The organism is Sneathiella aquimaris, from assembly GCF_026409565.1.
Classification (GTDB): domain Bacteria; phylum Pseudomonadota; class Alphaproteobacteria; order Sneathiellales; family Sneathiellaceae; genus Sneathiella; species Sneathiella aquimaris.
Genome location: NZ_CP112881.1, coordinates 1,035,172 through 1,953,674 on the forward strand (window position 1 = coordinate 1,035,172; position 918,503 = coordinate 1,953,674).

Consider the following 918,503-nt stretch of genomic DNA (forward strand, 5'->3'; position numbering starts at 1 on the left):
GATCTTTGGTGGGCACTTGGATTATCTCTGCTTTACGCCATAGGCGTGTTTAGGTGGGTGTAGTTCAAGAACTTCGTCAGGAGATGCACTCATTGTGTCTCTTATAATCAGCATTAACTCCAGGGAGGAATGAAATGCGAAATTACTTACTTGCAACGACAACGGCTGTCGGGCTTGTCTTTGCTGTTGGATCTGCACATGCAGATATGGCAGCAGCAGAAAAGTTCCTGAAAGACGAAATCAAGGGTTTATCGTCACTTTCAGAAGCTGAACAAAAAGCAGAAATGAAATGGTTCGTAGAAGCTTCCGAAGCTTTCAAGGGCATGGAAATCAAGGTCGTTTCTGAAACAATCGGGACCCATGAATATGAAGCTAAGGTTCTCGCGCCTGCCTTCACTGCGATCACTGGCATTAAAGTAACACATGACCTCATCGGCGAAGGTGATGTTGTTGAAAAACTGCAAACACAGATGCAGTCCGGTGAGAATATCTATGACGGGTACATCAACGATTCCGATCTGATCGGAACGCATTGGCGTTATCAGCAGGCACGCAATCTGACAGACTGGATGTCTGGTGAAGGTAAAGACGTTACCTCTCCGTCACTTGACCTTAAGGACTTTGTGGGTATCTCTTTCACAACAGGTCCTGATGGAAAACTCTATCAGTTGCCAGATCAGCAGTTCGCAAACCTTTACTGGTTCCGGTATGACTGGTTTAACGACGAAAAGAACAAAGCCGACTTTAAAGCGAAATACGGCTACGATCTTGGCGTTCCTGTAAACTGGTCTGCGTATGAAGACATCGCGGAATTCTTTACGGGCCGCGAAATTGATGGTCAAAAAGTATATGGCCACATGGACTATGGTAAAAAAGATCCATCTTTGGGTTGGCGCTTCACGGATGCATGGCTTTCAATGGCTGGCAACGGCGACAAAGGGGAGCCAAATGGTCTTCCAGTTGATGAATGGGGTATTCGGGTTAACGAAAAAAGCCAGCCTGTTGGTTCTTGCGTTGCCCGTGGTGGTGATACAAACGGACCAGCATCTGTCTACGCCATTGAAAAATACATCGATTGGTTGACGAAATATGCGCCACCTGAAGCCGCTGGTATGGTCTTCGGTGAAGCCGGCCCGGTTCCAGCACAGGGTGCAATTGCACAGCAGATGTTCTGGTATACAGCCTTTACCGCCGACATGGTTAAAGATGGTATTCCAGTTGTAAACGCTGACGGAACACCAAAATGGCGGATGGCGCCTTCACCACGTGGTGCGTATTGGGAAGAAGGCCAGAAGCTTGGTTATCAGGATGCCGGTTCTTGGACACTGATGAAATCAACACCTGTTGATCGTGCAAAAGCAGCTTGGCTGTATGCTCAGTTCGTAACGTCCAAAACAGTTGACGTGAAGAAATCTCATGTTGGTTTGACATTCATTCGCGAGTCTACCATTCAGCATGAAAGCTTTACAGAACGGGCTCCTAAACTGGGTGGTTTGATCGAATTCTATCGTTCACCTGCTCGTGTTCAGTGGTCGCCAACGGGTACCAATGTTCCTGATTATCCAAAACTTGCACAGTTGTGGTGGCAGAATATTGGTGACGCGTCTTCAGGTGCAAAAACACCTCAGGAAGCAATGGATGCTCTTTGTGCAGCACAGGAAAAGGTTCTTGCCCGTCTGGAACGCGCCGGCGTTCAGGGTGACCTCGGTCCTAAACTGAATGAAGAAAAAGATCCTGGTTACTGGCTCAGCCAGCCAGGTGCGCCAAAAGCGAAACTGGCCAATGAAAAACCAAAACCGGTAACCGTCGATTATGACGAGCTGGTAAAAAGCTGGCAGAAATAATCTGTTCACGTACTTTTTACGAAAGAGCCGGGTTTTCCCGGCTCTTTTTTTGTGCGAATTTGGCAATTCGTTGGAATTGGGTTTTCCTGAATAGGGAAAGCTGCTAAAGCCTTTGGCCTGTATTGAACAAAGGAAAAAGATCGTTTATGTCAGCCCCAGCAAATAGTGCCGCCGAGACAATTCAGGACCTCAAAGATGCGTTTATGTTCCTGGAAGAATGGACGGATCGTTACGGATATTTGATTGATCTGGGAAAGAAACTTCCTTCTTTTCCAGAAGAATTGCGTGTTGATGAAAACCTGATGGAGGGGTGTCAATCACAGGTTTGGCTGGTATCACATATGAAAGAAGGACGCCTTCAGATCTTGGCGGTTAGCGATGCCATGATTGTAAGCGGGCTGATCGGACTTCTTCTCTCGGTTTATCACAATCGGACACCCGAAGAGATCTTGGCAACCGATCCCGCGTTTCTGCAGGAACTGGGATTAAACCAGCATCTATCGCCTTCACGGAGCAACGGTTTATTTTCAATGGTTAAAACCATTATGGCGGCAGCGAAACAACATTCGGCTTAAGTAGAAAAACACTGTCTTTCCTCCCGTCTCAAGGCAGTGTAGCATATCTCCAAAATCAAGAATAAGCGGCCTGCGTGTCGCAGTTGGAGGAATATGTCTATTCAGCGTCTACTGATTGCCAATCGGGGTGAAATCGCCCTGCGCATTGCCCGCACTGCTCATTCTCTTGGCATGACCTGCATTGGAATTTACCCAGAGGATGATCTTTCTTCTCTACATGTTAAACGCATCGCGAATATTGAGTGCATAGCCGGTGTTGGGCCAGCGGCTTACCTTGATATCGAACAGATTATTCTGGCCGCAAAAAGATGTCAGGCGGATGCCATTCATCCGGGATATGGTTTTCTAAGTGAAAACCCGGTTTTCGCGGCCCGTTGTGCTGAGGAAGGGATCCTGTTCGTTGGGCCGGATCAGGCCAGTTTGTCCGCTCTTGCTGATAAAAGTGCTGCGCGAGCCTTGGCAATAAAACATTCGGTTCCTGTTCTTGCTGGAACAAATGAAGCGACAACGATAGAGCAGGCGACCTCCTTTTTCGAAGAGCTGAAAGACGGCAGTCAATTGTTTATCAAGGCGCTGGCGGGCGGCGGCGGTCGGGGTATGCGTCTGGTCGATGATATCTCGCAAATTCCGGAAGCCTTTGAAAGTGCCGCGGCAGAGGCAAAGGCTGCTTTTGGCGATGACCGGCTCTATGTAGAGCGATGCATGACTGCTGCCCGGCATATTGAAATTCAGATCGTGGGCGATGGTGATACTGTTATTCATCTGCACGAGCGGGACTGTTCGTTGCAACGCCGAAATCAGAAAGTTCTAGAAATTGCGCCTGCGCCTCATCTTCCTACACACTTGAAAGCTTCGCTATGCGAGGCGGCATTAACACTGGCCAACGCTGTTGACTATAAAGGTTTGGGAACGTTCGAGTTTCTGGTTTCCATGACCGATGAAACCTTTGCGTTTATGGAAGCAAATCCCCGAATTCAGGTGGAGCATACAATCACAGAGGAAATCCTGGATTTGGATCTGGTGGCGCTTCAACTGCAAATTGCCGGGGGGAAGAGCCTGGCAGCGCTGGGCGTCCGTCAGAATGACCTGGTGGTGAAAGGCTATTCCGTGCAGGCCCGCATTAATGCAGAGACATTGGACGCGGACGGGTCGGTCAAGCCGTCGGGCGGGCAAATCAGTTATTACGAAGTGCCGCAGGGGCGCGGAATTCGCATGGATGGTGCTGCCTATTCTGGATGGCAGGTCAACCCGCGTTATGACAGCATGATTTCGAAATTGATCGTTTCCAATTCGCGGGCGGATTATCCTCAGATATTGAGAGATCTCACCCTTGCGTTACAGGCCTATCGGATTGGGGGTGTTCAAACCAGTCTGTCTTTTATGAGGGCTTTGGCTTGCAATGAAACTGTCAAAAAGGGTCGGCTAACAACCCGGTTTATTGATCAAAATATCGAGGCTATCCTGAAAACGGTTCAGGCTGATGAGAATGAAATGGTTTCAGCGCCTGACCAGTCACAATCTGGCACGGATGCAACGCCTGTGAGGGCGGTCTCTATTCAGTCTCACCTGATGGGAACCGTGGTCGATATTATGGTCGCCTCTGGTGAAGAAGTCGCCAAAGGCCAAGTGGTCGCTGTTCTTGAGGCCATGAAAATGGAGCATCAGGTAATCTCCAGTCATACAGGGATCGTTGTCGGTGTACCGGTTGCTATTGGCCAGACGGTTCTTGAGCAGGCCGCCATTTTACATTTAGAGCCAAGAGAGATTGAAATTGACCATAGTAAGCAGGAACAAACCGTCGATCCTGATTTCATCCGCCCTGATTTAAAAGCTTTACTGGATCGGCAGGCCGCAGTTCTGGACGATGCACGCAGTGAAGCGGTTGGAAAACGGCATGCAAAAGGAAAGCGGACAATTCGGGAGAATATTGATCAGCTTATTGATCCGGGAAGTTTGTCTGAATATGGCAGTTTGAACGTGGCGGCCCAAAGATCCCGGCATAGTGTTGAGACGCTTGAAAAAATAAGTCCGGCAGATGGTATGGTTGCGGGCACCGCCAGCATTAATGGCGATCATTTTGATGAAGAGCACTCTGCCGCTGTTGTTCTGGGATACGACTATATGGTCTTTGCCGGAACGCAGGGTGTCATGAACCATAAGAAAACTGACAGGCTTTTGCACCTTGCTGAGGCACGGAAGCTGCCTATTGTATTTTATGGGGAGGGAGGCGGCGGACGCCCCGGTGACGTGGATATCAACGCGGCATCCACCCTTGATGTGCCAACTTTTCAGACCTATGCGCGCTTGTCCGGGCTGGTCCCTCGGATCGGTGTGGCTTCGGGACGATGTTTCGCTGGAAACGCAGCCCTTATGGGGGTGAGTGATATTCTGATCGCAACGGAAGATACATCTATTGGCATGGGGGGGCCTGCAATGATTGAAGGCGGCGGTCTTGGCGTGTATACGCCAGAAGAAGTGGGCCCCGTTTCTGTTCAGGCGCCCAACGGCGTTATTGACGTGGTTGTTAAAGACGAGCAGGAGGCAACAGAAGTTGCCCGCAAGGCATTGTCTTATTTTCAAGGAACAATTGGGGATTTTGAAGTTGCTGATCAGCGTCTGCTGCGGGCTTCTATCCCTGAAAACAGGCTGCGGGTCTATGACATACGGTCAGTAATTGAAATTCTGGCGGATAAAGGATCTGTTCTGGAGTTGCGGCGGGATTTTGCTAAAGGCATGATTACCGCGTTCATTCGTCTTGAAGGCCGACCCGTTGGTCTGATCGCAAATAATCCAATGCATTTGGGCGGGGCAATTGATGCGGACGGCTCTGAAAAAGCCGCCCGTCATATTCAGCTTTGCGATGCATTTGATATTCCTATCCTGACTTTGTGTGACACCCCTGGATTTATGGTGGGCCCGGATGCTGAGAAAACCGCGTTGGTTCGTAAAACGGCCCGGCTGTTTGTCGCCGCGGGAAGCGCCACCGTCCCGTTTTTCACGGTAATTTTGCGTAAAGGGTATGGATTGGGCGCGCAAGCTATGGGCGGTGGTTCAATGCATGCGCCTTTTGCTTGTTTCTCTTGGCCAACCGGTGAAATGGGACCGATGGGTTTGGAAGGGGCTGTCAGGCTCGGCTACAAAAAGGAACTCGCTGCGATTGAGGATATGGAAGAGCGAGAGCACTTGTTCCGTACTATGGTGGACGAGGCATATTTGCGCGGAAAGGCAGTGAATGCGGCGGCCTTTATGGAAATAGATGATGTCATAGATCCGGCGGATACACGCCAGCGTCTCTTGCTGGCACTGCAAGCGGCGGCGCTTCCAACCCGGGGAAAAGGAAGGAAGCGCACATTCGTGGACACCTGGTAAGGGGGCAGGGGAACGCCGCCTTACAACAGGAAAATCAAAGCCACTGATATCAAGCCGCCTTTTTATCGTTGGTCGGCGAGGGATGCACCGATCATCGGCCTGATATAAGGTATATAGGGCGTGGCGGACGCCAGTTAAATCTACATCTTTTCAACTTTGATCAAGCATCGGTGAGATTGCCGTGAAACATTGCTAGGGCAAGCTGTAGGGTTCCAGCCTTTTTCGAAAATGCTTGATGAAGTCCTGCAGAAGGAGAGATCTGGGATGATATTTTGGGCAAAGAATGTCGAGACGGAACGGGATTTGTGGTTCGAACGGACGGGTGATCAAACCATTTCCCACATATTCGGCGGCATCAATAGAACTGACAACCGCAGCCCCGGTTCCATGTTTGGCCAGAAGACATGCTGTGGCAAACTGACGGACTTCAACCCGCGAAACAAGTTCCGCACCAGCCTCATCGAAGGCCGCTTTCAACTGGTGAAAGAAACGATTGCTGCGATCCTGAACAATCATCGGCATTCCGCTTAAATCAGCTGCTGAAATGGATTTTTGTGATGCCAGCGGATGTTGCGGTGAGAGTGCGCAGACTGTTCGGATATCCACTGACTCGTGCAAAACCGCGCTATGCCCCTCAAATTCGTCGGCGACACCAATATCAAACTGTTGTGCAGCAATCCATTCCCGAACTCTCTTTGACGAGCGGGTCTGAATTGTCAGTGTCACGTCTTGTCTGTCCCGCAAAAACTCAGCCATCACCAAAGGCATGAGGGAGGTTGCAAAACCTGGGAGACAGGCGATCCGCAAATGTCCTGCTTTCTGGTTTCGAATATCGTCAGACAATTGTGTAATATGTTCAAGATTTACAATCGCCTGCTCGACTTCTCCTAACAAGAAATTCGCTTCATAGGTCGGATGTAGCCGACCCTGCCGCCGCTCGAAGAGCGGGATTCCCATGCCTTCTTCGAGACTTGAAATCAGCCGACTCACTGCTGGCTGAGAAATATTCAGCATATTTGCGGCCGCTGTGACGCCACCGGTAATCATCACAGCACGAAAAGCTTCCAATTGTCGCAGGCGAATCATAAATTTTCTTCTGTCCGAATGTAGGTATCCATAACATCATGTTATTTATACATTCACATTTGTTATGACAAGCGAAGAAAAATGAACCTCAAACCGCCAGAACGGTATTTTGTCATTAAACGGTCATTGATGAGAGGATAAATCCTTTTATTGTTAACGGAGGGAGGATGGTTGTCTCCGTTAACTAAATAAAGATTCTGGAATTGAATTCCTCAAATTCAGGCTATCAACCAATAGGGAAGAACAATGTCTATAATGAAGAAATTCATCGCGCCAGCAGTGCTGGCCACACTGGCAGGAAGCACAGCACTCGCTTCTGCTGCAACAGAAATTCAGTGGTGGCACGCTATGGGCGGTGCCAACGGTGAACGCGTCAACAAAATTGCTGACGATTTCAACAAAACTCAATCAGAATTCAAAGTTGTACCGACCTTTAAAGGGAACTACACCGAAACAATGACGGCTTCTATCGCTGCGTTCCGCGCGAAAAAACAGCCGCATATCGTGCAGGTTTTTGAAGTCGGTACTGCAACCATGATGGCCGCAAAAGGCGCCATTTATCCGGTTGAACAGGTTATGAAAGATGGCGGCGAGAAGTTTGATAAGTCAGACTATCTGCCAGCTGTGATCAGTTACTATCAGACATCTGGTGGTGAACTGCTGTCCATGCCGTTCAACAGTTCTACACCTGTTTTGTGGTATAACAAAGACGCGTTCAAAAAAGCCGGTATTTCGAAAGTACCTGCAACCTGGACAGAAATGAAAGACGCTTCTGATAAGCTTCGCGGAGCGGGCTATAAGTGCGGTTTCTCTTTTGGTTGGCAGTCATGGGTCATGATTGAAAACTTTAGCGCATGGCATAACCTGCCAATGGGCACAAAGGAAAATGGTTTCGCCGGTATTGATACCACTTTCACTTTCAACAACGATTCCGTTAAAAAACATTTCAACAACCTAGCGTCCTGGACCAAAGACGGCACGTTCGTTTATGGCGGTCGCCGCGGTGACAGCTTGCCACTTTTCATCAACCAGGAATGTGGCATGTGGATGAACTCCTCAGCCTATTATGGTTCTATCAAAAAGCAGGCCAAGTTTGAGTTCGGTCAGTCCATGCTGCCTCATTACGAGGATGTGATTGCAAAACCACAAAACTCAATCATTGGCGGCGCAACTCTTTGGGTTCTTAAAGGTCGTGACAAAGGCGATTACAAAGGTGTTGCACAGTTCATGACATATTTGTCTTCTCCTGAAGTGCAGGCATGGTGGCATCAGGGAACAGGGTATGTTCCGATCACAAATGCGGCTTATGAACTGTCCAAGAAACAGGGTTTCTACGACTCCAACCCTGGTACAGACACAGCTATTAAACAGCTTAGCCTGAATACACCAACGCCAGCGTCACGCGGTATTCGTTTCGGTAATTTCGTACAGGTAAGGGATATCATTAACGAAGAAATGGAAGCCATCTGGTCAGGTGATAAATCAGCGGATGAGGGTATTGACGCCGCTGTTGAGCGCGGAAATAAACTTCTTCGTAAGTTTGAAAAAGCGAACAAGTAGTTTCCTCCCGGAAGTATCTGTCGCGCGAGAGATCGCGCGGCAGATTTTTGCATATATCAGGTAATCCCATATGTTGAAACGTGTGCATTTCAGGCCATCCGTGCTGCCCTATCTGCTAGTGGCACCACAGATTCTGATCACCATAATATTTTTTATCTGGCCCGCTAGTCAGGCCTTATACCAGTCATTGATTGTAGAGGATGCCTTCGGATTGAGTTCGGAATTCGTCTGGTTTCAGAATTTTGAAGAACTATTCGAAGATCCACATTATTGGGGATCGTTTCAAAGAACTTTTGTTTTCTCATTTCTTGTCGCCAGTGTTTCGATGGGAAGTTCCCTTATTCTGGCTGTTATGGCTGACCGCGTTATCAAAGGCTCCGGCGTTTATCGGACGCTGTTGATCTGGCCTTATGCTGTCGCCCCTGCAGCGGCTGGCGCACTGTGGTTTTTCATTTTTGATCCAACCATCGGTATCGTGCCTTATGCCTTGCAATTCATAGAATATAACTGGAACCATAAATTGAACGGCAACGAAGCCATGGCGCTTGTGATCCTCGCATCAGCGTGGAAACAGATTGCGTACAACTTCTTGTTTTTCCTCGCCGGTTTGCAGTCCATTCCAAAATCGCTGATCGAAGCCGCAGCCATTGATGGGGCGGGACCGGTCAGGCGTTTCTGGACAATTATTTTTCCATTATTATCGCCAACGACGTTCTTCCTGTTGGTCATCAACGTGGTTTACGCTTTCTTTGAAACCTTCGGTATCATTGACGCGGTAACCTCGGGCGGACCGTCCAACGCGACGAATATATTGGTGTATAAAGTGTATAATGACGGCTTTGTCGGGCTTGATTTGGGCGGCTCTGCTGCTCAGTCAGTGATCCTCATGTGCATCGTCGTTGGTTTGACTGTTATTCAGTTCCGGTTCGTTGAGAAGAAGGTGTCTTACTGATGATTGAAAACAGACCTCTTCTAACTGTTGTGTCTCACCTGATCCTGATCTTCGGGGTCGTTATGGTGGCCTTTCCACTCTGGATCACTTTTGTTGCGGCAACCCATGACGAAATCAGGATGACGCAATTACCGTTGCCCTTGCTGCCGGGTAGTCACTTTTTTGAAAATCTGGACATTGCTCTAAATAAGGGTTTGTGGGGCGGAGACGGTTCTGGCGTCGGCTATATGCTGGTCAATAGCTTCATCATGGCCTTTATGATCGCAGCGGGTAAAATTGCCATCTCGATTATTTCCGCATTTGCCATCGTCTATTTTCGTTTTCCTTTCCGGATGGCGTTTTTCTGGATGATTTTCATCACCCTGATGCTCCCTGTAGAGGTCCGCATTTTGCCAACCTTCGAAGTGGTTGCGAATTTGGGGATGCTGAACAATTATTGGGGACTAACGGTTCCCCTTATCGCGTCGGCTACGGCAACCTTCATGTTCCGTCAGGTGTTTCTGACGGTTCCTGATGAGCTACTGGAGGCGGCCCGAATTGACGGCGCCGGACCGCTCCGGTTCTTCAAGGATATTTTGCTTCCGATGTCGCAGACCAATATTGCGGCCCTGTTTGTCATCCTGTTCATTTTTGGCTGGAACCAATATCTTTGGCCTCTGCTGGTTACAACAGATCAGGATATGTACACCATCGTTATGCAGATCGGGAAAATGCTTGAAGGCGGTGAAGAAGCCCCTCAATGGCATATCACTATGATGACAGCTTTGTTGTCGGTACTCCCGCCTGTCGCGATTGTAATTTTTATGCAGCGGCTTTTTGTTCAAGGCCTGACTGAAACCGAAAAGTAAGAAGTGAAGGTAAGAAATGGCAAGTGTAAAACTTGATAATCTCCAGAAGACTTATCCCAATGGTTTCAAGGCCATTCATGGCGTGGATGTCGATATCAAAGATGGAGAATTCCTCGTCCTGGTAGGACCGTCTGGTTGTGGTAAATCCACTTTGCTTAGGATGATAGCCGGGTTGGAAAGTATCACCGAAGGTGAATTGAAGATTGGTGACCGCATGGTCAATAATCTGGAACCTTCCCAGCGTGATATCGCGATGGTGTTCCAGAATTATGCGCTTTATCCGCATATGACTGTGTATAACAACATGGCCTACGGTTTGAAAATCATGGGTCTTCCCAAGTCTGAAATCGACGAGCGGGTCCGTAATGCCGCGAATATTCTGGAGCTGACAGATGAGCAGCTTACCAGAAAACCACGTCAGTTAAGTGGTGGTCAGCGGCAACGCGTGGCCATGGGGCGTGCCATTGTTCGTAAGCCCAGCGTGTTTCTGTTCGATGAACCTTTGTCTAACCTCGATGCTAAATTGCGGGTGCAGATGCGTATCGAGATCAAACGTCTTCAGGAAAATCTGGGCATCACAAGTGTCTATGTGACGCATGATCAGGTGGAAGCGATGACACTGGGCCATCGATTGATGGTCCTGAACGGGGGAAATGTAGAACAACTTGGGACGCCCATTGAATTATACGAGCGTCCTGCTTCTTTGTTCGTTGCCGGTTTTATTGGCTCTCCTGCCATGAATATGATGACCAAGACAATGAGTAAAGATGGTCAGTCCATTATGATTACGGATCAGATCACACTGCCATTGGGCGGTACTGGTTTGCCCGACCGGGCAGGGCAGAAAGTCGTACTCGGTGTGCGGCCTGAGCATCTGGAACTTGCCGAAGGTCACGTGGATAGCTTTCCATTAACGGTGACCCTTGTTGAGCATCTTGGCGCAGATACCTTGATCCATGGTCATATCGGGGATGATCAAACGGATATGACGGTCCGGATGAGCGGTATTCAGCAGGTCAAATCAGGCGATATTCTGCCTGTTGTTATTACCCGCGATCATATTCACCTCTTTGATCCTGCGACTGAAAAGCGGATCGATCTTTAATCCAGTGCCGTTTAAGCCGGGGAGAGGCCTAGTCTATGGGCCATTTCCCGGCAAACGGTTTTTTTAGTGCTCGGGCGACAAAATCCAGTCGGTCCTGACCATAAAACATATCATTTCCGACGATATAGGCGGGAGATCCGAAAAGTCCCAGATCGATCGCTTCTTTTGTGTTTTTCTCATACGTGTTTTTAACGCTTTGTGTCTCTACAGCTAAAAACAGAGGCTCTGGATCTATATCCACAGTTTGACAGATTTTTCGCAGATCTTCAGGTGACGCAACGTCTGCATCATCAACCCAGTGGGCGCGTAGCATTTCTTCGGATAGACGGTTAATATCCTGATCGGTCTGATCCGCAGCGATCAACAAGCGGTTCGCCAAGTGAATTTCATTGGCATGATGCGTTGGAATTTTCGACATCACAGGAATTTCTCTATATTCCGCCCACCGGCTTATCTCCCGATTAAAGAAATAGTCGATATGCGCCTTGCTACGGTTAGTCATGGGCATGGATCCAGATGCAGGCATTACGACCCGCAAGTCCATAGGTTTATGAACAATCGTTGCACCGGCTTCTTTCGCGATACGATAGAGTTCCGCCGCGCCGAGATAGGCGTAGGCAGAATGGGCCGCGTAATAATAATCAATATGCATGTTTATTTACTCAAAGTTCGTGAAACAGCATCCTTCCAACCGGCATAGGAAAGATCCCGTTGGTCGTCTGCCATATCTGGTGTAAAGCGGCTTTCCAGTTTCCACAACTTCGAAAATGCCTCGGGTTCCGGGTAAAAGCCGACGTGAAGCCCAGCAAGATAAGCCGCGCCGAGGGCTGTTGTCTCAAGAACAGACGGGCGATCCACGGGCGCTCCCAATAGATCGGCCAGACGTTGCATTGTCCAACTGGAAGAAACCATCCCACCATCAACTCTCAAAACAGTTTCAAGATCTTCCCCTGCATCTGCTTTCATGGCCTCCAGCAGGTCGCGCGTTTGATAACAAACTGCCTCCAGCGCAGCCTTGCAAAGTTCAGACGGGCCGGTTGCCCGGGTTAAGCCGTATATCGCACCGCGGCATTCAGCATCCCAGTAGGGTGCGCCAAGCCCGACGAAAGCCGGAACCATGATAACATTTTGTTCTGGGTCAGCCTGATCTGCAAGGGTACCGGACTGAGAGGCTTCTTCGATAATACCCAGCCCGTCCCGCAACCATTGTACGGCAGATCCTGCAACAAAAATGGAGCCTTCCAGAGCATAGGTTGGTTGCCCGTTCAGTTGGTAGGCAATGGTGGTTAGCATTTTGTTTTTTGACAATACGGGTTTGTCACCGGTATTCAAAAGGGCAAAACAGCCGGTTCCATAGGTCGATTTCATCATGCCGGGTTTAAAACAAGCCTGTCCAACGACAGCAGCTTGCTGGTCACCCGCAATTCCTGCGATTTTTGTCGTCCCGCCAAAAATGTCGGGGTCCAGATCGCCAAAGTCGTCGGAGCTATTTTTGACTTCGGGCAGCAACGAGCGCGGGATGTTTAGAATGTCCAGCAGTTCTGATGACCATTCGCCTTTGTGAATGTCGTAGATCAAGGTTCGGCTTGCATTTGTTGCATCCGTCGCATGGACTTTCCCTCCTGTCAGTTTCCAAAGAAGAAAACTGTCAACGGTCCCGAAAGCAAGTTTTCCGGCCTCTGCTGCCGCGCGGGCACCATCCACATTGTCCAAAATCCACGCAATTTTTGTCCCGGAAAAATAAGGGTCGAGCAAAAGACCGGTTTTTTCCTTAAAAACAGCCTCATGTCCCGCGTCTTTTAAGGACTGGCAAAAAGAGGCCGTTCTGCGATCCTGCCAGACAATAGCATTGTAGATCGCTTCGCCCGTTTCGCGGTCCCACAAAACCGTTGTTTCGCGTTGATTGGTAATCCCGATTGCGGCAATGTCCGAGATGCTTGCATTGCCTTGCTTCAACGCTGATTTACAGGTCGCGATTGTGCTTTCCCATATGTCCACTGGATCATGTTCCACCCATCCGGAGCGAGGAAAATGTTGGGGAAATTCCTGCTGGCCAATAGCGGTGATCTTGGTGGACTGTTCAAACAAAATGGCGCGTGATGAGGTTGTACCCTGATCAATGGCCAGAACATATCGGGACATAGTATCGCTTCCTTCCCTGTGGGGCGTTTTTCATTGCCCCAAATTTAACAGAAAGGGTTCTTTAAATGAAACAAAATGAAAAGAGAATGAATATGCTGACCTTCGAAAGGTCAGATTAGAGAATTTCAGGGGGTGTGCCGGGGAAGGCTGGTTTTGTCGGTTACTTTAACGATGACATCATGCTCGTCGCACAGGTTCTTCAGTTTTCGCGGAAGTGGTTGATCTGTCACAATGAAGTCCATCTGGGATAAATGTCCGATGCGAACCGGGGCAGAGCGTTCAAGTTTCATGCTATCCGCGACCAAAATCGTTTGCCGGGCATTTTCAATAATCGCCTGCGCAACTTTTACTTCCCTGTAATCATAATCCAGTAATGATCCGTCTTCATCAATAGCGGACGTTCCGATTACAGCATAATCCACTTTAAATTGTTTAATGAAGTCGACGGTTGCTTCGCCGACGACACCGCCATCGGTTGGCCTGACAACCCCGCCGGCGACGATAACTTCAAAATTCGGCGTCCCGGATAAAAGGTTTACAACATTGATATTGTTCGTGATCGCCAGCATTCCTTCGCGCCCTCGCAAGGCAATGGCGACCTGTTCTGTGGTCGTGCCGATATTGATCAGCAAAGTGCAATTATCGGGAATGAGCGAGGCGGCAAGCACACCAATCCGCCGTTTTTCCTCAACAGCCAATAATCTGCGGGCTTCATATTCGAAGTTTTTGACGCCGGACGATAAAACAGCGCCGCCATGGACCCTTTGAAGAAGGTCCTGATCCCCCAATTCGTTCAGATCTTTACGAATGGTTTGCGGGGATACTTTAAAGAGCTCGGCTAGTTCTTCAACACCAACCCGACCATCCTGTCGCAGCATATTCATGATATCTGTTTGTCGTGGGCTGATGATATCCATGCGCTGCGTTTCCTTATCAATTCTATTTTAGTTAATGTTAGGGGAAATTACTAAAAGGTTCAATAGGTTGGGATTAAATTTCGCAATTTGCCAAACGAGAGAAATCTGAAGTTTTTGACGACCTAAAAGGGAGTTTGTATGATGGGTTTCATGAACTCGAATAATAAATTCATTTGCCTTGTTTAAAGGCCTCTCAACTGAAAAAGAAAGATAATAACCATGCGTACTCGTAAGATCGCAGAATTTGACGTCTCTAGAATTGGCTTTGGGTGCATGAGTCTCTCGTACGGATATGCACCTTGCCCGGAAGAGAACTATGCCATCAGACTGCTGAATGAGGCGCTGGACAACGGTTATACTTTTATGGATACAGCGGCGCTTTATGGTTTTGGCGAGAATGAGAAGCTGGTGAATAAGGCCATCGGGCACCGCCGGGATGAATTTTTTCTGGCCAGTAAATGCGGCTTGCGGAGAAACAATGAAGGGGTCCGTGAAATCAATGGACGTCCTGAAGTGCTAAAAGAAACCTGCGATCAATCTCTTTCCCGTCTGGGCGTTGATGTCATTGATCTTTATTATCTCCACCGTCCTGATCCAAATGTCGAGATTGAAGAAAGCATGGGGGCATTGGCAGATTTGGTGAAGGAAGGAAAGATCCGGACAGTTGGTTTGTCAGAGATGTCAGCAGAGACTATTTTACGGGCACATGCGGTTCATCCTGTCGCAGCGGTTCAGACAGAATATTCTCTTTGGACGAGAAATCCCGAGATCGCAGTATTGCAAGCCTGTAAAGATATTGGCGCGGCGTTTGTAGCCTTTGGGCCTGTGGGCCGAAAATTCCTGACGGGCAAATTACAAGATGTTCACGCGTTGCCAGACGAAGATATGCGAAAAACCATGCCACGTTTTCAGGATGGTGTTTACGAGAAGAACCTGGAGCTGTTGGAAGAGTTTGCCAATCTTGCAGAAGAGAGCAACTGTTCGATGGCTCAATTGGCGCTTGCCTGGCTTTTGGCCAAAGAGGAGCATATCATTCCAATTCCGGGAACGTCTTCTATTGAGCATATGATTGAGAATACCGGGGCTGACGAGGTGGGTGTGAGCGATGATGTAATGAACTGTCTGGAAAAGCTGATTAACCAGGATACTGTCATAGGCGAACGCTACGATGCGCGCGCCCAAAAATCGGTAACCACAGAGCAGTTCTAGAAAAAAGGCGGCGACCGTTCGCCGCCTTTTCTTTAACCAAGGGATTTAGGTGCCGATTACACCCCCTCCTTGTTTACGGACGACAACAACCGACGGTCGGGGAGGGATGCTGGGCTTAAAGTCCGGCCAACGTGTTGCGGGATCTTCAAAGGTTGAATTTCTTTCAAATCCCGGAAAGGCTTTCGCACCATCTGCTGCGGGATGCTGGACAGCAAGAAACAAGGCACTATCGTCGCTTGAGAAACAAGGTCCGCACATTTCCGCGCCGATTGGGACCCGGAAAAACATCTTTCCAGTTCCTCTTTGAGGCCCTTCAGTTTCCAAAGCCCAAATACCATCAGCGGTCCCCGTTTTCGGCCAATTTGATCCTTGGTCAGTTGCAATCCAAAGGCGTCCCTTGCCATCCACAGCGGCATTATCCGGGGAGCCAAACCACCCGTTTTCAGATGTTGCCTTATTAAAAACGGCACCTTGATCGGGCTTGGTTGGGTCGCCGCCCTGAACCAGAATATTCCAGGTCCCGGCCGAGGCAGCATGATCATTGTTTTCCGGGCTGATTTCGACAATATGACCAAACGGGTTTTTCGTTCGCGGATTGGCGGCATCAACCGGATGCTTGCTACCGCGATGTTTGTTATTTGTCAGGCAAACATACACTTTATTGGTTTTGGCATTTGGTTGAACATCTTCCGGGCGATCCATTTTCGTCGCGCCGAGCAGATCCCCGGCTTTGCGGGCGAAAACCAGAACCTCCGCCTGATTGTTGAAGCCATTGTCCGCCGTGAGCGGCCCTTCACCATGGACCAGCGGTAACCAGTGAACTGTTCCATCGGCATCGAAGCGTGCAACAAAAAGTGTCCCTTCATCCAGCAAATTCATGTTTGCTGCACGATTGACTGGGTCATACTTCCCTTTAGAAACAAATTTATACAGATAGTCTCCCCGTTCATCATCGCCGGAATAGACGGTTATCCGTCCGTCTTTGTTCAGGATTGTTTCGGCACCTTCATGTTTAAAGCGTCCCATGGCGGTACGTTTTTTCGGTGGCGAGGTCGGGTCCATGGGGTCGACTTCTACGATCCAGCCAAAGCGGTGAATTTCGTTCGGTTCTTTGGCAATATCAAACCGATCATAATAGGCGCCCCAGTTATACCACTGACCCGGTGCTCCATAGCGTTTCAGCATATCGGCATTGGGGTGGCTGCTAACGGCGTCCTTGTTCCAAAAATAGCCATTAAAGTTTTCTTCGGCCATCAGGTAGGTGCCCCATGGCGTGATGCCGCCTGCACAATTGTTCAGGGTACCAAAGACCTGTTTACCGGTTGGATCTGCCTTGGTTTTAACGAAAGTACTGCCCGCAACCGGACCGCTTAATACCATTTCGGTTGTTGCTGTAATCCGGCGATTAAAGTGTGATCCGATTACGGCTTTCCATTTGCCAGCTTCTTTTCTGATCTCAACAATACTGCCGCCATGTGCGGCCATTTCAACATCGACAATTTCCTGGGTCATGCCCGCATATTTCGCTTTGTCCTGACGGCCAAGGCCCGGGAACATAAGCTCTTCATTCGTATATTCGTGATTAACACATAACAACGCACGATCGTTTGAGCTGCCTAAGGGGATAAAACCGATGAAATCATTATTATAACCAAACTGCTTTTCTTGGGCGGCTTTGCTTTGGTTCATCGGATCAAACTGTGGTGCGTCTTTGAATAATGGATCGCCCCACCGCAGTAGAATGTCTGCATCGTAACCCTTTGCAACATGATGTTTTTCATCCACACCGTGCTGGATTTCTTCAAATTTAAAATGTGTCAGTGCTTCGGCAGAGGCGGGCGCCGCTGAAATCGCGGTCCCAAGAATGCCGGTCGTGCTACTGAGCGCCGTTACTGCAAGCATCCCCTTCAGGGCATCCCGTCGGCCCAATCGTTTATTGACAACATCGCCAAAGGTCGTATTTGCTGAAGGGTTGTTTAGGGTGTCTTCGGCCACTTCCATTTTATAAGCGCGCGTTTGTTTGAACACAGTTTGCTCAGACATTAGATTTTTCCTTATATGTTATTCGAATTTAGAGGACAGCGCCCCTGCGATCAACATTAGGAAAAGGCTGTTTCAGTTAGATGACGACAGCTTAAACGCATCAGCAAGAAGCTCGTATGAACGGCGTCGGGCTTTAACATCATGGGTGATGGTTACAATCACAGCCTCATTGACCTGATAGGTTGCCAACAGAGACGAAAGCCGCTCTTTTACCTGTTCAGGCGTACCAACAATATGACGCCGGGCATGATAACGTCTTCGGGTTTCTTCAGCCTCGCTATACTGGTAGGACAGCGCTTCCTCGACCGTTGGAACGGGTCCGATGCTACCTGTATCGAGACGGGTGCGCCAAAGATCACGGCTGGAGGCAAGCTTGATTGCCTCTTCTTCTGTATCCGCACAAATGACAAATATGCCTATGTTGGCGTCAGCTTCACTGTAAAGCGCCGAAGGCGAGAACTGGCGCCGATATAAGGACATGATTTCGGGACCGTTTTCATCTGTGATGAAATGAGCGAATGAGAAAGGGGTTCCGAAATGCGCCGCCAATTGCGCTGACTGGTCACTGCTTCCGAGCATCCAAAGCTCAGGCGGCGCGGCGGGTATAGGGGTGGCGTGCACTGCTTGTAGCGGATGTTCTTTGTCTACACTGTCCTGAAGGAACGCCATTAAATCATGGACCTGTGTCGGGTATTCTCGTGGTCCTCTTGGTTGATTGCCGTAGGATAATGCATGCGCTGTAATCTGGTCGCTTCCCGGCGCTCGACCTATTCCAAGATCGATCCGTCCTGGATGAAGGCTTTCCAGTATATTGAAAATTTCCGCGATCTTGTACGGAGAATAGTGTGACAGCATTACGCCGCCTGACCCAATCCGCATCCGTTTTGTTTGCGCGGCCAAATGAGCGATCAGAATTTCAGGGGCAGATCCTGTGAGACCTGTAGAGTTGTGGTGTTCGGCGACCCAGTAACGATGATATCCGAGCCTGTCCGTTAATTTTGCAAGCTCGACGGTTTCTGCCAAGGCTTCTTTAGCCGTGAAACCTGCCCGTACCGGAGACTGATCGAGGACTGAAAGGCGAATTTTTTTCATGATGCTTTTCTTCTTTTATGGGCGCCGCTCATACCATCGAACGAGGGCCCGCCTGTGTCAAGGCCAGCCTGTATATTGCTGTCATCAAATGTTCATCCGGTTGAAAATAAAATGACCATTAGCGGCCTTAAGTTCCTGAAAGATCGGATTGCCCCACAGGAGAGGTTTCATGGATCCAAGAACTGTTTCGAACTTAACAATTGGCCTGGCGACGACACGCGAAGAAATTATTCGTGCCCAAGAATTGAGATATCGGGTTTTCTATCAAGATATGGGGGCAAGTCCGTCTGCATCGATCACGGTACTGGGCCGGGATTACGATGCATTCGATGATGTTTGCGACCATCTTGTTGTTATTGATAAGGCCAGGTCTTGGCCGGGGCGAACCTGTGTTGTTGGAACCTATCGAATGCTTCGAAAATCCGTGGCGATCAGGCACGGCGGTTTTTATTCAGAAAACGAGTTCAACTTAGGTAAGCTGGATCATTATCCGGGGGAAATGGTGGAACTGGGACGGTCATGTGTGGATCCTCAGTATCGCGGGAAGGCGATCATGCAGCTTTTGTGGCAGGGGATAGCAGAGTACATCGCGGCGCATGATATTTCTCTTCTGTTTGGCTGCGCCAGCTTTCCGGGGACCGATTTGAGCCAGATGTCATCAGCGCTTTCTTTTCTGCATTATAAAAACCGGGCGCCGGTGGACTGGAGGCCGAAGGCTTGCGGGCCTGGCTATGTTGCGATGGATATTCTGGAGGAAGAGCAGATTGACTTCAGGACAGCGATGCGGGAAATGCCGGCCCTGATAAAAGGCTATCTGCGTGTTGGGGGTGTCATCGGTGACGGTGCTGTTAAGGACAACGCTTTCAATACAACGGATGTCTGTTTACTCGTCGAAACCTCGAATATTACGGCTAAGTATCAACGCCATTTCCTTGAGAATAAAGTGTCAGAGAGAATGCAGCTTACTGCCTGAGGAATGCTTGACATGTTTTAGTCTTGGCTGCGAGCGGGGAATTCCCCTATTATTTGGAAAACATATAATTAGGGGAATATGCATGCGGCGAATTTTTGGGCTGGCGATCGTTGTTTTTGGAATATCAACAATGGCTCTGCCAGCGATGGCTGAAGTGGGTTTAAAGGCTTTTGAGGGTGTCTGGGAGGGAACAGCAATCTCTGAAAGTAACACGAGTTTGAATTTTGCCCTGACAAGTCGGGATATGGATGTTGAAATCCGTCCAACTGCGGATCGTGGTTTTATGATCAACTGGCGCACCTTGTTGCGTCAAGACGGAGAGCCCGGGAAACCTGATGAGGTTGTTAGAGAAACCAAGCGTCAATATGTGCCAACAGAGAATAAGAAAATCTGGCATGCGACTGGAAAATCCGATTTGCTGTCCGGAGATACGGTTTCGTGGGCCGTGCTGAAAGGCCAGAAGCTAACGATTTATTCTGTAGCGATGAATAAATCCGGTGGATACGATATGCTGGTTTATGATCGGACCCTGACGGGGCTTGGCATGAAGCTGGAGTTCAAGGCTTTGCGGAATGGCAACCTGCGACGAACTGCAAGCGGTACCTTGATCCGTAGCGGAAAATAGGCCTACCATTCTCCAATACCAGGAGAAATGTTTCTGCTGTTCTGTGAAGTATTGCTAGGCTGGGCGGGTGGTGGCGCCGCGCGATGGGCGCAGTTCTTCCGGTCGCATAATCGACAGGTGATGCCAACGGGCATTACTGTTCTGGGGGCGGAAAGGACCATCCCGTCAGAATAGACCAGTCGTTGTGCCTGAGAGATATCGCAGCCAATACTGATGGCGTAATGGCGCTTTGGGTGGGCATAACCAAGACTGGGTTTTGTAACCGTTCTCGCAATTGAAAAGAACCGCTGTCCGTCTGGCAGCTCTGATATCTGTGTTGCAATATGCCCCGGGGTCAGAAGGCAATGGTGGACGACCCATCGCGGGCAGGCACTTCCATATCTTGGGATGCGCAAACCGGATGCGCTGAATTTCTTGGAAATATTCCCTGCGATATCTGTTCGTATCAGGTGAAAAGGAATGCCGCTTTGCTCTGGCCGTTGTAGTGTTGTGAGGCGATGGCAGATCTGTTCGTAGCTTGCGCCGAATTGCTGCTGTAACAGTTCGATGTCGTACCGATTGTTTTCAGCGGCGTTGTAAAAATCCTCATAGGGAAACAGGCAGGCCCCAGCAAAGTAATTCGCGAGCGCATCAAGGCCTTTCCCGCGGGCGCTTGTATTATTAAGGGGCGATTTTGAAAGAAGCGCGTCGAACACATCGGAGTAATTCAGTTTTCCAATCATAAGCGCCAGATGAAAACGGATCGTGGATGGTGGTAGTGCACGGGAAATTAAAAGAGTGTTTTGCTCTTCATTGAAAAGTGTTGTCTCCTGCGCCTGCTCATTTTTAGACGTATAGCGAATTTCAATGCCATGATGCTCAATAATATAGTGGCTTAAATCGTTTACTTCGAGGGCTTCGTCTTTAGGGAAAAATTGGCGGGCACGTGTCGCGGCCTGTTCGATTTCTTCGAAATAATTGTTCTTCGCCTGAATGTAATCCATGACGGCATCAGAGGGCGAGGGGTTTAGTTCTTTTCCCGCTAGATGAGAGCCGCCCATAAACCCCAACATTTCGTTTACAGTATCGGCGAGGTTGCCACTGTCTTTCAAGATGATGTCGAGAAATTCCTGCCGTTGTTCCAACTGCATGTCGTTATTGTCGTGAATGATCTCTGACAAAGTGACGATGGAGGTGACAAGGGTTCTTAGTCGAAAAGAAGAATCTGCCAGCACAGAATCCTGTGACAACCGTTCCTGCAAATACTGTAAGTCATTTTGCGTTGCCTTATAGGCTTTATAAAGATCGACAAGTTGCGTGCATAACTCTGGAAATTCGGTGGCAACCGTACCTAATTCAGTATTTTCATAATTGGTTTCAGAGAAGAGCGGGTCCTGGAGAACTTCGGTCAGGTCGGCGGTCAGCTGATTGTCGCGTTGAGCCGCAAAAATCAGGGGGTCAACTTTCAGAATTTGGCTAATTCTAAGGAGGAGAGGCACCGTCAGGTCGCGCCGTTCATGCTCAATCAAATTGAGGTAGCTGGCAGAAATGCCGAGTTCAGATGCAAGCTCCATCTGTGAAATTTTCCGGTCTTTTCGGAGCTTTCGGATGCGCGATCCGATATACGGTGTTTTTGCCATAAAATTTACATCAATTTACAAATTTACAAAATTAATTTTTCAATATTGACACAAAAATTGCTTACAATCCAATGTTTTATTGGAAAATCTAATGGTCATGTGAAATTTTTACTTTGCTTTAATTAAATCTAATGCCGTGTCCTCGTTAACAGGGGGGAGAAAGCGGTCAATGAAGTGGTGGAGGAAACACATGACTAAAGACAATCGACTAGATTTTTCTCGGCGTGGATTGCTGAAGACCGGTGCAGCGACGGGTCTGATTGCAGCAACTCCTGCGTTTTTCATGCGAGATGCATGGGCAGAGGAGTTCCGCAACAATCCAGGGTCAGCCGGTGAAATCAAGCTTGGCTTTAACGTCCCGCAAACGGGCCCCTATTCTGAAGAAGGTAAAGACGAACTTCGTGCCTTTCAGTTGGCGGTAAAGCATCTGAACGGTGAGGGCGACGGTGGCATGCTGAACACCTTCAAGCCTTCAATGCTTAAAGGAAACGGTGTTCTAGGCAAAAAAGTAACTTATGCTACGGGTGATACACAGACGAAATCAGACGCCGCGCGTGCGTCTGCAAAACGGATGATTGAGAAGGATAAAGTTCTCATGATTTCCGGTGGCTCCTCTTCCGGTGTGGCGGTTGCGGTTCAGTCTCTTTGCCAGGAAGAAGGCGTTATCTTCATGGCCGGCCTTACTCACTCAAATGATACAACGGGTAAAGACAAGCGCCGCTATGGCTTCCGTCACTTCTTTAACGCTTATATGTCCGGTCGTGCCTTGGGTCCCGTGCTGAAGAAAGAATATGGTACCGAACGCCGGGCGTACCACCTGACAGCTGATTATACCTGGGGCTGGACACAAGAAGAATCCATGAAAAACACAACTGAAGAACTCGGTTGGCAAACAGTGAATACCGTCAAAACCCCAGTGGGTGCCGGCGATTTCTCGCAGTATATTACGCCAGTTCTGAACTCCGGTGCAGATGTGTTGATCCTCAACCACTATGGTAAGGATATGATCAACTCTCTGACGCAGGCAGTTCAATTCGGTCTGCGGGACAAGCAGGTTAATGGTAAGAATTTTGAAATTGTTGTACCGCTTTTCTCACGTCTGATGGCACAGGGTGCTGGCGATGCCATTAAAGGTATTCTTGGCTCTGCAAACTGGAACTGGTCTTTGCAGGATGAAGGATCTCAGGCGTTTGTGAAATCTTTTGGTGCTGAATATGGTACGCCTCCGTCAATGGCGGCGCACACCTGTTATGTGCAGACTCTTCTTTATGCCAATGCCTGTGAAATGGCGGGTACTTTCTATCCACCAGAAGTGATTAAGTCTCTCGAAGGCTTTAAGTTCGATGGAACCGGAAACGGTCCGACAGAATATCGTGCTGAAGACCATCAGTGCTTTAAAGATGTTCTGGTGGTGCGAGGCAACGACAATCCGACAAGTCAGTTCGACCTGCTGGAAGTGGTTGAACAAACCCCTCGCGCGCAAGTGGAATACGACTGGAAGATCTTTGGTGGTGAACTCGGTCCATACAAAGTCTGACAGTAACTTGAAGGCGGGCTGCTGGTTTTTGACCGTGGTCCGCCCTTTTTTAGAGAAAATATTGGGCCGATTATCGGCCCAATCCCCTCAAAATCCATTTCCAAAGGTACGATGTGATGGATGCCATATTTCTGCAAGTTTTGAACGGTCTTGATAAAGGTGCTGCCTACGCGTTGATTGCACTTGGTTTGACACTTGTTTTCGGTACTTTGGGTATCGTAAATTTCGCCCATGGCGCGCTCTTTATGCTTGGCGCTTTTTGCGCAGTTTCTTTCAATAAGATTCTAACAATTTCCACGAAAGTGGAAGATAAAGGCGTTACCCTTTTTAAGGCATTCAAAGAAAAGCCCTATCTTGAAATCTGGTTCCCTGATGCAGGGCCGGTTTTGTTAGATTTCGCGGTCCCCCTTTCCATATTAATGGCCATACCGGTGATGTTGCTGATTGGTTATGCGATGGAACGCGGGTTGATCAAGCATTTCTATAAACGACCTCACGCTGAACAGATTCTTGTCACCTTCGGCCTGGCCATTGTCATACAGGAAGTCATTAAGGCTTATTTCGGCGCAAATCCCATTCCTCAATCCGCCCCGGAAGTTCTATCAGGAAGCGCCGCTATTGGCAGCTGGATTGGATTGGGCGACAGTGTTGTCTATCCGTGGTGGCGTCTGGTGTATCTGCTGTTTTCCGGAGGTATTATTTTTGCCGTCTTTGCGTTCTTACAATTCACTACCTACGGCATGGTCGTTCGGGCCGGGATGCGCGACCGGGAAACGGTTGGACTGCTCGGTATCAATATTGAACGGCGCTTTACAATTGTTTTTGCCATCGCGACCGTCGTCGCTGGTTTGGCGGGCGTAATGTATACACCTGTCCTGCCTCCTGATTATCACATGGGTATGGACTTTCTTGTTCTTTCTTTTGTCGTTGTTGTTGTTGGGGGCATGGGATCCCTGGGCGGCGCCGTTATGGCAGGCTTCCTTCTTGGAATTGTGCAGTCATTCGCGTCTATGACGGAAGTCAAAGAAATCCTGCCTGGAATTGATCAGATCGTCATTTATCTGGTTGCTGTAATTATTTTGCTCACGATGCCACGCGGCTTGTTGGGTCGTACTGGTGTGATGGATGACTAAAATGAAACTCTTTCAAATGAACGACCTTACCCGACTGCTTTTATTTGCGGCTGTAATTCTGACAATGCCGATATGGCTGGCACCCCTCGGGGGCGCGTATCCTGATCTGCTTCAGAAGTTTGCAATTTACGGCATTTTTGCGATCGGCTTTAACATCCTTTTTGGCCTGACCGGCTATCTGTCTTTCGGTCATGCCGCCTTTTTGGGTGTCGGGTCTTATGCTGCGGTCTGGTCCTTTAAACTTTTCACCATGAACGCTATTCCTGCCGTATTTTTTGGCGTTATTTTTGCCGGGTTACTGGCCCTTATTATAGGGTTCCTGAGCCTGCGCCGGTCCGGGATCTATTTCTCCATCCTGACTTTGGCGTTTGCCCAGATGTCTTATAATCTGGCCTATTCCGTTCTCACGCCCATTACAAATGGGGAAACGGGATTACAATTAAGCCAGCAGGATCCCCGAATAATCGATAATCTTTTCACAGAAGCATCAGCTGGATTACCCTCAACGACACTCTTTGGGATTAAGATGAGTGGCTATCCCGGGTTCTACTTCTGCGCCGCTTTGCTGATATTGTGTTTCTTTATTTCATTGCGGATTTTCAGGTCTCCGTTTGGTTTGATGTTGAAGGGCATTAAATCCAACCAGAACCGGATGCGGTATACGGGGCTGAATACCCGCCCTTATATGCTGACAGCCTTTGTAATTTCGGGCATGTATGCCGGGCTTGCAGGGTCTCTTCTGGCGGTTACGGATCCGTTGGCGGGTGCGGAACGTATGCAATGGACCGCATCTGGTGAAGTGGTTCTTATGACAATTCTGGGGGGCGTTGGAACTCTGGTTGGTCCAATGCTGGGCGCCGGGTTGATCAAGTATTTCGAAAATATCTTCTCAGGTTTTGATAACAACGTTCTTTTTGATGCCTTTTCTTTTCTTCCGGATGCGGTCGCTGAATTTATCGTTCCGATTGTCGGACTTTTTGTTGGTGGCGGTTGGCATCTCACATTGGGCTTATTGTTTGTCATTATTGTTATTTTCCTCCCGGGCGGCATCGTCGAAGGGGTTCAAAAGCTGGTGGATTTGATCCGCAAGCGACGGGAGCCTGTGAATAACAACATGTCCCCACAAGATCAGCCTGGTGAGTAAGGAGTTTTACAATGGATAATCTTGTCCTTCATTTGGATAATATTCAAAAAAGTTTTGGCGGGCTGAAAGCACTGTCGGATGTCAATCTGGCGGTTGAAGAGGGAACAACCCACGCTATCATTGGTCCCAACGGCGCTGGAAAATCAACCTTGTTGAACGTTTGTGTCGGGCGACTCAAGCCTGATATGGGGCATGTCACGTTTGATGGTCAGGAGTTGACCGGACGCGAGCCGCACGAGATCGCGCAGATCGGGGTTGCCAGGGTGTTTCAGACGCCGGAAATTTTTCCGGAAATGACTTTGCTTGAAAATGTGATGCTACCGGCTTTTTCCAAAAGAGACGGCGCGTTCAAGTTCAATGCATACACAAAGCTGACGTCTCAGGGTGAGATCAGGGATGAGGCTGAAAGCATTCTTGAAGATGTGGGCCTTGAAGGTCAGATGATGAGCGAAGCCGGTTCTTTGTCCCGGGGTGATAAGCGGCGGTTGGAGCTGGGAATGTGTTTGATTTTACGGCCACGCCTGCTGTTGCTGGATGAGCCGACAGCAGGAATGTCCCGCCATGATACAAACCGGACTATTGATCTGCTGAAGAAAATCAAAAGCCGGGGGATGACCAAGGTTATTATCGAGCACGATATGCATGTTGTGTTTAGTCTTGCTGATAAAGTCAGTGTTTTGGCGAGAGGACAGATCATTGCAGGCGGTTCTCCTGAAGAAGTCCGCGAAGATAACAAAGTAAAAGAAGCATATCTTGGAGGGGCGCACTAATGACTGAGAATTCTGCATTTTTCAGTGTTCGGGACATTCACGCTTACTATGGCGAGTCCTATATTGTGCAAGGCGTTTCTTTCGATGTGGAAGAAGGCGAAATCGTCGCGCTTCTTGGCCGAAATGGGGCTGGGAAAACATCAACTTTGCGCGCTTTGGCGCGTGTGGATGATCCTGTTTTGACAAAGGGCGAGATTTATCTGGAAGGGAAGTCCGTCCACGATATGAAAGCTTATCAAGCAGCGCAGGCGGGCATTCAGCTTGTTCCGGAAGATCGCCGTATCATTGGCGGACTGACTGTGGAAGAAAACCTTCTTTTGTCACAGGTTTCTGAGCCACGCGGGTGGGAAATTGAAAAAATATACGATCATTTTCCCCGTCTGGGTGAACGCCGCAATCAGGACGCGACCACAATGTCAGGCGGCGAACAACAAATGCTGGCCGTTGCTCGTGCGCTTGCCCGGGATATTAAAATCCTGTTTCTGGATGAGCCTTATGAAGGATTGGCGCCGGTTATTGTAAAAGAAATCGAGAATATTTTGATGGAAGTGCGGAAACTCGGCATTACAACAATCATTGTAGAACAGAACGCTGTTGCGGCGCTGCAGCTTGCTGATAAGGCACTCATTTTGGATATGGGAAAAATCGCGTTTCGGGGAACGGCTCAGGAAGTGCTGGACGATCAGGCACTGCGTCACGAATATCTGGCGATTTAGTCATACTTTTGTCTGGAATATTCTAATGATTTGCCTTTTAGGCAAATATTTGATTTGCAGCATTTGACAAAGGGTTGCGAATTGTTTGGAATATAGGCCGCGAATAAAAATTCATATGTTGTGGTGGGAGGAAACTACCACATATCCACAGGGAAAGAATACGATGTCTACGAAAGAACTTTACCCGGTTCCAGCTGATCTCGCTTCCTCCTCCTGGATTGATAACGCCGGATATGAGGCCATGTATAAGGCCTCCATTGAAAATCCGGAAGCATTCTGGGCAGAGCATGGCAAGCGCGTTGATTGGATAAAACCTTATACGGAGGTCAAAGATGTTTCTTTTGACAAGGAAGATCTTCATATCAAATGGTTTTATGACGGTACATTAAACGTTAGTGCCAATTGTATTGACCGTCATTTGGCAACGAAAGGCGACCAGACAGCCATTATCTGGGAAGGTGACGAGCCGACTGACGACACCAAGCTGACCTATCGCGAATTACACGAACAGGTTTGCCGCTTTTCAAATGTGTTAAAAGCGCAGGGCGTGAAAAAAGGGGACCGTGTCACAATTTATATGCCGATGATCGTCGAGGCGGCAATTGCGATGCTTGCCTGTACACGGATTGGTGCAGTTCATTCAGTTGTTTTTGGCGGATTTTCACCTGACGCGCTTGCCGGGCGTATTCGGGACTGCGAGTCAAATTGCATCATTACCGCGGATGAAGGCGTGCGCGGCGGAAAAATTGTGCCGCTAAAAGTGAACACAGACAAGGCGTTGGAAAATTGCCCTGATTGCAATACTTCGATTGTTGTAAAACGGACAGGCAACCCGGTCAATTGGGTTGAGGGACGCGATGTGTGGTATCACGAGGCGATGGCGGCGGCGTCTGCGGATTGTCCTCCTGAGGAAATGAACGCGGAAGACCCGTTGTTCATTCTTTATACGTCTGGTTCTACCGGGCAACCCAAAGGCGTCATGCATACAACAGGGGGCTATATTGTTTATGCATCGATGACCCATCAATATGTTTTTGATTATCATGATGGCGATGTCTACTGGTGTACGGCGGATGTTGGCTGGGTGACTGGCCATAGCTATATCCTTTACGGACCTTTGGCTAACGGTGCAACAACGTTAATGTTTGAAGGGGTGCCCAATTACCCAACCGTCTCTCGGTTTTGGGAAGTGTGCGACAAGCATCAGGTCAATATTTTCTATACGGCCCCAACCGCAATTCGCGCGTTGATGCAGTCAGGGGACGATCCGGTCAAGGCAACGTCTCGTTCGTCAATCCGGCTTTTGGGATCTGTTGGTGAACCCATTAATCCGGAAGCCTGGCGCTGGTATTACGAGGTTGTTGGGGAAAGCCGATGTCCGGTTGTTGATACATGGTGGCAAACAGAAACAGGCGGTATTCTGATTACACCGCTGCCCGGGGCGACTGATTTGAAACCCGGGTCCGCAACACGGCCGTTCTTTGGTGTTGATCCTTTGATGGTTGACAATGATGGCAAAGAACTTGAAGGAGAATGCGAAGGTGTTCTTTGTATCCGGGATAGTTGGCCTGGTCAGATGCGCACGGTTTACGGTGATCATGAGCGTTTTTATCAGACCTACTTTGCGACATTCCCGGGGCGGTATTTCTCCGGTGATGGGGCTCGCCGCGACAAAGACGGATATTACTGGATTACCGGGCGCGTGGACGATGTGATCAATGTTTCAGGTCACAGAATGGGAACCGCTGAAGTGGAAAGTGCGCTGGTAGCCCATCCGAAAATCTCTGAAGCTGCTGTAGTTGGTTATCCTCATGATATCAAGGGACAGGGTATTTATGCTTATGTCACTCTCAATCTGGGGCAGGAACCAACGGAGGAACTGCGAAAAGAACTGGTCAAGTGGGTCCGTACGGAAATAGGGCCGATCGCGGCGCCCGATCTTATCCAATGGGCCCCGGGGTTACCCAAAACCAGATCCGGAAAGATCATGCGGCGGATCCTAAGAAAAGTTGCTGAAAATGAATTCGGGAACTTGGGTGATACCTCCACATTGGCGGATCCGAGTGTCGTTGATGATTTGATCGATAATCGGATGAACAAGTAGGGCACTGCCCCCTTTTGTATCTGAAATATCTGAGAGTATGATGCTATGCGCCGAAATGAAAATGGCGCATAGCATTGTTTTTTGAATTACAGTACAATCGGCAGAATTAAAGACTTGCAGCTCATAATTGCCGGCGATATCACTAAAAAACAATGATCGGTCAAAGAGCTTGTCTGTCATACTTTGGGAGGAGTAGACGACACAATGTCGTATACAGTGCTTGTTGTGGAGGACGAGCCGAATATTGTTCTGTCGCTGCAATTTATAATGCGGCAGGTCGGTTTTACGGTTCGAGTAGCATCTGATGGGGATCAGGCAATACGAGCTGTGGAGGAATACGTTCCTGATCTGGTATTGCTGGATATTATGTTACCGAAGCAGGACGGTTTCGCCGTTTGTGAAAATATTCGAAATAACCCTGCCTGCCGAAATGTCAAAATTATCATGTTGTCCGCTAAAAGCAGGGATGCTGATCGGGAGAAGGCGTTGGAGCTAGGAGCCGATGAGTTTATTACCAAGCCTTTTTCAACGCGCGTCCTTGGCGAAATGGTCAAGCGCCTTATGGGCCTGGAGGCTGGGTGAATAAGGTGTTTGAGAGGAACGACCGGGATAAACTGGGATGAAACGGACCGGGCGAAAAAAAGAATGGTCTATTTTGGTTTTTTGCATATTCCTGCTTGGAATATTTCCGCCAGTGCTGTTTGTCTTTGATAAAAATCTTTTGGTTGCAGGCCTTCCGCTTGGGTTTCTTTATCTCTACGGATTTTGGGCGGTCATGATATTATTTATGGCGATCGGTGCGCGGCGTCGAAACATTCCGGATACACCGGTTTCACCAGTGCCAACAATATCAGATCGGTCCAACACGATTGTCAGAAACGACCATCGTGATGTCTAGCGGTCTGGTCATAACCGTTTCGTTCCTGTATCTGGGCCTGCTCTTTGCTATCGCCCATTATGTGGATACCCGGGCTGGTTTAAAACGCATCCTTTCCCGTAACCCCTATATTTATACACTTTCCATCGCCGTTTTCTGTACGTCCTGGACGTTTTATGGCAGCGTCGGGCGCGCGGCGACGACAGGGCTGGACTTTTTGCCCATCTATCTGGGGCCTACCTTGGTGTTCGTTCTGTGGTCGTTTGTCTGGATCAAGATTATCCGCATTTGCAAGCAACGGCGCATCACCTCGATTGCTGATTTTATTGCCTCCCGGTACGGGAAAAGTACCATGCTGGGCGGATTGGTTACGATCATCGCTGTGGTCGGGATCATGCCTTATATCTCTCTACAGCTTAAATCGATTGCAACCAGTTTCCGGATCCTGATTACATCCTCAGGTGGTCTGTTACCAACAACGCCAGTTGAGCCTTTGTTTTTTGTCGATACGACGTTGGTGGTGGCTGTTGCGCTGGCATTATTCGCCATCCTTTTCGGAACACGTCACATTGATGCCAGTGAACACCATGAGGGTTTGGTCGCGGCGATTGCTTTTGAAAGTGTTGTAAAGTTGCTCGCTTTTTTGACGGTCGGTGGCTTTGTAACATATGGGATTTTCAACGGCTTCACGGATATTTTTCAGCGGGCGTCGGTTGATCCTTCTTTATCGCAACTCTTTACGGTCAGTCAGGGGCAGGGGTATAGCTTGTGGATGACCATGACGTTACTGTCTATGGCGGCGATCATATGCTTGCCCCGGCAATTTTATATAACGGCTGTCGAAAATCCCGATGAAGGATATGTTCGGAAAGCCACATGGTTGTTTCCTGCCTATCTTCTGGTCATTAATATTTTTGTTCTTCCCATCGCAATCGGGGGGCGCCTTGCCTTTGCGGGTACACCAGCCGATGCTGATATGTTCGTTCTGACTGTACCGCTTTATTATGATCACGGGTTTATTGCTCTTTTTGCTTTTCTTGGGGGGTTGTCAGCCGCGACCTCCATGGTGATTGTTGCGTCCATTGCGCTGAGCACCATGGTGTGCAATGACCTTGTTATGCCAGTTCTGTTGCGCTGGAAATGGTTGAATATAAGCCGGAATGCTGATTTGACCGGACTTTTGCTGTTTATCCGGCGCGCCAGCATTCTTCTTATCCTTGTTCTGGGATATGGCTATTATCTGTTTGCCAGTGAAAGCCATTCTCTTGTGACCATCGGCTTGGTGTCCTTTGCCGCAGCGGCGCAGTTTGCGCCAGCGATTATTGGGGGCATCTTTTGGAAGGACGCCAACTTTAAAGGCGCACTGACCGGATTGCTCGGTGGGTTCATCCTTTGGGTATATACGTTGCTGCTTCCCTCTCTTGCTCAGTCCGGGTGGCTTCCGCTCAGTTTTATCGAGGAAGGGCTCTTCGGTATCAATCTCCTTAAGCCCTATGCCTTGTTTGGTCTCGAAGGGTTTGACCGACTAACCCATGCCCTGTTCTGGAGCATGTTCTTCAATATCGGTTGTTACTGGATCATTTCATTATTGACCCAGCAGACCGCGCTGGAGCGTATTCAGGCCAAATTGTTTGTTGATGTTTTCGAGTATTCGGAAGGGGAGCGCGACAACAGTTATTGGAAAGGGTCTGTTACGATTGGAGATTTGCAGCAACTGGTTGGCCGCTTCGTTGGAGTAAAAAAGGTGGCGGATGCTTTTGACAGTTTTGCTCGGGATAAAAAAATAAATCTCCGTAAAAGTCAGATTGTGGATGTTCAGTTCCTGAATTTTGCGGAAAAGCTTCTTGCGGGATCCATTGGTTCAGCCACCGCAAGGGTGATGGTCGGATCAATCGTAAAGGGCGAAGTCGTCAGCCTTGACGAGGTATATCGGATTCTGGATGAGACAAGCCAGGTTATTGAATATAGTCATAAGCTCGAACAGAAATCGACTGAACTTGAGGAAGCGACGGCACAGTTGCAGATGGCAAATGCCCGGCTGAAAGAACTGGATTCTTTGAAAGATGATTTCCTGTCGATGGTTAGCCATGAATTGCGGACACCCTTAACAAGTTTGCGGGCATTTGGCGAGATTTTACAGGACAATCCCAACGTGTCATTGGCGGAGAGAAAGCAGTTTCTGGGGATCATCATTAATGAAAGTGAGCGGCTTACCCGTTTGATTGATCAACTTCTTGATCTTGCCAAGATGGAAGCGGGACGGATGGATTGGTCGCTGGCTGATGTAGATGCGTGCCAGGTCATCCGGGAGGCTGTCGGTACACTGGATGCCTTGATACTTGAAAATAACATCAGGTTAGATCTTCAATTGGCGCCGGGGTTGCCAAAAATTCGGGCGGATCGGGATCAATTGATGCAGGTGATTATTAATCTGGTCTCGAACGCGATCAAATTTTGTGACCAAGACGCGGGCGAAATTCTGGTTGCTGCCAAAGAACAGGAGACGGGCCTGCTTATTTCGGTGGAGGATAACGGCATTGGTGTGCCCGCACCGCTTAAGGAAAAAATCTTTGAGCGCTTCCATCAATCCCATTCCGTGGCGCAGGAAAAGCCGCAAGGGTCGGGGCTTGGGCTTGCGATTTGTCGGCAGATTGTCACCTATCTCGATGGACGTATCTGGGTTGAAAATAAAACCGAGGGTGGCGCGCGGTTTTATTTTACAATTCCATTTCAGCAGGATGAAGAGTTACGTCAAATAGCTGAGTAAACGGGACTAAAAAAACAGATGACCCGCTGACCTGTAGACCATCGATAAACCGACAAGCAGGATCAGAACAAGAACCACTTTTTTGAAGAAAACCGGATCAACCCGCCTGCGCAGAACGGTGCCAATCCATATACCCAACAGAATGGGAACCATACCCGCAAGCCCATAAAAAGCTTCTATAGGGCCAAGAATATCTGTTCGTTGCAGGGAGATTGCCAGAACCAGACTGCCTGAGAATAACAGGACACTGACGACAGAAACAAACCGTTCTTTTGTTAAACCAAGGGACACAAAGAAAAAGATGGGCATGATACCGAAAAGGGACGTCATGCCTCCTATAATGCCAGATGAAACACCGATAATCGGAGCGATAATTTCCTGCTGTTTTTTCAGGACCGTTAGTGATTTTCCCATTAAATCCAGAGACGTAACAATGAGAAGAATGATCCCCAGCATGATTGTCAGGATATCAGTATTTACCACGGCCAGAAAATAGGCCCCCACGGGAAGCGTCACCAATAAGGGAACCAGTAAGGTCCAATGACGCCGGATAGATCCTTTTACATCCCCAGAGATAGTCATTTGAACGAGATTGCTGAGGGTCATGGGAATGGCCAGCACCGAAATGGCAAATGGCAGGGGCAGGACGAGAATTATGATCGGAATTGATACCGTCGGCAATCCGAAAGAGGAAACCCCTTTCACAAAGCCACCAAATAACAAGGCCGCGCAGATAACAGCAAAATGAAGACTATTAAAGTCCTGGATGATTTGTTCGATCATTCTTTTTTCTTATGTGATGTCGGGATATCATTGACGAAGCTCGGAACATGATAGCCCTTTTTTACAGCGGGTCGTTGAGCGATGGTTTCGTACCATCTTTGGACATTGGGATAGTCAGACAGAGCCATCCCCTGCCATTCAAATCTGGAAATCCACGGCCAGACTGCCATATCTGCAATCGAATAGGTAGTGGCAATATAATTTTTCCCGGCCAATTGTTTGTCCAAAACGCCGTATAAACGTTCGGCTTCCGCCTTGAATCGGGTTTGTGCATAATCTGAAACGCCTGGATTGAAATGACAAAAATGATGGACTTGTCCAAGTATTGGGCCGGCTCCACCCATTTGCCACATCAGCCATTCAATGGCCTTCCAGTAGAGGTTTCCTTCCGGTAGAAATTGCCCCGACTTTTGAGCCAGATAAAGTAATATGGCGCCGCTTTCCATCAAGGATATTCCCGTGTCATGGTCGTGAATAGCGGGTATCTTATTATTCGGGCTAATAGCAAGGAACTTAGGATCGAATTGTTCGTTTTCTCCAATATTTACGGGATGGACGGTGTAGGGAAGAGACGTTTCCTCCAACATGATTGATACTTTTCGTCCGTTTGGCGTGCCCCAAGTATAAAGGTCGATCATAAATCTGACTCCATTCCTGCTTTTGCATTGAATTTAATTTCTTTTACTCTGATTATCAGAAATGGCGCAGACTGCAAATCAGCATAAGAAAAGGTAGCAATAATGAAAGCGTATGTAATCGGGGAAGGTTCCGGATTAGAGGCCCTGACGTTAATCGAGAGAGATGTTCCCAAGCCCGGTCCCGGAGAAGTTCTTGTTCGAATGAAAGCCAACTCGATTAACTACCGTGATTTGTTGACCATAAAAAATGCGGGTGCCAGAGGTATCACAGATCAACGCATTCCAAATTCGGATGGCGCGGGCGTTATTGAAGCCGTGGGTGAAGGTGTCACACGCTATCAGGCCGGCGACCGGGTGGTTGGCTGTTTTTTCCAGAATTGGGTCAGTGGCCCCATTACAGAAAAAACAATGTTGTCCGCATTAGGCGGCCCGATTGACGGGGTGCTGGCAGAATATGTTGTGTTAAAGGAGCAGGGTGTCTTGCCTATTCCCGACAGCCTGTCATTTGAACAAGCCGCAACATTGCCTTGCGCGGCGGTAACCGCATGGAATTGCCTGATTGAAAAAGGGGAAGCGAAAGCCGGGGATACCGCTTTATTGCTGGGAACAGGCGGCGTTTCCATTTTTGCACAGCAAATCGCCAAATTTTGCGGTATTCAGACGATTGTAACCTCCAGTAGCGATGAAAAACTTGCACGCGTGAAAAAACTTGGGGCCCGTACCTTGATCAATTATCGGGATCAGCCAGAATGGGAAAATGCAGTATTGGACGCGACAAATGGAAGAGGCGTCGATGTCGTGATTGAGGTAGGAGGTGCCGGTACGCTGGCGAAATCAGTGGAAGCGGTTCGGATCGGCGGTACTGTGTCGTTGGTCGGCGTACTCACCGGCGGCACGATTGACCCGACTTCCATCATGCGAAAATCTGTAAAACTTCAGGGGATTTATGTTGGCCCCCAAGATATGTTTGCCAGGTTGATCCGGGCGATCGACTATAATGAACTCAACCCCGTTATCGAGGAAACTGTAGCGTTTGATGAAGCAAAAGATGCTTATCGATTAATGGAAAGTGGTCAGCATTTTGGGAAAATTGTTATTGCCTTTTCTTAACTGAAAAACGGCAAGGAGGAAGTTTTATGAAGTTATTACGCTATGGCCCAACAGGCTCAGAGAAACCCGCGTTGCTTGATGACGAGGGGAACGTTCGGGATTTGTCTTCTGTAATCAGTGATGTTAATGGCAGCTCTCTCACAGATGATGCACTGGCTTCTTTGAAGGCAGTGGATCCAGGCAGCCTCCCGATTGTGAACGAGACCGGCCGCATCGGGCCTTGTGTCGCAAATGTCGGGAAGTTGATTTGCATTGGTCTGAATTATTCAGATCATGCTGAAGAAACGGGCAATCCAATTCCTAAAGAACCGATTGTTTTTATGAAGGCGACCAGTTCAATTTGTGGACCCAATGATGATATCGAAATCCCACGGAATTCGGTCAAAACAGACTGGGAAGTGGAACTGGGTGTTGTGATCGGAAAGCGGGCGAAATATGTTTCAGAAGCAAATGCACTGGATTATGTCGCTGGTTATTGTGCTGTAAATGATGTTTCAGAACGGGAGTTCCAGACAGAGCGTTCCGGGCAATGGGTCAAAGGTAAAAGTCATGATACTTTTGCGCCATTGGGTCCATGGATGGTTACAAAAGACGAAGTGCCCGATCCGCAGAATGTATCTATGTGGCTGGATGTTGACGGGCATCGGTTTCAGGATGGATCAACAAAAACAATGATTTTCGGTGTTCAGGAAATCGTTTCTTATTTGAGCAATTTTATGACCTTGGAACCAGGTGATATTATTTCCACCGGAACACCTCCTGGTGTGGGGATGGGGCAAAAACCTGATCCTGTTTACCTGAAGGTAGGTCAGGAGATTCGTATGGGGGTTGAAGGACTGGGCGAACAATCTCAGAAAACAATCGCAGCCAGAGACTAAGCAGACACTAAAAGAGGAAAGAATGGAAAAGACCTGTACACCTGAAGCTCTGGGATTTTCGTCCGCGCGCTTGGATTATATTACGGACTGGATGAAACGCTATGTCGATGCGGGTAAGTTACCCGGTGCCCAGACCGTTGTGATGAGAGGCGGCGAAGTTGCCTATTCAGGCTGGACAGGCTTTTCTGACGTAGAGAACAAAGTTCGCTGGCAGGAAGATACAATCGCCCGGTTTTATTCCATGACCAAACCGGTTTCTTCATTGGCCTTGATGACATTGTATGAGCGGGGTCTTTTTCATCTGGATGATCCGATTGAAACCTTTATTCCGGCTTTTAAGGACATGCGGGTCTTGCGGAAAAATGCTCAGTCTGTTGATGATACGGAACCGTGCAAAACAAAGCCGACAGTCCATCATTTGCTAACGCATTGTTCTGGTTTGACTTACGATTTCAATCTTGGGGTTCTGGAAACCCTGTATGGCGAAGAAAAAATGGACTTTGGTCCCCGGCGCGGAACGCTGGAAGACCAGATTGACCGCTTGGCTCAAATGCCTTTGAAATTTGAGCCTGGCAGCCGATGGAATTATGGGGTTTCAACAGATGTTGTTGGCCGCCTTGTGGAGATTATTTCGGGGCAAAGCCTTGATCAGTATTTTAACGATACATTTTTTGAGCCTCTGGGTATGAAGGATACCGCTTTTGATTTCGGGCCTGAACAGCAAGGCCGGGTTGCTGCCAGTTATACACCGAACACGGATGGTTCTCTTAAGCTGGTCGAAAATGCATCGAACAGTGTTTATGCGAAAGGGAATGTTCAAGGTCTTTCTGGCGGGGGCGGATTGCTTTCTACCGCTGGAGATTACTTGAAATTTGCCGATATGATCCGGCGTCGCGGCAGGTTTGGCGATCAGCAGATCCTTGGAACCCGCACCATGGACTTTATCATGCAGAATCATATGCCGGGGGATCTTGCTTCGATGGGGCAGCCGGTGTTTTCAGAAGTATCGTTTGCCGGGGTCGGGTTTGGCCTCGGCGGTTGGGTGATGCTCGATCCAACGAAGGCTCAGATGATGGGTAGCCCCGGTGACTTCGGATGGGGCGGGATGGCGAGTACAGTCTTTTGGGTTGACCCTCTTGAAGATATGGTTGTGCTGTTCCTGACCCAGTTACTTCCTTCCAGCTATTATCCGTTGCGAAAAGAACTACGCGCGCTGGCCTATCAGGCGATGATAGACTAGGTATTTTCAACGGCCTGCAAGGCCTGCTTATCTAAGGTTCCAAGAAGCCTTTGGAATTTTTAACTTCTTTAAAATCGAGGCACGAATGAGTATTGCGCTTGGGGTGGATCCTTTTAACTTTGTCGTATTCGGCGGAACGGGTGATCTTGCTATCCGTAAGTTGATGCCCGCGCTTTTGTTCAGTGAATGTGATGATCGATTGCCGGATGAGGCCTCTATTATTGCGCTTGGCCGGACTGAGTTGAGTCAGCAGGAATATGCAGACATTGTTCGTGCCGGTTGTAAAAAATATATGGCGGATAACCTGTTCAGTGAGGAGAAGTGGGAAGCCTTCGCGAAGCGTCTGTGCTACTTCAAACTGGATATTGATGAAAAGCAGGACTTTTTAAAACTGGCTGAGCATCTTGATAAAACGGCGGACCGTGTTCGTGTTTTTTACCTGGCCACACATTCTTCCTTATTTGCGGCGGTTGGCGAAGGACTTCATGACGCTAACGCTATTCATGACCAGTCCCGGATTGTCCTTGAGAAGCCGCTCGGCATGGATCTGAAATCGGCGAAGGAAACCAACAGCCAGATCGCCCGTTTTTTCAAAGAAGATCAGATTTTCAGGATTGATCATTATCTTGGAAAGGAAACTGTCCAGAACCTGATGGTTTTGCGTTTTGGAAATTCAATTTTTGAGCCCGTCTGGCATCACGGCATGATTGACCATGTACAGATAACCGTCGCTGAAACGGTCGGCGTAGAGGGACGCGGCGGGTATTATGATAAAAGTGGTGCCTTGCGCGATATGGTGCAAAACCATCTGGTCCAGCTATTGTGCCTTGTGGCGATGGAACCACCGGCACAATTCGATCAGGATGCAGTGCGGGATGAAAAATTAAAGATCCTGAAAAGTCTTCGACCGATCATGGGCGATCATGTGGAAAAAAACACAGTACGCGGTCAATATGCCGAAGGTGCGATTGATCGCACGGCAACTCATAGCTATCTGGAAGACAGCGGGATTGAAGAAAGCAATACGGAAACGTTTGTTGCTATCAAGGCCGAGGTGGATAACTGGCGTTGGACCGGTGTTCCCTTTTACTTGCGAACAGGCAAGCGTTTGCGGCAGCGATTTTCAGAGATCGTGATCGATTTCAAACCCGTTCCTCATCAGATTTTTCCTTCGCCGGGACAGGGAATGAAGCCAAATCGATTGATTATTCGTCTTCAGCCAGATGAAGGCATAAAATTGATCATGACAAGTAAGGTGCCGGGGCCGGGAGGGCTTCGTTTGCAACAGACACCCTTGAACTTGTCTTATTCCGATGTTTTCCGAAAACGCGCGCCGGATGCCTATGAGCGATTGATTTTGGATTCTGTTCGCGGGAATTCTACATTGTTTATGCGGCGCGATGAATTGGAGGCGGCCTGGAGCTGGGTTGAACCTATTCTGGAGGAATGGGAAAAAAGCGAAGAGGCCTTGGTTGACTATCCCGGCGGCACCATGGGGCCAACGGCGTCCACTGCATTAATTGCCCGGGATGGTCGGTCATGGCACGACGGCGGAGAGACTTAAGGCATGGTATTGATCAGCGAGTGTCTGTTTTCAGATGCAGAAAAGCTGGATGAAAATCTGGCAAAAAAGGTGGGGGAACTGCTTTCGGTCGCCATTGCCGAGCGGGGCGCCGCCGTATTGGTTGTTTCTGGCGGAAACACACCTAAGAACATGTTTCGTAAATTGAGCCAAGAGAAACTTGATTGGGACAAAGTGACAATTTTGTTGGCAGACGAGCGCTGGGTTGAGACGGATAGTGATCGAAGCAATGAAAAAATGGTGCGCGCTTGCCTTCTGCGACATGCCGCTGCAGAGGCGCGCTTTATTGGCTACTATCATCCGGATAAAGCGGCAGAAGAAGCGCTGCCGGTTTTAAATGAAATGCTGGTGATGCTTCGCCAGCCGATTGATGTGCTGCTTCTGGGCATGGGGGAGGATGGACATACGGCATCGTTATTTCCCTGTGCCCCGAATGCCGCCGGTTTACTGAACCCGAATGAGCCATTGAAACTGGTTATTGTCGAACCAATCTCTGCACCTGATAAACGAGTGAGCCTGTCGTTTCCGGTTCTTTGTCAGGCGCGTTCAACTGTTTTGCATATAACCGGTGAAATGAAGAAAGAAGTTTTACAGAAGATCACCTCCGGGACGATTGATGCGCCCATCGGCGAAGTTTTGGCATCGGGTGATGGTCTCAAAATGTTGTACTGGTCGCCCTAGAAAGGGAAATGTCATGCCTATTCCTCAAATTCAACGCGTGACGGATCGCATTATCGCGCGAAGTCAGGAAAGTCGGCGCGCTTACTTGGATGCTATACGCACTGCGAAGGATCAGGGCCCTCATCGAACGAGCCTGTCCTGCGGCAACCTTGCGCATGCCTGCGCGGCGTCGCCCGATCAGGAAAAATCTGAGTATCAGGAGCAGGCGATGGTCAATATCGGCATCATTACCGCCTATAATGATATGTTGTCGGCCCATCAACCATTTGAAAGCTATCCGGCTCTGATCAAAGAGGCGGCTAGAGAAGCCGGTGGGATGGCTCAGGTGGCGAGCGGCGTACCCGCCATGTGCGATGGCGTAACACAGGGGCAGGACGGCATGGAGTTATCGCTGTTTAGCCGCGACGTTATTGCTATGGCCACCGCCATTGGCCTAAGCCATAATGTCTTTGACGCTGCATTGTGCCTGGGCGTGTGCGATAAAATCGTCCCGGGTTTGTTGATCGGCGCACTTTCCTTTGGCCATTTGCCCGTTTTATTTGTACCAGCAGGACCGATGCCTTCCGGATTGCCAAATAAAGAGAAAGCCCGTATCCGTCAGGAATTTGCCGCAGGGAAAATAGGTCGCAAAGAATTATTTGAGGCGGAAAGCGCCTCTTACCATAGTGCAGGAACCTGCACATTTTATGGGACAGCAAATACAAACCAAATGCTGATGGAATTGATGGGGCTTCACTTGCCGGGGGCGGCGTTTGTCAATCCGGGAACCGAACTGCGCGAAGCTCTTACTCAGGAAGCCGCCCGAACAGCGTGCAAACTTGCGCACAATTCGGACGTTGTGCCCCTTGGCGAACAGATTGACGAAAAGACGATTACAAACGCGATTGTCGGTCTGCTGGCGACAGGTGGTTCGACGAACCTGACCATTCATTTGATAGCGATTGCCAAGGCGGCGGGTATTCAAATCAGTTGGCAGGATTTTTCTGATTTGTCCGAAGTTGTTCCCTTCATAACGCGGATCTATCCCAACAGTCAGGCCGATGTGAACCATTTTCACGCGGCAGGGGGCTTCGCTTATCTGGTTTCCACGTTGTTGGAAAATGGATACCTCCATGAAGATGTTAATACGGTTGCGGGCAGAGGCCTTCGCCGGTATGCGCAAGAGCCGTTTCTAGAGGGTCACGCCTTAAAATGGCGGGCCGGTGCACAGCAATCGCTTGATCCGGATATTTTGAGACCAGCGGATAATCCTTTCAGCCCGACCGGGGGCTTGAAATTGTTAGACGGAAATATCGGCCGGTCAGTTATTAAATACTCAGCCGTGGACGAGGCGCACCATATTGTAGAGGCACCAGCTGTCATTTTTAACGATCAAAATGCGTTCTTGAAAGCATTCGAAAAGGGTGAGCTACACCGCGATTTTGTTGCTGTATTGAAAGAGCAGGGGCCAAAATCCAATGGGATGCCTGAGCTGCATAAATTAACCCCGGCACTGGGGATTTTGCAGGATCTGGGCTATCGCGTGGCCCTTGTGACGGATGGCCGGATGTCGGGAGCATCGGGAAAAGTGCCGGCGGCCATTCATATGTCACCAGAGGCAAAGGATGGGGGTAATATTGCCCGGCTGCGGGATGGGGATTTGCTTCGTCTGGATGCCAAAGCCGGCAGTCTTACTGTTGCACTGACGGATGAGGAATTAGCGGGTCGGGATGTCCGTTTGTCCGGTACCAATATGTCTCATCGTGGGTCTGGCCGGGAAATCTTTGCGGCTATGCGAAAAAATGTCAGTTCTGCAGAAGAAGGGGCATCCAGTCTGTTCTAACCGTCTTTGTGGCTGGGAAGCAAAATCGTTACAAGCGTTCCTTCCCCGGTTTGGCTGTCGATGCGCACTGTTCCGTTTGATTGTTTGGCAAAGCCGTAAACCATGCTTAAGCCAAGGCCAGTTCCTTTTCCAACTTCCTTGGTTGTGAAAAACGGCTCAAAGGCATGCTTAAGCACCTTCTCAGGCATGCCCATCCCTGTATCTTTTACAGAAAGGCTGGAATATTGCCCGGGTGCCAGATCGGGATAGAGGCTCGAATTATATTGGTTTATGTCGATATTGCCTGTTTCGATAGTGAGGCTGCCGCCCTTGGGCATGGCATCGCTGGAGTTGATGCAAAGGTTCATTAGCGCATTTTCAATCTGACTGTGATCGGCAAAGACATCTCGCGCATTTCCGTCGGTTTTTACGTCGACAGCGATGGTCTCACCAAGCAGGCGGTCGATGAGTTCAAGCATTTCAGCAACCAGACTGTTCAATTCAACCCGTTGGGGCCGTAGTGCCTGTTTGCGAGAATAGGCTAACAAGCGTTGTGTCAACTGCGCGCCTCTCGTTGCAGATCGTTCGATGGCGCGGGTATGCGCGTAAAGCGGACTGCTTTCAGAGAGTTCATCTTGCAAAAGGTCGATGTTGCCCAGAACGATTGCCAATATGTTATTAAAGTCGTGGGCTATCCCGCCGGTCAACTGGCCGACAGCTTCCATTTTCTGGGCTTGCTGTAGTTGTTGTTCTGCTTTTAATGCCCGTTTATCGGTTTCAATCTGTTCCGTAATGTCGCGTCCCGCGCCCCGAAATCCTTTGAAATCGCCTTTTTCATCGAACATTGGTGAGCCGCTGACAGTCAGATGTAAAACCCGACCATCTTTGTGTTTTAAGTCATAGCGAAAATCACGAAAGGGTTTCTGTTCGAAAAAAGTTTGTTGATGGTCGCGCCAATCTTCGTCGATCAATCGGCTGTTATCGTTCCGCCAAGGGGGGGATCCGATCAACTCCGTTGGTTTTAGTCCTGTGACTTCTTCAAGCCGTTCTGAGAATGTGATGAAGTTATGATTTTCATCGGTTCCCCAGAACCAATCTGACGCAGAGTTTGCTGAGGCTTCAAACTGCGCCTCCCGCAGGCGTAACGCCTCTTCTACTTTTTTGCGATCATTTATCTCTTTTTCAAGTTCGGCGGTTCTGCGTTGTACGCGGCGCTCCAATTCTTCGTTGGCTTCTTTAAGGATCGTTTCGGCTTCTTTGATTTTACTAATATCATTGACCCAAACCACCAGGCGATGATCGCCATCCAGATACAGCTTTTTCCAACTCAGCAGTCCGATGAAACAGGACCCATCTTTGCGTTTGAACTCAACTTCTTGGTTGAGTACTTCACCCGTTTTTTGAAACTCCTTCAGAAGAACAGCACGTTTGTTCGGTGTTTTCCAGAATTCTTCTGGACGGGATTGAAAAATTTCTTCTTCGGTCAGTCGGAAAAGCTCCAATAACGCTTTGTTTGAAAAAATAAACTTGGTATCTGAGATATTATAGATACCAACGCCGACAGGACTGGACGACAGCAGATTTCTGAGTTCAGCCTCTGTTTCGGTCAGCTCTGCCTCAGCAAGTTTCCGGACTTTAATCTCTTCTGATAATTCCCGGGTTCTTTTCTTTACCTGTTTTTCCAGTTCAAGGGAGGCGTTTTTCAGCTTTTCTTCGGCTTTCAGTAGCGCACTGATATCAGTGGCAATTCCGGCGACGCCTTTAAGGGCGCCATTTGCATCAAAGAGAGGGAATTTGACAGCAAGATTAGTGATTTCAATATTATCAAAATTGAAGCTTTCCTGCTCAGAGATCGCCTTTTTCTGTTCCAGAACTTTTTTATCATTGTCTCGAAGAACAGTGGCTATTTCATCCGGAAACAGTTCGTAATCTGTTTTTCCCAGCAAGTATCCATTTGGCCATCCAATACGCTGCGTGAATTTGTTGCCGGCGACAATATATTTGCCTTCCAGGTCTTTGACGAAAATATATGAAGGGCAATTGTCAATAATTGCCTGAAGGAGCTCTTGATTTTCCTTTAGTTCGTCTTCGGCTTTTTTGCGATCTGTGATGTCGAGAATGATGCCGATTAAACCGGCAGGTTCGTTGTCGGGGCCATAAAAAATCGATTTATGAAAGACAACATCATGAAAGGACCCGTCGAAATATTTGATTGTTGTCTCATATATCTGCCGCCCTCCATTTTTGAACAACTCCTCATCGGCTTGACGGTAAGTGTCAGCATTTCGGCTAGGCGCAACATCATAAACGTTCCGTCCGATGAGTTCTTCCCTGGTTAAACCAAGGATTTTGGCGAAATCATCATTAACCGCCGTGTATATGTGATCTTTGTTTTTACAAAATACAGGTGCCGGGATAACGTCGAGGAGGAGGCTATTAAAAAGGTGTTCTGCCGTATTTACGTCGGCGTGTGAAGAGGCCTCTGACGTTCGAATAGATAAAATGAACGTGTTCTCTACACAGACACATTTGATTAACGCAGGAACATTTTGTTGACGATCTGAGGTGATGCGGGCTTCAACTAGTTCAAGGGTTGTTTGCGCAGGTGCGTGCAGAAAACGTAATATTGACGCATGGGAGTGTGCGTCCAGTAAATCCTCCAAAGATTGTTTGCCTTGGGCATTTGATGGAAAGTCAGCCGTCCATCGTTCATTTTGAGAAAGAACAGTACCGTGATTGTCAAGAATGCAGGCTGGCTCACTGATAATCGCCAGCATTGCGTCTGTCATGCGACTTCGTTTCTGAAGAGACATATTCTCTTTGTCGGAGGGTGTTAACATGTTTAGACTAACGTCATAAAAATAATCTTGAACTGTTCTGATTGGTACAATTTATAAAACGGAAATGGTTTTAGAATGTTTAAGGCTTCCACCCACGCTTGATATTAGACGTAAAATTACACAATTTGCCCCATAAGTGAAAGAAGAATGCGAGAAGACTTCTTTTTCGTGAAAAAAGCCGTTGCTTTGAATTATCTACTTGACGGCAGGCAAAGCTAATTTAGGGTTGTACCTTCGTGGAACCGCTCGATTAAGAGTGGGAAAAGAAGTAAGTGGCCAATGTCCTAAATACTGGCGGGCCGAAAATTACTCACAAAAATTTACAATCCAGACTTGCAATTAAGGGAGGCAAGGAATGAGGAAGATTTTTACAGCTGTAGCCGCAGCTGCTATTTGCGTGGGCGCTGCTGCTGGTGTTCAGGCAAAAACATTGAAAATGGCTTATGACGCCGATCCGGTATCACTTGATCCACATGAACAATTATCCGGTGGTACACTACAAATGTCCCACATGTTGTTTGATCCATTGGTCCGCTGGACAAAGGATCTGGGCTTTGAAGGACGTCTGGCTGAAAGCTGGGAGCGTGTTGATGAGAAAACAATGCGCTTTAAATTGCGGGAAGGCGTAAAGTTTCATTCTGGAAATGAAATGACATCTTTGGACCTGGTTTGGACTTTTGATCGTTTGAAGAAAAGCCCGGATTTTAAAGGTCTTTTTGCACCGTTTGAGGCAATGAAAGTTGTCGATAAAAACACAATTGATCTGGTAACGACAGAGCCATATCCGCTTGTGCTTCATCAGGCGACCTATATTTTCGCCATGGACAGTAATTTTTACACCGGTTTTGATAGCAATGGAAAATCAAAAGCCGCGATCGTGAAGCATGGCGATGCGTTCGCATCGACAAATGTTTCCGGAACTGGGCCATTTACGGTTGCCTCTCGTGAGCAGGGTGTGAAAGTGGTTTTCAATCGTTTCGACGGTTACTGGGATAAGAAATCCCCGGGGAACGTGACTGAAATCATCATGACACCGATTAAAGAAGGCCCAACGCGGGTTGCCGCTCTTCTTTCCGGTGATGTTGACTTCATTGCGCCTGTTCCACCAACCGACCTGGACCGCATCGAAAAAAATGCGGATACAAATCTAGTGACCATGGGTGGTACACGGATCATTACGTTCCAGCTCAATCAGGAACGTGTCGCGCATTTTAAAGACAAGCGGGTGCGTCAGGCTATTGTTCATGCAATTAACAATGATGGTATTGTTAAGAAAATCATGAAAGGGTTTGCTACCGTTGCCGGTCAGCAGGGACCAAGTGGATATGCTGGATATTCTCCTGATCTTAGCCCCCGGTACGATCTTGCGAAGGCAAAAGAGCTGATGAAGGAAGCCGGACTGGAAAAAGGTTTCTCCGTAACAATGATGGCTCCGAATAACAGATATGTTAATGATGCCAAAATTGCTGAAGCCGTCGCCAGCATGCTGTCAAAAATCAATATTAAAGTTGATTTGAAAACCATGCCAAAAGCACAATACTGGCCAGAATTTGATAAACGCTCTGCTGATATGATGATGATTGGCTGGCATTCAGATACAGAAGATTCTGCCAATTTCTCAGAATTTCTGACAATGACGCCAAGTGCTGAAACTGGCTATGGTCAATATAACAGTGGCAATTATTCCAATGCAAAAGTGGATGAACTGGTCTTGAAAAGTCAGAGCATGACGGATCCAGTCGAACGGTCCAAGGTTTTGCAGATGGTTGAAAAAATCCTGTATGATGACGCTGCATTTGTTCCGCTTCATTGGCAGAATCTGGCTTGGGCCGCCCGTAAGGGAGTGAATATCGAGCCAATCGTCAATGTGATGAACTTCCCATATCTGGGCGATCTAGTCGTCGATTAAGTTGATGTAAAAAAGCTGATGCCGGGGAACCGGCGTCAGCTTTCTTTTTAAAGGTGATCGGTTTGGACTATCTTTATTTTGCCATTCGACGATTATTGCAAGCCGTGCTTGTTATGTTTGTAATCAGTCTGATTGGCTTTTCAATTCAAGACAATCTTGGAGACCCGCTGCGCGAACTGGTGGGGCAGTCCGTTTCTGAAGATGAACGGCAAGCCATGCGCGAAAGAATGGGCCTTAATGATCCCTTCCTGATTCAATATGGCCGGTTTCTGGGCAATGCGGTTCAAGGGGATTTAGGGAACTCCTATTTCTTCAAAAAGCCGGCTTTGGAGGTTATCGCCGCCAAATTTCCAGCTACATTGGAGCTGGTTATTGGCGCGACCATCATTATTATTACGTTCGCTGTTCCATTAGGTATCTATTGTGCAATCCGACCGAAAAGTTGGCTTGCAAGATTTGTTATGGGTTTCAGTATCGTCGGAATTTCTGTTCCTGTTTTTCTGACTGCTATTTTTTCCATATACATTTTTTCAGTCGAGCTGGGCTGGATGCCCTCTTTCGGGCGCGGCGAGACATCAGATTTGCTAGGGTGGAACTCTGGTTTTCTAACGGTTGACGGACTGGTTCATCTGGTCTTGCCCAGTTTGTCCCTGGCATCCATCATGATGCCACTCTTTATTCGATTAATTCGCTCTGAAATGATGGAAATTCTTCAGATGGAATATATTCGATTTGCATGGGCAAAGGGTTTGTTCCCGAAGCGTATCTGGTTTTTGCACGCCTTTAAAAATACGCTTCTACCCGTTATTACCGTCGGTGGGGTACAGGTGGGAACAATGCTTGCCTATACGATTTTGACAGAGAGTGTCTTCCAGTGGCCCGGTATGGGATTCCTGTTTCTGGAAGCGGTTAATCGGGTGGATACGCCCCTTATCATCGCTTATATCATCGTCGTTGGTCTGATTTTTGTCGTAACAAATACGTTCGTTGATCTGATCTATACCTGGGTTAATCCGACCGTCAAACTGGTGGGGCAGAAATCATGAGCGTTTTATCAGGGATTCTGAATTCTGATCTGGTCTTTCGGTTTAAGCGGGACAAAGTTGCCGTTGTCAGTTTGACAATCGTTCTCTTTCTGGTGATGGCGGCGGTTTTTGCGCCGCTTATCGCCCCATATGATCCTTATGATCTCACTACAATTGACATAATGGATAGTGAACTTCCACCAGCCTGGAATGAAGGGGAAGGGGATCCGCGCTTTCTTTTGGGAACAGATCCCCAAGGCCGCGATATGTTGAGTACCATTCTTTATGGAATGCGTATTTCGCTGACGATCGGTTTTCTGGCCGTTTGTCTGCAAGCTGTCATTGGTGTCACCATCGGGTTGCTGTCCGGATATATAGGAGGCCGTGTTGACGCGTTCTTTATGCGGCTGGCTGATATCCAGCTGTCACTTTCCACTTTGATGGTCGCGATTATTACCCTGGCTGTCTTTCAGGCGGGCTTTGGTGCTGAATTATACAGTGAACTTGCGATTGTTATGTTGGTCCTGGTTATCGGCATTGCGGAATGGCCGCAATATGCACGTACCGTTCGCGCATCCGTTCTTGCGGAAAAGCATAAGGAATATGTCGATGCCGCACGGGTCATGGGGATGAGTTCCCGTCGGATCATGGTGCGTCATATCCTGCCAAATACCATTTCACCTATTTTGGTTATTTCAACCATTCAGGTGGCAAACGCTATTATTTCAGAAGCGGCTTTATCCTTCTTGGGGTTGGGAATGCCGGTTAACAAGCCCTCCCTTGGCTCTCTTATCTCGAGTGGTTTCGAATTTATTTTTAGTGGTTCATGGTGGATTACCGTAATCCCCAGCATTGTGCTGATCGTATTGATCCTGAGTATTAATCTGCTCGGTGACTGGTTGCGCGACGTTTTGAATCCAAAGTTATATAAGGATTGATAATGGCTTTATTGGAAGTAAAAGACCTTGAAGTCCAATTCCCACTCGGGCGAAAAACCCTTCAAGCCTTGTATGGTGTTAATTTTACCTTGGATAAAGGGGAAAGGCTGGGGATTGTTGGGGAAAGTGGCGCGGGTAAATCGGTTGCCGCCTTTGCAATTCTGAACTTGCTGAGTAAGCCAGGCCGTATTTCAGCTGGCGAAATTCTGTTTGAAGGACGGGATATTAGCAAATTGAGTGATACAGAAATGCGCACTCTGCGCGGAAATCGGATTAGTATGATCTTTCAGGATCCGATGATGACCCTAAACCCGGTCCTGACAATCGGAACTCAGATGATCGAGTGTTTGAAAGCACATCGCGATATTTCAGATGAAGAGGCAACCCGGGTTTCTGTGGCCAAGTTAAGAGAGGTCATGATCCCGTCGCCTGAAAATCGCATGGATAGCTATCCCCATGAATTGTCCGGCGGGATGCGCCAGCGAGTGGTTATTGCGATCGCGCTTCTGACCGATCCTGCAATTATTGTTGCAGATGAGCCAACCACGGCATTGGACGTTACCATTCAGGCCGAAATCATGGAGTTGATGTTGGAGCTCTGCAAAAACCATAATGTTGGATTGATCCTGATTACCCACGATCTGGCTGTCGTCAGTCAAGTAACCGAACGCATCATGGTGATGTATGCTGGCCGTGTGGTTGAAGAGGGGCCGACACAAGAGGTTATTCAGCGGCCGCAACATCCGTATACACGAGGCTTGATCAAGGCATTGCCTCAGGAAAATGTTCCGGGTGCGCGGCTTAACCAAATTCGCGGGGCGATGCCGTCCCTGGATGCGATCCCACAAGGATGTGCATTTAATCCGAGATGCGATTTTTGCAGTGAAGACTGCTTGAAAAATATTCCTGACCTCATTGGAAAGGGCGACCATCATGCAGCCTGTTTCAAGCTTGATGAAATGGTTGCTTTCCAGTCCAATCAGATTGGGGGGAACTCATGACGAACCCTCAAGGCCTTGTTGATATTCAGAATGTGGAAAAAAAATTTGGCGGCGGTGGCGGCTTTTTGTCGACAAAACAGCCTGTTGTCAGCGCACTGAACGGGGTCTCCTTGACGATCAACAAAGGAGACAAATTCTGCCTGGTCGGCGAAAGTGGTTGCGGAAAATCGACCCTTGCGCGGACTGTCATTGGGCTTCATCCGCCAAGCTCAGGGGAGATTTATTATGCAGGGCAGCGAATAGATGCGCTTTCCGCAAAGGAGAGACGTCCTTACACTCTGAAGATGCAGATGATTTTTCAAAATCCTTATGCATCGCTTAATCCGCGCATGACTGTTTTGCAGGCTCTGGAAGAGCCCTTGCAAATTCACTGTCCTGAGTTGTCGAAAAAACAGGTTCGGGAAAAAGTTGAAGAGGTCATGTTGTCGGTTGGGAACGACCCGGCTTGGGGGGATCGGTATCCGCATGAATTTTCAGGAGGACAGCGGCAACGTATCAGTATCGCCCGGGCGCTTATGCTGGATCCGGAGTTTGTTGTTGCTGACGAACCTATTTCTGCGCTTGATGTTTCAATTCAGGCTCAAGTCCTGAACGTAATGATGGATGCGCAGGAACAACGGGACCTGACCTATCTTTTTATTACACACGACTTGTCTGTTGTTGAGCATTTCGGGAGCCGCGTCGCCGTGATGTATCTTGGGACCGTCTGTGAGCTTGCAGATACCAAGTCGCTGTTCGCAACGCCGCGTCATCCCTATACACAGGCTTTGCTCAGCGCAATTCCGAAAATGGGCGGCGGCGATGACGGCAAACATGTGAAAATGACTGGGGAAGTACCGACAGCCATGGATCTGCCAGAAGGCTGTGTGTTCCATCCCCGGTGTCCGTTTGCCAATGACCGGTGCCGGAAAGAAGTTCCGAAACTTCTGCACAACGGAGAGACTGAGACAGCGTGTTTTGCGGTTGAAGAGGGGCGTATCTGACAAGTCATGTGATGAAGTGAATATCCGTCAAATCTATAAAAGCAAAAAAAGGAAACGACGATGACCAGATGGAAAGTAAGACCTGAGGGATCAAACTGGGGTGATTTTGGCGAGCAGGACCAAAATGGACGCCTTAATCTGATTACAGCAGAAACAATTCGGGAGGCAGCCAAAGAAATTCAAACTGGCGAGCGGTTTTGCCTAAGCTTACCGCTGGACCTTCCGGGTGGGAACCTGTTGAATGCAGGGCGGTTCCCACCGGAAATCCGACCAACGCTACGCAATGGAAAAGCAAATGCCAGCTATGCACTTTCCAATGATTTTCCCGATTTTACTGATGTGATCAGTGACGATGCTGTCCTGATCCATATGCAATATTCCTCGCAATGGGATGGTCTGTCGCATGTGGGACATGAATTCGATGTCATGGGAACCGGGCAAACCGAGAAAGTTTATTATAACGGTTTCAAGGCGGGGCAGGATATTCGGGGGCCGGAAGACGAAGGAGGCATGTATGCACATGCTCTGGGTATTGAGACAATGGCCGCGAAGGCTGTTCAGGGCCGAGGCGTGTTGATTGATCTGTATTCCCGGTATCGCAATGATCCTGTCTCTGTGGGATACGACGATCTTATGTCCATTATGGAGGAAGACGACATATTGGTAGAGCCAGGTGATATGGTTTGCCTTCATACAGGATTCGCACAGCTTATCGTGGATATGAAAGGGCAGCCGGACGCACATAGGCTGCATCATTCCTGTGCTACCCTAAATGGGCGGGATGTGAAGTTGTTGAACTGGATAACGGATAGTGGTCTTTCGACGCTGATTGCTGATAACTATGCAGTTGAGACTTATCCTTCGCATAAAGGGGATGGGTGCTGCGCGGCGCTGCCTTTGCACGAACATTGCCTGTTCAAGCTGGGCATCCATCTTGGGGAGTTGTGGCATTTAACGCCCCTTGCACTATGGTTGAAAGAGAACGGGCGCAGCCGGTTCTTTCTGACAGCGCCACCGCTTCGCCTGCCTGGGGCGGTGGGTTCTCCAGCAAATGCGATTGCAACGGTTTAATTCGATCCCTTGCAACTGTCCTACTTGTATATATGTTAATGATACCGCTTGCTCTTATGGCTGCAATTTGATAGCTCACTGTTTCAAGTAGGATTTTGTGATGTTTGGAGTCCCCTAATGTTTATTCAGACCCAACCTTTGTCAGATGAAGACCGGATGCAGTTTTTCCCGGGCCGACAAGTGCTGCCAAACGGCAGTGTTTTATTTGACGATGCGGAAAAAGGGAAAGAAAAATCACCTTTGGCTGCGCGCCTTTTTGATATTCCAGGGGTTCAAGCAATTGAATTTGGCGAAGATGTCATCACAGTAACAAAGCTTTCTGCCGCGGAAAAAGGCCCGATGTGGATACAGCTGAAACCAATGGTTCTGGCGGCGATAATGGACCATTACATGACCGGAATGCCGGTGTTAAATGGCCCAATTTCAGAAGTGGGCGAGAATAGCTATTCTGATGAGGATCAAGCCATTGTTGATGCAGTAAGGGAGCTGGTCGAGGAAAGGGTGCGCCCGCAGTTACTGGATGATGGTGGCGATCTGGGATTTAAAGCCTATGATCCGACAACGGGACTTATTACCCTGGAAATGGATAGTTCCGGCCTCAGCACTCCTGCCTTTGGTACACAGATCAAAATCGAGAATACCATCAAACATTTTGTGCCAGAGATTTCCCGGGTGAAGTTTGATCGGATGGTTCAGGAAACGGAAGTAGAAGACGGTGATCGTCCGGGCTTGCGGACACCCGAAGCCGAAGCAATCCGCATTTTGCTGGAAACGCGTATTAATCCTGCAATTGCAGCACATGGGGGATATATTGACTTGATCGATATTCAGGAAGATGTAGCCTATGTGGAGATGGCTGGCGGGTGTCAGGGGTGCGGCATGGCCGATGCAACCCTGAAGCAGGGTGTTGAAGTCGAAATTAAAAAAGCCGTCCCATCAATCGGGCAGGTCCTTGATGTAACCGATCATGCGGGCGGAACTAATCCGTATTATACCGGTTACTAAGTTTATTCCATCAATTCGACGGCTTTTATGACAAAGCCTCGGTCTGCCCGGTATTTGCGCTTGGCGATGGACCATGCTTCTTCGATATTCTCGGCAACGATTTCGAAATAGTGTGTATCTGCCCACTCGTCATTTAGGTGTTTGTGATGCTCTCCGTCTTGTAGAGCCTGTAAAACCTCTTGATTGAAAACAGCTGCTTCAAAATTTTTCGGCATCATGTCGTGTCCGCTTCGATTAAATACTCTACACACTTTTGGCAGATAACGGTTAATAGAGTATTATTATTGTGGTGCAGATCGAAAAATCATTGGATGTACCTCACGTTTTTGCGAGATAGTGTGGCGGCCCCTTACATGTTTTTTTATTTTGGATTAAGCATGTAGGTCAAATTTACAGCTTTTTAGAGTTTGCAATGTTCGACGCAGCCCTTCGCCATATTATCAATCCACCGTTAAACATGCTGGGTGCACGGCTTGCGGCTATTGGAGTATCAGCCAATTCAGTCACTTTAACCGGTTTTGTCGTAGGCCTGCTTGCAGTCCCCTGCATTATTTACGAGTCTTACCTACTGGCGCTTATCCTTATTGTCGTGAATCGGTTGTTGGATGGTCTCGATGGTGCCGTCGCGCGTCAATCATTGCTAACCGATTTTGGCGGTTATCTTGATATCGTATGCGATTTTATTTTTTATGGGGCTATTGTCTTTGCATTTTCCTTTGCAAGTCAGGGCAATGCCCAGGCCGCGTCCTTCCTTATTTTCAGTTTTATCGGCACCACGTCGACATTTTTGACCTATGCGATTATGGCGGAAAAACACAAGATCACTACGGATATTCGCGGTCTGAAATCACTGTATTATCTTGGTGGCCTGACGGAAGGGGCAGAGACAATTGCAACCTTTGTCCTATTTTGCTTGTTTCCCCAGTTTTTTGTGCAAATCGCCCTGATCTTTGGTGCGATGTGCTGGATAACAACAGGAACCCGCATCTATGCGGCCTGGGTTACTTTCAAAAGAAAAGGGTGACCAGAAGCCGGCCTATTTGGCGCGGCTTGTCCAGCTTATCAGGTCTTTTTCAAGAGCTTCGATCACGTCATCACTCAAAGTTTCCAGCCAAAGCTGAAAACCGCGCTGCAGGTCTTTTGCCGTCAGGTCCTCATCATAAGCACCAAACAGAATTTCCTTGAATTCATCGAGTGTATCGCATTCGAATTCATTGTCATCCGGATCAAAAGCATCAATCTTTTCAAGTGCTTCTGGAGAGGATGTGGCCGCGAAATATGGAATTTCTTCTTCCAGGGAATAACCGCCCCATTCCAGCCACCAGGCCTCACTCTTCGGAGTGCCCAGATCCCATGCATAGGTTACTTCAGCTTCGATTTCCTTTGCGGTTTCTTTCGCAGCGAGTTCAAGCTGTTTCGCATCTCCAGTGACCGAAAGTTTGATTGGAGCAACTTTGAAATATCCGGTTTGTCCGTCATTCCAAGCGGTGAAAAATTTGTCGAGTTTTGTTACTGACATTGGTCTGTCTTCCTTGTTCAAACCCTAGGACGGTTTGGTTAGTCTTGTATGTCTGCGTCTTGCCGGAATTTGTCAAGTGCCCGTCGGTCTGCCTTTGTCGGCCGACCAGCACCTTTCTCTCGTTTAGGTGTCGTGCTTGAACTTTCCGGTTTTTTAGGGGCATCTTCAGGGGGCGCAAGATCTTCGTAAAGCGCTTGCGCCTCTGGCGCGGGGCCTCTGCGTTCACCGATAGACAGTATTTTTATAACCCTGATATTCTTCGCTTGCGGAAAAGTCAGGATATCACCCGCACGGACCGAAACGCTTGGCTTTGCAAGTATAACACTGTTCAGTCGGACTTTTTTCGACTGAACCAGTTTGGTTGCCAGATTTCTGCTTTTAAAAAATCTGGCAAACCAAAGCCATCTGTCAACGCGAATAGTGTCTTCGGTATTCGCAGGTTGTGTTGTCATTCGTTACTTCGTGTTCAAGGTTTTCAGAATAGCAAAGGGCGAATCTGGATCAATCTGCTTTGCCTTTGGCGCCTGTTTTGGATGGTTGGGCTTGAACTTCTTGCCATCCGGTTTCTTTTTCTGACCCTTGTGAGGTTTCTGACCAGCGGCAGGCCGTTTACGTTTTTTGAACGGAACTTTCTGGTATGTCAGCTCATCCCCTTCACCTTTGGCGCCATAACCAAGATTTTCCAGGATCAGCGTGAACTGCTCGCGGGTTGTTCCGACTAAAGACAACATCTCGTGGGTTGGTTTGAAAGGCAGGTTACGAGGTTTGTCCTTTTTGGACGTTTCGCTGCTTGTGTCTGGACTGCTTGGCTGCGTTTCCTTAGCGTCCGCCTTTGCGACCGACTTATCCTCGGCTGTGTCGTCCTGAACAGGTGGCGTGGCTTCCTCATCCGCAGTGCCTTCGGTCTCAACCGGCTCGGTTGAGGCGTCAGTAGTACCAGTGTCCGCGTCAGCGCCAGAGTCAGTGCTGGTATCAACGGCTTCGCCTTGTACATTTTCTGATGTGGCAGGCGCAGTTTCAGTAAGGTCCGGATCGGTATCATCAGATTTCGGTTCGGCCTCTGGCTTTTCGGTTTTGTCCGCCGTATTGCCATTGGAGGCAGTATCCGTTTCCAGAAGGCCCCGAGATGCCCGCCTTAAAAGGCCGGCAAGCCGATCCAGCATATCGAGACGGATCGCCAGGGTATCAAAAAGCGCATAACCTGCGGTCAGATAAAAGTTTCTTGGTAGTTTTTCCGTCACTTCAAAAGAAACACGGCCTGCAGGCGGTGGCGCCGGAATAGTGGAACGTTCCTCATGGATCGCCCATAACAGACACCGAAGGGCGGTTGGATCCGGTTTTAGCAGAATGGGCATGAAAACATGTTCGTAGCCAACACGAAGGCCCCCAAATTTTAACCGGCCAAAATCTTTTTTATCCAGATTGCGGATCTGGTCGTTCACCCGAAAGCGGGGAAGGGCGCCCAGATTTTCGCTGACCTGAAACGCAATACCGCGTGCGGCCCCGACCAATGGAAGGTCCGCCAGTTTGACGAGTGGGTTCAATCGTTTTTCGATCTCAGCAGTGACCCAATCGTTTAACCGCTTGGTACTCTGTTCCAGAGAAACGCCGTTCAGTTGTTCACTTGCCAGAAGCGTCACTTTTGGCCGCAGCACGGATTCTCCTTTTGACAACCGTCCGACGGTCATCTCTTTCCAGATGATTTCGCCCTGATCGCTCAGGGAGAATTCTTCATCTTCAGAAGAGGAAATTGCTTGTGCTCTCGCGGTTATTTCGCGGGCGACGGCTTTATTGCCTGCGTTACGCAATGTGCGTCCATCGGAATTTCCCGATGACATATCTGCTGTGAAACGCAAACCTGTTAAAGTACCGACAAAGTGTCCTTCAACGTGAACTTCGCCTGTGTCGTTTATTACTGCTTCCAATTGACCAGTGTCTCTCAGTTTACGCACCAAAACGGCGGTGCGGCGATCTACAAATCTTTGCGTCAGGCGCTCATGCAGAGCATCTGACAGGTTATCTTCTATTCTACGGGCAACATTCTGCCAATGCTTATAATCATCTACCCAGTCAGAAATATGCGAAATATACGTCCAAGTCCGAGTATGAGCAATGCGTGTTGCAAGAGTATCAATGTCACCGTCACTTTTTTCAAGTTTTCGAAGGTGCCCAGCGATCCAATCTGTTGGCAGCGTACCACTTCTATCTTGCAGATTCATGAAAATCTGCTTCAAAAGTCGTACATGAACATCATGCATGGTTCTTCGAAAGTCAGGAACTTGACAAACTTGCCATAACTGACGGACTTTCGACGCGTTCTGTGAATACCGTTGAATGTCGGGATCCGCAGCCAGCGCCTTTAGAGTTCTATAGTCGTCTGGATCGCGAGGGGAGACAAGCCCTTTATATTTTGGCGGTTGTTCCAAAGCCCGGATCAGATCACGGGTTGTATTGAACGGTAAATCGCGGTTGCGCCAGCATAGATGGCGTAGTTTTTCAAACCGATGATCTTCAATTTGTTCGACCAATTCATCGTCCAACGGTTCTACATTGGCGGTTACGCCGAAGCTGCCGTCGTTCATATGACGTCCGGCACGGCCTGCTATTTGCGAAAATTCAGCCGCATTCAGATGCCGTCCCATCAAGCCATCAAATTTATAAGTGCTGGCAAAAGCGACATGGTCGATATCCATGTTGAGGCCCATGCCGATTGCATCCGTAGCGACCAGATAGTCAACGTCTCCAGACTGGTATAACTCTACCTGAGCGTTGCGCGTTCTGGGCGACAGGTTTCCCATGACAATGGCGGCACCGCCGCGCTGACGGCGTACAAGCTCTGCGATGGCATAAACATCCCCGGAAGAAAAAGTAACAATCGCGCTTCGTGAGGGAAGACGCGACAGTTTTTTAGGTCCGCGATAGCTCAGTTTTGAAAGGCGTTCCCTGCTTGTAAAATTTGCATCGGGCACCAGCTTTTTTATCCAGTCCCGAATGATGTCCGAGCCCAGAAACATTGTTTCCTGACGACCGCGTGCATATAGCAGGCGGTCAGTGAAAATATGGCCACGTTCCGGATCAGCGGCAAGTTGGATCTCGTCGATTGCAATAAACTGAAAAGGACGGTCTAGCGGCATCGCTTCAACAGTACAGATATAATAGGCGGCATGAGGCGGGATAATTTTTTCTTCCCCGGTAACCAAGGCTACGTTAGCAGCGCCTTTCTGTTTGACAATCCGGTCATAGACTTCGCGCGCTAAAAGCCGAAGGGGAAGCCCGATCATGCCATCACTATGGCCCATCATTCGTTCGACGGCCAAATGGGTTTTACCCGTATTGGTCGGACCAAGGACTGCGGTCACGCGGCCATGAAATCCAGTGGTGTTTTGGGAAGAGGAAGAGAACATAGAACCTTTTTCAGTAGCCTGTCGGCAGTCCTTAAAAAGCCTCCGAAAATACGGTTCACCTGAGACTGTCTTCATACAAATATAATGTGGTGCTATCGGTTTCCACTTTTTTTTATACTTTTTTGAACCGATCCGCGTTTACCGGCGACCCACTGTGTATACAGACAAACTTAAAAGGGATCTGGCGTTATGAAAAAAATTATTATTATGACATTGCTGTGTACGATTGGTTTTTCATCAAATCTGTTGGCCCGTGGGGGGGATGGCGGGGATTGCCTGGAATGTGATGGTAGCGGATATTTCCCGGACGCCGGTCCATCAGGCACCGCGGATCAGGCGGATGAGGGCGCAGAAGAAGCCGCCAAGCCAGTCTGTGAGATGGTCACTTTTTCAGGGTCGGAAAAATTTTGTCTCGATCCAAGGCTGTAGACCAGGTTTTCGCTTATTTCGAAGATCAAATTTCTATGACGAGCCAAACGTTTGTTAGATTTAGTTGCTGAAATCGGCGTATGCTGATAAAAAATGAGGCAGCAAAGCAATGATACGGGCGGCAAAACACATCCAAAATTGACATTCAGATGTGGTGCGGTGCACAATCTTGCAAAAAAATACCGCACGATAATAGAGGAAGTGACGAAATGAGCGAGTTTCCAAAACCGGACCGGACAGAATGGGACGCCTTGGCGGAGAAAGAACTTCGAGGCCGGAGCGTTGATGACCTGATTTGGGATACCCCGGAAGGAATTGATGTTAAGCCGCTTTATACGTCCGAAGATGTTTCTGGACTGGAGCTTGAACAGGAACTCCCGGGTTTTGCTCCCTTCAAACGCGGTGTTCGGGCGACCATGTATGCCAACCGCCCTTGGACGATCCGTCAATATGCGGGTTTCTCCACGGCTGAAGAATCAAACGCGTTCTATCGCAGAAATCTAGCAGCTGGTCAAAAGGGTCTGTCCGTTGCGTTCGATCTTGCGACGCATCGCGGATATGACAGCGACCATCCAAGGGTTGTGGGCGACGTTGGTAAAGCCGGGGTGGCGATCGATTCTGTTGAGGATATGAAAATCCTGTTTGATGGAATTCCGCTCGATAAAATGTCTGTTTCCATGACGATGAACGGAGCCGTTCTTCCCATTCTGGCAAGCTATATTGTCGCAGCCGAGGAGCAGGGTGTATCACCGGACCAGCTTGCAGGAACGATCCAGAATGACATTCTGAAGGAATTCATGGTTCGGAATACCTACATCTATCCTCCGGCGCCGAGCATGCGGATTATTGGAGATATTATCGGCTATACGTCTCGTAACATGCCGCGTTTTAATTCTATTTCGATCTCCGGCTATCACATGCAGGAAGCTGGTGCGACGCAGGTTCAGGAATTGGCTTTTACAATCGCTGATGGCCTTGAATATGCCCGTGCAGCGATTGCTTCGGGTCTGAAGATTGATGATTTTGCCCCGCGGTTGAGCTTCTTCTTCGCCATTGGCATGAATTTCTTTATGGAAGTTTCCAAGCTGCGCGCCGCTCGTGTTCTTTGGGCTCGGGTAATGAAACAGTTCGATCCGCAAAATCCTCAATCCCTGATGTTGAGAACCCATTGCCAAACTTCCGGGGTCAGTCTGACCGAGCAGGACCCTTATAACAATGTGATCCGGACAGCCTATGAAGCGATGGCTGCTGTTTTGGGTGGAACCCAAAGCCTGCATACCAATGCATTGGACGAAGCGATTGCGCTACCGACAGATTTTTCTGCAAGAATTGCAAGGAACACCCAGCTTATCTTGGCCGAAGAAACAGGCGTAACCAATGTAATCGATCCATTGGGCGGTAGCTATTATGTGGAAAGCCTTACGAATTCGCTGGTTGAGGACGCCTGGAAAATCATCCAGGAAGTCGAGGCCTTGGGGGGGATGACGAAGGCGGTGGAAAGTGGCATGCCTAAGCTTCAGATTGAAGAATCTGCGGCGAAGCGCCAGGCGCGTATCGACTTGGGTGAAGAAACGATCGTCGGTGTGAACAAATATGGTCTCGAAAAAGACGATAGCAATATTGAAATTCTTGATGTGGATAACACCGAAGTTCTGCGTCAGCAGGTCGCCCGTCTTGAAAAAATTCGTTCCACACGGGATGAGACCGCATGTCAGGCAGCGCTTGATGCATTGACGGAAGGCGCAAAAGGCGAAGCCAATCTTTTGGATCTGTGTGTAAACGCCGCCCGTGTACGGGCGACGGTTGGGGAGATTTCAGACGCTATGGAAAAAGTTTTCACCCGCCACCGTGCCGAAATACGATCCATTTCAGGGGTTTATGGCGCCGCCTATGAAGGGGATGAAGGGTTTCAGAAAATCCAAAAGGATATCGAGGAATTCGCACAGGAACAGGGACGCCGCCCTCGTATGCTGGTTGTAAAACTGGGGCAGGATGGGCATGACCGAGGGGCAAAAGTTATTGCCACAGCCTTTGCTGATATCGGATTTGACGTTGATGTCGGTCCACTGTTTCAAACACCGGCGGAGGCTGCAAAAGACGCGATCGAAAGTGATGTGCATGTTATCGGAATTTCTTCTCAGGCAGCAGGGCACAAAACGCTGGTCCCGCAAATTATTGCGGAACTGAAGGCGGAAGGCGCTGACGATATCCTCGTTGTTTGTGGCGGGGTTATTCCCGCGCAGGATTATGATGCCTTGTATGATGCTGGTGTTGCCGCCATTTATGGACCGGGCACCAATATTCCAGCCGCGGCGGCGGAAGTACTGGAATTGATCCGCAAGCAAAATAGCTGATATTCAGGATATATGGGGGACCGGGGCAGACGGGCTTCTGGCCTCCCATAATCTCAGCGGCCATGACTTGCGCGGCTATACAGCCGTGTCAGGTAATGGTATGAGCCCACTAAGCTGTGTTTTTGGTTTTGTATCTACGCGGCAGGCCTAACGGTTATTTATCCGGTTTCAGGCCATCTTTCTTTTATGGAAACACTCTTGGACCGGCGTTCATGCTATCGGTTAAAAACGAAAACTGTCTGGTAGCAGTTGTTCCATGGAAACCCGAATGTCAGTTTGTTTCCCGCGATACTGAATTGCGGTTTGAGGATGCGAAAATTCAGCAATTACCTGACGGCAGGCCCCGCACGGCGAGCAGGGAATTGATTTCCCATCCGCATTTTTATTGGTGACGACAATTTCCTCCAGTTTGATGGATGGACCTTCAGCGGCAACCGCCTGCGCAATGGCATTTCTTTCGGCGCAGATGGTTAAGCCGAAAGAAACATTTTCAACATTGCAGCCAACATAGATATTACCCGAACTGGTTAGAACGGCGGCGCCAACAGAGAAGTTGGAATAAGGCGCGTAAGCCTGCGCCATAATGGATGTGGCCCTTGCAAGGAGCTCGTTTGTCTTTGGTGTCATCTTTTTTTCCTATCGCAATAAGAAGCCGCTGCCGAGCATATCATCATCCTCAACAGTGAATTCTGCTGTCCCAGAGTAGTGGGCTCTACCGCTGACTTCAACTGTTACGCCTTTGTATCGATCAACCGTCGTATGGCTTTTTACCGTCGCCTTGAAAACAGATCCTGTGATGCTTTCAAAATGGTAATCCTGATTTTCGTCAAGACCGCCTTTTGCGGCCATAATTGCAAGCCTTGCGGCGTTTCCTGATCCTGTGGGGCTGCGATCCAGCTGACCGTCGGCAAATACACAGATATTTTTGGACGGTTTTGGTCCGGCTCCCGTCTGACCATCCGTGAAAATAACGCCATACAGATAATCGAGCTCGGGCTCGACAGGGTGGATGATCTCGATCTCTTTACTGATGGCATTTTTTAAGATATTTGCCGCCGCGATAAAGTCCTGCACCGGAGTGCTGCTAATATTCAGCCCAATAGAGGCTGCATCCAAAATGCCGTAAAAGACGCCACCAAATCCGATATCCAGTTCGACCGGCCCATAGGGCGCGGTGTTTACGAACTGGTCTGTTTTGAAGGCAAACGATGGCGCACTTTCGAAACGGACAGCCGTTGAGTGACCGTCATGAATATCCACCGTTGCTTTGATCAGGCCGCTAGGGCATTGAAGTGTTACATGGGCAACGCCGTTGATTGGCTCAACAATTCCATGGTCAACCGCATAGCGTCCGAGGGCAATAATCGCATGCCCGCACATGAAACCATATCCTTCACTATGCATGAAAATAACGCCAAAATCGGCATCGTCGGTGTCTGCGGGGACGAGTAACGCGCCGTACATATCCCGGTGACCTCTGGGTTCGAACATCAAAAAGCGGCGGTAATGATCGGCTTCGTCTCTCAGGTAGCCCCTTTTTTCTGCTAAGGTTAAGCCGTCCGGTAACGGAACCCCTTCGGTAATGATGCGAAGCGGTTCTCCTCCAGTGTGCATTTCAACTGTTTTAATCGGGTTCATCAGATGTTCCTTGGATTATGAGTGAAATAGCGTGGCAAAATTCTTGACGGATGCGTCGTATTTTCCGATACCTGATAGGATGACAATAAAGAAACTAAAAGTCGGTGCCAATACCGAAGAAATGGCCAGAAAAATCCGGGAGGGCAACCGTCGGTATCTGGCTCGAGCCATCACCCTTGCTGAATCAATCCGTTCAGACCACCAGGAGCAGGCCCAGAGCTTACTGACGTCTTTGCTGCCAGACACAGGGAACTCTATCCGAATTGGTATTTCGGGAACTCCTGGTGTTGGAAAGTCGACCTTCATTGAGGCTTTTGGAAAGTTTCTGACGGCGAAAGGCCACAAAGTTGCGGTCCTGACCATTGACCCGTCTTCCAAGCGGACAGGGGGCTCCATCCTGGGCGATAAGACGCGTATGGAAGAACTTTCCCGGGACCCCAATGCTTTTATCCGCCCTTCCCCCTCAGGAGGCTCTTTAGGCGGTGTTGCGCGGCGTACAAGAGAGGTCATGTTGCTATGTGAAGCCGCAGGCTTTGATGTGATCCTGATCGAGACGGTAGGGGTCGGGCAATCAGAAACGACGGTTGCTGATATGGTCGATATGTTCATGCTGTTGCTCGCACCGGCGGGCGGAGATGAGTTGCAGGGCATTAAACGGGGGGTGATGGAGCTTGCGGATATCATCGTCATCAATAAGGCAGATGGCGATCTCGTGCCGGTTGCGAAGCGCGCGGCGGCGGAGTACCGCGGAGCGGTTGGGCTGATGCGTCCAAAAAGTAAACATTGGATGCCCACGGTGCTTATGACATCTGCGTTAAAGAAAACCGGGATAGAAGAATTATGGGAAACCATCGGGAAATATCGGGAAGCTCGTGAAGAGCATAATGAGCTTGATCAGCAGCGGAAGGATCAGGCTTCAGCTTGGATGTGGGCGGAACTGGATGAATCGTTAATGAATCGGTTGAAATCCCATGAACAGGTCTCGGCGGATCTTGTCGGAATGGAGCAGGCGGTGAAGGCTGGTGAACTTAGTCCAACCGCTGCGGCGCAGCAACTTCTGGCTACTTTCCTAGGGAATTCGGGGCGGGGTCAGTAAAAAAGTCTTAAAATGAGTCAATTAGGCTTGACGGAAGCGGCTCCATTCCGTAAAAGCCCTCAATCGCACCGGCTATAACGCCGGTATTTCTAATTCTTGTTCGAGTGAGGTGCACTATGGCCCGTCGTTGTGAATTGACAGGTAAAGGTGTTCAGGCTGGCAACAATGTCAGTCATGCCCATAACAAAACCCGTCGCCGTTTTCTGCCTAACGTGCAGGATGCTCGGCTGATGTCCGACGCTCTTGGCCGTTCTTTCAGTCTGAAAGTTTCTGCCGCTGCATTGCGCTCTGTTGAGCATAATGGCGGTTTGGATAACTTTCTTTTGAAAGCACGTGACGAAAAACTGTCACTTCAGGCACGTCGTGTTAAGCGGGATGTCAAAAAAGCGGTCGCAACAGCGTAACTGTTTTTATTACAATATTCGAGAAAACGGACTGCCTTTGGCGGTCCGTTTTTTTATGCCTCATTTCAAGGAATTGGTGTTCACCAGTTGCCCTGTGCAAAACTACTCCTATTTGATTCCTAAGGCGCTTGTTTTAACTTGGGAAATACAGAATGTATGCACGACGGGAAATTTTGAAATCATTGGGTGCGGTGCCACTTGCTACTATTCTTGCAAGCCCTGAGCTTGCAAAGGCAGCCGCGTCAACGCTTGAAAATCAAACCTTAAAGCTGGACAACGGAAAGTCTGTTTCTGCCGCTCTTGCCCTGCCTGACGGGGGTCCTGCACCTGCCGTCATGCTTATCCATGAATGGTGGGGGCTGAATGATCAGATTAAGTCGGTGGCTGCCGAGTTCGCGAAATCCGGTTATGTGGCTCTCGCAGTTGATCTGTATGGTGGTAATGTTGCGACAGATCCGGAGGAGGCCCGCAAATATATGCAGGCGACAGAGGCGAAAGAAGCGACCGAGACCCTGCAGAAATGGAACGGCTGGTTACGGGGGCATCAAGCAACAACAAACCACTTAGGCACGGTCGGGTGGTGTTTCGGGGGTGGTTGGTCCTTGAACGCGTCAATCGCGTCCCCTGTGGATGCTACGGTTGTTTATTATGGTAATGTGACGCGCAGCCCGGAAGAACTTGCAAAGTTACAGGGACCCGTTCAGGGGCACTTCGCGACCCAGGACAAATGGATCAATCAAGAAATGGTGGATGGGTTTGTCGCGAATATGAAACAAGCAGGGCAAAAAGATCCTGAAATATATTGGTATGAGGCCGATCACGCTTTTGCAAACCCTTCTGGCGGGCGGTATGATCAGGAAGACGCGCAATTGTCCTGGCAGAGAACGCAGGCCTTCCTGAAAATGCATTTAGGATAGGGCTACCAGCCCATCGGGTTCTTCTTTTGAGCGCCTGTTTTGTTTTCGTCAAAGAGATCAGCGAGTTGTTCCATCATAACGCCGCCCAACTGTTCGGCGTCTATGATGGTGACAGCTTGCTGATAATATCGGGTGACGTCATGACCGATACCAATGGCGATTAACTCAACCGGTGATTTTTTCTCGATCCAGGCAATCACATCGCGCAGATGACGATCAAGATAGTTGCCGGGATTGACCGACAGGGTGCTGTCATCGACCGGAGCGCCATCTGAGATCACCATCAGGATGCGACGTTGTTCAGGGCGGCCCAACAATCTGTTATGCGCCCACAACAGGCCCTCGCCGTCGATATTTTCTTTCAACAGACCTTCTTTCAGCATAAGTCCGAGTGATTGCCTCGCGCGCCGGTAAGGGTAGTCTGCTGGTTTGTAAATAATGTGACGCAGGTCGTTTAGACGTCCCGGATTGGCTTCTTTCCCCTGTTCAAGCCATTTTTCCCGAGATTGTCCGCCTTTCCACGCACGTGTTGTAAAGCCAAGAATTTCTACCTTCACAGAACACCGTTCCAGTGTTCTGGCCAGAATATCTGCTGAAATAGCGGCAATAGAAATTGGCCGACCCCGCATGGAGCCAGAATTGTCGATCAATAACGTTACGACAGTATCGCGGAAATCCGTGTCCTGTTCCTGTTTAAAGGAGAGGGGGAGGAGGGGATCAACAACAATACGGGATAACCGTGCGGCATCCAGAATGCCTTCTTCCAGATCAAAGTCCCAGGATCTGTTTTGCTGAGCCTGCAATTTCCGTTGAAGACGGTTAGCAAGTTTGCTGACCAACGCATGCATATTAGAGAGCTGCTGATCAAGTTGCTGTCGCAATCGGCTTAGCTCTTCATGCTCACACAGATCATGTGCCTGAACCACTTCATCAAACTCGGTGGTAAACGCTTTGTAGGGTGGGCCCTCCAGAAAGTTCCGGAAGTCGTCTGGATAAGCAGGCTGTTTGTCTTTGCCAGCTTCTTCGCCATCACTGGCACTTTCCTGTTCAGCGCTTTCACCAGCCTCTGTATCCGTGCTGTCTTCACCAGCGCCTTCTTGGGCAGCCGCATCTTCTGCAGCACTTGCCTCTTGGGCTTCATCATCTCCTTCAGCGCCACTGCTTTCGGCTTCGGGCTCCTGTTCGCCTTCATCGCCATCACCGGTTTCGTCGCTTTGCGAGTCAGCGCCTTCTGCATCGTCATACAGATCAAGGTCTTTCAAAAGCTGCTTGGCCGCCTTTGCAAAATCTTCCTGGCTAGCTGCGGTCTCAATCAGTTCATTGAAATCCTGTTCGCCTTTTTCTTCCAGCTCATCGCGCCATAGATCAACCATATGGCTGGCGCTGGAAGGCACTGGCGTTCCAGTTAATTTTTCGCGAACCAGCAATCCGAGGACTTCGGCTAGCGGAGCGTCTTCTTTACTGTAAATACGATCAAAACCGGATTCTTTGCAGCGGGTATCCAGCTGTCGGTACAGGTTGTCTGCGACCCCCTTCATCCGGTTGGCGCCTAAAGATTCTACCCGGGCCTGTTCAATTGTGTCGAAAACAGTTTTTGCGTCCCCGCCAGCCGGCACCAATTTAGAATGCAGGGCATCATCATGATACCGCTGGCGAAGGGCAAGACTATCCGATTTGCCACGTACTTTGTGGATGTCTTCAACAGGAAGGTCCCGCGCAGGGTTCGGTAATCGGGCACGATGAGCCGCAAGTCCAGGCTGGTCATTGCCATAAATGACATCCAGTTCCTTGTCTTGTGACATGGCTCTCATGGTGGCGGTGACAGCACGTTTGAACTTTTCCGCAGGAGCCTCTTTATCCTTTGATAGAGACACGGTTAGGACGTCACAATATTTGCCGCAGATTCAGGGAGCTCTTCACCGAAGCTTCGCTGATAGTATTCTGCAACAATCGGGCGTTCCATTTCATCGCATTTGTTCAGGAACGTGACCCTGAATGCAAATCCAACATCCCCGAAAATCTCTGCATTTTCAGCCCAGGTAATCACTGACCGGGGACTCATGACAGTTGAAATGTCACCAGAGATGAAACCAGACCGGCTTAATTCGGCGCAAGCGATCATCGAGCGAATTGTCTTGCGCCCTTCTTCTGTGTCGTAAGACGGCAATTTGGCGATAACAATTTCCGTTTCGTGGGCTTCTGGCAGATAGTTCAACGTCGTAACGATGTTCCAACGGTCCATCTGGCCTTGGTTTAACTGTTGTGTGCCATGGTAAAGCCCGGTTGTATCACCCAAACCGATTGTATTTGTGGTCGCGAACATGCGGAAAGCGGGATGCGGACGGATAACCCGGTTCTGATCGAGCAAAGTCAGTTTGCCTTCTACCTCAAGAACCCGCTGAATAACGAACATAACATCAGGGCGGCCAGCGTCATACTCATCAAAAACAATGGCTGTTGGTGATTGTAGTGCCCATGGAAGAATACCTTCGCGGAATTCCGTGATCTGTTTGCCATCTCGCAACACGATGGCATCTTTACCAACCAGATCGATACGGGAAATATGACTATCAAGATTAACCCGGATGCAAGGCCAGTTCAGTCGGGCGGCTACTTGTTCGATATGGGTCGACTTGCCGGTTCCGTGATAGCCCTGAACCATAACGCGGCGATTAAAAGCAAATCCCGCCAGAATGGCCATGGTTGTGTCATGGTCGAAAACATAAGTTGGATCCAGGTCAGGAACCAGATCTGAAGTTTGACTGAAAGCCGGGACTTCAAGGTCCGTGTCAATCTTAAAGACCTCACGGGCTGAAACCGTAGTGTCGGGAAGATTTATTTCCGGTGCGCTTCCGGCAAGTTCTAATGGCGTCATAACGTTTCCGTATCTTGAGTTTGGACTTTTTTCTTAACGGCTGAATTAGGAATTACCGTATGAAAGAAGGTGTGTATAGGCCTGATTGATTTTTTTTAATATTTCTTCTGCCTGTTTATCCCCGCCGTGAAGATCGGGATGGAATTTTTTGGCGAGCTCTTTATGCCGGCGTTTGATGTCTTTTATTTGGCAGCCCGGCTCAAGGTTGAGAACAGCAAAGGCTTCTCTATCTTTTGCATCAAAAGAAACCTCTTCTGTCGATCGACGCCGATTGGCATCGCGTTCATTGAAGTGATCATGCCCTGTTTCGCGCCTGAAATCAAATGGATCATCATACTTAAATTCGGTCTTTGAATTGTTCGCAGGAGCTCCCATTTTCCAGGTCGGGCGATGCCCGGTGATATCCTCGTCTTTATATTTGAGAATTTCATTATCCGACATTCCTTCGAAGAAGTTCCAGGATTTGTTGAATTCCCGAATATGGGCCAAACAAAACCACCGATAATCGTTGGGTGTTCCCCTGTCCATTAAGCGCGACTTGGGTGCCCGAAATTCGCCGGGCTCCTGACATTGCTGATGATCGCAAATCCGTTGCTGGGAAATGTCGTCGGCCATGGAGTGTTTAAAATCATACTTCTTCATAGCACTATTATGGGGCCGCTGCCCAGTGGAGGCAAGGCTAAGAGCTTCGAATCCGCGAAATTATGTCAGCTTTGTCACAAAAGATAAGCGCGTCTTTTAATTTTGGTACCCGGCGTAATGCTGTGGGGGCAGTTAGACCTTTTCCGTCGTGTCTTCTGTATGTTGGGAAAGGGCACGCGCCAGGTGGCTGAGCGCATCCTGATATTTTTCATTTTTGATTTGCGCAAAATTGCGGGCCATTTCAAGGCACATTCTTTGCCGGCTGGAGGTTTCAGCTGTGTCCGTCGCCTGTAGATTATCAAAGAAATAGTTGATCGGTACATTTAGCGCACTGGCGATGCTGTATAATCGACCGGCAGAAATCCGGTTGATACCACGTTCATATTTATGCGCCTGCTGGTAGGTGACACCGATAAGATTAGCCATTTGTTGCTGGGTATAACCCATTAGAATGCGTCTTTCGCGAATGCGGTTTCCGACGTGAACATCAATATGGCGGGTAAGAGGCTCTTCTTCAGACTTGCTGGAATTCGAGACGACTTTTACATGCTTTCTTACCTTGCCGTGGACAGTCATGTTTTTCTCCGGTCAATCTGGGTGGTGAATTCTGTCGAGTAGTCGCAATTTAAATTATAACTAATATAAGGTAGAATTATTAACCTGCTTATTCAATGTATAATTTCCAAAATTGAATAAATTAATCGGTATACTCGCATATGATATGTGGAAGGCGGATCTGAATCTATGATAAAGTCCTGTTTTTATATGCGTAAGAATGAAAAATGTCAGTTGCTGCTTTAATCGAACAAAAACTCAATGAAAAATTCGCTCCGACAGTCCTTGTTGTGACCGACGAGTCTGCTTTGCATGCCGGTCATGCTGGCGCCCGCCCTGGGGGTGAAAGTCATTTCAGAGTAGAAATAACATCTGCTGCCTTTAATGGTCAATCCAGAGTGGCCCGTCAGCGAATGGTGTATGGTGTTCTGAGTGACGAAATGAAAGAAACCATTCATGCACTCGCTTTGACAGTGAAAGGCGATGACGAAGGACTGTCCTGACAAGAGACCTGTCTGGCTTTTTAAATTTGAACGTTGAAGAAGTTAATTATTTCCTTATATGCAACTTATTAGTGTATTTTTAGTTGTGTATCGGAGTTATTATGAGTCATCAGCAATCCCTCATTAATCATAATATCAGTATCAAAGACCCTGAAACCGGAGAAGAACACCGGACAAGTATTCGTCTGGAAAAAATTGAGTGGGACGCCATGCGCCTCATATGTTCACGTAAAAAAATGAACATTAATCGGTATTGCTCATTGGTGGATTTCCATCCCTTGCGGGAGGAGCATTCCCGAACCTCGCGCATTCGCAGCGGGATACTGCATTACTTCATGAACAGGACGGCAGCGCTGGAGCTAGCCCAGCAAAAACAGCAGGAGCAGTGGCAAGGTCAGGAAAGAGAGCAGGGTAGAAACAAGTACAGTCCCCGCAACCTGTCCGGCCGCTCTACCATAGCGTAAGGACAGAAGATAGTTGAAGACGGCAACAGGCATTGTACATTCCAAGATAAGGACGCCTCTTGCCGTCCCTTCCAATCCAAACAGCTCAGAAAGACCCAGACCTACCAGAAAACCCATCAATAAGCGGGTCACTGACAGGATCGTGGCTTCTTTCAGATGTTGCGCGGACAGACTGGCAAGGCTCACACCAAGCGCCATCAACATCAACGGAATTGTCATGCCACCCAGAAGTTTGCTTGTGTCTATTACCCAAAGCGGCATCGGGACTTCAAACCAACGTAAGGCGAGGGAAATCGAAACCGCATAAACAAGTGGTGTTTTCAAAAACTGGGTAATGGAGCCTGAGCCTGAAGCAATCCAGACCCCAAACGTAAATTGCAGTACCGCATGAATGGTGAAAAATGCCAGCGCGAGAATTAAGCCTTCCTGCTGAAAGGCGAAATAACATAGCGGCAGTCCCATATTACCAGTGTTGGGAAACATCAGGGCAGGCAGGTAGTCGCGGTAGTCAAGCTTGAGAACCTTTAAGACGACAAATCCGATCGGTACAAATGTGATCAGGGCAATAAGGGCAATAAAGCCAAATTCAAGAAATTCGGTCAGATCCCCTTCCAACTGCACCAGCGTCGTAAAGATAAGCATTGGCGCACCGATATTGGACACAAGTCCAGTGATCGTTTCCATATGGAAAGATCGATTGGATTTGGACCAATAGTAGCCGAGGCCCGCGCAGATGACGACGGGCGCAATAATATTGAAAAGGATCTGAAACATAAGGCCGGATAGACTGAGGATTGTTTATGTATTTATACTGGCAATTTAGTAATTCTCAACTCAGTTATTTGATTTCTTTCCTTCTTTAGAATATCGAACTTAAATCCAAAATAGGTGAAAGCCTGACCGACATCGGGAATGATCTTGGCCTCATGTATGACAAGCCCTGCGATTGTTGCCGCTTCTTCATCGGGCAAGGACCAATTGCATTTACGATTGAGGTCCCGAATAGTAACAGAGCCTTGCGTAATGATTTGATCCTCCCGGATGATTTTTACGCCGGCAACGTCGATATCATGCTCATCGGAAATTTCACCGACAATTTCTTCAAGAATATCCTCAAGCGTGACCAGCCCCATCAAGGCACCATACTCATCCACTACAAGGGCAAAATGCGCCTGACGTTCCAAAAAGGAGTTCAGCTGGTTGCGCAAGGTCGTGGTTTCGGGAACGAAATAAGGCTCTGATGATATGTCTTCGATTTTCAAACCTTCATAGTCACCATGCAGCGGAATGACTGCGCGCAACAGATCTTTAGCATGAATAACACCGACGATATTTTCCGGATCTTCGCGCCACAGTGGAATTCGGGTATAAGGACTGGTCAGAACGTGATCAATTATTTCTGAAATTGGTCTTGAGGCATCAACTGTCTCAACGTTCTTGCGGTGGATCATGATTTCACTGAGCTCCACCTCATCCATATCCAAAATGGTGTCGAGCATGTATTTTTCGTGCATGATGACACCCGCATCTTCAGAATGCAGATCGATCGCGCCTCTTAGTTCATCCTGGGCAACATCTGTTAAAGAATCCGGATGGTCTTCCTGACGACCAACACCAAACATTCGCAGCGTGACATCGACAACAGCGTTCACACCCAAAACAAACGGCGACAGGATAAAAACTGCTGGACGAAGAATGGGCGCGACAAAACGGGCCACTCTAATCGGACGACGGAGGGCATAGGTTTTTGGTAGAACCTCCGCAAAAATCAACACCATCGCTGTCATGATCAATGTCGCATAGGCAACACCAATGTCACCAAATAGCGAGATCAGTAAACTGGTAGCGATGGCGGATGCCAGAATGTTAACCAGATTATTTCCCAGCAGAATTGCACTGATGAGTTTCGTGTGTTTCAAGCGAAGTTGATTAACAATAGAGGCCCGGGCATCGCCGGCCTGTTCCATTTGGTGGAGCCGGGCACGAGAGGCCGCAGTTAAGGCCGTTTCTGATCCTGAGAAAAATCCGGAGAGAAACAGAAGCAACGCAATCGCACCAATTTGCAATAAAATTTCCAAATCCATGGAACTTTTCCTTAATTCCTTTCCGTATGGGATCGGACATAGCTGTCAAGAATGTCCAAAATATCGTCTTCGTTTACGTCTTGTGTCGTAAAGGCGGCACCAATTGATTTCATCAGAATAAAGGTGAGCTTTCCTTTGTCGACTTTCTTGTCTTGATACATGTGCGCGAGAAGTTTTTTGGCATTCCAGACCACGCCCTCGATTGCGGGCAGTTCGCTCAGTAATCCGGTTTTCTGATAGTGCGCCTTCACACGTTCGCAATCCTGCCAGGTCATTAAACCCATTTTCGCGGAAAGATCCATTGCCATGAGCATTCCCACAGCTACGCCTTCACCATGGACCAGGCTTGGGCCGTACCCGGTTTCTGCCTCAAGGGCATGACCAAAGGTATGACCAAGATTAAGCAAGGCGCGGACACCGCTTTCCTTTTCATCTGCTGCGACAATATCAGCTTTTGTTTGAACGCTTGTTTTTACAGCATGAATACGGGCAGAAATTTCCCCTTCGATGATCGCCGGGCCGTATTGTTCAAGCCAGTTATAGAAATCGAAATCCCCAAGAAGTCCATATTTCACAACCTCTGCGTATCCTGCGAGAAGGTCTCGTTGTGGAAGACTATCCAGCAGAGACACATCTGCAACGACAAGTTTTGGTTGATAAAACGCACCGATTAGATTTTTGCCATGACGGGAGTTTACGCCGGTTTTACCACCGACGGAACTGTCTACTTGGGATAAAAGGGTTGTTGGTATTTGTATGAAGTCGACCCCTCGCCGAAGGGCGGAAGCTGCAAACCCTGTCAAATCACCGATGACACCGCCGCCGAAAGCAATCAGGCATTCGTCCCGCCCGATCCGGGCTTCCAGTAATCTATCCAGCAAGTCCCCAAAAAATTTGAGGTCTTTCGTTTGTTCGCCTGCCGGTAGCGTAATGCTGACCTGTTCTATACCTTCTGCCTCAAGCGTTTTTTGAAGGCGGTGCAAGTGAAGAGGGCCAACCGTTTCATCGGTTATGATGGCTACTCTTTTTTTTCGAAGCACTTCTGAGATAAGTGGTCCTGAACGGTCCAACAGGTTTCCGCCGATCACAATATTATAGGACCGTTCACCCAAGTCTACTGAGACGCGCTCGTCTTTTACCGGCTGATGGATACTGGACGCTGGAGAAGTCATTTTCTATTTCTTTAAATTAAAGGTGATTGGAATGTCTGTTTTCCAGCGCACTGATGATCCGATTAACCACATGCTCATGCGGTCCATCTGCGCTTTCAACCGTTATGTCTGCCCCACCGTAAACAGGATACCGTTTATCCATCAGATCTTTAAGAATCGTCCGTGGATTGCCGGTTTTCAGTAAAGGGCGCGTATTTCTTTTCATACACCGTTTGTACAAAGTATCCAGATCTGCCCTCAGCCAGACCGAGCATGCATATTTTGAGATCAGTGCCTGAGTTTCCTTATCCATATAAGCCCCGCCCCCGGTTGCAAGGACATGTTGGGGGCCTTCGAGCAGCCTGGAAATTACTTTACGTTCGCCGTCCCGAAAGGCGGCCTCGCCATGTTTCTCAAAAAACTCGGGGATACTTAAATTTGAGGCGGCTTCAATTTCGGTATCCGCATCCTTAAAAGGAAGGCCTAGCTGGTGTGCCAAACGCCGACCAACAGAACTTTTTCCGGCCCCCATTAGACCGACCAGTACGATGGTCTTATTCCCTATGTTTTTTTCGCTGCGATCACCCTTAATGTCTACAGTTTCCACTGGGGCGTCACGTTCACTTGTCATCATTTCACATTTCACATTTTATCAACCGACTGTACATATGGTATGTAAGGCAGTTGATGTAAATCAATAAGGCATGCTAGTTGTTTTAGCCAAACTTATGCCATAATCGCAGCATAGCAAATCAAATAGCAAGGTTATTGCAGCTCGATATCGGGTTCCAGCTGAAAAAACAGGGGTATAGTAACGAAAGATGTCAAAATTTTCACTCTTTCTTCTCTTTTTGATAACCGCCATTGTTGTGGGCGGTGGTGTATTCCTGTCGGCGTGGGATATTCCTGCGCCTACCGTACCGGTGGAAAGGGTAATTCCAAATGACCAGTTCCCGAAGTAAGCGGGCGGCACTGGCCTTTGCCATATTTGGAATGGCCCCTTTTTTGTACGCCGCGGATCTGAAATCACAGGAAAAACCGCGAAGTCTTGTGCCGGATTTTTCGGCCGGCCAGAACGATAATAAAAAAGCCGGCTCCCGTGAGACGCCATCCATACTTTTACCGGGAACAGGCACAAATCCTTCAAATAAGATCTCCTCTGAAAGAAGAACCAAAGGGGATGGTACTCTTGTGATCGAAACTCTGGACGCATTGGGGCCCGGATCGGCCGGGACATTAGGTGTTGAGCAAGGGGGACTTGGAAACCGGATGTGGGATGGGAGCCCGCCGCGACGAGTGGCGGCGTTACTGTCTCGTTTGCCCTCTTCAGTCGAATCTCCTGCAGCAAAAGACCTTTATCGGCGGTTGCTGCTCACGGGAGCCGCATTGAACGCTAATGATCCAGCAACCAGCGGTATCGTGACAATTCGTCTGAACAAGTTGGTCGAGGCCGGAATGCATGCGGACGCTCTTGCCCTTGCGGGGCGGATCCAGCAGGAAGACCTTCCTTTGGCGGCAAAGAAACATGTAGCAGAAGCATCCCTGCTGTCTGGAGATCTATCAAAAAGCTGTACTTTGGCCAGTGAACTGACCCAAAGAGGTGATGTCGATGTGTTTTGGGCCAAACTGGATAGTTTCTGTCTGATCACGGCGGGTGCGCTGGATAAGGCCGAATTGTCTGTTGCCCTGTTGGAGGAAAGAGGGATCGATGATCCTCTTTTCTTTTCTTTGTTTTCCGCATTAGCGAGCGGAACGCTCCCAAAGGGGCTGACTTTGGAAGGCGCGGATGCACTGCATATCGCCATGGCGACGGCAGCCAAAATTGAAGAACCGGAGAATAATACTGAACAGGCATATCAAGCTATCTTTGACCGCTTGGCGGGTGCGACGGTAGCTGAGGCCAAAGTCGAGATCCTGAATGAGCTTTGGAATTCTGCGCGGGTAAATGGTGATTTTGTCGCGATCAGTGCAAAGAGCATGGATGCTTTGAAAACAATTCCCCCAACCACCTATGGCTTTGAGTTTGATCTTACCGCCGTTCAGGTTTTTCTTCTTTTTGGCGAAGAAGTTCGGGCGGCGGAATGGGAAAGAGTAATCAGAAGAGGGGCTTCTCAGGGTTCAAATACTGAACGGTTGCAAGGGCGTAAAAATGTTCTTCGGCTCGATAGCTATATTCTGCTTTCAGGTATCCAGGGAATTGCCCGATGGAACAATCGTAGTTTTGCCGCTTGGTTGAACGCGACGCGGGATCTGCCTGATCAGGGCGAAAAAGCAACCTTTCTTGTTTCTTTGATGGAAGTACTGGGCTATCCGATTTCATCGGCAGACTGGGAATCTCTTCTCTTGCTGCCGTTGCCTCTTGCCGATGCCTATAGCAACCACGGACTTGAACGTAATCTAGTGGCAGCAGCATCGGAGAACAGGGTAGGAGAAACAGTGGCACTTGCCCTTTTGGCGATGGAAGATAAGGGCCCGTCGGAGGTTACAACCACCACCATGGTTGCCGTGACATCGGCACTTTTAAAGGTTGGTCTTGAAAAAGAAGCAAGACGTTTGGTTCTTGAGGCTGCTATTTCGAAGGAGCTATAACGGTTTGCACGGGCATCTACATGAAAAATTTATTGAGATGCTGGTGCTGGAGCGGAATGCGTCACCCAACACGGTCGATGGTTATCTGCGTGATTTACGGGAGCTCGATCAATATCTTGCGACAATTGGTAAAGACTGCCTGAACGTTGAGCAGCAGGATATCAGTAATTTTATTCAAACACTCGATCAACAGGGTCTAAGCTCGGCCACTCAGGCACGCCGGTTAAGTGCTGTGAAGCAATTTTTCGCCTTTCTTTTGTTAGATGATATCCGAACAGATAACCCGGCAATGAATGTTGATGCGCCGCGGACGCAACGAAAATTGCCTCAGCATCTGACCGTTTCTGAAGTGGATCGGTTATTTGACGCTGTTGAAGAAGAAATCGAAGACAGTATTCGGCTAAAGGCATTGCTGCATTTACTTTATGCAACCGGGATGCGGGTAACGGAACTGGTGACGCTGCCGTTCCCGCCAATGGCGGATGAAGATAATTTTTTGATTGTCAGGGGCAAGGGCAACAAGGAGCGACTTGTTCCTGTCAACGCAGCGGCCAAGGCGGCACTGTCAGACTATATAAAAGTTCGGAAGAATTATTGCCCGCAAGGGAGCTATTCGAAGTTTCTGTTCCCCTCGAGAAGTAAACAAGGACATCTGACGCGGCAGCGATTTGCGCAGATGCTGAAAAAACTGGCGACGCGAACAGATATCTCACCTTTGCGAGTTTCCCCGCATGCGCTTCGCCATGCATTTGCAAGTCATTTGCTGGCCAATGGCGCGGATTTGAGATCGTTGCAAAAGATGCTGGGGCACGCCGATATTTCAACAACCCAGATTTATACCCATGTTCTGCAAGAGCGCATGATTGAGCTTGTGCAAAGCCATCATCCGCTCGCAGATGCAAAATAATTTTTTGGTAAAACTTGACTCTACTACGCAGTTGCAGCAATTTTCTTGCATAACAACAACAGAAAAGCCTTTAGGTGAGGATCTGCTATGAGTTTCACTATTCCCGAATTATGTCCGTCTCGGCTCAACCGATGTGAGTTGGCTGTTCCCGGCTCCAGTCCAAAGTTTTTTGAAAAAGCAGCCAAGTCAGATGCGGATGCCATTTTTCTGGATCTGGAAGATGCCGTCGCACCAAGTGACAAAGAAAAAGCCCGGAAGAATATTATTGAAGCCCTGAACGACGTGGATTGGGGGGACAAAGTCATCTCAGTGCGTATTAATGGCCTGGATACTCATTATATGTACCGAGATGTGATTGATATCCTTGAAAAAGGCGGAGAACGCCTCGATCTGATCATGATTCCCAAGGTCGGTACCGCTTCGGACATTTATGCGCTGGATATGCTGGCAACACAGGTTGAAACGTCAGTTGGCCGCAAGAAAAAAGTTGGCTTTGAACTGATTATCGAAACAGCTTTGGGTATGCAGAATATTCATGAGATTGCTGCGGCCAGCAAACGGAACGAAAGCCTTCACTTCGGTGTGGCAGACTATGCAGCTTCTACAAAAGCACGGACAACGTCTATCGGTGGACCAAACCCGCTTTATGGTGTTTTGACAGATCCAGCGGACGACGGGTCCCGTGACTATCACTGGGGCGATATGTGGCATTATGCGATTGCACGCATGGTTGTTGCGGCGCGGGCCAATGGGCTTCGGGCGATCGATGGTCCTTTTGGTGATTTCTCTGACCCGGATGGATATAGAGCGCATGGTAATCGTGCAGCCATTCTTGGGTGCGAAGGAAAATGGGCCATTCACCCAAGTCAGATTCCTTTAGCCAACGAGATTTTTACACCTGACGAGCAGGAAGTTGCGAAAGCACGCCGCATTCTCGAAGCCATGGAAAAGGCGCAGGCAGAGGGCACAGGTGCAGTCGCGCTGGATGGCGGATTGATCGACATTGCCTCTATAAAGCAGGCTGAGGCTCTTGTTACGCAGGCTGATATCATTGCGTCACGCAAATAAAATAAAAAGAAAGGTTGGGTTTTTCCCCATCTGTTCTTAAATAAGGGCGCAACGGTTTATTGACGTAACCGTTGCGCCAATTTATTACTCATTGTCCTGAAATGCTAATTTTACCAGAGTTTGATAATGAACAACTTTCTTGATTTCGAAAAACCGATTGCTGACCTTGAAGGAAAGATCAGGGATCTTGAGGGTCTGGACAATGGGAGCGATCTCGAAATCAATGAAGATGTTGATAAGCTGCGTCAAAAAGCAAGCCAACTCTTAAAAAACACATATTCCAAACTCACTCCTTGGCAGAAGACCCAGGTCGCTCGCCATGTGGATCGTCCGAAACTCAAAGATATCACCCATCGGCTGATCGAAGGTTTTACGCCGCTGTCTGGCGATCGGAACTTTGCCGAAGATCACGCGATTGTTGGTGGGTTAGGTCGTTTCCGAGGTCAAACGGTGATGGTGATCGGTACTGAAAAGGGGTGCGATCTTGAATCCCGGTTGCACCATAATTTCGGTATGGCCCGCCCTGAAGGATATCGGAAAACCCAGCGCCTTATGAAGCTTGCCGATCAATTTGGCATTCCTATTCTTACCTTTGTTGATACTTCTGGGGCTTATCCCGGCATCGGCGCGGAAGAGCGTGGACAGGCCGAGGCGATCGCCCGAGCCATTCAGGTGAGCCTTGATATCCGGGTTCCGGTCATTGCGTCTATTGTGGGCGAAGGCGGATCGGGTGGCGCGGTTGCCTTGGCGACTGCAAACCGGGTCTTGATGCTTGAAAATGCGATTTATGCTGTTATTTCACCGGAGGGCTGTGCGGCTATTCTATGGAAAACCCGCGACCGGGCTGAGGATGCCGCGACAGCTATGAAGATTACGGCTCAGGATCTACTGCGCCTTAAAGTGATAGACCGGATTGTTGAAGAGCCTTTAGGGGGCGCACAGCGGGATATTACAGCAGCAATTGATATTTTGGGGGACGCGATCCAGGAGGAATTGAACGACTTGCTGGACCGAGAGCCCGGTACTTTAAGAGAAGAGCGTCGCCGCAAATTTCTTGCGATCGGTCGATTGGAAGATTAAGCGATCCGCATCAGATTGAAGAAAAGGAGGCTAATAAAGCCTCCTTTTTTAATGTCTTACAGTTTGCTTTTAAACGCTGCACCCAATTGTTGGACCGATGCCTGATGTGTCGACCAGTGGCGACCGCCAATCATGCCCCCATCGACAATCAGGTCAGCGGCATTAACGAACGAACTATCGTCCGAAGCAAAGAAGACTGCCGCCCGCGCGATGTCTTCTGGTAGGCCTGCTCGTGGGATCGGCTGGGCTGTTCTAAGAATATCCGCGGCGACATCTGCTGTCTCTTCGGCGGCTTTGCCTTCCAGACCAAGGGCTTTACCAAAAATGCCGGTTGCCGTTGCGCCGGGCGATATGGAGTTTACACGGATATTATTTTCGCCTAACTCCATTGCAGCACTTCGGGTCAGTTGCAGAACCGCAGATTTAGCCGCACTGTAAACCATGGAGGTGGAATACCCCGCAAGATGCCCTGCGATGCTGGCATTATTGATGATGCTGCCCGAACCCTGTTTTTTCATGATCGGGGCCACATGCTTGATCCCCAGCATTACGCCGCCGAAAAGCACAGACATTGCCTGCATTGATTTTTCATAATCAACGGTTTCGATGCTTCCAACGGGTGCGGGGCCCCCAGCATTGTTAAACAATGCATCGATCCGGCCGAACCTGCTCACCGTTTCCTGGATCATGTTTTCAACGTCTTTTTCAACAGACACATCGGCACGAATAAAATGGGCGTGCTCACCCAAACGTTCAGCGATCTCTGTCCCTTCTTTTTCGCGCCGGCCTGAAAAGGCAACTGTTGCGCCCTCTTCAATGAAAATCTCGACAGAGCGCAATCCAATCCCGCTTGTGCCCCCAGTAATTAGGGCGAATTTACCGTCTAGTTTACCCATGGGTTAGTCCTTGTTGTTACTTATTATCCCGTAGTAGAGTAGTGGAAAAGACGGGCGATAGAGAAGCAAAAAGTTTTATATAAATCAATTACGTTGGCAAAAAACCATACAGATCAATCGCCTTTCAAAATAAGATATTTCTTGATTTGGGAAGTCTAGCGGAATTAGGTATAGTAGAAAATCCAGTAGGGACCGTGAGGGGGGTCGAGTTGTGCTTTATCATTTGGTGATTATTGCTGCCTATGCTTTGACAGGCGCTGTTATTGCGCGGCAATTGCCCACCTATATGCCGAATATTGATCCCATAATCAGTTATTATGTTGGCGGGGGTTTCTTCCTCGTTTGTGCATTTCTTCATGATTTCATTAACCGCAAAGTAGAGCGCGCACAGATGAAGCGGGATATTCAGAACCTTCGGCAGCATGTCGCCGATGCTGAGTTCGGTTTGGCGCGCTTTGAAAATATTCTTGGGGGGTTGGCCGGGGATGACGCCGACATGGACGGCTTCGCTGATGAAATGAAGATGTTGCGAAAACTTCTAAACCAGCTGTCCACCGAAATGAAGAAAGACAAAATTTCAACCAGTAAACAGCCCTTGGCAAGTCAAGTTCGGGGGGACGTATCGGCACCGGTCCGGCCGCCCTTATTTGCATCAAACGGAAAGGCAGAGCAGGCAGGTCCGGATAAACATGAGATTCTTGAAATTGTTCGTTCTGGTCTTCAGGACAATCGGGTTGATTTATATCTACAGCCGATTGTGCGACTTCCTCAGCGCCGGACCCATTTCTATGAGGCCTTTTCCCGTATTCGCGGCGAAAATGGAGAAATAATCACACCGGGTCAGTATTTACCCATTGCAGAGGATGCAGGTTTTATCGGAACGATCGATAACCTGCTGCTCATTCGGTGTGTACAGTTAATCCGTCGAATTCGGCACCGTAATAGTGAAGTCGCTTTTTTCGTGAACGTATCGGCAAGAACGTTGCGCGATACAGCTTTTTTTCATCAGTTTGTTGAATTTCTGGACAGAAACAGTGACTTGAATAAAAACCTCATTCTGGAATTTTCTCAGGAGGATGTGGAAAACACAATTCCCGAGTTGGAGGGTGGGCTGAAAATGCTGGCTGAGATGGGGTTTAAGTTCTCGATGGACAGAATTACCCGGCTGGATCTGGACTTTAAAAAACTGGGCGAGGATAATTTCAGGTATCTGAAAGTTGCTGCGGCTGACTTATTGCCCGGCAGCGATGGCCTGCCAATTAATATTCATCTGGAAGATCTGCAAGAAGCGTTGGCGCGGGCGAAGATCGAGTTGATTGCCAGCATGGTAGAAGATGAAGACACCGTCATTGGTCTGTTGGATGTCGAGGTTGCTTTTGGGCAGGGGTATTTATTCGGAGTCCCGCGTCCGCCACAGCGCTCAACTGATCAGGTAACGGACGCGCAGGATTAAAATCTTCATTTGACCCCTGTAATGCAGATCGTTATTCCTGCATTCCTCTTTTAATGCCAAAAGTTGGAGTTGGTATGTCCTTTCAGTTTATGCCTGGCCTAGCGCAGATCGCAGATCAGTATGATGCCTATATTCTTGATTTGTGGGGGGTTGTACATGATGGAACCCGACCTTATCCGGGCGCATTGAATTGCATGCAGCAATTGCGGGCGAACGGAAAGCCACTTCTGCTGTTATCAAATGCTCCGCGAACAAACGGCTTCGTAGAAAATTTTCTGGAGACCCTGGGGGTCTCTCGGTCCTTTTATGATCAAATCCTGACATCTGGCGACCTCACGCGCGAAGTGTTGACAGACCGGCGGTTTGATTATTTGAAAAAAGAGAATTTGAAGTTCTATCAGTTTGGTGCGGATAAGGATCGTGGTCTGGATGACGGCCTTGATTATACCCGTGTTTTTAACGTAGCGCAGGCGGACTTCCTGATTTGTACGGGGCTTGCCCATGATGATGTTGAAACACCGGAAAATTATCGTGCTCTACTGGCAGAAGCGGCGCGTTTGAATTTACCAATGCTGTGTGCCAATCCTGATCTGACTGTTATGAAGGGGGACAGGATGCTGTATTGCGCTGGTGCCCTTGCGGCATTGTATGAAGAGTTGGGCGGACAGGTGACCTTATTTGGAAAGCCTTACGCCAACGCTTATGAGCAATCAATGCAAAAGCTGGGGGTCTCTGATCCGTCAAAGATTTTGGCTGTTGGGGATAGTATGCGAACGGATATCAAGGGAGCCAATGGCATGCAGATTGATTGCGTTCTTTGCAGCGGGGGGATTCATGCGGAAGAGTGGGGGCTAACAGACGGTGGGTGCCCAACTGACGGGCAGGTGAAAGCGCTGGTTGATCTACATGGCTTTTCCCCGACCTATGTTGTCGGTCACATGACATGGTAACAAAAAAAGCCACCCGCTTGAGGTGGCTTTTTCGTTTGTATCTTTAGTGGCTAATTAAACAGAGCGTCAATATCGTCCTGATCGATATTTTCGTCGCCTGAAGAAGCTTTTTTAGGTTTTTCCGATGGCGCCGCTTTCTTTTCCGGGCCGTCGGCATTTTCTTCAGAGGCATCGGACGCTGTGTCGCCAAACATATCGTCAACATATTGCTGATCAATACCTTCGCCGGCTAAGGCAGGACCATTTAATAACCCTGACTCCTCATCCTGCTCCTCGCTAGGCGGGGTTTCCTCTGGCGGCGCATCCTTACGATGGCCCCACGCAGTGGTCAGGCGGTCCAGATACTGTTCAATATATTCAAGCGTTGAAACGACTTTGCTAATTCGTTGCCCGGTAATATCTTGAAACGAACACGCTTCAAAGATCTCCATGCAAGCATCGTTGACAACGTTGGCTTCTACAACACCAGCGGACATAATCCGTTCAGCGGCAGACATTATCGTATCCGTCGCAGACTCAGTCGCCAACACAATGGCATCTAATTCCTTCCCGGCACGAGGGAGTTTGTCAGATTTCAGATCGTTCGGGCGAATCTGGGAAATCTCTGATCTCGCAGATACAATAAAGTCTACAAGATCCTGACAATCTTTGTGCAGGTGAGCAATTTCAGCTCTAAGTACGGCGACTTCGTCATTTCCGGCCATTAGAAATCGCCTATGACGCTCGCCATCTTCGTCTTTAGGGTCGCTGCGTTGAATGGCTTAACAATATAATTATTCACCCCTGCTTTTTTAGCGGCGATAACGTTTTCTGTTTTGGATTCTGCGGTGATCATAATGAACGGAGTCGCTTTCAGCGCTTCGTCAGCGCGGACTTCTTTCAGCAGTTCAAACCCGGTCATCGGTTCCATGTTCCAGTCTGAGATCACAAGACCATAGGAACGTCCGCGCATTTTTGTAAGCGCAGCAGAGCCGTCCGCAGCTTCATCAACATTGTCAAAGCCTAATTGCTTGAGCAGGTTACGAATGATCCGCAGCATAGTCTTGTAGTCATCGATGATCAGGATCGGCATGTTCATGTCGACAGCCATAGAAATACCCTCTTTAAATAAAGCTTCTTCTAAATCGTTTCAAAAACGGCAAGCACATTGCCATCTCCATGCAGGCAAATTTACGAAGGGAAACTAAAAAAATGGTTAATGTCGTGCCTGATCGATAAAATTTCTTGCTAATTTTTTTCTGTCGGCTCGCTGGAGGGCTTGGGAATCCTGTTTTTGGCGCAGTATTTCTTGCCCTAATACTAAAAGAAGTCTTATATATCGCAGCGCAAAATAAAATAAATCCGGGGTGAAACATGTCATTGTATGAAGAGTTGCATGGGTATTTTTTAGAAGATTTGTCGGTCGGAATGCAGGCTCAATATGCCAAAACAGTTACCGAGGCTGATATTATTCTTTTCTCCGGTGTTTCAGGCGATACAAATCCCGTGCATTTAAATGCCGAGTTTGCAGCGCAGACCATGTTTAAAGAGCGAATTGCTCACGGTATGCTTTCAGCAAGTTTTCTGTCGACGATTTTTGGGACCAAGTTGCCGGGACCGGGTGCTATCTATATGAACCAGAACTTGAATTTTAAAGCGCCGGTCTGCATCGGAGACACTGTGGTGGCTGAGGTTACTTTGCGAGAAATCAATGGGAAACGGGTGTCGTTTGATTGTAAATGTTCTATTGGCGATACGGTCGTTCTTGATGGCGAGGCAACGCTGATGGTATCAAAGCGCCCTGAATAATAATAAAAAAATGTAAAGCTAAGCTGGAGTTTTGGAATGCGCGTAATGCGAAAATATACGGATGTGCCGCCAGACGTTAAAGGTCTGGTTCTGGCTATTGGAAATTTTGATGGCGTCCACCGTGGCCACCAGTCCGTGATCGCGCAGGCTCAGGAAAAAGCCAAAGAAAAAGGCGTTTTGTCAGGCGTTCTGACGTTTGAGCCGCATTCACGCGAGTTTTTTGCACCGGATGCCCCTCCCTTTCGTTTGTCGAATCTGGAAACGAAAGCGGCCCATCTGAACTGGCTTAAAGTCGACGTGATGGTTGCTTTGAAGTTTGATCTGGAATTTTCCCAAAAATCAGCAGAACGGTTTGTCAAGGATGTGCTTGTTGACGGTTTCGGCGTGTCCCACGTTGTTGTCGGATACGATTTTATTTTTGGGCATAAGCGTCAGGGGACGACGGTTCTGCTCGCTGAACTTGGGCGTCAATTTGGCTTTGGCGTAACGGTTGTCGAGCCGGTGGGTGAAGAGACCGTAATTTTCTCGTCTACCGCCATACGTGAAAGTCTCGCACAAGGGAACCCCTTGAAGGCCGCCAAATTGCTGGGGCATTGGTGGGAGGTCGAAGGACGGGTCGTTGAGGGGGATAAGCGCGGGCGGACCATCGGGTTTCCGACCGCTAACATACCGATTACCCACTACCACCCGCCAAAGTTAGGGGTTTATGCGGTGCGTGTCGGACTACATGAAGCGGGCAGTACCACTTGGGTGGATGGCGTAGCCAACTATGGGAACCGACCGACATTTGACAAGAAAGACGTTCTCTTGGAAGTCCACCTTCTGGATTTTAATGAAACACTCTATGGCCGTAAAATCCGTGTTGCGTTTGTTGACTTTATTCGCGAAGAGAAAAAGTTCTCTGGCATTGACGAATTGGAGGCGCAGATTATTCGGGACGTTGCATCCGCCCGTCAGATTTTGAACGACCCTGCGAACAGCCAAACCAAATATGCGGATAAAAACAATCATGCGGCAGAGAATTGATTGTTTCGCGCCATATTCTGTAAAAGGATATCTCGACAGTATATCTGTGAATTGATACAACGAGCGTCATGAAATTTAAAAAGCGTATATGGATAGGCATCCTGCCCGTTGGTGGCACACTTTGCCGAATTATTGTCCCGGCCTTTCAAGGATAAGGTCGGGTAATGTTGGCTGTGCCGGTTTCTTGCCAGAACGCCGCTTTTCGGGATCCACTGTCCCGCTCACACTTCGTTATAATAGATTACTGTTAGGATCAGTTTGCCCCTATGAGCACTGACTATAAATCAACACTTTTCCTCCCGACAACAAGCTTTCCAATGAAGGCCGGTTTGCCCAACAAAGAACCCGCCATTCTGGAACGCTGGGAAAAAATAGATTTGTTCCGCAAACTTCGCGAACAATCGAAAGATCGGGAACAGTTTGTTCTTCATGATGGCCCTCCCTACGCAAATGGTCATTTGCATATGGGACATGCGGTCAATAAAGTCCTGAAAGATGTCATCAATAGAAGCCAGCAGATGCAGGGTAAAAATGCCCATTATGTTCCCGGTTGGGATTGTCATGGTTTGCCGATTGAATGGAAGATTGAGGAAAAATACCGCAAAGCAGGTAAAGACAAGGACGATGTACCTGTTGTTGAATTCCGCAAAGAATGCCGGGACTTTGCTGCAGAATGGATCGATATTCAGCGCGAAGAGTTTAAGCGCCTTGGTGTGACCGCTGACTGGGAAAATCCTTATATCACCATGAGCTTTGATGCCGAAGCGCAAATTGTTCGTGAATTGTTGAAATTTGCAATGAACGGCGGGTTGTATCGCGGCTCTAAGCCGGTTATGTGGTCCCCGGTTGAAAAAACGGCACTGGCCGAGGCTGAGGTCGAATATCACGATCATGTCTCGACAACGATCTATGTTCGCTTCCCTGTGGAGCAGAGGGCTGATTTCATGGAAGGCGCCAGTATCGTTATCTGGACAACCACGCCATGGACGATGCCCGGTAACCGTGCCATTTCCTATGGTGCTGAAATCGATTATGTCGGTGTTCAGGTGACAGCGGTTGCGGAAGACAGCCTTGGTAAGGTTGGCGAAAAATTCTTCGTGGCTGAGGCCTTGCTCGAAGACTTGAAGTCAGAAGCAGGTATTACGGAAACAGACACATTTTGGACAGGTAAAGGCTCCGCGTTTGCCGATGTTATTTGCCGCCACCCGTTTGCGGGCCAAGGATATGATTTCCCCGTACCATTGCTGGATGGTGATCATGTTACGGTGGATGCCGGTACGGGCTTTGTTCACACTGCCCCTGGCCATGGTCAGGAAGATTTCGAGGTCTGCAAAGAGCATAATATCGAAATCCCTCAGACTGTGGATGAAGATGGTACATTCTTCAAACATGTTCCGATGTTTGCGGGGGAGCATGTGTATAAATGCAATGACCATGTGGCCGATGAGCTGCAAGCCGCGGGCGCATTGCTGAAACGCGGTAAAATCAAGCACTCCTACCCGCATTCATGGCGTTCAAAAGCACCGTTGATTTTCAGAAATACCAGCCAATGGTTCGTATCGATGGAAACCAATGATTTGCGGAAGAAAGCCCTGAAGGCCATCGACGACACCAAATGGTATCCTAAATCAGGACATCGCCGACTTTATACGATGGTGGAAAGCCGGCCGGACTGGGTCCTGTCACGGCAACGCGCGTGGGGTGTGCCGATCACGGTTTTTGCGCATAAAGAAACCGGCGAAATTATCCGCGACGAAGACGTTAACGGCCGGATCGTTGATGCGATGGAAGCCGAAGGTGCAGATGCATGGTTTGCCTCTGATGCCAGCCGTTTCCTCGGGGACAAATATGATCCTGATGATTACGAGCAGATCATGGATATTCTGGATGTATGGTTCGATTCAGGGAGTACCCATGCCTTTACTCTGGAAAACCGTCCAGAGATGAAATGGCCTGCAGATCTGTATCTGGAAGGCACGGACCAGCATCGTGGATGGTTCCATTCTTCTCTTTTGGAATCTTGTGGTACTCGCGGACGTGCGCCGTATGATGGCGTTCTGACGCATGGCTTTGTGATGGATGGCAAAGGACGGAAAATGTCCAAGTCATTGGGGAATACCGTTGTTCCTGAGAAAATCATCAAGCAGAGTGGCGCTGATATCCTGCGGCTTTGGGTGGTGGCGTCTGATTACACCGAAGACATGCGGATTGGTAATGAAATTATTCAGGGCCAGGTTGACAGTTATCGTCGCCTGAGAAACACCCTGCGGTTCATTCTTGGTAATCTGGCGGACTGGGATGATGCAGAAAAAGTTGATGTTGCAGACATGCCGGAATTGGAGCAATGGGTGCTTCACCGTCTTTCCGTTCTGGACGAGCAAGTTCGCAAAAATTGCAATGAATATGAGTTCAGCCGGATGTTCTCGGCTGTACAGAATTTCTGTACCCTTGAACTGTCTGCCTTCTATTTCGACATCAGAAAAGACGTTTTATACTGCGATGGTGTGAACGATGTCCGCCGCCGCGCGGCTCGGACTGTTCTGGATCAATTGTTCCATTGTCTGACTGCCTGGTTGGCCCCGGTTCTGGTTTTCACCGCTGAAGAAACCTGGCAGGCCCGCTTCCCGGATGAAGACTACAGTGTTCATATGAACCAGTTCCCCGACATCCCCGCAAGTTGGCGCAACGAGGTCTTGGATGAAAAGTGGTCTCAGGTCCGGTCGTTCCGTCGTGTTGTCACAGGCGCGCTGGAAATTGAACGCCGCGAAAAAAGAATTGGGTCCAGTTTGCAGGCGGCGCCAGCGGTGTTTGTGAACGAAGATTACTATTCACTCCTTGAAGCTTTGCCACTTGATGATATCTGTATTACGTCTGGCTTGACGCTTGTTCGGGATGCTGCTCCTGAAGATGCCTTCACTTTGGAGGATGTTGACGGGGTTGCGGTTGTTCCGGCGATAGCTCAAGGTGAAAAATGCCAGCGTTGCTGGAAGGTGCTGGACGAAGTGGGTAAACAGCAAGACCATGACGATCTGTGCGGTCGGTGTGCAGATGTTGTGAGCAGCCTGTCGACATAAAGGATATCGAGTGAACCCAGTGTTGAGATTAGGTCTGATTGTGGCAACCATTAGTGTTGCCATTGATCAGGTCTTCAAAATTCAAATGGTTGAATTCATGGCGTCACATCCCTACGGGATCGATGTGACGTCGTTTTTCCGGCTGGTTATGGTTTGGAACAGCGGTGTCAGTTTTGGCATGTTTGCAGGCGGTGAGGTGACACGCTGGATTTTGATCGGTGTTTCTTTGCTGATCTGTCTGGTGTTGGTCATTTGGATGGCAAGAACCCAGGATAAACTGCTTGGATTGTCACTTGGTCTGGTGCTGGGCGGTGCCTTGGGGAATGTCATTGATCGTCTGCATTATGGGCGGGTTGCTGACTTTTTTGATGTTGACCTTATTTTTATGCGTTGGCCTGCTTTTAACATTGCCGATATGTGTATTGTCGGCGGTGTTTTACTTATGTTGGTGCAAAGCTTGTTTTTTGACGAAAATTCGTCTAAAAAAGACCCGTAATCCAAGGGGGTATTCAAATGTCTAAATTATCGGGAATGACAGTTTGTCTTCTTCTCAGCACTGTTGTACTGACAGGCTGTGAGGGTACGCGACAGGCGTTGGGGATTGATGGCAAAAAAGCCCCGGATGAATTCGCGGTTCTGACAAAGGCGCCATTGATTATTCCGCCTGACTTTTCCTTGCGTCCGCCGTCTCCAGGTCAGCGCGGACCACAGGATTTCAAAGTACAGGAAAATGCGCGAAATACGTTGTTCGGGCGTTCTTCTTCAAGTGGTGTGATTACACAGGAAGAAGCCGCAGCCGCGGGAACGTCTGCCGGTGAATTGGCGTTGTTGCGAAAAGCAGATGCGGACGTCGTTGATCCAGCCATTCGCGAAGTTGTGGATCAGGAAACATCAACGCTTGCTGAAAATGATGAAACATTGGTCGAAAAGATCATGTTCTGGCAAACGCAACCTAAATATGGATCCGTTGTTGATCCGGTTCAGGAAAAGAAACGAATTCAGGAAAATGCAGCTTTGGGTAACTCACCGTCAGCTGGCGGGGATACCCCAACCATCGAACGGCGTAAACGGGCATTACTTGAAGGTCTTTTTGACTAGGCTTTGATTAACAAGGCACAGGAGATATTCCGAAATCTGTGCTTTTCATCAAAACGTTACCCTATTAATTGCATTCTGCACTTGCAATCCGTTGCATCATCTCCTTAATGAAGGAAGAGGATAAAGGGAGCCTGAACAGAATGAAAAAACTCGTTACCAGAGTTATCGTTTTCTGCGTTTTAAGTGGTGCATTGATATCTGCGGCACTTGCAGATACCGGCAAAATTCCAACGTTATTTGAACCAAAAACAACTACTCTTGAAAATGGGATGGATGTAGTGGTGATCGAAGATCATCGCGCGCCTGTTGTGACTCACATGGTTTGGTACCGGGCCGGTTCGGCGGACGAGCCTGCCGGGAAATCAGGTATCGCCCATTTTCTTGAACATTTGATGTTCAAAGGCACGAAGAAAATTCCATCTGGCCAGTTCTCTGCAATCGTTGCTCAAAATGGTGGGCAGGACAATGCATTTACCTCCTCTGACTATACAGCTTATTACCAAAATGCCAGTGTCGATAAATTGCCGCTTTTAATGGAAATGGAAGCGGACCGGATGACCAATCTGATTTTAAGTGATGACGCTGTTGGGGCTGAATTGCAGGTCGTTTTGGAAGAACGGTCTCAGCGGACGGACAACAATCCCAACGCCTTGCTAGGCGAACAAATGAGTGCCGCGCAATTTTTGGCCCACCCGTATGGAATCCCGGTGATTGGCTGGAGGCATGAGATAGAACAGCTGACAACGCAGGATGCCATAAACTGGTACAAAAAGCACTATGCGCCGAACAATGCAATTCTGGTGGTAGCGGGCGATGTTGATGCGAATGACGTATTCGACCTTGCAAGAAAATATTATGGCCCGGCTAAACCCATCGAGATAGAACCTAGAGTGCGTTTGCAAGAGCCCCCTCAACTTGCCAAGCGGATTTTGGTAATGAAGGATAAGCGGGTGCGGGAGCCGTCCTGGCGGCAGGTGTATTTGGCGCCGAGTGCGCGCACCGGTGATCTGGGTGAGGTTCGCGCCTTAGAGGTTCTAACAGAAATTCTCGGCGGAGGCGTAACAAGTCGGCTTTATTCCAGGCTGGTGATTGATGAGAAAATAGCAGCGTCAGTTGGAAGTTACTATCGCGCAGGCTCTTTTGATCCGTCCGGGTTCACGCTGTATGGCGTGCCTTCAAACGGTATTGAGTTGGAACAGTTGGAAGAGAAAATCGCCGTGATAGTTGCAGATGTTGTTGAAAACGGTGTGACGGAAGAGGAAGTCACGCGCGCAAAGAAGCAACTTCTTGCTGCGGCGATTTACGCGCGTGACAGCATCAGTGGTGCCGCAAATATTTTTGGTGGGGCGCTGGCCAGTGGGGAGACGCTGGATAATATTGTCAACTGGCCTGCACAGATTAATCAGGTGACCGCCGAACAGATACAACAGGCGGCGAAAAAGGTTTTTGTTGATCGACAGTCAGTCGTGGGACATCTCCTGCCGGAGGGTAAATAACATGGGAACTTTCTCAATGAAGACATCGTTTTTATCCGCCCTGGTCATACTTGTTGGTCTATTGCCAGTCCCGGCTTTGAGCGCTGATATTCAGGAGGTTACAACTAAGGGCGGTATCAAAGCCTGGTTTGTTCAGGAAAAATCCATTCCGATTGTCAGTATGGAAGTGGTCTGGCGCGGCGGGGCAAGTCTGGATGGTAAAGACAAAGCCGGCCTTGCCAGTCTCGCGGCCTCTACAATGGATGAAGGGGCGGGTGACCTGGACAGCCGTGCTTTTCAGACGCGACTTTCTGATTTGGCGATTTCATTGCGTTTCGATGCGGCAAAGGACAATTTTCAAGGGAGCTTGAAGACCTTGCGCGAAAACCGTGAAGAAGCTTTCCGCCTGTTTGGATTGGCGATTACGGATCCTCAGTTTGCCGAAGAGCCAGTCGAAAGAATTCGTAATCAGATTCTGGTCAACTTGAACAGAAAGCTTTCAGATCCGAATAGTCTTGCAGGCAGGGCCTGGTTCGAAGCCGCTTTTGATGGACACCCATATGCTGTTCCAAGTGACGGAACGGTGGAGAGCGTTAAACGTATTACCATTAATGATTTGAAAAACTTCAAAAAACGTCAGATCGCAAGAGACAATATGGTTATCTCGGTGATTGGAGATATTTCCAAAGAAGAACTTATGACTCTTCTTGATAAAACGTTTTTGCCCATTCCAAAAAAAGCTGAAATCAATACGCCTGAGATTGCGGCCCCGAATACTGAAAAAGGGGTGATCGTAATTGATCAGGACATCCCGCAAAGTGTGGTGGTCTTTGGTGGACAAGGTGTTTTAAGAGATGACGATGATTATTACGCGGCCTACGTGTTGAATTATATTCTGGGCGGCGGTGGGTTCGAGTCCCGTTTGAACAAAGAAGTCAGAGAAGAGCGCGGGCTGGTTTATTCAATTTACAGCTATCTTTATCCGTTACGGTCAGCCGGGCTGCAACTGGGCGGATTTGGGACAAGTAATGCTTCCGCCGGAGAAGCCATATCATTGGTAAGGGCCGAAATTCGGAAGATCCGCGAAAATGGTGTGACGGAAAAAGAGCTCGCCTCTGCAAAGACCTATCTGAACGGTTCCTTTCCATTGCGTTTGTCTTCAAACTCCAATATCGCCAATATCATGGTCAGCATGCAACTGCATGACCTGCCCATCGATTATCTTCAAAACCGGCCGAAGCTTATTAATGCAGTAACCTTGGAAGATATAAAACGGGTAGCCAATAAATTGATGGATCCTGATAATCTGTTGATAGCTGTTGTTGGAAAACCAAAAGGTCTTTGAATTATTCAAAATCTACAAAAAGTGTTGGGTGGCTTTAACTGTATTTGATAGGGTTTGACCACCAGTTTTTGATGCGTCTTCTTGTAACCCTGCCAACAATAGTAAGAAAAATCATGACCTATACGCAAAAATTCGACAATTGTTTTACAAAAGACGGTGACTATACGGATTGGGTTTATACAGCCTTCTCTAAAGCGTTAGCACGGACAGAAGGGATCGCGTCTTCATTGAGTGTGCTGAAGGATCAGGGGCGTTTGCCTATCCTGACACTTCCAGAACAAACAGAGGATCTGGACGAGCTTGAGGCGCTGGCCGACGAGATAAAACAGAATTATCGTTATGTTGTTGTCGTGGGTATCGGTGGCTCGTCACTTGGGGCACAGGTACTGGTCAGTCTGCGTGACCCGTCAAATGTCTATCCGAAACTGCATTTCTGGGACACTCTGGATTATCATGTCATGGCGCCGCATTTGGCTGAGGAAGATTTGAAAGACACCTTGTTTCTTCTGGTGTCAAAATCCGGCACCACTCCCGAAATTTTGGCGCAGACATTATTGGTCGTTGAAGCGCTAAACAATTATGGCGGCAAGGACGCTGTAGCAAAGCATTGCCTTGCTATCTGCGAGCCAACGGAAAACCCGCTGGGCCGTATTGCTGACCGCTGGGGCATTCGCCGGTTGGCACATGACCCGGACGTGGGTGGCCGGTTTTCCTGTTTGTCATTGGTTGGGGCGCTCCCGGCCATGATTGCCGGTATTGATATGCGCGCCGTCCGGAAAGGGGCATCGGACGTTTTGCAGGATGCTTTGGTCAACCCTGAAAGTAATGCGCGTGTAGGTGCTGCCAGTCAGTTTGCTTTGTATGAAATTGAAAATGTCGGTATCAGCGTTTTGATGCCCTATGCCAAACAACTGGAGCCCTTTACCCATTGGTTTCGTCAGCTTTGGGCCGAAAGTATTGGAAAAGAAGGCCGCGGAACAACACCACTTAACGCTTTGGGGCCCATCGACCAACACAGCCAGTTGCAACTATGGCTTGACGGGCCTAATGACAAGTTTTTTACACTGATCCTGAATAATGCGGATGACACCAGTCCTTTGATGGATGTGTCTCTTGCCGATGACGATCCGGCGCTGGATTATCTGAAAGACCACAAAATCAGTGATGTGGTGCATGCGGAAGGCTCTGCGACTGCGTCAACCCTTGCCAGCCGTGGCAAGTATCTCCGTCGTATTGAGCTGAAAAAGCTGGATGAGAAAACTCTTGGAGCGCTGCTCATGCATTATATGTTGGAAACGATCTTTACCTGTCATCTGCTTGGTGTTAATCCCTTCGATCAGCCTGCAGTGGAAGAGGGTAAGAAACTGACCAAAATGTATTTACGAGGCGAGGGATGACCCTCCGGCGTTTACCGGACAATATTGTAAATCAGATCGCGGCAGGGGAGGTTGTTGAACGACCAGCCTCTGCGGTTAAGGAACTGGTCGAAAATTCTATTGATGCAGGTGCCATGCGGATTGATGTTGTCATGCGCGAAGGCGGGCGTTCGCTCATTTCGATCACGGATGACGGAAAAGGTATGAGCCGTGAAGAATTGGAACTGTGTTTCGAACGTCACGCAACCTCTAAGCTTCCCGATGAAGACCTTGTGAATATCGAGCATCTGGGGTTTCGCGGCGAGGCAATTCCGTCTATCGCTTCGGTGTCTCGGATGAGGATTACCAGCCGCAATGCTGAAGACACGAACGCATGGACCCTTAATGTTGAAGGCGGCCGGCGGGGTGAGTTGGAACCAATTGGAGCTCAGCAAGGCACTCGGGTTGAAGTCCGTGATATTTTTTATGCGACCCCCGCCCGACTTAAATTTCTGAAAACAGAGCGGGCGGAATTCGGGGCGGCACTCGATGTCATGCGCCGATTGGCCATGGCCTATCCTGCCATTGCTTTTTCACTCTCTGACGAAAAACGGACGGCGTTGAGGGTTTCGGCCTCACAAGGCGATTTATTTGAAGCCTGGCTGGACCGACTGGGTTCCGTTATGGGCCGAGAATTTGCAGACAACGCATTGAAAATAGACGCGGAGAGAAATGGCGTAAAATTGACCGGTTTTGCAGGGGTGCCCACCTTCAACCGGGGTAATGCGACCATGCAGTTTATGTTTGTCAATGGACGGCCCGTAAAAGACAAATTGTTCACAGGCGCTGTCCGTGGTGCTTACATGGATTTACTGGCTCGAAATCGTCATCCGTTGCTCGCTTTATTCCTTGAGTTGCCGCCCGATCAGGTGGATGTCAACGTCCATCCCGCAAAAGCAGAAGTGCGATTTAGGGATTCAGGGGGCGTACGCGGTTTGATCGTTGGGGCGTTGCGAAATGCGCTGGCGGAAAATGGACACAGGGCGTCATCTACCGTCGGCGGACAGGCACTTGGATCATTCCAGCCCCAATCTATTCAAATGCCGTTGCAATCCCGTCCTGCACAGCCTGTGGGTATGGGGGGGTGGTCAGGCGCCATGGCTCCTGCCTATCCGGGGGGTATGTCTGAAGAGACCAGCCGGTATCAGGCTCCGATGGGCCCGGGTGCATCAGAAGAGCCGCGCCGCGAAGATCATCGGGATATCAATTTTGCGCCTGTTGCCCAGTCCGATAATGGACCGTCGTCGCATGGCGAGGGGGATGATTTTCAGGCTTTTCCGCTCGGGGCAGCCAGAAGTCAGCTTCACGAAACCTATATCGTTTCTCAGACCCGCGATGGGTTGGTGTTGGTGGATCAGCATGCTGCGCATGAGCGCTTGGTTATGGAGCGCATGAAGAAAGCCTTCAGTGACAAGACAGTTCCCCGGCAGATGCTGTTGTTACCGGACGTTGTTGAAATGGACGAATTGTCTGCGAGCCGACTATGCGAACGGGCAGATGAACTCGCTGATATGGGGCTGGTTGTCGAGCCTTTCGGTAATGGTGCTGTTGTTATTCGGGAAACGCCGGCCATGCTCGGGAACTGCAATGTGAAAGCACTTGTTCAGGACCTTGCTGATGATCTCGCTGAACTGGATACGACGCTTGCCTTGAAAGACCGGATGGACGACGTTTTTGCGACGATGGCTTGCCACGGTTCGGTTCGTTCCGGCCGGCGCTTGACGGTTGATGAAATGAACGCCTTGTTGCGGGAAATGGAAGTAACACCGCATTCAGGGCAATGCAATCACGGGCGTCCAACCTATGTTGAATTGAAGCTGACGGATATCGAAAAGCTGTTTGGTCGACGATAACGAGGGAAAACTGAGCCTCCACCGTTTATTGGATGTACCCAATCCTGATTTCGGGACAACGCGGAAAGGGAGGACAGATGACAAAATGGATCATTGCACTCACAGGACTGTTGGCTGTTGCTTTTGTATCTCTGCTTGCCCGAGCACATGACGAGCATTCGAAATACTCCAAAAGGAACATTATGACAGCTTTGCCTATGGGGCTATCCAGCTCTTTTACGGCAATCAAAAAATCACCATTTCAGGGTCCCGCGACTACTCCCGCAACGGAACATTCTACAAACGCGAAAAGGGACATCGGGGGCGAGATATCCTTGTTCCGGTAGGTGACGGTTTTTCCAGAAACAAACCGTCATGGTTCGAAAAGAAGCAAACGACTAAGCTTTTACCACTTTTCGATCTGAACATTCGCTTTTAATGAAAGAACGTTGATAATCGTTCGGCTTATCGCTAAAAGGCGAGAGAAATACAGCGGAACGATTATCAATGACAGAACGAGCAGTAAAAAATTTTGAAGTGGTTGTTATTGGTGGCGGGGCCGCGGGCCTTATGTGTGCTATCGAGGCAGGCAAAAGGGGCAAAACTGTCCTACTTCTTGAAAAATCAGATAAAGTTGGCAAGAAAATTCTGATTTCCGGGGGCGGACGTTGCAATTTTACCAATCTTTTTACGGCGCCGGATCGATATCTTTCTGAAAATAAACATTTCCATAAATCGGCATTTAAACAGTATCCGCAGCAACGTTTTATCGATCTTGTGGAAAAATATGGCATCGCCTATCACGAAAAAAAGCTGGGCCAGCTTTTTTGTGATAATACGGCGTCTCAGATCACTGAAATGCTTTTGCAGGAGTGCGATGCGGCCAATGTTGCCGTCTGGTGTGATGCAGGTGCTGACAGAATTGAACGTCACGCCCCCAAAGGCTTTAGCATTCGGATCGGTACGGAACAGGTGAACGCGTCCTCTGTGGTTATTGCGACGGGTGGGTTGTCTATTCCAAAAATGGGCGCCAATGATTTTGCGCACCGGATGGCGAGCAGTTTCGGTCTTTCCCTTACGCCGATGAAGCCGGGATTGGTGCCCTTTACGTTCGATGTGCCGGATATGCAGCGCTTCGCGGGCCTGTCAGGTGTTTCGGCTGATGTGATCGCGAAAACCGGAAAAACATCCTTTCGCGAGAATGTCCTGTTTACTCACCGGGGGGTCAGTGGTCCTGCTATTTTGCAAATTTCTTCTTTTTGGGAAAACGGTAAAGCTATTCATCTTGATTTTCTACCCGATGAAGATTTGCTGTCGCAGCTTAAATCCCAACGGCAGGAAAACCCCAAAGGCAGTGTTATCAAATTTATGAACCGGTATCTGGCGTCCCGCCTGGTCGAAAAACTGTTGGAGAAAACACCACCATTGCCTGAATTTGGAAATTGTTCAGACAGACTTCTGTCTCAGGTAACCGCAGCTATAAAAGACGTTTCAATTACGCCCAATGGAACTGAAGGGTACCGGAAAGCGGAAGTTACTTTGGGCGGTGTGAGCACAGCGTGCCTGAATTCAAAAACAATGGAAACAAAAGAGGTGCCCGGTCTTTATTTTGTCGGTGAAGCTGTCGATGTAACAGGCTTTCTGGGAGGCTATAATTTTCAATGGGCATGGTCTTCTGGGTATGTCGCGGGGCAAAATGTCTAACCTTTCGAAAAAAGACTGGGAGTCTCTTTGCCCAGAACTGACCATTGAGGAGGCATATACGTTTCCGCAAATTGATTTCTCTGACGACAGACTGGATGACATCGCAACGGGTGTTTGGGGTAACGGGTTTATTCATGAAAAACCGGTTTTTAGCCAAGAACAGCTGCATCCTCTCCTGAAGGCCTTGACTTTGATGCAGGCAAAAGGAATTCCACCTGTTTACATCTATGTTTTTGATCAACCCTGGTATTTGTTCAAGCAGTTAAATCAGCTCATTGGCCATTTCCTTGGCGATGAATATGCCTTGTTGCCAAACCTGTGGGCCTGGTATTTCGATGCACCGGGGGAGCGGGGATGGCGGCCGCATCAGGATTGTCATTTGGAAACGGTTTTTGATTTGGGCGGGGACAAAATGCTGATGAGTTTGTCTTTATGGATACCCTTGACTGATTGCACAGAAGAAAATGGCTGCATGTTCGTATTACCGCGAGAGAAAGAACATGTTTTGCGGGACAATCCTGAAATGGAACAGGCTTTACTGGAACCGTATGCTCAGCCCTTACCCGCGGCGGCGGGGTCTGTTCTTGGGTGGCCGCAGGATCTTGTGCATTGGGGCGGAACCTTTAAGGAGGGGGCTGTGCCCCCACGCGCCAGTCTTTCTCTGGAGTTTCAAAACACGGCATTTGATCCGCTGGTTGCCCCATTTCTGGATGCGGGCGCACCGCCAGTATTTCAGGAAAGGTTAAGTCTAATTCAGGGCCAATATGAAAAATACAAACATATTGTCTCCGAAAATGAAGTCAGTTTTTTCGCAGAAAAATAAGCTTTGCAGCCCCGTATTTGCGTTCATCCAGGGTCTCAAAACGATCGGGAACATCCAATTTATCTTTCGTCGCAAGTTCGATGACAATAATGGTGTTTTCTTTTAACCACCCGCCCTTGTCGAGACCTTCCAGACAGGGTAGCGCAAGATTTTCTCCATAAGGTGGGTCCATCAGTACCAGATCGGCGGGATAGCCAGCATTGCCAGGCAGATTGCCATTTCGATTGAGAATATCGGCTTTTCCGCGTCCATCAACCAACGCAACATTTTCTTTGATCAGTTTTAGGCTGGCTGGGTGATTGTCCACAAATGTGACATGGCTCGCCCCGCGTGAAAGCGCCTCAACACCGAGGGAGCCGGTACCGGCAAAAACATCAACGACCCGAACGCCAAGCGGTAACGCACCATTCGTCGTACGGTAGTCACTACCATGGGCCAGAATATTGAATAATGCCTCGCGCGTGCGGTCTGCGGTCGGGCGAATACGTTTGTCTTCTGGGAAAAAAAGTTTCTTACCGCGAAATTCGCCGCCAACAATACGCATCAGGATTTTTTCCCAGACCGGTTTCTGGACGGCGCCGGGCGTTTGCCTTGCATGCTACCGGGTTTGTGAGGCTGTGACCTGGCACCTCTTTTTTCAGTGGGCTTTGGTCCGCCTTTGGTCCGCAGAGTGGGCCTTCCTCGCCGGTTCTTATCGGTTATTTCCGGTGTTTCGTCGTCTTCTTCTTCAAATTTTTCGACACCCATTTGGTCCCGCAGGATTTTCGATTTTACTTCTTCAACCTTACCGTCTTCCAACTCCCCAAGCTGCAGTGGTCCATATGAAACCCGGATCAACCTTAGAACTGTGTAGCCTAAGAATTCCATGACTTTCCGGATTTCCCTGTTTTTTCCTTCGCGCAGGGAAATGGTTAGCCAGGAATTTGCACCTTTTGTACTATCAAGATCGGCTTCGATTGCGCCATATTTAACGCCTTCGACGGTCACGCCTTTGCGCAACAGTTGCAGATCACGTTCTTTGGGGTGTCCGTGCACACGTACACGATATTTGCGTTTCCAGCCTGTTGCAGGGAGTTCCAGACGACGCGCAAGTTCTCCATCATTAGTTAAAAGAAGAAGCCCTTCCGAGTTTAAGTCCAGGCGGCCCACAGAGATGACACGCGGCATATCCTCAGGCAGCTTGTCAAACACTGTGTCGCGGCCTTTTTCGTCTTTGTGGCTTGTTACCAAGCCCACGGGTTTATGGTAGCGCCAAAGGCGAGGACGCTCCTTTTTGGGGAGCGGATTACCATCAACAATGATCGTGTCCGTTGGCGACACAGTAAAAGCTGGGCTATCCAGTTTGGTACCGTTCACAACTACACGGCCTGCCGCAATCCAGCGTTCCGCATCCCGGCGTGAACACAATCCTGCCCGGGCCATCCGCTTTGCAATGCGTTCTTTTTTTTCAGTCTCATCAGTCATGTTATTTTGCCGCTTCCTGAATAAACGCTTCCATAATTTTTCGGTCCCCGTCTGAAATCAAATATTCGGGGTGCCATTGCACGCCAAGGCAAAACCGGTACCGATTGTCTTCGATACCTTCAATAACGCCATCGGATGCAGTAGCATTCACCGTAATGTTTTCTGATACATCTTTTGCAGCCTGATGGTGCGCGCTGTTAACGGGAAGAGTGGTTGTGCCCACAATTCGGTGAAGAAGCGTTCCTTCCCGGACGCTGACATTATGACCAGCTTCGGTTCGGGGGTTGGGCTGTTCGTGGGCGAGGGCATTTTCCACTTCATCCGGGATATGCTGGATGAGCGTACCGCCCAGAATGACATGCAAAAGTTGCTGCCCGCCGCAAATACCCAGAACGGGTTTGTCTGCTTTCAGCATGGCCTCTGCCATGTTGCGCTCAAACGCTGTTCTTTTGTCCTTGGTCACGACAGTCGAATGCCGTGATGTGGCACCAAACATCGCGGGGTCCACATCAAAGGCGCCGCCCGTCACGACCAGCCCATCAATCAGATCAAGATATTGATCCGTCATCTCGGGTTCATGAGGCAGGGCAATCGGTAGACCCCCGTTTTGGGTAATGACATCCGCATAATTTTGGCGCAAGGCATACCAGGGCATGTTCGAATAGGCACCCGGATCCTCAGAATCCAGAGTTATGCCAATAATAGGTTTTTTCATGCTTTCTTTTAAGCCTCCCGGCGAAATGAAACAAGCGATGAGACAGGCTATCAGGAAAAAATGAATGAAATATGGTTGTCACTTGACGCAAACCCATAATCTCGGCACTTTTGTGGGATGGATCTGGAACTTACAAATTTTATGGAAAATGCACTGCACACCGCAGAAATAGCGGCGAAGCAGGGTGAGGTCCCTGTTGGGGCTATTGTGGTTGATTCTAAAACAGGGCGCATTGTTGCGACAAATGGAAATCAGATGGTGGGGCGTCACGATCCAACTGCTCACGCTGAAATGCTTGCAATTCGTGCTGCGGCTAATATGGTTGGTAGCCAAAGGCTGACCGATTGTGATCTGTATGTGACCTTGGAGCCCTGTGCCATGTGCGCGTCCGCTATCTCTCATGCGAGAATTCGTAGATTGTATTTTGGAGCGTTCGACCCAAAAAGTGGGGGTGTGGAACATGGCGCCCGAGTTTTTGATCACGCTACCTGTCACCATAAACCAGAAGTTTACGGTGGTATTGGCGAAAAAAAGTCGGCTGAATTGCTAAAGAATTTCTTTGCCACCCGGCGATAAGAAAAACAACAAACAAAAAACAAAACAAAAAAGGGAAACAGCATGAATTTCGAATATTCTGACAAGGTCAAAGAATTACAAGCACGTGTACAGGCCTTTATGGATGAGCATGTGTATCCGAATGAAGATGTGTTTGAAGAGCAGGTTAATGAAGGGGATCGTTGGCAACCAACGGCTATTGTCGAAGAGCTAAAAGTGAAGGCGAAAGAAGCGGGTTTATGGAACCTGTTTCTGCCTGAAAGTGACCGTGGCGCCGGGTTGACAAATCTTGAATATGCGCCGTTATGCGAAATAATGGGACGCGTCTCGTTTGCCCCTGAAGTTTTCAACTGCGCCGCCCCTGACACTGGCAATATGGAAGTGTTCGAACGGTATGCAAATGATGAGCTGAAAGAAAAATGGCTTGTTCCACTGTTGAACGGTGATATCCGCTCTGCCTTCGCTATGACCGAGCCAAGGGTCGCATCATCAGATGCAACCAACATTGAATCGGATATCATTCGTGATGGAGATGAGTATGTGATTAATGGCCGGAAATGGTGGACATCCGGTGCGATGGACCCTCGTTGTAAAGTACTGGTTTTTATGGGTAAGACTGACAAAACAGCGCCCGTCTATAATCAGCAGTCCATGATCATCGTGCCAATGGATACACCAGGGATTGAAATCAAGCGCTTCCTACCTGTATTTGGGTATGACCATGCGCCTCATGGCCATGCGGAAGTTGATTTTAAAGACGTTCGTGTTCCAGCCGATCACATTCTGCTTGGTGAAGGCCGTGGTTTTGAAATTGCTCAAGGGCGGCTTGGCCCAGGACGAATTCATCACTGCATGCGTTTGATCGGTGTGGCTGAACGGGCCCTTGAAAAAATGTGTGTTCGTGTGAAATCTCGCGTGGCATTTGGTAAACCAGTTGCAGAGCAGACGGTTACGCTTGAAAGAATCGCTGAATCTCGCGCCAAGATTGAGCAGGCCCGTTTGCTGACCCTGAAAGCGGCCTACATGATGGATACGGTTGGTAACAAAAAAGCCAAGGCCGAAATCGCCATGATCAAGGTTGTTGCACCAAACATGGCCTGTGAAATTATTGATTGGGCTATTCAGGCCCATGGCGGTGGCGGTGTGACCAGTGACTTTGGTCTGGCGTCTGCCTATGCAGGGGCTCGGACATTGCGTCTTGCTGACGGACCGGATGAAGTTCACAGAAACCAGATTGCACGTCTGGAACTGAAAAAACACGATTAATCTGTCATCGTTATCCAGGATAAAAGAAGCCCTTGCTGCAGATGCGAGGGCTTTTTCTTTGCATACTTCGGGGCGGTCTTATATACAGGCCTTTCGTTTCGTAGGCGTAGTAATTTGGGAATTACAGTATGATCAAGACAATTGGATGGTCAGCGATTGCAGTCGTTGTCGTGGTTGCCGGCTTTTTATACCGGTATCAGAGTCTTGATCCATGCGAATGGATGACACAGGAACTCTCTGAATATGCGGGTATATCTGGCATATCCGGACTGGGCTCCACAGCGGGCGCCGTTATGAATACCGGCGAATGTCTGCAAAATTGGATGGATCTCAGGGTCAAAGGCGCTGAAAGTCTCCAGAAATAAAATAAACCCGCCAGAGTTGGCGGGTTTTTTAGTGCTCTTTTGGGGGATGTTTGCAGTCAATACCAGATAGCAGGTAAAGCAGGAGACCGCCTGCGCGACGGTTCTCCTGATTGAGATTACTTGTTCTGGACTTTGCTCCAGCCTAGCATCGACAGCATCTGAGCAAATGCACCATATTGGGTCGCACGTGAAGAACTGGCGTTACCATCCAGACCACGCTTGTAAACGCCTTGGACAATCGCTGCCAATCTGAAGAATGAAAAGGCGATATAGAATTCCCAGTTTTCGATACCGTCCCGACCGGTTCGCTTGCAATAGGCGTCAATATATTGCTGCTCGGTTGGTATACCAGTCGCGGCGAAGTCTGTTTCAACCAATCCGCCCGATGCAGGATGCATGAAATGGTAGGTCATGCAGTTATATCCAAGATCAGCAAGAGGGTGCCCGAGAGTACACAGTTCCCAATCCAGCACTGCTGATACTTCCGGCTTTGTTGGGTGAATAATCATATTCTCAAGACGGTAGTCACCATGACAAATGGTTGTCGTATCATCATTTGGCAGGTTCTTTGGAAGCCAATTGATCAGATTTTCCATAGGTTCGACTTCGTCGGTTTGGGACGCGCGGTATTGTTTGGTCCACCGACCGATTTGACGTTCGAAATAGTTTCCTTTTTTACCAAAATCGCTAAGTCCGGCTGCATCCACATCCACATTGTGCATCTTTGCCAATGTGTCGTTCATGGCATCATAAATTGCGGAACGTTCAGCAGGGTCCATACCCGGTATGGCGGGTTCGCGAAGAATTCGGCCTTCCACTTTTTCCATGATGTAGAAGGGGGTTCCGATGACATCAGCATCTTCGCAAAGACAAAAGGTTTTCGCGACCGGGACATCCGTCTTCTGTAATGCAGACATAATGCGATATTCGCGTTCCACGGCATGCGCGGAGGGCAGCAGCACCCCAGGGGGTTTTTTTCGCATAACATATTGCTGATTTGGTGTGCTTAGCAAAAATGTCGGATTAGATTGGCCGCCCTCAAACTGATTGATGGTTAGCGGCCCGGAAAAGCCTTCGACATGTTCGTTGAGATAATCGATGAATTTGCCTTCATCGAATTTATGGGCCTCCCGTACCGGAATAACATCTGCGTTATCGCTCATGCCCCAGTCCTTTCTGTTTTTGTTTGTTATGCGGAGTTTTTATTTCTTTAGGATCATTTCTACCTGTTCCCAACCTTTTACTGCAAGAGGTTTGGCGCGGGCGCCCATTTCTTTTGCATGCGGACTGGAGGCCGTTCCGTCGACTACGCGGCCCATGATGCCTTGCAAGATGGCAGCGAGACGGAACATGTTGTAGGCCATATAAAAGTCCCAGTTATCGATAGTATCGTGGCCTGTACGTTTGCAATAGGCTGCGACATATTCCTCTTCTGTCGGAATACCCAAGGAGGGCAAATCAAGTCCCTTTAGTCCGCGGAAAAGCTCCGGTTCCAGACGCCAGGTCATGCAGTGATAGGAAAAATCAGCGATTGGGTGGCCGAGTGTGGATAATTCCCAATCTAGTATGGCAATCACCTTTTTACTCTCTTTGTCCAGCATGGTGTTATCAAGGCGATAATCTCCATGAACAATAGACGTTTCATCGCCAGCCGGAATATTGTCCGGTAACCAGGCCATAAGCTTATCCATCTCTGGAATAACCTCGGTTTCCGACGCCTTATATTGCTTGGACCACCGGTTGATCTGCCGGGCCAGATAGTCCGTCGGCTTACCAAAATCATCGAGCCCAACCGCTTTATAATCTACGCTATGTAAGGCGGCCATGGCGGCGTTCATGGAATCAAACGTAGTGGCGCGTTGTTCATTGGTGAAGTGTGGAATGGCGGGATCCCACTCGACAACACCATCGACGAAATCCATGATATAGAACATGGTGCCGAGAACGGCAGGGTCCTCGCATAAACAATAGGTTTTTGGAACCGGCACATCTGTATTTGCCAACCCACTGATTACTTTGAATTCTCGGTCTACCGCATGGGCGGATGGAAGGAGTTTTCCAGGGGGCTTGCGTCGCAGGACATATTTTTTATTGGGTGTCGACAGCATGTAACTGGGGTTGGATTGACCACCCTTGAACTGGCTTATTTCCAGCGGACCTTCAAAGCCATCCACATTTCCGTTCATGTAAGCTTGTAAGGCATTGGCATCAATTTGATGTTTTTCCTGAACATCCATAATACCTGAAAAATCAGAAGATGAAGTGGTCATAACGTTCCCTTTTTTATTTTTGTTGTTCCCGCGCAATGGCTCGCCAGCCAATATCCTTTCGGCAAAAGCCTTCTTTCCAGTCAATTTTGGAAACGGCCTGATAGGCTTTGGCTTGGGCCTGACTTACGGAATTTCCAGTGGCAGTTACGCCAAGAACCCGCCCGCCTGTGGCCAGAATTTTCCCGTTTTCCTTTTTTGTGCCGGCGTGGAAGACGGTCACGTCATCAATGGCGTTTGCGTCATCCAGACCACTAATTTCCGTATTTTTTTCATAGGCCCCAGGATAGCCGTTTGCGGCCATAACGACCAGTAGAGCTGTCGTTTCTTTCCAATTTAATGAGACTTCATCCAAAGTACCATTGGCCGTCGCTTGCAGGGCAGGTAGAATATCGCTGTCAAGGCGGGCGCAAATAACCTGACACTCAGGATCACCAAAGCGAACATTATATTCAATTAGCCTTGGCCCTGTTTCTGTAATCATCAAACCTGCATACAGAACTCCCGTATACGGAACCCCGCGGTCTTTCATTGCGGCAACCGTGGGTTTGATTATGGTGTCGATTGTCATCTGGATCATTTCATCTGTCATGACGGGCGCAGGGGAATAGGCGCCCATGCCACCAGTATTCGGTCCGGTATCGCCATCTCCAACGGCTTTATGGTCCTGCGCTGTCACTAACGGTAAAATGGTTTCGCCGTCTGTCAAAACAAAGAAACTGGCCTCTTCGCCTTGCATAAATTCCTCGATAACAATTTCAGTGCCGGAGGCACCAAACAGCCCTCCAAAAATATCGTCAATGGCGGCGTCGGCTTCTGATCGGGATTGCGCAATGATGACCCCTTTCCCGGCAGCAAGACCATCGGCTTTGATCACAATTGGTAGTGACTGACTATCCAGATAGGATTTTGCCGTTTCAGCATTGTCAAATCGTTCATAAGCTGCCGTTGGAATATCGTATTCCCGGCACAGGTCCTTCATAAACCCTTTTGATCCTTCCAGTTCTGCGGCGCCTTTTCGCGGGCCAAACGCAGGAAGGCCAGCGGCAGATAGGCTATCCACCAATCCTTCGACCAACGGAGCTTCGGGTCCGACAATGACAAATTCGATCGCATTGTCCCGGCAAAATTGAATAACACTGGGGTGATCAGCGGTATCGATTGACACGCACGTCGCCACTTGATCTATGCCGCCATTTCCAGGAGCACAATAAAGAACATCAATTGCTTCGGATTTATTCAAAGCCCAGCAGAGGGCGTGTTCACGGCCGCCGGAACCGATTACCAATACATTCATGTGAAAAACGCTATTTTCCTGTTTCGTTGCCCCTATGGGAGAGTGTAGAGTTTGTATCATAGTGACGTTGCGAAACAAATATTCTAAAGGCAAGAAGTGTCAGATTCTCACACCCCTCAAACGACCAACATTCATGAATTCACAGTTTCAGAGCTGAGCGGTGCTTTAAAACGTACGGTTGAGGATCAGTTCGGGCATGTTCGAGTGCGGGCAGAAATCTCCGGCCTGAAGCGCGCGGCGTCTGGCCATGTTTATCTTGCCTTGAAGGACGATAAAGCCGTTCTGGACGGTATTATGTGGCGCGGAACCGCACAAAAACTTTCATTTCGGCCAGAAGACGGATTGGAAGTGATCTGTACAGGCAAGCTGACAACCTATCCCGGACGCTCCAAATACCAGATCGTTATTGAGGCCATGGAACCTGCGGGTGTTGGCGCCTTGATGGCGTTATTGGAAGAAAGAAAACGGAAATTGGCGGCAGAGGGACTTTTTGCGCCTGAGCGAAAAAAGGCGCTGCCGTACCTTCCGCGTGTGATCGGTGTTGTGACCTCACCGACCGGTGCTGTGATTCGGGATATCCTTCATCGTTTGCGGGATCGGTTTCCCACACATGTGCTGTTGTGGCCTGTGTTGGTGCAGGGGGAGACAGCTGCTTCACAAATCGCTGCCGCTATTAAAGGTTTCAATGCGATCGGCGAAGGCGGTGAAATTCGTCGGCCTGACCTGCTTATCGTTGCGCGGGGTGGCGGCAGTCTGGAAGATCTGTGGGCCTTCAACGAGGAAGAAGTGGTTCGCGCGGCGGCTGAAAGTCAGATACCGCTTATTTCCGCTGTCGGGCATGAAACAGACACAACATTGATCGATTACGTTTCGGACCGGCGGGCACCAACACCCACGGCCGCGGCCGAGATGGCTGTTCCGGTTCGTTCTGAATTGTTGGCCTATGTCGACGACCTTGAACGCCGAAAGCGACGGGGATTATCCCGGTCTGTTCAGGAAAAAAAGGATCGTTTGCAGGGGCTCGCTCGCGGTTTGCGTGATCCTCAATCCATGATTGCGGAAAAAGTTCAGCATCTGGATCATCTGGAAAACCGGTTGCGCCAGTCTGTTCAGAATATGGTGTCTATGAAGCAGCAACGTTTTCTCAGTACGGGGGCCCTTTTGCGACCCGACGTCTTGACCCGTGGGTTTGTTCAGTATCAGGAACGGCTTGCAAATTATGAAGGACGGCTATCTCGGGCTGTCAAAGTCAAGACCGAACGCCTGTCCCATCAACTGGACACTTCCTATCGTCTGCTGGAAAGTCTTTCGTTTAAAAATGTTCTGTCCAGAGGGTACAGCATTGTTCAGGATGAAGACGGGAAGGTGATATCGACTGTTAAGCAGGCGAAGGCAGGGAAACTGGTAACCGTTCGAATGAAAGATGGTGACGCTCCCGCTGTTTTTGGGGCAGAGCGCCTGAAAACAACTAACATCAGTGCGCCAAAAAAAAACAAAACCGGTGCGGATAAACCAGAGAATAAGCCAACTCAGGGGACGCTTTTGTGATACGAATAATTGCGGTTTTATGCTGTCTTTGGGGGACGCCCTTAGTCGCTGGAGAGTTGGAGCTGAAGGGAGCATTTACCCAAGGCGGCCTTATTTTGGGGAAAACGGCGCCTGGGGCTTCTATTTCGCTGAATGGCAAGGAAATTCGGGTTTCTGACACCGGCGAGTTTGTGTTCGGATTTGGACGGGATCATAAAGCTGAGGCTTTATTAGAGGTTAAGCGTCCGGATGGCACGATAACAAAAAAACGGTTGAAGATATCAAAACGGCAATACAAAACAGAACGGATAAACGGATTGCCGCCGTCAAAGGTCACGCCCAGTGAGCAGTTCTTAAAACGAATTCGCCGGGAAAATGGTGAGATTGCAAAAATTCGGGCAATAGACACTGATGAAAAATGGTTTCTAACTGGCTGGAAATGGCCAGCGTCCGGCCGGATTAGCGGTGTCTTCGGGAGCCAGCGGGTTCTGAACGATATTCCAAAGCGCCCTCATTACGGTTTGGATATTGCCGCGCCTGTTGGAACCCCTGTTTTCAGTTCGACGGATGGTCTTGTCAGACTGTCAGAACAGGATCTGTATTATACAGGCGGAACCGTTATGATCGATCATGGGTACGGTCTCGTGTCTGTTTATTCGCACTTGTCGAAACTCTCAGTGAAGGCAGGGCAATTTGTAAAACAGGGCGAAAAAATTGGCGAGATTGGCGCCACTGGCAGGGCCAGCGGTCCGCATCTGGACTGGCGGTTAAACTGGTTTAAAGAACGGTTGGATCCCCAGCTTCTATTGGAAGGTCGGGCAAACTAGACTTGGTTAGTCTTTTCCAGAGAGAACCCTGTCCGTTTTTTCCAGGTTTTTCTTCGTATCACTTTTTAACCCTTCCCACGTGCTGGAACATCCACTGACTCCAACAGCAGTCATGAGCAAAAGGGACGTTAGAATGAGTTTGCGAATGTAAAACATCATGGTCCTTTCTTTACGGTACGAAGGTTTCAGATAAGGTCAGTTTTTGACCTAAATAAGGCAGCGTGGCTTTACTTTTTGGGGACAAAATCTCCAAGAACATTCATCAGTTCCGGGTGCAGTGCCTGTCCGGACGAAATAACCGTCTCATGCAATGGGACTTTCTGATTGTAAACGAGGTGGTGGCCCTTGGTCGTTGTGGAAAGTCCCCCAGCCTCTGACAGGATCAAATCCGCAGCGGCAATGTCCCAATCGCTTTTAGCCGAGAGCGATAGGGATGCGTCATATTGCTGAGATGCTACAAGGACAATCCGGTAAGCAATGGAATTCAGATGTTCAAAGTCGGCACCAGGTGTATCTTCGAGCCAGTTATGCCATTCAAATGCTTTGCGGCTGGCGAGCAATCGGGTGTTTTCCAGACTTCGGTTGTCACTGCAGTTCAGCTTTTCACCATTTAAAAAGGCCCCTTGACCGAGCGTTGCTTCAAAGAATTCGTCAGTAACCGGGTTGAAGACCGCAGCACAGACCGGTTTTCCATCTTCGACCAAGGCCGCGCAAACCGTAAATTCCGGTTTGCCAGCGATGAAGGAACGGGTGCCATCAATCGGGTCGATAATCCAGACCCGTGATTTGTTCAACCGAGCAGGATCATCAGCTGTCTCTTCAGACAGCCAGCCATAATCGGGGTGGCTGTTTAAAAGATGCTGTTTCAAAAAGGAATCAATTGCGATATCGGCTTCGCTCACCGGGTCGCCCGGGTTTTTCTCCCAGCTTTTTAAATCACTGTTAAAAAAGCTGAGCGCGATCTTTCCTGCTTGGCGAACGGCCTTGTCAAGTTCCTCTTGTTCAGTTTGGTACCGACTGTTCACGTTCCTGCAACCATCATTCCATCAATTCTCAATGTTGGCGCATTGGTTCCAAATTTGAATTCCAGATCGTTGGCGGGTGTCAAATTAAGGAACATATCCTTCAGATTACCGGCAACAGTGAGTTCAGATACAGGAAACAGGATTTCTCCATTTTCAATCCAGAAGCCAGATGCGCCGCGGCTATAATCGCCTGTCACCCCATTCACGCCGAAACCGATAAGGCTGGTAATATACAAACCTGATTTGATGTCCTTGATCAGGTCGTCATGGCTCAATGAACCAGCTTCCATATACAGATTGGTTGTTGACGAGCCTGGAGGGGAAGAGGTGCCCCGTGACGCCCGGCCATTGGATTGCAATCCAAGCTGCTTGGCCGTTGCGCTGTTTAAGATCCAGTTTTTGAGAACACCGTCTTCAATCAGGTCAATTCGGCTATTTTTCACACCTTCGCCATCAAAGGGCTTTGATGCTGCACCGCGCCGGCGATGCGGATCATCGATGATGGAAATTTCAGGCTTGAAGACCTGTTTATCCATATGATCTTTCAAAAAGCTGGTGCCGCGGGCAACCGATGCGCCAGAAACCGCACCCGCCAGATGCCCAACAATGCTGCTGGATACACGATTGCTGAAAATAACCGGCACTTTAGCACTCGGCATTTTGCGTGGGTTTATGTTTTTGACCGTGCGTTCTCCTGCTGTACGACCAACGTCAGCGGCATTTCGTAACTCTTCCAGATGACGTTTGCTATCATAGTCGTAGTCGCGCTCCATACCGGTTCCCTCGCCGGCGATCACCGAAATTCCTACGGAATGGCTGGAAGACGAATAAGATCCGGTAAAGCCATCTGATGTTGCAAGGGCGATAGATGAATGACCAAAGGATGCGCTGGCCCCTTCGGAGTTGGTCACGCCAGAAACAGCAAGCGCGGCTTCTTCAGCTTGCTTCGCAGTTTCCGTCAGTTCCTCGGCAGACTGGGTCGAGGGATCATATAGATCGAGTTCTGGGAATTCCCTGGCAAGCAGCTCAGGGTCTGCCAAGCCGCAATAGGCATCTTCTGGCATGTTGCGCGCCATATCCAGTGCGCGATCGACCAAGGCGTCCAGAACACCGGCATCCGTGTCGTTGGAAGACACAAAAGCCTGCTGTTTGCCGATCAGGACACGCAGACCAAGATCGTGGGCTTCTGATCTTTCGATCTCTTCAATTTCACCTAAACGGTATGCCACACTGGTTGACGTGCCCTGCACACGGACGGCATCAGCAGCATCGGCTCCTTTTGCACGTGCCTTTCTGACAAGGTCATCCAGAATGTTCAGTGAATTTTGTTCGTTGGCTTTATGATCAGACATGTTTTCCTGACGGGATTTAATCGACGATATCTACTAAGGTAAGCATTGACGCTAAAAATGGAATTAGAAAAAATTCAAAAGGCCGTTTAATCCATCGAATAACAATTTTCCGCCGGTCACCACCAACAGAAAATAGGCCAGTTTATAGAAAATCTGTTCCGGGACCATTTTATGCAGTTTCACCCCTAACCAGATCCCGATAGGGGCTAGCGGGAAAAGGATCAATGAGGTGGACAGGTTTTGTGTGGAAAGCTGTCCAAGATATGCATAGGGGATCAGCTTTACATAGTTTACGGCCAGAAAAAACCATGTCGCAGTTCCAACGAACAGGGTTTTATCGATTTTTTGCGGCAGCATGTAAAATTGTAAAGGCGGGCCGCCCGCGTGGGCGACAAAACTTGTAAAGCCGGAAATGCCGCCCCAAAAACTGCCTCTGGCAAGGCTGGGTTGATGAACCGATTGCGTCGCCAACGGGTTTAGCCAGTAATTGAGCGTAAAAAGAACAGCGACACTGCCAATAACAATTCGAACAATATCTTCGTTCAACTGGTCAAAAAGGAGCGTCCCAAGACCGATCCCAACAAAAGCACCGGGCAACAGATAGAGGAGGTTTTTCAGGTGAAATTTTTTGCGATAGGCGATGATGCCAAAAATATCCATGAGACAGAGGATCGGTAGGATAATTGCCGCGGCCTGCACCGGAGAAATAAGCAGCGCCAACAAAGGAACTCCCAGCATCCCCAGTGATCCGGCAAACCCGCCTTTGGAAATTCCCACAAGCAGAATAGCAGGCACTGCAACACAGTAAAAAATCGGATCTGTCATCATTTCCATTTTGACTTAGGACCAGATCGATTTGCCGTTACCGGGCAGTCCAAGGCTATCCCAGATTTTATCAATCCTGTCGACGACGTCTCTCTCCATCTGGATTTTTTCGCCCCATTCCCGGTCGGTTTCCGGTGGGAGCTTATTGGTCGCATCCATTGCAACCTTGCCGCCAAGGCCAGATTTTGGGGAAGCAAAGTCCAGATAATCAATGGGCGTGTCTTCGATCATGGTAATATCTCGCACTGGATCCATGCGGGTCGAAACCGCCCACATAACATCCTTCCAGTCCCGCGCATTGATATCGTCGTCAACGATAATCAAGAACTTGGTGTACATGAATTGTCTCAGATAGGACCAGGCCCCCATCATGACGCGCTTTGCATGACCGGCATACGCTTTTTTCATCGAAATTACGGCGATCCGATAGCTGCACCCTTCAGGCGGTAGCCAGAAATCAACAATTTCCGGGAACTGCTGTTGAATGAGCGGGATAAAAAGCTCATTCAAGGCTTCCCCCAGCACGCTCGGTTCGTCTGGCGGGCGCCCTGTGAAGGTAGAAAGATAGATAGGGTCTTTGCGCATTGTAATGGCCGTGATCGTAAAGACCGGAAATTGCTCTACGGAATTGTAATAGCCGGTGTGATCCCCATAAGGACCTTCGTCCGCATAGTCATCAAGCGATACAAACCCTTCCAGAACAATTTCCGAATTTGCCGGGACTTTCAGCGGGACCGTTTTACAATCCACGAGCTCCTGTTTTTTACCAGACAGAAGTCCGGCAAATTGATATTCAGAGAGATTGTCCGGGATTGGCGTAACCGCGGCGAGGATTGTTCCGGGGTCGGCACCAATGACAATCGCTGCTGGCAATGGCTCCTGCTTTGATTGGCCCCATCTTTGGTGGTGCTGAGCCCCCCCGCGATGTTTCAGCCAGCGCATGATGGTTTTGTTTTTGTCCAGCTTCTGCATCCGGTAAATGCCAAGGTTGAAATCGTCGCTTTTCTCGTTGCCGGGACCTTTCGTTACAACTAGCGGCCAAGTGATCAATGGGGCCGGCTCTCCGGGCCAGCAGGTCTGAATGGGCAGATCATCAAGATTGATGTCCTCGCCGGTCAGAACAATGTCCTGGCAGGGGGCGGAACGTACGGTCTTGGGCCGCATATTCATAACCGTTTTCAAGACCGGCAACATTCCCATTGCCTCGCGTATACCCTCAGGGGGTTCAGGCTGGCGCAGAAAAGCCAGTGTTTCGCCAACTTCGCGGAGTTGTTCGGGCTTTCGGTTCATCCCCATGGCAACCCTGTCGACCGTGCCAAACAGGTTTACCAGCACAGGCATTGAAGAGGGTTTACCCGTTTCATCAACGACATTTTCAAATAAAACGGCAGGGCCTTCTTCGGCAAGAAGGCGGGTTTGTATCTCGGTCATTTCCAGATTAGTCGAGACGGGCTCTTTTACGCGCACCAATTTGCCCTCTTTTTCAAGAAGGGCCATAAAATCTCTCATAGAGGAAAAAGACATGAAAGTTCCTTAGTCCAGGATTTGGAAATTGCCAGCCACAATAGCGAAAAGTACAATTGCACCAAATATTTTATTGGATTTAAACAACATCAGGCATCGATCAGAATTGTCAATATCCAGATATCGTATTTGCCATAACAGATGGGCGCCCGCACCGGCGATCCCAATGTAGAATAACACTGACAGATCGTTCAGCCATCCACAGAGCGTAAGGCTAAGCAAGGTGATCAGATAAAAACCAAACAGCCAATCTGTCGTTTGATTGCCAAATTTAAGGGCCGTCGATTTGACACCGATGAGGATATCGTCTTCTTTGTCCTGATGCGCGTAAATCGTGTCATATCCTAATGTCCAACTGATGCCGCCCACATACAGGATGACGGCTGTCCATGACAGGGAACCTGTTTGTCCAACCCAGCCCAAAAGGGCACCATAGTTAAAGGCAAGTCCCAGAAAAAACTGCGGCCAGTAGGTAAATCGTTTTGCAAACGGATAGATAGCGACCAGAACTAAACTGGCAGCCCCGACAATAATTGCGGGAAGGTTGAACTGTAATAAGACCAGTAAACCGACCAAACACTGAACAGCCAACCAGATCACGGCTTGCCGAACAGAGACCTGCCCGCTTGGAATGGGCCTTTTACGGGTTCGTTCCACCATGCCATCGAAATTTCGATCGGCGATGTCATTGAGCGTGCATCCGGCGCCGCGCATTACAAAAGCACCGATCGCAAAGCAGACGAGCAGAAAAGCATCCGGAAGCTGGCCCTGCCCGGTTGCGAGTGCGACAGACCACCAGCAGGGAAAGAGCAAAAGCCAAGTCCCGATTGGCCGATCCACTCTTGATAACTTGAGATAGGGCTGAACCATCTCGGGGGCATAGGCGTCGACCCAGTTCTGTTTGCTGGCGTCCGCTATGATTTTGTCTTCATGCTTTTCTGTCATTCTGCTTATCATTCTGATCTAGTCTGACTGTCATTGAATTTACCGGATTAACCTAATGACCGCGTGACATCAATGTTCCTTATGCATTATATCCAGTTCAAACAGGCTAAGGATCAGGATATGGCCCCTAAAATTTCTTCAGTGAGACTGTATGTTGAAGCGTCACTCGGTTTGGACGCGGGCATTATTTTGGACCGACCACAGGCCCATTATGTTGGTAATGTCATGCGAAAACAGGTCGGCGATCCAGTTGTTTTGTTCAACGGCCGGGATGGGGAATGGTTTGGTGAGTTGCAGGAAGTTCGAAAGAACCAAGCCCTTGTTCATGTGAAGTCCTGCCTAAGAGAGCAGACGCCCGAACCTGATATCATCCTGTATTTTGCGCCCTTGAAAAAGATCCCGACAGCGCTGGTTGTGCAAAAAGCAACGGAACTGGGGGTGTCGCAACTGGCGCCTGTTCAGACGGCTCGTACCAATGCGGATAAGATCAAGCATGATAAAATGGTGCTTCAGGCGATTGAAGCGGCAGAGCAGTCGGAACGGTTGTCTGTTCCTGAAATCTGTAAACTGGAAAAGCTTTCAGCCGTTTTAAAGCATCGGGATCTGGACCGTCCGTTGATTTTCTGTAATGAGCGGCTGGATAAGAAGGCGCCTCTGGAACAATTGGCGGACCTTAAAAAATTCGGGAAATGGGCGGTGCTGATCGGCCCGGAAGGAGGGTTCTCTGAGGAGGAGGTTTCACAGATCATGGCGTCTGAAAATGTTCGTGCGATTGGCCTGGGGCCTAGGATTTTACGGGCTGAAACAGCGGTGATGGCCAGCTTGACACTTTTACAGGCGGTTTGTGGCGATTGGAATTGAACCATAGTTACCCTGATGTTACTGGAAAATGATGGGTATTCAGTTTTATAAATGGATTAAGACTTGAAGCATTATATTCAATGGATTACTTCATAAAAAATGCGGTCGGTGTTTGGGCGTAAAAGTCCGGCCAGAACTTTTTGAAAGGAAGAACATGTCCGGACCTGCGAAAGGTGACGTGGTAGAGATCACCGGGAAAGCTCAATTGGTGGAGTTTGCAGAAAGTGGATGCAAACCAAAGGAAGCTTGGCGTATCGGCACTGAACACGAAAAATTTGGTTTCAATCTGGATACACTGGAACCACTCCCTTATGACGGGCCATCCGGTATCCGCGCTATGCTCGAAGGCTTGCAGCGTTTTGGATGGCAACCCGAATATGAAGGGGACAATGTTATCGCGCTGACGATGAAAGGCTACAGCGTTAGCCTTGAGCCCGGCGGTCAGCTGGAATTGTCTGGCGAAGCATTGGAAACACTTCATCAGACCTGTACAGAAGTGCATACACATCTGGCCCAGGTTCGTGAAGTTGGTGATGAAATTGGCGTGGGCTTTCTTGGGTTGGGTTTCAGCCCGAAATGGTCATTGGACGAGACACCAATGATGCCAAAGGGCCGATACCAGATCATGAAGAATTATATGCCGACCCGCGGACAGCATGGTCTGGACATGATGTTCCGATCTTGTACAGTTCAGGTTAATCTTGATTATGGATCCGAAGCTGACATGATCAAGAAGTTCAGAACCAGTTTGGCTCTGCAGCCTGTGGCAACTGCTTTGTTTGCAAATTCTCCTTTTACTCAAGGGAAGCCTAACGGACATTTAAGCCACCGAAGCTTTATCTGGACCGATACGGATCCTGATCGGACTGGTATGCTTCCCTTTGTGTTCGAAGAAAACTTTTCGTTTGAACAGTATGTGGATTATGCGCTGGATGTGCCGATGTACTTCGTCTATCGAAATGGCGAATATATTGACGTTTCGGGGCAGTCGTTCCGTGATTTCATGGATGGGCGCCTTCCCGGGTTGCCAGGCGAGAAGCCAAGTCTTGTGGACTGGGATAACCATTTAACAACGATCTTTCCGGAAGTCCGTATGAAACGATTCCTTGAAATGCGCGGCGCTGACGGTGGGCCATGGCGGCGTTTATGTGCCTTGCCTGCGTTCTGGGTGGGATTGCTGTATGATGATGATGCGCTAAACGCGGCTTGGGATCTGGTGAAAAACTGGACAGCGGAAGAACGTCAATCCCTGCGGGATGGCGTTATTACAACGGCTTTGCAGACGAAAACACCGGATGGCCGAACTGTTCGCGATCTTGCTACTGACATTCTGGATATCTCCTCAGCGGGACTGAAAGCCCGTAAAAAACTTGATAGTTTTGGAGAAGATGAAACCCATTTCCTGAACGCGCTGAAAACGACCGTTGAAACGGGTATTACGCCTGCAGAAGAAATGCTGGCCTTGTATCATGGGGCGTGGAACGGATCCATCGATCCCGTGTTCAAGGATTACGCTTACTAAGGTTTATCCAGCTGTCGGCTGAGTGATAAGAGGCGTTGGTACCGCGCCTGCCTTTCGTTTAAAGATGCGCCTGATGAAACCGGGCGCATTTTTTTTATGGCACGGGCAAGCTGGGTGTAGCCTTGCCTGTTTTCTTCATTAATCTGGCGTCCCAGCTCTTCAATAATCAAGTCACCAATTAGTGTATAGGCTGTTTTATCGCCTGCGTGCAGCGGGGGTTCCAGCAAAGAAACAAGATCGGTTGCAGGCGAAAAGGGGGATTGTACAATCATGTCAGTACCTGTCTGTTTTTCAAGAAGTAACAGATAGGAAACCAAAGCATCCAATGACCATCGGGAAGGCGTTGGCCCGGCAAATTCATTGACTATGACATGACGTGTAAAGGCATGTAAGTCTGGCAATGTAGGGCCTGTTCCATAGGGGGCTGTATCTCTTATGCCGCGCAGGGTTGGAATTTTCCGCGGGTTGAAAATACCATCCTCTGACGCCGCATTCCAAAAGCCATGGGTCACGTCGATATGCCCGGGCCTGTTTGACAGTCCGGATATGTAAAACCCTGTATTTACATGTCCTGCCGGATGGCAGCTATTGCAGGATAATCCAATACGGACAGCCTTTTCACCCAGAAGAGAGGGGCTTCTGAAAAGAAGTCTGCCTAAAAGGGCTGGACCTTTGAACTGAACCGTTTTTTTTGTTATTTCACCGACTGAAGCGTCTTCGCTGGATGTATTGCTGCCAGGGGGAAGCCAGAGGGTGTTTTGCGCAAACGATGTGGCCGGGGCATCAGCCATCAACAGGCATAGAATGAACCCGCCAGCCAACAGTCGTTTTCGCTTTAAAACCATCTAGCTGGCAGTGCCGCCGACAGTAAGGCCACCCAGAAGCATTGTAGGCTGACCAACACCCACAGGGACACTTTGCCCTGCTTTTCCGCATGTGCCGATACCGCTATCCAATGCCATGTCATTCCCAATGGCTTTCACCTTTTTAAGGGCTTCACTGCCGGTCCCGATGAGGGTTGCTCCTTTAACCGGGGCGGTTAATTTTCCATCCTCAATCAGGTAGGCCTCAGTGCAGGAGAACACAAACTTGCCAGAGGTGATGTCAACCTGACCGCCACCAAAATTAACAGTGTAGAGCCCCTTCTTGACGGAGGAAAGAATTTCACCGGCATCCTGATCTCCGCCAAGCATGTATGTATTTGTCATGCGCGGCATTGGCAGATGGGCAAAGCTTTCCCGGCGGCCGTTGCCGGTCGGTTCCACACCCATAAGGCGGGCGTTCTGCCTGTCCTGCATATATCCCACAAGGATGCCGTCTTCGATGAGTGTTGTGCAGCTGCTGGCGGTGCCTTCATCGTCAACCGTCAACGATCCCCGCCGGTCTGGAATGGTGCCATCATCAACGACTGTCACCCCTTTGGAGGCGACCCGCTTGCCCATTAAATCAGAGAAGACAGACGTCTTTTTGCGATTGAAATCCCCTTCAAGGCCGTGACCAACGGCCTCATGCAGGATAATGCCTGGCCAGCCTGGTCCCACAATTACATCCATCTCCCCTGCAGGCGCGTCTACTGCGTCCAGATTAACAACCGCTTGCCTGAGCGCCTCATCAACGGCCGATTGCCAGGTTTCCTCTTCCAGATAAAAATCATAGCCTGTGCGTCCGCCCATACCATGACTGCCGCTTTCCCGGCGACCATTCTGTTCGACAACGACAGAAACATTCAAACGCACCAGGGGACGGATATCTCCGCTTCGCTCGCCGCCGCTTCGAATAATCTCAACGCCTTGCCAGGATCCCGCCAGAGAGGCCGAAACCTGAACCACACGGCTGTCTTTTGCCCGTGCATAAGCATCGACCTCTGCAAGGGTCTTTACTTTTGCATCAAAGGGGATGTTCTGCAGCGGGTTATCGTCTGCATAAAGGGAACTGTTGGAGCCTGCAGGGGGCATTGCTATATTGCCGCTATGACCACTGGAAACGGCTTTCACCGTGTCAGAGGCGGCTTTGATAGCTCTTTCACTAAGCTCGGATGCGTGGGCGAAACCAGTGGCTTCACCGGCGACAGCGCGCAGGCCAAACCCTTGTGTTGTATCAAAACTGGCACTTTTCAACCGGCCGTCGTCAAAGGAGAACCCCTCTGACTGTCGGTATTCCAAAAACAGTTCCCCATCATCTGCCCCGTCGAGAGAAGCCGACACGATTTTTTCGACCGAACCGCGATCCATATCGGTACCGGTAAAGAATAAATTGTCGGCAGTTTTGATGTCTGTCACGCTTACGCTCCATTTCAGCATTTTTCCAAGCCCGGATAGGCCTTTTGTTAAATATGTGGTTTTCTTAGCAAAATGTCGAGGGTGAGTGTTAATAGAGGCAACGATTCAAGCGCTTGTGGTATTGTTATCGGGTTAAAGATGCGTCAAAATGTCACAACTTGACCAAAAGACGGCAAATCTGCGCTTTCGTAGACGTCGGGACGGGAGTAGTCTTTATGGTTTAAAGTGTTGTTTTTATTGTTTTATTTTTATTGTTTTGCGGCATATAAGAAGAGTCTTGAGTGTAAAAATACAGATAAATCCAGTCTAAGGCTTGTTCTGTTGATGGTCGTTCGTGTAGTTTCCGCACCAACTTGATCTGAATCAATTTTGATTTGCGTCAACAGACTGGCTATAAATAAGGCATGATCACAAATCCCTCTATGACTGGAGTAAGGATTTGCTGAGCTAAGAAAGCGATTAGAAACGGGAATAAATGATGGCTATGGTTAAAAAAATTGTCGCCCTATTTGCTGCTTTTGCAGTATCGGCGCTGACAATGGGGAACGCCGTTGCGGCCCAGGGACAGGCTACTCCATGGCAATTGGGATTTCAGGATGCATTCTCCCCAGTTGCTCACCAAATGAATGATTTTCACAATCTGCTATTGGTCATTATCACGGCCATTACGCTTTTTGTGCTTCTTCTTCTTGTCTATGTTGTTATTCGATTTAACCGGAAGGCCAATCCAACGCCTTCGAAAACATCGCACAACACATTGATTGAATTTGTCTGGACGGTAGTGCCGATCCTGATCCTTATCGCCATCGCGGTACCTTCTTTCAAACTTCTCTACTATGGAGATCGTGTCGAGAAAGCGGACATGACCATCAAAGCCATCGGTTACCAGTGGTATTGGGGTTATGAGTATGTCGACGAAGATAATCTTGCTTTTGAAGCTGTGATGCTTGAAGAAGACGAACTTAAAGAAGGTCAGCCACGGTTGTTGGCAACTGACAATACAATTGTTCTTCCGATCGATACAAATATTCGACTGCTGGTTACAGCGGAAGATGTTCTTCATTCTTGGGCGATGCCAGCATTTGGCGTCAAGATGGATGCCGTTCCGGGCCGTCTTAACGAGACTTGGATGCGGATTGAGAAAGAAGGCATGTATTACGGTCAGTGCTCTGAGTTGTGCGGTGCCCGCCATGGCTTCATGCCGATTATGGTGAAAGCTGTCAGCAAAGAAGACTACAAAGCTTGGCTTGTAAAAGCGAAAGAAGAATTCGCGAGCGCGGGTGGGGAGGCTTTGAAAATCGCCGACGCATCTGCTGTCACACAATAATCCGTTAGAGAGAGGCAATTAACATGGCTTATGGTGCAGCAGCAGCTCATGATGACCATACTCCCAGAGGTTGGAAACGCTGGGTTTATTCAACAAACCATAAAGATATTGGAACCATGTATCTTATATTCGCGGTTATTGCGGGTATTATAGGTGGTGCAATGTCTGTCTTTATCCGGGCTGAACTTCAGATGCCGGGTGACCAGTTCCTGAACGGGAACTACCACTTTTTTAATGTTGTCGTGACAGGCCATGGCCTGATCATGGTGTTCTTTATGGTGATGCCAGCCGTGATTGGCGGTTTTGGTAACTGGATCGTCCCCCTGATGATCGGGGCGCCGGATATGGCCTTCCCGCGAATGAATAATATTTCATTCTGGTTATTGCCGCCTGCGCTTGGTCTTCTGTTGATCTCCATCTTTGTGGAAGGTCCGGCCGGTGCAGATGGTGTTGGTGGTGGCTGGACAATGTATCCGCCGCTCGCGTCTTCCGCAGGTCAGCCTGGTATGGCAGTGGATTTTGCAATCCTCAGCCTGCACGTCGCTGGTGCATCGTCAATTCTGGGTGCCATCAACTTCATTACAACCATCTTCAACATGCGTGCACCTGGTATGACCATGCATAAGATGCCGCTGTTTGTCTGGTCAGTTCTGGTTACGGCCTTCCTGCTTCTTCTGTCTTTGCCTGTTCTTGCCGGCGCGATCACAATGCTGCTGACCGACCGGAATTTCGGAACAAACTTTTTCGTTCCTGAAGGCGGCGGAGACCCAATCCTGTTCCAGCATCTTTTCTGGTTCTTTGGACATCCTGAAGTGTATATCATGATCCTTCCAGGTTTTGGTATCATCAGTCAGATCGTCTCGACCTTCAGCCGCAAACCTGTATTCGGCTATCTGGGTATGGCGTATGCGATGGTCGCTATCGGTGGCGTCGGCTTTATCGTGTGGGCTCACCACATGTATACGGTCGGTATGAGTGTTGATACGCGGGCTTATTTCCTTGGTGCAACTCTTGTGATTGCGGTTCCGACTGGCGTGAAAATCTTTTCTTGGATTGCGACAATGTGGGGCGGCTCCATTGAATTTAAAGCACCAATGATCTGGGCCCTTGGCTTTATCTTCCTGTTCACCTTGGGTGGCGTGACCGGTGTGGTCCTGGCCAATGGTGGTCTGGATGTGATTTTGCATGATACCTATTATGTTGTTGCTCACTTCCATTATGTGCTGAGCCTTGGTGCGGTGTTTGCCATTTTTGCCGGTATTTATTACTGGTTTGGCAAAATGACGGGTTACAATTATTCTGAAACCCTGGCCAAACTGCATTTCGCTGTTACGTTTATCGGCGTGAACATGATTTTCTTCCCAATGCACTTCCTCGGACTTGCCGGAATGCCTCGTCGTATTCCTGATTATCCGGATGCATTTGCTGGATTTAATGCGATCGCCTCTTACGGTTCGTATATTTCAGCGTTCGGTGTGTTTATCTTCCTGTTCACTGTTGTACATGCTTTCATGCGCGGCGAAAAAGCAGCTGATAATCCGTGGGGTGAAGGCGCAACGACTTTAGAATGGACGTTGACGTCACCACCACCTTTCCATCAGTTCAATGAACTGCCTGTAATTAAGTAACGACGGAGTGCTTGGTGTCTGACACAAGTATCATTCGGGACACAGAAGCTCGCGCTGATTATTCATCGGCGCGAGCAAGTGACTATTTTGCCCTCTTGAAACCAAGGGTGATGTCGCTTGTCGTGTTCACCGGCTTGGTCGGATTGGCCGTTGCACCGGGTTCTTTGCATCCTGTTCTTGCGTTCACAGCATTGCTTTGCATCGCGGTTGGGGCAGGCGCATCCGGTGCGATTAATATGTGGTATGATGCCGATATTGATCAGGTTATGGAGCGGACAAAAAACCGTCCTGTACCGTCTGGAAAGGTAACAGCGAACGAGGCTTTGGCTGTTGGCGTAAGCCTATCAGTTGCTTCAGTCGTTTTGATGGGGCTCGCAATTAATCTGGTGGCAGCTGCATTGCTGGCGATCACCATCGGGTTCTACATTTTCGTTTACACAATGTGGCTGAAACGTCGGACACCGCAGAATATTGTTATCGGCGGCGCAGCTGGCGCTTTTCCTCCCATGATCGGGTGGGCTTCTGTGACCGGTGATGTCAGCATTGAATCGATTGTTCTCTTCGCCATTATTTTTATGTGGACACCTCCACATTTTTGGGCTTTGTCCTTGTGGCGGGATATCGATTACGCGAAGGCCGGTGTTCCTATGTTGCCGGTTGTTGCCGGCCGGGAGGCGACCCGCAAGCAGGTCGTTATCTATAGTGTTCTGCTGTTCCCAGTGGCAGTGATGCCTTATTTTCTGGGATATGCTGGTCTTTTTTATGGTATTGGATCGGCAATTCTGGGCGGTATCTTCCTGTTCGGTGCGTTAAAGGTCTGGGTTAAGAAAGACGAGAAAAGCGCGAAACAGCTTTTTGCTTTTTCTCTTCTGTACCTCTTTTTAATTTTCGCCATATTGCTTGGTGAAAACATCGTGAAAGGCATTTTGTAAAATGGCTGAGGACGATGAACGCAAAAAAATGCGTAATCGCAATCTGGTTGTCGGCGGCATATTGTTTGCCCTCGTTATTCTTTTTTACCTCATCACTGTTGTAAAAATGACGGGAGCTGGTGGATGACGACTGAGACTGCAAAAAAATCGAAACGCCTTGCTGTCGTTCTTGTTGGACTGGCTGCGGGCATGGTGGGGATGGCTTATGCCGCTGTCCCACTATACGATTTGTTTTGTCGTGTTACGGGATATGGCGGAACCACCCAGCAGGCGTCTATGGCGTCAGATGTGATTCTGGATCGGGAGATTACTGTCGGGTTTGATGCGAACACATCGCGGAAAATGCCGTGGGAATTCAAACCAGTCAAAAAAACGATTACGTTAAAGATTGGCCAGACGGGATTGGCTTTTTATGAAGCTTATAACCCGACCGATCAGACGATTACGGGAACGGCATCCTTTAATGTGACGCCACAAAAAGTTGGTCAGTATTTTACAAAGATTGATTGTTTTTGTTTTACTGAGCAAACCTTGAAGCCGGGGCAACGGGTAGATATGCCGGTGACATTCTTTGTCGATCCGGAAATCGCCAGTGATCCAAATACAAAAGAAGTGGAAACAATTACATTGTCCTACACTTTCTTTCCGATAGAACCGGAAGAAGAAACTGAGGAAGAGACTGTTTCCAGCGTTGATAACGCGGCAAAAAAAGCCGTAGAAACTAACTAACCCTTTTGGGGGTCCTATTGATAAAACCGGGGGGAATCCGGTTAGATTGCAGGAGTTGAAGATGGCAGATTCACACGCCAAACAACATGATTACCATCTCGTCGATCCGAGCCCATGGCCGGCATTGGCGTCTTTGTCTGCTTTTATTGCCGCCATTGGCGCGGTTATGTGGATGCATGACAAGGGCTTTGCGGTATTCACCATCGGTATGATCATGTTGCTGTATACCGCCTATGTCTGGTGGCGCGACGTTGTCAAAGAAGGCGAGCATCAAGGGCACCATACACCTGTGGTCCAACTTGGACTTCGCTATGGCATGATTATGTTTATTGCATCAGAGGTTATGTTCTTTGTTGCATGGTTCTGGGCCTACTTTAATGCGGCCTTTTTCCCAACGGAAGCCGTTGGCAGCGTTTGGCCACCAGAGGGAATTCAAACCTTCGATCCATGGACTCTTCCCTTTGTGAATACATTAATCCTGCTGACATCCGGGACAACAGTGACATGGGCCCATCACGCTTTGCAGCACGGTGATCGGAAGGGGCTTATTCAAGGCCTTATCCTGACTGTGATCCTGGGGGCAGTTTTCTCAGTCGTTCAGGGATATGAATATTCTCATGCGGCCTTCGGGTTTACTGACGGGATTTATGCGTCAACCTTCTATATGGCCACTGGTTTTCATGGTGCGCACGTTTTGATCGGAACGATCTTCTTGTTGGTCTGTTTGATCCGGGCGACTAAAGGCCACTTTACTGAAAAACACCATTTCGGTTTTGAAGCTGCTGCCTGGTATTGGCACTTTGTTGACGTGGTATGGTTGTTCTTGTTCGCCGCCATTTACTGGTGGGGTGCCTAAGACGCCTTCCCCTTCCGGCCGGCTAACGTCTGGTCGATATTGAAAAGCTGCGCAGAACACCATTCCTGCAACTGCTGTTCACGCAGATCAATTGAAAACAGGCCTCTCTCTTGCCGAGGGGCCTGTTTTTTTGTGCATTGAAATTCATTGTAATTGCCATGCCGGACCTTTAAATGGAAACAAGAGTATCCTATGGTAAATCTCAATTTTGAACCAAAGACGTAAGTCCCATATCATGAAAAATTTTTCTCCCGGTTTTTGGCCAACGGTCATGACTATTCCCATTGTTATCGTGCTGCTCACTTTAAGCATCTGGCAGCTAAACCGTTACGCCTGGAAGGTAGAATTGATTGACCATTTGTCAGCTCAATTGGCCCTGGACCCGGTTGATTTGCCAACAGGCGATGTTGTACTTTCCGAATGGGAACACCGCAAGGTTCGCCTGCGCGGAGAATTTCTTCACGAAAAGGAAATTCACCTTTTCAGCCATGCCGACAAAGGGCGTAAGGGGTTTCAGATAATAACCCCCTTTAAACGGGCTGAAACCGGGCAAATCTATCTGGTTAATCGGGGTTGGGTGAACGAAGGGTTCAAGGATCCTGAAAATAGGACTGAAGGCTTAATAAGCGGCGTCGTGAACGTCACAGGGGTTGTTCGGAAACCCTGGACGAAAAGTTATGATTTTCTGCCGGATAATAACCGGGCAACCAACGTCTGGCTGTATGGCGACCTTGCCCAAATGGCGGCGCATCAAAATGTAGAAGCCGCACCGTTTTTTATTGAACTCGACGCAACTCCTGTTCCAGGCGGATGGCCAATTGGCGGGCAAACGCGTATCTCCATACCCAATAATCATCTGGAATATTTCATTACCTGGCTGGGCCTTGCAGCAGCAATGCTGGCGATTTACATTTTTTACGGTATCGGTAAAGCCAAGAAAAAGGATTAGAGATCCAAGTATGTCTGCATATGCGAAATTAGAGCAGCTTTTTCATAAGCGGTCTGTTCTTTCGGGGGCGAGCGCCATTCTTCATTGGGACAACGCCGTCATGATGCCAGACGGCGGGGCGGAAAGCCGGTCAGAACAATTGGCAACGCTTGGCCTTATGTCTCATGAATTGCTGAAGGGGCCGGCCGTGGAAAACTGGCTGGAAGAGGCTTCTTCTGAAACCCTTGATGAGTGGCAAACAGCGAACCTGAGGGAAATGAATAACCAATGGCGTCATGGGAACGCTGTTGAAGGCTCTTTGGTTGAGGCGTTGTCGCGAGCAACGTCACAATGCGAAATGACCTGGCGCGCAGCGCGCGAAGAAAACGACTTTTCAGTCTTGCAAGAAGAGTTGGAGAAGGTTGTTTCCTTGACGCAGGAAATGGCCATGGCGAAGGCAGAGGCCTTCGGTGTAACGGCTTATGATGCGCTGCTTGATCAGTTTGAACCCGGCTGCACCGCAGAGGCAATTGATGTCCTGTTTGACGATTTAGGGGCTTTTTTACCGGGCTTCCTGGATCAAGTTTTGGAAAAACAACGCGTAAATGGCCGCGGTGAAAAACCCGAAGGGCCTTTTCCGATAGAGGTTCAGCGCGATCTTGGCGAAGCCTTCATGAGGGCGTTGACCTTTGATTTTAATCACGGGCGTCTTGATACCAGCCACCATCCTTTTACAGGGGGAACACCAGACGATGTCAGGCTAACGACCCGTTATGAAGAGGATGATTTCACCCAAAGCCTTATGGGAACGTTGCATGAAACGGGTCATGCCCTGTACGAGCAGAATTTGCCGCTTAAATGGCGTCATCAACCGGTTGGTCAGGCTCGTGGCATGGCGATGCATGAAAGCCAGTCGCTTCTGATTGAGATGCAGCTTTCTCGAGGTCCGGAATTTCTCCAATACGCCATCCCGATTATTCGCGATGCGTTTAAAGGAGAGGGTGAAAATTGGACATTTGCAAATCTGAAACAGTTTTATCATCGTGTAGAGAGGGGCTTCATTCGGGTAGACGCGGATGAAGTGACCTATCCCCTTCATGTTATTTTACGGTACCGATTGGAAAAGGCGCTTTTATCGGGGGATTTAAAAGTCAAAGACCTGCCGGGTGCCTGGAATGAAGGGATGATGAGTTTGCTGGGCGTAACGCCGCCCAATGACCGGCTTGGCTGTCTTCAGGACATCCACTGGCCAGGAGGCGCGATCGGTTATTTCCCGACTTATACAATGGGCGCACTGGCTGCAGCTCAATTGTTTGAGGCTGCAAGAAATGATCTTTCTAACATGAACGCAGACATCAGAGCCGGAAAATTTGAACCGCTTGTGGGCTGGCTTAAAAAACATGTTCACCAAATGGGGAGCCTTAAAAGCACCGATCAGATGTTGGAAGACGCCACCGGTAAAAAAATGGGGACAGACGCCTTTAAAGTCCATCTGACTGATCGTTATCTTAAAGGCTAATTTACCTGTAAATCTGCTGAATTTAAGTATAGAACATTAGGCTGTTTGATTTGAGGCCGCAATTCCTAACTGGAGAGACACGGTGCGATACATAAGTACACGCGGGGAAGCACCAGCGTTAAATTTTGAAGATGTGGTTTTAACTGGTCTGGCCAGAGACGGCGGGTTGTATGTTCCGGAAACCTGGCCGCAGATGTCTCATCAGGAAATTCGTGATCTCGCTGGTGAAAGTTATGCCGAGGTTGCAGCGATTGTTCTTCAACCTTTCCTTGGCGATAGTGTGAGCCCGTCTGATTTTAGGCAGATGACGGAAAAGGCGTATGGGGCTTTCTCCCATAAAGCCGTTGTTCCTCTGTCACAGCTGGATGCCAACGATTTTTTGATGGAGCTGTATCACGGCCCGACTTTGGCTTTTAAGGATGTGGCACTGCAACTGTTGGGGCTGCTCTATGATCACCTGCTTGGCCGGAAAAACAAAAAAGTAACGATTGTCGGTGCTACATCCGGGGATACAGGCTCTGCTGCGATTGAAGCCTGCCGGGGCCGGGATGCGGTAGATATTTTTATCCTGCATCCTGCCGGAAGGGTGTCTGATGTACAGCGCCGTCAAATGACGACTGTCTTGGACAGTAACGTGCACAATATTGCTGTTGATGGTGATTTTGATGACTGTCAGGCGCTAGTAAAAGCCTTGTTTAATGATCTGGATTTTCGGGATCAGTATGCGGTATCCGCTGTGAATTCCATTAACTGGGCCCGGGTTATGGCGCAAATCGTCTATTATTTTACGACGGCGATTAGTCTGGGAGGACCAGGACGGGCCATTTCATATTCGGTGCCAAGTGGAAATTTTGGTGACATTTATGCCGGTTATTGCGCGGCTAAAATGGGTTTGCCAATTGAACAATTGATCGTAGCGACAAACCGGAATGATATTCTGTCGCGGTTTTTTAATACGGGCGAATATATCAAAGAAGGTGTTGATCCCACCATTAGTCCCAGTATGGATATTCAGGTCTCCAGTAATTTTGAACGTTTTCTGTTTGACCTTTACGGGCAGGATGGCGCTGCCGTGAAAGAGATGATGCGGCAACTGGATGAAGACGGAGGATTTACCGTTAATATGTCACAACTCAATAACGCTACTTTCTCGGCCGCAAAATGCGACGAGCAGGAGACATTGGATGTGATTGCAAAAACCTTGAAGGAAAATGGCAAACTGGTTGACCCGCATACTGCTGTCGGCCTGAAAGCCGCGGCGGACTGCCGTAGGAATGTGAAAACACCAATGGTGACGTTAGCGACGGCTCATCCTGCTAAATTCCCGGCTGCTGTAGAAAAAGCGACTGGGCATTATCCTGAGTTACCAGGGCATATGGCCGATTTATTTGAACGGGAAGAAAAAATGGATCATCTGCCTAATGATCTTTCCTCCCTGCAAACCTATATTAGAGAACGGGCGCGTATTTTAAGCGCTGATTGACAGAAAGTTATCGAATGAACCTTCAGGTTTCTACGCTAGAAAATGGGATGCGGGTCATTTCTGATCCCATGCCCAACCTTGAAACATCTGCCGTTGGTGTCTGGGTTGATACCGGGGCCCGCCACGAGACACCGGAACAAAATGGCATCTCCCATGTTCTTGAGCATATGGCATTCAAGGGAACGGAGACCCGTTCCGCCTATGATATTGCTGAGAGCATCGAGGCTGTTGGTGGACATTTGAACGCCTACACGAGCCGCGATCAGACCGCGTATTATGCGCGCGTTTTAAAAGACGATCTGGGTCTGGCAACGGAAATACTGTCTGACATATTACAACATTCAACCTTTGATCAGGACGAATTGGCCCGTGAAAAAGAAGTGATTGTTCAGGAAATCGGCCAAACGAATGATACGCCGGACGATATCATTTTTGATCACCTTCAGGAAACTGCATATGCAAATCAGGCGGTGGGACGTTCTATCTTGGGAACTGCAGAGCGGGTTCGTGGTTTTACGCGCGAAACAGTTTCCGGATATATGAAAGATCGCTATTTGGCCCCGCAACTTGTTCTGAGTGCATCCGGAGCGGTTGACCATGACGAATTGGTCCGCATGGCAGAGGATATGTTCTCTGGTCTTGCAAAAGAGGGTCAAACAGGGATGGAAGACGCCCGTTATACCGGTGGTGACTACCGTGAAGCGCGTGATCTGGAACAGGTTCATTTTGCGCTATCCGTGCCAGGACTTTCCTATCAGGACGAAGATTTTTATGCAGTTCAGGTTTTATCCGGGCTGCTGGGCGGTGGGATGTCATCGCGTTTGTTTCAGGAAGTGCGGGAAAAAAGAGGGTTATGCTATTCCGTTTTTGCGTTTTCGTCTTCTTTTGCGGATGCAGGGTTATTCACTGTATATGCAGGAACCGGCGCGGAACAGATTGGTGAACTGGGCGGCGTTATCTGTGATGAGTTAATTCGCGCAACCAGTGATATCACAGAGGCTGAGGTTGCCCGTGCCCGTGCACAACATAAAGCGGCACTGTTGATGGGGCAGGAAAGTCCAGCAGCCAGATGCGAAGTCCATGCCCGCCAGATGTTGATCTATGACCGTGTTATTTCTCCTCAGGAAATTTCTGAAAAGATCGAAGCGGTTACGCCGGAACATCTGCAAAAAGTGGCGAAAAGGCTGTTTTGTAACGTTTCTCCAACGATTGCGGGTCTGGGACCAATTAAAAATCTTGATAAATTCGATCACTTTGCGGCAAGATTTGCAGGCTAGGCTTTTTTCTGGCTTGTCTGCATCTCTTACCCAAAGGAAATGTCTTTGGATGATTTGAATGTAATCAACAGGTTTTTATATTTTGGCGCCCAAAAGCCGGTTGTGTCCGACCGGCTTTATATCCGCTATCCAAGGCTATCAGACTGGCAGCAATGGTCTGCGGTTCGGACGATTAGCCGGGATCATCTGGTCCCGTGGGAACCTGTATGGTCACCCAATAATCTCAGTAAGGTGAATTTTAAAGCGCGGCTTCGGCATTACGCTCGGGATGCACGCGAAGATATAGGTCATGCCTATTTTCTGTTTCGAAAAGACAATCATCAACTGATCGGTAGCATAACGCTGAGCAATATACGGCGGGGTGTTTCGCAAACCGGAAGCATTGGTTATTGGACTGGGCTGCCTTATATCCGAAAAGGTTACATGTTCGAAGCGTTATGTGCCTTGCTGCCGTTTATTTTTGAACATCACAGACTGAGGCGTGTTGAGGCCGCCTGTGTACCAGAGAATGCGGCCAGTGGATCCTTGTTGAGAAAAGTCGGTTTCATTGAGGAAGGGCGTGCGCGCGAGTATTTATGCATCAATGGAACCTGGCAGGATCACCTTCTTTTTGCGTTGCTGGAGTCAGATAAAATTAACAGCACCGGCCCTCAGGCGTGACCAAGGTCAGAAGATAAGAGGCCCGGGTCAAATCCAAGTTTGTTAATTGCCGCTTGCCACTTTTTCTCTAGTTTCTCACCAAAAACCAGATCACTGTCGGCCTCGACAACCAGCCAGCCATTTCCCTGAATTTCCTGTTCCAGCTGACCGGGTCCCCACCCAGAATACCCCAAGGCAAGAAAACTGCTGTCTGGTCCATTTCCTTCTGCCATGCATTGGAGCATGTCTAACGTCGCGGTGAGGGCAATGCCTTGACCTATTGGAATAGTTGTTTCGTGCACAAGATCGGTTGAATGAAGGACAAAGCCTCGTTCTGTTTCAACCGGGCCGCCAAAGTGGATATGTGGATTAGTTGACCTGGCGGTAACCGGAATATCAAGTTGGTCGAGCAATTCCTTAAAGGAAAGGACGCCCAGATCCTTGTTTAAGACAATGCCCATGGCACCGTCTTCAGTATGCGAGCAGAGCAGAATGATGGAGCGTTTGAACCGCGGGTCGGGCATTGTGGGCATTGCGACCAGTATTTGACCTTCGAGATATCCTGTATCAATTTTTGTGCCTGTCATGATCTCTCTTTAGTTTTTGTGTTTAACCCTCATCATATCGATGAAATAATTGTGACGTGCAACCTGAGCATATTGCCCTATATTTTAAAGCATTACGAACTCAATAACTATTAATCTGGTGCTGGGCTTTTAAAAAATGAAGAAGAAAATTCTGGTTTTTATCGGAAGCGTCACTTCTTTCAGCGTTTTATTTTTATCTTTACTGGCGTTTGCTGCGCAAGGGCAGGTATCAAAAACGAACCTGATTTCAGGCGTTCAGGCCGTCGGCGATGATGCAGTTATCATGATGGGACTGCATATTGCGTTGAATAAAGGATGGAAGACCTATTGGCGAAGTCCAGGGGATGCCGGTATCCCGCCGCAGTTTAATTGGTCAGGATCTGAGAATATCGAGAAGGTGGAAGTTCTTTGGCCCAAGCCTGTCGAATTTAGCAGCGCTGGCCTTTCATCCTGGGGATACAAGGATGAAGTTGTCTTTCCGTTACGGGTGACGTTAAAGCAGCCGGGTCAAGCCGTTCGGGCCAGTCTGGATGTGTTTTACGGTGTATGCGAGATGGTTTGTATCCCAGTGAAACAGGAAGTTGCCCTCAGTCTGCCCCAAGGACCTGCCGAAACGTCGAAGGATGCACCGCTAATACAATTATTTGCTGAGCGGGTTCCGTTGTTACTGTCGATGTCAAACCAGGTTCATGATATGAAGGTTGAATCAAATGGAACACAGGGACTGACAATTACAATCAAGTCTGACCTTCAGTTTAACAATCCGGCTTTAATCCTCGAAGGGGAACAAGGGGATTTTTTCCAGATTTCGCCTAAGACCACTAGTCAAGCAGCGGGCTATCTGGTTTTTACTGCGACAGCCGACCTTGCACGCAAAGGGCCGCCCTTAAAAGGGCGGAAAATAACCGCGACAATTCTCGATAAGGGGGTTGCTGTTGAAGGCCAAATAACTGTTAAATAGATCTATTGGATTATGCGGATCAGCCAGGTTACAAGGCAAGATCTGTAAACTCGAGTGAAGAAAACAAACTACCACATAGGGAAAAAAGTATGACAATCAAAGTAGGCGATAAACTTCCAGCAGGTGAATTGATGGAAATGACCGGAAGCGGTCCTGCAAAACTCTCTGTTGAGGAAATTTTTGGCGGTAAGACGGTTGCTTTATTTGCTGTTCCGGGCGCCTATACCCCAACATGTTCTGCAAAACATCTTCCAGGTTTTGTTGATAATCTTGAGTCTCTGAAGTCAAAAGGCGTTGATGAGGTGATTTGCCTGTCCGTCAACGATCCTTTTGTGATGGCTGCATGGGGTCAGGCGCAAGCGGCAGGTGAAGTTCGCATGCTCGCCGATCCAGATGCTGCATTCACCAAAGCAATGTCTGTTGAATTTGACGCGTCCGGCGCTGGTCTTGGTGTTCGTTCTCGCCGTTATTCTATGCTGGTTGAAGACGGAACAGTGAAACAGCTCAACCTGGAAGAAACAGGCGGCTTCGAGGTTTCTGATGCAGAAACTTTGCTCGGCCAGCTATAAGGTATATTCTTAATATATGACGAATGGGGGAAGAGCTTGCTCTTCCCTTTTTTCTATCGAACTGTTTCCATTCCCTGGTTTGCGAGCTCATCAGCTTTTTCGTTACCGGGGACACCGGCATGCCCCTTAACCCATTTCCATTCAATTTGATGACGGGCAATGGCGTCGTCCAGCAAGACCCACAGATCCTTGTTCTTGACCGGTTTCCTGGCGGCCGTTTTCCAACCGTTCTTTTTCCAGTTTACCATCCATTTTGTAATGCCATCCTTGACATAAGTGCTATCCGTATGCAGTTCGACAACTGATGCGCGTTTAAGTGCGTCCAACGCTTTAATAGCCGCGGTTAATTCCATACGGTTATTTGTGGTATCGGCTTCGCCTCCGCATATTTCCTTGATTTTACCGTCACATTCCAGCATCGCGCCCCATCCGCCCGGACCGGGATTTCCAGAACATGCTCCATCTGTGTAAATAACTACTTTTTTACCGCTCAAAATGACACCTTTAGGGATGATTTCTAAGTTCAGACCCTTCCTAACACATTCATAGATAAAGGAGGTCTGTAAAATTTGATGCAATTAACAGAATATTAGGTGCTTTTTGTCAAAATCGAAGACTAGGAACAAAGTCTTGATAACGGTAACGGCTGGGAGCTCCCATGAGCACAACACAAAAGAAGATGTATTCTGCAGAAATCAGGCAGCTTCAAAAAGATGGCAACGAAACACAGAGTTCTGTCGTGGGGGAAGGAATAAGCCAGCAACAATACCAGGAATTGCTGGATGCTATTAACTCTGTAAGAGAGGACATCAATAACGCTGATCCATCTTCTGCTGCCACGGCTGCAGTCAATGAAGCCGTGATGGAAGATTTCAAGAAAGAATTCGCCGAATCACTCCAGTTGAAAAGTGAGCTTGAAGAGTTATCACGTGTCATTCTGGACACTCGGCGCGAAATCGCGTCTTTGAACGCTCATGATTCCGGCCCTAAAATCCACGCAATGACCGACCAGTTGGACGCCGTTGTTGGCGATACTGAAGGGGCGACTAACGCAATCCTTGAAGCGGTAGAGGTTATTGAAGACAAAAACGAAAGCCTTCAGTTGAACGCGACAGATCCTGACGAAATTGAAATTACCGAAGGCATTAGCAACGCGATAATGAAAATCTATGAAGCCTGTAACTTCCAGGACATTACAGGGCAAAGAATTTCCAAAGTCGTTGGCACGCTAAAATTTGTCGAAGACCGTATCGCTGCCATGATCGATATCCTTGGTGGAGATGGCGAACTGGCAGAAATTGAAACAATCAGCCAGCCGTCTCGTATGGACGGTGAAGTTGAACTTAGTGGACCAACTGTCGAAGGCCACGAAATCAGCCAGGACGAAATCGACGCCCTGTTCGATTAAGGAAGGTCGATACCAAATTCTGCGACGGATTTTACGTCTCGCAGAAAGCGGATTTTCTGTAAATATTCTGACGGGTCTTTTGGTTTTACCAAGGCCCCGTCAATCTGATTAATCCAGTCATACAACCGTGTTAGATAAAATCGCATTGCTGCCCCGCGAGATAAGAGGGGGAGGGCTTGGAGTTCGGTTTTTTCCAATGGCCGGGCGCGTTGATAGCTGTTTAGAAGACGCCGGGCCTTTGTAATGTTAAAGCTCGCATCACTTTCAAAACACCAGGCATTCAGGCAGACAGCAATATCGTATGCCAGGAAATCATTGCAGGCGAAGTAATAGTCGATAACGCCGCTAACCTGACCGTTCAAAAAGAAGATGTTATCCGGAAACAAGTCTGCGTGAATGACACCTTCTGGCAGATTTTCAGGCCAGTTTTTCTCCAAATCGCCAATTTCTGTGGAGATCTCGCTGATTTCCCGTTTTGAAATGAGGTCGATACCCTTACTGGCAAGACTGGCCTCAAAAAGGGGACGCCAGCTGTCTATGGTCAAAGAGTTGGGTCTTTGTATTTGAAATCCGCCACCCGCAATGTGTAAATCAGCCAGTGAACGCCCCAGCAGGGCACAGTGTTCAGGGGAGACGCGCCGCATCGACCGGCCTTCAAGAAATTCGATTAAGGCGGCAGGTTTGCCCGCAACGCGGGACAGGCTGTCACCGGTTTTGGTTTTAACCGGGCGCGGCGAAACATATCCATGATCTGCAAGATGTTCCATCAATCCGAGGAAAAAAGGCAGGTCTGCTTCATTTACCCGTTTTTCGTAGATCGTTAGAATATAATGTCCAGTTTCTGAATGAAGCAGAAAATTGGAATTTTCGACCCCTTCCGCGATCCCCTTACAGGACAGTATCTCGCCTATGGGATAATCCCCGGCAATCAGATCAAGATCATCGTCAGATATGTCGGTGTAAACAGCCATGGTGGTTCTGCCATTCCTATTCTTATTCGCTCACATTTTCCAATTCGCGCGGAAGTTTGAACGTTACATGCTCTTCGGTCTTTACAACTTCTTTTATGGTTACGTCATACCGTTTTGCAAAAGCATCAGTTACCTCTTCAACAAGTGTTTCCGGGGCAGAAGCGCCGGCTGTTATCCCAATCGTCTGGCAGCCTTGCAGATTGTCCCACGGGATGTCCGTCGCCCGTTGAACCAGTGATACATGCTGGCAGCCGATCTTTTTTGCAACTTCCACCAAACGCATGGAATTTGACGAGTTTGGTGCGCCGATGACCAGAATACCATCACATTGCGAGGCAAGTTCCTTTACGGCGGCCTGCCGATTGGTCGTCGCGTAACAGATGTCTTCTTTCTTGGGTGCCGCGATTGACGGGAAACGGCGGCTTAACGTCGCGACGATGTCTCTAGTTTCATCAACAGATAAGGTTGTTTGCGTCAAATAGGCAAGCTTGCCATCTATATTTTTTGGCTCAAAATTCTCGGCATCCGCAACCGTTTCGACCAGACTGATTTCTCCCGCGGCCAATTGTCCCATTGTGCCAATGACTTCCGGGTGCCCTTTATGGCCAATCAGAATAATTTCCTGACCGTCCTTTTTGTGCCGTTCTGCCTCCCGGTGGACTTTGCTGACCAGTGGGCAGGTTGCATCAATGAAGAACATTTTCTTTGCTTCTGCCTCGGCTGGAACTGACTTTGCAACACCGTGCGCGGAGAAAATGACAGGGACGTCAGCGGGGACATCTGACAGTTCATCAACGAAAACAGCCCCCTTTTTTTCCAGATTTTCAACCACATAACGATTGTGAACAATCTCATGGCGGACGTATACGGGAGCGCCATATTTTACCAACGCTTTTTCAACGATTTGAATCGCTCGATCAACGCCAGCGCAGAATCCGCGCGGAGCGGCGAGAAGAAGAGTTCTTTTTTCACGTGTCATACCATCCACCTCCGGCAGAAATAGCTGAATTATTCCTGCTTTTCAGAATTATCCAGCAACAATGCGCCGCGTCGCTTGCTAAAAGGAGCCGTCCATCCTAAATTCGGCGAATTAGTACATCAATTTCCAGATGAACACCAGTGTGAGACGTACTAATCCGGTCATAGAATTTGGAATAATGAAAGAAAAGCAGGGTATGATACGTTTTTTCAGTCGCGGAAAACTTGTAGCTTCGATGATTTCACTGTCTTTGTTAAGCGCGTGTAGTGGATCTTTTGATGCGGCCCTGCCAGATATTTTTAACCCAAATAAAGTCGTCCTGCCGTGCCCTGCCGTTTCAGTTCTGCCAAACGCGGACACAATTACCGTTTTTCAGGATGGCCCGGGCCGCGATCTTGTCGATGTCGAATATGAGGGGATTATCGCACCTGTCAGCGGGGAGTGTTTTTATGAAAATGATGATACCGAACTGGTCGTGGAGTTAATTTTGCGAATTGGTGCGATCAAAGGGCCGGCGGCGAAAGGCCAAACCCATACATTCCCGTTCTTCGTTGCGATTGCAGACAGCTCACGCCGGATTTTGACAAAGAAGATCCTGCAAAGTCCGGTAGAGGTTGCAGAAGGTCGGCGTCGGGGTGCTGTTCAGGAAGAGATTGTACAGCGAATCCCTTTGCCAACCAATCGGGACGGCCGTGATTATACGATCGTTTTAGGACTGCAACTCACCAAGGAAGAGCTGGAATATAACCGTAACAAAGTCAACTAACTACGGCACCGGGACGCGGACCCGCTTTCAAAAACGACTTATCGTCAAATGACCTTTCGAACATGTTCAAGGAAGGAAGAAACATTGTCTTCCAGTCCTTTTGAATGTTCCTGAAGGGTGTCGGCTTCGGTAAGGAGTTTTTTACTGGTGGCGGAGGTTGCCTCCGTCGATACTTTTACAGTCTTGATATTATTTGACACCGATACAGTGCTTTCAGAGGCACTTGCAACACTTTGCGCAATCTCCTGAGTGGCCGCATTTTGCTCATCCATGGCCGAGGAAATGGCGGTGACAGCATGGTTGATATCGCTGACCGATGAATTGATTGTCTCCATGGAAGAGACGGCTTCATCCGTCGCGTTTTGAATATCAACAATCTGCTTGCTGATATCTTCGGTTGCCTTTGCTGTTTGATTGGCCAGATTTTTAACTTCGTTGGCAACGACCGCAAAGCCCTTACCCGCATCGCCCGCCCGGGCGGCTTCGATGGTGGCATTCAAGGCCAGAAGATTTGTCTGGCTCGCGATATCCTCAATCAGCTTCACAACTTCGCCAATTGATTGGGCGGCGAGTGCCAGACCTTTGATTTTCGTATTTCCGCTATCGGCCATTTGCGAGGCCGTTTGGGCATTTTCAAGAGAGTTCCGAACTTGTCGTCCGATTTCCTGAATAGAGGCTGACATTTCTTCAGCTGAACTTGCAACCGTTTGAAAGTTAGAGGAGGCATTTATCGCAGCATTGTTGACATTATCGACCTGTGTTGCCGCATCACTTGCATGACTTGAAAGGAGATCGGCTGAATGGTGCAACCCTTCGGCGCTCTCATATATTGATTTTGAGACGCTGCCGATTGTGTGTTCAAACTGATAAATGACGTCGCTGAATTCATTCGTTCGATGCTCAAACATGTTTGTGCATTCATTAATGGTGGCAGCCGTGCGCTTGAAAGCACCATCCATGTCAAAATCAATAATTCGGCGGTAATATTTCTGGTCGGCCACATGTTGCATGGATGCTGCGGCTTCCCTCATAAAGGCATCAGTCCGATCTGCTAATTCGTTGATGGACCACATTAATTCAGTGAGCTCGGTGCCTTCTTCTATGTGGGAAATTCGGGCTTCAAAATCACCCACGGCCAGTCGTTTGCAAATATTTTCAACTTTTTTGATTTCGTCAGCGGAATGGGAGGGAGTTTGAAATCCGGTATGGGTCATATCGCCCGCCCGTGCTTCCAGCATCAATCTCATATTGTCCCGCTCCTGCATCGCTTTTCGGGCATCCCGCCTGAACTTAATTGCGACAACAGCCACTGCCACCAAAGCACCGACAAATGCAATGGACATGAAGTTGAACGAATTTTGAGTATACAGGTAAATCGCGAAGGCCGCACTGGTAACAAGGGCGGCTCCAATTACGGGCGAAATGGATTTAAAGAGAGAAGAGCCATTTGTCATAGTTGCCTCCTTGATCCTGGATAAATGTTGAGAGCAAGCCAAGGGAGGCATTTAATCCTTCTTTCGGCGACGAATGGGATTTCTCTTCGGCAACAAGTTTCTGATAGAAGGGGGCGATTATTTTGGTGACGATGTCTGGATCGACGGCCCGCCTGTTGGAATGGTATCCGACTGTGACGTCATCTTGAACAGAAGGGGTTACATGAGCGAAGACCCAGTAGTAATCACCGTTCTTGCACAGGTTTTTAACATAGGCAAAGACTTCATTGCCTTTTTCCAGCTGATCCCACAAATAATGGAAAATCGCTCTTGGCATATCTGGATGGCGGATCAGGTTATGTTGGACCCCAAGTAGTTCCGGTTCGGAAAAATCTGATATCTCCATAAATTTCCGATTTGCGTAGGTAATTTTACCACTGAGATCTGTCTTACTGACAATGATTTCTTTTCTGCCAAGATGGCGTTCCTGATCTGTGGGCGGAGTGTCTGGGCGCATTCTGTTTTAAACCATCTTTGTTTCACAGTTCTATTTCCCCCACAGTGGCTCAAAATGGTTAATACTTTGTAATATTATTAATTTACTGTTGTTAAAGGCAGCAAGAAAATAAAGATCGAAATGATCTTAGTTCGCAGGAAGGTCGTTTGTTCGTTTGACAGAACGAAAAGCTTGGCTATTATCACGGCTTCATACAGATGATCCCTGCGGGAGAGATGGATTTATCCATCGCCGAAGGAGCAACCGCCCCGGAAACTCTCAGGCACCCGGACCGCAGGGGGATGAAACTCTGGAAAGCAAATTACCGTTGGTAATTTCACCGAAGGGGTAAGCGTTAGAATCCAGTAGGATTCGCAACGTCAAATCTCTCAGGTCCTTAAGACAGAGGGGGTTGCTTTCGGTACAAGTGTATCGCGGCATAACCTCTTTGCTGGATTGAGATTTCTTATGGTAAACACTTCTGATGTTAATCGGACCGTTCTTTACGACCTTCATATAGAGCTAGGCGCCAAAATGGTCCCCTTTGCCGGGTATGATATGCCTGTGCAATATCCTGATGGAATTATGAAGGAACATTTACAAACCCGCGAATCTGCCGGGTTGTTTGATGTGTCTCATATGGGGCAGGTAGTGATCACCGGGAAAGATCCTGCAAAATCCATTGAAAAGCTTGTTCCCGGCGATATCCAGTCCCTAAAAGATGGCGAAATGCGCTACAGCTTTTTTACAAATGAGCAGGGCGGTATTCTGGATGATCTTATTATCACCCGCCGCGAGAATGATCTGTTTGTTGTCGTGAACGCTGCCTGCAAAGAACAGGATATTGCCCTTCTAAAAGACGGATTGGCGGGAGAGGCCGTTGTTGAAGAACTGACAAACCGGGCTCTTGTCGCTTTGCAGGGCCCAAAAAGTGCCAGCGTTTTAGCGCGTTTTAATCCGGAAGTGGCGACTATGCCATTTATGAGTTTCAAGGAACTCGAGATCGATGGCATCCCGTGCTTTGTAACCCGGTCAGGGTACACAGGTGAAGACGGGTACGAAATTTCCATTCCAAATGAAAACGCCGTTGCAATTTGCAAGAAACTCCTCGCAGAGGAGGAAGTCGCCGCCATTGGTTTGGGGGCGCGAGACTCCTTACGTTTGGAGGCAGGCCTGTGTTTGTATGGCCATGACCTGACAACAGAAACAACGCCCGTGTCAGCGGGCCTGTTATGGGCAATCAGCAAACGGCGACGGGAAGAAGGCGGATTTCCCGGCGCCGATATTATTGTAAAAGAAATTGCGGACAAGCCAGCCATGAAACGCGTTGGAATTCTGCCTGAAGGGCGGGCACCCGCAAGAGAACATACAGAAATTGCAGATATGGACGGAAATGTTGTCGGCGAGATTACGTCCGGCGGATTTGCGCCCAGCCTGCAGGCACCGATTGCCATGGGCTATGTTCCTTTGGGACTCGCAGCTGCCGGAACAGAAGTTCAACTTATTATCCGCGGAAAAGCAAGGGCGGCAAAAATCGTCAAGATGCCGTTTGTCGAACAAAGATATTACCGGGGCTAAGTCCTCAAACCTGAAAATTTAGATTGAATTTGGGAAAATCAGATGAGCATTAAATATACCAAAGATCACGAATGGATTTCCATTGAGGGTGACATCGCGACCGTCGGCATTAGTGATTACGCACAGCAGCAACTGGGCGATGTCGTTTTTGTCGAAGTCCCCGAAGTGGGCGCTAACCTCGGAAAAGGGGATGAACTTGCTGTTGTTGAAAGTGTTAAAGCGGCATCAGAAGTTTATGTTCCAGTTGCCGGTGAAGTTGTTGAGGTGAACGGTGATCTTGAAGATACGCCTTCTCTGGTAAATGACGAAGCGTTGGGCAGTGGCTGGTTTGCAAAGCTTAAAGTCGCTGACGCCTCTGAACTGGACGATCTGATGGATGAAGATGCGTACAAGTCTTATATTGAAGGTCTTGGCTAATGAGATATATGCCGCATACCGCTGCCGAAAGGCAGGCGATGCTGGAAAAAATCGGTGTTGGGTCGGTTGATGATCTCTTCGTTGATATTCCAGAGGACGCTAGACTGAAAGGCCTGTTGGATTTGCCTAAACATGCACCCGAGATGGATGTGGATGCGCAGATGCAAGCCTATGGCGCGAAAAGTCTTTCGCCGACAAAAGCCCCCTTTTTTCTAGGGGCTGGTGCTTATCGACATCACGTTCCTTCGGTTGTTGATCATTTGATACAGCGATCAGAGTTTCTGACTGCCTACACGCCCTATCAGCCGGAAATCAGTCAGGGAACGCTGCAGGCGCTGTTTGAATTTCAAAGTCAGGTGGCATTGATCACCGGAATGGATGTGGCAAACGCTTCCATGTATGACGGTGCAACATCCTGTGCGGAAGCCGTCTTGATGGCATGTCGTGTGACACGGCGCAAAAAAGCAATCCTGTCCGGTAATCTGCATCCGCATTACCGCGAAGTTACTCAGACAACGCTGCAATATACTGATTTTGAAGCTGTCGAATATCCAACAGTCCCAATGGGAGATGAGGATTACACAGCGGGTCTTGGAAAAGATATTGCCTGTGTTGTTGTTCAGAACCCGGACTTCTTTGGTCGTTTGCAGGATCTTAGTGACCTTGCGGAACAATGCCACGAAGTCGGGGCATTGCTGGTCGTTGTTGTGAACGAAATTGTATCACTGGGCGCGGTAACACCGCCCGGAGAGATGGGGGCTGATATTGTTGTGGGTGAGGGACAGTCTATTGGCGTTCCTTTGTCTTATGGGGGGCCTTATGTTGGTCTGCTTGCAACGCGCGATAAGTTTGTCCGGCAGATGCCCGGCCGGCTGTGCGGCGAAACAACGGATCAAGAGGGAAAACGCGGTTTCGTTTTAACCCTTTCCACGCGAGAGCAGCATATCCGCCGAGAAAAGGCGACCAGTAATATCTGTACCAACGCTGGTTTGTGTTCATTGGCGTTTAGCATTCACATGAGCCTTCTGGGAGAAACTGGTCTTGCCAAGCTTTCAGAAATCAATCATGGCGAAGCGGTTACGGTCGCTGAAGCCATTGATTCTTTGGAAGGTTTTGATGTTCTGAACGACACTTTCTTCAATGAATTTACGGTGAAATTACCATGTTCTGCCGAAAAAGCTGTCGAAGCGATGGCTGATAACGGTGTTTTGGGTGGTGTCCCTGTCTCGCGGCTTATCCCTGGAAATGCTGCTTTGGACAACCTGCTGCTCGTTGCGGTCACCGAAACAGTAAAAGCAACCGATGTTGAAAAATTGGTTTCTGCCCTGAAGGAGCTTGTCTGATGCTAAACAATGTTGGACGTCCGACCCGTCCCGGTGAATTGGATGAGGCACAGGCCGTTTCTGATACCTTCACGGGAAACCGGGCGCTTAATCTGGAAACACCTCTCATTTTCGAACAAGGGGTGACTGGCCGCGTTGGTGTTGATTTGCCGGAACCTAAAAAGGTAAAATCCCGTCTTGGGGGGCTGGATCGCAAAAAAGCGACTGGACTACCCGATTTGTCAGAACCGCAGGTTCTTCGCCACTATGTTCGGTTAAGTCGTCAAAATTATTCCATTGATGCAGGCTTTTATCCTCTGGGTTCCTGCACGATGAAACATAATCCGCGCATCAATGAAAAAGCAGCGCGGATTGCCGGTCTTGGCGATATCCATCCTTTACAGCCAATAAGCACCGTTCAAGGGGCGCTTGCCCTTATTGATGATTTGGGTCATTGGCTGAAAACCATAACCGGTATGCCAGCCGTTGCTATGTCTCCTGCGGCTGGTGCCCATGGTGAGTTATGTGGTGTTATGGCCATACGGGCCGCGCACGAAGCAGCCGGAGAAGGTGCGCAACGGAACCGCATTCTTGTTCCTGAGTCAGCACATGGTACCAACCCTGCAACCGCAGCTCTATGCGGATATAAAGTCGACGCTGTGCCGGCAAGGGCTGACGGTCGCATGGATATGGAGGCCTTTAAAGCCAAGCTGGGACCCGATGTTGCGGGTGTTATGCTGACCAATCCAAATACCTGCGGTCTGTTTGAAAATGACGTCAAGTTGATTGCCGACCTGGTGCATGAAGCTGGTGGGTATTTTTATTGTGATGGTGCAAACCTGAATGCCATTTTGGGCCGGACCCGTCCGGGCGATCTTGGTGTTGATGCGATGCATATCAATCTGCACAAAACCTTCTCAACGCCTCATGGTGGTGGTGGTCCGGGTTCAGGCCCAGTTGTGTTATCTGATGCCTTGGCGCCTTTCGCTCCTGTTCCTTATGTGGTTAAGGACGACAGCGGTTATCGGCTTCAGGAACATGTGGAGGGGGATGCGGAAAACAGCTTTGGACGCATGAAGACCTATCATGGACAGATGGGTATGTTTATCCGGGCGCTGGCCTATATGCTTAGCCATGGTTCAGATGGACTGCGGCAGATTGCCGAAGATGCCGTTCTGAACGCCAATTACATTCGCGCTGGCTTAAACGATGTGTTGCATGCACCCTTTGATGGAGTTTGTATGCATGAAGCGTTGTTCGATGACAGTACTTTGAAGGACACTGGCGTTACCACACTGGATCTGGCAAAGGCGATGATTGATGAAGGATATCATCCGATGACGATGTATTTTCCTTTGGTTGTTCATGGTGCGATGCTGATTGAACCGACAGAAAGCGAAAGCAAAGAAACTTTGGATTTGTTCATCGGGAGCATGCGTTATCTGATCGATAAGGCAAAAACCAGCAATGATCCGACTGTTTTTTCTCAGTCTCCGCAATATGCGCCGAGGCGTCGCCTGGATGAGACCGGGGCCGCCCGGAAGCCGATTTTGAGATGGAAACCATCTGAACAATAAGATCGGTTAAGAACCTGCAACGCCCGCCATAAAAATGGCGGGCGTTTTTTTGTGGGATGGTCAACAGGGGCCAAGCCTATCCCCTTTTACGAGGAGGAGAGGGAAATTGATACCAAACAGCGTGATAAGGCGCTCATTCGCGCTTTAACGCAGTTCTATGAACGGATTTCAGGGCGGTAAAGCTCCGCCATCTACTTCCAATGATCCTTACTTAAGGGAAAGACGCTTTCCATGAAATATCGAAGGCATAAAAAAACCCTGCATCGAAATGCAGGGTTTGTGAATTTTTGCGTTGGAACGGCAATCAGTTCAGCTGTGACCCAAGATCCTTGATCGACTGATCGATCAGGCTTCCGGCTTCTTTAGCCTTCAGGTTATCTTTCATCAGCTTCTCGGACGCTGCGATCGCAACATCAACGGCAATATTCTGAACTTCAGCGAGGGCTTTTTCTTCGGCCTGTTTAATTTTGGCTTCAGCAAGTTCCTGCCGTCGTTTTAGCGAGGCCTGCAATTCAGCTTCACTCTCTTTACGGAGAATTTCAGCATCTTCTTTGGCTTTTGCAACAATGTCTTCAGCCGTAGCGAGAGCATCCCGCTGGCGGCGCTGATAATCAGCAAACATTGCCTGGGCTTCTTCGCGAAGCTTCTGCGCTTCGTCGAGCTCGTTTTTAATACGATCAGCCCTGTCGTCGAGCTGCTTACCGACAATGGCAGGCAGCTTGTAATAAATAACGACAGCAATAAAACCAATAAAGGCAATTGCAACCCAAAATGAAGGAGACTGTAACATTATGCGTCCCCTTTCAGATTAGCATTTACGGCGGCTTGCAGATCTTTATCTGCAACATCAATGGCAATCAGTCTGGAAACTGCGGCTTTTGCAGCTTCCCCAGCGATATCCTTTACGTTGGATAAGGCTGTTTCTTTCGCCTTGGCAATGCTCTGTTCTGCTTCTTTTGCATTTGCAGCAAGAGTAGCTTCCAGTTTGGCTTTGCTGGCTTCCTGATCGCTGGCGAGTTCAGCTTTTAGCCCGGCAACCATGCCATGGGCCTTGTTGCGAGCGTCATCCAAAGCAGCCTCATATTCGGCCTTTGCTTTTTCAGATTCTTCGCTAAGCCGTTTGGCTTCGTCCAGATCCCGTGAAATACGGTCCTGACGGCCTTCCAGCACCTCAGAAATGCGAGGAATAGCAACTTTCGCCATTGCGATATACAAAATGACGAAACAAATTGCCAGCCACACAAGTTGAGGTGGGAAATCTGCTATATTTAGCTGCGGCATAACCGTTCCTAAATCCTAGTGATCAAACAATTCTCTAACGGGATGTCAGAGAGATTATACGAACAGGATAATAAGAGCGATAACCAGAGCAAACAGAGCAACAGCTTCTGTCAGAGCAAAGCCGAGCAGAACGTTACCGAAAACTTTCGGAGCGGCTGCTGGATTGCGCAAAGAACCGGAGATGTAAGATCCGAAGATGTTACCCAGACCAAGGCCAACACCGGCAAGAGCGATAGTCGCGAGACCTGCACCAATCATACGAGCGGCTTCTAATTCCATGATTAACTTCCTTCTTCAAACAAGATCTATAAAGATATTGGGCTAACAGTAAAACTTAGTGATGCAGGTTGACCGCATCGTTCAAATACAGGCACGACAGGATGGCGAATACGTAGGCCTGCAAAAATGCAACCAGGAATTCCAGTCCAGTCAAGGCTGTGATAAATCCGAGTGGCAACCAGCCACCCCACCAGCTCAGGCCGACAACAAAGGCGCCGAAAACTTTCAGCAATGCGTGGCCCGCTACCATGTTGGCAAAGAGACGAACAGAAAGACTGATCGGCCGAACAAAGTATGAGATGATTTCGATAGGCACCAGGATCACCAGCAAAAAGACCGGGACACCGCTTGGTGCGAAAAGAGAGAGAAACTTGAAGCCGTGGCGGAAGATACCAACAAGGGTGACCGTGATGAATACGGTGGCCGCCAAGCCAAAAGTAACAACGATATGGCTTGTTACAGTAAAGCTGTAAGGGACCATACCGATAAGGTTACAGAATAGAACAAACATGAAGATTGAAAAGATGAACGGGAAGTATTTACGACCTTCCGAGCCCACATTCTCTTTCAGCATGTTGGCGATAAACTCATAGCTGAGCTCAGCGATTGACTGCATACGGCCTGGCACCATGGCGCGGCCACGCATGCTCAGCGTCAGAAAAAGTGTAATGGCCGCGATAACGATAACCATTAACAAGGATGAGTTGGTGAATGAGACGTCGACGCCGCCCACTTCCATTGGAATCAGTCTTATGATTTGAAACTGCCCCATAGGGTCGATCACAAGCCCTTGACCTTCTGCCACGATACTATTCCCGCCTTGTCTGTTTCACATGCATAAACAGGCAAACCCCTGTTTACTGTTCAAAATCATCTGGGTTCATTGCTTTGGCTACTTTATAGACGTTGTACACGCCAACGACCATACCAATTACAGCAAACACCAATATAAATACTGGCCGAGTGTCCAACCAACTGTCGATCGCCCAACCAAATCCACCGCAAACCACAAAAGCCGCAACCATCTCTACAGAAAGTCGCCAGGCCCGGCCCGCTGCGCCAGATCGCTCGACACCAAGCTGCCCATCCCATGAACTTTCGTCCCGTTTATGTTGGGCGGCCTTTAGCCGAGCTTTAAATTCCTGCTTCTGCTGGTCAGTCGGCTCATTCATTTTTCGTCACTTACACGAAAAATTAACATAACACAATTCCCCCTACAGAAAGCGCGGGAAACATACGGTCTGGCTATCCCACTGTCAAGGTCCAAACCGCATGCAAATATACTCTTTCGTAAAAAACAGAAAAGCGTGAAAAATAAGCTGTATTTCAAGGGCTAGACCGTTTCATTTGTCATCAGCTGGGCGCGGGTAAGATCAACAGAGACCAACTGGGAGATACCGCGCTCCGCCATGGTGACGCCAAACAATCGGTCCATCCGCGCCATCGTTATGGGGTGATGCGTAACAACCAGAAAGCGGGTGCTTGAATTTTCCGAGATACTATCCAGCAAGTTGCAAAGGCGTTCCACATTGACGTCATCCAATGGCGCATCCACTTCGTCCAGCACGCAGATCGGCGCGGGATTTGTAAGGAAAACAGCGAAAAGCAATGCTACCGCTGTCAGGGCCTGCTCGCCACCAGATAACAAAGACATCAGTTGCAGCCTTTTTCCAGGTGGGCTTGCCATAATTTCCAGTCCCGCAGCAAGGGGATCGTCCGATTCCGTTAATGTAAGATGGGCATGACCGCCACCGAACACCTGCTTGAACAGGGTCTGGAAATGGGCATCTACCTTTTCAAACGCGATGAGAAGGCGTTCCCTGCCTTCTTTGTTAAGGCTCGCAATTCCCTGCCGAAGGCGAAGAATGGCATCTTCCAGATCTTTTCGTTCTTTCAATAGGGTGGAAAGCTGTTCGTCAATCTCATCGGCTTCGATTTCGGCTCTAAGATTAACCGGGCCCATACCGTCCCGTTCTTTTTTCAGGCGTTCGACCCTGCGTTCACTGACATCAACAGGCGGGATTTCTTCATCCTCTTCGATTTCCCCGGCTTTGCGAATGTCTTCAGGGCTGCATTCCAGTTTTTCGTATATCTGATGGGCCAGTTGCTGCAGGTTGTCGATGCTGTGATCTTTATCAGCTTGAAAACGCACCCGTTCTTCCCGGCATAGTGCAAGTGATTCTTGGCTTTTTCTCAACGCTTCATTGCACTCCGAAACAACAGCTTCTCCCTCACTTAATTGATCCTTTGCCGTTGATCTGGCGCCTTCTGCTCTCGCGATTTCGTCCATCAGCTGCCCGCGTTTCAGCAAGATCTCTTCTGGTTTTCCTTCAAGGTCTTTGAGTTCCTGTTCGGTAGAGGAAAAACGCATTTCAAGTTGGCTGAAGTGACTGGCCACACTGTTACTGCGCTGTATCCAGCTTTCTTTTTCCACCGCAATGGCGTCCAGCCGATCGCGACGCAATGCTGATTCGCGGGTAAACTGATCAAAGGTTGAGCGCATATTGCCAAGAGATTCGCGTTCTTCTCGCAAAACCTGACGGGCTGTTTCCAATTTTTGCTGGGCGTCAGTAATATCAGGAAGAGAAGAGCGTTGCTGTTTGATGTGGGATAATAACTGTTCCAGATCGGCTTTTTCCTGCAAAAGGGTTGTCTTGCTTTCCGCGAGTGAAGATTGTCTGGACTGCAAGGTTGCAAGTTTACGGGTCTGCTCTGAGACAAGTGCGCGAAGGGAGTTCGCTTCCTGCTCTTTTGTTCGCAAAAGTGTCCTGAGTTCTTTTTCCTGCAGGCGTAAAGCCGATAGCTTCTTTTCGAATTGTTCCAATTCAACCCGTGATTTTTCAGCTGCCGCTTCTTTGCTCGATTTTTCCTTTTCCAATCCAGCCAGTCGATTGCGTTGCTCCAGCCTTAGGGCCGCCGCCGTTTTAGCACCGGCCTTGCGGACAAACCCATCCCACCGCCAGAGATCCCCTTCTTTGGAAATTAGGCGTTGGCCGGGTTTAAGGGTTTTGGACAGGCGGTCTCCTGCTTCGGCGGCCGTTATGCCGATCATTTTAAGGCGGGACACCAGGATTTCTTCACCTGAGACGAATTGATCCAAGGTGACAAGGTCATCTTCAAACAAGGGCAGTGGGTGTTCGGTGCAGGCATCCGCCGACCAATAGGATTGTGCACTTTGATCCAAAGGCGCTTCCAAATCCTCGCCAAGGGCAGCACCAAGGGCTGCTTCATAACCCTTTTTAACCGAAAGATTTTCAGCAATGGGGGTCCATTTTCCCTCTGAACCATCTTCCAGCAGGGATAGAAGTGCTTTTATTTCAGCCTGTACAGCTGATGTTTCTTTTTCTGCCTCTCTAACCCGATCTCGTGCTTGCCGTTCTTGTTGATCCGCGGTTTTGCACTTCTCGTCAAAGGCCTCAATGTCAGAAGAATAGTTGAGAATTTCTTTCAGATGCAGTTCCAGTTTGGCCTGAACATCCTGATTGTTGGTCAGGGATGTAAGCGCCGCGTCAATTCTATTCGTCTCGCTTTCGATTTCGGTCAATCGCTGGGTCAGTTTGCTCATTGACGCTTCGGTGTTTTTTTGCTGATCAAGAAGACTATGTTCTTTCGCCTTGTGAGCCGCCAGTTGTTCCGTTTCCAAGTCGAAATCTGATTGCAGCTTGCGAACCTGATCCTGACGGTCGCTAATTTCACTCTGAACGGTTTTCAGTTTAGGGGCATCTTTTGCCGCTTTTTCATGAATGCTTTTTTGCTCTTCTGTCAAACGGGTGACCGCATCGGCCGCATCTTTTTCAAGAGACTTCTCGCGGCTCATATCATGGGAAATTTGTACCCGTTGGTCTTCCAACTGCTGGCGCGTACGTTTTAAGCGTTCTTCCTCTGCATCCAGATTTTCGCGTTCTAGCGTTAATCGTTGAACCTTGGCCGCGGCGGACGCTTCGCGTTCACGGAGTGGTGCCAGGATCTCATTGGCTTTTAGCGCGGCATTCTGTGCGATGGCGACCTGCTTTGTCAGTTCGGCAACAGCGGCCGATGCGTCCGCGAGCTCTTTCGTTGCTTTTTCCTGTGCGCGAAGGGCCTGCTCCTGTTTTCGAAGTAATAAAAGAGCTTCGGCTTTTCGTATATGACCTGAAATATTTCTGTATCGGTTGGCTTGGCGAGCTTGCCTTTTAAGGCTGCCTAACTGGACTTCGAGTTGCCCGGCAACATCATCAACACGTTCCAAGTTGGTTTCTGCAGCTTTCAGCCTGAGTTCGGCTTCATGCCGACGGGAGTGGAGGCCGGATATGCCCGCGGCTTCTTCCAGCAGGTGACGGCGATCTTTAGGTTTCGCATTGATCAGTGAGCCAACCCGGCCCTGACTGACAATTGCGGTCGAATTCGCACCGGTTGCCATATCCGCAAAAAGAAGCTGAACATCACGGGCGCGGGAAACGCGGCCATTGATACGATAGTCCGATCCGGAATCCCGCCTGATCCTCCGGGTAATGTCCACTTCACGGGAATCATTGTAAGCGGCAGGTGCAATTCGGTCAGAGTTATCCAGACCCAGCGTAACTTCTGCCATATTGCGGGGGGGACGGCTGGACGTGCCAGCAAAAATAACATCGTCCATTGCGCCGCCGCGCATATTCTTGGCAGATGTTTCCCCCATAACCCATCGAAGGGCCTCGACCAGGTTGGATTTACCACACCCGTTGGGACCGACAATGCCGGTGAGGCCGTCTTTAATCAATAATTCCGTTGGCTCCACAAAAGACTTGAAACCAGACAGACGCAATTGAGTAAATTTCACGGCCCCTCCATTCTATGTCTTTAGATGCCTGCGAGATACGGCCCCAATACCTCGTATTCACGGGAACCTTCGTATTTTTCGCCGTTAATGAAGAGGGTAGGGGTACTGTTAACACCATATTCATTGGCGCCAACCATCCGGTCCGTTAAAATACTTTCTCCCAGTTTTTCATCTGCGAGGTTCTTTTCGTAAGTGGCTTTCGAGACGCCAACCATATTTCCGATCTTGGTTAAAGCCGCAGTTATGTCCGGTGCTGTTGTCCATTCTGCTTGCTTCTCAAAAAGGATCTTAAGTACAGCAAAGAAACGATCTTTCCCGGCGGCATGGGCGAGAACTGATGCCTGAAAGGCAAAGCGATCAAGCGGGAAGTCCCGATAAATAAGAAACGCTTTTCCAGTATCTATATAGTCTTCCTGAATATTCTTGAACGCGTTTGTATGAAAATTGGCACAATGCGAACAAGTTAAGGATGCATATTCGACAATTGAGATAGGGGCCTTCGGGTCACCTAAAATATTGTCATTTTCCAGAATGTCCATGACACCGGCCTGCGCAGTTGCCGGAGACAGCAAAGAGCCCGCTGCACCCAATGCAAGAGGGGCGATACCGGCAGAAGCCACAAAATGTCGGCGTGATAGTGTCATTGTTTGCTCATTCATACTAGATGTGGTGTTAGTATAGCTTTTCATAAACGATTCCTCAATCTTTCGAATATTCCTTAATAAACCCAGCATTTGTGCGGGTTTGATGGGTGATGTGTTGATAATTCAGGTGTTGTTCTTTGCCAGAATTGCGGCTCCCAGTGTTATTAAATGAGCTTTCAGCTCTTCATCTTTGACCTCTTTAACAGAGTGCTCCAGCCATTTTTTTTGTTCCAAGGTTGGCTCCGGGGGCGCAGTTTTCTTGGGTTTTTTGGCTCTTTTTACCGGCGCCTGAATGATGCTGATACGGCTGACCGCCTTATAGCCAAAGAAACTATTGATTCGTTCAATGATCAAAGGCTCAAAATGTTGAAATTCTGGCGCGTGCCCGGGCGCTACTCTCACTTTAAGGGTTGCTTCTGCATTTTTGTTCTTGGAATAAGTCAATCTTTCCGGGCTGGAGAAGTGATAGAGCGTCGGGCCGACAACATTCTGCCAATGAGACAAAATGTCGGCTTGGGCAAAGCCACGCTTGACCAAAGCTGCGCGTGCAGTTTTGCCGACATAGCTGCCAATGGCCTTCGGTCCTTTTAAATGTCCGACTTTTCTCACCGGATCTCTTCTCCCTCGCCTGATTGTTCCTGTATATAGGTGGCAATGTCCTCTTTGAGAATGGTATGATCGAAAAATTATGGATAATCAACTTTTTGCGACCAAGGTTTTCTCTCAGAAGATCCTTAAATGGTACGATGTAAGGGCCCGAATTTTACCGTGGCGAAGCCCTCCCGGGAAAACAGCGGATGCCTACCATGTCTGGCTGAGTGAAATCATGTTGCAGCAAACAACGGTTGCAACAGTTGGGCCGTATTTTGAAAAATTCCTGAATTGCTGGCCGACTGTGCAACATCTTGCGAATGCCTCATTAGATGACGTTTTGGTCGCTTGGGCAGGCCTTGGATATTACGCTCGTGCCCGAAATCTTCACAAATGTGCAGGCGAGGTTTGTCAAAAATATGGCGGACATTTTCCTCAATCCGAGAAGGAACTCCTGACCTTGCCTGGTATCGGTGAATATACAGCGGCGGCGATCGCCTCGATTGCCTATGGTGTTCCGGCAGTGGTAGTGGATGGAAATATTGAACGCATCATCACCAGAGTTTACCGGGTTCAGGAGGCTCTTCCAAAGTCTCGATCCCAAATTCGGGAGCTGGCAGCCAGAGTCTCTCCTGAAAGCAGGCCAGGCGATTATGCACAGGCCTTGATGGATATTGGGGCGACAATCTGTACCCCTAAAAAACCGCGTTGTTCCGACTGTCCGGTAAATGTGGAATGTGCAGCATATGTAACAGGGGATCAGGAACAATTTCCAAAAAAGGCGCCCAAGAAGACGAAACCAACCCGAAAAGCCGCGGTTTTATGGATCGAAAACCATCACGGTGAAGTTTTGTTGCGCAGAAGGGAAGAGAAAGGGTTGCTGGGTGGTATGATGGAGTTCCCATCCACTTCGTGGGTTGAGGCTGACTATTCAGAAGACGATATCAATGCGCTGCTTTCCGAGTTGGGAGATCTTGATCATCAGGACGTGCACAAGCTAGGTGACCGGATTACCCACACATTTACGCATTTCCATCTGCATTTTACGCCACACATCCTGCGTTTGAATGAAGAGGATCGGGTTATCTCAAACCACCTTTATTGGGTGTCGCCCGAAAAATTTGCTGAAATCGCCTTACCCACCCTGATGACCAAGGTTGTGTCTTCGGTAAAAGCAGGGCAAGGCATTCTGGGATTATAACTTAGAGACCTGGCGCGACAAATTCCGGTTGAGAGATCATTCCGTCATTATTCGTATCCAAAGCCTTAAACGCGGCTTTCCCGGCAGCCATAAATTCTGCCAGCGTCAAAACGGTGTCGCCATTTTCGTCGTTCCGTTTATAGGCGTCGGGTACTGGAACGGCTGATCCGGGCTCGGCGGTCGCGTCTCTTAGCTGATTGGCTTTTACATATTCTTCGAATTCGACACTGCCGTTGGCATCAAGATCAAGGTTGGTAAATAGTCTTTCCCGATAGGTCGCGGCTTCAGCTGGGGAAATGGTATTGTCGGCGTTCCGGTCAATTCCAAGGAACTGAGCAGAATTAAACTCTGCCGCGTGAAGCGAAGGGGCTGCAAATAGTGTAATCATGCAGCCCAGTGCGATTGAAATAACCTTTGTCATCGTGCCCCCCTTGGTGGTTGAAGGGACAACAATATCCCTTCTAGTTCATTTCTGCGCGTACCTGTTGACGAAGAACGTCAATCGAAATGGCTTGTCCTTCTGCATCGAAATGCCAGAATGTCCACCCATTACAGGTGCTGGCGCCTTGCAATTGTGCACCAACTTTGTGAATAGAGCCACTGACATCTGAAGCAATAAGGCTTCCATCAGCACGAACCTTTGCTTTGTAACGCTTGCGGGAGTCAAATAAAACCTGACCCGCGGATAGTAAGCCTCTCTCAACCACTGAACCAAATGGTACACGGGGTTCTTGTCGCTTGCCTTTCGTGATTTCAAGATTTTCAGGCCCCAAGGCCTGTACTTTGCGGATACGTTCCTTTGCGACATTAATGTATTTCGTTTCCTGTTCGCAGCCAATAAAGTGGCGCCCCAATTTTTTGGCAACAGCACCCGTAGTGCCGGAACCGAAAAATGGATCCAGAATAACATCCCCCGGATTAGACGCTGCGGTTAGAATACGATAGAGCAGGCTTTCCGGTTTTTGCGTTGTATGTGCTTTTTCACCATCAATCTTCAGCCGCTCGCCGCCACTGCAAATGGGTAAATGCCAATCGGAACGCATCTGTATATCATCGTTCATGACTTTTAAGGCATCGTAGTTAAAGGTCATACCTTTGGCATTCTGATCTTTTGAGCACCAGATCAGCGTTTCGTGTGCATTGGTAAACCGGGTACCGCGAAAGTTCGGCATTGGGTTGGTTTTACGCCAAATAACATCATTGAGGATCCAGTAACCCAGATCCTGCAGGGTCGCCCCAACCCGGAAGATATTATGGTATGAACCAATTACCCATAACGTACCATCGTCTTTCAAAATCCGTTTTGCGGCTTGTAGCCATTCACGGGTGAATTTGTCATAGACCTGAAAACTTTCGAATTGATCCCACTCGTCATCGACCGCATCAACTTTGCTGTCATCTGGCCGACGTAACTCTCCAGAAAGCTGCATATTGTATGGAGGGTCGGCAAAAATCATATCAACTGATTTTTCAGGCAAGCTGTTCATCAATTCGATGCAGTTACCTTGTAGTATTTGGTTCAATGGAAGCTTTGTTGTCTCTGTCATAAGGGCATCACCTGTGGTTCCGGATAACGCCAATACTGATTCGGCCGATTCGTTCAGTCAATAACTTTTGTTGAATCAGTATCTTAGTGGAGACTCTTAAATTATAATCTCATTATCCTCCAAAATTTTTCGAATTGGGGCAAAACTTCGCCTATGTTGTGGTGTGACACCAAAGAGACTCAACCCCTTGCGATGCTCGGCCGTGCCGTAACCCGCATTTTTCTCCCATCCGTAGTGAGGATACTGCTTCGCCAGAGCACACATTTTTCGATCGCGTGTCACTTTTGCAACAATCGAAGCGGCCGCAATTGACACTGAAATACTGTCGCCTTTTACAACAAGTTGTGTCGGGATCCCCAGTTTTGGATCCCGATTACCATCAACCAAGGCGAAGTCTGGCGTAATATTTAATGCGGTTACCGCCCGCTTCATTGCCAGAAAAGTAGCTTGCAAGATATTCAGCTGATCCACTTCCTGAACGGTGGCCTCGCCGATACCGACATTGGCACAGGCCATCAATGTCTCATAAAGGGCTTCGCGTCTATTTTTGCTGATCTTTTTTGAATCTTGAAGACCATCAGGAAAGTTCTGAGGATCCAGAATAACAGCGGCAGCAACTACCGGCCCGGCAAAGGGACCTCGGCCCACTTCATCGATGCCGACAATCCGCCCGGCCAATTTTGTCTCTAGAGAATAATCTGGTTTATCAGGCATTTTATCAGAGATGTTGACTATCCAAGATGTCTACTTAGACGAATATATTGATTGACTTGACCCGCTATTTACCGGATTCGTGGCTCATGATTATAGGCGGTATCAGAGCCTCAAGACAACAAAGTATGAAGCCAATAGGTCACAAATACCTAATTTCTGATTTAAAATGGGGTCTCTGTGAAGCAATTTATTGCGTTCTTGTCGTTTAGTTTTTAATCATGTGATGGGGAAGCACCCGCAAGAAAGTGTTTTTGCTAAGTTAAACGGGGGATTGGTCTCTTCATGATGCGTTTTTTTGGCCGCATGGCGATCGTTATGCTGGTTTTTGTAATGGGACTCCCATCGCATGCGAGCGCGGACGAGAAATCGTGGCCTGCTGAATTTCTGGCTGAGGCCAATCACGATGGCCGCTCTTCCCTTATAATAAAAGTCAATGAGGAAGTTCGAAAGGCTGAAGAGAGCAATTTTGCTGTTGAGCTGGATAACATCGACATCACAGGGCTGGTAGAACAAACCCCAGACGCTCTTATTTTTAAGCCGATCGAAATCTTGCAGCCCGGATATCATTCCCTGCGCTTATATCAGGTGACCAGTTCTGGTGAATATATTGAGCAGCATTTCTGGGAGTTTAAAGTTCAGGGAAGCTCAGCTTTGGCAAGGAACAGCTCCTCCGAGCAGGGGGGTGCGGCGCAAACGGTTACCAGTGACCAACAGTTGGAGCAAGGGGATCTGATTGTTGAGGCCTCAGCTGATAATAATATTGAAATCTCCCAAAGGCTATTTGATAGCAACATTACATCGTCGCCAAGCGATCTGACGGTATCGGGTTCGGGTAATGGCGCCCTGAATATGACCGGTGGGCGCTGGACGTTTGATGCGACCGGAAATTATTTCATTGAGTCTGAAGAAGACTTATCTGTAACCGGGAACGAAATTGATTTGGGGGAGTATACGATCAACCTTGGGTACCGCGGGGCCTCTGTCAACGGATCGGCCATTTTGGGGCATCAGGACATCGGCATTGAAAGTCTGTCCATGTCTTCGTATACGCGCCGGGGCGCATCCATCAGCGTTGGTACGGCTGATGACCGGTTGAAATTTACAGGCTTTTCACTGAGTAGCGATTCACTTGCGGGGGCTGACGATTTTACCGGTCTACAAGGGAAATCCGGGTATGTAACCGGGGGGGCTGTTGTTGGACGGCCCGTTTGGCTGGAAGAAACAAAAATCGAACTGACCGGATTGTATTTTACCTCTGAGGGGGGAGAAGATGATTTCGGGAGCGGAGGTGGACTGACATCGGACGGCGCCCCAAAGGGAAGCGGCGGCGCCTTGATTGCCGACAGTTATTGGGGGCAGGATAGATTGCGATTGCGCGGGGAACTTGCATTTTCAAATATGGACCTTGATGGGTCGGGGAGTCTGGGCACTGATTTTGCGGACGCCGAAACTGTCGATATCAGTTACGTTCTTATTCCAGATGATGGCCAATCAGATGTGCCGCTTTCGATGACGGTTGGCGGAAAATGGGAGCAGGTTGATACTTTTTTCTACAGCCTTGCCAATCAGGGGTTAAGTGTCGACAGAAACAGTTATTCTGTATTCTCCAATCTGTATTGGGGGGCCTTTAACCTAAATGCGCAAGCCAGCTACGAAACCAACAACACCGCGGACCTTGCTGATGTTGCCACTGATCAGGTTATGATGGCGGGTGTTGACGGAAGTTATTCTTTCTCCATTGACCGGGAAACACCGGATGATCGTGCCTGGTTGGGCACGCCGTTTGTTGGATTTGGTTTTAATCTGGTTGATGCGGATCGAAAAGAGACACCGCTTGGTTATTTAGGGGATCAAACAGATAATATATCAGTAAATTATTATGCCAATGTCGGGTCGAGTTACGAACGCTGGAACTGGCAACTTTCCTATAACCGGTCGACATTTACCGATGAAACTGAAGTGTCGTCCGATACGACAGACCAAACGTTGGATCTGTCTGCATACTGGACTGTTTCGGATGCTTTGAACCTGTCTCTTGGTACAAGTTACAATCAATATGTTCAAAAGACTGATGGTGAACGGTCATATAATGTGACCGGTAATCTTGGCGTTCAGGCAAGCTTGATGCCGCAAACACTTACAACGAATATCAATTATAATATGAACCTTTCTTCAGGCAGCGGCGACTTACCAGATAAGCATATTCTATCAGGTGAGATGGAATGGACGTTTATTCCGGCAGACGTTAACAGACCGGGTGTCGCGCTTGCTTTCCGCGGCGCAATGGAGAAAGAAAATGGAAATTCGGATACTGCGCTGGATGACACGAAATATGAGGGATTTATTGTCCTGCGCCTCAAAGCGCCGGTTGTATACTAGGCCCATGATAAATAGTTTGAAAAACATAACGGTTGTTTTATTTACCCTTCTGTCGCTGACACTCTCGGCGGAGGCGAGTGTCAGTAGTGTTACGGCCGTTCCCAGCAAGGTGACGGTTCTGCCGACCGGCGGCGGCGTTAGTGTTACCTGGCGTGTGGTTCACACAATCAGCGCGCCGGCTACGACAGTCACATCGTCCCCTTCCTATGATATTATCATCAACGGTTTGACCGTTCTGACCGTTTCGAAAAGTTTGAGCAGAACAACAACGCCGACTGTTGGTGTGCCAGAGACCCTGACCTTCTCTGAGGTTATTCCTGTCTCGGTGACCCTTGCGAAGCAAATCGCCAAAGGTGGCAATAACGCCCGTATTCAGCGTATTTTTAATGATGGTTTAGGGGCCGGAACGGGATTTGCTCAACTGATTGCTGGCGGCGGTGCGTCTGGCGCACTTAATATAAACCGGATTGAATTGTCATTTGAAAATGGCGGCAAAACGAACGTTGTCGGCCAAAATAGCGATTTGAGAGCTGTTGCAGAAATCAATTTTGTCTCGCGGGGCTTGTTGCAGGCCGAATGGCGTGTAATTGATAGCCCCTCTATTCGGGGTGGGCAGTTTGAGCGGCGGTTATCACAAGTGCGTCGACAGTTGTCGTCTTCCGGGAACGGTCGTGTTCGCCTGGTGAGCCCAAAACTACCAACAGGAACAACAGGATTGCATGAAGTGAAGCTGGTTTTGATTGACCCGCAAACTCAGTTTACCCAGCCTGTTCTAAGATATTATGTAAATCCTAATTCCACACCGGGTTTGTCACGTTTGTCGCCATTGGAAGCGTTTCGCCCGGTCGAGGGGGTGCCGTTCAATTCAAACACAGTATTTGATTGGCATCCAGTTGCTGGTGCCGCAGCTTATCAGATTGAACTTTTTGATCTTCCGGGCGGGAAAAATCCGCTCAACAACTTAAATGCTGCCCCATTGATTGTCAGCCCATTTGATACGGATGCGGAGCTTGTTGTTGGTAAAATTGTTCCTGGCACGCAGACCTCATCGACATTTGCGGGATTTGCCGAGAAACATTTGCTGCACGGCAGTACTTATTTGTGGCGTATTCGGGCGATCAGTTCGGGCGGCACTGTCCTCGCTCAGTCAGATTTTAGAAAGATCCTATACCCTTGATCTGTTTCAGGGGAACATAGCAAGGCAGTTGAAACGCCGTGACGACTTGTTCGCCACGGTTTTCTTCTTGGAGAGCAGCGGATGATGAATGTGACCGGTTCCTTGAACGACTTAGAGCTTATTGAACATATTAAAAAAGGCGATAAACAAGCCTTTGACGAGTTTTATCGCCGGTTTGAGAAGAAAATCTACCATTTTATTCGTCAAAAATTGAACGATCCCTTCGAAGCATACGACATACTTCATGAAGTCTTCCTCGATGTCTGGCGTAAGGCCGACGGATTTGAAGGTCGGTCTAAAGTCTCAACATGGGTCTTTGGGATCGCTTTCAATAAATCCATCGACCGCCTTAGAAAACGCACAGTGGACCAGCTTGATGAAGACAAGCATGAAACAATGGCGGATGATGAAGGATTGAGTCCCATGGAATTATTAAACGCAACTGAAGAGGCGACCTTTCTTCAAAAATGTGTCGAGACGCTGAGTGAAGCGCAGCGCATGGTTGTCCATATGGCTTTTTTCGAGGATCTCTCATATCCTGAAATTGCTGCCATCATTGATCGGCCCGAAGGAACGGTAAAGACCCGGATTTTTCATGCAAAACAAGCGTTAAAGCGGTGCGTTGAAAAATTCACAGGAGCAAGATCATGAGTAACTTTACAGACAAAGAACTGGATCACCTTCTGCCTTTTTACGTCAATAATTCCCTATCCGGAGCAGAGAAACAAGCGGTTGAAGATCGTTTGAAAACCGATCCGGATTTTGACGCGGAACGTCAGTTCCTGGTTGCTTTACAAGGGAAGATCAAAGAGCAGGTGTTTGAAAAAAGCCCTGGTGAAATGGGGCTCGCCCGTCTTCATGCTGCTATGGGTGAACACGGAAAATCTTTCAAATCGACAGATGTATCAAAGGGTGTTCTTGCGAATGACAATAGCGTGCAGGGATGGTGGCGACCTGTTGCTGTTGCGGCCTGCATCGCATTGGCTGTGCTAGGTGGCATTCAGGTGAATTCTACCCTGACGGAAGAAGGAATGGTCACAGCGTCTGGCGGAAATGCTTCTGGCCCTGTCTTACAGGTGTTTTTTGAAGAACGATCAACGGAAAAAGATATTCGAAGTCTTCTTAGGCAACAGCAGCTCAATATTATTGAAGGGCCTACGGCACTTGGTTTTTACCGCGTTGAAATTTTAGGGGCTGACAAAGGCAAGGATGTTGAAGCGCTCATCAAAAAGCTGGTGGCCAACGTTCATGTGACTGAGGTGTTGGAGGAGTAAAATGCTTACTCTGTTCCTGAAGGACCGCTTTTTCAAATTCTTGCTCATCATTGCACTGTTTGCCGGACCTGTCGCGGCGAAAGGGGAAGGGCGGCCTTTGTCTCAACGCATTGATATGGTTGCGTCTTCTTCAACTGCGCCGGGGACACCGCCAGCAACGGATCCAGCGGCTCAGCCTTTGACGGTCACGCCTTCGCGCCCGACAGGTGCTGAACCGGGAACTGCTGCCCCTCGCCCGGCAGGCAGCAATAGCCGGGAGGTGACCCCTGAATTGAAAAGAGCACTTCCGGTTTATTTGCGAACAGCCAGTGTCTGCTTGGACAAGCAAAAACAGGTTCGCCTGATTGGTCGTAATTTAGGCGATATCCCCCCCGGGGTTCGGGCAGCTACACTCAAGGGGGCGGGACAGTTGGCTTCTCTTGAAATCAAAAGCTGGTCTGGAAAAGAAATAATCGTCGCCTTTCCTAAATCGCTCGTTTTGCAGCCGGGTCAGAGGTACCAGATTATTCTTAAAATAAATGGTCTGATTGTTGCCGGGGAGGGCAATCGGAGGTCATATAGGATGTGTGATCCAGTTGACGCGAACGCACCTGCCAAAATCCAACCCAAAAAGGCTGATCACATTGCTGCCGAATTGCTTATTTTACTATCTAAAGACCTGTTCGCTCAGGCACGTGTAGACGCAATTAAGCAGGAATTGGATCGCGCCGGTTATTTGCTGTTAAAGGAAAGTAATCTTGCAGGGCTAAATTTTGTCCTCCTGCGCGTTAAAACGCCAGCTGCACTGGATGAAAATGAAGGTCTGAAGGCGTTGCGCATACAATATCCTGATGCGGTAATTGACTTCAATCATATCAGCGAACTATCAGGGCAGCCCAGACTTTATGCCGATACGTTGACGGCCCGGACAGTTCAGGCAAAAAAATGCCAGACGGCAGATGGTGAGGGCTTTTCGATCGGTGTTTTGGATGGCGGGGTGGATCTGAATCACCCTGCGATCCGGGGGGACAGAAACATAAAGATGGCCGCCTTTGGCCTCGATGGGGGCGGGTTGCCAAAGGCATCGGATCATGGGACAGCAATCGCCGTGCAATATAAAGGGCGTTTGCCGGACGAGGGATATGACGGCTTAATGGTACAGTCTTCCCTATTCATTGCAGATATTCTTTCGTGGAAATCGGGTCGCATCTATGCTGCGACCAGCTCTTTTCTAGAAGGAATGAACTGGCTGATCGGAAGAAAAGTCGACGTTATCAATATGTCGTTGGAAGGCCCTGAAAATAAGGCTATGGGAACAGTCCTAACCGAAGTATCTAACAAAAAGATCGGCCTGTTTGCGGCAGCTGGGAACGGTGGCGCAGAGGCGCGCCCTCCTTATCCTGCTGCGCATTCGGATGTGGTTGGTGTTACGGCTGTAGATCGCGAGAAGCAGGTGTATCGCCTGGCAACGCGCGGCTCGCATGTAGACCTTGCGGCGCCGGGGGTTATGTTATGGTTGGCAAAGGCAGGGGGCAACGGCAGTTACCGATCAGGAACGTCGTTTGCAGTTCCGTATGTTGTCGCCAGAGCCGCGTCGGAAATGGCAAAGGAGGGTTCTAAACAGCAAAATAGTCGTTTGATGATTTTACCCAAGCTATCCGCATCGGCACTTGATCTGGGGCAGAACGGTCCAGATCCTGTTTTTGGCTATGGTCTTGTTCAATTTGAAGGATGTTAAACAAGGCTCTGCAGTTTAAGCCGCAGAGCCCCGTTTTGTCAGCCTCGGCCCATGGTGAAAAACTCATCGTTTGGCCGCATGCTTGTTAAGTTTGCCATGCGATTGCTGAGCCCGAAGAACGCTGTGATGGCCGCAATATCCCAGATATCCTCCTCCGTGAAAGCATGGCTTTTCAATAGGTCAAAATCGCTTTCGCCAATTGACTGGGCGTCATTGGATACCTTGAGGGCAAAATCGAGCATGGCCTTTTGTCGATCCGTTATGTCGGCCTTGTGGTGATTGGTCGTCAATTGGTCGGCAATAAGCGGGTTTTTAGAGTAAATCCGCAAAATGGCACCGTGGGAGACGACGCAATAAAGGCAATTGTTGTCGGACGAGGTTGTCACGACAATCATTTCTTTTTCGGCTTTCGTCAGGTTACTTTCTCGTAGCATGATCGCGTCATGATAGTTGAAAAAAGCCCGCAATTCGTCGGGGCGGTGAGCCAATGTCAAAAAGACATTGGGAATGAAGCCTGCTTTTTCCTGTACGCCCAGAATTAGTTCCTGCAGATCTTCGGGCAGATCCTTTATCTCTGGGATCGGGTAACGGCTAATTGCTTGATCGCTCATGTTGCGCCTCTTTCTTATGCGTTTCTTTATGCGTTAACGTTAACGACGGCCCGGCCTCGAATGGTTCCCTTCATCAGGTCGCTCGCGGCTGAAATGGCTTCAGACAGTTTTATTTCATTGGTGATCAGATCGATGTGTTTCGTATCCAGATCCTGAGCCAGTCTATTCCAGGCTTCAATGCGGGTTTCAATCGGGCAATATACACTATCAATCCCGTTCAGAATAACACCGCGCAGAATAAAGGGCATCACTGTTGCAGGAAGATCCATCCCTTGAGCAAGTCCGCAAGCTGTAACAACACCACCATATTTTGTACCAGCGCAGATATTTGCAAGGGTGTGGCTGCCAACCGTATCGACTGCGCCAGCCCAACGCTCTTTGCCAAGAGGGCGGCCCGGAGCAGACAGTTCTTCTCTGTTAATGATGTCAGTAGCACCCAGTTCTTTCAGGTAATCCGCCTGATCTGCACGGCCTGTAGATGCGATAACGGAGTAACCCAGCTTTGCGAGAAGCGAAACCGCAACACTACCAACACCACCCACAGCGCCGGTGACCAAAATGTCCCCTTTGTCTGGTGTCACGCCTTGCCGTTCAAGCGCCATGACACACAGCATCGCTGTATAACCTGCAGTTCCAATTGCCATTGCCTGTTTAGTTGAGAACGCAGCGGGGAGCGGCACCAGCCATTTAGATTTTAGTCGGGCCTTCTCAGCCAATCCACCCCAATGGGTTTCGCCAACACCCCAGCCGTTCAAAATGACCTTGTCGCCTGCCTTGAATTGACTGCCCCGACTGTCAACAACTGTACCAGCGATATCGACCCCAGGAACCATCGGAAATTTACGAACAACCGGAGAAGAGCCAGTGATCGCGAGGCCGTCTTTATAGTTTAACGTCGAATATTCGACCGCAACCGTTACATCCCCTTCAGGAAGGTGGTCTTCTGAAACATCGTTGAGCTCTGCTTTGTATTCGTCATTTTCTTTGGTAATCAGAATTGCTTTCACGGTTTTCACTCCTGTTATTCTCAATTGGATTATTTTTCTTGATCATGCCGAAAAACTGATCGGCAAATAACTCTAATGGATCGCAGGACTGGGCGAGTTTGGCCCTCAAAATGGCACCTTCCCAACCAATCCAGAAAAAGGAAGCCAGATCCTGGCAGTTTAGATGATGGGCAATCTCGTTTTGTTGCTGGGCCTCTTCAAGGCATCTTGAAACCCGGGTTTGCCAAGTCAGGAAAACTTTTTCCAAGGGATGCCGAAATGTTTCGTCCACGCCTGCGAGTTCCTGACCCAAGTTGCCGATCAGGCAGCCCCGTTTAAACCGGTATCGTTCCATGCCATGTTTGGCATCCGCAATAAAGTCAGCCAATCGATCTAGGGGAGAGCGGCTGTCATTCAAAAGCCACTTGTCCAGTTTGGCGCAAAAATAGGCGTTATAGTTGTCAATGACAGCGAGCCCGAACGCTTTCTTATTGGCAAAGTAATGATAAAAAGAGCCTTTTGGAATGCCTGCTTCTTTTAAAATGCTATCCAGCCCCGTGCTGGAAAACCCTTTTTCTGTTAAAACCTGAGTGCCCATCCGAAGAAGTTTTTCTTTGGTTTCCAGATGGCCATTGTCCATTTTTGGTGGGCGCCCACGGCCTCTTTTTAAGGGTACTTCCTGTTGCATTTGTTGTTTTTAGACTGATCGTCTAGTAAAATGCAATGAAAATCAGATTAATCATCAAAAAGAGAATATTGATTGATGGGTCCAGTAGGCTTTTTAAACAAGTCGGTCGCAAGGTCGTGTTTTCGTCTTTTCAGGCCGTATTTGCGGCAAGCCAGCGTGAACCGGTTAGCGATGAGATCTGCGTAGGCGCCCTGACCTCTCATCCGGGTTCTGAAATCAGGGTCATAATCGCGGCCTTTTCGCATCGATTGGATCAGCGACATGACTTTGGCGGCCCGATCAGGAAAATGTTCGCGCAGCCAATCTCGAAAAAGAGGAGAGACTTCACGCGGCAACCTGAGGAGCAGGTAAATAGCGTCAGACGCACCATGTTCCTTGGCAGCTTTCAGGATTTGTTCCATTTCCATATCATTCACAGCCGGGATGATAGGAGCCATTTGCGCAACGACCGGAATTCCGGCATCGCTTAGTTTCCGAACGGCGTTTAATCGTTTGTGGGGTGCACTGGCGCGCGGCTCCATTGTTCGGGACAAACGATTGTTTAAACTTGTTAAAGAGATGCCGACCGTTACAAGCCTTTGTTTTGCTAGAGGCTGCAAAATGTCGAGGTCACGTAAAACAAGATCAGATTTCGTTGTAATCGTGAAGGGGTGCTTTGTTTTTGCTAAAACCTTCAAAATCTCTCGGGTAATGCGTCTGTCTTTTTCGATTGGCTGATACGGGTCCGTATTGGTTCCCAGTGCAATGGGGGCACATTCATATTGGCTGCGGCCAAGTTCATTCCATAGAAGGTCCGGTGCGTTCGGTTTTTCAAAGAGTTTACTTTCAAAATCCAGACCGGGTGATAAATCCATATAGGCATGCGACGGGCGGGCATAACAATAAATACAACCATGTTCACAGCCGCGGTAGGGGTTTATCGAACGGTCAAAAGGCAGGTCTGGTGATTGATTGCGGGATATAATCGATTTTGCCCATTCAATCGTCACCGATGTGCGAAGGGCGTCGTGGGCGTCGTCATCCTTTTCCCATCCATCATCTATCCTGACATGTTCAGCCGTCTGAAAGCGGCTCACCGGGTTGAGCGTCGCGCCGCGCCCGCGTTTACTTATTCCAGAAGTTGGAAGGGTAGGCTGAGTTTCCATTCTTTTATGGTAAAACCAAAAAAAGAACATTTCAAGAACATTTGTTCGGGTGGCACTGATTATGCGCAGATTGGGTTCGTTATTTACCAGCGCTGGAAAGTAGCGTGAGGCGCTGCATACTGGCTTTTTCAAGAAAATCAAATGCGGCTTCGTCCAGCTTGTTAAAGGCGAAGGCCACCTGGTTTTTACCTAGAATAATACGGGTTACCGTCGCGCGGCAGTCAACAGACACCGAATTTTCAAGGGAATAGGACAGCTCTGAGATGCGGACAACTTCACCAACTGGCGGACGACCTCGGTAATCATCTATTCTGAAGCCTCCAAGGCTCCAATCATAAGTATCAAATCGGATTGCACCGATCTGGATTGTCATGCATGGCAACTCATGACGGTGATCCCGTCGGTTGTGAGGTCGGTATTTTCCAACTGTAAAAAAGTTTGCCATGGTTAAACTTGGAGTGCTTTCAAATTTGTGTAGGCCCAACTATCAAGCTAAAAAATTAACAAACTGTTTTCGAGAAGCGACTTGTTTCATTTATAGGGAAATTAGCATTAGAAGGCTTACGATTTACTGCGTTTTAGATGTTCCTGAAGGCGCGGAAAGAGTTCAACAAAGTTACACGGCATGAATCGGTAATCCAATTGATGAACCAAAATGCCATCCCAAGCGTCTTTAACAGCCCCTGTCGACCCAGGCAGGGCGAACAGATAAGTGCCGCCAGCGACCCCCGCCGTCGCTCGGGACTGAATGGTGGAGGTTCCAATTTTTTGATAGCTCAGCATTCGGAATAACTCACCAAAACCCGGTATTTCTTTTTCATATAGGGCTGTAAACGCTTCGGGGGTTACGTCTCGACCCGTCACACCCGTTCCACCGGTAGATATAACGACATCGACTTCCTCATTGGCAATCCAGTCTTTGAGAAGTGCTTGAATTGCCGGGATTTCATCTTTGACGATTTGTCGATCCGCAAGCAGGTGGCCGGCGTCTTTCAGGCGATCAACGAGCGTTTGACCGGAGCGATCTTCAGACAACTCTCTTGTATCTGAAACGGTAAGAACGGCAATTCGAACAGGAATAAAAGTCCTGCTATCATCAATTCCGGGCATTGTCTGCAACCTTTCTATTCTTTTTGTCCAACGAACGGTACTGGGGCCATCTTCCCTGTGCAATGTCGTCAAGCGCAGGCAGGTCTTGTCCCAATCTGTGCCGGTAGATCCAGAAGTTGGTCAGTACCCGTTTTATGAAACTTCTGGTTTCACGGCTTTGCATGGCTTCGATAAAGAAAAGTGGGTCTCCATTTGCTTTTGTTCTGGATTTCCATTTTATCAAATTTCCAGGCCCGCCATTATAGGCGATTGTAAGATGGAACAAATTTGTCTGAACTGTTTTGTCTTGCATCAAATAGGTCAAATATTTTTGACCCAGCTTCAAATTGTAAGACGGGTTAAAAAGCTTCCTGTTCTTTCGATTGCGCAGGCTTTTGTCGCCGGCAAGATAACTTGCGGTGGACGGCATCAGTTGCATAAGGCCCTTAGCCCCAACGGGGCTCTCGGCACGTGAATAAAATCCTGATTCTTGACGCATAAAAGCATAGATCAAGGCGCGGTCTACTTTGAAACCGCCCTGAGGGATCCATTGGGGCAGCGGATATATAGCGGCGTCAATTGCAGTATCTTTTCTTTCCCATAGATACAAACCCATCCGCATGGCAACGGCAGGAACGCCAATGCGCTCGGAAAGGGTCAATAAAAGGTTCCCGTCTTTTGACCGCAATTTAGAAAAGGAGGATCGTAATTCGCGTTCCGCCAAGTGGAACTGGCCCGCTTCGCTTAGGGCAATTGCTCGTTTAGCGGCCGGCAGCTTTAGCAGTTTTTCAATATTTGCTGCTGTTAATTTCGGCAAATCCCAGTCGAAAGGCTTGTAAACGCCAAGTTGCCGCAACGCTAACAACCCATAAAATGTCCTTGGATAGGTTGCCGCCTTTTGGAGATACTCAATCGCTTTTTCAGCCTCGCCCAATTTCAGGAAACTGCGCGATGCCCACCAACTGGACCGACTGGCTGTCCAACCAGAGATCCGTTTAACATCGCTTAACGCTGTGAAATGCCTGGCAGCCTTTTTCATCTTTCCAAGACGCCAAGCCGTCAAGCCCGCAGTCCAGTGGGCGAGGGGGACATAACGACGGGACTTCTGCAAGGCAGCTTCTGCGTGTTCTAAAGCAAGGTCATCTTTTGCATAGAGAAAGAAGCTTTTGGCAATTTGCGCCTGCAAAATGGCGTACTCGGTTTTATCTAATAACTTCTGGATTTTCTTTTGTTCCAGATACTCGATCGCCTTTGTTGGCTGACCTCGATATAAATATCGCCGAACTACCCGATGCGCATGTTTGACTTCAGTAACTGTTTTTGTGCTTCGCGAACGTTTGCTCTTATAGGACCTTGAAAGATAAAACGGTTGGCCCGGGCCTGTTCCACCGAGATATTGGCCGGTTTTAGGCTTTGGCGTGGCTTTCCAATCAGATAAATGGCGACTGACGGCCAGTCGGTAAAGCTTGTCGGCACCGGGATGATCCGCATATTGTTTTAACCATAGATGCAATTCGGGGTAAGAAGCCCGATAATGGGTTGGGTGCATGTATCGCTGTTGCTTGACATGTCCCATCAGCAGAGGGTCTTCAATTTTTCTGATGAGTTTGTCTGCTTTTTTCCAGTTGCCCTCTTCTTGCTCCCGAAAAATTTGCTGATATAGACCAGCGTCCTTGTCACTGAGAATTGTCGGTATTGTGTCGGCGTTTACTTTTCCCGGCAGTGCAGAAAAAGAAATCAGGATCAGTAATCCGATCAAAATGAGGCGTTTTGAGAAGGTCAAGTTCATTACATGCTACTTGTGATTAAACGGTTACTGTTGTGAGGGGCGATGTCATGGGTGCGCGGCATTGATCGCAGACTGTATGGCCAACAGGTCTTTCCAGGCAATCTTTTTTGATGCGGGATGTTCTAGCAGGAAGGCAGGATGGAACATTGGCAAGGCCCGGACACTGGTTTCACCATATTCCATGGTCAACCACTTTCCGCGTAACCGGTTAATGCCAGATTTTTGACCGGTTAAGAAAGAGGCGGCTTCTCCGAATAAGATAACGGTCTGTGGGGCAGTCAGTTCAATATGCCTTTCGACAAAGGGCAGACAAACAGCTTGTTCTTCGGTTGTTGGCGCGCGTCCTCCCGGTGGACGCCAGGGAAGAATGCTTGTCATGTAGACGTCGTCTTCCGAAAGGCCAATGGCATTTAACATTTTGCTGAGTAGTTCTCCGCTCTGTCCAGAAAAAGGAAGGCCTGTTCGATCTTCATCTGACGCTGCTGGCCGATCAATCAGCATAAGCGGGCTTTTCGCGTTGCCCCGGGCGAACACGGTATGGGTGGCAAGCTCTTTAAGCGAGCAACCGTCGAACAATTCGATGGCATTTTTCAGGGCGTCAATCGTGGCACAGTCAGCCGCCACAGATTTGGCATGGTTCACCAGCTCAGCATTGGGGCGTGGCGGTTTGGCTGCTGACACGGAGACAGTCGCTGCCCGAGCCGTTGGCAGGGGCCGACGGGCTGTCTGTTCTGCTGGGGCTGATTTTACGGGTGGTTTAAGGGCAAAATGATCGATCGGTGTCTCACCGATGGTTTCATTGACGCCCGCCTCCAGATAAAAGTCCAGAATTTGTTTTATGTTTGCATTCCCGTACATGACGCGCATCATAGCAGCAGTCGATTATAAATTTGAACCCTGTGTCGTGTCTCATTATTATAATCGCAAATTATGTTTCACGGACTTTCCCAAGGGGAAATCTGCATGTTTGTGCATATTCAAAGCTCCTGATTTTCCAATCGCAACTGCAGAAGGGCAGAAAACTGCCAATGCGTTCGAAAAAAACAGGATTGACGCATTATAAAAAAAATATAGTGTCAGGAAAAAATAAAGTTGGACACTCGTTTGGTTTACCGAGAAAAGACGATTGCAGGCGGCTTGTTCGGCCCGATTAAATAAAAATGCTAGAAGAGGCTTTATAATGGAACGCGAATCTATGGAATTTGATGTCGTAATTGTTGGCGGAGGACCGGCTGGTCTGTCTGCGGCGATAAAATTGCGGCAATTGAGCATGGAAGCTGATATTGACATCAGTGTGTGCGTTCTGGAAAAGGGCTCTGAGATTGGCGCGCACATTTTGTCGGGCAATGTTTTTGAGCCACACGCGCTGGAAGAACTTTTTCCTGACTGGAAGGAAAAAGGCGCTCCGCTTAACACTCCGGTGAAATCAGAAAATTTCTATTTTTTGACAGAAGCAAGTGAGATTGCTTTTCCAAACTTCCTTTTGCCTAAGCAATTGCATAACAAGGGCAATTACATCATCAGCCTTGGAAATTTGTGTCGCTGGCTGGCCGAACAGGCTGAGGCGCTGGGTGTGGAGGTCTATCCTGGTTTTGCAGCAGCAGAGGTGTTGTATCATGAGGATGGCAGCGTTAAAGGTGTCGCAACCGGAGATATGGGGATCGGCCGCGATGGCACGCCGAAACCGACCCACGAGCCGGGTATGGAACTGCATGCGAAATACACGCTTTTCGCGGAAGGGGTTCGCGGATCTCTTACCAAGACATTGTTTGAAAAATTTGACCTGCGCGAAAACTGTGACCCACAGTCCTTTGGGATCGGCATCAAAGAAATTTGGGAGCTGGACCCTTCACAACATCGCGAAGGACATGTTTTCCATACGGCGGGCTGGCCGATGGATATCAAGACCTATGGTGGTTCTTTCGTATATCACCTTGAAAATAATCAGGCTTATGTCGGCTATGTTGTCGCACTCGATTATGAAAATCCTTATCTGTCACCGTATGACGAATTCCAGCGTTTCAAATCTCATCCAATGATGAAAGAAATGCTTAAAGGCGGCAAGCGGATTGCATATGGTGCCCGGGCGATTAATGAAGGGGGCCTTCAATCCGTTCCCGAGCTGGTATTCCCAGGCGGTGCGATTGTTGGTTGTTCAGCCGGTTTTGTGAACGTGCCGAAGATCAAAGGATCTCATACGGCGATGAAAACAGGGATGATGGCTGCTGAAGCGATCATGGCTGAATTCAAGGAAAATGCAGAGACCCCTGCGAAGGTTCTGGAAACCTATCCAAAGCTGTTTAAAGATTCATGGGTATATAAAGAACTTTATGAAGTTCGAAATTCAAGGCCAGCCTTCCGGTGGGGTCTTCTTGCAGGAACACTTTATACAGGTATTTCACTGAAACTCTTTGGCGGTAGAGAGCCTTGGACCTTCAAGATCCATGATGATCATTCTGCGCTGAAAAAAGCAAAAGATTGCAAGAAAATTGAATACCCGAAATATGATGGTGTTTATACATTTGATAAACCCTCTTCTGTCTTCCTGTCCGCTACAAACCACGAGGAAGACCAGCCCGTTCATTTGACGTTGAAGGATGACACGGTCCCGGTTCGTATTAATTATAATGAATATGCGGGCCCGGAACAGCGGTTCTGTCCAGCCGGTGTTTATGAGTATTTGACGGACGACGACGGCTCCAACCCTCGTCTGCAGATCAATGCTCAAAACTGCGTGCATTGTAAAACCTGCGATATCAAGGATCCAACCCAGAATATCAATTGGGTCGTCCCTGAAGGAGCGGGAGGACCAAATTACCCGAATATGTAAGATATTAACCGCTTACATATTGAAATCGCTCCTCATAACATCCTATTTCTGTTACCTGGATATCAAAAATAAGTTAGTGTCTTATCGCTAAAAGTAGAGATAGTATCCGGGTAACAGAGGTATTTTGAATGAAAAAACAGACATCACGACGCTTTGTATCCCTATTGACCGGATCGGTCTTTCTTGTCTCGCTTGGGGCGTGTGCAGGGACGGGCTCGGGTGCTGGTAGTGAAACCTTACCATTTTCTTTTCAGGATGACGGGGGGATCGCCGATCCTTATCCTTCATCTTTCGCCGGTCAGTATCTGGCAGGCCGACAAGCCTTTCGAGAGAAAAATTCTGAAGAAGCTGCCAAATATTTTGATCAGGTTCTGGAACAGTATCCGGAAGACGGGTTTATTCTACAAAATACGTTTCAGGTAGCGCTTGCCAACGGCGATATGGAGAAAGCATTATTGCTTGCCCGGGACATTACAGCGCAAAATGCCAACGACGACGGCGCTGCGCGCCTTATCCTTGCTATTGACGAAATCCGGTCCCGCAATTTTCTGAAAGCCGGCGAGCATTTGTCGAAGACCCGTGCAGCCGGGTTCAATATCCTTATCCGCCCTGTTCTTGGCGCCTGGGTCAAGTTGGGTCAGGGGCAAAAAGAAGCAGCTTACAAAGCGCTGGATGAACTTGACAATTATGATGGCTTTAAAGCCTTGAAATCCTATCATTTGGCATTATTGGCGCATGTGTCCGGGGACCGCGAAGAAGCCCAAAAACAGTTTGAAGCGGCGTATTCCGGGCCCGCCGGGCGCGCCGTTCGGTTTGTGCAGTCCTACGGTCGTTTCCTGATGGAACAGTCGGATAAAGAAGCAGCCCTGAAGATTATTTCGGACTATCAAAAACAGTTCCCGCTCAGTCCAACGGCAAACCGCCTGTTGGAAGATCTGACGAAAAACAACAATGTCGAGCCAGTATTGAACAACCCCATCGATGGCGCAGCAGAGGCCTTGTACAGTTCGGCGACGATCGTAAGTCAAGAACGGGTGCGTAGCGTCGCCGCGACATATGCCTATTTCTCCTTGATGTTGCGTCCGGACCTGGTGGAAGCAAAGGCGTTGCTCGCTGAAATCGCGGAGGACGAGCAAAAATGGGAGAAAGCGCTTTCTTTCTATCAAGCGATCCCGGAAGGCTCACCGTATACACTCAACGCTCGTATCCGATCCGCGTGGATTGCGCACCGGCTGGGAGAAACGGACCGAGCTGTTTCCCGGTTGGAACGACTGGCAAAAGACAACCCGGATAATATTGAGCCACTGGTGGTTCTGGCGGACTTGAACCGAGATGTAAAAAATTGGCGCCGGGCTGCGAGTGCCTATGGCCGCGCGATTGATAATATTGGCGAAGCAAAAAGCAGGTTATGGTCTTTGTTATATGCCCGTGGCATCGCTTTTGAACGCCTGAATGAATGGAATAATGCGGAGGCAGATCTGGTGAAGGCGCTTGAGCTCCGCCCAGATCATCCGCAAATTTTGAACTATCTCGGATATTCTTGGGCTGACCGTGGTGAAAATCTGGAAGAAGCCAGGAAAATGTTGACGAAGGCCGTCTCGTTGCGCCCTCGGGATGGCTATATTGTTGATAGTCTGGGATGGCTGTATTACCGGATCGGTGACTATGAAAATGCAGCGTTGCAACTGGAAAAAGCCGTGGCCCTTCAGCCGGAAGACCCGACAATAAATGATCATTTGGGCGACGCTTACTGGCAGGTTGGCCGGTATAAAGAAGCACGATATCAGTGGCAGCGGTCTTTATGGCTGGATCCGGAAGAAAAGTTGATCCCGATTATTGAAGATAAACTGAAAAATGGCTTACCTAAGGGGAATGGCACAGGTCAATGAAGCGGGTCGCCTATGCTCCTCCGAAGGTTAATCTGTTCCTGCATGTGACGGGGAAACGGCCCGATGGATACCATTTTCTGGAGAGCCTTGTCTGTTTTCCAAGGGGTGGGGACGAGCTCACTCTTACAGAAGATGAGTCACAGCTTCAATTGTTTGAAACAGGGCCTTATGCTGCGCAGACAGGGTGCCAGTCTCGCAATCTTGTGATGCGGGCGGCGGATCTGTTGAAACGAAAATATTCAGTACCAACCGGAGCGCGTTTTCTTTTGCAGAAGAATTTACCGGTTGCGTCCGGCATTGGCGGTGGGTCAGCTGATGCCGCGGCGGCGTTATTACTTCTCAATGAAGCCTGGGGCTTGAATTTGTCAAAGGAGACGCTGGGCGAAATTGGCCTGACGCTTGGTGCCGATGTACCGGTATGTCTTTTGCAGCAGACCGCAATGATGCGCGGAATAGGGGAGCAGGTTACCCCGGTAGCCAACGGGCCAGCCTGTTCCATTCTTCTTGTTAATCCCGGAATATCGATTTCAACGCCCGATATTTTTAACGCGCTAACGCTCTCTGGTAACACTTCTGATTGTCCTGGTTTTGAAGATCTGGATTTCGAGCAATTTATCGAGGCGCTTCGTGCGTGTAGAAATGACCTTCAATCCGTGGCCGTTGATCTGGCACCTGACATTCAGACTGTTCTGAATAAAATAAACGACACGGAGGGGTGCCATCTTGCGCGCATGAGTGGCAGCGGGGCAACCTGTTTCGGGCTTTACAAGACAGTGCCTGAAGCGGAAAAGGCACGCGCGGAACTTTTGGGCAGCAATCCAGCCTGGTGGGCGCTGGCCTCTCATTTCCCACATCAGGACCACCCTGATGACCAGTAGGCATTTGAGGCGCTTGTCCGCAATTTTTGGCCTGTTTGCACTGCTACTGGCAACGGCCTCCTGTTCCTCACCTGCAGATCCACCCCGTGCAAATGTACCGCAATTCAAAGCGCCCGTTACCTCTGATCTGGAACGGATCTGGCAAAATGCCGTCGTGGCGGTGCCTGTTCGCGGAACAACGGGTTCAATGGTGACGACCAATCGGGGCCGGGCCGGGCCGCCTCAAGGTCTGGCTGGAGTGGGGCCGGATATCCGATGGCCGATCATTGTTGTTGTGCAGGCCTGCGGGTTGCCTGACCCGCTTGAATTAATGCGCGCGATGGCAGAACAGGGCTATGTCGTCCTCTCTCCCGCCTCAAATTCGCGGTTTTTTAATCCGTTGGACTGTCAGCCCGTCGCATCTGTGCACGATCGGGCGGAAGCGACACTGGATGAGCGACGGCTGGAGATCAGATATGTTCTGAAACAGTTGTCAAAGCAGTCGTGGATAGATCCTGCCAATGTTTTCCTTGTTGGTCTGCACGATGGTGCGGCGGCAGTGGCCCGCTATACTGGCCAAGACGTGAAAGCCCGAATTCTTGCGGAATGGGACTGTCAGGGAAGCGGCAAGGTAAATGGCGTTGCCCACGCGGAACAGTCGCCAATTTTCGCCGTCACATCCGCACGAACACAAACATTTGGTGGGGATTGCAGTCGGTTTTTTGCCCCAGCGGAGGAAAGCGTTGTCCTATCCATGCCTCAGAAATACGCCAACAATATCCTTCTGGAGCCGATTGTTTACACGCAGTTTCTCCGTTTTCTGGACCGCCAACTTTTTAAATGACACGGGATTGTCATTTTTTTTAAATTTAGGCTTGAGATTACCGAACTTCTTGGATAGAAAGAGGCCTCTCGTTGGGGTGTAGCCAAGCGGTAAGGCACCGGTTTTTGGTATCGGCATGCGCAGGTTCGAATCCTGCCACCCCAGCCACTCACTTTTCCCTTGAAAATTTGACCTTCAGAACGACACGGATAACTCCTTGCTTCAATTTTAAACTGCAAGGTGTCTATAAATCTAGGGGCATCTCATTGAGTTGTATGTTGAGTTGTTCATGGTGTGAGAGGCTAAGGCAGTTCCCCAGCCCCTCAGTCTGGTTTAGGAAATGACCGTCAAGCCTGCTGTCGTCTCTTTCCCATTACCTTCACGGCCTGCTCCACCACCTGTCATGCGGTCGGTAGCTTCAACTTCATAATCCAGAATGATATGTGTCTTGCCTACCCAGAATTCCTTGGTGTGATAGCAGATGTCATCCCTGTCAAAGCATGGCCTTAGACCAGAGAACTCAACATCAAACCAAGTCCTGCCTCGAATGTGACCCCCTCGCTCTACATAGCAGTCCACTGGGAAGAAACGGCGCAAACGCTTTAAGCTACTCATCATGTACTTGTTATCCTTTTGTCCATGGTTGTTAATCGACAAGAGGAATCATTTCAGAATAACAGTGGGTTAACAAGTAAAATTCAAACCCTCTAATATAGTTGACTGAGCGGAACTATTATTTGAGAGCCTGCCTCGCCTTGAGCGATACCAAGCTTGCACATAGTTGACGCTGAGGAACGAGTTTTAGGGGCTGCTGAAGGGGGCACTGTTGTTAACGTGCAACACCAGCAGTGCTGGCATTATATTACTTTTTTGGAAAGCCTAACAGGGAGTAAAAGCTCGTTTGTCCTTTTAGCTTTAATGTGTCTGTAGGCTTGATGGTGTTGGGTTTTCTGCGCTCTCTACCCGCCTCAGTCAATACTTCAACATCAGGGTTTTCTATCATCATTTCATGAATGTCGTCACTGTGCGCCGCCGTTTCGCTGTAAGCGGTTTTGTAGAAGTCTTCAATGGATAGCACGTCTCCTGCATCAGAAATCACTCTCGGAATGTCATCGTATAACTCTTCTTTTGAGGAATCCCGTGCAGACTGATTGAAAAGAAATAGCTGCCCTTCCTTTGAAGGATCGTATGATAACATCTTTAGTCCCGATCTTCCGAAGTGAGCCTGTGCATTTTCATTTTCGTATAGAACATTGTTATAAACCTGCCTTGCGCGATGAGCGTTAGCAAAGTGCATTAGCCAATATTGCCAGCCATGTGGGTTGTTAATAGAGAAGGGGCTGACATATGGTGCACAGGCTTTTAAGTATTCAAACACAAGCTGTTCAGTTTTTCCCAGCCAATCAGGTTTGCTAATTACTCCGTCGCTAGACTGTAGCAAATCCTGAATTTGTGCCTTCACATTATCCTCTAACGGAACTGCATTGTTTTCATTGGAGGGAGACAAATATGTCAGAAGGCTTTTAATCATAAATGTTAAAATGATTTCTGCTGACTTCCACGAAGTCATGATGTCCCGTAGGATGGTTGTCTTAATCTGGGAATATCCGCACTGGTCCAAGTTGAACAGAACGTTACTGCACCGTGCAGCTGTCAAGCGTTGCTTGATTTCGGGGTAGACATCCTCAAACTTTGAATGAAAATACTCTACATGGATATTCAGGTTAGGGTTTTCAGCTACTATCCCAGCAAGGTAAGGCGCTACGTTTACTTTCAAATGCTGAATTGCTGTTGGATCTGCATCATTTAACATGAGCAGGCATTCAATGAATATTGGCTTCATACCCTTATCAGTTCTACTGAGATTTATCTCTTGAACGACTTCATTGAGAGTGTGAATGAAAATGAGAGGGGAACCAAACTCACCACATGAGTACTGACCTGCGCCTGAAAAGCCATCAACTATTGCTAGGCGAAATTTCTCCATTTGAGGGATTTTGCAACGTGTGATTAAGTATTGCCTAAAATACTCTTTCAGGATTTCATGCTTTTTCTTGGTGTGGTCTTCTAGTTTAGCGCCGTTATCCCAATCGTATTCTTTCTTAGCCAAATGTTACCTATCTGCATTTCTCAAAGGGTTAAATTTAGTTCGGGCATCTCGTCCCAAGTTCTACCTCTATACTCGCGTCCATTAGCCTTTTTTGACCTTTTCTGATTATCTTTGCCCCACGTTCCCCACTGTTTGAAAAAGAAGGCCGTGCCAAATTGTGAACATTGCTCATGGATTTCATCTATCCATTCTTCTTTTATGGGTCGTGCACTGCTGCCACTTTCGCCGCCAACGATTGCCCAATGTATATCCGATAGATTAACACTGCCTACGGCACCAATTAGTGGTTCGAATGAAATAAATCTAATCGTTGCAGGTGTTTCGCGCAAGTAATCAATTCTCTCCTTGGTTTCGTGGTTCTCTACACTGGTTCCTAGCCAAACATTGGCAAGTGTCGGTAGAGCCTGCTCAGCGATTACCTCAGCCATCCTGTCTGGACGTTTCGTTAGGATTTGATAATTGTGGTGAGGTGTGTCCGCCATAACGTTCCATACAGAGCAGATAAACTCATCGTCCACATCTGGGTGAAACAGATCGCTCATTGAATTTACGAATATCTTTCTAGGCTTCTTCCATTTGTATGGTATCTGAAGGGAGGCATTGTCTTGTTTTATTTTGCCATTCCAGACAGTTCGTTTACCAGTCTTGCGGGTAAGGCCAGCATATTTCTTGACACCCATTGCTTCCAGCCTTTTAGCCATTAGCATTGCATAACAATTAGTGCAGCCAGCACTTGCTAATGAGCACCCAGCAACCGGATTCCATGTGGCATCAGTCCACTCTATTTGAGATTCAGCCAAAACCAGCCCCATACAATTTTTAATTAGTCGTAAATTATCATGCTGTTAGAAAAAGCCAATAACTCATTTGTTCACTTTTTGTTCTTATTGTCAAGAGTTCTATGGACAACTTATATGGCTAAACACCTTGCCTACTGGTTACACGATGGTTACACATTTGGCTCCTGTCGGAGTTCGGAACGTGAACAGAAAGCGCAGTATTCTGGGGATCAACGCCTTGGGTGAAATTTGAGTGGGGTTCCTGCCACCCCAGCCACTCACTTTTTCCTTGAAAATTTTAATATGTAGCTTTTTCGAGTTGCTGGGTCAGATGTTCTGAATATCAGGGCCGTGTATTAAGGCTGTGGGTTTGTTGTGGTTGGGCTGGGTATGACCGTTAGTTCATAGAGCCTACCTGAATTTCTATCCCAGATCAAAAGGGGGACAGGATGTCTCCGCTTTCAATTTTATTGTTTTCGTGTTTTTCGTTCTCGCAGGACGATATAGCAGCCGCTTGCGACGACAATTGCGCTGCCCAGGAGTGTTAGCCCGTCCGGGCGTTCTGAGAAAACAATGGCTCCCAGTATCATCGCGAATACAAGGCGGGTATATCGAAACGGCGCGACGACCGAAATTTCCCCGGTTCTCATTGCGATTGTGAGGGCGTTATACGCCACGACCCCCGCGGCGATGGTTGCCGACAACTTGAACCAGACCGTCATTTCAGGCACAACAAATGAAATGCCGTGCCACACAGACAGGATAACGCCTGCCAGGAAGAGGATAAAAAAGCCATAGATGCCCAATTGCCGGTTGGACATGGTCATTGGGGCGGCGCGTGTGGCTAGATCGCGCCCTGCAAAGCCGAGGGTTCCCAAAACGGCGAAAAGTGAGGCCGCTTCAAAGCCGCTCCATCCAGGACGGAGGATAAGAAGCACACCTGCAAATCCAAGGATAATACCTCCCCAGCGGTGCCAGCCAACGCTTTCTTTAAAGAAGAAAATAGCACCTAACGCCACAAATAAAGGGGTTGCCTGTAATATGGCTGAGGCACTGGATAATGGGGTATATGCAATGGCGAGCGCAAAAAACAGGCGTCCCAATAACTCACATGCCGATCTGATGATAAGGGGTGGGGCCGTGATTTGCGGATGGATGATCTTTTCCCCCTTGGCCATGCTCAAAATCATGAAGACGAGCATACCGCCCAAGCCGAACAGGATTAGGGCTTGTCCCACCGGGATGGCTTGCACGGCCGATTTGAAGAACATATCCTCCAGGGCAAAGGCTGCCATTGCGAGAACCATAAAGAGTGTGCCGCGTATATTGTTCATTTTCAGCGCTTTATTATTTGTGCAATCGGGAAGAGGTGTGTGATTGGGATTTACTGGTCTTTATTAGTGGTCGCGACCTAGGTTGGCCAGCGAGAACAAAAAATGTTCGATGAATTTGTGATCCGTGTCAAATTCTGTTTGACTAAAACCCGCTTCAATACAGAGTGTTCATCAATAAAGACGAAAGCCGTTTATGCCCCTTAAAATATCAAATCAAGATGCCCGGTTGTTGTTGTTAGAGGCGATGGGGCTTTCCGCAAAAGTGACGGGTCCTGTTGATGTCGAGGCCCTTTCTAAATCATTAGGATTTGTCCAGTTGGATACGATCCGAGTTGTTGAAAGGGCACACGATCACATTCTATGGACGAGACACCCCAAATACAGACCCCACATGTTGCCTCAGGCCTTTTCGGAGAAACGGCAATTGTTTGAACATTTTACTCATGATGCATCGCTCATTCCCATGGCTTTTTTCCCCTTTTGGCAACGGCGGTTCTCACAGCTGGAGGAAAAAGTTGGCAGACGGTATCAGGATTTAAAGACGCTGAACCTGGAGCATTTGTTGGAGCGGATTGAGGCGGAGGGGCCTCTGTCCACCCATGCGTTTGATACAAAAGTTGTTGGCCAAAAAAAGATGTGGCAACGGCCCCCTCACAAGCAGGGGTTGGAATATCTTTGGTATTCCGGGAAACTGTCCACGTCTCACCGCGTTAATTTCAAGAAATTTTACGATCTTACTGAGAGGGTCGTGCCGTTTGAACAGCAGCAACAAGAGATTTCTGATGAGGCTCAGATTAACTGGCTTTGTGAAGCGGCTCTCAACCGTCTTGTTTTCGCGACTGAAGGTGAAATCCAGCGGTTTTGGGAGGCGGTCAGTTTAAGGGAAGCGAAGGTCTGGGCAGAACAGAATGCAAGCAGGCTTGTGCGCGTTGAGGTGGAAGGACATGACGGGGCGGTCCGGTCCTGTTATTCGTTTGCCGATATCGAAGAGCGGTTGAGCAAAGTTGGGGATCCATCAAAACAGCTACGTATCCTAAATCCGTTTGATCCTCTTATTCGGGACCGAAAGCGGTTAGAGCGCCTATTTGGTTTTTACTATCGTATCGAAATCTTTGTGCCGGAACAAAAACGGCAGTGGGGATATTATGTTTATCCTATTCTTGAAGGCGCAAGATTTATCGGTCGGATCGAGGTGAAGGCAGACCGTGCTTCTGGTCAGATGCAGGTTTTACGTGTCTGGATGGAAGACGGGGTCCATATTGGCAGTGGGCGTTCGGCGAAACTGGAGGCTGAAATTAATCGTTTTAAGCGATTTGCCGGACTGGATGAAGTGTGTTGGGCCGTTTAAGGTCTACTCTGGTCCATCTGATTCGATTTCGTGCTAAATTACTGTCCGATATACCGATATCTAGCGTGAAATATTAACTATAAAGGCCCATCACGTTAACCTAATAATTCAATTTATGGTTAATTTTTTGTACCATATTTGCCGATTTATGGTCAAATATGTTTAAAATTTTATAAAAGTATAAAGAACGCTGATCTGTGCGTTGACAAGTTTGAACGCAAACATTATTCAATCGTTAATCATTTGTTAATGTTTTCTGCAGGCGTCAACAGTATCGACGTGACTGTAGGTGTAAAATTTCCGCTTAATTGGATGGAAAAATGCTTAATCGAGTTAAACTTATTGCTGCTGCTGTCAGTGTATCTGTTTGTGCAATCGCCGCGACGCCTGCATCTGCTGCAACAGTCTTTTTCAGTGGGTTTGAAACACCTATTGCTGACACAAACAACGACGGCTGGGACGTTATCAACCCACTTTTTGAAGGTTGGTCTGTCACAGCGGGTCCTGGTATTGAAGTTCAAAAAGGAAATATTGGCGGCGCAAGTCCTTATGCCGGCAATCAGAAAATTGAACTTGATAGTGACTTCGCGACAAATACAAACTCTGCAATGTCACAGAGCGTAAATCTTGCTGCTGGTACATACGAATTCTCTTTCGCGTATCTTGGTCGCACAAGTGACGTGAACACGAACGGAATTGGTTACAGCATCGACACCGGTGTTCTTGCTGATACACTTGTGACTGGCGTTCGCTCAGATGGCTGGGAAATTATCTCCCACATCTTCACTTTGGCGAATGCACAGACTATCACAATGAATTTCTGGGCATCTGGCACAGACGACACACGTGGCGGTTACCTGGATAACGTTCAGATCTCTGCAGTTCCACTTCCACCTGCTGCTCTTCTGTTCGGCGCAGCCCTTGGTGGACTTGGATGGCTTGGTCGTCGTCGTAAGAAAGCAGCGCTTACTGCATAAGCGGTAAACCTAACACTAAAAAACGGTGGCCTGAATGGCCGCCGTTTTTTTTGCCTAAAGGCCAAGATCACGCCTGTTTCTGGGTAAAGACGGGAATATGATCCTCTAAGTCGTTTGATTCGTTTTTTTCGTGATAAAAAAGTGAATAAATTTTTTTTAATGTAATTTAATAATTACATAGACGTCATCTATATGACGTTAAGTAAAGAATAAAAATACTAAGAAATAAGCCTATGCTATTAGATTGCTTATTGTTTTCGTTTGACACCAGTAATTCTGTTTGTTCTTGATCTTTCCCGTCATTATGCAGATACTCAAAATCAGTTGATCAGTTCCAAGAATTGATCTGCTGGATATCCCCCCCGATATCCTAGTAGATGTAGTATCAAGTACCCTAGTATTAAGTACATAGTTGCGTATTCGTACCGATTATTTAGTATCAAGTACCCTAGTACCCCTCTGATGTTGGAGAGATCTAATATCAGCCGATATGATCCCGGCACACACCCCTCGTGCCGGGTCATTTCTTTTTCGGGTAGGCATTTTCCACTTTCCTCATCAGATAATGCAAATACTGATCTTTGACGTTGATTTCTTCTAGATGCGTTACCGTATTGCTTAGATAATCACGGCATGTTCCAAGATATCCTTCTCCCGTTGCAATCAGTTTGATCTTTTCACCAATCTCGATCTCTGGCGTATATCTGCTATGCTGATGATTGACGACAAACGTCAATGCAGGGACCTTTTTACCATTTTGAAGGGTGAGTTTGCATTCAGTTGCCCGATAGGCGCCAGAAAGCATTTCTCTCATCCACAGGATACGGGTTTCACTCTCTACCTTATGCGATGGGATGTAGAAGCCTCTGCCATTGCAGGACCCCCCGTTATCAAGGGCGAGCATAAGCCCTGGCTTTTCAGCGCTCCCTCGCCCCATCGAAAGTTTCAGGCAAAAACTCCGTCGGTAGCCGAATAGCCTTGCTGGTATAGAGTGATCAAACTCAAACGCGGGATTCCAGAGGAGTGAACCATAACCGAACACCCATAAACCGTCCTCGCTTTTCCTGTTTTTTAAAAAGTCCTGCCGGCTATTTTCCCTTTCTTCATGAGTAAGGGCATCATAAGGGCCATGCTTGCGCGCTTCTGCGATCAGTTCATCGATCCGTTGGGGGGTGAAATCTTCTCGTTTCAGCATCATTTCTCCTTTGCCAGAATGTCGTGGCTTTCGGGAATGGTCAGAAAACTCTTCCTCGGGGCCCATAAATGGAGACAAGGCTCAGGGATTTATAATCGATCGATCCTAAACGAGAATGTCGCTTGGGTGAGGACCCTTTGAAAAGCGGGGCATTTCTTTTTAAGTATGGAATTTGGTGATTGCAGGATAATCGTTTCTTTGGATGACCGCTGTATTTTCGCGTAATCCACAGAAAGTGGGGCAGGGCCTGATGAAAAGAGCTTTGCCCGGAATGGCTAGGATGGCAAAGAACTGTCGATGAGAGGGGTATCACAGGACCTCCAGCAGGAAAGGGGGCCGGTCCGTGGACCGACCCGTTGTTCTTATAGGCCGAGGATAAGTTTTGCCATAATGTTCCGCTGGATCTCGTTTGAGCCACCGTATATGGAAACTTTTCGGGCATTAAAATACCGAGGCGCGACGCCACTGGCATAATCCGCGCCAAGGGGCTCATCATTTCGTCCGGCCTGCAGCGGAATGAAAGGCGTTGAGTATGTACCGACAGCCTCATACGCAAGCTCAACAACATCCTGGTACAGGTCAGTTCCCCGACATTTCATCAAGGACGACTCGGGGCCCATATTCTGTCCGTTGCTGAGTTTACTCAAAATGCGCAGTTCGGTCATTTCAAGTGCCTGAATATCAATTTCCAGTTTCGTCAATTTTGACCGGAATGACGGATCAGACAGAAGTGCCTGACCGCCGGCAACTTCCTTTTCAGCAATCGCTTTGACCTTTTGAACTCCACGTTTCAGGCGGCCTGCATAGGCGTTTCCGCGTTCAAATTCCAACAGATACTTAGCATATGTCCACCCCTTATTCACTTCACCGATAAGGTTCTCTTTAGGAACCTTAACATCGTTGAAAAAGACCTGATTAACCTCTTGTGCGCCTTTAACAGGAAGGTCTGTCGTTTGAATGGGGTCTACTGAAATGCCTGGTGACTTCATGTCGATCAGCAGAAACGAAATACCTTCCTGTCGTTTTCCCTCTGTCGAGGTACGCACAAGGCAGAAAATCCAATCTGCGTATTGAGCAAGGGTTGTCCAGATTTTGGAACCATTGCACAGGAAATGATCGCCCTTATCTTCAGCTTTCATTTGAAGGGACGCCAGATCGGAGCCTGAACCAGGTTCAGAATACCCCTGGCACCACCAGTCTTCGTTTGTCTGCATCCGTGGCAGGAACCGACGTTTTTGCTCATCCGTTCCAAATTTCAAAATGACCGGCGCACACATCTTGATGCCGAACGGAATAACGCCAGGAGCGTTCGCATTCGCCATTTCAGTCTCGAAAATGTATTTTTGCGTGGTGGACCAACCGGTACCACCAAATTCTACAGGCCATTCAGGTGTCAACCACCCTTTTTTTGCAAGGGCATTTTGCCAGCGAACATGATCTTCGCGGGGTAAATAGCTATTGCGTGTATCGGCCATTTTTTTCTGGAGATCGTCGTCAAAATTGTCATTGATAAACTCGATGACTTCCTGACGGAATTCATTGTCTTTGGGGGTAAATGAAAGATCCATGATTTCCTCTTTGTGTTTTTGCTTTTATCTGCTGGCATCCCTGATCGTGAGATTGTAGCATTCATTGGCAAGGATCAAGTGTTAAGTATAGCCACAAGTCTGGAGAATAAAATGAAAAAAACAGTCAAACAGATGGTTGCTGCGGCAAATGAAAAAATTGAAACCCTGACAACTGCGGATGCAATTGCATTACATGGTCGGGAAGAGGTCACATTTGTTGATATCCGTGACGTAAGGGAATTGGAGCGTGAAGGTCAGGTTCCGGGTGCAGTGCATGCGCCGCGGGGCATGCTCGAATTCTGGGTTGACCCTGAAAGCCCGTATCACAGAGATGTGTTTGCAAGTGGTAAAAAACTGATCTTTTTCTGTGCGGCAGGCTGGCGGTCTGCTCTTGCAACCGCGACGGTAAAGGAAATGGGACTGGATAACGTAGCGCATATTGACGGTGGTTTCGGGGCATGGCGGGATCAAGGAGGGCCTGTCGAAGAGCGAGCGGCCAAGAAAGCTTAAGCTTTTTCATTCTGCAGAAAAGGGCGCTCGGCGCCTTTTTTTGTTTATTGTTCTACACAATGGGGGACGTTCGCCTTACCTGACGTGATAAGGCGGGTTATTTTATTTCTCCCAGTCTTCACCTACGGGATTGCGATCCCGTTTTTTTTCTGTGTCAATTACCTCTTTCGCTTCGTCGAAATCATCCTTTGTTGCGTCGGGTGGAGTGGTGTTTTTTGCACTAAAATTCAGGGCGAGCTCGTACATCATGGGGAAGTGATCTGATCCAATAAAGGGTTGCCGCATTATATTGACGAGCTCAAATTCTTCAGAATGAAAAATATGGTCCAATGGCCACCGTAAAAAGGGAAACCGGGCATCGAAGGAATTGTACATGCCCCGTCCTTGCCTTGGATCAAGCAGTTGAGACAGTCTCATGAAACGACGAGTGGTTGCAGACCATGCAACATCATTTAAATCACCCGTGATAATCATCGGGCGTTTCCGATCAATGGCGATTTTACCAGCAATCAGAATTTCGGCGTCGCGGCCCATTGTATCGCTGTTCGGAACCGGTGGATCGGGATGGATGGAAATGAGGTCAAACTGTTGATCATCATCGTTTCGAAACGTGCAATGAAAACTGGGTATTTTGTCGTTCAGCAAGAATTTTATGTCACCTGAAATCATGTCAAGACGAGAGGCAAGAAACATCCCATAACTGTTATCCTGTGGGCATGTCAACGTGTGGGGATAGTGTGAAAAAGCGTCGTTAATGGCGTCAGTCCAAGCCTGATCAGTTTCCATAAGGATAAATATATCCGGCTCACATTCGCGGAGGAGCTCGATAAGCTTTGAATAGTCACGATTGCCCTGTTTCACATTACAGATAAGAAACCGGATCACCGTCTCGTCATCAGCATTCGTTTTGGATTTCGCCGATTGTTTGAACCAAAGCGGTGTGAACCGAATGATAAATATCGCCTGAATAACAAAAGCACTGAGAAGCATGGCCAAAAAGACAAGATCCAAGCTGTTGTCTGGCTGCGAAAGAGAAAGGATAATAGCTGTTAAAATTGCAATGGTGGCAATTTGCAAGCGCCCGAAATCGAAGATCCGCACGACCCCATGACTGATGGGTAACAGAGGAAGTAAACTGGCCAGAAGACAAAATGATGCGATCGCGCCGAATATGTAATCTGTCATATGGTACCTTCGATGATGCCCTTGTATGGGGCGCACTCGGTTTGATGTGTTCTGAGTATGGAGCCTAGTCTACCGGAGCCATGTTGGCCAGCCCTCCAAATTTCAAGGCTTGTCAGTGGAAGCAATTGGAAACAGAAAAAAATATTTCACTGGTTTTCAGTTTAAGGGTTTTAGGGTCGAGCAAAAAAAAGCTATGGCCCCGGATGGGTGACCATAGCTCGGTTTTGTTTAATAAGTCGGGCTAGTCTTTCTTTCCAAGAAAGCCGCCCAGGGTTTTCCCAAGGGTATCACCCAACGTTTTCTTCAGCTCTTCCTTGCCTTTGGTTTCCAGCCCTTCTTTAAGTTTTGCAGGGTCAGCGATATTTGTAATCGCGCCCGCAAGGTCTGGTGCAAATTTAGGATCATCCCAGGAACCAGAAATTTTGATCGGAACAACAAGCCCTGTTGCATCCTTGCCACCTTGCCCTTCAGTTGTCGCAACCAATTTGGGTTCCACACGGTAATCCAAGGTTTTGGGTGGCATGTTTACATCCCCTTTACCGGTGATGCGAACAAAAGGATTGAGCATTTTCAGATCATTGTTCTTCAACAAACCATTTACAATTGTAAATGTGCCGGAAAGTTCAGCGAAATCTGTTTTCTGGGCGCCGCCACTATCGGTAAAGGCGCTGGCAACATTACGTGCCATTGCGGCCAGATTAATGCCGGAGATGGCACCATTTTCAAACAGGATCTGCCCATTGCCGTTCAATGCTTCGATGAAATCTTTTTGGGATTTGCCCGTTGCATTGATTTTCAGATCTATTTTACCTGTGCCTTCAAGTTTGTCGAAGTCAGCGGCGTCTGTCAGCATTGGCAAGAGTTGTATGCCTTGTAACGAGAAGGATTTCGCGACTTTGGCAGTGGGGTTGCGAGCATCCAGCATGACTGATCCGACGCCCTTTCCGTCGTACAAGTCAAGTTCTGTCAAATCTACATTGAGAACGCCATCTTGCAATTTCGTTGCAACACTGCTTTTGCCGATTTTTACTTTTTGAACCAGTATTTTTCCGACAGACAAATCGAATTTTGCATTGGCCGATTTCAGACCAGAAAAATCCATGGGTTTGTCGTCCCATTTTTGGTCACTGGCGGTTTTGGCCGGTGCGGACGCGTCAGACGCAGCATTTTGATCGGTGCCGGCATTCTCGGGCAGATAAGGATTGATATCCAGTTCTACGATATCCAGCCGCCCTTCAAGATAAGGGATTTTCTTTCCAAGATTGACTGAAAAGTCTCCGTTCCCGTTTATCTTGTCAAACGCCAAAGTCGCATTTTTAAAGGCGTAAGCAGTATCATTGATACTGACATCGCCTTTAACCGAAACCAGACCAAAGGTCCCCTCTTTTGCTTCCATTGGCTGGCCAACCCAGGCCGTAAGATCTTTTAGCGATGGGATGTTGAGGTCGGTTTTGCCATTTAATTTAAGAGGCTGCGTGGCGTCGATACCGCCGTCCAGAGTAAATGTAACCTTTGAAGAAGTAACGGATGATTTCAGGCTTGTTGGTTTGTTTTCGAGAACTGCCCGTAAAGTTCCGACTTCGGTCTCAAAATCTACTTTTTCGGCATTCCAAACGGCATTGCCTGCGGCTTTGAAAGGGGCGTCCAGTCCGGTGAGTGTCAGCGCAATATTAATATCCGAAAGTATTTGGATATCACCAGTTTTCTGGTCATTGTAGGTCAGGGCTCCGTCAATGATTTGCACGTCACCCAAATTCAGATCACTAATTCCCAAATCGCCGCCTGAAGAGTCTGAACTACTCGCCGTTTCGGCGTCCGAAGTTCCGGATGCGGTTCCTGCCGGGCTTGAGAATTCCCAGTTTTTGTTCCCCTTTTTATCACTTTCTAAATAGATGACTGGCTTGTTGAGAACAAATTTGTCCACCTGCACCTGACCTGTGATGATGGGAAGGACAGCAAGTTCCACTGTCAGCGTATCAATGCTAACCATATTCGGCTCATTGCTGCTCGGAGCGTTGGAAAGAGAAACCGTCGACGCATTGACGCCCAATGTTGGGAAAACGCTGACACTGAAGTCGCCATCGATAGACAGTGTTCGTCCCGTTGCATCATTAACGGCTAGTATGAGTTCTTCTTTCAGCCGTTCTGCAGGCACCAGAAATGGTATTGCGACAACAGCCACGATAAGTAGAACAACAATGCCCAGAATACCGTAAAAGACCTTTTTCATTAGTTCACCCCAGTATTGGATCGCGTATGTATGGTGGTGGCCACATGGCCAATAAAACGCTTTGGATCGTTATGGATATCTTGTCATAACTGTGTGTCACAAAGAAGGCTTTGTCAAAATTCATCGCATGATATTACCAACAATTAATCCGATAATTGAAAGGGAATATGGGATAAAGCTGTAACTTTGCAGACAAATCTACTCGCAAAATAAACAATTAGGCGCTATTCTCCTTCTATATAATAAGTATCAGAAAGCTGTATTCCAGTCATTTTGATGACAAGTGCTGTGAAAAACAGCCAATTTTCATAAAAAAGTAGAATAGTTGACAGAGGAGAAAACAATGCGCCTTTTTATTGGAGCTGCAGTCGCGGCTGGTGTGATGCTTGCAGGAATTGTTGCACAAGCTGAACCAATTAAAATTAAATTTTCACATGTTGTGGCGGAAAACACACCAAAGGGGCAGATGGCTCTGAAGTTCAAGGAATTGGCGGAAGCCCGTCTTCCTGGAAAAGTCGTTGTCGAAGTTTTCCCTAACTCTCAGTTGTTTGGCGATGGTAAGGTATTGGAAGCGATGCTTCTGGGTGACGTTCAGATCGCGGCGCCGTCTTTGTCCAAGTTCAATAAATACACCAAAAAGCTTCAGGTTTTTGATCTGCCGTTCCTCTTTAAAGACATGGATGCAGTTGAAAAATTCCAAAATGGTCCCAAGGGTCAGGAATTGCTGAATTCCATGGAGAAAAAAGGTCTGATCGGACTGGGATATCTTCATAACGGGCTAAAGCAGCTTTCAGCTTCTCGCGAACTACGTAGTCCTGTAGATGCGGACGGTCTGAAATTCCGGATTCAGACATCTGATGTTCTGGCAGCCCAGTTTGAGGCCGTTGGTGCAACGCCTTTGAAAAAACCTTTCTCAGAAGTCTTCCTACTGTTGCAGACAAAAGCAATAGATGGTCAGGAAAATACCTGGTCAAATATCTATTCGAAGAAGTTCTTTGAAGTACAGGATCATATTACCGCTTCGAACCATGGTTTGATTGACTATCTTGTCGTAACATCTGCTGAGTTCTGGCAAGGACTAGAGGATGACACACGCAAGGTTCTGAAAGCCTCTATGGATGAAGCAATTGCCCACGGCAACAAGATCGCGGCGGAAAAAGTCAATAGTGATCGCAAGCGTATCGCCGATTCCGGACGTAGTAAAATTCTGGATCTGAGCGCTGCAGACCGCGCTAAATGGGTTGAAGCGATGAAACCTGTTTGGGCAAAATTCTCTGATGAAATTGGTCAGGATTTGATCGACGCTGCCGTCGCTTCAAACAACTAATTCTCGGTTCCCGGAAAATTTCAGACAAGGGGGCCAATCGTGCGTCACTATGTCGAGCGTTTGGAGGAGGGATTGATTTCCCTCCTTCTCGTTATCATGACGATGCTTGTGTTTGTCGAGGTCGTCATGCGGTTTGTTTTTAACAGTGGGTTTCTCTGGCTTCAGGAACTAACCCTTCTAACCTCTGCGTGGTTTGTTCTCCTGGGTGCGTCCTACGGGGTTCGTGTGGGTGCGCATATTGGTGTAGACGCGCTGGTTCGTTTGCTCCCCCCAAACATACACCGACTGGTCTCAATCGCGGCCGTCGGCATGTGTCTGTTTTACTGTGGGCTCCTGTTTGCGGGCTCGTGGGTTTATCTTGAAAAGATGAAGAAAATTGGGCTGGAGCTTGAAGATTTGCCGTACCAAAAATGGGTGGCGCACTCCATTCTGGTTGTTGGGTTTGGTCTTCTTTTCATTCGGTTTCTTCAGTTGCTTTGGAAAATCATCAAGGGAGAGAGTATCGGATTTCAATTGGCTGATGAGGCTAAAGAAGTTCTGGAAGAGATCGCCCATATTGAGCCAGTTAAGAAAAACGAAGGAGATGGCAGATGATTACAGCTGTTCTCTTCACACTTCTGTTTCTGGGCATCTTTATGGGGATGCCGATTGCCATCGCACTTGGTTTCTCCAGTATCGTTACAATTTACTATCTCTCTGGAGACAGTATCGCATCGATGGGACTCAAATTTATTGAGAACCTGACAGATCACTACACATTGCTGGCCATTCCGTTCTTCGTTTTATCCAGTGCGTTTCTTTCAACCGGCGGCGTTGCTAAACGGTTAATCCGATTTGCTAACGCAGGGGTTGGCCACATTCGCGGTGGTCTCGCCATGGCTTCGGTTCTGGCCTGTATGCTGTTTGCTGCAGTGTCGGGGTCTTCACCTGCCACTGTGGCCGCGATCGGCTCAATTGTGATCGCAGGTATGGTCAAAACAGGTTACCCGGAAGAGTTCGCGGCAGGCGTGATTTCCAATGCTGGAACATTGGGTATCCTGATCCCGCCCTCCATCGTTATGCTGGTCTATGCTGCGGCAACCGAAGTATCCGCAGCCCGGATGTTTATGGCCGGGTTTATCCCGGGCATCATGATGGGGTCAATTCTGATGTTGGCGATATACATTTATGCGCGTATCAAGGGATTGCCGGCACAGGAACGCGTATCCGCAAGAGAATTTTTCTCCGCAGCGTTTAGCGCGTCGGGCGGTATCATTCTCATTGTCATCATCCTGGGCGCCATTTATGGCGGCATTGCAAGCCCGACCGAAGCTGCGGCTGTCTCCACTATTTATGCGTTTATTATCGCCGTTGCCGGTTACCGGGATATGGGACCGTTGAAGGAAATACCCTGGCGTTATGAAGGGGAGAATGCCGGTTCAGCCGTAGTAAGAAATACCTGGCAAATAATGGTCGGTATTCCAAAAGCATTTTTTGCGCCTGATGTGCAGAAGGTGGTGCTGGACGGTGCCAAGGTCAGCTTTATGCTGCTTTTCATTATCGCCAACGCAATGCTTTTTGCACATGTTTTGACGTCCGAGAGAATCCCGCATGTTATTGCCGAAGCGATTACAGGGCTTGGATTGCCGGCTTGGGGATTCCTGATCATTATGAACCTTTTGCTTTTGGCGGCAGGTAACTTTATGGAACCTTCCGCCATTTTGCTGATCATGGCGCCAATCCTGTTTCCGATTGGCCTCCAGTATGGCATTGATCCCATTCATCTGGGGATCATTATGGTTGTGAATATGGAAATTGGCATGATTACGCCGCCTGTAGGCTTGAACCTGTTTGTCACGGCGGGAATTACCGGGCGTAGTATTGTGTGGGTGGTGAAGGCTTGCCTGCCTTGGCTATCACTGTTGTTACTGTTCCTGATAATGGTGACCTACATACCTCAGATATCACTGTTCCTACCAGAACTGATCGATAGTTTAAGAACCCGGTAAGGGTAAAAAAAAGGGCGGTATTGCACCGCCCTTTTTTTAATTGTGGAGCCCTATTTCTGACATGAAGGCTTTGCAGAGTAGGGCGGCATTGTCGTTGAAGGAATATTGCGTGCGTTTTAGCCTTTTAATCTGTTTTTTTTGCTGGTTCGGAACGAATGCGATCTTACCAACTCGCGCCGTTGCCGACGACGTTGATTTACACCTTGTGCTGGCCGTTGATGTATCTTCAAGCATTAATTACGACGAATTCGGGCTTCAGATCCGCGGATATGCCAATGCCTTTCGAAGTGCAGAGGTGCAGCAGGCCATTCAATCAGGTCCGCATAAAAAAATTGCCGTTTTAATGACCCAATGGGCGGGCTTGCAGGAACAGAAGGTGGTTATTGGATGGACGGCCCTGTCCACAGCGAATGACGCTGAACAATTTGCCGAAAAGATTGACTATCTTTCTCGCAGCTTTCCGTTTGGCGGTACGGCAATTGCGCCTGCCCTGGAACATGCCTGGCAGCAGTTTGCCACATCGCCGCATAAATCGGCCCGGCGTGTCATTGACCTGTCCGGTGATGGTCGTATTTCCATTGGGCCATCCTTGGGGCCGATCCGTGAAACCATTGTTGCAAACAGTGTTGTTATCAATGGATTGGCAATTTTAAATGAAGTCCCCGACCTGGATCAGTATTATCGGAAAAACCTGATCGGTGGCAGGGGCGCTTTTGTTCAGGTTGCCGATGATCTGAACGACTTTCCCATGGCTATTCAAAAGAAACTGGCCAGGGAAATTCGGGGGATATGGTACGGGGTCTAAATGTTTACTTAGTCATCCGTTTTTCCTGAGCCGCCTGATCAGGGCGGTTCAACGAGAAAACTTCCATGACAGCCGAGTAATCCTTGTACCCCAGACGGGCCAAAGGATGAAATTTTGTCATGTCTAGCAGCCCGTCGGTAATAAATTCATCCTTGATATGAATCCCAACAACCTGTCCCAAAACCATACGGTTGGGTTGATCGGGATTATTGGACGGAAGGTCGATGGTTTGCAGATATTTGCATTCCATATTCACTGGACTTTCGAGCACCCTTGGCGGCTTGACAATAGATGAAGGGGCGGCTGTCAGACCACCAAGATCAAATTCATTGACACTTCTGGCCGCCATCTCCGAGGTTGCGTTCATGGCGTCCCGAATTTCATAAGTCACAACATTGCAAACGAATTCGCCGCAGGCTTCAATATTCGCCAATGTGTCTTTTGGTCCCCCTTCTGAATGGTTGCCGTTAAACCCAAGGACTACGGTCGGTGGGTTATCTGACATGGCATTGAAGAAGCTGAACGGTGCAAGGTTAAGGTTGCCTTGAGCATCCATACTGCTGACCCAGCCAATGGGGCGCGGGGAAACGATAGCCTTGAAAGGATTGTGCTTTAGGCCATGAGGATTGGCTGTTTCATAAAACATGCAGAAAACTCCACTTTACTGGGGAAAGAGTTGGGTAACGAGTTGTGTGAGAAAATAGCAGGGCGAGCCAGTTTGAAGCAAGACAAGTTTATTTTCTTTATTTTCAAATATTTTCGTGATAGATCGCAGTCATGGTACAGAAACAAATCATACGACGACGACGACTGGTAGCGCCAATACGCGCAAACCGTTAGCCGTGCCTGTTTTCTAGTCGTTTCCGGGCATCGAGCGTTTTAAAGACTCTATTGCCAGGATAAGACGATGTATAAGATTTGTGACGAGCAGCCGCAGGATGTTGCGGCCATTGAAATTCTCCTCGATGTGTGTTTTGGGCCGGAAAGGTTCAAAAAAACTGCCTACAAAATAAGAGAAAACCTGAATCCCGACCAAGCCTTGTCTTTTGTCGCGAAAGACGACGAAAGTTTACTGGCAAGTATTCGTTATTGGCCCGTGACACTGGGCGGCACAACAGAGGCCTTGCTTCTGGGGCCTATTGTTGTCACCCCGGATCAACAGGGAAAAGGGATCGGGGTTGAGCTTATTCGCTACAGTATGCAAAAAGCGAAAGCCGCGGGGCACAAGATTGTCGTTCTGGTCGGTGATCGAGATTATTATGCACGGTTTGGTTTTGTGTCCGCCTTTGATGCCGGTCTTTCATTGCCCGGCCCTGTGGATCCCGATCGGTTTCTGGTGGCCGAACTGGCGGAAAACGCGCTGCAAGGTGTCAGCGGCGTGGTCGCCGGTAAAGGAGCCTCAAACGGGGAGGCCGGATCAGCGACTTTCTCGCCACCATGCCAGGCATAGGATGCCAAGCAGCAAAAATAACGCGATCGCTGGTGGCGTGAGAGCCGTTCTCGAATATCCTGTGATTTCGTAGCTTTTATTCTTTCGAAGGCCGATCCAATTTTGTCCCGCTTGCAATCCATCTGGTGAGGTGCGCCTGATTTCCGGTATGACGCCGTTTGTCGTTCGTTTTATGGTTCCGCCTGTTTGTTGAATAAAAGGCGCCAGTGGGAGAGCCGATGATCGGATGTCCCGGCTTTCAAGTGGATTTAACCGACCCACTGCGACCAGAGTTTTAAGGGTATCTGAACTAAGGCTGTATAAACCCGGCGATGTTATGCCCAGCGAACCGGTATCAATCCCGTTTTCATCCTTGGAAAGCGCGACCTCCGCTGTGGTCCCATCCGGCTTTTCAACAGTGACGGTCTTGGGGCCTGGATCAAGCGACCAGCGTTCCAGTTCAAGCCGGTCAGCGTTTACCCAGCCTATCAGTCTCTCTTCCTCCAGCTCAGGCTCCTGCATCAACCAATGGGCTATTCTCCGTAACAACTCTCCCTGCGGGCCGCCGCCTTCAAATCCGTTCCCCCATAACCAAGCATGATCCGACAACATCTGTGCAACCCGACCTTCGCCGTAGCGTTCCAGAATGAGAAGTGGTTTCTCTGCCGGACCGGTCATTAAAACGGTGCCCGCAGTCGCGTTCGTGTCAATCATCCGAAACCAACGACCCCAGTTTTCGCGCTCTTTCGGGGTTGATAGGCGGGCGGTTACAGGGTGACGCTTGCCGGTGTCGCTCAGTAGCGGCACAAACCCCTGCTTGAAGACTGACCCTGTTGGTTGCCCCGGAAGAACGTCCGATAATGGTGTTTTGTAGAGACTGAGAGACGTCGCAAAGGAAGGGCCTGCGGCTTCAAGAAGAGCGCCCCCTTTCATGACGTAATTTACAATATTTCGAAGATAGGGGGGTGCCAATACACCTCGCCGCCGATATCGATCAAAAATTATCAAATCAAATTCGTCCAGTTTCCGTTCGAATAATTCGTTAATTGGGAACGGAATAAGGGACAATTCGTTGATCGGTGTGCCATCCTGTTTTTCCGGGGGCCGAAGGATCGTAAAATGCACAAGATCCACAGACGGGTCTGATTTGAGAATATTTCGCCAGCCCCGCTCTCCCATATGAGGTTCACCCGAGACAAGCAAAACTTTAAGCCTGTCCCGAATACCGTTGACGGTAATAAACGCCTTGTTATTTTGAAGGCTGATTTCGCCGGCTAATTCCGGGACTGTAATTTCAACAAAATTTGCGCCACCATGGGGAATTGCGATCGCTATGTCGGTGATCCGATCCGTTCTGACAGCTACATTTTTGATTACCTTACCATCCAGTTTTACCTCAGCAACGATTGTTTTTGCTGTCTCTACAGGCTCTTTATCTACGGTTTTGATCTTGATGACTGTTTCTTTGTTGACGATGCCAAAAGACGGCGCCGTTTCAACTGTAAGGACCCTGTCTTTCTCATCTTCGCTGCCAGTCAGCAGCACATGCAGGGGGCCTGAGCCGTCAGTTTCGGACGGTTGATCATGTACTTGTCCATCAGTGATGAAGATACTTCCCGCAACCTGGGAAGGCGGGATTGATTTCAACATTTCTTTCTGGGTTTTAAACAACAGCGTTTTATCACCGTCTTCGTCAGATAAGCTGTTTCTGACGGTCGACCTAAGAATATTCAGATCGTTTATTTTTTCGAGCCTTGCCAAAAGTGCCTGCAATGCCGCAGTCGTTTGCTGTTCTCTTTCCCCCTGTTTCTGGCTATCTGTTTCATCAACCACAATCAGCACCGTATCCTTTAGATATCGGCGTGTTTCCGAAATAAAAGAAGGATTTGCCAACACAAACAGCAAGCTAACGATAAACACTGCGCGAAGGAGTGATGTCGGTCCCTGGCGCCAATAGGAAAGTGCAATGATCAGGACGGCCGCGCCGGTCATCACTAAAAGAAGGGAATAATCCACAAGGGGGTCAAAGAGAAGATTCAGGCTTTCGTTCATTGACCAAGCCTTTCCAGTATCGCGGGTATATGTACCTGATCGGCTTTGTAATTTCCTGCAAGCGTGTACATTACCAGATTGATACCAAAGCGAAACGCCATTTCCCGTTGGCGTTCACCGCCGGGGACCATGGCGGCCACTGGACGCCCTTCAAAATTTATTGCCCAGGCAGCGGCCCAGTCATTGCTGCCAACAACAATCGATGCAACACCATCATTTCCAGCAGCATTCAGGGTATTTTCAACCCAAAGCTCACCATCGTGATATCGACCCGGAAAAGTTTGCATCAAATAAAAAGATCGGGTCAAAACATGATCTGCAGGAACCTGCGTTAATCGCTGAATATCAAGGCGGGATAACAGACTTCTAAGTCTCATGCCTTCTGGGGTTCGGGTGAAATTTCCGTTGCTGACACCGGCGGCAAACTGGTTTCGGGTATCAAACAGAATTGTCCCACCAATTTTCAGATAGTGATTGATTTTTTCTATGGCCTGATCACTGACCGGTTCAAAATCAGCCGTGATCGGCCAGTATATCATCGGAAAGAAAATCAACTCATTCTGCTCAAGTTTAATGGGCAAAGGTTGAGCTGCTTCAATTGCTGTCCGCCGACGGAGTTGCTTGCTGAGACCTGTAAGACCGGCTTTGCTCATTTCATCGATTTGGGTGTCACCGGTTATGATATAGGCCAGTCGCGTTTCCAATGTAGCTTGCAGTAGACGGTCAAGATCGTCCTTTGCATAGCTATCGCTCGCTGAGAAAATCAAGTGACCTGCGGTGAAAGTTATGATGACAGCTTTGGTTGATGCTGATGGTGTTAGCAAACGGGATCCGCTCAGCAAAAATATCATGATCAGGCTGTCGATCAGGATCAGACCCAGGGCAACAGATAAAAAGGGTGCCATGAAGGATAGGCTTTTTCCCTCTTCGTAAAACCGCGTTGTCGCTGTAACCTTGGTCAAGTTAATCGGCGCATATCGGTCGATATTCGGGCCGACATTGTTTGCGATACGATTTTGAGGCGATCCGTAATATCCAGAAGCATATAAGCCCTTGTCTGTTGCCTGCGGGTCCAGATAGGAAAGCTGTAAGGATTGCTGGGAAGCCAGATCAATCGGTCGTCCAAAGCCGTCCAGCAAGGCGAGTGGGGCAAGTAACCCATCGGATGCTGACTGTGAGGGTGAGAAAGAGCCCAGAAAACTTATTTCCCGCAACATTTCAACAAATAAGCCTGAGATCGCCAGATCGGACCACGCCATTTTCGCCGTCGTATGAAACAGGATGATCTTTCCGCGACCGCGATCATCGGCCGTTACAAGCGGCGTTCCGTCGGCCAGTTGTGCCCACGTTTTTTGACTGAGTTCCGGAGAAGGGTTGGCAAGAACCTGCTTGGAAACCGTGATGTTGGGATCGACCGTAAGGTGGGAAAAGGGACTGTTTTCCGGCATTTTCCCCAGCTTTGCAGGTTTTCCCCAAGACATCGCGCCATCCAAATTGCGATTGCCGGCACGCAAGGGAACGGGAAGAAGGCCCGATCGTGCGTTCGCCAGTTTTGGGCCGGCAAATCGGATTAATATGCCCCCATCAGAAATCCATTTTTCAAGCAGTGAGGATTGTTTCGCTGGTAAGGCCGCTGTATCCCTCATGGCGATTAAAGCTGGGTTTTCCTCTATCAATTGGGAAAGTGTGTTTTTCTTTATGTCATAAAAAGGCAGTAAAGCATTTTCCAGATAATAGTTTTCTTCAAGCAAGGACGGTGTGTTTTCTTCGGCGCTATTTGTGACAAGGCCGATCGTGCGTCGTTTCCAACGGTCATCCAACAAAAAGACAGACCCGGCGCTTTTACTGTTCTGGATCTCAAATCTGGACAGGTCATTGCGGATTTCGTTGGGGAGCTTAAACGTCACCGAGGTGGATTGGGACGCTGTGCCGTCAAAGACAATGGGCATTTTCTCCAGAATTTTCCCACTTTCTGACCGTGCCAGCAGCATAGACGGCTCCACCGGCGTGTTTGCGGGGCGGGTAATCTCAACGGTTATTCCGCCGCCTGAATTTGACACGGAGCGGATAATCGGCGGTCCAATTAATTCCTTGTCCCGATAGATAGTCAAACTGCCCAGATCGGCTATTTTCTCCAGTGCATCGATCAGCGCAGTTTCAGAGCCTGTTGTTTTATATCCATTTGTAAACCAGAAAATCTCGGGCGATTGTAAGCGGGAAAGGGCTGGATAGTACTGTTCAAAGACGCGGTGATCGACCCCTTGAGACAATGGATGAACCAGGCGGCTGATGGCTGAAAGACTATCTGGCGAGACAGCCTTTAGAGAGTAATCTGAATTATTCTGAGGATGTGCGGTCGTTACAATATAGACCAGTCGGTCCTGAGCATAAAATTCTTTCGCCATCCGGTTAAGCGTTGCTTCTTTGATGTCCCAGTTGCCGGCGCTTAGCCAATCGTTGTCGATAAAAAGCACAATAGGTCGGTCTGTTACAGTCAGTTCTGTTCTATTCAAGCTTGGTCCTGCCAGCGCCACAATGACCAGCGCGGCGATCATCAGGCGCAGTAATAGAAGCCACAAAGGCATTTTGGCGCGGCTTTCTTCTTTTCCAGCGATCTGTAACAGAAACTGTATGGCGGGAAAACGAACCTTTTTTGGCGCAGGCGGCATAAGGCGTAACAGCCACCAGATCGCAGGTAAGATCAATAAGGCACTAAGAATCCAAGGCGTTGCGAATGTCAGACTTGTCAAGAAGGCCGTCATTTCGTCTTCCTTTGCAAAGAAAAGAAGATGGAAGAAAGAGGCTCGCTCATTGGTTTTTCTGTATTATGGCCGAGATAATCCCATTGCAGTTTACGCGCAGCCTGTTTGAGAAAGGTTTGATGGGCCTGAAATTTTTCCAGATATTCGTCGCGAATATTTTCAGACCTTCCAAACAAGGCAGAAAGCGGACCGTTCATTCCCTTGAAAAGAATACGGCCTTTAAATGGGAAGCCGATTTCAGCTGGATCATTGATCTGCACCAACAGACCACGATTTTCGGTTTGTTGAAGAATGTTGAAGAATTTTTGTAACTGTTCCTGTGGATATAGAAAATCGCTAATCAAAACGACGCGTGCCTTTTTGGGTAAACGAAGCCCACTTGTTAATGTAGCAAGGTCCTTGCTATCCAATCGAAGGAGATTTTCGGTGAAGCGCTCAAACGATACGGGGCCCTGCGATGCTTTTTGCAGACCGCCAATATAAGCAAAATTTTCGCTGCCTTTCATAAGAAGTAAAGCCGTTGCAAGCGTAAGAACCCGGCTTTGGAAAAGCTTTGACGGGATGGGGTTTTTGGAACTGAACGCCATGCCGGGGCTGTTATCACACCAGAACCAAACACTTTCAGGCGTTTCCAATTCATTCTGGCGAATGAAAAGTTGATCACGCTTGGCAGACTGCCGCCAATCGATGCTCGAAGATGGATCGGAATGTTCATAGGATTTGAACTGCCAAAAATCCTCGCCAACACCGGATTTGCGGCGACCATGTGTTCCGGGATCAAATCCGTTTACCAGTTTTTCAGCCTGTAACATCAAGGCAGGCAGGCTGTGGGAAAGCTTTTCAGCGTCCACCCTTTCCAGGCGATGAGTGTTTTTGCGCAGGCCAAGGTCGGTCATTTTATTGCATGGTCTGTGTGAGAGATTGAATGATATTTTCTTCCGTTATATTTTCTGCCCGGGCGGAATAGGAAAGCGCCATTCTATGCTTCAAGATCGGAATAGCGAGGTCGATCACATCATCAATAGAAGGGCTCAAACGATTTTCCAGTAATGCTCTAGCACGTGCAGCAAGGATCAGGGCCTGGCTGGCACGAGGGCCCGGCCCCCAGGTGACATACTGTTTGACAAGCGCGTTTTCAGATTGTTCCGGACGAGCCTGACGAACCAGCTTTAAAATCGCCTCGATAACCTGATCACTTACAGGAACAGATCTGACCAATTGCTGGGCTTTTAAAAGTTCGCTGGCAGAGAGGACTGCCGGAATATGGGGTGTGTTTGTTCCGGTCGTTTCAATAAGGATCTGCTTCTCGGTTCGTTCATCCGGGTATCCGACATCGATCTGCATCATGAAACGGTCCAGTTGAGCTTCCGGTAGCGGATAGGTGCCTTCCTGTTCGATGGGATTTTGGGTTGCCAGAACGTGAAATGGTTCTGGTAAAATATGCTCCTCTCCGGCAATGGTGACTCTTTTTTCCTGCATGGCCTGCAACAATGCTGACTGGGTTCGAGGACTGGCGCGGTTTATTTCGTCAGACATGAGAAGCTGGGTGAAAATGGGACCCTTGATAAAACGAAAGTGCCGTTGCCCATCCGCGGCTGTTTCCAGGATTTCTGATCCGAGAATATCAGCGGGCATCAGGTCTGGGGTGAACTGAATACGTTTATTATGCAGGCCAAGGACGCCGCCGAGGGTTTCAACAAGCTTTGTTTTGGCTAGGCCGGGAACGCCGATCAGCAAAGCGTGTCCGCCAGCAAACAAAGTAGTTAATGTCAGTTCGATCACTTCTTCCTGACCAAAGATTTGCCCGGATATAGCCGTTTTTATATCCTGCAGCCGGGACGACAATATATCTACCTGTTCGAGAATTTTGTCTTCTGTGTTATGTATGTCATCCATGGCGAAGCGAGGTCCTTATAAGTACAAGTATGCTAAATATCAGTTTTACATCTTGGTATGAAAGCTCGATAGAACTAAATATAACAATAATATGCGCGACGATAAGGTCTTAATATGACAACGACAGCATCACAAAATGGACTTAACGCAATAATCAGTCAGATCAAGGACAAGAAGCATCCGCCGGTTCACTTGTGGAACCCGGACTTTTGCGGCGACCTTGATATGAAGATTGCGCGGGATGGGACATGGTATTATCTGGGCTCGCCAATTGGGAGAAAGCCTTTGGTGAAGCTGTTTTCTGGCGTTATTCGGCTGGATGATGACGGCAAATATTATCTGGTAACGCCAGTTGAAAAAATTGGAATTACGGTAGAAGATGCCCCCTTCGTCGCAGTAGAAATGTTTCGCGAAGGGTCCGGTAAAGATCAGGTTTTGAGCTTCAGAACACATGTTGACGATTTCGTGATCGTTGATGACAGCCATCCATTGCGATTGGCAATTAATGCGGAAAATAACGAACCTTCGCCCTATGTGCGCGTCAGAAGCAATCTGGAAGCGCTAATAGCACGTCCCGTTTTTTATGACCTTGTGGAACTATGCGAGGAGCAGGAAATCGACGGGGAAAAAAGGTTTGGCGTATGGAGCAGTGGCTCTTTTTTTGATTTTGGGTCGGTAGATGACATTTTTGAATAAGACAGTGGATATATTAAAAGAAACCTTGGCGCCGGTTCTGGACCCCATTCCGGAAAGTAACAGAACCGTATTGGATGAGTTTGGTAATTTTCGGGGAGATCACGACCTAAATCCGGCCAGCTTTCCCCAACATAATATTGTCTACAAACCTGCCGCCGTGCTTGTTCCTATCGTTCACCGTCAATCAAAACCCCATGTAATTCTGACCCGGAGAGCGGGACATTTGAACAAACATGCAGGGCAAATCAGTTTTCCGGGTGGGCGAGCGGAAGAAACTGACCAAAGTGTTGTCGATACCGCGCTTCGTGAAAGTCACGAGGAAATAGGATTAGTGCCTTCCAGGGTTGATGTTCTGGGCACATTGAATACATATCTAACGGTAACGCACTATTCTGTTACGCCTGTTGTTGGGCTGGTTGAACCAGAAGGGGACTTCGTGGCAGAAGTAAATGAAGTGTCCGAGATTTTCGAAGTGCCGCTGGATTTCCTGATCGATGCAGAGAACCATCAGAAACATAGTGGTTTTCACAATGGCATTGAAAGATTTTGGTACGCGATGCCCTATAACGATTATTACATCTGGGGGGCAACCGCCGGGATGATCAAAGATTTATCAGATCGGATTTCAGACTAATGCTCAGAGGTATTTTATTCCATCTCATTCCGCTGCTTTTACCGTTCATTGTCTATGGTGTTTATCTCTATTTCAATAAACGCGCCGGCGGAGAAAAGACCTGGCAGGGGAAATCTGTTGCGATAGCAACAATCTTTGGCTTGATCCTTATGGGGGCAAGTCTCATTACTCTCGCTATTTTGAGGGATGATACCAAAGAAGGCGTGTATACGCCGGCCCGTTTTGAAGATGGAAAGATTATCGAACCCCAGTTTATCCCTTCAGAAAAAAAATAAAGGCGTCATGGTGCCGCAAGCGCTTGTTGATTTAACGAAAGAGCCGCCCGCCTGGCTTCACTATAAAGAGACACTAAGTTTGTTTGTCGCCCTTGAACAAGCGGGTGGCCATTGCCGTTTTGTTGGTGGTTGCGTGCGTGATGCATTGGTTGGTATTTTAAGTGACGATTTGGATGTCAGTACGAACCTGATCCCGGAAGATGCATCAAAAAGGCTTGAAAAGGCCGGTTTTAAGGTGGTGCCAACCGGAATTGATCACGGGACAATCACCGCTATAAAAAATCACAGGGTATTTGAAGTCACGACATTGCGCATTGATGCAGAAACATTTGGGCGCCATGCATCCGTTGCTTTTACCGATGACTGGAAAATTGATGCCGCACGGCGGGATTTTACGTTTAACGCGCTCTCTCTGGATCAGGAGGGGGGCCTTCATGATTACTTTGGCGGGCAAGAGGATTTAGCGAAAGGCAGGGTGCGCTTTATCGGGGATGCCGGGGCGCGTATACGGGAAGATTATCTAAGAATATTACGATATTTCCGGTTTTTTGCGCGATTTGGTAATGGCGATCCCGATAAGAATGAGCTGGCACAGATTCAAAAGAACGCGACCTCTCTCTCTCGGTTATCGAGGGAGCGGGTGACAAAGGAATTATGGCTGCTATTGGGGCTCGATAACCCGGTTCAATCTCTTAAGCTGATGAAGGAATATGGTGTTTTCAGATCCTTGTTTGGCGTTGATCTTTTTCCGGAATATGTGGAAGCCTTAACGGCGGTTGAACGAGAAAAGGATCCGGTGGCCAGATTGTTGGCGTTGATCGGCGGTGAGAGCAATTATTTTCGTTTGGTGCAGTCCACCTTGAGGTTGAGCAACAAGACCCAACAAAGAATTCAGAGCGCGTGTGAAACTGAACTTGCGGCAGATCTTGATCCCCATGCCCAAAAAAAGGCGCTTTACCGACTTGGGCCTGTGGTTTTCAAAGACTGCGCGATGATCGGTGCTTTGAGAAACAGCAATGCCCCTTCTTTTAAAGAGTATCTAAGGTTAGCCGAAACCTGGTCGGTTCCAGAATTTCCGGTTAAGGGGCGAGACCTTGTGGCTTGGGGGATGAAGCCTGGACCGGAGATTGGCAAAGCGCTTGCCTTGTTGACCCAGATTTGGATTGACAATGATTTTGCGCTCACCGCGGACGAACTGCATAAGCGGTTATAATCCTTCAGATCCCACACCCATAATCCAGCCTTCTTCTTTTTCGCATCTCAGAAGATCAGTTTGAGAGAGGTCCGGGGCCCCGAATAAGGCACTTGGGGTCTTTTCCTTCAGTGTCTTTGTAATCCAGTTTCGGCAGGCAAGAACCTGACGCGCGTCTTTGATCGGATGATCAATGGCATTGTGATCACTGAGACTTGGCCATGTCTCGGCGAGGATTATGCCATCCAGTTTTAAATCCCATTGAGTTTCGAAGGGCCAAAATCTCGCCCGTTGTGCGATGTCCGTAAGCTCGGCAAACCGGATTAGTTCGTGCAACCCGGTGAGTGTCTGACTGCCAACAGAGCCCTGTCCGTAGAGCTGCCAAACATTCATGATCGGGTAGCCACGATCCTTTAAATATTTTTCGGAAACCCGCCATTCTGGAAAGGGATGCTGAAAGGTGGGTTTTTTGCGGGTTAATTGTTCGAATTCCATGGATGCAGGGTGACCCCAAAAAGGACCGGGAGACGCTGATATTTGTTTGTTTAAAACGTTAGCGGCCAAAAATCGATTGTTGGTGTCATCTTCATTCGAAATAAGATGTTGCTGAATAAGTTTTGCCGCCGCGCGCCCACCTTTCAATCCCGAGCCGTATGGGTATCCAAACGGGAAATCAAAAGCCAGTATAGCTGAGCCCGGGCAGTCGGAAACAAGCGCGTGCAGGCGTTTCATGCAGGCCGAGCGCGTTGGAAAATATTCAGCTTCAGAAGAGTGTGACTGATTTTGCCACGCAATCCAGCATCGGTCCGCAGTTGGTTTTTTTGGGCCTTTTGAGGCGGCGGCGGACCAATCGACGACAACAACCAGGTCAAAATGCATTAGAGAGTTTCCCGCCTGTACTAAAAATCACGAAAATGACAAAATGTGATATGACATAATAGCTCTGTATAATGTCATTTCCTGACAGGAGATTGGAATGAAAAAAAAGCTTTCGATAATTGGTTTAGGGGTCATGTTGGCAATGACACCTGCAGTTTCCGCCTATGCCGATGAAAAAGGTGCGGATGAACTGGCCGTTGAAGGGTTAAGCAAATTACTGGATGCGTTGAGTGTGTTCATTGATTCCATTCCACAATATGAAACACCAGAAGTTTTGGACAATGGTGACATCATTATTCGTCGTGTGCCCTCTACCAAAGAAGAAAAAGACACGGACGATAATGATCACGGAGTTGAGAAAACCTCTACTTGAGACGCGTTTTGAAAACGGAAAACGGATAGTCCCGGGTCAGAAGAAGTATATCCTGGGTGCTTGGTTCAGTTGAGCGCGGAGTGAAGAATGGACGTGTTGGAAAAAAGAGCGGCGGTGTCTGATCGGGACAAGAGGTATGATGGCGTTTTTGTATATGCTGTAAAAACAACCGGTATCTATTGTCGCCCTTCCTGTCCGTCTCGTCAGGCAAAGCCTGAGAATATGTTGTTTTTCGACCTGCCTGATGACGCTGAAAAGAACGGGTTCAGGGCCTGCAAACGATGTCGCCCGGATTTCGCGAATACGAAAGATCCTCTTTTTTCAATGATACGTCAGGTATCGACCATCATCCGGAAGGGCCTTGAAGAGAACCCGGACGACAAAGTCTCACTGGCTCATCTATCTGCAGAAACCGGTTATAACGAAGACTATCTAGCCCGGAGTTTTAAGCAGGTTATGGGGGTAAGCCCGTTTGAATATTATGATATGTTACGCAATGGTAAGCTGAGGGAAAATCTGAAGCGGGGCGAGAATGTCTCATCCGCGGCTTATGGGGCCGGTTTTGGATCCTCAAGCAGGCTCTATGAAAAGGCGCATGAACGTCTTGGAATGACACCAGCATCCTATGCCAAGGGTGGTAAAGGGGCTGAGATTGCTTATGCTATTGTTGACTGTTTTCTTGGAAAAATGCTGATTGGGGGAACCCGAAAAGGGGTCTGTGCCGTTTATTTTGGAGATTCTGAGGCTTCTCTGTTGGACGAATTGAAAGCAGAATTTCCTGAGGCGGAAATTGCACCCGAGATTGGCGATCTCGCTGAATGGACAGCAAAGATCAGTACATTTCTGGAGAGAAAAACTGCGGCTGTTCCCGAAATTCCACTTGATATGTTTGGGACTGCATTTCAGCGCCGTGTATGGCAGGAACTGTTAAAAATAGCGCCAGGCGAAACCAAAACATATAAACAAATTGCTGACGATATGGGGCGCCATAAATCTGCGCGCGCTGTTGGTCGTGCATGTGCGACGAATCCAGTGTCTTTGATTGTACCATGTCATCGGGTCATCGGGTCAGATGGAAAGTTGCACGGGTATCGCTGGGGGCTTGAAAGAAAGGAGCTGCTTCGGCGGTGGGAACTTACAGAATAAAGTTTTAGGTTTTTTAGAAGGCGCCCGTTCTTTGTTTGCTGGCGGCCGGCCCTCGCAGATTTTTAAGGGCATCAAAGCCAAGGTTCAGTTGTTTTTCTCGGGGAAGGCTTTTCAGATAATCAAACCCGTCTTTTGTATTGGTGTTATAAATTGGATCATTTTCTTCTTTTAACCGGTTAATTGCCTTATACCATATAATGTAGATTTTCATTTCATGGGTATGATTGTTGTCCAGATGCCGATAAAGCGCGCAACAAATGAACAAGATAAGATCGGTTATCTCATCTGCATAATTATAACTGCGGTCAATGGTTGACAACAAACCGTGGTTTGCAACCGGGTCAAGTGACATGACTGAAGAGAAAAAGAATTGTCGATCGTCCGGCGCCAGATAGTTCAAATATTCTGGTACAATGTCTGGTTGGTGAGCACGGTTGCTTAATCGATGGAGAAGACGATATCCGCTGAGCGTTAAGGCATGTATCCCAACCGGGTCGGTGTGAGAAAAATGCAGCTTAATCGCCAGATTAACCAGACGTTTTGCCGCCTCCATTTCATTGATACGATTTTTTTGCATTTCAAATTCAGGGCTTAACTGTTTGACGCAAGTTGAAGAGCCTCCTGTTTCTTTTTCAAAATTGCCTCTCTTCTTTTGTCGATCAGGGCGCGACGTTTGCGATATTGCTCTCTGGCTTTTTCCATGCGAAGGGCGGTGTCCCGACGCCTCTCTTCCTGCCAGAGTTTAAGGACTTTCTTTTTGTACGGAATATTGAATTTTTTTGTCTGCGAGTGATAATGAGCGACCGCAATGTTCCAGGACCGGTTTTTCCTTTGCAGTTTTTTCAAAAGAGCGCCGGCATAGGACGCATTCACCGTTGGATCGAAAGCCTCTTCAAGCGAAGTAAAGGCATTGGGGTGCCAATGCAGGTTCACTTGCATACATCCCACATCAATATTTTTTACACCCTTCTTTTTAAGTTTTTTAACTTCGGCAATAGCGGCAGCTTTGCTCGGCAAATATCGCCCCCTCCCTTCGGAGTAAACAGTCCAGGGCCAGGCAATTATTTCCCGCTTTTCTTTGTGCCAGCGACCAGTCTCAGCAAGTGAAATGGCATTTAAAAGCCGCTTTGGCAGCCTTAAGGATTTTTCCGTTCGTTCTGTTGCAGAACGACAGGTGTTGAGGAATTCTGCGCCGTTTGCAGGAAACTGCGCAGCCTGAACAGGGACTGTCTGGAAAATAAGTGTTGTTAACACCAAGATGAAAAATTTATTAAACATTATGCTTCTCCTGCTTACCTGGCAGCAAGAAGCGTGCCGATTTATTCTGCCGCTTGAATATTCGGGTGCAGACTGCTGGATACAAGGCCTTCAGCAAGACAGCCGTGAACAATATCATCGATCAGATCTGTAATTTGCGCCTGCAAGATCGGGAAGTGATCGTTGGGTTCAATCGCGTCCTGTTCCATGTAAAGAGCGCGGCTGATCTCAATTTGCAGGCTGAATATCTGTCTGTCGGGCCGGGCATATTTCTGCGTTATAAAACCACCGGCGTAGGGGGCGTTAAAGGCGACTGTGTACCCCAGTGAGTTGAGATTTTTTTTCACCAGAGCGCGAAGCCACGCTGGACAGGATTGACCGTAACGATCCCCTAGAACAAAATCCGGTAAGCGGATTGGTGGTTGCGAAGGCATCGAATGACAGTCGATCAAAAACGCCTTCCCAAATTTTTCAAGGGTTCGGTTCATTAAGATGTTTAAGGCACTATGGTAAGGCTTATAGCAGGTGTTAATGCGGTTTTGGGCCTCACTGAACGAGATCGGCCCAGGGTGAATAAAAAGGCCGTCTGACACGATTTTTGGGATCGTTCCAATCCCCGCTGAAATGCGTGGGCTAAATGTTGTCACATAACTTGGCAGGGGCTCCAGAAACATATCAGGGTCCAGCTCATAGGCTTTGCGGTTTACATCACAATAAGCTCGCGGGAAGGTGGCTGTAATAAGCGGACAGCCCTTCGCTGGCACCGCTTTGAAAAGCGCATCGATCAGGAAATCTTCTGATTTGCGTAAATCACCGAAGGAAAGAGGGGACTGATCAACAAATGAATCGGGGTATTGGCGGCCACTATGAGGGGACGAAAAAATAACAGGGCCGGTCCAACTCTCTGGCGTTGAAACATGAAAAGTTGATTTTTCTGGCAGGCCATCAGGCATTGATCCGTCCCGTTCCCTTCAATTGTGTGATCCATGCTTCGAAAAGTTCACACTTTTTTGCCAAGATTAATCCTTTGGTATATTCTTTGTGGCAAGCATAACAGATAAATTTCTAATAGTAGATAATTCTTATGGCCCGAATACTCCTAGCTGAAGACGATAATTCGATGCGGTATTTCCTTGCGCGCAGTCTGGAGCTGGCGGGTCATGAAGTCCTGGCATTTGCCGATGGTGAAGATGCAATCCCGGCCCTGAATGCAGGGCCTTTTGATATCCTGATTTCTGATATCGTCATGCCCCGCATCGGCGGTATTGAGCTGGCGGTCCGGGCAAAAGAAATTGTCGAAGGATTGCCGGTAATCTTTATCACTGGATTCTCTGCGGTTGCCATCGAAGATATGGATACAGTTGAAGGGATTAGCCAGATGCTTTCCAAGCCGTTTCACCTGAATTCCCTTGTGGATGCTGTGGATCGGGCCATTGAAGCAAAAGAGGCTTCCTAAGCCGAGGCATATCCCCAAAACGATCGTTCTTAAAAATTTGCCAGTTTGCGCTTGCAATGCGTAGTTTGGAGCATTATAAGACCCGAACTCCGGTCGCGAAAGTGACAGACTTTTCGGGGGTGTATAGCTCAGTTGGTTAGAGCGTTGCCTTGACATGGCAGAGGTCACAAGTTCGAATCTTGTTACACCCACCATTTTCCCAAACCATTATCCCTCTCAGTCTCGAATTTAGTTTGCTGAATGCGCTGGTTCGTGTGAAGTATACTGCATTCTTCTGAGGTCAACTGCAGGCGCTGGTATGGATGATTTCCCAGTTTTTTTTGTTGGTGCATTTTTACTTTTTATCTTTGGGCTTGTGTCGCGACTGATCGAAAAGTCAGTTTTCTCTGGGCCCATGTTTTTTTTGGCCGCAGGTGTGTTAATGGGGCCGGTTGGCCTGGATGTTATTGAGCTTCAGTTAAACACACCCACCAGCAAGATCATCGCAGAATTGACCCTTGTGTTGATCCTGTTTGTCGATGCTTCGAAAATTCATCATACGGACCTAGTTAAAACTCTGGTCGGCGCCCCGGCTCGGTTGCTGGGGATAGGATTGCCGTTCACCATAGTGACAGGGGCCATTATTGCGTTTCTCCTGTTTCCTGATCTTGATCCTTGGCTTGTTGTGCTGATTGCCCTGATTCTATCGCCCACAGACGCGGCACTCGGCCAGGCGGTTATCAGTAGCGATAATGTTCCTGAAAGAATTAGAGAATCGATTTCCATCGAAAGCGGGTTAAATGACGGTATCGTGTTACCGTTGGTGCTCGTGTGCCTTGCCGTTCTCGCGGGCGGGGCAGAGGCTTTTCACGGTGGTACAGTGTGGCTGCCCTTTATGCTGAAGCAGTTATTGCTAGGGCCTCTCATTGGCGCGTTTGTGGGGTATATTGGGGGTCGGTTAGTCGATTTGGCTGTCAATTTCGGCTTGATGGAAAGTACCTTTCAGCGACTGGCATCCATTTCGATTGCTCTGCTTGCCTACGCTTTTGCGGAATTTTTCGATGGAAACGGATTTATTGCCGCCTTTTTTGCAGGCTTGTTTCTTGGGGTGAAGTCCTTGGCAGTACGCAAAAGAATTCAAGCCTTTGGCGGCGCAGAAGGCCAGATGTTGTCGCTATATATTTTCTTCATTCTGGGTCTTGTCGGTGTCCCTATTGCGTTGCCCTACCTTGATTTAACCATGCTTGCTTATAGTTTGCTGAGCCTTACCATCGTTCGCATGATGCCTGTTGCACTCTCGATGATTGGTAGTGGATGGACGGGTTTTTCAGTGCTGTTCGTAGGATGGTTCGGGCCGCGGGGGATTGCCTCAATATTATATCTGCTGATCGTTGTGGGGGAATTGGGCACGGAAGGTTATGAGCGTGCAATTGCAATTATTGTTCTTGTTGTCGTGATCAGTACATTTCTGCATGGGTTCAGCGCCGCCCCGATGACTAAAATGTTTAAAGGACTTCGCGACAAAGGAACCTGACGCAACACAATATCCTCGGCTTTGAACAGGGGAATTCAGTTAGACCTTTTAGTGGTCTGTTTGGCAAAGTTCATGATTTGCCAGAGAACGAATGACATAACAATCGCCCACTTGATTTGCCTTGCATCCAGCAACAATCCGGTCAAGTTCGGCTTCCAGCCTTTTGAGTTGCGTAATCCGCGCGCGAATATCAGAAAGGTGGGAAGTGGCGATTTCGTCTGCATGGGCGCAAGGGCGCTCCGGATGGGCATTCAATTCAATAAGCTCACGGATCGCTTCGAGGGGTAAGCCGAGGTCCCGCCCATGTTTAATAAAGGAGAGACATTCCAATTGTTGTTGGGAATACCGTCTTTGATTTCCCTCGGAACGGATCGGCGCACTTAACAATTCTATTTTCTCGTAATATCGAATTGTTGGTACTTTTACACCGGTTTTTTGTGAAAGTTCACCAATTGAAAAATGCATGCTTCTCTCCATACCTCTAGTCTATAGAGATATTGGATGAGAAAACAAAATCAAGAGTTTTCGATATTTTGCAGATTTTTTTCTCTGTTCAGATTGGCGAATGAGATTATTCAGACCGCCAGTTGTTTCTCCCCAATCCAATGCTTACCCGTTTTATAGACTTCTACCCCGCCATATGTGATTTACAATTTTATAAAACAACGTTAAGGTTTTGTTAATAAATTTGGAGGGGTCCATGAAAGTGCTTGCTTTGATTTCAGGGTTGCTGCTGTTCAGCTCGACTGTACAGGCTGCAGTGCTGGATTTTTCGGGCGTTACCGATATCGGCCCCAGCCACACAAGTTATGTTGAAAAAGGGGTGACGGTACAAAGTATCGGCGGTGATCTTGCGTATCATGGAACTCCGGGCCGTGTGCATATCACCGACTCGGGAACCTCTTTTGCAACAGGCCTCTCGTTCACTACCGGAGCGAGATTCGACGCCGTTCAGTTTGATATATTCGGAAGCAGCAATTTTTTCTGCTTGGGTCCGGGTTGTAACTCACCGATCCCCTTTAACAACGTTGTAGTGACAGCTGAACGTTCTGGGGTTGAGGTCGCGCGCCGGGAATTTTACTCTGGAACAAGTCCGCATACTGAAGTTCTGGATTTTTTCTTTTTGGATATTGATCGTCTTAGCATCAGTATTTTATTTCCTGCCGCCGTTGACGATACTGTTTGCGCCTTTGCCGCACCGTGCACTTTCTTTGATGTCGACAATGTTCTCCTGATTCCAAATGGAAACATTTCTTCTGTTCCTTTACCAGCTGCTTTGCCACTTTATGGGGCAGGTCTTTTAATGGTTGGGTTTCTGGGAAATAGGGCCCGGCGCCGAAATGAAAAATCCATCAACTGAAATAAAGCCTCTTTACATCAAAAAAAATGGACGCTAAGGTTTTCGCATGAAACAGAATTTTGCCGCCATCATTATTGTGATTGTAAAGGTCATTACTCCTTAGAGTCTGGCGGACGCTTCTGTATGAAATCACCATCCGCCCTACGAGGCGGATTTTTTGTTTCTTCCTCGGACGGCACGAATAAATGAGGAAGACAATGAGACCGAATGATACGCCCCCTTCATTACATTTTTTCTGTGGAAAAATGGCCGCAGGAAAAACTACTTATGCCCGTGAACTTGCTGAAAAAGAGAAGGCTGTTCTAATCAGTGAAGATCTTTGGTTGTCCCGCCTCTTCCCGGAAGAAATCAATACCTTTCAGGAATATCTAACGTGTTCTTCAAGGTTGAAACGCGTTTTGCAAGATCATGTTCAGAGCCTTTTGCGGGATGGGGTCTCCGTTGTTTTGGATTTTCCTGGAAACACAAGAGGGCAGCGGGCCTGGTTCAAGAACGTTTGCAAGGAAGCCAATGCCGAGCATTGCCTGCATTATCTCGAACGGTCAAATGCAGAATGTCTTGTACAATTGAAAAAAAGAAACCGGGAAAAGCCGGAAGGGTCGAAAAGAACTTCCCCCGAAGAATTTATGATGGTGACCAGCTATTTCGAAGAACCCAGTGTTGAAGAGGGCTTTAATGTCCATCATGTGTAGGGAAAACGGGGGCCTGTTAGACCCCCGCATTCTGTCTGCGCAATAGCATCCTGTTATTCCTCACCGGTATTAAAAACCGGGGCGAGCAATTTGATTTTTTCAGATTTGAGAAGCGTCAGAATGGCATCATTCACTGAATAGCGAATTCTAAAGTAACAATTTCCGGGTATCCATGCGCGCACACCCATAACCACACCGCCCAGGGCAAAGTCGTGGATGCCAACTTGTGGCGTTGGGTCTTCGCGAATTTCCGGAAAGGTTTTTAGCAATGCAGTTATTTTTTCTGCCAGCAGCTCTGTATCTGTTTTGGACGACACGGAAAATTGTAGCTCGAGGATTCTGTTTTCGTTGGAATTTACGAGGATCTGACCGACAATTTCCTTGTTGGGAATGGCAATCTTCTCGCCGTCTTCACCTAGCAAAAAGGTGGTTCCAAGGGTAACCTTGTCAACAATGCCACTTACGCCGCGGACGGTCACAACATTTCCAACAACATAGGGGCGCGTTAATATGATGGCGACGCCCGACCCAAAGTTGGATATGGGGCCTTGTAAAGCCATGGTTGCGCCTAACGTCACGGCGCCTGCAAGGGCAATAAGCGGAGCGATGCTGATACCAAAATTTCCAAGGGTGATGATGATCAGCATCACCATCATCACCAATTTTAGGCTGCTGGCCATAAAGCCAGATAATGTCTCATCAATGTTCTTGGCAATTGCGATTTTTTGCAGTCGGTTACCAATCCAATTGATTACCAGAAATCCAAAGGCAAAAAAGGCAAGGGCGCCAAGAATTTGAAACCCGTATGTGACGCCGAATTCAATCAGCAGATCAATATACTTGTTCAGATTTTCGATGTTCTGTTCGACATTATCCATGCTTTGCACCACCTTTACTTGAATAGGCTTTTTACAGCGCCCGTTGCACCTTCTACCGCTTTGCCAGCGCCTTCAGCTGCTTTTCCGGCACCGCTGCTAACCGCATCAGTGGCTCCTGACAAGCTGTTTTTCAGACCATCCAGTGTTTTGCCAATGCCTAGATCAGAAACGACAGACAATGCACTGTCTGTAATTTTGTCGGCGACTTGTGCTGCAACTTCAGCCGGTGAAGCGCCACCACTGTCTTTTCCGATATCCGTAAGCTGGATTGTTGGCAGTTTGCCTTCAATTTTCTGGTTCATCGTGATGGGCGCCTTCACAGTCACCCGACCATCTTTTATGACCAGTTTATCAATAATAAGTTTTGGTCCATCTTCTTCTGATCCAGGGTCGGTGCTCGTGTCCTTTGCACCGCTATTCGCCTTGATGTAATCATCGATATTCTTCTGGAGTACATCCAGATTATTCCCTGTTTCGCTCAATTCGTAGGTAATCTGAGGTCCGGTTACCAGAATTTCCTCAATATGAATGACCTTGTCGTTGCTACCGGAAAGATCAACCGCCACTGAAATTTCATTCAACATAAAGGCGTTTGGTTCTTCAAAACCTTTTGGGTTGCCCACAGACAATCCGCGCAGCGCCCCTTTTCCGGATGTCAGATCCAGATCGACTTCGTTCAGAGTGACGTCTGTCTGGGTGACGTCTGGTCCAACTTCTTCAACAGCAGTTATGATAACTTTGTCCAGATTGAAATAAAAGACAGCAACAAGAACTGCTAACAGTACAACAAGGCCAGCAACGGCCCCTGTAATAATTTTTCCCATAACTCAAATACCCCGGTTTGATTTGTTCATAATTTCAGATATAGCCGTTCCGGACCACGGATAGCAAATTTTTCGTCTGTGTTTTTCCTCCTCAAACTCTGTACAGGTGAGATTTGTTTTTTGGCAGGTGACAGTTCCGTGCGAGAAACGTTAGAATAGGCCCCTAGCAAATACAGGCCTTAAAAAAAGAAAGGAATAATAATGGGACCTTTAGCAGGATATAAAATCGTCGAAATGGGAGGTATCGGACCAGGACCAATGTGCGCATTGTTACTGGCAGATATGGGCGCGGATATTATTCGAATTGATCGGATGCAGGAAACAGGGCTGGGCGTTCATACGGATCCTAAATTTAACCTGCTCATGAGAGGCCGGCGGTCGGTCGCCGTTGATAGCAAATCCAAGGAGGGACAAGAATTAATTCTTTCCCTGATAGAACAGGCGGACGGGTTGATCGAAGGATTTCGCCCAGGTGTGATGGAACGATTGGGATTGGGGCCAGACGTTGTTTTTGCTCGTAACCCGAAGATTGCTTATGGCAGGATGACCGGTTGGGGGCAGGACGGTCCAATGGCTCCCGCTGCAGGTCATGACTTGAACTATATTGCCTTGTCAGGCGCGTTACATGCGATGGGCCGGCGCGGCAGCATGCCAACACCGCCCTTGAACCTTGTCGGCGATTTTGGCGGCGGTGCACTGTATCTTGCAATGGGCATGCTTGCTACAATGCTTGAAGCGTCGAATTCGGGGAAAGGCCAGGTCGTGGACGTTTCCATGGTGGACGGTGCTGCCAGCTTAATGACAACGTTCTTTGGTCTAAAGGCGGCTGGACGTTGGAGTGACGAACGGGGCACTAATATTCTTGATTCAGGCGCCCACTTTTATGACGTTTATGAGACTAAAGATGGAAAATATGTGTCCATTGGCTCTATCGAAACCAAATTTTATGCGGAATTGCTGCGCCTCACAGGGTTGGAGGGTGAAGATCTTCCCAATCAGATGGATGTTTCTGCTTGGCCCGCGCTAAGAGAACGCTTTGCCGCTGTCTTCATCACGAAAACACGAGATGAATGGTGCGATATTATGGAAGGAACGGATGTCTGTTTTGCGCCGGTTCTATCTATGGAAGAAGCGCCACAGCACCCGCACAATATTGCACGAGGAACTTTTGTTGAGTTGGATGGTGTTGTCCAACCCGCCCCCGCGCCCAAATTTTCGCGGACTAAATCCGAAATTCAAGGGCCTGCCTGTGCTCCGGGAGAGCACACGGATGAGGCCTTGTTAAGCTGGGGGGTAAGTGAAGATCGCATACGGGATCTGAAAGCTGCAAGCGCTATAAAATAGTATCGTAAAGCGGCGTTCCGTTTTGGTGCGCCGCTTATCCGACAGACAGACTTGACGGATTAGCCTTTATACCGGACTCTGAACTGGTCAGACAGGAGAAGGGTATGATTTTAAAACATCCAGAAGCCGCTCGTACCGATGAAGAGCATGAAGCGCCCCTTGTGCTGGGCGGTCATGAACAGTTGAAAGCTGTTTCCGGCCCCGGTTTGGCAAGCAAGCTGATCGTTACAGCGGTCAACCTTGTTACCCTGTTATGGCTGGTTGCCGCCTTCTATTATGTCCATAAAAATATCGGATGGCCAAATTTGTGGGAGTTGTTACCCCACGAAATCGGGGCCTTCTTTGCAGGGGTTTTTACCCCGATTGCTTTCCTTTGGTTGCTGCTTGCCTACGCCAAACGGGGAATTGACAACAAGCTCAAAGGAAATGCTCTTGACGCTTTGATGCGCGAGCTTGGATACCCTAGTCCTGAAGCAGAGGCCCGTGTTGCGAGCTTGACATTGGGTTTGCGCCGGCAATCCAAAGAAGTGCAGGCTGAAACTGAAAATGCGGCGGTTCGTATTTCGCAGGCTACAAAAGAACTGGATCAACAATATAGTCAAGCGGAAGAGAGTGCGGGAAAACTGCTGGCAAATAGCGATCAGTTCCAAGGGGAAATGGATCGCCGCCTTAAATTGATGCAAGACCTCATTGCCCAAACTGACGCTCAAAAAGAGCAATTGGATGGTATGATGTTGGATCAGGCTGAGATATTCAGCCGAGCTTTGAAAGATGCCGAAGAGAAGGGGGGGGGCCTTAAAGTATCGCTTGCTGAACAGGTAGCCGCTCTTGAGGAGGCCATTCGCAATTCTGAAGAAAAAACCAGCAAAATGGTTTTGACAATGGAGAAAACCAGTCAGGATCTGGCGTCGCTTGCAGAACGCAGTCTTGTGCGCACCGAAAATGCATCAGCCGATATTACGAGTGGTATCCTGGCGTTGGAAGAAAGCAGTAGTGCGCTAAGTGAACGCCTTAATCGCCAGTCCGGGCAATTGGTGGGCAATGCCAGAGACATTGAAGCACAGTCCCGAACAGCGTTGTCGGAGTTGGCTAAAGCCAGTGACATGCTGCTTCAGAATTCATCTGATCTCTCTCTTTCAACTGAGGATGCGGTCTCCCGTCTGAATATGGTGCGGGACGGGTTGTCAGCGGGCACACAGGATGTTGAGCGGGCAATCGACACGATGGAGGAGCGACAGGCAGATTTACTGGCTGGTAGCAAAGAGCTGGATCAGTCCTTAAAGATTTCATCCGACCGACTTGTTGATAACGCGGGCCTCATTCGCAAGACCCTCACAGAAACGGGTGAGGAGATGCAGAGCGCAGGTGCCCGCTTGCGGTCTGAATTGGACAGTTTGACCGAGACCTATCAGAAAACTGAGGCGGGTCTTGGTGATGTGGAAGCTGTGTTGCAGCAAGGGCAGAAGCTTCTGGATGATGCTGGCGAAAAATCGCTACAGAATGCAGAGGTCTTGAAAGGACACATGGCCGACCATGCTGAAAGTCTGCTTGGTAGCAATGAAATTGCCGCGAGCCGAACGAAAGAAATACAAGATCAGTTGCGCAAGCAAATGATGGTCCTTGATCAAGCATCGGATCAAATTCAGGCGTTATCCCGTGAAATTTCAGAGCGTCTTGATGCAAGTGTTGATCAACTCTCTGCAGCGAGTTTGGAGACAACCAATCGTGTTGTTCAGGTGGGAACGGGCTTCCAGCGTCAGGCAGACGAGTTGAAAGCGGCGTCTGAGCGGGTTGCAAGCCAGATTAAAGATGCGGGGGAAGAGTTACGGCAGGAAACATCTGATATTGAAATGCGGGCGGACAGGAGCACAAAAACCATCAAGGCTGCGTCAGAAGAGCTGGAACGCAAACAAAAAGAACTGGGTGCAACAGCCGATCATTCCCGTTTGAAAATTCAAACAGTTATCGAAGAAACCATGCGATTGCATCAGGATTTTATGGCGACTGCCGAAAGAGCAACGTTACAAGCCCGTCAATCCGGGGAGGCGGCTCATTCGCAAACCGCCGAGCTCGCCCAGACCGCAGAGCGGGCATCTGCTGAATTGCGGGGGATGGGTGATCAGGCAAGACTTCAACTGGAAGGGCTCGATCGCGCAGCGGCGAATGCCAACCACCAAATGAGCGAACTTGTGGAGCAGACAACCGGAAATATTGAAAATCTTGGAAATGCGAGTGATCTGGCGACGGAAAAAATGACGATGCTCGCCGATATTTCAGAGCGGGCAAAGACCCACACGGAAACGATGGAGAAATCTCTTCGCGAGGAAACCGGAGCTCTTGCTGAAATTGCAAGACAGCTTGCCGATAGCGCTGAAGCCGTTCAGTCCGGAATTGGAGATCGGGCTAAGCTGTTACAAACTACCGGACATCACGCCGATGTTGCCGGCGAATCCTTCCGCCGAAAAACGCTGGAACTGGCGAAAGCGAGTGAATTGATGCTTGCTGGAATTCAGCGGGCGGATCAAGCGCTGGACCGTCATAAGGACGAGATTGAAAAAACCCGACGTAAGGTTCAGGGGGATCTTGAATATGTTGTCTCTAGTATGGCGGACGCGGGACGTCAGGCAGCAGAGATGGGAGACGGCAGTTTTCAGGCCTTTAAAGGGAAGGCCATTGAACTATTGGAATACTCAAAGCAAGCCGAGAACGAATCCCGTGCTTTGACGGAGCAATTCGACCAGCAACGTCAGAGACTGGAAGTGACGGCAAAACAGGTTGCCAATTCAATCAATGAAACATCGACTATTTTGAAATCTGAGAGTGGCAACCTGAGGGAAGCGGCCAGCCTTGCCGCGGAAGAGGCGCTGATTTCCAGTTTGAAGTTCCAAAAAGAAGCGGACCGTCTGCGGGATGCCTCTATGGATGTCGCGGCCCAAAGAGAAAAATTGGGAGAGAAGCAACAGGCGGATAGCAATGCAGCTTATCGTAAGTCTGTGTCATTCATCCTTGATAGTCTGCACTCACTCGCCATTGATCTGTCGCGGAATTTGGACAATACAATGCCTGAAGAACTTTGGAAGCGGTACCGGCGTGGTGAGAAAAGTATTTTCACCAAGCGTCTGCTGAAGACCAAAGATGCAGACAAAATACGCCTGCTGTATCGGGAAAATGGTGACTTCAGGCGATATGCTGATCAATATTGTGAAGCCTTTGACCGCTTGCTTAAAGAAACGGAGGATACCGAGCATTCAGAGCTTCTAATTGAAACCTATATGAGCTCGGATATCGGGAAAGTCTTTATGATGTTAAGCGATGCGTTCGATGGCGGCTACTGACGACCTGATTTCTATAGTGGAGCCTTTTCTTTATTGGCAGTATTTTTGTCGGCAAGAGAAATCACAACGCGCCTGACGAAGATGAGGAAAATGACCGTAAGAACGCCCCCAATGATCAACGGCATGTCATAATCGACAAATTCGAAAAATGCCCCGCCCCATAAGGGGCCAAGGATTCGCCCTAGTCCAGAAAAGCTATTGGCGATACCCAGTGTGCTTCCTTGCTGGCCTTTTGCTGAAACAAAACTGATAAGGGCGGAATGTGTCGGGTTGAGGATTGCAATTCCGACACTCATAAATGTAATGGCGGCAATGAAGATGCTGAAATGAAAGGCGACGGTTGTACTGAAGAGCCCGATAGCAAGAGCACTAAGGCCGACTAAAAGCAGCTTCGGTTCCCCCAGTTTTTGTGTGAGGGGGCCAATCAGCCGCCCTTGGACAATGACAAGAATGACACCAATATAAGCAAAGCAGTATCCAAGATCCTTTGGTTGCCATCCGTAATTCCGCTCAGTCCAAAGTGGAAACAGGGTTTCAACCTGACTGAAAACAAAGCTGACGATAAAGAATGAGCCAATGAGCCAGGGGATAGATGGGGACGCAAAAATCGCCTGCAATTGTGTTTTCAAGGGTAATTTCGTTGTCTCCCGTGCTGTTGCTCTATCCTCGGCAGTCAGGCTTTCTTTTACGGTAAACAGGGCAAGGAGCAAGCCAAGGAGGGACAAACCAGCGGCAACAAACATTGGGGTTTGAAAGTCAGGATTTTGCGGATCGTTTCCAACAAGAAAAGCCCCGATAGCGGGGCCGAGCGTAAATCCGAGACCAAAAGCCGCCCCCATTAGTCCCATTCCCTTGGCACGGTTTTCTGGCGTTGTTACGTCAGCCACGATTGCCTGTGCCACTGAAATTTTGCCTGAAGCGATGCCACTAACGCAGCGGGCTACAATGAGAACGGCAAAACTTTCGGCCAATCCTGTCCATAAATAAGCGCCAGCACTAACAGCCAGGCACATTAAAAATACAGGTTTACGCCCGATCCGATCCGAGACCCGCCCCCAAATTGTTGAGAATATAAGCTGGAAAAGGGAAAAACTAGTGGCCAGCCAGGTTACCATAAATGCTGTCGCACCATAATGTTCGGCGTAAAAAGGAAGCAATGGCAGAATAATTCCAAACCCAACCAGGTCCAGAAAGATGGAGAGGAATACAGCAAGCATAATAATCTGATATCTGACGTTAAAGAGGGGTGATCCTAGACAAGATTTTGTCGTTTGGCGACATTTGGAATGCACAAAGTAGATTTAATACTAAAAAAGGCTTCGTTCTTTACTAGGAATAGGTTGTTTTTTGAGCTTATACTTACGGGCGAGAGACACACATAATAGGAGATTATATGTCTGGCGATGTTACAGAGCAGGTTGTTGAAGAAGCCAAGGCTAAAGGCGCGGCAAAGTCTGCTAATTTGGTATATATTCTTTATTTAGCCAGTATTGTATTCGGTATAACCGGTTTGATCGGGGTTGTAATGGCCTATATCAACCGGGGAGACGCGCCCGCCTGGGTTCAAACGCATTATCAATTTCAGATTCGGACCTTCTGGATTGGTATCTTGATTTCAGTTATTGGAATGCTCACGATCGCCTTTTTCATTGGCGGCCTGATCCTTTTAGGCTTTTTGATTTGGTACATTGTACGCAGTGTGAAGGGGATGAAATATTTATCTCAGAACCAGCCACACCCAAATCCAACCACTTGGATGTGGTAAAGTCGTTACGAGACATTAAAAAAGCCCGCGATTAAGCGGGCTTTTTTTTAAACTTCAAGTCTGGCAACAATTTGACCCTCTTTAACCGGGTCACCTTCTCCTACCAGAATTTCCAGAACTGTCCCATCTTCTGGGGCATCCACCGGAATTTCCATCTTCATGCTTTCCAATATGAGAATGGCGTCGTCTTCTTCCAGACTTTCACCCTTTTGGGCTTCAATCTTCCAGACTTTGCCGGCAATCTCGCTTTCAACATCAAGGATCGTCATCATAGGCTCCACTATTATTCTTATTCTTAATGGAGATATGTTTTCACAGGATCGGGCAGAAAACTATTGATTTCTACCCGATCTGTAAAAATATCAGGATGCGATCTTGCTGCGAGAGGCTTTTTTCCGCTCATGTGGATCGAGGTGACGTTTGCGCAAACGAATGTAGTTTGGTGTAACCTCTACAAGCTCATCATCATCGATATAGGCAATGGCTTGTTCCAACGTCATCTTACGAGGAGTTGTCAAGCGAACGGCTTCATCAGTGCCTGACGCACGAATGTTTGTCAGCTGCTTGGCTTTCAGCGCGTTGACTTCCAGGTCGTTCGGGCGGTTATGTTCACCGAGGATCATGCCTTCGTAAACATCAATACCACTTCCAATAAAGAAGACACCGCGTGCTTCCAGGTTCCAGATTGCAAAGGCAACAGATTTCCCTGTTGAATTGGCAATCAACACACCGTTGCGGCGTCCTGGAATTTCACCTTTATGCGGAACATATGAATGGAAAAGACGGTTCATGATACCGGTTCCCCGTGTATCCGTCAGAAACTCTCCATGATAGCCGATCAGTCCGCGTGTCGGGCACAGGAAGGTAATCCTTGTTTTCCCGCCGCCTGATGGCCGCATGTCGGTCATTGTCCCTTTGCGCAATGCGATCTTTTCAACGACGACGCCAGAGAATTCTTCATCCACGTCGACAACCACTTCTTCCAGCGGTTCCATTGTTTTGCCGTCTTCTTCACGGAACAATACCCGAGGGCGACTGATAGACAGCTCAAACCCTTCGCGGCGCATGGTTTCGATCAGAACGCCCAATTGCAATTCGCCCCGTCCAGAAACGATGTAGCTATCCGCTTCAGCGCTGTCTTCGACCCGAATTGAAACATTGCCTTCAATTTCTTTCATCAGGCGGTCGCGGATGACGCGGCTCTGTACTTTGTCACCGTCCCTGCCTGCGAGCGGCGAAGAATTGATTGCAAAGGTCATCGAAATGGTGGGAGGGTCAATTGGCTGTGCATCAATCGCTTTTGTTTCTTCTGGCGTACCAATGGTTTCAGCAACTGTTGTCTTGACGAGACCAGCGATGGATACAATATCACCTGCGCGGGCTTCTTCGATTGCCTCGCGTTCCAGTCCGCGGAAGGCCATGATCTTACTTGCCCGGGCATCTTCGATTTTTTCGCCGGAGCGGTTCAAGCCTTTGATGGGATCATTCGTCTTCAAAACGCCTGATTCCACACGGCCAGTCAACAAACGACCCAGATACGGATTGCTTTCAATGGTTGTTACCAGCATCTTGAAAGGAGCATCTTCGTCAACCTGTGGCGCAGGAACATGTTTGACGATCAAATCAAAAAGCGTATCGAGGCTTTCTTTTTCATCGCCGAGATCCTGAACGGCCCATCCTTCTTTTGCTGAGGCGTAGAGAACAGGGAAATCGAGCTGCTCTTCGTCGGCGTCCAGTGCAACGAGAAGGTCGAAGCACTCGTCGAGTACTTCTTCCGGGCGGCCATCCGGACGGTCCGCTTTGTTGATCAGGACAATTGGCTTCAGGCCCAATCCAAGGGCTTTCTGCGTTACGAATTTTGTTTGTGGCATTGGGCCTTCAGCGGCGTCAACCAAGACCACAACGCCATCGACCATGCTCAGGATACGTTCCACTTCACCACCGAAATCGGCGTGGCCCGGTGTGTCAACGATGTTGAGGCGATAGCCCCCCCATTCAACTGACGTACACTTAGCCAAAATGGTAATGCCGCGTTCCCGTTCCAAATCATTGGAATCCATGGCACGCTCTGCCACCTGCTGGTTTTCCCTAAAGGTACCACTTTGTTTCAACAAGCCGTCCACAAGGGTTGTCTTCCCATGGTCGACATGGGCAATGATCGCAACGTTCCGAATTTCCATGATATATTTTTACATTCGCTAAATTAAAGGCGGGCGCAGTATACCGATGACTGAATATATAGCAAGCCTTGTAAAATGAAGGTTTTGCGCACTGGTTTCAGGAGCAGTTTTTATCAACAAAAAGGATCGTAAAAATTGTTTCTGAAAATAGATTTGCTAACCGGGATTAGATTAATTTGCCGCCAGGGCCTTGTTAAAAGACGCCCGTGCTGATTTTCCTGTTTCCGTATTTGGAAAACAAATATGCAAACCGTGTTCTATTAAAAGCTTACTATTCATTTCGACTTTATCGGCCAGCTTTGCCAGACTTTTGTCTGTTTTAAGCAAATAGTCCAAAACATTTGAATCGATCACAGCAAGATCCAAACGTCCTTTAGCTATTTTGCGGATATTGAGAACATCTGCCGTTACTTTCTGACCCTTCAATGATCCATCCGCGACCATCGCGTCAAAGCGTTCCTCGTTCACATATCCCGATACAATACCGATGCTCAATTTTTTCAGGTCATCATAACTGGTCCAATTAACGGGTGCGTTGCTCTGTTGTACAAATCCCACTGGTGAAGAGCCAAAGCTATTCGAAAATAAACACTTGCCGTCTTTGCTTTTCTCAGCATCCAAAGCGGTGCTGTAATATTCGGGAAAATATCCAATATATTCAGGATTTCCAAGACCTTCAGCCACGGCTCTATTCCAAGGGAAAAAATCAAAACTTACTGAATGCCCTGCGGCAGCGAGTAATTTTCTTACGGTTTTGGCGGCAGATCCGTTATCCTCAAGCCCGTTTCCTGAATAGGGCGGCCAATCAAGGCTTGTGAGTTTTAGGTTGTCCGCCTGTGCAATAGAGGCTGGGAAGGCCACCGCAAGGACGGCAGCGAAAATCAATGATTTCGACATGTAAAAATTTCCAATGAGAAGAGTTAAGCTCAAATCAATGTTTAATGTATTTTTAAATTACTAATATTTTTATAAAGTAAGGTGAAATATATTAGGTGTACTTAGGCTTTCTTCACCCGACTTTGAAGGGCCGCACTAATAAGGATTGCTGTAATGCCTATAAAACTCAGGAAGCCAACTATTTCCGAGAAGATTAAATAGTCGATAATGGCTGCGAAAAGAGGTGTAAAGTAGACAAATGGAGCCAGAAAGCTGGCATCTCCGCGTTTCATGGCTTGAATGAACAAGCTTTGACCGCTCACCATGATGGCCCCGATCAATGCCAGAAACAGCCACTGTAGGGGGGTTGGCTGAACCCAGAAGAAAGAAACAAGACAAAGGGCGATTACGGCTCCAATTCCATTATTAATGCTGAGGATCCGCAACGGACTTTCTGTATCTGAAAGGCGCTTGATAAAAATGGCTTCCGTGCCCATAAAAATGGCGGAAGCGATTGCAATAATTGCCAACGGCTGGAAACTGTCCATTCCGGGGCGAGTGATAAAGAGCATGCCCAGAAATGACAGGGCAACAAGGTACCACTGTGCCGAAACTACTTTTTCCTTCAGGATCATGGCGGCGAGGACCATCGTAATAACGGGGCTTAGGAAGGAGATCGAGGTTGCATCCGCCAATGCCATGCCGGACGCCGCTGCAAATAAACAAACAACACCGAGCCAGCCAAAAATGGTGCGGCCAATGTGCAATTTGACCGGAACGTTTCGATAGGTAGGGCGCCGAATTGCAAGAACGGGAAGCAACGCCAGAAAGGCAAAACAAAAACGGCCTGCCGCAATTTGAAATGCACTAAGCGGCGGACCTAAAAGGTCGTTGCCAAGCAATTTCGCAATAACAGAAGCAAGCGCGAAAAACGAACACGCGATAATCATGTAAGAAATACTGGCCAGGGTATTTCGCGACATTCTTTAGAATATCTCTGCAGAAGCTGAAAATGTGGTGTCGTCCACAGAGCCCAGTAGTTTTGACCAAGGCTCTACTTTACAGAGTTCAAAGCGGTAAAAATACTGGCAGGCTTGTAGTTTGCCTAAATAGAAATTCTGATCATCCTTTGTCGGGCCCTGATTTAATTTTTCAGACGCAACCAAAGCCTGTTTTAGCCATTGCCAGGCAAGAACAAGATGCCCGAACATATCAAGGTAAAGTGTCGCGTTGGCCAAGGCGAGATTGATATGACCCTGTTGCATTTCAGCGGCCAGCGCCCGGGTGACATTGACCACATTTTCAATCGCGTGATCCAAAAGATCAGAGAACTCGGCCAAAGCCGGGTTTTTTCGGGCGCTTTGGCTGGTTTCAGTCATTTTTCGGACCAACAGTTCAAGGCCAGCCCCTTTATTCATGATGACTTTTCGGCCTAATAGATCAAGACCCTGAATACCGTGGGTCCCTTCATGTATGGGGTTCAGGCGATTGTCTCGGTAATATTGCTCAACGGGATAGTCGCGGGTATAGCCATATCCTCCCAGAACCTGAATGGCATGCTTGTTGGCTTCCAGGCAAAACTCACTGGGCCAAGACTTGACGACCGGTGTCAAAATATCAAGAAGGAGTGACGCTTCTTTCTTTTTGTCCTGATCCGTTTCAGTATTTTCATCATCCACAAGTTTTGCTGCATACAGACACAGACCCAAGCCACCCTCAACTGCCGCTTTCTGCGCTAATAAAAGCCGCCGGATGTCCGCGTGTTCGATCAGGTTTAGCTGATTGGATGACGCGTCTTTGCCATCTGGATGGCGTCCCTGTGGCCGGTTTCGAGCATATTCCAGACTGTAAAGATATCCGGCATATCCAAGGCTGACTGCCCCAAGGCCGACCCCGATGCGGGCTTCATTCATCATGTGAAACATGTAGAAAAGACCTTTGTGGGCCTCCCCGATCAGATAGCCGGTCGCTCCTCCTTTTTCGCCCAAGTTAAGGAGGGTGTTGGTTGTCCCGCGATAACCCATTTTGTGGTTCAAGCCTGCAAGACTGACATCATTGCGGTCACCGATACTGGTATCATCGTTCACCAGAAATTTGGGAACAATAAAGAGTGAAATACCCTTAACCCCTTCTGGTCCGCCCGGTATTTTGGCGAGGACCAGATGCACAATGTTTTCTGACAGTTCATGCTCGCCTGCTGAAATCCACATTTTGTTGCCCGTCAGACGGTAGCTGCCATCTTCCTGAGGAATGGCTTTTGTTTTTATATCAGAGAGGGATGAACCGGCCTGAGGCTCAGAAAGGCACATTGTGCCGAAGAAACGCCCGGCAATCATCGGTTCCATAAATCGTTTTTTCTGGTCTTCCGTCCCATATGCCCGAATAACGTTGGAAGCGCCTACTGTCAGAAACGGGTATCCAGAAGTGCCTACATTCGCCGCATTAAAAATGGCACTGCAGGTCATGGCAATGGTCGCCGGAAGCTGCATTCCGCCATGGTCATAGTCGTGCTGGGCACCGATAAAACCGGCTTCAATATAGGCATCGAGAGCCTCTTTGACTTCAGGAATGATGTGTACTTTTTCACCGTCAAACGTCGGCTCGTTCAGATCAGCTTTCCGGTTGTGAGGCTCGAACAGGTCGGCGGCGATATTCATGGCGGTGTCAATTACGGCATCAAAGACATCCTTATCATGGTCGGCAAACCGTTCACGTTCAGAAAATTGCGCGACGTCCAGCATTTCATGCAGTTGAAAGGAAATATCCCGTTGGTTCATCGTCGGTGTTGTCATGTCAATTTTGCCTATTGTGATGTCTTGTGATCATTCTCGTTATGTTATTGGTTTACCATACCTAGCCTGCGATTCCAGTGGATAACAGGCAAAAAATCAATATTTTGCGGGTGCTTTTTCTGATTTAAGCCGCCCAAAGCAATCGAAAATGGTGTTTGCCGTTGCGTCAATTTTCCGGTTCTGCCTGGTTTTTCATTTTCGACCTAATTTTGTTGGCGTGCGACCTAAAAATAATTTAGCTTTGTAGTGTGACGGTGATCACAGATAAGAAAAACGGAATACGGGAATTCCAGATCACTTTCACAATGTGGGAGATTAAGTAATGATTGTTTTGCCATCGGCACCGCTTAGAAATAGCAACACCGCGTCGGTGTATGTGAACCAAGTTTTTTCCGAGACCGAGTGTGATAAAATACTCGACGCCCTGGATGAGCAGAAATGGGAAGAGGCGATGATCGGCGGTGTGGCCGGGAAAGGGAAGTTTACGATTGAAAAAGACTATCGTAGCAACTTTCAGCAAACCGTTCCCGTCGATGAACTGGGATTTCCGTTGAACCGGATCGCCGAAGAAATCAGTGTGGCGAATTCCCAACTCTGGCGGTTCGACCTTGGTGGTTTTGTTAAGGATGACATGCCGTGGGTGATGAATTATTGCCGAACAGGCGATCATAACGATTGGCATGTTGATCTGGGCCAGGCTGCTACTGCATCCCGTAAATTGGGCTTTTCATTACAGTTGACTGAAGGGACTGAATATGACGGTGGTGACCTTGGTTTTCACCGAATTGAGAAGTCTCGAAAAGACTTGACCGGTAAGGGCACTTTGATTGTGTTTCCGTCCTTTTGGCTTCACAGGGTTGCGCCAATGACAAAAGGGGCGAGGAAAGTCGTCGTCGGTTGGGTCCATGGCCCTAGTTTTCGATAAGGGACCAGAGTAATGCATATACCTCTTTTACCGATGAGAAACCCCAATGTGTCGCTGTCCATGCATTGGCCTGTTTTTTCGCCTCAGGAATGCGCGTCTATTATAGCTCAGGCAAATGCCAAGGGATGGGATAAGCGTTTACCCATTGGTCCGGGTAATACTAAGATTTTTCCAGATGCGAAAATGGTGCCCTATATTGAAAGGCAGGCGTTGCCAATTGGGAAAAACGCTTATCCACTGGATCAGATCAGTTATGGTATTAATCAGGTAAATTCAGATAACTGGCGATTTGAACTGTCCGGTATTCCCGGGGATGATATGCCCTGGCTGGTTAAGCACAGTGCTGGCCGTGCAAAAAAAGAAGACTGGGAAGTTGATCTGGGTCCGGCTCAGACAAGTTCCCGAAAACTATGTTTTATTGTTCAGCTATCTGATCCAAAATCCTATTCTGGCGGTGATATATTACTGCACAATATCCCAGTCGATCAGCAGGGCTTCCGGCAGCAGGGAACACTGGTTGTCTTCCCTGCATACTGGTTGCACCGGATTTCAGATGTGACCAAGGGGCACCGCCATTCGATTGTCGGTTGGATCCACGGTCATAATTTCAGATAAAGCCTATCCCCAAAGCTCTGTTTTTGGGGGGTGCATGACGCTATCGTCAAACTGGATGCCGTTCGGACGGTCCTTGTCGAGAAGGAGAGGGCCGTCTAAATCGACAAAGCGCGCAAAACTTCCCAAAAGCATGGCAGGCGCCATGGCAAGGCTTGTTCCGACCATGCAGCCAACCATGATGCCCAATCCAAACTCCCTTGCCGCTTCTGCTAATAGAAGGGCTTCTGTCAGTCCGCCTGTCTTGTCCAGTTTAATGTTGATGTAGTCATACATCGGCGCAACCTCATCAAGGGTCGACGTATCGTGACAGCTTTCATCCGCACAAACGGGAACCGGCCGATCCATATCGGCAAGTATGGCATCTTCCCCTGCGGGAAGTGGCTGTTCAATCAGTTCTACGCCAAAGTCCGCCATTTTCTGGAAATAATAGTCCAGATCTTTTGGTGCCCAGGCTTCGTTGGCATCAATTATCAAACGCGATTTTGGTGCGGCGGAGCGGACCGCGGCAACACGTTCTACGTCAAGGTCGCCCCCAAGCTTTAGTTTCATCAATGGCCGGAACGCGTTTAGCTGTGCGGCCTCTCCCATTTTTTCGGGGGTATCTAGCGACAGAGTATAGGCCGTAATCAACGGGCCTGATTCTTTTAAGCCTGCCAAACTGGCAACCGAACGCCCGGATTTCTTTGCTTCCAGATCCCAAAGGGCTGTATCGATTGCGTTCCTTGCAGATCCCGAAGGCATCAAAGTCAGCAGATCCTGCCGGCTTGCACCATGGGCTATCTGTTCACGAATGGCTGAAATTTCGCCAAGAACCGTGTTGAAGGTTTCACCATATCGTCCATAAGGAACGCACTCTCCACGCCCCGTCAAGTCGCCCTCTTTGATCGTGACGACAACAACTTCAGCTGTGGTTTTTGCGCCGCGGCTGATGCGAAAGCTGCCCCGAATGGGCCAGCTTTCCTGTTTTGCGTCAATGGTACGAAGGGTCATTTCAGTTGGTCCACAATTTTCGCAACGCCCGTGCGATAGGCGTCTACGGCAGGCAGCCCATATTTTTCTTCCAGTTCAGCAAGATAGGCGTCGCCTTCTTCCACGGACAGACCGGATGTATTCACACTGATCCCAACAAATTTTGCGTTTTTGTTGGTCAGGCGCGCCGTCGTAAGGTTCAAGTCCATACATTCCTGCAAGTCGGGCAACGCATATTCAGGAATACCGCGCATATGTGTTCGGGTTGGCTCGTGGCACAGGACCAGTGCATCGGCCTGCGCACCATGTAACAGGCCCAAGCTTACACCGGCAAAAGAAGGGTGGAACAAGGAGCCCTGACCTTCGACAATATCCCAATGGTCTTCATCATTCGCCGGGGAGAGAATTTCGACAGCGCCGGAGATAAAATCAGCGACAACGGCGTCGATTGAAATTCCTGTACCAGCAATAAAAATACCCGTTTGGCCTGTTGCACAGAAATCAGCCTTCATTCCACGGGCCTTCATTTCTTTTTCAACGGCAAGGGCCGTGTACATTTTACCGACAGAACAATCCGTTCCCACGGCCAATAAGCGTTTTCCGCTTCGCGGCAGTCCTTTACCGGTCGGAATGGTGCCTGTTGGATGGCGGACATCAAACAGGGCGCGACCGTATTTCTCGGCGGCTTCCTTGATTTCGGGCACATCGGCCAAACGGATATGCAAGCCACTGGCGATATCCATACCGGATTTTATTGCATCCGTAATTTTCTCGATCCAGTGTTCCGGCAGGAACCCACCCGAGTTGACAATACCGATGACCATTGTTTTTGCACCTTGCTGAATGGCATCTTCAATTGTGATGTCATCGATCCCTAAATCAGCTTTGCAGCCATCCAGGCGTAGCTGACCCAGGCACCACTCTGGACGCCAATCGACAATCCCTTTGGCTGTCTTTGCACCTAGTTGGTCACCGACATCACCTAAGAACATCAAATAAGGATGTTGCATTTCACTCATAATACCTCCGGTACTTGAAAGGTCTGGTTAGACGTTCTGTCTAATCCTGTTGTAGTTTGCTGATTTCTAGGTTCAGCGCTTGCATGCAGTCTTCGCTGGACCATTCTCGATGCTCACCTTTGGAATAGGCGAGTGCATTACGGTAATACATAAACGCATTTGCCCGACATTTCACATAGTTATTTTGTGTGCGAACAACTTTTCCAGGGGTTCCCATGACAATCGAGTTGTCCGGGATGATTGTTCCTTCTTTTAGGAAGCTATGCCCGGCAATGATACAATTGTCGCCGATGACGCAACCATCCATAATAGTTGTGTTTATTCCGATCAGGCAATTGTCACCGATTGTGCAGCCATGGATCGTGCAATGGTGGGTGATCGAGCAGTGGGCGCCGATATGGGTTCCCGTAGTGTCTCCGATATGGATCATGACAAAATCCTGAATGTTGGTGTGTTCACCAATTGTAACTTCTTTGGATTCTGCCCGGATAACGGAATAGGGCCACAGGGAAGAGCCTTCACCAAGGGTGATACGGCCATACATCAAGGCTGTTGGGTGAATGAAAGCTGCTTTTTCAGCGTTGATCTCTGGGCCAAATTTGCTCATGTCCATCTTCTTCTTTCGGTATGGTATGTGGAGCGCAACCTGAACTTTCCCCGCAGAAAGCGGCAGATCAGGCAACAAAACGCACTGTATCAGCAGGGTTGTTTTGTCGTCAAACAGATGTTCTTGGAAAGAAGAGGGGCACGGGATAAAAAGAGGAGGAGTTACCGGAAGCCTGCCCATGGTGATGTTTGCAGCCAGTTTTCCAACGCTTCGACATCCACTGGTCGGCTCATGTAATACCCTTGCGCCACATGACATCCCAAACCGGCAAGCATATACCAGGTTTCGCGGTCCTCTACACCTTCTGCAACGACAGCCAAATCAAGATTTCTGGCAAGCTCAAGAAGGGTTCGAACTATGACCGCATCGTCTGAGATTGAGTTCATGTTCAGAACGAAACTCTTATCAATTTTGATCTCATCAACCGGCAATTTACGGATATAGGCCAACGATGTGTAGCCTGTTCCAAAGTCATCAATTGAAATTTTAAGACCAAGTTCGTGCAGACGCATGAGCACATCAGAGGCCCGAACGACATCAGAGATGATGGCGCTTTCAGTGATCTCGAGTTTCAACAATTCTGCAGGAAACTGGGATTGTTCCAGTAGTCTGTTTACAATATCCGGAAATACCGGGTTATGTAAAATGAGCGCCGAAATATTGACGGACATAGATAGTCTATGGCCTTGTTTCAACCAGTTGCTGCCTTGACGGATGGCGGCGTCGAGAACCCAGCGTGTCAGAGATTCAACATTGCCGGACCCTTCCGCCAGGGGAATAAAACTATCTGGGAATAAAAGGCCCTTTTCAGGATGTTGCCACCTTACCAGCGCCTCAACGCCCACAACAGTGCTATCATGCATCCGGATCATGGGTTGGTAATGCAGTCTTAGCTGATTATTCTCGATTGCATTGGGTAACTCCTGAGCCAGACGCAACTGGTGCCGCCGTTCCGTGTCTTCACGTTTCGTATAAACCATGAAACGGTTTTTCTCGCGTTTCGCTGTATATAGCGCAGAAACCGCCTTGTGAAGGAGAGTTTCGGCTGTATCGTGTGGCTCGAGTTTAGCGATGCCCATGGTCGCACTGAGGGCAGTGCTTTGTTCATCAATAAAATAAGGTTGGCGCAGTTCATGGGACAGACGCGCTGCAATGGTTGTGTCTGAAACGCGTGATAGATGCTCGCCATGTAAAAGCAAAGCAAACTCATCATCTCCGAGCCGGCCAACAAGACTGTTTTCTGGCGCGAATTGTTTTAATCGGTCCGCAACTGTCCTCAGGATCTGATCACCAAAGCCATGACCTTTGCTTTCATTCAAGCCTTTAAAACTATCCAGATCAAGGGTGATAAGGGAAACAGGTTCATTGTTGGACATGGATGTTTTGATCGTCTCGTTCAAATGAACGCTAAAGCTTTGTCTGTTCGCCAGCTGGGTGAGGGAGTCTTTCGCGTGAAGGGCGCCAATATCTGAAAAAAGAGTACCTGCCGTTTGCTGTAATTTTCTAAATCGTTCACTGTTGATCAGCAGAGTGTTGACCCGAGAATTTGTAAGCTCACCTTCAGGGATACAGTCCGCGGCGCCTTCAAACATCAACTCACTGGGGCCATTTACGACCACAACAGACAGGAGTGAATGGCTATGGGTATGGGCGCGAAGTAACTTGGAAATTTGTTCTCTGCCTAAGCTGAAACAGACAAAGGCGAGGTTGTACCGACCACTGGAGAGTTCTGTATTTGTGTGGCTGTTATATTCATTGAAGTGTGCGGATGTTTTGATCCCTAAATCCTGTAACATGTGATGCAGGGTGTCGCCGGGCTCCAGAACCACTGCATTGACCGGCAGGCTATCCAGACTGTCTTCTCCAACATCTCCGGTTTGTTCTGCCGGCGATGTCCAGTTTCTGGAAAGCTTCAGTGAATTTGGTTTGAATGAAAACAAAACGTCGCTCTACTAAAAAAGAAATACGCGCCACATCCAACAGACTGACGATGTGCACTCAGGAGTATTAGTGGAACTCTGTAAATAAGGTCTTAAGATTTCCAGCGGACTTGATAAAAAGAGAGCGTTATTTCGGCAATTCTAAGATCATGGCGTCAGCGGAAACTGGTTTCATCATTCTTGTTATGGTTAATAAAACCTGTTCTATTTCAGGGAACTGAGAGAAATCAGGGACTAGCCAATTTGGAATAGATACAAATGAATTTAAAATATAAATATGAAACATTTGTTGCATTGTCGCTGGGTCGGAAATATACTTTCTAAATAATGTGAGCCAGGGCGCTTTTTGGATCTATGGATTTGTTTAAATGGCGATAAAAAAACAGGACTTTGATCTTATTCAGGCGCTGGAAGTAGAATTTGATTCGCTTAGTCCTCAATTAAAAAATGCAGCCCGGTATATTATCAGTGCACCTGACGAAATCGCCTTATATTCCATGCGGGAGATAGCGGGTCGGGCAAAAGTTGCACCGGCGACGATGGTGCGTCTTGCCGATCGCTTTGGCTATGATACTTACAATAAATTCCGTGATGATTTTCGGAAAAGGATTGCCGCGCCGGTTACCGGATACGCTGCCCGGGCAAGAGCACTGCGGCATCGACAGAATATAGTCGGTGGATCCAGTCTGGGATCAGAGATGCTGGCGGCAGAAAAAGAAAACCTGATCGGTACCTATCAGGCCATTTCTAATGATCAATTGGAACTGGCGGCTGAAGCCTGTCTCGCAGCCCGGAAGATTTATGTTGTTGGTTTACGTAAATGTTTTCCCATTGCCTATTTCTTTCATTATGGCACGCGATTGTTTTTCCCCTCATCAGTTCTTGTTCAGGGCCAGGCCGGATTGTTTCGGGAGGAAATTTCCCAAATTGGAAAAGAAGATCTCGTCTTTGCCGTTGCCTTCGAGCCCTATACAAGAGAGACTGTCGAGACATCAGAAGCCGCGCGCGAAGCCGGTGCCACACGAATTGTCATTACGGACAGTTCTGTGTCCCCCCTCGCAAAGGATGCGGAGTTTGTTTTCATCGCCTCCAATCGAAGTCCATCTTTTTACAGATCTCTGACAGGTGCACTCTCAATTGCGCAGGCACTGGTTGCGGCCATTGTTTCCAAAACGGGCGATCAAGCGATAGAGGCATTGGATCAAATGGACGCAAAGCTCCGCTCTAGCAATACATACTGGTATAAATAGGATTTGCCATGACTCATGTTTTTCATCGCGCACCCGGTCATCAATACCCTAAAGCAGTAAAAGGGGATGGTGTTTATATTGAAGATGCTGAAGGCCGGCGATATCTGGACGCTGGCGGGGCCGCGGTGTCCTGCCTGGGACACAGTAATCAATCGGTCAATGATGCGATCAAGGAACAGGTTGATCGAATTTCATTTGCCCATTCCGGCTTTTTTACCAATGAGCCGATGGAAGAGCTTGCTGATTTTCTGGTTGAGCGGGCCCCAGGCCGTTTGGATAAAGTCTATTTTGTATCGGGGGGATCCGAAGCGGTTGAGGCAGCGCTGAAACTGGCGCGCCAGTATTTTATTGAAAAAGGACAAACGAAACGAACTCGTTTTATTTCCCGCCGTCAAAGTTATCACGGTAATACCCTGGGTGCGCTGGCGGCAGGCGGAAACGAATGGCGCCGTGAACCCTATGCGCCCTTGCTGATGCCCGTTTCTTTGATTGCCCCATGTTACGCTTACCGGGGAAAGAATTCCGGCGAAAGCGATTTTGATTTTGGGCAGCGGGTGGCCAATGAACTTGAAGCTGAAATACTAAATCTGGGTCCAGAGACTGTTTGTGCGTTTATCTGTGAGCCGGTTGTTGGCGCTACGCTTGGCGCGGTTCCAAGCGTCGAGGGTTATTTTAGGAGAATTCGTGAAATCTGCGATCAGTATGGCGTGTTGTTGATCCTTGACGAGGTAATGTGCGGAATGGGGCGAACCGGAACACTGTTCGCCCATGAGCAAGAAGAGATCACGGCCGATATTATGGTTACAGCAAAAGGGCTTGGAGCCGGGTATCAGCCTATCGGGGCCATGCTTGTATCTGATGAGGTTTTTGACGCCGTTTTAAACGGCAGCGGCTTTTTTCAGCATGGACATACCTATCTTGGGCATCCTGTCGCGTGTGCGGCATCGTTAGCCGTTCAAAGATTTGTCGAAGATAACCAATTGCTTCAAAATGTCATGAAGCGGGGGGAAGAACTTCAAACAGAATTGCGCCGGTTGATGGGACAGCATCCCAATGTAGGTGATATTCGCGGCCGTGGGTTGTTTATTGGCATGGAGTTTGTTTCAGACCGTGAAACCAAAGCGGCATTTGACCCTGCCAAAAAACTGAATAAAAAAATTAAGGCGGCTGCTATGGCGGAAGGACTAATGTGCTACCCTATGGGCGGCACCATTGATGGCCAGAAAGGCGATCATCTTCTGCTTGCGCCCCCTTTCATCATTGAAGACAAACATGTGGATGAAATCACAACCAAGCTTGAAAAAGCTATTCTAAATGCACTTGGTTCGATATAGGTGACCTGATGAACGACTTATTGTCCAATGTGCCTCCGCTGATCATTACTGTCGCGCCAAATGGGGCCAGAAAAACGCGGGAGGATCATCCAGCTCTTCCCATCACTCCAGAACAATTGGCGGAAGAAGCATTGCTATGCAAGCAGGCAGGGGCATCGATGATCCACCTGCATGTTCGCGATGATGCAGATCGCCATTCTTTGGATGTTGGCCGGTACCGCGCGGCGACTGATGCAATTCGGGCCCGCTGCGGAGAGGATCTCATCATTCAGGCAACAACAGAAGCCGTCGGACAGTACACCGCCTCTGAACAGATGGCTGTAGTTCGAGAGTTGCAACCGCAGGCCGCGTCCCTTGCTATTCGTGAGTTGGTGCAGGAAGGGGATCTGGGAGAGGCGACCGAGTTTTTCCATGAACTCACTCATATGAAAATCATGCCTCACTATATTCTCTATTCAGAGGAAGACCTGCAATGGTTTCAGACTTTGGTTGAACAAGGTGTGATTCCGGAAAAAAACATCTTTTTACTTTTCGTTCTGGGCCGCTATTCCGCGGGGCAGGTTTCAAGCCCTCAGGATTTATTACCGTTTTTGACATCCTTGAACATGCAGGTTCCCTGGTCCGTATGCGCGTTCGGCCCAATGGAGCACGCGGCAGCCAGCGCGGCGGTGGCTATGGGAGGGCATGTGCGTGTGGGTTTCGAAAACAATATGCGACTGAAGAACGGGCAGCTGGCGGATCGCAATAGCGATCTGGTTCGTCAAATAGCGGACGTTTCGACGTCAGTAGGGCGTCCGATTGCGACTGCTGAACAGCTTCAGGCGATAGTCAGGGCAGGTTAATATTAGAATAAAAATCAACTTATGTTTACATTCGAAAAAGTTGGTTTAGTATTTTCCAAGAGAGTAGGAACGATCGCTATCTTGGGAGGAAGCTTGGCCCATATATTGAGGCCAGGCACGTAATGTCGAATAATTAGAATGAGTTATTTGGCGAAAGACAGGTTGAGGAGAAAGAAATGAGAAAGTTCTTTACTGTATCTGCAGCGGCGACAGTCGCACTTGGTGGTGCATTGCTTGCCTCTGCACCAGCGCAGGCAGAAAAATTTATTACGATCGGAACTGGTGGTCAGACAGGTGTCTATTATCAGGTCGGTGGCGCAATTTGTAAACTTGTCAACCGTGGCACAAAAAACCACGACATCAAATGTACGCATACGACGGGTGGTTCCACGAAAAACATCAATGGTATTCAGGCCGGTGATCTGGATATGGGTGTTGCTCAATCAGACTGGCAGTACCATGCGTATAATGGAACGGCACCAAAGCAGTTCCCTAAAGGCGCGTTTAAAGAATTGCGGGCTGTATTTTCTGTTCATCCAGAGCCGTTCACTGTTGTTGCACGCACCGATTCAGGGATCAAAACTTTTGATGACCTGAAAGGCAAGCGGGTTAACGTCGGTAATCCTGGTTCCGGACAGCGTGGCACGATGGAAGTTGTTATGGAGAAAATGGGTTGGACAATGGGTGATTTCGCCCTTGCTTCCGAACTTAAATCTTCAGAACAGTCTGCAGCTTTGTGTGATAACAAAATTGACGCAATTGTATTCACGGTTGGTCACCCGAACGGATCAATCAAAGAAGCAACAACGTCATGTGATGCAAAACTTGTCAATGTTGACAACGATGTCATTCGCAAACTGGCAGCGGACAACGATTACTATGCAATGGCAACCATTCCGGGCGGCATGTATAAAGGATCTGATGAGGATACAACAACTTTTGGTGTTGGCGCGACTTTCGTCTCCTCTACAGCAACATCTCCTGATGTTGTTTACCAGATTGTGAAAGCAGTTTTTGATGACATTAAACGGTTCCGCAAAATGCATCCTGCATTTGCAAACCTTGATCCAAAGAAAATGATTGTGAACAACCTTTCTGCACCTCTTCATGAAGGCGCTGTTCGCTATTATAAAGAACAGGGCTGGATGTAATCCGCTTTATCAGGGACGGCTTAATCGCCGTCCCTTTTGCGTTTCTAAACGTATTTTTTTGATATTGGGGTTTGTAACCCGCCAATCCAGTTTTGGATCTTACGGGTTGTAAATAAGGGGGTTACATGAGTGATAAACTCAATAAAGAGGGTCCTTTAAGCAACGAAGAGCTAGAGGATCTGGTCGCGTCCACGGATACTGGCGGACGGACTCCAGACAATGCATTTATCGTAAAATTAATGATGGGCCTCGCGCTTGTTTGGTCCGTGTGGCAAATCTGGATCGCTTCACCATTGCCATACATTTTTAATTTTGGCGTGTTTTCGGGCAAAGAAGCCCGGCCAGTTCATTTGGCCTTTTCAATTATTTTGGCATTTATGGCCTATCCGGCCTTTAAGAAAAGTCCTCGCCACGAAATTCCTTTGGCAGACTGGGGGCTGGCGATCATTGGGGCGCTTGCCACCATGTATCTGTTTGCTTTTGATACAGCCTTTGGCGACACTTTAACAGGTTCTAGACTATCAGATCGGCCGGGAAATCCTATTCTTCCAGATATCATTGTCGCTTGCGTCGGTGTTGTTGTTCTCTTGGAAGCGACTAGACGCGCGCTTGGCCCGCCTTTGATGATTGTCGCGATGGTTTTCCTCGGATATACCTTCCTTGGTCCTTATGCCCCGGGCATCCTTGCTTGGAAAGGTGCAAGTTTTGGTGCGGTTGCTGATCATCAGTGGCTTTCTTCAGAAGGCGTATTTGGCATTGCACTCGGCGTTTCTACGGGTCTTGTTTTCCTTTTTGTTCTGTTCGGTGCGTTGCTGGACAAGGCCGGCGCTGGAAATTACTTCATTAAGGTCGCTTTTTCATTGATGGGGCACTTGCGAGGCGGACCGGCAAAAGCCGCGGTTGTCGCATCGGGCATGACAGGCTTGATTTCAGGCTCCTCTATTGCCAACGTTGTCACCACCGGCACATTCACCATCCCAATGATGAAAAGAGTAGGCTTCACTCCTGAAAAAGCAGGAGCGGTCGAGGTTGCTTCGTCCGTGAACGGACAGATTATGCCGCCTGTTATGGGGGCCGCGGCCTTCCTGATGGTTGAGTATGTCAATATCAGTTATTTTGATGTGGTCAGGCATGCATTTGTGCCCGCGATCATTTCCTATATTGCGCTTGTTTACATTGTCCATCTTGAGGCGATGAAGCTGGATATGCAGGGCTTGCCAAAAGCAGGTGAAACAAAACCTGCCAAATTGGCCTTGCTTTCCTTTGGTATTACTCTGTCTGCCGTTCTTGCAATTGGCGGCGGTCTATATTACCTGTCCGAGCTGTTCAATCTGCTGGGTTCAACCTTCAACAAACTGGCTGCAATTCTGATTCTGATTGCCCTTCAGATGGGTGTCTTTAAAGGAATTGTAGCGCGATCAGCCGAAGGCACCAAGGCATTGATTTTTTCTAAAGGGGCTGTTGTCCTTTGTAATGTCGTCATCGTGTGCTTTGGTATTTTCTTTGCGGTAAACCTTATTCGCGAATTGGCTGGAAGCGACCTTACACCTTGGATCGTGGGGGCCAGTATTCTGGTTGTCTACATCATTCTGATTTCCATTTGTGCAAAATATCCTGATTTGGAAGTTGATGATCCGAATGCCCCGGTAACCGCGTTGCCGGAGCCCGGTCCCACCGTTATGGCGGGTCTGCATTTTCTATTACCAGTTGCGGTTTTAATCTGGTGCTTGATGATTGAAAGACTATCACCTGAGCTCTCTGCCTTCTGGGCCGTCGCTTTAATGATTTTCATTCTTTTAACCCAACGTCAGGTATTCGCATTTTTCCGTAAAGAAGCTCAGACTGGAAAACTAAAACAAGGGTTTAGTGAACTGGTTGAAGGCCTGATTGCGGGTGCGCGCAACATGATCGGTATTGGTATCGCAACCGCGGCCGCTGGTATCATCGTTGGTACTGTGTCTCAAACTGGTGTTGGGCTTGTTCTTGCGGAACTGGTTGAGTTTCTCAGTCAGGGGCAAATCCTGCTTATTCTGATTTTTACTGCGATCCTAAGTCTTATCCTGGGAATGGGCCTTCCAACGACAGCAAACTATATTGTTGTGTCTTCGTTGCTGGCTCCGGTGGTTGTCAGTTTGGGGCAGCAGAACGGACTGATCGTGCCTTTGATAGCCGTGCATCTGTTTGTTTTCTATTTCGGTATCATGGCTGATGTAACACCACCAGTAGGGCTTGCATCCTTCGCCGCTGCAGCGGTGTCGGGGGGTGATCCCATAAGGACAGGTTTCGTTGCCTTCTTCTATTCCATGAGAACAGCTATCCTTCCGTTCCTGTTTATCTTTAATACGGATCTGTTGTTGATTGATGTGACACCTTTGGAGGGTGTCGTTGTGTTCATTGTCGCGACGGCAGCCATATTATTGTTTACGGCTGGTACTCAGGGGTACTTTTTTGCGCGATCAAAAATGTGGGAATCAGCACTTCTGATCCTGATTGCATTTACCTTATTCCGTCCCGGATTTTGGATGGATCTGATATCGCCACCTTTCTCCAAAACAGAACCTGCTACGTTGGTTGACGTGATGGGCAGTTTGAATAGCGGCTCTGAAATGCGGCTCATTGTGCAGGGAGAAGATGATGTGGGTGATCCGCTCGTCTTTACAGCAATACTCCCTGTTTTGGACGGTGCGACTTCAGAAGAGCGTCTTGAGAAGGTCGGACTGGAACTGCTGATCGAGGGTGATGAGGTTATTATTGATAACGCAGCATTTGACAGTCCAGCACAAGCTGCTGGGTTGGATTTCGATCAGAAAATTCTCAGTGTATTAGTTCCGGTTAGTCAGCCTGCAAAAGAGCTTATGTATATTCCGGCTCTTATATTGTTGGCTTTTATCGGGTTAATTCAGCGTCGGCGCAGCAGAGCCGCTCAGTCTGAAGCGGCTACGGCCTAAAGGGGAGAAAAAATATGTTTCAACACATTCTTCTTGCTGTTGATCTGGAGGCAAAGAACTCTTGGTCAAAATCAGTACCGGAAGCTGTCAATTATGCAAAAGCTTTTGGGGCGACGTTGCATGTGATTACCGTCGTTCCTGATTTTGGAATGAGTATAGTCGGTTCATTTTTCCCAAAAGAACACGAGGGAAAAATGCTGGAGGATGCTGCGAAGCGGCTTCATGAGTTCGTCGATGATAACATCCCGAAAGAGGTGAAATCCCAGGTTGTCGTTGGGCATGGTTCCGCCTATGAAGAAATTCTGGCGATGCAGAGAAAGCTCAAATGTGATTTGATAATTATGAGCGCTCACCGGCCTAAAATGCAGGATTATCTGCTGGGCCCCAATGCCGCCCGGGTCGTCCGCCACGCAAATTGTTCTGTGTTGGTCGTTCGGGACTAAAAGAAAAGCGGCCCGATTGCCGGGCCGCTTTTTTTACTTCAGCGTTTCAAGATACGCGATGACATTTTGACGCTGGCTGTCTTTCTTAAGACCAGCAAAACTCATCTTAGTGCCTTTGAGGTATTTTTTGGGTTTTTTCAGAAAAGCGTCCAAAGTGGCAGCATCCCAAGTGATGTCAGCCTCTTTCATTGCTTTAGAATATTTAAATCCATCGTGAGTTCCGGCTTTTTTTCCGACGACACCGAAAAGGTTTGGTCCGATTTTGTTTTTCCCGCCTTCATCTACAGTGTGGCAGGCCTTGCATTTTTTAAAGACTTTCTCGCCTTTTTTTGCGTCGCCTGCAGCCATTGCTGTTGAGGCTGCCAGTGTCATGACGATCGCCGTACCACAGGCTAACAGCATTGATGATTTCATAAATCTCTCCTATTCGGTTACTTCTGGGTCGCAAAAACTCTCTAGCTTTTCCGAAAATATACGCCATGATTATAAAAGAAAGAGTTTTGTGACTAAAATGGGTCGATTTGTCGCGGTTCATGCAGAAGAATTTTTCTTGCGCCTTAAGCGAAAAAGTATCGCGATATTAAGATAATATTAATGAAACCCCTGTTACATCGTAGGGTAGGAATAATCTAGTTTATTGGAGCCAATGTGTCAGAAAACGGTTCTTTAAGTCCAGCCGATGTTGAACGGCTACTCACTGATCGTTCTGCGGAAAACAGAGCGAAAACAGTAGAGAAAATTGCCGGAAATCTTGTGGCAAACGAATTCAGCGACAAAGAACGGGCGGAAGCGGAAGAAATCTTTCGGGTTCTGGCAAGTGATGCTGAAATTCTTGTCAGGCAGACACTTGCAGACACGTTGAAGAACCTTCCGGATCTTTCTCACGATATTGCTGTGTCGCTTGCAAGCGACATTGCAGACGTGGCAACGCCTATGCTGACTTTCTCGGAAGCGCTGAGCGATCAGGATCTGTTCGATATTATCAGTTCAAAACCGGAAAGCCATCAAGCCGCGATCGCTGAGCGTTCAGTCGTCTCAGAAGCGGTGTCCGAGAAATTGGCGGATACTGGTAACAAAACCGTTGTTGCCAAATTAATGGAAAATGAAGGCGCCCAGATTTCAGAAGAAACCTTTGAAAAGGTTTTGGATGAGTTTGGGGATGATGAACTCGTGAACGCTCCAATGGCGAAACGGAGTGAGCTTCCCATAACGGTGACGGAGAGACTGGTTACTCTGGTGTCCGACAAGCTGAAGGAGCATCTGGTCAGTCATCATGAGATGTCACCCGCGATGGCAACCGATCTGATCCTTGCAAGCCGGGAAAAAACGATGGTCGGTTTGCTGGGCTATGCAAGTTCTGGCGAGCTTGAACGCTTGATCAATCAACTTTATGACAACGGCCGACTAACGCCAACAATTATTCTCCGTGCTTTATGTGTGGGAGACATGGATTTCTTTGAAACCGCATTATCAAAAGGGTCAGATATCGCTGTTTCAAACGTTCACCTATTGGTTAATGATGCCAGTGGTCAAGGGCTCAAACAGCTTTGTAAGAAGTGCAAGATCCCGCAAGGGGTTGCGGAGATGATGCGCGTCGCTGTCGATGTGGTGAACGAGCTGGAATATGATGGCGATCCTGGTGATCGGGAACGGTTCAGAAACCATGTAATCCAAAGGGTTCTTACCCATTTTGAAGATCGATTTGACGCTGAAAATGTCGACTATCTGATCTCCAAAATCGCTGAACACGATTCCAACAGCACCGAAGCTGCTTGATCCCTATTTTTCAGAGAGAAGGAACGACCGTTCGGTTGTTCCTTTAATCACCGCAAGTGTGATTAGCAACTGGGCGGTAAAATAAGTTACCCAAATGTAGGTTCCCGCCATGGGAATTGGCATTAGAAACTTGTTGATAGCAATCATTGCATCGGAAATCATAAAAAGAAATGCACCACTGACTAATAGTTTTGCTGGCAGGTGACTGTAAATTGCAGACAGGGTCATTAATGCAATGACAGTTACATAAATACTCACCGGGGCTTTCAGATTCCCTAAATGCGCCCAGAGTATGCCGATCATCCCAAGCCCAATCAGGACCGTAGCGCCAACAAGCATCTGTCTTGACTTCGGTAGCGGTGCTGGTAATCGATATCGGGTAAAGACGGCGACATAAAGAAGGTGGGCCACCAGAAATGATCCCAAACCCTGAATGAAATAATCAGATGTTCGAATGGCAAGAAAAATGTCGCCTAAGCATGAGGCAAGTAATGCCGCCGTCATCAGCTTCTGGGCTTTTCCCGGCGGCAGATTTGAATAGGCGAATAACGCGAGAAGGAAGCACCCGCCGGCTTTCAGTACAATGAAAGCGATTGACCCCTCAATCACGGGAGCAACCTGATACGCCACGGCGAATATAACGGCGGTAACAAGTAAGGCGGCATTATTATAGCTGCTTGAAGAAAGCATTATGTGGTCTTCTTTCTGCGAATACCGATTTGGGCCCTCAGTTGATCGGGCGCGGGAAAGTCTTTTTGGGCAGCATATAAAGCCTGAAGGTTGCCCAGTATATTGGCAGGCATCGGGTGCGCCTTGGGTCCGGATGCATCAATATGCAAGATCATCTGCTCGGACGTGGCAGCAAGAAAACCTTCCTGTTCATGATACATTTCCAGGAAAAGGTGAATGCGCTTGTCATCAACATCGACGACCCTGAAGGTAATCAGTAGCGGGTCGTTTGCCTTTACCTCCTGCCTGTAAGTGACGTGTGTCTCAAGGACATAGACGGTGCAGTTCGACGCATCACGGTAGGCCCTGGTCAATTCGATCTGGTCCAGCAAATTGTCAAGTGACTGGTCAAAAGCCATGACGTAATACGCAACGTTCATATGGCCATTGTAATCGATCCATTCTGGACGAACGTTCACTCTGTTCAGTTCTTTAAATCCATTTTTTATCATTTGGGAAGAGTAGCGGTTTTTGCCTATGTGTAAATATCTTCTTGCCGTGTAATTCTTGGAGTTGTAAGTCCACAGGGATAGATATTTTTGAAGATCCACTTTTTTCCGTCGCGGAAGTAAAGTGTGGCTGACAGGGAGAGCGCTATGTCATTACATCCGGAAAAACTGGAAACTGTAAAATCCAAGTTGCAGAAAATCTTGGGAGACAGATGTACGACGGCGCATTCTGTTCTGCACCAGCATGGCACAGATGAAAGTTGGCATATACCGTGCCCTCCCGACATTGTTTGTTTTGCGCACTCGACAGAAGAGGTCTCGCGAATTGTAAAGATTTGCGCAGATAATCAGGTTCCGATTATCCCTTTCGGCGCAGGCACGTCCCTGGAAGGACATATCAACGCTGTTGAAGGCGGGGTCTGTATTGATCTGGGACAGATGAATGAAATCCTGAAGGTCAATACTGAAGACCTTGATTGTACAGTGCAGCCCGGCGTCCGGCGCAAGCAACTGAACGAATATTTGCGGGATACAGGTTTGTTTTTTCCGATTGATCCGGGTGCAGATGCCTCCATCGGTGGCATGGCGTCCACGCGGGCGTCCGGTACCAATGCGGTACGTTACGGTACGATGCGCGAAAATATTCTCAACTTGACTGTGGTCTTGCCGGACGGGAAGATCATCAAAACGGGCGGCCGGGCTAAAAAAAGCGCAGCTGGATATGATCTGACCAAACTGTATATTGGTTCCGAGGGAACGCTAGGGATCATTACGGAAATTACGTTGCGCCTTTATGGTATTCCCGAAGCAATTGCAGCAGCAACCGTTTCATTTGAAGATATCGAAAATGCCGTTCAGTCCGTTATTCTGACCATTCAAACGGGCGTGCCAATTGCTCGGATCGAATTGTTGGATGATGTTCAGGTGGATGCTATCAACAAATATTCCGGTTTGGATCTTCCTGTGCAGCCTCTTTTATTTCTGGAGTTTCATGGCAGTGAACAAGGCGTCAAAGAACAGTCCGAAATGGTGAGAAGTATATGCGATGATTTTGGAGCCCGCGATTTCACCTGGACAGTTCAGGCGGAAGACCGAACAAAATTGTGGCAGGCCCGTCACGATGCTGCTTACGCTGCAAAAGCTTTGCGGCCCAATGCATCCATATGGGCAACCGATGTGTGTGTTCCAATTTCAAGGCTTGCCGATTGTATTATGCAAACCAAAGCGGATCTTGATGAAAGTGATTTGATCGCGCCAATTGTTGGTCATGTTGGCGACGGCAATTTTCACTTGGCGTTTGTTCTCGATAAGGACCGCCCGGAAGAATTTGAAGAGGCCGAACGGATCAATGGGCGATTAATTCAACGGGCCTTGGAAATGGAAGGGACTTGCACCGGAGAGCATGGCGTCGGGTTGGGTAAACGAAAATACCTAAAACAAGAGCTTGGTGATGCTGTCGATGTAATGCGCGCCCTGAAGATGGCGCTGGATCCTCAGAATATCATGAATCCAGGTAAAATTATTTAATCAGCTTCACAGTTGGGAATAGACAGGCCTTTCGGTAATTTAGTCTGTTTATTCCCGCAGGCATTTTCGAGTTGCTCCTGTTTCAGGTCTTCAACACCACTCAGATCCGCACCTGAAAGTTTTGCACCCCAAAGAATGGCGTCATCCAGATTGGCGTCTCCAAATTTAGCATTCGTCAGATTTGCCCGAAAGAAAACGGTTCTACCTAGCAAAGCCCCGGAAAGATCCGCATTCTCCAGATCAGCGCGGCTCAATCGCACGTCTTTCATGCGGGCTTTCGTAAAGACTGCGTTCTTCAGAGTGGCGCGTTTAAGATTAGCACTCGTCATCTTGGCAGATGAGAAATTTGCGTTGGAGAAGTCACTCCGCTTCATATTGGCATTCCGCAAATCAGCTTCCGAAAAGTTGCTGTTCTGTCCGGTCGCATTTTCCAGATCAACTTCTCTCAAATCAGCCTCTTGCAAGTTCGCGCCGTTCAGATTTGCTTTTTCAAGATCCGTATTGCGAAGTGTTGCTTCCTGCATATTGGCATTCTTCAGGTTCGCTTTTTCAAGATCAGCGCGTCTTAGATCCGTGTCCTGTAGATTGGCGTTTTCCAGATTGATATCTTTCAGAATGGCATCTCGCAAATTACTGCTGGAAAGATCAGAACCGGGCATAATCAAGGATTGAAGCTTCGAGCCTTTCAGGTTGCATTCTGAACATTTGCCGGTTTCTTTTAAAGTATTCATATCGGAATCACTCATCGCCAATGCGATTGGTGATAGAGAAACAAGAAATGTCGAGAGTAACAACACGGCTTTCATAAGACGCTCCCAGAAGATGGACAGGATCATACTGTATACCCCTTTACTTATGAACGTCTCTCAAAAATTCAATCGAGACAGATATTTGACTTCTGAAATTCATACTGTCAGTATCTCAAAAAAAATAAGAATATAGGATAAAACCGGTCGCGCCGGACTTCTCACAGATATGGATGGAAAAATGATAACTGCAGTCCTTTGGGATTTTGGTGGAGTGCTGACAACAAGCCCATTTGAGGCATTTAACAGGTTCGAAAAAGAACACGGACTTCCAGAGAATTTTCTAAGAACAGTTAATTCTACCAACCCTGACACCAATGCTTGGGCCAAGTTCGAGAGAAGTGAAATCTCGGCGGAAGAATTCGATGGACTGTTTCAGAGCGAAAGTTCATCACTTGGTCATTCTGTTGCTGGCAAAGAAGTGATTGCGTTGCTGTCAGGTGATATTCGGCCTAAAATGGTGGCGGCGCTAAAGGAAATTTCCAAGGACAGAAAGTGTTATTGTTTAACAAACAATGTTCCGGCAGGCCAAGGCCCGGGAATGAGCCGGTCAGAGGAAGCGCGTGCTGCCGTCGCCGAGGTAATGTCCCTTTTCGATGAAGTGATCGAATCCAGTAAAATTGGAATGCGTAAACCAGATCCAAAAATTTACGAATATGCCTGTAATCGTATGGGGGTATCAGCCGATGAAGTTCTGTATTTGGATGATCTTGGCATAAACCTGAAGCCCGCAGCCTTAATGGGCATGAAGACAATTAAGGTCATTAGTGAACAGCAGGCACTTACCGATCTTGGTCGCGCACTAGGGCAAACGTATCTTTAAAAAACAGAGATAGTAACAAATGAACAGATTTCTTGAACATACCGGCGCAGAATATCCGATTATCCAGGCCCCAATGGGGTGGATTGCCGGGTCACAGCTTGCATCTGCGGTGTGTAACGCAGGAGGGCTCGGCATTATCGAAACCTCTTCTCGTGAGACCGAAAATTGCATAGCTGAAATTAAAAAAATGAAAGAGCTTACAGATCGGCCTTTCGGGATCAACCTTCCTCTTCTTTTCCTTAAAGATCAGAATATGATCAACTTCGTTGCAGACAGTGGGGTGAAATTCGTAACGACTTCTGCGGGAAATCCGGAAAAACTGATCGAAATTCTAAAGGCGAAAGATATTATCGTGTATCACGCAGTGCCAACGGTCAAGGCCGCCCTGAAAGCCGTAGAGGCGGGTGTAGATGGTCTTGTTGTCGAAGGCGGTGAAGGGGGTGGGTTTAAGAACCCGGAAGAAGTTTCCTTGCAGGTCTTGCTGCAGGCGATCCGTGACAAGGTCGATGTCCCAATGGTCGCGGCTGGGGGAACTGTTGATGGGCGGGGAATGGCCGCGGCCTTTAGTTTGGGCGCTGAGGCCATTCAAATGGGGACCCGTTTTGTCTCTGCCACGGAAAGCCCGGTGCATCTGAACTATAAGAATGCGATTATAGACGCTGAAGACACGGGAACTTTGGTCCTGAATAAAAAGGCAACGCCCTGCATACGGGCGTTGAAAACGGAACTTACGAAAGAGATTTATGAAGAAGGCCGCATGCCTGCGGACATGTTTGCGCGCATCAAAGAATTGTACTTTGATGGTAATATGGAGGCAAGCGCTGGTCTTTCAGGTCAATCCGCTGCGTTGATCATGGGGCAAAAGTCAGCGGAAGACATCATCAACGAAACGATTAGCGGTTTTCGCGAAATTTGCTCCCGCATGGGCAAAATGTCAGAAGGCGGCTTCTAGTCTTTTGAAGAGGAATGCGAACGGTGAAGGCCCTTTTGGGTCTTCATCCGATTGACATGCTTTTCTTCCCAATTTTCGGCCCAGTGACCTTTCCCAAATACTCGCATGGCATCGAGTGAAAGTATAAAAAGCAAGGGCATTGCAGGCCAAATGAACCAAAAATAGGACGGGTTGGTTATCAGGTTGATCATTAATAGAAAAATGATCAGAGCCCCGGTGAAAAAGGTCCGCCTGTAAAAAGCTGCCTGTCGTCGGACATACCTTCGGATTTTCTCTTCTTCCAGACGATCTTTATCTTCCGTGGATGATGACCGATGTACGCGGTCAATCTTAGGGTCAGGAATTTTATTTGGTTTTGCAGCCCCTGCGACCTCCAACACATAAACGTCGATCGTACTCTCGATGTTTTTTACTTCTTTTTGACCGAGGTAGGTAAATTTATTGTTCAGTTTTCCCTTAACATGATCATACACGGTACCAGACAGGCAAACCCCACCGGTTGGTGCTAGCGCTTCAAGTCGGGCGGCCACATTAACGCCATCCCCGAAAATGTCATTTCCTTCAATAATGACATCCCCAAGGTTAAGACCAATTCTGAAAAATAACGCTTCAGGGTCTTTTGTTTCCTGGCTTTCCTTATGGATGCTTTCCTGAATGAAGGCCGCAAACTGCACAGCCTGGACAACACTTCCAAACTCGGCAATGACAGCGTCCCCGGTAAAATTAATAACTCTGCCGGAATAATCAGCAATATTAGTGGTGAAAAGTGTCCGGGCTTTCTTGAGCTGCGCCAGCGTCCCTTCTTCATCCTGACCCATCAGACGGCTGTACCCCACAACGTCTGCGCACAGGATTGTTGTCAGTTTGCGCTGTGTCGACGTAGTCATTGAGGCATCCGCATGATTTAAGGGCCTGTCAGTGATCTGAAGGAGATACGAATTTTTCTTCTAGTCCTGTCGTAAAAGCAAGCCCTTTCGCTGTGACAACCACCTCATTCGGCCAGTTTTCTCCCACAAACCCTTTGCGGGCGAGGGCTGTCCAAACAGATGGATTGGTAAGCCCGCTGGCATCTTTAGCCGATACAGTGAAGTCACCAACATGCATATGATTTCCATGCGCGTGGGGCATACGGGTGATCCGAACGTCATCACAGCCGTCAATTGGCTGACTGCTATCAGGATCCTTCGCCAAAATTTTCAGCAGGACAAGCGTTTTGCTTTGCAAGGGGTTCAGCTTAATTGCTTTTGGCTTTGTTGACATTGTTTGGAACCTTTATTTAACGTTACTTTATAAACTCTGAGAGGGCCTGCCCGATTTCATTTGGGCTGTCTTCCTGGATGAAGTGAATTCCCTTAACCGTGACTTCTGTTTGGTTAGGCCAGCGGCGGCAAAAATCGCGAGCGGTGCCCACTAAAATGGAACCGGGTTCCGCATTAATAAATAGTTTTGGAAGATCGTTTTGGCTCATCCAGTTTGCATATTCCTGAACAATATCTACAACATCCGCTGGTTCGCCGGCGATGGGAATTTGTCGCGGCCAGGTCAGTGTCGGGCGCCGCTCTTCTCCCTCGCGGCGAAATGGACGACCATATTCGCGTTTTTCAACATCGCTTAGCGGTCTCATGATGGAGGCCGGTAAGATCCGTTCAACAAAAACGTTTTTTTGCAAAATCATCTCTTCGCCGGCGGAGCTGCGGAGCGACTGGAAAATACCGCGGGCATCTTCTGGCCAATCCTCCCAGCTGTTTATCGGTTGAACAATGGCTTCCATATAGGCGATGGCCTTCATAGCCTGCCGGTTATTGTTAGCCCAGTCGAAGCCTAAGGCAGAACCCCAGTCATGCAAAACCAAGGTGACGTTGCTGGTAACGTCCAAATATTGAAGAAGGTCTTTCAGAAAGGCCTTATGTTCGGCAAAGGTATAGCTGTTTTCGTCGCTTTTGGGCAACTTTTCTGAATCGCCCATCCCGATCAGATCGGGGGCAATCAATCGGCCCTTGCCTTCCAGCTGAGGCATTATGTTGCGCCATAAATAGGAACTGGTGGGGTTCCCATGTAAAAATACAATGGGATCTCCTTCGCCCTCTTCGACATATGCCATTTTCAGGCCACGAATGGTTGCGAATTCTTTTTTGTATTTCATGGTCTCTGACATGAGGGCCTGCTATTTCTATTCGAGGAATAAAGCTGGATTATAGCCGTGGCTGTCGCTGGATGCAAAATTTCTTGAGGGTAAAAAATAAAAGAAGATGCTGAAAAATCGGAAAAAATTTCGGACTATCCAATTATTGTATGGAAAAATCGTATATTCACCTTTAGGTTGTTTTTGGATCAAAGGGGGATGCAAGTGTCTTTTTTTACTAAATTCTGCGTATTGGTTTTACTGATATCCGTATCGAGTGGGTGTGTCGCAACGACAAAGGTCAAGACCGTTGCTGGCCCTCAGGGCAAGCCTGTTGCCTATTCATCTCAAAAGGCACCAAGTGTTTTCGAGGTGTATGACCGAGTCTATCAGCCACCGAAAGTGAACACGGATATTCCTTCGATCATGGATGGGGCCGTGCCTTCTGGTCATACGGTTCGTGTTCGCATGGGTTCTCAATTTTCAAGAATCTATGAGCTTTGCAACGCGAGCAGGGTTTGTAAAGAAGTGCGGCCGGTCAGTAATCAGAAAGCAAATTATGGCGAAGAGCCTGACAAAGCGGATGATACGATCATCGCGGATGTTGAATTGCGGCCTGAGACCAACAACTTATTTGGTGCCAGAATACCTGAAAGCCATTTAGGGCGCAGTATTTTGTTGATGGAGCCGGATGTTGAACTCAGCCTCTTGACTGCAGGAGGTTTGCAGGAGCCAAACGCTTTCTGGACGGCGTCTGCCAAGAGCTATGTCACTGAAATTGCAACGCAATATTTTCAGGAATTGGGGCATTCAGTCACGCTTTATAAAGATGGCGCTAATGGCCTTACTGCGCAAACCGGTCGGGATTTGATCAATCTGCATGAAGCAGTAGGAAAATCGATCTTCCAGTATCAATATCCGGGTATTTTCCAACTGCCGACGATGCAAAATGACAAATTTGATTGGCAGTCGGGAAGAACAACTCAAGCGCTTCAGAACGCCTATGGGGCCGATTTGGGGTTGTTTGTTTATCTTCGGGATTCTTATTCAAGCGGTTCGAGGGTCGCGGCGCAGGTTTTGATGGCAGCCCTGTTTGGAGCCCATATTCCAGGGGGGCAGCAGGTTGGTTTCGTATCTTTGGTTGACCTGAAAACGGGCGACATTGTCTGGTATAATCGACTGTTTTCAGGATCGGGGGATTTACGGACGTTTGGCGCGGCTGTCAATTCGACAAACTCACTCCTTGTGGACATCCCTTTATGAGGCTATCCACCTTTGCGGCGCCCTTTCTATTTTTGATTGCGGGTGCATGTGCGACGGATACCAACGTTCCTACGGGGCGGCTTGCCCCTGGGCATGAGCCGAACCTTAAATCGACGGAAGCGGGGCTTTGGTTTCAGGTCAATAAGCTGGAGAAAAAACTGGCGAGCAGTAATCTGGTGGAACGGGATCCAGAACTGAATACCTACTTAAAATCCGTAATATGCAAATTATCAACAGAACATTGCGCGGACTTCAAGATATATGTTCTAAAGCATCCGTATTTTAACGCAACAATGGCTCCAAATGGCACGATGCATGTCTGGACCGGGTTATTGTTGCGGGCGGAAAGCGAAGATCAGCTCGCGGCGGTCCTCGGCCATGAAATGGCCCACTATCTTTATCGGCATTCCTTAAAAAAGTACAATAATGCCAAGCAATTGACCGATTTTCTGACTTTTTTCAATATTGCGACCGGAGGGTTCGGGGTTGGTTTTGTCGGGCTTGCCGCGTCCATTGGTGTGGCCGGAAGTCTTTACTCCTATTCGCGGGAACTTGAAACTGAAGCAGATCAGGAGGGTTTGCTTATAATGCATCAGGCGGGATACAATCCTGATGCTGCAGCAAACTTGTGGGAACGGATAAAAGAAGAAAAAGAAGCTCAGGAGAAGGCGGAAGCCGAAGGAGATGGCGATGAAGAAGACACATCAAGTGTGTTCTGGCAGACCCACCCCCCAACCGAAGAGCGCGTTAAGAATTTGCGACTTCATGCAGATAAGCTGAAGACTGAAGGAGATCCTCCTTTTACCAATCAAGCAATTGAGTTTGATCGGATGGTTCGGCGTTTTTGGCATGGCTGGATGCAAGAATTCATTTCCACACAAGCTTATGAGCAGGCTCTCGTCGTCTTGGACAGACTGGAAGAACGCGGTTTTAACGCTTTTGAAGTTGAGTTCTTCAGAGGGGAGATTTTCCGTTTGCGTTCGGATGAGGAAGATCTGGAAAAAGCAATGATGCATTATCAGAAAGCTTCCGAGGATGTTCCGGCTCCACTCAAAACACTTAAACACATGGGACTTGTCGCAAAAAGACAAAAGAAGCCTGAGCAGGCCATGAAATATTTTAGTCAATATCTGATGCAAAACCCGGCTGCCTCTGACGAGGGTCTGGTTCGAACCTATATTTCTCAGTTGAGGAAATAATATGAAAAAAATCTGTGCTGTTTTTCTTCTTCTTGTTACATCTGCGTGTGTTCCTGCCTTTACGTTGAAAACACCAGGTGAAGCGAAGCCCTGGAAGACATATTCCGTTAGCTTGCAAGAAGAAACGAACGAGCTGGTAACGGACAAAACAATCGTATGGACCAAATACGGGCTCGCACTGGATGTAATTGAATTCTGGCGTCCGGTCAAAGAGGGGGAAAACGTTCCCGTACTATATTCACAGGCTAATGAAGAAAAAGCGCCAACTTTCCGGGCAGATATGACCCCGGAAGAAATTTTGGAGCTTATTCATGGCAGCTTGCGGCTAACTGAATTGGTTCCGGGACGTTTTACCAACCTGCGTCCTCAAGGCTTTGGGACAAAACAAGGCTATTTGGCTGATTTTCAACTGTCAAATAATCAGGGTGACAATTTTAGTGGGTTAATTCTGTTCACGAGCGCCACTGGCAAGCTTGAGGTGGTCACATTGATCGCCCGATCGTTGCATTATTATGAGACGCGAAAAAAGACCTTTGATGCCATAACTGCTTCCCTTCAGTATTAGAGAAAATGGGAAGCTGAATGTTCTGGCTGGGGTTTCCCCAGCCTTTTTTTTATGGCAGCTTATGGTAAACAGAGTGGGCAAAATGAAAAAAATAACATCTGCACCTATTGAAGCGTTACTGTCGAAATTCATTGACAAAAATCTTATTGCCGGCGGGGTGGCTGGCGTTATTAGCACGCACGATCTGCCTTGCACAGTTACGGCCGGACTTGCGGATCAGGGGGAGGTTCGTCAGATGGCTGAAGATGCGTTATTTCGCATCTATTCCATGACTAAGCCTATCACCAGTCTTGCGGCCATGATGCTTTGGGAGGCGGGGAAATTTGATTTGGATGACCCGGTTGCACGGTATCTTCCAAGTTTTGAAAACACCCGGATACTGATCCCGGGGGAAGGTGAAACGCCCGCGTCCCGGCAAATGACCATCCGTCATGTTCTTACCCATACCGCGGGCATAACCTTACCCGCCTTCAGTGATGATCCACTTTCAGATCTTTATAGAAAACAGGCGCTGGATGGTATGAGAAGCAAGGGTAATTTGGCAGAAGTGATTGATCGGCTGGGGGCTATGCCGGTTCTGTTCGAGCCGGGGAGCCGTTGGAAATACAGTATGGCAACTGATATTCTGGGACGGTTGGTTGAGATATGGAGTGGTCTGGATTTTCGCGATTTTCTAAAGGATCGAATATTCTCGCCCTTAGAGATGACAGAAACGGACTTTACCACAGACATTTCACAAAAGAACCGCATGACGACCAATTATGAAGTGTCAACGCGCGGGATCGTTGGGGTGGTTGATCCAGCCCAGAAAAGTGCGTTCTATCAGCAGCCGGAATTTTGGTCCGGGTCGGGCGGGTTGGTCTCCACCTATCAGGATTTTGCAAAATTTATGCAGCTTTTTTTAAATGACGGAAGGGTCGGGGAGCATCAGCTTGTTCGGCCTGAAACGATCGCTTCTATGACTAAAAATCACCTAGGGGGCAGCATGGATGATTTGGGGGCGGGTGAATTTAATTTCATGTCGTGGGACGGTATTGGTTTTGGCTTGGGTTTTTACGTTGTTGATGAGCCTGAAAAAGCAGCATTTCCGTCTCCTGCCGGTGAGTATGGTTGGACAGGGGCGGCAGGGACGCTGTTTTTCATCAACCCGATCTTAAAAATTGGGGGATTGTTAATGGTGCAGCATATGCCCGGAAATATTTATTCTTTGCGGTCTGAATTTCGGCGTGCAGTCTATGATTCAGTGTTTGCAATGTAAAAGCTTTGACGTTTTGGAACGATCGCTCTTGATCTTGATGCTGAAAAAGAGTTGGATGGGGCAGGTTTAAAAAACAACAGGAAAAGGGCGTTTTATGTCTGCTCAGAATAAACAATACAAATTGGCAGCGCGGCCAGTGGGACTTCCTAAAGACAGTGACTGGGAGTTTTCACAATCTGATATCCCGAAGGCGGAGGACGGTCAGGTTGTCGTCCGGGTGCATTATGTCTCTCTTGATCCGGCAATGCGCGGTTGGATGAACGACGCACGGTCTTATATTCCGCCCGTCGGACTGGGTGAAGTGATGCGGGCAGGGACCGTTGGAGAGGTTGTTGAAAGTAACAATCCAGCCTTCAGGGTCGGCGAATTTGTCACCGGATATCACGGGGTTCAGCAGTATGGTGTTTCAGATGGCAAAGATCTTGTAAAAGTCGATCCAAATCTTGCGCCTTTGGAAAGTTATCTTGGTGGCTTGGGCATGCCGGGACTAACCGCGTATTTCGGCCTGACGGATGTCGGCGCCGTTAAAGAAGGTGATACGGTGCTTGTTTCTGGTGCAGCGGGCGCGGTTGGGGCCATGGTCGGGCAAATCGCCAAAATCAAAGGCGCGCGGGCTGTGGGTATTGCTGGTGGTTCAGAGAAGTGTAAATACGTTATCGAAGAGCTGGGTTTCGATGCCTGCGTTGACTATAAATCTGATCGATTTCTAAAAGACTTGAACGAAGCGGTGAACACAGGTGTTGATGTTTATTTTGACAATGTGGGCGGTGAAATTCTTGATGCGGCGCTTGCCCGTCTCAATCGTCACGCCCGTGTAGTGATTTGTGGTGCGATTTCTCAGTACAATAACACGACACCGGTTCGCGGGCCGGCAAACTACCTCACCCTTCTTGTTCAACATGCAAGAATGGAAGGGTTCGTTGTATTTGATTATGTGGATCAATATGCAGAAGGTGTAAAACAATTGGCAACCTGGTACAGTCAGGGACAGCTTAAATTCAAAGAGCATATTGACGAAGGAATTGAGAATTTTCCATCAACCCTGCTGAAACTATTCAGTGGTGAAAATTTTGGAAAACTCGTTCTCAAGGTGATTGAAGAATAATCTCTTCCCTGAGAAGATAAACAACTTCTAACAAAATCCCTTTAGCCGGTATGACAGCTGTGGTATGTCACACCGGCTATTTTTTTGAAATCCGCGCAGTAGACAATTGGCTGCGGATTGGGATTTATCATGAGTTTGCTTGAAGATCGTGTCGCCAATCGGCGAACCTTTGCCATTATTGCGCATCCGGATGCGGGTAAGACGACCCTTACGGAAAAACTTCTGTTGTTTGGGGGTGCCATTCAGCTTGCTGGTGCCGTTAAAACACGGGGTGAGCAACGTCGTGCACGATCAGATTGGATGAAGGTTGAACGCGAACGGGGTATCTCGGTCGCTTCATCAGTGATGACTTTTGATTATGAAGGCAAGACGTTCAACTTGCTGGATACACCAGGCCATGAAGATTTCAGTGAAGACACCTATCGCACCCTGACGGCAGTAGACAGCGCTGTTATGGTTCTGGATGGTGCAAAAGGTATCGAAACACAGACCCGAAAATTGTTCGAGGTTTGCCGTCTTCGCGATATGCCAATTGCTACTTTCATTAACAAGTTTGACCGTGAAGCACTGGATCCGTTTGAACTTTTGGATGACATCGAACAGACACTGGCCTTGGATGTTGTGCCCGCCAGTTGGCCCATTGGAATGGGTCGGAACTTTCTGGGTTGTTATGATCTGTTTAATGATCGTTTGGTTCTGGTCAGTAAAGACAAAAACAATCACTTGGACGAAGGCATTGTTTGCAACGGGATTGATGATCCAAAGCTGGATGAATTATTGCCTGCTGAATATGTTGAAAAACTGCGGGAAGATGTCGAGATGATCCGCGAGTTATGCCCCAAGTTTGATCAACAGGCTTTTCTGGAAGGGACCATGACACCGGTCTATTTTGGAAGCGCGATCAATAATTTTGGCGTTGAGACCCTACTAAATGGTTTGACCCTTATGGCGCCATCTCCACGGCCCGCGCCAACAGCAGACCGCGATATTGCGCCGACTGAGAAAAAAGTCAGTGGTTTCATCTTTAAGATTCAAGCAAATATGGATCCAAAGCACAGGGACCGTATTGCCTTTATGCGTTTGGTTTCTGGCCATTTCAAGCGGGGGGCGAAACTGAAGCATATTCGCAGTTCCAAGACGATGGCGATCCATAATCCTGTTCTATTTCTTGCTCAGGACCGGGAACTGGCTGAAGAGGCATGGCCGGGCGATATTATCGGTATTCCAAATCATGGCAATTTGCGAATAGGTGATGCGCTAACGGAGGGCGAAGAAATTCGGTTTACCGGCATACCGAGTTTTGCGCCGGAATTGCTGCAAAAAGTGCGACCCGTCGATCCAATGCGGGCAAAGCATCTTGGCCGAGCCCTGATCCAGATCGCAGAGGAAGGTGCTGCGCGGGCCTTTAAAACGCGTATGGGGTCGGACTGGGTCGTTGGTGTTGTTGGCGGCCTGCAATTTGAAGTATTGGCAGATCGTATTCGCACAGAATATGATATTCCCGTTAATTTCGAACAGACCGAGCTGTACACAGCCCGTTGGGTTGAGCATCCAGATCACAATGAGCTGAAGAAATTTATTGACGCCAACCAGGCGTCGCTGGCTGAAGACCATGACGATGCCCCTGTTTTCCTGGCCAGAAACGCCTGGCATTTGGAGCGGGCCGAAAAAGACTGGCCGGAAATTAAGTTCCAAAAGACAAAAGAGCAACTGACTTAGGAGAGTAAAATGCCATCCTTTGATATCGTGTCCAAGACGGATCTGAATGAAGTGGAAAACGCGCTAAACAACGTGCGCCGTGAAATTGAAACCCGGTATGATTTTAAAGGCAGTAACTGCACGATCGACAGAAAAGAGAATGTTTTGACAGTGTTTGCCGATGATGACCTGAAATTGCGTCAGATGCATGAATTGCTGCAGGGACATTTGACCAGACGAAATGTCGATGCAGGTGTTTTGGATTATAAAACACCGGAACAGGCCGCGGGACAAAGCGTGCGTCAACAGGTGATTGTTCGTGAAGGGATCGAAAAGGACCTTGCTAAAAAGCTAGTCAAAGAAATCAAGGGCTCAAAAATCAAAGTTCAGGTTGCCATTCAAGGGGATGAACTTCGGGTTACCGGGAAAAAACGGGATGATTTGCAGGAGGTCATCACCTTTTGTAAAAGTCTCGATTTCGAGATGCCCTTGCAATACATAAATTTCAGAGACTAAACAGTGGGAGCGCGCGTGAGCGCGCTTCTCTGCAGGTCCATTTATTTCAGGGAATATTCGGCATCAACAGTGATGGATGCGCCTTTGGCGGTTACTTTTCCGTCCTCGACCATCATTATCAGGTGAGAATAGACAGACCTTGCTGCCGCAGGATGTAAATATTCCGGAATATCCTGATACATTCTTTGTACCATTTCAATGACGGTCATTGGACCATTTTTCAAACATTCTTTTATCTGATCCATACGTTCGTATCGATGATCGATAAGCCCCTGTACAAAGGATTTTGGATTATCGATGGCCGGGCCATGTGTTGGCCAGTAACGCGCATGGTCGAACGCCTGAATTTTTTTAAGGCTGGCAATGTAATCACTCATGTCGCCATCAGGGGGAGAGACAATCGAGGTGGACCAACCCATCACATGATCGCCTGAAAACAAGGTGTTCTCTTCGATAAGATCGAAGCAAAGATGGTTGGATAAATGTCCTGGTGTATGGATCGCCTTGATGGTCCAGCCATCCCCTTCAATTGTATCATTGTCGCCGACATAAACATCCGGAACAAAAGACATGTCGCCGCCCTGTTCGGGTTCCATCCCGGGTTTTCCGCTTCCATGCGGGCCAAATCCATATGTTGGTGCGCCGCATCTTTCTTTTAAAGGGGCGGCACCCGGAGAATGGTCATTGTGGGTATGGGTCACCAGAATATGCGAAATTCTTTCCCCTGCGGTTGCTGCCAGGATTGCGTCAATATGGTCCGGGTTTGTTGGTCCGGGATCAATAACGGCAACATTTCCTCGTCCCACAATATAGGTTCCTGTCCCATGAAGGGTGAAAGGGCTAGGGTTTTCCGCGATCACCCGTCGAATTAGCGGGCTGAGTTCGCTTGCTTTTCCATACTCAAAGTCGACGTCTTTTTTGAAAGGAATTTTTACAGACATTTTTTAGGCTTTCGTTGTTTTTCGTAATTGTAACCGAACGGGCGGGCTCTGCAAAAGATATCTGGTAGAAAGTGATTGTTGTGCGGGGCGAGAATGATTCCTATTTTATAATATCCGCCATTCTGGTCGAAGAGACAGGCTAATTTTTGATTGCCGCCCGGTAAACCGATCGCCTGTTCAGGCAGAGCCATAATATCGGGTTGATTATTCTGGGGCCTTCCGTTGCGGAGTCGAGCTCTCTCAATCAATAGTAAGATCAGTAATTTTGTATTCCCTCTGTTAAGTTATATTTGTGGGAAGCAAAACATGATGCTTGATTAGATTTATCTAAATACAAAATTTGGTATTTTTTATTTAGTATTTGAATTTTTTAAGTATAGAAAAATGAATTGATCATATTGCATTTCAAAATATAACAAGCAAATTTGTCAATCTATTAAATATTTAGTAAATAAATTTTTTTATTTAAGTTTAAAAGTAAAATTCAGGAATGAATTAATAAATTTTGCATATGCGAACAGAATTTAAAGTGAATTGCTCGGTTTATCTTTGTTGACGTTTAAATAAAAGCTTGCCTATACTTTTTTCTCTACCGCAAGTGTCCGAACGTTATTGCGGTGGCATAAACATAAAAAGAAAATCGGACAATTTTGGGAGGCCGTTCTGTTTGAGTTTTTGCAGTTGGTCATCGGCGGCGTGTCAATCGGATGTATTTATGCTCTGGTCGCGCTTGGCTTCGTATTGATCTATAAAGCGACGGAAGTCGTGAATTTTGCCCAGGGCGATCTAATGATGCTCGGGGCCTTTTTGGCATATACCTTTATCTCCATTTTGGGGTGGAATTATTGGTTGGGCGCGACAGCGGCCATTATTGCCATGTTCTTTGTCGGTAATCTGGTTGACCGTGCGGTTTTGCGGCCTGTTCTGGGACAGCCGCAATTTTCCATTGTCATGGTGACGATCGGCTTCGGTTATGTTGCCCGTAGTGTCGCGGGAATGATGCCGGGGTGGGGAACAGAAACCTACGCCATTTCAACGCCTTTCTCGAGCGAAGGGATGCGGCTTGTACCCGAAGAGATTGGATCACTTGTGATCTCTCAAACCGACCTATCCGTGATTATCGCAACGATCGTTCTCTGTGCCGTGCTGTATGGGTTCTTCACCTATACCCGGCTTGGGGTTGCCATGCAGGCTTCCTCACAGAACCAGTTGGCGTCTTATTATATGGGTATTCCGGTAAAATCTGTTTTCTCAATGATTTGGGGAATTAGTGCCGCGGTTGCGGCGGCGGCTGGAATATTACTGGCACCGACGACGCTGATTGACACCAATATGGGGTTCTTGGGACTAAAAGCCTTTCCTGCCGCAGTTCTGGGCGGGTTCGGGTCAATCCCCGGCGCCGTCGTTGGCGGCATTATTATTGGTATCATCGAGACGCTGGCGGGCTTTTATCTGCCGCCTGGATTTAAGAATGTTGCGGCTTATGTCGTGCTTCTTCTGGTTCTTGTTGTGCGTCCTCAAGGTCTGTTTGGACAGAAGACAGGGAAGAGGGTCTGATCATGCGTTTCTTATTCAAAACTGAATATGAGCAGGACATAGTACTGGCGAAGCATTCAGGGTATCATTGGTCGTATGGCGCATTGTTACTTGCTGTTCTGTCTGTGCCGTGGATTTTGGACGAATATTATGTAGGGCAGATGACCCAGTTATATATCGTTGCAATTGCAGGCGTCGGGTTGATGCTGTTATCCGGATATACGGGGCTGATCAGTTTGGGTCATGCTGCCTTTTTTGGAATTGGTGCCTACACGGAAGCTGTTCTGACGGGAAATGGAGTTCCATTACCCTTTATGGATGAGCCCGTTGTGTTTTCGTTTTTCCTGTCTTTTCCACTCGCAGGCCTATTCGCTGCAATTGCCGGTGTGGCCATCGGAATACCGGCACTGAGGCTGACCGGTATTTATCTGGCCATGGCGACCTTTGCATTTGCCATCATCGTCGAGGAAGTGTTTTCCCGTTGGGAAAGCGTGACAAACGGATATACCGGCTTGTTGGTCGAGTCGATTGAATTTGGTGATATGGACCTGACCGATGGTGCGCCTTTCTACTTTTTAAGTCTTGGGGTGTTGATTGCTGTTATCCTGTTTTCTCTGAATATTCTCAGATCACCAACAGGACGGGCAATGATGGCTGTTCGGGATTCGGAAATTTCTGCGCAGAGTATGGGTGTCAATCTGGCTAAAACGAAAACCATAGCCTTCGGTCTAAGCGCCGGTATTACAGGTTTGGCAGGCGCCTTATTCGCGCATAAATTGGGCTTCCTCTCTCCTGAAAGTTTTACCGTTTTACAATCCCTGGAGCTGCTGGTTCTGGTTGTTGTTGGCGGGGTTGGCTCGTTACATGGAGCCGTTTTTGGGGCCATGTTTGTTTTGGCATTACCGCAGGCACTGGCGATCATGAAAGATTACCTGCCGCATGCAATTGCTGAACAACCCGGTTTCGAGCCGTTGATCTTTGGCTTGATTCTGGTCTTTTTCATTATTTTCGAACCGTTTGGAATTTATGGCCGCTGGCTGAAAGTGAAGCACTATTTCCTGATGTTCCCGCTTTACAAGAAAGCCACGTTTAAACGTCAAAAATCCTATATGAAGTCGGAGAGATTGAAATGACCCTTTTTCAAGCTGAAAATCTGGCGATTAATTTTGGTGGCGTTAAAGCGGTGGATGGCGTCAATTTTGATATCAAAAAAGGTGAATGTTTCACCATCATTGGTCCGAACGGCGCCGGTAAGACCACAATTTTTAATCTGATCAGTCGGATCTATGATTCAACTGACGGCCGGATGATATTTGATGGTCAGGATATAACGAAGACACCGTCACATGATATTGCGGGCCTTGGTATTGCCCGGACGTTTCAGAATATCGAATTATTCGAACATGCGTCTGTCCTGCAAAATCTGCTTGTAGGGCGTCACTGCCATAGTCGTACCAGCCTGTTTGCAGAGGCTCTGTTTCTGCCATCCGTGAGGCGGGCAGAACTGGCTCACCGGGAAAAGGTTGAGGAGATCATCGATTTTCTCGATCTGCAACATTACCGGGATAGCCTGATCATGAACCTGCCTTACGGGGTTCGAAAGGTTGTCGAGTTAGGACGCGCGTTATGCACGGAACCCAAACTGATCCTGCTGGATGAGCCTTCTTCAGGCCTGAATGTTGAAGAAACGCAGGATATGTCCTTCTGGATTGAGGATATCAAGAAGGAGCTGGGCATTACGGTTCTTATGGTAGAGCACGATATGGGGCTTGTATCTGAAGTTTCTGATCGGGTGCTTGTCCTTAACTATGGGCGGATGCTTGCATATGGCTCCCCTCAGGAAGTGCAAAATGACCCTGAAGTGGTCAAAGCATATTTGGGGGGATGAGATGAGCGAACCAATTCTGAAAGTCCGAAACATAGAGACTTACTACGGACCGATTATGGCCATTCGGGGTGTGTCTCTGGATGTGCAAGAAGGAAAGATCGTTACGGTTCTTGGGGCAAACGGGGCCGGTAAAACAACGATTCTCAAGACCATCAGCGGCGTAATGGACCCTCAAAAAGGGACCGTTTTTTTCGAAGGAAATGAGATCCAGAAAAATGATCCAGACTGGATTATGCGCCAAGGGATTAGTCACGTGCCAGAAGGGCGTGAAGTTTTTCCATTTCTGAGCGTGCGCGATAATCTAATGATGGGCGCCTATACGCGCTCAGACAAAGACGGGATCGCACAGGATCTGGAACTGGTCCACAGCTATTTTCCAATATTAAAAGAGCGAGGAGATCAGCCTGCTGGTCAACTTTCAGGCGGCGAACAGCAGATGCTTTCCATCAGCCGTGCTCTGATGGCGCGTCCGAAAGTGATGCTTTTGGATGAGCCCAGTCTGGGGCTCAGCCCGTTACTGGTAAAAGAGATATTCGGGATTATCAAGCGACTGAATGTCGAGCAGGGTATGACCATGCTGTTGGTAGAGCAGAATGCAAATATCGCCCTGCATACTGCAGATTTTGGATATGTGTTGGAAGTTGGCCGGATTGTTATGGAAGACACCACAGCGAACCTTCTTCAAAAAGACGATATCAAAGAGTTTTACCTCGGGATGCAGGATCACGGTGTCCGCGGGAAACGGCGTTGGAAAAAACGCAAGACCTGGCGTTAAGAGAGGAGGCTGGAGTGAATACGATGAACGCAATTACTTACCCTCCGACAATTATCGACGGAGCGGATACAACGGCGAAGCTTTTCTGGGCACGTGTAAAACAATTTGGTGACAAAATTGCGATGCGCGAGAAGGATCTGGGGATATGGAAGAGTATTTCCTGGACCGATTATGGCAATAAGGCCCGCGCTGCGGGGCTGGGGCTGGTTTCCCTCGGTTTGCAACGGGGGGATACCGTCTCCATCCTAAGTGATAATAACCCTGAATGGTTATACATGGATTTCGGTATTTTATGTGCCGGCGGCGTCAGCAGCGGTGTTTACACAACCGATAGTGCCAGCCAGGTGGAGTATCTGTGTAAAGACTCGACAACCCGCTATTTCATTGCGGAAAATGAAGAGCAACTCGATAAAATACTGGAGGTTCGTGACAATTTACCGGAGCTTCGAAAGATCATCGTTTTTGATATGGATGGGCTGCGTGAGCTCGATGATGAGATGGTTATCAGTATTGACGAGCTGTATGACTTGGGAAATGCCTATCATGCTGAAAACCCTGACTTTTGGGAAAATGCGATTTCCCAGTCAAAGCCAGATGATCTGGCAATCCTGATTTATACCTCAGGTACAACTGGCCCGCCAAAAGGTGCCATGATTTCCCATCGGAATATCATGTTTCAAATATCGAACCAGACACCCCTCGTCGGATTTGGTCCAGAAGATGAACAACTGTCATTCTTACCGTTATGTCATATTGCGGAACGGGCATTTACAGTGTTTCTTCCTTTATTTTCGGGATCAACCGTGAATTTTGTCGAAGGGCTGGATACGGTTCCGGAAAATATTCGGGAAGTCTCGCCCACGATCTTTTTTGCGGTCCCCCGCATATGGGAGAAGTTTTTCTCGGCCATCACGTTGCAACTAAGTGATGCGACAGGTCTGCAAAAGCTGGCTTACAAATGGGCAATCGGCGCAGGGTATAAACTGGCTGAATGCAAGTTGGACGGGACAACCCCTTCGGCGCTCGACAAAGCCAAATTCTGGCTCGGTGATGTGCTGGTTCTTAGAAACATCAAGCGTTTTCTTGGTTTGGATCGCGCACATTATCTGGGGTCGGGTGCAGCGCCAATTTCACCTGACCTGATCAAATGGTATCTCGCCTTGGGGTTGGATATGTATGAAGTCTATGGACAAACAGAAAATGTGGGCTTGGCAACCTCTAATCTCGAGGAAAAATTTAAACTCGGAACTGTCGGTGCAGCGGCGCCAAACACCGAAGTCAGCATATCGCCTGAGGGTGAAATTCTTCTGAAAGGCCCCCATGTTTTTATGGGGTATCTTAACCAACCGGAAAAAACGGCGGAAACCATCGTTGACGGATGGCTGCATACAGGGGATGTGGGCCATATCGACAATCAGGGGTTTGTAAAAATTACTGATCGGATGAAGGATATTATCATCACAGCCGGCGGTAAAAACATTACCCCGTCTGAAATCGAAAATCAGTTGAAGTTCAGCCCCTATATCTCCGATGCCGTTGTTATTGGAGATAAACGCAAATATCTGACCTGCCTTGTTATGATCGATCAGGAAAATGTCGAAAAATATGCACAGGACCGGGATGTTCCATTTACTAATTTCCAAAGCCTGTGCAAGGCAACGGAAGTAACAGATCTTATCCGGAGTGAGATTGAGCGGGTGAACAAAGGGTTTGCGCAGGTGGAAACAATTAAGGAGTTCAGATTAATTGATGAAATTCTGACCGCCGAGGACGATGAGTTGACACCAACCATGAAACTCAAGCGCTCGTTCGTTAGCAAGAAATACAAGGAACTCATCGATACAATGTATTGAGGGAAAGGCTTTGGGACACAAAAATGCCCAAAGTCACTGCTAGTAATGGGAAATTAATTGGGAGGACTAGAGATGAAACGGAGAAACTTTTTCCGCTTAGGACTGTCTTTTGCGGCTGCTTTGGCAACAGCGACAGCGATGACAGCACCGGCCGCGGCACAGCAAGGTATCAGTGATGACAAAATAGTTCTGGGCTCACATCAACCTCTATCAGGCCCGGTTGCCTTGTGGGGCGTACCGGTGACCAATGGCATGCGTATGGCTGTCGAAGAAATCAATGCTAAAGGCGGTATTCATGGGCGTCAGTTGGAATTGATTGTTGAAGATTCAGCTTATCAACAAAATAAAGCCGCTCAGGCGGGCGACAAGCTGATTAAAAAAGACAAGGTCTTTGCTATGGTCGGCCCATTGGGGACACCGACAAATATGGTGACAATGCCGCGGGCTTTGAAAAAAGGTGTCCTGAATATTTTCCCTGTTTCGGCTGCCAAGGAAATGTTTGAGCCATATCATAAACTGAAATTCGCGGCCTTTACACCTTATGACGATCAAATGCGGGCAGCCGTCAAATATTTCGTTGAAAAAGAAGGCGTTAAGAAAATCGGCGTTTTGTATCAGGACGATGATTTTGGTAAGAACATCTTACTGGGTTGTGAGGAACAAGCCAAGGCAATGGGTCTTCCGGAAGTTGTGAAAACAAACTTCAAGCGTGGTTCAAAGGACTTTTCTTCTCAGATCGCGAAACTGAAATCCGGTAATGTGGATCTGGTTTGTCTCGGAACCATTATCGGTGAGACAATTGGTAGTATGGCGACAGCCAAGAAAATTGGTTTCAATCCAAAATTTGTTGTTAGTTCTGCCGGGTATGTGCCTGAAAACATCACGCTGGCAAAAGGCCTGACAGAAGGGTTATATGGAACCAGCCAAACACCTATTCCTTACTATGAAGACGTATCCGACACTGTAAAAGTATGGATGGACAAATATAAGGAACGATTTAACAAAACAGCGGTTCTTCAATCTGTCGCTGGTTATGAGTTGATGCATACATTTGCGATTGCCCTGGAAGGGGCCGGCAAGGACATCACAGCTGAAAAAGTGGCGGAAGCCATGGAGCAGATCAAGGATCACCCTTCAATGTTTGGTGGGGCACCTATGAGCTTCAGTAAAGATGACCATTTGGGGCCAGATAAAAGAAACAGTGCTATTCTGTCTAAAGTTGTTGGACCGAAATGGCAAAAGCTTCAAAATATCAGCTACTAATATACTTTGATTGCTAATATAGCCCGGCATTCGTGCCGGGCTTTTTTATGTTTATCAGTGACTTATTGAATTTTTCGAAAAATTGAAAGAAATTTCTTTTTTTCTCCTTTCTTGAGAAAGTGAAAGGAAAAAGTAACCAATTCACTCTAGCTTTTCGAGCAATATATAAACATTGATCAGGAGGGGAGGCATTAAAATGCAGCTCGCCAAAAAGCTAAAAAGTTTTCGCAATAAGAGTGATAATACAAAAGCACCGAAGACCACGATCTCTCAAAGATCTCCAATATTGAGAATGATCGGCAAGCTTGGTATCCGGGCCCGTTTATATGTCGCATTTGGTGTGGTCGCCATCCTTACAACGATCAGTGGAACCCTCGGTGTTGTAGAGTTTGTATCCCTTGGAAAAACACTAAACACAATTACAGAAACAAGCTTCAGCGCTTTTTCTAAAGCCCAGCGGCTTTCACAACAGGCGACCGGCGTGATTGAATCTGCGCCATTGATTGCCGCCGCAAAAACTGAAGACAATCGCAAGCGTCAGGCTGAAAATGCTCAAAAAGCATTGGTTGAGTTGATTGAAAGCGTAAAAGAAGCGAAGAATAGCTCTAATGAAGGCGATATTGAGCAGGCTTTGGCCAATCTGGATATGTTGGGATTTGTTCTAGAGGACCTGGCTCTTTCAGTTGTAAAGCGGAACGAACTTGAAAAGAAGCTTAAGATAGATCTGGATACAGTGACAAGTCTTGAACAGGAAATTCAGGGACTTGTTGAGCCTGTTATCAATGCCGAGACCTCTGCTTTGGGAATGAGTTCTCAAATGCTAAGTGCGGCGGGAGATATCCAAAAAGTAAAAGCCGGTATGCGGAAAATTCTTTCTAGAGATGTTCGTTTGATCCAGCGTCTTATTCAGTTCAGCGCAGACGCGAACGCTGTGGTTAGTTCTCTTTACCGGGCTGCCAACCAGCAGTCGCCAGAAGAGGTCGAAGAACGAAAAGCAGAATTCCTGCTAACCGGTGCCAAACTGAAAACGATTGCATTTCTTCCAAAATTCAAGGGCAAAGACGAACTGAGAAAAGCGACGAACAGTCTTTATGAACTGGGAAATCGGGATGACAGTATTTTTGCTCTTCGGAAAAATTATCTGTCCACAGTTGCAGAAATAAAGGCTGCCGAAAATCAGGCCGCAACCCTTGCGACTGCACTGGAATATGTGGTTGAAGATCTTGTTGCTGCGACGGAAGCCAATTCCATAGAGGCCGTGGCCAAGGCAAACGTTGCCATTGAACGGAACAGTAACTTACTTATTGGTATCGCTGTTCTCAGTGTTGTCATTGCCTTGCTGATTGCATGGCTTTATGTCGGACGTAATCTGATGCGACGGTTGAACCAGTTTGTCGCTGATATGCGCAGTATTGCTGACGGCAATCTGGATACAGAAGTTTCTGTGTCAGGGAACGATGAAATTGCGGTTATGGGGCATGCCCTTGTCGGTTTCCGTGACAATGCTAAAGAAGCTGAAATCGTTCGGGCGAATGCCGAAGCGGAACGGCAGAAACGGGAAGCGGATAAAGCACAGGCTGAACGAGAAGCCGCTGAAGCTGAGAAACGGGCTCAGGATGAAAAAGAACGTCTTGAACAGGAAGCGGAACAAACAAAACGCGCTGAGATGAACCAGCTGGCTGACGATTTTGAAGGCAGTGTGAAGCATTTGGTTGAGAGTTTCGCGGTTGCCACATCAAATATGAACGATACCTCTCGGAACATGTCGGAAGCGGCAGACGAAACAAGCTCACGTTCACAAACTGTGGCGAGCGCGTCTGATCTGGCTAGTAGTTCTGTTCATTCGGTCGCCTCTGCAACCGAAGAGCTGTCAGCGTCAATCAGTGAAATTAGCCGTCAGGTTAGTCAAGCGGCGTCCATTGCCGGTGAAGCTGTGTCTGAAGCTGAACGGACAAACGTCATGGTAACAAGCCTGAACGATGCCGCCGCAAAAATTGGGGACGTTGTCGGGCTGATCAATGACATTGCAGGACAAACCAATCTGCTTGCCCTCAATGCAACCATCGAAGCTGCCCGCGCGGGCGATGCGGGTAAGGGCTTCGCTGTTGTCGCAAGTGAAGTTAAAAACCTTGCGACACAGACCGCAAAGGCGACTGAGGAAATTTCTGGTCAGATTAGAGCTGTTCAGGAGGAAACAACCAATGCTGTAGGTGCCATTGGTGGCATTAGCTCAACCATTGGGCGGATTAATGAAATTGCAACGACGATTGCTTCTGCGGTTGATGAGCAGGGGGCCGCAACTGGAGAAATCAGTCGTAGTGTCCAGCAGGCAGCACAGAGTACCCAGGAAGTGTCTCACAATATTGGCTCCGTTAGTCAGGCGGCGCAAACAACGGGTCAGTCAGCATCGCAAGTGCAGGATGTGGCAACAGAACTGTCCCGCGAAGTTAATTCACTGGATAGTGAAGTGCAGCGTTTTCTGGAAAGAGTTCGCGCTAGCTGATTATAGGGCTTTGAATAAGAACCCGGCCTTGTTGTGGCCGGGTTTTTTTATGTCTTAAGCTGAGTGTTTTTCCAACAGAGCTGCAATGGCCGATATAGTGAAAAGGGTCATAGCGTCCTCTGTCTCCAGTTGGGTATTGAGACGCTCTTCCAGATAAAGAACCAGACGCATATGATTGAGACTGTCCCATTTATCAACTGTTTCAATTGTGTCTTCAGCGGATAGGCTTTGAGGTTCGCATTCCAGAATTTCGGCGAGTATCTGGATTGCTTTAGAAATACTGTTATTGTTATCCATGTGCCCGATCCCGTTGTGCTTCCCATTCTGATTTCAGCAAACCAAAAAGAACAACATCTTCGAACGCGCCATCCGATCCTTTTACCTGTTGTTTTAGAATGCCTTCTTTACGAAACCCTTGTTTTATATAATTAAAAAGGGCCGGAAAATTTCTGGCTCTTACTGTACCCGAAATTTTGTTGATTTTTACCCCGGTAAACAGGAAGCGCATCATTCGTTCCCTTACTTCAACGACGACATTTTTACCCCAGTAGTCCCTGTTGCCTATGATAATACTGGTTTCCGCCCGAGAATTTGGATATTCAATATGAATGCGAAGTAATCCAATCGGCTGTTTGATGTCTCGCGCATAGATGATTAACGCGAAAAGCGATTTATTGTTGAAGCGGGCAAATTTTTTCTCAAGCTGCTCGCGACTTTGACCAACATTTTCGATAACGAATTCAAGCAATTCAGCATCAGCAAACCAGTCAATCAATTGTTCCGGAAGGTTATTTGGATCGATGGATTTTGCAACGTAATTCTTTGTTTCAAGTGTCAGAGGGGTTCCCCATTTCCAGTGCATACTATTGTATTCCCTTCAGGCAGACTTCTCGTACGTTATCGCGGTTGATCTTTCCCCGATCTGTTTTTGGAATCTCATCAATAAAAAACCAGGTTTCCGGTATTGCTTCCGGACGGATCAGATTTTTCATCCAGTCGATAAGTTCGTTTCTTGTTATTGTGCTGTCATCTTTCAAGACACAGGCAACAGCGACCTTCTCACCACTGATTGCATCAGGCAAGCCAAAGACACAGACTTCCACAACCTCTGTATGGCGTTCCAAAAGAAGGTCAATTTCTTCTGGCAGGATCTTCATGCCGGCCCTGTTGATTTCTGACTTACTGCGACCAGTAAGCCTGATTTCCCCATCTTCTTCAATCGTTCCAATGTCCCCGGTGTAAAACCAGCCATCTTTAAGAACCTCTCTTGTAAGGTCGGGTTGGTTGTAATAGCCGCTCATCAGGGAGGGGCATTGAATAAGGATCTCACCGGTTCCCGTATTCTGAATATTTCCGTCGTCCTGTTTGATCATAGCATTCCCGCCCCAGAGCGAGCCAATTCGACCGTCCAAAAGGCGGCCTTCCTGTAACGAGGTTCCGCCGATCCAGTTGGCTGTTTCTGTTATGCCATACATATTGAAGACTTCTGCGGTTCCCGCCCATTTTGTAATAGCATCCCATAAATCAATGGAAAGAGGCGCAGAGCCCACATGAACGCGTTTCAAGGTTTTGTTTTTTGGAGGGAGGGAAAGTTTCTGGACCATCTTCCAAAATGTCGGAACAGAACTCAGGAAAGAAATGGCGTTCTCGTCAATTAACGCGCCAAGGCGACTAAGGCTAACCGGCGATCGGTCGCTTAACAGCAATACATCGCCACCAGCAAATAGTGGTGTGAGAACATTGCCAATTAACCCATGGCCAAAATGTGTGGGAAGAGGGCATAAAGTTTTTTGCAGAGCAGCAGACCCCATATAGGCTTGGTTCAGGGAAATGCGGGCGGAGAGAGAGCGGAAGCTATGAGTAACTCCCTTTGGGTTTCCTGTTGTCCCCGACGTGAAAAGAAGCAGTGCCGGACTGTCCAGCGTAACAGCTTCTGTTGATTGTCGATTTGCTTGAAAAATTTGCGCATCCTGATCAGCGTGAAGAATGGCCGCTGCCGGTTTGACAAACCGTTTCAACGTGTCGATTTCATTGCCCGTCAAGGCCGGGTTGATACACGCTGCGGCGGCTCCGCAGGACCATACGGCAAGCAAATCGGCAACAAATTCTGGAGTTCCGCCATGTCCCAGAAGAACAATTGAGTTTGCTGATATTTTGCCGTCCAATTGTGCAAGCCTGTCGCTCATCCGAGAGCGAAGCATTTCAGCATCCCACCATATTTGATCTGCGGTGCAGGCTAGGCGCCCGAGGTTAGGAAAGCGATTGAAGAACATAATTAGGATCTCGTCATTTTGATTTCATGGCCGCGAGTTCAAAAAGTTTCTCACAGAGCGTGGGGTCATCCCAGGGAATACATACAGGGTACTCTTCCAGATAAATACTTTTCGGGTCCCTGAATACTTCATCCGGAAAAATGGCCACCGTTTTTGTGTGATTATGATGGCATTGATCGATTTCGGGCAATTCACCAGTAAGCAGACAATGGGAAAAGCGTGAAATAAGATTTGATTTGATGTGCCGGGAGATCTGGAGGCCATGGGGCGGTCTTAGATTGACCTCAATGGCGGTGGGGGCTGTCTTTGGATCCTTTTCAAAAACATCAAGTCCTCCAAAACCCGAATACCCAATATTCTTTACCAGTGCTTTAAGGAATGGCGCCCAATGGGGGCGATAAAGACTTTGTAAAACGCAAGATGGACCCGTGTCCCGATGCCGAGTGAGTGGCTTTAAGACGTCATAACCCAGTAACGTTCCATTCCAGGCTGAAAAGTTAAGCGTGAGTTCCTGGCCGGAGACGGGTTGTTGGAAAACGATTGGGCATCCAGCATCGGGTTGCACGCAGGTTGTGTGCATGAAGTGACTAGCCTTTGAATAATCGTCATCATTTTCAATACGGGCAACGCCAATTCCTCCGGCTTCGAATGAAACTTTCAAATAGAAAGGTTTCGGTAAGTCTTTTACGAGAGCCTCAGCGGCCTCCCAGGAGGCCGCAGTTGCATAATCCGGAATGATAAATCCAGCTTTCTTTGCATGTTCCAAAAGGCGGGCGCGACCATAATTATTTGTATCGGCCAGAAAACTTCTTTCCAACAATGCCAGAACCGCCTTCTGTCGTTCTGTGCCGTCAACCGACATATGTCGCAACCGATCTCTGATCTTTAGAAGGTTGCGGATCAGTATCTCATCATTGGTCAGAAAAAATTGCGCATTCGTCTGTCGCTCGGCACTGGAGAATGTGTTTGCTAACTCGCTAAAGGTATCAAAGGGCGCAGATTTGGGAATCGAAATGTAATGCTTTGCGGCGTTGGTATGCAGCAGAATATGATCCTCTTTTGCCAAAACAGCACTTTCTACGGCAGAAGCTCTAAAAAGTGCTGGCAAGTGAGAAAGGCTGATATTGTTGTTGAAATCAGCGAGAAGAATTTGTGCAGTCATTAGGCCCCTGAAGCCGATTTTCTTATATTCAATCAGAATAGCCTAAAAGGATAAAATTTCTATGAAGAAATATATCTTCGAATGCAATCCGAATGACTTTGGTTTACTTAATGCTTGTGTGCCGATAACCGCTGTTCTTACCTGCGTTGTGTTACATGGCTGTTGGGGGCAATAATTCTGACAGGCGGGTATCTAATCTATCAAAGACGAAGATCGCGGCTCGTTGATTACCTGTCTGATCGCTCGTTCGACAAGGGTCAACGTCCGCCACTAACTGTTGTTCAGATTGCGCTAAAAGGCTCTTTCAATCGCAAAATCAATTGCAGAAACAAGCGCGCTTTTCTCGGGCCCATCAGGGAATATGTCAAGATCCGCTTTAGCGGCTGCGCCATATTCACGGGCGAGTTTGAACGTCCCTTCAAGCGCGTCATGGGCTTGAATTATTTCCAGTGCCGCTTCCAGGTCGCCTTCTTGCTGGTTGTCTTCAATAACCCGTTTCCAGAATTGTCTTTCTTCAGCGGTTCCGTTCTTGTAGGCGATCAAAACAGGCAATGTGACTTTTCCTTCGCGGAAATCGTCGCCTATTGTTTTGCCAAGTGCTTTTTGTTCGGCCGAATAATCCAACGCATCGTCGATTAGCTGAAACGCTATGCCAAGGTTATTGCCGTAGCCAGACAATGCCCTTGCTTCTGCGGCGGGGCGTTCGGCGACAACGGCACCGACTTCACAAGCGGCTGCAAACAACGCAGCCGTTTTTGAGGTAATAACGTCAAGATAACTTTCTTCAGAGATATTAATATCCCCAACATTCATCAACTGTAAAACTTCGCCTTCGGCAATCACTGCGGATGCGGTTGATAAAATGCGTAACACTTCAAGTGAACCGTCTTCCACCATTAGCTGAAAGGATCGGCTGAACAGAAAATCACCAACAAGGACACTTGCCTGATTTCCCCAAAGAACATTTGCAGTTTCGTTTCCGCGGCGTAAGTCACTTTCGTCGACAACATCATCATGTAACAGCGTCGCGGTGTGAATAAACTCAACGCAGGCCGCTAATTTCTGAGCGCGATCTCCATGATATCCACATAATTTTGCGGCACCAAGGGTAAGGACAGGGCGTAGCCTTTTCCCGCCGGCGGCGATCAGATGCCGGGCCAAGGTTGGAATAAGGGCAACATCACTATGCATCCGATCAAGAATGATTTCGTTCGTTTGATCCAGATCCTTTTTCACAAGATCCATCAAAGGCTGCAGGGATGCTTTCATTGAAGCGGGACCACGATTGTCCATTTCTGCTGTAACTGACAAAATTGCCTCACTTAGGTTGCGGCTAGACCGACTCAAAATTTGGCTGAGCATAGCTTATGTTATTTTGCGGTCAAGTCACAGTACAAAGCCTTGGTTTCTGTTGAAAATGTGATTATGGTTTGCGGCAAATATTTATAGGTAGAACAACAGTGGTCGAAATATTACGCTTAAATGATCCGGTATTGATTTCATATATAATGTCAGTATTTGAGGATGAGGCTATACAGGCCGTTGTTCTGGATGAGCATACCTCTATTCTGGAGGGCAGTATTGGCGCGGTCCAAAGGCGTATTATGGTGCTTGAAAAAGACAAAATTCGTGCCGAAGCAATTGTCGAAGATTTAGTCCCTGGGGAATTGAAAGGGGATGGTTGATACATTTCCCGAATTTTCCGAAGACGGTTTTCTGGATGGAAAGCTTTTAATCAGGCAACCCGTCAAAGGGTTTCGTGCAGGGTCTGACGCGGTTTTGTTGGGGGCTGCAGTTGATATAAAACCTGGTGAAAGCCTTCTGGATGTTGGCTGTGGTGTTGGAACCGCCGCCTTATGCGCCGCCTTCCGTCAACCCGCTTGTCATTTGTCCGGTGTGGAATTCCAACCCCATCTTGTTGAACTTGCCCATCAGAACATAACCCTGAACAGAGAAAAATTCCCGGATACTCCTATAGAAATTATTTCCGCTGATATTACGAGGAAGCAGGATTTTGAAAATAGTAAAGGTCCAGCGAACAAACGTTTTCTGGAAGACGCTTTTGATCATGTGATGTCCAATCCGCCTTTTTATGAAGAAGGTCGGGCGCAGGGATCCCCCAGTAACATCAAGACGCAGGCGCATATTGAAGGGGCGGCACGACTGGATATCTGGATCAGGTTCTGTGCAGCCCGTATTCGGCCAAAAGGAACATTTACGCTGATCCATCGGTCTGACAGATTGCCCGAAATTTTACAGGAAATGGGGCGTGTTTGCGGAAATCTAAAAATCATACCGCTGTGGCCCAATAAAGATACAGCCGCTAAACGGGTCCTAGTTCAGGGCATAAAATCAACCAATGGACCAAGTCAGCTTCTGCCGGGTATTGTAATGCACGAACTGGATGGTAAACCGTCAAAACAAGCGGAAGAAATATTGAGATCAGGAAAGAGTTTGCTTGAAGCGTGCAAATAATACTTGCACCAGCCTAAGGTGTGATTACTTTATTCATCATGAAAATATCAGCATTAATCGACAAAACGCCGCTGAAGCGGTTCCGCAAAAAAAATCCTGTGGTTGCGGTAATCCCGTTACACGGGGTTATTGCCTCTGGCGGGGGTAAATTAAGAGGCGAGCAACTGAATTTGATCGGGCTTGCAGAGATCATTGACGATGCTTTTGAAACCAAGAATTTGAGCGCCGTCGCGCTTTCCATTAATTCTCCTGGTGGCTCACCGGTACAATCGTCCCTGATTGCCAAGCGTATTCGCCAGCTTGCAGACGAAAAGAACGTTCCTGTTTATGCGTTTGCCGAAGATGTCATGGCATCCGGTGGATATTGGCTTGGTTGCTGTGCCGACGAGATTTATGCTGACTTAAACTCTGTTGTGGGGTCCATTGGTGTCATTTCTGCGGGCTTCGGGTTTACAGGCCTTATGGAGAAAATAGGCGTCGAAAGACGGACATATGCGGCGGGTGAAAACAAATCAAAACTTGATCCATTTAGTCCTGAAAAAGACTCAGACGTAATCTGGCTTCAAAAATTGCAGGTCGAAATCCACGATAATTTCAAAGCGTATGTCAAAGAACGGCGCGGCGAAACCTTGAAAAAACGCAAAGACAAAGAGCTTTTCTCGGGCGATGTCTGGACCGGCACCAAGGCGATGGAACTTGGCTTGATCGATGGCATATCGGATATGAGATCATTCTTGCGGAAGAAATACGGCGAAAAAGTAGAATTCCAACTGCTGGAAGGACGAAAAAGCTGGATCCAGCGGACATTGGGTCTTGGGGCTCAGTCCGTCACTTCACAAGCAGTCGGAGATTTTGTGGCTGCCGCGAAGAACGAAGCTGCATGGAATAAATACGGACTGTGATTCGCTTAAAATGCTGAATTGAAAGAATCGATATGCTCTCACCTATCAAATTAATCCTGCTTCTGGCTGTTATTGGAGCTGTTTATTTCATTGCGAGAAAAGCAGGCTACTTGGGCGGCAAGTCAGAAAAACAAAATAATTTGCAAGGAAACAAGGACGGTGCGGGCAAAGAATCCACAGATTTGGTCAAATGTCAGAAGTGTGGAACGTTTGTGGCATCACTGGAAGACCATCGCTGCGAGCACTGATTTAAAAGATATCGTCAGTGCTCTGTTGACCACCGGAATTGTGACCATTATGTTGCGGCGCACCTAGTTAATCAAAAATGTGGTCAACGCTATGGCGGATAAACCGGCTTCCGCGCCTTCCTTTCAGGATTTGATCCTGACTTTGCAACATTTCTGGGCTGACCAGGGATGTGTCCTTCTTCAGCCCTATGACATGGAAGTTGGTGCAGGGACCTTCCACCCCGCGACGACGCTTCGGTCGCTGGGCCCTGAGCCGTGGAAAGCCGCCTATGTGCAGCCATCCAGAAGGCCTACAGATGGTCGTTACGGAGAAAACCCGAACCGCGTCCAGCATTACTATCAGTTTCAAGTTATCCTGAAGCCGTCACCGGATAACATTCAGGACCTTTATCTGAAAAGCCTGTACGCTCTGGGCATAGACCCAAAAAATCATGATATTCGTTTCGTTGAAGATGATTGGGAAAGCCCAACTCTTGGAGCCTGGGGGCTCGGATGGGAAGTCTGGTGTGATGGAATGGAAGTCAGTCAGTTTACCTATTTCCAGCAGGTTGGCGGATTTGACTGTGATCCGACTTCAGGCGAGTTGACCTATGGTCTGGAACGTCTTGCCATGTATGTGCAGGGTGTCGATCACTTGATGGATTTGAAGTGGAATAATGACGGGGTGACCTACGGCGATGTGTTCCTGCAGAACGAACAGGAATTTTCCGCATATAATTTCGATCATTCAGATGTGAAAATTCTGTTGCAGCATTTTAAGGATGCTGAAAAACAGTGTCAGGATATTCTTTCCGCAGGGTTGGTTCTTCCAGCCTATGATCAGTGCATGAAAGCCAGTCATTTGTTTAACCTTTTGGATGCACGCGGTGTTATCAGCGTGACAGAACGGGCCGCTTATATTGGCCGGGTCAGGGCACTGGCCAAGGGCTGTGCAGAACAATGGTTGAAAAACCGTGGACATTTGGACACGGGGGAATAAACGATGGCTGAATTACTGTTTGAACTATTCAGTGAAGAAATTCCCGCACGGATGCAAGTGAAGGCGGCAAGTGATCTGGCGCGACTGGCTTCAAAGGAACTGACAGAAGCCGGCCTGGCATTTGGGGCCGTTTCTTTTTATTCAACGCCGCGCCGTATTGCAATTCACATCACGGACCTACCTGTAACGCAACCTGATAAAAGCGAAGAACGCCGGGGACCCCGGGTAGGCGCGCCGGAAAAAGCCCTTGAGGGGTTTTTACGGTCGACAGGTTTGCAAAAAGATCAACTGGAAGAAAGAGACACCCCAAAAGGGGCGTTTTATTACGCTGTTATGGAAACCAAGGGCGGCAAGACATCTGATGTGTTGTCAGTGGTGCTGCCAAAGGCTATGGCGCAGCTACCTTGGCCCAAACCCATGAAGTGGGGAGACTACAAAGCGCGTTGGGTTCGACCATTGCATTCGATCTTATGCCTGTTTGATGGTGCTGTGGTCCCGATTAAATGGGAACATATTGTTGCCTCCGACAAAACCTGTGGTCATCGTTTTATGGCTGCCGATGAGTTTTCGGTTTCAAGTTTCGATGATTATCGGAAAAAGCTGAGAAATGCCTACGTGGTTCTTGATGATGCTGAGCGTCGCGCGTTGATTGCAAAGGATGCAGAACGGCTTGCGAAAGATGAGGGGTTGAGCATTATTCAGGATGATGCCCTGCTGGCAGAGGTTGCTGGTCTCGTTGAATGGCCGGAAAGCCTGATCGGTGCGATTGATCCAAAATTCATGAATGTTCCGCAGGAAGCGTTGATTTCTGCGATGCGCAGCCATCAAAAATATTTTTCTCTTGCCGATCAGAACGGTAAGATGGCACCGCGATTTATCACCGTTTCAAATTTGAGAGCGGATGATGGCGGTCGGAAAATCACGGCAGGGAACGAACGGGTTTTAAGTGCTCGCCTCGCGGATGCAAAATTCTTTTGGGATCAGGATAAGAAAGCTACGCTGGAAAGCCGTGTGGCCTCTTTGGAAAATGTGGTTTTTCATGCCCGCTTGGGGACTGTTCGTCAAAAAGTGGAACGTATCGAGGCGCTTTGTGCAGAGGTTGCCCCTTATGTGAACGGCGCGGATGTTGCCGATTGTCAGCGGGCGGCACGTTTATGCAAGGCGGACCTGACAACCGAAATGGTGGGTGAATTTGCTGACCTTCAGGGGTTGATGGGGCGCTACTACGCAGAGCATGACGGCGAAAAACCTGAAATCTCCAAAGCGATTGAAGAACACTATTCGCCGCTGGGCCCCGGGGATCAATGCCCGACCGCACCAGTGAGTGTGGTTGTTTCCTTGGCCGATAAAATCGATACATTGGTCGGCTTTTTTGCCATGGATGAAAAACCAACGGGATCAAAAGATCCTTATGCACTGCGCCGGGCGGCGTTGGGGGTTATTCGTCTGGTTTTGGAAAATGGGTTGCGTTTGCCGTTGACAAAATTGTTTACGACAGCCGGCCAGCTTCAGCGGATTGACGGAAAACTGGACCCAGAAGAGTTGCTGGCATTTTTTGCGGATCGCTTAAAAGTACATCTGAAAGAGCAGAATATACGCCACGATTATGTCGCCGCGGTATTTGCGTTGGGCGGAACCAGTGATCTCGTCCGCTTGATGGATCAGGTGACGGCGCTTTCCAACTTTCTGGAAACGGATGATGGGGCGAACCTGCTTATCGCGTATCGCCGTGCGACGAATATTCTTAAAATCGAAGAAAAGAAGGATGGCGTCTCTTACAATCAGGTGCCTGACGAAAGTAAGTTAAAAGAACCGGTCGAAAAGAAACTTTTCGATCGTATCGAAGAAGTCGCTGGTCTTCTCTCTGCGGCTTTGGGGGCCGATGCTTTTGAAGCTGCTGGCAAAGCCGCAGCAACATTGCGGAAACCTGTCGATGCTTTTTTTGATGATGTGATTGTGAATGCAGAAGAGGCTGAAGTCCGTGTGAACCGACTTCGTCTCCTGTCAGGGATCCGGAATGCTTTGGATCAGTTGGCAGATTTTACCAAGATCGAAGGTTAGTGCATTGAAAGCCTAACCTGATAAACGATAAATTATGAGTGGATGGACAGATGACTAAGTGGGTATATTCCTTTGGTGACGGTGCCGCAGACGGTGCAGCAGAAATGCGCAACCTGCTCGGAGGGAAAGGTGCCAACCTTGCAGAGATGAGCAATCTAGGATTGCCGGTTCCTTCAGGTTTTACGATCTCTACGGAAGTCTGTACCGCTTATTACGACAATGACCGAAATTATCCGGACGACCTTTCCGCTCAGGTTGATGCTGCAGTCGAACAGATTGAGCGCTCGGTTGGTGGTCGTTTTGGTGACAAAGAAAAGCCATTGCTGGTTTCTGTCCGCTCTGGTGCGCGGGCATCCATGCCGGGAATGATGGATACGGTCCTTAATCTTGGTCTGAACGACGAAACCGTGGAAGGGCTTGCCGCCCAGTCTGGTGACCGTCGATTTGCGTATGACAGTTATCGCCGGTTTATTCAGATGTATTCCGACGTCGTCCTTGAAGTGGAACATCACCATTTCGAAGAACTTCTGGAAATTATGAAGGAAGAAAACGGCTACAACCTTGATACTGATTTGTCTGCGGGCGATTGGGAAACACTCGTTGGTCAATATAAGGCAAAGGTCCAGGAAGAATTGGGACGCCCGTTTCCTCAAACGGTTCAGGATCAGTTATGGGGCGCCATCAGCGCCGTTTTCGGGTCCTGGATGAACCAGCGTGCGATTACCTACCGACGTTTGCATGATATTCCGGCTGAATGGGGGACCGCTGTAAATGTTCAGGCTATGGTCTTCGGGAATATGGGCGATGATAGTGCGACCGGTGTTGCTTTTACACGGGATCCTTCAACTGGCGAGAAGCGCTTTTACGGTGAATTTCTAGTCAATGCACAGGGTGAAGATGTTGTTGCCGGTATTCGGACACCACAGAACTTGACCAAACAGGCGCGTTTAGAAGCTGGATCAGAAGACCTGTCGATGGAAGAAATCTTCCCCGAAGTCTACGGTCAGCTGGTTGACGTTTACAAGCGTTTGGAAGCCCATTATCGGGACATGCAGGATATTGAATTCACGGTGCAGCAAGGCAAGCTATGGATGCTGCAAACCCGTTCTGGCAAGCGGACAGCGAAAGCTGCCTTGCAGATTGCCATCGACATGGTGGAAGAAAACCTGATCGACAAAGAAGAAGCGATAAAGCGGATCGAGCCTTCCTCACTGGATCAGTTATTGCACCCGACACTTGATCCGTCTGCGGAAAAGAAAATCATTGCACGCGGTTTGCCTGCGAGCCCGGGGGCGGCTTCTGGTGAGATTGTCTTCAGCAGTGACGAAGCTGAGAAGCTGGCGAACGAAGGCAAGTCGGTTATTCTCGTGCGGATTGAAACCAGCCCGGAAGATATCCACGGAATGCATGCCGCAAAGGGTATTCTGACCAGCCGGGGCGGAATGACATCCCACGCGGCCGTTGTGGCCCGTGGTATGGGCCGGGCTTGTGTCTCTGGCGCAGGGTCCCTGAACATCGACTATAAAGATGAAACATTGACCGTTCTGGGGCAGGTGTTCAACAAAGGTGACATCATTACCATAGATGGCGCCGCGGGTGAGGTCATGGAAGGGGAGGTCGGAATGATTCTTCCTGAACTTTCTGGAACTTTTGGTCTTCTGATGGGATGGGCCGATGAAATCCGGCGGATGAAGGTTCGTACAAATGCCGAAACGCCGCTGGACGCGGAAACAGCTCGAAAATTTGGCGCCGAAGGCATTGGTTTGTGCCGGACCGAACATATGTTCTTTGACGCTGACCGGATTGTTGCTGTTCGGCAGATGATTTTGGCGGAAAGCCTTGAAGAAAGGCAGGAAGCCTTGTCCAAGCTGCTGCCTGTACAGCGCGCTGATTTTGTTGATCTGTTCCGGATCATGGCCGGCCTGCCTGTTACGGTTCGTTTGCTTGATCCGCCGTTGCATGAATTCCTGCCTAAAACAGACGAAGAAATTGATGATCTGGCGACGGCACTTAATGCGGATGCCAAAAAGCTGCGTCACCGTGCCCTTCAGCTGCATGAATTCAATCCGATGTTGGGTCATCGTGGGTGCCGTCTGGGTATTTCTTACCCGGAAATATACGAGATGCAGGCACGCGCTATTCTTGAAGCCGCGGCATCAGTTTCCAAAGAATTGGGAGAAACTGTTATTCCGGAAATCATGATCCCATTGGTTGCAACCAAGCGGGAACTTGAAATCCTGAAAGAAAAAATAGCCAATGTCGGAAAAGCAATTGCCAGTGAAACAGGCGTTGATGTGGACTATCTGATCGGAACCATGATCGAGCTGCCGAGAGCGGCTCTTCAGGCCGGTCAGATCGCTGAAGAAGCCGAATTCTTCTCATTCGGTACCAATGACCTTACCCAGACGACTTACGGCATCAGCCGTGATGATTCCGGATCTTTCCTTGAGGACTATGTTGAACAGGGAATTTACGAAACTGATCCATTCGTTTCGCTGGATCAGGAAGGCGTTGGTGAGTTGGTTAAGATCGCTGCTGAACGTGGACGGATGACACGCAAAGAGATCAAACTCGGTATTTGTGGCGAGCATGGCGGGGACCCATCCAGTATTGATTTCTGTGAGCAGATTGGTTTGGATTATGTGTCCTGTTCTCCTTACCGTGTTCCAATTGCCCGTTTGGCCGCCGCTCAGGCTGCTTTGGGTGTCAGCAGAGAATCAGAAGCCTGAGCAATAGACAAGTGAACCAAGAAAACCCGGCCTGGTGCCGGGTTTTTTCGTTTTCCCCAACCGGTTTGAACTTTTGTGACGGAATTTTCTTCGTGGTGCGTTAAATGTAATAACAAGCGCGATTGCAGGATGAACGTATGGTGTCACAAAAGGCTTTTATTGCAGCCAATCGGTTTGGAATGGGCAGCGGCCCTTCAGAACAGTCGATCATAGAGACCGCTCCAACAGAGTGGCTGCGTAAACAGGTCCAGCCTGTCGATGGGCGGGCGTTGGGCTTCCATACAAGGCCTCATTCCTCTGCTTGGTTTTCGGCGCTTGCAGAAGCGAGGCGGTCCGGAAAAGACGCTGTTAAATCGTTGCGCCGTTCCGTTGCACGTCCCCAGTTTATGGATGAAACAGTTTTTCGGATTGAGACCGCTGTTCAAAACCCGTCACCTTTTCAGGAACGGTTAAGGCTATTCTGGGCGAATCATTTTACCGTGTCGGCGACACGGGCTATGGTTGGTCCTGCTGTGGGAGGCTTTGAACGAGAAGCGATTTCACCTCATCTTTTTGGTTATTTTGAAAATATGCTAATCGCCGCGGTTCAGCACCCGGCAATGTTGATTTATTTGGATAATGCGGTATCGGTGGGCCCTCAATCGAGGGCGGGCAAACGACGTAGCCGGGGATTGAATGAAAATCTGGCGCGCGAGATACTGGAATTACATACATTGGGCGTTGAGGGCGGGTATCAACAACAGGATATCATTGAGTTTGCGAAAATTCTGACGGGGTGGACCGTTGATAGCCTTCATAAGCGTCTACCAAATAAAGGAAATTTCTATTTTCTGGAAAATTTTCACGAACCTGGCTCGAAGACTTTTTTGGGCCAGACGTGGAGCGAAAAAGGGGTGGAAGAGGGGGTGAGCGCCTTGCGGTTGCTGGCCCGCCACCCAGCAACAGCTAAGCATATTGCAACAAAACTTGCCCGCCATTTCGTGTCAGACACGCCTTCCGCTGCCAGTATTGACCGACTGTCAAAAGTCTATCTTCAAACACGAGGCGATCTCCGTGCGATGTCGCTTGCGCTAATCGATTTACCCGAAATCTGGGAGACACCAGGCCAGAAAATTAAAAATCATTTTGAATACGTGATTTCCATATTGCGGATTACAGGTCCGGAAAATATCCCGATGAAGCTGGTCCAACGTGGCCTCAAGGAAATGGGTTATACGGTTTTCGGTGCTCCTTCCCCAGAGGGGTGGCCTGATACTGCCCGCGAATGGCTTATGCCACAGTCCCTGATGCGGCGTATCGAGTTTGCGAGAGTGGTGGCTGAACGGTCGCGTGGTCGTAAAGATGTGAACGATTTGATTGACCGGACAATTGACCCCATGCTCAGCGACATGTCTCGCGACCATATTCTGGGTGCCGCGTCACAGGCCGAGGCTGTTGCACTTGTTTTCTCCAGCCCTGAATTTCAGCGGAGATAATCGAAATGGTAGATATACGGGTAAATCGTAGAAAATTTATGATCGGCGCGGCCAGTTTGCCTGTGTTGGGCGCTCCTGACCTTAGCTTTGCCAACATACCGGGGGAACAAAGACTGGTTGTTATGGTGCTTCGGGGGGGCATGGATGGTTTGTCCGCTGTCGCCCCGGTTGGAGACCCGGATTACTATACATTGCGGCCAAATATAGGGATCCCCAAACCAGGGGAAACAAATGGCGCGCTGCCGCTTAGCCCTTTTTTTGGTCTTCATCCATCGTTGAAGCCGATCTATCCGCTTTGGGAAAAAGGCCAACTTCTTCCTATTCATGCGGTGGGAAGCCCCAAGGGAACCCGGTCTCATTTTGATGCTCAGGATATGTTGGAAAATGGGACAGGTAAGGCGAACGGTGCGCGCGACGGTTGGCTCAATCGCGCGATTTTGGCACTTGGCGGGTCATCGGAGGAGGGGCTTTCCATCGGGCAAGCCGTTCCGTTGATCTTGCGCGGGGACGTCATCGTACAAACATGGTCACCGAGCGGTCTGCCCGTGGCTGAAGACGATTTTCTGGATAAAGTCAGTGTGTTGTATCGCGATGATCCGTTTTTTCTGGAAATGCTCGGTTCCGCTAGAAAGTCGGCTGAAATTTCTTCTATGACTATGGGGCTGAATGACAAAAAAAAGAAAAACAAAGCGAAACAATTCGCCGCACTGTGCAAGAGTGCCGGTGCGTTGCTAGCTGTTAAAAAAGGTCCCCGCATAGCCACCATTGAGGCAACTGGATGGGATACGCATACCAATCAAAATGGAAAGCTGTCTCGCTCCTTTGATCAGCTGGCAGTTGGTGTTGATAATTTAAGGCAATCTCTGGGTGACTATTGGGACAATACAGTTGTTCTTATGGTCTCTGAGTTTGGTCGAACCGCCCGTGAAAATGGTGGTCGGGGAACGGATCATGGTTCCGCAAATGCTGTTCTGCTTTGCGGGGGCGCTGTAAAAGGCGGAAGGGTTGCTGCAACTTGGCCGGGGTTGTCTGATCAGTCGTTGTATGAAAAGCGGGACTTGTTTCCAACCACAGATATGCGGTCCGTATTTAAAGGTGTTTTGCGTGATCACTTGGGCATTCCGGAGCCGATCCTGTCGCGTCAGGTTTTCCCTCAATCTACGGCGGTAACGCCTCTTAACAATCTCGTCCGTGTTTCGGTGCGGCTCTGATTCGGGCTATTTGTGTTGGGCGAGGGCTCTAAAAGGGAGCCTTGCACTTATTATGCAAGGCTCCTTTTCTGCTATTCGATAATGATTGCAGGCCCTTCTTCAGCCAGGCTGCTTTCGATGCGATCCTGTATTTTGCAGGCCAGAGCCTTGTAGATAGTGGCGTGCTCTCCGTCTGGATTACTAGCCGTAACGGGTGTACCGGCATCAGAGGTTTCTCTGATTTCCATATGAAGTGGGACTTCACCCAGAAAATCCACGTTCAGCTCATCTGCTGTTTTGTGGGCACCACCATGACCAAAAATGTCGCTTCGGTCCCCGCAGGAAGGACATAGGAAATAGCTCATATTCTCGATGATGCCAAAAACGGGAACATCTACTTTTTTGAACATGTTCAAGCCCTTGCGCGCGTCCAGAAGCGCAATATCCTGAGGCGTGGAGACGATAACGGCACCCGTAAGCGGAACGCGCTGCGCCATGGTTAGCTGGGCGTCACCGGTTCCGGGAGGCATGTCGACAACCAGAACATCCAATGTTCCCCATTCCACATCAAACATCATCTGCTGCAACGCGCTCATCACCATAGGGCCGCGCCAGATCATTGGTGTATCTTCTTCGACCATAAAGCCCATGGACATAACCTTCAGGCCCCATTTCTCCATCGGGATCAGTTTTTTTCCATCTGGTGATTTAGGTTTCCCGGAAATGCCAAGCATTCTGGGCAGCGATGGGCCATAGATGTCGGCATCCAGCATACCAACTTTCAACCCCTGAGCGGCTAGACCCAAAGCCAGATTGACCGAGCAGGTGGATTTTCCAACACCGCCTTTACCAGATGCGACTGCAATGATCGAGGCAACTCCCGGTACATCGGGTTTTTGCGGCGGTTGGGGCGTTTGCGGTGTTTGCGGTTTTTGTTGTGGCGCGCCAGAGGCTTTTTCCGCTGTCAATACAGCGCTGACAGATTTAACACCGTTCATCCCGAAGACAGCCTGCTCACATTCTTTACGCAGAACTTCCATCTCCCCGGCTTCTTCCGGGTTGATTTCAAGGGCAAATCCGACGTTGCCGTCCTTGACCACAAGTCCGCTTACCATGCCAAGAGAAACAACATCTTTACCAGATCTTTTCTCGATGATTCTGGATAAATGTTCCAGAACAGTTTTTTCGGTAATGTCGTTCATTCTTGAAAACTCCAGCTTAGACACAAAATGGGTATACATTGCAATGCAGGTACATTGCAGAAATCATTAGGGTGTCATATAACCCTTGTTACAGAAGTTAGCAATTTTGCTTTACTAATTAAGAGGAGAGATTATCCCATGCCTTGGAGTAATCAAGGTGGTAACGGAGGAGGTTGGCAAGGCGGCGGTGGAAATCGCGGGCCTTGGGGACAGGGACCAAGCGGACAGCAGCCCCCAAATCTCGAAGATATCATTAAAAAAGGTCAGGAACGTATCAGAGATACTCTCCCGGGCGGCGGCGGTGGGAAGCTAGGCTTTTTCATCATTGTTCTGATAGCCATAGTGGTTTGGCTTGCAAGCGGTTTCTATAAAGTTGAAACAAATGAACAAGGGGTTGTTCTGCGTTTTGGTGAAAAAGTTGCGGTCACACAATCTGGTTTGAATTATCATCTGCCTTATCCGATTGAAACGGTTTTGACACCAAATGTCACGAAAGTGAACAGCATCGAAATTGGTTTCAGGAATACTTCCGGCGGCGGAACCAAAGCGGTTACGCAAGAAAGCCTGATGTTGACGGGCGATGAAAATATCGTCGATATCGGCTTTACTGTTCTATGGAAAATTAAAGATGCCGGTCAGTTTCTGTTTAATGTTGCAGACCAGCAGGGAACGATTAAAGCGGCAGCAGAAAGCGCCATGCGCGAAATTGTTGGTCGGACTAATTTGCAGGCAGCCATTACTGAAGGCCGTCTTGCAGTTCAGACTGAAGTAACCAAACGTTTGCAGGAAGTGCTGGATGTTTATGGTGTTGGTGTTGAAATTACACAGGTTCAGTTGAAAAACTCTGATCCTCCAGGTGAAGTTATTGATGCTTTCCGGGACGTGCAGGCTGCGGTTGCTGACAAAGAGCGGAGCCAGAACGAAGCGTTGGCTTATGCCAATGACATCATTCCGCGGGCTCGTGGTGAAGCAGAAAAAATGCGTCAGGAAGCCGAAGGTTATAAACAGCAGGTTATTGCTGAAGCCGAAGGTGAAGCTGCCCGTTTTATTTCCATCTATGACGAGTATGTTAAAGCACCGTATGTAACCCGTCAGCGCATCTATCTGGAAACGCTTCAAGAAGTGTTTAAAGGTAAGAATAAAGTGATTATCGATAGCAAAAATGGGGGACAAGGCGTTGTCCCGTATCTACCGCTGAACCAGCTAATGCAGAAGGGGGCAAACTAATGGCTAAAAATCTTTCCATTATTCTGGCCATCCTTGTTGTCGCTGCCGGCTTCACTGCATCAAGTGCGCTATTCACTGTCAGTGAAACAGAGCAGGCTATTGTGATGCAGTTTGGTAAAGTGCAGACAGTTGTGCAGGAACCAGGACTGAAGGTAAAAACACCGTTTGTTCAGGATGTGATCAAAGTTGATAAGCGTGTCTTATCGGTTGGCACTGAACGCGAGGAAGTTGTAACACGGGATCAGAAACGTCTTATGGTGGACAGCTTTGCCCGTTTCAGGATTTCTGACCCGCTTCTTTACTATCAGTCATTTGGTAATATCGCTGTTGCATATTCACGTATTGAAACAATCCTGAATTCTCAACTACGTCAAATTCTGGGCCGTGAAATTCTGACTGATATTGTGTCAGGCGAGCGTACCCGTTTGATGGAGACGATTAAGAACCAGGTGAACGTGGAAACGGCAAGCCGCGGCTTGGAAGTTGTCGATGTTCGTATTGTTCGTGCGGATCTACCGACCGCCAACAGTCAAAAAGTTTTTGATCGTATGCGCACCCAGCGTGAGCAGGAAGCCAAAGAAATCCGCGCAACGGGTGCCGAGATTGCCCAGCGGATCCGGGCGAACGCTGATCGTGAAAAAACTGTATTGATTGCGGAAGCAAAGCGGGACGCGGAAATTACACGCGGTACTGGTGATGCTGAAAAGAACCGGATCTTCGCCGACGCGTTTGGCAAGGATAAGGATTTCTTCTCTTTTTATCGGTCTATGCAGGCGTATCGTGATGCTATTGGTGACAATGACACAACGATGATCCTTTCACCGGACTCAGAGTTTTTCAGATTCTTTGACGGCAGAAATATAACCGCCAAATAATCGGGACAAACAGTTTAGCCAGCAAGGAGTTTCCTTGCTGGCTTTTTTTTGTGGGAGTTGGTTCATGGTGGACATGCTGTTATTGGCGGGCGCGCTCGTCTTATTCTTTGAAGGCATCCTTTATGCGTTGTTTCCGGACGGTATGAAGCGCATGATGATTTCAGTGCTAGGAATGCCCAGTAGCAGTTTGAGGATTTCGGGACTGGTTGCCGCAATTGCCGGTGTTTTTTTCGTCTGGCTTTTAAAAGGGTAAGCGGAACCCAAAAAAATTGAAAAAAATTTAGATAAAATGAGTATGAAGCACATTTATGCCATAATTGATTTCCAGTTAAGAACAAGAACATCACTGGATGGTTGTGTTGGCTAATCGCTATGGAAATTCTGATTAGCGCGCATAAGTATTGAGAAAAGCGATATCGCAGCCCAGGGTCTGCATATTCGTTTAGGAAATGACGGAAGGATTGTAACGTTGTACACACCTAATCAAAGATCAAGTAGAACCGGACCTGTGTCTTCCGTGTCTGTTGCTGAAGACGCAAAGATTATTTCAGAAAAACGCTTCCCGATTTTAATGGCGGCAACCGCGTTTGTTGTTTGCGCGTTTTTTGCGTTAAATGTTTCTGCGCGCGGAGCACCTGACAGTTTTGCGGATCTTGCGGAAAAACTGTCGCCGGCAGTTGTCAATATTTCAACCACACAAATTGTCAAGACAGAGCGCGGCGGTGGAAATTTTCCGCAATTTCCTCCCGGACATCCGTTCGAAGATTTTTTCAAGGATTTTGGTGGTAAAGGGAAAAACGGTCAAAAAGAGCGTCGTGCGACCTCTCTTGGCTCGGGATTTGTTATCGATGCAGATGAAGGTCTGGTTGTTACGAACAATCATGTGATCGACGGTGCCGATGAAATCTATGTGATTTTTCAGGACGGTGAAAAAGTTCCTGCCAAGCTTGTTGGAACCGACCCAAAAACGGATCTGGCTGTATTAAACATTGATCCAAAGGAAAAAGACCTGGTCGCTGTCCCATGGGGGAATAGCGATAAATCGCGTGTGGGCGATTGGGTCATGGCGATCGGAAACCCTTTTGGTCTAGGGGGCACTGTTACGGCGGGGATTATTTCTGCACGTGGGCGGGATATTCGTTCCGGCCCTTATGATGACTATATTCAAACGGATGCCTCAATCAACAAGGGGAATTCCGGCGGGCCGCTTTTTAACATGGACGGCGAAGTCATAGGCATTAACACCGCTATTTTCTCGCAGTCTGGAGGCAGTATCGGAATTGGCTTTGCTGTTCCCTCTACACTGGCGAAAACGGTTATTAGTCAGCTGGTGGAATTTGGTCAGACCCGTCGCGGCTGGTTGGGCGTTGTTATTCAAAACGTCACTGAAGAGCTTGCCGAAGGTCTTGGTTTGAGCAATACAGACGGCGTTCTGGTCGCTGGTGTCCCTGAAGATGGACCAGCTTTTAAAGCCGGCATTAAAGCGGGTGACGTTATTTTGACCTTTAATGGCCAGGAAGTTAGCGAGACACGGGAACTTTCGCGGGTCGTTGCGGAAACGTCTGTTGGTGCCGATGTTGATGTTGAACTTTGGCGGAACGGTGAAAAGATTACGAAGTCTGTTCAACTGGGCGAGCTTGAGAAAGCTGAGACAGAACTTGCAAGCGCAAGCCCCGGTGATCTGAATAAAGAACTGACGGCAGAAATCATGGGAATGCGATTGGCCACCGTTACGGATCAGGTCCGTCAGGAGTTTAAGCTCAGTGATGAAGTTGAAGGCGTTATCGTTGTTGATGTGGATGAAAGTTCCGAAGCTGGCGAAAAGGATATTCGTCCAGGAGACCAGATTTTGGAAGTTCAGTTGAAGCCGGTTAAGAATATCGTTGATGTAAAGAAAACATTGAGTGAAGCAAGCAAATCTGATCGTAAGTCAGTATTGATGTTGATTAAACGCGGCGTGTCCTCAAGATTTGTTGCATTGAGTACGGAAAAATAAAGTTCTTTCGTTCTAAAACTAAAAAAGCCCTGTCAATTCTGGTGGGGCTTTTTTATGATCTTTTGTTGCATTTAACGGATGAATTCTTCAGCGCGATAGCCTTGATAAAATAAGAGGGTTGTAAGATCGCCAAATCGAATGCTGGCATCAGCCGCTTTCTCAGCCGCGGGTTTCGCATGGTAAGAGACCCCCAATCCGGCAGCTTCGATCATTGGGATGTCGTTGGCACCGTCACCGATTGCGGCTACGTCCTCCGTTTGAAGATTTAGTTCCGCTTTTAAACGGTTCAGATTATCGAGTTTGGCCTGAGAGTTTAAAATAGGTTCAGCCGCTTCCCCTGTCAGTTTGCCATTTTCAAACAACAGACGATTGCTGTCATCCATATCGAAGCCGGTTATTTCCCGTACTCTGGATGTGAAGAAAGTGAAACCACCTGATACCAATGCTGTATAAGCGCCGTTTGCTTTCATTGTGCGAACCAGTGTTCGGGCGCCGGGTGTTAGTCGAACCCGATGTTCGAACGTTTTCTGAAGTGTTTCTTCGGGCAGACCTTTTAACATTGCAACCCTGGCCTTGAACGCTTCATTGAAATCCAGCTCACCGTTCATCGCTTTCTCAGTGATTGCAGAAACCTCTGCTTTTAATCCGGCAAAATCAGCAAGTTCATCAATACATTCAACGGTAATGATGGTGCTATCCATATCGGCGAGCATCAGCTTCTTTTTTCGGCCCGCTTCCGGTTGCAGGCAAAAATCAGCCTTATCCATAAATTCTGCTATCAACTCTAGACTGAAGTCTTTCCCGACATACAGGTCACAAGCGATTTCCAGGGCGAGCCAGTCCAATTTTTCGATTTCAACATGGGCGTCTGTTAAGCTAGCCACCAATTGATCAACTATGCTAGAGAAAGGACGATCGTTATTTGGGTTGGCAACAAGTGTCAGGACTTTGGTTGTCATTTTTGCACCGCTATTTGTCGGATATTTCTATGGATCAGGGAACCTTAAACCAAAAAGGTTGCGTTCTTTTAGCAGGACCAACCGCCAGCGGCAAATCCGCATTGGCAATTTCTTTGGCCAGAGAATTCGATGGTGTCGTGATCAATGCGGACAGCATGCAGATTTACAAGGGGTTGCGGGTTATAACAGCGCGTCCCAGTGAAGAAGAGGAAAGCCTCGCACCCCACCGGCTGTATGGCGTGTTGGAACCTGATGATTTTTGCTCAGCGGCCCGATGGCGGGACATGGCGCTTGCAGAAATCGAACAGTGCCACATCGATAACAAGCTTCCCATTCTGGTCGGTGGAACGGGGCTATATTTCGAAATATTGACCAAGGGTATCGCTGAAATACCGCCCATATCGGAAAAATTACGATCGGACCTGAGAGAGTTGCAGCGGCGCGAAGGAAATGAAGTTATCCAAAAGCGCCTGCAGACAAAAGATCCGGAAATGGCAGAGAAGCTCAACATTGGTGATTCTCAGCGTCTGTTGCGCGCGCTGGAGGTTGTTGAAGAAACAGGCGTTCCGCTGGGGGACTGGCATAAGCGGGCCGCAGATGGCCCTGTTTTAACCTGTCCGCGCGCATGGTTGGCGCTAACGCCGGATCGAGAATGGTTGTATGATCGGTGCAATCGTCGTCTGGACTGGATGGTGGAAGAAGGGGGGGGCGTAGAGGAAGTCGCCGCATTTTTAGACTTGAACCTTGACCCTTCCCTGCCATCCATGAAAGCTTTGGGTGTGCCGGAGATATCAGATTATCTAAAGAATTCAATCACTAAAGAAGAAATGCTGGAACGCGCAAAACGCCAGACACGGCGATACGCAAAGCGCCAGCTGACATGGGTCCGGAACAAGATGACAGATGCGAAAACCTCGTCTGCGCAAGATTTGGAAAGTTTGAAGGCTGATTTCTTTTCATTTATTCGCCATTTTTTGTTGACCGGTGAAGGGTGAGGGGTTAGGTTCGCGCACATGGCCCAGCTGTTTTGATGGAATAAACATAAGGCTGGCCAGTGTTTACCGCTCGGGTTAAAATCCGGGCGCTTTTTTATCGCAAAAATAATTTATTTATGCCGTTTAACAGAGATTAGGGAAATCCCATGGCAAATCAGGAAATGACCGGAGCAGGTATCGTAATCAAAGCGCTTATAGATCAGGGCGTGGAAGTGATTTTCGGATATCCTGGCGGCGCTGTGCTTCCTCTGTATGATGAGCTGTTCAAGCAAAACAGCATTCGGCACATTCTTGTTCGGCAAGAAGGTGGTGCTGTCCACGCAGCAGAAGGATATGCGCGTTCCACAGGTAAACCAGGTGTGGTGCTTGTGACATCAGGACCAGGCGCGACGAATGCTGTGACAGGTCTTGCGGACGCCTTGTTGGATAGTATTCCGATTATTTGTCTGACGGGTCAGGTGGCGACGCATTTGATCGGCAATGACGCCTTTCAGGAAGCGGATACAATTGGCATCACTCGTCCGGTGACCAAACATAATTATCTGGTAAAAGACGTGAAAGACATGGCCAAAACGGTACATGAAGCATTTCACGTGGCGACAACGGGGCGGCCCGGTCCCGTTGTGATCGATCTTCCAAAAGATGTTCAATTTGCACCGGGTGAATATACGCCACCAACTTTGATCAAGCACAAGAATTATGCCCCGCAAATCAAGGGTGATCTTGGTGCAATCAAAGAAGCCGTCAAGTTGATTGCTGGTGCGAAGAAACCGATTTTCTATTCTGGCGGCGGCGTCATCAACTCGGGACCAAAGGCATCGAAGCTGCTAACGCAACTTGTCCGCATGACAGGTTATCCGATCACCAGTACGCTCATGGGACTTGGTGCCTATCCCGCGTCGGATAAGCAGTTCCTTGGCATGCTTGGTATGCATGGTACTTATCAGGCAAATAACGCAATGCATGACTGTGATGTTATGGTGTGTGTTGGCGCACGTTTTGACGACCGTATTACAGGGCGGCTGGACGCGTTTTCGCCAAACTCGAAGAAAATTCATATCGATATTGATCCATCTTCAATCAATAAAAACATTCAGGTGGACATTCCGATAATCGGTGACGTTGCCCATGTGCTTGAAGATATGGTCAAGGTCTGGAAATCCGAAGTCTGTAAGCCTAATGCCAAAGCATTGACGCAATGGTGGAAGGTTATCGATGAATGGCGGGCACGGGATTGCCTGAAATTCACGCAAGAGGGCACGACGATCAAACCGCAGTATGCGCTGTCTCGTTTGAACGAATTGACGAAGGGTATGGATCGGTATTTCACAACAGAAGTTGGCCAGCACCAAATGTGGGCAGCGCAATATCTGGAGTTTGAAGAGCCAAACCGCTGGATGACCTCCGGGGGGCTGGGGACAATGGGCTACGGCCTGCCGTCGGCAATGGGTGTTCAGATTGCCCATCCTGATGCGCTGGTTGTCGATGTTGCCGGAGAAGCATCAACCATGATGAATATCCAGGAAATGGCGACCATCATTCAATATAGACTTCCTGTGAAAATCTTCATTTTGAACAATGAATATATGGGCATGGTCCGCCAGTGGCAGGAATTGCTGCATGGCGGGCGCTATTCTGAAAGCTATATGGAAAGCCTGCCCGATTTTGTCAAACTGGCTGAAGCGTTCGGCGCCACTGGGTTGCGGTGTTCAGAACCGGACAAAGTCGACGATTGCATTAAAGAGATGCTGGCAATCGACGGCCCTGTTCTCGTGGATATGCTGGTGGACAAACAGGAGAATGTGTTCCCCATGGTTCCCTCTGGTGCTGCGCATAATGAAATGTTGCTCGCCGATGACAAGGAAGGCGAAGGCCCCGAAATCACCGCTGAAGGGATGTCCTTGGTATAACAAGAGACAATATACCTGAATTACTATACATACAGGGTACGTTTTTCTGCCCTTAATAAAGAACGCATGGACAATGATACAGAAAACTGAAATTCACCGGCACACGATTGCGGTTCTCGTTGATAATGAATTCGGCGTTTTGTCGCGAGTTGTTGGCTTGTTCTCAGGCCGTGGCTACAATATCGAGAGCCTGACAGTGGCAAAAGTGGACGAGGATGAAAACCTTTCCCGGATCACAATCGTGACAACTGGAACATTGATGGTTATTGAGCAAATCAAAGCGCAGTTGGAACGCTTGGTTCCGGTCAGCCGGATTGCTGATTTGACATTGGATGGACCAAGTGTTGAACGGGAAATGGCACTTGTGAAAGTTGAGGGCGCAGGGGACAAACGCGTTGAAGCTCTGCGGATTGCCGATATCTTTCGGGCTCGGCCTGTTGATACAACGGCGACGTCTTTCGTTTTTGAAGTGACAGGCGTGAGGGGCAAGGTAAAAGAGTTTATTAATCTGATGGGCAAACTGGGCCGCACAGAAGTGTGTCGTACAGGGATCGTCGCGGTAAAACGCGGACACGATACCATTCACAAAACCAAATAAAAATTTGAACTTCGGTCATTGGACCAAATATCGAGAAGGAATGAAGGAAATGCGCGTTTATTATGACAGCGATGCAGACGTTAATCTGATCAAAGGAAAAAATGTTGTCATCGTTGGCTATGGTAGCCAGGGCCATGCCCATGCAAATAACCTGAAAGACTCAGGGGTTGCCAATGTGGCTGTTGCCCTGCGTGCAGATAGTGGTTCTGTTAAAAAAGCAGAAGGTGCTGGTCTGAAAGTGATGACACCTGCGGAAGCTGCCGCTTGGGGTGATGTTATCATGATGTTGACGCCAGATGAACTGCAGGCTGACATCTATGAACAGGATCTGGCGCCAAACATGAAGCCAGGCGCGGCTCTTGTTTTTGCTCATGGTCTGAATGTTCACTTTAATCTGATTGAACCAAAAGCAGACATGGATGTTTTCATGATTGCACCAAAAGGCCCTGGACATACCGTTCGTTCTGAGTATCAGCGCGGTGGTGGTGTTCCTTGTCTGGTTGCTGTTCATCAGGACGCCTCTGGGAATGCGCTGGATATTGCACTTTCTTATGCCTCTGCGATCGGTGGTGGCCGTGCAGGTATCATTGAAACATCGTTCAAAGAAGAATGTGAAACTGACCTGTTTGGTGAGCAAGCTGTTCTTTGTGGTGGCCTTGTCGAACTGATCCGGGCTGGATTTGAAACACTGGTTGAAGCTGGCTACGCACCAGAAATGGCATATTTTGAATGCCTGCATGAAGTGAAACTTATTGTCGATCTCATGTATGAAGGCGGCATTGCCAACATGAATTACTCTATTTCAAATACAGCCGAATACGGTGAGTATGTGACGGGTCCTCGTATCATTACGCCAGAAACAAAAGCGGAAATGAAACGGGTTCTGGACGATATTCAGACCGGTAAATTTACCCGTGATTTCATGCTGGAAAATAAAGTTCGCCAGCCATTCCTCAAAGCAACCCGTTCTTTGAACGATGCTCATCAGATCGAAGAAGTTGGCGCCAAATTGCGTTCCATGATGTCTTGGATCGGTGAAAATGCGATGGTTGATAAGTCTAAAAACTAAATCTAGCGACTATCTTCAGAACAATAAAAAAACCGGGGCTTTTAATTAAGCCCCGGTTTTTTTCGGTAAGACACAAAAAAAAGCCGGTATTTTCCTACCGGCTTTTTTGTTGTTTACCAGATGACTGTTATTCGTAATATCCGATCATCAGGAACACATCGCCGACAACTTTAATGTAAGTCTGCTTCTGTGCAATTTTCTTTGTTTCCGGGTGAGGCCACTTGTAGTCAACCCAGCCGGACCCTTTTTCATCAGCAACTTTGTACATTTCAACAAGAATGAGTTTCCCGTCGATGTCTTTCAGTTTCATCAGGTTTTTACCGACAAGCTTCGGATTAACAGCATGAAATTCATTTAGTTTGCTGTCCATGCCATAAGCTGCAATGTAGAATTCACCTTTATAGAAATCACCGCCTTTTACGGAGAAGTCTTTGTAGGCCTGCTCTTTTCCAACCTTGGAAAAATGGGCGGCCGCCGCATCAAGCATGGAAACAACGGTGTCTTTTTTACCATCTGCATGGGCAGTTCCCATCGCAACCATGAAAACCAATGTGGTGAGCATCATCAATTTTTTAAACATACTTTGATCCTTCGTTCCTCTAAAACGGCCAATGCCGAATTGATGAAGGGTTTTTATAATAGGAGGCCTTAATAAACAGTAAAATATATCATTCATATTCGAATATAGTGTTTGGCCAAGTCTGCGCCAAAATCAACCGCTCTGGCAAAGGGCAGGCACTTGGTTGTCCACTGTTTGACGCTACAAAACCAACTGAATGCGGAATGTTAAAAAAAGGTACTGAAATGGGCGAATTAGAACAATTGAAGATAAGGCGCTGGGTCTTGATCGCCATAGCCGCAAAGCTCTTCCTTTTAGTGGTCGCCTTTCTTGGCGTGCATTTTTACCTTCAATCATAGATTTTCTCTTTTTTCTAGTGGTTTATCCAAAATTCGGTTGCACGGCGCGCGTGAAAGGGCGTAAACAGAATTAATAATAGTTGGAAAATATTAACCATCATCTGACATACCCGTTGATGTGTTCGTAAATACTGTTATTTTCAGGTGCTAGCGAACAGGCTTAAGGGCAGGTGTGCGATCGGTTGGTTGAGTTGTAATTCAGGGCGATCCGGCGACACCTGATATAATTGGGAATTTTGAAGGGCAGGGGGGCTTGCTCTTTATTAAAGTGAGTGAGGCAATTTAATGTTTTCCAAAATGCTCGGCATGCTTTCCGCTGACATGGCAATCGATCTCGGTACAGCGAACACCCTTGTATATGTAAAGGGACGCGGCATCGTTTTGAACGAACCGTCAGTCGTTGCCATTATTCATAGGCAAGGAAAGAAACAGGTTCTGGCTGTTGGTGATGAAGCGAAAATGATGCTGGGTCGTACGCCTGGAAACATTGAAGCCATCAGACCATTGCGCGACGGTGTGATTGCCGATTTTGAAATTGCCGAAGAAATGATCAAGCACTTCATTCAAAAAGTGCACAATAGACGGTCATTCGCAAGACCACAGGTTATTATCTGCGTGCCATCCGGTTCAACTGCTGTTGAGCGCAAGGCAATCCGGGATTCAGCAGAAAATGCAGGGGCCCGAGAAGTATTTCTGATCGAAGAACCCATGGCAGCCGCAATCGGCGCCGGTCTTCCCGTGACGGAACCAACCGGTTCAATGGTTGTTGATATTGGCGGTGGCACAACAGAGGTGGCTGTTTTGTCTCTGGGGGGTATCGTCTATGCGAAAAGCGTGCGTGTTGGCGGTGACAAGATGGACGAAGCCATCATCGCCTACATTCGCCGAAATCATAATCTATTGATTGGTGAAAGCTCGGCAGAACGTATTAAGAAAACCATCGGTTCAGCCTGTCCTCCGGAAGATGGAAATGGCGAAACCATGGAAGTTAAAGGCCGGGATTTGATGAACGGCGTGCCGAAGGAACTTGTGATCAGTCAGCGACAAATCGCTGAAAGCCTTGCGGAGCCGGTTGGGGCCATTATCGAGGCGGTTAAAGTCGCCCTCGAACATACAGCGCCAGAACTTGCGGCGGATATCGTTGATAAAGGCATCGTTTTGACGGGTGGCGGCGGATTGCTCGGCAATTTCGATTATGTTCTTCGTCACGCAACGGGCCTTCCGGTTTCAATCGCTGATGAGCCGCTATCATGCGTTGCTATAGGAACAGGGCGTGCCCTTGAAGAAATCAAGGCACTGCGCCATGTTCTAAGTGGAGATAACTAGGACTGGACGTGAGTGTTGGGGAACACTCAATTGAGAGTTATGCAGGAGTAGCTGAATGGCTTTAGGCCAAGGTACAGCATGGAAACTGGCCTTTCCGCTGAAAATTGTTTTTCAGCGCTTTGCTTTTTTGACACTCATTTGTGTGTCAATTGCCTTACTGGTTTTGGGTAAGGCTGATCTCGTGCTTATGGAGCGGGTGCGAACGATCAGCACAGACGCACTATCGCCCGTGCTTGGGACGCTTTCCCAGCCTGTTGACGCTATCAATAAAGGAATTACCCGCGTTAAAGAGCTGGCGACGCTGGTTGAAGAAAACGAACGGCTAAGACGGGAAAACGAACGACTGCTGCGCTGGCAGGCCGTGAGCCGGTCGCTTGATCAGGAAAACGAAAATTACCGACGTCTACTTAACGTTTTGACCGATCCACTTGTATTGCCGATCTCTGCCCGGGTCGTTGGTGATTCCGGCGGCCCTTTTGTGCGAACCTTATTGCTAAGTGCCGGATCCAGAGATGGTATTCGCGTGGGACAAGCCGTGGTTGGCCCACTTGGACTGGTCGGGCGTATTGCTGAAACCGGTAAAAATTCGGCGCGGGTATTGCTGCTTACAGATTTGAACTCCCGTATTCCTGTCGTGTTGGAAAAATCGCGCCATAAAGGCATTTTGGTAGGCGATAACTCGACCTCGCCTACTTTGGAGTATCTGCCCAATAATGCCCAAGTGTCTGCGGGTGATCGAGTTGTCACATCGGGAGATGGGGCCATGTTGCCAGCAGGCCGTCCGATCGGGATTGTGTCGTCTGTTCGGGACGGACAAATCAGAATACAGACATTTGCTGACTGGGAACGTCTGGAATATGTCAGCGTGCTTCGGTACGACCTTCCCGGACTGACCGACCGGCATACTAATCCGGGTGACTTGGGTGAGAGCCTTCTCGGCGATTAGAGTGAAAGCGCATCCATATGCTTGAGCAGCCGCCAGTATCGTATCAGATTAATCAGGTCCTTAGAGGGAGCATCCCTTTTTGGTTGACCTTTCTGCTTGCCCTTTTGACGGTGGTTCCAATTCGTATTGATGGTTTTGCGGTTATCTCTCCGGCCTTGGTTTCAATGTCCGTTTTTTACTGGAGTCTGCATCGCCCTTATTTAATGGCGGCGCCCGTAGTCTTTTTTCTGGGTTTGATTTCGGATATTCTGACCGGAGTTCCCCTTGGTCTATCTTCATTTATGCTTCTGATCGTTCATGGTGTTGCTGTTTCTCAGCGGCATGTTTTTGTCGGTAAAGCGTTTATCCTGACATGGTGGGGTTACTTGTTGATTGCGACTGGGATCAGCATGCTAACCTGGTTGATTGCTTGTATCTATTCATTGGCTCTGATGCCCTTTTTCCCGGTTTTGATCCAATTGATCATCACGGTTTTGATCTTTCCCCTGTTTGCTTGGTGCTTTGGCGCGATACAGCATAGCCTGTTGAAAGGCATTTGATATGCGCGGTAAAAGTAGCAAGGAAAAAGCTAAATTATTCACCCGACGATCATTAATGATGGCAGGCGGACAGGCTGCGTTGATGTCGGTTCTGGCAGGGCGCCTGTATTATCTGCAAGTTATTCAATCCAATGAATATACGATGATGGCGGACGAAAATCGAATGAATATCCGTTTGCTGGCGCCATTGCGAGGTCGGATATTGGATCGATTTGGCGATGAAATAGCAAGTAATCGGCAAAATTATCAGGTTGTTTTGATCCGCGAACAGACAGATAGCGTAGAGCAGACTTTGGACCGGTTGTCAGAATTGGTTCCTGTTCCAGAGCAGGATCGTGTGCGGGTTCTAAAAGAAACAAAACGCAAGCGTGGTTTCGTTCCAATCACGGTGATGGATAATCTTAGCTGGGAAGAGTTTGCACGGATCAATGTTCATAGTCCTGAATTACCGGGTATTCAACTGGACGTCGGTCAAACCCGTTATTACCCCTATGGCCCTCTTTTTGCGCATACGGTCGGATATGTTGGCGCTGTTTCGGAGCGGGACCTTAAAAATCTGGAGCCAGATCCTTTGCTGGAGCTGCCGGGCTTTCGAATTGGCAAAAACGGGATTGAAAAATTTTATGACCTGCCACTGCGCGGCACCGCAGGTACAAGTCGTGTGGAAGCAAACGCCTATGGCCGGGTCATTCGTGAACTGGATCGTCAGGAAGGGCGCCCGGGAAATGATCTGGTCCTGACGATTGACGCTGAGTTGCAAAAATATACCGTTGAACGAATGGGCGAAGAGAGTGCGGCCGCTGTAGTGATTGATATTCACACGGGCGATGTGTTGTCGATGGTGTCTGTTCCAAGCTTCGATCCCAATAGCTTTACAACGGGTATCAGCACAAAGGATTGGAAAGCTCTTCAAGGAAACCCTAAGAGGCCTCTTGGGAATAAAGCCGTTGCCGGACAATATCCTCCGGGTTCTACGTTCAAAATGATCGTTGCCCTGGCGGCATTGGAAAACGGGGCAATAACAATGGACCATGAGGTTTATTGCAACGGCTCGACAAAGCTTGGAAACCATAAATTCCATTGTTGGAAACGCGGCGGGCATGGAAAGCTCAATCTGCGTGAATCCATCGAACAGTCCTGCGATGTATTCTTTTACGATATCGCTCGGAAGGTCGGCATAGACAAGATTGCCGAGATGTCCAATCGCTTTGGTTTGGGCGAAAAATTGGGTCTGGATCTTCGTGGAGAAAAATCAGGCCTAATACCAACAACAGATTGGAAGCGAGCAGTTCGAGGCGAGCGCTGGCAGGTTGGGGACACGTTTAATGCAGGGATTGGACAGGGATATGTCTTGTCGACCCCTTTGCAATTGGCGGTGATGACCGCTCGGCTGGCAAACGGTGGTAAGGCCGTGACGCCACGATTGGTAAAAAACAGTATGGAGCAGGCTGACAATCCCATCCAGACAGAAGAACCGGCGGATATGGGGCTCAACAAGACGTTCCTTCGGTATGTTCAGGCCGGTATGTTTGATGTGGTCAACGGAAAACGCGGGACAGGGCGTGGTTCCAAGATCAAGGTTGAAGGCTGGGAAATGGCGGGCAAGTCAGGAACCGCACAGGTCCGCCGAATTTCAAAGAAAGAACGGTTGACCGGGGTGTTAAAATCGAGTGAGCGTGCGTGGAAGGAGCGGGATCATGCTCTTTTTGTTGCATACGCTCCGTATGATGAGCCGCGTTACGCGGTATCAGTGATTGTTGAACATGGCGGCAGCGGATCGAAAGCTGCGGCCCCAATTGCCAGAGATTTGTTGAAAGCAGCATTGAGACTGGATCCAGTTCGGAATAAAGACCGCTCCAAATTTGTTAATAAACCCCAGAAGAAGGGGGAAACGGATGCTTAGGGAAATCGGTGCGCCGGAACAGAATTTGCCACTGGCGCGAAAAATCTGGGACATGAACTGGGGCTTTGTCCTTTTGATTTGCGCTGTCGCCTCCGTTGGCTTTGTGATGCTGTATTCCGCTGCAAATGGCAGTATTGAACCTTGGGCCTCTCGGCAGATGATGCGGTTTGCGGCCGGCATGGTTATTATGTTCATCGTGGCGTTGGTCGATATTCGCATCTGGTTAAAGTTGGCGTATCCACTATATGCTATTTCACTTTTGATGTTAGGTGCCGTTGAAATTATGGGGGTCGTCGGTATGGGCGCCAAACGGTGGGTTGAGATTGGTCCCATTCAGGTGCAGCCGTCCGAAGTTGTGAAAATTACCCTGATTATGGCGATGGCGCGCTACTTCCATGGCTTGTCAATGGATGACGTCCGGCGTATTCGCTGGCTTATTGTGCCATTAATCTTGATTGCGATGCCCGCGGCTTTGGTTTTACGTCAGCCTGATCTGGGAACAACACTCCTGCTTGTTGCCGGTGCCGGGATCGTTTTCTTTTGCGCGGGTGTTAGCATGTGGATGTTTGGTGCCGTTATCGGGATCGCTGTTCCAAGTGCATTTTTCGCTTATCAGTTTTTGTATGAATATCAAAAGAAACGAATTCTGATTTTTCTCAATCCGGAATCCGATCCGCTGGGGGCGGGTTACCATATTATGCAGTCAAAAATTGCATTGGGATCGGGTGGTGTTTTTGGAAAAGGGCTTGTTCAAGGGACCCAAAGTCACCTGAATTATCTACCTGAAATGCGGACCGACTTTATTTTTAGCATGCTGGCAGAGGAATTTGGTTTGGTTGGCGGGTTGATCCTGTTTTCGCTTTATATTCTGCTGATTGCCTATGGATATGCCATTGCGTATCGCTCTCGTAATCAATTTGGAAAGCTGATGGCTGTCGGCATGACAGGCGTCTTTTTCCTGTATGTGTTTATCAATATTGCCATGGTGATGGGGCTGGTGCCAGTCGTTGGTGTGCCGCTTCCGTTGATCTCATATGGTGGGACTTCAATGCTAACCCTGTTGGTTGGATTCGGTTTGATTATGAGTGTTTATCTGCATCGTGATGTTGAAATACAGCGTAAATAGATAAACAAACTTTCGGATCGTAAATCTGATTTTCACTTCGGCATGGTCGTTGGAACGCTGCTCTCGGCAAATTGAACTGTATGTGAACAGGTCTTCCCTTACATTGGCTCAATACCGGTCGTCGGACATGCTGTCCTGATCGGTACCGCTATTCAGGTGCGGAAAAGGGTCGTTAAATGGCGATTGATAGTCATCTAGATATACCAGGGTCGCGCCGATTTGCAGCCGTTATGGCCGTGACGGCAGTGATGTTGACGGGCTTCTTTTTTACCTTCGCCAAACGTGACGCTTTTGTATTTTTTGTGATCGCCTTGGCTATGGGGCTAACCCTTTATCATGCTTCTTATAGTTTTAGCGCGGCCTACCGGAAATTCTTTACGCACCGGCAGGTAAGCGGAATAGACAGTCATTTATTGCTGGTTGCATTAACAACGATCCTGTTTGCACCTGTCTTGTCGCAAGGGTTTGCATTTGATGCACCGGTCACCGGTGCGATTGCGCCCGCGGGCGTCGGCATGGCGTTCGGGGCTTTTATCTTTGGGATTGGAATGCAACTCGGCGGGGCTTGCGCGTCGGGCAGTCTTTATACTGCGGGGTCAGGCAATCCAAGAATGATGATTGTCCTCGTTTTCTTCTGTGCGGGAGCATTTTGGGGCAGCCTCGATCTGAATTGGTGGCAGTCATTGCCTTCTCTTCCAGCAATTTCATTGGCAGGTGTTGTGGGCTGGGAACTTGCTGTACCAATCCAGCTGGCGTTCTTAGGGCTTTTATATTTTACGCTGCAGAAATACCGAACCCAAGAAAAAGAAAGCCTGCCCAATGAAAGCGTGAGGACTGGCCCTTACTGGACCGTGTTATTGAAAGGCCCGTGGCCATTGATTTGGGCTGCCGTATCATTAGCCGTTTTAAACTGGCTCACGCTGGTGACAGCCGGGCACCCTTGGTCCATTACATGGGGATTTACACTTTGGGGTGCCAAAGTCGCAACCTTTCTGGGATGGGATCCGGCGACAAGTGTTTTTTGGGCGGATGGTTTTGCCTCCGGTGCGCTTCGTCAATCAGTTTGGCATGACACAACTTCTGTCATGAATGTCGGGATAATGATCGGGGCCACGGCTGCAATGCTGATGAGCAGGAAAAGGTCAGCGAAATGGGATCGGCGTTTGGGACCATTGATTGCCGCCATCGTTGGAGGGCTGATGCTGGGATACGGTGCGCGTCTGGCATATGGCTGCAATATTGGAGCGTTCATCAGCGGTGCCGGGTCGACAAGTTTGCATGGTTGGGTTTGGATTTTATGTGCCTTTCCAGGGAACTGGATTGGAACGAAAATTCGCCAGTATTTTCAACTGAACTGAATTAAAAAAGGACGAGAATAATGAATTATAGAAAATTGATGACGTGGAGCGCAGTGGGCGTACTTCCTGTCGTTGGGATCATTTTGGGCGGCTCTATCACCGCGGCTGTTGCCGCCCCTCAGGTGATTGAATTAACGCAAGTTCCGTGTCAGTTTCTGGACGTTGAAAATGATCAGGGATATCTCTCTCAAAGTAAGGCGGACTGTGAGGCGATAAATCTTAAATCGGCAAAAGAAAGGGTTGCGAGTTCCAAGGTTATCACCTTGAAGCCGGGGGACTATATTTTTAGGGTTTCCAACAAAAATGTTCCTTATGAATTAGGGTTTTGGTTGCGTGAGGAAGATTATAACTGGGCAAACCCGCTGCATAAACTGAACAAAATTAGTGTATCCGGTGGTGGTTTGGTGACCGGGGCAACCAAAGACTACAAAGTAACGTTAAAACCCGGTGACTATTTGTTTTCCTGTCCGCTGAACACGACGCCTGACTATAAGCTTGTCGTAAAGGACAACTGAAAATACATCTCTTTTTTCCATTTTATTGGTCTGGAATTCAAGACCTGAAAGATGGCTGGAACACATGTTTTCTGTGCTCTCAAACTGTCACAATTATGTGAAACAACGTTATTAGAGAGGGCGGCTTTCATCTGCCATAGTCAACTCCAGAAAATGAGAGAATTTATTCCAGTTCAATAAGGTAAACGATCGTTTTCTATTGTTTCTAGTTGAACGTTAGAGACGTTTTCATCCGCGGCATCCGGGGTATTCCGGGTTTCAGGCGGTCATCAGTCTACAGGTTTTATTCGAGGAAAAAGAAATGTTGAAAAAATCCCTTACAGTAACAGCAGTTGGTCTAACCGCCTTGTCTGCAGCGACAATCGTTGCGGCACCAGCGGCTAAAGCAGTCTCGTTGGATGGCGTTGTTATTGCGTCTTGCAGCCCTTGCAAAGCAAAGAAAAACCCATGCAACCCATGTGCGGCAAAGAACCCATGTAATCCTTGTGCTGCAAAGAAAAATGCCTGTAACCCTTGCAACCCTTGTGCCGCCAAGAAGAACCCCTGTAATCCATGCAATCCATGTGCAGCCAAGAAAAATTAATTACCCCTTCATTCTAAAAGAGCCGTTGTCATTAGAGGTTCTTTCGGGGCACATTTGTCACGCGGGCTGTTTTGTAGCTCGCGTGATTGTCTGAGTAAGTTATTTGATTAGAGGTAACGATGTTGGATTGGGACAAATTGACGATACTTGAATTGGAAGAAATGGCGGAAGCCGGTCAATATGTTCTGAATTGTTACCGTGTCCTTGCAAAAACCAGTGATAATATTGTGGGGGAGTTGATCAAGTGTCACGACACATTCTACGAAATGGAGCATTACCCGCCCGGAGATGTTTTTGATCCGGAAACTCATTCGCAATATTATTATCATGCGCATAGAGATGGGGAGCATGGGCATTTCCATACTTTTTTAAGATCAGATGGAATGACGGCGGGCGAAGAACCTGTTTCAGGGCAGTCGCATATGTCCTATATGGACGAACGGGATGATAACATTTGTCACTTGATAGCCGTTTCAATGGATAATAGAGGATTTCCCCTGTCGCTGTTTACCACAAATCGTTGGGTTACTGCTGAAAACTGGTATGCAGCCGAAGACGTTGTTGCGTTTGTTGACCGTTTTGAAATCGATGTTGCACAACCTTCATGGCCTGTGAATATTTGGCTAACGGCGTTGATCCGGCTTTATAAACCGGTTATTCGGCAGTTAATCCTTGAACGTGATCAGAAAATTATTGAATGGCAGTCTACCTACCCTGAACGGGATGTTTTTGAAGATCGTGACCTTGAAGTGACATCGGAATTCAAGATATCAGTGGAAGAATATCTGACTGAAATTGAAAACAGGTTGACCGAAAAACTCGGGAAGCAACTGGCCGGATAAAATCCGGCCAGATTTACTTGTTTAACGGTGCGACCCGGGTTTTTACGTCAGCAGGTTTATCAGCTTTTCCAATTCCTGCTTATTATCATCAATAATTGAACTTCCTTCTTTTTTGAGCGCTTGAATGTTGGCACTGTGGGCCGCGTCCATATCATCCAGTGCGTGGGTGAGATGTTTGTCAAAACGGAAATAGCGCTGTGAATTTTGTTTGCGTTTTCCGCCCAGGATCAAATCCAAATGAAAATCTGTTGCATCTGCTGTTCCGTCCATCATCACACTGATTATGGGCCGAACCCAGCCTAATGCGCCCCAGTCTTTTGCGTCGTCGAATGGAATTTTTCGCGTTGTGATTCCGGTTCCAAGCGATACCAGCAACATGTCAGAAGGATCCTCCCCCTCAGAGACAGCTTCGGTATAGGCGCACATGGCCGGATTATTGACAAAGACCCCGCCGTCAATGAGCGCGCGCTTTAAACCGGTATCGGGTTCTGTCTTGACCATTTCAGGCTCAAAATAGGTGGGCGCGGCGCTGGTTGCCCGTGCGGCATCCTTTAAAAAATGATTTCTTGTATCAGTTTTCAAGGCCTGGCGGCTCTTGAAGAAATAAGGGGCCCGAGCCTCAATATCATAGGAAGTGAGAATAACGGGTTTCAGGCAGTCTTTCAGTGTCGTTGTTCCAAAATACCGATCAAGAAGGTTTTCCAAAGCTTCTTCATCATATTGTTCGTCTGTCATCCCCCCAGCTGAAACAACACCTTTCCAAAAACTTCGGCTGAATATTTCCGAGCCATGATCTTCATAAATCTTAAGAAGGTCAGTGGCCGAGTATTTCGGTTTTCCTGTGGCATCGGGAGCAGTCGCGCCTGCCGCAAGGATCCCGCCTGTTGAGGTTCCGACGATTAGATCGAATAGGTCCGCAATCGCTTTTCCGGATTCTGCTTCCAAATATTGTAGAAGGACTGCTGGAATAACGCCTCGAATTCCTCCGCCGTCTATTGAGAGTATTTTATACACGCTCATTCTCCTTAGTTTTAGGGATACCAGGAAACTACAACGCAAGCGCAATTATAGCATGATTTAGTGTATTGGGTTTATTTGTTTTAGGGGAGGGTAATGTGCTGATTATTCAAGGGTGAAGAATGAAATATCATGTCTTAATTATAAGTTGTTTCAACTAAAATATGAGGTATTTTGTTGTTAGATGGCGAATTGATGTGGAAAAATGTTGTTATTTGATCATTAATTTCATTAAATATAGAGATCAGGGGTTGCTAGGGGCGGTGCTCATATGTGGGGATGGTTCCGCCTTGTCCGCCTGAGATAGTGTTTATCGACTAAAGATTACATTTGTAGTCTGTCGATCCAAGTCTCACTGCAGGACAGCGTCTGATACAAAAGTTCGTTCATGACCCGGTGTTATAAGCGAACTATCTCAAAGGCTGATCGGTTCTCCGGTCAGCCTTTTTTTTGGTCCAGCCGATAACAAAACGATACTGATCTTCAGCTATTTCCTTGTGATTAAGGGGGGGTGTCTGGCAGACTTTCCGAATACTTTCCAAAGAATAAAAATAGAAATGGAACAGAAATAGAATGCCAAAACCGCTTGAAGACATAAAAATTGTTGATCTCACCAATATGCTGATGGGACCGTATACAACTCAAATTCTGGGGGATATGGGGGCTGATGTCATAAAAGTTGAGGCGCCGGGTGGGGATCCGGTTCGATATATCGGTGCTGCAAGAAATTTAGGTATGGGCGCAATTTATCTTAACTGCAATCGGAGCAAACGGAGTTTAGTCCTTGACCTGAAAACTGAAGAAGGGCACGCGGCAATATTACGTCTGATCGCAAAGGCAGACATCCTTGTTTATAATCGACGTCCTCAGGTCATGGAAAGGTTGGGTCTTTCTTATGAAACTGTCAGGCAAATCAATCCGTCTTTGATATATGCCGGGCTGTATGGCTATGGCCAGAACGGCCCCTATGCGAAAAAACCGGCGTTTGACGATTTGATACAGGGCGCGGTATCGATCCCGGCCTTGGCGCAGATGGCGGATGGCGGTGCACCGCGCTACGCCCCTTCAGCTATTGTTGATCGGGGGGTTGCGCTATGGGCGGTAGGTCAAATCAACGCTGCTTTATATTACCGTAGCCGGACAGGGACAGGGCAAAAACTGGATCTGCCAATGTTCGAAATGATGGTCAGCTTCATATTGGCAGACCATATGGAAGGGGAGACTTTTCTGCCGCCAATTGGTAGGCCGGGTTACAAGCGGATGCTCAATCCAGACAGGCGCCCTTATCCAACACAAGACGGCTATATCTGCGCCATGATTTATACGGATCGCCATTGGCGGGATTTTTACAAAGCGCTGGGAAAAGAAGATGTGCTGGAGCAGGATCCGCGTTTTACCTCTATTACGACACGAACAGAACATATTGCTGAGATATATGCTGAGTTGGCAGCGCTTTTGCAAACCAGAACGACAGATGAATGGATGACACTGTTCGATCTGGCGGATGTTCCTGCAATGCCGATGAATAGTCCGGAAAGTCTGCTCGGTGATGTTCATCTTGCGCAAACAGGGTTTTTTATTGAACGTGAACACCCTTCTGAAGGTAAAATTCGAGATATGGCGGTTCCCGCTTTTTGGTCTGAAAGTCAGCCCGCACCGACGTGTCATGCCCCGTTGCTGGGGGAGCATAGTTTTGACGTTCTGTCAGAAGTTGGATACGACAGAGAAGCGCTTGAAAAGATGAAGGCTTCAGGGGTTATTGAATAAACAAATCATCACTATTTTTCTTTACTTCCAGGTGTCTTTAGACGCATCTAGGGGCAGGCTTTGAGAAATCAATTTTGAGTGTGACAGTTATGAAGGTCCTGTTTTATTCCACATGCATTTATTTGCTCGCTTCAGGCATTTCTATGGCCGAAGAAGCGCTTGCGCAGAAAGAAGCGATCTTTACGGTTGTCGTGGAGAATGACTCGATTGGATATAAAGGCACGGACCAGAATTATACAAGTGGTATCCGGCTTGGTTATCTGGATACTGATTTCGAAATCCCGGAGTTTGCGCATGTCGTTGCGGATTTCATGCCGACCTTTAGTTTGAACGAGCAGACTGGATTGTTCTATTCGTTGGGTCAGAACCTTTATACGCCAAGCGAGATAACGGAACGTCCTCAGGACCCGGAAGATAGACCCTGGGCTGCTCATTTGTATGCTTCCATGGGATTGGTGACCGTCACTGGAAATCACGTTGATGAGTTGGAGCTGTCCCTTGGCGTCGTCGGTTCTGCGGCGTTGGGAGAACAGTCTCAGAAAATTGTTCATAAATATGTCACACCGTCCAGTCCAACCCCAAAAGGCTGGTCTAATCAGCTCAAGAATGAACCGGCACTTCTTTTGGGGTGGCAGCGCCGATATACTGATTTGTTGTCCACTAATTTTTTGGGGTTCAAAGGCTCAGTCAGCCCGCATTTTGGTGCTACTCTTGGGAATGTTTATACCTTTGCCAACGCTGGCTTTACGGTAAAATTGTCTCCAGATGATGGTATTTCTCAGGATGCGCCGATCAGAGTACGGCCTGGGCTTCCCGGCACGGGGTACTTTGATACGCCGGCCAACACATGGAGCTGGTTTCTTTTTGCAGGTGTTGACGGGCGGGCGATCGCCCGAAACATTTTTCTCGACGGGAATAGTTTTACTGACTCTCATAGTGTCGATAAAAAGTACTTTGTTGCCGATTTGAATGCAGGGATTGCATTTACCTATGATCGATATCGACTAAGTTATACGGCAATTTACCGAACAAACGAATTTGACGGACAGAATGATCCATCCGTTTTTGGCGCCCTTTCATTCGGTATTCGGTTTTAACTCGAAATAGGAAAGCCTGCTTCATGGCCTTTCGAAAAAAAAAGAAGCCTTTTCTTTTTATTTGAAAAACCTAAATCATTTGATGTAACTGATTTCAAACTATACTCAGCCGCACTACAAAAACCAAAATTTATACTTTTAACAAGTAAACAGATGTTGAGTTTTCTCCGTTTTAATTCCTGTTTTGAACATGAGGGAGGGGAGATGCCTATTTTGAATTTTGATGGCCGCGCGTATAAAGGGCATGAAAAAGAAACCGTTTTAGACATTTTATTGAAGGCCGGTGAGGAAATATCGCATTCCTGTAAAACAGGCCGATGTCAGGGATGTATTCTCCATTGTAAAGAGGGTGATTTGCTGCCCGTTTCCCAAAATGGGTTGGACGAAGAATTGACAAAAGCGGGATATTTTTTGTCCTGTAAATGCCCGTTAAGGCATAATCTCGAGGTGGCGTCGCCGGAAACAAATACGTTTTTTCAGGAAGCAACGGTTGTCAAAAAACGGCAGTTGTCGGACAGGATCTGCCAGATAACCCTCCGTGTTGACCCGAACTTTGAATTTCTCCCTGGCCAGTTTGTTAATCTAGGGCGTAGTGACGGTGTTCTGAGAAGCTATACGCTTGCCGGATTGCCAACAGAGGCGGGCGTCCTAGAGATCCATGTCGAAAAGCGTCCAGCCGGTGAGTTGAGCAATTGGTTATATTCCGATTGTCGAGTTGGAGAAACGTTATTTTTACAGGGGCCTCACGGGCAATTCTATTATCGTCCTGAGAGGCGGGATCAGAGTCTATTACTGTTGGGGAGTGGTGCTGGCTTGGCATCCTTGATGGGAATATTAAGATCAGCGTTATCTTATGGCCATACGGGGCATATAGCATTGTATTACACCAGCAATCAGATGTCGGGTTTCTATTTGCATGAAACGTTAAAAGAGCTCGAGCAGGAACACAAAGGGTTTCATTATTTCCCCTGCTTGTCCCGTTCTTATTACCGGGAAGGCTTTCGTCAAGGGCGTGCAGATGAAGTAGCCTTTCAGGATTTCCCCAGCTTAGCAGGGTGGAAGGTATATGCAGCCGGATTTCCGTCGATGGTCTACGCCTCCTGCTCTCGGGCGGAAAAGGCGGGCGTCGAATTGGAGAATATTTTCGACGAGCCTTATGAAATGAAAGATTTACGGCGCACTCAAAGAAGGTGAGTAGGTATTCGTGCCTTGGGGGCGATCAGGGTCTGCTTCTTTCTGGTGCCCTCAATGGTTTGTTAGACCTGAATGTTTCATCCGCCAAACGGCGAGATCAATTCTATCCTGACCAAAAAATGGCTCTCCATTAAAAACGAGTGTTGGGACGCCCCAATGACCGGCTTCCTCCAATTCTGACTGATGCTGACTGATCTGGCGCTCCATATCTTGCTCTCTCGCTTGAATTTCTGCATCCATTTCTGACAGTGACAGGCCAGCTTTAGCAACAACGGGTGCCAGATTTTCGGGTAAGTGCCAGTCGGTTATTTCTCCGCCCCAAATTGCATCCGAAACATGTTCAATAAAAGCCATGCCTTTGCCCAATTCGGATGCAAGAACACCAAGTCGGGTCAGTCTGTGTATGTAGGGCTGCTCCTTAGATATGCTTCGGGTCTTATTATCCATCACGACAGGGTCGGGTCGCGGCCAACGGAACGGCAAATCGCGGTATTGTGCAACTCTCGCACAGTCCCGCAGTAGATAGCCTATCCAGTTTGGATCGATCTTGGCAAAAAATTCAGGTGTACGGATTGCGATCGGGTAAACCGGTTTTACCAGAATATCGAGATCATACTGTTCGGTTAATTGCCGATATTGCTTGGTCCCAAGATACGAATAAGGGCTGCGAAAAGAGTAATATAGGTGAGCCGTTAATGTCATGATTTGATCCCTGTTTTCCTTGATTGAGGCAAAGACTAGGGGAGATCAGCAGAAATGCCAATTTTCAAATAATCACGTTGCCGTGGGGAACGGACGACAACATTCAATGAAGGCCGTCAGCAAACTGTTTTTGTGCCCCTGCTTGCAGGCAATAGCCATGTGGGTTTCAATCTCTTTGTCCGCGCCTTCAAGATCCTTGTAAACAACACCGCTATGAACGGCCTGACGGACACATTGGGGCACCAATGCAATCCCAAGCCCCGCAGACACCAGGCTGATTTGTGTCTGGATCTGGGATGCTGTTTGACTAATTCTGGGCGTGAAACCAGCCTGATGGCAAGCATGCAATACCAGAGCATGCAGATTAGGTGATGTTTGTAATGGAAACAGGATAAATCCATCTTCTGAAAGGCTGCTTAACCGGACCGCTTTCTTATCGGCCTGTGGGTGAGATTGTGGCATAACGACGATCAGCTTCTCCTGCCTGATGGTCGTGAGATCGAACAGGCCACGTCCAGCAACAGGAGGACGCAACAGGCCTGCGTCAATACTGCCTTTTGAGATAGCGTCTAACTGATCCACGGTACTTAATTCTTCAAGCTCTACCTCAACATTGGGGAAAGTTTGACGAAATTGCCTGACAGTGTCTGGTAAGGCTTCATATATTGCAGAGCCAACAAAGCCTAAAGTCAGTCGTCCTGTCAGCCCTTGAGATGCCCGGCGGGTGTCTTCTGTTACCTGGTTCAGTTTCTCAAGAATTTCATAAGCGCCTTTTAAGAAGACCTCACCGGCTGGGGTTAAGGTAACGGATCGATTGGCCCGGGTGAGTAGTGTAACATTAAGGGTTTGCTCCAGCTTCTTTATGGAATGACTAAGCGGAGGCTGCGTCATATGAAGTCTTTCGGCAGCGATGCGAAAGTGTTTTTCTTCTGCGACTGCGATGAAGTGTCTGATTTGCCGGATATCTGTCATTTGTTGATTGATACATATTATGTATCAAAATTAAAGTAATAATATATTGGATGAATAGAAAAAGCTTTGCCATACTTATAAAAAACAACAATAAAACAGGGCGAGGCATTGCCTCAAACCTGTTTTCTCATATCATCAGAGAATAATGACGCCGTTTCGGCGTCTATCAGGCATTTAGCAGCAAAGAAAAAAACACATGAACTTTGAACTTACTGAAGATCAACGGCAGGTCCAGGAATTGGTTCGTCGGGTGGCTCGCGAAAAAGTTGCGGCTCGCGCGAATGATATCGATAAAACGGCTGAATATCCTCAGGATATGTTCGATCTGTTGAAAAGTCTGGGTCTGTTCACCCTGCCGTTTCCTGAAGAATATGGCGGTACGGAGGATTCTGTTTCATGTTGTCTGGCAATCGAGGAATTGGGGCGGGTTTGTTACAACACAGCCTATCTTTTGCTGGTTCAATGGTTGCCGTTCGGCGCGATTTTGGCCGGCGGGTCAAAGGAGCAAAAAGATAAATATCTAACGGGCCTCGCTAGCGGGGATTTGCGCGGCGCATTTTCAACAACAGAACCACAAAGTGGATCAGATGTTGCGGGAATTAAAACCCGTGCCGTTCCAACAGAGGGCGGTTATGTGATCAATGGTGCAAAAATTTGGTGTACGAATGCGGAAGTATCTGATTTTGTGCTTGTCGCGGCGAAAGTAGGAGAGGCTTCGGGCACTGGTTCCATTAACATGTTCATTATTGATCGGGATACGCCGGGTTTCACAATCGGTGAAAAAGAAGACAAGATGGGAGCCCGGGGGGTTCCATCAAACTCTTTGTTTTTGGAAGATGTTTTCGTTCCTGATAGCGCCCGATTGGGACCAGAAGGAAAAGGCTTCAAAATTGTTATGGAGGCGTTCAATAAATCGCGCCCCTATATTGGCGCGCGGGCGGTTGGATTGGCGCAAGGGGCAATCGATCATACCAAGGACTTCATCAAGCAAAGACGCGCCTTCGGTCAGCAAGTCTCTGACTTTCAGGGTGTGAGATGGATGATTGCGGATATGGAAACCCAGACAGAGGCTTCTCGGTTAATGGTTTATAAGGCGGCCGCGATGGTCAATGCGGGCGTGCGGGGCAATGAACTGGCTGGAATGGCGGCCATGTCTAAACTGTTCGCAACCGATACAGCCATGACCGTTGCAGAAAATGCGGTTCAGCTTTTCGGAGCCGCGGGCATTTCCTCAGAATACCCCATTGGCCGGTATTTCAGAGACGCCAAAGTTCTTAAAATCGTCGAAGGTACAAATCAGATACAACGCAATATTATCGGTAAGCTCGCACTTGCCGATTAAGGGGGAAATGTGGAAACCGTAGGGCTTGGATTTTACTATGAAGATTTGCCGCTTGGCCGACAATTCAAGACAATTGGCCGAACTGTAACAGAAGCCGATATCGTAAACTTCATCAATACAACGGGTATGCAGGAAGTGCTGTTCATGGATCTGGAGTTTCTGGAGCATTCTTCTGACATCAAGGGACGGGTTGCACCGGGGGCACTTGCGTATACTTTTGCGGAAGGGTTACTTGTACAATCGACCATGCAGCATACAGGATACGCGTTTCTGAACATGGAACTTAATGTCGAAAACCCGGTTTTTGCAGGGGATACCCTTCATGTGGAATGCGAGGTGATCGAAGCGCGATTGACCAGTAAACCCGGTCGGGGCCTTGTTCGAACGCGCAATAAAATTGTCAAGCAGGATGGGACTGTCGCAATTATTTACACGCCATTAAGAATGATCAAATGTCGAGATGAGGGCCTTGCAAAAGACTAGCGGGTTGTCTTGAGATGCGATCTCGTTGAAAGCCAGAATACTCAAAGCCCCACCATTTGTGTGGGGCTTTTTAGTTGGCCATTTCGGAAAACTGCTATTGGTCGCAAATGCCGATGTGGACCCGTAATGAAAAACAGATTTTAAAGCAGATATTTTGGAAAAGAAGGGAAGAGGTGGGGGATTGCGTCACACACTTAGCACCGACTGTTTCCCCCTTATTCTTATTATTGAAAATTACACTATCATTCATGAATGAATGTATCAACAACAAAATGACAAATTGTCAACAACCGAGTGTGTTTTTCCGAAGTGATTGATTTTAAGACATTTTCTAGATACTCTCGTGCAAAATAATAATGAGCTTCATGTATTAGGGAGCTGGAGACAGAATGGTGAATAAGGAAAATGGATTGGAAAATTCCGTCCAGCAGGAAGAGGGCGGGCCCATCATTGACCGCAAAACCCAGCAACAGCGCAGGGAAGAAACGCGGGCCAAATTAATTGATGCCGCCATCCATCTTATTCAAAGTGACGGTTGCGCAAATTTGACGACAACACGGGTGGCGAAAGCTGCGGGTCTGACAAGAGGGGCTATCCAGTATCACTTTTCGAGCCCAAAAGATTTGTTACAGGAAGTTATTGTCACGATCGTGCAGAAATTAAACGTAATGGTCGCACAAACTGATTTAAGTCACCTTGGAAAATCAGAACGACTGGATCGACTGATTGATCACTATTGGTCAGGGTATAAAAGCGATATCTATGTTGTCTTTCTGGAAATCGCAGTTCAGGGGCATCGTGATCCAGCCCTGAAAAAAAGCATCGAGGAAGGTATAGCCCGATTGGATGAAGAACGTGACGAATACTGGTTGGGGTTCTTTTCCGACTATAGCGAGAGTCGGGACGAAATACTGGATTGGCGAACTGTTTTGCTTGTTTTGCTGCGGGGACTTGCTGTTAAAAAAATGTTCTCCGGTCCGCACGAAAATATCGATGATCATTACGCCCGGCTAAAAGAAATGTTTCAGTCCTACGTCTCAGGAGGGCCCAGACCTCTTTAATAAGATGAGGGTCGCGGTACTTCTCAACCAATTTGGAAAAAGGGGTGGTTATGTCCGAACAACCAATTCTAACGGCATTTCGTGTGCAGTCAAAAGCCTGCGAAAGTTTAGGATCCCCTTTTATGGCGCGTCTGTGCTTGTTGCTGGCAGAGAATTTCCCTGCAGAAGGGGTTGTTTGGCGTCATATCGCCAATTGGCCGGGAGATGTCTCACCATACGGAGAGTCTGTTCCCTTGCGGTTGACAGGGGCCTTGCATGCGCTGGTTTTGTCGAGCCGTCTTCCTGCGTTACAGTCAGTCTATCCTCCCAATGATCAAAGCATTTGTGATGACCGGCTGTTGGAGGCTGTTCTGAGTGCGGTTGAGGAGGAGGAAGAATTTGTCCTTCAGTTTTTAAGAAATGCGCCGCAGACTAACGAGGTCAAACGTGCTGGAATTCTGTTCCCTGGATTTCAATATATCGCAAAGCAAACCAATTTGATGGATTTCAGGACCTCTGAATTAGGAGCAAGTGCGGGCCTGAATTTGTTTTGGGATAAGTTCAGTTACAATTTAAAGGGGACCTTATGGGGAAGTGCCCACGCACCGGTCCTGCAGGAGCCAGACTGGAAGGGTTCAATGCCAGCCATGCATCCGCTCCGTGTTCTGGAGAGGGCTGGCTGCGACCTCAATCCTCTTGACATTGATAAGGCGGACGAACGTCTTCGGTTGTTATCCTATATTTGGGCGGATCAACCGGACCGAATTGCGAAAACCAGATCTGCGATCGATTTTGCAAAAACTCAGCCAGAACGCGTTACTAAGCAGAGTGCGATCAAATGGCTTGCCGGGCGGCTTGCCCAGCAGAGCGAAAACACGGTTCACGTGATTTACCATACTATCGCTTGGCAGTATTTTACCAAGGCAGACCAAGTGGCAGGTGAGCGCCTCATGCAGGAGGCCGGGCAATTGGCGCGAAACGATAGCCCCTTGGCGTGGTTACGGTTGGAAGCGGATAAGGAAACGCCTGGCGCTGCTCTCTCTGTCACACTTTGGCCCGGAGGAGAGACAAAAATATTAGCCAGAGCTGATTTTCATGGCCGCTGGATTAACTGGCTTGTTTAATTTAACTGGATTAAGTTGAATTAAAGGTGTTTATGTATGAGCGCTATTCTTTCTTGTTTTTTCTGCGGATCATAGGAGAGCCCCTCCCCAACACCCCATACCGGCCCAGGCCATGCCGGGTCTTTCGCATGGCGCCCGATAATATGAATGTGGAGTTGCGGAACCATGTTCCCCAATGCTCCAATATTTAATTTTTCAGGTTTAAAGCAGGTTTCCAACAGGGAAGAGATCTGACGAATTTCAGTGCATAGGACAGAGTAGGTTGCGGACGGTAAGTGGTGCATTTCACGAACATCATTAATGTGCGGTACAAGAATAAGCCATGGATAGCGGGCATCATTCATCAAATACAGACCGCAGACCTCCAGCGTTTGGATATGGGTGGTATCCGCTTGCAATCTTGGGTGCAATTTAAACATGGTCTCTCCAGCGCGAGCATTTTACCGTGCCCGTTTGCATTTCCTGATGAGCAGGTTATCTTACAAAAAAAAATAAAAAGACAGGCGAAAATAAGACGGCCAGAAAATCCAACCAACAGTCGACCCATTTCTTAGATAGACCGGAGAATAATAAAAATGAGCGCAAAGCCAGCTGCACATAACAAGCTTTTTAACGATATGGATGAAGCGGAGGGCTTCGTCTCTTATCCCGAGCGGATCAGAAGAATTGCCAACGCCTTCCCGGATCGGACTGCGCTTAAAACAGATGGCGTGTCCCGGACATGGGCAGAGTTGATGCCGCGGATCAACCAGATATCAAATTTGTTGAAAAAGCGCGGTTACCAGCAGGGAGATAAGGTTGCCGTACTGGCGAAAAGCAGCACGGAATATGTCGAAGTCTTTTTAGGAACACTGCAGGCAGGAATGTGTTTGGTCCCGCTTTCCGGCATGGCATCCTCAGTGCAGTTGGAGGGAATGATCCGCGATTGCGGGGCAAAAATGATCTTTATCTCGGAAGGCACTAAAAGTCTTTTGGGGCCGGTCCTGGCAAATCTGGATCATCTTAAAAAAGCAGATCGCATCGCGTTTGATTTCGAAGACCCGGACTGGACCTCTTATGGGTCTCTTCTGGATGGCGTCTCGACAGCAGAGCATATTCAGGAAATTTCACCTCAGGACCCGTTCAACCTTATATACAGTTCGGGCACAACAGGGGTGCCTAAGGGAATTGAGCAAAGCCATTATATGCGCAATCAGCATACCGTCCGCTTTGAAGCGCTTGGGGTGGGCAGTGAAACGGTCACACTCTCCTCAACGGCGCTTTACTCCAATACGACTTTGGTTGTCTTTCTTCCAACATTGGCGTTGGGTGGCAAGGTGATCTTGATGTCCAAGTTCAATGCCGAAGAGTTCCTGAAATTGGCGGAGGCGGAAAAAGTAACGCATACCATGCTTGTGCCGGTTCAATATCAACGAATTCTGGCGCGCAAAGACTTTGATAACTTCGATCTTAGCCACTTTCAGGTTAAATTCTCAACCTCCGCGCCACTCCGCGAAAATGTGAAAGCTGACGCGCTTAAACGGTGGCCGGGAAAACTGATTGAAATATATGGTCTGACCGAAGGCGGCATCGGCACTGTGCTGTCGGCCACAGAATTCCCTGATAAGCTGGCCTCGGTCGGCAAGCCGGGAGAAGGCGTGGATCTTCGAATTATTAATGAAGAGGGGCTGGAAGTCCCCGTCGGACAAATTGGTGAAATTGTTGGGCGATCCGATGCGATGATGACCGGTTATTATAACCGTCCGGATCTGACGGAAGCCATGCTTTGGACCTCACCGGAAGGCGATGTTTTCTTTAAAAGTGGCGATATGGGACGTTTTGATAATGATGGGTTCCTGTTTCTGCTGGACCGGAAAAAGGACATGATCATCTCTGGCGGCTTTAATATATATGCGGCAGATATCGAGGCGGAGTTGATCGTTCATCCCGATGTTGTGGATGTTGCCGTTATTGGTATTCCCAGCGAAGAATGGGGCGAGACGCCCTTGGCATTGGTCGTCCGTAAAGAGGGGTCCGCTGCAAACGAGGAGGAGATTAAGGATTGGGTCAATTCCCGTTTAGGTAAAACTCAGCGAATACAGGGGGTTGCGTTTCGGGAGGACTTGCCCAGAAGTACCATCGGTAAGGTTTTGAAAAGAGAACTGCGAGATGAATATAAGGACTTTATTTAGATCTCAAGACGTGTAAATTAGATTTACACATGGTTAACATATTTCTGTCAAAATTTGATAATGAAAGCTGTAACCACTTTGAGTCAGGAGCTTTTTAGCTGATTTGGGGCAAGAAAGCTAAGGTTGAAGTATGAGTGCTGAGCAAAGCAGTGCGACAGAGGGGATCGATGGCAAATTACCTTTTTCTAAGAAGCTGAAGCTTTGGTGGGAAGGGTATGAGTTAAAACCTGTCGCGAAAACGATCGAAGTTGAAGAAGAGGCGCCTCCTGAGAACGAAGGGCCTCCGACAGTAAAAGGCTGGGCTGTCAGCCGGCAACGCTCTGTTGTCACTCTTTTCGGAGATGGCATGACGCGGTGCATTCCTGATGCCGTGAAGACACGATTAACGACACCCATGGGATTAAACAAAACCATGAGCGTTGCGGAAATCGGATCTGGTCTCGGCGGCTTTGCCCATTGGGTGGTTGATCAGCATGAAGCCTATGTGGATGCTTATGAAACAGATCATGACCTATACGAAGCCTCACGTGAAATGACGAAAATGGCGGGTCTTACGCGCTATGTCAAATATATCCACTGTGATTTCGAGGATTTTCAGCCTAAATTGAAGTCTGCCAATGTCGCCTATTCATCTGAGGCGCTGTTTTGTGTGAAGAATAAACAGGACTGCTTTAATCAGATCCATGCAATGATGAAACCGGAAGGTCAGTTTATGATGTCCGATTACATGCTGGATGGCGCGTCTCTGGATGATCCTGCGTTAAAAGAATGGATGGCTAACGAGCCTATTCCACCTCAGCTGATTGATGTTCAGCAGATTCGAAAAATGCTGACGACCGCAGGTTTTGAGGTCAGTATTGCCGAAGATACAACAGATGAATACAAGGCAAATGTCTTGAAAGCGTTTTCCGAATACGCTCAACAAACAAGCCGTGGTGCAAAAAGTGGTCATTTGCATGACTGGGTGTTGAAGGAAGGTGAGTTGTGGACGTCCAGGGTTAAGGCCATGGAGGCCGGCGTCCTCAAGGTTTTCCGTATCTATGCAAGGGTTCCAAGAGAGATTATCTGATCCTTTTATAAAAGCTGAGAAAATCCCTATTTGGTCATTGACAGAGTGTTGGCTGGACAGTATGGTCCGGCCTTCAAATTCAGAATAGTTTTTTGGGGTCTGTACCATGAAAGTCATTAACTCGCTCAAGTCCGCGAAGAAGCGTCATCGCGATTGCCGCGTTGTCCGCCGCAAAGGACGCGTTTATGTGATTAACAAGACCAATCCACGCTTTAAGGCGCGTCAGGGCTAACTCGTTAGTTTTGGCGGAAATTCATACGAATTTCTGAATGGTGAAAAAAGCCGCGCTGTTTGTCAGTCGCGGTTTTTTTGTGTCTGAATCACGTCTATAGTATCTTCACTGATAAAATGGGAGCAGGTCACATGGTCAAAATGCCGAAACCGGATCCGCAGGTATTGCAGAAACGAGATTATCTTGTCGCAAAACTCCGTGAGATTGTTGGTAACCCTGAAGGTGTTATAGATGAAGAAGCCGGGTTACGGGCATTTGAATGTGATGGTCTTAGTGCCTATCGTCAGCTTCCGATGATTGCCGTTCTGCCTGAAACCAAAGATGAAATTGCCGAAATTCTGAAATTTTGCGCGGCGGAAAAAGTAAATGTTGTCCCGCGTGGGGCTGGCACCTCTCTTTCTGGAGGCGCGCTGCCTTTGGCCGATGGCGTCCTGTTGGGGCTTGGAAAATTTAACCGCATTGTTGACGTGGATTATGACAACCGTTGTGCGGTGGTTCAGCCGGGTGTGACCAATCTTGCGATTACCGACGCGGTGAAAGCGGATGGGTTCTATTATGCTCCGGATCCGTCAAGTCAGATCGCCTGTACAATTGGTGGTAATATTGCTGAGAATTCTGGTGGGGTGCATTGCCTGAAATACGGGCTCACGACTAATAACGTTCTCGGCGTTGAGATGATTACCATGGATGGGGACATCATTCAATTTGGCGGGAAGCATCTTGATTCAGAAGGGTATGATTTGATGGGGGTCATTACGGGCTCGGAAGGCCTGCTGGGTGTTATTACCGAGGTGACCGTCCGTTTGCTCCGCAGTCCTGAAAATATCTCGGCCCAGCTGATTGGTTTTCCATCCAGCGAGCAGGCAGGTGACTGTGTCGGCAAGATTATTGGAGCAGGCATTATTCCCGCCGGCATGGAAATGATGGATCGATATGCAATTCATGCAGCCGAAGAATTTTGCCATGCAGGCTATCCTCTCGATGTAGAGGCTTTATTGATTGTGGAGCTGGACGGCCCGCAAGTCGAAATTGACCACCACAATGCTGACATCAACAAAATCGCAAAAGCGTGTGGTGCGACTGTCATTAAACAAAGCCAGTCCGAAGAAGAACGCATGACATTTTGGGCCGGGCGAAAAGCAGCCTTTCCTGCGGTTGGCCGAATTTCGCCCGATTATATGTGTATGGATGGCACCATTCCGCGGGGGCAGCTTCCCAAAGTTTTGGCGCGAATGAACGAGCTTTCTGAACATTACGGCCTGCGGGTTGCAAATGTGTTTCATGCGGGCGATGGGAATCTGCATCCATTGATCCTGTTTGATGCCAATATTCCCGGTGATCTGGAAAAATGTGAAGCGTTTGGCGCAGATATCCTGAAACTGTGCGTCGAGGTTGGCGGTGTCCTGACCGGAGAACATGGGGTTGGAATTGAAAAGCGCGATCTGATGGGTGAAATGTTCACAGAAGAAGATCTCAAACAACAGCAGCGTTTGAAATGTGCCTTCGACCCGGATGGGCGGCTTAATCCCGGTAAAGTCTTTCCGATTTTACATCGCTGTGCCGAGCTTGGGAAAATGCATGTTCACAACGGTGAGCTTCCGTTTCCAGATTTACCAAGGTTTTGATCCATGGAAAAGATTGATATTACGCAGGAAGAGCAGCTTCCAGAGGTTTTGAAGTGGGCATTGGCCGGCAACAAATCTTTTGCTGTGCAGGGCAATGGCAGTAAATCAGAATTGGGCCGCCCCCTGCAAACGGATTGCATTCTGAGCATGTCTTCATTGCAGGGCGTCGAAATGCACGAACCTGCTGAATTGGTTATGCAGGCCAAAACGGGAACCCGCCTGTCAGACATTCAGGCAATCTTAAAACAAGCCGGTCAGAAATTAGCCTTTTCCCCACCTGATCTTGGCCCCCTTTTGGGAACAGAGGCCGGTGCATCAACAATCGGGGGCGTATTTGGCTGTAACTTATCCGGATCCAGTCGAATAAAAGCAGGGGCGGCCCGTGATCATTTGCTTGGCGTTAAAGGATTTTCCGGGCGCGGCGAAGCGTTTCAGACGGGAAGCCGTGTGATGAAGAATGTGACAGGTTATGATCTTTGTAAGCTTGTTTGTGGCAGCTATGGCACCATTGCCTTGTATACCAGCCTTACTTTTAAGGTTCTGCCGGATGCCGAGAAGAAACGAACTGTTTTGATCTTTGGATTGGCGCCCGATGAGGCAGTAAGGGTGATGAAGGATGCCATGTCATCCGTGCATGATGTCTCCGCGGCGTCTTACTTACCAGAACAGGTTGCAGTGACCTGTGATATTTCCCATGTGACGGATGCGCAAAGGTCAGTTACAGCGTTGCTTGTAGAAGGCCCGGCACCGTCCGCAGAATTTAGGTGCGCAGCGTTATTAGATGAATGCGGGAACGGTGCAGAAACCGGTGAATTACACGGGCATAATTCTGATGCCTTCTGGTCTTTTGTAGGCGATGTGAAGCCTTTCGTTAAAGAACAGAGCCGTTCTGTATGGCGTGTTTCATTGCCACCGGCAAGCGCGCCTCTTTTTGTTCAGCATTTAAGTGAATTTTTGCCGGAGGCCCAATATTATCTGGATTGGGCGGGCGGTCTGGTATGGGTCAGTGTTCCCGCTGATATAGATCGGGCCGGTGTGGATATTATTCGAAGTTCTTTACTGGATGGCGGACATGCCACGCTTGTTCGGGCGGATATGGCATTGAGACAGGATGTCTCGCCGTTTCATCCTCAAAATAAGGTTTTGGCGCAAATGTCAGAACGCGTCCGGCAGGGTTTCGACCCCAAAGGGATTTTTAATCCGGGACGGATGTACCCGATCGGAGATGTGACATGAAAACTGACTTCAGTATCGCGCAGCTCGCAGATCCCAAATTTGCAGAATCAAATGACATTCTGCGTAAATGTGTTCATTGCGGTTTTTGCACGGCGACTTGTCCTACTTATACAGAGCTTGGGGACGAACGGGACAGTCCACGTGGCCGTATTTATATGATCCAGCAAATGCTGGAAAGTGGTGCCCCGGCACAAAAAGAAACCGTCCAGCATGTTGATCGCTGCCTTTCTTGCCTGTCCTGTATGACAACTTGTCCGTCTGGTGTCGATTACATGCATCTTGTGGATCATGCGCGCCAGTATATTGACGACACGTACGAGCGTCCGGTGTTCGACAGGATGTTGAGAAAAATTCTGGGCCTCATCCTTCCGAGCCCGACCCTCTTTCGTATATCGTTGATCGGCGCCATGTTGGCCCGTCCGTTCAAAAATCTGTTTAGAGGACGCTTGCGTGCAATGCTGGACATGGCGCCAGCCTCTATTCCCGGACCTTCCGGATTAGATGGCGTTGTCCGTCACACCCCCAAGCGATCACCCTCGGGTAAGCGTGTCATTCTAATGGCCGGTTGCGCGCAGAAGGTTTTATCCCCCGATATCAATGATGCGACGATCCGGCTGCTGACCAGACTGGGTGTTGAGGTGATCATTCCAAAGAAGGCCGGATGTTGCGGCGCCTTACCCCTTCATATGGGTCAGGAAGATCCTGCTCAGGCGTATGCCAAAAAGAATATTCTGGCCTGGTATGAGGAAATGGAACAGGGAACACTGGATGCCATTTTGATCAATACATCCGGCTGCGGTACAACGGTTAAAGACTATGGCCATCTTTTTAAGCATGATGAAGAAATGGCAGAAAAAGCCCAAGCGGTAGCGGAAATTGCCAAGGATATCTCGGAATATCTTGTAACCCTCGATATAGAACCAAACGTGCCGTTGAGCGGTGTTAAGGTCGCGTATCACTCAGCTTGCTCGTTGCAGCATGGGCAACGGGTAATTGATCCTCCAAAACAGTTGCTTCAAGCAGCAGGTTTTGACGTTGCGCCTATCCCGGAATCTCACATCTGTTGTGGATCTGCGGGTACCTATAATCTGTTGCAACCGGAGTTATCAAGCCGGTTGAAAGACCGAAAAATTCGAAATATTGCGTCTGTCTCGCCTGATATTGTCGCGGCTGGAAATATCGGGTGTATCGCCCAGATTGGAAGCGGCATGAATATTCCGGTGCTGCACACGGTCCAACTGCTGGACTGGGCGACAGGCGGGCCGAAGCCGGAGGTCCTTGAAAAAACCGTTCACTAAAATGTGGTTGATTTTGGTGAAGTAGGACTGCCCAAATTTGAATACTGCTCTATATTCAAAATATGAACAGGATACTGAAGCTTTTAACGGTGATTTTTGCTGTCTTTCTAATCAGCAGCGTGGCATCCGCCCGTCAGGATGATGAACGTCTGGATCGCTTATTTGATGAACTAACGGAAACTAAAGACGCGGTAAAAGCGCAAGCGATCGAGCGTGTAATCTGGAATATATGGATGCGCTCAGGCAGTGATACAATTGATCTGCTTATGATCCAGGGGCTAAAGGATATGGCGGCTGGAGCCTATGAAAAGGCAAATATGTCTTTCACAATGATCATTGACATGGACCCTGCATTTGCAGAGGCATGGAATAAGCGGGCGACTGTTCGTTTTTTGGTCGGAGACCTCAACGGATCTTTGGAAGATGTCGCGCGGGTTCTGGAGTTGGAACCCCGCCATTTTGGAGCCTTTGCAGGCCTTGGACAGATTTTTGAAATCAGGAATGCACCTGAGCAGGCACTTTCTGCATTTGAGAAGGCATTGCGGATCAATCCGCATATGCCCTCTGTTCGGCGAAAACTAAAAATTCTGAAACATGAACATAAAGGGCAAAAAATTTAGCCAGCCCTCTGTTTCCTGTTTTTATTTTGCTAAAGGTTTTTCTCCAACCCAGGCAATTCGCAGGATATTTGTTGACCCTGGGGTGCCGAAGGGGACACCCGCCATAATAACAATGCGATCTCCAGGCCGGGCAAACCCTTCCTGAAAACAGGTATTACATGCCCGTTCGACCATATCTGAGAAATTTTTTGCATCACTTGTGTGAACGCAGTGAAGTCCCCAAGCAAGAGCGAGCTTGCGCGCCGTTGGTAACGCCGGCGTTAATGCTAATACGGGAGTGCTGCCCCGTTCGCGCGACGCCCGCAAGGCTGTTGAACCGGATGTTGTGTAAGTGACAATGGCCGTGGCGCCGATCGTACTGGCAACCTGTGAGGCAGCGGCGCTGATGGCATCGGCTGTCGTTGCTTCGAGCGGGCCATGCTTGGCGTCCATCATTTTACTATAGTTAGGATCTTTTTCGGTTTGGACCGCAATGTCACTCATCATGGTGACGGCCTCAATGGGATATTCTCCCGCGGCGCTTTCAGCAGACAGCATGACGGCATCAGCTCCATCATAGATCGCATTGGCAACGTCGGTTGCCTCCGCGCGTGTCGGCACGGGAGAGGAGATCATGCTCTCCAGCATTTGTGTGGCAACAACAACAGGTTTGCCTGAATTTTTGGCTGCATTAATGATTTTCTTCTGAACCGCAGGTACTTCAGGCAGGGGAATTTCAACACCCAGATCACCGCGCGCGACCATAACAGCATCTGCAAGTTCAATAATTCCTTCCAGATGCTCAACCGCAGCTGGTTTTTCAATTTTGGCCATGACCGCGGCGCGCCCAGCGACTATTTTCTTGATTTCGGCAATATCCTCTGGCCGCTGGACAAAACTAAGGGCGATCCAGTCCACACCCAATTCCAGTGCATAATCCAGATCGCGCCGATCTTTGTCTGTAAGCGGGGACATGTTGACAATGGCGTTTGGAATGTTGACGCCTTTACGGTCAGAGAGTTTTCCGCCGATTAAAACCTCGCATTGGGCATGAGTTTCGGAGGCTTCAGTAACACCGAGTTTCAATTTGCCATCATCAAGGAGCAATATGGTGCCTTTTTCAAGCGACGACATGACCCTTTTATGAGGGAGGCAGACCCGTTCGGAATTACCAGCGGTTTCATCAAGATCGAGGCGAAAGGTTTGCCCTTTTTCGAGAAGGACTTTGCCGTCTTCAAAGGTACCAACCCGGATCTTAGGGCCTTGTAAATCTGCCAGAATGCCAATAGGGCGCCCTTCGGTTTGTTCCAGATTTCTAATAATGTCGTAGCGTGATTTGTGATCGTGTGGCTCCCCGTGACTGAAGTTAAGCCGAAAGACGTCTGCCCCTGCAAGATGAAGAGCTTTGACAGTTTTTTCATCCGAGCTGGCGGGGCCAAGGGTGGCAACAATTTTGGTTTTTCTGAGTCTGCGCATGCCAATATTTCTTATGGTTTATGGAATTGTTGGAATAAAGAAATCACACTTACTTAATATGCCGGATATAGTGCTGAAAATCTAAAAACACCAATCGTTTGTCGAAGATAGGACAGTAACATCCTCAGTCCCTAGAGAAAAGGTAAATATATTTGTTTTAATTTCGTTTTATTTTCATTTTCATCAAAACGAAAACAAAAATTGGCGAGATAGCCTCGCTTTTCTACATCTGCATTTTTTCTTTCTACAAATTCACTTGCCCCGTTTTTCGTTAAGAAAAATTTAACTGCGTATCTGGCAAAACAAAATCCAAGCAATAAAATCAAGACATCACAGACGGATTCGCATGGGGCACTCAGGATCATTTCAAGTAACTTTCGAGCGGGCTATTTATTCAGTCGCAGATGGCATTGGCTTTCTGGTGGGAGAAATGCGTGTAAGAGTTGGTCCCGTGGCAAAACGCACTTTCCGTCAGGCGGTCCGGCAGAAAATACGATTATCTGGCTTGCACAAATCTGTTTTAAGCGGACATCGGCCCCATAAACCTCGTCAGTTTTCTGTTTTTTCCAGGAAAGAGCCCAACATTTCAGTACGATTGGTTGATCCCGCCGAGCTGGCGCCCAAAAAGTATGATTATGCATGGGCAGTGGCCCGCATGGACGAGCTTTCCCAAACGGGAATGTCTGACCCAGTTGCTTATTTTAACAATGAAATGGCGGACTGGTGGTTGGCGCCAGATGGCATGATGGAAGATGAGGCGGATTTTGCCGGGATCGCGCGTGCAATCGAGGAACGCTGGGATCAGGATTAACGCCTGATTGCGGCCTGCACAAATCAATTTCTTTTCTTTGACTACAGAATATGGGATATGATGGTTTTTTCAATTAATCGCCATATACTCAATCTATGTCTGACCCGTTTTCTACTACTCATGAAGAGAGTTCATCTCCGATATTGTTGATTGCTGACCATGCAAGCCGGTACATCCCTGAGCCCTATAATCTATTGGGCATTGAGGATCCTGCGTTGCTTCGGCGGCATGTCGCTTGGGATATCGGAATTGAGGATGTCACCCGGCGAATGAGCGATAAACTTGAGGCGTCAGCGATTTATTCCGGCTTCTCCCGCCTTTTGATTGATCCGAACCGCTATCCAGATGATCCTGCGAGTATGCCCGTTGAAAGTGATGGGGTGCAGGTTCCGGCGAATGTCGACCTGACAGACCTTCAAAAAGCGGAAAGGGTGGCGGGCTATTTTGAACCCTATCACAATAAACTCCGTCAAATGCTGGATCGGAAAGTCGCGGATCACAAGCAGCCGATCGTTTTGTCCATGCATTCCTTTACACCGGTTATGAACGATTTTGAAAGACCATGGCATGTCGGGGTTTTATGGGATCAGGATGAGCGGTTGGCGCAGCCCTTGCTGAATATTTTCCGTAAAAACCCGACATTGGTGGTCGGGGACAACGAACCATATTCAGCAAAACAGCCATTTGGCTATACAATGAATGAGCATGGTACCAAACGGGATATTCCCCATGTTGTAATTGAGATCCGGCAGGATTTAATTGATACGCATCATGGTGCCGAACAATGGTCCAGCCTTATGGTTGATGCTGTTCTCCAGTTGCAAAAAAGGCTTGCGGTTTCCTGACGGGAAACAGCGTCAGATAAGAGGTTTCAATGACAGTGAAAGAGCCCGGCTTCACCATCGGTATCGAAGAAGAATATTTGCTTGTTGATCCTGAAACCCGGGATCTGGCGATCGATCCGCCAGCAGAAATTCTGGTTGAGTGTCAAAAGCGGTTGCCTGATCATCAGGTGACGCCAGAATTTTTGCGTTCTCAGTTGGAGATCGGAACACGGGTATGTGCCAATATCACAGAAGCCCGTGACGCGTTGGGAGAGCTGAGATCAACCGTTTCAGAGGTGGTGGAAAGCTATGACTTGAAGCTTATGGCGGCGTCTACCCACCCTTTCGCGGATTGGCATTTGCTGAAACATACGGCGAAAGAGCGGTATGATGTAATTGCACAAGATTTGCAGGCGGTTGTCAGACGCCTGATGATTTGCGGGATGCACGTACATTGCGGTATCGAGGATCAGGAACTGCGGATCGATCTGATGAACCAGGTTTCTTATTTTCTGCCTCACTTGCTTGCGCTCAGCACCTCTTCGCCTTTTTGGCGAGGGGAAGTAAGTGGCCTTAAATCATACCGGCTTAGTGTCTTCGACAGCCTTCCGAGAACAGGTGTTCCGGATCGGTTTGATAGTTACGGTGAATTTGAACGGCTTGTCAGCACCATGGTTGAAGCCGGTTCTATTGAAGACGGGTCCAAGATCTGGTGGGATTTGCGGCCGTCGTCCAAATTCCCAACTTTGGAAATGCGCATGACCGATGTCTGTTCATTGGTCGAGGACACGCTTTGCATCGCGGCTTTGTATTCTTCCTTGTTGCGTATGCTTTATCGGCTACGCCGGAAAAATCAGCGCTGGCGTATCTATCCTGCGACGTTGGTTGCGGAAAATCGTTGGCTTGCCCAGCGATTTGGCGTGGAGGGCAGCCTGATTGATCTGGGAATACCGGGGCAGGTGAAAACCAGCGAGTTGATTGAAGAAATTATTGAGTTGGTTCGTGAAGACGCCGAAGCACTTGGTTGTTTGGAGGAAGTTCTGCACGCACGAACGATCCTGTCGCGGGGAACATCTGCGGAACGCCAATTGGCGACGTATCATCAGGCGCGTAAAGATGGTATGGAAAACCGAAAGGCATTGAATGCTGTTGTGGATCAGGTCTTGCAAGAGACGATAACAGGCCTAAACTGAGAACAAATTTTCAAGAGTCCGGGAGCATAAAATGACAGATGAAACTACATTGAAACTGGAAGCCGCAGCCTTTCGCCGCTTACGAGAGCATTTACAGGCACGGACGGACGTTCAGAATATTGATTTGATGAACCTTGCGGGATTTTGCCGTAATTGCTTGTCAAACTGGTATCAGGAAGCGGCTGAAGAGGCTGGCCTGGAAATGGACAAGGCGCAAGCCCGTGAAATCGTGTATGGCATGCCCTATGAAGAATGGAAGTCCAAGCATCAGGCTGAAGCAACTGATGAACAGAAAGAAAAATTCAAAACCAGCCATCCTGGTCACTAAGATCAGGTTGGTATCTTATCCAAATATACTGAAAGTAAAGAGGTAAAGTATGGCTGACGTTGGCGGCGTAGCAGCGGATCATTTGCGATCCTATATTGAGCGGATCGAACGACTGGAAGAAGAGAAAAAAGCACTCGCAGATGACATAAAGGAAATTTTTGCTGAAGCAAAGGGAACCGGCTTTGATGTAAAGGCCATGCGGGCAATTCTACGGCTGCGCAAAATGGATAAAGCCGATTATCAAGAACAGGAATATATGATTGACCTGTATAAGCACGCCTTGGGTATGCTTGAAGTTCCGCCGTCTGAAACGCCAGAAGAGGAAGATGATATACCGGCGGAAGGGGACGCCTTTTAAAAAATTGGAATGACAGAGGGCGGTGCCGGACCGTAAAGAGTTTCGATATGCCGATGCAGGGCTTGGCCCGTCGTCGCCGACTGCCTTTTAATCGGTACTCCCTCTGTGACTTGACCCCTGCTTGGGAAGAATATGCAGATGTCGTGAAGTAATGTCTATTGGACGAGAGGGGTGCCTTCAGCTTGGTATTTTATACTGTCCGATGGATTCAAGGGGGCGCGCGGATTGTTCGACTCGGCTAAGTAGGATTGCTCCCTGTATCATCGACATAATGATATCTGTTTGCTCCATCGCCTTGTCATGTTTCAGGCCATCGCGCGCCAATATGCGGTATAAAATTTTCTTCCATTCTGCAAAACTTGCCTGACCAGCGGCAGTGATCAGGGGAGAGCCGGGGGTTTGTTCCAAAAGAACAGTCGAAATCGGACAACCATCCTTATACCCCGATAATGCCATCCAATGAGCCAATTGGTCACTATACGCTATCAGAAACCCTTCCGTTGTTGAGGTCTTGTTTTCGATCGTTTGCAAGGTTGCGGTTACCCTTTTGCCGGCGGCGTGAATTGCGGCTGCCGCCAGTTCTTCCTTCCCCTTTGGAAAATAGTAGTAGAGTGAGCCTTTCGGTGCTTTGCTGACCGCCAGTATTTCTTGAAGCCCTGTAGCCGCGTATCCTTGTCGCCTGAACAATCGGATGGCGGTTTGAAGAATTTTGGATCGGTTTAGGTTTGCGTTTTGCCGTGACATGTTTATTTGCTATTCATAATATATTTTTGTATTATAGTGACTGGTCTATATAACAACAAGCAATAAAATGGAAACACCATGTCAAGAACCGCTCGTTTACCGTCTGGTTTTACCCATCACTTTCGTCAAAGCCGTTTTACGGACCCCTGGGAGCCGTTGTACTCCCGCATTCTAGAGGATCGTATTCAATTGGCGCTTATTGCAGATGAAGCCCATTGCAATAGTCGTGGTTTCGTTCATGGCGGATTGATTACTGCACTTGCGGATAATGCAATGGGATTGTCCTGTGCGCATCAATTGGACGATATTGGGGGGCTTGTAACGGTTTCTCTATCCACGGACTTTATCGATAGCGGGCAAATTAAAGATTTACTGTTATTCGATACGGAAGTCTTAAAGACAGGGGGACGTTTGTGTTTCGCGCAATGTCTTGTTCTGGCTGGGGATAAGCCCATTTCAAGGGCGAATGCATCCTTTCAGATAATTCGTAAAAAAGATCACCGAAGAACGGCGGTTTAAAGAAGAAACAGTATATTTACATTTCGTTTTGGCCATCAAAATGGTAACTCAGGACATGAATTAATCAGGGATGAGAATCCCGGCTGTCTTGAGGAAAGAAAATGACAAGAAGTGTGACATCAGTAGCCGTATTGGGCGGCGGAACCATGGGTCTTGGAATCGCTGCAGCAGCTGCAGATGCGGGTGCAGACGTGCTCTTGCTTGACGTAACGAGAGAAGCGGCAGAGGCGTCATTGGAAAGAATGAAAACCATTCGCCCCCCTGCGTTTGAAAATCCAGCGTCTGCAGATAAAATCAGCCTTGGCAGTTTTGAGGGCGACCTTGAAGAAATTGCAAATTATGACTGGATTTGTGAAGCGATCATTGAAGACCTTGAAACCAAACGTAGCCTTTTTGAAAAGCTGGAGCCGCTTCGAAAAGAAGGGTCCGTTGTATCGACTAATACATCCGGTATTCCACTAAAAGATATCGCAACAGGTATGCCCGAACGCCTCCGCAAAGACATTGTGGTAACCCATTTTTTTAATCCAGTGAAAATTATGCGGTTGATGGAGCTGATCCCGGGGGAAGACACTACAGCGGATGTGACGGATGCGCTTGCGGATTTTTGTGCGAACAAACTGGGCAAAGGCGTTGTGTATGCCAAGGATACCGTGAATTTTATTGGCAACCGAATTGGCTGTTTCTTCATGCTGTCAGGCCTGCATAAGGCACAGGCAGCATTAAACGCCGGTATGCCAATGGAAAAGGTGGACGCTCTATTATCAAAACCAGTGGGCCTTCCTCCTACCGGTCTGTATGGCCTGATCGATTTGATCGGTCTGGATATTATGGATTTAGTTGGTAAAAATTTGCAGGTAAATCTTCCAGCAGAAGATGTGGGGCGGTCCTTTACGTCTTTTCCGGATGCTGAACAGGCGATGTTGGAACGGGGTCAATTGGGCCGCAAAGCCAAAGGCGGTTTTTATCGCCTAAATGTGTCTGAGGATGGAACAAAAACCAAAGAAATTTTTGACCTGACGGACCAGGTATGGCGGGCTGCAGAAAAGATTGAACTGTCGCCGGTGCATGCTGCTACAGAAACAGTTTTCTTTGGCGACGATGCGGAAAGCAAGCTTGTCTGGGATATTATGGGGGGCACGCTTCTTTATGCTGCGGATCTTGTTCCTGAAATCGCTGATGATGTTGTTAATATCGACCGCGCCATGCGTTGGGGGTTTGGTTGGGCAAAAGGGCCTTTTGAATTGCTAGACCAGCTAGGACCACAGAAGGTGATTGCTAAACTGGAAGCACAGGGGCAGTCGTTGCCTGCCATGCTGGCAGTTCTGAAAAAGGCGGGTTCTGATAGCTTCTATCGCAAGGATGGACAGGAATATCTGTCTCTGGATGGTCACTGGGTTGCCGTTCCTGCAGAATAACGCTTGAAACTTAAAAAACACGTATTAAGTGCAAAAGGTCGCCCTAAAACTTAGGGGCGGCCTTTTTCGATAAATGGAACATGACGCATTTTTCTCAAGAAACAGCGGGGTTCGCTGCCCTTACAATCGTCGAATTTCTGATACAGGAATGTGTTCGAAAGGAATACTTGTCCGAAAAGGATGTTACGCGTCTGTTGACCAGTGCTGCAAGCCGGCACGAAGGACTGGCAGAGGGAGACCTGGAAAAGGTTGAAATGAATATGGATGCCGCGCGTCTTATTCGGACCCTGATGGTCGGTTTGAAACCGCTATACGCTGCTTCTGGAAACTCAAAAAACGACGATGCGAGAAGTTCATATGCGCCAGGCCCATAAAGTTTCAAGGTATCGGAAGGGCGCGAACGCCCTTCCCAATCTGAACCTTATTCCGCCGCGGTTGCCTGCGGAGCCGGGTTTTTCAGCTGGCTCAGCAGGTTACTTGTTTCGGCGTAATAAGTTTTAACAGCCGCTTCTTTGACATGCCCATATCCGCGGACTTGCATGGGGAGGGCTGCTATTTCGGTGGCAAGTGCATGATTGGCCGTGTTCAGGTTTTCAATCAATTCCAAAATTGTTGTTTCGAAATCGACGATCAGCTGGCGTTCCATCTTGCGTTCCTGTGTTTTGCCGAACGGATCCAAGGCTGTTCCGCGCAGACCTTTAAATTTGGCGATGAAGCGGAACAGTTTTGCTGTTGCCGGGCCAAATTCCTGCTTGCGCAAATGGCCTGTCTCTGGATCTTTTTTCGCAAATAGAGGAGGGGCAAGGTGATATTTTACTTTGTAGTCACCGTCCATCATACGATCGACTTTCTCAAGGAAGCCAGTTTGTGTGTGCAGGCGGGCAACCTCATACTCATCTTTGTAGGCCATAAACTTAAAGAATGACCGGGCGGTAGCTTCCGTCAATTGACTGCTGTTACCAATAACAGCCTGTTCGGTTTTTTGAACAATCCGAACCAACTGATTAAAGCGGTCAGCATAGGATGTATTTTGATAATCAGTCAGGAAGGCAATCCGGCGCTGGATAATGTCTTCAATATCTGTTGCTGGCTCTTCCGTAGTTTCTGGACCAGTAATTTTCTGTACTTCTTTCAGCACAAGGTCCGGGTTATGGGCCATTGCACGCCCCCATGAAAACGCCTTTTTATTTGCGTCAATGGCAACGCCGTTCAGTTCGATAGCTTTGAGAAGGGAGTCCAGCTCCAAAGGAACGAACCCTTTTTGCCAGGCATATCCCAACATAAAGAGATTAGTGGCGATGGCATCTCCCATCAAGGTCGTTGCAATCTCGCTTGCTTCGATCAGATGGCAGGCCTCTTTTCCGACAGCTTCCTGAATATGATCCAGAGTGTCCTGTACAGGGAAGGGGGCGTCTGGATTTAAGGTAAAGTCCATTGTGGGTGCCGGATGAGAGTTTACGACCGCATGGGCAATGCCTTTATCCAGTTTTGCAAGCGAGTCATAAGAGCCAGCGACAACCATGTCACAACCAATCAATAGATCTGCGCGACCCGCTGGAATACGAACAGAGTTTATCTGCTCAGGGGTTTTGGCGATATGAATATGGCTTGTAACTGCCCCGCCTTTTTGCGCGAGACCTGCCTGATCCAGAACTGTCACACCCTTGCTTTCGAGATGGGCGGCCATCCCCAAAAGCGCACCGATCGTGACAACACCGGTTCCGCCGATCCCGGTAATCAGAATACGGTAAGGTTGATCCACGCCTTTTAAGGTTGGCATCGGAACATCCTGAGCGGGATCGCTTAAGGCACTTTTTTCGGGTTTGCGCAGTTGTCCGCCTTCGATGGTCACGAAACTGGGGCAGAAGCCTTTGACGCAAGAAAAGTCTTTGTTACAGGACGACTGGTTGATTGTTCTTTTGCGGCCAAATTCTGTTTCCAGCGGCTCGACGGAAATACAGTTGGATTTAACGGAACAATCACCGCAGCCTTCACAAACCAGATCATTAATCATGACCCGTTTCGCCGGGTCCGGGAAGGTCCCGCGTTTACGGCGGCGGCGCTTTTCAGCTGCGCAGGTCTGATCATAAAGTAGGATGGTGACGCCCTCGACTTCGCGCAATGATTTTTGCACGGCGTCCAGATCGTCCCGGTGGTGAAAAGTTGTTCCTTTTGGCCAGTTGATGCTGGACGGATATTTGTCCGGCTCGTCTGAGACAATCCGGATGGTTTTGACGCCTTCACCGGCAACCTGCTGCGCAATCTGCCAAGGCGTAAGCTGGTCTTCCAAAGGTTGCCCACCGGTCATGGCGACCGCATCATTGTATAGGATTTTATAGGTGATATTTGCTTTGGCTGAAATTGCCTGCCGGATGGCAAGCAAACCAGAATGATGGTAGGTACCATCGCCCAGATTTGCGAAAATATGTTTTTCGTCAGTAAAATGCTGCTGTCCGACCCAAGGAACACCCTCACCGCCCATTTGGGTAAACTCGTTTGTATTGCGGTTCATCCAGGTCACCATGTAGTGGCACCCGATACCTGCAACTGCCCGACTGCCGTCCGGAACAACCGTCGATGTATTATGTGGGCAGCCTGAGCAATAAAACGGGGTTCGCGAGATTTTCGCCGGCGACTGGTTAAGTTGCTGTTCCTTTTTATCAAGGAAGGCGAGGCGTTTTTCAACTGATTCAGATGTATAAAAACGACGGATGCGGGCGGCAATTACCCGTGCGACTGTTGCAGGTGTTAATTCACCGGCAGAAGGAAGGATATGTTTTCCAGCATCGTCAAATTCACCGATAATTCGGGGCCGAATGCCAGTATCCCAGTTATATAACTGTTCCTTCATCTGATTTTCGATGAGAGCTCTTTTTTCTTCAACTACAAGAACTTCTTCGAGGCCTTCGGCAAACTGACGAACGCCTTGTGGATCCAGTGGCCAAGGCATACCGACCTTGTAAACGGTCAGGCCGATTTCTGCGGCCAGATCGTCATCAATACCCAGATCCTTTAACGCCTGCCGGACATCCAGATAGGCTTTGCCGGTACTGACGATACCGAACCGCCGTTTAGGGGAGTCCATAACGACCTTGTCCAGATGGTTCAAACGGGCAAATTCACGCGCGGCATAAATTTTGTGTTCGTTGAGGCGCACTTCTTGTTCAAATCGATTGTCGCCACCGCGAATGTTTAAGCCACCGGGTGGCAGCTCAATGTCCGGTCGTTTTATCTGAACCCGATCCGGGTCGACATACACCGAGGCACCGCCTTCGATGGTTTCCGACACACATTTAAAACCAACCCACAGGCCAGAATATCGGGACATTTCGATGCCGATTAGGCCATAATCCAAGACTTCCTGCACATTGGATGGATTAAGCACCGGCATCATCCAGCCAATGAAGCCATGTTCACTTTGGTGGGCAACGGTGGAGGAGACGATTCCATGGTCGTCGCCTGCGAGAGCCAGAACACCCCCAAGCCTGGATGTTCCGTTTGAATTTGCGTGGCGGAACACGTCGCCTGTCCGATCAACGCCGGGGCCTTTACCGTACCAGAGACCGAAAACGCCGTCATAATGGGCGCCTTTATACATGTTGAGCTGCTGGCTCCCCCACACGGCGGTTGCGGCGAGGTCCTCGTTTACACCAGGCTCAAAATGAATATGGTTTTTCTTGAGGAGCGGATTGATGGCCCAGAGTGCCTGATCATATCCGCCCAACGGAGAGCCGCGATATCCCGAGATGAAACCGGCAGTATTTAAGCCAGCTGCCCGGTCCCGCGCTCGTTGCATGAGTGGTAGCCGCACGAGCGCTTGAATACCGGTTAAAAAAATCCGGCCCTTTTCGAGCTCGTATTTATCGTTGAGTGTAACATCTGCTAGTTGCATCTTCGGCTCCCATACACACAAATTTACTTTTTATAATATATAAAAAATAACAGCATAATCAAAAAAGGTCAATAGTGCTGACATTTAGAAAGAATATTACCCGTCATATTTTTTTTGACATTTGTGAGCGATAAACAGTTTATGGGGATCAGATATCTACGCTACACTCTGTTGGTTGGTTGCTAAGGAACTCAAAAAGAATGACAATATTGGTGACGGGTGCGGCAGGTTTCATTGGAATGCATGTTTCCAAAGCCCTTTTGGAAGCGGGTGAAACCGTGGTCGGTATTGATAATCTGAACGACTATTATGATGTTAATCTCAAGAAGGCTCGATTAAGTGAATTAACGGGTTTCGAGAAATTTACGTTTCACAAACAGGATATCGCAAAGGCGGATGAGTTAAAAGAATGCTTATCAAACGATCCTGTGAGGTCTGTTGTTCATTTGGCAGCGCAGGCCGGGGTTCGCTACAGCCTTTCTCATCCTTTTGAGTATGCAGAATCAAACCTTGTCGGGTTTTTGTCAATATTAGAATATTGCCGGAGCCTTGAGACGCTGGATCACCTGGTTTATGCAAGTTCCAGTTCTGTTTATGGGGGTAATAAAGAGCTACCCTATTCGGTGGATCAGTCCGTCGACAAACCGGTGTCCTTGTATGCGGCGACAAAGAAATCCAATGAACTGATGGCCCATTGTTATAGTCATTTATATCGATTGCCGACTACGGGCCTTAGATTTTTTACGGTGTATGGGCCTTGGGGCCGGCCGGATATGGCATATTGGCTTTTTTCGGATGCAATGCTGAAAGGCCGTAAAATCAAAATCTTTAACAATGGCGATATGCGGCGCGATTTCACCTATATCGATGATATCGTCAATGGTATCATCAAGGTCTTAAGGAAAGCACCCGCCGATGGTGGTTCAGACTCCCCGCCCTATTCGGTTTATAACATTGGTAACCATCGCTCTGAACCTCTGATGACACTGGTTTCTACACTGGAAGAAGCATGGGGTATCAAGGCCGAAACAGAGTTTTTGCCGATGCAAAAAGGGGACGTAAAAGAAACCTACGCTGATATTGATAGTCTTCAGAAAGATGTAGGTTATCATCCGTCAACCAAACTGGAAGATGGCATTCCGAAATTCGTTGACTGGTATAAAAAATATATAAAGGAAGAATAAGTTTATGTCGGACGGTTTTGACATATCGCAAATCCAATCGATCATCGATACAGGCATTCCGCAATGTGGAGATATCGGGGTTAAGGTTGCACAGTTGAGTGATAGTGGTGTCGTGATGATGCTCCCCTATGATGACCGCTTTGCCGGAAATCCGGTGAACGGCATTCTGCACGGCGGTATAATGACGACTCTGATCGATTCAGCTTCAGGAATGTGCATTTATGTAAAACTAAAAAAATACATTCCGATTGCGACACTTGACTTGCGGATTGATTATCTGAAACCAGCGACGCCTGGAGAGGACCTTTACGCACATGCCTATTGCTACAGAATGACGAAGCAAATTGCCTTTGTCCGGTCAGTTGCCTATCACAGCGATCCCGACGATCCTGTTGCGAATAGCGTGAGTACATTTATGCTGCAATCAACGCCGACGAAATCGCTCGATGTTGCGTCCAAGGAAATGGAGGCAAAAAATGGCTGATTTAACGTCTGAAGAATTTTTGAAAATCATCCAAAAAGCCAAGCAGGAGCGCGATTGGGCCTTGATGTCCAATGTCATTCCCTATTTTACCTATTTAGGGCTGGAGGTTGAAGAAACGGATGATGAGATCATTTGTGTTCTTCCCAAAAATAAGCGGTTTATCGGGAACCCTGTTCTTCCGGCATTGCACGGTGGCATTGTTGGTGCTTTTCTGGAAAGTACCGCACTTGTTCACATGCTGGCGACACAGGATGATGTGACTCAGGTTCCGAAGATCATTAACCTGACTGTTGAATATTTGAGATCCGCAAAACTGGAAGTTTCTTATGCCGCGGCGGTTATTACAAAGCCGGGGCGCAGGATTGCTAACATGCGCGTGCGGGCCTGGCAAAGCGACCGCAGCAAACCGATTGCGACGGCAAGCGCAAATTTCCTTGTAAGCTAGCGCACTCGCACTATTTAAAAATTATAATCATTCTAATTTGGAGCTCTTTACCGATGTCCGACAATGTTCTCTCAGACCTACCGGAATGGGATTTGACAGATCTGTATCCTTCGCGGAAATCCCCTGAACTGGAGGAGGATATTCAGAATTCCAAGGAAACAGCGAAACAGTTTTCCGCAACATACAAAGGCAAACTGAACGATCTTGATGGCAAAGGGCTTGCGTCAGCAATCGGCGAATATGAAAACCTGCAGGAAGTATTGGGGCGGGTGATGTCCTATGCCTATCTGGTATATGCAGGGGATATGTCCGATCCGGATATCGGTAAATTCTTTCAGACCATGCAGGAGCGGGTAAATGGTATCTCTACGGATCTTCTGTTTTTCACGCTGGAGCTGAACCGGATTGAGGAAAGCAGGCTTCAGGGTCTGTATGAGGTAGAGGCTCTAAAAAAATATGAACCTTGGCTGTCTAATGTTCGGGCCATGAAGCCTTATCAACTCGATGATGCGCTGGAAACAATGCTTCATGAAAAAGACATCGCGGGCAGAAGTGCCTGGGTTCGTCTGTTTGATGAAACCATGGCTGGCTTGAAATTTGATTTGAACGGCGAAGAAATGGCATCGCAGCAGATTTTACACTTATTGTCGAGCGCGGATGGGGCAATCCGAAAATCGGCTGCGAAAAGTCTGGGTAAAGTATTTGGTGGTAATATTCGCCTTTTTGCGTTGATTACAAATACACTGGCGAAGGACAAGGCGATCGAGGATGAATGGCGTAAGACCGCTTCTCCCATGACGCTGCGTCACCTGTCAAATCAGGTGGAAGATAATGTTGTAGAGGCATTGTCTACAGCCGTTCAGGAGGCCTATCCGCGGTTATCCCACCGTTACTATGCGTTGAAGGCAAAATGGATGGGGCAGGAGAAGCTGGACTATTGGGATCGCAATGCTCCTCTGCCAGAGGATGATGATCGTGTTATTCCCTGGGACGAGGCGCGGGACACCGTTCTGCAAGCCTACGGTCAGTTTTCGCCTGAGCTTGCGGCGCTGGGGAAAGAGTTTTTTGACAAGCCTTGGATCGACGCGTCTGTTCGTCCCGGAAAGTCACCGGGTGCCTTCGCTCATCCGACAGTGCCAAGTGCACATCCATACCTTTTGGTGAATTATCAGGGAAAAATCCGGGATGTGATGACATTGGCCCATGAGCTTGGGCATGGCGTGCATCAGGTTCTGGCTGGCCCACAAGGGGCACTTTTATCGGACACACCGCTAACGCTGGCAGAAACAGCCAGTGTTTTCGGCGAGCAGTTGACCTTTCGCGCTCTGTTGGAGAAAACCAAAGATCCAGCCAAGCGCCGCGTGATGCTTGCGGGCAAAGTTGAGGATATGATCAATACCGTCGTCCGCCAAATTGCCTTTTACGAGTTTGAGGTCCGGTTGCATACAGCCCGGCGCGAAGAAGAATTGTCACCGGATCAGATTGGGAAGATCTGGATGGATGTTCAAAAGGAAAGCCTTGGCCCGGCCATTCGTTTGCATGATGAATATCAGTATTTCTGGACATATATCCCGCACTTTATTCATTCTCCTTTTTACGTCTATGCCTATGCTTTCGGCGATTGTTTGGTAAACGCTTTGTATGCGGTATATCAGGACGCAGAAGAGGGATTTCAGGCAAAATACTTTGATATGCTGAAGGCTGGCGGGACGCTCCGCCACAAAGAACTGTTGGCGCCTTTTAACCTGGATGCATCGGATCCAGCTTTTTGGCAAAAAGGTTTGGGGGTTATTGAAGGCTTTATTGATGAATTGGAAAATCTCTAGGAAAACCTTGGGGATTTTCTAAATAATGCCAAGTGAAGAATTTGATTTAGTCGAAGAATTTGCGTGTAATTTGTGAAATGTGACGACAATTTGTTGCCGAAGATGATGGTTTTGCTATATTGCACCGCAACGCGAAAAAGTAATTATCTGTATGGAGGGATAAAATGTACGAACCAGGAAGTATGAATATTGAGGCTCAAAAAGCTTCTTATGCTGGTTTTGTAAAGTTGTTTACATGGGTCACGGGGCTTTTGATCGTCTTGTTGGTTATTATGGCCGCGACCTTATTGTAAAGCAGATACCGCTTTATTTTTGAAGCGGTTTTACCGAGAGACGTTTGCGGGGGCGTCGAACAAACCCACTTTAATAATCATAAATCTAGATAAGGATCGATTATGAAAATCGCTATCCCGAAGGAGCGGCGAGAGCACGAAAAACGTGTTGCAGCCTCTCCCGAAACTGTCAAAAAGTTTGTGGGTCTGGGAGTTGAAGTCATTGTAGAAGCAGGCGCTGGTCTAACCAGCTCCTTTTCTGATCAGGAATATAAAGATGCCGGCGCATCTATTGCCGGGGACGCTGCCGCGGCCCTAAAAGATGCCGACGTCGTCCTGAAGGTTCAACGCCCCTTGACCAAAGCAGAAGGCGGACCAGACGAAGTATCCATGATGAAAAAGGGGGCCACCCTCCTTGCAATCCTGGCACCACTTCAGAATAAAGATCAAGTTCAGGCTTATGCTGACGCTGGTATCGAAGCCCATGCAATGGAGCTGGTTCCGCGTATAAGTCGTGCCCAGTCAATGGACGTCTTGTCATCCCAATCAAATCTGGCAGGTTATAAAGCTGTTCTGGATGCGGCATCAGTCTATGGCAAGGGAATGCCAATGATGATGACAGCAGCCGGTACAGTTGCGCCAGCCAAAGCCTTTATCATGGGGGTTGGTGTTGCCGGTCTTCAGGCCATTGCGACCGCGCGCCGGTTGGGTGCCATTGTGACAGCAACAGACGTTCGTGCTGCAACGAAGGAACAGGTCGAAAGCCTCGGTGCCAAATTCATCATGGTTGAAAGTGATGAGTCTGGTGACGGTGAGGGCGGTTATGCCAAGGAAATGTCTGAAGAATACAAGAAGAAACAGGCAGACCTTGTTTTTGATCATGTCAAAAAGCAGGATATTGTCATAACAACAGCCCTGATTCCGGGCCGTGAAGCACCAATTCTTATTTCTGATGAGATGCTTGCTGTTATGAAGCCGGGATCAGTGATTGTCGATCTGGCGGTTGAAGCTGGCGGCAATGTGACTCAGTCCAAACCAGGCGAAATTGTTGAAACAGAAAATGGCGTTCTGATTGTTGGGCATTATAATGTGCCGAGCCGTCTTGCCAGTGACGCTTCTGCATTATTCTCCAAAAACCTGCTGAACTTCTTGCAACCCATGATCAATAAAGAGAACGGTTCTCTTGCGATGGATTGGGAAGATGAAATCATCCTGGGCACTGGTCTTACTAAAGACGGCAAGATCGTTCACCCACTTCTGACAGAGGGAGGAAACTAATCATGGATATGGTCGATCCTACTGTTTTCCGGCTGGCAATTTTTGTCCTGGCGATTTTCGTCGGATATTATGTGGTCTGGAGCGTAACACCTGCATTGCACACACCGCTTATGGCGGTTACCAATGCGATCTCCTCTGTTATCATCGTTGGTGCGCTTATCGCCGCCGGTCCTGCAGAGGTAAATCTCGCCAAAATCTTTGGTTTCATTGCCATCGTTCTGGCATCCGTCAATATATTTGGTGGCTTTCTGGTAACCCAGAGAATGCTCTCCATGTACAAGAAAAAACAGAAATAGGGGGATAGCCAGTGTCTGCTAATTTTACGGCGCTTGCCTATCTGGTATCCGCCATTCTCTTCATTCTGGCCCTAAGGGGCCTGTCTTCTCCGGAAAGCTCTCGTCGCGGTAACGTGATGGGTATGCTGGGCATGGGTATCGCAATGGTTGTCACCATTCTTGATCCAAGCGTCCTTTCGTATGAATGGATCATCGGTGGCATCGTTGTTGGCGGTGCAATCGGTGCTGTTATCGCTCAGCGGATTGCCATGACAGCCATGCCGCAGCTTGTGGCTGCTTTCCACTCCCTGGTTGGTTTGGCTGCCGTTCTGGTTGCTGCTGCCGCGTTTTATAATCCAGAGGCCTATGGCATTATTGGTGAAAGTGGAGAGCTTACAGTTCTCAGCAGGATCGAGATGGCGATCGGTATCGTCGTTGGTGCCATTACCTTCTCAGGGTCTGTAATTGCCTTTACCAAACTTCAGGGTCTTGTTTCTGGTAATCCAGTTGTTTTCCCGGGTCAGCATATGCTCAACCTGGCCATTGGTCTGGGTATCCTTGGACTGATTATCTGGTTCTGTGTTGATCTGAACCCAAGCATTTTCTGGGGTATGACAGCACTTGCCTTCCTGATCGGCTTCTTGATTATCATTCCGATCGGTGGTGCGGATATGCCCGTTGTTGTTTCCATGCTGAATTCCTATTCAGGCTGGGCAGCGGCAGGTATTGGCTTTACGCTTGAGAATACGGCCTTGATCATTGTAGGTGCCCTTGTTGGTTCTTCCGGTGCGATCTTGTCCTACATCATGTGTAAAGCGATGAACCGATCGTTCTTTAGCGTTATTCTTGGTGGTTTTGGTGGCGATGCTGCGTCCGAAGCTGTTGACAAAGGGGACCGGCCATTCAAAGCGGGTTCAGCGGACGACGCAGCCTTTATCATGAAGAATGCGGGTAAGGTTATAATCGTTCCGGGGTATGGTCTTGCTGTTGCTCAGGCACAGCATGCGCTTCGCGAAATGGTTGATGCCTTAAAAGACGAGGGAGTAGAAGTTGTTTACGCAATTCATCCGGTTGCCGGTCGTATGCCAGGTCATATGAACGTTTTGCTTGCAGAAGCAAACGTGCCTTATGACGAAGTGTTTGAGTTGGAAGAAATCAATTCTGATTTCTCAACCGCAGACGTGGCGCTGGTCGTGGGTGCAAATGACGTTACCAACCCGGCAGCAAGAGATGATCCACAAAGCCCGATTTTCGGAATGCCTATTCTGGATGTTGATAAAGCACGTACCGTGTTGTTCGTAAAACGGTCTATGTCTTCTGGTTATGCCGGTATCGACAACGACCTGTTCTACAAAGACAATACAATGATGCTTTTGGCCGATGCCAAGAAGATGGTTGAGGATATTATCAAGGCAATCTAATCTTTGATATGTCGAAAAAGAAACCCGCTGGTTTTTGCTGGCGGGTTTTTTTGTGCGTGTTGCTAACATGATTTGTTTAATTTCATCACTTGCGCCCGTCTTTTGGTGGTTTAGAATTCGCCCCAAATGAAGAGAGGTCTGATGTGTTTGATTTGCTGCAAAAGCTGAAAGAAATTGTCGGCGAAAACCATGTGTTGACAGGAAACGCTGTTACTGAACGGTCCAGCGATTACTGTCACGACGCCTATGGTGCCGGGCTTTTGGTCCGACCTGCTACAACAAACGAGCTTTCCCGGATTTGTGCGCTTGCTCATAACAAACAGATCAACATGGTTCCCCATGGAGGTTTAACCGGTTTGGTGGACGGGACAAGCAGTCAGCAAGGGGATCTTGTTGTTAGTTTTGAACGATTGAACAACGTGATTAGGGTCGACAAAGAGCAGAACATCCTGATTGCAGAGGCAGGCGTGACGTTGGAAACCGCATTGAACAAAGCAACGGAAGTCGGAATGATGCCGGGAGTTGATATTCCGTCCAGAGGGAGCGCCACATTGGGGGGAATGGTGTCGACTAATGCCGGCGGCGTCAGGGTTTTACGGTACGGTATGATGCGCGAGAATATTCTTGGACTGGAAGCGGTGCTTTCAGATGGAACCGTTCTATCATCAGTGAATACATTGATGAAAAACAACGCAGGCTTTGATTTAAAGCAGTTGTTTATTGGAACAGAAGGGCGGTTGGGTTTTGTCAGTCAGGTGGCGCTAAAGCTGCACCCAAAACCGATCGACGAAGAAACCTCGCTGATTGCAGCACAGAGTTTTGAAACCCTCGTCAAAATACTGTCAGAAGCGCGGCAATTTCTTGGATCGGACCTTTTGTCATTCGAAGCAATGTGGCCGGAATATTACACGCTTACGACCAGTCAGCCTGGTTTTGGTAGCAAACCTTTGCCCGAAGGATATCCGATATATGCTGTCCTCGAAACCGGCCGCTGGCAGAAGGATGTTCCTCATCGACTGGACGTCTTTCTTGAAAAGATGTTCGAAGAGGAACTGTTGCTCGACGCGGTATTGGCTAAATCTGAATCGGAACGGCAATCCATTTGGCGGGCGCGAGAGGATAGCGATGCGGTACAGTTTGGTTTTCCGACGAACCGATCTTATGACATTGGTTTTGAGCTTTCTGACATGAACGGCTTTGCATTGGCGCTGCAGGATGTGATGGCAATAAAATATCCGGACTGTCACCTTTTCTTTTTTGGCCATATGGGGGACGGTAATCTTCACGTGATGTTGGCAGGTGATAAGGAAGCCCTGCACGATACCCTCAGGGTTGATGACCTTGTTTATTCGCTTGCCGCGCAGTTTAAGAATAGTAGTCTTTCGGCCGAGCATGGGATCGGATTAGAGAAAAAGGCCTTTTTGGATCGATCCCGATCAGTTGAAGAGATAAAGTTAATGAAGCGTCTGGCAAAATTGATGGGCGGACACATTAATGCCGGAAAGGTAGTTGATACTGAAAGCGACTAATAAGGGCTATCGGGGTTGATTTGATCCAGATCACCAGCGTTTCTTGCCAGCGTGCGCAGCATCCTCAGTAACTCGGAAATTTCGTTTTCCCCAAGCCCTTTACGCAATTCTGTTTCTCGTAACAGGGTGTCTTCCACCATTTTTTCGTAAAGGGCGACGCCCTTAGAGGTCAGTTTAAGAAGGCGCGGCTTTTTTTTCAGGGAGCTGTCGCAGTCCTCCACGCACTCCAGAGCCTCCAGTTTGCTTAGTGAACGACTCACCAGCGACTTATTCATGCTGCTTGTTTTGCTGATTTGCGCTGCCGTTGTACTTTGCTCCATCGCGAGGGACACCAAGCACCGCCACTCCACCACGCCAATCCCATATTTTTTTCTGTAGTGCGCAGACGCGCCTCTTGAGAGTCGATTTGCGATCACGACAAAAAAGAATGTCAGGTAGTTATCAAGCTCAAGTACTTTTTGCCCATTTGAAATATGAAATGGTTTTATCGCGTCCTGCATAATGGAGCACCCTGACTCATTTTTTAAGTTTACATAGCAACTTAGCACAGGTATCGTTCCTTAAACAATAAGCCAAACGTGAAAATGACAAATGGCGGCTCAGCTGGGCAGCCTTATGGTGATATCGCGTTCAGGCTTGAAATGAACAATGTGTGACCAATCAAAGGACCAATATCATGGTTAAACCCTTCGCATCATCGGCGGATCTGTCGGAAAAAAAAGAAACCCTGGAAATCCTGTCAGAAGGGGTTTATGCCCTGACCGCAGAAGGGGATCCCAATGTTGGTGCTGTCGAAGGGGAAGATTTTATCGTTGCTATTGAAGCAAGAGCAACACCAGCGGCGGCCCGTGACTGGTTAACAGAACTTCGTAAACACACAGATAAACCGGTTAAATACCTTGTGCTGACCCATTACCATGCTGTCCGGGTTCTTGGGGCGTCAGCATTTGATGCAGAAGAAATTATTACACATGATGTCACGGAAAAATTGATCAATGAACGGGGCAAGCAGGATTGGGATTCTGAATATGGTCGGATGCCGCGATTGTTTAAAGAGCCGGAAGGCATCCCGGGTTTAACGCATCCAACAAAAACATTTTCCGATACTATGAGCATTGATCTGGGGGGAGATCGCGGCGAACTCGTTTTGGAATATTGTGGCCGCGGGCATACCGCAGGCGATATCGTAGCCTGGTTACCGAAACAGAAGATCCTGTATGCCGGGGACCTGGTTGAGGCTCAGGCTGCTTTGTATACGGGCGACGCCTTTCATATGGATTGGTCAACGGACACGCTTGATAAAGTAAAATCCTATGGTGCAGAACAATTGATTGGTGGGCGCGGCGCGGTTGCCACCGGACGGGACGCTGTTGACGCTGCCATCGAACAAACCCGGTCCTTCCTTTTGGGAATGCGGAAACACACAGAAGCGGTTCACAAACGTGGCGGCACGCTGAAGGAAGCATTTCTTGCCACCCATGAAGCCCTCGCGCCTAAATTCGGGGCATGGCCGATTTTTGAGCACTGCTTGCCCTTTAATGTTCAGCGCCTTTGGGATGAATATGATGGGATTGACTGGCCCCGTATCTGGACAGATGAGCGGGATCGGGAAGTTTGGGCCCAGTTACAGGACTAATTCAGAGTGGGGTAAGTGCCATGATGAACATAGACGGTATTCCAGTATGGAAAGAATATCCTCCTTCATCCCTACCAGATTTAGCATCTTCTGGAACAGAGCATCTGGAAACGCTGATCGTTGGCGGTGGGCCAGTCGGTTTGTCGTTGGCACTTGATTTAGGACGGCGGGGACGACGGGTTGTTGTGGTGAACGCGCTGCCCTTCATTCCCCGCGGCTCGAAGGCGATCTGTTTTTCCAAGAGAAGTCTTGAGATCTTTGATCGATTGGGGATAGGAGACCGGCTCGTTGAAAAAGGAGTGGTCTGGGATAAGGGTAAGGTTTTCTGGAAAGCGGAAGACGACCCTGTTTATGAATTTGATCTGTTACCGATAAAGGATCAAAAATATCCTGCTTTTATAAATATTCAGCAATATTACGTCGAGGAATATTTGTTGGATGAGATTTCAACCTACGATAATATTCAAATCCGGTGGCGCCACGAAGTGGTGGCCATTTCAGCTGATCAGCGTGGGGCGGATGTTACGGTTGAAACGCCAGAAGGGTCGTATTCAGTAAGAGCTGATTATGTACTGGCCTGCGACGGTAATAAATCGCCTGTGCGGACTATGCTGGGGCTGGATTTTGAAGGACGGGTCTTCGAAGACAATTTTCTGATTGCCGACGTAAAATTCAAGGAAGAATGGCCAACGGAACGGTGGTTCCGTTTTGATCCGCCCTATCCCGGCTGGTCAAGTTTGGTTCACAAGCAGCCGGATGACGTTTGGCGGCTGGATTTTCAGTTGGGTTGGGACATCGATCGACAGGAAGCCATAAAACCAGAAAATGTTGAGCCTTTTGTTTCGGGATTGCTGGGGCCGGATGTCGATTATGATTTCGAATGGATATCCCTATATACCTTTCAATGCCGACGCATGGAAAAGTTTGTCCATGGGCGCGTGATTTTTGCAGGTGATTCCGCGCATGTTGTGTCACCCTTTGGGGCGCGTGGGTGTAATGGCGGAATGCAGGATATTGATAACCTGGGCTGGAAACTGGATGCTGTGCTGGACGGTGAGGCACCAGAAGCCTTGTTACAGAGCTACAATGACGAAGCGACGCATGTTGCGGACGTCAATATTCTGAACTCTACCCGTTCTACAGATTTTATTACGCCAAAATCTGAAATGGCGAGGGTGTTTCGGGATGCGGTGTTAGATCTGGCCAGAGAACATTCCTTCATTCGCCCCTTTGTGAATTCTGGCCGGTTGTCGGTTGCGGTTCCTTATGCTGGCTCTTCCTTAAATAGCGAGGGGACCGATGAAGAATTTCAAACAGGACCAGAGCCCGGCGCTCCGTTGATTGATGCACCGGTAAACGGGAATAATTGGTTGCTTAATCAAGCAACAGAGGCCTTTAACGTCCTCTATTTTGGATCGAAGCAAGAGGTTAAATCCGCAATTGAAAGCTGTCTGCATGGACAGGGGCACGTCATTCAAGTCACTAAGGGGGGCGAGGGGGCACCTGCGGGTCTAACGGATCATACTGGTTTGGCCTATGCGCGATACGGGGCCGATGAAGGTTGCGTCTATCTGGTTCGACCGGATCAGCATGTGGCCGCCCGCTGGACACAATTTGATCCGGTGGCTTTGACGCGGGCTTTGGCATGCGCAAGCGGGAGAAAGGCACAAACAGGATGAGTTTAATTAAAGAGATTAATACGGCCTCTCATGACGAAATTTATGAAACAATCATAAAAATGCATGAAAACCTGAATGAGGAAGAGAGTGCGCTTGTGAACGCGAAACTGATCCTCATTCTGGCCAATCATATTGGGGACGCTAATGTTATTTCACAGGCCGCAGATTTGGCACGGGGCGATCATTAACAGGTATGCACCAGACCTATACTTCCACCTGATCTGCCTTCAGGGTTTGCATCAAACCAATGATCTGCAGGATCGCGAAGATCAGCACGGACAAAGCGATTAATTCGATTAAAAGAACACCGATCACACTGAACCAGTGCGGCGCAAGAAGGGTTAATCCAAAACTGGCAGCAACCCACAGAAAATCAGCGCCAATTATAATTTTCACAAAGAACAGGTTCATGGCGTCGCGGGTCGCGGTATAGGCAACGTCTATGGCAAATACAATCAATCCAGCGCCAAGAATATAGAGATAAAGGCCCTTATTGAGGCCCAACAGATCCGTAAAAAAATCGTTGAATATCAGGCATATCAGGGCGCTGACAAGAGAAAATGCTGCGTTTAACAGCAATGTGTTTTTTAAAATTGGGTTCACGGAATAGCTCATTTTTCTGTTCCACTTCAATTTGAATGTTGGTCTATTCTGCACGGTGGAGGTCATCGTCTCAATTACCCGAGAGGTAATATCATTGTGGACGAGGTGCCGATATGATTGTCTGCGGACCAGGACAAGGGGATTGCTCATGCCAGATTTATTAGACACACAAAATATTTCAGAATTCGGGATATTGTTGCGTCGTTGGCGACGGGTGCACGGATTAAGCCAGCTTGATCTGGCCCTTGCCGCAGAAAGTTCTGCCCGTCATATCAGTTTTATCGAAACGGGAAGATCAAAACCAAGCCGGGAAATGGTTTTGCATTTATGTGATGTGATGGAGTTGCCGCTACGGGAGCGCAATAGACTGTTACATGCTGCGGGATTTAGCCCAGCCTTTAAAGAAAGTCCCCTGGATGATGAGGCGTTGGACCCGATCCGGACGGTTCTCGAAAAAATGCTGGAAAATCATGAACCCTATCCAGCGACCGTTCTTAATCGTCGCTTTGATATTCTGATGGTCAATAAGGCCGCTCAAACAATCATGGGGGCGGTTGGTATTCCCATGGATGCGCAGCAGGAGGTGCCGAACGCCTTAAGGCTCGCGTTACATCCTAACGGGTTGCGGCCCCTTATCAAAGATTGGAAGCGTGCAGCAGGGCATTTAATTCATCGGGCGCATCGGCAACTTCGAGGCCCGTCAGAGGATGATCCGCTAGCGCAATTGCTTGAAGAAGTGCTTTCCTATCCTGATATTCCAACGGAATGGCGAATGGATGACCCGACGCTCGATGCGTCGCCTGTATTACCGTTAGAGTTTGTACTGGGTGAGGTAACCCTGTCATGGATTACCACGATCACAAGTTTCGGAACGCCTCAGGATGTTACGGCAGAAGAAATTATGATCGAAAGCATGTTTCCTGCCAATATTGAAACAGAACAGGCGTGCAGGCAACTGACAGGGCTAAGCCCTTAACCTTCTTTTCCGTCGGCTCTGGCTTTGGTTAGCACCGGTACATAATAAATGAGATAAAGTATCCAGGCGCAAATCCAGGCTATTCCTGCAAAGGCAAGGCCAACCTCTTCAAAGTCAGGGAATGCTAGAGGCGGTAAGATGCGCGCAATAAGACTTGCGATTAATAACCAGAAAGATAGGGCGACGCCGGATGCAATCTTTAGGGGACGTCCCGTATGGCCAAGGGCAATTCGGGACATCATGCCTAGAATCATAGTGCCTAACCCGCCTATGGTCAGGACATGATTGGCGAGAATTGCCGGAAAATCGACAAAGACATGGGTGGATGCTTCAGCCAGAAATCCAAGACCCAGAAAGAGGTATCCAAGGTGGAGTATCCACATCAAAGGATCCGAGAGCGTCTGCCAGCCTTTCCATTGCAGAAGTCTGGCAATGATGAATATCGCAGCAAAGAGCGACGCAAGAGCCTGGAAAAGTTGAGGGGCGTCCAATGGGCCGGAAAATACGGCAAGCAGCGTTGTGACGATTGTCAGGCGCTTGAGCCAGACTGAATTCGCCAATTCATTATTTTTGTTTGCACGCCGTAACCAGTTACTTGTGAAAACCGGAAGAACCCGGCCGCCAATCAGGACCGTCATTAAAACCAGAAATCCAATAGAAAGCTGAATGCCGGTATTGGCATATAGATTGGAGATCGCCAGCATTTCGCCCCAGATCAAGACGTTTCCAGACAGAATGAAAAACAGCATTGGAATAAAACCCAAATTACGCCAAAGTCGTTTCTGGATAATCTGCCTTCCGATGAGAAAGGCGAGATATGGGATAAAACTTAAATCAATAAGGACAACAACAGGGAGCGGTAACAGTTCGGACGTAAATACAGCCAAACGGCCAAGCAACCAGAGACCAAACAGGATTTTTAGCTCATTGCCCCGGATGCGCTCAGCACCTGTCCAGACAGGGACCGCTGTTGTAAGAAAACCGGCAACGACCGCCATGATCACACCAAAGATTAACTCGTGCGCATGCCATAGTGAGCCGGGTAAAACTGAAAATAACCCTAAAATTTCCGAATAACCGGTTAAATCGCAAATCCACAGTAACATGCTCAGCGCGGCATAAAGTGCAGCAGATAGGAAAAATATACGGAAGCCGCCTTCAAAAAGAAGAGAAGAAGGATGAGAGCGTTCCTGAATAGTCATTGAAAGGCCTTTCACAATATTCCTTCATTTTGAAGGAACTGTGAGGTCTTTTAAATAAAAATACGGCGCCCGCGACAATGGGCCGCAAAGGACACGCGGTTTATTTATCAATTCCCTGATGGGCTTGTTCGCCCCAAAGTTCAGAGATACGGTCATCTCGTCCACATCCCTGACGATAGAGAAAATAGCGGACAGGATTTTTCTTGTAGTAGTCCTGATGATAGTCTTCTGCATCAGTCCAGTGGGTGGCATTTCGAACAGGGGTAACAATCGGCGCCTTTAATATACCTGACTGACTTAACGCGTCTTTTGACGCCTGCGCCAGTTTGCGTTGCTCTTCGGTGTTTGCGAATATAGCCGTGGTGTAAGTATTTCCGCGATCACAGAATTGTCCGCCGCCATCTGTTGGATCGACCGACCGCCAAAAAGTTTCAAGAAGCTGGCTGTAGGTTACAATATTCGGATCAAACGTAATTTTTACGGCCTCAAGATGTTGGCCATGATCCCGGTAACTCGGGTTTTGCAGCATGCCACCTGTATATCCGGAAACGGCTGATTTAACGCCTTTCACATGCTCGAAATCTTTTTCGACGCACCAGAAGCACCCGCCTGCAAATGTTGCGACTTCCAGCGCGCTGGCATAGCTTGCGATTGGCGAGAAAATCAACCCAACCAGAAGTATGGAAATTGAATAGAGGGACTTGACCATGGTTTTTGCGCTCCTTTTATTAAATATTACCTTACCGGCGCTTTCGTGCAATTCAAGCCATGCTCACAGTTTCGTTAGAAGATGCTCAGGTTAGTTGTTCTGCGGCTGCACGGATGCTTTGCGAAAGAATGGCCAATGAGGCATTTTGTACGCTGTCAGCACGTGTTGTCAGTCCAACGGCACCCCGTGTTTCGCGGGTATCGATGGGCAGGACTGTCATTCTATTGTCTCTTAGATCATTGGATACAACGCCTGTTGATATGATCCACACGGCATCTGTTGAACGCACAAAGGCACGTCCAAAGGAGTCGGAGACGGTTTCGATCTGGACCGGCAATTCGGGAATGCCGTTGGCCAGCAGGAACCGGTCGACAAATGGTCTGATAACAGAGGCCTTGGTTGGCATCAGGATCGTATAGTTTTTGAGGTCATCCAGCCTTAATTGGGTTGTCGACAACAATGGATGACCGGCGCGCACGGCAAAAATGACTTGCTCACTATAAAGATGCTCAAAAGATAACCCGGACATTTTCTCAGGTGCAGCAAGCCTGCCAACAACCAGATCCAACTCAGATTTTCGAAGTTGTTCCAGCAAAACAGAATTTTCACCTGTTACGATCTTGATATCCCCAGCGACCTTTTCATTCAGAAATAATTGGATGGCATCGGGCATGATCCGGGCGGAAACGGTTGGCAGGGCTCCTATGCGAACCGGCGGAGAAGAACGGGTTACGGCTTGCTGGACAGACTCTACTCCCTCGAGGACCGAGGCGACACTGGCCCCGGCGTGACGCAAGAATACTTCGCCTATCCGGCCAAGCCGAATACCACGGCCTTCTTTTTCAAACAATTTTACGCCCAAAATCTCTTCAAGTTCTCGGATGGTTTTGGTGACCGCCGGCTGACTGATATTCAGGATGATGGCCGCCTTACCAACGCTTTTCTGCCGGGCTACTTCAATGAAGGTTTGTAAGTGACGAAATTTAATGCGATTTTCCATAAGCATAACCATTTAGATATGTATTTTGTTAAAAATATCATTTTACCGCACGAAATCAATCTGTTTTCATATGCTTGGCAGGAGGTGACAATGGACTTTATGGAAACCAGTAACGGGGCATTGCATTACGAATACTTACCTTGTTCCAACGCGAAAAGGACTCTGGTATTTGTGAATTCGCTGGGCACAGACTATCGAATTTGGGATACCCCGGTGGGGTCGCTTCAGTCTGAGTATTCTATTGTCAGGTATGACAAGCGGATGCATGGTTTATCCTCGCATTGTCATAGACCCTATCCCATGGAAGAACATGTGAAAGATCTGAAGGAATTGCTTCAGGGGCTTCGGATCGAAAAAGCGATTATCTGCGGTTTGTCCGTTGGCGGGATGATTGCTCAAGGACTGGCTTTTTCTGATCCTGAACAGGTGGACGCTTTGATTTTGTGTGATACCGGGCATAAAATTGGTACAAGAGAGCTGTGGCAGGATCGTATCAAGCAGGTAGAGGCTGAAGGGCTTTCCAGCATGACGGATGCTGTGATGGAGCGTTGGTTTACCAAGGAATTTCGCAAAAGCTCAAACCCTCTTTATTCGGGTTGCCGGGCTATGTTTGAACGGCAGGATCCGATGGGCTACAGCGCGACCTGCGCGGCGATAAGGGACGCTGATTATTCCGAAGCGCGGGCTCTTATCAAGGTGCCGACCCTCTGTGTTGTTGGGGATCACGATCTGGCGACCCCTGCAGCATTGGTGCGTGAACTGGCGGACGGCATTCCTGAGAGTGAGTTTGCACTCATCGAAAATGCGGGTCATATTCCGTGCGTAGAAGCGCCCGAGACCTTCACAGACCTCCTGACCGAATTCCTTACTAGAAGACTATCCTGAAAGAAAAACAATGGGATCTAAAAATAGCAGTTCAGCCCGGTATGTTCAGGGACGAAGCGTCCGAAAATCAGTGTTGGGAGAAGCCCATGTGGCGAAGGCTGAAGCAAACACCGATCCGTTTGATCAACCGTTTCAGGAACTGATTACGGAAGGCGCCTGGGGAACCGTCTGGGCAGGAGATCACTGGTCAAAAAGGGAAAGGTCGATGGTGACAATTGCGTTATTGGCCGCCCTTGGACATTATGATGAATGTGCCATGCATGTGCGAGCAGCGAAGAATACCGGGGCCAGCCGTGACGATATATGTGAAGCAATGCTTCATGTTGCCATATATGCAGGCGTGCCAGCAGCAAATAGCGCCATTAAAGTGATAAAAGAGGTGTTTCGCGAAATGGACGCTGAAACACAGGCGGGGGGAAACTGAAATGATTAACAGAAAACCGGAAACCGGTGCTTTTTTTCAACGGGATAGAGCGTGGCAACCGCCCGGCCTGACCCCTGCATACAAGACCAGCATTTTAAGATCGCCGCAAAAAGCACTATTGTCGTTGGATGGAACCATCAGCGAAATAACGGGGCCGGTTTTCGGGCATGATATTATTGGTGAGCTTGATAATGATTTATTGCTCAATTATTCGCAAAATGGTGATCTGCCTATCGGCGAACGCATTATTGTCCATGGCCGTGTAATGGATGAACGGGGGGTTCCGGTGGAAGGCGCCTTACTTGAATTCTGGCAGGCGAATGCGGGCGGCCGTTACCGTCATAAAAAGGAAACCTATTTAGCTCCGCTGGATCCCAATTTTGGAGGGTGCGGCCGGACGATTTCAGACGAAAACGGGTTTTATTCATTTCGGACGGTCAAACCAGGGCCCTATCCGTGGCCCAATGGGGTTAACGACTGGCGACCCGCCCATATTCATTTTTCCGTTTTCGGTCATGGTTTTGCCCAGCGTTTGATTACGCAGATGTATTTTGAAGGGGATCCTTTGATTTGGAAGTGCCCCATCGTTCAGGCAATCCCGGATGAAGACGCGGTGAACCAATTGATCGCACCATTGGATTTGCCCAATACCCTGCCGATGGATAGTCTGGCTTACAAGTTTGATATTGTTTTACGGGGTCGTCGCTCGACCTTGTTTGAAAACCGGAAAGAGGGCAATTAGATGACGCAGCCTTTGACTTATTTTAAAGAAAGTCCTTCTCAAACTGCCGGTCCCTATGTCCATATTGGGTGCACGCCGAACTTCAGTGGTCTTTCTGGTGTTTTTCCAAAAGATCTTGGCTCCGAAATGGTGAACGAGAGCGCGGAAGGGCAAAGAATTACCATACACGGATATGTCTTTGATGGAACTGGCACTCCGATTAAAGATGCGTTGATCGAAATCTGGCAGGCCGATGCAAAGGGATTGTACAACAGCCCCTCTGAGACAAGAGGCGCAGCTGATCCAAATTTTGTGGGTTGGGGGCGTTGCCCGTCGAATATGGAAACCGGCGAGTTTGTTTTCAACACAATCAAACCTGGCAGCGTGCCTTTTAAGGATGGCCGACCAATGGCCCCACACGTTACCTTTTGGGTCGTTGCCCGGGGAATTAATCTGGGCCTGCATACAAGAATGTATTTCCCGGATGAGGAAACAGCAAATGCTGCCGATCCGATATTAACACGGATCGAGCATAAACACCGGGTACCGACTTTGATCGGCAAGAAGTCGGGCAACGGGTATCAGTTTGATATTCATTTGCAGGGCGAAAATGAAACTGTATTTTTTGATATCTGAAGGTTCTTGACCCGTGGCAATAATCCAATCCTTAAAAGACGCTGTAGCGGACAATCTGAAAAATGGTGATGTGGTTGCCTTCGAGGGCTTTACGCATCTGATCCCGCATGCGGCCGCCCATGAAGCAATCCGTCAAGGATATCGGGATCTGACACTCGTACGGATGACCCCTGATATTGTTTATGATCAGATGATCGGAATGGGAATGGCAAAAAAACTGATTTTCTCCTATGCGGGAAATCCGGGCGTTGGCCTTTTAAGGCGCTTGAGAGATGCCGTTGAGAATAACTGGCCCAATCCTGTAGAGATTGAAGAGCATTCCCATGCCGCCATGGCCAACGCTTATGAGGCAGGGGCTGCAGGCCTGCCTTGTGGGGTCTTTCGAGGATATAAAGGGGCGGGCTTGAAAGAGGTGAATAGCAATATTCGAAGCGTGATTTGTCCCTTTACCGGCGAAGAACTCGCTGCTGTCCCTTCAGTTCGCCCGGATGTAACTTTCATTCACGCGCAAAAAGCAAACCGCAAAGGCGATGTCTTGATCGAAGGCATTGTGGGTATTCAAAAAGAAGCCGTGCTGGCGGCGAAAAAATCAGTGGTGACGGTTGAAGAAATTGTTGATGACTTTGATGATGTCCATGCAAATGCCTGCATCCTTCCGGGGTGGGCTGTTTCGGCTATCTGCGAAGTGTCTGGAGGGGCGCATCCGTCCTATGCGCATGGATATTACATTCGTGACAACGGAGCTTATCTTGACTGGGATAATATCGCCGCCGATCGGGAAGGATTTAGAAACTGGATGGAACAACATGTTCTGAACCAAACCCCGGAGGTTTTTGCGAGCCGTGTGAGTTCGCTTGTGGAGGCTGGTAAATGACTGAAAAATTTACCTCAGATGAGATGATGACCATTGCAGCCTCTCGTGCGCTTGGGAATGATGATATTTGTTTTGTCGGAATTGGCGCACCCTCAGCGGCCTGTAACGTTGCGCGTTTGACGCATGCGCCTGATATTACTCTTATTTACGAGAGCGGTACCATCGGGACTGCACCGGATGTCTTGCCGTTGTCCATCGGAGATGGCGAATTGTGTGAGACCGCGACGACAACCGTTTCCGTTCTGGAAATGTTTCGATACTGGCTACAGGGCGGTCGGATTACCATTGGTTTTCTCGGGGCTGCTCAATTGGACAAATTCGGGAATATCAACACCACCGTTATTGGCGACTACAATCATCCAAAAACCAGACTTCCAGGCGGCGGTGGGGCCCCGGAAATTGCCTCTTCCAGCGGCGAAATCTTCATCACCATGAAGCAATCCCTGCGTGGTATGGTCGATAAAGTTGATTTTTACACATCGTTTGGTCATGGAAATGGGGGCAATGATCGTCAAGAGCAGGGTATTACAACACGCGGCCCCACTTTGCTGGTTACGGATCTGGCGGTTTGGCGGCCTGACCCGGAAACAAAAGAGTTTGTTGTTGTGTCCTTGCATCCCGGTGTTGAGAAAGAGCAGGTTCAGGCAACTTGTGGATGGCCCGTCCGCTTCTCTGAACAGTTGGAACAAACACCACCGCCAACGGATCTTGAATTGCAAACCTTGCGAGATCTAAAGGCGCGAACAAAAGCCGCACATGAAGGCACAGCAGAGTGATATGATGATTTCAATCTTTGAACATCCAATCCTTGGCAAGCTTTTGGGAAATTCAGAGATGGCACTTCTATTTTCTGCGGAAGAAGATGTTGCCTGTATGTTGGCCTTTGAGGGGGCATTGGCCCGTGTTCAAGGGCGCGCTGGGATCATCCCTGACAGCGCAGTTAGCGTAATTATGGAGGGCCTTTCCAGTTTTCAGCCAAATTGGAAGGACCTCGCCGAACAAACCGAAATCGATGGAGTTGTTGTCCCCGGTCTGATCCGCCAAATTCGGCAAAATCTTAGCAAGGAGATACAGGCGTATCTTCATTATGGCGCAACCAGTCAAGATGTGATCGATACCAGTCTGGCGTTACGACTTAAACGCGCAACGGCCCTCCTGCGGCGTCAAATGGAAGAAGTGTTGGCAGAGCTTGAGCGGCTGAAAATCCAGTTTGGTCAAAACGGGCTTATTGCGCGGACGCGGATGCAACAGGCAATCCCCACCAGTGCCGCGGAAAAGATTAATCGGTGGCAACAGCCGCTCACTAAATTAACACAAAGTGCAGATGCCATGTCACAAGACGTGGCGGTGCTGCAATTTGGTGGTGCTGTTGGTACATTGGATAAATTGGGCGATAAAGGCACGGCGATTGGACGTGCCCTTGCTGAAGAACTGGACCTCTCTTTTGAGACGGCGTGCCGGCATACTGATCGGTCCTCTTTGATTTCCTATTCAAACTGGTTATCCCAGATTACAACAGCCGTTGGAAAGGTGGGGCAGGACATCGTTCTGATGAACCAGAATGAAGTGGAAGAGATACAGCTCAAAGGGGCCGGGGGCTCCTCAGCCATGCCGCACAAAAAGAATCCAGTATTGGCCGAAATCCTGATAACACTGGCCCGCTTTAATGCAACGCAAGTGGGCGGTATGCATGTCTCGGCAGTCCACGAGAATGAGCGGTCGGGTGCATCATGGACCCTGGAGTGGCTTATCCTGCCGCAAATGGTGATGGCAACTGCTGTCAGCCTTAAACAATCGATCAAGTTGCTTAAAAATGTAGATCACATGGGATCAAAAAATTTAACGGGAGAGGAAACATGAAAATGAGAAAATCAATAGGCTTACTGGCCTTGAGCGCCGCAGCCGGCTTGATACTAAGCGGCACAGCATCGGCGGCAGAAATTACGCTTAAATTACACCATTTTCTGGGCCCAAAAGCACCGGCCCATTCGAAAATGATTGTTCCCTGGGCGGAACGCATTGAAAAGGCAACGAACGGTCGTGTTGAGATCAAGATCTATCCGTCCATGTCGCTTGGTGGAAAACCTCCGCAATTGCCCCGTCAGGTGCGCGATGGGGTTGTTGATATGGCCTGGTTTGTTAATGGCTATGCAGGCGGACTGTTCCCACGGACAGAGGTCTTTGAGCTGCCCGGTGTACATCAGGGAAGTTCTGCGGCTACTAATCTTGCGATGGGCGAGATGTATGAAGAATTTCTTGCAGAAGAATATAAGGGGTTGAAACCAATTTGGCTGCATGTGCATGGTGGTAACGCAATGCACATGGTGGACAGTGAAATTCGCAAGCCAGAGGATCTGGCAGGCAAAAAAATCCGCATTCCGTCACGGACTGGAGCGTGGGTATTAGAAGCACTGGGTGCGAGTCCGATCAAAACTTCGGTTCCGGAGCTTCCGCAAGCACTGGCTAAAAAGGTGATCGACGGAGCCCTTATTCCTTTCGAGATCATTCCGCCACTGAAAATTCAGGAGCAAACTCAGTATCAAATTGAAGGCCCGGGTGGTAAGCGGTTTGGAACAACCACTTTCCAGGTCGCGATGAACCAAAAAGTTTGGGACAATCTGCCAGCGGATATTCAAAAAATCATTTTGGACAATTCTGGTCCGGAATGGCAAAAAGAAGTCGGCAATGTATGGGATGCGTCTGAAAAAGGCGGTCTGGGTGTCGCAACAAAATCCGGCAATACGCACGTTGTTCTAACGGGTGCCGAATGGACTGTTTTTGAAGGTAAAATGGCCCCTGTAGTCGATCGCTGGATTGAGGAAGTTTCTTCAAAAGGTATCGATGGCCGGAAACTTTACGACACGGCTGTTGCGACAGTTAAAAAGCATATGAAATAGACTATGTCTGCCTATTACAACTTTTGGACAAGGGCTCATGCCCTTGTCCATCGACTTTCTGAGCTGTGGGCATTATTTGGCGGCCTTGTTCTTATGGCCGTTGTGATGGTCAACGCCTATTCAATTTCGGCTGACATGCTGTTTACAAAACCTTTTCCCGGTGATTTCGAATTGACCGAACTTGGCGTGGCCATTGCTGCTTTCTGCTTCCTGCCCTATTGCCAGATGACAGGAGCAAATGTTTCTGCAGACCTGTTTACGGCGACGGCGTCTAAATCGAAAATCATGTTGATGGGCGTATTTGCCAGTTTGGTTGCCTTTGGTTTTAGCCTGTTGTTGATGTGGCGGATGTGGGAAGGCTTGCTGGGATATCGTGAATATGAGGAAATAACGGGTATCCTCAGCATCCCGATCTGGATGGCGTTTGTTCCCTGCCTTTTTTCGTTGGTTTTACTTGTTGCAGCAGCTTTTGTCAGTCTGCTGGATATTTTCGGGTCCCGCAAACGGGCCTAGGAAGAGCATTCCGTTGGAAGAAAATCTTATTGTTGGCCTTGTCGGATTGGCCGCGCTGATTACCCTGATCGTTATTCGGTTGCCAATCGCCTATTCGATGATCGTAGTTGGCGCTGTCGGTGTTGGGTTTCTGAATGGATTTGATATTTTGCTGGCGCAGCTGAAGGACTTGGCGTGGGCACAATTCTCCATCTATGATCTGTCCGTCGTGCCGATGTTTGTCTTGATGGGAAATATCGCAACCCGTGTGGGGTTATCATCAGATTTATTCCGCGCTGCGAATGCCTGGCTCGGTCACCTGCGCGGAGGGGTTGCCATGGCGGCAATTGCCGCCTGCGCAGGATTTGGGTCTGTATGCGGCTCGTCGCTTGCCACGGCCTCAACCATGGGGCAGGTCGCTCTTCCGGAACTCAAGCGTTATAAATATGCGGGCTCACTTGCAACAGGAACACTGGCTGCGGGCGGTGTCTTGGGCATTCTTATTCCGCCGTCTATCGTGCTGGTCATCTATGCTGTGATTGTCGAGGCGAACATTGTGACGATGTTTATGGCCGCCTTTCTGCCCGGCATCCTCGCGGTTATCCTGTTTTTACTGACAATCGCCCTTTATGTCAGGTTGCGGCCTGATGCCGGCCCGAGGGGAAGTGCCGTTAGCCGCGAAGAGCTTTTATCGGCGACGATGGCCATGGTGCCTGTTCTTATAATATTTGGGCTGGTTATTGGCGGTATCTATTTTGGGTTTTTCAATCCGACACCGGCCGCTGCTGTAGGGGTGTTTCTGGTTGCGCTTTATGGCCTGTTGCGACGGAAATTATCTTTTGGCGGTTTCCGCTATGCTTTGTTGGAGACGGCCAAAACAACAGGCATGATTTACCTGATCCTTCTTGGTGCCGAGTTACTCAAGATCTTTATGGCGCGTGGTGGAGTTCCGCAGGCGGCCGCTGAGTTGATGGCAAATTCTGGTTTGCCGCCTTATAGTATTCTGGTTCTGTTATTGATCGCTTTGATCATTCTAGGGTGTTTGATGGACAGCCTGAGTATGATCCTGCTGGCAATTCCCTTTTTCTGGCCCGTTATTTCAGAACTGGATTTTGGACTCGGCCCCGAAGAATTGAAAATCTGGTTCGGTATTCTGGCCCTTATTGTCGTGGAGCTTGGTCTCATTACGCCGCCCGTGGGGATGAATGTGTTTATTATCTCCTCCATGGATAAAGAAACGCCGATGAAGGAAACTTTCAAAGGGGTGGCTCCGTTTTTTATGGCGGAAATTATCCGCGTCTCTCTATTAGTTGCGTTCCCGGCTATTTCCCTGTGGTTACCCAGATTTTTTGGTAATCTCTAACGGTCGTTCTGTTCGGATTTTTTGCGAAACTTGCTGGGCGATAAGCTGGTATGCCGCTGAAAAAATTTTGTGAAATGGCCGGGATCTTCGAACCCGAGCGTGTAGGCGAGTTCAGACACGGGAAGTTTCGTGTAAACCAGGGATCTTTTAGCCTCCAGCATAAGCCGGTCAGTGATCAAATCTGACGCGGTTTTACCCGTGATGCTTTTACAGGATCTGGTTAGGTGTTGGGGCGTGAGAAACAGAAAATCCGCGTAGGTTGCAACAGAGTGAACGGTGCGAAAATTTTGCTCAAGCTGGCGGAGGAATGACTGAACAATTTTCTGTTGTTTGGTTACTTTTTGCGGCGAGCTGATTTGCTGGGAGGCTTGAATCCGGCCAGTTTCAATGCAAAGCAAACCGACGAGATTTGCCAGTCGTTGGCTCCGGCCAAGCAGGGTGTCACCATGTTCATCGGAAATATGTTCGAAATATACTTTTAGCCTTTTTGATTCAGGAAGAGAAAGTGCTTCTGTTAGGCCTGCCTGAATATCGGGGGAGCGACGCAAGACTTCCGCTAATACAACCAAGGGTACGGTGATAACATATCCCTCAGTATGTTTGATGAATTCAAAACCATGAACACTGAACGGGGGGACTGATAAAAAACTGTCAGAGCCAATTTTTCGTCTCTTTCCATCGATTAAGAACGTGCCGCCACCTTTGGATATGTAGAAAAACTGATGCAGTATATGATGTCTGTGCGGTGCAATTTTCCAGTTATGGCGGCCGGAGCGGGCGGCAATTGACTCGCAATGAAGAATGTCAGGAAAGGTTACATTCTTTTCGTCACCATAAAGAGTGTAGTTCGGGATCATCGTTTTTCCTAAATGTTCGAATAATACAATTTATAAGCTGTTTTATCCATTCTGGAAACCGTTCTGTTTTGGCATATTGCGGGTGGTTATACTGGATGGATGGTTCTTATGAAAACACAGGTCGCGATTATCGGCGGAGGGCCCTCCGGCCTGCTGCTGTCTCAAATTTTACATTTGAAAGGTATTCAGTCGGTTGTCCTGGAGCGACAGAGCCGGGACTATGTTCTGGGCCGAATTAGAGCGGGGGTCCTGGAGCAGGGGCTTGCAGATATGCTGCGCTCGGCGGGCGTCGGCGATCGTATGGACCAGGAGGGTCATCTTCATGGCGGTTTTGATATCGCGCATGAAGGGCAACGAATGCGGATCGACCTGTCCGGTCTGACGGGGGGCAAGTCCGTTATGGTGTATGGCCAAACGGAAGTAACTTTGGATTTATATAATGCCCGTGACGAAATGGGCGGCATCGTTGTGGATAATGCGCAGAATGTGATACCTCATAACCTGACGTCTGGAACGCCTTACGTCACCTATGAGAAGGAAGGTGTTTCCCATCGGCTGGAGTGTGATTTTATCGCTGGCTGCGACGGCTTTCATGGGGTAAGCCGTCAATCGATCCCTGAAGCGGTTCGTCAAGAATATGAGAAGGTATATCCATTTGGCTGGCTTGGTGTGTTGTCTGAAACCCCGCCTGTATCTGACGAGCTCATCTACAACCATAGTGAACGAGGCTTTGCCCTTTGTTCAATGAGAAGTAAATCGCTGAGCCGTTATTACGTTCAGTGCGATATCAACGAAGACGTTGAAAACTGGTCTGATGACCAATTTTGGGAGGAGTTGAAATCCCGCCTCCCAACTGAGACGGCCGCGCAATTGATAACAGGTCCGTCTATTGAGAAAAGTATCGCACCGCTGCGCTCCTTCGTATCCGAACCGCTCTGTTACGGGCGATTGTTTCTGGCCGGCGATGCCGGGCATATCGTGCCACCAACAGGGGCGAAAGGGCTGAACCTGGCTGCGTCCGATATTCATTATCTTTCTACGGCTTTCATTCAATATTATACGGAACACAGCGAAACCAAACTCAGGGAATATTCACAAACAGCGTTGAAGAGAATTTGGAAAGCAATGCGGTTTTCATGGTGGATGACAACCTTGCTTCATAGGTTTCCAGAAAATTCTGATTTTGATAGGCGTATTCAGAAGGCAGAGCTTGAGTATCTGTTCAGCTCGGAAGTTGCTCGAAAAGTGCTTGCGGAGAATTATGTAGGATTGCCGTATTAGCGTCTGTTTGGAACGGGAACTGTACCAACCAGTATGCGATTAATATGGCCTTCCATATTTTCCATTGGCAGAATAAGACGGCACCAGCGAGACATTTGATTGCCTTCATGCGCGGCATTATGTTCGGAATATAAAGGGCACCGCAAGCGGACGGCTTGCGGGTATTGTGCGAGCGATAGCTTACCCGGGTAATCGCCGAAATCCGAAAGCCATTTGCCAGTCATTTCCTGACCAAACTGATCAACAACGGAGGAGCCATAAACTCTGTACCGGAAGTCTGTGTTGGTTTCATTCGGCTCTAGTAACAGGACATAGCCAATGGCCTTGTTAAAGTCTATTGGGTCAATATGTTTATACCGGGCGATCTGGTGATCCCCTTTTTTCTCGATCCAGTAGTTCCAAAGAATTTGATGCGGTTTCAGGAGAAAATCCGTGTCCTGCGTTTCGTCAGTTGGCAGAGCCCTATAGGTTAGGTTTTTGACAAAATACTGGGTTGGATCCGGTAATGCCTCCCGCAGGGGGTCATTTGCCTGGACCTCGCCTGTATAGTGGGTAAAGGGGCCAAATGAAGTCATGGTAATTAATACTATTTTTTATGGTTATTACGTGATCCTATTCTAAACAATTTTCCTAAACTGTAACCTCTAAAGTTTAGGATTTTATTATTTTTCTAAACTGTACCAAGTAAGTGAACTGTTTAGCGTGTTTTTTATTGGCTTATTGGCGCTGCATTCGGTAAACCCTAGGGTAACATCCCACGGGAGCTACGGAATTTGTCATGGCATCAGATCTTACTAAAAAAGCACTTGATTATCATCGGTATCCAAAAGCAGGGAAATTAAAAATTTCTCCAACGAAGCCAATGGAAACCCAATCTGATTTGGCGCTGGCATACTCTCCTGGTGTTGCGCATCCCTGCAATGCGATCAAAGATGACCCCAATGAGGCCGCAAGCCTAACGGCGCGGGGAAATCTGGTTGGTGTGGTGACAAACGGAACCGCCGTTTTGGGTCTTGGGGCGATTGGTCCTCTTGCGTCCAAGCCAGTGATGGAAGGGAAGGCCGTCTTATTCAAAAAATTTGCCGGCATCGATGTATTCGATATTGAACTGGATGAAATGGATCCAGAGAAGCTGGTTGATATTATTGCAGCGATGGAGCCGACCTTTGGCGGTATCAATCTGGAAGATATCAAGGCACCAGAATGCTTCATTGTTGAAAAACTGTGTAAAGAGCGGATGAATATCCCGGTTTTTCACGATGATCAGCACGGAACAGCCATCTGTGTTGCTGCGGCCGTGTATAACGCTTTACGGGTTGTTGGAAAAAATATCGAAGATGTAAAACTTGCGGCCTGCGGCGCGGGAGCGGCTGCACTGGCCTGCCTAAATCAGCTGGTCAGTTTAGGGCTACCAAAAGAAAATATTATCGTCAGCGATATTCACGGTGTTGTATATGAAGGCCGTGAAATCGAAATGGATCCTTATAAATCTGCGTTTGCCGTAAAAACCAATAAAAGGGTGTTGGCAGAGGCTGTTGAAGGGGCGGATATCTTTTTAGGCTGTTCCGGACCCGGGGCACTGACGAAAGAAATGGTTGCGACGATGGCGGAGCGGCCCATCATTATGGCGCTTGCGAACCCGACGCCAGAAATCCTGCCTGAGGAAGTCAGGGAAGTTCGCCCGGATGCGATTATCGCAACGGGGCGTTCTGATTATCCCAATCAAGTGAATAACGTTCTGTGTTTTCCGTATTTGTTCCGTGGGGCGCTGGATGTCGGTGCGACGGAAATTAATGAAGAAATGAAGGTCGCTGCTGTGAAAGCGATTGCTGACCTTGCAATGGCGGAGCAGTCTGACATTGTCGCGAAAGCTTACGGGGGCACTCAATTAAGTTTCGGTCCTGATTATCTTATTCCGACACCCTTCGACCCAAGACTTTATGTCGAAGTTGCGTTTGCCGTCGCCAAAGCGGCAATGGATAGCGGCGTGGCCAGTCGTCCTGAAGAAAATCTTGATCAATATCATGAACGACTTTCGGATTTTGTGTATCGGACACGTTTCGTTATGAAGCCGTTGTTTGATAAGGCACGAAAAGAGCAGATGCGGGTTGCCTATGCAGAAGGCGAGGATGAACGCGTCCTATCCGCAGTGCAGACCGTTGTTGATGAGAAGATTGCACTTCCGATCCTTGTCGGGCGCCGTAAGGTGATCGAGTATCGGATTGAAAAGCTTGGCTTGCGATTGAAGCTTGATCGGGATTTTCAATTGGTCGACCCCGAGGATGATCCAAGATACCGTGAATATTGGACGGGATATCATAGCCTGAGGGAGCGGGCAGGTGTTGACCCGGATACAGCGCGCGCGCATATCCGTACCAATACGACAATCATCGGTGCGATGATGGTGCATTTGGGACATGCGGATGCGTTGGTATGCGGTACTTATGGAAAATATTCAAAACATTTCAAGCGGGTAAACGGAATTATCCCACTGCGGGATGGGGTGCGGCATGCGTCGGCGCTGCATCTGCTTATTACCGAAGGCCGCCCGTTATTTTTCTCGGATACCCAAGTGCGTGAACAGCATAATTCCGAAGAACTTGCGGAAATGACGATCCTGGCAGCGGATGAAGTGCGCCGGTTCGGTATTGAGCCAAAAGCGGCGTTGGTTTCTTATTCCAATTTTGGCTCGGCGGAAATGCCATCCGCAACCCGTGCTCAGGAAGCAATGAAATTGATCAAGCAAATTGATCCAGACCTGGAAATTGAAGGGGAGATGAAAGCGGATTCCGCTCTCGTGCCGGAGATCCGCAAGGTGACATTTCCAAATTCCAGAATGGAGGGGCCCGCTAATCTATTGATTATGCCTGACCTTGATTCCGCAAACATAAGTTACAATATCGCTAAGAGCCTTGGAAATGGAATTGCTGTAGGCCCGATCCTGATTGGCATGTCAAAGTCAGTCCATATCACCGTGCCTTCTGTCACCGTGCGTGGCTTGGTGAATATCACCGCAATTGCAGCCGTAGATGCGCAGGATCATAAGTCCGGGCATATGATGAGGGGCCCGGTTGCGCGTAGAAAGAATTATGAGGGTGAGTACTAATGAGCGAAGCTCCGCTCCACAGCCCGGAGGAAGAGACCCTCTCGGCTGAACGGGATAGCGAGGATATTCAGTATGGCATGAGCGAAGAAAAAGTTCATGAGATACGGGAGTCTATTGAGCTGGGCCTCGTCGAACATGTTCGGCAAAACGTTGCTGAACTGCATTCTGCCGATATTGCTGACCTCATCGAACAGCTAAAACCAAAGCACCGTGCTCTGCTGTTGGAATTTGCAGACGACCTTGTTGAAGCTGAAGTTTATTCGGACCTTGATGAGACTGTCCGTGACGAACTTGTGGACGACATGGAAGCGTCCGAGATCGCGGAACTGGTTACCGAATTGGAGCTGGATGATGCGGTTCACGTTCTGGAAGATCTGGAAGCCAGCGATCAGCAGGATGTTCTGAATGAATTGCCGGCGGAAGACCGGATTATCATCGAGCAAGGCCTTTCTTATACAGAAGATACCGCTGGCCGATTGATGCAAAAAGACCTGATCGCTGTTCCAGAATACTGGAATATTGGTCAGACAATCGATTTTTTGCGAGACACGGAAGATCTTCCCAGCGAATTTTACGAAATTTTCGTGGTCGATCCGCGGCATCATCCGATTGGTACGGTGCCTCTTGATAAAGCCATGCGAAATCAGCGATCGGTGCCGGTGAAAGACATAATGCACCGGGAGCAGAAACTGATCCCTGTTGATATGGATCAGGAAGAAGTCGCATATCTTTTCCAGCAATATCGTTTGACCTCTGCTGCTGTTGTTAATGAAAACGGGGCCTTGATCGGTATGATTACAATTGATGACATTGTTGATGTTATCAATGAAGAAGCGGAAGAAGACATCCTGCGTCTGGGTGGTGTGGCAGAAGATAATCTGTTCGGTTCAATTTGGGGCACAACAAAGACCCGGTTCACTTGGTTGCTGGTTAATCTGTTTACAGCCATTTTGGCGTCCATAGCGATCGGTATGTTTGATCAGGCCATGGAAAAAGTAATCGCCCTTGCTGTCCTTATGCCGATTGTTGCCAGTATGGGCGGGAATGCAGGAACACAAACACTAACTGTTGCTGTGCGGGCGTTGGCCACGCGCGAACTTACCGCCAACAATATGTTCCGGATCATCGGTAAAGAGACATTTGTCGGCTTTCTGAATGGGAGTATTTTCGCCATATTGATCGGTTTTGTCGCCTGGCTGTGGTTCAGCGATTTTTCCATTGGGTGGATTATTGGCTTGGCGATGGTTGTCAATATGCTGGTCGCCGGTGTGGCCGGAATGGTCGTGCCCATCACGTTGGAACGGTACAATATTGACCCAGCCGTTGCATCGAGCGTTTTCGTAACGACAATTACGGACATTATTGGTTTTGTGTCTTTTTTAGGGATTGCATCGCTGGTCCTGCTTTAAAAAAGCTATCTGGCCCACTCTAGATTATTGATCATTGTGCGTTGATCTTTCCAGTTGTGACTGCTGGCGAATAGGCGGAAGACTTCCATGATGTCGTTTTTCTTGCCGTGTCGCCAGCTTAGCCCAAGAGTTTTCGCGATATTCAGTTGATCAATGGGAACCTGCTCAATCCCCGGATAGCCAAGCATGTCAGGAATGACACATAATCCGACACCGGACTGTACCAATGACAAGGCCTTATCATCTTCATCAGTTCTAAAGATAATGTTGGGGTTGATATTCTCCCGGGCAAAGAAACGAGTGATCTCCACCTCTGATAAACAGTGACTGCGATGGATGAAGTCGAGACCGGTCAACTGGCGAAGCTGTACGGAAGAGCGAACCGTGAACGGATGGTCCGCGGGAACAGCAAGAACACATTTTGTCGTAAAAAGACGTTCAAACTGATGATCGGAATTGTGGGTAGGCGGCACATTGATTGCCATATCAATGCGCTCTTCGTTTAACCAGTTATCCAGTTGCTCCGGGGTTCCTTCTTTCAGCGCTATCTGCATTTCCGTATGGGTTTTTCCGAAATCGGCAAGCAGCATGGAAAGTTTGGTGATCGGAAAGGCTCGCGGGATGCCGATCTGCAGGCGTTGGGAGGGTTGTTTACCCCGCGCCTCCTGTTTGGCGGTGTTGCATTCATAAATGATTGTTCGCGCGCGCGGCAAAAAACGAGAACCTGCCTCGGTAAGCGTAATGTTACGGGATCCACGGTTGAGCAAGATAACCCCTAAATCCTGTTCTAGTTTTTTGATGCCGGATGATAGGGTTGGCTGGCTTACGAAAACACGTTCTGCCGCCCGGGAAAAATTCCGCGTTTCAACAACTGCCAAAAAGTATCGCAACTGATAAATATCCATCTATAGACATTATCAATAGCAATGATTGAAGTAAACGATTTTATCTATATTGATTAATTTGATATAGGTTCTGTCATGCAAAATTTCACGCCTCAAAACCCTTCATACGAACAGGTTGTCCGCGATAGTTTTTCGCGCCAGCCTTTTATGGCGTTGATGGGCGCGCGAATGGGGCAGGTCGCGCCAGGGCGATGCGATATTTTGGTCGACTGGCGTCATGATTTAACCCAACAGCATGGCTTTTTTCATGGTGGTATGGTTTCCTCTATCGCAGATTCAGCCGCCGGATATGCCGCGTATACCCTGTTTCCGAAAGAAAGTACGGTCTTGACCGTAGACTTTAAAGTCAGTTTCCTGAACCCGTCTAAAGGGGACCATATTTTAGCATCAGCTGAGGTTATTCGAGCCGGTGAAAAAATTTATCATGTAAAGGCTGAAGTTTTTGCTTTCTCAGGTGAGATTAAAACCCATTGTCTGTCCGGTATTTTTACGATGATGTGTCTTCAGGGTAAATCAGATGCGGTTAATCTTGGTCGCAAAGATGAGGTTTCCTGATGGCAGCCCTGGACCCAAGTTTGCTGGCACGAATTTTACCAATATTTGAAAGCCAGAAACTTATGCACCATCTTGGTGTTGAGATTACAGCCCTGACTGAGGGATCTTGTGAGTTGACCCTTGGCTATCATGAGCGCTGGTCGCAACATAACGGGTATTTCCACGGAGGGATAATCGGCACGTTAGCGGACACGGCGGCTGGTGTTGCCGCCACAACACTTATGTCAGACGGCGAAAATTGCCTGACGGCGGAGTATAAACTTAATTTCCTTACCCCTGCTTCGGGTGAGGCGATTGTTGCAAAGAGTAAAATTATTAAATCTGGACGTAGCTTAAAAATAGCAGAATCCAACATCTATTCGATCGGTAACGGGGAGCAGAAACATTGTGCAACTGCCTTGGTTACTTTGATAGCAACCTGAGAATATTGATCAAGAAAAGGACGTCAAATGTCATCCATTGATTTTCCAACCCTGAATTTTGGCTTGGGCGAAACCGCAGATATGTTGCGGGACACGGTTAGAAGCTTTGCAGATAACGAATTGGCGCCGCGGGCCGCAGAAATTGATGCAACAAACGAATTTCCCATGGACGCCTGGCGTAAGATGGGCGAACTTGGGTTGCTTGGACTAACTGTTGAAGAAGAGTATGGTGGGTCGGGGCTCGGATATCTGGAGCATTGCATCGCCGTGGAGGAAATCAGCAGGGCATCCGCGTCTGTAGGTTTGTCTTACGGGGCGCATTCCAACCTTTGCGTCAATCAGATCCGGCGCAACGGCTCTGCTGAGCAAAAGCAAAAATACCTGCCCAAGCTTGTTTCTGGTGAACATGTAGGCGCCTTGGCCATGAGTGAGCCCGGCGCGGGATCAGATGTTGTTTCCATGCGACTGCGCGCTGAGAAAAAAGGGGACCGATATATCCTGAACGGAAACAAGTTCTGGATTACAAACGGTCCCGATGCGGATGTTCTCGTTGTCTACGCAAAGACCGATCCAGACGCGGGACCGCGCGGTATTACAGCGTTTATTATTGAAAAAGGGTTCAAGGGTTTTTCCACAGCGCAGAAACTCGACAAGCTTGGCATGCGCGGATCAAATACCTGCGAACTGGTTTTTGAAGATTGTGAAGTGCCGGAAGAAAATATCATGGGACCTCTTAATGAAGGGGTTCGGGTATTGATGAGTGGCCTTGATTATGAACGGGTTGTCCTGTCTGGTGGCCCTTTAGGTATCATGGCGTCCTGCATGGATTCCGTAATTCCATACATTCATGATCGCAAACAGTTCGGCGAATCCATCGGTACATTCCAGCTGATGCAGGGTAAGGTCGCTGATATGTATTCTACAATGAACGCCTGTAAGGCGTATGTTTATACAGTCGCGCAAGCCTGTGACAGGGGTGAGACGGCCCGTAAAGATGCCGCGGGTGTTATCCTTTACGCCGCTGAGAAGGCAACATGGATGGCCCTGGAAGCTATTCAGGCACTGGGCGGTAACGGCTATATTAATGAATATCCAACCGGACGCTTGCTGAGGGATGCTAAATTGTATGAAATTGGCGCGGGCACCAGTGAAATAAGAAGAATGCTAATTGGCCGTGAATTGTTTAACGAAACAGCGTAAAAAAGGCTGAAGAAGTCTTGTTGGGTATGATGAGTTGGAGTGCATGCCCGACTTCCGATCAGCGAAGTTAGAGAAATAAATAAAAAGTAATGGAGAATAAAAAATGAGCGACGATCCTATTGTCATCGTTGGTATGGCCCGTACACCAATGGGCGGTTTTCAGGGCGATCTGAGTGACGTAAAAGCTCCGAAATTGGGTGCTATTGCTATTGAGGAAGCGATGAAACGCGCTGGCCTGAAGGGCGATGACATTGATGAAGTTGTTATGGGTTGTGTTTTGCCAGCTGGCCTGGGACAGGCGCCTGCGCGTCAGGCTTCGTTTGGTGCCGGTATTCCCGACAGTGTCGGCTGTACAACTGTAAACAAAATGTGTGGCTCCGGTATGCGGGCTGCAATGTATGCCCATGACGCCCTCATCGCAGGTTCTTCAAATGTTATGGTGGCCGGTGGCTTTGAAAGCATGACAAATGCTCCATATGTTTTGCCAAAAATGCGCGGTGGCGCCCGGTTAGGACATGCAGAAGTTAAAGATCATATGTTCCTTGATGGTCTGGAAGATGCCTACGAAGAAGGCCGTTTGATGGGCAGCTTTGCGGAAGAAACCGCAGGCCTGTATCAGTTTACACGCGAAGCACAGGATGCCTATGCCATTGAATCATTGGCGCGTGCCAAGAAAGCCACTGAAGACGGTAGCTTTGACGATGAAATTGCACCTGTCACTGTGAAAACCCGGAAAGGGGATGTTGTTGTCGACAAGGACGAGCAGCCTTTAAAAGGCAACCCTGAAAAAATCCCGACATTACGTCCTGCATTCGCTAAAGATGGAACCGTGACAGCGGCAAATTCGTCGTCTATTTCGGATGGTGGTGCGGCCTTGGTGATGATGCGTCAGTCGGAAGCTGAAAAACGCGGTCTTAAGCCAATTGCCAAATTCCTTGCACATTCAACACATGCCCGTAAACCTTCCGAATTTACATTGGCGCCAATCGATGCCATCCGTAAGGTCCTGGACAAGGTCGAATGGACAAAAGACGATGTTGATCTTTTTGAAATCAACGAAGCCTTTGCTGTCGTTACCATGGCTGCCATGAAAGATCTGGGTTTGGATCATGACAAGGTAAACGTTCATGGTGGTGCCTGTGCGCTGGGGCATCCTGTGGGCGCCTCTGGTGCGCGGATTGTCGTAACGCTTTTATCCGCTTTGCAGAAATATGGTAAAAAGCGCGGTGTTGCGGCCTTGTGCATCGGTGGCGGTGAAGCGACTGCTATGGCCCTTGAACTGGTAGCCTAAGGTAAACGAGTTGGACGATAGGAGTTGAAAAAATGATCCTGAGCGAAGAACAAACAATGATCCGCGACATGGCGCGTGATTTCGCCGCCAATCGTCTGGCTCCCAATACAACTGTTTGGGAGCAGCAAGCCGCTGTTCCCAAAGAAATTTTTGATGAAATGGGCGCGCTCGGCCTGATGGGAATGACAGTTCCGGAAAATTATGGCGGGGCAGAAACGGATTTTGTTTCCTATGCGCTGGCTTTAATGGAAATTGCCGGAGGAGACGGTGCCATTTCCACGGTCATGAGCGTCAATAATTCGCCTTGTTGTGCGGCTTTGTTAAAAGATGGTTCCGAGGCGCAGAAACAGAAATATCTGGTTCCACTTGCAAAAGGGGAAATGATCGGTGCTTTTTGTCTGACTGAACCACAGGCTGGTTCTGATGCGTCTGCCTTGAAAACCCGAGCTGTAAAAGATGGTGAAGATTATATCATTAACGGCACGAAGCAGTTCATCACGTCTGGAAAAATAGGCGGCGTGGCGTTGGTCTTTGCTGTTACAGATCCGGAGGCTGGAAAAAAAGGGATCAGTTGCTTTATCGTTCCGACGGATGCTGAAGGGTATCGTATTGCGTCCATAGAAAACAAGTTGGGCCAGAAAGCGTCCGATACTTGCCAGATTGCATTTGAGGATGTCCGGGTTCCTTCTGCGAATATGTTGGGATCTGAAGGGGCCGGATATAAAATCGCCCTTGCCAATTTGGAAACAGGACGTATCGGTATTGGTGCGCAAAGTGTCGGAATGGCGTCTGCTGCATTGGCCCATGCCATAGCCTATGCAAAAGAAAGAATTTCTTTTGATCAACCCATTATTCAACACCAGGCTGTTGGTTTTCGTCTTGCTGACATGGCAACCAAAGTTGAAGTTGCCCGCCAGATGGTGTTGCATGCGGCTACACTGAAAGACGCGGGGCTGCCTTGCCTGACAGAAGCGAGCATGGCTAAATTATTTGCTTCGGAAATGGCGGAAGAGGTGTGTTCAGCGGCTATTCAAACGCTGGGCGGTAATGGTTTCGTGGCGGACTATCCAGTTGAAAAAATTTATCGTGATGTCCGGGTATGCCAAATTTACGAAGGAACATCTGATATCCAGAAAATGGTGATTGCAAGAAATCTAGCGGCTTAAGGAAACGCACATGTTGGCACCAATTGACTTCTATTTCGATTTTTCTTCGCCTTATGCTTATCTGGGAAGCCATATGATTGAGGACGTGGCCGCCAAGCACGCCAGAACAGTGAACTGGCATGCTTTCATGTTGGGAATAGCTTTTAAGAACGAGAAGACGGCACCGCTGACATTCTATCCCCGAAAAGGGGAATATTCGCGAATGGATTTTGCCAGAACCGCGCGTAAATATGACATCCCTTTTTCCATGCCCGATGATTTTCCAAAAAACACAATTGCGGCCTCTCGAGCCTTTTTCTACTTGAACAAGTTGGATCCGTTGCTGGCTAAAACTTTTGGAAAAACGGTTTTTCAGGCGTATTTCGTCCAGGGTCTGGATATTTCTGACACAGCCGTTGTTCTTGAGCTCGCCCGTGAATGCGGCATCGATGTGGAAGCGCTAGAACTGTCAATGCAGTCTGCCGCACTGAAAGATGAGTTTAAAATGTCGGTGAACGAAATCATTGAAGAAAAGAAGGTTTTCGGAGCTCCCTTTTTTGTTGTGGATGGGGAACCGTTCTGGGGTGCAGATCGTGTCGTTCAGGTTGGTGAATGGCTTGAAACAGGCGGGTGGTAACAAATCCGCAGAAACAAAAGGGAGAGTGTGACGATGAGTGACGTGATAGAATTTTTCTTTGAGTATGTTTCACCATACGCCTATATCGCGGCGAAACAGATTGAAGAGGTTGGAAAGAAACACGGCAAGGAAGTCATTTGGCGGCCTGTATCACTTGGTCATGTTTGGAAATCTATTGGTGCAACAAATGTCGGTCCGGGGGCTGTTTCCCAGAAGGCTCAGTATCTGATGCAGGATTCCGCGCGGTTTGCGAAAATGGCAGGACTGGAAATGGCAAAGCCTGCCGTTTTTCCTGTTGATGCGAAACTCGCTCGGTTAGCATTTTATCGGTTGTCGGCTCAGGACAAGGATTTGGGAAAAGCATTTGCCCAGGGCATTTTCGATAAATTCTGGGCCAAGAGTGAAGAAATCACGGAACCTGAGCATCTTGAGGATCTGGCAAAAAAGCTAAAGGTAGACCTTGGTGAAATTGCCGAAGCCTTGACAGATGAGGATGCTAAGGCGGCCATGATTGCCTCCACACAGGCCGCGATCGATTGCGGTGCTTTTGGTATGCCATGGTTCAAATATGGCGAACAGGTTTTTTGGGGGGCTGACCGCATTCCACATATCGATCAGTATCTGGCTTTCAAAGCCGCTTGAGAGGAATAATCCCCGGCCCATTGAAGGGCCGGAAATCTGTGGCGTCTAAAATAAGAAGTAGCCGCCATCAATAAGGAAAGTATCACCTGTATGATAGGAACTCGCATCAGACATGATGTAAACAGCGATGCCACCAAAGTCTTCGGGGTTTCCCCAACGCTTTGCTGGAATACGCGGTTTGACGTTGTCCGAGAACTTGTTCCAGTTAAAAGCAGGTTCGGTCATAGCGGTTTCAATCCAGCCGGGCAAAATGGCGTTGGCGGTAATGCCTTTACCGGCGAACTCAACCGACATGGCGCGAAGCATGGAAATCAAGCCGCCTTTCGTCGCCGCATAATGTTCGTTCCTGGCAGCTCCCGAAATAGCAGCGAGGCTGGCTGTTCCAACCAGGCGCCCGCCCGGGTCTCCGTTTTCAGCGCGCTCCACCATATGTTTCGTGGCTTCTTGCAGCGTGTAAAAAGCGCCGTCCAGATTGACACCGATCACCCGTTGCCAATCGGCATCGTCGATTTCAAGAAACGACCGTTTGCCAGAAGTAACACCAGCATTGGCGAAGCAACCATCAACGCGACCATATTGGGAAAGGGTTTCGGCAAAGCAATCCTGAACTTCTTTCTGGTCAGCAACATTGCAGGACAAAGAGCTGACGCGCGTCCCAAACGCTTTCAGTTCTTCAACGGCGGCAGCGTTTTTGGTTTCGTTTGTGCCCCAGATACAGACATCACCACCGGCCTCGGCAATGGCTTTACCCATTCCCAAACCAATGCCGCCATTTCCGCCTGTGATAAGTGCGACCTTACCGGTAAGGTCAAATGCTTTAAAAGCCATTTTAGGCTCCTTTTTTCTTTTTATGTTAGGGAATTACGGGTAGCACATAGCCCGAATATCTCCAAGAAAATCATCGTCGCAGCGTCTCAGAAACCTGTGTTCAAATCCATTTTTGCAAAAGGGGATTTTGCGTAAATGCCTGTTTTAAAAAGTAATCTCAATACGAGAAGTGAAGAATTCAAAGAAAATGCCGAGCATATGCAAATGCTTGTCGACGATCTTCGCGAAAAAGTGGCAGTCGCCAAGCTTGGCGGCGGTGATCGGGCCCGCGACAAACATTTGTCCCGGGGCAAGCTTTTGCCTCGCGAGCGGGTACGACAGCTTTTGGATCCGGGATCACCCTTCCTTGAGTTCAGTCAGCTTGCCGCATACGACATGTATGGGGGCGATATTAATTCAGCTGGATTGATTACAGGCATTGGTCGTATTTCAGGCAGAGAATGCGTTGTTGTCTGTAATGACGCGACGGTGAAAGGTGGAACCTACTATCCGATGACGGTCAAGAAACATCTTCGCGCACAGGAAGTGGCCCAGCAAAATAACCTGCCGTGCGTATATCTGGTTGATTCAGGTGGCGCTAATCTTCCGAACCAGCAGGATGTTTTTCCGGATAGAGAGCATTTCGGCCGTATTTTCTTCAATCAGGCAAACATGTCCGCTCAGGGCATTCCGCAGGTGGCGGTGGTCATGGGCTCCTGTACCGCAGGCGGTGCCTACGTTCCGGCGATGTCTGATGAAAGTGTTATCGTTCGCGATCAGGGAACAATTTTTCTGGCGGGTCCGCCGTTGGTCAAGGCGGCTACGGGTGAAGTGGTTTCAGCAGAAGATCTGGGGGGCGCCGATGTTCATTCGCGGACATCCGGGGTTACGGATCACTATGCAGAAAACGATCAGCATGCCTTGCAGATTGCCCGAAATATTGTGGCGACATTTAACCGGCCTAAGCCAATGCCGCTGGATATTCGCAAGCCAACTGAGCCGCTTTATGATCCCAAAGAAATCTATGGTCTCATTCCAAAAGACACCCGTCAGCCCTTTGATGTGCGCGAGATCATTGCCCGTCTTGTGGATGGATCTGAATTTGATGAATTCAAAAAGCTGTATGGCACCTCTTTGGTAACCGGATTTGCCCATATTCATGGCTATCCCGTCGGGATCGTTGCAAATAACGGGATTTTGTTTTCTGAATCATCCGTGAAAGGCGCACACTTTATTGAACTGTGTTGCCAGCGCAATATTCCGTTGGTGTTTTTGCAGAACATTACCGGATTTATGGTTGGCCAGAAATATGAAAGCGGTGGCATCGCCAAGGATGGTGCCAAGTTGGTAACGGCCGTTGCGACGGCAAAGGTTCCAAAATTTACTATGATTTTCGGTGGGTCTTTCGGTGCCGGTAATTATGGTATGTGCGGTCGTGCCTATAGTCCGCGTATGCTTTGGATGTGGCCAAATTCTCGCATCTCTGTCATGGGCGGAGAACAGGCGGCCTCCGTGCTGGCAACAGTCAAGCGGGATGGTATGGAAGCGCGCGGTGAAAGCTGGAGCGCTGAAGACGAGGCTGCCTTCAAATCTCCTATTCAGGAACAATATGATGTCGAAGGGCACCCGTATTTTTCCAGTGCCCGGCTGTGGGATGATGGTATTGTTGATCCGGCGGATAGTCGCCGCGTCCTCGGACTTGCCATTTCCGCCTCACTAAATGCCCCAATCGAGCCAACAAAATTTGGCCTCTTTAGAATGTAAGGAACGAAAAATGAGTGAAGAAACTGCAGTATTACATTTTTCTACAGACGGGATTGCGACAGTCACGCTGAACCGGCCTGAAGTTCACAATGCATTCGATGAAGAATTGATCGAACGGCTTGCTGACATGTTCGACGATCTGGGTAATCAGGAAGGGGTTCGGGCCGTCGTGGTGGCCGCCGCTGGTAAAAGTTATTGCGCTGGTGCTGATCTGAACTGGATGAAGCGGGCAGCCGGTTTTACAGAAGAAGACAATCGTGAAGACGCCCTTTCCCTGGGTCGTATGCTCAAAAATCTTCAGGATATTCCGAAACCAACGATTGCGCTTGTTCAGGGTGCCGCGTATGGCGGAGGCCTTGGACTGGTGTCTGCCTGTGATATCGCGATCGGGGTCAAATCCGCGAAATTCTGTTTGTCTGAAGTGAAGCTGGGACTGCTCCCCGCTGTGATCTCGCCATATGTTGTTGAGGCCATTGGTATTCGGGCAAGCCGCCGATATTTTCAGACGGCTGAAGTCTTTGGCGCAGAAGAAGCGTATCGGCTTGGTCTTTTGCATGAGGTTGTTGATGATGTTCACCTTCTGGCGGAGGCCAGAGACCGCATTTTGGAAAAGGTGCGCGGTAATGCGCCCGGTGCCATGGCAGACTCAAAAGATCTGATTTATACCGTCGCGGGGCGTCCAATTGATCAGGATGTGATCAACGAAACTGCGGATCGGATTGCATCAAGACGGACGACAGATGAAGCCAAAGAGGGGATCGGCGCGTTTCTGGAAAAACGCAAAGCGTCCTGGAATAATTCCTGATAAAGGTAGGTTTACCGGTGTTTCAAAAAATTCTTATTGCGAACCGCGGCGAAATTGCCTGCCGTGTTATTGATACAGCCCGAAAAATGGGTGTTCGGACGGTTGCTGTTTATTCAGAAGCTGACGCGAACGCGCGCCATGTTCAGATGGCAGATGAAGCTGTTCTATTAGGTCCGGCGGAAGTGTCCGAAAGTTATCTGAAGGCGGATAAAATTTTGGAGATTGCCAAAAGAACGGGTGCTCAGGCAATCCATCCAGGCTATGGCTTTTTGTCTGAAAACGCTGACTTTGCAGAAAAATGTGCCGCTGAAAAAGTAGCGTTCATCGGGCCACCTGCGTCTGCTATTCGCGCGATGGGCTTAAAAGATGCGGCTAAGGCCATGATGGTGGAAGCCGGCGTTCCGGTTGTCCCCGGATATCATGGTGAAGGGCAGGATCCTGAGATGCTGGCGAAAGAAGCCAGCGCTATCGGTTATCCGGTCCTGATCAAGGCGGTTGCTGGCGGTGGGGGAAAAGGAATGCGCCGGGTGGACAGTGCAGCCGAATTTCCTGAGGCGTTAGCGTCAGCGAAACGGGAAGGGGCCAATGCATTCGGTGATGACCGCGTTCTGATCGAGAAATTTCTCACCAAACCACGTCATATTGAAATACAGGTTTTTGCCGACCAACAGGGGAATGCCGTTCATTTGTTTGAGCGGGATTGTTCTTTGCAGCGCCGGCACCAAAAAGTAATTGAAGAAGCCCCGGCACCGGATATGCCTCAAAGCATGCGCGATGCAATGGGGGCCGCGGCCGTTGCTGCGGCTAAAGCGATTGGCTACGAAGGAGCTGGTACGGTCGAGTTTATTGCAGACGTATCCGATGGCCTGAAAGACGATGGTTTTTATTTCATGGAAATGAATACCCGGCTGCAGGTTGAGCATCCGGTGACCGAGATGATCACGGGTCAGGATCTGGTAAGCTGGCAGTTACAAGTGGCGTTTGGAGAGGCCTTGCCATGTTCTCAGGACGCGTTATCCATTTCAGGCCATGCCTTTGAAGCCCGCCTGTATGCAGAAGATCCTGACAATGATTTCCTTCCGGCAACCGGACCCTTGCTGCGCCTTCGTACACCGGAATTAGACGATGGTGTACGGGTTGATACGGGCGTTCGTGAAGGGGATGCAGTCACTCCTTTTTATGATCCGATGATTGCCAAGCTTATTGTTTGGGGCGAAAACAGAGCTGTCGCCCTGCGAAAATTACAAGCGGCGCTTTCAAATTACGAAGTGGCGGGCCTTGCGACCAATCTGGAGTTTCTGAAAAACACGGCGTCGCACCCGGCATTTGCGGATGCAGATCTGGATACTGGTTTCATCGAACGGTTTCGCGATGACCTGGTTCCGAAAAAGACATCAGCCAGTCCCCGTCACATAGCGTTGGCGGCGCTGCAACTGCTCCTGGACGCAAGACAGGCTAACCAATCAAAAAAATCAGAGAGCACCGATCCTTATTCACCCTGGAATGATATCACGGCCTGGCGGTTGAACGATGCCGCCCATGTGGATTACACATTCGAGGGGGATGAGGGCGATATTCATGTGACCGTATTAGATGCTGGAAACGGCTTTCAAATGATGGTTGCAGGCGAAGAGTTCCACCTTTCGGGGGCGATTGAAGAGGACGGAAGTCTGCGGGCTTCGATTGATGGGCATATCGTCAGCGCAACCGTAGTTGTTGACAATACACGGATGATTGTCATCACCGATGGCAAACAGGTGGAAGTGAACCGAATTATCACGGATCATTCCGGAGATGGTGAAGAGGCTGGTGCCGGCGCTATCCTGTCCCCTATGCCTGGTAAGATTATTCAGGTCTCTGTCACGGCTGGAGATGCCGTATCAAAAGGTGACAGCTTGATTGTTATGGAAGCAATGAAGATGGAACATAGTCTGACGGCTGCTGTAGACGGGATCGTCAGTGACGTCTTTTTTGAAATAGGCGATCAGGTCGAAGAAGGTATCGTTCTGATCCGCCTTGAAAGTGAGGACGTCTAAGATGTCATATCCAACGTCTGTCAGATTATTTGAAGTCGGTGCACGTGACGGACTTCAAAATGAAAAAGAGGTTATTCCGACCGAAATTAAAATAGAGCTGATTGAACGCCTTGTTGAAGCCGGAGTGAAGGCAATCGAAACGGGTAGTTTTGTATCGCCCAAATGGGTGCCGCAAATGGCTGATACAGCTGATGTTATGGCGAAGGTTACGCGATATGATGACGTCATCTTTTCGGTGCTGACGCCTAACATGAAAGGGTATGAAGGGGCTGTTTCGTCGAAAGCGGATGAAATTGAAATCTTCAGTGGAGCTTCTGAAATCTTCAGTCAGAAGAATATCAATTGCTCGATTGATGAAAGCCTTGAACGGTTTAAACCCGTTGTGGAGGCCGCAAAAAAAGACGGTTTACCCGTGCGGGCCAGTGTCTCTTGTGCTTTTGGCAGTCCCTTTGGCGAAGAAATTACACCTGCCATGGTCGCTGACGTTTCCAAAAAGCTGTTTGATATGGGGGCTTATGAAGTGTCGATCGCCGATACCATTGGTGTCGGAACGCCTATTCGAACCAAACTCGTGCTGGACGCGGTCGCTAATGTCATTCCACTTGACGTAATCGGCGTTCATTTCCACGATACATATGGTCAGGCACTCGCCAACCTGCATGCCGCCCTTGAAGTGGGGATCACCCGGCTGGACAGTTCCGTCGCTGGTTTGGGGGGATGCCCATACGCGCCCGGGGCAACAGGCAATGTTGCCACTGAGGATATTGTATATATGTTGGATGGTATGGGAATAGAGAGCGGGATTGATCTGAACAAGCTTGTAAAAACCGCCTGGTTTATTTCTGATTTCCTTGGTCGGCCCCCTGTTTCCAGCGTCGCAAAAGCGTTAAAAAACAAACTGGACTAGGCAGAACCGGCAATCCGCGTTATTTAATAAAGATGACTGTACATTTAATTAAAGTATGCGTTGGGGTTAGCTCGATTGACCAGCTGCGCTCCACTCAGGAAAGACGTTTGATTGCGGGGCCACTGTGTCATGCGACAAAACAACGACCTCAGCGAGAGGCAGAGCTTCTTGATGGCGGGTCTCTTTACTGGATCATAAAAGGCAATATTGCTGTTCGTCAGAAAATCACTGAATTACAGCGCCTTATTGACCACGAAGGGGAAAAATGCGGACTAATTCTGGACCCTGAACTTGTTGAGACAGAGTTGGTCAAGCGGGGCCCTCATCAGGGATGGCGTTATCTGGAAGATGAAGATGCCCCCAAAGATTTGCGCGATCTGGTTGAAGAAGCAAACGAAGATGAAGACAGTGAAGGGGAGTTATCCCCGGAAATGGCTGCCGAACTCAGAGAACTGGGGTTGCTGTAACGCCGGCAGCCTGTGGGTTTCCTGTTAGCTGAGAAGCAGACTGTCGTCTGACAATTCTTCACCGTGGGTTTTTTCAAACATTTTGATCAGATCCGCTACATCCAAGCCATCGCGCTGGGTTCCTGAGACATCTAAAACAACACGTCCCTTGTGAAGCATGACGGTTCTGTCGCCATAATCCAGTGCCTGCCGCATGGAGTGGGTTACCATTATGGTTGTCAGGTTGTTTTCCCGCACGATGTCTCGGGTAAGATCCATGACAAATGCCGCTATGCGGGGATCGAGTGCCGCCGTATGCTCATCAAGCATCAGAACGCTGGAAGGTTGCAAAGACGCCATAAGCAGGCTGACTGCCTGTCTTTGGCCACCTGATAGTAAGCCAATTAAATCCCCCAGGCGGTTTTCAAGCCCTAGCCCCAGACGCTCCAGCTTGGTTCTGAACTCGTCCCGCATGGAACGTGACAATGCGCGTCCGATCCCTCGGCTTCGTCCTCTGGAGTAGGCGAGGGACATATTCTCTTCGATGGTCAGGTTTTCGCAGGATCCCGCCAGTGGGTCCTGAAAGACGCGGGCAACCAGTCCTGTGCGTTTTGGGGCAGGCCAGTTGGTAATATCCGTATCGTCTACAATTATCTTGCCGGTATCCACGCTCAATTCACCAGCGATGGCATTTTGAAGCGTTGATTTTCCGGACCCGTTTGATCCTATGACACAAACAAACTGACCCCTTGGGACGGACAGATCCAGTCCCGACAGGGCGCGTGTTTCCATCACAGTTCCTTTGTTGAACGTGATGTGAAGATTTTCACAGCGGATCATTTGGCCGCTCCTTTACGAAACAAGCGGCCAAAGCGGCTGCCCGGCAGGACAAGGGCGCAAGCCACCAGCAACGCCGTGACAAGTTTAAGATCCTGAGCTTCCAGTCCAATGAAATCAGCATTTAAAGCCAGACTGACGGCAAGCCAATAGGTGATTGACCCCAATATGCAGGCTAGCGTTGCGCGTGTAATTCCTTTGGGGGTAAGCAAAGCCTCCCCGCCAATGACGGACGCCAAGCCAATGACAATCACACCTACACCCATTGTTACGTCGGCGGAACCCTGACTTTGCGCAAAAACTGCCCCGGCAAAAGCAACGAGGCCGTTGGCCATAGCCATACCAAGCAAGATCATTTTGCCGTCAAAAATACCGTTCGCACGGGCCATTTTCGCATTGGCGCCAGTGGCCCGCATGGCAAGACCAATTTCTGATCCCAAAAACCAATCAAGCGAAAATTTGATCAACGCTGCAATAACAAGAAAAACAATGGGCATGAGCATGTAACTGCTGATACCCAGCATATTTGCCAAGTCAGCAAAGGGGGTCAGAATTGTCTCTTCGGTGATAAGGGCAATGTTCGGTCGACCCATGATGCGCAGATTTATGGAATAAAGCGCGATCATTGTCAGGATACTGGCAAGTAAATGAAGAATTTTCAGTTTTACATTCAGCCAGGCAGTAACAAAACCGGCCAGACACCCAGCGGCAATTGCAATCGCGGTCGAAAGATAGGGATTGTACCCCGCCACAATCAATGCAGCCGAGACGGCAGCGCCCAACGGAAAAGATCCATCGACTGTCAGATCCGGAAAATCGAGGATCCGAAAGGATATGAAAATACCGAGGGCGACCAAACCATAGATAAATCCAAGTTCAATCGCCCCGAGAAAAGCAATAAGGCTCAATTTATGACCCTAACGAGTGAATGTTACTTTACAACTTCTTTGGCTGACGCAACGATGTCTGCCGGTAGGGTTAGCCCCATTTTCTCTGCTGCCGTCGGATTGACAAACAGTTCCAGAATAGTGGGGAGTTCCACGGATAGATCTCCGGGATTAGCGCCTTCAAAAATCTTGGCGACAAGCTGTCCTGTTTGGCGGCCAACATCATAATAATTAAAGCCAAGAGCAGCAACAGCGCCGCGCTTCACACTGGCAGTATCGCCGGCAAAGACAGGAATCTGTGCATCAATACCAACTTTAACAACCGCCTCGAAAGCGGACACGATAGTGTTGTCCGTAGGAACATAAATGGCATCGGCCTTGCCCACGAGGCTGCGCGCAGAAGAAAGAACAGCGCCACTGTTATTGGCACCGGCTTTTACAATTTTCAGGCCAAGCGCGGGGGCTTCTGCCTCCAGTGCTTCAATCAATGTCAGCGAGTTGGCCTCGCCCGGGTTATGAAGCACGCCAACAGTTTTTGCGTTCGGCATGATCTGTTTAATCAGTTCCAGATGCTTCCTGATCGGTGACATATCCGATGTCCCGGTGATGTTTCCGCCGGGTTTTTCAAGGTTGCTTACCAATTTTGCGCCGACAGGATCAGTAACCGCAGTAAAGACAACAGCCTGACTTTTTGGTGCTTTGGCTGCAATAGCCTGGGCAGATGGTGTTGAAATCCCAACAATAACGTCTGGTTCAGCCCCGACAAATTTACTTGCAATCTGAACGGTGGTTGGAATGTCCCCTTGTGCGGTTTGGTGTTGAACCGTCAGGTTTTTCCCTTTTTCGTATCCCAGCTTTGCCAACTCATCGACCAGTCCTTTGTGGACGGCGTCCAGGGCAGGGTGCTCGACGATCGCTGTAACGGCCAGCGTTTTATCTGCTGCGAATGCTGCAGGCATGCCTGTAAAGGACGTTGCAATCAGCGCACCAAGTACAATTGATTTTAAAAACTTGCGTTTGTTATTCATCAGGTTTCCTCGAATTTTTTTATGGCCAATATTGTAGCGGATACTGCGCAAGAACAAAGGAGAATATGCAGAAGTTTTTGTCTTCTGCTCTGGTTTGTTAAGTAGCTAATTTACAAAGGCTAATTGGGTTTTATCCAAACGGCGGTATCGTGAAAGGCTGCCCCTCCGTTCGGTTTGGCGGCATCTGACCCAACTAATATATTAATTCCAACTTTTTCGATGAAGAATTTCCCAGGCCAAATTCCTTCAACAATTACGGTTCCAGGCTGCATGCCATCAAAAATTTCGACGTGGATGAGCACCGAGCCACGCTTGTTTCCAATCCGCACGATATCCTCTTTTGACACCTTCAATCGAGATGCATCCTCGGGATGGATCATTACGGTCGGCTTCTTTTCTTTCTTCAATGAAGAGGGCGTTGCCGTAAAGGATGTATTGAGGAAGTTACGAGAGGGCGCAGTGACAAGTCGGAACGGTGTCTCGTCTGTAGCTTTTTCAATAACGTCCCAGTGATCTGGAAAGGACGGCATTCCGGAAAAATCGGCTCCAATGCGCGACCAGTCTGCGGCGAAATGAAATTTTTTGTCTTTGTGACCAAAGCCTTTCAGATAGTGGGACTGTTCAAAAGAGGGTTGTGTGTTCTTCCATTTATCCTGACGGAGAGTTTCAACATCCGGCCACCCCGAGGCCTTGAGGGTTTCGTCGATAATTTCAAGAGGGGTCATTTCAAAGCCCCGGTGTTTTGCACCCAGCCGTTCGGCAAGGGCGCAGATAACATCATGATTGGAGCGGGCTTCCCCAAGAGGTTCGATAACTTTGGGGCCAAGCATAATATGGTTCTGGGCGCCGCCTTGATAAATATCATCATGTTCAACGAAGGTTGTCGCAGGCAGGATAATATCCGCCATCTTGGCAGTTTCGGTCATGAATTGTTCATGAACGGCAACGAACAGGTCCTCGCGGGCGAAGCCTTTATGTACTTTTGCAAGATCGGGCGCGACATCCATCGGGTTGGTACTTTGGATCAACAGCGCCGTCACAGGAGGGCCATCATCGCCCAAATCCTGCTTATTGCCAGTTAGCACTTCCCCAATCCGGGACTGGTCGAGCATTCTGACTTTGGGATTTACGACATCCAATCCTTCAATCAGCTTTTTATTCCAATGGTAGATTGCTGAATTGGTGTGTAATGCACCGCCGCCTTCATATTGCCAGGCACCGGTAACCGCCGGGATACAGCTTGCCGCATGCATGTTCACTGCGCCATTTCGGCTGCGCGAAAAGCCATAGCCTAAACGGAAAAAGGATTTTGGTGTGGTACCAACAAGACGGGCAAATTCCCGGATCTGTTCGGCAGGAACTCCTGAGATTTCCTCGGCCCATTCGGGTGTACGTGTTTCCAGATGCGCTTCAAATTCAGCATGGTTTGCCGTAAATTTATCCAGATAGGCGCGATCCGCCAGATTTTCCTTGAACAAAACATGCATAACCGCACAGGCAAAAGCACCGTCTGTTCCAGGTTTGACCATAACGTGCATGTCGGCAGATAGCGCAGTTGCGTTCCGATAGGGATCAATGACGACAATCTTGGCGCCCCGCTCTTTCCGGGCGCGGGTTGCGTGGGTCATGACATTAATCTGCGTATGCACTGCATTAGTGCCCCAGATGACAACAACGTCTGATTTTGCAATTTCAGTCGGGTCTGCTCCCCGATAGGCACCGGCACCTGCCATCCAGCCAGCGAAGGCTAGATTTACACAGATTGTTGAAAATTGGCCTGAGTAATTTTTTGCATGTCTGAGGCGATTGATACCATCCCGCATGACCAGTCCCATCGTTCCTGCATAGTAGTAGGGCCATATGGTTTCTGAACCGAACGCTTCTTCGCGTTTGTTGAATTCCTGAACAATGGTGTCGAGTGCTTCATCCCAGCTGATTTGTTCCCACTCTCCTGACCCTTTTGGGCCCGTTCTTTTCAAAGGGTGCAAAATTCGATCTGGATGATGGGTTCTTTCGGCGTAGCGTGCGACTTTCGCGCAAATGACCCCGGCGGTATAGCTGTTGTCAGAGGCGCCCCGGACGCGGCCAATTTCCTGTGGGCCCAGCCGCTCGATTTCAAGGGCGCAGGTGGATGGACAATCATGGGGACAGGCTGAGGCTCTGACTTCTATAGAATTTGCAGTTTTCATAGGGGTACCATTACATTTTTGCAGAAAAATCGTTTGCGCCGCATCGTTGTTTTATTTTGCAGACTAATGGCTTCGGAGTGGGGCCGCAATATCAGATTAAATTTGCGAAGCTGTTTTGTTGCAATTTCGTGCAAAGAGTCTGGCGTTAGCGGCTACTAAAAGATATATGCTTGTTTTGATTCTGATTACACGGGTGTACATCTGTCGATATGTTTAGGCGGTTCCTTAAAAGTGATGCGATTAAAGGCCTGGCAGGTTTACTTGCTGCGCTTTACATCTGGTTGGTTTATCGAACGAGCCGCTGGACTGTTATGAACGCAGGGCAAGCCCACCGATATTTGGCAAACGAAGACCCGTTCATACTGGCCTTTTGGCATGGTCGGCTTTTGATGATGCCGACGGTGGTTCTGAAAAAGTCTAAAGTTCATGTGCTTATTTCTCATCATGCAGACGGTGAAATTATTTCTCGGGCCATAGGACATTGGGGGCAGAAAAGTATCCGTGGTTCGACTTCCAAGGGAGCGCTTCCCGCGATAAAGGATATGCTGCGCGTCCTGAAAGATCGAGAAATTGCGGTTATTACTCCTGATGGACCTCGCGGCCCTCGCATGCGGGTTCAGGACGGCGTAATCAGAATGGCGGCTATGTCCGGAGTGCCTGTAATTCCGGTTTCTTTTTCGTCAACTCGCGGAAAATGCCTGTCGAGCTGGGACCGGTTTTTTGTTGCAAAGCCTTTTGGCAAAGGAGTTGTTTTGTGGGGAGACCCAATTCACGTGCCGCGCAAAAATGAAGATGGCGCTTATGACAACGCAAAAAAAGAAATCGAAAATCAATTAACTGAATTAACACAACAAGCGGATACTCTGTGCGGACAGGTTCCGGTTGAACCAGACGATTGCAGTCCATCTCAAGAATTCAAGAACAAGGTAACGTGACCACAATGAATTTGTTTATGTATAATAGCTTGTTGTGGCTTACCTCTCCCTTTGTAAAGGCGCATCTTAAAAAACGAATGGCTGACGGTAAGGAAGACGCAAATCGCTTTTATGAACGGTTTGGGGAACCTTCTCGTGTGCGTCCCGGTGGTCAGATTGTCTGGATCCATGCAGCCTCGGTTGGTGAGGCGATGTCAGCGCTGCCACTCATTCAGGCCTTGCTTCTTATCAAACCGGACCGTGTTGTTCTTTTGACAACCGGCACCGTAACGTCAGCCCGTTTAATGGAAGATCGTCTGCCAACGGGCGCTTTTCATCAATATATTCCCATTGATACGAAGGAAGCGGTTTGTCGTTTTCTGGACTATTGGCAGCCACAGATCGCGATCTTGATGGAATCGGAAATATGGCCTAACCTGATAAATCAGACTGCTGCGCGGCAGATTCCAATGTTGATGCTGAACGCGCGCATTACAACCTCTTCGTTTAATCTTTGGCGAAAAACGGGTGGACTGGCGAAGAAACTTATAAAAAAGTTCAAATACATTCATGCTCAGTCCGAAGTGGCAGGAGAGCGTTTGAAATATCTGGGCGCTGAAAAGGTTGAAGTTCTTGGGAACCTGAAATTCTGCTCACCTCCTTTACCGTTTGTAAAAGAGCCATTTTCGATTTTAAGACAGGCCCTTGATAACAGGAAGGTTTGGCTGGCTGCCAGCACCCACAAAGGCGAGGAAGCCATTGTTGCTGCGGCACATCTTGAATTGAGAAGCAAGATTAAGAGATTGGTGACCATTATCGTACCCCGTCATCCGGAGCGCGGTGATGAGATCATGGCAAAGTTGCAAGAGGCGGGTTTTAATGTTGCCCGTCGTTCTTTGGGTCAGGGGATTGCTGAAGATACAGAGATCTATCTTGCTGATACAATCGGTGAGTTGGGTCTGTTCTATCGTCTGTGCGATGTGGTCTTTATTGGTGGGTCGCTTGTGCCGAAAGGCGGCCAAAATCTTTTGGAGGCAGCCCGACTGCATTGCGCTATCATGCATGGTCCGGACATGAGCAATTTTGAAGAAATTGCAGAAGACATGAAAAACAGTAATGCTGTTGTGATGGTCAAGGATGGAAGTGAGCTTATTCATGCAACACATAGATTATTGTCTGAAACACGAATTCGCGGTGAGCTGGCGAGCAACGCAACTCAAGTCGTTAAATCGGGCGAGTCTTTGCTGGCCCACCTCGTGTCGGTTATCGAACGGGAATTGGTAGAGGCAAATAAGTGAGAGCACCAGAATACTGGATAAAAGGGTCGCAGTCGGTTTTACCAACGATACTGACGCCTTTCAGTATGCTTTACGCCCTGATCGATGGCATCAATCGAAAAATGACCAACACCCGATCTGTTGACATCCCCGTCGTCTGTATCGGAAATATTGTTGCTGGGGGGGCCGGAAAAACGCCAGTTGCGATCGAAATTGCACGCTTTCTAATCCATTCAGGTTGGTCTGTTCATTTTCTTTCTCGCGGGTATGGCGGAAAAGAAAAAGGCCCTTTGTGCGTTTCACTGGATGTGCATCGCGCAGAAGATGTTGGGGATGAGCCGCTCATTTTGGCATCCGTTGCACCAACATGGATAGCGTCCGATCGATATGCCGGGGCTACAAAAGCAGTTGAAGCTGGTGCTGATATAATTCTGATGGATGATGGCTTTCAAAATCGATCGTTGAAGAAGGATCTGTCACTTTTGGTTATTGATGCCGGATATGGGATCGGAAACGGTCGGTTGTTACCGGCAGGGCCCTTACGCGAAACAGTGGCCAGCGCCTTGCAGCGAACTGACGGTGTTATTGTGGTTGGCGAGAAGACCGACTTTTCGTTTTTAAAAGGAGTATCTGTACCGGTCTTTTCTGCCCGTATCGTCCCGCATGCTCTGCAAAAAGAACTGGTCGGTGAAAAGGTTGTGGCATTTGCCGGTATCGGTCGACCCCAAAAGTTCTTTGATAGTCTGATAGATGCTGGTGCTGAAGTGATTGAAGCACTCGAATTTCCGGACCACTACTCATTCAAGCGTGATGACATTATGAAACTTGTGGAAAAAGCAGCGCTTCACAATGCAGCTCTAGTGACAACACGGAAAGATTATGTTCGTTTGTCCGATGAAGCCCGCATGATGACAACCGTATTTGATATTGATTTGATGTTCGAACAGCCAGACCGTTTACAGCAGCTTCTCAAAGGTATTACGGGGAGCCGCGAGCATGCCTGAAAAAACAGGTTCGCGGATTTCGCTGCGCTATCGCATAGAGTGGTTGGCAGTCGTATTCTTTTTTTGGTTTTTCAAACTGCTTGGGCAAAAACGCGCTTCTTCATTTGGTAGCTGGATTGCCAGAAAAATCGGTCCGTATCTAAAAGCCGATAAAACGGCACGCAAAAATTTGTCGAAAGCGTTTCCAGACTGGTCGCCGGAAAAGCGGGAAGAGGTTCTGGATAGGATGTGGAGCAATCTAGGCCGCAATGCTGCAGAATTGCCGTTTATAAAGGATATGGATTTTCAGGATCCGGATGTTGAACTGGTTGGCGGAGATTACCTTGATGCGTATGTAAAAGCACCGCAAGCCGCATTTTTTCTGACCGGGCATTATGGTCCTTGGGAATTGACGATTGCGGCAGGAAAATACTGCAAAGTTCCGTTGAGTATTATTTATCGGGCGGCCAACAATCCGTTGGTGGATGCGTATTTCCAGCAAGAACGGTTTAGCCGCGACTACAGCTTTATTCCAAAGGGAACGGCTGGTGCCCGTGGGATTTTGAAAGCAATTAAGAAAGGCGAAGCCATCGCCCTGTTAAATGATCAAAAGCAGAATACCGGGCTTCCTATTCCGTTCTTTGGTCGCGATGCCATGACAGCGCCGCCTATTGCGGAACTCGCCTGTAAATTTGACCTGCCGATTTATCCCATACGGGCTGAACGCCTGGACGGTGGGAAAAAGAGGGTAACCGTGTCGGCACCCATTTTCCCACCATCGTCTGGAAATCGGGAAAAAGACGTGGTTGCATTGCTCACAACCATCAACGAATTATATGAACAATGGATAACTGAAAAACCTGATCATTGGTTTTGGGTCCATAATCGTTGGCCAGAATGATATATTTTAACCAGTTAATTTCATTTTAGCAGATTCGGCTTTTTTTGCTTTTACGGATGCGATGCGTTCCATGGCCAACAAGTCAGCAACTTCTGCTGTTGGGCGATTATCCTGGTCCGCCCGTTCAAAAATTCTCAAAGCAGTATCATAAATACCGGCCACTTGATCCATCGCTGACTGGCGATCAAAACGCGGCCCTTCGTGACTTATAATAATGATCCCGCCGGCATTTATTGCATAGTCGGGGGCATATAGAATATTTCTGTTTTTCAGCATTGCACCATGCTTGCTTTCGGCCAGCTGGTTATTTGCAGCACCGGCAACAACTTTCGCCTTCAGGGTTGGAATAGTGTCGTCGTTAAGGATCGCGCCCAAAGCACAGGGTGCAAGGACGTCCACATCCTGAGACAGTATGTCTTTAACGCTAACTGCCTTCGCGCCAAGCTCCTGAACGGCCCGGTTCACGGATTGATCATAGATGTCTGCAACAACAAGCTCGGCACCTGCGTCTTTAAGATGGCGACATAAACCGTAACCCACTTGCCCCAAGCCTTGAACTGCAACCGTCAAACCGGATAGATTTTCTCGTTTAAGCCGGTAATGAACCGCGGCTTTCAGACCATTAAACACGCCCCAGGCCGTCGCTGGAGACGGGTTGCCCACATTCCCTTCCGAGATCCCGGAAATATGAGGCGTAACCTGTCGGGCAATTTCCAGATCACTGACACCGATCCCCACATCTTCAGCAGCAATATACTGCCCGTTCAGACTATCAACCGCTTTACCAAATGCTTTGAACAGTGCCTCGGATTTATCTTTATGCGAGTTTGCAATGATGACTGATTTGCCGCCGCCAAGGTTAAGGCCCGCCAGCGCTGATTTAAATGTCATGCCGCGAGACAGACGAAGGACATCTTCCAAGGCTTCATCATCGCTTGCATAAGGCCACATGCGTGTCCCTCCAAGGGACGGGCCCAGCGTCGTGTCATGGACCGCAATAATTGCCTTTAGTCCCGACGTCGCGTCGTTATAGAATAAAACGGCTTCGTGGTCATCGTAGCCTTTGGATGCAAATACAGACATAATTTTCCTCACCGCCAATAAAAACTGGTTCTCTCCCTGATAGAAATGGTTGGTCAGGGAGATTAAAAATCAACGGTTTTTGAGGAATGTTTCGAAATTCGCAGGAAGATTACGTTTTCCATTCGAAAGACATAATATTAGTTGCGTAAAAGGGAACTGTTTGCGCAATTTTAATTTTGATGATTTTGAAGAGGTGAAGTGATTTTACGGGAAAAATTGTGATTCAAGACGAAAATACTGTCCTAAAGGCGCTTATTGACTGTTTCCGCGATGGCAAGGCTGGCCGTTAAACCCGGACTTTCTATCCCGAATAAACAGATTAAACCGGGTATTTGGTGGTCTGCTTCACTTAAAATCTGAAAATCCTGAGCACTGCTTCCGGGGGATTGGAGCTTTGGCCGGACCCCGGTATAGCCGGGCTGTAAACTATCGTCTTTCAGATCGGGGTAATATCGGCGTATGGCTTCATAAAAGCCGTGAGAGCGGCTTTCGTCCAGAGAGTAGTCGACGGTGTCCACCCATTCTTGATCTGGGCCAAATCGAATTTGCCCGGCCATATCCAACGTTACATGGATCCCCAGACTTGCCGTGTTCGGGACCGGATAAATCAAATGTTTAAAGGGAGAGGGAAAAGATGCGGTAAAATAGGTTCCCTTTGCCAAATATCGGTTCGGTATAAATTCTGGAGACAATCCTGAAATTCCATGTGCAACCGATTGTGCGCCCAAGCCTGCCGAATTTATCAATCTTTTGCAGCGCAATTGATTATCGCCGCTTGTCACCAGAAAACCCCCGCTGATGACTTCGGCCTTTGAAAAGGGGGCATGATAGGCAATTGCGCCCATGTTAGACTCAATCTCTCCGACAAGGGAGAGCATATATTGATGTGTATCGATAATACCGGTCGAAGGTGAGAGCAGTGCGCGTTCACAGCGCAGGTGCGGTTCCAGAAGCGAGACTTCCTTCTTGTTGATAAACTTTAAATCCTGAACGTTATTGTCTTGGGCTTTTTTCAAAATACTCTCAAGAACGTCACATTCTTCGGGCGTTGTTGCGACAATCAGCTTACCGGTTCGTTTGTGCGGAATATTGTGACTTTCGCAATATTGATAGAGCCGGAATTTCCCCTCGACACATAATTTGGCTTTTAAACTGTCTTTTGGATAGTAAATCCCTGCGTGAATAACTTCGCTGTTGCGGGACGAAGTTTCTTCGCCAAAGTGGCCATTTTTTTCAAGGACGAGGACATCCTGATCGCTTAGGGCCAGAGAGCGGGCGATGGCCAGCCCAATAACACCAGCACCTACAACAATTGTTTCAACATCATATTCCATAGGTTGGTGTTACCATCTATTCGCAAGGGGTCAAGTGAAGGTTTATCCTACCTTCACAAAAGCTTTATCTGCCCAGCATATCAATGTTGATCGCATTCTAATATACTGCCCGGTATGAATACTCTCTTTCGCCCCTTATTTTTGATATCGATCTGCACCGTTCTTTTTTGTGCGGTTGCTGTTAGGGCTGATCCTGGTTTCTGGAAATATGAGTGGCCGAAAACAGATTTCTCTAAAACCAGTGTGGATTTTAAGGAAATATTCTCTGGTGGGCCGCCAAAGGATGGCATTCCGGCAATTGATAATCCAATTTTCAAACCGATCGCTGAGATCAGCGATATCCAGCCTACTGAACCCGTTATTGGCGTTGTCGTGGGACAGGCTGCGAAAGCCTATCCGCTTCGGGTCCTGATGTGGCATGAAATCGTGAATGATACGATCGCGGGCATTCCGATTTCAGTTACCTTTTGCCCACTTTGTAATACATCCATTGTTTTCGACCGACGGATCACCCACCCGGAAAAGGGTCCTCTCGTTTTGGATTTTGGGACGACCGGTAAGCTTCGTAATTCCGATCTTGTCATGTATGATCGACAAACGGAAAGTTGGTGGCAGCAGTTTCTGGGCGAGGCAATTGTTGGAGATTTACTGGGACAAAGCCTGAAGATGCTCCCCGTCAGAATCGAATCTTTTCAAAAATTCAAGACCCGAAATCCGGAAGGTCTGGTTTTAATCCCCAATAATATCAGTATGCGTCAATATGGTCGTAATCCTTATGAAAAGTATGACAGTTCCCCGACACCCTTTTTATACCGCGGGGCCATGCCGGATAGAGTTGCCCCTCTTTCCCGGGTTGTTGCCAGTGACGGCCAAGCTTGGTCACTTGAATATTTACAAAAGGTCAAACGTGTTGAGACGTCCTCGGGGCTGGTTATTATTTGGGAAAAAGGGCAGAATTCTGCGCTTGATGCAAGTGTAATCGGGGAGGGGGTTGATATCGGTAATATCACCGTACAGCGGCAGGACGGCAATAAAATGGTTGATGTTCCCTACACCGTAGACTTTGCTTTTGCGCATCACGCATTTCGTCCGGAAATAGAAATTATAACCGACTGATTTCTATTTTTATTTTGTCTTAATTGTTCCTGAAAGTTTCGAAAATTATCTTGCTTGTCATGGCTTTGAGCTTGGTTTAAGTCTCTTAAATCAGCATGGGGAGTGCTGATTTGAGTGTCTGACAATTTCACGTGGAGTTCATGGTGTCCGTTACTGTTGAAGAGGCAAAGCCTGAAAACAACGCGCAGCCCACTCGGGCCCATATTATTGTTATTGGAAATGCCAAAGGGGGATCCGGCAAATCCACAACAGGTATGCATGTTATTGTTTCTTTGTTGACCCTGGGATACCGGGTCGGCGCCATTGATCTGGACGGAAAACAGAAGACACTGGGCCGGTATATTGAAAACCGACAGGATTTTATCTCGAAAAAGAATATTGACCTGCCGATGCCAGCCTTAAAAGTGATCGAACCCAGTGAAAAGAAAAATCTGGATGAAGCGCAAAGCGACGAAAGAACGCGTTTTGTGTCGGCGTTGCAGGAGCTGGTATATGCAAATGATTTTGTCGTTGTAGATTGCCCCGGTGCAGATAGTTTTATTTCAAAGTTGGGCCATTCTTTTGCAGACACACTTCTAACACCGATGAACGATAGTTTTATTGATCTTGATCTTTTGGCCAAAGTTGATGAAGCAACGTTTGAGGTGGAGCGGCCCAGTTGGTACTCTGAAATGGTATGGGAACAGCGTAAACGCCGCGCACTGATCGATAAACACCAGATCGATTGGGTGGTCATGCGGAACAGATTGTCTCACACGGATGCGCACAACAAACGGCATATCGAAAAAATCCTGGAAAAACTGGCGGAACGTATTTCGTTTCGCTCTGCTCCCGGATTTGGTGAGCGGGTTATCTTCCGTGAACTGTTTCTGAAAGGATTGACAATGCTTGATCTGCAGAAAAAAGGCGTGGGTATAAAAATGTCCATGAGCCATGTCGCCGCCCGTCAGGAAGTGCGACATTTGATAAAATCACTCAATCTTCCGGGGGTCAGCGATAAAGCCGAACAGCTTTAGGGCGCTTTGTTACGGTTCATAAACTGTAAAATTCGAGCAATATTTTCTCGGGTTGGAGCGGTAATCGGCTTTACTATTGCTTGAGGCCGACAAAAAATCCAAATTTGTGATGAATGCACACTGACAATTTTTGTATTTTAAAACAGCCGTTTAGGCCGATGATCAAGAAAATTTTACGCAAAATACCTGCCAAATTTAACCTGTATATCTAATATTAACGTTTAAACGATATACATAATAAGTATCAGCGATGCACGTAGCATCGGCAACATGTCCCGTTCCTTTTGTTGTATAGGTCCGGCTGAAACTTTAGTTAAAAGGAGGAGCGTATGTTTAGCTTTAACAACCCAATTAAACGTGATTTTCGCATGCGCTCTGTCATTTCTTTTGGACTTTCAGTGCTAGTACTTGCGGCGATGATGGTTTCATTTCAAGTGACAGACGCATCTGCCCAAAATGCCTGTTTTGAGCGGGGAGCATTGATAAAACACTTGGACGGAAAATTCAGTGAAGCACCGGTCGCCGCCGGCCTTGCTGCAAACGGAAGTGTTCTGGAAGTCTTTACCAGCCCGGATGGTGTAACCTGGACGATCGTGCTTACGCAGCCAAACGGCGCGACATGCGTCATGGCATCAGGCGAGTCCTGGATGGGCATTCCAATGCCTAAAAAGGGTAAAGTCAGCTAAGTCCCAAAACGTAAGGGTTTAATAGATGATGGCAGGCGCCTTGTTGATCAGGGCGCCTGCCTTCCTTTATTCGGGTATGAATTCGATACCGGCAGCCGCAAGGTTGGTTTTCATGTCCTGTTTGACAGCGTCAAGATCTACCAATGTGGCAGCCTCACATCTGGCAACGAGAACGGCCTGGGTATTGGACGCCCGTAAAAGCCACCACCCCCCCTGTGTGGAAACGCGGACACCATCAATATCAGAGAAATCAGCCCCGGCCTTTTTGAGGATTGCCTGCAATCTCTCAACGGCCGCAAATTTTTCTTCATCAGGACAGGGGAAGCGTATTTCCGGTGTATTGATCATTTTTGGAAGTGCATCAAACATTTCATCAAGCGTCTGATCCGTCTGTCCCAACAGATTTAACAGGCGAAGCCCGACATATATGGCATCGTCAAACCCGTAAAAATGATCGTTATAAAAGATATGACCACTCATTTCGCCTGCGAGCGGGGCAGACAGTTCGGCCATCTTGGTTTTAATAAGCGAATGACCCGTTTTCCACATCACGGGCTTGCCGCCCATACGGGAAATTTCGTCAAAAAGGCTTTTGCTTGCCTTGACATCCGCAATGAAGGCCGCGCCCGGCTGATTTTTAAGGATTTCCGTTGCCAAAATCGCTAACAACTGATCGCCCCACAGAATATTTCCGCGACTGTCAACGACACCGATACGGTCCCCATCCCCATCAAATGCAATGCCCAAATCCGCGTTCATGCCTTTCACGGTTCTGATGAGGTCCTGAAGGTTCTTTTCGACCGTCGGGTCCGGGTGATGATTGGGAAACGTGCTGTCAATTTCTTCAAAGAGTAAAATATGTCGGCCACTTAGTTTGGATACGACTTTTTTGAGTGCCTCTCCCGTGACTCCGTTCCCGCAATCCCAGACAACCGTGAGGTCACTTGGGAACCTGTAATCTTCAAGAAGCCTTGCCACATATCGTTCAAGGAGCGGGTTGTCGCTTACCGTACCGTTTTTGCGGGTCCAGTTTCCTTCAGCGGAGCAGTGTCCCAGATCCTGAATGTCCTGTCCGAAAAACGGTTTGCCCTCCATAATCATCTTAAACCCATTATGATCTGGTGGATTGTGGGATCCGGTAATCATAATGCCGTTTTGAGTATTTAATTCATAGGTCGAATAATACAGCATGGGGGACGGGCCCATACCAATACGAATAATGTCAACACCAGTAGACTGAAGGCCGCTTACCAGTGCCTTTTCCAGATCGGGTGACGTGGCGCGCCCGTCATAGCCCACGGATACAACAGAACCACCTTTTTCCTGCATCATCGTACCGAAACTACGGCCAATGGCCTCCGCATCGTCTAAAGAGAGGGTTTGACCGACAATTCCGCGAATATCGTATTCTCTAAGAATAGTGGGATGAAACGTATGGCGTTGCATGTTTTATCTTTCGTTTGTTTTAGGCCTTTTGGGTGGCATGGGGGCGGCCGACACAACTATACTGAATGCCAAGGGAGGCCATTTCTTCGGGTTCGTAGATGTTTCTCAGGTCAACAAGTATGGGCGACTTCATCAACGACTTGATGCGCGTGAAATCCAAGGCCCGGAATTCATTCCATTCGGTGATGATAACTACGGCATCTGCATTTTCCAGTGTGTCATAGCTATTGTCATAAAATACCACATCGGAAAGGAGCTCTTCCGCTTCTTTTCGGCCTTCCGGATCATAGGCGTGAATGTGCGCACCAGCCTTCGACAAAGCCGGTAAGATGTCGAGACTGGGGCTTTCGCGCATATCATCCGTATTCGGTTTAAAGGTTAGCCCCAGAACGGCGATTTTTTTACCATCCACCGAGCCTCCACAGGCAGAAATTACTTTTTCCGCCATTTGCAGTTTGCGTTTTTCGTTTATCTCAATCACCGATTTGACAATTTGCAAAGGAGCGTCATTTTCCAGGGAGGTCTGGTACAAGGCTCTGGTGTCTTTTGGAAAACAAGAACCTCCAAAACCCGGGCCGGCGTGAAGGAATTTCCGACCAATACGGCCATCGAGACCAATGCCTTTTGCGACATCGTGAACATCGGCTCCAACCTGTTCACAGAGGTCTGCCATTTCATTGATAAAGGTGATTTTAGCGGCAAGAAAGGCGTTGCCCGCATATTTTGTAAGCTCGGAACTTTCAAGAGATGTAAAGAGTAGGGGGGTTTGTATAAGCGACAATGGGCGATAGATCGCTTCCATTACTTTCTGCGCTTTCTCTGATGTTGTGCCGACAACAACCCGGTCCGGGCGCATAAAATCTTCAATGGCGGCACCTTCTCTAAGGAATTCAGGGTTTGATACGACATCAAACATATCGGCGGCGCAATGCTCAGCAAGGATAGCCTGGACTTGTTTGCCGGTCCCTACAGGCACCGTCGATTTATTGACCACCACGGTGTATCCGTCAATGGCCTCTGCTATTTCTTTGGCGGCTTCAAAGACAAAGGTCAGATCAGCTTGACCACCGCCTCTGCGGCTAGGGGTGCCCACACCGATAAAAACAGCCTCTGACTGTGCAACAGCATTTCTCAGGTCTGTGCTAAAGGAGAGACGGCCCGCTTTTACATTCTTTTCCACCAAGGCTTCAAGACCCGGCTCGAAGATCGGAATTTGGCCGTTGTGAAGGGCATCAATTTTGTCTGTATTTTTATCGACACAAATAACTTCGTGCCCAAACTCAGAGAAACAGGTTCCGGAAACCAACCCGACATAACCGGTTCCAATCATTGCAATACGCATCTCTTAAATCCTTTTGGAATAGGGCGACGGCGCGCTGTCTTATAGGTCAGCCGCCATTTTTCGAATAATATCTTCCATTTCGTGCGACAAATCACTTCGGTTCAATGCAAAAGCAAGATTTGCGTGCAGGAAGCCGATTTTGTCGCCACAGTCAAAGCGGGTGCCGTCAAATCGTAGTCCGTAAAAACTGGTTGATTTCAGCATATCAGACATGGCATCCGTTAATTGAATTTCATTACCTGCACCACGCGCCTGATTTTCCAGAATATTAAACACTGTGGGTTCCAGAATGTAGCGACCGATAACCGCTAAATTAGAAGGTGCTTTCGACGGGTCCGGTTTTTCAACCAATGCTTTTACTTCTACTTTTTTGCCATCATCATATCCGGGGCTAATAATGCCATATCGAGATGTATGAGCATGGGGGACTTCCATCGCGGCCAGAATATTGCCGCCATCCATTTGTTCCCGGGTTTCCATCATTTGTGCGAGGCAGGGCTTTTCACTCAGGATCAGGTCGTCCGCCAGAATGACCGCGAACGGTTCGTTGCCAATGTAGCGTTTTGCGCACCAGACAGCATGACCAAGCCCTTGTGGTTCCTGCTGTCGGATATAGGCCACTGATCCTGTTTTGGGCAGGCCGTTTTGCAATTCTTCCAAAACATCAGTTTTACCGCGTTCGTTTAAAACGCTTTCCAACTCATAGGATCTGTCAAAATGATCCTCAATGATGACTTTCCCGCGACCGGTCACGAAAATAAACTCTTCAATGCCAGCTTCACGGGCTTCATCCACCGCATATTGGATCAGTGGTCGATCTACGATCGGCAACATTTCTTTAGGCATGGCCTTCGTTGCAGGAAGGAAGCGTGTTCCCAATCCCCCTACCGGAAAAACTGCTTTACGTACTTTTTTGATCATGAAAACCCCTCTATCATGATGTGGTGCGTTTTATGGCATTCAAGCACTGGACATGCAAGAACACATCTTACCCCTTTGTCAGGATATCTTTAGCCTGATTAATTTTAGCGGCCATATAGGACGAACCATTATGGTCTGGATGAAATTTTTTCATCAAACGTTTATGAGCCGCCTTAATCTCCTCTTTGGTTGCCCCTTTGTCCAGTTCCAGTACCTCTAATGCTTCGGCTTCGCTCATATCTTGCGAATATGAACCTGTCGTTTCTTCAGAATTGGCATGATCTTGCCTAAAATTTGTTTCTTTTTCGTTATCAGCGAAGCGGCGGTCCATATAGGTTTCCAAAATAGACCGGCTTTGAGCATCATCACTTAATTCTTCGAGCAGGTCATTCAGCTCCCGCGCGTTCAGATCCGAGAGGTTTTTGTCTTTATAGTTTCCTTGAAGGACGAGCCCATCCATATCCCCGCTATCATGATCAAGAACGGCATGTATCCAATCGGTCTTTACATCAGATTGATTGCCAGATGATGGTTTCCGGGCGCCTAAAAAGGACCTGTTGCTAAGCAAAAAGATGGCAGCAGCTGCAAGAGGAGGGGCGTAGGCGAAACGGCCTGTGAAAACGAAAAAAGTTGCGACGACACCCAAAATAATTGCGGCAGCAATCCTGATTGAGCGAATGATGGTTTTGGGATTCGCCTGTGCGACAGCATTTGCCCCTATTATCAGGCCAACAATCAGGGCGACACCAATTATAAAATATCCGAGCATGTTTTATTGTTACTTGATCTGGTTGGATAATAAAAGGATTTCTCCTCCAGCGTTTTTGCTGTAGTCCCGTAGGGCTTTTTTCCCGCCGGCTGCGAAGATCGCTACAGCTTTAAGCAGCGACCTGAGATAGGCGGCACTACCGGCATCGAACCGGCAAAAGGCGCCGTTTGTTAACCGACAGATCTGTTTAAAGCAGGCTTCGGCAATCGGGTCATAACCTTCCTGAAAAATGAACACAGGGACCCCCTTCATACCAATTTGACCTGCAAGATGGCATAGATGGTCCACATCTTCTTCAATGCTATCCCCAACATAAACCAACGCATTTACGGGTTTTTCGGTTGTTTGTTTCAAGGTGTGCTTCAGGACTTTTTCGATTTGAGTCTGACCGCCAAGACAGCTGACTTTCGAAAGCGGCCGGGTCAACGAACGGCTATCCTGGGTCCAACGGGTTGCTTTAAACTCTCCAAAGCCACGGAAAAATGCGATTTGCAGCTCCAGCTTGCCAACCTCTGCTGCGGTGTTGAACATTTCTCGCTGCAGATGGCTTGCCTGATCCCAAGTTGGTTGCCTGCTGGCTGTTGCGTCCAAAGCAAAAATTAACCGCCCGGCGTTACCTGATTTTGCGGGGGCAGGTGTGTTCGCAACTTTATCAAGAAAGGCTTTCACATTTTGCTCAGCCTCTTTATTGGCTTTATCCAGATTTTTCGCCATGACTTCCCAAGATTTTTTTGGATATTCTTATCTATAGTTAGGCGTATAAGATAATAAATTCAAATCACTTAAGCCGTTTAGAACAACTCAGTGGAAAAAAATGCAAGAAAAACCATTCTGGTGGGAGGCCGCCGCACCAATTGAAACTGACAACCAACTTCCAGACAGGTCGGTTGATGTTGCAATTGTCGGGGGTGGTTATACAGGTCTGAATGCCGCGCTGACCCTTTTGGACGCGGGAAAATCAGTTGTTGTTTTGGAGGCCGAAAAGCCGGGTTTTGGGGCGAGCGGTCGAAACGGCGGGATGATCGGTTATATGCTGAAGCCCGGGCTGGGCGGATTGCAGTCTCAATATGGCGCGGAGAAGGGCTGTGCGATTGCAGTTGAAGCGGTTAAATCAATTGATCACGTCCAAGCCGTTATTGCACAAAATGATATTGACTGTGATCTGACAATGAACGGACGTCAATATCCGGCTGTGCTGGAAAAACACTTGAAATCAATGGCCAAAGAAGCCGAATTGCGGATGAAATATCTGTCGGTTGACGAACAAATTCAAATCGGCGACGGCTATAAAGAGGATGTCAGTACAGACTTATATGTGGGCGGAATACAACAAGCCCAGACAGGTGGTTTGCATCCGGGAAAATATGTAAAAGGTCTGGCCAACGTGGTTCTCGCCAAGGGGGGAATTATTGTCGGCGATTGTCCTGTTGGCGGCCTTAAGAAAGAAAGCTCTGGTTTCTCCATTACAACACCGTCAGGTCATTTGAAATGCAGTGAAGTTTTAATTGCAACGAACGGGTATGGCGGTAACCTCACGCCTTACTTGCAGAAAAGGATCATGCCAATCGGAAGCACGATGATTGCCACGGAAGTGTTGGATAAAGAGCGTGTAAAGTCCTTGTTCCCGACGTCACGGATGATCACAGATAGCCGGAATATGTTGAGTTATTATCGTCCTTCGCCGGATGGCCAGCGGGTCCTTTTGGGCGGGCGGCCTTCCATACTGCCGGCAAGCCCGGCGGTGCAGGCCCGTGCTTTAAAGAAAAGACTGGCTGAAATATTCCCACAGCTGGCGACAGTTGATATTTCGCATGTCTGGTCTGGATATGTTGCCTATGGCTTTGACGCATTACCCGTAATCGGTAAACACGAGGGGCTGTATTTTGCGATGGGATATTGCGGGTCGGGGGTCGCCATGTCAGGGTATTTAGGACATAAAGTGGCCCTGAAGATCCTTGGCCAGTCAGAAGGGGATACAGCGTTTGACGATTTGCCGTTCCCTACACGGTTTTATTATAATGGCAGGCCCTGGTTCGTTCCTGTTGCGATGGTTGGTTACAGCCTTCGGGATCGATTTGGGTTTTAGCAGGGATGAAAACAGAAACCGGATTAGTTTCCTATAAAACCGTCTGGCATCTGGCCTGGCCGATCATTCTCTCAAATCTGTCTGTCCCTTTGTTGGGCGCCGTTGATACAGCCGTTATCGGTCATCTGCCAGACCCCGTTTATTTGGGTGCCGTTGGTATCGGGGCCATGATCTTCAGTTTTCTATATTGGGGGTTTGGCTTTTTGAAGATGGGGACAACAGGTTTTGTCTCGCAGGCGGCGGGGGCGCGTGATTTCGACCAAATCAAAACTATTTTGGCGCAAGCCCTGATGTTGGGGGGCTTTATCGCTGCATTGATTCTGCTCCTTCAATGGCCTGTATTGACGCTGGCTTTGTCGATCATTGACCCGAGTGACGGTGTTGCAGAAGGAGCCAGCCAATATTTTTACTGGCGAATATGGGGCGCGCCAGCCACCCTTGCTAACTATGCGCTTCTGGGGTTCTTCATCGGTCTGGGCCGGACAAAGACGGCACTGGTTATTCAGGTTTTAATGAATTTCATAAACATCATTCTGGATTTGGTGTTTGTTGTTTATCTGGATATGAAGGTCCCGGGCGTGGCCTTAGCTACCGCTATTTCCGAATGGATTGGGATGCTGATTGGGGCGATCTATCTGTATCGGGAATTGACTGTGATCGGTGGGCGCTGGATTGCCAGTAGTATTTTTAATCTTCAACGCATCTATTCGTTGATGGCCGTAAATACAGATATTTTCATTCGGACAATCATCCTGATTTTCAGCTTTTCTTACTTCACTGTCGCAGCGGCACAACTAGACGACGAGACATTGGCGGCCGTGACTGTCGCGATGAACTTCGTCTATTTTCTGGCCTTTGGTCTTGATGGGTTTGCACATGCCGCCGGGATTTTAGTCGGTAAAGCCATCGGTGCAAAAGAGCCCTCTGACCTGACCAAGGCGGTTCGGGCAAGCAATGTAATGGCGGTATCGGTAGCCATTGGATATGCGCTGTTTTATGGATTATTCGGGGTGTCTCTTGTCAATCTTCTGACTGATATCCCTTCGGTTCGGGAAACCGCGTATTCCTATCTACCCTGGCTGGTCGCAACGCCCGTGATCGCGGTCTGGTCCTATCAGTTTGATGGAATATTTGTTGGCGCCATGAAATCTCGAGAGATGCGCAACGGGATGATCCTCTCGTTTGTCGCCTATTTTGTGGCCATTGAAATGTTGCAGGATTGGCTTCATACAGATGGTCTTTGGATTGCCCTTCTTATTTTCTTTGCCATGCGGGGACTGACGCTGGCTCTTGTCTATCCCAGAGTCAAGAAGGCCGCTCAGTAGTTGTCTAGTTTCCAGCGATTTTTTTAAAGAGCGGATACAGAACAGGGATTACCGCAATAATAACGGCGATCCGTATAACATGCATGATTGACACAAACGCGACATCAATCCCAAGGGCGAGGGCGACTAGAGACATTTCCGCAAGGCCGCCGGGTGATAAGGCGAGGACCAGACCGGCGACACTGATGCCGGTAAAAGATGTGGCGAGAAAAGCAAGAGTGGTTGCGATTATCATCATAATGCCAGTGGATCCGATGCTGAGCAAAATTATGTTTCGTATTTGGGAAACGCTGGTGCCTAGAAACCTGAGGCCGATTGCTGATCCGATAACCAATTGTGCCAGGTATACCAAAACCATTGGAGGCTTCGCTGTAATGAAGCCCGACATTTCAAAAAGCGCTGCCACAAGGAGCGGTCCCATCAAATGATAGGCCGGGAATTTGAGTTTTTTTCCTGCAACATATCCGACGATGGCAGCAACCAACAACCATCCATATCCGGGTAAGTCTTCAAGCGTGCCGAATAAAGGGAGCTCTGTTGTTTGTCCGTGTGTCTGAACGCCATACCTGAAAACCAGGGGAACGGTCATGACCAGTAGAAGAACACGTGTAGCATGGATCAAGGCGATCTTTCTGCCATCGCCGCCTTTCGCTTCGCCCACCTCATACATGACATTAAAACCACCCGGGGCGGATGAGAAATAGGCCGTTGTTCGGTCAAATCCTCCAACGGTCCTGAAATAGAAATATGCAGCCGTCATAGACAACACGACCGAGAGCATCAGGATCACAAGGCCGTTTCCCCAGACCATTAAGTTATTCAGGGTGTCGGGAGAAAAACTGCTGCCCAGCATAACACCAAGCACAGAGGTCATGACTTGTCGTAAGGGCGGATAAACGGCAAGATCCACCCCTTTTACGGAAAGCACAGTCAGCAGGCACATGGATCCCATCATCCAGGCCAGTGGGAGATCAAAATAGAAAAAGACCCCCCCGCCGATTGTGCCAAACGCCAGTGATTTCAGTGTTTTAAGAAGTATTTCCTGCGTCATCAACGATCAATACAGACGTTCGCTATAGGATTTTTCCAGCGACTCGTCCAATTCCAGACTATCCAGGCCGGCGATCTGGTCTGCCAGAATTTTGCCGAGGGAGGGGAAATCTTTTTGGCTAACCTTATGGGTTTCACCCCAAAGGTCAGACCGAATAATTGCTTTTCCGCAATGCATGTAAGCTTCGCGCACAGTCACCTTCAGAACCGTTCTGGGGGTTTTTCCTTTTTCTTTAAACCTGTCCAAAAGATCGGCATCTGCCAAAATCTCGCAGGGGCCGTTGACGCGAAGTGTTTCACGAATGCCGGGGATAAAAAAAATCAAACCGACCTCGGGATTTTCAATAATATTACGGAGGCTGTCCGTAATGTTATTTCCAATGCGATCGGGGATCAAAATAGTCTGGTTGTCAGGCACAAGGACAAAGCCAGCCATATCGCCTTTGGGGGAGGCGTCCGCCCGTCCATTTTTGTCACTCGTTGACATGATGAGAAAGGGAGATCGAGCAATAAAGTTTTTGCCATGATCTTCAAGTGAAGGCAGGATTTTTTTTAACACTGCTTCCTTAGGCTCTCCGTAAATTGCACGGAGTTCCTCAAGAGAGTTAATCGACATTTAGGCCTCCTGGGGCAGGATGATTTTTTCGTTCGGGCAGGAAAATATTTTTGCATATTGCCCGAATTTATGGACCCTGTCACGTCTGAGATCGGGGTCCGTTATATTTTCCACGATGAAATCTTCGACGGAGGAGGCGGGAGATACCAGACTGCACATTAACCTTTGAATATTTTGTTGGCTCATTTCTTGGAACGGTGCCTTCGCAGTATTCAGGTCTTTAATCAAAATAGGATTGTCATTTTGAGCCAGATATCCTCGGAGGCTGATATAGGCAAATGCTGTTGTTAAAAGACCATTTTGCGAGCATTGTAAAGAGAGGTTCCTCAACTCAGAAAAGCGATAATTTTTGCCAACGGCTTCAGTTTTGTGCATGTGTCTCAGTTGGGCTTCAGTCAACCATGTGATGTGGCAGTCAGTTCCATGGCCTTTTGCCACCGCCAGCGTTGCCGGAATGGCGCCATAACCGGCGATATGAGCCGAATAGCCGATTAAATAGTCTTTTAAATGAGCCTGCGTAACATGGATGGCATCCGTTTCATGACCGCCAAACTTTCTGACAAGCTGTTCCGGTGCTGCGTTTGATCCACATGCCAAAACCGGGATGCGCCCCAAAGGCCAAAAATCCGGTGGCAGGTCGTGAACCTGATTGCCAGATACTGTGAAAGATCCTTTGGGCCTTGAATACGGATAATTTAGGGCACGGGTAATATCGTCAGTGTGTTCCTCGGCGGCAGGTTTCATTCTGGTAACGAAAGGGCAGCTCGTAAATCCGCTAACCGAATTGGTTTGGTGAAACTTTTAATGTCCCGCAACCCTTTAGCGCCTCCCAGGTCTTCTGCCAACTCTGCATATCTGGGATTGAAACCGGTCACAATCAAAATACGGGATTGACACTTCTGTTTGGCTAGCCAGCCGATTAATTCAACCCCATCCACGCCGGGCATTACCATGTCCAGGACAATGACAGCGGGCTCCTGCGCTTGATAGGATTTCATAAAGTCAGACGCATTGTCTGTTACCACGGCTTGAAATCCAAGTTCTTTGCCTACCTCACCGACATAGTCGCCGAAGTCACGTTCATCGTCGATGATAAGCAGTTTTTTCGCTTCTGGAGCTGTCCCACTATTTGATGTCATGGGGGTTTTCAATCATATAACTGGCGGTCCTTTTATAGTGTCACTCGAGTTTGATTAATAGTTATAAGGTGTTATAACCTTAAAGTGATCGAAAAATAAAAGCCAGCAAAAGGTAACAATTTTTTATTTACTGTAATTAATTTATTACTTTTTGGTGGATTACCGCCAGAGAAATGAATGTCAGGGTTGGTTAGCTAACCAAATGCATACCCCCATCAACGATAAGCAATTCACCGGTAACCAGATCACCCCCGGTAATGAACCATAAGACAGCATCAGCGATGTCTTCCGGCTGCGAAACCTTTGCCAACGGGACGCGTTTGGTCATGGCTACTCTGTTCTTTTCATAGTTTTCATCCCCCCAACCTTCGCGAAGCCAGCGGGTTTCAATCATCCCGGGACAGATCGCATTAACGGTTATTTCGGGGCCGAGGGTTCGGGCCAAACCTTTTGTCATGGAATTCAAGCCGCCCTTGGACGCAACATAAGCAAGGGATGAGCCGTGCCCATGGGTACCGGCGACTGAAGAAATCATGACAATTCTTCCCTTGCCTGACTCTTTCAGATAAGGGACGCAGGCGCGTGTCATTTGGAAAGGACCGATTGTGTTTACGGCGTAAATATCGTGAAAATCCTGGGCGTCCAAATCGTCCAGATTTTGATGGGGTACAAACTTTGTGCGCCCGGCATTGTTCACCAGAGCATCAATCCGGCCCCATTTATCAACAGCGGCCTGGGCCATTGCCCGGCAATCTTCGTCTTTTGAAACGTCCCCTTGAAAGAGAAGGGTGTCTACACCCAGGGCACTAACAGCTTTGGCCGTTTCTTCGGCTTCGTTCTTACTTTTTGTATAGTTGATTAAGACGTTATATCCTTTTTTTCCAAGAGCCATGGCGATCGCAGCTCCCGTTCCGGTGGCAGATCCCGTGACAATGGCAACTTTATTTGTGGCGTTCATTTTCTTTCCTTTTTGTTTTACGCGTTGCCTACCCTACCGAACTTCCTCAGGCAGGCGCAACGGTTTAGAATTATTTTCTTGCGTGAAAAAGAAGGAAGGGGTAGGGGCTTTGCTCATATTTTATCTGTTCATAGTCAGGCTGATCCAATGGAAATAGAATTCTCACCTCAGGTAGCAAAAGCCCTCGCAGACGGAAAACCAGTTGTGGCATTGGAATCGACCATTATCAGTCATGGTTTTCCCTTTCCAAAAAACATGGAACTGGCGGAACAAATGGAAACAGTGATCCGCGAGCAGGGGGCCGAGCCCGCGACGATTGCGCTGATTAACGGTGTAATAAAATGCGGTTTGTCTGTTGAGGAGTTGACGATCCTGGCGACTTCAGAAAATGTCGAGAAATGCTCGGTTCGTGATCTGCCTTCCGCGACGGCGCGCAAAATTACGGGTGCGACAACGGTTGCCTCTACCTCCTTTATTGCGGAACGCGCGGGTATAAAAGTCTTTGCAACGGGTGGTATTGGTGGTGTCCATCGCGGTGAAGAAGGCGGTAACGGTTTTGATATCTCTGCCGATCTTCTTGAATTATCCCGCTCTCGGGTCGCGGTTGTTGCTGCGGGCGCTAAATCCATTCTGGATTTGCCGGCAACGCTGGAGGTGCTGGAAAGTTATAGTGTTCCTGTTGTTGGATATAAAACTGACACTTTCCCGGCTTTTCATAGTTTATCAAGCGGCTTGCCACTTCCTGGTACGGCACCTGACATGGAGGCCCTTTGCAAAATTGTGAACATGCATTTTCAAATGGGTTTGCCGTCCGGTATTTTGATTTGTAATCCTGTGCCGCATGATCATGCGATGTCGAACGAAGAAGTTGATACCCTTGTCGATCAGGCACGGTTCGACGCCATCAAAGCAGGAGTTAAGGGCGCAAAGATAACGCCTTATATTCTGGGAGCCCTTAACCGTTTGTCCAATGGAAAGACCAGCGAAGTCAATCTTGCGCTGGCCTTGAATAATGCAAAAGTTGCTGCGGCACTTGCAGCGCGTTTAGCGGTTTGAAAAAAATCTTTTGGCAATAATGATACCGGTCACCATCGAGACGACAAAAACGGCAATCTTAGGGTCGGCGTAAGCAAGAGAGCTGACAGCTGGTCCCGGGCACAAACCCCCTATTCCCCAGCCAGCGCCAAATAAACCCGCGCCGACAAGCAGGCGGGCATCGATATCCTTTTTGCTGGGAAGGTGAAATTTCTCACCGAAAAATGGAATGGGACGCTTCAGCAGAAGTTTAAAGCTAACGACAGTTACCAGCACTGCTCCGCCCATAACGAAGGCGAGGCTGGGATCCCAGTTGCCGGTGATGTCGAGAAAACCGATGACTTTGCCCGGGCTCAGCATCCCAGAAATGGCGAGGCCCATACCAAATAGAACGCCGGAAATTGTTGCGATTATGTTGAACATTTGATCAGCCTCCTACAGCGGTGCGAATAACGAAAACGACAATACCGGCAACAGCCATGAAGGTCAGGGTCGCAGCGATTGAGCGCACGGAGAGTCTGCCGATACCGCAGACCCCATGTCCGCTTGTGCATCCCCCTCCAACTTGCGTGCCGATACCGACCAGAAGTCCGCCAGCAATTAACGCGGCGAAGTGTAATTGGTCGGCAAATCCGTACGGGTTTAGGGAAATGTAGGAAATATCTCCCCCGATAATCGGATACAGAGCTGCGCCGCCGATTAATCCAAGCAGGAATAAAAGACGCCATTTTTTTTCTGGGTCCGAAGGTGGTACAAGGCCACCAATGATACCGCTAATACCTGCGATGCGGCCGCCGGCGAAGAGTAAGGTTGCGGAGATGCCGAGAACCAGACCTCCAGCGAGGGATAAGAAAGGTGTGAAATTTTCCACGATTAGATACTCCATTCTGGATTGTTCAAGAGCGGGTTTCCTTTTTCAGAAAGAACTTTGAAGGCGTCATAGGTACTTAAAAACACCTGGATATTTTGATTGTGATTAAAGAAATCAGTTTGTTGCAAACGATCCATGACCGGCCCTTTGACTTCGGCAAAATGCAATATCACCCCGCCGTCAGAAAGTTCTTTCTGAACCATCTCCAACGTATGTAGGGCACTGCCGTCAATCGTGTTAATCGCACTGCAAATCAACAGGACGTCCGTGATTTCCTTGTTTGCGGCTACTTCGGAAAGCAGGAAGGTTTCAAGATAGGTTGCGTTGGCAAAAAACAGGCTTTCATCAATCCTGACAGCCAGTAGATGGGGATAGGTTTTCACTTTGTGGCGTTTTATGTTTCTAAAATGCTCGGTATTATCAACCTGACCCACCACGGCAATGTGAGGGCGACTGCTTCGCCAGAAATGTAGAAGCAATGACATTCCAATTCCAATGGTCAGGCCCGTTTCAATCCCAAGCAGCAGTACCGAAACAAAGGTGACGCCTTCCGCAATCCCGTCGGCTTTATCATAGCGGAGATTTTTTAAGAAGCCTTTCACATCCACCAGATCCAGAATGGCAACCAGAATGATGGCCGCCAAGACTGTTTTGGGCACGAAATAGAAGAGGGGTGTGAAAAAAGCGAGGGTCATTGCGATCAGGAGCGCTGTTATAATTGCAGCTCCCTGCGTATTGGCACCAGCGGCAAAATTGACAACGGATCGGCTGAAGCCGCCACAAACTGGACTGCCCCCGGTGAAGCCTGAACCTAGATTTGCAAATCCAAGACCCAACGCTTCCTGATTGACGTTCAGTTTTTGGCGGCGTCTGGCGGCCAGCACTTTGGCAATTGCCACACTCTCTACGTAACTGATCAAGGTAATCAGCAGGGCAGAGGGGAGGAGGTCCGAGACCAAACCAGCGGAAAAATCCGGGACCTGAAAGGCAGGAATGCCTTCCGGGATCAAGCCAATGATGGGTACCGCCGCGGTTTCGCTAAGATCAAAGGCCATCACGGTGAAGGTGGTAAGGATCAGGACGATAAGCGGCCCGGTTTTGGATAAGCCTTGTGCAAATGGATCCAGTGCTGGAATTTTTCTTAAAAGCGCTTCGAGATATTTGCGGAAAATATACAGCAGAACCATACTGAATAACCCGATGGCCAGGGTTGTAGCATTGATACCGTTTATTGTGTTTGATATGCCGTTTGGCGAGAATAAATCGAAAAAATGAAGCCGTTCGCTGAGCCCTGAAAACGGCGTAAGCTGACTAAATGCAATCATAAGAGCAGCGGCGCTGGTGAAACCCGCCATAACAGGGTGACTTAGAAATTCCGTCAGGAAACCCAGCTTCAAGACGCCGATAATCAGAAAGCACAAGGCAATCAAGACAGAAAGAACAAGGGCCGCGGAAAGGTAATCGCTACTCCCTTGCTCTGCAATTGTCGATAAGGCATAGGCCACCATAAGGGACGCGACAGCCACCGGCCCAACGGCGAGTGTCCGGCTACTGCCAAAAAAAGCATACAGAATGGGCGGTGCAATACTGGCGTATAAGCCAACTTCAGGAGGGAGGCCGGCAAGAGCCGAATAGGCCATGGCTTGGGGGATCAACAGAATTGCAGTAATAATACCAGCTGACAAGTCCCCGCTGAATGTGCTGATGGAATAGTTCCGGCCCCAATCCAGAATAGGCAAAAAGCGGGTTAATGAGACAGTCACTGGGAAATATCCTCTGAACAATAAAGGTCATAAAGTGTGGCGATCACATTTTTTGCCTCATCCCCCTCAAGGGAATAGAAAATAGTCTGCCCCTCTCTTCTGGTTTTAACCAATCCATCTTTTCTAAGAAGGGACAGCTGTTGAGACACAGAAGAGGGGCGCATTTGTAAAATGCTTGCAAGGTCACTGACCGAGCGCTCCGTATCAGCCATCTGACAAAGGAGCATAAGCCGTGTTTCACTCGACAACGCTTTCATCAAGGTACTGGCACGCTGCGCGGCAAATTTCATATTTTCAATATTCATACTTGTTTATCTACATATATACAGATATATAGTCAATATGAAAATTTTGGCGATCTGATCATGGATTGTCAGGGACAACCCAGAATGAGGTGCAAAATGAAGCCGATCGTGACAGCTTTTTTCCATGAGCCAACGTTTACGGTAACGTATGTGGTCACAGATGGTTCGTCGGGCCAATGTGCAATTATTGACAGTGTCTTGGATTATGATCCAAAATCCGGTCGGACGGACACGGAAACCGCTGATGCTATCGTCGATTTCATTAAAAAAGAAGGGATGACTGTCGACTGGATCCTTGAAACCCATGTCCATGCGGATCACTTGACCGCTGCGCCGTATTTAAAGGAAAAACTGGGCGGGGCAATCGGTATCGGTGCGGCGGTAACGAAAGTGCAGGCCGTGTTTACCGGTGTGTTTAACGTGGCGAATGAAGTTCCGACAGACGGCTCACAATTTGATCAATTGCTGGCGGATGGCGAAACGATTTCCTGTGGGCAGATGGCCATAAAAACAATCTCCGTTCCGGGGCATACTCCGGCCTGTGTCGCCTATGAAATTGGCGATGCCGTTTTTGTGGGGGATACTTTGTTTATGCCAGATTTTGGTACGGCCCGATGTGATTTCCCAGGGGGCGATGCCAAGGCCCTTTACAATTCAATCCGAAAAATCCTGTCTCTGCCTGGCGATACACGACTGTTTATGTGCCACGACTATGCACCCGATGGGCGAGACTATGTCTGGGAAACAACTGTCGCAGAGCAAAACGCAAAGAACATTCATATCAGCGAAGGTGTCTCACAAGAGGAATTTGTCAAAATGCGGGAGGCCAGAGATAAAGAGCTGAGCATGCCCGTTCTAATCATACCGTCCGTACAGGTAAATATTCGGGCAGGGCATATGCCGCTTCCTGAAGGAAATGGCACGCGCTACCTGAAAGTACCAATCAACCAGCTTTAAGGAGCATTGCTGTCAGCCACAGAAATCAGAATGTTGGCATTCGCTGGCACCATTGGAAATCGTTGGAGTGAGGTCGGGGCCTGCATGAATTGCAGGCTCCTTTTCTTTGGTGCGTATCTTTTAGGATCAACAGATAGGGGCTTTGGGTTCCACTTGTCGCGGGTGGCAATCGGTGCCCATAGGCTATGCCTTGAAAGAAAGGCTGATCCGCCTTGCATGGTTTGAATAATCAGGCGCGGGATGGTCTAGTTGCGGTCAGCCACACGAACGAGGTTGCCGGTGCCCGCTGAAACAACAAAGCATGTCATTGATTTACGCTCAAGTGCCTTGCATAGATTGCGGGCGCCCTGTTCGTTAAAGCCGACCATCTGGGCGCGGTAAATGGCGGTGCCATTTTGTGTCACGCGTTGGATGTTGAACTGACCGTTATCAAGCAAGCCATTGCTTAGCCTGTTTGCTTTGTTAAGCTGACTGCGGGCTTTGTCTGCGCGGGAAAATGCGCCGACCTGAATACCCCAGGTTCCTTCGCCAATCGCTGTTTTCTTAATCGCGGCGACAGTGCCCGGTGTATCAATATTGCTTCTGGCAATCTGAACTGCAGGTTTGCTTTTATGGGACGTTCCCAATGCAATCCGCAAGGGTCTGGTTGTTGGCGTGGGTATGGTTGTTGGATATATGGTTTCGATCTTGGTGAAGCCTTTATCCAATAGCTTTTTCATGTGACGGTCGCGGCTTTTGGCGGAGCGCCCACCAAAAACGACACCGATCAATCGATTGCGTCCACGCTTTGCTGAGGCAACCAGATTAAAGCCAGAGGCCCGGATATACCCGGTTTTAATTCCATCGGCACCTTTGTATTTTCCGAGCAGGTTGTTGTGATTTTTATAGGCCTTGCCTTTATAATCAAACTTCTGCAGTGACAGGTAATTGTAATAATGCGGAAAGTCGTGAATCATGGCAGCGCCAAGGATAGCCATATCCCGTGCGGTGCTTTTTTGACGACGATTGGGCAGGCCGCTTGCATTTCTAAAAGAAGTGCGCTGCATGCCTAGCTTCCGCGCTTTTTCCGTCATTTTACGAGCAAATGCAGCCTCTGTGGGCGCCATCGCCTCAGCAAGAACGGTAGCTGCGTCATTGGCTGATTTTGTGATAAGACCGAAAACGGCGTCCCGCACGCTGATGCGGCCGCCTCTTTTCAGGCCTAGCTTTGTGGGCGCTTGCCCTTCAGCCCGCTTGGAGACGACTAACATCTGGTCAAAGCGCAGCTGTCCTCGATCCAGGGCTTCGAAAGTCATGTAGAGTGTCATGATTTTCGTCAACGATGCCGGGTAAAGTTTCTTGTCAGCATTTCGAGAATAGATAACCTGGCCGGTGCGGCTGTCCATAACGACTGAGGCGTAACGTGCAAGGGTGTCGCCAGGGAACAATGTAATCGCGAGCAGAATGAGTGCAAGGGTCGACAATAGTGCTTTGTTGATCATCTTGGATCCCCCGCCCTTTTTTTGACGTAATTCACTCATACGGTCGAAAATGCAATTCTGTGTGTACTGTTCACTCAAGGAAAACCTACTTTTCATTGCTTGACCGGCTAAAATCGAACTTTTTTGTCGTTATAACTCTAGAGTGTAAAAAAAGAAGCGAATCATGTCTACCAAAATCGGAAAAAACATTTAGATTCATGGTCAAACACAAACTTTCTAAGAAATTATCTCATATCCAGAATAATTGAATATTTGCTGAACGGTCATATAGTATCCGTTCAAGGTTAATAAGTCGTAAGTGCACATCGAGATCATTCCAGTCGATAAGAGGCGAAATTGAAGCGAAAAATTCTAGGCATTTTAGGAGCAATGGTTCTGAGTGGATGCACAGCCAATGGCGGTACGGACAATCCGCTTGTCCGGCCATTCCAGTATTTTTCATATCTAAATGGCGATGATATTCGAAATAGCTGCACTGATGGCAGCGACTCTCGTTATCGCCTCGTTTTTAACGGTTTATATGAACAGCAGGTGCGAACATATGATATCCGTCAGCCGGCAAATGCTAGAACGGGCGTTCAGACGACCCGTGTGTTTGCCCGTGGAATTGGCGCCAACTTTTCAATTGGCAGGGATGGGATCGACTTTCAGGGAACGTCGAACAGCACCGAGGTTCTGACCTATGATGATCTATTGGCGATCGATAAGGCGTTAATTGAGGCAGGTTTTGAGCGTCCCAGTTTGGATGGCCAGATTTTACACTCAGATGAGTTTTATTGGATCGCCATGGTTTGCAGGTCCGGGGCGTTCAAGTATTTTGCCTGGACAAAGGATATGGTCGATATAGAGGGGCTCCCTCTATTGGAAGCAGTTTCGCGGAAAGACCTAACTGATATTGAGCCGGTTCCAATTCGTGAGCCGATCATTCATGACAGGGGCGGTCGCAATCAGGTTGGGTTGGAAGGTGGTAGTTATTTTTCACTAGAGGTGGGTGATAACGGTTTGAAGCTTTAGAAAGTGAGTTGTTTATATCGCTTGTGCAAATTTTTTTCGAGTTGTTTTGATTGATGATGAAAAAAATTCATATAAAACAATAGATTAGATATTATTGTGCGCTGCACAAAAAGTATTGACAAAACAGGTTTATTGAATATATAAATAGCACATTGTTGCAGTGCAGCATGATTTGAGATGTAACCTGAAAGGTCAAACAAATGAGCAACACAACTACTAAAGCGAAAACAGCAACGACTGCTAAAAAAGAAGCTGCTGATATCACAAAAGATTTTGAAGTCCTGATGACTGCGAACCGCAAGACATTACAGGACGCCTTTAAGTCCGGTACAGACGCCGCAGAAAGCGCGTTTAAATCAGGTAGTGAAGCTTTCAAAGCAAACTACGAAAAAGCTGTAAAAGACGGCAAGGCAAACGTTGAAAAAGCCACCAAATCTCTAAGCGAAGTTCCTTTTTACGATGCTGAAGGATCAGAATCCTTCATGAAAGTTGGAGCAACTGCTGTTGAGAAAGGCGAAAAGATTAGTGCAGAAATCGTAGAATTCAGCACTGAGCAAGTATCTGAGTATTTCTCTGTAACGCGTTCCTTGATTGAAGCTGAAGACGTTCAGAAAGCAATTGAATTGCAATCTGAGTACGCTCGCAGTTCAGTAGAAACCTATGTCAGTGAATTTGGCAAACTGAACTCAATGTTCGTTGATGCCGCCAAAACTGTTATGGAACCATTTGGCGCACAGTATGCAGCCAATATGGACAAGTTCCTGAACCGCGCATAAATCAGACTAAATCAGTTCTATCATCTCACAGAAAGGCCCGGCTTGTCCGGGCCTTTTTTGCTGTTTGATCGACATCAACAATGAAAAATAATGACGAAAACCGCCAAAAAATAAAAAAATACAAAATTCCTTTAGGACAATTCATCATTTTTTTTGAATTTCCTGCTATGATCTCTAACTATGTATAGAGGGGCAAAGTAACGAGTCATCTGAAATAGGATAAAAAATACCGGAAATGAAGTATACCAGTTCGCTGATTAAAATGACGGATGATACGGATGGCAATAACAATGGTGGGGATGCGGACACTGGGGTTGTTACCAAGACCAAACCGAAAACAAAGAAACCATCAATGTGGCGCGTCCTGTTGTTAAACGATGACTATACACCGATGGAGTTTGTCGTGTTCGTGTTGCAGCGCTTTTTTGGAATGGACGAGCAGACCGCCGCACAGGTAATGCTGCACGTCCATCATAAAGGTGTCGGGAATTGTGGTGTTTTCCCGTATGAAGTCGCTGAAACAAAAGTAGCCCAGGTAATTGATTTCGCACGCGAAAATCAACATCCTCTTCAATGTACAATGGAGAAAGAATAGTGCCAGGATTTTCTAATTCCCTCGAAGAAAGCTTACATCGTGCGATGGCTTTGGCGACTTCTCGTCGTCATGAGTTTGCGATGCTGGAGCATTTACTTTTCTCCCTTACAGAAGATCAGGATGCAGCCGCTGTCATGCGGGCGTGTAATGTGGATCTGGAGTTGCTGAAAAAAGAACTCGATCAGTTTATCACGGATGAACTGGACGATCTGGTCATGGATAGTTTTGTGGAGGCGAGACCGACCCTCTCGTTCCAGCGTGTCGTTCAAAGGGCGTTGATCAATGTGGAAAGCTCCGGCCGTGAAGAAGTAACCGGCGCCAATGTTCTTGTCGCGATTTTCTCGGAACGCGAAAGCCATGCCGCCTATTTTCTACAAAAACAGGATATGACCCGTCTGGATGCAATCAGTTATATCAGCCACGGTGTTGCGAAAGCACCAGGCCATGAATCTGCGCGCATTGTGCGCGGTGCAGATGATCCGGCAGACGATGAGCATCATGATCCACATTTGGAGTCTGGTGAAGAGGGCAACAGCAAGACGGAGTCCTTAGATGCCTATTGTGTCAATCTGAATGAAAAAGCTTTCAACGGTAAAATCGATCCTTTGATCGGCCGTGAAGAAGAAGTTGAGCGGACAATCCAGATTTTATGCCGCCGATCAAAAAACAATCCCCTGTATGTTGGCGATCCGGGCGTTGGTAAAACAGCCATTGCAGAAGGTTTGGCAAAACGGATTGTGGACGGGGATGTCCCCGAGGTTTTGCTTCCCGCTGTTATTTATTCGTTGGATATGGGGTCCTTGCTGGCCGGTACGCGGTATCGCGGGGATTTTGAAGAACGCCTGAAAGCGGTCATGACAGAACTTGAAGGGATGGATCATGCCATCCTGTTCATCGACGAGATACACACCATTATTGGTGCCGGTGCGACAAGTGGCGGTGCAATGGATGCGTCAAACTTACTGAAGCCCGCTCTTGCAAGTGGCGCGATACGGTGTATTGGATCGACGACCTACAAAGAGTTTAGAAGTCATTTTGAAAAAGATCGGGCTTTATTGCGCCGGTTCCAGAAAATTGATGTTCATGAACCCAGCATTCCTGACAGCATTAAGATTTTGAAGGGTTTAAAACCTTATTTTGAAGAGCATCATAAGGTTCGCTACACGGCGGATGCCATTAAAACATCGGTTGAGCTGGCAGCGCGCTATATCAATGATCGCAAATTGCCAGATAAAGCAATTGACGTGATTGATGAGGTTGGTGCCGCACAAATGCTGAAACCGGAAAGCCGTCGCAAGAAGGTGATTGGTGTTCGGGATGTTGAGGAAATCGTGGCTAAAATCGCCCGCATTCCACCGAAATCTGTTTCCAAAGAAGATACTGAAAGCTTGCGGAAGCTTGATGTTGAATTGAAACGGGTGGTGTTTGGACAGGATGCTGCAATCGAAGCGTTGGCAAGTTCCATCAAGCTTGCCCGCGCCGGATTAAGAGAGCCTGAAAAACCGATCGGTAATTATCTGTTCTCTGGCCCTACTGGTGTGGGTAAGACTGAAGTTGCGAAACAGCTGGCCTCTATCATGGGGGTGGAGTTAATCCGTTTCGATATGTCTGAATATATGGAGCGCCATACAGTCAGCCGTTTGATCGGGGCCCCTCCGGGCTATGTTGGGTATGATCAAGGTGGTTTGCTGACTGATGCAATCGACCAGCAACCTCATGCGGTTCTTTTACTGGATGAAATTGAAAAAGCTCATCCGGACCTTTTCAATATTTTATTGCAGGTTATGGATCACGGTAAACTCACTGACCATAACGGCAAGCATGTGGACTTCCGGAATGTTGTTTTGATCATGACATCCAATGCCGGTGCCCAGGAAATGAGTAAGCAGGCGATTGGGTTCGGTAATCCCGTTCGCGAAGGCGAGGACGAAGAAGCCATCAAGCGTCTGTTCACGCCTGAATTCAGGAACCGTCTGGATGCCGTCGTGCCGTTTTCACCGCTGCCACCAGAAGTTGTCTCGCGGGTTGTTGAAAAATTTGTTCTGCAACTGGAAACACAGCTTCAAGATCGCAATGTGACCTTGTCCCTGACCGATGCGGCGGCCTCGTGGCTTGCTGAAAAAGGCTATGATGTTCTGAACGGTGCTCGGCCACTTGCCCGCGTTATACAAGAGCATATTAAAAAGCCGCTTTCCGAAGAGCTTCTGTTTGGCAAACTGTCGAAGGGTGGTCATGTCAGTATCGGATTTAAGAAGGGCGAATTGACGTTCAATATCGAAAGCGCTGAAGAAGTGAACGAGCGTGAAAAACTTGATAAAGACGATAAAAAGCGAAACGACAAAAAAGACAGCGAAGCTGTTTAATGAAAAGCGGGGCCAGATCGGCCCCGCTTTTTTGTCACTTTATTGATGAGGCAACAATCTATTTTTGCCCGATTACCCGACGGCCGGAATTGATCTGTTTTAGATATTCAATACCTTCATCAGCAATGGCATAGCCGACCATATCCTCACCTTCCTGATCAATTTCATCCATATCGATCCAGTGGGAATAGAGGGGGCGTGTGCGATCTGTGATAATGCCAGATTTAAGAAGCGTTTTGACCAAGACCCGGAAGATATTGGTGGATTCTTTGAGGGAATCCCGACGGTCGTTGTCCGTGTAAACTTCACGGCATGCATCACGAACCCATTCCCATTCCAGTCCGAATTGTTGGTAAATTACCTGTTTCTGACGAATGTTGACCAGATTGAACAGCACAGTTTCAAAGCATTTTGCCGCCCAGTCTTCGACGATGTCATGTTCTTCGCGAGAGAGTTTCGGAATGGTTCTGTCAGCCCAGATTTTTCCAAATTTATGGTGAAACGCTTCGTCCGTCATGACGAGCTGGGTCAGTCGTTTCAGCAGTGGATCATTTGTTTTTGCGTGGAAATTGGCAAAGGCGCCCATTGCGAGACCTTCAATAAGCATTTGCATTCCGACCAGTTTTTTATAAACCTGCTCAGCACCAACCAGTTCATTCATCAAACCACCGAGGGCTTCTCCAACAGGGTAGGGGCTTCCCCAGCGGGTCTGAATGTAACGGCTAAATGCTGTCACATGCCTCGCTTCCTCTCTGGTTTGGTTGGAGGCATATTCCTGAGCCCCCGGATCCAGCAGGATATGGCACAGGCTCGCACTCAGGGAGAGCGCGCCTTGTTCGCCATGTAGAATACCTGAAACGCCCCAGCGTACGCTTTCATTTGCCAGCTTGATCTGTTGTCCTTCATCAAGTCTGTCGGCGACGGCGCTTTGCAATTCCGGAATGGTTTCTTTTGGCATGATCATTTCATTTTTCATGTCAAAAGGCGTTGAAAAGTCGATATAGGCAGTATCGAGAGGATCCCAGAAATGATCATGGGTTGCCGAGATGATTTTATCAAATGCATCCGTTCTTTTTCCATAGCGGACTGTTTCAAGCATGGCTGGAAAATCAGATGGGGCAACCGAGTCGTATATTTCATCCCGAGTTATATGTTCGTTCATTGGGTTTCCTCTCAGTTTGCTCTATTTTGAGCTTTCTTATTGCTTTACGTTTACGTAAACGTTAATTACAGTTTACACTATTTGTTAGTAAAAGACAATAAAGGGATCATGTTAAGTGACGCAGCGTTCGCAAGGAACTGTGTCTGTCTTCAGTTTTTTTTATAAGGCGAGTGATTGTTTAAATACTGGATTTCGGCGTTCATATCCCGAGTTTCTGCTTTCAGAAAGTCACCAACGGCGTCGTGAAAACCCGGATCCCGCATCCAGTGCGCGGAATAGGTTTTTGTTGGGAGGTAGCCCCGTGCAAGTTTATGAGGGCCTTGGGCACCCGCCTCCACGCGTTTCAATCCATGCTCGATTGCATAGTCGATTGCCCGGTAATAACAGGTCTCAAAGTGAAGAAAACGATGGTCTTCGATGCAGCCCCAGTAGCGACCATAAAGGCATTCATCACTTTTAAGGTTCAGGGCGGCGGCAATGTAGCGGCCTTCGCGTTTCACCAAGAATAACACAACATCTGATCCCATGGCAGGCCCCAGAAGACTGAAGAAGGATCGTGTTAAATAGGGGGTGCCCCATTTGCGATTTCCCGTGTCGATATAGAATGCAAAAAATGCGTCCCAATGTTCCTCGGTAATCTCAGCCCCTTGTTTAATCTCGAAAGTCAGATCCGCGTGGTTGGCTTCTTTTCTTTCTTTTCGGATGGCTTTGCGTTTGCGGGATGATAGCTGGCTTAAAAAGTCGTCAAAGTCAGTATAATCTTGATTGACCCAGTGAAACTGTTCACCGGTGCGGATCAGATACCCGTTGTCTTCAAGAAGGGGAAGGTCATGTTCCTGAACGAAGGTCGCATGAACAGAGGAAATTCCCAGTTTTGTTGCAATTTGTTTTGCCCCGGACATAAGCAAGGATTTGTACTCGTTCTCCTTTTCTCCGCCAATGGCAAGGAAGCGGGGCCCGGTGACCGGGGAAAAGGGAATGGATAGCTGCAGTTTAGGATAGTAGCGACCGCCGGCTCGTTCGTAAGCATGAGCCCAGCTGTGATCGAAAACATACTCTCCCTGACTATGGCCTTTGATATATTGAGGGGCAACGCCCACAACTTTATCGTGGTCTCTAAGGACCAAGTGGTATGGCATCCAGCCTGTTTCAGCGGTCGCAGAGCCGCTTTCTTCCAGAGCGTTTAGAAAACCGTATTGAATAAACGGGTGGTTGCTGCTGACGCACTTATTCCATTCCTGTTCTTCTACTTCTGAAATAGTTTGAAGGGTCGAGATGGAAAGTGGGTTTGTCATAATACCAGAACCAGACGAAGCTTTGTTACAAGATTAGCGGATATGATCTACAGGCAGGCTTTCAAATATAATATTGTCGGCCCGTTTTTTTGCGATAGCCAGATGGTCTTCTGTTTGAACAGTCCACGCTAGAAGCTTCATATTGTGTTTTAAGGCACTTTTTACCACCCAATAACTGATATCTTTCACATCATACCCGATATAGTGCGGGCGGCTGATGAAATTCGTTAGAAGGTAACGCATCATGATTTTCTTGAAAAACGAGACATGGGCTGGCGGGTGTTTCATCGCCAATTGGCCTCTGATGACATCAGGGGCATTGAGACGAAACCACTTCAAGATATTGGGATCAAAGCTTTGAATGCAGAAAGCGCCAGAATAGTCTTTCAGGCATTCCCATACTTTTGCCGCCAGCAACAGGTTATCGATTGGACTTCTTTTAAGTTCAATAACCAGCGGAACGGCGCCGTTCACCAAGGCCAATACGTCTTTGAGGGACGGAATGGTGTCTTGGGAGTTGTTCAGGCGTATATGATGCAGCTCTTCAGACGGAACCTCTGCAATGGATCTGCTGTCCGCAGTCATCCTGGACAGTGCCGTATCGTGAAAAACGAACGGGACCAAATCCGCCGAAAGATGAACATCCAATTCGATTGCAAGGTCGGCATCCATGGCTTTTTTAAAGGCCGTCAGGCTGTTTTCTTCTGCGCCCGATTGTGCATCATGAAGGCCACGATGCGCAATCGGTATAGCTGTTAGCCAATCAGGAAGCGTGGCGGGCTTACTTGATCTCAAAAACAGCATCAATTTCAACAGCAACATTCAAAGGAAGGGCATTTGTACCAACCGCGAAACGCGCATGTCGCCCCGCATCTCCAAAGACCTCAACCATTAGATCGGATGCACCGTTAATGACCGTCGGTTGTTGTGCAAATCCGTCAACGCAATTTACAAAACCGCCCAATTTTACACAGCGTGTCACCCGGTCCAGATCTCCGCCGCATGCCGCTTTTACCTGGGCCAGAATATTCAGGGCGCAGACGCGCGCACATTCCGCGCCTTCTTCGACTGTAAATTCTTTGCCAACCTTGCCCTGAAACGTGATGGCACCATCGACAAAGGGTACCTGTCCCGAAACAAATACAAGGTTGCCAGAAACAGTGTAGGGAATGTAATTCGCGGCAGGCGCGGCTGCTTCTGGAATTACAAGACCAAGTTTTTCAAGTTGGGCGTCAATTTTTCCTGACATGCGTTGTTATTTCCTCTTTATTTTCATTAACCTCCGGGGCGCCCACCGCCACCATCGGTAATCCGGATCCCTACATTCTTGGTTTGAACGTAATTTAGCAAGGCCTCTTGTCCTTTTTCTCGACCATACCCCGATCTTTTTGTGCCGCCGAACGGTGTTTCAATGCCGCCCGCGAACCATTCGTTGACGAAAATCTGACCCGCAACCAATCGATCAGCAGCCCAATGCGCCGTTGAAAGGTCTTTAGTGTAAAGACCTGCGCAAAGACCATAATCTGTCCCATTGGCAATCGCAATCGCCTCTTCTGGGTCGTCGTATGTAAGGACTGACAAAACAGGGCCAAATACTTCTTCTTGTGCGATCGTCATAGAAGGGGTGACGTTACTGAAGATTGTTGGTTTGATGAAATGTCCGTTCATTTCCTCAATGCGGCCACCACCGGTCACAGCTTCAGCACCATCCTGTATGGCCTCTTTGCACATGGCGTCAATTTTTTCCGCTTGCTGTCCTGAAATGACGGGCGTGATGTCGTGCCCGTCAATTCCCGCGCCGATCGTCAGACCAGCCGCTTTTTGTGCAAGCTTTTCAACAATCTGATCGCGGAGACTTGCCGGTACGATAAGGCGAGACTGGGCAGAGCAGACTTGGCCTGCATGGGTGAAAATGCCGGATGCTGTTGAGTTAATCGCCTGATCGATATTTGCGTCCGGGAAGACGATTCCGGCAGACTTTCCGCCCAACTCCATGATGCAGGGCAGAACACGTTCTGCGGCGGCATGGAGAATGGACTGACCCGTTTTCAGCGAGCCTGTGAACACGATGTGATCGATGTCCGGATGAGAGACGAGGGAGGCCCCACAGTCATGTCCGTACCCTGATACGATATTAACGGCACCGGCGGGTACACCTGCCCGGTGACACGCTTCAGCGATGAAATAGGTCGAAAGCGGTGAAAGTTCGGGAGACTTCAAGACGACCGTGTTTGCCGTTGCTAACGCGCAGGCGACCGAGCGGGCGGCAATTTGAAGAGGAAAATTCCAAGGCACAATTTGAGCAGAGACACCAAACGGAGAGGGGATCGTGTAATCCAGATAATCCGAACCCAGTGGGATCATACGCCCTTCTAGCTTATCTGCAAGTCCACCATAATAGGTAAAATAGCGTGCAGCGGCGAGGGCTTCGTTTTTGCCGCCTGTCAGGGTTTTCCCATTGTCCAGGCATTCCGCCAACGCAATTTCATCCGCCATTTCCGTCATGTGACGGGCAATTTCAAACATCAAGGCACCGCGATTGGTCGGGCGCATGTTGTATAATACACGAGAATTGAAGCAGGTGCGTGCAGCCGTAACGGCTAGATCGATGTCTTCCTGTGTTGCGCGGGCGATTTCAGCAATCTGTAATCCAGTCGCCGGATTTTCGATTGAGATACGATCACCATTGACGCCATCTACCCAGTTGCCGCCAATATAATTTTTCCAGTATTTTTTAAGTTCTTGTGACATCCCGACCTCGATACCCTTAATAAATAGGTTGCTTTTTTTCAGCGTGTAGACCGCTTTTTAGCATTTCCGGTCACGCCGTCCAATATAGATTGTTTCAATTCAAACAGTTTATTTTTTGACGTCGCGTAAATAAGTCTTTCATTGCCGCATTAAAGCATTATATCCAACAAGCGTTTTGAGATTATTTCTGACAAAGGCCTCTTCCATGGGCGTAACGACATCCAGCACCGATCCGAACACTGTATTATTTGCAGCCCGCACAAAAGAAGAGCAGCTTTTTGGCTGGTTGATTGAAGCAGGTATGCATGGGATGCGTATTGATCAGCTTATCGCCCAATTTTGCGAAAAGCTAACGGATCTTGGTGTTCAATTGACCCGTGGTAATATTGCATTGAGCACAATCCACCCTCAAGTAAGCGCCTTTATGTATACGTGGCGCAAAGAAGGAGGCATTGTTGCTAACACCAATGTTTTGCATTCTGAAGAGCCGGGGGAAGGTTGGTTTGCCAGTCCTTTCTTTTTTATGCTGAACAACCGGGTCAGTTTCATGCAACGATCTTTGGAAAATAGTGAGGAGCTGGATTTCCCCGTGCTTGTGGAATTCCGGGATCAGGGTATGACTGACTGGTTCAGTCAGATTTTTGATTTCGGATGGGGTTTTCAGGATGATTTCAGGGATCATTCGTCGGGACTGATTACATCTTGGGCAAGCTCGGCACCCGGTGGTTTTTCAAAAGAAGAGTTGAACCTGTTGAGGCGCGCCATTCCCCTGTTTGCCCTGACGGTTAAAGGTATTGCATCATTTAAGGCGGCCGAAACTGTTCTGGAAACATATATCGGGAAAGAAACGTCGCGGAAGGTCTTGTCCGGTGAGATTATGCGTGGGAAGGCGAGTAGTATTTCCGCTATTCTTATTTTCGCAGATCTTCGCGGTTTTACGCGATTATCGGATGTCACGGGGCGCTCTGACGTTGTGGCAACACTGGATCAATATCTGGAGAGAATGGTCGCGCCAATCGAAGAGGCTGGCGGAGAAATCCTGAAATTCATGGGCGATGGTATTTTGGCGACTTTCGCACTGGATAACGAAGACGAAAAAGAGGTGTGTAAAAAGGCGCTGGTATCCTCGTTGCAGATGATTTCAGGCGTTAAACAATTGAATAGCGAGAGGCTGGCTCAGGGACGGCGGACAATGGAGCTGGATATAGCGGTTCATGTCGGTGAGGTCATGTATGGGAATGTAGGGTCCAAAACCCGGTTGGATTTTACCGTTGTCGGACCCGCCGTGAATGAAGTAAGCCGCATCGAAACGCTTTGTGATCAATTGGACACGGATCTCCTGATGTCAGGGGCTTTTGTTGAAACCTCCGGACATTTATGTGAGCATCTTGAATCTGTCGGGCTCCATCACTTGCGTGGTGTTCAGGAGCCTAAAGAATTGTTCAAAATTCGTGATTGTGACGTCTTTTCGAAAAAACAGGATTTATACTAGCGATTTGCGGGCCGTTTTGTCTTTATACATGGCTTCATCAGCAGCCTGCATAACGCTTTCAAACGTGCTCTGGGCATCGTAAATGGCAAGGCCCATGCTGGCAGATATTGTGATCCGTGAGCGCGGTGCATCAATGCTGCATTGGGAAATCAGCTCTCGAATTTTGTGAGCCCGTGCGATGGCCTGTTTTTGATCTGCTTTTTGGAGCACGAACACAAATTCATCTCCGCCTAAACGGGCTACAAAATCAGTACTTCTTAGATTGGTAACGAGTATTTCGGCAAGTTTCTGAAGCATTCTGTCGCCTGCATCGTGGCCATGGGTATCGTTAATGGCCTTGAAGTTTTCCAAATCAAGGAAAGCCAGAACGCCTTGTTCGTTGTAGCGGCGGGCAGATGAGATCGTCCGATGCATGAAATCTCTTAACGCCCGGCGGTTGGCTAGGCCCGTTAATTCGTCAGTTGTTGAGAGGTTTTCAAGCTCTTGAATACGAGATTGCTGTTCAGCGATATGCTGTTCAGCACTTGCAGCATAGGCGAGGACGCGATTAATCAGCATCCAGTGTTGTTCGTCGTTTTTCTGTTCCTTGCTATCTAGATCCTTTAGCCGATTGGCGAGATCTTCAAGATAGACAGTAACATCCCGATCATGCGGAATTGATAGGTTTTCGTGCATTGTCGCAGCAGAAGAAAACGAACCTGACATACTCATACTCCTTAACTTGCATGAATGGCTTTGCCATCCCAAATTATGTATCCTGAAAAGGTAATTTCAAACCTTTCCCCAAGTAATAAGCAAAATGCATGCCACGGAGTATAGGGGTAAGAAAGCAATATTATTCAATATGTTATGGATTTGTGTTGTTGTAGAATATCGAATTTTTCCTACTTGATGGGTAAGATTTACCGGTTACTAAGAAGAATGATCCCACTTGTAGAGGTGGTATTAACTGAGATTTATTGTTCTTTGAACTTCACAGGGTCCAAATTGCAGTTTATTACTTTCTTTAAATCTACTGTCGTTTGCCGGTTTGTCTGATCCAATCTGGTTTTGTTATATCAAGGTTACATTTATGATGCGTTTTAAGAACGGTTTATTTCGTTTGTTCATTGCGGGTTCATTCCTGTTTGCCGGATCAGCCATGGCAGGCGGGGAGGTTCCTCTTGCGTCTCATCGCGCCGTCTATGACCTTAGCCTGAAGGAAATAAAGCAGGAAAATGGTGTGCAGAATGTTCGCGGGCGAATTGTCATGGAAGTGGACAATCAATGCGAAGGCTATGTCCTCAATCAGCGTATGCTGGTTCAACTGGAAAATGTTGAAGGCGGCCTGGTGACGTCTGATTTTCATTTATCAACCTGGGAAGACAAAAGCGGTAAAAGTATGCGGTTTTCCATGTCCAGTATATTGGATGGTCAGTCGGTCGAAGCCTCAGACGGTGTCGCGACACTCGGCGAAAATGACGGGAAGGTTGTGTTCAATGGCGAGGATATTGATACAAAGGAATTGGTTTTGCCAAAAGGGGTATTGTTTCCAACGGCGCATACCCGCATTATTTTGAAATCTGCAAAAGAGGGGAAAAACCTTGTGTCTGCCAAAGTGTATGACGGAAATGGGCCGGACGGGTTGCAGGATACACTTACCGTGATCGGCAAGAAGAGCTTTTCTGATGATTGGTCAGATGCTGACCAGAGAATGAAAGAGATGCCCTACTGGCCAGTTCAGTTTGCTTTTTTTGACTTAAAAGGGCAAAGCAACGAGCCAGATTATGAGGTGGGGCTAAAAATGTACGAAAACGGTGTCGCTACAGACCTTACACTGAAATACAAAGAATTTTCATTGAGCGGGGAATTGGTTCAATTGGATTTTCTAGACAAAAATAACTGCCAATAACAAGAGCTAGGGGGAAGCAATGCAGTCATTTGTGTCTGTGGATATTTCACGGCGCGCTGTAGCTGGTCGATTACTTATAAATAAAATACTGGGGATCCCAACTTTGGGATTTTACCGGTTCTGGGGGAAAACTCATTTGCGGCGGCTGCTTTGGCAGTCCATCAAAATTGGAGAGGACAGACTTCAATATCATGGTACCGCCAAAGAGCTGTTCATCGGGTTTCTAATTGCGCTGGTCATAATGACAGTAATTTTTACCGGATTGGGTGTTCTGCTCGGCATTATCAGTCTGGCAGGCCCCCAATTATCTGCGGTTTCCTCTTTACTAAACTTTGTTGTTTTATATTGCTTTTGGCAATTTGCTCTTTATCGGTTGTGGCGATATCGCCTGAGCAGAACGTCTCTTCGATCTATCCGGTTTTATTTAAAAGGCCGTGCCATGGCCTATATGGGAAAGGTGTTCATTTGGTCGGTATTGTCCATAGTAACCCTCGGCTGGGCGTATCCGAAATTATTGGCCGTCCGGGCAACGTATATGTTGAATAACCTGGCATTTGGCGATCAGGATTTCCACTATTCAGGCAGGGCCGCTGGATTTTACAAAATTTACTGGCCTCTGATCCTGCTGGGTCAATTTTTTGTGGCTGGTATTCTTGGCTTTCTTGTGATCAGTGAAGAACTCGTCGGGGCCCCGTTGGAAGAGATTGAGCAAAGCATCGTTCATGTGGGGTTCCTGCCGCAAGTTCAAATCGCGGCGGGTGTTGGTTTTGTGGCTCTCTCTATGATGTTCCTGATTGCACGGGTTCAATCTTTTAAATATCAGGTAAGCCGGATAGAATTTGCAGGGGCATCCTTTCGATCTGAACTCAGGTTTCGCAAGATCCTTGTAATTCTTGTGGTGATGGGCGTACTGGGTCTTGTAGGCTATGCTTTGATCATCGGGATTTTTGTTAGCATTGCGACGCTGATGCAGACCCAGCCGGGCGTAGGTATAGCTGTGATTTTTGGATTGTTTTTAACCATTTATCTGGTCATGGATATTGTCATGTATCTGCTGCTTTATATTCCTTTGATGAAAGAGATCGGCAAGTCTTTAAAAACAGATGATGAAGACGTATTTGCGAAAGTAGCGGCCACATCGGTAAATTCTCCAAAATATGGAGAAGGGCTCGCCGACGCACTGGATGTAGGAGCTTTTTAGCAATGCAGGCGATCGGGCGATATTTTGATGGGAAGACGGCTCAGGAAATTCGGGTAGTTCTGAGGATTATTGAACCGGATTTGTGTCTTTATGACGAGGCAAAAAACCTTATCGGTCGGTGGCCGCTTGTTGATTTGCGAGATGAAAATGCTCCGCATCGCCCAAACGAATTGAACCTTTCTCATAGTCTTGAAAGTGATGAGCGGCTGGTTGTTACGGACCCTGTTTTCATAGAGAGCCTAAAAATCGTATCTCCAACCTTGCGTAAACGGCGTAAAGGTGCCGCCGGATGGTGGAAGCCTGTTATCGCATGGACGGCAGCTGTTGTGATCTGTGTCGGACTTTTCTTTGGGTATGGTTTGCCGGTATTGGCCTATGGAATTGCTAGTCTTGTGCCGTATGATACCCGTTCTAAAATTGGTGAGGGCGTCGAAAATATTGTTATTCAACGCCTGGCAAAAAAGACGAAAAATAAAGAGGCCGATCCTGTTTGTGAGGGAGCGGTTGCACAGAACGCAATTGAAGGTCTGGTGCAGGAATTTGTAACGGCGGCGGAGGCAGATATTCTGCCCGTAAAGGTGACTGTTATTTCCAGTAAGGTCCCGAACGCCTTTGCTTTACCGGGGGGCCGGATGGTGATTACGTCTGCCCTGATCGATATGGCAGAGGAACCGAATGCGCTGGCAGGGGTTTTGGCCCATGAATTTGGGCATCTTGTGGACAAGCACCCGATGAGCCTGTTTGTAACGAATGTAGGCATCGCGGCCTTCTTTTCCATGGCTTTGGGTGATGTGTCAGGAGGAACAGTGATTGCAGCCATCGCGCAATCTGCATCCGGCGCAGCGTATAGCCGCAGTTATGAAGATGATGCCGACGAAACAGCTGTCAACCTGATGAACAGGCTGGATATGGATATTGCCCCGGTTCTCCCCCTGTTGAAAAAACTAGGTGAGAAGGTGCCGGAAGCCGGGCTTTTTTCTGTGTTTTCATCGCATCCTGATATGGATAGTCGTATTCAGGCCATTAAAGAGGCTAAAACAACAGGGACATTGAACGCTTTTTCAGAGCGTGCTTGGGCGGCAATCAAAATTATGTGCAAAGGTAGCGTTTAATCGTTTTTAGGCGACGGCTTGAACCCCCGGCCTTTTAGGATGATATCCTTTCCGAACTTTGCGCGAACCCTATCCATTGCGGTTTCAATTTCTTTGATTTTACCTTTGTCCTGATCCAACAGGTCGGGTGTATCTGCCTCATCCAGTTTCCCAAAGCCGCTAATGCCAACCCCAATCAGCCGAAAGCTTTTCCCCAAGGCTGCATTTTGCAGGAGGGGAAGCGTTTCCTGATAAAGCGTTTCTGCCAGTTGGGTGGGGCGATCTAAAGTATGGCTGCGTGTGATGCCTTGAAAATTTCCGGTTTTCAACTTTAGAGTAATCGTTTTTCCCGCTTTTTCCGATTGTTTCAAACGGGCGGAAACCCGTTCGCACAGCGGCCAAAGTCTATCTGCCAGGACATGGATATCCGATATGTCTGTTCCAAATGTAGTCTCGGCCGAGATGCTTTTGGCTTTTCTTTCCGATTTTACCTTGCGGTCATCCTGTCCGCGAGAAAACTGATAAAGCCGGCTCCCCATGGTGCCATATCTTTTGATCAGGTCACTTTCATCCCTGTGTTGAAGTTGCCCTATTGTTGTTATGCCTTCTGCGTTCAGTTTTTTATTGAGGGCTTTCCCCACGCCCCAAATATCCCCTACAGGGCGCGGGGCCAGGAAGGTCAAGGCTTCCGCTTGGCCAATGACTGCATACCCATCTGGTTTATCCAGATCCGAGGCAAGCTTGGCTAGAGATTTATTGTAGCTCAAGCCCACCGATACAGTAATCCCGATGGTTTGCTGTATTTCCCGGGCGAGCCAAGCCATCGACTGTGCTGGAGTTCGCCCATGAAGTTTATCGGTACCGGACAAATCCAGAAAAGCTTCATCCAATGAAAGCGGTTCAATCATTGGGGTGAGTTCATCAAACAGCTTATGGATTTGTTTGCTCACGGCACTATAGACGTCCATTCTGGGTTTTATTATGACACCATCCGGACAGATTTTCTTTGCTTTGAACAAAGGCATTGCAGAGCGAACGCCAGAGATGCGTGCGATGTAACAGCAGGTGCTTACCACACTTCGAGCACCGTCATGTGCCACAATAACCGGTTTATATGCCAATGACGGGTTGTCCCGTTTCTCGACAGCGGCATAAAATGCATCACAATCCATATGGGCAATGGACAATTGATTTAACTCTGGATGCGAAATTAGTTTCGGGGACTGGCAATGCGGGCATCTATTCCGGCGGGTATTGTTTGCAACCGCTATTTCTTTCAAGCATTGCCGGCACAGAGTTGTCATTTTCGAACCTGTTAAAATATCAGTCGAGCGGCCAAAGCCAAGCTGCACCCCGGACGCCCGAGGAATCCCCGTATTTCGCCTTTACCAGCTTTGTTTCCAGTGGGCCAGAGAAACTGTAAGCCTGCCAGAGTTCGGGAACGCGGGTATATAGATTGTCCATATTGGAAAGACCACCACCACAGACAATTACGTCAGGATCCAGAACATTAATAATGCCCGCCAGTGCTTTTGCCAAACGACGTTCATACGTTGTTATCGTCCGTATCGCAGCGGCATCGCCACGCGCGGCCATGGTGGCAATCTCCTTCGCAGTTGGTCCTTTCGCACCAACTGGATCATGGGATTTGCTTAAGCCCGGTCCGGAAAGAAAGGTTTCGATACATCCTTTTTGGCCGCAATAGCAGTCGGGACCGGGGCGTTCATTCTGATTAGCCCAGGGCAGGGGGGTGTGACCCCATTCACCAGCAATGGAGTTAAGACCGGGAATGATTCCACCGTTCACAACGATACCACCACCGACACCCGTTCCCAGAATGATGCCAAAGACAACAGAAGCGCCTGCCGCCGCACCATCGGTTGCTTCAGATAACGCAAAACAGTTGGCATCATTTGCAAGTCGGGTAGGACGGCCTGTCATGCGTTCGATATCGCTTTTGAGGTCGTGCCCGATAAGTTCCGTCGTGTTCGCGTTTCCTTTGATTAATCCTGTATCCTTGGAAACGGATCCTGGAATGCCGATGCCGATTGAACTTTGGCTGTTTGTTTCTTTTTCCGCTTCAGAAACCAACTCAACGATATTGTCGACAATATCGAAATAGTTACCGCGCGGCGTTGTTTTCCGGGTGCGAAAACACTCTTCTCCAGCCTCAGAGAGAACAATTATTTCTGTCTTTGTACCACCTAAATCCACCCCAATTCGCATAAAACGTTACCTGCTATTTTCAATTTTCTGAACGATATGATTGTGGATGTCCGGCCAACTGTTGAGTCGGACATGGCTGTCTTCCGCCTGTGCCAGCATCCGCGAAAGCCGATCATCAGCAACATAATGCAAGCGTTCTACATGTTTAGCATGCTTGAGAACAGAGCTATGATTGGTTGGAATATCATCGATGAAAAAAGAGGGGTGTTTGAGGTGGCGGGTCAGGTATTCAACCACATGCCCCTTGGCGCCAACATTGGCAATCAATGGAAAATCCATGCCATTTTTAACAAGACCCTCGCGCCGTTTATCTGCATATTGCGGGGGAATGTTGCTCAGAATAACGATCTGAGCTTTCTGGCTTAATTTTTCAAGCTGTTCAGCGGCACCGGCGACTGCGGGTATTTTATGGCAATGAGTGTCAAAAAACTGATCCAGCAAACCGGGGATGGTTTCTTTGGCAACAGGGCTTTTGTCCTCATTATAACGGATATTCCCATGAAGGGCGAAAGACGACCAGTCGAAAAACATGTCGTTTTCTCGCAGAAAAATTTCCAAGCCGTGCATGAAATTAAAAAGAACTTCATCGGCATCAGAAATGATCAGTGGGCGATCCGGGTCGACGTCGATGCCCGTCAATTGTGGTTTAACGGCCTCATGAATGTTCACGGGCATAATTTTAGTACTCCAATACAGCGCCGGGGAAAAATCGGCGGGCTTTTGCGGGCTGAGCGGGATCGATGTTCTGCGCCGAACAAAAGTCAATGAGCATCTCTTCATGAGCGAGCAAAAAATCCAAAACACCTGCCAGAATTTCAGGAGAGTCAGCGGACTGAATAAAATCCGAAGGAGATAAACCGGTTTCGTTCATCAACCAGTCTCTTTGTTTCTCCTGCCCAAGAATATAGGCTACTGCCTGAAGGGCCGTAATCTCAGCAAGTTCTTGATTCATCGTAAATTTTAATCTTTCAAAGGCCCAAAGTAACAGAATTTTAAATAAATTTCTGCTATTTGTCTGTTGATAATGTCAATAATCTCCTAAAACGAATGATTTCGGGTTATGGTTAATAATTAGGTAAATGTTTGTCTGAAATACTAGGGTAGAATAAAAATAATCTGATCTGTGTCAGGCATCGGCAAAAAGGCGACCAAAAATATGAATGCGGAACTCAAGAAAACAGTTCTAATTGTTGAAGACAATGAATTGAACATGAAGTTGTTTCATGATCTTTTGGAAGCGCATGGATATGCTACTTTGCAAACCAAAGATGGCATGGAGGCTTTGTCATTGGCACGCCAGCACCAACCTGATTTGATCCTGATGGATATCCAGCTTCCAGAAGTATCCGGGTTGGAAGTTACAAAATGGATTAAGGAAGACGAAGACCTAAGATCGATACCGATCATTGCGGTTACTGCATTTGCCATGAAAGGTGACGAAGAGAAAATTCGTGAAGGAGGCTGTGAAGCCTATATTGCCAAGCCAATTTCCGTCGGAAATTTTATTGAAACCGTTAAAGGCTTTCTGAACTAAGAATATGTCTGCACGCATTTTAGTAGTCGATGACGTTGTCCCGAACGTTAAAATTCTCGAAGCCAAGCTCTCTGTGGAATATTACGATGTAATAACCGCATATAATGGCCTTGATGCGCTGGAACTTGCCAAAGATAAATCACCTGATCTGGTCCTTCTGGATGTAATGATGCCTCAAATGGATGGATTTGAGGTTTGTAAACGTTTGAAGGCCGACCCAACAACGGCACATATTCCCGTCGTCATGGTAACAGCACTAAGTGAAGCGGCAGACCGGGTGCAGGGATTAGAGGCAGGCGCTGATGATTTCCTGACAAAACCGGTTGACGATGTTGCGCTATTTGCGCGGGTTAAATCTTTGTTGCGCTTGAAAATGATGATGGATGAGTTCCGCCTGCGTGAGGAAACAAGTCAGGATCTGGGCGTTTTGAACAGCGAGGACCACCCTGAAGCTGTGCATCGCGGTCGCCTGCTTGCCATTGATGACAACGAGTTTTCCGCCTCTCAGCTTCTGAAAATTTTTAGCGACAATTATGATGTGACAATCGAAGGCAATATGGAAGAAGCGCTGGTTTTGGCCCGCGGCGGTGATTTTGATCTGGCGATTGTCAGTATGAGCGCCGTTAGTTTCGATCCCTTGCGTCTTTGCTCGCGGATCCGTACCTTTGAAGAAACACGGCAATTGCCGATCCTGACGCTTGTCGATGACTCTGATGCGGATAAACTTGTAAAGGGTCTTGATCTGGGTGTTAATGATTATGTTATGCGTCCAATTGACAGCAACGAACTGATTGTCAGGACCCGTACGCAGGTATTGCGCAAACAGTACCAGGACCGTCTTCGCCATAATTACCATAGAAGTATGGAGCTGGCTGTTACAGATGGCCTTACGGGGCTTTATAACCGCCGTTACATGACCAACCATCTTGATACCCAGCTGCAAAAAGTAAAAACCGAGTTTAAATCAGTGTCTATACTGATTATGGATATCGACTTTTTTAAAGAGGTGAACGATACGCATGGCCACGAGGCAGGGGACGACGTTTTAAAAGCGTTTTCCGGGCGTATTGGTAAAAGTGTGCGGGGGATTGATTTGGCCTGCCGCTTTGGTGGTGAAGAATTTGTTGTGGTGATGCCGGACACGGACCTTGCTGTAGCAAATGGGGTCGCAGAGCGTTTGCGCTGCGAGATTGCTGACTATCCTTTTGAGGTGTCCCGCGGTTCGATTTCGTTGGATATTACGTGCTCTATCGGCGTGACCATGTCGACACCGGAGGATACCACAGACAGTATTATGAAGCGTGCGGATGATGCACTCTATCAAGCCAAGAGGGACGGTCGTAACCGGGTCGTAACCAACACTGGCGCCTAAGATCAGGCGTCTACCCACTATTTTTTTCTAAAAAATTCCAGGATCACATAAAAAACCCCGGCAAAAGCCAGGGTTTTGAATAGGATCAGTCGTGTCATACACGCTGTTCTTGGAAGAGAAAATTTACTTGATTTTCGCTTCTTTGAATTCCACGTGCTTGCGAACAACTGGGTCATACTTCCGCATCACCATTTTCTCAGTCAGTGTGCGAGGGTTCTTTTTGGTCACATAATAGAAACCTGTACCCGCAGTACTTACCAGTTTGATCTTTAATGTGGTCGGCTTAGCCATGTCCGAAACTCCGTCTTTCGCCTGCCACATCGCAGGAGAATTAAATATTGAAGCCCGGAAAATACGGATTTAATTCAACAAGTCAAGTGCAACATGACCATTTTTGCCGTCATTTGCTTTTTATATTGATTTCATGGGTTTCCAATAAACTTGCCACACCGACAACAACACAAACAGAAGGCACACCAGGGCGAAGAAAAGGGGCATGCCGTGTGGTTCATAGACTTTCATGGCATACCCTCCCACAAGAGGGCCAATAAGACCTCCAGCCCCCCACAGGATGCCTGCGGCGGCATTTGCTGTGATGAGATCAGCCCCCCTGAACAACCGGCCCATGATCACAAGGGCAATTGTATAGGTACCAACGACCGCCCCACCCCAAATCACAAGCATTGGCCACAGTAGATAGGGTATGGCGATCAGGAGCGGCAAAAACAGGGCGCCAAGGATGCCTACGACCCCGCAGAAAAGAATCACTTTGTAATGGCCAATTCGGTCGGCAATCCAGCCTATGGGAAATTGTAACAGGATATTGCCCGCCAATAAGACACTCGACATCAAAACCGCTGTTTTTTCTGTCATGCCGGATAAAACGCCATAAACCGGCAAGAGTGTTAAAACCGATCCGTCAAAGATGGCAACCAGCAACGCTGCAGCGCAAATCATCGGAGCAAGTTTCAGGAATGAAAAGACGGAAAAATGGCTTTGCCCTGAAAGCTTTGGAAACGTTCCGTGGGAATATAAAAACATAACACTTGCAGAAGCAATAATTCCGCCTGCGATGAAAAAGGGCCGATTGCCTTCGGTTCCGATGATATTGATGAGGACAGGACCCAAGGCAAATCCAAGGGTCATGAACGAGACGTAGATCGCGACAGTGCGACCCCGTTTGCTGTCTTCTGCCACTTGATTGATCCAGGTTTCACTGATCAGAAACAGCGCCGCCATGGCAATCCCCATGGTCAAACGGAGGAAAAACCAGAAAATCAGATTATCATTCAGGCCGAGGGCAAAAATGGAACCGCTGCACAATATAAGCGCGGCCCAAAGAACGGTGCCTGTCCCAAATTTGTGCGTTAGATGCGGAACTACAGGTGAGAAAAAGAGAAAGGCAAGTGATGGCATTGCTCCCATGACGCCGATCAGGTCACTTCCAATACCGTTTTTATTCATGGTGAGTGAAATCAAAGGGATAGAAAGGCTGAGAGAAACAGCCATGACAGTGACGGACGTAATGATAGCGACGATCGCCCGGTTGCGGTCTCTATTGGCTAGATTCACAGTGTTTCCTGACGAACGACAGATTTTCCTTTGATATAGGTAAATAGAGAAAAATGGGAAATATTTAAAGATCCATTGTCTGTTGAACGGATCATTTTTTCCAAGACAAACTCGGTGATATCGACCACCGGCATGTTGAGCGCGTCATGAAGGCTATACCATCCCAGATCAACCAGTTCGCCGGAGCCGGCCAAATCTCCCTTTGCGTGCTCAGCATCGGCCAGCATGAACCGGCTATTAAAGCGGATTGGACTTTGTGCAGGTGTGATGGCCCGGGCGAAATAATCGATCCCGGCAAGATCTGCAACCAAAGTATCGTTATGCAAATCGCCAAGCACAAGTCCGGTTTCTTCCCACGTCTCGCGAACAGCAGCACATGCGAGGGCTGTTGCCATATCTCCTGGATGAGACAGCCGTTGCTTGACATGCGCCTGCAGGGGGCGTTTGACCGGATGCGAAAAATCACTGGCATCGAGCCGGCCTCCGGGAAACACGTATACATCAGGAAGGAAACGATGGCCTTTGGCGCGTTTACCCATCAAAACTTCGATGCCGTTGTTACGACTGCGATATAAAACAAGACTTGCAGAATTTTTTGGAACCGCGGGCTTTCCATGCGTTTTTCGTGTCGTCATTCCGTTGTAAAAACCCGTTGGCCCCGGACCATCTTAAATAATTTCACTGGTACCTCCGGTTTCCTTCCGGGATGCGTGTCGAGAAACTCTCTGACTTGGGTCAGGATGTATTCTGTGATCAGGGGGATATCAAGTTCAAGCGCTTCATCAATCGTCACCCACTTCATGTCAAGCAGTTCGCCAGTTCCGCCTAAATCTCCTGCGATATTTTCGCCATTATAGACAAAAAAACGTGTGTTAAATCGTTTCTTCCGCATAGGAGGGGTGACGGCGCGCGCGATATAATCCAGTTCTGACAGGTCTGGCCCGCAGGTCTTGGTTCCAAATTCATTCCAAACCTGAATACGCGATCGACGCGCTCGATCATAAGAAGCAGCGATGCGTAATCCTGTTTCTTCAAACGTTTCACGAATGGCGGCAACCGCAAGGGCGCGGGCGCGGGCCGGGCTGCACCCGCCCCGTTCAAGGCGGTGCATGACGTCCGGGCGAAGGTCTCTCGCCGGAATGATACGGGAATCATGTGGATCAACCCGTCCACCGGGAAAAACATAAGTGTTTGGCATAAAGCTGTGCCGACCACTGCGTTCACCCATCAGAATCTCGGTTCGGTCTGGTTGCTGGCGGTAAATGATAATTGTGGCCGCGTCTTTTGGCCGAGGCGCTTTCGTATTTGAGCCGCGGTTTTCTGCCACGCTTCGATTTTTCTTATCGGTCATTCTCTAAACATCCTTTTTGCGCTTAAGGATGCCTTTTATCGAGAAAAAAGTCCAGAGTTGCCTCAGGGAATGGCTGCTGATTAGTCGATCTGCTGGGCAGAATATCCGGTTGCCTCTTCATCAAACCCATGCATTTTACGAGCCCATTGAAGACCGATCAACGCACCTTTGATATGGGGCAGTAAAACAAGGGATGACAGAATTGCCACAGGAAACCAGATGACCATATGAACCCATGTTTCAGGACTGTATGTTTTTTCAACGAATAACAGGCCAGACACGATAAAATGAAGCACAATCATCATCGTAAAATATGGGGGAGCATCGTCAGCACGTTGATGGAATAACTCCAGACCACAGTGGTCACACGTGTGATTAACTTTGATATATCCTTTAAAAATCCGACCTTTTCCGCAATCAGGACAGCGGCGCATGAAGCCTTTGCGAAGGGATGTGGCCAAAGATCGTTCCGATGAAGTGTTGCTCATAGTAGTATAATACTTCCTGTTATTTGCGCAGAGTATAACAGGAAGCATATGTCTTTGGGATCACGAAACCGCCATTGCGACACTCTGCCGCAATTTGCATTGATTTGGATCAATGTATATCAGGTATTTCTTGCTTTCTTTGCAGCCGCCCGCTTCTTACCCTTTGGCATCGTTTTTTTCTTCTTGGAAAAGGACTTCTTGCCTGGGGCTCCAGGTTTTCCAGAAGCTGCATTGCGTTTTCTCCGCCGTGCCCCCGCGTCATAGGAAGAACGGCCGGAACCGTCTTCAATCGAGACAATCATACTGCCCGTTGCAATGTCTACTTCGCGAAGTTGTACGGCTAACCGGTCAGATAGTCGATAAGTAACACCTGTCCGTTCGCCAAAAAGAGAATGGTTTTTTTCATCATACACAAAAAAGTCATGCCCGATGGTCGAGATAGGAGCAAACGCGTCGGCACCGGTTTCGTCCAGCGAAAAGAACAAGCCCGCCCGCGTAACACCCGTAATTTTTGCCTGAAAGATTTCATTGACCTTGTTGGCAAGAAAAACAGCCGTGAAACGGTCCATGGTTTGCCGTTCCGCGACCATAGCACGGCGTTCAAGTCCAGAGATATGAACCCCAATATCGTCGAGATTTTCGGCGTCTTCATTAGTCAGCCCATCATTGCCCAGCCCAAGGCCGGAGATAAGGCTTCGGTGGACCAATAGGTCTGCATAACGTCGAATTGGCGAGGTGAAGTGGGCGTAGTTTTTCAGGTGTAAGCCAAAATGGTGCTTGTTATCCGGACTATATACCGCCTGTGACTGAGAGCGCAGGACCAGAGTACTGACCAGCTCTTTGTCCGTCTCGTTTTCGGCTTGCGCTAAAATTCTGTTGAATGTCGCCGTTTGAAGGACTTGCCCCTTGGCAAAGCTGATGTTCATTTCCGACAGGATTTCCTGCAGTCCTTCCAGCTTTTCACGATCAGGCGGTTCGTGAACCCGGAACATGCAGGGTCGCCGAAGTTGATTAAGGGTCTCTGCGGCACATACATTTGCCTGAATCATAAACTCTTCAATCATCATATGAGCGGCAAAGCGAACTTTTTTATGGACAGCTTTAATAAACCCGTCTTCGTTCAGTTCAATTTTTCGTTCCGGAAGCTCCAGATTAAGGGGTTGGCGTTTATCCCGTGCCTTTTTCAAGGCTTCATAGGCGCCAAATAATGGTTTTATAACCGTCTGGGCAAGCTCTTCTGTGACATGGTCAGGATGCCCTTCATAGGCGTTCTGGGCCTGCCGGTATGTGAGGGACGCGCACGAGTTGATCAGCGCCCGCATAAATTTATGGCGGATCTTGTTGCCGTTTGCATCAAACCACATTTTGACGGCCATGACAGGTCGGTCCACATTGTCGTGCAGAGAACACAAGTCGCTAGACAATTCGTGGGGCAGCATGGGCACAACCCTGTCAGGGAAATAAACCGAGTTCCCGCGCAGGCGGGCCGACTTATCCAATTCTGACCCAGAGGTGACATAATGGGCTACATCCGCGATCGCCACGATGACCTGCCAGCCGCCAGCGTTTTCAGGACTTTCATCCCGTTGCGCCCATACGGCGTCATCTCTATCCCGCGCATCTTCAGGATCGATGGTCAAAATAGGCAGATCACGCAAATCCGTGCGGTCCGCAAGTTCTACAGGTTTTGCGCTTAGTGCTTCTTTTTTAACCGCGTCACTGAATTCGTGGGGAATGCCGTGCGCATGGATGGCAATCAGGCTGAGGGATCGGGAATCGCCTAACGGTCCGATACGCTCTGTCACTTTACCTTCGGGCGTTCCAAAATGACGGCCAGGCAGAATATCGACAAGGACCACTTCTCCCGATTGTGCCCCCATGGAATGTTCTTCCAAAATGGTAATTTCTTTTTTGTTTTTTCGATCGGTCGGCTGAACACGCCCATTTTTACCGGTGCTGGTATAAACACCAAGCACGGGCCCGCTCGCGGCCGTCAGGTGACGGATGACGGTTGCTTCATACGAGCCATCTGGCTGCTTGGCCAGCTTGGCCAGATATCTATCGCCAACGGCCACTGCTTTAACGCCTCGCTTTTTTTGCAGGCCCACATAAATGGTTGGTGCTGGTGTCTCATCGTCCCATTTTACCGGTTTGCCAATGGGCTCGCCATTTTCGTCAAGGCGTATGATGTCAATTACGGCTACACTGGGAAGGCTTCCGGCGGCGGCCAATGACTGCCCACGGCCTTTTTCAAGCGCCCCATCCGTAACCAATTCTTTAAGGATTTTTTTTAAATATATGCGATCGGCACCTTTAATATTAAAGGCTTTCGCAATTTCCCGTTTGCCAACCGGGGCGTCACTTTCTTCGATGAAAGTGCGCACCTGATCTTTGGTTGGTAAATAACTCGGGTTCTTTATGTCTTTGGTCAAATTATCTTTTTCTGCGGTCAGTACCGCTGTTAATCGTCACTCTCTACTGTTTTCTTTTTCGCAGGAGCTTTTTTCTTTGCTGGTGCTTTCTTCTTGGCAGGTGCTTTTTTAGCCGTGGTTTTCTTCGCTGCGGTTTTCTTCGCTAGCTTGGGTTTCTTTCCACTTTTTGCGGCACGGTCTGCCAGAAGCTTAACAGCCTCTTCCAAAGTAATGGTCATCGGGTCAGATCCTTTAGGGATCGTCGCGTTGATGCCACCATGGGTGACGTATGGTCCATAACGGCCATCTTTTACATTAATATCAGCTTCATCGTCCGGGTGTTTCCCGACAACACGCAAGGGAGGGGCAGCCCGACCTGCGCCGCCGCGGGTTTTTGCCGCGGCCAGCAGTTCAACCGCCCGGTTCATCCCAACGGTCAGAACTTCCATTCCGCTCGTCAGTTTGCCATATTTTTTATCGCATTCCACATAAGGACCGTATCGGCCGAGGCCCGCTGTGATCATTGTTCCTGTTTCTGGATGAGGACCGATTTCCCGTGGCAAGGCCATTAACTGGACAGCCATTTCGAAATCGATGTCTTCCAGCGGCATGTCCTTTGGAATGGAAACGCGTTTTGGCTTTTTCTTTGGTTCAGGTTCGCCCAATTGCAAGTAAGGACCGTAAGGTCCTTTGCGCAGGGTGATCATCAATTCAGTCGCAGGATCGATCCCAAGTTCCTTGGGTCCGTCGTCAACATCGGAGGATCCGTTCTCTGAATTTGCCGCTCCCAATTGCCGGGTGAAACGACATTCAGGATAGTTCGAGCAACCAATAAACGCGCCAAACCGGCCAGTTTTCAGGGAAAGGCGGCCATCTTCACATTTGGTGCAGGCGCGCGGATCTTTACCTTCCTCAACTTCTGGAAAAACATGAGGACCAAGGACGCGGTTCAATTCCTCCAGAACATCCGTTACCCGAAGCTCTGCTGTTCCATCAACAGAAAGGCTGAAGTCACTCCAGAAATCACGTAAAACCTGCTTCCAGTCAATCTTGGCATCTGAAATATCATCCAACCGTTCTTCGAGTTGGGCTGTGAAATCATACTCCACATAGCGCGTAAAGAACGAGGACAGAAACGCTGTTACCAACTGGCCCTTATCTTCCGGTTTAAACCGTTTTTGATCCAGTACTACATAATCCCGGTCTTGCAGGACGGAGATGATCGAGGCGTAGGTGGACGGCCGGCCAATGCCCAGTTCTTCGAGTTTCTTGACAAGACTGGCTTCTGAATAGCGCGGTGCCGGTTCTGTGAAATGCTGATCTTCGCGGACAATTTCTGTAGACATGGTTTCGCCTTCAGAGACGGCAGGCAGTCTTTTTCCACCTTCGTCGTCCTTGGTATCATCCTGTCCTTCTTCATACAGTTTCAGAAAACCTGCAAAACGAACAACGCTGCCTGTTGCACGCAGAGTTTGACCCGCACCATCCTGAAAATCAATGGTCGTGCGTTCCATCTGCGCACTTTCCATCTGGCTGGCAATAGTCCGTTTCCAGATCAGTTCATACAGTTTCAGATGTTCCTGATCCAGATACCGCGCGGCCTGCGCGGGTGTGCGGGATAAATCGGTCGGGCGGATTGCTTCGTGCGCTTCCTGAGCATTCTTGGATTTTGTTTTGTAAGCACGCGGCGAGCCTGGAACAAATTCCGGTCCATATTCAGCGGCGATAACATCCCGGCAGGCGTGGATTGCTTCATTGGCAAGTGTTACGCCGTCTGTCCGCATGTAAGTGATCAGGCCGGCTGTTTCTCCGCCTACATCAAACCCTTCATACAGTTTCTGTGCAACCATCATGGTGCGTTTGGCACCAAATCCAAGTTTACGCGATGCTTCCTGCTGTAACGTGGATGTTGTAAAGGGGGGAGATGGGTTTCGTTTCGCCGGCTTTTTCGTGACGCTTTGTACATGGAACGTTCCAGCACGTACTTTTTCTGCGGCGGCTTTTGCCGTTGCTTCATCCGGTAAAGAAAACTTATCGAGCTTTTTGTCGTCAAGATACGTAAGGCGGGCTGTGATTTTGGATTTTTTGTCGTTCAGAAAATCCGCATCAATCGTCCAGTATTCTTCGGCCTTGAAGGCCTCGATTTCCAATTCACGCTCACAAATCAGTCGCAGGGCAACCGACTGAACCCGTCCAGCAGACTTCGCGCCCGGAAGTTTTCGCCACAAAACAGGTGATAAAGTAAAGCCAACCAGATAATCGAGTGCTCGACGAGCCTGTTGGGCATTCACCAGATTCATGTCCAGTTCGCGTGGATTTGCAATCCCGTCCAAGACGGCTTTCTTCGTAATCTCGTTAAAGACGACACGGCTTACTTTAGCGTCTTTTAATTTCTTTTTTTCTTCCATCACCTTCATGACATGCCAGGCAATCGCTTCTCCTTCGCGATCCGGGTCAGTGGCGAGGTACAGGTTTTCAGCGCCCTTGAGAGCATCTGCTATCGCTTTGATATGTTTGGCAGATTTTGCATCATTTTGATAATCCATTGCAAAATCTTCATCCGGTTTGACTGATCCGTCCTTAGACGGCAGATCGCGGATGTGACCGTAGGATGCCAGGACCGTATAGTCCGAGCCGAGATATTTATTTATTGTCTTTGCTTTCGCAGGAGACTCAACGACCACTACATTCATAGAAATACCACAGACCTTCTTTTTTTAACGGCTCAGTACAAGAGTGCAATTTGCCATATATAGAGAGACTAACTCGCGAAGGAAACCCTGTTTCCAAAATGGCGTTCTATTCTGCCTGCTAGTTCAAGTTCAAGCAAAATCGTCAAAACCACGCCGGGAGGGAATTCTGTAAGCCTTACAAGTTCATCAATATCGATGGGGGTAGGGCTTAAAAGGTGGAGCAGAACAGGGCGAGCCTGATCAAGGGTCTGTTCATTTGGCGACAGGGTTCTGTCAAAGGGCAGGGCGGGTTGTTCGGGTTCGGACAGGGGGAGGGACTTCAGTCCCGATAATTCCTGAAGAATATCTTGATCACTTTCCACAAGAATGGCCCCGTTTTTTATCAGATTGTTTGTTCCTTTTGCACGTGGATCCATAGGAGAGCCGGGCACTGCAAAAACATCGCGCCCCTGTTCCGCCGCCATTCTTGCCGTGATCAATGACCCTGATTTTGGGGTTGCCTCCATAACGAGTATACCCAGTGCCATCCCGGAGATAATGCGGTTGCGCCTTGGGAAATGCCGAGCCTGTGGCTGGGTGCCAAAGGGCTGCTCTGCAATCACGCATCCTCCATTTTCGATTTGTGCCTGCAAGTCAGCATTTTCGCGGGGATATTTTACATCAAGGCCACCGCCGACCACAGCAACAGTCCCTGTTGTCAAGGACGCTTCATGGGCCACTTTGTCGATACCGCGGGCGAGACCGGATGCAATGACTAGCCCATTATTTCCAAGTTTCGAACACAGGGAGCGTGTCAGATTCTGGGCAACTGCGGACGCGTTTCGGGATCCAACAACTCCTAACATGTTTTTACCAAGGAGATCCGTATGTCCTTTTAAACTGATCACCGGAGGAGCATCCGGAATATGACGGAGCAACGGAGGGTAGTTCGGTTCACAACTGCCTATCAGTTGCCCACCATACTGGATGACTTGTTCCATCTCGCGCTCAGCAGCGCCCTTCGCATATATTCTAATTGGTTTTTTGCGTCCGCCGTTCCGGGCAAGTTCAGGGATTGCTTCCAAGGCACGGCCGGCATTTTCAAACCGGTTTAGAAGCTGAAAGAACGTAATTGGCCCGACATTTTCTGATCGAATAAGGCGTAACCAATTCAGTCTTTCGGCGAATGAAAGTTCAATATTGTGTTGCATCAGAAAAATGTGATGCAAATTGATGAACGCGTCAATTGAAAAAATACTTATTTAATGCGCGTTATTGGTAAGTATTATTTTTTTCCGATCTTGGATTCTTTTCCTTTGACCAGCCGCCCAATATTTTCGTGGTGCCGAATAAAAATAAGGATGGCCATAAAAGCGGTCAATTCGATCCGCTGCAGGTCCCCGTAGTAAACAGATCCAAATAACGGTGTTTGAGAAAGGGCATAGATATAAACAGGGGCAAGCGCCGCCGATACCAGCGCAGCCAGGGAAGAATAGCGCATTGCGAAGGCAACAAGAAGCCAGGTCAGGGCAACTGCAATGCCTGCGGGCCAGGATACGGCGAGCATGACACCAATAAAGGTGGCAACGCCTTTTCCTCCTTTGAATTTGAGCCAAACTGGAAACAGGTGACCCAGAAAAGCCGCCCCGCCCGCCAGAACGGCATAATCCTGCGTAAGGTAGATGTTGGCAATCAGGACAACGACCGCCCCCTTGCCGCCATCCAGCAGGAGGGTTGCAAGCGCCAGACCTTTATTGCCTGTCCGAAGAACATTTGTCGTTCCAATGTTACCAGAGCCAATTTTTCGAATGTCTCCCAGGCCCGCCATTTTTGTAAGCACGAGACCAAACGGAATGGATCCGAATAAATACCCGATCACGATTGCTGCTAAAAATGGCCATGTGTAACTCAGGTCCCCCAAAGGTTCCGGCATTATTTGTCATCCCCAAATGTGAAAACGGCCGTGCCGCCAACAAAGGTTTTTAATACCCTGCCTTGAAGCAAATGACCATCAAAAGCGGTATTTTTGGATTTGGATTTCAGCTTCAGCCCGTCCACTTTCCAAGGTTTGCCTAAATCGAACAGGCACAGATCCGCATCCGCGCCTTTTTCAAGCCTGCCTTTGTCGATGCCGAGAAGTTTGGCCGGGGCCACCGTCATGGTATGCAGCAGCGTCAACAGATCAAGTTGCTGATTGTGGAATAGTCGCAGACTGACTGGTAACATTGTTTCCAGCCCGACAACGCCCGGTTTTGCTTGTGCAAACGGTACTCGTTTACTATCGGCGCTTTGCGGAAGATGCTGAGAGGAAATAATGTCCAAAATGCCGTCTTTCAGGCCTTGGACAACGGCCATTCGGTCTGTTTCTTCTCGCAAAGGCGGGGAAACGCGCGCGAAGGTGCGGTATTCACCGACTTCCAAATCGTTCAGAGCATGATAATGCGGGGCCGTTCCCGCAGTGACATTGATCTGCTCATCCTTTGCCCGGCCGATGGATCGGATGGCATCTGCTGTACTCAAATGAGCGGCATGCCATTTTGCCCCGGTCATGGCCGTAAGCCGGATATCCCGTTCCACCATTATGGCTTCGGCGCAGGCTGGGATGGATTTCAAACCCATGAAGGTTGCGGTTCTGCCGCCCGTCATCACACCACTTCCGGCAAGATGTGGTTCTTCCGCATGAATAATGACAGGTTTGTCAAACATCGTAGAATAGGCAAGTGCCCGGCGCATCAGGTTGATATCACCAATGGCCTTTTGCCCATCGCTGAATGCGACAACACCAGCTTCTGACAACAGCCCTAATTCTGCCATTTCTGCGCCGAGAAGACCGCGTGTTAATGCCCCGGTGATGACAACGTTCACGGGGCAGGTGTCGCGGGCGCGCCGCGCGACAATGGCCACAAGGGATGGATCGTCGATCACGGGCTCTGTTGCAGGAAAGGCATTGATCGTGGTTATTCCGCCTGCCGCGGCGGCAAGTCCGGCTGTCGCCATGGTTTCGCGGTGCTCTTTCCCGGGTTCACAAAGATAGGCATGCGCATCCACAAGGCCAGGAGCGAGGCAGTGACCGTTGCAGTCTTCGTGGGTACATCCATCAGGAAGCATGTCTGTTGAAATGTGGGGCCCCCAATCCAGAATTTTTCCATCCTGAATAAGAATTCCGCCAAGGGTATCTGTCCCTGTTGCAGGATCCAGAAGGCGCGCGTTTACTAACGCATGAACGGGTTCACTCATTCGTCCACCTCTCCGCGTGTCAGAAGATCTAGGCAGGCCATTCGAACAGCAACGCCCATTTCAACTTGCTCTGAAATTGCACTGATATGCAGGTCGTCAGCGATCTCGGAGTCGATTTCAACACCTCGGTTCATTGGACCGGGATGCATGATAAGCGCATCCGGCTTTGCCACTTTCAGTTTTTCTTTATCCAAGCCAAACAGGTGGAAATATTCACGGACGGACGGAACGAAGGCTCCTTGCATCCTTTCCGTCTGTAAACGAAGCATCATTACGATATCCGCATCTTTCAGACCTTCTTCCATGGAATGATAGACTTCGACGCCCATCGTTTTTGCATTCGATGGTATCAGGGTCGTTGGCCCAACGATGCGGACCCGGGCTCCCATGATATTGAGAAGGGCGATATTTGACCGGGCGACCCGGCTGTGCAGAATGTCTCCGCAAATAGCAACAGTCAGTCCGGCAAGGCGGCCTTTGCGATTGCGGATGGTTTGAGCATCAAGCAATGCTTGAGTTGGATGTTCATGACTGCCGTCTCCGCCGTTGATAACAGCGCAGTCGACCTTCTGACTGAGAAGGTGCGGTGCACCGGAATCCGAATGACGGATTACCAAAATATCCGGTCGCATGGCGTTCAACGTCATTGCTGTGTCGATCAGGGTTTCCCCTTTTTTTACCGAACTGGAACCAACCGACATGTTGATGACGTCTGCCCCCAATCTTTGACCGGCCAATTCAAACGACGTTCTGGTGCGCGTTGAATTTTCAAAAAACAGGTTGATTTGAGTCATGCCTCGTAAAAGGGAAAGCTTCTTTTCGCGGGCACGTGATCGCTCTGCATAAACATCAGCGACATCGAGAATCAGGCTGATATCCGCAGCGCTGAGCCGTGCTATGTCAAGCAAATGCCTATGGGCAAATCTGGTTTTTTCTAAATGTGTCATTAAAAGGATAGTGTATAGCGATCCTTCGTCTGATCAGCAAGAACCCATTGCGACCTCGCCAAAAATATCCCGTAAAGGATGACGTGTCTTCTATGGGTGCGCGGGAATGATTTTGGCCTGCGGTTGCGATCGATCAAGGGCGCCCACACAGAATCATTGAGCGAACCTTTGGGCGTCGAAGGCTCAGGACAATTTTTTTTGTTTCCCAAAGCATAATTTAAAAGTCCGGTATTTTCTAGCGCATAGACTCCAACGCGCCCTGAAGAATAAAGGCAGCGGCCATCTTGTCGACAACTTCCGCCCGTCGCTTTCTAGAGGCATCCGCGTCCAGTAATGTCTTCGTGACGGCGACAGTGGAAAGGCGCTCATCCCAAAAGCAGCAGGGTAAGTCAAAATAGCCTTCCAGATTCTTTTGAAACTGGCGGATTGACTGGCATCTAGGGCCTTCGCTGCCGTCCATATTCAGAGGCAGGCCGATCACAAAACCACCAACATTATGCGTCTCGATCAGGGCGCCGATTTTATCCGCATCATCCCTGAACTTTTCGCGTTTTATCGTCAGGAGAGGGGTTGCCACCTTTAGCCCGGTATCGGATAATGCAAGTCCGATGGTTTTAGTCCCTGGGTCGAACCCCATAAGGCGCTGATCGAGGGCAATGAAATGTTTCAAATAGCTGGGGTTGCCGAGGAGCATGGCTTGCGCTAACTTGCGGCCATTGTCGGGCTGGCCTGCTGTCTATATTTGACGGTAATATCTGGTCCGACCTTCCAGATTATGCATCTATACAACAAAGGGTGACACATGTCGCTTGATAAAGCCACTGTGGCAAAAGTAGCAAATTTGGCGCGTATCAGGGTCGAGGAAGAAAAACTCGAACCGCTGGCCGCCGAACTGAACGCGATCCTGGGCTGGGTTGAGCAGCTTGGAGAAGTCGATACCGAAAATGTACCGCCAATGACGTCTGTTGCAGACATGAAATTGCGCTGGCGTCAGGACGAAATCACTGATGGCGGATATCAGGAACAAGTCGTTGCAAATGCGCCCGCAAAAGAAGACGGCTTCTTTGCAGTTCCAAAGGTGATTGAATAATGAGTGATTTAACAAAACTGACAATCGCGGAAGCGCGGGATGGTCTTAAGGGTGGAAAGTTTTCCGCTCGTGAATTGACGGCGGCTCATATTACCGCGATGGACGCGGGCCGGGGTTTGAACGCGTTTATTACCGAAACACCTGAGCATGCGGTTGACGCTGCGACAGCGTCCGACGCACGGATTGCAAAAGGGCAAGCGGGCATCATGGAAGGTATTCCGATTGCCATGAAAGACCTGTTTTGTACAAAAGGGGTTTTGACGACAGCAGCATCGCATATTCTGGACGGTTTTAAGCCTGAATATGAAAGCACTGTTTCGCAGAATTTATGGAACGCTGGTGCTGTCATGCTTGGCAAGGTGAATTTGGACGAGTTTGCGATGGGCTCCTCTAACGAAACCAGCTATTACGGCAATGTGGTTAACCCGTGGCGCCGAAGCACTGACGATCAGCCTTTGGTGCCGGGTGGATCCTCTGGCGGTTCTGCAAGTGCTGTGGCGTCCCGAATTGCAATGGCGGCGACCGGTACCGATACGGGCGGATCTATTCGTCAACCTGCCGCCTTTACAGGTATTGTTGGGATGAAGCCAACCTATGGACGGTGTTCCCGGTGGGGTGTAGTGGCCTTTGCCTCCAGTCTTGATCAGGCAGGTCCAATGACGCGGAGCGTGCGCGACGCGGCTATTATGCTTGAAGCCATGGCAGGGTTTGATCCAAAAGACAGCACGAGCGTTGATATGGCTGTTCCAAACTTTGAAGCCGCGTTGACCGGTGATATCCGGGGCCTCAAAATTGGTATCCCTAAAGAATATCGCCTGGACGGCATGTCAGAAGAAATTGCGGCGCTTTGGGATCAGGGGATTGCCTGGCTGAAAGAGGCTGGTGCTGAGATTGTTGATATCAGTCTGCCGCATACAAAATATGCGCTGCCAGCCTACTACATTATCGCCCCGGCCGAAGCTTCGAGTAATCTTGCCCGTTATGATGGGGTTCGGTATGGTCTTCGGGTCGAAGGTGAAGATCTGGCTGACATGTATTCGCGGACACGCGGCGAAGGCTTTGGAGACGAAGTTCAGCGCCGTTTGCTGATTGGTACATATGCTCTGTCCGCAGGCTATTATGATGCCTACTACCTGAAGGCTCAGAAAGTTCGCACACGGATTGCTGATGATTTCAAGGAAGCTTACAAAACCGTTGATGCAATTTTGACCCCAACAGCACCAAGTGCCGCTTTTGCGGCTGGTGAAAAAGGGGACGATCCGCTGGAGATGTATTTGAACGATGTGTTCACTGTCCCTGCCAGTTTGGCGGGCTTGCCCGGCATTTCTGTTCCTGCTGGTCTGTCGTCAGACGGATTGCCTTTGGGATTGCAGCTTTTGGGACGGCCGTTTGAAGAAGAAACAGTTCTAAAAGTCGCCGGCGTGATGGAAGATGCCGCAGGCTTTACAGCCACACCAACAGATTGGTGGAGGGGTTAAAATGGGTATGATTGTTCAAGGCGCTACGGGCGATTGGGAAGTGGTTATTGGTTTGGAGGTGCACGCGCAAGTCTCTTCAAAAGCCAAGCTTTTCTCAGGATCAGCCACTGAATATGGAGCAGAGCAGAATACGCAGGTATCTTTCGTTGATGCAGCTATGCCCGGAATGTTGCCGGTCATCAATGAAATGGCAGTGGAGCAGGCGGTTCGCACTGGTTTGGGTCTTAAGGCGCAGATCAATAAATTTTCTGTTTTTGATCGGAAAAACTACTTTTACGCGGATCTTCCACAAGGGTATCAGATCAGTCAATATCTGCAGCCGATTGTCGGTGAAGGAAAGATGCTGATTGATCTTAAAGACGGATCGACCAAGGAAATTGGAATTACCCGTCTGCATCTTGAACAGGATGCGGGTAAAAGTATTCACGATCAACATCCAACGAATACACTTGTTGATTTAAATCGGTCAGGCGTGGCTTTGATGGAAATTGTTTCGGAGCCTGATATCCGTTCTCCAGAAGAAGCCGCAGCCTATGTTAAAAAACTACGGAGTATTCTTCGATACTTGGGAACCTGTGACGGCAATATGGAAGAAGGGTCCATGCGGGCGGACGTGAATGTGTCTGTTCGCAAACCTGGCGATCCATTTGGGACCCGCTGTGAAATGAAAAACATTAATTCTCTCCGCTTTATTCAGCAGGCGATTGTCTATGAAGCCAATCGACAGGTTGATATTCTGGAAGCGGGCGGCACGATCGATCAGGAAACCCGTCTTTATGACAGCGTAAAGGGTGAAACCCGCTCGATGCGGTCAAAGGAAGAAGCCCATGACTATCGGTACTTCCCTGACCCAGATCTGTTGCCTCTGGAATTTGATGATGCTTTTGTCGAGAAGATCAAAAGCCAGCTGCCTGAGCTGCCGGATGACAAAAAGGCTCGGTTTATCGAGGAACTAGGTCTTACCGCCTATGATGCGGGTGTGCTGGTCGCTGAAAAAGAGGTTGCGGATTACTTCGAAGCCGTTGCCGAGGGCCGGGATGCAAAGCTTTCTGCCAACTGGGTAATCGGTGAATTGTTTGGTAATTTGAACCGAACAGGTAAAAGCCTGTCGGAAAGCCCGGTCTCGGCAGACGCCCTGGGTAAGCTGATTGACCTGATCAAGGATGGCACGATTTCCAATCGGATCGCCAAAGAAGTTTTCGAAGAAATGTTCGATAGCGGTAAAGCGGCAGCTGATATTGTCGAAGAAAAAGGTCTGAAGCAGGTCTCTGATACGGGCGCAATTGAGGCGGCCATTGACGAGGTGATTGCGGCAAATCCTGACAAGCTTGAAGAATATCGTGGTGGTAAGGATAAGCTGCTTGGTTTCTTTATGGGGCAGGTTATGAAGGCGACAGGCGGGAAAGCCAACCCAGGTGTGGTCAATAAAATCCTGAAACCAAAACTGGATGGATAATAAAAAAGGCGGAGCAAATGCTCCGCTTTTTTTTGTTTGCTGCGTTGCAAAATATTATTGGTAGGAACTTACAGCCCAAATCAGCATAATCGCCGGAAAGATAAAAATCGCAGCGGTGTCCGTATATTTTCCAAAAGATGTACTAACTGATTTAAAACGATTTTTAAGAGCCATTACAACGTTCCCTAAAAAGTTACTGTCGGAAATTTCCAATAATTGATGTTAGGGACATCATTTAGCGTTGTTTCGCATGTGCAGCATTGATCGTGATCAATTTGATCTCGATTTTTTAATCTGTAAAAATTTATGCGTATTTACCCCTTATTAATCTGGTGCCCCATATACTTGGCCTCTAAAAAAGTAATGGTGGATGTTTATGGGTTTGAACAACAATCAGCAAAGTGCCAGCCAAAAGGGATCATTCACTCTTGTTGCTTCGCTCCTTGTTTCAAGCTTTATCCTATTGGCTGCCCTTCAAATGTCCTCGGATGATGAGACATCGGACCTTGCTATTATTTTCCCGCCATCGATTTCTTTGACAGAAATTTCCCAAAGACTTGCGGCATTGCCTGTGAGTTTCGTGAGAACAGGGTTTTTCGAGAACATTGTTATTGTCCGCCCTGAAAAAAGCTTTTCTGTTGAGAGTATTGTGACAGTAGGGGCGTGGTTTACGATGAGTGCCTTTATCAATGGTGGGTGTAGTTTCTTTAAAAAAAGTAAGACTTAATTCGCAAGTGAGACATATCATATGAACGCTCTTGATCAGTTACGGCAGTCAATTTCAAAAAATATTGCAATTCTTCTGTGGATCCATATTCCGATCATCGTTGTGTCTGCAATGATGATCGGTGCGGATTGGATGGGGGCTACACTTGGCGCGGTGTTGTTCGCTGCGATACCGACCGCCTTGCTCTTGATGGGCGGGGCCAGTGCTAATTTTCGGTATGCCGTGAGTGTAGGATATATCGTTCAGGTCGGATTGCTGGTCTATGTCTTCAAAGGCCATCCCTGGCAAATCGACATTCACATGTATTTCTTTGCCTCATTGGCGGTTATTTCGGTTCTATGTTGTTGGAAGTCGATTATCGTGGCGACCGTGACGATTGCAGTGCATCACTTGGTTCTTAACTTTGTGTTGCCCGCAGCGGTGTTTCCGGAAGGCGCAGATTTCGGTCGGGTGGTTCTGCATGCGGTAATTGTTGTGTTCGAGTCCGCTGTGCTGACGTCACTTACTTTTAAACTGGTACGGGCCTTTGACGCGTCTGCGCAATCTGTTGAGGCGGCTGAGGCTGCGAAAGCTGTTGCGGATGCGGAAAAACAAAGAGCTGTTGAAGCCGGTGAGGCCGCAAAACAATCAGAGGGTCATGTTCGGGAGTTGCAGGCGGAAGCCGAGCGTCTGAACGCAGAAAAACAGGAAGCTTCTGAAGCAGCGTTAGCGCGTCGCCGTGCAGAGCGTCAGGCTGTTGCCAGGGAGTTTGAAGAGTCTGTCGGCAATCTGGTTTTGAAACTTGTTTCCAATTCCAAAAACCTTACCGATTTGGCCAGCAACATGCAGCATGCATCTGACAATGTGAAAGGCAAGGCCGGGGAGACAGTAACCATGACCGATGCGATGTCTGGTAATGTTCAATCGGTCAGTTCTGCGGCGGAGCAGTTAAGTGCCTCCATTCAGGAAATTTCATCTCAGGTGAACCGTTCGAGCCAAGTAGCCAATTCCGCTTCGGAACGTGCTAATTCGACGGCTGGCACAATGGATGAGTTGAAAACGTCCGCGCAGCAAATTTCAGATGTTGTCAACTTGATCAGCGACATTGCCGAGCAAACCAATCTTCTTGCTTTGAACGCGACCATTGAAGCGGCGAGAGCGGGAGAGGCCGGGAAAGGTTTTGCGGTTGTTGCAAGCGAGGTTAAGAACCTTGCGACCCAGACTGCCCGCGCCACCGAGGATATTACGGCGCAGGTGTCTGGAATTCAGCAGGTCAGCGAACAGGCTGCTAGCGAGATCAGCGCGATTCTGGAGACGATCAACGAAATCAGTGCAACGACGTCTGCTGTTGCCGCGGCGGTTGAAGAACAAACAGCCGCTACTGGTGAAATTTCTAACAATACCCGCCGTGCCTTTGACGGAACGGTTCAGGTGAAAGGCGAGGTTGGTTATATCGTGAATTTTGCCGATGAAGCGGCCTCTGCCTCTCACGATGTCTATGCCGCCGCCGAGGAACTGGGCAGCGACGCTGAACAGGTTCGGACAGAAATGGACGGATTTTTGAGCCAGATTAAAGGCTAATCCTTCCTATAATAAAAACAGCTCGAGTTGATACGGTGGCTTTTCTTTTACTTGTATCAGCTCGAGCGCGTTAGTTGATGGCGTCGATTCTCGATATTTAATGCCCCAAGCGGTTACCCGAATTCGGCAGATGAGCGGCCCGTATTTCAATCCAATTTCATATCCTGACGATGGTCCGGAGCATTGACACCGTTTATACTGAAAAGGTGGCAATATCTCGGGCGGGGGCGGCATCCAGATCAATTCGTCTTCCTGAAGTGACTGGAAGGAAAGATCTTGATCTTCAATGGTGTTGATCAGTGCAATGCTAACATCTAATGGCATAATCCATCCCCTCCGGTTACAGGGGGACAGACGCTCATTTAAGGCCGCTTGTGACATCTTCTTTTTGTGATCGGTTCATGTCGTATAATTTGCCAGCGGCCCCATCCATCTGATATGGCTTGTCTATGCATTGGATCGATGACGGGATAATTTTATCCACCCAAAAATATGGCGAAAACAGTCTTATTCTTCATGCGCTAACGCGGAAGCATGGACGATATTCCGGCATGGTTCGGGGGGGGACAGGTAAACGATTACGCGGTATTATGCAGCCGGGCAACCTTGTCAGCTTGCGATGGAACGGTCGTCTTGCCGAACAGTTGGGGACTTTTTCAGTTGAAGCTCAGAAGTCTTCAGGCACGCTGATCTTTGATAATAGTCTGCGCCTCTCGGCAGCAAGTACGGTGCTGGCTTTGCTGGATAAAGTTCTGCCGGAACGGGAAGCTCATGAAAGGTTGTTTGAAGCAACCTGTCTATTCATTGACTATTTACAGCAGGATTTAGAGGTATGGGGGCCTTTGATGGTGCGGTGGGAATTAGGTGTCCTGTCCGAACTTGGTTATGGGTTGGATCTATCGGAATGTGCCGCAACCGGGCAGAAGACAAATCTAAGATATGTCTCTCCTAAATCAGCCCGCGCGGTCTGTGGGGAGGCAGGGTTTCCTTATCGTGAGAGGCTTTTGCCCTTACCAGAATTTCTAAAAGAAACGACACCAGAAGAGGGTCGCAAGGATATTGATATTCGGCAGATCCTGGAAGGGCTTCGCCTCAGTGGATATTTCATTCAAAAGAACCTGTTATCCAATTATACCGAAGAATCCCTGCCTGCCAGAGAGCGGTTGATCCTGTCTCTTGGCAGACAACTTGATAAGTCAGACGGTTAGGCGGACCACGAATGAAAAAAAGTACGGTTTTTTAACGGATTTTGTTCTGCATTCGACGGCATCTGATGGTATACAAAAAGAATGAGTGAGCAGTCTCCGATTAAACCCGGTGAAGTGTTACCCACTTCACTGAAGGACGCCATAAGCGAGCGATATCTTGCTTATGCGATGTCAACAATTATGTCCCGGTCTCTTCCAGACGTACGTGACGGCTTGAAGCCGGTTCACAGGCGGCTTTTATATGCCATGCGTCTACTGAAACTGGACCCAAGTTCCGGTTTTAAAAAATGTGCCCGTGTTGTTGGTGATGTGATCGGTAAATATCACCCGCATGGTGACCAGTCCGTATATGACGCGCTGGTTCGCCTGGCACAGGATTTTGCCCAACGATACACGCTTGTAGATGGGCAGGGAAACTTCGGGAATATTGATGGTGATAATGCCGCTGCCATGCGTTACACCGAAGCCCGGATGACAGTTTTTGCTGAATTGCTTCTCAGGGATCTGGATCAGGATACGGTCGATTTTCGGGATACGTATGATGGGGAGGAAAAAGAACCCGTTGTGCTGCCCGCGGCTTTTCCAAACCTGCTGGCAAATGGATCGTCTGGTATTGCTGTGGGAATGGCGACGTCTATTCCCCCTCATAACGCAACGGAACTTTGTAACGCCTTACTGCATCTTGTGAAATATCCCGGTGCCGGTATTGATAAGCTGATGGAATTTATACCAGGACCGGATTTTCCAACAGGCGGCGAACTGGTTGAAAAAACTGAAAGCATTCGTGAAGCGTATGAAACAGGGCGCGGTGGTTTTCGTCAACGCGCTACCTGGGAGAAAGAGGAGACTGGCCGGGGGACATACCAGATTGTTGTCACGGAAATACCCTATCAGGTTCAAAAAGGGAAACTGATTGAACGTATTGCGGAACTCATTCAAGCAAAAAAACTGCCGTTCTTAGCGGATGTGAGAGACGAGTCTGCGGAAGATATTCGTTTGGTTCTGGAGCCAAAAAGCAAGAATATCGATCCGGAAATGCTGATGCAGGGCTTGTTCCGCTTGACGGATCTGGAAAATCGATTTTCCTTGAATATGAATGTTCTGGATGCCACGCAAACACCGCGGGTCATGAGCCTGCGGGATGTTTTGCAGTCTTTTCTGGATCATCGATTTGTCGTTTTGGTGCGCCGTTCGAAATACCGCCTTGGTAAAATTGAAAACCGGTTGGAAGTGCTGAACGGCTATTTGATTGTTTTCCTTAATCTGGATGAAGTCATTCGTATTATCCGTGAAGATGACCATCCAAAGCAGTCATTGATGGAAACCTTCAAACTGACTGAGGTTCAGGCAGAAGCTATTCTGAATATGCGACTTCGGTCATTACGGCGACTTGAAGAGATGGAGCTTCGCACCGAGCATGAGAAGCTGACAGCAGAGAAGGCGACACTTATTGCGTTGCTGGACAGCGAAGATCTGCAAAAAGAAGCAATCTCTGCTGAGCTAAAAGACCTGAAAAAGACGTTGAAAGAGCATCCTGATGTTGCGTTGCGCCGGACGCGGGTCGGTGAAGCCGTCGATCTGCCAGATATTCCGCTTGAAGCGATGATCGAGAAAGAACCTATTACGGTTATTTGTTCGGAAAAAGGCTGGGTTCGGGCATTGAAGGGACATGTTGCCCAAACGGGAGATGAAAAATATAAGGACGGTGACAAGGAGCGTTTCTGGATTACTGCGGAAACCACTGACCGGTTAGTCCTGTTTGGAACGAATGGCCGTTTCTATACGATTGGCTGCGATAAATTACCAAGAGGACGCGGCCATGGTGAACCGGTTCGCTTGATGGTCGATCTTGGGAATGACCAGGATATCGTCGCCCTGTTTGTTCATAAACCAGGACGGAAATTATTGGTGGCATCAACTGATGGCCGTGGTTTCGTTGTCGATGAAAATAGCATAATTGCACAGACCCGAAATGGTAAGCAGACCTTGAATGTCTCGGGGGATGTGGAGGCAGCGTTCTGCATCGAAGCAACAGGGGATTCTGTTGCTGTGGTTGGTGAAAACCGCAAACTGAACTGTTTCGCCCTGGACGAGATTTCCGAGATGACCCGAGGCCGGGGAGTAACATTACAACGCTATAAAGATGGCGGTTTGTCTGACATCAGAACCTTTGTTCGTGAGGAAGGTTTGAGCTGGAAATCCGGTGAACGAACACGAACAGAGCATGACCTGACAGGCTGGTTTACAAGACGGGGGAATGCCGGTCGACTTGCGCCTAGAGGGTTTAGTCGCAACAATAAATTCAGTTAAGCCGGAGACATGATGCAAACGGTCTATGAGGCGTTTTGTCGATCAGTTGAACTTTATCCACAGAACGCTTTTTTGTGTGTGCCGCCGCTGGAAGGGCGCAGCTACAATCCTGAAGGCGTTGAGATCACCTATGCCGAAGCGGCTGTGGCGGTTGATGAAATCCGGGCGACATATACCCGGTCAGGATATACCGTTGGGCACCGGGTTGCTTTCCTTTTGGAGAACCGTCCGGACTATATTCTTCATTTGTTGGCCCTGAATTCACTTGGTGTTTCCTGCGTACCGATCAATCCGGATTATCGGCATGCCGAGATGCTGTATCAAATGGATCATTCTGATGCGGATCTTGTCATCTGTATCGATACACGTTTTACGGACCTTGAAAAAGTGGCTGCCGAACGGGGGAACCTTCCGGTGATCGGCATGGGGGCCTTTTCTGACGGGGTTCCGGAACCTCATCGGGAAGTGGACGGAGGGAAACCGGGGTTGCAAACGGAAGCAAGCCTTCTTTACACCTCTGGTACGACGGGCCGGCCTAAGGGTTGTATCCTGACCAATGACTATCATTTGACGGCAGGGAAGTGGTATTCTGAACTCGGTGGTTTGGTTGATATACGTCCGGGTAAAGAACGATTATTTAATCCTCTACCTCTCTTTCATATGAATTCGGCTGTTGTCTCGTTGGGTTGTATGATCCTGACGGGGGGATGTTTGATTATTCCCGACCGTTTCCACCCTCGAAGCTGGTGGCGGGAAGTCTGCGATACGCGGGCGACTATTATCCATTATTTAGGGGTTGTACCGCCGATGCTGCTTAATCAGCCGGTATCAGAATGGGAAACCGCCCATTCGGTCCGGTTTGGTATTGGGGCGGGTGTCGAACCGGAACTGCATGCGGTTTTCGAAAAACGGTATGGCTTCGCACTTCTTGAAATTTGGGGAATGACTGAAACCGGTCGGATTTTTGCAGTCAACAGCGAGCCCAGAAAAATTGATACACGCGCCTTCGGCCGCCCACTCCTTGGCTTCGAGGCTAAAATTATAGATGATACCGGGGCTGAATGCCCTCGGGGTGTTGCGGGTGAGCTTGTCGTCAGAAGTTCGGAAGAAACGCCGAGAAAGGGCTTTTTCTCCGGCTACTTAAAAAACGAACAGGCGACAGAAGAAGCTTGGACCGATGGCTGGTTCCATACAGGCGATACGGTCGTTCAGGACGAAACCGATATGCTTTATTTTGTTGACCGGAAAAAGAATATTATTCGGCGGTCAGGCGAAAATATAGCCGCAGCGGAAGTTGAAGCCGTCCTACAATCGCATGAAGCGGTGGCGCAGGTTGCTGTCATAGCCGTAAAAGATGAAGTCCGCGAGGAAGAGGTTCTTGCTTGTATCGTTCTGATGGAGGATGCGGAAGCATCAGAGACACTTGCGAAAGAGCTTTTTGATTTTTCGGCTGAACGGCTGGCTTACTATAAACCGCCGGGCTGGATTTTGTTTTTGGATCAATTGCCGACAACCGGAACACAGAAAATACAAAAGACGCAAATCTTTGAGGTCGGTGAAGACCCTAGAGCAGCGGATGCAATCGTGGATTTAAGAGAATTTAAGAAAAAAGTGAGACAGTAACATCAAACCACTATTCTTTTGACGGGACCGAAAGGGCGAGCAATGAGTGTTAATGACAACGGTACCCTTTTAGTCAATGCCCTATGGACCAGAAAATTCGAAACGGGTCAATTCGATAGAATTTTGCGGCTATCGACCATTGTTGCGGTCGGAGTAGGGATATTGTTTGCCGGGGGGTGGACAGTGGTTCCCACTCCCACAATACCAACGTCGTTGCAGGCGGTGGCCTCTGTTTTTATCGGCGGTGCTCTTGGTTGGCGCCTTGGTAGTCTGACATTTATAATTTACATCTCGTTTAGTTTTCTCGGTTTGCCATTGTTCATTGCCGAAGAAACCTTTTTAACTTTGAACAAACTGACCTATGGGTATGCCATCGGTGTTGGTGTTACGATATTGCTTTCAGCTCTCTTTGCCGCGCGTGGGTGGTATCGCCATTTAGGCCTTGGAATACTGGCTGCAAATATGTCCGTTCTCGCGACACTATTAACCGGTATGTTTTTCCTTAGTTTTAATCAGGGCATCGTAGACGCCTTTCGGCTGGGTTTTTTACCCTACATCTTCAATAACGTGATTAAGGGCATCGTGGTGGCGATCATCCTTTGGGGATGCTGGAAATGTGTCGACTATCTTAAATCCAAGAAAAAAGCCGCTGAATAAATCAGCGGCTTTTTTTGTTTTTTTACCGTCAATTTGCCGGTAAGGCATCAGGTAGGAATGTAATGATTTCCGGGAAATTCCAAAGTAACAGCAGGCCAATCACCTGAATGATTACAAACGGAATAACACCTCTATAGATGTCCATAGTTGAGACATTCGGCGGTGCAACACCTCGTAGATAGAACAACGCAAAGCCAAAGGGCGGCGTAATGAAGGATGTTTGCAGGTTTACCGCAATCAGGATCGTAATCCAGGTAGGTGGCATCAACGCAGGATCTGCTGCATAAATCACCGGCCCAACGATCGGAATAACAATGAAGATGATTTCAATGAAATCCAGCACAAATCCGAGAAGGAAAAGCACAATCATCACCACAATCAATAGGGTGCGCGGATCTTCAAAAGACTGCAAAAACTCTTGAATATAATGCTCGCCGCCAAAAGACCGGATTGTCAAACTCAGGAAGAGGGAGGCAATCAGGATCACAAAAACCATCGATGTGACCTTGGTCGTTTCATTAATGATGCCCGACATGATTTTGTCGCGCACCAGAATCCAGCATGAATATAGCAGGCCAAAAACGGCAACATGGTAGGAAATCAATGAAACAGCAATCGCGACCTTGTTGTCGAAGTCAATGTTTTCCATACTCATCCGCAGGTCAAAGTTACCGCGGGTGAGAAGCAAAATAATGATCGCAAGCGAGGCCCAGATCACGGGTTTGGTTGATTGGTTCTTGTCTTTCAGTTTCCGGTTTGCCGCAAGCATGATTGCGCCAGCTGCACCTAATGACGCCGCCGCTGTCGGGTTTGTCACACCTCCCAAAATAGAACCCAGCACTGCGACAATCAAAATAACGGGAGGGGAAACCACACGAAGGGTTTCAATTTCCATCAGTCTGACAGACGCGTGTTTCAGGCCATAGATAAGGAGAAGGCCGGGTAGGAAATAGTATGTAAATTTGGTTCCGCCTGTCGCATCGCCACCGACAAAGAACCAGTCAGCAAAGAATAACAGGACAACCCCGACCAATCCGGACACGATCGGTGTCAGCGAGTAACTTGGACGCAGTGCCCAGGCCAAAGTCAGTAAGAAACTAACGATAACCAGAATGGCAAGGTTGCCGCTCGACATAGGCGCATGAACCACGACATTTTCGACAACTTCGGAACCCGTCAGTCCGACATTTACAAGTACAATCCAGAACACCACCATCGCAATCAATGGTCCAAAGACAGCGCTGAGCAATAACCATGGATTGTTTTTATAATAGGATAACAGGCGATAAGGATCCGGCTCTCCCAACTGAACAGGAGGGGCTTTGTCTTTGTTAAGCAAAGCAAAACCCATTGCATAAGTTGCATAGAGCAGGGCAAGGAATACACCAGGAATAAACGCGGCTTTAAAGAGGGTGCCTGTGGAAAGAACGGCAGGTTCGCCCAACATTTCCAGAACGGTTACACCAAGCTCGTTGGCTCTGTTTTCCTGACCAATGGCATACATGTCGCCAACGATTGATCCCAAAAGGACGATCACGATCGATGGCGGGATAATCTGACCGAGGGTACCAGATGTCGCGATGACACCCGTCGCCAACGATTTTGAATATCCATTTTTGAGCATGGTCGGCAAGGCAATCAAGCCCATTGTTACCACAGTCGCACCAACAACGCCTGTAGACGCTGCAAGCAGGGTACCCACCAAAACAACCGCAATCGCAAGTCCGCCCGGAATGGTACCGAATAACTTTGCCATCGTGCTGAGAAGGTCTTCAGCAATGTTTGAGCGTTCCAGGGCGATGCCCATTAGAACAAAGAGAGGGACGGCCAGCAGAGTTTCAACATTGCCGCCGAAGGCACGGGAGAAAACCCCCTGTGCCCAGGTCGACTCTGTTGAAAGCATCGCCTTTTGCCAACCCCCTTCAAAGACAGGGACCTGTTCCATTACACCGTCAATTTCTTGTAAGGTGTAAAGCAGTCCGGCTTCGTTCAGAATTGCAATCACAGCAAAACTGACAAAAGCAGAGCCAGAAATAGCATAGGCTACTGGATATCCCGATAGAATACCCCCGAAAAGGGATATTCCCACAATCATCAGCGAAATTTCAACGCCGGTGAAACCAAATAACATGGGTCAAAGCTCCGAGATAAATTAAAGGGGATGGGCAGGCTGGTCGCGCTTGCCTGCGTTGGCTTCATCGCTGAGGGATTCAATGCCAATGCCACCGATTGGGTCTCCATCAAACGAAACATGCGTCGGAATGTCTTTGTCCTTTTCAAGAAGCGCAAGGATATTACGAAGCAAAAATGAAACCGCACAAATAAACATCAACCCGGCAAAAATCAGGACGAGCAACTTAAAGCCCCAAACCCAAGAGAATTCGGCTGTCCCTGATGTCTCAAGCCGGACGGAGCGCCACCGAGTGGAGGTTGTCCAGATGTTCATTGGTTTTTGTGCGAAGATAGCGTTCATGGCAATTGGCCAGGAAAACCACCAAAGTAAAAGCGTTGACGGAATGAAAAAGAAGAGGGTTCCGAAAAAATCGATCCAATGTTTGGTTCTTTTTTTACAGGACGCATAAACCAGATCGACCCGAACGTGACCGCCTTCAATAAAGGTATAGGCCGATGCCATTGCAATCAGGATAGCGTTGTAGAATTTCAATTGACCAGACAGCCACTGCAATTCTTCGCTAACAATTGTCATCCCTAAAGGCGCCAGGATAATTTCGTTCCCACGGAAAATTTGCCCAACTGCGATAATTATAACCTGTTGGATCATCATTAGCAGAGCAAACCAGGCGGCTGCTTTACCGATTTTCGCGTTGAAATTTTCCAGTGTGTTGACGGTTCCGTATAGAAAACGACGTTTATATATACCGATACCGATTAGAAGGATGACGATCGCGATGACGACGAAAAAGAATTCGATCGACATACCGACTTGCGTCAGCACATTCATTTTCTTTTTCAAAGTATCCAGCGTTAGCCAATTATAAATATGCCAAGGGAGAATAAGTAGGTTTACGAATCCCATGGCAAAATTCAAAAAGAAACTTCCAAGCGCTTCCATGTTGGTTCTTCCCGTTCAGTCCCGCGGATCAATTCTGTGCAGTGATATATATCAGGCATCGTATGTTAGCAAAGGTTATTGCGTATCTGCCTCGTCCCGTTTTGTGCGGGTTTTGTGAGAATTCTCTTCTGGAATTCTTGATAGCCTCAAAAATATCAGTGATTTTAAAAGAGGCTGGGTACATGCACGTATGATTATGCGAACAGTCCGTATAAAAAATGCAGAACCGGACCAAAAGGTCCGGTTCTTTGACTACTCAATACGATTAGGAATTATCCTAGAACTCGTGAGCGTTGTGCGCCGTACACGCCAGAAGAGAGACGGTCCCAAGCAGCAGATGCTTTCATGGATTTCTCAACTGATTCACGGATTTTCTTGAAGAGTGGATCTTCCATGTTGCTGTCGAGAACTTCGATAGAAGCCTTGCCGAATGCATCCCAAACGTCATCTGGGAATTCCAGAGTCTTAACGCCAGCTGCCTGCAAGCGAGTCAGTGCTTCAGAGTTGTTGGCAAGATACTGGTGGAGGTTCCAAAGGTTTGCTTCGCCAGCAGCAATTTCGATCATTTTCTGATGCGCTTTGCTTAGGCCGTTAAAGCGGTCTTTGTTGATACCAACAGCAAGACCAGCACCTGGCTCATGGAAACCGGAAGTGTAGTAGAATTTAGTGATTTCCTGGAAACCTGCTTTTTCGTCTGCCCACGGGCCGATCCATTCAGTTCCGTCAATCGCGCCGGAAGCCAATGCTTGATACACTTCTGAACCAGGCAATGTCTGAACAGACGCACCGAGTTTACCGAGTGCTTTACCACCAAGGCCAGGCATACGGAATTTCAGTCCGTTAAAGTCAGCAGCTGATTTGATTTCTTTACGGAACCAACCACCCGCCTGTGGGCCAGTGTTACCGCACAAGAATGAATGCAAACCAAATTCTTCACCCAGTTCAAGGTGGAATTTGTGGCCATCCTGATGGTAGTACCAGTTATGCAGTTCATTTGGTGTCATACCAAATGGAACAGCGGTGAAATATGCAAAAGCAGGATGCTGACCAACATAGTAATAATCGGCGGCGTGATACATATCAGCCTGACCGGATGTCACTGAGTCAAAAACAGCGGAAAGACCGGAAACCAGCTCACCATTTGCTTTTACGTCGATTTCAAGTGTGCCGTCTGACATGGCATTGACAGAGTCAGCGAAGTGAACAGCAGCGTCAAAAACGCCTGCGAGGCCACGGCCCCAAGCTGTAACCATTGTGAGTTTTTCACGGCCTTTTGCGATTGCAGGAGCAGCCATTGCTGCTGTGCCTACAGTACCTGCAACACCCACACTTTTTATGAACTTACGACGATCCATTTACTAGTCTCCCTATTGACGTCATTTCTCCCAAACATGCGAGTTCTCCCTTCGCATGATTGGGGCTGAAGATAGCGGCAGTTTTCCATCAGGTCTAGCGATAAAGAAAATGAGAAGTGAAAAATTTGACTGAATACGAACAATTTTTAATCATTTCGCACAAAATAAATGCTGTTTTTGAACAAAAATCAGTCGTTTAAGGGAAAAATTGATTTATTTGACCGGCGATTGCCAAAATCCAAAAAATTCAGGAAAACAGTACCTGCCAACCTTCTTTTGTTAGAATTTCAACGGGGCGGAATTTCTTTTTATATGCCATTTTAGGGCTTTCCGCGATCCAGTATCCTAAATAGACATAAGGCATGGCCAGATAGCGCGCCTGCAAAATATGCCAAAGGATAATAAAGCTTCCGGGGCTGTTTTTTTCTTCTTCCGGATCATAGAAGCTATACACCAGTGATAAGCCATCATCCATCAGATCTGTCAGGCAAACCGCATATAAGGTGCCGTCTTCCCGCCGGAATTCTGTGAGCTGTGACTGAACCGGGCTGTCTTCGACCATTGCTTGATAGTCGCAGAACGCCATATCAGCCATGCCACCTTCTGCATGGCGTGCCAGCAAATATTTCTTAAAGAGAGTAAAATGTTCGTCTGTTGCGATCGCGGGCCGTTCAATAGCTTTCAGCAGGCGGTTTTTAGACCACACTCTGCGTTGTGATTTGCTGGCTGAAAACGCTCTGGTCTGGACACGTATCGGAATGCAGGCATTGCATCCTTCGCAGGCGGGACGATAGGCCAGATCCTGACTACGCCGAAATCCGGCAAGGCTTAAGGCATTGTGTAAATGATCTGGATCTTCTCCTGCAAGCAGCGTTACGATTTTCCGCTCCATCTTGTCTTCCAGATAGGGGCAGGGGGCGGGTGGTGTCGAAAAGAAGAACCGTGATGGAATTTCGACTCGTTTCATCGTGTGCCTGTAACCAAAATAATCATATTTATGAGGGTAACGCGTTTCGTCAGTTTAGCAAATACTACGCTCAAATTTCCTAACAAACTTATAGCAAGCCATAATAAAGAGGCGCGAAAATGGAAAAAACCAGCCATAAAAGGATGACGAGGGGGGCGCCGGCTTTAAAATAGTCCATGAACTTGTAATGGCCGGGTCCCATCACCAACAGATTCGTTTGATATCCCATAGGGGTGGCAAAGGAACAATTGGCAGCAAAAATAACTGCGAAAACAAAAATCATTGGATCAACACCTAATTCGGTTCCAATGCTGATTGCGACAGGCGTGAACAGAACGGCCGTCGCATTGTTGCTGAGAACATTGGTGAACAGGGCGACCAATAAAAAGAAGATGGATAATACAACCGCAGGCCCTGCACCATCCAGAAGACTAAGCGCTTGATGCGCAAGGTAGGATGCACCCCCAGTAGCCTGCATGGCTGCGCCCAGACCCAACGCCGCCCAGATCAATAGGAATATTCGGCGATCGATTGAGCGGCTGGCCTGATGAATATTCAAGCAACCAGAGACAACCATCGCTGTCGCACCCGCTACCGCAGCGACCACAATCGGGACAAAACCAGTGGCCGCACTTAAAATAACGGCCCCAAAAATCAACCGCGCCCTTAAAGAAAGGGCAAGTGCAGGAAGCTCGCGGGTTGACCATTCCAGCAACAAAACATCAGGATTATTGCGAAGCTCCATAATTTCCTGACGTTTGCCCAGAAGAAGCAACACATCTCCGGCCTCAAGCCGAATGTCAGTCATTCTGCTTGTGCGGATCATTCGGGAACGTCGCTGAATGCCCAACACCACGCAGCCGGTCTGATAATGAAAACTGATTTGGTGAAGAGCCCGGCCAATCATTCGGGATGCGGGCGCAACGACAACTTCGGCCAGCGTCTGGTCCCGGGTATTCTGCTTGTCGTTAGGCTCACTGTCTGATTGTTCGTCATTTTCAAGAAAATCGTGGAGTATCTCTGGATTATCCGCGAAAGCATCTGTTAAAGATTTGCGGGTTCCTGCGAAGACAACAGAATCGCAAGGCCGTAAAACAAGATCATCAAAGGGTGGCAATAACAGTTTTTCTTCCCGTTGAATGAAGCGGATTGTAATATTGCGTAAACTCGGGAACTGCCCGGCAACGGCCCGTTCTCCAACAAGGGGGCTGTCCGGTGAAATCTCGATCTGTACGATGAATTGTTTTCCAGAAATTGGCGCAGACCCATCCGTAACAGCGTCCCTGTTAGGCAGTAATCTTGGCACGACAAGCATGGCATACAGCAAGCCTGCGACGGCCAGCACAATTCCGGGAACGGAAAAATCAAAAAATCCGATAGGCGCGTGTCCTGCCTGCGTTGCTGACGCTGAGACAAGCAGATTGGTGGAAGAGCCAATCAATGTTGTCATCCCGCCCAGAATAGATGCATAACTCAGCGGGATCATCAATGTCGAGGTGGATCGGTGCATGCGTTCTGCAAGCGCGGTCATTAGCGGTATGAAAATGACAACAACAGGTGTGTTGTTCATAAAGGCACTGATGACCATAACAATCGTTAGGACCAGTGCAATCGCCATAATTGGATGATGGCGGCGAAGGGTCACCAGTTGGCGGATTGGTTTCTCCAGTGCGCCTGTTCGCACGATCCCCTGACCCACAACCAGAAGAGACAGGACAGTGATAAGGGCAGGGTCTGCCAGTCCGGCCAGTATATCGCGGGCGGACAGTAAATCGTTGCCTTGCTTATCGACAAGGGGATAAAAGTAGAAAAGCAGTAAAAGGCCGGCGATAACAGCAACAGCTGAAATTTCCAGTTCAATTCTGTCGCTGGCAAACGCATACATGGCAACCGCGATAAACCCGAATACCAGCCACATATGAAGTTGAGTTTCAATCATGTTCGTTTAAAAACCACACTGTTGTTACTGAGCCCGTTTTCAGAAAAGTTCCAAGGGATACTTATTCCTTTATCACCAACTTCTTCTCATCATCAGGATTGTCCGCAATCTTGCAAGGGGGAGTTCATACGAACACAGTTATATTTTATAAGCGGATCCCGTCTTGAATACACCAATGAACTATTATCAGGCTACAAGAAATTCCTTCGAGGCCTTACCTGTTTTACACGAGGAAGTGCAGGCTGATATTTGCGTGGTCGGCGCCGGATTTACCGGTCTTGGTGTTGCATTAGAGCTGTTAAACAAGGGGTACAGCGTCATTGTGCTGGAAGCGCAAACGGTTGGGTTTGGCGCTTCGGGTCGCAGTGGCGGACAGATTGCATCCGGATTTTCCCCCGGCATGGTGGCCATTGATGAAATGCTCGGGGGCTCTGTGGCAAAAAGCCTGTGGACGTTTTCCGAAAATTCAAAAGAGATCCTGAAGTCGCGAATCCAGAAATATGGGATTGAATGCGATTTGCGAGAGGGGGAGCTTTATGTCGCGCCCAAGCCATCCCATTCAGAATGGCTGCAACAGGAAAAAAAATATTGTGAAGATCACTTTGGTTACGACGGGTATTCCTGGGTCGATAAGGAGGATCTGTGTGGTTTAATCGCAAGTAAGCGATACATTGCCGGACTTCACGACAGGGAAGGCGGTCACCTTCATCCTTTAAATTACACGCTGGGACTGGCAGAAGCGGTCTTGGCCGCTGGAGGAACTATCTTTGAAAACTCTGCGGCACTTTCTGTCGATAAAGGAAAACAAGTCAGGGTTTACACGAAGGAAGGAGCTGTTCAAGCGTCCACGCTGGTACTGGCAGGAAATGCATATCTTGACGCTTTTGATCTGGGGCAGCGAAAAAATATCCTTTGTGTCGGGAGCGGTATTCTGGCGACGGAACCGCTTGGTGAAGAGCGGGCCAAAAAGCTGATATCAACGACGGCTTGTATTTGTGATACTTATTTTGATCTCGATTATTTCAAAATAACGCCAGATACGCGGTTGGTATTTGGTGGTCAGGATATGGCTCTTTTTCCATTTTCAGAGGGCCGGGATCGAATAAAAAGAAATATGCTTCGGACATTTCCCAGTTTGGAGGGCATAAAAATAGACTTCAGCTGGACAGGGAAGATCGCCGCGACAAGAAAATTGCTGCCAGAAATCAAACGGCTTGAGCCAAACGTCTACGTCGTTCACGGATATTCCGGTCAGGGCGTTGTGTTGTCTGCGGTCGCAAGCCAGATCGTTGCAGAGGCCATAGATGGCGATCTTGCACGTCTTGATGTCTTCGAAAACATTCACCATGCAGCGATACCGCAGAATAAAATGTTAATAAATCCAATAATTTACACGAAGTTATTATGGGAAAAAATTAAAGACGCGCTGTGAAACCACTGTTATGACGGCTTGTTGTGGACAGAACTATGTGTCAGGTAGTCGTGCAATAATTTCCCTTCTGAATTAAAAAGAGAAACCAGCAGGATCAATGCAGACGTGATGGCCATTGTGAAATAGAATAAGGCTGAATGGATAAACGCAGTGAAGTAATCCAGGCTTCTGCCATCGGCCAGACTGACCTCAAGATTGAATAAACGCATGCCGAGGGTTGCGTTCCAGGAACTCCCGATCGTCATCGTATGGTAAGCAAGCGGAATAGCGGCCAGCAACATTGCGAGAAGCGGAGAGAGCATACCCAGTGTGACAATGCCAAGGATTGCAGCAACGGTACTCGCGGCTATACCAATAAAAAAGATGACGACAACATCGACGATGTACGCCAAAATCCTGTTTATTCTTACGCCAGAATAATCAAATGTTTTTTGTGATCCTTTTGTATCATGAGAGTCTGAGTTCATGCTTAGATCGATAATGGGTCCCGTATTTTTTGACAATGCAATCCCCTAACGCATTTTGTGGCAAGACGGAATAATTCCTTGTATCGTTACCCTTGAAATGAGGGTCGCGGCCATCTATTTCAAGCTATTTTCTTACCGGACACGTGTTAACTGATTGAAAAATATAACGAATGTTTCTAGAAAAAAATCATTCTTTGCCCCCTGTTCTGACTGCCGCTCTTATCCAGCTTGTTGTTTTCGGTATCCTTTCTGTCCTGATCCCGCAGCTACAGGCCCATTTGATTTTTTCGGTGCCTCTCTTTTGGCAACTCGTTCTGCAGGGAGGCCTCGCGGCGGCCATCAGTTTTGCATTGGGGCAATCCTATTGGTGGATAATTATTCAGTTTTTTGGCCCGCCCTTGCTCATCATAGGGTTGATAGTGAATGTGCCGATCTGGGTTTATCCCGTTGTACTGATTTTGCTGCTGGCGACCTTCTGGAACGTTGCTGTTAATCGGGTGCCGCTTTATCTCACGAATGATCTGACAGCACAGAAAATTGAAACACTCCTTCCCAAAAGGGATGGGTTGCAGGTTATCGATCTGGGCAGTGGCCTGGGAGGAACCCTGCGGAAGATCGGGAAAAACCAGCCGGGACATCTTTTCTTTGGTGCGGAAAGCGCACCAGCTCCTTTTATCGTGTCGGTGATCCTGAACAAGGTTTCGGGAGCAAAAAATGTCCGGTTTCTTTTTGGTAGTTTCTGGAAACTGGATCTGGAACAGTTTGACGTGGTTTACTGCTTTCTGTCACCCGTTCCCATGAGCGCCCTGTATGAGAAGGCGAAATCTGAAATGAAACCGGGAAGCCTGTTTATCAGTAATAGCTTTCAGGTGCCCGGACATAAACCGGATCGGACGGTGACCGTAAAGGATGGCCGAAAAACGAAGTTACTAATCTGGAAGATTTAACGAAGCCCGGTTATTTCAGGTTTGGCGGAAGAACAGGTGTTTCCCTCAGCAGTATAATACTAATTCGCCGGTTCGTCGGGTTCGACGGGTCGTCTTCAATCATCGGTTCGGTATCCGCTTTACCAGACACCCGTTTTATGCGTTCAGGATCCAATCCGGTTTCCAGTAGGGCCCGCCTGCTGGAATTCGCCCTGTCGGACGATAGTTCCCAGTTTGTATAATCGTTGCCCGCAAAGCCGGAGCTGTCTGTATGACCGCTGATTGATAAGCCGTTGGGTAGATTTTCGATGGCCTTCGATATCTTCCCCAGAAGACGTTTCACGCGGGGAACAATTGTTGTGCCTCCCGCAGGAAACATACTTTCGTCAAACTGATCAACGATTTGAATTCGCAACCCTTCTGGCGTCATATCAATGACGATATTATCGGCCAGTCCTGCAAGATTTGGATCGTCTGCGATCGCTTGCTTGATTTGATCCCGTGCGTCTTCAAAGCTTTGTTCTTCCAGGGCCGCGAGACGCGCTAGAAATTCGGCTTCATCAATTTCGCTTTGACCATCACCGTCTGCATCGTCTTTTTTGCCTTGTTCAGGTGGGGAAATACTGGAAATAACAGAGGGGACACCTGTATTGGAAACCATGGCACCTTCTGTTTGCATACTGGTGCCTCCAAGCACACCACCCGAGCCGGATTCGCTGCTGCTTGCAACAGTGGGAGCGAAATAATCAGAGATGCCCTGCTTTTGAACAGAGTCAGTTACATTCAGCAACCACAGCAACAAGAAAAACGCCATCATTGCCGTTACAAAGTCAGCATACGCCACCTTCCACGCACCACCATGGTGCCCGTGTCCGGCTTTTTTGATTTTTTTGACGATTATCGGTGCGACTTCATCGGCCATTCTTTTTATCCCGCTCCTAGAGGTGTCAACTTACACACTCGGTGCGTTGTTACAGGCTTCTTCAACCTCTGAGAAGGTTGGTCGTTCATGGCTATACAGTGTTTTCCGGGCAAACTCGACAGAAACTGCTGGGGCATAGCCTTGTAAATGAGCCAGCAAGCCTGTTTTCATGCAGTCATAATATTTGGCATCTGCATCAAAATATTGCTGAATGTTTGTTCCCATTGGCGAGAAAAGGCCATACGCCACCAAAATACCAAAGAAGGTACCCACAAGGGCCGCAGCAATCAAACCGCCCAGCACTTCTGGTGGCTCGGAGATGGAGCCCATTGTCACAATCACACCAAGCACCGCAGCAACGATACCAAAGGCGGGGAGAGCTTCACCCAACTGCGTAATCGCAGAGGAATAGGCGTGATGTTCTGCATGGTGGGTTTCAAGATCCACATCCATCAGGTTTTCCACTTCATGTGGATTTTCCGTTCCCATGGTCATCAGGCGAAGATAGTCGCACATGAAGTCCATGGCATGATGGTTCTTTGTAAAACTGGTGAAATTCTGAAAGAGGGCACTGTCATGCGGATTTTCAATATGAGGCTCCAATGCGATCATGCCTTTGGTTTTCGCCAATTTGAAAATTGCATACATCAGTGTCAGAAGTTCTTCGTAGGTTTTTTTGTCGTAGGGTGCGGCTTTCATGAGCTTGCCCAAATTGCCGAGCGTTCCAAAGATAACCCATTTGGGGTTACCTTGGAGAAACGCGCCAGCTGCGGCACCCAGGATGATCCAGAACTCCAGCGGTTGCCAAAGTACGCCAAAATCACCGTGCACACTGTACCCGCCGGCGACACAACCAAACGTAACAACGATCCCTAAAATCCAAAACATGCGCGAAGCAGCCCTTATCTCAATCAAAATTTCTATCTTTGGAATATTGCTCTGATATTGGTTAATAAAGGGTGAGTAATTTATCAAAGTTTTTAACTAATTTTCCCATAAAGGCATCCTGGCAGGTTTTCAGTGCGCGATCAGCCCGCCCTGAAAAGGGTTTTTAATCAGCTCGTTATCGGGAAGGTATGAAGTGTTTTAAAGCAACTGTTAAAAAAAAGAGTGATTTTAAAGTGCAGCTGTGGAATGGTTTCTCCCGTTGATTCAAATCAACCGTTTGCTATTAGACTGTTAAGATAAATCGTAAAATTATGACTTTTGATGCACTAGAATTTCGTTCCGCTTTGGGATGCTTTGCCACTGGTATCACTGTGGTTACATCCATGAAAGATGGACGAAGCCCACTGGGTATTACTGTGAATTCGTTTAGTTCGGTGTCCCTCGACCCGCCGCTTGTGCTGTTCAGCCTTGGCCATCAGGGAAATCACTGTCAGGAATTCAAGGATTCTGGGATCTTTGCGATTAACATTCTGAGCAGCGAACAAAAATTTCTTTGTGATCGGTTTGCATCCCCCTTGGACGATCGTTTCAACGGCATCGAACATAAGATTGGTGAGAACGGAAGTCCGGTTTTCGAAGAGAGCCTTGCCGTGTTTGAATGTCAAACCCATGAAACTGTTGAGGCTGGCGATCATCTGATCTTCATTTGCCGGGTCACCAATGTGACATCTCACCCGGAAAAATCAGCGCTGCTGTTTAATAAAGGAGCCTTTCCGGTTCTTTAAGGGTACGGGTTCAAGGTTTCAAGATTAGCGTACCAATGGCATTCTTCGTGTAGTCAGCGGGGTCCGTTGACATTTTACGGTATTTTACTGCCGCCCATTCGTCCGCCATATCACTATAATATTTTGAGACGATATTCCCCGACTGGCCGGTAGAATGGATATACACGGAATTATTGAGGTTGGATAAATCGTAGATGGCCCGTAAGGAAGCTGCATGGGTATTCGCAAAGGGCTGACTTTCGTCAGAATATTTATTGCGTCCTACATTGATCGTATAGGTCCCGCCTGCCGAAGGAACTGAGATGTCGAAGATATTTTTCAGCAGGGTAACTTTGGAAAAAGGAAGGTGGTCACTATGAGCAAAATGTGCAGTTCCCCATTCCCAATGATCCAGATCATTGCCATACCGTTTCTGCAAGTCTTCCAAGGCCAATGCCAGTGAGGTTTGCAGAACGTCGTTACAGGTTTCTGTCTTTTCCGTGTTCCGGTTATCGCACCATCTGGACTGGCCGCTTACATTCAGTAACACATTCCGGATGAAGACGGGACGATGACGCCAATAACGCGGGAACAGATCCCGAAGCTCATCTGCATAAATTGCTTTGTTTAGTTCTCTGATCCACCCGTTGAAAATAAGAGGAGCGTTTTGATCGATGGTCATGCGCCCATCCCAGATGCTGAGCGCAGTAAGAGCCTTGCGGGACAGATCGTCAACGGGTTTTGTTGTCAGCATAATATCAATGAGTTCGAGTGCCATTAAAGACCTCACGTCAGTGTGCATATCTGAAAAGGTTTGAAGTGTATGTTTCTCTTCTTGCTCAAGTCGTTCTTGAATGCGTTTGGCTCTATAGGGTTTTGCCCAGTCACTCGTTATAAAATGGGGATAGTCGTCGGGGACAATTTTCTCATTCGCTGAATACAGAAATCCTTTAGCCGGGTTATAGCTTTGCGGCAAATCTTCAAACGGTATAAATCCCTCCCAGTCATATTTTTTCAGCCAACCCGGTACGGGCAGACGTCCCATCGCAAGATTATCTTTATTGCGAACAGGAATATTTGCTGGCGCATAATATCCAATATTCCCATCAATATCGGCGTAAACCATATTCTGTTGCGGACTTGTAAATAATTGAATGGCCTTTTTAAATTCTTCCCAATTTTGGGCGGTCATCATTCTACTTGATGCCATCATGGACCCGTCCGTTTCCATCAGGCTCGTCCAGGCTAATGCCAGAACATGGTTTTCAGGGATGTCTTTTATGACAGCCTTGTATATGTCTGAAAGAACAGGCCCATGGCGGGTTGAGCGGACTGAAATCGTTACGTCAGGCTGATCCTTGATCCGAATTATTTCCTGCCGTGTTGTAAACTCCTGCCAACCATCAGGGGTTTTGTATTGACGTGGATTTTCCAGGTTTATTTTTTCAACATACAAATCCTGCGTATCAGGTCCCGTGTTGGTGAAGCCCCAGGCAATCCTGTCGTTTCGGCCTAGAATAATGCCAGGAACGCCCGGTAATGTTGCACCGATTGCATTGAGACCCGGAGCTTCTAAATGGGCGAAATACCAGAGGGACGGCGCAGACAAACCCAGGTGGGGGTCATTTGCCAGTAAGGGGCGGCCACTTTGGGTTTTGTCACCGGAGACAACCCAGTTATTTGAACCGGCGCCAGTAGGCAGAATGGCGGGGGCTGCTGTCAGGAGCTTTTGAAGTTCCAGATTGGCCAGTTGATATTCATTTTTGAAATCCGGCAGCGGCACTGTTTTATTACCGGGGTAGGGCGGGAAGAATTCGTTGACCTCTGATAACGACATAATGTTGGAGAGTTGAAGGCGACCGACCTCATTGGACCAGTTTTTACCAAGATCCCAAGCCATCATTTTCGTCCACACGACTGAATCAATCGGGGTCCATTTTTCAGGTGTCACGCCAAGGATCAGAAACTCTGGAGGAAGGGCACCGGTCTGTTGCTCAAGGAAGGCATTCACACCTTTGGTATAACTTCTGATCAGCTTTTTTGTCTGACCGTCAAATTTGGCATAAGAAGCTTTTGCGGCTTTATAAAACCCAACAGTGCGAAGGAATTTGTCAGTCTCAAGTGTCGCATTTCCCAAAACTTCTGATAATCTTCCCGCCCCGGTTCGACGGTTCATTTCCATTTGCCAAAGCCGGTCCTGCGCGTGAACAAAACCCAGTCCAAACATGACATCTTGGAAATTCTGTCCTTTAATATGGGGCACGCCGGATGCGTCCCGAAGAATAGAGACGGGGTGGGTTATACCTACGATCTGTATCTCGCCCTCTGTTTTCGGAAGAGAAGTACGTAAATAAAGATAGCCACCGGCAGCAAACAAGATGAACAAAAGTGCGAGAGCAATAAGTCCAGTTGTGAAAAATTTCATTTTCTTCTCCCCTATTGCTGCGCATTGTTGCTCTGATTAAGATGAAAAACAAGATGAGGCTGGACCGAAGCTCAACAGTTTATGCTTTGATCGAACGATGCATGCCTTTAAAAGAATGAGACGCGCAGTCTAACAGGACGCAGGAGGTTCTATAAATGAGTAAAAAAGCTGCCTTTATTGGCTTAGGTGTTATGGGCTATCCCATGGCAGGATATTTGCAAAAAGCCGGTTATGACGTGACTGTTTACAACCGTACAGCGTCGAAAGCGGAAAAATGGGCTGCGGAGTATGGTGGAACATTTGCAGTAACACCCCGTGAGGCGGCTATGGGCGCAGACATCGTTATGGCTTGTGTTGGCAACGATGATGACTTGCGCAGCGTTGTTCTGGGAGAAGATGGGGCATTTGCAGGTATGGCAAATGGCACTTTGTTCGTTGATCATACAACGGCCTCTGCGGAGGTTGCGACCGAACTGGCTCAGATCGGCAAGGAAGCGGGCATCGGATTTGTTGATGCCCCTGTATCCGGTGGACAAGCCGGTGCAGAAAAGGGTGTTTTGACGGTGATGTGCGGCGGGGAACAATCAGATTTCGACCGTGCTGCTGTTGCTATCGATGCGTATTCTCAAGCCTGTATGCGGATGGGAGAGGTTGGCGCTGGACAGCTTGCCAAGATGGTTAATCAGATTTGTATCGCGGGCGTGGTGCAGGGTCTGTCTGAAGGGATCCATTTTGCCCAAAAAGCAGGTCTGGATGCAGAAAAGGTTATTGAAGTCATTTCCAAAGGAGCCGCACAAAGCTGGCAGATGGAAAACCGTTATAAGTCAATGATCAAAGGGGATTTTGATTTCGGATTTGCCGTGGACTGGATGCGTAAAGACCTCGGCATTTGCCTCAGCACTGCGAACCAGATCGGCGCAAGTCTTCCAAATACAGCCGTCGTCGACCAATATTACGGGGACGTCCAGCAGATGGGAGGCGGGCGAATGGATACCTCCAGCCTTATCACACGCCTTCGTAAGCTGAGCGATTAATTTTTTGCAGGCTGCTCGATTTCGGGATCAGGTTTGACAGGTGATACCGCGACAGGGGAAGCCGGATGACGCGCTGGTTCTTCAGAATTTGACAAAGAGGAAGGTTGCGGACCTTTTTCTTTGTTTTCTGGCAGCACCGATTGGATAAATGACGCGGACCAGAAAGCAAGTCCAGCAGTATTGCGCGCGATCGGCGATATCGCCAGACCAACCCCGACATGAGAATATGTGGGATCAAGTAAAGTTGCCCGGTGGGGTTCGCTCTCACTCCAAAGTATCAGGACTTCTGATGCCTCTGCTTTGCCAAGGGCCACGTTTTCAGCGGCTGTTAAATATTGGATACCCTCAGCCGTAAGCCGGTCAGTGAAGCTGCTGTTATTCTCTCCAACATGCGACAGAGTATTATTCTGCTGCATGAAAAAGGCATGTTTGGCCGCGGCAGCATCTAAACTTGCATCTTGTTTAAGGGACGGGATATTCTCCGTTTCCCGAAATGTATTGATTAACTTGACGAGTTCCGTATCCAAATCCATCAATTTTCCCTTATGCCGTTTTCTGGGTGAGTGAAAAAGTAATGATGGAATAACGTTTGCTGAATTTATTTGTGAATGAGGTTTTCTGTGAATAATAAAAAAACAACCCTGACCGTAGAAACAATTTTGGCGCAAGGTCTGGGTTGGATGGATGACGCGAATAACGGTCTGATCCCTGGTATCTTTCCAGGAACAACATTCGAACGGGAAGCGGATAACAGCTATCCCAATGGCCGGGTGTATACACGTGACCAAAACCCGAATTATGATCAGCCTGAAGCTGTTCTTGCCGCGTTGGAAGCCGGCGAGGATGCGCTGTTGTTTTCATCCGGGATGTCGGCAGCTGTCAGTGTTTTTCAAGCCTTGAAACCCGGCGACCACATAGTGGCACCAGAGGTTATGTATTGGGCGTTGCGTAACTGGTTGCTGACACTGGGTAGCGAATGGGGATTAAAGGTAACGTTTGTGCCCAATGGTGACATCGATGCGTTAAAGAAGGCAGTTATTCCTGGTGAAACGGTTTTACTGTGGATGGAGACACCTGCAAATCCGACATGGGTTGTTGATGATATTGCCGCCTGGGCCGAGGTTGCGCAATCGGTTGGGGCTTTTCTAGCGGTCGACAATACAGTTGCCACACCGTTGTTATGCCGTCCGATCGACTTTGGTGCGGATATCGTTATGCATTCTGCAACCAAGTACTTAAATGGTCATTCAGATGTTCTGGCCGGGGCCCTGATTACTAAAAATCAGGACGGTTTCTGGGATCGTGTGAAAAAAGTAAGAAATGCAGGGGGCGCCGTCCTCGGACCGTTTGAGGCATGGCTTTTAATGCGCGGGATGCGGACAATGTCTGTTCGTGTTCGTCAGGCGTGCAACAACGCAATGGCGATTGCACGGGCGCTGGAAAATCACCCGGATGTTGAAGAAGTTCTTTATCCGGGTTTGGAAAGTCATCCGGGGCACGCTATTTCCAAAAAACAAATGTCAGGTGGTTTTGGCGGCATGATGAGTGTGCGTGTCAAGGGCGGGGAAAGTGCTGCTGTCAAAGTAGCTGCCAATCTTCAGCTATTCAAGCGCGCCACCTCGTTGGGCGGTGTGGAAAGCCTTGTAGAACATCGCGCCAGTATAGAGGGCGAAGGCACGCCGTGCCCTGCAGATCTTTTAAGACTTTCCATTGGCATTGAGAATTCAGATGATTTGATTGCCGATTTGAAACAGGGACTGGAGGCGGAATGAAGGGCTCTATCATCATCACAGGGGCTAGCCGCGGAATTGGGGCCAGTCTCGCTGTAAGGGCCGCGGCCGCTGGGTACGAAGTCTGTGTAAACTTTCACAGCAACCAAGGGGCCGCTGATGAAGTTGTTCAGAAGATAACAGAGGCTGGCGGACGGGCAATCGCTGTACAGGGTGATGTGGCGGTGGAGCAGGATATTCTATCCCTGTTCAAAACCGTTGATCGTGAACTCGCCCCGTTGACGGCTCTTGTCAATAATGCCGGTATTCTGGAAACCCATGCCAGCGTTACAGATATGACCTTTGATCGCTTGCAACGGGTGATGACAACGAATGTGACAGGTTCGTTTTTATGCGCCAAAGAAGCGGTGACACGCATGGCTTTGTCCAAAGGAGGACAGGGCGGCGGTATTGTGAATATATCCTCGGTAGCAGCGCGCCTTGGGTCACCTCATGAATATGTTGACTATGCCGCGTCTAAAGGTGCCATCGATGCGTTTACAATCGGTCTTGCAAAAGAAGTGGCGGAAGACGGTATTCGGGTCAATGCTGTCAGGCCCGGTGTGATTTATACGGATATTCATAAATTGGGCGGAGAGCCTGATCGCGTGGATCGCGTTAAAGAAAATGTGCCAATGAAACGCGGCGGGTTGCCTGAAGAGGTCGCAAAAGCGGCGTTATGGCTGTTGTCAGAAGAAGCCAGTTATTCGACTGGCATTCTTCTGGATGTCAGCGGGGGGCGCTAGTTGAAGTGCGTTACCCCTGCAACTTTTTAGCGGCCTCAATTGAAAAGTAGCTCAGAATACCATCACAACCGGCCCGTTTAAAACAAAGCAGGGCTTCAAGAATGACTTTGTCTGGATCCAGCCACCCGTTCTGGATGGCACCTGCGATCATCGCATATTCGCCAGAAACCTGATAGGCAAAGGTCGGTACCCCAAACTCGTCTTTTACCCGACGGCAAATATCAAGATATGGCATCCCCGGTTTTACCATAACCATGTCGGCGCCTTCCTGAATATCAAGGGCGACCTCACGGATTGCTTCATCTGTATTGGCGGGATCCATCTGGTAGGTACGTTTATCCCCTGTCCCAAGATTGCCCGTTGAACCGACGGCCTCGCGGAACGGACCGTAGAAACCCGAGGCATATTTGGCAGAATAGGCCATGATCGGTGTATCCGTGTAGCCACTCGTTTCCAAAGCACGGCGGATCGCTGCAATACGGCCATCCATCATATCAGAAGGCGCAATGATGTCGCAGCCTGCTTCCACCTGATTAAGGGTTTGTTTGATCAGGGCGTCGATCGTTATGTCGTTCATGACATATCCGTTTTCAACAAGACCGTCCTGACCATGGGTCGTAAAAGGGTCAAGCGCGACATCACACAGAACGCCCATTTCTGGGACCGCATCCTTGATCGCTTTAATTGACCGGCAAATAATGTTGTCAGAATTGAAGGCTTCCTCACCGTCCTCAGATTTTAACGACGGATCAACCGCCGGAAACAACGCGATGACGGGAATGCCAAGACTGTAGGCTTCCTTCGCGGCTTTTGCCAGCAAGTCGGTAGACAAGCGCTGGACACCCGGCATGGAAGGAATATCAACCGCAAGGTTTTTGCCTTCGTGAACGAACACTGGCCAAATCAGATCGTTTGGTGTGATACTGTTTTCTGCAACTAATCTGCGAGACCAGTCGAATTTCCTATTCCGGCGCATCCGTATTGCAGGGAATGAGGTCATGGGCGTCTTCATTTTTGGTCTTCTCCATCCAAATATTGACGGGATAATACCGTCCGGAATAAATCTGAGCAAATTTAATTCTGACTGCATATTGTCGCAGGGGCATTGTGCAAGAATATCTCTTTCACCTAACGATCGTTTGGCGTAAGTTTGACACAAACGGCAGAAGACCGTATCACAAGGCACGGGATTTATAGGAAGCAGTCACATGGACTTTAATCTGACAGAAGACCAGACCCTGATAAAGGATATGGCACGGGCATTTGCAACAGACGTTTTTGCGCCAAACGCAGAAAAATGGGATGAAGAAAAGATTTTTCCTGTTGATGAGTTGCGTCAGGCAGCAGAGCTTGGATTCGCCGGTATTTACGTTGATGAGGAATATGGCGGATCCAATCTGTCGCGGCTAGATGCTGCCATTATTTTTGAGGAATTGGCGTCTGGCTGTACATCAACCGCCGCGTATATCTCGATCCACAATATGGCGAGCTGGATGATCGACAGTTTTGGATCTGATGCGGTGCGGGCAAAATTTTTGCCTAAACTGACAACGATGGAGCATTTTGCCAGTTATTGTCTAACTGAACCGGGCGCTGGTTCTGATGCCGCATCCCTTAAAACCAAGGCCGTTCGAGATGGTGACGACTATGTTATCAATGGTGGAAAGGCCTTTATTTCCGGGGGCGGAAGGGCTGATGTGTATGTGACGATGGTGCGAACAGGGGACGATAGCGCTGGCGGCGTCAGCTGTCTGGTTATTCCCAAAGACGCGCCGGGGATCAGTTTTGGGGCTCAAGAACGGAAAATGGGTTGGAATTCGCAACCAACTGCACAGGTATTGTTTGATGATTGCCGTGTTCCGGTCGAAAATCTGGTGGGTGCAGAAGGAGAAGGCTTCAAGATTGCCATGAAAGGCCTGGATGGGGGACGGCTTAACATCGGCGCCTGTTCCATTGGCGCGGCGCGGGCCTGTCTTGAAGCGGCACAGGATTATACCGCCGATCGAAAACAGTTTGGCAAACCTGTTGGCCAATTTCAGTCCGTCCAGTTCAATCTGGCCGATATGGCAACGGAATTGGAAGCCTCTCGCCTGATGATCCGTCAGGCAGCCAGCAAGCTGGATGCAAAAGACCCGGAGGCCACGTTATTTTGTGCAATGGCCAAACGGTTGGCGACGGATACAGGGTTTGATGTCTGTAACAAAGCCTTGCAGTTGCATGGTGGCTATGGATATTTGAGGGATTTTCCGATCGAACGGTATGTGCGTGATACACGTGTTCATCAGATTCTCGAAGGTACAAATGAAATCATGCGGGTAGTTGTTTCCCGCAAATTACAAGAAGGTCAGGGGCGTGCCTAACATGTCAATGTCAGTGGATCAGGAAATTTACTTTGAACAGAAGGGGCAGCTTGGTGTCATCCTTCTAAATCGCCCCAAAGCGCTGAATGCGCTGACGCATGAAATGGCGATTGCGTTGCATGCGAAACTTGACGACTGGGCTGCGGATAACACGGTTCAGGCTGTTTTGATTAAAGGCGCCGGCGAGAAAGCCTTTTGCGCGGGCGGTGATATCGTCAAACTTTATAATGAAGGCAAGGCCGGTGGGGATTACCCTTATCGGTTCTATGAAGACGAATATAAATGTAATGCGGCGATCAAGCATTTCCCAAAACCGTATATCGCTTTTATGGATGGTATCGTTATGGGAGGTGGCGTCGGTGTTTCGGTTCATGGCAGTCATTGTATCGCAACGGAACGGACCCTGTTTGCGATGCCAGAATCCGGAATTGGTCTTTTCCCGGATGTTGGTGGAACGTATTTTTTGCCCCGGTGTCCGGGCGAAATCGGGATGTATTTGGGGCTGACGGGCGCTCGTCTTAAGGCCGCTGATACAGTTTATGCCGGTGTGGCCAGCACATATATCCAGTCCGTAAATCTGGACGGGTTAGAGCAGTCTTTGGCCAGTATGCAGTTCTCCAAAGATCCGCACGGCGATATCGATCAGTTGATCGCTGTATATGCTGAGCAAACGGAAACGCCACCACTGGAGAAATACCGGGCGAAAATTGATAAACATTTCAGGGCTGATAGCGTGGAAGGAATTTTGGCCAGCCTTGATGATGCGGGGGACGAGTGGGCGGCGAAAACGGCAGCTGGCTTGCGGTCCAAATCACCTACCAGCATGAAAGTCACTTGCCGTCAAATCAGGGCAGGGGCGTCAAAAACATTCGACGACTGCGTGAAACTGGAATGGAGAATGGTTAACCGGATCATCAAGGGGCATGATTTTTATGAAGGCACCCGGGCAGTTGTTATCGATAAAGATCAGAAGCCTGTTTGGTCACCCGCTACACTTGAGGACGTGAAAGACGAAGATATTGATTCGTATTTTACACCCCTGGCAGCAGGTGACTTGAATATTTAAGAAAATAAAGTAATCGGTAAGGTCAGGCAGGCTGATATCCATCAAGAATGATGAATTGGCCTGTCGCCGCATTTTCTCGTTCCGCTCTGGCTCTGCTATATTCACGGCTATCATAACATTTCCGAGCCGTTTCGTAGTCCGGGAATTTTACAATTACAACCCGTTGGGTTTCTGTCTCGCCTTCCAGCGTGTCCATTGCACCGCCGCGGGTAAGATACTCTCCGCCATATTTGTTGATCGCAATTGGCGCTAGCTTTTTATATTCTTCGTACTGAACCGGATCTTTTACGTTCACACGGGCGACCATGTAAGCAGGCATATTTCGTTCCTTCTTTTTACAGCTATTTCCTGATACCTTAGATTGAAAAAGAACAATAAGGGGGCTGCCTGTGTCATACAAGTATGTAACGCTGGAAAAAAATAACCGGATTGCCATTGTGCGTTTTGACCGGGGGCATGAAATGAATGCCCTGTCGGTGGATCTCATGAAAGAGCTGCTAGAGGTCGCCCGCTCTTTTGAAGGGGACACTGAAACCAATGCGATCATCCTTACCGGCAACGGAAAGAATTTTACCGCGGGTTTTGATTTAAAAGATGCAGCGCTTAAAGAGCGCATGGATGCGGGCATGATGGATAAGCGGGAGATGCTGCGGGTTGGTCCTCGTATGTGTCAGGCGTGGGAGGATTTGGAGCCCATGACCATTGCAGCCATCGACGGATATTGTATCGGCGGCGGTGTCGCCCTGTCTGTTGCCCTCGATATGCGAATTGCTTCAAAAGGCGCGCAGTTTTATGTGCCGGAAATTAAAAATGGCATGAATATGAGCTGGCAATCTGTTCCGCGAATGGTGAATTTGATGGGGCCTGCCCGGACAAAACAGATTTCGATCATTGCCGATATTGTGCCTGCAACCGACGCGTTATCCTGGGGCCTTATTGAGGAAATTTCCCAAACGGAAAGTGCTTTTGATCTCGCTTTGGAATGCGCACAAAAAATTGCGGAACGTCCGCCGCTGCCCGTTCGGATGATTAAGCAGGGAGCGAATGTTGCGGCCAAAGCTTTAAACCATGCAACCAGTTATATGGATATTGATCAATACGCATTAGCGACTGAATCTGATGACTATGCAGAAGGGATCCGCGCTTTTATAGACAAGCGACCTCCTGAATTCAAAGGTCGCTGAGGCTAAGTATCCGTCTTCCCCGCGCAATCGGCAGGCGTTGGTCAGGCCTTCTCTTGAAGGCCTGCCAATTGCCGATCATGCAGGCGCGGTAACAAGATTAAAGCCAGAATGCATCCAAGAAGGGCGAGCGCCATGTCAGACTGCGTGTCCCAGACATACCCTTGTGTTCCAAGGAACGCTTCCGCAGCCTCGCCGCTCAGGAGTGCGGCCCACCATTCAATCAGTTCATAAAACGCACTGAACGCAAGGCAGATGCTTATAATAAACAGTGTTCGCCATGCAGGGGTTTTGACAACAGACAGTCGGATCAGGATTTCGCGGGCAATGATTGCAGGAACAAAGCCCTGTGCAAGATGACCGACTTTGTCATAGTTATTTCGGTCTGATCCCATCAAGTCACGGATTGTGTCGAACAGGGGTACTTCTGCATAGGTATAATGTCCGCCAACCATCAGGATAACCGCATGAACGAGGATGAGAAAATACAGCAAAGGGGTGAGTGGGAACCGCTTGCGGGTTGCGGCCAAAAGCACCAGGCCGATTATGGCGGGCAGGACTTCCAGAAACCATGTAAAATAGTCTTTGGGATTGATTCCCGACCAGATCAAAACAGCCAAAAAGACTGCTAGCCATAATATCTGCATGATTATTTCCCCCTGTTCATAAAGCCTGTGTTCGAACAGGCTTTATGATGAAATACCTAGAAATCTGTCCCGCAATTTTCGCATACCGCCGATCCAGCGATCATAGTCCGCCGTTTTACGACGCATATATTCCAAAACCTGAGGGTGAGGCAGAATGAGAAATTCTTCCTTGTCCATGCTTTGAACCACACATTCGGCAAGTTCTTCAGGCTCCATCGTGCCGTCCACAGCGGCCACTTGATCTTCGCGCCCCTCTGTCATGCCAGTTCTTACCTGTTGAGGGCACAGAACCGATACGCGGACACCTTTGTCGCCATATCGTATGGCCAGTGTTTCTGCAAATGCGACAGCGGCGTGTTTGGTGGTTGCATAGGTTGCACTGTCAATTTGACTTAGAAGGCCAGCGGCAGAGGCCGTATTGATAAGATACCCGGACCCTCTTTCGACCATTTTGTCGACAACCGCCCGGGCTGCAAACACGTGGGCCATTACGTGAATTCGCCAATTCAGATCCCATATTTCATCTGATGTCTCTTCCCAGCCATATCGGGCGATGCCCGCGTTTGACACAAAAATGTCAATGGGGCCAAAGGCTTCCTCGGCCTTTGCAACAAGGTTTTGAATATCTGTTTCTTTCGAGACATCACATTTTACAGCCAGTCCATTTACACTTTTGGCCACTTCCTCAAGGGTGTCTTCGGTTAGATCTGCAACCGTAATTCCAGCAGCCCCTTCAGCATGGAACCGTTCTGCCAGTGCCTTGCCGATACCACTTGCGCCCCCAGTAATGACGATATTCTTTCCAGCTGCTTTCATAATTTCCTCACCTGTCCGGTCTGTAACGCCGGTTTATTCTTTGTTGATCGCGGTTATTCTTTGTTCTTGTTTTTTGCACGGTTATGTTATCGGGAATTTGTGCGCTGACAACAAAAAATGGCCCGAGCAATTCTGCCCGGGCCATTATCATGGGGTCTTATAGGTGGGTTCAGGCACCTGTGAAGGACTGAATACCTGTCTGAGCGCGTCCAAGAATGAGAGCATGTACATCATGTGTTCCCTCATAGGTGTTAACCGCTTCAAGATTCATAACATGCCGAATTACATGATATTCGTCACTGATGCCATTTCCGCCATGCATGTCGCGGGCGGTACGGGCAATATCCAGAGCCTTGCCACATGAGTTGCGTTTGATCAGGGAAATCATTTCAGGCGCAGCACGGTTTTCGTCACGCAGTTGTCCAACCCGTAAACATCCCTGTAAACCCAGTGTGATTTCGGTTTGCATATCAGCCAGTTTTTTCTGAATAAGCTGGTTTGCCGCAAGCGGGCGTCCAAACTGTTTGCGCTCCATTGTATATTGAAGGGCCGCCTGCCAACAGAATTCTGCTGCACCAAGGGCGCCCCAGGCAATGCCGAAGCGTGCACTGTTCAGGCATCCAAACGGTCCAGAAAGGCCCTGCACATTTGGCATTAGATTTTCTTCCGGAACGAAGACATTATCCATTACGATTTCACCCGTAATCGACGCCCGAAGGGAGAATTTACCTTCGATTTTTGGTGCGGACAGGCCTTCCATTCCTTTTTCAAGAATGAAACCCCGGATTACATCATCATCGGTCTTGGCCCAGACAACAAATACATCTGCTACTGGTGAATTCGTGATCCACATTTTGGCCCCGGATAAACGATAGCCACCGTCTACAGATCTGGCGCGGGTCACCATGCTTCCCGGATCGGATCCATGATCAGGTTCAGTAAGGCCGAAACAGCCAATCCATTCACCGGTTGCCAGTTTTGGCAAGTATTTCTGACGCTGTTCTTCAGTTCCGTATGTGTAGATTGGATGCATGACAAGGCTGGACTGAACGCTCATCATCGAGCGATAGCCGCTGTCAACCCGTTCCACTTCGCGGGCCACCAGTCCGTAGGAAACGTATGAAAGGCCGGCACAGCCATAGCCTTCAATTGTACTTCCCAAAAGACCAAGCTCACCCATTTCGCGGAAGATGCTTGTGTCCATTTTTTCGTGTCGGTTGGCTTCAAGAACGCGCGGCATCAGCTTTTCCTGACAGTAGTCATGGGCTGTTTGGCTAACGAGGCGTTCTTCCTCGGTCAATTGTTCATTGATGAGAAATGGATCTACTGCATTGAAGGTAGGGCGATGTTTGGCAGGTGCGCTGCTCATGGATTGTCTCCGATACTGACAAGTTTTTATAATTATTTTAAGCTTAAAACTTTATATGGATAGTCCTTATCTACAGAATATTTTACATAAACTCAATAAGCTGTGTGATACAATTCCATATAGGGCTATTTTTATCTTACGGAAATTTCAATGACGAGCAGTGATGATCAAGGGGAATATATCATTGAATTTGTTCCCATCGGCAACTCAGTGAAGGTGTCTGCGATGGATCCGGTTTCTTTGACTGAGGTCTCGATCGTTGGCCCAGTGACTGCCAGTAAACTGGAGTTACAGCAAACAGCCGTGAAAAAACTGCTGTATGTCATGCGAAAAGCGTCCGGAGCAGATCAAGAAAAAACCTCCCCGTCGTCTGACGGTCGGGGAGGAATAATCGTTTAGGAGCGGGTTCGGCTATGATCTGCTGATCTCGCCCGTTTCAGCTCCACGCATCAAGATTTCGAAGTCCCAGTCTGTTACATGCACGAGATTTTCATGATCTCCGGCTTCAAAATAAATATCTGTTTCCCCTTCAAGTGCGGTATCCATCAGAACAGGCATGCCATAGGCATTTCCGATTGGTGGAACAGCGCCCACCTCACAGTCATTAAACAGGGGGGCGAACTCTTCTTCTGAAGAAAGCGAAAATTCCCGGTTGGTCATTTCTTCAACTTTCGACAAGGACAGACGGGTTTTGCTGGGGATTACAGCAAGGGCAAATCCGTCGCCATCTTTCAGGACAACGGCTTTTGCAACGCAGTCTTTTTTGATGTGAGCATTTTGCGCAGCACCTGCCAATGTGGCCGAGGGTCTGTGATGCACTAAATCATATTCAATGCCTGCGCGAAGCATATAGGTTTCAAGTGAGGAGGCCATTCCCATGGTCAATTCCTTTCGTGTCATTGTGAAAGAGGATTAGAACGCCACCAAGTAATGGGTAGGCGATTCTGTGGGAATTATTACTTTATTCTAATATAGACTAAACGCTGCTTGTTTCTCAAGTAAAAAGCGGGACCCTGCGGTCTTATTCTAAAGGGTTCAGCGCGATCTGTAGCTTTATTGCATTTTCGGGTCAGTTCTCTCTAGGAAGGACAAATAGGATGTGCTATCCAACCCGCGCTGAATTCGGCTAATATCGGCGGGTGCAAGTCGCCGGTAAAAGTCACAGTTGTACTGGTTTTAGGAAATCCTTCAGCCGAAGAAGTCCTGTCCAGTATACCCTAATGGCGTTACTGAAATCCGGGTAAATCTATTAAATGTCCCGGGTCGTTGAATATGGAGTGGCACAGGTGAGCAAACAGAATTCTGACCAGATTGATTTTTTCAACGCAGATTTGGAAAAAAATGACCCGGACGTGTTTGGTGCGATCGAAAAAGAACTTGGTCGTCAGCGGGATCAGATCGAATTAATCGCATCCGAAAACATTGTGAGCTCTGCCGTGATGGCAGCGCAAGGCTCTGTTTTGACAAACAAATATGCGGAAGGGTATCCGGGCCGTCGTTATTATGGCGGTTGTGAGTATGTTGATATTGTTGAGAATCTTGCGATTGAACGGGCGAAAAAGCTTTTCAACGTTGATTTTGTAAATGTCCAGCCTAATTCCGGCTCACAGGCCAATCAGGGCGCGTTCATGTCCCTGATCAAGCCGGGGGCGACTATCCTTGGAATGTCGCTGGCGGCTGGCGGTCACCTGACCCATGGCGCGGCTCCAAACCAGTCAGGTAAATGGTTTAACGCTATTCAGTATAACGTCCGTCCTGATGATCACCGTGTTGATTTTGACGAAGTGCTGGCGCTTGCAAAAGAACATAAGCCTGAACTGATTGTCGCCGGTGGATCTGCCTATCCTCGTCAGTTGGATTTTGCGAAATTCCGTGAAATTGCAGACGAAGTTGGTGCATATCTGATGGTGGATATGGCGCATTTTGCTGGCCTGGTTGCCGCGGGTGAGCATCCAAGCCCGTTCCCACATGCTCATATTGCAACAACAACGACCCATAAAACATTGCGTGGACCACGTGGCGGGATGATCCTGACCAATGACGCAGCGATTGCCAAAAAAGTAAATTCGGCAATTTTCCCCGGAATTCAAGGCGGTCCTTTGATGCATGTTATCGCTGGTAAAGCCGTTGCATTTGGTGAAGCGCTTCAGCCTTCGTTCAAAACCTATGCTAAATCTGTGGTTGCTAATGCGGATATTCTTGCAAAAACGCTCATTAGTCATGGGTTGGATATCGTTTCGGGCGGTACAGATACACATGTTGTTCTTGTTGATTTGCGGCCCAAGAAACTGACCGGTAATGTCGCCGAGCATTCCTTGGAAAATGCGAATATGACCTGTAACAAGAACGGTATCCCTTTCGATCCAGAAAAACCAACGGTTACCTCTGGCGTGCGTCTTGGCTCACCCGCGGCAACAACACGTGGCTTTGGTGTCGAAGAATTTGCGAAAGTTGGCGACCTGATCGCTGAAGTTCTTGACGGATTAGTCGCAAATCCTGAGGATAACAGTGCAGTGGAGGCTAAAGTCCGGGCAGAAGTGAAGCAGCTTTGCGATAATTACCCGCTTTATTCATCCCTGTAAGCTATTTGGTCAGGATGCGTGTTTGCGCAGGCATCCTGATATAATTGGGGGAGCCGTGAATGCGTTGTCCGTTTTGTAACAGTGAAGAAACCCAGGTTAAGGACAGTCGTCCGACTGAAGACAATACTGCAATTCGGCGCCGACGAGCCTGTATGGCCTGTGGTGCCAGATTTACAACTTTCGAACGTGTACAGTTGCGGGAATTGACGGTTGTTAAGAAAAACGGTCAACGAAGCCCCTTTGAGCGTGAAAAACTTGAACGCTCGGTGACAATCGCAACTCGCAAGCGCCCCGTTGAGCCAGATAACATTGATCGCATGATCAACGGAATTGTACGTCAGCTTGAAAGTAGCGGCGATCAGGAAGTTACGTCCGATAAGATTGGCGAACTTGTGATGGAAGGTCTGGCAAATCTTGATAGTGTCGCCTATGTTCGATTTGCATCGGTGTACCGGGAATTCCGGGAAGCCAAAGATTTCGAAGAGTTTATTGGCGAACTGCAGAGTAGTGTCACAGACTGACCTTAAAACAGATCAACGATTTATGCGTATGGCCCTCCGCCTTGCCCGGCGTGGCTTGGGTCGTGTTGCGCCGAATCCGGCTGTCGGCTGTCTACTTGTCAATCAAGGCCGTATCGTGGGCCGCGGATGGACCCAGCCTGGGGGGCGCCCCCATGCAGAAACCGTTGCGCTAGAGCGGGCAGGGCCGCTGGCAAAAGGGGCAACCGCCTATGTAACACTGGAACCCTGTTCCCATCATGGCAAAACGCCTCCTTGCTGCGACGCGCTTATCAAGGCTGGAATTTCACGCGTGGTTTCTGCGTTGCAGGATCCTGATGAGCGAGTAAATGGGCGCGGGCTTGAAATTTTACGCGAGGCAGGCGTAGAGGTTGTTGAAAAAATTTGCGAGAGCGAGGCGCTGGATGCCAATATCGGTTTCGTTGAAAGTAAAACCATCGACAAACCGTTAGTTACTTTGAAGATGGCAACCAGCCTCGACGGAAAAATCGCAACAACGACTGGAAGCAGTCAATGGATCACCGGTCCGCAGGCGCGCCGTTACGGGCATATGTTGCGGGCCAAAAACGATGCGATCATGGTGGGGATAGGAACCGTCCTTGCTGATGACCCGGAACTTTCCTGCCGCATACCCGGCCTGACGGAATATTCGCCAATCCGGATTGTAGCCGATACCCGGTTGAGAATACCGTTGACCAGTCAGTTGTTTAAAACTGTTCGCGACATTCCTTTGTGGATTGTCACGGTTGCCGGAAATGATCCTGAACGCATTGACGCGATCCGGAATTTGGGCGCTGATGTCATTGAGGTTGAGGCGACAGAGTCAGGTCTTCCCGACTTAAAACACACATTGTCCATTTTATCGGACAAAGGAATTACACGATTGCTTGTCGAAGGAGGTTCCCATCTTCAGGCATCATTGATAAAAGAAGAGTTGGCAGACCGCTTGATGTGGTTCAGGGCTGCTAAAGTCATTGGTGGAGACGGTATCTCTGTTTTTCAATCCATCGGACTGAAAAATGTGTCGGACGCACCAATATTGGAATTAGAGGGTACTCATCGTTTAGGTGAGGATCAGCTGGAACGTTATTTTCTTCGGAACTAGGTAAGCATGTTTACGGGAATTATTACAGATGTCGGGGAAATAGCCTCGATTGAAAAAAGCGGTGATACAAAAATTAAGATCAAAACCGCGTTTGACACGTCAGACATTGACATCGGCGCCTCTATCGCGTGTTCCGGTCCCTGCCTTACTGTAGTCGATAAAGGGGAAGACTGGTTCGCTGTCGAGGCTTCAGACGAAACCCTGTCCTGCACCAATCTAAACGAATGGGAAGTGGGAACGATGGTCAATCTAGAGCGGGCGCTGAAACTTGGCGACGAGTTGGGCGGCCACGTGGTGACGGGGCATGTCGACGCCGTTATTGTTCTTAAGAATCTGGAAGAAATTAACGATTCAACCAAGTTGACTTTGTCCCTGCCAGACGAATATGCCGGTTTTGTCGCTGCGAAAGGCTCCATCACCCTCAATGGTATTTCGCTGACGGTAAACGAGGTTGGAGTGGACTTTTTCAGTGTAAACATTATTTCGCATACCAAGGCGCATACGACTTTTCGGACTTTGAAAATTGGTCAGCGGATTAATTTCGAAATTGACGTGTTGGCGCGCTATGTAGCGCGTATGACTGAGGTGAATAATAAAAATGACTAAAAGCAAGAACCTCTCTCCCATTGAGGAGATCATTAACGATGCTAAAAATGGCAAAATGTTCATTCTCGTTGATGCTGAAGATCGGGAAAACGAAGGCGACCTGGTTATACCAGCCCAGATGGCGACGCCAGATGCGATTAACTTTATGGCTAAACATGGCCGTGGTTTGATCTGTCTTTCCATGGAAGAAGAGCGGGTTCAGGAGTTGGAGCTGCCGTTAATGGCGCAATCCAATGCGTCCCGATTGCATACGAATTTTACGGTCTCGATTGAAGCACGCGAAGGCGTGACCACAGGAATTTCGGCCGCAGACCGCGCCACGACAATTGCGGTGGCAATTGATCATACCAAAGGGCCGCAGGATATCGTAAGCCCAGGACATGTTTTCCCCCTTGTCGCACGTGAAGGCGGGGTTCTGCGCCGCACGGGTCATACAGAAGCTGCGGTAGATATCGCGAGACTTGCCGGCATGATCCCTGCAGGTGTTATCTGTGAAATCATGAAAGATGACGGCACAATGGCGCGGCTACCCGATCTGTTGGAATTCGCCGCGAAACACGACTTGAAAGTCGGAACGATTGAAGATCTGATCGAATACCGTCGTCGTCATGACAGCCTGATCACGCGGGAGATCGAGGCAGATGTCTCCAGTAAGTACGGGGACGACTGGAAAATGATCGTGTTTTCGAACAAGCCGGAATATGCGGAACATGTAGCGTTGATCAAGGGGGATATCTCCACCTCCGAGCCCATTATGGTGCGTATGCATGCGCTGAACCTTTTAGGGGATGTTCTGGGTGATCTGGACGAAAACCCGGATATGCTGCATAATGCGATGCACCAGATTGAAGAAGAAGGTCGGGGTGTTGTTGTCCTGATCCGCGAGCCACGGCCGATGGCTCTTTCCGATCGTTTGCGCCGAAAATTGGGTGAACCTGTCAAAACGCCCCATGAATTACGTGATTACGGCATTGGTGCGCAGATATTGCTTGATCTTGGTGTCAAGAATATGGTTCTTCTCTCCAACACTGAACGGAATATTGTTGGACTGGATGGTTATGGTCTCTCGGTATCCGAAACACGGCCTATAAAGGTCAAGGAATAAGCCTATGCGAGACAATTTACATATACTGATTATCGAGGCTGATTTTTACCGGGATATTTCCGATGCGCTGCTTGATGGTGCAAAAGAAGAATTGGACCGTGTCGATGCGACTTATGAAGTTATTCAGGTGCCCGGTTGTCTCGAAATTCCGGCGGCCATTCGGTTTGCAATCAAGGCCATGGAATTCATGGGCGGGCGTCGCCGGTTTGATGCCTATGTTGCGCTTGGCTGTGTTATTCGCGGTGAAACATCGCACTATGACACTGTTTCAGAAGAAAGCGCCCGTGCATTGATGGACCTGTCTACTGAATATTGTCTGGCGTTGGGCAACGGAATTATCACCTGCGAAAATGAAGAGCAGGCCTGGGCCCGGGCCAATAAAGATCAGAAGAACAAAGGAGGCGGGGCTGCACAGGCCGCGCTTCAGATGCTGACTGTAAAAGAACAATTTGGACTATTTCCGCGATGAGCTCAAAATCTGAAAAACGGGGGGACAAACATAGTCGCCGCCGTCTTGCCCGGTTAAATGCTGTTCAGGCATTTTATCAGATGGGTGTTGAGGAAAAGGCGGCAACCGAAGTGGTTGACGAGTTTCTTGAACATCGCGTGGGCGCCAAAATTGACGACATGCAGTTCAAGGATTCTGATAAGGCCTTGTTCCGGGATCTGGTTATCGGGGCGACTGAACGTCTTGAAGAAATTGATCAGCAGATCAATGCTGTTTTGGATAAAGACAGAACCCTCGATCGGTTGGAGTTGGTTTTGCAGGCGACTTTGCGTGTTGCCGTGTATGAGCTTTTGGCCCGTCTGGATGCGGATGCCAAGGTGATTATTTCAGAATATGTCGGGATGGCCCGGACGTTCTTTAATAACAATGAACCTTCATTTGTGAACGGTGTCCTGGACAGAATTGCCAGAATTCTTCGGCCCGGCGAATTTGAATAAATGCCGGGGCCCGATACCAAAACGGGCGAATTTGGCATAATCGAAACCATTTTTTCGCCGCTGACCCGCAACACCCCCGGGGCTCTTGGTTTGGGGGACGACGCGGCCTTACTCTCTGTTCGAGACGGCCATGAACTGGTCCTCACCAAGGACGCAATGGTCGCCGGGGTTCATTTTTTTGAGAATGATCCCCCCGCAGACATCGCGCGCAAACTTCTTCGTACAAATTTATCTGATCTGGCCGCGATGGGTGCCCAGCCTGTAGGCTATCTTTTGGCCACGGCTTGGACCGAGGATTGCGATGAAGCCTTTATCAAGAGCTTTGCAGCTGGTCTTGAAGAAGACCAAGCTCTCTTTGGTGTTGGTTTGCTTGGCGGTGATACTGTCAAGACATCCGGGCCGTTGACGCTTAGCCTGACGGCCCTTGGTGAAGTCCCCATAGGGCAGGCCCTCAGGCGAAACGGTGCCAAGGTCGGCGATCAGCTGTATGTCAGCGGAACGATCGGGGATGGTGCGCTTGGATTGCAGGCAAGGCAGGGGAAATTACCTTTCTTGAATGAACAGGACAGGCAATTTCTTGAGAGACGATACAGGCTTCCTGACCCTAAAATTACGCTGGGGGCAGTGCTTCGGGATCATGCTTCTGCCTGCCTCGATATTTCAGATGGATTGTTGGCCGATGCGGGGCATATCTGCAAGCAATCCGGTGTTGGGATGACAATCCATCAGGCCTGCATTCCACTATCTGATGCCGCCCAAAAAGTCGTTGAAACCTATCCTGATCAATGGACGGCCATCCTGTCCGGAGGGGATGATTACGAGCTCTGTTTTACGATTCCACCTGCTTCCGTGCCGGCGTTCGAAGAAATTAACCATAAATTGGGCCTTCATGTCACGTCAATTGGAATGATTACAGAAGGAGAAAGCCCGGTTTTACTGGATTCTGACGGTCAAAGAATTGAGCATAACTGCGCTGGCTGGACCCATTTTTAGGTTAATTTTTTCGCCTCTTCGTTTTATGCATGATAGCTATGCATTTCTGTGCGTTGTCATCTTCCCGCCGTTTTGAAAAACTCTCGGCGGTTAAAATTGTTTCGGGAGAACTCTATGCTGGCTATGCAGTATACGGTCCGGTTGCCAAGTGAGTATGATGCTCAGATGGTTAATGACCGTGTCTCAATGCGCGGTCCCATGTTTGACGGATGCCCAGGGCTTGCACACAAATTCTACCTGTATGACAGGGAAGAACACGTATATGCGCCATTTTATATTTGGGAAAACAGTCAGGCAGCTCAAAATTTCTTAATGAACACCCTGTTTGAGGACGTGGTCGAGGATTTCGGCCGACCAAGGGTCCGAAGCTGGCAAATCTTGAATTTTGGCTATGGTCGGTCAACGATTGCACCCAAAAAGATGCTTTCTGAAGTTGATAAAGTTTGCGAAAAACAAAACCTGACAACGCTTAAAACCCATGAGCAGGCCAATCATCTCAAAATGCTCAAGAATGATGATCTTTTTGCACATATGGTGCTTTTGGATCCTGATCGCTGGGAAATTTCTCGGGTCAGTCTTTGGAGCCGAAAGGACGAAGCCTACAAGACCCGTGCGGATTGCGTCTCTGAGTATGAGGTCTTGGAAGAAAATAGATCCATGTCGGGTGCTGCCTAAAGAAATTCGGGTTGCATGTCGGTTGTAAACGTTTCTGAAAGGCTTCGCTGAGATAATCAAATTTGTGTAACGACTTTTTTCTGTCAGCAACGGATTTGATCATGATCGCGGCTTTTAAAGATTCTATGTCAGGCTTTCTACTGGCAACCTGTGTGCTCCTTGCGTTGGCGTTGGTGCCGGATGCTCGTGCGTCTTCGTCTGCTGAACCTGAAGAAGGGGTAGTCGAAGAGGGGCCGTTTTATCTGGAGCTTAAGCCCTTAAGTGTGCCGATCCGACGTAAAAATGGAGACATACGATACTATATGTTCATGACGGTCAGTCTTGAATTTGATGAAAAAGAGAAAAAAGATGGGACCCGAAAGCTTATCCCTCGTGTTAGGGATGCTTTCTTGAAGGATCTGAGCGGTCGCACTGTTTTATTCAAAGATAAAACACGTGGTGTTGACTACGACCGGCTAAAAAAACGTTTGCTGACGCAGGCAAATCAGGTACTTGGTAAAAAGGCGCCCTCTGATATTCTCGTGGTCAAGGTGTTCAAAGGTAACTAAAGGGTCGATTATCATTAGCCCTTCTCATGTATATAGGAGGGCGCGTTGAGAGACACCCGCACAAAAGTTAGTATTCTTCTGATGGCCGGCGCTCAGGCCATGCTGAATAGTACAACCTCTATCATGATCAGTTCCGCGTCCCTTGTTGCCCTTCTTTTATTGGGAACCGACAAGTCTCTGGCCACGGTGCCTGTCACGGCAGTGGTGACAGGAACAGCACTTGCCACTATTCCAGCATCCTATTTCATGAAGCATGTGGGCCGAAAAGCCGGATTTTTATTCGGGATTTTGCTGGGTATGCTTGGTGCATCCATTGCGGCTTATTCCATCTATGTTGGAAGTTTTATCGGCTTCACTTTGGGCGTGATGCTCGTTGGAACCTGCTCGGCTTTTGGCAACTATTACCGGTTTGCTGCCATTGACGTTGCTGGCCCGGAATTCCGGAGCAAGGCTGTTTCTTATGTGATGGCGGGCGGATTGGTCGCTGGCTTCATCGGGCCGCAAATTGCAAGTCATACCCGGGACCTTTACGCGCCTTATCTGTATTTGGGCCCGTATCTGGCAATCATCCTGCTGGGGGTCTTCGCCCTTGTTTTTGTAAGCTTTGTCAAAATCCCGCATATCAGAAACCAGGTGTTTGATGAAAAGCCTCGTCCGCTCCTCGAAATCATGAAGCAACCGACGTTCATTCTGGCAGCTTTAAGTGCGATGATCGGGTATGCGGGAATGAGCTTCATCATGACGGCAACGCCTCTCGCCATGATCGGCTGTGGGCTCACCCCGTCAGACTCCTTCAATGTCATTAGTTGGCATGTGGTTGCCATGTTTGGCCCCAGTTTCTTTACCGGATCCCTGATCACCAGATACGGCGATTTTAAAGTAATTTTCGTTGGGGCGATCTTGGGCCTTGTCTGTATTGGTGTTGCCTTGTCCGGATTGGCCATCGCCAACTTTTGGATCGCCTTGGTTCTTTTGGGTGTTTCCTGGAACTTTATGTTTATCGGCGGGACAACGTTGCTGACGAAAACATACCGGCCAAGTGAAACTGCCAAAGTTCAGGGTTTTAATGATTTTCTTGTTTTCGGGACGGTTGCGACGGCATCGCTGTCTGCTGGCATCCTTCAGCAAACGCTTGGCTGGGATGTCGTGACCATGAGCATGATCCCGTTCTTTGGTCTGGTTGCGATTATTGCTCTGGTTAATCTTAGCCGGCAGGTTCGCGCAGTCGCGCCCGCAGAATAAAAAAAGCCGCTCCCCACAATAAGGGAGCGGCTTTTTTAACATCTTCGTTCAGAGATTATCCTGTGAAGGCGTCTTTCACCAAAGAGTTCTGGATCATTGCAGCAGCTTCGTCAGCATCGCCCCAGCGAACAATCTTTACCCATTTATCTTTTTCAAGATCTTTGTAATGCTCAAAGAAGTGAGCAATCTGATCAAGCAGGACATCCCGAAGGTCGGTGTAGTTCGCAACATTCGAATAATAAGGGTGAAGCTTATCAACCGGAACACCGATAATCTTTTCGTCCTGACCGGCCTCATCTTCCATAATCAGAACGCCAACAGGGCGTGCCCGCAGGACCGCCCCTGGGATAACCGGGATAGGGCCCGCTACCAGCATGTCGGTCGGGTCGCCGTCATCGGCCAGTGTGTGAGGGATAAAGCCATAGTTGCAAGGGTAGTACATGGCGGTGTGCAAGAAGCGGTCGACAAACATCGCTCCTGAGTCTTTATCGACTTCGTATTTTACCGGAACGCCACCAATAGGGATCTCGATAACAACGTTCACATCCCACGGGACATTCTTGCCAGCAGAGATTTTGGAAATATCCATTCTTTTAAGCTCCTAATATTCGTTGGCGCCCGGATAGCACGTTCTGAGAAGGAGCGCCATAATCGATTGGAAAAAAATGGGTTTTTTTTGAAGATTCAGGGTATTTGGCAAATATAATGAAAGTGAAAATAACAAAAAGATAAAGTAGTAAAATATAAAATAATGACTTCTATTGTTTTTCAGTTGGGTTTTTCTTGAGTAAACTTTCTGAATTAAATAGAGAATTTATTAATTAAAGAGTTTAGGAATCGGAATTTGTCGAAATAGGCTAAATAATTATCAAATAAAAAATTAGATTATTTAAGCAAATCAATCGGTAATATTAAAAGATTGGTAATATTAAACTTAATATTGCCCGTTCAATATTTATCTGTCATTGTTAAACGGCAAGTTGATTGCCCAGTAACTGATTTTTATGAAAAGAACTTAAGTTCGTTAATCAAAAACAGTTAGTGAGCCCGTAGCTCACTAAAGAATAGGGTGGAGTCAATGTCTGAATTTGTGTGGATTCCTATTATTTGTGGTGTCATAGCGTTAGTTTATGGTTTGTATGCAGGACGTTCCGTTTTATCAGCAGATGCGGGTACGGCGCGTATGCAGGAAATATCTGCTGCTGTTCAAGAGGGGGCAACAGCATATCTAAACCGCCAATATTTAACGATCGGCCTGGTTGGGATCGTGATTTTTGGCATTTTGACATTTTTGCTTGGCTTGAAAGTCGGGATTGGCTTTTTAATCGGTGCCATTTTATCAGGCGCGGCTGGTTTTATTGGTATGAACGTTTCGGTGCGGGCGAATGTGCGAACGGCGGCGGCGGCGGCGATCGGATTAAAAGAAGGTCTTGCTGTCTCGTTTAAGGCAGGGGCCGTGACCGGCTTGCTGGTTGTCGGTTTGGCATTGCTCGCTGTTGCCGGATATTACGCGGCTTTGCTGTCGATGAATGTTCAGGGTCGTGAAATGATTGATAGTCTGGTTGGACTTGGTTTTGGCGCATCGCTGATTTCCATTTTTGCCAGATTAGGGGGTGGTATTTTTACAAAGGGCGCTGATGTTGGCGCTGATCTGGTGGGGAAGGTCGAGGCTGGCATCCCTGAAGATGATCCACGCAATCCAGCGGTTATTGCAGACAATGTCGGTGATAATGTTGGCGATTGTGCCGGAATGGCCGCTGACCTTTTTGAAACCTATGCTGTAACGGTGGTTGCGACGATGGTGTTGTCGTCGATTTACTTTGCCAATTCTCCTGAATTGATGACCTATCCGCTTATGATCGGAGGGGTGTGTATTATTACTTCAGTCATCGGAACTTTCTTCGTAAAATTGGGCAGCAGCAACAATATTATGGGCGCCCTTTATAAGGGGTTTGCGGTTACAGCCGTTCTTTCGGCAATCGCACTTTGGCCGATTACTGCAATGACCATCGGCACGGGAACTGAATTCAGTATTGGCGATAAAACTTTTACTGGTGCGAGTTTGTTTTATTGTGGGTTAATCGGGTTGATTGTGACGGGATTGATTATCTGGATCACAGAATATTATACGTCCACAGAATATCGCCCGGTTCGCAGCATTGCAAAAGCGTCTGAAACAGGGCACGGCACGAACGTCATTCAAGGATTGGCCGTTTCCATGGAAGCAACCGCTATTCCGGCGCTCATCATCTGTGCCGGGATTGTCGTCGCGTATAATTTTGCTGCTCTGTATGGTATTGCGATTGCAGTGACCACTATGCTGGCTCTGGCGGGAATGGTTGTCGCCCTTGACGCCTATGGACCCGTAACCGACAATGCTGGCGGGATCGCGGAAATGGCTGATATGGATGAGGATGTCCGAAAAACCACGGATGCACTGGACGCGGTCGGCAATACGACCAAAGCGGTGACCAAAGGATATGCAATCGGGTCTGCCGGGTTGGGTGCATTGGTCCTCTTTGCGGCTTATACCGAAGATCTGGCCTATTTTATTTCGAATGCCGGGCCAGACAAATATTCCTTCTATCAAGGGGTCACGCTGGATTTCGGTCTGCAAAACCCGTTTATTGTTGTTGGACTGATACTCGGTGGGCTTCTTCCTTATTTATTTGGTGCGATGGGCATGATGTCCGTTGGTCGTGCCGCAGGGTCCGTTGTCCGAGAAGTGCGCAGACAATTTAAAGAGATTCCGGGGATTATGGAAGGAACGGCCAAGCCGGATTATGGGCGGGCCGTTGATATGCTGACCAAGGCGGCGATTAAGGAAATGATCATTCCGTCCTTGCTTCCTTTGCTGGCGCCCATCGTGGTTTTTGGTGTTGTTATGCTGATCGCCGATAAATCAGCGGCGTTTGCGACTGTCGGTGCGATGTTGCTGGGTGTTATCATTACCGGACTGTTCGTGGCGGTTTCGATGACCGCGGGCGGTGGTGCCTGGGATAATGCGAAGAAATATATTGAAGATGGTCATCATGGCGGCAAGGGAACAGATGCACATGCCGCCGCGGTTACCGGAGATACGGTTGGTGATCCTTATAAAGATACAGCGGGTCCGGCGGTGAATCCAATGATCAAAATCACCAATATCATTGCATTGCTTTTATTGGCGGTTCTCGCTCACTAAACAGCATGTTTCTGAAAAAAAAAGCCCCCGGAAGTTTCGGGGGCTTTTTTTGTTGAGGGATGACGAAAATGACTTTAATTGGCACCTGGGTTAAAGCGCCCGAAGTTTCCAAATATCTGTTCAAAGAAGCCCAGCTCGTTCCCGCCGGTTGGTGTTGTACGCTCGACAATATCAATTTCTTTGCCAGACTCTTTGTCGTAATTCTTGATTACCTCTATCACATCATTTTCATCAAATTTTATGACGATAACATTCTGTTCAATGACGTTTTTGTCCAGAAACGCATAATGCTCAGTTTTCTTGGAGATGTAGTACCACGCTTCACCATTTTCAGCGAATGTGGAAATGCTGGAGGGAGAGCCAAGATTCTCAATAACGCCGTCTTTGTCCGTGATGCCGGGTTCAAGTTTGGCAATTTGATCAGGGTCTACGCGGTAACCGGAACTTTCCTTGGTATATTCACAGGCAGTTACGGCCACACATAGAGCACTGACAAGTAAAGTATTTCGAAGGAATTTCATCATTTGACTGTCGCCTAGTCGTTAATCGGATTGCGCAGATTTGCATTGTCTCTCGGTTCTATCGGTTGACACAAGGCATTCAAGCGCTTAATTCATCCTGCATAAATGACATTTTAAACGTATAAATGTCAAATCTTTGGTGATTGACTGACTTGAAATTTCAAGCGGCTGGTCAGAATAAGGATCACGAATGATTTTCAAAAAATTCTTTGGGCAACGGCAGCAGGAAATCGCAGCGCAAGAGCTTTATAAAGAAATTGTGCGGCAGGCCCGCCAGCCTGAATTCTATATCGCTGCTGAGGTTCCGGACACTGTTGATGGGCGATATGAAATGATTGCCCTACATGCCTTTCTGCTGATGCGCCGCCTGAAAGTGGAGGGGGACGAGTCTCTTATTAAACTTTCACAGGCGGTTTTTGATCTGATGTTTGCCGATATGGATCAGTCTCTTCGGGAGATCGGGGTTGGGGATCTGAGTGTTGGAAAACGGATCAAAGAGATGGCAAAAGTCTTTTATGGCCGCGTGGTTGCCTATGAACAGGCATTGAACGGCGAGGGTGAAACACTGGAAACTGCACTTGAACGAAATCACTATGGAACATGTGAAGTGACGCCCAAGGCGGAAGTGTTGTCTTTGTTGGCTGATTATGTCCGTCAGAATGATGCGTATTTGAAGGGGCAGGACAGTCAGGATTTAGAGCATGGTCGGGTTGTTTTTCAAAATTTGTCGCAAAGCAAAGCCGGGTGAACGCATAATTCGCTTGATATTGGTTCAAAATTAGCAATATAAACAGCGCGTTAGATATATTTTGCAAAAGCATTTGACCCAGCGGACTGAAACGCTTATTTTCGCGCCTTCGAAAATGTAAGACCGGAAGTTTTCAGCACAAAACGGTCATTCGAGATCATGTTAGTTGGAAAGGGTCATCCCATGCAGGATACCGGGGAAGAATTTGCTCGGTGGGTGAATGTTGAGCGTCTTGGGCGAGAGCCTGTAAGAATTAACATCACAGCATCCGAGGATGAATGCCGCATTCTTGCTGAACGGCTTGAGATTTTGCAGGTTGCATCTGCACAAATGAAAGCGTCAGTCGGCAGAAAAGAAGGCAGCGGCTTGATTGAACTGACTGGCTCGATCGTTGCTGAAGTCGACCAGGCTTGCGTCGTAAGTCTGGAGCCTGTCAGGCAGAAAATTGAAGAAGATTTCGTAATGTGTTACACCTTTAGTCGGGACGACGCATTGGTTGAGGATGTGGATTACGTCGTCAGTATGGAAGAAGCGGACCTTCCAGAGTTGATCATTGATGGTCAGATTGACGTTGTCCAGGCGCTGATAGAGCAAATCGCCCTGTCGTTGGAGCCTTACCCTCGAGCGAATGATAGTGAGATTTCGAAGGCGTCGGAGATTATCCGGGACCTTGAGGAAGAGGTGGTTGAGGAACAAAAAGAAACTCATCGGCCTTTTGCAGACTTGAAGAAAATGATGAATAAGGACTAATTGGCCGAATGTGACGTCAGTTAGTTTGGATCTGGGTTAAAGTCGCCAGTAAGTTGGTGCAAATTGAGAGATTGAGAAAATGGCAGTACCTAGAAAGAAAACCACTAAATCGAAACGTAACATGCGTCGTGCGCATGATTCACTTGGTGGTACACAAGTTCAGGAATGCACAAACTGCGGCGAGCTGAAACGCCCGCATCATATTTGTGGTTCTTGCGGTCATTATGACGACCGTGAAGTTCTGGATACAGCAGAAGCACTATAAATCAGATTTCTTCTGATTTCCGAGTGGACAGAAACCGGACGGTGGAATGAGCGAAAACGTTGTTATTGCACTTGATGCGATGGGTGGGGACGATGCCCCGGATATTGTCATTAAGGGTGTGGACATCGTTCGGATTCAATTTCCCAACGCCCGGTTTTTGCTGTTTGGAGATGAGGCGCGCCTTAATCCATTATTGGACGCCTATCCCCTTGTGAGGTCTGTCTGTGAAATCAGACACACCACTCACGCCATTAAAGGGGAAGACAAGCCTAGCCATGCGTTACGCAAGGGACGTCAGAGCAGTATGCGACTGGCGATCGATGCCGTGCGCGATGGTGAAGCGGGTGGCGTTGTCTCAGCAGGGAATACAGGCGCGCTAATGGCGATGGCCAAGTTTTCTCTGCGCACTTTGCCTGGGATTGATCGTCCGGCGCTTGCATCCATGCTCCCCTCTCCAAAGGGAGAGACGATCATGCTTGATCTTGGGGCAAATGTGGAATGCGACGCGGATAACCTGGTTCAGTTTGCGGTTATGGGCGCTGATTTCGCCCGGGCCGTTTTGGGGCGTGTGCCGCCTCGGGTTGGCTTGCTGAACGTTGGCAGTGAAGAATTAAAAGGTAGTGATACGATTAAGGAAGCGGGCGAACGCCTGCGTTCCATAAAAAATCCTCCCTTCGAATATTGTGGCTTTGTTGAAGGCGATGATATTACGCGTGGTATCGTCGATGTGGTTGTCACAGATGGCTTTACCGGAAATGTTGCTTTGAAAACGGCAGAGGGGGTTGCGACTCTCTTTTCTAATTTTTTGAAGGCCGGTTTTCAACAATCTCTTATGTCCAAGATTGGCTATCTTCTATCGAAGAACGGTTTAAAGGTTTTAAAAAACCGATTAGACCCCAGATTGTATAACGGTGGGGTTTTCCTTGGTTTGAACGGTGTCTGCGTGAAAAGTCATGGTGGAACCGATGCTTTTGGTTTCGCAAATGCTGTTGCTGTGACAATCGGCATGGTGTCCGAAGGGATGATTGATCGCATGATTGCGCATTTCAAGGACTTTGATGTTGAGACAAAAGCGAGTAGTAATGAGGAGACTTCTTCCTCGGAAGTCACCGAAGCCTGAAAAAGAACTATAAAGAACAACTGACCATCCGGTCAGAGAACGGAATTAACATGCGTCGCTCAGTCATTATCGGAACCGGTTCGTATTTGCCGGAAAGAGTTCTTACCAATGAAGAACTAAGCACGATGGTTGACACCTCTGACGAATGGATCGTGGCGCGTTCCGGTATTCGTGAGCGCCGGATTGCGGCCGATGGTGAATTGACGTCTGATTTGGCGACTAAGGCGGCACAGGCCGCCCTGGATGCCGCCGGCCTTCAGCCAGATGATATCGATTTGGTTCTTGTTGCCACTGCGACGCCCGACGAAACATTCCCGGCAACGGCAACGACTGTTCAAAAAAAGCTGGGTATGACCAGAGGATTTGCCTTTGACCTTCAGGCTGTCTGTACTGGCTTTATTTATGCGCTTGCGACGGCAGACAACTTTGTCAAATGCGGACAGGCCAATCGTGCCCTGGTTATCGGTGCCGAGACATTTTCCCGTATTCTGGATTGGGAAGACAGAACGACCTGCGTGTTGTTTGCCGACGGTGCCGGTGCAATTATTCTGGAAGCTTCCGAAGAAGAGGGAACCAATCAGGACCGCGGCGTGTTGACAAGTCATCTGCATGCCGATGGTAATCATCACGATCTTCTGTTTGTTGATGGTGGTCCTTCTTCGACACAATCCACCGGGTATTTGCGTATGGCGGGCCGGGAAGTGTTCAAGCACGCGGTCAATAACCTGGCAAGTGTCGTGGGTGAAGCGCTGGAGGCAACGGGTCTTGAAACGGATGATATCGATTGGTTAATTCCGCATCAGGCCAATAAAAGAATTATCGACGGGACCGGCCGTAAGCTGAAAATGCCCTCTGAAAAAGTCGTTGTTACGGTGGACCGGCACGGAAATACCTCTGCGGCCTCTGTTCCTTTGGCATTGGATGAAGCTGTCAGGGATGGACGGATCAAAAAAGGCGACCTTCTTCTTCTTGAAGCAATGGGGGGTGGTTTTACTTGGGGGTCGGCTCTCGTCCGCTGGTAATTGTTGCGAATCTACTGACCAGATTCGCAGGAAACACTAAGAATCAAGCTTTGTATTTCTTTTTTATGGTAAACAAGATTGCAATTTCACCATGAAATCAGGGTTTTATACAGATTTCACCGGTTTTTTGATCGTTTGCAGTTGACGCCTTTGCTTGCTGTGCTAATCCTTTATTAACGGGCGCGAGGTGGGAAACATGAGCAAAAATACACTGACCAGAGCACATTTGGCTGAGGCGCTATACCAGCAGGTTGGCCTTTCACGAAATGAATCGGCTGATCACGTTGAGGCTGTCTTGGGAGAGATAGCGGATCGTCTTGTTGACGGGGAAACTGTAAAAATTTCCTCTTTTGGGAGTCTTCAGGTTCGGGAAAAGAATGGACGTATCGGGCGGAATCCAAAAACGGGAGAAGAAGTCCCGATTGAACCACGCCGCGTCCTGGTTTTCCGTGCCTCCCATGTACTTAAAAACAAGATTAACGAAACATCACGTTAAATCTAACCAAATTGGTAAAGAATGTCGGACATACAAAACACTGTAGGCGGAAAAAGCTCAAAGTCCCCTGACGCTTTCAGGACGATTAGTGAGGTTTCTGACGAACTGGATGTTCCGCAGCATGTTTTACGATTTTGGGAAAGTAAGTTTCCGGTCGTCAAGCCGTTAAAACGGGGCGGAGGACGGCGATATTACCGTCCTGCCGACGTAGAGTTGATCCGTGGTATTCGTGATCTTCTTTATACCCATGGCTTTACGATTAAAGGGGCACAAAAGCTTCTGAAAGAGCAGGGCGGCAAGATAGAAAATATTGATGTTCTGTCACCGGTAAGCAAGAAGCAGGATCGTCAAGCAGAGGCGCCTGTGATAACAGCAAGCTCGGGAAATGGCTTGAATGCTGCTGCTGATGACACTGCGATATCAGATCATCGGGAATTGCTTGAGAATATTCTGACCGAACTCAAAGAGCTCAAGCAGATTCTAAACAACTGAACCGTTTCATTTTATTTTCATTCCTATAATCGCAGGGCATTGCATTGCGGATTAAGGGCGGTTATAGTCGCGCCGCCTGACACCCATTTTTGACGGGCAGTAGCGCAGCCTGGTAGCGCACTTTACTGGGGGTGAAGGGGTCGTCGGTTCAAATCCGGCCTGCCCGACCAATCGAAAAGGCCTTGAAAACTCCGGTTTTTGAGGCCTTTTTTGTTTCTGGTTGTCAGGATTGATCGATTTTCACTGCCAAATTGATGTGTTTTGATTTCGCAGTTTTCTGCGCGTTGTCGTTTGTTGTTCTTTGCTGCTTGGCAGTGAAAGTTAGTCAAAGAAAAAGCCCCGCGAGGGGCTTTTTCTTTGACTAGTCGTTGGTTGGTGTTGCGCTAGGCGGCCAGGCTGTTGATGGCGCTGTTACGGCGGTTCCAGATCCATTATAGAAGATTCCGATCGGGAAGAAGCAGGGTCCGTTATTTCGCCTCTTATAGCTTGCAGAAGGGAGCTTTCTCAAACTGGCTGAGCCCTGCAAATTCTGAAGTGATTTTCCGGCCCAAATACAGGCTTCGGGAATTTGGAATCGCCCACTTTGGTATCGATCATTGCGTCTGCTTTTGTGTAAAATTTGTTCAGTGCTTTTCGGGCCTATGGTTCCGACCCTGCTGGCGCTGGCCTTGATAATCAACGCGAAAGACACTGAAGGTTTTTTTTAAGGATTTTCTATTTTAGAACCCTTCCAAAAAGCGTTGCAAATTTAAAAAGGCAGACTATGTTCTGGTCCATGATGATACTTTCTTCCATGCCTGTTTCCGAAAATCATCGGAATAATCAGTTGCTTGCCTATTGGTTGATTGGCGTAGCGTTTCTTGTATTTGCGATGGTGGTACTCGGCGGTGTCACACGTCTGACTGAATCCGGTTTATCCATGGTGGACTGGCGACCGGTGACGGGCTGGCTTCCTCCTTTTGGAGAGGCAGCCTGGCTGGCTGAATTTGATAAGTACAAAGCATTTCCTGAATATCAAAAAGTAAATAAAGGGATGTCGCTGGAGGAATTTAAGGGAATTTTTGCGTTTGAATATGCGCACCGTTTATTGGGGCGAATTATTGGACTGGCATTTTTTGTTCCGTTTGTGGTTTTCCTGCTGTTTGGGAAGATACAATTGAACCAAATTCCGCGCCTTCTATTCTTGTTCGTCCTGGGTGGCCTTCAGGGTGTTATGGGTTGGGTCATGGTAAAAAGTGGCCTTGTCGATCACCCAGATGTCAGTCACTATCGGCTTACGGCCCATCTTGGGCTGGCATCTCTTATTTTTGCGGCCTTGCTTTGGACCATAATGGACGTGTTGCATCCGACGCTTCCTGGTGAAAGCCGTCCTGCAAATGTTCTTAAATGGGCGCGTATATTTTTAGGGCTTGTTTTTTTGCAGATATTGATCGGTGGGTTTGTCGCGGGTTTGAATGCAGGGTTTATTTATAACGAATGGCCACAGATGGGTGAGGGGTTCTACCCGGATGATTTGTTCGCGCTATCACCGCTTTATTTAAATTTCTTTGAAAATGTAGCAACCATACAATTCATGCACCGGTTGGTTGCTTATGTCATCGTGATTGCCTTTCTTGTTTTGCTCGTCGTGGGGAGGAGACCGGGTATCGGGGATCGGGCTCGATCATTGATCATGCTGTTGTTCGTTTCCGTTTTCGCACAGGTGGGATTGGGTATCTGGACGTTGTTGGCTGTGGTTCCCGTGACCCTTGGAGCCCTTCATCAAGCCGGAGGTATGATTGTCCTCGGCTTTGCCGTTTGCTTGGTTCATGAACTGACGGCGCGCCGCATTTAATGAGAAAGGCCAACTTTTGGATTGGCCTTTCTACTAAAAGAAGCATGTGAGATAATATATCTGAGAGCTTCTCGTTTTCCTTACCAGAGTTTTGGAATATTGAGTTCAACCGTAGTTGTCTCAGTTGAATATGAAGGCGTAATGGTAACGGCGTCCATGAAGTCTATAATGGGACCACTGTTGCCATAGGATACACTTGTTAGAGAAAATCCCTTTGGAAGCTCAGGAACGCCGCCATCCGTATTTTCTTTTTCAGAGTCTGTAAATTCACCCAACGGGATTGAAATATATGCTAATTGACTGATTGAATGACCAAAATTAATTTGCATGTTGTTAAAGTTATTGCCAATATTTCCTGCGGAATCCATTCTTTCAGTAAGAGTGGATGCCAAGCGTGGATCTTGGATAGGAGACGGGCTGGTAATGTCGACAGTGTTTATGTTAATTCCTGTCTTAAAAGGACTCTCCTGTGCCGCCGCCGTAGTCGACAATGCAGAGACAACAAAGGCTCCTAGAATAAGTTTTTTCATAAATATACTCCTTAAAAATGTTATATTGACGCCCTGTTAGGATTATAGCTCTGAAGAGCTTGTTTTATTTTCTGTTGTGAACGACTCGTTGATTTTGCTTTGTTTCAGGTTTTCAACACCCTGTACATTTTCGATGGTGTATTGGCAGGCGGCTTTTATTTCCGGCTGAATGTTGGACACCATTTTGTAAAGGCCGTATTGCAGCATAGACCGAAGCGACAGCTGCATTGGCTCGCGGTTGCCACCGTTCAAGTCAAAGTCGACAAGTGTTGTGCCAAAGAAACGTCCCAGACCAAAGCCTGCCTGCTCGGCGAAAATCTGTTTTGAAATATTGACCGCGCTTATGACTTCAGTGGTTTTCGCATCTGTTAAATGCAGATCCAGCCCCACAACAGCCCTGTGTTGTCGATAACGTGGGCCAATTCCTGCAATGGACAGTTCAGCCGCAGCGCCGGGTAAAAAGTCGAGAGAGTTGATCGATCCGGTGATATAGTAGTCCATCGCCTTGAAGGCGTTAGCTTTGCGTAAACCCCAGTTTACTTCCATGATTATGGGCCGCGGATCTCGCCTGTTTACAGTTTTTTCGGCCCCGGCGAGTGTTAGCATGGTTTGCATCATGTCGCCTGCACCCTGGCTGATAAATCGGCCGTTTCCGTCCGTGTCGATGGAGCGTTTCCCTGTTTGATCGAGGATTTCACCGACAGCCCAAGTGCCTTGCATGGATTTTTGTTCTGCAACACAGGACAAAAGATCATCATACGGTGTTGTTATGGATTGAACTGGCGGCCCATCTTCCAGAGCGATATTTGTGTTCGCACTGGCAACGCAACCTGAAATCAGAAACAGTGTGCCGATCGAGAATAAGATTTTTTTCATTACTGCGGGCCTCCACTGGAGGTGCATCCATCGCCTGAGACTGAATTGTCATTGCTTTCATAGCCCAGCAGTGAGTTTTGCGCTGTAACGGATCCACAATTGACCTGCCCAATGGACGTGTTGGTGACGGTGCTTCCTGTGATGGTGACAATATTGCCCGCAGTGACAGAGGAAATATAATAATTGTTGGTATCGAACCCGTCGTAATATCCGCCTTCTGCTTTTTCAATCATGTCCGCTCTGGCATCCAAGACGGCCTTTTCGTATGCACTTCGCCAGGATGAGGCATTCCCCCACCCTTCGGACGCGCTTGTTGTCTCTCCTAAGGCACTCATGGACCATGTGTGCGATGCGATCAGGAGAAACGGCATTAAAAGAAGTTTCTTCATAGATTGCCCTTTTCTGTTTTTGACCTGAATAAGCAGATGGAGGATAATCAGGAGAGTTCAATAATGAAAAATACACTGATAGGTAGAGGTGTTTGGAAGTCGTCAGGTGCAGTCTTGAGGGCTTGTAGGAGCTGGGAATATGATTGATTGTCTGGACCATTTAGTGCTGACAGTAAGGGACGTTAGTAAAACAAAAAAGTTTTATTGTGAATGTCTGGAGATGGGTTTCGAGACATTTGGCGAAGGTCGAATGGCGCTTACATTTGGTCGATCAAAAATAAATCTTCATGTGGAGGGAAAAGAGTTTGAGCCCAAAGCGCATGTCGCGAAACCGGGAACTGCTGATCTTTGCTTCATTGTACAAGGCACTTTGGAGAATTTGAGCGAGCGATTGAAGCGGTTTAATATTGCCGTTCTGGAAGGGCCTGTCCCCCGAACAGGAGCGACAGGCCCGATTACCTCTTTATACGTAAGAGATCCAGATCAGAACCTTGTGGAACTGTCGGTCTATTCATAAGAGGTGCCTATTGCGGGTCTTCAGGGCTCTGCCCATCGGATCCGGTTTCGTCGCCGTCATTGGTTTCAGGCTCTGATTGTTCTTCGCCGTAAATACCGTTTCCAGGATAGGCATTTTCAGACTCAATTGAATGCAGGGAAGAGCCGTGCCCTGTCCAGTTCACTGTGCTGGTGTGCAACGTTTCACCGGTCATTAGAAACGCCGATAAAAGGCAAAATGGAAGGGGTAGGGAGCGGGAGAATAACTTCATGGCTACAACTTTCTAATTAGCGTCAGCTGCTTGCCCGCCTGCGAAAGCAAGCGGCAGGGGGCTTGCAGCGCTCGTCAACTGTGCGAGTGCTAGAAAGTCGTGCTGTCAGAGTATTTGTGAGAGAATATAAAAAAATGAACGCGGTATTACGCCGCGTTCATTCGGATGGGATAATCTATTTGCCTTCGCGTGCCTGTAAACTGACACGCAATTCAATGATCAGCTTGTGGAAAGAGCCTGTTCCAGATCGGCGATAATATCGTCAACATTTTCAATGCCGATTGATAGCCGGATCACATCAGGACCGGCGCCTGCCGCTTCTTGCTGCTCTTCGGACAGTTGGCGATGGGTTGTCGATGCTGGATGGATGATCAGACTGCGGGTGTCCCCAATGTTCGCCAGATGTGAAAAGAGATCGACAGTCTCAACCATTTTAATGCCGGACTGATAACCGCCCTTGATACCAAAGGTCAGCACGGCACCGCCCCAACCATTTTTGAGGTATTTTTTTGCAAGCGCATTGTACGGATCGTCGTCTAGGGCTGCGCAGGAGACCCACGAAACTTTCTCATGGGATTTCAGATATTTGGCAACCTTGACGGTGTTTTCGCAATGCTGTCGCATGCGCAAGGGAAGTGTTTCGATGCCTGTTGTGATCATGAAGGCATTAAACGGAGATAATGCCGGCCCCAGATCCCTAAGACCCAGCGCGCGACAGGCGATACCAAACGCCAGCTCACCAAAAGTCTCGTGAAATTTAAGGCCATGATAGGACGGGTTTGGTTCGCTCAGAGTTCTGAACTTGTCGTTGGCACTCCAATTGAATTTACCGGAATCAACAATCATGCCGCCAACAGAATTGCCGTGACCGCCCAGGAATTTTGTCGCCGAATGAACAACAATATCTGCGCCCCATTCGAACGGACGGCACAAATAAGGGGTGGCAAGGGTATTGTCGACAATCAGCGGGATGCCCGCTTCATGCGCGATTTCAGCAATGGCTTCAATGTCGGTAACAACGCCTCCGGGGTTCGCAAGGCTTTCAATAAAGATGGCTTTGCATTTTGGAGTAAGGGCGGCTCTGAAATTTTCCGGATCGACAGGGTCTACAAATTTTGCATGCCAGTCAAATTTTTTGAAGGATTGTCCAAATTGTGTGATGGTCCCACCGTATAAACGGCTGGAGGCAAGAAACTCATCGCCCGGCTCCATCAAGGTGTGAAACACGATCATCTGTGCGGCATGGCCCGACGCAACCGCCAGACCCGTCGCGCCGCCTTCAAGTGTGGCAACCCGTTCTTCCAACACGGCGTTGGTCGGATTTGTCAGGCGGGAGTAAATATTGCCAAAAGCCTGCAGATTAAAAAGCTCTGCGGCATGATCGGCATCGTCAAAAACATAAGAAGCGGTTTGATAAATTGGGGTTACCCGCGCACCGGTCGTCGGATCTGGCGAAGCACCAGCATGTACGGATAGGGTTTCAAATTTTGGTTCAGTCATTCTTTTTTCCTAATAGCTTGTTTCGTTTGGACGAAATTACACGAGACCGGCCTCCCATATAGGCGATTTCGCCAGATAGTCGGCCGAACTCAATTTTTGGACAGCGGTTCATAACAACCCGCATTCCTGCCTCTTCAGCGGTTTGCGCGGCATCCTGATGGGTGATGCCCAGTTGCATCCACAGAACGTTTGCGTTGATGGCAATTGCTTCTTCAACAATCCCCGGAATAGCGTCCGCGGTTCGAAAGCAGTCCACCATATCAACTGGCTCAGGAATATCGGCGAGGGAGGCGTAAATTGTCTCTCCCAATAAAGTGGAGCCGGCCTTGCCAGGGTTGACAGGGATAATGCGATAGCCTTTTCGCTGCATGTAGCGCATAACAAAATAGGATGGACGCACTGGATTATCGCTGGCACCGACGACGGCAATCGTCTTCACATCCTGTAGGATGCCTTCAATATACTCTTCGGAATAGTCGTCGTGGTCCATATTATTTGCCCTGCCAGTTTGGCGACCGTTTTTCAAGGAAAGCGGAAATACCTTCCTGTGCATCATGGGTTTGCATATTTTCAGCCATTACTTTTGACGTGTAGGCATATGCCTCAGCCAAGGGCATGTTGAGTTGCCGGTAAAAAGCCGTTTTGCCGGTCTTTACCGTCAATGGGGATTTAGAGGCAATCCGTTCGGCGAACTCCTGAACAACATCATCCAGCTCAGCTTCTGCGACGGCGCGATTAATCAAGCCAATTCGCATTGCGTGTTCCGCATCCATAAACTCGCCGCCCAGCAACATTTCCATCGCGTGTTTGGGGGACACATTTCGGCTTAAAGCGACCATTGGCGTGGAACAGAACAGACCAAGGTTGACGCCGGGTGTTGCAAAGGCTGATTTATCGCTTGCAAAGGCAAGGTCGCAGCTTGCGACTAATTGGCATCCAGCCGCAGTTGCCATACCATTTACTTTGGCAATGACAGGCTTTGGCAGGTTGACGACAGTCTGCATCATGCCACTGCATTGGTTAAACAGGGCCAGCATCTTTTCTGCTTTGCTATCTCCCATAATTTCTTTCAGATTATGGCCAGATGAAAAAACAGGGCCTTTTGCTTCCAAAATTACAACATGAACATCGCTTCGATTACCAAGATCGGTCAGCGCGGTCTCGATTTCTGCCATCATTTCACTGGAAAGGGCATTGCGACTGGTCGGATCGTTAAGACGAAGGGTCGCAATATTATCGGTTACTGTTGTATAGAGGCCTGTAAAGGTATTATTTTCTTGTGGAGCGGTGGTTGACATCATTTTCCTCCGGTGGCGCTTGTTCTTATTTGGGGGCACCATAGAACATTTTTCTAAAGGGGCAAAGAGCTTGGGGCGTCAAAGCCCAATAATCCAGAAAGGGATTATCTTTATTTTTTTGTATCGACGGCTCTGTCCTACGGTATAAGAAAGCAGGAATAATTGGATAAAGAGGAGACGAACTCCCGTGCTAAAGATGAACGGTCAAGAACTGGAAGCCTTTCTGTATGAAGAGTTTCCCCAAATCCGGTCCATGGATTGCAAGGTGTTGCATGTTGATGCAGAAAGTATCGAAATCACCATGCAGGCCAAAGAGGAGCATTTGCGACCTGGGGGGACAGTCTCCGGCCCGACGATGATGTCTCTGGTGGACCTTGCTATGTATTTATTGGTGCTGGCCCAAATCGGACCTGTTGCATTGGCTGTGACAACGAACCTGAATATTAATTTCCTCAGAAAGCCAGAACCTGGAGACCTGATTGTGAAAGGACGCCTGTTAAAGCTGGGAAAAACCTTGGCCAGCGGCGATTTTACGTTACATTCCAAAGGTGTAAATGGACCTGTGGCACATGCGACCAGTACCTATGCAATACCACCGCTTAAACCTTCAGCGAATTAGGGCATCAAATTTTGCGGTATTATAATACCTCACACCTAATTAACCGTTTTTATTGCATTTTTTCGTTTGACTTCGATAATAACGACAATTATAACCCAGTCCAAGTTTGACGGGGGCGTATTGCGCCCTCTATTTTGTTTTGGCACGCTTGAGCGAAGGCTGAATTTTTATGAAGACCTATTCTGCAAAACCGACTGAGGTTGAGGCAAAATGGCTGGTGATCGACGCTGAAGGGCTCGTTCTTGGTCGTCTCTCTTCAATCATTGCGAACCGTTTACGCGGTAAGCATAAACCAATGTTCACACCTCATATCGATTGTGGTGACAATGTTATCGTTATCAATGCTGAAAAAATTGCATTGACCGGTAGAAAACTGACAGACAAGAAATTCTATTGGCATACCGGTTATCCGGGCGGCATCAAAAGCCGGACCATGGAAAAGCTTCTTGGCGGTGCGCATCCAGAACGCGTTATCGAAAAAGCTGTCCAGCGTATGATTCCAAAGGGACCTTTGGGACGTGAGCAACTTCGCAAGTTGCACGTCTATGCCGGTTCCGAGCATCCACATGCGGCACAGAAGCCGGAAGCATTGGATGTTGCAGCCATGAATCCTAAGAATACAAGGAGTGTTTGAGTATGGCTGATGAAGCAAACTCCCTCGAAGATCTTAAAGACCTGACAAGCGGCACTGAAGCCACGACAGACGGTTCAGAGGTAATCGAAGCTGCTGAAGTTATCGAAGTAACTTTGGCAGAACCAAAGATTGACAACCTTGGCCGCTCATATGCGACTGGTAAGCGTAAAAATGCGATTGCCCGTGTTTGGATTAAACCAGGTTCTGGTAAAATCACAGTCAATGGCCGTGATCAGGAAGTTTATTTTGCCCGTCCAGTGCTTCGCATGATCCTTGCACAGGCATTTGAAGTTGCTGAGCGTGTTGATCAGTTCGACGTGTTCTGCACAGTAAAAGGCGGTGGCCTTTCTGGTCAGGCCGGTGCTGTTCGTCATGGTATTTCAAAAGCATTGACATACTACGAGCCAGTATTGCGCGCGCCATTGAAAGCCGCAGGCTTCCTGACACGTGACAGTCGTGTTGTTGAACGTAAGAAATACGGTCGTGCGAAAGCCCGTCGTAGCTTCCAGTTCTCAAAACGCTGAGGCTTTTTCAAAGCTTCAATCAGTATCTTATTGGAAAAGCGCCACTTTCGAGTGGCGCTTTTTTTATTTATTGGCGTTAGGGTTGAAAAGATAAGGCATGCCTCCAGCGTTTAGTCATTTTAGAAGGAAGAATACCGAAAGCTGGCGTGATGTTCATCTCCCGCAAAAAAACACGGTAGGCTTATTGCGGGTCACTTGAACTTTCACCTGTAAGTGCTTTCTTTTGGTGTCGCTGTTATGAGGCGACCGTTTGATTGGTCCGGCAGGACACTGCAAAGTGTTAAGCCATGCATACCGCAATGCTCTGGCACCGCTGTATGCAATATCTTATAGGCCGTTTTTGAAGAGGGTGGGAGCGGGTCCGAAGGTCCTCTGCTGCTTCCGCTTTTTAGCTGGCGTAGGCCCCGGCCGAATATGTCAGTTCATAACTGTGGCTGTAGATTTCAAAAACGATGCCGAACGGGTCTTCGACATAAACCATGCGGTATGGTTTTTCGCCCGGAAAATACTCACGCACGGGCATTCTTTGTTTGCCGCCTGCTGCGACGATCTTTTTTGTCAGACCCTCAACATCCGGGTCTTGGACGCAAAAATGAAACATTCCGGTTTTGCGGAACTCAAGATTATCGGCTGGCGCTTGATTGTCTGAAAATTCAAACAGTTCTATACCGATGCGGTCTGCTGTAGACAAATGCGCAATGCGTAATTTTCCCCATCCCCTTCCAAAGACATCCGTGCACATTTGACCGACATCACTGTTATCTTCCGCTAATTCTGTGGGCTCCATTATGACGTAGAAACCCAATATGTCTGAATAAAACTTTACCGCCTCCTCCAAATCGGGGACGGATAAGCCAATATGCGAAAAACTCTTAGGGTAAGTCATGATCAACCTCTTCAATGTGTGAATTGAAGACAGAAACATAAAGATCTAATGGTAATACGAAAAAATTATTATATAAAATGGTTTGCATAACGAAAGGTTATGCTGAATGTTGAATTCCCGCTGGTTGGAGACCTTTGTTACGCTTGCTGATGAAGGGAGCTTTACGCGCGCCGCCATCCGGTTGAATATGACGCAGCCGGGCGTTTCGCAGCACTTAAAGAAGCTCGAACACTCTGTCGGTGTGCCTTTAATACAGCGCATAGGTAAGACGATTATAGTAACCGATGCGGGGGATGCGATATATGACCCGGGTCGCCAGCGCCTTGCTGACGAAGAGAAGCTACTTGAAATAATCGGCGAGGACTTTCCTGACGTTGGTCCCGTTGGAATAGGCTGTTCTGGCAGTTTTGCGACATTGCTCTACGCGCAATTAATTCCCCGGATTCTGGCTGCAGCGGAATTGCAGATAGAATTGCGTTCCGCACCGCATTCGGACATTGTCGAGTCCGTTACAAACGGGCATCTGGATATTGGCGTGATCAGTCATAACCCTGGGTCCGAAACTCTGGTCGGGCACACAATCGGATATGAAGATCTGTGCCTTATCACGGCCAAGTCCGTGGCATCAGATGAGCCTGACTTTACGATGCTTGAGGCATTGGGCTTCATTGGTCATCCTGATGGACAGCGCTACGCCGAAATGCTGATGCCCAAAAATTTTCGAGCCTATAAAGGGTTCTCAAAGATGCGTTTGCGCGGCTTCGTGAACCAAATGACACAAATTCCAGTGCCGGTCGCCGCAGGTGCTGGCTATACAATTCTGCCTCGGAGCGGGATCGATAGTTTTCCAGATTTTAACGCACTTTCCATCGCCCGGTTAAAGCATCCCATTCGTCAAGAACTTTGGGTGTTTCAACGGGCAGGCCGGCGGATGCCCGACCGATGCCGTTGGGCAATAACCGAGATTAAAAGACTGGCTGATAGTTTAACGACCTCAACCTGAGTAATCCTGTTGTTATGAGATGATCAGGACAGGCTTCGTGCGAAACGAAAAAAATTTCGTTCCGCAAATGTCATATTGTATCTTACTGGGCAGGAACCATCGGCATCTTCAGGCCTGAAATTTCCTGCATCATGCGGATCACCTGAGTGCTGTATCCAGACTCGTTGTCATACCAGATATACAGAACCGCACGATCGCCTTCCACAATGGTGGCGAGCGAGTCAACAACACCGGCGTGGGTCGATCCCACCATATCTGTTGAAACCAGTTCAGAAGAGGCAGTGTAATCAATCTGATCCTGCATCGGAGAATAAAGCGCCATATTGCGTAGGTGCGTGTTTAGGGCATCTTTGCTTGTTTCTTTTGCCAAATTCAGATTAAGAATTGCCATGGAAACATTTGGGGTGGGGACCCGAACCGCATTGCCTGTGAGCTTTCCTTCAAGTTCGGGCAGGCATTTTGCGACGGCACTTGCAGCACCGGTGCTGGTCAGAACCATGTTGAGCGCTGCGGCCCGGCCACGGCGATCTCCTTTATGGTAGTTATCGATCAGATTTTGATCATTGGTGTATGAGTGGATCGTTTCGACATGGCCGTTCTTAACGCCATATTCGTCATTGATCGCCTTCAAAACCGGTGTAATAGCGTTTGTCGTGCAAGAGGCCGCGGAAAGGATTGTGTCGGATGCAGCAATGTCGTCGTGGTTTACACCATACACAATGTTCTTGATGTCACCTTTACCAGGTGCAGTTAGCAATACTTTTGCCGCGCCGTTACAATTCAGATGCTGGCCAAGACCTTCTTCATCCCGCCACATACCAGTATTATCAACGATCAGTGCATTTTTGATGCCGTAATCCGTGTAATCGACTTCGGCAGGAGAGTTCGCGTAGATGACTTTGATGTAAACGCCATTTGCGATGATCGCGCTTTCCTCTTCATCCACTTTGATGGACCCATTAAAGGCGCCGTGTACGGAATCCCGGCGGAGCAGGCTGGCCCGTTTTTTGAGGTCTCCCTCTTTGCCGCCGCGCACAACAATGGCTCTCAGACGCATTTTATTGCCATCCCCGACGCGGTCAATCAACATTCGCGCCAGCAGGCGTCCAATGCGGCCAAAGCCATAGAGAACCACGTCCTGCGGTTCCACTAGAATACTGCCTTTGCCCGTATTGATGCTGGCCAGTTGCTCCGTCAGGAAGGCTTTGGGATCGCCGCCTTGCTGCATGAAACGATAGCAGAATTTACCAAGATCAACCCTTGCCGGAGCCAGGTTCATTTCGACCATAATATTGAGCAATTGAAGGCTTTTGCTAATATCAAGCTCTTCGCCGACCATCTGTAGGGCGTACCGATGGGCCTTGATAATATCAATTGTCGAATTATTCAGAATTCTGCGGCCGAAAATCCGAATTGTGACACCATGGTCTCGATATAATTTACCAACCAGTGGTATCATTTGTTCAGCAGAGCTTTGTTGGTCTTTCCATTTGTCGAAGTGCTCAGCACTGGAATTAGTCATGATCAATTTTCTCTATCGCATATCAGCTAGTGGTGGGTGACCATCCCGAACGCCTGCGCTGGCAAAGAGGATTTGCTGGCACAGATCAAAAAATTTTTTCAAGAGGTCCTGAATTTGCGCAGAACATAGCGAAAATGGCCGAAAAGGGAAACCATAAAAAGGCTGATCTGGTACACAAAACGCTGAATTATTGCAGGGTAAAGCCTCTTGCTGGGGCCGACGACTATCCAGGCTGTTATATTAGGAATAGTGGATGGTTTTTGTTGGGGAGAGGGTGGCCTATATCCTGATATTGCAAATAATAATTATTTGCATATATTAATGTTCAGTATTAGAAGGAGCGGTTTGCTATGCAGTATGGATTGATTAAAACAGGGACTTTCGCGGTTTTGCATTTTGGCGTTGCATTTTTGGTGGGGTATCTACTAACCGGCAGCATTCTTGTGGGCGGGGTGATCGCACTTGTAGAGCCTCTGTGCAATACAGCGGTTTTTTACATGCATGAACGGATCTGGGACCGGTTCGCAAAAGGCAGAACCGCAATGGCAAATTGAAGGAAACTGAAAGTCTCTCACTAAAAATGAAAAAGAAGAGCCGAAATCCCCTTCTTTTTTGTTGGCAATCGTCTCAGGAAGGATACTCTAGCGTATCGACCTTTCAAACGAGGCCTAAAGAATATGAGCAGAGTTTTTACGCCGGGAGAGGTGTTTGATCCCATCCCGTTACCCGATCAAAGGCGTTTTCCAGACAATGAAATGATTAGTCGAAGCCAGACATTCTATGACGACATAAAGAAACGTCATACAACCAGAGAATTTTCATCAGACCCTGTGCCGATGGAGGTTATTGAAAATTGCCTGAAAGCGGCTGGTACCGCACCAAGCGGCGCAAATCATCAGCCGTGGCATTTTTGCGTTGTCAGTGATCCGACCATAAAAAAGCAAATCCGTGAAGCAGCTGAAGAAGAAGAGCGGGCGTTCTATGGGGGAAAAGCCGCAGAGGAATGGCTGGCCGCATTGTCTCCGTTGGGAACAGACACAGAGAAACCTTTTCTGGAACATGCCCCCTGGTTGATCGTGGTCTTTGCAGAACGATTTGGCCGATTGGATGACGAGCAGACATACAAAAATTATTATGTGAACGAGTCCGTTGGAATTGCGACCGGTTTTCTGATCAATGCACTTCACAATTCAGGATTGGCCACGCTAACTCATACCCCTAATCCCATGAAGTTCTTGAATACGGTCTGTAAGCGCCCGGACAATGAAAAGGCCTTTCTAATTCTTGTCGCCGGTCATCCCGCAGAGGATGCGGTTATTCCTTCTAAATCGCAGATAAAGAAAAGCCTGTCTGAAATGGCGACTTTTTTATAAGGGGTTGAAATGAAAATAGCCGTGGCGGGTCTCGCTTTGGAATCGGTCTCCTTTTTACCAGTATTTACAGAAAAAAGTGATTTTGATCTTGCCGCTTGCCGAGCGGGGGCGATGCTGGATGTGCTGCGTTCGACTGAAACTGTCGGAGGCGGGTTTCTGGATGTTCTAGAGACGGAATGTGCACAGATCGTTCCCATTTTCTATGTTGATTGTTCTGCTGGCGGACCCGCAACAGATGAAGCGTTCGAGGCATACCGTGACGAATTGATTAAGGGGATTGAGGATAATCTGGATGGTTTAAGCGGGGTCCTGTTATACCTGCATGGCGCAATGACAACACCGGGTTATCTGGATCCGGAATCAGAGATATTGGAGGCCGTGCGTTCCGTCATCGGGCCGGATATGCCGCTATCGGTCGCTTTTGATCTGCATGGGAATCTTTCCTTGAAGACGGCGCAGTTATGTTCAAGTTTTTGTGGATTTCACTATTCACCGCACACGGATATGGCCGAAACGGGACGGCGGGCGGCTCGTTTGTTGGTGGATCAGATTAATGGTGTTGTCGCGCCCAATATTACAATGAAGAAGTTGCCGATTGTTCTGCCGAGTATTTTTACCGCGACTGGCATCGAACCCTTGGCCGATCTGGTTGAGCATGGCCTTGATCAGGTGCAGCGTGAGGCCGCCGTCCTGGATGTGTCTTTATTCTGTGGGTTCGCCTATGCGGATGTGCCGGATATTGGTCTATCTGTCGTTGTTGTCACGGATGGTGATGCCGAAACTGGTGAAAGAGTTGCGCAGGCTTATTGCGATAAAATAAATGCTGCTGCTGAAAACCTTAATCATCAAGAGCAGGTGGTGCCGCATACAGAGGCTTTCAAGATTGCAAAACGTCTGTTGGGTCAAAGCAATAAGCCTGTTGTATTGTTAGAGCATGCCGATCGGTTCAATGATTCGACCTGGTTATTGAAAAAAGCAATTGAGGCCCAACTGACGGCCGAAATTATGGTTCCATACCTTTGGGACCCTGAAAGCGTAAAGAAATGTAAGGCCAGTGGCACAGGAAGCAAGGTAACGCTGAAACTGGGTGGTTGGACATCAGATAAAGCGGGTGGACCGGTGTCTGTTGAGGCCGAAATATTATGGGCGGGACACAAGACCTATATTGGCAGCGGGCCGATGCGCTTGGGAAGGCCCGTTGATCTAGGTGATGCTGCCGTGATCAGGGTGGGGAGTGTCACCGTGATCCTGACCAGTATCAGTACAACGGCGATCGATGAGGATTGCTTCTTGCAATTTGGATATCAGCTGACGGATTTCGATATTGTTATTTTGCGGTCAAAAACACATTTTAGGGCTGTGTACGAACAAAAAACGCGAATAATTGTTGTTGATACACCTGATTGGGGTACTGCAGATCTTTCTCTTCTCCCATACGAACATATGCCAGAGGCGGTCAGGTTAAGCAGTTTGTAAGTTTCATTTTATTAGTCTTATGAATTTTATAATAAAATTTTACTGAAAATGCGTGCTGTTGCCATTGTTGATTGCTTGTTTAGGGAGACATAATAAGTATTACAAATACCCTTAAAAGTAGAGTATGGAAAATTGGTTTTCGTAAATTCCTAAAAAAATGGAGTTTTTAAAGGAGTTTCGTATAAAATTTTTAAATTCGTATTCTCTTTATTGTTGATATTTTAAGACTATTGGATTAATTCGAATGCGCCGGTAATAGGGGTGTTCATGGTGTTTGATAGTTTTGATGGGGTTAAATGGGGAAGTCTGGAAGCGCGCGAGTTCGCGACTTATTGGAGAAGCCTTCCCAGTGACGACAAAGTACCGTTTCAATCGGATTTTAATCCTGCAGATGTTCGCTCGTTACTTCCGAATATTGCCATTTACGAGATGCAGGATGAGGCGACGGTTATTTGCCGTCTGGTTGGAACAGGGTTGGTCGACTATTTCGGTTGGGATATAACGGACGAGAATATTCTGGATCTTTGGGAACCAGAAGATCGGCCGGGCGCATCCAAAGTTTTTGGGTCCATTTTGCGCGCGCCCTGTGGTTTCGCTGGCAAGACCATTGGTGAAACAGAAAGCGGCAAAAAAATAGAAAGTTTGTCTGTTGGTTTTCCCGCCAAGAATTCTCAAGGGGAATGCAATCGCATTCTTTTCCAGACATCGAATATGCTGGACCGCAATCACAGGATTTCCCGCGAAGACAAACTTGTATTATTGAAAGTCGTCGAGCGGCAGTTTATTGCGCTGGACTAGCGGGTAAAGACCCGGCTGTTAAGATGATCTTCTGTTCCCTGTATGAACTGGCCCGCATGATAGCCATCCATCAACGCGTGGTGAGCTTGCAGGTTAAGGGGCATTTTCCAGCGGCCATTGGTCTTCGAAAATTTGCCCCAGGCTATTCTGGGGATGCAGTCTTCGGGTCCGTTATGCGGATGCGTTAAAGCAGTAAAATGGACCCACGGCGCGCAGGTAAGATATGTCCAGTGATCGGAGGTTGCATTTTCTTTAAGCTCGGTTTGTTTTTTTGCTTCGGCGATGGCGATGATGCAATGTTCGTTAAATGTCGCCCAGTCGTCTGAAAATGCAACTTCACAAAACGCAAAATCCCTGTCGTTAATTGGCGTTGTAAAGCTGGGATCACTTACTGAATATTCGTATATGTCCTGTCCAGAAAAGCGTGTTCTCATTTCAGGAATATCATTTACGGCAGTCATTGCCGAATGGAGCACAGCGTTGAAAACAGATATCCCTGCAGGTTTCACCTCGTCAATCAAACGGGTCACATCAATATCGGCAGTGATGTTGAAGTGGGGCGCTTGAACCTGACTGAAAATCTCAAACGGTTTTTGGCGCTCCCAGTCGTGAAGGGCTATTTTTTTGTGTGGGCGCTGGGTCATGTTTCCGAAAACCAGTTCCAGAGTTCCTGAGCCGGGATGAACGCGCCGATCGCCATAACACCGGCACCGGCGAATTTTACAAATCCCGCACTGGTTCCAGCAGAACCGGTGAGTTTACTCGCTAGTATGCCAGAAAATAGTCCGACCGATCCCATGACAAGCAGGGCGTTCAGTTGAAACAGTATGCCGAAAATCAGAAATTGTACGGTCACATTTTCTGCTGAACTGTCAACAAATTGAGGAAGGAACGCAAGAAAGAAAAGGGCGACTTTAGGATTTAGAATGTTCATCAAAATGGTTTGTCTGAATATTCGGGATAAAGGAGGATGCGCATTGTCTCCCTTCACTGATACCGGTCCCGACCGGGCAATTTGCCAGCCAATATAGATGATGTAGGCCGCCCCCAGATATTTTATGATTGCAAACAGGACAGGTGAGGAGGCAAGAATCGCCGAGAGCCCAAAGGCGGCCAAGGCAATATGAACAAATATTCCGGTCACAAGGCCGAGGGCGGCAACAAAGCCGGCTTTCCAACCCTGAGCCAATCCACGCATGGCGACATAAACAATATCCGGACCCGGCGCTATTGTCAGAAGAAAAGCTGTCGTGAGAAATAGCAAAACTGTTGAAAACTCTGGGATCATATGTGCGCTCCATTCAATGGGCCGAAGCTAATGTCTAAGGATATTGGGCGCAAGAAACATATGACAAAAGACACACTTTCCGAAAAATCATTCGTTTACGCATGTAAAAGAAAGCAGGAAATCTTTGCAATATTCCAGAAACATTGATATGCCATAAATAAGTCGATTCGAGAACTTATTGATATTGGATACCTCGACTACCCTACGAATCGATTCCGAGTGTATCCGGGAGACTAAAGATGGCGACAGGCACGGTAAAATGGTTCAACGCAACAAAAGGTTATGGTTTTATTGAGCCTGACGCTGGTGGCGCGGACGCATTTGTGCATATTTCAGCTGTAGAGAGAGCTGGTTTGACTTCTCTGCAGGAAAACCAAAAAGTATCATACGAACTGGTTGAAGGCCGTAACGGCAAATCTTCTGCAGAAGATCTCAAAGTTCTCTGATAAGAAGAATTTTCGTTAAAAGGCGGCTTTGGCCGCCTTTTTTTGTGTCTAAATGAAACTCATCTATTCGTTTTTGTCTTCTTAAATCGATGGACTCCCCTGCAGAAAATTTTTGGGTTGAGAGTGGATGTATATTGTGAGTAGTATTTCAACTGCCTGACAAATGGTTTTAAGAAAGCATCTAAAAAAGATGGTCAAAGCCTGTTGTCTCAACTCAGTGTCCGCGGGAGGGCGGAGTATTCCTGAGAGGTGCAAGGTGTCTATATCAATCGGCATGGCAATATGCGGATGGAGTATGTTGCCAACAACAGGGAGCTGACAAGATGACCAAAAAGACGAAATCTCAAATTTCTGCTGAAGAAACAATGAAGGCTGCAAAAGCGCATTCTCGCCGTGGTGTTTTAAAAAGCGCGGTACTCTTGGGAAGTGCGGCGGCTCTGGGACCATGGGTGGTTCAGGATGCTTTCTCCTCTTCAGGAGATCTCAATATAATGATGTGGTCAGATTATCTGCCAAAACCGTTCCGCGAGAAGTTTAAAGCAGAAACCGGCATCAATATTAAACACACGCCTTATGGCTCCAACGAAGAATTGCTGAATAAGCTGAAAGCGACCAAGGGACGCGGGTTTGACTTGATCAGCCCAACAAATGACCGTGGCAGCCAATGGCAGGATCTGGGCCTTCTCGGCAGCTTTGACATGAACAAAGTCGATACGTCAGCCATTTTGCCATCCATGTTGGGAATTTCTGCGAAATTCTCTTGGGATGGAAAACCACGTCACTTGCCTTTCCTCTGGGGAACTGAGGCGATGGCTTATCGCACGGACAAATATACGACGGAATATGGTCAACTGTCCTATGGCGATCTTTGGCTCCCTGAAATGAAGGGGAAAGTCATGGGCCGCCCACATTCCATGATGGCAGGGATCGGTCGGTATCTTGAAGGTACTGGAGAACTTCCTCCGTTCACTGAAGCCTATGAAACTGAAGAAAAAATGCGCATGATCTGGGATAAGATCACCAAATTTGCGGTTGAGCACAAACCGTGGATCAAGCAGTTCTGGAATGACGCTGACGGTCAGATCAATGGCTTTATGCAAAATGGTGTTGTTATTGGCCAAACGTGGGATGGTCCGCCTCTTCGTTTGTTCAAGGAAGGAAAACCGGTTCGCTTCATGGCACCAAAAGAGGGCGCCTTTACATGGGTCGACGGCCTTGCCGTCCCCGCTGGAGCCCGCAATGTTGATGCAATTTACGAATTTATCAAGTTTGCCAATAAACCCGAAATGGGCGGATTGCTTGCGAATGAGACCGGGTATAATTCGGTCAGTACAGGGGCCGCCGATCATCTGACGGAAGAAAGTAAAAAAGCCTTCGCCTCTGCTTATCCAGGGGATGCGCTTGATAAACTATGGCCATGGCCAGCGACACCGTCCTGGTACGCTGAAATCAGAAATCAGTATCGCGATAAGTTTGTCGCCGCCTGATTTTAAACATACAGGAGAAAATGGGCAGGGTTCTGCCCATTTTCTTTTGATATCTGAAGCGTAGCCGGAATAGCCTGACAGTTTCGGGATTTCCTGTTCCGGTCGATACCGGAGTTAAAAAGTATGAGTGCAGATGTAGAACTGGACCATCTGACCATTCGCTTTGGCGAATTCACGGCTGTCCAAGACGCCCATTTAAAAATTGAAGGCGGGGAGTTTTTTAGCTTCCTTGGGCCATCAGGGTGCGGAAAAACTACAATATTGAGGGCGGTTTCAGGCTTTAACGATCCAACCGAAGGCGCCGTTCGGATTGGCGGAAAAGATATGTTGGGTATTGGCCCAAACAAGCGGCAGACAGCATTGATTTTTCAGAACCTGGCTTTGTTTCCGCTCATGACGGTGGCAGAAAACATTGCCTTTGGTCTTGAGGTTCGGGGCGTTAACAAGTTGAACCGGCGGGACAAGGCAAACCAGTTACTGGACCTGATTGCTTTGAACGGTCAAGGCGATAAGCTGGTTTCGGAATTGTCAGGGGGACAACGACAACGGGTCGCAATCGCACGGGCGCTTGCCGTAGAACCCGAGGTTTTGTTGCTGGATGAGCCGTTATCTGCACTGGATTTGAAATTGCGGCAGCATATGCGCTCGGAGCTTCGGGAAATTCAGCAGCGGGTCGGGATTACCTTTATCTACATTACCCACGATCAGGGCGAGGCGCTTACCATGTCTGACCGCATTGCGGTGATGAGTGCTGGTAGAATTCAGCAGGTTGGAAATGGGAATTCCGTTTATGACAATCCGGAAACTGCCTTTGTGGCGTCATTCGTCGGCGAAAATAACCCTCTTATTGGAAAGGTTATTCAATCGGATAAGGATTTTGCCGTACTGGATTGTGGTATAGCGCGCGTGCGGGCCCGCAATCTTGGAAAGGTGAAAATCGGAGACGAAGCCTACGCGTTTATTCGGCCCGAAAATTTGGCGCTGTCACCGTTTGAGGCGGAGGAGCCCGGCGGGGAAGCTTTGGAAAATATGTTTGCCGCCCCGGTAATTTCTGAGTCTTTCGAGGGGGCGGTTCGCCTGATTTCGTTGAAGGGCCCGGCCAAGAAACCGCTACTGGCGACCCTACCCAATACGGGTGGGAGCAAAAAATTTACGCCAGGCGTGCAGGTTCGTGCCAGCTTCCGCGCTGAGCAGGCTGTTGCCTTGCCCATTGGGGATCTGGCGGATGAATGATTTCCTTGTCATCTTTATGGCGGTGCTTCTGGCATTGCTGTTACAGCCTCTTATACAAAAGAAAGCTGGCGGGCTTTGGTCATCTGTCTCTGCCATCAATTTTGTGCGCAGAAACGGTCCTTTTATCTCGCTTTACTTGATCATTGCGGTCGTTGCCTGGATTGTCTTCATGATCGTTCTGCCGCAGCTCTATATGGTGGATTTTTCGTTTCGCCATAACCTGCCTCTTGCAGAAATTGGCGGACCGAATGACGTTCATACCGTAAAGAATTATGAATATCTGATTTTTGGCCGTCAGACAGACGAAGAATGGCTGAACTGGCTTCATCTGACAGTATTTTTGAAAACCATGCTTGCCAGCATCTTTGTCACCTTACTGGATTTGGCGATTTGTTACCCGATGGCTTACTATATGGCTCAGGTGGCAAAAGGGGGGCAAGCCCGGCTGTTAATTCTGGCTTTAGTCGTTCCGTTCTGGGTCAATGAAATCTTGCGGGCTTTCGCATTCCGAATTTTGTTCGGTACTGGCGGTGTGATTAACAATTTCCTGATTTACCTTGGTGTTTGGGATGAGCCCTTTGATTTCCTGCGGGCTGACATCGGCCTGTATGCCGGGTTAAGTTACGCGTATATCCTGTTGATGATCTTTCCAATTTTTAATGCCATTGAAAGTCTTGATCATAATCAGGTGGAGGCTGCCCGCGATCTGGGGTCTCCATGGTGGCGCATTCACTGGCGGGTGGTTATTCCGCACGCAAAACCCGGAATTGCTTCGGCCTGTACGATGGTTTTCATGTTGTCCGCCGGGGCATTGGCAGCCCCGCAGATATTGGGCGGGCCGAGTAGTCTGTGGTTCACGCAAGTGATCTATCAGTGGTTTAACACAGGTGGCAACTGGCCGCAGGGATCAGCCTATGCGTTTGTTCTTTTGATTGCCTGTATCGCGTTTGTCATGACAGTGATGAAGATCTTTAAAGTATCGCTTGGGGAGATTACAAAATGACCTCCCGAACAGTGATGCGTTTAATGGTTCTCTTCTATATCATTCTGTTTTTCGGCTACCTTTTTGGTCCGCTGATCATGATGGGGGTGACCGCCTTCAATGCCACATCCTTTCCGCAAGTAACACCTTGGGAGGGGTTTACAACAGAGTGGTTCGTGCAACTGCTGAATGATGATCAAATGATGGATGGTTTGGTCAACAGCCTTTGGATTGGTTTCGGGGTGGTCTGTTTATCCGTCCCCATTGGGCTGGCTGCGGCACTTATGATGACACAGATATACGAACGGGTTCGCCCCTATTATTACATGGTGGTTGTGTCGCCTGTTCTGACACCTGGTGTTATTTTGGGAATATCGACGCTGGTTTTCTGGGATCGAATGGGCACCGCGGTCAATGCGGAATATGAAAGCCTGTTTTATAACGGAATGTGGTTGACGATTGTTGGTCAATCGACCTTTATTTCGGCGTATTGCATGCTGGTGTTTCTTGCCCGCTTGGCCCGTTTTGATAAAACACAGGAAGAAGCGGCGCTTGATCTGGGGGCAACCCATGTTCAGGTTTTTTGGAAAATTATGGTGCCGTTTTTGCGGCCTGCTATTTTTTCAGCGGCGGTGCTGGCGTTTCTGACATCATTTGAAAACTACAATACGACCGTTTTCACCATTCAGGCGGAAAGCACCCTGACAACCGTCTTGGCCGGTAAAGTTCGGATGGGTACCCAGCCTGATCTGAGTGCCCTTGCGGTGATCATCATCTGTGTCACGCTAACCGGGGCTTTGATCCATGAATTCCTGAAGCAAAAAGAAAGACTGGCTCAGGTTCGGCAGGAAAAAGCGGCCAAGGCGGCTGATCGGGAGCTTGCTGATACGATGGGACTTTAAATTTGAAAGGGCGTGCGTATAGTACGCCCTTTCTGATTATTTAGTGAGTATGGTCCCATGACGCAGATTACGTATCGATTTGCAAAAGATTCTGATGCAGAAGGCTTAATTGCTTTGGTCGCGCAATGTTATGCAGAATATGAAGGGTGTATTTTGGATGTTGACGGTGAAGAGCCGCAATATCGATCCATTGCGTCGTTTTTTGCCGATAATGGCGGACTTTTCTGGGTTGCCGAACAGGGCGGCAAAATCGTTGGTTCTGTGGGATTTGCGCCAAAAAAAGAAACTGCGGAACTCAAGCATTTGTATGTGGACAGTAATGTCCGCCGTCAGGGGCTGGCCAGTTCTCTTTGTCAATTGGTGGAAGATGCCGTTCAGGAACGCGGTTTGCCGACGCTATATCTGTGGACAGATACACGTTTCGAGAACGCACACCGTTTATATGAAAAACGAGGATTTATCGGGGGCGCAGTAACCCGAACTCTGTCAGATTTAAGTCAATCCGTTGAATATTATTATGAGAAGGCTTTGCGACCTTCATAAATTGGTGTATGACAACTTTCCCGATTTTGGGATGATGACTATTGGAAATGGGACATGGACTACCCGATTAAAAATGTGGACGATCTGTCGATAGACGCGCTGGGCATTACATTGGATGACCAAGGGCGATTTGACATTTTGATCAAAGATTATTCGCATAGTTTAACCGGCGGCGAGCTGCTTGAAGAGATGAAAGACCAGCTTGACGTGCGTGGCTCAGTTCGAAATGCATTGCTTAGAAAAGCCCAGAAGGAAATTCTGTCAGGGATCAAGCGAGGCCGCTACCGAATGGATGAAGAGCAGCTTGAGACGTTCGACCTTAATATTTTGATCTGGTTCGCAGACAAAAGCTTAAAAGGCGAACATATTCCTTATTTGGTACAGAAGTAATTCTAGAGGGCAGGAAAAATAAACCTGCAAACCCGTCATGACGAATGTAAACAAAAAAATCAAAGCCGGTATTCTTGGTGCAAGCGGATATACAGGTGCAGAAGCAATGCGGTTGCTTCTTCGGCATCCGGGTGTTGACGTTATTCTGCTGACAGCCGATCGAAAAGCGGGTCAGTCTGTTGAGGAAGTCTACCCTCATTTGGGGGGCTACGGTCTTCCGGATATGATCTCTGTGTCAGAGGCTGACTGGACAACTGTTGATGTTGTCTTCTGTGGATTGCCCCACGGAACGACACAGGAAATCATTGCGACCTTGCCCGCCTCTGTAAAAGTTGTCGATCTGTCGGCTGACTTCCGGTTGCGTGATCCGGATACCTATGCTGAATGGTATGGGCATACGCATCAGGCGATGGATTTGCAAAAAGAGGCCGTTTACGGGCTGACTGAGTTTAATCGGGATGACGTTAAAAACGCACGTCTTGTTGCATGTCCTGGTTGTTATCCGACCGCTGTGTTGCTGGCGATGGTGCCTTTGGTGGCGGCAGGTCTCATTGATCCCAAAGATCTGGTGATTGACGCCAAGTCAGGAGTGACGGGTGCAGGCCGGGGATTAAAGCAGAATACACTCTTCAGTGAAGCAGGTGAGGGCCTTAGCCCCTACAGCGTTGCGAAACATCGTCATGCTCCAGAAATCGAGCAGGAAATTGCCAAAGCGGTTGGTGTGCCGGCGAACGATATTCGGGTGAATTTTGTCCCCCATCTGGTGCCAATGAGCCGGGGTGAATTGGTGACATGCCACGTTAAATTGAGCGAAGGGAAAACCGCAGCAGATTTGAAGAAACATTTCCAATCTGTTTTTGAAAACGAGCCGTTTGTTCGGGTGTTGTCAGAAAATGCTGTCCCGCAAACCCAAATGGTGCGTGGATCGAACCTGTGTGTGATCAATGTTTTTGAAGATCGCATTCCCGGTCGGGCCACGGTTATTGCATCGATTGATAATCTGGTAAAAGGATCCAGCGGGCAAGCCGTTCAAAATATGAACTTGATGTTCGGTTTTGACGAAACGCTAGGCTTGGAACAGGCGCCACTTTTCCCATAAAAGGAGATCCCGGCAATGACAACCAATATTCTTTCTTTTAAGGGGATTACCCCTGACATTGATGGCAGTGTGTATATCGCACCGTCCGCCGACGTAATCGGCGATGTTGTGATCGGTGAGAAATCAAGCGTCTGGTTTAATTGTGTTATTCGCGGTGATGTGAATTACATTCGCATCGGTAAGCGAAGCAATATTCAGGACGGTACAGTTATCCATGTGTCAAACGGAACCCATCCGACCATTATTGGGGATGATGTTCTGGTGGGTCACAACTGCATTATTCATGGTTGTACGCTTGAAAATGGCAGCTTTGTCGGGATGGGGGCAACCGTTCTGGATGGCGCCGTTGTCGAAACAGGGGCGATGGTTGCAGCCGGGGCCTTGCTGACTCCGAATAAGCGGGTGCCAACAGGGCAGCTTTGGGGCGGAACACCCGCCAAGTTTATCCGAGATTTAACGGAAGATCAGCAAGCGAACCTAACCAGTGGCGCCCATCATTATGCGGAATTGGCGCAGGTCTATAAATCAGAAGCTGAAGATTAATCCGCTTCTGATTTGCCAGATTTGGCAATCATCTTCACATAGGATCCTGGCGCATCTTCAATCGGCTTGAGCTTTCCTTTTGCCGGATCCCGGGCTGCCACTTTTGGCCCTGATTTTTTGGACAACCATTTGTCCCAGTGTGGCCACCATGATCCAGGGACTTCCTGGGCATCTTCCATCCAATCCTTTGCTGTATCGTATTTCTTTTTATTGTTACCGATCCAGTGTTGATACTTGTTTGCATCAGGATGATTGATGACACCTGCAATATGGCCTGATCCTGCCAGCATAAATTCAGACGGGCCGCTCATTAGCTTGGTCGCCTTGAAGACCGATTCAAACGGGGAAATATGGTCTTCTTTACTGGCTTGAACGAAAATCGGAATTTTTACTTTTGAAAGATCAATTTTCTGGCCGCCCAGTGTCAGACCGCCAGGCTCTTTCAACAGATTACGCTGATACATGTTCCGAAGATAGAAACTATGCATTTTCGGCGGCATGTTGGTCGTGTCGCAATTCCAGAACAATAGATCAAACGGGAAGGGATCTTTACCCATCAAATAGTTGTTGATGACGAAGGACCAAATAAGGTCGTTGGAACGCAGCATGTTGAAGGTTGTTGCCATGTTCCGGCCTTCAAGAAAACCGGCCGCTTCCATTTTACGCTCAATCATCAGGATTTGTTCTTCATCCGTGAAGAGCAGTAACTCGCCCGCATCTTCAAAATCCATTTGTGCGGCAAAGAAGGTGCAGGCTGTAATTCGGTTCTCCCCGATCGCCGCCAGATAGGCCAGCGTCGCAGACATCAAGGTGCCGCCAATGCAATACCCAATTGCGGACACTTCTTTCTCGCCTGTTGTTTCTTCGATCGCATCCAGTGCCGCAAGGATGCCTTCGGACATGTAGTCTTCAAAATTCCGATCAATGTGGCGTTCATCCGGATTAACCCATGAGATGATGAAGACCGTATACCCCTTATCTACGCACCATTTGATAAAGGAATTTTCTTCCTTCAGATCCAGAATATAAAATTTGTTAATCCACGGAGGTGTGATGAGCAACGGCTTTTTATATACTTTCTCGGTTGTTGGAGAATATTGCAGAAGCTGCATCATTTCATTTTGGTAAACCACTTTACCAGGCGTCACCGCAATATTTTTACCTACTTCAAAAACGCCGTCCGGGACCATTCTGGGATTAAGCTGACCTTTTCCTTTTTTCAGGTCTTCAAGAAGGTTTTCCAACCCCTTGACCAAATTCTCTCCTTTGCTCTCCACCGTTTTTTTCAACACGTCCGGATTGGACCAGAAAAAATTGCTGGGTGAAAGAGCGTCGGTGAATTGTTTTGTATAGAAGTCAACTTTCTGGCGGGACTGATCATCCATGCCGTCCACATCGGCGACCGTGTCATTAATCCACTTCGAGGTCAGCAGATAGGTTTGCTTGATATAATCGAAAAGCTGGTTCTTGCTCCATTCCTCAGACCGGAAGCGTTTATCCCCTTTTTCCGGCTCGATGACCGGCTCCACAGTATCCCCGGTCGCTGCCGTTGCCATATTTTGCCATATATTCATGTAGCCCTGCCAAAGTTCGGTCTGGGCCTGCATCAATTTGGTTGGATCTTCAGTCATCTTCCGGGACAGATCCAAAAAGGCGCCGCCGATATTAAAAGGGTCAGGGTCGAATTCCGCATTTTTCTGGCTGTTGTAAAACTCAGTCATCAAATCCTGACTTTTCTGGCTGATCCGCATCAGGTTCTCAGAAAACTCCTTGGATGTTTCGAGCAACTCACCTGTTTGGAGTGTTTCGTTTTTTTCTGGCATGGTGCGCACTCCTGTTTATTGTGTTCGTTATCGACTAATATAGGGCTAGTGTAACAAATGGTCTTTTTTTAACATCCAAAAAAAGAAATTTAGGGAGTAATTTTTTTCTAGTGTGTCGAAATGATTGCGGAAATCTCCCCTATATGCTTTAAGTTATTCAGAATTTAATGAAAATAGCGCGCAGGACGTGATTCCCGGTGTGCATGGGTCCAACCCGAATAATTGATGCAGGTACAGGCTATAAGAAATGGTGATAAAGCAAATCTCCCCTTCATTGGACGGAAATGCAATTAAGAAACATGTTTCAAAACTGACAGTCGCAACATCAATGTTGGTTTTGGCTGGTTGTTCGACACCTGATTGGGTCAATCCGGGAACTTGGTTTGATGGCGGGGATGGTGACGCGAAACGCCCTGAGCAAATTGCTCAACCGGAAAGCGAATATCCGAAACTCGGTGATGTGCCGGACGAAGCAGGAAAAACTGTTTCCGTTCAGGAAGCCCGAGACATCGAAGAAGGATTGAAAGCGGACCGCGAAAACGCACAATATACAGACGAGCAGTTGCGGGCGGATACCTCGCAGCAGCCGGTTCCTCGGCCGCCTGCGCCTGTCGCACCGGTAGCGCCCGCAGCACCGGCCTCTGGTCCTGCAGCTACTGCGGCACCGAGCCCCTCTGTAAATGCGACTCCTATTCCGCAGCCTGGACAGGTTCCAGTTTCATCTGCACCAGGCCAGCCGGGTGTTAAATTGATGCCAAATGGTGCCCCGGTGACAACACAAAATCAGGCGTATGCCCAGATTGCTCCCGGAACAGGAACAACGGTTATCAGTGGAGCGGGTGTCAATAATGTTTTCCAGCGTCAGTTGGCTGCCTCCGCCGCAACGACAACGACATTGCCGGCAAACACACAGTTTCAAAGCTACCCTGTCCAGCCAATTGGAAATTCTGCTGTTGCAGTCTCTCCGATCGTTCGGGATACCTATAATACACCGGTTGCCTTGGGATATGGCAATGCTGTGAACGGCAATCATGGTGTGGCTGTCGCAGGGCGCACCGGATCTGCGGCCGGTGTAAAACCGGATGCCGTCATTTACTTTGAAACCGGCTCTTCGCGTATTGGCGCAGGGGACAGAAGTAAGTTGGCGCAGATTGCGTCGCTTCAAAAACAAACGGGCGCTATGCTTCGCGTCGTCGGACATGCGTCCGGCCGAACCCGCGAGCTTCCTCTTGAGCGCCATTTGATGGTCAACTTGCGGATGTCGCAGGAGCGGTCCAGTGCGGTTGTCACAAGCCTGATTAACCTCGGTGTCGATTCTTCAAAAATTATTGTTGAATCCGTCAGTGATCAGGCCCCGGTAACACGAGAAACAATGCCAAGTACGGAAGCACAAAACAGGCGGACGGAAATCTTCCTCGTAAAATAACGCGGCATCGTATAAATAAATCTTTATCCAACTGCCTGGCGTGCTCAGAAGAGGTTTTCATCCTTCTGACGCGGCGGGCAGAAATTTATCATAACAAGAGAAAAGGCCAATGAATCCGGAATTCCACCGCATTAAAAGACTGCCCCCTTATGTGTTTGAAGAAGTCAATCGTATGAAAGCAGCAGCCCGAGCGGCCGGAGAAGATATTATTGACCTTGGTATGGGAAACCCTGATACGCCAACCCCACAGCACATCGTTGACAAGCTTGTGGAGACTGTACAGGACGGGCGGACCCACAGATATTCTACCAGCCGCGGAATACCGGGGCTTAGAAAAGCCAACGCAGCATACTACAAGCGACGTTTCGGCGTTGATATTGATCCGGAAACGGAAACAATTGCGACTTTGGGCTCCAAGGAAGGGCTTGCCAATCTGGCAATGGCTATTACGACCCCCGGGGATGTGATCCTTTCGCCAAATCCAAGTTATCCTATTCATCCATATGGCTTCATAATTGCCGGAGCCGTTGTCCGACACTTTGAAGTCGGTCCGGACATCGATTTCTTTGAAGCCTTGGAACGTGGAATGCAGCATTGCATCCCCACACCCACCTGTTTGATTTTGAACTTTCCATCTAATCCGACAGCGATGACCGTGGATCTGGCATTTTATGCAAAAGTTGTCGAGTATGCGAAGAAGCACGGCATGTATATTTTGTCAGATCTGGCATATGCAGAAATCTATTTCGGTGACGAAAAGCCGCCATCCATCCTGCAGGTAGAAGGCGCCCGTGACATTGCCGTTGAATTTACGTCCTTGTCCAAGACCTATTCCATGCCCGGATGGCGAATGGGATTTGCAACCGGGAACAAGAAACTGATCGCGGCACTGACCCGCATCAAATCATATCTTGATTATGGCGCATTTACGCCCATTCAGGTTGCGGCAACTGCGGCGTTGAACGGTCCGCAGGATTGCGTTCAGGAAGCCCGTGACATGTACCGCGTTCGGCGTGATGTTATGATTAGTGGCATGGCGGCGGCGGGATGGTCAATTCCTTCTCCCGAGGCAACGATGTTTGCCTGGGCACCAATTCCAGAACCGTTTAAAGAAATGAAAAGCCTCGAATTCTCCAAGCTGTTGCTGCAGGAAGCGAAAGTGGCGGTTGCGCCCGGGCTGGGGTTTGGCGAGCATGGGGATGGCTTTGTCCGGATCGCTATTGTAGAAAACGAACAGCGTATCCGTCAGGCATGCCGGAATGTTAAGAAATTCATGGCTGATGCGGATAAGCATCTAGCTGCCTTCAAATCCAGATAATATGGCAAGAATTATGAAAGTTGGTATTGCAGGTCTTGGAACAGTTGGTGTCGGCGTCATAAAGGTGCTTCGTCAACATCGTCAGCTCCTCAGTGATCGTAGCGGCAGTGATTTTGAAATCGTAGCCGTCTCCGGGCGTGACCGATCGAAAGATCGTGGCGTGTCGCTTGAAGGGCTTACCTGGTATGACAATGCTGTTGACATCGCATCAGATCCGAATGTTGACCTTGTTGTTGAATTGATCGGCGGTAGTGAAGGGGTTGCTAAAGATTTGTGCGAAGCGGCCCTTAACCTCGGAAAGCCCGTTGTAACGGCCAATAAGGCGTTGCTTGCAGTGCATGGGCAGCAATTGGCGAAACTTGCCGAAGGCAAAAAAACAACCTTGGCGTATGAAGCGGCCGTTGCTGGCGGCATTCCTATCGTCAAAGCCATGCGCGAAGGGTTGGCAGGCAATGCCATCAGCCGCGTTTATGGCATCTTGAACGGAACCTGCAATTATATCCTCACCGAAATGGAAGAAACTGGCGGCGACTTTAGCGCTATCCTGTCAGAAGCTCAGGCTTTGGGATATGCCGAAGCAGATCCGAGTTTCGACGTGGATGGTGTCGATGCCGCGCATAAACTGGCGATCTTGACCAGTCTGGCTTTTGGAACTCCGGTCGATTTTGACAGTGTTTATATTGAAGGTATCCGGGAAGTTTCAGCGTTGGATATTTCCCTTGCAAAAGAATTCGGGTATCGCATTCGATTGCTGGGTGTTGCAAGAAAAACGGATAAGGGAATTGAGCAGCGCGTTCATCCTTGCATGGTGCGCCAGGATACGCCAATTGCCAATGTCTCGGGCGTTTTTAATGCGGTTGTCGCGGAAGGTGATTTTGTCGACACGACCGTTTATGAAGGACGCGGTGCGGGCGAGGGACCGACAGCGTCTGCTGTGGTTGCGGACATTGTTGATATTGGCGCGGCGCGCACATCGCCTACATTTGGTATTCCAGTCGATAAAATGGTATCTATCCCGGCAGTGCCTGTCGAACAGCATGTCGGTTGCTATTATGTGCGATTAAACGTATTTGATCGACCGGGTGTGATCGCGGATATTTCTGCTGTTTTCCGCGACGAAAAAGTGTCTATTGAAAGCTTATTACAAAGGGGGAGAGCGCCTGAAGAGGCCGTCTCAGTCGTTTTGACAACCCACGAGGTTCAGGAAGCCGCGCTGTGCCGTGCGCTGGACCAAATTAATGAATTTGATCATAGTGTGGATCGGCCACGAATGATTAGAATTGCAAAACTTTAATATGATGATGCCGAAGTGTCGTCGGCGTCTACTTTGCTGGAAGATGTAAAAATGTCAGAAATTTCGAAACTGGATAGAAAACTTACACTCGAAATTGTTCGTGTGACTGAGGCTGCGGCTCGCGCTGCCTGTAATCTGGTTGGTCTTGGCGACGAAAAAGCTGCGGATCAGGCTGCTGTTGACGCAATGCGGACAGCGTTGAACGATCTGGATATCGACGGAACGATTGTAATTGGTGAAGGCGAGCGGGATGAGGCGCCTATGCTGTATATCGGCGAAAAAGTCGGTACAGGTAACGGACCAAAGATCGATATCGCACTTGATCCGCTAGAGGGAACGACCCTGACGGCAAAGGGCGGACCGAACGCACTTGCTGTTATTGCCTTTGCGGAATCAGGTAATTTTCTGAATGCTCCTGACACTTATATGGAAAAGATCGCCGTTGGCGGCGGGTATCCTGAAGGGGTTATTGATATTGACCGGTCTGCGGGCGAAAATATGAAAGCCATCGCAGATGCCAAGGGTGTTCCCGTCAGTCAGACAATGGCCTGCGTTCTGGATCGTCCACGTCACGCCAATATTATTGCAAGCATCCGCGAAACCGGCGCACGCATCAAGCTGATCTCTGACGGTGATGTTGCAGGCGTTATGGCCACCGCAGATAAAGATACTGGTATTGATATGTATGTCGGTACAGGTGGTGCTCCTGAAGGGGTTCTGGCAGCGGCAGCCCTGCGTTGTATCGGTGGTCAGATGCAAGGACGTTTGGTTTTCCGGAATGATGATGAAAAAGCCCGTGCTGCCAAATGGGGCATTACCGATCTCGGTAGAACATATAATCTCGAAGAATTGGCTGCTGGCAACGTGATCTTTGCCGCTAGTGGGGTGACGGATGGATCCATGTTGCGTGGGGTTCGCCGTGTAGGGGATCGCGTTCATACTGACTCAATTGTCATGCGCTCCCACACAGGAACTATTCGCTATGTGCGCGGGGATCACAGCGCCTAAGCCGGAGAGATAAAATGAGTGAGCATGAGATACCGGCTTTTCTGGGTGTTGAATGCTCCCTTCAGGAAAAGCGCTGGCGCCTTCGTTCGCAGGATGAACGTCTGGGCCTTGCGCTTTCCCAGCGTCTGGACCTGCCGGAAATTGTTGGGCGGGTTCTTGCCGGACGGGGAGTCTCGCTGGACGAGGCCGAACAGTATTTAAGTCCCACTATGCGGGACATGATGCCCAATCCATCCAGTTTCAAAGATATGGATAAGGCGTCTACACGCATTATCAAAGCAGTTCAGAATAACGAAAAAATTGCCGTTTTCGGTGATTATGATGTCGATGGCGCCACGTCTTCGGGGCTGCTGAAACGATATTTCGACCTGCTTGGTATTCCTTTGCTGGTTTATATTCCTGATCGGATGAAAGAAGGGTACGGGCCCAACAAGCCGGCCTTTGACCATCTCAAGGAGCAAGGCATCAATCTTGTGATCACTGTCGATTGCGGCATTGTTTCTTTTGACGTCATGGATCATGCGAAAGAAATTGGTCTGGACGTTGTCATTGTTGACCACCATCAGGCAGAAACCCGTCTTCCACAGGCGGAGGCTGTCATCAATCCGAAACGGCACGATGAAAGTCAGGAATATACCTATCTTGCTGCTGTCGGGGTTGCGTTCCTGCTTTGCGTTGCCATCAACAGGGATTTAAGAAATGCCGGTTGGTTTGGGGATAGACCGCCGCCAAATCTGATGACCTTGTTGGACCTCGTTGCGTTGGGAACAGTGTGCGATGTCGTGCCGTTGAAAGGGCTTAATAGGGCCTTTGTTACGCAAGGTTTGAAGGTGATGGCCCGCCGGACTAATCCGGGGCTTGTGGCCCTGAGTGATGTCGCTGGCCTGGATGAAATGCCGGGAACGTATCATTTGGGTTATCTTCTGGGCCCTCGGGTCAATGCGGGGGGGCGTGTTGGCCGCCCGGAATATGGGCCGCAGCTTCTATCAAGCAACAATCCGGAAGAGTGCCAGAAACTTGCGGGTTTCCTTGATGACTATAATAAGGAACGCAAAGAGATCGAGGCGCTGGTTACTGATGAGGCCTTAGAGAAGGCCGAAAAGGCGAGCAAGGCAGGAGATTCTGTTTTAGTGATCGACGGAGAGGGTTGGCATCCGGGGGTTATTGGTATCGTTGCAAGCCGCGTTAAAGATGCTTTCAAACGACCAACAGTTATTATCGGTTTGGACGGTGAACTGGGCAAAGGGTCCGGTCGCTCTGTTCCGGGGGTCGATCTGGGGGCCGCTGTAGGGGCAGCCCGTCATCTAGGACATATCGTGGCAGGGGGCGGCCATGCCATGGCAGCGGGCCTGACCATTGAAAAAGGCCAGATTGATGCCTTCCGGCGTTTTTTAAGCGAGCGCCTTTCCAAGGACGTGGATACGGCCATACAATCGGCCAGTCTGGGCGTCGACGGGGCATTGGGGGTTGAGGGGGCGACTGTCGAGTTAATCAATCACCTGGAGATGGGCGGCCCTTACGGAGCCGGAAATCCAGAGCCCAGATTTGTTTTATCGAATGTACGCATCGTTACTGCCAGTATTGTGGGTGAAAGCCACGTGAGGTGCATCATGACCGGTTCTGGTAATCGGGGGCGCTTGGCTGGCATCAGTTTTCGCAGTCTTGAAACGCCACTTGGTGATGCCCTCATTTCACACAAGGGAGCCAGCTTTCACATTGCCGGTCATCTGAGAAAGAACACTTGGCGGGGGGAGACTTCGGCTCAATTGCTTATTGAGGATGCTATAAGACTTTCCTGATAAGAAAGGTGTTCTGCGCCCTTTGAGGGAAAAAGCAAAAAAAAATGAAAAAGAACGAATTTTTTACTTGCTATGTCGGCAGAAGACCTTTAAATCCTGCCTCCAGCGACACACTGTGTCCCCTTCGTCTAGTGGTTAGGACGCCAGATTTTCATTCTGGAAACAGGGGTTCGACTCCCCTAGGGGATGCCATTTCTAAGGTATGCTCCTTCTGACGCGGGTGTCGCTCTTTTCCTTTTTGTAAGAACGAATAGCTAAGCAACTATTTCATATCAGAATAGTAATATCTAAACTAATGCCATAGTTTTACCGTTTTCAGCTATGATTAATGGCATATTCCGTACTATTCACTTAGTCTAAGTTACTGATATTGCGTGACGAATTGCCGAAAATTTACTAAATTTTAATTTTGATTGTAGTAGGTTTACCGTGAATGACTGACAGCCGGGTCCTCTATGGGGAGCGGGTTGCGCATTGGATTGCTTGGCAAATGGGTACGGTTTGGACTCAGTGAAACTGAAAAAAGAGCGCGCGTTAAATGACTTTGCCGAACTGGTCTCAGACTGGTTGTGGGAAATCGACGAAAATAATGTGCTCGTCTATTCCAACGGTCGCCTCGAAGAGGCAGTGGAGGCGCCGCACAAAATTTTTGTCGGTAAAAACCTCATCAGCATTCTGAGCCAATTTTATTTTCTCGAAAATTCCAGCGCCGAAGACGAGCTGCGTCAACTGGATACTTTGTTAAAAGCGAAAAAGTCTTTTTCCCTTCAAATGCTGACAATTAAAACAGAGGGGAATTCTCTTTTGTTGCTAGGGTTGAGGGCAATTCCTGTTCTTAACAAGGCTGGCGAAACAATCGGGTTTAGGGGATCCGGCCGTATCACCGAAGATGACAGACCCAACCGGCGTGCCGGAAATCAATTAAAAGTCCTGATGATGGCCGTGAACAAAACGCCGAACGGTGTGATGATTACGGATAAGGATGGCGCGATCAAATATATCAACCCGGGGTTTACAGAAATTACGGGCTATGGCTGGTCAGAAACAATCGGGAAGACCCCGAATATTTTGAACTCCGGAAAAACTGAAGCGGGGACCTATGAAGATCTTTGGCAGACGATCCAATCCGGCGAAAGCTGGCAGGGAAACGTTTACAATCGCCGGAAGAACGGTGAATTGTTCTGGTGCCAGGAAACCATCACGCCCGTTATAGATAGAAAAGGTGTTATTTCAAATTACATTGCGATCCAGAAGGATGTAACGCACGAGGTAATGGCTCAACAGAAATTGCGCGAAAGCCAGGAAAGGTTCAAGGGGTTTACCGAAGCTGCCTCTGATTGGTATTGGGAAACTGATTCAGATCTCCGCTTTTCATATATATCGGAATCGGCCTGCGATTATGCGGGAATGGATATCAGTGAAATGTTGGGTATGACGCGTCAGCAGCTTGTTACTCAATCCGAAGATATGGATTTCTGGCGGGGACATCTGGAAGATCTGGCGAACAGGCGGCCCTTCAAGGACTTTAGCTATACCTTTATCCGGCAAGACGGACAACGCCGGCGCTGGCAGATCTCTGGAAAGCCATATTATTCCGACGATGGGCGCTTTCTGGGTTATCGGGGTGTCGGTCAGGATATAACGGTCAGCACCGAGTTGGAAGCGCAGTTGCAGCAGTCTCAGAAGATGGAGGTTGTGGGCCATCTGACAGGCGGTGTCGCCCACGACTTTAACAACCTTCTTGGGATTATCATGGGGAATGCAGAGTTGCTGGCGGAACAGCTGGAGCAAGAAAAAGATTTTCGTAGCGAAAAACTAGAAAATATTGTCTATGCCGCGCAACGCGGTTCCAAGCTTATCAAGCAATTACTGGTTTTTGCCAGAAAAGACACGTTACACCCCACTATTCTTGATCTGGGATCTGAAATTGAACAGATGCTGGACATCTTGAAAACCAGTCTGGGCAGCACCATCGAGCTACGGTACACGTCGGATTCAGATCTGTGGCAGAGTTATGCGGACAGGGACCAGTTTGTAAATGCCCTGCTTAATCTGTGTATCAATGCCCGTGATGCCATGCAGGAAAAGGAACAGGGCCGGCTAACCCTGTCGCTTGAGAATGTTGCGCTTTCTGAAGGACAGATGTCTCTGGGACTTCCGGCGGGCCATTATGTTTTGTTGGTGGTTAAAGATAATGGCTGCGGCATTAAAGAGGAAGACAAAGAAAAGGTCCTAACTCCGTTCTTTTCGACAAAGGAGACAGGTAAGGGAACAGGTCTGGGTCTGAGTATGGTTTATGGGTTTGCAAAAAAGTCGGACGGGGCCATATGGTTAGAGAGTACGGTCGGGGAAGGCACAGAAGTGTATATGTATTTACCCCGGCACACCATTAAGGTAGCGTCGTAAAGAAGTTCATAAAAAATCGTCACGTAACCTCTGTTGCAAGAGAAATGGATACACTCATGGATTTGCGTTTATGTTTTGAAAATAAAGCCGGTATCCGAATAGATGAGGCTTCAGTTTTTCGGCATTATGCTGAAAATTACCTGAACGGCTTTAATGTGGAGTGGGGGGGCTCGATCAGCATCCCGCACAAGGATACGAAAACCAGCCCGATGGAGCCTTTGTGGCAGTATTTTATCCGCAATGCCAGTCAGGCCTGCAAAGACTATTTGCGGGAATATTTGGACCGGAACCCGATGGCCGGATATTTTGTACATGTTTATGAAGTTGATAAAGGCGTGCGGGATAACAAAATTCACTAAAATGGCCGAATGGCCGGATCTGGAGTGCTTAGAGGCCAGATGTTATTATTTGGCGTCGAATTTGGCGCCCTCGATATCAGCGCCTGTTAAAATCGCCCCGGAAAGATCAGCCCCAATAAAATTGGCATCGATCAGGTTTGCCTCTGTTAAATCGGCGTTCTTTAGGTTCGCCCCTTTAAAAATCGCGGCTGTCAGATTTGCAGGCCATTTTTTGCCCAGCGGGACCCCTTTGTGATCTTTGAGATCAACTGCAGTGATCAGGGCGCCTGTCAGATTGGCTTTTGTAAGGTCCGAACGAGAAAGATTGACGCCTTCCATTACTGTCTGGGATAAATTGATACCTTCCAGTTTGCAGCTGGACATATCCGTCATGACCATTTGTGAGCCTTTCAGGTTCGCTTTCCGAAGATCTGCCCCTTTCATATTGGCACCACTCAGCGCGCATTCGCTGAGGTCCATATTGGACAGGTCCATGTTCATCAAGTTCGCCCGTTCTCCTTGACTGCCATTTGATGCAACCCAGACAAAATGTTTCTCCAGAATGGTTTGCAGGCTGGGAGGCAACGGGGCAGAGGCCTGTTCTTCTTCTTGCCCTGCTGAAATAGATTTGGCCTTGGAGAGGTCTACGCCGTCCAGATTAACACCTTTGAGAGTTGCATTGGAAAAATCTACACCGTCAATATTGGCACCGGCCAGGTTGGCATTGGTCAGGTCGGCGCCATTCAGATTAGAATTTTCCAAATTGCAGCCAGACATATCAGAGCCGATCAATCCTGCATTTTCCAGAACCGAGTTTGACAAGTTTGCTCCAGAGAGCTGTGAATAGGATAAATTTGCGTTTGCCAAAGAGGCCCCCGCCAGATTTGCACCAGTCAGATTTGCTTTTTCGGCAATAACGTCTTCCATATCAGAATCGCTTAGGTCCGAAGACCCAAAAGTGACAGTACGACCACCCGCCAAAATCATGGACCCACCGCGAAAGTCAGCTTCCTGCAAATTGGCACCATTTAGTCTGGCGCCTTTCAGTTCAGCGCCTCTTAAGTCAGCACGGATAAGAAGAGCATTCGTCAGATCGGCTTTTGTCAGATCAACAGCGAAGAGATCGGCGGAAATGAGATTGGCGCCCCGCAAGATTGCGCGAGAGAGGCGACAGCCAGAGAGAATTGACTTCTGTAACTTGGCGTTTTCGAAATTAGCCCCTGAAAAATCCTGCTGATTAAATGATGCCTGCTTTCCATCCTTCGAATTTCGAAGCCACTTCGCATGCAGTTCCAGCATTGTCATAATTTCATTCGGCGTCAAAGACGTCATTGTACCCTCTAACATTTTTATCCAATTTTAGGACAATAGAGACATATTCCTAAACTGAATAGGAAACATTTCTCTACAATTTTAGTATTAAGGAAGCAAAGTTAATAGTTCGTTTCCTATCAGGGGGTAAAAACCTTTATCACTGTATTTTTTTGGAGCTACAAATGGAAATTACACAAAATCAAGTAGACTCTCTTCAGGAGTGGATTGAAGATCGAAAAGCGGCCTATTTGAAAAAGGGATTTTACCTGGCCGCAAATATCGGTGTTGAGAGCTTGCAGGAATTTAAAGACGGCGGCGGTTTGTCCGATGAAGACAAAGCAAAAAGCCTCGCAGAAATAAAGGCAGAACTCGATCTTGCAGAGGATTTTTTCAAGGAAGCCAGACAGATTCTATTTGCCGGACGTCAAGGTGGGTAGTCCCTTTATTATGGTGTTTCGCGTCTGATCCGTTTGAACAGCGAATACATATACAAAAAGAAGAAAAGCCCGAAATAATACTCTTGAGGCTCGCTAAATCGAATGTCAAATGGGGCGGGTAGGGCCAAATCAAATGCCTGCCTGACACGCTCTGTATTTTTAATGAGCAGGCCAATAACAGCGGTTGGCAGACATATGTAGGTCGGCCAGATCCAGTACCAGATGGTTCTGTCCTGAATGGTCCGTTTTCGCCCTTTATACAGGACAGTCAATGGAATGATTATTCCGCCAATAATCGTCCAGGCTTCCACCAGAATTTTTGGCTTTTGATCAAACCAGTGGTTTGTGTTGTGGATGTTGGTTTCTCCGCGGGGATGATCCTCAAAAATACCATCGGCGGCCCAGCCAAACCAATGCTGACCCCAGCTTGCTTCTTCCCCCATAAAATAAAAGCAGCCTAACGTATTCAAGAGGATCCAGCCGGTTAGGAACGGGTTGTTGAGAGATTTGGCTTTCACCAAGGAGGCAACGCCGAACAAAACGGCGGGAAACAATAGAAGGACGGTTCCGTTCTCCACAAGGCCAAGTTCCCCCTCGACATAGGCAAAGTAGAAATCGGGATGCGTAATCCGGGTAAGCAGGCTGATTGCAATCATAACAGGCGGAAAAACAGCCATAACAACCATGATGGCTCGCCCACGGTTTTTTGGTGCGCCAGAGAAAGGTTGTTTTTTGATGAAGTAAACGTGCTCACGGTTTATCCCTGTACGCTTTTGAAGGTATTCGTTTTTCAAAAACCTACAGTTTAATAAACAAGCTGTCACATAAATTTCAGGACTTGGAGAAACGGCAAGGGGATGCACTACGCCGTTTCAGCGTCGTTTTCCAGACGCTTTTGAGCGACGATTTGAGTGATCTGCTCAATAAACCTTTTTTCCTTTTCTTCAGACAATTCAAATTTTACGCCGACGCCGTCTTTCATCTGCCGAACGACTTTTGCCGGAACAATACCCAGATTTTCAATATTCACGGTGATGCGGGTATTATCCATCAAGCTTACATCCATCCGAATACCGGCTCCCCCAGCCGAGATATTCAGAATACGACCCGGAAATTCATTTTCACCCGTTTCCACCGTCGCAGCGTTAGAGATCAAAACACGCCGATGTTCTCTTCGGTTGTCTGTTTTTTCTAGTGACATTAACTTTCCCCTCGTAAAGTTAAAAAGGATCGACAGCAATATCGATCAATGAACGTCAGAAGAATTTTGACTAAAATAGTTAAAAACAAGTTTGCATTCGCGTAAAAAGCGGCGAATTGCAGAAATACTTTGCCAGCTTGTTAAGAGTTTGTTTAGAATGAAGCGATATTTTTCCTAATATGCCCGGTTTTGGGTTCGGTTGCGCGGCGAAAGCCGCCAAAGAGGAAAAAACAATGCAGCAGGCTGAACTAAGATCTCTCGTCGATGGCTTGAAAGCGGATATTTCCAAGCCCGCTAAACTCGACAGAAAAACTGTCGCAGATCGTGCAAATATGGCTAATTTGGCCGCACTTGAAATGCTGACAGAAACGGTTGCCGAAAAAAATACGATGCCTTTCAAGGATAAGGCCAGCGATTTACATTCTCTGTCAAAAGAACTTGGCGAAATTACAGGCTTCATTGAAGAGCTGGGCGAACGATCAAAAAACGCCTGACTGTATAATCGTCTGTCCCACAGTAACGGCCCTTCGGGCCGTTTTTTTGTGCCCAATTGGGTATAAACAGATGGGGACCTGTAACACAGGAATGGCTAAAGAATATCGATTAATACAGAAGAGAGTGGCTGGGGAACCTGGACTCGAACCAGGATTGACGGAGTCAGAGTCCGTTGTCCTACCATTAGACGATTCCCCACCAGAAATGTTGTTCGACTGGCGTCGGTAGGCCGGTCTGATACCAAGTCGGGCAAACCTTGTCAACAAACTATGAAAAAGTTTTTGAAATAAAATATTTCTGAAAATTTGATTGGAAACTGTTACTCTACGGAAAATTGGCCTGTAGGCCCGGAAATCATGCTCGTGGAGGGCAAATTTGAGTGACAGTGAACGATAGTCCAAGGAGTGGGCGCGATAACCGTAGGAGATTCCGGAAGAAACCAAGATTCCAAGCAGCAAAATCAAAAGGCAGATGGTCCCATACTTATGGGGCCGTGGATCTTGGGACCAATAATTGCCGGTTACTGGTGGCAAAGCCAGAGGCGGGAAGTTTTCGTGTCGTTGACAGTTTTTCACGGATCGTAAGACTGGGGGAGGGCGTTAGCCGGACCGGTCTATTGTCCTCAGGCGCTATGGATAGAACTGTTGAGGCCTTGCAGATCTGTGCTGACAAAATGCAACGTCAGGGCGTTTCCCGTATGCGATGTGTTGCGACGGAAGTATGCCGGCAGGCGGAAAACAGTACCGAATTTCTCGACCGCGTGAAAACTGAAGTTGGTATAGAGCTCGACATTATCACCACCGAGGAAGAGGCGGGGCTTGCCGTTGACGGCTGTTCTCCTCTTTTGGATCACCGCAACAAAAATGCGTTGGTTTTTGATATTGGCGGAGGAAGTACTGAACTGGTTTGGCTGCGCCTTCGGAACCGGCAGAGAACAGAAGTCCTTGGCTGGACCTCTATTCCCTATGGCGTGGTTTCGCTGACGGAACGACATGGCGGGGTCACCCTGTCAGGGGATGCCTATCAGAATATGATCGCGGATGTGACAGAACATATTGCTCGGTTTGAAGAACAGCATGGGATTGCAGACTTTATTCGTCAAGGGCAAGTCCAGATGCTGGGAACCTCTGGGACGGTCACGACACTTGCCGGGGTGCATTTTGGTCTGAAGCGATATAATCGTCGCCGGGTGGATGGGGCTTGGCTGCATACGTCCAAGATGATTGAAATATGCGAACGGCTGGCAAACAGCAATTATGATGACAGGGTCCAGGAGCCTTGCATCGGTGAAGAACGGGCAGATCTGGTGGTGTCGGGATGTGCGATTGTACAAGCGATGCATAACCAGTGGCCCATCCGAAAATTACGGGTTGCGGACCGGGGTGTTAGAGAAGGCCTTTTGGTTGGTTTGATGAAAGAAGCCGATCGGGAGCAGGACACCGCCGACAAAGTAGCACAAAAGACGAATTTGAGTAAGGTAGAGACATGAGTGGATCAGGCGGAAAAAAGAAGAAGGGGCCGGGTAGTACCGAAACGACCGGGCGCTTGCTTCATACAAAGGTAAAGTCCGCACGCGGCCGAAAATATTCGTCCAAACTTTGGTTGGAGCGGCAACTTAACGATCCTTATGTGATCGAAGCCCGTACCCGGGGCTTGCGGTCTCGTGCAGCGTTTAAATTTATGCAGCTCGATGATCGGTATAAATTGCTGAAGTCAGGAGACACCGTCGTCGATCTTGGTGCAGCGCCCGGCGGCTGGACGCAAATCGCGATCGACCGGGTTGGCTCGGATAAAGGAAAAGGGCAGGTGTTGGCTGTTGATATCCTTGAGATGGAGCCCATTCAGGGTGCGCAGGTCATGCAGCTCGATTTCACAGAAGACGACGCTGATGTGAAGGTGAAGAATGCTCTGGGCGGGCCGGTAAATGCAGTGATCTCTGACATGGCGGCGCCGACAACAGGCCACCGTCAAACGGATCATCTGCGCATCGTGTATATGGTTGAGCTGGCCCTTGCTTTTGCAGAAGACGTTCTTGCCCCTGGCGGGATCTTCGTTGCGAAGGTTTTAAAAGGCGGGACGGAAAACGCGTTGCTGGAACAATTGAAACGAAATTTCTCGACTGTACGTCATGCAAAACCAGATGCCAGCAGACCGGATTCGGCAGAAGCCTATGTGGTTGCTACCGGCTTCCGAGGTGAAAAGTCCTGACTGTATTATGGCGCACCTTATTTAATTACGTGGTGCGGCCTGTATGGATCGTGATTGTTTCGCGTTTTCCTCTTGTTTTAGGGGGCTGCAAAAAAAATGCGGCTCCCCTTTTTTTAGACTAGGAATTTAAAAAACTGCCGTTATGATTGCGCTGCAATTCCGAAGGAGTTGCCATGAAAATCCGAGAAGCATATACATTTGATGATGTGTTGCTGCAACCTGCAGCTTCAGACATCCTCCCTGCCCAAGTTAATACAACCTCCCGTCTTACCAACTCGATTGAGCTGGGCATTCCGTTGATATCCAGCGCGATGGATACGGTCACTGAGTCTGCGATGGCCATTGCCATGGCTCAGTTGGGCGGAATAGGGGTTATCCATAAAAACCTGTCAATCGAAGAGCAAGCCAACGAAGTCAGGCGCGTTAAGAAATTCGAAGCAGGTATGGTTGTGAACCCTGTTACGATTTCACCCGATGCACCTCTTTCTGAAGCCTTGCATCTGATGCAGATCAACAAAATTTCCGGTATTCCGGTAACGGAACGCAAAAACGGAAAACTGGTCGGTATCCTGACCAACCGCGATGTTCGTTTTGCGAACGATACCAGTCAGGCCGTGTATGAATTGATGACACGGGATAACCTGATCACGGTAAAAGAAGGGGCGTCTCACGAGGAAGCCAAGGCCCTTCTGCATAAAAGCCGTATTGAAAAACTGTTGGTTGTCGATAACAGCTATCGCTGTATCGGGCTGATCACAGTAAAGGATATCGAGCGTTCGACGCTTTATCCAGATGCCAGTAAAGACGATAAAGGCCGGTTACGGGTTGCCGCTGCCGTCGGTATCGGGGACGACGGATTGGAACGCGCCCAGGAATTGATCTCTGCTGAAGTTGACGTTCTGATTGTTGACACCGCGCACGGGCATTCCTCTCGTGTTCTGGAGGCCGTTACCAAAGTCAAGGCACTGAACAAAACGGTTCAGGTCATTGGCGGTAATGTTGCGACGGCAGGCGGTACAGAAGCTTTAATCGGGGCTGGTGTTGACGCCGTGAAGGTTGGCATCGGACCGGGTTCGATTTGCACGACCCGTATCGTTGCAGGAGTTGGAACGCCCCAATTAACAGCCATTATGGATGCTGCGGAAGTCGCTCGGAAGAATAATATTCCCATTATTGCAGATGGCGGCATCAAGACGTCAGGCGATTTGGCTAAGGCCCTCGCAGGGGGTGCAACATGTGCGATGATTGGCTCCTTGCTGGCCGGTACGGATGAAAGTCCGGGAGAGGTGTTCCTGTTCCAGGGGCGTTCGTTCAAATCCTATCGGGGCATGGGATCCTTGGGGGCAATGGCCCGTGGATCTGCTGATCGCTATTTCCAGGAAGAGGTTTCCGATAATTTGAAACTGGTTCCAGAAGGTATTGAGGGACGGGTACCGCATCGCGGACCTGCCAACGCAGTGGTCCATCAATTGGTTGGCGGCTTGAAAGCGGCAATGGGTTATACGGGAAGTGAAACCATTGACATACTCCAGAAGAATGCCAGTTTTGTAAGAATTACAAATGCCGGCCTAAAAGAAAGCCACGTTCATGATGTGGCGATTACACGTGAAGCTCCGAATTACCGTCAAGGTTAGGAACAAATAGTATGAAATCATCTGCCCGGCTGTCAGCCGTCATCGAAATTCTGGATCAGTGGCATGCTGAACCCGGGCCGGTGGAACATAGAATTCGAAATTATTTTCGGACCCGTCGGTATGCGGGATCGAAAGACCGGCGCTGGGTAACTGAATTTATCTTCAGTTATTTTCGGCGTCAGGGTGAAATCCGCTGGTTGTCGGCGCAGTCTGGCTTGAGCAATGACAGTCGCCTGCAATGTTGTTTAGCGCAGCTTTTGTTCAGTGGTGCGGATATTGCTGATTTCGAGGCAGAGTTTCTGGATGGCCCACATGTTCAGGAGCCGCTCTCGGACGACGAAAGAGAGGGCCTTCTGTCTGCCTGTTCGCGAAACGCTGACGAGATGCCTGATTGGGCCGTTGGCAATATGCCGGAATGGATTTTGGAATTGCTGACGGATCAGTATGGTGAGGACGCTGCTGATCTTGTTTTACGTTTTCAAGAGCGGTCACCCCTCACAGTGCGGGTCAATAGCCTGCAAACAGATGTGGATCGGGTTATCGAACTTTTGGCGGCGGACGATATCGAGGCGGCACGCACAGAATACTCCCCGGTGGCTCTAACAGTCCCAACAAATGTTCGGCTTCAGCAAACAGCCGTTTTTGAAAAAGGCTTGATTGAAATACAGGATGAAGCCGCGCAGGTTGCATCACTGCTGACAGATGCCAAGGCGGGTCAGACCGTTGTTGATTATTGTGCGGGGGCTGGCGGAAAATCGCTGGCGATTGCGGCGCAAATGACCAATCAGGGGCAGATTTTTGCGTTTGATATCAGCGAACGCAGAATGAAGGATATAGCGCTTCGAAAGCGGCGCGCCCAAGTCGATATCATCGAAGCCTCGTGCCTGCAGCAATCCGAAAAGGACGAGGAAATTTTTGACCGCTTAGGCTTGTCGGCAGATCGGGTATTTGTCGATGCACCCTGCAGTGGTTCGGGAACCTGGCGACGGCAGCCGGACCAAAAATGGTCCTTTAGCCAGGAAGCACTGGATGATTTGATAAGTGTACAACGGGATGTCCTGTCACAGGCAAGACGGCTTGTCGCTGTTGGGGGACGGCTGATTTATGCCACATGTTCTGTTTTTCAGTCTGAAAATGAGGCCCAGGTGAGCGCATTTCTGGAACGAAATCCTGATTTTGTGCGTGTGCCGGTTGCTGATATTTGGAAAGAGTGTGGTTTAAGCGGCGACTATTCAGGAGATTTCCTGGCCTTTCGTCCAACTGACGGCGGTCCTGACGGTTTCTTCGCTGCGGTGCTGGAGCGGCAATCAGCGTCTTAGATACCAAAAGACGCTGCGTAAACATGTGACTGGACGCACAACTGTTCATAATCAGCTGGTCATCTATTTTAGAAGTCTTTTATACTCGTTCCGAAAAACATGATGGGGTGTGCTATGAGATTACGTCCTTTTTTTACAGTGATATGTACGATCGCGGCCACGCAACTTCTTATGTCTCAAGTGGTGTTTGGGATGGGGGGAAGCTCTGATTCAACTGAAGTAACAGTCACTGAACCCGCGGAATACGCACTTGGGAAAAAGCAAATTGAAAGTCAGGATTGGACAGGCGCAATTCAGTCTTTTTCCATGGTTGTGAAGAAAAACCCGAAGAATGCGGATGCGTTCAACTATATGGGCTATGCAAGCCGGAAGATGGGAGCCTTTGACAAGGCGTTCGGTTACTACGAGCAAGCATTGTCCATTAACCCAAACCACCGCGGAGCCAATGAATATATTGGTGAAGCTTATTTGATGACGGGGAATTTAAAGAAAGCAGAAGAGCATTTGTCCAGACTGGATGAAATTTGCACCTTCGGTTGCCCTGAATATACCATGTTGAAACGGGCCGTTTCTGATTATAAAGAAAAAAACAGCTAACAGTTACTCGGCCGCAACAGCGTGGGCCTGTGTCGCTTTTGGAAGGAACAGCGTAAATACTGTTCCTTTCTTTCCGTCACTTTGAACACTGATATGACCATTGGATTGTTTTATAAATCCAAAAACCATACTCAGGCCCAGACCGGTTCCTTTTCCAATCTCCTTGGTGGTAAAGAAGGGCTCAAATATTTTCTCCTGATGTTCTGCCGGTATTCCCGCACCGGTATCGGTGACGCTGATGGCAACATAGTCACCGGCCGGAAAGTCATTTGCGCGGTTCCTGAATTTTTCAGCCTGTATGTGGTTTCGCGTTGAAATAACAATTTCTCCGCCGGACGGCATGGAATCCCGCGCGTTATTAACCAGATTTAAAAGAGCATTTTCCAGTTGGCCCAAATCTGTATGGGCCGGCCATAGGTCTTTTGGATGTTCGACTTTAATTTGAATTTGTTTTCCGGTTCCTCGGGAGAGGAGAGAAAAAAAGCCTGACAGCTCTGTTTTTATATCAGTAGCACGCGGGTTCAAATGTTGTTTTCTTGAAAAAGACAGCAGTTGCTGGGTTAAATCTGCCCCACGCAATGTGGCCTTTTCAATGTTTTTCAGCATTCGATGCTGTTCGGTTTCATCGAGATTAATCAGTTCGCGCAACCGTTCGGCATTTCCCAGAAGGATTGCCAGCAGATTATTGAAGTCATGGGCAATGCCTCCCGTAAGGCGGCCAATGGCTTCCATTTTCTGGGATTGCCTGAGTTGTTCCTGAACGAGAACACTGGATGTGACGTCGCGCCCGATGCCACGGTATCCCGCAAACTCGCCACTTGCGTTAAAAATTGGTTTTCCGGAAATAGCGAGATAGCGTTTTGTTCCGTCGGGGTGGCAGTAAACAGTTTCAAAGTCTTTAAACGGGGCGGGGGTCGATCGTTGAAGGATCAGCGCGTTCCAATTGTCCTGATCTTCAAACATATCAAGAAGCTCTCTCATGTCTCTTCCCAGAACCAGACGTAATTTCCGGCCGAGTGTTTTTTGCCCGAGTTTAGACAGATAGGTCAGTACAAAATCTTGATCGATTTCCCACATCCAGTCAGACGCTGACATGCTGAAATCCCGAAATTTTTCTTCGCTTTTCTTCAGCTTTAATTCGGCAATAGCTTGTTTGGTTATGTCCACATAGACTGAAAGCAATCCAAGTTCCTGTATTTTCCTGTTTTCAATATCCAGTATCGTGCCATCGGGCCGCTTGCGTTGGTAATGGATGTGATCATTTTGTGCGATGAAATCGACCCAATCGTTAAACAGGGTTTCAGTGTCTTGCTTTTCAAATTCGTTTTTGTCAGCTAGATGCGCGATGACATTTTTAAATGGCGTGCCCGGGCGGCAGAGGCTTGCCGGGATACTTAAAAGCTCTTGAAGGCTTTTGTTCGCAAACAGTATTCGATAATCCATGTCCAGAAGTAAGTATCCATTTTGGGATGCCTCCAGAATTTGTGCGATCAGTTTGTTGTTTTGAGAGAGTTCATGTTCGGCAATCTGGCGCTTGATACTTTCTGTTTCAGTGTCTTTGATTTCGCTGTATCGGTGTTTTAGGCCGACGATCAGAGGAAAGACTGCCAAGCCATAAAATGCCATGGCAACGTAACATAAATCGAATCCGATCAACGAAATGCCGTCCAGTTTAATGGGTGGGTTGGTCAGATAGCTAATCAAAAAGCCGATCCAAAGTAGAAAACCTGATCCCAGTATCAGTTTCAGGCTTTTGTTCTTTGCATCTACTTCCACTGTAAAAATACAGAGGCTGACAAAGACAATGCCGACAACAAACAGTTCAAACAGATCAATCGTCAGGTAATCCACTCTGGGCCACTTTCATCGCTATTGCGCAAATCAATAATAGAACATTTCTTTATTTTAATTAATTTCATATCGACACATTGCTAAAGAGTAAAGACTTTGGAAGAAGTGCAAAAATGATGTACTAAATTCTTTTGCGTTCAAGTGGTCAAAAAACACGTAAATCCGCTGGACTTCTCTCATTAGTGAGGCTAAACACCGTCTATGAAAAACAGTATTTTGATCATCGACTTTGGAAGTCAGGTCACTCAGCTTATCGCGCGCCGTGTCCGTGAGGCTGGGGTTTATAGCGAGATTGTTCCATTTAATATTGCAGAAGAGAAACTTGATAGTTTTTCTCCCAGTGGCATCATTCTCTCCGGTGGGCCCGCCTCCGTTATTGGAGACGAAACCCCTCGTGCACCTAAGCGGGTTTTTGAGATGGGAATTCCCGTTTTGGGGATCTGTTATGGTCAGCAGACCATGTGCGCGCAATTGGGTGGACGCGTTGAGGCGCCAGACCATCGTGAATTTGGCCGGGCGATGCTTGAAGTCAAAAAGGAATGCCCTCTGTTTGACGGCGTTTGGGACGTTGGATCCAGCAACCAAGTTTGGATGAGCCATGGCGATACAGTGACGCAAATCCCAGAAGGATTTGATACCGTCGCAACGTCAAAAGGTGCCCCCTTTGCCGCGATTGCGGATATTAAGCGCAATTTTTATGCTGTTCAGTTCCACCCTGAAGTGGTTCACACCTTGAAGGGTGACAAATTGCTTTCAAATTTTGTTCATAAAATTTGCGGGCTTGCAGGTGATTGGACCATGGCTGCGTTTAAAGAGCAGGCAATTGAAGCGATCCGCCTCCAGGTGGGGGATGCAAAAGTTATTTGTGGCCTGTCTGGCGGTGTTGATAGTTCCGTCGCTGCGGTCTTGATTCATGAAGCAATCGGTGATCAACTGACATGTGTGTATGTGGATAACGGCCTTATGCGGACAGGCGAATCCGAACAGGTTGTATCACTGTTCCGGGATAAATATAATATCCCGCTTATCCACAGAGATGCATCCGACCTGTTTTTAAACGAACTGGAAGGTCAGGATGATCCGGAAACCAAGCGCAAAATCATCGGACGGATCTTTATTGACGTTTTTGATGAAGAGGCGAGTAAAATCGGCGGCGCAGAATTCCTTGCCCAAGGCACACTATATCCAGACGTTATTGAATCCGTGTCTTTTTCCGGAGGACCCAGCGTAACGATCAAGTCGCATCATAATGTGGGTGGCTTGCCCGAACGTATGAACATGAAACTGCTGGAGCCGTTTCGGGAACTCTTTAAAGACGAAGTGCGGGCACTGGGCCGTGAGTTGGGAATGGCGCCTGAACTCGTTGATCGCCATCCTTTCCCGGGGCCGGGCCTCGCCATTCGGGTACCAGGGGCTCTGAGCCGCGAGAGACTGGACATCCTGCGCAAAGCAGACGTTATTTACCTCGAAGAAATTCGAAATGCAGGTCTCTATGACGAAATATGGCAAGCATTTGCCGTGTTGCTTCCCGTTCGGACTGTTGGGGTCATGGGCGATAATCGTACTTACGATTATGTTTGTGCTCTGCGGGCTGTCACCTCTACGGATGGTATGACAGCAGATTATTATCCTTTTGAACACGACTTTTTGGGGCGTGTATCGACTCGAATTATCAATGAAGTTCAAGGGATTAACAGAGTTGTCTATGACACAACCTCAAAACCTCCCGGGACGATTGAGTGGGAATAATCTGGTTACATTTGGTGTTAATGCTTGGAGCCGCCCTTTTGGGCGGCTTTAATCTGTTCAGCGAGAAAGGAACCGGACGCCACCGTCTTGTTGGCCGCATTTGGATGTTGTTCATGGGCATCGCAGCCATGATTTCTTTTGAAATTCGCGAATTAAGCCCAGGATCTTATAGCTGGATACATTTATTATCCGTTTGGACTCTTCTTTGTCTGGTAATTGGCCTTTGGGCCGCCAGAACCGGGCGTATTCGTGTTCATAAAGGCTTTATGATCGGCACATATGCAGGAGCCTTGGTCGCGGGCTTTTTTGCCATGCTTCCGGGACGCTTCATCAGTCAGCTTTTATCTGGTGCGTAAAGTATGGTTCGGATTGAACATTGTGCATGTGGATTATTGACCGTTTGATTAAGAGATCGCCAGAGTGACGCCATTAGGGGATCGTGGACGTGTTGGAGAAAGCGGTTACGATATAGTCAATTGCTTTTCGGACACGCACTGGCATATGCCGGCGTTCAGGATAAACGATCCACTGGGATCGGCTTCTGTCTTCATAGCCTTCAAGAATTGGGATCAATGTTCCGGATCTGAGTTCCTCTTCCAAGTTTGTTTTTGGCGTGTAAATGATCCCCAGACTGTTGATCGCGGCGGCTTTTGTGGCCAACATGCTGTTGGCCTTCCAGGAGCCGGAAACCCGGACATCTATTGGGTCCCCTGATTGCCGATCCATGAAGTGCCAAAGATCACTGTTGATAAGAAGGCATGGATAGTTCTTTAACTCATTGGGATGGTTCGGCTGGCCATATTGCGACAGGAAGTCGGGGGTGGCCGCGCACACCATTTCTCGGCTCGAGAGCTTTCTGGCAATCATTCCATTTTCAGGTAATGTGCCGTAGCGAATGGCAAAATCAAATCCATTATCGATCAAATTGACAAATTGTGTATCAAAAATCATTTCGATGAAAACGCCCGGATTTTCTTTTGCAAATGCGACGAGAAGGGGGGATATTTTTTCTTCAGCGAAAGGTCCGGCTGCTGCAACTTTTATCTTGCCTGCCAATTCAGTGTTACGCGCCGACGCGCTGTGATTGGCTTCTTCCAAACCGTCCAGAACATCGGAGATCTTTCGGTAATACGCCGTACCGATATCGGTTAGCCGAACGACACGGGTCGAACGACTGAAGAGTTTTACGCCCAGACGATCTTCCAATGCACTGATTTGTTTTGAAATATGGGATGTTGATACGGAGAGGCGCTGAGCTGCCTTGGTGAAGCTTTCGGTTTCAGCCACCATCGCAAATTCCTGAATTCCGTCAATCTGTAACATAGGGGGCTATTGTTTCTATATGGAAATAATGTTTTTCAATTTGCGCCTATAGTAAACCATCAGCAACAATAATAGATAGCACTAAGCGTACTTGCATGTAATTGATCGGAGTTGATGAAAATATGTCAAAGAAAATTCTTGTTGTTTTGACGTCCCATGACCGTCTTGGCGATACTGGGGAGAAGACGGGATTCTGGTTGGAAGAATTAGCCGCGCCTTATTACGTGTTTCGGGATGCAGGTTTTGAGCTGACACTGGCATCCCCTGAAGGTGGACAGCCACCGCTTGATCCGAAAAGCGATGATCCGGCGTCACAAACGGAGGATACTCGCCGTTTTCAGGGGGATCACGAAGCCAACGAAGCCTTGGCAAATACGAAGAAAATATCAGAGGTAACATCTGGCGATTTTGATGCCGTCTTTTACCCTGGTGGTCATGGCCCAATGTTTGATCTGGTTTCAGATGCAAATTCCATTCGGCTAATTGAAGAATTTTGGGCCACGGACAAAATCGTTTCAGCCGTTTGTCATGCGCCCATCGCGCTTGCGAATGCTAAAGAAAAAAGTGGGGACTATCTTGTAAAGAACCGTAAAGTCACTGGTTTTACCAATTCTGAGGAGGCCGCTGTCGGTCTGACGGGTGTCGTACCACAATTGCTGGAAGATACGCTCAAAGACCGAGGGGGTGATTTCCACAAGTCAGATGACTGGGCGCCCTTTGTTGTTCAGGACGGAAACCTGATTACAGGACAAAATCCGGCGTCTTCTGCCGAAGTCGCGACACTGGTGGTGAAATCGCTTAGATAATGGCCGCCGTCAAACTGGCTTTAGAACTAGCCGGAGGACACATATCGCAAAGCCTGTCTTGCAAAACCGCGTCTCGCGGAAAAACACGGCCGGCTTTGCAATCCTCTCAGGTGTCTGGCTACGACGCTCAGTGAGTTGTTTCGATTGCCGATTGTCGGTCAATTTTATAAGCAATCTCTGATGCGATATCGTGCCAGCCAAATTGGCGTGCGGCATGAAGGGCCCGGTGTAACCCACATGTATCAATTAGATTTTGTGCGATTGCTCGTTTGTCAGTCTCTAGGTATGTGCTGGCCATACTGTTTACTCCCAGCGTAAATCTGAACATAAAAGGACTTTAGCGTTAATCCATGAATTTTAGGTAAAGATAAAATACGTTTTTTGTTGGTCGAAATCAGGGTCAATTTTTGATATTAGAAAACTTGAATTTACAGATTAAATGTGCCATACTTCTTTTATTGATTTGCTGCTATTTCCGAAGGGCAACCTGCCTTAAGGACACAGAAACATAGAAACGAGCGACTGGCAGCAGTCAATAGATAACGATGTCAAGGACGTCTGAATTTTTTGGGCGCCGACCGGATATATGGATGAACTTTTGGGACGCTTTTTTATGGCGCCGTGCTTGAAATAGAGATTTCCCATCCGGATTATGAGCATTGACACCGCGAGGATTGAAAACAGTTCTGGTGCTTTACGGAGGCCGGGACTTTATGAAAATCTTTTGCACGCCCCGAGAAATCTCTCTGGACGAAATTTATTGCGTCCGCTGGTCGTCTATTTTTGCCCCTCCCATCAACTTGATCTTTTCAAGAATCAGTGCTCCTTATTGATAAAGAGTGCCTCTTATGGCGGACAGGATGGACTGTTCCAACCTTTTGCATTGCAAACAGCGTGCTCCATCAGTGGGTATCAGGGCGTTCTTTTCATTTCATCCTAACAAATCAGGCGAATGCTCTTTCAATCACCCTGTTCATGAAACGGAGGCGCCGAAATACTGATAGAGAAGGGCAATAACAACCGCAATTCCGAGCCAAAGAGCCACATTTTTCAATAATCCGTTCATGCCGGTTCGGCGCACATGATAGACAAAGCCGGGCAAAACTAAAAAAAATGCCATAAACAGGCCAATAAGCTGCAATACACTAAATTCGTCCATGATCTTTATTCCCTGACATTCATTTCTATGTATTATCACGGAGCGATATGAAAAGAGCTAAATTTGTGTAACAACAATTGCCTTCCGACTGCAGGCGGTTTATTTTATCCGTCAAATTTTAGAGATACTGGAGCATTTTGTGTCTGATATTTTCAGTGAAGTGGATGAAGAAGTCCGCAAAGACAAGTCAATGGAACTTTGGAACAGGTATGGCAAATTTGTCATCGCCGGTTCGATCTTGGTCGTTGCGGCGACGGCAGCCACAGTTGGATGGAAAAATTACCAACAGTCTGAATCCCGGGCGCAGGGAAAACAGTTCGAAGATGCTTTGGCATTGATCGGCGAAAAGAAATTTGATGAGGCCTCTTCTGCGTTTGCTGCTTTGGCGGAAACGGGCAGTGAAGGATATCAGGCGTTGGCACTGTTGCGGCAGGCTGACGCTTTGCTGAAGGCGGGAAAAGGCGATGAAGCCGTTGCTGTCTTTGATGCAATCGCAGCCAATGACGCACTTGCTGAAGAATTCCGGGGACTGGCTTCCATCAAAGCTGGTTTTTACCTGTTGGATAATGGAACTGCTGATGATGTTCGCCAGCGTGTTACAGATGCGAGTGCACCGGGGGGGATCTGGTCTGCATTGGCAAAGGAAATTCTGGCGCTGAATGACTTGAAAGCAGGGAAAATCGATGAAGCGCGCCAACAATTTTCTGCGCTAAAAGAAGACGCGTCTGCTCCATCGGGGGTAAAGCAGCGGGCCGCAGAGTTACTGCTGGCCATAGAAAACAAATAACCTGACTGCATTGAGGGGTTCTGGCGTGAAGTTACATGTCCGTTATATGGGAAAAATTGCGCTGTTCGCCTGTTCGGCGGCATTGTTAACCGGTTGTTCGCTGTTGCCCGATTGGCTGGGAGAGGCCGAGGCCCCCCCGCTTCCGGGTGAAAGAATTTCCATTTTGGCGTTGGAGCAGTCACTGGAGCCTGATGAAGGGGTTGCTGATGTAACAGTGCGTCTACCCGCACCATATGTAAATGCAAACTGGCCGCAAAATGGTGGTACGGCCAGCAACGTCATGCATCACTTGACGCTGGGGGATGATTTAAAAGAGGTCTGGCGCGCTAATATCGGCGAAGGCTCTGACGATGAAAGTCGGCTGCCGTCCACTCCGATTGTCGCTGAAGGCACTGTTTATGTGATGGATAGTGAAAGTCGCGTCCGTGCTTTTTCCCAGGAAACCGGTGAAAAACTCTGGGCTGTGAACTTGACCCCTCCTGAAGAAGAGGACGGTGTTGTCGGCGGCGGTCTTGCCGCTGAATATGGCCGTCTATTTGCCACCACGTCCTATGGCGAGGTGTTTTCTCTGGATCCTAAATCGGGTGGAATGTATTGGAAAGCATCGATTGGTGCCCCTTTGCGCGCCGCACCCACAGCCGCTGAGGATTTGCTTTTTGTAACAACCTACGACAATCGTATTTTCGCCCTTAACGTTCTGACCGGTGAAACTGAGTGGAGTTATGAAGGCGGTGTTGAAACAACTGGACTTTTAGGCGCGGCCAGCCCTGCTGTTGAAAAAGGAACAGTCGTTGTGCCGTTCTCATCGGGTGAGTTGTTCGCCTTGCGTGCCAACAATGGTGCACAAGCCTGGAGTGACCAACTCAAACGTAAGCGTCGTTTGAGTTCCCTGACGTCATTGGCGGATATTAACGCTTTTCCGGTGATTGATCGGGGAATGATTTTTGCCGCCAGTTATTCCGGCCAGATGGTCGGGATTGATCTTCGAACCGGTAATCGGAAATGGAGCCAGGAAATCTCTACATTGCAGACCCCATGGGTTGCCGGAGATTTTGTCTATGTGATCTCGACAGACGGTGAACTGGTCTGCCTGTCGCGCAAAAATGGATTGATCCGCTGGGTACGATCTTTGGGTAAATTTGAAGATCCTGAAGAGAAAACAGGTCTAATTGTGTGGTCAGGACCCGTTTTAGCAAGTGATCGTTTGATTTTGGTCTCCAATTACGGTATTGCGGTGTCTGTTTCCCCCTATGACGGCAAAATTCTGGGGAAAGTTGAATTATCAGACACGGCTTCCTTGGCACCCGTCGTTGCGGGAGGCATGTTGTTTGTTCTAACGGATGATGCCCAATTAGTGGCATATCGCTAAGATAATCGATGTCATTTACAGTAGCTATTATTGGACGTCCCAATGTGGGCAAGTCCACTCTATTCAATCGTCTGGTCGGGAAACGCCTCGCCCTTGTTGATGATACGCCGGGCGTGACCCGCGATCGTCGCGAAGGGGAAGCCCGTATCGGTTCGCTTAAATTCAAAGTCATTGACACTGCCGGGCTGGAAGAAGCCTTCGACGATAGCCTGGAAGGGCGCATGCGTCGGCAAACCGAAATGGCCTTGGAAGAAGCAGACGTCGCATTAATGATATTTGATGCACGCGCTGGTGTTACGCCAATGGACAAGCATTTTGCAGGTTGGCTGCGGAAAACAGAAAAACCAGTCATTTTGTGTGCTAATAAATGCGAAGGCCGTATTGCTGAAACGGAAATGATGGAAGCTTATTCGCTGGGCTTGGGTGATCCCATTGCATTGTCGGCAGAGCACGGGGAAGGCATCGGTGAATTATTTGATGCGTTGCTTCCATTTGAAGTTGAACAGGTTCCTGATGTTGCCGCAAAGGACCGTCCTTTGGCTTTGGCCATTGTTGGTCGGCCTAACGCGGGCAAATCGACGTTGGTCAATCATTTGATCGGCGAAGAACGGTTGCTGACCGGGCCGGAAGCAGGGGTTACACGGGATTCGATTTCTGTTGAATGGGAATTTGAAGGTCAAAAAATAAAGCTGGTGGATACCGCCGGTATTCGCCGCCGATCCCGGGTTCAAAAGAAGCTGGAAAAACTGTCCGTTGCGGACAGTCTGCGGGTTATAAAATTGGCAGAAGTTGTCGTTCTGGTGATTGACGCGGATGTATCCTTTGAAAAGCAGGACCTGACCATCGCCGCCCATGTGATTGAAGAGGGGCGCGGTCTGGTTGTTGCTGTTAATAAGTGGGATACCGTTCGGGATCGTAACGCCATGCTGCAACATATTCGCGACAAGTTGCAGATTTCATTGCCTCAGGTGAGAGGGGTTCCCGTTGTTACCCTGTCAGCCTTGACCGGACGCGGACTTGAAAAGCTTTTGCCGCAGGTCATCCGGGTGTATGAACTTTGGAATAAGCGGATTCCAACGTCTCAGCTAAACCGTTGGCTGGAACATATGCTTGAGAAGCATCCACCGCCGATGGCAAAGGGTCGTCGCCTCAAGGTCCGGTATATTACTCAGGTAAAATCGCGGCCACCGACCTTCTCATTATTTATGTCGTCTCGCGGTGAGCTGCCGGAAAGCTATCTCAGATATCTGATTAACGGATTGCGCGAAGATTTTGACATGCCAGCGGTTCCCATTCGGATTGCGACACGAACGGGCAAAAATCCGTATGTGAAAGAATAGAAAAACAGGGCCTGATTAGGGCCCTGTTTTTTTGTCTAATCAGATGTTTCAGCGGTCCCGGATGTTTGTCACGGTCCAAACAAGCTTTTCTTCATTTACCTGCTCGCATTCCAGTCCCAGCATTTCACGGTGGGAACGGATGGCACCGATCCAGAGTTCTTTCCAGCAGGACAAGACAAGGCTGCGTTCGTCCCCGCTCAGGCCTTTTACAATCCGAAGTCCTGTCTGTTCGAAACTGGTCGTTTCCTCTGTTTTGTGATTGGATATCGGCGTGATACCGTCACCCATACCGTTCATCATCTGCATAAGATAGTGTGTTGCGTCTGCCGCATTCCCGTCCACGGTTTTCAGTGCTGCGGCAGTTTGCGCGTAATATTGCAAACCAATCAACCGGGCTGTGATACTCGCATGTTCTTTTGTTTCGTCATATCCAATAACCTTTACAAGTTCGCTCAGTCCGTTGCGGATATACTCCATCGCATAATTTCTATTAGCTTTTTCAAGCCGCTCTTCGCTCCAGTCGGAAGCGGGTGGTTTAGGCTGGTCCTCGGCCTTGAACGGAGGGGGCAGCTCGCCTTTCGCAAACTGCAAGCGTTCATCTTCGGATAAATCGTGATCATATTCCTTGAAATACCCGCAAAACCCGAATTCGCCGGTCATATCTTCGGAAACACAGACATATCCCAACCGCGGGTTTTTAAGGCTTACGCCGTTATGGGCATACCAGCCGCGCAGGAACCCTCGGCTGACGCCAATTGGAACTCCACAGAGGGTCGGACCGTCATACATCCATCGGGGGTAACGGAATCGCACCCACGCCTTTGTTTTACTTTCGGCCATATATTCAACGGGGACGCCACCGATGGAATTGGACAGGACATGGTATTTTGCACAGGCAATCGCGTCTGGTTCATGGGACAGGCCCAGTTTTTCAAAGCTGCTCAGGAATTTGGATAGATGTTGTCGCCGAAACAGCTTGAACATCCACTCTTCCATGACCTCCGGCCCCTTGTGAGTGGATATTCTAAGCTGTAGGCCTAGTAGATAGGCGTGGTGTATGGCAGCCTGAGCCCTAATCGGCTCAACAGTGGCTTGTGTCATCCTGTGTCCTTCCATTCCGTGGAACGTTATTTTTGAACACAGTTTAAGACGCTATCGCCGGGAAGTCACGTGATCAACGTTCCGTTCTGATTGAACTCTGATGATAATGCATCGAGGAACAGATCTGTTTTCTGCTCTGGCGTTGGCAGCGTTGACTGGTCTTCCCCGGGGAAAGCAGACAGACGGAGTTTTGTGGCCGTTGGTCCCGGATCAATCAGGTTGACCTTCAAATTGGTTTTGGCGACTTCGCCTGCATATGTCAGGACCAGGCTTTCAAGCGCGGCCTTGGAGGCTGCATAGCCGCTCCAGTATAATTTATGCTCTCTTGCTGCACTGGCTGTCACAAAAACGGCCCGGCCAGCGTCACTGGCCCGCAGCAGTGGATCCAACGCGCGGAGCAGGCGCCAGTTGGCATGCACGTTTAGTTTAAAAACATCTTCCCAAAGTTTAGGGGAATATTGTGGTGCCGGGGTCAATTTACCAAGGGTGCCGGCAGCAGCTACAAGCATATCCAGCTTCTTAAAACGCTCCAGTAACGGGGCCGCCAGACCATCGATGGCGTCGGTTTCCAGAAGATCAAGCGGTACAAGCGTTGCACTTCCACCGGCGGACTGGATGGCGTCATCGACTTCTTCCAAGCCACCAACAGAGCGGGCAATCAGGATGACATGCGCCCCTTCAGCAGCAAGCGCTTTGGCAACGGCTGCGCCGATCCCGCGAGAGGCGCCCGTTACGAGGGCGGTCTTGTTCTCAAATCGTTTTGACATGGAGTTTCCTAGGATCTTTCGGCCAACCGTGTGAGTTCTTTGTCCGCGCCTGTGTCATGGTCTGTCAGGCTAATGGGGTAATCGCCAGAGAAGCAGGCGTCGCAATATTGAGGTTGCTCATTATTCCGGTGGGTTTCTCCCATTGCGACATAAAGACCATCCAAAGAGATAAAGCTGAGACTATCCGCACCGATAAAGTCGCACATTCCTTTGACATCATACTGCGCGGCCAGAAGTTTCTGGCGTGTGGGTGTATCGACACCATAGAAGCAGGAATTTGTCGTTGGGGGGCTGGCAATGCGCATATGAACTTCTGTTGCGCCCGCATCGCGCACCATCTGCACGATTTTCGTCGATGTCGTTCCGCGAACGATACTGTCATCCACCAGGATAACCCGCTTCCCCTTGATCAGGGCACGGTTGGCGTTGTGTTTAAGTTTCACACCCAAGTGGCGGATCTGGTCTGTTGGTTCAATGAAGGTCCGGCCCACATAATGGTTCCGAATGATCCCCAGTTCAAAAGGGATACCTGATTGTTCGGCATATCCAATCGCGGCGGGGGTTCCGCTATCGGGGACTGGGATCACCAGATCGGCTTCAACCATATTCTCGGTTGCCAACTGACGGCCAATATCTTTGCGGACATCATAGACTGACCGGTTTTCAACAACACTGTCCGGGCGCGCAAAGTAGATATGCTCAAAAATGCAAAAGCGGCGAGGGGGGGTGGTGAAGGGGGATAGACTGGTAAGTCCGTTTTCATCAACAACAATCACTTCGCCCGGTTCAACGTCCCGAATGAAATCAGCACCAATGATATCAAGCGCACAGGTTTCTGAGGTCAGGATATAGGCATCGTCGATTTTACCAAGGACGAGGGGGCGAACACCAAATGGATCGCGCATTCCTACCATTTTTTTACTGGTCTGCGCGACCAGCGAATATGCACCCACAATCTTGTGCATGGCATCTACCATGCGATCCACAACTTTGATTTTCTTACTGTTGGCGATCAAATGAATGATGACTTCAGTGTCCATCGTGGACTGGAAAATACTACCCTCTGCAACCAATTGTTTGCGCAGGGTCGAGGCATTGGTCAGATTTCCATTATGCGCGACTGCGATACCACCGTTGGCCAGGTCTGCAAAAATAGGCTGTACATTGCGTAAAACTGTACCGCCTGTTGTTGCGTATCGGTTATGGCCGAGGGCGGCTGAACCGCTGAGGCTGTTGATAACATCTTCTGTTGAAAAGTTATCCCCCACTTTTCCCATAGCTTTGTGGCTATGAAAATGGGTTCCGTCATGCGAAACAATACCTGCGGCTTCCTGTCCGCGATGTTGAAGGGCGTGAAGGCCCAGCGCTGTTAAGGCACTGGCTTCTTCATGCCCGTAAATTCCAAACACACCACATTCTTCATGTAGTTTGTCGTCATCAAAAGGATTGCAAATGTTGCGAGGGGCGCTTTGCTGGGTCATTGCTTTACCTGAGTACCTTTAGTGAGATTTTCCATTTGTTGGCGGGATTTTGCATCATATCCCTTTTCCAGATTTTCAGCGGCATCCTTTAGTTTGTTTTCCACATCTTCGCGGATCACTTTTGGGATGCTCTCATATTCTTTTTTAAGGCTTTTGCCGGTTTCTGTACCGGTTTCCATGGCGATGCGAAGGTTCTTGCGCATATCAGCAGGCGTCAGTTCAGCAACAAACTCGCCACTGGCCTGAACAATAGGCAGCATCTTCGCATTGAGAATTTCTTTCGGTCTTCCGTCCGGGGGGATAAACTGAACAAAAAACAGCCATGCAATGCCAACGAGGATAATAGCCCGGCCAATTCCGAAAAAGATACCCAAGGATCGATCCAGTGCGCCCAAAGAAGAGGCTTTCACCCGATCAGAAATCGTGTGGGTCAAATAGGAAAGCGTGACAAGGCTGATAATAAAGATCAGGGATCCGGTCAGTATGTCAGCAATCAACTGAATGGTAATATATTGATGCGCGAAAGGTTTCAGTATGGGGAAAAGATAAAGGGTCACAAAAACCGCACCGATCCATCCGGTGATGGATAGAATTTCTTTAACAAATCCCCGGGCAAAACCAAAAATGGCGGAGACAAGCAGAACAACAAGAATGCCTGCATCGGCTATGTTGATCGGCAATTCTTCCATTACTTAACGCTACCTTTCTTACGCATTTACCGCTTCTTTTTCGCGGGTAAACAAGGACACAATCTCAGAAAGATGTTCGACCTCAATTATCTTGATGGTCGGATCCTTGATCTTGCTTCCAAGTGGTATAATGGCTGCTTCAAACCCGAGTTTTGCGGCTTCTTTTAACCGCGCATCCGTTTGACCAACAGCTCGAATTTCTCCAGATAAGCCAATCTCACCAAAAATGATACTCTTTTCCGGTACCGGAATGTCAGAAATTGATGAAACCAGGGCTGCAGCCACCGCTAAATCAGCCGCAGGCTCATTGACCCGAAGACCACCAGCAACATTCAGATACACTTCATTTCCGGCCAAGGATAGACCACACCGGGCATCCAGCACCGCGAGAATCATCGCGAGGCGGCTTGAATCCCAGCCAACAACGGCCCGCCGTGGCGTTGCCTGTTGAGAGGGGGCAACAAGGCCCTGAATTTCAACAAGAAGGGGGCGTGTGCCTTCCATACCGGCAAATACCGAGGCACCACTGATATCTTTTTCCTGATTACTGATAAACAGGGCAGAAGGATTTGCAACTTCCTGCAGGCCCATATCTGTCATTTCAAAGACACCGATTTCATCCGTTGCCCCGAACCGGTTCTTTACGGCCCGAAGAATGCGGAACTGGTGCCCGCGATCCCCCTCAAAATACAAGACCGTATCGACCATATGTTCAAGAACACGGGGACCGGCAATCTGCCCGTCTTTCGTCACATGGCCAACCAGCATAAGCGCACAGTTCAGTTTTTTGGCAAGCCGTATCAGTTCCTGAGAACAGGCTCGAACCTGAGAGACCGTGCCGGGTGCACTGTCCAGATTATCTGCATACATGGTTTGGATAGAATCAATGATAAGCAGATCAGGCGGTGCTGATTTTTCCAAGCTGGTGACAATGTCCCTTAGCGAGTTCGCGGCTGCCAGTTGCACCGGACTGTCTGTCAGGCCTAATCGTTTGGCCCGCATGGAAATTTGTTGGGTGGCTTCCTCGCCGGAAATATATGTGCAGGTATAGCCTCGTTTGGCCATAAGGCCGACAGCCTGCAATAGGATGGTCGATTTACCGATTCCGGGGTCACCGCCAATCAAAATGGAGGAGCCGGGTACAAAGCCCCCACCCAGAACCCGATCCAGTTCGTTTACACCGCAGAAATGACGCTTGTAGTCAGATTTTTCAGCATCAAGGGTGGTAAATTCGAGTTGTCGTCCTTTTCCGGAAGACAGGCCTTTTGGTACGATCTGCTTTCCACCATCTTCAACGATGGAGTTCCATTCACTGCAGGAATCACATTTCCCTTGCCATTTACGGTAACTGGCGCCGCAGGATTGGCATGAAAAATGTTCGGTTGATTTGGCCATTTTTACCTGTCTGTCAGGGTTTCAGGATATCGAGTTCGATGGGGCCGTTTATATCCCCTTTGACGAATTGTTCAACAAATGGGTTTCCACAGGTTTCGATTTCGTTTGCAGGTCCGACCCAGACAACGTTTCCTTTATAAAGAAGAGCGATCCGATCGGCAATTTTTTGTGCACTCTCCATGTCATGAGAGATGGTCAGGGTAGAGGCTCCTAATTCGCGGGTACAATCGCGGATCAGGTTGTCGATCACATCGCCCATGATCGGGTCGAGGCCGGTTGTTGGCTCATCAAAGAATATGATTTCCGGATTGGTTGCAATGGCTCTTGCCAGTCCAACACGCTTTTGCATGCCAATGGATAAACTGGCGGGGTTTTGAGAGGCAATGTCAGGGCCAAGACCAACGAGTGCCAGTTTCTCAAAAGCAATCTTTTTCGCTTTTTTTCTGTCCATGCCTTGCGCTTGAATAAGGCCGAAAGCAACATTTTCCCAAACGGGAAGGCTGTCAAACAGGGCGGCATATTGAAAAAGCATTCCTGTTTTTCGAAGCGTTTTTTCGCGTTCCGCCACCGACAGGCCCACCACTTGCTGACCGTCAATCAGGATTTCCCCGCTATCGGGTTCCAGCAGGCCCAGAATGCATTTCAGCATGACTGATTTTCCGGTTCCCGATCCGCCAATAACAACAAGGGATTCTCCCTCGTGGATATCAATAGACAAATTTTTCAGAACAACTTTTTTGCCAAAAGATTTGCAGACATTTTTAAGACTGATCTTGGGGGTTTTTGTCATGGATCATTAGTCCAGTAACAGGACAGTTAGGAAATAGTCACTGATGAGGATCAGAATAAAGGACGAGACAACCGCGTTTGTTGTTGCGCGACCCACACCCTGTGCGCCTCCTGTGGAGTTAAATCCGTGATAGCAGCCCATTATGGTAACGATGAAGCCAAAGACTGATGCCTTGATCAACCCGGAGATCACATCCCGGGCTTCCAGAAAATCAAAGGTGTTCTTGATGTAGGAGCTTGGATTGAAACCGAGGGATTCTGTGGCGACAAGATACCCGCCTGAAACTCCAATGATATCACCAATTAAAACCAGTATTGGCAGCGTGATAACGCCCGCCAGTACCCGAGGTGCTACCAGATATCGGTAGGGGTTGGTCGACAGCGTCACCAGGGCATCAATCTGTTCAGTTACCCGCATTGTTCCGATCTCAGCGGCAATCGCGGCACCTACACGGCCGGCAACCATAAGGCCACTTAAGACGGGTGCCAACTCACGGGTGAGGCCAATAACCACGATGGTCGCAACAGCACTTTCTGCATTAAACCGGGACGAGCCCACATAGATCTGCAAGGCGAGAACCATCCCGGTAAATAAGGCGGTCATTCCAACAACGGGCAATGAATAGTAGCCGATATTCATGAGCTGTCTAAGAAACAACCGCATGTAAAATGGGGGGAGAAAGATGTTTTTTACGCTTTGAAATGTAAAGAGGGTAAGATGTCCAACCGCAGCCATAAAGCCCAAACTAACGCGGCCAATGGCGGCCAGAAAATTCCATTCCATTTAGTCAAACCTTATTGGACAGCATTTATATACCGTCGATGACTTCGATGTCCCAGTGCTGTCAGGAGTTCGTATGAAATCGTGCCTGCCTGTGTCGCAAGTTCATCCAGATCAATCGCCCCACCGATCAAGCTGACTAACGTACCACGCTGACATTTATCTTCACTCAAACCTGTCACATCAATGGAGATCATATCCATTGAAACACGACCGATAACCGAAACTTTGTTATTTTCAATTGCGCACTCTCCGACGTCGCCCAAAGCCCGAAAATAGCCATCCGCATATCCAACGGAAACGGTTGCTACCCTCGCATTCTCCTTGCAACGCCAAGTGGCACCATAGCCAACGGCATTTTTACTGTCAACGTCATGAACCTGCAGCACTTTCCCCTGAAGGTGAATTACCTGCTTCATCGGGTTTTTCTGGCCGGGAACCGGGTTGCCACCATAAAGGGCAATGCCGGGCCGCAGAAGATCAAACTGAAAGTCAGGGCCCAGAAAAATTCCACAGGAATTTGTAAAGGATACCGGGACGTCGTGCAAAGCCGGAGGCAGGAGCGCCCGCAACCGGTGAAGCTCTGACAGCTGAAAGTCGTTATGTGGGTGCTCCGGTGTATCGGCGCAGGCGAGGTGGGAGATTATGTACCGTATCTCCAAACCGTCTAACCAATGAGGGTTTCTATTAAGTTCTTCTATATCGCTTTGCAGTAACCCCAAGCGGGTGATGCCCGTGTCCAGATGGATCATTGCGGAAAGGGGGCCATGCTCTTTGGTTGCTTTGGACCATCTGTTTATTTCATCAAGGCAATTCAGGACGGGGGTTATCCGCTCATCAATATAGATATTCTCTGCGCCGTCAAATAAGCCGCCAAGGACAAAAATCTCGGCTGCCGGCAGATATTTTCTAAGGCGAACCGCTTCTGACGGAAGCGCCACAAAGAATTTTCGGCACCCGGCAGCGTCCAGTGCCAAACCGACTTCTTTTAATCCCAGCCCGTAGGCGTCGGCCTTAACCACAGCCGCACATTCTGCCATTTCTGATTGGCTGGAAAGAAAACGATAATTTTCTTGTAGGGCGCCAAGATCTACCGTCAGGTAAGACCCTGCAAGAAAGGGGTCCATTAGTGATGCTCCGGTAAATATTGATCCACAGCCAAATCGCCAAACCGCGTGAATTCGGGCTGGAACTGCAATTTGACGATCCCGATAGGGCCATGACGTTGCTTACCAATGATCACTTCCGCCATGTTGTGGACGCGTTGCATTCGTTCCTGCCATTCCAGATGTTCAGGGGTGCCTTCACTCGGTTCTTTTCGGCCTTCGTAATATTCTTCACGATACACAAACATAACAACGTCCGCGTCCTGCTCAATTGAACCTGACTCGCGCAAGTCGGAAAGCTGGGGGCGTTTGTCTTCCCGGTTTTCAACCTGACGACTAAGCTGGGACAGGGCAATGACTGGAATGTCCAGTTCCTTCGCGACCGCCTTCAGTCCTTGTGTGACCTCTGAAATCTCTTGAACACGGCTGTCGGATCGGCCAGAGCCCTTCATCAATTGCAGGTAATCCACAACAATCAAGCCAAGTCCATGACTTCTTTTCAGTCGGCGCGCTCGCGTTCTAAGCGCGGCAATGGAAATGGCCGGGGTATCATCGATATAGAGAGGGCATTCAGACAAGAGCGCACTTTGCGGTACCAGCTTGTTGGCAAACTCTTCATCCGTCAGCTCGCCGCGGCGCAGTTTCTCCGAACTGATCTCCGTAGCCTCCGCCAGAATACGGCCGACAAGCTGTTCTGCGGACATCTCCAGGGAGAAGAAGCCAACAGGCGCCCCTTCGGCACCCCCGGTGTCCCTGTACGCCTTCGCGGCATTGTAGGCGATGTTGGTTGCAAGCGAGGTTTTACCCATCGACGGACGTCCCGCCAGAATAAGCAAATCTGATTTATGTAACCCGCCCAGTTTGCCATCCATGTCCCGAAGGCCTGTTGTTACCCCGACAAGGTTACCATCCCGTTGGAAGGCTTCTTCGATTGATTTGACGGCGTGGCCAACAGCCACTTTGATCGGGGTGAGGGCCCCTTCATGGCTTCCTGTTTCAGCAAGTGCAAATAGTTGTTTCTCAGCATTTTCAATCTGGATGGTGGCTGTATCACTGAGAGACGCCTCAAAGGCTGTATTAACGATTTCTTCGCCCAGATCGATCAATTCGCGGCGCATCGCCAAATCATAAATGATTTTACCGTAGTTTTCCGCATTGATAATTGTCGTTGCGGAGGCCGCCAGTTTTGCCAGATATTGTGCCCCGCCAATATCGGACAGGGCCTGGTCATTTTCAAAATACGACTTGAGTGTAACCGGGTCGGCAATTTCACCCCGTTCGATCAGTATGGTTGCGGCGTCGTAAATACGGGAATGCACAGGTTCGTGAAAATGTTCAGCCTTCAAAAAACCGCTCACTTTCGCTGCCGCTTCGTTATTAACAAGGATCGCACCGAGCAAATCCCGTTCTGCGTCTGAGTTATTGGGAAGCTTTCGATAGGCAGGTGACGCGGAATTTCCGTCGGCGTCCTGATCCGGAGTGTAAACTGTATTTTCCATGACGGCAGACTACCACATTTCTTTGAGGCAGGTCATTGTCATCTTCAGCCCAATTTTTTAATTATGTGGATAACAGTTATTCACAGCCTGTGAATAATGTGGAAAACCAAAGGACGTGCTCTTTAAATCAGGCTCATCAGAGCAAAAAAAACGGCGCCTACACTGTGGCACCGTTTTTTTAATAATGCTGACTTCAACGATTATGAATCGTCTTCATCTTCATGTTCGTGCTCAGCAGTTGATTCAAAAACATCTGAGACAGCTTCGTCACGGCTATTGAGGGCAGCTTCCGCGGCTTCTTCAACAGATTCGCCACGTGCCTGAATTACCGCTTCTTCCTGTGAACGAGCAATGTTCACAGTAACTGAAACAGTTACTTCAGGGTGCAGGCGAATGCGTACTTCATGCAGACCCAAAGTTTTCAGAACTTTGTCCATGATGACCTGTTTACGGTCAACAGTGAAACCGGCTTCAGTCACAGAACGAGCAATGTCCTGTGTGCTGACTGAACCGTAGAGCTGCTGGCTTTCACTCGCGGCGCGGATCAGAATAACTGTTTCGCCATCAAGTTTGTCACCAACCGCAGACGCTTCTTCTTTGCGCTTCAGGTTGTCAGCTTCGAGCTGAGCCCGCTGCTTTTCAAAAATTTCAAGATTACTCTTGTTGGCACGAAGGGCTTTCCCTTGTGGCAACAGGAAGTTACGAGCGTAGCCGTTCTTTACATTAACGACATCACCCATTTGGCCGAGCTTTTCAACACGCTCCAGCAATACAATTTCCATCAGTCTTCCTCCTGATCGGGAGCCGCGGGTAAGCGACTTCTGAATCCAATCCAACTATCAACCAGCCCTAGCAAGGCAATTACTAAAGCCGGCCAGAACATTAAAATCACAATCAGATATACCGCCGTCAAAACCAACGACCGGTAACTCCAACTTACAGATACCTTATGGATCACAGCCATCCCTTGAAGGAAAAAGGCGATTTCCAGTGCTACAATGATCGCTCCCAGAAATGGATTTATCTGCTCAAGCACGAAGCTTAGAACAAGTCCCAGAATCGCGATAATCGCCATCCAGAGAGGTAACATAAATCCGGAAAATTCCGGGGTAGGGCGTACGTTCTTTTTAAATCGAACCAGAATACCTTGTGCAAGGCTTCCGCTTAGCAAAAGAACAACGCCCCAAATGGGACCAAAGAACTGCGGCATGAGCCAAACCAGTTCTTCCGCCGTCATAACGACCTTCAAACCACTCTGTTTATGAACCTGCTCCAGCATTAATTCACAAAGGCGAATAACAGCTGTCCGAAGTTCATCATCCATGTACAGCAAAATAAGCGCCATACTGGAAAGAGCGATGCAAACCAAAACCCAGCAGACCATAAGGTTGGAAGCCGGGTACCAGTTTACTTTACTTTCATCCTCACGCCATAAAAGCGCCTGTCGTACAAGAAAAACGATAGGCAGGCCGCAAGTCAGAACATAGGTAACACCGAATATCGGGTTTATGACAATCGCGGCGAAGACAACTGCGGTCAATACCGAGATCGAAACATTTGCCAGACCAAACCCTAATCCTGAAAGGAACAAAGGTAAGGTAGACAAGGTCATCAGGGCCAATGTCTGAAAAGCGTTCGCCGACCCAACCGGATTATTCGCACCGGGAACCGTAAGGTAGAGGATGCAAATACTGGCAATGCCAAATACGACGCTAAAACTGAGATCCCTGATCATAAATCCTTCAATCCGAAAAGTGTGATCCTTTCGGAGGTACCTATTTTACAACAAACGGCAGCAACGCGAGGTTGCGGGCCCGTTTAATTGCAGTTGCCAATTCACGTTGTTTCTTGGCTGAAACAGCAGTGATTCGGCTTGGCATGATTTTACCACGTTCGGAAACAAAGCGCTGAAGCAGCTTTACATCTTTGTAATCGATCTTTGGTGCACCTTCACCTGAAAATGGGCAGGTTTTACGGCGGCGGAAAAATGGACGACGTGCATCAGACATTATTCTTCCCCTTCTGCAGCAGTTTCAGTTGTTTCAGTGGTCGCTTCTTCTGTTGCGGCCTCTACTTTAGGTGCTTCTTCATCATCACGATCGCGGCGTGAGCGCTGGCTCTTGCTTTGCATCATGATAGAATCACCGTCTTCCAATTCGTCGACACGTAGTGTCATGTGACGCAGAACGTCTTCGTTCAGAAGAAGATTCCGTTCCATTTCCTTAACGGCAGGAATAGGAGCATCAAGATTTAGAAGAACATAATGGCCCTTGCGGTTTTTCTTTACTTTGTAGGCCAGGTTCCGAAGACCCCAGTTTTCTACTTTAGCAACTTTTCCGCCGCCTTCAGTGATGAAGTTGGACATTTCGTCTGTCAGAGTTTCTACCTGTTGGGTAGAGATATCCTGACGAGCAATAAATACTGTCTCGTAAAGAGGCATTGTTAAAAGCTCCTTATGGCTTATAAAAATCTGGTATTCACACAATTGCGAACAGAACAGATGTAGCCGACCTCCGCCGGCAAGGAGTTATTGAGGCCGCGGACTATACAGATTTGGGCAGTTTAATCAAGTAGGCTTGACAGGAAAAACTGAAGTAATATGACTGTCACATAAGACTCTCAATAAAATCGGATCAAATATTTATGAAACGTGCATTTGTTTTCCCGGGTCAGGGTAGCCAAACAGTCGGTATGGGCCAAGAGCTCGCCGCCGCTTTTCCTGTTGCCGCGCAGGTCTTTGAAGAGGTCGATGACGCTCTGGGACAGAATCTGACAAAGTTGATGTATGAAGGGCCAATGGAAGATTTGACCCTGACAGAGAATACCCAACCAGCGTTGATGGCGGTCAGTGTTGCTGTGGCCCGCGTTCTGGAAAGTGAAGGGAAATTCAAGCTAAGCGAAATTTCTGAGTTCGTAGCTGGACATTCGCTGGGAGAATACTCTGCGCTGACGGCTGTCGGTTCGTTACAGCTTGCAGATACAGCACGGCTGTTGAAAATCAGGGGCCGGGCGATGCAACAGGCTGTTCCCGTTGGCGTTGGCGCTATGGCCGCGTTGCTTGGGATGGATATCGGTCCCGTTGAGGAGCTGGTCAAGGAAGCTGCAGAAGCGAGTGGCGACGACGGGGTTTGCGTTGCGGCAAATGACAATGCCGATGGACAGGTTGTTTTGAGCGGAAACAAGGAAGCGGTCGAACGCGCCATCGAACTTGCGAAGGAAAAAGGCGTTCGCAAGGCAATGTTGTTGCCTGTAAGTGCCCCGTTCCATTGTCCGCTGATGCAACCCGCTGCGGATGCTATGGTAGAGGCGCTGTCATCTGTCACCATCGCACCGCCAACTGTGCCGCTGGTTGCGAATGTCACGGCTGATCAGGTTAGTGATCCTGAAATCATTCGCAAACTTCTTGTTGAGCAGGTTACGGGTCGGGTTCGCTGGCGCGAGTCTGTTCTGTATATGGGGAATCAGGAAATCGAACAATTGGTCGAAGTTGGTACCGGTAAGGTTCTGACGGCAATGGTTCGTCGTATCAATAAGGCGATGACAGGAACTGCCGTGCAGTCACCTGCTGATATTGAGGCCTTTTTACAAACCCTTTAAAAGACAATCAGGGACTTGGGAGAAATAGATGTTTGACCTTAGTGGTAAATGTGCGCTGGTTACGGGTGCATCGGGCGGTTTAGGGGCCGCGATTGCGCGTGATTTGCATGCTGCCGGTGCTGTGGTGGCTCTTTCGGGGCGTCGCAAGGAGGCGTTGCAGGAAGTTGCGGATCAACTGGGGGACAGGGTGCATGTTGTTCCGTGTGACTTGGGTGACATGGACGCCGTTGACAGCCTTATCAAGGATGCAGAAGCAGCGATGGGGCAGGTGGATATCCTGGTCAACAATGCTGGTTTGACGAAAGACGGTCTGGCCATGCGGATGAAGGATGAAGACTGGGACAGTGTTCTTGATGTTAATCTGAAAGCTGCGTTCAAGCTGTCAAAGAACTGCTTGCGCGGAATGATGAAACGGCGCAATGGCCGCATTATTGGTATTACTTCCATTGTTGGCGTAACCGGGAATCCCGGACAGATGAACTATGCCGCGTCAAAAGCGGGCATGATCGGGATGTCAAAATCACTGGCGCAGGAAGTGGCCGCGCGGGGGATCACGGTAAATTGTGTGGCTCCCGGTTTTATTGAAACAGCCATGACAGATGAATTATCTGATGATCAAAAATCCAATTTGCTGGGTGTCGTTCCTATTGGAAGACTGGGGGATCCAAAGGATATTTCCGCAGCTGTCCTGTATTTAGCGTCTGATGAAGCCGCGTATGTTACAGGCCAGACAATCCATGTGAACGGCGGCATGGCCATGATTTGAACAAAATCCGCTTTTATCTGATGCGTCAGAAAAAAGCGGATGATGACAGGTTTTCTTTGCATTAACTGTAAAGTATGTTAGGAACGCCGACAAAATTACATGACCTCTTGTTGCTTGTTTTTTTCGCATACTGGGGGTAATGAAGACTATTAACTATTTGCCGGAATATCTGAGGATTTACTAATGAGTGATACAGCCGCACGCGTAAATGCAATCGTAATCGAACACTTGGGCGTTGAAGAAGCCAAAGTTACTGAAACAGCAAGCTTCATTGATGATCTTGGCGCAGACAGCCTGGACACAGTTGAGCTGGTTATGGCTTTCGAAGAAGAGTTCGGTATCGAAATTCCTGATGATGCAGCAGAAAACATCAAAACAGTGAAGGACGCTATTTCCTTTATTGATGCGGCTCTCTAAGTCGATAGAGTGTTGAAACTGGTTTAATTTCTTTCTTCGATAGGTTTTGGTATGCGACGTGTTGTTGTAACAGGACTGGGTCTCGTGACGCCACTGGCGAACGGTGTGAAGCCTAGCTGGAACAGACTGATTAATTCAGAGTCTGGCGCGGGTATGATAACCAAATTTGATACGGAAGGTCTGGCTGTAAAGTATGGCTGTGAAGTTCCTGTCGATGAAAGTCATCCAGATGCCTTTCGGGCCGACGATTTGTTGGCCCCGAAAGAGCAGCGCAAGCTAGATAGTTTTATTATCTATGGCATCGCGGCTGCGGAAGAAGCGATTATAGATTCTGGTTGGAAGCCTGAAACAGAAGAACAGGCTTACCGGACCGGCGTTTCAATTGGTTCAGGTATCGGTGGATTGCCGTCCATCGAAGAAAACTCCATCAAGCTTTTTGAAAAAGGACCGCGGCGCATTAGCCCGTTCTTTATTCCAGGCGCCCTTATAAATCTGGTGTCTGGTCAGGTTTCCATTCGTCATGGATATAAGGGTCCTAATCATGCTGTTGTAACGGCTTGTTCAACAGGGGCCCATTCCATTGGCGATGCCGCTCGCATGATCAAAGATGATGATGCGGATGTGATGGTTGCTGGTGGTGCCGAAGCGGCCATGTGCCGGATCGGGTATGCGGGATTCTCGTCTGCAAAGGCCTTGTCCTCCAATTTCCATGATGATCCGACCCGTGCATCCCGTCCTTATGACAAGGAACGCGACGGATTTGTTATGGGTGAAGGGGCCGGTGTTGTTGTTCTTGAAGAATATGAACACGCTAAAAAACGCGGCGCTAACATTTATGCGGAAGTGATTGGGTATGGCTTGTCAGGCGATGCTTATCATATTACTGCGCCAGCCAGCGATGGCAGCGGCGGGTATCGTGCCATGCAGATGGCTCTGAAAAAATCTGGCTTGAACACAGACGAAATTGGCTACATTAATGCCCATGGTACTTCAACACCACTTGGTGATGAAATTGAAGCTGGTGCCGTCAAACGGTTGTTCGGTGCCAATTCAAACAGCCTAGCAATGTCTTCGACAAAATCAGCCATTGGCCATTTGTTAGGGGCCGCGGGTGGCGTTGAGGCGGTGTTCTCAATTCTTGCCATGACGGAAGGTGTTTTGCCACCGACCATTAACCTGGATAATCCATCAGACGGTCTTGATCTGAACCTTGTGCCGAATGTGGCGCAGGAAGCAAAAGTCGATGCGGTTCTGTCTAACTCGTTTGGCTTTGGCGGTACAAATGCCAGCCTTGTTATGAAACGGGTTTAACCCAGGTATTCAGGGGTCATTATGAAGCGGTTCTTCTTCTTCATATTGGCCCTTTTTATTCTCTTCAATTTAGTACTTGGTGGTTTGGCCGCCTATGGCTGGGATCTGTTTACAAAGCCGGGACCCCTTGCGACCGAAACTGAGCTGGTGCTTAAAAAAGGGGCCGGGCTGCGCGCCATTGCGGCCCAGTTGGAAGCTTCTGGCGTCATTCACGATGACATCGCTTTCATGTTTGGTGTTCGTCTTAACGAACAGGGGAAAAAACTCAAAGCAGGCGAATATCTTTTTCCCGCAGCCATTAGCGGTGAAGACGTAATGAACCTACTTGTCGCCGGTAAAACAATCGCACATTTCATTACCATTCCTGAAGGGCTGCAAAGCCGTGAAGTTGCGGCTCTTATCCGGAATGCGCCTGTTCTGGAAGGCCCCTTGACCGTCTCAATTCCCGAGGGTTCAATCCTCCCCGAAACGTATCATTTTACCAGAGGGGACACTCGAAACGATCTGGTGAAGCGGATGCAGCGGGCCCTTCAAAAGACGCTGGACGATTTGTGGGCATCTGCGCCAAAAAACCCTTTGATAAAGTCCAGGCAGGATTTGTTAATTCTGGCGTCAATTGTCGAAAAAGAGACAGGCGTTGCATCGGAGCGGGGTCGGGTTGCGGGGGTATTTCTCAATCGGTTAGCCCGTAAAATGCGGCTACAGTCAGATCCAACGGTCGTCTATGGGATAACCAATGGTCAGAAGGATCTGGGGCGCGGTATTTCTAAAAAGGATCTGGCGACCGTGAACGACTATAACACCTATATCATACCATCGCTGCCTAAAGGTCCGATCTGTAACCCCGGCCTTGATAGCTTAAAGGCGGTGCTCAATCCTGTAGCGTCCAAGGACCTTTATTTTGTCGCCGATGGAACCGGCGGGCATGTTTTTGCAAAAACCCTTGCTGAACATAATCGCAACGTCCGAAATTGGCGCAAAATCGAAAGAAGCCGAAAAAAATAATCCGCTGAAAAGGCACAGATACAAGCCTAAGACGTCTTGTATGCAGGTCTTCAATAAAAACGGTGTTGGATTATGTCGGTTACAAATGATTCTATTCAAACTCTGTTAAAGCAACGCCGCGAATTGCGTGAGTGCTTGAAAGAGCTGCGGGTCGAAATTTCCAATTTAAACGGCAAAGCGCAAACCCTTTCCGATGCGGCACTGGCGGGAAATGCCCCGCCAGGTGCTGTTGTGGTGCAGGATGGGGAAACCGCCCGGATTGAAGACCAAAGCGGCTCTGTGACAGACATTGACGCCACAAATGCCCCTGAATTGTCCCCGGTGCCCTTGGGCATGGGGCAAAAGGCCGATGCGGTATCGGAGAACCTGATGGGTGAGGGAGACCCGAAGGAAACCAAAAGCGAGCCGGCTTTATTGTCTAAAGAGCAACCGCTAGAGACGCCGGCCGAGACGCCTTCGCCTGCGCGGAAGAGGGATATTGAGGACGACGCCGATGGCAGGGACCTTGATCTTGAAGAATTGATCACGCAGGCGTCGCTGCTGTGTGGGTATTTGTTAAATCATCCCAGTCAGATCGGGCATGCTAAACTTGAACAGCTTGATCTTGCCTTGGACAGTTGCTTGAAAACTCAGGACGAGGCTTATTCACAAAAACAGATTTCTGAGTTGAAAGCTGCATTTCGCGCCGTATCAACGGCTTGTTTTGACGAACAACGCGTAAATGGGCAGTCTCTCCTTGATAGTGAAGGATCAACAGGCTTGTTATGGGGGGTGCCCTTTTTAATCGGTATTTTAACGCTGATCCTGTTCCCGCTTGTTCTGCTGTTGCAATCGGTGTCGGCCCAAATGTTTGTCGATACTTTCGCGCAACAGGTAAGCCTTTTGATGGACGCTTTGATAACCGCCTTATGGGGTGGGGTTGGGGCTCTTTCCTGTACAAGCTGGATGATTGCAAGAAAAGTTTGTAAGTCTCAGTTTCTCCGGTCCGACTATCCGGACATATTCCTGCGTTTTGCCCTCGGCGGTGTCTTGGGACTGGTCGCATTTCTATCACTTCTCTGGCTTACACCGGTGCATGATTTTTCCAGCACCCTGATTTTTTCAATGGCAGGGTTCGCGTTTGGTATTCCTTCTGCGCGCTTTTTCAGTTTTTTGTCAAAGCTTTTTGTCGGTGCTGGCGCCAACAAAAAAAGATCATGAGTTAACGCCGAGAGCGCGTTGCTTTCTTGTCCTGAAGTCGAATTAAAGTTATATACTTTCACCGATTTTATTTTAGGAATGCGAGGCAACGTGAGTTTAAAGAGCATGACCGGCTTTGCCCGTTCCAGTGGCAGCATGGCCGACTTCTCCTGGTTGTGGGAACTAAAAAGTGTGAACGGCCGGGGACTGGAAATACGTTGTCGGGTGCCCAATGGCTTCGATGCCATTGAAACCACTGCCCGCAAGCAGCTGAAAGCGACCTTTCACCGCGGTAATATCAATCTGCATTTGCAGCTTAACCAGAATTCAGGACAATCTGTTAATCAGGTGAATATGCAATTCCTTGAGGAGTTGCTGGAACTAGCCTCTGATCTGGTTGAAAAGGGGAAGGCTGAAAAGCCGAGAGCTGATGGCTTGCTGGCGCTGAAGGGCGTGATTGAAAGCAGTGACCAAACAGAAGATGAAGACCAGCATGCTCAGCTAGAGCAGGCATTGCTTGCCTCTTTGAATGAGGCAATAGAGAAACTGGATGCCTCCCGGGCAGAGGAAGGAGCACAGCTTCTTAAAATTCTGCTGGGACAAGTTGATGAAATTTCCGATTTGGTTCAAAAAGCTGAAACATCGGCGGCACGGCGACCTGAACGGGTTCAGGAGCGGCTGCGCAAGCAGATAGAGATGATCCTGAGCGATGGTGTCGCAATGGATGAAGGGCGGCTTGAGCAGGAGCTTGCCGTTCTGGCGACCAAAGCTGACGTCGCGGAAGAACTTGACCGTTTGCGGGGGCATATTGAAACGGTTGAAGGGCTGCTAGCGAACAAACAGGATGGGCCCATCGGGCGGCGTCTGGACTTTATTTGCCAGGAATTTAATCGGGAAGCCAATACACTTTGCTCAAAGGCCGGGGACAAAGAATTGACCAAAGTGGGGCTTGATCTGAAAGTGGTCGTTGATCGCCTTCGTGAACAAACGCAAAATATCGAATAGGACAAGACGTGTCAGAAGTTGAAGTAGAAACGATTGAAATTGAACGGCGTGGCTTGATGCTGGTGTTATCCTCACCGTCTGGCGCCGGAAAGACCACTATTTCCAGATCTCTTTTGGAAGAAGATGACGACCTGTCCATGTCGGTTTCTGCCACGACCCGCGCCCCGCGCCCGGGAGAGGTGGAAGGCAAAGACTATTACTTCATGCAACCTGTGGATTTCAATTTATTGATTAACCGGGATGAGCTTTTGGAACATGCCAAAGTTTTTGATCATTACTATGGCACCCCGAAGAAGGCCGTTGAAGAGGCCTTGAAGGCCGGCAAGGACATTCTGTTTGATATTGACTGGCAGGGCACACAACAACTGGCCCAGAAGGCTGGAGACGATTTGGTCAGTATCTTTATTCTACCGCCATCAACGCAGGCATTGGAGCAACGCCTGAAAACGCGGGCACAGGATAGTGACGAGGTCGTTGCCAAAAGAATGTCAAAGGCATCAGAAGAGATCAGCCACTGGGCGGAGTATGATTACGTCGTGGTCAATGATGATATTGAGCGTTGCCGCTCCGAAGTCAAAGCAATCCTAAAGGCAGAACGGGTCCGTAGAAATCGCAGAACCGGCCTTTTGACATTTGTGGAACAATTACGCGAAGGTTACTGACGCGCCCGGTATATTTCTGATAGCCTGCAGAAATCTTCGACGGAAAGCTCTTCGGCTCTCAATGTCGGCTTGATCCCGGCAGCTTCCAAAGCCTCCTCTGCCGAGCCGCCAAGGCTCTTCAGGCTGGCCCGCAGCATTTTTCGCCGTTGCCCAAAGGCAGCGGCAACAACTTTTTCCAGAGTTTTGAGATCTGCAGGGAAATCCGGCTCACTTTTGGGGACCAGCTTTACAACCGTACTGACAACTTTGGGCGGTGGGGTAAACGCCTTTGGCGAGATATCGAACTGTTTGGAAACAGTGCAAAGCCACTGACTGATGATTGATAAACGGCCATACGCTTTACTGCCCGGCGACGCAGTAATCCGGTCTCCTACCTCTTTTTGAAACATCAGGGTCATCGACTTGAACTGGTGCCGGTTTTTCAGCCATTTGATCAACAAGGGGGTGGCCACATTATAAGGAAGATTTGCAATAATATGGGCCCGTTCCGGCAGTAATTCATCTTCTGATATTTTAAGGGCGTCGCCTTCAATCACGGTCAGGCGATTGTCAAAGGCTTCGGAAACTTCAGCAAGTGCAGCGAGGCACCGCGTGTCTTTTTCAATGGCGAAAACCTGTTTTGCACCTTGCGCCAAAATGGCGCGGGTGAGGCCTCCGGGACCGGGCCCGATTTCAAGAACAGTTTCGCCTTCAAGCCTCCCCGGACAGCGCGCTATCCTGCCGGTGAGGTTAAGATCCAGCAGGAAATTTTGCCCCAGAGACTTTTCTGCGCGAAGCCCGTGGCGGTTAATAACCTCCCGTAACGGTGGCAGCGACGAGCCGTCAGTCATCCTGAATTCCTTGTGTGAGACGCCATTTCACCGGCCAATTTAAGGGCTGCAATAAGGCTGGCTGGGTTTGCAATGCCTTTGCCTGCGATATCTTCTGCGGTCCCGTGATCCGGCGAGGTTCTAATGATTGGAAGACCCAGCGTTACATTGACCCCGTTGTCAAAGTCGATGGTTTTGATGGGGATAAGCGCCTGGTCATGATACATGCAAATTGCGGCATCATAGCCGGCCCGTGCCGCCGCATGAAACAACGTATCCGCCGAGCTAGGACCCGTAATATTGAGGCCTTCATTTCGCAGTTTATGAATAACCGGAATGATGACTGTCTGTTCTTCATTGCCAATGCTGCCCCCTTCGCCTGCATGCGGGTTTAAACCCGCAACGACGACGTTGGGTTTTTTTAATCCAAAACGGGTTTTCAGATCTGCTTCTGTGGTTCTGATAACATGCTCAAGAAGGTCAGGTGTCAGGGCCGAGGGTACATCGGTAATCGGAATATGAATGGTCGCGGGGACAACTTTCAAGCTGTCACACGCGAGCATCATGACGGCCTTTCCCGAGCTGTGGGTCAGTTCCGCAAGATATTCCGTATGGCCCGGATGCTGAAAACCTGCATCATATAGTCGCTTTTTTTGGATCGGATTTGTGACAACGGCGTCTACCTCGCCCGACAGGCAAAACCGGACAGCGGTTTGGATGGCCTGTAATGTTGCCTCAGCCTCGGTTGACGCAGGGCCGGTATCATAAACGGGCAGCGCGTTTTCAAAGACAGAAGGGGCATTGCTTAGATCGCCGATAACCTTGAAGGGAATGACATCCTGTAGACTTTTTTCAATAATCCGGCGATCACCGATCAGGCAAAATACCGGAAGAGAGGTCTCCCGTCTTTTAGACCAGGCTTTTGCGGAAATTTCGATACCGATCCCTGCAGGGTCGCCCATGGTCAAAGCCAATATCTTTTCCGACATTGTCCCGTCTTTCTATAGAGTGAACATAATTAACGTGTCTCGATGGTGGCTTCCTGTTGCAGGTCTTTCAGATACCGACGGGCACGTGCCTCGATCCGTTTAACACCGATCATCTGACGGATGGCATCTTCGCTGTCTCCCTGACTATTCTGGTCACGGCGATCACATACTATGAAAATACGATACTTATCTTTGTCCAAAAACGGCGCACTTGCCTGACCCGGTTCCAAATCCTTTACAAGGTTTCGGAATTTTTCAGGTAGGTTTTTCAATTGAACGCGACCCATTTTGCCACTTTCAGTCGTCGCAATTTCGCTGAGCATCGCCGGTACATAATTGCAGCTATCAATGAACTTGCTTAGCGAATTGATCAGCTTTACCTGACTGTTTTCCTGCCCGGTCTTTTTCGCGGGTGTCAGCGGGATGACGAGCTGGCTTAGTTCCAGCGTCGCGTTGCTGGTTGTGTCGCCCAAAATTTGACGGATGTCACGAACAGCAATCATGTAATAGCCATCCGATGTCCGAATGGCAGAGGAGACACGCCCCTTTTTGATGCTGCCGACTTCTGCCGCAACTTCTGGCGGCAGGTCTTCAGCCATCGTCCAGCCAATGTCACCGCCTTTTGCAGCTGTTGGTCCTTGACTGAATTGCGAGGCTATCCGCGGGAAGGGTGTGCCACTTTTCATCTGTTCCCGCAACTGACCGAGCAATTCCCGGATCTTAGGCTCGTCCGTTTGTCGTTCCACAGGGACATAAATTTCACTGATCAGGTACTCGTTTTTGCCTTTGTTTTCGCGCATTTTCTTTTGGGCAGCTTCGATTTCCTCATCTGTGACACGAACCCGTGGGCTGATCCGACGCCGGATAACTTTATCCCAAGCCAACTGTCCGCGAATTTGCTCCAGCAGGGTATCGATGGAAATATTACGATTTGCGAGGATCGTATCCAGTTGTCCTGAAGGAATGTTATTTTGTTTTTCCAGGCGATCAACGGCCTGGTTCATTTCCAGATCTGTCACAGTGAGGTTGTAGCGCGCGGCCTCCTGTAACTTCAGGCGTTCGTCAATCAAGCGCCGCAAGGTTGGATTGACCAACTCCTGACGGGCTTTTCGGCTATCCCGAATGCCAGACATCAAAATTGTCAGTGAAATCCGTTGAACCAGATCATAACCGGAAATTACTTCATCGTTCACAACAGCGACAATTTTCTGCACCTCTTGCGCCTTGACTGCCATAGCATTCAGGGAAAGAAAGGCGGCGACAATAAGGGAGCCTATTAATGTGCGAAGCGTGATCATTCGAGTTCTCGATACTTAACTTAATCAGTTGTTAGACAGCAGTCTGAATTTACATGAGGATACCACCACATGCAGGGATTTGTGAACCTTATCAATTGAACGGAAGCAATCTTATTCTGAAACCAACTTCTGTTGAAGGTTTAACATTCCGGTCGCGGGTGAATTTACGTTTAAGTTCGATCGCAAAACCAAAGCATTCGTCCAGATATTCCAGACCCAGTTGAGCATCAATTGACCCGCCGTCACTTTCCAGATTGCGGCGATACTGGCCATATGTACTCCAAAATTCACTCAATTTTATACGGCTCGCTGTATAAACCTCGTTCCGCTTTTCAACTTCAACAGCTGAAAGGTCATCCCGCAAGCGAAGATAGCCAACTTCAAACCAGGTATCATCTGTTCCAAGGCGAAATTCAATTTCATTTCGATCAAGGTTAAGGTCATCCTGATCAATCCGCACCCGTTGTGTATATTTAACAAAATCCGTGGGTTGTACTTCTAGTCTGGCGACGTAATCAGACAGTTCATCCTCAAGCCCGGTTCCTTCGTCAAAGCTGGTTTCATTGTCCAGATGCAGGCTTTGGCCCAACAACAAGGTCGTATAACCACCACCAGAGCCATAAAAGCCCAGATTGATGCCATAGTTCAGGCGAGGTCCTTCCTCAACACGGTCAAGGCCCGCATAGCGGTTGGAGCCGAAAAGATTGGTGTCATCAAATTCAAAGCTGAGACTGTCTTCGTTTGGCGTGTTTTTACTGCCAAGCGCTTCTGACCATACTGCTTCAACCACAGGCTCGATCATTTGACGGGTATTTCCGGCGTGGCGAACAAAAGGGTAATTCCATTTTACAGACAGAGACGGAATGATACGGCCGGTGAAATCATTTGTTGTTTCACTTGTCGTATCAAACGGGTTCTCCAGTTGGTCCTGGGTATAGTAGAGGTCACCACGAATATTCGCATCCAGAGTGATGACCTGGCCGCTGGGCGTTGTATAGGGCAGATGCCAGCCGCCACTCGCTGATACTCTCGATGTATCCTGTCCCGACGTACGGAACAGCGTCAACGCATCGACATTCGCATCAAATCGCGCACCGTATCTATCTGGTTCGCCCACATAGGAATATTCAAGCCAGGCCGGCACGATTGGAATGTCACCCGAATTATCGTCTGCGTTCAGACCCTGGAAGCCCCAGGCACTTATTGACGTATAATTTCGGCCTCGCAAGCCTTGTATATAAGCTGTTGACGTGAGCGTATCCGCATCACTGATGTCATACTTTTCAAGATAGGTATCGTCGTTGGTCACGAATGTGTCGAAGCCCCAGCTCCATGTTGAATTAACTTGGAATTGGCCGTTGCCGCGAAAATGACCCAGAAATTCTTTATCACCGGTTTTGTCATCATTATTATCGCGCTCCTCCACATAGGTTAAGGAGCCGTCCAACTCAATATTGCCTTTTCTGAAAGCCTGCCGGTATTCCGTTGCAACCTGAAGGCCGGCTTTGGTTGTCGCTGTTGGTGTGACAGTCAGATCCTTGTCTTCGGAAATCACATAATAATAAGGAACGGATATCCCGTAACCCAGATCAGATGAGTTTTTAAACGAAGGCGCCAACAGGCCACTTAGTCGATCAACGGTTGGGTCCGGATGACTGAAATAGGGGGTATAAAGAACAGGAACGCCATAAAATTCCATAACGGCATGCCGGTATGTAATGGTTTTGGAGAGCTTGTCATGTTCGACTTCTGATGATTTCGCCTGCCAAAGAGGGGCAGCGTTGCGGTCGGTCTCACAAATCCGGCAGGTACTGTAGACCGCGTTGTTCATGATAACCGTGTTTTCGTCTACTCGAACGGCGCTCTGGGCCGCCAGTCTGGAATTATCTGTAAACAACACCCGAATATCCCGGATTGCCCCGGTTTTCAGTTCGTTCTGTAATTCCACTTTGTCCGCAAAGACAACTTCACCGCTTGGTTCCAGTAAGGCAATGTTGCCGACGGCCTCGATTGTATCCTGACGGACGTTGTAAATGACTTTGTCTGCTTTGAGGACCCGCTCTCCCTGGACAATCTCCACGGAGCCAATGGCTGTGACAATTTCGTTCTGCTTGTCATATTCAATTTTGTCAGCAGAAAACAACGACTCTTTATCAAGTCCGGGAACGGACGGCTGATCTGCTGCAAAAGCGCCCGGCAGATGTGCGATCGTCAGCATGGTTGTTGTCAGGAGGATACCCAATAATCCCTTCATACGCTTAACCATCCTCCAAATGAAACATCATCGCCAGTCCTAACAATGTAATCGTGATTGCAGGTGACCATGCCGCGAGGGGGATAGGAAGGTTTCCTGACATACCAAGTGCTTGGATAATATCGGTAAAGAAATAAAATACAAAGCCTGTTGCAATTCCGGACATCACAAGCAGTCCGGTATGCCCTCGTCTTGTCGCGCGCAGACTAAAGGTCGCTGCGACCAGAACCATGGCTAGAAGCAACACGGGACCGGCAATCAGGCTATGCCAGTATAAACGATGGCTGAGCGCCGAGAAACCCGCCTCTTCAAGAGTGTCGATAAATTCAGGGAGGTCCCAGAAGGACAATGTCTTGGGAGAGGCAAAGCTTTCCTGAATTTGATTGACAGTCAGCGTCGTCTCCAAACGCATATAATCCTTAACAACACCCGGGAGGTCTGGGCTTGTCATCAGAACATTATCAAGATCCCAGTAACCTTGCCGAAGGCGGGCGCGTTCTGCTTCAATCCGCCCGGTAAACTGTTCGTTTTTATCATACTGGAAAATAATCACATCCGTCAGGTCGACACCTTGATTGATCGCGCTTCTGGCATGGATGACAGAGAGACCGCTGTCATCTACCTGACGTAACCAAAGATCTTTTGAGGAGATCATGAGGAGATTGGTGCGTTTTTTGAAATATTTCGCATCCATTTGCGCAGAATAGGATTCCATTGTCGCCGCCACGGGATTGACGACTGTCAGGACAAATATGCCAAAGAACAGGGAAATCATTAAACAAGGTAACAAAAATTGCCAAACGGACACGCCGGTTGCCCGAATAACCGTGAGCTCGTTTGTACGGGACAGCCTGAAGAATGTCAGCATGCCGCCAAACAGGGCAATAAAAGGCAGCAGTTTCTGAGTGAGGTCAGGCAGGCGCAACAAGACCATCTGCAGGACGATAAAAACCGTAATGTTGTCTTTACCGCTTGCTCGGCGGAGAAGTTCAATCAGATCCGCTAAAAAGATAATGGAAACCAGAACCCCTAGGATAATTCCCACATTTTTTAAAAACTGTTTTCCCATATAAAAGGAAAGTGTCCCCCAAAGCTTCATCAGTCGGCGCTCCCGCTTAGCATGGTTGCGCTGTTACTTGCAGCCGGTTTTGACCGGAAGAAATTTCCGCCGCTTGCCAAATGGGCGGTGATAGCCGCGGCAACGATGGGCGTGACGTATAAAATCGGCGTTAGCCAAGGGGCACTGCCCGCAAGACTAAATAAGACCATGGCGAGGACAATCAGCAATACGCCCGATACGGCAGCTGTTAATATGGGTTTTATGCGACTTCTTCTGGTAAATTCGCCTGTATTTACTCCGGCGATCCCAATAAAAATAAGACTGATGGCATAGAGCGGTAAAACGATGCGCTGATGAAGCTCGGCCTTGATTTTGTTGAGATTTCGGCGCGTGTCTACAGAGTCTTCCGGCCATAGCAGCTCATTCAGGTACCGAGCGTTTGGTTCCAGCCATCTGACACCGCCCTTTTTCTCAAACTGGCTGATATCCAATGTATAGTCATCGAAATACAGAATGCTGAGTTTGGCGAGGTCCTTTTTTACTTCCTGCAAGTTGCCCTTTTTCATGACGAAGCGCGGTCCACTTTCGGTTTTTACAAATGCACCTTGCTCGGCCATGTAGGTGACCGGCTTTGTTGGATCGCGTTCGTCATGAACAAGAATGCCCAGCAGTTCCCCCGTGGAGGACTTTTCCCGGATATAAACGGTAACACCCCGGGCCAATGTATTGAACACACCTTCGCGCAGTACAACAGACGCAAGACTTTCCCGCCATTCGACCCTGAGTTCATCCAGGACGCGAATGCCATAGGGGCTGAGCACAAAGCTGATGATATACAGAAACAGCATGACCGAAAACCCCAGATACATTGCGGGTTTTGCGAGCGCCCATTTGCTTAGGCCGGCCGCCCACATAACGACCAGTTCGGATTCTGAATAGAGTTTGTTAAAGGCAAACAGAGTTCCAAAAAACAGGCTCAGAAGGAGTGTATATTTCAGGATGCCCGGCAGCAGCAGTACTGTTAAATACAGAAAAGTCGAGATCGGTAATCCGTTGATCAGTTTTTCAACAAACTTTAATGACTGTGACAGCCATATCACCCCGGTCAATGCGAAGGTGATAAAGATAAGCGGAGCCAACATTTGGCGGATTATGTACCGGTTCATATTCGTCATGGGCGGAAGTATAGCGAATGATTTTTTATTCGCCACACAGAAGCATCATAAATGCACTGAAAATTCGCTGAAAGACGAACAAATAGTCTGAAAATGAAAGAGGTTAGTCGTTGGATGTTCTTTCAAGGGGTGAAAAAGGACGTCATTGCCGGTTGCGGCAATCGGGATGCTGGGGTAAGGATTAAGGTCAGATTGAATTGAAATATGAAAACATCCAAAAGAAATTAGGTATTGAAAATGAAATTCGCCTTTTCCGAAATCTCACTTCCAAAGCGTGGATCGTTGGCTGTTCCGGTCTATGCGGATAACAGTTTTTCTCCGATGACCAAAGAGGTCGATGACTTAACCGGGGGCGTCTTGTCACGTGCGCTGGAAACCAGTCGATTTAAAGGCAAAAAAGGGGATTTGCTGGAAATTCTGGCCCCCAATGGTCTGGACGTTTCCCGTGTGGTTCTGTTCGGGATGGGAGAAAGCGAAAAAATTGGTCAAACAGATCTGGAAGATCTGGGCGGACGCCTTGTTCAAAAACTTAACAGTTCCGGTGCACGGAATGTAACGGTTATTCTGGATGGGTTAGGGGAATGCGCTGTCAAGGATAGTGACGCCGCAGCCTTTGTGGCTTTTGGCGCTAAATTGGCAGCTTACCGTTTTACCCGCTACAAAACAGAAGATGATCCTGCCGCTGAACCATCTCTGGTTCGGATGACGGTTGCCTGTAAAACATCCGCCGGTGCCCGTAAAACATTTATCGACCTTGAAGCTGTTGCTGAAGGCGTTTTCATGACACGTGATCTCGTCAGTGAACCTGCAAACACGCTGCATCCTGAAACCTTCGCCGAGCGATGCAAAGAGTTGACCGACCTTGGTGTTGAGGTTGAAATCCTTGACGAAGACAAAATGCGCCGCTTGGGAATGGGTGCCCTTCTCGGCGTTGGCCAAGGCTCTGTGCGAGAAAGCCAGATGGTTATTATGCGCTGGAACGGTGCATCTGGTAAGAAAAGCGCCCGTAAACCGATTGCTTTTGTTGGTAAAGGTGTCTGTTTTGATACCGGTGGTATTTCTTTGAAACCGGGACCCGGTATGGAAGAAATGAAATGGGATATGGGCGGTGCCGGTACTGTTACAGGTCTCATGAAGGCGCTTGCCGGGCGAAAAGCCAAAGTCAATGTGGTCGGTGTTATTGGTCTGGTGGAAAATATGCCAGACGGTAATGCGCAACGCCCGGGCGACATTGTGACTGCAATGTCAGGAACCACGATTGAAATTTTGAATACGGATGCCGAAGGGCGCTTGGTTCTGGCCGATGCGCTTTACTATACGCAAGACCGGTTTGAGCCTGAAATCATGATTGATCTGGCTACGTTGACGGGCGCTATTATTATTTCGCTGGGGCATGAAAATGCCGGGCTGTTTTCAAATGACGATGCGCTTGCTGATAAAATCTATCAGGCGGGGACACGTGTCGGTGAAGGCGTCTGGCGTCTTCCGATGTCTGATAAATATGCAGAACAGGTGAAGTCACCGATTGCAGACCTTCAGAATATCGGGACCGGGGGGCGTGGTGCAGGGTCCATTGTCGCGGCTGAATTCCTGAAAAAGTTCGTGGGTGATACACCTTGGGCACATATTGATATTGCAGGTATGGCCTGGTCCAAGAAAGACACGCCAACTGTTCCAAAAGGCGGAACCGGTTATGGCGTTCGTTTGCTCGATCGGTTTGTTCGGGACAATTACGAAGGGAAATAAACGCCCTGATGACAGAAGTCAGTTTCTATCATCTACAGGCTGAGCCTCTAGAGCGTGCCCTGCCTCGGTTGCTTGAAAAAGTAAGTGAGCGGGGTATGCGGGCGCTTGTTCGCTTCAAAACAGAAGATCTACAGGATCAGTTGAATACAGCGCTTTGGACTTATTCCGCAAGGTCATTTTTACCGCATGGCACTGCGCAAGATGGACCAGCAGACCAACAGCCAATTCTTCTGGCGCTGGAGGAAGAAGAAAACCTGAATCGTTCGGATGTATTGGTTTTGTTGGAAAATAGTGACGCCACCGATCTAAATGATTTTGAGCGGTGCCTGTATATGTTCGACAGCAATGATGACGCGGCGCTGGACGCAGCCCGTGATCGTTGGAAACAGTTTAAATCTGACGGCGTGAGCGTTACCTATTGGCAGCAGACGGAAACCGGCTGGCAGAAAAAGGCCTGACCCGCAGGCCACCCGGATCGGCCCCAAGCCGTCCCTCAGAGGGACGGACTTTTCAGGCTTTCCAATTCATCAGAGGCAATCATCCACTGCTCTTCGGCAGCCTCAAGGTCACTTTTTAATTTTCCGATTTTTTCAACCAACTCGGCCTGGTAGTCTGCGCCCTTGTCATAAGTTTCCGGGGACGCCAGCACGGTTTCAAATTTTTGAATATCTTGTTCTAGTTTTTGAACAACCTTCTCTAACCGATTGACTTCTTTCTTCTTTGGGGCAAGCGCTGCCCGCGCATTGGCGCGAGCCTGTCGGGCTTCTTTGTTGCTTAGCTTAGGCGCAGCGGGCTGTTGCTGGATGGCTCCCGGAGGCGCCATTTTTTTACCTGATGCCGCCGCACGTGCCTGATCAAGTACATATTTTTTATACTCTTCCATGTCGCCTTCATAGGGCGCGACACCGCCGTCACCGACCAACCAGAGACGGTCAGCCACCAAACTCACCAAATGAGGATCGTGACTGATAAGAAGCACAGCACCGTCAAATTCGTTCAGGCCCTGAACCAAAGCTTCGCGCGCATCAACATCCAGATGGTTTGTCGGCTCGTCGAGGATCAGAATATGTGGTTTTTCGATAGAAAGCAGACAGAAGTTCAGACGAGCTTTTTCACCACCGGATAATTGCGCAACAGCTACATCGGATTTGTCTCTTGAAAAACCGAACTTGCCGAGTTTTGCGCGAACCTTTGGTTCCGTGGCGTTGGGCATGATTTCAGCAAGATGCTGATACGCTGACTCGTCAGGGCGCATTTCGTCCAGCTGGTGCTGGGCAAAGAAACCGATTTTAAGCTTGTTGGACTTTTGCAATTGACCAGACTGTGTTTTAAGGCGTCCGGCGATGAGCTTGGCAAAAGTGGACTTACCATTTCCGTTTGATCCCAACAATGCGATACGGTCGTCCATATCAATTCGCAGGTTGAGGTTTCTTAAAACAGGTTTGTCTACCGTATATCCGACCTGACAATCTTCCATTGCCAATATTGGCGAGGACAGCGGATCAGGTGAGGAGAAGTCAAAGCTGACTGTATATTCTTCCATTACGGAGGCGATGGGCTTCATTTTTTCAAGCATTTTTACACGGCTTTGCGCCTGTTTGGCTTTCGATGCCTTTGCCCGGAAACGATCAACAAAAGATTGCAGATGCTTTCTTTGTGCTTCCTGTTTTTTGGCCATACCGGCCGCTAAGGCAAGTTTCTCGGCCCGGGTTTTCTCGAAGAAATCATAGTTGCCCGAATATTTATGAAGCTTCAGCTCTTCCAGATGCACAATGGTTTCTGCCACGTTGTTAAGCAGATCGCGATCATGACTGATGATAATCAATGTGCGTTGATAGGAGCGTAGAAAATTCTCAAGCCACAATGTGGCCTCAAGATCGAGATAGTTGCTTGGCTCATCAAGGAGCAGTAGATCAGGTTCCGCAAAAAGCGTTCCAGCAAGGGCAACCCTTGTTCGCCAGCCACCAGAGTAAGACGCGCAGGAACGTTGCTGTGCGTCGTGATCGAAACCAAGACCTGCCAGAATTTTTGCGGCCCGGCTTTCGGCTGTGTGCGCGTTGATGTCTGCAAGGCGGGTGTGAATTTCGGCGATCCGTTCCGGATCCGTTGCTGTTTCGGCTTCTTCCAGCAGGGACTTTCGTTCCAGGTCCGCATCGAGAACAGTCTGCAGCAGGCTTTCCGGACCGGAAGGGGCTTCCTGGGGCAAAATACCCAGCCGTGCGCCGTTCCGCAGGCGAATGTCGCCGCTGTCATGATGGAGTTCCCCGGTGATCAGCTTGAACAAAGTGGATTTACCCGTCCCGTTGCGACCAACAAGGCCAACCTTGTGTCCGAGGGGAATATGGATGGATGCCTCTTCAAGCAGAGTTCTGCCGGCAATTCTGAATGTAATATCTTGGATTTGTAACATGGGAGGGTATCTATCAGGCTTTATAGGATCAGAACAGGAAAATAGCCGCCTATTGGTGAAAAAAACCGTAAATCAGTTGCAGGGCGCGGCTAGTCCCGCTATAAGGCGCGCAATAACGAATTTTTCCCAACATAACCAGAGTGATCACAATGGCTATTGAACGTACATTTTCTATCGTAAAACCAGACGCAACCCGCCGTAACCTGACAGGTGCTGTTTGCGCCAAGCTGGAAGAAGCTGGCCTGCGCATCGTCGCGCAGAAGCGTATTCAGATGACCCGCGAAAATGCAGAAACTTTTTACGCAGTTCACAAAGAACGCCCTTTCTTCGGCGAACTTGTTGATTTCATGATTTCCGGTCCTGTTGTTGTACAGGTTCTGGAAGGTGAAAACGCGATTGCTAAAAACCGCGAAGTTATGGGTGCAACAAACCCAGCTGACGCTGCGGAAGGTACAATCCGTAAAGAGTTTGCAGAAAGCATCGAAGCAAACTCAGTACACGGTTCAGACAGCGCAGAAAATGCTGCTATCGAAATCGCGTATTTCTTTGCTGGCGCTGAAATCGTTGGCTAATACGGACGTCAATCCGACTAAGAAAGGCCCCGGTTCTCGGGGCCTTTTTTCGTGGTTCTATGGTTCTGTTATTCGCTGATCGTTTTTTCAGCTTCAGAGAATAAGGCAATCGGTTCTGCTGCTTCGCGCGGGTTATCACTATGTTTGCAGTGACCATCAATTTTGGCACCGGGTTCGATGCTTAAAGATGAATTGATGACATCGCCCCGAACGCTGGCTGAGCTGGAAATAGTTACACTGTTACCCTTGATGCCGCCATCGACCTTTCCGCGTATTAATATTTCACCCGCATCGATTTCACCTGTCACATGAGCGGTTTCCCCAATGCAAAGGGTTTCCGCTGAAATATCGCCTGTGACAATGCCATCGACCTGCAATTCACCATCGCAATTCAGGTTTCCCTCAATCACAAGACCTTTTGCGATAATGGATGGCATCCCATCCTGTGGCACATTACTTTTACCTTTTTTATCACCGGTTCCTGAAAACATTCGGGTGTTCCTTTAAGAATGGACTATTCGGTTTCTTTCGGGGCTGACTGGAAGGCATAGTTTCCTGCTTTAAAAAACTTTGCCGGATCCTGTGGTTTACCGTTGTATCGAATTTCGTAATGGACGTGGCGGCCCGTGCTTCTGCCGGTTGACCCCATTTTACCAATTTTTGTTTTGAACTCTATCTGTTCACCGCGTTTAACATATATTTTCTTCAAATGCGCGTAGCGGGTTTTAAAGCCCTGTCCATGGTCGATCTCGACCATCAGGCCATAGGCCCCATCCCGGCCTGCCTTACTGACCACGCCCGGCGCAGTTGAATAGATAGGTGTGTTTTTTGGGCCGCTGATATCCATACCCGCATGAAAGGCCCGTTTCTTGCGAATGGGATCCCGACGCATGCCGAAACTTGATGATACAAATCCAACATCCGTTGGGCGGCTTAAAGGAATATTTTTCATGATGGAGTTCAAAGAGGTCCATTTGGCCAAGCTCAGTTCCATCTTCTGCGCATTGTCATAATAGTCCTGTTCGGCTTTCAAAGCGTTCTTTGCGCCAGACAGGCCGTAGTAGGGGCCGCCTTTTCCTTCAATATTATCCAATGACAGGATATCGTCCGGATCAAGCCCTGTTAGGGTAATGGTTTCCTTCAGGGCATCAATTCCCTGCACAGCCTGTTCATGAACACGGGCAATCAATTCCTTGTTTTCAGTGGAAATTGTATGCAGGCGGGATTCAAGGCTGGCAATTTGCGATTTAAGTTTGCGCTCCGCCGCCTCTTTTTTCCGCTGGCTTTCTTCAAACGCATTTAACCGTTTTTTTGTTGATTGAAGGCGATTGTAAATTTCGTCCTTGCTCGATTGAAACATCTGGAGTTCCCGGTTAAGGGAAGACAGCTTCTTTTGGGCAATCAGTTTGGCTTCGGCAAACTGGTCGCGCTCTTCCGTGGTATGGTAGAGCGCTTTGTTCATCTTTGTGATTTCCAGAGACAGATTTTCGCTGCGCTCATTCGTCATTTTCAGCTTGTCAGTCAACAGACTGATCCGGTTTTCCAGATCGCGCGCATATTGATCCCGGCTATCAAGATCATGGGCCGTTTGTTTGAGGTTGGCGGCCGCTGTCTGAAGGGTGCTTTCAAGCGTTTGACGTTCCGTCAGAATTTCTTCCAACCGGGCATATTGTTGATCCAGTTCGGTTTTGGTGAGCTGTAGGTTGGATCGAGACAGCAATAAATTGGAAGAAACAGTGCGGACTTTTTCCTGCAATAGATCCAGCTGATTACCCTGAAAAGCAAGCTGGTTGCTTTGTTGAGTATGGCTGACAAGTAGTCCGGCAACCAGTGCCAACGAAGAAAAACCCAAGAGAGCCGCAGACATTTGTGCCCGGCTACTGATCTTGAAATGCTTCAAGTGACCTTGAGAACTGATGATGATTTGACGTTCAACAAAAATCCTGCTTATCACAGGTCTAAACTTCATGAAATTCCCCATAGAATTGTCTGGCATAATCCCCTTGCCAAGCCCGCGCCTATTAAACTGATTTTTAGAAAAAATTCAACTCTTCCACGACGGATTAATGAATAAGAGAGGAGATGTCATGGCTTGATGTTTTCTTTGAAAGAAAGCGGAATATAGTACTCTGACGGCATATCGGCCTGTTGCCGTGCTTCCTCATTAAATGGTGGTTTTAAAAGGCCTTTGAAGTTCTTTCGAACTGTTTTCTGCCAGTATTCTTTTGGATCTAAATTAGTTTTGCGGCACATAAATTGAAACCACCTGTTGCCTGTCGCCACATGTCCGATCTCTTCTTCCAGGATAATTTGTAGGATATCGGCACTTTCCATATCGCCAATTTTCGCGAATCGCTTGATCATGCCCGGTGTTACATCCAGGCCTCTGGCTTCCAGAACCATGGGGACAACTGCAAGTCTGGCAGATACATCATTCCGGGTGGTGAAGGCGGCTTCCCACAACCCGTCATGGGCGGGAAAATCACCGTAGCAGTAGCCAAGTTGCTCAACACGATCGGACAAAAGGCCGAAATGTTTACCTTCTTCGTCCGCGACACGCACCCAATCGTCGTAAAAGGCTCGCGGGAATTTCTCCTCGGTAAAACGGGCAATCATATCCCACGCAAGATCAATGGCGTTTAATTCAATATGCAAAACGGCGTGCAGCAGGGTTGCCCTTGCTTCTGCGGATTGCCCCCGGCGCCTGGGCATTTCTGTTGGGGAGATGAGCTCGGGCCGGGGAGGTCTTGCTGGACGGTCGGGGATGCCAGAAGGCGTTCCAACCGGCATTAGCGGGTCCACACGCCAGGCTTCCGCCGCCCGGCGGCTTAACGCTGCTTTTTTAGCAGCATCAGCGGTTTTCAGAACCTCTAGTGCCAGATCACATAATGTTGTCATGAACGGCAAACTTAACGTTCTTTTGCGGCGTCCAGCACAGCCTCGACATGTCCTTTGACTTTAACTTTACGCCAGATTTTTTGAACAATCCCTTCGGCGTTAATAAGAAAGGTAGCCCGTTCAATGCCCATATATTTTCGGCCATACATATTCTTTTCGACCCAGACACCAAAGGCGTCGCAGGTTTCACCGTTTTCATCGCTTGCCAGAATAACCGATAGATCATGTTTGGCACGGAACTTTTCATGCTTTGCAATCGGATCCTTGGAGACGCCAATGATTTTTACATCCAAAGCGGAGAATTCTTCAGCCAGTTCGGTGAAGCCTTTTGCTTCTGTCGTGCAGCCCGGCGTGTCATCCTTAGGATAAAAGTACAAAACATATTTTTGTCCTTTCAGCGCTTCTGATGAAAGAGTGCCTTCTGTATCGGTTGGCATGCTGAATTGGGGGACCGGTGTACCTTCTTCTGTCATTCTTGCCTCTTTATTTGAACGGTTTGCTGTTTCTCACTTAGCAGTGACAGGCTGCATATACAAGTCTACCCTCGGATTGGTTCGCAAGCGGATCGCAAAATGAACAAAAAAAGCCCGCTTTTACCAAGCGGGCTTTCTGAACGCATTGAGTGCGGTTTAGACAGCGCGAACATCTTTCAGGAAGTTGTCAATTTCTCCCTGGAATTCTGTTGTCACGTCTTCAAGATTAGTCGCTGTTTGTTCGACCGTTACAGAAATTTCACGGGTATCAGTCGCGTTGTTCTTGATGGTACTTACACTGCTGGCAACATTCTGAGCCGCATCTGCAGCCTGTTGAACGCTACCGGAAATCTCGTTCGTTGCGGCAGATTGCTCCTCCATTGCGGCCGAAATTTCTGTGGAAATATTGCTGACGCTATCGACGATCTCACTGATTTCACTTAACACAGCGACAACCAGATTTGTTGCGTTCTGCATTTCGTGGATCTGACCGCTGATTTCCTCTGTTGCTTTTGAGGTCTGTGTTGCTAAGGATTTAACCTCGCTGGCAACCACGGCAAATCCTTTACCGGCTTCACCCGCTCTTGCCGCCTCGATCGTTGCGTTCAAGGCCAGCAGGTTGGTCTGGTTAGCGATATCCTGAATAAGATCAACGACGGTTTCAATTTTTTGTCCTGCTTCGGACAGGTCTTTTGCATAGTTGGTACCGCGATGTGTGTCGTCGACAGCCTGTTTCGTTACAGTATTTGATTTCTGAATCTGTCGGCTGATTTCCAGAATAGATGCGCTTAACTCTTCTGTTGCAGACGCGACAGAATTCACGTTTCCGCTCATCATGTTTGAACGGCTATTCACCGTCTCGGCAAGGCTGCCGCTTTCTTCAGACTGACGTTTCATTTCAGAGGAAGCATTTTTCATCTGCGAAGAGGACGAAATCAGTGTTTCCATTGCTTTCGACACCTTGGCATCGAAATTCTGAATGATATCGTTCATCCGGTTGGTTTTTTCGGTTTGCTGTTTTAGGGCACGCTCCTGATTTTCGGCTTCTTCTCTTTGCAGCTCTGCCTCTCGCTTGCGTTGTTCTTCTTCTGCGCGCAGCTGTTCCAGTTTCGCTTTTTCGTTTGCTTCGGTCAGGCGAATATTCTCGACAGCGTTATTGCGGAAAACTTCCAAAGCTTTGGCCATGTTCCCGATTTCGTCTTCTCGGTTCAACCCAAATACTTCGGTTTCCAAATCACCTCCTGAAATCGTTTTCATGGTATCACCAACGGCTGACAGCAGGGCCCGAAGGCCTTGCGCAATTAATCCGGTGACAATCACCATGAGAAGCCCGGCAATTCCAATCGCCCCGAATAGAGAATAAGTGATGGTCGTCGCCGTCGATTGGGTTTCCAGGCGTTTTGCCGCAGCATATTCATTAAGAGAGGATTCTAGAGCTTTGACGCTCTCTTGAGTGGTGTTAGAGATCCCTTCGAGATTTGATATCTGTTCGCGCAATGTTATCCAGCCTGCGGCCATCGCATCAAACGTTTGTTTGTAGGTGGTCATCGCATCAATTAGTTTCTGTTTCTCATCAGCCGAAAACGACGTTCCTGCCAGTTGCGCCTGAAACTCTTCAAACCGGGTTGCAAGACGGCCGACATATTTGGGATCAAAACGAAGAAGGAAGTCTTTTTCATGACGGCGCATCATCAGCATTGTCACGGTTAGAGTATCGCTATTGGATTGTTTCAGCAAATCTTCGATACTACGGACTGCATTTCTCGCCTCTCCTTGAAGTCCGCTTTTTTCACTTAGGCCGACCTGCTGGAATGTTGACACTGTTTCGTTAAATGCAGTTGCATATGTGTTAATGTTGTTTTTTAGGTCGGAAATCTGTTCTGCATAGTCAGAATCAGATAAGCGTGTCTCAAAGGTTTCTATAAGGGCATCGATATTGCGTATGGTTAGAATGTGTTTCTCCGAATCTTCTAAATCTCCATGGAGAATGAAATCCTTTTCCTCTGTGCGAGCCTCCAACATTAACCGTTCCAGTTCCTGTGTCAGGCTAAGACTTTCTCGAACGCCCAAATAGTCTTGTTGGTTTTCAATGTTCTTGTTCGTTCCAATGAAAAAGATGGCGGCGATAATAATGAGACCTACCAAGGTGATTATCAATGGTAGAAACAATTGATTTCTAAGTGAGAGATTTTTGAACACAGCGATTCACCCAATTTAAAACTTCCTAATATTAGTCTATTTAGACTATTAGAGATTAAGGAAACCTTTAAATTTTTGATAAATTTGGGTAATTGTGAAAACACTCATTGAATAGGCAGGTTTCAAACAGTAAACCGAGTTTAGTGAGGAGGTTTTTGGTAAATATAGGAAATAAATCAAAACTCTGAGGTCTTTATATTTTTAACGTTCTTCTTTGTTTTTACAATGAACACCGAAGAAAATTATATAGTTGCAAGTAATACTACCGAAAGAAGAATTGTGAGCGTTACCGCACTGAAAATTCGGGTTTTCTTATTCTGATTTTATTACTTTTGAGAAGAGAGCTGTGATTAAAGTCTGTTTTTTCACCACGGTGTCACATAAGTCTTTAAAATCATGGCAGTTGACGGCTGCGGCCAGTGCCGTTTTTAACGGACTGGGTATGGCATCCGTCACAATCCGATCTTTTAGAGACAGGCGGATCAGCCCTTGAAGATTAAGGTAAAACTTCATGGTATCACTCAGGGTCTGGGTGTCCTCCTGGTTCAGAATATTGGCTTTGTTCAACGCCTCAATGCTCTCGATTGTATTCGGTGATAATACTTCCGGGTGGTTATGTCCGTGCACAAGTTTCAGGAACTGGCAAATGAACTCCAGATCCATAATACCTCCAGGATGGTGTTTTAGAGCCCAGACCGGTTTGCTGGAATGCTCTTTATGAAGTCTGTTCTGCATTGATTGCACATCGCGTGAAATCTGCGCACGGTCGCGCGGCAACGATAATATTCTTAATAAGGCGGCATCCGCTTTTTCAATACACTCCCAATCCCCAGCAACAGCGCGAGCGCGGGTTAAGGCTAAATGCTCCCATGTCCAGGCATCTTGTCGATAATATTTCTCAAACCCTTCGAGGCTGAGGGCGAGGGGGCCAGACTTTCCATGTGGGCGCAGGCGCATGTCGACTTCGTAAAGTGCTCCCTCGCCAGTGAGGGCACTTAAACTGTTGATTAAGCGCTGGCTTAACCGGGTATAGAATAAACCTGCGGGAATTGGCTTTTTGCCATCAGTCATCGTTGTTTCGCTGGGCGCATCAAACACAAAGATCAAGTCTGCGTCTGAGCGCGGGGTCATTTCCCGGCTACCGAGCTTACCTGCAGCTATGACTGCAAAACTGCCGTTGGGGACGGTTCCGTGTTTTAATTCCAGTTCCTGTTCGACGCGCGGCAACAGGCTAGAGAGGACAACTTCGGCAAGGCGGGTGAGAGCGGCGCCCGCAGCAACCGTTGCGCCAAGATTACTGCCATGTTCAATATTATGGAGGATCTGCACACCAACCCGGAATTTCAGATCATTGAGCCAACGTCGAGAAAAGTCCAGAATGTCCTGAAAATCCCGGGCAGTCGACAGCATTAATTCCAGATCCTGCTGTAATTCATATTTGTCCGGGATTGGGTCCATGAAATCAGAGGATATTACACCATCTAACAGCAATGGATTATGGGCCAGTCGATCCGCCAGGTCTGGCGCCATTCCCATGATTTTGGCGACAAGTTTCAGCAGGCTTGGATGAGCACTGAACAGGGAAAAAAGCTGAACGCCCGATGGCAGTTTCTTCAGGAATGAATCAAATCGTAGAAATGCTGCATCTGGATTGGCGTTGTCGGCTAAATCTTCCAGAATGGTCGGCACCAATTTTGTCAGTAATTGCTGTGCCCGCACTGTTCTGGTGCAGCGGTAGCGGCCGTGATGCCATTCGCGAATAAGCTGATTAACTCTTTGCGGTTCTTCATATCCAAGACTGTTTAGCGAGGCCAATGTTTCCGGGTCGTCGTCTGATCCGGTAAAAACCAGTCGCAAGCTTGGCCCGTCTGTCTCTTCTTCAAACTTGAAAAGGTTATCGTAATGGGTTTTGACAGTTTGCAGCGTTGTTTTCAACATGTCTCGAAATTCATCGGGATTGTCATATCCCATGAAAACACCCAGTTTATTCAGGCTTTTTGTGTCAGCGGGTAGTAATTGCGTTTGTTCGTCATGGATCATCTGCAGGCGATGTTCCAGCGTCCTTAAAAAGACATAGGCATTTTGAAGATCCTCTTTAACGGTGTCGGTTGTTTTTCCGGCATCTGTAAGATCTTGAAGCGTCACCATTGTGGACGGGGATCGAAGGGCAGGGTTTCTGCCCCCTTCAATAAGCTGTTGAGTTTGACAAAAGAACTCGATCTCCCGAATGCCACCTCGGCCGATTTTAATATTATGGCCATCCAGTGATATATCTGCGAAGCCTTTATGAGCATGGATCTGCGACTTGATCGCCTGAATGTCGGCAATGGCAGCAAAATCCAGAAATTTGCGCCAAACAAAGGGTTTTAAAAACTCGATAAATTCTTCACCCGCATGGATATCACCGGCAATGGGTCTGGCCTTGATCATGGCGGCCCGTTCCCAGTTTTGCCCCTGACTTTCGTAATAAGTATGTGCGGCAGCAAGGGAGAGGGCAATAGGCGTCGCGCCTGGATCGGGGCGCAGGCGTAGATCGGTTCTAAAGACATATCCATCGGCTGTCCGTTCCTGCATCATTTTGATGAGATTACGGGTCATGCGGACCATACAGTCGCCCAAGGATTTTCGGCCAGTATAGTTCAGCAAATCACTGTCAAACAGAACGATCAGGTCGATATCGCTCGAATAGTTCAGTTCCCATGCACCGAGTTTTCCCATGCCCAGGACGATCAGGCCGGATCCCAGGCAGGGGGTTTCAGGATGCGGCAGAAGGAGATCGCCTTTATCATGGGCGCTGCGTAATTGTTGGGAAAAGCAGGCTTCTACCGCATAGCTGGCAAAATCTGCAAGTGTTCTGGTGATTTTTTCCAGCGGCCAAACAGATGAAATGTCAGTAATGGCGGTCAGCAATGCGATTTGTTTTTTCGCGCCTCGCAAGATTGACATGACCTGTTCCATACTACTTGTTGGAGACAGGGTTTCTTCAAGTTTATTGTAAAACCGGTCAAGTGTGTCGTCCGGCCCATCCGTCAGGATTTCGATAAAAAACTGAGGATCCGAGAGCAGGCAATGGGATAAATAAGGACTGTTCCCAAAAATTGCAGCCAACAAAGATTGAACGGCCTTTATTTCGCCATATTTTCGGGCAAACTCTTCAATACTAGAATTGGTTTTTATTTTGTCCGACCAATTGTCCATTCCAACTTTCAGATATTCTTCATTACCCGGGTTAGGAAGGGACATAAATTCCTGAATGAGTTTCAGTTTTTCCGTGTCAGGCATGTTCTTTACGCTCGAAATCAGTCATAGTGTTTGGAATATGGCGTTGATAGCATTATCCCGTCTTGGTGAACCCTATTTGTGAATAACACGTTTTGATTAAAGCATCTGCAAAAATACTTACCCGAACTTTTTTAAGTGTGCTTGTTCTTTTGGCGCTGGTGGTGTTTCTACTGGTCGGTGCATTAAGCTATGGGCCCATATCGTTTTCTTTCGCAGCGCCCTATATCAACCAGCTGCTGGCCAGTCAGTATCCGGATATGGAATTTGGGTTTAGTGACTTACAGTTATTATGGGACAGCGAAGATAAAGATCTGGTCTTCGGTGTGAATAATGTTTCGATCAAACGCAACGACGAGCCGATTGCTCAAATCCCTGCGGTTACGGTGACGTTTAGCGGTGAAGCGCTTGTGAAAGGGCGGATTGCCCCTTCAGGTCTAGAGTTTTCAGGCCTGAAAGTCTTACTGACACGCGAAGAAAGCGGCGCCATTCGGCTCGGATACAGTTATGACGAAGAAAGATCCAATAAAGCGGTTTCAATAGATCAGCAGGATCAGGCTTCGCTTTTGGTGATCCATGATCTACTGAACAGTCTGGGAACGCGGAAATCTTCGTCCGACTTAACGGCCTATCTGGAACGGCTGGAGATATATCAATCCGGATTATTTATTGAAGATGAAAAGCTGAATAAACTGTGGCGGGTTACATCTGCCAATATGGTTATCTGGCGGACGGAAGAAGGTTTAACGGGAAGACTGCAAGGCGATGCTCATATCGGCGATGAAAGTATCAACCTGATTGCAAACGCGGCATATTCGCGGGATCGGTTCACAACAGTTGTGAATACGCGTATTACTGACTTTCCGCCCTCGATACTGGCCAAAGAAATTCCAGAATTGGACATTTTGAAAGGCATTTCGCTGCCCGTAAGCGGCGACATCAATATTTCCTTTGATCCTGCGTTTACCCCCCAGCAGGTCGGTTTCAAACTTGAAACAGGTGAGGGGCAGGTCGATATTCCCAGTCTGTATACAGCCCCCCTGAATATACAATCTGTTCGAGCCGAAGGCCATACGGCGGCGCCCTTTGATGCCATCAACCTTAATTCGGCAATTATCGAAGCAAAAGGGCGGGGCCCAACGATCACAATGAGCGGGTCTTTTGTAAACGATGCTGAAAATGGATTAGGGATGTCTATTGAGGGGTCTTTACCGAAGCTGTATGCCGACGATCTGCCTGTCTATTGGCCGTATTCCGCAGCAGTAGATGCCTATAAATGGGTGACAGCAAAAATCAAGGACGGGATCGTTCATAACACGACATTTCGGATGGATTTGCCTGCCGGCGCGATGAAAGAAGGTATTATTCCGGACGGGGCAATAGAGTTGAAGTTTTCGTTCGAAAAAGCAAGCGCGGATTATTTTGCTCCGTTGCCGAAGGTCACCGATGTTTCGGGGAATGTGGTTCTGACCGAAAAACAGATCCACATCACGGACCTGTCTGGAACACTGTTGGATATGGACTTACCCAGCGGCAATGTCCTGATCTATGATTTTGAGAAGAAAAATCAAACCGCGGATATACGGTTACAGGTAAAAGGGCAGAGCAAAAGCATCTTTGAGTTTCTGGACCGAAAGCCATTGGAGCTCGTGACAGATTATGGAATTGTTCCCGATAAGATGCAGGGAGAGGGGGTCGTCGATGCCCGTTTTGTCTTTCCTTTGCTGGATAACCTGACACTGGAAAAAGTGGTCTATGAAGCGTCAGGTAGTTTTAAAGACGCGTATATTCCGAATGTTTTTCAGGACATTAATCTGGGCGATGGTGATCTGGACGTCACTGTGTCAACAGAGGAAATCAATGTATCCGGCCCCGCCAAATTGAACGGCAACCCGGCTCAAATTCTTTTCCAGGCCTATTTGCGCGGAAAGAAAAAAGGCGTGCGTCGCTATGAGGTTCAGGCGAAACTGGACGAAACAGCCCGTCAATCACTGGGAGCCGATCTGGATTTTATAAAAGGGTCTGCCGGTGCTTCTTTAGCGGTGGATGTTCAGCCATCGGGCAAGGCGACAGGGGTAGTCACACTCAACCTTCTTGAAACCGATATTTCCTTTGACGCGTTGCATATTCATAAGCCTATTGGTGTTACGGGTCTGTTGGGGCTTCAGTTTGCAACGGACGGGACGGGAAAAACGGACCTTTCCAATGTCCGTTTATCCGCAGATCAACTTGAACTTGTTGGAAAAGGATCGTTTGATCAAGATGGATTAAGCTCGTTTGCAGTGGACAGGCTGATTGTCGGGGAAAGCGACCTTGCGCTTAATGTAAATCGTGTCGCCGCAAATGAATATGCTTTGAATGTGTCCGGGCCAGTGCTGGATTTGCGTCCTTTCGTTTTGAAAGAGAAGGTTGCGGAAGCAGACGGTATCTCAGAAAAAACTGAGGATGTCGCGGACGAGAAAGCCCTGATTTGGAATAGCAATATAAAAATTGGAACGGCTTTGTTAGCGGGCGGCGTTGCGTTAAAAAATCTGTCGGGACAATTATCGGCCAAAAATGATGTAATCCAGAAGGGCGACATTGCTGCCAGATTTACGGACGAATTCGGAATTTCATTTGCTTTACGCGAGAACAAAAACGGGCGGCAGTTTGAATTTCAGTCTGATCATGCGGGCTTGTTGTTGCGTGGGCTGGATGTCTATGACAATGCCCGTGATGGGACTCTCGAGGTTTCCGGTATGATCAATGATACCGGAGAAAACAGCCGCACCACCGGTGTCATGTCGATGAAAGAGGTTCGTATCGTGAAGGCCCCTGTATTGGGTAAAATACTGACCCTTGGCTCGCTTGGCGGAATTGTCGAACTTTTGCAAAATGACGGTATGACTTTTACGACGGTAGAAGGACCCTTCGTCTTTCAGGACGATGAGCTGTCGACAAAGGATTTTCGTGCAGTTGGATCGATCGGTATTACCTTTACGGGGAGCATTGATCAGAAACAGAAGACAATCGACGGCTTTGGGACAGTTATTCCGTCTTACACATTGAATTCAATTTTGGGGAATATTCCAATCCTTGGGCGCTTGCTGGTCGGCCGTGAAGGCGAAGGAATATTTGGCTTTTCCTATAAGGTCAAGGGAGGGTCAGATAATCCTGATATTAGTGTGAACCCTGTGTCAGCGCTTGCCCCGGGAATTTTGCGCCGCATGTTCTTTGAGCCTTGGGGAAAAGATGCGGAGGCACCGACAGTGGTTACACCAGAAGGTCAGGAAATCCGCGAAGAGGAAGGGAAGCCTTAAGCCTCCCTTCCTTCCGTCGTTCAGGCAGGCAAGATCAAATGATGCCGTTTTTTACCAGCAGACAATTTGATCCGACCTGTTTCATTGACGTCGGCTGACGTGAGTATCCGTTTTTCGTCTGCGACTTTTTCGTCATTGACCCGTGCACCGCCACCTTTGATCAATTTGCGTGCCTCAGAGCTGGACTGGGAAAGGCCAACACGGTTAAACAAAGCAAAGGCTGGAATACCTTCGTCCAGTTCCGATGTCGGAATTTCAGTCGTTGGCAAACTTTCCGCTGTTTCGCCCATTTCAAAAGTCTGACGGGCTGTCTCGGCTGCGGCAAGGGCGGCCTCCTCCCCATGGGCAAGCTTCGTGCATTCCCCCGCCAGAATTTTCTTGGCATCGTTCAGTTCCGCACCTTCGAGCGCTTCAAGCCGAGCGATTTCATCCAGTGGCAATTCGGTGAACAGACGCAGAAAACGACCAACATCGGCGTCTTCTGTGTTTCTCCAATACTGCCAGTAGTCATACGCAGAGAGCATATCTTCGTTTAGCCAGATTGCCCCGGATGCCGTTTTTCCCATCTTCGCCCCGGAGGACGTTGTCAGAAGCGGCGTCGTCAAACCATACAGATTAAAGTTATTGGTTCGGCGTCCAAGTTCAGTGCCATTGATAATGTTGCCCCATTGGTCAGAGCCGCCAATTTGCAACATGCAATCGAACCGTTTTTTCAGTTCTACAAAATCGTAGGCCTGCAGGATCATATAGTTGAATTCAAGAAAACTCAGGGATTGCTCTCGATCCAGACGGATTTTGACACTCTCAAAGCTGAGCATGCGATTGACTGAAAAGTGACGGCCATACTCTCGCAGAAACGGAATATATTCGAGCTTGGCCAGCCAGTCGTCATTATTGACCATGACGGCATCTGTCGGTCCGTCTCCGAAGGTAATGAACTTTTCAAAGACTTTTTTGATGCCGTTCATATTGTCCTGAATGCCCGCGTCATCGATCAGTGGCCTGCTTTCATCGCGGAAAGACGGGTCCCCAATTTTTGTGGTGCCACCCCCCATAAGGACAATCGGTTTATGCCCCATTTTCTGCATAAGACGCAGGATCATGATCTGCATCAGGCTACCAACGTGGAGACTGCGGGCCGTACAGTCAAAGCCGATATACGCTGTCACCGTCTTTTCATTAAAGGCGGTGTCCAATGCCTCCAGATCGGTACATTGGTGCATGTATCCACGTTCCTGGAAACTTTTCATGAAATCTGAGCGTAGGTCGGTCATATGACTATTTTTACAAATGTTGTTGAAAGGACCTGACCTGTAGCACATTATTCAGTATCTTTCCAAGTATTGGTTTTTGTGGGCAATATTCCTTATGACTAATCGACAAGAAGAAGCAATTTGGGCCGTTGGGTTGATGAGTGGCACCTCTATGGATGGGGTTGATGCGGCAATGATCCGGACGGATGGTCATACGGTATTTGAAGCGGGTCCTACCCAATCAATTTCCTACGAACCTGATTTTGCTCAGCAGTTTAAACGCTGGCTTGGCAAAAAGAACGCACCAGACGCAGTCGTTGATCATTTCACAAGGTTAAATGCCGAGGCGGTTGACGCCGTTGTAAGAAAATCGAGCGTACCAGTATCCGACATCGGAGTTGTCGGCTTCCACGGACAAACCTTGTTTCATGATGCGCCAAACGGGATCACCGTCCAGATTGGAAATGGTCAGTTGCTTGCTGATCTTACGGGTATCGATGTGGTCACCGATTTTCGTACGAATGATGTTAAATCAGGCGGCGAAGGTGCTCCTTTTGCGCCGCTTTACCATCAGGCATTGGCGACTGATCTGACCCTTCCGGTTATGGTTCTCAATTTGGGAGGCGTTGCGAATGTAAGCTATGTTGGCACCGATATACTGCTTGCATTTGATACCGGCCCCGCCAGTGCACTGATTGATGATTGGGTGCAATTGAAAGGGGGCGGCCTGTTCGATGAGGGCGGTAAAATCGCGGCCCGCGGAACAGTGGATCAAACCGCACTTGCAGGGTTGATGGACAATCCATACTTCAACAAGCCGGCACCCAAAAGCCTCGATCGCAATGATTTTTCGATGACACCAATAAAGAGCCTTTCGATAGAGGATGGGGCCGCGACGCTCACTGAATTTACAGTTCAAACAATCGCCAGGGCGCTGGATCATTGCCCAACCGTGCCAAATCGCTGGCTGGTAACCGGTGGCGGGCGGAAGAACAAGACCATGATGGAGGGCATAGCCAACGCGGTTGGTGCGGCCGTGGAGCCGGTGGAGGCCGTCGGTTGGAATGGAGATGAGTTAGAGGCAGAGGCATTTGCCTTTTTGGCTGTACGAAGCCTGAAAGGTCTTCCATTGAGCCTGCCTACGACGACCGGGGTTCCAATGCCGACAACGGGTGGTCGGCTTTTTCAGATCAGACGGGATCGTCAAGCTGGATAGCTGCCTGGCTTGCTTTCGGGCTTTTATCGACGTTCCACCATAGGGGTTCCCTTTATTTGGGCGAAAACCTGCCCCCCGACCTTAAATCCGAATTTTTTGGCTGATCTTGCAGAAATACGGGCGATTAGCTGTATATCCTCACAATCTTTCAGATGCAGGAAGACGGTTACACGCCCGTTTCCAATTTCCATAATCTGGTGGATCTGTACCTCTAGAATATTCAGAATGGTTGTTTCCGATGGATAGTCAGGGGACAGACTGACGTCCCCTGCCGAAATACGGACCCGATGGGTTTGCCCAGAGCGGCCAATCTGTCCGGGAAGGAATAGGCTTTGAGTACCGATTTTGAATTCTGTAAGAGCATCTTCCTGAATGAAATGAACCAGGTCGGCCTGCACAATTGTTGCAGGGTTCTCTTCTGAGGCGAAGGGCAGGGATGGATCACATAAAACATCTATTAAAGGGCCAGTCGTGACGACCTTACCCGCCTCCATCAAAACCATATGATCAGCAAGACGCTCAATTTCAGCAATATCATGGCTTACCAGAATAATGGGGATTGAAAGGGTTTCTTTCATCGTTTCGATATACGGGATGATGTTGTTCTTTGACTGTTTATCCAGGGCGGATAAGGGTTCATCCATCAGCAATATATCAGGATGGGTCACAAGGGCCCGTCCAATAGCAACCCGTTGTTTTTCACCGCCCGAAAGAGACACTGTTGATCGGTCCAACAGCGGCCCAAGGCCCATTAGGGAGATGATCTCTTCCAGGTTAATTGAATGACCATTTTTGGACGCTCGTTTCATCCCGTAAGTCAGGTTTTTATGGACTGTCAGGTGAGGGAAAAGAGCGCCATCCTGAAATACATAGCCGACCGACCGTTTATGGGGGGGCGTAAACTGTCCCGGTGCATTCCACACATGGCCGTGTAGAGAGAAGTGACTGTCCGGCATCTCCATGAGCCCTGCCATCCAGCGTAAGACAGAGGTTTTACCGCATCCTGAGGGGCCAAATAAAGCCGTTATCCCATGCCCGGGAAGAGTGGCTTCAAAATCCAGACGGAATTGTCCAACCTCTCCGTTAACGCGGGCGTTGATGGAACCGCTCATTGTTCTCTCCTCAGCCGTTTTTCAAGCATCATCATGAAAAGGATAACAAGGAAAGAAAAGACCAGCATTCCGGCAGAAATCATGTGGGCCTGATCCCACTCCAAGGCTTCAACATGATCATAAATGGCAATTGAAAGAACCCGTGTTTCGCCGGGAATGTTACCACCGATCATAAGGACAACACCGAACTCCCCAACTGTGTGGGCAAATCCCAATATGGCGCCGGTCAGCAGGCCTGGGCGAGCCATTGGCAAGGCAATTGAAAAAAATGCATCCAGGGGCGATGCACGCAGCGTTGCTGCCGCCTCCATTGTGCGTTCGCTTATCGCATCGAACGCGTTGCGAACCGGCTGAACAACAAAAGGCAGCGAATAAAGGATCGACCCAATCACCAGGCCTTCAAAGGTGAAGGGGAGGGTTTTGCCAAACAGGGTTTCAAAGAATTGCCCGACGGGGCTATCCGGACTAAGCAGGAGAAGAAGGTAAAAACCAAGAACGGTGGGCGGCAGAACAAGCGGTACGGCAACAAGTGCGCTGACACCTTCTTTCCACCAGGCGGTACTGCGGGATAACCACCAAGCCAGTGGTGTTCCCAGAAGCAGTAGAAAAAACGTTGTCAAACTTGCCAGTTTCACCGTAAGCCAAATGGTCTCAATCATCGACAGTCACGCAATCCTTCGCCTCTAATTTTCGCTCTTCAGATCAGTACCATACCCATACTGCTGGATAATGTCCTGACTTGTTTTAGATTTCAGGAATTCGAAAAAAGACCGTGCCGCCGGACTGTTCCTCCCTTTTTCCAGAATGGCCGCATCCTGTTTTATCGGCTTGTAGTATTCGGTCGGAACGATCCACCGGGAGCCACTATTCAGATGAATAATCTGGGAAAGCGCGACAAAGCCAGCCGTTGCATTGCGGGTCGCAACAAATTGAAAGGTTTGGCTAATATTTTCGCCCATCACAATCTTGTTTACCAGCGCTGCCGTTAGTCCAAGACTTTCAATCGCTTCAAAAGCGGCCCGGCCATAGGGGGCTGTGTTCGGGTTGGCAACAGCAAGCCTTTTGAAGGCGCTATCGGTTAAAGAGGCTGCGGGATCCTTCTGGATAAATGATGGGTCAGCACTAAATAGCGACAATTTTCCAATCGCATAGGTAAAGCGGTCATTGGCCGATGTCTGGTTTTTATTAATTAACTGATCGATCGCATTTTGGTCCGCTGACAGGAAAACCTGAAAGGGCGCGCCGTTGATGATCTGGGCGTAAAACTTCCCCGTGGAACCAAAGCTTAAGGTGACCTTTTGACCGGTACTTTGCTCAAAGGCCGCGGCAATTTTCTTGGCGGGGGCCAGAAAATTTGAAGCAACAGCGACATATAATCTGCTTGTTTGTTCTGCATTTGCCGGAAAAATAGCGCCAACAATACAAAAAACGGATAGGGCAAACAAAATGAGCCGGGACCCTGACGTGGCTGGGAATGAGACTGTTTTTTTCATACCGAACCATAAAGCGGCTGAAACGCCGGGAAAAGAAATAAAAAAAGCGCCGTATTTCAACGACGCTTTTTGCAGGGGATTAACAGCCTAGTCTTCTTCAGCGCCATTTAATCGCATGTCCAGATAGCCATCCACAGATTCCATCAGATTAGGCAGCGTTTTTTCAAAGAAGTGATCTGCGCCTTCAACTTCATCATGATGAATGGTGATACCCTTTTGAGACTGCAGTTTTTCAACAAGTTTCAACACATCCTTTTGCGGGACCTGCATATCGCGGGTACCATGAATGATAATTCCGGAAGACGGGCAAGGTGCGAGGAATGAAAAATCATACATGTTCGCGGGCGGAGCAATCGAGATAAAGCCTTCAATCTCGGGACGCCGCATTAAAAGCTGCATGCCAATCCACGCGCCAAATGAAAATCCTGCAATCCACACCGCTGGGGCATTTGGGTTATGTGTCTGCATCCAGTCGAGGGCTGCTGCGGCATCAGATAGTTCACCAATTCCCTGATCGTAGTCCCCCTGACTGCGTCCAACACCACGGAAGTTAAAACGCAGGACTGAGAAGCCCCGGTTTTTGAACGTTGTAAACTGGTGATAAACAACCTTGTTATTCATCGTTCCACCAAACTGCGGGTGAGGATGAAGGATCAAGGCGAGAGGAGCATTCGGCTCATCTGAATGGTGATATCGGCCTTCGAGGCGGCCTTCTGGTCCGTTAAAAATTACGTCAGGCATCTAAAGTCCAGGTTCCTTTGGTCCGACAAAATACTGTGCGGACGACTGTTTATGGTGTGATGAGGGTCAACAAAGTCCTGAAATTGAGCCGCAAAAGACTGCTGGTCTCCTTGACGAAACAGGCATTTGCTTATATTTCAATTTATGTCAGGTGCTTTTGTCGCGTCTCATCCGTTCCGTCATAAAGGCGGCACAATACAGAAGGAAGTAGCAAATGTTCAAGCATATTAGCGAAGATCTTGCTGGTATTATGGAAAGAGACCCGGCCGCTCGCTCTAAATTTGAGGTGGCGCTGCTCTATTCTGGCTTCCACTCAGTGCTGTTTCACCGTGTTGCTCACTGGCTCTGGAAACGGAACTGGAAGATCCTTGCACGTCTCATTTCGCAAGTGAGTCGCTTCCTGACAAATATCGAAATTCATCCAGGCGCGACGATCGGTAAGAAACTGTTTATTGATCACGGTTCCGGGGTCGTGATTGGCGAAACTGCTGAGATTGGTGACGGTGTCACGCTTTACCAAAGTGTAACATTGGGGGGTGTTTCCCCCTCCGTTGATTCTGACTCGCAACGAAATGTAAAACGGCATCCGACCCTTTGCGACAACGTAATTGTCGGGTCCGGTGCCCAGGTTTTGGGACCAATAACAGTAGGGCGTTGCGCCCGTGTCGGTGCGGCCTCGGTTGTGACGAAAGATGTTCCCGAATGTGTGACCGTAGTGGGGTCTCCTGCCCGGGCAGTTACGGGCCGAAAACACTCTGGACCAGATGAGAGATTCGCAGCTTACGGTATTGGGAACGATGAATTGCCCGATCCGGTTTTCAAAATCCTGGACGGTTTGCTGGATAAAGTTCAGTCTTTGTCGATGCGCGTTAATGAACTTGAGTCTGAATTGGATCAGGAACGAAACGCCCCTGTCCTGTTAGCCGAAGATCTGGATATCAAGATCGAAGAGGATCTTAAACCAGATCAGGATGTTAAAGGCTGACATTCTCTGAATAAATAAAATCCCCGCCATTAATGCCTTGCCGATCCTATCGGCAGGGCATATTTTCTTGTCATGAAAAAAACAGTCTATCTGGATTATAACGCGACGGCTCCCATCCGCTCGGACGTGATTACGTGTGTGTCTACGGTGATGGCCGAATGGGGCAACCCTTCCTCGGTCCATGCGGCTGGCAGAAAGGCGAGGGGGCGTGTGGAAACGGCCCGTCGTCAAGTCGCCCAATTGGTGGGCTGCAAGCCTCAGGAAGTGATATTCACATCCGGCGGCACCGAAGCCAATAATCTGGCATTGAAAGGGTTCCCTGCCCATCAATGGATTGTTAGTCGGGCCGAACACGACTCTGTATTGGCCATGGCGACGGACCATGATGTCCTTCTGGTGGATCTGGAGTCCTCTGGCAAACTTGATCTTCAGGATTTGAAAGAGAAATTAACGGCGGCCAGCGGGCTTGCACTTGTTTCTGTCATGTATGCGAATAATGAAACGGGTGTCCTGCAACCCCTCCGTGAAATTGTCGAACTTGTTCATGAATTCGGTGGCATTGTTCATACCGATGCCATTCAGGCGGCTGGGAAAATTCCGATTGATTTTAAGGCGGTAGGGGCCGACATGATGTCCTTGTCCGCTCACAAGATCGGGGGGCCTCAAGGGCAGGGCGCATTGATCGTTCGGGAAGGTTTAGCCATTAAATCAGTGCAAAAAGGGGGTGGTCAGGAACTTGGACGCCGGGGAGGGACGGAAAATGTGGCCGGAATTGCCGGTTTTGGCGTAGCGGCAGACTGGGCCTTGCAAGAGCTTTCCGGCCTGAGCGAAATTCGCGAACTGCGAGATGAAATGGAAAAAAGCATTTGCGATGCGGTGCCGGATGTCCGTATTTATGGTGTAGAACAATCAAGGCTTCCCAATACAAGCTGCCTGTCAATGCCGGGGGTTTCGGCGCAGTTGCAGGTAATGAATTTTGATTTAGAAGGCTTCGCAGTAAGCGCCGGATCAGCTTGTTCGAGCGGAAAAGTAAAGGCTAGTCACGTGCTGAGGGCGATGGGTGCAACGGAAACGGAGGCTGATCAGGCGATCCGAATTAGTTTGGGACGCTTGACGAAACGCGCTGAGATAGACACATTCATAGAAACTTGGAAAAAAATCTACCGGTCCAAGTCAAAGTAGAAACTAGATGGAGTAAGGCACCAAATGCCGAAAATGACATTTGTAAAACCTAATGGTGATCGGCTGGAAGTGGAGGCGCCATTAGGTGTCTCAATTCTGGAAATTGCTCAGCAAAACGGGCTTGATCTGGAAGGTGCCTGTGAAGGCAGCCTTGCTTGTTCCACATGCCATATCATTGTGGATGCCGAAGACTTTGACCGTTTGATGGATGCAACGGACGATGAAGAAGATATGCTGGACCTTGCCTATGGTTTAACAGCGACCTCGCGTTTGGGATGTCAGATTTTGATGTCTGAAGAGTTGGATGGCCTTATTGTCAGCTTGCCAACCAAATCAAACAATATGATGCTTTAATGTCCTTTTTCACAAGATTACGAGACGATAACGCTGATATCTGGTCGCGTTATGTTGGTCATCCTTTTGTTCAGGGTTTGCAGGATGGTACCTTGCCGAAACCGGCTTTCGAGTATTATCTGAAACAGGATTATCTTTTCTTGATCCAGTTTGCGAAGGCATATGCCTTGGCGGCGTATAAATCAGACACGCTGGATCAAATGAAAGCAGCAACGGCAACAGTTTCTGCGCTTATCGATACAGAAATGGCCCTGCATATTGAATATTGTGCGCAATGGGGCATCTCTGAAAAAGAGATGCAGGAGATTGCAGAAGATCCGCAGAATATGGCCTATACGCGCTATGTACTGGAAAAAGGTCATTCTGGCGACATTCTTGATTTATATGTTGCCCTGTCCCCCTGTGTCATCGGGTATGGTGAAATCGGTAAGCTTTTGGGCCAGAGTGCGCGAACAAAACGCGAGGGAAATCCCTATCTTCCCTGGATAGAAATGTATGCTGGAGACGATTATCAGGCAGTTTTCAGATCCGCGATCGAACAACTGGATGGTTTGGCTGAAGAACGGCTTACACCGGCTCGTTACGCGAGTTTGAGCAAGACCTTCGCCGAAGCGACCCGTTTGGAAGTTGGCTTCTGGCAAATGGGGCTGGATGTCTTGAAGAGTTAATAAAGCGCGCCTTCCAATTCCCATAAAACAGGGAAATCATCAGTAAAGGCTGAATGGGTTACAAGTTGCTTTCCGTCCCAGTGGTGCAGGAGCATTTCCGGCGGCTCTGCTGTTGTGGCAAGTCGTTCTTCGTCACTCAAGTGAAGAAGAACCCGATGGGAAGTTGATGGGCAAACCTGGGCCATGACTCCATGAAACATACTTTGAATGGGGCGGTGGATGTGACCACAGAATATGCGCATCACCTGAGGGTGATTTTCAAGAACCCGCCCAAATTTTTCAGCTTCGTTTAATCCCATGCGATCCATCGCGACGATCCCTGTTTTAAAAGGCGGGTGATGCATGAAGATTACTGTCGGCATGTCCGGCTTTTCCGAAAGGGTTTTTTCAAGCCAGTCAAGCCGCTGCGCGCAAAGAAGTCCGTTGGGACAATTTTCAATGTTGGTGTCCAGCATCAACATTCGAAGGCCCTGTTTTTCAACCGAATACTGAATAAAATTGTCGTCCGAAAGATAAGGCTCAGAACCAAAAGATGCGAGAAAATTTTCACGATTGTCGTGATTTCCAATCCCTAAAAACGTAGGAATGTCAGCCATTTGAAGTACTTGTTTAAGGATCTTGTACTCGTCCATCTGACCGCAGTTTATCAGATCACCTGTTAAGAATATGGCGTCCGGTTTTGGGTCTAACCGGTTAATTGACTCTATGGCGGTTTTCAGTCGTTTTTTCGTTTGATACAATTGTTCAAAATCAGAGTCAGGTACTGAAATATGCGGGTCACTGATCTGTACAATAATCATCAGGCGTTACTTTCACGGATGAGCGATAACATGTCGCGTTTGCGGACAAATTTGCGTCTGGGCGAGGGGCCCGCCGCAGATTCTTTCTCCGCCATATCAATTTTTTGCCAGTCTTCGAAAGAGACTGTTTGGATGTTGTTTTCGCGGACATAGTCATCAAGACCTTTCGGTCCGGGTTTGGAAGAGCTTGTATCATCGCATCGATCTTTTAAAATACGATCGACAACAGCCTGACTATCAAGGCGATTTGTACCTATTGTACCAGAAGGGCCGCGTTTTGCCCAGCCGACCACATAAAGTCCGTCATCAACACGTCCTTCTGTATTCTTGATTTTCCCATGCTCGATGGTTAATCCGTCCAGCATTGTCATTTCATACCCGATGCATGTCACGAGAAGGTCGCAGGGATATTCCACAAATTCGCCAGTCCCAACGGCTTTTCCGTCTTTTATGACATTTTTTTCCAGTCGAACGGCTTCAATTTTGTCGTCTCCAAGGATTGCAACCGGAGACAGGTAAAAATCCAGTGAGAGTTTCCGAGCGTTCCCTGAGGGAACATTTTGTGAGTATTCTCTTAGGAGATCCAGGTTGGTATTAACGACCTTATCGGTTTTCTTATCGCCTGAGTTAAAATGTTCGGGAATGACTGACGCATCGCAATAGGGGATGGCCCCATCCATTTGTTTTAGTTCTGACAGCTCTTTGGAAGAAAATTGAGCATGTTCTGGCCCACGGCGTCCGACAATACGAATGGTTCGAACTGGACTTGAAAATATATGTTCGCCTGCATGCTCAGCCAGATCCGATTGTGCCATTTCTTTCGGCGTTCTAAGCATTACCCGTGCGACATCCAGAGCCACATTTCCATTGCCAATGACTATAGCGTTCGTAATGTCCAGATGAGGAACCGCATCCCTGAACTCAGGGTGACCATTATACCAGTAAACGAAGGTTTGGGCCCCGAAAACACCTTCGAGGTCTTCGCCCGGAATGCCGAGCGTCCTGTCTTTTGGTGTGCCAACGGCAAGGACAACAACATCGTATATTTCTCGTAACATGGCAATCGAGATATCGTCGCCCAATCCCAGATTTCCGACAAATCTGACATTGTCATTTTCCATGATCTTGTCGTAAGCGCGAGAGACGTTCTTGGTGGTTTGATGGTCTGGTGCAACGCCTGCCCTGACCAAGCCGTATGGGGTCGCCAGTTTATCAAGAATATCGATTTGGCATCCCGGGCATTTTGAATTCAATGCCCCAGCGGTATACATTCCCGCCGGACCAGATCCTACGATCGCCGCTTTTAAACCACCAGCCATTTTCCTCCCCCAGATTAGGTTGTTTTTCTTAGTCCCTCGAACCGTGTAAGAAACTCTTCTGACGCTTCGGGTAACTTTCCGGTATTAGTTTCCAATGTCTTCAGTAAATGCTCTTCAGCTTTCTCCCAAACTGCAAGGTAAATGTCCTTAAACAGCAGTCGTGCTTCGTTTCCGCTCCATCCTGTTGGCAACAGTACCTCTGGCAGCAATGGATCTTTCAGCAATGCTCTTCGATAATCATGCACCAGAAGCGTGCGAACAATAAAACAATTTTTTGCGTTTAATTGTGGGTGTGCGGACAAACCCTTTAAAATAGGCGTAAAATTCCTGATAAACTCTTTGTAACCTTCTTCAATTTTATCAATGTCCCACCCTTTTTGGACAAGAACCTTTAAAGGGGTCCCTTTGAAAGCGGAAAGATTTGTGGCTTTCAGGACAGCCACATGATTTTCGATTTCCAGGTCTTTCAGCAGTTGTTGAAGGGCGCTTAACTCTCCGCCCGGATGGGCAAAAATACCGGATCCGAGATCACCAAACCCCTGCCATCCCAACTCAACCTGTAACTGTTTCCGCTTCTCATCTGACAAAGCACGCCGTTCTGTAAAGACCAGTGTCCAGCTTTCATCCCAGTTTGGACCGGCCAGTCGGTAGATCCTTTTTGTCGCTTCCTCGAAACGATGTTCGCCCGTTCGGGTTAGTGTGTAGTAGCTTTTGCGTCCTATCTGATGACTGTCCAGAAGCTGATCCTGTTTAAGTCTGAAGACAGAGGTTCTGACCACTCGCTCATTCAGACCCAGATCGTTTACCAGATCGATGAGGCTTCCCAGCCAAACGGTGCCGCCATGAGGAGCAACGGAGTCGCCCCAAACGGTGACGAGCAGGGAACGGGCTTTCAAATGAAGGGAACTGGGCAGGTTGTCGATTAATTCAGTTAAGGACACGAACGATTTTATCCATTTGCAAGGAGAGTGTGAATTTTATTATGATACACAGGTTAGTATTTTCTGTATCACTTGGAAAGATGCTTTATGTCCCTTCGGTATGAACAGGCCGAAACGCTGTTAAGTGCGATTGGCGTTTATACGACCCTTGCAGAATTTGACCCGCTTTTCACCGGGACGATGCCCATTGATGTGGATATTGAAACCAGTGATATTGATGTTATTTGCCAAGTGGAAGATCACCTTGCCTTTGAGAGGCTTCTGCAGGAAAATTATGGCGATCAGGAAGGGTTTTTCTTTTCTTTGGCCGAAAATGCAGCGGGATATAGCCTATGTCGATTTCGCTGTCTTTCCTTTGATCTTGAAATTTATGGCCAAAACATACCGATAAAAAAACAAAATGCATGGCGCCATATGGAAGCAGAGCGCAAATTACTGGTGATCGGCGGCGAGGACGCCAAAGCAAGGATCCGCGCCTTAAAAAGATCCGGCTTGAAGACTGAGCCTGCCTTCGCCCGCTATTTTGCCTTGTCGGGAGACCCTTACCAGCGACTATTGGACTTTAGTGATATGAGTGTCTCCCAGGTTATGTCGGCGTTATCAACCTAGTCTGCCATAGAATGTCTTACGGGCCGATTCAGAAAGAGCAATACCGGGTTGTGCGTTATACGCCAAAACAACCAGTATCCGGGTTTTATCTCCGATCACGGGGGCGACCCGATGCAGGGCGTTGCGCCCTCTGAACAGGACCAATGTTCCGGGCTCCATGGATAGTTGTTTATAATCGACTTTTCCGTCCAGCACTTGTTCCACGGCATCGAAATTCATCTCGCCAGCATCCGCATCACGGACATTTTCGACATAGTCAAAGGTGCCACCAGCTTCTGGTTTCTGGATCATTAAGGTGGTTGCAAAAGAGGAATTATCAAAATGCCACCCGAGTTCCTGACCATTGCTGGCATAATGCACATTTATAGACGACAAAGGGTCTGCGTAGGGAAAGAGCGCCGCTTCGTTCAGAACAGCACACAGGAACTCTTGAAACTCGGCCGCATCATACATTGTTCTCAAAGGGGACGCTTGCGGGACGATATCATCTGTAATGCAGCCTTTTGAGGAAATAACGTTTCTGTTTCGCGGATGCCTCATATCGTATTTGTTGTCAGGCGGTGTCAGGTAAACATTATGTTCCTGCACGCAGAAATAGGCTTTGTCTTTATCGGCTTCCGATTGGGCCCGGACCGCCTCAACTGCCGCCGTTTTCATAAAGTCAGGAAGAACAAGGGCCCCTTTTTCTTCCAGTATTTGTTGGGCGCGCGTTTGAAACTTCGGGTCTGTGATATCGTATTTTTTAAAATCGACGATTTCTTTTAGGTCCATCTGCTTTCCTTTTTTCCGATTGCCGACACTATAGGGTTTGTCTATCCTCCATAAAAGTTCGTAAAATAACTCAATAAGAACAGTAAAATATGGTTAGATGGTTCGTTATACACTGAAGCAATGCTATTATTTTCGGGCGGTCGCAACGCACGGGGGCATTGCGCAAGCGGCCCGCAAGCTGAGTATTTCACAGCCTGCCATTGCGCAGGCCATTGATAAACTTGAGGATATTACCGGTTTGTGTCTGTTTGAAAGGCGACACGCCAAAGGGCTTATATTGACCGATCAAGGGGACGCCTTTCTTGCGCAGGCGGAGCATTTATTGCAGGTTGCCGAAGCAACAGAAAAAGAGATTGCTGATATCAAAGCTCATCAATCAGGCACAATTCGAATAGGGTGCTTCCAGTCGATTGCGCCCTTTTATGTTGCACGTTTGATCCGTCGTTACCACGGCATCCAACCCGGAATTACGCTTGATATTCGGGAAACTCTGCAAGGGGATATTATTTCCGATTTGATCTCCAAAGATTTGGATCTGGCCATTTTATACGACTTGAACCTGGATCCAGAACGGCTGGAATGGCATATTTTAGGACGCCACAAACCATACATTCTATTATCAGCGACCCATCCACTTGCAGCACAAAAAAAGATATCCCTTAGATCGTTAGCAGCAGAAGGGTATGTCTTGTTTGATGCGCCGAACAGCCGGGAATATTTTTATTCGGTTTTTGCATCCCTGCAAATTAACCCCAAGGTCTCCTTTCGGGCGACGTCATTTGAAAGCGTTCGTAGTGCTGTTGGACACGGATTAGGCTTTTCGTTAATGGCTATGCGAAGCCCACATTCCAACACTTATGACGGACAAGCTGTGGTCGCCGTGGAAATCGAAGAGGATATCGCCCCCATAACGGTGGTTCTCGCCCATAAATTGGGGGAGCCACTGGGGCCAATCGCTCAGCGGTTCAAAGCGTTTGTCGAAGCCGAATTTGATAAAGAACTATAATTGCTGTAGTTCCTGACCCAATTGATGGTGCTCGGCCATTAAGGCATCAATATCCAGATTTGGTATTTCGCCGTTTTTAACCCGCCATTGGCCGCCAACCATCAAATGGTCAGCTTTGTGTGCACCACACAAAAGTAAAGCCGCGAGGGGGTCTCCTGCTCCTGAAAAACGCATTTCGTCCAGCTTGAAAAAGGCAATATCTGCCTGTGCGCCGACCTCAAGACGACCAATGTCGCTGCGCCCTAAACAATCGGCAGAGCCTTGGGTTGCAAAACGCAGGGCCGAATGATGTGTCATTTCATTAGCGTCATAAAGAAGCCGTCCAATCAACATCGCCTGACGAACCTCCTGAATAAGGTTCGAGCCATCATTTGAAGCGGAGCCATCCACACCCAAACCGACAGGACACCCGGCGTTTTCAAGTTCCAACGTTCGGCAAATACCGGAAGAAAGGACCATGTTTGATGATGGGCAATGGGTTATGCCCACTTTTGCTTTTCCAAGACGGGCGATTTCTTCGTCGTTGAAATGTATGCCATGGGCAAGCCAGGCATTGGAGGACAGCCAGCCCACCTTTTCCAGATAGTCGACAGGCCGTAATCCGAACATTTTCAAGCAAAAGTCAGTTTCGTCATGCGTTTCTGCAAGGTGGGTGTGAAGGCGGACATTATATTCTGATGCAAGCTCGGCAGATGCCTGCATCAGGTCTGTACTGACCGAAAAAGGAGAGCAGGGGGCCAGCGCAACCTGCAGATACGCACCGTCTTCGTTTTGATGATATTTCTGAATAAGGCGTCGACTGTCATCCAGAATTGTCTGTTCGTTTTGTACGGTTGATTGAGGGGGGAGCCCGCCTTGATCTTCACCCAGACTCATGGAGCCGCGGGTTAGATGAGCCCGTAAGCCAAGTTCTTTAACCGCTTCGACCTGAATATCGATGGCATCGGATAATGGGGCCGGGAACAGGTAATGATGGTCCGCTGCGGTTGAGCATCCGGACAGCATAAGTTCGGCCAATGCCAATCGTGAGGCACTGGCAAGCATTTTAGGGGTCAAGCGGGCCCAGACAGGATACAGCGATTGTAGCCAAGGAAATAACGGTTTGTTCAGCGCAATGGGGCAGGCGCGCGTCAGTGTCTGGTAAAAGTGATGATGAGTGTTGATCAAGCCAGGTATCACGACATGCTGGCTGGCATCAAAAATATCCAAGTCGGGTAGGGAAATAGATTTTGGGCTTTCCCCAAGACCAACCAATTCCACAATGGTGTTGTTTTTAACAATCAAACCACCGGCGCACTTGCTGTTTAATATGGCGAGGGGGTTTTTAATCCAGATTGGTTTTTGCAAGACACTCGTCCTTCACTAAATTTGTGTCAGTATTTCATATTTTGTTGGTCTTAGAAATGGAGGCATGCGGATCTTGTATCTTTGCCGTAAAATGATGTTTTTTGTGATTATTTTTTTCTTCTGAAATAATATTATTACTCTTGCTATTGCCCAAATGTTCAAGAGCCCTTAAATTCGCGTTATTATTATTCCCCTCAAAGGTCAGTATTGGCCTGTAAGATATTTTAGAACGTCATGCAAAATCTTGATAATATTGAACTTCTAGACAAGTTGCCACCAGAAAAGAAGCTGGAAATCTCTAGTAAATGCAATTGGAAAAAATACACTTCCGGTTCGCAAATACTGGAAAAATCAAGCACGAGCAGAGATATTTTCTTTGTCGTCTCGGGCAGTGTCAACGTTGTGAACTATGGTGTTTCCGGCCGGGAAGTTGCCTATGCGACAGTTGAGGCCGGTCAGTATTTTGGGGAATTATCTGCCATTGATGGCAAGCCGCGTTCGGCAAATATTATTGCGAATAAAGAATGCCTGCTTGCCTCATTGTCTCCTGAAAATTTTAATGAGCTTTTGTTGGAGCATCCGGAAGTGATGATGCTGGTCATGCAACGTCTGGCCCGTATCATTCGGATAAATGACGATCGGATTTTGGACCTGTCTACGTTGGGCGCTGTTCAGCGGGTATGTCAGGAGCTGTTGCGGATGGCGACACCCGATCCAGTTACACCGGGATCCTGGTTGATTTATCCCATGCCAACACAAAGTGTTATTGCAAGCCGTGTTTCGACTACGCGAGAGACGGTCGCACGTGTTATCGGGCAATTGACGGGGGATGGTCTTATTCAGAAGCGTGACAAAAGCATGTATCTGAAAGACAAGGCAGGGATTGAAGAGTTTATCAGTAGTCTTGCTGTCTCTCCCGGAAATGTACCACGCTAAGAAGTTACTGTATTAAGTGGCTTGGACCTCAAGCCACTTTTTTATCCCCTTCGCAGCTTTCATTCCAGTGCTGAAACAGGCTTGAAGCAGGTAACCACCAGTGGGTGCGTCCCAGTCGATCATTTCACCCGCGACGAACCACCCTGGACGCTGAACGAGCATCAGATCTTCATTAAATTGGTTGAGAGCAACGCCGCCCGACGCACTGATGGCCTTTTTTAAAGGTTGATAATTGGTGAGAGGAAGGGGGAGGGATTTAATGAGATGCGCGATTGCTTCTGGCGATGCTGTTCGAATATCGTCCCCAAATTCATTTAAAAGCGCAATTTCCAACGGCGACAGTTTTAAGCGTTTTCGCAGGAAACTGGACAAAGTCTGTTTTTTACGAGGAACAGAAAGGCGCGTTGCCAATTCATCCCGAGACAGGTCAGGACGTAGATCGAGCAACAATGATGCGGATCCGGTGTCTTCAATTGCGGATACCAGCGACCGGCTAAGGGCATACACAGCGCCCCCCTCAATCCCGTAACGGGTAATCATGGCATCGCCGCGGGCAGTTTCTTCCTTAAAGGTGAAACGGATATTCTTAAGAGCAGAGCCCTCATATTTAAGGAGAAATGAAGACCAGCGAATATCAAACCCAGTGTTCATGGGGCGAAAAGGCGTGACATTGATGTTCTCTTTTTCGAAGGTGGGCACCCACGCGGCTGTTGCGCCAAGGTGAGGGTAACTTGCACCGCCCATGGCAAACAGGACAGCGTTACTCGAGACAGATCGAACTTTCCCATCATTTTCGACAATTACATTGCCCTGATCATCAAAACCGGAAAACGCGTGCTTCAAGTGAACTTCGACACCGGCTTCAACCAGCGATTTCGTCCAGGCGCGCATCAAATTTGTTGATTTCATTTCTCTTGGAAAGATACGTCCACTGCTACCGGTAAAGGTCTCAACGCCCAGCTCTGCCGCCCAATTCTGCAAATCTTCAGGAGAAAAATCCTTCAGTGATGGGCTTAAGAAGCGTTCCGCACTGCCGTATCGTGTTTTAAACACGGCGGCCTGTTCCGAGTGGGTGAGATTAAGCCCACCGCGTCCGGCAATCAGAAACTTGCGCCCAACGGAGGCCTTATGTTCGTAAAGATGAATATGCAGGTCTTTAAACCGGCTGAGAAACTGAGCGGCGATCAAGCCGCTGGGACCACCACCGATAATCGTGACTTGCTTGCGCTCAGTTTCCATAACCTGTCATTTCGCTGGAATAAAACTTTCCGAGCATAATGCCTTTATTTTTTATACATGTCTTCCGGGGCAACAATAACGTCACTATTGATTGAAACAGTATCGTCCACGACAGAATAAAAGAAGCAGTTCCGCCGGCCCGTATGGCAGGCAACCCCTTCTTGATGGACCTGAAGCAAGATAGTGTCCCCATCGCAATCGACGCGAAAATCCTTCAACGTCTGGATATGACCGGAACTTTCTCCTTTGCGCCACAATGCAGACCGGGAACGGGACCAATAACAGACCCGCCCGGTGTTCAGTGTTTCCTGAATTGCATCAAGATTCATCCAAGCCATCATCAGGATCTCCCCTGTATCATGCTGCTGGGCAATCGCAGGTATCAAACCCTGATCATTGAATTTAAGAATCTCAACCAGTTTTTCGTTCATAAGAAGTATCCAGATTGATCGATGGGAATAGCGATGATTCGCAAGTTTTATTCAAAAAGTATTATAATTTAGCCCTGAGACGGTCGAAACCCTCTGACAAATCTTCAATCAGATCGCCTGTATCTTCAAGGCCGATATGGAGCCGGATTAAGGGGTTTGTATTGTCCCAATTAGTCGCTGTTCGCGAGTGTGAAGGATCCGCATATAGGATCAGGCTTTCATAGCCTCCCCAGGAATAGCCCATACCGAAAAGTTTCAGGTCATCAAGAAAGGCCGCCAGTGCTTCTTTTGGAAGTTTGTTCAAACGCATTGAAAACAAGCCGGAAGCCCCCAGAAAATCGCGCTTCCATAAATCATGCCCTGGATGGTCAGAAAGGGCGGGGTGGAGTACAGAATGTACTTCTTCTCTGCCTTTCAGCCATTCAGCGACCTTGATGCCATTTTCCATATGTTGTTTAAGGCGTACTGACAAAGTTCTAAGGCCACGCTGCGCCAGATACACATCATCCGGACCAGCTGTTTGCCCTGAAAGGTTAGCGCCTGCCTGCAGCGTTGGCCACGCCTCTTTCGTCGCGGTTACAAGACCCATCATCACATCTGAATGGCCGACGATATACTTGGTTCCGGCCTGAATGGAAACATCGACACCATGCTCAAAAGGCTTATAGAACAACGGGGAAGCCCATGTATTGTCCATCATGACGATGGCACCGGCCTTATGCGTTTTATCAGCAATTGCAGGGATGTCCTGGATTTCAAAGGTTTGTGAACCGGGCGATTCAACAAAGACAATCCGGGTGTTGGGGCGAATGAGTTCTGAAATGCCGGCACCGATTAACGGATTATAGTAAGTCACTTCTACACCAAACCTCTTCAGGACAGTTTCGCAATATGTCCGGCTTGGGCCATAGACACTGTCTGTCATGAGGAGGTGATCACCTGCTTTTAAAAATGCCTGCATAGCATGGGCGCAGGCAGCAAGACCCGACGGAAAAATCTGACTACGATATCCCCCTTCCAGTTCCGCCACGGCATTTTCAAGGGACCAACTGGTAGGGGTGCCGACGCGTCCATAGGTGACTGCCTGTTTTCCATCATTGCGATCCTTGAAACGGTTTTGCAAATCTGAAAGAGAGTCAAACAGCACCGTAGAGGCATGATAAACCGGTACATTAACAATACCATAGTTGCTTTCAGGATCACGGCCAGCAACTACCAGTTTTGTTTCGTCTTTCATAAAAATCTCCGTATGCAATTCAAGCTACATTTATGGATGATGAATATAGGATTGCGTGAGGAGAGGAAAGACGGAAATTTTATTATACCGGACGTAAAAAAAAGCGGTTGTTTATGAAGAAACTAAAATTTTACGTTGACGGTGCAGACAAAAATATTATCGTCGTTATGTATGGGAGCCGAGATTTGGGAAAACTGGCTTCCTCTGGTTTCGATCAGGCTGGTTCTGAAATTTTGTTAGAGCCACAAAATTGAAAATAAAATAGACAGGAAGGTATTTTATGAAAAAGGCGAGCTTTATTGCTGTCGCTACAGCAGCTACATTTATGGCCGGCGCAGCAAGCGCGGGTACCCTGGATGACGTGAAAGCCAAAGGCTACATTCAGTGTGGTATCACAACAGGCCTGGCCGGTTTTGCCGCTCCAAACGATAAAGGTGTTTGGGAAGGTTTTGACGTGGATTTTTGTCGGGCGATGTCCGCCGCCGTCTTTGGCGATCCAAACAAACTAAAATATACGCCTACGACTGCTAAAGAACGTTTCACAGCACTTCAGTCAGGTGAAATCGATGTTCTTGCACGGAACACCACATGGACTTTCAGCCGTGACGTTAATCTTGGTTTTGAGTTTATTGGCGTGAACTATTATGATGGTCAGGGCTTCATGGTTAAGAAAGCTCTTGGCGTCAAGTCTGCAAAAGAACTCGACGGTGCTCGTGTTTGTTTGCAGTCTGGTACAACAACAGAACTGAACTTGGCTGACTATTTTGCCTCTCAGGGCATGAAGTACGATTCAGTGTTGTTTGATACAGCAGACGAAGTTCGTGAAGCTTATATCAAAGACACATGTGACGTATACACAACTGACCAATCAGGTTTGTATGCTCAGCGTTCTGTTATCGCCGACCCTGAAAACCACGTTGTTCTTCCAGAAATCATTTCAAAAGAGCCACTCGGCCCACTTGTTCGCCATGGCGACAACAACTGGGGCGACATTGCTCGCTGGACATTGAACGCTCTGATTATCGCTGAAGAACTCGGTGTTACTCAGGCCAATGTTGACGAAATGAAGAACTCTAAAAACCCAAGTGTTCAGCGTCTGCTGGGTTCCTCAGGTGATCTGGGTTCACAACTCGGCCTAAGCGCCGATTGGGCTTACAACGCGATTAAAGGCGTTGGTAACTACGGCGAGATCTTCGCGAAACATCTCGGTGAAGGAACATCTCTGAACATTTCTCGTGGTTTGAACGAGTTGTGGAGCAAAGGTGGTATCCTGTATGCGCCTCCAGCACGCTAATAGCGAATAGCTGATTTAAAAGAGTGTGTGTCTCCACCGAGGCATGCACTCTTTTTACTTGGGGCCAATGTCACTAAAATGTGAAGGCCTCGTAGTTTAAGTAGCTACTCCCAGAAGGAGCCGCCTTATGACTGTTGACGCAACCAGTCAACAACAAGGAGCTGGAGTTAGCATGTTCAGAGATCCGAAAGTACGCGCTGTGTTCTTTCAGATCCTGGTTATAGCATTATTTCTAGCCTTTGTTTTATATGTTGGTAACAACACAATCGATAACCTGGAGAAGCGCGGTATTGCTTCCGGGTTTGGATTTCTTTCACAGCCGTCAGGGTTTGGTATCGGTATTGTGATCCTGATGGATTACAATGCACAGACATCTACACATGGTGATGTTCTGTTAATTGGTATCATCAATACACTGACTGTATCTATCGCCGGTATTATTCTGGCAACGATTATCGGCTTTATTTTTGGCGTTCTTCGGCTTTCTAAAAACTGGATCGTCAACAAGATTGCCGCCGTTTATATCGAGGTAGTCCGAAATATTCCTCTGCTTGTGCAGTTACTGTTTTGGTATTTTGCCGTTCTGAGTGTTTTGCCCGTTGTAAAGGACAGCATTAGGATTAGTGACAACCTGATTATCAATAATCGGGGTGCCTATTTCCCAAGTGTTGTACCGGAGGCCGGTTTTTGGGTTGTCCCTGTCTGCTTTGCAGTTGGTATTATCGCCACCTTCTTTGTAAGACGTTGGGCCCACAAACGGCAGGATGAAACAGGCGAGCAGTTCCCAGTTTTCCTAACGGGGTTTGGCCTGATTATTGGATTGCCGATTATTGGCGCTCTTATCATGGGTATACCATTTACCTTTGCTTACCCATCAGCCAGCCGCTTCAATATTACGGGTGGTTGGGTATTGGAACCTGAATTCCTGGCAATGGTGTTCGGACTAAGCATTTATACCGGCGCGTTTATTGCTGAAATTGTTCGTTCTGGTATTAACGCGGTGAGCCATGGTCAAACGGAAGCTGCCCATTCGTTGGGTATTCGGCCGAGTTTGACAATGCGTCTTGTGGTTTTGCCTCAGGCCCTTCGGGTTATTGTACCGCCATTGACAAGTCAATATCTGAACCTGACAAAAAACTCTTCGTTGGCGACAGCGATCGGTTATTCAGAGATTACGGCAATTTTCGCAGGAACGTCGCTTAACCAAACGGGTCAGGCAATTGAAATTATTGCGATGACAATGGCTTTCTATTTGACCATTAGCTTGCTGATTTCAATGTTTATGAACTGGTATAATAAACGCATTGCATTGGTGGAGAGGTAAGATATGGCTATTGTAAAAACTGAACGTCATGCTGAACTTCCACCCCCTGTATCGCAAACCGGGATCATTGGATGGATGCGGGAGAATTTATTCTCCGGCTGGCTAAACAGCATTCTGACACTCGTGTCTCTCTATGTTGTTTGGGAGGCTTTAGGCGCAATCATCAGCTACGCTATTATTGATGCAAATTTTGTCGGCACGACCAAAGATGATTGTACTGGAGCAGGCGCTTGCTGGGTATTCATCAAGGCCCGTTTTGGACAGAATATGTATGGGTTCTACCCGGAAGGAGAGCGTTGGCGCATTGATGTTGGGTATGTATTGGGGGCTATTGGTCTTTTCTTCGTCTTGACGGACTTCATAAAAGACAAAAAATGGCCTGCGCTGTACCTATTCGTGATCTACCCAGTGATCTGTTACTACCTTTTCTACGGAGGACTTGGTTTAGAGGTCGTCGAAACGTCCCAATGGGGCGGACTGTTTCTGACACTGGTATTGGCATCTGTTTCGATTTTTGTTGCTTTGCCGCTTGGTATCGTTCTGGCATTGGGGCGTCGTTCTGACATGCCTGTTGTTCGAATGATCTGTGTCGGCTTTATCGAATTGATCCGCGGTGTTCCACTGATTACGGTTCTGTTCATGGCGTCTGTAATGCTGCCTTTATTCCTGCCTGAGGGGCAGAATTTTGACAAGCTGATCCGTGCCATGGTGGGTATGTCCCTGTTCTCCGCAGCCTACATGGCGGAGGTTGTAAGAGGTGGCTTGCAGGCTATTCCGAAAGGACAGCTGGAAGCTGCTAAATCTCTTGGACTGGGATATTGGCAAGCAATGGGCCTTATTATCCTGCCGCAGGCGCTTAAAATTTCCATTCCTTCCATCGTGAATACTTTTATTGGTCTTTTCAAAGATACAACATTGGTTCTGATCATTGGATTGCTGGATTTGCTAAGTGTGGTGAAAACAGGAACGACAGACAAAAACTGGCTTGGATTGGCGACTGAAGGGTATTTCTTCGTAGCCGCTGTTTTCTGGGTATTTTGTTTTGGTATGTCACGGTACAGCATCTGGTTGGAGAACAAACTCCACACCGGACATAAGCGATAGGGAGGCTAGCAAATGAGTGATGCAGCCATGCAGAAGACATCGGAAGACGTTGCAATCCAGTTGATTGGAATGCACAAATGGTACGGTGAGTTTCATGTTCTGAGAGACATTAATCTGACTGTTGAACGGGGCGAGAAAATTGTTGTTTGTGGACCTTCCGGGTCCGGTAAATCAACAATGATCCGTTGTATCAACCGCCTTGAAGAACATCAACAGGGTCAAATTATTGTCGATGGAATTGAGTTGACGAATGATGTGAAAAAGATTGATGAAATCCGCCGGGAAGTCGGGATGGTGTTTCAGCATTTCAATCTGTTTCCGCATCTGACTGTCTTGGAAAACTGCACTTTGGCTCCAATTTGGGTTCGGAAAACACCGAAAGCTGAAGCTGAAGAAATAGCTATGAAGTTTCTGGAACGGGTGAAAATTCCGGAACAGGCTTTGAAATATCCAGGGCAACTTTCAGGTGGACAGCAGCAGCGTGTTGCGATTGCCCGTTCACTTTGTATGAACCCTCGTATCATGCTGTTTGATGAACCAACCTCGGCCTTGGACCCGGAAATGATTTCTGAAGTTCTGGATACGATGATTAGTCTTGCTGAAGAAGGCATGACCATGATTTGCGTAACCCATGAAATGGGTTTTGCAAAAACGGTCGCTGATCGCGTGATCTTTATGGATGCGGGTGAAATTATCGAGCAGGCTCCGCCTCAGGAGTTCTTTGATAATCCACAAAGCGAGAGAACAAAGCTGTTCCTATCCCAGATATTACACAATGGGTAGAGGATAATAATCCAAGAAAAAGCCCCGGTTCGTCCGGGGCTTTTTTTTATGTTTTTTCACGGACCTAACTGCCGGAATTCAGACTTTTCCAGAATTTTGTATTTAGTTTTCCAATAAGCTGGTCATGGGACGAGCCCAGACATTGCCGCAACGACCAGAAGCCGACTTTCGTTTCATAATCACATTGTTTCAAAGCTTTTTGAGCAAGATGGGTCGCTTGTTTTGAGTATCCAGCGGTTGTAATTATCGCTTGAAATGCATCTTTCGCCGCTACCCTTTGGCTGGCTTGGGCGCGGCCCCGGATTGGAAGTCTGTTGAGGGTCAAATTAACAAGACGTGCTGCATCAGCACGGTCTGTATCATTATCGACAAGGTGCCCCGCGAGCAGTCGCAATGATTGGACTGCAATCAAGATATCAGTATCAGTCTGCGGTTTCCGATCATTTTTTATCGGAACAGGGATCGCTGTTGCTCGCTCTGGGACGCTGACATGCAGCGCTGTTGGCGCGAGTGATTTAACATCCTTTTGCAGAATACTGACCCGGATGGAGGTGTGGCCCCTTGCAGTTTTCATGGAATAAGGCAGGCTTGAGATGTCGACATTCTCACCAGAAGGGGTCGTTGCAGAAAGCTGTATCGGGGCACTGTCATGAAAATAGTAGTGCGTTCCGATTTGCGGGGAGGCCCGATGTTCCTGCAAGCAAATGGCCGTGAGTTCTGCCGTGCATTCCCCTTTCTCACAATAGAGGGGAACGGGAATATCCGTTGAGGCAACAGCAAGGATTTGTGGTGCGCCATAAGCCGGTGTTGCCATGAATGCAGCACCTGACAGAATTGATATCAGGGCAATGAGGCGCAGTGAAGAGGGGGCGTGATGCATCATCTTTACTCTCCAGTTTTTTCTATTATATAAGAGTATTCTTATCTTGCGATTGCGTCAAGCGTGGCGGTTTTACTGTAAATAGGGAAAAAAGACTTGTGGATTACATTCAATAAACCTTATGGTAGAATAAGAGAATATGTATAATCTAGGCGATACCCGTCATTGGGAAGGGGAACGATCTGCCGTATAAAATTATAATACTGGCCACACAACTGATTGCTGCTGTATTTGGCCTTCTATTTTTTTGGGGCTATGTCGAACTGCAAAACGCCGTTATCTGTGAACGTGTAGGGGTGTCGCTGTGTGTTATGGCGGCGTCTCTGCAAATATATTTTGCGCTGTCGATGATCGTTATTGGCTGTTTCTTTTTGTTCTTGTTCAAGGCATATAAAACCGATTAGCGTGACATATTATGAGGTCTGGCAAGCCAGATTAAGCCAGCTTGCCAGACAGGAGTGCTACTCCGGAATCGGTTCAATCAATAAATCCCGTTGCTTATATGGAAAATATCCGAATCTCTGATACAGGGGCAGCGCCTTCGGGTGGTCCATTGTGCAGGTGTTGACTGTGATGCTGCTGGGGTTACGAAGCCAAGCGTGCTGGATCGCCCAATCCAAAAAGTAGGGGCCGAGTTTCATTCCGATAAATTCGGGCATAATACCAAAATAGGCAAGGTCTACCGCATCGGGGAAGGCCTTATAATTCAGTTCCGCATAACCAGCAGGAACTCCTCTTACATACAGAACAAAGACTTCCGTCTCTTTGCTTTCGAGAACTTCCTTCAGTTCTGCATCAGATAGCTTTTTCCGGTCGATCCAACCCCAGTCTCTTCCGACCGCATCATATAGAAAGCGATAGAAGGAGACCGTTGGTTTTTCCGCTTTCAGTATGGAATGCGGAATGGCAGGTTTAGGGATTGCCTGAGGGACTGGTTTATCGGTCATCTTCAGATATGTTATGGTCAGGGGCCAAAGACCGTCCTGATTTTCTTCTGGTTTACGTTGCAGGACCATTATTTTTCCCCGACTGATAATGGCATATCAGTATCCAGTCCCCATTCGGTCCAGGAGCCATCATAAACCGAGACCCGTCGATGACCGATCATATGCAGGCCAAACGCCAGGACGCAGGCCGTGATACCAGATCCGCAACTTGTAATAACCGGTGCCTTTGGGTCAATGCCGACTTTTTCAAACTCGACCTCCAACGCGTCACTATTTTTTAAGGTCCCGTCATCGCTAATAAGTTGATTGAACGGCAGGTTCTTCGAATTGGGGATATGTCCGCCTCGCAAACCTTCACGCGGTTCTTCTTCCGCACCGGAAAAACGACCGGCGGATCGTGCATCGAGAACCTGCTCTTTCGCGGTTTCAAGGTTTTTACGAACCTGCGCTTTTTCGCGAACCATCAAACTGTTAAAACGAGACGTGAAGTGACGTTCAGCCGGATGACTTGGCAGATCACTTGTTTCACGGCCTTCGGCCAACCATTTTTTCATCCCGCCATCCAGGATCGCCACATCCTCATGGCCAAACAACCGGATCATCCACCAGGCACGGGCAGCGCTGCGAATGCCTGAACCATCATATACAATTATTCTGTTGCCGTCCCCGAGGCCCAACCTTCTCATGCGGCTGGAGAATTTTTCAGGAGAGGGGATCATATGGGGAAGGGGGTTATCAGTATCGGAAATTTCGTCAATGTCAAAAAACACGGCGCCAGGAATATGAGCGGCCTCGAATTCTGCTTTTGGATCCCTGTTCTCTGCAGGCAGGTACCAAGAAGCATCGACAATACGGATATCCGGTGCATTGATATGTTGGCTCAGCCATTCAGTAGAGACGAGGGAAGTTGGATTGGCGTATGGCATAGTAATTCTCTGTTTTAAAGCGCGTTGATTATTCGGCGAAAATCAGGGATACCCTGCGATTTTGCCGTCCCTTTTTTTCGATTTTCCGGACTTTTACAGCCCCGATTTCCTGTGTGTTCTTTACGTGCGTTCCGCCGCATGGCTGAAGATCCATATCGGCGATCTTGATCAACCTTACTTTTCCACTGCCGCGCGGAGGCTGAACCGATAACGTTTTGACGAGTTCGGGATTTGCATCCAGTTCCTCATCGGTGATCCAATCAAAGGTAACCGGCTCATTTTTGTTGATGAGAGCATTCAGCTTTTCCGTCAGGTCTTCTTTATCCAGTGAGGCTTCCGGAAGATCAAAATCAAGCCGGCCCTTTCCATCGGAAATCTGCCCCCCGGTTACCGGATAGGGCATAACCGCAGATAAAATATGAAGACATGTATGCATACGCATCAGTCGGTAGCGGACATCCCAGTTAATCTCCGCTGTGACGGTGGCTCCTGGCTCAGGTAGGGGCTGACCTTCTGCGGGGACGTGGACAATTTGATCCGGGCTGTCCCCTTTTACTGTTGTTGCAATTTCAATGCGGGATCCATCTGCCAAGATCAGTGCGCCGCAATCACCCTGCTGGCCACCGCCAGTAGGGTAAAAAACAGTTTGATCCAGTATAATGCCGCCTTTTTCATTTATTTGGACGACGGTGGCGTCGCAGGTTTTTTGGTAGGCGTCTTCGCGAAAAAGCGGCACTGTCATTAATACTTACTCCTGTTTTATTTGGCGCTGCCCTCCAGCCAGGGAGCGACAGGCAGATTATTCTTTCGTAGCATATCAACGTCCATCAGCTTACTAAAGTATTTTTGAGCCGTATCGCACAGTATCGTAACAATCGTATGGCCAGGCCCCATTTCCCTCGCCATCCGAATGGCTCCCGCGACGTTGATGCCTGATGAAATGCCTAATTGCAGACCTTCATGAATATTGAGATCATACAGGACGTTCAGCGCTTCAACATCGTCAATCTGATAAGGCATGTCGACGGTTAGGCCTTCAAGATTGGCGGTTATTCTGCCTTGCCCGATGCCTTCAGAGATGGAGCTTCCCTCGGCTTTTAATTCCCCGTTTTTGTAATAGTTGAAAAGCGCGGCACCCAAGGGATCAGCAATGCCGATTTTGACGTCTTTTTTACGCTCCCGCAGGGCATCTGCTATGCCAGCCAGCGTGCCACCACTGCCGACCGCACAAATGAAGCCGTCAATCTTTCCGTCCAGCTGGCTAAATATTTCGGGGCCGGTTGTTTCAAAATGACCTTGCTTGTTCGCCACATTATCAAACTGATTGGCCCATATTGCGCCGTTGGGCTCTGTTTTGGCGATTTCTTCTGCCAGTCTACCCGAATATTTTACGTAATTGTCCGGGTCCTTGTACGGCTTCGCTGGCACAAGGCGTAGATCAGCACCACAATAGGAAAGCAGGGCCTTCTTTTCGTCGGTCTGGGTTTCTGGCATAACAATAATGGTTCGATACCCACGGGCATTGGCGACAAGGGCCAGGCCGATGCCTGTGTTTCCCGCTGTGCCTTCCACAATGACACCGCCCGGTTTCAATTTGCCGGATCTTTCTGCATCCAGAATAATTGCAAGAGCCGCGCGGTCTTTTACGGACCCTCCTGGATTCAGGAATTCAGCTTTACCATAAATTTCACAGCCCGTTGCTTCAGACGCTGCTGTAAGGCGGATAAGAGGCGTATTGCCAATACTGTCTACAAAGTTTTTGCGAAGGGTCATGATACTTTTCTGTGATTTGTTTTAAATAACTATTTATTACTGTTATTTATTACTTATCCCGAATTACTTCAAGGGCAATCAGATAAATCCAATATTTGCTCTGGTTTTAAATGCCTCGGTTTCGGGCAGGGGAAGAGGGTGTGATTAGGCGCGGGCGTTCAAATTGAAGCCGAAAACCATCAGATTTCAACGGGGAAAATGGAACGATCCTCAGGATTGTTGGTACTTGGCGATGATAAGGGCTTCTGCGTGGCGGCAGGATTGATCGGCCGGAGGATGGCTCGCCACGGCAACAGCTTGCGCTGTCTTAATATTTTCATTTGTCGGGTATATTTTTTTGAACCGATCGTTTGTGTCTGGCTGGCAATCGCATTCAAATACGCAAATATGAAGGACGATTTGCGGTGCGGTTAGCTGCGTTTCTTCCAGCGCAAACTTCTCAACACCCGGAAAAGTGGAATGCCGGGGAAGGGTTATCGTATAGTGCCTGGAGCTCGGCCATAAGTCGTAGATATTTTCCAGTTTCACAAAGTGCCCTACAACTTTGATTGTCTCCGTACGGGGCGTGTCCTGAAGGTACTGAGTTGGTTTTTCCTTCTGGATATTCTCCAAAATAATACTGCTGTCGAGTTCGAGAAAAGCCGATAATGTGGGTATCTCATGAGCCTGAATTTTTCGTTTTCCCTGAATAATGTCCGTTATTCTAGGGCCCGGAAGGCCGAGCCTTATCGCTAAATCCCCTTTTTTCTTGTTCAGAAATTTGAGTCTTTGCGCAATCCAAAGTCGTTTCATGGTGTGTCTCAATCAACAGGTGCTATTAGTCTAAATTTACAATAAACGTAAAAATTATTGACGATGAGTTTTGCCTTATATATCCTATTAGTGGAATAGTACTTTCTATTAAAACTATGTATGTGAGAAAATTTCTCCTTTTGCGGGTTTATCTTTGGTTGTTTAAGTCAGTTTTTTATGTTGGTAGATTGGCAGATTATTGCACGAGACTCCAATTTTTCTACAAAAAGTAGAGTTGTACAGCCAAAGGGTATTACTCAATTCACCTGTTCCAGGGGTGATAAGGGATCAGAGGGAATTTTAGTTCAATGTTTATTGCTTGATATGGTTTGACTAGATTTTGGGGGAATGAAAATCGTGACAAAAAGTAAAGTGGGAACCTGTAAAGAGTATTTATCGGGTGTAACTTCAAGGGTCATTTCGGCGTCACCCGTTAAATATGCGGCAAATGACAATATTTCGGACAAGGAAATTGCGGAATGTTTGCGTCGTAATCAAATGCCTCACGGCCAAAAAAGAATGCGGCGGCAAGATAAAAGGCTTTGGGAAGCAATGACCGATTGCCAGTTTAGGTCGGCCCAGCAGCTTTATTATGGCTTTCAAATGCTTGTGTCCGGTATTGGGTATAGAACCCAGGTGTTTGATACTCTTCCAAAAGGGAAATTGTATATACCAGATACACGATCAGATCTGATTGATCGATTTACTGCATGGGCCAAAGAAGCCCGATGTGAGGATATATCAGTGGGCGACATTCTGGATATTCTGGCATTTGGCCATAGCTGCCGTGATGTCGACAGACTGAAAGCGCGGCGTAAAGGGTATGCAAAGGTGAACTTGATTGCAGGTCTGGATCTGTTCGCCGGTTTAGTAGAAATCAATTATAAAGAGAATAGTTGTTGACAGGCCGGGGTCTTTTCTGTACTATATTATTCAACGTCGAAAATTGGGTCCACAGCTATCACAAGCTGAGGGCCTTTTTTTATGGGAAAAATCCAATTTATACAGGCACTTAAGGTTTAGTCGTTTTTTTTAAGAAAATCGAACTGAATTTACGTGAAAAAAAATGATGTTGCCGATAAACTTTTAAGTTGAAGGTGGAGGATATATGACTAAGCGAAAAAATTCGCTTGAATGGCTCCAGAGAATAATCGAAGAAAGATTGTTTACGAATAACTGGACGCGAACTGTTTTGGAAAAGTTGGAACACTCGACCGATAAAAAAACAGTCCTTTCTTCTTTAAGCAGCGTTTTCAACAAACGAGAATATGAAAAAGTCCGCCAGTTTCTGGCGGACTTTTTTGCTGGTGAAATTGTCGATATTGCGGATGGCGCTGAAGTGGACAAGGAAGACGACACGCCGCCGCAATCGATCGCAAAGGCGAAACTTCGGATCGAAACCAGGAAATGGTTGATGGAACATCTGTCACCCGAAAGATATGGAAATTCTAAACCACAAAAAACCGCAGATGCAGTCCGCTCATTTTTTAAAGCGAAGGTCTATTTACCCGACAATGGCAGAGATTAAACCACAACCAGGGCCACAAGAACGGTTTCTATCCAGCAAAGCGGATATTGCCATTTACGGTGGCGCGGCGGGAGGCGGCAAAAGCTTTGCGCTTCTTCTGGAGCCACTCAGGCATGTAACAGACCCCTTGTTCAGAGCCGTTTTGTTTCGCAGAACCGGCAAGCAAATAAGAGTGGAAGGGGGACTGTGGGATGCGTCCCGTCAGATATACGGGGCACTGGGGGCGGCTGCAAAAGAAACAGATCTGTTATGGCGTTTTCCAAGCGGTGCAACGATCAGTTGCGGATATATGGAGCATGAAAAAAATCGATTTGATTGGCAAGGAACAGAGATAACCTATATCGGCTTCGACGAACTGACCCATTTCAGCCAAAACCAGTTTTTTTACCTGCTGAGCCGCAATCGATCGATGGCCGCTATCCGTCCTTATATTCGGGCAACCTGTAATCCGGATGCAGACAGTTGGGTCGCCGGTTTTGTACGTTGGTGGATAGACCCCGAAACGGGTTATGCCGACCCGACAAAATCTGGAAAGATCCGTTGGTTCGTCCGGGATGGAAATGATCTTGTTTGGGGGGATTGTCCAGAAGATTTGTTGGTGGATTATCCCGATCAGGTGCCCAAGTCTGTGACATTTGTTGCAGCGTCTGTTGATGATAATGCCATCCTTATGGCACGGGATGCGGGATATAAATCAAACCTTGCAGCCCTTGATCGGGTTGAAAGAGAGCGCCTGCTGCACGGTAATTGGAAGATTCGGCCCGCTGCGGGATATTATTTCAAGCGATCCTGGTTTTCGATGACACGATCAATCCCAGTGACAGAAGCGTCGGTTCGCGGCTGGGACTTGGCGGCAACGGCTGAAACTGAACGGGAAAGCGGTGACTGGACCGTTGGCGCAAAAGTCAGCCGCGACACAAATGGCGGGTATATTGTTGAACATGTCGAGCGGTTTAAAGGATCTCCGGCAGAGGTCGAAGCGCGAATAGAAACGCGGGCTAGAGAGGATGGCCAACAAGTCCAGATCGCATTACCACAGGATCCCGGTCAGGCTGGCAAGGCCCAAGCCGCCAGTATGGTTCGGCGGTTAAGTGGTTTTCGGGTTCGGGCAACCGCTGTGACAGGCTCTAAAGTTACCCGGGCGGCCCCGTTTTCAGCGCAAGTGGAAGGGGGAAATGTGCGGTTACTTGAAGGAAATTGGAATGAGAGTTTTATCAACGAATTGGAAGGCTTTCCGTCTGGTCGGCATGATGATCAGGTGGATGCCGTTGTCGAGGCTTTTAACGCACTAAATTGCCGAAAAATAAAACAGCAACAGGAAATGTTTTGATGAATAATCCATCGACGCCGTCTCCCCGATATCTAGAAATGCATAAGAAATGGGAACTTCCTCTCAGCTTGATGGGGGGCACGAAGGCCATGCGACATGCAGGTCAGCTTTTTTTGCCGCAGCATCCAGCTGAAAACAGCCGGGTCTATCAGGAGAGAGCAAGAAAAACGGTGCTTCGGAACTATTTTCGAAAAACCGTTCATAAACTGGTTGGGCAAATATTCGCAAACCCGTTAAAGGCGTCTGCGGATATGCCGGAAGTGATTGCCACCTATCTTAAAAATGTCGATTTGACAGGTCGCGGATTGAACAGTTTTGCCCAAAGCTGGTTCGAAGATGCCCTTGTTTGCGGGATGAGCCATGCCCTTGTTGATTTTCCTGTGAACGGGGACGCAACGGGATCAAGAAAAGGAGCTGACAGTAAGGCGCGTCCCTATGCCGTTCATATACCTGCAGCCAGCCTGATTTCGGCGGACTGGTCGGTGACAGCCACTGGCTACCGCCTCGACAAAATCAGGGTAAAGGAAGAGACCGCAGCCTATAGTGGTCAGGGGTCGGCGTCCGATGTTCAAATAAGAGAAATAACCCGTGATCATTGGGGGGTGTTCCGACAGGCCAAAGCAGGGCAATGGCAATGTGTGGATGAAGGTCAGAATTCTTTGGGTAAAATTCCCCTGATAACCCTGTACACCAACAGGACAGGATTTCTGGAGGCAACGCCCCCGTTAGAAGATCTGGCTTGGCTGAATTTGGAGCATTATCAAATTCGATCTGATCAACGTAACGCATTAAACGTCGCCTCTTTTCCGATCCTCGCAGCGTCCGGTTATGATCCAGAAGTTGATGGCCCCATAGAGGTTGGCCCCAATAAGGTACTGACAACGTCGGACACGGACGGGAAATATTATTATGTTGAAAGTAGCGGGGCTGCTTTGGAGGCGGGCTCGAGGGAATTGCAGGATCTTGAAAAGGCAATTAACCAATTCAGTTTACAGTTTGAAACCGGGCATGTAACGCAGACAGCGACCGGTCGAACACTTGATGCTTTGGAGGCCTTGTCGCCGCTTGTCGCGATGAGCAACGAGCTGGAAGATGCCCTGAATGCAATGTTGGGCATGTTTGCCGATTGGAAAGGCTTAAATGAAACCGGTTCGATCACGGTGTCCAGACAATCCCTTGAACGGTCCTATTCTGGCCAGAACCTTCAGGATCTAATTCTTTTATTTGATCGTCAGATCATCGATAGAACCGGGTTGGAGCGGGAGCTCGCGGCCCGTGGGATTTTGCAAAGTAGTTTGGACTTCAACAGTCACCCGTCTCAATAAGAATAATATGCCGTGTTGATCAAGCCTCCTTTTCAGGGGGTTTTTTTATGAAAGGAAACCTATGTTCGATTTTCCATTGCTGATTGAGAGTAAAGATGAAATCCCAACAGAATTTCAGCCTCTTTATGAGCATAAGGACGGAAAGTACCAGCTGCTATCGGTACTTTCCGACAAACTGACAGGACAACCCGTTTCTTCGGATTTTCTTCAATTGCAGAATGCACAGGAAGAAACCCTGCAGCAGCTTAAGGAAAAGCAGGCGCAGCTGACAGGGGTCAAAACCCGGTTTCAGCAATATTATGCGGAAAAATCCATTTGCGAAGCACTGGAGCAAGCCAATGGTAGCAGCGCACTTCTGCTCCCTCATTTGCAAAAACAACTGCGGGTGAAAGAAGAAGGGGAAGACTTGTTGCTTGAGGTCCTTGATCATGAGGGGACTCCGCGTCTGACCGATACTGGGGCGCCATTTCAGTTGCCAGATCTTATCGAAGAAATGAAGGCCTCCTCGCTTTATGAAAAAGCGTTCGAGGAAAAAGGCGTATCAGGAGGGGGAATGGTTTCCTCTGGTTCTGCGACGGGATCATTTTCCATCAATCGCCAGGATCAAACTGCTCTGAACTCCCAAATTGAAGCCATTGCCGCAGGAAGAGTGTCAGTAACCTGATAACCGGCTTTTTATCAGGATTTGTTTTTACCCAACTTTTATCTTGGAGAAAATATATGTCTAATGATGTCTCGGCAGTAATGCCAAAAATTCTCGCTCGTGGTCTGATGTCTTTGCGGGAACAGGCAATTATGCCCCGACTGGTGAACGGCAATTATAGTGCCTATGCCGCCGAAAAAGGCGATACAATTGATGTTCCTATCCCCGCAGACTTAACAGCTGAAAATGTAACACCGGGGAGCACCCAACCCGCACCAACCTCTGTTGCATTGCAAAAAGTCCAGATTGAATTGAATAACTGGAAAAAAGCGAACTTTCATTTGACAGATAAGGAAATGATGGAAGTTGACGGACGGGAGAGTTTTTTGCCGATGCAGGCAAGTTCTGCGATCCGGGCGCTTGCAAATGCGGTCAATCAGTCAATTCACTCAGAATATAAAGGGGTTTATGGCACCGTCGGTGTGCCAGGGGCAACGCCTTTCGCCTCCACGTCCAAGGATGCAACCAATGCCCGGAAACTTCTACTGAAACAGCGGGCACCCAAAGAAAACCGATACGGCGTTCTCAATTTTGATGCGGAAGCAAATGCATTGGATCTTGCTGCATTTGCGGATGCGGATAAAGCGGGAGATACGTCGGCAAAGCTGGAAGGTGAAATTGGCCGCAAATATGGGATCAACTGGTATAGCGACGATCATGTGGCCCGACATGAAACAGGGGCCAGCGGTACGCCGCTGGTTGTTGCATCTGGGTCAGGGGGAAATCAGTTGGTGCTGGACGGCCTTATTACCAAACCTGCGATTGGGGATGTCTTTACGGTCGACGGTGATGAGCAGCAATATGTGGTTCGAAGCGCCACAGACCTGTCAGTTGATGAAAGCACATTGACTATCTCACCAGCGCTTAATCCTGGATATTCTGATGGAACTGCGGTGACATTTTTAGCCAGCCATGAAGTCAATCTGGTCTTTAACCGGGACGCCTTTGCTTTCGCCAATCGACCGCTCGCGCAAAGCAGTGCTGAAAATGGTCTGGGCAATCAGATTATGTCCATGACAGACCCTGAAACCGGGCTGTCTTTGCGATTGGAAGTAAGCCGTCAATATAAGCAGGTTGTGTGGGAATTTGACATTCTGTGGGGGGTTAAACTTGTACGCCCAGAACTGGCCGTGCGCCTTGCGGGTTAATCGGTAAGGAATAGAGGGCGAAAGCAGGTTCTTTCGCCCTTTTTTTATGGGAAGGGCATTGAAAAATGACATTTATTGTCGAAACAGGAACGGGCATATCCCAGGCGACGAGCTATCTTTCGCAAGAGGTTGCAGATGCACATTTTACGGCCCTGGGGCTGGCGGAATGGACGCGCGCCAATGACGCGAACAAACGGCGGGCTCTCATGCAGGCAAGCGCCTATGTCGATGGGTATGTGTATGGCGGCAGTCTATTGAATGTGGCTCAAGGGTTGAGTTGGCCTCGGCAAGGGTCGCATGATCGGGAAGGGCGGGCTTTAAAGGGGTTGCCACATGCGCTTAGAACGGCGGTTCTGGAAATGGCGGCCCTGTATATTGCGAAACCCCCTGCGGCCCAAGGCGCTTCCTATATTATCCGGGAAAAAGTCGGTCCCATCGAACTTGCTTATTCAAAAAGCAAGCAGCAGCCCAGTTTTGTGTTTCGGTTGCTCCAGCAAATTGGAGCACGACCACCGATGAACATGGTGCAAAGGGGATAAAATGGACCAAGATGCAATTCAAAGCGCTATCCGGCGGGTTTTTGAAAATGTTGGAGATGTTGCGATCTCGTCGCATTTAGGGGTTCAGGAATTCCCGGTCTATCAACCCGGATTTGAACCTGAACCAACGCTGACTGAATATTCAGTCCGTGTCATTCCCATAAAAACGCCAGTATTAAAGTCGTTGATTGCCACTGACTTGATCGATGACGAAGGGTATCAGATTGGCTTGATGGAATGCGAAGATGTGGTTCCAAAGAGTGGGGATCAACTGAGAATCCAGGGCACTGTGTTCAGTATAATCCAGGCCGCTCCTGTTGATCTGAATGCCGATCTTTTATTTGAGGTTTGGTATCGATGAGCGTTCAACTTTTATTCGTCGGGGATCGCAGGAGAAATACATGAGCTATCGAAAAATTCGAGCGGCGCTGGATCAGTCTCTTCAAGACTTTGCCGGGCCCGAGATCGTGTTTCCGTCGACTGCCTATAAACCGGCTCATGGACAGGATTTTATCGAGGTTGATTTTAATCCAGGCACTTCAAAGTCGGTCTTTTTAGGTCCGTCAGTCGATCGGGAATATCGTGGTCAACTTCTGTTATCCATCCGGGCCAGGACAGTTTACGCGGCGATTGAAATTGCAGATCAGCTTCGGGCCCATTTTGCCTCCGGAACCGTTTTGGCGTTCGAAGATTTAAAGGTCACCGTGGAAAATTCACGGCTTGGTAAAAATCGCGGAGGCGTGAAGTTTGTCGCTCTTCCTCTTTCTGTCAACTGGCGCAGCTATTTTTAGGAAATCACATGGTCTATTCAGCACAATCGCAACATGGGATGGCATATATCAAAGAAAGCCTTTATGGCGAAGTGCCGTCCAGCCCGACAATGACAACCCTTCGACATACGGGATGCAGCCTTGCATTAAACAGGACCTCAATTCAAAGTGATGAAATTCGCCCGGACCGGCAAATGGGACATTTTGTGCCGGGGCAGACTTCGATCAGCGGGGATATCGACTTCGAGCTTTGTTATGGTTCGCATGACGATCTTCTGGCCAGTGCATTTTATGGTGACTGGGTTGGAGATACATTGAAAACGGGAGCGTCGGAGAAAAGCTTCTCCATCGAGCGGATCTTTGGCGATGTCGGGCATTATCAAGTTTTCTCTGGATGCGTGGTAGATGAATTTTCGCTGAGCGTGCAACCAGACAGCCTTGTTACTGGACGGTTCTCGATTAAAGGAAAAGAGCTGGCGATTTCAGGAACGCCTCTTGATGTCGCGCCGATCACTGTCTCCAACCATACCCCGATTGATAGTTTTAAGGGGCAGGTTCTTGAAAATGGTGTTGAACTGGCAATTGCGGCCGGCATTGATCTGAAAATCGAAAATAATGTTGAAAGCGTGTTTACACTCAGCGATGAAACATCGATCGGACTTACCGCTGGCCGATCCCGTGTAAGCGGTGAGCTGACCGCGTATTTTTCAAATGATGCCTTGCTTGATCGGTTTATCCAGAAAACACCCAGCAGTCTAGAGATTGCGTTGGTGGGGGACGGCGGTCGGTATGAAATTCACCTTCCAAACATTTTGTATATGGGCGCAGACATGCCGGTTAAAGGGGATGGCGCTGTCATTTTGACCTTACCGTTTGTTGCCCAATATGACGACGTCGAAGGCACAAATATTAAACTGACAAAAACAGCGATTTAAGGAGACCTACATGCTTGCTCACTCCATATCTGATTATGATCTTGCATCTCTGGATTTTTCAAAACAGGCAGAAACCGCGGCAAGAATGCAGCTTAAACATCCGGTGACCGGGGAGGCCTTGCCCACCTGTATCTGGTTGCAGGGAATTGATGCCCCAGCCTATCGGGAAACTCTCAGGCGACAGATCGATGAGCAAATTGAACAGGGAAGAGAAGAGCTGAAAGCGTTAGATCTGGAAAATCGCCATCTTCAGCGTCTGGCTGCCTTAACCGTGAAATGGGAACAGGTGACTTATCACGGTAAGGACATCGTTTTCAGTACGGCCAATGCCGAAAAACTTTATCGGGAACAGGTTTGGATCCGCGAGCAGGTGACCCGATTTGTCGAGGATCGTTCTCGTTTTATTTGAGCCTGACCCGATGCTTGGAAGAATTCTTAATAAGCAAAATTGCCGATGAAAAAACGGTCAACAAGCATGGGGTCAGGCAGGAGCAGGCTTTGCGTCAGGTGGGCGTCATGTCAAGTTCACACCGGAGGAAATTGCCGAATGCCGCCTGTCACTTGTGGGATTGGTTTTTGATCCTGTTGGACATTCAGGCGGCCTCAGAGGGTGGATTATTAAACTGGGTTCCAGTTCTGGAGCCAATTATCGGGTTGTCTCCCCGGCCTTGGGAGGTGCGCGCGCTTTGGCGCTTATTACTGGTTTGGCGCCTGAACAAAGAAACCTGAAGGAACATACGACAACGGCTTTGCGGCCGTTTTTTTGTGGGGAATTGAAATGGAAACAGACTTGTCGGAATTGGAAATCGAGGTGGAGACTGCGCAAGTTGACCAGGCAATACAGCGTCTGGATGAATTGCATAAAAAGAGCCTGGAAGTTGAAAAGTCTGTTCGCGGCCTTTCTTTTGGCAAAAGCTTGGGATCCCTTGAGGGGCTGTTTGGTTCGGGTGGCGGAGCCAGCCCAAAACTGGCTGGATCATTGGATTTTCTGTGGCTTCAGGGATCTAAAGTTGCAACTGATCTAAACCGGACGTTTGGCGCAGCTTTTGATGATTTTATTGTGAAGGGTAAAGATGCAGAAGCCGTTCTTAAGGGGATGGAAAAAAATCTTCTCCGTTTGGGCACCCAGTATTTTACGGGAAAAAGCGGCAACCAGGGTCTGTTTTCATCGCTGTCGTCTTTTGCAGGTAACTTCCTGACAGATATATTTCCCGGTTTTGCGTCTGGCGGGTCATTCTCAGTCGGCGGTGCTGCCGGGAAAGACAGAAATTTGGTCGGGATGCGATTAACCCGCGGTGAGACAGTCACAATAAAAACGCCAGCGCAACAGAAACAGGAGCCACTGAAAGACAGCGGCGGCGCTGTTTCAATAAACTTCCAGATACAGACCCCGGATGCCGATAGTTTCAGGCGATCGCAGGCGCAAATTCAAACGGCGGCCTTGACACAGGCCCAACGTCTTTTAAAGCGAAACGGATAAGATATGAGCTTTCATGAAATTAGATTGCCAACCCGGATTTCCTATGGGGCCGTGGGTGGACCGCGTTTTTCAACCACCATACAGCTTCTCAACTCCGGTCATGAGCAGCGAAACATCAATTGGTCCGTAGCACGCCGGGAATACACGGTTGATATAAGCCCAAGCCGGGCCAATGAATGGGAGGCGCTGCTTTCTTTTTTTCATGCCCGGCGCGGCCGAGCCTATGGTTTCCGGCTAAAGGATTTTTCTGACTACAAAATTCGGAATGAAAAAATAGCCTTAGCGGATGGTGTTTCAAGCCGCTTCCAAGTTCAAAAAAATTATCAGGATAGTGATGGTTTCGCGCCGGGATTTATCCGCATCATCAACAAAATCGTACCCGGAAGTGTGACTGTTTTTTTGGATGGGGTCGCGCAGTTTGGGAACTGGACGATCAACGACAATACCGGCTCCGTAGAATTTAATTCACCCCCCGCAGAGGGGACGGAAGTTTCAGTGAACTGCGAGTTCGATGTGCCTGTTCGGTTTGATACGGACCTGATGGAGGCCAGTATTCCCGGGCCTGATATTCATCAATGGCAAAGCGTGAAAATGATTGAGATACGCCAATGAAGAATTTGTCGAATGAAGTTTTATTGCATATAAAACAAGAAGTTACGTCAATTTCCTCATTTTTGGTGATAGATCGAAAAGACGGTGTTTCTTTTCGGTTTACAGACCATGATCAGGATGTCCACATCGCAGGCGAACGATATATTTCGGCAGAAGGGTTTGATCGATCGGCGCTGAAAGGAAGCAGCGCCAGTGATACGGATGACCTTGAAATTACCGGTATCCTGAGCAGCGAATACCTTCAGGAAGAAGAGTTAAAGGCCGGACTGTTCGATTATGCCGAAATAAGATATTTCCTTGCAAATTGGCAGGCTCCTGAACAGGGGTTAATCCCTTTGCGAAAAGGGTGGTTGGGCGAGGTCCGCTGGTCTGAAGGGCTGTTTACAGCTGAAATACGCGGGCTTACTGATGCCTTGAAGCGCCAGATCGGAAAAATTTATGCGCCAGAATGTCAGGCCGATTTCTGCGATGCTGCATGTCAGTTGGACCCATTTCTGTTTCGGCATACTGATACAGTTGCGGAAATCAAGAACACTAATGAAGTTATTTTAACCGGTTATCAGGGGGATGTAGAGGCACTGTCGGGAGGCATATTGTCTTTTGTTACCGGATTAAACGCAGGCGGTCATTTTGAAATTGATGCCTGGGATCCAGTAACAAAAACACTGACCCTTTTTCTGCCGCTGCCTTTTAAAGCAGAGAGTGGGGATACGGTTTTTCTGGTTGAAGGCTGCGATAAACGCTTTGCCACCTGCCGGGACAGATTTGAAAATCAATTGAATTTCAGGGGCTTTCCCTCAGTCCCTGGAACGGACAGTCTGGCAGGACCAACCAATGGATCATAATTCGCAGCTGATTGAAACAGCCCGGAAATGGATTGGCGTTCGTTGGGTTCATCAAGGACGTAGCCGGCAACAGGGGGTGGACTGTGTCGGGCTTTGTCATTGCGTTGCAACAGAATGCGGGATCAGTGTGCCCGATATTCAGGGATATTCACGCCGACAGGATGGTAGCGCTTTAATGGCGTTATTGAATACGTCCTTGGCGTCGATCCCCGTCCGCGCGGCAGGGGTGGGAGATATCGCTGTCTTTAAGGATATGGGCTACCCGGTTCATATGGGGATCCTATCCTGCCAGTCCGGTACAGCCACCGTAATTCATGCCCATGCAAGGCGGCGTCAGGTTCTGGAAGAAGCGCTTGCACCATACGGCCAACCATTTGCCTGTTTTCGTATTTTAAAGGGAGAAAAATAATGGCGACATTGGCGTTAAGTGTGGCGGGCGCTGGCTTAGGTTCAGTGACCGGGGTCGGCGCGGGAGCAGGCTGGCAACTGGGCTCGGCACTCGGGCAGATATTTTTTCCTGATCAGAAAAAGCAGGGCCCAAGCCTGACAGACCTTAAGTTTTCAGGAGCCTCCTATGGCGCATCTATACCCACAGTGTTTGGAACTATGCGGCTTGGGGGAAACCTGATCTGGGCCGGACCTTTGGAAAGCCGGTCATCGGCTCAAGAATATGGCGGTAAAGGGGGGCTGGGAGGCGAGACCAAGTCTTCTTCGGGATATAAATACTATGCCAGTTTTGCCATCGGTCTGGCACAAGGGCCTGTTGGGGAAGTGTTAAAAATCTGGGCGGATGGGACCGTCATTTTTGACATGACAGCAGCTGGTTCAATTCGGGCACCGGGGGTTTCATTTCGCTTTTACAAGGGGAGTGAAGACCAGATACCCGATGGCATCATTGTCAGTGAAGAAGGAATTGCAAATACACCGGCCTACCGGGGTGTTGCGTATCTGGTATTTGATAGCCTTCCGTTGGAGGCTTATGGCAACCGAATTCCCAATATTGAAGTTTTGATGAGTATGGAAGGGGTTCATCATTTTCCGCTGGAGGAAGGGGCGGTTGTCTCAATCGATGCATCCTCCCTTTCCTACGATCCGATCCGCGAAACAGTTTACACATACGAAGTTACAGGCGGTGTCGACCGTTTTCGAAAAATCGAAGGGCAAAGCCTTGTGGTACAGGCGAGCGCCGAAATTGGAACTGAATTTCCGCGATTGGCCACCAGCACAACGGGATTGTCTCGTGATCGGAATGGCAATTTCTGGATTGGGTCAGGCTTCGCCTTGTTACCCGGTCGTCGTCTGTCCGTCTTTAGCGGTCAAGGGTTTACAGAAGTTGGAACAACCGAATTGCCCGGGCATATCGGTGCAGTCAGCTGGTCTACGGATGTGTTGGCACCATCGAACGGCAGTCTGTTCCAAGTGGCAGGCTCTCAACAATCAGGTCAGGTTGTGCTGTTTGATCAGCATTTGGACGTCATCGATTTTCACACTGTGGAGAGTCCGGTCTGTACGGGGGGTGTCACGGATCAATTTGAGACAGCGTGGGTAGCAATGTCGGGCAATATTTCGGCGTTTCCCTTTGAAGACCTTCAAATTTGCAGCATGCGTTTGAACACAGCCCCTTCGGAAACTGGCACTGTCTATAACGGTGATTTTCAGGTTCATACAATACCGTCAGCCGCGCTGACGCCCGCGGGTGGAGGCGGCAGCGAAACAAACAACGTGACCCGGTTGGTGGCAATACTGGAAAAACGCAGGGAACTGGTTTTTCAAAATGACGAACGCCTCTTTAAATGGTCGATGGATACGAAAAATGTGACGGTTGTCAGGGACAGTAACTCTCTGGGGCTGTTATCGCTTAATAACACGACCAATGAAGACGAGCTGGTATATCTTCATGGCGGCCAATGGCTGGTTTATCTCGATGCAGAAACGCTTGAGGAAACGGAGCGAGTTGATCTTTTAGCCTTCGACGGCGTCGCCGATTTCAGCAATTATATTTACGATGCGCAAACGGATAGTGTTTTGCTGTTCGCAACGTCAGCACCTGTGCGCAGGCTGTTTCTCCGCCGCCGGTACGGTAAGGACGCCGTTCTTTCGGAGATGGTTCAAAACCTGGGAAAAATGGCAGGACTTCTTCCAGAAGATATCGACATTTCAAAACTTTCGGGGTCTATTCCCGGATATATTCTGAACCGCAATATGACAGTTCAAAATGCGCTGGAACCCCTGATGGTTGCTGGTGATTTTGATCTGTGTGAAAGTGGGTATCAGCTACAATTTGTCCCCAGAGATACGGGCCCTCAGCATAATCTTTTTCTCGAAGAATGTTTGTCCCCGGTATCGGATGAGCGCCTTCAGGAAAGTGAATTGCCGGGTACGATTTCCATCAACTATATGGCGGCCGATAATGGCTATCAGCTAGGGGCTCATCAAGCGAAACGAAGCTTTGCCCCGTATTCAACAATGTTTGGGCGAAATGCTGTCAATCATGATCTCCCAATGGCTTTGACGGCACCGCTCGCAAAAGCAACCTGCCGTCGGATCCTATATTCTGCCTGGACAGAGCGTCAGCAGTTTTCTGTTGCCTTGCCGACGCGCTACCTTGCCCTTGATCCAACCGATCTTTTATCAATTTCCACGCCGAAAGGAGAGATGAAAGGGCGCGTTGTTCAAGCGGATTTTGGCGCTGATCTTTCCCATCAGGTCAAAGGCGTCGCGGTGGGCGGGGCACCTTCTGGAAAATCAACACTTGCGGATACGGGCAGCGGGTATCAACCGATGTCAATCTCTCGCCCAAGTTCGGCAGAGCTGTTCGTCCTTGATATTCCCTTGCTGCGGGATGAGGACGCGACGGGAGGAAGCGGAAGCAGGTATTATTTTGCGGCGGACGGAAACACGACCCGTTGGCAGGGAGCGGCCTTGTTTCGCAGTGATGAAAGTGGCACGGCATTTTACCAACGGGGCAGTGTACAAAATGAACCGGCTTGGGGAATTGCCACAAGTGTGCTTGAGCCGACACAAAATCCCTGGCAGACAGATTATAAAAATTCCGTAGTGATAAACATGTTGAACGGTGAAGACCGGCTAGAAGAAGTGACGCGGGATTTATTGCTCAGCGGGGCGAATGCCATGCTATTGGGGCAGGAGATTATCCAGTTCCAATCTGTAGCGCTTCAACCTGACGGGAGGTATTTGCTCAGCAACCTATTGAGGGGGCGCAGGGGAACTGAAGGGGCGATGCAGGCGCACAGAGTGGGCGACGTCGGAATTCTTCTTCAACCTGAAATCCTTGGGCGCGATATTGCACCACTCTCCATGCTTGAAACTACCTTGCAGTTCAAGGCCGTCGGGGCGGGCCAACTGACCGAAGATGTCCGGCCTTCCTTCAAGAAGCTTACAGGAAATGACTTGAAGCCTTATGCGCCGGTTCATTTTTCAGCAGTTCGATCGGTTTCTGGAATAACTTTTCAATGGCAACGACGGACGCGGATCGGCGGCGGCGCGCTGAGCGGTAATGTCCCCCTTTCTGAGGCCTATGAAGCCTATGAAATCGAAGTGTCATCTGCGGGGAAAACGGTGTCCAGATTTATTCGAGATGCGACCACCTTCGATTATTCGCTGGCGGCTTTCAACGATGATTTCAATCAGGTGCTGTCAGAGATCCCTCAAATAGATGTCACAATTTTTCAATTATCTGAAGCCGTTGGACGCGGCTTTCCAGCAAAGGAGACCTTTTAAATGGGAGCGTTAAACCTGCCGCAAATTGCGGAAAATCAAGCGGCGGCCTACATAACGTCCAATGATGCTGACAGTCTACTGGAAAAAGCGTTGTGCAATGCCGGCGCGGGACTGGATGCAGGCGGCGGAGACATCAGTGTGTCAGAGCAAGTTTTCAGGGAAAGTTGGTTTCATACGATTACGGGAGCTGCAACGGGAGGTTTTTCAGTAACCCTTCCCGCTGTTGCCCGCCCCTTTATGATGTCTAACGCGACCGGTGAGGATGCCACGCTAGTGACAACCGGTAACAGTCTTGTTTTGCCATCGGGCGAGACACGCCTGTTCTATACGGACGGCAGCCAACTGTATCTACCCAGTGATACAACCGGCCTTGCAGGTGGGGCCATTGCTTTTGCGTCTGCTCTCGTTTCTCTTTCGGCAGACGTATCAGTGCCAACGGCCACGAATACCATCCTGAACTGGGATATTGAAAATCACGATCTTGATGGTCTTCATGATCCCGTGGTGGATACGAGCCGATTTACGGTGCCCGTGGGAATAAGCCGTGTAATTCTGAGTGCTCAGGTCCGCTGGGACACAAATACAAGCGGCACCCGGGAAATAAAATTCTACAAGAACGGTAGCAGTGCTTATGCCGGCAGGGTTTTCCTTCGCAGAAATGCGTATTCCGAACTGCTTTTGAATGTGGTTTCCCCCCCGTTGAACGTGACAAATGGTGACTATTTCGAAGTGGCTGTTTGGCAAAATTCCGGGGGCACAAGGCAAATACAACAACATGACAGTACATGGTTTTCAATCCAAGCATATGCGTAGCAGGCATTCACCTTCAAGTGTGGGAAAAGTTATGGAAAAACTAGAGAATGAAATCGGAACCATGAGGGTCCGAATTGAAAATTTACATTTGGGTATGGTGGAGTTGCGCGAGGACGTGAAAGCCTTGAGCGGGCAGGTCAGTATGGGGCGTGGGGCTTTGAAGTTTGTTGGCCTCACAGGCACCGTCATCGTTGCGTTAATTACATTCATTGCCTGGTTGGGGCAAACCTTCAAACCATTTGGCATGTAAACGAAAAGTTTTCTTCCGAGGAGAAGTGATTTGGATAATCTGGATATGTTGAATTTAGACAGCGGGCTTTTATTGCAGGCGTTCAATGGTCTGTCTTTTATCGTTGTTGTAGCGACCTTTATTACGTCTTTTACGCCGTCCCGATCAGATGATCTGGTGGTTGATAAGGCCTTGTCTATCTTGAATATTCTGGCAGGGAATGTGGGCCTCAACCGAAACGCGGATGATAAATGAGAGCCATCGAGGCTGCGCAATGCGCAGAAATTGCCTATCGCGTGAACGGGAAGGGGCCGGCCGCCCAATTGGGGTATCAATATAAACAAATCAGGGCCAACTGTTTACGGGGTTGGATTGGTCATAAAGAGGGCAAGACAGTTGTCGCGATAAGGGGTACGGTTTTTCCGAAAAATGGTCGGTCGACGCTGGAAGAGAACTTATTGACCGATCTGGTTCACTGGTGCGGACCCGGAAAAGTCCATGAGGGCTTTTATCGATTGTTATGGCGCCTTTTGCGGCCGATCAAACAGCATTTGATTGTTGGCAACAGATTGTATTTTACAGGGCATTCGATGGGGGCCGCCCTTGCGGTCTTGGCCGCGAGTGTGATCGGTGCCGATCGGGTTTTTGTTTTCGGCTGTCCCCGTATTGGTGATCAGGAGTTTGCGCAGGAGATTAATCGCACGCTCAGGGTTACCCGTTACGAAAACCGATGTGATCTTGTCACGCGCCTTCCAATTAAAGGCGCCTTAAAACATCCGAGTGGCCGAACAGGCCTTTATAAACCCGTGGGTCGGGTGGTGAAAATGTCTGCCTTTGGGCATTCGATGAAGGCCTATATCAACGGCCTTCAGATGAGAGCGTAAAAGTACCGATTGTTTCAAAATTAAAAGAGGTAACAAATGATAAAAAAAGGACCTGTTCACAGTATCCATGAAATGTTTGACGAGGATGCTGCGGTCGCCAGCGGTGCATTTTCCATACCAGCGAACGATAACTTTCCCCTTCATTTGGTCGATGCGGAGCAAGAGCCGGCAAATGACAATGTAACAGCACTGGAAAGTCAAAGTCTTCTTGCCCAGACAGGTATTACCCCTGTCTTTGAAGAGAGTGAACTTGATCTTGGCGAAGATCGGTTTTACGACGGGCAAACGATCAGAGAACTTGATTTCTCACAAGAGGGATCCGGTGCCCGGGGCTTTTTGTCAGAGGTGTAAAATCGGTTCGGTTTTGCGATTGGTGAACTAGTCGCAAAGCCGCTCCAGCATGCCTTGAACCTGCATGTCGGGCACTTCATTGGCCACGCCATCAAATGTAATGGTGTTTCCATTAACGACCCCTTCAAGGGTAACATTCAGCTTATCCATACCAAAGACAGATGCGGTTGTTAGATCATGTGTATGGCGATCTGTCTTAAGCGTTGCTGAAAATGTCTCGCCGTCCAGACGATAGTTTCCCACATAATAGAGGGCGCCGTTTCCACCTCTCAGGTGACCGTCTCTCAAGACAAACACTGCGGAACCTGAACCAAAAGGGGTTTGAAATTGGGCTTTATACAGACCATTCATACGCATACTTCCTTAATGTAGATATTAGTAATTTTAGGGAGATTTTATGAAAAAAGAATGAAAACAAGATTTTTTGTTTGGTGACTTACCCCACAAAAGGTTGCTGTTGTTTGGCGCTATAGTGGCGCACTTTTTTAGAATCCTATCCAAAAGGATCGCTCGATAATCAGGTGTGCCATGCCTACAGTTGCCGTAACGAATGATCAGATAATTGAATTGTTCTTTGATATGCTCGATGGGGACGAGAGCCTCACTCCGGCAACGCCACCATCTGTTGGAAAACAAATGAGCCGGACTGAGAAATGGCAATTTACTTTGCCCGCCCTGTATGACATCGCCTGTCAGGAATACCCTGATTTTTCGGCCCTCGATTATTCAAAGTTTCGGCAACTGGTTATCGAAAGCCCAGTAAATGAATATCTGGAAGATGCCGGATGGCAGATTGTGCTTCAAAAAGACAATCTTGAAACAGACCAAAATATTTACTGTCTTACTCGGCTATAAATATTGCGTTGCTGACACGGGTTATTGCTTAGGTCAGGGATCGAAAAGACAGCAGAATCAAAAACGGCCGAGAATGTATTCTCGGCCGTTTTGAATTGGCTCCCCGAGCAGGACTCGAACCTGCGACAGGCTGATTAACAGTCAGCTGCTCTACCAACTGAGCTATCGGGGATCAGTTGACCCGATGTGATCGGGTTCGCGGCTTATAGCAATTGCAGATTAGCCTGCCAAGCCCTGATTTTCATTTTTTTTCAAAAAAAAACAAAATTGCCTGAAAACTGCCAAATTCCAGCGGATATTTTTACAGAAGAAGGGTGATTTAATTCTGCCCGCCAGGAAACAGCTTTATTGGTGCATGCTGTTTATTTTTTTATCTGTATTGTATTGGCTTAACGCGTATACAGCCCAAATAGCAGCCGGGATCCAGCCAATGAGCGTTGCCTGAAGAATAAGGCAAAAAATACCCTGAAAGGGGCGTCCGATTGTAAAGAACACAAGAAAAGGTAAAAGTATCGCAATTATCAAGCGCATTATAGAAGTCTCCTAGTCGACAAAGTATTTGAACCAAATTCCAGTTCAATGTCTTAATAAGGATAGTTGTGAAGTAAAGCTACTACCAGAATAAAAAGAAGAACTTGGAAATATGGTGAAAAAGGAAACGGCTCTGGCCGCGCTGGAACAGGAATTTCAGACCGCCCTGACTTTTATGAATCAGCCGGCGAAAAATTGGGTTCATCAACGCCTTGCACCAGATGGCAAAAAAGCGTTGGATGTGGCGATTATTGGTGCAGGGGCTTCGGGACTGTCTGTCGCATTTGCGCTTAAGCGGGAAGGGGTGCGGAATATTGCAGTTTTTGATCAAAATCCGCGTGGGGAAGAAGGGCCATGGGTCACAACTGCCCGGATGCGAACGCTTCGCTCTCCCAAGCATCTTACAGGCCCGCATCAAGGGATTGCGTCATTAACATTCCGGGCTTGGTATCGTGCCGTTTATGGCGAAGAGGCTTGGGAAAAACTGGACAAAATCCCCCGTGAAATATGGATGGCGTATTTGTGCTGGTATCGAAAAATTACCGCACCTTTCGTGCAGAATGACATTTGCCTGAAAAGCCTGAAGTCGGAGGGCGACTTCTGGCATCTTTTATTGGATAGCGAAAACGGAAGCCGGCTACAATATGCCCGTCACGTGGTACTGGCGACCGGCCGGGCAGCCTCTGGTGGTGTTGCGTTACCGCCTGTGGCAGATGCCATCCCAGCCTCCCTGCGTGCCCATACAGAAGATCAAATTGACTTTCGCCAATTGAAAGGGGCGCGGATCCTCGTGGTGGGAGGGGCGGCTTCTGCCGTCGATGCCGCTGCAACGGCTTTGGAGAACGGCGCAGCCCAAGTGGATATGCTAGTCCGGTCTCCTGAATTGCCAACTCTGAACAAGTTTAAATATATCGTTTATCCTGGCTTTATGCGCGGGTTTCACAAACTGCCAGCCGACAAGAAGTGGGCCTTTTTAAAAGAAGGCTTTGATGCAAAGGTTGCCGCGCCGCGAGATTCTATGCTCCGCCTCAAAGCGCATGAGAATTTTAACCTGTATCTCGGCGCCGGACTGATTTCAGCATCCTGTTCAGAGAAGAACCTAACGCTAACAACTCAGCGGGGGCAGTTCACCGGAGATTTCGTCATATTTGGAACCGGTTATGCGATGGATCTTCAAAAACAGCCCGAGCTGGCGTCTTTAGCCGCGGACATTCGATTGTGGAAGGATGAATTTCAGCCACCGTCCGGCGGCGAGGATGATCCGCTTCTAACCTATCCGTTTTTAGGGGACGGCTTTCAGTTTCTGCCAAAGTATGAGGGCGAAAATTGTTCTGGGCTGGACCGGCTTCACCTGTTCAACGCGGCCACAACAATGAGCCATGCCCCTGTCAGCAGTGATATTCCAGGAACAAATATCGGGACGGAACGCCTTGTGGATCATCTGATTGGTCGGTTGTTCTGTGATAACGCCGAGGCACATCTGGAAGAAATGCAGAACTATGCGGAACCTGAATTGCTGGGAGATGAGTGGATCGAACGTTGATAATTGGAGGCCTGGACCGGAATCGAACCGGTGTTCACGGATTTGCAATCCGCTGCGTAGCCACTCCGCCACCAGGCCTCACTTTCAGGAGGCTATCCCTGAAAAGTCATGGCGTTTTAAGTCTTTATCCCGTAGCTGTCAACAAGTGAATTACGCTGAAAATCATAAAAACTGCGGTGTAATTTTATTAGTTTACCGTTTGGTTTACAGTTTTGTCTTTCGCGATCCGCCTACAGGATTACCAAAAGCCAGCAAAAAATGATTGGGCCAATACTTCTCAGCATCTCGATCGCCGGTCTTGATCACTGGTCTGGATTGTTAGTAAACCGCTATTGCAACAGACGATTTCTGTCGTCGGATGGGTCTTCCTCGATAGGGGCACGTCTCGGGGTTTGCAGGCATCGTTTTGTGAGGGGTGCTGACGAAAATATCACGAATGCGCGCCTGTTTGCTAAAAACGAAAGGCAAAGGGCGCTTCTTTCTTGATTTTGCGCAGGAAATTTAAGTATAAACGCCGCGAACCAGTATGGCTCCAGTTAAACCAATGTCATACGATCCGGTCTGATGCAGAGTATAGGAATAACGGGAAATTCAATATGACTGAAATTTACGCCGAAGCACGTGAGAGTATGGTGCTCAGTCAACTTCGCCCAAACAATGTGACCAGTGACAGTGTGGCCGAGGCCATGAACACGGTACCGCGAGAAGAATTTGTCCCCAAAGCCTTGCGAGGTGTTGCCTATCTGGACGAAGATTTGCAGGTGACGGATGACCGGTATTTGATTGAACCTCGGGTCTTTGGACGCATGCTTCAGGCAGCAGACATAAAGAAAAGCGACGTCGCGCTGGATATCGCCTGTGGCACTGGATATTCATCAGCCGTTATTGGTCAGCTTGCACAGGCGGTCGTTGCGATTGATACAGATGCAGAACTTGTTGAAAAGGCATCCCAGACGCTCTCTGCGCTGGAAGTTGACAATGTGGCCGTTGTTGAAGGCGCGTTGGAGGCTGGAAATGCGAAACAGGGACCGTATAATGTGATTCACATTAACGGAGCCATTGAAACCGTTCCAATGAGCCTGATCGATCAGCTAGCCGATGGTGGCCGACTGATTTGTGTCATTGGCGTCAATCCAGGCGTTGCTACCCTGTATACTAAGTTAGGGGACGATGTTCGTGCCAAAGCATTGTTTAATGCCGCTGTACCCGAGCTGGGGAGCTTGAAATCCGAAGCAACGTTTAGTTTCTAAGGAGACTGCGGTATGATGCCGGTCACACTTTGCTGTATTTTGTCTGTAAAGTGTTTGTGAGTAGGGTGTGAACCGGTAGAAAACAGATATCCAGTGATGTGGGGGGCTGGATTAAAGTTTACGGGTGCTGTCCTTCACAAAAACACATATAGTTAAATCAGAATGCTGACTTAACCACCAAAAAGGGCATAGGGAATGAAAAAAGCGATCGTTACGGTAACCTCGGTTCTGGCGATGTCCATGTTCAGTTCAATGGTGAATGCCGAAACTCTGCAAGAAGCACTTGCTTTGACCTATAGCTCCAATCCAACATTGCAGGCGCAACGCGCCAGTGTACGGGGAACCGATGAAGGTGTAGCTCAAGCGCTTTCAGGATGGCGTCCGACGGTCACCGTGGTGGGGGAAGCGGGTGCTGAATATAGTAAAACGTCAACCACCTCTGCACCTGGAGGGGACCGGACCTATAACCCAAGCTCAGTCGCGGTTACTGTTTCTCAGCCAATTTATACGGGTGGCCAGACTGTCGCAAATACTGCCGCGGCAGAGGCGAGCGTGAAAGCCGCACGGTCTAACCTTGATTCCGTAGAGCAATCAGTCTTCCAATCTGCGGTCCGTGCTTATGTAAATGTTGTCCGTGATCAGGCCGTTGTCGATCTTAACCGGAATAACGTCGAGGTTCTGGAGCGTCAGCGTGAAGCCGCACAGGATCGGTTCGATGTTGGTGAAATCACTCGAACAGATGTTGCTCAGGCCGAAGCCCGTTTGGCCGGTGCACGCTCAGACCTCGTCGGGGCAATTGGTAACCTGAAGGTGAGTGAGGCCAATTACGAACGGATTGTCGGACAAAAACCGGGCAAGCTAGAGAATCCGTCATTGCCCGATAACTTTCCTGAATCAATCGACGCGGCCCTTGAAATGGGTATGAATAACAACCCGGATATTCAGGCTGCAAAATATAACGAAGAAAGTTCAAAGCACAGCATTCGGGCGACGTCCGGTCAACTGCTGCCTACCTTGTCGTTGACGGGGTCATTGGCGCATTCAGATGACCAGTCTTCAGAATCCCAATGGTCAGAAAGTGGTTCTTTGACAGCCCGGCTGACGGTGCCGCTATATCAGTCTGGTTCTGTTTACAGTCAGGTGCGTCAGGCACGTCAGTTAAACAATCAACGCAGGATCGAAATCGAATCTGCGGTACGGGAAGTCCGCGAAGCGGTTACGCGTTCCTGGGAACAGCTGGAATCAGCGCGGGCGCAGATAACATCTAATGAAGAACAGGTGCGCGCCAATACGATTGCGCTGGAAGGTGTTAATCAGGAAGCCCAGGTCGGATCCCGGACAACATTGGATGTTTTGGACGCCGAGCAGGAGCTGCTTGTCAGCCAGGTGAATCTTGTCACGTCACGACGGGATGTCAGTATTGCTGTCTATGACGTGTTGGCTGCGGTTGGTAATCTGGGAGCCCGCGAGTTGGGACTAAATGTTGAACTGTACGATCCAGAAGCCAATTATAAACGGGTTCGCAACAAATGGACCGGTACTGACGGTGGTCTGGACTAGGGCGAATAGCACCCACTTTTTAAGCATTCATTAAGTATATGGTACGAAAGTGTTTATGGAGACTGGCCTTTTATGTCATTCTTAGATAAGTTTCGAACTTAATACTTAAATAGTCGTTGGTGATTTGCACGATGAGTGATCCGAAAGCAGAACAAGAACCGACCATGGAGGAAATCCTTGCCTCCATTCGTCGTATTATTTCCGAAGATGGCGATGAAGAAGAAGCCGCTGAAACCGAAGAGGTTTCTGAGGAAGTAGCTGCTGAACCAGCGATGGAAGCAGAACCTGCCCCTGAACCAGAACCAGAACCCGAGCCTGAAGTTGAGGACGATGTCCTCGAGCTTACAGATGAGATCGATGATGATGGTGAAGTTCTTGTAATGGATGAAGAGTTGGTGGTTGAAGAGCCAGAACCTGAGCCAGAACCAGAACCTGAACCTGAGCCGGAACCAGAACCCGAGCCAGAGCCAGAGCCAGAACCCGAGCCAGAGCCAGAGCCAGAACCAGAGCCAGTTTTTGAGCCAGAAGAACTGCCTGCAAAAAGCGCAATGGACGCTAAACTTGACAGCCTGCTCGAAGAGCCAGTTGTCGCAGCTGCGACCAGTTCATTCGCTAGTCTCGCCGGTGCTGTCTCTTCGTCGCGCGGTATGCCGATGGGCAATGGCCACGCTACCCTTGAAGAACTTGTCCGCGATTTATTGCGTCCTATGCTGAAAGAATGGCTGGATGAACATCTGGCAAGCATCGTACAGCGTATTGTGGAACGCGAAGTGAGCAAGCTCGCAGACCGTGCGGACGATAGCGAATAGGTTCTTGTCCGTGGCTGCGAGCCGACTATACTGGGATTAAGTCCCGGGGGCCATTTGGTGGCTTTTCACCCGATTTTTTGATATATGATAATAAAGAGAGTGTCAGCGATGCTTGACAAATCTTATCGGCCGCAAGAGGTCGAAGGAAAGCTCTATTCCCGATGGATGGAGCAAGGCGCATTTGCATGTGGTCGAAATGATAGTGAAGATGCCTTCACAATTGTTATTCCGCCGCCGAATGTGACCGGTAACCTGCATATGGGCCATGCGCTCAATAATACCCTTCAGGATATACTTGTTCGATTTGAACGGATGCGCGGGAAAGATGTGCTGTGGCAGCCCGGTACCGATCATGCTGGTATTGCAACCCAGATGGTTGTCGAACGCCAGCTCGCAGAGCAGGGCATTACCCGACATGATCTTGGTCGCGAAAAGTTCATTGAAAAGATCTGGGAGTGGAAAGAGAAATCCGGCGGATCCATTATTGGTCAGTTACACCGTTTAGGGGCTTCCTGTGACTGGAACCGGGAACGCTTTACAATGGATGAAGGTCTTTCCAAAGCCGTTCGGAAAGTGTTCGTCCAGCTTTACAAGGAAAACCTGATTTATCGGGACAAGCGCCTTGTAAACTGGGATCCGAAGTTTCACACGGCGATTTCTGACCTGGAAGTTGAACAAAAAGAAGTCAACAGCCATATGTGGCACTTCAATTACCCGATTGAAGGCGGGGACGGCCGGTTTATTACCGTTGCAACCACCCGTCCGGAAACAATGCTCGGCGATACAGGAATTGCCGTTCACCCTGATGATGATCGGTATAAAGAACTGGTCGGGAAATACGTTATTCTACCAATTGTTGGTCGGCGTATTCCGATTGTTGCGGATGAGTATGCGGACCCGGAACAGGGATCCGGTGCTGTTAAAATAACGCCTGCGCACGATTTTAATGATTTTGAGGTCGGCAAGCGGGCGGGGTTGGATGTCATTAATATTCTGGACGAAAATGCCTGTCTGAACGACACGGTTCCAGAAAAATACCGTGGGATGGACCGCTTTGCGGCCCGCAAGGAAATTGTTGCGGAAATTGAAGCCCTCGGTCTGTTGAATAAAATTGAAGATCACACACATATGGTTCCTTATGGCGACCGTTCTGGAGTTGTGATCGAGCCTTATCTAACGGATCAGTGGTTTGCCGATGCTGCTACATTGGCGCAGCCCGCTATTCGGGCCGTGGAAAGTGGTCAGACCAAGTTTGTTCCGTCAAAATGGACAAACACCTATTATGACTGGATGCGGAATATCCAACCTTGGTGTATTTCCCGGCAGTTATGGTGGGGTCACCGTATTCCGGCCTGGTTCGGTCCTGATGGCAAGATTTTCGTTGAGGAAACAGAAGAAGAAGCCTTTGCCGCGGCGGAAGCGCATTATGGCAAACGCGAAGAACTAACGCAGGACAACGACGTTCTGGATACCTGGTTTTCGTCGGCTCTGTGGCCTTTTTCAACACTTGGCTGGCCGGATAAAACACCTGAACTGGATAAATATTACCAGACGGATGTCTTGATCACGGGCTTTGATATTATTTTCTTCTGGGTTGCCAGAATGATGATGATGGGACTACATTTCATGGATGAAGTCCCACCTTTCCATACCGTCTACATTCATGCCTTGGTTCGTGATGAGCATGGTGCCAAGATGTCAAAATCCAAGGGGAATGTTGTTGATCCACTGGACCTTGTAGATAAATATGGTGCGGACGCCCTTCGGTTCTTTTTGTCTGCCAGCGCGGCTCAGGGGCGGGATGTCCGTCTATCTGAACAGCGGGTGGAAGGATATCGGAATTTTACGACAAAACTTTGGAACGCTGCTCGTTTCTGCGAAATGAACGAATGCGCAGTGCCAGAAGGGTTTGACCCTTTCACAGCGGAGCAGCCAGTTAATCGCTGGATCATTGGTGAAGTTGCCAAATGTGAAGCAGCTGTTCGGGAAGCCCTTGAAGGCAAACGGGACGGTTATCGTTTCAATGACGCATCAAACGCGGTTTATTCCTTTACATGGAATGTTTTCTGCGACTGGTATCTTGAGTTTGCAAAAATTCCATTCCAAGGCGATGACGAAGCGGCGAAGGCTGAAACAAAGGCGACGGCAGCGTGGGTTCTGGATGAAATTCTGAAAATTCTGCATCCGTTTATGCCTTTTATTACCGAAGAACTTTGGCTGACATTAGGGGCCAAACGGGATGCGGATTTGGTTGTTTCGGATTGGCCGGTTTATCCTGATACGGCAATTGATGAAAATGCCGATGCAGAGATGGTCTGGGTTCAGGACCTGATCAGCGGTATTCGTGCCGTTCGCAGTGAAATGAACGTTCCTGCCGGGGCGAAAATTCCGATGATCTTCAATGACGGCAGTGAAGCCCACAAGACCCGGCTTGAAAATCATTGGAATGTGATTTCAAGAATGGCGCGGCTCGAAAGCAAGGCGATCGACGTTGCTTTGCCAAAAGGTTCCCTGCAATTTGTTCATGATGGTGCAACCGTTGGTTTGGCGCTTGCGGGTGCGATGGATCTGGATGCTGAGAAAGCCCGTCTGGACAAGGAAATCGGTAAGCTGAACGGTTACATTACCGGTTTGAACAAAAAACTCGGCAATGAGAAATTTGTCAGTGGTGCGCCCGAACATGTTGTGGCGGCGGAAAAAGAAAAACTTGCTGAAGCGGATGTGAAAATGGCGAAGCTGAAAGACGCAGCTGAGCGATTGAGCGAACTTTAAGGCGTTTTAAAATAAATGAAAAAGCGGCTTTCGGGTCGCTTTTTTTATGGCTTTTTACGGCCATCTATAATGAGACGGTTTGTCTCCGTTATCACATTCTTTTCGCTGGTGAAATGACCTTTCATCAGTTAATAGACTGTATGATATCTAACAATTCCTCGCAAACATCAACCAAGTTTTTCATGGGCGTACTGATCATCATCAGTATGTGCGGACCGCTTGGAATGAATATTATCCTGCCTTCTATTTCGTCTTTTCAGCTGGTCTTTGAAACTGATTATGCGATGTCTCAGCTGACCTTGACGGTTTATCTGGCCGCGATCGCTGTTGGGCAGTTGATTTATGGCCCGCTTTCGGACCGGTTTGGAAGGCGTCCAATTGTCATAGCAGGATTATTGATTTTCATCGCCGGAGGTGGGATTTGCATTTTCGCGACCTCTATTGAAATGATGATCGGCGGGCGGATGGTGCAGGCTCTTGGTGGATGTGCGGGCATGGTTATGGGGCGGGCAATGGTTCGCGATCGTTTTACCGCAGAGCAGGCGGCCTCCGTCATCGCTTATATGACAATGGCCATTGTTGTCGCGCCATCATTGGCGCCAATGTTGGGCGGGATCCTGGAAGATCAGGCCGGATGGCGGTCCAGTTTTGCTTTTGTGATTGTGTTTGGTGCTGTCGCTCTGATCTTTGCGTTAAAAGGGGCGGATGAAACCCTGTCCCCGAGGAAACGTCATGAAGCCCATTTTGGTGGCTTGTTTCTTTCTTTTTATTATCTTCTGAAAAATCGCACCTTTATGTCCTACGCCCTTCAGGTCAGTTTCAGTACGTCTGCCTATTTTACGTTTCTAGGTGGAACGTCCTTCGTGCTGATCGATTTGATGGGCGGGACCGCGACCGAACTAGGATTTTATTTCGTCTTGGTTTCAGCATTTTATATTTTTGGCAACTATGTCACGGCTCGGCTTACTGACCAGTTGGGCATTTTCAAATTGATCGTGATTGGAACAGTCATATCATTTTGTGGGCCGCTTCTGATGCTGGTGACTGAGGTGTCTGTGGGCTTGGGCGCGCCTGCATTTTTTGGATTTATGTGTCTGGTAGCGCTTGGAAATGGTCTTTGCATCGCGACAGGCGTGACCGGGGCCATTAGTGCTGATCCCGAAAGGGTAGGGGCGGCAGCCGGTCTTGCCGGGTCTATGCAAATTGGATTCGGCGCTGTCGGGACTTTTGTCGTGGGCCTATTGTTATCCTACTACGAAACAACACCACTTCCGCTGATACTGGTTGTTGGTATCTGTTGCATCGCGGCCTTTTTATCCCTGATGCTGGGGCGGAGTAAGGTTGCAACTGAAAGTTCGTGACAGGCGGGCGTTTTTTGCCTTTACGCTCTGGCGATAATTTCCAATACTCTTCCCAACAAAAGAATAAACAGGGAGAATTGGGAAATGTCTATTTCTCAACTATTAACGCGGGCCGTTCAGGCAAAAAGTACGGAAATTGCGACTATCTGTGCGGATCGTGCACGAAGTTACGCTGAATTTTCAGAGCGGGTGCAAAAATTCGCGGGCGGTTTAAGGTCGTTGGGTATTAGCGAGGGGCAGCGGGTTGCCATACTGGCGCATAATTCCGATCGATATCTGGAATTTTATTATGCCACTCCTTGGGCGGGGGGTGTTTTCGTTCCGGTAAATACGCGCCTGGCCGTGCCAGAATTTGCTTATTGGCTGAACGATTCTGGTTCTGAAATCCTTCTTGTTGATGATGCTTTCGCAGGCATTGTTGATGAACTGAAAGATCAGGTGCCGGAACTTCGGGAGGTCATTTATATCGGTGATGGGACGACCCCGGATGGGATGCTCAACTACGAAGTCCTGGTAGCAGAATCTGCGCCGGTCGAAGATGCCGGGCGCGGTGGCGATGATTTGGCGGGTCTGTTTTACACGGGCGGGACGACTGGCGTATCCAAGGGTGTGATGCTTAGTCACCGGAATTTTGTTGTGAATACCCTGAACGCTATGCCCTGCTTTAATTTTAAAGAAGGCAGCCGTTGGCTTCATGTTGCGCCAATGTTCCATATCGCCGACGGTTGTGCGGTTTTTGGGGCCACTATGGGATTGTCTACCCATGTTTTTATTCCGGGCTTTACGCCACAAGGGACAATGCAGGCCGTGCAGGACCATAAAGTCACGAACACGCTTCTGGTGCCGACAATGGTCAATATGCTCGTAAATGATCCGTCTCTTGAAAACTACGACATGAGTAGCCTGAAAGATATCGTTTACGGCGCTTCTCCGATGCCGGAGGCAGTGATTGTAAAGGCCTTGGACGTCTTGCCAGAGGCTGGCTTCACCCATGCCTATGGTCAGACAGAATGTGCCCCGTTAGTGACGTATACAGGGCCGGAATACCACGTGGTTGAGGGGCCTAATGCCGGTCGGTTTAAATCGGCGGGCCGGGCTGTTTACGCGGTAGAGGTTAAAATACTGGACGAGGCTGACCGTGAAGTTCCTTTGGGTACGGTGGGCGAGGTTTGTGTACGCGGTGATAACGTGATGCTGGGATACTGGAACAAGCCAGAGCAGACGGCCGAGGCCAAACGAAACGGTTGGATGCATACCGGTGATGGCGGATATATGGATGAGCAGGGTTTTGTTTATATTGTAGACCGTGTCAAAGACATGATCATTTCCGGGGGCGAAAATGTTTATTCTGCTGAAGTGGAAAATGCATTGTATCAGCATCCGGCTGTGGCCGAATGCGCGGTCATTGGCATTCCTCATGAAAAATGGGGCGAGCAGGTACATGCTGTTGTGCGACTTCACGAGCCGGAGGCAGTCCAGGCGCAGGAGATCATCGATTTTTCCCACACTCTGATTGCAGGTTTTAAATGTCCACGCAGTGTCGATTTTGTAACCGATGCCTTACCGCTTTCGGGTGCTGGTAAAATCCTGAAAAATGTTATCCGTAAACCATACTGGCAAGGTCAGGATAAATCGGTTAGCTAAAAACGTCTTTCCCGCCGTCATATTCAGGAGGAGAGGGGGGCTTCATTCGGCGCCCTTTTCCTCCCTGCGGCCTTCGCTGCGCTATCTCTGAAAAGCTGGTGTGTAAATGCTGGAGTGATTCGACTTTAACCTGTTTTCTATGTGAAAAATTGTCCAGATGTCACACTATTATGGTTAATAGAAATCCCATTATGGTTAATAAAGCAGCCTTAATCAGCGCTTTTTTGCTTTTGTTTGTGCAACCGAGCCAAAAATCAAAAAATTTTGAATGTTAACGATAAATTAACACTTTGCAGGCTTGTGCGAACTTTTCGAAAAAATATAATATTTTTTAAGTAGAATTTGGCGTGCAAAAATTCTCCACGGACCCACATAGGGTTGACGTTTATTTCGTCGTTTTTTTTTGCTCTTTAGACAGCCCGTCTTGAGTCATTCGCTGCATTTTTTGTTTCACGTAGTAGGTATGTATTCGTTTGTTTAGGGGTTAACAACGGACGAAGGCTTTGTGCGGTCTTGTCCTTTCTAGGGGTATTGATATGGTAAGAAAAACAGTAATCTCGCTTTTAGCGGGTGCTGCTGCATTATTTTCCGTTACGGCGGCTCATGCGGTTAGCACTTTTGACTTTACATCTGGAACGTCCAGCTGGACTTCAGGTGCATTAAGCTATTCTGAAGATGGTATTGGTTTGGACGTGAGTGCGGGTCGATATACAGGGGGAAATGTAGTCGATAGCGGGTATATCCGCCAATATAATTCAAGTGGTTTGGCAGTTTACAGCAGCACATTACTTGATAATCACGAAATCGACGGCTGGAACCACGACGATGTTGCGGTTTTCAGTTTTTCCCAAGATGTTTTCCTGACGAGTGTCAGTTTCAATTACAACTCATCAGATGATCAGTTTGCCTATTTCTTTGATACAGACAATGACGGTACGCTGGAATTGATTAATGCTTCTTTGGATGCGAACCCAACGGATACCTATACATTTGCCGGGTTGCTGCTTCAGGCAGGCGATCTGTTTGGTATCGGCGCCATTGGGTATAATGATGATTTTAAAATCGCAAGCGTAACAGTGTCCGCAGTTCCTTTGCCACCTGCAATGGCGCTTTTCGGCGCGGCTATGGTCGGTTTGGGCTGGTTGTCCCGGCGCCGTAAATCAAATATGAAAGCTGAGTGATAGCTGTTAATGCAGAAGAAAAAGCCCGCTGACCAGCGGGCTTTTTTTTTGGGGGGAACGCGCTAGTAAAGGGCAACCGGATTAATGATCATCTGTACTGTACCGCGGACGCGCGGTTGTCCCAGTACAAACATAAACTCAGTCACGCCGTCTTTCACCAGAGGGCCAGTATTCATGGTTTCCAGCAGATATATGCCGTTTTCTTTCAATAAAACGACATGCCCCCAGAACGGGCGCCCCTCTTTTTGGGGCGGAACCACATCAACGCCCCAAGTGTCCGCACCGACGGCCATTACGTTCTGTGCGGCAAGCCATTCCGCAGCGTCTTCAGAGATCCCGGGCTCCGCACTTGCCCAGGCAGTGGGGTCTGACGAAAATTTGGCGTCTGTCCAGCCTGTATGAAACAGGACAACATCCCCTTCACTAATTTTAACGCCCTGACTCTTTGCTGCGGCCTGAATATCGGCGGCTGTAAAGAACTTGCCTGCAGGCAGGAAAGGCATACCAAAATGTTGCGCCATATCAAGAACGATCCCACGCCCCACCATCGGTGGCATATTGTGCGTTCCAAGCTTTTTAAGGCCCGTAATGGCGGCAAAGTCCTTTTCCTCGTTGCAATTGTAATACATGCCGTTTTGACCCAGATGGCCCAATCCGTCCAGTTGGGATCCAATGCCGAGCCAAAGTTGCATCAGGTCATCGTTGTAACTGCCCTCATAGGCAAACAAACGCTGTCCGCCTTGTTGATTTGGCTGCACAACCTGCAGGCTAAGCCCGCGGGGAGGGAAGGCAGGGGTTTGAGAGTCTATCACAATACCAAGTGGTTGCGTCTTTCCCTGTTTGATCAGTTTCGTGGCTTCCAGAACCCGTTCCGGTGTCACCAGATTGGCAGACCCGATTTGATCCTCTTTACCCCACTTGGAAGCTGTGCAGTCCGCTGCGGCGGCTAAGCCGCCCGTTAGCATGGACAGCCCAACTGTTGCGGGGGCAATTGCCTTTAGAAATTTCATGATTTCCTCCATATTATTTTTTTCTTTAGAAGATAAATCTAATGGTTAATTTCAGCCCCCGCAAGAAAGAAACTCTTCAAATACTAGGTCTTAGTTCAGGTCGCATCCCCTGATTTCTACCCGCCGGGGAGGGAGGTGACTGCTTTCACTAATTCCCATTCCCACAGGAAACAACCGATGTTTATCAAGACCCATTTGTTCAATGAGCTGGCTCACTGATCTGGCGCGTTTTTCCGATATTCTCAGGTTTAAGGCGAGACCACCGGAGGGGTCCGCATACCCTGTTACAATCAACGATTTTTCCCGATCAGTTTTGTATCTCGAAACAAGGCGGGATAAGCTTTCGACCAGGCCTGCATTTTCTACATTGTAGGATCCTGAAACGAACGGAATGACAAATTCCGGTTTTGTTTCCCAGCAATGCTGCGGAATGGATGAGTTTTTTTGAGAGATACTGAGGTCATTTTGATGGCCGGGTAGTGTGTCCCGTTGAAGGCTCAGGATTTTAATTTCCTGACTGGTTTTTTTCATAATCTGATCCAAACCAAAAAGGGCTTTATTTGATTGATCAATCTGCCTCTCCAGGCGTTGAATATTGCGCTCCATGATGGCGACCGACTGGGTGGGCCGCTGATTTTTCTGGTCCGAGTATAATGGTTGAAGGGCGCCCCTCGGCACGGCAAGAGATCGACCGCTTTCACCGTTAAAGAACAGGTCAAAACGGGCGGTGGAAGCCAGATGCAGTAACCGAATTTGCCCGTCAATCGCTTTCAGGGTTACCGGTGTATAGTGAAACACACGGGTCAGGCCAGTGATAAACTGCCGGGTAAGACTGACATCTGTTTTCTCTGGCGGTACAGATGATGCATTGCCATCCGCCATCCTACAGTCCTCTTCCAGAATAAGGGCAGGGAATGGAAAGGGGGACGACTGGCGGCTCGAAGGGTCCGCAGAGAGGGAAAGCGCGCAGGCTCTTGCATACAGGGCCTCACTTCCCGCGTTGTAGGTGGTCCAGGCTGTCACAAGGAAAAGAACGACAAGGGTTGCAAAAAAGCGGTGATTGCCAAGATTTCGAAAGATGAGAAATTGTTGAAACAGGGTTCTGGATGCTTTTACCGGGCGCGCAATTTCAATCGGTTTTGATTTGTCCTTCAGGTTGAATAGCGAGCGGGCAAAGGCTTCACGTCTTTCGCTCATGCTATTCAGATGCCAACGATTGCGCGCGGGAAACCGAACCACAAGCATGACAAGGCTGTTCAGAAAAAAGACAGCGATACTAAGACCGATCAACTTCAGTCGTTCCGTGACAGAAAGGGCATCTGACATGGTGGCTTTAATCATCTGATAAACCAGTAGAAGACTGAATAGCACAAACAGCAGGGTGCAGTATCCTACCCAAAGAATTATAAGAGACAGTGTTGTCAGGCCCCCGAACCGAAGCATATTCAGGAATAAGTCCTCAATGCCTGCGAATGTCAGGTAATTGATATCGAAGATGCTAAAAATGGCCGTGTTGAACACCAATCCGAAAAAAAAGAAATACCCGGCCAACGCGGATAATAGAAGGGGGATCAGAAGTGTTAGATTGTGGCTGTGATTGACCCTCATATGGATGTCGCAGAAAAGCTCTCCGTTAAGCGAACGATTGCGGCATCGGTATCCGGTGCGTGTTCTACCCTGACATTGCATCGTGAAATCCTTACTGACTAAATACGGCTACTTTTCTTTCAGATAGTGATTGCGTCAAGAAATACAAGCATAGGTTGTTTTCGATTATTTTGAGTGGCCATACAGGGCGGTTCAGTTGAGTTATCTACTTGCTCTGTTTTGGGGAACGCGTTAGGTAAGGTGTATGAGTTAGCGGATCTGGCCGAAGGAAAAATAATGCCCCAATATAGATCAAAGACGTCCACACAGGGACGCAACATGGCGGGTGCACGTGCGTTATGGCGTGCCACTGGAATGAAGGATAACGACTTTGAAAAGCCGATTATTGCAATTTCCAACTCATTCACACAGTTTGTGCCGGGCCATGTGCATCTGAAAGACCTTGGCCAGATGGTTGCCCGTGAAATTGAAAAATGCGGGGGCGTTGCCAAAGAGTTTAACACGATCGCAGTGGATGATGGGATCGCGATGGGGCACGACGGAATGCTGTATAGTTTGCCGTCCCGTGAGATTATTGCGGACAGCGTCGAATATATGGTGAACGCCCATTGCGCGGACGCGTTGGTCTGTATTTCCAATTGTGACAAGATCACGCCCGGTATGTTAATGGCCGCGATGCGCTTGAATATCCCTGTTGTGTTTGTCTCTGGCGGACCAATGGAAGCGGGCAAGGGAATGGCCGATGGCAAGGAAGTGGGACTGGACCTGATCGATGCGATGATCCAGGCCGGTAATCCTGAGATTTCTGACGAGCAAGTTGCAGAGGTTGAGCGTTCTGCCTGCCCAACATGCGGATCTTGTTCGGGTATGTTTACAGCCAATTCAATGAATTGCCTGACGGAAGCGCTTGGCCTTGCATTGCCCGGAAATGGAAGCCTGCTGGCGACCCATAGCGACAGAAAACAGCTTTTCCTGGATGCGGCCAGAACAATCGTGAATGTGACACGTCGCCATTATGAGATGGAAGAGCCCGGTTTGTTGCCACGGGACATCGCCTGCTTTAAGGCGTTTGAAAATGCAATGACCCTGGATATTGCCATGGGCGGGTCCACCAACACTGTATTGCATCTATTGGCCGCCGCTCAGGAAGGCGAGATAGACTTTACAATGGAAGATATTGATCGCCTAAGCCGCGGGGTTCCGCATTTGTGTAAAGTCGCTCCCAGCACGCAAGATTATCATATGGAAGATGTTCACAGAGCCGGCGGTATTATGGCCATTTTGGGTGAGTTGAACCGGGCGGGCCTTTTGCATGCCGAGCTACCGACGGTGCATAGTGCAACGATGGGTGAAGCACTCGATTTGTGGGATGTGAAAACAACGCGCAGCAATACGGTTCAGGAATTTTATCGTGCGGGTCCGGGCGGTGTTCGAACAACAGAAGCCTTTAGTCAATCCAAACGGTATCCTGATCTGGATACAGACCGTGAAAATGGTTGTATCCGAACGAAGGAAAATGCCTTTAGTCAGGATGGTGGTCTTGCTGTTCTGTATGGCAACATCGCACATGAAGGCTGTATCGTTAAAACAGCGGGTGTGGATGAAAGTATCCTGAAATTCTCAGGGCCAGCCCGCATTTTTGAAAGTCAGGATAGCGCGGTTCAAGCCATTCTAGGGGATCAGATCAAAGAAGGCGATGTGGTCGTTATCTTATACGAAGGTCCAAAAGGCGGTCCCGGTATGCAGGAAATGCTCTATCCGACCTCTTACCTTAAATCGAAAGGGCTGGGTAAAGCCTGTGCTTTGCTGACGGATGGTCGTTTTTCTGGAGGTACATCCGGCCTGTCCATTGGTCATGCATCTCCAGAGGCGGCGGAGGGAGGCAATATCGGTCTGGTGGAAGAAGGGGATACAATCGAAATCGATATTCCAAACCGGACGATCAACCTTGCGATTTCAGATGCCGATATGGATGCGCGCCGCGCTAAAATGGAGGCTAAGGGCCCAGCTGCGTGGAAACCAACGGAAAAAAGAAGCCGGGTTGTTTCGACGGCCTTGCGTGCCTATGCAGCGTTGACAACCAGTGCGGCCCGCGGTGCCGTTCGCGATGTTGGACAGGTTGAGAAATAACGGTTGATCCACAGAGGATAATCGAAAAAAGCCCTCCCTTTTGAGAGGGCTTTTTTATGCGGTTAACGGAGGGTCTGTTTAAGCTGTAGGATCAAGGTTTTGGAGGCTTTCTTCGTCCCGCTCAGGGGATAACCCAATAACCCGTTTATATAAAAATGAGGCAGAACTTGTTGAAATTGCAAGGAGCAGGGGGATTATCAGAAGATTAGTCAGAATGAAGATTATGACCTTTAAGGCCGCTGGCGTAAAAATCATGCTCAATAACTTCAGCACAAAGAAAGCGCTCAGACCTAGAACTGTTCCAATGAGGGCGAGTAAAACCAAGGCAATGATGAAGGAAAGGATCAGTTTTACACCCTTATTCAGGAAAAGCCTGATCTGGATTGGTTGATCCAGGGCAATTGCCGGATAAATGAAAATGACCGTTACAAGAATGGGCACGAGCAGGAGTAAAAACAAGGGAAGGCCAATTTCAAGCGGAAAGATCTTTCCTATTCCGGCCGCCAGGCTGGTCATACCAAGCGTAAATATCACAGACAGAGCGCCGAATTTAAACTCTCGTTTTCCCAGCCTGTAATTAAACCACTTCTTCTGTCGTTCGGATTGCAGCACAGAGTAGCGATGCCAGGCAACTGCAAACATTGCATAGATAAAGGGCTGCAAAAGATTACCTGTCAATATCATCCAACCACCCAGCCAACCCTGTAACCAGGCAACGATGGAGACCAGGAACAAAATAGGGATGACATGAAAAATGCAATCCAGGAAATGTGCAAAGACAAACTTGGCTGCATCATAAACACAGCGCGTCACACTCAGGTAATTTGTCATTTATTCCCATACCCCAAACAATATTTTCTTTACGTACTATAGGTATCCCTCTGGCCTTTAACAATAAGAGACATTGGCAACGCAAAGGCTGTGTGCGGGCGGGCTGGCCTGTATGGCGGATACACTTAACCGCCCACTAAACGGCGATGGCAAGATGACATTTATTTAGTGATCATAATATTATATTATATTATATTCATATAACGATGAAATCGGGCGGAAGGACATTTAATGTTTAATAAAGATCAATTTATTGAAGATTGCAAAAGCGCGGCAGAGGAAGGGCAGGTTGCAGTAAGGGCCGTTGTGGAGCAGGCGGTTTCTGATCCTGCAGCAATTATGCGGGAATTGGGCACACCGGAGAAGGCCGGGATTGAACCGATTTATCACTCTGACAGTCTGACCATCATAAATTTGGTTTGGCCGCCTTATATGAGTGTGCCGCCACATAATCACAAAATGTATGCAATCATCGGGTTATATGCTGGTCGGGAGGACAACGCGTTTTGGCGAAAAAAAGACCGCGAAATCGAAATCGTGAGCGGAAAATCCATCGGTGTGGGAGAAGCGGTAACACTTGGCCGTGATATTATTCATTCCGTGCTTAATCCAATTAACAAGAAAACAGCGGCCATTCACGTGTATGGCGGCGATTTTATGTCCCCTTTTAACGACCGCACACAGTGGGATTCAGAAACGCTAAAGCCGGCTCCGTGGGATCGCAATGAGGTTCAGGAGCGCTTTGCTGAGTTTGGCCAGCGATATGATCAATGGGCGACACGGGCTTGATCAACGGCGGTTGCTTATGAAGCGGATGAGCTGCATCCTTCAGGTAAGGCCGAGTTCACGTTGTTTTGCCTTGGTCAGTTTGTTGGAAATAATTTTCCATGCCTCTTCAATATAGACTTTTATATCGTCGTCCGACATGCAGCCGGGATCTGTCAGTTGAACCCATTTCGCGCGCGCGAGATAGGGGGCAGGAATGATACCCTCTTGTTCAATCAAAATGGAATAAGATAAGTCTTTGCATTTAAATGAGATTTTTTGGTTTTCTCCGGGGCCCCAGTGGGAGCAGATGGCGAAGATCTTCCCGCCAACTTTCCAGACACTTGCATTTCCCCACTGTATGACATTTGTAGTGGCGGATAGCTGGCTGCAAAAAAGATCGAATTCGTCGCGTGTCATACTGTTCCTTTTCTTAGCATCACGATACTTGTTGCCCGGTTGTAACCAGCATGCGAGTTTTCTCCGGTTTTTGTAAAGCCCAGGCGTGAGAATAATGCCTGATTTTCGGTGAGTTCAATTCGGACTTCCAATTCAATGTCTGGTTTCCCGGCTTGCTGGGCAAATTCAATACAGGCCGTAATCAGCATGGAACCGATCCCCTTTCCTTGAAGATCTGGATCGACAGCCAATTTTCCAAGATAGAAATTTGTTGCCTCTTCTTTCAAGAAAACGCATCCGACCAGTCGGCTCTCTTCGAATGCGATAAACAGTGTCTCTGTTCGGGACTTTGCCTCAAGACTTTCAGCTGTCAGCCTGTGCATTGAGGAGGGAGGGTCAATACGGGTTGCCATATAGGCATAAGATTTTTGTATTAAGGTCAGCAAGTCTTGCCAGCGATTAAAATCATCTGTGCGTATTGATACGGAAATCATTAAAAAGGCCCCGATTATATCACAGCCGAGAGTTTAGCGAGGTAGTTTATTGAACGCAATAAGGGTTAAAGGCCGGGCCGATAATTGAGGGAATTGGTCGAGTTGGAAGCAACCTCTTTTTCAAGATCCTCATCTGTTTGACTGACATAATCAACAAAGGACAGTATTTTGTTTACGGTCTCACCATCGTTGGAAATGGGGCAGCTTACGGTATGAACTTTCAAGAATTCTTTGTGCGGTCCGACATAAGGGATTTCGCTGAAATTAGCAGTTTTGGTGACCACGATTTTTTCAAACGCCTCCCAGATTTTACTACCTGGTTCGCGACCGGGAAAGTTCCGCCAGTTTCGTCGCATGCTATTGCTATTGCTACGTTCCAGAATATTCTCACCCGTAATCATCTCAACAAAATCAAGTGGATCCCGAAGGACATGAGTGACGATTGCAGATGGGAGCAGGGGTTTGAATTGTGCCGGATCAATGTCTGACCAACGGGGCATTTCCCTATCGCCTCTACAAGACATCCAGTAATTGTAACCTTGGCTTACAATTTCAGATATTTGACTGGAACTGGACGTCAGCAACATATTAAAGACCATAACAACAGGATATATAAGGCCTCTAATATAAATTTATTCTGAATAAAAAGGAATATTTTTTTGGTCTATATGGACTATTCGGTCAGGATACGAGTATTTTAGTTCTACTGGCTGGGAAAACAACGGAGGCTGTTGTTCCCTTGTTGATTTCGCTTTTTAGTAGAAATTGTCCGCCATGTGCTTCCGTCAATAACCTCACAAGGCTCAGACCCAGACCTGTTCCCTGATGATTTCGGTTGTATGACGATTGAACCTGCCCAAATTGTGTTTGCACGTGTTTTAGGTCTTTTTTGGCTATTCCGATGCCGTTGTCCAGAACGTTGATGGAGATAGATTTGTCGTCACAAATTTCGATTTGTACTTTGATCCTGCCTTTTGAATCGGTAAATTTGACAGAATTGGACAAAAGGTTCGCTATGATTTGTTTAATCCGAGTAGGATCCCCAATAATTATAGGCAGGTCTTTAGGGATATCCGTTTCCAGTTGTATTTCTCGGTTTTTTGCATCGACAGAAACCATCTGAAGACATGACTTTACAACTGATTTCAGGTCTAGATCCTGTTCTAACAAATTGATTTGGTTGGCTTCGATTTTTGCAACATCGAGAATATCGTTGATCACCTGAAGCAAGTGCGTGCCGGCAGAATTGATGTCACCCGCATATTCAGCTCGTTTTTCCTTTTCGAGCATGGTGTAATCGTCCATCATCAGAAGCTCTGAAAAGCCAATAATAGCATTTAAAGGTGTTCGGAGTTCGTGGCTCATATTTGCAAGAAACTGCGATTTGGACTGGCTGGCTTTTTCAGCGACCTCTTTGGCGGCTTTCAGTTCTGATGTTCTGGCTTCTACCCGTTCTTCGAGGATCTCATTGTTATGCCGCAAAATATTTTCAGCATGGGTTTGTTCCGTAACGTCAGTGTAACAGATAACTAACCCGTCGGTTGTCGGTTGGGCCGTTATTTTAATGTGGCGGTCATCTTTCCGATGGCGAATTGTCGTAAAGGGAACTGCTGACTGGGCAATCTCCATGTATTTTTCGACTTGCTCGGATTGGTCGCCAACCCCGTATTCTCCGCTTTGGGCATTATATTCGAAAAATTTTCGGATTGGTGTGCCGGGAACGTTGAGCGAATTGGGATAGTTTAGAAGTTTGATGAAATTGTCATTACAAGCAACAAGCCGGAGATCTTTATCAAACAGCGCTAAACCAGTTTCTACACTGGTCATGATTGTTTCCAGTGCTGTGGCCTTTTCAGACAGCTCCTGTTCACGAACGGCCAATTGCTGGGTTCGTTGCTGAACCCGAAAGTCCAGGATCTCGTTGGCATTTTCCAATGCTTTACGAGAATTTGAAATTTCCGTGATGTCAGTATAAGTCGAGATCATACCGCCATTGGGAAGCGGTGATCCATCAATTTGCAGGACCAGACCGTCCGGGCGTGTGCGCTCAAAAGAGTGGGGTACCATCAGCCGGCACAAATCTATCCGTTCCTGAACCAGATCTTCAATATCGCCCGGTCCATATTCACCCCGTTTTGCATTATATCTGAAGATATCGCCTATCGGAACACCGGGGATACCAAGATAGCGCGGAAGTTCGAGTAATTCACAAAACCGTTCATTGCTGAACGCAACCCTTAATTCTGAGCAAATGACAAGAACGCCTTGATCCAAATAACCAAAACATGTCAGTGCGAGATTTTCATCCCAGTTACTAGTCACTTAATTTACGCCCCAGACTGAATTAGATTTACGTCCTGTAATACAGGTTATTGTTATGTTTATCCTATTTTATCCTAACTATTTACTAATGGTCAGTTAAAAATCCAAATAAATGTCATAACGTCAATTCGTCGATAATTCTATCCAGATCGGGGTGTGATCGGAGGGTCTTTCCTTCCCGCGAGGACCTTTGGAAATACCAACATTTTTAAGCCTGTCAGTGGCTTCTGCGGAAAGAAGCAGGTGGTCAATCCGGATACCATTGTCTTTTTGCCAGGCACCGCGTTGATAATCCCAGTAGGTATAATTAACATCACGTGTCCAGGTCCGGAACGCATCGGCATATCCCATATTCAGAAGATGCCTGAAGCGCGCACGGCTTTCCGGTTGGGTCAGGGCATCCCCCTCCCACGCTTTGGGGTCGTAGCAATCTTCATCTTGCGGGATGATGTTATAATCGCCGGCAAGCACAACAGGCTCCTCCCACGACAATAACGTATTGGCACGGGCAATCAGGCGGTCCATCCATTCAAGTTTATAAGGGAATTTTTCAGTATCGACCGGATTTCCGTTCGGTAGATATATGGAGGCGACCCGTACGCCATTGATTGTGGCTTCAATATATCTGGATTGCTCGTCAGCATCGTTTCCCGGAAGGCCACGCATCACGTCTTCGATCGGAAATTTGGAAAGAATTGCAACGCCGTTATAGGTTTTTTGCCCATGGGTTTCGATATTGTATCCCAGTTCAGCAACCTCTTCGCGAGGAAACATCTCGTCGATTGCCTTAAGTTCCTGAAGGCAGACAACATCAGGGGCTTCATCCTGCAGGTAATCAACCAGACGGGGCAGGCGTGCTTTAACTGAATTGATGTTCCAACTGGCGATTTTCATTAGGCGGTCCCATTTATATCAAAAAAGCAAATTCTGCCGTTATTGATGACGGCTTTTAGCGATGAATGCAAATTGATATTGTGGACTTCTTAAACCGAGAAAGAAGACCCGCAGGAACAGGACGCCGTTGCATTGGGGTTTTTGATTTGGAAAGAGGCACCGATCAGGTCACTGACATAATCAATTTCGGCCCCTGCAAGATATAGCAGGGAGACACTATCCACCAGAAGGGTCGCGCCTTGATTTTCGACAACCACGTCATCCGGATTTTTTGTGTCTTCCAGGTCAAAGCTATACTGAAAACCTGAGCATCCGCCTCCATCGACGGCAACCCGGAGCATGTTTTTTTCAGATTTCATTTCGTCGACAATAGCATTGATCCGCAATGCCGCGCTATCGGACAATTTGACGGGCGGTTCAGTTGTTTGTGGTGCAAACATTAATATTGCTTCCAAAATAAAGTGACAGACAACGATTTTTACATCTTAGTTGTATCAGGTTTGGACCCTGACCTCTAATCATGTATTAATCCTGATTGGATTTGTCAATCGTAACACATTTGCGCAGAATTGGGAATATGAGCGAAAACCACACGTCGTCTATCCGTCGCATCCTGGAAACGGTATTTTTAAAGCTGATTTCAGACGGTAAAATGGAACCGGACCGTTTAGCTGATCTCAAGCTTCGCCCGCCGTCAAATGAGGGTTTCGGTGATTTATGCAGCAATTGTCTTATGCTTTTTGCACAGGAAGAAGACCTTAAGGGGGAGGACCATGCCGCCTTGTTCATCGAACCACTTAAAGGGCTTACTTTTGTTCAGTCGGTTGATGTTGCGTCAAATGGTTATTTGAACATCACGATTAAGCCGAGCTACTGGTTCGACCGCGTAGTGGGCCTGTTAAATGATTTCAAGGCGTTCGAACTAAGTGCCGCGACGACCCTGAAGGGTCGGCATCAGAAGGTAGAGGTTCCGCAAAATTCAGAGGGTCTTACCAACGCGCGTCGGGTCTGGAATGCTGAGGCCCTTGGGCAACTGGCCGTCAAGCTGGACTGTCAGCTAGTGACAGTCCCGGGTCAGGAGTCGCAGCAGGCAGGATTTCCGGCGCAAGCGGCGATCGCAAAATGCGGATTGGCCCGAACCAGACTGGCCGTGCTTTCTAACGCGCCAGATTTTTCCGTCAATTTCAGCCCTGTATTGGCGATTGATGCCAGTTACGATAATCCGGTTTTTAGTCTGCCCTATGCCCATGCCCGAATTCGATCCATGCTGGCCCGGGTAGAGAAGGTTTCTGCAGACGGTCAGTTGCTTCATCCCATTTCTGACAGTTCCTTTGAACTGAACCAACGACACGAAAAACAAATATTGAAAATGGTCTGTGATTGGCCGGACATTGCTGTTCAAACGTGGGAAAAAAGAGATATGCTCCATCTGTTCTCTTTCCTGCAGGACCTAACCCTGCTATTTTTTGCACTGGTTGAAAAGGAAAGACCACAATCCACTGATTATTTGATGGAAACGGAGAAGGGCGGAGGCCGCCAATTGTTGTTCCGGGCCGTTGACCGATTGATCTGTGAAGGGCTGGGCCTTGTTGATTTCGACATCTTAGAGGAGTTTGTCTAGGTGAGTGATAACTATAATTTTGACGATGACGATGATGCTTTTTACGACGACGAGGATATTCCCTCATTTAACCGCTGGAAGCTGATCGGCGGCGCGCTGACGGTTGTGATTGTCGTCGGTTTTGGCATCGGAATCTGGTACGCTTATGACCAGGGTGTCAAAAAAGGAGTGCAACTGGCCCCACCTATCGTTACCGCGGATACCTCACCTGTAAAAACCATCCCCGAAGATAAAGGGGGAATGGATATTCCGCATCAGGATAAGAAGGTTTTTAGTGTTCTGGAAAATGAAAAAGAAGAAGAAAAGGTGGAGACCCTGATGTCACCGCCAGAGAGCGCTATTCCAGAGCCTGCCCCGGTTGATATTTCCGAAAGCGAGACTGAAAGTGCAGAAGCCAAAGCGGATAAACAGTCTGAGACATTAATGTCGAAAGCAGAGATTGCTCAGAAACAAGCTGAAGAGGCAGCGGCTCTTGCTGCGGCTCAGGCCTCCAAGGCGGCAACAGAGCTAAAGAAAAAACTAAACGAGTCGGTGGCGGCAGTAGACGCGCCCAAGACGACAGACAATACGGCACCGGCTGCGAATACCAGCAAAGCAATGGAGGCACCAAAATCGGTGACCGATGCCAAGGTCGCTGACGTCCCAGAATTAGACACTGCTAAAGAGGTGGCGAAAGCCCCTGTTGTGAAAGAGGCCCCGAAGCCCACCAAACCAGAGCCAGAGCCAGAAGCAAAAACGGCCGTCGCTGAGAAACCTGAACCGGCTAAGGAACTGCGCCCGGAAGACATTGAATTTCGTGTTCAGTTAGGGGCGTTTCGATCGACCGATGCGGCTGAAATAGCCTGGCAGCGTTTCCAGAAAGCCCATGAAGGACTTTTGCGAGGGATCCCGCATCGGGTTCAGGAAGCAGAGGTTAAAGGAAAAGGTCTGTTCTATAGACTGCAGGTAGGCGCCTTTGCTGACAAAGCATCTGCTGGTAAATTATGTGCGGATCTCAAGGCAGAAAAGCAGGACTGTCTCGTTGCAAAGAACTGATATGAAAGATGTGAAGTCGGTCATTTTTTCATGTGAAGGGCTCGTTCTCACGGCTCAGGAAAAGGAATTTTTTGCAAGCGAGAAACCGCTTGGTTTTATTCTATTTGCCAGAAACATAGACAATCCGGAACAGGTTCGGGCCCTTGTCAACGCCCTGCGAGCGTCTGTCGGTCGGGCAGACGCGCCGGTTCTGTTGGATCAGGAGGGAGGCCGGGTTCAACGGTTGCGTTCTCCGCACTGGTTTGAAGCACCTGCGTTCGGATTGTTGGGGCAGTTGTATGATTTGGATGCAGCAAAAGGAATAGAGGCGTGCCGGCTGGCAACGGCCCTTATTTGTGACGATTTGAACGGGGTCGGCATCACTGTTGATTGTTCTCCCTGTCTTGATCTGGCGTTACCCGTCACCTCTTCGGTTATTGGGGACCGGTCGTTTCACGCGGATCCGAATATCGTTGCAAAGCTTGGTGCGGTCGTGGCTTTGGAATTTATCGAAAATGGTATCATTCCAGTCATAAAACATATACCCGGTCATGGGCGCGGAACCGTCGACAGCCACTTGGAGTTACCTGTGGTGGATGCAGGGATAGAAGAACTGGTATCCACTGATTTCGCCCCTTTCAAACAATTGGGACATAGTCCCTGGGGGATGACGGCGCATATCGTTTTCAAGCAGATCGATCCAGAACGGCCCGCTACGCAATCTGCAAAAGTGGTCACTGACATTATTCGAAATCAAATCGGGTTTGACGGGCTTCTTCTGACGGATGACCTGAATATGAACGCGCTGGACGGTCCTTTGGAAAAACGGGCGGAACGGGCGCTGGAAGCGGGCGTGGATGTGGTGTTACATTGTTCAGGCAAGCTGGACGAAATGAAGTCAGTGGCGCAGGCTTGCGGTCCCCTGCAAGACGCGTCTCTGAAACGGTATCACGCGGCGCAATCAATGATCCAGCCTCCTCCCCAAGACACGTTCTCATCATCACAGATGAAGGCGCGACTGGATCATCTTTTAGAGTTGGTAAACTAATTTATGAATATTGAAGCGATTTTGTATCAGGTCTCCGTCTGGTTGATCCCTGCTCTGCTGGCGATAACGTTGCACGAGGCCGGACACGCCTTTGCAGCCTGGAAATTGGGGGACGGGACGGCAAAAGCAATGGGTCGGGTAACCCTTAACCCTTTTAAGCATATTGATCCCGTTGGTACTGTGTTAATCCCCGGAATGCTGCTTTTATTGAAGGCCCCCTTTCTGTTTGGCTATGCGAAACCTGTTCCGGTTAATTTCCGTGCCTTGAATAAGCCTCGGCGGGATATGGTTCTGGTTGCATTGGCCGGTCCGGGTATGAACTTCGTGCTTGCCTTCCTCTTTGCCTTATCCATTCACCTGTTGCCCTTATTGCCGGATGATGTTGCACTTTGGGTGATCGAAAATCAGCGAAATGGCATCGTCTTGAATGTGGTCTTGGGCGTTTTTAACCTGCTGCCCATTCCGCCGCTTGATGGCGGGCGGGTAGCGGTTGGCATTCTTCCAAATTTTCTTGCCATTCCTTTGGCACGATTGGAACGGTTCGGCTTTTTGATTTTAATCGGGTTGATTATTCTTCTGCCAATGGTCAGTAGAAGTTTGGGCATGGAATTTAACCCAATTGGCTGGGTGATGAGCGGTCCGATTTCATTTGTTGTGTCCGCAATTGCCAAGTTGGCTGGTCTCGGCTAAGGTTTTTTATCAGAGCAGATTAGAGGGCTCATGAAAAAACCGCAGGGATTATTCGATAAAGGATCAGAATTTCAGGAGGATGAGCGGCCGGACCGCCCAACCAACGCCCTTGTCGTCGATTTGGAAGGGTATGAAGGACCGCTGGATGTTTTGCTGGTTCTGGCGCGAGACCAGAAAGTGGATTTGCTGAAAATCTCTATTCTGGAACTAGCGGAACAGTATCTGGCGTTTATTGAGGAGCTGCAAAAGTTACGGCTGGAAATTGCTGCCGACTATCTAGTAATGGCAGCATGGCTCGCGTTTTTGAAATCCCGTTTGCTTATTCCGCAAGAAGATGAAGAAGGCCCGAGCGGCGCGGAGATGGCTGAAAGGCTTGCTTTTCAACTGAAGAAACTTGAGGCCATGCGGGGCGCGGCCGAAAAACTGATCAATGGGACTTTGACGGGCCGGGATAGGATGAAGCGGATGCAGGCTGAAGGGGTCACTGTTATTCGTCATTCCAAATATGATTGTAGTCTGATGGAACTGTTGCAAGCCTATGCCGCCCATGAAGACCGAAAGGGCATTCGAAATCCATTGAGACTGATGCGGGATACGGTTTTTACCGTTGAAGCTGCCCTTGAAAGATTGGAACGAATGCTGGGAACCCTGCCTGAATGGACAGAGTTAAAAGCCTATTTACCTGAAGGGTTGAAAGACCCGTTTGCGCTGCGCTCGGCAGAAGCATCAACCCTGTTGGCCAGTTTGCAAATGGTCAAGGAAGGGTATCTTGAATTACAGCAATCTGAAACCTTTGGCCCCATTCGGGTCCGTTCGAGAAAAGAGGGGAGGGATGAATGAGTGTAAATCCAGATCATGTCCGCATGGCAGAAGCGCTTCTTTTCGCGGCTAAGGCACCGTTAAGTGAAGTGGATATTGCCGCTCGTTTGCCTGAAGATGCCGATATCATGGGCGTATTGGAGGTTATTCAGCGGCACTATGAACATAAAGGATTTAACCTGGTAAAAGTTGCCGGGAAATGGACGTTCCTGACCGCTTCTGATTTGTCCTGGTTATTGCAGGATGAGAAAGAAAAAACCCGTAAATTAAGCCGGGCCGCGTTAGAAACGTTGGCCATTATTGCGTATCATCAACCGATTACAAGAAGTGAAATCGAAGAAATTCGGGGTGTTGGCCTTAGCCGCGGCGTAATGGATGTTTTGTTTGACGCAGGCTGGATCCGCCCGCGCGGGCGCCGCCGCACTCCGGGAAAACCGGTTACGTATGGTATTACAGAAGAATTCCTGATCCATTTCGGTTTGGACGACATACGCGATCTGCCCGGCTTCGATGAGTTGCGGGCGGCTGGATTGCTCACGACAGAGCCTTCCGGGCTGTTTGACGACCTTGTGGGGGGAGAGAGCGAGCCCCGCCGTGACATTGAGGAAGAGGAGGATTAATCCACCGGGGTCGGGTTCAGAGTTTGCCGGGTTGCCTCGGTCAGTTGGTTCGGCAGGGCCGACAGGTCAAACCATTTAAGTTCCGCAATGGCTTCGGGTTCCTTGATCAGCGGGGTGCCCGCCTGTATGGATGCGTGGTAAACCGGGGCAAGCCAGTGTTCCCGGTTCTGTGTGTCGATAAATTCCACGAGATGAGCAAGGCCCCTTACTTCTATACGAAGGCCAAGTTCTTCTTTGATTTCACGGATCGTGGCCTGTTTGGTTGTCTCACCGAAATCAACCTTACCACCCGGAAATCCCCAAGAACCAGCTTCAGGATCCCGGCGCCGCTTAACCAGAAGGACTTTCTTGTTTATATCCTGAATATAGGCACCGCAACCTACTCTGGGCTCGTTCTGCTGCATGCTGTATCTCCACTATTCTCCGAGCATACGACCAATCTGTCCATTTCGTGACGATAGGGGTATCAGATGGATTGTGGCAATTCAAAAAGATTTTTTATCCTCCAACAGTGACGAATTGTCGCCTCTGCGACTGATTATTATTTACAGAACGGGCCGGGGGGCTTATTCAGGGCTTATCATGAAACTGGTATAAGAGAGCGTATAGTTTGGCCTTAGCCGATCAGCCATATAGTTTATCGTCTGATAAAGGGCGCCGTCTGCCGTGGGGCCGTTGGTCCAGTGCGGCCTTTTCCATGCTGGTTGCGGCTCTTGTCTCAATCCCTGTCGTGGTCATTTTTGGCTTCTTATTCGTACCTTTTGACGATATTTGGGGCCATTTGGCTTCGACGGTTCTTCCTGTTTATCTGATGAATACCGTCATTCTGGCCTTAGGTGTTGCGGTGCTGGTGTTAAGTATTGGCGTTTCGACAGCCTGGCTGGTGACCATGTATGATTTTCCGGCGCGAAAACTGTTCAGCTGGGCTCTGTTCCTCCCACTGGCAATGCCCGCCTATATTATCGCGTACACCTATACTGGAATGTTTGATTTTGCCGGTCCCGTTCAAAGCTTCATGCGCGACGTGTTTGACTGGGGACGGCAGGATTACTGGTTTCCACCTGTCAGAAGTATTGGTGGGGCAATTCTTATGTTGGGGCTTGTTCTATACCCTTATGTGTATCTTGTCGCCCGCGCCGCGTTTCTGGAACAATCCATTTGTGCACTAGAAGTCGGGCGTACGTTGGGCAAAGGACCGATAGCTCTGTTCTTCAAAATCGCCTTGCCCCTTGCCCGGCCTGCCATCGTTACGGGGTTGGCGTTGGCATTGATGGAAACGCTGAGTGATTTTGGGACAGTTCAATATTTTGCGGTTGATACCTTTACCACCGGAATATACCGCACCTGGCTTGGGATGGGCGAAGCACCGGCGGCGGCCCAACTGGCGGCAATGCTAATGGGCTTTGTCTTTTTGCTGGTTGTTCTGGAACGGGTAAATCGGGGAAAGAAAAAATACTTCCAAACAACAGGGCGGTATCAGGAAATACGCCGCAAGGGTTTAACCGGCGGAAAGCGGATAACGGCCTTCATTGTTTGTTTCATGCCGATCTTTTTCGGATTTCTGTTACCGTCAGGCTGGCTTCTCAATGCAAGCCTTTCTTTTCCGGAAAGCATTTTGAATTCGCATTTTCCTGTTTTGGCAGGAAGCAGTATTATTGTTGCTGCGCTGGCAAGTGTCGCCGCGCTTGTGATCTCTATGCTGCTTGTCTATTCAAAACGACAGGGCGGTCCGAAAAACACAACCTTCATAAAGACGCTGACCGTGCGCATCGCGGCTATGGGATATGCTATTCCCGGGCCTGTTCTGGCTGTTGGTATCCTGATCCCGTTTGGATTTGCCGATAATGCCGTGGATGGTTTTTTCCGTAGTCAGTTCGGTATTTCCACTGGCCTGATTTTGAGTGGCACGCTCTTCGCGTTGATGTTTGCCTATGTGGTCCGCTTCCTTGCTGTTTCCATGAATACGGTCGAATCCAGTGTTGAAAAGGTAACGCCGAACATGGACCGGGCAGCCCGGACAATGGGGGTTACCGGTTTACAGGCAATCTGGCGGGTACATGTTCCGATTATTTCTGGAAGCCTAATGACGGCTTTATTACTGGTTTTTGTGGATGTGATGAAGGAGCTGCCAGCAACCCTGATCATGCGTCCCTTCGGGTTTGAAACGTTGGCTGTCCGCGCGTATGAACTGGCATCGGATGAACGGTTGGCTGAAGCCGCTGGCCCGTCGCTCGCCATTGTTTTGGTGGGTGTCCTTCCTGTCATTATTTTAAGCCGGGCCATCAGTCGGTCGCGTCCCGGACAGGCCGCTGGGCTGGAAAGTTAAGGTCCTGATTTATGAGTAATCTGGTAATCGATAATCTGCAGCACTACAACAATCTGAACTTTTTCGTTCAGATCGAAAAACTTGAAGTGCGTGAAGGGGAAATCGTGTGTCTCTTGGGGCCTTCAGGGTGCGGTAAATCGACAACGCTACGGCTTGCCGCTGGATTGGAGAAACCGGATCAGGGAAATGTGTTTATCAATGGTACACAGGTTGCGGGAGAGGGACTTTTTATTGGCGCCGAAGAGCGCCGGGTTGGACTGGTGTTTCAGGATTACGCCTTGTTTCCTCACCTGACTGTTCAGGACAATGTGACTTTTGGTCTGGATGGCATGTCGGCGGCTTCCAAAAAAGCAATTGCCACCCGGATCCTTGAAAAACTGGCTCTTGCGGGATCGGCAGATGATTACCCGCATACTCTTTCCGGCGGCGAGCAGCAGCGTGTAGCGCTTGCCCGGGCACTGGCACCCAATCCGAAAATCATCCTGATGGATGAGCCGTTTTCGGGCTTGGATGTCGTGCTTAGAAATTCTGTACGGGATGAAACGCTTGCATTGTTGAAAGAAAGCGGCGCATCGGTGATGCTTGTAACCCATGATCCGGAAGAAGCAATGAGAATGGCTGACCGGATCGTCCTGATGAAGAATGGGCGAATAGAACAACAGGGGACACCTGCTGAACTCTACAGTCAGCCAAATAGTGAATTCGTTGCGTCATTTCTTGGGGACGTAAACAAGGTTTCTGGTCAGGTTAAGGGAGAGGTTGTTCAAACGGGCCTCGGTGATATCCCGCTGGCTGAGGGGCAATCCCAGAAGGGAATTGTCAGTGTGTATGTTCGCCCTGAGGCAATTCGCCTTGGTCCTGTCACGGATACGGCGCATCCGTCGGCTGTGGTGGGGAGGATCCGAAATCTGGGCCCGTTCAGCCTGATCGATCTGGAGTTGGACACAGGGCATTCTGTTGTCGCCCGTGCGGCCAGTATTTTGCGACCTGAAGAGGGGCAGCGATATTCTATTTCTCTCGATCTGCGGCAGGTTTTTATTTTTTGATTTTAAAAGACGTCATTGATTGAAATCCTTTTCAAGGTCACTTTTTCAAATTAGGTATCGTATATTCTTTCAATCGCCGCTATATAAGGGATAGGGAGAATGTTTCGCCAGATTAGGTGAACATTGGGAAATTTTTTATTTATGTCGTCTCAAGAATGAGATCGGGAGTTACATTATGAGTATTGGTCCTTGGCAAATTATTTTAATCCTTGTCATAGTGCTCATTATCTTTGGCGCTGGTAAGCTACCTCGTGTTGCAGGAGACCTGGCGAAAGGGATCAAGAATTTCAAAAGCGGAATGAGCGAAGACGAGTCCAAAGAGGAAGCCAAGAAAGAATTGGATTCGACTGAAAGCGCCAAAACGGCTTCTGACGAGAAAGACAAGGCAGCACAAAGCTAAGTGCGCGTATCTAACATTTTCAGACTTTTAAAGGCGAGATGGTGAGCCATGTTTGATATTGGCTGGTCAGAGATGGTATTTGTGGTCGTCATTGCGGTGCTTGTTATTGGCCCCAAGGATTTGCCGCGCTCCATTGCGACCGTCGGAAAATATATCCGCAAAGCGCGCTCTCTTGCTCGTGATTTTCAGTCCGGTTTGGATGATTTAGCCAAAGAAACCGAATTGGACGAAATCAAGAAGGATATCCAGGGGAGTACCGATTTCAACCTGAAAAAACAGGTTGAGGATGCGGTTAACCCCACCGGGAAGTTCGAAGAGATGTTCGATGACATTAAGCCTGAAATAAAGGATACGGAACCTTTAGAAACAAACGCGGCTCCTGAAACTCCTGCCGGAAACTCTATCGCAGGTGATATCAGTCTAGAAGACGCGCCTTCCTCTCCAGAAACAAAAGTTTCCTGAAATTATGCATTCAGAACAAGAAATTGAAGACAGCAAGGCTCCGTTAATGGAGCATATTGTCGAGTTTAGAAACCGCTTGGTCTACTCGGTTATTACACTGCTAGTTACCTTTATCCTGTGTTACATCGTCAGTGGTGAGCTGTTTTCATTTCTGGTCCGTCCGCTGGTTGAAGCGATGGGCGACGATATTGAAGGTCGGCGGATGATTTTTACCGGTCTTCACGAAGCGTTTTTTACCAATATCAAGATTGCCTTCTTCGTTGCTTTATTTGTTTCTTTTCCAATTATCGCGACCCAGATCTGGGCGTTCGTGGCACCGGGCCTGTATAAAAACGAAAAGCGTGCTTTCCTGCCGTTTCTGGTTGTTACACCGATCCTGTTTTTTCTAGGTGGGGCGCTGGCCTATGAAATTGTTATGCCATTGGCCTGGAAATTCCTGCTCAGTTTTGAAACGAGTGGGGATGCGACGATGTATTCTCAGGCGTATGGGGCGCTTATTTCAGAATTTCCGACACTTCAGCAATATCTGCCTGTCCCGTCGGAGCCGATGGCACTACCAATTCAGGCGGAAACCCGGGTTAGCGAATATCTTAGCCTGTCCATGAAGTTGATCTTTGCGTTCGGCTTGTGTTTTCAGTTGCCCGTCTTGCTAACCCTGCTTGGCCGTGTCGGAATTGTCTCGTCAGCAGGCCTGAAAGCAAAGTTCAAATATGCGATCGTTTTCGCCTTTATAGCTGCTGCCGTCCTAACTCCGCCAGATCCATTGTCACAAATCACGTTGGCGATCCCGATCATTCTGCTTTACGCCTTGTCGATTTTAAGTGTTCGCATGGTGGAGAAAAAGCGGGCTCAGAATGAGGCAGAGGAAGACGACGACTAGGCGCTCTCTGGCATTTCAGCAACATTTGTGTTCATACTAATAATTTTATATCAAACGGGTTTCTCGGCTCTGGACTGACAGGGCTGAGGCGCTTATACGTAAGTCTGAACCCTAATTTCCAATCAGTCCTGTTTCGAATGGCAAGAAGATGCTTGATTTAAAATGGATTCGCGAAAACCCTGAGGCGCTTGATGCTGCCTTGAAACGTCGTAAAGCCGCCCCCCTTTCTGTTTCAATCCTTGCAATGGATGAAGAGCATCGTCAGTTGCAGACTAAATTGCAGACCAGTCAGGCCCGTCGTAATGAAGCGGCCAAGGAAATCGGTAAGGCTAAAGCGGCAGGCGAAGACGCGGACGCAATCATTCGCGAAGTATCCGAGCTCAAAGCATCCGTTCAGGAAATGGAAGCGCAGGAGCGGGCGCTTGCTGAAAAAATCGAACTCGTTCTCGCAGGTATTCCCAATGTCATGAAAGAGGATGTGCCGGACGGCGAGGATGAAGCTGATAATGTGGAGCTCCGCAAGGTCGGAACAATTCCTTCTTTTGATTTCAAGCCGAAAGAGCATTACGAGCTGGGTGCTCAGTTGGGCATGATGGATTTCGAAACAGCAGCCAAACTGTCAGGCAGTCGCTTTGTTGTGACAAGCGGACATATTGCACGGCTGGAGCGCGCACTGGCTGCGTTCATGATCGACGTTCATACGTTGGAAAAAGGGTATTTGGAAGTATCACCGCCGACGATGGTGCGTGGACACGCTTTGTTTGGCACAGGGCAGCTGCCCAAGTTTGAAGAAGATCTGTATAAACTGGATAACGACAGTTATATGATCCCAACGGCGGAAGTGCCACTGACCAATCTTGTGCGGGAAAGTATCCTGAACGAAGCGGATTTGCCTAAACGTTTTGCGGCGCATACGCTGTGTTTCCGGTCTGAGGCGGGCTCAGCTGGCAAGGATACTGCGGGTATGTTGCGTCAACACCAATTTGCCAAAGTTGAGATGGTTTCTGTGACCACGCCAGAGAAATCAGACGAAGAACACGAACGAATGACTGCCTGTGCAGAAGATATTCTGAAACGTTTGGGTCTTGCATATCGCGTCGTTGTTTTATGCTCTGGAGATACAGGATTTGGCGCCCGTAAAACCCATGATATTGAAGTGTGGCTTCCTGGGCAGGATACTTATCGTGAAATCTCCAGTGTATCGACTTGTGGTGATTTTCAGGCGCGTCGTATGAAAGCACGGTATCGTCCGGAAGGTGAAAAAGGAAACCGCTTTGTTCACACACTGAACGGATCCGGATTGGCGGTCGGTCGTACCCTGATCGCCGTGATGGAGAATTATCAGCAAGCGGATGGGTCCATCATTGTCCCTGAAGTTCTGCGTCCTTACATGGGCGGGCTTGAAGTAATCCGCTAAACAGACTTTGAAACAAACAAGAAAAAGAAGGTGATATTTTGCGTATATTATTGAGCAATGACGATGGCTTTTATGCTCCGGGAATGGATGTTCTAAAGAAGATTGCCTATTCCCTGTCTGACGATGTTGTTATCGTCGCCCCTGCAAAAGAGCAAAGTGGGGCTTCCCGCTCGCTGACGCTGCATGATCCGCTGCGCCTGACTAAATATTCCGAAACTGAATACGCGGTTGAAGGAACTCCGACGGATTGTGTCATGATGGCGCTCAATCATATTTTCCCCGACGATAAGCCAGATTTAATTCTGTCCGGTGTCAATCGCGGAGCCAATTTGGGGGAGGATGTCCTTTATTCAGGGACTGTTGCCGCCGCCAGTGAAGGGACGCTCTTGGGCGTTCCTGCAATTGCGTTGAGCCAATGTATGGGGAATTCCGAAAAAATCCATTGGGAGACCGCAGAAAAACTCGCGCCGGCGATTATCAAGGATCTGCTGAAACTGGATTGGGGAAACGATGTTCTGATCAATATCAATTTCCCTGCTGTCGCTGCGAAGGAGGTTCAAGGCGTTCAGGTCACACGGCAAGGAAAACGGGATCTGACAAATCTTCTTATCGACGCCCGGACGGATGCCCGTGGCCGCGATTATTACTGGCTGGGATACAGACCATCCCTGGGAAGCCCGTCCGAGGGTGAAGACCTTCAGGCCATTGAGCAGGGAAAAGTCTCGGTAACACCGCTTTGCCTGAACTTGACCAAAGATACATTGGTCTCTGCCCTGCAAAATGCTCTAGACTAGGTGGTATAAGGTCCTGTGAACAACAATGCTGCACAGAAAATTCGGCTGATTATGGAGCTTCGGCGCCAAGGGATTAGTGACACCAGTGTTTTGTCGGCAATTGAACGTGTGCCACGGGAAGAATTTATTCCAAAGACCTTTCGGGATCGGGCGTATGAGAATATCGCCCTTCCTATCCCGAGCGGCCAAACCATCAGCCAGCCCTTTATTGTCGCCTACATGACCCAGATGCTTAAGCCCGATCCCAGACGAAAGGTGCTGGAGATTGGGACAGGTTCCGGGTATCAGGCCGCGGTGTTGTCTCATCTGTGCCGACGTGTTTATTCGCTGGAACGGTTTCGTTCCCTGCAGGTTGAGGCGGTTCGGTTGTTCGAACGGCTGAAACTGATGAACATTACCACCAAACTGGGGGATGGTTATAAAGGCTGGGTCGAGCAGGCACCCTTCGACCGGATCATTGTAACAGCCGCGGCGACTGAAATTCCGGCTTTGCTGGTAGATCAGTTAAATGATGGAGGCATTATGATTTTACCGGTGGGGCCAGAGCCGTCCAGTCAGCAAATTGTCAAGCTGACAAAAGATGCAACCGGTAAGGTTTTGGAAGAAGAGTTGCTCGCGGTTAGATTCGTGCCGTTAGTTCAAGGGCTTGCTGTAGAAACTTAATATATTACAATATATTCTTTATACGTAATTTTGTTGCGATTCGTCTAAGATTCTCCTATATTACACCGTATGATGGCACAAAAATTCAGTTTTGCATTAAGAATGACCGCCAGCGTTTTGCTGATTGCGGGGGCTTCTGGGTGTGTCTACGATCTGTATCTCCCGCCGGAGGGGAGCGCGCAAAAGAACGCGAAGTCGAGCTTTCAGGCACAGCGATCCGGGCAAATTCAGCCCGTCAGCAAAACTTCCAATTACCCGAACGGATATTATAAAAAACTGGCCTATCAGCTGGTAACGGTTCAGCCGGGCGATACGCTGTCCAAGATCGCCTTACGATACGATATACCAACCCCGTCGGTTATCGCGCTGAACAATAGTCAGCCGCCTTATTTAATCCGGGTTGGGCAAAAAATAAAGATCCCGTACTTCCGTATTCATCGGGTGCGGGGGGGAGAGACCCTATATGCTTTGTCAAAAGTCTACGACGTCTCAGTGGCGGAGCTGATCCATTTCAATCATTTGGAAAAACCCTACATCCTGCGCCCTGCCATGGCGCTAAGGGTCCCGGAAAGAGACAAAGGGGAGTTGCGGGTTGCGTCTGTTGACGCCAAAACCTGGCCAGTGACACGCGCTGCTTCTCATTATGAAAAAGAAGAGATTGTTCTGGTGCGGCCGCAACCGCAAAAGACTAATAAGGATTTAAGCACCAAACAGGTTGTATCTGTGGTCCAGCCTCGTCAAACGAAGCCGGTACAGGAATATGCCAGCTTATCGGTGAACCCTGTTTCAACGGCCACTGCCGCAGAGTCTAAGCCCAAGCCAGTGTCATTGCCAGAGCCATTGCCAGAGCCATTGCCAGAGCCGGTGCCGGTTGTTAAATCCGAACCTGTTGAATTGGGCGGTACCGAGATTAAAAAATCTGAACTGCCGCCTCTTCCAAGAAGCCGCTACAGCATCAAACACCCCCCCAACAGATCAGGTAAGATCTTTATCTGGCCGGTCAAAGGGAAGTTGCTCTCAGGATATGGGCGGAAGAAAAACGGTTTGCATAACGACGGTATTAATATTCTTGTGGCCGATGGCACACCCGTTCGGGCCGCAGAGAACGGCATTGTTTCCTATGTCGGAAATGAAATGCGGTCCTTTGGTAATCTGATCCTGATTTCTCATGCGGATGGGTATGTTACGACTTACGGTCATACATCAGAAATACTGGTCAGCAAGGGGGATGTGGTGCGCAAGGGAGATGTGATCGCCCGCGCAGGTTCAACGGGTGATGTTGAGACAACACAGCTTCATTTTGAAATCCGCAAAGAAGGGACGGCATTAAATCCTGCCGTCCATCTTGCGTCACGGTAATCAGTCCAGCGGCGTTTCTGTCCGGCCTGCCAGATCCTGAACAAACTGCCAGGCGACCCGACCGGATCGGGACCCACGTGTCCGGGTCCACTCGATAGCCTCTTTTTTCATGTCATCGTCTGAAACCGGGATGTCGTAATGTGCTATATAGCCTCGAATCATTTCAAGATATTCATCTTGTGAGCAGCTGTGAAAGCCCAGCCATAAGCCAAACCGATCGGACAACGAGACTTTCTCTTCAATCGCCTCGGAGGGCATGACCGCCGTTGCCCGCTCGTTTTCAATCATGTCGCGGCGCATCAGATGACGCCGGTTCGAGGTGGCATAAAAAATAACGTTCGCTGGACGGCCTTCCAAGCCGCCATCTAGAACTGTTTTCAGCGACTTGTACGTGTCGTCATCGCCGTCAAAAGACAAATCATCACAGAATAAAACGCAACGCCGTTCGGTTTTTTGCAGGCTCTGCATCAGCTCTGGCAATGACGGAATATCTTCCCGGTGTATTTCAACCAGAACCAGAGCATCATCCAGTTGCTGATTGACCAGAGCATGGGAGGCTTTGACAAGCGAACTTTTCCCCATTCCACGTGCGCCCCACAGCAAGGCATTGTTGGCAGGCAACCCTTTGGCAAAACGAAGCGTGTTATCCAGAAGGATGTCTTTGACTCTGTCAATGCCATGCAACATGGACATGTCGACATAGTTCACCTTAGGTACGGGGCGCAAAACATTTGTTTCGGCTTGCCAGACAAAGGCAGTCCCCTGACTGAGGTCAGGTTCAGGAAGGGCGGGCGGAGCCAGTCGGTCAAGACTGTCTGCAATACGGGTTAATTGTGTCAGTAAGGCGTCGTTTGTCATAAGTTCTGATTGAAAAGTTAATGAGGAGTTCCAATCTATCCCATTAACTGAAAAAGCACAGTAAAAACTGTTTCGCTCTAAATCGGGCGGCTGTCTGGACATGAACAGTCTGGAATAGCGTCAGGAAATGAGGCAGGTGGGTATTTTGCTGCTTGCAATGAGGGGCAGGACTACTATAACAGTCGTTCAAATATTTTTGTGTATAGCCGCTGAAATCGGGCTATGCGAGGCTATAAAAGTCGTTTTAGAGGGTCAAAATTATGAACCAGGAATTAGCGCAGTTTTTGCCGTTGATCCTTATCGGTGTTGTATTCTACTTCTTGCTTATCCGTCCGCAGCAAAAGCGGGTGAAAGAACATAAAGCCATGGTAGAAGGCGTTCGCCGCGGTGACAATGTTGTCACTGCTGGAGGCATTATGGGTAAAGTAACGAAAGTTCGGGATGACAATGTCGTTCAGATCGAAGTTGCACCTGAAGTGCGGATCGATGTTGTAAAATCTACACTGTCAGAAATTCGCAGTAAATCTGAGCCTGCCAATACAGCTGCTAAGCCGGCTGAAGAAAAAGAAGGCGGGTTTCTAGGGAAGCTGAAAAAGAAATAACGGATATTTGCGATGATTAGCTTCCCCAAGTGGAAGACCGCCCTTGTTTTGCTTGTAAGCATTCTGGGGGTGGCCTATACGATTCCTAATTTTATCCCGGCCGAAAAGTTGGTGGACATGCCTGAATGGGCGCCGCGCCAACATATTAATCTGGGCTTGGATTTGCAGGGAGGCTCTCATCTGCTCATGCAGGTGGACACCGCAGACGTTAAAGAAAAAATGATGGAGGGACTGGCGGATTCTGTTCGCGCCAACCTCCGCGGGACCGAACCAAAACTAGGTTTCAGAAACCTGACCGTGAAGAAGAACTCAGTTACGTTCAGTTTGCGAAATCCAGAAGACCGGGATTTGGTTCGGGAACGGCTGGCGTCCATCTCAAATTTGATGCCAAATGGTCAGCGTAGTCATTTGATCACCGTTGGCGATGATGATGTTGTGACGCTAGAGCCTAGTGAGCAGGCCATTGCGGACCGTGTCAGTGCCGTTGTTACTCAATCTATTGAAATTGTCGGACGCCGGGTCAATGAAACGGGCATTAACGAGCCCACTATTCAGCGGCAAGGTAAGGATCGGATATTGGTCCAGCTTCCAGGTCTTGGTGATCCGCAACGGATCATCGATCTGCTGGGGCAAACGGCGCAAATGACATTCCATCTTGTGGATGTTTCTGCAAGTGCTGCGGTTGGCCGTCCGCCAGCGGGATCCAAACGTCTTCCTGCAATGGAAGCCGGTGAGCCGGACTATGTCATTAAGAACCGGGTTATGGTGTCTGGTGAAAATCTTGAAGATGCTCAGGCCACTTTTCAACAGGGACAACCCGTTGTCTCCATCCGTTTTAACGGTTTGGGCGGCAAGCAGTTCGGTAAAGTAACGTCTGAAAATGTTGGACGGCCTTTTGCCATTGTTCTGGATGGTAAAGTGATTAGCGCGCCTCGTATTAATGAGCCGATTTTAGGTGGCAGCGCGGTGATCAGTGGTGGCTTCAATATCCAGGGCGCTCAGGATTTGGCCCTGTTGTTACGGGCCGGTGCTTTGCCCGCTCCGTTGAAAGTGATCGAGCAACGTTCCGTTGGTCCAGACTTGGGTAAAGACTCTATCGAAGCTGGCAAAATTGCCGGTATTATCGGTATTGTTGGTGTTATCGTTTTCATGATCGTCACATACGGCTTTTTTGGACTTGTGGCCAACATTGCCCTGATCATGAATATGTTCCTGATCGGTGCTTCATTGTCTGTATTGGGCGCAACACTGACGCTGCCGGGTATTGCAGGTATTATCCTGACCGTCGGTATGGCTGTGGATGCGAACGTTTTGATTTTTGAACGGATTCGGGAAGAAATGAGAGTGGGTAAAACGCCACTCAATGCAATTGAATCCGGTTATCAGCGTGCCTTTACAACCATTGTGGATGCGAATGTGACAACGGGTATTGCTGCGGTTATCCTGTTTGTCATGGGATCCGGGCCGGTAAAAGGCTTTGCGGTGACTTTGGGGATCGGCATTATTTGTTCCATGTTTACAGCGATATTGCTGTCACGCATGGTTATTTCCCTTTGGGCGCAACGGACGCGTCCGAAGACATTGAGCATATAGGGGAGAGATCGGATGTATAAACTGAAACTTGTCCCTGCTGAAACAAAGCTGCCGTTTCTACAAGCGCGGTTCATTGCTTTCTTGGTGTCAGCGGCTCTTATCCTTGGCTCTGCCGGCATGTTCTTTGGTGTCGGGCTGAATAAGGGGATCGATTTTGAAGGCGGCATTATGATCGAGGTGGGGATGCCAGAGGCTCCTGATCTTGCAAAAATGCGGTCAAGTCTGGGCTCCCTCGGGCTTGGGCAGGTGTCCTTACAAACCTTTGGTGCGCCGGATGATATTCTGATACGCGTTCAGCGTCAGGAAGGGGATAGCGAAGCCCAGAAAAAAGCGGTTGAGTTGGTAAAAACCACCCTTGAAAAAGAAATATCAGATGAAATTTCTTACCGCCGTATTGAATTTGTCGGCCCGACAATTTCCGCCGAACTTGTCGAAACGGCGATCGAAGCTGTTTTGGTCGCGGTTGTCGCAATCCTGATTTATATCTGGCTCCGTTTTGAATGGCATTACTCTGTGGGTGCGATTGTCGCTCTGGTCCATGATGTGATCTTGACGATCGGTATGTTTGCTATCACGGGGATTGAATTTAATCTGGCATCGGTTGCTGCAATTCTCACAATTGTCGGGTATTCGATCAACGATACCGTTGTGGTTTATGACCGCATTCGCGAGAATTTCCGTCGTTACAAAAAAATGGATGTAAAAGATCTTCTTAATCTGTCCATCAATGAAACATTGTCGCGGACCGTCATGACGTCTTTAACGACATTACTTGCCTTGGGTGCCTTGTTTATTTTTGGCGGAGAAGTTATTCGAGGCTTCTCGACAGCGATGATTTTTGGTGTCGTTGTTGGTACCTATTCATCTATTTTTGTAGCCGCTCCAATCCTTCTTCACATTGGTTTGACCCATCGCAGCGAAGAAGAAGATGGCTTTAAACCAAGCGATGACACGGCTGAAGCGGAGAGTTAATTCTCCGCTTTTCCTAACCGCGGGAAACTATTATGCAGGATATTTCAGGTCTTCCAAAAGAGGGGCAACAGCTTATTAACTCCTATGGAGAAGGCGGGTTTCGTGTTAGCGGCGTCCGTCATGAAGGATCTGTAATTGTTTTTCCAGATGAAACAGCCTCCTGGTCTGTCGCTGATCTTGGCGAATTGACTTTGGAAAGCCTGAACACCGTGATGCAAGCGGTCCCGCCAGTGGAAATTCTTCTGATCGGGTGCGGGGCCAGCATGGGTTTTATCGATGACAGTATTCGCCGGCCCTTGCGCGACAAAGGTATCACGATCGATAGTATGGACAGTGGCGCGGCTGCGCGGACCTATAACGTCCTTTTATTGGAAGGGCGACGGGTCGCGGCCGCTTTGATCGCTCAGTAAGATGAAAACGCAGGCGTTATTCACCGCGCCAAGTGCGGATGGTAACCGTTTTAGCCTTTTTTTTCTGTGCGCGGCTTATCTCTTTTTAATCCCTTATCTTCATAAGACTGTGATGTATGGGCTTCCTCTATTGGAACCCTATGCCTTGTTTCCACTGGCCAGTCCCGTTTCGTGGTTAAAGGGTTTTGATCTCGTTCGCTTCGAGCTTGTATCCGATTTGTTATTCATGAGTGGCTTTTTGTTTATTCTGGGATGCTGGTTTTTTGTCTTGAGAAAAATTCCAGAAAAGACGCTTCAACGCTTAACAATCTTCGTTGTGTCCGCAGGCGTTTATATATTTGCCGTTGCGATGGCGCATGAATTTGGCCGCTAAGTCATAAAAAAGGCACCGAATAAATCGGTGCCTTTTTCGTTTAAAGTGCGGATTGAGTTAGGCGTTTGCCAAATTCTCATTCGCAAAGTCCCAGTTTACCAGGCTTTCCAGGAATGTCGCGATGTAATCTGGGCGGCGGTTCTGGAAATCAATATAGTAAGCATGCTCCCAGACGTCCATTGTGATCAATGGAGTCGCGCCAGATGTCAGCGGGCATTCTGCATTTGGTGTTTTGGTCACTTTCAGCTTACCGCCGTCAAGGACCAGCCATGCCCAGCCACTACCGAACTGTGTTGCGCCAGCAGCTTTGAATTCTTCAACAAATTTGTCGTAAGAGCCAAAGTCTTCGTCGATCTTCGCTGCGATTGCACCGGTTGGTTTACCACCACCATTTGGCGCCATTGAGTGCCAATAGAATGTGTGGTTCCAGATCTGTGCGGCGTTGTTGAAAACACCAGCCTTAGAGGCATCACCAGCGGTTTCTTTCATCAGGTCTTCAAGAGACTTACTGTCATCACCATCCAGAAGATTATTCAGGTTTACAACATATGTGTTGTGATGTTTCCCATGGTGGAAGTTCAGAGTTTCTTCTGAAATATGGGGTGCCAATGCATCTTTTGCGTATGGTAGTTCAGGAAGTTCAAAAGCCATAATAGTCCTCTAGCCTGTTATGGAACGCGGGGCGTTCCTTGTTATTAAGCCAACGAACAGTCAGTGTTGTGACCGCTCTATTCATACAGTCGTTTATATCGTAAAAATATCGGCAGAACATCCATTTTTTTTAATTATTCTAAACAGTTTCTGTTACATAGAGCACAGGCGATACAGAAAGGTGGACGAAACGTGAAAAATGGCGAAGAACGATCCCATTTGGCAGAGGAAGCGCATCGATATGATTATGATCGATGGCTGACAACCCTTTTTGCGCCTGCGTCCATTCGCGAAACACTGTACGCTTTGATTGCCTTCAATATTGAACTGTCGCGTATCCGGGAAACGGTCACCGAACCTTTGTTGGGAGACATTCGCCTGCAATGGTGGCGCGAAGCCCTTGCCGGACTTGAAGCCCACACACCCAAAACACATCCAGTGATAGAAGCACTGGACTTTGCCAATCGTCAGAAACCAATTGATTTCAAACTGATGCAGGACATGGTGGATATGCGCGCAAAAGACCTGGACCCAACACCCCTTAGTAGTGATGCAGATTTTATTGCTTATGCCGATGGGACAGGGGGGGCTTTGCATCGCCTGTTACTAGCAGCGAGCGATCTGGATGTGACGGAGGCCGATGAAGAGGCGGCCGCGGCGGCAGGGCGTTCTTTTGCGATGACAGGTATCCTGCGGGCAATTCCGTTCCACTTTCAGCATGATCTTGTGCTCTTGCCAACAGACCGACTGGAAGAGCAGGGGGCGACACGAAATACGATCTTCCAACAGGAAAATCGGAGTAATTTTTTCAGTATTGTGAGAGAACTTGGGGAATTGTCGCTAGAAGAAAATCGGCGGGCTAAAAAGCTATCAAATAATGGCAGCAAGAACGGTGCTTTTGCACGTAAGATAAACGGAATTACCGGGCTTTATCTGACACGGTTGAAAAAAGCAGGGTATGATCCAGGCGATACAAAAATGCAGATAGGGGCTCCGCGCAAAATTCTGTCCCTGTTTCTAACCCGATAAATACGCGTAAATTGACGCCCGGTTAAACGTTACCCAGACGCCAGGACTGGCTTTGAATGAAATTCTGGGCCAGAAATCTGTAAGTTGCTTTCAGTTGACGCTCGACCTCAGGGTCTTCTTCTGGTTGAAGATTTTTCCAGCCGTTAATCATATCATCCCAAATCATGAACCGTTGGTGCAGATCGTCACGGGTTTTCCGGATATGATCGATTGTCGGATCAAAGTTTTTCAAGATTGTCAGAACTTCACAGGTCTGTGCGTCGATTTGGTCGAAGCTTCTCTCAAAATTATTGATAACCGGCTCAATCAGTGTATGGATCCGGGACAGATCTTCCATCATGCCACGGTCGCGCTTATACACGGTACGGAGCTTGTCGATATTGGTGCTGATCTTCTTAATCTGGCTGTAATGGTCGCGCAGAGCTTCGATGAACGAGAGTTCACGAATAACGTCGTCTACTTTTTCAACCACATCGTCCTTGGTGATACCAAGCTTATCTGCAATTTCCTTGAAAGCCTTTTGCACCTTGTCTTTTGTATGCGGGTCGTTTGCAATGCTTTCCAGTTCACCAATATTGGTGATGATTTCCTCGCTGCCTGCCAGCCATGAAATAAGCTGCATGGTGATACGGCCGCGGGCAATCTGTTTGTGAATTTCTTCAATGGACCAGGAGGCTGATCCATCCAGAATTTCCGTTGGAATGGAATCGTTTGGATGGATTTCTTTCACGAACTTCAAAGAGCTGCTGATGGTACCCAGAAGTTCCGCATCGGTGCTGTCCTTGTCAATTCCAAACTCCTGACAGATGGAGCGAACAGGGATCGCGCCTTTCATTTCACCAAGTTCAACAAAAAAAGCAGGTTCTTTGCTGTCATGGGTCAGCTTGAAGTAAGCCCCCTTAACACCAAAAATCTTGTGTTGAAACGCGAAATGAGTACTAGGGCTCAAGTCACTGTTCTCACTGGTTTTTTCTGCTTCCGACATAGGTGCGTCAGTATCCCTTGATAAACGTGGTCATAAGAACCAATTCTGGAAAACGGTATCCTGAATGTTCTCAGACTAACCAGACATCGTATATAAAAGGTTACCAAAACCACTTTTTAAGCACTAATTTATTCAAACTTTTAGTGTTTAAGTTGATGGCAACAGTTGGAACGTCCGGTTCTTGAACAGTCATCATTATACCGTTTTTCCCGTTATCAAGCACCTGCAATATTTCAGTTGCGTTGTATTCTGATGGTTATGCAGAAAGGGTTTCTTTCCATTCTTCAAAATCAGCTGTCGCTCGCTTCGTATAGGCCTGTTTACGCTCTTTCTTTTTGACCCGCACTTCAAGGGGCGGGAAAAGACCGAAATTGACGTTCATAGGCTGGAAGGTGCTGGCTTCAGCATCACCCGTAATATGTGACATCAGGGCGCCAAAAGCAGTTGTTTGTGGTGGGATCGTGAATGTTTCATTCCGTATCTCCGCCGCAATAAACCGCCCGGCCATCAGGCCAACCGCTGTGCTTTCGACATATCCTTCAACACCGGTTACCTGACCGGCAAACCGAAGGCGCGGAACTGATTTGAGGCGCAGCTGGCGATCCAGAACGACCGGGCTATTGATAAAAGTATTTCGGTGCAAGCCGCCAAGGCGCGCAAATTCCGCGTTCTCAAGGCCAGGAATTTTTTGGAAGATCCGGACCTGTTCCGCATATTTCAGTTTAGTCTGAAAACCGACAATATTGTATATGGTCCCCAGTTTGTTGTCCTGACGCAACTGGACAATGCCATAGGGTTTGACGGTTGGATTGTTGGGATCTGTCAGGCCCACAGGTTTCATTGGACCATAGCGTAGAGTTTCCGGGCCCCGTTCCGCCATGACTTCAATCGGCAGGCAGCCATCAAAATAGGGTGTATCTTTTTCCCATTCTTTGAACTCGGTTTTTCCGCCTTCGTTCAGGTCATTGATGAATTCGTAATACTGCTCTTTCGTCAAAGGGCAGTTGATATAGTCGGTTCCTTCGCCTTTATCATAGCGGGACTGGAACCAGGCAATATCAAAATTGATGCTATCTTTGTAAATAATGGGCGCAATGGCATCAAAGAAAGAAAGGGCATCTGCGCCCGTTGCTTCATGCACGGCCGCCGCCAGATCCGGTGAGGTTAGCGGACCCGTTGCAATCAGGGTGCTGCCCCATTCTTCCGGGGGCAGGCCTTTTACTTCTTCGCGGGAAATTGTGACAAGCGGGTGGTTTTCCAGTTTGTTCTGGACGTAATTGGAAAATTCCACACGATCAACAGCGAGGGCTCCCCCTGCGGGCACTTTATTGGCATCTGCACTTTCCATAATGAGCGAACCAAGTTCACGCATTTCTTTGTGCAAAAGGCCGACCGCATTATTTTCAGCATCGTCCGAGCGAAACGAGTTGGAGCAGACAAGTTCGGCCAAACCATCGGATAAATGGGCATCGGTTCCGCGAACAGGACGCATTTCATGCAGGATAACCGGAATGCCCTGACGGACCAGTTGCCAGGTTGCTTCTGAGCCAGCCAGGCCGCCACCTACCACATGAACGGGTTTGATCTCTTCTGTCATATTTACTCTTTTCGCCGAAAGTGGATTAGGCCGCTTTGGTCTTTTTAGATTTCTTGGTGTTGGATTTCTTCGCTGGTGCTTCCCCTACCGTGACAGGGGGGCGTTTTGCAAGGATTTCCTTCAAATACTGGCCTGTATAACTCGCTTCTACCTCAGCAACCTGTTCAGGGGTGCCTTCTGCGACCAGATAACCGCCCGCATCACCCCCATCAGGGCCCATATCAACAATCCAGTCCGCTGTTTTGATCACTTCCAGATTATGTTCAATGACCAGAACGCTGTTACCCGCATTGACCAGTGCCTGCAAGACTTCCATCAGTTTGCGGACATCTTCAAAATGCAGTCCGGTTGTTGGCTCGTCGAGAATATACAGCGTGCGCCCTGTTGCCCGGCGGGACAATTCTTTGGCCAGTTTGACCCGCTGGGCTTCACCACCAGAAAGGGTTGTCGCCTGTTGGCCGACATGGATGTAACCCAACCCAACCTGTTGCAGGGTTTCGAATTTTTCCCGAATAACCGGCACAGCCTTGAAGAAAATGGCGGCTTCATCAACCGTCATATCCAAAACATCCGAGATGCTTTTGTCTTTGAAGGCGATTTCCAGAGTTTCGCGGTTGTAGCGTTTACCTTTACACACATCGCACTGGACATAGACATCCGGCAGGAAGTGCATTTCGATTTTAATAACGCCGTCGCCTTTACATGCCTCGCACCGTCCGCCTTTTACATTGAACGAGAAGCGCCCTGATTTATAGCCCCGTGCTTTCGCTTCAGGCAGGCCTGCGAACCATTCTCGGATAGGTGTGAAAGCGCCGGTATAGGTCGCCGGGTTAGACCGGGGTGTGCGTCCGATCGGGCTTTGGTCGATATCGACGATTTTGTCCAGCCACTCTATCCCTTCAATCCGATCATGCGGACCGGGATGATTACGGTTATTGTTCAGCTTTTTGGCAATTGCCTTATACAGGGTTTCAATAATCAGGGAGGATTTACCGCCGCCGGAAACACCGGTAACACAGGTGAAAGTGCCCAGCGGAATATTCACATTGACGCGTTTCAGATTATTGTGCCGGGCACCAATAATGCGCAATTCACGTGCGGTTTGCGGCTTGCGTCGTATCGCAGGCAAGGGCACTTCTTTCGTTCCTGAAAGATACTGACCGGTAATGCTGTCCGGGTTATCCATAATATCCTGCGGTGTTCCCTCGGCGATCAGCTTGCCGCCGTGGCTACCGGCTTTGGGTCCCATATCGATGACATGATCGGCTGTCATCACAGCTTCTTCATCATGTTCGACAACGATAACCGAATTGCCCTGATCCCTGAGGTTGACCAAGGTTTTCAGCAGGCGAGAGTTATCCCGTTGATGCAGTCCGATAGACGGCTCATCCAGAACATAAAGAACACCGGTCAGGCCGGAGCCGATTTGAGAAGCAAGCCTGATCCGTTGACTTTCGCCGCCAGACAGGGTTCCCGATCCCCGTGAAAGGGTCAGGTATTCCAGACCTACATCCACCAGAAAGCCAAGACGTTCGTTAATTTCTTTCAGGACGCGTTCGGCAATTGATTTTTCTTTTTCACTCAGAACATTGTTCAGGTTCAGGAACCATTTGCGGGCATCCAAAATTGATTTTCCCGAAACCTCACCAATTTGCAGTCCATCAATTTTTATGGCGAGAGCCTCTTGTTTCAGCCGATGTCCGCCGCAGGTTTTACAGGCAGTTTTATCCTGATATTTTTCAAGATCTTCGCGAACCCAGCTGCTGTCGGTTTCGCGCCAGCGCCGCTCAATATTCGGAATGACACCTTCAAACGGTTTGTTGGTTTTGTATGTGCGCATGCCATCATCAAAAGTAATCTGGATTTTCTGATCACCCGTGCCTTGCAAAACGGCCTGCTGATGTTCTGGCTCCAATTCTTCCCATGGGTCGGTAGTCTTAAATCCGAAATGCTTGGCGAGGGCTTCCAGTGTCTGCATGTAGTAGGGGGCCGGCGTTGCGGACCGTGACCAGGGCGCGATCGCGCCGTCGCGCAAAGATTGTGTTACATCTGGTACCACAAGATTGGGATCGAAATACATTTCGGTTCCCAAACCACCGCAGGACGTACAGGCACCATACGGATTATTGAAAGAAAAGATACGCGGCTCGATTTCTTCGATCGTAAAACCGGAAACCGGGCAGGCAAATTTTGCGGAAAAGATTTTTCTTTCGCTGGTATCGGCATCTTCGACGACAAACAGGCCATCGGCCAATTCTAGCGCAGTTTCAATGGAATCGGCCAGACGTGTCTTGATATCATCATTAATGACGACACGGTCAACAACCACGTCGATATGGTGCTTCAGCTTTTTATCCAGCTCCGGCACATCCTCGATTTCATAGATCTCGCCATCGATCTTAACCCGTTGAAACCCGCGTTTTCGCAGATCCATGAATTCTTTTCGGTATTCGCCTTTGCGGCCCCTGACAATCGGCGCCATCAAATAAAGTCGCTTACCTTCCCCCAATGCCAGAACCTGATCAACCATCTGGCTTACGGTCTGGCTTTCAATGGGAAGACCCGTTGCCGGGGAATATGGAACACCGATGCGGGCAAACAACAGACGAAGATAATCGTAAATTTCGGTTACGGTACCAACAGTTGACCGCGGGTTTTTCGAGGTCGTCTTTTGTTCGATGGAAATTGCGGGACTTAAGCCGTCAATATGGTCAACGTCTGGTTTTTGCATCATTTCCAGGAATTGCCGGGCATAGGCTGAAAGGCTTTCAACATAGCGGCGCTGTCCTTCAGCATAGATTGTATCAAACGCAAGAGACGATTTTCCTGACCCTGACAATCCGGTGATCACAACCAGCTTGTCGCGGGGAATGTCAACATTCACATTTTGCAGGTTATGTTCGCGTGCGCCTCGGATACTGATAATCTTATGCATATGTCGTTTACACCTGAATTCTGGTTTTCTTGGAGCACAAGAATTTATAGGGAATGCGGCTAAAATGCCAGCAGCAATCTTGAATAATGTTGTTATTTTGTTCCTGTTTACCCGTCCTGTGATCAAGAACAACTTTTTGCGCCCGCTCTGTTAGTTTTCTCACAGTTTTACTTCCTCAGGATTTGTAATAAAGTAGTAAAACATAATATAGGGAGGCTGGGGATGGTTATGTTGGAGGCCGCATTGGCCTTTGCCGTGGTCATGATAATCTTTTCGACAGTCGTGACGGGGATCATTGAATTTATTCACCGGATAATGGGAACGCGCCATAAACACCTGAAGCGCATGGTAGGGCACTTGTTTGACCAGTATCTGATGCCCCGTCTGGGACGACATTTGTCCGCCGCCAATGCCCGCGACAGAGAAAAGTTTATACGGGCCATGACTGAAAACCCGATGGCTGAAGCCCCCGAAAAATTTGTTCCCCCTGCCACAGACCTGAGTTCCCTTGGTTTCTTCGAAAAAATTATTCAGTTTTATAGCAGTCTGAAGTCTTTCTTTTTGTTTTCCATGTCTCCTTTTCGCCGAAAAGTGTTCGGTAAAGAGATTGAAGTTCTGACGCCTCTTGCCTTTGCCGAACGTCTTGCCCGTACTGATATTGGATTGGCGATCCTTGAAGAAGGTGAGGAGCAGCTGGAGGCGCTGATCGATGATTTTTCGAGAAGTTTCGACCGGCTGGGACGAACTGCGACCGAGTTCCTGCAAAATCGGGCTCGTTCATTATCCATTCTTGTCGGAATTGTGCTTGCCCTTGCGGTGAGTATTGACGCTGGAAAATTGATGACGGCCTTGGTCGAAAATCCTGAATTGCGAACCGCGCTGATCGATCAATCCGAAGAAGCCATCGAGGAAAACCGTAAAGCATCGCAGAAACTGGAAGACCTTCTTGTCGATATAAAGGCAGGCAAAGCAGAGGCCGTTACCGCGAAGGATATTGTTGAGGCGCAGGAAGCGCTGAAAAACAATGTGGATAGCCTCAAGAAGCAAGGGCTGCCCATTGGCTTTGAAGAATACCCATGGGTAAAGGATGCGCCAGTTGAACCTTCAGGCTATGTCCGATGGTTCTTCATGTGTGTTCTCAGTGGCGTTTTAATTGGGTTGGGCGGACCCTTTTGGTATCGTGTTTTTACCAAAATCTCTCAACTGACAACCTTACTTAAAGCCGTTGGTTTTGGCGCCCGCAAAGAGGTGGAGGAAAGCAAACAGCCACCAAAAACAGCAGAAGAAAAAATGAGGCCAGAGACGGTCAGCGACGCATTTTTGACAGCTGCGCGTAACCACAAAATCGCTCATAAAGCCCGCAACCGTGCCATTTTAGGCGCGGACGGAACACCGCTTTAGAAAGGAAAGAAAATGGATCCGATTTTTGCCATTTCCGCTGTCAGGGCGATTATCCGAATTGGGGATGTCTCAAAAGATGCATTTAGTCAGTATGCGCAGGAAAAACCCATCTTATTACCATCGGGGACCAGTATTCCTCACGACCCCATCATTGCAATTCGGGATATTTGCGAACAATACCCGGCCTTCACGGCGATGTTGGAAAATGACGAAGAATTAAAAAAACGGTGGGCTGACAACCGAGAAACAGAGGTCCCTGGTGCTTTGGAGACGGTTTATCTGGCGGCTGTTCAGTTTGAGGCAGAGCAAAAGGCAGAAAGCCGAGTGGAAGGCGTCGACCCGTCCAACGATTTCGTCGAGGACGCTGACAAATCAAAACTGGCAGCAGGTGCCATGGTTTCCCAGTGGGCGGTCGGTCAGGGACCTGTGTCGCCTGTTGCGCGGGTTTTTGTCTCGCTCGCCGATGTTGCCCTTGAATTTGTGAGCGCGGATCCGTCTATTCTGGGGGTTGGCGGAAAAGGCGAAAAGCTCATCGGTGCGATCAGTCTAGCGGTTTCAGAGGCTATTCCCGATATTGATACGCGGGCCTCCCTTGGGCCGAAAGATCGTTTCGCTGAACGGTTGTCGGGGCTGGCGTTGCGGGCCTGTTTGCAAGCGGTCACGAGTAATCCGGATCTGGTTGTTGAAGAAAAATCTGTCCAGCAGCTTCTTAAAAACAGTTTACCACCGATCATTGCCGCAATGCCTTCCGGGGATGGAAGTATTGCAGAACAAATCAAATGGCATCAGGTGACGGATGCTTTTTTCGGACCAGCATTATCGGCGGCCCTTGATACGATCTCAAACGACCCATCAGCTTTTCTTGGTGGTAGTTTTGATCGGGAAAAAGCGGCCGGGGTGATGGTCACTGGGTTGTTGAAAGCGGCGGCGAAACAGGATCTGGAAACCCGATTTTCGAAAACCGGGGTCATTGAATTGGCGCGCGCGGCGGCCGGTATCGCAGCAGAGAACCCGGCTTTAATTCTAGGGGGACTTCTTGGCAATGAAGATCTGACCGATCCGCAAAAACAGGAAATATCAGAGACCATCTCTGTTCATTTATTCGCGGAAATTTCGGCAACGCTTGCCCATAAAAAGGCTCCTTTTAGTGAAGGGCTTGGGGTTGCGATAGCAGCGTCGATGCTGGAGGGGTTAAAGAAAGCAGGACCCCAAATCTTTAAAAGCGCCCGCCCTTGGGATGTTGTTGCCTCTAAGGGGTTGAACCTTATTCTGGACGGGTTCTCGGATGCTTTGCTTAAACCAGACGGAAGCTTTGTTTCGACGGTCTTTAACAAAGATCAGTTAATTGAACTGGCGCGGGTGGTTGTGGCGCAGGTGGCAACGACCCCTCATATGCTGGGAACGGATAACAAAGACATTCAGCGTGTTATTTCCGGGGTTGCAAAGGCCATGACGGCCGATAAAAAATTACTGCTGACCCGTGAGGATTGGGGGCAGATTATCGCTGTCGCGGCCGAGGAAGCCGCCTTAAATCCCGGACGATTGTTCGGCATTAATGACAAAAATCCTGAAGGATTGCTGGCCACTGAATTGATTACACAACTGCTGGATGTTGCTGCCGAAGACCTCCAGAAACAAACCGGAAAAGTGGGGCCTGTCCTTATTGGCACCACGTTAAGGGATGCCATTACAACAACTCTTCGGTCTGTCGGTGGGAATATTCATGCGGCGGTTACCCATAAAACCAAAATGAAAGAATTGGCACAAACTCTTACGCAAGTCGCGGCGGCGCGGCAATTTGAGATCGGCGGGAAAGAGTGGAAACGCTTGTATATGCATTTACTGCCTGGGGTTTTGCGGGATGGTGTCATTCCGACATTAAGTGCCGAGAAAATTGAAGATATTCTGTCTGCTGGATAAGGGTGCTGAGATGGCAAAAATACTAAAAAAATTGGTCTTTGTGACGGTCTTCCTGATGCTTCAAGGGTGTCAGGCCACAACGTTGCTGGACCTAAATAAAGACTATGTGACACTGGCCGAACAACAGGCAAAAAACCAACATTATTCGAAAGATGGGGTGCCGTATCACGAACAGGAGCTGGTGACCGAAGCCTATGGCCTTGAACTTGAACAATTGGCGTTGAAAGCATTGGAAAGTGCAGATGAAGCAGCATCAGATGCCAAAAGTGCTTCGGATGCGCAGGAGAGAAATAGCGCTCTTCGCAATGAAGCGTCTTTCCTCAATGTGTCAGTTCGAAGTTATCTGTCTTCTGGGAAAGTTGCAGATCACAATGTGGTCTCTGTCGCCAATCGCGGTGTGGATGTGTGCGCAGGGCTAAAAGGCTTGGAAGGATTGCCCACCACATGTGGTTATTTTCATATCGTAAAAATGGTTGCCCTTAATAATGAGCTTGCCCGAAAAACGCGCGCGCTTCTGCGCAAGGCGGCTCTATTAAACCAAGGCGAAAAATTAACGGTTGAAGAGGGAAAAATATTGCTCGGCGCGCATACAGGATCAGTGGCGGCGATTGTTCAACTGGAAAAATTACGATCAGGGAACACAATTAACTGGCAAGAGGCGTCCAAAGGTTTGCACGATTATCTGATCGATGAACAAATTAATTTACTGTGCAATGCGATTACCTATCGGGGGCGTATTCTTGACGCGAAGGCAGGCGATGGTTGGGACCCACTGACCGTTTTGGAGGAGACGAGACCCGCATTCAATGAGGTGAGAGAAGCGCTGAAAACAGAACCTCAGGAATTCAATCGACAAACAGACTGCGATCGGGTGTGATTTCTACTGGTCAGGAATTACTGAAGCGGATAAAGTGCCGTTCAATTTTTCTTAGGTTAGATATAGAATCGAAAGCACGAAGATTATGGCAGGCAGCGTCAATAAAGTAATTCTTGTAGGCAATCTGGGAGCGGATCCTGAAGTTCGCTATATGCAGAACGGAAAACCCGTTTGTAACCTTCGGATTGCGACATCTGAGAGCTGGCGCGACCGCGAAAGCGGAGAGCGCCGCGAAAAAACAGAATGGCATCGGGTGGTCATTTTCAGTGAAGGTCTGTGTAAAATTGCAGAAAACTATCTGAAAAAAGGCTCAAAAGTCTATCTGGAAGGTCAATTGCAGACCCGTCAGTATGAACAGGATGGAATGACCAAATACTCAACTGAAATTGTTTTGCAGGGCTTTAATGCCACGCTCACAATGCTGGATGCTGCAGGCGGTCAGGGCGGCGGCCAGGCGGCTGGCGGCCAAGGCGGTGGAAGCTTTGGCGGAGGCGGCAATCAGGGCGGCGGCTTTGGTGGCGGCTCTTCCGGGGGCGGAAATGGCGGTGGTTTCGGTGGCGGACCATCAGGTGGTGATTTTGATGACGACATTCCGTTCTAAGGAATTGGTTGTTTTTGCTTCGGCAGATACGAATAGAAAGCGGGCTTTTATGCCCGCTTTTTTGTGTTTTCAGGGCTTCCCGCGGAGGAGCGTGACCGTTTCAAGTGCATCGTTCAGACCTTTTAAGCCCCCCTCAACATGTATCCGATCAACCGGGGCAACGCTGTAGTCGTTTGCGTAAAGATCGCGAATATGGACGCTGTCGATTGAAAAGGGCGGTCCCGACATCAGGGATTGATCATATTCATAGCAAATCAGGAATTGTGGGGCCCGATCTGTTATATTGATCAGGTGGCGGGCATAGCGCGTCCGCATGTCTGGTGGCAAGGCGACCAAGGCGGCTCGATCATAAATTCCGTGAACTGTACCCAGATTGTCCGCGTTCAGTTCGAAAATGTCCCCGACGAAAATATCAATATCCGGGGCAGAATACAGGGTCAAAGGTCCTGTTTTGGTGATCGTTGGTTCCAGCGACAGGCCAGAGAACAACTGTTTGATTGCAAGTTCGCTCAGCTCGATGCCCACAACTTTATACCCCTGACCAAGAAGCCAGGCGATATCACCGGTCTTGCCACATAGAGGGACAAAAATTCGGTTGCCCGGCGCAACCTCCAGCAAGCTGAACCTTTTCGCAAGAATGGGATTTCCTTGCTCCTGATGAAACCCCAAATTGTTTGTTTCCCATAAACCGTGCCAAAATTCTGTTTCCATATTGTCTCCATTCCTCTTGAGATATTGCATATTTTAGGTAAGATACAACCTCAAGTTCACTTTAGGTCAAGAGAAAAATGAGCACAGAAATTCTGGATATTGGAGAGGTCTCGAAATTTGCAAAACTGCCTGTTTCGACATTACGATACTACGAGGAAAAAGGCCTGATACAGTCGATCGGCCGGCGGGGATTGCGGCGTCTTTTTGATGTTCAGGTTGTTGAAAGACTGGCGTTGATCACACTTGCCCGCAAGGCTCATTTTTCGCTTGAAGAAATCAGTACCATGCTGGGAACAGACGGCAGTGTTCATATCAACCGGAATAAGCTGAGGGACAAAGCAGATGCCTTGGATCAAACCATTCGGCAACTGACAACGTTAAGAAATGGTCTTAATCACATAGCCGAATGCCGGGCGCCCAGCCATCTTGAATGCCCAAAGTTCAGACGTCTCATGCGCCTTGCAGGTAAAGGGAAGGGGGACGCCGGGCCGAAGAACCCATCGATAAATCTTTAAGGCGGGCGCCGCTCCCCGCTCCTTGAGGGCTGGAAAAGTCTGGACAAGACCGATTTTTGCCGATATCTCATATAAGAGAATATTTCTCATAATAGAGAAAATAAGAGGCTGAATGACTGATACCTTGACGGAAAAATTGGCAGACCGCTTAAAGAATTTGCGGCAGGAACGGGGGCTTTCGCTTGATCGTCTTGCCGGTCAGGCTGGGATCAGCCGCGCAACACTATCCCGGCTGGAAAAAGGGGAAGTCAGCCCGACAACAGAACATCTTGGGAAGTTATGCAGCGTCTATGGACTGACACTTACAAGATTAATTGCCATGGTAGAAGACGGGTTCGTCCCGTTGGTGACGCGAGGGGCGCAATTGATATGGCAGGATGCAAAGCAGGGGTTTACCCGCAGATCTGTCTCGCCACCATCCAATAGTCTGGGGGTTGAAATGATTGATGTTCTTTTGGCGCCTGCCGCTGATATTGCCTATGACGCGCCGCCCCGACCGGGCCTTGAACATCATTTATATTTGCTGGAAGGAGAGATGCAGATCACCCTGGGCGATCATCTGTATCACGTCAAAGCCGGTGATTGTTTGCGCTATCAATTATATGGCCCTAGTCGTTTTCAGGTTCTGGGGAAAAGGGCCGCCCGGTATGTGATGGGCTTGTTATAGGAGAGAGAAATGACAGATATCGTCATACAGAAAGTGGACCCGGAGCATATTAAAAATCTCCCTGATGCCCTTGGAAACCTGTTGAAAAGATGTGTGGATAACGGCGCGAGTGTTGGTTTTATTCAGCCTTTCGAATATCAGGAAGCCCGGCACTACTGGATGAGTACTGTTGTTCCTGCGGTAGAGAGATCACAGATTTTGTTGTGGGTTGCCATGCTGAAGGAGCAAGTTGTTGGTACCGTGATGTTACAGGTGTCAATGTTGCCCAACCAAACACACCGGGCGGAGGTGGGAAAACTATTAGTGGATCCCGATTGCCGGCGAATGGGAATTGGTCGGCGCCTTATGCATCAAGTGGAAGAAGGGGCGTTGCAGGCTGGAAAACTTTTATTGACCTTGGACACCCGCACGGGAGATGTGGCGGAACCTCTTTATCATCAATTGGGATTTCGAACCGCGGGTGTTATTCCAGACTATTGCAAGCGCCCTGAAATTGGTTCTCAAATACTGGATGCAACAACCTATATGTATAAACGAATAGATTAACGGCTATGGCCTTTGCTGGTCGCGATTAGCCGGGCTTCGTGCGTTGATGCGTGCCTTTGGAAGCAAGTGGGCCCAGCGTTAGGCAAATGTTTTGTCGCGCGATTTTTCGTTTGCATCACCGTCTTTTTGAGGGCGATCGGTTTGCGGAAGAAAGATCGTCACAGTCGTTCCATTTCCAACTTCGGATTCCACTGTAATGTGGCCGTCGGATTGTTTTACAAAACCATATACCATGGATAAACCCAGACCTGTACCTTTGCCGACATCCTTGGTCGTATAAAAAGGCTCAAACACATGCTGGATATTTTTCTTTGTAATACCAGAGCCTGTATCAGTAATCGTTAAGTAAACATAATCGCCGGGCTTGATATGCTCTCCGTTTGCCGCGGTCGCTTCTTCGAGAAATTTATTGCCGGTTTCAATGGTGAGCTTCCCACCGGCAGGCATTGCATCTCGGGCATTTAGGACCAGGTTCAGGACTGCGTTTTCCAGCTCACCCGGATCAGCAATGCAATAACCCAGATCAGGCGAGGTAGAGGTATGGATGGAAATGGCTTCGCCAATGGTTCTGGCAAACATTTCAACCATGCTATCAACCTGTTGGCTCAGGCAGGTGATGGACGGCCTGAGTTCCTGTTTGCGAGAAAAGGCCAACATGCTTTTTGTCAATTTCGCACCGCGTTCTGAGGCGCGCAGGATCGCCGTTAGCTGCGCTACCAATTGTTCAGTAAGACTTTCGCTGCTTTCCAGCAGTAATTCAGCGTTCCCCTGAATAACCGCGAGCAAATTGTTAAAGTCATGGGCCACACCACCGGTGAGCTGACCAACGGCTTCCATTTTCTGGGATTGCCTTAGTCTGCTTTCCAACGCAAGTGTTTCCGTTATATCCTGAGACACTCCAAAGACGGAGACCACATTTCCTTTTTCATCATATTCCGGTCTCATTGATCCTGCCATCACTCGAATGCTGCCATCTTCAAGGTGAATCCTTGTTTGGAATTCATGAACCTGTTCCGTTTTGGCCGTTTTTAAAATAGCGGATCTCATCGCATCCCGATCTTCTTCAAGGACGAGACTGATGGCCCGCTCGATGGTCAAAATATCTTTATCAGGATCCAGACCGTGAATTCTGAACAGTTCATCTGACCAGAAAACAGAAAAGTCGGACATTTTGACCCGCCAATGTCCGAAATGACCGGTTTCCTGAGCCAGGGCCATTTCTTTTTCTTTTTGAATAAGGCTGGTTTCGTATTGCCGGCGTTTGGACACGTCCTTGATAATGTTCATCGTTCCCAGCTTGCCATTCCAGATCACAGCCTTTGAATGCATCTCTGTTTGGAAGACTTCACCATTTGTCCGTTTATGGCGTGTTTCAATAAACGGCTGTTTTTCCCCTTTAAGGGCGCTGTTTCGTAAATTGATTACTTTTTCCCGCTCTTCATCATCCAATATGATCAGACTGTCTGAACCGATCATTTCTGACTTGGAAGACGCGCCAAAAATCTGAACAGCACTATCATTGACGTATTGGGTGATACCATTGACCTGAACGATCAAGGCATCAGGGACGAGTTCAAGCAGGTCGCGGTTTTGTTTTTCGCTTTGCTTCAGCGCCTGTCGGGTTTTATCGGTTTCCGTGATGTCCAGCAGTGATGAGATAATGGCATTCCTACCCTGATAATTCACATACGCGCTGGAACAGTTTACGGTTAGGATGTCACCGTTCAATGTTTTGAGGTTAATTTTCCGGGTAACCTTGGTCATCCCATTATTCAATAACTCAAACAAGCTCTCCCGATCTTCTTTTTGGACATAAAAGTCGAAGACATCCATCCCGATTAACGAGGTTTGTTGGGCCTTAAACATCTCGTGTGCATGGGAATTTGCGTAAATGCACTGATTGTCAGCAGAAATGAGAAGGGGAATAGGGGCGTTTTCTATGAGCGAGCGAAACAACAATTCATTCTGAACTGCTTTTTCGCGTTCTTCCACCAGCTCAGTGATATCAGAACGAACGGCAACCGTTTTGTTTGTGTCTGTGAGATAGTGAGTCAGGCGGATGGTCCGGCCATCAATAAACTTCTGCTCTTCCTGATGGCGATGCATTTTAAGCTGTTGCTGCCGCTTTTTAATCCATTTTTCGCCTTCGGTCCTGGCGGCATCCAGATGTCCCGCCTTTTTTTGAAGATTGAGTAATGCCGTATAGGTGGCACCCAATTCGATATGTTTCCCGACAGACGGAAACAGGTCTTTCTGTTTCGAATTATAGGCGACTATTTGTTCATTAGAATCGTAAACGATGAACCCGTCGTCAATGGCATCAAGGGCTTCCTGAAGAATAATGGGGTCTGGGGTAACACTGTTTTCCGCCAGGTGTTTTTGAATGAGAGCGGGGGCCGCCATCTCAAAAATTGTTTTTATGCCTTCGGTTAGAGTGCTTAGATCATTGCCGTCAGGTAATCTGATGGAAAAAGATGTTACATAAATAGGGCTCAGTTTAGCAGTATAACTGATTTTGTTTGCCGCTTCCTCGTTTGCATGCCAACCGAGGGGGGGGCAGGTTTTATCAATCCGTCCTGCAACTGTGTTTTCACCGTCTGTCACAGGATATTGGGCTTGGATCTGTTCTGTTTCAGTCGAATATAAATGAAAGGACAGGTGCGGGAGAGCGAGCCCGATACGCAGGCAATCCAAGCCGTCTTCAACAGATGAAGAGCTGTTCAACTGCCAATCTGAAAACGCTTTTGCTACTTGTGAAACTGAAGGGCACCAAACCATTCAAACATCTACTCCGTATTATCGCCCCAAGGGGACGTTAACAAGTTTGATTAGGTGAATAAACAATATTTTTCTCTATTCGGTTAACAAAATAGAGAAAACTGAATTTAATTTCATAAAACATGCTGATCGAAAAGACTGCATCTTTCCGATCAGCACCAGGAGGATCACAGCATCCGTTTTAAGGTGTTATGTCCGTCTAATAATTGGTGTTTCAGCGCCGCTCCGGCGTGAAAAAGTGCGATGATCCCGATGCCATATGTTACGAAATAATGCACTGAAATAGCCAAATCCCGAGAAGAATTTGCAACCTTAAATATCGCCGGGATATCAAATAACCCAAAGAAGGTAAATGACGCGCCTGCTGACGTGGAGATGATATATCCGCTCGCTGGGGCCAAAAACATGGCCACAAGTAATAGGCCATGCACCACTTTTGCCGCCATGATTTCATACCATAAAAGTTCTCTTTGCAGCGGTGGCTTGGGAGCAAATATTTTCCAGATTAGGAAAAAGCTGGCCAAAGCGAGTGCGAGGCTGCCGATTGACCGATGCAGTTCAAGTCCTTGATGGTACCATTTATCATAGTAACTAAGTCCGACCATCCACCACCCGAGCCCAATAAGGCCGAGTATTGAGGCGGCTATAAGCCAGTGAAGAATTTTACTCACTGGCGTATAGCCTTTTGATGATGCTTCCATCATTAAGCTGATCTGACAGCTACTGACGAATTGCTTCGATATAGAGGTCCAGCTTTACAACTTCAGCCGCAGGGCCAAGATTATAACCCATATCAAAATCCTTTCGGACAAGATCGTAGCTGCCTTCAAAGCCAGCCCGGTATCCGCCCCATGGGTCATCGCCTTCACCGATTTTCTTGATATCGAAAGAAATGGACTTTGTTACGCCATGCAGTGTCAGGTCACCGGTCAGGGTGCCGCCGTTTGCGTCCCCATCAAATCCTGTGCTGACAAATTTGGCTGTCGGAAATCTCTCGGTATCCAGAAAATCTGCGCTGCGCAAATGCTTGTCGCGTTCTGCATAATTGGTATCAACACTTGCCGTATCAATTTCAATCACGATTTTTTGGTCGTTCGCCGATTTAGCAGGATCATAGTTCAACACGCCGCTGATTGTGTTGAAACGTCCAGCCAGCCAGCTGAAACCCAGATGCTGTGTTTTAAACTCGACAAATGAGTGGGTGGGGTCAATGGCATATTCAGCAGAATAAGCCGGACTGGCAACCGCAGCCAAAGCAAGCAAACCAACACACGCACTGGAAATTCTACTAACAGTTTTTGAAATCATACGTTTTCCTTTTTTCTTGAGGTTTTAAGTCTTTAGACCCCTTCAGTTAAGGGGCAGGCGGGGGTTATGCCAGTAAAGAAACCATGTCTCGGAAAGCAAGTTGTATTGCTGTGACCCGGGTCACAGCGCAGCAGGCTGATCAAGTCTGACGTAGGGTCATGCAGCTTTACACGTATTCCCAAACGTGAAAATCAGGAAATAACTGGGGCGCTATTCATTATTTTCTTTCAGCCTCTGGGCGAATTGGCTAGGCTTTTTCCAATAAAAAAATGAGAGGAAACGCTACATGCCCACTCCAATAACCGCCCCGTTCGAAGGGCTGAAAGATGTTGTTGCCTTTGAACGGCAGGCCGAAGATGTTTGGTTGTCCAAGAACAGTATTTACGAGGCTTTTTGTCAAACGGCGGAGCGTTTCGGATCCAAAACAGCGCTAACAGCTTTGCCGCCCGGTGATCCATTAGCGCAAGGGGTATCGATTTCTTTTGATCAATTGCTGAAGGGCGCGAACCAGGCGGCAAATATGTTTATAGAGGCGGGACTGGAAACCGGAGAGACCGTTTGTCATCTATTGCCACTTTCTTTTCAGGCCTTCTATACGCTGATTGGTGCCGAAGCTGCAGGTATTGTGAACGCCATAAACCCTCTGCTGGAGCCTGAACATATTCTGGGGATCGCCGAGGCGGCAAATGCAACAATTCTGGTGGTTCCGGGATCGACCCTAAATGAGGAGGTCTGGCAAAAAGCGTCTTATGTGATCGGTAATCTGCCAAGTTTGAAAGCGGTTTTCGTTTTGGGCAGCGGCCCCGAATGTGACGGTTTGAAAATTTTTGATTTTGATGAGGCGCTGTCCCGTCAGCCCGCGGATCATGTCCATCGTCAAGAAGCCAGGCAGCTGGATGATATTGTTGGTTATTATCATACAGGAGGGACAACAGGGGTTCCAAAGCTAGCCCCTCATACCAACCGTATGCAACTCATTCAAATGGCGTCGACCGGGTTTTTGATGGGGGTCTCCGAGCGGGATGTTATGGTCGCGGGTCTGCCACTTTTTCATATCAGCGGATCGATTGTCAGTGGACTGGTTCCCTTAATGGCGGGGGTTTCGCTGGTTATACCAAGCCCAATGGGCTTTCGTGATCCGCTGGTCATCGGGAATTATTGGCGGATCGTCGACAAGTATCGCGTATCCATTCTGGGAGCTGTGCCAACCATGCTATCGGCGCTTTTGAATATTCCTGTTGGTGACGCTGATATCAGTTCTTTGCGAGCGGGGATGACAGGCGGTGCTGCCGCCCCTGTCGAGGTTTTGAAGGCGATTACAGAACAGACAGGCGTTCCCATGCTTGAAGGGTATGGCATGACGGAGGTGACATCCTTTACCACCTTGCAACCGCGGGATGGCGAGGTGCGTTTTGGCTCCGTGGGTATTCGGGGGCCTTATGTTAATGTCAAGGCGGTTATCCTGGATGACAACGGAGAGATAAGTCGAGAAGCCGACGTGAATGAAATTGGTGTCATCGTTATGCGCGGAACATGCGTCATGCCGGGATATGTGCAACAGGTGCACAATCGATCTGCTTTTCTGGGAGATGGTTGGATAAATTCCGGTGATCTAGGCCGCATAGATGAGGATGGTTATATTTGGTTAACAGGACGCGCCAAGGATCTGATTATTCGCAGCGGCCATAATATTGACCCTTCATTGATTGAAGAAGCGTTACACGAACATCCGGCTGTGGAGCTGGCGGCGGCGGTGGGCAAACCGGATTCTTATGCCGGTGAAATGCCCATTGCCTATGTTCAATTTAAACCGGGTGCCACAGTTACAGAGGATGAATTAAAAGATTTCGCCCGAGAACGGATCGCGGAACGGGCCGCCAATCCAGCGGAAATTCATGTTTTGGGCGAAATGCCACTGACAGGCGTGGGGAAAATATTTAAACCGGCTTTGCGCGCAGACGCGACCAGAAGGGTCTTTATGCAAGAACTTTCGAGCGTGGCTGGACTTTGCGAGGGCTATAACGTGCATGTTGACAATCATCCATCGCTTGGCATGGTGGCTCAGGTGGAACTTAACGACCCGGAGAACAGCGTTCTTGAAAGCCGGATTAAAAATCAGCTGGGTCGGTTTACCATCCAGCATCAAGTTGTCTGGAAGGTGGGGTAAGCGCAACGAATTTCGGTTTATTTTACTGAGGGGCCATGATGTCTGAGGAAAAAAATGAGGATGAACAGGACAATGGTGGCGTTCAAAAAGGACGCCTTGCCATTGCTGTTCTTGGTCTTTTCTTTGCCGGGGTGGGCAGTGTTTTATACGGCTTGCTGGCAAATTTGGTTTTTGGTGCCGAGATATGGAAAGCTCATGTCTTGAAAAATTTTGAAATGATCTCGGGATTGCCTATGGCAGCGGCATTGGCCTTCGGCATTGTTGTGATCTTTCAAAATAATACCAAAGGCCCGGTTTCCGTGAAAGTTGTTGGTCTTGAATTAAAAGGGCCCGCAGGCCCCATCCTGCTATGGGCAATTTGTTTTCTGGTTATTGTCACCGGGATTGCGATCACGTCCAACAATATCTGATTAGGTGGGCAAGGGGATCGTTCGGCCATCCCGGGCGGAAACCGAGGGTAAATCACTGGTGGATTTCCTGCTGTTAGCCGTCCAGTTTACGAGCGGTAAATCTGCAATGATTTTATGGGGGTTATGATCGCCATCGTTCACGTAATACCCTTCCAGGATCGCGTTAAAATTCACTGTGTCTGACACGCCGGGCAGATTGAAAATTCTGCGGGCATAGGGAAATAGAAACGGATAGTCCGCCAGCCGCCGACGGGTGCAGCGAAAGTGGGTTGCGTAGACTGCATCAAATCGTACGAGAGTGGCAAACAACTGTAGATCGCTCTCTGTAAGTAGGTTGCCACACAGAAACGGATTGGTGCCAAGCAGGTCTTCTAAATAATCCAACGTGCTGAATACGTGATCAACGGCTTCGCGGTAGGCGGCCTGGCTACGTGCAAGACCCGCCCGGTAAACCGCGTTAGAAAGTCCATTATAGATCCGGGCGTTCAGGCTATTGATGCGGGCAGACAGTGCGGGAGGATAAAGAGTAAAGTTTTTTTCAGACGCGACCTTATCGAGCCCGCGCATAAGCACCTTTGACTCGTTACAAATAATTTTTTGATCAACAAGATCATAAAGAAGAGGTACTGTAGCCCTGCCGGAATAGGTGGGATCCGTTTTGGAATAAAGTTCGTGGATGTGATTTATATTGCCCTCTATTTTTTCTTTTCCATCCTGATCCGGTAATGCATATCCTTCAAGCCTTGGACCCGCGGCGACCAGTAGGGGTAACCGCCTTTGCAGGCCTTTCAAGGCGCGTACCAGGCTGACCCGGTGAGACCAGGGGCAGCTTTGCGATATAATCAAAATATAACGGCCTTCGTGACGGGCCAGACTATTGATGGTCGCGTTTGAAAGCGGAAGACTGAATTGGCTATCTGTTCGAATAAAGTGACCATTTTTAAAATTTTTTTCGGCCTGGCCTTGCCATTTCCCATTATCAATATAACCCATTGTAATCTCCATTTTTGACTGTATGAAGGAAACAGGATATCAAAACTATAGGACTATTAGTGGTTTCAAAGATGTGTTTTTTGGTTTAATTATTAGACCATGAAATCGATACCTCTTAATAACCTGCATGCTTATTCCGTTGTTTTTGAAGCGGGCGGTGTGCGAGCGGCCGCGCGCGTTCTGGGTGTCACACATTCCTCTGTCAGCCGACATATTCGCGAATTGGAAGCGTGGATGGGGGTGCCTCTTCTGGAAAAGGCCGAAGGTCGCCGGAAGCTGATCTTTACACCTGAGGGGGAGAAGCTGGCGAAAGAGGCGAGTGCCCATTTTTCCGGATTGCAGGCTTCTGTTCAGTCGATCAGGGAGCGCGCCGACCAACGCACAGTGGTCATTGAAACCACGCCGAGTTTTGCGATACGGTGGCTTTTGCCGCGGCTTGGCGAATTTGAAGAAAAACAGCCTGATATTGAAGTGTCCGTGTTGATTGATCAGCGCCAGAAAACACCCTCTGAAGCTGGTGCTGATTTTTCAGTTCGAATGGGCCGTGGACCATGGCGCGAGGTCGATTGTATGGCTTTAATGGACGAGGAATTTGTTCCGGTTGTGTCACCAGATCTTTGGAGAAAATGGGGGACTCCAACCTCGTTGGATGAAATTCAGAATATAAGGTTATTACATGATCGGGACCCCAATATATCATGGCCTCTATGGTCAGAGCAGCATGGTGTCTCCTTGCGCGACCCAAACAAAGGGCCGCGATACACGTCATCTGATCTTGTTTTAAGGGCCGCTGAACAGGGGCTGGGACTTGCTTTGGCCCCTAAAAGAATGGCGGCAGAGAGTATAAAGGCAGGGCATTTGATCGCCCCGCTTTCCTCTGCTTCTGTTGAAATAGGAGACTACTACTGGATTGTTCAACCCAGGATCAGGCTGGGCAGATGGGCCGTTGAACGGGTCATTCAATGGATGCAGGGCCGTGCGGTTGACTAATGCTTTTCAAATGTTCCCCACGCTTTCACTTCGCCGTCATCCATCAGGGTCTCGCCTTGTGCGATAACCGTCGAAAGCATCAGCTCCTGATCGAGGAATAGAAGATCAGCGTCTTTTCCGACGTCCAAAGATCCTTTCTTCTTGCTAAGGCCAAGGGACTGCGCGGGTGAAGAGGTTAAAGGCACAAGCGCGTCTTCCAAAGAAAGTTTCTCCCGTTGGACCATGTCTCTGAATTCTTGCATCAAAGGGTCAAATCCGGCGACACCAATCCCGCTCAATACACCATTCTCATCAAAGACGGGTACCGATCCGTTCGCATCTGAGCTAATACAAATCCGGCTCATATCATATTCGTCCCGGTAACACTCAGCGATCGCTTCGCTTACTTTTTTGCTGCCGCGGGCTCCGCGTTCCGGGTTGATACCAGCAGTTAAATCAATGAACCCGCCTTTTTTTGTCCATTCCAAAGCCTGTTCATACAAGGCGGTGTGGCGATTAACATGGGTTGGGATGAATTGCCGAATAGGAATATCGGTTTCCTCAAGGACAGCGTTCAATAAGTCGAAATTCTTTTTGCCCCCACCCATGTGAACAACGATACACCCCGCTTTATCTGCAGTCAGACCAGCTGTTCTTGCTTCACTGGATACGCGTGCCAGTTCGTGGACGGAAGGATGGGAAGAACGGTGGTCATTAATGGCAATTTTCAAGCCGATCACCGGGTCCATGAACACAATATCCTCGCGAATGCCAACAGTGGCAACCGGGCTTGGAACCGGATATCCACCTGTCAGCATAAACGCGGTAATACCTTCAACATTCAATGCTTTGGTTTTGGCAAACAGGCTTCCAACATGTCGGGTTAGGCAATCTGTACCAAGCAGGCCGACAACGGTGGTTACGCCTCCCTTTACAAGATCACTCAGGTTGGCTTCTGGGGTGCGAGAGGCAAATCCTCCTTCGCCGCCACCGCCAATCAAATGTACATGACCGTCGACAAGACCCGGTGTGACAATCCTGTTTTTCGCATCAATCACTTTCAGGTTCGGAAGACCGTTAAGTGTAAGATCAGCCTCGATCGCGGCAATTTTCGAGTTGGCGATCAGAATATCACGTGTCCCAAGCGGCTTGGGCGTATACAGGTTGGCGTTTTTTATAAGTGTTAGCACGGCCGGTCGTTTCCTTTTTTTAGTGTTTGGTAGTTTTGGACCGGCCGTTCTTTTTTTGCAACCCCTAGACCAGAACTGGCCCGATTTCTCTGTCTTGATATCGCCAGTTTTGTTCATGTTGACTGCTGATATGAACACCGCCAACCCATTTGTCTGTGGGGTTTGCGTTCAACCAGTTTGCCTCGCCAGACAGAAGTTGTTTGCCAAAATCTGTCAAGGACAGAATGTCCAAGCCCGGACCGCTGGCGTTGCTGATTTTGCCAACATGCTTCAGAGCCGGTTCTTTCGCGGTACATAATGCGTCAAGAACCGCAAAAAACATGATATCACCGTGATAAGGTTGAGGGTCCCGATCCGCAATCAGGATCAGAAAAACACGGCGGGCAAGAATTGCTTCTTCTTCAGCGATAATTTCCAAAGCCAAATTTTCTGTTAGCCCCAGCCCGTTTTTTGACGAAGGCAGTTCAGCTAAAAATCTTTGACACGCATTTTGCAACAGGGGAAGAGGGGCGTTCTCCTCTTTAATCAGCGCCCAAAGGGCGTCTGGCGCGGGGTTAGTAACGGCCTCCCAAACAGTGGCCCCGAATGAAATCATCGGCGGTGTTACGGGCATTCGTTGTGAAAAAAGAAGGGCGAAACCTTCCGGCTGGCCAATTTGACCGATGCCGACAAACCGTTTGATCCCGGGAAATCGATCGACCTGTACCAGACTAAGTCGAAACGGAAGGTTCGGACACTTTTGTGCCATATGATGAAGGATATAAGCCAGACACAGCTGGTCATAGGCATCATGCTCGAACCACAGGACAACCTCGTCATACTGATCGCCAAGATTTCTAAGGGTTTGCTCCTCGTCGATCAAGGAGCGCGTCGTGTTGTCAAGGCGTTTCTCATCCAGATAAGGCCCGAGAAACGTTTTGATAAAGCGGCTTCTTTGGGAAAGGGATGCGGGTGCCAGTCGATCTGGGAGAACCGGTCCAATCGTGAAGGGGTTTATGACTTCAAGAAACGGGCCGACCAAATTTGCTTCTGTAAGGGCTGGTTTAATGTCATTCCCGCATCGAATATGCAGGGTTCTGGATGTATCCAGTGGCGCCCCGCTTTCTATTTTTCGGGCTGCGGCCTTCATTTGGGAAAGATGTGATTTTAATCTTGGCCAGCTGGGAAATCCATTTTCCAAAGCAAGAACATGGTGCGCATCGGCAAGGGTCAATTGATCCAGGGGGCGTTGTTTTTGAATGACTTTTGGATGGGTGTTCTCAAATCGTAAAGTCGCTACAGGATCCTTTGATTTTACAGATTTGAGAAGTTTCTTGGCTTGCTTCTTCAACCATTCCAGGGATAATTTCTGGTCCCGCATACTTTGCAACATGATAACTTGCCGGGCATCTAAAAGCTGTGGAGTAAAATCAGGTTTGTCACTGGCAGGATGAAAGAGACGGAAGTCTTCAAGAGCTGTTTCAGCACCATCGTAATAGTCTTGAAGAAGCTGTTCTGCTTTTAATTTAAACTCGGTGCGCAGATCGAGGCTGGAGAGTTTTTCAGACGCCGATAGGCTGACGATTGACGCATCGTTAAGTGATTGCATACGAATTTCCCTTTATGCCGTATCCGCCGAACGTACAGAAACCGTATGATTGGTTTTTATTTCCAGAATATTCTTGTCAGGCAAAGCCTTTTCCGCGGATAGGGTGCATACAAGAAATGCCGGAACACCATAATTGCCGGGCTGTTCGTCTGTCAAACAGGATTTGAAGGTATTAATTCGTAATGTTGACCAGACGAGCTTTGAACGGCATTTCTCCGGTGGTTAAAATAAGGGAAAGGTCGACAAGATTACTCTTTCCTGTGGGTAGTTTCATATTTTCCAGCTCGATATAGATATGCGCCTCTTTCATGTTAAGTGCTTCTTCACTGAGCAATGAAAGCGAGTCCAGTTCTACAAATTTTTGAGGAGCCATGCGGGCCATGATTTTCGAGCCGTCATGAAGGCTGCCGGTTACCCCCATGATAATCAGTTGATCAACCGCCGTATTTTTCAGATTAAACCGAAGGATTGCTTTGCCATCTGGATCGCCTTTTACGGGTGAAATCACAGCATTGCTGATCGCAGCATCCTGATAAATAATCCCATAATCCATGGCCTTTGCGTTGAGAGCGAAGACGAAACTGAAGAACAAACCAAAGGCGACGAGGGTGATTTTCCCCATAACATGCATTCCCGACAAAATTGTGTATATTCCCCTCCATATAGGCGTTTGTTTAAAAACCACCAGTGATGAAGGATACAGAAAATACTGTTTCGGGGCTTGATGGATCAGACAGTGAATAATTCCGTTGGCCAGTCGTATTCTTCGCTTAATGGTTCGCGGAAGGTTACTTCAACCAGATATTTGGCCACACGCTGCGCGTCGAATATCTCATGGCTCCTCTGCCAACCCTTTTGGGCAATTTCCCGGGCTTCGTCGTCGTGAAGGTTGAAATATTCAATTTTTTTGATCAAATCGTCGAAATCTTCATAGAACGCCATTTCTTCATCTTTGAAAATTTTGTCGAACTGTGTTCTGCGATGGATCAGGGTCATCAACCCGTTGCCCATATAATGGGCCATTCTGTCTGAACTGTAATAAGGATCATCCAGCCCTTCGCCCTGACTGAGGTTCAGGCCCATTCGGGCATTGGCGATGAGGTTCTGATAGGTGATCCCGTTCACGGGCGGAACCCCATTGATCCCGAGGATCTTTGTCGACCCTTCCGGAAAATGATTGAGGAGACGACTGGCTACCTGATGGCGTTCCGTTCCTTCACGGGCATTCCCCATGCCGTAGAATAAACGGTATTCAGGATCCGGATTATTAAAGCTTTGGCCACTATCTACCGTTTTGTCCATGACGTTTGGGAAAAAACTGACTACGTTGTTTTTGCGGGCAAACTGGCGAAGTTTTTCGCCTGCTGTCGTAATGAAGACGGCATCAACAACATCAACGCGGGACATGATCCGGTCCACGTTATCCTGATGCCAGATTGCATCCACATTACGGACGATGATTTTAACATGGGGCAGGGCTTTTTTGATCTTTTTCAAGGTTTTGGTAAAGATCTGTTGCGAATGACCAATGATGATCAAGTCGGGCCAAAAATTCTGGGCCGTTTCAAAAAGCCGCTTATTTGCCGGCAATATTCCGAATTTCCGAGACTCGAACCAGCTTGAAGACCGGGCAATGTCGCGATCACTAAATTGATATACCTGATGGCCGTTCCGAATAAAGCCGTTCGCCAGTTTCCGATTGGAATCGTAAAACAGGCCACCATTTGCTTTTTCATTAAAATTGCCGACATAGAGTACGCGCATAGTCATTCAAGCCGTTCTTCTGAATTTACAGTCTTTATCTGGCATTTTCACTAGTTTAGAAGCACTGAGAGCGCAAGCGAATTTTCAAATACGCCAGCGAAGCAAAAACCGCTCCGCGCGCCCGATCAGCCAGCTAACAGACAGACCAAGAACGGAAAGAATGGTCACGCCTGCAACAAGCTGGTCCAGCGCCATCAGATTTCCTGCCAGAAGAATATAGGCACCAATCCCATATTCAGCACCGATCATTTCAGCAGCAACCAGCAGGATAATGCCGATCGATGCGGAAATACGGAAGCCCGATAAAATGGCGGGCATTGCACCAGGCAAGATGATTTTCCAAACAATCGACCACCAGCTCAGGTTAAAGGATTGGCCCATTCTGATCAGTCCGCGGTCCACATTGTCAACCCCGCCATAAACGGCAATAACTGTCGGAAAAAAAGTCCCGAACAGAATGGTTGCAATCTTGGATTCCTCCCCGATACCAAACCAGATGATAAAAAGCGGCAATAGAGCAATTTTCGGGATCGGGAAAATGGCTGCGACAAGCGGTACGATACCGCCGCGCGCAAGACTAAATAATCCGGCAGCTAATCCGAAGGCCAGACCGAGTAACGAGCCTGAAATCCATCCGACAATCAAACGCTGCAACGACGCGGACATGTGCTGCGCCAGCAAGCCTGAGTGAAAAAGCTCCATAAAGGCGTTAAAAGCTTCGGAGGGGGCGGGCAGAACGAGGGGGCTGATCCAGCCGGAACGACTGCCCATCTCCCAAAAGCCGATGAGAAAAACAAACACCACAGGGGCAACGGCGCGCATTGGTTTCGGCGAAAAGCCGCCCCCACGGTAAGGAACCGGTTTACCTTCAGACATGCGCAAGCTCCTCGTCCGCTGCCTTGGCTTCATCCCTCATCAGGGACCAAAGATAGTCTTGTTTTTCTTTTAATTTGATCGGGTTATCCAGGCGTTCTTCCAATGGAACATCAATTTCGACAATTTCGCGGATACAGCCGGGGCGCCTTGAAAGGACAATCACCTTATGCCCCAGCCGAACGGCTTCGTTCAGGTTATGGGTGACGTAACAGGCTGTATATTTTTCTTTCAGCCATAACTCGACAAGATCATCCATCAACAGCTCGCGGGTTTGACTATCAAGTGCTGATAAAGGTTCATCCATAAGCAGGCAGGCAGGCTTAACGGCCAGTGCGCGGGCGATGGCGACCCGTTGCTTCATGCCACCGGAAAGTTGCTTGGGAAGCGCCTCGGAAAAATCTGAAAGTTTTGTTCGCGCAAGGACGTCCGTGATAATTTCATTGGCCTTATGTCCTTTGATGCCGTGATCTTCCAGCACCAATGAGATGTTTCCCCTGACACTGCGCCACGGAAGAAGCGCAAAATCCTGAAAAATATAAGTGAGGGGGTTAAGGCTTTCAGCAGGAGGGTCACCAATTTGAATGACCGTGCCGGACTTAGGACGTTCGAGGCCTCCGATAAAGCGAAGAAGCGTTGACTTGCCGCATCCACTTGGACCGATCAGGCAGACGATTTCTCCTGACGGAATTCGAAAATCAATGTCTTTTAGAACTTCTGTTTCATCATAGGTGTGGGAAATCTGTTTCAGATGCAAATCCATCGGAGGCCTCGGAAAATAAGGGGCGGATCAATATGACCCGCCCGGTACATCTACTTAATCGATTGTTTTGACAAAACTTGTATCGACCATTTTGTCTAATGTCAGGCTCGCAGGGGCCAGTTTGTTTTTCTGGAACCAGGCAAGTTGAGCCGCCACGTTTTTCACGTTGAGCGCAGCGCCTTCGTTCAGGTAAACAGCGCCTGCCTTAATGGAAGGAGCTGCTTTTTCACGGGGACGACTGGCATACACATATTTGTGGATCAGATCGACCATTGCTTCCGTGGCTGCAGGGTCCTTGTCTTGATTTAGCATAACAGCCTGATAATCAGCGATACCGCGTGAATAAGCTTTCAAGAAACGTTTCACGATATCTTTGTTGTCTGTCGTGTTTTTAGTCGACGTAAAGATGGTTGTAACCTGATAATCGCTGATGTCCTGAATTTTACCGATTATCTTGGCAGCGCCACCTTTTGCAAGGCCAGAAGCGATATGCGGAACAATCGCCATGCCATCAACCTGACCAGACTTCAAGGCACCGATCATGGCGCCTACATTCTGCAAGGGCCGCAATGTCATGTCAGAGGCTGAGAAACCGTTATTCTCTGCGATGATACCCGCCATGTAATGAAAGGATGAGCCTTGTTGGGTCATCGCCCAGCTTTTACCCTTCAGATCAGCAGGGCTTTTAACGCCAGCGTCAAATGCCTTGTTTGAAACAAGAATAGTGTTGCCGGGTGTTCCTTTTTTCTCTGACATCAGGCCGCCGATTACTTTAACGGCGCCTTTGTCAGCAAGACTGAAAAAGCCACCGGTCAGGGCAGTGACACCAAAATCAACGGCGCCTGTCGCAATTGCAACGGCAACTGGCTGGGCGGCCTGAAAGAATTTTAGCTCTACATCCAGTCCTTCTTCTTTGAAATAACCTTTTTCAAACGCGATAAAGGAAGGAGAATGCGAAGTGAAGCGGAGCGCCCCAATTGTGATTTTGTCATCTGCCAGTGCCGCGCTGGAAAAGCCTGTCAGGGCAACAAGACCTGCCATTGCACTGAGCGCAAGCCGGCGCGTGAATTTTGTTGGTTTTTGTAACGTCATACCTTTTATCCTCCCAATTAGGGATCATTATTGCGGGGCAGACTACGCGATTGATGGATAGCAATCAATCCTGCGTTTTTCGGTCGGGATATATAAAAGGGGGTAGATTGGCAATAGGGCTAATGGATGTGAGGCCGGAATACCGGCCTCACAAGTGCCAGTTAATCTTTCAGTGCGTTTTTCAGTCCGATAAACAGGCTGATGCACATGAGGAGTAAAACGATGGTAAAGGGAAACCCGGTCGACACGGACATTGCTTGCAACGCCGTGAGGGCCTCTGTTCCGCCGACCAGCAGCAGGGTTGCAGCAACCAGCCCTTCAAATGAGCACCAGAAGACCCGCTGCGAGACAGGGGCATCTGTTTTACCACCCGCTGTGATCGTGTCGATTACAAGGGATCCTGAATCAGAAGAAGTGACAAAGAAAACGAGCACCAGAATAATACCAACGAAGGATGAAATGGCTGTAAGCGGCAAGGGTTTCAGCATTTCAAAGAGTTTAAGTTCAAGGGCCGCATCCTTAACCGGAGCTGTGGCATCCGCAAATACCTGCGCAATGGCGGTTCCGCCGAACGCTCCCATCCAGACCATAGTTACCAATGTTGGAATGATTATGACGCAAAAGACAAACTCGCGAACGGTCCGGCCTTTTGAAACTCGGGCAATGAACATGCCAACAAAAGGTGACCAGGAGATCCACCACGCCCAATAAAAGGATGTCCAACCTTGTGTGAAGTTTGAATCTTCGCGTCCAAACGGCATGGACAGAGGAACCAACTCGGTGAGATAAGCAATACTACCATCCCAAATGGTGGAGAAAATGGTTGCGGTCGGTCCTACGACAATAATGAAAAGCAACAGGAGTGCAGCAATTCCAATATTGATTTCCGATAAAATCTTCACGCCTCCATCAAGCCCGCGCAGCACTGATATCAGCGCAAGGGTGGTAATGAACGTAATCAGGATAACCTTGGCCATATTGCCGGTTCCCCAACCGAACAGGAAGTTGAAGCCGGCAAGAGCCTGTTCCGTTCCAAAACCAAGAGAGGTTGCCAGGCCAAAGAGGGTGGCAAAAACGGCCAAAGTGTCAATTACATGTCCGGGCCAACCCCAGACACGTTCTCCCAAAAGAGGGTGGAAAGCTGACCGCAAGGTAAGGGGCAAGCCCCGATTAAAAGTAAAGAAGGCCAGGGAAAGAGCAACAACAGCATAGATGGCCCAAGGGTGAAGCGCCCAATGGAAGATAGTGGCCGCCATACCCAGCTTTAAGGCTTCGGCATGATCCGCTGCCGCAGCACCCAACGGGGCCCAGTCTGTTCTGACGCCGTTTTCAACAGTAGTCCCGCCAATTGCAGAGCCATAATGGGACATTGGTTCTGACACACCAAAAAACATCAGGCCGATCCCCATTCCAGCAGCAAACAGCATGGCGAACCAACCAAGATAACTATATTCGGCAGAGGCTTCTTTTCCGCCCAGACGGATGCCGCCGAGGGGGGTCACCATGAGTATCAGACAGAAAATAACAAAGATGTTGGCAGCGCTCAGGAAAAACCAGTCAAATGTTGAGGTTAAAAAGGGGCGCAACCAACCAAAAAATTCGGTTGCTTCTGCCTGAAACATCAACGCGATCAAAACAAAGGCAATGATGGATAAGCCAGATACCATGAAAACCGGATTATGAATATCGAGACCAAAAAGGTTTACATTGTCCTGTCCGACTTCATAATCCGTCTCTATATGGTTCGGGTTATTTTGTGTAGTCTCAGTCTCTGCCATGTGAACCCTCCCGTTATGACAGTGTGGCCTTCTATTGAAGGTAATATTATTTTTTTCTTATAAGCACACTATAACTAGCACTGAGAACAGGAGCAAAATGATTTGATTGCGCCGATAAATCTTCTCTAACCGTCACTTTCGTGTCGTTCGTGGGATTGCTTCTTGGCTCAAACTGCATTAGGCAAAGAATGAACGAGGGAGTAGACGAACAGACATGAACGATCTAATGGCGGGCGTATTTGAGGCTTTCAGGCTTCTTTGGTCATTCGATTCCAACCTTGTCGAAATTTCTTTGCGGTCATTACAAGTGTCCTTTTCTGCGGTCATTCTGTCTGCGGCGCTGGGTCTTCCGTTTGGTGCCTGGCTTGCGGTGTCCCGCTTCCGATACCGGCGATTGGCGATCGCCTTGCTCAACGCGCTTATGGGGTTGCCCCCAGTGGTTGTCGGACTGGTAGTTTATCTGCTTCTTTCTCGCTCCGGTCCGTTGGGTGTCTTGAACCTTCTCTTTTCACCGACCGCGATGATTATTGCGCAAGTTATTATTGTTACGCCCATTATCGCATCCTTGACCCATCAGTCACTGCGTGAGTTGTGGTTTCAATATCATGATCTACTGATCTCGCTGCACACCTCCAAACTGCAGCGCATGACCGCTCTTCTATGGGATGGCCGACGGGCTTTGCTGACAGCGACATTAACAGGCTTTGGGCGGGCTATTGGTGAAATTGGTGCAATCATGATTGTCGGCGGGAACATTGATCATCTCACTCGTGTTCTGACAACGGCCATTGCGCTGGAAGTTGGCAAGGGAGATTTCCCATTAGCATTGGGGCTTGGGATTATTTTGATTCTGCTTGCGGTCCTTGTGAATATCAGCATTCATGTTTTGTCCCGCACGGAAAGAGAAGGAACGTGGTAATGACCAGTTTGTTTCCTGTCGCAATGCGGGCTGTGACGGTGGGCCGTAAAAAGGAGATCCTGATCGGCCCGATTGATCTGGTCATTGAGGGGGAGGGATGTACCATTTTAATGGGTCCCAATGGTTCCGGTAAGACAACCTTGCTAAGACTGCTGCATGGATTGGAGCGCCCCAGAAGTGGGGTGATCGACTGGCAGGATAGTTCTGTATCTGCGCAGAAACAGCAATCCTTCGTTTTTCAAAGTCCGACAATCATGCGCCGGTCAGTTTTGGAAAATATTTTATATCCTTTGAAAATCAGGGATGTTCCGCGACGGAGCGCTTTAAGAAAAGCTGAAACCTGGTTGGAAAAAGTAGGCTTGTTATCTGTTATGCATCAGAAAGCCGATGTTCTTTCAGGAGGAGAAAAGCAAAAGCTTGCCGCGGCGCGCGCCTTGATTACCCGTCCGAGCCTGTTGTTTTTGGATGAACCCACTGCCAATCTGGATGGCGCATCCACATTGGCGATTGAGGGACTTGTGCAGGGAGCGATGGAAGAGGGCACCAAAATAGTAATGGCGACCCATGACGTGGGGCAGGCGAAAAGACTGGCGACAGAGGTTTTATTTTTGCATCATGGAAAGCTGAAAGAAAAATCTGAAGCTGCCGCATTCTTCGGAGGCCCAGATACGAAGGAAGCGTCAGTATTCTTGAAAGGGGGAATATTGGTATGATATCGTTTTTGTCGAAGTTACTGGTTTTTGTTCTGATTTTTTCGACAGGGGTGTTTTCGACTCTGGCTTTCGCAGATGACCTGAAATTGGCGGTAACAACCTCATTTCATAACTCAGGGTTGTCTGAAGTCCTCATTCCTGAAATTAAAAAAGATCTGAACCTGGATGTTCATATGCTTGTGGTTGGGACCGGACAGGCCCTTAAACTTGGCAGAGCCGGGGATGTGGATGCGATACTGGTGCATTCCAAAGCGGCAGAAGAGAAATTTATCAGAGCAGGATACGGCACCCATCGGACAGAGATCATGTATAATGATTTTGTGCTAATCGGACCGGAAACCGATAGGCTGGATATCCCGTTGTCAAAGTCAATAACGGCCGCTTTTCAGAAAATTGCTCGAAATGAAGCTGTGTTTATCAGTCGTGGTGACGACAGTGGTACTAACCGCAAAGAGTTGTCCATCTGGCGAATGGCGGGAATTACATCCGAGAAACTTGAAGGAGACTGGTACCGGGCCACCGGTTCCGGGATGGGGGCGAGTTTGAATACGGCAAGTGCAATGGACGGATACATCCTTGCAGACCGGGCAAGCTGGCTAAATTTCAAAAACAAACGGACACTGAAAATTTTATTCTTTGGCGATACCATCCTGTTTAATCAATATGCTTTTATTCCTGTAAACCCGGATCGGCACCCGCACACAAAAATAGATCTGGCAATTAAGCTTCAAGACTGGCTGGTGAGTGAAAAAGGACAAGGGTTGATCGGTCGCTATCGATTGCAGGGTGAACAGCTGTTCTTTCCCAATGCGTTTGAGAAAAAGGTGATGCTCCCTATACCGGAAGGGCAGTCGTAAATTTTATCTCTTCCATTGCGAAATTGGAACTGACGTCGGATAAGGTGACGGACTGAATAAGGCGTCTGTAAAACGTATCATAGGCAGCGATATCGGGAACCACGACTTTCAGAAGATAATCAACGTCTCCGCTCATGCGGTAGAATTCGGTTATTTCCGGAAAACGATCAACGATGGACGCAAATTTTTCAAGCCATTCAGGGTCATGCTCGCTGGTTTTGATATTGACAAAAACCGTTACCGGAACCCCGATTTTTTCTCGATCTACAAGCACAACATGGCGTTTTATAAACCCTGTTTCCTCTAACGATTTGATCCGCCTCCAGCAGGCAGTGCGGGAGCAGCCGACGCTTTCAGAAAGGTCTGCGGCGGAAATCCGGGCGTCTTGTTGAAGGTGGAACAAAATCTTTCTGTCTATGTCATCCATGAAACAAATATCTCATAAATTTTTCAAATTCGAAATAAAAGTGTCGATATTTTAGCATATAACGCGAATTTTGGAACAAAATTCTCTGAAATTAGATCTAATCTACAGTCATTGAGTTGAGAACAGAATGAATTGAGTGGAGTGGTCATGTCAGTCAAAGCCTTATTTTTGGATCATCCAAAATCAGTGAACGAGACATATTTGGAGCATATGCAGATGTCTGCCGGATTTGGTGGCTGGTTGCTGCTTGCAACTCTCTGTGCGTTCATGCATTCTCTTTTTCCGTTTCTGTTTGAAAAAACCGCCAGCAATATCATCCGTCAGTTATATGGCCGGATGGTTGCAAACCGCGTTGTAAAACCATCCTCCCGCGCCGAGGAAAGATCTGCGGCCCATCTGTCATTGGACAGTGCCGCCCTGTAATGCTTTCCGGGCAAGCATAGAAAGCCGTTGACCTTAAGCACGTCAAAGCGCATAAATCCGACTGAGTTTGTCAAAAGGGGAATGCGCTGAAACCTGTATGCCCATCTGGATTTTGAGATGGCGGGTTTCAACTATATCTTGAATGAGACCGATACTTTTTGTGAACGGCGCTGTTCTTGCCATTATTTCCCTGCCTCTGCTTGTTATCGAGCTGTTGAATACTGGCGCTGATTTGCCCTTTGTGAAGGCATTTGCTTTCATCATATTCTTGGGTGTCGGGTTGATGCTGGCCTCCCGTGGATCAGCGATCACATTTACCCATAAACAAACCTTTGTCCTGACAGCGTCAATCTGGGTGACCTTGGTGGCGGCAGCAGCGTTGCCTTTTTGGATGTATGGCATGGCGCTGGAAGATTCAGTGTTTGAAGCGGCGTCTGGCATCACTACCACGGGGGCGACGGTCCTTGTCGGGCTGGATGAGATGCCCCATAGTATTTTGATGTGGCGTGCTTTCCTGCAATGGCTGGGCGGAATTGGTATCGTTGTTACGGCAATTGCGATGCTGCCGTTTCTGGGGATCGGCGGGATGCAGCTTTTTAGGACTGAAAGCTCTGAATCATCTGAAAAGGAACTTCCCTCAGCGGCAAAGTTGGCCTCCACCACCCTTTATTTTTATCTGGGCCTAACGGTTTTATGTGTTCTGGCCTATCTGGCTGGCGGCATGACGGGATTTGATGCAATCGCCCATGCGCTGACAACGGTTAGCACGGGGGGATTTTCCACCCATGACGCCTCGATGGGTTATTTTGATAATCCAGTGATTTATGTTACCTGCATTGTTTTTATGTATTTAGGCAGTATTCCGTTCCTCTGGTATATCCGGGCTGTGAGAAAACGCCAGTTTGGTAGCGAGCAGGTGCGGATTTATACCATCGGCCTGGTCGTTGTGATTGCTGTCTTGACCACCTGGTTGGTCGTTGCGAAAGATGAGCCAGTGGGGGATGCCTTGCTTCATGCAGGGTTTAATGTCATTTCTATTGTAACCACAACTGGATATGCCATTTCTGACTATTCAGGGTGGGGCAGTTTCTCACTGATGGTTTTCTTTTTTCTGATTTTCATGGGCGGATGCACGGGATCAACATCAGGCGGCATTAAAATTATGCGGTTTATCGTCAGTGCAAAAATGGTGCGTCAGATCATTCGCAAACAGATTTACCCTAACGGTATTTTCACAGAAAAATATGACGGAAAAAAAATCACGGATGACGTGTTTGTCGGTGTCGCCAGTTTCGTTTTTGTCTTTGTCGCATCGTTCGTTGTTTTTGCCTTCATGCTGATGCCGTTCGGCTTGGATTTTGATACTGCAGTCAGCGCGTCGGCATCGGCTCTTGCCAATGTCGGGCCAGGGATTGGTACTCAGATTGGTCCTGCCGGGAACTTTTCTGCGCTGGATCCTGCAGTGAAGTGGATTTTGGCCGTGGAAATGGTTCTGGGCCGTCTTGAAGTTTTTACCCTCCTGATTTTCCTGACGCCTCGTTTCTGGCGTCAGTAGTTGGCCGGTTTTCTTATAAAAACCTGGCGATGTAGCGGGCTGCTGGTTTCGTGAAGCTGTTATCGGTCCAGTATTTTGTATGGCTCAGTGGGTTCCACGACGTGAAGAAGCCGCCTACTTCAATTTCGTGCTCTTCTATGACGTCCAGATTATAGGCCGGGCTGATGGCTTTAAGGGGATAAGCGAGAACATCCTCCGGATCATAGTAATTCATCCATTTTGCAATTGACTTTAAATCGTTTGATAACGTATCCGGTGGAAAATCAATAGGCTGAGGGTTCTGGTGGGTAAATGTGAAGAGAGGGATGTTGCATCCAAAGGTTATAATTCCCGCCAGCGTTTTAAACTGCTCGAAATCAGTATCAACGGGAAGGGGTTCATTATTCCTGATCAATTCCTGCATATCCCAAATGTAATTCGACATTATATGCCCGCCCAGCGAGTGCGCCATCACGATCAGTGGGGCTTCTTCCGACCCCAGTTTATCTGTTAACAAGGTCCGAACAGCTGCCCGAACAGTTGAGTGGATGGCCGTATAGGTGGACGTTTCTTTTTTGCCTCTCCGTTGGTAGGCAACCGCGTCTCCCAAAACAGAAACAACGAAATGTCGGATCGCCATCAAGTTTAGATTCTCCTGCTGGCGAGCCCGTTGGAGGTAGTCTCGTTGACGATCAATTAGAATATCTGCCCAATAGATGGGTTGAAACGCGATCTGATCCGTGTTCTTGCCCAAGCCTTTCAAGTGGTCTTTGATTTCTTGTATCATGCCATCCGCAAAATGCTCATCATCCTGTGAACCAATGCCGTGAATAACAAGAATGCCTAATTTTTTGCCCATGCCTGTTTCCTGTTCGTTCGATTCTAAAGATATTAAATTAACTTAATCTGATATAAAGTATAATACTCGGTAAACGATAGAAATAAATGGATAAAAAGAGAAAATACGAGTCTTTACGTCACCCGAAGTTCACCGTTTTGAGTGTTTGGTGACGGCCTGTAAAATTACCGTTTGTTTCGCAGATGCAATAGGTTGCACATAGCATCAGTTTCTTGTAGAACGGAAGGGTGCTTGGACTCATGAGAAGCCAAGTGAAACAAAGTAAGTGATTTGCTGTTTCCGGGGGGAATTCCGAAGCAGTCCAACAGCTGGATGTTACCTTGAACGACGTTACCCTGCCTCCATCCGATAAAGATATCGTACCGGTCACTATCGAAGAAGAAATGCGTAAGTCCTATCTGGACTATGCAATGAGTGTGATCGTCTCTCGTGCGCTTCCAGATGCCCGTGACGGGCTGAAGCCAGTGCATCGACGCATTATTTATGCCATGTACGAAAATGGCTACACCTCCGACAAGCAGTTCAGAAAATCTGCACGTGTGGTCGGTGATGTCATGGGTCGTTATCACCCGCATGGTGATAGTGCGATTTATGACGCCATGGTGCGCCTCGCTCAGAGCTTTTCCATGCGGCTGCCTCTCATTCAGGGTCAAGGTAACTTTGGCTCGATGGATGGTGATAAAGCGGCGGCAATGCGTTATACGGAAGCCCGCCTTGAAAAGGCTGCAGAAAGCCTGATCGATGATATCGACAAGGAAACCGTGGACTTCGTCAATAACTATGACGACAGCGAGCGGGAGCCGTCTGTTATTCCTGCGCGCTATCCAAACCTGCTTGTGAACGGTGCGGGTGGTATTGCGGTCGGTATGGCGACAAATATCCCCCCTCATAATCTGGGTGAAGTGATCGACGGGTCGATTGCGCTGCTGAACAAACCGGAGACCACTGAAGAAGAATTGCTGGAATATGTGCCCGCTCCTGATTTTCCAACAGGCGGCGTTATTCTGGGTCGGTCCGGTTCCATAAGCGGACTAACCACCGGACGTGGTTCGGTCATCATGCGCGCCAAGGTGGATATCGAAGAAATTCGCAAAGACCGTCAGGCTTTGATCGTCAGCGAAATACCGTATCAGGTTAATAAGTCACGGTTGGTCGAACAGATCGCTGATCTGGTTCGCTCCAAGAAGGTTGAAGGTATTGGCGACCTTCGCGACGAGTCTGACCGTCACGGCGTTCGCGTTGTCGTCGAGATCAAACGCGATGTGATGCCAGAAGTGGTCCTGAACCAACTTTATCGTTTTACGTCGTTGCAGACATCTTTCGGTATGAACATGCTGGCGCTTGATCGCGGAAAACCAGAATTGATGAACCTCAAGCAGCTGCTTGTAGCGTTCCTTGATTTCCGTGAAGAAGTGATCACACGCCGGACGAAATATCTTTTGCGCAAGGCAAGAGAGCGGGCCCATGTCTTGATTGGTCTGGCCATTGCTGTTGCAAATATTGATGAGATCATCAAGTTAATCAGAGGGGCGCCGGATCCTGTAACTGCCCGGACAGAGTTGATGGGCCGGCGTTGGCCAGCCAATTCTGTTGAGGCCTTGATCCGTCTTGTGGATGATCCGGAATATCCGATCAATGAAGACGGCACTTATCAGTTGTCGGAATTTCAGGCACGGGCAATTCTGGATCTTAGATTGCAGCGTCTGACGGCTCTTGGCCAGAATGAAATCGGCGACGAATTAAAAGGGCTGGGTGACAAGATTGTTGATTATCTTGATATCCTGTCCAGCCGTCCGCGATTGATCAGCATCATTCAGGACGAACTCCTGGAAATGAAAGAGAAATATGCGACCCCACGGCGAACGCGGATCGAAGATAACGAATTCGAGCATGATATCGAAGATCTGATCCAGCGTGAAGATATGGTCCTGACCGTCAGTCATAAAGGCTATATCAAGCGGGTTCCTCTTTCGACCTACCGGGCACAGCGCCGGGGCGGTAAGGGCCGTGCGGGTATGCAAACCCGGGATGAGGATTTTGTCACTCAGGTCTTTGTGGTGAATACGCATACACCCGTCTTGTTCTTCTCGTCCTTTGGTCGGGTTTACAAAATGAAGGTATATCGCCTGCCACTTGGAACGCCGCAAAGCCTTGGAAAAGCGATAATCAATCTTCTGCCACTGGAAGAAGGGGAGGTTATCTCGACCCTGATGCCACTGCCAGAGGAAGAGGAAAGCTGGAACGAGCTGGAAGTCATGTTCGCCACGTCGAAGGGTAATGTCCGTCGTAACCGGTTAAGTGACTTCTCAAACGTTAAATCTAACGGCAAGATTGCCATGAAGCTGGACTCTGATGATCAATTGATCGGTGTCCAGATCTGTACCTCAGCTTCTGATATTCTTCTGGTGGCCAAGGGCGGTAAATGTATCCGCTTCCAGGCGACTGATGTTCGGCTGTTTAAAGGACGGGATTCAAGTGGTGTCCGCGGGATGCGACTTGCTGAAGGTGACAGCGTTATTGGCGTGTCTATTCTGGGTCATGTGGATCTGGATACAGAACAACGCGATATTTATCTGAAAGCCCGTCGTTCAGCTAATGAAGATGGCACACCGACTGACCTGAACGGGCTGGATGAAGCCCGCTACTGGGAACTGTATGAAAAAGAAGAAGTCCTTCTTTCCATTACAGAAAATGGATTTGGTAAGCGGACAAATGCCTATGAGTACCGGGTTACTAACCGGGGTGGTCAGGGAATTATCAACATCGAAACATCGGATCGGAATGGTCCGGTTGTTGCAACGATGCCGATTACCCCAGAACATCAGATTATGCTGGTTACCAATGGCGGAAAGTTGATCCGAACACCAATTTCGGATATTCGGATTGCTGGCCGGAACACGCAGGGTGTCACCCTGTTCAAGACTGCAAAAGGGGAACAGGTTGTATCTGTAACCGCGCTTGAAGACGGAAAATCTGACGAGGATGGTGATGAGGATGAGAACCTTGTGGAAGGTTCTGTCATCGAAAACACCGGTGAAGGCGTCAGCGAACCCGATCCATCAGACAATAATGAGGAAGAGGGCTCCTGACGATCACGAGCCTAATAGAGAAAGCTAACGCAAGAAATAGCAAATCTGGAAGGAAACTCCGATGACAACTGAGCGTACTGGTTTGTACCCCGGCACATTTGATCCGATCACACTTGGTCACTATGACATTATTAAACGTGCCTCCAAACTTGTTGATACACTGGTGATTGGTGTTGCCATGAACCCGGGGAAAAATCCTCTCTTTTCAGTGGAAGAGAGGGTTTCAATGGTTGAAAAAATGACACGGGAAATTCCCGGTACGAACTTTGAGGTCAAACCATTCAATAATCTGTTGATGCATTTCGCAGAAGATTGTAATGCAAGCATCATTATCCGGGGCCTGCGTGCTGTATCGGATTTCGAGTATGAGTTTCAGATGGTGGGCATGAACCGTCGTTTGAATTCCGAAATCGAAACGGTTTTCCTGATGGCCTCGGATCAACATCAGTTTATCGCGTCCAGTCTGGTGAAGGAAATTGCCTTTCTGGGGGGGGATATTACGAAATTTGTGTCGAAATCTACGGCCGAAAAAATTGTAACCAGGGTCGATAAGATCCTGGCGGATAAATCGAATTAAAAAGGAACCTGCCCTGCAGGTGTAAAGGAGCATATTATGTCAGCAGATCTTGAAAACACACTCTATCTGGAACTTAAAGATGGCCGTGTTGTTATTGAACTGCGTCCGGATCTGGCGCCAAATCACGTGTCTCGCATCAAAACACTGGCGCGTGAAGGTTTCTATGACGGGATCGTTTTTCACCGTGTGATTGATGGTTTTATGGCTCAAACAGGTGACCCTTTAGGAAATGGTACTGGCGGATCCGGTCAAAATCTGGACGCTGAATTTTCTGGTGAAGCGCATGTGGAAGGAACCTGTTCAATGGCCCGTGCTGCGGACCCGAACAGTGCAGATAGCCAATTCTTCATCATGTTTGGCCCAGCCCCACACCTGGATAGCCAGTACAGCATCTGGGGTCAGGTGGTTGAAGGAATGGAACATGTTCATGCGATCAAAAAAGGCGATGGCATGATGAACGGTTCGGTTCAGGATCCTGATAAAATCGTAAGCATGAAGGTAGCGGCAGACGTTACTGAATAGCCTCGGCTTATGCGGGTTTACTGCGAACGGCTTTTCTTCGGAGAAGCCGTTCGTTTCTGTTTTAAGGGCAGGGATTGTTATGCGTGTTGATGACTTTGATTTTACGCTTCCTGAGGAATTGATTGCTGATCGTCCGGTAACGCCGCGCGAAGCCGCACGGCTGCTTGTCGTTGGTGACGAAATATCGGATCATCTGGTAGGCGAACTTCCTGATTTTCTGAAACCGTCAGACGTGGTCGTGTTCAATGATACCAAGGTCATTCCAGCCCGCTTGAGGGGAACGCGCCGCACAGCAAAAATTGAAGTCACGCTGCACAAGAACGTTTCCTCGGATACCTGGCATGCCTTTGCAAAGCCTGCAAAGAAGCTAAAGCCAGGTGACATCATTCGTTTTTCAGACGACTTTACGGCTCTGGTTTCTCAAAAACTGGAGGGCGGGGAAGTGGTTCTGGCATTTTCGGCAGCGGGACCTTTGCTGATGGAAAAGCTGATGGTTTTCGGTGAAATCCCGTTGCCGCCTTATATCGGCTCTATCCGTGCCGTGGACGAGCAGGACAAACAAGACTATCAAACAATCTTTGCGAAAGACGAAGGCGCGGTGGCAGCGCCCACTGCCGGCCTGCATTTTACACCAGAGTTATTGCAGCGGATCAAGGACAAAGGGGTCGACTGTGTTGCAACGACCTTGCATGTTGGTGCGGGCACGTTTCTACCGGTGAAGGTGGATGATACAGACGATCATAAAATGCATGCTGAATATGGTATTTTGACGGAACAGGTCGCTGATCGATTAAATAAATGCCGGCAGGAGGGAGGCCGTATTGTCTGTGTTGGGACAACATCCCTTCGTTTGCTGGAAAGCGCCGCTGATGAAACAGGTCATGTTCATCCGTTCAAAGGCGAGACAGACATTTTTATTACGCCCGGCTACAAGTTCAAGGCGGTGGATATCCTGATGACTAATTTCCACCTCCCGAAATCCACATTGTTCATGCTGGTTTCTGCGTTTTGCGGGTTTGAAACCATGCAGAACGCGTATGCTCACGCAATCGAACATAAATACAGATTTTATTCCTATGGGGATACTTCCCTGCTATATCCAAGATCATGACACAAAAAAAATTCTCATTTGATATTCATGCGCGGGACGGTGCTGCCCGGCGCGGCACTCTCTCGACTGCGCATGGCGACATTAGAACCCCTGCCTTTATGCCCGTCGGCACTGTTGCGACGGTTAAAGGGATGACCCCTGAGGCTGTCCGGGAAACCGGCGCCGATATCCTTCTTGGTAACACCTACCATTTGATGTTACGCCCCGGGTCTGAACGGGTCAAAAAATTGGGCGGACTGCAGAAATTCATGAATTGGGATCGCCCTATTCTGACCGATTCCGGTGGTTTTCAGGTAATGTCGTTGAATGAATTACGTAAATTGGATGAGAACGGCGTCACTTTTAAATCTCACATCGACGGAAAAAGGTTCGAGCTGACGCCAGAGCGGTCGATGGAAATTCAAAATGATCTAAACGCCACAATTACGATGGCGTTTGATGAATGCACACCTTTTCCGGCCGACCATAAGGTTGCCGCGGAGAGTATGCGCCGATCTATGCGATGGGCGAAACGCTCCAGAGAGGCGTTTGAAAACCGTCCGGGTTATGGTTTGTTCGGTATTGTCCAAGGCTCTGTATATGAGGATTTACGTCACGAATCCATTGAGGCCCTTACGGATATCGGTTTTGAAGGATACGCCGTTGGTGGTCTTGCGGTGGGCGAGGGACAGGAAGCGATGTTCAGTACTCTCGAATTTACAACACCGAATATGCCGCAGGATAAACCCCGTTATTTAATGGGTGTGGGAAAACCGGACGATCTGGTGGGCGGTGTCATGCGTGGCATCGATATGTTTGATTGCGTCCTGCCAACGCGATCTGGCCGAAATGCGCAAGCCTTCACGCGCTTTGGCACCGTGAATATGAGAAATGCCCGACATCAGGAAGACCCCAGACCACTGGATGAAATGTGTGGTTGCCCGGCCTGTCGGAACTATTCGCGGGCGTATTTGCATCATCTGTTCAAAGCAAAAGAGATACTCGGCTCTGTTTTGCTTACGTGGCACAATCTTCATTATTATCAGGATATTATGGAGGAAATGCGCATTGCAATTGAGGCCGGGGAGCTTGCCAGTTATGCGCTTACTTTCCATGCCATGCAGGAGCAAGGGGACGTAGAGCCGGTTTAGTCGCCGGCCGGCCCGGCCGTCTCGGGGTTTTTTAGGAGCTGACCCCTGGTGTTTGGTGAAGTGGGGCTAGATGGCCATTCTGGTGCCGAGTATTTCATATACTTTTTCGACAGGTAAGGGCTTGGAAATAAGGAAGCCTTGCCCATAATGGCAGTCCAGATCTCGATATAGGGATAATTGTTCACGCTCTTCAATACCTTCAGCGACAACTTCAATATTCAGGTTGTGGGCGAGGCCAGCAATGGCCCGAACGATCTCGCAACTGTCTTCGTCATTGAGCATCGTGTGGGTAAAAGAGCGGTCAATCTTCAGTTTGTCGATCGGAAATTGATGCAGGTAATTCAGGCTTGAGTAACCCGTGCCAAAATCATCCAGGACAAGCTGAAACCCCAAATCCTTGATTTGATGAAGAATACCCTTTGCGTGGGTCGTGTCTTCCATCAGCACGCTTTCAGTGATTTCCAGTTGAACGTGAGACGTGTTGACGTTGGTATTAGCGATCATCTTTTTGAAACGATCAACGATGTCGGGAACAGCAAATTGTTTTGCTGAAATATTGATGCTGACAAATATTTCAGGGCTTCCCCCTTCAGCGGCAATCTTGTTGAAAGGGGCCACATGGCGGCAGGCCTCTTCAAATACCCATTCCCCCAGCGGGACAATCGCGTTGGTTTGCTCTGCGATATCGATAAAGTGAAATGGGGACAGTAGTCCTCTGTCCGGGTGATCCCATCTTACAAGGGCTTCAAAACCGGCTGTAAATCCGCCTCTTAGAGAAATGATCGGCTGGAAATGCAAAACAAATTCATTTTGGTCAACAGCGCGTTCCAATTCCTCTTTTGTCTTGAAGATTTCCACCAATTCGTCACGGTTCTTATTGACCTTGTCTCGAACGGAGCGTCTGTTCGGAGAGGTTATCTTTTCAGTGCTGCCCTCGTGATAATGGCGCTCTGTCAGGCTGTGGCACCGATCCATAAAGAAATTCAGAAAAAGGCTTACCATCGGATCAGAAAGTTTTGCTTTTTCTTCTATTTCCTCCAGCGGTACAACCAGAAGCAAGCTGTCTTCTTCCGCTGTCGCAACACAATAATGGGGGGAATCAGGAATAACGCCATATTCCCCGAACATTTCGCCCGGGCCGACCGTATATTCCTTTAACACAGAAACGGCATCTTCAATTCTAACACTGCCCTGTTCGACGATATAGGCACACTGTCCTTCTTCGCCTACTGAAAGGATACGCTGGCCTTTTGTGACTTCTATGCGATGCAAGATAATAACTCTTCAGTTGATAGCAATTAGAACAGGAAATTTCTCAAAAAGGAAGATTGAACAATTTCCCTTACTTTTTCGTTAAACTCGGGTGAATGAGGAAAAATATATTCTTTGACAGGGGGAATGTAATCGAAGCTGCCGTTACCCTTAAAAGGGGGGGCTTGGAAAGAGGTTACGGCAGCTCCGATCAACCTTGGACAAGACAATCATCTAGGTTGAATATTAATATATTATTAAATTTTAATAAAAATAATCTATTATATTCTAATAACCTGTTGTTCATTCCGGCGGGCTTGCTCTGTTAATCACTGTTTTATCGCCTTTTTTGCGTTTTTTTTTGGCGCTTGCATTTTGTAAGGCTGAGGCATTTAGCGCAGACTGGGCTTCTTGTGGGTCGAGGGTTCGGTCGATGAATCTGAAAACAAATTCAACACTATATCCCGCTAAAAAGGCGAGCGCCAGGGGACTGAGCGAGGCAAAAGAGGGCTCCAACGACAGTAAGTCAGAATTACCAAGTGCGAGCGGACTTTTCTCGTCATTTTCTGTGTTAAAGAGAAAACTGATCATGATTCCGGCCAAAGGGCCCTGAGTCGTTCGAAGACTGTAGTTGATATAGGAGTTCATGGAAAAGGTGCGTCTGGCAATTTCCTTTGGCAGCTGCCGTAAGATAAAGAAACAGGCGCCAATCAGCCCATAAAGAATAGGCAGGATATATCCGGTCAGGGCGGCCAGAAAATTTCCGGCCGCAACAAATTGTATATGGCGCTGTACTTGTAGAGATAGATCTTGAAAACCGGCCTCCTGCCAGGGTTGACTGGTCAGGAAATTGACGTTTGACCAAGTGCTGTTCCAGTTATCCAAATGATGGAAAGCAGCATCTTTCCATTGTGAATGCTCAATGATTTCCTTCTTCAGGGTTTCTTCCCGCACCTTTTCAAAATTAAAACTGCTTTGAGATACCGCTTCGCTGGCTTCCTGAAGATTAAGCTGTGATATCTCGCGCTTCAGTTTTTCGATGGCCTGACTTTGGGCCGTGATATCATCGACAATCGACCAACCGATATACCAATAAACCTGAACACCAATCAAGAGGGTGAGGGTTATAACAGATAACAGCTTGTAATTACTGGCACATTGACGCGAAAGAGGGCGTCTTGGTCGGCGGGTGAACCATCCTGTATGCTGGGCTGGATCGATCAGGCCTTCGTAGGTTGCGCGGATGCTATCAACGGAAATCGGGCTCAATGTATTGGATATCCGTTGGTAAGCCATCCAAAAATTTCCCTCCAACGTGCTTTCCAGTGGACCTTCCTTTATCGCGTTTTTGGCCTGTATGACGGTCGCAATGGTTTCTTCGTCCAGTTCGATCGCATTTTCCGATGCGGTCATGATAATCAGCACTGCGTTTTCGATTGACGCGGCAAGTATCTGCTGGCTGTTTTCGGCCTTATTCGAAAGCGGTGGTTCAAGAAAACGGCGATATAAGGTTTTTACGAAATCGATGAACGTCATTTTTCAGCCCCCTTGCCCCTAAAGGACGTGACAGCATTGGTTTTGTGAGGGGCCTTGCTGTTATGCCAAACAGTGTTGTACACAGACATAAACGTCAGAAAGGAAAAGCGTTGATTACAATTTATGGAATTCGCAACTGCGATACGATCAAGAAATCACTGAAATGGGCCGATGAACAAGGGCTGGAACATCATTTTCATGATTACCGCAAAGAACCGGTTAGCGAAGAGCATCTGTTGAAATGGCTGGCGGAAATCGATCGGGATGTTTTAATCAACAAGCGCGGAACAACGTATCGAAAGCTGACAGACGCGCAGAAAGAGACGTTGGAAGGGGACGGGGCCGTCTCATTGTTGCAAGAACAGCCCACGATAATGAAACGCCCTCTATTTGATCTGGGCAATGGCGTCTTTGTTGTCGGATTTAAAGACGAACAGAAAGACGCCGTCCTCGCCGCCCTTTAATGGTTTGGCTGAACCGGGTTATTGCAGCTTTTGTATGTAGCATAACACATGATCGATATCGCGGCCGCTCTCACTGAGGGGCAGCGCGATCACTCTTAACGGGCATTCGCCGGTCAAGGTCGGAAAAAATTCAGTTGTATGGGCCGGCTTGCGGGTACTGGATACAGTCTGTCCAACACTTAAGATCCAATCCACGATCATGGGGGTGAACTCAATGCGTCCCAGAATTTCTTCCTCGGATAACTCACCATAAGCGGCTTGCCGGATTGCGTGTGTGAAATCAAATTTCACCTGAAGGCGGCCAATATCCCGGTTGCAATGCACCAGAATACAATTGGGCCAATTCTTGCCGATCACATTCGGGTCCAGTGACCGGTGCGATGGGTAACGACGTCCGCCCTCCCGGATTTCCATCCAATAGCTTAAGATGTCTCCGTGAGTGGCAGGCTTTTTGCCCCAACCATTGGCAGCCGCGACCGCTCTGTCTGCGGACGCCTTACGGCGGTCTGGCGCACCCTTACTCCAGCCTGTTTTGGTCGGACGAGGCGGCTCCGGCAGTGTTTTTTCACGTTTCTCAATTGGCGTCGTATCAAAGTTGTCCAGCTCAGTTGCCAGTGCTGCCAAGCGATCCGTGATATCCCCGATTTTCCGTGAGGGCTCTTGCCCAAGCAGATCCGCCTTTGGTTTTCTGACCTTAATCCGTGTCAGCGACGCCGCGTTCGAGCCGTTATCGCCTTCCTCTTTGTCCAGAATATCTCGCATGGCAATTAATCCAAATGTTAGCTGAAAAATTTATCCTTGATGCAAGCGCAGGCATCGGGAATGAGGTCTGTACCGTGTTTTTCTACATACTCCTTCAACGCATCCTCGATGATTGCCTGTGAAGAAAGGCGGGAATGTGCTGAAATAAGTTTTAGATTGAGATGCTGTTCCGGTGTCATCCGAATGCTCATTCTAACACGACCCAAGGCGTCTTTTCTCATACTGGAAGACGCACGTGCCTGACGGACGACAGTTTCTTCCTTGATTTTAGCGGATTTTGGCGTTGAAACCAGCAAGCCATTATTACTTTCTTGCGGTCCCGGATCAGACACTGAAGCCGATGGTTGAGGGTCCGGATTTGATGAACGGCTGCCTGAATAGATTTTCTTGGCGCGTTCGGACGTTGCCAGTAATTCCTTTGGCAGCATGGATTGTGTCGCTGGCCCAGCTGATCCCTTGGAACTAATTAATGAACTTGATAAAAATGCGGCTTTCATGGGAACTCTCTTCCTTTGGGCACTTAGTTAAAGGCTGTCTGGGAGGTTTGCAGGGTCGGCTTGTTACGCTGTCGGCTGATTTCCGGCGCCAAACCGGCTGGCTTTTTTTCAATGCGGCCCTGAATGTAGCTCCACAGTCTTGCAAGCTCTTCACTGGATTTGGACTGCTCGTTCAATTCCATAACAGTCCGGCCATCAATCATGCTTGAGGCAAAATCCACACGTTGGTGCAGGATCGAGGGTGCCAGAGTACCATGTTGCGATAAAGCAATTGCGGCCTCGCTTGTAATTCGGGCTCTGGGTGTTGCGCCGTTTACGACAAAAACCAGTGGTGTTTCCAGCCCTTCAGCCAGTTCCACAGTCGCCCCTACGGCACGCAGATCATGCGGGCTGGGACGCGTTGGAATGATAAGCAGGTCTGCCAATCCAATCACCGTAGCAATGGTTTCCGTAATTGCCGGTGGCGTGTCAACAATCAGGAGTTTGATCCCCATATGCTGCATCCGGGCAATATCGTCCTTCAGGTTTTCAATTGAGGTTCTTGCGAACAAAGGCGTTTCTGCCTCGCGTTCATTCCACCATTCAGAAAGGCTTCCTTGTGGGTCTGTATCGACAAGCGCTACCGGTCCCATTCCAGAGAGTTCTGCTTGGACAGCTAAATGACCAGCAAGGGTGGTCTTTCCTGAACCGCCTTTTTGAGAGGCTACTGCAATTACTTTCATCTATTTTCTCCTGCCACAGGGAACTGTGTTGTCGAGTCGTTGAAAATGAAAGTATCTGCAAAAAATTAAATTTAATTTACGAATTGGAAAGTAATCGAGTAAAACTCACAGTATATTTAAATAAAATTTTATCCATTTTACGATGAACACGCTAAGTTCGGGGCCAACTGTATATCGGTCCTGATCTTATTGTCGCTGATGTGCCGGTTAGTCTTTATTTTTAGTATACTGGTACTTGAAAACTGGCCGCAACAAAACATTTGTATTTTCAAGTGCCCGTTGAAACAGGCAGCAAAAGATGTCTGAAACTCGCGTTCGATCTGTTCGTCGGATGTTAGCAACTGCTGTGTCTGGCCCTACGCTTCAAAAACTGGCTTTTTAAAATTTAAAATATGAAAAACTGTCAGGCACCCCAGGACGGAGGGTTAGGTCAAATCGTTGAGGCGACACCAACTTCTGATCGTAACCCGCGTAGAAAAAAAACGTACATCCCTTTGGTTGTTCTATCACGCCAGTGTGCCGCGCTACCGGCCGTTCAATTTCAAGAGAGTGCGCTTCGATCGTCCCGTCGAACAAAGCGCACTCTCTTTGGTTTCTTGCAAAAGACAGGTGCCGCCTTAGTTGAATTTCTTGAAGTCAGGGGCCCTTTTTTCCATGAAGGCTTGCATTGCTTCGCGGGCTTCTGCAGATGTCAGGCGGGTACTGAATATCTCAAGCTCTGCATACATGTGTTTCATAACGGATTCGCTGTCATTTTTCAGAAGGGCTTTTGACAGGCGAAGGGCTTCCGGTGCTTTTGCTGCGAGCGCCTTGGCTGTATTCAGCGCGACGGTTTCTAATTGGCCTGCTGGAACAACCTCATTCACGATGCCATAGGCATGCGCTTTTTCCGCATTAAACTTGTCCCCGAGCAGAAGCAGTTCAGAGGCGCGCTGATGACCCATAATTTTTGGCAAGAGAAGACTGGATGCGGCTTCCGGTACAAGGGCCAGATTAACAAATGGAAGAGAAAAAACGGCGTCTTCTGACGCATATACCAGATCACAGTGCAGCAGCATTGTGGTTCCAACCCCAACTGCGATGCCATTCACGGCACCGATCAATGGTTTGCGGATGCTGACGAGGGCTTTCAGGAAACGCTCTACCGGCTTTTCTTCTTCCTGCGTGGCATTTTGTAGAAAGTCCATCAGGTCATTTCCGCTTGTGAAGCTGTCTGCGGTACCGGTAATGATGGTAACACGTATGTCAGGGTTATCCTCTGCCGCCAGAAGACTGTCTGCCAGAACGGCGTACATTTCCTGGGTTAGTGCATTTTTCTTGTCGGTCCGGTCGATTTTCAGGGTTTGAATGCCGTCACTCACGGACACCTTAACAAAATCACTCATTTTTTTACCTTATTGTTTTGGGCTGGTATAAAGAGACATTAACGGATATTTTCCATCAGGTCAGCTATGACGTAAGGGAAGGGAGTGCATTTTTTGTACCCACCCTTGCCGAACAGTTTGAAATCGCGACTTTTTATTTCCACTCCTTCTCTGCCCAGGCAGGTTTCCCCATGCAAGATGCTTTGTTGATTATTAGTTGTATTTTCCTGCTCGCAGGGACAATTAAAGGCTTGGTTGGTATAGGCTTGCCTACGGCTGCCATTTCTCTGACTACGCAGCTTGATGTGGTCAGTGAGCCGCAATTGGCGGTTGCTCTGGTGATCTTTCCAATGATGATTTCAAATGCCTGGCAGGTTTACCGAGGGGGCAATATTGTAAAAACTGCCCGCCAATACTGGCCATTTTTGGTCATAATGCTCATCATGATTTACGTGTTCGCGCATGTGAGTGCGTCCATCCCTGCAGAGAGTTTTCTGATAATCCTTGGCTGTGTAATTGTTCTTTTTGCCCTCACCAGCCTTTTTGTGAAGCCTGTTTATCTTTCCGATAAATATGATCGGCCTGTCCAGATTGCCGCCGGCGGAATATCCGGCATTATGGGGGGGCTTACGGGGATCTGGTCTCCGCCCATGGTTATTTACTTTTTATCGCGCCGCGTGGAAAAAGATGATTTCGTCAGAGCGACTGGTTTTCTGATATTCTTTGGAAGTATTCCTTTGTTTTTTGGCTATTGGCAAAGTGAGATCATGACAGAAGCCGTGGCCATATCCTCTTTATTGCTCACCGTACCGGTTATCGCGGGCTTTACCATCGGGGAGTTCATTCGCCGTAAAATGGATGGCGGCCGCTTTCAGAAAGTGCTGTTGATCATTTTTCTGTTGATGGGGCTCAACCTAATTCGCAAAGCGATCGGGTTCTAACCTTTTTTAATACTGGAACTGCTCGTCCAGAATACGCATTTCAAGGTTATGCTCTTCATCAAACAGCAGTTTGATGCAGATATTCGGTTCTTCCTGGACGGTAACCGTCGCAACATCCCGAACTTCAACGGCATCTGCCACGGCGCTGACCGGCCTTTTCTTAGATTCGATGATCCTGAATTTGATCTGGGCTTCGCGGGGAAGAATGGCTCCACGCCAGCGTCTTGGTCGAAAGGCACTAATGGGAGTGAGGGCAAGGGCGCCCGCATTGACCGGTAAAATAGGACCGTGTGCTGATAGATTATAGGCTGTGCTGCCCGCTGGCGTTGCCACAAGGACACCGTCACAGGTCAGTTCTTCAACTTTTACTTTCCCATCAATTGAAATCTCGATCTTTGCTGTCTGCCGGCTTTCACGCAGCAAGGATACTTCATTGATTGCCAGGGCTTCGGTTACTCGTCCATGCATATCCGTTGCGGCCATTTTTAACGGATGGAGTTTCGTAATGACACCGGCCTGCAGGCGCTCAAACAGGTTTTCTTCTTGATAGTCGTTCAGCAAAAAGCCGACGGTCCCTTTGTTCATTCCATATATGGGAAGACCGGACGCCATATAACGATGCATGCTTTCCAGCATAAATCCGTCACCCCCTAAGGCGACGATGACATCCGCCTGAGAAATTGAATATTGACCATATTGATGGATAAGCCGCTTGTGGGCGGATTGCGCGTTTTCAGTATCGCTTGCCGTGAAGTGTATTTTCCATGATGTCATATTATTTTTAAATCTCTTTGGATGGCAAACGGCGTTATCCGCCGGTGACACTCATGTGGCGGGAAACCGCAGGCTTATGATCAGACGTCCGGTCAATTACGAAGTCATGGCCTTTGGGTTTCCGTCCAATGGCTTCATCAATCGCCGCATCCAACTTGGATAACCCATTTTCAGACCGGATAACCTGTTTCAGATCCGCGCTGTCCTCCTGCCCAAGGCACATATAAAGCATTCCCGTGCAGGTCAGGCGCACCCGATTGCAACTTTCACAGAAATTGTGGGTTAGGGGAGTTATAAAACCGATACGGTTCCCGGTTTCGCCGACCGACACGTAGTCCGATGGCCCACCTGTTTTATAATCGCTTTCTGTCAGGGTCCAGTTTTGTGAAATCCGTTCTTTAAGTTCTGATAATGGTAAAAACCGGTCAGAGCGCAGCTCATCAATGGCCCCCATGGGCATGGTTTCAATAAAGGTGATATCCATATCCCGGCTACCAGCCCATCGGATCAGGTCGTCCGTTTCATGGTCATTAAATCCGCGAACAGCAACAGTATTGATCTTGATTTTCAAGCCCGCATCCTGTGCGGCATCCAGGCCTTGCATCACTTTGTCCAGGTTGCCCCAACGGGTAATATCCTGAAACCGATCCGCATCCAGTGTGTCCAGTGATACATTTAATCGGCGCACCCCTGCGGCATAGAGGTCTTTTGAATATTTGGAAAGCTGGCTGCCATTTGTCGTCAGGGTCAGTTCATCAAGTTCCCCGCTATCCAGATAGCGACCCAGATTCTGAACCAGCTCCATGATGCCTTTTCGAACCAGTGGCTCCCCCCCTGTCAGGCGAACTTTTCGCACGCCTTTTCGAATGAAGGAAGCGGTTACCAGCTCCAATTCTTCCAGGCTGAGGACATCTTTTTTGGGCAAAAAAGTCATGTTTTCAGCCATGCAGTATTTGCATCGGAAATCACATCTATCCGTCACGGATACACGCAGATAGGTTACGGCTCTACCAAAAGGATCAATCACAGCATTCGTCCACTAATCTGTGCCGCGAGGGCGGTACAATTCAACATGCTAACAGAGTATATCTTAATTCTGCTTTTGCAAGTGGCAGACACGAATGTGTTACGAGCTCGTTTGAGAATATTTTATGAGACCGTTGATAAAGTCTTTGTTTTTCAATGCCCGTTTTGCGGCATCAAGCTTAAGGAGGCTGTAAAATCCGACAGCCTGCTCTTTCTGTTCGGCGGAGAATTCATTGCCAGAGTGAAGCGCTGTATTCGTCAGATCAAAAATGGTGGAAAATACAATAGGATCGAGTCCTAGAACCCGGCAGGCAACTGCCAGAAGTTGAGGGTCATCGGCGTAGAGTATTTTTTGGACGTCTTTTCTTGGGACATCAAGCAATTTGGCAAAGGAAAGTTCAAACAGATCGATTTCACCCTGCCTTAGTGATTTCAGTAGAAATCCATTTGAAAGCTCACCTGCGCTGAAAAGCTTGTCGACCAGCATAGAGGAGGGGTCGCTATCGCTTGTAATGTCTTTGACGCTCTGTGCCTGATCATCCGCAGAAACAACCAAAAGATCCGGGCTGATGTCGAAATTGGAGACAATATATTCCCGCAAGGCAATCGACACCCACTGATACATTTTTTGTGCAATTTTTTCAGGTAAAAACGGTCGTTGAAGCAGAGGTTTTTGATATTCAAGAATTGTTTGTGATTGGATGCAAAACAACTCGAGTACGTCTTCTGGTATAGCTGCGGTTTTATTTTCGAGTAAGCAAAGGCACACGTCATTATTGTTTGTGTCAGAGAGTGCGCGGGATACCGCCTCCCCGATATTGTTTCTGGCGGCGACTGCTAGCTGGTGTTGAACAGATCTCGTACGCACAACTTCGCAGAGGTCTTCTTCTTCCAATAAACCACAATCCTGTAGGATCGGTAAGGCAACGTCATATTCTTCATTTGCAAGAAAGATCACAAGATCAATCGGTATGTCATTGTTTTTGCAAATATTTTTTGAGAAGGAGGCTCTAACTGAACGTTCGACATCAGAGGTGATGCGACACATAATGTCAGCCATCAATTCTTTTTCAGCGCGAGAAAATCCCTCTTCCTCACATAGAAAGTTTCCTATCTTTTCATAGAGAAACTTACGTTGTGTTGGGGACTTATCTTCGGCCAGCTCAACCAAATTCAGTATTTGATTAATATTTTGCTGTCCATCAGAACTCACATGCACCTACCTTTAGAAATAAGACTAGGTAACAATATTGTTCGCTGAACGTTAAAAAAAAATAAATTTATGGTAGAACTGGAAAAATAGTTGATTAAGGGGCCAATTATAACATTAAGGGTAGGGCTATTGTAAAACGGCTCCCGTTACCGGGCTCACTTTCGACTGAAATGTTACCCCCCATAAGGCGGGCAAGCTTTAACGAAAGTGTTAATCCCAGGCCTACGCCATCCTCGCCGCGGCTGTAGATACCGTTATGGGCCTGCTGAAAGGCTTCAAATATTTTTTCTTGTTCGGATTTATCAATACCGGGTCCGGTATCCCAGATTGTTACCAGCAGGGCATCGTCCTGAATGACAGTATCGATACCGATGGTCCCGTTTTCAGGGGTAAATTTTACAGCATTTCCGAGAATATTGACGATAATTTGTAAGCATCTTGTTGGATCGACCTTCAAATCGAAGTCTTGATCAATATGCGTCTGAGAAATATCAATATTTTTGTCGGACGCGTGTTTTTGAACGAGAATCACAGCATCTTCTGTCAACGTCTTTAAGGAGGTTTTGACTATCTCCACGGAAATCTTGTCGCTTTCGATGCGCGCAATATCCAGTATATCTTCGATCAGGCTAAGAAGGTGCCGGCCGGAATTCAGGATGTCGCCGACATATTCCTGATATTTTTTGTTAATCGGGCCAAAGGTTTCCATGCCCATTACTTCGGCAAAACCAATAATGGCATTGAGCGGCGTGCGAAGTTCATGGCTCATGGTCGCAAGGAACTCATCCTTGGCCCGCGCCGCGGCCACCGCTTTTTTGGCGGTCATTTCAAGCTGAAGATTTTTTCTCGTAATTTCTGTGACGGCTTTTTCAAGATCGGCACGGGAAGACGTTGCTTCGTCTTCAGCGGCCAGCCTTGCTGTAATATCGTCACTGGTACCGCGATATCCTGTGAAGCGTCCTTTTTCGTTAAAGACCGGGACACCACTGATGTTAAACACTTTTCTTTCGCCGTCCGTTCCAATGATTTGCATAGGGACAGAGCGGAAAGGGATATGTTTGTTGATGGCGGTTTCGGCTTTGCTGGGCATCCCTTCAGAGGAGGAAAAACTTCCCAGTTCGGACAAAAGTTTGCCTTTGAGAAGAAGAGGGGGCAGCCCCACAGCCTGAACCACGCGGTCAGACACATATTTTAAATGTCCTTCTGCATCGGTCTCCCAAATCCAGTCAGAGGCAGCGCGCGTGATATCAAGAAACCGTCGTTTTTCAAGCCTTAGCTTGGTTTCAGCATTTACCTGACGCGTAGAATTGATAAAGGTTCCGCAAATGGCGATGAAGGCATCCTGTTTGTCAAAAACAGGAAAGTGACGCGATAAAAAGTATTCTGTTCCTTGAGGGGTATCCAAAGACACCTGTTTGGTTTCGGCTTCGCGGGTTTTGTTAATACGTTGGATGATCTGCAGATGATCCGGGCTTAAGGCGGAAAAAATCCGGTCAGTTGCCCGCTCCGTCGCGACAGGGCTGAATAGGGAAGAATAACCGGAGTTCACATACAAAATTGTACCGTCAGGCCTCGCCATATACATGGGTTGGGCTTGTTCGAAAATGCTATCAAAGAAATCCCGGCTTACAATATCCTGTAGCCCGGATGTCGCTTTATTGTCCTTTCGTTCATTTCTTGAACGAAGCGAGACAACACTCCCCTTTGACGTCTCTGTCATTCTTTCCCCCAATATGCGTTTCGCACATTGTTTTTACATATCCCTGACGGGTTACAAATAGACGCGCTGTGTATCAAGTTTGTGATTAATTTGATCAACAGCATCTGAATACCCCGTATCGAGCCTCCAGTGCGCTAAAACCTGCTCTGCTTTTTCGGTTTTGAGCCTGTCATAAAAATTCATGACAGTTTCAACCTCAGCAGGGCTTGTTGGTACTTGGTTGCCATTTTCCATTCCGCCCCGACGGGTCAGTAGAAAAACAGCAGAAAAACTATTTCTATCAAAATCGAGCGCTTTACATGTTACGGCCATTCCTTCGGCATTCTTATCAAAAAGGAAGCGGCTCAATGTCTGGGTGCTCAACCCGGATTTTAACGATAGACCGGCAATAAACAGGCGGATCTGTTTGCTTTGAAGGCTTTGAACAAGGAACATTTCTGATAATTCATTGCGAGAGGCAAGCTGGGCCACCAGTTTGTCGGCGTGAGTTTCGCCAAATTCAGCAATAGATGGCTCTTCCTGAAATTCTCGGGTAGCCGATGAAATATGCTGATCCAGAGCAAACTGGTCGATTTCAAAATTCTCGATGATATGGCGGCGAAGCGCGGCGGACACCCACCAGAACATTTGATGTGCCAAAGCCGATGGCAAATCATGACGCGCCAGCAAAGGTTCCTGAAAACGGTCAAGCCGTTTTGATTCCTCAACCAGATAAGCCATAGCTTCTTTGGAAACTTCCGCATCCGAATTGCGGATCAGGCTTTCGATAACATCTTCATCGCCAAATTCGATTAACTGGTCACTGACCGCTTCAGACAGGCCCTCGCGGTTGGAAATAACAAGCAGATGCTCTTTGCTTCGTGATTCAACCAGTTCCATTAAGTCGGGCTCCAGCAAAACACGGCTCTTAAGCAGTATCGGGCGAGCGACTTCTATTGCATCATTGGCTAATAATTTTATAAGTTCGGCAGGGGCTTTACCACTGACAGCAAGCTTTTCGGCCAACGACCGACGGACGTTAAGCTCAATATCCTGAATAAGCTTGCTCAAAATGTCGGAAATATGGGCGCGTTCCTGTTCGCTTAACCGTTCCTCTTCTGCAAGGAATAGATTTGTCATATTGTCAAACAGGCGCTGCCGTGCGGATATACTACCGTCACGCGAAAGGACCATCAATTGGTCAAGCTCAGCTTCTTTACTTTCGGCCATTACGTACTTACCTGTTCTAAATGTACTCTTCGCCAAAACTCGCAAATCGAATCAGGACGAATCATACGTGTTAAGAAAACAATTGAGACGTTAAAAGCTTATAGACTCACACTTTTCTTACAGAATCACTTTCTCCATTTAGATGGGTCGAACGCAATAGTATTATGCCATTTGGTAAATTTCTTGTGAACTTTTGGCTAAAATGTCACAGTTTTCTTAAAATTATTTAAATCTTTAAGTTGAGTCATTGTTTTATTTTTACGCCTTAAGGCCGATAGGCATACAGCGTCTGGTGGGTTGCCTGCCTTGAAGCTACTAAATGTTCATAATGTTAGTATATTCAGTAACTTAGAATATAAAATTCGCCATAAAAAAAACAAAATTTATGGCGAAATAGGGTCCACTGGTCAAAGAACCGTATGTTTTCAAGAGGATCAGCGCTCAAAAGGCCACAGACTATTTTTCTGTTTTTTACAATTCCTTAAGTTTGTTTGGGCAAATTGACGGGCTTGAATACAAAAAATTCCAATTGGTATAGGTGGTCATTGCCACCAAGAGGGGATCTAGTGACTGAAGATTATCGTGAATTGACCAGGCTGATCGAACGTTTGCATCGTCGTTTTCTCGATTTGCTCCGTACAGAGCTAAGCTTGATGGAGATCAGCGATATTAATGCAGTGCAGGCATTATTATTGTCGAATATCGGTGACGAGGAAATCAACGTCAGTGAGTTAATGTCCCGCGGGTATTATCAAGGATCGAACGCTTCGTATAATCTTAAAAAACTGGTCGAGACCGGTTATCTGATTAAAGAGAAATCAGAGCGGGATGGTCGCGCAGCGATGATCCGCCTATCTGATAAAGGGTTGGCACTTGTTGATCGGATTAGCCAGTCAGAAGAAAAACAGGCTGAAATGATGATGCGATCTGATCCTGCGCCGGATCTTGAGAATACACGCAAAGCGTTGCGCCAGATTGAAAGAATATGGACGGATCATATTTTATACCGCGCTTGATTTTTTTACATTACGGTTTTGTTGGCCTGAGCGCCGAGTAGGAACAATTTGCCGACCTTTGAGGGGAGAGGTAGGCATTTTTTTCCGGTTAGGCATTATTTGCCGGGTGCTTGAGCGTTTGTTTTTTGGTTAATCGGCTTAAAACCAACATTTTTGAATGAGATATTGTTGGCATCAAAATTGCGTGTTTGAAATACGGGTAAGAATGCCCGATTGGAAATTGCCGGAACAGGGAATAAAATTTTCCTGATTTCAGGATCCTATTGGTTTCCATGTGAGCATTCTTCTCAGGCAGTAATTGTAGTGGAAGTAATGCTATTTGCTGGTAATTCAGCCATTCGAGCGCATTTCATCCCCCATTCTGGTTGCTGTTCCCCTTCGTTTTACGATAAAGAACGAAGACTTTAACGACTTGGTAACTTTTAGTATTGTATGATTTTCGTTGAATTATTAGGGAGAGGAGTTGCGAAATGGACGTAACCCCGATTTCGAAAGTTGGCTTTGGAATACCGGATCAAAGATCTGAAACCCAGGCTCAGGCTCCAAAAGGAGTAGCTGATTCTGCGAGTGGCATCCCCTCAAAAGAGATGGATACTGCTCTTCAAATTGATGATCCTGTACGCCGTGCTGAACAAGCAATTGGTGCTTTCTTCGAAGATGAAGCAGAGCCCTCAGGCCGTTTTTCGATTGACAGAGACAAAGACAGTGGACGTTTCGTGTATCGCTTGGTCAATTCTGACACAGGTGAAGTCATGAAGCAGTTTCCAGGTGACTATGTATTACGGCGCGTAGCCTATTACAGAGAGCTGGAAGGTCTGGCTGTCGATAGTGAAGCTTGAAAACAGGGTCTGAATACCCTGTTTTCTGTTGTGACTGGTAGAGTAGCGTAGTGATTAAACCACTTCATTATACGCAATCGCTCCACCTAACGTTCTGCTATTCTGTGTTGGCACACTATTTGTCATCGACGCCGCGGCGTTATAGGTAGCGGGCGGCCCTTTCTTTTTAGCCACTTCATCTGCAACCGCTTTTACAAGGCCTTCTGTCACGGTTTTTATCGTCGACAGTTTCCTGAAATGCAGGTCCAGGGCTTCGTAAAAAATCTCACTCGTTGCTTTGAGCCGATCAACATCCGCTTTCGGGAACCGTTTATACCGTTCTGGATCGGCTTTAATTAAGGTCATTTGTTGATTGTAAATCGCAACCAGGCGGGATTTCTCTGCCTGATGATCGCTCATGGCCGCCGGGTTGTCCAATTCCAGCAATTCATTTTCAAATTCCAGGATCTGACACAGGCGCTCTACCTTCTCTGAAAGTTGCACAGGATTGAGGAGAGTAGGGGTGCCGTTTGGTTTTTGGTACGTCATGTTAAATCTCCTGCATCTTAAGAATTTCTCGATAAACAGAGTCCGCCACGCCAATGCCGCCAATTTTACTCATCGACTTTGCGTATTCGTCGTTCAACATGGACCTGAAGATCTTCTCAGATTCTCCACCGCCAAATGTATCATCGGTCTCGATCCCAGCCGACATGTTGTTCAGGATCTGGCTGACAAAAAAGGCTTCGAACTGCTGAGCGGCTTCCATCGCTTTTTTATCAGTATGAACGTTACTAATATTGACGGATTTGCCATTATTGGCCGTTGCCTGCGCTTGAAGCAGCGTGGTGTTTGTTTGATTAACAAGGTTTGTCATTACATCAACTCGATTTCTGCTTGTAAGGCACCCGCGGCCTTAATTGCCTGAAGAATTGAGATCATATCGCGTGGGCCGATCCCGAGAGCGTTCAGCCCGTCCACCAGTTCCTGAAGTCTGACCCCGGGGTTGAGAACCACAAGTTTCCGATCCTCGTCTTCTGTAATCTGAACATTTGTTCTGGGCACAACGGTGGTATCGCCACGCTGGGCAAAGGCGCCCGGCTGAGAGACCTGTGGTGTTTCTGTGATTTTGACAGTGAGGTTGCCTTGTGCAATTGCGACGGTATCAACCTTCACTTCTTTACCGATGACGATGATGCCTGATTGTTCGTCAATCACGACCCGGGCAATCTGGTCCGGTTCGACCATCAACTGTTCGATATCTGTTAATAGGGCGACCATGTCTTCACGTTCACTGCCTTCCAGATTAAGGACAACGGTTGAAGGGTCCGATGATTTCGCGACTTTGTTGCCGATATACTTGTTGATAACCTGTGCAATGCGCCGTGATGTGGTGAAATCGGGATTGCGTAGAGAAATCCGAAGACTGGTCAGAGAGGCCATATCAAAGCCAAGTTCCCGTTCGATCAGAGCGCCGTTCGCAATTCGCCCGGCTGTGGGAACGCCTTTTGTGACAGTTGCGGCATCGCCGCCAGCAGAAAATCCTGCTACCGTTATTGATCCTTGCGCGACCGCATAAACTTCACCATCTGCTGCCATTAAGGGCGTAACAACCAGCGTTCCCCCCAACAGACTTTCAGCATCACCAATGGAACTGATGGTAACATCAATATTTGTTCCCTGGCGGGCGAAAGCGGGAAGGGTCGCGGTTACGACAACAGCCGCAACATTGTCAGTTTTGGTGTTGGCGCCCCGTGTGTTGACACCAAGCCGTTCGAGCATTGCTTCCAGGCTTTGCTGGGTAAACGGAGAATTGTTGAGAGAGTCGCCCGTGCCGTTCAGGCCGACAACCAGGCCATATCCAACCAGAATATTGTCTCTGACACCTTCAAAATCAGCGATGTCTTTGACCCGTGAAGCCCCGATTGCGTCACTCGCGATTGACGAGGTGAACAGGCTTGCGACAAGAACAAGTTTCGCCACTTTAAGAAGGGACAGATATTGCTTCGCAACTTTTTCAACAGTCTTTAATGTCATACTTCTATTCCGTTCTCGGATATTCTGCACTTGAAAGAAGGTATTTTAATTCTTTCGCAAATTAATATGCTAATTTCGTGCCAAGTTTTTATTGAATTAAGTCCTTGTTATTAAAGGAATTATTGTTAGGTGGTCATGGGCAATAAAGGGCTCGTCGGCATTATTTACCGGGTCACCAGAAAAATTAGCGGCCTTGAATACGCGTAAAAACTTGCAAAACCTGCGACAGAGACCTAAAACAGAATGAATACAAACTGTTACAGGATCGAATATGCGTGTCTCTGGACCGGGTCGTGTTGGATCGACGCAGAAATCCAAGGGGAGCAAATCGGCCTCGAAATCGGGGGAGAAGTTCTCTGTTCCTAATGAGGCTCCGGAAACGGTTGCGACTACAAATGTCGCCTCTTCAGCCCCTATAGCCTCTATTGATGCAATCGTTGCCCTGCAAGGGGTGGATGATTCGTCTTCAGGGAATCAAAAGGCGTTGCAAAAAGGGCAGGATCTACTCGATCGGCTTGAGGAAATTCGCCATGGGCTGCTTTTGGGATCAATTCCAGTTGAGCGATTAAAAAAACTTCAGGTTACTCTCGCGTCGTATGATGTAAAATCCGTTGATCCAAAACTTGTGGAAATTGTTGAAGAAATTGAAGTTCGGGCTGCTGTTGAACTGGCGAAGCTGGGATATTAGGCGTCTGTAAAAAGTGACACAATGTTACAACTGTCATATTCCCATAAAATAAATTTGCAGTATAGTTTTCTAAAGGCTAATTGTAGCGCTTATTATGCGTTGCTATAATGGTAAAAATGAATTTGGGACGTCATCTGGAGTAGCGTAATGAATGTTCATATATCAGAGGATTATAAACCTTCCGAAGACGAGCCGTTTATGAACCCTCGTCAACAGGAGTATTTCCGTTCGAAACTGCAGAAGTGGCGGTCTGAAATACTTGCTGATGCCAATCAAACAATTGCCAACTTGCAGGAAGAAACGGTTAAAGAGCCGGATATTGCTGATCGAGCTTCTACAGAATCTGAAAGAGCACTGGAACTTAGAACGCGGGATCGTCAGCGTAAGCTTATCGGTAAAATTGATGCGGCACTTCGTCGGATCGATGAAGGGGTCTACGGCTATTGCGATGAAACGGGCGAGCCGATTTCATTGAAACGTCTGGAAGCCCGTCCGGTTGCCACGCTAAGCCTTGAAGCGCAGGAGCGACACGAGCGGCGTGAAAAAGTCTATCGCGACGATTAATCGCGTTGTGAAAAGCCGGCTTTTGCCGGCTTATATTTTATCCTCTGCCTCGATAGGGCGCGACCCCCTGGTCCGGAAGCCATAGATCTTTCGGCGGGGCACCGGTTTGCCAGAATATATCGATCGGGATTCCGCCGCGGGGATACCAGTATCCGCCAATACGCAGCCATTTGGGTTTTGTTGCTTCAACAATGCGCTTGCCCACATAAATGGTGCAGTCTTCGTGAAACGCACCATGATTGCGAAAGCTTTGTAAAAACAGCTTCAAAGACTTTGACTCGACCAGTGATTGATCCGGGACATAATCAACAACCAGATGACCAAAGTCCGGCTGTCCGGTGACCGGGCAGATTGACGTAAATTCCGGACAGGTAAAACGAACAACGGCGTCTGTGTCGGATTGCGGGTTTGGAACGGCGTCCAGGACAGCATCCTTCGGATGATTGGCTGCCTTCGTATCCTGGCCCAAGGTTGTTGAATATTCAGTATAATCGTTCATCGGCACTCACATATAAAAGGTTGTTAGCCTGTAAATAGGGGGACAATGTCATGGCGACAATAAAAAAGGCGGCAAAAACTGCCGCCTTTTAATAATTTGTGGGATTTTCCGCTTAGAACGGGAAGATGATATCAAAGAGTTGCTGTCCATAACGGGCCTGCTGTACGTCGGTCAGATGTCCGCGTCCACCATAAGCAACCCGCGCTTCAGCAATTTTTGAACTCTCGATGGTGTTCGCTGAAGAAATATCTTCCGGGCGGACAACGCCGGTCACAAACAGATCGCGGCTTTCAAAATTCACCCGTACTTCCTGGCGACCAGAGATCACCATGTTTCCGTTGGGCAGGATCTGCGTAACAATCGCAGCTATTTCAAGTTCGACGGTTTCGTTTCTTGAAACCGCGCCGCTGCCTGCAACTGAATGCTCACTTCCAAGATCTGCAAGGGAGGCTGGGTTGACCGCTTCTGGCAGAACTTTAGCCAATTGACCTTCAATGCCAAGCAAAGAGGTTGCGTTTGCAGATTCAGAAGAGTCCCGCGATGTTGTTGTCTGATTGTTCAGGGTCGCTTTATCGGAGATTTCCACCTTCACTGTCAGAATGTCGCCAATCCGGTTTGCACGCTGATCTTTAAAGAAGGCACGCGAACCCGGCCGCCACAAAGAGTTCGCCTGTTGAATAACCGGCTCGGGGCGCGGCATTGGCATGGAAACAGGTTTGTAGTCCCGGTTGGAAACCGGATTTTCAATTCCCGAAAGGGGGGGCTCGGCGCCGATAGAGGCGATGCGACTGTAGGCATTACATCCTGTGAGCACCAGCAGAGTGCTAAACATCAAGCAGGCTTTAACGATTGATTTGTTCAGTTGATAAGTCATTTTACTCACTCCACTCTATCAGTTCAGGTTCGCCAGTCTTTGACCGGCTGAGATGATGTGTACTTCTTCGGCGTTGATAATCTGCGCCTGAATGGTTTTTCTGCTGGCGATATTTTCAACCCGGATAATGTCTCCTTCAGCGCCGGGTTCCAGTGCGCGGCCTGTTACGGCAAGCCGGATGCCTCTGCTTTTGAAGATAACAGTGACAAGTTTTCCTTTGGCAACAGTCACTGGATCACCCAGGTTATTGACGGAAAGCTGGTGGCCGGGACGGAGGGTGCGACGGGGGCTTTTCCCAACAATATCCATTGGATCCGTCAGCGTGTTACGGGCCACTTTACTGGCGCGAACCAGAACAAATTCCAGGTCCTGTTCGGTGATCTTTTCGCCGGGCTGAATAAGCCGGTTGGCAACCGGGATTTCCAGTTGGCGGTGAATGCGGCCTGTCAGTTTATACTGGCGGGCGTTAGGGCCGGTGGCCGGTGCAATCAGGACAGCAACAAAGTTATTGCCTCTTTTGCTATAGGACAGGCTGGCAACAGAAATGCTCTGTTCCTCATCCGTTGATACCTGAATATTTGGGTGCTGCGTGGAAAGAGAAAGTTCAAACTGTCCTGTTTGCAGTTCATCTTCAAGCGCGAACCGGATTTCCTCTAGAATTCTTTGCTGCGGAATACGAACCCCGGCGCGTTTGACAACAATCCGGCTGATCGCCCGGCTTGGGCGCCAGTCGAGACCATGTTTGCGGGCGACATAGGCCAGCGAAGAGGCTTTGAAAACAACTTTTTTCCCAGGAGCCGGTGCCGGCGCGATCACATAATCGGCCTTTTCTTCCGCGCCTTCGAACACATCGCCAAACGTAATCTGTTCATTTTGAACAGCGATGGATGGCTTAAGGGTTACAAGTCCTGCGACCGCGGCGGCAATATTTGCCGACATTGCGATCAGGAACGTTAGTGTAAAAGTCATTTTCTTCATAACCTGTCCTCTATTCTAGAGCCCGGTTTCTTAGCGGAGCTGATTTGTAACAGACATCATTTCGTCGGCTGTTGTGATCACTTTGGAATTCATCTCATAAGCACGCTGTGCGCTGATAAGTGAGGTGATTTCACTAACGGAATTAACATTTGATGTTTCAAGATATCCTTGACGAATGGTGCCAAAGCCTGTCGATCCGGGAACACCAATGCTTGGCGTCCCTGAGGCAGGGCTTTCTTTATAAAGGTTGTCACCCATTGGCTGCAGGCCGGCTTCATTGAAGAAGATCGCCAGATCAAGCTGACCAACGGTTTGCATATTTACCTGACCATCCAGCTTCACCAGCACTTCACCACTTGGATTGATTGTTACGTCGATGGCGTCCTGCGGTATGGTGATACTCGGTACGACTGAAAAACCGTCCTGTGTTACGATTTCACCTGTTGGGCTAACCTGAAAAGAACCGGCCCGGGTATAGGCTTCATCACCGCTTGGCAGCAGAACCCGGAAATATCCTTCGCCCTGAATAGCGATATCATAGGTGTTTTCAGTTGCTTCCAAACCGCCCTGATCCGTAATACGGTAAACAGATGCCGTTTTAACACCCACACCGATCTGAATACCGGATGGAACCACGGTTCCTGTATCTGAAGAGGCAGCGCCTGCACGGCGCATATCCTGATACAACAGATCCTGAAATTCTGCCCGTTGACGTTTAAAGCCGGTTGTCGTCATGTTGGCAATGTTATTGGAGATGACGTCAACGTTAAGTTGTTGGGCCATCATACCTGTAGAGGCTGTTCCAAGTGCACGCATTAATCTATTCCTCTATTACTGGATCGATGGAAGTTCTTCGATGGATTTCATCTGCATATCATGTTCGGCATCCAGCAATTTCTGGGCCGCTTGATACGTGCGAAGGATATCCACCATGGCTGTCATTTCGAGAATGGGCTGGACGTTTGATTGCTCTAGGCTGCCTTGCAGAACCTTGGCATCTTCTGATGGACGAGGCCGAATATTGCCTGCATCATAATAACCATTACCAACCTGGGTCAGCAGCTGTTCGTTCTGGAAAAAGACAAGATCAATTTTCTTGGTCTCTTCAATTCCCAGATTAACAGTGCCGTCAGGAGCGATTTCAATATCAGGCTGCTCTTCACTAACCTGAATGCGATCAGCGCCCTCATCCAGAAGATAACCGCCATTTTGGGTGACGACAAAACCATCGGGATCCAACTTGAAGTTACCGTTTCGTGTGTACCGATTGCCGTTGTCCGTTTCGATCGTGAAATAGCCGTTACCGGAAATCGCCAGATCGAGTGGGCGCCCGGTTTGCTGGATCGCGCCTTCGGTTTTATCATGATAAACGCCGTAATCCTGTACATAGGACATGTTGGTCGCTTTAGGATCTTTTACCAGATATTCTTCAAACAATGGATGGACGTTTTTAAACGCTGTTGTGCTCATATTAGCAATGTTATTTGCAGTGATATCCATGCGCCGTTTTAGCGCCATCTGCTGGGACAATCCGATGTAGATTGAATTTTCCATTGTATCTCCGCCTTTCTGGCAAATAATCGTTTGCTCCCTTCATTGCAGAAAGCGTGCCAAAAAAAATATCGTTTATTTTCAATGGGTTGATTTCTTCCTCCGCTCAAAAAGGCGGCGAGTGGGTAGTCAATTACTGCCAGTTGGGCAATTTATGCCTCATTGGGCAGGCGTGGGGGAAATGCCTGAAATTGCTGATCGTTGTGGCGAGGCCCCATGGGTTCGCTAAAAGATTAAATAAATTCTTTCTAAAAAGAAACTTGGCAACTTCTTGTTAACCAAACTTAACTATTGTGTGACTGTAGATTTTAGGAATTTCTCAAAAGGCCAAAGAGATCATGTCAGACGAAGCAGAAACACCTGGCGGTGTTGAGGACGGAACAGAAGCGGTAAAAAAGAAGGGTATGAGCGGTAAGGCGCTTATTCTCTTTATCGTTCTGCCAATCCTACTGATTGTTGGCGGAGCAGCTGGCGCGTATTTTGCGGGAGTTTTCGGCGGTGAAGAACCAGCCGAAGAAGAGGTCGTAGAAGAAGAGCCGGAAAAAGAAAAGGTCGTGGTCTTTTATGATATGCCGGATCTATTGGTCAATTTAAGCTCTACCGGAACCGATACAAGCTTCCTGAAATTAGGGGTTTCGCTTGAGCTTGATGATGAAACAGTTTTACCGGAACTGGAAAAATTACTGCCGCGTGTCATGGATAATTTCCAAGTCTATCTGCGCGAACTTCGTAAAGAAGACTTGCGGGGGTCCGCCGGTATTTATCGGCTGAAAGAAGAACTTCTCTATCGCATAAACAGTTCTGTCAAACCCATTGTGGTGAAAGACGTTTTGTTTAAAGAAATGCTGGTTCAGTAACAGGTGATTTGATGGCTGACGAAGAAGAAATGGATATGGCCGCCGCGATGGCCGCTGAAGATGGTGAAGAAGAAATGGACATGGCCGCCGCCATGGGAATGGATGGCGGCGATGATGAAATGGATATGGCCGCAGCAATGGGCGGTGACGATGACATGGCCGCCGCGATGGGCGGTGGTGACGACGATATGGCAGCAGCCATGGGCGGCGGAGATGACGACGGGGACGGGGGTCCCAGCATTAATGAAGCCGCCAGTGGACAATCTACCCGTGTTCTAAACCAGGACGAAATCGATAGTCTTTTAGGCTTTGATATGGATGGCGACGGATCCGGCGAGAAGTCTGGTATTCGGGCAATTATCAATTCAGCTCTGGTGAATTACGAACGACTTCCCATGTTGGAGGTTGTTTTTGACAGACTGGTCCGGATGATGACGGTTTCGTTGAGAAATTTCACGTCTGATAATGTTGAGGTCAGCCTTGATAATATTACCTCAATCCGGTTCGGTGATTATCTGAACTCCATTCCATTGCCAGCAATCCTGAGTGTTTTTCGCGCCGAGGAGTGGGATAACTATGGCCTGATCATGGTCGATAGTTCCCTGATTTACTCGATTGTTGATGTTCTTTTGGGGGGACGCCGGGGAACAGCTGCGATGCGGATTGAAGGGCGGCCTTATACAACAATTGAACGCAATCTTGTTGAAAGAATGGTAAGTGTCATTCTGGCGGATATGTCCGCCGCGTTTGAACCCTTGAGCCCTGTGAATTTCAATCAGGAACGGGTTGAGACAAATCCACGCTTTGCAACAATTGCAAGACCGGCAAACGCGGCCATTCTGATCAAGCTGCGGATTGATATGGAAGACCGTGGCGGACGGTTAGAGATGTTGTTACCCTATGCGACGCTGGAACCTGTGCGAGAGTTGCTTTTGCAAATGTTCATGGGTGAAAAATTTGGTCGGGACAGTATCTGGGAAAATCACTTGGCAACCGAACTTTGGGCGACAGATGTTGATATTTCTGCCGTTCTGGATGAGCAGCAACTGTCTCTGAACGAAGTTCTGGCTATGGAGGTCGGCGACACAATTATGCTGAACGCTTCGCCAAACAGCCCTGTGGTTCTCAGGTGCGGGGGGATCAGCATGGTGTCCGGTAAAATGGGACGATCGGGTCAGAATATAGCGGTAAAAGTTGATAAAACTCTCCGGTATCTGGGGTAAATGGTATGGCTGATATTTTTACAATTCCCTTATTTTTGGATCTGTTGCTGGTTGGCCTTCTCGTGGCGACAATAGCCTTTTGTGTGCGGCTGAATAAAAAGCTGTCAGTGATGCGGGATGCACAGTCAGAATTGCATAAGGTAGCGATGGAATTTGATCAAGCGATCGTCCGGTCCCGGCTTGGTATTGAAGAATTGAAAAAAGCGAGCAAGGAAGCCCAAACTGAGCTGGATCAGGAACTAGCAAAAGCCAAGCCATTGATTGAAGAACTAAAGTTAATCAACGCGTCGAGTTCGCGTATTGCGGATCGCCTTCAGGAAAAAGTCGGTAAAGTGGGCTTGGCATCTGAAGAAACCAAAATGACCTCAGCTGCTGTGGACGGGATCGATAATTCCGATGATCCGATTAATCTGGAGCCGCGCACTGAAGCAGAGCGCGAATTACTCCAGATGCTAACAAAATCACGATAAAGAGTAGGTTCTAGTTATGAAAAGTCTGCGTATTCTTCCCGTTACTGTGATTGCGATGCTCCTGGTTTTTGGATTGAAATTGGGGTCTGTCTGGACAGATGCCCAGAATGTTATTTTCAATCTTTCAATTTCTGAAGTGCAGGCAAAGGATGAGAAGAAGGACGAGCCGGACGCAAAAACAGAAGCGGCGGGTACAGACACCGCAGCAAAAGCGGATGATCAGGCAACGGAAGAAGACCGGCCTGCCAGTGTGAATGTCACCGATTTAAGTGAGAGTGAGATCGAAGTCCTCCAGCGGCTTGTAGAGCGTCGTGATGCATTGGATCAACGGGACAAAGAACTGGATCTACGGGATAATCTGCTACGTGCAACAGAAACCCGTATCGATGAAAAAATTAGCAAACTCAAGGAGATAGAGAGCACTATTCAGGATTTGCTGAAAACATATGATGATCAGCAATTGAAGAAACTGAAGAGTTTGGTTTCCATTTACGAAAAAATGAAACCAAAAGACGCGGCCCGAATTTTCAACAGTTTGGATATGGATGTTCTTCTGGATGTCACAGGCTTGATGAAAGAATCCAAGCTTGCCGCAATTCTTGGAAACATGAACGGAGAGCGAGCCAAAAAACTGACAGTTGAATTGGCAACACAGAAACAATTACCTGTGGATGCTAAGAATAAAAGCTGATTTTTAGCAATTTTCAAACAGATTGGTCCAGATTTACTCAGGATTAACTTATAATCATTAGCATCAGAGCCTGATTATACGTGTGGCAAAAAAGATAGGCGTGACTATGGATCAAGCAGCGTTTTCAGCGCATCTTTCTGAGCGGGTAAAGACCATCCGTGAAGCACAGGGTGATACTGTGCAAGTAGCGGAAGTGGGTAATTTACTTGAGCATTTGATGAGCAGCATCGAGGGTGACATTTCAGCGCCCGAAATTCAAATTCACACACAAATTATTGAACTTGTTGATTACATTAAAAAGGCCCGCGAAGAGATCTCTGATTTGCAGCCGCATGAAATTAATGAGCAGCATATTCCTGCCGCGACAGATGAATTGACCGCCATTGTTGAAGCGACGGAAGAAGCGACAAACACCTTTCTGGACGCTGCAGAGAAAATTGGCAATATCAGCATGGAACTGGGCGGAGAGCATGAAGAAAAGCTCAATGATATTGTGACCCAGATTTTTGAAGCTTCTAATTTTCAGGACATTACCGGCCAACGTATTAACAAAGTGGTTTCCACCCTCCAATATATCGAAAGCTCAGTGACCCGAATGGCGGAATCTCTTGGGATGCCGGTCCGGGAAGGGCAACCTAGAATTGACGTTTACGCAGAGTCGAAATCCGCAGACGAACGGCCGGATGCAGACTTGCTAAACGGTCCGCAACTTGATGGTGACGGGAATTCTCAAGACGATATTGATGCATTGCTGGCAAGCTTTGATTAGGTATTGATCAGAATGACAGTCGACTTATACGCCCCTGAAAAAAACGAGAAATACGGCGCAAACACACCGATCATTTATGTATCGCTGTATTTTCTGTTGTTGGCTTTTTTTATATATCTGCATTCGATTTCAGAGCCAAAAGAAGAAAAGGTTCAGCAGGTTATCGGCAGTATTGATTTCGCCTTCAAGGGTATCAAACAAAAGCAGGCGACTTCGGAGCCAAAGGAGCTGACAGGGGACGAGTTGGGTCTGGCTGTTTTTCACGCCCAACTGAAAAAAGTTTATGAAACTGCAATTCCGCTGATCGAAAGCAAGGTTAATCAGGCGGGAGACGAATTGCAGTTTGTCGTTCCCGTCAGTCAGCTTTTCTCAAATCAGAGTGCAATCCTTAGAAACACCCGCGATGCGCTGTTTTCAGACGCGGCGATGGTATTGATCAAACGCAGTCATGCGGCCCCGACCGATATGGAAATACTGATTGATGCAGGAGAGATTCTTCCAACCAGTGCAGAACTGAAAGACAATATCAACGCCATGCGACTGAGTAACCTTGTAGAAAGTTTTCTGGATGGGGGCGTTCCTGCCCGAAATATTTTTATCGGTATGAAATCCGGGCAAACGAACAATGTGTATTTCAGGTTTTACCTGCGTTCTTCAACGAAAAGACAGTTTCGCGATGAGGACGGGGGATGAGTATGCCGTTTCAGGAAAGCATCGAAAAAAAGCAGGTGCGTAAAAATACGATGTGGCTTACCTCGCTGGCAGACCTGCTGGCGCTTTTGCTTGCGTTTTTTGTTCTGTTATTTTCGATGAATGAAGTGAAATCTGACAGCTGGCAGGATATTCTGAACACCTTGGGATATCGTCTGAATACACAAACAGAAGCCACGGATGACGGTCTTACAGCGGAAAAAAATGTAGAAATATTCACCGAGCAAAAAGCCTTTGATCTGGATTATCTGGAAAATATCATTTCTGAAAAGATCAGAAGCAGTACAGAGCTGAACAATGTCGAAGTGTTCAAAAGTGAAGACCGGTTGGTCCTGTCCTTTATCGGAAATACCTATTTTCCCTCTGGTGTGAACGAGGTTTCCCCAAAACTTGAAGATGGGGTTCGGATTCTTGGTGAAAGTTTTCGATATGTAAAAAACCGGGTTGAAGTATACGGGCATACCGACCCAACGCAGGCCCTTAATCCGCAAACATTGCTGGACAATAACTGGGGCCTTTCACTGGCACGGGCGCTTGCCGTTGCAGATAATCTGACGAAAGCGGGATATAGCTTTCCAGTGCGGGCCTATGGAATGGCTGACTCAAAATATCATGAGCTTTCAGACATTCAGGATAAAGAGACGCGGTTGTCCTATGCGCGGCGGGTTGATATCGTGATCCGAGAAGCTCAGGGTCGCAGGGGTGGCAAAAAGTAATGTCCAGGATAATTCCGAAATTTATGATTTATGTGACGGTGGGTCTCTGGTTTGCCACAGGCGCGGGCGTTGCGTATTCTGCTGACAAAGTCGACATCCGGGCGGGTGAACATCCGACTTATGGACGCCTGGTTCTGGACTGGAAGAAGCCACAGAAGTTTACAGCAGAAATTCAGGACGGATTTCTCGTGATCCGCTTCCCCGAAGAGTTTGACGCTGATTTATCAATCGCACCGAGGGTCTTGGATGACTATCTAGGCGCCGGCTCCTTTTTGTCTGATAAAAAAGGTATCCGGTTTCCACTGAAAGGCGATTTCTCTTTAAAAACAGCACAATATGGGACGGCCATCGCCTTTGATCTGACGAAGAAAAACAATGCTGCAGCGGGTGCGTCTGCCTTAGCGCCCAAAATTCGGGTTAGAAGTGGGGACCATGCAACCTTTAGTCGGTTAGTCGTTGACTGGCCGGGCCGTACGGATTTTTCACTGGCGCAAAAGGGCGCAGAAGTGGTTATCAAATTTGATAGCGCGGGCGCGTTGCAATTGACATCTGTTAAAAGGAACCTTCCTAAATTTCTGACTAGCGTTGAAACGCAAACCGTCGATGGTGGTACAGAATTCAGGGTGGTTGCCAAACCGGGCGTAAAAGCCAAGGCTTTTAGAAGCGGTAATAGTATTGCAATCGATTTCAAGGATAATGGAACAACAGAATTGGCGTCTGATGAGCCGCCTGCGAATAGCGCGACAGCCCAAGTAGCACTGGCAGCATCGCCCCAGCAAGATCCGAAAACGCCTGCCGCTACGCCAACGGTAGAACCGACGCCTGTGCCAGTAGAGCCCGTTACGCGGACATCTTCCCAACCGGCCGCATCAACTGACGCAATTGCTGCCAACGACCAACCTGAGGCGCCTTCTACGAATGGCACGGTTTCAGCGAATGCGGCACCGGCGTCGCCAAAACCACGATCTCTTATTCCGACGGAGGTTCCAAGGTCTGTTGAAGTCAAACAGATCGATGAAGCGCCGGCTGAAAAACTGATTGTTAAAATTGGTAAATTAAAAGACGGTATTCGCCTTATTTTCCCGTGGAAACAGAGCACGGCAATGGCCTTGTTCGAACGGTCCGGTAAATACTGGTTGGCGTTCGACAAAAAAGCCCAGCTTGATTTCAGAAACATCAAGGGGCCTGTTAAGTTCCTGATCGTCAAGAAAAATCAAATAGCGCATGACACAGCGACCGTCGCCAGCCTTTCCTTGCGTGAGGGGTATGCACCGTCTGTTATGCGGGTTGAAAATGAATGGCGTGTGGATTTTCGTCTGGGAGAAGCGCCGGTTATTGAAAATACGATCGATATTCAGCCTCAGCCTGCCGCACAGGACGGCGCACGGGTCTTTATTCCCGCAGTTAATAACGGTCGGCGGGTTGCTTTCATTGACCCAAATGCCGGCGACGAACTCTATGCGGTTCCATTATATTCACCCAGCTGGGGGTTAGGCGCTACCCGGACCTTTGCCCAGTTTACCATCTTACCATCAGTGCAAGGTATTGGAATGGTGGCACGGGATAGTGCCGTAAAGGTTGCGGTTGAACGCAATGGGGTGTCAGTAACGGCGGAAGGGGGGCTGCAATTAACGCGGACTATCTCTAAAGATGATCTGTTTGCAAGCGGTGATCAGACTGACCGTTTCTCGGGAAAACGGGATAAAGCGCTGCTGGTCAAACTGGATGAATGGGCTCAGGTTCCGCCAAAAGATTTCTGGGAACGCAAACAGCTCTTGCAGCGCCGGGTTGCCAAATTGCCGCCTTCCCGGCGAAATGCTGCCAGATTGGAACTGGCGAAGTTCTTTGTGGCTCATGAATATTTCGCGGATGCCTTCGGCGTTCTGGAGCGGATCCGCAATGATGATCCGCGGGCCGATGATGATGGTATTTACCGGCTGATCCGCGGCTTGTCTTATCTTGGTATGAACCACTTGGAAGAAGCGGAAAAAGACCTGTTTCATCCTGTTTTCTCAGGTGTGGCGGAAGTTGCGCCGTGGCGGGCCATGGTTGCTGCCGGCAATGAAGACTGGAAAACGGCATCTCGCGAAATTAAAGCGGGTCGTGACGCGTTTGGGGTTTACTCAAACGATCTTCAAAACCAATTCCGTTTGCTGGATGCCGAAGCGGCGCTCGAAGATTTTGATATTGAAGTTGCCAATAAAGCGCTTGAAGGAATTAGAACGTCTGTGAGCGAAGGGGCCGATCCTTATGTGGCATCCAAACGCGAGTTTCTCGAGGGGGTTGTCGCTCTTAGATCCGGTGATATGAACCGGGCTATCGATAAGTTCGATCAGGCAATTGCATTGGACAAACGCCCCATTGTCGCCCGTGCAAAATTCGCGAAAATCAATGCTCAGCTTGCGCAAAAAGATATTACGCCGGAAGAAGCCATTGATGAATACCGGAAAATGGAGTTTGCCTGGCGCGGTGATGATCTGGAAATTGATGTTAAGCGTCGGATCGGTGATTTGCAGATCGCAACCGGTCAGATGAGCGAAGGGCTTAAAACTTATCGGGAATTGGTGAAAGTCTTCCCCAAGAATCCAAAATCCCGGGATATTGCGCGGGAGATGTCAGATATTTTCAATCAGCTGTTTTTAGAAGGCGGTGCAGAAAAACTGCCTCCTGTCACAGCTCTGGCTTTATATTACGAATATCGGGAACTTACGCCTCTTGGTAAAAAGGGTGACCAGATGATCCGTAATCTTGCGGACCGCCTTATTCGGGTGGATCTGTTGGATCAGGCGTCCCAGCTGCTGGACCATCAGGTGGTTTTCCGTCTGAAGGGGGAGCTGAAATCCTATACCGGGACAAAACTGGCGGTGGTTCACCTTTGGAACGACAAGCCACAGGAAAGTCTGAATACTCTTCAAAAGACCCGTTGGAGAGCGCTGCCTGAAAGCGTTAAGCAGGAACGTCTTCATATTCGTGCAAGAGCCCATTCTGACCTTGGTAACTATGAAGAAGCGCTTGAGCTACTAACAGATGATAAAAGTGAGAAGGCGGATCTGTTGCGGGCTGATATTTACTGGAAATCCAAGAACTGGGGAAAAGTGACGCAGTCTTTGCAAAAATTGCTGATTGCAAATGGTGCTCCGAAAGCCAGGAAACTTGAACCTATTGACCGTCAACGCTTGATGCAGCTCGCTGTTGCCATGAGCCTTGATAATAATGATGCAGGCATTCGATCCCTTCGTCGGGTCTATCGGAAGAAAATGGTGGATACGCCTGATTTGGATGCCTTTGATCTGATCACGGAAGATCCTGATGGATCTGAAACCGAATTTAGGAAAAAGGCTACGGCGATTGCCAAGATCACCCAACTGGAATCTTTTATGGCGGGGTATCGGGAGCAACTTAAAAAAGGCGAATTCTGGGCGACCAATTAAGCGCGTTGCCGTTTGATATTCTTACGGGTCAGTAAGGCGCCTGATCACGCACTGTTTTTCTTGGTTTCGATCGCCAGATTTTCAAGCCACCGGGCGGTGTTGTCACTGGTTACACAGGCACCGCGAACCAGTTCGTCAAAATGGCGGATCAAGGCGAAAACCCGCTCTCCTTTTGGGAAGACAAAATAGCGTTGTCCAAGGTAAAGGGCGGCCCTCATATGCCCGAAAACCAGAATGGGTGACGAATAGAAGGAGCGCCCGTCATAGAGGTGCAATCGAACGCCGGGATATAATTCTCTACAATAATCGGAAAGTTTTTCGATCTGTTCCAAGCGGTCTTTTATATCCAGCCCGCGCCAAACCCCGTTTCCTTCCGCAAAGTCTTGCAGCGTTTGTTGTGACAGAGCAACTTCCAGTTCACTTTCTGGTCTGCGAAAAAACGACAATTGTTCATCGGTGATGATTTGCGCCTGATCCGCGGTTTTTGACGGGTGAATGTCGAACTCATAATTGATGACCGCCGATGTTTTCATGGGGGTCGGCAGGGAAGAGGGGATATAGCGGATTTTATGACCCAATGCTTCCATATGCCAGCGGATGATATTCTTATCAAGTGGGTGCCATCGTTGAGACGGCGTCAGTTCAACCGCCTGTTCCAAAACCTGAGACGAAGGCCGGGGGTCATCAGCCAGGCCCAAAAGCCAATCACTGCTTATGTTCAGTGCCTGACATAACAGGGCGAGTGAATGGCCGTTAGGGAGGGTTGTACTGTCTTCTTTCAGCATTTGAGAGATCGCAGATCTGTCCAGACCTGCCTTGTCGGCAAGGGCGGATTTTGACAGGCCGGATTGTAGGATTGCTTCCCCAAGTCGTTTTCGAAAGAGAATTGCTGTCTGCCGTTTATCCATTATGTCTACCGACTAATTTGTATATTTTCAATTGTAGTGAAAAAAATCAACAATTGGAAATTTAATTCATCATCCTCTCGTGGTTCGTCCTATCCTATTGATATACAATCAGGTTTCGTTGCTATTATAGAGGGGTAAATTGAATGGAAACATCAAAAAGAACGTTAGTTAAGGCCTTCACCTGGCAGATTTCCGGCCTTTTCGTCATGATTTTGATTACGTGGCTTTTTACTGGATCCGTCAACACCTCGATCGGAGTCGCCATACTGTCCTGCGTGTCAGGTATGATATTTTATGTCCTGCACGAGAAAGCATGGCAACGGGTGGCGTGGGGCCTCAAAAAACCTTTTCGCATTGACGGATGAGACTTACGCCGCGGCAGAATTTTCAGCGTGATTCCACTCTTTTATTGATTGGCGCATAATCTGATAAGCTGAACTTAGGAACAAGGCTGCCATAATACCGGCAACGACTAAATCAGGCCACGCAGTGGCCGTCCCCCAAACACCAACAGCGGCGATCATCACAGCCACATTTCCAATCGCATCATTGCGTGAGCACAACCAGACAGAGCGGACATTCGCATCACCATCCTTGTATTTGACCAATAACATTACGCTCAGCATATTGGCGCAGAGGGCTGCAAAACCGATAATGCCCATAACCTCGGCTTTTGGTACGCCAATTACGAACACCTGATAGAGTGTTGATGAGAATACCCAAACCCCCATCAAAAACAGGCTAAACCCTTTTAGCATTGCTGTTGCTGTGCGTGTTTTTAGGGATGCCCCAATAACCGCAAGAGAGATACCATAGGTGACAGCATCACCAAAGAAATCCAAAGCGTCGGCCTGAAGCGCCTGAGATTTAGCCATTTGACCGGCTATCATCTCAACAATGAACATGCCTGCATTGATGATTATGACGGCCCAAAGGCGTCGCTTATAATCAGCAGACACACCTTCAAAATTACTATCATGGCCGCAACATCCACTCATAAAAGTCTCCTATCCGGATCAACAGTTTCTCTACTCTGCTTAATCTAGGGGCTCTAGTCACTATAGGTTCAAGATGTTTTTTTATTTTTTTTGTACCGCTGAGGAATACCCGGCAGTTTGGTCTGAAACTCTGGTTGTTTGTTTGTAGATCCTTCGCGCCACCTCCCTTTAGCTCTTATCCAAACCCCACCTTTGCGGCACTTCTCACTTGTATCAGAGTAAAGGCTGTGTCATGTCACTGGTAATAATCAGTATAAAGGAGAACAAAATGACTGGCTTGTTACCCGATGTCGATCCAGATGGGTTGTTAGAATATTCTGTTGTGTTTACAGATCGCTCTTTGAACCATATGTCGGGATCCTTTCAAACAGTCATGACCGACATTTCGGCGACGCTGAAGCAAGTGTATAATGCTCAGCATATCGCGATTGTGCCCGGCGGAGGCACCTTTTCCATGGAAGCCGTGGCCCGGCAATTTGCGGGCGGGGAAACTGTTCTTGTTCTTCGGAACGGATGGTTCAGTTATCGGTGGACCCAGATTTTCGAGGCCGCCGGCATTCCTGAAAAAGAGCTTGTTTTAAAGGCGCGCCAGGTAAACTCAGACCCGCAAGCGGCTTTTGCGCCAGCACCCATCGAAGAGGTTGTATCGGCGATCAAGGCGGAAAAGCCTGCGGTCGTTTTCGCTCCTCATGTCGAAACATCGTCTGGTATCATTCTGCCTGATGCTTATTTGAAAGCGGTTGCAGACGCGGTTCACAGTATTGGTGGTTTGTTTGTTCTGGACTGTATTGCCTCTGGTGCGATCTGGGTGGATATGCAGGAAACAGGGGTTGATGTCCTTATCAGCGCCCCACAGAAGGGATGGAGCGCGTCGCCGTGCAGTGGTCTGGTGATGCTTAATGATCAGGCGAAGACTGTGGCGGAGCAAAGAACAAGCAGTTCTTTTGCCTGCGACCTGAAAAAATGGCTTCAGATTATGCAAGCCTATGAAACAGGGGGGCATGCCTATCACGCAACCATGCCAACCGATGCGCTCAAAAAATTCAGAGATGTGATGAAAGAAACCGAGGCTTATGGATTTGAAAAAATCCGTGAGGAACAATGGGCTCTGGGGCGCGCAGTTCGTGAATTGATGGGCAAGAAACAATTCCGCAGCGTTGCCGCTGATGGATTTGAAGCACCGGGCGTGGCCGTGTTCTATACATCCGATCCAGAGATACAGAATGGCAAGAAATTTGCGGCGCAAGGGATGCAGATTGCGGCGGGTGTGCCGTTGCAGTGTGATGAGCCTGAAGGGTTCTCGACCTTCCGGTTGGGTCTGTTTGGACTGGATAAATTACACAATGTTCAACGGTCTGTCGATAATCTGGACAAAGTGTTGACGCAAATCCTGTAATGAACAAAGGCGCGGATTACCTGTTTTTTCGCGCCTTTCGAACTTCTGCCGCATAGTGTCCTCTCTTGCGGTTAAATGCATCTCCCGGATCGATGACAGTTTGTTGAAAAGAGTGCCAGTCGGCGTCTTCAATATCGCTCAGGCTGGATACCAGCTCAAAGTTTTTCAACGCTCTTTCGTCATAGGTTTGTCGCATTAAAGGCTGCACTTGAAACAAGGGCATTTCCCGTTTGATCAGGATCGGCACATCTGTTTTCGTTAGGCGCAAGTTTGTAAATAATGGACCAAACCAGCGATCTGTTTCAATAATACCTTCGAAATGTTCATAATTCTGGCTACCCGGAAGGTTGGCAGGGGCGCGCACTAAGAGTGACCAATCGGGCGCAGTCTGGGCGATCAGGCCGCTCCAGATTTTAAGAACTCCTGGTTCGGGTGCAGCAGAAAGAAATGGCGGGCAATAGCCGCGCACTTTGTCCGGGCAATGCTGGTTGAACTGGTGTTCGAAATCAGGATATTGTGCTGCATTCAGTAAATACCAATCATCGGTCTCGCCATACTGCCAGTAAATATCAGACCCATCCCATAAGACGTGAAAATCCATCGGCGCAAAAACATACCAGCCAAACGCAGAGGCGGATGTCATCGGTTCGCAAAACCGAAAGGCTCTTGTCGGGATCAAGCCGCCAGCAGATCGATCCGCTCTTTGAGGGTTAGGGCAGTCAGGGATCAGCCGGAAGAATTTGATAATTTGGCCCGGTGCCATTAAAGGCACCGGATCAATATGTTTTTCAGCCTGTTCAAGAGGCATGGATACTCTTCCTATAGGCTTTAGATCTTAAAAGCAGGGCTCATATTTCCCAAGCGTGTTTTACCACTATCACGGGTTGCTTTAGGGGAAGTAGAAACCTTAAAGGCAGGGCTCATGTTACCAAGGCGTACTTTTCCTGTATCTTTGGTTGCAGAGGATTGCGGGGCAATTTTTTTAATCATTTCGGTTTTCATAATTACTCTCCTTTGGTTCGGTGAAAGGATCATAAAAGTGTCGTTTCGCCGTTGTAAACAGAAGGTGAAACATTCTGATTTTTCGGCGTGAAGTGGGGTAAAACCGGTATCAACAGAAAACGAATTAACGAAAATTGGATGAAGAAGATTAGAATAAAACAAATACTTTAAATTATATAAATCAATTATTTAATTTAAAGTATTAATGTGAAAAATTGATTGTTTGGGCGATGTGTAGAATTGAATTCTATTAATTCTACCATTTTTTATGAAGCTGAAAAATGCGACTTTATGGTGTTAAATGAGTTCCATATTCTTTATTTTAGAGCTCTCATAATACTGGTTTACGGCAGGATAAGTTTCACCTTTTTGGCATATTTTGTCAGGATTATATACGGTAAAATACGTGCCCAAAAAATACAAACAATTTTCCTAAAATTATCGATAATGATACGTATGATACACCACTGTAACATTTCGTATAAGTTGTATTTCTTTAAGAATGAACAGGAAGATTAGGCAGGAAAGTAAAAAACAGAAGCGAACACCGCTACTTACAAATCTGAATTAAGTAGTATGCCTTCTTAATAGGTTATCAGTGAAAGAAACTGATTAAACCGAATCCCGTAGATCCGGTTTAATCAGGTATTACAGGGACGATCTTTTTTGCCGGTGTTATCGTTCGTTATTTAGAATGCTGGCGAAGAGCAAAGGATCGACATTGCCACCAGATGCGACAGCCACGGCCGTTTTGCCTTTCAAATCCAGTTTTCCGCTTAAATAAGCGGCTAAGGCAACAACGCCGCCGGGTTCGACGACGATCTTCAGATAATTAAAGGCAACGCGCATGGCTTCCGTTACTTCCGCCTCGGTTAATACAAGACCACCGGTCACGTCCTTCTGAAGGATTGGAAAGGTAATGTCCCCCGGAGTGGGGGTCAGGATGGCATCACAAAGACTGCGGTGGTCACCAGTGTTACTTAGTTGTTTGCCTGCGGTTAATGACCGGGTCGTATCGTCAAAAAACTCTGGTTCGCAGGCGAATAACTGTGTTTTAGGGCTCAGATGTTTGATGGCAAGAGAGACGCCAGCCATCATGCCGCCGCCGCCGCATGGCGCGCAAACATAGTCAGGGGTCAGGTTATGACTTGCCAGCTGCTGGATGATCTCCAACCCAACGGTCCCTTGTCCGGAAATTACATCTACGTTGTCATAGGGGCGAATAAGGGTGAGGTTATTGTCGTCAGCGATTTTTTCCCCGATGGCTTCTCTGGATTCTGTATATCGGTCATATGTGATGACCTCCGCGCCATAACCTCGTGTATTTTCCACTTTGATGACGGGCGTATCCTTGGGCATCAGGATCGTTGCTTTTGTTCCCAGAAGGCGGGCAGCCAAAGCAATGCCTTGAGCGTGATTACCACTTGAAAACGCAAAAACGCCATTGGCCAGTTGGTCTTGGTTTAAGGATGATATCGCGTTATAGGCACCTCTGAACTTGAACGAGCCTGTATGCTGCAATGTTTCGCATTTAACAAATAGTCGACCACCCAGTTTTTCGTTCAGGGCAAGTGACTCGATCAGAGGTGTTTTTACGGCAATCGGCGCAAGCCTCTCTTTGGCTTGCTGAATAGAATGATAGGACGGTGCTGAGCTAATCTGTGTCACGAGATGGATCCATTTGTTAAGAGGTCACGATGGGAAGTCAGAGGCGAGCCCCTGAATAGGCCAACAGTGTTACCATATTTGGAATGATGTCCAGCCTCTTTTTGGTTTCGCTGTGTCGTACGGTAAGAGAGCAGGAGGATTGAGCGTTAAAAAAATTACGGGGGAGGTGGTTTCGATCTATTGAATAAATCAATCCCTGAGGAATGGTGACAGTTTTCCTGCATCTCGCCTATTATCAGCGGAGCATTAGCCAACGGCTCCAGGGGTATCGCTGGAAATTCCTGCGGGGGATGCGAGCTGAATGCCACGCCGCCGCCCAGGCGGGGGTCAGTTGGCGTCCATGAAGGCATCAATTACAGGGATTGCCTCTGGTTCATCCAATAAAGGCACATGTCCTCTATTTTGTAGCTCAAGCGTTTGCAGGTCTGGTTTTACTGCCTTCATTTTTGCAAAAACCTCAGCGCTTAAAACGTCTGACAGCGCCCCCCGAATTGCGAGCGTCGGAATTGGCTTCAGGGCTTCAAAGAAAGGCCACAGATCAACGGCCTGTTCCTCACTTAGCTGCTCCTTTAAAGCGACCCCGATCGCAATATCATAATTAGGACGATAGTTGCTCTGATCTTCGTCCCAAGTAAAAGCGGGAACGGTTATGGCTTTCCATTGTGCATCCGTGATGTCGGGGTAAGCTGAAATATATTGTGATTTTTGTGCCTGCACAGCATCTTCGATACTGGGATATCGGACATCATTTCCCACATACCCGGCAATGCGATCTCCGCCAGAGGATGCTACTTGCGGTCCAATATCGTTGAGCAATACGGCCTTGAAATATTGCGGAGCCAAGGCCGCGAGTGCCATGCTTAGTATGCCTCCCAGTGAAGTGCCAACAAACACAGCATTTTGAATGCCTTCATGGCCGAGAAACGTAAAAATATCCCCTAGATAGGTTTGTGGGTTATAGTTGGCATGGGCCGGGTCATAGTCAGATTTTCCGCGACCTCGATAATCCAATGCATAGACGTTCCGATCTTTGCTATATCGTTCTGCAAAGTTATTAAAATCACCACTGTTGCGGGTCAGGCCAGACAGACAGATAACGGGGCTTTTTTGCCCACTGTCATCCGTCCCATAGACCCTGTAATACAAAGTCAGGCCATCATTGGATTTATATGTTTTTTCTGCATAAGACATAGAGTTCGCTCAGTTCAATTCACGAAATTCCCAAGATTGGGAGCATTTGTGACAGGTTTGTAATCTGGCAGTCCGGGGTGGATGGAATTTGTTCATCTGCCTGCCCAAATCGGTTGCACCATATGGTTTGAAAGCCAAAATCCTTGGCAGAATAGGCATCCCAACCGTTTGATGATTGAAAGGACATCTGTCCTGCTGCCAGTCCCAGTTGGTCGACCGTCAATTGATACACAGAAGGATGAGGTTTGAAAATACCGATATCTTGGACCGAGTAAATGCCATCCAGCACACTGTTCAGTCCCGCGTTATCCACAGCGGATTGTAACATTTCGGGCGAGCCATTGGATAGAATAGCGGTCTTTAATCCGGCATCCTTCAGTCTTTCCAGGGTCTGCTTCACTTCGGGATAGGCGTCCAGCTCCAGATAAAGGTTCATCAGGCGTTCTTTCTGGGCATCGTCCTTGATATTCAGGGATGCAAGAGCAAAGTCGAGCGCATCTTCTGTTATTTTCCAGAAGCTGACATAGTTATTTTGCAGGCTACGTAGCCAGGTATATTGAAGCTGTTTCGTGCGCCAGATCTCGGAAAGTTTTTCCCAATTTTCTCCTAAATTTTCCTGCTCTTTACGGGCCGCAGCATTCACATCAAACAAGGTGCCATAAGCATCAAATACACAGGCATGCACATCGTTCAGTCTAGTCATAATACTGTTCTCTTTTTATAGTGATTGCGCCCACTTGTTATATGTTTCGCCCAATTTTGGTTTTGCAAGATAGACATTGCGTTTTTAGAATGTGGGGCTCCCCCGAGTAAGGTCTGCATCGATTTGTACCATTCTGTATCCGGTGTTGCCTAAAAGTTGCCGGTAAACCTGCAGGTTCTCCAAAACCCGCTGGACATAATTGCGGGTTTCACTGAACGGAATCAATTCGATCCAGTCGATAACGTCAATGTCTCCCGTACGGGGATCGCCCCATTCGCTGATCCATTGGCGAACTCTGGAAGAGCCCGCGTTATAAGAGGCAATCGCCAGAATGTAGGAACCGTCATAGTTGTCGATCAGGCGTCCCAGATATGTACTGCCCAACAATGTATTATACGCGGGATCAGATGTTAATCGCGACTTGGCATACGGAACTTTAAGCCTCCGGGAGACCGCCCGTGCCGTCGCTGGCATTAGTTGCATAAGTCCGCGCGCGCCGGCATGAGAGATGGCATCTTCAGCAAACGCACTTTCCTGACGGGTAATCGCCAGGATAAGGGGCACTTCAATAGGTGGATTGTCAGGCAGTGTCGTTGTTGTCGGCCAGGCAATGTCAGTGAGTTCAGTTCCGAGTTGGGATGCGCGTTTTGCAACCGTGACCGCATAGTCCTGCCGCCCGATTTCTTCTGCCAGCTTTGCCAGATATACATATTCTTCGGTATTTTTCGCCTGCTCCGTCAGGCGCAATAGAAACGGACGTGCCTTTCTGGCATGACCCAGTTCCGCAAGATGCTTGGCCACCATAACCAATTCATTGTCTTCAAGCCTGGCGATGGTGTCCTGTCCCGGTTTCCGCGTTTTACGGATGGCTGGCATATCCGTATAACCCAGTTCATTCAGTGCAACCTGACCATAGAAGGTAGAGGAATATTTTATGGCTTCGCTGTACCAGTAACGCGCAGATTTTTCATCCTTCAGGATAGCATTCGTTCTGCCAAGCCAATAGGCCCCGCGCGCCCGGCTGATGGGAAAACTGACATTGTTATAAAGCCGCTTGAAATGTTTGTGGGCGATATTGTAATCGTGCAAAAACCGCAAGGAAATCCATCCAGACATCCATTCTGCTTCTGCATATTTTCCGCCACTCTTTAAGCCATGTTTGCTGACCAGGTTATACGCATCACTTATATGCCCCATACGCAACAGTTTGCGGGCCTGAATATGGCGTTCTGTCCACCATTTTTCGGGGCGCGGCGCATCATCACCAAACTGGAGAAGAATTTCCTGCGCCTCATCATGTTTGCCTTTTCGGCGGCGCCATTTTGCTCTCTCGAACTGAAGGCCGGGATCGTTCATCAAATTCTTTGGTATCTGCGCGAGGGCACCGTCAACATTTTTTGCCATACGCATCAAGCGGATACGGGCCACGGCCAGCTTTTTTGTGTTTTTGCTGACGAGGTTGAGCATTCGGATGGCGTCAACCGGCTTCCTGTCCCATAGCAACCGATCCAGCCTCGCTTCATGAAGGTCCGTTGACAGGATGCTTTTGTGATCTTTCAGGAACTGTTTTTCGTGCTTTTCGCTAAACGAGCCTTCAATCCACGCTGTTTTGATCCACTCAATCCCTTTTTCAGTTTGTCCGTCGGCGATCAGGGATTCACCATAGCGCAGCATGCCCATCCCCGTTGTTGGTGTTCTGTCTGCAAACCAGGAAATCGTGCGTTCCACAGGGACAGGATTAACCAGAGCCTGTTCCGCGCGTCGCATTAAGGTGTCTCTGTAGGGCCAATGAGGGTTGTCGACAACGAAGGAAGTAATGTCATCAAAGCTGGCCCCCCCTTTGTAGGCGCGCACGTAACTCCAGCGGATATATTTGGCCGGCAGTTGATAGGTTGCTTTTTCCGCTTCGGAAATGGCTTGTTGCCAATGACGTTTTGAAAGACTGTTAAAGGCGCGGGTATAATGCTTAAGGTCGTCCTTTGAAAGGAGGCCTGTTGTATATTCCGACGGCAGGGCGATCAGCGCGTCTGGCTTTTGTCTGGGAAGCGGTGTTCCGGAGGATTTGGTAGCGGCCGCTGGAATACGAACGCTTGCCTGCTGAAAATCAAGTTTGCGCGGAGTAGGGATCGCACTCACCTTGTGCCGCGGTACAGGCACATGACGGCTCTGACGATCAATGCCGTCATCATCGATTGCCTGCAGCGGGGCTGATTGTTGGGCGGCAACAACGGCCGAAGAGAGTGAAAAGGCCACCAGAAAGGAACTGCCCAGCACAGCGCTAGTGAAGTTTTTTACGAAGGGTGGCACGACACTCTTTCTCCTTTGATGGTTAGTCAAAAACGAGTTTACCCAAATTCGGTTAAGAATTGTTCAAACTTTTGTTCACCATTTCGTATATGTGTTTTGACAGCTCCGGCGTTTCCAGAATGCGTTGCAACTGTTCTTTCATCAAACCCTGCCGATCCTTGTCATAGCGACGCCATTGGCCCAGCGGACTGACAAAGCGTGCACCAATCTGCGGGTTTGTTTTGTTGAGGTCAATTATACGATCAGCAAGGAAGGCATAGCCGTCGCCGTTCTTCGCATGAAAATGAACAGGATTGGCCGAAGCAAAGACACCGATCAGTGACCGTACCCGATTAGGGTTCAGCATGGTAAAGGACGGGTGCTTCATAAGGGCTCGAACATCATTCATGGTGTCCTCGCGGGTCGCCATCGCCTGCAAACTGAACCATTTGTCGATGACCAGGGCATCGCCCTCCCAGCGACTGTAAAAATCGGCTAAGGCCTCTTCCCGGGCCGTTCCGGCGGTATTGACAAGCCGTGCAATCGCAGCGACCCGATCGGTCATTGAACGGGCTTGGGCATATTGTTTGGACGCCAGTTTTGTATAGGTCCCTCTTTCGGTCGCACATAAATAGGACAGAGCCGCGTTTTTAAGTTGCCGGGCACCGGCCGTGTCAATTTCGTGGTTATTTTCATAAATATTCAGAAGCGCTTCTTCGAAGCGCTCTCCAATATAGCGCGCAGTTAATTTTCGGGTCTGGTGGATGGCGTCCACATCAACAATCAGCATTTGTTGACCGATATAGGTTTCCCCGGGCAGTGATAAGGCGGAAGCCCTGAATGCAGGATCCAAAGAGTTGTCCGCAATCAGCTCTGCAAATGCGCTGATGAAGGTTTCTGAGGGTCTGCTCGGCGCTGATGTGGTGGCAAAGGTTTCTATTTGCTCCAGCAACATATTTGTGGCGAGCCGCTGTCCTGCTTCCCACCGGTTAAACGGATCACTGTCTTTTTTGAACAGAAGATCCAAAGCGGCATCCCCCGGGTTATTGCCAAGTTTAACCGGCGCTGAAAATCCTCTGAATAACGAAGGAACCGGCTTTTCAGCAATATTTTCAAATCGGAATTCCTGTGTTTTTTCCCTGAAATCCAAAAGCGTGTCCTCAGGCAGAAGGTCGTTGCCGTCCTTATCCAGAAGACCGATCTTGAGTGGGATATGCAGGGGGTCCGTGTTGGCGCCTGCTTTCTTGTTCTTCTGCGTCAGAACCAGCACATAAGTCTGGTTTGCTTGGTCATAGCGCTCCGTCACAGAAATTTCAGGGGTTCCCGGTTGGATATACCAGCGGCGAAACTGCTTAAGATCAACGCCTGATCCATCTTCCAGTGCGGCGATAAATTCTTCTGTCGTGACAGCCTCACCATCGTGACGTTCAAAATACAGGTCCATCCCTTTGCGGAATTTTTCCGCGCCCAGCAGGGTATGCAGCATGCGGATGACTTCCGCCCCTTTTTCATAAACAGTGGCCGTGTAGAAGTTGTTTATCTCCACATAGCTTTGGGGCTGAATAGGATGGGCGAGGGGCCCCGCATCTTCTGGGAACTGTGCTGCGCGCAATCGTTGGACGTCTTCAATCCGTTTGACAGGGGCGGAGTTCATATCCGCAGAAAACTGCTGATCGCGGAAAACGGTCAGTCCTTCTTTCAGGGTCAGTTGAAACCAATCCCTGCAGGTAATGCGGTTGCCCGTCCAATTGTGGAAATATTCATGGGCAATGACGCTTTCAATGCCGTCAAAGTCAGCATCCGTCGCGGTTTCGCGGGACGCCAGAACATATTTGGAATTAAAAACATTCAGGCCTTTGTTTTCCATAGCGCCCATATTGAAATCGCTAACAGCGACAATCATGAAGATATCCAGATCATATTCTCGCCCATATTTCTCTTCATCCCACTTCATGGATTTTTTGAGCGATTGCATCGCATGGTCACATTTGTCCTCGTTGCCTTTTTCGACGAAAATCTGCAACGCAACTGTACGTCCGCTCATCGTTGTGAACTCGTCATCAACGCGGGCAAGGTCGCCTGCAACCAGGGCAAACAAATAGGCGGGTTTCGGATGAGGGTCGACCCACCGGTAGAATTGGCGTCCATCGTTCAACAACCCATGGCCGTCAAGGTTCCCGTTGGACAGCATGACCGGGTATTTTGTTCCGTCCCCGATAATCGTCGTCGTAAAAGAGGCCATGACGTCGGGACGATCAAGGTAATAGGTAATCTTGCGAAACCCTTCCGCTTCACATTGTGTACAGAAGTTACCGCTGGATTTATATAATCCTTCCAGTGCGGTATTTTCCTGTGGCTTGATCAGCGTAACGATCTGAACAGAAAAATGGTCGGACGGTGCCAGAAAACTCAAATCGGTTTTCGTCTGGGTATAATCGGTCGGCGCCAGTTTGACGCCGTCGACCTGAATGGATTGAAGCTCCAGTTCTTCACCGTTCAGCCTGACCTGATTGGAGCCCAGACGGTTACGTTTAAATTCCATTACTGATGTTACGGTTGTTCCTTCTTCTTCCAACACAAAAGTGAGTTGAACATCCGTAATGGTGAAGGCGGGCGCCTGATAATCTTTTAAATAGATTGTTGCGGGCTGAACGGCAGTGTTTGACACGTGTTTAATACCTTTTCTAGAGTGCGGCTGTTAGGATACTCTGAATGAGGGCGCGATCAAGAGGTGATCTTATAGACAACACCTGTATACATCTTCTTGATTTTCAAGCTTTGATATGACGATTGCAATGTTTCAGGGGGAATTCGTCTTTTTGCTCGTTCAGTGCAGGAAAAAGTTCAATTGAAAGCAGGGGAAGACTGTTTCTATTCTTGAAATTTGCTAAATTGAAGCCTTGTATTGCAGTTACTTCTTGCCAAGTGTCGATATGCGCTTATAACTCTTCCGTTCAGCTTCTTGGGATGAGAGAGGACGCAACCCAAGCTGAATAATGTTTTTGGCTAGATTATAAGGAAACTGTCATGTTTAGAGGATCACTCACCGCTCTTGTTACTCCGTTTGATGGAGAGAGCGTGGATGAAAAGTCGTTCCAATCCTTTGTAGACTGGCAGATAAAATCCGGAACAAAGGGTCTTGTACCGGTCGGTACAACGGGAGAGTCTCCAACTTTGAGCCACCCGGAACATGATCGTGTTGTAGAGCTTTGCATTGAAGCCGCTGATGGGCGCGTTCCTGTTATGGCCGGGGCGGGATCAAATAACACCGCCGAAGCAATCCGTTTGAGCCAGCAGGCCCAGAAAGCCGGAGCCGACGCTGTTCTGATTGCGATGCCTTACTATAACAAGCCAACTCAGGAAGGCATGTATGCCCATTTCGAAGCATTGAATAACGCTGTCGATATAGACATATATATCTATAATATTCCTGGGCGCAGCATTGTCGATATGGCACCTGAAACAATGGGCGAGCTGTCCAAGCTGAAAAATATCGTTGGTGTAAAGGATGCCACTGGCGATGTGTTTCGTGTTTCCAAGCAGCGGCTGCATTGTGGTGCAGACTTTAATCAGCTTTCCGGCGAAGATGGGTCGGCAATCGGTTTTAATGCGCATGGCGGAAATGGCTGTATTTCTGTGACGTCAAATGTTGCACCGGCGCTGGTTTCTCAAATGCAGGAAGCAAGTCTTGCCGGGGATGTTAAGGAAGCGATGCGAATTCAGGATTTGCTGACCCCCTTGCATACGGCAATGTTCATTTATGCAAGTCCGGCCCCGGTTAAGTACGCGTTGTCCCTGCTGGGTAAATGCAAGCCAACCGTTAGGTTACCGTTGGTCGAGACGCCTGAGATTGTTCAAAAAGAGATCAAGGCGGCCTTGCAATTTGCCGGGCTTCTTGACTAACCCTTAAGACGTTTGGAAAATGACAAGTAAAACCATCGCGGATAACCGGAAAGCCCGGTACAATTATTTCATCAATGATGAGTTTGAAGCTGGTATCATGCTCGTTGGTACGGAGGTGAAAAGCCTTCGTGCCGGCGGTGCAAATATTCAGGAATCATACGCTTCTTTTGAAAATGATGGTTTGTATCTTGTGAATGCGCATATCGCTGAATATGACTTTGGAAACCGATTTAATCATGCGCCTTCCCGGCCGCGTAAACTGTTGATGCATCGGCGGGAATTGGCAAAGCTGGAAGCACAGGTGCAACGAGCAGGCAAAACATTGGTACCGCTTTCGCTTTATTTCAATGAACGCGGCAAAGTCAAAGTAAAGATCGGCTTGGCCTCTGGTAAAAAGCAGCATGATAAGCGCGCAACGGAAAAAAGCCGTGACTGGAATAGAGAAAAGCAGCGCTTGCTCAAAAGTAGCAGTTAGCTTGTTTCAGTGACGACGGCGCTACTGTAAATAACGTGGCTTTGGCGGCTGTTCGCCATCTGTATTTTCAAGGTTTACATTCCCTGAAAAATCCAGTCCGAGAGACTGGTTTTTAATCCAAACCACATGCCCTGTTTTTTCTTCGTCAAATAACAGGGAAGAGCGAATTGTCACCGGTGTCCCTACAGGCAAGTCAAGTGGAACCCAAAGTCGGGCACCACCTTCGCTGAAATCCAGTAAATTCCCGTTAAAACGACTGCTGCTGACGAGCACGGTCGCCGGGCAATTTACCGGCAATCTTTCAAATTTACGGACAGACTGTTTTGGCAAATCGTCATTTTGACATATGGGTAACGAGCCTAACGGCAGATACGCCAGCGCTTGTGGTGAATAATGCGGCTCTTTGCGTTCCTTTGACTTGACAGAGACATGAATTTTTTCGGTGCCCGCTTTTTGTATCCGTGAAAACGCCGCGTCGGCCTTGCCGACAGCGCGGATTTTTTCCCGTTGACCAAGACGGGCTTTTACTCGGCTTCTCCATGTATCGGGTGTAATACAGCCAAGTGGATCCGGCGAGGTCAGGTCATCCAGTTTTTCCTGATCAAAATTAAGGCCGTGTTGGATGGCTTTTCCGATCATCCATCTTAAGGCTATATCAGACAACCGGCTGTCTCGCTGACCACCAGTAACATTGGAGTGTTTGCCTGCAAACCATACCTGTTCAATTGAGGTGAGGTGATCGGAGTCAGATCCTAACAGGACATTTGGTTTGAAGTCTGTATTCACTTCGTCAAGGGCGAGCGCCTGATAGACGGATTTAGTGTTGGCGGAGACCCGTTCTCTATGGAATTCAGACCATAAACGCGTTGCAGATCGAAGCAGGAAGGAAGGAGCTCCCATATGCCCGACAGGGTCCCAGCATCCTAGAAATGTAATAGGAACCGAGCGAGACTCGAATTTTGATCGCAGGGCTTTGCCGGAAAAGCCATTGCGGGCTTTTTCAGATAATCGGCTGTAATTATAGGCGTCCATGAGACCACTGTTGGAGTCAATATGGAGAAGGCCGGAAATACTGATCATTTCAGCCAGGCATTGCATGGTGAAGGCGCCGCGCCCCGCTCCGAAAAGATAGATTTCATCGCCATGCATATAGTTCTGCATTAGAAACTGATAGGCCGCGAAAATCTCTCGGCGTAACCCCAGACCTGTCAGGCGGGAAAAGGCCGTGGTAAATCGCCGGTTTTCAATTTGATCATTTTGCAGGAAGCTAATCTGTTTTTCATGTGAGGTGGTTTCAGGCAGTAAGCATTGAAAGGCCAGCGTCGCATTTCCAGTGACGGCCCGCTTTCCACTTCGTTGCTGGGGTTTAATCCAGCTATGGTCATTAAAAACGACCAGTTTACGTGTCATCAATCCTACCCCAAGAAGTGTCTAGATGCTGTTGAATAACCCAGCACCATAGGCACGCGTACCCCCATGTCTTCAGCGAAGAATGCACTCAAATTCGATAACAATTAGTTAAAATTTTATCAAAAATTACGGTATCCCTATTTTATCGCATATTAGAAAAAAGTAAAACCCACCACAGGCGAGGCGGGTTTTTTGAGGGTAGAAGTGTATGTTTCGATGGGATCAGGCAGATTTTTCCATATCGTCATATGGATCAAACCCGTCGTCGTAATCGTCATATTCATCATAGTCAGTACGGTCTTCAGTGGATACGGCGCGGCCTATTTTATTTTGGATATCTTTAAGCTCTATAAAGAAATCAGCCTGCCGTCTCAGTTCATCTGCAATCATTGGCGGGTTTGTTTTTACTGTACTTGCAACAGTAACGCGGACACCCTTTCGCTGGATGGCTTCCACCAGACGACGGAAATCACCGTCACCAGAAAACAGGACAGCATGGTCGATACGTTCGCTTAACTCCATCATGTCGATGGCAAGTTCGATATCCATATTGCCTTTTAGCTTGCGGCGGCCTGTTGCATCGGTGAATTCTTTGGTGGGTTTTGTGACCATGGTAAAACCATTGTAATCCAGCCAGTCCACGAGCGGGCGAATGGGGGAATATTCCTGCTCTTCCATTAAGGCTGTGTAGTAGAAGGCTCGCACCAGGCGACCTTTATTCTTGAATTCGCTTAGAAGCTTTTTGTAGTCAATATCAAAGCCCAACGAGCGGGCTGATGCATATAGATTTGACCCGTCGATAAATAGGGCCGTTCTTTCTTCAGCGTAAAATGTCATGGGATTTGTCCAGAATTCTTTATTATTTTTGTTGGTCATCGTATCGGTCTTGTGAGATACCGGCACTTATATGCATAGCAAAATCGCATTTTTTGCACCAGCGATAATTTTACACTGCCTATTTCCGGGGGCAAAGATGCCTCTGGAAATGATAAGCAGGTAAGCGGGGCTTTTTTGTCCGTTTAAGGTTTGAGGTACTAAATGATTTTTATTGGGATGGGTGCCAATTTGATGCATCCGGTTTACGGTGAGCCTGTCAACAGCCTTAAAGCGGCTATTCGGACACTGGAGCAACCCGATCTGATGGTGATTAAACGCTCCAGTTGGTACAAAACAGCGCCGGTTCCGGTTTCAGATCAGCCGTGGTTCGTGAATAACGTCATCGAAGTTGAAACCTCTCTACCCATGGAGAGGGTGTTAAGCCGCCTGCATGAGGTCGAAAAAGAATTTGGCCGGGTAAGGGAAGTTAAATGGGAAGCCCGGGTTCTGGATCTGGACCTTTTGGCCTATGATAACCAGATTACGCTTAATCAGGATCAGACCAAGGGCAGTGTTGTCCCGCATCCTTTTATGCAGGAAAGGGCCTTCGTTCTGGCCCCGTTGGCGGAAATAGCCCCCGATTGGGTTCACCCAACACTGCAACAATCTGCGGCAGAGTTACTGGCTCGGCTGAGCCCGGTACAGGCGTTTGAAATTGTGCCAGATTAGGAACGCCACCTAGAGGCCGAAAAAAAATGCCTTTTTAACGGAAAATAGGTCGCTTGGGCTTGCATATTTTCCGCTAAGGGAATAAGAAGAAGTTTAAATCATATACATTTGGAGTATTGTTTATGGCTCGCGTGACCGTTGAAGATTGCGTCCAGAAGGTTCCTAATCGTTTTGAACTTGTCCTACTAGCTGCCCGTCGTGCGCGCGGTATTGCGGCAGGTTCCATGCTGACTGTTGATCGTGACAACGATAAGAACCCTGTTGTTGCACTTCGCGAAATTGGTGATGAAACCATCGATCTTGATGATCTGAAAACAAGTCTGGTCCATACACTTCAGCGGCGTGTTGAGGTTGATGAGCCGGAAGAAGACAATATGGCAGCATTGATGAGCTCTAGTTCAGAATGGGCTGGAGTTGTACAGGAAGGCGAGCCAGCCGAAACTTTTACGGCAGACGAAATCGGTGCGACTGAAACAGGCGCAGAAAAGCCTGCAGCAGATACGACCGAAGATCCATTCTCATAAGATTTTAAGTTATATCTAGTTAATGGGGGCGGAGCGTTGTCTTGGCAATTCTCGGCCCCTATTTCTATAGAGTGAGAAGGTTCGGTGTGTCCAGGAGAGTGAGCGCGGATAAAGTGAATGTTAAGACAGGTTGAGCTTGTAGAGCGCGTTCTTAGTTATGATCCACAGGCGGATGAGGATCTCCTCAACCGTGCATATGTATTTACTGTCAAAACCCACGGCAGTCAGATTAGAGCCTCAGGCGATCCTTATTTCTCACACCCCATTGAAGTTGCCGGTATCCTCACCGAACTGAAGCTTGATACAGCGACAATCATTACTGCCTTATTACATGATACGATTGAAGATACAGTCGCCACTCATGATGAGATTCAACAGATATTTGGATCTGAAATTGCCACACTGGTAGACGGCGTTACCAAACTGTCCCAGTTGGAATTGCAATCGGATCGGACCAAGCAGGCGGAAAATTTTTCGAAATTGCTTGTGGCAATGTCCAATGATATCAGGGTGTTGCTGGTAAAACTTGCGGATCGACTGCATAATATGCGGACCCTGCATTTTATCAAGAAACCAGAGAAACGGTTGCGAATAGCAACAGAAACGATGGAAATCTACGCGCCGTTGGCGGAGCGGATTGGTATCCAGAATTTCAGGGATGAACTGGAAGACCTTGCCTTTGTTGAATTGAACAACGAAGCCCGCCGCTCGATTTTGCGCCGCCTTGAATATCTTCGTACAGAAGGCGAAGACCTTGTCGAGAAAATTGTGAGTTCGTTGAAAGACGATCTGAGTGAAGCGGGATTTCAGGCAGAAGTTTCCGGCCGGGAAAAACGCCCTTACTCCATTTGGCGAAAGATGGAGAAAAACAATGTCGCGTTTGAACAGTTATCCGACATCATCGCCTTCCGGATTATCGTCTCTACCGTAGAACAGTGTTATCATGTGCTGGGGAACCTGCACGCGAAATATGCGATGGTGCCGGGACGTTTTAAGGATTACATTTCGACGCCAAAACGCAATAACTACCGATCCCTGCATACCACAATTATCGGCCCTGAACGGCAACGCATTGAAGTTCAGATCCGAACCCGGGAAATGCACGAAACCAATGAATATGGTGTTGCGGCTCATTGGCAGTATAAGCAGGAAATTGGCGACGCGGTTATTGAAGGACAGCAGTATCGCTGGCTGAGGGAACTTCTTGAAATTCTGGAAGAAGCCTCTGATCCAGATGAATTTCTGGAACATACCAAGCTTAATATGTATCAGGATCAGGTCTTTTGTTTCTCTCCAAAAGGAGACTTGATTTCCCTGCCTGCGGGCAGCAGTCCCGTTGATTTTGCCTATGCCGTTCATACACAGGTCGGTGATACCTGTGTCGGGTCCAAAGTCAATGGTCGTATGGCGCCTCTCAGGACTGTTTTGCATAATGGGGATCAGGTCGAGATATTACGATCCAAAAATCAGACACCATCACCGACTTGGGAAAGTTTTGTTGTTAGCGGGAAAGCCCGATCTGCAATTCGCCGGTTTATCCGGCATCAACAACGCGATCAGTATGTGGAATTAGGTCAGTCTATCGCCGAAAAAGCGTTCAGAACCGAAGGGAAGCCGTTTACTGAAAAAGCTTTGGCACCTGTGCAGAAGGTTTGGGGGCTGGACAGCATTGAAGACGTCTATTATTCGCTCGGGGACGGCACCCATACAGGGCGGCAACTGCTTGAAATCGTCTTTCCGGGCGAGAAGAAAAACCTCGACGACAAAGACATTCTTGCGCTTAAAAAATCAAAACCGGCAAAACGTTCAAAAGACCGGCATGCTGTTCCGATCAAGGGACTTATCCCGGGCATGGCGATGCATCTTGCGGGCTGTTGTCATCCGCTTCCCGGGGACAGGATCGTTGGAATTGTCACAACAGGTAAAGGCGTCACAATTCACACCATTCATTGTGATACATTGGAACAGTTCGCAGAGGTTCCTGAACGTTGGCTGGACGTTTCCTGGCAGACAGAGGGTCACGAAAGTGAACAGCTGATTGGCCGGATGAATGTTGTCATGGCAAACGAGCCGGGGGCGTTGTCCAGTATCACATCCACAATTGCTGCGAATAACGGAAATATTAATAATCTGGTGATATCAAATCGCAGTGAGGATTTCTTTGAGATGCGGATCGATGTACAGGTCCGCGATGTCAAGCATCTTACCAACATAATGGCGGCCTTGCGGGCTGATCCCGTGATCAGTTCGGTTGAGAGAGCCACGAATTAAGGAACCACTTTAATGACACATGACGACGTATTGGATCATTTTCGGGAAACTGAAGCATTGCTGGAAGGTCATTTCCTTCTGAGCTCTGGATTGCATTCCGATCGTTATTTGCAATGTGCAAAAGTGCTGATGCACCCAGAGCGGGCCGCGATCCTATGTCGGGCGCTGGCGGATAAAGTCATCGCGTCCCTTGGGGAAGGGGCCGTTGATGTTGTTGTTGCACCTGCCATGGGCGGTGTGATCGTTGGCTATGAAATGGCCCGCCAACTGGGAGTTCCGGGGATGTTTACGGAACGTGTCGACGGTAAATTTGAATTTAGGCGCGGTTTTGAACTTAAAAAAGGCGCCCGAGTGATTATGTCTGAAGATATCGTGACGACAGGAAAATCCAGCCGGGAATGTATTGATGTTATTCAGGCTGCTGGCGCGACCGTGGTTGGAGCAACCTGCTTGATCGACCGATCAAATGGATCTGCTGATGTGGGTGTACCACTCTTTTCTCTGATGGGAATGGATGTCAAAACATATGAAGCTGACAAATTGCCACCAGAGCTTGCGAAAATACCTGCCATAAAGCCGGGTAGCCGCAATCTTAAGTAAAACAAGAGACCGCAGATGTTCAAACGGAACTCCAAACCAACCACTATAATGAAGGTGGCTAATTTTTTCTGGCCGTCGATTGGTTTTAAAAGATCGACACAGTATCTGGGCTATCGCCTTGCGCGGTTGCCGGGTACACCTTATTCGTTGGCGGCTGGATTTGCGTTTGGAGCGGCGATCTCGTTTACTCCGTTTGTTGGGTTTCATTTTCTTCTTGGCGGTTTGCTTGCGTGGATGTTCCGGGCAAATATTATCGCTTCTGCTATCGGTACGGCCGTTGGCAATCCGTGGACCTTTCCTTTTATCTGGACGCTTATTTATAAGTTGGGCATTTGGATGCTGGGCCGTTCTGGCACAAAGAGTAGCGTTTTTGGGGCCGATACGGTCGAACATTTCGTCAATAATCTGTTTCAAAATGGGTGGCAAAGCGTGTCGAATATTTTCGGCGATGTTCTTTTTCCCATGCTGATCGGGTCTATTCCTGTCTTTATTGTCGTCTGGATCATTTTTTTCTATCCCTTGCGCGCACTTATTCGTAAATTTCATGCGAGACGGGCGGATGCATTATTTGCAGCGCGTTCCCAGCGAACACCAAAAGAGAAAACCGCTGGTCAGGAAACACTGGACAACCGTGGATGAAATGAAACATTTAAGACTGGGCGTTAATATTGATCATGTAGCAACAATCCGTAATGCAAGGGGCGGCGTTCATCCAGATCCTTTGCGAGCGGCGAAAATGGCCGAAGAGGCTGGCGCCGACGGGATTACCGCTCATCTTAGGGAAGACCGCAGACATATTGCAGATGGTGATATTACCAAACTCGCGGCCAATCTAAGCATACCATTGAATTTTGAAATGGCGGCGACACAGGAAATGCTGGATATCGCGCTGATGCATACACCGCACGCGGCGTGTCTGGTGCCTGAAAAGCGCGAAGAGCGCACGACTGAAGGTGGATTGGATGTTGTCGGCAGTAAGGATGCGCTTGCCTATTATGTTTCAAGCCTGCGGTCAAAAAATATCCGGGTTTCGTTATTTATCGAGCCTGACGCCAAACAATTGGAAGCCGCAGCGGATCTGGGTGCTGATATTGTCGAATTTCATGTTGGTCCCTTTTGTGATGCTGTCTCGGGTGATAAGCAGGCGGCAGAGCTGAAGCGCATTCAGCAGGGTGCGGAGGTTGCCGAGAAGCTTGGTATCGAATGCCATTGTGGTCACGGCCTGACCTACGATACGGTTGCGCCGATTGCGCAGATTCCGACCGTGGTTGAATTGAATATTGGTCACTTCCTGATCGGAGAAGCGATCTTCTCGGGTCTTGTGCCAGCAATTCAGAAAATGCGTCATCTTATGGATGAGGCCCGCGCGCAAATTCCGGAAGCCTGAATTGATGATTATCGGAATTGGAAGCGACCTGATTGATATCCGTCGTATTGAAAAAACCATTGATCGGTTCGGAATGCGTTTTTTGAACCGAATTTATACGGATGTCGAAAAAACTAAATCTGATAAACGCATGAACCGGGTGGAATCTTATGCCAAAAGATATGCGGCAAAAGAGGCCTGTTCAAAAGCATTGGGGACGGGGTTTCGCAAAGGGGTTTTCTGGAAAGATATGGGGGTGGTCAATCTGCCGTCTGGAAAACCGACCATGAAACTGACAGGCGGTGCATTAAAACGATTGCAGGAAATTACGCCAGAGGGTATGGAGGCGGTCATTCATCTAACCATTACGGATGAACCGCCGATAGCTGAGTCTTTTGTGATGATAGAAGCTGTTAAACCGGCCCAATAATCTATAGTAAGTAATTTAAATAATTTGAATTTGAAATTCAGGCTTCTATTGCGGAGTCTGATATAAAAAACAGTTAGGCGATTTTGATGAAAGAAGACGTGGCAAAAAAAGACGAAGGCTGGTTTGGGGAAACCGTTCGTACGGTCGTTTATGCCGTTTTGATAGCAATGGTAATTAGAACATTTGCTTTCGAGCCGTTTAAAATTCCATCAGAATCCATGCTGCCTACTTTGAAAATTGGCGACTACCTTTTTGTGTCTAAATATTCTTACGGGTTTAGCAAGCATTCGTTTCCTTTCAGCATGGGTCCGTTTGAAGGCCGTATTCTGGAAGATCTGCCAAAGCGCGGGGACGTTGCGGTTTTCAAAAAACCAGTTGGAGAGCCCATCGATTACATCAAGCGGATTGTGGGTCTGCCCGGCGACAAACTTCAGATGCGCGACGGTGTTTTATATTTGAACGGTAAAGCCGTAACCCGTAAAAAAGTCGATGATTATGTTGATCGCGATATTCATGGTAATGTGCGGCGTTATACGCAATATGAAGAAACACTGCCGAACGGCGTGTCTTATATGACAATCGATGTTGTCAAAAATAGCACGGCCGACAATACAGGCGTTTATACGGTCCCTGCGGGTCATGTTTTCGGGATGGGGGATAACCGCGATAATTCGACAGACAGTCGCTTTTTGTCTCAGGTCGGTTATATCCCTATTGAAAATCTTGTTGGTCGGGCCGAAGTTATCTTTTATTCCCTTGAAGGAGGCACCAGCTTCCTTGAAATTTGGGAAGTACCGTTTGCAACCCGTTGGGAACGTGTGCTGACAATGTTGAATTAATGCCCAGTAATAAGAAACCCCTGCATCAATTTATGGTCAAGATTGGCCATAATTTTAACGACGAAAGCTTGCTTGAAGAAGCGCTGACGCACTCGTCTCTGACGAAGGGAGGGAAGCGCAGAAAAGGGCAGATACGGGACTATGACCGTCTGGAGTTTCTGGGCGATAGAGTTCTCGGGCTTGTAATCAGTGAAGAGCTTTTTCAGCGTTTTAAAGGGGCTGAGGCTGGCGAATTGTCGCGCCGGTATAATGCCCAGGTTCGAAAAGAAACACTTGCTGAAATCGCTCAGCAGCTGGATCTGCAGGATTATATTCTGATGTCAGAGGATTTGCAGGCGGCGGGTGGATGCGAAAACCCGTCTATCCTGGAAGATTGCGTTGAGGCCCTGATCGCGGCCCTGTATCTGGATGGCGGCATGAAAGTCGCTCGCCAGTTTATCGAGGCCAACTGGTGGTGCCGGCTTGATAACAAAAGCGCAAAAAATAAAGATCCTAAATCGGCGCTTCAGGAATGGGCTGCCAAGCAGGGTAAACCCATTCCCGTATATACGGTCATTAATGAATGCGGACCGGATCACGCCAGAACATTTACAATCGAAGTATTTGTCGAGGGCTATCCGACTTATGGTGCGAGCGCTATGTCTAAAAGAGGGGCAGAGCAGCTTGCCGCTGAAAAGCTTTTGAAAGAACAAAGAAATGGATAGTACGGAAATTCCTGCTGAAGGAACCAAATGTGGATATGTAACCCTTCTGGGTGCGCCAAATGCCGGTAAATCAACCCTGTTAAATCAGTTGGTGGGGGCGAAAATTGCGATTGTGTCGCCAAAGGTGCAAACGACACGCGCGCGCGTAACGGCAATTGCCATTGAAGATAACTGTCAGATGATTTTTGTCGATACCCCGGGTATTTTCGCGCCAAACCGGCGCCTTGAAAAAGCCATGGTAAATGCCGCCTGGGAAGGGGCACAGGACGCGGATAAGCTGACTTTGCTTGTGGATAGCATTCGAGGTATTACCAAAGATGTTGAACGGATTATCGATGGCCTGCAACAGGCGGGTAAAACGGCGCATTTGATCCTTAACAAGATTGATGCGATCAAACGCCAGAACCTCCTTGGATTGGCAAAAGAACTCACTGATAAAGGGGTTTTTGATAAGGTTTTCATGATTTCGGCTTTGACCGGTGACGGTGTGCCTCAATTGCGTGCAGAGCTTGCTAAAGAACTGCCGGATGGTCCCTGGCTCTACCCGGAAGATCAACTTGCACTGGCTCCCATGCGGAGCCTGGCGGCGGAGATCACTCGTGAAAAACTGTTTTTGAGAATGAATCAGGAATTACCCTATTCGTTGACAGTTGAAACAGAGAAATGGGAAGAACGCAAAGATGGGTCCGTTAAAATCGATCAGGTGATTTATGTATCCCGGGCGAACCATAAACCGATTATTCTGGGTAAGGGCGGACAGACCATCAAAAAGATTGGCGAACTGGCCCGTGCGGAACTTGAAGAAAGCCTTGGGCAAAGAGTTCATCTTTTTCTGTTTGTAAAAGTACGTGAAAAATGGATGGATGATGCCGAACGTTATCAGGAAATGGGACTGGAGTTTCCAAAAAACTAATATAAGGCAATCCCTTAGCGGATATGAAAAGCCGGCTCTTTTTTGAGGGGCCGGCTTTTTTGTATTTTAGCCTTATAAAAATTCCTTAAAATTATTTTGAAAAGGGGTTTTTAGAAACAAATTTTTAAGAATTTACCCTCCATTATAACTTCGTAATAAACGACATATTTAATTATATTTTTGAAATCGTACCGTCGATTGTCTGATTATTGAGGAGTAGGATAATGGCACAGTTGGATACAGGCGTAATTTCGATGCAACTCTCCAGAGCAGAAGAGGGACTACCAGAAGAGCAATTTCGGGCTGGTCTGCTTTATTCTACCGGCGACGAAGTGCCGCTTGATCTTGTAACAGCGCATAAATGGTTCAATCTTGCTGCGATGAACGGTGTGGTGGAAGCCCGTGAATGCCGTGCAGAAATCTCTCAGGATATGTCTCCTGAAGAAATTGCGGCTGCGCAGAAACAAGCGCGTGAATGGTATCTGTCTCACTAAAAACCTCACGTTTCTTGAGGAAGATTAGCCTCTGGCAATAGTCTTGAAATGTTGGGTAATTGCCTCTGGCCATATCTGTCATGGACCCCAAAAGAGACCTGATTTTGCACAGTACCGAGCATATCCTGTTGACGTTGGCTTATATTGAAATATGCCAGAGATCTACGTCTTTGGAGCTTGAATTTTTATCCTCTTGAGAGGTATGCCAGCAGAGGGATTAGTCTCCAAACTGCACGGTTTAACAGGGCGGATACCAAAACCTGCTTTCGTGGCCAGCCTGAAATAAGAAACTAGGTTACCAATAACTCTTCATCTAAACATGTCCGTGATTTTGGAAAGATCACAGTTACGGTCGTTCCTTCTCCGGCGATACTGGAAAGTGTCAAATCGGCCCCATGGGCATCACTGAATTTCTTGACCAGAGTCAATCCCAGCCCAGTTCCCTCAAAATTAAGCACTGATGAAATCTGGCTGCGCCTGAAGGGTTCAAAGATATGGGGCAGAAACTCCTTTTCAATTCCAACACCATGATCTGTGACCGTGAGCTTGATTTTCCCGTTTTTGAGAGACCACAGAATATCAACTGTGCCTTCCGGTTTGGAAAATTTAATGGCGTTAGAGGCCAGATTTACCAAAATCTGTTTCAGTTTAATTGGATCGGCGTGAATGCGAAGAGTGGGAGGATCAATTTTAATGTTGAGGCGAACCTTGTTCTCCTTGGCCTTTTGACCGGTCAGCGCCTTGCAGGATTGGCTGATTTGCCAGATATCTGTCGTTTTTTCACTGAGAACGATATCACCAACCTCAACCTTTGAAAGATCCAGCACCTCATTGATAAGGTTTAAAAGATGCGAGCCTGCCTCTTCAATATCGCGCGCATATTCCTTATATCGATGATCCGAATGCGGACCATAAACAGCCTCGGATAATAAGGAAGAGAACCCGATAATTGCGTTCAGGGGTGTTCTTAGTTCATGGCTCATATTCGCCAGAAATTCTGATTTTGCCCGATTGGCCAGTTCCGCTGTTTTCTTCGCGCTCAGTAATGCTTCTTCGTTTCTTTTTTCTTCTGTAATATCCCGTTGGATAGACACAAATCCGCCGCTGCTAAGGCGTCGGTCTGTTGTTTTGATCCATCTTTTGTCTTTAAGTTGAACAATGAAAGAGCCTTCTAGTCGCTGGCGATATTCCTTTTTCTGATCCAGATAGTCTTCTTTTGACTGACAGGATTCAGAAATCACAACATTACCGCGGGAGACATCAATTTTCCCTAACTCCTGGTAATGGACACCGGGGGCGGTTTCTTCTTCTGAATATTGGTAAAGTTCACGAAATTTGGCATTGCAGGTGACAAGATAACCGCCATCGTCATAAATGACAAAAGCATCCGAAATACTTTCGAGAGCATCTAATAAGACAGTCTCCAAATTGTCAGCCCCTTTAGTTATTGTGCGCCTAACCGTTGTATCCCGGTTAAATCATTGTTGCAGGTTGCCCCGAAGAATGGGCGTCACGTTAGATTTTACAAAAAAAATCGTAAATTGAATATGTTAACAGAAAGTTAAATATTGGGGGCGATTAGAATTAAAATAAAAATTGGTATGCGAGTTTCGTTGCAAATATAAAATTAAAAACAAGGGGTTGTGGATATGCACGTCGTTCGTTCCCGTTAAAGATTTTGCAGTCTCCTTTATCCGTTGACCTTTTGTGGGCTGGCGGTTCGGGAATGAAATGTTTACACGCCGCCCACTCTTATTACCCGCGTCACAATCACGTTGGATCGCTGTTTGTTCACGGCTGAGGGGGGCAAGTACCCACTGAAAGAATTTTCTGGAATGGCCTCCCATGAGGATTGAGCCAAAACGGGGCTTGATGATTACCTATTGGTGTGTTCAATCCAGTGACGCGAAGGATCTGACGGGAACATATGTAGAACAAATGTGGGTCTGATGGGGATGGTGATTGGGTCGATTACTTTGTTTTATATGCGCTTCGTTCCGCATAAACAAAAATTATCCCAATTTTAAAAAAGGGGTTGCAACCTATAGAAATTCTGCCATATTGCGCGCAACGGTGAAGTGGCCGAGTGGCTGAAGGCGCTCCCCTGCTAAGGGAGTATGGGGTTGATAGCTCCATCGTGGGTTCGAATCCCACCTTCACCGCCATAATTTACAGTTCTCTGTAAGGCGTTGAAAAATAAATAAAAATCAAAACGTCAATTTTTCAAATTTTCTCAAAACTGCATTTATATTTAGGGTGACGCCAGCTTGCATTTACGGCCTTGAAATTTTCGAATTTTTGAATGGACTGTAAATGGTTTTAATTTGCAGACGATACTTCCCTTATACCGCTTTAAGGATAAGAGATGGTGGCGGCCATTTTCCCCCTGATTGGTGAGGGCGCAGTTACATTCCTTTTGAAGCAGGGGCGCAGAGAGTATTCCCTTGTCTCGATAGATCTCCTTTCTTAAAACAAGCGCCAATCGTTCATGAAACGATCGGCGCTTGTTCGTATCTGTATCATTCTACTGGGATGAAAACGGAGTGCGTCATTGGAACAGATATTCAGGCAGCCATAGGGCAATCCCCGGGAAGATTACGATGATCAGTAGCCCTGATAGTTCCACCAACGTATACGGTCCGACTGACCAATAGATATCTTTCATAGTGACGCTGGGCGGCGCGACGGAGCGCAGGTAGAACAGATTAAACCCAAACGGCGGTGTCATATATCCGATCTCCATCATGATCACAAACAGAATACCAAACCATACAGGATCAAATCCGTGCGCAGCCACCAGCGGAAGGAATACGGGCAGGGTAATCAGCATTATGCCCACTGGATCAAGGACCATTCCTAGCAGTAGCAGAACAAACATCATGAATGCCAGCGCCCCCCATTTTCCGCCCGGTATCTGTGCGGTTAGATGAGTGATGAATTCTTCCGCGCCCATCGCGGTATACGCCATGGAATAGGCGTGAGCCGCAAAGACGATCCATGTGATGATGGTTGTCAGGCGAAAGGTTCTAAGAGACGCTTCCGAAATAATTTTCCAGGAGAGTTTGCGGTTAACCGCACTGGCAACCAATGCGCCAAAAACGCCGACTGCGGCGGCTTCGGTCACCGTTGCAAACCCACCAAAAATGGCGCCCAGCACGATGAAGATGATAAAAACCGGCAGGAAGATTGACTTCAGGGCATTTAACTTCTCCGCCCAGCTGGCCCGTTCTTCGGGCGGAAGGGACGGCCCCAGATGGGGTTGAAACCAACAGCGAATACCAATGTAGGTCGAGACAAGAGCGAAAAGCAAAAGACCCGGAAAAACGCCGGCCGCAAATAACTTGCCAACAGAAACTTCGGTGATCAGCGCATAGAGAACCATGAGGATGGACGGCGGGATCAGAATTCCCCAACCTCCGCCTGCGTTAATCGCGCCAAGCGCAAGCCGTTTATCATACCCGCGGTTCAACATCTGCGGCAGGGCAATGGTTCCCATGGTCACAACCGCGGCACCGGAAATGCCAGACATAGCGGCAAAAATGGTACAAATTCCGACCGTACCGATTGCCAGGCCGCCACGCACACCGCCCCACCATAAATGCATCATGCGATACAAATCATGAGCAACGCCGCTGCGTTCCAGTAGAAGCGCCATAAACACATAGAGCGGTATGGCTATCAGGGACGATGTTTCCATCAGATCCCACATTTTAGAAGCGATCAGGTAAAAGGAAATCGGGCCCTGTTCGAAATACAAAAACACAATTGACAGACCGCCCAGCACAAAGGCCAGCGGTACACCGAGCATTATGAAAATGAATAACAATCCGAAAAAGAGGAGGGTGAGAAGCTCGATACTCAGGAAATCATACATTAGACGGTTTCCTTTTCGCTTGTGTCATCATCCTGCAAAGGCCCGAAAGCGCTTTCATCCACCTCAATATCCATCAGGATCATGATATCGGCGATCAATTTAACGATACCCTGCAAGGCTAATAACGCTGCCGCGACAAAGATCATTGATTTGGAGGGCCAAAGGGGCGGTCGCCAGGTGGTTTCATAACTCACCTCAAGGCGAGAAATGCTGTCATAGGCCATGGAAAAACTTTCCGTCAGCAACACAGACAAAAACAGGAAAAACAGAAAGGAGGTGGCAATGTCGGTGATGGCTTTTTTCTTCCTGGAAAAATTGCCATAGAACAGATCCACATTCACGTGGTCGCGGCGCGCCAACAGATAGCCGCCGCCTATAATGGCATAAACACCAAACACCATTTTGGAGGCGAGAGAAGACCAGGAAACGGGGCTTTGCGTGACATAACGCATGACCACGTCGCTGAGTAACAGAATAAATAGAATAAGTACGGCGTAGCTGGCAACGCGCCCGACCCAAGCGTTCGTTACAGTCACCGCGCGGGCAAATGCGGTTAGGGCACCCATATAACCCCTCCTTTTTATTGTTGCTTATGTTGCTTATCCAGCAACTTTAAAGACTTGAATTTTTAACAAATTCCGTCACAAAAAACCGACCGGTCCCCTATGGCGCAATGGCCAAAGGGGTGGGTTGGTTTTGGGTTGGTATTGTTTGACGATACAAGGATCCACCGGTTTTAGATGTAACCCATTCCTTTAAGGAAACCGACTAGCATATCGGTGGCTTTGGCCGCGTTACCACCTTTTGCACTTTCCTCTTTCAAGATGGCGCCGGAGGCTTCAGAGAACTTCTTCAACACATCATCGGGGAACTGTGAAACTGCAACACTCATCTCGGCCTGACCTTTTGAAAGGGCCAGTTTTTCTTTGTATTGATATTCGGTGGTGCGTTTCCAGAAGCGAAGGTCAACCAGATTAAAGAATTCGGCTCTTAGATCCGGTGACAAGGCATCAACGGCGCCTTGGTTCATGATCAATGTATCCATTGCAAGGCCCATCGTTGGCTTCATATGGAATTTGGCCACTTCCCACAGGCTCATTGACATTGCGCCTTGCGCCGCACCCCAATGGGCACCGTCAACAACACCACTGGCAAGGCTTGAATACAGCTCTGGTCCTGCAATACTCTGCGTAGATGCACCAGCAGCTTCCAGGAATTTCAGGTAACTTCCAGAGGAGCGGAGTTTCAGGGTTGAGAAATCCTCAAGCGAATTAACAGGTTTAGAGACAACAAGTTCGGTCGGATAGATTTTCTCTGCCCGGCTCACGACGCCATATTTTGCCAAATCTTCATTAAACAGCGCTTCAAAGCCCATATTTTTAAGGAAATGAGAAAATTCCCAAGGTTCTCGGAACGTACCCGGTACGCCAAGCGCTAATCCGGCAGTCACTGCCTCGCCTTGAATATAGCCTGGTGAAATGGTGCCCATTTCAACAACACCCTTGCGAACGATGTTGAAAATTTCGCCGCCTTTGGCAAATTCACCGGCCCCAAAAAGCTGTAGTTCAAACTGGCCTTCAGTGTTTGCCTTCAGTTCGTCAGCAATCAGTTGAAGACTATCCCCAAAGGAGGAGGAGGCTTTGGGCCAATGAGATTGAACTTTCCAGGTCACTTTTTCGGCCGCAGAAGCTTTGCCGATCAATGCCGGAGCAGCGATAATCGAAGCGCCACCTGCCAACGCATGACGACGGCTTATATGTTTGGTCTGTTGTGTCATGATAGTCCTCCCGATGTGCGATTGTATGGCTGCCTGTTACAACCGTTATTTTCATTTATTCTTTAACGCAGCACTTTTTCTTTCTTAAAAAAACATACGAGAAATGAAGGCCGGAAAGGGTGTGTTTTCAGTTTTTATTATGACCATCGTTTTTGGTATATTTTTTAAAGATTATATATATAAATTGAATATTGACAAGTCGATTGGACAATCCTCATTCAGAAGCCGTTTGCCTTATTTTTATGGTCTTTCGTTTTTATAGATCCAGGAAACAGTCCGATCATAATCTCTGGCACCATCAATTTTTGGACTGTTTTAGGAGGTCTTTTTGCGGGGCGGTCGTTTATTGTAACGCAGGCAGGGGACCTAAGTGTCCCCCGAAATTGCTTGCAAAACAGATAGCTTTCGGTCGGAAATTCTGGATTTACGATAGCAACATGCACGCCGCCTTTAGCTAAAGAAAAGCGATCCCACTTGCAGGCGGATTACGTGGGTAAGTTCTGTACCCTTTGGTAAACCCAATATAACTGTGTCCGCTTTGATGAAAAAAATGAGAAATATGCGCGAGAAATTTGTTTCTGTTTTCATTGCGTGGATTTCATATATGTGGTTGTTTTTGATCGCTTTTTTACCTGTCAGAAATATTTTTGACGATCAATGTCTTTTAATTTTCCAAAAATAGAGAAATCGAATTCTAACGTTTTCTAAGACATGAAATATGATATATAGTAAGCAAGCTAAGTATTTTTCTGGCATAAAAACATTAACAACAAGAGTTAGAAAATGACCACACTATTAAGCGATAATGACGTTATTGATAGGATCTTCCAGCATATTGATAACAAGACGACGGATTTAGGCGAAACGGTTTGGAAAGAACCCGTAGAAAACTACATGTCGCAAGAGCGGTTTGAGAAAGAAATTGAACTTTTGCGGCGGATGCCTGTTCCGTATTGTCCGTCTGCCGCTCTTCTCGATAAAGGCTCTTACATTGCGCGTAAATCAGCCGGCCGTCCCCTCCTTGTTGTAAGGGGAGAGGATGGTGTTGTTCGGGCCTTCAAAAATGCGTGCCGTCACCGTGGAATGAAACTTAAGGGGGATGAAAGTGGCTGTACCAAAGCATTTGTCTGCCCTTACCACGCCTGGACCTATGGTCTGGATGGGGCGTTAAAGCACATTCCCGGGAATGAGGCGTTTCCTGGGATTAACAAAGAAGATCATGGTTTGGTGCCGGTTCATTCGGTGGTTGAGAAAAATGGCGTTGTTTTTGTTACGCAGGACGAGCCCATTTCTGAGGGATGCCTTGAGTCAATTCCCGACCTTTTCTCACCCGAGCAAAAGGTTTTTGAGCAAAGCACCATGTCGGATTCTGCAAACTGGAAGCTGCTTGGTGAAACCTCCATGGAAGGGTATCATATCAAATCCCTCCATAATAAGTCCTTTTATCCATATGGCGTTGATAATATTAATGTAATTGAAACATTTGGACGAAATTCCCGGGTGACGTTTCCGTTCCGTCGGATAGAAAAGTTGCGCGAAATACCGCGAGAGGAAAGGCGGATCGATGGTATGGTAACCTATGTCATTCAGCTGTTCCCCAATTGTCATATTACCACTCTGTCCAGTCATTCAATATTGATCATCCTGGAACCAGTGAGCCCAAATGAGACAGAATGGGTCGTTTATCGGCTTACTAATAAACTGGGGAACGGACCGGCCAGAAGCGAAGCCGATACAAAGAAAGATGCGGACTTTGTCAAAAATGCGGGATTGGATGAAGATCGTTATGCTGCGCAATCCATTCAAGACTCTCTGGAGACCGGGGCTAATGAATTTTTGACATTTGGGCAATGTGAAAGTGCGATCGTTCATTTCCACAAACATCTGGATGATCAGATAGCGTGCCTTTAATCCTGTAGGTTAAAGGGTCTGATCCTTATAAGATGTTTCCTTTCGGATCCTTTACGCCTTTGAGTGTTGGCGCTTCAAACCGACTGACTTTTGGGGAATGGCGCGCGCTCCATACGACAGCTTGCCGTTGGAGGGCGAGGCCTGCCTCTATTGACATTTATTGGCCGTATATTCAGTATATTCAATAATATTTGATAATTTTGTGCGCGTGTCAGTTGGGACCATAGAATGTCGAAGCCCTCCTTAAGCGAGGCTCTTGCTCTCAGACTGATGGTCGTCTCGATATTGACAACCCTTACAATAGGCGGTTTATAGCGTTTACGATAACTATAATGAACTTATTGACAGCATTCGGCAAAATTATATCAGCCAGCAGAAACACTTCATAAGAAACATTGTTGAAAGTTCCGAACGGGTAATCAATGCACATATTGCCAAGGCACAGAAAAGGAGTGTCGCGGCGACTGCGTCAGAGATCCAAACAGAGGCGTTACAGGAACTTGCTCATATTCGATATACGGGGAATGGGTATGTATTTGCAGCGACTTGGGATGGAGAGTCCCTTGCTGGTCCCGCTAAAGGTAGGAATGTTTTAGGCGCAAAAGATGTCAATGGTATCTTGGTTGTTCAGGAACTCATCAGGATTTCAAAGAACGGAGGTGGATATTTTACGTACCATATTCCGCCTTCAACAGGGGCTGAGCCGATCGAGAAATTCAGTTATGTCGTTGGGATACCAGAATGGCAGTGGTATATCGGGGCCGGTTTTGATCTCCTTGAACTAGAGGCGCAAGTGGCCGCTTTGCAGAAAAAAAGCAGGCAGGATCGCAACTTTGTCCTTATTCTTGTTTTTTGCGTCATTGCTGTTCTGATCCTTGCGATTTTTCTATCCACCCGAACAGAAATCGGCAGAATTCGAAAAAATTATTTGCGGTTCATGGATTATTTCGAAAACGCGGACCCTCAAAATTCTAAAATCGATACTGCGAGCATGCGGTTTGTAGAGTTTGAGGAAATTGCAACCGCCGCAAACGAGATGGTTGAGAGGCGCCTTCAAGCTGAAGAAGCGCTCCACGAAAGTCAAGCGCGGCTGTCCCATCACTTTCAAAATACCCCTCTTGGCAGTATTTCTTTTGATACAGACTTTCGTGTCACTGAATGGAACGTTGCCGCAAAAACCATTTTCGGGTTTTCTGCCGATGAAGTCGTTGGCAGATATGTGTCAGACATTCTTCTTCCTCCAACCGCCAAAGAAGATGTTGGTCAGATCTGGCAACTTTTACTTGAAAACAAAGGTGGGACCCGATCGACAAACGAAAATATCACCAAAGATGGGCGCATCATCTTGTGTGATTGGTATAACACATCAATATTGGGAAAAAGTGGCAAGGTGATCGGCGTCATGTCCCTTGTTCAAGACATCACAGAACGAAGATTGCTTGAAGAACAGGTCAACCGTTCCCAAAAACTGGAAGCTGTTGGACAGCTGACAGGCGGTATCGCGCATGATTTTAATAATCTGATGGCGATCATGATGGGCAATCTTGAATTGGTGTTAGAACAGCTGGGCCCGGATACCCCGTTACGCAAGAATATCAAAAATGCATTACAGGCTGTGGCGCGCGGATCGACCTTGACCAGACAACTGCTCTCATTCTCGCGGCAGCAGATATTATCTCCTGCTGATACGGACATCCAGCAACTGGTTGAGGACACACTTAACTTGTTGGAAAGAACGTTAGGGGAGGATATTCAGCTTATTCGCCATTATGATGGTAAAAAAATATTTGTGAATATTGACGGTGATATTTTCAGCAATGCTCTTGTAAATTTGGCCTTGAATGCGCGAGATGCCATGCCTGACGGCGGCACACTGACCGTCCGTTTGACCACCCTTCACGTTACCGAGGGAACGGTAGGGCTGAACAATGAGCCGATCTGCGGATCTTTCGCACTGATTACTGTTGCTGATACCGGTTACGGGATGAGTAAGGAGGTCTTGGGGCAGGTTCTTGAACCCTTCTTTACGACGAAAGAAGTGGGCAAAGGAAGCGGGTTGGGATTGAGTATGGCCTACGGTTTTGTGACTCAATCGGACGGATATCTGGACATTACCAGTACGGAAGGAGAGGGGACAACAATATCAATCTACCTTCCCTTATCTGATAGTAAACCGGCGGTTCAGGAAAAAGACGTTACACCAATACCAGAGCTGACAACGGGTAAGACCATCCTTCTGGTGGAAGATGACCAACATGTAAGAGAGACAACATCGGTAACCCTGATCGATCTTGGCTATACGGTATTGGAGGCAATGGACGGCGCTTCCGCGTTGGCCATGCTTGAACACAGAGCAAGCGATATTGATCTGGTCTTAAGTGATGTGATCATGCCGAATGGAATGAGCGGTATTGATCTGGCCAAACAAATTGCTGTTGATTACCGCCCTTTAAAAATTCTTCTGACTTCTGGCTATCCGGATAAAATTGCCGATCAACATGAAATCAGCACATTAGACATTCAATTGCTTGCAAAGCCCTTCACAAGGGCACAACTTGTCGCGGCGATTAACAGTGTATCGTCTGAAGATCTAACTGCTTGAGAAACGGCTCTCACTAACTTCAGCGCACAACGATCCGAATTTTTGATTAAAATACCGCCCCCCAAAGACGCCCCACAAAATATGCTCCATTTTACCGATCCATCATGGGGGCTTTACAGTTTGTGTGCAAGCAACCAAGGGGGACTGGTTTTCCTTCTGATTTAGGGAATAGGCCATAAAACCAACATGTTTGTGATTGTTTTTTTATGATGAATGATAGGCAAGCCTCATAGGCTTCAATCCCGTGTTTTAACGATCATATTCAGAGATTTCTCGAGTTTCCAACGCCGCCATCAGGACCCAGACAGGCAATGGTGCCCCACGCTGATTTGGTCAAATCATGTTCTCTCTTCTGAGGGATGTGCTAATGATCGGAAAATCAGGAGCAAAGAAGGCGCGTTTTTATTTGGATCTTTCGCTAAAAAGCAAAAAAAATTATAAGGAAACTCTTAAAAGCAACGTGTTTGGATAAAGTCTTCGCAAGCAATGGCAAAAATCCAGTCCTTGAACATTCATGATTGTTTTGAGTGGATTAGTTCGATTGCCTGGTATTGAAGGCCGAGGGGCCATCGGTTTCAGTGTTTTTAGCGTAACGGGTTGTCAATGTAACGGGACGCGTTTGCTGTGTTGCAAGCAGCGGACTTCAATTGTTTTCCTCTTAATCCTACATGGTGCAAGGTCGCTGGACTGATTAGAAAAATCCACCCGCTAGTTCTGTTTGAACTCAATCTCTATGAAAACAAACTCATAGTCATTGGCATTTATTACGTTATGCTCGACGCCTGTATCGCGAAAATATGGTACTCCCGCTGTGAGGTCGGCGATGTGTTCTTTGCCATTGAGCTCCAGTAGCTTCAACTGCCCTGAAACCATGGGGACGACAACGTAATCCATATCGTGACGATGCCAGCCTGTCTCAGCCCCGGGGGCGAAACGCCATTCTGTTACTCGGGTACGATTGTTATCGATTTGCAGCGTTGGCTCGGCTTGTTGTGACATGGCGGTAACCCCCCTTTATTGTTGAAGTACAGATGCCGGATCAGGTTTCTCTTGCGAACCTCTTGGATCATTGAATTTGTTGATTAAAGTCTATTGAGAGGCACCCTTCCTGAGCGTGTTTCTTAAACAGACGATAAAGTGTCAAAGCCTTTAACTCAATTGAATGTTCTGTTGGTGCAATGCCTCCAAAGTCCTCTGTGGAATTGTTGGCTGCGCTTGAAACATGCGCGAACGTTAAATTTCCTAAAATGATGCCACATGCTGAAAACTGACAATCGAAACCGGACCCCTTGGAAAAATAGAGTTTATGAAGGAGGGGGCGCTAAAAAAAACTACGGATAACGTTGTTTAAAATGTTGAATGCATCCCGGTTTTTTTATTTCCCATCAGTTGCGACAGGGTAGATACCCTGTAAGTTTACACCTTTTTCCTGAACGCTCCGGCCAAATTGTTCCAGCAAAATAGGTTCACCATAACCCAATAACCGATCGACTGTTTCTCCATCTGTCGAGAATGGCAAGACCAATCGAAGCCAGCAACGCTCTTCTTCTCCAAAAAGTGGTTTCAAAGCGTTTATGTCGCTCACATCCTGAAAAACGCATTGTGGTTCGCCAGTCTTGACAACTGAACGGTAAAAATTCATTGATTTTTGAGAACGCTCCAAGGGGGCCACTTCACTGACCCGCTTTCGCGTCAATTCAACGGAATAGGCATCGACGATGTTCGTGCCGAAAACACGATACTCAAAATCTTCACCTTCGTTGATAACGGTGATTGCGTTTAGGAAGCCAATACCATATGCCGCATTTTTGACGTCGAAATCTTTCCAGATTGGAAACTTTTTGTCGCTTTTAAGTTCTAGCCAAAGCCCTAGAATTTTTTCAAAACGTTCACCATAGTCACACATATTGAGCTTGTTTAGCATGGCGTCCTCGTTCACCAACCGATCAATAACTTGGTATTCTTTACAGTGGCTTGGTTTATAGACAACATACTCCTTTTTCACCAAAATATAAGATAAAACTATTTTGAGTGCGTGTTTCACGCAGTAATTGAAAAAGAATAGGAACAAAGCCCCCCAACTATTTCTAGTAAATAGAAATATTGGGCAAAGGGATTTAAGCAGGAAAAAATGGATTGAACATCTGTTTGTTAAAGCGTTATCGTATGGTATTGACACGTTAGTTGATTGGCATGAGTAATCGGGTTTGTTGATTTAGTCTGAAGACGACACGATCCAGGTCTCTATAGCGCGCCTTGGGGTATCAGATTCTAAATGGGCGCCAGTTCGTCAAGATTGGCCCTGTTATGGCAAAGGTGAGCCCAATAAGGAATAAACCTGACAGGTTTTCTCCCAATAAAAAGGCGCCAAAAGCGCTCGCTGCGACTGGGGCTAATGGTACATAAATAGCGGCTTTTGAAGGGCTGAGTTGTTGCAGTCCCCAATTAAACAGAAAAAGACTAAGCGCTGCTGCAGGGCCTGCAAGATACATGATCCACAACCAGATTTCTGTTGAAAAACTGGCAATGACTGACGGGAAGCCTTCGATAAATGAAAAGATCAGGATAAAGGTAGAGCCGGCTGTCATACCTATGATGGTCGCATGAACTATAGAATGAACCTTTAGTATTCGGGAAGAAAACGTATTATAAATTGCGCCGCAACAGACTGCCATAAAGAACAGGATTTCTCCAGTCCAGTTGTGTATCTCTGACTGGTTCTGGAAGGCTTTTTCTCCAATCGCTAGCGAAACGCCAACGATTGATAAGGTTGCTGCAAACAGATTGATGGGGGTAAGTCGTTCCCGCCCCGCCATTGCCGCAAATAGCATCGTCATGACGGGAATGAGGGAGAATATAACCGCTCCTCTAGATGCCGGCATCTGTTCGAGTGCGGTGTTCACAAATAAATGGAAAAAGCCGAATTGTATAATTCCCAGTCCGGCCAGTACCAGAACGATTTTGGTGGGTGGTCCCGGTCGTCTGACAAACAGTAATAAGGGAAGTAGCAAAAGAACCGCAAGACCATACCGCAGAAATCCCAATGTTGCCGGAATGGCATGTTGATCCATGACAATTCGAATGGCGACAAAAGACATGCCGAGCATGATCGAAGAAGCGCTTAAAGCGATATGCGGAAGATAGGCTGTGAAACCAGGGTTGTTGTTCAATCTCTTATCCGTTGAAAAGCCTTTATTGCGAGAAGACTATCAAACTTTACCGAGCGTTGTTGTCTTATTCTTAACTGCGGGGGATTTTGCGCTTGGATTAGGGCCGTTTTTAATGGGTCACTGAACACCGAAAAACGATCTTTGGTTTGTTTGTTTCAATGGTTGCCAATACGCAGTCGTTTGTCGGCAAGAAAAGGTCGAGGATAATCTGTCTGCGTTCGTTAATAGGAAGTTTGAATATTAGTTCGCAAATACCGGCTTCTTTATTGCGCTCAGGTGTTGCAGACAGACCTTTCGTCTCACCTGAAGCGGAGTTTTTTAATATTAGTGAAATAATATATTTAGTATTTGTAATAATTTTATAAATATTGCATATTGCTAATGTTGGTAAGATTTGTTTGTAGCCTAGAATAGTTAACACATGAAGAGCGAGGTGAATTATGAAAAAAACCTTGATGTGCATAGCGTTAGCCGGGCTTCTTTCAGCCTATTCAGGATTTGCTGGTGCACATACAGTGGCTCTTGGTTATGTGCCTGGAGTGAGCGTAGGAGAAGTTACCTTCTGGGTGGGTAACTATACGCATGGATCACCCGGGAATGTTCCCAATGAGGGGAGCCTGAGGCTGACTGGTCAAAACACGACAGTCTATGGTCCAACAACAACATTGTTTGACCTGAATACACTTGTGAAACCCGCAGGCTTGGTGGATGGAAGTAACTATTTTTATGCAAGTGGTGGCGTTGGAGCCCCAGGAAACCCTTTGGTCGGTGACTTTAACGTTTCCTACATTACCGCGTGCGGAGCCTGCGGCCCAGTGACAGGCTGGCAAGGGGTAACGATTAGTGGTCTTGCAGCGGGTGACTACATGTTCGAATTTATCGAACAGTTAAACCCAACTCAGGACTGGACTGAATGGAATGACTCGCTCAATAACACCTTCACATTAAGAGAGGGTGATATCGGCGGCAGTGTTATTCCGCTACCTGCGGCTTTGCCTCTTTATGGCGCAGGGCTAGGTATTCTGGGTTTGCTCGGTTGGCGTAAACGCAGAAATGCTGAAAAAGCGTAACAATAACAAAATGCAACGCGATAAAAAAAGCGGTGGTCAATCGGCCACCGCTTTTTTATTCCATCTGGCACAGAGAAGGTCTCCGAACAGGCCAAGCCGCGAGGGCAGCCATCTGTAACCTAAGAAAATTCAACGGTGTAACATATTTTTCAAGGAGCCTCCGGCGTGAACAGGAAATTGGTACTAAACGGAAATCCAATGGAGGAAATTGTCGGTTTTTCGCGGGCTGTCCGAGTGGGGCCATATATAACGATCGGTGGGACGGCCCCAGTTGATTCAGAAGGAAAAACCGTTGGTATTGGCAGTGCTGAAAAGCAGGCTCAGCGGATTTTTGAGATCATTGGTGATGCGTTGGAGCAAGCTGGATCAGGGTGGCAAGACGTTGTGCGCATAAGAATTATCCTGACCAATATTGACGACTGGAAAACCGTTGTTGATGTTCGTGCAAAATATTGCCAGGCGGCGAAGCCAGTTGACACGATTATGCAGATAACCCGATTTGTAAATCCTGAATGGCTGGTCGAAGTAGAAGCAGATGCAGTTGTTTCTGACGCAGGAAATATTATTCCCTAAAGGGGCTTACCAAACGTTGTTAAGAAAACACCTTTTGGCAAAGCCTTGAATATGAGCTGGTTATTTTTTTGGGGGGGGGATTGTGAAAAAGTTGGCTGGTCAGAAGGAAAAGAGGGCCCTTTTTTCGTTATTACTGCCGCCCACGAAAGCTGGAGAGTGGCGTTATCGGTCGCTTTTTGCAGCTAACTGACAATGTTCCAATCGATTGAAGCGCCAAATGGCAAAGGACCGATAAATCCAACCTGCAATCTGTTTCAGAATAGGCAGCGATATGATCATGGATAGTATGCGCCATCGATCCAGTTGTTTCCAAATAAGAATGAAAGCATCAACGCCGACATGCATGGACCCATCTGATGCGCAGGCATGGAGCATTTTTAACGCTTCGGATATACTGATATCCTTTTCTTTCAGGTTAGTCGGGTTTTCAGTGATGTCCTGCCAGTCGAAAATGCCCGCCGGGGCGATCTTTTTATAGTGATTGATCTCTTTTGAACATAAACCACATTTTCCATCATAATAGACGATGATCATATTGAACTCTTTTGTTTGGAACTTCGGCATCTTTTCGAACAATATTTAACGTCATCCCAAACTTTCTCCCATTTTTTACGCCATGTGAAAGGGCGATCGCAAATCGGACAAAGCCTGGTCGGTAAATCGGATTTCTTTTTCATGAAAGTTTCTCCAGAAAACGCTGACTGTCGTCCCGGATGGCTTGTTTTTTACCGTCTTTCATCCGGTCATAGGTTTTGTACATCATCCCGACGCGCGGATTGTCTTTTAACGCTTTACGATTTCTGGATAGAAAATCCCAGTAGAGATAATTGAAGGGACAGGCATCCGGTCCATTTTTTTTCGTTACGCGATAACGGCAATTCTTGCAATAATTTGACATTTTATTAATGTAGCTACCGCTGGAAGCATACGGTTTGCTTGCCAGTTGTCCGCCATCCGCGAACAAAGCCATGCCAGTTACATTGGGTAATTCAACCCATTCATAGGCGTCCGCATAGACAATCAGGAACCATTCATTCACCTGATCAGGATCGATCCCTGCAAGAAGGGCAAAATTACCAAGAACCATTAAACGCTGAATATGGTGGGCGTAGGCATTTACTTTGGTTTCGGTGACCGATTGACGTAAACAGTTCATGTCTGTATCGGCCGTCCAAAAAAAATCCGGGAGGTTTCGTGTTGCGTTAAAAAAATTAAGGTCGGAATAACCCGGCATTTTAAGCCAATAGACACCCCGCACATATTCACGCCACCCGACAATCTGCCGGATAAACCCTTCAACCGCGTTCAGGGGCGCTTTACCCTCATGATAGGCAGTTATGGCAGCTTTTACACACTCAAGGGGCAGCAATAAGCCACAGTTCAGATAAAAGCTGATATGCGCATGGTACATCCATGGTTCCTGTTCGATCATCGCATCCTGATAATCCCCGAAAAGTGCGAGGCGTTCTTCAATAAACAAGCGAAGCGCCTTTATTGCCTGCCGCCGCGTTACTGCGAAATGGAATGGCTCAAGATCACCGAAATGATCGGAAAAACGATCACCAACCATCTCCAGAACCTCTTGAGTAAGGGCATCAGGGGTATTTTCAAAAGGCTTGGGAATGGTTAAGTCTGTTTGAGGCGGGTTCCTGTTTTCCGGATCAAAATTCCACTGGCCGCCAACCGGTTCATCACCATCCATCAGGATTGAATAACGCTTGCGAATTTCCCGATAGAAAAATTCCATGCGCAGTTTTTTTCTGCCGTCTGCCCAATTGTAGAATTCTTCAGGCGATACGAGAAAACGATTGTCCGGCAGTATTTCGACGGGAATATCAAACGCTGATTGCCAACTTTCTATTTCTTTCAGCATGCGATAATCGCCCGGATGCGCCACCACGATTTTGTTAATGTCATGGGCAGCGAGGGTGCGGTCAATCTCACCGCGAAAGGAGCCCGTATTTTTAGGATCGTCCAATTTGGAATAATGTACTGTGTGTCCAGCCTGCCGTAGTTCTTCTGCAAAATGCCGCATGGCAGAAAATAGAAACGCGATTTTCTTTTTATGATGTTTTACATAGGTTGCTTCCTCTTGAACCTCATACAGGCAGAGAATATCAGTTTTCGGATCACACCCTTCCAGGCTTGTGATCGTTTTATTGAGTTGATCGCCTAGAATAAGGCGTAATGTTTTCATGATCACTCTGATGTTGCTTCGAAACTCTGTCGGTGGGCCTGTGCCAAAAAGAATTCGGCCGGTGATTTTGATACGGTCTGGCGAAAGGGATGGATCATATTATGGGAAAATGAGTGGGCCCTGACTGTATTGAAGTCCAAAAGGTCCTGTGATGTGTGTTGCGACGGACGCCAAAACGACCAACCGTCCAACCGTCCAAACGACCAAACGACCAACCGTCCAAACACCCAAACACCCAAACGTCCAAATTCAGAATGTCAGAAACGTCGGAACGCCTTTGCCTACCGTTCAGCTGTTCTGCAAGGCCGGGTGGAGTTGACCATTTAAAAATCGTGACCGGCGGGGAACTGGAAATCAGCTTTCGTTGCCCGATTATTTAGAGGCATTCATTTCTTCAAACAGCCGCAAGCCCGTTGGCGTTGTTGCGAGGCCCCCTTTGCCGGTGCAGCGTAATTCGCAAGGAATGGACAGGCCAACCTTATGCATGGCGATGATTACTTCATCCAGGGGAATGAGTGCTTCAAAACCGGCAAGGGTCATGTTGGCCGCAGATAAGGCGTTTCCAGCCATTAAAACATTTTTGCCTAAACACGGGGCTTCAACCCGGTTTGCAACAGGGTCACAGACCAGTCCGAACGTGTTTTGCAGGGCAATGGAGGCTGCGTCGATATTTTGCTGAACGGTTCCGTCCATCAAGGTGATGAGCGCAGCTGCTGCCATGCCGGAACCTGAACCAGTTTCCGCCTGACATCCCCCAAGTTCGGCCGAGAAAGTGGCCATATGAGCGATAAAGACACCAATAAGGCCCGCTGAAAGCATCGCCTTAACTTTCTGATCTTCACTTAGATTTAGCGCGTTGGCGACGGCAAGGCAGGTTCCTGGCAATGTTCCGCAAGATCCGGCTGTGGGGGCCGCGACGATGACGCCCATCGAGCTTTTGACATCCATCAGGGCGGTCACCGCCAGAATGACATCATTGTGCAATCCAAGATTTATGAAATTGTTCCCCGCAGATTTTTCTTTAAATTTTGGTGCTTGTGCCGGGTAAATCCGATCGCTGTACGAGGTGCCGTCAATTCCACTTTGAATGGAAGTGTCCAGAATGCGAACAATTTCACGCATCCGCTCAAAAACTTCGTCCGCTGAGATATTGCCGCGTTGGCTTTCATATTCCACTGCCAGTTCCCAAAAGGAAAGGTCCTTTCCTTCATTGTAGGCCCGTAGTTCTTCAGCTGTTAAGAAAGGAACCGACAGGCCTTTTCGGGCACCAATTGGCAAGACGGGGGCCATGGTCCGGCATTCAAGATCACCGGGCAGGGTTAAAGGCTGTTGGCTTTTCAGTTGAATAAAGTCATCGCGGACCAAAATATGATCAGCCTTCAGATTATCCAGTCCCGGCTGGTCCGTATTAAAAATCAATGTTTCATGGTAATCGCCAAAGATAGAGACCTTTTTCCCGTTCACTTCCGTAACTTCAATCATACCGCCCCCTGTCGAGATGGCGATCATGCAAAGGGTTTCCTCTGCATTGGATAGTGTCAGTTTATAGGTGTTTTCATGGCGGGCCCCATAATCAGATATACGAATTTCAACGGCAATCCCGAGATTTTTCAGATGATCTTCGGCGTCCACCATGCGTTCATCCGTAACCGCCCAGCCCATAAGCCCTGTAAACAGGCCCATGTCCGAACCCTGACTTTCGTGGGTAGGCTCTAACGATCCATTGGGATCATACTCAATCAGCACAGTCGAAAAATCACCGTTCATATAATCCCGGGCGAGGGCGCCGATCCGGTGCGCCGCCGCAACATGAGAGCTGGATGCCCCACGCATAACAGGACCAATGACATCGTTGAAGATTGAAGGATAGATCATTTTAACCTGCCTTTTGACGGCCTGTACGGCCTTGTTCTGTTTAAGTTACTTCTGTTTTTCAACGCTGGGCACACATCGATTGGCATTGTTTTAATGTCGCATCAATGCTTGTCTTTGAGCATGGGCCAGGTATCGCCAATTCGATATCCTTCTGGCCATGGGTCTGTCGGGTCCAGCATTAACTGGTGTGTTCCTGTAATCCACGCCTGACCTGACAACTCTGGAATAATAGCATCTTTATCACCAACTTTGGTTGTTTTGACGATGCGCCCCCCGAAAGTTGAATTAATGATTGATCGGGCAAGATAGTTTTCTCCTACCGTCATCAGGCCGCGGGCATGCAATACGGCCATACGGGCGGACACGGCGGTTCCGGTGGGGGATCGATCAATTTTTCCAGGTTGAATGACAACAGCATTTTTCACAGATTTTATGCCGTCTTCCACTGTCATAGGGGCGTGGATCTGACAAAAGGAAAAATGTGTCCAGTCCGGGTTTGTTGGATGGCTGAAGGTCAGCTGTTCGTTGGCGGCCCGAGTAATTCGAATGCCGACTTCCGCCATGTCCCGTGCTTCATCAGGGGTGATTTCAAAGCCAAGTGCCTTGGCATCGACCATAACAAAACTGTCACCACCAAAAGCAGTATCAACGGTCAATGTACCAAGCCCCGGTACTTCCAGGGTGGCATCCAGTCGATCCGCAAAAGACGGGACATTCTGAACCGATACCTTCGTCACCTTACCATTTTTACAACTTGCGGTAACATGCACCAACCCCCCTGGCGCTTCCAGTGTCATTTCAGTTATGGGTTCCTGCATGGGCAGAATGCCACTTTCCAACAACACAGTCGAAACACAGATAGAGTTAGATCCGGACATTGGCGGAGTGTCTTCAGGCTCCATAATAATCCAGCCCATTTGTGCGTCTGGATTTTTGGGCGGGACCAAAAGATTGACATGCCGAAACACCCCGCCGCGTGGTTCATTCAATACAAAATTCCGAAGGGTCTCATCTTTTGCGATGAACCGTGACTGTTCCCAAAGGGTATCGCCCGGCGGAGGCGCAACGCCTCCGACGATGACATCGCCGACTTCTCCTTCGGCATGGCAGGACACTACATGAATTGTTTTTGACGATTGCATAAAATTACCTCACCACAAAGCCATGGGCGTACGGATCACGATCATCGATATAGATCGTGTTGGTGCCTGTCATTCGCGCCCAACCAGCGATTGACGGGATAATGGCGTCAAAGGAGCCGACCTGTGCGCGGGCTTCAACGCGGCCTTTCATGATCGACCCGATAATACTTTCGTGGATAAATTCCTGACCGACTTCCAGTTTTCCATGGGTGGCCCATTGTGCCATGCGCGAAGAGGTCCCGGTTCCGCAGGGCGAGCGGTCGATGGCTTTATCGCCATAAAACACTGCGTTGCGGGCTGTCGCTTCCGGTTGCGTTGGGGAACCAGTCCAAAGGACATGGCTAAGGCCCTTAATTTCTGGTTTTTCAGGATGGATAAAATCATATTTTTCATTGAGTGCCTGGCGCAATTTAGGACTAAACCCGATCAGTTCACCAGCCGTATAGTCATCAATGTCCTGAAAATTGGCCTGTCGATCGACAATGGCGTAAAAATTTCCCCCATAGGCGACGTCAACAAAAATCTCTCCTAAACCGTCGACTTCTGCACTCAGTCCTTCTTTGTACAAGAAGGCGGGAACATTGGTCAGGCGGACTTCCTCGACATACTCACCGTTCTGGGTGTATTCGGCAACCACCAGCCCGGCGGGTGTGTCGAGGCGCAGAATGCCGGGCACTTTGGGTGTCACAAGACCATTTTCGATCGCCATTGTAACGGTCCCGATTGTGCCATGTCCGCACATGGGCAAACAGCCGGATGTTTCAATAAACAGAATAGCAATATCGCAGTCTTCGCGGGTCGGGGGATAAAGAATAGAGCCGGACATCATGTCATGGCCGCGGGGCTCAAACATCAGCCCGGTTCTTATCCAGTCATATTCGTCTAGAAAATGTGCCCGCTTTTCCAGCATTGTTTCGCCTTGCAAGTCCGGGCCACCACCTGCAACGACACGCACCGGATTGCCGCATGTATGTCCATCAATGCAAAAAAATGTATGTCTTGCCATTTCTTTATTTGTCTTTCTTAAAAGCGATCCGCTCGCAAAGAATTAATATCAATAGAAGGTTGTTTATTGTCGATGAGTTCTGACACAAGTTGCGCCGTTGCACTGGATTGCGTCAGACCCAAATGTCCATGGCCGAACGCATAGATTACGTTTCGGGCAGAGGGGGCTGGCCCGATCACAGGGAGGGTGTCTGGAATGGCAGGGCGTGCCCCCATCCATTCAACGCCGTCAGATACTGTCAGGTTTGGAAGCAGTTTTGATGCTTTAGCCATCATGATTTTGCAACGTTTATAATTCGCGGCCCGACCAAGTTTGGCAATTTCCGAAGCGCCGCCCACACGAATACCATTGGAGAGCGGCACTACGACAAACCCATGATCTGAAAATACAAGGGTGTGATCCAGACTTTCAAATGCGGTTTTTGGCAGCGTCGTATTGTAGCCGCGTTCTCCGATCAAGGGAACAGGATCGCCCAATTGTCGACTTAGCGTAGCGGACCAAGGCCCGGCAGCAATGACTATTTTATCGGCCTGAAGGGTTTCGCCGTTTTTTAAAAGGACGCTTCCCTCTGAAACCCGTTTCACTTCCTCATATACGGTTTCGACGCCTTTTGATGTCAGAAATCTGTGTATTGCCGCGCAAAAATCCATGGGGTTAGAAACAGACTGCCATTCGGTTGCGAAAATTCCGGCGACAAATGACGGACTGAGGCCGGGTTGAAATTGGTGTAACGCATCCCCTTCATAACAGTCATATGCAATATTATGGGTTTTGCGAAACTCCCATTTTTTCAAGTCAGCCTTATAAGACGCCTTACTTTGGTATAGATGCAACGCGCCATTGGTCCGCACCATAGAAGAAAGACCCGTCCGATTTAGCAGATCGGGGAAAGTGTCTTTGCTCAGATGCATCAGGGCCGCCTGAACATCAATACTTCTTTGAAACTGGGCAGGATGCGCCGCCTTTAAAAATTTCAGCAGCCAGTTCAGTGTAACTGGCAGGTCTTGTGGCACAACAGCAAAAGGTCCTAAAGGGTCAAGGAACCATTTAAGGGCCTTTTTAATAATTCCAGGGGATGCCAGAGGTATAATATCAGAAAAAGCCAGACCGGCGGCGTTTCCTTGCGAGGCACCGGCGGCGATGCTGTCTTTTTCAATCAGCGTAACTTTTTTGCCAACGCTGACAAGCTTTTCAGCGATCGCTAGTCCGATGATACCGCCGCCAATAACGACAACTGTTTCTGGCTTCCCCATGGATCTTTTCCTTACGCCTGCATGTAGGACGTTTTGACGGTGCTATAGAATTCAGCAGCGTAGCGGCCCTGTTCGCGGGATCCATAGCTGGATCCTTTTGTCCCGCCAAAAGGAACGTGATAATCGACGCCTGCGGTTGGCAGGTTGACCATCACCATGCCTGCTTTGGCATTGGCTTTGAAATCCGTAGCGTATTTCAACGACGTTGTACAAATGCCCGCGGACAAACCAAATTCCGTGTCATTTGCCAGTTTCAACGCCTCCTCATAATCCTTTGCCTTGATGATGGTGGCAACAGGACCAAACACTTCTTCTTGATTGATCCGCATATGATTGGCGGTATCAACAAACAGGGCAGGGCTCATGAAATGGCCTGAGCCTTCAATTTTTTCGCCGCCACAGACTAGTGTTGCGCCTTCTTGTTGAGCAATCTGTACATATTCCAGATCTTTTTCAAGCTGACGCTGATCAATAACCGGGCCAATTTGTGTACCGGCTTTGCGGGCGTCACCGACAGTGAGGGCCGAAACCGTTTTGCTCATGGCTGCGACAAATGCATCATAAATGCCTTCCGTCACGATCAATCTGCTCGACGCTGTACACCGCTGCCCAGTCGAGAAAAACGCACCGTTCACGCAGGCACCCACAGCTATATCCAGATCCGCATCATCCAGAACAACCATCGGGTTCTTACCGCCCATTTCAAGCTGCACTTTTTTGAGGTTCTTTGCGCAACCCTGCGCAACTTGCTGACCGGTCTGCACGGACCCTGTAAAGGAGATACCGGCAACTTTCGGATGGTCGATCATGACCGGACCAATTTTTGATCCTTTGCCGTTCACCAGGTTAAAGACACCTTTTGGCAGACCTGACCGATGAATGATATCGGCAAGTGCCCAGGCGCTGCCGGGGACAGCTTCCGCCGCCTTCATAACGACAGCGTTGCCATAACAAAGGGCAGGGGCTGACTTCCATGCGGGAATAGCAATCGGAAAGTTCCAAGGTGTGATAATACCAATAACACCAAGGGCTTCACGGCGAATATCGACTTCAACACCGGGACGGACAGACTCAAGACGTTCCCCTGGAATACGCAAAGCTTCGCCGGCGAAAAACTTGAAAATCTGGCCAGCCCGGGCAACTTCACCAATGCCTTCGGGTAAAGTTTTACCCTCTTCGCGGGCGAGTAAATCCCCGAGCTCTTCTTTGCGTGCCAATATTTCGGTGCCAATAGCATCCAAAATGTCGAAACGTTGCTGAGGCGTGCTTTTGCTCCAACCCACCTGCGCCGCGGCGGCGGCGTCTATTGCCTGTTCAACTTCTTCTGTCGTGGCACTGGCGGCTTGACCGATCACATCATTGGTATCCGATGGATTGACGTTGGGGACGCTTTGCGTCCCCATTGTCCATTCACCGTCAATCAGGTTTGGAAAATTAGTCATTAATATTTTTCCTTAAGCTGCGAGCGTATATTTGGAAAGGTTTGGACGACAGGCGATCTGGTCGCGGATAATTTTCTCAACTTTAGCGCGGTGCTCGCCTTTCAGGATCTGGCGCGGGGCGCGAACGTGCTCTGTTGAGCCAATTGCGATGGCTTCGGCCAGTTTAATCTGCTGAACCAGCGCGGTTGAAACGTCTAGATCAAGCAGGGGACGTAACCAGCGATAAATCTCGCGTGCTTCAGTAATGCGCCCTTCCTGAACCAGATCGTAAATCCGCTGATTTTCTTCAGGGAATGCGATGGAAACACCGGAAACCCAACCGTCGGCCCCCATCAGAAGCGCTTCAAGACCCAGATTATCAACACCTGTCAGAATGTTGTAACGGTCACCGCACATATTGACGATATCGGTCAGACGACGGATGTCATCAGAACTTTCCTTAATCGCAACCATGCGATCGTCTTCTGCAAGTTCGACCATCATTTCTGGTGTTACATCAACCCGGTAGGCAACGCGGTTTGAATAGATCATGACAGGCAAATCACCCGCAGAGGAGATTGCTTTCAGGTTCGTGATCGTTTCATCACGGTCTGTGTGATAGATCGGGCTTGGAACAACCATCAGGCCGTCTGCACCTGCTTTGCGGCCCATCTGTGCAAGATCGCATGCTTCACGGGTGCCTGCCTCGCTGACTGTCAGAAGAACAGGCTTGTCACCACAGGCAGATTTCGCGATTTTCAATACATCAATGCGCTCTTCAGGGCTAAGCATTGAGCCTTCACCGAGGGTACCGCAAACAATTACGCCTGCATTGCCTGCATCCATCTGCAAACCGATGCACCGTTCCATTTCAGCAACATCGATTGAACCGTCTTCATTAAATTTAGTCGTGACGGCAGGCATCATACCTTTCCACATAGTCGTATTCCTTTACTTGATTGTAATGAGGGTTTTTAAATTCAGTACTCGTTTGTCCTAGCGAACATTCGCCAGGAACTTCCGGGTGTGTTCACTCGTCGGATTTCCAAAGATCTGATCGGGTGGACCGATCTCTTCCATGATCCCCTGATGAAAATAGGCAACACGGTCTGAAACATCCCGAGCAAAGCCCATTTCATGGGTGACACAAATCATTGTCATGCCTTCTTCGGCGAGCATGCGCATTGTTTCAAGAACTTCACCCACCAATTCAGGGTCAAGGGCTGAAGTTGCTTCGTCAAACAGCATATATTCCGGCTCCATCGCCAAGGCACGGGCAATGGCAAGGCGTTGTTGTTGCCCGCCGGACAACGCTGACGGATAGGCATCGAGTTTGTCGCCCAGGCCAACATGCTTCAGTTGTTTTTCCGCAATCGCGACGGCTTCTTTTTTCGACTTCTTTTTTACAATACGCGGGGCGAGGGCGACATTTTCGACGGCCGTTAAATGCGGAAAGGAATTCCATTGTTGGAAAACCATTCCCATATTTTGCCGTAGCTGATTGATGTCGACGCCTTTTTCATGGACGGAAACACCATCGACGCGAACTTCGCCCTTCTGGATGTCTTCAAGTGCATTGATGCAATATAGAAGCGTTGATTTACCGGAGCCGGATGAACCGATAACACTGAGAACCTCGCCTTTTTTGACCGTCAGATCGATCCCTTTCAGGACATGGAGGTTTCCGAAAAATTTGTGGAGTCCTTTGATCTCAATCATGAGGCCCACCTTTCTTCTAATTTAGATGAATATTTTGAAAGCGGATAGGAAAGTGCAAAGTAAAATGCCCCGGCACATGCCAAAATGATGAAGGGTTCCTGCGTGCGGGTAATCAGGATTTGTGATGCTCTTAGCAGTTCAACATATCCAAGCACGGACACCAATGCGCTGTCCTTCACCACACTCAAGGCGACCCCAACCCATGACGGAAATACAGCGCGCAGACCAATTGGCCAAACGACATACCGCAGATCCTGCCAGTAGCTCATGCCAAGGGACCGGGCGGCGCGGCGCATTGGTGTGCCAACGGCTTCAATACCCCCGCGTGCAACATTTGCAACCAGAGCGGCGGTGTAGATACTGAGCACAAACGCCCCCGACGCAAATGGATCCAAATTCCAGCCGATGATTGGAAAAAAATTGTAGAACAGGATCAGTTGAATGATCAGCGGAACACTTCTGAAAATGTCTAGTATTGTTCCGATCGTAACCTGCGCAGCCCAACGCGAGGCTGACAAAGCCCAACCAAAAAAGCATCCAAGAATGGTACCAATGGTAATGGACACAACAGAAATCATTAACGTTCTGCCAGCAGCTTCTCCAAGAAAAAGGAGGTCGCTTACCTGAAAGTCTGTGAAGAAAGAAATATCGTTACTCATGAAAAGGCTCCTTTCTTCAATATTTGAATAAACGGCGGGCTGCGAGTTTCGAGCCGCCCAAAATGATTTTCACGATGACGTAATAGATGACGGCCGTTACGGCGAAATATTCGAAAATCCGATAGGTCTTCGATGCAAAGAATTGTGTTTCGCCAGAAAGTTCACGAAAACCAACGAGCATACCGAGTGAGCTCATCAGAACAGCCCAAACCATTTGGTTGGTCATCGGGTGGTAAACAATTCGAAGGACTTGCGGGATAATGATGCGAATATAGGTTTGGGTGGCAGTCATGCCCAGTGAACGAGCCGCCCGAATTTGAGTGTTCGGCACTGCCTGAAATCCACCTCTGAAATTCTCGGCCAGATAACCTGCGTTATTGAAGGCAAGCCCAACAAGAACAATGAAGTACGGGCTTAAGTGAATGCCGAACGCACCAATGCCAAATCCAAAGAAGAATAGTTGGAACAAAGCTGGTGTGTTGCGTGCGATTTCGACCCATGCCGTGGCAAACATTCTGATCGGGGCTGGTGCGGAAATTCTTGCAATGGCAAGAAGTAATCCGATGACGATCCCCAGGATCATAGAAAGGATAGCCACTTCCAGTGTCAGCAGGCCAGCGTTTAACAGATCAGGGAGTTGCCGGAAAACAGGGCGCCAGTGAAAATTATAATCCACGATTACACACTCCAGTTTATCCCCCCATTAATCTTTTTTCAGGATCAAAGGGGGGACGGGTTAGGGGAGGATTAGTACATGACGCCTGGAATGCGGAGTTCTGGTGCTTCACCACCAACAAAAGTATTCCAATGCTGCTGGTAACGGCCAGAACGAACCTGATGGGTGACAAACAGGTTCAGGTAGTTCAACCAAGTCACGTCTTTACGTGGTCCAACAACAGACGTGTAATCCGTTGTCCATGGCATACGTGGGCCGGGAATAATTGTGTCATACTTTTCGGCGATTGGTTTAACCGCTGTGTTGGTTGTAATACCGACATCTGCTTTACCTTGCGCAACAGCAAGGAAAACCTCGTTTTCGCTCTGGTAGCCCTGATAGTCTTTTTCCCAGCCGCGTTCTTTGGCAATTTTCAGGTATTCCTGTTCAGGAACCGTACCAACTGCAGCCGCAACCCGCTTACCGGCAAGATCTTCAAATGTTTTTACACCTGAGTCTTTACCGACAACAGCCTGTGCATAATAAATAGCATAAGGAATTGTGAAACCAACGGTTTTAGCCCGTGCCAGAGAATCTGATGTTCCACCGAACACCACGTCCGCGCGGTTTGTGACGATACTTGGCAGTCTTTCTGCCCAAGTGACGGGCAGGATTTCGAAGTCCACCTCGAGAGCTGCGGCAAGATCTTTACAATATTCAACGTCAAAACCCGCAGGTTCGTTGTTTGCATCGCGATAGCCGATAGGCGGGAAATCCAAAACAACGCCACAACGAAGGACGCCATTATCGATAACATCGTCAAGTTTATCCGCTTGCGCCGGTGCCTGTGACAGGCAAACGGCAAGACTGGCCCCGAATGCCATTGTCTTCATAAAACGACCCAACATAAAAATACCTCCAAAAAATTTTTAGTAACAAAACCGATATCGGAGATTTTTTTCCCTTCTCATATCGGCGGTAGAGATTTTATATGATATATTGGATCCAATATAAAATATAAATTTTACAAAATCGTCATTTTGTTCTGTCAGATTTGACAGGTTTCACTTAGTTGACTATTGAAAAGGTCAGGAAAAACAAGGAGTTTCAGGTTTTGTACGCAGGTATGAAAGATCGGGCGATTGATCTTGGTAAAATAGCATCTTCTTCAGATATTATCTTTGATGCCCTAAGAGATGAGATCATTAACGGGAATTTGAAAGCAGGCGAGTCGATCCGGCAGGAGTATATTGCCAAGATTTTCAACGTGAGCCGAATCCCTGTTCGGGAAGCCCTGAAGCGGCTTGAAGCGCAAGGGTTGGTGAAAAACGAACGCTATAAGGGCGCAATCGTTTCTTCTCTCAGTGATGACGAAATAGCGGAGATTTTCGAGATTCGCCGAAATCTGGAACCATTGGTTCTTAAATATTCGATCGAGAATATGACCCAGGAGACTTTGGAACTTGCCCGGAAGTATTGCGACGCATTTGGGGCTGAAGAAGATTCGTCCAAATGGGGAGACCTGAACCGCCAGTTTCATGAAACCCTGTATCGTGACTGCCAGCGACCCTATCATTTAAAAATTATTGGAGAAGCAATTGACCGCATCGATAGTTACATTCGGGCCCAATTGGTCCTGACCAAAGGGATGGGAACGGCGATCAAAGAACATACCGAAATTCTGAACGCCTGCGAAAAAGGGGATGCTGACCGCGCCGCAGCCTTAACCCACAAACATATTGCAGACTCCTACAGCTCGTTAATGGGTTATCTGCGGAAAAAAAGTAAAGACTGATAAACCCGCTTCCGTCGTTTTTTCGTGGATCATTGCCGGCTCTTTTCCACGGAGGCGGATTGACGCCTCATTTACGGCCTGTAACACAAAAAAAGGCTCCAGCATTACCGGAGCCTTTTCTCGCCAGGTTGTAATTCTAGACAGGCTATTGCTTAACCGGTTCTGACATTCTGAACAAACTCAGATACCTGATATCTCAGATGCTCAGCCTGTTGAGAAAGCTCTCTTGAGGCGGACAGTACATCTTGTGACGACTGATCGGATTGGGTCGCTGCCGTCGTGACGTTATTGATCGAAGAAGAAACCTCTTGAGTACCCATGGCTGCTTTTTGGACACTTGAAGAAATTTCCTGTGTCGCTGCCCCTTGTTCTTCCACCGCAGATGCAATCGCAGACGCAATACCATCAACTTTAGTAATCGTCTGTGTAATGCCCTGAATGGCGGCAACGGCCTCGGCTGTTGATCCCTGTACTTTAGAAATTTGATCAGAGATTTGCTCAGTTGCTTTTGCGGTTTGGGAGGCGAGGTTTTTAACCTCAGACGCTACAACCGCAAAGCCTTTACCCGCATCACCCGCACGGGCCGCTTCAATTGTCGCGTTCAAGGCGAGAAGGTTTGTCTGTTCGGCAATATCCTGAATAAGGGAAATGACTTCACCAATACTTTGCGCCCCTTCGTCCAGTCCCTGAATAAGAACATTGGCCTTGTTCGCTTCTTCAACGGCCTGATTAGTAACATTTGAAGACTGTGAAACCTGTTGGCTGATTTCACGGATTGAAGCGGACAATTCCTCAGCGGCAGAAGCAACAGATTGCACGTTATTGGTAGCACTGGTCGAGGCTTCCGATACGGCGTTGGCCTGTGCTGTGGTTTCTCGTGAATTGTCCGTCATGCTTTGGGCTGTTGATTGCATTTCAGTGGCTGCAGACGCCACGCCATCAACCACGCCGCCGACTGACTGCTCAAACGTACCGACCAGAGAAAGAAGGGCGTCACGTTTTTCCTGCTCTGCCTGTTCCTTGTCCCGTTCCTGTTGGAGGGCCCGCTCTTCACGCCGTTTCTCGGCATTGATGCGTTCCTGTTCAGCCAGTTTATTGGCCTCAATCTGTTCTGCTTCAAGCTGGCGCTTCTGAATGGCAGATTGTTTGAAAACCTGAATGGCATTGGCCATGTGGCCGATTTCATCCTGACGATCAAGTTCACCGATTTCAATATCCAGATTACCGGAAACCAGCTCTTTCATTTCCACGGTCATTTTAGCCAAAGGAACAGTCAGTTTTCTGAACGAAACAATGACGACTGTTGATAGGGCACCGAGAATAATCAAAGTTGCGACCACGGCAGAAACAGCAAAGCTAATAAGTTGACTGTTAATCCATTCGTTTGACAAATGCAAAACGAGGGATCCGATTTTTTCTTCCTGACCGTCGTCCGATTGAATAATATCGCGCCGGCTGCTGGTTACATCCGCATTTTCAGGAAGTTCTCCGTATGAAAACAGCCTTTCCCCTTTAGGATCCAGAACTTCAACAAACTGAAAATCTTCGTCCTGTGCTAAATCTTCCAGCAGGCTTTGCGCGGCTTCATTATTCAAATCCCACATTGGCCCAACAATCGCTGCTGCCTGAAGGGTGGTGATGATATCAGCGCGATACTGTATCTGAGACTTTTGATTGGTCTGAAATACGTATACACCCAGAGTTGCCGCAACGATCAGGACAAACAGCGTAAGGCCAATCACTGCAGACAGAATTTTTGCCTGCAGCGAGAGTTGACCGCTGGATTTTTCTTCAATGACATCAGTCATGTCTGTTTCCGTTCTTTCTTAAAATCCACGAAGGCTAATACTGATTAGCCTTTGACATACTTGGCGATGATTTGATCATATTCGCCGCTTGCTTTGATCTCTTTCAAACCAGCGTTGAAGTCATCTCTGATCTTCGCGTCTTTAAACGCGACTGAATACGCAGTTGGCTTAAAAATGGTGTGGTAGGTGACGTCTTTAAGTTTAACCTGATCCGCAATTTTCTTGTTGTAGAACTGAAAAATCCGAATATCACCAACAACAACGTCTGTACGGCCGGTCATCAGAAGTTTGTTCTGGGTCGCCTGATCAGCTACTTCACGATAGTTTTTGTTGCCGGACGCCATTTTAGCGAAATCGTCGCCGAGATAGATTGACGCGTTTGCAAAGGCCACAACCTTGTGGGCATTCAAATCGCCAATAGAGCCCAGGTTCAGACCACTGTCTTTCAAGGTTGTTGCCACATTCTGGTAGGAGATATGGCTGTCAGAATATTCACCTTTTACGCCAGAATCTGGGGTCAACGTGTTCGCTGCATCAATCTTTCCATCTTGAAAATCTTTACCAACCCGACCAAAAGGCACAAACCGTACAACAATGGTATGCCCTTTTTTCGCGAGTGCAGCCCGCACAATATCCACTTCAATACCAGAATTCGATTCCTTAATTCCATATGGAGGAAGGACACCCTGACCGACTTTAATTTCAGCAGCTTGAGCGGCACCAAATGCACCAGACAGAAGCGCTGTGCCAAGAAGGGAGAAACTCAATTTTTTTAAGGAAAATGTCATCGGAGTAATTCTTTCGTTTTAGATCCATAAACTATTCAGCCAGCATATTAGGTAAATACTTAATAATTTTTAAATATCTCAAGATTGTTTGTGCCGGCTATTGGCGATCGTGATTTGAACGGCTTGATTTCAGGTCAACACCCATTGGCAGATCAATAAGGTTCGCGAAGTTTATATTAAGGTATTAACCATGGAACATTTCGGCGGTGGAACCTGCGCGGTGCCCGCTTGATTATCGCTTGTGGGATGAATGGTGTTTGAAATAAGAACAAGAAGATCCGTGTCTTTCAGCTTTTCGTTTCTCTACACTTTTTGTTTGAAATACCCGTTTTATAGATCATAGTGCAGCGCGTATGTTGCTTGGAGGATGACAATGACTGAACAAACCCTGCGACCGTTTCATTTGGCCTTTCCTGTCGATGATCTGGAAAAAGCTCGCGCATTTTATACTACTGTCATGGGCTGTAGTGAGGGGCGAAGTTCCGACGACTGGATTGATTTTAATTTCTTCGGTCACCAGATTGTTGCTCATCTTGCACCAGAAGAGGCTGGCAATGTTGCTGTGAACGCTGTTGATGGCCATGGTGTTCCTGTTCGCCATTTTGGGATTGTTATGACGATGGAGGATTGGCGTTCCATGGCTGACCGTTTGATCGAGAGAGGGACAGATTTTGTGATAGAGCCTTACACGCGCTTTAAAGGGGAGCCGGGTGAGCAGGCGACCATGTTTTTTTATGATCCCGCCGGGAATGCGCTTGAGTTGAAAGCCTTTAAAAATATGGAACAACTATTTGCAAAATAAGAAGCCCGACTGTGCTTGGGCTTGGTTGTTCAGATAACATGTACATCCAGAGACAAGAAACGCTCTTCTCTTCTTTCTTTTCTTTGGGGCGAAGGAGAGTTGTCAAAATCCAAAATGCCAATAAAGTGTCTTATCGGCTTTCATGCCACCTAATTCGTGACCAATTCGGCACTCTTTAAGAGATTTGTAAATGATCCAGAATGAAACCCGATATGGTGTGTGGCTGATGGTATTGACCACTTTTATCTTTGCAACACAGGACGGATTGTCCCGCTATCTGGCGGAAGCCACCAATACCACGACGATTGTTATGATCCGATATTGGTTCTTTGCTTTTTTTGTGATTGCCATTGCCCGCCGGCAAAAAGGGTCTATTCGAGCTGCCGCTGCGACTCGCCAGCCCATACTTCAAGCCTTCCGAGGGGCTCTTCTTGCTTGTGAAATTATTGTTATGGTATTGGCCTTTGTCTATTTGGGCTTGGTTGAAAGTCATGCCGTATTTGCGGTTTACCCATTGTTAATCGGCGCGTTGTCCGGCCCGGTTCTGGGAGAACATGTCGGGTGGCGCCGATGGACTGCGATTGCTGTCGGATTTGTCGGCGTGTTGATCGTGTTGCAACCGGACAGCGGTGTATTTTCGCCCTATGCGGCGATCCCATTTGTCGCCGCGCTGATGTTTGCCGTATATGGATTGTTGAACCGGTATGTTGCCCGTCAGGATGACGCTGCAACCAGTTTCTTCTGGACTGGTACAGTCGGCGCGGTGGTTACAACCGGGATCGGAGTTTTCTTTTGGGAACCTTTGGTCGGATGGGACTGGGGTTTAATGGCAATTCTTTGCGTGACAGGGGCCGCAGGGCATTTTTGTATGATTAAGGCGTATGAAGTCGCTGAAGCCTCCGCCATTCAGCCATTTGCCTATTTACAATTGGTCTTTGCAACGGCAATCGGGCTTTTCGTATTTGGTGAAACTATCAGACTAAACGTCGCTGTTGGAACCCTTTTAATTGTCGCAGCGGGGCTGTTTACTCTTTGGCGCGAAAAGGTGAAAAAAGCGGCATGATAAAGGACATAGTCTATTCCCTTAGGCTTTTGTTGCCGGCTGTCATTCCTTCCTGGCGTTTTTTTGATATTATTGCCCCATCTCCTCGCATTGAATACCGTCTTTTGGCTGACGCCAAGTTGCAAGAGGCGGCGCAGGCAGAAAACGATCCCGACTGGAGGGAATTTCGGCCGCGACCCGATAATGTTTCAGTTGGACGAATGATGCGCCGAATGGTGTGGAACCCCAGCTGGAACCAGAGCTTGTTTCTTGTCAGTTGCGCTGAGCGTCTGGCTGCCTACGGGTCTTCTCACGCGGAAACAGAAATTCAAACGAATATCGGTGTGGCGCTGAAAGAAGAGGGGGCTAATCCTGAGGGATATCCGTTCTTTCAATTTCGCCTGATTTTTATCAGTCGGGCAGAGGAAAGGATCACCAAAGAAGTCGAGTTTCTTTCTCCTGTCTATTCCTGTTTCAAGGCGTATTCAGTATGACGCTGGATTTAGCGGTACGGACGACTGAAATATTACTTGGTTTGGCATTTTTGCAGCAAAGCGTGGAATATTTGTCGTCTAACCGTCGACTGCGCCTGTTGTTTCTTGCGCGGATTGGGGGGTGTCTTCTGTTGATTTTAGGGGTCCAAACAGGGTGGATCCTTGTTGGTCTTGCTGTTCTTTCGCTGGGGATGCTGTACCGCTTTGACGGTCCCTATAATGGGGGCAGTGATCGTATGAGCCTGTTGGTTCTGGCCTGTTTGCTTCTCGTTCATTTTTTGCCGGAAAGTCATTGGCAGGAGCTGGCTTTTGGCTATCTTGCTGTCCAACTGGTTTTGTCATATGTCATTTCAGGCTGGGTAAAAATTGTCAATCCTGCGTGGCGAAATGGGCGGGCGCTTCAGGATGTTTTTCTCTATTCAGCCTATCCGGTCAGCGAGTCCCTCCGCGCGCTCGCCGCAAGGCCCACGTTGTTATTTTTGGCGTCCTGGATGGTGATATTGTTTGAACTGATTTTTCCGCTCAGTCTTCTTACACAGCCCAGTCTGATCGCGGGCTTGCTGATCGCCGCGCTGTTTCATTTTTCAAATGCCTGTTTTTTTGGGTTGAACCGATTTTTCTGGATCTGGTTAGCTGCCTATCCATCGATTATCTGGTTGCAGGGCCGCTTATTCGGAGGCAGTGCCCTGTTGGGGTGACGCGACAGCCGTTAAGAACTTTCGCTGTCAATCAAGACAACATCCACACCACAGAAATGAAAGCGGTCTTCTGCGGTTTCCAACTGCTCTTGCCTGGCCCGTTGAAGAACGGACTTTCGGCTATGGGTGATCAGATGAATTTCCGAAAAATATTCCTTTGCATCGGGGGGACAGTTCTCAAACTCTAACGTGCCGTGGTCGAGTGCAATAGAAGCGGGCTTGTCAGGTGCCTGTTTTTTGGTGGTGATCAGGAAACGCCGCCATTGATCAGCTTTCTTGATGGGATCATGGCATCTGAAAGAAAATTTTACGATGTCTTCCACCACGGCCTGATACACATGCTTTTGCCAGTTCGGCCCGGCCCATTCATAACCGTCCATCCGTCTGCGACCTTCTTTGTGATGATCCAGCTCTACCATTGTCAGGCCTGTTTTTCGTGGGTCCAGCTGGATGAGGTCTGCTTTTTCGCCCTGTCGTTCAGCAATAATATCAATGAATTGCAGATTTAATAACTGTTTCCGAAGGGCTGTGTCTTCACAGTCAAAAATAGCCATATAACCGCCAAGGCCGTTGTTTTTTTTAAGAAATCTGGAAACCGCAGTATTTTTCTCAATGGGGGCGACCAGTTCAATGAAACTCGCCCCTATGACAAATAGGGAGTTTTCCAAACCATAGTCAGGCAACGTACTTCTATGGCAAGGCGAAAGACCTAATACCCGCGCCAGGATACCTTCGGAGAGCCGTATATTTTCGGTTGCCAGGCATACCTGTCTTAATCTTGTATAGGTTTTGTGTTCCATTCCGTTTTCCTTATGGAAATAAGGTGACCAGATTTCATAAAATATGCAATCGTTTTTAACGAATTTTGAAACTGGAACGGGGATGTAGTATCATTGTCCAAATAAGTTTTTTGGGAGCAATGTATGCGTTGGGAAGAATTGAGTGAGCAAAACTGTTCAGTCGCACGGTCGTTGGCCGTCTTTGGTGATCGATGGACTCTTTTGATCCTAAGGAACTGTTTTCTTGGCGTGAAAAGATTTGATGATTTTCTGGAAGACCTTGATTTGTCGCGAACGATCCTGACCGATCGCCTGAATAAGCTGGTCGAACAGGGGGTTTTAAAGAAAGTCCCCTATCAGGAAAAACCTGTGCGGTATGACTACAAGCTTACTGAAAAAGGATTGGATCTGCATTCCGTGATAATGGCAATTGTCGCCTGGGGAGATAGGCACTACGCCGTCGACGGGGAACCTCCCGTGATCCGGACCCATACCAAATGCGGGAAGGATTTTAATACTGTCACAGTCTGTACAGAATGCGGCGAGCCTGTAACCGCCCATGACGTCAAGGTGCGCAGCAACCCAAAAGCGGGTCTAAAGCGGGCTTGATTGCACGATAACCGCGCCCTTGATTTTACATCACTTCTGATTTGGTTGAGGCCGGTCCTGCATCAGGAGTTTTTTTGGCGAATGATTTCTCGCTCCACAGCGTCCATCCGGTCTTTTCCAAAAAACATTTCTTCCCCGACAAATATGGTCGGGCAACCAAATACCCCCATTTTCGCCGACTTTTGGGTATTGGCCATCAGTTGATCCTTTACGTCCTGATCCTGAATACGGTTCAGGATGTGATTTGCGTCAAAACCGTTTTCTGTCAGGGCGGCGGCAATGACTTCCGGATCCCCCATGTTTCGATTGTTTTCCCACATATCGTTCAGTATTGCATCCAGATAAGGCATCAGGAAGCCTTCCTGTTCCGCGACAATGGCACCGCGCATCAACGGGACCGTATTGATCGGAAAATGGTCGTTCATTCGGAATGTGTTAAGGTCATGATCGCGGATAAATCGCATCATTTCCAACCGATTATATTCAGGCTTATTTTTTACATCCTTGTACGTGATAAAAGGCGCCTGATTGTTTGTCAGTTTGAAAAGGCCTCCCAAAAGAACTGGAAAATACTCGAAAGTTACATTCTGGCGTTCTTCAATACCCGGTATCAGTTTATGGCTCATATAGCAGTTCGGGCTGGCAACATCGATATGAAGTGAAACAGTAATAGTCATGGAAAGTTCCTCGTTTTTTTCTTTTCTTTTCTTTTCTTTTGAGTGTGATGGCGATTTACCAGTTTTCAGACCATGGTCTTAAATCCAGTTCAAACGTCCACGCATCTTTAGGCTGGGTATGAATGTGCCAATAGTTTTCGGCGATGTGATCCGGGTCCAGAATACCTGCTTTTTCTTTCAGGGCATATCTTTCTGGAAAATTTGTACGGATAAAATCGGTGTCGATGGCCCCGTCAACAATCACATGGGCAACGTGAATGCCTAAGGGGCCCAGTTCACGGGCGACAGACTGTGCCAATGCCTTTAAAGCATGTTTTGATCCGGCAAAGGCTGCATAATTTGCGCTGCCGCGAGTGCTGGCCGTCGCTCCGGTGAAAATCATGGTGCCCTGACCACGCGGCTTCATTCTTAAGGCGACCTCGCGGGCTGTCAGAAAGGCTGAAAAACAGCCCATTTCCCATATCTTGAAATATTTGCGTGCCGTTTCATCAAAAATTGAGGACGGAACATTTGCGCCAATATTAAAGATAAAGGCTTCGATTGGCCCAATGTCGCTTTCAATGGTCTTGACCAGGCTTTGCACATCCTCTTCTTTTCGGGCATCACATCCAAAACCATGGGCCTGACCACCGTCCTCCACAATTTCGTCAATCAGGGGGGACAGTTTATCGCCATTTCGCCGAACACAGCAGGCAACATATCCCTCTTTTGCGAAACGTTTGGCAATCGCGCCACCTGTTGCATCTCCTGCACCAATAATCAACGCCACTTTTTGCTGGGTCATTTTTATCTCCCATCCTTTTTATTTTTATTAAGTTTATAAATTGGACTGACATGCGTCAATGGCGATTTGATCGGCTGGTTCAGTGAACAACATGATCGATCAATGTAAGGGCCATATCAATTGCAGCTTCAGCAATTGTGTCATCCATCTCAAATGTAATGTTAGAAACCCCGATATTGGCCGGTTCTGCCGAACGGGCGATTAAATCCGACGTGGTTTCTAACAGGATGGGCTCAATGATTTTTGGGGCGGCGATATCCCGAAGGGCGCGGCGCACCGTATGTCGGTTGCTGGTGGACGCCAGTATGTAACCGTCCGACAGAATGCATTCAGGTCGGATTAAAATGGAAAGATGTTCTTTGGAATACGCGCGGTAACGCAGAAGATGGTCTTTTAACGCCGCGCGCGTTTCTTGCTTGGAGCGGGCGGCCCGCAGTGCATTTCTTGTTTGGTCAAACAGCGCTTCATAACCAACGGCCATAAATGAGAAGGCAAGAGAGCCAATATCTGGAAAATGGCGGTACACTGTTCCGCGCCCCAATCCGGAATGTTTGACGATATCAGACATGGTTGGCAAGCCGGGCTGGTCCGTGCGCGTTGCACGGTGAAAAGCTTCCATTATCCGTTGTCTGTTCTGGACGGCGTCGCTCCGGGCCATCGTCAGGTTCTCCTCGATAAACGAAATCTTATGTGGACAAATGTCCGTTTTCATATTATACGGACATTTGTCCACTTAGGAAGAAAATAATTCATCGGCCCTTTTGCCAGTAAAATAGGAGATATCTGTGTCTTTACCGCCCATTCTTCAAAAGAACCTCTCCGTCCCGGTTATCGGGTCACCGTTATTCATTATTTCAAACCCTGATCTGGTCATTGCGCAGTGTAAAGCGGGTGTGGTTGGATCTTTTCCGGCCCTCAATGCCCGTCCTGCAGAAGTGCTTGAAGAATGGTTGATCAAGATTACTGAAGAACTGGATGCTTATAATCAGGCGAACCCAGACAATCCAGCCGCGCCGTTTGCAGTTAATCAGATTGTGCATAAATCCAATGATCGTTTGATGCATGATGTTGAAATGTGTGTGAAATATAAAGTTCCCATCGTCATTACTTCTTTGGGGGCCCGTGAGGACGTGAACGAGGCTATTCACTCCTATGGCGGTATTGTTATTCACGATGTGATTAATAACTTCTTTGCGAAAAAAGCGATCCAGAAAGGCGCAGACGGCGTAATTGCAGTGGCTTCTGGTGCCGGTGGTCATGCGGGCACGTTGTCTCCATTTGCGTTGATCCAGGAAATTCGCGAATGGTTTGATGGTCTTGTCTTGCTGGGCGGTTCTATTGGAACAGGGGACGCCGTTCTTGCTGCACAGGCGATGGGTGCTGATTTGGCCTATATCGGGTCGACCTTTATTGCGACGAAAGAAGCCAATGCCCTGGAAGGTTATAAGCAGTGTCTGGTCGATAGTAGTGCTGATGATATCGTATATACCAATCTGTTTACTGGTGTACACGGGAACTATTTGAAACCATCGATCATCAATGCGGGCATGGATCCGGACAACCTGCCGGAAAGTGACCCAAGTAAAATGAATTTTGGTTCAGGCGGCGGCTCGAAATCAAAGGCCTGGAAGGACATTTGGGGCTGTGGTCAGGGGATCAGTGCCATTAAGGAAATTCAGTCTGCCGGTGACGTGGTCGCCCGTCTTGCAAAAGAATATCAGGCCGCAAAAGACCGCATTTCGGTTGGCTGAACTTTGGGACAGTGCTGATACTGAAAAAGCCTCTCGGATTGAGAGGCTTTTTTTTAGGCTCCAGCCAGAGGTCGGAACAGGGATAGTCACAGCAATTGAGGCTAGGATTTGATGTCCAGCAATGTTGCCTGTATTTCGTCCCATGTAATAATGGAGGCGATATTTGCTTCATATGAACGCTGGGCAATCTGGCTCTTTACCAGATTTGTTGCGAGATCGACATTGGGTGTTTCCACATATCCTTCATCAGAAGCCAAAGAGTGATTTGGTTGATAGGATAGGCTTGTGGCCGGGTCCTTGGGCTTGACGACGACTTCTGGGCCGCCTGTGGGTCCTGAAATCTGGAAGGCATCCAGGGCTTTATAAGCCGCTTTGTCGCCAGTTTCTCCGGGTGTGCCAACTGTCTGGGAATTGGCAATGTTGCTTGCACTGGTTGCGACATGCCGGGTTGCGGCGCGCATTCCTGCCAAAGCTGATCCGATAACTGAATCCATTTTCAAACTCCATATGTATAAAATTTTAAATAAACTTTATACGAATATTGGTTTTCATTAATACTCTTTATAGGGGTTATTCGTTAACAAAGTATTAATTTCTTATATGGCTATTCTGTTAAAATCAGGAATACAGTAAATACCAGTAAAGCAGCCATCGCGGCGTTAAACACTTTTCGGGATCGGGGAGAGGCGAGAAGGCGACGCAGCTGAGTTCCCAGAACAACCCACAAAAGGATGGGCGGAAGACCTGCAATAGCCTGCCCTCCAACCAATAGCGCAATATCCAGATAGGACACACCGTTTCCTGTCGCAAAAGCGGCCGGAATTGTCCCCGCCATTATCCAGGCCTTTGGATTTATGTACTGGAAAAGGGCGGCCTCAAAAAAGGTGAGTGGTTTCGCGGTTGTGGTTTCGGACGTTTCGGCAGCCCAAAATATCCGCCAGGCCAGATACAGAAGGTAAAGACTACCGGCATATCGAAGGAAGTCTTGCAACAAGGGCACATGGTCAAAAACCTGACCTAGTCCAAAGCAGACCACGGCAAGCATAAACAGAAACCCAAAATATACGCCAAATATATGAGGAAGCGTCCGGCGAAACCCGAAATTTACGCCGGAAGTTGCCAGCATGATATTGTTTGGCCCCGGGGTTGCGGAATTAATCAGCGAATACGTAATCAGGGGGTAGATGGCAACAGTCATCAGCACTTTTTCGTTTAAAGTCAGTTGAAGGCAGGCATTTGCGGGTTTGAAGACGCTGGTAAGTTCGTACGTGAATGTCTGACATTTTTCAGTGAACAGGTCTAGTGAGTTTCTCGCCAGAGTTCCAGAATGCATAGAAATTCATTGATGCTCCCCGAGCAGGCAATGTCCTCATCAAACTGATGGGTCAGTTCGAATTTATTCTTGTAAAACAATATGGTATAGAGGTTACCTGAAGCTTCATATTGAGCAAGTGCCGAGCTTTCCAGACCTTTAAGGATATGCTCTTCAACGGCCGCTCTGTCCTGAACTTCAGTTTCAAAAAAGTCGCAAAGAAGGGCAGCGTCTGCGTCACACTGCAGGGTCGGTTTCATTTCAGGGCCATGGTCGATGCGCTTACAGATCATCAAACCCTCATTGTTGGTATATCGGATAAGCTGTGATGATACGCCCGTCCTTCAGCAGGTACCCTTCGATTTTAAAGCCCAGCCCGGAAGGACCACGCCATTTTCTGCCGGTCCCGAGCTCATTGTTTCGATAGGCGTGAAGGATCCCGTTAATCAGGGTGTCGCGGGTCAGGCTGGACGGAAAGAGGCTGGAAAATTTTTCTTTCCATTGGTTTCGTTTGCGATCGAAAATTTCAACAAGCGCCGTATAAACCCCTGCTTTATCAGGGCCGGCTAGTACTTTCTTGATCCGGCTGCGGGCTGGGTCGGTGCGGGGAGATAAGTGATGAAAGCCGGTGGGTTTATCTTTGCGGTTAATTTCCCCATCAAACACATGAACAAGGTTGATTTGCGGATCTGTGGTCGACCAGAGTTCGCGTTCAAAGGCGAAAACCGTTGACGTGAAGCCAAGAAGGAAAAGCCCAATGATGAAACCCTGTAGGGCATAGGCAAAGGGGTTTTGTCCGCTAACCACCGGCACCCGTCACGAAGCTTTCCACCAGGCTCTTGGAAACCAAATTCCAGCCATCAACAAGAACGAAGAAGATCAACTTGAAGGGCAGGGCAATCATAACCGGCGGCAACATCATCATACCCATGGACATCAGGATGGAAGCGACAACCATATCGATCACCAGAAAGGGCACAAATAGTAAGAAGCCGATTTCAAATGCACGTTTTAGTTCACTGATCATGAAAGCCGGGATCAGCACTTTTAGCGGAATTTCTTCCGGCGTCGTGACTTCTTCTTCGGCGCTTAGATCCATGAAAAGAAGAACGTCTTTTTCCCGAGCGTGTTTCAGCATGAAATTCCGGAACGGGATAGCCGTTCTTTCAAAGGCGGTTGTTTCGTCAATCTCTTCATTGATCAGGGGTAAAAGCCCTTTTTCATAGGCTTCCTCTAGCGTAGGAGCCATGATGAAACCGGTTAAAAACAGCGCTAAGGAAATCATCACAACATTTGGTGGTGTTGTCTGAATTCCAATCGCACTTCGAAGCAGTGAAAGTACAACAATTAATCGGGTAAACGAGGTGGTAACAATCAGGATTGCTGGCGCAAGACTAAGAACTGTCATCAGGACAACAAGCTGGACGATCCGCCCGGTCAAAGGCCCCGCTTCATCACCAAGATCCAGAGAAAGGGTTTGCGCGATGGCTTCTGCTGGTACGAACCAGACAATAAGGCCGAGCAGGGCGGTGATAGAGAACGAAAGATATCGCAATCGATGCCCATTTATATGGGCAAGCCCGGAAAGCATTCGTTTTGTCATTTAGATTGCTCAACCCGTTTATGCAAAGGTGGAAGTTTAGGGGCCAATGGCTCCTGCTGTTCGGTTTCTGTTGTGAACGGGCTCGGCCGATTTTCCTGGTCGGGTCGACGCTTGATGGGGATATTCTGCTCGATCACCAAATCCCGCTCCGGACCAAGCAGGAGAAGATGCTCCTGATCATCGCGGCGCACCAAAACCAACTTTCGTTTTGCGTCAACAGAGGTAACCTGAGTGACCCCCAGGCGTTTTTTCTCGCCCCGTTTTCCGTCTGCTTTTGCCACCATACCAAATTTCCGGGCAATAAGGGTCAGGAGTCCGATAAGTCCTAAAACGAGGATCAGGACGGCTATATATTTAATATAAGGAAGGAGTTCCATGGTCCTCTAGCTCTATCGGTTGGCGAAACAATCTTTACGTTACAAAGGGTACCTTGCGAAAATTGAATTGGAAACTATTCTTTGTTTTTTTCTGTTGTTCCTTCCAGATTATCGACAGTGGTGGACAATTCATCATATTTCAGTCGAATTTCGGCGGCCAGTAAATCCAACGCTTCCAGCACCTCTTTAAGGCTTTCGGTGAGTTGGCTCTTGTCCGGGTTATCCTGGGCTTTGACCTTTTCGTGAAGGTCCAGCAATCGCTCCGGAAAAAGTGAGATATCAATGGACGCCCCCATTTTGGATTGCTCCAAATGATTCAGGATTTCCTGTTTCAACGAGCCGATTGACTGTTCGATGGAGGGTTCAGACGTCATTTGGGCTCACTTACATTAAACTCCGGGCGGGGGACAGGCGCCCCTTGTTCCCGATAAAGATACGATAAAATTTCGGAAACGGCGGCAAAGGCTTCCAAAGGAATAGGAGTGTCTATGTTGACTTCTTTCAGGATTTGGGCAAGGTCTGCATCCTCTCGAACCTTGATGCCATTTTCAAAAGCTATCTGAAGAATTTGTTCTGCGACCGCACCCTGACCGGTTGCCGTGACGACCGGAGCATTAGAGGTGCCCTTTTCGTGATTGAGCGCGACAGCGATTTGTCTTTTTTCGACAGTTCCATCAGTGTCCGGTTTATCAGGCATTTGCGCTCCACCATCCAAGTCTCCAGAAAGAAAAGTAGAAGTAAAATAGAGCAAAGTCAAATGGTCGCTAGTAATATGAAAAATAAATAGAATTTGCCTCGTAAGTTGTTTGTAGGTGGGGGAGTGGGGAACAAGCCATCTGCCGAATATTGGACGTGGTCACTTTCGGCCCGAACAGTCAGAAAAGGTCTTTGATGACCGTTTTGTCAACGACTGGAACGTGCGTTCAAAAAAAGAATCACAATTCGTTCTTGCAAGTTTTTAAGGGAATGATTATGTTCCGCCACAGAATTGCCGCAGTGGACGCCGAAGTCCTGATACTCTGTCGCAATATTTTGAAATTTCAGTGAGGGTACCCCCTCATTTTTGCAAAAGACAATTTGTCCGACCAAAACGCGCTAACAGGCGGGCTGCACGATTGTGCGGTGTCGGGGATTGTCTCACTTTCGTCCGAGGACGTCACGCGCTACCTGCTTTTCAGGTAGCTGCCAGAAAGGAATATATGAATTATGCAGTTTGAAAATGCGCTTATCGGTAAAAAAGTTGCCATTCTTGTTGCGAACGGTTTCGAAGAATCCCACATGACAGGTTTGCACAAAAACCTGGTCGATACCGGAGCTGAGATTAAAATCGTTTCCCCTGAAAAAGGTGTTGTAAACAGCTGGCACGACGGTAACTGGGGGCATTTCTTTCCTGCTAATTCTCATCTGCCAACTTCTATGTCTCATCATTTTGATGCTGTGATTGTTCCAGGAGGCTCCCGCCATGTCGCGCGCCTTTCTGCAGACCCACAGACAGCCCGTTTCATGCGGGGTTTCATGGAAGACAATAAGCCTGTCGCATTGTTTGATGATGCTGCAAAAATTATCGCAGTGGATGATCTTCTTGAAAACCGGACCGTTGCTGTCTCTGACGCGATCAAAGAATTGATGGTAGAAAAAGAAGCAACTGTTACAGAGGCAGACATTGCTGTTGATTCTATGCTTTGCACAGGAAAAACAGAAATCTTGCCTTTGGTAGAAAAATTTGTTGAATGCATTCAGAGCTACGAGCCGGAAGCATGGGAAGCCGCCTGATTGGTTTAACCAGATACTTAGTGAAAAAGCCTTCTGTTTTCAGAAGGCTTTTTTTTGCGAAAATGGAAAGCCAGGTCGTGGTATAGGGGGCATCCCGTCCGAGATGAATATGTGAAGTTAACAGTTTGTTAACCGTTGAAGCCTAAAGTAAGAGCAGATCAGTTTGTGATGAGTGAATTGGGCTTTTTATGAGTTTACAGGATATACCTTTATTTGCAGCGCTAACAGAGCGCATGAAATGGTTGACCAGCCGCCAAAAGGTGCTGTCCCAGAACATTGCGAATGCTGATACTCCGAACTATGAAGCCAGAGACCTGAAGCCTTTAAAATTCAAGGACATGGTCGCCCATCCTGACAACATGAAAGTCACGATCGCCAGCACGAATAAAAGCCATATGCAGCTTGAACGGGGCAGCGATAGCGATTTCGTCAATAAGAAGGTGAAGAAGCCGTACGAGGTCTCTCCAACAGGCAACGGTGTTGTTCTGGAAGAGCAGATGATGTCGTTGGCGGAAACACAGATACAATATCAAATGACCACGACCCTTTATAAAAAGCATTTGAACATGCTTAAAACCGCCCTAGGGCGTCAGTAAGCCGGAGCTTTATTATGGATTTGCTTAAAGCGTTGAATATTTCTTCTTCCGGCATGAAGGCGCAAGGGGAAAGAATGCGGATTATCTCCGAAAACCTGGCCAATAAGGACAGTGTCGGCAGGACCGCTGATGATGACCCGTATCGTCGTAAAACGGTTAGTTTCAGTAACGAGCTGGATCGCGAACTGGGCGCACGTCTGGTTTCAGTCGATAAAATCGTTGAAGATGGCTCGGCTTTTGGTGAAAAATTTGATCCTAACCATCCAGCAGCGAATGCAGACGGGTATGTAAAAACACCCAATGTGAATGCCTTGGTTGAAGTAATGGATATGAAAGAAACCCAACGGTCTTATCAAGCCAATCTTGGGGTGATTGATGCTTCCAAGAAAATGATTATGCAAACGCTTGAAATCTTGCGCTAATAGGACATAGGAGAACGAAAAATGGTTGATACAACTCCGATGTCCGCGATGCAGGCTTATGGAAAAGCATTGGACAACCTGTCTAATGTTAAGGCAGGCGGGGCCGCCGTCGGGACAGATGAAGTTCCGACAGGCCCGAGTTTTTCCGAATTAATGCAGGAAGCCGGCAATGAAGCTATTTCTGAAGGCATGGCCGCAGAAACGGTAAGTTTGAAATCGCTGACCGGTGATACGGGGCTTGCAGATATCGTAACGGCCGTCAGTAGTGCAGAAGCGACACTCGAAACCGTGGTTTCTGTCCGTGATCGTGTGATTCAGGCTTATCAAGACATCATTAAAATGCCAATCTAATCTCCTGAGCTTTTTGCAGGAGGAGAAACCATGACACCCACCGATGTTGTAGATGTTGCCAGAGAGGGCATCTGGGTGTTGCTAATCGTTGCGTCGCCGGTGATGCTGGTGGCATTGAGCGTTGGTTTGGTCGTTGCATTGGTTCAGGCGCTCACACAGATTCAAGAAATGACGCTGGCCTTTGTGCCGAAAATTCTTGCAATTTTCCTGACATTGATCGTGTTTTTCCCATTTATGATTTCAGCGATGATTGACTTGATGGAACAAATTACACAACGCATAGCCTCTCTTTAGGGGTGGGCGGATGCTGAACGAGTTTCTCACAGTCAATATTTTTGCCTTTTTACTGGTTTTTGCACGCATCGGAACCGCTTTTCTGATCGTCCCCGGCATTGGTGAGGGATTTGTTGCACCGCGTGTCAGGCTGAGTATTGCACTCGCGGTTACGTTTCTGGTCACACAATTTGTTGTCGATCGGCTGCCAGAACAACCCGTATCCGTTATTGCATTGTTCCTGCTTCTGTTAGGTGAGATCGTTATTGGCTTGATTATTGGCGGGGCTCTTCGTCTGGCGATCAGTGGGTTGCATACGGCCGGTACAATCATCGCACAGCAGGCCGGTCTGGCTGCGGCCCAGTTTTTTGATCCAGCCCAAATGACACAAGGGGCGGTGACCAGCAGTTTTCTGACCATCATGGCGATGACACTGATTTTCGTAACAGACCTGCACCATCTGTTTTTACAAGGGACTTATTCAAGCTACATTCTGTTTCCAGTGGGGGTTGTTCCGCCGCTTGGGGATGTTGCTGAACTGGTGATTGGCTTTGTGTCTGGTAGTTTCGCACTGGGATTTCAGATATCAGCGCCGTTTCTGGTATACGGTCTGACCTTTTATTTTGGCGTGGGGCTGATTAACCGGCTGATGCCACAGGTACAGATCTTCTTCGTTGCAATGCCTTTGCAGATTGGTCTTGCTTTCGCTGTATTGTCGATAACGCTGAGCGGCAGTATGATGTTGTTCCTAAACTATTATGAGGAAACGCTGATGCGTTTCCTTGGAGAATAGCGGAATGGCAGACGATCAAGACGAATCCCAAAAGACCGAGGAGCCGACCTCCAAGAAGCTGGAGGATGCCCATAAAAAAGGCCAGGTTCCCAAATCCCAAGAGGTCGGTCATTTGTTTATGACCATGGGAATTGCCTTGGTTGCCGTCATTTTTATTGGGGGTTTAGGAACGGGGCTCTCCTATGATCTCTACAAATTTCTAGAGCAACCCCACAACATCTCCTTAAGCGGTTTAAACCTGCGGGATACCTTTGGTGCGTTGGGTTGGGCTGTCGTCGGGGTTATGGCCCCTGTTCTTGGTGTTCTGATGCTGGCGGGATTTCTTGGAAATGTGGTCCAGCATCGCCCTGTCCTGTCGACTGAACGCATAAAGCCCCAGTTTAGTAAAATCTCCCTGTTCAAGGGCGTCGGACGGCTTTTCTCAATGAAATCAATGGCCGAATTCCTGAAAGGTATGCTGAAGATCATTTTGGTCGGCAGTCTGGCCTTTTGGTTGGTGATGCCTGAAATGGACGAATTGCCTGTATTGATGTCCTATGAGGTTTCGGGGGTGTTGGCGGTCCTGAAAAAGCAGATCCTTAGTTTGCTGCTTGGTGTCGCCTCCCTGATGGCCGTGATCGCCGGCGCTGACTATATGTATCAACGCTATAATCACAGTAAAGACCTCCGCATGACCAAGCAGGAGATCAAAGACGAGAACAAACAGTCGGAAGGTGATCCTATGATCAAATCCAGACTGAGGTCTTTGCGGATGCAGCGGTCCCGTCAGCGGATGATGCAGGCTGTCCCGTCTTCTGATGTGGTTGTGACAAACCCGACCCACTACGCGGTTGCGTTGCGGTACGATCCGGAAATCGACGCGGCGCCAATTGTTCTGGCGATGGGGTCGGATAATATCGCATTGAAAATTCGTGAAATCGCGAACGAGAATGAAATACCCATTGTGGAAAATCCGCCGCTTGCTAGGGCGTTGTTTGCTTCCTGTGATATTGACGAGCAAATTCCATTTGAACATTACAGGGCGGTTGCCGAGGTAATCGGTTATGTCCTAAAACTAAAAAAAATGAAGTAGGAAAACGAGCGTATGAGGCCCGAATATAAACCAGGAAGAGTGAGAGATCGGCGTTTTTTCCTAGGCGTTGATGCTCGGCAATTGGCAGCAGCGTACTTCCTCGTTGCGACCCTGATTATTATTGCAGCGATCCTGGGGCAGGAGTTGAGTTTCCTGAACTTGATGATCCTGAGTGCCATGGTTCTGGCGGCAATGGGGATTGGACTCTGGTATTTGATCTTTCATGGTTTGCGCCGGGCCGCGTCCGGAGATTTGGATCTCATCGCTGAGTTTGTTTCTTCCAGCCCGGAAGGCAGGCTTGTAACGACAAAAGACGGCGCTTTTGTCCTGGCCAACGATGCCTATTACGATGTTATGCGGCTGAGCAAAAAAGAACAGACCAAAACCCTTCTTGAAGTTATGGAGGGGAATTTCGCCGCCCGGGAACAGCTTAAATCCCTTCAGAATGCAGCAATCAAAGGGGGTAATGCGGGAATTCGGGTTGAAATGAAGACCAATAAAGGTCAGTGGCTTGCTGTTTTGGCGCACACGATCAAATCCATACCCGATTGTCTGATCTGGTATGTTGCGGAAACGACGGTCCAGCATAAAATTGAAGAGGTAGAGCGGAGCGAGCGTGAAAAGCTATCTGAATATTTCAACAATGCACCAGTGGGCTTTTATTCGCTGGATGATCGGGGACGAATTCAGTTTGTAAACCGCATTCTTGCCGATTGGCTGGGATATCATCAGCGGGAGTTGTCAGAGGGAACCCTGGATTTTGCGGATGTCATCATTAAAGGTGATGAACGGCAGCTGAACCTAATGGATAACCTCAATGATACGGGGCACCGGTATGAGGGCGAACTGCAGTTGCGCCGGCGCGATGGTACTGTTTTGCCTGTTCATATCACGCAGACACTGGCTCGGGATGAAAATGGCAAAGTCATTGGCTCCCGCAGTGTGGTTCGGGAATTGCTGCAGGAACGTTTGTGGCGCGAGCGGGTGGAAAGTGCTGAACAGCATTTCCGCCGGTTTTTTGAAGCTGCCCCGATTGGTATTATTTTGTTGGATCAGCAGGGGATTGTTGTCGAGGCAAACCCGGCCTTTCGGGTGATGACCGATACGGTAGTTGATAACGCCATCGGCAGTCACGTTACAAAATTGGTAGCAGAGCAGGATCATGACGTTCTCAATGAAAAGCTGAAAGAAGCATCTGCCAGTGATTTCGAGCTTAAACCGACAGAAATGAAACTGAGCGACGGTGAACGAGTTGCAAATTTCTATATAAGTTCTGTTGCAGGAACCGAAGGGAACACGGATAGCCTGCTTATTCATATTATCGAGACCTCTGCGCAGCGGCAGCTGGAAGTTCAGTTTGCTCAAAGTCAGAAAATGCAGGCTGTTGGTCAGTTGGCCGGTGGTATCGCCCATGACTTTAACAATCTGTTGACCGCAATGATCGGATTTTGTGATTTGCTGCTATTGCGGCATCAGGTGGGCGATCAGTCTTACTCCGATATTAGCCAGATAAAACAAAATGCAATTCGGGCCGCCGGTCTTGTTCGCCAGCTTTTGGCCTTTTCCCGTCAACAAACTCTGCGCCCTAAAGTTACGGATCTAACGGAAGTGCTGGCGGAACTGTCTAACCTTTTAAGGCGCCTGATCGGTGAAGCAATTGAGTTGGAGATCAAGCACGCGCGCGATTTATGGCTGGTTAAGGTGGACCAGAGCCAGTTTGAGCAGGTGGTCATAAATCTGGCGGTGAACGCAAGAGACGCCATGTCCGGTGAGGGAAAACTTTCGTTCAAGACGGAAAATTATGTAGTTCGTGAACGGGGAAGAGATGCCCACGAACTGGTGCCGCCCGGCGATTACATTAAGATCAGCGTAACTGATACAGGCTCAGGGATCCCTGAAGAAGTCATCGAAAAAATCTTCGACCCATTCTTTACAACCAAGAAAGTAGGGGAAGGAACAGGGCTTGGACTGAGTACCGTCTACGGCATTATCAAACAAACTGGTGGTTTCATTTTCGCCGAAAATAACGAGGATAGAGGAACGACTTTTAATATCTTTCTACCAAAACATATTGAGGCCATCGACGGGATCAAGGCTGAAGAGGAAAGCCCCCAGAAAGTGCATAGAGACCTTTCTGGTGTCGGAACTGTTCTGTTGGTTGAGGATGAAGACCCTGTGCGGTTGTTCGCGTCCCGCGCCTTGCAGAATAAAGGCTATGAGGTTTTACAGGCAGATTGCGGTGAAAGCGCTCTGGAGTTATTTGAAAATCATGAAGGGCATATCGACCTGCTGATTACGGATGTTGTGATGCCAAGCATGGATGGCCCCACACTGGTCAAAAATATTACAAAGAAAATGCCTGATTTGAAGATTATTTTTATCTCAGGCTATGCGGAAGATGCCTTTCGAAAAGACCTTGATTTTGACATCAACAAAATTGAATTCCTACCGAAACCTTTCACCCTTAAAGAAATTGCTGAGAAAGTAAAAGAAGTGCTTTCGAATACCGATGAAACTTAAATTATTTCATTGGGAAAATCGATCAAGCCATTGTTATGGTTCTAATAATTCCATGCCAATCGGGCGTACTGGCTCCGGTTTTGCTCACCGCTTGGGATCCGAAATACAGATTGGTAATGATGGTCGCCTGCTGCGATGCGAGGCTTTTATCCGTCATTTTTTCCTGAAGGTTTAAAGTGAGCGCGTTTTGGATACGTGCCCACATACTGGAAGTTATTTTAGCGACATCACTATCAATGGGTCCCAGTTCAACCATCGCATTGCAGATTAAACAACCCCGCCGGTTCTTTAAGGGGGCCCGGTCGTCGATATTGTTATTGAACATAGTAAGAATGCGTTCCATAGGCGGTCCTAAACGGACATCTGTAAGGCGGTTGACCGTTTGACCCACATAGCATTCGTCATATCGTTTTAGCGCTTCCAGATACACAGATCGTTTATCGCCGTAGGCCTTGTAAAAAGATCCACGGGTAAGACCCATTGCTTTCAGAAGATCAGGCAAATTTGTTGCACTGAAACCGTTTTCCCAAAAAATCTGCAAGGCACCCTCTAGGGCTGTGTCATTATTAAATTCTCTCGGTCGGGCCATTTGTCCTCCACCTTTTTACAGGGATCACGAAACACTCACGCTTTTGTGTTTTGTACCAATTGGTTCCTTATTATATATCTCGTTCTGTCGGAAGGCAAGTTTCCCCTCAAGGCTCTTGGACCCGAAAATTAAATGAAACTCATTCTTGCACGTGAGTGCGTGATCAATAGGAGAAAAAGAATGTTTAAACTGTTACGGAATATTGCTGTTGGTGCAGTCTTATCCACAATTCTTTTCGCGACGGCCATGGCTGCCGGTGTCGATGTCAACGCCACAACTACAGGATTGGCGATGCGCGGCTATGATCCGGTATCCTATTTCCAGGGCGCCCCGGCAGAAGGTGATTTGGCTCATACTGCTGAATTCAATGGTGCAACTTACCGATTTGCAAGCGAAGCAAACAAAGAAAAATTCGTCGCTGCTCCTGAAAAATATGCGCCTGCTTACGGTGGATATTGTGCCTTTGGCACAGCAATGGGTTTCAAATTTGATGGCGATCCAAAAATCTGGAAAATCGTTGACAACAAATTGTACCTGAACCTGTCCAAAAAAGTACAGGGTCGCTGGGAAAGCGAGTTGAACGAGCTTATTGAGCAGGCCGATAACAAATGGGTCAACATCAAAGACAAAGCTCCTGAAGAACTCGCAAACTGATCTTACGAAAAAGTGAAGCGGAAGTGAGTGTATCTTCTGCTTCCTTTTTCTTATGTTTGTATTGTTATTCAATGTCTTTTGATTAGGAACAGAACTATGTCATCAAATAAATTGACCTCTCTTGCGCTTGCGGGTGCTGTTGCAACGGCTCTAACCGCGTCTGCTTTTTCTGCGACAACTGCAAATGCGGCGGGTAAAGAAAAATGTTACGGTGTGTCTTTAGCTGGTGAAAATGATTGCGCCGCGGGTCCTGGAACAACCTGCGCCGGAACTTCGAAAGTAGATTATCAAGGAAATGCCTGGAAGCTGGTCCCTAAAGGCACATGCACCTCTATCGAAGTGCCTAAAATGGCGGATGGTTCTGATCGTAAAGGATCACTGGAAGCGTTGAAACGCGACCTGCCATCCTAGGATCAAAGACAATCAGGAAGGCGTTTATGGCGCCTTCCTGACTTAAATTGCTTCTATACACTGATACGAAATGGAGCTGAGCAGTGACGGTTTCTCGTTTAAATACCCTGCCGTTCAGTGTGGGAGCCAGTTTTAAACCACAGCATTTTGACGACATACTGCAAAAGGCTGATCGCGAAATGTGGTTTGAAATTCATGCTGAAAATTATATGTCCCGCGGCGGACCATCCTTGCAGATGCTCGAACGTCTGCGGTCAGATTTCGACATTTCAGTTCATGGGGTAGGATTATCAATCGGTTCCGCCCGTGGTCTTGATAAGGATCATCTGACGCGCCTTGGAACTTTATGTGATCGGTTTGAGCCTGCGTCGTTTTCCGAACATCTTGCCTGGAGCAGTCATACCGCTGGTTTTTTGAACGATTTACTGCCTGTACCGTATAATTCTGAAACATTAACGCAGATATGCGAGCATATTGATCAGGTTCAGACGGCACTGGGGCGGACGATGCTTCTTGAAAACCCGTCATCCTACCTTGAGTTTAAAAACAGCAGCTACGAAGAAACGGCATTTCTGAAGGAAATCTCTGAGCGAACAGGATGCGGACTTCTTCTGGATATCAACAATGTGTACGTTTCAGCCGTTAATCTGGGGTTTGATGCAACCCGCTATCTGGACAATTTCCCTAAACAAAAGATCGGTGAAATCCATCTTGCGGGTCATTCTTTGGAACAAAGTGACAGCGCGGAAACCCTACTGGTAGATGCTCATGATCGGCCCGTGGCGGATCCTGTCTGGTCTTTATACAGATCATTTATCCTGGAAAACGGCGCGATCCCGACCTTGATTGAATGGGACAATGATATTCCTGACTGGGATATATTATCAGCAGAGGTCAGAAAGGCTCAAACTATTCTGAATGGCTTGCCTAAGGTTGAGGATGGAAACAGTCATGTCGCTTGATGATCTACAGCAAGACTTTTCTGTGGCCCTTCTGGATCCGGACAAACCAATCCCCGAGGTAATTGATCCGTTAGCGCAGTATGACATCGAGAAGCGGTTTTCTGTCTATCGTAACAATGTTTTATCCAGTTTGATTGACGCCTTGCGTGTGGCATTTGCGACGATTGATAAGCTGGTAGGGGAAGAGTTTTTTGATGCAATGGCAGCGGTCTTTGTGCGCGTAAATCCGCCCCGGTCGCCGATCCTTGCTTTATATGGTGAGGCGTTTCCTGATTTTTTGACGGCGTTTCCGCCGGTCGAGGAATTACCGTATTTGCCTGATGTCGCACGGTTAGAACTGGCCCGCCGGCAGGTATATCATGAAGCCGACGGGATATCTCTGGCAGGCGATTTTTTAACGCAATTTTCCGCCGAGGAATTGCCGTCTGTCAGGTTTGATTTGCATCCGGCCCACCGAACGTTATCGTTTGCGTATCCGGCGTATTCCATTTGGCAAACGAACTGGAATACAACCGGCGAGACGATCGATCTTTCTGGTTTGACGGGGGAGGACTGTCTTGTCTATCGGGAAGGATCATCCGTTCTCCAGCGGAAGCTTTGCCCCGGTGGGGCCCAGTTTATCGCGGATTTGGCGCGGGGGGACACACTTGGAGAAAGTGCAGAAAAAGCAGGTTCCATTGATGGGTTTGATCTGGCCGATTGCTTGGCCAGTATTATCGAAAGTCGGCTGGTCGTAGCTGCAAACTGACGGATGAATGTCATGAGTAATATCGTACAATCCCTTTTTGGATTGCATAACAGAGTTTTTGAATTAGTCGAACGAAGTCTGGCTAACTGGCTGCCGGGTCTTGCGGCAAGAGTTGTTTTTTCGAGTGTGCTGCTGGTATTTTTCTGGCAATCAGCGGCCACAAAACTGGATGGTGGGCTGTTTTCACCGTCCGCGGGCGCCTATGCACAGATCTTCCCGAAAACACTGGAAGCGCTTGATTATGACACAGACAGAATGTCGGCCATTCATTCCCTGATAGTTCTGGCGGGAACCTATGCTGAATTTATTTTACCGCTTCTTATTCTGGTTGGCTTGATGACCCGCCTCGCATCCGCTGGCATGATCGGGTTTATCACCGTGATGAGCATTGTAGATATTTACGGTCACGGCCTTGACGAGAAAAGTATCGGTGGTTTGTTTGATCGTTTTCAGGACAGTGTGATCGCTGATCAACGGTTGCTATGGGTCTTTCCGCTTGTCTATCTTGTTATTAAAGGGGCGGGGATGATTTCAGTGGATGCACTGTTCAAAAAAATTCTGCCTTATTCAAGCAACAAAGCTGTGGCTTCTCACAGCTAGGTATAATGATGGTCGGTTTCCCCTGACCGGTCCATCGTTTGAGGGAGGAAACGCCCGGTTTTCGCCGGGCGTTTCCAATTTTTGTATTACCTTGAACTTGAAATCAATAGTCGTCCTCTCCTAAAAGCACGACACATTTTCCATCCACCTTACGGTCAATCACGGCATCCATCGCTTCGTGAAATTGTGCAAGTGAATAACGCTTACCGATTTCCGGGTTGAGGGCCCCTTTATCATACAGATCAAGGACCCCACGGATCATGTGGTCTAAATCGTCGATAAAGTCTTCGCGTTTTGTACCGGGGGTCCAGCCAAAGAAATGACCAATATTAAACCCCATTGCTGAAATATTCTTCAGGAGGAGGCGATTGGCCGGGATGTCTGGAATGGTACCGCTGGCATATCCGATTGTGAGCAGGCGTCCTTCCCAGGCCATACATCTTAACGAGGCGAGCGTTACATCTCCGCCAATGCTGTCATAAACAACATTGGCACCACGCCCTTCAGTTATTTCAAGGACCTTGTCTCGAAAATCCTCTTGTCGGTGATCGATGACAAAGTCGGCCCCATGGCGACGGGCTGACAAACAATGCGCCTCACCCCCCGCAACGGCAATAACGGTTGCCCCCATGGCCTTGCCGATTTCGACAGCGGCCATACCAACCGCCCCAGCGGCCCCGTGAACCAGGAGCGTTTCTCCCGCCTGCAAGGATGCCCGGCGTGTCAGTGCCCCGTAAGAGGTCGTATAGGAAAGCACCAAAGCGGCAGCGACGGCAGGGTCAATACTATGGGGGATTTTGTGGCAACAGATATCCTGCACCAGATTATATCCGGCGCATCCACCGCCATCCCCGCTTATCATGACCGCATCGCCAACCTGTACCCGTGAAACGCCTTCACCAATTTCATGAACAACCCCGGCTGTTTCTGGACTGGGTATGAAGGGAAGAGGGGGTTTTCGCTGATATTTACCAGCGATATTCAGCGAGGCTGCAAAGCTGATCCCGGTGGCTGTGTTTCTGACAACAACCTCTCCCGGACCGGCCACAGGGATTGGGAGGGTTTCCAGATGGGCTTTGTCCCGGTAATGGCCGAATTCCCGAACAACAATGGCACGCATGAAGTCTCTCCTTTTTGCAGATATGCACAGAGTATTGTTTTGTTGCAGTATAGCGGGCCTTGAATAAGGAGCAAATAAAAGAGAAAGTGTGTAAACAGGTGTTTTAAAGCAGGATCAATGCAGCGCCCGTAATATTCATCACTGTTTTTGATACCAATTGATAACCATATGAAATTCAAACGACATATGGAGTTACAGTTCAATGAAAATACTAATGGTTCTCGGTACCGTATTCCTGCTGGCAGCCTGTAATCACACGCCACAGAATATTGATAATTCCTATCGTACGAACAATCATGGCGATCTAGCAAAACCTTAATTTTGTCATGCCGGCGCAATGATGGCAGGATAGATGGAGAATTCTGAACATTCAATGTAAGCAATGGAAACAGAATGAAACGATTAACGTTGTTGCGGCACGCCAAATCCAGCTGGAATGATGGGGTAATCAGGGATTTCGAGCGGCCTTTATCGCCTCGCGGGATCAAGGCTGCCCCCCTTATTGGGCAATATCTTATAGATCAAAATCTGGTGCCAGAGCTCATCCTTTGCTCTCCTGCCAAACGCACCCGTGAAACACTTGCCCGTACGATGCCGCGCCTTTCGGACGAAACAAAAGTCCTATTTGACCCGATGATTTATTCCGCAGGCATGGGGGGAAGCATCCTTGACCTTTTACCGACGGTAGCAGAGGCTTATGGTCATGTGCTGATCATTGGCCATAACCCCACAATGCAGGAGCTCGCCCTGACGCTAACTAACTGGCAAGAGGGCACAGAGCCTTTACGGCAAAAACTAACCCGCAAATTTTCGACCTGTGCTGTTGCCAGTCTGGAGTTTGACATTCCCTGCTGGAACAAGGTTAAAAATTCGGGCGGGCTGATCACGCATTTCATGACCCCAAAGATGCTGACTGTAACGGGTTAAATTTTCGCGCTTTGTTTTAACCGGTTTTCTGTTAGCGTGTCCCTAACCTGATAAACAGACATAGAAACTGTGACCTCATGAATATTACAACGCGCATTCCTGACAACAACAAATTAAAATTGGGGGCTGGTGATGGTTTTTTGCTCGCCGCTTCCTGTGCATGGGGCATCAATTTCCCGATTGCTAAATCTGTCCTTCTTTACATGGATCCGATGGTCTTTTCCGCGACCCGGTACCTTGTCGCCGCGTCCTTTCTTTTTGTGCTGCTGATCTTCCAACGTGAGAGACTGGCGATAACGACGAAGGAGTTTTTCGAACTGGCGATTATCGGATTTCTGGGAATTACCCTATTTCAGGGGGGCTGGGCATACGGTCTTAATCTCACCAGTGCTTCGAAGGCCTCAATTCTGGTGGCGACCGCCCCCGTCTTCGGTGCGCTTATCGGTTCTTTTCGGGGAGAAAGGACATCACTTGTTGGCTGGGCTGGTATTTTTCTGTCCATGATCGGTGTTGTAATTCTGATCAATAACAGCCTGACAGAAATTACGATTGGTGCAGGCAGCATGGTTGGGGACCTGCTGATCATCGGCGCTGCCGCGATCTGGTCAATTTATACCTTGATCTCCAGGCCGATGGTTATTAGGCGGGGGCCAATTTTTGTTACTGCCTATGGCATGGCTTTCGGCGCTCTGTTCCTGACGGCCATTAGTGTGAAACCACTGCTAGAGCAGGATTGGAGTGCCATCCCCGCGATCGGGTGGGTTGCCTGGGCAAGTACAGCCTTCCTCGGCGCGGCGCTTGCATTTGTCTGGTATTGCGCTGGTATTAGCAGGCTTGGAATGGCCAAAGGCATGTCCTACAGCTTCTTCATTCCTGCCGTCGCGATAGCAACCTCACTTTTGTTCTTTGGCGAACATATGTCCCTTGTACAGCTCTTTGGCGCAGCCATTATTCTGCTTGGCGTCAAATTCACCCGAACAGGCTAAACTATCAAAAGAGGATTGCACCAACCACAATAGACGATTGTGCCGGGCCATTGACGTATGTCTCCTCATGGGGCGCTGAACCTTTAAGACTGATTGCGCTTGAAGGGGAAGGCGGGATCTCGTCTTGTTCCTATGTCGTGGTCGGCAGATGACAGCAAAGGTTCATTTAGCGATTCCAGAGAATCGTATCGGGGTTTGTCGTTAATCTGATTCGGATTTTTGAGAACAAAAGAAAAACAGATTAAAATTAATATTTAAAAACAGTGAGTTAAAAATTACTTGCCAATAAGAACAAAACATGTACATTCCATTTATTGCATCCGGGGCAGACCTATGAAATAAGTGAGGGATGAATGGTACAAACAGCATTGAAACTCGTCGAAGCAGGTGGCATGGATAAGAAAAAAGCGCTGGAAGCAGCAATGAGCCAGATTGATCGGGCCTATGGTAAAGGTTCTGTCATGAAACTGGGTCAACAGGAAGCATTGGACATTGCAGCGATCCCGACCGGGTCAGTAGGCCTGGATATTGCTCTGGGAATTGGCGGATTGCCAAAGGGCCGGATTATTGAAATTTATGGTCCGGAAAGCTCTGGTAAAACAACCCTGGCTTTGCACGTGGTTGCAGAGGCCCAGAAAAAAGGTGGAACATGTGCGTTCGTGGATGCAGAACACGCGCTGGATCCTGTTTATGCGGGCAAGCTGGGCGTTGATATCGATGAATTATTGATTTCACAGCCTGATACAGGCGAACAGTCTCTGGAAATTGCGGACACATTGGTCCGTTCCGGGGCGGTTGATGTTCTGGTGATCGATAGTGTGGCTGCGCTGGTACCACAGGCGGAACTGGAAGGCGAAATGGGTGATACCCATGTTGGCTTGCAGGCACGCTTGATGAGTCAGGCTCTTCGCAAACTGACCGGTTCCATTTCAAGATCCAATTGTATGGTGATTTTCATCAATCAGATTCGGATGAAAATCGGCGTAATGTTTGGTAGCCCTGAAACAACAACAGGCGGAAATGCTCTTAAATTTTACGCGTCTGTGCGTTTGGATATTCGCCGGATCGGGCAAATCAAGAACAAGGATGAAATTGTTGGTAACCAGACCCGGGTGAAGGTTGTTAAAAACAAGGTTGCACCTCCTTTCAAAGTGATTGAATTTGACATTATGTACGGTGAAGGAATTTCCAAAACAGGTGAAATACTTGATTTGGGTGTGAAAGCCGAAGTCGTTGAAAAATCCGGCTCCTGGTATTCCTATGACAGTGTTCGTATTGGTCAGGGGCGTGAACAGGCAAAAGCCTTCTTGAAAGAAAACAAGGAAATGGCCCTTGAGATCGAAAAGAAAATTTTGACTCATGCCGGTGTTTTGTCTGATGAATTTCAGGGCACTCCGGAAGCCGAGGATGACGGAGAAGCATAAGCATAAGCATAAGCCTCTCCATACACGCCATCCTTGATCAAGGATGATGTTGAAAAAAAAGCCGGTCCTGTGGGAGCCGGCTTTTTTTGTGTCAGATAGGGGGAGTATGTTAGAATGCATTAAAACAATAATAAGAAAGGCACGTTTATGTCCGTCGAAGAACTGCAATCAATCATCGGAACCTGGAAACTCAAGGATTGGCATTCCCGAAAAAATGGCGAATTTTATGCTTATCCAATGGAAAAGGATGTAAAGGGGCAGCTTATCTATACGCCCTGCGGCCGCATGTCCGGGTTTTTGATGCGCGCTGATTTTAAAGGCCGGCCCCCGCGGAGTGATGCTTCCGCTGCGATCAGTTTATCCTACGGAGGAAATTGGTATATCGAAGGGCCGGAAGTCTGCCACGACGTGGATCTGTCCACCATACCGGGCTGGATCGGTACGACATTGCGCAGAACCATGATCTGGCAAGGAGACGATCTACTTCTAAAAACAGGGCCGGAAACTGGAAAAGACGGTCATGATTATGAAAACCTGCTGCTTTGGAAACGTTTGGATGCGTGCTGATGATTGATCATGTATCGATTGCTGTTCGGGACCTTGATAAAGCAAAACGCTTTTATACCGCGCTTTTTGCACCCTTAGGGTTCTCCATGCTTGTTGAACGGGAAACTACCGCGGGTTTTGGGAAGGCCTATCCCGAATTCTGGCTGAACGAACGGCTGGATATGAGACCGATATCAAAAGAAACGGGTTCTCATATTTGCCTGCGGGTTAAGGGAGCCGAGAATGTTAAGGAATTTCATGAGATAGCCATCGCACAAGGGGGCGAAAGTGCCGGACTGCCGGGAATACGGCAGGCCGCTCAGACCAAGTATTTTGGTGCGTTCATCTTTGATCCCGACGGGAATAAGATCGAGGCGGTCAGTTTTTAGTCCTTTTGTATTTCTGACATGCTGAACGTACGAAATCGTTCTTTATTCATACGGATTGTTCTACATGATCAAAACAAAAAAAGCCGGCATTGCTGCCGGCTTTTTCCGTTTGATCAGCAAGGGGTTAAGCCATTGCTTTTTTCAGGTTTGAATCAATCGCGTCCAGGAACTGGTTTGTTGTCAACCAGGACTGATCTGGCCCTACGAGTAACGCAAGGTCTTTTGTCATTTCGCCACCTTCAACCGTTGCAACACACACTTTTTCAAGTGTTTCTGCAAACTTGGCAAGCTCAGCATTGTCGTCCAGTTTGGCACGGTGCAGAAGGCCGCGTGTCCAAGCAAAGATAGAGGCAATCGGATTGGTTGATGTCTCATTGCCTTTCTGATGTTCGCGGTAATGGCGTGTGACCGTACCGTGCGCCGCTTCGGCTTCAACAGTCTGTCCATCCGGTGTCATCAGAACAGAGGTCATAAGACCAAGAGAACCGAAGCCCTGAGCAACCGTATCGGACTGAACGTCACCATCGTAGTTTTTACAAGCCCATACGAATTTACCGTTCCATTTCATCGCACACGCGACCATGTCATCGATCAGACGATGTTCGTAGGTGATACCCGCTTCTTCAAATTTGTCTTTGAACTCGCTATCAAAAACTTCTTCGAACAAATCCTTAAACCGTCCGTCATATTTTTTCATGATGGTGTTTTTTGTGGACAGGTAAACAGGCCAGCCGCGGTTTAGACCATAGTTCATGCAGGCCCGTGCGAAACCACGAATGGATTCATCAAGGTTATACATGCCCATGGCAACACCAGACGCAGGGAAATCAAAGATTTCGAATTCCTGTTCTTCGCTGCCGTCGGCCGGTGTGTATTTCATGGTCAGTTTACCAGGGCCCGGGATCAGCATATCCGTTGCACGGTACTGGTCACCAAAGGCATGACGTCCAATAACAATCGGATCTGTCCAGCCTGGCACCAGCCGAGGAACGTTGGAGCAGATGATTGGTTCACGGAAGACAGTGCCGCCGAGAATGTTCCGGATTGTGCCGTTTGGAGAGCGGTACATTTCCTTCAGGTCAAATTCTTCAACACGCTGTTCGTCAGGTGTAATGGTCGCACATTTTACGCCAACACCGTACTTCTTGATGGCTTCAGCGGCATCAACGGTAATCTGGTCGTTGGTCGCATCGCGGGATTCCATACCAAGATCATAATATTTCAGATCAATGTCCAAATAAGGAAGGATGAGTTTCTCTTTAATGAATTCCCAGATAATCCGGGTCATTTCGTCTCCGTCCAGTTCAACTACTGGATTAGCGACTTGAATCTTTGGCATGTCTAGATCCTTCTTTGCCTGATAAATTTTCGAATGATGGGCGCAAAATAGCATTGCCTGCGTATGGTGCAAGTTGCGTATGGTAAAAAAGTGTAATTTTCTTACATTTTTGAGATATCTGGCTGTATTTCTGCATCAGGGGAGCGTTGAAGCGCCGGTAAAATTTCTTCCAGACTGTTTACAACCTCAAAAAGTTCAAAAACTTCCTTCTCGACGAATCCCTGATCTATCATATGGTTCATCAAATCGATAAACGGACCCCAATAGTCCTGAAAGTTTACAAGAATGATCGGTTTGTCATGAAGTTTGAGTTGACGCCAGGTGATCATCTCAAACGTTTCATCAAGGGTTCCGATGCCACCGGGCAGAACGACAAAGGCGTCAGACCGCTCAAACATCATCTGTTTGCGGCTATGCATGCTGTCCACGACATGAAGTTCTGTCAAATTTTCGTGACTGACTTCAATATCATGTAGATGACCCGGAATAATCCCTATAACATTTCCATTGGCTTCAAGAGTTGCGTCTGCAATGATACCCATGAGACCGACATGTCCACCGCCATAGACGAGTTGGATGTTGTTGCCACCGAGTTGATGCCCCAGATCTTTCGCTGCTTTACTAAAGGCTGTATTTACAGGCATTCTGGAGCCACAGTAAACACATAATGAAGAGATTTTTGTCATGAAGGTTTCCACTCGGTTTAAACGAAAATTCGTCGTTTTTCTTACCGCTTTTATTTGCGTTGCTGCAGCTGTTACGTCAAGTCCTGTTTTTGCGGGCAAAGCTGATGTGATTGATGTTGTCATAAAAAAGACGGAAGCCGATATGTATCGTTTTTCTGTGACGGTACGGCATGATGATGCAGGATGGGACCATTATGCAGATCGGTGGGATGTGCTGGATGAAAAGGGAACAATATTGGGAACCCGCGTTCTTATGCATCCTCATGATCATGAGCAGCCCTTTACCCGGTCCATGAAAATTTCCATTCCGATGCATGTCAAAGTTGTAAAAGTTCGCGCACGGGATAAAAAAGACGGTTATGGGGGCGAAGTGATTACCAAAAAACTCCCAGACTGATAAAGGGTGCGCGGATTGCACGTTAAGACCAAGATCCACGTTTATTATAACAAGCAAAGGGAATGCTATGAAACGAGAAACAGTTAGATTGGCTTTAGTAAGTATTTTGGGTGCTTCCATTACTGTTGGAGCCGCTGTCGCGCATTCAGAAACCACGGGGATCCCGGAAGCCGACGCGCGAATTGCCAAGATGAAAATGCTTGGTGAAAATATGAAAGCAATCGCTGCCGTGGCAAAGGGGGAGGCTGCCTACAGCCCTGACCTTAACAAAAATGCGGCAAAGATTGCCAGTATTGGCAAGGAAATGCCGACGCTGTTTCCGGCAGGTTCAGGGGGAGAGAAAACCCGGTCAAAACCAGAAATCTGGATCAATAAAGAGGCATTCTCAAAATCAATTACCGCTTTTCAGATGGCCTCTGAGAATTTACAAACTGCCGTTGCAACTGGCGATCAGGGAAAAATTGGCCAAGCATTGGGGGCGACAGGAAAAACCTGCGGCGGATGCCATAAACCATTTCGGACACCAAAAGATCATTAAGGTCGGATCTGATCCGTGAGCAAAATATCCAGAGTCATGATCTGTTCAATTTTTGGATGGATCATGCTTGGCTCAAATGGTCTGGCCCAGTCAATTGAAGAAGGGGCGTACCTGACCGCCGCTGCGGGGTGCAAAGCCTGCCATACACAACCAAAAGGCGCCGGTCAGGAGTATGCTGGTGGCCGGGCGCTTGATACTCCTTTTGGAACATTCTATACCCCCAACATCACTTTTGATCCCGACACAGGTATTGGACGCTGGTCTGATGCTGATTTCGTCAAGGCGTTGAAAAAGGGGATTAGTCCGGAAGGCTTTCACTATTTTCCAGCGTTCCCGTATACCAGTTATACCAATATGACGGATCGGGACGCTCGTTCCATCTATGCATATTTAAAAAGCCTGCCCCCCGTACAGGCCCCAAATAAGCCTCATGATATAGGGGCTCCTTTTTCGTGGCGTTGGTTGCAGTGGGGGTGGAAAATCCTGTTTTTTAAAGAAGGAGGCAGTTCCGTCCCGGTAATTCAGTCGTCAGCAGATCGAGGGAATTATTTGGTAAACGCCTTAGGCCATTGCGGGGAATGTCATACGCCCAGAAATGCACTGGGCGGGATTGATCGCGATCTGTATCTTGCGGGCAGTGCAAGCGGTGGTGAGGGGGAACTTGTTCCGAACATCACCCCGGACAAAGAAACCGGAATAGGGGATTGGTCCAAACTGGACATGGTCAGTTTTCTGGAAACAGGTATGAAACCGAATTTCGATGATGTGCAGGGAACCATGGAAGATGTCATTACCCATGGAACATCCAAGCTGACGAAAGAAGATCGTACAGCTATTGCTGATTTTCTGTTTTCGGTCGCGCCCGTAAAAAACAAAGTGAAAAAATAGTCGAAAATCTTGAGGATAGACGCGCAAAATCAGTCTGTTGCGTCAATCGCGTCTAAGGTCCATACTGTTTCAAAATGGTAAACGGGTGAGGGTGCTGTGCGGGTTTTCGGAATTCTGGTTACATTATTGGTCATTGCGGGTTTGGGGCTTTTCTTCTGGCTATACGGGGATGGTGAACCTGAACTTGCAAATAAGGAAACACCAACCGCTTCCCCTGATAAGAAAAAAGAGGAGAGGGTTAAACCGGCAACTGATACGGCTGAACAGTCATCGCCCAAATCGACCGCGAATACAGAGTTGCCGTCTAAACCCGACCCTCAAGACCTGAATAAAAAACCTGTTATCATCACAAAGGAAGACAGTAAACCGAATACCCCTTCGGGTATCGCGGCTATGGCAGCCCCCGCATTTGATGTTGTACGGGTAGATAAGAATTGCGGGTTGCTGGTTGCAGGAACTTCTGAGCCAACAGCCATTGTTCGAATTTTTGTCGGGGATACAGAAATTGGCAAGACACAGGCCAGCCGGCGAGGCGAATGGATTTACCTGGCAACAGACCCCTTGCCAATGGGCCCGCAACAGATCAACGCAATAGCCGTTAATCCAAATGGTCAGGAAGTGGAAACAGCCCGCATGGTCATCATGCAGGTGCCCGACTGTACCAAAGCGATTGAAGAACGGGCGCCCGCCATTGCCTTGTTGACACCAAAATCAGAGGATAAGAAAGAAGCTTTTAACAAGCGTATTTCGAAGCTTCTTCAGTTGCCTGAACCACAAGGGGATCGCACAGCAGCCAAAGATCTTTCCGTTGGCGCCATCGACTATAATGATAAAGGCGATGTCGCCCTTTCTGGCAAAGGAAAGCCTGGCAATGATGTGCAGGTCTATCTGGAGAACAAGCCTGTCGGAACAGCAACGGTGGATGAAAAAGGGAATTGGCGACTGGTTCCGAAAAAAGAAATCGAAGCCGGGAAATATACCTTGCGGGCAGATCAAACCGATCCAAAAGGGAAAGTAATTTCCCGTGTCGAAATACCGTTTAAACGGGAAGCTGCGGATGATGTAATTCTTGCAAAAGGTGGTCTTGAAATTCGGGCGATTGTTCAACCTGGGAACAGTCTCTGGCGGATTGCCCGCCGCATGTATGGCGAAGGCACTCATTACACCACAATTTATCAGGCCAATCAGGAACAGATTAAAGATCCAGATCTGATTTTCCCGGGCCAGATCTTTAAATTGCCGTCAGAAGAAACCACAAATTAATCTGAACACGGAACGATCAGCGTTGGTGCCGGGTTACAGGGTGCCTCTATGGAAGTGCGCCCTGATGCCTCCATTTTAAAAAAAGTTGTTATTTTCGTTTCAAACAGGGCCTGAGATTTTGGTCTCGACTTTACCGTCGTCTCCTGCAGGTTCTCTGGTGGGAGCGCGGGATACGCCTGCATTTGGGGCGACGTTAAAATCCCGAGGGGTTGTATCAGATGGATGCTGCCATCCAACTTCCTTGGCGAGCTCAATATAGGGGCGAACCTGCAGCATGGACATGATGACGGAGTTGAGCAATGCAAGGCCTGTCAGATCTTCTTCCAGCAGGTGGTCAATCATCAGGTAGATGTGGTGCCGTTTGGGTTCCAGAACAAATTTGATGTGGGGGTCGCCTGTTTCCCAAGCAACCAGATGAAGCAATCTTTCCCGGAAATTCGGTTTTTCGGCCGTATAGGGTAAGGGCCCCAGCTCTCCAAGAATACGAATTCGGTGATTGTTTTCGATGAGATCCAGTTTGGCCGAAAAATGCATTCGATCCCAAACAAATCGAAAAGATAACGGGGCCTTGGGAGCAACCCAAATCTGCTTTTCACTTCCTTCATTAATAAGATTGTCAAATTTTGTGCTGCTTTTCAGCTCAATTTGTTGTTCAACCATCTTTTTTAACCCAATACTTAATAAATAGGAGTCTGCGTCACACCCATGGGGTATGACTTTAGCGATAAGTGGTTAATATTCTGGTAACTGAAAGGGACAATCTATAGGGTAATTCTACGCTATTTCTGACCGGGGAAATATTGAAAGCATATGAAGAATACCAATTTTGATAGCCATAGTGAAACTGAAAAAAGAAGCCATTTTTCAACGGCGATAACGTTGCTTGGATATATTTGGACAAAAGACCGAATGGACCTCAAAATCAGGGTTCTGATTGCTTTTACCTTTCTTCTGGCTGCAGAATTTGCATCCATATTTTCGCCCTATATTCTCAAATTTCTTGTTGATGATCTAACGCGCGATGGAAAGCCCAGTGATTATTTGCTGGTGGTACCGATTGCCCTGATCATTGCTTATGGCGCAGCGCGCGTTTTTCAACAGGCTTTCGGCGAGTTAAGAGACGCCATTTTTTCCAAAGTTGGGCAGAACGCAATTCGGCAGGTTGCCTTGCAGACCTTTCGTCATTTGCACAGGCTTTCTTTGCGGTTTCATATGGATCGTCAAACCGGAGGATTAAGCCGGGTTATTGAGCGGGGAACAAAAGGGATCGATTTCCTGCTGCGCTTCATGTTGTTCAATATCATTCCAACCGTTCTTAAAATTATAATCATCTGTGGGATTATGTGGGTGGAATACGGGATCGCCATGTCGTTGATTACGGCGGTCACATTGTTTGGCTATATTTATTTTACGTTGGCTGTCACCGAATGGCGTCTGAAGTACCGGCGCCGTATGAACGAAAAAGACAGCGAAGCGAACACCAAAGCAATCGACAGCCTGCTGAACTTTGAAACTGTAAAATACTTTGGCAATGAAGATCATGAAAGCAGCCGTTTTGACAAGGCGATAGCCGGTTATGAAAAGGCTGCCGTGCAAAGTCAGACGACCCTTGCATATTTGAATATCGGTCAGGGTTTCATCATCAGTATCGGGATGGTTCTTGTCTTGTATATCTCTGCGAGTGGCGTCGTTGCGGGAACAATGACGGTTGGCGATTTCGTCGCAGCGCATGCGTTTTTGATGTTGCTTGTTCAACCGCTGAATTTTCTGGGTTTTGTTTACCGTGAAATCAAGCAAAGCCTGGTTGATATGGAAAAAATGTTCGAGCTACTGAGTGTCGGGCGGGAAATTGACGACAAACAGGGGGCAGAGCCTTTGCCGGAAGGGGCCGGTGAGATCGCGTTTAATGCCGTCAATTTCGGCTATGAGGAAAACCGCCAAATTCTACATGATGTCTCGTTTAAGGTGAAGGCCGGACAGAAGGTGGCGATTGTTGGTCCTTCCGGGGCGGGAAAATCTACAATTTCCCGGATCCTTTTCCGTTTTTATGATGTGAATAGTGGCACCGTGACGATTGACGGCAAAAACATACAGGATGTAACGCAACGATCGTTGCGGGCGGCCATCGGCATCGTCCCGCAGGATACGGTGCTGTTCAATGATACGATCCTGTATAATGTTGGATACGGCCGACCGGAGGCGAGCGAGGCTGAAATTCGTGAGGCAGCCCGCCTTGCCAGCATTGATAAATTCATTGAAAAACTGCCAGAGGGTTACGATACTATGGTGGGGGAGCGTGGATTAAAACTGTCTGGCGGAGAAAAACAACGCGTTGCCATTGCAAGGACGATTTTGAAAGGGCCTCGAATTCTCCTGTTTGACGAAGCGACATCAGCATTGGATTCCCACACAGAACGCGAAATCCAGGAAAGCTTGAAAGAGGTTTCCAAAGACAGGACAACGCTTGTTATTGCTCATCGGTTATCGACGGTCGTGGATGCGGATGAGATTATTGTTCTGGACGCCGGACGGATTGTCGAAAAAGGGAGCCATCAGGCCTTGCTGGACCAAAATGGTCAATATGCAGATATGTGGGCGCGTCAGCAAGAGGTCGCCGACTATCAGGAAAAATTGGAGCAGGCGATGACCTGACCCTCGGTTGCTTAACCCGGAACCGTTGCCTAAACGGATATTTTGGTTCTTTTTATCCGGTACATACGGTATACGGCTATTATATAAAGAGTAATTCGAAAGACGAGAAATATGGATACACTGAAAACAGTAATGGTGCCGATTAACCGCGAAGGGTATCGGTTCGTTGCTATCTTTGCCGCCATTACCCTGCTTTTGTTCCTTTTCACCTGGTCGTTTCTGGGGTGGATCGGGGTTATATTGACATTGTGGTGCGTCTACTTTTTTCGCGATCCCGATAGGCATGTGCCAACTCGCGAAGGGTTGATTGTCAGCCCGGCCGACGGTGTTGTTCAATTGATTGAACGTGCAGTCCCACCTGAAGAACTGGGAATGGGTTCAGACCCTTTGCTTCGGATTAGCGTTTTCCTGAATGTTTTCAATGTACATGTTAATCGTATCCCGTTGGGCGGTACAATTGTTAAGCAGGTTTACCGTCCGGGAAAATTCCTGAACGCTGCTTTGGACAAGGCATCTGAAGAAAATGAACGCCATGCTGTTCATTTGAAAACGGAAGACGGAAAAGACATCGTCTTTGTTCAGATCGCAGGCCTGGTCGCACGCCGCATCCTTTGCCATCTGGTGGATGGACAGGAAGTAAAAACAGGAGAGCGTTTTGGTCTGATCCGGTTTGGTAGCCGGACTGATATTTTTCTGCCAGAAGGGGTGGAGCCTCTCGTCGGCGTCGGTCAGAATATGGTCGGTGGTGAAACGGTTATTGCTGACTTAAAAGCAGAAAATGAAACACCTGTAGTGGTTGAGGTTCGATAAATGGCATTTAGTCGGCGCAGACGGTTTAGGGAATTACCGATTAATTCTTTAATTCCTAATATGTTGACCACACTTGCGCTTTGCGCGGGACTGACGTCTGTTCGCTTTGCACTGGAAGAAAAATGGGAAATGGCTGTTGTGGCCATTCTTGTCGCCGGTGTACTGGACGGACTGGACGGTCGAATGGCGCGGCTTTTGAAAGGAAGTTCAAAATTCGGTGCTGAACTGGATAGCCTTTCAGATTTTGTCAGTTTTGGCGTGGCGCCGGCGATTGTTCTTTATCTTTGGACCCTTGATGCGGGCCTAGGGAGCTTTGGCTGGATCGTATCACTTGTATATACGGTTTCCTGCGGGCTTCGGCTTGCCCGGTTTAATGCCATGCTGGAAGAAGACGTTCCTGCCTGGGAATCCCGGTATTTTACCGGGATCGCCGCGCCGGGCGGCGCATCAATTTCGCTTTTGTTCATGGTCGTTAGTTTTTACTCCGATGCCGAGATTTTCAAATCCGGTGTTTTGAACGGGGCCTGGTTGTTGTTCATGGCGTTTCTGATGGCTAGTCGAATTCCGACTTTTTCCATAAAACGCGCCCGTATCGCCCGCCGGTATATCATGCCGTTTCTGATCCTGGTCGGTGGTATGGCAGCTGTTATGGTAAGCTACCCATGGGAGTTTTTAACAGGTGTCGCCCTTGTCTATCTTGGGACAATTCCTTTTGCGGTTGCAACCCATCGCCGGCTTGAAAAAGAAGAAGCCCTTAAGGCTGAAAAGGCTGCAAACCCTGCTGATGGTAATATGGTAGGGGACGCAGAGACGAAAAATACTGATACCACTACGACGGATACGGACAAGAAGTAATCAGGGGTTGGCAGTCTTCAGCAGCTTATTGTAAAGATTGCGCGATCTTAAAAAGACGATAAAAGAGAAGGGCGGCTGAATTACTCAGCCGCCCTTTTTTCATTCAGCGGGCTGAGCCGCTTGATTAATTTGCTTCTGGCGTAGTGCCTTCTTCCTTTTTCGGCTCTCAAAGAAAGAGCCTACATTGGCACCAACCATCAACAGGCTTGGGGTCACAATCAGTGTAAGGGCGGTTGCGAAGGTCAGACCAAAGGCAACGGCCGTCGACAGCTGAACCCACCACTGGGAGGAGGGGGCTCCAGTGACCACCTCGCGGGTGAAGAAGTCTATGTTGACCTGCATTGCCATTGGCAGCAATCCAAAGATCGTTGTTACCGTTGTCAGCATAACCGGGCGCAAACGTTGAGCCCCAGTTCGCAGGATGGCTTCCATTGCATCCATACCTTGTCGCCTTAAATGGGCGAAGGTGTCGATGAGAACAATATTATTATTCACCACAATACCGGCTAGTGAAATAACACCAACCCCCGTCATGACGATGCCAAAGGGTTGGCCGGTGACGATCAAGCCAACAAAAACGCCAATCGTAGACATTATTACCGCAGTGAGGATCAGAAACGCGTGATAGAAGCTGTTAAACTGGGTAACCAGAATAATCGCCATCATGAACAGTGCCACACCAAAAGCTTTCCCTAGGAAAGCCTGTGCTTTTTTCTGTTCTTCGTCTTCACCTTTAAAGGTGAAATTCACCGCTGGATCAATATTGGCTTTGTTGATCAGCCAGTTCTGGATTTCCTGAACTTTGTTGTCAACAAGCACCCCTTCTCGAACGTTTGCTTTGACGGTCATAACCCGCTTCGAGTCAACACGCTTGATGGTGCCGACCTTTTGCTGTGCCGTTCGGGTGACGAAGTTGGAAATAGGGACCATGCCCTGCGCGGTATTAACCCGCAGATTATCCAGCTGTTCCAAACTGCGATAACTCATCGGAAAACGGAGGCGAATTTCGACTTCGTCATCAACTTCCTGAGGGCGATATTCATGGGCTTTGATCCCGTTTGTGACAAGTTGGATGGTTTTACCAACCGTTGTCACATCCGCACCAAACCGTCCCGCCTGAGCCCGGTCAACTTCGATTTCCCATTCAATGCCGGGGATGGCACGACTGTCTTCCAAGTCGATGAGGTCATCAACATTTTGCTCCAGATGGTCCCGAATTTTTGCGATTTCCGGGGCCAGTTTTTCTGGAAAACGTGATGAAAGCTCGATCTGAATATGCTTTCCGGTAGGAGGACCATTATCGGGTTTGCGCACTTCAACGGCAATACCGGCAATATGTTTGGTTTTTTTCCGGATATCCTCAAATACTTCCGCCGCTGGACGCCGTTCCTGCCAGTCCTTGAATTCCATGTTGATGATGCCGATTACATCTTCGGACACATCCTGACCACTGCTACCACCCCCTGTTTTTGTATAAACAGACGAGAAATCTTCTAATTTCAAGATTTCGTTTTCAACGGCTTTAACCAGATCATCTTTTTCAATCGTTGACATGTTGCCGCGGGCATGAACATAGGCGAGGGCCATTTCTGGCTCAACATTCGGGAAAAATTCGACGCCGTTGCCGTGTTGGGAGTAGTAATATTGGACCCCTACCAAGCAGACAACCGCAACCATTACAATCTTCATTGGATTGCGAAGGGCAAAGGAAAGGGTTTTGATATAGAGCCCGGTGCCGCCGCCAATTGTACGAATATCACCACTTTCAGCCGCAGCAAGCGCACTGAGTGTCTTTGAATTAACGGACCCGGGCTTGCCAAAAACAGATCCCAGTGTTGGTACAAAAACCAACGCCATTAACAAGGATCCGGTCAGGGTCGTGATCAATGTGATTGGCAGGAATTTCATAAATTCACCTACCACACCCGGCCAGAAAAGAAGCGGCATGAACACGGCGAGGGTTGTTGCTGTTGAGGCAATAATGGGCCAGGCCATCCGTTTCGCGGCGAGGCCATAGGCTTCAACTTTATCAAAGCCTTCCGCCATTTTCCGGTCTGCAAACTCGGTAACAACGATGGCCCCATCGACCAGCATGCCCACGGCAAGGATCAGGCCAAACAGGACAACGATATTGACTGTGAAGCCAAAAAGATAAAGGTATAAAATCCCGATGAGAAACGATCCGGGGATCGACAAACCGACAAGACCGGCTGTGCGAACGCCCAAGGCGCTGATCACTACAACCATCACCAAGATAATGGCGCTAATGATGTTATTCTGCAAATCCTGCAGCATCGTCCGGATATCCTGGGACTTATCCTGACTGAAGGTAACCTGTAAGCCCTCTGGCCAGATTTTCTGTTCCTCACGGACCAACGCCTGCACATCCTCGATGGTATCAATGATGTTTTCGCCAAGCCGTTTCTTTATTTCCAGAACAACTGCGGGTTTTCCGTTTAATCGTGCGTAGCTTTCTGCATCTTTGAAGGTTCGACGTATGTCAGTTACATCACCAAGCGTTACGACACCTTCGCCCGAGACTTTTAACGGGATTGAAAAAACGTCTTCAGCGGTTTCGAACAGTCCGGGGACCTTGATGGAAAAACGTCCTTTTCCGGTATCCATGGAGCCAGCCGCGACCAGCTTATTGTTGAGTTGAACCGCATTGATAAGGTCGGAACTGGAAATGTTATAGCTTTCCAGTTTTACAGGATCGATAATAACTTCCAAAACCTCTTCCCGGTCACCACCGATATCAGCGGCCAAAACGCCCGGCAATCCTTCGATGTCATCCTGCAGGTCTTTGGCAATACGGATTAAGGAGCGGGTAGGCAGGTCGCCGGAAAGGGTCACAACCAAGACCGGGAACAAGCCCACATTGACTTCGTTTACCGAAGGATCATCCGTTTCTTCGGGAAGTTCCTTTTTTGCAATATCAACCTTTTCACGCACATCGTCCAAAGCGGAATCCGCATCGAACCCAGCTTCAAATTCCATCAGGACAGAAGCATGGCCTTCACCGGCCGTGGATTTCATCTCTTTGATGCCTTCAATGGATCGAAGTTCGATTTCCATTGGACGCACCAAAAGGCGTTCCGCATCTTCCGGAGAAATCCCTTCATGGGTCATCGACACATAAATAATCGGGATGTTGATGTCAGGATCAGCTTCTTTGGCAATATCCACATAGGCCACAAATCCGGCAACAAGGATCAGAACCAACGCACTGATGATCGTTCGGGATCGGTGGATGGCAGCATCAATAATGGCGTTCATTACTGTGCTCCTGCTGTTTTAGTCTGGTAGGCGACTTTTTCACCTTCGCGGACATATTCCTGACCGACAGTGATCAGACGGGTTTCTTTCGGCAAGCCGCCAATCCACGCACCTGCAGTGCCGTCGGTGAGAACGGTTACCGGATAGAAAATAACGGTATTTTCTTCATTAACCGCCCGCACGCCAAGCTCACCCGCTTCGTTTAATGTTAAAAAGGCAGGGGAGATAAAATGAGCCATGACTTCTTCGGTCTTAAACGTGGTTTCCGCTGTCACGCCAGAGCGCAACCGCTTGTCGTCGTTTTGAACCAGAAGCTCAACGCGGAAAGTCCGGGTCGCAGGGTCAGACGTTTTCGAAATAAACCGAACCTTTCCCTTCACAATTTCGCCGGTTACCAGCTTGGCTGTGCCTTCGTCACCGACCTTAATGCGATTAACATAGAGTTCTGAAATCTGACCGGTTACAAGGAACGGGTTTTCATCCACGATTGTCAGGATTGTTCCACCATCTTTTATGAAATCACCAATTTCCGCGGCTCTTTCATCGATGATGCCATCAAAGGGGGCTCGAATAATCAAATCTTCCAATAGAATTTTTACGGATTTTGCTTTTGCACGGGCGCTGTCCAGCAATGCTTTTGAACCGGCCAGTGTTGTGGCTGCACTGAAGCCTTTTTTGTTAAGGGCATTCGCCGCTTTATATTCGATTTCCCGTTGGCGGATCAGGGCTTCTGCCTCTGCCAGTTGTGCCAGTCTATCTTTAACGGCGAATTTGACCAGCACATCCCCTTCTTTGACCCTCTGCCCGCGTTCTACCAGGACTTCAACAACCCGGCCGGGCGTTTCCGCCTTTAACTCAACAGTTCTGATGGCTTCGGTGCGCCCGCGGACGACCACTTCCTGAGCCCGCGGCTCTGCAACAAAAATCTTGGTCTGGACATTAACCGGACCGGTTTCTTTTGGCTGCAATGCAGAAGCAATTTCGGAGGATGGGTCCACGGCGACAGTCTCAACCATCGGTTCTTCTTTAAACTGACCGGATACAATCCAGCCTGTGACACCAACGGCGATGACGCCTGCAATAATTACTGAGCGGTTCACAAGATTACCCCTTTACCTGTGTTGAACGGCACATCTTTTTATTCTGCAGCCTTTTGTTGTCTAACTGCGTCATCTTCCAAAAGATGCCTGTTGTCGTGTAAATACTGAATAGCGGCTTTTCGGATCGTTAATCCAAAACCGCATAAGAATTGTTCTGAATGCGGGCGTGTCTTATCACACCCTGCGGATATGTCTTCTATATACTTCTCATATGACAGCAAAATAGTATCGATAAGAGTAGAAACGCAGCTTGCCGGCAACAAATCAGCGAACATTAACTTTGTAAGAGCTTCTGACCTGAATTTATCGGGTGCCGGGATGGTCTTCAGCTCTTCAATGAAGGTTTTTTGTCCTTCGGGCGTGATGGAATAAACCTTCTTGTTGGGCCTTTTGTCTTGTGTCTCTTCCCGACACGAAACAAGACCGTCCTTCGTCAGTTGCTGTAATGCGGGATAGATTGAACTAAAACCAGCATCAAAAACTTGACTGAAACGATTCTCAAAAGATTTTTTGATTTCGTAGCCAGACGCATCCTCAAGTGTGAGAATGCCCAAGCACAGGGTTTTTACATTCATCGAATACCACTACACACAATAAATTTTCGACATGAATTCCGGCTTTGATCCATCAATGCGCCAAACGGATCTATATGTCGGATTGATATAATGGTCGCAGCATTACGATCTGATTAAAATCTGTCTGTGACACGCATCACGAAGCAGTGGTTGTTGTTGTTTTTATATGTGAATATTTGCTTTTTTAGTGTTTGGCTGCGGATCGACGGCAGGTCTTTCTCGAAAAACAGCAATGAAGATCGGGATATCGACACAGCTTGTTATTCGCGCGGGGGCGATGTCGTACACACGAATCATCCCCAATCATCCTAATTGGAGGGGGCGCCTTCCTGTTATTCAGACCGTCAAATATGTTTTAGGGGTGAAGCGAGGGGGCGTTCATTCTTTGTGCAAATAACCTTGATAAGAGAAGGTTCGTGATTTGCTACCTGAAAGCTTGTCGCGTTCGGCACTGTTTGCACCATGACAACGAACAGGACAGCAAGAAAACACAAAGTCAGGGTCGTCAATGTTTTCAGATACATGATTTTGTCCTCGTTGAACAATTGATCCGGTCATCGGATTGTTAAACGATAGGGTCAAAACATGCCTAAAATGTGGCGAAATCGGGAAAATTATTGGAATAAAACAATTTTTAGTCTTGGTGGGCTTTCCGCCGGGCGCGCAGGGTTTTTATAACGGCGAGTTTTTCTTCATTGGACAAATGAATCCAGCCCCCAATTTCCAACCGTGTTCGAAAGCAGCCAACACAATATTCGTTGGACATATCCATTGAACAGACACCCGTGCAAGGGGACGGGATGTCTGGCAGATTGCCGCGTTTTATGACTGTTCTATGCATCACGGACCTTTCTTTTCTGTGTCAGATAGGATTTTCTCCAACGCATTCAACGGTAACATGACACATATATGGCGGCTTTTATGATCTTTTACGGGCTCAAAATACGCAAGCTTTTCCCACGTCAGTTCATTTTTGGTTGTCTCGCCCGACAGCAATGCCGTGACTTCGGCCCGTATTTTCTGGACATCTGAAAGGCTTAAGCCAATAGCATTTTCTGAGAGTAACGATGCAGAGGCCTGACACAGCATACAGGCCCTGTTTTCATGAGCAAGCTCGGTAATCCGGCCATCTTCAAGCTTGATCTGAATGGTTATTCGGTCACCACATGTGGGGTTGTCCATGGTACTTTCAGCGTCAGGATGTTCAAGCGTGCCGGCACCATGGGCATTTGCAGCCAGTCGCATCAGGTTTTTTTGGTAGAGTTCTTCAATCACAATTTACTCACTTCTTCAGGGCCGCAAGGTTTAGTAGAATTTCCGGTGTATCGATATCAGCGAAAATACTGGGACTATCAATTTCCACCGTATGGACCTGACTTTCATTGTCATTAATCAAGGCTTTAGCGCCCATATCCCCGGAAATAACAGAAATTTCATCCGCATATTGGCTTGAAATCAGGACTGGGTTCCCCCGTTTTCCTGATACTGTTGGAATAACGATGGAGCGCCCTTCCTCAGGATCAAACTGATCGATCAGCTGGTTCAGAATTTCAAACGAAACAAAGGGCATATCCCCAAGACAAACAAGAACACCGTCGTAATTTTCGGATAATACTTGAAAACCCAGTTTGAGGGATGTGGACAATCCGTCTGCGAAATCAGGATTATGGACGCTTGGAATATCAATATCCCAGACACTTTTCATAACGCTATCCGCTTCATGGCCAGTGACCATCAGGACGTGGTCTGCCTTGCTGGCCAATGCCTGCTCTGCCACATGTCGGATCATGGGCTTACCCTCTATCAAGGCCAGCAATTTGTTGTTTTTTCCCATGCGTCTGGATTGTCCTGCCGCGAGAAGAAGGACTGCAATTTTTGTTTTTTTCATTTGAGTACTCGTTCGCTTTCCGGCACGAGGTTGCGGGCGGCTGGCGATTTCTTTTAATAGCCCGCCTTCACCCATTCCCATAATATCGTCGGCTGTAACAGAAAGGCCGGCAAGAAGGCGTTCCATAATCCAGTCGAACCCATTTAGCTTGGGCGAGCGGCTACATCCGGGCAGTCCTATAATCTGGCAGTCGTCGGATTGTCCCAGCAGCAAAAGGTTTCCCGGGTCAACAGGCATACCGAAATGGTCAATCTGTCCGTTGGATTTTGTAATGGCCGTTGGAATGATATCCCGGGTATCAGTGATCGCGGAGGCCCCGAAAATCATGACAAGGTCGCATCCTTTGTCCTTCAGACTGACGATGGCATCAGCAAGGGCATCTTCATGATGGTCACATTCCAGACGTTCCGAAATTTGATTGTTACAGGCTAAAAGACGGGCCTCCAGAACCTTTTCAGACTTTGCGACCAGCTTGTCGGACGTTCCTTTCAAGCGGGTCGAGATAACCCCGATTTTCCGGGACAGGAACGGGTGGACCGCTAGCAGGCGCGTGTCCTCCTGGTCGGCAAACTCGGTTGCCTGATCGATGGCTTCTGTTCGCGTTGAAAAGGGTATTATTTTTATGGTCGCCAGCATTTGGCCAGCATCCACTTTGTCATAATCTTTGACGGTGGCAACCGTAATGGAGGGATCAATCCGGTTGATCTTGTTCAGTAGGGTACGGTTGATACGGGCAATACCGGCTTTTTGCGCATACAGGTTGCTTCTGCCTGTAAAAGGTGGTTTAGCACTTACATTCTCGCCTGTGAAATGACCGGCCAGAATCTCTGCGGCCTCGTCTTCAATAATGTCACCAGGTTCAAGCTTCGCTGCAAGCACCGTTTCATGGCCGGCTGCTGCGATTTGTTTTAGCGTTTGCTGGTCCAGAAGGTGACCTTTTTTAAGCATGCCTTCTGGTCCCAAATCAACAGCATGGGCAAGGATCGCCCCATCGGCGCTTGAAAGGGGTAAACGTGCAAAGATCATTTCGTCGGTTTTCCGCGAAGACAGGCTGTCATTTCCGCCATGATGGAGATTGCAATCTCAGCAGGGGACTGCGCCCCGATATCCAATCCGACAGGGCCATGAATGCGGGCTAAATGATCGTCAGAAAAACCTTTCTTGGTCAACCTGTCCCGACGTTTGGCATTTGTCCGAGTGCTGCCCAAAGCGCCAATGTAAAAGACATCAGACGATAACGCGCTTTCCAAAGCCGGGTCATCAAGTTTAGCGTCATGGGTGAGGGTTACGATGGCAGAGCGGCGGTCCGGACGTAGTTCAGCTAACGCTTCATCAGGCCAGCGGTCGTCCAGTTTTATCTCGGGAAATCGAAAATCAGATCCAAAACTGCGGCGCGGGTCAATGACGGTGACATCATACGCCGCGGCGGCGGCCATAGGGGCTAGTTTTTGAGCAATATGAACGGCACCAACAATGAAGAGCCTAAGAGGAGGATTAAAAATATTAAGGAAGACAGGGCCATCCTCGGTCTCGACTTCCCGTGGTTTATCATTTCGGAGGGCCGTGCGGGCCTCGTTCAGTAAAACACTGTCTTCTGCCGTTTCAAACGGATGTAGAAGCTGGCTTTTCCCCGTGGATAATATGGTTGCCAGAACAACCTGCTGTTTTTTAAGTCTGGCTTGCTGAAGTTCCTGGAGTAACGTGATGTCCATATATCTTGCTCTTAATTTAGGGTCTCAACAAAGATCCGTATTTTACCGCCGCAGGCAAGTCCAACTTCCCAGGCCTCATCATTGGAAACGCCAAATTCAAGTGTCTTTGATCCCCCGGTTTCCATGAGAGCGAGAGCTTCCTGTATCACGGCCCCTTCAACACACCCGCCGCTGACGGACCCAACCATATTACCAGCCTGATCGATTGCCAATTGACTGCCCATTGGGCGCGGTGCGGATCCCCAAGTTTGAATGACGGTCGCAAGGGCAACATTTTTCCCGTCTGTTTTCCAGCTTAATGCTGCTTGGATCACATCGTCTTTGTCGGCCAAGTCCAGTTGTGTGTTCATGTTCCATACCTTTCATTGGCGGATTGAGGGCGTTCAGGGGCGGATAATATCTCCGCAAGGTCGGCTAAACTTTGCAGATTATGAACCGTTCTGAAGATATCCACGTGGGGCAGGATCATTTTAATCCCTTTTGCTTTTGGTTCAAACCCGTCATATCGCAGCAGAGGGTTTAGCCAGATCAATTGACGACAGGATTTATGAAGACGCTCCATTTGTATCCCCAAATCATCACCGGTATCCCGGTCCAGTCCATCCGAAATGAACAGAGTCACAGCGCCCTGACCTAAAACCCGGCGGGACCAGAATTTGTTAAACTCGGCAATTGTCGCCCCAATCCGTGTTCCTCCGGACCAGTCTTCGACCCGTTCGCTGACGGCGTCCAAGGCCTCATCCACGTCCCGGTAGCGCATATATCGTGTAATATTGGTAAGACGGGTCCCGAAAACAAAGGTATGAACGCGATCGCGATCGTTGGTCAGCGCATGCATAAAATGCAGAAGCATTCGGCTATATTGGGTCATCGATCCCGAAATATCACACAGAATAATAAGCGGGGGATGACGCCGGGCAGGCGATCTGAACCGCAAAGGAATGATGTCGCCGCCAGAACGCTGAGACGCCCGGAGTGTCCGCCGCATGTCGACTTTGCCAATTCGTTGGTTGGGTTTGAGCCGCCTTGTTTTTACTTCCCGAATAGGCAGCCGGAGTTTCTGAAGGGCTTTCTTCGCCTGCTCCAGTTCTTCCACGCTCATGCTTTCGAAGTCTTTTTCCTGCAACAGTTCGTTGTCTGAGGTGGTGAGTTCAGCATTGATCTCGATTTCCTCGCCTTGATCCTCTGTTGCGCTATCTGGTGCTTCTGATGGGGCAAGCGCCTGTGACAAACGTTTGGAAATTTCGTCTTCATCGCCTTTCACTTTGTCCAGATAGGTGGTTGGCAGCATCATATCCATCATCTTCTTCAGGATGTCCGGATTGCGCCAGAAGATATGAAAAGCCTGATCAAATAAGGGCCATTGATCGTGGCGGTTTACAAACACGGAATGCAGCGTCCAGTAAAAATCTTCGCGTCGTTCAAGTCCGGCACATTCCACAGCTTTAATGGCTTCAATCACGCGGCCGGGGCCCACAGGAATACCCGCTCGCCGCAAGGTGCGTGCGAAATGCAGGATATTCTCGGCAAAGGTGCCGTGTTCTGTAAAGCTGTGCTCTGTCATAGGGTCTTTATTCTGACGTTTAATGAAGCATCCTGGAAATGATCGCAATCACTATATCTTGTGTTTGGTTGATGAATGCCCGTTCTGCTGTGCAAGAACCGAACGCATATTCTTTTGTTATGGTTTATCCAAAACTCCGGCATTTTTGAGCCTACAGAGGCTGGATCAACTGATTTCAAAAATTTGTCGCGGACGGCGAAAAATGATAGGCATTGCTGCCGATATATGGGCTTGCAGAGGATCGGTAAACCGATCTGGTCAGGCACCTTTCTGTTCCATCTCGCTATTGATCTGATCGATGATGCTGGCCGCTTCGCTGCCTTGTACGCGGGCGATATCATCTTGATATTTCAAGAGAACGCCCAGCGTGTCATTTATAACATCGGGATCCAATGACATAACGTTCAGTTCGGTCAGGGCATTTGTCCAATCAAGGCTTTCTGCAATTCCGGGAAGTTTAAATAAGCCCGGATCCTGACGAAGTTTCTGGACAAAGGCGACGATCTGCTCCGAAAGCCGTGCATCGGCGCCCGGAAGCTTGCGTGCCAAGATTTCTTTTTCGCGCTCAGCATCAGGGTAATCGACCCAGTGATATAAACAGCGGCGTTTTAAGGCATCATGAATTTCCCGGGTTCTATTCGATGTTACAATAACGATGGGAGGTTCTTCGGCTTTGACAGTCCCCATTTCCGGGATTGTTACCTGAAAATCGGATAACACTTCCAAAAGATATGCTTCAAATGGCTCGTCAGTGCGGTCCAGTTCATCAATTAATAAAACTGGGGCACCGGATCCAGTATTTTCCAAAGCATTCAACAGCGGGCGTTTAATCAGAAATTTTTCGGAGAACAGATCATTGGCCAGCTTGTCTTTTTCTGCTGTATCTGTCGCTTCGGCCAGTCGAATTTCAATCATCTGACGGGCATAGTTCCATTCGTACACAGCAGAAGAGACATCTAGTCCTTCATAACATTGCAAACGGATCAGTGGTCTGTTCAGCTGTTCAGCCAGAACCTTGGCGATTTCAGTTTTTCCGACGCCGGCTTCTCCTTCCAAGAACAGGGGGCGGCCCATTTTTAATGACAGGAACAGAACGGTGGCGAGGCTGCGATCAGCGACATAATTTGCATTTCTAAGTAAATCATGAACGGCATCGATAGAGTTTGGAAGCGGCGTGGGCATAATCTTTTGCGGTATCCTCTGACTGAAAATTTCAAGATCTTTCTTGACGGCCCGACGGTGTCACCCCGTTAACACCAAGTGCAGGAAAAGGGGAAGCGAACTTCCCCTTTTAAATTTTAAAACCCGTATCTTAGGACGCGGCGTCTGCTGCACGCGCCGCCATGACGGATATCAGGTTTGACCGATACTCGGCTGAGGCGTGGATATCTGAGTTCAAACCGGATGGGTCTGTTTTAATGCCAGACACGGCGCTTCCACTGAAATTCCCATCAAGTGCGGCTTCCATATCACTCTGGCGGAAGACAGAAGGGCCTGCACCAGTGACAGCAACACGGCTTCCGGACGCTGTCTTGGCGACAAAGACACCAACAAGCGCAAACCGTGACGCCGGGTTTGGAAATTTGGCGTAGGCCGCTTTTTCCGGAGTTGGGAAAGTTACTTTGGTCACGATCTCGTTTTCTTCCAACGCGGTTTCAAACAGATCGACAAAGAAGGCTTCCGCGTCAATGGACCGCTTGTTGGTATGAACCGTTGCGCCTAATGCGACCAACGCTGATGGATAATCAGCAGCTGGATCATTATTTGCAATGGATCCACCAATTGTACCGCGGTTGCGAACCTGCGCGTCGCCAATTCTGGACGCCAGATCAGCAAGGGCTGGGATTGCATTTTTAACATCGGTTGAGGTTGCAACTTCGGCATGGGTTACCATGGCACCAATTGATACCTCGCCGCTATTTGCTGAAATCCCTTTCAGCTCGGCAATTCCACCAAGATCGACAAGTTTGTCTACTTGTGCCAGGCGCAGTTTAAGAGTAGGTAGCAAAGATTGCCCCCCTGCGAGGAATTTGTCATCCTCACCTGTCATCCCAGCGGCATCATTAATCCCCGAAGGGCGTTCATAATCGAATGAATACATAATCTATCTCCCTTCTCAGGCGTTTTGTGCGGCGCGCCAGACTTTTTCTGGTGTCGCCGGCATGTCTATCTCTTTACCAAGGGCGTTGGTAATCGCGTTCATCAAGGCTGCAGGCGCTGCAATCGCACCGGCTTCGCCGCACCCTTTTACGCCTAGTGGGTTGCTAGGGCAGGGGGTGTTTGTGGCTTCAACCTTGAAGTTTGGCAAGTCATCGGCCCGTGGCATACAATAATCCATGTAGGATCCGGTCAATAACTGACCACTGTCATCGTCATAAACGACGCCTTCCAGCAATGCCTGACCAATTCCTTGAGCAACACCACCATGCACCTGACCTTCAACGATCATTGGGTTGATGATGTTTCCGAAATCATCCGCAGCGGCCCAGTCGACGACGTCAACGACCCCGGTATTCGGATCAATTTCAACTTCGGCGATATGAGTACCTGCGGGGAAGGTGAAGTTCAACGGATCATAAAACGCATTCTCCGCCAAACCGGGCTCAAGATCTTCAGGATAGTTATGCGGAACGTAGGCTGCGAATGCAATTTCACCAATTGTCAATTGCTTGTCTGTTCCTGCGATTGAAAAGACACCATGCTCGTGCTCAATGTCATCGGCAGATGCTTCCATCAGATGCGCCGCAATTTTCTTCGCTTTGTCGACGATCTTGTCGGCCGCTTTCACAATCGCAGAACCGCCAACGGCGAGTGAGCGGGACCCGTAGGTTCCCATACCAAACGGTACTTTTGTTGTGTCACCGTGAACAACTTCAACACTTTCAAAAGGCACGCCAAGTTTTTCGGCGATCAGCTGCGCGAAGGTCGTTTCATGACCTTGCCCGTGGCTGTGACTGCCTGTGAAGACTGTAACGGAACCTGTTGGATTAAAACGAACTTCCGCGCTTTCCCAAAGGCCAACTCCAGCACCCAGTGAACCAACCGCAGCAGACGGTGCGATACCGCAGGCCTCAATATAGGCGGCTGAACCAATGCCCCGAAGTTTACCATTGGCAGCAGATTGCGCTTTACGGGCTTCAAAGCCGGAATAGTCAATCATGTCCTTGGCGGTTTTCATTGTCAGCGGATAATCACCTGAGTCATAGGTCATGATGACAGGCGTTTCATACGGATAGGCATCCGGCTGAATGAAGTTTTTCATCCGCAGTTCTGTAGGATCCATATTCAGATCACGGGCGGCGCGTTCCATCATCCGTTCAACCACATATGTGGCTTCAGGACGGCCAGCCCCACGATAGGCATCAACAGGGGTGGTATTGGTAAAACCAGCCTGAACCTCTGCATAAATACACGGCATCTTATACTGACCGTTCAGCAGGGTGGCATATAGATAGGTTGGAACCGCAGAGGCGAATGTGGACAGATAGGCGCCCATATTGGCTTTTGTTGCGACCCGGAACCCTAAAATATGGCCATCATTGTCAAACGCCATTTCAGCGTGTGTCGCATGATCACGGCCATGGGCGTCGGTCAAAAAGGCTTCTGAGCGATCAGAGGTCCATTTGATCGGGCGACCTACTTTTTTAGAGGCCCAAATGGTTGTTGTTTCTTCCGCGTAAACAAAAATCTTGCTGCCGAAACCACCGCCAACGTCCGGAGCAATTACCCGAAGTTTATTTTCAGGCGCAATCGCGACAAATGCAGACAGGATCAGGCGGGCAACATGAGGGTTTTGACTGGTGGTGTATAGGGTATATTCGCCCGTTCCCCTGTCAAATTCGCCAAGTGCGGCTCTGGGTTCCATTGGGTTAGGCGCCAACCGATTATTGATCAGGTCCATTTTCGTGATGTGAGCGGCGTTGGCAAAGGCGGCCTCTACAGCGTCTTTATCTCCAATTTCCCAGTCATAACATTGATTGTTGGGCGCTTCTTCATGAATTTGCGGTGCCCCCGCGGCGAGTGCTTTTTGAATGTCTGTAACAGGTTGCAATTCTTCGTAATCAACATCAATCAGTTCAGCTGCGTTCTTTGCCTGCTCAACTGTTTCTGCGACAACAAAGGCCACCTGATCGCCTACATGTTTAACTGTATCGACTGCCAGACATGGGTGAGGAGGGGCAGCATGCGGGCTACCGTCTTTGTTATTGATGCCCCAGCCACAAATCAGGCCACCAACACCGTCGGCTGCCATATCGGCCCCAACAAATATATCCACAACGCCCGGCGCAGATTTCGCTTCGGACAGATCGATATTCTTAATTCTTGCAAATGCATGGGGTGAGCGCAGGAAATATCCGTAGGCTTGCCCAGCTTTGTTAATATCGTCAAGGTAGTTGCCGTTACCGGTGATAAACCGTTGGTCTTCTTTTCTTTTAACGGATACGCCTATTCCATTTTCGACTGACATTGATCACCCTCCCATATTCTCCGAAGCTGCTTTTACAGATTTGACAATGTTGTGGTAACCGGTACAGCGACAAATGTTGCCTTCCAGTTCCTCGCGGATTGTCTCTTCGCTTGGGTTCGGGTTCCGATTGACCAGATCAACGGCGCTCATAATCATTCCCGGTGTGCAAAAACCACATTGCAATCCATGATTTTCCTTAAAGGCTTCTTGCATAGGGTGAAGATTGTCGCCATTGGCAAGCCCTTCGATTGTTGTGACGTCTGCGCCTTCGGCTTGTACGGCCAGCATGGTGCAGGATTTCACGCTGCTGCCATCAACATGGACAGTACAGGCACCACATTGGCTGGTATCACATCCAACATGGGTTCCTGTCAGCCTTAGATTTTCCCGGATGAATTGTACAAGAAGTGTGTTCGGATCGACGTCCGCTGTTACATTCTTGCCGTTCACCGTCATTGTAACGGTTGTCATTTGAATCTCCTCCCTAGCTCAAATTTTCGGCCCAATTTTCTGGGTCATTTTCTGCCGTAGACGGATTTTTTATCCGGTGACTACGATCGATTTTTTAAGTTTCATATTCTTTGTCTGTTTGGTCAAGAAAAGAAGCATGAATAATCTGTGATTGTGATCGCGTCCTGACGTTATGCTTTCGTCAAAAAGTATATAACGGCAACGATAGCGATTGCGGCCGGGATCAAAAAGGATGGTTTCATCCATCCCGGTTTATCAGATGTGTCTGATGCTGACATCGGGGCGGATTGATCCTGAGATAGTGGGCCATCAGATTGCGGTACAGAGGTCTGAGCAGCGGCGTCCGGCTCCTGTGCCACAGCATCTTCAACCAGTGGAGTTTCCGCTTCTGCAGGCTGGCTCACCAATTCATTGAATTTGGTAAAAAACTCGCCAGCCAGTTTCTTTGCCGTGCTGTCAATAAGCCGTGATCCGATTTGCGCCATTTTACCCCCAACAGACGCGCGAACGTCATAGGAAAGTAGGGTTCCGCCATCGGTTTCCGTCAATTTGATATCAGCACCGCCTTTACCAAAGCCCGCAGCGCCCCCTTTTCCTTCGCCTGTAATGGTGTACCCATTGGGGGCATCCATGTTGCTGAGTGTGACCTGCCCTTTAAAGGTTGCTTTTACCGGACCGACCTTCACTTTTACCTTCGCGGCGAAAGATGTATCGCCATCTTTTACAACCTCTTCACAGCCAGGAATGGCTTGACGCAAGATTTCCGGATCATTCAAAGCGTCCCATACAACTGTTCTGGGGGCGTTGATCAGTTCTTCGCCGCTCATTTCCATGCGGATACCTCAATTTTTATAATCTGGATTAATGACTGGATTTCGACTTCTTTAACCTTAACCATGACTGGCATACTCTGCAAGAGGTACAACTAACTGATCGTTCAAAAATGTTATTTTTATCATCCGGAATCGAACGGTCAGCTAATCCTGTTAAGGGGCAATTAACCATTAGAAACTATGGTAAGCACGGATTATTTCTAAAAAGGAAACAGTGATGCGTCCAGCGATCCGATCAACATTTGATATTGTTGCCTGGCTTGGTGAAAGAGGAGGGCAGTCAGGTACTGCACTCAAGCCTCCCTTTTTGATGCAAATTCTTTATCTTTCACAGGCACTCTATGCCAGCGAACATAATCAGGCGAAATTAATGCCGGCGACATTCCTTGCAACGGATGCCGGGCCGATCGAACCGGATCTTTTTCTCGCTCTGGAACAGGGAATATCTGTAGATGCGGCTGTCGCACCTGCGGATCATGTGGAAGAAGTCCTTATCGCGGTTTGGGATGCCTATGGTCAAAGCGATCAGGAAGAGTTACGCACAGCGCTTGCATCAGATAGCGCCATCAAACTTGCAACCAAGCGTGGACGGAATTCTGAAATACTGATCGACGAAATGGCAGCGGCGTATCCGGGGGGGCTTTCCAACTTTAAAGGGCAAAGCCGGGTCAGTCAGTTCCCAGATGGTTCGCCCTATAGCGTAAAACATTCTAATCTGGATGCTGTTCCTTCTGATAAACAGGAAGTCCGCTTTACCGCCGATGGAAGGTCTGTCACCCGTTGGGTTCCGAAAAAACGGATTAAATCGTCAGATCTTTCCTAGCTTTTACCAAATCTCTTTTTCAGTGCAGCGCAATGATCCTTAAAAGGCGTTGCATCCGTGATCCACACCAGGTCGTATTCCGGAAACGGATCACTTAATGTTGCCTGATCCGTGTCTTCAATAAGGCCTAGAACCTGTATCGATTTGTCTTTTGCTTGCTGCGATAGATAATAGGGAACGCCTCTATCTTTTCGGACATGTCCATTTCCGGCAATCAGGAAAGCAGTTGTGCCCTTGATATGCTCGGCTAACTGGCGGGCCATTAGTTTATCCCGTGCAATCTGGATATTACTCATGGGTTGCAGGGCGTCATCGGGCAACAAATCGCAATGGCTGCTTTTTATATCCGCATTTAATTGCGCCATTTTAGCAGGATCGAGACTGTCAAGAGCATCTTTGCGGGCAATCATCTGTTTGCGGATTTCAGATTTGGGGTAATTGCCATAGACCATACGGGCGCCGACTTTTTGAGCCTGTTCAAGCAGAGGACCGTAAAATGTCCAGTCGGGCCAGCCGGAAGCCTCCCAATTCAAGGCTTCTTTCAAAGCAGAATAAGGCAGGTCACCCGCCATAAATCGATCGATAATCGGTTGCTGTTCCTGATTGATCATTTCAAAGACGACGACATCGTCTTTTTTGAGCAATTTTTGTAGTAAGGCCAACTGCACATTATGATGGTCGGGATTATCGTGCTTTTCCCCGATCAGAATAAAATCGGCATCCTGTAAACGGGTTGCAATTTTTCCGTTTTCTAAGGCAACACGGGCATTTGCGACAGTATCACCAGAGGGTGCAATCATGCGATCACTTGGTGCACAGGCTGCAACAGACAGCAGTAACAGGGGGAGAAGCAGTTCTTTCATGGCCATGCCTTACAGGTAAGCGACAACGACGACAAAGCCGAAGATCGCCAGGATAACAGAGACTGCAACACCGGACGATGTTGTCCGGGAAAGCATAGCGCCATTGCCATGGGTTTGTTGCGCAAAGGTAATCACAGACGCGACGATGTTTTTTCCCATTTCAAGGATCCACGCCCAAGCAATGTCGACATTTTTACCCAGCCATAGGAAAAACTGTTTCCCCAGTTTGCGATAGAACCAGTCGGTGTCCAGATTTCTGGTATTTGCAACAATCGGGTATACCCCCAATCGAACTGCCAAGGCAAAACCGAGAACAGCAAAAATTATCATTTGCAACTGGGTCACAACATGGCTTGCCGTATATACTTCATATTCGATTGCATAGGGCAGCAGGCTGAAGAATTTTTCTGGAAACAGTCCGGCGCCGATAGCGATGCCCCCCAAAATGGCCATCGCAAGGATCATATGCATGGGGGCTTCAGACAGGGATGTGCCGTTGTCTTTGCCAAAAAAGCCAAGAGCTGGAATTTTAATCCCGACATTGTCAATGACGGCAATTGCAGCAAATAACATGACCAGCCAAAGAAGAACGAGTTTGCCGTCCAACGCGGCAGATAAAATCAGGGATTTGGATGCAAAGGCGCCCGTCAGGGGCATGGCCACAATGATCATGGCGCCTAATATCGCGAAAAATGTCGTTATTGGCATGGATTTATAAACCGCCCCCAATTCCGAAATTTTTGCCGTTCCGGCCCGGTAAAGAACCGCACCGGTCGCCATGAATAACAGGCAGGTATAAAGGATGCTGATGACAGCATGGGCGGCGACACCGTTCAGGGCAAGTTCGCTGCCAATCCCGATCCCGATTACCATGAAGCCCTGTTGACTATTCATGGAATAAGCCAGGGTGCGCCGTAGATCATTTTCAAGCGTTGCATGAACGATCGGGAAAATGACCATAACCGCGCCGATCCAAAGCAGCAGATCGACACCCGGAAAAGCCCGTGCAAGGGCATAAATGGCAAGCTTGGTGGTAAAGGCGGACAGAATGACTGTTCCGGTGACTGTGGCCTCAGGATAACTGTCCTGAACCCAATTGTGTAGCAGCGGGAAGGCCGCCTTGATGCCAAAAGCAATCAGGAAAAACCAACTGGCGGCGCTGCCAAATGTCATTGTTGTGAACGCAACCGTTCCTGTTTCGCCAAAATACAAAACAACGCCGCACAGGAGAAGAACGCCGGATGTAACCTGGATAATCAGATAACGGATACCGGCATGATAAGAACGCTCAGTACGGCTCGCCCAGATTAAAAAGACACTGGAAATTGCTGTCAGTTCCCAATAGGAGAAAAGGGTAATCAGATCACCAGCAAACACCGCCGCGATGGCCGAGCCTGCATATATCAGGGTCGCCATCTGTTGTTGAGTATCTTTGACATGCAGGGAATAGAGCAAGCCTGCAAACGCCGCCACATGAAAAATCAGCCCGAAAATTCGGGAAAGTGGATCAATATGGGTCATGACCAGTTTCATGCCCATTATGTCAACTTCGCCCCAGCTGCCAAGCCCCAGACTTACCATTTGTGCAAGACCAAGTACGGGAAGCGCCAGAAGCAGGATATACCGGATGAAACTGGATGTGAAAGGCACGATAAACGCGCCCAGAATCAGGATCAGTCCCGGATTAAGGCCGTCAATCATAATAGTCCTCCTTCCGTGCAAGGAAGGTTTGAACCCCTTTGGCAACCGCAATTAGCAGGAAGAAGACCGTCATGGAGTATAAGCCATAAAAGACAGGGATCTCTTCTACCTCCGTATAGGGATGGGGGTGATAAAACAACTCAAACAATGCCAGAATGTCAGGCAAGGCAATCAAGGCAGCCAACCCAAAAAGAACATAAAGAAGTCTGTCTGAAATATGTGTCATGTCTTTGACCTCACGGTTTCAGAATAGGCATGATTGCCTGGTAAATGGGATCGATCAATACGAACAGGGCGATGCAGGCCAGTGCAGTTAATGCAGGGGGAAGCACACACAATATCGGGGCCTCCTTGACATTTTCCCAAGACAGGAAAGATCGCTCTTCGCCAATCTTCACGACGGGATCTTTTTGACCCAACGGAGAATAGAAAAAGCCTCTGACGACAATAGGCATCAAATATCCGATATTCAGCAGCGAGCTGACAAGAAGCACAAATAATATGATCAATTGGTCCGCTTCATACGCGCCCAGCATGATGTAGAACTTGCTCCAACTTCCGCCCAGCGGAGGAATGCCAATGATACTGAGGGAGCCGATAAAAAAGGCAAGGAAAGTGATGGGCATTTGACGGCCCAATCCGCGCATATCCTTGATTTCGGTTCTTTTGGTAGCGGTGTAAATCGCACCCGCACAGAAAAACAAAGTAATTTTACCAAAGGCATGCATCACGATTTGCAAGGCACCGCCTGCAACAGCCGCGGGGGTCGCCAGTGATGCCGCTACGACAATATAGGCCAATTGGCTGATTGTAGAGTAGGCAAGCCTGGCTTTCAGGTTGTCTTTTGTTAAGGCAACGACAGAGGCGGCGATCAGCGTGTATGCGGCGATCCAGGTGAGCCATTCGGCGGTTCCGGTTTCGGTCAGGAAATCGATGCCAAAGATATATACAATCACCTTTAAAACCGAAAAAACGCCAGCTTTAACAACGGCCACGGCGTGCAACAGCGCACTGACCGGTGTTGGCGCTACCATGGCGGACGGTAACCAGCGATGGATCGGCATCAAGGCCGCCTTGCCAATGCCATACATGAACAGGAACAGCAGAACGCCTGCAATTCCGGCGCTTACATGGCCATCAAGTATACCGCCAAGGGTAAAGTCAGTGGTTCCCGTCAGCGTCCATGTCCAGATAATGGCCGGCAAAAAGAGGCCAATGGAAGTACCCAGCAGAATACCCAGATAAATGCGACCGCCTTTTAAAGCCGCTGCATTTCCTTTATGGGTGACCAACGGATAGGTCGACAGGCTGAGAACTTCATAAAAGACAAATAATGTGAGCAGGTTTCCAGAAAACGCGATCCCCATGGTTGCGGCGATTGCAATGGTAAAGCAAACATAGAACCGGGTTTGTTTTACTTCATTATTACCGCGCATATATCCGATGGAATACAGCGAATTGATAATCCAGAGCGTGGATGCCACAGCGGCAAATGTCATGCCGAGAGGTTCAACCTTCAACGTTAGTGCGAGACCCGGTAAGAACTGGATCAGTTCAAATTCCGGTCGTGCGCCGTCCAGAATATGCGGCAGGATGACTAAAATATTCGCAAACAGAATACCGGCGGTTGCTAAAGTGATTGTATCACGCAAGTTCGGAAGTTTATCAGATAAGGCAACGCCGACACCCCCAATCAGGGGAATGAGCAGGGCGATAAAGATATGGGTTTCCAGTGTGTAAATCATGGCTGGCCTCCCATCAGGAATTTGGCCGCCTGTTCGGCATAACCAACCGGCATACTCGTTTCAATTCCAAAATAAATCATACCCAATACAAACAACCAGATCGGAACAAGCATTGTCCAAGGGGCTTCGCCTGTGGCTGCACCTTCGGGAGAGGGTTTGAAATACATCTGTTCAACAACGCGCCAGATATAAATGACAGCCAGCAGGGATGAAATGAGCATGCTGATTGCAAGGGCGTATCCCAACAGATCACCCCGTTCAAGGACTGCCTGCAACAAATACCATTTACTGATAAAGCCAGGAGTAAGAGGAACCCCGATCAGGGAAAGCCCGCCCAGAACAAACGCCATTGAGGTTAGCGGCATCCGTTGCCCAATTCCGGCAAGGTCGCTGATCTGCGTGCTTTGCATACGGAAGAACATCGCGCCCACCGCAAGAAACAGTCCTGTCTTCACAATGGCATGGTTGAAAATATGAAGGATACTGGCTGTCAAACCAGACTCGCTGGCAAGCGCGATAGCAACCGTCATATATCCTAATTGGGCAACACTGGAATAGGCCAACAGACGCTTTAGGTTGTCTTGAAAAACTGCCACAACAGACATGCTGAGGAATGCTGCAATCCCAAGCGGCATCAACAACTCAGAGAGACTGACAATCTCGAAACTGAAATCCACTCCAAAAATCGTGAAAATAAAGCGGATCAGCAAATAGACAGACACCTTGGTTGCGGTTCCGGCGAAAAACGCGGTTACGATATTTGGCGCATAGGCATAGGCGTTTGGCAGCCAGATATGGAACGGGAACATCGCCAGCTTGATGGCGATACCGATGATCAAAAAGCCAACCGCCGCCCGCACAGGTCGGGTGTCGGCAATCGTATCAAACTGGGCGGTGATCTCGGCAATATTCAATGTACCGGTCATTAAATACAGCATGCCAACGCCGATCAGAACAAAGGTCGCGCCGATGGTACCAACAATCAAATACTGAAAGGCGGCTGTCAGGGCGCGACGATCATGCGTAACGCCCATTGCGATCAGGACATAAGAGGAGAGGGAGGTAATCTCGAGAAATACAAAAATGTTAAAGGCATCTCCTGTGACCGTTATCCCCATCATTCCTGTTAAGGCAAGCAGATAAGCTGCGAAAAACAGACCAAGATGCTTACTGGAGACTTCTGACGCGATGCTCTCTTTTGCATATAAAAGAACGCCAGTACTGATACCACTGATGATCAGCATGACAAATGCGCTAAGCGGATCCGCGACATACTCAATTCCCCAAGGAGGTGGCCATCCGCCTATATGATAGGAAACAGGTCCAAACTCTGACACATGAAGCAAAAGATCAAAGCTTACATAAAAGGAAAGCCCACTCAAAATCAGGGTCAGAAGCCACGGGAATGTCGTACCGCGCATCAATGCACATACTGGCGCACCAAGCAGCGGGATAATAATCGCCAGAACGGGCGCATGGGACATCAAACCAGTCATATTAACGCTTTTCCTCCTGAAGGAGGATTTCGTCCTCGTCAATTGTACCGAAGGTCTCTTTAATCCTGACAACAAGGGACAATCCAAGGGCTGTGGTTGCAACTCCAACCACAATTGCGGTCAGGATCAGAACGTGGGGCAAGGGGTTTGAGTAGACGATGTCAGGGCGGTCAGCGATCAAGATCGGGGCTGTTCCCAGATCAATCTTGCCCATTGTGATGTAAAACAGGAAAACCGACACTTGAAAGAGCGAAAGACCGATCATTTTTTTGATCAGGTTGGTACGGCTCATTACCGTAAAGAGACCGATAACAAACAGGATCACAAATATCCAGTAATTGAAGTTTTCAAATAACATTCCGCCGCCCCTAATTCACGTCTTCACCGCGACCTTCGGCACGCCCGGCAAATCCATAAAAGATTGCCAGCATTGCCGCGGTCACTGTAATGCCGACGCCAAGCTCAACTAATAGAATGCCCAGATGCTGCCCAGCAACCGGATCAGAGGATAGGACGTTGTAGTCCAGGAAATTTCCGCCGTTCAGCATACTTACAACCCCCACGCCTCCATACAAAAGGACACCCGCAACGATGAGATATTCGACCGCGCGCGTCGAGAGGATCTTTTTTGTCAGATGCAGGCCGAAGATAAGGGAATAAAGGATAAACCCGGCGGCCATCATGACACCGGCCTGAAAGCCACCGCCCGGCCCAAAGTCACCATGAAACTGGACATATAACGCGAAAATCAAAATAAATGGGATTAACAGCTTAGAGACTACATGGGGCACCAGATCGTGGGGGCTGCCCAGCTGTTCTTTTGACTCAACCCCAGTGCCATCATCTGCATTTTGTTCGTTTTCAGAAACTGTTTCAGCGTCAGCATCCGAGCCGTCTTCCAATTCGTCTTCCTTGCGGCGGCGTCTTTGACCCAGAATAATCAAAACGCCGATGCCTGCTGTGAAAACAACCGTTACCTCACCAAAGGTATCAAAGCCGCGATAACTTGCCAGAACGGATGTTACAATATTTGGAATACCGATTTCCTGGCCGCTTTTGTTGATAAACCGATCCGTAAGTTTGCTTGTTTGAACAGGCGTTTCAGCGGATCCGATAATCGGCATTCTGTCATCCAGCGTGGCATAGACAAGAACACCGCCAACAGCCAGCGACAGAAACAGGGGAAGCGCGCTTTTCTTGAGGGATACTTTTTCCTGTGATCCTACAAGAGCCAATGTTCCCAAATACAAAACCGTACTGATACCGGCGCCAACCGCCGCCTCGGTAAAGGCTACATCAACGGCATCCAGCGTAACGAAAAGAAGGGCCATGATGAAACTTAAGGCCCCCAGAAGCATCGTCGCCACAAATAGATTGCGCACGTACAAAACCGCCAACGCACTTGCCACCAGTAGCAGCATCAGAAAGATATCCGTGAACTCCTGCATCATTCCGACGCCTCGTTTTTATCTGAAGGCAACACAGTTGTGTCCAGTTTGGGTTTCAGTCCTGCGGTAAACGCCGCCTGAGCCAGGGCGTAAGTGGCCGTTGGGCTGGTGAAAAACAGGAAAACGACAATAAATCCCAATTTGACAGTAACCAACGTAAAGCCGCTTTGCAGGGCCAGGCCTGAAAAAATAAGCAAGGTTGCCAGAGTGTCCGCCATACCGCCCGCATGTATACGTGTATACAAGTCAGGAAAACGAATAAGACCCAGACCGGTCATCAGAACAAGAACGCATCCTGCCAGCATCAGAGCCCAGGTCGCGATTTCCACAATCATTTCCATCAGCGATCTCCTTTGGGAGTGCCGGACAGACCTCCGCGCAAAGTGCCAAATTTGAAATATTTAAGGACAGCCAAGGTACCAATGAAATTCATGAGCGCATAGACAAGAGCCAGATCCAGAAAGTCCGGCCGTCCGTTCATAAACCCGACGACGGCAATCAAAAGAACTGTTTTGGTGCCGATGGCGTTGACTGCAAGAATCCGATCATAAGAGGTAGGGCCCATGATGGCCCGGGCGAGGGCCATTGCAACGCTCACTAGAAGCGCAATTGCGGTTACGACAAAAATACTCATTCTTCACCCATCAATCGAGTTACCCTGCGATCCATGTCGCCTGATTTAACACCATCCGCGGTCCCTTTGGTGAGGGCGTGAACCATAACGGTGTCATCATGAAGATCGACTGTCACCGTTCCCGGGGTCAACGTGATGGAGTTTGCGTAAATGACTTTTGCCAAATCGCTTTTCTGTGTGAGTTTACTGCTGAAAAAACTGGGGTTCAGATATTTTTTCGGAAACAGGACGCATTTTGCAACATCGATGTTGGCTTTAGTAATTTCCAGCCATAGCCACGCCCAATAGGAAAAAATCTGGGGGCCCAAATGAACAGGATGCCCTTCGCGATCCAGAACATCCATGCGTCTTGCAATAATCGTAACCAGAATACACGACGCGATTCCGAAGCCAATTGTCATCGGTGTGTAGATCCCTGACAACAATAGCCAGACAGCCATTAGAATTGAAATCAGGCTGATAATTTGCAAGACATGTTCCTTATCCCTGTCAGGCTTGGGGCCTGTTTGTTTCGAATTGTATGTTTGTGACCGTGTATGCCATGCGACGGTCAAGGCTGCAAGCGCAATGGCGCGAAACGATCCCTGTTTGTTGCAACAACACCATATCTGGTCGGTTGGTCCCCTTTTTGTTCTGATAATAAACTAAACGTAGTCCCGTACTATTCAAGAGGCGGCCCTCTAAAAAAAACCAGAAACACGCTCGAACAATGTGGAGATTTAGTTGCCGATTGAACAAAAGGATCCTGAAAGTCTGGATTTTGCCTTTTTTTAACGACTAAAAAGCCGGATTTTCGCGGATTTATCTTTGTTTAAGGTTAATCAAATGTTGAACTTTAGAGAGTTGTCATGTTAAGCTCGTTGTCTTGTTGGGTGTGTGTGAATAGGGCGGGAGTAATCTATGTCAGCAAAAGTTGAACCACTAAGAAACGAAGAAGATGTTTCTACTCCAATTGAACCCAAGGAAGAATCGTTTGAATTAAAAGGGCGTGTTAAATGGTTTAATACCGTAAAAGGATTTGGCTTTTTAACGCCTGAGAATGAACCTGGGGACATTTTTCTACATCTTTCCTGCTTAAGGGAAGCAGGTCATGAATATGTTGCAGAAGGTGTGACGGTAAGCTGTGAGGTTGTGCGGAGAAACAAAGGGTTGCAGGCCCTTAAGATACTGGATATCGATACGTCTACCGCTGTCCCATTTCAGCCAAGACCGGCAGAGCCGAGCAATGTGACGAACCATCCTGCTATTGAGCCGACTGGCGACTTTGTGGAAGCTGAAGTGAAATGGTTTGACCCGGTCAAGGGCTATGGCTTTTTGACTCAGGGTGAAGGTACTCAGGATATTTTTATTCACATGGAAACCCTTCGTCGCGAAGGGGCTTTGCCAATTCAGGCCGGTCAGCGCCTTAAAATTCGAACAGGTGATAGTGATAAAGGGCCGCAAGTTGCTCAGATCGATGTGAATTCGCCTTAAACTTCCTGTTCGTTCGCGATAGGGGTCGTCTCTCATAAAAAATTGAGCCGCCCACCGTTTTCAGGTGGACGACCGCAATATAGTGACGTTGTTTTCGGTATGCTAGGATCTTTATTTGATTTCTATAGCATACGCGTCCACGGGGCCTGCTTTTTTGATCAGGTCAGATTTTACAAGGAATTTTGCGAACCGGTCATACCGGTTGCTATCCAATGCAGCAGGGCGCAGGGCAAAACGCGGCAATGTGTCTCTCCAGGCCCGGCGGTTCAGCTCATCATCCAGCTCTTTGTTGTTTTTGATAAACAGTTTCCACGCTTCATCAGAATGATTGATGATATATTGCGTGGCTTCTTCCAGACTGGCAATAAACGGCTTGAACCTCGGGTCGTCCAGATTTTCAGAATTTGCAACTACGATTAATTCATCATACGCGGGTACACCTTCTTCTTCTGGATAAAAGGCTTTGCCCGGATGACCTTCGATATCCATCTGGTTCAATTCGAAATTCCGAAAGGCCCCAATCACAGCATCGACTTGCCCTGCAAGAAGGGATGGGGAAAGGCTGAAATTGACGTTGATAAGTTCGATGTCAGAAAGGGAGAGGCCATGTTTGGAGAGCATGGCACTCAAGAGAGCATCTTCAAAACCGCCAACAGAAAACCCGACTTTCTTCCCTTTAAGATCAGCAAGGCTTTTAATCGGTCCTTTTTCAAGAACGACAAGACTGTTCAAGGGCGTTGCGACCAGAGTTGCAATCCTTTTAAGAGGAAGACCTTCTGCAACTTGAACATGAAGTTGCGGCTGATAGGAAATTGCGAGGGGTGCTTTTCCGGCGGCTACCAGTTTCGGTGGATCATTAGGGTCGGCTGGGGCAATTAGTTCCACATCCAGACCGTTTTTCGCGAAAATACCTTTTTCTTTGGCAATAATCAGCGGAGCGTGATCCGGATTGACAAACCAGTCCAGAAGGACCGTCAGTTTTTCATTTGCTGTTGCTGCTTTCAACGGCACCATAAGGGCCAATAAAACCAGTAAAAATCTAAATTTCATAAGGGAAGCTCCAAAGTCTATGGGTCTAAGAATTGTCGGGTTGCCACGACAATGCGTGGCGTAAAAGATAATCCATGAGGTAATAAAGGCTGATGGCCATCAAGGTCAGGGTGAACAGACTTGCAAAGAGAAGGTCCGTCTGCATTCGGCCATTTGCATGCAGCATCAGATATCCCAGCCCGGATGACGAACCAACCCATTCACCAACGACTGCGCCAATGGGCGCAACAGCCGTAGCAATGCGCATCCCGGATGCCAGCGCCGGTAAGGCAAACGGGACGCGAATGAAGCGGTACTGCCGATATATTTTGATAAAGCGAAAGGATTTCTGGGACTGCTGCATTAAGTCCGATAGATCCATCCAGGTTGGTGGCGTACGGTTTAATCCATCCAGGAAATTGACGGTGACCGGAAAGTAAATAATGAGGGTCGCCATAACGATTTTGGATGACATCCCGTAATCCAGCCAAAGTACCAACAACGGGGCAATGGCGAAAACCGGGACCGCCTGACTGGCAATTAACACCGGCATGATCCACTGACGGGCCGGGCGGTGCATGGAAATCAGCAATGCAGAGATGATCCCCAGAGCAATTCCGATGATCAGGCTAAGAATGATCTCGGTGGCTGTGGTGAGGGCATGTTCAAAGATAATGTCATACCGATTTACGAAACTGAAGAAGACCTGAACGGGCGTAGGCAAGATAAATTTGGGGAGATCCGTTGCCCAGACGATCAGGCTCCATATTCCTAACAGTCCGCCCAAGGTTATAAGAATTCGGGTAATCCTCATATTTGATCCTCTTGGGTCAGGCCCAGCATGCTCAGGATCAAATTTAACCGCTCTCGCTGTTCTTCGGTCGTTGGCAGGCGCGGTGGCTCTCCGTCCATATGCAATACCGGAGACAGCAGGACGGGATTGCCAGCAAGCACAAAAATATGATGGGACACACGAATGGCTTCCATCGGGTCATGGGTGATCATTAAAACGGTTCGGCCTTTTAGAAGTTTGACCAGAAGCGCCTGCAAACGGTGACGGGTGATCGCATCCAATGCTGAAAAAGGCTCGTCCACCAAAACAATAGGATGATCATTCATAAGGGTGCGGGCCAGCGCAACACGCTGACGCATTCCTCCTGATAGTTGATCGGGCAGGACATGGCCATGATCTTCCAAACCGACAGCCTTGAGGATTTCCCCGGCGCGCGATACGTCCGGACGTTGGCCATTCAGCCGATTGGAAATTACGACATTGTCCAAAACAGAGGCCCAGGGAAGAAGTAGATCCTGTTGCCCCATATAGGCAACCCGACCCCTTAGTGGCTTGTTATCGCTGGCTGATATGTGACCATCCTCCTGAATTGGAAGAAATCCGGCAATACTTTTAAGCAGGCTGGTTTTTCCAACACCGCTCGGACCCAGTAAACAGGTCGTTTCCCCGCCTGCGAGGGTGAAATCAATGTTTTCAAGAATGGATTGGCCTTGAAAGGCGATGCGGGCAAGTCCAATATGAAGAGAGGGAGCGGAGGTCGCGTCGATACTCTTACCCCCTTCACGTGACTGAGGGGGCGGCAAATCGGCCGATTGGTTTTTCGGCGTGATAGAAGTGTCGTCAACAACCATTATCTCGTTCCTACGCAGGTTCTAGCCTGATCAGGTAAAAGGGGTCGTTCCGACATGGAACCTCTCAGCACGATGGCTCCCCCCGAGTAGCCGTCATCATAAGGAAGAACATGCATATGGCAAATGAATATCGAAACAAACTGCATTTTCCATATGTTTCTTTTGTTTTTCTGATTTTTGGCGTGATCAGTTTCATCGAGCCTGTTTTTGCGGATAAGAAGCGCTTGTTCGTTCAAACATCTACCCGTGCAATAGAAGTTTCAGTTGATGTCGCCCAAACAGAAGAAGAGCGAAATCGCGGTCTGATGTTTGTTCAGGAAATGTCTGACGATGATGGAATGCTGTTTGTTTTTCATCAAAGCCGCCCTGTATCCATGTGGATGAAAAACACATTTCTACCTTTGGATATGCTTTTTGCAGATCGGCGCGGTAAAATTATTTATATCCACAGAAATGCACAGCCTCATGATTTGACGGTGATCACGCCCCCAATGCCCGTATTCGCGGTTTTGGAAGTGGTAAGCGGATTTGCAGATAAACACGGGGTGCAAATTGGTGACCGGTTGGTTTACAGTCTGTTTAAAAGGAACCTGTGAATTGGATAGAACGTGGAAAAAATAATAAAAAACAAAACTAGAAAGAGTGATCAGGGTATTCCAGAAGGGTTTACAGAAGTGACCGGCTTTGCTGCCTTTGCGACCAGAAATGGCCCTTATTTCGAAAAAATTGTCGACGACACCACTGTGATACGGGCGTTTCGATCAGATGAGAGGCACTTGAACGGCGTTCACTATGTTCACGGAGGGATGTTGATGTCGTTTATGGATTCAGCGCTCGCAAGGACCGTATTTTACAGAACCGGGAAACGATGTGTCACGATTAAGATGAATTCTGAATTTTTGTCCCCCGTCCGTGAAGGGGATTGGATTGAGGCACATTGTGAACTGGTGCGGGATACCCGATCCATAGCGTTTGTGCGGGGTATATTGAAAGTCGGGCGCCGAAAAGTCTTTATGGCAGACGCCCTTTTTCACTATATCAAGCGCGAACACGACTAAGAAAAATCAAAAAAAATGAAAAAAAGGAAAACTTTTTCTTGCAGGGTCTGTCGCAAAGGTGTAGATCATCGCCACCGACACACGGGGCATAGCACAGCCTGGTAGTGCGCTCGCTTTGGGAGCGAGAGGTCGCAAGTTCGAATCTTGCTGCCCCGACCAACAAAAAGCCTTTCAGGATCAACGTCTTGAAGGGCTTTTTTGTGTTTAAATCGCAGGATAAATCTGCGATTTTTTTGCAGGTGCGAAAGCCCGCTATTTACAATATGTTTCGAAATCCGCTAAAAAATAAAGGGACTGAACAACGAACCGGCTTGGTTTGATTGTTTGACAATAAGATCAACAACAAAATTTATTTGGCAGGGTATTATGCATTCAAAAACATCGCTTTTAACGATCCTTTTTCTTGGTGTTCTTACCATTGGGGTCACTCCATCCCTCTCAGTCGGTGCAAATTCTGCTATGCTTGCGGGAAATATGCAGATTCTTGAGCATGGGACAGGTTCTCCCTCCGATATTTGTCATAACGAGCGTAAATCAGGAAGTTTTGACTGCCGGTAATTCGTTAATCAGGCAATATTGATGTTTTTTCGATTAAAAACGGTTTTTTGGTCGAAAAAACAGGCCATCAGGATAAACGCATCTTTTAATTGCCGTTATTTCTAAATAAATTGTAGGGGTAACATTGAATTGGGTGGGAGACACAATGATCGCAATGTTTGGGAAGTTTGTTAAAGGCGTGGCAATCGGAGTTGGCCTTAGTGTCGCGGCGACCGTTGCACAGGCCGATGTCATAACCGGATTGAAACCAGCAAGCCCGCAGCCAGCTGCCTCTGCCCTGAAACCGGGGTTGGCCGTTCAATATTATGGTGCGAAACTTAACAGTATTCGGGAATTCATTGAATGGATGGAATATGACAAGGGCAAAGCCGGTCCGCCAATCCCTCAATTGAACTATCAGGTGGGCCAGGGGCCTGTCCTCACGGCAACTGCGACTGATATGGTTGGCGCCGATATTACAGGCTTTATCAATTTCGAAAGGTCTGGGCCTTATACCTTTATGGTACATTCCAATGACGGTGTTCGTCTGACCATCGGGGATAAAATGATTTACGAGGACCCCGAGGTCCATGCAGATCGTTTTTCTGATGAAATAACGCTTGAGATTTCTGAGCCAGGCTGGTATCCGGTGCGTGTTCTTTATTTTGAAAAGAAAAACACGTCCACATTGGAACTCTACTGGGATCCTCCGGGACCGGAAGAAGTTGATTATGTGCCAACAAAGGCATTTGCGCATATTGGGAAATGATGTGACATGAGTCTGAAAGCTAGAATCTATCGACCAGCTAAGAATGCAATGCAGTCTGGTCGCCGCAATATGAAAAAGTGGCGTCTTGATTACACGCCTGTTTCTGCGCGTCAAAGTGATCCCTTGATGGGGTGGACTGGGTCAGATGATATGGCCTCTCAAGTCAGTCTGAAATTTGATAGCAAAGAAAGCGCCATTGCATATTGTGAAGAAAACGGGATCGAATACACGGTGTTTGAACCCAAAGAACGCAAGCTGAATATCAAAACCTATGCGGATAATTTTTCTTTTAGCCGTGTTCGCGGCTGAATTTAGCCTTTAGAAATTCCAGGCCCCATAGCTCAGCTGGATAGAGCAACAGACTTCTAATCTGTAGGTCGCACGTTCGAATCGTGCTGGGGTCGCCAATTATTGCAAAGGGTTAGCGAGATTTAAGGAAGTCTTGCTAACCCTGTTTTCCATTAAAATTTTCCATCTTTGTTGCTCCGTTGTTCCCATTTTAGAATGGCAGCGTCGGCATTTACCCGCTTGTTTGCCTCTTCCGTATAGACCCTGATGCTCGCATCAGATGCATGTCCGATGATGGCCTTTATCTCCGCTGGCGTGCATCCTGCCTCGGCCAATCTCGTAGCAACGGTTGTGCGCAATCCGTGAATGGTTAGACCTTTCCCGACAAGCCCTTTTTTCAGCGGCTTATCTTTTGTCTTGTCAAAGTTCGTGTTCAGTCCACCTGGCGTTAAAGACATGACTTTTTTGCCGGTTACGATGGCGAGCGCCTTTTTCTTTGCTCCATCAAGGATAGGTTTAAAATCTCTGTGAATCGGAACCCACGCCGGGTCACCGGTTTTCTGCTGGTCGATATTGATGTGACGGCCATTATATGCGCCTCAAAGCATGGCAGCCAACTCTGACCTTCTAACACTGCAATATCCAGCTAGCGTAACAGCAAGCCTTGGATCCATCAGGCATAGGGGCACGACCACACTTGCTGGCCATATTTTAAATACTCGTTTTCAAGGCTGCATGCAGAATAGGTTTGGCGTTTTAAGGGACCGGATGCCTGCAAAGGATAACGGTTTTCCTTTTAACGAAATTGAATGCAGGAAAAAGATTTTTGGGTTTCCTTTGATATTAAGTAGCGGACTTCGTTCTTTCTGTCTGAGGGAAGCTTAAGTCCGTTCTTTATCAAAGTAGGCGGTCTGGGCGATACAATAGGATTGGATACGGCGGGAAGGTGATGGTCTTCTGACCCTATATCGATCCGATGCCATGGTTCGGTGACACTTGAGAAACCCCCACAATTTATCCAAAAAACGTTGCTCTTCTTTGGACGGGTTAATTTTGTTCCATATAAGACGGTCGGACACTGGATTATTGGGTTTTAATCCTGCCTTAAGCGTGTGACTAAATCGCCGAAATCAAAAGAGTTGTAGAAGCCTCTTTCGTTTACCAAAAAATTTTTCATGAGGCCTTTGGGTACGTAATCCGCCTTTATTCGGCGGATAAACAACATTATAGAATTGTGCTTTATTTTGGCAAAAAGATGAAATTGAACAGGTAGTCGCCGCGGTTATCCACATGGTTCCCTTTGTAGTGGGGGGTGAATTTGGTCAATACATCGCCGTCGAGAAAAAAGCCTTCATAACCATAGCTTTCCACCTCATTCACCAGATCATTTAGTGTCCGCTTGGTATGCAACTCCTCCATCTCGATGATCAGGATGGGGTGGCAACGGGCGAGGGTTTCTTTCGCTCCCTCAAGAACGGACATTTCAAACCCTTCCACATCGATTTTAATAAAGCCGATATTTTCGAATTCATAGTCGTCCAGTTTACGGGTTTCGACATTGATTTCCTGATGGTCCTTTTCGGCAATGACGGTAGAGAGCGAAGCCCCCTGATTGGAGTAGCTGCCATTGGACCGCTTCGGGATATACATTTTGCTGGTGCCCGTTTCGTTGGACAACGCGACGGGATGGGTTTCAACGTTATCAGGGGCACAATGCGCCAGAACTGCGTACATTTTCGGGTTGGGTTCGAACGCATGAACTTTTGGACAAAGTTTGGATAGTTGAAAGCTCCATACCCCTTTATTAGCACCGATATCCAAAGCAATACTATTTTGACGAACCAGAAATGGTAGCATCGCAATTTCTTTTTCACCGCGCCGCAATTCCTTCCATGTTTTATATCTGATATAAAGTGAGGCAGGTACAAGCCATTTCTTCAATTGTTCTTCGAAGGAAAGAGGCGGTGTCCAAATTTCTGTATTGTTGGTCATATAATTTTCGCTTGTAGGAAAGTTGGTGGGGATCATACCCTACAATGACGGCAAGAAGTACCTGAAATTAATGATTTCTTCTGTTGTCTGTATTCAAGCGCTTGCAAGCCTTTCATAACAAGATTGTCCTTTGTAAAAAAGGGGAAACCCAATGACAGAACAGCCTGGTACAATGTTCGATTACTTCAAAGTAATCGTCGAGAATTTTTCGATTTGGCCGTTATTGGCCATTGCAGCCCTTATCTGGATAGGGCGACATCCAGAGTTTCTGGAACGCCTTAGTCGTTTTAAACTAGGCGGTTTGGAGGTGGAACTGGAAAAACTGCAAAATGAAGTCCGGGAAAGTCGGGAAGAAATTGCGGTTTTGGAAAATGAACTCTCCCAACAGGAGAAACGGGTTAGGGCGATCCTCAATAATTTCGACGAACATGTCCCGGTCCCCGAACTTGAAGAGACACGGCAGGCCTTAAAAGCCGAGGCTCGAAATCTGGACGATATGGATGTCGTCAAGCACTGGCTGAGAGACGGGGCGACATCTGCCGAAATTTATGCCGCTGCGGTGGCGCTGCGTGAAAGGCCAATGCCTTCGTTATTTCCAGATACGATCAATTGCCTGAAACGATTGGCGGAGGATGACAATTTACTGGGGGTCCGACTGCATTTTGTTTGGACGCTGACCAGTGCCGTGCATAAAATCCTGATTACAGATATGAAACATTCCGCAGAATCTTCGATTTCTAAAAAACACCTGAACGACGCGAAGGAAATCCTGCTGGTCCTTGAGAAAAACCCACGCGTTCAGGAAGATCGGCCAGATGCACCCAAAGCGGGGATTCGGGGTCCTTTGGGACATGCGCTGACCTGGATCGAAAAGGGACTCAAATAGACCAACCGGTTAATGAAAGATCGGGTTTGCCGAATATGCTGCCCGGGTGTCTTCTGAACGGTTGCTGGCCTTTGCAAAATTCTTACGCACGACTTCAAGTGCTTGTTTTCGAATTGGCAGCCAATGCGCGGCAGCTGCGAGTGCCGCGGACCATTGACGTATAACGGGAAGGGCAAGACGGGTGCTTGTTGGCTCTAAAAAGGAAGAGAGGAGTGGGGCGATCTCGTATTTCTTGCCAACTTGCGCCAATCCCAATGATTGCAATATGCGCCATTCATCAGCGGAAATACCCTCGCAGCATAGGCAGCGAATATCGACGGTGCGACAATTTCCGGTAATGAGAAGGGTCATGAAATTATCCAGACTGATCATACCATCCTCAACTTTTGCAAGGCGATAGGCATCCTTCAGAATGTTGGAAGCAGGGTCTTGTTCCCGATACCTGTCCGCCCAATACCGGACACTCCAAAGGGTAAGTTGCTCGGCAAAGCAGAGGGAATTCAGGGAATTTGGAAGGTCAGTTTCGCGTTGCATGACAAGCCCGTTGATAAAGTCAGATGATTATAGCTTCGAGTGATAATTTAATGATAATGATAATGATAATCATTCGCAAATAAGTCAAGCCATTATCTGTCTTTCAAATACATGCGGCCTTAACGGGGGTGTCGATCAGGGAATAACCACGGGCCAGTTCACTAACAGCTGGGTGCCCAAAGGCTTTGAAGAAAAAGAGCCTGAAAGCCGGAGGTGGCCGCATTCGCGCAAGCGGGAAAGGGCGGCACCGGCTTTTGGAGAGCTTATCAGGTGTTGGAAGACGCCTTGGACTGGATGTAGTTTTCCAATCCCATTTTTTCGATCAGGCCCAATTGCTTTTCAAGCCAATAGGTGTGATCTTCTTCCGTATCTTCCAGAAGGCTGACTAGAATTTCACGGGATTGATAGTCCTGCTCTTCTTCACAAATCCTGATGGCTTTTTTCAAGGCTGCAACCACTGACAATTCAGACTTCAAATCATTTTGAAGCATGGTTGGAACATCTGTTCCGATCAATAATGGATCGCGGGCGCCTACTTGCGGAACACCTTCCAAAAAAAGGATCCGTTCGATCAGTTTCTTGGCGTGTTCAAGTTCTTCTTCAAACTCGTGGTGCAGACGTTCATACAGGTCGCCCAGACCCCAGTCGTTATACATTTCAGAATGGACAAAATATTGGTCCGCGGCGGTCAGTTCTCCTTTTAACAACTCATTGAGCTGGTCGAGAACCTTTTTGCTTCCTTTCATTTGTCTACTCCTCAGGATGCTTGAGTTTGAATGTAATTTTGAAGGCCCATGGTTTTTATCAAGCCAAGTTGAATATCAAGCCAGTCCATATGCGCTTCCTGCTTGGTCTGGATTTCTTCCAGCATGTCTCTGGTTACATAATCCTGGCATGTTTCACACAGAGCGATTGTGGCCTTTTGCGCTTCATGCGCGCGGGTGTCCATTTTCAGATCGCTGGAGAGGATTTCGCCGACGTCTTCACCGATCATAAGCTTTCCCAGATCCTGTAAATTGGGTAATCCTTCCAGAAACAGAATTCGTTTTATGACCTTGTCGGCCATCTTCATTTTCACGATCGACTCTTTGTATTCTGCTTCCTCCAGCTCTTCCAATCCCCAATCTCCCAGCATCCGAGAATGCAAGAAGTACTGATTTATTGCAGTCAGTTCATTCTTTAAAACAAGATTCAACTGCCGAATAACTTTCATATCGCCCTTCATTAGTGCCTCCCAAACAGTCTGGATTTTACTTTAGGTTTTTTTGCATTTAAAGTAAATAAAATCCTTTAAAAACAACATGTTGATAGTGGTTTTGAGAAGCATTAGTAAGATTGCACATGCCCCGTGTTTCGCCTGATTTATTCAGTGTTTCGCTGTTTTCCAAGTTATAGTCGGTCTTCAGGGTAGAGGGTACCCGGAATGTGGCGGGGGAAGAATTTAAACAGTTGTTTTCTATATTCATGTGGCGGAATGCAGGCTGCAAATTTGACCACTGGTTATACTGTTTTGTTGGAGCCGATATCGGACAGGGAATTCTGCACTTAAAAAGGCTGGTTGCTGTGACGGCGACCCTTGCTTCAAATCCGAACCGATACAAAAAAGCAGATCAGTTTCCGAATGGTCCGCCCTTGTTTTAAAGACAGCGTCGGGTGGATACGATTTAGGCAACAAAAGGTTCTTTGTGCCAAATCAATGAAGAAAAGAGAAAATTTATCAGAATTGGCCGAAGATTTCTTTTTATATAACCGGTATGATTTCAGCGTTTACGGCTTGACGCAGGGTTTGCTTTAAAAAATTTGATTCCATTTTTAACGCGTGTCGCAGCTTAAGATTTGTTTTTGTACCTATAACTGCAGTCGAAATATGACAAAAAGATTATGCCGAAGGATGTGGTTTTTCACCTAAACGTATTTTCTGGCAAACTATTGTAATAAAATGATAATTTTATCCTAGATTAACTTAACATTTCTGTAATTGACTGATATTTTTTGTTCTGTTGAGGTAAAAAAATTATAAGAAAGTTCTCCTGATGCGTGCTTTGATAGTTGATAATTCTGAAATCTGTAGGCGGGGCTATAAGGTAGCTCTGGAAGAGAAGTTTGACGGATGCACAATTTGTGAAGCAAGTAACCTGCGTGAAGCGTATCAGTGTATCGATGATCACGGGGTCGACATTGTTTTGCTGGGACTGCAGGATGGCATGACGTTTTCAGATGTGGATATGGTGCGCCTGAAGGAATATGCTTGCAACACACCAGTTCTGATCGTTGGAAATGCAGTATGCCTGAAAATGGTCCGTGAGGTTTTTGAGAATAATGTAAAAGGCTTTCTCGATCGTTCCGCATCGTCCAATGTAACAATGGCCACCATTGACCTTGTATTGGCTGGTGGGCAGTATTTCCCGCCCGAGGTTTTTAGTGGCCTTCAGGAGGTCGATAAAGAAACCTCAATCGAACAGTCAACACTGCCGCATCCTATCATGGAGTTGTTAACACCACGCCAGGTCCAAATCCTTCAAGCCATATCAGAGGGCAAATCGAATAAGGACATAGCACAATATCTGGGGATTTCAGCAGGTACAGTGAAAGTTCATGTTTCAAATCTGATGAAAAAATTGAACGCAAAAAATCGTACTCAGGCGGTTATGATGGCAAGTGACCTTTATTCGGTGCAACAGTAATTTTTGTACTGCAAGAACAAAGTTCAATTGAGTCGGACCTTAAGCCGAGTTTTCTGCTGCAAAGGGTAGAATATGGCTTTCTGGCAGGCTTTGATCCGCTACCAGCTTTATAAAACCAATGACAACCTTTTCTATTTCATGATGTCCACAAATGTAAATGGGCTCAGGGGTTAATAGTTGGTGGCCCTGACTTAAATTGATTTCGATACTATAGGTGACTTTCTTTCTGTCTGATGGGGCCGCGATTGTAAAATGCCAGCCGATATGTTGTTGGTCCAACGCAGATGTGCAGATGGGCAAGGTAATGATATCGGTTGGGCCGCTTATGTTGTTGCCGATCATGAGAGTACCCTGAAACGTGCCGGAACAGTCATGGGATGTTATCTGGTAGGTGCTGGGATAATCTGTTTTAAGATTTAAAGACAGGCAAACGGGCTCACTGAGTGGATCGAAACAAACCTCTCGAATTTCTCTATTTGGCATGTTGCTTCACTTTGGTGTCATTGATCGTGTTTTTCTGCGCCCATTTACAATTCAACACTAATTTAAATAAATGTCATGATCCAATTGGCTTAATGGCCGCCTTTAAGGTTGTTTTTTTTATGGTTGATACTAACATCTACTGCTTAGGTCCATTGGTATGCCGTTTGTTGCAAGAGATGAGAGTGAATGTCGTCACGCCTTTATTTATTAGGACATTTCAGATGGGAGCCCGTTGAGGGTGAGCCGTCACCGCAGTTGCGTCAGAAAACAATGGCTATTCTGGCGATGCTTGCGCTTTCACCCAGTGGTGTACTCAGACGGCAAAAAATTGCGGATGTCCTTTGGGAGACAGGTAAAGACCCCAAGGCAAGTTTGCGGCAGGCCGTCAAAGAAATTCGCGAAATTGAGCAAAGCGTGGGGAGTTCAATTTTTACAGCGGACAAGCACTATTTAAAACTGGACCTGAACACCTTATGGGTGGACGCGCGCCTCGCCAGTTATTGCGCCAAACAATTTGACCCCTCTCTGGCTGACCAGATTCTTCAATGCGATTTTGGAGAATTGCTGATGGATTGCGCTGTTGAGGGTGACGCTTTTGAGGAATGGTTGTTAATTGAACGATCCCGGACAGAACGCGATTTGTTTCGGTCGTTTGAGCTGTATCTGGACTATACCCGCGAACATGCGGCTTCCTCCCATAAGAGCCGTCATATTGCATCGGCATTATTACGCATAAATCCGTCAGACGAGCAGGCCCATCACGCGCTTATTCAAAGTTATCTGTCTGATAATAATCGGTCTGCGGCTGTCCAGCAGTTTGACCGTTATAAAAACGATCTGATGACAAATTTTGGTGAGGAACCTTCTGCCGAGATCTGTGCCTTATTGGATAAGGTTGATATCGGGCAAAAACTTGCGGTCGCCAGTACAGAAGTTTTGCGGAGTGAAAATACGGGGCCAGAGAGCAGCCTGTTGCGTCCGGTTATCGAAATTTGCCAGTTTCAAACAAACTCCATTGAGACAGATGTTGAGTATTTTTCTCAAGTATTCCGAGCGGATCTTTGCCAGCAGATTTCCTGCAATCGGCGTTATTCCATCCGGGATGGCGCTTTTCTGACGGATGGTTTTTCCAGCGGTATTTCTAATAAGTCGGAACAACCGCCTGTCAGCTATATTGTGCGGGCAACAGTTGTGACTGACGCTCAGAATATTTCTATTCTGGTTCAACTTCTGGAAGGAAGCAGTACTGATATTTTGTGGATGAAACGGGTCGTTTGTAAAAAATGGGAAGCTTTACAACAGTTGCAGGGTGAGGCTATTCAGGCAGCGATTGAGCTGATCCGGTTTGTCGAATTGCAAGAACTGGAACGGGCAAACCACACTGAGGAAGTCCGGCTTACGGCGCGTCAGTGTGTCAGTAGAGCGCGACTGACAATGTTCAAATTTACGCCAGACGCTGTGCAGACTGCGGAAAAATACCTGTTGCGGGCGCTATTGATTGAACCCAAATATGCCGAAGCCATGGCGTGGCTCGCGTTTCTGCGATCTATCGAAATCGGGCAGGGATACCGATCAGACAATTTTTCGGTTGATGAAGAAATCCGCGCCCTGATGCAACGGGCAAACGAGCTAAGCCCCAATGATGACAATGTGTTATCGATCTTTGGTCATCTGGAAGCTTTTGTTCATCACGATTTTAAAGGGGCAATTGAATATTTTGACCGGGCGATGAAGTCAAACCCGAACTGTGCCTATGCATGGGGCTTTAAGGCGATTACATTATGTTATCTGGGGCAGTCCGATGATGCATTGGCAAAGCTTGAAAGATGCCGTCAAGTAATGCCGTTTGATCCCCATCCATATTATTTCGATACAGCGCGGTGCATTGCGAGCATGTTGTCCGGGCATTTTGAAGAGGCGGTTCGGCTGGGTAAACAGGTATTACGGAATAGTCCGAACTTTCACGCTAATTATCGTCCGCTCATTTCAAGCCTGGGTCATTTGAACCGACATAAAGAAGCGGAACAACTCATTAGTAAATTTAAAGAATACCAACCGGATTTCTCCGTTGGATGGCATCTTAAAAATTATCCTCCCCTGACCGAAGACAAGAACGATCTTTACATTACCGGCCTGCGCAAGGCAGGGGTGGGTGAATAACACGCTTATTTTCCATTCACGATTCAATTCGCTGCTTTTCCTATAGTAAGTGAGTTGATGTGTTTTAGTGGAGGAATCTACTCGTGACCGATTTAGGTTTTGATTTATTTGTACGCGGTTCTAATCGTTCCAGTGAAAAGAATGATCTGGAAAGATCCTATGAATTGGATGTTAAATCTAAAGGGATTGGATCCCCTTTACGGAAGAATAGGCAAGCGGATAATCAGCGGAGGAAGGCTCCTCAAAATAAATCTTCAAACGGATTTTACGATACCGCGCTTGGTATTTTATATACCCTGACCCCTGCAATTCTTATTCTGGATGGTCATCGACGGTTGGTTTTCGCTAATCGGGATGCCGAAAAATTGCTGGAGTGGGGGGACGTTATCGCACTGGACCCAAAAGGGAAGGTGTATTGTACCGACGAAGTCGCACAACAATTTCTTATGCAATATCTGATGAGTTATAAGAAAAGCGAAACAAGTTCCGGCGCAATTGATGACGGTTCGTTTGTGATCCCTAAAGCAGATGGCTGGCCAATGATTGCGATGGTCGGTCATGATCAACTTGAATCATTGGTATCAACCGAATTTGACACGGATACCAGTGATTATATTACTTTACTTATCCGTGATCCTAATGGTCGTCACCCGGCACAAACCCAGAAACTAATGGAGTATTTTGGGTTAAGCCAGGCAGAAACCTGTGTCGTGGAACAGTTGGTAAATGGTGAGAGCACGGACAAAATTGCGAGAAACAGGGGTGTCAGTGTTGTTACAATCCGCAATCAATTGAAGTCTGCTCAGAGTAAATTGGGGGTAGCAAGGCAATCTGAACTTGTTTCAATGCTTCTGAGATATTTCTCCTGATGTGAATAAACATAGCTGGTATTATTTTCATCGATCGGGCCTGCAGGAATGCAGGCCCTTTTTTTTGTTTGGCGCACGGGATAAAAAAAGATCGACTTGTCCTCGGGCAAGCCATTAAAGTTCTGTTCGCGGAGGAATAAAATGATTGATAAGCAGGACTTGGGTATTTTCGACTATATTGTAATTGGAGCCGGTTCTGCTGGCTGCGTGCTGGCTAATCGATTATCTGCCGACCCGAAAAACAAAGTATTGTTGCTTGAAGCGGGGGGGCGGGATACCTATCCGTGGATCCATATTCCCATTGGATATCTGTTCTGTATGGGGAACCCGAAAACAGACTGGATGATGAACACAGAACCGGATAAAGGTCTGAACGGTCGTGCCCTCAGTTATCCAAGAGGCAAGGTTCTGGGTGGGTGTTCCTCGATAAATGGTATGATTTATATGCGCGGCCAGGCCCGCGATTATGACCAGTGGCGACAATTGGGGAATACCGGGTGGGCATGGGATGATGTTCTTCCGTATTTTACACGTTCTGAAAATCATCATAAGGGCGAAAACGACCTGCATGGTACAGACGGTGAATGGCGGGTAGAGCCGCAACGTCTGTCTTGGGAAATACTGGATTCATTTTGCGATGCGGCCGAGGAAATCGGGATCCCGAAAACGGACGATTTCAACAGGGGAACCAATGAAGGGGCTGGATATTTTGAAGTAAATCAGAAAGCAGGTGTCCGTTGGAGCACTGCAAAAGCGTTTTTAAAGCCAGCCGAAAAACGGACTAATCTAACGGTCCTGACCCATGCACTGACAGAAAAGCTTGTGATTGAAGAGGGACGGATTTCAGGTGTGCAATTTACCCTGAGCGGCAAACCCAGTATTGCACGGGCGGGCCGGGAAGTTATTTTGTCGGCGGGCGCGGTCAATTCGCCTAAAATACTGGAACTATCCGGTATTGGTCAAAAAAGTCTGTTGGATCAATTCGGGATTGAAACAGAGCTTGACCTTCCCGGAGTGGGAGAGAACCTGCAAGATCATTTGCAGATCCGCACTGTTTTTAAGCTTAAGAATGCCAAGACGCTGAATGAACAGGCGAATAGTCTGTTTGGAAAAGCAAAAATGGGTTTGCAGTATCTGGTAAATCAGTCCGGGCCATTGTCTATGGCGCCAAGCCAGATGGGTATTTTCGCCAAGAGCGATCCATCTTTGGAAACACCTGATCTGGAATATCACATCCAGCCACTCAGCACTGACAAACTGGGGGAACCTCTTCATCCTTTCCCGGCCGTTACAGCTTCTGTTTGTAATTTGCGGCCTCAAAGCCGAGGAAGCATTCATCTGAAATCTGTCGATCCGGAACAGCAACCAGCCATTGTTCCAAATTATTTATCAGACGAAGCAGATAAACGGCTTGCGTCGAAAAGTATTCGTTTGACCCGTAAACTGATGAGCGCAAAGGCTATCGCAAAATATGAACCCGAAGAGTTTCTGCCCGGAGCGTCCATTGAAAGTGATGAAGAGCTTGCGGTTGAAGCTGGAAATATCGCGACGACAATTTTTCATCCTGTGGGAACCTGTAAAATGGGACAGGATCCGATGGCGGTCGTGGATGATCGTCTAAGGCTCCGCGGTCTTTCTGGTTTGCGCATTGTGGATGCCTCCATCATGCCAACGATTGTGTCAGGAAACACCAATTCCCCGGTTATCATGATTGCTGAAAAAGCATCCAAGATGATTTTAGAGGATAATAAGAAGCCTTAGCAGGTGCTATTAAGAATAATTCGCAATTATAATTGACAGACGCTTTCGCAATTGATAATCATTCCTAAATTAACCCGCTGTTAAGAATGAATGATGAAACACGAACAATCACAAGAAAGCACAGCCAGGATCGCCCAGGATCTAAGGTGCGGTAAAATCCGAACAGAGGATCTGTTCGGTAATTCCAGTGAATTGATCATTCTGCACGAACAGCAGGAATATCGCATGAGGATCACTGGAAACGGGAAACTCATATTAACAAAATAGGCTTATTGCAGCCACCCAGCCAAGCAAACGAGTAGCCAGGCAGCCAGCGATAAGAGCCAATACGTACAAAGGAAACTTTTTATGCGTGGTTCTTTGCGTGTGGTCATTAAGGCTGCATTATTATCGACGACCATTCTAACCCCTGCAATGGCAGAGGAAGTACAGCCAAATACCGAGTTGGACGCGGTGACAGTATATGCAACCCGTAGTCCTCAATCCACATTTAATGTCCCTTCCATGGTGGGGACGGTGGATTTGGAGGACGCTGGAAACGCGACTTCCGGAAACCTGAATGACATTTTAAAACATCAGGTTGGCGTTGAAGTTGGTGGTGGTCCGCGCTCTTCCAGTCAGACTGTTCGTATCCGCGGATATTCTGATGATGCCGTTATTACGTTAATCGATGGACGGCGTCAGCAATTTCAGTCCGGCCACGATGGTCGGCAGTTTATCGATGGTTCCCTGTTGAAATCTGTTGAAATCGTAAGGGGGTCTTCTTCTTCGATTTACGGCGGGGGCGGTATCGGGGGTGTTATTGCTTTTAAAACAAAAGAAGCTGCTGACCTCTTGTCGCCTGGTGAGAATTTTGGTGTATCCAATTCCATTCTTTTCAGGACGGCCAATAATAATTTTACTCCGAACGTTACGGCCTATGGACGCACCGAGATGCTCGACGTGGTTGGCAGTTTATCCTATCGCCGGTCTGGTGATGTGGAACTTGGAACAGGTGAAGAGCTTGCAACGAAAGAACGCATTTTAAACGGATTACTTAAGGCAGGCCTGACGTTTGCGGATTATCATACGGTGAATTTAGAAGGTGTTTACTTCAAAAATGACGGCGAAGAGCCAAATAATTCCAACTCCACCGGTGTGGCCGTCAAGAAGGATATCAGCGACTATCAGTTTAGCCTGAAATATGCGTTCGAAGATCCTGCCAATGACCTTGTGAACCCAAAGCTTCATCTATATTTCAATCGGACACAAACTGACGAAGAGGATATCACGGGAGCCAATGCCGGGCGCGTCCGTTCAAGAGACTTTAGAACTTTAGCGTTCACGGCGGATAATCAAAGCAGGCTTTCGGTAAGTAAAAATCAGACACATACCTTTTCTTATGGCGCAGAATTTTACCGCGATACTCTTGATCCCTCCAGCACGACGGGGACCTTTGACGGGGTTCCCGATGCATCCTCCAGGACATATGGGGTTTATATTCAGGATGAGATTTCTTTCGACACGGACGCAGGTAAGTTTCTGATCATTCCGGCCCTGCGTTATGATCACTATAGTAGTGATGATGCAAACGGGAACAGCCAAAGTGAAGGGGCTTTTTCGCCCAAATTAGCGGTGAGTTATCGGCCGATACCATCCTTCATGGTGTTCTCCAGTCTGGCCCGTGCGTTTAGAGCGCCCAATCTTACGGAAACTTATGCAACCGGTCTACACTTTCCGGGCGGGGGACCCATACCAAATAACTTCTTTGTTCCTAACCCGGATTTGAAGCCTGAAGTGGTCACCACGTTTGAAATTGGGGCAGGAATTGATCTTCAGAACGTGCTGTCTGAGACAGACAAATTGCAAATCAAAGGCTCCGCTTATCAAAGCTGGGGGAAAGATTTTATTGCGCTGAATGTGGATGCTTTTGGCGGTACAACCGAAAACACCAATATTCCAGATGCCGTTCTGTTTGGCTGGGAAGTGGAAACGGCCTACCAGTCGGGACCACTGGGCGCGAAAGTAGGACTGTCCTATATCGAGGCTGAAAATGACAATACGGGCGAATATCTGGGGAATTCCACACCCATCACATTGATTACGGATTTGAACTATACCGCAACGTCCCTTGATAGCGTCTTTGGTTGGAGAGGTCGTTTTTCCGATGCCAATGACAAGGTGGGCAATAATGATACGCCGACAGACGGATATGCTGTGCACGATCTTTATTATCGCTGGGCGCCAACAGACGGGCAGTTTCAGGATGTAATGGTGGATTTCAGTATCTCCAATCTTTTTGATGCTGAATATAAACGGATCGGTAGCTCAGTTGAAGAAGAGGGGCGAAGCTTCAACGCGAAGGTTACCTATAAATGGTAACGATGGTTGCAGAACAGACAGATACGAAGAGCAGGTGGCTTTGCTACCTGTTCCTCTCTGTCGTGCTCAATCTAGGATTAATCCGTGTGGTGGATTTCTCAGTTAAATCACCGGTTCTGGAGATCGCGAAACCGTTCCAGATTACGTTCAGCAGCCGGGCCCGGACTATAGACGCTGTGTCGTCACTATCGGTCCCACGGAGCGACGCCAAAAAAACAAAAGTGCCAGTGCCAGCGCCAGTGCCAGCGCCAGTGCCGGTGGACCCGGAGACTACCAGGCCACCCTCAGGTGCCAAGGCCGTTCAAACAAAACCGGTCCTGGATGTTGTGATGCAAAAAGCCGCACAGAAAACGATCTCCATAAACAAAAAACCGGGAGTGATCAAGGAAGCGTCTTTGCCGGCCAGAAAAGAGACACGTTCTTTTCCTGAACCGACGGATCCGGGTGTGCGTCCTTTCAAGAACGCGTCCGTTCATGCGGTTCCTATGCCCCGTCGGCGCCCAACATTAATTGAAACATCCCAGGCAATTCAAACAGAACCCGTTGAAAAGACAGTTCCGGAACAGACTGTAAATAAACAGAAATTTGCGCCTGTTAAAACGGCTGCGTTGGTAGAAAAGTTAGCTGGACTTGCACCATCAAAGATCGGACACACTCGGCAAGAGGCAAAAGCTGGAGATCAAGGCGACGCGGATGCCAGTATTATCGGCACCGCTAATTATCGGCGTAAAACCCCTTTGCGATATCCAAAGCGCGCCCTTGATCTTGGTCAGCAGGGCACGGTGAAACTTCACGTGCGCATCACCCCGGATGGAACACCAACCGAGTTAAAGGTTGCCCGATCCTCTGGTTATCGGTTGTTGGATAAAGCAGCGTTGGCTGCAGTACAGAAATGGGAGTTTGTTCCCCGCAAACAGGGGGCAACAACGGTCGCCAGTTGGGTCAGTGTACCTGTGGACTTTGTTATTCGATAAATGGCTATCAAAGCATTTTAAAGGAACTAAAGATGAATGCAGAACAGATTAAAAACGCGTTGGTAACAGTGCGCGAGGAAAACCCCGGGATCAGGGCGCGTGATGCTGCACAGAAAATTGGTGTTTCAGAAGCAGAGCTTCTTGCCGCGCAAGTTGGACACTTGGTTGTTCGGCTGAATAATGAGCCAATTGACATTCTGAAAGCGTTGGAGGCTGTTGGTGAGGTGATGGCGCTTTCTCGAAATGAACACTGTGTTCATGAACGCAAAGGGGTTTACAAAGACCTTAAAGTGTTTGGAAAAGGGGCTGCGCAGCATGTTTTAATGATCAACCCGGACATTGATCTTCGGATTTTTATTTCCAACTGGGCCTTCGTTTTCGCTGTGTTGCAAGACGGGGATACCGGACCGCGGAGCAGTCTGCAGTTCTTTGACAAAGAAGGGGCGGCAATTCACAAAGTTTATCTGACAGAAGCGTCTAACACAGAGGCATTCGCTTCTATTGTCAAGATATTCACAGCCGACGATCAGACAATTCCACTCGACATACAGGCCTATGAAAAAACGGCGCCGCAACAAGAAGACGGTGACGTTAATTGGCCGAAATTTCGCGAACATTGGGAAAAAATGCAAGATGTACATGAGTTTTTTCCTTTGCTTCGTAAATTCAAAATCTCCCGATTGCAGGGGCATCGCCATATCGGTGAAGATTTTGCGCGCAAGGTGCCGAACTCTTCGGCGCAGACCGTTTTGGAACTCGCCGCGTCCAACGATTTTGAAGTAATGGTTTTTGTTGGCAATCGGGGCATTGTTCAAATTCATACAGGCCAGATCAACACGTTAAAGGAATATGGGGCCTGGTATAATATTTTGGACCCCAAGTTTAATTTGCATCTCGATCAAAGTGGAATTGCTGAAACTTGGATCACTCGTAAGCCAACGAAAGATGGCCTGATCAGTTCAATGGAGGTTTTCGACAAAAATGGCGACCTGATCGTAACCTTTTTCGGCAAGCGTCAGGAAGGCAACCCAGAGCAGGCATTGTGGCGGGAAATCCTCGAAGAAATCACTGACAAAGAGGCGCAAAATGCCGCTTGATGGGTTTGAAAAGCTTGGGCCAATGGGAATTCCGTTGGTCCTATGCTCTGTTCTTGCTGCGATGGTTGTTCTGGAGCGCCTTGTTTACAGCCTTAAATTCGGGCGGCAGAAGAAAAAGGTTCTGTCTCGCTTGAACAAACTTCTTTCTGACCATGCTGATTGCAGCAAACCCTTGCGGGATGAAATTGTCAGTGATGCTCTGGAAAAACTGAGGGTTCAGTCACAGTCCGGAATTCGGTTTTTACGGATCATTGCGACCCTCAGTCCCCTTATCGGATTACTGGGGACGATTTTGGGCATAGTCACTGCGTTTAAGGTGATCGCCAGTCAAACAGGACCTGTCTCACCAAACCTGATTGCAGACGGATTGTGGGAGGCCATGTTGACAACGGGCTTTGGATTATTCATCGCACTTCCGTCGATTTTTCTGGCCTATCTTTTTCAGTATTTTTCCGAGCAAAGACTGGCAGCCTTGGCGAGTGCGTTAAACGCTGCCTCGTTGGAACAGGAAGTCATGAAGGAGCGGGCGGCAATGTCGGCTGGTAGTGGCGTGCCTACGCCGCGGGACCAGGCCGCATGATCCAGCTTCGCACAGAACAGGAGCATGGTGCGGGTCTTGTCGATCTTGCGCCGGATCTTACGCCCATGCTTGATATATTGTTTATCCTGCTGGTGTTTTTCATGCTCACCGCAGGAACGGTGCTTCAATCCTTTGAAGTCACCTTGCCAGAAGATGTGACGGATGAGATGCCAACGCTAAAAGTATCGAAACCGATCATAATTGAAATTAAAAAAGACGTTTATATCGTTGATAAAAAACAAATAAATGAATTTAAAAATTTGAAAATATCTGTTCTGGAACTCGTCAAGCGCAATCCCGATCAGGAACTGGTGATTGCGGGAGACAAGGATGTCTCCATCGATCGCCTCTTGGGCCTTCTTACCTACCTTCAAACCCAAAATATCAAAACCGCCAATATCTTAATGACACGAGGAACGGGTCAATGAAACTGTTAAATCTAACATGCCAATCCATTCTGGCCCTGTTCATGATGGGCGGCATGGTAACGGCAGAGGCTCCCGAAAAGTTGGTGACTGTAGGGGGCGCAATCACTGAAATTGTGTACGCTCTCGGTTCGGGGCATCAGGTGGTTGGGAATGATACAACCAGCTATTACCCGCCAGAGGCCGCACGCCAGCCTAAAGTCGGATACCAAAGAGCCTTGTCGGCTGAGGGGATTATCTCACTTGCCCCGGACCTTTTATTGCTCTCCAGTGATGCAGGGCCCGCCCCGGTATTAAAACAGCTTTCCGCCATTGGTTTGGGACAGATTGTTATACCGGCCGCCCATACTCTGGAACAGACCTTTCTGAATATCGCCGACATTGGAAAAGTGTTGAAGCGTGAAAAGGAAAGTGCCCATCTATTGAAAGCGCTGCGGCTGTCACTTGAAGATTTAAAAGTAAAAAAACAAACCAATGCGGGCAGGCCGAAAATCTTGTTCATGATGAAGCATGGCGGGGGCCCGATGATGGTTGCGGGTCAGGAAACAGCGGCGGAAGGCATTATTTCTTTGGCGGGCGGTGAAAATGCTGTGTCAGAATATTCTGGATTTCGGCCCTTAACCGCCGAGGCGATTATTCAGCAGGCGCCTGATTTTATTTTGACCACGCATTCGGCCCTGCAAGGCGCCGGTGGGATTGATGGTCTTCTAAAAGCACCGGGTGTGTCCCTCACACCGGCGGGGCGTTCAAGGCAGGTGATTGGCATGGATGCGTTGTTACTATTGGGGTTTGGACCCAGAACCATCAGTGCGGCGCACACTTTATTTGACAAAATTCACTAGGCCTAAACGTTATGACCCCATTAAGTCCTTCTGTTGCTGTGGCCAATGATAAAACTCAGAAACGATTTGTTTTGATCCTGTTTGCAGGGCTGTGCCTTTCTCTTATCGTAGCCGCGACCATTGGGGCCGTATCGATCCCAGTTGCAGATCTGGTCGTTTGGTCCTTAAGCGATTTGCAGGAAAATGTTCTGTCTAATATACGGGCACCCAGGCTGGTTTTGGCAGCATTGGTTGGGGCGGCCCTTTCGATTTCTGGCGCCGCCCTGCAAGGCCTGTTTCGGAATGCCCTCGCGGACCCGGGCTTGATCGGTGTTTCCAGTGGCGCCCATCTGTCGGTAGCGATTGTTATTGTGTTCGCCGGATCAATCGGGGGAATTGGGGGGTTGTATGCGTTAAGCCTCGCTGCTTTTCTTGGAAGCCTGCTTGCATGTTTCGTGATTTTTCAGTTCGCCAGAATGAGCGGTACTCTATCTGTGACGTTCATGTTGTTGACCGGGGTTGCGATAAATGCGTTGGCAATGGCGGGCGTGGGGTTTCTTAGTTTTATCAGCGATGATCAGCAGCTTCGTGCCATCAGTCTTTGGTCAATGGGTAGTGTTGGCGGGGCGCTTTGGCCGTCGGTTCTGGTTTGCGGCTCGGTTGTTGTTCCTGCGGTTTTTTTTCTTCTGCGCAATGCTTCGGCAATGAACATTCTTTTATTGGGCGAAGAAGAAGCCCAATATTTGGGCGTGGATAGCAACCGGGTAAAACGGAACATTATTATTTGTACGGCCTTATGCGTCGGGGCGTCCGTTGCCTTGACAGGCTTGATCGGCTTCGTTGGTTTGGTGGTGCCGCATCTTGTCCGCCTTGTGATCGGTCCTGATCATCGCTGGCTTATTCCAGCTTCAGCATTGCTTGGCGGTATCTTGCTGACAATTGCGGATACCATCGCCAGAACGCTTGTCGCACCAACAGAAATGCCCGTGGGTATTCTGACCAGCTTAATTGGCGGCCCCTTTTTCCTTTGGTTGCTGATGCGCCAATTCACCGGACGGTTTGGACTATGATTGACATCTCACACCTTTCCCTTGACCAACAGGGAAACAGTATCCTGAGCGATATCTCGACGCAAATTCCAACCGGCAGGATTACCGCAATCCTTGGGCCAAATGGTGCAGGAAAATCCAGTTTGTTGAAATGCCTCACGGGGGCGACGAAAAATTACACAGGAAATATTCAGTATGACGGCCGGGACCTCAGATCCTATAAACTGGCTGATCTTGCTAAGAAACGCGCCGTTCTATCGCAGCATCTCACTGTCGGTTTTCCATTCTCCGTGAGTGAAATCGTTCTCATGGGCCGTAACCCTTATTCAAAAACCGGATCCGACCGGGAGGATGTCCACATTGTAGATCAGGTGCTGGCATTGGTGGATGCCCGGCATCTTAAAAATCGGCTCTTTCCCTCTTTATCCGGGGGAGAACAACAACGTGTGCAATTGGCGCGCATACTGGCTCAATTGTGGCGACAAACGGGGGCTTGTCTTTTTCTCGATGAGCCAACCTCTGCACTTGACCTGAAACATCAATTCGCCGTGCTGTCGCTTATCCAGAAACTGAGTTTTGACCAGTCATTTACAGTTATTTGCGTATTGCATGATCTTAATATGGCAAAGATTTTCTGTGACCATGCGATCTTGTTGAAGGGTGGGGGATTGCATGCGGTAGGGGAGGCAAAACAGATTATTAATCCGGAGACGATCAACGACGTATATCAGGTTTCAATGGCGGAAGTATCGGATGGATCTTCAGGACAGAAACATCTTATCTATCAGCTTCCTATTGCGCGGCGTCCGATATCTTAACGATAATATATTGTATACGGACATTGCGTTTTGTGAAAGAATTACAAATATTAATGTTTCTGTTTTCCATTAAAAAAGGCAGGTAAGCAATGTCCGAAAATGACCATGTCCCACTGGGGGACATTGCTTTTCTCGATCATATCGCGACCAATGCCAGCCCCGCCGCTGCGCGCGCACTTCTGGAAAGCGTCCCGGGGGCAATCTTCGAAGAACTTGAAAAAATCAGCAACGCGCTTGTTGCAAAAGATAGTGTCGCCTTGAAGTCTGCGTGTCACAGTCTGCGGGGCGCCTGTTATTCCATACAGGCAACGCGGTTGGCTGAAACGGCACGCCAAATGGAAGAGATAGCGACGGATTTGACGCTCGCACAGGACTATCTTGACTATCTGCAGAATGTGGGAGCCGAAACTGTCGACTGGTGGACAGAATTTCTGGATGGGGGACGGTATCTTGAGGCTTCTGAGCCCTAGTGGATTATTTTCAAATCGCGCTGTAAATAATTGTTTTCGCTAGCCATATTCCTTCAGGTTGATATGCTGGGTCATCATTTTCCGGGGGGGCTATGGAAGATTTTTTTCTGCTTTTTATAATACTCGTACCCTTTGCGTTGGTCGGTCTCTTGATCTGGCTGGTTTTAAAGGTCCGATCATTGGAACGCAAATTTGCGTATCTTGTAAAACAGCAATCTGTTTGGTCCCGCACCGATGAGGTTAAGGGCCGGCCTGTATCGGCACAGACTGAGGTAGTTAAGGATCCGGCGCAGGCTGAACAAGAAAAAGAAAGCCCTACAAAAGATCAGCCACTTTCCCCTCATACAGAACAATCTGTGAGTGTAAAAATCAACGCGGACGCTCATCCAGCAGAGCCCGGTATTCAAGAAACTTTCCGGACTGAAAGTGACACTGAAAGTAATATTGCCGGGGCGCCGAAGGTAAGCCTGCTGGACCGTCTGACGGATATCCGCATACTGATTTGGATCGGTGGATCCGCCCTCGCGTTAGGCGGGGTCTTCGTCGTAAAATACTCTTTTGAGCATGAATTGTTAGGTCCCTGGGGTCGGGTGTTGGCCGGTGGGTTGCTGGGGCTGGTAATGCTGGCGGCGTCTGAATGGTTGCGGCGTCAGGAAGATCTTGGATCGACCCGTCAACACTGGTCCTATTTACCGCTTATTGTCTCGGCGGCGGGTTTTGTAACCCTGTATGGCGCTATCTTCGCTGGATATGCCCTCTATCAACTGTTTTCGCCTCTGATTGCCCTTTTGTTGATGGCGGTCGTGGCCGCTTCGGGATTGGTTTATTCCTTGTTATTGGGACCTCCCATTGCTTTGCTGGCAGTGATTGGCGCGTATCTTGTCCCTCTATTGGTATCAACAGAAAACCCTTCTACCGAGATGTTGTATCTGTATCTTGGGGGTGTCATGGCCGGCAGTTTTCTATTCCTAAGATATCGGCAATGGCCTTTCATCGCCGGCGTCAATCTGCTGTTTGCTGTTCTGTGGTTCTTGATGTGGCTGGTCTTCTCGTCGGTTAAAACGGCAGAAATCATGGTTTTGACGATCTATGGCTGTATGGTCTTGGGCTTGTACCTGTATCAATTTGCAGGGCCTGTTAGCGGGCCACGGGAAAATGGCTGGCGAACCCTTTACCGTCATCCAGAAAAATGGGCGGTTGCAGCGGTCGCATTCGTCGGATTTATTGGTCTGGCGCTCGCCTTTTTTTCAAACTATCTGCCAGCCAGCCTAGCACTGCCGTTCTTGTTGTTGCCGATAACAGCGTGGGCCTCTTCCCGAAACGGGTTTTTGGAGACATCCGTTTGGATCGGACAGGCGTCTTTGCTTATCTATATTGGTTTATGGCCGGAGGGATCCTATCAAAACGGTGTCTTGCAACCGGACCTTGCCGTCATCATCTGGTCTGCGCTTGGCGGCGCGTTTTATGTTTTGATGGCCGGCTGGCGTCTGAAGTCAGGGATATCGGCCTTTAACGGGATTTTATATGCCGTCTATATGCCACTTCTCATTTTCTGCCTGTTGTTCTGGAAATATAACGGGTTCGGAACCTCCCTTGAATGGAGTGTTATTGCGTTGGTTCTGGCTGGTGGATATGTGGGGGCCGCAAGTACAATTCGTCAGAAAATGTCTGAAGAAGCAGGGCGGTTACTGGTGGGCCTGCTGGCGGCGGGTGGCACTGGTGGTCTATCGCTGGCACTTGCGGCCGCTTTGGAAGCAGAATGGCTGACAATTGCCTTTGCTCTTCAGGTCTTGGCCTTGGGGTGGATCCATCGCCATATCCCGATCAGAATATTCCGACCTATCGCATCCTTGCTGGCCATCATTGTTATTGTACGGCTCGAAATGGATAGTGAACTCTTTCGTTTTCTGTTTGATGCTTCTCTTTCTGTGGATTGGTATCTCTATGGGCTTGGTGTACCGCTTGTTGCTTTTCTTGTTTCCAGGCATATTTTTGGAAAAGAAAAACAGGACTATCTGACGGGTTTGCTGGAAAGTGGCGCGGTGCTGTTTTGGGTAAGTTTGATTGCGTTGACAGTTCGTCAGTGGATGTCCGGTAGTGACGTCGGATTTCTGGGTTTGAGTTTTGCAGAAGCCAGCATTCATGTTGTCAGTTGGCTCTTGAATGCCCTTGGGCTGTATTGGTTGGCCAGTCGGCGGTCAAATCCGGTGCGAGAGTGGGCCTGGAAAATCCTGGGAGCCTTCGGACTTGGGGTGCTCGTGTTCGGAACGATGCTTCTGTTAAATCCGATGATTAGCCGGTCAGGGGAAGTAGGAAGCTGGTATCTGATCAATTGGCTTTCGTTTGGGTATATCGGCACTGCGGTCATCCTGCTCATGGGTACACGGGTGTTGAGATCAGATCATCTGAAATATGGACCCTATATTGTAGGCCTCGCTGGATTGCTGGGGTTTTGGTATCTGAATACAGAAATACGGCACTTCTTTAATGGTCCTGACATGTTGCTGGGATCGGTAGGAGAGACCGAAATGTATGCCTATTCTGTAGGCTGGTTATGTTATGCGGGCGCTGGCATGGGGTTAGGTATTGCACGGGACAGGCATCGTATCCTTCAGGCGGCGTTATTATTATTACTGCTGACCGCAGTGAAGGTTTTCTTTTTTGATATGTCCGCCTTGGAAGGCTTGTTACGAGCTGCGTCGTTTCTGGGGTTGGGCATTGTATTGATCGGGCTGGCGTTTCTGTATCAACGATTTGGAAAAAAGAATGTCCATAATAATCCTTGATATAGTTACATATGAAACTATTATTAGCACCATGAGCTATTGCTGAAGGGAACAGAGAATGAAAATTCAGAAAATTCATCATGTGGCGTACCGGTGCAGGGATGCGAAGGAAACTGTCGATTGGTATGTAAAATACCTGAATATGGATTTTGTTCTGGCGATTGCCGAAAATGAAGTTCCTTCGACGAAGGCGCCTGATCCATACATGCATGTATTTCTGGATGCTGGGAATGGAAACATCCTGGCATTTTTTGAGCTGCCGAATTCCCCTGATATGGGGAAGGACCCCAATACGCCTGAATGGGTTCAGCATCTTGCGTTAAAAGTTGGAAGTATGGACGAGCTCCTCGCAGCGAAAGAGCGGTTTGAAGCCGACGGCATTGATGTGCTTGGTCCGGTCAACCACACTTTGTTTCAGTCCATCTATTTTTTCGACCCAAATGGTCATCGGATCGAACTTGCCGCAAATACTGATACGGCGGAAATGAACGCCAAACTGGACCATGTAAAGTGGGAAATGCTGGAAGAATGGAGCCGGACAAAACGGGCCCCCCAACATGCACGGTGGATGCATGACGGCAGTGTAGAGCCGGATTTTGCGAAAACGGAAAAGTAATATGAAATTTGCCTCTTTAAAAAATGAAACGCGGGACGGGCAGCTTGTTGTCGTTAGCCGCGACCTGACAGAGTGTCTTGCTGTGACTGACATTGCCCCAACGCTGCAATACGCCTTGGATCATTGGGAAGATGTAAAAGGTGCGTTGGAAGAGGCTTATATTCGGCTAAATAAAGGAACTGCAGAGAAACGGACTGTTTTTGATCAGCAGCAGGCATTGTCGCCGCTTCCCAGAGCATATCAATGGGCGGATGGATCCGCCTATGTTAATCATGTTGAACTGGTGCGCAAAGCCCGTGGGGCCGAGATGCCCCCCAGCTTTTGGACCGATCCCCTGATGTATCAGGGCGGATCGGATACTTTCCTTGCACCGACCGAAGACATTCCTCTGGTGGAGGACGCCTGGGGACTGGATTTTGAAGGAGAACTCGCCATCGTAACGGACGATGTTCCCATGGGCATCCAAAAGAAAGAGGCGTCCGATAAAATTCGACTGGTCATGATGGTAAATGATATTTCCTTGCGCGGATTAATCCCGCCTGAGTTAGGAAAAGGCTTTGGGTTTTTCCATTCCAAACCTTCCAGTGCGTTTGCGCCTGTGGCGGTGACCCCCGATGAGCTGGGTTCTGACTGGAAAGACGGCAAGCTTCACCGTCCTTTAGAGGTTACCTATAACGGGACCCTGTTTGGCTGCCCGGATGCTGGAACTGATATGACCTTTGATTTTTTGGATCTTATTCAGCACGCGGCAAAAAGCAGAAAACTTGGGGCTGGGGCGATTATCGGATCGGGAACCGTGTCTAATAAACTGGACGGAGGGCCCGGAAAAACTGTCGCTGAAGGGGGCAGAGGATTTACCTGCCTTGCAGAAATTCGGATGATTGAAACCATCGAAAATGGTCAGCCATCAACGCCCTTCATGAAAACCGGGGATCGTGTTGTGATGGAGATGCTGGATCCGTCAGGTCACTCAATCTTCGGGCGGATCGATCAGAAAGTAGTCAAAACTTCCTGAACCTGCCCCGCCTGATCCATAAAGACCAGGTCGGCCTGCCGGTCTGGTTTCAAAAGGCCAATTTTGTGATCCAGACCCATAAATCGAGCCGGGGTTTCACTGGCCATTTTAACGCTGTCCTCTAACGTCTGCCCTAATAGGTTGATGCTCCGCATTACGGCATCTTCCATCGAGATAGCCGACCCAGCAAGAACCCCTTCTGAAGTCGTGCAGCGACCCTGTTTGACGGTTATTTTCTCCCCCTGAAGGATAAAGTCTGGATTTTTACTGCCTACACAGGGCATGGCATCTGTAATCAGGATCGTGTGATCAGGTGTTTTGCTGGCGATTGCATTTTTCAAGACCGCAGGATGCACATGATCTCCATCGGCAATAATGCTGCAATAACTGGACGGGGCTTGAAATGCGGCCCCGATGACCCCCGGTGCCCGGGATAGCATAGGGGGCATGGCATTGTATAAATGTGTAAAACCGGTCAGTCCGGCATTCACGGCATCCATTGTCTGCTCGTAAGTGGCGTCTGTATGGCCAGCCGCGACAATAACGCCGGCCTGAACCAGCGCCTGAATGAAATCAGATGAAACTTTTTCCGGGGCGAGAGTGATTAAAACATGATCAAGCCCAAACTCATCCAGTAGATCGAGAAATTTGTCTTCAAAATTGCGAATGAAGCGTTCGTTATGAACCCCTTTTTTGACAGGATTTAAATACGGGCCTTCAAAATGCAGCCCTTTAATAGAGAGGGGATATGCAGATTGAATATCACAATAGGCCCCTGCAAATCGGCGCATGATGTCAAATTCATCAGTGATCAGGGTGGGCAGCATTGACGTCGTCCCAAACGGCAAGTGGGCTCGCGCCACCTTTTCCAGACCACTCATTGTAGGGGCATCATTCAGTAGAATGCCGCCGCCGCCATTGACTTGAATGTCGAAAAAGCCGGGGACAAGAAAACCCGATCCCAAATCCCTTATTTTGGCATCCTCCGGGACTCTGTCTCTGGATAACACCGATTTGATTTTGCCTGCGGTAACATGCAGAAGGTGATCGGTCGCCCACTCACCATCAATCAGCAGAAAACCTGCCGTGATGTAATCAAAATCAGAAAGGGTGGATATGTTACCAGACGCCAAAATAGATCCCCCGCTCTTTTGCATTATCCGTTTTTTCCTCAATGGTGTCGTGCGCCACGGTAAAGCGTGTCTTTCGGGCTCTTATCCATTGATTGATCCGATTTTCGAAGGACTGGCAGCGTTCAGCCTGAGACGGATCACGGGCGAGGTCGTTCTGTTCCTTAGGATCATTTACCAAATCAAAAAGCTGAGGATCAAAACCATCGAAAGAAACGTATTTCCATTCTTTGGTGCGTATCATATAGCCGCGTGTTTGGTCCGGGGCCAATCCTAATGAAAGGCGCGCGTTTCGCCATGCATAATCGACTTCACTAAAGACAGCATCCCGCCAGACAACAGAAGTGTCCTGTTTTATCAGGGGCGATAAAGAACGGCCTTCCAGAAGATGCGGTTTTTCACGGCCGCCCAGGGCATCTATGAAGGTAGGGATCAGGTCAATTGCTTCGACAAGGTTTTCGTCTGTGTGACCGCGGCTTACATCGGCTGTTGGATCCGGATCAACGACGATCAATGGTATCCTGACACTTTCTTCATGAAATAACTCTTTTTCACCCAGCCAGTGATCCCCCAAATAGTCTCCGTGATCGCTGGTGAAAACTATGAGAGTATCTTCAAGGCGGCCCTGTTCTTCAAGAAAACCCATAAGTCGGCCAATATTGTCATCTATTTCCGAAATGAGCCCCATATAGGCGGGTATGACGTGTTTTCGTTTGGTTTCATCCGAAAAATTGACACTCTCCTCATGTTTCATGAATGCGTCTACAACAGGGTGCGGATGCTCCTTTTCCTGTTCATTGCGATTGGCCGGAAGAACGTCTTCTGGTCCGTACATATTGTGGTAGGGGGACGGCGCGATATAGGGCCAATGTGGCTTGATAAAACTAAGATGCAGGCACCAGGGCTGATCCCCCAGCTCTGATATTTTTGCCATGGCTTTATCTGTCATATAGGCGGTTTCAGAATGTTCGGCCCGGACCTCTGCTTTTAAATGAGCGTTCCTTAGAAACCAGCCGCTTTGTAACGCGCCCGTGTCGTCCCGGCCTGAATTTGCGGCTGTATGCCACGGATTGTCACCTTCATATCCCATGTCTCGCAGGTAGGTATTGTAGGCAAGGTTGGGGTCGGTCAATTGATCGGGGTGCAATCCGTCATCGCGCTCCCACGGCTCA

General features: G+C 48.3%; 904 protein-coding genes, 10 tRNA genes, 1 pseudogene and 3 riboswitches (2 of these 918 only partly in view). Of the genes and pseudogenes, 521 read left to right on the forward strand and 394 right to left on the reverse strand.

Going from position 1 to position 918,503, the window contains the following annotated elements; all coding sequences use genetic code 11:
* The 4 genes from OIR97_RS04720 to OIR97_RS04735 all read left to right on the forward strand — a co-directional run.
* Positions 1-63: the 3' portion of a DUF2160 domain-containing protein gene (locus tag OIR97_RS04720; RefSeq protein ID WP_169544443.1), read on the forward strand. Its footprint begins 219 nt before the window's first position; only the last 63 of its 282 coding nucleotides appear in the window; the start codon falls outside the window, past its left edge; the stop codon is at positions 61-63.
* Positions 64-134: 71 nt separating this feature from the next.
* A complete protein-coding gene (locus OIR97_RS04725; protein WP_169544444.1) occupies positions 135-1,844 on the forward strand; it encodes an ABC transporter substrate-binding protein in 1,710 nt (569 codons plus the stop codon).
* A 146-nt stretch (positions 1,845-1,990) separates the two neighbouring features.
* Positions 1,991-2,419, forward strand: a complete 429-nt coding sequence (locus OIR97_RS04730; RefSeq protein ID WP_169544445.1) for a SufE family protein — start codon at positions 1,991-1,993, stop codon at positions 2,417-2,419.
* 93 nt (positions 2,420-2,512) lie between these two features.
* Positions 2,513-5,788, forward strand: coding sequence for an acetyl-CoA carboxylase family protein (locus OIR97_RS04735; RefSeq protein WP_169544446.1), 3,276 nt, complete (start codon positions 2,513-2,515; stop codon positions 5,786-5,788).
* Between the two features lie 192 nt (positions 5,789-5,980).
* Here OIR97_RS04735 and OIR97_RS04740 read toward each other — a convergent pair whose 3' ends face one another.
* The gene (locus OIR97_RS04740) at positions 5,981-6,874 is read right to left on the reverse strand and encodes a LysR substrate-binding domain-containing protein (protein ID WP_169544447.1); all 894 of its coding nucleotides are present in this window, start codon (positions 6,872-6,874) and stop codon (positions 5,981-5,983) included.
* A 246-nt stretch (positions 6,875-7,120) separates the two neighbouring features.
* Between OIR97_RS04740 and ugpB the strand changes: the two genes are divergently transcribed.
* The 4 genes from ugpB to OIR97_RS04760 all read left to right on the forward strand — a co-directional run bounded on the left by ugpB (position 7,121) and on the right by OIR97_RS04760 (position 11,339).
* Positions 7,121-8,434 carry a sn-glycerol-3-phosphate ABC transporter substrate-binding protein UgpB gene (ugpB, locus tag OIR97_RS04745; protein ID WP_181017888.1) on the forward strand — a complete coding sequence of 438 codons (1,314 nt, stop codon included), beginning with the start codon at positions 7,121-7,123 and terminating at the stop codon, positions 8,432-8,434.
* A 70-nt stretch (positions 8,435-8,504) separates the two neighbouring features.
* Entirely contained in the window at positions 8,505-9,386 is an 882-nt protein-coding gene (gene ugpA, locus OIR97_RS04750) for a sn-glycerol-3-phosphate ABC transporter permease UgpA (protein ID WP_169544448.1), read from the forward strand.
* The gene (gene ugpE / locus OIR97_RS04755) at positions 9,386-10,234 is read left to right on the forward strand and encodes a sn-glycerol-3-phosphate ABC transporter permease UgpE (RefSeq protein WP_169544449.1); all 849 of its coding nucleotides are present in this window, start codon (positions 9,386-9,388) and stop codon (positions 10,232-10,234) included. Before ugpA ends, ugpE begins: the two co-directional genes overlap by 1 nt.
* Before the next feature lie 16 nt (positions 10,235-10,250).
* Complete coding sequence (locus tag OIR97_RS04760; protein ID WP_169544450.1) at positions 10,251-11,339, forward strand: sn-glycerol-3-phosphate import ATP-binding protein UgpC; 1,089 nt, start codon at positions 10,251-10,253, stop codon at positions 11,337-11,339.
* Positions 11,340-11,367: 28 nt separating this feature from the next.
* Here the strand turns inward: OIR97_RS04760 and OIR97_RS04765 are convergent, their stop codons facing one another.
* The 3 genes from OIR97_RS04765 to OIR97_RS04775 form a co-directional block, all read right to left on the reverse strand.
* Positions 11,368-11,991: a 2-hydroxychromene-2-carboxylate isomerase gene (locus tag OIR97_RS04765; protein WP_169544451.1), complete on the reverse strand. Its 624-nt coding sequence runs from the start codon at positions 11,989-11,991 to the stop codon at positions 11,368-11,370.
* 2 nt (positions 11,992-11,993) lie between these two features.
* Positions 11,994-13,481 carry a glycerol kinase GlpK gene (glpK, locus tag OIR97_RS04770; protein WP_169544452.1) on the reverse strand — a complete coding sequence of 496 codons (1,488 nt, stop codon included), beginning with the start codon at positions 13,479-13,481 and terminating at the stop codon, positions 11,994-11,996.
* Positions 13,482-13,606: 125 nt separating this feature from the next.
* Entirely contained in the window at positions 13,607-14,398 is a 792-nt protein-coding gene (locus OIR97_RS04775) for a DeoR/GlpR family DNA-binding transcription regulator (protein WP_169544453.1), read from the reverse strand.
* A 219-nt stretch (positions 14,399-14,617) separates the two neighbouring features.
* On the opposite strand from OIR97_RS04775, the gene OIR97_RS04780 reads away from it, so the two are divergent.
* Positions 14,618-15,607, forward strand: a complete 990-nt coding sequence (locus OIR97_RS04780; RefSeq protein WP_169544454.1) for an aldo/keto reductase — start codon at positions 14,618-14,620, stop codon at positions 15,605-15,607.
* 45 nt (positions 15,608-15,652) lie between these two features.
* Here the strand turns inward: OIR97_RS04780 and OIR97_RS04785 are convergent, their stop codons facing one another.
* Together OIR97_RS04785 and OIR97_RS04790 are read right to left on the reverse strand one after the other, a co-directional pair.
* Positions 15,653-17,650 carry a PhoX family protein gene (locus OIR97_RS04785; RefSeq protein ID WP_169544455.1) on the reverse strand — a complete coding sequence of 666 codons (1,998 nt, stop codon included), beginning with the start codon at positions 17,648-17,650 and terminating at the stop codon, positions 15,653-15,655.
* A gap of 72 nt (positions 17,651-17,722) precedes the next feature.
* Positions 17,723-18,742: an LLM class flavin-dependent oxidoreductase gene (locus OIR97_RS04790; RefSeq protein WP_169544456.1), complete on the reverse strand. Its 1,020-nt coding sequence runs from the start codon at positions 18,740-18,742 to the stop codon at positions 17,723-17,725.
* Positions 18,743-18,911: 169 nt separating this feature from the next.
* On the opposite strand from OIR97_RS04790, the gene OIR97_RS04795 reads away from it, so the two are divergent.
* Positions 18,912-19,715 (forward strand): GNAT family N-acetyltransferase, encoded by an 804-nt coding sequence (locus tag OIR97_RS04795; RefSeq protein ID WP_169544457.1) that lies wholly within the window; start codon positions 18,912-18,914, stop codon positions 19,713-19,715.
* 82 nt (positions 19,716-19,797) lie between these two features.
* On the forward strand, positions 19,798-20,340 hold the full coding sequence (locus tag OIR97_RS04800) for a hypothetical protein (RefSeq protein WP_169544458.1): 543 nt from the start codon (positions 19,798-19,800) through the stop codon (positions 20,338-20,340).
* Between the two features lie 2 nt (positions 20,341-20,342).
* On the opposite strand, the gene OIR97_RS04805 is transcribed toward OIR97_RS04800, so the two are convergent.
* Positions 20,343-21,959 (reverse strand): helix-turn-helix domain-containing protein, encoded by a 1,617-nt coding sequence (locus tag OIR97_RS04805; RefSeq protein WP_169544459.1) that lies wholly within the window; start codon positions 21,957-21,959, stop codon positions 20,343-20,345.
* 190 nt (positions 21,960-22,149) lie between these two features.
* Between OIR97_RS04805 and OIR97_RS04810 the strand changes: the two genes are divergently transcribed.
* From OIR97_RS04810 to OIR97_RS04850, 9 genes are all read left to right on the forward strand, one after another.
* Positions 22,150-23,496, forward strand: a complete 1,347-nt coding sequence (locus tag OIR97_RS04810) for a substrate-binding protein (protein ID WP_181017889.1) — start codon at positions 22,150-22,152, stop codon at positions 23,494-23,496.
* 116 nt (positions 23,497-23,612) lie between these two features.
* Complete coding sequence (locus tag OIR97_RS04815) at positions 23,613-24,629, forward strand: branched-chain amino acid ABC transporter permease (RefSeq protein WP_169544460.1); 1,017 nt, start codon at positions 23,613-23,615, stop codon at positions 24,627-24,629.
* Positions 24,622-25,773, forward strand: a complete 1,152-nt coding sequence (locus OIR97_RS04820) for a branched-chain amino acid ABC transporter permease (protein ID WP_407696665.1) — start codon at positions 24,622-24,624, stop codon at positions 25,771-25,773. Before OIR97_RS04815 ends, OIR97_RS04820 begins: the two co-directional genes overlap by 8 nt.
* Positions 25,774-25,784: 11 nt before the next feature.
* Entirely contained in the window at positions 25,785-26,543 is a 759-nt protein-coding gene (locus OIR97_RS04825) for an ABC transporter ATP-binding protein (protein ID WP_169544462.1), read from the forward strand.
* Positions 26,543-27,259, forward strand: a complete 717-nt coding sequence (locus tag OIR97_RS04830; RefSeq protein WP_169544463.1) for an ABC transporter ATP-binding protein — start codon at positions 26,543-26,545, stop codon at positions 27,257-27,259. Before OIR97_RS04825 ends, OIR97_RS04830 begins: the two co-directional genes overlap by 1 nt.
* Before the next feature lie 163 nt (positions 27,260-27,422).
* On the forward strand, positions 27,423-29,363 hold the full coding sequence (acs, locus tag OIR97_RS04835; protein ID WP_169544464.1) for an acetate--CoA ligase: 1,941 nt from the start codon (positions 27,423-27,425) through the stop codon (positions 29,361-29,363).
* 204 nt (positions 29,364-29,567) lie between these two features.
* Positions 29,568-29,945: a response regulator transcription factor gene (locus tag OIR97_RS04840; RefSeq protein ID WP_169544465.1), complete on the forward strand. Its 378-nt coding sequence runs from the start codon at positions 29,568-29,570 to the stop codon at positions 29,943-29,945.
* A 37-nt stretch (positions 29,946-29,982) separates the two neighbouring features.
* Complete coding sequence (locus OIR97_RS04845; RefSeq protein WP_169544466.1) at positions 29,983-30,261, forward strand: hypothetical protein; 279 nt, start codon at positions 29,983-29,985, stop codon at positions 30,259-30,261.
* Complete coding sequence (locus OIR97_RS04850) at positions 30,254-33,007, forward strand: sensor histidine kinase (protein ID WP_181017923.1); 2,754 nt, start codon at positions 30,254-30,256, stop codon at positions 33,005-33,007. Before OIR97_RS04845 ends, OIR97_RS04850 begins: the two co-directional genes overlap by 8 nt.
* A 6-nt stretch (positions 33,008-33,013) precedes the next feature.
* On the opposite strand, the gene OIR97_RS04855 is transcribed toward OIR97_RS04850, so the two are convergent.
* Positions 33,014-33,790: a sulfite exporter TauE/SafE family protein gene (locus OIR97_RS04855; RefSeq protein WP_169544468.1), complete on the reverse strand. Its 777-nt coding sequence runs from the start codon at positions 33,788-33,790 to the stop codon at positions 33,014-33,016.
* Positions 33,787-34,428 carry a glutathione S-transferase family protein gene (locus OIR97_RS04860; RefSeq protein WP_169544469.1) on the reverse strand — a complete coding sequence of 214 codons (642 nt, stop codon included), beginning with the start codon at positions 34,426-34,428 and terminating at the stop codon, positions 33,787-33,789. Before OIR97_RS04860 ends, OIR97_RS04855 begins: the two co-directional genes overlap by 4 nt.
* A gap of 102 nt (positions 34,429-34,530) precedes the next feature.
* On the opposite strand from OIR97_RS04860, the gene OIR97_RS04865 reads away from it, so the two are divergent.
* From OIR97_RS04865 to edd, 6 genes are all read left to right on the forward strand, one after another.
* Positions 34,531-35,538, forward strand: a complete 1,008-nt coding sequence (locus OIR97_RS04865) for a zinc-dependent alcohol dehydrogenase family protein (RefSeq protein ID WP_169544470.1) — start codon at positions 34,531-34,533, stop codon at positions 35,536-35,538.
* Positions 35,539-35,564: 26 nt separating this feature from the next.
* The gene (locus OIR97_RS04870; RefSeq protein WP_169544471.1) at positions 35,565-36,416 is read left to right on the forward strand and encodes a fumarylacetoacetate hydrolase family protein; all 852 of its coding nucleotides are present in this window, start codon (positions 35,565-35,567) and stop codon (positions 36,414-36,416) included.
* Between the two features lie 22 nt (positions 36,417-36,438).
* Positions 36,439-37,656 carry a serine hydrolase domain-containing protein gene (locus OIR97_RS04875; RefSeq protein ID WP_169544472.1) on the forward strand — a complete coding sequence of 406 codons (1,218 nt, stop codon included), beginning with the start codon at positions 36,439-36,441 and terminating at the stop codon, positions 37,654-37,656.
* A gap of 85 nt (positions 37,657-37,741) precedes the next feature.
* Positions 37,742-39,220, forward strand: a complete 1,479-nt coding sequence (gene zwf, locus OIR97_RS04880; protein ID WP_169544473.1) for a glucose-6-phosphate dehydrogenase — start codon at positions 37,742-37,744, stop codon at positions 39,218-39,220.
* A gap of 3 nt (positions 39,221-39,223) precedes the next feature.
* Positions 39,224-39,919, forward strand: a complete 696-nt coding sequence (gene pgl / locus OIR97_RS04885; protein WP_169544474.1) for a 6-phosphogluconolactonase — start codon at positions 39,224-39,226, stop codon at positions 39,917-39,919.
* 13 nt (positions 39,920-39,932) lie between these two features.
* Positions 39,933-41,741, forward strand: a complete 1,809-nt coding sequence (edd, locus tag OIR97_RS04890) for a phosphogluconate dehydratase (RefSeq protein WP_169544475.1) — start codon at positions 39,933-39,935, stop codon at positions 41,739-41,741.
* Here edd and OIR97_RS04895 read toward each other — a convergent pair.
* A complete protein-coding gene (locus OIR97_RS04895; protein ID WP_267177793.1) occupies positions 41,738-44,509 on the reverse strand; it encodes a hybrid sensor histidine kinase/response regulator in 2,772 nt (923 codons plus the stop codon). The two genes, edd and OIR97_RS04895, sit on opposite strands and share 4 nt — an antisense overlap.
* 406 nt (positions 44,510-44,915) lie before the next feature.
* Between OIR97_RS04895 and OIR97_RS04900 the strand changes: the two genes are divergently transcribed.
* The 7 genes from OIR97_RS04900 to OIR97_RS04930 all read left to right on the forward strand — a co-directional run bounded on the left by OIR97_RS04900 (position 44,916) and on the right by OIR97_RS04930 (position 52,492).
* Positions 44,916-46,469: an ABC transporter substrate-binding protein gene (locus OIR97_RS04900; RefSeq protein WP_169544477.1), complete on the forward strand. Its 1,554-nt coding sequence runs from the start codon at positions 44,916-44,918 to the stop codon at positions 46,467-46,469.
* 113 nt (positions 46,470-46,582) lie between these two features.
* On the forward strand, positions 46,583-47,515 hold the full coding sequence (locus OIR97_RS04905) for an ABC transporter permease (RefSeq protein WP_169545797.1): 933 nt from the start codon (positions 46,583-46,585) through the stop codon (positions 47,513-47,515).
* Positions 47,512-48,432, forward strand: coding sequence for an ABC transporter permease (locus OIR97_RS04910; protein ID WP_169544478.1), 921 nt, complete (start codon positions 47,512-47,514; stop codon positions 48,430-48,432). The genes OIR97_RS04905 and OIR97_RS04910 overlap by 4 nt, the downstream gene beginning before the upstream one ends.
* 2 nt (positions 48,433-48,434) lie before the next feature.
* Entirely contained in the window at positions 48,435-49,433 is a 999-nt protein-coding gene (locus OIR97_RS04915) for an ABC transporter ATP-binding protein (protein WP_169544479.1), read from the forward strand.
* The gene (locus OIR97_RS04920; RefSeq protein WP_169544480.1) at positions 49,430-50,416 is read left to right on the forward strand and encodes an ABC transporter ATP-binding protein; all 987 of its coding nucleotides are present in this window, start codon (positions 49,430-49,432) and stop codon (positions 50,414-50,416) included. The genes OIR97_RS04915 and OIR97_RS04920 overlap by 4 nt, the downstream gene beginning before the upstream one ends.
* A gap of 60 nt (positions 50,417-50,476) precedes the next feature.
* Positions 50,477-51,487, forward strand: coding sequence for a cyclase family protein (locus OIR97_RS04925; protein WP_169544481.1), 1,011 nt, complete (start codon positions 50,477-50,479; stop codon positions 51,485-51,487).
* A gap of 117 nt (positions 51,488-51,604) precedes the next feature.
* On the forward strand, positions 51,605-52,492 hold the full coding sequence (locus OIR97_RS04930; protein ID WP_169544482.1) for a NifU family protein: 888 nt from the start codon (positions 51,605-51,607) through the stop codon (positions 52,490-52,492).
* Between the two features lie 2 nt (positions 52,493-52,494).
* Here the strand turns inward: OIR97_RS04930 and OIR97_RS04935 are convergent, their stop codons facing one another.
* Positions 52,495-52,710: a hypothetical protein gene (locus OIR97_RS04935; protein ID WP_169544483.1), complete on the reverse strand. Its 216-nt coding sequence runs from the start codon at positions 52,708-52,710 to the stop codon at positions 52,495-52,497.
* A gap of 194 nt (positions 52,711-52,904) precedes the next feature.
* Between OIR97_RS04935 and OIR97_RS04940 the strand changes: the two genes are divergently transcribed.
* Complete coding sequence (locus tag OIR97_RS04940; protein WP_169544484.1) at positions 52,905-53,516, forward strand: CDP-alcohol phosphatidyltransferase family protein; 612 nt, start codon at positions 52,905-52,907, stop codon at positions 53,514-53,516.
* 12 nt (positions 53,517-53,528) lie between these two features.
* On the opposite strand, the gene OIR97_RS04945 is transcribed toward OIR97_RS04940, so the two are convergent.
* From OIR97_RS04945 to OIR97_RS04955, 3 genes are read right to left on the reverse strand one after another with little or no spacing between them, the layout of a single operon-like run.
* Positions 53,529-54,011: a hypothetical protein gene (locus OIR97_RS04945; RefSeq protein WP_169544485.1), complete on the reverse strand. Its 483-nt coding sequence runs from the start codon at positions 54,009-54,011 to the stop codon at positions 53,529-53,531.
* A gap of 38 nt (positions 54,012-54,049) precedes the next feature.
* On the reverse strand, positions 54,050-54,463 hold the full coding sequence (locus tag OIR97_RS04950) for an RNA-binding S4 domain-containing protein (protein ID WP_169544486.1): 414 nt from the start codon (positions 54,461-54,463) through the stop codon (positions 54,050-54,052).
* 3 nt (positions 54,464-54,466) lie between these two features.
* Positions 54,467-57,370, reverse strand: a complete 2,904-nt coding sequence (locus tag OIR97_RS04955) for a helicase-related protein (protein ID WP_219821657.1) — start codon at positions 57,368-57,370, stop codon at positions 54,467-54,469.
* A gap of 234 nt (positions 57,371-57,604) precedes the next feature.
* On the opposite strand from OIR97_RS04955, the gene OIR97_RS04960 reads away from it, so the two are divergent.
* Entirely contained in the window at positions 57,605-57,844 is a 240-nt protein-coding gene (locus OIR97_RS04960) for a hypothetical protein (RefSeq protein ID WP_169544488.1), read from the forward strand.
* A 209-nt stretch (positions 57,845-58,053) separates the two neighbouring features.
* Positions 58,054-60,198: a methylmalonyl-CoA mutase gene (gene scpA / locus OIR97_RS04965; protein WP_169544489.1), complete on the forward strand. Its 2,145-nt coding sequence runs from the start codon at positions 58,054-58,056 to the stop codon at positions 60,196-60,198.
* A gap of 222 nt (positions 60,199-60,420) precedes the next feature.
* Here scpA and OIR97_RS04970 read toward each other — a convergent pair whose 3' ends face one another.
* Both OIR97_RS04970 and OIR97_RS04975 read right to left on the reverse strand, forming a co-directional pair.
* Positions 60,421-60,825: a cytidine deaminase gene (locus OIR97_RS04970; RefSeq protein WP_169544490.1), complete on the reverse strand. Its 405-nt coding sequence runs from the start codon at positions 60,823-60,825 to the stop codon at positions 60,421-60,423.
* Between the two features lie 9 nt (positions 60,826-60,834).
* A complete protein-coding gene (locus tag OIR97_RS04975; protein ID WP_169544491.1) occupies positions 60,835-61,836 on the reverse strand; it encodes a proline racemase family protein in 1,002 nt (333 codons plus the stop codon).
* Between the two features lie 79 nt (positions 61,837-61,915).
* Here OIR97_RS04975 and meaB point away from each other — a divergent pair, with 79 nt between their 5' ends.
* The 3 genes from meaB (at position 61,916) to OIR97_RS04990 (ending at position 64,253) form a co-directional block, all read left to right on the forward strand.
* Complete coding sequence (meaB, locus tag OIR97_RS04980; protein ID WP_169545798.1) at positions 61,916-62,932, forward strand: methylmalonyl Co-A mutase-associated GTPase MeaB; 1,017 nt, start codon at positions 61,916-61,918, stop codon at positions 62,930-62,932.
* Between the two features lie 116 nt (positions 62,933-63,048).
* Positions 63,049-63,336: a 50S ribosomal protein L28 gene (gene rpmB, locus OIR97_RS04985; RefSeq protein WP_169544492.1), complete on the forward strand. Its 288-nt coding sequence runs from the start codon at positions 63,049-63,051 to the stop codon at positions 63,334-63,336.
* 152 nt (positions 63,337-63,488) lie between these two features.
* Positions 63,489-64,253 carry a dienelactone hydrolase family protein gene (locus tag OIR97_RS04990; RefSeq protein WP_169544493.1) on the forward strand — a complete coding sequence of 255 codons (765 nt, stop codon included), beginning with the start codon at positions 63,489-63,491 and terminating at the stop codon, positions 64,251-64,253.
* 2 nt (positions 64,254-64,255) lie between these two features.
* On the opposite strand, the gene cobT is transcribed toward OIR97_RS04990, so the two are convergent.
* The 4 genes from cobT to OIR97_RS05010 form a co-directional block, all read right to left on the reverse strand.
* Positions 64,256-66,064, reverse strand: a complete 1,809-nt coding sequence (gene cobT / locus OIR97_RS04995) for a cobaltochelatase subunit CobT (RefSeq protein WP_169545799.1) — start codon at positions 66,062-66,064, stop codon at positions 64,256-64,258.
* Positions 66,065-66,129: 65 nt separating this feature from the next.
* The gene (cobS, locus tag OIR97_RS05000) at positions 66,130-67,128 is read right to left on the reverse strand and encodes a cobaltochelatase subunit CobS (RefSeq protein WP_169544494.1); all 999 of its coding nucleotides are present in this window, start codon (positions 67,126-67,128) and stop codon (positions 66,130-66,132) included.
* A 45-nt stretch (positions 67,129-67,173) separates the two neighbouring features.
* Positions 67,174-67,770, reverse strand: coding sequence for a J domain-containing protein (locus OIR97_RS05005; protein WP_169544495.1), 597 nt, complete (start codon positions 67,768-67,770; stop codon positions 67,174-67,176).
* A 132-nt stretch (positions 67,771-67,902) separates the two neighbouring features.
* Entirely contained in the window at positions 67,903-68,346 is a 444-nt protein-coding gene (locus OIR97_RS05010) for a helix-turn-helix domain-containing protein (protein ID WP_169544496.1), read from the reverse strand.
* A gap of 206 nt (positions 68,347-68,552) precedes the next feature.
* Between OIR97_RS05010 and OIR97_RS05015 the strand changes: the two genes are divergently transcribed.
* Both OIR97_RS05015 and OIR97_RS18780 read left to right on the forward strand, forming a co-directional pair.
* Entirely contained in the window at positions 68,553-68,828 is a 276-nt protein-coding gene (locus OIR97_RS05015; protein ID WP_169544497.1) for a BolA family protein, read from the forward strand.
* A gap of 209 nt (positions 68,829-69,037) precedes the next feature.
* A complete protein-coding gene (locus tag OIR97_RS18780) occupies positions 69,038-69,292 on the forward strand; it encodes a hypothetical protein (protein WP_407696674.1) in 255 nt (84 codons plus the stop codon).
* Here the strand turns inward: OIR97_RS18780 and OIR97_RS05020 are convergent.
* Genes OIR97_RS05020 through OIR97_RS05035 form a run of 4 tightly spaced genes read right to left on the reverse strand, consistent with a single transcriptional unit; the run spans position 69,188 to position 73,161 of the window.
* A complete protein-coding gene (locus OIR97_RS05020) occupies positions 69,188-70,066 on the reverse strand; it encodes an AEC family transporter (RefSeq protein ID WP_169544499.1) in 879 nt (292 codons plus the stop codon). The two genes, OIR97_RS18780 and OIR97_RS05020, sit on opposite strands and share 105 nt — an antisense overlap.
* 32 nt (positions 70,067-70,098) lie before the next feature.
* On the reverse strand, positions 70,099-71,376 hold the full coding sequence (locus OIR97_RS05025; protein WP_169544500.1) for an HlyC/CorC family transporter: 1,278 nt from the start codon (positions 71,374-71,376) through the stop codon (positions 70,099-70,101).
* An 11-nt stretch (positions 71,377-71,387) separates the two neighbouring features.
* Positions 71,388-72,548 (reverse strand): 3-dehydroquinate synthase, encoded by a 1,161-nt coding sequence (gene aroB, locus OIR97_RS05030; protein ID WP_169544501.1) that lies wholly within the window; start codon positions 72,546-72,548, stop codon positions 71,388-71,390.
* A 16-nt stretch (positions 72,549-72,564) separates the two neighbouring features.
* Complete coding sequence (locus tag OIR97_RS05035; RefSeq protein WP_219821659.1) at positions 72,565-73,161, reverse strand: shikimate kinase; 597 nt, start codon at positions 73,159-73,161, stop codon at positions 72,565-72,567.
* 308 nt (positions 73,162-73,469) lie between these two features.
* Here OIR97_RS05035 and OIR97_RS05040 point away from each other — a divergent pair, with 308 nt between their 5' ends.
* The 4 genes from OIR97_RS05040 (at position 73,470) to OIR97_RS05055 (ending at position 78,171) form a co-directional block, all read left to right on the forward strand.
* Entirely contained in the window at positions 73,470-75,116 is a 1,647-nt protein-coding gene (locus OIR97_RS05040) for a hypothetical protein (protein WP_169544502.1), read from the forward strand.
* Between the two features lie 4 nt (positions 75,117-75,120).
* Positions 75,121-76,023, forward strand: coding sequence for a site-specific tyrosine recombinase XerD (gene xerD, locus OIR97_RS05045; protein ID WP_219821660.1), 903 nt, complete (start codon positions 75,121-75,123; stop codon positions 76,021-76,023).
* An 87-nt stretch (positions 76,024-76,110) separates the two neighbouring features.
* The gene (locus OIR97_RS05050; RefSeq protein ID WP_169544503.1) at positions 76,111-77,091 is read left to right on the forward strand and encodes an HpcH/HpaI aldolase/citrate lyase family protein; all 981 of its coding nucleotides are present in this window, start codon (positions 76,111-76,113) and stop codon (positions 77,089-77,091) included.
* 126 nt (positions 77,092-77,217) lie between these two features.
* Entirely contained in the window at positions 77,218-78,171 is a 954-nt protein-coding gene (locus OIR97_RS05055; protein WP_169544504.1) for an acetyl-CoA carboxylase carboxyltransferase subunit alpha, read from the forward strand.
* 56 nt (positions 78,172-78,227) lie between these two features.
* Here OIR97_RS05055 and OIR97_RS05060 read toward each other — a convergent pair whose 3' ends face one another.
* Positions 78,228-79,067, reverse strand: coding sequence for an SDR family NAD(P)-dependent oxidoreductase (locus tag OIR97_RS05060; RefSeq protein ID WP_169544505.1), 840 nt, complete (start codon positions 79,065-79,067; stop codon positions 78,228-78,230).
* Between the two features lie 211 nt (positions 79,068-79,278).
* Between OIR97_RS05060 and OIR97_RS05065 the strand changes: the two genes are divergently transcribed.
* Together OIR97_RS05065 and OIR97_RS05070 are read left to right on the forward strand one after the other, a co-directional pair.
* On the forward strand, positions 79,279-80,520 hold the full coding sequence (locus OIR97_RS05065) for an EAL domain-containing protein (protein WP_169544506.1): 1,242 nt from the start codon (positions 79,279-79,281) through the stop codon (positions 80,518-80,520).
* A gap of 74 nt (positions 80,521-80,594) precedes the next feature.
* Positions 80,595-81,470: a TIGR01459 family HAD-type hydrolase gene (locus OIR97_RS05070; protein WP_169544507.1), complete on the forward strand. Its 876-nt coding sequence runs from the start codon at positions 80,595-80,597 to the stop codon at positions 81,468-81,470.
* A gap of 50 nt (positions 81,471-81,520) precedes the next feature.
* On the opposite strand, the gene OIR97_RS05075 is transcribed toward OIR97_RS05070, so the two are convergent.
* Positions 81,521-82,174 (reverse strand): protein phosphatase CheZ, encoded by a 654-nt coding sequence (locus OIR97_RS05075; RefSeq protein ID WP_169544508.1) that lies wholly within the window; start codon positions 82,172-82,174, stop codon positions 81,521-81,523.
* Positions 82,174-82,560 carry a response regulator gene (locus OIR97_RS05080; protein WP_169544509.1) on the reverse strand — a complete coding sequence of 129 codons (387 nt, stop codon included), beginning with the start codon at positions 82,558-82,560 and terminating at the stop codon, positions 82,174-82,176. Before OIR97_RS05080 ends, OIR97_RS05075 begins: the two co-directional genes overlap by 1 nt.
* Before the next feature lie 263 nt (positions 82,561-82,823).
* Between OIR97_RS05080 and OIR97_RS05085 the strand changes: the two genes are divergently transcribed.
* The 12 genes from OIR97_RS05085 to OIR97_RS05140 all read left to right on the forward strand — a co-directional run bounded on the left by OIR97_RS05085 (position 82,824) and on the right by OIR97_RS05140 (position 97,050).
* Positions 82,824-83,258, forward strand: coding sequence for a MaoC family dehydratase (locus OIR97_RS05085; protein WP_169544510.1), 435 nt, complete (start codon positions 82,824-82,826; stop codon positions 83,256-83,258).
* Between the two features lie 36 nt (positions 83,259-83,294).
* Positions 83,295-84,284, forward strand: a complete 990-nt coding sequence (locus tag OIR97_RS05090; RefSeq protein WP_169544511.1) for a bifunctional riboflavin kinase/FAD synthetase — start codon at positions 83,295-83,297, stop codon at positions 84,282-84,284.
* Between the two features lie 266 nt (positions 84,285-84,550).
* On the forward strand, positions 84,551-87,358 hold the full coding sequence (ileS, locus tag OIR97_RS05095) for an isoleucine--tRNA ligase (RefSeq protein ID WP_169544512.1): 2,808 nt from the start codon (positions 84,551-84,553) through the stop codon (positions 87,356-87,358).
* A 10-nt stretch (positions 87,359-87,368) separates the two neighbouring features.
* A complete protein-coding gene (gene lspA / locus OIR97_RS05100) occupies positions 87,369-87,854 on the forward strand; it encodes a signal peptidase II (RefSeq protein WP_169544513.1) in 486 nt (161 codons plus the stop codon).
* A gap of 17 nt (positions 87,855-87,871) precedes the next feature.
* Positions 87,872-88,456: a DUF3035 domain-containing protein gene (locus tag OIR97_RS05105; RefSeq protein WP_169544514.1), complete on the forward strand. Its 585-nt coding sequence runs from the start codon at positions 87,872-87,874 to the stop codon at positions 88,454-88,456.
* Positions 88,457-88,596: 140 nt separating this feature from the next.
* The gene (locus OIR97_RS05110; protein WP_169544515.1) at positions 88,597-89,952 is read left to right on the forward strand and encodes a M16 family metallopeptidase; all 1,356 of its coding nucleotides are present in this window, start codon (positions 88,597-88,599) and stop codon (positions 89,950-89,952) included.
* A 16-nt stretch (positions 89,953-89,968) separates the two neighbouring features.
* On the forward strand, positions 89,969-91,276 hold the full coding sequence (locus OIR97_RS05115) for a M16 family metallopeptidase (RefSeq protein WP_169544516.1): 1,308 nt from the start codon (positions 89,969-89,971) through the stop codon (positions 91,274-91,276).
* Positions 91,277-91,389: 113 nt separating this feature from the next.
* A complete protein-coding gene (locus OIR97_RS05120) occupies positions 91,390-92,673 on the forward strand; it encodes a glucose-6-phosphate isomerase (protein WP_169544517.1) in 1,284 nt (427 codons plus the stop codon).
* Positions 92,670-94,544 carry a DNA mismatch repair endonuclease MutL gene (gene mutL / locus OIR97_RS05125; protein ID WP_169544518.1) on the forward strand — a complete coding sequence of 625 codons (1,875 nt, stop codon included), beginning with the start codon at positions 92,670-92,672 and terminating at the stop codon, positions 94,542-94,544. The genes OIR97_RS05120 and mutL overlap by 4 nt, the downstream gene beginning before the upstream one ends.
* 77 nt (positions 94,545-94,621) lie before the next feature.
* Positions 94,622-94,870, forward strand: coding sequence for a hypothetical protein (locus tag OIR97_RS05130; protein ID WP_169544519.1), 249 nt, complete (start codon positions 94,622-94,624; stop codon positions 94,868-94,870).
* 160 nt (positions 94,871-95,030) lie between these two features.
* Positions 95,031-96,227 (forward strand): BaiN/RdsA family NAD(P)/FAD-dependent oxidoreductase, encoded by a 1,197-nt coding sequence (locus OIR97_RS05135; protein WP_169544520.1) that lies wholly within the window; start codon positions 95,031-95,033, stop codon positions 96,225-96,227.
* Positions 96,220-97,050 carry a phytanoyl-CoA dioxygenase family protein gene (locus tag OIR97_RS05140; protein ID WP_169544521.1) on the forward strand — a complete coding sequence of 277 codons (831 nt, stop codon included), beginning with the start codon at positions 96,220-96,222 and terminating at the stop codon, positions 97,048-97,050. Before OIR97_RS05135 ends, OIR97_RS05140 begins: the two co-directional genes overlap by 8 nt.
* On the opposite strand, the gene rsmD is transcribed toward OIR97_RS05140, so the two are convergent.
* Genes rsmD through OIR97_RS05155 form a run of 3 tightly spaced genes read right to left on the reverse strand, consistent with a single transcriptional unit; the run spans position 97,028 to position 99,229 of the window.
* Positions 97,028-97,594, reverse strand: a complete 567-nt coding sequence (rsmD, locus tag OIR97_RS05145) for a 16S rRNA (guanine(966)-N(2))-methyltransferase RsmD (protein ID WP_169544522.1) — start codon at positions 97,592-97,594, stop codon at positions 97,028-97,030. The two genes, OIR97_RS05140 and rsmD, sit on opposite strands and share 23 nt — an antisense overlap.
* Positions 97,594-98,514 carry a pseudouridine synthase gene (locus OIR97_RS05150; protein ID WP_169544523.1) on the reverse strand — a complete coding sequence of 307 codons (921 nt, stop codon included), beginning with the start codon at positions 98,512-98,514 and terminating at the stop codon, positions 97,594-97,596. The genes rsmD and OIR97_RS05150 overlap by 1 nt, the downstream gene beginning before the upstream one ends.
* A gap of 1 nt (position 98,515) precedes the next feature.
* Entirely contained in the window at positions 98,516-99,229 is a 714-nt protein-coding gene (locus tag OIR97_RS05155) for a gamma-glutamyl-gamma-aminobutyrate hydrolase family protein (RefSeq protein ID WP_169544524.1), read from the reverse strand.
* Between the two features lie 141 nt (positions 99,230-99,370).
* Between OIR97_RS05155 and OIR97_RS05160 the strand changes: the two genes are divergently transcribed.
* The 3 genes from OIR97_RS05160 to OIR97_RS05170 all read left to right on the forward strand — a co-directional run bounded on the left by OIR97_RS05160 (position 99,371) and on the right by OIR97_RS05170 (position 101,415).
* Entirely contained in the window at positions 99,371-99,805 is a 435-nt protein-coding gene (locus OIR97_RS05160) for a nucleoside deaminase (protein ID WP_181017890.1), read from the forward strand.
* 42 nt (positions 99,806-99,847) lie between these two features.
* Positions 99,848-101,050 carry an acyl-CoA dehydrogenase family protein gene (locus OIR97_RS05165; protein WP_169544525.1) on the forward strand — a complete coding sequence of 401 codons (1,203 nt, stop codon included), beginning with the start codon at positions 99,848-99,850 and terminating at the stop codon, positions 101,048-101,050.
* Positions 101,051-101,178: 128 nt separating this feature from the next.
* Complete coding sequence (locus OIR97_RS05170; protein WP_169544526.1) at positions 101,179-101,415, forward strand: hypothetical protein; 237 nt, start codon at positions 101,179-101,181, stop codon at positions 101,413-101,415.
* A gap of 116 nt (positions 101,416-101,531) precedes the next feature.
* Here OIR97_RS05170 and OIR97_RS05175 read toward each other — a convergent pair whose 3' ends face one another.
* The 3 genes from OIR97_RS05175 to purD are packed head-to-tail and all read right to left on the reverse strand — an operon-like array spanning position 101,532 to position 104,979.
* Positions 101,532-102,578, reverse strand: a complete 1,047-nt coding sequence (locus OIR97_RS05175) for a phosphotransferase (RefSeq protein WP_169544527.1) — start codon at positions 102,576-102,578, stop codon at positions 101,532-101,534.
* Between the two features lie 39 nt (positions 102,579-102,617).
* Positions 102,618-103,685 carry a phosphotransferase family protein gene (locus tag OIR97_RS05180; protein ID WP_169544528.1) on the reverse strand — a complete coding sequence of 356 codons (1,068 nt, stop codon included), beginning with the start codon at positions 103,683-103,685 and terminating at the stop codon, positions 102,618-102,620.
* Positions 103,686-103,698: 13 nt separating this feature from the next.
* Positions 103,699-104,979, reverse strand: coding sequence for a phosphoribosylamine--glycine ligase (gene purD / locus OIR97_RS05185; RefSeq protein WP_169544529.1), 1,281 nt, complete (start codon positions 104,977-104,979; stop codon positions 103,699-103,701).
* A 96-nt stretch (positions 104,980-105,075) separates the two neighbouring features.
* On the opposite strand from purD, the gene xseA reads away from it, so the two are divergent.
* On the forward strand, positions 105,076-106,527 hold the full coding sequence (gene xseA, locus OIR97_RS05190; protein ID WP_169544530.1) for an exodeoxyribonuclease VII large subunit: 1,452 nt from the start codon (positions 105,076-105,078) through the stop codon (positions 106,525-106,527).
* The gene (locus OIR97_RS05195) at positions 106,524-107,333 is read left to right on the forward strand and encodes a M23 family metallopeptidase (RefSeq protein ID WP_219821661.1); all 810 of its coding nucleotides are present in this window, start codon (positions 106,524-106,526) and stop codon (positions 107,331-107,333) included. The genes xseA and OIR97_RS05195 overlap by 4 nt, the downstream gene beginning before the upstream one ends.
* Positions 107,334-107,560: 227 nt before the next feature.
* Here the strand turns inward: OIR97_RS05195 and OIR97_RS05200 are convergent, their stop codons facing one another.
* The 5 genes from OIR97_RS05200 to ubiA all read right to left on the reverse strand — a co-directional run bounded on the left by OIR97_RS05200 (position 107,561) and on the right by ubiA (position 113,004).
* A complete protein-coding gene (locus OIR97_RS05200; protein WP_169544531.1) occupies positions 107,561-108,358 on the reverse strand; it encodes a 3'(2'),5'-bisphosphate nucleotidase CysQ in 798 nt (265 codons plus the stop codon).
* On the reverse strand, positions 108,355-109,710 hold the full coding sequence (locus OIR97_RS05205; RefSeq protein ID WP_169544532.1) for a TldD/PmbA family protein: 1,356 nt from the start codon (positions 109,708-109,710) through the stop codon (positions 108,355-108,357). Before OIR97_RS05205 ends, OIR97_RS05200 begins: the two co-directional genes overlap by 4 nt.
* 63 nt (positions 109,711-109,773) lie before the next feature.
* Positions 109,774-110,544, reverse strand: a complete 771-nt coding sequence (locus OIR97_RS05210) for a sulfite exporter TauE/SafE family protein (RefSeq protein WP_169544533.1) — start codon at positions 110,542-110,544, stop codon at positions 109,774-109,776.
* A gap of 6 nt (positions 110,545-110,550) precedes the next feature.
* Complete coding sequence (locus OIR97_RS05215; RefSeq protein WP_169544534.1) at positions 110,551-112,059, reverse strand: UbiD family decarboxylase; 1,509 nt, start codon at positions 112,057-112,059, stop codon at positions 110,551-110,553.
* A 9-nt stretch (positions 112,060-112,068) separates the two neighbouring features.
* Positions 112,069-113,004, reverse strand: a complete 936-nt coding sequence (gene ubiA / locus OIR97_RS05220) for a 4-hydroxybenzoate octaprenyltransferase (RefSeq protein WP_169544535.1) — start codon at positions 113,002-113,004, stop codon at positions 112,069-112,071.
* Between the two features lie 120 nt (positions 113,005-113,124).
* Between ubiA and OIR97_RS05225 the strand changes: the two genes are divergently transcribed.
* The gene (locus tag OIR97_RS05225; RefSeq protein WP_169544536.1) at positions 113,125-113,865 is read left to right on the forward strand and encodes a 16S rRNA (uracil(1498)-N(3))-methyltransferase; all 741 of its coding nucleotides are present in this window, start codon (positions 113,125-113,127) and stop codon (positions 113,863-113,865) included.
* Between the two features lie 154 nt (positions 113,866-114,019).
* Entirely contained in the window at positions 114,020-115,387 is a 1,368-nt protein-coding gene (locus OIR97_RS05230) for a glutamate--cysteine ligase (RefSeq protein WP_169544537.1), read from the forward strand.
* Here OIR97_RS05230 and OIR97_RS05235 read toward each other — a convergent pair.
* Together OIR97_RS05235 and tldD are read right to left on the reverse strand one after the other, a co-directional pair.
* Complete coding sequence (locus tag OIR97_RS05235) at positions 115,384-116,232, reverse strand: hypothetical protein (protein ID WP_169544538.1); 849 nt, start codon at positions 116,230-116,232, stop codon at positions 115,384-115,386. The two genes, OIR97_RS05230 and OIR97_RS05235, sit on opposite strands and share 4 nt — an antisense overlap.
* The gene (gene tldD, locus OIR97_RS05240; protein ID WP_219821662.1) at positions 116,233-117,666 is read right to left on the reverse strand and encodes a metalloprotease TldD; all 1,434 of its coding nucleotides are present in this window, start codon (positions 117,664-117,666) and stop codon (positions 116,233-116,235) included.
* A 478-nt stretch (positions 117,667-118,144) separates the two neighbouring features.
* Here tldD and coxB point away from each other — a divergent pair, with 478 nt between their 5' ends.
* The 11 genes from coxB to OIR97_RS05295 all read left to right on the forward strand — a co-directional run bounded on the left by coxB (position 118,145) and on the right by OIR97_RS05295 (position 129,005).
* Positions 118,145-118,993, forward strand: a complete 849-nt coding sequence (coxB, locus tag OIR97_RS05245; protein ID WP_169545804.1) for a cytochrome c oxidase subunit II — start codon at positions 118,145-118,147, stop codon at positions 118,991-118,993.
* A 23-nt stretch (positions 118,994-119,016) separates the two neighbouring features.
* Positions 119,017-120,621 (forward strand): cytochrome c oxidase subunit I, encoded by a 1,605-nt coding sequence (gene ctaD / locus OIR97_RS05250; RefSeq protein WP_169544540.1) that lies wholly within the window; start codon positions 119,017-119,019, stop codon positions 120,619-120,621.
* A 14-nt stretch (positions 120,622-120,635) separates the two neighbouring features.
* On the forward strand, positions 120,636-121,553 hold the full coding sequence (locus OIR97_RS05255; protein ID WP_169544541.1) for a heme o synthase: 918 nt from the start codon (positions 120,636-120,638) through the stop codon (positions 121,551-121,553).
* 1 nt (position 121,554) lies between these two features.
* Positions 121,555-121,680 (forward strand): hypothetical protein, encoded by a 126-nt coding sequence (locus OIR97_RS05260; RefSeq protein WP_267177796.1) that lies wholly within the window; start codon positions 121,555-121,557, stop codon positions 121,678-121,680.
* Positions 121,677-122,282 (forward strand): cytochrome c oxidase assembly protein, encoded by a 606-nt coding sequence (locus OIR97_RS05265; protein WP_169544542.1) that lies wholly within the window; start codon positions 121,677-121,679, stop codon positions 122,280-122,282. The genes OIR97_RS05260 and OIR97_RS05265 overlap by 4 nt, the downstream gene beginning before the upstream one ends.
* A gap of 61 nt (positions 122,283-122,343) precedes the next feature.
* Complete coding sequence (locus OIR97_RS05270) at positions 122,344-123,138, forward strand: cytochrome c oxidase subunit 3 (protein WP_169544543.1); 795 nt, start codon at positions 122,344-122,346, stop codon at positions 123,136-123,138.
* Between the two features lie 271 nt (positions 123,139-123,409).
* On the forward strand, positions 123,410-124,087 hold the full coding sequence (locus OIR97_RS05275; protein ID WP_169544544.1) for an SURF1 family protein: 678 nt from the start codon (positions 123,410-123,412) through the stop codon (positions 124,085-124,087).
* A 10-nt stretch (positions 124,088-124,097) separates the two neighbouring features.
* Positions 124,098-125,585, forward strand: coding sequence for a carboxypeptidase M32 (locus tag OIR97_RS05280; protein ID WP_169544545.1), 1,488 nt, complete (start codon positions 124,098-124,100; stop codon positions 125,583-125,585).
* 82 nt (positions 125,586-125,667) lie between these two features.
* Positions 125,668-127,068, forward strand: coding sequence for a threonine synthase (thrC, locus tag OIR97_RS05285; protein ID WP_169544546.1), 1,401 nt, complete (start codon positions 125,668-125,670; stop codon positions 127,066-127,068).
* A 14-nt stretch (positions 127,069-127,082) separates the two neighbouring features.
* Positions 127,083-128,345 (forward strand): M16 family metallopeptidase, encoded by a 1,263-nt coding sequence (locus OIR97_RS05290; RefSeq protein ID WP_169544547.1) that lies wholly within the window; start codon positions 127,083-127,085, stop codon positions 128,343-128,345.
* A 45-nt stretch (positions 128,346-128,390) separates the two neighbouring features.
* Positions 128,391-129,005 carry a GNAT family N-acetyltransferase gene (locus OIR97_RS05295; RefSeq protein WP_219821664.1) on the forward strand — a complete coding sequence of 205 codons (615 nt, stop codon included), beginning with the start codon at positions 128,391-128,393 and terminating at the stop codon, positions 129,003-129,005.
* Here OIR97_RS05295 and OIR97_RS05300 read toward each other — a convergent pair.
* Positions 128,996-129,571: a YqgE/AlgH family protein gene (locus tag OIR97_RS05300; RefSeq protein WP_169544549.1), complete on the reverse strand. Its 576-nt coding sequence runs from the start codon at positions 129,569-129,571 to the stop codon at positions 128,996-128,998. The two genes, OIR97_RS05295 and OIR97_RS05300, sit on opposite strands and share 10 nt — an antisense overlap.
* Before the next feature lie 136 nt (positions 129,572-129,707).
* Here OIR97_RS05300 and OIR97_RS05305 point away from each other — a divergent pair, with 136 nt between their 5' ends.
* Positions 129,708-130,532, forward strand: coding sequence for a protein-disulfide reductase DsbD domain-containing protein (locus tag OIR97_RS05305; protein ID WP_169544550.1), 825 nt, complete (start codon positions 129,708-129,710; stop codon positions 130,530-130,532).
* Between the two features lie 89 nt (positions 130,533-130,621).
* On the forward strand, positions 130,622-131,101 hold the full coding sequence (locus OIR97_RS05310; RefSeq protein WP_169544551.1) for a peroxiredoxin: 480 nt from the start codon (positions 130,622-130,624) through the stop codon (positions 131,099-131,101).
* A 53-nt stretch (positions 131,102-131,154) separates the two neighbouring features.
* Here OIR97_RS05310 and rnhA read toward each other — a convergent pair whose 3' ends face one another.
* Entirely contained in the window at positions 131,155-131,595 is a 441-nt protein-coding gene (gene rnhA / locus OIR97_RS05315; protein ID WP_169544552.1) for a ribonuclease HI, read from the reverse strand.
* 164 nt (positions 131,596-131,759) lie between these two features.
* On the opposite strand from rnhA, the gene OIR97_RS05320 reads away from it, so the two are divergent.
* Positions 131,760-132,509 carry a protein phosphatase CheZ gene (locus tag OIR97_RS05320; RefSeq protein ID WP_169544553.1) on the forward strand — a complete coding sequence of 250 codons (750 nt, stop codon included), beginning with the start codon at positions 131,760-131,762 and terminating at the stop codon, positions 132,507-132,509.
* On the opposite strand, the gene thrB is transcribed toward OIR97_RS05320, so the two are convergent.
* Positions 132,506-133,480, reverse strand: a complete 975-nt coding sequence (gene thrB / locus OIR97_RS05325) for a homoserine kinase (protein ID WP_169544554.1) — start codon at positions 133,478-133,480, stop codon at positions 132,506-132,508. The two genes, OIR97_RS05320 and thrB, sit on opposite strands and share 4 nt — an antisense overlap.
* Before the next feature lie 22 nt (positions 133,481-133,502).
* Positions 133,503-134,459, reverse strand: coding sequence for a 4-hydroxy-3-methylbut-2-enyl diphosphate reductase (ispH, locus tag OIR97_RS05330; protein ID WP_169544555.1), 957 nt, complete (start codon positions 134,457-134,459; stop codon positions 133,503-133,505).
* 196 nt (positions 134,460-134,655) lie between these two features.
* Between ispH and OIR97_RS05335 the strand changes: the two genes are divergently transcribed.
* The gene (locus tag OIR97_RS05335; RefSeq protein WP_169544556.1) at positions 134,656-135,225 is read left to right on the forward strand and encodes a hypothetical protein; all 570 of its coding nucleotides are present in this window, start codon (positions 134,656-134,658) and stop codon (positions 135,223-135,225) included.
* A 44-nt stretch (positions 135,226-135,269) separates the two neighbouring features.
* Here OIR97_RS05335 and OIR97_RS05340 read toward each other — a convergent pair whose 3' ends face one another.
* Entirely contained in the window at positions 135,270-136,679 is a 1,410-nt protein-coding gene (locus OIR97_RS05340; protein WP_169544557.1) for a methyl-accepting chemotaxis protein, read from the reverse strand.
* Positions 136,654-137,175: a PAS domain-containing protein gene (locus tag OIR97_RS05345; protein WP_169544558.1), complete on the reverse strand. Its 522-nt coding sequence runs from the start codon at positions 137,173-137,175 to the stop codon at positions 136,654-136,656. Before OIR97_RS05345 ends, OIR97_RS05340 begins: the two co-directional genes overlap by 26 nt.
* 197 nt (positions 137,176-137,372) lie before the next feature.
* Positions 137,373-137,459: riboswitch (glycine riboswitch) on the forward strand.
* Between the two features lie 3 nt (positions 137,460-137,462).
* A riboswitch (glycine riboswitch) is annotated at positions 137,463-137,562 on the forward strand.
* Between the two features lie 60 nt (positions 137,563-137,622).
* On the opposite strand from OIR97_RS05345, the gene gcvT reads away from it, so the two are divergent.
* From gcvT to gcvPB, 4 genes are read left to right on the forward strand one after another with little or no spacing between them, the layout of a single operon-like run.
* Positions 137,623-138,732: a glycine cleavage system aminomethyltransferase GcvT gene (gene gcvT / locus OIR97_RS05350; protein WP_169544559.1), complete on the forward strand. Its 1,110-nt coding sequence runs from the start codon at positions 137,623-137,625 to the stop codon at positions 138,730-138,732.
* A 42-nt stretch (positions 138,733-138,774) separates the two neighbouring features.
* Positions 138,775-139,149: a glycine cleavage system protein GcvH gene (gene gcvH, locus OIR97_RS05355; RefSeq protein WP_169544560.1), complete on the forward strand. Its 375-nt coding sequence runs from the start codon at positions 138,775-138,777 to the stop codon at positions 139,147-139,149.
* Positions 139,149-140,492 carry an aminomethyl-transferring glycine dehydrogenase subunit GcvPA gene (gene gcvPA / locus OIR97_RS05360; protein WP_169544561.1) on the forward strand — a complete coding sequence of 448 codons (1,344 nt, stop codon included), beginning with the start codon at positions 139,149-139,151 and terminating at the stop codon, positions 140,490-140,492. The genes gcvH and gcvPA overlap by 1 nt, the downstream gene beginning before the upstream one ends.
* A complete protein-coding gene (gcvPB, locus tag OIR97_RS05365) occupies positions 140,489-142,048 on the forward strand; it encodes an aminomethyl-transferring glycine dehydrogenase subunit GcvPB (RefSeq protein WP_407696675.1) in 1,560 nt (519 codons plus the stop codon). Before gcvPA ends, gcvPB begins: the two co-directional genes overlap by 4 nt.
* 304 nt (positions 142,049-142,352) lie before the next feature.
* On the opposite strand, the gene OIR97_RS05370 is transcribed toward gcvPB, so the two are convergent.
* The 8 genes from OIR97_RS05370 to OIR97_RS05405 form a co-directional block, all read right to left on the reverse strand.
* Positions 142,353-142,838, reverse strand: coding sequence for a F0F1 ATP synthase subunit B family protein (locus tag OIR97_RS05370; RefSeq protein ID WP_169544563.1), 486 nt, complete (start codon positions 142,836-142,838; stop codon positions 142,353-142,355).
* Positions 142,838-143,329 carry a F0F1 ATP synthase subunit B family protein gene (locus OIR97_RS05375; protein WP_169544564.1) on the reverse strand — a complete coding sequence of 164 codons (492 nt, stop codon included), beginning with the start codon at positions 143,327-143,329 and terminating at the stop codon, positions 142,838-142,840. Before OIR97_RS05375 ends, OIR97_RS05370 begins: the two co-directional genes overlap by 1 nt.
* Positions 143,330-143,383: 54 nt before the next feature.
* Positions 143,384-143,608 (reverse strand): F0F1 ATP synthase subunit C, encoded by a 225-nt coding sequence (locus OIR97_RS05380; protein WP_025898179.1) that lies wholly within the window; start codon positions 143,606-143,608, stop codon positions 143,384-143,386.
* Between the two features lie 55 nt (positions 143,609-143,663).
* A complete protein-coding gene (locus OIR97_RS05385) occupies positions 143,664-144,380 on the reverse strand; it encodes a F0F1 ATP synthase subunit A (RefSeq protein ID WP_169545805.1) in 717 nt (238 codons plus the stop codon).
* An 85-nt stretch (positions 144,381-144,465) separates the two neighbouring features.
* Positions 144,466-144,780, reverse strand: coding sequence for an AtpZ/AtpI family protein (locus tag OIR97_RS05390; RefSeq protein ID WP_169544565.1), 315 nt, complete (start codon positions 144,778-144,780; stop codon positions 144,466-144,468).
* A gap of 161 nt (positions 144,781-144,941) precedes the next feature.
* Positions 144,942-148,406, reverse strand: coding sequence for a chromosome segregation protein SMC (gene smc, locus OIR97_RS05395; RefSeq protein WP_169544566.1), 3,465 nt, complete (start codon positions 148,404-148,406; stop codon positions 144,942-144,944).
* Positions 148,407-148,426: 20 nt separating this feature from the next.
* The gene (locus OIR97_RS05400; protein WP_169544567.1) at positions 148,427-149,095 is read right to left on the reverse strand and encodes a DsbA family protein; all 669 of its coding nucleotides are present in this window, start codon (positions 149,093-149,095) and stop codon (positions 148,427-148,429) included.
* 78 nt (positions 149,096-149,173) lie between these two features.
* The gene (locus tag OIR97_RS05405; RefSeq protein WP_169544568.1) at positions 149,174-149,659 is read right to left on the reverse strand and encodes a DUF721 domain-containing protein; all 486 of its coding nucleotides are present in this window, start codon (positions 149,657-149,659) and stop codon (positions 149,174-149,176) included.
* Between the two features lie 79 nt (positions 149,660-149,738).
* On the opposite strand from OIR97_RS05405, the gene mutY reads away from it, so the two are divergent.
* Positions 149,739-150,842 (forward strand): A/G-specific adenine glycosylase, encoded by a 1,104-nt coding sequence (gene mutY / locus OIR97_RS05410; protein WP_169544569.1) that lies wholly within the window; start codon positions 149,739-149,741, stop codon positions 150,840-150,842.
* A 1-nt stretch (position 150,843) separates the two neighbouring features.
* Here the strand turns inward: mutY and OIR97_RS05415 are convergent, their stop codons facing one another.
* The 3 genes from OIR97_RS05415 to OIR97_RS05425 form a co-directional block, all read right to left on the reverse strand.
* Entirely contained in the window at positions 150,844-151,263 is a 420-nt protein-coding gene (locus tag OIR97_RS05415) for an EF-hand domain-containing protein (RefSeq protein ID WP_169544570.1), read from the reverse strand.
* A 40-nt stretch (positions 151,264-151,303) separates the two neighbouring features.
* The gene (locus OIR97_RS05420; protein ID WP_169544571.1) at positions 151,304-152,389 is read right to left on the reverse strand and encodes a site-specific DNA-methyltransferase; all 1,086 of its coding nucleotides are present in this window, start codon (positions 152,387-152,389) and stop codon (positions 151,304-151,306) included.
* A gap of 96 nt (positions 152,390-152,485) precedes the next feature.
* Positions 152,486-153,103, reverse strand: coding sequence for a ribonuclease HII (locus OIR97_RS05425; protein ID WP_169544572.1), 618 nt, complete (start codon positions 153,101-153,103; stop codon positions 152,486-152,488).
* A gap of 282 nt (positions 153,104-153,385) precedes the next feature.
* On the opposite strand from OIR97_RS05425, the gene OIR97_RS05430 reads away from it, so the two are divergent.
* From OIR97_RS05430 to OIR97_RS05450, 5 genes are all read left to right on the forward strand, one after another.
* Positions 153,386-155,482 (forward strand): hypothetical protein, encoded by a 2,097-nt coding sequence (locus OIR97_RS05430; protein ID WP_169544573.1) that lies wholly within the window; start codon positions 153,386-153,388, stop codon positions 155,480-155,482.
* Between the two features lie 16 nt (positions 155,483-155,498).
* On the forward strand, positions 155,499-156,659 hold the full coding sequence (locus tag OIR97_RS05435) for a hypothetical protein (protein WP_169544574.1): 1,161 nt from the start codon (positions 155,499-155,501) through the stop codon (positions 156,657-156,659).
* Between the two features lie 81 nt (positions 156,660-156,740).
* Complete coding sequence (locus OIR97_RS05440) at positions 156,741-157,310, forward strand: RNA polymerase sigma factor (RefSeq protein ID WP_169544575.1); 570 nt, start codon at positions 156,741-156,743, stop codon at positions 157,308-157,310.
* Positions 157,307-157,933: a hypothetical protein gene (locus OIR97_RS05445; RefSeq protein WP_169544576.1), complete on the forward strand. Its 627-nt coding sequence runs from the start codon at positions 157,307-157,309 to the stop codon at positions 157,931-157,933. The genes OIR97_RS05440 and OIR97_RS05445 overlap by 4 nt, the downstream gene beginning before the upstream one ends.
* 1 nt (position 157,934) lies before the next feature.
* Positions 157,935-159,650, forward strand: coding sequence for a S8 family serine peptidase (locus OIR97_RS05450; RefSeq protein WP_169544577.1), 1,716 nt, complete (start codon positions 157,935-157,937; stop codon positions 159,648-159,650).
* A gap of 38 nt (positions 159,651-159,688) precedes the next feature.
* Here OIR97_RS05450 and OIR97_RS05455 read toward each other — a convergent pair whose 3' ends face one another.
* The 8 genes from OIR97_RS05455 to OIR97_RS05490 all read right to left on the reverse strand — a co-directional run bounded on the left by OIR97_RS05455 (position 159,689) and on the right by OIR97_RS05490 (position 166,816).
* Positions 159,689-160,261 (reverse strand): peroxidase-related enzyme, encoded by a 573-nt coding sequence (locus OIR97_RS05455; protein WP_169544578.1) that lies wholly within the window; start codon positions 160,259-160,261, stop codon positions 159,689-159,691.
* A gap of 26 nt (positions 160,262-160,287) precedes the next feature.
* Positions 160,288-161,259 (reverse strand): acrylyl-CoA reductase (NADPH), encoded by a 972-nt coding sequence (gene acuI, locus OIR97_RS05460; protein WP_407696676.1) that lies wholly within the window; start codon positions 161,257-161,259, stop codon positions 160,288-160,290.
* Positions 161,237-161,935, reverse strand: coding sequence for an acrylate utilization transcriptional regulator AcuR (gene acuR, locus OIR97_RS05465; protein ID WP_169544580.1), 699 nt, complete (start codon positions 161,933-161,935; stop codon positions 161,237-161,239). The genes acuI and acuR overlap by 23 nt, the downstream gene beginning before the upstream one ends.
* A 47-nt stretch (positions 161,936-161,982) precedes the next feature.
* A complete protein-coding gene (locus OIR97_RS05470; RefSeq protein WP_181017893.1) occupies positions 161,983-163,080 on the reverse strand; it encodes a PA0069 family radical SAM protein in 1,098 nt (365 codons plus the stop codon).
* 79 nt (positions 163,081-163,159) lie between these two features.
* Complete coding sequence (locus OIR97_RS05475; RefSeq protein WP_169544582.1) at positions 163,160-163,525, reverse strand: PilZ domain-containing protein; 366 nt, start codon at positions 163,523-163,525, stop codon at positions 163,160-163,162.
* 116 nt (positions 163,526-163,641) lie between these two features.
* Positions 163,642-164,190, reverse strand: coding sequence for a molybdenum cofactor biosynthesis protein B (gene moaB / locus OIR97_RS05480; RefSeq protein ID WP_169544583.1), 549 nt, complete (start codon positions 164,188-164,190; stop codon positions 163,642-163,644).
* Positions 164,177-165,958 (reverse strand): lytic transglycosylase domain-containing protein, encoded by a 1,782-nt coding sequence (locus OIR97_RS05485; RefSeq protein WP_169544584.1) that lies wholly within the window; start codon positions 165,956-165,958, stop codon positions 164,177-164,179. The genes moaB and OIR97_RS05485 overlap by 14 nt, the downstream gene beginning before the upstream one ends.
* A gap of 45 nt (positions 165,959-166,003) precedes the next feature.
* Positions 166,004-166,816 (reverse strand): uracil-DNA glycosylase, encoded by an 813-nt coding sequence (locus OIR97_RS05490; protein WP_169544585.1) that lies wholly within the window; start codon positions 166,814-166,816, stop codon positions 166,004-166,006.
* Positions 166,817-167,138: 322 nt separating this feature from the next.
* Between OIR97_RS05490 and OIR97_RS05495 the strand changes: the two genes are divergently transcribed.
* From OIR97_RS05495 to OIR97_RS05515, 5 genes are all read left to right on the forward strand, one after another.
* On the forward strand, positions 167,139-168,788 hold the full coding sequence (locus tag OIR97_RS05495; RefSeq protein ID WP_169544586.1) for an electron transfer flavoprotein-ubiquinone oxidoreductase: 1,650 nt from the start codon (positions 167,139-167,141) through the stop codon (positions 168,786-168,788).
* A gap of 128 nt (positions 168,789-168,916) precedes the next feature.
* Complete coding sequence (locus OIR97_RS05500) at positions 168,917-170,677, forward strand: tetratricopeptide repeat protein (protein WP_169544587.1); 1,761 nt, start codon at positions 168,917-168,919, stop codon at positions 170,675-170,677.
* A complete protein-coding gene (locus OIR97_RS05505; protein WP_169544588.1) occupies positions 170,674-171,555 on the forward strand; it encodes a 4-(cytidine 5'-diphospho)-2-C-methyl-D-erythritol kinase in 882 nt (293 codons plus the stop codon). The genes OIR97_RS05500 and OIR97_RS05505 overlap by 4 nt, the downstream gene beginning before the upstream one ends.
* Positions 171,545-172,378: a dienelactone hydrolase family protein gene (locus OIR97_RS05510; protein ID WP_169544589.1), complete on the forward strand. Its 834-nt coding sequence runs from the start codon at positions 171,545-171,547 to the stop codon at positions 172,376-172,378. Before OIR97_RS05505 ends, OIR97_RS05510 begins: the two co-directional genes overlap by 11 nt.
* Positions 172,379-172,450: 72 nt before the next feature.
* Positions 172,451-172,525 (forward strand) — tRNA-Gln (locus tag OIR97_RS05515).
* 165 nt (positions 172,526-172,690) lie between these two features.
* Here OIR97_RS05515 and OIR97_RS05520 read toward each other — a convergent pair.
* The 4 genes from OIR97_RS05520 to OIR97_RS05535 form a co-directional block, all read right to left on the reverse strand.
* Positions 172,691-172,975: a hypothetical protein gene (locus OIR97_RS05520; RefSeq protein ID WP_169544590.1), complete on the reverse strand. Its 285-nt coding sequence runs from the start codon at positions 172,973-172,975 to the stop codon at positions 172,691-172,693.
* 244 nt (positions 172,976-173,219) lie between these two features.
* Entirely contained in the window at positions 173,220-174,467 is a 1,248-nt protein-coding gene (locus OIR97_RS05525) for a three-Cys-motif partner protein TcmP (protein WP_169544591.1), read from the reverse strand.
* 20 nt (positions 174,468-174,487) lie between these two features.
* On the reverse strand, positions 174,488-175,267 hold the full coding sequence (locus OIR97_RS05530; RefSeq protein ID WP_169544592.1) for a DUF5131 family protein: 780 nt from the start codon (positions 175,265-175,267) through the stop codon (positions 174,488-174,490).
* 446 nt (positions 175,268-175,713) lie between these two features.
* Complete coding sequence (locus OIR97_RS05535; RefSeq protein WP_169544593.1) at positions 175,714-176,580, reverse strand: DMT family transporter; 867 nt, start codon at positions 176,578-176,580, stop codon at positions 175,714-175,716.
* A 193-nt stretch (positions 176,581-176,773) separates the two neighbouring features.
* On the opposite strand from OIR97_RS05535, the gene OIR97_RS05540 reads away from it, so the two are divergent.
* Together OIR97_RS05540 and OIR97_RS05545 are read left to right on the forward strand one after the other, a co-directional pair.
* Positions 176,774-177,928: a winged helix-turn-helix domain-containing protein gene (locus OIR97_RS05540; protein ID WP_169544594.1), complete on the forward strand. Its 1,155-nt coding sequence runs from the start codon at positions 176,774-176,776 to the stop codon at positions 177,926-177,928.
* A gap of 320 nt (positions 177,929-178,248) precedes the next feature.
* A complete protein-coding gene (locus OIR97_RS05545; RefSeq protein WP_169544595.1) occupies positions 178,249-178,905 on the forward strand; it encodes a VPLPA-CTERM sorting domain-containing protein in 657 nt (218 codons plus the stop codon).
* A 520-nt stretch (positions 178,906-179,425) separates the two neighbouring features.
* Here the strand turns inward: OIR97_RS05545 and OIR97_RS05550 are convergent.
* The gene (locus tag OIR97_RS05550) at positions 179,426-180,103 is read right to left on the reverse strand and encodes a gamma-glutamylcyclotransferase (protein WP_169544596.1); all 678 of its coding nucleotides are present in this window, start codon (positions 180,101-180,103) and stop codon (positions 179,426-179,428) included.
* 359 nt (positions 180,104-180,462) lie between these two features.
* On the reverse strand, positions 180,463-181,668 hold the full coding sequence (locus OIR97_RS05555; RefSeq protein WP_169544597.1) for an acyl-CoA dehydrogenase family protein: 1,206 nt from the start codon (positions 181,666-181,668) through the stop codon (positions 180,463-180,465).
* Between the two features lie 111 nt (positions 181,669-181,779).
* Between OIR97_RS05555 and OIR97_RS05560 the strand changes: the two genes are divergently transcribed.
* Positions 181,780-182,178, forward strand: coding sequence for a rhodanese-like domain-containing protein (locus OIR97_RS05560; protein ID WP_169544598.1), 399 nt, complete (start codon positions 181,780-181,782; stop codon positions 182,176-182,178).
* Between the two features lie 102 nt (positions 182,179-182,280).
* On the opposite strand, the gene OIR97_RS05565 is transcribed toward OIR97_RS05560, so the two are convergent.
* Both OIR97_RS05565 and OIR97_RS05570 read right to left on the reverse strand, forming a co-directional pair.
* Positions 182,281-183,363 (reverse strand): endonuclease/exonuclease/phosphatase family protein, encoded by a 1,083-nt coding sequence (locus tag OIR97_RS05565; RefSeq protein ID WP_169544599.1) that lies wholly within the window; start codon positions 183,361-183,363, stop codon positions 182,281-182,283.
* A gap of 241 nt (positions 183,364-183,604) precedes the next feature.
* Positions 183,605-185,593, reverse strand: a complete 1,989-nt coding sequence (locus OIR97_RS05570; protein WP_169544600.1) for an AsmA family protein — start codon at positions 185,591-185,593, stop codon at positions 183,605-183,607.
* Between the two features lie 343 nt (positions 185,594-185,936).
* Here OIR97_RS05570 and OIR97_RS05575 point away from each other — a divergent pair, with 343 nt between their 5' ends.
* The 4 genes from OIR97_RS05575 (at position 185,937) to OIR97_RS05590 (ending at position 189,713) form a co-directional block, all read left to right on the forward strand.
* Positions 185,937-186,920: a TRAP transporter substrate-binding protein gene (locus OIR97_RS05575; RefSeq protein WP_169544601.1), complete on the forward strand. Its 984-nt coding sequence runs from the start codon at positions 185,937-185,939 to the stop codon at positions 186,918-186,920.
* 39 nt (positions 186,921-186,959) lie between these two features.
* On the forward strand, positions 186,960-187,514 hold the full coding sequence (locus OIR97_RS05580) for a TRAP transporter small permease (protein WP_219821667.1): 555 nt from the start codon (positions 186,960-186,962) through the stop codon (positions 187,512-187,514).
* Entirely contained in the window at positions 187,511-188,908 is a 1,398-nt protein-coding gene (locus OIR97_RS05585; protein WP_169544602.1) for a TRAP transporter large permease, read from the forward strand. The genes OIR97_RS05580 and OIR97_RS05585 overlap by 4 nt, the downstream gene beginning before the upstream one ends.
* 109 nt (positions 188,909-189,017) lie before the next feature.
* On the forward strand, positions 189,018-189,713 hold the full coding sequence (locus OIR97_RS05590; protein WP_169544603.1) for a DUF1194 domain-containing protein: 696 nt from the start codon (positions 189,018-189,020) through the stop codon (positions 189,711-189,713).
* Positions 189,714-189,717: 4 nt separating this feature from the next.
* Here OIR97_RS05590 and OIR97_RS05595 read toward each other — a convergent pair whose 3' ends face one another.
* Positions 189,718-190,359: a flavin reductase family protein gene (locus tag OIR97_RS05595; protein ID WP_169544604.1), complete on the reverse strand. Its 642-nt coding sequence runs from the start codon at positions 190,357-190,359 to the stop codon at positions 189,718-189,720.
* A 261-nt stretch (positions 190,360-190,620) separates the two neighbouring features.
* Between OIR97_RS05595 and OIR97_RS05600 the strand changes: the two genes are divergently transcribed.
* Entirely contained in the window at positions 190,621-191,163 is a 543-nt protein-coding gene (locus tag OIR97_RS05600; protein ID WP_169544605.1) for a GNAT family N-acetyltransferase, read from the forward strand.
* Here OIR97_RS05600 and OIR97_RS05605 read toward each other — a convergent pair.
* The 4 genes from OIR97_RS05605 to OIR97_RS05620 are packed head-to-tail and all read right to left on the reverse strand — an operon-like array spanning position 191,131 to position 197,852.
* Positions 191,131-193,194 (reverse strand): hypothetical protein, encoded by a 2,064-nt coding sequence (locus tag OIR97_RS05605; protein WP_169544606.1) that lies wholly within the window; start codon positions 193,192-193,194, stop codon positions 191,131-191,133. The two genes, OIR97_RS05600 and OIR97_RS05605, sit on opposite strands and share 33 nt — an antisense overlap.
* Entirely contained in the window at positions 193,191-195,956 is a 2,766-nt protein-coding gene (locus tag OIR97_RS05610) for a DUF4159 domain-containing protein (protein WP_169544607.1), read from the reverse strand. The genes OIR97_RS05605 and OIR97_RS05610 overlap by 4 nt, the downstream gene beginning before the upstream one ends.
* On the reverse strand, positions 195,953-196,852 hold the full coding sequence (locus tag OIR97_RS05615; protein WP_169544608.1) for a DUF58 domain-containing protein: 900 nt from the start codon (positions 196,850-196,852) through the stop codon (positions 195,953-195,955). Before OIR97_RS05615 ends, OIR97_RS05610 begins: the two co-directional genes overlap by 4 nt.
* Before the next feature lies 1 nt (position 196,853).
* Positions 196,854-197,852, reverse strand: a complete 999-nt coding sequence (locus OIR97_RS05620; protein WP_169544609.1) for an AAA family ATPase — start codon at positions 197,850-197,852, stop codon at positions 196,854-196,856.
* Positions 197,853-197,966: 114 nt separating this feature from the next.
* Here OIR97_RS05620 and OIR97_RS05625 point away from each other — a divergent pair, with 114 nt between their 5' ends.
* From OIR97_RS05625 to OIR97_RS05640, 4 genes are read left to right on the forward strand one after another with little or no spacing between them, the layout of a single operon-like run.
* Positions 197,967-198,548, forward strand: a complete 582-nt coding sequence (locus OIR97_RS05625; protein ID WP_169544610.1) for a DUF1285 domain-containing protein — start codon at positions 197,967-197,969, stop codon at positions 198,546-198,548.
* Positions 198,532-199,182, forward strand: a complete 651-nt coding sequence (locus tag OIR97_RS05630; protein WP_169544611.1) for a CoA pyrophosphatase — start codon at positions 198,532-198,534, stop codon at positions 199,180-199,182. Before OIR97_RS05625 ends, OIR97_RS05630 begins: the two co-directional genes overlap by 17 nt.
* On the forward strand, positions 199,182-199,457 hold the full coding sequence (locus OIR97_RS05635) for a DUF6111 family protein (protein WP_169544612.1): 276 nt from the start codon (positions 199,182-199,184) through the stop codon (positions 199,455-199,457). Before OIR97_RS05630 ends, OIR97_RS05635 begins: the two co-directional genes overlap by 1 nt.
* 7 nt (positions 199,458-199,464) lie before the next feature.
* Positions 199,465-200,670 carry a CCA tRNA nucleotidyltransferase gene (locus tag OIR97_RS05640; RefSeq protein WP_267177797.1) on the forward strand — a complete coding sequence of 402 codons (1,206 nt, stop codon included), beginning with the start codon at positions 199,465-199,467 and terminating at the stop codon, positions 200,668-200,670.
* Here OIR97_RS05640 and OIR97_RS05645 read toward each other — a convergent pair.
* Positions 200,665-201,528, reverse strand: coding sequence for a hypothetical protein (locus OIR97_RS05645; RefSeq protein ID WP_169544614.1), 864 nt, complete (start codon positions 201,526-201,528; stop codon positions 200,665-200,667). The two genes, OIR97_RS05640 and OIR97_RS05645, sit on opposite strands and share 6 nt — an antisense overlap.
* 97 nt (positions 201,529-201,625) lie before the next feature.
* On the opposite strand from OIR97_RS05645, the gene OIR97_RS05650 reads away from it, so the two are divergent.
* Both OIR97_RS05650 and OIR97_RS05655 read left to right on the forward strand, forming a co-directional pair.
* Positions 201,626-201,901, forward strand: a complete 276-nt coding sequence (locus tag OIR97_RS05650; protein WP_169544615.1) for a hypothetical protein — start codon at positions 201,626-201,628, stop codon at positions 201,899-201,901.
* 87 nt (positions 201,902-201,988) lie between these two features.
* Positions 201,989-203,047: a bifunctional transcriptional activator/DNA repair enzyme AdaA gene (locus tag OIR97_RS05655; protein ID WP_169544616.1), complete on the forward strand. Its 1,059-nt coding sequence runs from the start codon at positions 201,989-201,991 to the stop codon at positions 203,045-203,047.
* Positions 203,048-203,060: 13 nt separating this feature from the next.
* Here the strand turns inward: OIR97_RS05655 and OIR97_RS05660 are convergent, their stop codons facing one another.
* Genes OIR97_RS05660 through OIR97_RS05670 form a run of 3 tightly spaced genes read right to left on the reverse strand, consistent with a single transcriptional unit; the run spans position 203,061 to position 205,257 of the window.
* Positions 203,061-203,624 carry a hypothetical protein gene (locus tag OIR97_RS05660; protein WP_169544617.1) on the reverse strand — a complete coding sequence of 188 codons (564 nt, stop codon included), beginning with the start codon at positions 203,622-203,624 and terminating at the stop codon, positions 203,061-203,063.
* A gap of 14 nt (positions 203,625-203,638) precedes the next feature.
* Positions 203,639-204,325 carry a lysozyme family protein gene (locus tag OIR97_RS05665; RefSeq protein ID WP_169544618.1) on the reverse strand — a complete coding sequence of 229 codons (687 nt, stop codon included), beginning with the start codon at positions 204,323-204,325 and terminating at the stop codon, positions 203,639-203,641.
* A 41-nt stretch (positions 204,326-204,366) separates the two neighbouring features.
* Entirely contained in the window at positions 204,367-205,257 is an 891-nt protein-coding gene (locus tag OIR97_RS05670; RefSeq protein ID WP_169544619.1) for an N-formylglutamate amidohydrolase, read from the reverse strand.
* Between the two features lie 131 nt (positions 205,258-205,388).
* On the opposite strand from OIR97_RS05670, the gene OIR97_RS05675 reads away from it, so the two are divergent.
* From OIR97_RS05675 to OIR97_RS05685, 3 genes are all read left to right on the forward strand, one after another.
* Complete coding sequence (locus OIR97_RS05675; protein WP_169544620.1) at positions 205,389-205,760, forward strand: response regulator; 372 nt, start codon at positions 205,389-205,391, stop codon at positions 205,758-205,760.
* A gap of 117 nt (positions 205,761-205,877) precedes the next feature.
* Positions 205,878-205,954 (forward strand) — tRNA-Val (locus OIR97_RS05680).
* A 104-nt stretch (positions 205,955-206,058) separates the two neighbouring features.
* On the forward strand, positions 206,059-207,273 hold the full coding sequence (locus OIR97_RS05685; RefSeq protein WP_169544621.1) for a cation:proton antiporter: 1,215 nt from the start codon (positions 206,059-206,061) through the stop codon (positions 207,271-207,273).
* A gap of 48 nt (positions 207,274-207,321) precedes the next feature.
* Here OIR97_RS05685 and OIR97_RS05690 read toward each other — a convergent pair whose 3' ends face one another.
* Positions 207,322-207,738, reverse strand: a complete 417-nt coding sequence (locus OIR97_RS05690) for a MerR family transcriptional regulator (protein WP_169544622.1) — start codon at positions 207,736-207,738, stop codon at positions 207,322-207,324.
* Positions 207,739-207,973: 235 nt separating this feature from the next.
* On the opposite strand from OIR97_RS05690, the gene OIR97_RS05695 reads away from it, so the two are divergent.
* A complete protein-coding gene (locus OIR97_RS05695; protein ID WP_169544623.1) occupies positions 207,974-208,633 on the forward strand; it encodes a hypothetical protein in 660 nt (219 codons plus the stop codon).
* Positions 208,634-208,830: 197 nt separating this feature from the next.
* Positions 208,831-209,325, forward strand: coding sequence for an AAA family ATPase (locus OIR97_RS05700; RefSeq protein ID WP_169544624.1), 495 nt, complete (start codon positions 208,831-208,833; stop codon positions 209,323-209,325).
* Positions 209,326-209,378: 53 nt separating this feature from the next.
* Here OIR97_RS05700 and OIR97_RS05705 read toward each other — a convergent pair whose 3' ends face one another.
* Positions 209,379-210,203 (reverse strand): mechanosensitive ion channel family protein, encoded by an 825-nt coding sequence (locus OIR97_RS05705; protein WP_169544625.1) that lies wholly within the window; start codon positions 210,201-210,203, stop codon positions 209,379-209,381.
* 14 nt (positions 210,204-210,217) lie between these two features.
* Positions 210,218-211,027 carry an AsmA family protein gene (locus OIR97_RS05710; protein WP_169544626.1) on the reverse strand — a complete coding sequence of 270 codons (810 nt, stop codon included), beginning with the start codon at positions 211,025-211,027 and terminating at the stop codon, positions 210,218-210,220.
* 201 nt (positions 211,028-211,228) lie between these two features.
* Between OIR97_RS05710 and OIR97_RS05715 the strand changes: the two genes are divergently transcribed.
* Complete coding sequence (locus OIR97_RS05715; protein WP_169544627.1) at positions 211,229-212,371, forward strand: CaiB/BaiF CoA transferase family protein; 1,143 nt, start codon at positions 211,229-211,231, stop codon at positions 212,369-212,371.
* A gap of 104 nt (positions 212,372-212,475) precedes the next feature.
* A complete protein-coding gene (locus OIR97_RS05720) occupies positions 212,476-215,706 on the forward strand; it encodes a coiled-coil domain-containing protein (RefSeq protein WP_169544628.1) in 3,231 nt (1,076 codons plus the stop codon).
* A gap of 11 nt (positions 215,707-215,717) precedes the next feature.
* Here OIR97_RS05720 and OIR97_RS05725 read toward each other — a convergent pair whose 3' ends face one another.
* Complete coding sequence (locus OIR97_RS05725) at positions 215,718-216,923, reverse strand: MFS transporter (protein WP_169544629.1); 1,206 nt, start codon at positions 216,921-216,923, stop codon at positions 215,718-215,720.
* Positions 216,924-217,099: 176 nt separating this feature from the next.
* Here OIR97_RS05725 and OIR97_RS05730 point away from each other — a divergent pair, with 176 nt between their 5' ends.
* Positions 217,100-217,471: a DUF4870 family protein gene (locus tag OIR97_RS05730; RefSeq protein WP_169544630.1), complete on the forward strand. Its 372-nt coding sequence runs from the start codon at positions 217,100-217,102 to the stop codon at positions 217,469-217,471.
* A gap of 47 nt (positions 217,472-217,518) precedes the next feature.
* Here OIR97_RS05730 and OIR97_RS05735 read toward each other — a convergent pair whose 3' ends face one another.
* From OIR97_RS05735 to OIR97_RS05755, 5 genes are all read right to left on the reverse strand, one after another.
* Positions 217,519-217,743 (reverse strand): biotin/lipoyl-binding carrier protein, encoded by a 225-nt coding sequence (locus OIR97_RS05735; protein WP_219821668.1) that lies wholly within the window; start codon positions 217,741-217,743, stop codon positions 217,519-217,521.
* A gap of 90 nt (positions 217,744-217,833) precedes the next feature.
* Positions 217,834-219,651: a translational GTPase TypA gene (gene typA / locus OIR97_RS05740; RefSeq protein WP_169544631.1), complete on the reverse strand. Its 1,818-nt coding sequence runs from the start codon at positions 219,649-219,651 to the stop codon at positions 217,834-217,836.
* A gap of 171 nt (positions 219,652-219,822) precedes the next feature.
* A complete protein-coding gene (locus tag OIR97_RS05745) occupies positions 219,823-220,548 on the reverse strand; it encodes a substrate-binding periplasmic protein (protein WP_169544632.1) in 726 nt (241 codons plus the stop codon).
* Positions 220,549-220,649: 101 nt separating this feature from the next.
* The gene (locus OIR97_RS05750) at positions 220,650-221,510 is read right to left on the reverse strand and encodes a DMT family transporter (protein WP_169544633.1); all 861 of its coding nucleotides are present in this window, start codon (positions 221,508-221,510) and stop codon (positions 220,650-220,652) included.
* 3 nt (positions 221,511-221,513) lie between these two features.
* Entirely contained in the window at positions 221,514-223,319 is a 1,806-nt protein-coding gene (locus OIR97_RS05755) for an acyl-CoA dehydrogenase (RefSeq protein WP_169544634.1), read from the reverse strand.
* A 322-nt stretch (positions 223,320-223,641) separates the two neighbouring features.
* Here OIR97_RS05755 and OIR97_RS05760 point away from each other — a divergent pair, with 322 nt between their 5' ends.
* Together OIR97_RS05760 and OIR97_RS05765 are read left to right on the forward strand one after the other, a co-directional pair.
* Positions 223,642-224,244 carry a 2OG-Fe(II) oxygenase gene (locus OIR97_RS05760; protein ID WP_169544635.1) on the forward strand — a complete coding sequence of 201 codons (603 nt, stop codon included), beginning with the start codon at positions 223,642-223,644 and terminating at the stop codon, positions 224,242-224,244.
* Positions 224,245-224,256: 12 nt separating this feature from the next.
* Positions 224,257-224,859, forward strand: coding sequence for a 2OG-Fe(II) oxygenase family protein (locus OIR97_RS05765; protein WP_169544636.1), 603 nt, complete (start codon positions 224,257-224,259; stop codon positions 224,857-224,859).
* Positions 224,860-224,862: 3 nt separating this feature from the next.
* On the opposite strand, the gene dgcA is transcribed toward OIR97_RS05765, so the two are convergent.
* The 4 genes from dgcA to OIR97_RS05785 all read right to left on the reverse strand — a co-directional run bounded on the left by dgcA (position 224,863) and on the right by OIR97_RS05785 (position 229,394).
* Positions 224,863-225,849: an N-acetyl-D-Glu racemase DgcA gene (dgcA, locus tag OIR97_RS05770; RefSeq protein ID WP_169544637.1), complete on the reverse strand. Its 987-nt coding sequence runs from the start codon at positions 225,847-225,849 to the stop codon at positions 224,863-224,865.
* On the reverse strand, positions 225,846-226,847 hold the full coding sequence (dgcN, locus tag OIR97_RS05775) for an N-acetyltransferase DgcN (RefSeq protein ID WP_169544638.1): 1,002 nt from the start codon (positions 226,845-226,847) through the stop codon (positions 225,846-225,848). Before dgcN ends, dgcA begins: the two co-directional genes overlap by 4 nt.
* 40 nt (positions 226,848-226,887) lie before the next feature.
* A complete protein-coding gene (locus tag OIR97_RS05780) occupies positions 226,888-227,454 on the reverse strand; it encodes a gamma carbonic anhydrase family protein (protein WP_169544639.1) in 567 nt (188 codons plus the stop codon).
* 161 nt (positions 227,455-227,615) lie between these two features.
* On the reverse strand, positions 227,616-229,394 hold the full coding sequence (locus OIR97_RS05785) for a putative bifunctional diguanylate cyclase/phosphodiesterase (protein WP_169544640.1): 1,779 nt from the start codon (positions 229,392-229,394) through the stop codon (positions 227,616-227,618).
* 368 nt (positions 229,395-229,762) lie between these two features.
* Between OIR97_RS05785 and OIR97_RS05790 the strand changes: the two genes are divergently transcribed.
* The 6 genes from OIR97_RS05790 to OIR97_RS05815 all read left to right on the forward strand — a co-directional run bounded on the left by OIR97_RS05790 (position 229,763) and on the right by OIR97_RS05815 (position 237,362).
* On the forward strand, positions 229,763-230,644 hold the full coding sequence (locus tag OIR97_RS05790; RefSeq protein ID WP_169544641.1) for a MurR/RpiR family transcriptional regulator: 882 nt from the start codon (positions 229,763-229,765) through the stop codon (positions 230,642-230,644).
* Between the two features lie 8 nt (positions 230,645-230,652).
* On the forward strand, positions 230,653-231,978 hold the full coding sequence (locus OIR97_RS05795) for an aspartate aminotransferase family protein (RefSeq protein ID WP_169544642.1): 1,326 nt from the start codon (positions 230,653-230,655) through the stop codon (positions 231,976-231,978).
* 8 nt (positions 231,979-231,986) lie between these two features.
* Positions 231,987-232,820, forward strand: coding sequence for a BKACE family enzyme (locus tag OIR97_RS05800; RefSeq protein WP_169544643.1), 834 nt, complete (start codon positions 231,987-231,989; stop codon positions 232,818-232,820).
* A gap of 176 nt (positions 232,821-232,996) precedes the next feature.
* Complete coding sequence (locus tag OIR97_RS05805; RefSeq protein ID WP_169544644.1) at positions 232,997-233,971, forward strand: TAXI family TRAP transporter solute-binding subunit; 975 nt, start codon at positions 232,997-232,999, stop codon at positions 233,969-233,971.
* Positions 233,972-234,096: 125 nt separating this feature from the next.
* Complete coding sequence (locus OIR97_RS05810) at positions 234,097-236,919, forward strand: TRAP transporter permease (protein ID WP_169544645.1); 2,823 nt, start codon at positions 234,097-234,099, stop codon at positions 236,917-236,919.
* 14 nt (positions 236,920-236,933) lie between these two features.
* Positions 236,934-237,362, forward strand: a complete 429-nt coding sequence (locus tag OIR97_RS05815; RefSeq protein ID WP_169544646.1) for a universal stress protein — start codon at positions 236,934-236,936, stop codon at positions 237,360-237,362.
* 33 nt (positions 237,363-237,395) lie between these two features.
* On the opposite strand, the gene OIR97_RS05820 is transcribed toward OIR97_RS05815, so the two are convergent.
* Complete coding sequence (locus OIR97_RS05820) at positions 237,396-237,776, reverse strand: c-type cytochrome (RefSeq protein WP_246201974.1); 381 nt, start codon at positions 237,774-237,776, stop codon at positions 237,396-237,398.
* A 234-nt stretch (positions 237,777-238,010) separates the two neighbouring features.
* Here OIR97_RS05820 and OIR97_RS05825 point away from each other — a divergent pair, with 234 nt between their 5' ends.
* Positions 238,011-239,138 (forward strand): DUF2336 domain-containing protein, encoded by a 1,128-nt coding sequence (locus OIR97_RS05825; RefSeq protein WP_169544647.1) that lies wholly within the window; start codon positions 238,011-238,013, stop codon positions 239,136-239,138.
* A gap of 3 nt (positions 239,139-239,141) precedes the next feature.
* On the opposite strand, the gene OIR97_RS05830 is transcribed toward OIR97_RS05825, so the two are convergent.
* The gene (locus OIR97_RS05830; protein WP_169544648.1) at positions 239,142-239,828 is read right to left on the reverse strand and encodes a lysoplasmalogenase; all 687 of its coding nucleotides are present in this window, start codon (positions 239,826-239,828) and stop codon (positions 239,142-239,144) included.
* A complete protein-coding gene (locus OIR97_RS05835; RefSeq protein ID WP_169544649.1) occupies positions 239,828-240,286 on the reverse strand; it encodes a thioesterase family protein in 459 nt (152 codons plus the stop codon). Before OIR97_RS05835 ends, OIR97_RS05830 begins: the two co-directional genes overlap by 1 nt.
* Before the next feature lie 177 nt (positions 240,287-240,463).
* Here OIR97_RS05835 and OIR97_RS05840 point away from each other — a divergent pair, with 177 nt between their 5' ends.
* Positions 240,464-241,843, forward strand: coding sequence for an FAD-binding oxidoreductase (locus OIR97_RS05840; RefSeq protein WP_169544650.1), 1,380 nt, complete (start codon positions 240,464-240,466; stop codon positions 241,841-241,843).
* On the opposite strand, the gene OIR97_RS05845 is transcribed toward OIR97_RS05840, so the two are convergent.
* Complete coding sequence (locus tag OIR97_RS05845; protein ID WP_169544651.1) at positions 241,840-242,679, reverse strand: pentapeptide repeat-containing protein; 840 nt, start codon at positions 242,677-242,679, stop codon at positions 241,840-241,842. The genes OIR97_RS05840 and OIR97_RS05845 overlap by 4 nt on opposite strands.
* A gap of 151 nt (positions 242,680-242,830) precedes the next feature.
* Between OIR97_RS05845 and OIR97_RS05850 the strand changes: the two genes are divergently transcribed.
* Both OIR97_RS05850 and OIR97_RS05855 read left to right on the forward strand, forming a co-directional pair.
* On the forward strand, positions 242,831-243,472 hold the full coding sequence (locus tag OIR97_RS05850; protein WP_169544652.1) for an HAD-IA family hydrolase: 642 nt from the start codon (positions 242,831-242,833) through the stop codon (positions 243,470-243,472).
* A gap of 19 nt (positions 243,473-243,491) precedes the next feature.
* The gene (locus tag OIR97_RS05855) at positions 243,492-244,424 is read left to right on the forward strand and encodes an NAD(P)H-dependent flavin oxidoreductase (protein ID WP_169544653.1); all 933 of its coding nucleotides are present in this window, start codon (positions 243,492-243,494) and stop codon (positions 244,422-244,424) included.
* On the opposite strand, the gene OIR97_RS05860 is transcribed toward OIR97_RS05855, so the two are convergent.
* From OIR97_RS05860 to OIR97_RS05870, 3 genes are read right to left on the reverse strand one after another with little or no spacing between them, the layout of a single operon-like run.
* Positions 244,421-245,311 (reverse strand): adenylate/guanylate cyclase domain-containing protein, encoded by an 891-nt coding sequence (locus OIR97_RS05860; protein WP_169544654.1) that lies wholly within the window; start codon positions 245,309-245,311, stop codon positions 244,421-244,423. The two genes, OIR97_RS05855 and OIR97_RS05860, sit on opposite strands and share 4 nt — an antisense overlap.
* A 28-nt stretch (positions 245,312-245,339) precedes the next feature.
* On the reverse strand, positions 245,340-245,684 hold the full coding sequence (locus OIR97_RS05865; protein WP_169544655.1) for a hypothetical protein: 345 nt from the start codon (positions 245,682-245,684) through the stop codon (positions 245,340-245,342).
* 22 nt (positions 245,685-245,706) lie between these two features.
* Positions 245,707-246,579, reverse strand: a complete 873-nt coding sequence (locus tag OIR97_RS05870; RefSeq protein ID WP_169544656.1) for a haloalkane dehalogenase — start codon at positions 246,577-246,579, stop codon at positions 245,707-245,709.
* A gap of 192 nt (positions 246,580-246,771) precedes the next feature.
* Here OIR97_RS05870 and OIR97_RS05875 point away from each other — a divergent pair, with 192 nt between their 5' ends.
* The 7 genes from OIR97_RS05875 (at position 246,772) to OIR97_RS05905 (ending at position 254,150) form a co-directional block, all read left to right on the forward strand.
* Entirely contained in the window at positions 246,772-247,809 is a 1,038-nt protein-coding gene (locus tag OIR97_RS05875) for a hypothetical protein (RefSeq protein ID WP_169544657.1), read from the forward strand.
* Complete coding sequence (locus tag OIR97_RS05880) at positions 247,806-249,008, forward strand: M48 family metallopeptidase (RefSeq protein WP_169544658.1); 1,203 nt, start codon at positions 247,806-247,808, stop codon at positions 249,006-249,008. The genes OIR97_RS05875 and OIR97_RS05880 overlap by 4 nt, the downstream gene beginning before the upstream one ends.
* Position 249,009: 1 nt before the next feature.
* Complete coding sequence (locus OIR97_RS05885) at positions 249,010-249,573, forward strand: hypothetical protein (RefSeq protein WP_169544659.1); 564 nt, start codon at positions 249,010-249,012, stop codon at positions 249,571-249,573.
* An 82-nt stretch (positions 249,574-249,655) separates the two neighbouring features.
* On the forward strand, positions 249,656-250,831 hold the full coding sequence (locus OIR97_RS05890) for a serine hydrolase domain-containing protein (protein ID WP_169544660.1): 1,176 nt from the start codon (positions 249,656-249,658) through the stop codon (positions 250,829-250,831).
* Between the two features lie 94 nt (positions 250,832-250,925).
* The gene (locus OIR97_RS05895) at positions 250,926-251,936 is read left to right on the forward strand and encodes an NADP-dependent oxidoreductase (protein WP_169544661.1); all 1,011 of its coding nucleotides are present in this window, start codon (positions 250,926-250,928) and stop codon (positions 251,934-251,936) included.
* Between the two features lie 129 nt (positions 251,937-252,065).
* Positions 252,066-253,655, forward strand: coding sequence for a peptide chain release factor 3 (locus OIR97_RS05900; protein WP_169544662.1), 1,590 nt, complete (start codon positions 252,066-252,068; stop codon positions 253,653-253,655).
* A 9-nt stretch (positions 253,656-253,664) separates the two neighbouring features.
* Positions 253,665-254,150, forward strand: coding sequence for a YajQ family cyclic di-GMP-binding protein (locus tag OIR97_RS05905; protein ID WP_169544663.1), 486 nt, complete (start codon positions 253,665-253,667; stop codon positions 254,148-254,150).
* A gap of 41 nt (positions 254,151-254,191) precedes the next feature.
* On the opposite strand, the gene OIR97_RS05910 is transcribed toward OIR97_RS05905, so the two are convergent.
* On the reverse strand, positions 254,192-255,091 hold the full coding sequence (locus OIR97_RS05910; protein ID WP_169544664.1) for an MBL fold metallo-hydrolase: 900 nt from the start codon (positions 255,089-255,091) through the stop codon (positions 254,192-254,194).
* A 663-nt stretch (positions 255,092-255,754) separates the two neighbouring features.
* Between OIR97_RS05910 and OIR97_RS05915 the strand changes: the two genes are divergently transcribed.
* The 7 genes from OIR97_RS05915 (at position 255,755) to OIR97_RS05945 (ending at position 264,909) form a co-directional block, all read left to right on the forward strand.
* Complete coding sequence (locus OIR97_RS05915) at positions 255,755-256,648, forward strand: ABC transporter permease subunit (RefSeq protein ID WP_169545809.1); 894 nt, start codon at positions 255,755-255,757, stop codon at positions 256,646-256,648.
* A gap of 2 nt (positions 256,649-256,650) precedes the next feature.
* Complete coding sequence (locus tag OIR97_RS05920) at positions 256,651-257,760, forward strand: branched-chain amino acid ABC transporter permease (RefSeq protein ID WP_169544665.1); 1,110 nt, start codon at positions 256,651-256,653, stop codon at positions 257,758-257,760.
* Positions 257,757-258,515: an ABC transporter ATP-binding protein gene (locus OIR97_RS05925; RefSeq protein WP_169544666.1), complete on the forward strand. Its 759-nt coding sequence runs from the start codon at positions 257,757-257,759 to the stop codon at positions 258,513-258,515. The genes OIR97_RS05920 and OIR97_RS05925 overlap by 4 nt, the downstream gene beginning before the upstream one ends.
* 1 nt (position 258,516) lies before the next feature.
* Positions 258,517-259,290 (forward strand): ABC transporter ATP-binding protein, encoded by a 774-nt coding sequence (locus tag OIR97_RS05930; RefSeq protein WP_169544667.1) that lies wholly within the window; start codon positions 258,517-258,519, stop codon positions 259,288-259,290.
* 23 nt (positions 259,291-259,313) lie between these two features.
* Complete coding sequence (locus OIR97_RS05935) at positions 259,314-261,143, forward strand: AMP-binding protein (RefSeq protein WP_169545810.1); 1,830 nt, start codon at positions 259,314-259,316, stop codon at positions 261,141-261,143.
* Between the two features lie 72 nt (positions 261,144-261,215).
* Entirely contained in the window at positions 261,216-262,406 is a 1,191-nt protein-coding gene (locus OIR97_RS05940) for an ABC transporter substrate-binding protein (RefSeq protein ID WP_169544668.1), read from the forward strand.
* A 196-nt stretch (positions 262,407-262,602) separates the two neighbouring features.
* Positions 262,603-264,909, forward strand: a complete 2,307-nt coding sequence (locus OIR97_RS05945) for a methyl-accepting chemotaxis protein (RefSeq protein ID WP_169544669.1) — start codon at positions 262,603-262,605, stop codon at positions 264,907-264,909.
* Positions 264,910-264,963: 54 nt separating this feature from the next.
* Here OIR97_RS05945 and OIR97_RS05950 read toward each other — a convergent pair whose 3' ends face one another.
* The 5 genes from OIR97_RS05950 to OIR97_RS05970 form a co-directional block, all read right to left on the reverse strand.
* Positions 264,964-265,206 (reverse strand): acyl carrier protein, encoded by a 243-nt coding sequence (locus OIR97_RS05950; protein WP_169544670.1) that lies wholly within the window; start codon positions 265,204-265,206, stop codon positions 264,964-264,966.
* Positions 265,199-265,771, reverse strand: a complete 573-nt coding sequence (locus tag OIR97_RS05955) for a GNAT family N-acetyltransferase (protein ID WP_169544671.1) — start codon at positions 265,769-265,771, stop codon at positions 265,199-265,201. Before OIR97_RS05955 ends, OIR97_RS05950 begins: the two co-directional genes overlap by 8 nt.
* A gap of 1 nt (position 265,772) precedes the next feature.
* A complete protein-coding gene (locus OIR97_RS05960; RefSeq protein ID WP_169544672.1) occupies positions 265,773-267,110 on the reverse strand; it encodes a class I adenylate-forming enzyme family protein in 1,338 nt (445 codons plus the stop codon).
* Between the two features lie 85 nt (positions 267,111-267,195).
* Complete coding sequence (locus tag OIR97_RS05965; RefSeq protein WP_169544673.1) at positions 267,196-268,344, reverse strand: hypothetical protein; 1,149 nt, start codon at positions 268,342-268,344, stop codon at positions 267,196-267,198.
* A gap of 291 nt (positions 268,345-268,635) precedes the next feature.
* A complete protein-coding gene (locus OIR97_RS05970; protein WP_169545811.1) occupies positions 268,636-269,637 on the reverse strand; it encodes a polyprenyl synthetase family protein in 1,002 nt (333 codons plus the stop codon).
* A 215-nt stretch (positions 269,638-269,852) separates the two neighbouring features.
* Between OIR97_RS05970 and OIR97_RS05975 the strand changes: the two genes are divergently transcribed.
* From OIR97_RS05975 to OIR97_RS06015, 9 genes are all read left to right on the forward strand, one after another.
* A complete protein-coding gene (locus tag OIR97_RS05975) occupies positions 269,853-270,029 on the forward strand; it encodes a putative signal transducing protein (RefSeq protein WP_181017894.1) in 177 nt (58 codons plus the stop codon).
* The gene (locus tag OIR97_RS05980) at positions 270,022-270,819 is read left to right on the forward strand and encodes a tRNA1(Val) (adenine(37)-N6)-methyltransferase (RefSeq protein WP_169544675.1); all 798 of its coding nucleotides are present in this window, start codon (positions 270,022-270,024) and stop codon (positions 270,817-270,819) included. Before OIR97_RS05975 ends, OIR97_RS05980 begins: the two co-directional genes overlap by 8 nt.
* A 38-nt stretch (positions 270,820-270,857) precedes the next feature.
* Entirely contained in the window at positions 270,858-271,721 is an 864-nt protein-coding gene (locus OIR97_RS05985) for a S49 family peptidase (RefSeq protein WP_169544676.1), read from the forward strand.
* A gap of 32 nt (positions 271,722-271,753) precedes the next feature.
* Positions 271,754-271,969 (forward strand): hypothetical protein, encoded by a 216-nt coding sequence (locus tag OIR97_RS05990; RefSeq protein ID WP_169544677.1) that lies wholly within the window; start codon positions 271,754-271,756, stop codon positions 271,967-271,969.
* A 91-nt stretch (positions 271,970-272,060) separates the two neighbouring features.
* Positions 272,061-272,948 (forward strand): glycine--tRNA ligase subunit alpha, encoded by an 888-nt coding sequence (locus OIR97_RS05995; protein ID WP_169544678.1) that lies wholly within the window; start codon positions 272,061-272,063, stop codon positions 272,946-272,948.
* Positions 272,949-272,951: 3 nt separating this feature from the next.
* A complete protein-coding gene (gene glyS / locus OIR97_RS06000; protein ID WP_169544679.1) occupies positions 272,952-275,009 on the forward strand; it encodes a glycine--tRNA ligase subunit beta in 2,058 nt (685 codons plus the stop codon).
* A gap of 50 nt (positions 275,010-275,059) precedes the next feature.
* Positions 275,060-277,738, forward strand: coding sequence for a pyruvate, phosphate dikinase (gene ppdK, locus OIR97_RS06005; protein WP_169544680.1), 2,679 nt, complete (start codon positions 275,060-275,062; stop codon positions 277,736-277,738).
* Positions 277,739-277,875: 137 nt separating this feature from the next.
* A complete protein-coding gene (locus tag OIR97_RS06010; RefSeq protein ID WP_169544681.1) occupies positions 277,876-279,213 on the forward strand; it encodes a DUF1800 domain-containing protein in 1,338 nt (445 codons plus the stop codon).
* Positions 279,214-279,218: 5 nt separating this feature from the next.
* Positions 279,219-280,424, forward strand: a complete 1,206-nt coding sequence (locus tag OIR97_RS06015; RefSeq protein ID WP_169544682.1) for a DUF1501 domain-containing protein — start codon at positions 279,219-279,221, stop codon at positions 280,422-280,424.
* A 71-nt stretch (positions 280,425-280,495) separates the two neighbouring features.
* On the opposite strand, the gene apbC is transcribed toward OIR97_RS06015, so the two are convergent.
* Positions 280,496-281,605, reverse strand: a complete 1,110-nt coding sequence (gene apbC / locus OIR97_RS06020; RefSeq protein ID WP_169544683.1) for an iron-sulfur cluster carrier protein ApbC — start codon at positions 281,603-281,605, stop codon at positions 280,496-280,498.
* A gap of 138 nt (positions 281,606-281,743) precedes the next feature.
* Between apbC and hflK the strand changes: the two genes are divergently transcribed.
* The 4 genes from hflK (at position 281,744) to OIR97_RS06040 (ending at position 285,703) form a co-directional block, all read left to right on the forward strand.
* Complete coding sequence (gene hflK, locus OIR97_RS06025) at positions 281,744-282,832, forward strand: FtsH protease activity modulator HflK (RefSeq protein WP_169544684.1); 1,089 nt, start codon at positions 281,744-281,746, stop codon at positions 282,830-282,832.
* Positions 282,832-283,707 carry a protease modulator HflC gene (gene hflC / locus OIR97_RS06030; RefSeq protein WP_169544685.1) on the forward strand — a complete coding sequence of 292 codons (876 nt, stop codon included), beginning with the start codon at positions 282,832-282,834 and terminating at the stop codon, positions 283,705-283,707. The genes hflK and hflC overlap by 1 nt, the downstream gene beginning before the upstream one ends.
* A gap of 64 nt (positions 283,708-283,771) precedes the next feature.
* Positions 283,772-283,960, forward strand: a complete 189-nt coding sequence (locus OIR97_RS06035) for a DUF2065 domain-containing protein (RefSeq protein ID WP_169544686.1) — start codon at positions 283,772-283,774, stop codon at positions 283,958-283,960.
* Between the two features lie 318 nt (positions 283,961-284,278).
* Positions 284,279-285,703 (forward strand): DegQ family serine endoprotease, encoded by a 1,425-nt coding sequence (locus OIR97_RS06040; protein ID WP_169545812.1) that lies wholly within the window; start codon positions 284,279-284,281, stop codon positions 285,701-285,703.
* Positions 285,704-285,774: 71 nt separating this feature from the next.
* On the opposite strand, the gene serB is transcribed toward OIR97_RS06040, so the two are convergent.
* Complete coding sequence (serB, locus tag OIR97_RS06045) at positions 285,775-286,662, reverse strand: phosphoserine phosphatase SerB (RefSeq protein WP_169544687.1); 888 nt, start codon at positions 286,660-286,662, stop codon at positions 285,775-285,777.
* A gap of 29 nt (positions 286,663-286,691) precedes the next feature.
* On the opposite strand from serB, the gene miaA reads away from it, so the two are divergent.
* From miaA to ilvC, 4 genes are all read left to right on the forward strand, one after another.
* Positions 286,692-287,657, forward strand: coding sequence for a tRNA (adenosine(37)-N6)-dimethylallyltransferase MiaA (gene miaA / locus OIR97_RS06050; protein WP_169544688.1), 966 nt, complete (start codon positions 286,692-286,694; stop codon positions 287,655-287,657).
* Between the two features lie 146 nt (positions 287,658-287,803).
* Positions 287,804-289,567, forward strand: a complete 1,764-nt coding sequence (locus OIR97_RS06055) for an acetolactate synthase 3 large subunit (RefSeq protein ID WP_169544689.1) — start codon at positions 287,804-287,806, stop codon at positions 289,565-289,567.
* A 73-nt stretch (positions 289,568-289,640) separates the two neighbouring features.
* Complete coding sequence (ilvN, locus tag OIR97_RS06060) at positions 289,641-290,165, forward strand: acetolactate synthase small subunit (protein WP_169544690.1); 525 nt, start codon at positions 289,641-289,643, stop codon at positions 290,163-290,165.
* Positions 290,166-290,214: 49 nt separating this feature from the next.
* Positions 290,215-291,234: a ketol-acid reductoisomerase gene (gene ilvC, locus OIR97_RS06065; protein ID WP_246201975.1), complete on the forward strand. Its 1,020-nt coding sequence runs from the start codon at positions 290,215-290,217 to the stop codon at positions 291,232-291,234.
* A gap of 127 nt (positions 291,235-291,361) precedes the next feature.
* On the opposite strand, the gene OIR97_RS06070 is transcribed toward ilvC, so the two are convergent.
* Complete coding sequence (locus OIR97_RS06070; protein ID WP_169544692.1) at positions 291,362-291,814, reverse strand: cache domain-containing protein; 453 nt, start codon at positions 291,812-291,814, stop codon at positions 291,362-291,364.
* A gap of 623 nt (positions 291,815-292,437) precedes the next feature.
* Here OIR97_RS06070 and OIR97_RS06075 point away from each other — a divergent pair.
* The 7 genes from OIR97_RS06075 (at position 292,438) to OIR97_RS06105 (ending at position 299,865) form a co-directional block, all read left to right on the forward strand.
* Entirely contained in the window at positions 292,438-293,478 is a 1,041-nt protein-coding gene (locus tag OIR97_RS06075) for a rod shape-determining protein (RefSeq protein WP_169544693.1), read from the forward strand.
* A gap of 55 nt (positions 293,479-293,533) precedes the next feature.
* Complete coding sequence (mreC, locus tag OIR97_RS06080) at positions 293,534-294,424, forward strand: rod shape-determining protein MreC (RefSeq protein WP_169544694.1); 891 nt, start codon at positions 293,534-293,536, stop codon at positions 294,422-294,424.
* 17 nt (positions 294,425-294,441) lie between these two features.
* Positions 294,442-294,963, forward strand: coding sequence for a rod shape-determining protein MreD (mreD, locus tag OIR97_RS06085; protein ID WP_169544695.1), 522 nt, complete (start codon positions 294,442-294,444; stop codon positions 294,961-294,963).
* Between the two features lies 1 nt (position 294,964).
* Entirely contained in the window at positions 294,965-296,866 is a 1,902-nt protein-coding gene (mrdA, locus tag OIR97_RS06090) for a penicillin-binding protein 2 (protein WP_169544696.1), read from the forward strand.
* A complete protein-coding gene (rodA, locus tag OIR97_RS06095; RefSeq protein WP_169544697.1) occupies positions 296,859-297,992 on the forward strand; it encodes a rod shape-determining protein RodA in 1,134 nt (377 codons plus the stop codon). The genes mrdA and rodA overlap by 8 nt, the downstream gene beginning before the upstream one ends.
* A 176-nt stretch (positions 297,993-298,168) precedes the next feature.
* Entirely contained in the window at positions 298,169-299,350 is a 1,182-nt protein-coding gene (locus OIR97_RS06100; RefSeq protein WP_169544698.1) for a YeeE/YedE family protein, read from the forward strand.
* Between the two features lie 20 nt (positions 299,351-299,370).
* Positions 299,371-299,865 carry a hypothetical protein gene (locus OIR97_RS06105; protein WP_219821673.1) on the forward strand — a complete coding sequence of 165 codons (495 nt, stop codon included), beginning with the start codon at positions 299,371-299,373 and terminating at the stop codon, positions 299,863-299,865.
* A gap of 258 nt (positions 299,866-300,123) precedes the next feature.
* Here the strand turns inward: OIR97_RS06105 and OIR97_RS06110 are convergent, their stop codons facing one another.
* Positions 300,124-300,438, reverse strand: a complete 315-nt coding sequence (locus OIR97_RS06110; RefSeq protein ID WP_219821752.1) for a hypothetical protein — start codon at positions 300,436-300,438, stop codon at positions 300,124-300,126.
* A 129-nt stretch (positions 300,439-300,567) separates the two neighbouring features.
* On the opposite strand from OIR97_RS06110, the gene OIR97_RS06115 reads away from it, so the two are divergent.
* Entirely contained in the window at positions 300,568-301,290 is a 723-nt protein-coding gene (locus OIR97_RS06115; protein ID WP_169544699.1) for a DUF6969 family protein, read from the forward strand.
* Between the two features lie 42 nt (positions 301,291-301,332).
* Here the strand turns inward: OIR97_RS06115 and OIR97_RS06120 are convergent, their stop codons facing one another.
* Positions 301,333-302,304, reverse strand: coding sequence for a patatin-like phospholipase family protein (locus OIR97_RS06120; protein ID WP_169544700.1), 972 nt, complete (start codon positions 302,302-302,304; stop codon positions 301,333-301,335).
* Positions 302,305-302,880: 576 nt separating this feature from the next.
* On the opposite strand from OIR97_RS06120, the gene OIR97_RS06125 reads away from it, so the two are divergent.
* The 3 genes from OIR97_RS06125 (at position 302,881) to OIR97_RS06135 (ending at position 306,365) form a co-directional block, all read left to right on the forward strand.
* Positions 302,881-304,074, forward strand: coding sequence for a CaiB/BaiF CoA transferase family protein (locus OIR97_RS06125; RefSeq protein WP_169544701.1), 1,194 nt, complete (start codon positions 302,881-302,883; stop codon positions 304,072-304,074).
* Positions 304,075-304,217: 143 nt separating this feature from the next.
* Positions 304,218-305,171: a lipid A deacylase LpxR family protein gene (locus OIR97_RS06130; RefSeq protein ID WP_169544702.1), complete on the forward strand. Its 954-nt coding sequence runs from the start codon at positions 304,218-304,220 to the stop codon at positions 305,169-305,171.
* Positions 305,172-305,375: 204 nt separating this feature from the next.
* Complete coding sequence (locus tag OIR97_RS06135) at positions 305,376-306,365, forward strand: FAD-binding oxidoreductase (protein ID WP_169544703.1); 990 nt, start codon at positions 305,376-305,378, stop codon at positions 306,363-306,365.
* A 51-nt stretch (positions 306,366-306,416) separates the two neighbouring features.
* Here the strand turns inward: OIR97_RS06135 and OIR97_RS06140 are convergent, their stop codons facing one another.
* Both OIR97_RS06140 and OIR97_RS06145 read right to left on the reverse strand, forming a co-directional pair.
* On the reverse strand, positions 306,417-307,067 hold the full coding sequence (locus tag OIR97_RS06140) for a 2-hydroxychromene-2-carboxylate isomerase (protein ID WP_169544704.1): 651 nt from the start codon (positions 307,065-307,067) through the stop codon (positions 306,417-306,419).
* A gap of 72 nt (positions 307,068-307,139) precedes the next feature.
* Entirely contained in the window at positions 307,140-308,039 is a 900-nt protein-coding gene (locus OIR97_RS06145) for a LysR family transcriptional regulator (RefSeq protein ID WP_169544705.1), read from the reverse strand.
* Positions 308,040-308,235: 196 nt separating this feature from the next.
* Here OIR97_RS06145 and OIR97_RS06150 point away from each other — a divergent pair, with 196 nt between their 5' ends.
* From OIR97_RS06150 to OIR97_RS06165, 4 genes are all read left to right on the forward strand, one after another.
* Positions 308,236-309,381 (forward strand): acyl-CoA dehydrogenase family protein, encoded by a 1,146-nt coding sequence (locus tag OIR97_RS06150; RefSeq protein WP_169544706.1) that lies wholly within the window; start codon positions 308,236-308,238, stop codon positions 309,379-309,381.
* Between the two features lie 9 nt (positions 309,382-309,390).
* Complete coding sequence (locus OIR97_RS06155; RefSeq protein WP_169544707.1) at positions 309,391-309,864, forward strand: MaoC family dehydratase; 474 nt, start codon at positions 309,391-309,393, stop codon at positions 309,862-309,864.
* Between the two features lie 389 nt (positions 309,865-310,253).
* On the forward strand, positions 310,254-310,925 hold the full coding sequence (locus OIR97_RS06160; RefSeq protein ID WP_169544708.1) for a TetR/AcrR family transcriptional regulator: 672 nt from the start codon (positions 310,254-310,256) through the stop codon (positions 310,923-310,925).
* Between the two features lie 50 nt (positions 310,926-310,975).
* Positions 310,976-312,028: a DUF2332 domain-containing protein gene (locus OIR97_RS06165; RefSeq protein ID WP_169544709.1), complete on the forward strand. Its 1,053-nt coding sequence runs from the start codon at positions 310,976-310,978 to the stop codon at positions 312,026-312,028.
* A gap of 20 nt (positions 312,029-312,048) precedes the next feature.
* On the opposite strand, the gene OIR97_RS06170 is transcribed toward OIR97_RS06165, so the two are convergent.
* Positions 312,049-312,447: an HIT domain-containing protein gene (locus OIR97_RS06170; protein ID WP_169544710.1), complete on the reverse strand. Its 399-nt coding sequence runs from the start codon at positions 312,445-312,447 to the stop codon at positions 312,049-312,051.
* 156 nt (positions 312,448-312,603) lie between these two features.
* Here OIR97_RS06170 and OIR97_RS06175 point away from each other — a divergent pair, with 156 nt between their 5' ends.
* The 7 genes from OIR97_RS06175 (at position 312,604) to OIR97_RS06205 (ending at position 320,279) form a co-directional block, all read left to right on the forward strand.
* Complete coding sequence (locus tag OIR97_RS06175; protein WP_219821674.1) at positions 312,604-314,199, forward strand: class I adenylate-forming enzyme family protein; 1,596 nt, start codon at positions 312,604-312,606, stop codon at positions 314,197-314,199.
* 130 nt (positions 314,200-314,329) lie between these two features.
* Positions 314,330-315,268: an SAM-dependent methyltransferase gene (locus tag OIR97_RS06180; protein WP_169544711.1), complete on the forward strand. Its 939-nt coding sequence runs from the start codon at positions 314,330-314,332 to the stop codon at positions 315,266-315,268.
* Between the two features lie 106 nt (positions 315,269-315,374).
* Positions 315,375-315,500, forward strand: coding sequence for a type B 50S ribosomal protein L36 (gene ykgO / locus OIR97_RS06185; protein WP_169544712.1), 126 nt, complete (start codon positions 315,375-315,377; stop codon positions 315,498-315,500).
* 131 nt (positions 315,501-315,631) lie between these two features.
* The gene (locus OIR97_RS06190; protein ID WP_219821675.1) at positions 315,632-317,125 is read left to right on the forward strand and encodes an FAD-linked oxidase C-terminal domain-containing protein; all 1,494 of its coding nucleotides are present in this window, start codon (positions 315,632-315,634) and stop codon (positions 317,123-317,125) included.
* A gap of 3 nt (positions 317,126-317,128) precedes the next feature.
* Positions 317,129-318,361, forward strand: coding sequence for an FAD-binding protein (locus tag OIR97_RS06195; protein WP_169544713.1), 1,233 nt, complete (start codon positions 317,129-317,131; stop codon positions 318,359-318,361).
* Positions 318,358-319,659 (forward strand): glycolate oxidase subunit GlcF, encoded by a 1,302-nt coding sequence (glcF, locus tag OIR97_RS06200; protein ID WP_169544714.1) that lies wholly within the window; start codon positions 318,358-318,360, stop codon positions 319,657-319,659. The genes OIR97_RS06195 and glcF overlap by 4 nt, the downstream gene beginning before the upstream one ends.
* Positions 319,660-319,721: 62 nt before the next feature.
* Positions 319,722-320,279: a tetratricopeptide repeat protein gene (locus tag OIR97_RS06205; protein ID WP_267177800.1), complete on the forward strand. Its 558-nt coding sequence runs from the start codon at positions 319,722-319,724 to the stop codon at positions 320,277-320,279.
* Positions 320,280-320,300: 21 nt separating this feature from the next.
* Here OIR97_RS06205 and pyk read toward each other — a convergent pair whose 3' ends face one another.
* Positions 320,301-321,734: a pyruvate kinase gene (gene pyk / locus OIR97_RS06210; protein ID WP_169544716.1), complete on the reverse strand. Its 1,434-nt coding sequence runs from the start codon at positions 321,732-321,734 to the stop codon at positions 320,301-320,303.
* A gap of 346 nt (positions 321,735-322,080) precedes the next feature.
* Here pyk and OIR97_RS06215 point away from each other — a divergent pair, with 346 nt between their 5' ends.
* The 5 genes from OIR97_RS06215 to OIR97_RS06235 all read left to right on the forward strand — a co-directional run bounded on the left by OIR97_RS06215 (position 322,081) and on the right by OIR97_RS06235 (position 325,248).
* Positions 322,081-322,545, forward strand: a complete 465-nt coding sequence (locus tag OIR97_RS06215; protein WP_169544717.1) for a hypothetical protein — start codon at positions 322,081-322,083, stop codon at positions 322,543-322,545.
* 95 nt (positions 322,546-322,640) lie between these two features.
* Positions 322,641-323,390 (forward strand): N-formylglutamate amidohydrolase, encoded by a 750-nt coding sequence (locus tag OIR97_RS06220; protein WP_169544718.1) that lies wholly within the window; start codon positions 322,641-322,643, stop codon positions 323,388-323,390.
* A gap of 35 nt (positions 323,391-323,425) precedes the next feature.
* A complete protein-coding gene (locus OIR97_RS06225; RefSeq protein WP_169545816.1) occupies positions 323,426-324,562 on the forward strand; it encodes a carboxylate-amine ligase in 1,137 nt (378 codons plus the stop codon).
* A 31-nt stretch (positions 324,563-324,593) separates the two neighbouring features.
* Positions 324,594-324,890, forward strand: coding sequence for a DUF1244 domain-containing protein (locus OIR97_RS06230; RefSeq protein ID WP_169544719.1), 297 nt, complete (start codon positions 324,594-324,596; stop codon positions 324,888-324,890).
* A 49-nt stretch (positions 324,891-324,939) separates the two neighbouring features.
* Positions 324,940-325,248: a DUF2312 domain-containing protein gene (locus OIR97_RS06235; protein WP_169544720.1), complete on the forward strand. Its 309-nt coding sequence runs from the start codon at positions 324,940-324,942 to the stop codon at positions 325,246-325,248.
* Positions 325,249-325,425: 177 nt separating this feature from the next.
* Here the strand turns inward: OIR97_RS06235 and OIR97_RS06240 are convergent, their stop codons facing one another.
* Entirely contained in the window at positions 325,426-325,992 is a 567-nt protein-coding gene (locus OIR97_RS06240) for a TetR/AcrR family transcriptional regulator (protein WP_169544721.1), read from the reverse strand.
* A 78-nt stretch (positions 325,993-326,070) separates the two neighbouring features.
* Between OIR97_RS06240 and OIR97_RS06245 the strand changes: the two genes are divergently transcribed.
* From OIR97_RS06245 to OIR97_RS06255, 3 genes are all read left to right on the forward strand, one after another.
* Positions 326,071-326,511, forward strand: coding sequence for a PaaI family thioesterase (locus OIR97_RS06245; RefSeq protein WP_169544722.1), 441 nt, complete (start codon positions 326,071-326,073; stop codon positions 326,509-326,511).
* A gap of 101 nt (positions 326,512-326,612) precedes the next feature.
* Positions 326,613-327,929, forward strand: a complete 1,317-nt coding sequence (locus OIR97_RS06250) for a 3-hydroxyacyl-CoA dehydrogenase (protein ID WP_169544723.1) — start codon at positions 326,613-326,615, stop codon at positions 327,927-327,929.
* Between the two features lie 80 nt (positions 327,930-328,009).
* Positions 328,010-328,303 (forward strand): hypothetical protein, encoded by a 294-nt coding sequence (locus OIR97_RS06255; protein ID WP_169544724.1) that lies wholly within the window; start codon positions 328,010-328,012, stop codon positions 328,301-328,303.
* Between the two features lie 47 nt (positions 328,304-328,350).
* Here the strand turns inward: OIR97_RS06255 and OIR97_RS06260 are convergent, their stop codons facing one another.
* Positions 328,351-331,821 carry an indolepyruvate ferredoxin oxidoreductase family protein gene (locus OIR97_RS06260; protein WP_169544725.1) on the reverse strand — a complete coding sequence of 1,157 codons (3,471 nt, stop codon included), beginning with the start codon at positions 331,819-331,821 and terminating at the stop codon, positions 328,351-328,353.
* Positions 331,822-332,021: 200 nt separating this feature from the next.
* Between OIR97_RS06260 and OIR97_RS06265 the strand changes: the two genes are divergently transcribed.
* The 9 genes and pseudogenes from OIR97_RS06265 to OIR97_RS06305 all read left to right on the forward strand — a co-directional run bounded on the left by OIR97_RS06265 (position 332,022) and on the right by OIR97_RS06305 (position 340,535).
* Entirely contained in the window at positions 332,022-333,005 is a 984-nt protein-coding gene (locus tag OIR97_RS06265; RefSeq protein ID WP_169544726.1) for an NAD-dependent epimerase/dehydratase family protein, read from the forward strand.
* A 4-nt stretch (positions 333,006-333,009) separates the two neighbouring features.
* Positions 333,010-333,489 carry a PaaI family thioesterase gene (locus tag OIR97_RS06270; RefSeq protein WP_169544727.1) on the forward strand — a complete coding sequence of 160 codons (480 nt, stop codon included), beginning with the start codon at positions 333,010-333,012 and terminating at the stop codon, positions 333,487-333,489.
* The gene (locus tag OIR97_RS06275) at positions 333,482-333,934 is read left to right on the forward strand and encodes a PaaI family thioesterase (RefSeq protein ID WP_219821676.1); all 453 of its coding nucleotides are present in this window, start codon (positions 333,482-333,484) and stop codon (positions 333,932-333,934) included. The genes OIR97_RS06270 and OIR97_RS06275 overlap by 8 nt, the downstream gene beginning before the upstream one ends.
* Positions 333,935-333,987: 53 nt before the next feature.
* On the forward strand, positions 333,988-335,760 hold the full coding sequence (locus tag OIR97_RS06280) for a M3 family oligoendopeptidase (protein ID WP_169544728.1): 1,773 nt from the start codon (positions 333,988-333,990) through the stop codon (positions 335,758-335,760).
* A gap of 164 nt (positions 335,761-335,924) precedes the next feature.
* Positions 335,925-336,053 carry an aa3-type cytochrome c oxidase subunit IV gene (locus OIR97_RS06285; RefSeq protein ID WP_169544729.1) on the forward strand — a complete coding sequence of 43 codons (129 nt, stop codon included), beginning with the start codon at positions 335,925-335,927 and terminating at the stop codon, positions 336,051-336,053.
* Positions 336,054-336,155: 102 nt separating this feature from the next.
* Entirely contained in the window at positions 336,156-337,310 is a 1,155-nt protein-coding gene (locus OIR97_RS06290) for a Re/Si-specific NAD(P)(+) transhydrogenase subunit alpha (RefSeq protein WP_169544730.1), read from the forward strand.
* An 11-nt stretch (positions 337,311-337,321) separates the two neighbouring features.
* Positions 337,322-337,606 (forward strand): annotated as a pseudogene (locus OIR97_RS06295) (NAD(P) transhydrogenase subunit alpha); the annotation flags it as partial.
* Between the two features lie 11 nt (positions 337,607-337,617).
* Complete coding sequence (locus OIR97_RS06300; protein WP_169544731.1) at positions 337,618-339,006, forward strand: NAD(P)(+) transhydrogenase (Re/Si-specific) subunit beta; 1,389 nt, start codon at positions 337,618-337,620, stop codon at positions 339,004-339,006.
* Between the two features lie 143 nt (positions 339,007-339,149).
* Complete coding sequence (locus tag OIR97_RS06305) at positions 339,150-340,535, forward strand: FAD-binding oxidoreductase (RefSeq protein ID WP_169544732.1); 1,386 nt, start codon at positions 339,150-339,152, stop codon at positions 340,533-340,535.
* Here the strand turns inward: OIR97_RS06305 and OIR97_RS06310 are convergent.
* Positions 340,532-341,035, reverse strand: a complete 504-nt coding sequence (locus OIR97_RS06310) for a MarR family winged helix-turn-helix transcriptional regulator (protein WP_169544733.1) — start codon at positions 341,033-341,035, stop codon at positions 340,532-340,534. The two genes, OIR97_RS06305 and OIR97_RS06310, sit on opposite strands and share 4 nt — an antisense overlap.
* Positions 341,036-341,208: 173 nt before the next feature.
* Here OIR97_RS06310 and OIR97_RS06315 point away from each other — a divergent pair, with 173 nt between their 5' ends.
* The 3 genes from OIR97_RS06315 to OIR97_RS06325 are packed head-to-tail and all read left to right on the forward strand — an operon-like array spanning position 341,209 to position 344,038.
* Positions 341,209-342,171 (forward strand): MBL fold metallo-hydrolase, encoded by a 963-nt coding sequence (locus OIR97_RS06315; RefSeq protein ID WP_169545818.1) that lies wholly within the window; start codon positions 341,209-341,211, stop codon positions 342,169-342,171.
* Positions 342,172-342,191: 20 nt separating this feature from the next.
* Complete coding sequence (locus tag OIR97_RS06320; protein ID WP_169544734.1) at positions 342,192-343,850, forward strand: FAD-dependent oxidoreductase; 1,659 nt, start codon at positions 342,192-342,194, stop codon at positions 343,848-343,850.
* Entirely contained in the window at positions 343,847-344,038 is a 192-nt protein-coding gene (locus tag OIR97_RS06325; protein ID WP_169544735.1) for a DUF2783 domain-containing protein, read from the forward strand. Before OIR97_RS06320 ends, OIR97_RS06325 begins: the two co-directional genes overlap by 4 nt.
* Positions 344,039-344,054: 16 nt before the next feature.
* On the opposite strand, the gene OIR97_RS06330 is transcribed toward OIR97_RS06325, so the two are convergent.
* Positions 344,055-344,465, reverse strand: a complete 411-nt coding sequence (locus OIR97_RS06330) for a hypothetical protein (RefSeq protein ID WP_169544736.1) — start codon at positions 344,463-344,465, stop codon at positions 344,055-344,057.
* Positions 344,466-344,601: 136 nt separating this feature from the next.
* Here OIR97_RS06330 and OIR97_RS06335 point away from each other — a divergent pair, with 136 nt between their 5' ends.
* Complete coding sequence (locus tag OIR97_RS06335; RefSeq protein WP_169544737.1) at positions 344,602-345,429, forward strand: helix-turn-helix domain-containing protein; 828 nt, start codon at positions 344,602-344,604, stop codon at positions 345,427-345,429.
* On the opposite strand, the gene OIR97_RS06340 is transcribed toward OIR97_RS06335, so the two are convergent.
* From OIR97_RS06340 to pcaQ, 3 genes are all read right to left on the reverse strand, one after another.
* On the reverse strand, positions 345,426-346,631 hold the full coding sequence (locus OIR97_RS06340; protein WP_169544738.1) for an NnrS family protein: 1,206 nt from the start codon (positions 346,629-346,631) through the stop codon (positions 345,426-345,428). The two genes, OIR97_RS06335 and OIR97_RS06340, sit on opposite strands and share 4 nt — an antisense overlap.
* Positions 346,632-346,731: 100 nt before the next feature.
* A complete protein-coding gene (gene msrA, locus OIR97_RS06345; protein ID WP_169544739.1) occupies positions 346,732-347,340 on the reverse strand; it encodes a peptide-methionine (S)-S-oxide reductase MsrA in 609 nt (202 codons plus the stop codon).
* Positions 347,341-347,425: 85 nt separating this feature from the next.
* Positions 347,426-348,346: a pca operon transcription factor PcaQ gene (pcaQ, locus tag OIR97_RS06350; RefSeq protein ID WP_343052838.1), complete on the reverse strand. Its 921-nt coding sequence runs from the start codon at positions 348,344-348,346 to the stop codon at positions 347,426-347,428.
* An 84-nt stretch (positions 348,347-348,430) separates the two neighbouring features.
* Here pcaQ and pcaD point away from each other — a divergent pair, with 84 nt between their 5' ends.
* From pcaD to OIR97_RS06400, 10 genes are read left to right on the forward strand one after another with little or no spacing between them, the layout of a single operon-like run.
* Entirely contained in the window at positions 348,431-349,225 is a 795-nt protein-coding gene (gene pcaD, locus OIR97_RS06355) for a 3-oxoadipate enol-lactonase (protein ID WP_169544741.1), read from the forward strand.
* 10 nt (positions 349,226-349,235) lie between these two features.
* Positions 349,236-349,649 (forward strand): 4-carboxymuconolactone decarboxylase, encoded by a 414-nt coding sequence (gene pcaC, locus OIR97_RS06360; RefSeq protein ID WP_169544742.1) that lies wholly within the window; start codon positions 349,236-349,238, stop codon positions 349,647-349,649.
* Between the two features lies 1 nt (position 349,650).
* Positions 349,651-350,391 (forward strand): protocatechuate 3,4-dioxygenase subunit beta, encoded by a 741-nt coding sequence (gene pcaH / locus OIR97_RS06365; RefSeq protein WP_169544743.1) that lies wholly within the window; start codon positions 349,651-349,653, stop codon positions 350,389-350,391.
* Positions 350,392-351,006, forward strand: a complete 615-nt coding sequence (pcaG, locus tag OIR97_RS06370; protein WP_169544744.1) for a protocatechuate 3,4-dioxygenase subunit alpha — start codon at positions 350,392-350,394, stop codon at positions 351,004-351,006.
* A gap of 13 nt (positions 351,007-351,019) precedes the next feature.
* Positions 351,020-351,880 (forward strand): CoA transferase subunit A, encoded by an 861-nt coding sequence (locus OIR97_RS06375; RefSeq protein ID WP_169544745.1) that lies wholly within the window; start codon positions 351,020-351,022, stop codon positions 351,878-351,880.
* Entirely contained in the window at positions 351,877-352,656 is a 780-nt protein-coding gene (locus tag OIR97_RS06380; RefSeq protein ID WP_169544746.1) for a CoA-transferase subunit beta, read from the forward strand. Before OIR97_RS06375 ends, OIR97_RS06380 begins: the two co-directional genes overlap by 4 nt.
* Position 352,657: 1 nt before the next feature.
* The gene (locus tag OIR97_RS06385) at positions 352,658-353,740 is read left to right on the forward strand and encodes a 3-carboxy-cis,cis-muconate cycloisomerase (RefSeq protein ID WP_169544747.1); all 1,083 of its coding nucleotides are present in this window, start codon (positions 352,658-352,660) and stop codon (positions 353,738-353,740) included.
* A gap of 2 nt (positions 353,741-353,742) precedes the next feature.
* Positions 353,743-354,777 carry a TRAP transporter substrate-binding protein gene (locus tag OIR97_RS06390; protein ID WP_219821678.1) on the forward strand — a complete coding sequence of 345 codons (1,035 nt, stop codon included), beginning with the start codon at positions 353,743-353,745 and terminating at the stop codon, positions 354,775-354,777.
* Positions 354,778-354,780: 3 nt separating this feature from the next.
* On the forward strand, positions 354,781-355,290 hold the full coding sequence (locus OIR97_RS06395) for a TRAP transporter small permease (RefSeq protein ID WP_169544749.1): 510 nt from the start codon (positions 354,781-354,783) through the stop codon (positions 355,288-355,290).
* Between the two features lie 13 nt (positions 355,291-355,303).
* The gene (locus tag OIR97_RS06400) at positions 355,304-356,632 is read left to right on the forward strand and encodes a TRAP transporter large permease (protein ID WP_169544750.1); all 1,329 of its coding nucleotides are present in this window, start codon (positions 355,304-355,306) and stop codon (positions 356,630-356,632) included.
* Here the strand turns inward: OIR97_RS06400 and OIR97_RS06405 are convergent.
* Positions 356,629-357,489 carry a helix-turn-helix domain-containing protein gene (locus OIR97_RS06405; protein ID WP_169544751.1) on the reverse strand — a complete coding sequence of 287 codons (861 nt, stop codon included), beginning with the start codon at positions 357,487-357,489 and terminating at the stop codon, positions 356,629-356,631. The genes OIR97_RS06400 and OIR97_RS06405 overlap by 4 nt on opposite strands.
* A 108-nt stretch (positions 357,490-357,597) precedes the next feature.
* Here OIR97_RS06405 and pobA point away from each other — a divergent pair, with 108 nt between their 5' ends.
* Positions 357,598-358,770, forward strand: a complete 1,173-nt coding sequence (pobA, locus tag OIR97_RS06410) for a 4-hydroxybenzoate 3-monooxygenase (protein ID WP_169544752.1) — start codon at positions 357,598-357,600, stop codon at positions 358,768-358,770.
* Here pobA and OIR97_RS06415 read toward each other — a convergent pair.
* Positions 358,767-359,345 carry a PAS domain-containing protein gene (locus tag OIR97_RS06415; protein ID WP_169544753.1) on the reverse strand — a complete coding sequence of 193 codons (579 nt, stop codon included), beginning with the start codon at positions 359,343-359,345 and terminating at the stop codon, positions 358,767-358,769. The two genes, pobA and OIR97_RS06415, sit on opposite strands and share 4 nt — an antisense overlap.
* A gap of 203 nt (positions 359,346-359,548) precedes the next feature.
* On the opposite strand from OIR97_RS06415, the gene OIR97_RS06420 reads away from it, so the two are divergent.
* Both OIR97_RS06420 and mgtE read left to right on the forward strand, forming a co-directional pair.
* On the forward strand, positions 359,549-361,876 hold the full coding sequence (locus OIR97_RS06420; RefSeq protein ID WP_169544754.1) for an NADP-dependent malic enzyme: 2,328 nt from the start codon (positions 359,549-359,551) through the stop codon (positions 361,874-361,876).
* Complete coding sequence (gene mgtE, locus OIR97_RS06425) at positions 361,876-363,285, forward strand: magnesium transporter (protein WP_169544755.1); 1,410 nt, start codon at positions 361,876-361,878, stop codon at positions 363,283-363,285. Before OIR97_RS06420 ends, mgtE begins: the two co-directional genes overlap by 1 nt.
* Positions 363,286-363,290: 5 nt before the next feature.
* Here mgtE and OIR97_RS06430 read toward each other — a convergent pair whose 3' ends face one another.
* Positions 363,291-364,190 carry a LysR family transcriptional regulator gene (locus tag OIR97_RS06430; RefSeq protein WP_169544756.1) on the reverse strand — a complete coding sequence of 300 codons (900 nt, stop codon included), beginning with the start codon at positions 364,188-364,190 and terminating at the stop codon, positions 363,291-363,293.
* 75 nt (positions 364,191-364,265) lie between these two features.
* Here OIR97_RS06430 and OIR97_RS06435 point away from each other — a divergent pair, with 75 nt between their 5' ends.
* The 7 genes from OIR97_RS06435 (at position 364,266) to OIR97_RS06465 (ending at position 370,082) form a co-directional block, all read left to right on the forward strand.
* The gene (locus OIR97_RS06435; protein ID WP_169544757.1) at positions 364,266-364,745 is read left to right on the forward strand and encodes a PaaI family thioesterase; all 480 of its coding nucleotides are present in this window, start codon (positions 364,266-364,268) and stop codon (positions 364,743-364,745) included.
* Positions 364,745-365,167 carry a PaaI family thioesterase gene (locus OIR97_RS06440; protein ID WP_169544758.1) on the forward strand — a complete coding sequence of 141 codons (423 nt, stop codon included), beginning with the start codon at positions 364,745-364,747 and terminating at the stop codon, positions 365,165-365,167. The genes OIR97_RS06435 and OIR97_RS06440 overlap by 1 nt, the downstream gene beginning before the upstream one ends.
* Before the next feature lie 27 nt (positions 365,168-365,194).
* A complete protein-coding gene (locus OIR97_RS06445) occupies positions 365,195-366,367 on the forward strand; it encodes an isovaleryl-CoA dehydrogenase (RefSeq protein ID WP_169544759.1) in 1,173 nt (390 codons plus the stop codon).
* A gap of 103 nt (positions 366,368-366,470) precedes the next feature.
* Positions 366,471-367,658, forward strand: a complete 1,188-nt coding sequence (locus OIR97_RS06450) for an acetyl-CoA C-acetyltransferase (RefSeq protein WP_169544760.1) — start codon at positions 366,471-366,473, stop codon at positions 367,656-367,658.
* 32 nt (positions 367,659-367,690) lie between these two features.
* Positions 367,691-368,824: an acyl-CoA dehydrogenase family protein gene (locus tag OIR97_RS06455; protein ID WP_169544761.1), complete on the forward strand. Its 1,134-nt coding sequence runs from the start codon at positions 367,691-367,693 to the stop codon at positions 368,822-368,824.
* A gap of 10 nt (positions 368,825-368,834) precedes the next feature.
* Positions 368,835-369,440, forward strand: a complete 606-nt coding sequence (locus OIR97_RS06460; RefSeq protein ID WP_169544762.1) for a 2-hydroxychromene-2-carboxylate isomerase — start codon at positions 368,835-368,837, stop codon at positions 369,438-369,440.
* Positions 369,441-369,473: 33 nt separating this feature from the next.
* Complete coding sequence (locus OIR97_RS06465) at positions 369,474-370,082, forward strand: 2-hydroxychromene-2-carboxylate isomerase (RefSeq protein ID WP_169544763.1); 609 nt, start codon at positions 369,474-369,476, stop codon at positions 370,080-370,082.
* Between the two features lie 45 nt (positions 370,083-370,127).
* Here the strand turns inward: OIR97_RS06465 and OIR97_RS06470 are convergent, their stop codons facing one another.
* Entirely contained in the window at positions 370,128-370,910 is a 783-nt protein-coding gene (locus tag OIR97_RS06470) for an SDR family NAD(P)-dependent oxidoreductase (protein WP_169544764.1), read from the reverse strand.
* A gap of 135 nt (positions 370,911-371,045) precedes the next feature.
* Between OIR97_RS06470 and OIR97_RS06475 the strand changes: the two genes are divergently transcribed.
* From OIR97_RS06475 to OIR97_RS06495, 5 genes are read left to right on the forward strand one after another with little or no spacing between them, the layout of a single operon-like run.
* Complete coding sequence (locus tag OIR97_RS06475) at positions 371,046-372,653, forward strand: carboxyl transferase domain-containing protein (protein WP_169544765.1); 1,608 nt, start codon at positions 371,046-371,048, stop codon at positions 372,651-372,653.
* Between the two features lie 10 nt (positions 372,654-372,663).
* Positions 372,664-373,458, forward strand: coding sequence for an enoyl-CoA hydratase-related protein (locus OIR97_RS06480; RefSeq protein ID WP_169544766.1), 795 nt, complete (start codon positions 372,664-372,666; stop codon positions 373,456-373,458).
* Positions 373,459-373,475: 17 nt separating this feature from the next.
* On the forward strand, positions 373,476-375,494 hold the full coding sequence (locus OIR97_RS06485; protein WP_169544767.1) for an acetyl/propionyl/methylcrotonyl-CoA carboxylase subunit alpha: 2,019 nt from the start codon (positions 373,476-373,478) through the stop codon (positions 375,492-375,494).
* A 1-nt stretch (position 375,495) separates the two neighbouring features.
* Positions 375,496-376,401, forward strand: a complete 906-nt coding sequence (locus OIR97_RS06490; RefSeq protein ID WP_169544768.1) for a hydroxymethylglutaryl-CoA lyase — start codon at positions 375,496-375,498, stop codon at positions 376,399-376,401.
* Positions 376,402-376,433: 32 nt separating this feature from the next.
* Positions 376,434-376,868: a DUF1489 family protein gene (locus OIR97_RS06495; protein WP_169544769.1), complete on the forward strand. Its 435-nt coding sequence runs from the start codon at positions 376,434-376,436 to the stop codon at positions 376,866-376,868.
* Between the two features lie 24 nt (positions 376,869-376,892).
* Here OIR97_RS06495 and OIR97_RS06500 read toward each other — a convergent pair whose 3' ends face one another.
* From OIR97_RS06500 to OIR97_RS06515, 4 genes are all read right to left on the reverse strand, one after another.
* Positions 376,893-377,687 (reverse strand): ABC transporter ATP-binding protein, encoded by a 795-nt coding sequence (locus OIR97_RS06500; protein WP_169544770.1) that lies wholly within the window; start codon positions 377,685-377,687, stop codon positions 376,893-376,895.
* Positions 377,684-378,592 (reverse strand): ABC transporter permease, encoded by a 909-nt coding sequence (locus OIR97_RS06505; RefSeq protein ID WP_169544771.1) that lies wholly within the window; start codon positions 378,590-378,592, stop codon positions 377,684-377,686. Before OIR97_RS06505 ends, OIR97_RS06500 begins: the two co-directional genes overlap by 4 nt.
* 23 nt (positions 378,593-378,615) lie before the next feature.
* Positions 378,616-379,599, reverse strand: a complete 984-nt coding sequence (locus OIR97_RS06510) for an ABC transporter substrate-binding protein (protein ID WP_169544772.1) — start codon at positions 379,597-379,599, stop codon at positions 378,616-378,618.
* Between the two features lie 119 nt (positions 379,600-379,718).
* Positions 379,719-381,788, reverse strand: a complete 2,070-nt coding sequence (locus OIR97_RS06515; protein WP_169544773.1) for a molybdopterin-dependent oxidoreductase — start codon at positions 381,786-381,788, stop codon at positions 379,719-379,721.
* A 209-nt stretch (positions 381,789-381,997) separates the two neighbouring features.
* Here OIR97_RS06515 and OIR97_RS06520 point away from each other — a divergent pair, with 209 nt between their 5' ends.
* From OIR97_RS06520 to OIR97_RS06535, 4 genes are read left to right on the forward strand one after another with little or no spacing between them, the layout of a single operon-like run.
* Positions 381,998-382,723: a lysophospholipid acyltransferase family protein gene (locus tag OIR97_RS06520; RefSeq protein WP_169544774.1), complete on the forward strand. Its 726-nt coding sequence runs from the start codon at positions 381,998-382,000 to the stop codon at positions 382,721-382,723.
* A gap of 17 nt (positions 382,724-382,740) precedes the next feature.
* Complete coding sequence (locus tag OIR97_RS06525) at positions 382,741-384,000, forward strand: 3-deoxy-D-manno-octulosonic acid transferase (RefSeq protein WP_169544775.1); 1,260 nt, start codon at positions 382,741-382,743, stop codon at positions 383,998-384,000.
* Positions 383,997-384,983, forward strand: a complete 987-nt coding sequence (lpxK, locus tag OIR97_RS06530) for a tetraacyldisaccharide 4'-kinase (protein WP_169544776.1) — start codon at positions 383,997-383,999, stop codon at positions 384,981-384,983. The genes OIR97_RS06525 and lpxK overlap by 4 nt, the downstream gene beginning before the upstream one ends.
* Positions 384,976-385,863 (forward strand): lysophospholipid acyltransferase family protein, encoded by an 888-nt coding sequence (locus OIR97_RS06535; RefSeq protein WP_169544777.1) that lies wholly within the window; start codon positions 384,976-384,978, stop codon positions 385,861-385,863. The genes lpxK and OIR97_RS06535 overlap by 8 nt, the downstream gene beginning before the upstream one ends.
* Before the next feature lie 6 nt (positions 385,864-385,869).
* Here the strand turns inward: OIR97_RS06535 and OIR97_RS06540 are convergent, their stop codons facing one another.
* Positions 385,870-386,946 carry a Leu/Phe/Val dehydrogenase gene (locus OIR97_RS06540; protein WP_169544778.1) on the reverse strand — a complete coding sequence of 359 codons (1,077 nt, stop codon included), beginning with the start codon at positions 386,944-386,946 and terminating at the stop codon, positions 385,870-385,872.
* Between the two features lie 242 nt (positions 386,947-387,188).
* Complete coding sequence (locus OIR97_RS06545) at positions 387,189-388,280, reverse strand: NAD(P)/FAD-dependent oxidoreductase (protein ID WP_169544779.1); 1,092 nt, start codon at positions 388,278-388,280, stop codon at positions 387,189-387,191.
* Positions 388,281-388,394: 114 nt separating this feature from the next.
* On the opposite strand from OIR97_RS06545, the gene OIR97_RS06550 reads away from it, so the two are divergent.
* From OIR97_RS06550 to OIR97_RS06560, 3 genes are all read left to right on the forward strand, one after another.
* Positions 388,395-389,396, forward strand: coding sequence for a DUF3179 domain-containing protein (locus OIR97_RS06550; protein ID WP_169544780.1), 1,002 nt, complete (start codon positions 388,395-388,397; stop codon positions 389,394-389,396).
* A gap of 140 nt (positions 389,397-389,536) precedes the next feature.
* Positions 389,537-390,412 carry a division plane positioning ATPase MipZ gene (locus OIR97_RS06555; protein ID WP_169544781.1) on the forward strand — a complete coding sequence of 292 codons (876 nt, stop codon included), beginning with the start codon at positions 389,537-389,539 and terminating at the stop codon, positions 390,410-390,412.
* Positions 390,413-390,741: 329 nt separating this feature from the next.
* Positions 390,742-391,098 (forward strand): hypothetical protein, encoded by a 357-nt coding sequence (locus tag OIR97_RS06560; RefSeq protein ID WP_169544782.1) that lies wholly within the window; start codon positions 390,742-390,744, stop codon positions 391,096-391,098.
* Positions 391,099-391,164: 66 nt separating this feature from the next.
* Here the strand turns inward: OIR97_RS06560 and pgmG are convergent, their stop codons facing one another.
* The 5 genes from pgmG to OIR97_RS06585 all read right to left on the reverse strand — a co-directional run bounded on the left by pgmG (position 391,165) and on the right by OIR97_RS06585 (position 396,290).
* Positions 391,165-392,544: a phosphoglucomutase/phosphomannomutase PgmG gene (gene pgmG / locus OIR97_RS06565; RefSeq protein WP_169544783.1), complete on the reverse strand. Its 1,380-nt coding sequence runs from the start codon at positions 392,542-392,544 to the stop codon at positions 391,165-391,167.
* Positions 392,545-392,563: 19 nt separating this feature from the next.
* Complete coding sequence (locus tag OIR97_RS06570) at positions 392,564-393,886, reverse strand: UDP-glucose dehydrogenase family protein (protein ID WP_169544784.1); 1,323 nt, start codon at positions 393,884-393,886, stop codon at positions 392,564-392,566.
* A gap of 39 nt (positions 393,887-393,925) precedes the next feature.
* Complete coding sequence (gene galU / locus OIR97_RS06575) at positions 393,926-394,807, reverse strand: UTP--glucose-1-phosphate uridylyltransferase GalU (protein ID WP_169544785.1); 882 nt, start codon at positions 394,805-394,807, stop codon at positions 393,926-393,928.
* Between the two features lie 67 nt (positions 394,808-394,874).
* Positions 394,875-395,576, reverse strand: a complete 702-nt coding sequence (locus tag OIR97_RS18695; protein ID WP_281355293.1) for a DnaJ domain-containing protein — start codon at positions 395,574-395,576, stop codon at positions 394,875-394,877.
* A gap of 9 nt (positions 395,577-395,585) precedes the next feature.
* Positions 395,586-396,290 (reverse strand): VWA domain-containing protein, encoded by a 705-nt coding sequence (locus OIR97_RS06585; RefSeq protein ID WP_169544786.1) that lies wholly within the window; start codon positions 396,288-396,290, stop codon positions 395,586-395,588.
* A gap of 100 nt (positions 396,291-396,390) precedes the next feature.
* Here OIR97_RS06585 and OIR97_RS06590 point away from each other — a divergent pair, with 100 nt between their 5' ends.
* Positions 396,391-397,662: an NAD(P)/FAD-dependent oxidoreductase gene (locus OIR97_RS06590; RefSeq protein WP_169544787.1), complete on the forward strand. Its 1,272-nt coding sequence runs from the start codon at positions 396,391-396,393 to the stop codon at positions 397,660-397,662.
* 5 nt (positions 397,663-397,667) lie between these two features.
* Positions 397,668-398,987 carry an MATE family efflux transporter gene (locus OIR97_RS06595; RefSeq protein WP_169544788.1) on the forward strand — a complete coding sequence of 440 codons (1,320 nt, stop codon included), beginning with the start codon at positions 397,668-397,670 and terminating at the stop codon, positions 398,985-398,987.
* A 4-nt stretch (positions 398,988-398,991) separates the two neighbouring features.
* Here the strand turns inward: OIR97_RS06595 and OIR97_RS06600 are convergent, their stop codons facing one another.
* The 5 genes from OIR97_RS06600 to OIR97_RS06620 all read right to left on the reverse strand — a co-directional run bounded on the left by OIR97_RS06600 (position 398,992) and on the right by OIR97_RS06620 (position 402,750).
* On the reverse strand, positions 398,992-400,038 hold the full coding sequence (locus OIR97_RS06600) for an AbrB family transcriptional regulator (RefSeq protein ID WP_169544789.1): 1,047 nt from the start codon (positions 400,036-400,038) through the stop codon (positions 398,992-398,994).
* Between the two features lie 6 nt (positions 400,039-400,044).
* Positions 400,045-400,653 carry a pyridoxamine 5'-phosphate oxidase family protein gene (locus tag OIR97_RS06605; RefSeq protein ID WP_169544790.1) on the reverse strand — a complete coding sequence of 203 codons (609 nt, stop codon included), beginning with the start codon at positions 400,651-400,653 and terminating at the stop codon, positions 400,045-400,047.
* A complete protein-coding gene (locus tag OIR97_RS06610; RefSeq protein ID WP_169544791.1) occupies positions 400,654-401,397 on the reverse strand; it encodes a hypothetical protein in 744 nt (247 codons plus the stop codon). It lies immediately after the preceding gene.
* Entirely contained in the window at positions 401,394-401,792 is a 399-nt protein-coding gene (locus OIR97_RS06615; RefSeq protein WP_169544792.1) for a response regulator, read from the reverse strand. Before OIR97_RS06615 ends, OIR97_RS06610 begins: the two co-directional genes overlap by 4 nt.
* Before the next feature lie 190 nt (positions 401,793-401,982).
* On the reverse strand, positions 401,983-402,750 hold the full coding sequence (locus OIR97_RS06620) for an SDR family NAD(P)-dependent oxidoreductase (RefSeq protein ID WP_169544793.1): 768 nt from the start codon (positions 402,748-402,750) through the stop codon (positions 401,983-401,985).
* A gap of 147 nt (positions 402,751-402,897) precedes the next feature.
* Here OIR97_RS06620 and OIR97_RS06625 point away from each other — a divergent pair, with 147 nt between their 5' ends.
* The gene (locus OIR97_RS06625) at positions 402,898-403,806 is read left to right on the forward strand and encodes a pseudouridine-5'-phosphate glycosidase (protein ID WP_169544794.1); all 909 of its coding nucleotides are present in this window, start codon (positions 402,898-402,900) and stop codon (positions 403,804-403,806) included.
* On the opposite strand, the gene OIR97_RS06630 is transcribed toward OIR97_RS06625, so the two are convergent.
* Genes OIR97_RS06630 through OIR97_RS06645 form a run of 4 tightly spaced genes read right to left on the reverse strand, consistent with a single transcriptional unit; the run spans position 403,795 to position 406,724 of the window.
* Complete coding sequence (locus OIR97_RS06630) at positions 403,795-404,208, reverse strand: DUF6691 family protein (RefSeq protein WP_169544795.1); 414 nt, start codon at positions 404,206-404,208, stop codon at positions 403,795-403,797. The two genes, OIR97_RS06625 and OIR97_RS06630, sit on opposite strands and share 12 nt — an antisense overlap.
* A gap of 4 nt (positions 404,209-404,212) precedes the next feature.
* Complete coding sequence (locus OIR97_RS06635) at positions 404,213-404,656, reverse strand: YeeE/YedE family protein (protein ID WP_219821679.1); 444 nt, start codon at positions 404,654-404,656, stop codon at positions 404,213-404,215.
* A 2-nt stretch (positions 404,657-404,658) separates the two neighbouring features.
* Entirely contained in the window at positions 404,659-406,419 is a 1,761-nt protein-coding gene (locus tag OIR97_RS06640; RefSeq protein WP_169544797.1) for a SulP family inorganic anion transporter, read from the reverse strand.
* Entirely contained in the window at positions 406,416-406,724 is a 309-nt protein-coding gene (locus OIR97_RS06645; RefSeq protein WP_219821680.1) for an ArsR/SmtB family transcription factor, read from the reverse strand. The genes OIR97_RS06640 and OIR97_RS06645 overlap by 4 nt, the downstream gene beginning before the upstream one ends.
* Before the next feature lie 96 nt (positions 406,725-406,820).
* Here OIR97_RS06645 and OIR97_RS06650 point away from each other — a divergent pair, with 96 nt between their 5' ends.
* A complete protein-coding gene (locus tag OIR97_RS06650) occupies positions 406,821-407,681 on the forward strand; it encodes an MBL fold metallo-hydrolase (protein WP_169544798.1) in 861 nt (286 codons plus the stop codon).
* Positions 407,682-407,926: 245 nt separating this feature from the next.
* Here the strand turns inward: OIR97_RS06650 and OIR97_RS06655 are convergent, their stop codons facing one another.
* On the reverse strand, positions 407,927-409,162 hold the full coding sequence (locus OIR97_RS06655) for a serine hydrolase (RefSeq protein WP_169544799.1): 1,236 nt from the start codon (positions 409,160-409,162) through the stop codon (positions 407,927-407,929).
* A gap of 336 nt (positions 409,163-409,498) precedes the next feature.
* Here OIR97_RS06655 and OIR97_RS06660 point away from each other — a divergent pair, with 336 nt between their 5' ends.
* The 4 genes from OIR97_RS06660 (at position 409,499) to clpA (ending at position 413,910) form a co-directional block, all read left to right on the forward strand.
* Complete coding sequence (locus OIR97_RS06660; protein ID WP_169544800.1) at positions 409,499-410,176, forward strand: hypothetical protein; 678 nt, start codon at positions 409,499-409,501, stop codon at positions 410,174-410,176.
* Positions 410,177-410,376: 200 nt separating this feature from the next.
* Positions 410,377-410,952 (forward strand): phasin family protein, encoded by a 576-nt coding sequence (locus OIR97_RS06665; RefSeq protein ID WP_169544801.1) that lies wholly within the window; start codon positions 410,377-410,379, stop codon positions 410,950-410,952.
* A 262-nt stretch (positions 410,953-411,214) separates the two neighbouring features.
* Positions 411,215-411,547 carry an ATP-dependent Clp protease adapter ClpS gene (gene clpS / locus OIR97_RS06670; protein ID WP_219821746.1) on the forward strand — a complete coding sequence of 111 codons (333 nt, stop codon included), beginning with the start codon at positions 411,215-411,217 and terminating at the stop codon, positions 411,545-411,547.
* Positions 411,547-413,910 (forward strand): ATP-dependent Clp protease ATP-binding subunit ClpA, encoded by a 2,364-nt coding sequence (gene clpA / locus OIR97_RS06675; protein WP_169544803.1) that lies wholly within the window; start codon positions 411,547-411,549, stop codon positions 413,908-413,910. Before clpS ends, clpA begins: the two co-directional genes overlap by 1 nt.
* Before the next feature lie 58 nt (positions 413,911-413,968).
* On the opposite strand, the gene OIR97_RS06680 is transcribed toward clpA, so the two are convergent.
* From OIR97_RS06680 to OIR97_RS06700, 5 genes are all read right to left on the reverse strand, one after another.
* Entirely contained in the window at positions 413,969-415,072 is a 1,104-nt protein-coding gene (locus OIR97_RS06680; RefSeq protein ID WP_169544804.1) for a ferritin-like domain-containing protein, read from the reverse strand.
* A 149-nt stretch (positions 415,073-415,221) separates the two neighbouring features.
* Positions 415,222-416,367 carry a GNAT family N-acetyltransferase gene (locus tag OIR97_RS06685; RefSeq protein ID WP_169544805.1) on the reverse strand — a complete coding sequence of 382 codons (1,146 nt, stop codon included), beginning with the start codon at positions 416,365-416,367 and terminating at the stop codon, positions 415,222-415,224.
* Between the two features lie 33 nt (positions 416,368-416,400).
* Entirely contained in the window at positions 416,401-417,162 is a 762-nt protein-coding gene (locus OIR97_RS06690; RefSeq protein ID WP_169544806.1) for a glycerophosphodiester phosphodiesterase family protein, read from the reverse strand.
* Positions 417,149-417,616 carry a RidA family protein gene (locus OIR97_RS06695; RefSeq protein WP_169544807.1) on the reverse strand — a complete coding sequence of 156 codons (468 nt, stop codon included), beginning with the start codon at positions 417,614-417,616 and terminating at the stop codon, positions 417,149-417,151. Before OIR97_RS06695 ends, OIR97_RS06690 begins: the two co-directional genes overlap by 14 nt.
* Before the next feature lie 26 nt (positions 417,617-417,642).
* On the reverse strand, positions 417,643-419,118 hold the full coding sequence (locus OIR97_RS06700; RefSeq protein WP_169544808.1) for an aldehyde dehydrogenase family protein: 1,476 nt from the start codon (positions 419,116-419,118) through the stop codon (positions 417,643-417,645).
* A gap of 205 nt (positions 419,119-419,323) precedes the next feature.
* Between OIR97_RS06700 and OIR97_RS06705 the strand changes: the two genes are divergently transcribed.
* Positions 419,324-420,610, forward strand: coding sequence for an adenylate/guanylate cyclase domain-containing protein (locus OIR97_RS06705; RefSeq protein WP_169544809.1), 1,287 nt, complete (start codon positions 419,324-419,326; stop codon positions 420,608-420,610).
* Here the strand turns inward: OIR97_RS06705 and OIR97_RS06710 are convergent.
* The gene (locus tag OIR97_RS06710; RefSeq protein WP_169544810.1) at positions 420,602-421,315 is read right to left on the reverse strand and encodes a GGDEF domain-containing protein; all 714 of its coding nucleotides are present in this window, start codon (positions 421,313-421,315) and stop codon (positions 420,602-420,604) included. The genes OIR97_RS06705 and OIR97_RS06710 overlap by 9 nt on opposite strands.
* 367 nt (positions 421,316-421,682) lie before the next feature.
* Between OIR97_RS06710 and OIR97_RS06715 the strand changes: the two genes are divergently transcribed.
* Genes OIR97_RS06715 through OIR97_RS06725 form a run of 3 tightly spaced genes read left to right on the forward strand, consistent with a single transcriptional unit; the run spans position 421,683 to position 424,814 of the window.
* Positions 421,683-422,501, forward strand: coding sequence for a cell envelope integrity EipB family protein (locus tag OIR97_RS06715; protein WP_169544811.1), 819 nt, complete (start codon positions 421,683-421,685; stop codon positions 422,499-422,501).
* Between the two features lie 19 nt (positions 422,502-422,520).
* The gene (locus OIR97_RS06720) at positions 422,521-423,702 is read left to right on the forward strand and encodes a DUF898 family protein (RefSeq protein WP_169544812.1); all 1,182 of its coding nucleotides are present in this window, start codon (positions 422,521-422,523) and stop codon (positions 423,700-423,702) included.
* A gap of 2 nt (positions 423,703-423,704) precedes the next feature.
* Positions 423,705-424,814 (forward strand): M48 family metallopeptidase, encoded by a 1,110-nt coding sequence (locus tag OIR97_RS06725; RefSeq protein ID WP_169544813.1) that lies wholly within the window; start codon positions 423,705-423,707, stop codon positions 424,812-424,814.
* On the opposite strand, the gene OIR97_RS06730 is transcribed toward OIR97_RS06725, so the two are convergent.
* Genes OIR97_RS06730 through OIR97_RS06745 form a run of 4 tightly spaced genes read right to left on the reverse strand, consistent with a single transcriptional unit; the run spans position 424,811 to position 427,971 of the window.
* A complete protein-coding gene (locus OIR97_RS06730; RefSeq protein ID WP_169544814.1) occupies positions 424,811-426,097 on the reverse strand; it encodes a DNA polymerase IV in 1,287 nt (428 codons plus the stop codon). The two genes, OIR97_RS06725 and OIR97_RS06730, sit on opposite strands and share 4 nt — an antisense overlap.
* Positions 426,098-426,116: 19 nt before the next feature.
* The gene (locus tag OIR97_RS06735; protein ID WP_169544815.1) at positions 426,117-427,019 is read right to left on the reverse strand and encodes an ROK family protein; all 903 of its coding nucleotides are present in this window, start codon (positions 427,017-427,019) and stop codon (positions 426,117-426,119) included.
* Positions 427,020-427,025: 6 nt separating this feature from the next.
* Positions 427,026-427,694 (reverse strand): HAD family hydrolase, encoded by a 669-nt coding sequence (locus tag OIR97_RS06740; RefSeq protein ID WP_169544816.1) that lies wholly within the window; start codon positions 427,692-427,694, stop codon positions 427,026-427,028.
* 4 nt (positions 427,695-427,698) lie between these two features.
* Entirely contained in the window at positions 427,699-427,971 is a 273-nt protein-coding gene (locus OIR97_RS06745) for a DUF3572 domain-containing protein (RefSeq protein WP_169544817.1), read from the reverse strand.
* Between the two features lie 204 nt (positions 427,972-428,175).
* On the opposite strand from OIR97_RS06745, the gene OIR97_RS06750 reads away from it, so the two are divergent.
* On the forward strand, positions 428,176-428,553 hold the full coding sequence (locus tag OIR97_RS06750; RefSeq protein WP_169544818.1) for a response regulator: 378 nt from the start codon (positions 428,176-428,178) through the stop codon (positions 428,551-428,553).
* A 4-nt stretch (positions 428,554-428,557) separates the two neighbouring features.
* On the forward strand, positions 428,558-429,925 hold the full coding sequence (locus OIR97_RS06755; RefSeq protein WP_169544819.1) for a PleD family two-component system response regulator: 1,368 nt from the start codon (positions 428,558-428,560) through the stop codon (positions 429,923-429,925).
* Positions 429,926-430,048: 123 nt separating this feature from the next.
* Here OIR97_RS06755 and rpmG read toward each other — a convergent pair whose 3' ends face one another.
* The 12 genes from rpmG to ruvX form a co-directional block, all read right to left on the reverse strand.
* On the reverse strand, positions 430,049-430,216 hold the full coding sequence (rpmG, locus tag OIR97_RS06760; RefSeq protein ID WP_169544820.1) for a 50S ribosomal protein L33: 168 nt from the start codon (positions 430,214-430,216) through the stop codon (positions 430,049-430,051).
* Between the two features lie 120 nt (positions 430,217-430,336).
* Positions 430,337-431,497: an MFS transporter gene (locus OIR97_RS06765; RefSeq protein WP_169544821.1), complete on the reverse strand. Its 1,161-nt coding sequence runs from the start codon at positions 431,495-431,497 to the stop codon at positions 430,337-430,339.
* Entirely contained in the window at positions 431,494-432,132 is a 639-nt protein-coding gene (locus tag OIR97_RS06770) for an NUDIX hydrolase (RefSeq protein WP_169544822.1), read from the reverse strand. Before OIR97_RS06770 ends, OIR97_RS06765 begins: the two co-directional genes overlap by 4 nt.
* Positions 432,129-432,848 carry an NUDIX hydrolase gene (locus OIR97_RS06775; RefSeq protein WP_169544823.1) on the reverse strand — a complete coding sequence of 240 codons (720 nt, stop codon included), beginning with the start codon at positions 432,846-432,848 and terminating at the stop codon, positions 432,129-432,131. The genes OIR97_RS06770 and OIR97_RS06775 overlap by 4 nt, the downstream gene beginning before the upstream one ends.
* Positions 432,849-432,928: 80 nt before the next feature.
* Entirely contained in the window at positions 432,929-433,336 is a 408-nt protein-coding gene (locus OIR97_RS06780; RefSeq protein ID WP_169544824.1) for a DUF983 domain-containing protein, read from the reverse strand.
* A gap of 119 nt (positions 433,337-433,455) precedes the next feature.
* Positions 433,456-435,768 (reverse strand): ribonuclease R, encoded by a 2,313-nt coding sequence (gene rnr / locus OIR97_RS06785; RefSeq protein WP_181017900.1) that lies wholly within the window; start codon positions 435,766-435,768, stop codon positions 433,456-433,458.
* Between the two features lie 29 nt (positions 435,769-435,797).
* Positions 435,798-438,440, reverse strand: coding sequence for a type I DNA topoisomerase (gene topA, locus OIR97_RS06790; protein WP_169544825.1), 2,643 nt, complete (start codon positions 438,438-438,440; stop codon positions 435,798-435,800).
* A gap of 68 nt (positions 438,441-438,508) precedes the next feature.
* Positions 438,509-439,630 (reverse strand): DNA-processing protein DprA, encoded by a 1,122-nt coding sequence (dprA, locus tag OIR97_RS06795; RefSeq protein WP_169544826.1) that lies wholly within the window; start codon positions 439,628-439,630, stop codon positions 438,509-438,511.
* A gap of 74 nt (positions 439,631-439,704) precedes the next feature.
* The gene (gene plsY / locus OIR97_RS06800) at positions 439,705-440,352 is read right to left on the reverse strand and encodes a glycerol-3-phosphate 1-O-acyltransferase PlsY (protein WP_169544827.1); all 648 of its coding nucleotides are present in this window, start codon (positions 440,350-440,352) and stop codon (positions 439,705-439,707) included.
* The gene (pyrC, locus tag OIR97_RS06805; protein ID WP_169544828.1) at positions 440,352-441,656 is read right to left on the reverse strand and encodes a dihydroorotase; all 1,305 of its coding nucleotides are present in this window, start codon (positions 441,654-441,656) and stop codon (positions 440,352-440,354) included. Before pyrC ends, plsY begins: the two co-directional genes overlap by 1 nt.
* Entirely contained in the window at positions 441,653-442,603 is a 951-nt protein-coding gene (locus OIR97_RS06810; RefSeq protein WP_169544829.1) for an aspartate carbamoyltransferase catalytic subunit, read from the reverse strand. The genes pyrC and OIR97_RS06810 overlap by 4 nt, the downstream gene beginning before the upstream one ends.
* Positions 442,604-442,838: 235 nt before the next feature.
* The gene (gene ruvX, locus OIR97_RS06815; protein WP_169544830.1) at positions 442,839-443,297 is read right to left on the reverse strand and encodes a Holliday junction resolvase RuvX; all 459 of its coding nucleotides are present in this window, start codon (positions 443,295-443,297) and stop codon (positions 442,839-442,841) included.
* 108 nt (positions 443,298-443,405) lie between these two features.
* Here ruvX and gatC point away from each other — a divergent pair, with 108 nt between their 5' ends.
* From gatC to OIR97_RS06840, 5 genes are all read left to right on the forward strand, one after another.
* The gene (gatC, locus tag OIR97_RS06820; protein WP_169544831.1) at positions 443,406-443,693 is read left to right on the forward strand and encodes an Asp-tRNA(Asn)/Glu-tRNA(Gln) amidotransferase subunit GatC; all 288 of its coding nucleotides are present in this window, start codon (positions 443,406-443,408) and stop codon (positions 443,691-443,693) included.
* A complete protein-coding gene (gene gatA, locus OIR97_RS06825) occupies positions 443,693-445,171 on the forward strand; it encodes an Asp-tRNA(Asn)/Glu-tRNA(Gln) amidotransferase subunit GatA (protein ID WP_169544832.1) in 1,479 nt (492 codons plus the stop codon). Before gatC ends, gatA begins: the two co-directional genes overlap by 1 nt.
* A gap of 1 nt (position 445,172) precedes the next feature.
* Positions 445,173-446,627 carry an Asp-tRNA(Asn)/Glu-tRNA(Gln) amidotransferase subunit GatB gene (gene gatB / locus OIR97_RS06830; protein ID WP_169544833.1) on the forward strand — a complete coding sequence of 485 codons (1,455 nt, stop codon included), beginning with the start codon at positions 445,173-445,175 and terminating at the stop codon, positions 446,625-446,627.
* A gap of 376 nt (positions 446,628-447,003) precedes the next feature.
* Positions 447,004-447,354, forward strand: a complete 351-nt coding sequence (locus tag OIR97_RS06835) for a hypothetical protein (protein ID WP_169544834.1) — start codon at positions 447,004-447,006, stop codon at positions 447,352-447,354.
* 21 nt (positions 447,355-447,375) lie between these two features.
* Entirely contained in the window at positions 447,376-448,914 is a 1,539-nt protein-coding gene (locus OIR97_RS06840; RefSeq protein ID WP_169544835.1) for a methyl-accepting chemotaxis protein, read from the forward strand.
* 6 nt (positions 448,915-448,920) lie between these two features.
* On the opposite strand, the gene OIR97_RS06845 is transcribed toward OIR97_RS06840, so the two are convergent.
* Positions 448,921-449,238 (reverse strand): hypothetical protein, encoded by a 318-nt coding sequence (locus OIR97_RS06845; protein WP_169544836.1) that lies wholly within the window; start codon positions 449,236-449,238, stop codon positions 448,921-448,923.
* Between the two features lie 125 nt (positions 449,239-449,363).
* On the opposite strand from OIR97_RS06845, the gene recO reads away from it, so the two are divergent.
* The 4 genes from recO (at position 449,364) to OIR97_RS06865 (ending at position 454,712) form a co-directional block, all read left to right on the forward strand.
* Positions 449,364-450,122: a DNA repair protein RecO gene (gene recO / locus OIR97_RS06850; RefSeq protein ID WP_169544837.1), complete on the forward strand. Its 759-nt coding sequence runs from the start codon at positions 449,364-449,366 to the stop codon at positions 450,120-450,122.
* An 81-nt stretch (positions 450,123-450,203) separates the two neighbouring features.
* Positions 450,204-452,432, forward strand: a complete 2,229-nt coding sequence (gene parC / locus OIR97_RS06855; RefSeq protein WP_169544838.1) for a DNA topoisomerase IV subunit A — start codon at positions 450,204-450,206, stop codon at positions 452,430-452,432.
* A gap of 9 nt (positions 452,433-452,441) precedes the next feature.
* Complete coding sequence (locus tag OIR97_RS06860; RefSeq protein ID WP_169544839.1) at positions 452,442-454,055, forward strand: AMP-binding protein; 1,614 nt, start codon at positions 452,442-452,444, stop codon at positions 454,053-454,055.
* A gap of 42 nt (positions 454,056-454,097) precedes the next feature.
* Positions 454,098-454,712 (forward strand): biotin transporter BioY, encoded by a 615-nt coding sequence (locus OIR97_RS06865; protein ID WP_169544840.1) that lies wholly within the window; start codon positions 454,098-454,100, stop codon positions 454,710-454,712.
* A 28-nt stretch (positions 454,713-454,740) separates the two neighbouring features.
* On the opposite strand, the gene OIR97_RS06870 is transcribed toward OIR97_RS06865, so the two are convergent.
* From OIR97_RS06870 to OIR97_RS06890, 5 genes are all read right to left on the reverse strand, one after another.
* The gene (locus OIR97_RS06870; protein ID WP_169544841.1) at positions 454,741-456,843 is read right to left on the reverse strand and encodes a TRAP transporter large permease; all 2,103 of its coding nucleotides are present in this window, start codon (positions 456,841-456,843) and stop codon (positions 454,741-454,743) included.
* 21 nt (positions 456,844-456,864) lie between these two features.
* Complete coding sequence (locus OIR97_RS06875; protein ID WP_169544842.1) at positions 456,865-457,785, reverse strand: TRAP transporter small permease subunit; 921 nt, start codon at positions 457,783-457,785, stop codon at positions 456,865-456,867.
* Positions 457,786-458,057: 272 nt separating this feature from the next.
* Entirely contained in the window at positions 458,058-459,140 is a 1,083-nt protein-coding gene (locus tag OIR97_RS06880) for a TRAP transporter substrate-binding protein (RefSeq protein ID WP_169544843.1), read from the reverse strand.
* Positions 459,141-459,387: 247 nt separating this feature from the next.
* Positions 459,388-460,107 (reverse strand): arginyltransferase, encoded by a 720-nt coding sequence (locus tag OIR97_RS06885; protein ID WP_169544844.1) that lies wholly within the window; start codon positions 460,105-460,107, stop codon positions 459,388-459,390.
* Positions 460,108-460,195: 88 nt separating this feature from the next.
* Positions 460,196-462,046 carry an SLC13 family permease gene (locus OIR97_RS06890; RefSeq protein ID WP_169544845.1) on the reverse strand — a complete coding sequence of 617 codons (1,851 nt, stop codon included), beginning with the start codon at positions 462,044-462,046 and terminating at the stop codon, positions 460,196-460,198.
* 175 nt (positions 462,047-462,221) lie between these two features.
* Here OIR97_RS06890 and OIR97_RS06895 point away from each other — a divergent pair, with 175 nt between their 5' ends.
* A complete protein-coding gene (locus OIR97_RS06895; protein WP_169544846.1) occupies positions 462,222-463,478 on the forward strand; it encodes an NAD(P)/FAD-dependent oxidoreductase in 1,257 nt (418 codons plus the stop codon).
* 8 nt (positions 463,479-463,486) lie between these two features.
* On the opposite strand, the gene OIR97_RS06900 is transcribed toward OIR97_RS06895, so the two are convergent.
* Complete coding sequence (locus OIR97_RS06900; protein WP_169544847.1) at positions 463,487-463,981, reverse strand: RDD family protein; 495 nt, start codon at positions 463,979-463,981, stop codon at positions 463,487-463,489.
* A 134-nt stretch (positions 463,982-464,115) separates the two neighbouring features.
* Here OIR97_RS06900 and OIR97_RS06905 point away from each other — a divergent pair, with 134 nt between their 5' ends.
* Positions 464,116-464,892 (forward strand): class I SAM-dependent methyltransferase, encoded by a 777-nt coding sequence (locus OIR97_RS06905; RefSeq protein WP_169544848.1) that lies wholly within the window; start codon positions 464,116-464,118, stop codon positions 464,890-464,892.
* Between the two features lie 10 nt (positions 464,893-464,902).
* Here OIR97_RS06905 and OIR97_RS06910 read toward each other — a convergent pair whose 3' ends face one another.
* Together OIR97_RS06910 and motA are read right to left on the reverse strand one after the other, a co-directional pair.
* Complete coding sequence (locus OIR97_RS06910) at positions 464,903-465,793, reverse strand: flagellar motor protein MotB (protein WP_169544849.1); 891 nt, start codon at positions 465,791-465,793, stop codon at positions 464,903-464,905.
* 30 nt (positions 465,794-465,823) lie between these two features.
* Entirely contained in the window at positions 465,824-466,681 is an 858-nt protein-coding gene (gene motA, locus OIR97_RS06915; protein ID WP_169544850.1) for a flagellar motor stator protein MotA, read from the reverse strand.
* A 311-nt stretch (positions 466,682-466,992) separates the two neighbouring features.
* On the opposite strand from motA, the gene OIR97_RS06920 reads away from it, so the two are divergent.
* Positions 466,993-467,466 carry a flavin reductase family protein gene (locus OIR97_RS06920; RefSeq protein ID WP_169544851.1) on the forward strand — a complete coding sequence of 158 codons (474 nt, stop codon included), beginning with the start codon at positions 466,993-466,995 and terminating at the stop codon, positions 467,464-467,466.
* Between the two features lie 10 nt (positions 467,467-467,476).
* Here the strand turns inward: OIR97_RS06920 and OIR97_RS06925 are convergent, their stop codons facing one another.
* Positions 467,477-469,870 (reverse strand): penicillin acylase family protein, encoded by a 2,394-nt coding sequence (locus OIR97_RS06925; RefSeq protein WP_169544852.1) that lies wholly within the window; start codon positions 469,868-469,870, stop codon positions 467,477-467,479.
* Between the two features lie 155 nt (positions 469,871-470,025).
* Here OIR97_RS06925 and OIR97_RS06930 point away from each other — a divergent pair, with 155 nt between their 5' ends.
* Positions 470,026-470,904 (forward strand): NAD(P)-dependent oxidoreductase, encoded by an 879-nt coding sequence (locus tag OIR97_RS06930; protein WP_169544853.1) that lies wholly within the window; start codon positions 470,026-470,028, stop codon positions 470,902-470,904.
* Here OIR97_RS06930 and OIR97_RS06935 read toward each other — a convergent pair.
* Complete coding sequence (locus tag OIR97_RS06935) at positions 470,901-471,437, reverse strand: CAP domain-containing protein (protein ID WP_169544854.1); 537 nt, start codon at positions 471,435-471,437, stop codon at positions 470,901-470,903. The genes OIR97_RS06930 and OIR97_RS06935 overlap by 4 nt on opposite strands.
* Before the next feature lie 75 nt (positions 471,438-471,512).
* Here OIR97_RS06935 and OIR97_RS06940 point away from each other — a divergent pair, with 75 nt between their 5' ends.
* Positions 471,513-472,676, forward strand: a complete 1,164-nt coding sequence (locus OIR97_RS06940; protein ID WP_169544855.1) for a trans-sulfuration enzyme family protein — start codon at positions 471,513-471,515, stop codon at positions 472,674-472,676.
* On the forward strand, positions 472,673-473,419 hold the full coding sequence (locus OIR97_RS06945; RefSeq protein WP_169544856.1) for an SDR family oxidoreductase: 747 nt from the start codon (positions 472,673-472,675) through the stop codon (positions 473,417-473,419). Before OIR97_RS06940 ends, OIR97_RS06945 begins: the two co-directional genes overlap by 4 nt.
* A gap of 10 nt (positions 473,420-473,429) precedes the next feature.
* Here OIR97_RS06945 and hemB read toward each other — a convergent pair whose 3' ends face one another.
* Entirely contained in the window at positions 473,430-474,419 is a 990-nt protein-coding gene (gene hemB, locus OIR97_RS06950) for a porphobilinogen synthase (protein WP_169544857.1), read from the reverse strand.
* Positions 474,420-474,627: 208 nt separating this feature from the next.
* On the opposite strand from hemB, the gene OIR97_RS06955 reads away from it, so the two are divergent.
* Together OIR97_RS06955 and OIR97_RS06960 are read left to right on the forward strand one after the other, a co-directional pair.
* Positions 474,628-475,779 (forward strand): acyl-CoA dehydrogenase family protein, encoded by a 1,152-nt coding sequence (locus OIR97_RS06955; RefSeq protein WP_169544858.1) that lies wholly within the window; start codon positions 474,628-474,630, stop codon positions 475,777-475,779.
* Between the two features lies 1 nt (position 475,780).
* Positions 475,781-476,845 (forward strand): enoyl-CoA hydratase/isomerase family protein, encoded by a 1,065-nt coding sequence (locus OIR97_RS06960; protein ID WP_219821682.1) that lies wholly within the window; start codon positions 475,781-475,783, stop codon positions 476,843-476,845.
* A 22-nt stretch (positions 476,846-476,867) separates the two neighbouring features.
* Here the strand turns inward: OIR97_RS06960 and OIR97_RS06965 are convergent, their stop codons facing one another.
* Positions 476,868-477,164 (reverse strand): DUF1330 domain-containing protein, encoded by a 297-nt coding sequence (locus tag OIR97_RS06965; protein ID WP_169544859.1) that lies wholly within the window; start codon positions 477,162-477,164, stop codon positions 476,868-476,870.
* Between the two features lie 70 nt (positions 477,165-477,234).
* Here OIR97_RS06965 and OIR97_RS06970 point away from each other — a divergent pair, with 70 nt between their 5' ends.
* Entirely contained in the window at positions 477,235-478,029 is a 795-nt protein-coding gene (locus tag OIR97_RS06970; protein ID WP_219821683.1) for an enoyl-CoA hydratase/isomerase family protein, read from the forward strand.
* Between the two features lie 41 nt (positions 478,030-478,070).
* Here the strand turns inward: OIR97_RS06970 and OIR97_RS06975 are convergent, their stop codons facing one another.
* From OIR97_RS06975 to OIR97_RS06985, 3 genes are all read right to left on the reverse strand, one after another.
* Positions 478,071-478,673: a DUF2238 domain-containing protein gene (locus OIR97_RS06975; RefSeq protein ID WP_169544860.1), complete on the reverse strand. Its 603-nt coding sequence runs from the start codon at positions 478,671-478,673 to the stop codon at positions 478,071-478,073.
* Positions 478,674-478,715: 42 nt separating this feature from the next.
* Entirely contained in the window at positions 478,716-479,489 is a 774-nt protein-coding gene (locus OIR97_RS06980; protein ID WP_169544861.1) for an SDR family oxidoreductase, read from the reverse strand.
* Between the two features lie 169 nt (positions 479,490-479,658).
* Positions 479,659-480,858: an acyl-CoA dehydrogenase gene (locus OIR97_RS06985; protein ID WP_169544862.1), complete on the reverse strand. Its 1,200-nt coding sequence runs from the start codon at positions 480,856-480,858 to the stop codon at positions 479,659-479,661.
* A 150-nt stretch (positions 480,859-481,008) separates the two neighbouring features.
* Between OIR97_RS06985 and OIR97_RS06990 the strand changes: the two genes are divergently transcribed.
* Positions 481,009-481,257 carry a DUF6898 family protein gene (locus tag OIR97_RS06990; RefSeq protein WP_181017901.1) on the forward strand — a complete coding sequence of 83 codons (249 nt, stop codon included), beginning with the start codon at positions 481,009-481,011 and terminating at the stop codon, positions 481,255-481,257.
* Between the two features lie 12 nt (positions 481,258-481,269).
* Here OIR97_RS06990 and OIR97_RS06995 read toward each other — a convergent pair whose 3' ends face one another.
* Positions 481,270-481,737: an aminoacyl-tRNA deacylase gene (locus tag OIR97_RS06995; RefSeq protein WP_169544863.1), complete on the reverse strand. Its 468-nt coding sequence runs from the start codon at positions 481,735-481,737 to the stop codon at positions 481,270-481,272.
* Between the two features lie 374 nt (positions 481,738-482,111).
* On the opposite strand from OIR97_RS06995, the gene glyA reads away from it, so the two are divergent.
* The 11 genes from glyA to OIR97_RS07050 all read left to right on the forward strand — a co-directional run bounded on the left by glyA (position 482,112) and on the right by OIR97_RS07050 (position 491,177).
* The gene (glyA, locus tag OIR97_RS07000) at positions 482,112-483,440 is read left to right on the forward strand and encodes a serine hydroxymethyltransferase (RefSeq protein WP_169544864.1); all 1,329 of its coding nucleotides are present in this window, start codon (positions 482,112-482,114) and stop codon (positions 483,438-483,440) included.
* A 59-nt stretch (positions 483,441-483,499) separates the two neighbouring features.
* Positions 483,500-483,961 (forward strand): transcriptional regulator NrdR, encoded by a 462-nt coding sequence (gene nrdR, locus OIR97_RS07005; protein WP_169544865.1) that lies wholly within the window; start codon positions 483,500-483,502, stop codon positions 483,959-483,961.
* Positions 483,948-485,063, forward strand: coding sequence for a bifunctional diaminohydroxyphosphoribosylaminopyrimidine deaminase/5-amino-6-(5-phosphoribosylamino)uracil reductase RibD (gene ribD, locus OIR97_RS07010; RefSeq protein WP_219821684.1), 1,116 nt, complete (start codon positions 483,948-483,950; stop codon positions 485,061-485,063). The genes nrdR and ribD overlap by 14 nt, the downstream gene beginning before the upstream one ends.
* A 6-nt stretch (positions 485,064-485,069) precedes the next feature.
* A complete protein-coding gene (locus OIR97_RS07015; protein WP_169544867.1) occupies positions 485,070-485,669 on the forward strand; it encodes a riboflavin synthase in 600 nt (199 codons plus the stop codon).
* Positions 485,662-486,774 (forward strand): 3,4-dihydroxy-2-butanone-4-phosphate synthase, encoded by a 1,113-nt coding sequence (gene ribB, locus OIR97_RS07020; protein ID WP_169544868.1) that lies wholly within the window; start codon positions 485,662-485,664, stop codon positions 486,772-486,774. The genes OIR97_RS07015 and ribB overlap by 8 nt, the downstream gene beginning before the upstream one ends.
* A 4-nt stretch (positions 486,775-486,778) precedes the next feature.
* The gene (locus OIR97_RS07025; protein ID WP_169544869.1) at positions 486,779-487,243 is read left to right on the forward strand and encodes a 6,7-dimethyl-8-ribityllumazine synthase; all 465 of its coding nucleotides are present in this window, start codon (positions 486,779-486,781) and stop codon (positions 487,241-487,243) included.
* Entirely contained in the window at positions 487,240-487,719 is a 480-nt protein-coding gene (gene nusB, locus OIR97_RS07030) for a transcription antitermination factor NusB (protein ID WP_169544870.1), read from the forward strand. The genes OIR97_RS07025 and nusB overlap by 4 nt, the downstream gene beginning before the upstream one ends.
* Positions 487,720-488,712 carry a thiamine-phosphate kinase gene (gene thiL / locus OIR97_RS07035; RefSeq protein ID WP_169544871.1) on the forward strand — a complete coding sequence of 331 codons (993 nt, stop codon included), beginning with the start codon at positions 487,720-487,722 and terminating at the stop codon, positions 488,710-488,712.
* A gap of 114 nt (positions 488,713-488,826) precedes the next feature.
* Positions 488,827-489,387 carry a DUF4865 family protein gene (locus OIR97_RS07040; RefSeq protein WP_169544872.1) on the forward strand — a complete coding sequence of 187 codons (561 nt, stop codon included), beginning with the start codon at positions 488,827-488,829 and terminating at the stop codon, positions 489,385-489,387.
* 101 nt (positions 489,388-489,488) lie between these two features.
* Complete coding sequence (locus OIR97_RS07045) at positions 489,489-489,935, forward strand: flagellar basal body-associated FliL family protein (RefSeq protein ID WP_169544873.1); 447 nt, start codon at positions 489,489-489,491, stop codon at positions 489,933-489,935.
* Positions 489,936-489,980: 45 nt separating this feature from the next.
* Complete coding sequence (locus OIR97_RS07050; RefSeq protein WP_169544874.1) at positions 489,981-491,177, forward strand: MFS transporter; 1,197 nt, start codon at positions 489,981-489,983, stop codon at positions 491,175-491,177.
* 55 nt (positions 491,178-491,232) lie between these two features.
* Here OIR97_RS07050 and ppa read toward each other — a convergent pair whose 3' ends face one another.
* Complete coding sequence (gene ppa / locus OIR97_RS07055) at positions 491,233-491,766, reverse strand: inorganic diphosphatase (protein WP_169544875.1); 534 nt, start codon at positions 491,764-491,766, stop codon at positions 491,233-491,235.
* Between the two features lie 489 nt (positions 491,767-492,255).
* Between ppa and OIR97_RS07060 the strand changes: the two genes are divergently transcribed.
* On the forward strand, positions 492,256-494,361 hold the full coding sequence (locus OIR97_RS07060; protein WP_169544876.1) for a sodium-translocating pyrophosphatase: 2,106 nt from the start codon (positions 492,256-492,258) through the stop codon (positions 494,359-494,361).
* 74 nt (positions 494,362-494,435) lie between these two features.
* On the opposite strand, the gene OIR97_RS07065 is transcribed toward OIR97_RS07060, so the two are convergent.
* Positions 494,436-494,885, reverse strand: coding sequence for an outer membrane protein assembly factor BamE (locus tag OIR97_RS07065; protein ID WP_169544877.1), 450 nt, complete (start codon positions 494,883-494,885; stop codon positions 494,436-494,438).
* A gap of 187 nt (positions 494,886-495,072) precedes the next feature.
* Between OIR97_RS07065 and OIR97_RS07070 the strand changes: the two genes are divergently transcribed.
* From OIR97_RS07070 to OIR97_RS07110, 9 genes are all read left to right on the forward strand, one after another.
* Entirely contained in the window at positions 495,073-495,630 is a 558-nt protein-coding gene (locus OIR97_RS07070; RefSeq protein ID WP_169544878.1) for a ubiquinol-cytochrome C chaperone family protein, read from the forward strand.
* A 183-nt stretch (positions 495,631-495,813) separates the two neighbouring features.
* A complete protein-coding gene (locus tag OIR97_RS07075; protein WP_169544879.1) occupies positions 495,814-496,380 on the forward strand; it encodes a YceD family protein in 567 nt (188 codons plus the stop codon).
* Positions 496,381-496,459: 79 nt separating this feature from the next.
* Entirely contained in the window at positions 496,460-496,645 is a 186-nt protein-coding gene (gene rpmF / locus OIR97_RS07080) for a 50S ribosomal protein L32 (protein WP_169544880.1), read from the forward strand.
* Between the two features lie 46 nt (positions 496,646-496,691).
* Positions 496,692-497,765 (forward strand): phosphate acyltransferase PlsX, encoded by a 1,074-nt coding sequence (gene plsX, locus OIR97_RS07085; protein ID WP_169544881.1) that lies wholly within the window; start codon positions 496,692-496,694, stop codon positions 497,763-497,765.
* 44 nt (positions 497,766-497,809) lie between these two features.
* Positions 497,810-498,787 carry a beta-ketoacyl-ACP synthase 3 gene (locus OIR97_RS07090; protein ID WP_169545824.1) on the forward strand — a complete coding sequence of 326 codons (978 nt, stop codon included), beginning with the start codon at positions 497,810-497,812 and terminating at the stop codon, positions 498,785-498,787.
* A 196-nt stretch (positions 498,788-498,983) separates the two neighbouring features.
* Positions 498,984-499,283 carry an integration host factor subunit alpha gene (locus OIR97_RS07095; RefSeq protein WP_169544882.1) on the forward strand — a complete coding sequence of 100 codons (300 nt, stop codon included), beginning with the start codon at positions 498,984-498,986 and terminating at the stop codon, positions 499,281-499,283.
* A 21-nt stretch (positions 499,284-499,304) separates the two neighbouring features.
* Positions 499,305-499,775 carry a MerR family transcriptional regulator gene (locus tag OIR97_RS07100; protein WP_169544883.1) on the forward strand — a complete coding sequence of 157 codons (471 nt, stop codon included), beginning with the start codon at positions 499,305-499,307 and terminating at the stop codon, positions 499,773-499,775.
* A gap of 93 nt (positions 499,776-499,868) precedes the next feature.
* Positions 499,869-499,945: transfer RNA gene (locus OIR97_RS07105), tRNA-Pro, on the forward strand.
* A 605-nt stretch (positions 499,946-500,550) separates the two neighbouring features.
* Positions 500,551-501,609, forward strand: coding sequence for a COX15/CtaA family protein (locus OIR97_RS07110; RefSeq protein ID WP_219821685.1), 1,059 nt, complete (start codon positions 500,551-500,553; stop codon positions 501,607-501,609).
* 80 nt (positions 501,610-501,689) lie between these two features.
* On the opposite strand, the gene OIR97_RS07115 is transcribed toward OIR97_RS07110, so the two are convergent.
* The 3 genes from OIR97_RS07115 to OIR97_RS07125 are packed head-to-tail and all read right to left on the reverse strand — an operon-like array spanning position 501,690 to position 503,404.
* Positions 501,690-502,139 carry a hypothetical protein gene (locus OIR97_RS07115; RefSeq protein WP_169544884.1) on the reverse strand — a complete coding sequence of 150 codons (450 nt, stop codon included), beginning with the start codon at positions 502,137-502,139 and terminating at the stop codon, positions 501,690-501,692.
* Positions 502,140-502,181: 42 nt separating this feature from the next.
* The gene (locus tag OIR97_RS07120) at positions 502,182-503,015 is read right to left on the reverse strand and encodes a CsgG/HfaB family protein (RefSeq protein ID WP_169544885.1); all 834 of its coding nucleotides are present in this window, start codon (positions 503,013-503,015) and stop codon (positions 502,182-502,184) included.
* Positions 503,015-503,404 (reverse strand): hypothetical protein, encoded by a 390-nt coding sequence (locus OIR97_RS07125; protein WP_169544886.1) that lies wholly within the window; start codon positions 503,402-503,404, stop codon positions 503,015-503,017. The genes OIR97_RS07120 and OIR97_RS07125 overlap by 1 nt, the downstream gene beginning before the upstream one ends.
* Before the next feature lie 139 nt (positions 503,405-503,543).
* Between OIR97_RS07125 and OIR97_RS07130 the strand changes: the two genes are divergently transcribed.
* Positions 503,544-503,921 (forward strand): VOC family protein, encoded by a 378-nt coding sequence (locus OIR97_RS07130; RefSeq protein WP_169544887.1) that lies wholly within the window; start codon positions 503,544-503,546, stop codon positions 503,919-503,921.
* A gap of 7 nt (positions 503,922-503,928) precedes the next feature.
* Here OIR97_RS07130 and OIR97_RS07135 read toward each other — a convergent pair whose 3' ends face one another.
* The 4 genes from OIR97_RS07135 to OIR97_RS07150 all read right to left on the reverse strand — a co-directional run bounded on the left by OIR97_RS07135 (position 503,929) and on the right by OIR97_RS07150 (position 506,969).
* Positions 503,929-504,114, reverse strand: coding sequence for a hypothetical protein (locus OIR97_RS07135; protein ID WP_169544888.1), 186 nt, complete (start codon positions 504,112-504,114; stop codon positions 503,929-503,931).
* Positions 504,115-504,390: 276 nt separating this feature from the next.
* The gene (locus OIR97_RS07140) at positions 504,391-505,671 is read right to left on the reverse strand and encodes an O-acetylhomoserine aminocarboxypropyltransferase (RefSeq protein WP_169544889.1); all 1,281 of its coding nucleotides are present in this window, start codon (positions 505,669-505,671) and stop codon (positions 504,391-504,393) included.
* Entirely contained in the window at positions 505,664-506,161 is a 498-nt protein-coding gene (locus tag OIR97_RS07145; RefSeq protein WP_169544890.1) for a CoA-binding protein, read from the reverse strand. The genes OIR97_RS07140 and OIR97_RS07145 overlap by 8 nt, the downstream gene beginning before the upstream one ends.
* A 1-nt stretch (position 506,162) precedes the next feature.
* Positions 506,163-506,969: an enoyl-CoA hydratase gene (locus OIR97_RS07150; RefSeq protein WP_169545826.1), complete on the reverse strand. Its 807-nt coding sequence runs from the start codon at positions 506,967-506,969 to the stop codon at positions 506,163-506,165.
* A gap of 196 nt (positions 506,970-507,165) precedes the next feature.
* Between OIR97_RS07150 and OIR97_RS07155 the strand changes: the two genes are divergently transcribed.
* From OIR97_RS07155 to rpsI, 3 genes are all read left to right on the forward strand, one after another.
* Positions 507,166-507,588 (forward strand): PaaI family thioesterase, encoded by a 423-nt coding sequence (locus OIR97_RS07155; protein ID WP_169545827.1) that lies wholly within the window; start codon positions 507,166-507,168, stop codon positions 507,586-507,588.
* A gap of 169 nt (positions 507,589-507,757) precedes the next feature.
* Positions 507,758-508,222, forward strand: a complete 465-nt coding sequence (gene rplM / locus OIR97_RS07160; RefSeq protein ID WP_169544891.1) for a 50S ribosomal protein L13 — start codon at positions 507,758-507,760, stop codon at positions 508,220-508,222.
* 2 nt (positions 508,223-508,224) lie between these two features.
* Positions 508,225-508,746 carry a 30S ribosomal protein S9 gene (rpsI, locus tag OIR97_RS07165; protein ID WP_169544892.1) on the forward strand — a complete coding sequence of 174 codons (522 nt, stop codon included), beginning with the start codon at positions 508,225-508,227 and terminating at the stop codon, positions 508,744-508,746.
* Positions 508,747-509,134: 388 nt separating this feature from the next.
* Here rpsI and OIR97_RS07170 read toward each other — a convergent pair whose 3' ends face one another.
* Positions 509,135-509,632, reverse strand: coding sequence for a lactoylglutathione lyase family protein (locus tag OIR97_RS07170; protein ID WP_181017903.1), 498 nt, complete (start codon positions 509,630-509,632; stop codon positions 509,135-509,137).
* A gap of 106 nt (positions 509,633-509,738) precedes the next feature.
* Here OIR97_RS07170 and OIR97_RS07175 point away from each other — a divergent pair, with 106 nt between their 5' ends.
* Entirely contained in the window at positions 509,739-510,635 is an 897-nt protein-coding gene (locus OIR97_RS07175) for a LysR family transcriptional regulator (RefSeq protein ID WP_169544893.1), read from the forward strand.
* Between the two features lie 82 nt (positions 510,636-510,717).
* Here OIR97_RS07175 and OIR97_RS07180 read toward each other — a convergent pair whose 3' ends face one another.
* Positions 510,718-512,157, reverse strand: coding sequence for a glyceraldehyde-3-phosphate dehydrogenase (locus OIR97_RS07180; RefSeq protein WP_169544894.1), 1,440 nt, complete (start codon positions 512,155-512,157; stop codon positions 510,718-510,720).
* A gap of 350 nt (positions 512,158-512,507) precedes the next feature.
* On the opposite strand from OIR97_RS07180, the gene OIR97_RS07185 reads away from it, so the two are divergent.
* The 4 genes from OIR97_RS07185 (at position 512,508) to OIR97_RS07200 (ending at position 515,804) form a co-directional block, all read left to right on the forward strand.
* Positions 512,508-512,711: a DUF2061 domain-containing protein gene (locus OIR97_RS07185; protein WP_181017904.1), complete on the forward strand. Its 204-nt coding sequence runs from the start codon at positions 512,508-512,510 to the stop codon at positions 512,709-512,711.
* 123 nt (positions 512,712-512,834) lie between these two features.
* Positions 512,835-513,530, forward strand: a complete 696-nt coding sequence (locus tag OIR97_RS07190; protein ID WP_169544895.1) for a nitroreductase family protein — start codon at positions 512,835-512,837, stop codon at positions 513,528-513,530.
* A gap of 9 nt (positions 513,531-513,539) precedes the next feature.
* Positions 513,540-515,006 (forward strand): M81 family metallopeptidase, encoded by a 1,467-nt coding sequence (locus OIR97_RS07195; RefSeq protein WP_169544896.1) that lies wholly within the window; start codon positions 513,540-513,542, stop codon positions 515,004-515,006.
* Positions 515,007-515,273: 267 nt separating this feature from the next.
* Positions 515,274-515,804, forward strand: a complete 531-nt coding sequence (locus tag OIR97_RS07200; RefSeq protein WP_169544897.1) for a PAS domain-containing protein — start codon at positions 515,274-515,276, stop codon at positions 515,802-515,804.
* Here OIR97_RS07200 and OIR97_RS07205 read toward each other — a convergent pair.
* Together OIR97_RS07205 and OIR97_RS07210 are read right to left on the reverse strand one after the other, a co-directional pair.
* A complete protein-coding gene (locus OIR97_RS07205; RefSeq protein WP_169544898.1) occupies positions 515,801-516,448 on the reverse strand; it encodes a CatA-like O-acetyltransferase in 648 nt (215 codons plus the stop codon). The two genes, OIR97_RS07200 and OIR97_RS07205, sit on opposite strands and share 4 nt — an antisense overlap.
* Entirely contained in the window at positions 516,445-517,092 is a 648-nt protein-coding gene (locus OIR97_RS07210) for a LysE family translocator (protein WP_169544899.1), read from the reverse strand. The genes OIR97_RS07205 and OIR97_RS07210 overlap by 4 nt, the downstream gene beginning before the upstream one ends.
* Before the next feature lie 239 nt (positions 517,093-517,331).
* On the opposite strand from OIR97_RS07210, the gene OIR97_RS07215 reads away from it, so the two are divergent.
* From OIR97_RS07215 to OIR97_RS07260, 9 genes are all read left to right on the forward strand, one after another.
* On the forward strand, positions 517,332-517,538 hold the full coding sequence (locus OIR97_RS07215; RefSeq protein WP_169544900.1) for a cold-shock protein: 207 nt from the start codon (positions 517,332-517,334) through the stop codon (positions 517,536-517,538).
* A gap of 323 nt (positions 517,539-517,861) precedes the next feature.
* A complete protein-coding gene (locus tag OIR97_RS07220; RefSeq protein WP_219821688.1) occupies positions 517,862-519,025 on the forward strand; it encodes an extracellular solute-binding protein in 1,164 nt (387 codons plus the stop codon).
* A 123-nt stretch (positions 519,026-519,148) separates the two neighbouring features.
* Positions 519,149-520,258 carry an ABC transporter ATP-binding protein gene (locus tag OIR97_RS18785; protein WP_169544901.1) on the forward strand — a complete coding sequence of 370 codons (1,110 nt, stop codon included), beginning with the start codon at positions 519,149-519,151 and terminating at the stop codon, positions 520,256-520,258.
* Positions 520,251-521,261 carry an ABC transporter permease gene (locus tag OIR97_RS07235; protein ID WP_169544902.1) on the forward strand — a complete coding sequence of 337 codons (1,011 nt, stop codon included), beginning with the start codon at positions 520,251-520,253 and terminating at the stop codon, positions 521,259-521,261. The genes OIR97_RS18785 and OIR97_RS07235 overlap by 8 nt, the downstream gene beginning before the upstream one ends.
* Positions 521,258-522,142, forward strand: a complete 885-nt coding sequence (locus OIR97_RS07240) for an ABC transporter permease (protein WP_169544903.1) — start codon at positions 521,258-521,260, stop codon at positions 522,140-522,142. Before OIR97_RS07235 ends, OIR97_RS07240 begins: the two co-directional genes overlap by 4 nt.
* Before the next feature lie 57 nt (positions 522,143-522,199).
* A complete protein-coding gene (locus OIR97_RS07245) occupies positions 522,200-522,685 on the forward strand; it encodes a GNAT family N-acetyltransferase (RefSeq protein WP_169544904.1) in 486 nt (161 codons plus the stop codon).
* Positions 522,686-522,739: 54 nt separating this feature from the next.
* The gene (locus OIR97_RS07250; protein WP_169544905.1) at positions 522,740-523,075 is read left to right on the forward strand and encodes a hypothetical protein; all 336 of its coding nucleotides are present in this window, start codon (positions 522,740-522,742) and stop codon (positions 523,073-523,075) included.
* A 37-nt stretch (positions 523,076-523,112) separates the two neighbouring features.
* A complete protein-coding gene (gene argC, locus OIR97_RS07255) occupies positions 523,113-524,174 on the forward strand; it encodes an N-acetyl-gamma-glutamyl-phosphate reductase (RefSeq protein WP_169544906.1) in 1,062 nt (353 codons plus the stop codon).
* Between the two features lie 15 nt (positions 524,175-524,189).
* On the forward strand, positions 524,190-524,717 hold the full coding sequence (locus OIR97_RS07260; RefSeq protein WP_267177801.1) for a gamma carbonic anhydrase family protein: 528 nt from the start codon (positions 524,190-524,192) through the stop codon (positions 524,715-524,717).
* On the opposite strand, the gene OIR97_RS07265 is transcribed toward OIR97_RS07260, so the two are convergent.
* Positions 524,714-526,540 carry a PHA/PHB synthase family protein gene (locus OIR97_RS07265; RefSeq protein WP_169544907.1) on the reverse strand — a complete coding sequence of 609 codons (1,827 nt, stop codon included), beginning with the start codon at positions 526,538-526,540 and terminating at the stop codon, positions 524,714-524,716. The two genes, OIR97_RS07260 and OIR97_RS07265, sit on opposite strands and share 4 nt — an antisense overlap.
* A 247-nt stretch (positions 526,541-526,787) precedes the next feature.
* Here OIR97_RS07265 and OIR97_RS07270 point away from each other — a divergent pair, with 247 nt between their 5' ends.
* The 8 genes from OIR97_RS07270 (at position 526,788) to OIR97_RS07305 (ending at position 536,150) form a co-directional block, all read left to right on the forward strand.
* Complete coding sequence (locus tag OIR97_RS07270; RefSeq protein ID WP_169544908.1) at positions 526,788-527,966, forward strand: OmpA family protein; 1,179 nt, start codon at positions 526,788-526,790, stop codon at positions 527,964-527,966.
* A gap of 109 nt (positions 527,967-528,075) precedes the next feature.
* Positions 528,076-529,284 (forward strand): LL-diaminopimelate aminotransferase, encoded by a 1,209-nt coding sequence (locus OIR97_RS07275; RefSeq protein ID WP_169544909.1) that lies wholly within the window; start codon positions 528,076-528,078, stop codon positions 529,282-529,284.
* 13 nt (positions 529,285-529,297) lie between these two features.
* Entirely contained in the window at positions 529,298-530,578 is a 1,281-nt protein-coding gene (locus OIR97_RS07280; RefSeq protein ID WP_219821689.1) for a homoserine dehydrogenase, read from the forward strand.
* A 51-nt stretch (positions 530,579-530,629) separates the two neighbouring features.
* Positions 530,630-531,586 (forward strand): class II fructose-bisphosphatase, encoded by a 957-nt coding sequence (gene glpX, locus OIR97_RS07285; RefSeq protein ID WP_181017905.1) that lies wholly within the window; start codon positions 530,630-530,632, stop codon positions 531,584-531,586.
* 14 nt (positions 531,587-531,600) lie between these two features.
* The gene (recJ, locus tag OIR97_RS07290) at positions 531,601-533,385 is read left to right on the forward strand and encodes a single-stranded-DNA-specific exonuclease RecJ (RefSeq protein ID WP_169544911.1); all 1,785 of its coding nucleotides are present in this window, start codon (positions 531,601-531,603) and stop codon (positions 533,383-533,385) included.
* Positions 533,386-533,502: 117 nt separating this feature from the next.
* Positions 533,503-533,577, forward strand: a tRNA-Glu gene (locus OIR97_RS07295).
* A gap of 318 nt (positions 533,578-533,895) precedes the next feature.
* Complete coding sequence (locus OIR97_RS07300; RefSeq protein WP_267177824.1) at positions 533,896-535,791, forward strand: two-component system sensor histidine kinase NtrB; 1,896 nt, start codon at positions 533,896-533,898, stop codon at positions 535,789-535,791.
* A 56-nt stretch (positions 535,792-535,847) separates the two neighbouring features.
* The gene (locus tag OIR97_RS07305) at positions 535,848-536,150 is read left to right on the forward strand and encodes a hypothetical protein (RefSeq protein ID WP_169544913.1); all 303 of its coding nucleotides are present in this window, start codon (positions 535,848-535,850) and stop codon (positions 536,148-536,150) included.
* Positions 536,151-536,195: 45 nt separating this feature from the next.
* Here OIR97_RS07305 and OIR97_RS07310 read toward each other — a convergent pair whose 3' ends face one another.
* Complete coding sequence (locus tag OIR97_RS07310) at positions 536,196-537,461, reverse strand: pentapeptide repeat-containing protein (protein WP_169544914.1); 1,266 nt, start codon at positions 537,459-537,461, stop codon at positions 536,196-536,198.
* A gap of 164 nt (positions 537,462-537,625) precedes the next feature.
* On the opposite strand from OIR97_RS07310, the gene OIR97_RS07315 reads away from it, so the two are divergent.
* The gene (locus OIR97_RS07315) at positions 537,626-537,880 is read left to right on the forward strand and encodes a hypothetical protein (protein ID WP_169544915.1); all 255 of its coding nucleotides are present in this window, start codon (positions 537,626-537,628) and stop codon (positions 537,878-537,880) included.
* A gap of 8 nt (positions 537,881-537,888) precedes the next feature.
* Here OIR97_RS07315 and OIR97_RS07320 read toward each other — a convergent pair whose 3' ends face one another.
* Both OIR97_RS07320 and OIR97_RS07325 read right to left on the reverse strand, forming a co-directional pair.
* On the reverse strand, positions 537,889-538,566 hold the full coding sequence (locus OIR97_RS07320) for a hypothetical protein (protein ID WP_169544916.1): 678 nt from the start codon (positions 538,564-538,566) through the stop codon (positions 537,889-537,891).
* Positions 538,567-538,742: 176 nt separating this feature from the next.
* Entirely contained in the window at positions 538,743-539,081 is a 339-nt protein-coding gene (locus tag OIR97_RS07325) for a PilZ domain-containing protein (protein ID WP_169544917.1), read from the reverse strand.
* A gap of 233 nt (positions 539,082-539,314) precedes the next feature.
* On the opposite strand from OIR97_RS07325, the gene OIR97_RS07330 reads away from it, so the two are divergent.
* A complete protein-coding gene (locus tag OIR97_RS07330; protein ID WP_169544918.1) occupies positions 539,315-539,575 on the forward strand; it encodes a hypothetical protein in 261 nt (86 codons plus the stop codon).
* A gap of 125 nt (positions 539,576-539,700) precedes the next feature.
* Here OIR97_RS07330 and OIR97_RS07335 read toward each other — a convergent pair.
* A tRNA-Gln gene (locus tag OIR97_RS07335) sits at positions 539,701-539,774 on the reverse strand.
* Between the two features lie 295 nt (positions 539,775-540,069).
* On the opposite strand from OIR97_RS07335, the gene OIR97_RS07340 reads away from it, so the two are divergent.
* From OIR97_RS07340 to OIR97_RS07360, 5 genes are all read left to right on the forward strand, one after another.
* The gene (locus OIR97_RS07340; RefSeq protein ID WP_219821690.1) at positions 540,070-541,065 is read left to right on the forward strand and encodes a Ppx/GppA phosphatase family protein; all 996 of its coding nucleotides are present in this window, start codon (positions 540,070-540,072) and stop codon (positions 541,063-541,065) included.
* Positions 541,062-541,784 carry an RlmE family RNA methyltransferase gene (locus OIR97_RS07345; protein ID WP_169544919.1) on the forward strand — a complete coding sequence of 241 codons (723 nt, stop codon included), beginning with the start codon at positions 541,062-541,064 and terminating at the stop codon, positions 541,782-541,784. The genes OIR97_RS07340 and OIR97_RS07345 overlap by 4 nt, the downstream gene beginning before the upstream one ends.
* Positions 541,785-541,957: 173 nt before the next feature.
* The gene (gene guaB / locus OIR97_RS07350) at positions 541,958-543,418 is read left to right on the forward strand and encodes an IMP dehydrogenase (protein ID WP_169544920.1); all 1,461 of its coding nucleotides are present in this window, start codon (positions 541,958-541,960) and stop codon (positions 543,416-543,418) included.
* A gap of 11 nt (positions 543,419-543,429) precedes the next feature.
* Positions 543,430-544,737: an RsmB/NOP family class I SAM-dependent RNA methyltransferase gene (locus OIR97_RS07355; protein WP_169544921.1), complete on the forward strand. Its 1,308-nt coding sequence runs from the start codon at positions 543,430-543,432 to the stop codon at positions 544,735-544,737.
* 114 nt (positions 544,738-544,851) lie between these two features.
* Positions 544,852-545,334 (forward strand): tetratricopeptide repeat protein, encoded by a 483-nt coding sequence (locus OIR97_RS07360; protein WP_169544922.1) that lies wholly within the window; start codon positions 544,852-544,854, stop codon positions 545,332-545,334.
* A gap of 3 nt (positions 545,335-545,337) precedes the next feature.
* On the opposite strand, the gene OIR97_RS07365 is transcribed toward OIR97_RS07360, so the two are convergent.
* A complete protein-coding gene (locus OIR97_RS07365) occupies positions 545,338-547,185 on the reverse strand; it encodes a PAS domain-containing sensor histidine kinase (RefSeq protein WP_169544923.1) in 1,848 nt (615 codons plus the stop codon).
* A 201-nt stretch (positions 547,186-547,386) separates the two neighbouring features.
* On the opposite strand from OIR97_RS07365, the gene guaA reads away from it, so the two are divergent.
* Complete coding sequence (gene guaA / locus OIR97_RS07370) at positions 547,387-548,934, forward strand: glutamine-hydrolyzing GMP synthase (protein ID WP_169544924.1); 1,548 nt, start codon at positions 547,387-547,389, stop codon at positions 548,932-548,934.
* A gap of 20 nt (positions 548,935-548,954) precedes the next feature.
* A complete protein-coding gene (locus OIR97_RS07375; RefSeq protein WP_246202013.1) occupies positions 548,955-549,290 on the forward strand; it encodes a DUF2306 domain-containing protein in 336 nt (111 codons plus the stop codon).
* A gap of 73 nt (positions 549,291-549,363) precedes the next feature.
* Here OIR97_RS07375 and OIR97_RS07380 read toward each other — a convergent pair whose 3' ends face one another.
* On the reverse strand, positions 549,364-550,257 hold the full coding sequence (locus OIR97_RS07380; RefSeq protein ID WP_169544926.1) for a LysR family transcriptional regulator: 894 nt from the start codon (positions 550,255-550,257) through the stop codon (positions 549,364-549,366).
* A gap of 122 nt (positions 550,258-550,379) precedes the next feature.
* Between OIR97_RS07380 and OIR97_RS07385 the strand changes: the two genes are divergently transcribed.
* Positions 550,380-551,063 (forward strand): type 1 glutamine amidotransferase domain-containing protein, encoded by a 684-nt coding sequence (locus OIR97_RS07385; protein WP_169544927.1) that lies wholly within the window; start codon positions 550,380-550,382, stop codon positions 551,061-551,063.
* A gap of 127 nt (positions 551,064-551,190) precedes the next feature.
* Here the strand turns inward: OIR97_RS07385 and OIR97_RS07390 are convergent, their stop codons facing one another.
* On the reverse strand, positions 551,191-551,361 hold the full coding sequence (locus OIR97_RS07390; RefSeq protein ID WP_169544928.1) for a hypothetical protein: 171 nt from the start codon (positions 551,359-551,361) through the stop codon (positions 551,191-551,193).
* Positions 551,362-552,036: 675 nt separating this feature from the next.
* Positions 552,037-552,222 carry a hypothetical protein gene (locus tag OIR97_RS07395; RefSeq protein WP_169544929.1) on the reverse strand — a complete coding sequence of 62 codons (186 nt, stop codon included), beginning with the start codon at positions 552,220-552,222 and terminating at the stop codon, positions 552,037-552,039.
* A 139-nt stretch (positions 552,223-552,361) separates the two neighbouring features.
* Here OIR97_RS07395 and OIR97_RS07400 point away from each other — a divergent pair, with 139 nt between their 5' ends.
* Genes OIR97_RS07400 through der form a run of 3 tightly spaced genes read left to right on the forward strand, consistent with a single transcriptional unit; the run spans position 552,362 to position 555,718 of the window.
* Complete coding sequence (locus tag OIR97_RS07400) at positions 552,362-553,009, forward strand: tetratricopeptide repeat protein (RefSeq protein ID WP_169544930.1); 648 nt, start codon at positions 552,362-552,364, stop codon at positions 553,007-553,009.
* Positions 553,010-553,034: 25 nt separating this feature from the next.
* The gene (locus tag OIR97_RS07405; RefSeq protein ID WP_169544931.1) at positions 553,035-554,378 is read left to right on the forward strand and encodes an outer membrane protein assembly factor BamB family protein; all 1,344 of its coding nucleotides are present in this window, start codon (positions 553,035-553,037) and stop codon (positions 554,376-554,378) included.
* An 8-nt stretch (positions 554,379-554,386) separates the two neighbouring features.
* Positions 554,387-555,718: a ribosome biogenesis GTPase Der gene (der, locus tag OIR97_RS07410; RefSeq protein WP_169544932.1), complete on the forward strand. Its 1,332-nt coding sequence runs from the start codon at positions 554,387-554,389 to the stop codon at positions 555,716-555,718.
* A gap of 48 nt (positions 555,719-555,766) precedes the next feature.
* On the opposite strand, the gene OIR97_RS07415 is transcribed toward der, so the two are convergent.
* From OIR97_RS07415 to rpsF, 13 genes are all read right to left on the reverse strand, one after another.
* Complete coding sequence (locus OIR97_RS07415) at positions 555,767-556,819, reverse strand: hypothetical protein (protein ID WP_169544933.1); 1,053 nt, start codon at positions 556,817-556,819, stop codon at positions 555,767-555,769.
* A gap of 65 nt (positions 556,820-556,884) precedes the next feature.
* On the reverse strand, positions 556,885-557,586 hold the full coding sequence (locus OIR97_RS07420; protein ID WP_169544934.1) for an SDR family NAD(P)-dependent oxidoreductase: 702 nt from the start codon (positions 557,584-557,586) through the stop codon (positions 556,885-556,887).
* 8 nt (positions 557,587-557,594) lie between these two features.
* Positions 557,595-559,067 carry an amidophosphoribosyltransferase gene (gene purF / locus OIR97_RS07425; protein ID WP_169544935.1) on the reverse strand — a complete coding sequence of 491 codons (1,473 nt, stop codon included), beginning with the start codon at positions 559,065-559,067 and terminating at the stop codon, positions 557,595-557,597.
* Complete coding sequence (locus OIR97_RS07430; RefSeq protein WP_169544936.1) at positions 559,064-559,756, reverse strand: CvpA family protein; 693 nt, start codon at positions 559,754-559,756, stop codon at positions 559,064-559,066. Before OIR97_RS07430 ends, purF begins: the two co-directional genes overlap by 4 nt.
* An 18-nt stretch (positions 559,757-559,774) precedes the next feature.
* Positions 559,775-561,151 carry a DNA repair protein RadA gene (gene radA / locus OIR97_RS07435; protein WP_169544937.1) on the reverse strand — a complete coding sequence of 459 codons (1,377 nt, stop codon included), beginning with the start codon at positions 561,149-561,151 and terminating at the stop codon, positions 559,775-559,777.
* Between the two features lie 13 nt (positions 561,152-561,164).
* Complete coding sequence (locus tag OIR97_RS07440; RefSeq protein ID WP_169544938.1) at positions 561,165-561,941, reverse strand: ABC transporter ATP-binding protein; 777 nt, start codon at positions 561,939-561,941, stop codon at positions 561,165-561,167.
* A gap of 6 nt (positions 561,942-561,947) precedes the next feature.
* Positions 561,948-562,724 carry an MlaE family ABC transporter permease gene (locus tag OIR97_RS07445; protein WP_169544939.1) on the reverse strand — a complete coding sequence of 259 codons (777 nt, stop codon included), beginning with the start codon at positions 562,722-562,724 and terminating at the stop codon, positions 561,948-561,950.
* Between the two features lie 11 nt (positions 562,725-562,735).
* Positions 562,736-563,848 (reverse strand): alanine racemase, encoded by a 1,113-nt coding sequence (gene alr, locus OIR97_RS07450; RefSeq protein ID WP_169544940.1) that lies wholly within the window; start codon positions 563,846-563,848, stop codon positions 562,736-562,738.
* A complete protein-coding gene (locus OIR97_RS07455; protein WP_169544941.1) occupies positions 563,848-565,326 on the reverse strand; it encodes a replicative DNA helicase in 1,479 nt (492 codons plus the stop codon). The genes alr and OIR97_RS07455 overlap by 1 nt, the downstream gene beginning before the upstream one ends.
* Positions 565,327-565,526: 200 nt before the next feature.
* On the reverse strand, positions 565,527-566,108 hold the full coding sequence (rplI, locus tag OIR97_RS07460) for a 50S ribosomal protein L9 (RefSeq protein WP_169544942.1): 582 nt from the start codon (positions 566,106-566,108) through the stop codon (positions 565,527-565,529).
* Positions 566,108-567,061, reverse strand: a complete 954-nt coding sequence (locus OIR97_RS07465; RefSeq protein WP_169544943.1) for a DUF2232 domain-containing protein — start codon at positions 567,059-567,061, stop codon at positions 566,108-566,110. The genes rplI and OIR97_RS07465 overlap by 1 nt, the downstream gene beginning before the upstream one ends.
* 40 nt (positions 567,062-567,101) lie before the next feature.
* On the reverse strand, positions 567,102-567,335 hold the full coding sequence (gene rpsR, locus OIR97_RS07470) for a 30S ribosomal protein S18 (RefSeq protein ID WP_169544944.1): 234 nt from the start codon (positions 567,333-567,335) through the stop codon (positions 567,102-567,104).
* Positions 567,335-567,766, reverse strand: coding sequence for a 30S ribosomal protein S6 (rpsF, locus tag OIR97_RS07475; RefSeq protein WP_169544945.1), 432 nt, complete (start codon positions 567,764-567,766; stop codon positions 567,335-567,337). The genes rpsR and rpsF overlap by 1 nt, the downstream gene beginning before the upstream one ends.
* A 203-nt stretch (positions 567,767-567,969) precedes the next feature.
* On the opposite strand from rpsF, the gene fabD reads away from it, so the two are divergent.
* The 8 genes from fabD (at position 567,970) to gmk (ending at position 575,268) form a co-directional block, all read left to right on the forward strand.
* Positions 567,970-568,923, forward strand: coding sequence for an ACP S-malonyltransferase (gene fabD / locus OIR97_RS07480; protein ID WP_169544946.1), 954 nt, complete (start codon positions 567,970-567,972; stop codon positions 568,921-568,923).
* Positions 568,924-568,951: 28 nt separating this feature from the next.
* Complete coding sequence (gene fabG / locus OIR97_RS07485) at positions 568,952-569,689, forward strand: 3-oxoacyl-[acyl-carrier-protein] reductase (RefSeq protein WP_169544947.1); 738 nt, start codon at positions 568,952-568,954, stop codon at positions 569,687-569,689.
* Between the two features lie 183 nt (positions 569,690-569,872).
* On the forward strand, positions 569,873-570,106 hold the full coding sequence (locus OIR97_RS07490; protein WP_169544948.1) for an acyl carrier protein: 234 nt from the start codon (positions 569,873-569,875) through the stop codon (positions 570,104-570,106).
* A 51-nt stretch (positions 570,107-570,157) separates the two neighbouring features.
* The gene (fabF, locus tag OIR97_RS07495) at positions 570,158-571,417 is read left to right on the forward strand and encodes a beta-ketoacyl-ACP synthase II (RefSeq protein ID WP_169544949.1); all 1,260 of its coding nucleotides are present in this window, start codon (positions 570,158-570,160) and stop codon (positions 571,415-571,417) included.
* 21 nt (positions 571,418-571,438) lie between these two features.
* Positions 571,439-572,422, forward strand: a complete 984-nt coding sequence (gene mltG / locus OIR97_RS07500; RefSeq protein ID WP_169544950.1) for an endolytic transglycosylase MltG — start codon at positions 571,439-571,441, stop codon at positions 572,420-572,422.
* 72 nt (positions 572,423-572,494) lie between these two features.
* The gene (locus tag OIR97_RS07505; protein ID WP_169544951.1) at positions 572,495-573,622 is read left to right on the forward strand and encodes a hypothetical protein; all 1,128 of its coding nucleotides are present in this window, start codon (positions 572,495-572,497) and stop codon (positions 573,620-573,622) included.
* Positions 573,623-573,712: 90 nt separating this feature from the next.
* Positions 573,713-574,606 (forward strand): YicC/YloC family endoribonuclease, encoded by an 894-nt coding sequence (locus OIR97_RS07510; protein ID WP_169544952.1) that lies wholly within the window; start codon positions 573,713-573,715, stop codon positions 574,604-574,606.
* 56 nt (positions 574,607-574,662) lie between these two features.
* Positions 574,663-575,268, forward strand: a complete 606-nt coding sequence (gmk, locus tag OIR97_RS07515) for a guanylate kinase (protein ID WP_169545833.1) — start codon at positions 574,663-574,665, stop codon at positions 575,266-575,268.
* Here the strand turns inward: gmk and rsmA are convergent.
* From rsmA to lptF, 6 genes are all read right to left on the reverse strand, one after another.
* Positions 575,262-576,098, reverse strand: coding sequence for a 16S rRNA (adenine(1518)-N(6)/adenine(1519)-N(6))-dimethyltransferase RsmA (rsmA, locus tag OIR97_RS07520; RefSeq protein WP_169544953.1), 837 nt, complete (start codon positions 576,096-576,098; stop codon positions 575,262-575,264). The genes gmk and rsmA overlap by 7 nt on opposite strands.
* Positions 576,095-577,066: a 4-hydroxythreonine-4-phosphate dehydrogenase PdxA gene (gene pdxA / locus OIR97_RS07525; protein WP_169544954.1), complete on the reverse strand. Its 972-nt coding sequence runs from the start codon at positions 577,064-577,066 to the stop codon at positions 576,095-576,097. Before pdxA ends, rsmA begins: the two co-directional genes overlap by 4 nt.
* A gap of 29 nt (positions 577,067-577,095) precedes the next feature.
* A complete protein-coding gene (locus OIR97_RS07530) occupies positions 577,096-578,364 on the reverse strand; it encodes a peptidylprolyl isomerase (RefSeq protein WP_169544955.1) in 1,269 nt (422 codons plus the stop codon).
* Positions 578,365-578,455: 91 nt separating this feature from the next.
* The gene (locus OIR97_RS07535; RefSeq protein WP_169544956.1) at positions 578,456-580,618 is read right to left on the reverse strand and encodes an LPS-assembly protein LptD; all 2,163 of its coding nucleotides are present in this window, start codon (positions 580,616-580,618) and stop codon (positions 578,456-578,458) included.
* 4 nt (positions 580,619-580,622) lie between these two features.
* Positions 580,623-581,717: an LPS export ABC transporter permease LptG gene (lptG, locus tag OIR97_RS07540; RefSeq protein ID WP_169544957.1), complete on the reverse strand. Its 1,095-nt coding sequence runs from the start codon at positions 581,715-581,717 to the stop codon at positions 580,623-580,625.
* Positions 581,717-582,844 (reverse strand): LPS export ABC transporter permease LptF, encoded by a 1,128-nt coding sequence (lptF, locus tag OIR97_RS07545; protein WP_169544958.1) that lies wholly within the window; start codon positions 582,842-582,844, stop codon positions 581,717-581,719. The genes lptG and lptF overlap by 1 nt, the downstream gene beginning before the upstream one ends.
* Before the next feature lie 246 nt (positions 582,845-583,090).
* Here lptF and OIR97_RS07550 point away from each other — a divergent pair, with 246 nt between their 5' ends.
* Together OIR97_RS07550 and OIR97_RS07555 are read left to right on the forward strand one after the other, a co-directional pair.
* Positions 583,091-584,599 (forward strand): leucyl aminopeptidase, encoded by a 1,509-nt coding sequence (locus OIR97_RS07550; RefSeq protein WP_169544959.1) that lies wholly within the window; start codon positions 583,091-583,093, stop codon positions 584,597-584,599.
* Positions 584,600-584,607: 8 nt separating this feature from the next.
* A complete protein-coding gene (locus tag OIR97_RS07555) occupies positions 584,608-585,057 on the forward strand; it encodes a DNA polymerase III subunit chi (protein ID WP_169544960.1) in 450 nt (149 codons plus the stop codon).
* A 35-nt stretch (positions 585,058-585,092) separates the two neighbouring features.
* Here OIR97_RS07555 and OIR97_RS07560 read toward each other — a convergent pair whose 3' ends face one another.
* Positions 585,093-587,009: an ABC-F family ATP-binding cassette domain-containing protein gene (locus OIR97_RS07560; protein WP_169544961.1), complete on the reverse strand. Its 1,917-nt coding sequence runs from the start codon at positions 587,007-587,009 to the stop codon at positions 585,093-585,095.
* 149 nt (positions 587,010-587,158) lie between these two features.
* On the opposite strand from OIR97_RS07560, the gene ndk reads away from it, so the two are divergent.
* On the forward strand, positions 587,159-587,581 hold the full coding sequence (gene ndk, locus OIR97_RS07565; protein WP_169544962.1) for a nucleoside-diphosphate kinase: 423 nt from the start codon (positions 587,159-587,161) through the stop codon (positions 587,579-587,581).
* Positions 587,582-587,649: 68 nt separating this feature from the next.
* Here the strand turns inward: ndk and OIR97_RS07570 are convergent, their stop codons facing one another.
* From OIR97_RS07570 to OIR97_RS07595, 6 genes are all read right to left on the reverse strand, one after another.
* Positions 587,650-588,072 carry a bactofilin family protein gene (locus OIR97_RS07570; protein ID WP_169544963.1) on the reverse strand — a complete coding sequence of 141 codons (423 nt, stop codon included), beginning with the start codon at positions 588,070-588,072 and terminating at the stop codon, positions 587,650-587,652.
* 23 nt (positions 588,073-588,095) lie between these two features.
* Positions 588,096-589,550, reverse strand: coding sequence for a M23 family metallopeptidase (locus tag OIR97_RS07575; protein WP_169544964.1), 1,455 nt, complete (start codon positions 589,548-589,550; stop codon positions 588,096-588,098).
* Between the two features lie 116 nt (positions 589,551-589,666).
* Complete coding sequence (locus OIR97_RS07580) at positions 589,667-590,479, reverse strand: ferritin-like domain-containing protein (protein ID WP_169544965.1); 813 nt, start codon at positions 590,477-590,479, stop codon at positions 589,667-589,669.
* Between the two features lie 11 nt (positions 590,480-590,490).
* Positions 590,491-590,952, reverse strand: a complete 462-nt coding sequence (gene bcp, locus OIR97_RS07585) for a thioredoxin-dependent thiol peroxidase (protein ID WP_169544966.1) — start codon at positions 590,950-590,952, stop codon at positions 590,491-590,493.
* Between the two features lie 156 nt (positions 590,953-591,108).
* Positions 591,109-593,151 (reverse strand): methyl-accepting chemotaxis protein, encoded by a 2,043-nt coding sequence (locus OIR97_RS07590; protein WP_169544967.1) that lies wholly within the window; start codon positions 593,149-593,151, stop codon positions 591,109-591,111.
* Positions 593,152-593,463: 312 nt separating this feature from the next.
* Positions 593,464-596,433, reverse strand: coding sequence for a bifunctional [glutamine synthetase] adenylyltransferase/[glutamine synthetase]-adenylyl-L-tyrosine phosphorylase (locus OIR97_RS07595; protein WP_169544968.1), 2,970 nt, complete (start codon positions 596,431-596,433; stop codon positions 593,464-593,466).
* A 92-nt stretch (positions 596,434-596,525) separates the two neighbouring features.
* Between OIR97_RS07595 and OIR97_RS07600 the strand changes: the two genes are divergently transcribed.
* Positions 596,526-599,729: a YhdP family protein gene (locus tag OIR97_RS07600; protein ID WP_169544969.1), complete on the forward strand. Its 3,204-nt coding sequence runs from the start codon at positions 596,526-596,528 to the stop codon at positions 599,727-599,729.
* Positions 599,730-599,749: 20 nt separating this feature from the next.
* Here the strand turns inward: OIR97_RS07600 and tyrS are convergent, their stop codons facing one another.
* The gene (tyrS, locus tag OIR97_RS07605) at positions 599,750-601,003 is read right to left on the reverse strand and encodes a tyrosine--tRNA ligase (RefSeq protein WP_169544970.1); all 1,254 of its coding nucleotides are present in this window, start codon (positions 601,001-601,003) and stop codon (positions 599,750-599,752) included.
* Positions 601,004-601,097: 94 nt separating this feature from the next.
* On the opposite strand from tyrS, the gene OIR97_RS07610 reads away from it, so the two are divergent.
* Positions 601,098-602,198 carry an anhydro-N-acetylmuramic acid kinase gene (locus OIR97_RS07610; protein WP_169544971.1) on the forward strand — a complete coding sequence of 367 codons (1,101 nt, stop codon included), beginning with the start codon at positions 601,098-601,100 and terminating at the stop codon, positions 602,196-602,198.
* A gap of 23 nt (positions 602,199-602,221) precedes the next feature.
* Here OIR97_RS07610 and modC read toward each other — a convergent pair whose 3' ends face one another.
* The 4 genes from modC to OIR97_RS07630 form a co-directional block, all read right to left on the reverse strand.
* Positions 602,222-603,310 carry a molybdenum ABC transporter ATP-binding protein gene (modC, locus tag OIR97_RS07615; protein WP_169544972.1) on the reverse strand — a complete coding sequence of 363 codons (1,089 nt, stop codon included), beginning with the start codon at positions 603,308-603,310 and terminating at the stop codon, positions 602,222-602,224.
* Entirely contained in the window at positions 603,307-603,969 is a 663-nt protein-coding gene (gene modB / locus OIR97_RS07620) for a molybdate ABC transporter permease subunit (RefSeq protein ID WP_169544973.1), read from the reverse strand. Before modB ends, modC begins: the two co-directional genes overlap by 4 nt.
* 24 nt (positions 603,970-603,993) lie before the next feature.
* Positions 603,994-604,803: a molybdate ABC transporter substrate-binding protein gene (gene modA / locus OIR97_RS07625; protein WP_181017906.1), complete on the reverse strand. Its 810-nt coding sequence runs from the start codon at positions 604,801-604,803 to the stop codon at positions 603,994-603,996.
* A gap of 87 nt (positions 604,804-604,890) precedes the next feature.
* Entirely contained in the window at positions 604,891-605,544 is a 654-nt protein-coding gene (locus tag OIR97_RS07630) for an alpha/beta hydrolase (protein ID WP_169544974.1), read from the reverse strand.
* A gap of 214 nt (positions 605,545-605,758) precedes the next feature.
* Here OIR97_RS07630 and cysE point away from each other — a divergent pair, with 214 nt between their 5' ends.
* The 4 genes from cysE (at position 605,759) to tenA (ending at position 608,733) form a co-directional block, all read left to right on the forward strand.
* Positions 605,759-606,529, forward strand: a complete 771-nt coding sequence (gene cysE, locus OIR97_RS07635; RefSeq protein WP_169544975.1) for a serine O-acetyltransferase — start codon at positions 605,759-605,761, stop codon at positions 606,527-606,529.
* 72 nt (positions 606,530-606,601) lie between these two features.
* Positions 606,602-607,711, forward strand: coding sequence for a cysteine desulfurase family protein (locus OIR97_RS07640; protein WP_169544976.1), 1,110 nt, complete (start codon positions 606,602-606,604; stop codon positions 607,709-607,711).
* A gap of 24 nt (positions 607,712-607,735) precedes the next feature.
* Positions 607,736-608,065: a ferredoxin family 2Fe-2S iron-sulfur cluster binding protein gene (locus OIR97_RS07645; protein WP_169544977.1), complete on the forward strand. Its 330-nt coding sequence runs from the start codon at positions 607,736-607,738 to the stop codon at positions 608,063-608,065.
* A complete protein-coding gene (gene tenA / locus OIR97_RS07650) occupies positions 608,065-608,733 on the forward strand; it encodes a thiaminase II (protein ID WP_169544978.1) in 669 nt (222 codons plus the stop codon). The genes OIR97_RS07645 and tenA overlap by 1 nt, the downstream gene beginning before the upstream one ends.
* Here tenA and OIR97_RS07655 read toward each other — a convergent pair.
* Genes OIR97_RS07655 through paaX form a run of 3 tightly spaced genes read right to left on the reverse strand, consistent with a single transcriptional unit; the run spans position 608,730 to position 611,793 of the window.
* On the reverse strand, positions 608,730-609,533 hold the full coding sequence (locus OIR97_RS07655; RefSeq protein WP_169544979.1) for a phosphodiesterase: 804 nt from the start codon (positions 609,531-609,533) through the stop codon (positions 608,730-608,732). The two genes, tenA and OIR97_RS07655, sit on opposite strands and share 4 nt — an antisense overlap.
* The gene (locus OIR97_RS07660) at positions 609,533-610,852 is read right to left on the reverse strand and encodes a ferredoxin--NADP reductase domain-containing protein (protein ID WP_169544980.1); all 1,320 of its coding nucleotides are present in this window, start codon (positions 610,850-610,852) and stop codon (positions 609,533-609,535) included. Before OIR97_RS07660 ends, OIR97_RS07655 begins: the two co-directional genes overlap by 1 nt.
* A gap of 14 nt (positions 610,853-610,866) precedes the next feature.
* Positions 610,867-611,793 (reverse strand): phenylacetic acid degradation operon negative regulatory protein PaaX, encoded by a 927-nt coding sequence (gene paaX, locus OIR97_RS07665; RefSeq protein ID WP_169544981.1) that lies wholly within the window; start codon positions 611,791-611,793, stop codon positions 610,867-610,869.
* Between the two features lie 87 nt (positions 611,794-611,880).
* Here paaX and OIR97_RS07670 point away from each other — a divergent pair, with 87 nt between their 5' ends.
* Positions 611,881-612,402, forward strand: a complete 522-nt coding sequence (locus tag OIR97_RS07670) for a DUF4269 domain-containing protein (protein WP_169544982.1) — start codon at positions 611,881-611,883, stop codon at positions 612,400-612,402.
* Here OIR97_RS07670 and OIR97_RS07675 read toward each other — a convergent pair.
* Complete coding sequence (locus tag OIR97_RS07675; protein WP_169544983.1) at positions 612,394-613,173, reverse strand: HalD/BesD family halogenase; 780 nt, start codon at positions 613,171-613,173, stop codon at positions 612,394-612,396. The genes OIR97_RS07670 and OIR97_RS07675 overlap by 9 nt on opposite strands.
* Before the next feature lie 97 nt (positions 613,174-613,270).
* On the opposite strand from OIR97_RS07675, the gene OIR97_RS07680 reads away from it, so the two are divergent.
* Positions 613,271-614,179: a LysR family transcriptional regulator gene (locus OIR97_RS07680; RefSeq protein WP_169544984.1), complete on the forward strand. Its 909-nt coding sequence runs from the start codon at positions 613,271-613,273 to the stop codon at positions 614,177-614,179.
* Here the strand turns inward: OIR97_RS07680 and OIR97_RS07685 are convergent.
* On the reverse strand, positions 614,174-615,526 hold the full coding sequence (locus tag OIR97_RS07685; RefSeq protein ID WP_169544985.1) for an 8-oxoguanine deaminase: 1,353 nt from the start codon (positions 615,524-615,526) through the stop codon (positions 614,174-614,176). The genes OIR97_RS07680 and OIR97_RS07685 overlap by 6 nt on opposite strands.
* A 234-nt stretch (positions 615,527-615,760) precedes the next feature.
* Between OIR97_RS07685 and OIR97_RS07690 the strand changes: the two genes are divergently transcribed.
* Complete coding sequence (locus OIR97_RS07690; protein ID WP_169544986.1) at positions 615,761-616,462, forward strand: Crp/Fnr family transcriptional regulator; 702 nt, start codon at positions 615,761-615,763, stop codon at positions 616,460-616,462.
* A gap of 12 nt (positions 616,463-616,474) precedes the next feature.
* Here OIR97_RS07690 and OIR97_RS07695 read toward each other — a convergent pair whose 3' ends face one another.
* The 3 genes from OIR97_RS07695 to metC all read right to left on the reverse strand — a co-directional run bounded on the left by OIR97_RS07695 (position 616,475) and on the right by metC (position 619,369).
* Entirely contained in the window at positions 616,475-617,701 is a 1,227-nt protein-coding gene (locus OIR97_RS07695) for a TIGR03862 family flavoprotein (protein ID WP_169544987.1), read from the reverse strand.
* A gap of 44 nt (positions 617,702-617,745) precedes the next feature.
* Positions 617,746-618,132, reverse strand: a complete 387-nt coding sequence (gene hisI / locus OIR97_RS07700) for a phosphoribosyl-AMP cyclohydrolase (RefSeq protein WP_169544988.1) — start codon at positions 618,130-618,132, stop codon at positions 617,746-617,748.
* A gap of 61 nt (positions 618,133-618,193) precedes the next feature.
* A complete protein-coding gene (gene metC / locus OIR97_RS07705; RefSeq protein WP_169544989.1) occupies positions 618,194-619,369 on the reverse strand; it encodes a cystathionine beta-lyase in 1,176 nt (391 codons plus the stop codon).
* Positions 619,370-619,482: 113 nt separating this feature from the next.
* Here metC and OIR97_RS07710 point away from each other — a divergent pair, with 113 nt between their 5' ends.
* From OIR97_RS07710 to OIR97_RS07730, 5 genes are all read left to right on the forward strand, one after another.
* Entirely contained in the window at positions 619,483-619,623 is a 141-nt protein-coding gene (locus tag OIR97_RS07710) for a hypothetical protein (RefSeq protein ID WP_169544990.1), read from the forward strand.
* Positions 619,624-619,649: 26 nt separating this feature from the next.
* Positions 619,650-620,663, forward strand: coding sequence for an amino acid ABC transporter substrate-binding protein (locus OIR97_RS07715; protein ID WP_169544991.1), 1,014 nt, complete (start codon positions 619,650-619,652; stop codon positions 620,661-620,663).
* A gap of 127 nt (positions 620,664-620,790) precedes the next feature.
* Positions 620,791-621,987: an amino acid ABC transporter permease gene (locus OIR97_RS07720; protein ID WP_219821692.1), complete on the forward strand. Its 1,197-nt coding sequence runs from the start codon at positions 620,791-620,793 to the stop codon at positions 621,985-621,987.
* Between the two features lie 3 nt (positions 621,988-621,990).
* A complete protein-coding gene (locus tag OIR97_RS07725; protein ID WP_169544992.1) occupies positions 621,991-623,091 on the forward strand; it encodes an amino acid ABC transporter permease in 1,101 nt (366 codons plus the stop codon).
* A 12-nt stretch (positions 623,092-623,103) separates the two neighbouring features.
* Positions 623,104-623,874, forward strand: coding sequence for an amino acid ABC transporter ATP-binding protein (locus OIR97_RS07730; RefSeq protein ID WP_281355295.1), 771 nt, complete (start codon positions 623,104-623,106; stop codon positions 623,872-623,874).
* A gap of 64 nt (positions 623,875-623,938) precedes the next feature.
* Here the strand turns inward: OIR97_RS07730 and OIR97_RS07735 are convergent, their stop codons facing one another.
* The 6 genes from OIR97_RS07735 to OIR97_RS07760 all read right to left on the reverse strand — a co-directional run bounded on the left by OIR97_RS07735 (position 623,939) and on the right by OIR97_RS07760 (position 629,192).
* Positions 623,939-624,757, reverse strand: a complete 819-nt coding sequence (locus tag OIR97_RS07735; protein WP_169544993.1) for a hypothetical protein — start codon at positions 624,755-624,757, stop codon at positions 623,939-623,941.
* A 458-nt stretch (positions 624,758-625,215) separates the two neighbouring features.
* Entirely contained in the window at positions 625,216-625,770 is a 555-nt protein-coding gene (locus OIR97_RS07740; protein ID WP_169544994.1) for a GNAT family N-acetyltransferase, read from the reverse strand.
* Positions 625,770-626,627 carry a 3-mercaptopyruvate sulfurtransferase gene (sseA, locus tag OIR97_RS07745; protein ID WP_169544995.1) on the reverse strand — a complete coding sequence of 286 codons (858 nt, stop codon included), beginning with the start codon at positions 626,625-626,627 and terminating at the stop codon, positions 625,770-625,772. Before sseA ends, OIR97_RS07740 begins: the two co-directional genes overlap by 1 nt.
* Positions 626,628-626,655: 28 nt before the next feature.
* On the reverse strand, positions 626,656-627,369 hold the full coding sequence (locus tag OIR97_RS07750) for an alanyl-tRNA editing protein (protein ID WP_169544996.1): 714 nt from the start codon (positions 627,367-627,369) through the stop codon (positions 626,656-626,658).
* A 17-nt stretch (positions 627,370-627,386) separates the two neighbouring features.
* A complete protein-coding gene (locus OIR97_RS07755; RefSeq protein WP_169544997.1) occupies positions 627,387-628,400 on the reverse strand; it encodes a cysteine synthase A in 1,014 nt (337 codons plus the stop codon).
* A gap of 210 nt (positions 628,401-628,610) precedes the next feature.
* A complete protein-coding gene (locus OIR97_RS07760) occupies positions 628,611-629,192 on the reverse strand; it encodes a helix-turn-helix domain-containing protein (protein WP_169544998.1) in 582 nt (193 codons plus the stop codon).
* A gap of 357 nt (positions 629,193-629,549) precedes the next feature.
* Here OIR97_RS07760 and OIR97_RS07765 point away from each other — a divergent pair, with 357 nt between their 5' ends.
* From OIR97_RS07765 to OIR97_RS07870, 22 genes are all read left to right on the forward strand, one after another.
* Entirely contained in the window at positions 629,550-630,095 is a 546-nt protein-coding gene (locus OIR97_RS07765; RefSeq protein WP_169544999.1) for a hypothetical protein, read from the forward strand.
* A gap of 205 nt (positions 630,096-630,300) precedes the next feature.
* Complete coding sequence (locus OIR97_RS07770; protein WP_169545000.1) at positions 630,301-630,720, forward strand: terminase small subunit-like protein; 420 nt, start codon at positions 630,301-630,303, stop codon at positions 630,718-630,720.
* Entirely contained in the window at positions 630,707-632,050 is a 1,344-nt protein-coding gene (terL, locus tag OIR97_RS07775) for a phage terminase large subunit (protein ID WP_169545001.1), read from the forward strand. The genes OIR97_RS07770 and terL overlap by 14 nt, the downstream gene beginning before the upstream one ends.
* Positions 632,050-633,375 (forward strand): DUF4055 domain-containing protein, encoded by a 1,326-nt coding sequence (locus OIR97_RS07780; RefSeq protein WP_169545002.1) that lies wholly within the window; start codon positions 632,050-632,052, stop codon positions 633,373-633,375. Before terL ends, OIR97_RS07780 begins: the two co-directional genes overlap by 1 nt.
* 61 nt (positions 633,376-633,436) lie before the next feature.
* Positions 633,437-634,039 (forward strand): hypothetical protein, encoded by a 603-nt coding sequence (locus OIR97_RS07785; RefSeq protein ID WP_169545003.1) that lies wholly within the window; start codon positions 633,437-633,439, stop codon positions 634,037-634,039.
* Between the two features lie 56 nt (positions 634,040-634,095).
* The gene (locus OIR97_RS07790) at positions 634,096-635,226 is read left to right on the forward strand and encodes a P22 phage major capsid protein family protein (RefSeq protein WP_169545005.1); all 1,131 of its coding nucleotides are present in this window, start codon (positions 634,096-634,098) and stop codon (positions 635,224-635,226) included.
* A 65-nt stretch (positions 635,227-635,291) separates the two neighbouring features.
* Positions 635,292-635,765, forward strand: coding sequence for a DnaT-like ssDNA-binding protein (locus OIR97_RS07795; protein ID WP_169545006.1), 474 nt, complete (start codon positions 635,292-635,294; stop codon positions 635,763-635,765).
* 1 nt (position 635,766) lies between these two features.
* Complete coding sequence (locus OIR97_RS07800; protein WP_169545007.1) at positions 635,767-636,126, forward strand: hypothetical protein; 360 nt, start codon at positions 635,767-635,769, stop codon at positions 636,124-636,126.
* A 40-nt stretch (positions 636,127-636,166) separates the two neighbouring features.
* Positions 636,167-636,556: a phage tail terminator-like protein gene (locus OIR97_RS07805; protein WP_169545008.1), complete on the forward strand. Its 390-nt coding sequence runs from the start codon at positions 636,167-636,169 to the stop codon at positions 636,554-636,556.
* Positions 636,557-636,564: 8 nt separating this feature from the next.
* Complete coding sequence (locus OIR97_RS07810) at positions 636,565-637,470, forward strand: phage tail tube protein (protein ID WP_169545009.1); 906 nt, start codon at positions 636,565-636,567, stop codon at positions 637,468-637,470.
* 10 nt (positions 637,471-637,480) lie between these two features.
* The gene (locus tag OIR97_RS07815; RefSeq protein ID WP_169545010.1) at positions 637,481-637,879 is read left to right on the forward strand and encodes a hypothetical protein; all 399 of its coding nucleotides are present in this window, start codon (positions 637,481-637,483) and stop codon (positions 637,877-637,879) included.
* A 107-nt stretch (positions 637,880-637,986) separates the two neighbouring features.
* Complete coding sequence (locus OIR97_RS07820; protein WP_169545011.1) at positions 637,987-638,199, forward strand: hypothetical protein; 213 nt, start codon at positions 637,987-637,989, stop codon at positions 638,197-638,199.
* Between the two features lie 49 nt (positions 638,200-638,248).
* Positions 638,249-638,950 (forward strand): hypothetical protein, encoded by a 702-nt coding sequence (locus OIR97_RS07825; RefSeq protein WP_169545012.1) that lies wholly within the window; start codon positions 638,249-638,251, stop codon positions 638,948-638,950.
* A gap of 3 nt (positions 638,951-638,953) precedes the next feature.
* Positions 638,954-639,562, forward strand: coding sequence for a DUF2460 domain-containing protein (locus OIR97_RS07830; RefSeq protein WP_169545014.1), 609 nt, complete (start codon positions 638,954-638,956; stop codon positions 639,560-639,562).
* Positions 639,559-640,407, forward strand: coding sequence for a DUF2163 domain-containing protein (locus OIR97_RS07835; protein ID WP_169545016.1), 849 nt, complete (start codon positions 639,559-639,561; stop codon positions 640,405-640,407). Before OIR97_RS07830 ends, OIR97_RS07835 begins: the two co-directional genes overlap by 4 nt.
* A complete protein-coding gene (locus tag OIR97_RS07840) occupies positions 640,397-640,816 on the forward strand; it encodes a C40 family peptidase (RefSeq protein WP_169545017.1) in 420 nt (139 codons plus the stop codon). The genes OIR97_RS07835 and OIR97_RS07840 overlap by 11 nt, the downstream gene beginning before the upstream one ends.
* Positions 640,816-644,148 carry a phage tail protein gene (locus OIR97_RS07845; protein WP_169545019.1) on the forward strand — a complete coding sequence of 1,111 codons (3,333 nt, stop codon included), beginning with the start codon at positions 640,816-640,818 and terminating at the stop codon, positions 644,146-644,148. Before OIR97_RS07840 ends, OIR97_RS07845 begins: the two co-directional genes overlap by 1 nt.
* Complete coding sequence (locus OIR97_RS07850) at positions 644,149-644,961, forward strand: hypothetical protein (RefSeq protein ID WP_169545021.1); 813 nt, start codon at positions 644,149-644,151, stop codon at positions 644,959-644,961. It abuts the gene before it with no gap.
* Between the two features lie 31 nt (positions 644,962-644,992).
* Positions 644,993-645,211 (forward strand): hypothetical protein, encoded by a 219-nt coding sequence (locus OIR97_RS07855; protein WP_169545023.1) that lies wholly within the window; start codon positions 644,993-644,995, stop codon positions 645,209-645,211.
* Between the two features lie 30 nt (positions 645,212-645,241).
* Positions 645,242-645,445: a hypothetical protein gene (locus tag OIR97_RS07860; protein ID WP_169545024.1), complete on the forward strand. Its 204-nt coding sequence runs from the start codon at positions 645,242-645,244 to the stop codon at positions 645,443-645,445.
* The gene (locus OIR97_RS07865) at positions 645,442-646,074 is read left to right on the forward strand and encodes a lipase family protein (protein ID WP_169545026.1); all 633 of its coding nucleotides are present in this window, start codon (positions 645,442-645,444) and stop codon (positions 646,072-646,074) included. Before OIR97_RS07860 ends, OIR97_RS07865 begins: the two co-directional genes overlap by 4 nt.
* 36 nt (positions 646,075-646,110) lie before the next feature.
* Positions 646,111-646,425, forward strand: a complete 315-nt coding sequence (locus OIR97_RS07870) for a hypothetical protein (protein WP_169545027.1) — start codon at positions 646,111-646,113, stop codon at positions 646,423-646,425.
* 27 nt (positions 646,426-646,452) lie between these two features.
* On the opposite strand, the gene OIR97_RS07875 is transcribed toward OIR97_RS07870, so the two are convergent.
* Positions 646,453-646,776, reverse strand: coding sequence for a GrlR family regulatory protein (locus OIR97_RS07875; RefSeq protein ID WP_169545029.1), 324 nt, complete (start codon positions 646,774-646,776; stop codon positions 646,453-646,455).
* A gap of 177 nt (positions 646,777-646,953) precedes the next feature.
* Here OIR97_RS07875 and OIR97_RS07880 point away from each other — a divergent pair, with 177 nt between their 5' ends.
* Positions 646,954-647,280: a hypothetical protein gene (locus OIR97_RS07880; RefSeq protein WP_169545031.1), complete on the forward strand. Its 327-nt coding sequence runs from the start codon at positions 646,954-646,956 to the stop codon at positions 647,278-647,280.
* 96 nt (positions 647,281-647,376) lie between these two features.
* On the opposite strand, the gene OIR97_RS07885 is transcribed toward OIR97_RS07880, so the two are convergent.
* Positions 647,377-647,452, reverse strand: a tRNA-Asn gene (locus OIR97_RS07885).
* A 173-nt stretch (positions 647,453-647,625) separates the two neighbouring features.
* The gene (locus tag OIR97_RS18790) at positions 647,626-647,811 is read right to left on the reverse strand and encodes a YqaE/Pmp3 family membrane protein (protein WP_169545033.1); all 186 of its coding nucleotides are present in this window, start codon (positions 647,809-647,811) and stop codon (positions 647,626-647,628) included.
* A gap of 112 nt (positions 647,812-647,923) precedes the next feature.
* On the opposite strand from OIR97_RS18790, the gene OIR97_RS07890 reads away from it, so the two are divergent.
* Complete coding sequence (locus OIR97_RS07890) at positions 647,924-649,354, forward strand: flavin-containing monooxygenase (RefSeq protein WP_169545035.1); 1,431 nt, start codon at positions 647,924-647,926, stop codon at positions 649,352-649,354.
* Positions 649,355-649,358: 4 nt separating this feature from the next.
* Here OIR97_RS07890 and OIR97_RS07895 read toward each other — a convergent pair.
* Positions 649,359-649,432: transfer RNA gene (locus OIR97_RS07895), tRNA-Cys, on the reverse strand.
* Positions 649,433-649,950: 518 nt separating this feature from the next.
* Here OIR97_RS07895 and OIR97_RS07900 point away from each other — a divergent pair.
* The 7 genes from OIR97_RS07900 to OIR97_RS07930 all read left to right on the forward strand — a co-directional run bounded on the left by OIR97_RS07900 (position 649,951) and on the right by OIR97_RS07930 (position 659,931).
* Positions 649,951-650,604, forward strand: a complete 654-nt coding sequence (locus OIR97_RS07900; protein WP_169545037.1) for a protein-L-isoaspartate O-methyltransferase family protein — start codon at positions 649,951-649,953, stop codon at positions 650,602-650,604.
* Positions 650,605-650,799: 195 nt separating this feature from the next.
* The gene (locus OIR97_RS07905; protein WP_169545038.1) at positions 650,800-652,164 is read left to right on the forward strand and encodes a TolC family outer membrane protein; all 1,365 of its coding nucleotides are present in this window, start codon (positions 650,800-650,802) and stop codon (positions 652,162-652,164) included.
* Positions 652,165-652,295: 131 nt separating this feature from the next.
* Positions 652,296-652,973, forward strand: coding sequence for a DUF2497 domain-containing protein (locus tag OIR97_RS07910; protein WP_169545039.1), 678 nt, complete (start codon positions 652,296-652,298; stop codon positions 652,971-652,973).
* Between the two features lie 108 nt (positions 652,974-653,081).
* The gene (locus tag OIR97_RS07915) at positions 653,082-655,745 is read left to right on the forward strand and encodes a valine--tRNA ligase (RefSeq protein ID WP_169545041.1); all 2,664 of its coding nucleotides are present in this window, start codon (positions 653,082-653,084) and stop codon (positions 655,743-655,745) included.
* 140 nt (positions 655,746-655,885) lie between these two features.
* Complete coding sequence (locus tag OIR97_RS07920; protein WP_267177803.1) at positions 655,886-657,106, forward strand: multidrug effflux MFS transporter; 1,221 nt, start codon at positions 655,886-655,888, stop codon at positions 657,104-657,106.
* Between the two features lie 84 nt (positions 657,107-657,190).
* Positions 657,191-658,750 (forward strand): long-chain-fatty-acid--CoA ligase, encoded by a 1,560-nt coding sequence (locus OIR97_RS07925; RefSeq protein WP_169545045.1) that lies wholly within the window; start codon positions 657,191-657,193, stop codon positions 658,748-658,750.
* Positions 658,751-659,286: 536 nt separating this feature from the next.
* Complete coding sequence (locus OIR97_RS07930; RefSeq protein ID WP_169545047.1) at positions 659,287-659,931, forward strand: PEP-CTERM sorting domain-containing protein; 645 nt, start codon at positions 659,287-659,289, stop codon at positions 659,929-659,931.
* 62 nt (positions 659,932-659,993) lie between these two features.
* Here the strand turns inward: OIR97_RS07930 and OIR97_RS07935 are convergent, their stop codons facing one another.
* Both OIR97_RS07935 and OIR97_RS07940 read right to left on the reverse strand, forming a co-directional pair.
* On the reverse strand, positions 659,994-660,941 hold the full coding sequence (locus tag OIR97_RS07935; protein ID WP_169545049.1) for a cyclase family protein: 948 nt from the start codon (positions 660,939-660,941) through the stop codon (positions 659,994-659,996).
* 90 nt (positions 660,942-661,031) lie between these two features.
* Positions 661,032-662,630 (reverse strand): OmpA family protein, encoded by a 1,599-nt coding sequence (locus tag OIR97_RS07940; RefSeq protein WP_169545051.1) that lies wholly within the window; start codon positions 662,628-662,630, stop codon positions 661,032-661,034.
* A gap of 195 nt (positions 662,631-662,825) precedes the next feature.
* Here OIR97_RS07940 and ilvD point away from each other — a divergent pair, with 195 nt between their 5' ends.
* Complete coding sequence (ilvD, locus tag OIR97_RS07945; RefSeq protein ID WP_169545052.1) at positions 662,826-664,679, forward strand: dihydroxy-acid dehydratase; 1,854 nt, start codon at positions 662,826-662,828, stop codon at positions 664,677-664,679.
* 78 nt (positions 664,680-664,757) lie between these two features.
* Here the strand turns inward: ilvD and OIR97_RS07950 are convergent, their stop codons facing one another.
* Positions 664,758-665,510: a hypothetical protein gene (locus tag OIR97_RS07950; RefSeq protein ID WP_169545053.1), complete on the reverse strand. Its 753-nt coding sequence runs from the start codon at positions 665,508-665,510 to the stop codon at positions 664,758-664,760.
* A gap of 231 nt (positions 665,511-665,741) precedes the next feature.
* Between OIR97_RS07950 and OIR97_RS07955 the strand changes: the two genes are divergently transcribed.
* A complete protein-coding gene (locus tag OIR97_RS07955) occupies positions 665,742-666,299 on the forward strand; it encodes a hypothetical protein (RefSeq protein ID WP_169545055.1) in 558 nt (185 codons plus the stop codon).
* 39 nt (positions 666,300-666,338) lie between these two features.
* On the opposite strand, the gene OIR97_RS07960 is transcribed toward OIR97_RS07955, so the two are convergent.
* The 6 genes from OIR97_RS07960 to erpA form a co-directional block, all read right to left on the reverse strand.
* Entirely contained in the window at positions 666,339-666,695 is a 357-nt protein-coding gene (locus OIR97_RS07960; protein ID WP_169545057.1) for an MmcQ/YjbR family DNA-binding protein, read from the reverse strand.
* Positions 666,692-667,168 (reverse strand): GNAT family N-acetyltransferase, encoded by a 477-nt coding sequence (locus OIR97_RS07965; protein ID WP_169545059.1) that lies wholly within the window; start codon positions 667,166-667,168, stop codon positions 666,692-666,694. The genes OIR97_RS07960 and OIR97_RS07965 overlap by 4 nt, the downstream gene beginning before the upstream one ends.
* A 65-nt stretch (positions 667,169-667,233) precedes the next feature.
* Entirely contained in the window at positions 667,234-667,668 is a 435-nt protein-coding gene (locus OIR97_RS07970; RefSeq protein WP_169545062.1) for a PAS domain-containing protein, read from the reverse strand.
* A 181-nt stretch (positions 667,669-667,849) separates the two neighbouring features.
* Complete coding sequence (locus tag OIR97_RS07975; RefSeq protein ID WP_169545064.1) at positions 667,850-669,490, reverse strand: PAS domain-containing sensor histidine kinase; 1,641 nt, start codon at positions 669,488-669,490, stop codon at positions 667,850-667,852.
* A gap of 123 nt (positions 669,491-669,613) precedes the next feature.
* Complete coding sequence (gene xth / locus OIR97_RS07980) at positions 669,614-670,384, reverse strand: exodeoxyribonuclease III (protein ID WP_169545066.1); 771 nt, start codon at positions 670,382-670,384, stop codon at positions 669,614-669,616.
* Positions 670,385-670,473: 89 nt separating this feature from the next.
* Positions 670,474-670,824, reverse strand: a complete 351-nt coding sequence (erpA, locus tag OIR97_RS07985) for an iron-sulfur cluster insertion protein ErpA (RefSeq protein WP_169545068.1) — start codon at positions 670,822-670,824, stop codon at positions 670,474-670,476.
* Positions 670,825-670,961: 137 nt separating this feature from the next.
* Between erpA and OIR97_RS07990 the strand changes: the two genes are divergently transcribed.
* The 6 genes from OIR97_RS07990 to scpB are packed head-to-tail and all read left to right on the forward strand — an operon-like array spanning position 670,962 to position 676,196.
* Positions 670,962-672,005, forward strand: a complete 1,044-nt coding sequence (locus OIR97_RS07990; RefSeq protein ID WP_169545070.1) for a DALR anticodon-binding domain-containing protein — start codon at positions 670,962-670,964, stop codon at positions 672,003-672,005.
* Complete coding sequence (locus OIR97_RS07995; protein WP_169545072.1) at positions 672,006-673,040, forward strand: SPOR domain-containing protein; 1,035 nt, start codon at positions 672,006-672,008, stop codon at positions 673,038-673,040. It begins immediately after the preceding gene.
* 1 nt (position 673,041) lies between these two features.
* On the forward strand, positions 673,042-674,067 hold the full coding sequence (gene nagZ, locus OIR97_RS08000) for a beta-N-acetylhexosaminidase (RefSeq protein ID WP_169545074.1): 1,026 nt from the start codon (positions 673,042-673,044) through the stop codon (positions 674,065-674,067).
* Positions 674,068-674,070: 3 nt separating this feature from the next.
* Positions 674,071-674,757: a site-2 protease family protein gene (locus OIR97_RS08005; RefSeq protein ID WP_169545076.1), complete on the forward strand. Its 687-nt coding sequence runs from the start codon at positions 674,071-674,073 to the stop codon at positions 674,755-674,757.
* A 30-nt stretch (positions 674,758-674,787) separates the two neighbouring features.
* A complete protein-coding gene (locus tag OIR97_RS08010; RefSeq protein ID WP_169545078.1) occupies positions 674,788-675,597 on the forward strand; it encodes a segregation and condensation protein A in 810 nt (269 codons plus the stop codon).
* On the forward strand, positions 675,594-676,196 hold the full coding sequence (gene scpB, locus OIR97_RS08015; RefSeq protein WP_169545080.1) for an SMC-Scp complex subunit ScpB: 603 nt from the start codon (positions 675,594-675,596) through the stop codon (positions 676,194-676,196). The genes OIR97_RS08010 and scpB overlap by 4 nt, the downstream gene beginning before the upstream one ends.
* On the opposite strand, the gene OIR97_RS08020 is transcribed toward scpB, so the two are convergent.
* Positions 676,193-676,600 (reverse strand): NUDIX domain-containing protein, encoded by a 408-nt coding sequence (locus tag OIR97_RS08020; RefSeq protein ID WP_169545082.1) that lies wholly within the window; start codon positions 676,598-676,600, stop codon positions 676,193-676,195. The two genes, scpB and OIR97_RS08020, sit on opposite strands and share 4 nt — an antisense overlap.
* Positions 676,601-676,806: 206 nt before the next feature.
* Between OIR97_RS08020 and OIR97_RS08025 the strand changes: the two genes are divergently transcribed.
* The 9 genes from OIR97_RS08025 (at position 676,807) to OIR97_RS08065 (ending at position 685,543) form a co-directional block, all read left to right on the forward strand.
* Complete coding sequence (locus OIR97_RS08025) at positions 676,807-678,522, forward strand: ABC transporter permease (RefSeq protein ID WP_219821693.1); 1,716 nt, start codon at positions 676,807-676,809, stop codon at positions 678,520-678,522.
* A gap of 11 nt (positions 678,523-678,533) precedes the next feature.
* On the forward strand, positions 678,534-679,568 hold the full coding sequence (locus tag OIR97_RS08030; RefSeq protein ID WP_169545084.1) for an ABC transporter ATP-binding protein: 1,035 nt from the start codon (positions 678,534-678,536) through the stop codon (positions 679,566-679,568).
* A 175-nt stretch (positions 679,569-679,743) separates the two neighbouring features.
* A complete protein-coding gene (tatA, locus tag OIR97_RS08035) occupies positions 679,744-679,968 on the forward strand; it encodes a twin-arginine translocase TatA/TatE family subunit (RefSeq protein ID WP_169545086.1) in 225 nt (74 codons plus the stop codon).
* A gap of 48 nt (positions 679,969-680,016) precedes the next feature.
* The gene (tatB, locus tag OIR97_RS08040; protein ID WP_169545088.1) at positions 680,017-680,430 is read left to right on the forward strand and encodes a Sec-independent protein translocase protein TatB; all 414 of its coding nucleotides are present in this window, start codon (positions 680,017-680,019) and stop codon (positions 680,428-680,430) included.
* A 4-nt stretch (positions 680,431-680,434) separates the two neighbouring features.
* Complete coding sequence (gene tatC / locus OIR97_RS08045; protein ID WP_169545090.1) at positions 680,435-681,310, forward strand: twin-arginine translocase subunit TatC; 876 nt, start codon at positions 680,435-680,437, stop codon at positions 681,308-681,310.
* Between the two features lie 148 nt (positions 681,311-681,458).
* On the forward strand, positions 681,459-682,727 hold the full coding sequence (gene serS / locus OIR97_RS08050) for a serine--tRNA ligase (protein ID WP_169545092.1): 1,269 nt from the start codon (positions 681,459-681,461) through the stop codon (positions 682,725-682,727).
* A 38-nt stretch (positions 682,728-682,765) separates the two neighbouring features.
* Complete coding sequence (gene surE, locus OIR97_RS08055) at positions 682,766-683,521, forward strand: 5'/3'-nucleotidase SurE (protein WP_169545094.1); 756 nt, start codon at positions 682,766-682,768, stop codon at positions 683,519-683,521.
* Positions 683,522-683,572: 51 nt separating this feature from the next.
* A complete protein-coding gene (locus OIR97_RS08060; RefSeq protein ID WP_181017931.1) occupies positions 683,573-684,184 on the forward strand; it encodes a protein-L-isoaspartate(D-aspartate) O-methyltransferase in 612 nt (203 codons plus the stop codon).
* A 102-nt stretch (positions 684,185-684,286) separates the two neighbouring features.
* The gene (locus OIR97_RS08065; protein WP_169545096.1) at positions 684,287-685,543 is read left to right on the forward strand and encodes a peptidoglycan DD-metalloendopeptidase family protein; all 1,257 of its coding nucleotides are present in this window, start codon (positions 684,287-684,289) and stop codon (positions 685,541-685,543) included.
* On the opposite strand, the gene OIR97_RS08070 is transcribed toward OIR97_RS08065, so the two are convergent.
* On the reverse strand, positions 685,544-686,401 hold the full coding sequence (locus OIR97_RS08070) for an ATP-binding protein (protein ID WP_169545099.1): 858 nt from the start codon (positions 686,399-686,401) through the stop codon (positions 685,544-685,546).
* A 260-nt stretch (positions 686,402-686,661) separates the two neighbouring features.
* Here OIR97_RS08070 and yajC point away from each other — a divergent pair, with 260 nt between their 5' ends.
* From yajC to OIR97_RS08095, 5 genes are all read left to right on the forward strand, one after another.
* On the forward strand, positions 686,662-687,003 hold the full coding sequence (gene yajC / locus OIR97_RS08075; RefSeq protein WP_169545101.1) for a preprotein translocase subunit YajC: 342 nt from the start codon (positions 686,662-686,664) through the stop codon (positions 687,001-687,003).
* Between the two features lie 12 nt (positions 687,004-687,015).
* Entirely contained in the window at positions 687,016-688,596 is a 1,581-nt protein-coding gene (gene secD, locus OIR97_RS08080; RefSeq protein WP_169545103.1) for a protein translocase subunit SecD, read from the forward strand.
* 12 nt (positions 688,597-688,608) lie between these two features.
* On the forward strand, positions 688,609-689,568 hold the full coding sequence (gene secF / locus OIR97_RS08085) for a protein translocase subunit SecF (RefSeq protein WP_169545105.1): 960 nt from the start codon (positions 688,609-688,611) through the stop codon (positions 689,566-689,568).
* Between the two features lie 32 nt (positions 689,569-689,600).
* Positions 689,601-689,978: an Mth938-like domain-containing protein gene (locus tag OIR97_RS08090; RefSeq protein WP_169545107.1), complete on the forward strand. Its 378-nt coding sequence runs from the start codon at positions 689,601-689,603 to the stop codon at positions 689,976-689,978.
* A 112-nt stretch (positions 689,979-690,090) separates the two neighbouring features.
* Positions 690,091-690,351, forward strand: coding sequence for a hypothetical protein (locus tag OIR97_RS08095; RefSeq protein WP_267177805.1), 261 nt, complete (start codon positions 690,091-690,093; stop codon positions 690,349-690,351).
* Between the two features lie 57 nt (positions 690,352-690,408).
* Here OIR97_RS08095 and OIR97_RS08100 read toward each other — a convergent pair whose 3' ends face one another.
* Positions 690,409-691,002: a superoxide dismutase gene (locus tag OIR97_RS08100; RefSeq protein WP_181017907.1), complete on the reverse strand. Its 594-nt coding sequence runs from the start codon at positions 691,000-691,002 to the stop codon at positions 690,409-690,411.
* A gap of 192 nt (positions 691,003-691,194) precedes the next feature.
* Between OIR97_RS08100 and OIR97_RS08105 the strand changes: the two genes are divergently transcribed.
* Positions 691,195-692,031, forward strand: a complete 837-nt coding sequence (locus OIR97_RS08105; protein ID WP_169545109.1) for a squalene/phytoene synthase family protein — start codon at positions 691,195-691,197, stop codon at positions 692,029-692,031.
* Between the two features lie 22 nt (positions 692,032-692,053).
* On the opposite strand, the gene OIR97_RS08110 is transcribed toward OIR97_RS08105, so the two are convergent.
* The 3 genes from OIR97_RS08110 to uvrA all read right to left on the reverse strand — a co-directional run bounded on the left by OIR97_RS08110 (position 692,054) and on the right by uvrA (position 697,548).
* A complete protein-coding gene (locus OIR97_RS08110; RefSeq protein ID WP_169545111.1) occupies positions 692,054-693,016 on the reverse strand; it encodes a nucleotide exchange factor GrpE in 963 nt (320 codons plus the stop codon).
* 256 nt (positions 693,017-693,272) lie between these two features.
* Positions 693,273-694,613 (reverse strand): methylenetetrahydrofolate--tRNA-(uracil(54)-C(5))-methyltransferase (FADH(2)-oxidizing) TrmFO, encoded by a 1,341-nt coding sequence (gene trmFO / locus OIR97_RS08115; protein ID WP_169545113.1) that lies wholly within the window; start codon positions 694,611-694,613, stop codon positions 693,273-693,275.
* A 25-nt stretch (positions 694,614-694,638) separates the two neighbouring features.
* Entirely contained in the window at positions 694,639-697,548 is a 2,910-nt protein-coding gene (gene uvrA, locus OIR97_RS08120; RefSeq protein WP_169545114.1) for an excinuclease ABC subunit UvrA, read from the reverse strand.
* A gap of 222 nt (positions 697,549-697,770) precedes the next feature.
* Here uvrA and OIR97_RS08125 point away from each other — a divergent pair, with 222 nt between their 5' ends.
* From OIR97_RS08125 to ssb, 4 genes are all read left to right on the forward strand, one after another.
* Positions 697,771-698,949, forward strand: coding sequence for a coiled-coil domain-containing protein (locus OIR97_RS08125; protein WP_169545117.1), 1,179 nt, complete (start codon positions 697,771-697,773; stop codon positions 698,947-698,949).
* A 12-nt stretch (positions 698,950-698,961) separates the two neighbouring features.
* Positions 698,962-700,869, forward strand: coding sequence for a hypothetical protein (locus OIR97_RS08130; RefSeq protein ID WP_169545119.1), 1,908 nt, complete (start codon positions 698,962-698,964; stop codon positions 700,867-700,869).
* Positions 700,870-700,879: 10 nt separating this feature from the next.
* On the forward strand, positions 700,880-701,746 hold the full coding sequence (locus OIR97_RS08135) for a hypothetical protein (protein ID WP_169545120.1): 867 nt from the start codon (positions 700,880-700,882) through the stop codon (positions 701,744-701,746).
* Positions 701,747-701,831: 85 nt separating this feature from the next.
* On the forward strand, positions 701,832-702,347 hold the full coding sequence (gene ssb, locus OIR97_RS08140) for a single-stranded DNA-binding protein (protein ID WP_169545122.1): 516 nt from the start codon (positions 701,832-701,834) through the stop codon (positions 702,345-702,347).
* Between the two features lie 69 nt (positions 702,348-702,416).
* Here the strand turns inward: ssb and tmpT are convergent, their stop codons facing one another.
* Entirely contained in the window at positions 702,417-703,058 is a 642-nt protein-coding gene (gene tmpT / locus OIR97_RS08145) for a thiopurine S-methyltransferase (RefSeq protein WP_169545124.1), read from the reverse strand.
* 77 nt (positions 703,059-703,135) lie between these two features.
* On the opposite strand from tmpT, the gene OIR97_RS08150 reads away from it, so the two are divergent.
* From OIR97_RS08150 to OIR97_RS08160, 3 genes are all read left to right on the forward strand, one after another.
* Entirely contained in the window at positions 703,136-703,573 is a 438-nt protein-coding gene (locus tag OIR97_RS08150; RefSeq protein ID WP_169545126.1) for a helix-turn-helix domain-containing protein, read from the forward strand.
* Positions 703,574-703,685: 112 nt separating this feature from the next.
* Complete coding sequence (locus OIR97_RS08155) at positions 703,686-704,240, forward strand: helix-turn-helix domain-containing protein (RefSeq protein ID WP_169545129.1); 555 nt, start codon at positions 703,686-703,688, stop codon at positions 704,238-704,240.
* 9 nt (positions 704,241-704,249) lie between these two features.
* Complete coding sequence (locus OIR97_RS08160) at positions 704,250-704,786, forward strand: GNAT family N-acetyltransferase (RefSeq protein WP_169545131.1); 537 nt, start codon at positions 704,250-704,252, stop codon at positions 704,784-704,786.
* A gap of 78 nt (positions 704,787-704,864) precedes the next feature.
* Here the strand turns inward: OIR97_RS08160 and OIR97_RS08165 are convergent, their stop codons facing one another.
* The 3 genes from OIR97_RS08165 to OIR97_RS08175 form a co-directional block, all read right to left on the reverse strand.
* Entirely contained in the window at positions 704,865-707,564 is a 2,700-nt protein-coding gene (locus OIR97_RS08165) for a PAS domain S-box protein (RefSeq protein ID WP_169545134.1), read from the reverse strand.
* Positions 707,565-707,731: 167 nt separating this feature from the next.
* Complete coding sequence (locus OIR97_RS08170; RefSeq protein ID WP_169545136.1) at positions 707,732-708,268, reverse strand: cytochrome b; 537 nt, start codon at positions 708,266-708,268, stop codon at positions 707,732-707,734.
* Between the two features lie 16 nt (positions 708,269-708,284).
* Entirely contained in the window at positions 708,285-708,872 is a 588-nt protein-coding gene (locus OIR97_RS08175) for a YceI family protein (protein WP_169545137.1), read from the reverse strand.
* A gap of 286 nt (positions 708,873-709,158) precedes the next feature.
* On the opposite strand from OIR97_RS08175, the gene OIR97_RS08180 reads away from it, so the two are divergent.
* On the forward strand, positions 709,159-711,039 hold the full coding sequence (locus tag OIR97_RS08180) for an acyl-CoA synthetase (RefSeq protein WP_169545139.1): 1,881 nt from the start codon (positions 709,159-709,161) through the stop codon (positions 711,037-711,039).
* Positions 711,040-711,074: 35 nt separating this feature from the next.
* Positions 711,075-711,449, forward strand: a complete 375-nt coding sequence (locus OIR97_RS08185) for a hypothetical protein (protein ID WP_169545141.1) — start codon at positions 711,075-711,077, stop codon at positions 711,447-711,449.
* Here the strand turns inward: OIR97_RS08185 and OIR97_RS08190 are convergent, their stop codons facing one another.
* Positions 711,450-712,442 (reverse strand): glutathione S-transferase C-terminal domain-containing protein, encoded by a 993-nt coding sequence (locus OIR97_RS08190; protein WP_169545143.1) that lies wholly within the window; start codon positions 712,440-712,442, stop codon positions 711,450-711,452.
* A 99-nt stretch (positions 712,443-712,541) separates the two neighbouring features.
* On the opposite strand from OIR97_RS08190, the gene OIR97_RS08195 reads away from it, so the two are divergent.
* Positions 712,542-713,432 (forward strand): LysR substrate-binding domain-containing protein, encoded by an 891-nt coding sequence (locus OIR97_RS08195; protein WP_169545145.1) that lies wholly within the window; start codon positions 712,542-712,544, stop codon positions 713,430-713,432.
* Here OIR97_RS08195 and iadA read toward each other — a convergent pair.
* From iadA to OIR97_RS08235, 8 genes are all read right to left on the reverse strand, one after another.
* Positions 713,429-714,601 carry a beta-aspartyl-peptidase gene (gene iadA / locus OIR97_RS08200; RefSeq protein WP_169545147.1) on the reverse strand — a complete coding sequence of 391 codons (1,173 nt, stop codon included), beginning with the start codon at positions 714,599-714,601 and terminating at the stop codon, positions 713,429-713,431. The two genes, OIR97_RS08195 and iadA, sit on opposite strands and share 4 nt — an antisense overlap.
* 64 nt (positions 714,602-714,665) lie before the next feature.
* Positions 714,666-716,189 carry a DUF1835 domain-containing protein gene (locus tag OIR97_RS08205; RefSeq protein WP_169545149.1) on the reverse strand — a complete coding sequence of 508 codons (1,524 nt, stop codon included), beginning with the start codon at positions 716,187-716,189 and terminating at the stop codon, positions 714,666-714,668.
* 172 nt (positions 716,190-716,361) lie between these two features.
* Positions 716,362-716,811 carry a hypothetical protein gene (locus tag OIR97_RS08210; protein ID WP_169545151.1) on the reverse strand — a complete coding sequence of 150 codons (450 nt, stop codon included), beginning with the start codon at positions 716,809-716,811 and terminating at the stop codon, positions 716,362-716,364.
* Between the two features lie 107 nt (positions 716,812-716,918).
* The gene (locus tag OIR97_RS08215) at positions 716,919-717,959 is read right to left on the reverse strand and encodes a glycosyltransferase (protein WP_169545153.1); all 1,041 of its coding nucleotides are present in this window, start codon (positions 717,957-717,959) and stop codon (positions 716,919-716,921) included.
* Between the two features lie 78 nt (positions 717,960-718,037).
* Entirely contained in the window at positions 718,038-718,829 is a 792-nt protein-coding gene (locus OIR97_RS08220) for an ABC transporter permease (protein ID WP_169545155.1), read from the reverse strand.
* Entirely contained in the window at positions 718,822-719,589 is a 768-nt protein-coding gene (locus tag OIR97_RS08225) for an ABC transporter ATP-binding protein (RefSeq protein ID WP_169545157.1), read from the reverse strand. Before OIR97_RS08225 ends, OIR97_RS08220 begins: the two co-directional genes overlap by 8 nt.
* A 54-nt stretch (positions 719,590-719,643) precedes the next feature.
* Entirely contained in the window at positions 719,644-720,681 is a 1,038-nt protein-coding gene (locus OIR97_RS08230) for an ABC transporter substrate-binding protein (RefSeq protein ID WP_169545159.1), read from the reverse strand.
* Positions 720,682-720,842: 161 nt separating this feature from the next.
* Complete coding sequence (locus OIR97_RS08235; protein ID WP_169545161.1) at positions 720,843-722,459, reverse strand: BCCT family transporter; 1,617 nt, start codon at positions 722,457-722,459, stop codon at positions 720,843-720,845.
* A 214-nt stretch (positions 722,460-722,673) separates the two neighbouring features.
* Between OIR97_RS08235 and OIR97_RS08240 the strand changes: the two genes are divergently transcribed.
* Genes OIR97_RS08240 through OIR97_RS08250 form a run of 3 tightly spaced genes read left to right on the forward strand, consistent with a single transcriptional unit; the run spans position 722,674 to position 724,948 of the window.
* Positions 722,674-723,378, forward strand: a complete 705-nt coding sequence (locus OIR97_RS08240) for an ABC transporter permease (RefSeq protein WP_169545163.1) — start codon at positions 722,674-722,676, stop codon at positions 723,376-723,378.
* Positions 723,378-724,091: an ATP-binding cassette domain-containing protein gene (locus tag OIR97_RS08245; protein ID WP_169545165.1), complete on the forward strand. Its 714-nt coding sequence runs from the start codon at positions 723,378-723,380 to the stop codon at positions 724,089-724,091. The genes OIR97_RS08240 and OIR97_RS08245 overlap by 1 nt, the downstream gene beginning before the upstream one ends.
* Positions 724,088-724,948 carry a substrate-binding domain-containing protein gene (locus tag OIR97_RS08250; RefSeq protein ID WP_169545167.1) on the forward strand — a complete coding sequence of 287 codons (861 nt, stop codon included), beginning with the start codon at positions 724,088-724,090 and terminating at the stop codon, positions 724,946-724,948. Before OIR97_RS08245 ends, OIR97_RS08250 begins: the two co-directional genes overlap by 4 nt.
* On the opposite strand, the gene OIR97_RS08255 is transcribed toward OIR97_RS08250, so the two are convergent.
* Positions 724,926-725,375, reverse strand: coding sequence for an Lrp/AsnC family transcriptional regulator (locus OIR97_RS08255; protein WP_169545169.1), 450 nt, complete (start codon positions 725,373-725,375; stop codon positions 724,926-724,928). The genes OIR97_RS08250 and OIR97_RS08255 overlap by 23 nt on opposite strands.
* 141 nt (positions 725,376-725,516) lie before the next feature.
* Here OIR97_RS08255 and OIR97_RS08260 point away from each other — a divergent pair, with 141 nt between their 5' ends.
* Together OIR97_RS08260 and OIR97_RS08265 are read left to right on the forward strand one after the other, a co-directional pair.
* Entirely contained in the window at positions 725,517-725,798 is a 282-nt protein-coding gene (locus OIR97_RS08260; RefSeq protein ID WP_407696670.1) for a DUF6356 family protein, read from the forward strand.
* Between the two features lie 142 nt (positions 725,799-725,940).
* Complete coding sequence (locus tag OIR97_RS08265; RefSeq protein WP_169545173.1) at positions 725,941-727,353, forward strand: TrkH family potassium uptake protein; 1,413 nt, start codon at positions 725,941-725,943, stop codon at positions 727,351-727,353.
* A 13-nt stretch (positions 727,354-727,366) separates the two neighbouring features.
* Here the strand turns inward: OIR97_RS08265 and OIR97_RS08270 are convergent, their stop codons facing one another.
* Positions 727,367-728,191, reverse strand: a complete 825-nt coding sequence (locus tag OIR97_RS08270) for a hypothetical protein (RefSeq protein WP_169545175.1) — start codon at positions 728,189-728,191, stop codon at positions 727,367-727,369.
* 383 nt (positions 728,192-728,574) lie between these two features.
* On the opposite strand from OIR97_RS08270, the gene gyrA reads away from it, so the two are divergent.
* From gyrA to tgt, 5 genes are all read left to right on the forward strand, one after another.
* The gene (gene gyrA, locus OIR97_RS08275) at positions 728,575-731,280 is read left to right on the forward strand and encodes a DNA gyrase subunit A (RefSeq protein ID WP_169545839.1); all 2,706 of its coding nucleotides are present in this window, start codon (positions 728,575-728,577) and stop codon (positions 731,278-731,280) included.
* 61 nt (positions 731,281-731,341) lie between these two features.
* The gene (coaD, locus tag OIR97_RS08280; RefSeq protein WP_169545176.1) at positions 731,342-731,857 is read left to right on the forward strand and encodes a pantetheine-phosphate adenylyltransferase; all 516 of its coding nucleotides are present in this window, start codon (positions 731,342-731,344) and stop codon (positions 731,855-731,857) included.
* Positions 731,858-731,893: 36 nt separating this feature from the next.
* Complete coding sequence (locus OIR97_RS08285; RefSeq protein WP_169545178.1) at positions 731,894-732,379, forward strand: peptidylprolyl isomerase; 486 nt, start codon at positions 731,894-731,896, stop codon at positions 732,377-732,379.
* Positions 732,380-732,458: 79 nt separating this feature from the next.
* Positions 732,459-733,490, forward strand: coding sequence for a tRNA preQ1(34) S-adenosylmethionine ribosyltransferase-isomerase QueA (queA, locus tag OIR97_RS08290; RefSeq protein WP_169545180.1), 1,032 nt, complete (start codon positions 732,459-732,461; stop codon positions 733,488-733,490).
* On the forward strand, positions 733,487-734,620 hold the full coding sequence (gene tgt, locus OIR97_RS08295; RefSeq protein ID WP_169545182.1) for a tRNA guanosine(34) transglycosylase Tgt: 1,134 nt from the start codon (positions 733,487-733,489) through the stop codon (positions 734,618-734,620). Before queA ends, tgt begins: the two co-directional genes overlap by 4 nt.
* A 66-nt stretch (positions 734,621-734,686) precedes the next feature.
* On the opposite strand, the gene OIR97_RS08300 is transcribed toward tgt, so the two are convergent.
* Positions 734,687-735,892 carry an EAL domain-containing protein gene (locus tag OIR97_RS08300; RefSeq protein WP_169545184.1) on the reverse strand — a complete coding sequence of 402 codons (1,206 nt, stop codon included), beginning with the start codon at positions 735,890-735,892 and terminating at the stop codon, positions 734,687-734,689.
* A 282-nt stretch (positions 735,893-736,174) separates the two neighbouring features.
* The gene (locus OIR97_RS08305) at positions 736,175-737,407 is read right to left on the reverse strand and encodes a hypothetical protein (protein WP_169545186.1); all 1,233 of its coding nucleotides are present in this window, start codon (positions 737,405-737,407) and stop codon (positions 736,175-736,177) included.
* A 62-nt stretch (positions 737,408-737,469) separates the two neighbouring features.
* Between OIR97_RS08305 and OIR97_RS08310 the strand changes: the two genes are divergently transcribed.
* Positions 737,470-737,871 carry a Spx/MgsR family RNA polymerase-binding regulatory protein gene (locus tag OIR97_RS08310; RefSeq protein WP_219821695.1) on the forward strand — a complete coding sequence of 134 codons (402 nt, stop codon included), beginning with the start codon at positions 737,470-737,472 and terminating at the stop codon, positions 737,869-737,871.
* An 18-nt stretch (positions 737,872-737,889) separates the two neighbouring features.
* Here the strand turns inward: OIR97_RS08310 and OIR97_RS08315 are convergent, their stop codons facing one another.
* From OIR97_RS08315 to OIR97_RS08330, 4 genes are all read right to left on the reverse strand, one after another.
* Positions 737,890-738,633, reverse strand: coding sequence for a hypothetical protein (locus OIR97_RS08315; protein WP_169545188.1), 744 nt, complete (start codon positions 738,631-738,633; stop codon positions 737,890-737,892).
* A gap of 17 nt (positions 738,634-738,650) precedes the next feature.
* A complete protein-coding gene (locus OIR97_RS08320) occupies positions 738,651-739,130 on the reverse strand; it encodes a ribbon-helix-helix domain-containing protein (RefSeq protein WP_169545190.1) in 480 nt (159 codons plus the stop codon).
* 23 nt (positions 739,131-739,153) lie between these two features.
* Positions 739,154-739,852, reverse strand: a complete 699-nt coding sequence (locus OIR97_RS08325; protein ID WP_169545192.1) for a ParA family protein — start codon at positions 739,850-739,852, stop codon at positions 739,154-739,156.
* 617 nt (positions 739,853-740,469) lie between these two features.
* Positions 740,470-741,237, reverse strand: coding sequence for an enoyl-CoA hydratase (locus OIR97_RS08330; protein WP_169545194.1), 768 nt, complete (start codon positions 741,235-741,237; stop codon positions 740,470-740,472).
* Positions 741,238-741,407: 170 nt separating this feature from the next.
* On the opposite strand from OIR97_RS08330, the gene OIR97_RS08335 reads away from it, so the two are divergent.
* Positions 741,408-742,157, forward strand: coding sequence for a sulfite exporter TauE/SafE family protein (locus tag OIR97_RS08335; protein WP_169545196.1), 750 nt, complete (start codon positions 741,408-741,410; stop codon positions 742,155-742,157).
* A gap of 6 nt (positions 742,158-742,163) precedes the next feature.
* On the opposite strand, the gene OIR97_RS08340 is transcribed toward OIR97_RS08335, so the two are convergent.
* The 5 genes from OIR97_RS08340 to OIR97_RS08360 form a co-directional block, all read right to left on the reverse strand.
* Positions 742,164-742,931, reverse strand: coding sequence for an NAD kinase (locus OIR97_RS08340; protein ID WP_169545197.1), 768 nt, complete (start codon positions 742,929-742,931; stop codon positions 742,164-742,166).
* Positions 742,932-742,965: 34 nt separating this feature from the next.
* Positions 742,966-743,958, reverse strand: coding sequence for a GTP 3',8-cyclase MoaA (gene moaA / locus OIR97_RS08345; protein ID WP_169545199.1), 993 nt, complete (start codon positions 743,956-743,958; stop codon positions 742,966-742,968).
* A 99-nt stretch (positions 743,959-744,057) separates the two neighbouring features.
* The gene (locus OIR97_RS08350; protein ID WP_169545201.1) at positions 744,058-745,170 is read right to left on the reverse strand and encodes a DUF2336 domain-containing protein; all 1,113 of its coding nucleotides are present in this window, start codon (positions 745,168-745,170) and stop codon (positions 744,058-744,060) included.
* 106 nt (positions 745,171-745,276) lie between these two features.
* A complete protein-coding gene (locus OIR97_RS08355) occupies positions 745,277-746,890 on the reverse strand; it encodes a PAS domain-containing sensor histidine kinase (RefSeq protein WP_169545203.1) in 1,614 nt (537 codons plus the stop codon).
* 51 nt (positions 746,891-746,941) lie between these two features.
* Positions 746,942-748,099 carry a DUF2336 domain-containing protein gene (locus OIR97_RS08360; protein WP_169545205.1) on the reverse strand — a complete coding sequence of 386 codons (1,158 nt, stop codon included), beginning with the start codon at positions 748,097-748,099 and terminating at the stop codon, positions 746,942-746,944.
* Between the two features lie 566 nt (positions 748,100-748,665).
* Here OIR97_RS08360 and OIR97_RS08365 point away from each other — a divergent pair.
* Both OIR97_RS08365 and OIR97_RS08370 read left to right on the forward strand, forming a co-directional pair.
* Positions 748,666-749,115 carry a MarR family winged helix-turn-helix transcriptional regulator gene (locus OIR97_RS08365; protein WP_219821696.1) on the forward strand — a complete coding sequence of 150 codons (450 nt, stop codon included), beginning with the start codon at positions 748,666-748,668 and terminating at the stop codon, positions 749,113-749,115.
* Between the two features lie 470 nt (positions 749,116-749,585).
* A complete protein-coding gene (locus OIR97_RS08370) occupies positions 749,586-749,954 on the forward strand; it encodes a flagellar protein FlaG (protein ID WP_169545207.1) in 369 nt (122 codons plus the stop codon).
* A 54-nt stretch (positions 749,955-750,008) separates the two neighbouring features.
* Here OIR97_RS08370 and OIR97_RS08375 read toward each other — a convergent pair whose 3' ends face one another.
* From OIR97_RS08375 to OIR97_RS08385, 3 genes are read right to left on the reverse strand one after another with little or no spacing between them, the layout of a single operon-like run.
* Positions 750,009-750,482 (reverse strand): hypothetical protein, encoded by a 474-nt coding sequence (locus tag OIR97_RS08375; RefSeq protein ID WP_169545209.1) that lies wholly within the window; start codon positions 750,480-750,482, stop codon positions 750,009-750,011.
* A 1-nt stretch (position 750,483) separates the two neighbouring features.
* Positions 750,484-750,810 (reverse strand): rod-binding protein, encoded by a 327-nt coding sequence (locus tag OIR97_RS08380; RefSeq protein ID WP_169545211.1) that lies wholly within the window; start codon positions 750,808-750,810, stop codon positions 750,484-750,486.
* Positions 750,810-751,970: a flagellar basal body P-ring protein FlgI gene (locus OIR97_RS08385; RefSeq protein ID WP_169545212.1), complete on the reverse strand. Its 1,161-nt coding sequence runs from the start codon at positions 751,968-751,970 to the stop codon at positions 750,810-750,812. Before OIR97_RS08385 ends, OIR97_RS08380 begins: the two co-directional genes overlap by 1 nt.
* A gap of 271 nt (positions 751,971-752,241) precedes the next feature.
* Between OIR97_RS08385 and OIR97_RS08390 the strand changes: the two genes are divergently transcribed.
* Both OIR97_RS08390 and dksA read left to right on the forward strand, forming a co-directional pair.
* Positions 752,242-752,658, forward strand: coding sequence for a flagellar assembly protein FliX (locus OIR97_RS08390; protein ID WP_169545214.1), 417 nt, complete (start codon positions 752,242-752,244; stop codon positions 752,656-752,658).
* A gap of 147 nt (positions 752,659-752,805) precedes the next feature.
* Positions 752,806-753,222, forward strand: a complete 417-nt coding sequence (dksA, locus tag OIR97_RS08395; protein WP_169545216.1) for an RNA polymerase-binding protein DksA — start codon at positions 752,806-752,808, stop codon at positions 753,220-753,222.
* 37 nt (positions 753,223-753,259) lie between these two features.
* Here the strand turns inward: dksA and queF are convergent, their stop codons facing one another.
* The 5 genes from queF to flgF all read right to left on the reverse strand — a co-directional run bounded on the left by queF (position 753,260) and on the right by flgF (position 757,127).
* Complete coding sequence (queF, locus tag OIR97_RS08400; protein ID WP_169545217.1) at positions 753,260-753,721, reverse strand: preQ(1) synthase; 462 nt, start codon at positions 753,719-753,721, stop codon at positions 753,260-753,262.
* Between the two features lie 112 nt (positions 753,722-753,833).
* A complete protein-coding gene (gene flgH / locus OIR97_RS08405; protein ID WP_181017909.1) occupies positions 753,834-754,595 on the reverse strand; it encodes a flagellar basal body L-ring protein FlgH in 762 nt (253 codons plus the stop codon).
* 18 nt (positions 754,596-754,613) lie between these two features.
* Positions 754,614-755,573 (reverse strand): flagellar basal body P-ring formation chaperone FlgA, encoded by a 960-nt coding sequence (gene flgA, locus OIR97_RS08410; RefSeq protein ID WP_169545219.1) that lies wholly within the window; start codon positions 755,571-755,573, stop codon positions 754,614-754,616.
* Between the two features lie 30 nt (positions 755,574-755,603).
* On the reverse strand, positions 755,604-756,389 hold the full coding sequence (gene flgG, locus OIR97_RS08415) for a flagellar basal-body rod protein FlgG (RefSeq protein ID WP_169545220.1): 786 nt from the start codon (positions 756,387-756,389) through the stop codon (positions 755,604-755,606).
* A 15-nt stretch (positions 756,390-756,404) separates the two neighbouring features.
* Entirely contained in the window at positions 756,405-757,127 is a 723-nt protein-coding gene (flgF, locus tag OIR97_RS08420; protein WP_169545221.1) for a flagellar basal-body rod protein FlgF, read from the reverse strand.
* A gap of 335 nt (positions 757,128-757,462) precedes the next feature.
* Here flgF and OIR97_RS08425 point away from each other — a divergent pair, with 335 nt between their 5' ends.
* The 8 genes from OIR97_RS08425 to OIR97_RS08460 all read left to right on the forward strand — a co-directional run bounded on the left by OIR97_RS08425 (position 757,463) and on the right by OIR97_RS08460 (position 765,992).
* On the forward strand, positions 757,463-757,981 hold the full coding sequence (locus tag OIR97_RS08425; RefSeq protein ID WP_169545222.1) for a flagellar basal body-associated FliL family protein: 519 nt from the start codon (positions 757,463-757,465) through the stop codon (positions 757,979-757,981).
* An 11-nt stretch (positions 757,982-757,992) separates the two neighbouring features.
* Complete coding sequence (gene fliM / locus OIR97_RS08430) at positions 757,993-759,204, forward strand: flagellar motor switch protein FliM (protein WP_246201977.1); 1,212 nt, start codon at positions 757,993-757,995, stop codon at positions 759,202-759,204.
* 5 nt (positions 759,205-759,209) lie between these two features.
* A complete protein-coding gene (locus OIR97_RS08435) occupies positions 759,210-759,674 on the forward strand; it encodes a DUF6468 domain-containing protein (RefSeq protein WP_169545223.1) in 465 nt (154 codons plus the stop codon).
* 16 nt (positions 759,675-759,690) lie between these two features.
* The gene (locus OIR97_RS08440; protein WP_169545224.1) at positions 759,691-760,365 is read left to right on the forward strand and encodes a MotE family protein; all 675 of its coding nucleotides are present in this window, start codon (positions 759,691-759,693) and stop codon (positions 760,363-760,365) included.
* A 106-nt stretch (positions 760,366-760,471) separates the two neighbouring features.
* The gene (locus tag OIR97_RS08445) at positions 760,472-761,134 is read left to right on the forward strand and encodes a protein phosphatase CheZ (RefSeq protein WP_169545225.1); all 663 of its coding nucleotides are present in this window, start codon (positions 760,472-760,474) and stop codon (positions 761,132-761,134) included.
* A 12-nt stretch (positions 761,135-761,146) separates the two neighbouring features.
* Positions 761,147-761,827 (forward strand): hypothetical protein, encoded by a 681-nt coding sequence (locus OIR97_RS08450; protein ID WP_169545226.1) that lies wholly within the window; start codon positions 761,147-761,149, stop codon positions 761,825-761,827.
* Positions 761,824-762,561, forward strand: a complete 738-nt coding sequence (locus OIR97_RS08455; protein WP_169545227.1) for an OmpA/MotB family protein — start codon at positions 761,824-761,826, stop codon at positions 762,559-762,561. The genes OIR97_RS08450 and OIR97_RS08455 overlap by 4 nt, the downstream gene beginning before the upstream one ends.
* Positions 762,561-765,992, forward strand: a complete 3,432-nt coding sequence (locus OIR97_RS08460) for a tetratricopeptide repeat protein (RefSeq protein ID WP_169545228.1) — start codon at positions 762,561-762,563, stop codon at positions 765,990-765,992. The genes OIR97_RS08455 and OIR97_RS08460 overlap by 1 nt, the downstream gene beginning before the upstream one ends.
* 44 nt (positions 765,993-766,036) lie before the next feature.
* Here the strand turns inward: OIR97_RS08460 and OIR97_RS08465 are convergent, their stop codons facing one another.
* The gene (locus tag OIR97_RS08465; RefSeq protein ID WP_169545229.1) at positions 766,037-766,900 is read right to left on the reverse strand and encodes a helix-turn-helix domain-containing protein; all 864 of its coding nucleotides are present in this window, start codon (positions 766,898-766,900) and stop codon (positions 766,037-766,039) included.
* Positions 766,901-767,043: 143 nt separating this feature from the next.
* Here OIR97_RS08465 and OIR97_RS08470 point away from each other — a divergent pair, with 143 nt between their 5' ends.
* Entirely contained in the window at positions 767,044-767,265 is a 222-nt protein-coding gene (locus tag OIR97_RS08470) for a DUF2061 domain-containing protein (protein ID WP_169545230.1), read from the forward strand.
* 3 nt (positions 767,266-767,268) lie between these two features.
* Here the strand turns inward: OIR97_RS08470 and OIR97_RS08475 are convergent, their stop codons facing one another.
* Positions 767,269-767,898 (reverse strand): cation transporter, encoded by a 630-nt coding sequence (locus OIR97_RS08475; protein ID WP_169545231.1) that lies wholly within the window; start codon positions 767,896-767,898, stop codon positions 767,269-767,271.
* Between the two features lie 268 nt (positions 767,899-768,166).
* Between OIR97_RS08475 and OIR97_RS08480 the strand changes: the two genes are divergently transcribed.
* Positions 768,167-769,294: an aminotransferase class V-fold PLP-dependent enzyme gene (locus OIR97_RS08480; protein WP_169545232.1), complete on the forward strand. Its 1,128-nt coding sequence runs from the start codon at positions 768,167-768,169 to the stop codon at positions 769,292-769,294.
* Between the two features lie 16 nt (positions 769,295-769,310).
* Here OIR97_RS08480 and OIR97_RS08485 read toward each other — a convergent pair whose 3' ends face one another.
* The 7 genes from OIR97_RS08485 to pepN all read right to left on the reverse strand — a co-directional run bounded on the left by OIR97_RS08485 (position 769,311) and on the right by pepN (position 778,812).
* A complete protein-coding gene (locus OIR97_RS08485; protein ID WP_169545233.1) occupies positions 769,311-770,102 on the reverse strand; it encodes a DUF6065 family protein in 792 nt (263 codons plus the stop codon).
* A 20-nt stretch (positions 770,103-770,122) separates the two neighbouring features.
* Positions 770,123-770,296 carry a hypothetical protein gene (locus tag OIR97_RS08490; RefSeq protein WP_169545234.1) on the reverse strand — a complete coding sequence of 58 codons (174 nt, stop codon included), beginning with the start codon at positions 770,294-770,296 and terminating at the stop codon, positions 770,123-770,125.
* Positions 770,297-770,971: 675 nt separating this feature from the next.
* Positions 770,972-771,964 (reverse strand): threonine ammonia-lyase, encoded by a 993-nt coding sequence (locus OIR97_RS08495; RefSeq protein WP_219821697.1) that lies wholly within the window; start codon positions 771,962-771,964, stop codon positions 770,972-770,974.
* A 327-nt stretch (positions 771,965-772,291) separates the two neighbouring features.
* On the reverse strand, positions 772,292-773,155 hold the full coding sequence (locus tag OIR97_RS08500; RefSeq protein WP_169545235.1) for an alpha/beta fold hydrolase: 864 nt from the start codon (positions 773,153-773,155) through the stop codon (positions 772,292-772,294).
* A gap of 19 nt (positions 773,156-773,174) precedes the next feature.
* Positions 773,175-773,858, reverse strand: coding sequence for a haloacid dehalogenase type II (locus tag OIR97_RS08505; RefSeq protein ID WP_169545236.1), 684 nt, complete (start codon positions 773,856-773,858; stop codon positions 773,175-773,177).
* An 84-nt stretch (positions 773,859-773,942) separates the two neighbouring features.
* Positions 773,943-776,165, reverse strand: a complete 2,223-nt coding sequence (locus tag OIR97_RS08510; protein ID WP_169545237.1) for a lytic transglycosylase domain-containing protein — start codon at positions 776,163-776,165, stop codon at positions 773,943-773,945.
* A 52-nt stretch (positions 776,166-776,217) separates the two neighbouring features.
* Entirely contained in the window at positions 776,218-778,812 is a 2,595-nt protein-coding gene (pepN, locus tag OIR97_RS08515) for an aminopeptidase N (RefSeq protein WP_169545238.1), read from the reverse strand.
* A 359-nt stretch (positions 778,813-779,171) separates the two neighbouring features.
* Here pepN and dapA point away from each other — a divergent pair, with 359 nt between their 5' ends.
* The gene (gene dapA / locus OIR97_RS08520) at positions 779,172-780,047 is read left to right on the forward strand and encodes a 4-hydroxy-tetrahydrodipicolinate synthase (protein ID WP_169545239.1); all 876 of its coding nucleotides are present in this window, start codon (positions 779,172-779,174) and stop codon (positions 780,045-780,047) included.
* A 19-nt stretch (positions 780,048-780,066) separates the two neighbouring features.
* On the forward strand, positions 780,067-780,522 hold the full coding sequence (gene smpB, locus OIR97_RS08525; protein WP_169545240.1) for an SsrA-binding protein SmpB: 456 nt from the start codon (positions 780,067-780,069) through the stop codon (positions 780,520-780,522).
* A 21-nt stretch (positions 780,523-780,543) separates the two neighbouring features.
* Here smpB and OIR97_RS08530 read toward each other — a convergent pair whose 3' ends face one another.
* A complete protein-coding gene (locus OIR97_RS08530; protein ID WP_169545241.1) occupies positions 780,544-781,932 on the reverse strand; it encodes a phospholipase effector Tle1 domain-containing protein in 1,389 nt (462 codons plus the stop codon).
* A 222-nt stretch (positions 781,933-782,154) separates the two neighbouring features.
* A complete protein-coding gene (locus tag OIR97_RS08535; RefSeq protein WP_169545242.1) occupies positions 782,155-782,769 on the reverse strand; it encodes a LabA-like NYN domain-containing protein in 615 nt (204 codons plus the stop codon).
* Positions 782,770-782,970: 201 nt separating this feature from the next.
* Between OIR97_RS08535 and folK the strand changes: the two genes are divergently transcribed.
* From folK to OIR97_RS08590, 11 genes are all read left to right on the forward strand, one after another.
* Positions 782,971-783,477 (forward strand): 2-amino-4-hydroxy-6-hydroxymethyldihydropteridine diphosphokinase, encoded by a 507-nt coding sequence (folK, locus tag OIR97_RS08540; protein ID WP_169545243.1) that lies wholly within the window; start codon positions 782,971-782,973, stop codon positions 783,475-783,477.
* Between the two features lie 122 nt (positions 783,478-783,599).
* On the forward strand, positions 783,600-784,001 hold the full coding sequence (rpoZ, locus tag OIR97_RS08545) for a DNA-directed RNA polymerase subunit omega (protein ID WP_169545244.1): 402 nt from the start codon (positions 783,600-783,602) through the stop codon (positions 783,999-784,001).
* A gap of 117 nt (positions 784,002-784,118) precedes the next feature.
* Complete coding sequence (locus OIR97_RS08550) at positions 784,119-786,272, forward strand: RelA/SpoT family protein (protein WP_169545245.1); 2,154 nt, start codon at positions 784,119-784,121, stop codon at positions 786,270-786,272.
* A gap of 12 nt (positions 786,273-786,284) precedes the next feature.
* Complete coding sequence (pyrE, locus tag OIR97_RS08555) at positions 786,285-786,872, forward strand: orotate phosphoribosyltransferase (RefSeq protein WP_169545246.1); 588 nt, start codon at positions 786,285-786,287, stop codon at positions 786,870-786,872.
* A 15-nt stretch (positions 786,873-786,887) separates the two neighbouring features.
* Complete coding sequence (locus OIR97_RS08560) at positions 786,888-787,511, forward strand: DUF2062 domain-containing protein (RefSeq protein WP_169545247.1); 624 nt, start codon at positions 786,888-786,890, stop codon at positions 787,509-787,511.
* A gap of 1 nt (position 787,512) precedes the next feature.
* The gene (locus OIR97_RS08565) at positions 787,513-788,259 is read left to right on the forward strand and encodes a pyridoxine 5'-phosphate synthase (RefSeq protein WP_169545844.1); all 747 of its coding nucleotides are present in this window, start codon (positions 787,513-787,515) and stop codon (positions 788,257-788,259) included.
* Between the two features lie 4 nt (positions 788,260-788,263).
* Positions 788,264-788,668, forward strand: a complete 405-nt coding sequence (acpS, locus tag OIR97_RS08570) for a holo-ACP synthase (protein WP_169545248.1) — start codon at positions 788,264-788,266, stop codon at positions 788,666-788,668.
* 86 nt (positions 788,669-788,754) lie between these two features.
* Positions 788,755-789,507, forward strand: a complete 753-nt coding sequence (lepB, locus tag OIR97_RS08575; RefSeq protein ID WP_169545249.1) for a signal peptidase I — start codon at positions 788,755-788,757, stop codon at positions 789,505-789,507.
* Positions 789,507-790,211 carry a ribonuclease III gene (rnc, locus tag OIR97_RS08580; protein WP_169545250.1) on the forward strand — a complete coding sequence of 235 codons (705 nt, stop codon included), beginning with the start codon at positions 789,507-789,509 and terminating at the stop codon, positions 790,209-790,211. The genes lepB and rnc overlap by 1 nt, the downstream gene beginning before the upstream one ends.
* On the forward strand, positions 790,204-791,124 hold the full coding sequence (gene era / locus OIR97_RS08585) for a GTPase Era (RefSeq protein WP_169545251.1): 921 nt from the start codon (positions 790,204-790,206) through the stop codon (positions 791,122-791,124). The genes rnc and era overlap by 8 nt, the downstream gene beginning before the upstream one ends.
* 224 nt (positions 791,125-791,348) lie before the next feature.
* Positions 791,349-791,618: a sel1 repeat family protein gene (locus tag OIR97_RS08590; RefSeq protein WP_169545252.1), complete on the forward strand. Its 270-nt coding sequence runs from the start codon at positions 791,349-791,351 to the stop codon at positions 791,616-791,618.
* Positions 791,619-791,908: 290 nt separating this feature from the next.
* Here OIR97_RS08590 and OIR97_RS08595 read toward each other — a convergent pair whose 3' ends face one another.
* The gene (locus OIR97_RS08595) at positions 791,909-793,045 is read right to left on the reverse strand and encodes a sensor histidine kinase (protein WP_169545253.1); all 1,137 of its coding nucleotides are present in this window, start codon (positions 793,043-793,045) and stop codon (positions 791,909-791,911) included.
* A gap of 645 nt (positions 793,046-793,690) precedes the next feature.
* Between OIR97_RS08595 and OIR97_RS08600 the strand changes: the two genes are divergently transcribed.
* Positions 793,691-793,783, forward strand: a tRNA-Ser gene (locus OIR97_RS08600).
* A 383-nt stretch (positions 793,784-794,166) separates the two neighbouring features.
* Here OIR97_RS08600 and OIR97_RS08605 read toward each other — a convergent pair.
* The 3 genes from OIR97_RS08605 to dctP form a co-directional block, all read right to left on the reverse strand.
* A complete protein-coding gene (locus tag OIR97_RS08605; RefSeq protein ID WP_407696677.1) occupies positions 794,167-795,480 on the reverse strand; it encodes a TRAP transporter large permease in 1,314 nt (437 codons plus the stop codon).
* A gap of 11 nt (positions 795,481-795,491) precedes the next feature.
* The gene (locus OIR97_RS08610; protein ID WP_267177808.1) at positions 795,492-796,058 is read right to left on the reverse strand and encodes a TRAP transporter small permease subunit; all 567 of its coding nucleotides are present in this window, start codon (positions 796,056-796,058) and stop codon (positions 795,492-795,494) included.
* Positions 796,059-796,228: 170 nt separating this feature from the next.
* Complete coding sequence (gene dctP, locus OIR97_RS08615) at positions 796,229-797,269, reverse strand: TRAP transporter substrate-binding protein DctP (protein ID WP_169545255.1); 1,041 nt, start codon at positions 797,267-797,269, stop codon at positions 796,229-796,231.
* A 783-nt stretch (positions 797,270-798,052) separates the two neighbouring features.
* Between dctP and OIR97_RS08620 the strand changes: the two genes are divergently transcribed.
* Both OIR97_RS08620 and OIR97_RS08625 read left to right on the forward strand, forming a co-directional pair.
* Positions 798,053-799,180, forward strand: coding sequence for an aromatic ring-hydroxylating oxygenase subunit alpha (locus OIR97_RS08620; RefSeq protein ID WP_169545256.1), 1,128 nt, complete (start codon positions 798,053-798,055; stop codon positions 799,178-799,180).
* 430 nt (positions 799,181-799,610) lie between these two features.
* Positions 799,611-801,782: a PAS domain S-box protein gene (locus OIR97_RS08625; protein WP_407696678.1), complete on the forward strand. Its 2,172-nt coding sequence runs from the start codon at positions 799,611-799,613 to the stop codon at positions 801,780-801,782.
* A gap of 708 nt (positions 801,783-802,490) precedes the next feature.
* Here the strand turns inward: OIR97_RS08625 and OIR97_RS08630 are convergent.
* The 3 genes from OIR97_RS08630 to OIR97_RS08640 all read right to left on the reverse strand — a co-directional run bounded on the left by OIR97_RS08630 (position 802,491) and on the right by OIR97_RS08640 (position 804,952).
* A complete protein-coding gene (locus OIR97_RS08630) occupies positions 802,491-802,781 on the reverse strand; it encodes a cupin domain-containing protein (RefSeq protein ID WP_169545258.1) in 291 nt (96 codons plus the stop codon).
* Positions 802,782-803,157: 376 nt separating this feature from the next.
* Positions 803,158-803,706 carry a PAS domain-containing protein gene (locus tag OIR97_RS08635; protein WP_169545259.1) on the reverse strand — a complete coding sequence of 183 codons (549 nt, stop codon included), beginning with the start codon at positions 803,704-803,706 and terminating at the stop codon, positions 803,158-803,160.
* Between the two features lie 340 nt (positions 803,707-804,046).
* Positions 804,047-804,952 carry a DMT family transporter gene (locus tag OIR97_RS08640; protein ID WP_169545260.1) on the reverse strand — a complete coding sequence of 302 codons (906 nt, stop codon included), beginning with the start codon at positions 804,950-804,952 and terminating at the stop codon, positions 804,047-804,049.
* Positions 804,953-805,392: 440 nt separating this feature from the next.
* On the opposite strand from OIR97_RS08640, the gene OIR97_RS08645 reads away from it, so the two are divergent.
* Positions 805,393-806,022 (forward strand): hypothetical protein, encoded by a 630-nt coding sequence (locus OIR97_RS08645; RefSeq protein WP_169545261.1) that lies wholly within the window; start codon positions 805,393-805,395, stop codon positions 806,020-806,022.
* 165 nt (positions 806,023-806,187) lie between these two features.
* A complete protein-coding gene (locus tag OIR97_RS08650) occupies positions 806,188-806,595 on the forward strand; it encodes a Rid family hydrolase (protein ID WP_219821698.1) in 408 nt (135 codons plus the stop codon).
* Positions 806,596-806,757: 162 nt separating this feature from the next.
* Here OIR97_RS08650 and OIR97_RS08655 read toward each other — a convergent pair whose 3' ends face one another.
* The 13 genes from OIR97_RS08655 to OIR97_RS08715 form a co-directional block, all read right to left on the reverse strand.
* Positions 806,758-807,129, reverse strand: a complete 372-nt coding sequence (locus OIR97_RS08655) for a thiol-disulfide oxidoreductase DCC family protein (protein WP_169545262.1) — start codon at positions 807,127-807,129, stop codon at positions 806,758-806,760.
* Positions 807,126-807,272, reverse strand: coding sequence for a DUF2256 domain-containing protein (locus OIR97_RS08660; protein WP_169545263.1), 147 nt, complete (start codon positions 807,270-807,272; stop codon positions 807,126-807,128). Before OIR97_RS08660 ends, OIR97_RS08655 begins: the two co-directional genes overlap by 4 nt.
* Positions 807,269-808,792, reverse strand: a complete 1,524-nt coding sequence (locus OIR97_RS08665) for a cryptochrome/photolyase family protein (protein WP_169545264.1) — start codon at positions 808,790-808,792, stop codon at positions 807,269-807,271. Before OIR97_RS08665 ends, OIR97_RS08660 begins: the two co-directional genes overlap by 4 nt.
* A gap of 372 nt (positions 808,793-809,164) precedes the next feature.
* Positions 809,165-810,667 carry an L-serine ammonia-lyase, iron-sulfur-dependent, subunit alpha gene (locus OIR97_RS08670; protein ID WP_169545265.1) on the reverse strand — a complete coding sequence of 501 codons (1,503 nt, stop codon included), beginning with the start codon at positions 810,665-810,667 and terminating at the stop codon, positions 809,165-809,167.
* Between the two features lie 101 nt (positions 810,668-810,768).
* Positions 810,769-811,809 (reverse strand): trans-3-hydroxy-L-proline dehydratase, encoded by a 1,041-nt coding sequence (locus OIR97_RS08675; protein WP_169545266.1) that lies wholly within the window; start codon positions 811,807-811,809, stop codon positions 810,769-810,771.
* Positions 811,810-811,813: 4 nt separating this feature from the next.
* A complete protein-coding gene (locus OIR97_RS08680; RefSeq protein ID WP_169545267.1) occupies positions 811,814-812,815 on the reverse strand; it encodes a 4-hydroxyproline epimerase in 1,002 nt (333 codons plus the stop codon).
* Positions 812,816-812,832: 17 nt separating this feature from the next.
* Positions 812,833-814,068 carry an NAD(P)/FAD-dependent oxidoreductase gene (locus OIR97_RS08685; protein WP_169545268.1) on the reverse strand — a complete coding sequence of 412 codons (1,236 nt, stop codon included), beginning with the start codon at positions 814,066-814,068 and terminating at the stop codon, positions 812,833-812,835.
* 11 nt (positions 814,069-814,079) lie between these two features.
* On the reverse strand, positions 814,080-815,510 hold the full coding sequence (locus OIR97_RS08690; protein ID WP_169545269.1) for an aldehyde dehydrogenase family protein: 1,431 nt from the start codon (positions 815,508-815,510) through the stop codon (positions 814,080-814,082).
* 12 nt (positions 815,511-815,522) lie between these two features.
* Positions 815,523-816,428, reverse strand: a complete 906-nt coding sequence (locus OIR97_RS08695; protein WP_169545270.1) for a dihydrodipicolinate synthase family protein — start codon at positions 816,426-816,428, stop codon at positions 815,523-815,525.
* A 57-nt stretch (positions 816,429-816,485) separates the two neighbouring features.
* Positions 816,486-817,208 carry an amino acid ABC transporter ATP-binding protein gene (locus tag OIR97_RS08700; RefSeq protein ID WP_169545271.1) on the reverse strand — a complete coding sequence of 241 codons (723 nt, stop codon included), beginning with the start codon at positions 817,206-817,208 and terminating at the stop codon, positions 816,486-816,488.
* Entirely contained in the window at positions 817,205-817,867 is a 663-nt protein-coding gene (locus OIR97_RS08705; RefSeq protein WP_169545272.1) for an amino acid ABC transporter permease, read from the reverse strand. Before OIR97_RS08705 ends, OIR97_RS08700 begins: the two co-directional genes overlap by 4 nt.
* Before the next feature lie 16 nt (positions 817,868-817,883).
* Entirely contained in the window at positions 817,884-818,543 is a 660-nt protein-coding gene (locus tag OIR97_RS08710; RefSeq protein ID WP_169545273.1) for an amino acid ABC transporter permease, read from the reverse strand.
* 71 nt (positions 818,544-818,614) lie between these two features.
* Positions 818,615-819,415 (reverse strand): transporter substrate-binding domain-containing protein, encoded by an 801-nt coding sequence (locus OIR97_RS08715; protein WP_169545846.1) that lies wholly within the window; start codon positions 819,413-819,415, stop codon positions 818,615-818,617.
* 179 nt (positions 819,416-819,594) lie between these two features.
* Here OIR97_RS08715 and OIR97_RS08720 point away from each other — a divergent pair, with 179 nt between their 5' ends.
* Positions 819,595-820,317 (forward strand): GntR family transcriptional regulator, encoded by a 723-nt coding sequence (locus OIR97_RS08720; RefSeq protein ID WP_219821700.1) that lies wholly within the window; start codon positions 819,595-819,597, stop codon positions 820,315-820,317.
* Positions 820,318-820,469: 152 nt separating this feature from the next.
* On the opposite strand, the gene OIR97_RS08725 is transcribed toward OIR97_RS08720, so the two are convergent.
* Entirely contained in the window at positions 820,470-822,125 is a 1,656-nt protein-coding gene (locus OIR97_RS08725) for a methyl-accepting chemotaxis protein (RefSeq protein ID WP_169545274.1), read from the reverse strand.
* A 44-nt stretch (positions 822,126-822,169) separates the two neighbouring features.
* Positions 822,170-822,913 (reverse strand): substrate-binding periplasmic protein, encoded by a 744-nt coding sequence (locus OIR97_RS08730; protein ID WP_169545275.1) that lies wholly within the window; start codon positions 822,911-822,913, stop codon positions 822,170-822,172.
* Positions 822,914-823,286: 373 nt separating this feature from the next.
* Between OIR97_RS08730 and OIR97_RS08735 the strand changes: the two genes are divergently transcribed.
* The 4 genes from OIR97_RS08735 (at position 823,287) to OIR97_RS08750 (ending at position 825,949) form a co-directional block, all read left to right on the forward strand.
* Positions 823,287-823,715, forward strand: coding sequence for a VOC family protein (locus tag OIR97_RS08735; RefSeq protein ID WP_169545276.1), 429 nt, complete (start codon positions 823,287-823,289; stop codon positions 823,713-823,715).
* 190 nt (positions 823,716-823,905) lie between these two features.
* Positions 823,906-824,778 (forward strand): DMT family transporter, encoded by an 873-nt coding sequence (locus OIR97_RS08740; protein WP_169545277.1) that lies wholly within the window; start codon positions 823,906-823,908, stop codon positions 824,776-824,778.
* Entirely contained in the window at positions 824,775-825,251 is a 477-nt protein-coding gene (locus OIR97_RS08745; RefSeq protein ID WP_181017910.1) for a hypothetical protein, read from the forward strand. Before OIR97_RS08740 ends, OIR97_RS08745 begins: the two co-directional genes overlap by 4 nt.
* Positions 825,248-825,949: an HTTM domain-containing protein gene (locus OIR97_RS08750; protein WP_169545278.1), complete on the forward strand. Its 702-nt coding sequence runs from the start codon at positions 825,248-825,250 to the stop codon at positions 825,947-825,949. Before OIR97_RS08745 ends, OIR97_RS08750 begins: the two co-directional genes overlap by 4 nt.
* Positions 825,950-825,960: 11 nt before the next feature.
* On the opposite strand, the gene OIR97_RS08755 is transcribed toward OIR97_RS08750, so the two are convergent.
* Positions 825,961-826,749 (reverse strand): VOC family protein, encoded by a 789-nt coding sequence (locus OIR97_RS08755; protein ID WP_169545279.1) that lies wholly within the window; start codon positions 826,747-826,749, stop codon positions 825,961-825,963.
* A 123-nt stretch (positions 826,750-826,872) separates the two neighbouring features.
* Here OIR97_RS08755 and OIR97_RS08760 point away from each other — a divergent pair, with 123 nt between their 5' ends.
* Complete coding sequence (locus OIR97_RS08760; RefSeq protein ID WP_169545280.1) at positions 826,873-827,337, forward strand: winged helix-turn-helix transcriptional regulator; 465 nt, start codon at positions 826,873-826,875, stop codon at positions 827,335-827,337.
* Between the two features lie 62 nt (positions 827,338-827,399).
* Here the strand turns inward: OIR97_RS08760 and OIR97_RS08765 are convergent, their stop codons facing one another.
* The 3 genes from OIR97_RS08765 to OIR97_RS08775 form a co-directional block, all read right to left on the reverse strand.
* Positions 827,400-828,014, reverse strand: a complete 615-nt coding sequence (locus OIR97_RS08765; RefSeq protein WP_169545281.1) for a 2-hydroxychromene-2-carboxylate isomerase — start codon at positions 828,012-828,014, stop codon at positions 827,400-827,402.
* A 55-nt stretch (positions 828,015-828,069) separates the two neighbouring features.
* Positions 828,070-828,798 (reverse strand): SDR family oxidoreductase, encoded by a 729-nt coding sequence (locus OIR97_RS08770; RefSeq protein ID WP_169545282.1) that lies wholly within the window; start codon positions 828,796-828,798, stop codon positions 828,070-828,072.
* A gap of 79 nt (positions 828,799-828,877) precedes the next feature.
* Complete coding sequence (locus OIR97_RS08775) at positions 828,878-829,456, reverse strand: TetR/AcrR family transcriptional regulator (protein ID WP_169545283.1); 579 nt, start codon at positions 829,454-829,456, stop codon at positions 828,878-828,880.
* A gap of 127 nt (positions 829,457-829,583) precedes the next feature.
* On the opposite strand from OIR97_RS08775, the gene OIR97_RS08780 reads away from it, so the two are divergent.
* Positions 829,584-830,549 carry an NAD(P)H-dependent flavin oxidoreductase gene (locus OIR97_RS08780; RefSeq protein ID WP_169545284.1) on the forward strand — a complete coding sequence of 322 codons (966 nt, stop codon included), beginning with the start codon at positions 829,584-829,586 and terminating at the stop codon, positions 830,547-830,549.
* Positions 830,550-830,650: 101 nt separating this feature from the next.
* On the opposite strand, the gene OIR97_RS08785 is transcribed toward OIR97_RS08780, so the two are convergent.
* From OIR97_RS08785 to OIR97_RS08820, 8 genes are all read right to left on the reverse strand, one after another.
* Positions 830,651-831,043, reverse strand: a complete 393-nt coding sequence (locus OIR97_RS08785; protein ID WP_169545285.1) for a flagellar basal body rod protein FlgC — start codon at positions 831,041-831,043, stop codon at positions 830,651-830,653.
* Positions 831,044-831,153: 110 nt separating this feature from the next.
* Positions 831,154-831,882 carry a LysE family translocator gene (locus OIR97_RS08790; protein WP_219821701.1) on the reverse strand — a complete coding sequence of 243 codons (729 nt, stop codon included), beginning with the start codon at positions 831,880-831,882 and terminating at the stop codon, positions 831,154-831,156.
* Positions 831,849-832,154 (reverse strand): hypothetical protein, encoded by a 306-nt coding sequence (locus OIR97_RS08795; RefSeq protein ID WP_169545286.1) that lies wholly within the window; start codon positions 832,152-832,154, stop codon positions 831,849-831,851. The genes OIR97_RS08790 and OIR97_RS08795 overlap by 34 nt, the downstream gene beginning before the upstream one ends.
* 7 nt (positions 832,155-832,161) lie before the next feature.
* The gene (locus tag OIR97_RS08800; protein WP_267177809.1) at positions 832,162-832,668 is read right to left on the reverse strand and encodes an EndoU domain-containing protein; all 507 of its coding nucleotides are present in this window, start codon (positions 832,666-832,668) and stop codon (positions 832,162-832,164) included.
* Positions 832,661-833,464, reverse strand: a complete 804-nt coding sequence (gene fliP, locus OIR97_RS08805) for a flagellar type III secretion system pore protein FliP (RefSeq protein ID WP_169545288.1) — start codon at positions 833,462-833,464, stop codon at positions 832,661-832,663. The genes OIR97_RS08800 and fliP overlap by 8 nt, the downstream gene beginning before the upstream one ends.
* Positions 833,461-833,841 carry a flagellar biosynthetic protein FliO gene (locus tag OIR97_RS08810; RefSeq protein WP_169545289.1) on the reverse strand — a complete coding sequence of 127 codons (381 nt, stop codon included), beginning with the start codon at positions 833,839-833,841 and terminating at the stop codon, positions 833,461-833,463. Before OIR97_RS08810 ends, fliP begins: the two co-directional genes overlap by 4 nt.
* Positions 833,842-833,915: 74 nt before the next feature.
* On the reverse strand, positions 833,916-834,215 hold the full coding sequence (locus OIR97_RS08815) for a hypothetical protein (protein WP_169545290.1): 300 nt from the start codon (positions 834,213-834,215) through the stop codon (positions 833,916-833,918).
* Positions 834,212-834,538: an EscU/YscU/HrcU family type III secretion system export apparatus switch protein gene (locus tag OIR97_RS08820; RefSeq protein WP_169545291.1), complete on the reverse strand. Its 327-nt coding sequence runs from the start codon at positions 834,536-834,538 to the stop codon at positions 834,212-834,214. Before OIR97_RS08820 ends, OIR97_RS08815 begins: the two co-directional genes overlap by 4 nt.
* A 509-nt stretch (positions 834,539-835,047) precedes the next feature.
* Here OIR97_RS08820 and OIR97_RS08825 point away from each other — a divergent pair.
* The 8 genes from OIR97_RS08825 (at position 835,048) to OIR97_RS08860 (ending at position 841,641) form a co-directional block, all read left to right on the forward strand.
* Entirely contained in the window at positions 835,048-835,614 is a 567-nt protein-coding gene (locus tag OIR97_RS08825; RefSeq protein WP_169545292.1) for a DJ-1/PfpI family protein, read from the forward strand.
* A gap of 188 nt (positions 835,615-835,802) precedes the next feature.
* On the forward strand, positions 835,803-836,210 hold the full coding sequence (gene flgB / locus OIR97_RS08830) for a flagellar basal body rod protein FlgB (protein WP_169545293.1): 408 nt from the start codon (positions 835,803-835,805) through the stop codon (positions 836,208-836,210).
* A gap of 14 nt (positions 836,211-836,224) precedes the next feature.
* Positions 836,225-836,632: a flagellar basal body rod protein FlgC gene (gene flgC, locus OIR97_RS08835; protein WP_169545294.1), complete on the forward strand. Its 408-nt coding sequence runs from the start codon at positions 836,225-836,227 to the stop codon at positions 836,630-836,632.
* A 21-nt stretch (positions 836,633-836,653) separates the two neighbouring features.
* Complete coding sequence (locus tag OIR97_RS08840; RefSeq protein ID WP_181017911.1) at positions 836,654-836,983, forward strand: flagellar hook-basal body complex protein FliE; 330 nt, start codon at positions 836,654-836,656, stop codon at positions 836,981-836,983.
* A gap of 30 nt (positions 836,984-837,013) precedes the next feature.
* Entirely contained in the window at positions 837,014-837,277 is a 264-nt protein-coding gene (gene fliQ / locus OIR97_RS08845; protein WP_169545295.1) for a flagellar biosynthesis protein FliQ, read from the forward strand.
* A gap of 10 nt (positions 837,278-837,287) precedes the next feature.
* Complete coding sequence (fliR, locus tag OIR97_RS08850) at positions 837,288-838,049, forward strand: flagellar biosynthetic protein FliR (RefSeq protein ID WP_169545296.1); 762 nt, start codon at positions 837,288-837,290, stop codon at positions 838,047-838,049.
* 4 nt (positions 838,050-838,053) lie between these two features.
* A complete protein-coding gene (gene flhB, locus OIR97_RS08855; RefSeq protein WP_169545297.1) occupies positions 838,054-839,121 on the forward strand; it encodes a flagellar biosynthesis protein FlhB in 1,068 nt (355 codons plus the stop codon).
* 39 nt (positions 839,122-839,160) lie between these two features.
* Entirely contained in the window at positions 839,161-841,641 is a 2,481-nt protein-coding gene (locus tag OIR97_RS08860; RefSeq protein ID WP_169545298.1) for a hybrid sensor histidine kinase/response regulator, read from the forward strand.
* A gap of 22 nt (positions 841,642-841,663) precedes the next feature.
* On the opposite strand, the gene OIR97_RS08865 is transcribed toward OIR97_RS08860, so the two are convergent.
* Positions 841,664-842,230, reverse strand: coding sequence for a TetR/AcrR family transcriptional regulator (locus OIR97_RS08865; protein WP_169545299.1), 567 nt, complete (start codon positions 842,228-842,230; stop codon positions 841,664-841,666).
* Positions 842,231-842,410: 180 nt separating this feature from the next.
* Here OIR97_RS08865 and OIR97_RS08870 point away from each other — a divergent pair, with 180 nt between their 5' ends.
* From OIR97_RS08870 to OIR97_RS08890, 5 genes are all read left to right on the forward strand, one after another.
* The gene (locus OIR97_RS08870) at positions 842,411-842,884 is read left to right on the forward strand and encodes a YHS domain-containing (seleno)protein (protein ID WP_169545300.1); all 474 of its coding nucleotides are present in this window, start codon (positions 842,411-842,413) and stop codon (positions 842,882-842,884) included.
* Between the two features lie 96 nt (positions 842,885-842,980).
* Positions 842,981-843,295 (forward strand): BufA1 family periplasmic bufferin-type metallophore, encoded by a 315-nt coding sequence (locus OIR97_RS08875; RefSeq protein ID WP_169545301.1) that lies wholly within the window; start codon positions 842,981-842,983, stop codon positions 843,293-843,295.
* Positions 843,296-843,378: 83 nt separating this feature from the next.
* Complete coding sequence (gene bufB / locus OIR97_RS08880; protein WP_169545302.1) at positions 843,379-844,257, forward strand: MNIO family bufferin maturase; 879 nt, start codon at positions 843,379-843,381, stop codon at positions 844,255-844,257.
* Positions 844,247-845,005, forward strand: coding sequence for an HvfC/BufC N-terminal domain-containing protein (locus OIR97_RS08885; RefSeq protein WP_169545303.1), 759 nt, complete (start codon positions 844,247-844,249; stop codon positions 845,003-845,005). Before bufB ends, OIR97_RS08885 begins: the two co-directional genes overlap by 11 nt.
* A gap of 12 nt (positions 845,006-845,017) precedes the next feature.
* Entirely contained in the window at positions 845,018-845,605 is a 588-nt protein-coding gene (locus OIR97_RS08890) for a DoxX family protein (protein ID WP_169545304.1), read from the forward strand.
* Between the two features lie 103 nt (positions 845,606-845,708).
* Here OIR97_RS08890 and OIR97_RS08895 read toward each other — a convergent pair whose 3' ends face one another.
* On the reverse strand, positions 845,709-846,725 hold the full coding sequence (locus tag OIR97_RS08895; protein WP_169545305.1) for an NADPH:quinone oxidoreductase family protein: 1,017 nt from the start codon (positions 846,723-846,725) through the stop codon (positions 845,709-845,711).
* Between the two features lie 393 nt (positions 846,726-847,118).
* Between OIR97_RS08895 and OIR97_RS08900 the strand changes: the two genes are divergently transcribed.
* The 5 genes from OIR97_RS08900 to OIR97_RS08920 all read left to right on the forward strand — a co-directional run bounded on the left by OIR97_RS08900 (position 847,119) and on the right by OIR97_RS08920 (position 850,997).
* Positions 847,119-847,652 (forward strand): SixA phosphatase family protein, encoded by a 534-nt coding sequence (locus OIR97_RS08900; protein WP_169545306.1) that lies wholly within the window; start codon positions 847,119-847,121, stop codon positions 847,650-847,652.
* 77 nt (positions 847,653-847,729) lie between these two features.
* Complete coding sequence (locus OIR97_RS08905; RefSeq protein ID WP_169545307.1) at positions 847,730-848,638, forward strand: DMT family transporter; 909 nt, start codon at positions 847,730-847,732, stop codon at positions 848,636-848,638.
* Positions 848,639-848,991: 353 nt separating this feature from the next.
* Complete coding sequence (gene recA, locus OIR97_RS08910; protein ID WP_169545308.1) at positions 848,992-850,062, forward strand: recombinase RecA; 1,071 nt, start codon at positions 848,992-848,994, stop codon at positions 850,060-850,062.
* A gap of 147 nt (positions 850,063-850,209) precedes the next feature.
* Positions 850,210-850,629 carry a lipocalin-like domain-containing protein gene (locus OIR97_RS08915; protein WP_169545309.1) on the forward strand — a complete coding sequence of 140 codons (420 nt, stop codon included), beginning with the start codon at positions 850,210-850,212 and terminating at the stop codon, positions 850,627-850,629.
* Positions 850,629-850,997, forward strand: coding sequence for a VOC family protein (locus OIR97_RS08920; RefSeq protein WP_169545310.1), 369 nt, complete (start codon positions 850,629-850,631; stop codon positions 850,995-850,997). The genes OIR97_RS08915 and OIR97_RS08920 overlap by 1 nt, the downstream gene beginning before the upstream one ends.
* Positions 850,998-851,121: 124 nt before the next feature.
* Here the strand turns inward: OIR97_RS08920 and OIR97_RS08925 are convergent, their stop codons facing one another.
* Positions 851,122-852,336 carry an NADP-dependent isocitrate dehydrogenase gene (locus tag OIR97_RS08925; RefSeq protein WP_169545311.1) on the reverse strand — a complete coding sequence of 405 codons (1,215 nt, stop codon included), beginning with the start codon at positions 852,334-852,336 and terminating at the stop codon, positions 851,122-851,124.
* A 101-nt stretch (positions 852,337-852,437) separates the two neighbouring features.
* Entirely contained in the window at positions 852,438-853,022 is a 585-nt protein-coding gene (locus tag OIR97_RS08930; protein ID WP_169545312.1) for an LOG family protein, read from the reverse strand.
* Here OIR97_RS08930 and OIR97_RS08935 point away from each other — a divergent pair.
* The 4 genes from OIR97_RS08935 (at position 853,021) to OIR97_RS08950 (ending at position 856,108) form a co-directional block, all read left to right on the forward strand.
* Complete coding sequence (locus OIR97_RS08935; RefSeq protein ID WP_181017912.1) at positions 853,021-853,419, forward strand: hypothetical protein; 399 nt, start codon at positions 853,021-853,023, stop codon at positions 853,417-853,419. The two genes, OIR97_RS08930 and OIR97_RS08935, sit on opposite strands and share 2 nt — an antisense overlap.
* Positions 853,420-853,486: 67 nt before the next feature.
* The gene (locus OIR97_RS08940) at positions 853,487-853,957 is read left to right on the forward strand and encodes a c-type cytochrome (protein WP_169545313.1); all 471 of its coding nucleotides are present in this window, start codon (positions 853,487-853,489) and stop codon (positions 853,955-853,957) included.
* Between the two features lie 63 nt (positions 853,958-854,020).
* The gene (locus OIR97_RS08945) at positions 854,021-854,845 is read left to right on the forward strand and encodes a c-type cytochrome (RefSeq protein ID WP_219821702.1); all 825 of its coding nucleotides are present in this window, start codon (positions 854,021-854,023) and stop codon (positions 854,843-854,845) included.
* A gap of 96 nt (positions 854,846-854,941) precedes the next feature.
* On the forward strand, positions 854,942-856,108 hold the full coding sequence (locus tag OIR97_RS08950) for an Ig-like domain-containing protein (protein ID WP_169545314.1): 1,167 nt from the start codon (positions 854,942-854,944) through the stop codon (positions 856,106-856,108).
* 99 nt (positions 856,109-856,207) lie between these two features.
* Here OIR97_RS08950 and OIR97_RS08955 read toward each other — a convergent pair whose 3' ends face one another.
* The gene (locus tag OIR97_RS08955; protein WP_169545315.1) at positions 856,208-856,768 is read right to left on the reverse strand and encodes a hypothetical protein; all 561 of its coding nucleotides are present in this window, start codon (positions 856,766-856,768) and stop codon (positions 856,208-856,210) included.
* Between the two features lie 150 nt (positions 856,769-856,918).
* On the opposite strand from OIR97_RS08955, the gene OIR97_RS08960 reads away from it, so the two are divergent.
* The 3 genes from OIR97_RS08960 to OIR97_RS08970 all read left to right on the forward strand — a co-directional run bounded on the left by OIR97_RS08960 (position 856,919) and on the right by OIR97_RS08970 (position 860,425).
* On the forward strand, positions 856,919-858,760 hold the full coding sequence (locus OIR97_RS08960) for an ABCB family ABC transporter ATP-binding protein/permease (protein WP_169545316.1): 1,842 nt from the start codon (positions 856,919-856,921) through the stop codon (positions 858,758-858,760).
* Positions 858,761-858,871: 111 nt separating this feature from the next.
* Positions 858,872-859,570 carry a phosphatidylserine decarboxylase gene (locus tag OIR97_RS08965; RefSeq protein WP_169545317.1) on the forward strand — a complete coding sequence of 233 codons (699 nt, stop codon included), beginning with the start codon at positions 858,872-858,874 and terminating at the stop codon, positions 859,568-859,570.
* A complete protein-coding gene (locus tag OIR97_RS08970) occupies positions 859,571-860,425 on the forward strand; it encodes a CDP-alcohol phosphatidyltransferase family protein (protein ID WP_169545318.1) in 855 nt (284 codons plus the stop codon).
* Positions 860,426-860,524: 99 nt separating this feature from the next.
* Here the strand turns inward: OIR97_RS08970 and OIR97_RS08975 are convergent, their stop codons facing one another.
* From OIR97_RS08975 to OIR97_RS09045, 15 genes are all read right to left on the reverse strand, one after another.
* Positions 860,525-863,701: an efflux RND transporter permease subunit gene (locus OIR97_RS08975; protein ID WP_169545319.1), complete on the reverse strand. Its 3,177-nt coding sequence runs from the start codon at positions 863,699-863,701 to the stop codon at positions 860,525-860,527.
* Positions 863,701-864,801 (reverse strand): efflux RND transporter periplasmic adaptor subunit, encoded by a 1,101-nt coding sequence (locus OIR97_RS08980; protein WP_169545320.1) that lies wholly within the window; start codon positions 864,799-864,801, stop codon positions 863,701-863,703. The genes OIR97_RS08975 and OIR97_RS08980 overlap by 1 nt, the downstream gene beginning before the upstream one ends.
* A gap of 38 nt (positions 864,802-864,839) precedes the next feature.
* Positions 864,840-865,376: a PadR family transcriptional regulator gene (locus OIR97_RS08985; RefSeq protein WP_169545321.1), complete on the reverse strand. Its 537-nt coding sequence runs from the start codon at positions 865,374-865,376 to the stop codon at positions 864,840-864,842.
* 344 nt (positions 865,377-865,720) lie between these two features.
* Complete coding sequence (locus OIR97_RS08990) at positions 865,721-865,900, reverse strand: hypothetical protein (RefSeq protein WP_169545322.1); 180 nt, start codon at positions 865,898-865,900, stop codon at positions 865,721-865,723.
* Between the two features lie 110 nt (positions 865,901-866,010).
* Positions 866,011-866,217, reverse strand: coding sequence for a DUF1289 domain-containing protein (locus tag OIR97_RS08995; protein WP_169545853.1), 207 nt, complete (start codon positions 866,215-866,217; stop codon positions 866,011-866,013).
* A complete protein-coding gene (locus OIR97_RS09000) occupies positions 866,217-866,651 on the reverse strand; it encodes an iron-sulfur cluster assembly scaffold protein (protein WP_169545323.1) in 435 nt (144 codons plus the stop codon). The genes OIR97_RS08995 and OIR97_RS09000 overlap by 1 nt, the downstream gene beginning before the upstream one ends.
* A gap of 7 nt (positions 866,652-866,658) precedes the next feature.
* Positions 866,659-868,290, reverse strand: coding sequence for a molybdopterin-binding/glycosyltransferase family 2 protein (locus OIR97_RS09005; RefSeq protein WP_267177810.1), 1,632 nt, complete (start codon positions 868,288-868,290; stop codon positions 866,659-866,661).
* Complete coding sequence (locus OIR97_RS09010) at positions 868,287-868,976, reverse strand: XdhC family protein (protein ID WP_267177811.1); 690 nt, start codon at positions 868,974-868,976, stop codon at positions 868,287-868,289. Before OIR97_RS09010 ends, OIR97_RS09005 begins: the two co-directional genes overlap by 4 nt.
* A gap of 11 nt (positions 868,977-868,987) precedes the next feature.
* Positions 868,988-869,326 carry an XdhC family protein gene (locus tag OIR97_RS09015; RefSeq protein WP_267177812.1) on the reverse strand — a complete coding sequence of 113 codons (339 nt, stop codon included), beginning with the start codon at positions 869,324-869,326 and terminating at the stop codon, positions 868,988-868,990.
* Positions 869,323-870,540, reverse strand: coding sequence for a vWA domain-containing protein (locus tag OIR97_RS09020; RefSeq protein WP_267177813.1), 1,218 nt, complete (start codon positions 870,538-870,540; stop codon positions 869,323-869,325). The genes OIR97_RS09015 and OIR97_RS09020 overlap by 4 nt, the downstream gene beginning before the upstream one ends.
* A 258-nt stretch (positions 870,541-870,798) precedes the next feature.
* On the reverse strand, positions 870,799-871,722 hold the full coding sequence (locus OIR97_RS09025) for an AAA family ATPase (RefSeq protein ID WP_267177814.1): 924 nt from the start codon (positions 871,720-871,722) through the stop codon (positions 870,799-870,801).
* Positions 871,723-871,852: 130 nt separating this feature from the next.
* Positions 871,853-872,641 (reverse strand): FAD binding domain-containing protein, encoded by a 789-nt coding sequence (locus OIR97_RS09030; protein ID WP_267177815.1) that lies wholly within the window; start codon positions 872,639-872,641, stop codon positions 871,853-871,855.
* Between the two features lie 15 nt (positions 872,642-872,656).
* Complete coding sequence (locus OIR97_RS09035; RefSeq protein ID WP_267177816.1) at positions 872,657-875,008, reverse strand: xanthine dehydrogenase family protein molybdopterin-binding subunit; 2,352 nt, start codon at positions 875,006-875,008, stop codon at positions 872,657-872,659.
* Positions 875,009-875,011: 3 nt separating this feature from the next.
* Positions 875,012-875,479 carry a (2Fe-2S)-binding protein gene (locus tag OIR97_RS09040; protein WP_267177817.1) on the reverse strand — a complete coding sequence of 156 codons (468 nt, stop codon included), beginning with the start codon at positions 875,477-875,479 and terminating at the stop codon, positions 875,012-875,014.
* A gap of 170 nt (positions 875,480-875,649) precedes the next feature.
* On the reverse strand, positions 875,650-876,312 hold the full coding sequence (locus tag OIR97_RS09045; protein WP_267177818.1) for an SRPBCC family protein: 663 nt from the start codon (positions 876,310-876,312) through the stop codon (positions 875,650-875,652).
* 217 nt (positions 876,313-876,529) lie between these two features.
* On the opposite strand from OIR97_RS09045, the gene OIR97_RS09050 reads away from it, so the two are divergent.
* Positions 876,530-877,135: a Panacea domain-containing protein gene (locus OIR97_RS09050; RefSeq protein ID WP_169545325.1), complete on the forward strand. Its 606-nt coding sequence runs from the start codon at positions 876,530-876,532 to the stop codon at positions 877,133-877,135.
* Here OIR97_RS09050 and OIR97_RS09055 read toward each other — a convergent pair.
* The 10 genes from OIR97_RS09055 to OIR97_RS09100 are packed head-to-tail and all read right to left on the reverse strand — an operon-like array spanning position 877,132 to position 885,492.
* Positions 877,132-877,998 carry a ChaN family lipoprotein gene (locus OIR97_RS09055; RefSeq protein WP_169545326.1) on the reverse strand — a complete coding sequence of 289 codons (867 nt, stop codon included), beginning with the start codon at positions 877,996-877,998 and terminating at the stop codon, positions 877,132-877,134. The two genes, OIR97_RS09050 and OIR97_RS09055, sit on opposite strands and share 4 nt — an antisense overlap.
* 9 nt (positions 877,999-878,007) lie before the next feature.
* Positions 878,008-879,699, reverse strand: coding sequence for a Na(+)/H(+) antiporter subunit D (locus OIR97_RS09060; protein ID WP_169545327.1), 1,692 nt, complete (start codon positions 879,697-879,699; stop codon positions 878,008-878,010).
* Complete coding sequence (locus OIR97_RS09065; protein ID WP_169545328.1) at positions 879,692-879,925, reverse strand: hypothetical protein; 234 nt, start codon at positions 879,923-879,925, stop codon at positions 879,692-879,694. The genes OIR97_RS09060 and OIR97_RS09065 overlap by 8 nt, the downstream gene beginning before the upstream one ends.
* A gap of 10 nt (positions 879,926-879,935) precedes the next feature.
* Positions 879,936-881,444: a proton-conducting transporter transmembrane domain-containing protein gene (locus OIR97_RS09070; protein WP_169545329.1), complete on the reverse strand. Its 1,509-nt coding sequence runs from the start codon at positions 881,442-881,444 to the stop codon at positions 879,936-879,938.
* Entirely contained in the window at positions 881,441-882,940 is a 1,500-nt protein-coding gene (locus OIR97_RS09075) for a monovalent cation/H+ antiporter subunit D family protein (RefSeq protein ID WP_219821704.1), read from the reverse strand. The genes OIR97_RS09070 and OIR97_RS09075 overlap by 4 nt, the downstream gene beginning before the upstream one ends.
* 1 nt (position 882,941) lies before the next feature.
* Complete coding sequence (locus OIR97_RS09080; RefSeq protein WP_169545330.1) at positions 882,942-883,298, reverse strand: cation:proton antiporter subunit C; 357 nt, start codon at positions 883,296-883,298, stop codon at positions 882,942-882,944.
* 10 nt (positions 883,299-883,308) lie between these two features.
* Positions 883,309-884,391, reverse strand: coding sequence for a Na(+)/H(+) antiporter subunit B (locus OIR97_RS09085; RefSeq protein ID WP_169545331.1), 1,083 nt, complete (start codon positions 884,389-884,391; stop codon positions 883,309-883,311).
* Positions 884,388-884,729 (reverse strand): monovalent cation/H(+) antiporter subunit G, encoded by a 342-nt coding sequence (gene mnhG, locus OIR97_RS09090; RefSeq protein WP_219821705.1) that lies wholly within the window; start codon positions 884,727-884,729, stop codon positions 884,388-884,390. Before mnhG ends, OIR97_RS09085 begins: the two co-directional genes overlap by 4 nt.
* The gene (locus OIR97_RS09095) at positions 884,729-885,022 is read right to left on the reverse strand and encodes a monovalent cation/H+ antiporter complex subunit F (protein WP_181017913.1); all 294 of its coding nucleotides are present in this window, start codon (positions 885,020-885,022) and stop codon (positions 884,729-884,731) included. Before OIR97_RS09095 ends, mnhG begins: the two co-directional genes overlap by 1 nt.
* Complete coding sequence (locus OIR97_RS09100; RefSeq protein ID WP_169545332.1) at positions 885,019-885,492, reverse strand: Na+/H+ antiporter subunit E; 474 nt, start codon at positions 885,490-885,492, stop codon at positions 885,019-885,021. Before OIR97_RS09100 ends, OIR97_RS09095 begins: the two co-directional genes overlap by 4 nt.
* Positions 885,493-885,922: 430 nt before the next feature.
* Here OIR97_RS09100 and OIR97_RS09105 point away from each other — a divergent pair, with 430 nt between their 5' ends.
* Positions 885,923-886,495 carry a cold-shock protein gene (locus tag OIR97_RS09105; protein WP_169545333.1) on the forward strand — a complete coding sequence of 191 codons (573 nt, stop codon included), beginning with the start codon at positions 885,923-885,925 and terminating at the stop codon, positions 886,493-886,495.
* Between the two features lie 111 nt (positions 886,496-886,606).
* Here the strand turns inward: OIR97_RS09105 and OIR97_RS09110 are convergent, their stop codons facing one another.
* From OIR97_RS09110 to OIR97_RS09120, 3 genes are all read right to left on the reverse strand, one after another.
* Positions 886,607-887,545, reverse strand: coding sequence for an ABC transporter substrate-binding protein (locus tag OIR97_RS09110; protein WP_169545334.1), 939 nt, complete (start codon positions 887,543-887,545; stop codon positions 886,607-886,609).
* Between the two features lie 25 nt (positions 887,546-887,570).
* Positions 887,571-888,338, reverse strand: coding sequence for an ABC transporter permease (locus tag OIR97_RS09115; RefSeq protein ID WP_169545335.1), 768 nt, complete (start codon positions 888,336-888,338; stop codon positions 887,571-887,573).
* Positions 888,335-889,168 (reverse strand): ABC transporter ATP-binding protein, encoded by an 834-nt coding sequence (locus OIR97_RS09120; RefSeq protein ID WP_169545336.1) that lies wholly within the window; start codon positions 889,166-889,168, stop codon positions 888,335-888,337. The genes OIR97_RS09115 and OIR97_RS09120 overlap by 4 nt, the downstream gene beginning before the upstream one ends.
* Positions 889,159-889,261: riboswitch (TPP riboswitch) on the reverse strand. Its footprint overlaps the gene before it by 10 nt.
* Positions 889,262-889,284: 23 nt before the next feature.
* On the opposite strand from OIR97_RS09120, the gene OIR97_RS09125 reads away from it, so the two are divergent.
* The 7 genes from OIR97_RS09125 to OIR97_RS09155 all read left to right on the forward strand — a co-directional run bounded on the left by OIR97_RS09125 (position 889,285) and on the right by OIR97_RS09155 (position 891,939).
* On the forward strand, positions 889,285-889,764 hold the full coding sequence (locus tag OIR97_RS09125) for a DUF192 domain-containing protein (protein ID WP_169545337.1): 480 nt from the start codon (positions 889,285-889,287) through the stop codon (positions 889,762-889,764).
* 12 nt (positions 889,765-889,776) lie between these two features.
* Positions 889,777-890,226, forward strand: coding sequence for a PaaI family thioesterase (locus tag OIR97_RS09130; protein WP_169545338.1), 450 nt, complete (start codon positions 889,777-889,779; stop codon positions 890,224-890,226).
* A gap of 82 nt (positions 890,227-890,308) precedes the next feature.
* Positions 890,309-890,385 (forward strand) — tRNA-Pro (locus OIR97_RS09135).
* Positions 890,386-890,592: 207 nt separating this feature from the next.
* The gene (locus OIR97_RS09140; RefSeq protein ID WP_169545339.1) at positions 890,593-890,784 is read left to right on the forward strand and encodes a hypothetical protein; all 192 of its coding nucleotides are present in this window, start codon (positions 890,593-890,595) and stop codon (positions 890,782-890,784) included.
* A 145-nt stretch (positions 890,785-890,929) separates the two neighbouring features.
* A complete protein-coding gene (locus OIR97_RS09145; RefSeq protein WP_169545340.1) occupies positions 890,930-891,532 on the forward strand; it encodes a PA14 domain-containing protein in 603 nt (200 codons plus the stop codon).
* A 12-nt stretch (positions 891,533-891,544) separates the two neighbouring features.
* Complete coding sequence (locus OIR97_RS09150) at positions 891,545-891,841, forward strand: NADH dehydrogenase ubiquinone Fe-S protein 4 (RefSeq protein ID WP_169545857.1); 297 nt, start codon at positions 891,545-891,547, stop codon at positions 891,839-891,841.
* Between the two features lie 21 nt (positions 891,842-891,862).
* Positions 891,863-891,939: transfer RNA gene (locus OIR97_RS09155), tRNA-Arg, on the forward strand.
* 54 nt (positions 891,940-891,993) lie between these two features.
* Here the strand turns inward: OIR97_RS09155 and OIR97_RS09160 are convergent.
* Positions 891,994-892,278: a site-specific integrase gene (locus OIR97_RS09160; protein ID WP_169545341.1), complete on the reverse strand. Its 285-nt coding sequence runs from the start codon at positions 892,276-892,278 to the stop codon at positions 891,994-891,996.
* A gap of 781 nt (positions 892,279-893,059) precedes the next feature.
* A complete protein-coding gene (locus tag OIR97_RS09165; protein WP_169545342.1) occupies positions 893,060-893,812 on the reverse strand; it encodes an FkbM family methyltransferase in 753 nt (250 codons plus the stop codon).
* 151 nt (positions 893,813-893,963) lie between these two features.
* Between OIR97_RS09165 and OIR97_RS09170 the strand changes: the two genes are divergently transcribed.
* Positions 893,964-894,698 (forward strand): hypothetical protein, encoded by a 735-nt coding sequence (locus OIR97_RS09170; RefSeq protein WP_169545343.1) that lies wholly within the window; start codon positions 893,964-893,966, stop codon positions 894,696-894,698.
* Between the two features lie 9 nt (positions 894,699-894,707).
* Here the strand turns inward: OIR97_RS09170 and OIR97_RS09175 are convergent, their stop codons facing one another.
* From OIR97_RS09175 to bfr (OIR97_RS09185), 3 genes are all read right to left on the reverse strand, one after another.
* Positions 894,708-895,232, reverse strand: coding sequence for a hypothetical protein (locus OIR97_RS09175; protein ID WP_169545344.1), 525 nt, complete (start codon positions 895,230-895,232; stop codon positions 894,708-894,710).
* Between the two features lie 266 nt (positions 895,233-895,498).
* On the reverse strand, positions 895,499-895,978 hold the full coding sequence (bfr, locus tag OIR97_RS09180; RefSeq protein ID WP_169545345.1) for a bacterioferritin: 480 nt from the start codon (positions 895,976-895,978) through the stop codon (positions 895,499-895,501).
* Between the two features lie 11 nt (positions 895,979-895,989).
* Positions 895,990-896,457, reverse strand: a complete 468-nt coding sequence (gene bfr, locus OIR97_RS09185; protein WP_169545346.1) for a bacterioferritin — start codon at positions 896,455-896,457, stop codon at positions 895,990-895,992.
* A gap of 808 nt (positions 896,458-897,265) precedes the next feature.
* On the opposite strand from bfr (OIR97_RS09185), the gene OIR97_RS09190 reads away from it, so the two are divergent.
* A complete protein-coding gene (locus tag OIR97_RS09190; protein WP_169545347.1) occupies positions 897,266-897,916 on the forward strand; it encodes a response regulator transcription factor in 651 nt (216 codons plus the stop codon).
* A gap of 39 nt (positions 897,917-897,955) precedes the next feature.
* Here OIR97_RS09190 and OIR97_RS09195 read toward each other — a convergent pair whose 3' ends face one another.
* The gene (locus OIR97_RS09195) at positions 897,956-898,399 is read right to left on the reverse strand and encodes a hypothetical protein (protein ID WP_169545348.1); all 444 of its coding nucleotides are present in this window, start codon (positions 898,397-898,399) and stop codon (positions 897,956-897,958) included.
* Positions 898,400-898,585: 186 nt separating this feature from the next.
* On the opposite strand from OIR97_RS09195, the gene OIR97_RS09200 reads away from it, so the two are divergent.
* From OIR97_RS09200 to OIR97_RS09270, 16 genes are all read left to right on the forward strand, one after another.
* Complete coding sequence (locus OIR97_RS09200) at positions 898,586-900,559, forward strand: BTAD domain-containing putative transcriptional regulator (protein WP_169545349.1); 1,974 nt, start codon at positions 898,586-898,588, stop codon at positions 900,557-900,559.
* An 83-nt stretch (positions 900,560-900,642) separates the two neighbouring features.
* Positions 900,643-901,428, forward strand: a complete 786-nt coding sequence (locus OIR97_RS09205; protein WP_169545350.1) for a helix-turn-helix transcriptional regulator — start codon at positions 900,643-900,645, stop codon at positions 901,426-901,428.
* Between the two features lie 141 nt (positions 901,429-901,569).
* Positions 901,570-903,189, forward strand: a complete 1,620-nt coding sequence (locus OIR97_RS09210) for a GMC family oxidoreductase (RefSeq protein WP_169545351.1) — start codon at positions 901,570-901,572, stop codon at positions 903,187-903,189.
* Between the two features lie 93 nt (positions 903,190-903,282).
* Complete coding sequence (gene hemP / locus OIR97_RS18795; protein ID WP_169545858.1) at positions 903,283-903,456, forward strand: hemin uptake protein HemP; 174 nt, start codon at positions 903,283-903,285, stop codon at positions 903,454-903,456.
* Between the two features lie 81 nt (positions 903,457-903,537).
* The gene (locus OIR97_RS09215) at positions 903,538-905,550 is read left to right on the forward strand and encodes a TonB-dependent hemoglobin/transferrin/lactoferrin family receptor (protein WP_169545352.1); all 2,013 of its coding nucleotides are present in this window, start codon (positions 903,538-903,540) and stop codon (positions 905,548-905,550) included.
* Positions 905,544-906,524 carry an energy transducer TonB gene (locus OIR97_RS09220; protein ID WP_169545353.1) on the forward strand — a complete coding sequence of 327 codons (981 nt, stop codon included), beginning with the start codon at positions 905,544-905,546 and terminating at the stop codon, positions 906,522-906,524. The genes OIR97_RS09215 and OIR97_RS09220 overlap by 7 nt, the downstream gene beginning before the upstream one ends.
* A 32-nt stretch (positions 906,525-906,556) precedes the next feature.
* A complete protein-coding gene (locus OIR97_RS09225; RefSeq protein WP_169545354.1) occupies positions 906,557-907,621 on the forward strand; it encodes a hemin-degrading factor in 1,065 nt (354 codons plus the stop codon).
* Positions 907,611-908,201 (forward strand): MotA/TolQ/ExbB proton channel family protein, encoded by a 591-nt coding sequence (locus OIR97_RS09230; RefSeq protein ID WP_169545355.1) that lies wholly within the window; start codon positions 907,611-907,613, stop codon positions 908,199-908,201. Before OIR97_RS09225 ends, OIR97_RS09230 begins: the two co-directional genes overlap by 11 nt.
* Positions 908,198-908,629, forward strand: coding sequence for an ExbD/TolR family protein (locus OIR97_RS09235; protein WP_169545356.1), 432 nt, complete (start codon positions 908,198-908,200; stop codon positions 908,627-908,629). The genes OIR97_RS09230 and OIR97_RS09235 overlap by 4 nt, the downstream gene beginning before the upstream one ends.
* Complete coding sequence (locus OIR97_RS09240; protein WP_169545357.1) at positions 908,626-909,468, forward strand: heme/hemin ABC transporter substrate-binding protein; 843 nt, start codon at positions 908,626-908,628, stop codon at positions 909,466-909,468. Before OIR97_RS09235 ends, OIR97_RS09240 begins: the two co-directional genes overlap by 4 nt.
* Before the next feature lie 11 nt (positions 909,469-909,479).
* The gene (locus OIR97_RS09245) at positions 909,480-910,517 is read left to right on the forward strand and encodes a FecCD family ABC transporter permease (protein ID WP_169545358.1); all 1,038 of its coding nucleotides are present in this window, start codon (positions 909,480-909,482) and stop codon (positions 910,515-910,517) included.
* Entirely contained in the window at positions 910,514-911,314 is an 801-nt protein-coding gene (locus tag OIR97_RS09250) for a heme ABC transporter ATP-binding protein (RefSeq protein ID WP_169545359.1), read from the forward strand. The genes OIR97_RS09245 and OIR97_RS09250 overlap by 4 nt, the downstream gene beginning before the upstream one ends.
* A gap of 89 nt (positions 911,315-911,403) precedes the next feature.
* On the forward strand, positions 911,404-911,784 hold the full coding sequence (locus OIR97_RS09255; protein ID WP_169545360.1) for an Hpt domain-containing protein: 381 nt from the start codon (positions 911,404-911,406) through the stop codon (positions 911,782-911,784).
* Between the two features lie 92 nt (positions 911,785-911,876).
* On the forward strand, positions 911,877-914,570 hold the full coding sequence (locus tag OIR97_RS09260) for a DUF2339 domain-containing protein (RefSeq protein WP_169545361.1): 2,694 nt from the start codon (positions 911,877-911,879) through the stop codon (positions 914,568-914,570).
* 58 nt (positions 914,571-914,628) lie between these two features.
* The gene (locus OIR97_RS09265; protein WP_169545362.1) at positions 914,629-915,186 is read left to right on the forward strand and encodes a VOC family protein; all 558 of its coding nucleotides are present in this window, start codon (positions 914,629-914,631) and stop codon (positions 915,184-915,186) included.
* 1 nt (position 915,187) lies between these two features.
* A complete protein-coding gene (locus OIR97_RS09270) occupies positions 915,188-916,201 on the forward strand; it encodes a fumarylacetoacetate hydrolase family protein (RefSeq protein ID WP_169545363.1) in 1,014 nt (337 codons plus the stop codon).
* On the opposite strand, the gene nagA is transcribed toward OIR97_RS09270, so the two are convergent.
* Both nagA and OIR97_RS09280 read right to left on the reverse strand, forming a co-directional pair.
* Positions 916,177-917,358 (reverse strand): N-acetylglucosamine-6-phosphate deacetylase, encoded by a 1,182-nt coding sequence (gene nagA, locus OIR97_RS09275; RefSeq protein ID WP_169545364.1) that lies wholly within the window; start codon positions 917,356-917,358, stop codon positions 916,177-916,179. The genes OIR97_RS09270 and nagA overlap by 25 nt on opposite strands.
* Positions 917,321-918,503 carry the 3' portion of an alkaline phosphatase family protein gene (locus OIR97_RS09280; protein WP_169545365.1) on the reverse strand. Its footprint extends 392 nt past the window's final position, so 1,183 of the gene's 1,575 nt are visible here — the last part of the coding sequence; its start codon lies off the right edge, out of view; its stop codon occupies positions 917,321-917,323. Before OIR97_RS09280 ends, nagA begins: the two co-directional genes overlap by 38 nt.

Bases quoted from the DNA above. Each gene is read 5' to 3' on its own strand.
- OIR97_RS04725 (WP_169544444.1), top strand. From the start codon at position 135: ATGCGAAATTACTTACTTGCAACGACAACGGCTGTCGGGCTTGTCTTT.
- OIR97_RS04730 (WP_169544445.1), top strand. From the start codon at position 1,991: ATGTCAGCCCCAGCAAATAGTGCCGCCGAGACAATTCAGGACCTCAAA.
- OIR97_RS04735 (WP_169544446.1), top strand. From the start codon at position 2,513: ATGTCTATTCAGCGTCTACTGATTGCCAATCGGGGTGAAATCGCCCTG.
- OIR97_RS04740 (WP_169544447.1), bottom strand. From the start codon at position 6,874: ATGATTCGCCTGCGACAATTGGAAGCTTTTCGTGCTGTGATGATTACC.
- ugpB (WP_181017888.1), top strand. From the start codon at position 7,121: ATGTCTATAATGAAGAAATTCATCGCGCCAGCAGTGCTGGCCACACTG.
- ugpA (WP_169544448.1), top strand. From the start codon at position 8,505: ATGTTGAAACGTGTGCATTTCAGGCCATCCGTGCTGCCCTATCTGCTA.
- ugpE (WP_169544449.1), top strand. From the start codon at position 9,386: ATGATTGAAAACAGACCTCTTCTAACTGTTGTGTCTCACCTGATCCTG.
- OIR97_RS04760 (WP_169544450.1), top strand. From the start codon at position 10,251: ATGGCAAGTGTAAAACTTGATAATCTCCAGAAGACTTATCCCAATGGT.
- OIR97_RS04765 (WP_169544451.1), bottom strand. From the start codon at position 11,991: ATGCATATTGATTATTATTACGCGGCCCATTCTGCCTACGCCTATCTC.
- glpK (WP_169544452.1), bottom strand. From the start codon at position 13,481: ATGTCCCGATATGTTCTGGCCATTGATCAGGGTACAACCTCATCACGC.
- OIR97_RS04775 (WP_169544453.1), bottom strand. From the start codon at position 14,398: ATGGATATCATCAGCCCACGACAAACAGATATCATGAATATGCTGCGA.
- OIR97_RS04780 (WP_169544454.1), top strand. From the start codon at position 14,618: ATGCGTACTCGTAAGATCGCAGAATTTGACGTCTCTAGAATTGGCTTT.
- OIR97_RS04785 (WP_169544455.1), bottom strand. From the start codon at position 17,650: ATGTCTGAGCAAACTGTGTTCAAACAAACGCGCGCTTATAAAATGGAA.
- OIR97_RS04790 (WP_169544456.1), bottom strand. From the start codon at position 18,742: ATGAAAAAAATTCGCCTTTCAGTCCTCGATCAGTCTCCGGTACGGGCA.
- OIR97_RS04795 (WP_169544457.1), top strand. From the start codon at position 18,912: ATGGATCCAAGAACTGTTTCGAACTTAACAATTGGCCTGGCGACGACA.
- OIR97_RS04800 (WP_169544458.1), top strand. From the start codon at position 19,798: ATGCGGCGAATTTTTGGGCTGGCGATCGTTGTTTTTGGAATATCAACA.
- OIR97_RS04805 (WP_169544459.1), bottom strand. From the start codon at position 21,959: ATGGCAAAAACACCGTATATCGGATCGCGCATCCGAAAGCTCCGAAAA.
- OIR97_RS04810 (WP_181017889.1), top strand. From the start codon at position 22,150: ATGACTAAAGACAATCGACTAGATTTTTCTCGGCGTGGATTGCTGAAG.
- OIR97_RS04815 (WP_169544460.1), top strand. From the start codon at position 23,613: ATGGATGCCATATTTCTGCAAGTTTTGAACGGTCTTGATAAAGGTGCT.
- OIR97_RS04820 (WP_407696665.1), top strand. From the start codon at position 24,622: ATGACTAAAATGAAACTCTTTCAAATGAACGACCTTACCCGACTGCTT.
- OIR97_RS04825 (WP_169544462.1), top strand. From the start codon at position 25,785: ATGGATAATCTTGTCCTTCATTTGGATAATATTCAAAAAAGTTTTGGC.
- OIR97_RS04830 (WP_169544463.1), top strand. From the start codon at position 26,543: ATGACTGAGAATTCTGCATTTTTCAGTGTTCGGGACATTCACGCTTAC.
- acs (WP_169544464.1), top strand. From the start codon at position 27,423: ATGTCTACGAAAGAACTTTACCCGGTTCCAGCTGATCTCGCTTCCTCC.
- OIR97_RS04840 (WP_169544465.1), top strand. From the start codon at position 29,568: ATGTCGTATACAGTGCTTGTTGTGGAGGACGAGCCGAATATTGTTCTG.
- OIR97_RS04845 (WP_169544466.1), top strand. From the start codon at position 29,983: ATGAAACGGACCGGGCGAAAAAAAGAATGGTCTATTTTGGTTTTTTGC.
- OIR97_RS04850 (WP_181017923.1), top strand. From the start codon at position 30,254: ATGTCTAGCGGTCTGGTCATAACCGTTTCGTTCCTGTATCTGGGCCTG.
- OIR97_RS04855 (WP_169544468.1), bottom strand. From the start codon at position 33,790: ATGATCGAACAAATCATCCAGGACTTTAATAGTCTTCATTTTGCTGTT.
- OIR97_RS04860 (WP_169544469.1), bottom strand. From the start codon at position 34,428: ATGATCGACCTTTATACTTGGGGCACGCCAAACGGACGAAAAGTATCA.
- OIR97_RS04865 (WP_169544470.1), top strand. From the start codon at position 34,531: ATGAAAGCGTATGTAATCGGGGAAGGTTCCGGATTAGAGGCCCTGACG.
- OIR97_RS04870 (WP_169544471.1), top strand. From the start codon at position 35,565: ATGAAGTTATTACGCTATGGCCCAACAGGCTCAGAGAAACCCGCGTTG.
- OIR97_RS04875 (WP_169544472.1), top strand. From the start codon at position 36,439: ATGGAAAAGACCTGTACACCTGAAGCTCTGGGATTTTCGTCCGCGCGC.
- zwf (WP_169544473.1), top strand. From the start codon at position 37,742: ATGAGTATTGCGCTTGGGGTGGATCCTTTTAACTTTGTCGTATTCGGC.
- pgl (WP_169544474.1), top strand. From the start codon at position 39,224: ATGGTATTGATCAGCGAGTGTCTGTTTTCAGATGCAGAAAAGCTGGAT.
- edd (WP_169544475.1), top strand. From the start codon at position 39,933: ATGCCTATTCCTCAAATTCAACGCGTGACGGATCGCATTATCGCGCGA.
- OIR97_RS04895 (WP_267177793.1), bottom strand. From the start codon at position 44,509: ATGACAGACGCAATGCTGGCGATTATCAGTGAGCCAGCCTGCATTCTT.
- OIR97_RS04900 (WP_169544477.1), top strand. From the start codon at position 44,916: ATGAGGAAGATTTTTACAGCTGTAGCCGCAGCTGCTATTTGCGTGGGC.
- OIR97_RS04905 (WP_169545797.1), top strand. From the start codon at position 46,583: ATGTTTGTAATCAGTCTGATTGGCTTTTCAATTCAAGACAATCTTGGA.
- OIR97_RS04910 (WP_169544478.1), top strand. From the start codon at position 47,512: ATGAGCGTTTTATCAGGGATTCTGAATTCTGATCTGGTCTTTCGGTTT.
- OIR97_RS04915 (WP_169544479.1), top strand. From the start codon at position 48,435: ATGGCTTTATTGGAAGTAAAAGACCTTGAAGTCCAATTCCCACTCGGG.
- OIR97_RS04920 (WP_169544480.1), top strand. From the start codon at position 49,430: ATGACGAACCCTCAAGGCCTTGTTGATATTCAGAATGTGGAAAAAAAA.
- OIR97_RS04925 (WP_169544481.1), top strand. From the start codon at position 50,477: ATGACCAGATGGAAAGTAAGACCTGAGGGATCAAACTGGGGTGATTTT.
- OIR97_RS04930 (WP_169544482.1), top strand. From the start codon at position 51,605: ATGTTTATTCAGACCCAACCTTTGTCAGATGAAGACCGGATGCAGTTT.
- OIR97_RS04935 (WP_169544483.1), bottom strand. From the start codon at position 52,710: ATGATGCCGAAAAATTTTGAAGCAGCTGTTTTCAATCAAGAGGTTTTA.
- OIR97_RS04940 (WP_169544484.1), top strand. From the start codon at position 52,905: ATGTTCGACGCAGCCCTTCGCCATATTATCAATCCACCGTTAAACATG.
- OIR97_RS04945 (WP_169544485.1), bottom strand. From the start codon at position 54,011: ATGTCAGTAACAAAACTCGACAAATTTTTCACCGCTTGGAATGACGGA.
- OIR97_RS04950 (WP_169544486.1), bottom strand. From the start codon at position 54,463: ATGACAACACAACCTGCGAATACCGAAGACACTATTCGCGTTGACAGA.
- OIR97_RS04960 (WP_169544488.1), top strand. From the start codon at position 57,605: ATGAAAAAAATTATTATTATGACATTGCTGTGTACGATTGGTTTTTCA.
- scpA (WP_169544489.1), top strand. From the start codon at position 58,054: ATGAGCGAGTTTCCAAAACCGGACCGGACAGAATGGGACGCCTTGGCG.
- OIR97_RS04970 (WP_169544490.1), bottom strand. From the start codon at position 60,825: ATGACACCAAAGACAAACGAGCTCCTTGCAAGGGCCACATCCATTATG.
- OIR97_RS04975 (WP_169544491.1), bottom strand. From the start codon at position 61,836: ATGAACCCGATTAAAACAGTTGAAATGCACACTGGAGGAGAACCGCTT.
- meaB (WP_169545798.1), top strand. From the start codon at position 61,916: ATGACAATAAAGAAACTAAAAGTCGGTGCCAATACCGAAGAAATGGCC.
- rpmB (WP_169544492.1), top strand. From the start codon at position 63,049: ATGGCCCGTCGTTGTGAATTGACAGGTAAAGGTGTTCAGGCTGGCAAC.
- OIR97_RS04990 (WP_169544493.1), top strand. From the start codon at position 63,489: ATGTATGCACGACGGGAAATTTTGAAATCATTGGGTGCGGTGCCACTT.
- cobT (WP_169545799.1), bottom strand. From the start codon at position 66,064: ATGAGAGCCATGTCACAAGACAAGGAACTGGATGTCATTTATGGCAAT.
- cobS (WP_169544494.1), bottom strand. From the start codon at position 67,128: ATGACGCCATTAGAACTTGCCGGAAGCGCACCGGAAATAAATCTTCCC.
- OIR97_RS05005 (WP_169544495.1), bottom strand. From the start codon at position 67,770: ATGAAGAAGTATGATTTTAAACACTCCATGGCCGACGACATTTCCCAG.
- OIR97_RS05010 (WP_169544496.1), bottom strand. From the start codon at position 68,346: ATGACTGTCCACGGCAAGGTAAGAAAGCATGTAAAAGTCGTCTCGAAT.
- OIR97_RS05015 (WP_169544497.1), top strand. From the start codon at position 68,553: ATGTCAGTTGCTGCTTTAATCGAACAAAAACTCAATGAAAAATTCGCT.
- OIR97_RS18780 (WP_407696674.1), top strand. From the start codon at position 69,038: ATGCGCCTCATATGTTCACGTAAAAAAATGAACATTAATCGGTATTGC.
- OIR97_RS05020 (WP_169544499.1), bottom strand. From the start codon at position 70,066: ATGTTTCAGATCCTTTTCAATATTATTGCGCCCGTCGTCATCTGCGCG.
- OIR97_RS05025 (WP_169544500.1), bottom strand. From the start codon at position 71,376: ATGGATTTGGAAATTTTATTGCAAATTGGTGCGATTGCGTTGCTTCTG.
- aroB (WP_169544501.1), bottom strand. From the start codon at position 72,548: ATGACTTCTCCAGCGTCCAGTATCCATCAGCCGGTAAAAGACGAGCGC.
- OIR97_RS05035 (WP_219821659.1), bottom strand. From the start codon at position 73,161: ATGATGACAAGTGAACGTGACGCCCCAGTGGAAACTGTAGACATTAAG.
- OIR97_RS05040 (WP_169544502.1), top strand. From the start codon at position 73,470: ATGACCAGTTCCCGAAGTAAGCGGGCGGCACTGGCCTTTGCCATATTT.
- OIR97_RS05050 (WP_169544503.1), top strand. From the start codon at position 76,111: ATGAGTTTCACTATTCCCGAATTATGTCCGTCTCGGCTCAACCGATGT.
- OIR97_RS05055 (WP_169544504.1), top strand. From the start codon at position 77,218: ATGAACAACTTTCTTGATTTCGAAAAACCGATTGCTGACCTTGAAGGA.
- OIR97_RS05060 (WP_169544505.1), bottom strand. From the start codon at position 79,067: ATGGGTAAACTAGACGGTAAATTCGCCCTAATTACTGGGGGCACAAGC.
- OIR97_RS05070 (WP_169544507.1), top strand. From the start codon at position 80,595: ATGTCCTTTCAGTTTATGCCTGGCCTAGCGCAGATCGCAGATCAGTAT.
- OIR97_RS05075 (WP_169544508.1), bottom strand. From the start codon at position 82,174: ATGGCCGGAAATGACGAAGTCGCCGTACTTAGAGCTGAAATTGCTCAC.
- OIR97_RS05080 (WP_169544509.1), bottom strand. From the start codon at position 82,560: ATGGCTGTCGACATGAACATGCCGATCCTGATCATCGATGACTACAAG.
- OIR97_RS05085 (WP_169544510.1), top strand. From the start codon at position 82,824: ATGTCATTGTATGAAGAGTTGCATGGGTATTTTTTAGAAGATTTGTCG.
- OIR97_RS05090 (WP_169544511.1), top strand. From the start codon at position 83,295: ATGCGCGTAATGCGAAAATATACGGATGTGCCGCCAGACGTTAAAGGT.
- ileS (WP_169544512.1), top strand. From the start codon at position 84,551: ATGAGCACTGACTATAAATCAACACTTTTCCTCCCGACAACAAGCTTT.
- OIR97_RS05105 (WP_169544514.1), top strand. From the start codon at position 87,872: ATGTCTAAATTATCGGGAATGACAGTTTGTCTTCTTCTCAGCACTGTT.
- OIR97_RS05110 (WP_169544515.1), top strand. From the start codon at position 88,597: ATGAAAAAACTCGTTACCAGAGTTATCGTTTTCTGCGTTTTAAGTGGT.
- OIR97_RS05115 (WP_169544516.1), top strand. From the start codon at position 89,969: ATGAAGACATCGTTTTTATCCGCCCTGGTCATACTTGTTGGTCTATTG.
- OIR97_RS05120 (WP_169544517.1), top strand. From the start codon at position 91,390: ATGACCTATACGCAAAAATTCGACAATTGTTTTACAAAAGACGGTGAC.
- mutL (WP_169544518.1), top strand. From the start codon at position 92,670: ATGACCCTCCGGCGTTTACCGGACAATATTGTAAATCAGATCGCGGCA.
- OIR97_RS05130 (WP_169544519.1), top strand. From the start codon at position 94,622: ATGACAAAATGGATCATTGCACTCACAGGACTGTTGGCTGTTGCTTTT.
- OIR97_RS05135 (WP_169544520.1), top strand. From the start codon at position 95,031: ATGACAGAACGAGCAGTAAAAAATTTTGAAGTGGTTGTTATTGGTGGC.
- OIR97_RS05140 (WP_169544521.1), top strand. From the start codon at position 96,220: ATGTCTAACCTTTCGAAAAAAGACTGGGAGTCTCTTTGCCCAGAACTG.
- rsmD (WP_169544522.1), bottom strand. From the start codon at position 97,594: ATGCGTATTGTTGGCGGCGAATTTCGCGGTAAGAAACTTTTTTTCCCA.
- OIR97_RS05150 (WP_169544523.1), bottom strand. From the start codon at position 98,514: ATGACTGATGAGACTGAAAAAAAAGAACGCATTGCAAAGCGGATGGCC.
- OIR97_RS05155 (WP_169544524.1), bottom strand. From the start codon at position 99,229: ATGAAAAAACCTATTATTGGCATAACTCTGGATTCTGAGGATCCGGGT.
- OIR97_RS05160 (WP_181017890.1), top strand. From the start codon at position 99,371: ATGGAAAATGCACTGCACACCGCAGAAATAGCGGCGAAGCAGGGTGAG.
- OIR97_RS05165 (WP_169544525.1), top strand. From the start codon at position 99,848: ATGAATTTCGAATATTCTGACAAGGTCAAAGAATTACAAGCACGTGTA.
- OIR97_RS05170 (WP_169544526.1), top strand. From the start codon at position 101,179: ATGATCAAGACAATTGGATGGTCAGCGATTGCAGTCGTTGTCGTGGTT.
- OIR97_RS05175 (WP_169544527.1), bottom strand. From the start codon at position 102,578: ATGAGCGATAACGCAGATGTTATTCCGGTACGGGAGGCCCATAAATTC.
- OIR97_RS05180 (WP_169544528.1), bottom strand. From the start codon at position 103,685: ATGACCACTTCATCTTCTGATTTTTCAGGTATTATGGATGTTCAGGAA.
- purD (WP_169544529.1), bottom strand. From the start codon at position 104,979: ATGAATGTATTGGTAATCGGTTCCGGCGGCCGTGAACACGCCCTCTGC.
- OIR97_RS05205 (WP_169544532.1), bottom strand. From the start codon at position 109,710: ATGTCTGATCATAAAGCCAACGAACAAAATTCACTGAACATTCTGGAT.
- OIR97_RS05210 (WP_169544533.1), bottom strand. From the start codon at position 110,544: ATGGAAATGATGACAGATCCGATTTTTTACTGTGTTGCAGTGCCTGCT.
- OIR97_RS05215 (WP_169544534.1), bottom strand. From the start codon at position 112,059: ATGTCTTTTTCCTCTATGAGAGATTTTATGGCCCTTCTTGAAAAAGAG.
- ubiA (WP_169544535.1), bottom strand. From the start codon at position 113,004: ATGACAGAAAAGCATGAAGACAAAATCATAGCGGACGCCAGCAAACAG.
- OIR97_RS05225 (WP_169544536.1), top strand. From the start codon at position 113,125: ATGGCCCCTAAAATTTCTTCAGTGAGACTGTATGTTGAAGCGTCACTC.
- OIR97_RS05230 (WP_169544537.1), top strand. From the start codon at position 114,020: ATGTCCGGACCTGCGAAAGGTGACGTGGTAGAGATCACCGGGAAAGCT.
- OIR97_RS05235 (WP_169544538.1), bottom strand. From the start codon at position 116,232: ATGGTTTTAAAGCGAAAACGACTGTTGGCTGGCGGGTTCATTCTATGC.
- coxB (WP_169545804.1), top strand. From the start codon at position 118,145: ATGGCTATGGTTAAAAAAATTGTCGCCCTATTTGCTGCTTTTGCAGTA.
- ctaD (WP_169544540.1), top strand. From the start codon at position 119,017: ATGGCTTATGGTGCAGCAGCAGCTCATGATGACCATACTCCCAGAGGT.
- OIR97_RS05260 (WP_267177796.1), top strand. From the start codon at position 121,555: ATGGCTGAGGACGATGAACGCAAAAAAATGCGTAATCGCAATCTGGTT.
- OIR97_RS05265 (WP_169544542.1), top strand. From the start codon at position 121,677: ATGACGACTGAGACTGCAAAAAAATCGAAACGCCTTGCTGTCGTTCTT.
- OIR97_RS05270 (WP_169544543.1), top strand. From the start codon at position 122,344: ATGGCAGATTCACACGCCAAACAACATGATTACCATCTCGTCGATCCG.
- OIR97_RS05275 (WP_169544544.1), top strand. From the start codon at position 123,410: ATGACTATTCCCATTGTTATCGTGCTGCTCACTTTAAGCATCTGGCAG.
- OIR97_RS05280 (WP_169544545.1), top strand. From the start codon at position 124,098: ATGTCTGCATATGCGAAATTAGAGCAGCTTTTTCATAAGCGGTCTGTT.
- OIR97_RS05290 (WP_169544547.1), top strand. From the start codon at position 127,083: ATGAACCTTCAGGTTTCTACGCTAGAAAATGGGATGCGGGTCATTTCT.
- OIR97_RS05300 (WP_169544549.1), bottom strand. From the start codon at position 129,571: ATGACAGGCACAAAAATTGATACAGGATATCTCGAAGGTCAAATACTG.
- OIR97_RS05305 (WP_169544550.1), top strand. From the start codon at position 129,708: ATGAAGAAGAAAATTCTGGTTTTTATCGGAAGCGTCACTTCTTTCAGC.
- OIR97_RS05310 (WP_169544551.1), top strand. From the start codon at position 130,622: ATGACAATCAAAGTAGGCGATAAACTTCCAGCAGGTGAATTGATGGAA.
- OIR97_RS05320 (WP_169544553.1), top strand. From the start codon at position 131,760: ATGAGCACAACACAAAAGAAGATGTATTCTGCAGAAATCAGGCAGCTT.
- thrB (WP_169544554.1), bottom strand. From the start codon at position 133,480: ATGGCTGTTTACACCGACATATCTGACGATGATCTTGATCTGATTGCC.
- ispH (WP_169544555.1), bottom strand. From the start codon at position 134,459: ATGACACGTGAAAAAAGAACTCTTCTTCTCGCCGCTCCGCGCGGATTC.
- OIR97_RS05335 (WP_169544556.1), top strand. From the start codon at position 134,656: ATGATACGTTTTTTCAGTCGCGGAAAACTTGTAGCTTCGATGATTTCA.
- OIR97_RS05340 (WP_169544557.1), bottom strand. From the start codon at position 136,679: ATGACAAATGGCTCTTCTCTCTTTAAATCCATTTCGCCCGTAATTGGA.
- OIR97_RS05345 (WP_169544558.1), bottom strand. From the start codon at position 137,175: ATGCGCCCAGACACTCCGCCCACAGATCAGGAACGCCATCTTGGCAGA.
- gcvT (WP_169544559.1), top strand. From the start codon at position 137,623: ATGGTAAACACTTCTGATGTTAATCGGACCGTTCTTTACGACCTTCAT.
- gcvH (WP_169544560.1), top strand. From the start codon at position 138,775: ATGAGCATTAAATATACCAAAGATCACGAATGGATTTCCATTGAGGGT.
- gcvPA (WP_169544561.1), top strand. From the start codon at position 139,149: ATGAGATATATGCCGCATACCGCTGCCGAAAGGCAGGCGATGCTGGAA.
- OIR97_RS05370 (WP_169544563.1), bottom strand. From the start codon at position 142,838: ATGTTACAGTCTCCTTCATTTTGGGTTGCAATTGCCTTTATTGGTTTT.
- OIR97_RS05375 (WP_169544564.1), bottom strand. From the start codon at position 143,329: ATGCCGCAGCTAAATATAGCAGATTTCCCACCTCAACTTGTGTGGCTG.
- OIR97_RS05380 (WP_025898179.1), bottom strand. From the start codon at position 143,608: ATGGAATTAGAAGCCGCTCGTATGATTGGTGCAGGTCTCGCGACTATC.
- OIR97_RS05385 (WP_169545805.1), bottom strand. From the start codon at position 144,380: ATGGGGCAGTTTCAAATCATAAGACTGATTCCAATGGAAGTGGGCGGC.
- OIR97_RS05390 (WP_169544565.1), bottom strand. From the start codon at position 144,780: ATGAATGAGCCGACTGACCAGCAGAAGCAGGAATTTAAAGCTCGGCTA.
- OIR97_RS05400 (WP_169544567.1), bottom strand. From the start codon at position 149,095: ATGAAAAGCTATACTAACACCACATCTAGTATGAATGAGCAAACAATG.
- mutY (WP_169544569.1), top strand. From the start codon at position 149,739: ATGGATAATCAACTTTTTGCGACCAAGGTTTTCTCTCAGAAGATCCTT.
- OIR97_RS05415 (WP_169544570.1), bottom strand. From the start codon at position 151,263: ATGACAAAGGTTATTTCAATCGCACTGGGCTGCATGATTACACTATTT.
- OIR97_RS05420 (WP_169544571.1), bottom strand. From the start codon at position 152,389: ATGACAGAGACAACAAAGCTTCCATTGAACCAAATACTACAAGGTAAC.
- OIR97_RS05425 (WP_169544572.1), bottom strand. From the start codon at position 153,103: ATGCCTGATAAACCAGATTATTCTCTAGAGACAAAATTGGCCGGGCGG.
- OIR97_RS05430 (WP_169544573.1), top strand. From the start codon at position 153,386: ATGATGCGTTTTTTTGGCCGCATGGCGATCGTTATGCTGGTTTTTGTA.
- OIR97_RS05440 (WP_169544575.1), top strand. From the start codon at position 156,741: ATGATGAATGTGACCGGTTCCTTGAACGACTTAGAGCTTATTGAACAT.
- OIR97_RS05445 (WP_169544576.1), top strand. From the start codon at position 157,307: ATGAGTAACTTTACAGACAAAGAACTGGATCACCTTCTGCCTTTTTAC.
- OIR97_RS05450 (WP_169544577.1), top strand. From the start codon at position 157,935: ATGCTTACTCTGTTCCTGAAGGACCGCTTTTTCAAATTCTTGCTCATC.
- OIR97_RS05455 (WP_169544578.1), bottom strand. From the start codon at position 160,261: ATGAGCGATCAAGCAATTAGCCGTTACCCGATCCCAGAGATAAAGGAT.
- acuR (WP_169544580.1), bottom strand. From the start codon at position 161,935: ATGCAACAGGAAGTACCCTTAAAAAGAGGCCGTGGGCGCCCACCAAAA.
- OIR97_RS05470 (WP_181017893.1), bottom strand. From the start codon at position 163,080: ATGGAAACTCAGCCTACCCTTCCAACTTCTGGAATAAGTAAACGCGGG.
- OIR97_RS05475 (WP_169544582.1), bottom strand. From the start codon at position 163,525: ATGGCAAACTTTTTTACAGTTGGAAAATACCGACCTCACAACCGACGG.
- moaB (WP_169544583.1), bottom strand. From the start codon at position 164,190: ATGCCCGGAATTGATGATAGCAGGACTTTTATTCCTGTTCGAATTGCC.
- OIR97_RS05485 (WP_169544584.1), bottom strand. From the start codon at position 165,958: ATGAACTTGACCTTCTCAAAACGCCTCATTTTGATCGGATTACTGATC.
- OIR97_RS05490 (WP_169544585.1), bottom strand. From the start codon at position 166,816: ATGTACGGGAATGCAAACATAAAACAAATTCTGGACTTTTATCTGGAG.
- OIR97_RS05495 (WP_169544586.1), top strand. From the start codon at position 167,139: ATGGAACGCGAATCTATGGAATTTGATGTCGTAATTGTTGGCGGAGGA.
- OIR97_RS05500 (WP_169544587.1), top strand. From the start codon at position 168,917: ATGAAAAAACAGACATCACGACGCTTTGTATCCCTATTGACCGGATCG.
- OIR97_RS05505 (WP_169544588.1), top strand. From the start codon at position 170,674: ATGAAGCGGGTCGCCTATGCTCCTCCGAAGGTTAATCTGTTCCTGCAT.
- OIR97_RS05510 (WP_169544589.1), top strand. From the start codon at position 171,545: ATGACCAGTAGGCATTTGAGGCGCTTGTCCGCAATTTTTGGCCTGTTT.
- OIR97_RS05520 (WP_169544590.1), bottom strand. From the start codon at position 172,975: ATGATGAGTAGCTTAAAGCGTTTGCGCCGTTTCTTCCCAGTGGACTGC.
- OIR97_RS05535 (WP_169544593.1), bottom strand. From the start codon at position 176,580: ATGAACAATATACGCGGCACACTCTTTATGGTTCTCGCAATGGCAGCC.
- OIR97_RS05540 (WP_169544594.1), top strand. From the start codon at position 176,774: ATGCCCCTTAAAATATCAAATCAAGATGCCCGGTTGTTGTTGTTAGAG.
- OIR97_RS05545 (WP_169544595.1), top strand. From the start codon at position 178,249: ATGCTTAATCGAGTTAAACTTATTGCTGCTGCTGTCAGTGTATCTGTT.
- OIR97_RS05550 (WP_169544596.1), bottom strand. From the start codon at position 180,103: ATGATGCTGAAACGAGAAGATTTCACCCCCCAACGGATCGATGAACTG.
- OIR97_RS05555 (WP_169544597.1), bottom strand. From the start codon at position 181,668: ATGGATCTTTCATTTACCCCCAAAGACAATGAATTCCGTCAGGAAGTC.
- OIR97_RS05560 (WP_169544598.1), top strand. From the start codon at position 181,780: ATGAAAAAAACAGTCAAACAGATGGTTGCTGCGGCAAATGAAAAAATT.
- OIR97_RS05565 (WP_169544599.1), bottom strand. From the start codon at position 183,363: ATGACAGATTACATATTCGGCGCGATCGCATCATTTTGTCTTCTGGCC.
- OIR97_RS05570 (WP_169544600.1), bottom strand. From the start codon at position 185,593: ATGAAAAAGGTCTTTTACGGTATTCTGGGCATTGTTGTTCTACTTATC.
- OIR97_RS05575 (WP_169544601.1), top strand. From the start codon at position 185,937: ATGCGCCTTTTTATTGGAGCTGCAGTCGCGGCTGGTGTGATGCTTGCA.
- OIR97_RS05585 (WP_169544602.1), top strand. From the start codon at position 187,511: ATGATTACAGCTGTTCTCTTCACACTTCTGTTTCTGGGCATCTTTATG.
- OIR97_RS05595 (WP_169544604.1), bottom strand. From the start codon at position 190,359: ATGTTTTATGAAACAGCCAATCCTCATGGCCTAAAGCACAATCCTTTC.
- OIR97_RS05600 (WP_169544605.1), top strand. From the start codon at position 190,621: ATGTATAAGATTTGTGACGAGCAGCCGCAGGATGTTGCGGCCATTGAA.
- OIR97_RS05605 (WP_169544606.1), bottom strand. From the start codon at position 193,194: ATGAACGAAAGCCTGAATCTTCTCTTTGACCCCCTTGTGGATTATTCC.
- OIR97_RS05610 (WP_169544607.1), bottom strand. From the start codon at position 195,956: ATGACGGCCTTCTTGACAAGTCTGACATTCGCAACGCCTTGGATTCTT.
- OIR97_RS05615 (WP_169544608.1), bottom strand. From the start codon at position 196,852: ATGACCGACCTTGGCCTGCGCAAAAACACTCATCGCCTGGAAAGGGTG.
- OIR97_RS05620 (WP_169544609.1), bottom strand. From the start codon at position 197,852: ATGGATGACATACATAACACAGAAGACAAAATTCTCGAACAGGTAGAT.
- OIR97_RS05625 (WP_169544610.1), top strand. From the start codon at position 197,967: ATGACAACGACAGCATCACAAAATGGACTTAACGCAATAATCAGTCAG.
- OIR97_RS05630 (WP_169544611.1), top strand. From the start codon at position 198,532: ATGACATTTTTGAATAAGACAGTGGATATATTAAAAGAAACCTTGGCG.
- OIR97_RS05635 (WP_169544612.1), top strand. From the start codon at position 199,182: ATGCTCAGAGGTATTTTATTCCATCTCATTCCGCTGCTTTTACCGTTC.
- OIR97_RS05640 (WP_267177797.1), top strand. From the start codon at position 199,465: ATGGTGCCGCAAGCGCTTGTTGATTTAACGAAAGAGCCGCCCGCCTGG.
- OIR97_RS05645 (WP_169544614.1), bottom strand. From the start codon at position 201,528: ATGCATTTTGACCTGGTTGTTGTCGTCGATTGGTCCGCCGCCGCCTCA.
- OIR97_RS05650 (WP_169544615.1), top strand. From the start codon at position 201,626: ATGAAAAAAAAGCTTTCGATAATTGGTTTAGGGGTCATGTTGGCAATG.
- OIR97_RS05655 (WP_169544616.1), top strand. From the start codon at position 201,989: ATGGACGTGTTGGAAAAAAGAGCGGCGGTGTCTGATCGGGACAAGAGG.
- OIR97_RS05660 (WP_169544617.1), bottom strand. From the start codon at position 203,624: ATGCAAAAAAATCGTATCAATGAAATGGAGGCGGCAAAACGTCTGGTT.
- OIR97_RS05665 (WP_169544618.1), bottom strand. From the start codon at position 204,325: ATGTTTAATAAATTTTTCATCTTGGTGTTAACAACACTTATTTTCCAG.
- OIR97_RS05670 (WP_169544619.1), bottom strand. From the start codon at position 205,257: ATGCCTGATGGCCTGCCAGAAAAATCAACTTTTCATGTTTCAACGCCA.
- OIR97_RS05675 (WP_169544620.1), top strand. From the start codon at position 205,389: ATGGCCCGAATACTCCTAGCTGAAGACGATAATTCGATGCGGTATTTC.
- OIR97_RS05685 (WP_169544621.1), top strand. From the start codon at position 206,059: ATGGATGATTTCCCAGTTTTTTTTGTTGGTGCATTTTTACTTTTTATC.
- OIR97_RS05690 (WP_169544622.1), bottom strand. From the start codon at position 207,738: ATGCATTTTTCAATTGGTGAACTTTCACAAAAAACCGGTGTAAAAGTA.
- OIR97_RS05695 (WP_169544623.1), top strand. From the start codon at position 207,974: ATGAAAGTGCTTGCTTTGATTTCAGGGTTGCTGCTGTTCAGCTCGACT.
- OIR97_RS05700 (WP_169544624.1), top strand. From the start codon at position 208,831: ATGAGACCGAATGATACGCCCCCTTCATTACATTTTTTCTGTGGAAAA.
- OIR97_RS05705 (WP_169544625.1), bottom strand. From the start codon at position 210,203: ATGGATAATGTCGAACAGAACATCGAAAATCTGAACAAGTATATTGAT.
- OIR97_RS05710 (WP_169544626.1), bottom strand. From the start codon at position 211,027: ATGGGAAAAATTATTACAGGGGCCGTTGCTGGCCTTGTTGTACTGTTA.
- OIR97_RS05715 (WP_169544627.1), top strand. From the start codon at position 211,229: ATGGGACCTTTAGCAGGATATAAAATCGTCGAAATGGGAGGTATCGGA.
- OIR97_RS05720 (WP_169544628.1), top strand. From the start codon at position 212,476: ATGATTTTAAAACATCCAGAAGCCGCTCGTACCGATGAAGAGCATGAA.
- OIR97_RS05725 (WP_169544629.1), bottom strand. From the start codon at position 216,923: ATGCTTGCTGTATTCCTCTCCATCTTTCTGGACCTGGTTGGGTTTGGA.
- OIR97_RS05730 (WP_169544630.1), top strand. From the start codon at position 217,100: ATGTCTGGCGATGTTACAGAGCAGGTTGTTGAAGAAGCCAAGGCTAAA.
- OIR97_RS05735 (WP_219821668.1), bottom strand. From the start codon at position 217,743: ATGATGACGATCCTTGATGTTGAAAGCGAGATTGCCGGCAAAGTCTGG.
- typA (WP_169544631.1), bottom strand. From the start codon at position 219,651: ATGGAAATTCGGAACGTTGCGATCATTGCCCATGTCGACCATGGGAAG.
- OIR97_RS05745 (WP_169544632.1), bottom strand. From the start codon at position 220,548: ATGTCGAAATCATTGATTTTCGCTGCCGTCCTTGCGGTGGCCTTCCCA.
- OIR97_RS05750 (WP_169544633.1), bottom strand. From the start codon at position 221,510: ATGTCGCGAAATACCCTGGCCAGTATTTCTTACATGATTATCGCGTGT.
- OIR97_RS05755 (WP_169544634.1), bottom strand. From the start codon at position 223,319: ATGACAACACCGACGATGAACCAACGGGATATTTCCTTTCAACTGCAT.
- OIR97_RS05760 (WP_169544635.1), top strand. From the start codon at position 223,642: ATGATTGTTTTGCCATCGGCACCGCTTAGAAATAGCAACACCGCGTCG.
- OIR97_RS05765 (WP_169544636.1), top strand. From the start codon at position 224,257: ATGCATATACCTCTTTTACCGATGAGAAACCCCAATGTGTCGCTGTCC.
- dgcA (WP_169544637.1), bottom strand. From the start codon at position 225,849: ATGACCCTTCGTACCATTGACGCAAAACAGGAAAGCTGGCCCATTCGG.
- dgcN (WP_169544638.1), bottom strand. From the start codon at position 226,847: ATGAGTGAAATGCAACATCCTTATTTGATGTTCTTAGGTGATGTCGGT.
- OIR97_RS05780 (WP_169544639.1), bottom strand. From the start codon at position 227,454: ATGAGCAAATTTGGCCCAGAGATCAACGCTGAAAAAGCAGCTTTCATT.
- OIR97_RS05790 (WP_169544641.1), top strand. From the start codon at position 229,763: ATGGCGATAAAAAAACAGGACTTTGATCTTATTCAGGCGCTGGAAGTA.
- OIR97_RS05795 (WP_169544642.1), top strand. From the start codon at position 230,653: ATGACTCATGTTTTTCATCGCGCACCCGGTCATCAATACCCTAAAGCA.
- OIR97_RS05800 (WP_169544643.1), top strand. From the start codon at position 231,987: ATGAACGACTTATTGTCCAATGTGCCTCCGCTGATCATTACTGTCGCG.
- OIR97_RS05805 (WP_169544644.1), top strand. From the start codon at position 232,997: ATGAGAAAGTTCTTTACTGTATCTGCAGCGGCGACAGTCGCACTTGGT.
- OIR97_RS05810 (WP_169544645.1), top strand. From the start codon at position 234,097: ATGAGTGATAAACTCAATAAAGAGGGTCCTTTAAGCAACGAAGAGCTA.
- OIR97_RS05815 (WP_169544646.1), top strand. From the start codon at position 236,934: ATGTTTCAACACATTCTTCTTGCTGTTGATCTGGAGGCAAAGAACTCT.
- OIR97_RS05820 (WP_246201974.1), bottom strand. From the start codon at position 237,776: ATGAAATCATCAATGCTGTTAGCCTGTGGTACGGCGATCGTCATGACA.
- OIR97_RS05830 (WP_169544648.1), bottom strand. From the start codon at position 239,828: ATGCTTTCTTCAAGCAGCTATAATAATGCCGCCTTACTTGTTACCGCC.
- OIR97_RS05840 (WP_169544650.1), top strand. From the start codon at position 240,464: ATGTCATTACATCCGGAAAAACTGGAAACTGTAAAATCCAAGTTGCAG.
- OIR97_RS05845 (WP_169544651.1), bottom strand. From the start codon at position 242,679: ATGATCCTGTCCATCTTCTGGGAGCGTCTTATGAAAGCCGTGTTGTTA.
- OIR97_RS05850 (WP_169544652.1), top strand. From the start codon at position 242,831: ATGATAACTGCAGTCCTTTGGGATTTTGGTGGAGTGCTGACAACAAGC.
- OIR97_RS05855 (WP_169544653.1), top strand. From the start codon at position 243,492: ATGAACAGATTTCTTGAACATACCGGCGCAGAATATCCGATTATCCAG.
- OIR97_RS05860 (WP_169544654.1), bottom strand. From the start codon at position 245,311: ATGACTACGTCGACACAGCGCAAACTGACAACAATCCTGTGCGCAGAC.
- OIR97_RS05865 (WP_169544655.1), bottom strand. From the start codon at position 245,684: ATGTCAACAAAGCCAAAAGCAATTAAGCTGAACCCCTTGCAAAGCAAA.
- OIR97_RS05870 (WP_169544656.1), bottom strand. From the start codon at position 246,579: ATGTCAGAGACCATGAAATACAAAAAAGAATTCGCAACCATTCGTGGC.
- OIR97_RS05880 (WP_169544658.1), top strand. From the start codon at position 247,806: ATGAGGCTATCCACCTTTGCGGCGCCCTTTCTATTTTTGATTGCGGGT.
- OIR97_RS05885 (WP_169544659.1), top strand. From the start codon at position 249,010: ATGAAAAAAATCTGTGCTGTTTTTCTTCTTCTTGTTACATCTGCGTGT.
- OIR97_RS05890 (WP_169544660.1), top strand. From the start codon at position 249,656: ATGAAAAAAATAACATCTGCACCTATTGAAGCGTTACTGTCGAAATTC.
- OIR97_RS05895 (WP_169544661.1), top strand. From the start codon at position 250,926: ATGTCTGCTCAGAATAAACAATACAAATTGGCAGCGCGGCCAGTGGGA.
- OIR97_RS05900 (WP_169544662.1), top strand. From the start codon at position 252,066: ATGAGTTTGCTTGAAGATCGTGTCGCCAATCGGCGAACCTTTGCCATT.
- OIR97_RS05905 (WP_169544663.1), top strand. From the start codon at position 253,665: ATGCCATCCTTTGATATCGTGTCCAAGACGGATCTGAATGAAGTGGAA.
- OIR97_RS05910 (WP_169544664.1), bottom strand. From the start codon at position 255,091: ATGTCTGTAAAAATTCCTTTCAAAAAAGACGTCGACTTTGAGTATGGA.
- OIR97_RS05920 (WP_169544665.1), top strand. From the start codon at position 256,651: ATGCGTTTCTTATTCAAAACTGAATATGAGCAGGACATAGTACTGGCG.
- OIR97_RS05925 (WP_169544666.1), top strand. From the start codon at position 257,757: ATGACCCTTTTTCAAGCTGAAAATCTGGCGATTAATTTTGGTGGCGTT.
- OIR97_RS05930 (WP_169544667.1), top strand. From the start codon at position 258,517: ATGAGCGAACCAATTCTGAAAGTCCGAAACATAGAGACTTACTACGGA.
- OIR97_RS05935 (WP_169545810.1), top strand. From the start codon at position 259,314: ATGAACGCAATTACTTACCCTCCGACAATTATCGACGGAGCGGATACA.
- OIR97_RS05940 (WP_169544668.1), top strand. From the start codon at position 261,216: ATGAAACGGAGAAACTTTTTCCGCTTAGGACTGTCTTTTGCGGCTGCT.
- OIR97_RS05945 (WP_169544669.1), top strand. From the start codon at position 262,603: ATGCAGCTCGCCAAAAAGCTAAAAAGTTTTCGCAATAAGAGTGATAAT.
- OIR97_RS05950 (WP_169544670.1), bottom strand. From the start codon at position 265,206: ATGGATAACAATAACAGTATTTCTAAAGCAATCCAGATACTCGCCGAA.
- OIR97_RS05955 (WP_169544671.1), bottom strand. From the start codon at position 265,771: ATGCACTGGAAATGGGGAACCCCTCTGACACTTGAAACAAAGAATTAC.
- OIR97_RS05960 (WP_169544672.1), bottom strand. From the start codon at position 267,110: ATGCTTCGCTCTCGGATGAGCGACAGGCTTGCACAATTGGACGGCAAA.
- OIR97_RS05965 (WP_169544673.1), bottom strand. From the start codon at position 268,344: ATGACTGCACAAATTCTTCTCGCTGATTTCAACAACAATATCAGCCTT.
- OIR97_RS05970 (WP_169545811.1), bottom strand. From the start codon at position 269,637: ATGGACAATCGTGGTCCCGCTTCAATGAAAGCATCCCTGCAGCCTTTG.
- OIR97_RS05975 (WP_181017894.1), top strand. From the start codon at position 269,853: ATGTCAGTATTTGAGGATGAGGCTATACAGGCCGTTGTTCTGGATGAG.
- OIR97_RS05980 (WP_169544675.1), top strand. From the start codon at position 270,022: ATGGTTGATACATTTCCCGAATTTTCCGAAGACGGTTTTCTGGATGGA.
- OIR97_RS05985 (WP_169544676.1), top strand. From the start codon at position 270,858: ATGAAAATATCAGCATTAATCGACAAAACGCCGCTGAAGCGGTTCCGC.
- OIR97_RS05990 (WP_169544677.1), top strand. From the start codon at position 271,754: ATGCTCTCACCTATCAAATTAATCCTGCTTCTGGCTGTTATTGGAGCT.
- OIR97_RS05995 (WP_169544678.1), top strand. From the start codon at position 272,061: ATGGCGGATAAACCGGCTTCCGCGCCTTCCTTTCAGGATTTGATCCTG.
- glyS (WP_169544679.1), top strand. From the start codon at position 272,952: ATGGCTGAATTACTGTTTGAACTATTCAGTGAAGAAATTCCCGCACGG.
- ppdK (WP_169544680.1), top strand. From the start codon at position 275,060: ATGACTAAGTGGGTATATTCCTTTGGTGACGGTGCCGCAGACGGTGCA.
- OIR97_RS06010 (WP_169544681.1), top strand. From the start codon at position 277,876: ATGGTGTCACAAAAGGCTTTTATTGCAGCCAATCGGTTTGGAATGGGC.
- OIR97_RS06015 (WP_169544682.1), top strand. From the start codon at position 279,219: ATGGTAGATATACGGGTAAATCGTAGAAAATTTATGATCGGCGCGGCC.
- apbC (WP_169544683.1), bottom strand. From the start codon at position 281,605: ATGAACGACATTACCGAAAAAACTGTTCTGGAACATTTATCCAGAATC.
- hflK (WP_169544684.1), top strand. From the start codon at position 281,744: ATGCCTTGGAGTAATCAAGGTGGTAACGGAGGAGGTTGGCAAGGCGGC.
- hflC (WP_169544685.1), top strand. From the start codon at position 282,832: ATGGCTAAAAATCTTTCCATTATTCTGGCCATCCTTGTTGTCGCTGCC.
- OIR97_RS06035 (WP_169544686.1), top strand. From the start codon at position 283,772: ATGGTGGACATGCTGTTATTGGCGGGCGCGCTCGTCTTATTCTTTGAA.
- OIR97_RS06040 (WP_169545812.1), top strand. From the start codon at position 284,279: ATGGCGGCAACCGCGTTTGTTGTTTGCGCGTTTTTTGCGTTAAATGTT.
- serB (WP_169544687.1), bottom strand. From the start codon at position 286,662: ATGACAACCAAAGTCCTGACACTTGTTGCCAACCCAAATAACGATCGT.
- miaA (WP_169544688.1), top strand. From the start codon at position 286,692: ATGGATCAGGGAACCTTAAACCAAAAAGGTTGCGTTCTTTTAGCAGGA.
- OIR97_RS06055 (WP_169544689.1), top strand. From the start codon at position 287,804: ATGGCAAATCAGGAAATGACCGGAGCAGGTATCGTAATCAAAGCGCTT.
- ilvN (WP_169544690.1), top strand. From the start codon at position 289,641: ATGATACAGAAAACTGAAATTCACCGGCACACGATTGCGGTTCTCGTT.
- ilvC (WP_246201975.1), top strand. From the start codon at position 290,215: ATGCGCGTTTATTATGACAGCGATGCAGACGTTAATCTGATCAAAGGA.
- OIR97_RS06070 (WP_169544692.1), bottom strand. From the start codon at position 291,814: ATGTTTAAAAAATTGATGATGCTCACCACATTGGTTTTCATGGTTGCG.
- OIR97_RS06075 (WP_169544693.1), top strand. From the start codon at position 292,438: ATGTTTTCCAAAATGCTCGGCATGCTTTCCGCTGACATGGCAATCGAT.
- mreC (WP_169544694.1), top strand. From the start codon at position 293,534: ATGGCTTTAGGCCAAGGTACAGCATGGAAACTGGCCTTTCCGCTGAAA.
- mreD (WP_169544695.1), top strand. From the start codon at position 294,442: ATGCTTGAGCAGCCGCCAGTATCGTATCAGATTAATCAGGTCCTTAGA.
- mrdA (WP_169544696.1), top strand. From the start codon at position 294,965: ATGCGCGGTAAAAGTAGCAAGGAAAAAGCTAAATTATTCACCCGACGA.
- rodA (WP_169544697.1), top strand. From the start codon at position 296,859: ATGCTTAGGGAAATCGGTGCGCCGGAACAGAATTTGCCACTGGCGCGA.
- OIR97_RS06100 (WP_169544698.1), top strand. From the start codon at position 298,169: ATGGCGATTGATAGTCATCTAGATATACCAGGGTCGCGCCGATTTGCA.
- OIR97_RS06105 (WP_219821673.1), top strand. From the start codon at position 299,371: ATGAATTATAGAAAATTGATGACGTGGAGCGCAGTGGGCGTACTTCCT.
- OIR97_RS06115 (WP_169544699.1), top strand. From the start codon at position 300,568: ATGTTGGATTGGGACAAATTGACGATACTTGAATTGGAAGAAATGGCG.
- OIR97_RS06125 (WP_169544701.1), top strand. From the start codon at position 302,881: ATGCCAAAACCGCTTGAAGACATAAAAATTGTTGATCTCACCAATATG.
- OIR97_RS06130 (WP_169544702.1), top strand. From the start codon at position 304,218: ATGGCCGAAGAAGCGCTTGCGCAGAAAGAAGCGATCTTTACGGTTGTC.
- OIR97_RS06135 (WP_169544703.1), top strand. From the start codon at position 305,376: ATGCCTATTTTGAATTTTGATGGCCGCGCGTATAAAGGGCATGAAAAA.
- OIR97_RS06140 (WP_169544704.1), bottom strand. From the start codon at position 307,067: ATGACATTAACGGCTCACCTATATTACTCTTTTCGCAGCCCTTATTCG.
- OIR97_RS06145 (WP_169544705.1), bottom strand. From the start codon at position 308,039: ATGACAGATATCCGGCAAATCAGACACTTCATCGCAGTCGCAGAAGAA.
- OIR97_RS06150 (WP_169544706.1), top strand. From the start codon at position 308,236: ATGAACTTTGAACTTACTGAAGATCAACGGCAGGTCCAGGAATTGGTT.
- OIR97_RS06160 (WP_169544708.1), top strand. From the start codon at position 310,254: ATGGTGAATAAGGAAAATGGATTGGAAAATTCCGTCCAGCAGGAAGAG.
- OIR97_RS06165 (WP_169544709.1), top strand. From the start codon at position 310,976: ATGTCCGAACAACCAATTCTAACGGCATTTCGTGTGCAGTCAAAAGCC.
- OIR97_RS06170 (WP_169544710.1), bottom strand. From the start codon at position 312,447: ATGTTTAAATTGCACCCAAGATTGCAAGCGGATACCACCCATATCCAA.
- OIR97_RS06175 (WP_219821674.1), top strand. From the start codon at position 312,604: ATGAGCGCAAAGCCAGCTGCACATAACAAGCTTTTTAACGATATGGAT.
- OIR97_RS06180 (WP_169544711.1), top strand. From the start codon at position 314,330: ATGAGTGCTGAGCAAAGCAGTGCGACAGAGGGGATCGATGGCAAATTA.
- ykgO (WP_169544712.1), top strand. From the start codon at position 315,375: ATGAAAGTCATTAACTCGCTCAAGTCCGCGAAGAAGCGTCATCGCGAT.
- OIR97_RS06190 (WP_219821675.1), top strand. From the start codon at position 315,632: ATGGTCAAAATGCCGAAACCGGATCCGCAGGTATTGCAGAAACGAGAT.
- OIR97_RS06195 (WP_169544713.1), top strand. From the start codon at position 317,129: ATGGAAAAGATTGATATTACGCAGGAAGAGCAGCTTCCAGAGGTTTTG.
- glcF (WP_169544714.1), top strand. From the start codon at position 318,358: ATGAAAACTGACTTCAGTATCGCGCAGCTCGCAGATCCCAAATTTGCA.
- OIR97_RS06205 (WP_267177800.1), top strand. From the start codon at position 319,722: ATGAACAGGATACTGAAGCTTTTAACGGTGATTTTTGCTGTCTTTCTA.
- pyk (WP_169544716.1), bottom strand. From the start codon at position 321,734: ATGCGCAGACTCAGAAAAACCAAAATTGTTGCCACCCTTGGCCCCGCC.
- OIR97_RS06215 (WP_169544717.1), top strand. From the start codon at position 322,081: ATGGGGCACTCAGGATCATTTCAAGTAACTTTCGAGCGGGCTATTTAT.
- OIR97_RS06220 (WP_169544718.1), top strand. From the start codon at position 322,641: ATGTCTGACCCGTTTTCTACTACTCATGAAGAGAGTTCATCTCCGATA.
- OIR97_RS06230 (WP_169544719.1), top strand. From the start codon at position 324,594: ATGACAGATGAAACTACATTGAAACTGGAAGCCGCAGCCTTTCGCCGC.
- OIR97_RS06235 (WP_169544720.1), top strand. From the start codon at position 324,940: ATGGCTGACGTTGGCGGCGTAGCAGCGGATCATTTGCGATCCTATATT.
- OIR97_RS06240 (WP_169544721.1), bottom strand. From the start codon at position 325,992: ATGTCACGGCAAAACGCAAACCTAAACCGATCCAAAATTCTTCAAACC.
- OIR97_RS06245 (WP_169544722.1), top strand. From the start codon at position 326,071: ATGTCAAGAACCGCTCGTTTACCGTCTGGTTTTACCCATCACTTTCGT.
- OIR97_RS06250 (WP_169544723.1), top strand. From the start codon at position 326,613: ATGACAAGAAGTGTGACATCAGTAGCCGTATTGGGCGGCGGAACCATG.
- OIR97_RS06255 (WP_169544724.1), top strand. From the start codon at position 328,010: ATGACGCATTTTTCTCAAGAAACAGCGGGGTTCGCTGCCCTTACAATC.
- OIR97_RS06260 (WP_169544725.1), bottom strand. From the start codon at position 331,821: ATGCAACTAGCAGATGTTACACTCAACGATAAATACGAGCTCGAAAAG.
- OIR97_RS06265 (WP_169544726.1), top strand. From the start codon at position 332,022: ATGACAATATTGGTGACGGGTGCGGCAGGTTTCATTGGAATGCATGTT.
- OIR97_RS06270 (WP_169544727.1), top strand. From the start codon at position 333,010: ATGTCGGACGGTTTTGACATATCGCAAATCCAATCGATCATCGATACA.
- OIR97_RS06275 (WP_219821676.1), top strand. From the start codon at position 333,482: ATGGCTGATTTAACGTCTGAAGAATTTTTGAAAATCATCCAAAAAGCC.
- OIR97_RS06280 (WP_169544728.1), top strand. From the start codon at position 333,988: ATGTCCGACAATGTTCTCTCAGACCTACCGGAATGGGATTTGACAGAT.
- OIR97_RS06285 (WP_169544729.1), top strand. From the start codon at position 335,925: ATGTACGAACCAGGAAGTATGAATATTGAGGCTCAAAAAGCTTCTTAT.
- OIR97_RS06290 (WP_169544730.1), top strand. From the start codon at position 336,156: ATGAAAATCGCTATCCCGAAGGAGCGGCGAGAGCACGAAAAACGTGTT.
- OIR97_RS06310 (WP_169544733.1), bottom strand. From the start codon at position 341,035: ATGCAGGACGCGATAAAACCATTTCATATTTCAAATGGGCAAAAAGTA.
- OIR97_RS06320 (WP_169544734.1), top strand. From the start codon at position 342,192: ATGATGAACATAGACGGTATTCCAGTATGGAAAGAATATCCTCCTTCA.
- OIR97_RS06325 (WP_169544735.1), top strand. From the start codon at position 343,847: ATGAGTTTAATTAAAGAGATTAATACGGCCTCTCATGACGAAATTTAT.
- OIR97_RS06330 (WP_169544736.1), bottom strand. From the start codon at position 344,465: ATGAGCTATTCCGTGAACCCAATTTTAAAAAACACATTGCTGTTAAAC.
- OIR97_RS06335 (WP_169544737.1), top strand. From the start codon at position 344,602: ATGCCAGATTTATTAGACACACAAAATATTTCAGAATTCGGGATATTG.
- OIR97_RS06340 (WP_169544738.1), bottom strand. From the start codon at position 346,631: ATGACTATTCAGGAACGCTCTCATCCTTCTTCTCTTCTTTTTGAAGGC.
- msrA (WP_169544739.1), bottom strand. From the start codon at position 347,340: ATGGTCAAGTCCCTCTATTCAATTTCCATACTTCTGGTTGGGTTGATT.
- pcaQ (WP_343052838.1), bottom strand. From the start codon at position 348,346: ATGCTTATGGAAAATCGCATTAAATTTCGTCACTTACAAACCTTCATT.
- pcaD (WP_169544741.1), top strand. From the start codon at position 348,431: ATGGACTTTATGGAAACCAGTAACGGGGCATTGCATTACGAATACTTA.
- pcaC (WP_169544742.1), top strand. From the start codon at position 349,236: ATGGGATCTAAAAATAGCAGTTCAGCCCGGTATGTTCAGGGACGAAGC.
- pcaH (WP_169544743.1), top strand. From the start codon at position 349,651: ATGATTAACAGAAAACCGGAAACCGGTGCTTTTTTTCAACGGGATAGA.
- pcaG (WP_169544744.1), top strand. From the start codon at position 350,392: ATGACGCAGCCTTTGACTTATTTTAAAGAAAGTCCTTCTCAAACTGCC.
- OIR97_RS06380 (WP_169544746.1), top strand. From the start codon at position 351,877: ATGACTGAAAAATTTACCTCAGATGAGATGATGACCATTGCAGCCTCT.
- OIR97_RS06385 (WP_169544747.1), top strand. From the start codon at position 352,658: ATGATGATTTCAATCTTTGAACATCCAATCCTTGGCAAGCTTTTGGGA.
- OIR97_RS06390 (WP_219821678.1), top strand. From the start codon at position 353,743: ATGAGAAAATCAATAGGCTTACTGGCCTTGAGCGCCGCAGCCGGCTTG.
- OIR97_RS06395 (WP_169544749.1), top strand. From the start codon at position 354,781: ATGTCTGCCTATTACAACTTTTGGACAAGGGCTCATGCCCTTGTCCAT.
- OIR97_RS06405 (WP_169544751.1), bottom strand. From the start codon at position 357,489: ATGATCCCGAACTACACTCTTTATGGTGACGAAAAGAATGTAACCTTT.
- pobA (WP_169544752.1), top strand. From the start codon at position 357,598: ATGAAAACACAGGTCGCGATTATCGGCGGAGGGCCCTCCGGCCTGCTG.
- OIR97_RS06415 (WP_169544753.1), bottom strand. From the start codon at position 359,345: ATGACTTCATTTGGCCCCTTTACCCACTATACAGGCGAGGTCCAGGCA.
- OIR97_RS06420 (WP_169544754.1), top strand. From the start codon at position 359,549: ATGGCATCAGATCTTACTAAAAAAGCACTTGATTATCATCGGTATCCA.
- mgtE (WP_169544755.1), top strand. From the start codon at position 361,876: ATGAGCGAAGCTCCGCTCCACAGCCCGGAGGAAGAGACCCTCTCGGCT.
- OIR97_RS06430 (WP_169544756.1), bottom strand. From the start codon at position 364,190: ATGGATATTTATCAGTTGCGATACTTTTTGGCAGTTGTTGAAACGCGG.
- OIR97_RS06435 (WP_169544757.1), top strand. From the start codon at position 364,266: ATGCAAAATTTCACGCCTCAAAACCCTTCATACGAACAGGTTGTCCGC.
- OIR97_RS06440 (WP_169544758.1), top strand. From the start codon at position 364,745: ATGGCAGCCCTGGACCCAAGTTTGCTGGCACGAATTTTACCAATATTT.
- OIR97_RS06445 (WP_169544759.1), top strand. From the start codon at position 365,195: ATGTCATCCATTGATTTTCCAACCCTGAATTTTGGCTTGGGCGAAACC.
- OIR97_RS06450 (WP_169544760.1), top strand. From the start codon at position 366,471: ATGAGCGACGATCCTATTGTCATCGTTGGTATGGCCCGTACACCAATG.
- OIR97_RS06455 (WP_169544761.1), top strand. From the start codon at position 367,691: ATGATCCTGAGCGAAGAACAAACAATGATCCGCGACATGGCGCGTGAT.
- OIR97_RS06460 (WP_169544762.1), top strand. From the start codon at position 368,835: ATGTTGGCACCAATTGACTTCTATTTCGATTTTTCTTCGCCTTATGCT.
- OIR97_RS06465 (WP_169544763.1), top strand. From the start codon at position 369,474: ATGAGTGACGTGATAGAATTTTTCTTTGAGTATGTTTCACCATACGCC.
- OIR97_RS06470 (WP_169544764.1), bottom strand. From the start codon at position 370,910: ATGGCTTTTAAAGCATTTGACCTTACCGGTAAGGTCGCACTTATCACA.
- OIR97_RS06475 (WP_169544765.1), top strand. From the start codon at position 371,046: ATGCCTGTTTTAAAAAGTAATCTCAATACGAGAAGTGAAGAATTCAAA.
- OIR97_RS06480 (WP_169544766.1), top strand. From the start codon at position 372,664: ATGAGTGAAGAAACTGCAGTATTACATTTTTCTACAGACGGGATTGCG.
- OIR97_RS06490 (WP_169544768.1), top strand. From the start codon at position 375,496: ATGTCATATCCAACGTCTGTCAGATTATTTGAAGTCGGTGCACGTGAC.
- OIR97_RS06495 (WP_169544769.1), top strand. From the start codon at position 376,434: ATGACTGTACATTTAATTAAAGTATGCGTTGGGGTTAGCTCGATTGAC.
- OIR97_RS06500 (WP_169544770.1), bottom strand. From the start codon at position 377,687: ATGATCCGCTGTGAAAATCTTCACATCACGTTCAACAAAGGAACTGTG.
- OIR97_RS06510 (WP_169544772.1), bottom strand. From the start codon at position 379,599: ATGAATAACAAACGCAAGTTTTTAAAATCAATTGTACTTGGTGCGCTG.
- OIR97_RS06515 (WP_169544773.1), bottom strand. From the start codon at position 381,788: ATGAAAACTGCAAATTCTATAGAAGTCAGAGCCTCAGCCTGTCCCCAT.
- OIR97_RS06520 (WP_169544774.1), top strand. From the start codon at position 381,998: ATGTTTAGGCGGTTCCTTAAAAGTGATGCGATTAAAGGCCTGGCAGGT.
- OIR97_RS06525 (WP_169544775.1), top strand. From the start codon at position 382,741: ATGTATAATAGCTTGTTGTGGCTTACCTCTCCCTTTGTAAAGGCGCAT.
- OIR97_RS06535 (WP_169544777.1), top strand. From the start codon at position 384,976: ATGCCTGAAAAAACAGGTTCGCGGATTTCGCTGCGCTATCGCATAGAG.
- OIR97_RS06540 (WP_169544778.1), bottom strand. From the start codon at position 386,946: ATGTCTGTATTTGCATCCAAAGGCTACGATGACCACGAAGCCGTTTTA.
- OIR97_RS06545 (WP_169544779.1), bottom strand. From the start codon at position 388,280: ATGGAATATGATGTTGAAACAATTGTTGTAGGTGCTGGTGTTATTGGG.
- OIR97_RS06550 (WP_169544780.1), top strand. From the start codon at position 388,395: ATGAATACTCTCTTTCGCCCCTTATTTTTGATATCGATCTGCACCGTT.
- OIR97_RS06555 (WP_169544781.1), top strand. From the start codon at position 389,537: ATGGTGTCCGTTACTGTTGAAGAGGCAAAGCCTGAAAACAACGCGCAG.
- OIR97_RS06560 (WP_169544782.1), top strand. From the start codon at position 390,742: ATGTTTAGCTTTAACAACCCAATTAAACGTGATTTTCGCATGCGCTCT.
- pgmG (WP_169544783.1), bottom strand. From the start codon at position 392,544: ATGCAACGCCATACGTTTCATCCCACTATTCTTAGAGAATACGATATT.
- OIR97_RS06570 (WP_169544784.1), bottom strand. From the start codon at position 393,886: ATGCGTATTGCAATGATTGGAACCGGTTATGTCGGGTTGGTTTCCGGA.
- galU (WP_169544785.1), bottom strand. From the start codon at position 394,807: ATGATCAAAAAAGTACGTAAAGCAGTTTTTCCGGTAGGGGGATTGGGA.
- OIR97_RS18695 (WP_281355293.1), bottom strand. From the start codon at position 395,576: ATGCTCGGATATTTTATAATTGGTGTCGCCCTGATTGTTGGCCTGATA.
- OIR97_RS06585 (WP_169544786.1), bottom strand. From the start codon at position 396,290: ATGGCGAAAAATCTGGATAAAGCCAATAAAGAGGCTGAGCAAAATGTG.
- OIR97_RS06590 (WP_169544787.1), top strand. From the start codon at position 396,391: ATGCAAGAAAAACCATTCTGGTGGGAGGCCGCCGCACCAATTGAAACT.
- OIR97_RS06595 (WP_169544788.1), top strand. From the start codon at position 397,668: ATGAAAACAGAAACCGGATTAGTTTCCTATAAAACCGTCTGGCATCTG.
- OIR97_RS06600 (WP_169544789.1), bottom strand. From the start codon at position 400,038: ATGACGCAGGAAATACTTCTTAAAACACTGAAATCACTGGCGTTTGGC.
- OIR97_RS06605 (WP_169544790.1), bottom strand. From the start codon at position 400,653: ATGTCGATTAACTCTCTTGAGGAACTCCGTGCAATTTACGGAGAGCCT.
- OIR97_RS06610 (WP_169544791.1), bottom strand. From the start codon at position 401,397: ATGAAACCTGCCGCCGAGGAACACACTGACGATATTACCCGTGCCCTA.
- OIR97_RS06615 (WP_169544792.1), bottom strand. From the start codon at position 401,792: ATGACATCAAATAGTGGGACAGCTCCAGAAGCGAAAAAACTGCTTATC.
- OIR97_RS06620 (WP_169544793.1), bottom strand. From the start codon at position 402,750: ATGAACGCCACAAATAAAGTTGCCATTGTCACGGGATCTGCCACCGGA.
- OIR97_RS06625 (WP_169544794.1), top strand. From the start codon at position 402,898: ATGGAAATAGAATTCTCACCTCAGGTAGCAAAAGCCCTCGCAGACGGA.
- OIR97_RS06630 (WP_169544795.1), bottom strand. From the start codon at position 404,208: ATGTTCAACATAATCGCAACAATTTCCGGCGTTCTATTTGGTATGGGC.
- OIR97_RS06645 (WP_219821680.1), bottom strand. From the start codon at position 406,724: ATGAATATTGAAAATATGAAATTTGCCGCGCAGCGTGCCAGTACCTTG.
- OIR97_RS06650 (WP_169544798.1), top strand. From the start codon at position 406,821: ATGAAGCCGATCGTGACAGCTTTTTTCCATGAGCCAACGTTTACGGTA.
- OIR97_RS06655 (WP_169544799.1), bottom strand. From the start codon at position 409,162: ATGATCAACAAAGCACTATTGTCGACCCTTGCACTCATTCTGCTCGCG.
- OIR97_RS06665 (WP_169544801.1), top strand. From the start codon at position 410,377: ATGAGCAACACAACTACTAAAGCGAAAACAGCAACGACTGCTAAAAAA.
- clpS (WP_219821746.1), top strand. From the start codon at position 411,215: ATGACGGATGATACGGATGGCAATAACAATGGTGGGGATGCGGACACT.
- OIR97_RS06680 (WP_169544804.1), bottom strand. From the start codon at position 415,072: ATGAACGAACATATAACTCGGGATGAAATATACGACTCGGTTGCCCCA.
- OIR97_RS06685 (WP_169544805.1), bottom strand. From the start codon at position 416,367: ATGACAAACCCACTTTCCATCTCGACCCTTCAAACTATTTCAGAAGTA.
- OIR97_RS06695 (WP_169544807.1), bottom strand. From the start codon at position 417,616: ATGTCAGGAAAAATTGACGCCCAACTTGAAAAACTTGGTCTTGTAATT.
- OIR97_RS06700 (WP_169544808.1), bottom strand. From the start codon at position 419,118: ATGTCACAAGAACTTAAAAAATACTGGAAAAATTATATTGGCGGCAAC.
- OIR97_RS06705 (WP_169544809.1), top strand. From the start codon at position 419,324: ATGGGCGTAACGACATCCAGCACCGATCCGAACACTGTATTATTTGCA.
- OIR97_RS06710 (WP_169544810.1), bottom strand. From the start codon at position 421,315: ATGTCAGGTTCGTTTTCTTCTGCTGCGACAATGCACGAAAACCTATCA.
- OIR97_RS06715 (WP_169544811.1), top strand. From the start codon at position 421,683: ATGATGCGTTTTAAGAACGGTTTATTTCGTTTGTTCATTGCGGGTTCA.
- OIR97_RS06720 (WP_169544812.1), top strand. From the start codon at position 422,521: ATGCAGTCATTTGTGTCTGTGGATATTTCACGGCGCGCTGTAGCTGGT.
- OIR97_RS06725 (WP_169544813.1), top strand. From the start codon at position 423,705: ATGCAGGCGATCGGGCGATATTTTGATGGGAAGACGGCTCAGGAAATT.
- OIR97_RS06730 (WP_169544814.1), bottom strand. From the start codon at position 426,097: ATGACAACTCTGTGCCGGCAATGCTTGAAAGAAATAGCGGTTGCAAAC.
- OIR97_RS06735 (WP_169544815.1), bottom strand. From the start codon at position 427,019: ATGCGAATTGGGGTGGATTTAGGTGGTACAAAGACAGAAATAATTGTT.
- OIR97_RS06740 (WP_169544816.1), bottom strand. From the start codon at position 427,694: ATGCCCGTGAACATTCATGAGGCCGTTAAACCACAATTGACGGGCATC.
- OIR97_RS06745 (WP_169544817.1), bottom strand. From the start codon at position 427,971: ATGAATCAAGAACTTGCTGAGATTACGGCCCTTCAGGCAGTAGCCTAT.
- OIR97_RS06750 (WP_169544818.1), top strand. From the start codon at position 428,176: ATGAATGCGGAACTCAAGAAAACAGTTCTAATTGTTGAAGACAATGAA.
- OIR97_RS06755 (WP_169544819.1), top strand. From the start codon at position 428,558: ATGTCTGCACGCATTTTAGTAGTCGATGACGTTGTCCCGAACGTTAAA.
- rpmG (WP_169544820.1), bottom strand. From the start codon at position 430,216: ATGGCTAAGCCGACCACATTAAAGATCAAACTGGTAAGTACTGCGGGT.
- OIR97_RS06770 (WP_169544822.1), bottom strand. From the start codon at position 432,132: ATGACGACACGAAAAACGCATGGAAAGCCCGCGGTTCCAAAAAATTCT.
- OIR97_RS06775 (WP_169544823.1), bottom strand. From the start codon at position 432,848: ATGACCGATAAGAAAAATCGAAGCGTGGCAGAAAACCGCGGCTCAAAT.
- OIR97_RS06780 (WP_169544824.1), bottom strand. From the start codon at position 433,336: ATGAGCAACACTTCATCGGAACGATCTTTGGCCACATCCCTTCGCAAA.
- topA (WP_169544825.1), bottom strand. From the start codon at position 438,440: ATGAATGTAGTGGTCGTTGAGTCTCCTGCGAAAGCAAAGACAATAAAT.
- dprA (WP_169544826.1), bottom strand. From the start codon at position 439,630: ATGCAACACAATATTGAACTTTCATTCGCCGAAAGACTGAATTGGTTA.
- plsY (WP_169544827.1), bottom strand. From the start codon at position 440,352: ATGCCGGAACCTTTGGGGGACCTGAGTTACACATGGCCATTTTTAGCA.
- pyrC (WP_169544828.1), bottom strand. From the start codon at position 441,656: ATGAGTGAACCCGTTCATGCGTTAGTAAACGCGCGCCTTCTGGATCCT.
- OIR97_RS06810 (WP_169544829.1), bottom strand. From the start codon at position 442,603: ATGACACATTTAGAAAAAACCAGATTTGCCCATAGGCATTTGCTTGAC.
- ruvX (WP_169544830.1), bottom strand. From the start codon at position 443,297: ATGCTCCTCGGCAACCCCAGCTATTTGAAACATTTCATTGCCCTCGAT.
- gatC (WP_169544831.1), top strand. From the start codon at position 443,406: ATGTCGCTTGATAAAGCCACTGTGGCAAAAGTAGCAAATTTGGCGCGT.
- gatA (WP_169544832.1), top strand. From the start codon at position 443,693: ATGAGTGATTTAACAAAACTGACAATCGCGGAAGCGCGGGATGGTCTT.
- gatB (WP_169544833.1), top strand. From the start codon at position 445,173: ATGGGTATGATTGTTCAAGGCGCTACGGGCGATTGGGAAGTGGTTATT.
- OIR97_RS06835 (WP_169544834.1), top strand. From the start codon at position 447,004: ATGGGTTTGAACAACAATCAGCAAAGTGCCAGCCAAAAGGGATCATTC.
- OIR97_RS06840 (WP_169544835.1), top strand. From the start codon at position 447,376: ATGAACGCTCTTGATCAGTTACGGCAGTCAATTTCAAAAAATATTGCA.
- OIR97_RS06845 (WP_169544836.1), bottom strand. From the start codon at position 449,238: ATGCCATTAGATGTTAGCATTGCACTGATCAACACCATTGAAGATCAA.
- recO (WP_169544837.1), top strand. From the start codon at position 449,364: ATGCATTGGATCGATGACGGGATAATTTTATCCACCCAAAAATATGGC.
- parC (WP_169544838.1), top strand. From the start codon at position 450,204: ATGAGTGAGCAGTCTCCGATTAAACCCGGTGAAGTGTTACCCACTTCA.
- OIR97_RS06860 (WP_169544839.1), top strand. From the start codon at position 452,442: ATGATGCAAACGGTCTATGAGGCGTTTTGTCGATCAGTTGAACTTTAT.
- OIR97_RS06865 (WP_169544840.1), top strand. From the start codon at position 454,098: ATGAGTGTTAATGACAACGGTACCCTTTTAGTCAATGCCCTATGGACC.
- OIR97_RS06870 (WP_169544841.1), bottom strand. From the start codon at position 456,843: ATGTTATTTGGTTTCACCGGCGTTGAAATTTCGCTGATGATTGTGGGA.
- OIR97_RS06875 (WP_169544842.1), bottom strand. From the start codon at position 457,785: ATGGAAGCGCTTGGAAGTTTCTTTTTGAATTTTGCCATGGGATTCGTA.
- OIR97_RS06880 (WP_169544843.1), bottom strand. From the start codon at position 459,140: ATGGATCGTCGTAAGTTCATAAAAAGTGTGGGTGTTGCAGGTACTGTA.
- OIR97_RS06885 (WP_169544844.1), bottom strand. From the start codon at position 460,107: ATGAAACGAGTCGAAATTCCATCACGGTTCTTCTTTTCGACACCACCC.
- OIR97_RS06890 (WP_169544845.1), bottom strand. From the start codon at position 462,046: ATGATTGAAACTCAACTTCATATGTGGCTGGTATTCGGGTTTATCGCG.
- OIR97_RS06895 (WP_169544846.1), top strand. From the start codon at position 462,222: ATGAACTATTATCAGGCTACAAGAAATTCCTTCGAGGCCTTACCTGTT.
- OIR97_RS06905 (WP_169544848.1), top strand. From the start codon at position 464,116: ATGTTTCTAGAAAAAAATCATTCTTTGCCCCCTGTTCTGACTGCCGCT.
- OIR97_RS06910 (WP_169544849.1), bottom strand. From the start codon at position 465,793: ATGGCCGATGAAGTCGCACCGATAATCGTCAAAAAAATCAAAAAAGCC.
- motA (WP_169544850.1), bottom strand. From the start codon at position 466,681: ATGTTTTGGATTTTAGGGATCGTTGTTACGTTTGGTTGTGTCGCCGGC.
- OIR97_RS06920 (WP_169544851.1), top strand. From the start codon at position 466,993: ATGACTTTTGATGCACTAGAATTTCGTTCCGCTTTGGGATGCTTTGCC.
- OIR97_RS06925 (WP_169544852.1), bottom strand. From the start codon at position 469,870: ATGAAATTTTTCACAACTGGACTTATTGCTCTCGCACTTTTGTTCATC.
- OIR97_RS06930 (WP_169544853.1), top strand. From the start codon at position 470,026: ATGAGTAAAAAAGCTGCCTTTATTGGCTTAGGTGTTATGGGCTATCCC.
- OIR97_RS06935 (WP_169544854.1), bottom strand. From the start codon at position 471,437: ATGGATTTGGATACGGAACTCGTCAAGTTAATCAATACATTTCGGGAA.
- OIR97_RS06940 (WP_169544855.1), top strand. From the start codon at position 471,513: ATGAGGTTTTCTGTGAATAATAAAAAAACAACCCTGACCGTAGAAACA.
- OIR97_RS06945 (WP_169544856.1), top strand. From the start codon at position 472,673: ATGAAGGGCTCTATCATCATCACAGGGGCTAGCCGCGGAATTGGGGCC.
- hemB (WP_169544857.1), bottom strand. From the start codon at position 474,419: ATGACCTCATTCCCTGCAATACGGATGCGCCGGAATAGGAAATTCGAC.
- OIR97_RS06955 (WP_169544858.1), top strand. From the start codon at position 474,628: ATGGACTTTAATCTGACAGAAGACCAGACCCTGATAAAGGATATGGCA.
- OIR97_RS06960 (WP_219821682.1), top strand. From the start codon at position 475,781: ATGTCAATGTCAGTGGATCAGGAAATTTACTTTGAACAGAAGGGGCAG.
- OIR97_RS06965 (WP_169544859.1), bottom strand. From the start codon at position 477,164: ATGCCTGCTTACATGGTCGCCCGTGTGAACGTAAAAGATCCGGTTCAG.
- OIR97_RS06975 (WP_169544860.1), bottom strand. From the start codon at position 478,673: ATGCAGATATTATGGCTAGCAGTCTTTTTGGCTGTTTTGATCTGGTCG.
- OIR97_RS06980 (WP_169544861.1), bottom strand. From the start codon at position 479,489: ATGAAAGCAGCTGGAAAGAATATCGTCATTACTGGGGGCGCAAGTGGT.
- OIR97_RS06985 (WP_169544862.1), bottom strand. From the start codon at position 480,858: ATGAGCAGCGCACCTGCCAAACATCGCCCTACCTTCAATGCAGTAGAT.
- OIR97_RS06990 (WP_181017901.1), top strand. From the start codon at position 481,009: ATGACGAGCAGTGATGATCAAGGGGAATATATCATTGAATTTGTTCCC.
- OIR97_RS06995 (WP_169544863.1), bottom strand. From the start codon at position 481,737: ATGGGAATGGCCTCCTCACTTGAAACCTATATGCTTCGCGCAGGCATT.
- glyA (WP_169544864.1), top strand. From the start codon at position 482,112: ATGTCCCGGGTCGTTGAATATGGAGTGGCACAGGTGAGCAAACAGAAT.
- nrdR (WP_169544865.1), top strand. From the start codon at position 483,500: ATGCGTTGTCCGTTTTGTAACAGTGAAGAAACCCAGGTTAAGGACAGT.
- OIR97_RS07015 (WP_169544867.1), top strand. From the start codon at position 485,070: ATGTTTACGGGAATTATTACAGATGTCGGGGAAATAGCCTCGATTGAA.
- ribB (WP_169544868.1), top strand. From the start codon at position 485,662: ATGACTAAAAGCAAGAACCTCTCTCCCATTGAGGAGATCATTAACGAT.
- OIR97_RS07025 (WP_169544869.1), top strand. From the start codon at position 486,779: ATGCGAGACAATTTACATATACTGATTATCGAGGCTGATTTTTACCGG.
- nusB (WP_169544870.1), top strand. From the start codon at position 487,240: ATGAGCTCAAAATCTGAAAAACGGGGGGACAAACATAGTCGCCGCCGT.
- thiL (WP_169544871.1), top strand. From the start codon at position 487,720: ATGCCGGGGCCCGATACCAAAACGGGCGAATTTGGCATAATCGAAACC.
- OIR97_RS07040 (WP_169544872.1), top strand. From the start codon at position 488,827: ATGCTGGCTATGCAGTATACGGTCCGGTTGCCAAGTGAGTATGATGCT.
- OIR97_RS07045 (WP_169544873.1), top strand. From the start codon at position 489,489: ATGATCGCGGCTTTTAAAGATTCTATGTCAGGCTTTCTACTGGCAACC.
- ppa (WP_169544875.1), bottom strand. From the start codon at position 491,766: ATGGATATTTCCAAAATCTCTGCTGGCAAGAATGTCCCGTGGGATGTG.
- OIR97_RS07060 (WP_169544876.1), top strand. From the start codon at position 492,256: ATGTCTGAATTTGTGTGGATTCCTATTATTTGTGGTGTCATAGCGTTA.
- OIR97_RS07065 (WP_169544877.1), bottom strand. From the start codon at position 494,885: ATGATGAAATTCCTTCGAAATACTTTACTTGTCAGTGCTCTATGTGTG.
- OIR97_RS07070 (WP_169544878.1), top strand. From the start codon at position 495,073: ATGATTTTCAAAAAATTCTTTGGGCAACGGCAGCAGGAAATCGCAGCG.
- OIR97_RS07075 (WP_169544879.1), top strand. From the start codon at position 495,814: ATGCAGGATACCGGGGAAGAATTTGCTCGGTGGGTGAATGTTGAGCGT.
- rpmF (WP_169544880.1), top strand. From the start codon at position 496,460: ATGGCAGTACCTAGAAAGAAAACCACTAAATCGAAACGTAACATGCGT.
- plsX (WP_169544881.1), top strand. From the start codon at position 496,692: ATGAGCGAAAACGTTGTTATTGCACTTGATGCGATGGGTGGGGACGAT.
- OIR97_RS07095 (WP_169544882.1), top strand. From the start codon at position 498,984: ATGAGCAAAAATACACTGACCAGAGCACATTTGGCTGAGGCGCTATAC.
- OIR97_RS07100 (WP_169544883.1), top strand. From the start codon at position 499,305: ATGTCGGACATACAAAACACTGTAGGCGGAAAAAGCTCAAAGTCCCCT.
- OIR97_RS07110 (WP_219821685.1), top strand. From the start codon at position 500,551: ATGATGATACTTTCTTCCATGCCTGTTTCCGAAAATCATCGGAATAAT.
- OIR97_RS07115 (WP_169544884.1), bottom strand. From the start codon at position 502,139: ATGAAAAAACTTATTCTAGGAGCCTTTGTTGTCTCTGCATTGTCGACT.
- OIR97_RS07120 (WP_169544885.1), bottom strand. From the start codon at position 503,015: ATGAAAAAAATCTTATTCTCGATCGGCACACTGTTTCTGATTTCAGGT.
- OIR97_RS07125 (WP_169544886.1), bottom strand. From the start codon at position 503,404: ATGAAGAAACTTCTTTTAATGCCGTTTCTCCTGATCGCATCGCACACA.
- OIR97_RS07130 (WP_169544887.1), top strand. From the start codon at position 503,544: ATGATTGATTGTCTGGACCATTTAGTGCTGACAGTAAGGGACGTTAGT.
- OIR97_RS07135 (WP_169544888.1), bottom strand. From the start codon at position 504,114: ATGACCGGTGAAACGTTGCACACCAGCACAGTGAACTGGACAGGGCAC.
- OIR97_RS07140 (WP_169544889.1), bottom strand. From the start codon at position 505,671: ATGACTGAACCAAAATTTGAAACCCTATCCGTACATGCTGGTGCTTCG.
- OIR97_RS07145 (WP_169544890.1), bottom strand. From the start codon at position 506,161: ATGGACCACGACGACTATTCCGAAGAGTATATTGAAGGCATCCTACAG.
- OIR97_RS07150 (WP_169545826.1), bottom strand. From the start codon at position 506,969: ATGTCAACCACCGCTCCACAAGAAAATAATACCTTTACAGGCCTCTAT.
- OIR97_RS07155 (WP_169545827.1), top strand. From the start codon at position 507,166: ATGAACGGTCAAGAACTGGAAGCCTTTCTGTATGAAGAGTTTCCCCAA.
- rplM (WP_169544891.1), top strand. From the start codon at position 507,758: ATGAAGACCTATTCTGCAAAACCGACTGAGGTTGAGGCAAAATGGCTG.
- rpsI (WP_169544892.1), top strand. From the start codon at position 508,225: ATGGCTGATGAAGCAAACTCCCTCGAAGATCTTAAAGACCTGACAAGC.
- OIR97_RS07170 (WP_181017903.1), bottom strand. From the start codon at position 509,632: ATGACTTACCCTAAGAGTTTTTCGCATATTGGCTTATCCGTCCCCGAT.
- OIR97_RS07175 (WP_169544893.1), top strand. From the start codon at position 509,739: ATGTTGAATTCCCGCTGGTTGGAGACCTTTGTTACGCTTGCTGATGAA.
- OIR97_RS07180 (WP_169544894.1), bottom strand. From the start codon at position 512,157: ATGACTAATTCCAGTGCTGAGCACTTCGACAAATGGAAAGACCAACAA.
- OIR97_RS07185 (WP_181017904.1), top strand. From the start codon at position 512,508: ATGCAGTATGGATTGATTAAAACAGGGACTTTCGCGGTTTTGCATTTT.
- OIR97_RS07190 (WP_169544895.1), top strand. From the start codon at position 512,835: ATGAGCAGAGTTTTTACGCCGGGAGAGGTGTTTGATCCCATCCCGTTA.
- OIR97_RS07195 (WP_169544896.1), top strand. From the start codon at position 513,540: ATGAAAATAGCCGTGGCGGGTCTCGCTTTGGAATCGGTCTCCTTTTTA.
- OIR97_RS07200 (WP_169544897.1), top strand. From the start codon at position 515,274: ATGGTGTTTGATAGTTTTGATGGGGTTAAATGGGGAAGTCTGGAAGCG.
- OIR97_RS07205 (WP_169544898.1), bottom strand. From the start codon at position 516,448: ATGACCCAGCGCCCACACAAAAAAATAGCCCTTCACGACTGGGAGCGC.
- OIR97_RS07210 (WP_169544899.1), bottom strand. From the start codon at position 517,092: ATGATCCCAGAGTTTTCAACAGTTTTGCTATTTCTCACGACAGCTTTT.
- OIR97_RS07215 (WP_169544900.1), top strand. From the start codon at position 517,332: ATGGCGACAGGCACGGTAAAATGGTTCAACGCAACAAAAGGTTATGGT.
- OIR97_RS07220 (WP_219821688.1), top strand. From the start codon at position 517,862: ATGACCAAAAAGACGAAATCTCAAATTTCTGCTGAAGAAACAATGAAG.
- OIR97_RS18785 (WP_169544901.1), top strand. From the start codon at position 519,149: ATGAGTGCAGATGTAGAACTGGACCATCTGACCATTCGCTTTGGCGAA.
- OIR97_RS07235 (WP_169544902.1), top strand. From the start codon at position 520,251: ATGAATGATTTCCTTGTCATCTTTATGGCGGTGCTTCTGGCATTGCTG.
- OIR97_RS07240 (WP_169544903.1), top strand. From the start codon at position 521,258: ATGACCTCCCGAACAGTGATGCGTTTAATGGTTCTCTTCTATATCATT.
- OIR97_RS07245 (WP_169544904.1), top strand. From the start codon at position 522,200: ATGACGCAGATTACGTATCGATTTGCAAAAGATTCTGATGCAGAAGGC.
- OIR97_RS07250 (WP_169544905.1), top strand. From the start codon at position 522,740: ATGGACTACCCGATTAAAAATGTGGACGATCTGTCGATAGACGCGCTG.
- argC (WP_169544906.1), top strand. From the start codon at position 523,113: ATGACGAATGTAAACAAAAAAATCAAAGCCGGTATTCTTGGTGCAAGC.
- OIR97_RS07260 (WP_267177801.1), top strand. From the start codon at position 524,190: ATGACAACCAATATTCTTTCTTTTAAGGGGATTACCCCTGACATTGAT.
- OIR97_RS07265 (WP_169544907.1), bottom strand. From the start codon at position 526,540: ATGCCAGAAAAAAACGAAACACTCCAAACAGGTGAGTTGCTCGAAACA.
- OIR97_RS07270 (WP_169544908.1), top strand. From the start codon at position 526,788: ATGGTGATAAAGCAAATCTCCCCTTCATTGGACGGAAATGCAATTAAG.
- OIR97_RS07275 (WP_169544909.1), top strand. From the start codon at position 528,076: ATGAATCCGGAATTCCACCGCATTAAAAGACTGCCCCCTTATGTGTTT.
- OIR97_RS07280 (WP_219821689.1), top strand. From the start codon at position 529,298: ATGAAAGTTGGTATTGCAGGTCTTGGAACAGTTGGTGTCGGCGTCATA.
- glpX (WP_181017905.1), top strand. From the start codon at position 530,630: ATGTCAGAAATTTCGAAACTGGATAGAAAACTTACACTCGAAATTGTT.
- recJ (WP_169544911.1), top strand. From the start codon at position 531,601: ATGAGTGAGCATGAGATACCGGCTTTTCTGGGTGTTGAATGCTCCCTT.
- OIR97_RS07305 (WP_169544913.1), top strand. From the start codon at position 535,848: ATGGATTTGCGTTTATGTTTTGAAAATAAAGCCGGTATCCGAATAGAT.
- OIR97_RS07310 (WP_169544914.1), bottom strand. From the start codon at position 537,461: ATGACGTCTTTGACGCCGAATGAAATTATGACAATGCTGGAACTGCAT.
- OIR97_RS07315 (WP_169544915.1), top strand. From the start codon at position 537,626: ATGGAAATTACACAAAATCAAGTAGACTCTCTTCAGGAGTGGATTGAA.
- OIR97_RS07320 (WP_169544916.1), bottom strand. From the start codon at position 538,566: ATGGTTGTTATGGCTGTTTTTCCGCCTGTTATGATTGCAATCAGCCTG.
- OIR97_RS07325 (WP_169544917.1), bottom strand. From the start codon at position 539,081: ATGTCACTAGAAAAAACAGACAACCGAAGAGAACATCGGCGTGTTTTG.
- OIR97_RS07330 (WP_169544918.1), top strand. From the start codon at position 539,315: ATGCAGCAGGCTGAACTAAGATCTCTCGTCGATGGCTTGAAAGCGGAT.
- OIR97_RS07345 (WP_169544919.1), top strand. From the start codon at position 541,062: ATGAGTGGATCAGGCGGAAAAAAGAAGAAGGGGCCGGGTAGTACCGAA.
- guaB (WP_169544920.1), top strand. From the start codon at position 541,958: ATGAAAATCCGAGAAGCATATACATTTGATGATGTGTTGCTGCAACCT.
- OIR97_RS07355 (WP_169544921.1), top strand. From the start codon at position 543,430: ATGAAATCATCTGCCCGGCTGTCAGCCGTCATCGAAATTCTGGATCAG.
- OIR97_RS07360 (WP_169544922.1), top strand. From the start codon at position 544,852: ATGAGATTACGTCCTTTTTTTACAGTGATATGTACGATCGCGGCCACG.
- guaA (WP_169544924.1), top strand. From the start codon at position 547,387: ATGAAAAACAGTATTTTGATCATCGACTTTGGAAGTCAGGTCACTCAG.
- OIR97_RS07375 (WP_246202013.1), top strand. From the start codon at position 548,955: ATGCTTGGAGCCGCCCTTTTGGGCGGCTTTAATCTGTTCAGCGAGAAA.
- OIR97_RS07380 (WP_169544926.1), bottom strand. From the start codon at position 550,257: ATGTTACAGATTGACGGAATTCAGGAATTTGCGATGGTGGCTGAAACC.
- OIR97_RS07385 (WP_169544927.1), top strand. From the start codon at position 550,380: ATGTCAAAGAAAATTCTTGTTGTTTTGACGTCCCATGACCGTCTTGGC.
- OIR97_RS07390 (WP_169544928.1), bottom strand. From the start codon at position 551,361: ATGGCCAGCACATACCTAGAGACTGACAAACGAGCAATCGCACAAAAT.
- OIR97_RS07395 (WP_169544929.1), bottom strand. From the start codon at position 552,222: ATGGACGAATTTAGTGTATTGCAGCTTATTGGCCTGTTTATGGCATTT.
- der (WP_169544932.1), top strand. From the start codon at position 554,387: ATGTCATTTACAGTAGCTATTATTGGACGTCCCAATGTGGGCAAGTCC.
- OIR97_RS07415 (WP_169544933.1), bottom strand. From the start codon at position 556,819: ATGACACAAGCCACTGTTGAGCCGATTAGGGCTCAGGCTGCCATACAC.
- OIR97_RS07420 (WP_169544934.1), bottom strand. From the start codon at position 557,586: ATGTCAAAACGATTTGAGAACAAGACCGCCCTCGTAACGGGCGCCTCT.
- purF (WP_169544935.1), bottom strand. From the start codon at position 559,067: ATGACCCAGCAAAGCGCCCCTCGCAACATTTGCAATCCTTTTGATGAC.
- OIR97_RS07430 (WP_169544936.1), bottom strand. From the start codon at position 559,756: ATGGAAGAATTGCCGATCAACATAGCCGATGCAGGCATTCTTGTTGTT.
- radA (WP_169544937.1), bottom strand. From the start codon at position 561,151: ATGGCCAAATCAACCGAACATTTTTCATGCCAATCCTGCGGCGCCAGT.
- OIR97_RS07440 (WP_169544938.1), bottom strand. From the start codon at position 561,941: ATGACAAAAACCCCCAAGATCAGTCTTAAAAATGTCTGCAAATCTTTT.
- OIR97_RS07445 (WP_169544939.1), bottom strand. From the start codon at position 562,724: ATGGAATGGAATTTTCTGGCCGCCATTGGCCGCGTTAGTTTGGGCTTT.
- alr (WP_169544940.1), bottom strand. From the start codon at position 563,848: ATGGACCCCTTTCTTGCAGGGTCTTACCTGACGGTAGATCTTGGCGCC.
- OIR97_RS07455 (WP_169544941.1), bottom strand. From the start codon at position 565,326: ATGGAAAATACAGTTTACACTCCGGATCAGGACGCCGACGGAAATTCC.
- rplI (WP_169544942.1), bottom strand. From the start codon at position 566,108: ATGGAAATTGTATTGCTGGAGCGTGTTGAAAAGCTCGGCCAAATGGGT.
- OIR97_RS07465 (WP_169544943.1), bottom strand. From the start codon at position 567,061: ATGATCAGGGATCTCAGTTTTAGCGTCGTATTTGGCATTGCCAGTATT.
- rpsR (WP_169544944.1), bottom strand. From the start codon at position 567,335: ATGTCTGATGCACGTCGTCCATTTTTCCGCCGCCGTAAAACCTGCCCA.
- rpsF (WP_169544945.1), bottom strand. From the start codon at position 567,766: ATGCCTCTTTACGAGACAGTATTTATTGCTCGTCAGGATATCTCTACC.
- fabD (WP_169544946.1), top strand. From the start codon at position 567,970: ATGAAACGTGCATTTGTTTTCCCGGGTCAGGGTAGCCAAACAGTCGGT.
- fabG (WP_169544947.1), top strand. From the start codon at position 568,952: ATGTTTGACCTTAGTGGTAAATGTGCGCTGGTTACGGGTGCATCGGGC.
- OIR97_RS07490 (WP_169544948.1), top strand. From the start codon at position 569,873: ATGAGTGATACAGCCGCACGCGTAAATGCAATCGTAATCGAACACTTG.
- fabF (WP_169544949.1), top strand. From the start codon at position 570,158: ATGCGACGTGTTGTTGTAACAGGACTGGGTCTCGTGACGCCACTGGCG.
- mltG (WP_169544950.1), top strand. From the start codon at position 571,439: ATGAAGCGGTTCTTCTTCTTCATATTGGCCCTTTTTATTCTCTTCAAT.
- OIR97_RS07505 (WP_169544951.1), top strand. From the start codon at position 572,495: ATGTCGGTTACAAATGATTCTATTCAAACTCTGTTAAAGCAACGCCGC.
- gmk (WP_169545833.1), top strand. From the start codon at position 574,663: ATGCTGGTGTTATCCTCACCGTCTGGCGCCGGAAAGACCACTATTTCC.
- rsmA (WP_169544953.1), bottom strand. From the start codon at position 576,098: ATGACTGACGGCTCGTCGCTGCCACCGTTACGGGAGGTTATTAACCGC.
- pdxA (WP_169544954.1), bottom strand. From the start codon at position 577,066: ATGTCGGAAAAGATATTGGCTTTGACCATGGGCGACCCTGCAGGGATC.
- OIR97_RS07530 (WP_169544955.1), bottom strand. From the start codon at position 578,364: ATGATCACGCTTCGCACATTAATAGGCTCCCTTATTGTCGCCGCCTTT.
- OIR97_RS07535 (WP_169544956.1), bottom strand. From the start codon at position 580,618: ATGAAGGGATTATTGGGTATCCTCCTGACAACAACCATGCTGACGATC.
- lptG (WP_169544957.1), bottom strand. From the start codon at position 581,717: ATGAAGCTTTGGGGGACACTTTCCTTTTATATGGGAAAACAGTTTTTA.
- lptF (WP_169544958.1), bottom strand. From the start codon at position 582,844: ATGAACCGGTACATAATCCGCCAAATGTTGGCTCCGCTTATCTTTATC.
- OIR97_RS07550 (WP_169544959.1), top strand. From the start codon at position 583,091: ATGAAATTCGCCTTTTCCGAAATCTCACTTCCAAAGCGTGGATCGTTG.
- OIR97_RS07555 (WP_169544960.1), top strand. From the start codon at position 584,608: ATGACAGAAGTCAGTTTCTATCATCTACAGGCTGAGCCTCTAGAGCGT.
- OIR97_RS07560 (WP_169544961.1), bottom strand. From the start codon at position 587,009: ATGTTACAAATCCAAGATATTACATTCAGAATTGCCGGCAGAACTCTG.
- ndk (WP_169544962.1), top strand. From the start codon at position 587,159: ATGGCTATTGAACGTACATTTTCTATCGTAAAACCAGACGCAACCCGC.
- OIR97_RS07570 (WP_169544963.1), bottom strand. From the start codon at position 588,072: ATGTTTTCAGGAACCGGTGATAAAAAAGGTAAAAGTAATGTGCCACAG.
- OIR97_RS07575 (WP_169544964.1), bottom strand. From the start codon at position 589,550: ATGAAGTTTAGACCTGTGATAAGCAGGATTTTTGTTGAACGTCAAATC.
- OIR97_RS07580 (WP_169544965.1), bottom strand. From the start codon at position 590,479: ATGACAACATTATGTGATCTGGCACTAGAGGTTCTGAAAACCGCTGAT.
- bcp (WP_169544966.1), bottom strand. From the start codon at position 590,952: ATGACAGAAGAAGGTACACCGGTCCCCCAATTCAGCATGCCAACCGAT.
- OIR97_RS07595 (WP_169544968.1), bottom strand. From the start codon at position 596,433: ATGCCTGACACGGAAAAACTGAAACTCATTCAGGAATTTATGTCCCTT.
- tyrS (WP_169544970.1), bottom strand. From the start codon at position 601,003: ATGACCGACCTACGCTCAGATTTCATGAAAAGTTTCCAGGAACGTGGA.
- OIR97_RS07610 (WP_169544971.1), top strand. From the start codon at position 601,098: ATGACTAATCGACAAGAAGAAGCAATTTGGGCCGTTGGGTTGATGAGT.
- modC (WP_169544972.1), bottom strand. From the start codon at position 603,310: ATGAGCGGTTCCATCAACGCCCGCGTTAACGGAGAGGTTGGACAATTC.
- modB (WP_169544973.1), bottom strand. From the start codon at position 603,969: ATGATTGAGACCATTTGGCTTACGGTGAAACTGGCAAGTTTGACAACG.
- modA (WP_181017906.1), bottom strand. From the start codon at position 604,803: ATGAAAAAAACAGTCTCATTCCCAGCCACGTCAGGGTCCCGGCTCATT.
- OIR97_RS07630 (WP_169544974.1), bottom strand. From the start codon at position 605,544: ATGCCTGACGTAATTTTTAACGGACCAGAAGGCCGCCTCGAAGGCCGA.
- cysE (WP_169544975.1), top strand. From the start codon at position 605,759: ATGTTCAAGCATATTAGCGAAGATCTTGCTGGTATTATGGAAAGAGAC.
- OIR97_RS07640 (WP_169544976.1), top strand. From the start codon at position 606,602: ATGAAAAAAACAGTCTATCTGGATTATAACGCGACGGCTCCCATCCGC.
- OIR97_RS07645 (WP_169544977.1), top strand. From the start codon at position 607,736: ATGCCGAAAATGACATTTGTAAAACCTAATGGTGATCGGCTGGAAGTG.
- tenA (WP_169544978.1), top strand. From the start codon at position 608,065: ATGTCCTTTTTCACAAGATTACGAGACGATAACGCTGATATCTGGTCG.
- OIR97_RS07655 (WP_169544979.1), bottom strand. From the start codon at position 609,533: ATGATTATTGTACAGATCAGTGACCCGCATATTTCAGTACCTGACTCT.
- OIR97_RS07660 (WP_169544980.1), bottom strand. From the start codon at position 610,852: ATGGCTGGTGGTTTAAAAGCGGCGATCGTAGGATCTGGTCCGGCGGGA.
- OIR97_RS07670 (WP_169544982.1), top strand. From the start codon at position 611,881: ATGTCCCTTCGGTATGAACAGGCCGAAACGCTGTTAAGTGCGATTGGC.
- OIR97_RS07675 (WP_169544983.1), bottom strand. From the start codon at position 613,173: ATGGACCTAAAAGAAATCGTCGATTTTAAAAAATACGATATCACAGAC.
- OIR97_RS07680 (WP_169544984.1), top strand. From the start codon at position 613,271: ATGGTTCGTTATACACTGAAGCAATGCTATTATTTTCGGGCGGTCGCA.
- OIR97_RS07690 (WP_169544986.1), top strand. From the start codon at position 615,761: ATGCAAAATCTTGATAATATTGAACTTCTAGACAAGTTGCCACCAGAA.
- OIR97_RS07695 (WP_169544987.1), bottom strand. From the start codon at position 617,701: ATGGAAACTGAGCGCAAGCAAGTCACGATTATCGGTGGTGGTCCCAGC.
- hisI (WP_169544988.1), bottom strand. From the start codon at position 618,132: ATGAACGAAAAACTGGTTGAGATTCTTAAATTCAATGATCAGGGTTTG.
- metC (WP_169544989.1), bottom strand. From the start codon at position 619,369: ATGAAAGACGAAACAAAACTGGTAGTTGCTGGCCGTGATCCTGAAAGC.
- OIR97_RS07710 (WP_169544990.1), top strand. From the start codon at position 619,483: ATGAAGAAACTAAAATTTTACGTTGACGGTGCAGACAAAAATATTATC.
- OIR97_RS07715 (WP_169544991.1), top strand. From the start codon at position 619,650: ATGAAAAAGGCGAGCTTTATTGCTGTCGCTACAGCAGCTACATTTATG.
- OIR97_RS07720 (WP_219821692.1), top strand. From the start codon at position 620,791: ATGACTGTTGACGCAACCAGTCAACAACAAGGAGCTGGAGTTAGCATG.
- OIR97_RS07725 (WP_169544992.1), top strand. From the start codon at position 621,991: ATGGCTATTGTAAAAACTGAACGTCATGCTGAACTTCCACCCCCTGTA.
- OIR97_RS07730 (WP_281355295.1), top strand. From the start codon at position 623,104: ATGAGTGATGCAGCCATGCAGAAGACATCGGAAGACGTTGCAATCCAG.
- OIR97_RS07735 (WP_169544993.1), bottom strand. From the start codon at position 624,757: ATGATGCATCACGCCCCCTCTTCACTGCGCCTCATTGCCCTGATATCA.
- OIR97_RS07740 (WP_169544994.1), bottom strand. From the start codon at position 625,770: ATGGTCCTGCAACGTAAACCAGAAGAAAATCAGGACGGTCTTTGGCCC.
- sseA (WP_169544995.1), bottom strand. From the start codon at position 626,627: ATGCCATACGCCAATCCAACTTCCCTCGTCTCTACTGAATGGCTGAGC.
- OIR97_RS07750 (WP_169544996.1), bottom strand. From the start codon at position 627,369: ATGACAGTGCCGCTTTTTCGCGAAGACGCCTACCAAAAAACCTGCGAC.
- OIR97_RS07755 (WP_169544997.1), bottom strand. From the start codon at position 628,400: ATGACCCTTCGCAAAAACTTTGTAGACAGTATTGGCAATACGCCTCTT.
- OIR97_RS07760 (WP_169544998.1), bottom strand. From the start codon at position 629,192: ATGAAACGACTTTGGATTGCGCAAAGACTCAAATTTCTGAACAAGAAA.
- OIR97_RS07770 (WP_169545000.1), top strand. From the start codon at position 630,301: ATGACTAAGCGAAAAAATTCGCTTGAATGGCTCCAGAGAATAATCGAA.
- terL (WP_169545001.1), top strand. From the start codon at position 630,707: ATGGCAGAGATTAAACCACAACCAGGGCCACAAGAACGGTTTCTATCC.
- OIR97_RS07780 (WP_169545002.1), top strand. From the start codon at position 632,050: ATGAATAATCCATCGACGCCGTCTCCCCGATATCTAGAAATGCATAAG.
- OIR97_RS07785 (WP_169545003.1), top strand. From the start codon at position 633,437: ATGTTCGATTTTCCATTGCTGATTGAGAGTAAAGATGAAATCCCAACA.
- OIR97_RS07790 (WP_169545005.1), top strand. From the start codon at position 634,096: ATGTCTAATGATGTCTCGGCAGTAATGCCAAAAATTCTCGCTCGTGGT.
- OIR97_RS07795 (WP_169545006.1), top strand. From the start codon at position 635,292: ATGACATTTATTGTCGAAACAGGAACGGGCATATCCCAGGCGACGAGC.
- OIR97_RS07800 (WP_169545007.1), top strand. From the start codon at position 635,767: ATGGACCAAGATGCAATTCAAAGCGCTATCCGGCGGGTTTTTGAAAAT.
- OIR97_RS07805 (WP_169545008.1), top strand. From the start codon at position 636,167: ATGAGCTATCGAAAAATTCGAGCGGCGCTGGATCAGTCTCTTCAAGAC.
- OIR97_RS07810 (WP_169545009.1), top strand. From the start codon at position 636,565: ATGGTCTATTCAGCACAATCGCAACATGGGATGGCATATATCAAAGAA.
- OIR97_RS07815 (WP_169545010.1), top strand. From the start codon at position 637,481: ATGCTTGCTCACTCCATATCTGATTATGATCTTGCATCTCTGGATTTT.
- OIR97_RS07820 (WP_169545011.1), top strand. From the start codon at position 637,987: ATGTCAAGTTCACACCGGAGGAAATTGCCGAATGCCGCCTGTCACTTG.
- OIR97_RS07825 (WP_169545012.1), top strand. From the start codon at position 638,249: ATGGAAACAGACTTGTCGGAATTGGAAATCGAGGTGGAGACTGCGCAA.
- OIR97_RS07830 (WP_169545014.1), top strand. From the start codon at position 638,954: ATGAGCTTTCATGAAATTAGATTGCCAACCCGGATTTCCTATGGGGCC.
- OIR97_RS07835 (WP_169545016.1), top strand. From the start codon at position 639,559: ATGAAGAATTTGTCGAATGAAGTTTTATTGCATATAAAACAAGAAGTT.
- OIR97_RS07840 (WP_169545017.1), top strand. From the start codon at position 640,397: ATGGATCATAATTCGCAGCTGATTGAAACAGCCCGGAAATGGATTGGC.
- OIR97_RS07845 (WP_169545019.1), top strand. From the start codon at position 640,816: ATGGCGACATTGGCGTTAAGTGTGGCGGGCGCTGGCTTAGGTTCAGTG.
- OIR97_RS07850 (WP_169545021.1), top strand. From the start codon at position 644,149: ATGGGAGCGTTAAACCTGCCGCAAATTGCGGAAAATCAAGCGGCGGCC.
- OIR97_RS07855 (WP_169545023.1), top strand. From the start codon at position 644,993: ATGGAAAAACTAGAGAATGAAATCGGAACCATGAGGGTCCGAATTGAA.
- OIR97_RS07865 (WP_169545026.1), top strand. From the start codon at position 645,442: ATGAGAGCCATCGAGGCTGCGCAATGCGCAGAAATTGCCTATCGCGTG.
- OIR97_RS07870 (WP_169545027.1), top strand. From the start codon at position 646,111: ATGATAAAAAAAGGACCTGTTCACAGTATCCATGAAATGTTTGACGAG.
- OIR97_RS07875 (WP_169545029.1), bottom strand. From the start codon at position 646,776: ATGAATGGTCTGTATAAAGCCCAATTTCAAACCCCTTTTGGTTCAGGT.
- OIR97_RS07880 (WP_169545031.1), top strand. From the start codon at position 646,954: ATGCCTACAGTTGCCGTAACGAATGATCAGATAATTGAATTGTTCTTT.
- OIR97_RS18790 (WP_169545033.1), bottom strand. From the start codon at position 647,811: ATGCGCTTGATAATTGCGATACTTTTACCTTTTCTTGTGTTCTTTACA.
- OIR97_RS07890 (WP_169545035.1), top strand. From the start codon at position 647,924: ATGGTGAAAAAGGAAACGGCTCTGGCCGCGCTGGAACAGGAATTTCAG.
- OIR97_RS07900 (WP_169545037.1), top strand. From the start codon at position 649,951: ATGACTGAAATTTACGCCGAAGCACGTGAGAGTATGGTGCTCAGTCAA.
- OIR97_RS07905 (WP_169545038.1), top strand. From the start codon at position 650,800: ATGAAAAAAGCGATCGTTACGGTAACCTCGGTTCTGGCGATGTCCATG.
- OIR97_RS07910 (WP_169545039.1), top strand. From the start codon at position 652,296: ATGAGTGATCCGAAAGCAGAACAAGAACCGACCATGGAGGAAATCCTT.
- OIR97_RS07915 (WP_169545041.1), top strand. From the start codon at position 653,082: ATGCTTGACAAATCTTATCGGCCGCAAGAGGTCGAAGGAAAGCTCTAT.
- OIR97_RS07920 (WP_267177803.1), top strand. From the start codon at position 655,886: ATGATATCTAACAATTCCTCGCAAACATCAACCAAGTTTTTCATGGGC.
- OIR97_RS07925 (WP_169545045.1), top strand. From the start codon at position 657,191: ATGTCTATTTCTCAACTATTAACGCGGGCCGTTCAGGCAAAAAGTACG.
- OIR97_RS07930 (WP_169545047.1), top strand. From the start codon at position 659,287: ATGGTAAGAAAAACAGTAATCTCGCTTTTAGCGGGTGCTGCTGCATTA.
- OIR97_RS07935 (WP_169545049.1), bottom strand. From the start codon at position 660,941: ATGAAATTTCTAAAGGCAATTGCCCCCGCAACAGTTGGGCTGTCCATG.
- OIR97_RS07940 (WP_169545051.1), bottom strand. From the start codon at position 662,630: ATGCAATGTCAGGGTAGAACACGCACCGGATACCGATGCCGCAATCGT.
- ilvD (WP_169545052.1), top strand. From the start codon at position 662,826: ATGCCCCAATATAGATCAAAGACGTCCACACAGGGACGCAACATGGCG.
- OIR97_RS07950 (WP_169545053.1), bottom strand. From the start codon at position 665,510: ATGACAAATTACCTGAGTGTGACGCGCTGTGTTTATGATGCAGCCAAG.
- OIR97_RS07955 (WP_169545055.1), top strand. From the start codon at position 665,742: ATGTTTAATAAAGATCAATTTATTGAAGATTGCAAAAGCGCGGCAGAG.
- OIR97_RS07960 (WP_169545057.1), bottom strand. From the start codon at position 666,695: ATGACACGCGACGAATTCGATCTTTTTTGCAGCCAGCTATCCGCCACT.
- OIR97_RS07965 (WP_169545059.1), bottom strand. From the start codon at position 667,168: ATGATTTCCGTATCAATACGCACAGATGATTTTAATCGCTGGCAAGAC.
- OIR97_RS07970 (WP_169545062.1), bottom strand. From the start codon at position 667,668: ATGCCCCGTTGGTCAGACATTGATCCGGCACAATTCAAACCCCTGCTC.
- xth (WP_169545066.1), bottom strand. From the start codon at position 670,384: ATGAAAATCGCCAGTTGGAACATCAATTCAGTTAAAGCACGCCTGCCC.
- erpA (WP_169545068.1), bottom strand. From the start codon at position 670,824: ATGTTTGCACCACAAACAACTGAACCGCCCGTCAAATTGTCCGATAGC.
- OIR97_RS07990 (WP_169545070.1), top strand. From the start codon at position 670,962: ATGAGCGAAAACCACACGTCGTCTATCCGTCGCATCCTGGAAACGGTA.
- nagZ (WP_169545074.1), top strand. From the start codon at position 673,042: ATGAAAGATGTGAAGTCGGTCATTTTTTCATGTGAAGGGCTCGTTCTC.
- OIR97_RS08005 (WP_169545076.1), top strand. From the start codon at position 674,071: ATGAATATTGAAGCGATTTTGTATCAGGTCTCCGTCTGGTTGATCCCT.
- OIR97_RS08010 (WP_169545078.1), top strand. From the start codon at position 674,788: ATGAAAAAACCGCAGGGATTATTCGATAAAGGATCAGAATTTCAGGAG.
- scpB (WP_169545080.1), top strand. From the start codon at position 675,594: ATGAGTGTAAATCCAGATCATGTCCGCATGGCAGAAGCGCTTCTTTTC.
- OIR97_RS08020 (WP_169545082.1), bottom strand. From the start codon at position 676,600: ATGCAGCAGAACGAGCCCAGAGTAGGTTGCGGTGCCTATATTCAGGAT.
- OIR97_RS08030 (WP_169545084.1), top strand. From the start codon at position 678,534: ATGAGTAATCTGGTAATCGATAATCTGCAGCACTACAACAATCTGAAC.
- tatA (WP_169545086.1), top strand. From the start codon at position 679,744: ATGAGTATTGGTCCTTGGCAAATTATTTTAATCCTTGTCATAGTGCTC.
- tatB (WP_169545088.1), top strand. From the start codon at position 680,017: ATGTTTGATATTGGCTGGTCAGAGATGGTATTTGTGGTCGTCATTGCG.
- tatC (WP_169545090.1), top strand. From the start codon at position 680,435: ATGCATTCAGAACAAGAAATTGAAGACAGCAAGGCTCCGTTAATGGAG.
- serS (WP_169545092.1), top strand. From the start codon at position 681,459: ATGCTTGATTTAAAATGGATTCGCGAAAACCCTGAGGCGCTTGATGCT.
- OIR97_RS08060 (WP_181017931.1), top strand. From the start codon at position 683,573: ATGGAGCTTCGGCGCCAAGGGATTAGTGACACCAGTGTTTTGTCGGCA.
- OIR97_RS08065 (WP_169545096.1), top strand. From the start codon at position 684,287: ATGACCGCCAGCGTTTTGCTGATTGCGGGGGCTTCTGGGTGTGTCTAC.
- OIR97_RS08070 (WP_169545099.1), bottom strand. From the start codon at position 686,401: ATGACAAACGACGCCTTACTGACACAATTAACCCGTATTGCAGACAGT.
- yajC (WP_169545101.1), top strand. From the start codon at position 686,662: ATGAACCAGGAATTAGCGCAGTTTTTGCCGTTGATCCTTATCGGTGTT.
- secD (WP_169545103.1), top strand. From the start codon at position 687,016: ATGATTAGCTTCCCCAAGTGGAAGACCGCCCTTGTTTTGCTTGTAAGC.
- secF (WP_169545105.1), top strand. From the start codon at position 688,609: ATGTATAAACTGAAACTTGTCCCTGCTGAAACAAAGCTGCCGTTTCTA.
- OIR97_RS08090 (WP_169545107.1), top strand. From the start codon at position 689,601: ATGCAGGATATTTCAGGTCTTCCAAAAGAGGGGCAACAGCTTATTAAC.
- OIR97_RS08095 (WP_267177805.1), top strand. From the start codon at position 690,091: ATGTATGGGCTTCCTCTATTGGAACCCTATGCCTTGTTTCCACTGGCC.
- OIR97_RS08100 (WP_181017907.1), bottom strand. From the start codon at position 691,002: ATGGCTTTTGAACTTCCTGAACTACCATACGCAAAAGATGCATTGGCA.
- OIR97_RS08110 (WP_169545111.1), bottom strand. From the start codon at position 693,016: ATGTCGGAAGCAGAAAAAACCAGTGAGAACAGTGACTTGAGCCCTAGT.
- trmFO (WP_169545113.1), bottom strand. From the start codon at position 694,613: ATGACAGAAGAGATCAAACCCGTTCATGTGGTAGGTGGCGGCCTGGCT.
- uvrA (WP_169545114.1), bottom strand. From the start codon at position 697,548: ATGCATAAGATTATCAGTATCCGAGGCGCACGCGAACATAACCTGCAA.
- OIR97_RS08125 (WP_169545117.1), top strand. From the start codon at position 697,771: ATGGTTATGTTGGAGGCCGCATTGGCCTTTGCCGTGGTCATGATAATC.
- OIR97_RS08130 (WP_169545119.1), top strand. From the start codon at position 698,962: ATGGATCCGATTTTTGCCATTTCCGCTGTCAGGGCGATTATCCGAATT.
- OIR97_RS08135 (WP_169545120.1), top strand. From the start codon at position 700,880: ATGGCAAAAATACTAAAAAAATTGGTCTTTGTGACGGTCTTCCTGATG.
- ssb (WP_169545122.1), top strand. From the start codon at position 701,832: ATGGCAGGCAGCGTCAATAAAGTAATTCTTGTAGGCAATCTGGGAGCG.
- tmpT (WP_169545124.1), bottom strand. From the start codon at position 703,058: ATGGAAACAGAATTTTGGCACGGTTTATGGGAAACAAACAATTTGGGG.
- OIR97_RS08150 (WP_169545126.1), top strand. From the start codon at position 703,136: ATGAGCACAGAAATTCTGGATATTGGAGAGGTCTCGAAATTTGCAAAA.
- OIR97_RS08155 (WP_169545129.1), top strand. From the start codon at position 703,686: ATGACTGATACCTTGACGGAAAAATTGGCAGACCGCTTAAAGAATTTG.
- OIR97_RS08160 (WP_169545131.1), top strand. From the start codon at position 704,250: ATGACAGATATCGTCATACAGAAAGTGGACCCGGAGCATATTAAAAAT.
- OIR97_RS08165 (WP_169545134.1), bottom strand. From the start codon at position 707,564: ATGGTTTGGTGCCCTTCAGTTTCACAAGTAGCAAAAGCGTTTTCAGAT.
- OIR97_RS08170 (WP_169545136.1), bottom strand. From the start codon at position 708,268: ATGATGGAAGCATCATCAAAAGGCTATACGCCAGTGAGTAAAATTCTT.
- OIR97_RS08175 (WP_169545137.1), bottom strand. From the start codon at position 708,872: ATGATTTCAAAAACTGTTAGTAGAATTTCCAGTGCGTGTGTTGGTTTG.
- OIR97_RS08180 (WP_169545139.1), top strand. From the start codon at position 709,159: ATGCCCACTCCAATAACCGCCCCGTTCGAAGGGCTGAAAGATGTTGTT.
- OIR97_RS08185 (WP_169545141.1), top strand. From the start codon at position 711,075: ATGATGTCTGAGGAAAAAAATGAGGATGAACAGGACAATGGTGGCGTT.
- OIR97_RS08190 (WP_169545143.1), bottom strand. From the start codon at position 712,442: ATGGGTTATATTGATAATGGGAAATGGCAAGGCCAGGCCGAAAAAAAT.
- OIR97_RS08195 (WP_169545145.1), top strand. From the start codon at position 712,542: ATGAAATCGATACCTCTTAATAACCTGCATGCTTATTCCGTTGTTTTT.
- OIR97_RS08205 (WP_169545149.1), bottom strand. From the start codon at position 716,189: ATGCAATCACTTAACGATGCGTCAATCGTCAGCCTATCGGCGTCTGAA.
- OIR97_RS08210 (WP_169545151.1), bottom strand. From the start codon at position 716,811: ATGGGGAAAATCACCCTCGTCGCCTTTGGTTTGTTCTTCAGTTTCGTC.
- OIR97_RS08215 (WP_169545153.1), bottom strand. From the start codon at position 717,959: ATGACTATGCGCGTACTCTATGTCGGCAATTTTAATGAAAAAGCAAAT.
- OIR97_RS08220 (WP_169545155.1), bottom strand. From the start codon at position 718,829: ATGTCTGAAGGTAAACCGGTTCCTTACCGTGGGGGCGGCTTTTCGCCG.
- OIR97_RS08225 (WP_169545157.1), bottom strand. From the start codon at position 719,589: ATGGATTTGCATCTGAAACAGATTTCCCACACCTATGATGAAACAGAA.
- OIR97_RS08230 (WP_169545159.1), bottom strand. From the start codon at position 720,681: ATGACGTTACAAAAACCAACAAAATTCACGCGCCGGCTTGCGCTCAGT.
- OIR97_RS08235 (WP_169545161.1), bottom strand. From the start codon at position 722,459: ATGGCAGAGACTGAGACTACACAAAATAACCCGAACCATATAGAGACG.
- OIR97_RS08240 (WP_169545163.1), top strand. From the start codon at position 722,674: ATGAACGATCTAATGGCGGGCGTATTTGAGGCTTTCAGGCTTCTTTGG.
- OIR97_RS08245 (WP_169545165.1), top strand. From the start codon at position 723,378: ATGACCAGTTTGTTTCCTGTCGCAATGCGGGCTGTGACGGTGGGCCGT.
- OIR97_RS08250 (WP_169545167.1), top strand. From the start codon at position 724,088: ATGATATCGTTTTTGTCGAAGTTACTGGTTTTTGTTCTGATTTTTTCG.
- OIR97_RS08255 (WP_169545169.1), bottom strand. From the start codon at position 725,375: ATGGATGACATAGACAGAAAGATTTTGTTCCACCTTCAACAAGACGCC.
- OIR97_RS08265 (WP_169545173.1), top strand. From the start codon at position 725,941: ATGAGACCGATACTTTTTGTGAACGGCGCTGTTCTTGCCATTATTTCC.
- OIR97_RS08270 (WP_169545175.1), bottom strand. From the start codon at position 728,191: ATGGGCAAAAAATTAGGCATTCTTGTTATTCACGGCATTGGTTCACAG.
- gyrA (WP_169545839.1), top strand. From the start codon at position 728,575: ATGCGTAAGTCCTATCTGGACTATGCAATGAGTGTGATCGTCTCTCGT.
- coaD (WP_169545176.1), top strand. From the start codon at position 731,342: ATGACAACTGAGCGTACTGGTTTGTACCCCGGCACATTTGATCCGATC.
- OIR97_RS08285 (WP_169545178.1), top strand. From the start codon at position 731,894: ATGTCAGCAGATCTTGAAAACACACTCTATCTGGAACTTAAAGATGGC.
- queA (WP_169545180.1), top strand. From the start codon at position 732,459: ATGCGTGTTGATGACTTTGATTTTACGCTTCCTGAGGAATTGATTGCT.
- tgt (WP_169545182.1), top strand. From the start codon at position 733,487: ATGACACAAAAAAAATTCTCATTTGATATTCATGCGCGGGACGGTGCT.
- OIR97_RS08305 (WP_169545186.1), bottom strand. From the start codon at position 737,407: ATGACGTTCATCGATTTCGTAAAAACCTTATATCGCCGTTTTCTTGAA.
- OIR97_RS08310 (WP_219821695.1), top strand. From the start codon at position 737,470: ATGCCAAACAGTGTTGTACACAGACATAAACGTCAGAAAGGAAAAGCG.
- OIR97_RS08315 (WP_169545188.1), bottom strand. From the start codon at position 738,633: ATGCGAGATATTCTGGACAAAGAGGAAGGCGATAACGGCTCGAACGCG.
- OIR97_RS08320 (WP_169545190.1), bottom strand. From the start codon at position 739,130: ATGAAAGCCGCATTTTTATCAAGTTCATTAATTAGTTCCAAGGGATCA.
- OIR97_RS08325 (WP_169545192.1), bottom strand. From the start codon at position 739,852: ATGAAAGTAATTGCAGTAGCCTCTCAAAAAGGCGGTTCAGGAAAGACC.
- OIR97_RS08330 (WP_169545194.1), bottom strand. From the start codon at position 741,237: ATGAGTGATTTTGTTAAGGTGTCCGTGAGTGACGGCATTCAAACCCTG.
- OIR97_RS08335 (WP_169545196.1), top strand. From the start codon at position 741,408: ATGCAAGATGCTTTGTTGATTATTAGTTGTATTTTCCTGCTCGCAGGG.
- OIR97_RS08340 (WP_169545197.1), bottom strand. From the start codon at position 742,931: ATGACATCATGGAAAATACACTTCACGGCAAGCGATACTGAAAACGCG.
- OIR97_RS08355 (WP_169545203.1), bottom strand. From the start codon at position 746,890: ATGACAGAGACGTCAAAGGGGAGTGTTGTCTCGCTTCGTTCAAGAAAT.
- OIR97_RS08360 (WP_169545205.1), bottom strand. From the start codon at position 748,099: ATGGCCGAAAGTAAAGAAGCTGAGCTTGACCAATTGATGGTCCTTTCG.
- OIR97_RS08370 (WP_169545207.1), top strand. From the start codon at position 749,586: ATGGACGTAACCCCGATTTCGAAAGTTGGCTTTGGAATACCGGATCAA.
- OIR97_RS08375 (WP_169545209.1), bottom strand. From the start codon at position 750,482: ATGACGTACCAAAAACCAAACGGCACCCCTACTCTCCTCAATCCTGTG.
- OIR97_RS08380 (WP_169545211.1), bottom strand. From the start codon at position 750,810: ATGACAAACCTTGTTAATCAAACAAACACCACGCTGCTTCAAGCGCAG.
- OIR97_RS08385 (WP_169545212.1), bottom strand. From the start codon at position 751,970: ATGACATTAAAGACTGTTGAAAAAGTTGCGAAGCAATATCTGTCCCTT.
- OIR97_RS08390 (WP_169545214.1), top strand. From the start codon at position 752,242: ATGCGTGTCTCTGGACCGGGTCGTGTTGGATCGACGCAGAAATCCAAG.
- dksA (WP_169545216.1), top strand. From the start codon at position 752,806: ATGAATGTTCATATATCAGAGGATTATAAACCTTCCGAAGACGAGCCG.
- queF (WP_169545217.1), bottom strand. From the start codon at position 753,721: ATGAACGATTATACTGAATATTCAACAACCTTGGGCCAGGATACGAAG.
- flgH (WP_181017909.1), bottom strand. From the start codon at position 754,595: ATGACTTATCAACTGAACAAATCAATCGTTAAAGCCTGCTTGATGTTT.
- flgA (WP_169545219.1), bottom strand. From the start codon at position 755,573: ATGAAGAAAATGACTTTTACACTAACGTTCCTGATCGCAATGTCGGCA.
- flgG (WP_169545220.1), bottom strand. From the start codon at position 756,389: ATGCGTGCACTTGGAACAGCCTCTACAGGTATGATGGCCCAACAACTT.
- flgF (WP_169545221.1), bottom strand. From the start codon at position 757,127: ATGGAAAATTCAATCTACATCGGATTGTCCCAGCAGATGGCGCTAAAA.
- OIR97_RS08425 (WP_169545222.1), top strand. From the start codon at position 757,463: ATGTCAGACGAAGCAGAAACACCTGGCGGTGTTGAGGACGGAACAGAA.
- fliM (WP_246201977.1), top strand. From the start codon at position 757,993: ATGGCTGACGAAGAAGAAATGGATATGGCCGCCGCGATGGCCGCTGAA.
- OIR97_RS08435 (WP_169545223.1), top strand. From the start codon at position 759,210: ATGGCTGATATTTTTACAATTCCCTTATTTTTGGATCTGTTGCTGGTT.
- OIR97_RS08440 (WP_169545224.1), top strand. From the start codon at position 759,691: ATGAAAAGTCTGCGTATTCTTCCCGTTACTGTGATTGCGATGCTCCTG.
- OIR97_RS08445 (WP_169545225.1), top strand. From the start codon at position 760,472: ATGGATCAAGCAGCGTTTTCAGCGCATCTTTCTGAGCGGGTAAAGACC.
- OIR97_RS08450 (WP_169545226.1), top strand. From the start codon at position 761,147: ATGACAGTCGACTTATACGCCCCTGAAAAAAACGAGAAATACGGCGCA.
- OIR97_RS08455 (WP_169545227.1), top strand. From the start codon at position 761,824: ATGAGTATGCCGTTTCAGGAAAGCATCGAAAAAAAGCAGGTGCGTAAA.
- OIR97_RS08460 (WP_169545228.1), top strand. From the start codon at position 762,561: ATGTCCAGGATAATTCCGAAATTTATGATTTATGTGACGGTGGGTCTC.
- OIR97_RS08465 (WP_169545229.1), bottom strand. From the start codon at position 766,900: ATGGATAAACGGCAGACAGCAATTCTCTTTCGAAAACGACTTGGGGAA.
- OIR97_RS08470 (WP_169545230.1), top strand. From the start codon at position 767,044: ATGGAAACATCAAAAAGAACGTTAGTTAAGGCCTTCACCTGGCAGATT.
- OIR97_RS08475 (WP_169545231.1), bottom strand. From the start codon at position 767,898: ATGAGTGGATGTTGCGGCCATGATAGTAATTTTGAAGGTGTGTCTGCT.
- OIR97_RS08480 (WP_169545232.1), top strand. From the start codon at position 768,167: ATGACTGGCTTGTTACCCGATGTCGATCCAGATGGGTTGTTAGAATAT.
- OIR97_RS08485 (WP_169545233.1), bottom strand. From the start codon at position 770,102: ATGCCTCTTGAACAGGCTGAAAAACATATTGATCCGGTGCCTTTAATG.
- OIR97_RS08490 (WP_169545234.1), bottom strand. From the start codon at position 770,296: ATGAAAACCGAAATGATTAAAAAAATTGCCCCGCAATCCTCTGCAACC.
- OIR97_RS08500 (WP_169545235.1), bottom strand. From the start codon at position 773,155: ATGTCTTATGCAGAAAAAACATATAAATCCAATGATGGCCTGACTTTG.
- OIR97_RS08505 (WP_169545236.1), bottom strand. From the start codon at position 773,858: ATGACTAGACTGAACGATGTGCATGCCTGTGTATTTGATGCTTATGGC.
- dapA (WP_169545239.1), top strand. From the start codon at position 779,172: ATGTTTAGAGGATCACTCACCGCTCTTGTTACTCCGTTTGATGGAGAG.
- smpB (WP_169545240.1), top strand. From the start codon at position 780,067: ATGACAAGTAAAACCATCGCGGATAACCGGAAAGCCCGGTACAATTAT.
- OIR97_RS08530 (WP_169545241.1), bottom strand. From the start codon at position 781,932: ATGACACGTAAACTGGTCGTTTTTAATGACCATAGCTGGATTAAACCC.
- OIR97_RS08535 (WP_169545242.1), bottom strand. From the start codon at position 782,769: ATGACATTTTACGCTGAAGAAAGAACGGCCCTATTTATCGACGGGTCA.
- folK (WP_169545243.1), top strand. From the start codon at position 782,971: ATGATTTTTATTGGGATGGGTGCCAATTTGATGCATCCGGTTTACGGT.
- rpoZ (WP_169545244.1), top strand. From the start codon at position 783,600: ATGGCTCGCGTGACCGTTGAAGATTGCGTCCAGAAGGTTCCTAATCGT.
- OIR97_RS08550 (WP_169545245.1), top strand. From the start codon at position 784,119: ATGTTAAGACAGGTTGAGCTTGTAGAGCGCGTTCTTAGTTATGATCCA.
- pyrE (WP_169545246.1), top strand. From the start codon at position 786,285: ATGACACATGACGACGTATTGGATCATTTTCGGGAAACTGAAGCATTG.
- OIR97_RS08560 (WP_169545247.1), top strand. From the start codon at position 786,888: ATGTTCAAACGGAACTCCAAACCAACCACTATAATGAAGGTGGCTAAT.
- OIR97_RS08565 (WP_169545844.1), top strand. From the start codon at position 787,513: ATGAAACATTTAAGACTGGGCGTTAATATTGATCATGTAGCAACAATC.
- acpS (WP_169545248.1), top strand. From the start codon at position 788,264: ATGATTATCGGAATTGGAAGCGACCTGATTGATATCCGTCGTATTGAA.
- lepB (WP_169545249.1), top strand. From the start codon at position 788,755: ATGAAAGAAGACGTGGCAAAAAAAGACGAAGGCTGGTTTGGGGAAACC.
- rnc (WP_169545250.1), top strand. From the start codon at position 789,507: ATGCCCAGTAATAAGAAACCCCTGCATCAATTTATGGTCAAGATTGGC.
- era (WP_169545251.1), top strand. From the start codon at position 790,204: ATGGATAGTACGGAAATTCCTGCTGAAGGAACCAAATGTGGATATGTA.
- OIR97_RS08590 (WP_169545252.1), top strand. From the start codon at position 791,349: ATGGCACAGTTGGATACAGGCGTAATTTCGATGCAACTCTCCAGAGCA.
- OIR97_RS08610 (WP_267177808.1), bottom strand. From the start codon at position 796,058: ATGGGTGCCCTAACCGCATTTGCCCGCGCGGTGACTGTAACGAACGCT.
- dctP (WP_169545255.1), bottom strand. From the start codon at position 797,269: ATGACACAACAGACCAAACATATAAGCCGTCGTCATGCGTTGGCAGGT.
- OIR97_RS08620 (WP_169545256.1), top strand. From the start codon at position 798,053: ATGACCACACTATTAAGCGATAATGACGTTATTGATAGGATCTTCCAG.
- OIR97_RS08630 (WP_169545258.1), bottom strand. From the start codon at position 802,781: ATGTCACAACAAGCCGAGCCAACGCTGCAAATCGATAACAATCGTACC.
- OIR97_RS08635 (WP_169545259.1), bottom strand. From the start codon at position 803,706: ATGCTAAACAAGCTCAATATGTGTGACTATGGTGAACGTTTTGAAAAA.
- OIR97_RS08645 (WP_169545261.1), top strand. From the start codon at position 805,393: ATGAAAAAAACCTTGATGTGCATAGCGTTAGCCGGGCTTCTTTCAGCC.
- OIR97_RS08655 (WP_169545262.1), bottom strand. From the start codon at position 807,129: ATGATCATCGTCTATTATGATGGAAAATGTGGTTTATGTTCAAAAGAG.
- OIR97_RS08660 (WP_169545263.1), bottom strand. From the start codon at position 807,272: ATGAAAAAGAAATCCGATTTACCGACCAGGCTTTGTCCGATTTGCGAT.
- OIR97_RS08665 (WP_169545264.1), bottom strand. From the start codon at position 808,792: ATGAAAACATTACGCCTTATTCTAGGCGATCAACTCAATAAAACGATC.
- OIR97_RS08670 (WP_169545265.1), bottom strand. From the start codon at position 810,667: ATGATCTATCCTTCAATCTTCAACGATGTCATTGGTCCTGTTATGCGT.
- OIR97_RS08675 (WP_169545266.1), bottom strand. From the start codon at position 811,809: ATGCAATCGTCAAAAACAATTCATGTAGTGTCCTGCCATGCCGAAGGA.
- OIR97_RS08680 (WP_169545267.1), bottom strand. From the start codon at position 812,815: ATGGCAAGACATACATTTTTTTGCATTGATGGACATACATGCGGCAAT.
- OIR97_RS08685 (WP_169545268.1), bottom strand. From the start codon at position 814,068: ATGGGGAAGCCAGAAACAGTTGTCGTTATTGGCGGCGGTATCATCGGA.
- OIR97_RS08690 (WP_169545269.1), bottom strand. From the start codon at position 815,510: ATGACTAATTTTCCAAACCTGATTGACGGTGAATGGACAATGGGGACG.
- OIR97_RS08695 (WP_169545270.1), bottom strand. From the start codon at position 816,428: ATGTGGAAAGGTATGATGCCTGCCGTCACGACTAAATTTAATGAAGAC.
- OIR97_RS08700 (WP_169545271.1), bottom strand. From the start codon at position 817,208: ATGATTGAGATCAAAGGACTCCACAAATTTTTCGGAAACCTCCATGTC.
- OIR97_RS08705 (WP_169545272.1), bottom strand. From the start codon at position 817,867: ATGAGTAACGATATTTCTTTCTTCACAGACTTTCAGGTAAGCGACCTC.
- OIR97_RS08715 (WP_169545846.1), bottom strand. From the start codon at position 819,415: ATGAAGACAATGGCATTCGGGGCCAGTCTTGCCGTTTGCCTGTCACAG.
- OIR97_RS08725 (WP_169545274.1), bottom strand. From the start codon at position 822,125: ATGACTGATGTCATTGAAGAAAAATCCAGCGGTCAACTCTCGCTGCAG.
- OIR97_RS08730 (WP_169545275.1), bottom strand. From the start codon at position 822,913: ATGACATTTTCCTTAAAAAAATTGAGTTTCTCCCTTCTTGGCACAGCG.
- OIR97_RS08735 (WP_169545276.1), top strand. From the start codon at position 823,287: ATGACTGAACAAACCCTGCGACCGTTTCATTTGGCCTTTCCTGTCGAT.
- OIR97_RS08740 (WP_169545277.1), top strand. From the start codon at position 823,906: ATGATCCAGAATGAAACCCGATATGGTGTGTGGCTGATGGTATTGACC.
- OIR97_RS08745 (WP_181017910.1), top strand. From the start codon at position 824,775: ATGATAAAGGACATAGTCTATTCCCTTAGGCTTTTGTTGCCGGCTGTC.
- OIR97_RS08750 (WP_169545278.1), top strand. From the start codon at position 825,248: ATGACGCTGGATTTAGCGGTACGGACGACTGAAATATTACTTGGTTTG.
- OIR97_RS08755 (WP_169545279.1), bottom strand. From the start codon at position 826,749: ATGGAACACAAAACCTATACAAGATTAAGACAGGTATGCCTGGCAACC.
- OIR97_RS08760 (WP_169545280.1), top strand. From the start codon at position 826,873: ATGCGTTGGGAAGAATTGAGTGAGCAAAACTGTTCAGTCGCACGGTCG.
- OIR97_RS08765 (WP_169545281.1), bottom strand. From the start codon at position 828,014: ATGACTATTACTGTTTCACTTCATATCGATGTTGCCAGCCCGAACTGC.
- OIR97_RS08770 (WP_169545282.1), bottom strand. From the start codon at position 828,798: ATGACCCAGCAAAAAGTGGCGTTGATTATTGGTGCAGGAGATGCAACA.
- OIR97_RS08775 (WP_169545283.1), bottom strand. From the start codon at position 829,456: ATGGCCCGGAGCGACGCCGTCCAGAACAGACAACGGATAATGGAAGCT.
- OIR97_RS08785 (WP_169545285.1), bottom strand. From the start codon at position 831,043: ATGGATTCAGTTATCGGATCAGCTTTGGCAGGAATGCGCGCCGCAACC.
- OIR97_RS08790 (WP_219821701.1), bottom strand. From the start codon at position 831,882: ATGCATTCTGGAACTCTGGCGAGAAACTCACTAGACCTGTTCACTGAA.
- OIR97_RS08795 (WP_169545286.1), bottom strand. From the start codon at position 832,154: ATGATCTGTAAGCGCATCGACCATGGCCCTGAAATGAAACCGACCCTG.
- fliP (WP_169545288.1), bottom strand. From the start codon at position 833,464: ATGACAAAACGAATGCTTTCCGGGCTTGCCCATATAAATGGGCATCGA.
- OIR97_RS08810 (WP_169545289.1), bottom strand. From the start codon at position 833,841: ATGGAACTCCTTCCTTATATTAAATATATAGCCGTCCTGATCCTCGTT.
- OIR97_RS08815 (WP_169545290.1), bottom strand. From the start codon at position 834,215: ATGACGTCTGAACCCTCCATCGAACAGTCAATCGGCTCGTTGAAACAG.
- OIR97_RS08820 (WP_169545291.1), bottom strand. From the start codon at position 834,538: ATGCCTGATAAACCGGACACTGATGGAACTGTCGAAAAAAGACAAATC.
- OIR97_RS08825 (WP_169545292.1), top strand. From the start codon at position 835,048: ATGCAGTTTGAAAATGCGCTTATCGGTAAAAAAGTTGCCATTCTTGTT.
- flgB (WP_169545293.1), top strand. From the start codon at position 835,803: ATGAGTTTACAGGATATACCTTTATTTGCAGCGCTAACAGAGCGCATG.
- flgC (WP_169545294.1), top strand. From the start codon at position 836,225: ATGGATTTGCTTAAAGCGTTGAATATTTCTTCTTCCGGCATGAAGGCG.
- OIR97_RS08840 (WP_181017911.1), top strand. From the start codon at position 836,654: ATGGTTGATACAACTCCGATGTCCGCGATGCAGGCTTATGGAAAAGCA.
- fliQ (WP_169545295.1), top strand. From the start codon at position 837,014: ATGACACCCACCGATGTTGTAGATGTTGCCAGAGAGGGCATCTGGGTG.
- fliR (WP_169545296.1), top strand. From the start codon at position 837,288: ATGCTGAACGAGTTTCTCACAGTCAATATTTTTGCCTTTTTACTGGTT.
- flhB (WP_169545297.1), top strand. From the start codon at position 838,054: ATGGCAGACGATCAAGACGAATCCCAAAAGACCGAGGAGCCGACCTCC.
- OIR97_RS08865 (WP_169545299.1), bottom strand. From the start codon at position 842,230: ATGGCCCGACCGAGAGAATTTAATAATGACACAGCCCTAGAGGGTGCC.
- OIR97_RS08870 (WP_169545300.1), top strand. From the start codon at position 842,411: ATGTTTAAACTGTTACGGAATATTGCTGTTGGTGCAGTCTTATCCACA.
- OIR97_RS08875 (WP_169545301.1), top strand. From the start codon at position 842,981: ATGTCATCAAATAAATTGACCTCTCTTGCGCTTGCGGGTGCTGTTGCA.
- OIR97_RS08885 (WP_169545303.1), top strand. From the start codon at position 844,247: ATGTCGCTTGATGATCTACAGCAAGACTTTTCTGTGGCCCTTCTGGAT.
- OIR97_RS08890 (WP_169545304.1), top strand. From the start codon at position 845,018: ATGAGTAATATCGTACAATCCCTTTTTGGATTGCATAACAGAGTTTTT.
- OIR97_RS08895 (WP_169545305.1), bottom strand. From the start codon at position 846,725: ATGCGTGCCATTGTTGTTCGGGAATTCGGCCATTACCGGGACAAAGCC.
- OIR97_RS08900 (WP_169545306.1), top strand. From the start codon at position 847,119: ATGAAACGATTAACGTTGTTGCGGCACGCCAAATCCAGCTGGAATGAT.
- OIR97_RS08905 (WP_169545307.1), top strand. From the start codon at position 847,730: ATGAATATTACAACGCGCATTCCTGACAACAACAAATTAAAATTGGGG.
- recA (WP_169545308.1), top strand. From the start codon at position 848,992: ATGGTACAAACAGCATTGAAACTCGTCGAAGCAGGTGGCATGGATAAG.
- OIR97_RS08915 (WP_169545309.1), top strand. From the start codon at position 850,210: ATGTCCGTCGAAGAACTGCAATCAATCATCGGAACCTGGAAACTCAAG.
- OIR97_RS08920 (WP_169545310.1), top strand. From the start codon at position 850,629: ATGATTGATCATGTATCGATTGCTGTTCGGGACCTTGATAAAGCAAAA.
- OIR97_RS08925 (WP_169545311.1), bottom strand. From the start codon at position 852,336: ATGCCAAAGATTCAAGTCGCTAATCCAGTAGTTGAACTGGACGGAGAC.
- OIR97_RS08935 (WP_181017912.1), top strand. From the start codon at position 853,021: ATGAAGGTTTCCACTCGGTTTAAACGAAAATTCGTCGTTTTTCTTACC.
- OIR97_RS08930 (WP_169545312.1), bottom strand. From the start codon at position 853,022: ATGACAAAAATCTCTTCATTATGTGTTTACTGTGGCTCCAGAATGCCT.
- OIR97_RS08940 (WP_169545313.1), top strand. From the start codon at position 853,487: ATGAAACGAGAAACAGTTAGATTGGCTTTAGTAAGTATTTTGGGTGCT.
- OIR97_RS08945 (WP_219821702.1), top strand. From the start codon at position 854,021: ATGCTTGGCTCAAATGGTCTGGCCCAGTCAATTGAAGAAGGGGCGTAC.
- OIR97_RS08955 (WP_169545315.1), bottom strand. From the start codon at position 856,768: ATGGTTGAACAACAAATTGAGCTGAAAAGCAGCACAAAATTTGACAAT.
- OIR97_RS08960 (WP_169545316.1), top strand. From the start codon at position 856,919: ATGAAGAATACCAATTTTGATAGCCATAGTGAAACTGAAAAAAGAAGC.
- OIR97_RS08965 (WP_169545317.1), top strand. From the start codon at position 858,872: ATGGATACACTGAAAACAGTAATGGTGCCGATTAACCGCGAAGGGTAT.
- OIR97_RS08970 (WP_169545318.1), top strand. From the start codon at position 859,571: ATGGCATTTAGTCGGCGCAGACGGTTTAGGGAATTACCGATTAATTCT.
- OIR97_RS08975 (WP_169545319.1), bottom strand. From the start codon at position 863,701: ATGAACGCCATTATTGATGCTGCCATCCACCGATCCCGAACGATCATC.
- OIR97_RS08985 (WP_169545321.1), bottom strand. From the start codon at position 865,376: ATGAATGTAAAAACCCTGTGCTTGGGCATTCTCACACTTGAGGATGCG.
- OIR97_RS08990 (WP_169545322.1), bottom strand. From the start codon at position 865,900: ATGTATCTGAAAACATTGACGACCCTGACTTTGTGTTTTCTTGCTGTC.
- OIR97_RS08995 (WP_169545853.1), bottom strand. From the start codon at position 866,217: ATGCATAGAACAGTCATAAAACGCGGCAATCTGCCAGACATCCCGTCC.
- OIR97_RS09005 (WP_267177810.1), bottom strand. From the start codon at position 868,290: ATGATCTTTGCACGTTTACCCCTTTCAAGCGCCGATGGGGCGATCCTT.
- OIR97_RS09010 (WP_267177811.1), bottom strand. From the start codon at position 868,976: ATGGACATCACGTTACTCCAGGAACTTCAGCAAGCCAGACTTAAAAAA.
- OIR97_RS09015 (WP_267177812.1), bottom strand. From the start codon at position 869,326: ATGAACACACAACTGGACTTGGCCGACAAAGACGATGTGATCCAAGCA.
- OIR97_RS09020 (WP_267177813.1), bottom strand. From the start codon at position 870,540: ATGACAGAGCACAGCTTTACAGAACACGGCACCTTTGCCGAGAATATC.
- OIR97_RS09025 (WP_267177814.1), bottom strand. From the start codon at position 871,722: ATGCCCACGCCGCTTCCAAACTCTATCGATGCCGTTCATGATTTACTT.
- OIR97_RS09030 (WP_267177815.1), bottom strand. From the start codon at position 872,641: ATGTATTCATTCGATTATGAACGCCCTTCGGGGATTAATGATGCCGCT.
- OIR97_RS09035 (WP_267177816.1), bottom strand. From the start codon at position 875,008: ATGTCAGTCGAAAATGGAATAGGCGTATCCGTTAAAAGAAAAGAAGAC.
- OIR97_RS09040 (WP_267177817.1), bottom strand. From the start codon at position 875,479: ATGACAACCGTTACAATGACGGTGAACGGCAAGAATGTAACAGCGGAC.
- OIR97_RS09045 (WP_267177818.1), bottom strand. From the start codon at position 876,312: ATGGAAATGAGCGGCGAAGAACTGATCAACGCCCCCAGAACAGTTGTA.
- OIR97_RS09050 (WP_169545325.1), top strand. From the start codon at position 876,530: ATGCGTCCAGCGATCCGATCAACATTTGATATTGTTGCCTGGCTTGGT.
- OIR97_RS09055 (WP_169545326.1), bottom strand. From the start codon at position 877,998: ATGAAAGAACTGCTTCTCCCCCTGTTACTGCTGTCTGTTGCAGCCTGT.
- OIR97_RS09060 (WP_169545327.1), bottom strand. From the start codon at position 879,699: ATGATTGACGGCCTTAATCCGGGACTGATCCTGATTCTGGGCGCGTTT.
- OIR97_RS09065 (WP_169545328.1), bottom strand. From the start codon at position 879,925: ATGACACATATTTCAGACAGACTTCTTTATGTTCTTTTTGGGTTGGCT.
- OIR97_RS09070 (WP_169545329.1), bottom strand. From the start codon at position 881,444: ATGATTTACACACTGGAAACCCATATCTTTATCGCCCTGCTCATTCCC.
- OIR97_RS09075 (WP_219821704.1), bottom strand. From the start codon at position 882,940: ATGACTGGTTTGATGTCCCATGCGCCCGTTCTGGCGATTATTATCCCG.
- OIR97_RS09080 (WP_169545330.1), bottom strand. From the start codon at position 883,298: ATGTTATTTGAAAACTTCAATTACTGGATATTTGTGATCCTGTTTGTT.
- OIR97_RS09085 (WP_169545331.1), bottom strand. From the start codon at position 884,391: ATGATGCAGGAGTTCACGGATATCTTTCTGATGCTGCTACTGGTGGCA.
- mnhG (WP_219821705.1), bottom strand. From the start codon at position 884,729: ATGGAAATGATTGTGGAAATCGCGACCTGGGCTCTGATGCTGGCAGGA.
- OIR97_RS09095 (WP_181017913.1), bottom strand. From the start codon at position 885,022: ATGAGTATTTTTGTCGTAACCGCAATTGCGCTTCTAGTGAGCGTTGCA.
- OIR97_RS09105 (WP_169545333.1), top strand. From the start codon at position 885,923: ATGTCAGCAAAAGTTGAACCACTAAGAAACGAAGAAGATGTTTCTACT.
- OIR97_RS09110 (WP_169545334.1), bottom strand. From the start codon at position 887,545: ATGAAATTTAGATTTTTACTGGTTTTATTGGCCCTTATGGTGCCGTTG.
- OIR97_RS09115 (WP_169545335.1), bottom strand. From the start codon at position 888,338: ATGAGGATTACCCGAATTCTTATAACCTTGGGCGGACTGTTAGGAATA.
- OIR97_RS09120 (WP_169545336.1), bottom strand. From the start codon at position 889,168: ATGGTTGTTGACGACACTTCTATCACGCCGAAAAACCAATCGGCCGAT.
- OIR97_RS09125 (WP_169545337.1), top strand. From the start codon at position 889,285: ATGGCAAATGAATATCGAAACAAACTGCATTTTCCATATGTTTCTTTT.
- OIR97_RS09140 (WP_169545339.1), top strand. From the start codon at position 890,593: ATGCATTCAAAAACATCGCTTTTAACGATCCTTTTTCTTGGTGTTCTT.
- OIR97_RS09145 (WP_169545340.1), top strand. From the start codon at position 890,930: ATGATCGCAATGTTTGGGAAGTTTGTTAAAGGCGTGGCAATCGGAGTT.
- OIR97_RS09160 (WP_169545341.1), bottom strand. From the start codon at position 892,278: ATGTCTTTAACGCCAGGTGGACTGAACACGAACTTTGACAAGACAAAA.
- OIR97_RS09165 (WP_169545342.1), bottom strand. From the start codon at position 893,812: ATGACCAACAATACAGAAATTTGGACACCGCCTCTTTCCTTCGAAGAA.
- OIR97_RS09170 (WP_169545343.1), top strand. From the start codon at position 893,964: ATGACAGAACAGCCTGGTACAATGTTCGATTACTTCAAAGTAATCGTC.
- OIR97_RS09175 (WP_169545344.1), bottom strand. From the start codon at position 895,232: ATGCAACGCGAAACTGACCTTCCAAATTCCCTGAATTCCCTCTGCTTT.
- bfr (WP_169545345.1), bottom strand. From the start codon at position 895,978: ATGAAAGGAAGCAAAAAGGTTCTCGACCAGCTCAATGAGTTGTTAAAA.
- bfr (WP_169545346.1), bottom strand. From the start codon at position 896,457: ATGAAGGGCGATATGAAAGTTATTCGGCAGTTGAATCTTGTTTTAAAG.
- OIR97_RS09190 (WP_169545347.1), top strand. From the start codon at position 897,266: ATGCGTGCTTTGATAGTTGATAATTCTGAAATCTGTAGGCGGGGCTAT.
- OIR97_RS09195 (WP_169545348.1), bottom strand. From the start codon at position 898,399: ATGCCAAATAGAGAAATTCGAGAGGTTTGTTTCGATCCACTCAGTGAG.
- OIR97_RS09200 (WP_169545349.1), top strand. From the start codon at position 898,586: ATGTCGTCACGCCTTTATTTATTAGGACATTTCAGATGGGAGCCCGTT.
- OIR97_RS09210 (WP_169545351.1), top strand. From the start codon at position 901,570: ATGATTGATAAGCAGGACTTGGGTATTTTCGACTATATTGTAATTGGA.
- hemP (WP_169545858.1), top strand. From the start codon at position 903,283: ATGAAACACGAACAATCACAAGAAAGCACAGCCAGGATCGCCCAGGAT.
- OIR97_RS09215 (WP_169545352.1), top strand. From the start codon at position 903,538: ATGCGTGGTTCTTTGCGTGTGGTCATTAAGGCTGCATTATTATCGACG.
- OIR97_RS09220 (WP_169545353.1), top strand. From the start codon at position 905,544: ATGGTAACGATGGTTGCAGAACAGACAGATACGAAGAGCAGGTGGCTT.
- OIR97_RS09225 (WP_169545354.1), top strand. From the start codon at position 906,557: ATGAATGCAGAACAGATTAAAAACGCGTTGGTAACAGTGCGCGAGGAA.
- OIR97_RS09230 (WP_169545355.1), top strand. From the start codon at position 907,611: ATGCCGCTTGATGGGTTTGAAAAGCTTGGGCCAATGGGAATTCCGTTG.
- OIR97_RS09235 (WP_169545356.1), top strand. From the start codon at position 908,198: ATGATCCAGCTTCGCACAGAACAGGAGCATGGTGCGGGTCTTGTCGAT.
- OIR97_RS09240 (WP_169545357.1), top strand. From the start codon at position 908,626: ATGAAACTGTTAAATCTAACATGCCAATCCATTCTGGCCCTGTTCATG.
- OIR97_RS09245 (WP_169545358.1), top strand. From the start codon at position 909,480: ATGACCCCATTAAGTCCTTCTGTTGCTGTGGCCAATGATAAAACTCAG.
- OIR97_RS09250 (WP_169545359.1), top strand. From the start codon at position 910,514: ATGATTGACATCTCACACCTTTCCCTTGACCAACAGGGAAACAGTATC.
- OIR97_RS09255 (WP_169545360.1), top strand. From the start codon at position 911,404: ATGTCCGAAAATGACCATGTCCCACTGGGGGACATTGCTTTTCTCGAT.
- OIR97_RS09260 (WP_169545361.1), top strand. From the start codon at position 911,877: ATGGAAGATTTTTTTCTGCTTTTTATAATACTCGTACCCTTTGCGTTG.
- OIR97_RS09265 (WP_169545362.1), top strand. From the start codon at position 914,629: ATGAAAATTCAGAAAATTCATCATGTGGCGTACCGGTGCAGGGATGCG.
- OIR97_RS09270 (WP_169545363.1), top strand. From the start codon at position 915,188: ATGAAATTTGCCTCTTTAAAAAATGAAACGCGGGACGGGCAGCTTGTT.
- nagA (WP_169545364.1), bottom strand. From the start codon at position 917,358: ATGCAAAAGAGCGGGGGATCTATTTTGGCGTCTGGTAACATATCCACC.